We start from the raw sequence: 912,408 nt of genomic DNA, 5'->3' as shown, positions 1-912,408 counted from the left end.
GACTGGAGCCTCGCCGTGACCGACACCACGCCCAGCACGCTCCAGGTCCGCGCCGTGGTCACGGCCAAGGACGCGGACGACATCTGGACGGTGCGGGTCACGGTCCGCGAGCAGCTGGTCCGCTGGCTGACCGACGAGCACCCCTACGCGCTGCCCCGGATCAACACGGCGACGGCCCTGCTCGCCCCGGAGGAGATGGCGACAGCCCTGCCGGACCATGTGATCCAGCGCAACGGCCGCGCGCCGCGCACGGGCCGGGGCTGACGGCAGGCGCGGTCAGCGCCCCAGCACCTCCCCGCCGTTGACCTGGACGATCTGCGCGGTGACATGACCGGCCCCCGGCGACGCGAGCCAGGTCAGGGTGGCGGCGACGTCGGCGGGCGCTCCGGCCCGCCCGGTCGGGATGGCGCCGACGCGGCGCCCGTACTCCTCCTCGGACATCTCGCGCCCGAAGAACTCGGTGTCCTCGATGTAGCCGGGCGCGACCGCGTTCACGGTGATGCCGCGCGGCCCGAGCGCCTTGGCCAGGTCGAAGGTGTACGGGTGCAGGGCCGCCTTGGCGCCGCCGTACGCGCCGGTGCCCGAGCCGCGCAGGGCGGCGATGGACGAGAGGAAGAGGACCCGGCCGCCGGGCGCGGCGAGGTGGTCCCGCAGGGCTTCGGTCAGCAGGACCGAAGTGAGCGTATTCACACGGAAGTTGGCGTCCCATTCGTGCGCGACGGCGTCGAGCGGATCGCCCCCGGCCGGGGCCCCCGGCTGCCGCCCGCCGAGTCCGCCGGCGCTGTGCACGAGCACGTCGACCGTGCCGTCGAACGCGTCGAGGGCGAAGTCGGCGGCGCCGCGCGCCCCTTGGACCGTGCTGAGATCGGCGGCGAACGTCAGCGCGCCCGGCACCCCGGCCTTCGCCAGGACGTCGGCCCGCCGCCCGACCAGCAGCACCCGGTCTCCCTCGGCGGCGAAGGCGTGGGCCGCGGCGAGCCCGATTCCCGTACCGCCACCGGTGATCATCACATTGCGTGCCATGGGCACGAGCCTAGGTCGTGGAGCGCGCTCGAGGTCGGGGATCAGCGCAGGCTTCGCACGTCCAGCTGCCGCAGCACCCGGTCGACGACCTCCGGATCGGCCCCGGGCTCGCTGCGCGCGGCCAGCACCTCGTGCCGCGCCGCCGACATCATCTCGCTCTGGATCCGCCGCACCCGCTTGATCCGGGCGAACCGCTTCGCCTGCGACTCGCGCCGTTCCTCCGCCCCCAGCTCCGGGTTGATGCGCAGCCCGATGTCGTAGGCGCGCCGCAGCATCTGCTCCTGGACCTCCTCCGGCAGCTCCTCGACCTCCTCGATCTCCTTGAGCCGTCGCTTGGCGGCCTTCGCGGCGCGCAGCGCGAGCGCCTTCTCGTACTCCTGCTCCGCCTCCGTGTCGGCGCGCACCTTCAGCTTCTTCACGAGCCACGGCAGGCTCAGCCCCTGGAGCACGAGGGTCGCCATGATGACCCCGAAGGCGATGAAGACGATCTCGTCCCGGTCCGGGAAGGGCGATCCGTCGTCCATGGTCAGCGGAATGGCGAGGGCCAGGGCCACGGAGGCCACACCGCGCATCCCCGACCACCACATGACGACGGTCTCCCGCCAGCTCACCGGGATCTCCTCGTCGACGTCGCGCCGGGCGTGCAGCCGCTGCGTCACCCAGGTCATCGGCAGCAGCCACAGCAGGCGTACGACGATGACGACGCCGACGACCGCGGCCGCCCAGCCGAGCATCTCGCCCCAGCGGCCCTGCGCGGTGCGCACGACGTTGTGCACCTCGAGGCCGATGAGCCCGAAGGCGACACCGGTGACGAGGGTGTCGACGACGTCCCAGAAGGCGCGGCCGGTCAGCCGGGTGAGCACGTCGTCGGCGTCGAAGGCGCGCTCGGCCAGGAACATGGCGACGGTCAGCACGGCGAGCACGCCCGAGCCGTGCAGTTCCTCGGCCATGACGTACGAGGCGTACGGCACCAGGAGCGTGAGGCCGATCTGGAGGGTGGCGTCGCCGAGATAGCCCATGAGCCGGTTGGCGGCCCAGCCGAGCGCGACACCGACCGCGACGGCGACGACGGCGGAGAGCACCAGTTCGAGCGCGGCCTGCGGCACGGAGAAACTGCCGCTGACGGCGGCGGCGATCGCGACGTGGTAGAGCACGATCGCGGTCACGTCGTTGAACAGGCCCTCGCCCTCCAGGATCGACACCATGCGGCGGGGCAGGCCGAGTTGGCCGGCGACGGCGGTCGCGGCGACCGGGTCGGGCGGCGCCACGAGCGCGCCGAGCGCGACGGCCGCGGCGAGCGGCAGGCCCGGCACGACCGCGTTGGCGACGAGGGCGACCGCGGCGGTGGTGACGAAGACGAGGGCGACGGCCAGCAGGAAGATGGGCCGCCGGTTCGCGGCGAACTGCCGCCAGGACGTGCGGTGCACGGCCGCGTAGAGGAGGGGCGGCAGGACGAGCGGCAGGATCAGGTCGGGGTCGATGTCGACGTTCGGAACGACGCGGATCAGGGCGAGGACGATGCCGAGCAGCGTCATCAGGACGGGCGCGGGCAGCTTGAGCCGGTCGCCGAGCGGCACGCTCAGGACGGCCCCGAGCAGCAGCACGAACAGCAGGGCCAATTGATCCACGGGTGCTCCGACCAGGCTCGACGATCAGGGACGTTCCGCCTCAAGAGTGCCACGCACATCCGGGCAAACCGCCCTCCGAGCGCCCCGCATCCTCCGATGTCCACGGCTTTCGTGACACCGGAACACCGGGCATCGGCGTCAGGCGTCGAGCGACGCCCCGGCCCTCTCGGACACCCGCCGCCCGAAGGGCCCCGACCCAACCGCAGCCCGGGGCAACGCCCTTGGTCACCCGGAGGGACGCGTCCCCTCGGGCACCCGCGCGCCGCGACGTATCGGTCGCGTCAGTCGAGCGGCTTCCGCATCGCCCGGTGCGGAATCCCGGCGTCCGGGAACTCGGGCCCGTACGCGACGTACCCGAGCCGCTCGTAGAACCCCAACGCATGCGTCTGCGCGTGCAGATCGACCGCGCGCAGCCCGCGCTCCCGGGCCGCTTCCTCGATGGCCCGCACCAGAACCGCGCCGATGCCCGAGCCCCGGGCGGCCTTCGCCACGGCCAGCCGGCCCAGCGCGCCGACGTCCACGGCGCCGCCGTTCTTCACCGCGGCGGCGTCGCCGGTCAGCAGTCGGCCCGCGCCGAGCGGAACCCCGTCCTCGCGCACGGCGAGCACATGCACGGCCCCGGCGTCGTACGCGTCGTACTCGAGCTCCTCGGGAACGCCCTGCTCGGTGACGAAGACGTCCCGGCGCACGGCGAAACAGGCCGCACGGTCCGCGTCGGCCTCGGCCACGCGGACGACATAGTCCCCGGCGCTCACGCGCTCTCCGCCCGGACCCGGTCGAGCGCGGTCTGCAGGTCATCCGGGTACTCGCTCGCGAACTCGACCCACTGCCCGTCGGAGGGGTGCTCGAACCCGAGGCGCACCGCGTGCAGCCACTGCCGCGTGATCCCGAGCCGCTTGGCGAGCGTCGGGTCGGCGCCGTACGTCAGGTCGCCGACGCAGGGGTGGCGGTGCGCGGACATGTGGACGCGGATCTGGTGGGTGCGGCCCGTCTCCAGCTTGATGTCCAGCAGGGAGGCGGCCCGGAACGCCTCGATGAGGTCGTAGTGCGTCACGGAGGGCTTGCCGTCCGCGGTCACGGCCCACTTGTAGTCATGGTTCGGATGCCGCCCGATCGGGGCGTCGATCGTGCCGCTCATCGGGTCGGGGTGGCCCTGCACGAGCGCGTGGTAGCGCTTGTCGGGCACGCGCTCCTTGAACTGCCGCTTCAGCGACGTGTACGCGCGCTCGGACTTGGCGACGACCATCAGCCCGGAGGTGCCGACGTCGAGGCGGTGCACGATGCCCTGGCGCTCGGCGGCACCGGACGTGGAGATCCGGTACCCGGCTGCGGCGAGCCCGCCGATGACGGTCGTCCCGGTCCAGCCGGGGCTCGGGTGGGCGGCGACCCCGACCGGCTTCACGATGACCACGATGTCGTCGTCGTCATGGACGATCTCCATGCCCTCGACGGGCTCGGCGACGATCTGCACCGGAGCGGGCGCCTGCGGCATCTCCACCTCCAGCCAGGCTCCGCCGTGCACGCGCTCGGACTTGCCCACGACCGAACCGTCGACCGTGACCTTCCCGGCGGCGGCCAGCTCGGCCGCCTTGGTGCGGGAGAAGCCGAACATGCGGGAGATGGCGGCGTCGACGCGCTCGCCCTCCAGGCCGTCGGGCACGGGCAGGGTTCGGATCTCGGGAATGGTGCTCACGCATCGAGTATGCAGGAGTGCACCGACAGCCCCGTACCGCAGCCCTGCCGCCAGGGCCCCGCCTCAGTCCTTGTGGACGGTCCCGTCGGGGTCGATCCCGCGGAAGGACAGCAGCACGATCAGGATGCCGCCGCAGACGATCGCGGAGTCGGCGAGGTTGAAGACCGGGTAGTTCTTCGGCGCGATGAAGTCGACGACGGCACCCTCGAAGACGCCCGGGGCGCGGAAGATCCTGTCGGTGAGGTTGCCGAGCGCCCCGCCGAGCAGCAGCCCGAGCGCGATCGCCCACGGCGTGCTGTAGAGCTTCCTCGCGAGCCGCGCGATGACGACGATCACCGCGGCGGCGATCACGGTGAAGATGATCGTGAAGGCCTCGCCGATGCCCCAGGCGGCCCCGGGGTTCCGGATCACCTCGAGCTGCAGCCAGTCACCCAGGATCCGGATCGAGTCGCGGTGCTCCAGCTTCGCGACCACCAGCAGCTTGCTGCCCAGGTCCAGGGCGTACGCCAGGGCGGCCACGACGAACAGCGCGGCGATGCGCCGCCTGCCCCTGGGCCGCTCGGCGACGATCTCCTCGGCCGGCGAATCGGCCCCGTCGGCCTTCTCCGGCTCCGCTGCCCCCGTGTCCGGGGAATCCGGCGTACCGATGATGCGCTCCGCCTCTGCCACGTGAGTCCCTCAACCTAGGTACCTGACTGAGGACGAGAGTACGGCACACCCAGGGGGCGTCACGGGGACGGTTCAGTAACGACGCTCCTGCTTCTGCTTGCACTCCACACAGAGGGTCGCCCGGGGAAAGGCCTGCATACGCGCCTTGCCGATGGGGTTCCCGCAGTTCTCGCAGAGTCCGTACGTGCCGGCGTCCAGCCGCTCCAGGGCCCGCTCGGTCTGCAGCAGCATCTCCCGGGCGTTGGCGGCCAGCGACATCTCGTGCTCGCGCGTGATGTTCTTCGTGCCGGTGTCGGCGTCGTCGTCCCCGGCCCCGTCCCCGGAGTCCCGCATCAGACCGGCGAGCCCCTCCTCGGACGCCTCGATCTCGCTCCCGAGCCGCAGCGCCTCGCTCTGCAGCTCGGCACGCGCCTCCTCGACCTCGTCCGGGGTCCAGGGTTCCTCGCCGGGCCGGACGGCCAGCTCGCCGGGCTCGGCGGCGGACAAACGCGCCTTGGGGACCGCGCCGGGCTTCTTCGCCGCCGTGGCCGTGCCCTGAGTCTTCTTCGCAACCACTGTCGTGGCTCCCGTCGTCTTCGCGGCCTCGGCCGCGTCCTCGGCCGCGGAGGCGACCGCCTTCTTCACCGCGCCCTTGCGTCCGGCGGACCGCTGTGCGACGCCGCCCTCGGTGGCATCGGCACCGTCCGTGCCCTGCGCCTCTGCCGCGCCCTGTGCGGCATCCGCCTTCTTGGCCGTACCGGCCGCCTTCTTGGTCGTACGCTTCCCCGCCGCGGCCTTCCCGGCACGCGCGGCCGTGCTGTCGCCCTCCCCGGAAGCGGCGGCGCTCTTGCTCGCCGCCTTCTTGGCCGTCCGTTTCGTGGCCGGTTTCGCGGCGCCCTTGTCTGCCCCGCCCGCAGGCCCGGCCGTCTGCTCCTCGGGCACCGGCTCCTCGGCCGGGCGGACCGCGGCCTTCTTGGTGGTGCTTTTCGTCGCCTTCTTGGCAGCGCCGCCCGTCGCCGTGGCTTTCTTGCCGGCTGCGCTCTTCTTGCCGCCCACGTCCTTGCCGGCGGCTCCGCCGGAGGCTCGGGCCGCCCCGCCGGAGGCACCCGCGCCCGTGGATCTGCCGGACGCCGACTGCTGAACGGCGGTCTTTTTCGCCACCATGGCCGCGGCCCCTTCACAAATTGTGATCTTGCTCGCGAATCGTGCTGGGACGATAAATCGACTTCAGGCCCGCGGCAACGGGGCGCACACTCCGATCCGGCCGCCCGGAGGCCCCCGCGGGACGAATCTGCAAGCGTTGTGCCCAGCTCCCCGGCCGGTAATCCGCCCGTTCCGGGCGTCCCGGGCGGCCGTCCGGGATCGGACACCGGACGTATCGCCATTCGGGTCACTGCGCGCAGCCGTCCGCCGCCCCCGCGGACCCCCGCGAAAAGCGGTCGGCCGCCCCCTGGCGGGCGCCGTACACTGGGCGGAGCGAGAAGCGTGGATGGGGCCGAGTAGCGGCGTACGCAGCCAAGAGCGATCCGGGGACGGTGGAAGCCCGGAGGCGAGCGCGACGCGAAGATCACCCCGGAGCCGCCGGAAGAACACCGCAGTGCGTGCGCAGCGGCCAGTAGACCCGGCATCGCGACCCCAATGAGGGGGCTCACCGGAGCACATCACGCGCCGGAGGGCCAAGGAGGGTGGTACCGCGGGAGCGCGCCGCACACGGCGCAGCAGCCTCTCGTCCCTCCGACGGAAGGAAGCACGTCCGCCGGAGGAAGACTGATGACGCAGTACCGCCAGGTGCCCGCCCAGGTCGACCTGCCCGCCGTCGAGCACGCGGTGCTCGACTTCTGGCGCGAGCAGAAGATCTTCGCCAAGACCCTGGAGCAGTCCGAGGGACGCCCTGAGTGGGTGTTCTACGAGGGCCCGCCCACGGCCAACGGCATGCCGGGCGCCCACCACATCGAGGCCCGCGTCTTCAAGGACGTCTTCCCCCGCTTCCGCACCATGCGCGGCTACCACGTGGCCCGTAAGGCGGGCTGGGACTGCCACGGCCTCCCGGTGGAGCTGGCGGTCGAGAAGGAGCTCGGCTTCAGCGGCAAGAAGGACATCGAGGCGTACGGCATCGCCGAGTTCAACGCCAAGTGCCGCGAGTCCGTGCTGCGGCACACCGACGCCTTCGCCGCGCTGACGACCCGCATGGGGTACTGGACCGACCTCGACGACCCGTACGTCACGATGGACCCCGAGTACATCGAGTCGGTCTGGTGGTCGCTGAAGGAGATCTTCAACAAGGGCCTGCTGGTCCAGGACCACCGCGTGGCCCCCTGGTGCCCGCGCTGCGGCACCGGCCTCTCCGACCACGAGCTGGCGCAGGGCTACGAGACGGTCGTCGACCCCTCGGTCTATGTCCGTTTCCCGCTCACCTCCGGTCCGCTGGCGGGCCAGGCGTCGCTCCTGGTGTGGACGACGACGCCGTGGACCCTGGTCTCGAACACGGCGGTCGCCGCGCACCCCGAGGTCCGCTACGTCGTCGCGACGAACGGCGAGGAGAAGCTGGTCGTCGCCGAGCCGCTCGTCGAGAAGTCGCTCGGCGAGGGCTGGGAGACGACCGGCGAGTCCTTCACCGGCGCCGAGATGGAGCGCTGGAAGTACCAACGCCCGTTCGAGCTCGTGGAGTTCCCGGCCAAGGCGCACTACGTCGTGAACGCCGAGTACGTCACGACCGAGGACGGCACCGGTCTCGTCCACCAGTCCCCCGCCTTCGGTGAGGACGACCTCAAGGTCTGCCGCGCGTACGGGCTGCCGATGGTGAACCCCGTCCGCCAGGACGGCACCTTCGAGGAGAGCGTCCCGCTGGTCGGCGGCGTCTTCTTCAAGAAGGCGGACGAGGCGCTCACCGAGGACCTCGGCGCCCGCGGCCTCCTCTTCAAGCACATCCCGTACGAGCACAGCTACCCGCACTGCTGGCGCTGCCACACGGCGCTGCTGTACTACGCGCAGCCGTCCTGGTACATCCGCACCACGGCCGTCAAGGACCGCCTCCTCCAGGAGAACGAGAAGACCAACTGGTTCCCGGAGACCGTCAAGAACGGCCGCTTCGGCGACTGGCTGCAGAACAACATCGACTGGGCGCTCTCCCGCAACCGCTACTGGGGCACCCCGCTGCCCATCTGGCGCTGCGCGGAGGACCACCTCACCTGCGTGGGTTCCCGCGAGGAGCTGTCGCGGCTGACGGGCACGGACCAGTCCTCGCTCGACCCGCACCGCCCGTTCATCGACGACGTCACCTTCACCTGCACCCACGAGGGCTGCACGGAGACGGCGACGCGCGTGCCGGAGGTCATCGACGCCTGGTACGACTCGGGTTCGATGCCGTTCGCGCAGTGGGGCTACCCGTACAAGAACAAGGAACTCTTCGAGTCCCGCTACCCCGCGCAGTTCATCTCCGAGGCCATCGACCAGACCCGCGGCTGGTTCTACACGCTGATGGCCGTCGGCACGCTGGTCTTCGACAAGTCGTCGTACGAGAACGTGGTGTGCCTGGGCCACATCCTGGCCGAGGACGGCCGCAAGATGTCCAAGCACCTGGGCAACACCCTGGACCCGATCCCGCTGATGGACCGGCACGGCGCGGACGCGGTGCGCTGGTTCATGGCGGCCGGCGGCTCCCCCTGGGCGGCCCGCCGCGTCGGCCACGGCACCATCCAGGAGGTCGTCCGCAAGACGCTCCTCACGTACTGGAACACGGTCGCCTTCCAGGCCCTGTACGCCCGCACGTCGGGCTGGGCGCCCAGCGAGGCGGACCCGGCCCCGGCCGAGCGCACCGTCCTGGACCGCTGGCTGCTGTCCGAGCTGCACCAGCTCACGGACGAGGTCACCAAGTCCCTCGAGGCGTACGACACCCAGCGCGCCGGCAAGCTCCTGTCGGCGTTCGTCGACGACCTGTCGAACTGGTACGTGCGCCGCTCGCGCCGCCGCTTCTGGCAGGGCGACAAGGCCGCGCTGCGCACCCTGCACGACGTGGTGGCGACGGTCACGCAGCTGATGGCGCCGCTCACGCCGTTCATCACGGAGCGGGTGTGGCAGGACCTGGTCGTGCCGGTCACCGCGGACGTGCCGGAGTCGGTGCACCTGTCGTCGTGGCCCGAGGCCGACCGGTCGGCGATCGACCCGACCCTGTCGACGCAGATGGACCTGGTCCGCCGCCTCGTGGAGCTGGGCCGCGCCACGCGCGCGGAGTCCGGTGTCAAGACCCGTCAGCCGCTCTCGCGCGCGCTGGTCGCCGCGTCCGGCTTCGACGCGCTCTCCCCCGAGCTGCACGCGCAGATCACGGAGGAGCTGAACGTCACGTCCCTGGCCTCGCTCTCGGAGGTCGGCGGCTCGCTGGTCGACACGACGGCCAAGGCGAACTTCCGGGCGCTCGGCAAGCGGTTCGGCAAGCGCGTCCAGGACGTCGCCAAGGCCGTCGCGGGCGCCGACGCCGCCGCGCTGTCCCTGGCGCTGCGCGAGGGCACGGCCACGGTCGAGGTCGACGGCGAGACCGTCAGCCTCGCCCCCGACGAGGTCATCATCACGGAGACCCCGCGCGAGGGCTGGTCGGTGGCCTCCGACTCCGGCGCGACCGTGGCCCTGGACCTGGAGCTCACCGAGGAGCTGCGGCAGGCGGGCCTGGCCCGTGACGCGATCCGCCTGATCCAGGAGGCCCGCAAGAACAGCGGCCTGGACGTGGCGGACCGGATCGCCCTGCGCTGGACCTCCACGGACCCGGCGGTGATCTCGGCCCTGTCCGAGCACTCCGGCCTGATCGCCGACGAGGTCCTGGCGACGGACTTCGCCCAGGGCGAGGCGGACGACACGTACGGGGACCCGTTCACGGACGAGGGCCTGAGCCTGACGTTCCGCCTGCGCAAGGCGTAACACCCGGCACCCCCGAAGGGCCGGCACCGCCAGAGCTGATCTGGCGGGACCGGCCCTTCGCCGTACGCCCGGCACCGCCGGTTCACAGCGGCCGCGAAAAGGCCCTGGCCCGGATCGCAGAAACGATCCGGGCCAGGGCCTGAATGAACGCCGACGCCTTTTCTCAGGCGCTACAGGGCGCCCCTAGTTGTCGTCCTCGTCGATGAGGAACCCGCGCATCGGCGACGGGGCCTGCTGCATCGGCTGCGGCGCCTGCGGCCGCACCGGTGCCATCGGCTGCGTCATGGCGGGCGACATCTGCTGCTGGCCACCGCCGTACGACGGACCGCCGGCCTGCTGGTTGCCACCCATGCCCTGGTTGCCGCCGTAGGACGGCGCACCCGCACCGGCCGGAGCCATCGAAGGCGCCGGGGACGGCGGCAGGGACGCGGTCGCCGGGGTACGCGGCGGGGCCAGCGAGTCGTCGGCCTGGGTCTCCAGCTGACGCAGCTGCGACTCCAGGTAGGACTTCAGACGCGTGCGGTACTCGCGCTCGAAGCCGCGCAGGTCCTCGACCTTGCGCTCCAGCGTGGCGCGGGCGGACTCCAGGGAGCCCATCGCGACACGGTGCTTCTCCTGCGCGTCCCGCTCCAGGGCGTCGGCCTTGGCACGGGCGTCACGCTCGAGGCCCTCGGCGCGGCTGCGGGCCTCGCCGACGATCTTGTTGGCCTCGGAGCGGGCCTCGGCGATCGCCTGGTCGGCGGTCTGCTGGGCCAGCGAGAGGACACGGGCGGCGCTGTCGCCACCGGGACCCTGACCGGGCTGCGGCATCTGCGGACCACCGTGGCCGCCCATGGGACCGCCCATGGGACCGCCCAGCTGGCCCTGACCCATCGGGCCCGGACCCTGGCCCATCGGACCCTGACCCATCGGGCCCTGGCCCATCGGACCGGGACCCTGCGGGCCGGGTCCCTGCGGACCGTGGCCACTGGGACCGGCCGGAAGCTGCGGGGCACCGCTCGGCAGCTGCGGCGGACCGCCCATGGGGCCGCCCATCTGCTGCGGCGGGCCCGATATGCCGGCGGGCACGGGGGCGCCCGGACCGCGCATGCCCTGCGGGGGACCCTGCTGGTCCTGCGGACCCCCCTGGCCCTCGGGGCCACCGGGGCCGGGCCCCTTGCGCATGCCGCCCTGCTGCTGGTTCTGCGCGGCGGCACGGGTGGCTGCGGCGAGCTTCGCGCGCAGGTCCTCGTTCTCACGAAGGAGACGGGTCAGTTCGGCTTCGACCTCATCGAGGAAGGCATCGACCTCGTCCTCGTCATAGCCTTCTCGGAGGCGGACGGTCGTGAACTGCTTGTTCCGCACGTCCTCGGGGGTCAACGGCATCTCTTCACCTCAACGTTGTCGTCGGCATTCGGCAAGACCGTATCGTTCACAGCCGGCTCACGACGGAGATCAGGATGTAGACGATGATCATCAGTACGAAGAAGGACAGGTCGAGCGCCACGCCCCCGAGACGCAGCGGCGGGATGAACCGCCGCAGAAGCTTGAGCGGTGGATCAGTGACAGTGTAGGTGGCCTCAAGAACGACCACCATCGCCTTGCCGGGTTGCCACGAGCGGGCGAACTGGAAGACATAGTCCATGACCAGCCGGAAGATCAGCACGATGAGGAAACACATCAGCGCGATGTAGACCACATCCAAAACCACGCCCATGTCGGCGGTTCCCTCTCCCCTGTGTCTCGTGCCTCGTGACTAGTACTTGGCTAGTCGTCGAACTAGTACTGCGTCTCAGCTCTGGTTGAAGAACCCGCCCTCTGCGATGCGGGCCTTGTCCTCCGCCGTGACATCGACGTTAGCAGGAGACAACAGGAACACCTTCTGGGTCACCCGCTCAATGCTCCCGTGAAGACCGAAGACGAGACCGGCGGCAAAGTCGACAAGTCGCTTCGCATCGGTGTCGTCCATCTCCGTCAGATTCATGATCACCGGAGTGCCCTCGCGGAAGTGTTCCCCGATGGTACGGGCCTCGTTGTAGGTCCGGGGGTGCAGTGTGGTGATGCGGTACGGCTCCCGCTCGGACACGACCTTGGGCATGATCACCGGTGCGTTCTTCTCCAGGCTCTGACGTTCAGGTGTGATGGATGCCACGGGGGCGATTCGCGCCGGACGTCCGGATTCAGCGGCGAGCGAAGCGGGCTGGCGCACCGGCTCCCGCTGTGCGGGCGGCTGCACCACTCGTACCGATTCGTCCGTTTCTACCGCACGGGAACCATGTGACTGATGCGACGGTTCGTGCCGCCGCCGGTCACGCTCGGGCTCCGGGTCGAGCTCGGGTTCGAAGTCGTCGTCGGGGTCGAACCCCCGGCCGTCGTACCCATCGTCCTCCACGAGGCCGAGGTAGACCGCCATCTTGCGCATCGCGCCGGCCATGCTCTGAGTCCTCCGCTCTGTGGTGGATCGGCTGACGTCAACCAAAGTGCCCGCGATCCACGTGATCTCCCCGCCCATCAGCGAGAATGACCATATTTTCGGCTGTGGTCCGACTTCTTGGCGACGTTACCCGAGCCTGGGTCGGACTCCGAGTACCGCAGTACCGACGCGCACATGTGTCGCTCCGGCCGCCACGGCCTGCTCGAGGTCCGAACTCATCCCTGCCGAGACCATGTTCGCAGCCGGATGGGCCGCGCGCAGGGCAGTCGACAAATCCATGAGGCGCTCGAACGCCGCCTGTTGCCGCCCCGCGTAGGCCCCGGTGAGCGGCGCGACGGTCATCAGTCCGTCGAGCCGCAGCCCCGGAGCCTCGGCCACGCGTGCGGCCAACTCCTCCACCCCACCTGTCCCTACGCCCCCGCGCTCACCCCGGCCGTCGTCGTCCGCGTCGAGCGCGACCTGGATCAGACAGCCCAGCTCGCGCTCGGCCCGCACGGCCTCCTTGGACAGCGCCGTGACGAGCTTCGCCCGGTCCACGGACTGCACCAGATCGGCATAACTCACCACGGAGCGGACCTTGTTGGTCTGCAACTGACCGACGAAGTGCCAGGTGAGCGGCAGGTCCGCGCAGTCCGCCGCCTTGGGCGCGGCATCCTGGTCGCGGTTCTCCGCCACGTGCCGCACACCGAGCTCGGACAGGATCCGGACGTCGCTCGCGGGATAGGTCTTGGTGACCACGATCAGGGTCACGTCCTCGCGCTTGCGGCCGGCCGCGGCACACGCGGCGGAGATACGTTCCTCCACCCCAGCCAGGTTCGCGGTGAGTTCTTCCTTACGTCCCTGAAGGTCCGTCATGTCGTATCAGTCCAGCCAGACATAGCCCGCGAGCCGGCCGGTGACCTTGTCGCGTCGGTACGAGAAGTGGTCGTGCGACTCCAGCGTGCACACCGGCGACTGCTCCCGGTCGCGCACCCCGAGCCGCTCAAGTTGCGCGTGCACACCGGCGGTCACATCGACGGCCGGAGTGCCCCAACTGGTCTCGGCGTACGCCGCGGGCTCCACCGCGGCGACCTCGGCCCGCATCTGCTCCGGCACTTCGTAGCAGCGCCCGCAGACCGCGGGCCCGGTGCGGGCCACGATCCGGGCGGGATCCGCGCCGAGCTTCACCATCGCCTGCACGGCGGCGGGCACGACCCCGGCGATCATGCCGGGACGTCCCGCGTGTGCGGCGGCAACGACACCGGCGACCGGGTCCGCAAGGAGCACGGGGGTGCAGTCGGCGGTCAGCACGGCGAGGGGGAGCCGGCGCCGGGTGGTGACGATGGCGTCGACATGCGGAACGTCGGCGTCCGTGGCCCAGGGCCCGTCCACCACCGCAACGTCGGGTCCGTGCACCTGGTTCATCCAGACGACCCGGGTCGGTTCGAGGCCGAGCCCCTCGGCGGCCAGCTCCCGGTTGCGCAGTACGGCCTCGCGGTCGTCGCCGACCGCCCCGCCGAGATTGAGCTCCTCGTACGGAGCGGCGCTCACCCCGCCCCACCGGTCGGTGAAGGCGAAGTGCGCGCCACTCGTAGAGGTCACAGCGTCACGCTGTCCTATCACTGCCGTGAAGTTCCCATCGGGCTCAGGAACGTCACTTCAGGAAGTCCGGGACGTCCAGCTCCTCGGCCTGGCTGTCCGGGTAGGACGGCCGCGGGACGTGGGGCGGGTTGACCGGGGCGACGGGCGTCTCGTTCACCGGCGCGGGCGCCTCGACCGGCTCCGGGGACTTCTGCTCCTCGCGCGGCGTGACGCTGCCGAGGCTGCCGAAGGTCGGCCGCGAGGGCTCGGGGGCCGGCGCCGGACGGGAGGCCGGTGCCTGTTCCTCGCGCTTGGCGGACGACGAGCCGATGACGTTCTCCCGCTTCGCCGGCGGCTGTCCGCCGTCGAAGCCGGCGGCGATGACGGTGACCCGCACCTCGTCGCCCAGCGCATCGTCGATGACGGCGCCGAAGATGATGTTCGCCTCGGGGTGCGCGGCCTCGCTGACCAGTTGCGCGGCCTCGTTGATCTCGAAGAGACCGAGGTCCGAGCCACCGGAGATGGAGAGCAGCACACCGCGGGCACCGTCGATGGACGCCTCCAGGAGCGGCGAGGAGATCGCCATCTCCGCTGCGGCCACCGCGCGGTCGTCGCCGCGGGCCGAGCCGATGCCCATGAGGGCCGAACCGGCCTCGGACATCACGGACTTGACGTCGGCGAAGTCGAGGTTGATCAGGCCGGGCGTGGTGATGAGGTCGGTGATGCCCTGGACACCGGAGAGCAGGACCTGGTCCGCCGACTTGAAGGCGTCGAGGACCGAGACCTGGCGGTCCGAGATGGACAGGAGCCGGTCGTTCGGGATGACGATGAGGGTGTCGACCTCTTCGCGGAGCTCGGCGATGCCGTCCTCCGCCTGATTGGCCCGGCGACGCCCCTCGAAGGTGAACGGCCGCGTGACCACGCCGATCGTCAGGGCGCCCAGCGAGCGGGCGATGTTGGCCACGACGGGTGCGCCGCCGGTGCCGGTGCCGCCGCCTTCACCGGCGGTGACGAAGACCATGTCGGCCCCCTTGAGGACCTCCTCGATCTCCTCGCGGTGGTCCTCGGCCGCCTTGCGCCCGACTGCCGGATTGGCTCCGGCGCCGAGGCCGCGGGTGAGTTCACGGCCGACGTCGAGCTTGACGTCCGCGTCGCTCATCAACAGGGCTTGCGCGTCGGTGTTGATGGCGATGAACTCGACGCCCTTGAGACCGACCTCGATCATCCGGTTGATGGCATTGACACCACCGCCGCCGACACCGATGACTTTGATGACTGCGAGGTAGTTCTGCGGTGCTGCCACGTCGAAGGCCTCTCGCCTCGAGTTACGTGTCGCCGCCTCGCGTTCTACCGATGCGACGACTGATGTCGAATGGGGACGGTCCGGACTACTAGTCGACTGCCGACCCGAACCCTAACGCTGAAGTTTAGGGTTACCAGTGTGTCTGTTCCCTGGACTCTTCCGAACCTGACACTAAGTCGACAAGTGGCGCCCGTTCAACGAACACGCCGAACCTCCCGTTTTTCTTTTCACCCTATGTGATCAGCCGTAGCGCTGCCCAACCAGGGTGCTGGCCTGCGCTGATGTGCGTCAACTCCCTGATGACGCAGGCGCGGTGGGAACACTCACGTCGAAGTGCCGGGCCTTGGGGGCGGCTTTCATGAGGGCACCGAGTACACGCGCCTTCGTATCCCCCTTCTCGGCACTTCCCCATACGACCGCGCGCCCGCCGGTGAGCTCCAGCGAGATGTCGTCGTACGAACGGACCTTGACGGCACGGGTGTCGCGCGCGACCGCCTTCGGGAGCCGGCCCGCCACCCGGACCGCTTCACGCACCAGCCGGTCCGGCCCGAAGCGTCGCAGACTCGCCGCCGCGCCCGTCCGATCCGGCGTCAATTCCAGCCGGGGAACGCCCTTCAAGGGCTTGTCGACCGTCGCGAAACGAACGCCTTCGCGGTCCACTTCGACGAACTTGCCCGCATTTCCGCTGTCTTCGACAATCAGAACCGGCTTGCGTTCCGCCACTTTCAGCCCGATTCCGTGCGGCCAGGAACGCACGACGTCGACCGAGTCGATTCGCGGCAATGTGCGGCGCAGTCGGTCCTCAATGGCGTCCGTGTCGACGGAGATCAGCGGAGCGCCGACCGGTACCGCCGCGGCCTCGCGCAGCTCCGCGGGCGTGAGGACGTCCGTCCCCGCGGTCGTGACGCGCTCGACGCGCAGCCACTGCGATCCGTACAGGAGCCAGGTGCCGCCCGCCCCGATCAGGACGAGCAGCACTCCGGTCACGACAAGGGCCCGGACGCTCGGCCTCCGCAACCGGCGAAGAGGAGGGGGCGGGCCGGATTCGGACGCCTCGGCTTCGTCTCGTTCGCCGCGGTCCGCGGTGGTCGGTCCGGCCACGCTCCCCTGCCTTCGTGTCGTACGCGCCTAGCGGCGTGAGTTGATCGCCTCGTACACCATCCCGACGAGCAGGTCGTCGGCGTCCCGGCGGCCGAACTCGGAGGCGGCGCGGGACATCTCGTACAGCCGGTGCGGGTCGGCGAGCACGGGCAGGACGTTGCCCTGGACCCACTCGGGGGTCAGCTCCGCGTCGTCGACCAGCAGGCCGCCGCCGGCCTTGACCACCGGCTGGGCGTTGAGCCGCTGTTCGCCGTTGCCGATAGGCAGCGGGACGTAGGCGGCCGGGAGCCCGACGGCGGAGAGTTCGGCGACGGTCATCGCGCCCGCGCGGCAGAGCATCATGTCGGCCGCGGCGTACGCGAGGTCCATCCGGTCCACGTACGGTACCGGGATGTACGGGGGCATTCCCGGCATCTGCTGAACCTGCGGCAGTTCGTTCTTCGGGCCGACCACGTGCAGGATCTGGATGCCGGACTGCTGGAGCAGCGGCGCGACGCGCGTGACGACCTCGTTCAGGTGGCGGGCGCCCTGCGAGCCGCCGGAGACCAGCAGCGTCGGCAGGTTCGGGTCCAGGCCGAACGCGGCGCGGGCCTCGGGGCGCACCGCGGCCCGGTCCAGCATGGCGATGGTGCGGCGCAGCGGGATGCCGATGTAGCGGGCGTCCCGCAACTTGCTGTCCGGGGTGGAGACGGCGACCCCGGCCGCGTACCGCGAACCGATCTTGTTGGCGAGGCCCGGCCGGGCGTTCGCCTCGTGCACGACGATCGGCACGCCGAGGCGCTTGGCGGCCAAGTAGCCGGGCAGGGCGACATATCCGCCGAAGCCGACGACGGCGTCCGCCTTCGTGCGCTCCAGGATCTGCTCGGCGGCCTTGATGGTGCCGCGCAGCCGTCCCGGCACGGTGATCAGTTCAGGGGTGGGCTTGCGCGGCAGCGGTACGGCGGGGATCAGCGCCAGGTCGTAGCCGCGCTCCGGGACGAGACGGGTCTCCAGGCCGCGCTCCGTGCCGAGCGCCGTGATCCCCACGGTCGGGTCCTGCCTGCGCAGGGCGTCAGCGAGGGCGAGCGCCGGCTCGATGTGGCCGGCGGTCCCCCCACCGGCGAGTACGACATGCACCGAAATTCACCGCTCTCCGGACGTACGCGCCGTGGCGCGCCGTCGCATCGTGTTCCATCTCATCCGTGGCTGCCGCATGGCGAGGGCCGCCCGAGCCGCCGGTTCGTCCCGCGCGAACGCGATCAGAAGTCCCACGGCGAACATGGTCGGCAGCAGCGCCGACCCCCCGTACGAGAACAGCGGGAGCGGAACTCCGGCGATCGGCAGCAGGCCGAGCACCGCGCCGATGTTGACCACGGCCTGCGCCGTGATCCACGTCGTCACCCCTCCCGCGGCGTATCGAACGAAGGGGTCCTCCGTGCGTCCGGCCACGCGGATACCCGCATAGCCTAGAGCCGCGAACAGGGCGAGCACCGACAGCGTCCCCGCCAGGCCCAGTTCCTCACCGGTGATGGCAAAGATGAAGTCGGTGTGCGCTTCGGGAAGTTGACCCCATTTTTCCACACTCGCGCCCAGGCCGGAACCGAAGAATCCGCCGGACGCGAGGGCGTAGATCCCGTGCAGCCCCTGCCAGCACATGTCGTCGGGTCCCGCGTCGGCGCGGCCCAGGCACGCGAGCCGCGCCATCCGGTTCGGGCTGGTCTTGATGAGCATGACGCCGATCGCGCCGGCCACGGACAGCACGCCCACGAACAGCCGTGTGGGGGCGCCGGCCAGCCACAACAGGCCGAAGAGGATGGCGGTCAGCAGGATCGCCGTGCCCATGTCGCCGCCGAGCATGATCAGGCCGAGCAGCAGGAAGGCCATCGGGACCAGCGGCACCAGCATGTGCTTCCACTGGGTCAGCAGCCGCTTGTCGTGCTTGCGCGCCAGCAGGTCGGCGCCCCACAGGATCAGCGCCAGCTTCCCGAACTCACTGGGCTGCAGCATGAACGGGCCGCCGAGCGAGATCCAGTTCTGGTTGCCGTTGATCGACACTCCTATCCCCGGCACCTGGACGAGGACCATCAGAAAGACGCTGACGGCGAGGATCGGGTACGCGAGCGCGCGGTGCAGCTTCACCGGCATCCGCATCGCGAGCACGAGCAGGATCGAGCCGATGACGGCCGCGACGAACTGCTTGCGGAAGAAGTACGAGCTGGAGAGCCCCATCTGCAGGGCCGTGATCATCGAGGCCGAGTACACCATCACCAGGCCGAGGCCCGTGATGAGCAGGGCGGACCCGAGGATCAGGTAGTACGCGGTGAGCGGCCGGTCCCAGGCACGGCGGGCCTGCGTGTACAGGCGGCGTACGGGATTGGCGCGCGCCCGGTAGACACGGCTGGTCTTTCTCGGCGGGGCCGAGGGGCGTTTGGTGGTGCGGGCGCTGCTACCGGCCATTGCCGCTCCCCCACGGTGAGCCGTACGGCTGTACCTGCTGCGCTGCCACGTTCCCCTCCCGAGGGTGCCCGGCGTCACCGGGCACCCGGGGGTCCCGTCAGACGCTGGTGGCGCCGAGTTCGCGGACCGCTTCCGCGAACGCCTCGCCACGCTTGTTGTAGTTGGTGAACATGTCCATCGACGCGCAGGCCGGGGCCATCAGCACGGTGTCCCCCGGGCGGGCGAGCCGCGCCGCCTCCTGGACCGCCGCCGACATCGCCCCAGTGTCGGTCCGGTCGAGGTCGACCACCGGTACTTCGGGGGCGTGTCGCTCCAGGGCTTCCCGGATCAGGGCCCGGTCGGCACCGATCAGGACGACACCGCGCAGCCGCCCGGCGGCACCGGCGACCAGCTCGTCGAAGGTCGCTCCCTTCGCGAGACCGCCCGCGATCCACACGATCGACTCGTACGACGCCAACGAGGCCTGCGCGGCGTGGGTGTTGGTGGCCTTGGAGTCGTCGACGTACGCGACCTCGTCGACATCGGCGACGTGCGCGATGCGGTGCGCGTCGGGGGTGAAGGCGCGCAGTCCGTCGCGTACGGCGGCCGGCTCGACGCCGAAGGCGCGGGCGAGGGCGGCCGCCGCGAGGGCGTTGGCGATGTTGTGCGGGGCCGACGGGGTGACGTCGGAGATCTCGGCGAGCTCCTGGGCGCTCTTCTGCCGGTCCTCGACGAAGGCCCGGTCGACCAGGATGCCCTCGACGACGCCGAGTTCGGAGGGGCCGGGCGTGCCCAGCGTGAAGCCGATGGCGCGGCAGCCCTCCTCGACGTCGGCCTCGCGGACCAGGTCCTCGGTGGCCTTGTCGGCGACGTTGTAGACGCAGGCGACCTGATTGCCTTCGTAGATACGGCCCTTGTCGGCGGCGTACGCCTCCATGGAGCCGTGCCAGTCGAGGTGGTCGGGCGCCAGGTTGAGGACGGCCCCCGAATGGGCGCGCAGCGAGGGCGCCCAGTGCAGCTGGTACGAGGACAGCTCCACGGCGAAGACGTCGTACGCGTCGTCGCCTTCGAGGACGACGTCGACGATGGGCGTGCCGATGTTGCCGACGGCGGCCGTGCGCAGGCCCGCCGCCGTCAGGATCGACGCGAGCATCTGGGTCGTGGTGGTCTTGCCGTTGGTGCCGGTGACGGCGAGCCAGGGTGCGGCGTCGGGGCCGCGCAGCCGCCAGGCGATCTCCACGTCGCCGACCACGTCGACGCCCGCCTCGGCGGCCGCCGCGAACAGGGGCGAGGAGGGCTTCCAGCCCGGCGAGGTGACGACCAGCTCGGTGCCCTCGGGCAGCGTGGCCGCGTCCCCGAGGCGTGCGGAAATGCCCTCTTCTTCAAGAAGGGCGGCCTTTTCGCGGTGGGCGGGGCCGTCGCCGCCGTCCACGACGGTGACCGACGCGCCGAGGCCGGCCAGGGCGCGGGCGGCGCTGAGGCCGCTCACGCCGAGACCGGCGACGGTGATGCTCATCCCCTGCCAGGAACCCTGACCAGATGTCACTTCTTGGCTGCCCATCCTGCGTAGAAGAGGCCGAGTCCGACGATCACGCACATGCCTTGGATGATCCAGAAGCGGACCACGACAAGGACTTCGGACCACCCCTTGAGTTCGAAGTGGTGCTGCAGTGGCGCCATGCGGAAGACACGCTTGCCGGTCATCTTGAAGGAGCCGACCTGGATGACCACGGACATCGTGATCATCACGAACAGGCCGCCGAGCAGGGCGAGGAGCAGCTCGGTGCGCGAGCAGATCGCGAGACCGGCGAGGGCGCCGCCGAGGGCCAGCGAACCCGTGTCACCCATGAAGATCTTGGCGGGCGAGGTGTTCCACCACAGGAAGCCGAAGCAGGCGCCCATCAAGGCCGATGCGACGACCGCGAGGTCAAGTGGGTCTCTGACCTCGAAACAGGCCGCCGGGTTGGTGAGGGTCTGCGCGTTGGCGCAGGACTCCTGGAACTGCCAGACACCGATGAAGGTGTACGCGCCGAAGACCATCACGGAGGCGCCGGTGGCGAGGCCGTCGAGGCCGTCCGTCAGGTTCACGCCGTTCGACATCGCGAGGATCATGAACAGCGCCCAGACCACGAAGAGCACCGGGCCGATCGTCCAGCCGAAGTCCTCCACGAAGGAGAGCCGGGTGGACGCCGGGGTCTGTCCGCGGGCGTCGGCGAACTGCAGGGACAGCACCGCGAAGGCGATACCGACGATGAGCTGGCCGGCCATCTTCGCCTTGGCCCGCAGACCGAGCGAGCGCCGCTTGACGATCTTGATGTAGTCGTCGAGGAAGCCGACCAGGCCCATGCCGGCCATCAGACCGAGGACGAGCAGACCCGACAGGGTCGGGGCCGCGCCGGTGATCAGCTTGCTCAGGAAGTACGCGATGAGGGTCGCCAGGATGAAGGCGATACCACCCATGGTCGGCGTACCGCGCTTGCTGTGGTGCTCGCGCGGGCCGTCGTCACGGATGTACTGGCCGTAGCCCTTGCGCGCAAGGAGCTTGATGAGCAGGGGCGTTCCGACCAGGGTCAGGAACAGGCCGATGACTCCCGCGAAGAGGATCTGCTTCATCATCGGGCATCGACCCCGCCCTCGAAGCCCTCAAGCAGCGCCTGTGCCACGCTCTCCAGGCCCACCGACCTGGAGGCCTTCACGAGCACGACGTCACCCGGGCGCAGCTGGCTGCGCAACAGGTCGACCGCCGCCTGTGCGTCGGACACGTGCACCGACTCCTCACCCCACGAACCCTCGTTATAGGCGCCCAGTTGCAACCAGGACGCTTCCCTGCCCCCGACTGCCACGAGCTTGCTGACGTTGAGCCGGACGGCGAGCCGTCCGACCGCGTCGTGTTCGGCCAGCGCCTCGTCGCCGAGCTCGGCCATGTGCCCGAGCACCGCCCACGTACGCCGTCCCTTGCCCATGGCCACGAGCGCGCGCAGGGCCGCTCGCATGGACTCCGGGTTCGCGTTGTAGGCGTCGTTGACGATCGTGACGCCGTCCGAACGCTCGGTGACCTCCATCCGCCAGCGGGACAGGGTGCCCGCCTCGGAGAGCGCGAGCGCGATCTCCTCCACGGACATGCCAAGGTCATGGGCGACGGCGGCCGCGGCGAGCGCGTTCGACACGTGGTGCTCACCGTACAGGCGCAAGGTCACTTCGCTGCACCCGGAGGGTGTGTGAAGGCTGAAGGAGGGCTGTCCGTTCTCCGTGAGCCGGACATTCTCGGCACGTACGTCGGCTTCCGCGGCCTCTCCGAAGAGCAGCACCTTCGCCTTCGTGCGCGACGCCATGGCCCGTACGAGCGGATCGTCCGCGTTCAGGATCGCGGTGCCGTCGGCGGGGAGGGACTCGACCAGCTCGCCCTTCGCTTCCGCGATCTGCTCGCGGCCGCCGAACTCGCCGATGTGCGCGGTTCCCACGTTGAGGACGACGCCGACCTTCGGGGGCGTCAGGCCCGTCAGGTACCGGATGTGGCCCTTGCCGCGGGCGCCCATCTCCAGGACGAGGAACCTGGTCTCGTCGGTGGCGGACAGGGCCGTCAGCGGCAGGCCGATCTCGTTGTTGAACGAGCCGGGGGTGAAGACCGTGGGCGCCTTGCGCCGGAGCACCTGCGCGATGAGGTCCTTGGTGCTGGTCTTGCCCGCCGAGCCGGTCAGACCGACCAGCGTGGCGCCGAGCCGCTCGACGACGTGCCGGGCGAGCGCGCCGAGCGCACTCCGGACGTCCTCGACGACGATGGCGGGCACGCCGACGGGGCGCGCGGCCAGCACGGCGACGGCGCCCGCGGCGATCACGTCCGCGGCGTAGTCGTGGCCGTCCACGCGCTCGCCCGCGAACGCGGCGAACAGGCTGCCGGATTCGACCTTGCGCGAGTCGATGACGACAGGCCCGGTGACCCGGGCCTGTGGATCCGGTATGTCGTACGTCTGCCCGCCGACGACTGAGGCGATCTCGGCGAGGGAGAGGGCGATCACAACTTCATCCCTGGGTTTGCTCGATGGCTTCGCGAAGCACCAGGCGGTCGTCGAAGGGACGCACCACCCCGGCGATGTCCTGGCCCTGCTCGTGTCCCTTGCCGGCGACGAGCACCGTGTCGCCGGGCTCGGCCCGGGCGACGGCGGCGGCGATGGCGGCGGCCCGGTCCTCGAAGACGGCGACGTCACCGCGCTCGTGCGCCGGCACGTCGGCGGCGCCCGCGAGCATCGTGGCGAGGATCGCGAGGGGGTCCTCGGAGCGGGGGTTGTCGGAGGTGAGGATGGCCGTGTCGGCGAACCGCGCGGCCGCGGCGCCCATCGGCATCCGCTTGGTCCTGTCCCGGTCGCCGCCGCAGCCGAGCACGATGTGCAGCTTGTTCTCGGTGACCTTGCGCAGCGCCTTGAGGACGGACTCGACGGCGTCGGTCTTGTGCGCGTAGTCGACGACGGCGAGGTACTTCTGGCCCGCGTCCACGCGCTCCAGGCGGCCCGGCACGCCGGGGACGGCGGCGACGCCGTCGGCGGCGGTCTGCGGGTCGATCCCGGCGACGGCGAGGGTGACGATCGCGGCGAGGGTGTTGGCGACGTTGAAGGGGCCCGGCAGGGGCGCCTTGGCGGTGATCCGCTCGCCCTTGGGGCCGACGACGGTCAACGTCGAGCCCAGCGGCCCGACTTCGACGTCCTCGGCGCGCCAGTCCGCGTCGGGGTGCCCCTCGGCGGAGAAGGTGACGACGGGGACCTCGGACTCGTCGATGAGCCGGCGCCCGTACTCGTCGTCGTAGTTCACGACGCCCTGTTTGCTGCGTGCGCGCGTGAACAGCTGTGCCTTCGCCCGGAAGTAGTCCTCCATGTCGGAGTGGAACTCCATGTGCTCCGGGCTGAGGTTGTTGAAGACGGCGACGTCGAAGACGCAGCCGTCGACCCGGCCGAGCACGAGGGCGTGGCTGGAGACCTCCATGGCGACGGCCTCGACGCCGCGCTCGCGCATGACCGCGAACAGGGCCTGGAGGTCGGTGGCTTCGGGGGTGGTGCGCTCGGACTTGATCCGCTCGTCGCCGATGCGCATCTCGACCGTGCCGATCAGGCCGGTGCTGCGGACCTCTTTGAGGCCGCCCTCGACGAGGTACGCGGTCGTCGTCTTGCCCGACGTGCCGGTGATGCCGAGCTGCAGGAGGTCCTTGCCCGGGTGGCCGTAGATGGTGGCGGCCAGCTCGCCCATGCGGCTGCGCGGGTTCTCCACGACGAGCGGCACGAGCCCGGCGTCGTGGACGCGTGCGGCGCCGGCCGGGTCGGTGAGGGCGGCGACCGCGCCGAGGGTCGCGGCCTGCGCGGCGAAGTCGGCGCCGTGCGCGCGGGCGCCGGGCAGCGCCGCGTACAGGTCGCCGGGGCGCACCGCACGGGAGTCGTGGGTGATGCCGGTGACCCCGAGATCGGTGGCGGCTGCGCCGGGCGCGGGGACACCCAACTGATCGGCCAGTTCCGCGAGGGGGGTGGCGGAGACCTCGACCGGTCGCGGCGGCCCGGGATATGTCACGGGTGCGCCCTTCTGGGTGGTTTGGGACTGATCAGCGTGTGGCACGGCGGTGAGCGTACCGGGCGCACCCCCCGCTGAGCGAAGCGAGGGGCGTGGCGTCCGGTGGTTCCCGGAATCCGAGGTGATGGTTGTCACGGGCTCTTCAGGGTGTCTTCACTGTGAGTGATCATGGTTACGACGTGTCCCGGCCGTCATGGCTGAAACGCGACGGGCAGCCGTGCGGACTTGGCGCCGGTGGGCGGCACTTGAAGGGTCTTCAGAGCGAACTCCATGACCTGCTTGTAGATGGGGCCGCAGATCTGGCCGCCGAAGTAGCTCCCCTTCGTCGCGTTCTGGATGGCGCAGTAGACGGTGACGCGGGGCTTGTCGGCGGGCGCGAACCCGGCGAACGACGACGTGTACCCCTTGTAGCGGCCGGTGGCCGGATCCACGCGGTTGGCCGTACCCGTCTTACCGGCGACGCGGTAGCCGGGGATCCTGGCCTTCGTACCGGTGCCTTCCTCGTCGTCGACCACGGACTCCAGCATCTGGGCGACCGTCCTGGCCGTCTTCTCGCTGACGACGCGGGTCTCCTTGGGCTTGGGCGCGGGCGTGAACCGGCCGTCGGGGCCCTTCGCTCCGCGCACCAGGGTCGGTTCGACCCGGACGCCGCCGTTGGCGATGGTCGAGTACACGGAGGCCGCCTGCATGGCGTTGATCGAGAAGCCCTGCCCGAACGGGATCGTGTACTGCTGCGACGTCGACCACTTGTCCGCCGCCGCGAGGATGCCGGAGGTCTCGCCGGGGAAGCCGAGACCGCTCTGCCGCCCGATGCCGAACTTGCGCAGGTACGAGTAGAGGGTCTCGTTGGCCTTCGGCTGCGTCGCGCCGAGCTGGCCGGTGGCGAGGATCGTGCCGATGTTGCTGGACTTGGCGAGCACGCCGTTGAGCGTGAGGTGCCAGGTCGGGTGGTCGACGTCGTCCTGGAAGAGGCGGTCGCCCCGGTGCAGCCGGTTGGGGACGGTGACGTGCGTCAGCGGCGTGGCCGCGTTCTCCTCCAGGACCGCCGCCATCGACATGACCTTGGCGGTGGAGCCGGGCTCGTACGCGTCCTGGAGCGCGGCGTTGCCCAGGGCCGCCGAGTTGGCCTGCGACAGGTCGTTGGGGTCGAAGCCGGGCGCGTTGGCCATGGCCAGGACCTCGCCGGTCCGCGTGTCCTGCACTATCACGTAGCCGCGGTCGGCCCCGGATTTCTTGACCTGCTCGGCGATCGCGTTCTGCGCGGCCCACTGGATGTCGCGGTCGATGGTCAGCTCCACGTCGGAGCCGGCCACCGCGGGCTGCTCGGTGCTGCCGGCGGTCGGCACCTGTCGGCCGCCGGACTGGGCGTACCGGATCTTGCCGTTCTTGCCGGCGAGCTCCTTGTCGAGCTGCTGCTCGACACCGCCGCCGCCCTTGCCGTCGGCGTTGACCCAGCCCAGTATCCCGGCGGCCAGGTCCCCGTTCGGGTACACGCGCTTGCTGCTGGGGTCGGCGAGGACCCCGGACAGCACGCTCGCCTCGTGGCCCTCGGCGTTCGCCTTGTCGTTCAGCGTCGACCTGAGGTCCTTGATCTGCTTCCAGACCTGCGGCGTCTGCCGCGTGGCGAGCCGCACGTACCGCGTCTTCTTGGTCTTGAGCTTCTTGGCCAGGGTGTCCGCGTCGACCCCGATGATCGGCGACAGGAGCGCCGCCGCCTGCTCGGGCGCGTCCTTGACCTGGGTCGCCTTCTCGGTGAACAGCGTCGGGTCCGCGGTGATGTCGTACGCGTCCACGCTCGCCGCCAGCGCGACACCGCTGCGGTCGGTGATGCCGCCGCGCTCGGCGGCGATGGTGTGGCTGACGTAGCGGTTCAGCTGGGCCTTGGCGGCGTACGCGCTCGCGTCGACACCCTGCACCTGGAGGAGACGGACGACGAAGACCATGAGGACGAGCGTGAGGCCCAGACTCACCATCCGCAGGCGGGGCCGTGGGCTGCCCAGGCGCAGTGGGGTGGCGGTTCTGGCAGATGCGGGGCGCGGGCGCCGTGCGGCGGGGCGCGCGCCGGGGCCGGGGCGCCGCTGCGCACCGGGGCGGGCCGTCCGGGCGGGACGCGCGGGGGCTGGCACGCGGCGGCGCGGGGGTTCCCTGTCGGTCATGGCGTCACCTGCCGGAGTTCGAAGGAACGGGGGCCGCGGGCTGCGTCGAGGTGTCCGGCTGCGCGGGCGGCTCGGCGGAGGGCGTCGTGCCGGGCGTCGCCTGCGTGGTCGGCGACGGCGACCCGCTCGGGGTCGTGTGGACCATCTCGGGCGGCCGGGGCGCCTGCGGCCGCACCGGCGAGGGCAGCGCCGCCGGGCTGGGCGCCCCGCGGACGGTGCCGTCGGGGGTGAGGAACGCGGGGTCGCCGCCCGGGACCATGCCGAGTTCGCGGGCGCGGCGCTGGAGGGCGTCGGGCGCCGAGTAGGAGTCGACGTCGCGCTGGAGCTGCTGCTCGTCGTCGGTCAGCTCGGTGGTCTGCTTCTTGAGCCGACTGAGCTTGAACGATCCTTCGTTGAGCGAGGAGTTCAGCAGCAGCAGGGTGATGAGCCCGCCGCCGAGCAGCAGCACGACGAGGAGGACGAACGGGGTCCGGGCGGCCTGGGCGCCGCCGGACGGGGCGACCGGGAACAGCCGCGCCCATCGGGCGGCTCTCCCGCGTGGTTCACCTTGGGGGCCTCGGGCGCCCTGGGCGCCCTTGGATCCTTTCGAGCCGCTCTTGGCGGTCATGACCACCTCTCCACGCGCGCGTGCCTCACTCGGCGACCTCCTCGCGGATGCGCTGTGCACCCCGCAGCCGTGCCGGGGCGGCCCGGCGGTTCTCGGCGACCTCTTCCTCCGTGGGAAGTTCGGCGCCGCGGGTGAGCAGCTTGAGCCGGGGCTGGTAGCGCTCGGGGACCACGGGCAGGCCGGGCGGCGCCGTGGTGGCGGCGCCGGCCGAGAACACCTGCTTGACCAGCCGGTCCTCGAGCGAGTGGTACGACAGAACGGCCATCCGGCCCCCGACCGCGAGCGCCCGCACGGCGGCCGGGACCGCCCGCTCCAGGACGCTCAGCTCGCCGTTGACCTCGATGCGCAGCGCCTGGAAGGTGCGCTTGGCCGGGTTGCCGCCGGTGCGCTTGGCGGCCTGCGGCAGGGAGTCGCGGATCAGCTCGACGAGCCGCGCGCTGTTGCTGAACGGCTCCTTCTCGCGCTCGCGCACGACGGCCGAGACGATGCGCTTGGCCTGCTTCTCCTCGCCGTACTGGCGCAGGATCCGCACCAGTTCGCCCGGCGGGTACGTGTTGAGGACCTCGGCGGCGCTCATCCCGGTCGTCTGGTCCATGCGCATGTCGAGCGGCGCGTCCTGCGCGTAGGCGAAGCCGCGGTCGGCCTCGTCGAGCTGCATGGAGGAGACGCCGAGGTCGAACAGGACGCCCTGGACGCGCGGGATGTCCAACCGGTCGAGGACGTCGGGCAGTTCGTCGTAGACGGCGTGCACGAGGGTGGCCCGGTCGCCGAAGGGGGCGAGACGCTCGCCGGACAGCCGCAGCGCTTCCTTGTCGCGGTCGAGGGCGACCAGGCGACACGAGGGGAACGTGGAGAGCAGGGCCTCGCTGTGTCCGCCGAGGCCGAGCGTGCAGTCGACGACGACCGCTCCCGGCTGCGCGAGCGCCGGAGCCAACATGTCCAAGCAGCGCTGGAGCATGACCGGGACGTGTCGCTGACTCAAGAGGCCCTCTCAGGTCCGGCGGGCGGGTCGTACGCACTGCCGGGTCCCCGCCCGCTCATGAAGGGGATGGTGGTCCGTCGGCGCCGGGGAAGTGACGCCGGCCGACCGGAGCGGGAGGAGGCCGAGCCGTACGTACGCGCCGCGCACGCGGGGAGCGTCCGGCAGCGCCGGGATCTCCGTGATGCTTCGTTTAATGGGGTTCGGCGTCACTTTAGTCCACGGTGCCCCTTGGTCAATCAACCGGCCTGCGCGTCGCGGGACGCTTCCGCCCGAAGCCGCATATCCGGCTAATTCACTCGTTCGGTCGCGGCCCTCCCACCCCTGTGGGTTAGCTCACAACAAGGCGTGATGACGTTCTTTGTCCCCCCTCACAGCAGGCCGGAGACGTCTGCGGCCACTACCGTCGTCCCTATGACGACTTCCGCATCCCTCCCCTCCGAGAACGCCATATCCGCCGACGGCACCGTGACCGACCGTCTCGTCGAGGCCAACGCGCGCTACGCCGCCGCGTTCACCGACCCGGGGATGGACGCGCGCCCGGTGCTGCAGGTCGCCGTCGTCGCGTGCATGGACGCCCGTCTCGACCTGCACGCCGCGCTCGGCCTGGAGCTCGGCGACTGCCACACCATCCGCAACGCCGGCGGTGTCGTCACCGACGACGTGATCCGCTCGCTCACCATCAGCCAGCGGGCGCTCGGCACCCGCAGCGTGGTCCTCATCCACCACAGCGGCTGCGGCCTGGAAGGGCTGAGCGAGGAGTTCCGGCACGAGCTGGAGCTGGAGGTCGGCCAGCGCCCGACGTGGGCCGTCGAGGGATTCCGGGATGTCGACCAGGATGTGCGGCAGTCCATTCAGAAGGTGCGCACCTCTCCCTTCCTGCTGCACACCGATGACGTACGCGGCTTTGTCTTCGACGTGAAGACCGGTCAGCTGCGCGAGATCACCCCGGCCTAGGGACAGCACCCGCCGGTCGTCCCCTCAAAAGGTTGTAAGCCCCGACATATCGCGGCCAGTTATCCACAGGCGAGTGACACGAACCGGTAACGGCAACAAGAATGCGTGTGTGACACCCCGCGCGAGCGACGGAACTCTTCGCGCGTGGTGTCCGTATTTCGGGGTGGGCCGGTCCGCATCGCAGAGCGACGGCCCGGGAAAGTACGGGCCGAGGAGGGCCGGGTGACGACCTATGACGATCGAGCGAGCCTCACTGATCTGACCACCACCGCGGAGCGTGTCCGCAGGTCGGTGGAGGGTGTGATCGAGGGCAAGCCGGAGGTCGTACGGCTTTCGCTGACCGTGCTGCTCGCCGAGGGGCACCTGCTCATCGAGGATGTCCCGGGCGTCGGCAAGACGATGCTCGCCAAGGCACTGGCGCGGTCCATCGACTGCTCGGTGCGCCGCATCCAGTTCACGCCGGACCTGCTGCCGTCGGACATCACCGGTGTGTCCATCTGGGACCAGCAGCGTCAGGACTTCGAGTTCAAGCCGGGCGCGATCTTCGCGCAGATCGTGATCGGCGACGAGATCAACCGCGCCTCGCCGAAGACGCAGTCCGCGCTCCTCGAGTCCATGGAGGAGCGCCAGGTCACCATTGACGGCAAGACCTACGAACTTCCGAGCCCCTTCATGGTGGTGGCCACGCAGAACCCGGTCGAGATGGAGGGCACGTACCCCCTGCCCGAGGCCCAGCGCGACCGGTTCATGGCCCGCGTCTCCATCGGCTACCCGAGCCCGGACGCCGAGCTGCAGATGCTGGACGTCCACGGTGGCGTCTCGCCCCTGGACGACCTGCAGCCGGTGGCGCACGCGCACGACATCGTGAAGCTGGTCGACGCGGTGCGCACGGTCCATGTCGCCGATGCCGTACGGCGCTACGCGGTGGACCTGGTCGCCGCCACGCGCACGCACCCGGACCTCAGACTCGGCGCGTCGCCGCGGGCGACGCTGCACCTGCTGCGGGCGGCCAAGGCCTCGGCGGCGCTCAGCGGCCGTGAGTACGCGCTGCCGGACGACGTCCAGGCGCTGGCCGTCGCGGTGCTGGCCCACCGTCTGCTGCCCACCGCGCAGGCCCAGTTGAACCGGCGCACGGCCGAGCAGGTCGTCCTCGACATCCTGCAGCGCACCCCGGTGCCCGCCACCGAAACGCGCGCGCCCCAGGGCTACACCCAGGCTCCTCCGATGTACGGCCAGCAGCCCCCCGGCACCCGGAGGCTCTGATGGCGGCCGGGGGGTACTACGCGGCGGATCCCGGGGGCGGCTTCACGGACGGCGACGGCGCGGCGGACGACAAGGGCGACAAGAGCGCTCTGCGCACCGCGCTCGCCGGGCTGACCACGCGCGGGCGCTCCTTCCTGGCGGCCGGTGTCGCCGCGACGATCTGCGCGTTCGTCCTGGGACAGGGCGATCTGCTCCGCGTCGGCATGCTGCTCGCCGCGCTCCCTCTGGTCTGCGCGGGCGTCCTGTACCGCACCCGCTACCGGGTCGCGGGCAGCCGCCGCCTCTCCCCCGCGCGCGTGCCCGCCGGTTCGGAGGCGCGCGTGCATCTGCGGATGGACAACATCTCGCGGCTGCCCACGGGCCTGCTGATGCTCCAGGACCGGGTGCCGTACGTGCTCGGGCCGCGGCCCCGCTTCGTCCTCGACCGCGTCGAGGCGGGCGGCCGCCGCGAGGTGTCCTACCGGGTCCGCTCGGACCTGCGCGGCCGCTATCCGCTCGGGCCGCTGCAACTGCGCCTGACGGACCCGTTCGGCATGTGCGAACTGACCCGGTCCTTCTCCACGTACGACACCCTGACGGTGATCCCGCGCGTGGAGCCGCTGCCGCCGGTACGGCTCTCCGGCGAGGCCAAGGGACACGGCGAGGGACGGCAGCGCTCGCTCGCGCTGGCCGGCGAGGACGACGTGATCCCGCGCGGGTACCGCTACGGCGACGATCTGCGCCGCGTCCACTGGCGGTCGACCGCGCGGTACGGTGAACTGATGGTGCGGCGCGAGGAGCAGCCGCAGCGGGCCCGTTGCACGGTGCTGCTCGACACGCGCGGTCCGGCCTTCCAGGGCGCGGGCCCGGAGTCGGCCTTCGAATGGGCGGTGTCGGGGGCGGCCTCCGCCCTGGTGCACATGCTCGAACGGGGCTTCTCCGTGCGGCTGTTGACGGACACGGGCAGTGCGGTGCCGGGCGAGGGCACGGACGGGTTCGCGGGCACCGGCCAGGGGTCGGCGGACGCGGCGGGCCTGATGATGGACACGCTCGCCGTCGTCGAGCACTCCGACGCGTACACGCTGTCGTCCGCGTACGACGTGCTGCGCGGCGGGAACGAGGGGCTGCTGGTCGCCTTCTTCGGTGACCTGGACGAGGAGCAGGCCGCCGTCGCCGCCAAGATGCGCCGGCGCAGCGGCGGCGCCGTCGCCTTCCTCCTGGACAGTCCGTCCTGGATCCAGGGGCCGGGGGCACCGCCCTCGCAGCAGTGCGCCGAGCGGCTGCGCGTGCTGCAGGAGGCCGGCTGGACCGTGGTGGTCGTGCCGCCCGGCGCGTCCTTCGTGGACGTGTGGCGGCAGGCGGACCGGGAGCGTACGGGGGCAGCCGGTGCCCCGGGTACCGCAGGGGGTTGGTCATGAGCGGCGGTGCCCGTCTGTCGATCTGCGCGACGCTGGCCACGTTCCTGGCGTCGTGCGCGCTGCTGCCGCTGGTCGACCGGTCCACCTGGATCATGCAGGCCGCGATCCTGCTGGTGATCCAGGCCGGGGTGGGCGCGGCGGCCCGTCGGGTCCCGCTCCCCCGGCCGCTGACGGTCGCGGCGCAGGCCCTGGTCTCCCTGCTGCTGCTCACCCTCGTCTTCGCGCACGACCAGGCGCTCGGCGCGGTCGTCCCCGGGCCGGAGGCCTTCCGGCACTTCGGGCTGCTGCTCCAGGCCGGCAGCGAGGACGTCAGCCGGTACATGATCCCGGCGCCGCTGTCCGACGGCATCCGGCTGATGCTGGTCGGCGGCGCGCTGGTGATCGGGCTCGCGGTGGACGCGCTCGCGGTGACGTTCCGCAGCGCGGCCCCGGCCGGGCTTCCACTGCTCGCGCTGTACTCGGTCGCCGCGGGGCTCTCCGACGGCGGGATCGACTGGCTGTGGTTCCTGCTCGCGGCCGTCGGCTATCTCCTGCTGCTGCTCGCCGAGAGCCGGGACCGGCTCTCGCAGTGGGGCCGGGTGTTCGGCGGCACCGGCCGCGTGCCCGGCGGGACTCCGGGGCAGGGCGGCGCGGTCGCCCCGATCCGGACCGGCCGCCGCATCGGCGTGCTCTCGCTGGGCATCTCGCTCCTGGTCGCGTGGGTCGTGCTGCCGCTGGACGGCGGCCTCCTCGGCCCCTCCGGCACGGGTGTGGGCAACGGGTCGGGGGGCGGCGGCACCATCTCCGCGGTCAACCCGCTGGTCTCGCTGCAGAACAGCCTGAACCAGCCGGAGGACCGGACGGTGATGTCGTACAGGACGAACGCCGAGCAGACGTCCGACATGTATCTGCGGATCGTGGCGCTCGACGAGTTCGACGGCACCACCTGGCGCCCTTCGGTGCGCAGCATCACCGATGTGCCCTCCACGCTGCCGGGCCCGCCGGGCCTCGGTGCGGACATCGGCAGGACCGAGATCACGACGCGTATCTCGGCGGCCGACTGGTACGCGCAGGACTGGCTGCCCATGCCGTATCCCGCGACGCAGGTGTCGGTGAACGGGCGGTGGCGGTTCGAGCGGGTCGGCCGGACCCTGGTGGGCGATCACGGGCAGACGACGCGCGGGAAGTCGTACACCGTCAAGAGCCTGATCGTGCAGCCGACGGCGGAGCAGCTGGCCAATGCCGGGGCGCCGCCGACGGATCTGCTGCGCGAGTTCACGAAGGTGCCGGGCTCGCTGCCGGACGTGGTGCGCACGACCGCGCGCAAGGTCACGGCGGGCGCGTCGAACAACTACGAGCGCGCGGTCGAGCTGCAGGACTACTTCGCGGTCAACGGCGGCTTCACGTACAACACCGAGGTGCAGGCGGGCAGTGGTTCCGCCGCCATCGCCCGGTTCCTGAAGCAGAAGGAGGGCTTCTGCGTCCACTTCTCGTTCTCGATGGCGGCGATGGCGAGGACGCTGGGCATACCGGCCCGCGTCGCGGTCGGCTTCACTCCGGGCTCGCCCGCGGGTGACGGCGCCTACTCGGTGGGCCTGCGCGACGCCCACGCCTGGCCGGAGCTGTACTTCGAGGGCGTGGGCTGGACCCGCTTCGAGCCGACGCCCAACCGCGGGACGGTCCCGGAGTACACGCAGGACAACACTCCCGCGGCGCCGAACAACCCGGCGGCGCCGTCCGAGTCCGCCTCCGCGGCTCCCTCGGCGGCCCAGCCCTCCGCGTCGCAGAGCTGCACGGCGGCGCAGCGCAGGGACGGCAGCTGCGGCAACACGGCTCCGGCGATCGTGGGCGGCTCCTCGGACGACGGCCCGCCGGTCGGCACGTTCCTGCTGGTGGCCGTGGCCGCCTTGCTGGTCCTGCTGGTGCCGCTGCTGCCGATGCTGTGGCGGCGACGCCTCAGGGCGCTGCGGCTCGGTTCCTCCGGCCGCACGGAGGCCGATGTCGCCACGCGCACGCTGGCGGCCTGGCGCGAGGTCACGGACACGGCCTGGGATCACGGCATCGCGCCGGACGACTCGCAGACCCCGCGGAAGGCGGCGGCGCGCATCGTGCGGGTCGGGCACCTCGATCCGCCGGCCGCCGAGGCCGTCCACCGGGTGGCGGCGGCGGTGGAGCAGGTGCTGTACGCGCCGCGGCCGGGCGCCGTCTCGGGTCTCGCCGAGGATGCGCGGCGGTTGCAGGCCGGACTGCACGCGAAGGCGAGCCGCACGACCCGGCTGCGTGCGACGCTCGCGCCGCGCTCGGCCATCCGGGTGGTGTGGGCGGTGGGGCAGCGCTGGGAGTCGTTCACCGTGCGCCTGCGGACCCGCTGGTCGTCGCTGCTCGACCGGGCCTCCCGCTCCCGCCCGTCGAGCCAGGAGAGCTGAGTCGCCCTGGGTGATGCGGCCCAGCCGTCCAGGGCGATGAGGCCCGTACGTCGATGGAGGCTCCGGCCGCCGTGAGGGGTGGCCGGAGCCTTCATTTCCACTCGGGCCCCGTCTGCGCCCAGGGTCTTCATCTCCGCACGGGCCCGTTACGCACAAAGGGTGACCGCCCGGGGGCGGTCACCCTTCACACACGTCTGTAGGTCCCGATCGGGGCCGGTCGGCTCAGCGGCCGCCCTGCTCGTCGCGGCGGCGCTGCCAGCGCTGCTCGATCCGGTCCATCATCGAGCGCTTCTGTTTGCTCTGTCGCCGGGCGGCGGGCGCACCTGGCACCGCTCCCGCCGGCTGTTCACCGGGCTTGGGCGCCTTGCGCCAGCCTGTGACGGCGAGCACCGCACATCCCAGCATGACGAGGAATCCCACCACGCTGATCCAGATCTGCTGCGCGACCATACCTGCCATGAGGAGCGCGATACCCACCAGGAAGCCCGCGACTGCCTGGTAGACCCGACGTCGGGTGTACGTACGCAGCCCGCTTCCCTCAAGCGCTGTCGCGAACTTGGGATCTTCGGCGTACAGCGCTCGCTCCATCTGCTCGAGCATTCGCTGCTCGTGCTCCGAGAGCGGCACGGAGTCCTCCTCATCGTGCAGTCGCCGGGGCGACCGGGGGTCCCCTTCAGGATAGGCAGGGAATCGCCCCCGTGAAACCCGCCCCTCTACGCCAACTTCACCATTCCGGACCGCGTCACGCCGCTCCGGCTCACTGGGCGTCATTCCCCGGTGGCCGACCCGTCATGCCGGACGGTCTACCCCGATCATACGGCGACACGCGCCGGATCGGGGGGCCTGTGGCGTACTCCATCTGCCGCTGCGCCGCTGATCAGCGGCGGATCACCTCAGTCGCTCAGGTCCGGTCGGCCGTCTGCTTCTCGCCGAGCACGTGCAGCTGCGTCGCCACGGCGTGGAACGCGGGCAGCTCGGCGGCGGCGGCCTCCAGCTTCAGGAGCTCCTGGAAGGCGCCTGGCTCGGTGTCCACGAGGACGCCGGGAACGAGGTCGGCGAAGACCCGCACACCGTGCACGGCGCCCACGTCCACGCCAGAGTCGGCGACGAGCCGGGAGAGCTGCTCGGCGGTGAAGCGGCGCGGCACCGGGTCGCCCTCGCCCCAGCGGCCGGCCGGGTCGTCGAGGGCCTGCCGGGCCTCCTTGAAGTGTCCGGCGAGGGCCCGCGCGAGGACGGCGCCGCCGACACCGGCGGCGAGCAGGCTGAGCACACCGCCGGAGCGGAGCGCGCCCACCGCGTTGCGCACGCCCTCGGCCGGCTCCTCGACGTACTCCAGGACGCCGTGGCACAGGACCGCGTCGTACCCGTCGCGCTCGACGACGTCGAACAGGCCGGAGATGTCGCCCTGGACGCCGCGCACCCGGTCGGCGACCTCGGCCTCGGCGGCGCGGCGCTCGAGCGCGAACAGCGCGTTCGGGCTGGGGTCGACGACGGTGACGCGGTGGCCCAGACGGGCGACCGGCACCGCGAAGTTGCCGCTGCCGCCCCCGGTGTCGAGGACGTCCAGCGTCGGGCTCCCCGCGGCCTTGGCACGACGGTCCAGGGCGTCCTTGAGGACCTCCCAGACCACGGCGGTACGGAGAGAGGCACGGGGACGAGGGGGGTCGGAGCGCGGCGACGTCGTACGCGAGTGGTGGGAGACGGGAGGGCGCATCGGGTCCGACACGGCGGCTGACTCCTCGGCGTGAGCAGGTTCGGGCGCCTCCACCCTAATGGGCCCGGACGGGCGGCCTCGCCATCCGCGCACATCACCGCAATCGCTGGTCACCCCGCGTCGGGCACCTCCCGCTCCGCTACGCGCGCGTCGTCCTCCTGGCGCGGCTGGGGAAGCGCCGGCTGCAGCACGAGCATCCGCTCGACCAGGCGCAGGAACATCGCCACGTCGCGCAGCAGATCGTCGGCGTCGCGCGCGCTGGCCGCATCGCGGATACCGGCCTCCGCGCGCGCCCGGCGGGTCGCTCCGGAGGCGAACAGGGCGCTCCACTCGGTCAGTTCGGGTGCTATCTCGGGGAGCACTTCCCAGGCGCTGCGGATCCTGGCGCGGCGCTTGGGGGTGAGTTCGGGCCGGCCGCGGGCGGCGAGCACGGCGGCCGCGGTGCGCAGGGCGGCGAGGTGGGCCGTGGCGTACCGCTCGTTCGGTGTCTCGAGCACGGCCGCCTCGTCGAGTCCGGAGCGGGCCTGGGCGAGCAGATCGAGGGCGGCGGGCGGGGCGCTCGCCCGGCGGAGCACCGGGTGGACGTCGCTCGCCGGTCCGGTCAGTGAGGGGGCGTGGCCGGAGGCAGCGGGGCGGTGTGCGGCGGCTGCGGTGTACCTGGCCATGACGAACCTCCTGTCGTCTGTGTGACGGCGCAGTGGCCGTATGTGCCCATCGTGCGGTATGCCACTGACAATCGGCCCTGACCTGGCCTTTTGCTTCGATCGAAGGTTCGGGCTAACTTTTGCACTGACTGGTCAGTTCAAAAGAGGTTGCCGAGGGGGCCATGGCCATGGACGGTCCGGAGGGCTCAGTCGCCGTCACCGCCGAGGGGTTCGGGCTGAAGGGCCCGCGCGGCTGGGCGTTCCGCGGTGTCGACATCGACGCGGCGCCCGGGTCCCTCCTCGCGATCGAGGGGGCGTCCGGCAGCGGCCGCACCTGCCTGCTGCTGGCACTGACCGGACGCATGCGGCCCACCGAGGGCACGGCGACCGTCGGCGGGTTCCGGCTGCCGAAGCAGATGGCCGCCGTGCGGCGGGTGAGCGGGCTCGCGCACGTGCCGGGGGTGACCGACCTCGATCCGGCGCTCACCGTGGCCGAGCACCTGCGGGAACGGGCGCTGCTGCAACGCCGTTTCGACGGGTCGCTGCGCGGACTGCTGCGCCCCCGCGCCGAGCGCGCGGCCGAGGCGGCGCTGCGCATCGACACGGCCCTGGCCGCCGCCGGCCTGGACCGCGAGGCCCTGCCGAAGGGCTCCCGCACGGCCGTACGCGACCTGGAGCGCCCGGAGGCGCTGCGCCTCTCCCTCGCGCTCGCGCTCATCGGCCGCCCGGCGCTGATCGGCGTCGACGACGTCGACCTGAAGCTCGCGGATGCCGAACGGGCCGAGATGTGGGACCAGTTGAAGGCCATCACCGCGGCGGGCACCACGGTCGTCGCCGTGTGCAGCGAGGCACCGGACCTCGCCGACGCCGTCGTCGTACCGGCCGCCCCCACGAGCACCACCCCTGTGACCGACACCGACAAGGAGACGGCCGATGCGCTCGCCGAAGCTGGCCGCGCTTGAGCTCAAGCGCTTCGGCAGGGGCAAGCTGCCGCGCGCCGCGCTCGTCGCACTTCTGCTGCTGCCGCTGCTCTACGGGGCGCTGTACCTGTGGTCCTTCTGGGATCCGTACGGGCGGCTCGACAAGATTCCCGTGGCGCTCGTCAACGACGACAAGGGAGCGGCCGCCGCCGGCAAGAAGATCACCGCAGGCGACGACATCACCAAGGGGCTGTACGACAGCGACACCTTCCAGTGGCACGAGGTCGACGCCGCGCAGGCCCAGCGGGGCGTGGAGGACGGCACGTACTACCTGTCGCTGACGATGCCGGAGGACTTCAGCAAGCGGATCGCGTCCAGTTCCGGGGACACCCCGGAGACCGGCGCTCTTCGGGTGCGCACGAACGACGCGAACAACTACATCGTCGGGCAGATCTCCCGCACGGTCTTCTCCGAGGTCCGCTCGGCCGCGTCCACGAACGCGTCACGGTCCTTCCTCGACAAGATCTTCATCTCGTTCTCGGACATCCATGACGCGACCCAGAAGGCCGCGAAGGGCGCGGACGACCTCAAGGGCGGCATCGGCAAGGCCAAGAAGGGCTCGAAGGACCTGGCCGACGGCCTGAAGGACGCCAAGAAGGGCAGCGGCGACCTGGCGAGCGGCCTGAAGAAGCTCGACAAGGGATCGGCCGACCTGGAGACGGGGTCCCGGCAGGTCTCCGCCGGCACGCAGTCCCTCGCCGACAAGGTCAACGGGGCCGCCGACCAGGTGCTCCCCTTCCTGAAGGGCAACAAGAAGCAGATCGGGGACACGGCGCGGCTCGTGGCCGACTCCGCGAAGGGCATCCGGCACAACCTCGACGCCCTCGTGAAGCTGGCACCCACCGCGCGCAAGGGCGCCCACGCGGGATCCGACATCCTTGCCGCCGTCTACGAGCGTCGCTGCGAGAAGGCGCTGCTCGACGACCCGGCCTGCCCGGACCTGAAGAAGGCCATGACGGCCGCCGCGGACGTCGCCACCGTCTCCGACGACCTGAACACGCTCATCCAGGACGAGCACGGCGACCTGGACCTCATGGACAGCCACCTGAAGACGCTGCAGAAGCAGTCCGAGGCCCTCGCCGAGCGCGCCCCGACGCTCGACAAGGATGTCGAGAACGCGGTGGCGCAGATCAACAGGCTCAACAAGGGGGCGGGCCAGGTCGCCACGGGCGCCGGGAAGCTGCACACCGGGCTCGGCACGGCGAAGACCGGCTCCACCGAACTCGACGCCGGTGTAGGCAAGTTGAAGAACGGGGCGAACGACCTGAACGGCGGCATGTTCAAGCTGGCCGACGGCTCGGGGAAGCTGGCGGGCGGGCTGCACGACGGCGTCGAGAAGATCCCCGACTACGACAAGAAGGACCGCGATCAGCGCACTGAGGTGATGGCCGATCCGGTGCAGCTGGCCTCGCAGTCGCTGCACAAGGCGCCCAACTACGGGACGGGTTTCGCCCCGTACTTCATTCCGCTCTCCTTGTGGGTGGGCGCGATGGTCGCCTACATGCTGATCCAGCCGCTGAACCGGCGCGCGCTCGCCGTGGGCGCCTCCGCATGGCGCGTGGCGCTCTCGGGCTGGCTGCCGGTCGCGGCGCTCGGTCTCCTCCAAGTGGCGGCCCTGATGTCCGTACTGCACTGGGCACTTGGGCTGCAGATGCTGCACGCGGCCGGGACGGTCGGGTTCCTGTGCCTGGTCACGGCGTGCTTCGCGGCCATCGTGCAATGGCTGAACGCACGCTTCGGGGCGGCGGGCCGCATCCTTGTCCTCGCCTTCCTGATGCTGCAGCTGACGTCGGCGGGCGGCACGTATCCCGTGCAGACGAGCCCGGGCTTCTTCAACGCGATCCACCCGTACCTGCCGATGAGCTACGTCGTCGAGGCTCTGCGGCGGCTGATCTCCGGCGGCGGGCTCGGCCCCGTGTGGCAGGCCTGCGCGGTGCTGATGGCCTTCACGGCGGGCGCCCTCGCGCTCACCGCACTGACGGCCCGGCGCAAGCAGGTGTGGACGCTGGACCGGCTGCACCCGGAGCTGAGCCTGTGAGCGCGCCCACGGGACGGCCTGTGAGAATCGGGGGCATGGAAAGCAGCACACGGCGCCAGGCCACCCGGCAGAAGCTCTACGAGGCAGCTGTCACGCTCATCGCGGAGCAGGGTTTCTCCGCGACGACGGTCGACGAGATCGCCGAGCGCGCCGGGGTCGCGAAGGGCACCGTCTACTACAACTTCGCCAGCAAGTCGGTCCTCTTCGAGGAGCTGCTGCGGCACGGCGTCGGGCTTCTCACCACCTCCTTGCGGGACGCCGCGCAGAAGACCGACGAGCGAGGCGGCAGCAAGGTCGACGCCCTGGACGCGATGATCCGCGCCGGCCTCGTCTTCATCGACGAGTACCCGGCCTTCACGCAGCTCTACGTGGCCGAGCTGTGGCGCACCAACCGGGCCTGGCAGTCCACCCTCGCCGTGGTCCGCCAGGAGGCGGTGGCCGTCGTCGAGGGTGTGCTGCGCGGTGCCGTGGCGAGCGGCGAGCTGAGCGAGGAGATCGACGTCCCGCTGACGGCGGCGGCCCTGGTGGGCATGGTCCTCGTGGCGGCGCTGGACTGGCAGGCGTTCCAGCCGGAGCGCTCGCTGGACGATGTGCACGCCGCACTGTCGCTGCTGCTCCAGGGCCGGGTCGGCGGCAGCCCGTCGCTGACGCGCAAGGCGTGACCCGCCTCTGACGCGAGGAACGCGGAACGGGCCGCGCATGTGAAGCACCGGCATACGTGAAGCGCCGGTCCGGCAAGGCCTGTGGTCGTGATCAGGCCTCACCGGACCGGCGCATCCCCCGTTGTTCCCCCGTTGGACCCCGTTCGGTCTCCCCCGGGTCCCCCGTGCCTCGCTCCCACCCTTACGGGCGAGAGGAGCGGCCAAGGGCGCCGCATCCGTTCCGCCGCCCCGTGTCGGCGGTACCGGAGCCGCGCCCCTCTCCGTGTCCTCCACTCTTCCGTCTGCGCAGGTGGGACCCCATCCGTGCACCTACTCATCTCACTACCTAGGTACGGATACTCAGGCCTGGGCACTCATCCCCAGGCACGGAGAGTTCCCCACTGGTTACGATCTTGTCCGTGTCCGTACTCCCCCTGGTCTTCACCAGTGGCTGGGCGAGCGGCATCAACGCGTACGCGGTGGTCCTGCTGCTCGGCATCTTCGGCGCGACCGGGCTGACCGACGAGGTCCCCGAGTCGCTGCAGCGCCCGGACGTCCTGATCGTGGCCGGAGTGCTCTTCCTGTGCGAGGCCGTCGCCGACAAGATCCCCTATGTGGACTCGGCCTGGGACACGGTGCACACCGTGATCCGGCCGGTGTCGGGGGCGGTCGTCGGCGCCCTGCTCGCCGGGCAGACCGGTTCGCTGTCCGATCTCGCGGCCGGCGCGATCGGCGGTTCCACGGCCCTGGCCAGTCACACCGTGAAGGCCGGCACCCGGATGGCGATCAACACCTCGCCGGAGCCGGTGTCGAACTTCGTGATGAGCACCGCCGAGGATCTCGGCGTCGGCGGTGTCGTGACGTTCGCGATGTTCTATCCGGAGGCCGCCGCGATCATCGCGGCGGTGCTGCTGCTCCTCGGCCTGTTGCTGCTGTTCCTCCTCGTCCGGCGCATCCGCCGGTTCCTGCGCAGACGCGCCCAGCGGCGCGAGGAGAAGCGCCTGGCCCGTGAGGCACCGCCGCCGTGACCTGCGGGCGGCGTTGTCGGTGGCGGCCGATAAAGTTCCTGGCATGGCACGAATTGCGGTGATCGGCGCGGGGATGGGCGCCATGGCGGCCGCCGCTCGGCTGGCCGTCGCGGGCCACCGACCGGTGGTCTTCGAGCGCGCGTCGACGTACGGCGGCGCGGTCGGCCGGTTCGAGCGCGACGGCTTCGCGTTCGACACGGGCCCGGGGCTGCTGCCCCTGCCCGCGGTCTACCGCGATCTGTTCGTCAAGACGGGCAAGGAGCCGCTGGAGGACCTCGTTCCGCTGACCCAGGTGGAGCCCGCCGTACGGCACGTCTTCGCGGACGGCACGACGACGGACCTGCCGAACGCGCGGCGCGCGGGGGTCGCCGAGGCGTTGGACACGGCCGTCGGCGCGGGCGCGGGCGAGCTCTGGTCGGCGTTCATGAACCGGGCGCGGGAGGCCTGGGACCGCTCCCGGCGCCCCCTGCTGGAGGAGCCCCTGTGGCCCAACTGGCAGGTGCTCGCCGACCGTGAGCCGTACCCGGCAGTGGCCCGGCGGCGGCTGCTGCGCAAGGACCGCACGGCGACGACGCTCACCGAGATCGGCGCCCTGGAGCTGGGCGGGGACCCGCGTCTGGTGGCGCTCCTCGAGCAGTACGCGCTGGCGTACGGCCTCGATCCGCGTACGGCGCCGGCGAGCGCGGCCGTGCTGCCCTACATGGAGCAGACCTTCGGGACCTGGGCGGTGAGCGGCGGCCTGCGGGCGCTCGCGGACGCGGTGTACGCGCGGTGCCTGAAGCGCAGGGTCGAGTTCCGGTTCGACGCGGCCGTCACCCGGATCGTGGTGAAGGACGGACGGGCGGCAGGCGTCGAGCTGGCCGACGGGTCGGTCGAGGACGCCGAGTTCGTGGTGGCCGGTGTCGCGCCGGGAGTGCTCGACGGGCTGCTGCCGGACCGCAGTGTGCGGGGCGAGGTGCCGGCGCGCCCCGAGTCGTCGGTGCCCAGTCGGCTCACGGTCCATCTGGCGCTGCGCGGACCCCGGCCCGAGGGGACGCCGCACCGGACGGTGGTGCACGGGGCCGACCGGGACGCCGAGTTGGCGTGGCTGTTCGACGGCGGTCCCTGGCCCGCGAGACCGACGGTCGCGGTGCTGCGGACCGGCGATCCGTCGCAGGTGCCGGACGCCGGCCACGAGGCGGTCACCGTCACCGTGACCGTGCCGCCCCACGCGCGCGTGAGCGAGGCCGGTCTGGAAGCGGTCCTCACGGCGGCCGAGCGCACCGTGTCCGGCCTCCGCGACCGCCTCCTGTGGCACGAGACGCGCACGCCCCAGGACATCGCCGAGGCGACCGGAGCGGCGGGCGGCGCCGTGCCCGCGCCCGCCCTGGCCGCCGCGCGGGGAAGCCTGCTGCATCCGGCGAACGGGACGGACCTGCCGGGCCTCTTCGCGGTGGGCGGCTGGTCGCATCCCGGTGGCGGACTGCCGCACGTGGGCATGTCGGGAGCGCTGGTGGCGGGCCTGATCGTGGAGGGACCGGAGTTCCGCGGCTCGCAGTGAGCCGCGGCGGGCGGACGGCTCAGTACCGGTACTGCTGCTCGTTGTAGCCGGTGTCGTACCCGGTGTTCGGGTCGTGCTGCGGATACGTCGGGTAGGGCTGCTCGGGCGGGAGTTCGCCGCCGTAGCCCTGCTGCTGCTCGTCGCCGTTGCGCTGCTGCGGCACCCAGACGCCGCCCGGAGGCGTGTCCGCGCCGTAGCCCGCGGCGGTCGCGTACGGGTCGGCGTACTGCTGCTGGCCGGTGGCGTACGGGTCGCCGTACTGGGGCTGCGCCGGGTACGTCTGGGTCCCGATGTACGGGTCCGAGTAGGGCGCGGCGTACGGCTGCTGCCCGGTGTCGTAGCCGTAGTTCTGCTGGTCGTAGGCGTAGGCCCCGGTGTCGTAGCCGTAGTTCTGCTGGTCCGCCTGGGCGGTCTGGGCGTACGCCGAGTCGCTGTAGACGCCGTACTGGCCGGTGTCGTCGGGCATCGGCTCGGTCGTCGCGTACACCGCGGTGGACTCGGCGGGCGCCTGCGGAACCGGCGGGTAGTCCTGGGCACCCTGCTCGTACTCCAGGTCGGAGACCTCGAGCGTCGGGTCCTGGTGGACCGGCTCCTTCTTGCGGCGCTTGCTGCCGCCGGTGTCGGCACCGCCGGGGCCGTTCTTGAGGGCCCAGCCCGCCGCGAAGCCGCGGCGGAACGACAGGGTGACGTACGTCTGGCCGATCGCGAAGGCGATGGCACCGGCCCCGATGACGATCACCGAGGGCATCAGGACGCCGAGGACCACCCCGAGGAAGCCCACGAAGGCGAGCAGGCGCCAGCGCAGCCGCGCCTTGTACTGCAGCAGCACCTCACCGAGGAGCCACAGTGCCACCAGTCCGAACGCGACATAGAGGACCGCCCAGCCCATGTACGCCCCTCTCGTACGGCCGTAGCCCCTTGCGGGTACGGCCCATCAGGCCCGCTGCTCGTGCAGGCCCAGGTTCTCGTAGATTTCCAGCGTCGCAGTGGAGTTGTTGAGCGTAATGAAGTGCAGACCCGGGACACCTTCGTCAAGCAGCTTCGCGCAGAACTCCGTCGCGAACTCGATGCCAATGGAGCGTACAGCGGCCGGATCGTCTTTGGCTGTGAGGATCCGCTCTTTCAGCGCCGGAGGGAAGTCCGCGTTGCTGAGCTTGGGCAGGCGTTCGAGCATGCGCACGCTCGTGACCGGCATGCATTCCGGAATGATGGGCGTCTCGCAGCCCGCGGCGGCGACCCGGTCGCGCAGCCGCAGATACTCCTCCGGGTAGAAGAACATCTGCGTGATCGCGTAGTCGGCGCCCGCCCGGCACTTGTCGACGAAGTGCCGCACGTCGGTGTCCCACTCCGTGGAGCGCGGGTGCATCGCGGGGAACGCGGCGACGCCGACGCAGAAGTCTCCCGACTCCTTGATCAGCTCGACGAGTTCGGCCGCGTACGTCAGCCCTTCGGGGTGCGAGACCCAGTCGGCCATGGGGTCGCCCGGCGGGTCTCCGCGCACGGCGAGCATGTTCCGGATGCCGGCGTCGGCGTACTGGCCGATGATGTTGCGCAGTTCGGCGACCGAGTGCTCGACCGCGGTGATGTGGGCGACCGGCGTCAGCGTCGTGTCGACGACGATCTGCTGGGTCTCCTTGACCGTGCCCGCGCGCGTGGAGCCGCCGGCGCCGTACGTCACGGAGACGAAGTCGGGCGAGACGGCCTCGACCCTGCGCAGCGCGTTCCACAGGTTGCGCTCGCCCTTTTCGGTTTTCGGCGCGGAGAACTCGAAGGAGTACGTCGTCTTGCCGGTCGCGAGCATGTCGCGCACGGTGCGGGCGCGATCAGTCCTGGTGGAAGCAGTGCCAAGGGCCATACGGGCAGGTTACTGACGGAATCCGGTTGCCCATAATCCCCGTCCACCTTGCGGACAGACGAGCCGAAGGCCTGCTCCCCGAAGGGATCCCGGGGTCAGACCGAGCGCAGGCGCTTGGCGAATTCGGCGGTCGCGGCGGCCGGATCGTCGGCCTCCGTGATGGCGCGCACGACGACGACGCGACGGGCGCCCGCGTCCAGGACCTCGTCCAGGTTCCCCAGGTCGATGCCGCCGATGGCGAACCAGGGGCGGTCGGTGCCGAGGCCCGCGGTGTAGCGCACCAGGTCGAGACCGGGGGCGTGGCGGCCGGGCTTGGTCGGCGTCGGCCAGCAGGGGCCGGTGCAGAAGTAGTCCACGCCCTCCTGGACGGCGGCCGCGGCGGCCTCCGCGTCGGCGTGCGTGGAGCGGCCCACGAGGATGCCGTCGCCGAGAACGGCGCGGGCCGCGGGGACAGGCAGGTCGCCCTGGCCCAGGTGCAGCACGTCCGAAGCGGTCGCGTGCGCGACGTCCGCCCGGTCGTTGACCGCGAAGAGCTTGCCGTGGCGACGGGCCGCCTCGGCGAACACGGCGAGGTGCTCCAGCTCCTCGCCGGCCTCCATGCCCTTGTCGCGCAACTGCACGATGTCCACGCCGCTGGAGAGCACCGCGTCGAGGAACTCCGGCAGGTCGCCCTGGCGCTTGCGGGCGTCGGTGCACAGGTAGAGCCGGGCATCGGCGAGCTGCGTGCGCTTCGGGTCGGCCATGGGAAATCCCCCCGTGTGGATCAGGTGTCGTCCGGCGTGCGCACCACGGGGTCCGTGGTGCGCACGCCGGACGGTTGTCAGGTCAGACGGCGAGCGCCTGGGCGCGGCGCTTCACCTCCGTGCCGCGATTCTCGCTCAGGGCCTGCGCGGGCGTGCCCGGCAGGGTCGGGTCGGGGGTGAAGAGCCACTCCAGCATCTCTTCGTCGCTGAAGCCGTCGTCCCGCAGGACCGTCAGGAGGCCGACGAGCCCCTTGACGATCTTGTCGCCGTCGATGAAGGCGGCGGGCACGTGCAGTGCCCTGTTCTCACCACGGCGTACGGCGATCACCTGGCCTTCCTTCACCAGCTGCCGCACACGCGTCACCTCGAGGTCGAGTTGCTCCGCGATGTCGGGGAGGGTGAGCCAGTCGGGGACGAGAGCATCGATCTTTGCGTCAATCTCGGTCACGGGACAAGCCTGCCATCCCGGACTGACAGTCGGAAGTCGGGGCGGTCTGACCAGGGGTTTCCGCCACGCGGCGGACGGCACACGGCCGGCCCGCCCACGGTCGTCCGGGGTAGGCCGGGTTCAGGCCACCGCAGACTTCAAGGGGCGGGCGGGATCGCTCAGACGCTCCGGGTCCAGCACGGTGCCCGCCTCGATGAGCTTGCGGCCCTGTGCCAGATCGCGGGGCTTGCCGACGGCGAGCACGGCCACCAGGGCGCCCTCCCGCAGCCAGCACACCGACCAGGCCGCGCCGGCCGGGTCGCCCCGCCACACCGTCGTGTCGGCGGCGTCGTGGTGGCCCGCGTACTGCACGAAGCGGCCGAACTGCTCGGACCAGAAGTAGGGCACCGGGTCGTACACCGCCGGTGTCTCACCGATGATGTTCGCCGCGACCGTGCGCGGTCCCTGCAGCGCGTTGTCCCAGTGGTGGACCATCAGGCGCTGTCCGTAGCGCTTCGAGGGGAACGACGAGCAGTCCCCCACGGCGTACACGTCGAGTACGGAGGTGCGCAGCCCCGCGTCGGCCACCACCTCGTGGTGTGCGCCGAGGCCGATGCCGGAACCGGCCAGCCAGCGGGTCGCGGGGCGGGCCCCGATGCCGACGACGACGGCTCCGGCGGGCAGCCGCGTTCCGTCGTCCAGGACCACGAGGCCCGGCTCGACGTGCTCCACGCGCGCGCGGGTGCGCAATTGGGCTCCCGAGTCCGCGTACCAGGCCGTCATGGGGGCCGCGACCTCGGCGGGCAGCGCCCCGGCCAGCGGCCGCTCGGCCGCCTCCACGACGGTGACCCGGCAGCCGGCCTCGCGGGCGGCGGTGGCGAACTCGGCGCCGATCCATCCGGCGCCCACGACCACCACGTCGTGCTGGTCGGCCAGCACGGGCCGCAGCCGCTCGGCGTCGTCGAGGGTGCGCAGCAGGTGCACTCCGGGGACATCCTCGGCGCCCGGCAGCCGGACGGGCTCGGCGCCGGTGGCGACGACCAGGACGTCGTACGGGACGGGCCCCTCGGCGGTGTCCAGCTCGTGGTCGCCGGGGCGCAGGCCCGTGACCTCGCGGCCCAGCTCCAGGGTGACGCCGAGTGCCTCGAAGTCCACGTCGAAGGCCGATCCCTCGGCCTTGCCGAGCAGCACGGCCTTGGACAGGGGCGGCCGGTCGTAGGGCTGGTGGGGCTCCGCCCCGATCAGCGTGACGGCACCGGTGAAGCCCTGTTCGCGCAGCGCCACGGCCGTCTGTACGCCGGCCATTCCCGCGCCCACGATGACGACGTGCCGCTGCCCTGTGGGTGTTCCGTTGCCGCTCCGCTGCTCGCTCACGGGATCACCTTAGGCACCTGATCTTGCGTCAGTCAGCGGCGCGGGCCACTCCCGCGCCGTGACGTCCTGCACACGGGCCGCCGGTTTAGTGATCAAACAGGGGCGGCGATCTCCTCGACCACACTGGTCCCCCTGCCCACCTGCGACTCCCACTCCCATGTCTCGTCGAGCCGCACCCTGCCGTCCGGCAGCTCGGACACGGTGGAGAGGCAGTGCCCCGAGGACGTGGTCCCGTCGGTCTTCAGCTGTACGTAGCGGAAGTCGAGCCGGTCACCGGAACGCGTGCCCACCAGGTGCCCCTGTACGACGTCGCCGCCTTCATAAGAGGCCCACACGCGCCCGCCGTCCTGGTGGTAGGCGAAGCGCGTACGGGTACCCACTTGGCCCGGCGCCTGGTCGGCCACCGGGGCGAGAACGAGACCGTCGAGCGATCGGGCCACGGGCGGAGGCTCCCTTACTGGAGGTCGTGCGCAAGAGTTAGGGTGGCCAACGTAAAGCACTCGCGGGAGCCCGTACGCAGCGGGCTGAGAGGGAGGCTGGAGCGGCCTCCGACCGTACGAACCTGATCCGGGTCATGCCGGCGAAGGGAGGGGCTGGACGCCCATGTCGCGTACTCCGTCCAAAGCCACCGACGTACTGGTCGTCGGGGGCGGCATCATCGGCCTGGTCACCGCGTGGCGGGCCGCGCAGCGCGGTCTGTCCGTCGCGGTGGTGGATCCCGATCCGGGCGGCGGGGCCGCCCAGGTGGCGGCGGGCATGCTGGCCGCGGTCACCGAACTCCACTACGGCGAGCAGACGTTGCTGAACCTGAACGTCGAGTCCGCGCGCCGCTACCCGGACTTCGCCGCCGAGCTGGCCGAGGCCTCCGGCCGGGACCTCGGCTACCGCGCGTGCGGCACGCTGGCGGTCGCGCTGGACGCGGACGACCGGGCGCATCTGCGTGAACTGCACGCGCTGCAGAGGAAGTCGGGCCTGGAGTCCGAGTGGCTGTCGGGCCGTGACTGCCGCCGCCTGGAGCCGATGCTCGCGCCGGGCGTACGCGGGGGCCTGCGGGTCGACGGTGACCACCAGATCGACCCGAGAAGGCTCGCGGGCGCCCTTGTGACGGCCTGCGAGCGCACGGGCGTGGTCTTCCACCGGACCCGCGCCGAACGGCTCCGTGTCGTACAGGACCGGGCGTCCGGCGTCCTCCTCGCCGACGGCACCGAACTCGCGGGCGGCCAGATCGTGCTCGCGGCGGGCAGCCGCAGCGGGCAGCTCGCGGGGGTACCCGACGAGGTGCTGCCGCCCGTCCGCCCGGTCAAGGGCCAGGTCCTGCGCCTGACCGTGCCCCGGCGGTACGCGCCGTTCCTGAGCCGCACGGTCCGCGCGGTCGTCCGCGGCAGCCACCTGTACCTGGTGCCGCGCGTCAACGGCGAGCTCGTCGTGGGCGCCACGAGCGAGGAGCTCGGCTGGGACACCACGGTCACGGCCGGCGGGGTCTACGAACTGCTGCGGGACGCCCACGAGCTCGTCCCCGGCATCACGGAGCTGCCGCTGACCGAGACCTGCGCGGGCCTGCGCCCCGGCTCGCCCGACAACGCCCCGCTCCTCGGCCCCACCCCGCTGCCGGGCCTCCTCCTGGCCACCGGCCACTACCGCAACGGCGTGCTGCTCACGCCGGTCACCGGGGACGCCATGGCGCATGTGCTGGTCACCGGTGAACTCCCCGAAGAGGCCCGCCCGTTCACCCCCAGGCGCTTCAGCGGCGCCTCCTTGGAGCAGCCCGCATGAACGTATCCGTCAACGGCGAGTCGCGCACCGTGACCGCGGAGACCACGCTCGACGCCCTGGTGGCCACCCTCACCACGGCGCACTCCGGCGTCGCCGCCGCCCTGAACGAGACCGTCGTCCCGCGCACCCAGTGGCCCGCGACCGCGCTCTCCGACGGGGACCGCGTCGAAGTCCTCACCGCCGTACAAGGAGGCTGACTCGTCCATGGCTGACGACGCTTTCGTCCTCGGGGGCACCACGTACTCCTCGCGCCTGATCATGGGCACGGGAGGCGCCCCGAGCCTCGACATCCTGGAACGCTCCCTGACCGCCTCCGGCACCGAGCTCACCACGGTGGCGATGCGCCGCGTGAACGCGACGGTGCACGGCTCGGTGCTCTCGGTCCTGGAGAAGCTCGGCATCCAGGTCCTCCCCAACACCGCGGGCTGCTTCACGGCGGGCGAGGCGGTCCTCACGGCCCGCCTGGCGCGCGAGGCACTCGGTACGAACCTCGTCAAACTCGAGGTCATCGCCGACGAGCGCACCCTGCTGCCCGACCCGATCGAGACCCTGGACGCCGCCGAGACCCTGGTCGACGACGGGTTCACGGTGCTGCCCTACACCAACGACGACCCGGTCCTGGCCCGCAGGCTCGAGGACGTGGGCTGCGCGGCGATCATGCCGCTCGGCTCCCCGATCGGTTCCGGGCTCGGCATCCGCAACCCGCACAACTTCCAGCTGATCGTCGAGCACGCGCGCGTGCCGGTGATCCTGGACGCGGGCGCGGGCACGGCCTCCGATGTGACGCTCGCCATGGAGCTGGGGTGCGCGGGTGTGATGCTCGCCTCGGCGGTGACCCGCGCCCAGGAGCCGGTCCTCATGGCCGAGGGCATGCGGCACGCGGTGGAGGCGGGCCGGCTGGCGTACCGCGCGGGCCGTATCCCCAAGCGCCACTTCGCTGAAGCCTCATCGCCCACAGAGGGCCGGGCCCACCTCGACCCGGAGCGCCCGGCCTTCTGACACGGTCACAGCTCTGCTGCAGTACGGGACCGGTCCCGCTGCACGCATCGGGCATGTCAGTCACTCCTCGTAGACTCCCCTGCGTGGACACGACCCTTCAGGACCCGTTGCTCGGGCACGTGCTCGACGGCCGGTACCGCATCGACGCACGCATCGCGGTCGGCGGGATGGCCACGGTCTACCGGGCCGTGGACACCCGCCTCGACCGCGTGCTCGCGCTCAAGGTGATGCACCCCTCGCTGGCGGCCGACGCCACGTTCGTCGACCGCTTCATCCGCGAGGCCAAGTCGGTCGCCCGCCTCTCGCACCCCAATGTGGTCGGGGTCTTCGACCAGGGCGCCGACGGCGCGTACGTGTACCTGGCGATGGAGTACATCGCGGGCTGCACGCTCCGCGACGTCCTGCGCGACCGCGGTGCGCTCCGGCCCCGCGCGGCGCTCGACATCCTGGAGCCGGTGCTCGCCGCGCTCGGAGCGGCGCACCGCGCGGGCTTCGTGCACCGCGACATGAAGCCGGAGAACGTCCTGATAGGGGACGACGGCCGCGTGAAGGTGGCGGACTTCGGTCTCGTGCGGGCGGTGGACACCGTCACGAACACGACCGGATCGGTCCTCGGCACGGTCTCGTACCTGGCACCCGAGCAGATCGAGGACGGCACGGCGACGCCCGCCGTGGACGTCTACGCGTGCGGAGTGGTCCTGTACGAGATGCTGACGGGGTCGAAGCCGCACTACGGGGACACTCCGGCCCAGGTTCTCTACAAGCACCTCAACGAGGATGTCCCGCCGCCCTCCGCGGCGGTGCCGGGACTCCCCTTCGAACTGGACGACCTGGTCGCTTCGGCCACGGCCCGCACCCCGCAGGTCCGCCCGCACGACGCCGTGGCGCTGCTCGCGCAGGCCAGGGACGCGCGTGCGGCGCTGACCGACGCGCAGCTGGACGCGGTGCCGCCGCAGGCGCGGGACGTGGAGCACGCGGGGGCGGACGACCGGACGAGCGTGATCCCGCGCGCGGTGCAGCTGCCGCTGCCCACGGAAGAGGACCGGTTCAACCGCACCAGCCGCCTGGAGTCACCGCCTCCGCCGCCCCCGGCCACCGCCCCGGCACGCCGCAGGAGCGGCGGTCCGCGACGCGGCACGTTCGCGATCATCGCGGCGATCCTGCTGGTCCTCGGCGTGGGCGCGGGCGTCTGGTACATCAACTCCGGCCAGTTCACGAAGGTCCCGCCCCTGCTGGCCAAGACGGAGGCGGAGGCGAAGCAGCGCCTTCAGAGCGCGGGCCTCCAGGCGGGCGGCAAGACGACGTACAAGTACAGCGACACGTTCAAGCGCGGCAGTGTCATGGCCACGGACCCGGAGGCGAATACCCGCATCCGGGACAACGGCACGGTGAACCTGACCGTGTCCAAGGGCCCCGAGACGGTCAAGGTCCCCGACCTCAAGGGCACGCCCCTCGCCACGGCGAAGAGCGACCTCAAGAACCGGGGCCTCGAACCGGGCATGATCACCAAGGAGTTCAGCGAGGACGTCACCAAGGGCTCCGTGATCAGCACGGACCCGGAGGCGGGTGCGACCCGCAAGTCCGGTTCCGCGGTCGCCCTGGTCGTCTCCAAGGGCGAACCCGTGGACGTCCCCGACGTCACGGGCGAGTCCGAGGAGGACGCCGTGGCCGAGCTTGAGGAGGCGGGCCTGAAGGCGGAGATCGCCACGAAGCGGGTCACCTCCGATGAGGACAAGGGCGACGTGGCCCAGCAGTCCCCCCGGGACGGCCAGCTCGCCAAGGGCGACACGGTCACCCTGACGATCTCCGACGGCCCCCCGATGATCGAGGTCCCGGACGTCACGGGCCTGAGCGTCGACGACGCCCACGCCAAGCTGGAGGACGCCGGCTTCGAGGTCGACGAGGACCGCGGCCTCCTGGGCCTCTTCGGCGACACGGTCAAGAGCCAGTCCGTGACCGGCGGCGACGAGGCCCCCGAGGGCTCGACGATCAAGATCACCATCCGGTAGCGCCCCGGCACCAGCTCCTCAATCGCCGGAGGGGCTCGATCTGCTCAGCCCTCACCGGCGATCACTCGCGTACGAGACGGGAGGGGCCGGTCTGGGGATGTGCGCGCGCAGCACAGGCCACGCGGTATCGGCGGCCAACGCAACCGGCGAGGCCATCAAGATGGCGAGCACGGACATGCCCAGGGCGGCCCCGCACCCGACCACACACCTGTCGGAGACAACGGAAAGCTGCCAAGACAACCCCCGACGGCCACCCTCCTTTCACGGCGCACCCCCATGACACCCTTGACCGCGTGACGAACACCCCCCGCTCCCGCAACCCCATCGGCGGCCACGTCCCCGTAGCCGGCGGCCTCGCCTCCGTAGGCCTCTCGTACGCCCACGACCTCAAGGCCGAGACCGTCCAGGTCTTCGTGGCCAACCCCCGCGGCTGGGCCACTCCCCCGGGAAACCCCCAGCAGGACGAGGAGTTCCGCGCCCGCTGCGCCGCCGAGGACATCCCCGCCTACGTCCACGCCCCGTACCTGATCAACTTCGGCTCGCACACCGAGGCCACCGTGGAGAAGAGCGTCGCGTCGATGCGGCACTCCCTCCGCCGCGCCCGCGCCATCGGCGCCCTCGGCGTCGTCGTGCACACGGGCTCCGCGACCGGCGGCCGCGACCGGGTCGTCGCCCTGGCCCAGGTACGCGAGCACATGCTCCCCCTGCTCGACGAACTGACCCACGACGACGACCCGTTCCTCCTCCTGGAGTCGACCGCGGGCCAGGGCGCCTCCCTGTGCTCCCGCACCTGGGACTTCGGCCCGTACTTCGACGCCCTCGACCGCCACCCGAAGCTCGGCGTCTGCCTCGACACCTGCCACATCTTCGCGGCGGGCCACGACCTCGCCGGCCCGGGCGGCATGAAGCAGACCCTCGACCTCCTCGTGGACACCGTCGGCGAGGGCCGCCTCAAGCTCATCCACGCCAACGACTCCAAGGACGTCGTGGGCGCCCACAAGGACCGCCACGAGAACATCGGCTCCGGCCACATCGGGGCCGAACCGTTCCACGAGCTGATGACTCACCCGGCGACCGAGAACGTCCCGCTGATCATCGAGACGCCGGGCGGTAAGGACGGCCACGCGGCGGACGTCGCCCACCTCAAGGAGCTCCGCCCGTAAGATTCCGCGTTCCGTTGAGGAATACCCCCCAGGGGTATACGGTTCCTGTCACTGACAGGAGCCGTTACTGACGCTGGGGGAACCATGCAGCACAACGCACAAACGGAACACGAACACCACGGGCACGACCACGACCACACACCCAACGACCACGACCACGACCACGCACCCCACGGCCACGGCCACGACCACGGCGGCAAGGTCACCTGGTCCACAGCCGCGCAGGCGACACTGCACTGCCTCACCGGCTGCGCCATCGGCGAGATCCTCGGCATGGTGATCGGCACCGCGCTCGGCTGGGGCAACGTGCCGACGATGGTCCTGGCGATCGTGCTGGCGTTCTTCTTCGGCTACTCGCTGACGCTGCGGAGCGTGCTCGGGGCGGGCGTGACCTTCAGGACGGCGTTCCGGGTGGCGCTGGCCGCGGACACGCTGTCCATCGCCGTGATGGAGCTGATCGACAACGGCGTCATCGCACTGTGGCCGAGCGCGATGGACGCCCAGCTCTCGGACGCACTGTTCTGGGGCGCGCTGGCGGCGTCACTCGTGATCGCCTTCGTCGTCACGACGCCGGTCAACCGCTGGATGATCGGCCGAGGCAGGGGCCACGCGGTGGTGCACCAGTACCACCACTGAAGACGACGCACGCCGGACCCAAAGCTAGAGCTCAGGCCCTTCCCCGGGCTCTTCCTGGTACGAGTACCGCTGCTCCTGCCACGGGTCCCCCACGTTGTGGTACCCGCGCTCCTCCCAGAACCCCCGCCGGTCCGCGGTCATGTACTCGACCCCGCGCACCCACTTCGGCCCTTTCCAGGCATACAGATGGGGCACGACAAGACGCAGCGGGAACCCGTGCTCGGCCGTGAGCAGCTCCCCGCCCTTGTGGGTGGCGAAGATGGTGCGGTCGGCGGCGAAATCGGCCAGCCGCAGGTTCGAGCTGAACCCGTACTCGGCCCAGACCATCACATGCGTGACCGCGGGATCCGGCGGCGCCAGCTCAAGGATGGTGGAGGCCCGCACGCCGCCCCACTCGGCGCCGAGCATGCTGAACTTCGTGACGCAGTGCAGATCGCCGACCACGGTCGCGTACGGCAGTGCCGAGAACTCCTCGTGGTTCCAGCAGTGCTTGTCACCGTCGGCGGTGGACCCGAAGACCCTGAACTCCCAGCGCTCGGGCCGGAACTTGGGCACGGGCCCGTAATGGGTGACCGGCCAGCCGCGCTGCAGACGCTGCCCGGGAGGAAGCTCCGGCTGCACTGCTCCCCCAGACTCGCGACTCACCGGATGACCCATGCCTCCATCCTGACAGACCCCGAGCAGTGGACGTGACCACGCGGGTGCCGACAGGCGTCAGTCGATCATCGATTCGGGCAACTCCTACTAAGCGTGCACTTACTGGACGCGTTTGAACCCCGGTGCAAGGATGCGCGGAACCTGCCGAGTCCACCACGTGGAAGGAGCCTCTGCGATGCAGGGCGACCCCGAGGTCATCGAATTCCTCAACGAGCAGCTCACGGGCGAGCTGACGGCCATCAACCAGTACTGGCTCCACTACCGGATCCAGGACAACAATGGCTGGACCAAGCTCGCGAATTACACCCGTGCCGAGTCCATCGACGAGATGAAGCACGCGGACAGGCTGACGGAACGGATCCTCTTTCTCGATGCCCTGCCGAACTACCAGCGGCTGTTCCATGTGCGTGTCGGACAGACGGTCACCGAGATGTTCCAGGCCGACCGGCAGGTGGAGGTCGAGGCCATCGACCGCCTCAAGCGCGGCATCGACGTCATGCGGGCCAAGGGCGATGTGACGTCGGCGCGGATCTTCGAGGACATCCTGGAGGACGAGGAGCACCACATCGACTACCTCGACACCCAGCTGGAGCTGATCGAGAAGCTCGGTGAGGCGCTCTACCTGGCCCAGCAGATCGAGCAGCCGGACAGCTAGCCCGCCGGAGGGACCGGCCGGCGGATCAGGCGGCTTCGGGAAGCTCCACCTGGGGGCTCTGCGGGGCGAGCGCGACCGCGGCCTCTCCCTGCTCGACCAGCTCGCGCCGCGGGCAGGCTCCCCGCCCGAGCAGCGCCTGGATACGGCGTACGCACGAACCGCAGTCCGTGCCCGCCTTGCAGGCCGACGCGATCTGGCGGGGCGTGCAGGCGCCGCCCTCCGCATGCTTCTTCACCTGGTCCTCGGTCACACCGAAGCAGTTGCAGACATACACGCGGGGGTCACCTCCCGGTCGGGACTCATAGGCGTTGCCGTCCCGATTGATCGGTGAGGCTAACCTAACCTTACCCGCCGGGCCGGATGCACAAAAGTGCCGTGGGGCGCGGATCCCTGTGATCCGCGCCCCACGGCTGTGTACTCATGTCCCTCGAGGGATCACTGGTCCCGGTACATCTCCGCGACCAGGAACGCCAGGTCCAGGGACTGGCTGCGGTTCAGGCGCGGGTCGCAGGCCGTCTCGTAGCGCTGGTGCAGGTCGTCGACGAAGATCTCGTCGCCGCCGCCCACGCACTCGGTGACATCGTCACCGGTGAGCTCGACGTGGATGCCGCCCGGGTGCGTGCCGAGCGCCTTGTGGACCTCGAAGAAGCCCTTGACCTCGTCGAGCACGTCGTCGAAGCGGCGGGTCTTGTGACCGGAGGCCGCCTCGTACGTGTTGCCGTGCATCGGGTCGGTGATCCAGGCGACGGTCGCGCCGGAGGCGGTGACCTTCTCCACCAGCTCGGGCAGCTTGTCGCGGACCTTGTCGGCGCCCATGCGGACGATGAAGGTCAGGCGGCCCGGCTCGCGGTCGGGGTCGAGGCGCTCGATGTACTGCAGCGCTTCCTCGGCCGTCGTGGTCGGGCCGAGCTTGATGCCGATCGGGTTGCGGATCTTCGAGGCGAACTCGATGTGCGCGCCGTCGAGCTGACGGGTGCGCTCGCCGATCCAGACCATGTGGCCCGAGACGTCGTACAGGTTGCCCGTGCGCGAGTCGACGCGGGTCAGCGCCGACTCGTAGTCGAGCAGCAGCGCCTCGTGGGAGGCGTAGAACTCGACCGTCTGGAACTCGGCCGGGTCGGTGCCGCAGGCGCGCATGAAGTTCAGCGCGTTGTCGATCTCGCGGGCGAGCTGCTCGTAGCGCTGGCCGGACGGGGACGACTTCACGAAGTCCTGGTTCCAGGCGTGCACCTGGCGCAGGTCGGCGTAGCCGCCGGTGGTGAAGGCGCGCACCAGGTTGAGCGTCGAGGCGGACGCGTTGTACATCCGCTTCAGGCGCTCGGGGTCCGGGATGCGGGCGGCCTCGGTGAACTCGAAGCCGTTGACGGAGTCGCCGCGGTAGGTCGGCAGGGTGACGCCGTCGCGGGTCTCGGTCGGCTTGGAGCGCGGCTTGGAGTACTGGCCGGCGATGCGGCCGATCTTCACGACCGGCACCGAGGCGGCGTACGTCAGCACGGCGCCCATCTGGAGCAGGGTCTTGAGCTTGTTCCGGATGTGATCTGCGGAGACGGCGTCGAAGGCCTCGGCGCAGTCGCCGCCCTGGAGGAGGAACGCCTCTCCCTTGGCGACGGCCGCCAGGCGGGTACGCAGCTGGTCGCACTCGCCCGCGAAGACGAGCGGCGGATACGACTCGAGGTCCGCGATCACATCGCGCAGAGCCTCGGCATCGGGGTACTCGGGCTGCTGCGCCGCGGGCAGGTTTCGCCAGGTGTTGCCAGCGCTTGCGCTGGTCTTAGCGTTCACGGTCACCTCGCCAACATTACGGGGTCATGTCGGGCGTCCATCCCACCGCTCATCTTTTGAGACGGATGAGAGTCGGGAGGCACACATGAGCCCGGGGTTCGGGTACGGTTGCGCCCATGTTCGCGCAGTTTCTGAACCGCACCTGGTGGTGGACCGCACATCCGGCGGCCCACTGACTGCGCGTATCCAGACTTCGCGAAGGCCGCCCGAGGGGCGGCCTTCAGTGTTTTCAGGACCGGGCCGTTCCTCTCCGACCGACTTCCGACCGACTTCAGGAATCCAGGAAGAGGAACCGCCCATGCAGCTCTCGGCTCTGCTCGCCGACGACCGACCCTTCGCGCTGCTGCGCCGCCGCACGCCCGGCCGCGACCACGACACGGTCGAGGTCCTGATCGGCGGGGTCGGCACGTACGACCGGCTCGCGGACATCCCGGAGGGGCTGGCCCTGGTCCCCTTCCGGCAGATCAGGGAGCGCGGCTTCGACGTCCGCGACGACGGCACACCGCTCGTCGTCCTCACCCCCGAGGAGTCGTACGAGATCCCGCTCGACGAGGCGCTGCGGCAGCTCCCGGCGCACGACGTCCGCGTCCGGGACGGCGGTTTCGACGTCGACGACGAGACGTACGCCGGCATCGTCGGCCGGGTGCTGCGCGAGGAGATCGGGCAGGGCGAGGGCGCGAACTTCGTGATCCGCAGGACGTACGAGGGCGAGATCGAGGGGTTCGGACGGGCCGACGCGCTCGCGCTGTTCCGGCGGCTGCTCGACGGCGAGCGGGGCGCGTACTGGACGTTCGTCGTGCACACGGGAGACAGGACGCTGGTCGGTGCCAGCCCCGAGGTGCACGTGCGGATGTCGGGCGGGACGGTCGTCATGAACCCGATCAGCGGCACCTACCGCTATCCGGCCGCCGGGCCCACGCCCGAGGACCTGCTGGACTTCCTCGCCGACGGCAAGGAGATCGAGGAGCTGTCGATGGTCGTCGACGAGGAGCTCAAGATGATGTGCACCGTCGGCGACATGGGCGGTGTCGTCGTCGGGCCCCGCCTCAAGGAGATGGCCCACCTCGCGCACACCGAGTACGAGCTGCGCGGGAAGTCGACCCTCGATGTGCGCGACGTGCTGAAGGAGACGATGTTCGCGGCGACCGTCACCGGCTCGCCGGTGCAGAACGCCTGCCGGGTCATCGAGCGGCACGAGGTGGGGGGACGCGGGTACTACGCCGGTGCCCTGGCGCTCGTCGGGCGGGACGCGGGCGGCGCGCAGACCCTGGACTCCCCCATCCTGATCCGCACCGCCGACATCGACGCGGCCGGACGGCTGCGGGTGCCGGTCGGCGCGACGCTCGTCCGGGGGTCGGACCCGGCGGGCGAGGTCGCGGAGACGCACGCGAAGGCCGCCGGCGTGCTGGCCGCTCTCGGCGTACGTCCCGGACGGCCGCGTGAGGAGAGCACGCGGCCCGCGCTGGCCGACGACCCGCGGGTCCAGGCCGCGCTCGACGGACGCCGCGCGGCCCTCGCACCGTTCTGGCTGCGGATGCAGGAGCGGCACGGAGAGCTCTCCGGACACGCGCTCGTCGTGGACGGTGAGGACACCTTCACGGCGATGCTGGCGCATGTGCTGCGCTCGTCGGGGCTCGATGTGACGGTGCGGCGCTACGACGAGGAGGGGCTGCGGGACGCCGTCCTCGCGCATGAGGGGCCGGTCGTGCTCGGCCCCGGGCCCGGCGACCCGTCCGATCTCACCGACCCCAAGATGCGGCTGTTGAGGTCGCTGACGGCCGATGTGATCCGCGGCCACCGGCACGGCGTGCTCGGCGTCTGCCTCGGGCACGAGCTGATCGCGGCCGAGCTGGGCCTGGAGATCGCCCGGAAGGACGTGCCGTACCAGGGCGCGCAGACCGACATCGCGCTGTTCGGCCGGACCGAGACCGTCGGGTTCTACAACAGTTTCGCGGCCCGCTGCGACGACGCGGCGGCGCTGGAGCTGGCCGCGCACGACGTCGAGGTCAGCCGGGACCCGGCGAACGGGGAGGTGCACGCGCTGCGCGGGCCGTCCTTCGCCGGGGTGCAGTTCCACCCGGAGTCGGTGCTCTCGCTGCGCGGCGCCGGGATCGTGCGGGAGCTGATCGGTCAGCTCGTCGCCGGCGCCTCGGCCGGGACCAGCACGTTCTCGGAGCGGCGGCCGGCCAGGTAGTCCAGGACGTTCTGCACCGTGGTGTCGATGATCTGGCCGACCGCGTCCACGGTGTAGTACGCCTGGTGCGAGGTGACCAGGACGTTCGGGAACGTGACGAGGCGGGCCAGGGTGTCGTCGTCGACGATCTCCAGGGACTTGTCGAGGAAGAACAGGCCCGCCTCGGCCTCGTACACGTCGAGGCCGACGCCGGTGAAGCGGCCCTCGCGCAGTTCGGCGACGAGGGCCTTGGTGTCGACGAGACCGCCGCGGCTGGAGTTGATCAGGATCGCGTCGTCCTTCATGGTGCGCAGGGCGGCGGCGTCGACGATGTGCTCGGTGGCGGGCAGCAGCGGGACGTGCAGGCTGATCAGGTCGGCCTCGGCGAAGAGCTGGTCCTTGTCGACGTACTTCATGCCGAGGGCCACGCACTCCGGGTTCTCGGCGACGTCCCAGCCGAGCAGGTTCATGCCGAAGCCGTGCGCGATGCGGGTGAAGGCCTCGCCGATCTTGCCGGTGCCGAGGACGCCGACGGTGCGGCCGCGCATGTCACGGCCGAGCAGGCCGTCGAGGCGGAAGTCGAAGTCGCGGGTGCGGTTGCTGGCGCGGACGATGCGCCGGTTCACGGCCATCGCGAGGGTCCAGGCGAACTCGGCGACCGAGTACGGCGAGTAATAGGAGACCCGCGCGACGGTCAGCCCGAGGCGCTCGGCGACCTCCAGGTCGATGTTGTTGAAGCCGGTGGAGCGCTGGGCGATCATCTGCGTGCCGCCGGCCGCGAGGCTCTGCAGCACCCGGTTGTTGAGGGTCGCGTTGACGCTGGTGGAGATGATCTCGTAGCCCGCCGCGATGGGGGCGGTGTCCTCGTTGAGGAAGACGTCCAGGCAGCGGACGTCGTGGTGGCCCTCGAAGGCCTTCTCGATGAGGGGCTTTTCGTCGGATTGCACGCCGAATGCGAGGATCTCCATGGCTGGAGTTTATGTAGGGCCACAGGGGACGGCACCCCGAACCGGGATGCCGTCCCGAGCCGTCGCCTATCCGAAGAAGACCCCCACCTCCTCGTAGAGGGACGGATCGACGGTCTTCAGGCGGGCCGTCGCGTCGGCGATGGGCACGCGGACGATGTCCGTGCCGCGCAGCGCGACCATCTTGCCGAAGTCGCCGTCGCGGACCGCCTCGATCGCGTGCAGGCCGAAGCGGGTGGCCAGCCAGCGGTCGAAGGCCGACGGGGTGCCGCCGCGCTGGACGTGGCCGAGAACCGTGGTGCGGGCCTCCTTGCCGGTGCGCTTCTCGATCTGTTTGGCGAGCCATTCGCCGACGCCGGAGAGGCGTACGTGCCCGAAGGAGTCCAGCGACTCGTCCTTGAGCACCATGTCGCCGTCGCGCGGCATCGCGCCCTCGGCGACGACGACGATCGGCGCGTACGAGGCCTTGAAGCGGGAGGTGACCCAGGCGCAGACCTGGTCGATGTCGAAGCGCTGCTCGGGGATGAGGATGACGTTGGCGCCGCCCGCCAGGCCCGAGTGCAGGGCGATCCAGCCCGCGTGGCGGCCCATGACCTCGACGACGAGGACCCGCATATGGGATTCGGCGGTCGTGTGGAGCCGGTCGATGGCTTCGGTGGCGATGCCGACGGCGGTGTCGAAGCCGAAGGTGTAGTCGGTGGCGGAGAGGTCGTTGTCGATGGTCTTGGGCACGCCGACGACGCGGATGCCGTACTCGTCGGCGAGGCGGGCCGCGACGCCCAGGGTGTCCTCGCCGCCGATCACGATCAGCGCCTCGACCTCCTGCTCGAGGAGGTTCTCCTTGACGCGGCGGATGCCGTTCTCCGCGTTGAGGGGATTGGTGCGCGAGGAGCCGAGGATGGTGCCGCCGCGCGGCAGGATGCCGCGGACGGTGGGGATGTCGAGGCGGACGATGTCGTTCTCGAGCGGTCCCCGCCAGCCGTCCCGGAAGCCGACGAAGTCGTAGCCGTACTCCTGCACGCCCTTGCGGACGACGCCCCGGATGACGGCGTTGAGCCCGGGGCAGTCGCCGCCTCCGGTCAGTACTCCGATTTTCTTGGCCCGCATGAACACGTCCCTTCGCGCTGAAGTGAACCGTCACGAGCCACGCTAATGGTGATCCAGGTCACTTCTGGAGGGGACGGAGAGTCAATTCCTTTACTGGAGGCGCGAGTTGTACGGCGGGCGCCGGGCTACTCGTCGTCGAGGCCGCGCTCGATCGCGTACCGGACGAGCTCCACCCGGTTGTGCAGCTGGAGCTTGCCGAGGGTGTTCTGCACGTGGTTCTGCACCGTGCGGTGCGAGATGACCAGCCGCTCCGCGATCTGCTTGTAGCTCAGGCCCTTGGCGACCAGGCGCAGCACCTCGGTCTCCCGGTCGGTGAGCTGCGGCGCCTTCGGCTCGTCCGTGCCGGTGACCGGAACCGGCTCGGAGGCCAGCCGCCGGTACTCGCCGAGGACGAGACCGGCGAGGCCCGGCGTGAAGACCGGGTCGCCGACGGCCGTGCGGCGCACCGCGTCGATCAGCTCGTCGGTGGACGCGGACTTCAGCAGGTAGCCGGTGGCCCCGGACTTCACCGCCTCCAGGACGTCCGCGTGCTCGCCGCTCGCCGACAGGACCAGGACCCGCAGCGCCGGGTCGGCGCCGACCAGCTCCTTGCAGACCTGGACGCCGGGCTTGGCCGGCAGGTTCAGGTCGAGGACGAGGACGTCGGGGCCCGCGGCCCGCGCGCGGCGCACCGCCTGCTCGCCGTCGCCCGCGGTGGCGACCACGTCGAAGCCGGACGCGGCCAGGTCGCGGGCGACGGCGTCGCGCCACATCGGGTGGTCGTCGACCACCATGACCTTGATCGTGGCTCCTGCGCCGTCGTTGTGCTGTTCGCTCATCGCTCCGGTCCTGCCCTTCCCCCGTGTGCCGTCCGGTTCTTCCCGACGGTCAGTTCTTCGTCGGTCTCTTGGGTACGTTCAGTTCGACCTCGGTGCCCTGGCCGGGTACCGAGATCAGCTCGGCGGTGCCGCCGATGTCGCGCAGCCGGCCCCGGATGGACAGGGCGACGCCGAGCCGGCCCTCGCCCTCGGCCTGGGCGAGCCGGCCCTCCGGGATGCCGGGGCCGTCGTCCCGCACGGTCACGATCACCGCGTCCGGCTCGTCCTCGACCAGGATCCAGGCGTGCGCGCCCTCACCCGCGTGCCGCCGCACGTTGTCCAGGGCCGCGCTGACGGCGGCGGCCAGTTCGCGGGCGGCGGCGGGCCGCATCAGGACCGGGGCGCCCGGCTCGGCGAAGGTGATCCGCGATCCCGCGTGCCCGGCGAGCAGCGGCCGCAGGTCGCGGGGCTGCCCGGTGTCCGCGTCCTCTTCGTGCGCGTGGCGGTCCGGTTCGTCGACGGCGCGGACGACGGCGCCCTGCGCGGCGTCCTCGGAGGCGCGGGACGCCGGGGTCAGGCCCCCGGCCACCAGGGTGCGCAGCGCGACCTCCTGCTCCCCCGCCATCCGGCCGATCTCGGCGGCCTCGCCGCCCAGGGCGTTGCCGCGCCGCTGCACCATCGCGAGGACCTGCAGGACGCTGTCGTGGATGTCGCGGGCCAGGCGCTCCCGTTCGCGTGTGGCGGCCTCGATCTCCAGGGCGCGGGCGAGGGTGCGCTCGGAGGCGCGGGCCACCTCGACGACGTAGCCGATGGCGATGGAGGCGATGCAGACCAGCAGCACGTTGTGGAAGGTGCTGCGGCTGACGGCGCCGCGCTGGACCACGTTGGCGACGCCGATGAGCAGGGACGCGGTGGCCGCCCAGCGCCAGCCGCCCTTGAGGGCCCAGGCGAGGACCGCGCCCGCCGTCCATATCGACGGCAGCGTCGAGCCGCCGGTGACGGCCCGCTCGTGGCCCGCGACGGGCGACAGCAGGATGCCGACGACGGCGATCGTCAGGTCGGCGGTGAGGAACCGCTTGGTGCAGCGCCGGGCTCCCGACACCTGCGGCAGCGTCGCCAGGGTCCACCCGGCCAGTACGGCGAAGTAGGCGATGGCGACCCACGGGCGCTCGTACACCTCGTACGCGGAGGCGAAGAGCCCGATCGCGTACAGCATGGTGAGCACCCGGTAGGCCGTCAGGGCACGCCACAGCGGCTGCTCGACCGACATCCGTACGACCCGCTCGCGTCTGACCGTGCTCCCCATGTCCCCCACCCCTCGGGGACGACGCGGTCAGGCGCCGCCCCGCTCCTTCTGCGCTTCCTTCTCGGCCTTCTCGGCTTCCGCCTTCTCCGCCTTCTCCGCCTTGGCCGCGTCGGCGATCTGCCGCTTGGCGGCGGTCGCGTACATGTCGACGTACTCCTGGCCGGAGAGCTTCATGATTTCGTACATGACCTCGTCGGTCACCGCCCGCAGCACGAACCGGTCGCCCTCCATGCCCTGGTAGCGGCTGAAGTCGAGCGGCTTGCCGATGCGGATGCCGGGGCGCATGAGCTTGGGCATCACCTTGCCCGGGGGCTGGATCTTCTCCGTGTCGATCATGGCGACCGGGATGACGGGCGCGCCGGTGGCCAGCGCCACGCGGGCCAGGCCGCCGGGCTTGCCGCGGTACAGCCGGCCGTCGGGTGAGCGCGTGCCCTCGGGGTAGATGCCGAACAGCTCGCCGCGCTCCAGGACCTCGATGCCGCTCTTGATGGCGGCCTCACCGGCGCCGCGCGAGCCGGACCGGTCCACGGGCAGCTGGCCGACGCCCTTGAAGAAGGCGGCCGTCAGCTTTCCCTTGACTCCGGGGGTGGTGAAGTACTCGGCCTTCGCGATGAAGGTGACCTTGCGGTCGAGGACCGCCGGCAGGAAGAACGAGTCGGAGAAGGAGAGGTGGTTGCTGGCCAGGATCGCGGCCCCCTCGGCGGGAATGTTCTCCAGCCCTTCCACCCACGGCCGGAAGCCGAGCTTCAGCGGCCCTCCGATGGCCACCTTCATTGCGCCGTAGATCAACCCACTGCCTTCCCTCGTCCGAGGATCAGACCTTAACCCGCGGGGCCGCTCAGGGGCCCGACGACCCTGGTCGGTGTCAGTCCGGTCGCGTACGGTGAAGTCCACGTCCCGCTGCTCCCCCGTCCAGAGCCCCTTCCAAGAACTGGAGACCGAAGGTGCCGGTCCTTCCTGGAGCCGAGCCGTACCGCCATGAAGGCGGCGAGGTCGGCGTCCTCCTCTGTCACGGCTTCACCGGATCCCCCCAATCGATGCGCCCCTGGGCGGAGTACCTGGCCGGGCGGGGTCTGACCGTCTCGCTCCCGCTGCTGCCCGGGCACGGCACCCGCTGGGAGGACATGGCGATCACCGGCTGGCAGGACTGGTACGCGGAGGTGGACCGTGCCCTGCGCGAGCTCACGGAGCGCTGCTCGCAGGTGTTCGTCTTCGGCCTGTCGATGGGCGGCGCGCTCGCGCTGCGCCTCGCGGCCCGGCACGGCGACCAGGTGGCCGGCCTGGTCCTGGTCAATCCGGGGAACAAGGTGCACGGTCTGGCCGCGCACGCCCTCCCGGTGGCCCGGCACCTCGTCCGTACGGTGAAGGGCATCGCCAGCGACATCGCGAAGGAGGGCGTGGACGAGGTGGGCTACGACCGGGTGCCGCTGCACTCGGCGCACCAGCTGCGGACCTTCTTCCGGATCGTGGACCGTGAACTGCCGCAGGTGACCCAGCCGTTGGTGGTGCTGCACAGCATCCAGGACCATGTGGTGCCGCCCGCCGACTCGGCCCGGGTGCTCAGCCGGGTCTCCTCCACGGACGTCACGGAGATCCTGCTGGAACAGAGCTACCACGTCGCGACGTTGGACCATGACGCGGACCGGATCTTCGAGGAGAGCTACGCGTTCATCGGCCGGCTCGCTCCGAGTGTCGGCAAGATCCCCAGCGAGGGCGTGACCAGCCCCGGCGAGGGCGCGGAAGGGACGGCCAGCGGTGGCTGAGCAGGAGCGGCGGGAGCCCGAGAGCCCCGACAGTCCGGACGGCGGCGGGGGCCCGGAGCCCCAGGGGGCCGGTGCCGGGCAGCCGCGGCAGGACGCGGAGCAGCAGGACGGGCTGCTCCCGGTCGACGAGGACGCGCTGTGGGCGCAGATCGTCGCCGGGTACGGGGAGGAGCCGCCGGACCCGCCGGGCGCGAAGCCGTTCAAGTCGGTGGAGGACCTGGCGCTCCTGGAGCCGGAGACCAATACGACGCGGCCGGGCGACGGTCCGGACGAGGACGACGACGCGGACGAGCGGCCGTCGGGGGACACCAAGGGGCCGCTCGGCTCGTCGGTCTCCTTCGCCCCGGGCATCGGCGCCGCTCCGGGCCCCCGTGACTACGCGTCGCCGGAGCCGTCCGAGAGCGACTTCGACGAGGACGACGAGGGCCACTTCGTGCCGCCGGAGCCGCCGCCGCTCCCGGAGTCGGACGTGACGTCCAGGTTCGCGTGGCTGGCCGTGATCGGCGGCCCGGTGCTGCTGCTCGTCTCGGTGCTGCTGGGCTGGTCCATGACCTGGTGGCTGGCGACGCTCTGCGTCGGCGGCTTCCTCGGCGGCTTCGCCACGCTGGTCGCGCGGATGCAGTCGGGCGAGGACGAGGACGACGACCCGGGTCGCGGAGCCGTGGTCTGAGACCCGTACCTGCGCGAAGGGCCCGACCGGATGATTCCGGCCGGGCCTTTTGCGTACCCGGTGGACAAGGCCAGGCGGCGTCCTCAGGCGGCCGGGATTCTGAGGGCGGCCAGGACCGGCAGATGGTCCGTGGCCGCCCTCAGGTCGTGCGCGGGCAGATCGGCCGGGACCCCGCAGCCGAGGACCTCGATGCCCTGGGTGGCGAGGATCGCGTCGATCCGCTGGTGGGGGTCGGCCGGGGTGGAGGTGTACTCGGTGCCCCATGGGCGGGTGGCCCAGGCGTCGTTCAGGGCCGCGGCCAGACGGCGGAAGGTGCGCCCGTCGGGCCGCTCGTTCAGGTCGCCGCCCACGACGGCGTGCTCGACGCCCATGGCCTCGATCCGGTCGAGCAGCATCCCGCCCTGTGCGTACCGCTCGTCCTTCTGCAGGCTCAGATGGCAGCTGACGACGCCGAGCCGGGCGCCGCCGAACCGGACGACGGCGGTGGCGAAGCCGCGCCGGTGCAGCCCGGGCGTGAGCGGCAGCAGCACGTCCTCCGTGCGCTCCACCGTGGCCCGCAGCGAGCAGAGCAGCGCGGGTCCTGCCGCGCTGCCGCCGCCGGAGAGGATCACCAGGTCGGCGGCGCGGGCCAGCCGGGCGAGCTTCTTGCGCCAGCGGAAGAAGCGGGGGGCCTCCTGGACGAGGACCAGGTCGGGGGCGCAGGCCTTCATGACGCGGGCGAGGGCGGCGGGGTCGTCGCGCATCGAGCGGATGTTGTAGCTCAGGACGCGGATGACGGCAGAACCGTCGGCCGCGGTAAGGGAGTTGGGGAGCGAGCCGGAGTCCATGGCGATCAAGATACGCCGGTGCCCGCCGCCCCAGAGGGGAACGACGGGCACCTGGCGTACATCGGTGTCACATCACCGGGTCGGGCTCCCGTGCCAGGTCGGCGGCGCCGACCATGCCCGCCTTGTTGCCCAGCTGGGCCGCGATGACGTCGGCGACCGGCCGCCAGTTCCCGCCGACCAGCCAGCGCTTGTATGACTTGCGGATCGGGTCGAGGACCAGCTCGCCCTCGTCGGAGAGGCCGCCGCCGACGATGAACGCCGACGGGTCGAAGAGCGAGGCGAGGTCGGCCAGGCCCGCGCCGGCCCAGCGGGCCAGCTCGCGGTAGGAGTCCACCGCGACGGGGTCGCCCTCGCGGGCGGCCGTGGAGATGTGCTTGCCCTCGATGCCGTCGGGGCTGCCGTCGCCGAGCGACAGCAGGTACTCGGCGTTCTCGGGGGTGGCGTTGGCGCGCTGCTTGGCGTAGCGGACCAGGGCGCGCCCGGACGCGTACTGCTCCCAGCAGCCCTGCGAACCGCAGCCGCACAGCAGGCCGTCCGGCACCATGCGGATGTGGCCGAACTCGGCGGCGACGCCGAAGTGGCCGCGGCGCAGCTTGTTGCCGATGATGATGCCGCCGCCGAGGCCCGTGCCGAGCGTGATGCAGATGACGTTGCGGTGGCCCTTGCCCGCGCCGAACTTGTACTCGCCCCAGGCTGCCGCGTTCGCGTCGTTCTCCACGACGACGGGCAGGCCGACGCGCTGCTCGACCTTCTCCTTCAGCGGCTCCTGGCGCCAGTCGATGTTCGGCGCGAAGTACACGGTGGAGCGCTGACGGTTGACGTATCCGGCGGCGCCGATGCCCACGCCCACGATCTCGTGCCCGGCCCTGGCGCCTTCCACGGCCGAGGCGATCGCGTCCACGATCCCGTCAGGCGTGGACGGCGTCGGCACCTTGAACGTGGAGAGGATGTTGCCCTCCTCGTCGACCACGCCGGCCGCGATCTTCGTGCCGCCGATATCGACGCCGATGGTGAGTCCCATGAATCCCTCAGTTCGGTCGAGCCCCGCTACGGCCCACCGTACCTGAGGGCCTGCCGTCGGATTCCTGCCGTTCGCCCGAAGGGCGGGCCCGACGGCGTGCCGGACGCCGTCGGACGAACAGGAAGCGGCCAGGAATCCGTCGGCGGGTCCTCGATGCTTCAGTCCAGGTCGATGTGCTCCCCGCCGGGGCCTTCGTCCTTCGGCGTCCGGGGGGCCTTCCGCTCCTGGGAGCGCTGGGTCCAGCGGCTCTCCTGGTTCTCCACGGCGGAGCGGTACGCGGCGAGCAGCTCGGAGCCGGCGGCGGCGAGGTGGTCGAAGACGTCGGAGTTGCGCTCGATGACCGGCTCGACGACGGACCTGGCCTGCCGGACGACCTGCCGGGCGACCTGCTCGGCGGTGCCCTGCGCCATGGCGCCGAGGAACGGGGCCTGTGCCCCGGACAGGTCGGAGAGCTTGTCGGCGACGGCGTCGACGAGCTTGCGCAGCTCCTCGGCGGCGGAGCCGGGGGGCGGCCCCTGCTCGGCCCGGCGGCGGGCCTTCTCCGCCGCGAGATCCTCGGCACAGGCCTGCTCCCAGGCGTCTGCGTCGGCCTGGGGTGCGGGCTGCTCGGTGGCGTCGCTCATGACGGCTGACTCCTGCGAAGAGCTGAAGGGGGTGCTGAAGCGGTGACGTCTTCGACGTTACCCGAACGGGTGCATGGCCTCACTAGGTCGTGTACGGGAGAAATCAGGACCGGGACTGCGGCCAGAGGTCCGGGTCGGGGGCGAACCGCACGCGCAGCTCGCCGTCGACGAGCCCGGCCCCGGCCACGGTGCAGCGGCGGGGCGCGGAGGGCAGCGGGACGACGCGGCGGAAGGGTCCCGCGCCGACGACGATCTCGTCGCCCCGGCGGATCAGGGTGAGCTCCTCGCGGACGGCGCCGGGCAGCGGGATCCGCCAGACCAGGACGCCGTCGTCCTGGAGTCGGTCCTCGACGGGCCAGGGGGTGCGGGGCGCGGGGATGTCGGGGAGCGCAGCGTCGAGGCCGGGGAGGCCGTCGAGCTCGGCGCCGCGCGGGTCGCGGCCGAGGTGGGGTATCTCCCGGGCGCCCGGCCACTGGGCGACGACCTTGCGCTGGCGGGCGGCGGCGTCGGCCAGCCACGGGTCGGTGGAGCCGTCGGGGAGCATCCGGTTGGCGATCAGGGTCTCGGTGCGCAGGCCGTGGAGGGCGAGCCCGGTGCTGGTGACGCGGAGGGTCTCGGCGGCGGCCTGGGTGGGCTCGGCGACGAGGCGTACGAGGGTGGTGTCGGCGTCGATCACGGCCTGGGCAGCGGCGAGTTCGCGGTCCCAGCGGGCGGCGGTCTCGTACAGCCACTCCGCGGGCATCGGCACCCCCGCGAGCCGCCCGAGGACGGGGCGCAGGGCGCGGGCCGCCTGGCGTTCGGCGGGGAGCAGGCGGCGCAGATAGCGGCGCAGCTGTTCGGGCAGGGCGAGGACGGCGACGGCGTGCGGGGCGGGCGGCAGGTCGACGACGACCAGGTCGGACGCCTCTTCGGCGCTGTTGCGCAGGGCGCGCAGCAGGGCGAGTTCGTCGCTGCCGGGCAGCGGCGTGAGTTCGTCGGCGTCGAGCCGGGCGGCCCCGAGCAGGTCGAGCGCGGAACCGGCCCGGTCCTGCAGGGCGAGCAGATCGTCCCGGAATCCGTCGGCCGGGGTGAGCCGGGTGACGGTGACGCCGGGCAGGTCCGCCACGGTGTCACCGGTGATCAGGTGCGTGCGCAGCCCGTCCCGGGCGGCCTTCAGGGCGGTGGCGGCGGCGATCGTGGTCCGGCCGGAGCCACCGGGACCGGTGACGAGAAGGGTGCGCATGAGGATCGAGGCTACCTGGGCGGGCGCGGACCCACGGGGCCCGCCCCGGACCCCGCTCCCCGGCTGTCGCGGCGGCTACTTGCCCGCTTCCACGCGCTTCTTCAGTCCGGCCAGCGCCCGGTCGATGATGACCTTCTCGGCCTTGCGCTTGATCATCCCGAGCATCGGGATCTTCACGTCGACGGTCAGCGAGTACGTGACCTCGGTGCCCGTACCGGCCGGCTTCAGCACGTACGACCCGTCGAGCGACCGGAGCATCTGGGACTTGACGAGTGTCCAGGACACCTCGTTCTCGCCCGCCCAGGTGTACTTGAGGGTCTGGTCGTCCTTGATCGCGCCGGCGTCCATGACGAGGCGGACCTGCTCGGCCCGGCCGGAGTCGTCGGTCGCGAGGACCTCGGACTCCTTCACCTCGCCGGTCCAGTCCGGGTAGCGGGCGAAGTCGGCGATCACCCCCATGACATCGGCCGGTGCCGCCTCGATCGTGATGCTCGAGCTGGTGTGTTCCGCCATCGCCGTGGCTCCTCCAGATACCGGTCAGGGGTCCCGCCGTGCATACGTGTGTGTCGCGTGAAGGCTATCGCGCGCCGACCGGCCCGCCGTCACCACTCCAGGGCCCAGGGCCGCCCCGCGCTCGCGAAGTGGCCGACATTGACGCACTCCGTGACGCCGATCCGCATGCGCCGGGCGAGCGGCTGGTGGACGTGGCCGAACAGGGAGTAGCGGGGCCGGGTGCGGCGAATGGCGTCGAGGACGGCGCGGCTGCCGCGCTCGAAGCGCCGGGCCACCGTGTCGTAGACCAGCTCCGGGACCTCCGGCGGGATGTGCGTGCACAGCACGTCGACCTCCCCGACGGCCTCGATCTTGGCGGCGTACTCCTCGTCGTCGATCTCGTAGGGGGTCCGCATCGGCGTCCGCAGCCCGCCGCCGACGAACCCGAACGTCCAGCCGCCGATCTCGACCCGCTCCCCGTCGAGCACGGAGGTGCCCGGCCCGGCGTACTCACTCCACAGCTGCGGCATGTCGACGTTGCCGTAGGTGGCGTACGTAGGAGAGGGGAAGGCGGCGAACAGCTCCGAGTACTGCTTGCGCACGGCTTTTTCGATGGCGGGGCCGCGGTCGATGCCCGCCCAGAGCCGGGCCCCGAAGGCTCTGGCCTCCTCGAACCGGCGGGCGGTGCGCAGCTCGACGATGCGGTCGGCGTTCTCGACTCCGAACAAGTCGGGAAAAATGCCGCGCGAGTGGTCGGCGTAGTCGAGGAAGAGGACCAGGTCACCGAGGCAGACGAGGGCGTCGGCGCCGTCGCCGGCTCGTGCGAGGTCGGTGGAGTTTCCGTGCACATCGCTGACTACATGTACGCGCATGCGATCACCCTAGGACGATGGGTCCAAAGTGGGTAGAGGCCGCCGGACCTGCGGTTACTTCCGAGTCAGGAAGCGTGTGGACTACTGTGCGCAAAGCACCGCCGTGACGTGTGACGCAGCGAACATCTGGCCTGGACCCCCTACCGAAAAAGCAGTACTGGTGGGTAACGTCCGGGCAGTCCAGTCGTGCTCAGTTCAACCACATCGATCAAGAAGACGATCGACGAGGCCCTGAGCACCTGCCCGATCTTGGACCGCACCGACGCAGCACACAGAGTCGTGGCGCCGGCGCCTTATGAGGAGCAGCAGTCTTGCGCGAGTTCAGCCTTCCGGCTTTGTACGAGGTCCCTGCGGACGGCAATCTGACCGACATCGTCCGCAGAAACGCCGCGCAGCATCCCGACGTCGCCGTCATCGGACGCAAGGTCGACGGCACCTGGCAGGACGTCACGTCCGTCCAGTTCCTCGCCGAAGTGGTGGCCGCCGCGAAGGGCCTCATCGCCTCCGGCGTGCAGGCGGGCGACCGGGTCGGCCTCATGTCCCGTACGCGCTACGAGTGGACCCTGCTCGACTTCGCGATCTGGAGCGCCGGCGCGGTCACCGTCCCGGTCTACGAGACGAGCTCGGCCGAGCAGATCCAGTGGATCCTCGGCGACTCCGGTGCCGTCGCGATCCTCGTCGAGTCGGACGCGCACGCCGCGGCCGTCGCCTCCGTGCACGACCGGCTGCCCCAGCTGCGGCACGTCTGGCAGATCGACGCCGGCGGCGTCGAGGAGCTGAACCGGGCCGGCGCCGAGGTGCCCGACCGGACGGTGGACGAGCGCAGCGCGGTGGCGAAGGCCGACGACCCGGCCACGATCGTCTACACGTCGGGCACCACGGGCCGCCCCAAGGGCTGCGTCCTGACGCACCGCAGCTTCTTCGCGGAGTGCGGCAATGTGGTGGAGCGCCTGAAGCCCCTGTTCCGTACGGGTGAGTGCTCGGTGCTGCTCTTCCTCCCCGTCGCGCACGTCTTCGGCCGGCTGGTCGAGGTGGCGTCGCTGATGGCCCCGATCAAGCTGGGCCACGCCCCCGACATCAAGCACCTCACCGATGAACTGGCCGCGTTCAGGCCCACGTTGATCCTGGGCGTGCCGCGGGTCTTCGAGAAGGTCTACAACTCGGCGCGGGCCAAGGCGCAGGCCGAGGGCAAGGGCAAGATCTTCGACAAGGCCGCCGACACGGCGATCGAGTACAGCCGCGCGCTCGACACCCCGAAGGGCCCGTCGCTCGCGCTGAAGCTCAAGTACAAGACGTTCGACAAGCTGGTCTACAGCAAGCTGCGCGCGGTGCTCGGCGGCCGCGGCGAGTACGCGATCTCGGGCGGCGCCCCGCTGGGCGAGCGCCTCGGCCATTTCTTCCGCGGTATCGGCTTCACGGTCCTGGAGGGCTACGGCCTGACCGAGTCGTGCGCCGCCACCGCGTTCAACCCGTGGGACCGCCAGAAGATCGGCACGGTGGGCCAGCCGCTGCCCGGCTCGGTCGTGCGGATCGCCGACGACGGCGAGGTGCTGCTGCACGGCGAGCACCTGTTCACCGGCTACTGGAACAACGAGGCCGCGACGCAGGAGGCGCTCGCCGACAACTGGTTCCACACCGGTGACATCGGCACGCTCGACGAGGACGGCTACCTCCGCATCACCGGCCGCAAGAAGGAGATCATCGTGACGGCGGGCGGCAAGAACGTCGCCCCGGCCGTCATCGAGGACCGCATCCGGGCGCACGCGCTGGTCGCGGAGTGCATGGTGGTGGGCGACGGGCGGCCGTTCGTCGGCGCCCTGGTCACCATCGACGAGGAGTTCCTCGGCAAGTGGGCCGTGGACCACGGCAAGCCGGCCGACTCCACGGTGGCCTCGCTGCGCGACGACGCGGATCTGCTGGCCGCGATCCAGACGGCCGTGGACGACGGCAACGCGGCGGTCTCCAAGGCGGAGTCGGTCCGCAAGTTCCGCATCCTGGGCGCTCAGTTCACGGAGGAGTCGGGCCATCTGACGCCGTCACTGAAGCTGAAGCGGAACGTGGTGGCGAAGGATTACGCGGACGAGGTCGAGGCGATCTACCGGGGCTGACCGCGCCCACGCACCGTAGGCCCGTACCCCCGTAGGCGGGTGCGGGCCTCGTCGTGGTTGCTCGCGCAGTTCCCCGCGCCCCTGAAGGCTGCGGCTTCGCCGCGCCTCCACCCGGTCGGCGCTACAGCAACCCCCGCAACCGCTCCGCCAACAGGTCCCACCGCCACCGCTCCTCGACCCACTCCCGGCCGCGCTCCCCCATCGCCCGCCGCAACTCCGGGTCGAGCAACAGCGCGGCCACCCGGTCGGCGGCCTCCTCGGGGGACCCGCCCCGTACGACCCAGCCCGTCTCCCCGTCGAGGACCGCGTCCGGCGCACCGCCCGAGTCACCGGCCACCACCGGCAGCCCCGTCGCGGACGCCTCCAGGTACACGATCCCGAGGCCCTCGACGTCCAGTCCTCCGCGCCGCGTCCGGCAGGGCATGGCGAACACGTCACCGGCCCCGTAGTGCGCGGGGAGTTCCGCCCACGGCACGGCCCCGGTGAAGCGCACGGAGTCCGCGACGCCGGTCTCCTGCGCCAGCTTGCGCAGCTCCTTCTCGTACGGGCCGCCGCCCACGATCAGCAGCACCGCGTCCGGCACGGCCGCCAGGATCCGCGGCATCGCGAGGATCAGCGTGTCCTGGCCCTTGCGCGGCACCAGCCGCGAGACGCACACCACCACGGGGCGGTCCGAGAGGCCGAGCCGGGCCCGCACCGCGTCGCCGCCCGACGCCGGGTGGAACGTCTTCTCGTCGACCCCGGGCGGGAGTTGGACCATCCGGCCGGCCGCCGCGGGCGTCAGTGCCGCCGCGATCCGCGACCTCGTGTACTCGCCCAGGTACGTGATCGTGTCCGTCGACTCGCCGATCCGGCGCAGCAGGCTCCGGGACGCGGGGAGCTGGGCCCAGCCCGCTTCGTGCCCGTGGGTCGTCGCGACCAGGCGCTCCGCACCGGCCCGGCGCAGAGCCGGCGCCATCAGGCCCAGCGGCGCGGCCGCCCCGAACCACACCGACGTACAGCCGTGCTCCTTCAGGAGGCCCACCGCGCGCCGGGTCACGCGCGGCGTCGGCAGCAGCATCGTCGTACGGTCGCGTACGACGGTGAACGGCTGTTCCGCGTCGAAGGCCGCGGTCGCCTCGACGCCTTCCCGGCCGCGCTTCCACGTGGACGCGTAGACGACGAGCTGCTCGGGGTCCAGGCGCAGTGCCATGTTGTGCAGGAATGCCTGGATGCCGCCTGGGCGGGGCGGGAAGTCGTTGGTCACGACCAGCGTCTTGTTTGTCTTGTGCATCGCCGCAGACAGTACCGAACCCACCCGAAGGAACGCGCCACGCCGCCTCGGTCCATGGCCACCACACAGTTCGGCCCGGCATGATGGTTCGAATGAAGACGCGAAATCCCGCAGGGGTCCTTGTCACGTGGGCCCTGACCAGGACGCTGCTGCTGTTGTGCGTCTTCAAGGTCATCATGGTCCCCGGCCCCGACGTGACCAGCGACGTCTCGGTGATCTACCAGGGCTGGTTCGACATCCTGCGGACAGGAACGTTCCCGCTGGACGATGTCACCTGGCAGTACCCGCCGGTCGCCGCGGTCGCCATCCTCTCCCCCGCGGTGCTGCCGTTCCTCGCGTACACGTCGGCGTTCTTCCTGATGGCGTTCCTCGCCGACGCGGCCGTCTTCCTGATGCTCCTGTACGTCTCCGAGCGGCACGGCAAGTCGCGGCGCGGCGTGTGGGTGTGGGTGGCGGGCCTGCCGCTGCTCGGGCAGACCGTGTACGCGCGCTACGACGTGATGGTCACCGCCGTCGCGGTCGCGGGGCTGCTCGCGGCCGCCCGGCATCCGAAGGCCGCGGGCGTCATGGCCGCGCTCGGCGCGATGCTCAAGGTGTGGCCGGCGCTGCTGCTGATCGGCACCCGGCGCGGCCGGGCCACCCGTGAGGCGTGGGGCGCGGCGGCGATGACGGCCGGCCTGCTCGCGCTCACCTTCCTCGTCGCGATGCCGGGCGCGTTCGCCTTTCTGACGTTCCAGCGGGACCGGGGCACGGAGGTCGAGTCGCTCGGCGCGCTGGTCTTCCACGTGGCACGGCAGTTCGGCTGGTCGGGCACGGTGCAGCTGAACTACGGCTCGGTCGAGTTCCTCGGCCCGTACGTGGACCTGGTCAGCGCCCTCGCGCAGGGGCTGACCGTGCTGGCCTTCGGCTGGCTGGTGCTGTGGCGGCTGCGGGCCCGCGCCTGGGCGTCGAGCACGCTCGCCGACGCGGGTCTGACGGCGGTGCTGCTGTTCACGACGACGAGCCGGGTGATCAGCCCGCAGTACATGCTGTGGCTGGTCGGTCTCGCGGCGGTGTGCCTGCTGTTCCGCGACAGCAGGATGACGCTGCCCGTGGGGCTGGTGCTGGCGGCGACGTTCGTGACGTTCCTGGAGTTCCCCATCTGGTTCTCGCACGTGGTCGCCAGCGACTCCCTCGGCCTCGCTCTGCTCCTCGTCCGCAACGGGCTGCTGGTCGCCGCGACGCTGAGCGCCTGCCGTCGCCTGTGGCGGGCGACGGTGACCGAGCCGCGCCGCGCCGCGCGCACCCCGGTGCCCGCTCAGGCCGCGCGGGCCGGTTTCAGCGAGGCGACCACGTCCTCCTGACCGGCCGCCCGCCGCGCCATGAGCACCAGGCATCCGCACTGCACGGCCATGGCGAGGGCCAGGAAGAGCAGGGCGAAGCCCAGCCCCGCGGCGCCCGCCACGAGCACCGCCCGGCGCCTGGACTTTCTGGAGACCCCGGCGAGCTTCTTCTACGACGAGGAGGGCGGGCCGGTGCGCGCCGAGGAACCCGAGGACCTGTTCCGGGGGGATGCTGCGGGTCGCGCGGGCCACCGGCACGGCGGAGCGGGCCTGGCTGCGCGAGGCGATCGCCGAACTCACCGGCTGATCGCCGGACTCGCCCGTCGGTCAGCCCAGTTCGCTGCGGACGTACGCCCGCCAGCGCGCCACGAAGTCGTTCTCGTCGATCCCGAGGACGCTCCGCAGGGCGCCCTCCACGGCACCGGCCCGCTGCTTGTGCCCGCCGACCGCGGTGTAGAACGCGTTGAGCTTCGCCTCGCCCCACTCCTCGGCGATCATCCGGCAGGCCATCCAGCCGCTCTCGTACGCCCGCGCGAGCTCGGCCGCGTCACCGCTGAACCCGAAGTCCGCGTCGTCCGGCAGCCGGCCGGGAGCGGAGCCCTCCTGCACCGCCCGCTGCAGCTCGGGCGCGGCCTGCCCGGCGGTGCGGCCCGTGTCGCGGTACCCCGTCCAGTCCGCGTACCCCTCCGACAGCCACAGGGGCGTCGCCGCCGAGGTCACCGCGCGGGTGGCCACGTGCGCGGTCTCGTGGGTCAGGACGACCTGCTTGCCGAAGGCGCCGAGCACGCCGTACGCCTCGGGGTTGATGATCACCCGGTCGGCGGGCGCCGTGCCCGAACCGCCCGCCTCGCCCGTCGTGACGGCGGCGATCCCCTGGTAGCCGGAGGCGGGCGCCCCCAGCAGTCCGCCCATCCCGTCGAGGGACTTGGGGACCAGCACGACGATCCGGCGGGCCCAGCGGTCCCCCCAGGCGTCGGTCACCGCGGGCACCGCGTCGTCGGCGAGGGCCGCGTACGAACGCAGCACGGACCGCTGCTGCCCCACGCCGAGCACCAGGCTGTGCGCGCCCTGCACGGCGGTGACCTTGCCCTGCTCCCACAGCTGCTGCCCGGACTTGTCGGCGGGCTCGTCGCCGATGACGCGCCAGCGTCCGTCCGTGCGCTGCAGCGTCAGGGTCCGCTCGGCGACGACGGGCGCCTTGTCGTACCCGTCGACGCGGTAGCGCAGCTCGGCCGCGGCGCTGACGCGGGACCCGGAACCGTCGAGCCGGGTCAGCTCGTACGCCCAGGACTCCAGCGGGACCTCGGCGAGGTCGGGGAGCAGATAGGGGTCGGCGCCGCCGGTCGCCCGGTACGCGGCGGCGTCCTGGGCCAGGACGGCGGCCGCCCGCCGGTCCAGGACGCGCTGCACGGCGGCCGAACGGGAGTCGGTGGGCGCGGTGTCCGGGCCGCACCCGGACACGACGGCGAGCAGGGCGCCGAGCGCCACGAAGCACCCCGCCCTGTTCACCGCACGCCGTCGACCAGCCATCCTTGCGATCGTACGGCGCTTTGCGCGGGCAGGCCTCAGACGCGGGTCACCGAGGAGACGGGCATCATGCCGACGGGGTCGTAGCGCACCGGGGCACCGGGGTAGGGCGCGTGGATGACCTGGCCGTTGCCCGCGTAGATGCCGATGTGGTGGGCGTCCGAGCCGTAGGCGACCAGGTCGCCGGGGCGGGCCGCGGAGAGCGGGACCTGCTGCCCCGCGTACCGCTGGGCCTGCGAGGTGCGCGGCAGACCGACTCCGGCCTGCCCGTACGACCACTGCATCAGGCCCGAACAGTCGAACCCGGAGGGGCCGTTGGCGCCCCAGATGTAGGGCTTGCCGAGCGCCGACTGGGCGGCGGCGAGGGCGGCGGCCGCGCGGGCCGAGGAGGCGGGGCCCGCTCCGGCCAGGTCGGGGCGGGCGTCGCCGCGCGAGGCCCGCTCGTACGCGTCGCGGTCGGCGCTCGGCATCGAGTTGAGCAGCCGCCGCGCCTTGGCCAGCTTCGCCTCGACGGTGCGCTTGTGCTGGGCGACGGCCTTGCGGCTCTTCTCCAGCTCGGCGAGCTTGCGTTGCGCCTCGGCGCGCTGCTGCGCCAGATCCCGCTGGGCGCTCTGCAGTTCGGCGAGGTCACCGGCCTGCCGGGCGCTGATCCGGTTGAGCGCGCTGGCCCGGTCGAGATAGCCGTCCGGGTCGGAGGAGAGCATCAGGGCGAGCGAGGGGTCCATGCCGCCGGAGCGGTACTGGGCACCGGCCACCATGCCGAGCGCCTGGCGCATCTTGTTGATCCGCTCCTGCCCCCGGGCCACCTGGTCCTGGGACGCGGCGAGTTCGTCGCGGAGCGTGTCGGCACGCTCGTCGGCCTTGTTGAACGCCTCGGTGGCGGTCTCCGCCTGCTCGTACAGGCGGTCCACCTCGGCCTTCGTGTCGGCCGGCTTGTCCTGCGGCGCGGCGCCCGCCGGGACGGCGCCGAGGGCTGCCGCCGCGGAGGCGGCGGCCACGGTCAGGACGGTTGCGCGCGTGCTCCGGTCGAGGCCGGAGTGCGCAGTGCGGCGATGGGACCCCACGGGTGGCCGCTCTCCCTTCCGCTGACGATGCTGCTGGCGCTCCCCGTGATCGGGGAATGCGCGCCGACAGTAGCCGCGCGACTACCGCCCGGCCAACGACCGTTCGGGGAGCGCACAGCCCGACGCCCCGCCTCTGACGCAGGTCAGTGGCGGGGCGTGGGGTCAGCGAAGGACGCCGGAATTCGCCCGAACGGGCGCGTTTCCAGGTGTCGTTGGTACGAGGATCAGATGCGGACGCCGAACTGGAACGAGCCGATCGTGCTCATCGACTCGTAGCGGACGACGGCGCCGGGGTGCGGGGCGTGCAGCACCTGGCCGTTGCCGGCGTAGAGGCCGACGTGCGCGAGGTTGTTGAAGAAGACCAGGTCGCCGGGCTTGAGCTGGCTCATGCCGATCTTCACGCCGTCGTTCTGCTGCGTGTACGTGGTCCGGGTGATGCCCGCACCGGCCTGGGCGTACGACCACTGGGTCAGGCCCGAGCAGTCGTAGGAGCTGGGGCCCGTGCCGCCGGAGACGTAGGGCTTGCCGAGCTGGGTGGCGGCGGCGCTCAGGGCGGCCCCACCGAGCTTGGAGGCGGGCACCTCGTTGCCGAGGTCGACGCGGCCGGCCGCGGAACGGCTGGCGCGCTCCTCGTCGGCGGCCATCTTGGCGCGCTCGGCGGCGGTGAGGGTGTTGAGCAGCTTCTGCGCGGAGCCGAGCTTGCTCTGGACTTCCTTCTTCTTCTTGCCGAGCTCGGTGCGGGTGTCGGCGAGGTCCTTGAGCTTCTCGGCGGCCTCGGCGCGCTCCTGGGCGAGCGTGCGCTGCTTCTCCTGGACCTTCTTGAGCGACTCGAGCTGCTGGGCGCTCAGCGAGTCGATCGTGGACGCCTTGTCGAGGTAGTCGTCCGGGTCGGCGGAGAGGAAGAGCTGGACGGAGGGGTCGATGCCGCCGGAGCGGTACTGCTGGCTGGCGAGCGAACCGAGGCCCGTGCGCAGTTCGTTGAGATCCTCCTGGCCGCGCGCGACCTTGTCCTGGATCTCGCCGATCTCCTTCTCGAGCTTCTTCTGCTTCTCCTTGGCCCCGTTGTAGAGGTCGGTGGCCTTGCCCGCCTCTTCGTAGAGCTTGTCGACCTTGGCCTTGACCTCACTCTTGTCAGGCTTCGGCGCGGCGTTGGCCGCCTGCGAGGTCAGTGCCACGGCAGCGGCAGCGGTCGCGGTGAGCACGGTCACACGGGTGCGGCTCGGCTGCTTGGGTCGACGGTGGGACGCCACGAAGGCGAGCTCCTTCTTCCTCCAGCCGCCCACGAAAACACCCGGTGGGCGGTGCCCCTCCACCGTCACTCACCTCTTGTGAGTGATCACCCGAGCGGAGGTTCGAGGCCTGACCCTAGTGACCTTCTTGTGATCAGTTCAAATCCTGACGAAAAAAATCTCGGTCACCCACCGCATTCTTTGCACTCAACTCACGTGCAGTGATGCTCGTTTGACACTACGTTGCGTGAAGGTTTCGCCAATTCGGGCATACGGAACGGACCTTGCGGATGTGGCGTTTGGGGCACAGGGGGCGTCAACCCCGCGAGAGCCGCTTCAGGAGCATGACCGACGCAACCGGGCGCGCCCCGGCCTTCGCGACGCCGTCGGCGACCTCCCGGTCCGTGGACACGACGATCACCGGCCGGCCCGGCGGCTCGGCGCGCACCAGCTGGCGAATCAATTCATCAGCGGTGACGCCCGCCTTGGAGAACAGCACCCGCACACCGCGCGGCGGCGCGAGCAGCACCGGCGCCGCCAGCTCGGCCCCGTCGAAGACACAGGTCACCTCGGCCCCGGTCTGCGCGGCGAGCTGCGACAGAGACCCGAGCAGCCGCAGCCGCTGCTTCTCCAGCGGCATCGTCGGATACCCGGTCTTCGTCACGTTGTAGCCGTCGACCACGAGATGGGCCTGCGGCAGCGCGAGCAGCTGGTCGAGGATGGCCGGGTCGTGCTCGTGCAGGGCCCGCGCCGCGATGTCCTTCGGCGTCATCCGGCCCGGCTCCACGGCGTCCACGGAGTCGGCGGGCCGCGCGGAGACGGGCGGCAACGCCAGCTCCCTGCGCAGCCCTTGAGTCGCGTCCAGGACCGTGTCGAGCAGCAGCCGCACGCGCATGTCCTCGACGCTGCGCCCCTCGCGGGCCGCTCTGCGCGACGCCTCCAGGGCCGCCTCGGCCTCACCGAGCCGCGCCTTGATCCGCCGTGTCTCGCTCTCGGCGGCGGACAGCTGCGCCTGCCCCTCGGAGCGGACCGTCTCGGTCTCGGCCTGGGCCTTGCGCGCGGCGGCCTCGCCGCGCTTCACGTCGCTGAGGGCGGCCCGCAGCTTGCGGTGCGCGGCGTCGGCCTCGCGCCGGGCCGCGTCCAGCTCGGTGCGCAACCGTTCCGTCTCGGCCTTGGTGTGCGCCTGCGCCTCGGCGAGCCGGTCGCGCAGCGCCTGCAGTTCGGCCCGGGTCTCCTCGTCGGCGCGCTCGGCGTCGGCCCGCTGGGCCTCCTCACCGGCGGCGGCGACCAGCTTCACCCAGCCCGCGGGCCGCAGCACGTACGCGGCCGCGGCCACGTCCAGCGGGTCCGCGGCGGGCGGCGGCGCGGCGGCGTCCAGCGCGCCGGCCAGCTCGGGCTGCGCCTCCCGGAACCGCTCCGCGATCCGCTGCCGGAACAGCGTCTCGCTCTCCACGGCGGCGGCCATGGCATTGCCCGCGAACTTCACCCGTCGAGTCGGGGTGAACCTCGCATACTGTCGCAATTGGGGCGGCAGTTCACCGATCGTCAGGCCTCCGAAGCCGTCCGAGACGATCTGCACGACCCGCCGCCGTACGCCTTCGGGCAACGGCCGGTCGAGCACCTCGGCGGCGCCGCCGTCCCCGGCCTCCCCGCCTGTGCTCTCCACCATCCGTCACCCCAAAGTCGCTGTGGGGCCGCTCCTTCAGGAGTCGGCGCCCGGCCTGTCCACGAGTTCCACCTGATCCACCGCGTTGCACCAGCGGCAGCGGACCGACTCGATGGTCTCACTGACCACGTTGCGCTCCTCGACGTTCGGCTCACCGGCCAGGTCGAGGTGCACGTACTCGACGACCTTCGAGGAGCGGGTCACGTCGAACCGCGTGAGATTGCCGCAGAGCGTGCAGCGCCAGCGGGTGGTGGCGGTCGGCAGGGGAACCGTCATTCGGACTGTCGCCTCTTCCTTCGAGCACGGCCCTCGGCTCGTGCGCTTTCCGTGGTGCGTGGTGCTTGCTTTATTGCCCGTAACCCTACGGCCTGCCGTACACCGCCCGCTCCCCGCCTTGCGTCATGCTCTCTTTCATGATCGGCAACGGACGTGACGCGATCGGCAAAGTGACCGCATTCCTCAGAGGGCATCCGGCTCCGGTCACGTACGGAATCATCGCCGTCTGCACCGTGGTCTTCGTGCTCTCCCCGGCATCCGGGCTCAACCCGTCGTACGGCACCGGGGACCGCCTCCTCGCCGCGCAGAGTGCCTACTTCGAGCGCTGGGGAGTCGTCCCCACGGAACTCTTCACCGGATCGCCCCGGGCCGCTCTCACCCCGGCCACAGCCCTCTTCGTCCACGGCAGCTGGGTGCACCTGCTCGGCAACATGCTCTTCCTCTACGTCTTCGGGGCGATGGTCGAGGAGCGCATGGGCCGCGTGCAGTACGCGTTCTTCTACCTGATCACCGGCTACCTGGCGCTGCTCGGCTACGCGATCGCGCACGCCGACTCCGACCAGACGCTGGTCGGCGCCTCGGGGGCGATCTCGGCGGTGCTGGGCGCGTTCCTGTACCTGTTCCCCGGAGCGCGCGTCACGAGCCTGTTCCCCTTCCTCCTCTTCCTGCCGCTGCGCTTCCCCGCATGGGTGGTCCTGCCGTTCTGGGTGGCGCTGCAGTGGGCGGCGGCGGGGCAGGACAGTCAGGGGCCGGGCGTCGCCTACCTCGCCCACCTGGTGGGCTTCTCGCTCGGGTTCCTCTACGCGTGGGTGAGGTACAGGGGCCGGGCTAGAGTGAACGCAGTCCCAACCACGGCCACCGAGGGAGACAGCCAGCCGTGATCACCGCGATCGTGCTCATCAAGACCAGCGTGGACCGGATCCCCGAGATCGCCGAGTCGATCGCGGCCCTGGAGAGCGTCAGCGAGGTCTTCTCCGTCACCGGCACGTACGACCTGATCGCCATGGTCCGGGTGGCCCGCCACGACGATCTGGCGGATGTCATCCCGGGCCGGATCAGCAAGATCCAGGGCGTCGAGGCGACGGACACGCACGTCGCTTTCCGCACGTACTCCCAGCACGACCTGGAGGCGGCTTTCTCCATCGGCCTGGACAACTGAAAAGACCGCGGTCGCGCCTGCTCGATGCATGAGCAGGCGCGACCGCGGCTTTTGGTCGTGGCTTTTCGTGGGTTGCTCGCGTGCCTTACGGGGCCGGGACGCAGCGGCCCTCTTCGGTGCGGTAGCTCCAGGCGGCGCCGTCCCGGACCAGTTCCTTGACGGCCGCGACGAAGCGCTCGACGTGCTCGTCCGGCGTACCCGCGCCGAAGCTGACCCGGATCGCGTTCAGCGACTTCTCGCCGGGCGCCGCCTCCGGAGCCCCGCACTCGCCCTGGGTCTGCGGGTCGGAGCCGAGCAGGGTGCGCACGAGCGGGTGGGCGCAGAACAGACCGTCCCGCACACCGATCCCGTACTCGGCGGAGAGCGCGGCGGCGAAGTGCGAGGAGTTCCAGCCCTCGACGACGAACGAGATGACGCCGACGCGCGGGGCGTCGTCCCCGAACAGGGACAGCACCTTCACCTCGGGCACCGCGGCGAGCCCCTCGCGCACCGTGCGGATCAGGTACTGCTCGCGGGCGACCAGGGTGTCGAACCCGGCCTCGGTCAGCGCCTTGCAGGCGGAGGCGATGGAGTAGACACCGATGACGTTCGGCGAACCGGCCTCGTGCCGGGCGGCGCTCTCGTGCCACTCGACGTCCACGCCGCCGTCCGTGCGCCGGGCGACCTTGCGGGAGGCGCCGCCGCCGGCGAGGTACGGCTCGGCTGCGGTCAGCCAGTCCGAGCGCCCGGCGAGCACACCGGAGCCGAACGGCGCGTACAGCTTGTGCCCGGAGAACGCGATCCAGTCGACGTCCAGCTCCTGCACGGAGACCGGGTGGTGGGGCGCGAGCTGGGCGGCGTCGAGCACGATGCGGGCACCGTGCGCGTGAGCGGCCGCCGCCAGCTCGCGCACCGGCCAGAGCTCACCGGTGACGTTGGAGGCACCGGTGACGCAGACGAGGGCCGGACCGTAGGGGTCCCGGTCGGCGAGGGCCCGCTCCAGGGTGGCGACGGCCTCCTCCGGGGTGCGCGGCGCGTTCAGGTACGTCACCCGGGCGTCCCGCCAGGGCAGCAGCGACGCGTGGTGCTCGGTCTCGAAGACGAACACCTGGCAGTCGGCGGGGAGGGCGGCGGCGAGCAGGTTCAGCGAGTCGGTGGTGGACCGGGTGAAGACGACCTGGTCGTCCTCGCGGCAGTCGAGGAACTCGGCGACGGTGGCGCGGGAGTTCTCGAACAGGTCGGTCGACAGCTGGGAGAGGTACCCGGCACCGCGGTGCACGCTGCCGTAGTACGGCGCGTAGGCGGCGACGTCGTCCCACACGCGCTGCAGGGCCGGCGCGCTGGCGGCGTAGTCGAGGGCGGCGTACGTCACCTCGCCACCGGTGACGAGCGGCACGGTCACGTCCCGGCCGAGCACCGGCAGCGGGGCCCCACAGGCGGGGTCGGCGGACTCGACGGACTCGACGGAGGAGGTGGTGGCGATGGCGGTGGCAGGGTGAGCGGACATGGCGGTATCTCCCGGCAGGACAAGGCGCAATGGCTGTGAGAGCCCGCACGGAAGCCATCAACCGGCTTACGGCGTACGGGAATTGACCTCGACGTGCGGAACGGAGAGGTCCGTCGCACGGAGGGTGATGGAGATGGAGAAGGGGCTGTGAAGCCCTAGCACATTCGCTTGCTCACGAGACTGCTCCCTCAAACGACCCAGGACCCCTGGAGAGTTCGCGAGGGGTCCGCGCTTGCCGCAAGCCTTGCTGCTTGCGGCCTGGTCTTCACCCGGGGCACCCCGCCACGGACGGAGGGTTGCCGGACAGCCGGCCGGGGCCGAAATCGCTGTCACTCATGACCTTGAAAAGCATCCTGCCACACGATCCCGATACGGCAAGGGCGCAGTCCACGATCTGGACTGCGCCCTGCGTCACACCGTCGCTCTCACGGCCGGTTGCTGGCCGCCACCCACCGCTCCAGGGTGGCCTTCGCCGCGCCGGAGTCGATCGACTCGGCCGCGCGGTCCATCGCGGCTCGGATCTGCTCGGCGAGCGTCCCGGTGCCCGGTCGTACGGCCACCAGCGCGGCCGCCGAGTTCAGCAGGACGGCGTCGCGCACGGGCCCGCGCTCCCCGTCGAGCAGCCGCCGCGCGACCTCCGCGTTGTACGAGGCGTCCGCGCCGCGCAGGGCCTCCACCGGCACCAGGTCGAGGCCCACGTCCCGCGGGTCGAAGGACTCCTCGCGCACGGCCCCGTCCCGCACGACCCACACCCGCGAGGTGGCCGTGGTGGTCAGCTCGTCGAGCCCGTCGTCGCCGCGGAACACCAGGGAGGAGTTGCCGCGCTCGGCGAAGACCCCGGCCACGATGGGCGCCATCCGCGCGTCGGCGACACCGACGGCCTGCGCACGGACCCGCGCCGGGTTGGTGAGCGGGCCCAGCAGGTTGAACACGGTGCGGATGCCGAGCTGGCTGCGCGCCGCGCCCGCGTACCGCAGCGCCGGGTGGAACTTCACGGCGAAGCAGAAGGTGATGCCCGCCTCCTCCGCGACCTGCGGGACGCGGGCGGGGGTGAGCTCCAGGTTGACGCCGAGCTTCTCCAGCACGTCGGACGCGCCGGAGGCCGAGGACGCGGCGCGGTTGCCGTGCTTGACGACCTTCACACCGGTACCGGCGATCACGATCGCGGACATGGTGGAGATGTTGACGGTCTTCGCGCCGTCGCCGCCGGTACCGACGATGTCGACGGTCTCCCCCGGCACCTCGATCACGTTGGCGTGGTCGTACATGGCCCGGACCAGACCGGAGATCTCCTCCACGGTCTCGCCCTTGGACCGCAGCGCCACCACGAAGCCGGCGATCTGCGCGTCGGTCGCCTCGCCCCGCATGATCCGGTCCATCGCCCAGGCGGTGTCGTCGGCGCTCTGGTCTCGGCCGTCGAGCAGACCGTTGAGGACGGCGGGCCAGGAACGGCCCGCCGCGGTGTCGCCTCCAGCGGGGTGCAAAGCGCTCATGGCCGCTCCTGTGATGTCAGTGAGAATTCCGCGGTCCTACCTTATCCAGCGCCGCGGACGGCAAAGAGCCCCCGTCCAGTGCCTGGACGAGGGCTCCTGCCGTGGCGGACAGTTCAGAGATCAGTGGTGGCCGTGGCCGCTGGTGATCTCCTTGTACTCCTCGGCGGTGGGCTTGGGGATCTGGTTGTTCTCCCCGTAGTAGCCCTTCGACAGCTTGGCGCGCGCCTTCTGCAGGCGGGACACCTTGCGCTCGACACCGTTCTCGTCGACCGCCGGGCCGAGCTCGACAGGCTTGTACTGCTCGTGCGCGGTGAGCGTGTGCAGCGCCTCCGCGTCGAGCGGCTCGTGCACCTCGATGAACTCACCGTGCGGCAGGCGCTTGATGATGCCGGACTCGCGTCCGTGCAGCACCTTGTCCTTGTCGCGGCGCTGGAGGCCGAGGCAGATCCGCTTGGTGGCGATGAACACGAGGACCGGCACGACGAAGAAGCCGATCCGGACGAACCAGGTGATCGCGTTGATCGACAGGTGGAAGTGCGTGGCCCAGAGGTCGTTGCCACCACCGACGAGCAGGACGAAGTACCACGAGATCCACGCGGCGCCGAAGGCGGTACGCGTCGGCACGTTGCGCGGGCGGTCCAGGATGTGGTGCTCGCGCTTGTCGCCGGTGACCCAGGACTCGATGAACGGGTAGACCGCGATCGCGACCAGGACCAGCGGGAAGATGATCAGCGGGACGAACACACCCAGGACGAGCGTGTGACCCCAGAGATTGATCTCCCAGCCCGGCATCGTACGGATCAGGCCCTCGGAGAAGCCCATGTACCAGTCGGGCTGAGCGCCCGTGGAGACCTGGTCGATGCGGTACGGGCCGATGGCCCAGATCGGGTTGATCGAGGCGATCGCCGCGATGACCGCGATGACGCCGAAGACCAGGAAGAAGAAGCCACCCGCCTTGGCCATGTAGACCGGCAGCAGCGGCATGCCGACGACGTTCTTCTCGGTCTTCCCGGCACCCGCGAACTGCGTGTGCTTGTGGTAGAAGACCAGGATCAGGTGGGCCACCATCAGGCCGAGCATGATGCCCGGCAGCAGCAGGATGTGGACCGAGTAGAACCGCGCGACGAAGTCGCCGCCCGGGAACTCGCCGCCGAAGAGGAAGAACGACAGGTACGTGCCGACGATCGGCACGGACAGGACCGCGCCCTCCATGAAGCGGACACCGGTGCCGGAGAGCAGGTCGTCCGGGAGCGAGTAACCGGTGAAGCCGGTGAACATGCCGAGGACGAACAGCAGGAAGCCGAACAGCCAGTTGATCTCACGCGGCTTGCGGAACGCGCCCGTGAAGAACACGCGCATCATGTGCACGAACATGCCGGCGAGGAAGATCAGCGCGGCCCAGTGGTGGATCTGCCGGATCAGCAGACCACCGCGCACATCGAAGGAGATGTGCATGGTCGAGTTGAACGCCTCGGACATCAGCTGTCCCTGCAGCGGGACGTAGCTGCCGTGGTACTCCACCTCGTTCATCGACGGGTGGAAGAACAGCGTCAGGTACACACCCGTGAGGATGATGATGATGAAGCTGTACATGCAGATCTCGCCGAGCATGAAGGACCAGTGGTCCGGAAAGATCTTGCGCATGTTGGACTTGGCCAGGGAGTAGATCCCGAGGCGTCCGTCCGCCCAGTCGGCGACGCGCTCGCCGGCCGGCGCCTTCTCGCGAGAAGGCGCGTCGTTGCTGGTCGTAGTACTCATCCGCGCTCCCAGAAGGCAGGACCGACGGGCTCCGCGAAGTCGCTCTGCGCCACGAGGTAGCCCTCGTCGTCGACGCCGATGTGCAGCTGCGGCAGCGCGTGACCGGCGGGACCGAAGATCACCCGGGCACCGTCGGAGAGGTCGAAGGTGGACTGGTGGCAGGGGCAGAGCACGTGGTGCGTCTGCTGCTCGTACAGGGAGATCGGGCAACCCACGTGGGTGCAGATCTTCGAGTACGCGACCACACCCTCGTGCGACCACTCGAGTTCCTGCTTGTCCTTGATGTTGTCCGGCTGGATACGGACCAGCATCAGGGCGGCCTTGCCCATGACCTGCTGGAAGTCCTCGTCGTGCTCCTCCACGCCCTCGGGCTTGGCGAAGGTGAGCGAACCGACCGAGATGTCCGAGGCACGGAGCGGCTCGTTCGTGTTCATGTTGACGAGCTTCAGGCCCTTCTTCCACGCCGTGTGGCGCAGCTTCGTGCCCGGCAGCGGGCCGAGGTCACGAAGAAGGACGACGCCGGAGAGCGGCACCAGGGCCAGCGCGCCGAACAGCGTGTTGCGGATCAGCTTGCGCCGGCCGAACTGCGACTCGCGCGCACCGTCGGCGAAGTCCGCGAGGACCTTCGCCTTGACCTCGGGCTCGGCCTCGATCGGGTGACGCTCCTGGGCCACCTCGACGTCGGACATCAGGGTCCGGGCCCAGTGGACCGCACCCGCGCCGATGCAGAACAGAGCCACACCGAGGGTCATGCCCAGCGCGAAGTTGAGCGCGCTGATGTGACCGAGCGGGAAGACGTAGATGCTCTTGTCGACGTCGATGGTGACGTACGAGGCGATGAAGCCGACGGTGGCCAGCATCGAGATCGTGAACAGCATCGCCACGACGCGCTCGGACCGCTTGGCGGCCCGCTCCTCGATGTCCTGGATCCGGTGCTCGTGCTCCGGCAGCCCCGGGTCGGCGAAGGGGTCGTCCTTCACCGCGACCGAGCCGTGCTCGGTGTCGTGCCCGGTGGGCAGGTTCTCTTCTGGAATGTCTTGGCTACTCATGACTTCTTGGCCTTTGCGGTCCGAGCGGCGACCCAGATGGCGACGGCGACCAGGGCGCCGAGACCGAAGATCCAGGCGAACAGACCCTCACTGACCGGGCCGAGCCCGCCCAGCTTGAGACCGCCCGGGCTCTGCGTCTTGTCGCCGTTGACCGCGTCGAGGTACGCGATGATGTCCTTCTTGTTCTGCTTGGTCATCGTCGTGTCCGGGAAGGACGGCATGTTCTGCGGGCCGGTCTGCATGGCCTCGTAGATGTGCTTGGGAGCGACGCCCTCGAGGCTCGGCGCGAACTTGCCGTGCGTCAGCGCGCCACCTTCACCGGTGAAGTTGTGGCACTGCGCGCAGTTGGTGCGGAACAGCTCGCCACCCTTGGCGATGTCCGCGCCGTCCGGGCTGTAGTCCTGCGAGGTCGGCGCGACCGGACCGGCACCCAGCGAGGCGATGTACGCCGCGAGCTGGTCGATCTCGGCCTGCGAGTAGATGACCTTCTTGCGCGGGACCTGCGCGCCGGGCTGCTGGGCCGGCATACGGCCCGTGCCGACCTGGAAGTCGACGGCTGCGGAGCCGACACCCACCAGGCTCGGACCGTCGGAGGTGCCCTGACCGCCGGTTCCGTGGCAGCTGGCGCAGCCGACGGAGTAGAGCTTCTTGCCCTCGTCGATGGCGAGGGACTGGGAGGTTTCATCGGCCTGCGCCTTGTCCGCGGGCGCGAACGCGGCGTACAGCCCCCCGGTGGCCGCCAGCGCGAGGAGTAGGACGACGACCGCCGCCAGCGGATGGCGTCGTCGTGCGGAGAGCTTTTTCACGGATTACCCCGGTGTCAGGATCTTCTGCGTCGGTGCTGCGGGAATGTTTCGGGTGCTTCGCCCGATGCTGCGATCTGCGAACTACTTGATCAGGTAGATCGTGGCGAAGAGGCCGATCCATACGACGTCGACGAAGTGCCAGTAGTAGGACACGACGATGGCCGCGGTCGCCTGCTCGTGAGTGAACTTCCGGGCCGCGTACGTCCTGCCGAGGACGAACAGGAAGGCGATGAGGCCGCCTGTCACGTGCATGCCGTGGAAGCCGGTGGTCAGGTAGAACACCGAGCCGTACGGGTCGGAGGAGAGCGAAAGCCCGTCCTTCTTGACCAGCTCGGTGTACTCGAAGACCTGACCGCCGATGAAGATCGCACCCATGATGAAGGTGACGATGAACCACATCCGGAGCTTCTTCACGTCACCGCGCTCGGCGGCGAACACGCCGAGCTGGCAGGTGAGGGAGGAGAGCACCAGGATCGTGGTGTTCGTCGCCGAGAACGGAAGGTTCAGGCTCGAGGCCATTTCCTTCCAGTGCTCCGGTCCCGTCACCGATCGCAGGGTGAAGTACATCGCGAAGAGGGCCGCGAAGAACATCAGCTCGGAACTCAGCCAGATGATGGTTCCGACGCTGGTGAGGTTCGGTCGATTGACCGACGGGTGCGCGTGCCCGGTTTCTACTGTCGTTGCTGTCGCCACGACCGACATTATGTCGGTCGCTTATCTCGCCCTCACTCCGGGGGGTGCCGTTCGGAGTGTCTGGGGGGTGTGTCCAGCCCATATGGCCCATCGGAGGCCTGTGCGAAGCGCTGTTGACGGGGTGTCGGGAGGAGTAGGCTCCGCGCCAGAACGCCTTAGGACGCCGATGTCTCGGAGGAACGATGCAGTCGACCGCGACGGTTCTGGTCTACAGCGACGATGCCAATACGCGTGAGCAGGTTCGCCTGGCGACCGGCCGCAGGCCCGCGTCCGACGTTCCCGAGGTCCAGTTCATCGAGTGCGCGACGCTCCCCGCGGTCCTCAAGGAGCTGGAGCGCGGCGGCGTCGACGTCTGCGTCCTGGACGGCGAGGCGGTCCCCGCGGGCGGCATGGGCGTGTGCCGGCAGATCAAGGACGAGGTCTTCCGCTGCCCGCCGGTGCTGCTCCTGATCGGCCGCCCGCAGGACGCCTGGCTGGCCACGTGGAGCCGCGCCGAGGCCGCGGTGACGCTGCCGGTCGACCCGGTCGAGTTCGCCGAGGCGCTGGCCTCCCTGCTGCGCTCCCGGCTGGCCGTCGGCGCCTGAGGCCCCGCTGAACGGGCCGACTCCCGTACGTCCGCGACGTACGGGAGTCGGATGTCTCACACCCGGCGGGCTCAGACCTCGGGGCTGAGCCGCGCCTGGCGCACCGGATCGGGCTTGCCGGTGGTCGACAGGGCACTGCCCTCGCCCCACTTCTTCCAGCTGACGTTCCAGTCGCCGAACCCGTTGCCGAACGGGTCCATCTCCTCGCCGTAGCTGTTGACGACCTTCACGATGTCGCCCTCGCGCACCGTGTCGAAGAACCAGGCGGCGTTGTCGGTGCTCATGCCGGTGCAGCCGTGGCTGACGTTCGCGTAGCCCTGTGAGCCGGTGGACCAGGGCGCGGCGTGCACGTATTCACCACTCCAGGTGACGCGGGTGGCGTAGTACACCGGCAGGTCGTACGAGTCCGAGGAGCCCTCGGAGATGCCGATGCTCGTACCGCGCATACGTACGTAGTACTCCTTGCCCAGCACGACCTTGACGCCGTTGCGGGTCTCGAAGCCGGGCTTGCCGGTGGTGACCGGGATCTCGTTGATGGCTTCGCCGTTGCGGTAGACCGTCATGGAGTGCGAGCCGGCGTCGGTGACGGCCTCGACGCGGTCGCCGGTGGTGATGGTCAGGGGCTTGCTCTCGCCGCCCCAGAGGGTGTCGGTGACCTTGATGCCCTTGAGGTTGCTGTGCGCCGTGATGGTGGCGTGGGCGGGCCAGTACTCCTTGGGGCGGTAGTGCAGCGTCTTGCTGTCCACCCAGTACCAGGAGCCGCCGTCCGCGGCGGGCTTGGACTCCACCTTCAGGGCGCGCTCGACGATGGCGCGGGCCTTCTCGTCCTTGACGGCCTTGTTGAGCTCGGCCGTGATGGGCTGGCCGACGCCGTACTTGCCGCCGTCGGGGCCGAAGGTGACCTTGAGGGACTTCTCCTTGCTGGGTTTGCCCGTCTCGAAGTTGAGGACCTTGCGGCCGGGCGCGCCGTCCTCGTCCTCGGTGCTGACCCGGACCGTGTACTGGGCGTCTGCGGCCAGCGGGGACGTGGTGTGCCATCTGCGGCCGTCGGCGGAGAGTTCGCCCGCGACGTAGCGTCCCAGGGCGTCTGTGGCGGTGACGTCGGTGATGCGCCCCTCGTCACCCTGCGCGGTGACTTCCAGGGGCTTGTCCGGATCCGCCTTCTTGCTGCCCACGGGCCCGCTGAAGGAGATCTGGCTCGCCGCGTCGTAGGGCTTGGCGGAGAGCGGGTGGCCGGAACTGCCGCACGCCGTGAGGCCGGCACCGAGTGCGGCCACCAGCAGGGTGCAGCCAAGAACCGTACGGATGCGCGGTGAGTGGTTCATGAACACACCGTATGAAGGTTCGCCCGGTCCAGCGCGGCGAATGAGCCGCACGGGGCATAGCGGCGTGTCGCGCGACACGCCGAAGGGCCCGGACGCTCCCTCAGGAGTGTCCGGGCCCTTCGGGCACGGGAGTTCGGAACCGGGTTCCTACTGGTTCTGGTTCTCGCCGCGGTAGTACTCGAAGACCCAGCCCCACAGGCCGAACATGATCACGGGGGCGGAGAAGTACAGCAGCCACCAGCCGAAGACGACGCCCATGAAGGCGAGCGCGCCACCGACGGCCAGGGAGAGCGGCTGCCAGGAGTGCGGGCTGAAGAAGCCCACCTCACCGGCGTCGTCCGCGACGTCGGCCTCCTTGTTGTCCTGCGCGCCGGTGTCGACCCGCCGGGCCGTGAAGGCCAGGTAGTAGCCGATCATGATGCACAGGCCGAACGCCAGGAAGAGCGCCGTCGTACCGGCCGGCTCCTTCGACCACACGCCGTAGACACCGGCCATGATCAGGACGAAGAGGCTCAGCCAGATGAACATCTTGCCTTGGACCTTCACTTGCCGGCCTCCTTGCCGCCAGCGAGGGCTGTGTCGCCCTTGGCACCGTGGCCAGCGTTCTCCAGCTGGTCCAGGGCCGCGATCTCAGGGTGATGCAGGTCGAACGCCGGCGATTCGGAGCGAATGCGCGGCAGGGTGAGGAAGTTGTGCCGCGGCGGCGGGCAGGACGTCGCCCACTCGAGCGAACGGCCGAAGCCCCACGGGTCGTCGACCTCGATCTTCTTGCCGTACTTGGCGGTCTTCCAGACGTTGTAGAGGAACGGCAGGATCGACAGACCGAGCACGAACGAGGAGATCGTCGAGATCGTGTTCAGCGCGGTGAAGCCGTCGGCCGCGAGGTAGTCCGCGTAACGACGCGGCATGCCCTCGACGCCCAGCCAGTGCTGCACCAGGAACGTGCCGTGGAAGCCGCAGAACAGCGTCCAGAAGGTGATCTTGCCGAGACGCTCGTCCAGCATCTTGCCGGTGAACTTCGGCCACCAGAAGTGGAACCCGGCGAACATCGCGAAGACGACGGTGCCGAAGACCACGTAGTGGAAGTGCGCCACCACGAAGTACGAGTCCGAGATGTGGAAGTCCAGCGGCGGGGCCGCCAGGATGACGCCGGTCAGACCACCGAAGGTGAAGGTGATCAGGAAGCCGATCGCCCAGAGCATCGGTGTCTCGAAGGACAACGAGCCCTTCCACATCGTTCCGATCCAGTTGAAGAACTTCACGCCTGTCGGTACGGCGATGAGGAACGTCATGAAGGAGAAGAACGGGAGCAGTACGCCACCGGTGACGTACATGTGGTGCGCCCACACGGTCACGGACAGACCCGCGATCGCGATCGTCGCGCCGATGAGGCCGGAGTATCCGAACATCGGCTTGCGCGAGAAGACCGGGATCACTTCGGAAATGATTCCGAAGAATGGCAGGGCGATGATGTACACCTCTGGGTGTCCGAAGAACCAGAAGAGGTGTTGCCATAGCAGCGCGCCGCCATTTGCGGCGTCGAATACATGGGCACCGAACTTGCGGTCCGCCTCCAGGGCGAACAGCGCGGCCGCGAGGACCGGGAAGGCCAGCAGGACCAGCACACCGGTCAGCAGGACGTTCCACACGAAGATCGGCATACGGAACATCGTCATGCCCGGAGCGCGCATGCAGATGATCGTGGTGATGAAGTTGACCGAGCCGAGGATCGTGCCGAAGCCGGAGAAGGCCAGACCCATGATCCACATGTCGGCGCCGATGCCCGGCGAGCGGACGGCGTCCGACAGCGGGCTGTAGGCGAACCAGCCGAAGTCGGCGGCGCCCTGCGGGGTGAGGAAGCCACCCACCGCGATCAGCGAGCCGAACAGGTACAGCCAGTAGGCGAACATGTTCAGTCGCGGGAACGCGACGTCGGGGGCACCGATCTGCAGCGGCATGATCCAGTTCGCGAAGCCCGCGAACAGCGGCGTCGCGAACATCAGCAGCATGATCGTGCCGTGCATCGTGAACGCCTGGTTGAACTGCTCGTTCGACATGATCTGCGTGCCGGGACGGGCCAGTTCGGCGCGCATGAAGAGCGCCATCAGACCGCCGATGCAGAAGAACGCGAACGACGTCACCAAGTACAGCGTGCCGATCGTCTTGTGGTCAGTGGTGGTCAGCCACTTGATCACGGTCGCGCCGGGGCTCTTGGGCCGAGCCGGCAGCTCGTTCTCGTACGAGTCGTCAGCTGCGGCCGCACCCTGGGGTTCGTTGAGGATGCTCACAGGTTCTTCGTCTCCCGGTCCTTCTCGTGGTCCGTCTGGGCGATGCCAGCCGGGACGTAACCGGTCTGCCCCTTCTTGGCAAGGTCCTTGAGGTGCTGCTCGTACCGCTCAGGAGAGACGACCTTCACGTTGAAGAGCATCCGGGAGTGGTCGACGCCGCACAGCTCGGCGCACTTGCCCAGGAAGGTCCCCTCCTTGTTGGGGGTCACCTCGAAGGCGTTGGTGTGGCCCGGGATGACGTCCTGCTTCATGAGGAACGGCACCACCCAGAAGGAGTGGATGACGTCACGCGAAGTGAGGACGAAGCGGACCTTCTCGCCCTTGGGGAGCCAGAGGGTCGGGCCGGGGTTGTTGGTCTGCGGGTTCCGCGTACCAGGGGTGCCGACCTCGTAGACGCCGCCGGCGTTCGCCGGGAAGTCCTCCTTGAAGCGCCCGGGGATCGCCTCGAGCTCCTTGGAGGTCTTGGCGTCACCGGAGACACCGGGCACGTTCTCGACGTAGTTGAAGCCCCAGCTCCACTGGTAGCCGACCACGTTGATGGTGTGCGCCGGCTTGTCGTCGAGCTTGAGGAGCTTCGACTCGTCGCGCGCGGTGAAGTAGAAGAGGACCGACACGATGATCAGTGGAACGACCGTGTACAGGGCCTCGAGCGGCATGTTGTACCGCGTCTGCGTCGGAACCTCGATCTTGGTGCGGCTGCGCCGGTGGAAGATGATGCTCCACAGGATCAGTCCCCATACCAGCACGCCCGTGGCGAGCGCTGCCGCCCACGAGCCCTGCCAGAGGGAGAGGATCCGGGGACCCTCTTCCGTAACCGGGGTGGGCATACCAAGACGAGGGAAGTCCTTGTATGTGCAACCGGTAGCGGTTACCAGGATCAGGCCCGCAGTCAGCACCTGCGGCAGCTTCCGCCGCATCGGGCGCCGCGACGAGCGGTCGGAGCCGTTGGGACTCACGTAGCGCCTTCCCGAGAGTCTCGCCCGCGCTGGTTGGCTACGGCCGTCTCGCTGGTCGCTCGCCGCCCTGGCACACGGGCAGGGGTTTGGATGTTTATGCGGACCAAACCCTACTGGACGCTATTTGGGGTCGCGCGGGGAGGGTGCCTAACGCGCCGCGGGTCACTCCGAAGGGTGGGATGAGCCTGCTCCGGGGCGTTTCTGACGGGGGGTCGGAGCCGCCCGCCGGGGTGGGGGTTTTGTCCGTTCGCGTGTGCGGGTCCGTTGTGGTCGCCCGCGCCGTTCCCCGCGCCCCTCACCGGGCTGCGCCGTCCCTGGGCGCATTAGGTTTGCTGCGTGTCGTACTTCGATGTGGCCTCGTCCGCTCCTCTGCATCCCGTCGCCCGGCAGGCCCTGCAGGCCTCGCTCGATGAGGGCTGGGCCGATCCGGCACGGTTGTACCGGGAAGGACGACGGGCGCGGCTTCTGCTTGACGCCGCGCGCGAGGCGGCCGCGGAGGCCGTGGGATGCCGGCCGGACGAACTCGTGTTCACCTCGTCGGGCACCCGGGCCGTGCACGACGGGATCGCGGGGGCGCTCGCGGGCCGTCGGCGTGTCGGGCGGCATCTGGTGGTCTCCGCGGTGGAGCACTCGGCGGTGCTCCATTCGGCGGCGGCCCACGAGGGCGACGGCGGTTCGGTCACCGAGGTGGGCGTGGGGCGGGAGGGCGCCGTGTCCGTCTCGTCCTACGCGGATGCGGTGCGGGCCGACACCGCTCTCGCGTGTCTGCAGTCGGCCAACCATGAGGTGGGGACGGTGCAGCCGGTCGCCGAGGTGGCCGAGGCGTGCCGGGCGGCGGGGGTGCCGCTGCTCGTGGACGCCGCGCAGTCGCTGGCCTGGGGGCCGGTCGAGGGCGACTGGTCGCTGCTCACCGGGAGCGCCCACAAATGGGGCGGGCCCGCGGGGGTCGGTGTGCTCGCCGTGCGGAAGGGGGTGCGGTTCGCGCCCCAAGGCCCGGCGGACGAGCGGGAGTCGGGGCGGGCCGCCGGGTTCGAGAACATTCCGGGCGTGGTGGCCGCCGCCGCGTCGCTGCGGGCCGTACGGTCCGAGGCCGCCGGGGAGGCGGCACGGCTGCGGGAGCTGACGGAGCGGATCCGGGCGCGGGTGCCCCGGCTGGTGCCGGATGTGGAGGTCGTCGGGGACCCGGTGCGGCGGCTGCCGCATCTGCTGACGTTCTCGTGTCTTTATGTCGACGGGGAGACCGTGCTGCACGAGCTGGACCGGGCGGGCTTCTCGGTGTCGTCCGGGTCGTCGTGCACCAGCAGCACGCTGACGCCCAGCCATGTGCTGCGGGCGATGGGCGTGGTGAGCGAGGGGAACGTACGGGTCTCGTTGCCGCTCGGGGCCGAGGAGGCGGAGGTGGAGCGGTTCCTGGAGGTGCTGCCGGGTGTGGTGAGCGGCGTGCGGGAGAAGCTCGGGGTCACCGTGGCGGCGGGTGGTCAAGGAGAGGAGGAGGCCGTCACCGTGGACGCGCTGGGCCTCACGTGCCCGCAGCCCGTGATCGAGCTGGCCCGGGCGATCGGGCGGGTGCGGGTCGGGGGCGTCGTGACGGTGGTCGCCGATGACGAGGTCGCCGCCGTGGACATTCCTGCCTGGTGTTTCACGCAGGGGCACGAGTACGTGAGGTCCTCGCCGAGGCCCGGCGAGGCCGTCGCTCATGAGGTGCGGAGAGGGCTGTAGGGGGCGCGGGGAACTGCGCGAGTGACCCACGACAAGCCGCGGACGCGTCTGCTCGGTCGATGAGCAGACGCGTCCGCGGCTTGTCTGTGGCTGGGCGCGCAGTTCCCCGCGCCCCTTATGCGCCCAGGTAGGACTCGACTTCCTCAGCGGCAGCGTCACCGTAGGCCTTGCGGAACCGGTCCATGAACGGCGCCCGGCGCAGCTCGTACTCCTGGGTGCCCAGGGTCTCGATGACGAGCGTGGCGAGCATGCAGCCGACCTGGGCGGCGCGCTCCAGGCAGACGCCCCAGGCGAGGCCGGACAGGAAGCCGGCGCGGAACGCGTCGCCGACGCCGGTCGGGTCGATCTTGGCGTTCTCCTCCGGGCAGCCGACCTCGATGGGCTCCTCGCCGACCTTCTCGATGCGCACGCCGCGCGCGCCGAGGGTGGTGACGCGGTGGCCGACCTTCGCGAGGATCTCGGCGTCGGTCCAGCCGGTCTTGGACTCGATGAGGCCCTTCTCGTACTCGTTCGAGAAGAGGAACGTGGCGCCGTCGAGCAGGAGACGGATCTCCTCGCCGTCCATGCGCGCGATCTGCTGCGAGAAGTCCGCGGCGAAGGGGATGGAGCGGCTGCGGCACTCCTCCGTGTGGCGCATCATCCCCTCCGGGTCGTCCGCGCCGATGAGGACCAGGTCGAGGCCGCCCACGCGGTCCGCGACGGTCTTCAGCTCGATGAGGCGGGCCTCGCTCATGGCGCCGGTGTAGAACGAGCCGATCTGGTTGTGGTCGGCGTCCGTGGTGCACACGAAGCGGGCCGTGTGCAGCGTCTCGGAGATCCGGACGGAGGCCGTGTCCACACCGTGGCGGTCGAGCCAGGCGCGGTACTCGTCGAAGTCGGAGCCGGCGGCGCCCACCAGGACCGGGCCCGTGCCGAGCTGTCCCATGCCGAAGGCGATGTTGGCGCCGACGCCGCCCCGGCGTACGTCGAGGTTGTCGACGAGGAAGGAGAGGGAGACCGTGTGCAGCTGGTCCGCGACGAGTTGGTCGGCGAAGCGGCCGGGGAAGGTCATCAGGTGGTCGGTGGCGATGGAGCCGGTGACTGCGATTCGCACGGCGTGAGCACGCTTCCTGAAGTGGAGGGGGTTGACAGTTCACGCTACCCGGTCGAGGCCCCTGCTCTGAAGTGCGGAAACTACCCGATAGTAGGGCTTTTTTCTGCCGGGCTGCCGTGTCTACGGTGCGGGCATGACGTACGACGTGTCCTTCATGACCCAGGACGGGCTCGCCGCGCTGCGCGGCGACTGTGCGCGGATGGTTCCGCACTGGGTGCTGCCACGCGCCCCCTGGGAGGCCGACCGGCCCGCCCCCGTGGCCGACGCGTCCGGTATCCACGGTGTCGTCGTGCCCGCCTCGTCCGCCCGGCTGATCGGCGCCATGGCGGATTTCGGCGACTGACGGCGCCCGGAAGGGAACCGCGCGCTCCTCTGCCACGTCCCATCGCTGTCCCCTGTTGCTGTCCTCCATAGAGGGGATGCGGGATACGACACGGCAGTTGAAGGAGCGATGCGGTGAGCACCGAAGAGCAGACGCAGGATCGGCACCGGCGGCGGCGCACGCTCGCGGTCGCCTCGGTCGCGGCGGCTGTGCTGCTCGCCGGTGGCGGCGGCGCGTACCTCGCGGCGAGCAGGTCCGGGGACGGCCCGGCGAGCGGTCCCGGCGGCGACGGCACTCCCCCGCCGCTCGCCCTGGACGGCTATGCGCAGGGCGGCAGCCCGGGCACGACGAACGGGATCGCGCCCGGCGAGCCCGACCCGAACGGCACGCGCTACCGGGCGGCCGGCGATCTGCCGGACGGCCCGGGCGAGGCTCCCGTCTATCGGGCGCAGGGCGAGGTGAGCGCGGCCGAGGTGGCGGCGCTCGGCAAGGCCCTCGATGTCGACGGCACGCCGAAACTGGTGGACGACGCCTGGCGGGTGGGGCCGGCCAAGGACGGGTCGGGGCCGTCGCTCCAGGTGAACCGGAATGCGCCGGGCACGTGGACGTACGCCAAGTACGCGCCGTCGGACGGCACGAAGTGCGGCAGCCCGGCGAAGTGCGCGGACCCGGTGGGCAGCGGCAGCGAGAAGGACGCGGTGAGCGAGGCCGCAGCGAAGAAGTCCGCGGCGCCGGTCCTCAAGGCCCTCGGCCAGGACGACGCGAAGCTGGACGCGGGCCAGCTCATGGGCGCCACGCGGGTGGTGAACGCCGACCCGGAGGTGGGCGGGCTGCCGACGTACGGCTGGTCGACCGGGATCCAGATCGGTGCGGACGGCCAGGTGGTCGGCGGCAGCGGCCAGTTGAAGGCGCCGGTCAAGGGCGATACGTATCCGACGGTCGGGGCGAAGGAGACGATCGAGCGGCTGAACAGCACGGCGGCGGGCGACCGCGGCTCGGTGGGCGGGTGCGCGAGTGCGGTGCCGCTGGACGGCGGCTCCCCCGGCACCGAGCAGGGCGCCGGGTGCACGCCGTCGTCGCCGCGGCCGCCCGCGTCCACGACGGTCGCGGTCACCGGGGCCACGTTCGGGCTCGCGGCGCACTACGTCGAGGGGCGGCAGGCGCTGGTGCCGTCGTGGCTGTTCCGGGTGAAGCCGGCCGGGGACGGGGCGGCGTTCACGGTGACGCATCCGGCGGTGGAGCCGAAGTTCCTGGTGGCGCCGGGGAGTTCGACGGCGTCGCCGAGCGCGGTGCCGCCGGTGGAGCCGAGCGCGTCCGGGAAGAGCACGAAGGACGTGCGGGTGAACGGGTACCGCGCCGACGGGCGGACGCTGACCCTGCACTTCGCCGGCGGCGTGTGCGCTTCGTACGCGGCGACCGCGGACGAGTCCGGGGGGCGGGTCACCGTGCGGGTGACGTCGGCCGAGAAGAAGGGCACCGTCTGCATTCAGATGGCGAAGTTCTACACGCTGCCCGTCACGCTGGACTCCCCGCTCGGTGACCGGAAGGTCGTGGGGACGGACGGCTCCGTCGTGCCGCCCTCACAGAAGGACCAGCCCGGCGGGGCCGTACCGGCGCCGCGGGACTGAACACCCGGCATCCGGCATCCGGCACGACGAAGGGCGGCCACCCCGAGTGGGGTGGCCGCCCTTCGTCGTACGGCTCAGCTGAACGAGTCGCCGCAGGCGCACGAGCCCGTGGCGTTCGGGTTGTCGATCGTGAAGCCCTGCTTCTCGATGGTGTCGACGAAGTCGATGGAGGCGCCGCCCAGGTAGGGGGCGGACATGCGGTCGGTGACGACCTTGACGCCGCCGAAGTCCTTGACGACGTCACCGTCGAGCGAGCGCTCGTCGAAGAAGAGCTGGTAGCGCAGGCCGGAGCAGCCGCCGGGCTGAACGGCCACCCGCAGCGCCAGGTCCTCGCGGCCTTCCTGCTCGAGCAGAGCCTTGACCTTGCCGGCGGCGGCGTCGCTCAGGATGATGCCGTCGCTGACGGTGGTGGTCTCGTCCGATACGGACATCTACATCTCTCCCGGGTTGTACGGAGACTGCTTGCCGACCATTGCAACCGGCAAAGGCCCGGATCCATTCCGGATCCTCGGGGGTTTTCGCACTTCTCCCTTCATGCTCGCACACCCTCGGCGGACGGGGCACGGGACCGCCGGGGCGGATTGCGTCACATCGACGACATCGCCATCGTCAAACTGACGTGAAGCGGCTATGATAGATAACGTCATTTCGACGAGAAGTCGGTCTGCAAAACAGAAAGGGTGCGTGACGTGACCACGGCCCAGACCCCCCAGGCAACCGTTGACCTGGATGTCTCACCCACTCCGCTGGCTCTTCTGCTGCTCGGCCGGGACGCCGACCCGCAGAGCGAGCGCGGTGTGGAGTGCCCCGGTGACCTGCCCTCGCCCTCCGACCCGGACCTGGTGGAGCGGGCCCGCGCGGCCAAGGAGAAGCTCGGCGACAAGGTGTTCGTGCTCGGGCACCACTACCAGCGCGACGAGGTCATCCAGTTCGCCGACGTCACCGGCGACTCCTTCAAGCTGGCGCGGGACGCCGCCGCGCGGCCCGAGGCCGAGTACATCGTCTTCTGCGGTGTGCACTTCATGGCCGAGTCCGCCGACATCCTGACCGGCGACGACCAGAAGGTCGTGCTGCCGGACCTCGCCGCCGGCTGCTCCATGGCCGACATGGCGACGGCCGAGCAGGTCGCCGAGTGCTGGGACGTGCTGACCGAGGCCGGGATCGCCGGATCCGTGGTCCCCGTCTCGTACATGAACTCGTCCGCGGACATCAAGGCGTTCACGGGCAAGCACGGCGGCACGATCTGTACGTCGTCGAATGCCGAGCGGGCCCTGAACTGGGCGTTCGAGCAGGGCGACAAGGTGCTCTTCCTCCCGGACCAGCACCTGGGCCGCAACACCGCGGTACGCGACCTCGGCATGTCCCTGGAGGACTGCGTCGTCTACAACCCGCACAAGCCGAACGGCGGCCTGACCGCCGAGGAGCTGCGCGCCGCGAAGATGATCCTGTGGCGCGGACACTGCTCGGTGCACGGGCGGTTCTCGCTGGACTCGGTGAACGACGTGCGCGAACGCATACCGGGGGTGAACGTCCTCGTGCACCCCGAGTGCAAGCACGAGGTCGTCGCCGCGGCCGACTACGTCGGGTCGACCGAGTACATCATCAAGGCCCTGGAGGCCGCGCCCGCCGGGTCCAAGTGGGCCATCGGGACCGAGCTGAACCTGGTGCGGCGCCTGGCCAACCGGTTCGCGCCCGAGGGCAAGGAGATCGTCTTCCTCGACAAGACGGTCTGCTTCTGCTCGACCATGAACCGGATCGACCTGCCGCACCTGGTCTGGACGCTGGAGTCGCTCGCCGACGGCCGGCTCGTGAACCGCATCGAGGTCGACCGCGAGACGGAACAGTTCGCGAAGCTGGCCCTGGAGCGGATGCTGGCCCTGCCGTAGACCGACGCGCCCTTCAGGGGGCGCGGGGAACCGCGCGACCGGCCACGACGGCGCGGGCACCCGGCCACGGCCGACAGCCCGCAACGGTGAGGAGCCCGGTACGGACGCCGATCGGCGTCCGTACCGGGCTCCCTGCGTCCGGCCCTGTCAGACCCCGGCCGGCTCCGACTCCGGGGACTCCGAAGGAGACGGCACACCGGCCTTCTTCTCACGCCTGGCGGCCCGCTTCTTCGCCCGCCGCTCCTTGCGGAGCTCCAGCATCGCGTAGAGCGTCGGCACGAGCAGCAGCGTGAGCAGCGTCGACGTGATCAGACCGCCGATCACGACCACCGCGAGCGGCTGTGCGATGAAGCCGCCCTCGCCGGTGACGCCGAGCGCCATCGGGAGCAGGGCGAAGATCGTCGCCAGGGCCGTCATGAGGATCGGGCGCAGCCGGTGACGACCGCCCTCGACCACGGCCTCGACCACGCCGAACCCTTGCGCGCGGTACTGGTTGATCAGGTCGATCAGCACGATCGCGTTCGTCACCACGATGCCGATGAGCATCAGCATGCCGATCATCGCCGGGACACCCATGGGCGTACCGGTCGCGACGAGCAGGCCGATCGCGCCCGTGGCGGCGAACGGGATGGACACCAGCAGGATCAGCGGCTGGGCCAGCGAGCGGAACGTCGCCACCAGGAGCATGAAGACGATCGCGATCGCCGCGAGCATCGCCAGGCCCAGGTTCTTGAACGCGTCGTCCTGGTCGGAGGTGACACCGCCGATCGTCGCCGTGGCGCCCTTCGGCAGGTCCAGCTTGTCGATCTTCGACTGGAGGTCGGTGCTGACCGCGCCCGTGTTGTCACCGGTCGGCTTGGCGGTGATGGTGGCCGCGCGGGCCCCGTCGATCCGGGTCATCGAGACCGGGCCGTCGACCAGCTTCACCGTGGCGATGTCGCCGAGCTTCAGGCCGCGCGGGCCCATCGGCAGCTTCTCCAGCTCGTCCATCGTGGTGGCCGGCTCGGCCGACTTCACGACGACGTCGCGCTCGGTGTCGTCGAGGATCGCCTTGCCGCTGGTGGTGCCGCGCACCGCCTGGGCGACGGCGGCGCCGAGCGTCGTGTCGTTGAACCCGGCCGCGGCCGCCTTGGAGTTGGCGCGCACCGAGATCCGCGGCACGGACTGCGACAGGTCGCTGGTGACGTCCGTGACGTCGTCGATCGAGGCGACCGCCTTGCGGACCTCCTCCGAGGCCTTGTCCAGCACGTCGCCGTCGGCGGCCTTCACGACCACGCTCAGGTCCTGGCTGCCGAAGCCGTCACCGGCCGAGATCGTCGTCGTACCGATGCCGGACAGCTTGCCGAGCTCGCGCTCGATGCGGTCCTGCGTGTCCTCGTACGACGCCTTGTCCTTCAGCGTGATCTGGTACGAGGCCTGGTTGGTGTCGGTGCTGCCGCCGAAGGCCGCCATGAAGCCCGAGGAGCCGACGGTGACCTGGTAGTCCTTGATCTCGTCGATGCCCTGGAGCACCTTCTCGACCTGCTTCGCCGACGCGTCGGACGCGGCCAGGCTGGTGCCGGGCTTCAACTCCTGCTTGATGGACAGGACTTCCTGCTCGCCCTGGTCGAAGAAGTTGGTCTTCAGCAGCGGCGCCATGCCGAACGTGCCGATCAGCACCACGACCGCGATCGCCAGACTGGTGAGGCGGCGGCGGGTCGCGAACCGCAGCACGGGGACGTAGATCCGCTGGAGCCAGGAGCGGGCCTCCTTCTCCTCGGCTTTGCGGCGGGCCTCCTCCGGGTCGACGCCCTGGATCGACTTGGGCGCGCGCAGGAACCAGTAGGAGAGGACCGGGACGACCGTGAGCGACACGAGGAGGGACGCGAGGAGCGCGGCCGTCACCGTGATCGAGAACGAGCCGAACAGCTCGCCCACCATGCCGCCGACCAGGCCGATCGGGAGGAAGACCGCCACCGTGGTGAGGGTGGAGGAGGTGACGGCGCCCGCGACCTCGCGGACCGCCTTGAGGATCGCCTCCTGGCGTTCCTCGCCGTAGCCGAGATGCCGCTTGATGTTCTCCAGGACGACGATCGAGTCGTCCACGACGCGGCCGATCGCGATGGTCAGCGCGCCGAGCGTGAGCATGTTCAACGACAGGTCGCCCGTCCACAGGACGATCAGGGCGAGGACCACCGACAGCGGGATGGAGACCGCCGTGACGAGGGTCGAGCGCAGCGACGCGAGGAAGATCAGGATCACGATGACCGCGAAGAGCAGGCCGAGCGCGCCCTCCGTGGTCAGGCCCGAGATGGACTTCGAGACGGCCGGGCCCTGATCGCTGACGACGGTCAGCGTCGCGCCGGAGCCGAGGTCCCGGCGCAGTTCGGGCAGCTTGTCCTTGACCGCGTTCGAGATGGAGACCGCGGAGCCGTCGTGGTCCATGGTGACCGCGACCGCGAGGCTCGGCCTGCCGTCCGTGCGGGTGAGGGAGTCGGCCGCGGACGGCTGCTGCTTCACCGAGGCGATGTCACCGAGGCGTACGGGCTTCTTGACGCCCTCGCCGGTGACCATCAGGTCCTCGATCTGCGCCAGCGAGGTGAAACCGCCGCCGACCTGGACCGTGCGGTTGTGGCCGTCCTCGTCGAAGGAGCCGGCGGGCAGGGTGGCGCCGCCGGCCTGCAGGGACTGGCTCAGCGTCTGGACGCCGACACCGGCCGCGGCCATCTTCTTGTCGTCGGGCGTCACGTCGACCTGGAGGTCACGGACGCCGTCGACGCTGACCTGACCGACGCCGTCGATGTCCTTGAGGGACGGTACGACGGTCTTGTCGAGCTGGTCGGCGAGCGCCTGCTGGTCCTTGTCGGAGGTCACGGCGAGCACGACGGTCGGGATGTCGTCGGTGGAGCCGGCGATGACCTGCGGGTCGACGTCGTCGGGCAGCTGGGCGCGGGCCCGGTTGACGGCCTGCTGGACGTCGGCGACGAGCTGCTTGGAGTCGCTGCCGTTGCCGTAGTCGAACTGGGCCATCAGGACGGCGTTGCCCTCGCCGGCCGTCGAGGTGATGCCGGTGATCCCGTCGACCGCGTCGATGGAGTTCTCCAGCGGCTCGACGACCTGCTTCTCCACCACGTCGGGGGACGCGCCCTGGTACGGGGCCAGGACGGAGACCATGGGCAGTTCGATGGTGGGGAGCAGCTGCTGCTTGAGCTGGGGGATCGCGATGGCGCCGAAGGCGATCGCGATGATCGACACCAGCCCGATCAGGGCGCGTTGAGCGAGGCTGAATTTCGACAGCCAGGACATGGGCTGGGGTTCTCCAGGGGCGTGAGCGGTGGATGACGGCCCATGACGCGGACATGCGCAGGGGCCCGCATACACCCTCGACCACCGGGGCGCCCCGATTCGTCGCTCCCAGGTCCCGTTCTTATGCGGCGCCTACTGCGGCCGTAGTACGTGCGGGCCGGGATCACTCCACCCTTGGACGGACCAGGCCCGATTCGTAGGCAATTACCACGAGTTGGGCCCGGTCGCGGGCGCCGAGCTTGGCCATGGCGCGGTTCACGTGGGTCTTCACGGTGAGCGGGCTGACCTCGAGGCGCTCGGCGATCTCGTCGTTCGAGAGGCCGCCCGCGACCTGGACCAGGACCTCGCGCTCGCGTCCGGTGAGCGCGGCGAGCCGCTCCGCGTGAGCGCCCGCGCCGCGCGCCGTGTCGTCCGAACCGTCGCCCTGCGCCAGGAACTTGGCGATCAGGCCCTTGGTCGCGGCGGGCGACAGCAGGGCGTCGCCCGCGGCCGCGATGCGTACGGCGCCGAGGAGTTCGTCGGGTTCGGCGCCCTTGCCGAGGAAGCCGGAGGCGCCGGCCCGCAGCGACTGCACGACGTACTCGTCGACCTCGAAGGTGGTCAGCATCACCACGCGTACGTGGGCGAGTTCGGGGTCGGCGCTGATCTCGCTGGTCGCGGCGAGGCCGTCGGTGCCGGGCATCCGGATGTCCATGAGGACCACGTCGGGCCGCTCGGTGCGGGCCAGCCGGACCGCCTCGGCGCCGTCGGACGCCTCCCCCACCACTTCCATGTCGGACTCGGAGTCGACGAGCACACGGAAGGCGCTGCGCAGCAGGGCCTGGTCGTCGGCCAACAGGACCCTGATGTTGCCGCTGGTCATGTGGTGGCGTCCCCTGAGGTGTCTGTGTCGGTACGGACCTTGACCGGAAGGATCGCATGGACGCGGAAACCGCCGCCGTAGCGCGGTCCCGCGGTGAGGGTGCCGCCGAGCGCGGTGACCCGCTCGCGCATGCCGAGCAGGCCGTGCCCGCCGTTCTCGTCGAGCCGGTGGGGGGACTTGGGATCGGCGCCGGGCCCGTTGTCGAGAATCGAGATCTCCACGTCGGCCCCGACGCGTACGACGCTGACCTCGGCCTTCGCGTCGGGGCCCGCGTGCTTCTGCACGTTCGTCAGCGCTTCCTGCACGACGCGGAAGGCGGCGAGGTCGACGGCGGCGGGCAGCGCCGGGGCGGAGGCGGCGCGGGCCACCTCGACGGGCAGCCCGGCGTGCCGGAACGTGTCGACGAGGTCGTCGAGCCGGTCGAGCCCGGGGGCCGGTTCGGTCGGCGCCTCCGGGTCGCCGGTCTGGCGCAGCAGGCCGACGGTGGCGCGGAGTTCGTTGAGCGCGGAGCGGCTGGCCTCGCGGACGTGCGAGAGGGCTTCCTTCGCCTGGTCGGGGCGCTTGTCCATGACGTGGGCGGCGACCCCGGCCTGGACGTTGACGAGCGCGATGTGGTGGGCGACGACGTCGTGCAGATCGCGGGCGATGCGCAGGCGTTCCTCGGCGACGCGCCGCCGGGCCTCTTCCTCCCGCGTGCGCTCGGCCCGTTCGGCGCGCTCCCGTATGGCGTCGACGAAGGCGCGCCGGGAGCGGACGGCGTCTCCGGCGGCCGCGGCCATGCCGGTCCACGCGAAGATGCCGAGGTTCTCCTGGGCGTACCAGGGCAGCGGGCCGACGAGCATGGCGACGCCGGTGAGGACCGCCATCGTGGCGAGGCCGACGCGCCAGGTGGTGGGGCGGTCGGTGGTGGCGGCGACCGTGAAGAGCGCGACGACCGCGGACATCACCACGGGGGCGCGGGGTTCGCCGGTGGCCAGTTCGACGACGGAGACGGTCGCGGTCGCGGCGAGTACGTACATGGGGGCGAGCCGCCGGAAGACCAGGGCGGCGGCGCCGAGCACCATGAGGAGGAGGCTGAGACCGCCCGGGGTGCGGGCGCCCCAGACGTACATGCCGTCGGGGCCGTTCGGGTCGACGAAGGAGCCGGCGACCATGGCGAGGAGAACGCCGAGCGCGACGATGGCGTCCAGGGCCAGGGGGTGCGTCCTGGCCCACCGTACGAGGGGGGTCACCGGGGTCACGGTAGCCGCCCCCTTCACCGCGGCACTGGTCAGCCCGGGATCAGTCCGTCGTCGCTGAGCATGTCGCGGACCTCTTCCAGCGTCGCCTCGGCGGCGGGGAGGATCAGCTCCGAGGGCTCCAGGGCGTCGTCGGGGAGGGGCTCACCCAGGCGGCGCACGGCGTCCAGGAGCGCGGCGAGCGTGCGCCGGAAGCCGGCGTCGTCGCCGCTCTCCATCTCTTGGAGCAGTTCGTCGTCGAGCTTGTTGAGCTCGGTGAAGTGGCCGTCGGCCAGCTTCACCTGGCCCTCCCCCATGATCCGTACGATCATGACGCCCTCCTGTGGGCTGCTACTGCTTGTCGAAGCGCGGAGTGTCCTGCGGCTGCTGTGCCTGCTGGCCCTGCCCGGCGCCGCCCTCGATCGCCTGCTGGGACGACGAGGAGCCACCGGCCAGCTCGGCCTTCATGCGCTGCAGCTCCAGCTCTACATCCGTACCACCGGAGAGCCGGTCCAGCTCGCTCTGGATGTCGTCCTTGGCGAGGCCGGAGGAGTCGTCGAGGGCGCCGGACGCGAGCAGCTCGTCGATGGCGCCGGCCCGGGCCTGCAGCTGGGCCGTCTTGTCCTCGGCGCGCTGGATCGCCATGCCGACGTCGCCCATCTCCTCGGAGATGCCGGAGAACGCCTCGCCGATCCGGGTCTGTGCCTGCGCCGCGGTGTAGGTGGCCTTGATGGTCTCCTTCTTCGTACGGAAGGCGTCGACCTTGGCCTGCAGGCGCTGGGCCGCGAGGGTGAGCTTCTCCTCCTCGCCCTGCAGCGTCTGGTGCTGCGTCTCCAGGTCCGTGACCTGCTGCTGGAGGGCGGCGCGGCGCGAGAGGGCCTCGCGGGCCAGGTCCTCGCGGCCGAGCGCGAGCGCCTTGCGGCCCTGGTCCTCCAGCTTGGAGGACTGGCCCTGAAGCTGGTTCAGCTGCAGTTCCAGGCGCTTGCGGCTGGTCGCCACGTCGGCGACGCCGCGGCGCACCTTCTGGAGCAGCTCCAGCTGCTTCTGGTACGAGTAATCGAGGGTCTCGCGCGGGTCCTCGGCCCGGTCAAGGGCCTTGTTCGCCTTCGCGCGGAAGATCATCCCCATACGCTTCATGACACCGCTCATGGGCTTCGCGCGCCCCCTTCTGACCGACTCCAGCTCCAGCACTGCGACAGAACCCACAGTACGGGTCCTGCATCTATTACCGCACTGTTCAGGTGCGGATGCGCTCATCCCCAAGGACGACTGCGCCCGGCCCCGCTCCGGCTTGAGGAGTAGGTGTGCCCCTATGGACGCAGGGTGTTGCCGGATCGTTCCCCACAGGCCTGTGGTCCATGCACGACCAGCACGTACCCTTGGCTTTTGTGTTCCGTAGCCGATCCAAGGACGACAAGGCCCCGGCCGACAAGGCCCCGGTGACCTCCTCGCCCTCGCAGACCCGAGACCCGCAGGCGCCCAAGGGCCGCCCCACGCCCAAGCGCAGCGCGGCCCAGTCGCAGCGCCGCAGCGTGGCCAACACCAAGATGTCGCCGAAGGAGGCCCGCTCCCGGCAGCGCGACGAGCGGCGCACCGCGATGGAGCGTCAGCGTGCCGCGCTGGCCAGCGGTGACGAGCGTTATCTGCCGGCCCGCGACAAGGGGCCCGTGCGCCGTTACGCGCGGGACTTCGTCGACTCGCGGTTCTGCATCGCCGAGTACTTCCTGCCGATGGCGGTGATCATCCTCGTCCTGAGCATGGTCCGCGTCGGCTCGCTGCAGAACATCGCGCTGCTGCTGTGGCTGTTCGTGATCGTCGCGATCGTGATCGACTCGGCCATCACCGGCTTCCGCCTGAAGAAGCAGCTGGCGGAGAAGTTCCCGAACGAGCGCCGCAAGGGCGCCGTCGCGTACGCGCTGATGCGCACGCTCCAGATGAAGCGCCTCCGTCTGCCCAAGCCGCAGGTCAAGCGCGGGGAGCGGCCCTGAGCACCGAGGCCTTCGCCGGGGACGCGCCGGGCGCCTGGCTGGCACGGCTGGGCGGCGTGCGCAATGTCGTACGGCAGGAGCTGGTGGCCCGGCAGCTCGACGAGCAGATAGCCGGGCGCTTCCCCGTGGGGCAGCGGCTGCGGGTGCTCGACGTGGGGATGGGCCAGGGCACGCAGGCCCTGCGGCTGGCCCGGGCCGGGCACAAGGTGACCGGCGTCGAGCAGGACCCCTCGATGGTCTCCGCGGCCCGGCAGGCGCTGGCCGCGGAGCCCGAGGGGGTGCGCGAGCGGGTCCGGGTCGTCGAGGGTGACGGCCGGGACACCGGCGTCCATTTCCTGCCGGGCAGCTTCGACGTCGTGCTGTGCCACGGCGTCCTGATGTACGTCGAGGACCCGGACGCGCTGCTGGCGGGCCTGGCGCGGATGCTGGCCCCGGGGGGTCTGCTCTCGTTGCTGGTACGGAACGCGGACGCGCTCGCCATGCGGCCCGGGCTCGGCGGTGACTGGGTCACCGCGCTCGGCGCGTTCGACTCGACGAAGTACACCAATCGCCTCGGCCTCGATGTGCGGGCCGACCGGCTCGACGCCCTGACGGCGACGCTCGCCGGGATCGGCGCCCCGCTGCACGCCTGGTACGGGGTGCGGGTCTTCACCGACCAGGCCGGCGACGGGGACGGGCCGCCGGAGCGCGGGGAGCTGCAGACGCTGCTCGCCGCGGAGGAGCGGGCCGGGCGCACCGAGCCGTACCGGCGGGTGGCGGCACTGCTCCATCTGTGCGGGGTGCGCGGCTGAGAGCCCGCGCGGGGTCCACGGCACGGGCGGTCGTCCGTGCCCGGGCCCTGACGCCTGTTCGGCGGCGCAGGGCGGGCGACCGCCCCGCGCGAACGTGACAATCCGGGCATGAACGTCTCTCGCGCGCGTGCTCGCCGCTCCCCTCGCCTCGTCCGGTTCGCCCTGCCGCTGACCGCCGCCGTGTGCGCGGCGGCGCTCGTGTCCGGCTGTTCGGACTCCGCGTCGTCCGGCTCGTCCGACCCGACCACGCAGGCCGCGCCCGCGGCGGCCGACAGCCTGCAGGACGACTACCAGAAGGTGATCAAGGAGGTCCTGCCCTCGGTCGTCCAGATCCAGGCCTCCTCCGATCTCGGCTCCGGCGTCGTGTACGACGACCAGGGGCACATCGTGACGAACGCGCACGTGGTCGGCGACGAGAAGACGTTCAAGGTCACCACGGCCAACAGCACCGACGAACTCACGGCGAAGCTGGTCTACGCGTATCCGGAGCAGGACCTCGCCGTCATCAAGCTGGACAAGGTGCCGGACGGGCTGAAGGCCGCGGCGTTCGGGGACTCGTCGAAGGTGGAGGTCGGGCAGATCACCCTGGCGATGGGGTCGCCGCTGGGGCTGTCGTCGAGCGTCACCCAGGGCATCGTGTCGGCGACCGGGCGGACCGTGAGCGAGAGCCGGTCGGGCGGCGGCACCGGGGCGACGATCGCGAACATGGTGCAGACGTCCGCCGCGATCAATCCGGGCAACAGCGGGGGCGCGCTGGTGAACCTGGACGGGGAGGTCATCGGCATCCCGACGCTCGCGGCGACCGATCCCGACATGGGGGACAGCGCGGCGCCCGGCATCGGGTTCGCCATCCCCGCGTCCATGGTCACGAAGGTCGCCGACCAGGTGATCAAGGACGGCAAGGTGACGGACTCGGGGCGGGCGGCGCTCGGCGTCACCGGCCGCACGGTGCTCGACGACGGCTACCGGCCGGCCGGGGTCGCCGTGGTGTCCGTGACGGACGGCGGCGGCGCGGAGAAGGCCGGGATCGAGGCCGGGGACATCATCACCGGGTTCGGCGGCACCGAGGTGACGACGATGCAGTCGCTGTCGGAGGCGCTGGCCGAGGAGAAGCCCGGCGACAAGGTGTCGGTGACGTACACCCGGGACGGCGCGGAGAAGAAGGCCGAGGTAACGCTCGGCGAGATCTGATCCGCCCGGGACGTGACCGTGCGGGGCCGGAGGCCGGTTCAGCGGCTTCCGGCCCCGGCCGGTGTCAGCTCTGCGCCGCTTCCTCCGTCTCGGCGTGCAGGCTCATCGGGCCGTAGACGACCGTGCTGTCCTCGGACAGGGTGACCTGGTCGGCCCCGCCCTCGGCCAGCGCCTTCCAGTGCTCGCCGATCCAGGACTCGGCGTCGCCCTGCGTCGTGAACTCCTCGGGCTGCACCGCCGGGGACACCTCTGTCCCGTCGGACTTCTCGAACCGCCACGTCCATGCCGCCATGTCAGCCTCCCGGTACCGGATGTCCGATGTCCCTGGAAGCGTATCCGGGCGCGCGGCGCTCGCGGTGGCGCGGGAGGATCTTCCCGTGGAACTGACTCTGCTCGGCACCGGCACCCCCGAGGGACTGCCCCGCCCCGACTGCCCCTGCGCGGCCTGCGCGACCGCGCTCGGCCCGCGCGCCCGCGCCGCGACGGCCCTGCTGATCGACGGGACGCTGCTGCTCGACCTGACGCCGGGCGCCGCGTTCGCCGCGGCCCGCGCGGGGCGCAGCCTCGGCGGCGTACGGCAGGTGCTGCTCTCGCATCCGCACGACGGGCCCGCGGTGGAGGTGCCGGCGGGGCTGCCGCAGCCGGGGCGGGTGCCGGACGGGCGGGAGCTGGCGCTGCTGACCGGGCACCGGGTGCGGGCGCTGGCCCTGGACGCGCCGGGCACCGGGTACGAGGTGGTGGGGCCCGAGGGCACCCGGCTGCTGTATCTGCCGCCGGGCGCGGCGCCCGCGGGCCTCGCGGAGGTGCGCGCGCCGTACGAGATGGTGGTCCTGGACGTGACCGGGCGGCCGGACGCGCTGGCCCGGCTGCGGTCGGTGGGCGCCGTCGGTCCGACCACCGACGTCGTCGCCGTCCATCTGGACCACGACGTGCCGCCGGGGCCCGAGCTGGACCGCCGGCTCGCGGCCGCGGGCGCGCGGGCCGTGCCGGACGGCACCACGCTGGAGGTGGGGGTGTACGAGGACGTGCCCGATGTGCCGCGCCGGACGCTGGTGCTGGGCGGGGCGCGGTCCGGGAAGTCGGTGGAGGCGGAGCGCCGGCTCGAGGCCTTCCCCGACGTGCTCTACGTCGCGACCGGCGGGACGCGGGGCGGGGACACGGAGTGGGCGCGGCGGGTCGCCGTGCACCGCGAGCGCCGGCCGGGGTCCTGGCGCACCGCCGAGACCTGCGACCTCGTACCGCTGCTGACCGACGCGGCGGACGGCGCGCCGCTGCTCGTCGACTGTCTGTCGCTGTGGCTGACGTACGCGATGGACGAGGTGGGCGCCTGGGACGACGCCGAGTGGGCGGGCGGCGGCGAGAAGGCGCTGCGCGAGCGGGTGGCGGAACTCGTCGGGGCCGTGCGGCGCACCCGGCGCACCGTGGTCGCCGTCTCGAACGAGGTCGGTTCGGGGATCGTGCCCGCGACCGCGTCCGGGCGCCGGTACCGCGACGAACTCGGGCGGCTGAACGCGGCGTTCGCGGGCGAGTGCGAGCACGTGCTGCTCGTCGTCGCCGGGCAGGCGCTCGCGCTGCGCGGCTGACGGGGCGCCGGGACGTGCGTCAGGCGTCCGGGTTGCGGCGGGCGACGACCCGGTAGGCGTTGGCGAAGCGGGTGCGGCTGACCAGCGGGGCCAGCAGCCGGTCGGCGGCGCGGGCGGTGTGGAAGGCGGGGGCCGAGCCGTGCATCAGGGTCTGGCGCAGCCTGCGCTGGAATCCGCTGGGGACCTTGGTGCGCCAGGGGTTGTCGGCGTCGGGCAGGCAGTGGCCGAGGAACAGGGCGCAGGCCGCCGTCAGGTCGAGCGGGACGTGCGGTGCGCGGCGGTCGACGGCGACGACGGTGTAGCCGAGCGCCGTCAGCTCCGAGCGCAGGTTGGCGAGCGGGATGAAGTGCAGGTGCTGCGGCTGGAAGTACGAGACCCACCACTTGCCGAGCAGCTTCGCGTAGTGGCTCTCCGGGTCGGGGAGCTCGATCATCAGGTGGCCGCCGGGGCGCAGGACGCGGTGGGCCGCCTTGAGGTCCTCGCGCGGGTCGAGGGAGTGCTCCAGGTAGTGGAACATGCTCATCGCGTCGTAGCGGCCCGCGAGCCGGGGCGCCAGGTCGGTGAGCAGGCCGCGGTGGGCCTCCTCGACGCGGCCCTGCCGGCGGGCTTCCTCGACGCCGTCGCCGATGTCGAGGCCGTCGAACGCCGTGTACGGCAGGAGCTCCTTGGCGGCGGCCGGGAAGTGGCCGTGGCCGGTGCCGACGTCCAGCCAGCTCTCCGGCTCGATGAAGGGGCCCATGGCGCGGGCGGCGGCGCGGTGCCGTCGCGCGGAGGTCTGGGCGCCGAAGATCTTCTCGGCCTGGTCGGCGCGGAGGCCGTCGTAGAAGTCCCGGTAGTAGAAGTCCAGGCCCTCGGGGGTGAGCCGAGGGTTCTGGAACAAGTGGGCGCAGGACCCGCACTGGTCGACGGTGAAGGTGCCGGGCTTGTGCTGGAGCAGGTCGGTGGTGCGCAGCCGGGTGCGCAGTTTCGTGGAGCCGCACCAGGGGCAGTCGGGGCGGCGCGGCTCGTGGAAGCGCTCGGTGCCCCGGGCGAGTTCGGTGAGGTAGGCGGGGCGGCGGTCGGCAACTGCCTGGGCTGTCGGGGACATCTCTGCGTCAACTCCTGGTGCTGCGTTCTGGGTCCTGCCGCGTTCCGGAGACGAACACCGCGGTACGACAATCCGACACAATCCGGAACGTAAGGGATCGACAGCAGCCGCGCAATGACGCTGTGGAGCGGGTGCATCGCATGGCGTAACGGACCGTCAGGGCCCCGCCCGGGCGGGGCTCCCGCGGCCGGGGGGACGTCGGGGTCCGGCCGCGATCGCGGCCGGTACTGTTCGGCGAATGAGCTCGCTGAATCTCGACGACTTCACCGATCTGATCGAGCGTCCCGACGGCGGCACCCGCCGCGACGCCGAGGAGCGCAGGGCCCGGCTGGCCGTGCCGCCCGGCGCGCTCGGCCGCCTCGACGAACTGGGCGAGTGGCTCTCCGCCGCCCAGGGGGCCGTGCCGGTGCGACCAGTGGCGCAACCGCGCGTGGTCCTCTTCGCCGGTGACCACGGCGTCGCCGAGCTCGGCGTGTCGAAGCGCGCCGCGGGCAGCGCGGCCGGTCTGGTCCGCGAGGCCGTCGAGGGCGCGAGCGCCGGCGCGGTGCTGGCGCGGCGGCTCGGCGTCGGCGTGCGCGTCGTCGACATGGCGCTCGACTGCGAGCCGGACGAGCTGCCCGAGGCCGTCGTGGGCCACCGGGTGCGGCGCGGTTCCGGGCGCATCGACATCGAGGACGCGCTCACCGTGCAGGAGGCGGAGGCGGCGTTCCGCGCGGGCATGACGATCGCCGACGAGGAGGCCGACTCGGGTACGGACCTGGTGGTGCTCGGCGACCTCAGCGTGGGCGGCACCACGGCGGCGGCCACCCTCATCGCGGCGCTGTGCGGGACCGACGCCTCGGTCGTCACCGGCCGCGGCGGCGCCCCGATCGACGACCTGGCGTGGATGCGCAAGTGCGCGGCGGTGCGGGACGCGCTGCGCCGGGCCCGGCCGGTCCTGGGTGACCAGTTGCAGCTGCTCGCCACGGTGGGCGGGGCGGACCTGGCGGCCGCGACCGGGTTCCTGCTGCAGTCCGCGGTGCGCCGGACGCCGGTGATCCTGGACGGCGTCGTGTCGGCGGCCTGCGCGCTGGTCGGCCAGCGGGTCGCGTTCCGGGCGCCCGACTGGTGGCTGGCCGGACACGCCAGCGGCGAGCCCGCGCAGGCCAAGGCGCTGGACCGGATGGCCATGGAGCCGCTGCTCGACCAGGGCGTCCGGGTGGGCGGCGGTACCGGCGGGCTGCTCGCGCTGCCGCTCGTGCAGGCGGCGGCGTCGCTGGCGGCGGAGCTCCCGGAGGGCGAGCAGCCGAAGAACGCAGAAGACGCAGAAGTCGGGGCCGACGGGACCGGCGAGGCCGAGTAGTTCCCGCGGGACCAGGGAGGGGCCCGGCGCCGAGGCGCCGGGCCCCTCCCTGCTTCTGCGCCGTGGCGAGAACCACCACGACAGGACGGGAACGGCGGCGCCGAACCCAGATAACCCCCAAATCACCCCATAAGCTCCGCGTCATGGGAGATGCACAGACAAGCGGCGTACCGACATCCACCCCGGCGTCCCGGCGGGCGGCCGCGGTCACCGTCTGGTACCTCCGGATCGTCACGTTCATCAACCTGCTGAGCGCTGTCTGGGTCTCCTTCGGACAGGACCTGCGCCGCCACAACTCGGAGAACTACTTCACCCCGTACCTGCTGGCCGCGGGCTTCTCCTCCGCCGTCGTCACCTGGTTCCTGGCGATCACGATGCGCCGCCGCAAGCGCGCGGCCTGGATCCTCAATCTCGTCCTGAGCGGCCTGTTCCTGCTGCTGTTCGCCTTCGTGATGCTCTTCCCCGAGGTACGGCAGTACGCGCAGAACTGGATCTCGCTCGCGCTGACCGCGGCCTTCGTGGCCGCCCTGCTCGTCGGGCGCCGGGAGTTCTACGCCAAGGGCGACCGCTCGAACCCGAAGCTGGCGGCGGCGGTCGCGGTCGGCGGTCTGCTGGTCACCTCGCTGTTCGCGACGTTCCTGGTCACGATCACCAACCACGCCCACGACGAGCACCGTTCGACGTTCCTGGACCGCTGGCGCTACGGCACCCTGCGCCTCATCTCGGTCGCCACCGACGAGTCCCGGTACCCGGGCATCGCGACTCCGAACTGGGTCAACGTCGTCATCAACATCCTCTCCACGGCCCTGCTCATCGCCGTCGTCTACGCCGCGTTCCGCTCCCGCCGGGCCGTCGACCCGCTCACCCCGGAGGACGAGACGAAGCTGCGCGCCCTGCTCGACAAGGAGGGTGAGCGCGACTCGCTCGGCTACTTCGCGCTGCGCCGCGAGAAGAGCGTCGTGTGGTCCCCGACCGGGAAGGCCGCGGTGACGTACCGGGTGGTCGGCGGGGTCTCGCTGGCCTCCGGTGACCCGATCGGCGATCCGGAGGCCTGGCCCGGCGCGATCGAGCCCTGGCTGGCCGAGGCGCGGGCGCACGGCTGGCTGCCCGCGGTGATGGGCGCGAGCGAGGAGGCGGGCACGGTGTACGCGCGGCACGGCCTCGACGCCCTCGAACTCGGCGACGAAGCCCTCGTCGAGACCGCCGAGTTCACCCTGGAGGGGCGGGCGATGCGCACGGTCCGCCAGGCCTACAACCGGGTCAAGCGCGCGGGCTACACGGTCCGTGTCCGCCGCCACGAGGACATCCCCGAGGGCGAGATGACGTACCTTCTCCAGCGCGCCGACGACTGGCGGGACGGCGCGACCGAACGCGGCTTCTCGATGGCGCTCGGCCGCCTCGGGGACCCGGCGGACGGGCAGTGCGTGATGCTCGAATGCAGCGACGGAGAAGGCGAGTTGAGGGCGGTGCTGTCCTTCGTCCCGTGGGGTCCGCACGGGCTGTCCCTCGATCTGATGCGCCGTGACCGGGACTCCGAGAACGGGCTGATGGAGTTCATGGTCATCGAACTGCTGCGCCACGCGCCCGAGATCGGGATCACTCAGGTCTCACTGAACTTCGCGATGTTCCGCTCCGTCTTCGAACGTGGCTCGCGGCTCGGCGCGGGCCCGGTGCTGCGCCTGTGGCGCTCGCTGCTCAGCTTCTTCTCCCGGTGGTGGCAGATCGAATCGCTGTACCGGGCCAACGCCAAGTACCGGCCCATCTGGGAACCCCGCTTCCTGCTCTTCGAGAAGAGCGCCGACCTGCCGCGCATCGGCATCGCGTCGGCCCGCGCCGAGGGCTTCCTCGACGTGCCGGGCCTGCCGAAGTGGCTGCGCCGCGGAAAGCTGGAGCATCGCTGATGGGCACGCTGCGCGCGTGGGCGCGCAAGGAGTGGGGCCCGCTGTGCGCCGTCGTCCGCGAGCGGTTCCTCGCGCGCAGGTGGCGGGCGATCCCGATGACGCTGGCCGCGGTGTGCCTGACGGCGGCGTTCCAGTACGTGCAGAACCAGCCCTGGGGCTACGGGTTCGTGCAGGACATCGGCTCGGTCCGGGCCGATGACCCGCTGTGGCTGGCGCTGCTGCGCACCCCGCTGTCGCTGTTCGTCCCGGCGCTCGACCTGCCGGTGTGGGGCGCGCTCGCGCAGATCCTGCTGGTGTTCGGCATCGCGGAACTGTGCCTGGGCTGGTGGCGCACCCTCGTCGTCGCGTACGCGGCCACCCTCGCCGGCACGCTGTACGCGCGGATCGGCATCGCGCTCGGCCCCGACGGCCCCTTCGGCCTGCCGGCCTCCGACGCGCAGGTCGTGGACACCGGCCCGTCCGCGGCGGTCGTCGGGCTCGCCGTCTACGTGTGCTGGCGCCACCGGGCCTGGTTCACCGGCGCGCTGGTCGTCGTCACGATGGTCGTGGAGTGCGTCGTCAAGCCGAACCTCGCGGGCAAGGAGCACCTGGCCGCGATCGTCGCGGCGCTGGCACTGTGCGCGCTCTCCGCGCTGCGTCACCGGGGCGGGTCCGCGCGGGGCAGCTCCGCGCGGTCCGGGGTCCCGCCGATGAGGTCCTGAAAGCCGCGGCTGAGGCGGTGCCAGCGGCGGTCGTGCCGGTACGCCCGCAGGACCGAGCGGGCCCGGGCCCGATGGCGGTGCCGGTAGAACCGGCGCGCCCAGTACGAGCCGGGCCGTGCCAGCCGGATCGCCCCGAACAGCGCCACGAACGGCACGAGCACGCCGATGATCGCGAGCCGCGGCTTGCCCTTCAGCAGCGCGACGTACACGAACGAGAAGTTGATCACCAGCGTCGAGATGAGCGTGGTCCGGTCGTGCTGTTCCTGGGCCGTCATGTCGTTGACGCCGAGCGGTGAGAAGCCGCCGATGACGAGCATGCCGAGGGCCGCCGCGAGGATGACGACCTCGACGCTGCGCCGGCCCTGCTCGGTCCAGTACACGTCGTCGAGGTGCACGATCAGCGCGAACTCGTCGAGCACCAGGCCCGCTCCGACGCCGAAGAGGACGGCACAGATCGACGCCGTGATGCCGTGCCGCCCGCTGCCGACCGCCCCGAACCCGCCGACGACGGTGAGCACGATGCCCGGCACGACGTGGTGGATGTGCAGGCCGCCGGGGCTGATGTTGCGGAAGGGGCCGCGGCCCGCCCGGATCAGCCGCGTGATGGTGCGCGTCACCAGGAAAGTGACCAGGAACGACAGCAGGGCCAGGAGCAGCGGCAGCTTGCCCGGCTCCGTGACGTTCCGGTACCACCAGTCGCCCATGGACCCATCTTGCAGGCGGGGCGCGGGCGCCGCCCGCCCATGGGGCCGACCCGGGTAACCTCCCCCGGTGTCCCCGAGAAACTCCCTGGCCGACGGCGTGCGCTTCGCCTTCGGCACCCTCACCGTCCTGCCCGTCACCGTCACGCGCTGGGACCGCGACGCCGCCCGCACCGGCATGCTGTGCGCCCCGCTGGCCGGCCTGGTCGTCGGGCTCGCCGCGGCCGCGCTCGGCGGGGCGCTGACCTTCCTGGGCGCGGGCGCCCTGCTCGCGGCGGTCGCCTCCGTCGCGGTGCCGGCCGTACTGACGCGGGGCCTGCACCTCGACGGGCTGGCGGACGTCGCGGACGGCCTGGGCAGCGGCAAGCCCGCCGAGGACGCCCTGCGGATCATGAAGCAGTCGGACATCGGCCCGTTCGGGGTCGTGACCCTGGTCCTCGCGCTGCTCGCCCAGGTCGCCGTCCTGGCCCAGCTGTACGGGGAGTCGTGGGCCCGTGGTGCCGTCGCGGCGGCCCTCTCGGCGGTGACGGCCCGGCTGGCCCTGACCTTCGCGTCCCGCACCGCGGTGCCCGCCGCCCGTCCGGAGGGGCTCGGCGCCGCGGTCGCCGGGACGGTGCCGGCGCGGGCGGCGTTGATCGTGGGCGTGCTGATCGTGGCGGTGACGGCGGTGTTCTCGCTGCCGGGCGCGATCGCCGTCGTACTGGGCTGCGGTGCGGCCGAGTTGCTGCTGCGGCGCTGCGTCGCGCGGTTCGGCGGGGTGACTGGGGACGTGTTCGGGGCGGTGGCGGAGACGGCGGCGACGGCGGCGCTGGTGGCACTGGCCTTCTGAACACGGGGGCCCGCTCCGGCGGTCGAGGAGCGGGGTCCGGGGCGGGGCCCCGCATCCGGGGCACACCTGCACAGCGCACCCGGACAACCACGGGCGTAGGCTCCCCTTGGCGGGCCAAAACCCCACGGCCCCGGCAAAGATGCCAGCCCCACCCATGAAAGAGGGACCTCACCACCGTGACTGCTCTGACTCTCAGCACCGCCGCGGCCTCCGGCCTGCGCGCCGACGCCGTCGTCGTCGGTGTCGCCAAGGGCGACAAGGGCCCGGTCGTCGCGCCCGGCGCGGAGGCCGTGGACAAGGCGTTCGACGGAAAGCTCGCCTCCGTCCTGGAGACCCTCGGCGCCAGTGGCGGCGAGGGCGAGGTGACCAAGCTCCCCGCGCCCTCCGGCTTCAAGGCGCCGGTCGTGCTGGCGGTCGGTCTCGGCGGTCAGCCCGAGAAGGACGAGGTGTACGACGCCGAGTCGCTGCGCCGCGCCGCGGGCGTCGCCGCCCGTGCCCTCGCCGGTGCGAAGAAGGCCGCGTTCGCGCTGCCGATCGAGGACGCCGAGGACGCGGGCGTGATCGCGGAGGGCGCGCTGCTCGGCGCGTACTCCTTCGACGCCTACAAGGAGTCCGCCAAGGACCCGAAGAAGAACGGCAAGGCGCCGCTCGCCGAGATCGCCCTGCTCGGCGGCAAGCCGCGCGACAAGGCGTACAAGGCCGAGATCGAGCGCGCCCTCGCGCTGGCCGAGGAGCTCAACCGCGCCCGCGACCTGATCAACACCCCGCCGAACGACCTCAACCCCGAGGCCTTCGCCGCCGTCGCGCAGGCCGCGGCCAAGGAACACGGCATCAAGATCCAGGTCCTCGACGAGAAGGCCCTGGCCAAGGGCGGTTACGGCGGCATCCTGGGCGTCGGCGCCGGTTCCTCGTCGGCCCCGCGCCTGGTGAAGCTCTCGTACAAGAGCTCCAAGGCCAAGAAGCACCTCGCCTTCGTCGGCAAGGGCATCACGTACGACTCGGGCGGCATCTCCCTGAAGCCCGCCGGTCACAACGAGACGATGAAGTGCGACATGGCCGGCGCCGCCGCCGTGTTCGCCGCCGTCGTGACCGCCGCGCGGCTCGGCCTCGAAGTGAACGTCACCGGCTGGCTGGCGCTCGCAGAGAACATGCCGTCCGGCTCCGCCACCCGCCCCGGCGACGTGCTGCGCATGTACTCCGGCAAGACGGTCGAGGTGCTCAACACGGACGCCGAGGGCCGCCTGGTCCTGGCCGACGCCATCGCCAAGGCCTCCGAGGAGACCCCGGACGCGATCGTCGACGTGGCGACGCTGACCGGCGCGATGATGCTGGCGCTCGGCGCCCGCACGTTCGGCATCATGGCCAACGACGACGCCTTCCGTACGTCGGTCCACGAGATCGCCGAGGAGGCCGGTGAGCCGTCCTGGCCGATGCCGCTCCCGTCCGACCTCCGCAAGGGCATGGACTCGTCCACCGCCGACATCGCCAACATGGGTGAGCGGATGGGCGGCGGCCTCGTCGCCGGTCTCTTCCTGCAGGAGTTCGTCGGCGAGGGCATCACGTGGGCCCACCTCGACATCGCGGGCCCGGCCTTCAACGAGAGCGCCCCGTTCGGGTACACGCCGAAGGGCGGCACGGGTTCCGCGGTCCGTACGCTGGTCCGCCTCGCGGAGCGCACGGCGGCGGGCGACCTCGGCTGACCCGCCTCCGACATGGTGGAACAGCCCCGGGTGCACGCACCCGGGGCTGTTCGCTTTCGACGAAATCCGCAGGTTCCGGCAGTTCTGTCACAGCGGTTTCCGGTGTAACCGCCGTCTCACACCCCAGCCCGACGTCCCGCATGCCTTCGACAAGTGCGAGGATGGGGGGCGGCAGGACAGGGCCCCCACCACAGGGCCGAAGAACGAGCGGCCGAACACCAGCCGCCGCGCGGTCATCGGAGACCGGCGTACGGCGCACATGCATGGAGGACGTGACGTGGCGAACGACGCCAGCACCGTTTTCGACCTAGTGATCCTCGGCGGTGGCAGCGGCGGTTACGCCGCGGCTCTGCGTGCCTCGCAGCTGGGACTCGACGTCGCCCTGATCGAGAAGGGCAAGGTCGGCGGCACCTGCCTGCACAACGGCTGCATCCCGACGAAGGCGCTCCTGCACGCCGGCGAGATCGCCGACCAGGCCCGCGAGAGCGAGCAGTTCGGTGTCAAGGCCACCTTCGAGGGCATCGACATCGAGGCCGTCCACAAGTACAAGGACGACGTCATCTCCGGCCTGTACAAGGGCCTGCAGGGGCTGATCGCCTCCCGCAAGGTGACGTACATCGAGGGTGAGGGCAAGCTCTCCTCCCCGACCTCCGTGGACGTGGGCGGCCAGCGCATCCAGGGCCGCCACGTCCTCCTCGCGACCGGCTCCGTGCCGAAGTCGCTGCCGGGCCTGGAGATCGACGGCAACCGCATCATCTCCTCGGACCACGCGCTGAAGCTGGACCGCGTCCCGCAGTCCGCGATCGTCCTGGGCGGCGGCGTCATCGGCGTCGAGTTCGCCTCCGCGTGGAAGTCCTTCGGCACCGACATCACCATCGTCGAGGGCCTCAAGCACCTCGTGCCCGTCGAGGACGAGAACAGCTCCAAGCTTCTTGAGCGCGCGTTCCGCAAGCGCGGCATCAAGTTCAACCTCGGCACGTTCTTCGAGAAGGCCGAGTACACGCAGGACGGCGTCCGCGTGACCCTCGCCGACGGCAAGACCTTCGAGGCCGAGGTGCTGCTGGTCGCCATCGGCCGCGGCCCGGTCTCGCAGGGCCTCGGCTACGAGGAGCAGGGCGTCGCGATGGACCGCGGTTACGTCCTGGTCGACGAGTACATGCAGACCAACGTGCCGACCATCTCGGCCGTCGGTGACCTCGTCCCGACGCTCCAGCTCGCGCACGTCGGCTTCGCCGAGGGCATCCTGGTGGCGGAGCGTCTGGCCGGTCTGAAGACCGTCCCGATCGACTACGACGGCGTGCCGAAGGTGACGTACTGCCACCCCGAGGTCGCCTCCGTGGGCATCACCGAGGCCAAGGCCAAGGAGATCTACGGTGCGGACAAGGTCGTCGCTCTGAAGTACAACCTTGCGGGCAACGGCAAGTCCAAGATCCTGAAGACCGCGGGTGAGATCAAGCTCGTGCAGGTCAAGGACGGTGCCGTGGTCGGCGTCCACATGGTCGGCGACCGTATGGGCGAGCAGGTCGGCGAAGCCCAGCTGATCTACAACTGGGAAGCGCTGCCCGCCGAGGTCGCCCAGCTCATCCACGCCCACCCGACGCAGAACGAGGCCATGGGCGAGGCCCACCTCGCCCTCGCGGGCAAGCCGCTGCACTCGCACGACTGAGCCTGCGCCGCTGCGTCGCAACTGGGCGCGACGACCGACCGACCACAGACTTTCCGCACTGCGGCACCCGTAGTTGCGTATTCGTAAGGAGCAACAGAAACCATGGCGGTTTCCGTATCCCTTCCGGCGCTCGGTGAGAGCGTCACCGAGGGCACTGTCACCCGCTGGCTGAAGGCCGAGGGCGAGCGCGTCGAGGTCGACGAGCCGCTGCTCGAGGTCTCGACCGACAAGGTCGACACCGAGATCCCCTCGCCCGCCGCCGGCATCCTGGCCTCCATCAAGGTCGCCGAGGACGAGACCGTCGAGGTCGGCGCCGAGCTGGCCGTCATCGACGACGGTTCCGGCGCCCCGGCCGCGCCGGAGGCCCCGCAGGAGCAGGCCGCCCCCGCCGAGGCCCCCGCCCCGGCCCAGGAGCAGCCCGCCCCCGCGCAGGAGGCGCCCGCCGCCCCCGCCGCTTCCGGTGGTTCCGCCGAGGGCACCGACGTGACGCTCCCGGCGCTCGGCGAGTCCGTCACCGAGGGCACCGTCACCCGTTGGCTGAAGGAGGTCGGCGAGGAGGTCGCGGAGGACGAGCCGCTGCTCGAGGTCTCCACCGACAAGGTCGACACCGAGATCCCCTCCCCCGTCGCCGGTGTGCTCCTCGAGATCACCGTCGCCGAGGACGAGACCGCCGAGGTCGGCGCCAAGCTCGCCGTCATCGGTGCGCCCGGTGCCGCTCCGGCCGCCGCCGCGCCCGCCGCCCCGGCTGCTCCGGCCGCCGCTCCGGCTCCGGCTCCGGCCGCCCCCGCGGCTCCGGCCCCGGCTCCGGCCGCCCCGGCCGCGCCTGCCGCCGCTGCCCCGGCCCCGGCGCAGCCCGCCGCTCCGGCTCCGGCTCCCGCGCCGGCCCAGCCGGCCGCTCCGGCCGCGCCCGCCCCGGCCGCCGCCTCGGCGTCCGACGACGGCGCCTACGTGACCCCGCTGGTGCGCAAGCTCGCCGCCGAGAACGGCGTGGACCTGTCCACCGTCAAGGGCACCGGTGTCGGCGGCCGCATCCGCAAGCAGGACGTCACCGCCGCCGCCGAGGCCGCGAAGGCCGCCGCTCCGGCCGCCGCCGCTGCCCCGGCCGCCTCGTCCGCGCCCAAGACCCCGGCCCTGGAGGTCTCCCCCCTCCGCGGCCAGACGGTCAAGCTGCCGCGCATCCGCAAGGCGATCGCGGACAACATGACCAAGGCGCTGCACGAGCAGGCGCAGCTGTCCTCGGTCATCGAGGTCGACATCACCAAGCTGATGAAGCTGCGCGGCAAGGCCAAGGACGGCTTCGCCGCCCGCGAGGGCGTCAAGCTCTCCCCGATGCCGTTCTTCGTCAAGGCCGCCGTCCAGGCGCTGAAGGCCCACCCGGTCATCAACGCGCGCCTGAACTACGACGAGGGCACCATCACCTACTTCGACTCCGAGAACGTCGGCATCGCCGTCGACTCGGAGAAGGGCCTGATGACCCCGGTCATCAAGGGTGCGGGTGACCTCAACATCGCGGGCATCGCCAAGAAGACCGCGGAGCTGGCCGGCAAGGTCCGCACGAACAAGATCGCCCCGGACGACCTGTCGGGCGCCACCTTCACGATCTCCAACACGGGATCGCGCGGCGCGCTCTTCGACACCGTCATCGTCCCGCCGAACCAGGTCGCCATCCTGGGCATCGGTGCCACGGTCAAGCGCCCCGTCGTCATCAACCACCCGGACCTGGGCGAGACCATCGCCGTCCGTGACATGACGTACGTGACGCTCTCCTACGACCACCGTCTGGTGGACGGCGCGGACGCCGCCCGCTACCTGACCACGGTCAAGGAGATCCTCGAAGCCGGCGAGTTCGAGGTCGAGCTGGGTCTGTAGTACCTCTGAGTGCCTGGTTGTAACCAGCCTCACCTGCGGCGCCCCCGCCCGGAGCACATCCGGGCGGGGGCGCCGCCGTATTGTCTAGTCGTCAACTCCCTTGGCCCTCCGGAGGAGCCCCCATGACCACGCCCGTCGTCCACTCGCTGCGCGAACAGATCCGCGAGCACATCGTGGAGGGGATCGTCAGCGGCCGCTGGAAGCCGGGCGAGCGGATCGTGGAGCGGCGGATCGCCACCGAGCTGGAGGTCAGCCAGACCCCGGTGCGGGAGGCGCTGCGCGAGCTGGAGTCGCTGCGGCTCATCGAGTCGGCGCCCAACAAGGGGGTGCGGGTGCGCAATCTCTCCGCGGCGGACCTGGAGGAGAGCTATCCGGTGCGGGCCGGTCTGGAGGCCATCGCCGCCGAGCTGGCCGCCGAGCGGCTGGCCGAGGACTGCTCGGCGCTGGAGCCGCACGTCGCCGCGCTGTACCGGGCCGACCAGGACTCCGACGGGACCGGGCAGGTGCGGCACACCGTGGGTTTTCACCGGGAGCTGGTGCGGGCGGCGGACAATTCGGTGCTGCTGCACACCTGGGAGGGGCTGGGCATCGAGGTGTTCACCGCGCTGTCCATCCGGTGGCTGGGGACCGTGCAGCAGTCGTACGCGGAGGAGCACGAGGAGCTCGTCGCCGCGTTCCGGCGCCGCGATCCCGAAATCGCCGCGCTGGTCAAGGCGCATGTTCTCGGGTGCGCCCCGCGCGCGTGAGCTGCGTCTCGTCTGCCGCATGCGGTGCGTTGCGGGGTGATCGCGGTGTGTGGCTGGTCGCGCGGTTCCCCGCGCCCCGCAGGGGCACTCCGTGCCCTGGCCAGGGGCACTCTGTGCCTACTTTCTTGATCTAAAGAGGTTTTGCCCTTCAACCCTTTGATCGATCATCGATCAGAGAGTTACAGTCGCCGACGGGTCTCCACCGGGACCCGAACCCGCCCTGTCCTGCCAAAGACCAAGGGCACCCCCAACCCCACCCCCTTCGACTCAGGAAGGCGTGCGGCGACTATGACCGACCCCATGCGCATCCAGCCGAGCGAGCTCGACCAGCTCCCGGACCGCGACCCCGAGGAGACCGCCGAATGGCAGGCCTCCCTGGACGCCGTTACCCAGGCGGCCGGGCCGCACCGTGCCGCGCAGCTGATGCGACGCACGCTGGAGCGCGGCGAGGCCGGCGGCCTGCCGCTGCCCAAGCTCCTGTCGACCGAGTACATCAACTCGATCCCCACCTCCGCCGAGCCGGACTTCCCCGGTGACGAGGAGATGGAAGCCAGGATCACCGCGTACAACCGCTGGAACGCGGCCGCGATGGTGACCCGTGGCTCGAAGCACGGCGTCGGCGGCCACATCGCCACCTTCGCCTCGGCGGCCTGGCTGTACGAGACCGGCTTCAACCACTTCTTCCGCGGGAAGGAGGGCGACGGCTCCGGCGACCAGCTGTACATCCAGGGCCACGCCTCCCCCGGCATCTACGCCCGCGCCTTCCTCGACGGCCGCCTCTCCGAGGCGCAGCTGGACAACTTCCGCCGCGAGGCCGGCGGGAACGGCCTGCCGTCGTACCCGCACCCGCGCCGCCTGCCGTGGCTGTGGGAGTTCCCGACCGTGTCCATGGGCCTCGGCCCGCTCTCCGCGATCTACCAGGCGCGGTTCAACCGCTACCTGACCGCGCGGAACATCAAGGACACCTCGAACTCCCACGTCTGGGCCTTCCTCGGCGACGGCGAGATGGACGAGCCCGAGTCGACCTCGGCGCTCACGCTCGCCGCCCGCGAGGGTCTGGACAACCTGACGTTCGTCATCAACTGCAACCTGCAGCGCCTGGACGGCCCGGTCCGCCCGAACTTCCGCGTCGTGCAGGAGCTGGAGGCGCAGTTCCGCGGCTCCGGCTGGAACGTCATCAAGTCGATGTGGGGCAACGCGTGGGACGAGCTGTTCCAGCTCGACACCACCGGCGCGCTCCTGGAGCGGCTCCGTGAGGTCCCGGACGCCCAGTTCCAGACGTACCAGACGCGTGACGTCGCCTACATCCGTGAGAACTTCTTCGGCACGAGCCCGGCGCTCATCGAGCTCGCGAAGGTCCTGTCCGACGACAAGATCTCCGAGTGCTTCCACGTCTCGCGCGGCGGTCACGAGCCCCGCAAGGTGTACGCGGCGTATAAGGCGGCCGTCGAGCACAAGGGCGCCCCGACGGTCATCCTGACGCAGACCGTCAAGGGCTTCACGCTCGGCAAGGGCTTCGAGTCCAAGAACGCCAACCACCAGATGAAGAAGCTGACGATCGACGAGTTCAAGGGCATGCGTGACCTCCTTGACCTGCCGATCCCGGACAGCCGCTTCGAGGACGGTGTCGTTCCGTACGCGCGTCCCGCCGAGGGCTCCCCCGAGCTGCGCTACCTCGCCGAGCGCCGTGCCGCCCTGGGCGGTCCGGCTCCGGCCCGCCGCACGCAGCCGCTCGCGCCGCTGCCCGCGCCCGCCGACAAGGCCTTCGCCTCCTTCGACAAGGGCTCCGGCTCGCAGTCCGTCGCCTCGACGATGGCGCTCGTACGGCTCCTGAAGGACCTCGTACGGGACAAGACGTCCGGCAAGCGCTGGGTGCCGATCATCCCCGACGAGGCGCGCACCTTCGGCATGGAGTCGCTGTTCCCGTCGCTGGGCCTGTACTCGCCCAAGGGCCAGACGTACGACCCGGTCGACCGCGACCAGCTCATGTACTACAAGGAGTCCGAGTCCGGCCAGATCCTCAACGAGGGGATCAACGAGGCGGGCTCGCTGGCCGACTTCATCGCCGCCGCCACGTCGTACTCGACGCACGGCGAGCAGATGATCCCGCTGTACATCTTCTACTCGATGTTCGGCTGGCAGCGCACCGGCGACCAGTTCTGGCAGCTCGCCGACCAGATGGGCCGCGGCTTCGTCGTGGGCGCCACCGCCGGCCGCACGACGCTGACCGGTGAGGGCCTGCAGCACGCGGACGGCCACTCCCCGATGATCGCGGCGACCAACCCGGCGGCCCTGTCGTACGACCCGGCCTTCGCCTACGAGATCGCCACGATCATGAAGGAAGGTCTGCGCCGCATGTACGGCGAGGCCAAGCCGGGCGAGGACCAGGACGTCTTCTACTACCTGACGGTCTACAACGAGCCGATGCCGCAGCCGGCGAAGCCGTCGGTGGCCGGTCTGGACGAGGCCATCATCAAGGGCCTCTACCGGTTCAACACGGCGGAGACCGCGGGGGTGGACGTGGCGGCCGCGAACGCGCCGCGCATCAACCTCATCGGTTCCGGTACGGCCATCCACTGGACCCTCAAGGCGCAGCGGCTGCTCGCCGAGGAGTGGGGCGTCGCCGCCGACGTGTGGTCGGCCACCTCCTGGACCGAGCTGCGCCGCGACGCCCTGGAGGCCGACGAGGCGCTGCTGAAGGGCGAGGAGCGGATCCCGTACGTCCGTCAGGCGCTCGCCGGCGCGCAGGGTCCGGTCCTGGCCGTCTCCGACTACATGCGCCAGGTCCCCGACCAGATCGCGCAGTGGGTCGAGCAGGACTACACCTCGCTCGGCGCGGACGGCTTCGGTCTCTCCGACACCCGTGAGGACGCCCGCCGCCACTTCGGCGTCGACGCCGAGTCGATCGTCGTCGCGGCCCTCGCCCAGCTCGCCCGCCGCGGCGAGGTCAAGGCGACGGCCGTGAAGGAGGCGCGCGAGCGCTACGGCCTGTAGGCACCCCGCACGTACGTGCCCCGTCCCGATTGCCGGGGCGGGGCACGCGTGCGTGAATGGACGGGTTCGCCGGGGGGCCGCTCTCGTCCCGGAGGCACACCTCCATGAAGATCTCGAAGACTCCTTCCGCGCCCTGCTGGGCCGATCTGTCGACGGCCGACGTGGACGCGGCCCGGCTGTTCTACGAGGGCCTGCTGGGCTGGCGGGCGCGGCCGGTGGACGATCCGGCGGCGGGCGGGTACGTCATGTTCCGTCTGGGCGCCGACGGTCCGCGGGTCGGCGGGGCCGGCCCGGCGCCGGACCCGCAGCAGCCCGCCGCGTGGCTGCCGTACTTCCAGTCCAGCGGCATCGACGCGGTCACCGCGCGGGTCGGCGGCAACGGCGGCCGGGTCGTGGCCGGTCCGATGGGCGTCCTGGAACAGGGCAAGCTCGCGGTCTGCCAGGACCCGGCCGGGGCCGCGTTCGGCCTGTGGGAGCCGCTCGCGCACGCCGGGTTCGAGGCGGTGAACGTGCCGGGCAGCTTCTGCTGGTTCGAGCTGCTGACCCGGGACGCGGCGGGCGCCGTGGACTTCTACCAGTCGGTGCTCGGCTGGGGTGCGAACGCGTGTCCGGCCGAGGACGGCCTCCGGTACACGGAGTGGACCGTCGCCGACGAGGCGTTCGGCGGCATGGTCGACATGTCGACGGGTCATTTCCCGCCGGAGATCCCCGCGCACTGGAACCTGTACGTCGCCGTGGACGATCCGGACGCCGTCGCCGCGCGCTGCCAGGAGCTGGGCGGCCGGGTCCTGGTGGAGCCGACGACGATCGAGCCCGGCCGGTTCGCGGTCCTCGCCGACCCGCAGGGTGCGGCGTTCTCGGTCATGCGCTTCACGGGCTGAGCCCGTTGTCGGCGGGACGGTTCATGATGGCGGCATGCGTGCTGCCCGCCTGATCAAAATGGTGCTGCTGCTCCAGTCCCGGCCGTCGATGACCGCCGCCGAGCTGGCGCACGAGCTGGAGGTGTCCGAGCGGACGGTGACGCGGGACGCCCAGGCGCTGTCGGAGGCGGGCGTCCCGGTGTACGCGGACCGCGGCCGGACCGGCGGGTACCGGCTGATCGGCGGCTACCGCACCCGCCTCACCGGGCTCGCCCGCGGCGAGGCGGAGGCGCTGTTCCTGTCCGGGGTGCCGGGGGCGCTGCGCGAGATGGGCCTGGACGACGCGGCGTCGGCGGCCCGCCTGAAGGTGTCGGCGGCGCTGCTGCCGTCGCTGCGGGACGCGTCGCGGACGGCGGCGCAGCGGTTCCATCTGGACGCGCCGGGGTGGTTCAAGGAGCCGCGGACGCCCGAGCTGCTGCCCGCGGTCGCGGAGGCGGTCTGGGACGACCGCGTGATCCGGGTCGCCTACTGTCGCCGGGACGCCCAGGACGCCCCTGTGGAACGGGAGTTGGAGCCGTACGGGCTCGTGCTCAAGGCGGGCGTCTGGTATCTGGCGGCGGCCGTGCGCGGCGGGGACGGGCCCCGGGTGTACCGGATCGACCGGTTCACGTCCGTGGCGCCCGGGGACGAGCGGTTCGTGCGGGACGAGGAGTTCGACCTGCCCGGGTTCTGGGAGGAGCGGGCGGCGCAGTTCGCGCGGGCGATCCTGCGGGCCGAGGTGGTCGTACGGCTGACGGCCGACGGGGTACGACGGCTGCCGTACGCCACCGATCCGGCGTCCGCACGGGAGGCGATGGAGTCGGCGGGGGCGGCGGGGGCCGACGGGCGGGTGACGGTGACGTTGCCGGTCGAGTCCGAGGAGGTCGCGTACACCCAGCTCATGGCCCTGGGGCCGGAGGCGGAGGTGGTGACTCCGGCGGCGCTGCGGGAGCGGTTCGCGCAGGCGGCGCGGCGGATGCGCGGGTGGTACGGGTGAGCACGGGGCGCGGGCGCGTGCCGCTCGTGGAGTGCCCTGGGCATGTGCATGCATAACGAAGTGACGCACCTCGGACGCTCGGCGTGCGTCCCCCGGGCCCAGGGCCGATGCTTGTCCCGTGATGGACGAGACCGAGTTCTGGGAGATCGTGGACAGTACCCGGGAGGCCGCCGAGGGCGACCCCGAGGGCCACGCCGAGCTGCTCGTCGACAGACTGCTGCAGTCCGACCCCGACGCGGTCCTCGACTTCGCCCGGCACTTCGAGTCCCGTTACAACCGTGCCTACCGCTGGGACCTGTGGGGTGCCGCGTGGGTGCTCCTCGGCGGGGCCAGCGACGACGCGTTCGACTTCTTCCGGTGCTGGCTGATCGGGCAGGGCCGGGAGGTCTTCGAGGGCGCGCTGCACGACCCGGACTCGCTGGCGGAGTCGCTGCGCGACTTCGACGAGGAGGTGGACGGGGACGGGGAGGAACTCGGGTACGCGGCGGACGAGGCGTACGAGGAGCTGACCGGGGCGGTCGCCGCCGATCTGGGCATCCCCTCGGCTCCCGCGGAGCCGGAGGGCACGCCGATCGACTTCGAGGATCCCGGGGTGCTGGCCAGGCTGTACCCACGCCTGACGGAGAGGTTCGGCTAGCCGCCGGGATCGGGTTGTCTCGGGTGCGGGTCCGTGGGGACCGGCCGCGCAGTCCCCACGCCCCTCACGTCATGCGCCGCGCGCGGCCTTCACGCAGCCGCGATGGCCTGCTCGAGCCCCGGGAACGCGAACTCGAAGCCGGACTCCAGAAGCCGCGTGGGAACAGCCCGGGTGGAGCCCAGCACGTCCCCCGCCATCTCGCCCAGCGCCAGGCGGAGCGCGGCGGCCGGGGCGGGGAACAGCGTCGGGCGATGCAGCACACGGCCCATCGCCGCGGTGACCTCACGGTTGGTCGCCGGGTGCGGCGCCGTCAGGTTGACCGGCCCGGACAGGGCCTCCGTGTCCAGGAGGTGGCGCAGCGCCGCGACATGGTCGTGCAGCGCGATGTACGACCAGTACTGGCGGCCGTCCCCCATGCGTCCGCCGAGCCCCGCCTTGAACAGCGGGAAGAGCTTGGCCCAGGCGCCGCCGTCGCGGGAGACGACCAGGCCGGTGCGGGCCGTCACCGTACGGATGCCGGCCTGGTGGGCGGGGGCCGTGGCGGCCTCCCACTCCACGCACACCGACGGCAGGAAGCCCTCGCCCGCCGGTGCGGACTCGTCGACGGCCTGGCTGCCGGTGTCGCCGTAGTAGCCGACCGCGCTGCCGTTCAGGAAGACCCGGGGCGGGGTGTCGAGGGTCGCGGCGGCCTCGGCGAGGGCCGTGGTGCCGAGGACCCGGCTGTCGCGGATCTCCCGCTTGTACGCGTCCGTCCACCGGTGGTCGCCGACCCCGGCTCCGGCGAGGTTCACGATCGCCTCGCAGCCGGCGAGGCCGTCCGTGTCGACGTACGTCTTCTTCGGGTCCCAGCGGACCTCCTCCGCCGTCCTCGGGGCGCGCCGCACCAGGCGCAGCACGTCGTGTCCGTCGGCTGTCAGGGAACGGACGAGGGCCGAGCCGATGAGTCCGGAGGCGCCCGCCACCGCGATACGAGTCATGCCCCCATCCTGCCGGTCGTACAGTGACCCGCATGTCGCTGCCGCAGCCCCGCATACGTTTCGCCGTGTCGGACGACGACGAGGACCTGGCCCGCCTCGACCGGGACACCTGGTCCCACCTGCACGCGGTCAAGCCGCCGCAGCGGCAGCCGTACCCGCCGTTCTTCACCGAGCGGTTCGGCCCGCGCGACCATCTCGTCGCCGAGCTCGACGGGCGCGTCGTGGGCTACGTCCGGCTCGGGTACCCGACCCCGCTGCCCGCGAACGCGCACGTGCGGCAGATACAGGGCCTGGCCGTCGCCACCGCGGCGCGCGGGCTGGGTCTCGGCCGGATCCTGGTGCGGGCCGCGGTCGAGCAGGCACGGCGCTCGGGCGCGCGGCGGATCACGCTGCGGGTGCTCGGGCACAACACCCCGGCCCGGAAGCTGTACGAGGCCGAGGGCTTCGTCGTCGAGGGCGTGCTGCCCGAGGAGTTCCTGCTGGACGGGGAGTACGTGGACGACGTGCTGATGGGGCAGGTGCTGCACGACGGCACCAGGCGGAGTGCGGCGGCGCGCGACTCGTAGCAGGGTGAACGGGTACGCCCGTCGCGAAGGGAGCCCCGCCGGCATGACCTGGCCCGTGGCGCGCCGCCGTGACGGGGAGGAGCGCGCCTGGCTGCGCGGCGCACCCCCGCCGCGCTGGGTGCGCTGGCTGCCGATCGTGCTGCTCGTCGGGCTCGGCGCGCTGCAGTTCGGCACCGAGGAGCGGCTGGAGCTGGGCTTTCTGCTCGCCGCGATCCCGCCGCTGGCCGCCCTGTCGTACGGGCCGGCGGTCACGGCGCTGCTCGGCGGCCTCGTCGTCCTGCTCCTGGATCTGCCCGCGGCCGGGTTCGGGCGGCCGGGCAACGGTGACGTGCTGATCGTGGCGTTCGTCGCGGTGCTGAGCGTGGTGATCGCGTGGGTGCGCAGCCGCCGCGACGAACAGCTGGTCACGGTGCGCACGGTGGCGGAGGCCGCCCAGTTCGCGGTGCTGCCGCCGCTGCCGGAGCGGGTGGGGACGGTGCGCTGCGCGGGCCTGTACCGGGCGGCGCAGCGCGGGGCGCTGGTCGGCGGGGACTTCTTCGACGTGCGGCGCGGGCCGTGCGGGGTGCGGGCGGTCGTCGGGGATGTGCAGGGGCACGGTCTGTCGGCGGTGGGCACGGTGGCGGGGCTGCTCGGCGCGTTCCGGGAGGCGGTGCTCGACCAGCCGGACCTGGAGGGCGTCGCGGCGCGCCTGGACCGGCGGCTCGTGGTGGACGCGGCGCAGGACGAGCACGCGGAGCTGTTCGCGACGGCGGTGCTCCTGGAGTTCCCGGACGACTCCCCCGTCGTCCGGGTCGTCAGCTGCGGGCATCCGCATCCGTTGCTGCTGCGCGCCGGGCGGGTGACGGAGCTGCCCGTGGCGTCCGGGGCGCCGCTGGGCCTGGGCATCGCGGGGCTCGCGCCGCCCGAGCAGCTGACGGTGCAGCTGCGCGCCGGGGACCGGCTGCTCGCGCTGACGGACGGGGTGACGGAGGCGCGGGACGCCTCGGGCGGCTTCTATCCGCTGACGGAGCGTCTGCCGGGCTACGACTGCGCGGATCCGGCGGCGCTGACGGACGCGGTGTGGCGGGACGTGACGCGGTTCGCGGGGGCGGTACGGGACGATCTGACCCTGCTCGTGTTCGCTCCACAGGCCCCGGACGTGCCGGGCGGAGCGTGAGGTGTGAACGTAGGGCCCATGAAATACCTGGGAGTCCCGTGCCGTCCGGGGCGTCGCCGTACCGCGACCGCCGCTTCCGTACTGCTGCTGCCGCTGGCCCTGTCCACCCTGGCCGGCTGCTCCGACGACGACGCCACGGCGACGCCGCCGGTGGCGTCCCCGGCCGCGACCGCGAGCGGCGCGCGCTGTCCGACGGATCCGCTCGCCCCCGACGAGGGCGCGGACGCGGCACCGGCGGCGACGGGCGCGTACACGCTGGGGAACGGGGACGAGGCGGCGCCGCGCGAGATGGCGTACGCGGCGCGCAAGGGCGACGAGTCGGCGGTGCTCGTGTCCGGCTCGGGGAAGCTGACGACGCGCGACTCGAAGATCGCCAAGAGCGGTGCCACGTCGTCCGTCGACGCGTCCGGCGGCCACGGCCTGAACGCGGCGGCGCTGGCCCGCGACGGCGGCCGGCTGTCGCTGTCGGGCGGCACGGTGACCACGACGGGCAAGGGCGCGACGGGCGTGTTCGCGTCGGGGAAGGGCGCGTCGGCGACGCTCGGCGCCAACACCGTCCGCACCAAGGGCGCGTCCGCGCGCGGCGTGACGGCCTCGCACGGGGGCGAACTCGGCCTGACGTACGTGCAGATCGACACGGCGGGCGCCCAGGCCTCGCCGATCGCGGCCGGTCCCGGCGGGGGGAGGGTGACGGTGTCCGGCGGCACGATGACGTCGGCGGGCTGCGGGTCGCCCGGGGTGCAGACGGCCGGTGACGTGTCGGTCTCCGGCACGCTGTTCGACCTGGCGAACTCGGAGGCGTTCACCGTGGAGTCCGGGGGTTCGCTATCCCTGCGGAACGTACGGGCGTCCGCGGCCGCGGGCGGGGTGGTGCTGCGGGGCGGGGACGCGACGTCGTTCTCGATGTCGGGCGGGTCGATCCAGGCCGCCGACGGCGACATCTTCTCGGTGCGGCAGGCGGTGGCGGACGTGAGGCTGAGCGGTGGCGCGGAGCTCAGGACGAAGCACGGGGCGCTGCTGCGGGTCCGCGACCGGGGCATCGCGACCTTCGCGGCGGACGACGAGAAGCTGAAGGGGAACGTGGTCGTCTCCGACGGTTCCGCCACGCTGGACCTCAGCGGGTCGACGAGGCTGGACGGGGCGGTTACGGGGGCGTCGATGACGCTCGGCGCGAAGACGCGGTGGTCGGTGTCCGGGGACTCGTCGGTCAAGCAGCTGGAGCTCGCCCCGGGGGCGAGCGTCGCGGACGTGATCACCGGGAACGGGTACTCGGTGACGTACGACAAGGCCGCCAGCCCGGAGCTCGGCGGGAAGACGTACCGGCTGAAGGGCGGCGGGACGCTGCGGCCCGCCGGATCCTAGGGCCTGCCCTGGAGGCGGGCGGCCTGTTCGCGGATCGTGGGGAGTTCGGCCATCAGGGCCAGGCCGGGGCAGAAGGTCTCGTAGCCGTCGCGGTGCCCGGAGATCGCCGGGAACTCGGCGGCGGTGCCCGTCGCGAACCGGCTGAGGCTGTTGCTGGACACCAGGCGCACGGTGGCGCGGGGGTCGGCGCCGGACAGGCCGAGCTTCCACGCGGCGACGGCGGCGATCGCGTCAGTCATCGCCCGCGGCACCGGGGTGCCCTGGGTGAAGGTGCCGATCGCGGCGATCCCGGCCGTGTTCTGGTTGAAGCCCTGGGTGTGGGCGCCGACGACGGCCCGGTCGACGCCGCCGGCGCGGCCCTCGTAGACGGTGCCGCAGCGGTCGACCAGGAAGTTGTAGCCGATGTCGTCCCACTCCCTGCCGCCGGCCTGGCCCGCGTAGAGGTGGCGGATGATGCGCGGGGCGTCGGCGCAGTCGTAGCCGTTGGGCGAGTCGGTGTGGTGGAGGAAGACGGCGTCGACGCGGTCCGCGTACCGCACGGGATCGCGGTGGTAGATCTCCGCGCCCGCCAGCCACCGGGTGCGCGGCACGATGGGCGGCGCAGCGGCCGTGTGCGCTGCGGCGTCCGCGCGGCGCGCCGGGACGGCCGCGGCCGGCATCGCGGCGGCCCGGGCGGCGGCCTCAGGGTCCGGCGGTCCCGGGCGGTCGATCGCGACGGCGCACAGCACGAGGAGCCCGAGGGCCAGGGCCCCGGGAACACAGCACAGCACCGCCCGGACGACACGCACGCCTCCCACTCTCCGGCCTCCGCGCGCTGTGCGGTCAGCCACATGTGGGCCAGGTGGCGGAACCAGCGAGGGCCCCGTGGTCGTTTGTTACCGATATGGACCTGCACATTCTCGACGTCCTGCTGATCGTGCTGGCGCTCGCCTATGCCGTGTCCGGCTACCGGCGCGGGCTGCTCACCGGCTGCGTCTCGCTGGCCGGGTTCGTCGGCGGCGCCGTCGTCGGCGTCTGGCTGCTGCCGTTCGTCATGGAGGCGTTCACGGCCGGTACGTCGACGGCCACCGTGGTCGCCGTGCTCACGGTGCTGCTGCCCGCGGTCGCGGGGCACGCGCTGGCCGGGCGGCTCGCGGTGCGGGTGCGCGGCGGGATGGACCGGGCGCCGGGCCCGCTGCGGGTGGCGGACGGGATCGGCGGCGCGGCCGCGAGCGCGGTGGCCGTGCTGGTCGTGGCGTGGGTGGCGGGCAGCGTTCTCGCGTCGTCGTCCTCGGCGGCCCTGAACCAGGCGATCCGCAGCTCGACGGTGCTCGGATCGGTGCAGGACACGATGCCGTCGACGACGCCCGCCTGGTTCTCACGGGCCACCGGGGCGCTCACCTCGGCGGGCTTCCCGCAGGTCTTCGACCCGTTCGCGAACGAGCCGTCGGCGGAGGTGGCGAAGCCCTCGGGGGACAACGTGACGGCGGCCGCGACCCGCTCGGCGCAGCGCGCCACCGTCAAGGTGGAGGGCTCGTCGGGCACCCAGGGCCGCGAGGGCAGCGGTTTCGTGTACGCGTCCGAGCACGTCATGACCAACGCCCATGTGGTGGCGGGCATCGACGACCCGTCGGTCCGGGTCGGCGGCGTCGGCCGCGCGTACGCCGCGAAGGTGGTCCTGTTCGACCCGGACAAGGACGTGGCGGTGCTGTACGTGCCGGGTCTGCGGGCCCCGTCGCTCTCCTTCGACGACGACGCCGCGCGCGGTGACGCGGCGGTGGTCGCGGGCTACCCCCAGGACGGCGGCCTCGACCTCCAGGCGGCCACCGTCGCCGACACGATCCGGGCGGGTGGCCAGAACATCTACGGCTCCGGGAACGTCACGCGCGAGATCTACTCGATCCGCTCCACGGTGCTGCCCGGCAACTCGGGCGGCCCGCTGCTGACCACCTCCGGCGAGGTGTACGGCGTGGTGTTCGCCCGGTCCACGACGGACGCGGGGACCGGGTACGTGCTGACGGCGGACGAGGTGGCCGGGGACGCGCGGCAGGCGGCGTCGGCGACGACGCCGGTCGACACGGGCGCCCTGATCTCCTCGTAGCCCGGCCGCGGGACGGCTCAGTAGTGCGTTCCGCCGTCGACGCGGATCTCCGTGCCGGTGATGAACCTGCCGTCCTCGGACGCCAGCATGGCGACGACCCCGGCCACGGCCTCGGGACCGGCGAAGCCTTCGCCCAGGGCCGGCGCGAGCTTGGTGAACAGGCTCCAGTCGGTGTCCTCGGGCAGGCCGGGGCCCTGGCTCTGCCCGCTCTGTCCCGACCCGTCGGTCATGCCGGACGCGATGGAGCCCGGCTGCACGGCGGTGAACCGGATGCCCTGCTTGCTGTACTCGGCGGCCAGCGCGTGCGTCATCGACTGGATGCCGCCCTTGCTCGCCGCGTACGCCGCCATGTACGGGTGGGCGAACATCGCGGACGTGGAGCTGAAGTTGACGACGGCCGGGCCGTTGCCTTCGAGGAGCGCCGGTATCGCCTCGCGGATCATCAGGAAGGTGCCGGTCAGGTTGACCGCGATCACCCGGCCGAAGTCGGCGAGCGACGTCTCGTGGGTGTGCGAGGAGCGCAGGATGCCGGCCGCGTTGACCAGCACGTCCAGGCCGCCGAGGACGTCCACGGCGGCGGCGACGCCCGCGCGCACGGAGGCCTCGTCGGCGATGTCGACGACGACGGTGGTCAGGCGGTCCGCGGCGGCGCCCGCCTTGGCGGCGGTGTCCTGGAGGCCGGCCTCGCTGACATCGGCGGCGACGACCGTGCCGCCCTCCTCCAGCAGGCGCAGCACCGTGGCCTGGCCGATGCCGGAACCGCCACCGGTGATCAGTGCGCGGCGTGCTTCGTAGCGGTTCATGTCGTCTCCCTGCGGTGTTCGGTGCGGCGTTGCACGTGGCTTCACAGTACGCCCATGTGGCACGTTTTGCCATGACGGCTATTCGTGCCATACCAGTCCTCCGGGGACTACGCTTCGACCTGTGAACCGACCTCTTTCGCTGACCGAGCGCCGCAAGGCCGCGACGCAGCTCGACATCGCCCGCGCCGCGGTGGAGCTCTTCACCGAGAAGGGGCCCGACGCCACGACGGCCGAGGAGATCGCGGCCCGCGCCGGGGTGGCCCTGCGCACCTTCTACCGGTACTTCCGCAACAAGCAGGACGCGGTCGGACCGCTGCTCGCCTCGGGCGGTGACCGGTGGCGCGCGCTGCTCGCCGCGGCGGAGCCGGGGACCCCGCTGCCCGAGGCCCTGGAGGCGGCGGCCGTGGCCTCGCTGGCACCGTCGGACGGCACGGCGCAGGAGGGCCTGCGCCAGACGCGCGTCCTGCTGCGCGCGGCCCAGGACGACCCGGCGCTGCGGGCGGTCTGGTACCGGGTGAACCAGGAGTCGGAGGAGCAGTTGCTGCCGGTCGCCGAGCGGCTCGTCGGGGCGGACGCGGATCCGCTGGAGGCCCGCCTCGTGGCCGCGGCGGCGACCGACGCCATCCGGGTGGCGCTGGAGGTGTGGGCGGTCTCGGACGCGGGGGTGACCGGGGCCGGTTCACCGGCCGAGCTGGTGGTGCGGTGCATCCGTGAGCTGACCCCGGGGCTCGGCACAGGCGCGGACCCCTCCGCCCGATAGGCGTGCGCACGCGTCCACGCCCCTGCGTCGACCGGTCGCGCCGCCCCCCGCGCCCTTGACGGGGCGCACTCGGTGGCGCCCGTGTGCCCCCGTGCCGCCCCGACGCGCGACTGCTCTTGACTCCGAGTGGACTTAGCCTCGACCCGAACTCGGGTATTCCGTGGCCTTGTTGAGGGCATGACGCCCTCAACATGAGCCGCCATCAGCCGCGCAACTCCGGGAGGGGCACGTGCTTGAGCCCGCACACGCAGAATCGGGGGCCGTCGTCGTCGTAGGGGCCGGGGTCGCGGGACTCTCGGCCGCCCAGCACCTGACCAGGGCGGGAGCGAGAGTCCTGGTCCTGGAGGCCGCCGGAGGCGTGGGCGGCCGCATGTCCACCGAGAAGGTCGACGGGTTCCGTCTGGACCGGATCGGACAGCCGCTGTCCACCTCGTACCCCGAGCTGCGCCGGACGCCCGGTCTGGACGGTCTGGCGCTGCGCGTCTTCTCGCCCGGCGTGCTGGTGCACAGCGAGGGCCGCCGCCACCGCACGGGCGAACCCGCCGACCCCCGGCGCGCGAGGGGCGCACTCAGCGCGGCACGCGCCCTGGCAAGCGCTCCTCGGCCGCCGCGCGGCGTCCGGCCCCCGCTCGGCGGTCCTCTGGACCATGCCCGGCTGGCCGCGGCGCTCGCCCGGCTCGCCGCCACCGAGCCCGCCCGCCTGCTCGCCCGTCCCGAACTCCCGATCGGGCGCGCCCTGCCGGATCGCGGCATGCCCGCCAGAACCCTGCACGGCTTCGTCCGTCCGCTGCTGTCGGCGCTGCTGTGCGATCCGGACCTGACGACGTCCAGCCGCTGCGCCGATCTCGCGCTGCACGCCTACGCGGCGGGCCGGCTCGCCGTGCCGGAGGGCGGCGCGGACACGCTCCCCGAGCTGCTCGCGGCCTCCCTGCCCGCCGGCACGGTGCACACCGGCGTCCGGGTCACCGCCGTCGCCGCGCGTTCCGTGACCACCGCTGAGCACGGTGAACTCACGTGCCGCGCCGTGGTGTTGGCGACCGACGCGGTCGCCGCCGCCGAGCTGCTGCCCGGCCTGCGCGTGCCCGCCTTCCACCCGGTGACGGTCGTGCACCACGCGGTGCCCGAGCCGCCGCTCACCGAGCCCGCGCTGCTGCTCGACGCCGACCGGCTCGGACCCGTCGCGCACACCTCCGTCATCAGTCAGGTCGACCCGACCCGCGCCCCGGCCGGACGCGCGCTCGTCTCGTCGACCGTGCTCGGCGCGCCGCCCTCCGACCACGAACTGCGGACCCATCTGGCCGCGCTGTACGGCACGTCGACCGGCTGCTGGGAGACCCTCGCCGTGCACCACGACGCGCGCGCCGTGCCCGCGATGCCCGCGCCGCACGACCCGCGCCGCCCCGTGCGGCTCCTCGACGGCCTGTACGTGTGCGGGGACCACCGGGACACGAGCACGGTGCAGGGCGCGCTCCGCTCGGGCCGCCGGGCGGCCCGAGCGGCTCTGGCGGACCTCGGGGCGGCCGGGCCCGCCCGTGCGGAGCCGGACCGGGAGGGGGCCGTCGGCGAGGCGGCCTGAGGGCGCCCGGCGCCTCCCCCGGGACGCGCCGGGCCTCCCGTCGCCCCGCTCACCTGAACCGCGCCCGCTCCCGTGGCACGATCCGGGGGCGGGCGCCCCAATGGAGTCGCCGCCTCACCCCAGCGCGGCGATCTTCTCCCGGTACCCGCGGACGGGCCCCGCGTCGCGGTACGGCTCCAGCCGCCGCTCGAACTCCCGGACGTACTCGTGCGCCCGCACCGAGCGCATGTCCGCCGCGGCGGCCGCCGCCTCCGCGCCGAGCGCGCACGCCGAGTCGAGCTCGCCGAGGCCCAGGCGCGCGGAGGCGAGCACGACCCGGCAGAACAGCCGGCTGCGCGCGAACCCGGGCGCCCGCAGCTGCAACGACCGCTCCGCGTGCTGCGCCGCGGCCCGGTACTGCTGGAGATCCCGGTGGCAGTGCCCGAACTCGTCCGCCAGCTGCGCCTCGTCGAAGAACCGGGCCCAGTGCGGCACGTCGTCGCCGGTCCGCGCCGCCTCGAGGGCCCGCTCGGCCCGCACCAGCGACGCCGTACAGGCCCGCACCTCCCCCAGCACGCCGTGCCCGCGCGCCTCCACGGAGTGCAGCAGCGCCTGCACCAGGGGCGGCGCCGCGACCCCGACCCCCTGCTGCGCGACCCGCGCCAGCTGCACCGCCTCGCGGCCGTGCCCGAGATAGACGGCCTGGCGGCTCATGGTGACCAGGACGTACGAGCCGTACATCCGGTCCGCCGCGGCCTGCGAGAGGCGCAGCGCCTGCACGAAGTAGCGCTGGGCGAGCCCGTGCGCCGCGATGTCGTACGAGGTCCAGCCCGCGAGCCGGGTGAGGTCGGCGACGGCGCCGAACAGCCGCCGCCCGGTCTGCTCGCCGTACGTGCCGCGCAGCATGGGCTCGGCCTCGTGCTCCAGGTACCGCACCAGGGCCTGCCGCGCGTGCCCGCCGCCGTAGGCGTGGTCGAGGGCGCGGAACAGTTCGCCGACCGAGCGCAGCGCGGCGATGTCGCCGCCCGTCACCCGGTGCCCGGGCCCGCGCTCGGTCTGGGTGCGCTGCCGGGGCACGGCGGGGCGGCCCTGCAGCGGGACTCTGGGGGCGGCCTCGCCGCGGGCGACCCGGTCGTCGGCGCGGCCGATCAGCCAGTCGCGGCTGGGCACGACGAGCCCGGCCGGGGTGAACGCGATCTTGCGCAGCTCGGCGTGGCTGCCGGAGTCCTTGCGCCACAGGCCGCTGACGATGTCGACGGCCTCCTCGGGCGATCCCGCGAACTCCAGGCCCGCGTAGACGGGCGCGCACGCGTCGAGCCCGAGGTCCTGGGCGGACAGGCGGCGGCCGAGGCGGCGGGTGAACACCTCGGCGATCAGCGCGGGGGTCGTGCCGCGCGGCTGCTGCCCGCGCAGCCATCTGGTCACCGATGTCTTGTCGTAGCGCAGGTCCAGACCGTGTTCGAGCCCTAGCTGGTCCACGCGGCGCGCGAGGCCCGCGTTGGAGAACCCGGCCTCCGCGATGAGCGCGGCGAGCTGGCGGTTCGGTGTGCGCTGCGGAGGTCGTTCCGTCATCAGCTGTGCGGTCTCCTGCCTTCCGGGCCGGGGTGCAGCCCTCATGGAACGGCGCGAATGTAGCGGCGATATCCGCCCCCCACCGGGCCTTCCCGAGGCCTTCATCCGATCGTGTGACGAACGCCGTCCGGAGTGGACAGGACAGGCCGGTCCGGAGGCTCCCTCCGGTCGGTCATACGATGCTTGTGCGCTACACCCGGAAGTACCCGGAAGGTTTGTCCCGTGCCTCACATCGTCATCGACTACTCCGACGGCCTCGCCGGCACGGTCGACGTACCCGCCCTCGTGGCGGAGCTCCACCCCCTCGTCGTCGAGCGCGTGCGCTCGGTCGGCGTCGGCAAGACGTTCGCGCGCCCCTCCGCGACATACGTGGACGGGGCGGCCGCCCCCTTCGTGCACGTGGAGGTCGGGCTGCTCCCCGGCCGCCCGCAGGCCCTCAAGGCCGCGCTCTGCGAGGACGTGCTCGGGCTGCTCGACAAGCACCTCGGGGCCTCGTCCGGGATCACCGGGATCACGTGCTCGGTCGAGGTCAGGGACCTGGACGCCTCCTACCGCCTGTTCCCCACGCACTGAGCCCGATCCGGGCGCCGTACAGTGGTTCGGGGCGCGATATATGCACGGTGAAGCTTGTAAGGGAGGCACTTGCCGTGAGTGAGTTCCGGTTCGTCCGCATGGGGTTCGGTGCGGACATGGTCGAGTACCAGGTCGCGTGGGACGAGCAGCGCCGTGTGCACGCCGCCCGTTTCGCCGACGAGGTGCCCGACACCTGCCTGCTCCTGGAGCACCCGCCGGTCTACACCGCGGGCCGGCGCACCGCGCCCGAGGAGCGCCCGCTGGACGGCACCCCCGTCATCGACGTGGACCGCGGCGGCAAGATCACCTGGCACGGCCCGGGCCAGCTCGTCGGCTACCCGATCCAGAAGCTGCCCCGCCCGGTGGACGTGGTCGCGCACCTGCGCCGCCTGGAGGACGCGATGATCGCGGTCTGCGCCGAGTTCGGCATCGAGGCCGCGCGCGTCGAGGGCCGGGCGGGCGTGTGGGTCCTCGGCGACCCGATCGAGCGGCGTACGAACCTGGGTGGCCTGTCCCTGGACTTCGACCCGCGCCTCAGCAGCGAGGACGAGGAGTTCGACCACCGCCTGGTCGGCCCCGAGTACGCGCCGTCGAACGCGGGCCAGCGCCACGAGGACCGCAAGATCTGCGCCATGGGCATCCGCGTCGCCAAGGGCGTCACGATGCACGGCTTCGCGCTGAACGTGAACCCGGACACGTCGAACTTCGACAAGATCATCCCGTGCGGCATCCGCGACGCGGGTGTGACCTCGCTCTCGTACGAACTCGGCCGCGAGGTCACGATGGACGAGGTGCTGCCGGTCGCGGAGAAGCATCTGCAGGACGTCCTGGGGAACGCGGCGCTCAAGCCGCGCGTCATCGAGAAGGCCACCGCCTGACCGTCCCGGTGGGGAATGCGCCCCGATGGCCAGAGGTTGGCCACCCGTGAGGGCCATGAACATCACGGGCGTACCCTGATGTACGCCGAGGAATCAAAGCTTTAGGGAGCCGGTCGTGTCCGCAGTCGCACCCGACGGACGCAAGATGCTGCGCCTGGAGGTCCGCAACAGCCAGACCCCCATCGAGCGCAAGCCCGAGTGGATCAAGACCCGGGCGAAAATGGGCCCCGAGTACACGAAGATGCAGAACCTCGTGAAGTCCGAGGGCCTGCACACGGTCTGCCAGGAGGCGGGCTGTCCCAACATCTACGAGTGCTGGGAGGACCGCGAGGCCACGTTCCTCATCGGCGGTGACCAGTGCACCCGGCGCTGCGACTTCTGCCAGATCGACACCGGCAAGCCCGAGGCCCTCGACCGCGACGAGCCGCGCCGCGTCGGCGAGTCCGTCGTCACGATGGACCTGAACTACGCCACGATCACCGGCGTCGCCCGCGACGACCTGGAGGACGGCGGCGCCTGGCTGTACGCGGAGACGGTCCGCCAGATCCACGCGCAGACCGCGGACCGCGCCGACGGCCGCACGAAGGTCGAGCTGCTGGCCCCGGACTTCAACGCGGAGCCGGCGCAGCTGGCCGAGGTCTTCTCCTCGCGCCCCGAGGTCTTCGCGCACAACGTCGAGACGGTGCCGCGGATCTTCAAGCGCATCCGCCCCGGCTTCCGCTACGACCGCTCGCTCAAGGTCATCACCGAGGCCCGCGAGTACGGCCTCGTGACGAAGTCGAACCTCATCCTCGGCATGGGCGAGGAGCGCGCCGAGGTCAGCGAGGCGCTGCGCCAGCTGCACGAGGCCGGCTGCGAGCTGATCACCATCACGCAGTACCTGCGCCCCTCCGTGCGGCACCACCCGGTGGAGCGCTGGGTGAAGCCGCACGAGTTCGTGGAGCTGAAGGAGGAGGCCGAGCAGATCGGCTTCTCCGGCGTCATGTCGGGCCCGCTGGTCCGCTCCTCGTACCGCGCCGGGCGCCTGTACCAGATGGCTATCGAGAAGCGCGGCTCGTACGTCGCCTCACAGGCGGTCTGATCGTCCGGTGAGGCGAGCGTGTGAATTCACGCACAAGTGACTACTGTCTGGTAGTGACCGTGACGACGCGGTCCTGACCGTCCCCGCAGATGAGGGCGACCGTCAGGGCCGCGTCAGCGTTTGAGGCCCGAACGTCAAGGCTTCATTGGCGTTTGACCGTCCGGTCACGCCCTGGTAACACCAATCAGTGACTCTGAAATCACGCCCCGTACACCTTTCGCCAGGGCCGTGATCCGACCTCGAGGGGGGACCTCAACGATGCAGGCCGCGCCCGTTCGCGCCACCGCCATCCCGACCTTCACCGACGCGCTGCGCGCCGTGGAGTCGCTGCTCATGAGCAGCGGCCAGCGCACCGCCCGCCGCAATGCCTGGACCTCCGTGCTGGAGGACCGCCGTCGTGCCAAGGACCGGGTCGAGGCCCAGCGCGTCCTCGAAGCGGTCTCCGCCCGGGGCTGACCCGCCCCGGGGCCGGTGCTGCTGTTCATCAGCCGTCCCCGGCCACGTAGACTTCAAGCATGGCGAGGAAGGAACCTGCAGCGGACGCTGCAAACACCGGGCGGCTCAAGCAGATCGCTCTGACCTACAAGATGACCCGCAAGGCCGATTCGAAGATCGGTCTTGTACTCGCGGCTGTGGGAATCGTCACCTTCGGTGTCTTCCTCGCGATCGGTTTCCTGATCGGTCACCCCATCTATCTCGGAATTCTCGGCCTCCTGCTCGCCTTCCTCGCGATGGCGATCGTCTTCGGACGCCGTGCCGAGCGGGCCGCCTTCGGGCAGATGGAGGGCCAGCCCGGCGCGGCGGCCGCGGTGCTCGACAACGTCGGGCGCGGCTGGACGACGACGCCCGCGGTCGCGATGAACCGCAGCCAGGACGTCGTGCACCGTGCGGTCGGCAAGGCCGGCATCGTGCTGGTGGCGGAGGGCAACCCGAACCGGGTGAAGTCGCTGCTGGCGGCCGAGAAGAAGAAGATGGCCCGCATCGTGGCGGACGTCCCGGTCCACGACCTGCTCGTCGGCAACGGCGAGGGCCAGGTCCCGCTGAAGAAGCTCCGCACCACCATGCTGAAGCTGCCCCGGGTGCTCACCGGGCCCCAGGTGACCGCGACCAACGACCGGCTGCGGGCGATGGGCGACCTGATGGCGAACATGCCGTTGCCGAAGGGTCCGATGCCGAAGGGGATGCGGATGCCTAAGGGTGGCGGCAAGATGCGGTGACGTTTCGTCGCCGCCTGACCTGTGAAAAGGCGCCCCGAGCTTGTGCTCGGGGCGCCTTTTCGTCTGCCGGGCCTTGGTGCGTCGGCGGGTGCGGCTTGCGTCGTGGCTTGTCGCGCAGTTCCCCGCGCCCCCTGGGAGCTTCGGCTTCGCCGCGCTCCCTCGGGGAAGGCTGCGCGCAGCGCATGCCTTCCGGGGCGCGGGGAACTGCGCGACAAGCCCCCACCGGCCCGCGGACCACGACGACTCAGATACGGACCTCGACGGACCTGGCCAGCCGGTCGTGCAGGCCACGACCGTCCCGGTCCCAGATCAGCGCGGGGACGGCCACACACAGCAGCGCCGTACGGACGACGACCCGCCCGGCACCGAGCCGCCCGCCCGCCTCCGAGACGACCCGCAGACCGAAGATGCGCTTGCCCGGGGTGGAACCGATGGTGCCGACCGTGAGGACGCCGAGGACGAAGAAGATGAGCAGCGCCCAGTTCCCCGTAGCCTGGTTGTAGCCGTGCGTCACCAGGCCGTATGCGATCAGCATGCACAGCGCCCAGTCGACCACGAGGGCTCCGATGCGTCGCCCGGGACGGGCGATGGAACCGGGGCCGTGCTCGGGCAGACCGAGCTGTTCTCCGCGGTACCCGAAGTCCGCGCCCGACTGTTCCAGTGCCTCGCGGGGCCCGGACAGCCACGATCCCATTGCTTCCCTGTTGTCCACGCATCAACGGTACTGCGCCGCGCCGCGGGACCCTCCCCGCCCCCTGGTCCGGTTAACTTCGGCGAAACAAATGGGTCATGCTTGAGAAATCACGTCTGCCTATGGTCAGGTCCAGCGTGTGCCACCGCACTGGCCTCACGACCGAGCTGCAAACCCCGCCCTGCCCCGGGTGGGAGTAGGAGGAGTTGGATGTTCCAGAACGCCGATGACGCCAAGAAGTTCATCGCGGACGAGGACGTCAAGTTCGTCGACGTCCGCTTCTGCGACCTGCCGGGTGTGATGCAGCACTTCACCGTGCCGGCTGCGGCGTTCGACCCGGCAGAGGAACTGGCCTTCGACGGCTCCTCGATCCGTGGTTTCCAGGCCATCCACGAGTCCGACATGGCGCTCCGCGCCGACCTGTCCACCGCGCGCGTCGACCCCTTCCGCCGCGACAAGACGGTCAACATCAACTTCTTCATCCACGACCCGATCACGGGCGAGCAGTACTCCCGTGACCCGCGCAACGTGGCGAAGAAGGCCGAGGCCTACCTCGCGTCGACCGGCATCGCCGACACCGCGTACTTCGGCCCCGAGGCCGAGTTCTACGTGTTCGACTCGGTCCGCTTCGAGACCTCCGCCAACCGCTCGGTCTACGAGATCGACTCCGAGGCGGGCGCCTGGAACACCGGCGCCGTCGAGAACAACCGCGGTTACAAGGTCCGCTACAAGGGCGGTTACTTCCCGGCCCCGCCGGTCGACCACTTCGCCGACCTGCGCGCGGAGATCTCCCTCGAGCTGGACAAGAACGGCCTGCAGGTCGAGCGCCAGCACCACGAGGTCGGCACGGCCGGCCAGGCAGAGATCAACTACAAGTTCAACACGCTGCTCGCCGCGGCCGACGACCTGATGCTCTTCAAGTACATCGTGAAGAACGTCGCCTGGCGCAACAACAAGACCGCGACCTTCATGCCGAAGCCGATCTTCGGTGACAACGGCTCGGGCATGCACGTCCACCAGTCGCTGTGGCAGGGCGGCTCCCCGCTCTTCTACGACGAGCAGGGTTACGCGGGTCTCTCGGACATGGCCCGCTACTACATCGGCGGCATCCTCAAGCACGCGCCGTCGCTGCTCGCGTTCACGAACCCGACCGTGAACTCGTACCACCGCCTGGTCCCCGGCTTCGAGGCCCCGGTCAACATGGTCTACTCGCAGCGCAACCGCTCCGCCGCGATGCGCATCCCGATCACGGGCTCGAACCCGAAGGCCAAGCGCGTCGAGTTCCGCGCTCCCGACCCGTCCTCGAACCCGTACCTCGCGTTCTCGGCGCTGCTCATGGCGGGCCTCGACGGCGTCAAGAACAAGATCGAGCCGGCCGAGCCGATCGACAAGGACCTCTACGAGCTGGCTCCCGAGGAGCACGCGAACGTCCAGCAGGTCCCGACCTCGCTCCCCGCGGTCCTCGACGCCCTCGAGGCGGACAACGAGTACCTGCAGGCCGGCGGCGTCTTCACGTCCGACCTGATCGAGACGTGGATCGACTACAAGCGCACGAACGAGATCGCCCCGATCCAGCTGCGGCCGCACCCGCACGAGTTCGAGCTGTACTTCGACATCTAAGAAAGCCACAGGCAGGAGCGGACCTCCGCTCCCCTGGGCCGTCTGTGGGCCGTCGGCCGTGTTCTTCCGGGTTCGGAAGGCGCGGCCGACGGCCTTTTTGTGACCCTCCGTGGTGCCTGCGGCCCCCTCCTCCTCCCTCAGGCGCAAAGCGCACATAAGGCCTAAAATCGGCCGGAGTCCACCCACTGCGGAAGCCTCGGAGGAGTGCCGTCATGAGCAATCTGTTCGTCGTCGCCTACAACGACCTCGCCACCGCCGACCAGGTCCGGGACAAGCTGCTGTCGATGTCCAAGGAGCACCTCGTCGAGCTCGAGGACATCGTGGTGGTCGAGCGGCGGGAGAGCGACGGGAAGATCAAGCTGCACCAGGCCGTGAACCACACGGCGACGGGCGCCGCGGGCGGGGCGCTGTGGGGCAGTGTCATCGGGCTGCTGTTCCTCGTGCCGTTCCTGGGGGCCGCCGTGGGGGCCGCCGCCGGTGCGGCCGGCGGGGCCGTGACGGACACCGGGATCAACGACGACTTCATGAAGGAGCTCAGCCAGAATCTGCGGCCGGGCGCCGCCGCGCTGTTCGTTCTGGTGAAACAGGCCGCGCAGGACAAGGTCGTGCCGGAGATCGCCGCGTACGGCGGGCAGTTGGTGCAGACGTCGCTGAGCCACGAGGAGGAGGACGCGCTGCGCGAGATGGCGCAGGCCGCGCAGGCGAAGGCCCGGGCCGCCGGGCAGGAGGCGCCGGCCGCTTCGTGACGGACCGGGCGGCTACTGGCCGCCGAGGTCCTCGCGGCCCGCGATGATCTCGCGGGACACGTCCGCGACCTTGCGCTGGTGGGAGCGGGCGTAGCGGCGTAAGCGCTCGAAGGCCTCGTCGAGGGTGAGGCCGTTGCGGGCGGCGAGGAGCCCCTTGGCCTGTTCGACGACGACCCGGCTGGACAACGCGTGCTCCAACTGGCCTGCCAGGACCCGGCTCTCGGTCACCTCGCGCTGGAGGGAGAGCGTGTGGGCGGCCGCCTCGGCGAAGGAGCGCGCCAGCGACAGGGCCAGCTCGTCGAGCCGGACTCCCCTGGCTCCGAACAGGACAAGGGCGCCCATCGAGCCGTCCTTGGCGATCAGCGGAAGTGCGGTGACGCGGCCATGCCCCAGGGCTGTGGCGCGCGCGGTCCAGCGCGGCCAGCGGGCGTGCGTCGGCTGCGTGGTCACGTCCACGTCGATGAGGGCGCAGCCCGTCGTACGCACGTCGTAGCCGGGTCCCTCCGGCCAGCCGGCGGCGTCCGCGGCGAGGGCGCGCAGGGCCGGGTCGGTGCCGTCGGTCAGGACGGTGGCGTCACTGGCCGCGTACTGCACGATCGCGCCGGGCGCGTCGAACAGCCTGCGGCCGCCCTCGGCCAGGGTGGCGAGCAAGGACTGGGTGTCGAGCGGATCCCGTGCGGCCTCTCCTGCCAACTGGGCGAAGACGTCGGCGAGTTCCTGCTCCTGCAGTGTCACGGTAGAAGGCCTCTCAGCCGAGTCTCAGTTGTCCTCGGACGATATCGCGGGCGACATCCCCGACGGGGCGCCCGTCGGCGAACGCCCGGGCTTTGACCAATTCCAGTGCATCCGCGACCTGACATTGCACTTGGACGGCGGTCACACCCGCGGCCTGGTGCACCACGGCGCGGTAGTCGACGCCGCCGAACAGGCCCGGTATCGCGTCCTGGCCGAGCAGAACACTGCGGGTCAGCGCGTCGGCGACCTCGGCGAACTGCGCCGTGGACGTCGTGCTGGGTTTCGGGTCGAAGACCGCGAGGGCACCGATGCAGTCACCGGGCACCTGGAGCGGCACGGCCACCACTTGGCCGATTCCGAGCGCCTCGAGGGCCGGGCCGTAGCCCGGCCAGCGGAAGCCCAGAGCGGAGCCCGACACCTCGACCGGACCGCGTGCGGTCACGGCGTCCCGCGACGGCCCTTCACCGAGGACGAACTCCAGGTCCTGCGCGGAGCGTGACGGCTGGTCGGACGAGGCGGTCGCGACCTGGTTGGACTCGCCGTCGACGAGGGTCACGGCGACGCTGCTCGCGCCGCATGCCTCGGCGACGCCCGTCATGAACAGGGGCGGCGGCCCGCCGTCGCGGACCCACTGGCCCGCTCGGCGGGCGTGCGCCTCCAGGAGCTCCGCCGCGACCACGTGGCGGGACCCGGTGGTGCGGTGCATGTCGGCAAGACGCACGTACACCGAACCCGAAGCGCCTTTCGTCAGCGCCTCGTAGCGCCGCGCGAGGCGGAAAGCACGGTCGGCGCGCTCACGCGCCCGCCTCGCACGCTGCCAGGCGAGCATGGCCTGTGCCGACGAACCGGCCCTGAGCTCCATGTCGCCCAGCGTACGCCCGAAGGGTCAGTCCGCACCGCTGGTCCGGCCTTCTTCCATCAGCAGGACGACTCCGCCGTCATGCCCGCCGAACGGGCTGCAGAACACGGTGCAACTGATGGCGCGGCCTACGCGGTTGACCGCCTCGGTCTGTACCGGGAGGCCGCGCCTGCGCGTCGTGACGCACTCCTCCACGACGGGAAGCAGCTGCTTCGTGGGCAGCCCGAACTCCAGGCGGAAGAAGGGTTCGTCGAGCACCTCGTCCTGGCGCAGGCCCCAGAGCTCGGCGGCGCCCCGGTTCCAGCTCTTGACCTTGAGGTCCTTGTCGAGGACGACGACGGCGGCGGCGATGGAGGTGAGGACGCCCTCCAGAAAGGCGCGGGCCTCGTCCAGCTCCTCGCTGCGGATGCGCATCTCGTCGTTCATGGTCTCCAGTTCCTCGTTCCCGGACTGGAGTTCTTCGTTGGTTGTCTCCAACTCCTCATTGGTGGACTGGAGTTCCTCGTTCGTGGTCTCCAACTCCTCGATCGAGGACTGGAGTTCCTCGTTGGTCGTCTCCAACTCCTCGTTCGTCGACTGGAGTTCCTCGTATGCGGTCTCCAGGTCCTCGCGCACGCGCTTGACCTCCGCCTTGAGCTGCGTGGCAACGGTGACATCGGTGAACGTGATGTTGGTGGCGGTCGGCAGTCCGCCGACGCCGACCAGTGGCTGCACCAGGATGTCGAAGTACTGGACGTCCTCGCCGACCCTGCGCTCCGCCCCGTTGACCCGCAGGGTGCGGCGCTCGTGCGTGGCCTGGTCGATCACCGACCGCAGTTCGACCGGGCGGTAGGAGATCTCCAGGTCCTGGAAGGGGCGCCCGATGTCGTTGGCGGTCAGGCCGAACTGGACACGGGCGTGGTTGTTGATCAGGACGACCATGCCCTCGGCGTCCACCGCGAGGGCGGCGCCCGGCGAGGCGTCGAGGATCAGATCGCGCAGCTGGCGGTTGCGGGCCACGCTCTGCACTTCGCCTCCGGTGAGGCGCAGCTTCAGCGGGGCGGGCTGGTAGGGCGGGCTGGCGCCGCCCGGGCGACGGCGGAAGATGCGCTGGCGCATGCTGACGACGTCGAACCGGTCGGCGTCGTTGAGCAGCATCTCCGCCTTGCCGAGGAACAGGAAGGCCTTCTCGCGCAGCGCGAAGTGGAACCGGTCGACGATCTGGGTCTGCGCCTCGACGTTGAAGTACATCAGGGTGTTGCGGCAGACCAGCAGGTCGAGGCGGGAGATGGGGGCGTCGCGGGTGATGTCGTGGCGGCCGAAGATGACCCGGCGGCGCAGGTCGGAGCGGAAGCTGTACTGCGAGCCGTTCTGCTCGAAGTACTTGTCGCGCAGCTCGGGGGCGAGCGGCTCCAGGGTCTTGGCCGGATAGAGGCCCGAGCGGGCGTCGCGCAGCGCCTCGTCGTCGACGTCGGTGCCGTAGATCTTGACGCGGGTCAGCGCCTCCTCCAGGCCGAGGGCCTCCGCGAACATGATGGCCAGCGAGTACGGCTCCTCACCGCTGGAGCAGCCCGCGCTCCACACCCGGATCTCGCCCTCGGGGGCCGTCTGGGCGAGGAGTTCGGGGACCATCTCGCGCTGCAGGTACGTCCAGGCGTCGGTGTCGCGGAACATGGAGGTGACGTTGATGAGGATGGTGTTGAAGAGCGCGTTGAACTCGTCGGCGTTGGTTTCGAGTTGGTCGCGGTAGTCGGCGTACGAGCCGATGCCGATGTCGGCCATGCGCTTGCGGATGCGGCGCCCCAGGGAGGAGCGCTTGTATCCGGTGAAATCGAAGCCGCGGGCGTCCCTCAGGAAGCCGAGGAGACTCTCGAGTTCCTCGTCCGTCTCGGTGTCGCGCGGCGCCTCGCTCATCGTTGTCTACCTACTGCCTCTTGGTCTCGACAAGTCCGCGGATCACCGCGGGGATTTCTTCCAGAGGTAGCACGAAGTCAACTGCTCCCGTACCCACTGCCGCCTCCGGCATGCCTCGGAATTCCGCGGTCTGCGGGTCCTGGGCAATCACGGTACCGCCCCGCGACTTGACCGCGTCGACTCCCATGGCGCCGTCGTTTCCGGTGCCGGTCAGGACGACAGCCACGGCGCGCGGGCCGTACGCCCCGGCGACGGACTCGAAGAGCAGGTCGGCGGAGGGACGGAGGAAGTGGACGAGCTCGCTCCTGGAGAGGGTGAGCGTGCCGCCGGGGCCGACGAGGAGGTGCCGGTCGGGCGGCGCGATGTAGACGGTGCCGGCGAGGGCGGGTTCGTTCTGTTCGGCCAGCTTGACGGTGAGGCCGGTGCGGCGGTCCAGGATCTCGGCGAGGACGGTGCGGTGCCGTGGGTCCAGGTGCTGTACGACGAGGACCGGTACGGGCAGGGCCGCGTCGAGCCCTCCGAGCAGGGTGGCCAGGCCGTTGATGCCACCGGCGGACGCGGCCACGGCGACCACGGCGAAGTTGTCGGGGACGGCTCCGGGCTGCTGTGACGGCATGTCGACGAGCGTAGCCCGCCGGCCTTGCGCGGGCAGCGGGGCACGGGCCGCGTCGCGCCGGGCGGCCCGGCTCCGGGCGGGGCCGGTCAGGCCCCCGGGGTCGCCGTGAGGACCCCCGCGGAGATCGCGCCGCGGAGTGTGGCGTGGTCCCGGCCGGTCTGGTCGGCGTAGCGCAGCGCGAACGCGGCGATCGCCCGGTCGAACGTGTCCGCGCCGCCGAGGTATCCGGCGATGGCGATGCGGTCGCCGGAGCGGGCGTGGGCGCGGGAGAGGGCGGTGCCGCAGAGGCGGGCGTAGGCGAGGAGTTCGTCGGGCGGCATGCCCGCGATGTCCGCGGAGCCTTTCATGTCGCGGAGTTGACGCCAGTAGAAGGCGCGGCCCTGCGGGCCCGTCATCCAGCCGAGGAAGATGTCGCCGGCGGCCTGGAGGAGGCGCTGTCCGGAGACCACGCGGTGGCCGGGGTGGAGGTACGGGCCGTGGTACGGGATGTGCTCCTCGATCACCGAGCGGGTCGCCTCCTTGATCTGGAGGAAGAGCGGGTCGTCGGCGTCGCGTCCCGCGAGCAGGACGATGAAGCAGCGGGTGCCTACGCTGCCGACGCCGACGACCTTGCGGGCCGCGTCGACGAAGCGGTACCGGTCGAGCAGCCGGCGGCGCTCCTCGGCGAGCGTGGAGCGGTAGTCGCCGAACATCTTGCGGATGGCGGCGGCGTCGGTGACGCCCGCCGCTTCGAGCAGCGGCGGGTCGTGGACGATGCGGCGGCGGCCGTCGGGTGTGGTGTGGGTGAGCTTGGCGAGGGCGTGGAGGCTGGTGCGGCGGGTGGCCTGGGCGAGGGTGTGCTCGGCGCGGCGGCGCTGGCGTGCCGTGCGGACGAGCGGGAGGAGCTCCTGGGCGTCGATGCGTTCGTACCAGACGGCCAGTTCGCCGAGACCGGCCAGGCGGCGCATGTTCGTGCGGTAGGCGGTGGTGGCGGCGAGGGCCGCCCGGTGGGCCTGTTTGTCGCTGTGTCCGTTGTCGCGGGCGGCGACGGCGACGGACGCGGCGAGGCGTTTGAGGTCCCATTCGAAGGGGCCCGGGTACGTCTCGTCGAAGTCGTTGAGGTCGAAGAGGAGCGAGCGCTCGGGCGAGGCGAAGAGGCCGAAGTTCGACAGGTGGGCGTCGCCGCAGAGCTGCACCGTCAGGCCGGTGTGGGGTATCGCCGCGAGGTCGCCGGCCATCACGGCGGCGGAGCCGCGCAGGAACGCGAACGGGCTCGCGGCCATCCGCCCGTACCGGATGGGGAGCAGGTCGGTGAGGCGGTCGGCGCCCTGGCGCTCCAGGACCACGACCGGGTCGGGGCGGTCCGCGGCCGGGATCCATGGAGCGTGCGAGGAGCGGGGCGCGTACTTGCGGGCGCGTTTGCCCTGGGCGGCCCGTTCGGCGGGGCTGCTCATGGCGTGCGCCCGGCCGCTCAGTGCTGCAGCGCGCGGGCGACGTCGACGCGGACGTCGCCGTCGAGGGACCGGTTGCTGCGGGCCGTGGCGTCCTTGCTCTGTCCGGCGGCGACGTCGCTCACCGTGAGCGCGACCGTGTCGAGGCGGTTGCCGCTGCTGTCCTTGAAGTCGACCTGGACCAGGAACGACTTGGTGGACGAGGCACTGTTGCTGACAGTGACCGGGACCGTGACGCGGCCGTCCTGGGACCCTACGCTGCCGAGCTTCACGTCGTTCTTGGCGTTGACGCCGTTCTTGAACTCGTCGAACTTCTTGCCCGCCTGGGCGGTCGCGGACGCCACCACGTCGCCCGCCCGGGACGCCGCCGACGAGACGGCGGACGCCGCCTTGGAGGCCGAACTGGAGGGGCTGCTGTTGTCACTGTCGGAGCAGCCGGCCGCGCCGACGGCCAGGGCCGCCGTGAGCAGGGCCGCGCCCATCGCCCGTACGCCACGCATGCTCGTCATCCCGAACACCTCCGCTCGCCGGTCCACTACCGGTCGACTCAGTCAACGGTGCGCCCGTGGGAGCCCGCATGCCAAGTACGGCAAACAGGTGACGGGGTCCGGCAGGATGAGCTGCATGAACACGAGACACATCGGCACCGAGGAGCGGCGCGTTCGGCTCGCTCTCGCGCACCGTCTGTCCCCCGCTGCACGGGCAGCCGACGCGGCGGAGGTGGCCCGGTCCCTCGTGGCGCTGCACGGCACGGACCCGGCCACCGTGTATCTCGCGGTCGGCGCGCGCCTCGCGGACGCGGCGGGGACGGTCGCGGACGTGGAGCGGGCCCTGTACGAGAACCGGACGTTGGTGCGGATGCACGGCATGCGGCACACGGTCTTCGCCTTCCCGGCCGAGCTCGCGGCGACGGTGCACGCGTCGACCGGGATCGCGGTCGCGGCGAAGGCGCGGGCCGCGCTGCACAAGGACATGGTGGCCGGCAGCGACGGGCGGCTGACGCCCGAGTGGCTGGCCGAGGTGGAGGAGTCGGCGCTCGCCGCGCTGGCCCGGCGTGGGCAGGCCACGGTCACCGAACTCGTCGCGGACGAGCCCCGGTTGCGCGAGCGGTTCACGTACGGCAAGGGGAAGAGTGGCGAGTCGCCGCACACGGTGTCGTCGCGGCTGATGCGGGTGCTCGGGGTGGAGGGGCGGGTGGTGCGCGGGCGGCCGCTCGGTTCCTGGACCTCGACGCAGTTCCGCTGGGCGGTCGCGCCGCCGCATCCAAAGATCCCGGCCGCCGAGGCCCAGGCGGATCTGCTGCGCCGCTGGCTCGGGGCGTGCGGGCCCGCCACGGAGGGCGATCTGAAGTGGTGGACGGGCTGGAAGGTGACGGACGTGCGCAAGGCGCTCGCCGCGGTCGGGGCGGTTCCGGTCTCCCTGGAGGGCGGCGCCACGGGGTATCTGCTCGCGGATCAACTGGAGCCGCCCGCAGGGGACTTGGAACCCTGGGCCGCGCTGCTCCCCGGGCTCGATCCGACGGCGATGGGGTGGCAGGAGCGCGACTGGTACTGCCCGCCGGAGCTGCGCCCCGCGCTCTTCGACGGCAGCGGGAACATCGGGCCGACGGTGTGGTGGAACGGGCGGATCGTGGGGGGCTGGGGGCAGCGCGAGGGCGGTGAGGTGGTGTGGCGGCTCCTGGACGACACCGGTGGCCGTGCGGCGCGGGAGGCGGTGGCCTCGGAGGCGACGCGTCTCTCCGAGTGGTTGACCGGTACCCGGGTGACCCCGCGCTTCCGTACGCCGCTGGAGAAGGAGCTGGGGGCGCGGTAGGGGGTGCCGGGTGCGCCTTCGCGGGCGGGTGCCGGGTGCGTCGTGGCTGGTCGCGCAGTTCCCCGCGCTCGGTGGAGATCGCGCACGCAGTGCGCATCTCCAGGGGCGCGGGGAACTGCGCGAGAAGCCCCACCGGGCCGCACCCGGCGACGCGAGCGGAACGTCCGGCGGCCGGGACCTCCCGGCCGCCGGACGGCACGGCACGGGTCAGCGGCAGTACCGCATCAGCGCCCGCACCATGTGGCACGTCGTGTCCGACGGCGGATGAATGCCGATGAGTTCGGCCGTGGAGCGGATCCTCTTGTTGTGGGCCTGGTTGGGCAGGTAGACGCCCGAGTCGAGCAGGGCGATCGCCAGGCGCATGGCCTTGAGGCGACGGTTGTGGGTGATGTACCAGTCACGGGGCCGTCCCGCGGGAAGCGGCCTCTTGGCGAGTGGCGCGTACGGCAGATCCATCAGCATCGGTGCGGCAGCGGGCACAGGCATCCTCCTGTCGCGAATCGAGAGCCCCCGAAGCTCTCGAACACTGCTTCTATTCTACTGCCGACCACTGACAAAAGCCGCTGGCCAGGACCCAGTTGGGGCAGTCGCGGAAGGCCTCTCGCGTACCGTTGGCCCCATGGAGATCTGGATCAACCCGGCCTGCTCGAAGTGCCGCAGCGCGCTCACCCTGCTCGACGCGGAGGGCGCCGACTACACGGTCCGCCGCTACCTGGAGGACGTCCCGGCGCCCGACGAGATCCGCGCCGTGCTGGACCGTCTCGGCCTGGAGCCGTGGGAGATCACCCGCACCCAGGAGGCGGCCGCTAAGGAGCTCGGACTCAAGGGGTGGGCCCGGAACGCGGACGCCCGCGAGCAGTGGATCGAGGCACTGGCCGCGCACCCGAAGCTGATCCAGCGCCCGATCATCACGGCCGACGACGGCACGGCCGTGGTGGCCCGCAGCGAGGAGGCGGTACGGGACGCGCTGGGACGCGGCTGATCCGGGTCCGGTCGGCGAGGCCTCCCGTAAACCCATCGCATACGAGTTCACCGGCCGCGTCCGTCCCCACGCGCCCCCGGTAACACGGGGTTCACAAACGGGCAACGGCCGGGAAATCGCCTGTTGACAGGCTGCCCGGCAGATAAAGACCCGTGACAGAGGATGTGGCCCGTGACCTTCAAGGCTGAGTACATCTGGATCGACGGCACCGAGCCGACGGCCAAGCTTCGTTCCAAGACGAAGATAATCGCCGGCACGCCGGACGGCCTGGACACGCTGCCGATCTGGGGCTTCGACGGGTCGAGCACCAACCAGGCCGAGGGGCACGCCTCGGACCGTGTGCTCAAGCCGGTCGCGGTGTACCCGGACCCGATCCGCGGCGGCGACGACGTCCTCGTCATGTGCGAGGTCCTGAACATCGACATGACGCCGCACGAGTCCAACACGCGGGCAGCGCTCGCCGAGGTCGAGGAGAAGTTCGGCGCCCAGGAGCCGATCTTCGGCATCGAGCAGGAGTACACCTTCTTCGAGGGCGAGCGTCCGCTCGGCTTCCCGGTCGGCGGCTTCCCCGCCGCGCAGGGCGGCTACTACTGCGGTGTCGGCACGGACGAGATCCACGGCCGTGACGTCGTCGAGGCGCACCTGGACAACTGCCTGAAGGCGGGCCTGGGCATCTCCGGCATCAACGCCGAGGTCATGCCCGGCCAGTGGGAGTTCCAGGTCGGCCCGCTCTCCCCGCTGGAGGTCTCCGACCAGCTGTGGGTGGCCCGCTGGCTGCTCTACCGCACCGCCGAGGACTTCAAGGTCTCGGCCACCCTCGACCCGAAGCCGGTCAAGGGCGACTGGAACGGCGCCGGCGCGCACACGAACTTCTCGACGAAGGCGATGCGCGAGGGCTACGACGCGATCATCACCGCGTGCGAGTCGCTCGGCGAGGGCTCCAAGCCGCTCGACCACGTCAAGCACTACGGCGCCGGCATCGACGACCGTCTGACCGGCCTGCACGAGACCGCCCCGTGGAACGAGTACTCGTACGGCGTCTCCAACCGCGGCGCCTCGGTCCGTATCCCGTGGCAGGTCGAGAAGGACGGCAAGGGCTACATCGAGGACCGCCGCCCCAACGCCAACGTCGACCCGTACGTCGTGACGCGGCTCCTCGTCGACACCTGCTGCTCCGCACTGGAGAAGGCCGGCCAGGTCTGATTCCGGCCATGTCGCACGTGTGGGCGCCCGCATCTTCCGCGGGCGCCCTCTTCTTTGCGTACTCCATCTGCTTCAATAAGGGCATGGCCAGCTTCCAGGACATCACCGCGCGGGGTCGTCGGCACGACCTCGAGCCGTTCTGGCCTTCCCGCCAGCACCACGACTTCGACCGGGTGTGTTGCCGCGCGACGAACGCGCAGGCCCTCTAAAGCCGTCACCGGTCCACCCGCTGTACGGCCTTCGGTCCGCGCGCACGACGTACGTCCTTTCCCAGACGGCCTTTCGCGCGAAAGAGTTGACCACTCATGGCTAACGCCCGCCCGCTCTCCCCGCTCCCCCATCCGTCCCCCGGCCGCACCCGGCTGCGCGCCGTGGACCGGGACGAGGTGGCGCCCGCCGCCCCCGTCATCGACGTGTCCGAGTTCCTGCCGCCGGGCGCCACGCTGCTGCCCGCCCCGCCGCACACCCTGCCCACGCTGCCGGGCCGCCCGCCGATGATCGGCTACCTGGTGCTCGTACCGGCCGACCAGCAGCCGCTGCTGCCCGCCGCGCCGGTCCCCGCCGAGCACGAGGAGACCGGGCCCACGGCCGGGCCGAAGACGCCCGACGTGCTCATCGGCATCGACGGCGCGCAGCGCACCGCCAACGTCCGCGGGCGCCAACTCGACCTGACCTACCTGGAGTTCGAGCTGCTCGCCCATCTGGTCGCGCATCCGCACCGGGTGCACACCCGCGACCAGCTCGTCACCACCGTGTGGGGCTACGGGCACGTCGGCGACGGCCGCACGGTCGACGTCCACATCGCCCGGCTGCGCCGCAAGCTGGGCGCCGAGCACCGCAAGGCGATCCAGACGGTGCGCCGCGTCGGGTACAAGTACGCGCCGCCCGCCGGCCGCTGAGCGAGCCGTGCCGGGGTGTACCCAGTGACACCCCGGGACGAGTGCCGATCCCACTGACCGGGACCGCGCCACCGGCCACACTGTGAGGGTGTGGACCGGCGGGACGGACGGAGTACGGGATGGGTGCGAGGGCGCGGAGCGCCGTGGTGGCGGGGCTGCGGGGACTGTGGGTCGCCGTGGCCGGGCTCGCCGGGTCGATCACCCTGTTCGTGCTGTCGGCGGTGTCGGTCGTGCTGATCGCGCTGGGAGTCGGCGCGCTGACCACGCCGTGGGTGCTCGGGCTCGTGCGGCACTGGGCGAACTGGCGGCGGGCCGTCGCGGCCGAGTGGTGCGGCGTGCGCATCCCCGCGACGTACCGGCCGTTTCCGGACGGTCTGCGCGGCGGGGCCCTCGGGCGGGCCGAGCGGTGCCGGCTGATGCTGGCGGACCCGGCGACCTGGCGGGATCTGCGCTGGCTGCTCGTCGACATGACGGCCGGGTTCGTGACCGCCCTGCTGCCGGCGGCGCTGGTCTTCTATCCGCTGGAGGGGTACGCGCTCGCGGCCGGGCTGTGGCGCGTGTTCACCGACGGCACGTACGTCGGCTGGTGGTACGGGTTCGTGCCGGTCAGCGGTCAGGGCACGGCCCTGCTGTCGGCGCTGCTCGCGACGGCGCTGCTGGCCACCGGCCTGTTCGTGGCGCCCGCGCTGCTGCGGGTGCACTTCCTGCTGACCCGGTCCGTGCTCGCGCCCGCCGCGGGTGAACTGGAGCAGCGCGTCAGGGTGTTGACCGAGACGCGGCGGGACGCCGTGGACACCTCGGCGGCCGAGCTGCGGCGCATCGAGCGCGATCTGCACGACGGGGCGCAGGCCCGGCTCGTGGCGATGGGCATGGACCTCGGCACGATCGAGGCGCTGATCGAGAAGAACCCGGCCAAGGCCAAGGCGCTGCTCGCGCAGGCCCGGCAGTCGTCCGCCGAGGCCCTGACCGAGCTGCGGGACCTGGTGCGCGGCATCCATCCGCCGGTGCTAGCCGAGCGCGGACTCGGCGACGCGGTACGGGCGTTGGCGCTGCGGCTGCCGGTGCCGGCCGAGGTGGAGGTGGAACTGGCCGGGCGGGGCGACGCCCCGGTCGAGTCGGCCGCGTACTTCGCGGTCAGCGAGGCCCTCACGAACGCGGTGAAGCACGCGGGCGCCGACCGGATCTGGGTCGACATCACGCACACGGACGGGCAGCTGCGGATCTCCGTCACCGACAACGGCAGGGGCGGCGCGGTCGTCGCGGACGGCGGCGGGCTGGCCGGGATCGAGCGCAGGCTCGGTACATTCGACGGTGTCCTCGCCGTCAGCTCCCCCGCGGGCGGTCCGACCATGGTGACCATGGAGATCCCTTGCGTGTTGTCCTAGCCGAAGATCTGTTCCTGCTGCGGGACGGTCTGGTGCGGATGCTCGAGGCGTACGACTTCGAGATCGCCGCGGCCGTCGAGAGCGGGCCCGAACTCACCAAGGCGCTCGCGGAGTTGGCGCCGGACGTCGCCGTGGTCGATGTCCGGCTGCCGCCCTCGCACACCGACGAGGGGCTGCAGTGCGCGCTCGCGGCGCGGCGGGAGCGGCCCGGGCTGCCCGTCCTGGTGCTCTCGCAGCACGTGGAGCAGTTGTACGCGCGTGAGCTGCTCGCCGACGGGACCGGCGGGGTCGGGTATCTGCTGAAGGACCGGGTGTTCGACGCGGACCAGTTCATCGACGCGGTGCGCCGGGTGGCCGCGGGCGGCACCGCGATGGACCCGCAGGTGATCCAGCAGCTGCTGTCGCGGCGGGCCGCGGACCCGCCGCTCGGCGGGCTCACCCCGCGCGAGCTGGAGGTCCTCGGACTCATGGCGCAGGGGCGGTCCAACGCCGCCATCGCGGCGGAACTCGTCGTCACCGAGCGGGCGATCGCCAAGCACACCTCCAACATCTTCGCCAAGCTCGGGCTGCCGGTCTCCGACGACGACAACCGGCGGGTGCTCGCCGTCCTCGCCTATCTGGACCGGGGCAGCCGGTGAGGCGGGCCGTGCGGGCGGCGGGCGCGGCGGTCGTCGGACACGCGCCGCGGACCGGGCGCCGCACCAGGGACACAGCGGTCGGGGGTGAATTCCGGGGGACGGTTGAACACGGCCGCCCTCCGTTGCGTACGTAGTCCCATGGGACGCACCTCACGGAAACGGCGCTCTTCGCTGGCGACGCGGATGACCGTCGCGTCGGCCGCACTCCTCCTGGGCGGAGGTGGGCTGGTCGCGGTCAATGTGTACGCGCAGGCCCAAGAGGAACAGCCCGGGGACGCACAGGACGCGGGCAGCGCAGCGCAGCAGCAACAACAGCAACAAGTGGCCACCATCGACTGTCCGGACGTGGGCAACGCCCTGCCCGACGTACCCGACGGCGCGCGGCGCCAGGTCGACGGTGAACTCGCCGCGATGGACAGCCAGATCACGCGGGCGTACCAGCGCCTCGCCTCGAACCGGGCCGCCGCCGCGCAGGACCCGGGCTTCGTGCAGAACAGCATCCTGGGCCCGCTGAAGGCCAAGCGCGGCGCCGCTCTGGACCGGATCGGCCAGAACATCGGCCGGGCGGGCGGCAGGGCGCCGGACGGGCTCGACGGGATGGCGCAGTGCACGGCCAGATCGACCGGCGACGGCGGAGGCGGCGCGCCCGGCAACAACAACGGAGGTGTCAATTCCCCTGCGCCTGAAGGTGGTTCGCAACCCTCGTCGGTTCCTGCGCAGCCGGGCGACGGCGGCGACAACGGTGGCGGCGGCAACGGCAACAGCACGGGCAACGGCCCCGAAGCGAGTGACTTCGTCGACATCAAGTCCGTCCAGCCCAATGTCTCCACGCCCCGCAATCAGCGCGCGGCGTCCCGTGGCACCTTCACCACGGCGTGCGGGCGCAACCAGAACGGCAAGTTCAACCCGGACAACGTCATCGTCGCGCCCGGGGTGAGCAACGGCGCCCACCACATGCACGACTACGTCGGGAACCAGGCGACGGACGCCTTCTCCAGCGACGACGATCTGGCGAACGGGCAGACCAGCTGCCGCAACCAGGGTGACAAGTCCACCTACTACTGGCCGGTCCTGCGGCTGCAGAACGGCCAGGACGAGGCGGACGCCGGCGCGGACGGCGGCGGGAAGGACCAGAACGTCGGTGAGATCCAGACACCGTCGTCCGTGACCCTGAAGTTCGACGGGAACCCGACGAGCAAGGTCGTGCCGATGCCGCGTTTCCTGCGGATCATCACGGGCGACGCGAAGGCCTTCACCAACGGCAACGCGAACGCCAACGCCTCGTGGAGCTGCACCGGGTTCGAGAACCGGCAGCTGAAGGACAAGTACCCGATCTGTCCGCAGGGGTCGAAGGTCGTGCGCACGTTCCGGTTCCAGAGCTGCTGGGACGGGGCGAACACGGACAGCGCGAACCACCGCACGCACGTGGCGTTCGAGGACCCGCGCACCGGCGCCTGCCCGCAGAACTTCAAGGCGATCCCGCAGCTGGTGCAGCGCATCGTGTACGCCGTGCCGCCGGGGCCCGGCTTCGCGGTCGACTCGTTCCCCGAGCAGCTGCACAAGCCGGTCACCGACCACGGCGACTTCATCAACGTCTTCGACAACAAGCTGATGCAGCGCGTCGCGAACTGCATCAACCGGGGCGACCGCTGCACCTGACCGCCCCCCTGATGGCTGCTGCGCGGCCCGCTCAGTGGTGACCGAGTGCCCTTCAGTGGGCACCCTCCTCGTGACCCCCACCACCGCTACTCCCCGAGTGGTGCGAGGAGGACCGCTCCACGGTCCCGCCGAGCCGGCCGCGCAGCTCTGTCACGACCGGGTCCGCGCCGACCGCGACCCACTTGCGGCCGACGAGGTACGTGCCGCCGTAGTCGTCGGCCGCGTCCAGCCACTCGGCCTGGCCCCGGTCGGTGGCGAAGGTGGCGAGGACATAGTGGCTGCCGCCCGTGCCGCAGGTGGCCTGGCGCAGTTCGTCCGCGTCGGTCTGGATGTCCGGCCGGCAGCCCGCCGTACGGGCCAGCTGCTCCAGGGAGCCGGTCGCCGTCCGGGGGACCGCCGGGCCGTCGTCGTGCCCGCCGCATCCGGTCACGGCCGCGACCACCACGATCCCTGCAACCATCAACTTCCTCATCCCGCGCTCCTGTCCTGTTCACGTCCGATAGGTCGACACGTTCCCGCCAGCTCCGCGCGCACCGTTGAGAGCGGACAGGCGCCCCGGATAGCGTGCGCGCGCACCATCCGCGACGCAGGGGGTTACACGTATGTCCGCGCCAACGCGACGCACGGTTCTCGGCACGGCAGGCGCCATCGGGCTCGGCACGGCCCTGGGGGTGGGCGCGCCGGCCGCTCAGGCGGCGCCGCACGCTCTTGATACGGCTGCGGCCCTCGCCGCGCTCAAAAGGCAACTGCCGCATCACGCGGACCAGTTCAGACTCAGACTGGTCGCCCCGCAGGGCGGCGCGGACCGTTTCCGGGTGTCCGGGACACGGGGCCGCATCGAGGTGTACGGGACGACCCCGGCGGTACTGCTCGCCGGGGTCCACTGGTACCTGAAGTACGTGTGCGGGACCCACATCGCCTGGAACGGCAGCCAGCTGGACCTGCCGCGCACCCTGCCCGCGCCCGGCCGTCCCCTGGAGCGGTCGACGTCGCTCCCCCACCGGTTCGCGCTCAACGACACCAATGACGGCTACACGGCGCCGTTCGCCGGCTGGGCGTACTGGGAGCGCATGATCGACGTGCTCGCGCTGCACGGCTGCAACGAGGTGCTCGTCATCGCGGGCATGGAGGCCGTGTACCACCGCGTCCTGAAGGACTTCGGGTACAGCGACGAGGAGTCGCGGGCCTGGCTCCCCGCGCCCTCGCACCAGCCGTGGTGGCTGCTGCAGAACCTCTCCGGGTACGGCGGCCCGCTGTCGCCCGAACTGATCGCCGAGCGGGCCGAGTTGGGCAGGAGGATCACCGACCGGCTGCGCGAGCTGGGGATGCGACCCGTCATGCCCGGCTACTACGGACATGTGCCCGAGGGCTTCGTGGAGCGCAACGGCGGCGACGCGCACGTCGTGCCGCAGGGCACCTGGCACGGCTTCGACCGGCCCGACTGGCTCGACCCGCGCACGACGTCGTTCGCGCAGGTCGCCGAGTCGTTCTACGGCCACCAGAGGGACCTGTTCGGCGAGATCGGCGCCTTCAAGATGGACCTGCTGCACGAGGGCGGCACGGCCGGTGACGTGCCGGTGGCGGACGCCGCGCGCGGCGTGGAGGCGGCGCTGCAGAAGAACCGGCCGGGGGCGACCTGGGTCATCCTCGGCTGGGAGGCGAACCCGCTGCCCGCGCTCATCGACGCCATCGACAAGAAGAAGATGCTGATCGTCGACGGGGTCTCCGACCGCTTCACGTCCGTCACCGACCGCGAGAAGGACTGGGGCGGCACCCCCTACGCGTTCGGCACCATCCCCAACTTCGGCGGGCGGACGACCATCGGGGCCCGCGCGCACATCTGGAACGAGAAGTTCTTCGCCTGGCGCGACAAGCCGGGCAGCGCGCTCACGGGCACCGCGTACATGCCGGAGGGCACCGACCGCGACCCGGCCGCCTTCGAGCTGTGGTCCGAGCTCGCCTGGACGGAGCGGAAGGTGGACCGGGCCGCCTGGTTCGCCGGGTACGCCGACTTCCGGTACGGGCGCCGGGACAAGGGCGCCCGTGCCGCCTGGCAGGCCCTGTACGAGACGGCGTACCAGCAGACCGCCGTCGAGCGCTCCGACCCGCACGACTCGCTGTTCGCGGCCCGACCGGATCTCGCGGCCGACCGGGCCGCCTACTACGCGCCGCGCGCCCTCACCTACGACCCGGGCCGCTTCGACGCCGCGCTCGCCGGACTCCTGGGCGTGGCAGGGGGCTTGAGGGGCAGCCAGGCCTACAGGTACGACCTGGTGGACGTGGCCCGGCAGGCCCTGGCGCACCGCAGCCGCCAGCTCCTGCCCCAACTGAAGGCCGCCTACGCCGACAAGGACCGGGCCCGTTTCAAGGACCTGTCGACGCTGTGGCTGAAGCTGATGCGGCTGTCGGACGAGGTGACGGGCACGCACGCGGCCTTCCTGCTCGGCCCGTGGATCCAGGACGCCCGGACGATGGCCACGAGCGACGCGGAGCGCGCCGAGTTCGAGCGCTGCGCCAAGGTCCTCATCACGGTGTGGGGCGACCGGGCCACGTCCGACCCGGGCAATCTCCACGAGTACGGCAACCGTGAATGGCACGGTCTGATGGCCGACTTCTACCTGCCGCGCTGGCAGAAGTGGCTGGACGAGCTGGGGGACGCGCTCGCGGCGGGGCGGGACCCGGCGGCGGTCGACTGGTACGCCTTCGAGGAGCCGTGGACGCGGGAGCGCAAGGACTATCCGCTGCGGCCGTACGGCGACGCGTACCGGACGGCGGCGCGGGTACGGGACGTGCTCGCGCGGGCCCCCTACCAGGGCGCGCTGACGGTGACGGCCGAGCCGCCCGCGTTCCCGCCGGGCGGGCACGCGCGCGTGGCGGCCGTCTTCCGCAACGTCAACGGCCTGCGGGCGACGGGCCGCGTCGACTTCGCGCTGAAGGGCATCGACGCGGAGCCGGAGGGTGCGAGCCACCTCACGAGCGTGGCCCCGGCCGGCAAGGGCACCGTGTCGTGGCGGGCGAGCGCGCCGGGCACCCCGCTCGACGAGCCGCTGCGCCCGCTGCCGTACACGATCGACGTCCAGTACGGGCCCCAGGGCGAGGACCGGGTCACGTACGAGCACAAGGGCACGCTCTTCGAGGCGGGTCCGCTGGCCGAGGGCTGGCGGACGTACAGCAACAACGCGGCCGTCTTCGGTCAGCTGGAGGGCCGGTTCGCCATCGACGGCGGCGGCGCGGACCTGTGGAAGGGCACCACGGAGTTCGGGACGGCGTACCGCGAGGGCGCCTTCGAGGGCGGCTCGTCGGCGGTGCTGCGGGTGGACGCTCAGGCGGTGACGGGCGCGTGGGCGCGGGCCGGGATCGTGGTCCGCAACTCCCTCGGCACGCCCGGGTCGCCGGGCTTCCTGAACCTGTCCGTCACACCGTCGAACGGGGTGGTCCTCTCCTACGACACGAACGGTGACGGCACGCTGGACACCTACAAGCGGATCACCGGGATCAAGGCGCCGGTGCTGCTGCGGCTGAGCCGGTCCGGCGGGTCGTACACCGGCGCGTGCTCCACCGACGGCGGGACGACCTGGCGGACCGTCGCGACGGTGCAGGTGCCCGGAGCGGCCGCGAGCCAGGACGTGGGCCTGTTCATGACCGCGACGAACGGCGGGAACGGGACGCGGGGCACCGTCGAGTTCAGCGGGTGGGCGCTGACGTAGCCGGAGGCGGCGTAGGGGACACTGGGCGGGACGAACCGCAGGAAAACGGAAATACGGGAGTCCCGCCCATGGCCCGACCCATCGCCGCCGCCACCGTCGCCAACCTGCGCGACCTGGGCGGCACCCCGCTGGCCGACGGGCGCCGGGTGCGCCCGGGGCTCGTCTTCCGCTCCGGCCAGCTGGACCGGCTCGACCCCACGGCGGACCCGGCGTTCGCGGCGCTCGGCATCCGCACGATCCTGGACCTGCGGACGGACGCCGAGCGGGCCGCGCACCCCGACCGGGCCCCCGACGGGGTGCGGCTGCTGGTCGCCGACGCGCTCGCCGACAAGCTCGCGCAGGCCGGGGTCGCGCCCGCGGCCGCCCAGCTGAAGGAGGTCCTGGCCGATCCGGTGCGCGCGGAGCGGGAGCTGGGCGGCGGCCGGGCCGAGGCGCTCTTCGCGGACACCTACCGCGCGCTGGTCTCGACGGAGTCGGCGCAGGCCGCGTACCGCACGCTGCTGCTCGAACTGGCGGCGCCCGACGCGGGCCCGCTGCTGTTCCACTGCACCGCGGGCAAGGACCGGACGGGCTGGGGCGCGACCGTGCTCCTCGCGCTGCTCGGCGCGGACGACGCCACGATCGAGGCGGAGTACCTGTCGGTGAACGCGGCGGTGCGCGCGGCGTTCGCCCCGCTCGTCGAGGGGTTCACGGCGCAGGGCGGCGACCCGGAGGTGGCGCTCTCCGTGATCGGCGTGACGCCCGGCTATCTGCGGGCCGCCCAGGACGAGGTGGCGGCCCGGTACGGGAGCGTCGGGACGTACGTACGCGACGGGCTCGGGGTGCCGGACGAGGCGGTGGAGCTGATCCGTGACCGGTTGACGTTCGCGGAGTGATCTCCGAGTGTGGCCCGATGAGCACCGAGAACAGTGACTGGGAAGAGCGGATCGCTGCCGTGTGGGCCACGATCGACGCGTACGACGAGGCGAGAGCCGGGGAGTTCCGCGCCCTCGTCGACAAGCTGGCGGCCGAGCTGCCCGAGGGCAGCCCCGTGGCGCCCTTCGAGCGGGCCTGCGCCTTCGACTCGACCGGCCGTTCGGACCTGGCGGTCCCGCTGTACCAGGAGGCGCTGCGGCTCGGCCTGACCGGGTACCGCGGGCGCCGCACGAAGATCCAGCTGGCCAGCTCGCTGCGGAACACGGGGCGCGCGGAAGAGGGCGCGGCCCTGCTGGAGCCCGAACTGACGGCTCCGAGCGACGAGTTGGACGACGCGGTGCGGGCCTGCCTGGCGCTGTGCCTGTCGTCCCTGGGCCGGGACCGGGAGGGCCTGTCGCTGGTGCTCGGGGCGCTGGCGCCGCATCTGCCCTGGTACCAACGGTCGATGGCCACTTACGCGAAGGCCCTGGTCGAGCCGCGCTGAGGGTGCCGCCCGGCGATCTCTGTGACCATCCCATGATTCGCTCGTTCTGCTGAACGTGCAGTCAAAGGTGCAGCAACCCAAGCCCTCGTCCCCCGGCGACACCGCCGGCGCCGACGTCATCGACGTGGAACAGGCCGAGGCGGCCCTGGTCGAGCACTACCCCCGCCTCGTCCGCCTCGCCTACCTGGTGCTGCCGCCGGGCCTGGGCCGCAACCGACGGGTGCTCACCGCCCACTCCGTGACCCAGCGCGCGCTCCCCCGCGGCCGCACGGCCACAGCGCCCCCGGCGGTCCCCGCCCCGCGCGGCGCCGCCCCGCGCGCCGGCGACCCGGGCTACGCCTACGTCCGCCTGAGGGTGCTGCGCAGCGCCCTCGAAGCGGGGCTCCCGCTGCGCCGCGCGGCGTGGCCCCGGCGGGCCCAGCTGCCGCCCCTGCTGCCGCAGGTATGGGGCCTGCGGCTGTTCCCGAAGTCCGGCGGCGCCGACGAACTCGCCCTGGACCAGCGGCTGTCCGCACTCAGCGGTCCGGCCCGCGCCGCGTACGTGCTGCGCGGCCTGGAGCGCCTCGACGGCGCCGCCGTGCGCACCGTCCTGACAGCGGCGGGCTGCTCGGCCGAGGACGCGGCCGCCGCCCTGGCCGAGGCCGACGGGACCGAGGCGCTGTACGGGCTCCTTGAGTCCCCGGAGTTCGACCCCTGCTCCCTGCACGCGCGTCCGACCGACCTGATGCGGCGCCGCCAGCACGCCAAGGCGGCCGTCGCGGCACTGGCGGCGCTCCTGGTGTGCGGCGCGCTGCTCGGCCTGCCCGGCGAGGGCTGGAGCCCGGACGGCGCGGCGGCGCCGCCGTACGCGCTCAACCCCGCCGCTCAAGCCGCCCTGGACCCCGCCAAGGTGACGCGGGTGGCGCCGGCCGCGTGGCAGACGTCGGCCCGCACCGACTTCTCCGTGTGGCCCGCGCGCGGCTCCCTCACCGGTGACACGGCCCTGCTGCGCCGCGCGCTCGCCGTGTGGGCACGCCCCGGCGAGTCCGTCCAGGTCTCGGCGACGCCCGGCACCCCGGCCGGCGCCCCGCCCGGACCCGCGCAGCTGCTGTACGCGGGCGAGATCGACCAGGCCCGCATCGTGCTGCTCTACGACGGCCTGCGCATCGTCCGCTACGCCGAACCGAGGAACGGCACGAGCGGCGCCGCCCTCGACTTCGCCCGGGTCGACGGGGCGACGGGACCGCAGGCGGGCGCCGTGGTCGTCAACCGCTCGGACGGCAACGTGCGGTATCTGACGGCGCCCTGGGTGACCGGCGCCGCCGTCCGCGACCTGCTGAAGCCGGCCGGCGCGGCCCAGCGGCTGCCCCGGACGAAGGACGGCGTCACGTCGCCGCTCCCGAGCCCGGCCCTCGCCCCGTCCGACCGGCCCTGCACGTCGTGGAACGCGCTCGCGCTCACCGACTCCGGCGGCACCCGCTACTCCACGGACCTCGGTGAACTCGTGCCCGCGCATCTCACCGCGGGCCGGCCGGACGCGCCCCGCGACGCGAAGCCCGCCGACTGGGCGGCCACCGCCTGCTCGCTCGGCGCGGTCCGCTCGCACGGGGTGCGTTCCGTCAACTCCTGGGCGTACGCGCGCCAGGCGCTGCCCGAGGCGAACGGGGACGCGGAGTGGGTGTGCACCCGCGCCGAGACCTGGCGGGGCGGGGGCCCGCGCACCCTGGCGCTGTTCCGGGCGCCGGGTGCGAAGGCGGCGGTCGTCGCGGCCAAGTCGGAGGGGGCGCCCGCGTGCGGGGGGCGTGATCCGCTGGTGCTGGCCGGGGTGCGGTGGAAGTCCCGCGAGGGGAGCTGGTATCTGGTCGCCGCGGGCAGCAAGGGGGTCGACTCCGTTACGGCGGCGGGGTCGACCGTGCCGGGGAATCTGCTGGCCGTGCGGGTGGCGCGGGGCGCGAAGGTGACGCTGGCCGGGGTCTCCTCCAGCGGGGTCGAGGTGTCGGCCCTGCGGTAGGCGGGGCTTGATTCATAAAAGTGCGGCCCGAGGGGTGTACCCCTCGGGCTACCGCTCAGTACATTGACGCCATGTCGAATACGCGCGTCCCGCTGAAGGCACGCCAGGTGTCCTTCACCTGGGACCGGACCCCGTTGCACTGGCTCCCGGACGACCCCTTCAGCACGCACACCATCAACGTGCTGCACCTGCTCCTGCCCGCGGGCGAGCGGTGGTTCGTGCACGTCTACAAGCAGGTTCTGCCCTACATACGGGACGACCGGCTGCGCGAGGACGTCATCGGGTTCATCGGCCAGGAGGCCATGCACTCGCAGGCCCACGACGAGGTGCTGCCCCATCTGAAGGAGCAGGGTCTCGACCCGACGCCGTACACGGCCCAGGTGGACTGGTTCTTCGAGAAGCTGCTCGGCGACCGGACCCTGCCGCCGGGCAGGGCGCGCCGGTGGTGGCTGATGGAGCGGGTCGCGCTGATCGCGGCGATCGAGCACTACACCGCGTTCCTGGGCAACTGGGTGCTGAACGCGGAGGAGCTGGACAAGCGCGGCGCCGACCCGACCATGCTCGACCTGCTGCGCTGGCACGGCGCCGAGGAGGTCGAGCACCGGTCCGTGGCCTTCGAGCTGTTCGAGCACCTCGACGGCAGCTACCGGCGGCGGGTGCGCACCTGGGCCACCGCGTTCACGGCGCTGGTCTTCCTGTGGCAGCGCGGCTCCCGCTTCTTCATGGAGAACGACCCGACGCTGCTCGACGGCAAGGCGAGCTTCAAGGACTTCCACCGGGGCGGCAAGCAGGGCGTGCTGCCGTCGACCGGCGCGATGATGCGGTCCATCCCCCGCTATCTGAGCCGGAGTTACCACCCCGAGCAGGAGGGCGACACCGCTCAGGCCCTCGCCTATCTGGCCTCCTCGCCCGCCGCGACCGCCGCCGAAGCCCGCACAGGAGCCGCCCGATGAATCCGCGCACCCTCCGCAGGGCCGCTCTCGTCGCCGGTGCCGCGCTCGTCGTGCGCCGCGCGCTGCGCAGCCGCGTGAAGCGGTCGCCGCTGTGGCCGATGCCCGCTCTGGAGGAGCCGGTCTCCGGGCGGCCCCGGGCCCGCGCGCTGAGCCTGCTCATCACCCGGCACGAGGCGATAGCCGACGGGGTGGTCCAACTCCGCCTGGAGGGGCATCAGTTGCCTTCCTGGCAGCCCGGCGCGCACCTCGATCTCGTCCTGCCCTCCGGTCTCGTACGGCAGTACTCGCTGTGCGGCGATCCGGAGGACACGTCGTCGTACACCGTCGCCACCCGGCTGATCCCACCGGGCGAGGGCGGGCGCGGGGGTTCGCGCGAGGTGCACGAGCAGTTGCAGGAGGGCGCGGAGGTGGAGGTGCGCGGGCCGCGCAACCGGTTCCCGCTCACCACGGACGCGCCCGCCCACCTCTTCGTCGCGGGCGGCATCGGCATCACCCCGATCCTGCCGATGCTGCGCGAACTGGACGCGCGCGGCGCCGACTGGAAGCTGCTCTACGGGGGCCGCACACGGGCCTCGATGCCGTTCCTGGAGGAAGTCGAGAAGTTCGGCGCCGAGCGGGTGACCGTGGTCGCCGAGGACACCGACGGGCGGCCGGACCTCGCCGCGGCGCTGACGGCCACCGCGCCGGACACGGCCGTGTACTGCTGCGGGCCCGAGGCGCTGATGGCCGCGGTGGAGGCGGCGCTGCCCGCGCGGCGCACCCTGCACCTGGAGCGGTTCGCGCCGCGCAACTCGGCGGACGGCAACGGCCCGTTCGAGGTGGAGCTGCGGCGCAGCGGCAAGGTCGTGGACGTGCCGGCCGACAGCACGGTCCTCGCGGCGGTCCGCGCCGAGCTGCCCTACGTGTCGTACTCCTGCGAGCAGGGCTTCTGCGGCACCTGCCAACAGCGCGTCCTGGAGGGGGAGATCGACCACCGCGACGAACTGCTCACCGATTCCGAGCGCGACGACTCGATGCTGATCTGTGTCTCGCGGGCCCGCGGCGAGCGCCTGGTCCTCGACCTGTAGGGAACGTGGAGGGCCGCTCGGGCGGGCCGGATCCGCTCGGTAGAGTGTTCGGTATGACTACCGGGGTGCGGCGCAGAATGGGAGTCGAGGAGCGGCGGCGGCAGCTGATCGGGGTCGCCCTCGAACTGTTCAGCCACCGCTCCCCCGACGAGGTCTCCATCGATGAGATAGCGGCCGCCGCGGGCATTTCGCGACCGCTGGTCTACCACTATTTCCCGGGCAAACTCAGCCTGTACGAGGCCGCGTTGAAGCGGGCCGCCGAGGATCTGGCGCAGCGGTTCGAGGAGCCGCAGGACGGGCCGCTCGGGGCGCGGCTGCAGCGGGTGATGGGCCGGTTCTTCGACTTCGTGGACGAGCACGGGCCCGGTTTCTCGGCGCTGATGCGCGGCGGCCCGGCGGTCGGCTCCTCGGCGACGAACGCGCTCATCGACTCGGTCCGGCAGGCCGCGTACGTCCAGATCCTCGCGCACCTGAAGGTGGTGGCGCCGTCCCCGCGCCTGGAGCTGGTGGTGCGCTCCTGGATCTCGCTGGCCGAGTCGACGGCGCTGATCTGGCTGGACGGCCGGCGCATCCCGCGCGAGGAGCTCCAGCTCCAGCTGGTCCACGACTTCGCGGCGCTCGCCGCGGTCAGTGCCGCCCACGACGAGGAGATGGCGGCGCTGCTGCGCCACATCCTCGCGGACGAGCCGGCCGACGGCCCGTTCACGGACCTCGTCACCCGGCTCGTCGCGCTGGCGCCTCGCTAGCCGATCGCCGAGCGGTAGGCCGTCTCCAGGTCCCGCACCTCCATGGACAGGTGCACGCCCCCGGCCTCCTTGATGTGTGCGGGCAGCAGGGCGAGGACGGAGTCGGCGAGGGCGGCCTTGGCCTCCTCGGTGCGCCCGGCGAGCAGGGCGATCTCGACGTGCACCACGGCCGCCTCCTCGGCTCCGTCGCCGACGACGGTCTCCTCGGCCCGCCGGAACCGCGTCTTGCAGGCCGCGGTCCGCGCGGCGACGGTGTCGACGCAGGCCTGGTGCACGGCGCCCGCGAGCCCGGGCCGGTCGAGACGGCCCTCGAGGCCCGCGGAGTAGTCGACGGTGATCTGAGGCATGGGTGCTCCGTGAGTGTGACGTCCTGCGGGTGCTGTCACTGATCACCTTTACGGTGATCGGCATGACCGCACAACTCTCGTTCCGCGAAGCGGACACCGACGACCTCGGCACACTTGTCGCCCTCTACGACGGCGCGGCCCGCTGGATGGTGGACCGGGGCATCGACCAGTGGCGCCCCGGCGACAAGGACGAGGAGCACTTCCGGCTGCGGATGAAGGAGGGCGAGGTGTGGCTCGCCGCGTCCGGCGGGCAGGCCGCGGGCGGGTACGAGCTGTGGTGGACGGACGAGCCGGCCTGGGGCGCGCAGCCGCCCGTCGCGGGCTATGTGCACCGCCTGATGGTCCGGCGCGGCGCCCCGGCCGGCACGGGCGCCGAGCTGCTCGCGCACGCCGAGCGGCGCATCGCGGCGGCGGGCCGCACGCTCTGCCGCCTCGACTGCGTGTCGACGAACGCGCGGCTGCGCGGCTACTACGAGGGCCGGGGCTACACGGTGGTGGGCGAGCAGCCGTTCAAGTCCGGTGCGGGCGGCAGCAGTTACGCGGTGACCCTCATGGAGAAGGTGCTCGTGGGGACACCTCGGGGCTGAGCCGCAGGGCCAGCAGGGCGATGTCGTCGGCGCGGGCGGTGAAGCAAGACAGGAGGGTGTCGCAGAGCGCGTCGGGGGCGGCCGGGGCGGCGGTCGCGGCGACGCCCAGCTGCGCCATCGAGTCGGACAGGTCGGTGCCGCGGGTCTCGATGAGACCGTCGGTGACCATGAGGAGCCGCTCGCCGGGCCCGAGTTCCAGCTCGGTGGGGGCCGGGTGGGGCAGGCCGAGGCCGAGCAGGGGGCCGGCCGCGTCGGCGTAGCGGGCCGGGCCCCGGCGGGGCACCCGCAGCGGCGGGATGTGACCCGCGTTCGCCACGCGGGTGCGGCCGGTCGCCGGGTCGACGAGGGCCAGGCACAGGGTGGCCGTGGTCTCGGGGTGGTAGTGCTGGAGCATCCGGTCGAGCCGGGTCACGAGCCGGTCGGGGCGCGCGTCCTCGACGGCGTAGGCGCGCAGCGCGTGCCGGATCTCCACCATGACGGTGGCCGCGTCGAGCGAGTGCCCGACGACGTCGCCGATGCCGACGAGGATCCCGGCCGGGGTGGGCAGCACCGCGTAGAAGTCGCCGCCTATCTCCGTCTGCCGGGATGCCGGTACGTAGCGGAAGGCGACGTCGACTCCGGGCAGCCGGGGCAGCTGGGCGGGCAGGAAGCTGCGCTGCAGGGTGAGGGCGACATGGCGTTCCCGCTCGTACATGAGGAGGGGTTCGGCGGCGAGGGCGGCGGCGCGGGCCAGCTGTGCCATGAGCGGGCCGATCCGCCCGCCCGGGTCGGGGACGACGGGGGTGGCCAGGCAGACCGGGAGGCGGCCTTCGCTGGTGCGGGCGAGCACCAGCCGGGCGCCGCCGGGCCCGAAGTACGCGGCGGGCCACAGCGCTCCGGGCACGACCGTGCTGCGCACTCCGCCGCGGGCGCACACGACGCGCCGTACGACCGCGGCCGCCCGTTCGCGTTCGTCGGCGTCGGGGACGATCACGTGGGCCTCGCGCCGGGACAGGCCGGTGTGCACGTCGCCGTCGCCGCCGAGGACGAACACGGCGGCGCTCTGGCCGGTGAGTCTGGCCGTCGCCTCGGCCGTGGTGGCGGCCAGCTCGCCGAGGCAGCGCGCGCCCTGCACCTCGACGACCGACTCCGACAGCAGCGCGAGCCGGTCGAACTGGGCCTGGGCGTCGATCAGTTCGCGGGCTCCGCGCAGCGCGGCGCGCACCACGGCGTGGATCTCCTCCGGCTCGGCGGGCACCGTCAGATACGCCTCGCCGCCCGCGTCGAGCGCGCGGCAGCGGTCGACCGGTTCGGACGGCCGGGCGGAGAAGTGGACGACGGGCATCCCGGCGAGCGGGGGCAGCGCCTTGACGCGGCGGCACAGTTCGAACCCGTTGAGATCGGGCAGCCCGACGTCGACGAGCGCCACGTCGGGCAGCGCGCCGGCCCGCAGCCGCACGTCGAGTTCGATCAGGGCCTCCCCGGCGGACGCGACGGGCACGACGACGTGTCCGGCCCGGCGCAGGACGGCGCTCAGTGCGTAGCGGTTGGCGGCGGTGTCGTCGACCACCAGGACCGTGCTGGCCTCGTCGGTCCGGGGTTCCTGCGCGGTGACGTTCACGGGCGGCCCCTCGGGGCGGGTGCGGTACGGGCCCCCTCGGCCCGTCGCTCCAAGTTACCGCCGGGCGGGGCGGCCGGGAGCGCGTTGGACACAGGTTGACGGTCGCGGCCGGTCGCGCCCCAACCCCGCGGGCGCGCACGGCACTTCTCGCGCCGGTCCCACTCGGTGTGCAATACGGCATGTGACCGGTAAGGTCCCGTCCCGTGACCGCACGTCTAGCCGACATAGCAGCTCAAGCGGGGGTCAGCGAAGCGACCGTCAGCCGCGTGCTCAACGGCAAGCCCGGGGTCGCCGCGGCCACCCGTCAGTCCGTCCTCGCCGCGCTCGACGTGCTCGGGTACGAGCGGCCCGTGCGGCTGCGCCGGCACAGCGCGGGTCTGGTCGGTCTGATCACCCCCGAGCTGGAGAACCCGATCTTCCCGGCGCTCGCCCAGGTCGTCGTCCAGGCGCTGACCCGGCAGGGGTACACGCCGGTCCTGGCCACCCAGACACCCGGCGGCTCCACCGAGGACGAGCTCACCGAGATGCTCGTCGACCGCGGGGTCAGCGGCATCATCTACGTCTCCGGTCTGCACGCCGACACCACGGCCGACACCCGGCGCTACGAGCGGCTGCGCGGCCAGGGCGTCCCGTTCGTGCTCGTCGACGGTTTCTCGCCGGCGGTGGCGGCCCCCTTCATCTCGCCGGACGACCGGGCCGCGGCCCGGCTCGCGGTGACGCATCTGGTCTCGCTCGGCCACACCCGGATCGGCCTGGCGCTGGGGCCCCGTCGTTTCGTGCCCGTGCAGCGGAAGATCGAGGGCTTCGTCCGCGCGATGGCGGAGCTCCTCGGCCTGTCCCCGGACGAGGTGGAGCGCGACCTCGTCCAGCACTCCCTGTACACGCTGGAGGGCGGCCAGGCCGCGGCCACCGCGCTCCTGGACCGCGGCTGCACGGCGGTGATCTGCGCGAGCGACATGATGGCACTGGGTGCCGTCCGGGCGGTGCGGGAGCGGGGCCTGGACGTGCCGGCGGACGTCTCGGTGGTCGGTTTCGACGATTCACCGCTCATCGCCTTCACCGATCCGCCGCTGACCACGATCCGCAAGCCCGTGCACGCGATGGGCCAGGCGGCCGTCAACACGCTGCTGGAGGAGGTCGGCGGCACGCCCGCGCCGCACAGCGAGTTCGTGTTCATGCCGGAGCTGGTGGTCCGGGGTTCAACCGCTTCGTCCCCTGGGGTCCGGCCTCGTCCGTAAGGCGTAGCGGATGCGACGCGAACCCGACCGAGGGATGATCGGACGAGGGCCGATATCTGGCAGACTCTTCGTCTATGGGTGAAACGACCGTGACGACACTGGAAGGCCGACAAGGGCCCACCACCTCACCCATCGCGGAGGACCGCGGCGGGCGGGACGAGCGCGGTCCGCTGCGCCGCTTGCGCACACCGCGGCGCCCCAGGTTCTGGTTCGAGATCCTTCTCATCGCGGTGAGTTACTGGACGTACTCACTGATCCGTAACGCGGTCCCGGAGCAGAAGGCGCAGGCGCTGCGCAACGCCGACTGGATCTGGAGCGCCGAGCAGCATCTCGGGATCGCCGTCGAGCAGAGCGTCAACCACGCCGTGAACTCGGTGACTTGGCTGATCGTCGGCATGAACTACTACTACGCGACACTGCACTTCGTCGTCACGCTGGGTGTGCTGGTGTGGCTGTTCCGCCGGCATCCCGGGCGTTACGCGGCGACCCGCCTGGCCCTGTTCGCCACCACGGCCGTGGCGCTGGTCGGCTACTACTTCTATCCGCTGGCGCCGCCCCGTCTGATGAACGGCGGCGGCTTCGTCGACACGGTCGCCGTCCACCAGACGTGGGGGTCGATGGCCTCCGGCAACCTGAAGAACATGTCGAACCAGTACGCGGCGATGCCGTCGATGCACATCGGCTGGTCGCTGTGGTGCGGCCTGACGATCTTCGCGCTGGCGTCGGTGCCGTGGGTGCGGGTGCTCGGCCTGCTGTACCCGGTGGCGACCCTTGTCGTCATCGTCTCGACCGCGAACCACTTCTGGCTGGACGCGGTGGGCGGCATGCTGTGCCTGGCGTTCGGCTTCATGGTGGCGCGCCTCTGGTACGGGGCGCTGCCCTACGCGCTGCCGCGGCTCGTGGCCCCGCCGCCGATGCTGTCGGCTAAGACCTGACGGGGCTCCTGAAGGGCCCTGTGTCTTCGGGGGCGGCACCGTGGGGTGCCGCCCCCGCCGCGTGTCAGCCCCGGTGTGTGACGCGACCGTCCGTCACCGTGAGCCGGACCGGGGCTTCGGCCAGTTCGTCCGGCGACGCCGTGACCGGGTCGAGGCCGAGCACGGTGAGGTCGGCGCGCAGGCCCACCGCGATGCGGCCGGCCTCGGCGGACTGCCCCGCGGCGAGCGCCGCGTGCGAGGTGACGCCCTCCAGCGCTTCGAGCCCCGTCAGGCCCTGCCCGGGACCGGCCGCGCCCGCGGGCACCCGGGCCATGGCGAGGACGCGCCGGGCGTCGTAGGGGGCGATGGGCCAGTCCGAGCCGAGGGCGAGCACGGCGCCCGCGTCCCGCAGGTCCCGGGTGCGCCAGGCGCGGGCCGCCCGCTCGTGGCCGAGCCGCCGGGACCACTCGTCGCTGTGGTCGCCCTTCGTGTACGCGGTGTGCGGGGGCTGCATGGACGCGGCGACGCCGAGCGCCGCGAACCGCGGCAGCGTGTCGTCGGGGACGGTCTCGATGTGCTCGATGCGGTGGGCCCCGCGCCCGCTCGGGCCGAGCGACTCGACGGTGTCGAGGGCGTGCCGGACGGCCGCGTCGCCGATGGCGTGCGTCGCGGTGCGCACCCCGGCCGCGTGCAGGTGCCGGACGGCCGCGCTGTACGCCGCCGGGTCCGGCCAGAACGCGTCGGTGCCCTGTCCGTGGCAGTCGGCGTGCTCCAGCCAGGCGGTGCCGCCCTCGACGGTGCCGTCCATGAAGAACTTGACGCCGCCGACGCGCCAGTTCCGTCCGTGCTCGCGCTGGAGGGCGACGAGTTCGTCGAGCCCGGCCGCGTCCACGCCCGGCATGCACCAGGGCGACACCGTCAGCCGCAGCGGCAGGTCGGTGTCCCGCTCGACGTCGGCGAGCAGCTGCAGGCCTGATCCGTCCATGACGTGCGCGCCGGTGAGGCCGGTCGCGGCCATGGCGGACAGCAGGTCGACGAGTCCGGCGCGCCGGGCCGCGGACGACAGCCGGGGCACGACCTGGTCGACCACGTCCATGGCGGCGTGCTCGATCAGGTGCCCGGTGGGCCGCCCGTCGGCGTCGCAGACGATCTCGGAGCGCTGGGCGAAGGTCCGTGGCCCGGTGACCTTCGCCTTGGCCAGGGCGGCGCCACTGGCCAGGGCGGAGTGTCCGTCGTACAGGCGCAGGAAGGCGGGGGCGCCGTCCAGTACGTCCTCGACGAGGTCGCGGTGGACGGGCCGCCCGCCGAACGCGTTGTGGTCGAGTCCCCAGCCGACGACCCAGCCGTCGATGCGGTCGGCCGTGCGCAGGGCGGCGCGCAGCGCGTCGAGGTCCTGCACGCCGGTGAGGTCGGCGCCGGCCGCCATCTCCAGGCCCCACACGGGGTGGCTGTGGGAGTCGACGAAACCGGGCGTGACGGTCGCTCCCGCGAGGTCGAGCCGTTCGGTGCGCGGGCCCGTCCAGTCGCGTACGAGGGTGTCGGTGTCGCCGACCGCGGTGATGCGGCCGGCGGTCACGGCCAGGGCGGTGGCCTCCGGCTGGTGCGGGTTCAGTGTGCGGATGCGGGTGCCGGTGAGGAGGAGGTCGGCGGTGGGCATGTGCGGGCGGCTCCTGGTTCGCTGTCTCGTCTGCCTGGTGCGTGTGGCGTGGGCGGGTGCGCGTGGTCGGTGGCGGGTGGCGCGGTTCCTCGCGCCCCCTATTGGCCGAACCCCTCGTATGTCTGCGGGTGGGATGTGCGCAGGCGGCGGGCCAGGAGCAGGCCGAGGAGGAAGACCGCGGGGGCCACCGCCACCAGGATCGTGTTCACCAGGGGGGACGCGCCCGTGAACAGGTCGACGTGGGTGATCACGAGGGCGATCGCCGCCGCCAGCAGGAGTGTCGCGGCGACGGGGGCCACGATCGTGCGCAGCACGCCCTCCTGGTGGGTGATGCGGCGGAAGAAGAAGGGGACGGCCAGTGCGGCGAGGAGCTGCAGCACCATCAGGCCGATCATTCCCGGGGTGTTGACCCACAGGAGCAGCTGGCCGTACGGGTCGGCGCCCGCCGCCCAGAACGCGAGGACGACGACGGCGCCGAGCACGGTCTGGGCGAGCCCGGCGACGTACGGGGAGCGGTGCCGGGGGTGGATGCGGCCGAGGGCGCGGGGCAGGACGCCCTCGTCGGCGAGCGCGAGCGCGTACCGGTTGATGGCGTTGTGGAAGGCGAGGAGGGAGGCGAGGACGCTGGTGACGATGAGGATGTGCATCAGGTCGGCCGCCCAGCCGCCGACGAACGTGGTGATCGCCGTGAAGAAGAGGCCGGCCGGGTCGGACCCCGCCGCCTTCACCACGGCCGCGTCGCCGAAGGACTGGATCGCGATCCAGACGGTGAACGCGTAGAAGAGGCCGAGGAAGCCGACGGCGATGTACGTGGCGCGCGGCACCGTGCGGTCCGGGTCGCGGGCCTCGCGGCGGTAGATGACGGTCGACTCGAAGCCGGTGAACGCGGCGAACGCGAAGGCGAGTACGGCCGCCGTGCCGGGGACGAGCACGTTGTCCGGGGCGAACGACGCCGCCGACAGGCCGTGGGCGCCGCCCTTGAGCAGGACTCCGCCGGCCAGGAGTACGAGGATGCCGGTCTCGGCGACGAGCAGCACGCCGAGGACCTTGGCGCCGAAGTCGATGGAGCGGTAGCCGCCGTACCAGATCAGGGCCAGGCCAGCGAGGGAGACCGGCAGCCAGGGGATGTCGGCGCCGAACAGGGCGTGCACGGTGTCCTGGGCGGCGGTGCCGAGGAGGCCGTAGACGCCGATCTCCATGCCGTTGTAGCCGACCATCGCGAGGAGCGCGGCGCCCACGCCGGCGGGCCGGCCGAGGCCCTGGGTGATGTACGCGTAGAAGGCGCCGCCGCCCGTCACATGGCGGCTCATGGCGGTGAAGCCGATGGCGAAGACGGCGAGGGTGAGCCCGGCGAGGAGGTATCCGGCGGGGGCGCCGATGCCGCCGAGGGCGATGGCGATGGGGGCGACGCCGGCCATGACGGTGAGCGGGGCGGCGGCGGAGACGACGAAGAAGGAGATGTCGGCGGTGCCGAGGGTGCCGGTGCGCAGGCCCGGTGGCGGGCTCGTCGTGGTCGTCTTCGGGGAGGTCACGGACATGCGGGGAGAGGCCCTTCTGGCGGCAGGCAGGGGCAGCACGTTCATCAACACGTTCATCAACGAGGACGTAAACCTAAAGGCTTTCGGTTTCCGCAATGTAACCTCCCGTTGGGGATACGGGAAGACCTGTTTTGCGGATCGGATGGGGAGCACAGCGGATGGGACGGCCGAGCAAGCCACTCCTTGACCGGGAGCGCATCGCCACGACGGCGCTCGAACTCGTCGACGAGAAAGGCGAGTTCAGCGTTCCGGGGATCGCCCGGCGGCTCGGCGTGCAGACCGGTTCGGTCTACCACCACGTGGACGGGCGGGACGGCATCGTGGAGCTGCTGCGCGAGCGGGTGGCGGCGGCGATCGACCCGGAGCCGCTGCGTTCGGGGCTGCCGTGGGACGAGGCGATGGCCGCGTGGGGCCGTTCCTACCGCGCCGCGTTCGGCGCGCACCCCCGGGCGATCCCGCTGCTGACCACGAACCCGGTGCGGGCGCCCCGGGTCCTGGAGCAGTACGAACTGGCGGTGGCGCTGCTCCTCGACGCGGGGTTCGCGCTGCCGGACGTGATGCCGCTGATCATCGGGCTGGAGAACGTGGTCCTCGGCTCGGCCCTCGACATGGCGGCCCCGGAGGCCATGTGGGAGCTGACGGACGAGGCGTCGACCCCCCTCCTGGAGCAGGCCCTGGCGGCAGCCCCGGACGACCGCTCCGACGCGGCCTTCGACCTGGCCCTGACCGCCTTCATCACCCACTGCCGGCGCCTGCTGGAGGCGTGAGCCGGCAGGGGCGCGGGGAACTGCGCGCCCAGCCACGAACAACGCGCAGCCGCCGACGAGACATCAACCAGGCAGACGACAGAGCGCACCGCCGAACCGCCGGAGGCCTACGCCCCGTAGAAGTGCTCCTCCATCACGGCCCGCGCCCGCCGCGTCGTCCGCCGGTAGTCGTCCAGCATGTCCCCGACGTGCCCGGGGTCGTACCCCAAGTACCGCCCCACGGCCCCGAGTTCCCGCCCGTCGGAGGGGAACGTGTCGCCCGCGCGGCCGCGCACCAGCATCACCGCGTTGCGCACCCGGGTGGCCAGGACCCACGCCTCGTCGAGGATCGCCGCGTCCTCGGTCGGCAGCAGACCGGCGGCGCTGGCCGCGGCCAGCGCCTCGCGGGTGCGGGTGGTGCGCAGGCCCGGTTCCGCCCAGCCGTGCCGGAGCTGGAGCAACTGGACCGTCCACTCGACGTCGGAGAGTCCGCCGCGGCCCAGTTTGGTGTGCAGCGTCGGGTCGGCGCCGCGCGGCAGCCGCTCCGACTCCATCCGGGCCTTGAGCCGGCGGATCTCGCGCACGGCGTCGTCGCCGAGTCCTTCGGCCGGATAGCGCAGCGGGTCCACCAGATCGATGAAGGCCGCGCCCAACTGGGCGTCGCCCGCGACGGGCTGGGCCCGCAGCAGGGCCTGCGACTCCCAGACCAGGGACCAGCGGCGGTAGTACGCCTCGTAGGACTTGAGGGTGCGCACGAGCGGGCCCGACTTGCCCTCGGGGCGCAGGTCCGCGTCGATCAGCAGCGGCGGGTCGGCGCTCGGCAGCGCGAGCAGGCGGCGCATCTCGGCGACCACCTTGTTCGCCGCCTGGGCCGCCTCGTGGTCGTCGGCGCCCTCGCGCGGCTCGTGCACGAACAGCACGTCGGCGTCGGATCCGTAGCCGAGCTCGTGGCCGCCGAAGCGTCCCATGGCGATCACCGTGAACCGGGTGGGGAGCGTGTCGCCCCAGCCCTCCCGCACGACCGCCCGGAGCGTGCCGGCGAGCGTGGCCGCGTTCAGGTCCGAGACCGCCGAGCCGACCCGGTCCACGAGCGCGCCCTGGTCGGCGACCGCGGGGCTGTCCTCGGTGCCGTACGAGGCGATGATGTCGGCCGCCGTGGTGCGGAACAGCTCGCGGCGGCGCACCCCGCGGGCCGCGCCCACCGCCTGTTCGGCGTCGTCGGCCCGGCCGACCGCGGCGAGCACCTCCTGCTCCAGCTGGGCGTGCTCGCGCGGGTCCAGGCCGTGCGGGTCGCCGAGCAGCGCGACCGCTTCGGGCGCGCGCATCAGCAGGTCGGGGGCGAGCCGGCCCGCGGACAGGACGCGGGCCAGGTTCTCCGCGGCGGCGCCCTCGTCGCGCAGCAGCCGCAGGTACCAGGGCGTCTTCCCCAGCGCGTCGGAGACCTTGCGGAAGCCGAGGAGGCCCGCGTCCGGGTCCGCGGAGTCCGCGAACCAGCCGAGCAGCACCGGGAGCAGGGTCCGCTGGATGGCCGCCTTGCGGGTGACGCCCGAGGCGAGGGCCTCCAGGTGACGCAGGGCGGCGCTCGGGTCCGCGTAGCCGAGCGCGACGAGCCGCTCCCGCGCCGCCTCGGTGCTCAACCGGGTCTCGCCGGGGGCGAGTTGGGCGACGGCGTCGAGCAGCGGGCGGTAGAAGAGCTTCTCGTGCAGCCGGCGGACGACGGACGTGTGCCGCTTCCAGGCGCGGTTGAGGTCGGTGAGCGGTTCGGTGCGCATGCCCATCGAGCGGCCGATGCGGCGCAGGTCGGCGTCGTCCTCGGGCACCAGGTGCGTGCGCCTGAGCCGGTACAGCTGGATGCGGTGCTCCATCGTGCGCAGGAAGCGGTACGCGTCGTCGAGCTGCACGGCGTCGACGCGGCCCACGTAGCCGCCGTCGGCGAGGGCGGCCAGGGCGTCCAGGGTCGTACCGCTGCGCAGCGAGGCGTCGGCCCGCCCGTGCACCAACTGCAGGAGCTGGACGGCGAATTCGACGTCGCGCAGGCCGCCGGGGCCGAGCTTCAGCTCGCGCTCGACCTCGCCCGCCGGGATGTTGGCGACGACGCGCTTGCGCATCTTCTGCACGTCGGGCACGAAGTTCTCGCGCTCGGCGACCTGCCACACCATCGGGGAGACGGCCTCCAGGTAGGCCTCGCCGAGCTCGGGGTCGCCCGCGACGGGGCGGGCCTTGAGCAGCGCCTGGAACTCCCAGGTCTTGGCCCAGCGCTGGTAGTACGCGAGATGGGAGGAGAGGGTGCGCACCAGCGGGCCGTTGCGCCCCTCCGGGCGCAGGTTCGCGTCGACCGGCCAGATCGTGCCCTCGACCGTCGTCTCGGAGCAGATCCGCATCATGTGGGAGGCGAGCCGGGTCGCGGCCTGGACCGCCTTGTCCTCGTCGGCGCCGTCGACGGCCTCGCCGACGAAGATGACGTCGACGTCGGACACGTAGTTCAGCTCGTGGCCGCCGCACTTGCCCATCGCGATCACCGCGAGCCGGCACTGCGCGGCGTCGGCGGGCGCGGCGGTGCGCGCGATGGCGAGGGCGGCGCGCAGGGTCGCGGTCGCCAGGTCGGCCAGTTCGGCGGCGGTCTGCGCGATGTCGGTGGTGCCGCACACGTCGCGCGCGGCGATGGACAGCAGGCAGCGCCGGTAGGAGACGCGCAGCGAGTCGGCCCCGGTGGCGTCGGCGAGGCCGCGCTCGAACTCCTCCACCCCGGGATGCAGATCGCTCGGCTCGTACGTGACGAGGGCCTGCCAGTCGGCGGGGTGCCGGGCGAGGTGGTCGGCGAGGGCCTCGGAGGCGCCGAGGACGCCGAGGAGGCGGTCGCGCAGCGGCTTCGCGGTGATGAGCGTGTCGAGCAGTTCGCGGCGGCCCGCGTCACCGGCCGCCCGCTCCTGCGCCTCGACCAGCCGGACCAGGCCGAGCAGGGCCAGATCGGGGTCGGCGGTGGCACCGAGCGCGTCCAGGAGCAGCGGGTCGGAGCGCACCGAGGACAGCACGGGTACGTCCAGCAGCCGTTCGGCGCCGGACGGATCGGTGAACCCGTGCCGCAGCAGCCGCGTGAACGTACTGCTCCTGCGCCCTTGCGGCACCGACATCCCGGCCTCCTGTTCGATCACACGCTGGTCCTGAGCCTACTGCGGTCCGTGCGGCACCGATGAGTGGTGAACGCGTGCGGAGTCCTCCCTCCGGCGGGAGGATCTGTGAAGGCCCGCCGGGTACTGCCGGGCACTACTGGAAGGACAGGCCATGGAGTGGACGCTCGAGGTGGTCGTCGTCCCCGTCTCCGACGTGGACCGCGCCAAGGATTTCTACGCGGACAAGGTGGGTTTCAAGGTCGACCTGGACAGCCAGGTCGCGCCCGGCATCCGCATCGTGCAGCTGACGCCGCCCGGCTCGCGCTGCTCGATCGCGCTGACCGAGGGCATGCCGGGCGCGCCGGGGCAGCAGCCGATGCGGCCCGGCTCGCTCACCGGTCTGCAGGTGTGCGTCACGGACATCGCGGCGGCGCGCGAGGAGCTGGCGGGGCGCGGTGTGGACGTGAGCCCGGTGCGGCACGCGGGGCCCGAGGGCTGGGCGGACGGCCCCGGCGAGCAGTGGAACTCGTTCATGTTCTTCACGGACCCGGACGGCAACGGGTGGACGGTGCAGGAGGCGCCGTCACCGCTGTCCGAGCGCTGACCTGCCGCGGCTCCCCAGGGGTTCACCCACGGTTCACCCATCGGGGTCGGATTGCGTGACACAGGGGCATCTTGGCGTGTGCATGCTCTGCCTGCACCGTCAGGACGCCCCTTTCCCCTCCCCCACCTCGGAGGTCTCACGTGCCCGGCAGAACACTCCTCAGGCGCGCCCGTGGCAAGGCGCTCGCCTCGGCCCTCGCCCTGGCGGCGGCCGCCACCGGCAGCTGGCTCGCCCTCACCGGCACCTCCCCCGCGCAGGCCGCCGCCGGCCTGCCCACTCCCGACCACACGATCGTCGTGGTCTTCGAGAACCACGCGTACAGCCAGGTCATCGGCTCCTCCAGCGCGCCGTACATCAACAGCCTCAAGTCCGGCGGCGCCAACCTCAGCGCCTCGTACGCCGAGACGCACCCCAGCCAGCCCAACTACTTCGCGCTGTTCTCCGGCTCCACGCAGGGCGTCACGGACGACAGCTGCTACACGCCCGGCTTCTCCTCGGCGCCCAATCTCGCCTCGGAGCTGATCGCCGCCGGAAAGACGTGGGGCAGCTACAACGAGACGCTGCCGAGCCAGGGTTCGACGACCTGCTCCTCCGGTGACTACGCGCGCAAGCACAACCCGTGGTTCGGCTTCAGCAACGTACCGACGTCCTCGGCGAAGACCTTCGCCCAGTTCCCCTCGGACTACTCGACGCTGCCGCAGGTCTCCTTCGTCGTCCCGAACCTGTGCAGCGACATGCACGACTGCTCGGTGTCCACGGGCGACACCTGGCTGAAGAACAAGCTGGGCGCGTACGCGACCTGGGCGAAGACCCACAACAGCCTGCTGGTCGTCACCTTCGACGAGGACAACCGGCTCAGCGGCAACAAGATCCCCACGGTCCTCTACGGCCAGCAGGTCACGCCCGGCTCGTCGTCCTCGACCACCTACAACCACTACGACCTGCTGCGCACCCTCGAGGACATGCACGGTCTGCCGCACGCGGGCAACGCCGCTTCGGCCAAGGACATCACCGGCGTCTGGACCTCGTGACATGTACGTAGCGGACAGCCGCGCCACCCCCTCGGCGCCGACGTCCGCGGAGCCCGCCGCCCGGTCCTTCACCGGGCGGCGGCGCGCCGTGGGCTCCACCGTGCTCGCGCTCGGCACGGTCAGCCTGATCACCGATGTGTCCTCGGAGATGGTCACGGCGGTCCTGCCGCTCTACCTGGTCGCCGGGCTCGGCCTCAGCCCGCTCGGCTTCGGCCTCCTGGACGGCGTCTACAACGGGTTCTCGGCCCTGGTCCGCCTGGTGGGCGGGCGTTTCGCGGACAGCGGCGGCGGCCGGCACAAGACGGTCGCGGTGCTCGGCTACGGCCTCTCGGCACTGTGCAAGCCGCTGCTCCTGGTGGCGGGTTCGCTGCCCCTCATCGGCGCGGTGCTCGCCGCGGACCGCACCGGCAAGGGGCTGCGCACGGCGCCGCGCGACGCCCTGATCTCCCTGTCGAGCGAACCGGCGGCGCGCGGCCGGGCGTTCGGCGTGCACCGGGCGATGGACACGGCGGGCGCGCTGCTGGGTCCCTTGGTGGCGTTCGTGATCCTGCGCCGGACGGTGGACGGGTACGACGCGGTGTTCACGGTGAGTTTCTGTGTGGCCGTGCTGGGGGTCGTGGTGCTGGTGCTGTTCGTGCCCGGGACACGGCGCTCGGCCCCGGACCCCGCTCCTCGGTCGCCGAAGGGGCTTGAGCGGGCCCGGCTGATCCGGCCCACGATCTGTGCCGCGCTCCTCGGCCTCGCCACCGTCAGCGACGCCTTCGTCTATCTCGTACTGCAACGCCAACTGGGCGTCCCGGAACGCTGGTTCGCGCTCCTCCCCCTGGGCACCGCGGCCGCCTTCCTGCTCCTCGCGGCGCCGCTCGGCCGGCTCTCCGACCGGGTCGGGGCCTGGCCGGTCTTCCTCGGCGGGCACCTCGCCCTGCTCACGGTGTACGCGCTCCTGCTCACCCACGCGCACAGCCCGGCGCTGCCCTGCGTCGTCCTGCTGCTCCACGGCACGTTCTACGCGGCGACGGACGGCGTCCTGATGGCGGCGGCCTCCGCCGGCCTCCCCGAGGACCGGCGCTCCTCGGGCCTCGCCGTCGTGCAGACAGGGCAGGCCGTGGCCCGGTTCGGCTGCTCCCTGGGGTTCGGCGCGGCGTGGACGGCGTGGGGCGACCGCACGGCGCTCAGCGGGGCCGCGGTCCTGCTCGCCGTCTGCGCCGCGGTGGCGTACGTCCTCCGCCCCCTCCCCCACACGAAAGCGACCGCATGACGACGACCGGCATGACGACCCGCGGCAGGCTCACGGTCCTGGTCGCGGCGGTGCTCGCCCTGGCCGCGGTGGCCACGGCCGCGGTGCTGCACGCCTCGGCCCGCGCCGACCGCAGGAACGAGGCCCGTCCGGGCGGGCCGGCCCTCACCGCGGGCACGGTCCGGCTGGACGGCGGCCCGCCCCGCCTGGTGTTCCGCAACATGGCCTGGGGCCCGCACCGCGACGAGCTGACGACGGCCCCGGCGGCGCACCCGGGCGGCCCGCGCACCGCCACCGCGACACACCTCAAGTGCCTGCGCTTCTCTGCAAGTTCGGGCACCGGGATCTGTCTCCAAGCGGTTCACGGCACCCTCGCCGACACCTACCGGGCCACCGTCCTGGACGCCCGCCTGCGCCAGAAGGCGCACTATCCGGTGCCGGGCGTCCCGTCCCGCGCCCGGGTGTCGCCGAGCGGGCGGTACGCGGCGTGGACGGCGTTCGTCGGCGGCGACAGTTACGCGGGCACGAACTTCTCCACGCGCGCGGCGATCCTGGACACGGCCACCGGCCGGCTGACCCCGTCCCTGGAGGCGTACCGGATCGTCAAGGACGGCCACCCCTACCGGGCGGCCGACGCGAACTTCTGGGGCGTCACGTTCGCCGCCGACGACCGCCACTTCTACGCGACGCTCGCCACGCACGGCAGCACGTACCTGGTCCGCGGCGATCTGCGGGCCCGCACGGTCACGACCCTCCACCGCAACGTCGAGTGCCCGTCGCTGTCCCCCGACGGCACCCGGATCGCGTACAAGAAGCGGGTGCCCGGCCTGCCCGCGGACGCGCCCTGGCGGCTGTACGTACTGGACCTGGCCACGCTGCGGGAGACACCCCTGGCCGAGACCCGCAGCGTCGACGATCAGGCGGTGTGGAGCGACGCCCGCCATGTGACGTACGCGCTGCCGGGCGACTACGGCGCCGACCTGTACACGGTTCCGGCGGACGGCACAGGAACCGCGCGGCGCCTCATGACGGCGGCGGTCTCCCCCGCCTACCTTTGAGCGATGGACATGACCCTGGAAGTGATCCCGCTGCCGGTCTCGGACATCGACCGGGCCAAGGCCTTCTACGTCGACAAGGTCGGCTTCCGCTGCGACGTGGACCGGGAGGTGATGCCGGGCGCCCGCATCGTCCAGCTCACCCCGCCGGGCTCGGGCTGCTCGATCGTGCTCGCCGCGGGCGTCCCCATCCGGACGGGCACGCCCACCCCCGGTACGTACCACGGCCTCCAGCTCGTGGTCAGCGACATCAAGGCCGCCCGCGACGAACTGACGGAACGCGGCCTCGACGTGTCCGAGCCGGTGCAGTTCGGGGCGGACGACGGCGGCACGTTCATGTACTTCACGGACCCGGACGGCAACGGGTGGGCGATCCAGGAGTACCGGAAGCGGGCGACTGTGCCGTTGCGGGACGCGATCACCCCCTGACGCGGTTCATTTCCCGGTACAACCATCCTCGGGTGCCGGGGGTCTCGTATCCGGCCCGGCTTCCGTGCCGGGTGCAGACCCCCGATCGCAGAGAAACAGAGGAAGCACCCGTTGATGCACGTACGACACCTGCTGCGCGCGACGACCGTGTCAGTGGCCCTCACGGCGACACTGCTCACCGCGGGAGGAACCGGCTCCGCCGCGACGTCCTCATGGGAACTGTCCCTTTCAGGTGACAGCGCGGCGGAGTCCCTGATGTCGGTCTCGGCGGCCGACGCGGACCACGCCTGGGCGGTCGGCAGGAAAGCCATGCACGGCGTCATCATGCGCTGGGACGGCGGGAGCTGGAGCGCGGACACCGCTCCCGGGCTGCCCGACGTGTGGCAGTGGTCGGCGGTGAGCGCCGTCTCCGCCGATGACGTGTGGGCGTACGGATCGGACGAGGACAGCCAGACCCTCGTCCACTACGACGGCGAGCGCTGGAGCACCGTCCCCACGGTGGGCGCCCTGGACAGGTCCTGGCCCGAGGTTCCGCTCGACGCCGTCCCCGGGCGCCTGTTCAAGGGCGGCGACGCCCTGTACACCTACGCCGACGGCAGCTGGCAGACGTTCGCGCTGCCGCCGCTCGTCGACATCAGGGACATCGACGCCGTCTCGGCGGACGACGCCTACGCGACCGGCATGCAGTACCCGGTGAACGGCGGTCACCCCGTCGTCTACCACTGGGACGGCACCACCTGGACCCTGCTGCCGCAGCCTCCCCTGAGGACGGGCACCGACGCCGCCGAGATCGTCGCGACCGCGGACGGCAGTGTGTACGTGGGCGGATGGGCCGATGCCGAGAACGCCGGCGCGCCCGTCCCCGGCATCGTGCGCTGGGACGGAACCGACTGGCAGGACGTCACCGGCTCGCTCGGCGAGCTGTACCTCGAATCCATCGCCTCGGACGGCGCCGGGGGGCTGTGGGCCACCGGGTCGGACAAGAGCAACGGGGTGCGGTCCGAGCCCTTCGTCTGGCACTACGACGGAACGGCCTGGACCAAGCAGGCAGCGGCACTGGCGCCCGACGCCGAGCCCCGGTGGCCGTCGTACTGGCTCCACGACCTGGCGCCGGCCGGTGACTCCGGGACCTTCTGGGCCGTCGGTGACTACGACACCCCGATGGACGGGCAGGGCGACACGGAGATCCACGGCCTGATCGAACGTTCCACGACGTCGGGCAACTGACGCCGGACCGCGGAACGCCGCTGGGGCCGACGGTCCATGACCGTCGGCCCCAGCGGCTGAATCTCCCCGAAAGACGTGCGAGCCGCGCTTACAGCACCGGCAAGTTCTTCCGCAGCTCGAACGCGGTGACCTCGGAGCGGTACTCCTCCCACTCCTGCTTCTTGTTGCGCAGGAAGAAGTCGTACACGTGCTCCCCGAGCGTCTCCGCGACCAGTTCCGAGCGCTCCATCAGGGCGATCGCCTCGCCGAGGTTCTGCGGGAGGGGCTCGATGCCCATCGCGCGGCGTTCGGCGTCGGAGAGGGCCCAGACGTCGTCGTCGGCGCCGGGCGGGAGTTCGTAGCCCTCCTCGATGCCCTTGAGGCCGGCGGCCAGGAGGACGGCGTAGGTGAGGTACGGGTTGGCGCCGGAGTCGATCGAGCGGACCTCGACGCGGGCCGAGCCCGTCTTGCCGGGCTTGTACATGGGCACGCGGATGAGCGCCGAGCGGTTGTTGTGGCCCCAGCAGATGTAGGACGGGGCCTCGCCGCCGGCGCCCGCGGTGCGGCCGCCGCCGCCCCAGATGCGCTTGTAGGAGTTGACCCACTGGTTGGTGACCGCGGAGATCTCGGCGGCGTGCTTCAGCAGGCCCGCGATGAAGGAGCGGCCGACCTTGGAGAGCTGGTACTCGGCGCCCGACTCGTAGAACGCGTTCCGGTCGCCCTCGAAGAGCGAGAGGTGCGTGTGCATGCCCGAGCCGGGGTGGTCGGAGAACGGCTTGGGCATGAAGGTGGCCTGGACGCCCTGTTCGAGGGCGACCTGCTTCATGACCAGGCGGAACGTCATGATGTTGTCAGCGGTGGAGAGCGCGTCGGCGTAGCGCAGGTCGATCTCCTGCTGGCCGGGGGCGCCCTCGTGGTGGCTGAACTCGACCGAGATGCCCATGGATTCGAGCATGGTGATCGCCTGGCGGCGGAAGTCCATGCCGACGTTCTGCGGGGTGTGGTCGAAGTAGCCGGAGTTGTCGGCCGGGGTCGGGCGGGTGCCGTCGAGCGGCTTGTCCTTGAGGAGGAAGAACTCGATCTCGGGGTGGGTGTAGAAGGTGAAGCCGAGGTCGGAGGTCTTGGCGAGGGCGCGCTTGAGGACGTAGCGCGGGTCGGCGAAGGACGGGGAGCCGTCGGGCATGAGGATGTCGCAGAACATGCGCGCGGTGCCGGGGGCCTCGGCGCGCCACGGCAGGACCTGGAACGTGCCCGGGTCCGGCTTGGCGATCATGTCGGACTCGTAGACCCGGGCGAAGCCCTCGATGGCCGAGCCGTCGAAGCCGATGCCCTCGTCAAAGGCCTGTTCCAGCTCTGCGGGGGCCACGGCCACCGACTTGAGGAAGCCCAGCACATCCGTGAACCACAGGCGTACGAACCGGATGTCGCGCTCCTCGAGAGTCCGGAGCACGAATTCCTGCTGCTTGTCCATCTTCCGCTTCCACCCATCCTTGCTGGTCAGGCCGCCTGCTCCCATGCCATCGAAAGGCCTGGTCACATCCCACCACACGCCCGTTTCGTGCGCGTTGCCGACCTTGATCATCCTTGATCGGCCGGTGTCGAGTTCATAGTGCCTGTTGAACCCCCTCCGCCCATAGTGCCTGCCGTTCCGGAGACCGACGACACCACCTCCCGCGCCCCCGTTTTCCCCACTACGATCAGCGGGCCCGCCCGTCTCATCCTTTTCTCAGAAGGACACTCCATGGGTTCCGCCAAGAACACGTCCGCCGCGCCGTCCCGCAAGGACCGCATAGAGGAGATGCGCCGCGTCGAGCGTGCCCGTCAGCGCCGCGGCCGGATCGCGATCATCACGGTGAGCACGGTCGTCGTGGCGGCTCTCATAGGAGTGGGCGCCTGGGCCGTCACCAAGAGCGGTGACGACGGCGCCTCCGACCAGGCCGACGCGAAGTCCGGCGCCGGCCACTTCTCGTACGACAAGAACGGTGTCGGCACCTGGAGCGGGAAGCTCACCCGCAACCACGTCACCAAGAAGGTCGCCTACCCGATGACCCCGCCGGTCGGCGGCGACCACAACCCGGTGTGGATGAACTGCAACGGTGACGTCTACGGCAAGGCCGTCCCGGACGAGAACGCCGTGCACGCCCTGGAGCACGGCTCCGTCTGGGTGACGTACAACGACAAGGCCGCCGACGCGGACGTGAAGGCGCTCGCCGCCAAGGTGAAGCGGACGCCGTACTCGCTCATGAGCCCGGTGCAGAACCAGAAGGATCCGATCATGCTCAGTGCCTGGGGCCACCAGCGCACGGTCAAGAGCGCGTCGGACCCGGCGGTGGCGTCCTTCTTCGACACGTTCGTGCAGGGCAAGCAGACGCCTGAGCCGGGCGCGTCCTGCACCGGCGGCCTCGCCCAGTGAGGCGTCGGACCGGATGGCTCGTCTCCGTGGCCGCGGCGGTCGCCGTGGCCACGGGCGCGGTCACGTACGCCGTCGCCGACGGGGACGGCGGCCCCGCCGACCTGAAGGTGCCGGCGGCCGAGTCCGCGGACGCCGGGTTCGCCCGCGACATGGCGGTGCACCACCAGCAGGCCGTCGAGATGTCGTACATCGTGCGCGACCGCACGAAGGACGAGGAGGTGCGCCGCCTCGCGTACGACATCGCGCAGACCCAGGCCAACCAGCGCGGGATGCTGCTCGGCTGGCTCGACCTGTGGGAACTGCCGAAGGTGTCGCAGAAACCGCCGATGGCCTGGATGGGGATGGCCGACGCGCCGGCCGGCGAGGACGGTGCGCTGATGCCGGGCATGGCGACCAACACGCAGCTCGACCAGTTGCGCAAGGCCGGTGGCCGGCAGGCCGAGGTCCTGTACCTGCGGCTGATGATCGCCCACCACAAGGGCGGCGTGCACATGGCCGAGGGGTGCGTGCGGCGGTGCGTGGTCGGGGCCGAGCGGCGCCTGGCGCGCGGCATGGTGGCCTCGCAGCAGTCCGAGATCGACCTGATGACGGGGATGTTGAAGGACCGGGGCGCCCGGCCGTAGCCGTTCCGGGATCGACCGTAGTTCCCAAATCGGTTGATCCCGAACGGACTTGAGCCGACTTGACGCCTTCTTGATCGATCCATTCCCCCCGCGTGAACGGTTCCTGGCGAGAGTGGGGCCCTCTGGGTGTGCATTACACCTGCACCTCACCCAGGGGTTCCATGAGACCAGGGGGTTCTATGAGATCCATCCGCGGCACACGCCGCACCCGGGCCGGCCTGAGCCTGGCAGCGACACTGCCGCTGCTCGCCGGCGCCCTCGCCCTCGCCGCGCCGGCCGCCCAGGCCGACACGGGCCGCGCCACCCTCTCCGGCACGAAGCCGCTGTGGGCCACCGGTACGGCCGACAAGGGCGCCACGGCGAACGGCAACCAGGTCGACGCCCGTGTCTACCTCGCCGGCCGGGACGCCAAGGGGCTGGCCGCGTACGCGAAGGCCGTGTCCGACCCGTCGTCGGCCTCGTACGGGAAGTACCTGAGCGCCAAGGAGGCGCAGGCCCGGTTCGGCGCCACGAAGGCGCAGATATCCGAGGTCACGGCCTGGCTGAAGTCCGCGGGCCTGACCGTGACCGGCACCAGCACGCACTACATATCCGTGTCGGGTGACGTGGCCGCCGCCGAGAAGGCGTTCGGCACGCAGCTGCACAACTACACCAAGGGCAAGCACACCTACCGCGCGCCCTCCGGCGCCGCGTCCGTGCCCGCCTCGCTCGACGGCGCCGTACTGACCGTCACCGGTCTGGACAGCGCGCCGCACAAGGCCGACCACCAGGACGAACTGCCGCCGCCGGACGCGGTGTTCCGCAACGCCGGGCCGTTCTCCTCGTACTACGGCTCGAACACCGCCAAGAGCCTGCCCTCCGTGGACGGCAAGAAGATCCCGTACGCCGTCAAGGGCTACACCGGCAAGCAGCTGCGGGCCGCGTACGGTGCGGGCAAGGCCACCGGCAAGGGCGTGCGGGTCGCGATCACCGACGCGTACGCCTCGCCGACCATCGCGCAGGACGCCGAGAAGTACGCGGCCAAGCACGGTGACGCGGCGTACGGCGACGGGCAGTTGAACCAGATCCTGCCGAAGACGTACACGAAGACCGAGGAGTGCGGCGCGGCCGGCTGGTACGGCGAGGAGACCCTCGACGTCGAGGCCGTGCACGCGGTGGCACCGAAGGCGAACATCACCTACGTCGGCGCGTCCTCCTGCTACGACGACGACCTGCTCGACTCGCTCGGCAAGATCGTCGACAAGCACCTGGCCGACATCGTCTCCAACTCGTGGGGCGACATCGAGGCCAACCAGACGCCGCAGCTCGCCGCCGCGTACGACCAGGTCTTCCAGCTGGGCGCGATCGAGGGCATCGGCTTCTACTTCTCGTCCGGCGACAACGGCGACAACGTCGCCTCCACCGGTACGAAGCAGGTCGACACGCCGGCGAACTCGGCGTGGGTCACCGCGGTCGGCGGTACCTCGCTGAACGTCGGCAAGGGCGACACGTACCAGTGGGAGACCGGCTGGGGCACGGACAAGGCCAACCTGTCGGCGGACGGCAAGAGCTGGACCGACTTCCCGGGCGCGTACACCTCCGGCGCGGGCGGCGGCACCAGCAGGACGGTCCCGCAGCCCTTCTACCAGAAGGGTGTCGTCCCGAACGCGCTGGCCAGGGCCAACGGCGGCCGCAACCGCGTCGTGCCGGACATCTCGGCGATCGCCGACCCCAACACCGGTTTCCTGGTGGGCCAGACGCAGACCCTGCCCGACGGCTCGCTCGGCTACGACGAGTACCGCATCGGCGGTACGTCGCTGGCGGCGCCGGTGATCGCGGGCGTGCAGGCGCTGGCGCAGCAGGAGCGGGGCGGCCGGGCGATCGGCTTCGCCAACCCGGCGATCTACGACCGGTACGGGTCGAAGGCCTACCACGACGTGACGGACCACCCGGTCAAGGGTGACCTCGCCGTGGCGCGGGTCGACTTCGCGAACGGCTTCGACGCGTCGGAGGGTCTGCTCACCTCGGTGCGCAGCCTGGGCAAGGACGCGTCCTTGAAGGCGGTCCGGGGCTATGACGACGTGACGGGGGTCGGTTCGCCGGCGCCGGGTTACGTGTCGTCGTACTCCCGCCGCTGATCCCCTCCGGGGTGCGACTGGCGCCCGTCCCGCCGGGGTTGATCCGGCGGGACGGGCGCCTTTGCGCGTACCGGGTGGCTGTCCGGTCGGCGGGCGCGGGTGCGTGGTGGCTTCTCGCGCAGTTGCCCGCGCCCCTTACGCCGGGGCACCTGCCAAGCCGCGGTGCGCAGGCGGGTGCGGGCCGGTGGGGCTTCTCGCCCAGTTCCCCGCGCCCCTTACGTCGGGGCACCTGCCAAGCCGCGGTGCACAGGCGGGTGCGGGCCGGTGGGGCTTCTCGCGCAGTTCCCCGCACCCCTGAGATGCGCACTTCGTGCGGCATCTCAGCGATGAGGCAGCAGCGAAGCTGCATGCCTCAGGGGCGCGGGGCTGTGTCGATCAGCGGCTCCGCCGCGGGGCGCGACCAGCCACGACGAAACCGGTGGCCGCCACCCGCACGGGACCCCGCAGACGAGCGGGCGCCCCCGTTCAAGCGACCCGCACCATGTCCCCCCGCCCGGTCCGGCCCCGCAGCTCCGAGCCGCGGACCAGCCGCTCGACCTCCTCCACCGCGTACAGACCGAGCCGCCGCACCTCACTCCCCTGCGCCCCGGCGATGTGCGGAGTCACCAGCACATTCGGCAACGACAACAGCGGATGCCCCGCGGGCAACGGCTCCGGGTGCGTGACATCGAGGTACGCCGAGAGCCGCCCGGACCCGCACTCAGCGGCCAGCGCCTCCGTGTCGAGCAACGCCCCCCGCGCCGTATTGACGACCACACCACCGTCCGGGATCAGCGCGAGCATCTCCGCGCTCAACAGGCCCTGCGTCGCGGGCAGTTGAGGCGCGTGCACACTGACGATCCCGCTGCGCCGGCACAGCTCGGCGAGCCCGACCCGCTCCACCCCCATCAGCGCGGCCTCGGCCCCGTCGACGTACGGGTCGCACAGCAGGACCCGGTACCCCGCCTCGTCCGCACGCAGCGCCTCGATCACCCGGCGCCCGATGCGTGACGCCCCGATGATCCCGACGACCCGCGCGTCCGCGCCGACCCGCTCGGTGAACCCGGGCCACGCCGACGCGTAGCCCCCGGCCGTGGCGAGCGCCCCCTTCGCCGCGAAGGTGATCGCGGCGAGGGTGAAGGCCACGACGGGCCCCGCGTTGGCGTCGGCGGCCGAGGAGACGAGCAGCCCGCGCTCCCACACGGCGTCGGTGACGATCGGGCGGACCGACCCGGCGGCGTGCACCACGGTCGTCAGCCGCGGCGCGGCCGCGAGGACCTGCCGGGTGAGCGGCGGGCAGTCCCACCCGGTGACCAGGATCTCCGTCGCGGCCAGCACCTCCATGGCGTCCGGTCCGTCGAGCGCCCCGGTCAGCGGCGGCGCCGCCAACCGGGTGCTGCGGCCGAGCCGGTCCCGCAGGTCGGGCGGGAAGACCCGCTCCACCACCTGGGCGCCCATGGCCAGGGCCGCGGTCGGTCGGTGTGCCGTCACTCGGTTCCACCCCTCGTTGCAGAAACTCTGTAACCGGTTACTCAAGTCCATCAGGAGGCTAGGCACTTGGGGTGTCAAGGGTCAAGACATCGCGATGCCAGAGGGGTTGACCGTTCGTAGTAACCGTTTTAGATTCCGGCACACCTTGTTCCCACGACGGAGGGGTTCCCGTGCCCACTGTGGCGAAGGAAAGGCCCGACACCGGGGCGGTGGAACCCCCCGGCGAGCCGCAAATCGGGTCAACTGCCCGCACAATCAAACGCGATACGAAGTGGAAACGGTTCTACAGCAGTCGCGTGCTCCTGCTGCTCATGGTCCCCGGCCTCGTGTACTTCCTGGTCTTCCACTACGGCGCCTTCGTCGGCAACGTCGTGGCGTTCAAGGAGTACGACCCGTTCGCCGGGCTGTGGGGCAGTCCCTGGGTCGGCTTCGGCAACTTCAGCCGGATGTTCGGCGACCCGGACTTCTGGCACGCGACGTGGAACACCCTCTACATCGCCGTGCTCCAGCTGGTGTTCTACTTCCCGGTGCCGCTGGCGATCGCGCTGCTGCTGCACAGCCTGACGTCCGATCTGCTGCGCCGCTTCGTGCAGTCCGTCGTCTATCTGCCGCACTTCCTGTCGTGGGTGATCGTCGTCGCCCTGTTCCAGCAGGTCCTGTCCGACACCGGCCTGTTGAACAGCTTCCTCGGCGACTCCGGTCTGCACACCGTCGACATCATCGGCAACCCCGACGCCTACCGCCCGCTGGTCGTCGCCGAGGTGATCTGGAAGGACGCCGGCTGGGGCACGATCATCTTCCTGGCCGCCCTGATGCAGGTCGACGAGCAGAGTTACGAAGCCGCCGCGATCGACGGGGCCGGGCCCTGGCGCCGGTTCTGGCACGTCACGCTGCCCTCGATCCGCCCGATCGTCGTGCTGCTGCTGATCATGCGGCTCGGCGACATCCTCTCCGTGGGCTTCGAGCAGATGCTGCTGCAGCGGCAGTCGGTGGGCCCGGAGGTCGGCGAGGTCCTCGACACCTTCGTCTTCTGGCAGGGCATCGTCGGCGGCGACATCGGCTACGCCACCGCGGCCGGGCTCTTCAAGGGCCTCATCGGCGCGGCACTCGTGTTCGTCGCCAACCGCATCGCGCACAAGCTCGGCGAGCAGGGGGTCTACAAGTGAGCACGTCCGCGGGAACTCCCGTCCGTCCCGCGTGGATGGAGAAGCCGAAGCCCGTCACCAGGGCCGCCAAGGGCCTCGCCGTGATCGTGCTGCTGTGCCTGGTCCTCGTACCGTTCCTGGTGATCGTCTCCACGTCGCTCGCCTCGAACAAGGAGGTCGTCGCCAACGGCGGCTGGGTGCTGTGGCCGAGCGATCCGACGCTGCGCGCCTACGAGAACATCCTCAGCGGCGGCATCGTGACGAAGGCGCTCGGCGTGAGCGTCGGCATCACCGTCATCGGCACGCTGCTGTCGCTGGCCTGCACCGCGTTCCTGGCGTACGCGCTCAGCCGCCCCGGCGTCTACGGCGGCAAGCCGGTGCTGCTGCTCGTGCTGTTCACGTTCCTCTTCCCGCCCGGCATGATCCCCGCGTTCCTGCTGGTCAAGGGGCTCGGGATGCAGAACATGTACGCGGCGGTCATCGCCCCGTGCCTGATCAACGTCTTCAACCTGGTGGTGCTGCGCGGCTTCTTCCAGGGGATCCCGGAGGAGCTGTACGAGGCGGCGCGGCTGGACGGGGCCGGTGACTGGGCCACGTTCCGGCGGATCGCGCTGCCCCTGTCGAAGGCCGCGCTCGCCGTCGTCGGCCTGTTCTACGCGGTCAGCTACTGGAACTCGTGGTTCACCGCCTCGATCTACCTGGAGTCCGACCACTGGCCGCTCTCCCAGGTGCTGCGCACGTACGTGATCGGGGGCGCGCAGATCGCGGACACGGGCCTGAGCGAGGCCGGCATGGTCTCGGCGCCGCAGACGACACAGATGGCCGTCCTGGTGATCGCCGTCGTGCCGATCCTCCTCGTCTACCCCTTCCTGCAGAAGTACTTCACCAAGGGCGTGCTCACCGGCGCCATCAAGAGCTGAGCCCGCGCAGCCGTCTCCCCCGTCTTCAACTTCCTTGAGCCGAAGGGTCCTTCCACCATGTCCGCTTCCTCCCTGTCGCGCCGCACCCTGCTGCGCTCCATCGCCGTCGGCGGCGCCGCGGTCGCCGTGCCGTCCCTGCTCACCGGGTGCTCGACCGAGAGCGGTGGGGGCGCCTCCGTCGGCAACAAGGGCACGAAGGCGGCGCCCTGGCCGACGTACGCCGCGGCCGGCGGCCCGGCCCCCGATCTCGCGCCGACCACCGAGGGGGTCCAGGCCGGCTTCCTCACGTACCCGGAGAAGCTGGTGAAGGCCGTCGCCGAGAAGCCCGGCACCGGCAAGGAGAAGGTCCGGATCATCTCCATCACGTACGGCACACCGCCCAAGCCGGCCTCGCAGAACAAGTACTGGGCCGCCCTGAACGAGGCGCTCGGCGTCGAGGTCGAGTTCACGGTGGTGCCGGACGCCGACTTCCGCACCAAGATGGCCACGCTGATGGCCGGGGACGACCTGCCCGACATCATCGCGATCGGCGGCGGCTACACGCTGCCGCGCGAGGCCCAGTTCGTGAAGTCGCGGTGCGCCGACCTGACCGAGTACCTGTCGGGCGACGCCGCGAAGGACTATCCGCACCTCGCGGCCATCCCGACGTACGCCTGGGACGGGATGGGCCGGATCGCCGGGCGCATCTACGGTGTTCCGGTGGAGCGGCCCAAGCCGCAGGACACCCTGTTCCTCAACCAGGAGGCCTTCGCGAAGGCCGGCTTCGAGCAGGGCATGTCGGCCCAGGACTTCGCCACGGTGGCCAAGGCCGCCACGGGGCGCCGCAAGTGGGGTCTCGGTGCCTCCACCACCAGCTACTTCGGCTACAAGACGCACGCCATCTGGCACGGGACGCCGAACGAGTGGCGCATCAAGGGCGGCAAGGCCGAGTACTTCGCGGGCACCGACGAGTTCAAGACCGCCCTGGAGTACATGGCGAAGCTGCGCGCGGCAGGCGCCTACTACCCCGAGGCGACGTCCGTGTCGCAGGTCGATCTGAAGACGCAGTTCTACAACGGCACCGCCCTGTCGATGACCGACGGCTTCGGCGCGGCGATCTCCAACGCGCAGGGCATCAAGGACGCGTACACCCTGGACGTCGCGCAGCCCTACGTCGTGGGCGGCGCCCAGCAGTTCCAGCAGAGCCGCGGCATGTTCGGCTACACGGCCCTGAAGAAGGCCTCCAAGGACCGCGTCAAGCTGATGCTGCGCATCCTGGACTGGCTGGCCTCGCCGTTCGGCTCAAGGGAGTTCGAGCTGCTGCACTACGGCGTCGAGGGCACGCACTTCAAGCGCGACAAGGAGAACAACCCGATCGCGACGGAGCTGGGTCTGGTCGAGTCGGCGACCAACCTTCCCCTGACCAAGGTCGCGGACGCCCCGCAGCCGCTGTACTACCCGGGCTACGCGGACCTCACCAAGCGGGTGCACGCCTGGCAGCAGAAGATCGTGCCGATGATGGTGCCCAACGACCGGTGGGGTCTGCAGTCCGACACGTTCAACCGGCAGGGTGCCACCCTCGACCAGATCATCAACGACGGTGTGACAGCAGTGGTGTCAGGCCGCAAGAAGGTCTCCGACTGGGACGGCATCTACAAGAAGTGGCTCGCCCAGGGCGGCCGGAAGGCCCTGGACGAGTTCGGTGAGGAGTACGAGGCGGCCCACTGACCCGGCTGACCTAGGCGAGGGCACACGCGATGATGGTGCGGGGCACGGGTCCCGCACCGTCGGACTTGAGGGAGTCAGAGTGGGCGAGCGCAGCGAGGCGGGGGCACCCCCGGCCGGCGGCGGGCGGGCGACGATCCGCGACGTGGCGGCGCGCGCGGGGGTCTCCGTGGCGACGGTGTCGCGGGTCCTCGCGGGCAACTACCCGACGTCGGCCGCCTCGCGTGCGAAGGTGCTGCGCGCGGCGAAGGACCTCGACTACGTGGCCAACGCGCACGCCCGCGCGCTCGCGGGCGCGGGCCGCAAGACCATCGCCGTGCTGATGCTCGACGTGGTGAGCTCCTTCTACGCGGCCGTTGCGCAGGGCGTCGAGAAGGAGGCCGCCCAGCACGACCGGCTCACTCTCGTCGCGTCGACCGGCGCGGACCCGGCCCGGGAGCTGGCGCTGGTGCAGATGATGCGCGAGCAGGCCGCGGAGGCGGTCGTGCTGGTCGGCGGGGTCGTCGAGGACGCCGCGTACCGGGAGCGGATGGCCCAGTACGCGCAGTCGCTCGCGGCCGCCGGTTCCCGGCTGGTGCTGTGCGGCCGGCCCGCGCCCGCGCCGGACGTACCCGCGGTCGTCGTGGAGTACGACAACGAGGCCGGCGCCCACGCGATCACCAGCCATCTGCTGGGCGCGGGCCACCGCAGGATCGCGCTGATCGGCTACCAGCCCGGCAACACGACGGGCGAGGACCGGGTCCGCGGCTATCTGCGGGCCCTGGAGGACCACGGTGTCCCCAGGTCGGACGCGCTGCTGCACGGGATCGGCTTCGGCCAGATCAACGGCGACGAGGCGATCCGCGACCTGCTCGACAAGTGCGACGGCAGACCCGATTTCACGGCCGTGTTCGCGGGCGACGACCGTGTGGCCGCCGCCGCGGTGAAGGCCCTCGGGGAGTACGGGCTGCGCGTCCCGGAGGACGTCTCGGTGGTCGGCTACAACGACGATCCGGTGGCCACCGACATGACCCCTGGCCTGACCACGGTGCACATCCCCGGTGAGGAACTGGGCCGCACCGCGGTCCGCCTCGCTCTCACCGGATCGGGCCGGACCGGTCAGCAGCGCCAGCTCCTGGGCACGCACATAGTGATCCGCGACAGCGTGCGCCGCCTCACTCCGTAGCGGCCGTGGGGCCGGCCGGGTCCCGGTGGTCGGGGTGGATCCAGCTCGGCTTGCGGTACTTGAGGAACGCGGCCGGGGCCGCGATGCCGAGCAGCAGCAGACCGCCGCCGACGATCAGCAGATAACGCCACAGCGGCCCGGTGTCGTACTGGTCCGGCGGCACGAACCCGATGACGAGCGCGAGCACCGAGGCCACGAAGCCGACGCCCGCGACGACCGTGACGGCCGGCACGACGAAGCCGCGCGGCACGTCCGGCTGGGTGCGGCGCAGCCGGACGACGGCCAGGAACATCAACAAGTAGGCGACCAGGTAGATCTGGATGGTGATGACGGAGAACATCCAGTACTGGCTGGAGACGTTGTCGCTGAAGGCGTACAGGATGCCGATGAGGGTGGTCAGCACGCCCTGGGCGACCATCACGTTCTGCGGCACGCCGTGCTTGTTGAACTTCTGCAGGAACGGCGGCAGATAGCCCTCCTGGCGGGCGAGCAGCACGAGTCCCTTGGCGGGGCCCGAGAGCCAGGTCAGCATGCCGCCGAGCGCCGCGCACACCAGCATGATGCCGACGATCTTCGTCATCCAGCCCACGTGGAAGTGGTCGAAGAACGCCTGGAAGGCCTGCATCAGACCGGCGGTCAGGCTGAGCTCCTTGGACGGCATGACCCAGCTGATCGCGAGCGCCGGGAGGATGAAGATCAGCAGGACGAGGCCGGTGGCGAGGAAGACCGAGCGCGGGTACTCGCCGCGCGGGTTGCGGAGCGACGACACATGGACGCCGTTCATCTCCATGCCCGCGTAGGAGAGGAAGTTGTTGACGATGAGGACGAGGCCGGCGAGGCCGGTCCACGGGGGCAGCCAGTGGTCCGCGCTCATCGGGGCGGCCGACGGGTTGCCCTGTCCGAGGAAGACGATGCCGAGGACGACGAGCACGACGCCCGGGACGAGGGTGCCGATGACGAGCCCGAGCGAGGACAGTCCGGCGACGGTCTTCGTACCGCGCGAGCTGACCCACACCCCCGTCCAGTAGATGACGACGATGCAGATGGCCACGTACAGGCCGTTCTCGGCGAGGCTCGGGTGGATGACGTACGCGAACGTGGACGCCACATAGGCGAGCAGGCTCGGGTAGTAGGCGATGGTCATGGCGAACTGGCACCAGACGGCGACGAACCCGAGCGGTTTGCCGAGCGCCTCGCTGACCCAGCGGTAGATGCCGCCGGTCCAGCCGGAGGCCAGTTCGGCGCCGACGAGGGCGGTGGGCAGCAGGAAGACGACGGCCGGGAGCAGATAGAGGAAGATCGCGGCGAGGCCGTAGATCGCCATGGTGGGCGAGGGCCGCAGACTCGCCACGGAGGCGGTCGTCATCAGGCCGAGCGTCACCCAGGAGATGAACTGGCGCCGTGTGCCGTCGTCGCCGACCGCCTCGCCCCGCTCCGTTTTGTCCGTAGTCGTCATGCGCTCATGATCGGCGGAGGGTGCGACCCCCGCATGTCTTCCCATACCGGGTGGGGGTAGGGTGCGGCCCATGGCTACGACGAGGGGCGGCACGGGCCGGGGACAGCTGCTGCTGTTCGTGGCGCTGCTCCTGGGGATCGTGGGGATGCACACGCTGGGGCATCCGTCGGAGCATGCGGCGATGCCCGCCTCGGCCATGAATGCTCCGGCCATGACCGGTCCGGCGATGGCTGCTTCGACGACGACCGCTCCGGCGAACGCTTCGGCGATGACGCACGCCGGGGCGCCCGTCGCCGCGCATGAGCACCGGTCCCCCGCCGGCAGCGGTATGGATCCGCTGAGCGTGTGCCTCGCCGTGCTCGGGTCGTTCACGCTGCTGTTGCTGACGGCGGCGACGGTGCTGCGGGCGGTGCGGGCGCGGGGCCCGGTGCGGCCGGTCGTGCGGGGCCTGGCGTTCGCCCACCGACCGCACCCTCCCCCGCCGCGCGCCCTCTTGTCCCGGCTGTCGGTGCTGCGCATTTAGGCCTGCGCACCGGCTGCTTCGCGCTGCCCGGACATCCCGGCGGGTCCGAGTGGAACCTGATCGGGCCGAGCGGTGTATCAGAAGCAGCAGATGAGTTCGCCCACTGCACGCAGCACGCACGACACCGACATCGAGGTGCAACTCAGCCATGCGCGACACACGTCACCTGCCCGGCCCGCCGTCCCGCCGGACCCTGCTCGGCGCATCGATCGCCGCGGCCGGCACGGGAGTTCTGGCCGCCTGTTCCGGTTCCGGCTCCGGCTCCGGCTCCGGCTCCGGGCACGGCGGCCACGGCTCGGGCGGCGCCACGCCCGAGGGATACGTCGACCCGGCGGGTAAGGAGGTCGCGGCCGCGGAGCGGAGGCGCGGCCGGGGCCCGGTCCGCTCGGTCCGGCTGACGGCCGCCGCGACCCCGCTGGACCTGGGCGACCGCACGGTCAGGTCCTGGTCGTACGGGGGCGACCTGCCCGGCAAGGAGATCCGGGTGACCGCCGGGGACACGCTCGCCGTGACCCTCGCCAACCACCTCCCGCAGCCCACGTCCCTGCACTGGCACGGCCTCGCCGTGCGCAACGACATGGACGGCGTGCCCGGTCTCACCCAGAAGTCCGTCGCCCCCGGGGCCGACTTCACGTACCGCTTCGCGGTGCCGCACGCGGGCACGTACTGGTTCCACCCGCACTCCGGCACGCAGCAGGACCGCGGCCTGTACGCGCCGCTGATCGTGGACGACCCGAAGGAGCCCCTCGCGTACGACAAGGAGTGGGTGATCGTCCTCGACGACTGGGTCGACGGGGTGGCCGGCTCGACCCCGGACGCGGTACTGGCCGAACTCCGCGGCGGTATGGACCACTCGGGCGGCTCGGGAGACTCCGGCCACTCCGGCCACGACATGTCGGGGATGCGCGGCATGGCGATGACGGAGTCGTCCGGTAGGCCCGCGCCGTCGGCCTCCGGCCCGACCCGGATGATGATGGGCGCGCGGAGCGATCTGCTCGGCGGCGACGCGGGCGACGTGGCGTACCCGCACTATGTGGTCAACGGGCGTACGGCGAAGGCCCCTTCCTCCTTCACGGCCCGCCCGGGCGACCGCATCCGCCTGCGGATCGTCAACGCGGGCGGGGACACGGCCTTCCGGGTCGCGCTGGGCGGCCACGAGATGACGGTGACGCACACGGACGGCTTCCCGGTGCGGCACGCGAAGACGGACGCGCTGCTGCTCGGCATGGGCGAGCGGTACGACGTCCTGGTCACGGCGGGCGACGGTGTCTTCCCGCTGACGGCGCTGGCGGAGGGCAAGAAGGCCTCGGCGCTCGCGGTGCTGCGTACGGGGGCGGGGGCGGCGCCCTCAGCGACGGTCCGGCCCAAGGAGCTGGACGGGCGGCTGCTGACCGCCGAAATGCTCCGGGCGGACGCCTCGGTGGCCCTGTCGTCCCGCGAGCCGGACCGCACGATCAGGCTCCAGCTGACCGGGGGCATGGCGAGGTACGACTGGGCCTTCGACAAGAAGCCCTATGCGGCGGACCGGCGTCATCCGGTCCGCGCGGGCGAGCGGGTCCGTCTGGTCTTCGCCAACTCGACCTCGATGTGGCACCCGGTCCATCTGCACGGCCACACGTTCGCCCTGGCGAACGTGGCGGGCGGCCCCCGCAAGGACACGGCGATCGTCCTGCCGAACGGGACGCTGACGGTGGACTTCGACGCGGACAACCCGGGCCTGTGGATGATCCACTGCCACAACGTCTACCACGCGGAGGCGGGGATGATGACGGTCCTGGGATACCGCCGCTGACCCGGGCGGCCTGACCCGGCCCTGTTGCGCCGGGGCCGGGCGGGCCGCCCGGCCCCGGCACGGGACCTTCCCGGCGCAGGCTCGCTACTGCCGGGCCGGCTCCGTCTCGCTCGGGACGTGCGTGGCGACGAGGCGTCCCGGGCCGGAGGCCGTCGTGCCGCGGCGCCGGTCCACGCCGTACGCGAGCGCGGCCACGCCGAGACCGAGGACGGCCAGGGCCGCGCCGGTCACGGCCGGGGACGTCACGCCGAAGCCGGCGGCGAGGGCGAGGCCGCCGATCCAGGCGCCGCCGGCGTTGGCCAGGTTGAACGCTCCCTGGTTCGCGGACGAGGCCAGCGACGGGGCGGCGGACGCCTTCTCCATCACCATCAGCTGCAGTGGCGAGCCGGTCGTGAACGCCGCCGTCCCGAGCAGCAGCACGGCGAGCGCCGCGCTCCACTCCGCGCGCATCAGCAGCGGGAAGAGGGCGAGGACCACGCCCAGCGACGTCAGGCCGCCGAACAGGGTGCCGCGCAGTGAGTGGTCGGCGAGGCGGCCGCCGAGCAGGTTGCCGATGGTGGCGCCCACGCCGAACAGGGCGAGCAGCAGCGTCACGCTGCCCTCGGCGAACCCGGCGGCGTCGGTGAGCATCGGGGTGATGTAGCTGTAGGCCGAGAAGAGGGCACCGAACCCGGCGACGGTCGTACCGAGCGCGAGCCACACCGGCACCGAGCCGAGCGCCCGGAGCTCGCTGCGGACGCCCACGGCCGAGCCGTGTCCGTGGTCGGCGGGGACGAGTGCCGCGAGGGACGCGATCGCGGCGAGGCCGATCGCACTGACGGCGAGGAACGTGGCGCGCCAGCCGAGGTGCTGCCCCATGGCGGTGGCGACGGGCACGCCGACGATGTTGGCGACGGTCAGGCCGAGGAACATCAGCGACACGGAGCGGGCCTTGCGCTCGGGCGCCACCAGGGAGGTGGCGACGACGGCGCCGACGCCGAAGAAGGCGCCATGCGGCAGACCGCTGACGAAGCGGGCGGCCATCAGCCAGTGGTAGTCGGGGGCCACGGCCGACACCGCGTTGCCCACGACGAAGAGCACCATCAGGCCGATCAGGACCCGGCGGCGCGGCTTGCGCGCGGTGGCCGCGGCGAGCAGCGGGGCGCCGATGACGACGCCGAGCGCGTACGCGGAGACGAGGTGTCCGGCGGTGGGGATCGAGATGTGCAGGTCGTCCGCGACGTCGGGCAGCAGGCCCATCATCACGAACTCGGTCGTGCCGATGCCGAAGGCGCCCACGGCGAGGGCGAGCAGGGCGAGGGGCATGAAGGATCGTCCAAAGAAAGTGGGTGCAGGAGAGCGAGGCGCGTACGTAAGTTTACGTACGGAACAAAGCCTCCCGCACCCAGTGTTCCGGGAGGTCACATCCTCGTGAACTCCGGGGAGACAGTCGTCACAGGGACACGCGGGCCGCGATCGGCAGATGGTCGCTGCCGGTCTCGGGCAGCGACCACGACGACACCGGCTCCACGCCCCTGACCATGATCTGGTCGATGCGCGCCATCGGGAACGCGGCCGGCCAGCTGAAGCCGAAGCCGCTGCCCGCGGCGCCCTGGGTGGAGCGCATCTGGGACGTGACGGCGTTCAGGGCGCGGTCGTTCATGGTGCCGTTGAGGTCGCCGAGCAGGACGACCTTGCCGAGCGGTTCGTCGGCGATGGCCTCGCCCAGCGCGTTCGCGCTCTTGTCGCGCTGGCTGGCGGTGAACCCGGAGTCGAGCTTCACGCGCACCGAGGGCATGTGCGCCACGTAGACGGCGACGTTGCCCTCGGGCGTCGCGACGGTGGAGCGCATGGCCCGGGTCCAGCCCAGCTTGATGTCGACGGACCGGGTGTTCGAGAGCGGGTACTTGCTCCACAGTCCGACGGTGCCCTGGACCGAGTGGTACGGGTAGGCGCTCGCGAGCGCCTTCTCGTAGGTCGGCAGCGCCTCGGTCGTCAGCTCCTCCAGGGCGAGGACCTGTGCGCCGGACGCGGCGACGTCCTTGGCGGTGCCGGTGGGGTCGGGGTTGTCGGCGTTCACGTTGTGGGTGGCGACGGTCAGGTCGCCGCCGCCGCTCTGCTTGTCGGTGAGCAGCCCGCCGAAGACGTTGAGCCAGACGATGGCCGGGACCAGCACCGCGACCAGGGCGGTCGCCGACTTCCGGACGAGGGCGAGGACCAGCAGCACCGGGATGAACACACCCAGCCACGGCAGGAACGTCTCGGTCAGGGAGCCGAGGTTGCCGATGGTGTTGGGGATCTGCGCGTGCAGCAGCATGACGAGCGCGAGCAGCACCGCGAGAACCGCGAGAACGATGCCGCGGCGCCACAGCCCGCGGTCGTGCCGGAGCCTGCGGCCCAGGCGCCGGATCCGGGGACCCGGTCCGGACTGCCCGGATCCGTCGCCGTCTCCACTGCTGTACGCCTGCGCCATACCGTCGTCGCCTCAACTCTGCCGTGCCCGCCGTCCTCGCCCGAAAACACTAGGCGATGATCAGCGGCTTTCCGTCCCGTCAGGGCCCGCGGTCCGGCGGATCCCTGACGTCCGTACGGCCACGAGGACGTGCGGGGCGGCGTCCGGAGTTCCGGACCGGGCACTTTGACGGGTGTCCTGTGACGAAACGCGCACATTCACCCGTCGGCCGCGGGCCGCAGTCCGCTGAGCGCGAGGTCGACGATCCGGGCGGCGAGATCGTCGTCGAGGGGCGTGTCGGTGCGCAGGATGCTGCGCAGCAGCATGGGTCCGGTGACGAGGTCGCCGGCGAGCTCGATGTCGGTGCCGGCGGGCAGTTCCCCGTCGGCGACGCCGCGCCGCAGCACGTCGTGCATGACGCGCCGGCGCGGGTCGATGACGATCTCGTGGTACGCGTCCCAGAGCTTGGGCAGGGTCTTCATCTGGGCGAAGACGTTGTGCAGCAGCACCGATCTGCGCATGCTCAGGCCGCGTCGGCGCAGGTGCTCCAGCAGGCAGACCAGGTCGTCGCGCATGGACGTGCCGGGCAGTTCCGGGTCCGGGGCCTCGATGCAGCGCAGGACGTCGACGAACAGTTCCTCCTTGCCGCTCCAGCGCCGGTAGATGGTGGCCTTGCCGACGCCGGCGGTACGGGCGATCCGCTCGATGGACAGCTCCGCAAGCGGGACGCCGTCCTCCAGGAGCTTGACGACGCCCTCGACGATGGCCTGCTCCACCGCCTCACTGCGGGGACGGCCCCGGGCGGGGGTCCCGCAAGCGGGCGGCGACGCCGGTGCGCCCGGGCCCGCGTGCCGTCGCGCCTGCCGCTCGACCCGTTCCGTGCCCACGCCTTCCACCTTCCGCCACAGCCCCGGAACCCGGCGGTCCGCCAGGTTCCGGGGCGATTGTCTCAGCGCCGTGCGGCTGTCCGTCCGTCCGGTGCGCGGGTCAGCGGCCCGCGCCGATCTTCTCCGGCTCGCCCGGCCGGCCGGCGGGCGCGGCCGGGGTCCTGCCCGGCAGGAACAGGGCCGTGACGACGGCGCTGGCCAGGGCGACGGCCGCGCCCCACAGGGCGGTGACGTGCATGGCGTGCAGGAACGAGTCGTTGGCCGCGCCGACCAGCCCCTGGGCCCGCGGCCCGAGCTTCTCGGCGACACCGAGCGTGGCCTCGATGGAGGCGCCCGCGGTGTCGCGCAGACCGGCCGGGAGCAGCCCGAGCTTGTCCTCGATGCCGTTGCGGTAGGCGGTGGAGAGCACGGAGCCGAGGACGGCGATGCCGAGCGCGCCGCCGACCTGCCGGAACGTGTTGCTGAGCGCGGACGCCGAACCGGCCTTCTCGCGCGGCAGCGCCTGCATGATCACGACGCTGGTCGGGGTCATGACGTGCGCCATGCCGGTGCCCATGAGGAAGAAGATGACTTCCAGGAGCCAGATCGGGGTGTCCGCGTCGAGCGCGGTGAAGGCGGCCAGCATGCCCGCGAGCAGCACGAGTCCGCCGGTGGTCGTGGCCCGTACGCCGATCTTCTCGACGACGATGCGGGCGCGCGGCGCGAAGATCAGCTGGGCCACGGCGAGCGGCAGCATCAGGGCGCCGGTCTGCAGCGGCGAGTACCCGCGCACGCTCTGCGTGTAGAAGACGGAGAAGAACGTGACACCCATCAGCGCGAAGAAGACCAGCGCGATGGCGGCGATGGCGGCCGAGAACACCTTGTTCTTGAAGTAGTCGATGTCGATCGACGGGTGGTCGCTGCGCTTCTCGTGGACGACGAACCCGACGAGGACGACGAGTCCCGCGATGATGGTGGACAGGACCTGCGGGCTGGTGAAGTCGCCCTCGTCGCCGCCCTTGATGATCCCGTAGACCAGCAGCACGAGTCCGACGACGGACAGGACCACACCGACGAGGTCGATCCGGCCCGGCTTCGGGTCCTTGGAGTCGGGCACGAGCGCGAGCATCAGCACGACGGCGAGGATCACGATCGGCACGTTGACCAGGAAGACCGAGCCCCACCAGAAGTGGTCGAGGAGCAGGCCGCCGGTGATCGGGCCGATCGCGATGGCGAGACCGACGCCGCCCGCCCAGATGCCGATGGCCTTGGGCTGCTCCTCGCGCTCGAAGACGTTCATGAGCACGGCGAGCGTGGCCGGCATGACGAAGGCGGCGCCGAGGCCCATCACCGCGCGGAACGCGATGAGCTGGACCGGCGAGCCGGACTCGGCGGCGAGCGCGGATCCGATGCCGAAGACGACGAGGCCCCCGATGAGGACCTTCTTGCGGCCGATGCGGTCGCCGAGCAGGCCGGCGGTGAACAGCAGGCCCGCGAAGACGAGGGTGTAGGCGTTGATCGCCCACTCGAGCTCGCTCTGGGTGGCGCCGAGACCGGTGGGTGCGGGCGTCGAGATCGTCTTGATCGCGACGTTCAGGATGGAGTTGTCGAGGACGACGATCAGCAGGCTCAGCATGAGGACGCCGAGGATCGCCCAGCGACGGCGATGCACGGCCTCCGGTATCCGGGGGCCCGCGGGGACGGCAGGACTGGTCATGGGACGACCCTAGCCCCATTTCGATACGGGACCGTCTCGTATTGAAAGTCGAGGACAAACCCTTACTCGGGCTTTACGCAGCGGGGGGCCTGGCGCGGGAGCGGCACGCGGTGCCACCATGGAGACGATCCGGGGACGCCGTCAGGGCGCCTCGAGACGAAGTGAAGGAGCCGTTGCGATGACGCAACTTCAGGCTGCCCAGACGCCGGCCACCGACAGCAGCAACCCCAAGGCGCTGTACGGAGGCAAGGGCACCCGCCGCATCACCGTCCGCGACATCGGCCTCGCCAAGGAGCGGGGCGAGAAGTGGCCGATGCTGACCGCCTACGACGCGATGACGGCCTCGGTCTTCGACGAGTCCGGCATCCCCGTGATGCTGGTCGGCGACTCGGCGGGCAACTGCCACCTGGGCTACGACACCACGGTCCCGGTCACCCTGGACCAGCTCACCATGCTCTCGGCCGCGGTCGTCCGCGGTACCAGCCGCGCGCTGATCGTCGGCGACCTGCCCTTCGGCTCGTACCAGGAGGGTCCGGTGCAGGCGCTGCGCTCGGCGATGCAGCTGGTGAAGGAGGCGGGCGTCGGCGCGGTCAAGCTGGAGGGCGGCGAGCGCTCCCACGAGCAGATCAAGCTGCTCGTGGACTCCGGCATCCCGGTCATGGCCCACATCGGCCTGACCCCGCAGTCCGTCAACACCCAGGGCTACCGGGTGCAGGGGCGCGGCGAGGAGGCGGCGCAGCAGCTGCTGCGCGACGCGAAGGCGGTCCAGGACGCGGGGGCGTTCGCCGTCGTCCTGGAGCTGGTACCGGCGGAGCTGGCCGCCGAGGTCACCCGCGTCCTGCACATCCCGACGGTCGGCATCGGCGCGGGCCCGGACACGGACGCGCAGGTCCTGGTCTGGACGGACGCGCTCGGGCTGACCGGCGGCAAGATGCCGCGGTTCGTCAAGCAGTACGCGAATCTGCGTTCTGTCATGTCCGACGCGGCGAAGGCGTTTGCGGAGGACGTGATCGGCGGAACGTTCCCTCTGGAGGAGCACTCCGTCCACTGAGTCCGGCACCTGCCCCCATCGAGCCATAGCGGCACCAACGCGGCCCGTCGATCTTCCCCCGTCGACGGGCCGCGGCCGTTCCCGGGTGCGGTACCGACAGTCGCCGACTTACCGATAGATCGGCGACAGGTCATCGACAGAGCGTTTGTCGGCGATCTGTCGGTGAGTTGTCGGTGGCGGCTGGCACCTTGTTCGTCATGACGCGAATCGACAAGACCCCCGACAACAGCATGGACGGCCGCCCGGTGGCCGTGTCCGTGCGGGGACTGGTCAAGCACTACGGCGAGACCAAGGCCCTGGACGGCGTGGACCTGGATGTGCACGAGGGCACCGTCATGGGTGTCCTCGGTCCGAACGGCGCCGGCAAGACCACCCTCGTGCGCTGCCTGTCCACCCTGATCACCCCCGACGCCGGCACGGCGATCGTGGCCGGCTACGACGCGGTGAAGCAGCCGCGCCAGCTGCGCCGCGTGATAGGCCTCACCGGCCAGTACGCCTCGGTCGACGAGAAGCTCTCCGGCCGCGAGAACCTGTACATGATCGGGCGGCTGCTCGACCTGTCCGGCAAGGAGTCGCGGGCCCGCGCCGACGCCCTGCTCGAGCGGTTCTCGCTCACCGATGCCGCGACCCGGGCCGCGAAGACGTACTCCGGCGGCATGCGCCGGCGCCTCGACCTCGCGGCGTCGATGATCGGCCGCCCGCACGTCCTCTACCTGGACGAGCCGACGACCGGCCTCGACCCCCGGACCCGTAACGAGGTGTGGGACGAGGTCAAGCGGATGGTGCGGGACGGCGTGACCGTGCTGCTCACCACCCAGTACATGGAGGAGGCCGAGCAGCTCGCCTCCGAGCTGACCGTGATCGACCGCGGCCAGGTCATCGCGGGCGGCGGCATCGAGGAGCTCAAGGCGAAGGTCGGCGGCCGCACCCTGCGCATCCGCCCGGCCGACCCGCTGGAGCTGCGCCCGCTGGCGAGCGCCCTCGACGACATGGGTCTGACCGGCCTCGCCACCTCCACCGTCGACCCCGAGTCCGGCACCGTCCTCGTGCCGATCCTCAGCGACGAACAGCTCACCGCCGTCGTCGGCGCGGTCACCGCGCGCGGCATCACGATCGGCTCCATCACCACCGAACTGCCCAGCCTGGACGAGGTGTTCCTGTCCATCACCGGCCAGAAGGCCAGTGCCCCGCAGGACGCCCGCCCCGAACTCGAGGAGGCCGCCGTATGAGTGCCACCACCCTCACGTCACCGGCCTCCACCATCCACGTGGACGCCGATCCCCGCATCGGACTGCGCGGCCACCTGCGCCACACCGGCGCGCTCTTCCGCCGCAACCTGCTGTGGATCAAGCAGGACCCGGAGTCGATGTTCGACGCCGTGCTGATGCCGGTCGTCTTCACGCTGCTGTTCGTGTACGTCTTCGGCGGCTCGATCGGCCAGGCCCTCGGCGGCGGCCAGGACGCGTACGTGCAGTACGTCATCCCCGGCATGGTCGCGATGATGAGCATGAACATCGCGCAGGGCGTCGGCACCGGCTTCAACGAGGACTTCAACAAGGGCATCATGGACCGCTTCCGGTCCCTGCCCATCGGACGGGCCTCCGTCCTGATCGCCAAGATCTCGGTGGAGCTGCTCCGCCTGCTGGTGGCCACCACGGTCCTGATGATCGTCGCGGTCCTCGTGGGCTTCGACATCAACGGCCGCTGGGGAGGCTTGTTCGCCTCGGTCGGGCTCGCCGCACTGTTCGGTTCCGCCATCATGTGGATCTTCCTGGTCCTCGGTGTGACCATGAAGAACGCCCAGTCCGTACAGGCGATGGGCTTCCTGGTGATGATGCCGCTGCAGTTCGGCTCGTCCATCTTCGCGCCGCCGCAGTCGATGCCGGGCTGGCTGCAGAACTTCACCGAGTACAACCCGATGTCCGGCCTCGCGGACGCGGCCCGCGGCCTGATGGTGGGCGGCCAGTACCCGGTCGCCCACGGCCTGTGGGTGACGCTCGCCTGGACCGTGGGACTGACCGTGGTCATGGCGCCGGTCGCGATCCGCAAGTTCACGAAGAAGAGCTGACGCCCGGTACGGGTTCCCAGCCGGTCCGCGTCACAGCAGGGCGGTGGCCTCCTCCAGGGAGAGGCCGCCGCCCTCGGCGTGTTCCCGCTCGTACGCCGCGTCGCCGAGCACCGCGCGCACGGCCGCCTCCGCCTTCTCGCGCCACTCGCGTTCCATGATGCCGCGCACGTGCTGCGGGGGCAGTGACGCGTCGGAGGAGCCGATCAGCCGCGCGGCCAGCACGGCGTCGCCGTCCGCGGCGCGCAGCACGAGCCCCTGGGCCGCGGTGAGCAGGTGCAGCGCCGTCAGATGCGGCATGATCAGCGCGGCCAGCGGGTCGGAGGCCACTTCGAGCGCCTCCCGCGCGCGGGCCAGGGCGGACTCGCCGTCCCCGTCGACGGCGTCGAGGATGCCTTCCATGCCGACGGCCATGCCGTTGAAGAACATGATGTCCGTGACGTTGAACTCCGCGCGCAGCTGCGCGAGATGCTCCCGCGCCTCGGCGGTGCGGCCGGTGGCGGCGAGGCGGCCGACGAGGAACATCCGGGCGGCGGGCCGGGCCTCGTTCGTGTGCCGGCGGGACGTGTCGAGGGTCTCGCGCAGCAGCCGCTCGCCCTTCTCGCCCTCGCCCTGCTCGACGAACACCTGGCCGAGCCGGATCTGCAGGATCGCGGCCTGGGCGTGGGCGCCCATGCTCTCGGCGACCTCACGGGCACGCCGGTAGTCCGCCCCGGCCTCCGCGAACCGGCCGAGCTTCTCGTGGGCCTCACCGCGCGCGGACAGCGCCTCGGCGACGCCCCATTCGTCGCCGAGCCGGGTGAACACGTCGATGGCCTCGTCGGCGTCGAGCACGCCCTGGGCGGCCGTCGTGCCGGTGTTGGCCAGGAGGTTGGCGCGCAGCTGGAGGACGAGCGCCAGCTCCCACTCGTAGCCGAGTGCGCGGCAGGTGCGCACGGTGATGTCGGTGAGCTCGCGCAGCCGCGTCATGTCGCCGGTCATCAGGACCGCGAAGTACCAGATGTTGCCGGGCGGCCGGCAGGCCTGCGGCAGGTCGGGGCGGTAGGTGTCGACGATGGCGCGCAGCCGGGCCTGCCCCTCCGCGGACCGCCAGCGGTCCATCTCCATGTCCATGTAGCCGAGGCGGCACAGGTGGACCTGGCGGCGGGCCTCCTCGAGGAGGTCGCCGGTGAGCGGCGGCGGAGTGTCGGTGCAGCTCTGCAGCAGCGGCGGCGCCGGGCGCACGGGGCCGGCGAACGGGTCGGGGCCGAGCAGCGCCGTGGTCTCCAGGGTCCAGGTACGGGCGTCGGGGCGCAGGTCCCGCATCTGCCAGAACCAGGACAGCGACAGCACGAGGCTGATCGCCTCCTGCTCGTCGCGGGCGGCGAGGGCGTGCCGCAGGGCGGTGCGCACGTTCTCGTAGTCGCGCTCGATCCGGGCGATGGCCGCGCGCTGCCCGGAGCCGCGCAGCAACGGGTCGGTGGTGCGGACGAGTTCGCGGAAGTACGTGAGGTGGGCGCGCTCGGCGGCGGCCCGGTCGCCGCTCTCGTCGAGCCGGTCGCCCGCGTACTCGGCGACGGTCTCCAGGAGCCGGTAGCGCATGGCCCCTTCGTCGCCGTCGTCGGGCGCGGCGACGACCAGCGACTTGTCGACGAGGGAGCCGAGCAGGTCCAGGGCGTCCGGTCCGCACACGGCCTCGGCGGCGGCCAGGTCGCAGCCGCCGCTGAAGGCGGAGAGCCGGGCGAGGGCGGCGCGCTCGGAGGCGTCGAGCAGCTCCCAGGACCAGTCGACGACGGCGCGCAGGGTCTGCTGGCGGGGCAGCGCGGTGCGGGCGCCGGAGGTGAGCAGCCGGAACCGGTCGTCGAGGCGGTCCGCGATCTGGCGCGGGGTGAGCATCCGCAGCCGGGCGGCGGCCAGTTCGATGGCCAGCGGCAGGCCGTCGAGGCGGCGGCAGATCTCGGCGGCGGCCGCCGCGGTCTCCTCGTCCCGGTCGGTGCGGAACCCGGGCCGCACGGCGGCGCCCCGCTCGCCGAACAGGCGCAGCGCGTACGGCTCCGGCAGCGGCTCCACCGGGTACAGCAGCTCCCCCGGCACGCCGAGGGGTTCGCGGCTGGTGGCGAGCACGGTGACGCCGGGGCAGTGGGCCAGGAGGTGCTCGGTGAGGGCGGCGGCGGCCCCGATGACGTGCTCGCAGTTGTCGAGGACGATCAGCATCCGGCGGTCGGCGCAGTGTCCGACGAGGCGGACGAGCGGATCGTCGCCCTGCCGTTCGCCGGCCACGCGCAGCTCCTCGGCGCCGGCGCCGCGCAGTACCGTCTCGCGCGCCCCGAGCGCGCTGACGACGGCCTCCGGCACGGCGTCCGGGTCGCTCACGGGCGCGAGCTCGGCCAGCCACACCCCGTCCGGGGCGGCGTCGGCCAGGCCCTCGGCGGCCTCCTGCGACAGGCGGGTCTTGCCCGCGCCGCCGGGGCCGAGCAGCGTCACGAGCCGTACGCGTGCGAGCTCGGCCCGGATCGCGTCGATGTCGCTGCCGCGGCCCACGAAGGAGGTGAGGCGGGCGCGGAGGTTGCCGACGCGGGGCTCGGGCGGGGCCGGGGCCGCGGGGGCCGGCGACGGGACGGCCGGAGCCGCGGGTGTCAGCAACTCCGCGTGGAGGGAGCGGAGTTCGGGACCGGGGTCGGTGCCGAGCCGGTCCGCGAGGGCGACGCGGATGTCCTCGTACGCGGCCAGCGCCTCGGCGGAACGGCCGGTGTCGCGCAGCGCCCGCAGCCGCAGCGCCTGGAGCGGCTCGTCCAGCGGGTGGGCGTCGCACAGGGCGGTCAGCTCCGCCAGCGCCTCCTCGGCCAGGCCGAGCGCGAGCCGGGCGGCGAGCCGGGTGCGACGCGCGTCCAGGTGGCGGGTGTCCCAGCGGGCGGCGTCGGCGGCGCGGTCGGGCAGGTCGGCGAGGGCGGGCCCGCGCCACAGGGCGAGGGCGTCGTCGAGCAGGTCGGCGGCTTTGGCGGGGTTGCCGTCGGCGAAGGCGCGGGCGCCGTCGGCGGTCAGCCGCTCGAAGCGGAACAGGTCGACGGCGTCGGCCGTCGCCATGAGCCGGTACCCGCCGTCGGCCGAGGCGATCGCGTCGGGGCCCAGGGCCCGGCGCAGCCGCCCGACGAGGGCCTGCAGGGCGCCCGGCGCGTCGGCGGGCGGCTCGACGCCCCACACCTCGTCGACGAGGACGCCCGCGGGCACGGCCCGGCCGGGGCGCAGCGCGAGCACGGTGAGCAGGGCGCGCAGCCGCGCCCCGCCGACGGGGACGGCCGTGCCGTCGTCGTGGAGTGCCTGGGTGGTGCCGAGGATGCGGTAGCGCACGGGCCCCATTGTCCCCGCTGTCCCGGGCAGGGGACGCCCAGGCGGGCACGTACACCGGAACACCGCCTGCGGGCTCGCGGAACTCCCGCCGTACCGCGACACGTTCCCCGCGCAGGGCGGGTACGTTCAGTGACGCCACAGACCAGCGACCCCGGGAGCTCCACCCCATGACCACCGCCACATCCCGTCGCGGCGAGAGCCGGATCAGCCCCGTCTTCCTCGGCATCGTCGCGGTCACGGCCGTGACCGGCTGGGCGGTGTGGACGGACTTCGCCTCGCAGCCGGGCGTCGCCGTGTTCCTGTTCGTGACGGGGGCGTGGATCGTCTCGCTGTGCCTGCACGAGTACGCGCACGCGCGCACGGCCCTGCACAGCGGCGACATCTCGATCGGCGCGAAGGGCTATCTGACCCTGAACCCGCTGAAGTACACGCACGCGCTGCTCAGCATCGTGCTGCCGGTGCTCTTCGTGATCATGGGCGGTATCGGTCTGCCCGGTGGCGCGGTCTTCATCGAGCGGGGCCGGATCCGGGGCCGCTGGAAGCACAGCCTGATCTCGGCGGCGGGCCCGCTGACCAATGTGCTGTTCGCGATCGTCTGCACGGCCCCGTTCTGGCTGGACGCGCTGGACGGCGTGCCGGACACGTTCCGCTACGCGCTCGGGTTCCTGGCGCTGCTCCAGGTGACGGCCGCGATCCTGAACTTCCTGCCGGTGCCGGGCCTGGACGGGTACGGCGTGATCGAGCCGTGGCTGTCCTACAAGATCAAGCGGCAGGTCGAGCCGTTCGCGCCGTTCGGTCTGCTCGCCGTGTTCGCCGTGCTGTGGATCCCCGAGGTCAACGGGTGGTTCTTCGACGCGGTCGACGCGGTGCTGCGCTCGCTGGGCGTCACCGAGTGGGACACGTACTGGGGGCAGCGCTTCTACCGGTTCTGGCAGGGCACCCCGGAGATCCCGACCTTCACGCAGTCTTAGTGGGGGCCGCGCTCTCCCTCTCGGCCCTGGCCTTGCGCACGTAGAACCACGTCATGTTCGACGTGATGCCCGCGATCAGGACCCAGACCACGCCGAGGAAGCTGCCCTGGACGAAGGACACCACCGCGGCCGCGACGGCGAGGACGCAGACGACGAGGGCGAAGAGTGCGATGCGGGGCATGGGGTCGGCTCCAATACGGCACGGCTCGGTGTTCGCCGACCAGTGTCCCCCATGCCCCGCTGACGCATGAAGGCGCCCTGAACGTACGGAAAGCGTAAGGAATCGGCGTTATACGTCCGTTACGCGCAGGCCCGCGTGTGCCTTGTAGCGGCGGTTGGTGGAGATGAGGTTCGCGACCAGGGACTCCACCTGGTGGGCGTTCCTGAGGCGGCCCGCGAAGACGCCGCGCATACCGGGGATGCGGGCGGCCAGCGCCTGGACCTGGTCGGTGTCGGCGCGGGACTCGCCCAGCACCATCACGTCCGTGTCGATCTCGTCGATCTCCGGGTCGGCGAGCAGCACGGCCGACAGGTGGTGGAAGGCGGCCGTGACGCGGGAGTCCGGCAGCAGGGCGGCGGCCTGCTCGGCGGCGCTGCCCTCCTCGGGCTTCAGCGCGTACGCGCCCTTCTTGTCGAAGCCGAGCGGGTTGACGCAGTCGACGACGAGCTTGCCGGCGAGGTCCTCGCGCAGCGCCTCCAGGGTCGCGCCGTGCCCGTCCCAGGGCACGGCGACGATCACGATGTCGCTGCGCCGCGCGCACTCGGCGTTGTCGGCGCCCTCGACGCCCTGGCCCAGCTCGTCGGCGGCGGCCCGGGCGCGCTCGGCGGCACGGGAGCCGATGATCACCTTCTGGCCGGCCCGGGCGAACCGGTAGGCGAGGCCCTTGCCCTGCGGTCCGGTGCCGCCGAGCACGCCGACGACGAGCCCGGACACGTCGGGCAGGTCCCAGGGGTCCTTGGCCGGGGCCTTCTGGGTGCTTTCAGTAGAGGTCATGCAGCGACCTTACTCAGCCGTACGAGCCGGTGAGCGCCGTCACCGGGATCCTCCGGAAGGTGATCGTCTCGTACGCGGAGAAGTTCCCGGTCTCGTAGAGCAGGCCGACGGTGGCGTCGTCGACGCGGACGAGGTCGGAGTAGGCGGCGGGCAGGCCGTCGACGGGGTGGGCGGGGCTCCAGGTGACGCCGCCGTCGAGGCTGCGGCGGATCGTCATCAGGGCGCGGAAGCCCGGGTCCGCGGGCCCGGAGAAGAGCAGCACGTCGGGGTCGCCGAGGTGCAGCAGGCTGCCCTGGACCACCGGGCCGGTCAGGCCCGCCTGCGGCCGGAACGGTCTTTCCAGCCGCTCGCCGCCGTCGAGGGAGTGGGCGTCGGCGCGGTTGCCGGGGGCCGGGGAGTCGTTGCGGGTGTTGAAGTAGATCCTGCCGTCGGGGAGTTGGGCGGCGGTGGTCTCGTTGGGGTTGAGGTAGCCGTCGGCCTCGCCCGCGCCTTCGTCGACGTAGCCGATGCGCCAGGTCGCGCCGTCGTCGTCGCTGAGCAGGCTGTGGCCGCCGTTGTACTTGCCCTCGGTGCCGTTGTCGGTGCCGGTGGGCGGGGACGAGTGGTTGGCGGGCACGACGACGCGGCCCTCGCGGGTGAGCAGGGCGTGCCCGGGGGTGGTGGCGTACCAGCGCCAGGCCGGCTTCTTCGTCGCGGCGGTGATCTCCCGGCCCGCGGCCCAGGTCAGTCCCGTGTCGTCGCTGTGGGTGATCCAGACGCGGCGCCCGTCGGCGGCGGTGACCCGGCCGCGGCGGACGGCGTCCTCGGTGGCGGCGGCCGCGTTGCGGACGTGCACGAGCAGGACGCGTCCGGAGGCGAGCGCGACGGGGGCCGGATTGCCCGCCAGGTCGCGTCCGTTGGCGACGACGACCTGGAGGGGGCCCCAGGTGCGGCCGCCGTCCGGGGAGCGGCGCAGCACGAGGTCGATGTCGCCGAAGTCCTCGCGGGAGGCCCTTCGGCCCTCGCAGAACGCGAGGAGCGTGCCGTCGTGCGCCCGCACGACGGCGGGGATACGGAAGCTGGCGTAGCCGTCCTGTCCGGCGCGGAACGGCACGGAGGTCTCTGGCGGCTCGGGTCGCACTCCTGTGTCGGGCATACGCTCCATGGTTCCCACCGAAGCCAACTCCGGGTGAACTCCGGGCAGCCGGCCGCCCGTTCGGCCGCCACCGCGCCGCGGGGCGACCCGTACGGGCGGTCTTCGCGCGAACCGTCCGAACGCGGGGGCCGCTTGAGGCACCATGCCACCCCATGGACGCCGTACGAGTAGCTCTGTTGCGCGAGGTCCTCGCCGGGACCGAGTGGCCCGCCGCCACCCGTCGCTTCGCCGGGGCGCTGCGCTCCTCGGTGGCCGCGCACGGCGGCGGGCTGCTGCTGGTGGGGTCGGCGCAGTACGAGCCGTGGCATCTGGCGGCGCACTTGGTGGACGAGGCGGCCTGGTCGGGGACGCCCGAGCTGGCGCCGACCCTGGTGCGGCACGCGGCGCGGCCCGACGATCCGGCTCATCTGTCGGTCGGGCTCGGCCGGCTGGCGGCGGCGCGGCGCGGCGAGACGCTGCTGGTGGTGACGCCGGACGCGGTGGGCGCGCCGCTCCTGGAGCGGGTGCACGACGCCCGCCGGGCCGGCGCGACGGTCCTCGCGCTCGATGCCGGGCCCGCGGGCAACGGTGATCTGCACGCCATGGCGCACGACGGGCTGACCGTGCCGGGCGACACCGACCTCGACCTCGACACGGTGCAGCACCTGGTCAGCGCGGCGGCCGGGGAGAACTCGGTGCCGGCCCCGCGCAGCCGCCGCGCCTTCCGGGACCGCCTCTCCCGCCTGGCGGACCATCTGACGGCGCCGCCGCCGGCCCGCTGGTGAGAGCGGGCCCGGCAGCGGGTTCAGCCGTCGTCGTCCTCGCCCCGCGCCGCGGCGTCGTGCCAGCGCGGGTCGTTCTCCCACTTGAGATTCTTCTCCCGGGCGGTGGCCATCGCGTGCTCCGCCTCCTCGCGGGACGTGTAGGGCCCGAACCGGTCCTTGGCGGGACACTCGGGTCCCTCCTCGACCTTCTGGTGCTCCAGGCAGTAGTACCACTCGCCCGGCTTTCCGACGGTCCGCTTCTTGAACAGGGCCACAGCCGACTCCTCTCGTCAGGGCCATGGTCCCCCACGGCGCCTCGTTACACTCGCTGGCATGTCTGGCCAGTCGACGCAGTCGTCACCCACCGTCCTCGTACCGGGGGAACTGTCCCCCACCCGTTCCGTGCCCGGGAACATCCGGCGCCCCGAGTACGTCGGCAAGCCCGCGCCGACGCCGTACAAGGGTCCGGAGGTCCAGACCCCGGAGACGGTCGAGGCGATGCGGGTGGCGGGCCGGATCGCCGCGCGGGCGATGGCCGAGGCCGCGAAGGCGATCGCGCCGGGCGTCACCACCGACGAGCTGGACCGCATCGCGCACGAGTACATGTGCGACCACGGCGCCTACCCCTCCACGCTCGGCTACCGCGGCTTCCCCAAGTCGCTGTGCACGAGCGTCAACGAGGTCATCTGCCACGGCATCCCGGACTCCACGGTGCTGCGCGACGGCGACATCATCAACCTGGACGTGACGGCGTACATCGGCGGCGTGCACGGGGACAACAACGCGACGTATCTGGTGGGCGACCCCGAGAACGTGGACGAGGAGTCGCGGCTGCTGGTGGAGCGGACCCGCGAGTCGCTGAACCGCGCGATCAAGGCCGTCAAGCCGGGCCGCCAGATCAACATCATCGGCCGCGTCATCGAGTCGTACGCCAAGCGCTTCGGGTACGGCGTCGTGCGGGACTTCACCGGGCACGGCATCAACTCGTCGTTCCACAGCGGCCTGATCATCCCGCACTACGACAGCCCGCACGCGACGACCGTGATCCAGCCCGGCATGACGTTCACGATCGAGCCGATGCTGACGCTCGGCACCCACGACTACGACATGTGGGACGACGGCTGGACCGTCGTCACCAAGGACCGCAAGCGGACGGCTCAGTTCGAGCACACGCTGGTGGTCACGGACACGGGCACGGAGATCCTGACCCTGCCGTAGCCCCGCCGCGCACCACCGCACCGCGCGAGCCCGCCCTCTTCCGGGGCGGGCTCTTCGCGTTCTGCCGTCCCACGTTCCGTCCGGCGTTCCCCCGATCGGGAAAAACCGGGTACGTTTTTACCGACAGGATGTCGGGAAGCCTGCTATCTTAGGTAAGGCTAACCTACCTAGACACCGCCGGCGGAGGCCCCATGGACACCTCGTTCTCCACTTTGATCCGCACCGCCTCGCACGAGCAGCACACGGAGGCGGAGACGTCGACGTTCATGAGCGACCTGCTCGGCGGCGGTCTCGGCGTGGACGCCTACGCGCGGTACACGGAGCAACTGTGGTTCGTCTACAAGGCACTTGAAGGCGGCATAGAGCGGCTGGCGGACGACCCGGTCGCGGGCCCCTTCATCCAGGCCGAGCTGCTGCGCGTGCCCGAGCTGGAGCGCGACCTGGCGCACCTGCGGGGACCGGACTGGCGCGAGAAGGCGTCGGCGCTCGCGGCGACGGCGGCGTACGCGGCGCGGGTCGAGGAGTGCGCGGCGTCCTGGCCGGCCGGTTACGTGGCCCACCACTACACGCGCTACCTGGGCGACCTGTCGGGCGGGCAGATCATCCGCGACAAGGCGGAGCGGACGTGGGGCTTCGCGCGCAAGGGTGACGGGGTGCGGTTCTACGTGTTCGAGCAGGTCGGGAATCCGGCGGCGTTCAAGCGGCGGTATCGCGAGCTGCTCGACGCCATCGCCGTGGACGAGCTGGAGAAGCAGCGGGTCGTCGCCGAGTGCAAGGCCGCTTTCGCTTTGAACACGGGGGTGTTCCGGGCGTTGGGTGAGGAGTTTTCCGCGGCCGCGTAGCGCGTACCGTCACGGGGCTCCGTCCCTGGCCCCGCTCCTCAATCGCCGGAGGGGCTGATCATGCGGTCCGGCTCGACGGTGCCGGTGTCAGTCGCACGCGGCCGCCCACCTCGATCAAGCCCTCCGGCTGTGGTGCCGTCAGGATCTGGGAGCCCTTGCCCTGCCTGATGTTCAGCGCCCGCTCCAGCTGTCCCGTGAGCAGCAGCGCCGCCGCGCCGGTCGCCTCGTCCTCCGTGATGCCGTCGTCCCGGCCGGGGAAGGCGCGGGCCCTGACCCGGCCCGCGGCCTCGTCCTCCCAGGCCCAGGCGTAGATCCACTCCCCCGTCGGCGGCACCGGCAGCGCGTCCACCTCGGCCGCCGAGCCGTACTGGCGCAGGGTGCGCGGCGGGGCCCACTCGGGGCGCGCCTCGATCCAGCTGAACTCGCCGTCGAGGCGGGCCCCGACGACGCCCGCGGGCACGACCAGCTCGGGCACGTCGAGCAGCCAGGCGGTGCCGACACAGGGGTGCCCGGCGAAGGGGAGGCGCAGGGTCGGCGTGTAGATGTCGATGACGCCGCGCTCGGGGTCGTCGACGAACACCGTCTCGCTGAAGCCCAACTTGCCCGCGAAGGCCTGCCGTTCCTCCCGGCCGGGCACACGGGAGCCGTCCCGTACGACCCCGAGCTCGTTGCCGTGACGGCCGTCGGGCCCGCAGAAGACATTCAGTACGTCGTAGTCGTTCACGTCCCTCACAGGGGCAGTGAACCACGCGACGGCCGCCGCTTGACCAGCCTTTGACCATTCCCTGGGTCGCCCGAGGGTCGCTTGTATCCGGGCCGCGACCAGCGGGTTCGTATGAGAGGTGAATCACGGAACAGGCGGGTAGCACTAAGGCAAGCCTCATATAAGTTAGGCCCGCCTTAGCAGAAGCTGTGCACTTCCTTGGAGCCCGCATGCGAGCCGTCCGTCTCTCCGTCGCCACCGCCGTCGCCACGGTGGCGGCCCTGACCGCCGTCACGGGCTGCACCGAGAAGAGCGACGCCAAGGGCGGCTCCGGCGCCATCAAGGTGACCGCCACCGACGACAGCTGCAAGGTGTCGAAGACCGAGTTCCCCTCCGGGCACGTCGAGCTGGCCGTCGAGAACAAGGGCTCGCGGGTGACCGAGGTCGAGATCCTCTTCCCCGACGACCGCATCGTCTCCGAGCGCGAGAACATCGGTCCGGGCACCAAGCACACCCTGACCGCCGAGGTGAAGAGCGGCGACTACCAGATCGCCTGCATCCCCGGCATGAAGGGCAAGGGCCACCGCCAGGACGTCAAGGTCACCGGCGGCAAGGCCGCCAAGCGCGACCCCCGCCTGGACAAGGCCGTCGCCGCCTACCGCCAGTACGCGCAGGAGCAGGCCGACGAGACGCTGCCGAAGGCGAAGACCTTCACCGACGCCGTCCGCGCCGGCGACCTGGACGCCGCCAAGAAGGCGTACGCCCCCTCGCGCATCGGCTGGGAGCGCACCGAGCCGGTCGCCGAGTCGTTCGGCGACATCGACCCGAAGACGGACACCCGCGCCGACGGCCTCGAAGAGGGCCAGAAGTGGACCGGCTGGCACCGCCTGGAGAAGGCGCTGTGGCAGGACAAGAAGATCGGCGCCGAGGAGAAGTCGCTCGCCACGCAGCTCGACAAGGACCTCGCGGACTGGCAGCAGCGCGTCGGCAAGGCCGAGATCACCCCGACCTCGATGGCCAACGGCGCCAAGGAGCTGCTCGACGAGGTCGCCACCGGCAAGGTCACCGGCGAGGAGGAGCGCTACTCGCACACCGACCTCGTCGACTTCAAGGCCAATGTCGAGGGCGCCGAGAAGGCCTACGAGCTGCTGAAGCCGGTCGCCGCGGAGAACGACGCGGCGCTGACCAAGGAGCTCGACAAGCAGTTCGCGGCGCTCGACACGCTGCTCGACAAGTACCGCGAGGACAAGACCTCCTACGACTTCACCTCCTACGACAAGGTCGGCAAGGCGGACCAGAAGGAGCTGTCCGACGCCGTCAACGCGCTCGCGGAGCCGCTGTCGAAGCTCGCTGCCGCGGTCGTCAAGTAGCCGATACGTGCACGCAGAACCAGCGACCACGGAGGACCCCGTCATGACGGACAACTCCCCTGCCCCGTCCCGGCGTTCGCTGCTCGCGGTCGGCGGCGCCGGGCTCGCGCTCGGTGCCGCGGCGGCGGGCGGCGCCGTCGCGCTGACCCGATCCGACGGCGACGACATGCAGCCGGCCGCCGAGTCGGGCGGCGCGGTGCCGTTCCACGGCGCGCACCAGGCCGGTATCGCGACGGCGGTGCAGGACCGGCTGCACTTCGCCGCGTTCGACGTGAAGACGGACGACCGCGAGGAGTTCGTGCAGCTCCTCAAGGACTGGACGAAGGCCGCCGCCCTGATGACCGAGGGGCGCACGGTCGGCGAGGGCGCGTACGGCGGGCTCGCCGAGGCACCGCCGGACGACACCGGCGAGGCGCTCGGCCTCAAGCCGTCCCGGCTCACCCTGACGATCGGCTTCGGGCCCTCGCTGTTCGAGACGTACGGGAAGAAGTTCGGGATCGCCGGCCGCCGGCCCGAGGCGCTGGTGGAGCTGCCGAGGTTCCCCGGCGACAACCTCGACAAGGCGCGCAGCGGCGGCGACCTGTGCGTGCAGGCCTGCGCGGACGACCCGCAGGTCGCCGTGCACGCGATCCGCAATCTGGCCCGGATCGGCTTCGGCAAGGTCGCCATCCGCTGGTCGCAGCTCGGCTTCGGCAAGACGTCGTCGACGACGCCGGACGCGCAGACCCCTCGTAACCTGATGGGCTTCAAGGACGGCACCCGCAACATCGCGGGCACGGAGACGAAGCGGCTCGACGAGCACGTGTGGGTGTCCGGCTCGGACTGGATGGACGGCGGCTCGTATCTCGTCGCCCGGCGGATCCGGATGAACATCGAGACCTGGGACCGTACGTCGCTGCAGGAGCAGGAGGACGTGTTCGGCCGGGACAAGGGCGAGGGCGCCCCGGTCGGCAGGGCGAAGGAGCGCGACGAGCCGTTCCTGAAGGCCATGAAGCCGGACGCGCACGTGCGGCTCGCGCACCCCGACTCCAATCACGGCGCGACGATCCTGCGCCGCGGCTACTCGTTCACCGACGGCACGGACGGCCTGGGCCGCCTGGACGCCGGGCTGTTCTTCCTCGCGTACCAGAAGGACGTGCGCACGGGGTTCATCCCGGTGCAGCGGAGCCTGTCGCGGAGCGACGCGCTCAACGAGTACATCCAGCACGTCGGTTCGGCGGTGTTCGCGGTGCCGCCGGGGGTGCGGGACGGCAAGGACTGGTGGGGCCGCGGGCTCTTCGAGCGGAAGGCGAGCTGAGCGATGTTCGCGAACTATCTGATCGGTCTGCGCGAGGGTCTGGAGGCGAGCCTGATCGTCTGCATCCTCATCGCGTACCTGGTGAAGACGGACCGCAGGGACGCCCTGAAGCCGGTGTGGCTGGGGGTCGGGGTCGCCGTGTTCGTGGCGCTGGCGTTCGGCGCGGGCCTGGAGTTCGGCTCGCAGGAGATGACGTTCAAGGCGCAGGAGGCGCTCGGCGGCTCGCTGTCGATCATCGCGGTGGGCCTGGTGACGTGGATGGTGTTCTGGATGCGGCGCACCGCCCGGCACCTGAAGTCGGAGCTGCACGGGAAGCTGGACAGCGCGCTGCGGATGGGCACGGCGGCGCTGGTCCTCACCGCCTTCCTGGCGGTGGGCCGGGAGGGTCTCGAGACGTCCCTCTTCGTCTGGACGGCGGTGCACGCCACCAGCAACGGCACCACGGAGCCGGTGATCGGCGCGCTGCTCGGCCTGGCCACGGCGGTCGTCCTCGGCTGGCTGTTCTACCGGGGCGCCCTGCGCATCAACCTGGCGAAGTTCTTCACGTGGACCGGCGCCATGCTGGTCGTCGTGGCCGCGGGTGTCCTCGCGTACGGCTTCCACGACCTGCAGGAGGCCGACTTCGTCGGCGGCCTGAACGACCTGGCGTTCGACATCAGCGGCACGATCGCCCCCGACGGCTGGCTGGGCACGCTCCTGAAGGGCGTCCTCAACTTCCAGCCCGACCCGACGGTGCTCCAAGTCGTCGTCTGGTGCGTGTACTTGGTGCCGACGCTGGCGCTGTTCTTCGCCCCGCCCGGGCTGCTGTCCCGCAGGGGCGAGGCACTGGGTGCTTCTTCTTCCCGGTAGGGTTCGGCCCCGGGAAGGGGAAGGTGAGGTCAACGTCATGAGCGAGGTCAGGAACAGGCTCGGCAGACCCGCCGCGGCGGCGGCAGCGACGGTCGTGCTGTCCCTCGCGGCGAGCGGCTGCGTGACCGTGCACGGGGAGCTCGAGGTCGTGCCCACGACCACGAAGGCGCAGGCCGCACGCGCCCTGGACACCTTCGTGACCGCGTACAACAAGGCGGACAAGACGTACGACCGGGCGGCCGACGCGCGGTACGTCACCGGGGCGCTGGCCGCGATCGACGGGGCCAAGCTGAAGGCGGGCCGCGCGGTGAGCCCGCAGGGCAACCCGAAGCACGCGCCGCTGAAGCTCACCGACACGAACTTCACGGTCCCGAAGAAGGCCGGCTGGCCGCGCTGGTTCGTCACCGACTCCGCCAACAGCCGGGTCGCCAACTCCCGCTGGGTGATGGTCTTCACCCGCGACGACGTCGACGAGCCGTGGGCGGTCTCGTATCTGACGCTGTTCCGGGGCGACACGCTCCCCGCGTTCAAGAAGGACGCCGACGGCTGGGGCGAGGCCGTCGCCGCCGACGACAAGGGGCTCGCGATGCCGCCGGGCGAGGTGAGCGACAAGTACACCGGGTACCTGAAGGACGGCGGCGACGGGTTCGCGCAGGGGCCGTACACCTCGCAGTGGCGCGAGTCCCGCAAGAAGAGCACCCGGCCCGGCCTCGCCACGCAGTTCGTCGACGAGCCGCTCACGTCCGGGGACTACGCGCCCGTCGCGCTGCGCACCGAGGACGGCGGGGCGCTCGTCTTCTTCACGACGCGGCGCTACGAGAAGCAGACCGCGTCGCCGGGCAGCGATCTGCCCACGATCAGCCCGGGCGTGAAGGCGCTGATGTCGGGGGACGCGAAGCAGTCGGCGACGTACGGGTACGTGTCGAACCAGACGGCCCTCGACCCGGCGAAGGGCTCGGCCGGGGACGGGGTGCAGGTGCTGAACCGGGTCGAGGGGATCACCACGGCCGAGGGGTCGTGACCGTCACGGGGCTCCGCCCCGGGCCCCGCTCCCCGATCGCCGGAAGGGGCTCGGACTACGGCCAGGCGGACGTGAAGTCCGGCTCCGCTCCCACGTAGCGCGCGCACGCGTCGGTGAGGGTCTCCAGCAGGGTCAGCGGGTCCGGCAGCGGGTACTCGGGGCCGCGCACCCACTCCACGGACCGGTCGGCCGGGAGGCGGGCCGGGGGGACCAGGACGTACGAGCCGCGGCAGTGCCAGCGCAGGCCGGGGTGCTCGTCCATCGTCTCGGGGTGGCAGTCCAGCTCGCAGGGCCACCACTCGTCCTCGTCCTCGGGCGTGCCGCGCGTCGCCGTGAAGAAGAGCATGCGGTCGCCGCCGGACTCCGCGACGGGGCCGACCTCGACACCCGCCGCGAGGAGGCGCTCCAGGGCCTCACGGCCGGCCTCCAGCGGTACGTCCAGGACGTCGTGGACCATGCCGGTCGCGGTGATGAAGTTGGCCTGCGGCTGATGCCGGGCCCAGCGCTCGATCTGCGCGCGGTCCGTCGTGGACTGGGTCTGCCAGGCGAAGGAGACGGGGTGCCGGCCGGGTGTCGGGCAGCCGATGCGGTTGCAGGAACATCGGTAGTCGGCGGGGTACGCGGCCGGTGCGAGGGGCAGTCCGGCGGCGGCAGCGGCGATCAGCAGGGACTCGCGGTCCGTGTCGACCGGGGTCTCCTTCGGGCCCCGAGCGGACTTGAGCCACTGGGCGAACCTGCCCAGGCCCGTGCGTGCGCTGTCGCTGTGCTCCGCGCCCATCTATCCCCTCACCATCGCCGTCGTGCCGGGTGCCGGATGAACCCCGGGTCTCCATGGTCCCACCATCCCGCTTCCCGAGAGGCCACAGGGTGTCATTGCCTGATTTGCCCATATTTGGGGGCCTACCTTGGTCGCCATGGTCACTCTCGCCCACCGGGCCGCGCGGGTGGGCGGCCTCGCCGGCGCCCTCTCCCTGGCCGTACTGGCCTCCGCGCCGCCGCTGGAGTGGGGCCGTGGCCCGCTCACCGTCGACGCCCTGCCCCGCGTCACGTACACGGCGCACCGCGGCGGCGCCCTGGAGGTGCCGGAGAACAGCATGGCGGGACTGGCCGCGGCCTTCGAGCGGGGCACCGCGCAGGTCCTCGACTTCGATACGCGGATGCTGCGCGACGGCACCCTCGTCGTGATGCACGACGCGACCCTGGACCGGACGACCTCCTCGGGCGGCCGGGTGGCCGCCCTGGACCGGACGGAGTGGCGGGGCGTGCGGCTGCGGCCGAAGGCGTCGCTGCCGGGCGGCTGGCGCTCGGAGCGGCCGCCGACGGTCGCGGAGGTGCTCGACCGGTTCGGCGGCCGGATCGTCCTGATGCTGGAGGCCAAGGACCCCAGGAGCCTGACCGGGCTGGCCCGGCTGATCCGTGACCGCGGCCTGACCCGCTCGGTGCTGGTCAACTCCAACCGGCCGGCCGTCGCCGAGCGCGCGCACCGCCTCGGCCTCATCTCCCAACTGTGGCGCTCCGCACGGCAGATGAGGACCGACCGGCCCGCGCGCTGGGCCTCGTACGTCGACATCCTGGACATGGATCACCGGGCGCGCGACGCGGATCTGGTGCGGGCGGTCCGCTCGGGGGTGCCGCGCGTGTGGGCGCACACCGTGAACCGGCCGGAGGACCGGGACCGGGTGCTGCGGCTCGGCTGCAACGGGGTCATCACGAACGCGCCGGGCCTGCTGGCGGCTACGCCGGTGCGGACCCCGGGCGGGCGCTGATCCCGTAGAGGGCGTACTCGACGAGCCTGTCGGCGTACGCGTGGTCGAGCGGGCCGGTCTCCTGCAGCCAGCGCTGGGCGAGCGGCCCGGAGAACAGGTCGCGGGCGATCTCGGGGTCGACGTCCGCGCGGACCTGGCCGGCGCCCTGGGCGGCGCGCAGCCGGGCGGCGTAGAGGTCGAGTCCGGGCATGAGGAGCTTGCCGACGAACTCGCGGGCGAACTCGCGGTTGGCGACGCCCTCGGCGGCGAGCGCGCGGGCCGGGGCGTCGAAGCGGGGGTCGAGGAGTTCGTCGACGGTGGCGCGCAGCACCAGCTTGAGGTCGGCCTCGAGGTCGCCGGTGTCGGGCAGGGCGACCGGGTCGAGCGGGACGTCGGGGTGGTTCTCGGAGGCGGCCTGCTGGTTCTGCTCGTTGAGGTCGATGAAGGCCTCCATCAGGACCTGCGCCTTCGAGCCCCACCAGCGGTAGATCGTCTGCTTGCCGACGCCGGCGCGGGCGGCGATGCCCTCGATGGTGGTGCGGGGGTAGCCGATCTCGCCGACCAGAGCGAGGGCGGCGTCGTAGATCGCGCGGCGGGAGCGCTCGCTGCGGCGGGCGGAGTCGGGGGCCGTCTTCTTCGGGGCGCGGCTGGGCGTGGCAGACATGGTTCGAATGTAGCAGCGGGCGAGGCGAGACGTCCCGTCTCGAAAACGATTGACAAGACGAACCGTCTCGTTCACAGTGGAACTCGTCGACACGGCGAGACGAACCGTCTCGCCGAAGGTGAGCGAGGCAGAGGAGTACGTCATGACCCGAGGTGGAGCAGGCGGCATGCTGGGCGTCGGCGGGACCCGTCGCACGCTCTCCCGCAAGGCGCTGCGCGGCGGCGGCCGGGGCGGGCAGGTGGGCGGCGGGGGCGTCGATCCCGTGGCGCAGAAGCGCGAGCTGCTGCGCAGGATGCAGGAGAGGCGCGGCACCTCCGACGCCTCGTGACCGGGTGCGGGTGTGAACCACCCGTTCGGTTCACAGCCGTGAGGGCTCCTCCGACCGCACCATGGGCGCAACAGCCCCTGCGGTCGTGAGGAGCCCTCATTGCGTAATCCGTACTCCGGGTGTTCCGTCGAACGGCGCGCCACACCCCGGCGCTACCTGATGTGCCCGCCTGCGCACTTCAAGGTCACGTACTCGATCAATCCGTGGATGGACCCGGCGAAACCGGTCGACGTCCCCCTCGCCGTCGCACAGTGGGAGGACCTGCGCGACCGCTACCGCGCCCTCGGCCACACCGTCGAGGTGCTCGACCCGCGGCCCGGACTGCCCGACATGGTGTTCGCGGCGAACGGGGCGACCGTCGTGGACGGGCGGGTGCTCGGCGCGCGGTTCGCCCATCCCCAGCGGGAGCCGGAGGCCGTCGCGCACCTGGAGTGGTTCCGTGCGCACGGGTACGCCGAGGTGGGCGAGCCCGTGCACGTCAACGAGGGCGAGGGCGACTTCGCCGTCACCGCGTCGTACCTGCTGGCCGGGCGCGGGTTCCGGGCGTCACCGCTGTCGCACGGGGAGGCGCAGGAGTTCTTCGGCCGGCCGGTCATCGGGCTCGATCTGGTGGACCCGCGCTTCTACCACCTGGACACGGCGCTCGCCGTGCTCGACGACGCGGCGGACGAGGTCGTGTACTACCCGGGGGCGTTCTCCGCGGGGAGCCGGGCGGTGCTGCGGCGGCTGTTCCCGGACGCGCTGATCGCCGAGGAGTCCGACGCGGTGGCCTTCGGCCTGAACTCGGTGTCGGACGGGCTGCACGTGCTGTTGCCGCAGGCGGCGGTGGGGTTGTTCGAGCCGTTGCGGGAGCGGGGTTTCGTGCCGGTCGGGATGGATCTCGGGGAGCTGCTGAAGGGAGGCGGGTCGGTGAAGTGCTGCACGCTTGAGCTGCGCCCCTAGAAGCCTCTCCGGCGAGTGAGGAGCGGGGGCCGGGGCAGAGCCCCGCGGCCCGTGCGCTAGCGCGGCTGTGCCCAGGAATCCCCCCAGTCCGCGTCACGGGCCTCTCTGTACAGCGCCCCGTGCTTCTTCGTCACGGTCACCCGGTCCAGGCCGCCCTCGGCCCCGCACAGGTCCAGGAGCACCTGGCCCTTGCGGATCTGGGGGCGGCGGACCACCCGGGACGGGGCCGGTTCGGGGGTGAAGCGGGTCGCCGCCACGTACGCGAACTTCTCGTCCTCGTACGCCAACGAGCCGCCCTTGACCCGCCGGTGCAGCGAGGAGCGGCTGACCCGGGCCGAGAAGTGGCACCAGTCGTCGCCGGGCGTGATCGGGCAGGCGGCGCTGTGCGGGCAGGGGGCCGCGATGTGGAAGCCCGCGGCGATCAGCCGGTCGCGGGCCTCGATGATCCGGGTGTAGCCGTCGGGGGTGCCGGGTTCGATGATCACCACGGCGCCGGTGGACGCCTGGGCGGCGGCGTCGACCACCGCTGCGCGGTCGGCGTCCGTCAGTTCCTTCAGGACGTAGGAGACCGTGACGAGGTCCACGGCGGCGGGCAGCTCCGTCGCGCCGATGCGGCCGCGCCTCCACTCCACCGAACGGGCCAGCTCGGCGTCCCTCGACGCCAGTTCGCGGCCCAGCGTCAGCGCGGGCTCCGACCAGTCGAGGACCGTCGTCGGGCGCGCTCCGGGCAGCGTCTCGTGGGCCGCCCAGACCGCGGCGCCGGTACCGCCGCCGATGTCGAGGTGCCCGTCGGGCCTCCAGTCCGCCGGTGCCGCGCCGACGAGGCCGCCCAGCGCGGAGCACACCGCCTCGAACGTGGCCGGCATCCGGTACGCCGCGTACGCCGCCACGTCCGCCCGGTCGCGCAGGATCGGGGCGTCGGTCGGGGTGGTGCCCCGGTAGTTCGCGATGAGCCGGTCCACGGCGCGGGCCGCCTGCGTCGGCGGGAGGCCGTCGAGGAGTCCGGCGAGGGCCGAGCGCAGGGTGTCGGCGGGGGCGTGCGGGTCGGTCGGGGCGTTCACCCGGACGATTTTAGGCGGCCCGCGGCTACGGGCCCGCCGGGCCGGTGACCGCCCGGGCGAGCCGGGTCGCCGCGGCCTCCCGGGGGCCGCTGTCGGCGGGGCGGCGACGCGGGTGGACGGTGTTGGCGAGGAGCACCAGGAAGGTGTCGGTCACCGGGTCCAGGACGAGGGAGGTGCCGGTGAACCCGGTGTGCCCGGCCGCGCCCCGGCCCGCCAGCTCCCCCATGAACGAGGGCTGGTCGACCCGGAAGCCGAGCCCGGGCGCCGCCAGCATCAGGTCGACGAAGTCGGGGCCGAGGATGCGCGCGGTGCCGTACGAGCCGCCGTTGAGCAGGGCGCGGCAGAGCACCGCCAGGTCGTACGCCGTCGAGAACAGGCCCGCGTGGCCGGCGACGCCGCCGAGCGCCCAGGCGTTCTCGTCGTGGACCTCGCCGCGCAGCATGCCGCGGTCGGCCTTGGCCCAGGGGCGGCGCTGGTCCTCCGTGGCGGCGGCGCCGGGCCGCGGCCCGTACGACGTGGCGGTCATGCCGAGGGGGCGGGTGATGCCCTCGCGGACGAGGACGTCGAGTGCCCGGCCGGTCAGACGCTGCAGGAGGTGCTGGAGCAGCAGCATGTTCAGGTCGGAGTAGCGGAACTCCCCCGGCTTCGACGAGGGCGCCTCCGCGCGCAGCAGCGCCAGCCGGGAGGGCATGTCCGGGGCGTCGTACAGCGGGAGTTCGGGGCGCAGGCCCGAGGTGTGGGTGAGGAGCTGGCGCACGGTGATGCCGTGCCGGGCGGCGGCGGTGAAGTCGGGGAGGTACGCGCCCACCCGCGCGTCGATGCCGAGGGTGCCGCGCTCGATCTGCTGCACGGCGGCGATCGTGGTGAACAGCTTGGTGATCGAGGCGAGGTCGAAGGGCGTGTCCAGGGTCATGGGGACCCGGGCCGCCACCGGGAGCTCGACGCCCCGGTCGGCCGTCTCGTCGTACGCCGCGTGGCGCACGGCCCAGCCGCAGGCGGCCTCGGCGGCGATCACCGGGCCGCGCCCGGCGATCAGCACGGCGCCCGCGCACCAGGGGCGCGGCCCTTCGGGCAGCGCGCGCACGCCGCGGACCAGGCGGGCGATCCGCGCGGCGTCCAGGCCGGCCCGCTCGGGCGTGCCGTGGCGCAGTCGTGGGGAACTCAGCGCTCCGTCACCTCCCCCATCGCTCTGGCGGTGTGCCGCCAGGGGCGGCACAGTGCCATGAAGGCGACGGCCGCCGCCAGGCCGCAGGAGAGTTGCACCAGGGCCATCGGTACGGCCGTGCGCTCGCCCGCGATGCCGACGAGCGGCGAGGCGACCGCGCCGATCAGGAACGACGAGGTGCCGAGCAGGGCGGACGCGGAACCGGCGGCGTGCGGGGTGCGCAGCAGGGCGAGGGCGTTGGTGTTGGGGGTGGCCAGGCCCATCGACGCCATGAGCACGAACAGGCCCGCGGCGACGGGCACCAGGCCGAGCTCGTCGGGGTCGCCGAGCACGCCGGTGGCGACGAGGAGGAGGAAGACGGCGGCCAGCACGATCAGGGTCAGGCCGACCGCGAGGACCTTGTCGAGGCTGACCCGGCCGACGAGGACCTTGCCGTTGAGCTGGCCGACGGCGATCAGGCCGATCGAGTTGAGCCCGAAGAGCAGGCTGAAGGTCTGCGGCGAGGCCCCGTAGATCTCCTGGATCACGAACGGGCTGGCGCTGATGTAGGCGAAGAGCGCGGCGAACGCGAAGCCGCCCGCGATCATGTATCCGGTGAAGACGCGGTCGGCGAGCAGGGACCGCATGGTGCGCAGCGCCTCGACGGTGCCGCCCCCGTGCCGCCGCTCGGGCGGCAGGGTCTCGGGCAGGCACTTGCCCACGAGGGTGGTGAGCGCGATGCCGATGACGGTGAGCACGACGAAGACGCCGCGCCAGTCCGTGACGCGCAGGACCTGGCCGCCGATGAGGGGCGCGACGATCGGGGCGACGCCGGAGATCAGCATCAGGGTGGAGAAGAACCGGGCCATCGCGACGCCGTCGTAGAGGTCGCGCACGACGGCCCGGGCGATCACGATGCCGGCCGCGCCCGCCAGGCCCTGCAGCAGCCGGAAGGCGACGAGCAGGGCGGCGTTCGGCGCGAGGGCGCAGATCGCGGTGGCGGCGACGTACACGAACAGACCGATCATGAGCGGCCTGCGGCGGCCCCACTTGTCGCTCATCGGGCCGACCACGAGCTGGCCGAGCGCCATGCCGGTCAGGCACGCGGTGAGGGTGAGCTGGGCGGTGGCGGCGGAGGTGCCCAGGGCGCCGGTGACCTCGGGCAGGGCCGGGAGGTACATGTCCATCGACAGCGGCGGCACGGCGGTCAGCCCGCCGAGCACGAAGGTGACGAGCATGCCGGTGCGAACGGCCGCCCTGGGCACGGCGGTTGGGCCGCCATCCGGGGTGACCTGCGCGGGTCCGGCCGCGCTCGTGGTGCTCCCGGTACTTCCGCTCTCCGCCATCCCGATGCCCCTCGTTCCCTTTCGTCTCTCCCGGTCGTACGTGCGATTACCTATGCTCTCAGCTCGGTGGAGTGGTCGAGACCAACAACTGAGGTGGGCAGGGATGGCAGCGGAGCGCGTGCGGTGGGGAATTCTCGCGACGGGCGGGATCGCCGCGTCGTTCACGGCGGATCTGCTGGATCTGCCGGACGCCGAGGTGGTGGCGGTCGCCTCGCGGACCGAGACGTCGGCGAAGGCGTTCGCGGAGCGGTTCGGGATCGAGCGGGCGTACGGCGACTGGGCGTCGCTCGCCGCGGACGAGGACGTCGACGTGGTGTACGTGGCCACGCCGCACTCCGCGCACCGGGAGGCGGCCGGGCTCTGTCTGGAGGCGGGCCGTGCGGTGCTGTGCGAGAAGGCGTTCACGCTGAACGCGCGGGAGGCCGGGGAACTGGTGACGCTCGCGCGTTCGCGGGGCCTGTTCCTGATGGAGGCCATGTGGATGTACTGCAACCCGATGATCCGCCGCCTCAAGGCGCTGGTCGACGACGGCGCGATCGGTGAAGTCCGCACGGTGCAGGCCGACTTCGGGCTCGCGGGCCCGTTCCCGCCCTCGCACCGGCTGCGGGACCCCGCGCAGGGCGGTGGCGCGACGCTGGATCTCGGGGTGTACCCGGTGTCGTTCGCGCAGCTGCTGCTCGGGGAGCCGTCGGGGGTGACGGCGCGCGCGATGCTGTCGGAGGAGGGCGTCGACCTCCAGACGGCGATGCTGCTGTCGTGGGACAGCGGGGCGCAGGCGCTGCTGCACTGCGCCATCAACTCCGGTACGGGCGTGACGGCTTCGGTGACGGGGTCCGCGGGGCGGATCGATGTGCCGGCCGGGTTCTTCTACCCGGAGCGGTTCGTGCTGCACCGGGACGGGCGCGACCCCGAGGAGTTCACGGCGGTGCCGGAGGACGGGCCGCGGGACTCGATGCGGCACGAGGCGATCGAGGTGATGGGGCGGCTCCGGGCCGGCGACACGGAGTCGCCCTTGGTGCCGCTCGACGGGTCGCTCGCGGTGATGCGGACCCTGGACGCGGTGCGGGAGGCTGTGGGGGTGCGGTATCCCGGGGAGCGGTGAGGCGTCCGCCCTGGTGCGGTCCCGTCGCCGGGTGCCGGCCCGGTGGGGCTTCTCGCGCAGTTCCCCGCGCCGCTGAGGGCTTGCGGCTTCGCCGCTCGCCTTCAGCCCCCACCGCACCCGCACCCGGCGTCAGACCTGATCAGGCAGGACGCAGGCCCTGGTCGCCGACGGCCGTCACGAACGACGCGGCCGTCGTGAGCGGCGCCCCCGGGACGGTGACCGCCGAGACCGTCTTGAAGTCGGCCCGGGCCGACTCCTCCCCCAGGTCCACGGTGACGTAACCACGACGCCCGTTGTAGAACTTCAGATGCGGGTTGGCCTGCGTGTACGTGGCCCAGTTGGACGGCCTCTCGGAACCGTCCTTGCCGGAGGCGATGGACGTGGCCACGATCTCCGTGCCGAGCGTGCGCGACGCGGGGTCGTCGAAGTCGTCCTTGATGTCGAAGGCGTACCCGACGTGCACGTCACCGGTGAGCACCATCAGGTTCTCGACGCGCGCGGCCTTGGCGCCGGCCAGCACCCGGTCACGGGAGGCGCGGTAGCCGTCCCACGCGTCCATGGAGACCTTCGCCTCGGCGTTCAGGTCGAGCTTGCGCTGGGAGAACGTGACCTGCTGCGGCACCACGTTCCACAGGGCGCGCGAGCGGCGCCAGCCGTCGAGGAGCCAGCGCTCCTGCGTGGCGCCGGTGATGGTGCGCGCCGGGTCGTCCGACTCGGGACCGGGGACGTGCGAGCCGTCGCCGTAGGCCTGGTTCGAGCGGTACTGGCGGGTGTCGAGGATGTCGAACTGGGCGAGGCGGCCCCAGACCAGGCGCCGGTAGAGCTGGGCGTCGGGGCCGGTCGGAAGCTGGGGGCGGCGCAGCGGCTGGTTCTCCCAGTACGCGCGGTACGCGGAGGCGCGGCGCAGCAGGAACTCGTCCGCCGGACCCTCGGTCTCGGAGGTGTCGTCGGCGTAGTTGTTCTCGGTCTCGTGGTCGTCCCAGGTGACGACGAAGGGGTGGGCGGCGTGCGCGGCCCGCAGGTCCGGGTCGGACTTGTAGAGGGCGTACCGCAGCCGGTAGTCCTCCAGGGTCATGGTCTCCCGGTTGAAGATGTCGGGCACGACGCGGTCCGTGTAGTTGCGGGCGCCGCCGACCGAGTTGACCGCGTACTCGTAGAGGTAGTCGCCGAGGTGGAAGACGACGTCGACGTCGTCCTCGGCCAGGTGCTTGTACGCGGTGAAGTAGCCGTCGTGGTACGCCTGGCAGGAGACGGCGGCCAGGGTGAGGCCGGGGACGTGCCGGGAAGAGGCGGCGGGCGCGGTGCGGGTGCGGCCGGTCTCGCTGACCCGGTCGCCGACGCGGAAGCGGTAGTAGTAGACGCGGCCCGGCTCCAGGTGGTCGACCTCGACGTGCACGGAGTGGTCGAACTCGGGGTGCGCGGTGGCCGTGCCGCGTCTGGCGACGCGCCGGAAGCGCTCGTCGAGGGCGAGCTCCCAGCGCACCTCGACGCGCTGCGCGGGCAGCCCGCCGCCGGTCTCGTACGGTTTCGGGGCGAGCCGCGTCCACAGCAGCACGGAGTCGGGCAGCGGGTCACCGGAGGCGACGCCCAGTGTGAACGGATCGCTGGTGATCTTGCGACCGTCCAGTTCGGCGGCGGCCGCGGTGCCGGCCGCGGGCAGGTTCACACTGAAGGCTAGCGCCGCGGCGGCACCCGCGACAGTGAGGAAGCGCCGGCGGCCCAAGTGCTGTGCGGCTGCGCGGAGTTCGGGTGCGTGCTGCGGTACGTGTGACATGGAGCCCCTCCCCTGACTGCTGGCGTCATCTGGCGTCACGGGGAATTGCAGTGGGCCGGGACGACGCCCGACTGTCGCGTACACAACAGCCACATGGCGGATCGGTGATCTCCGCATGGCGGGGCGCCCGTACGCTGCGGCCCCATGGACGATCTGCGAACCGCATCGACAAGGACCGCCGTGGTCACCGGCGCCGGCTCCGGCATCGGCCGGGCCGTCGCCCTGGAGCTGCTGCGCACCGGCTGGCGGGTGGCCCTGGCCGGCCGCCGCGTCGAGACGCTGGCACGGACGGCGGGGCTGGCCCCGGGCACGGAGTCGTTCGTCGCCCCGACGGACGTGTCGAACCCGGACGGGGTGACGGCCCTCTTCACCGCCGTACGCGACCGGTTCGGCCGGCTCGATCTGCTCTTCAACAACGCGGGGACGTTCGGGCCCGGCGGCGTGGCCGTGGAGGACCTGGCGTACGACGCGTGGCGGCACGTCGTCGACACCAACCTCAACGGGGCGTTCCTGTGCGCGCAGGCGGCGTTCCGGCAGATGAAGGAGCAGGACCCGCAGGGCGGCCGGATCATCAACAACGGCTCCATCTCGGCGCACACGCCGCGGCCGCACTCGATCGCGTACACGGCGACGAAGCACGCCCTGACGGGCCTGACCAAGTCCCTGTCGCTGGACGGCCGTCCGTACCGGATCGCCTGCGGGCAGATCGACATCGGCAACGCGGCGACCGACATGACCGAGCGCATGCAGTCCGGCATCCTCCAGGCCAACGGGGAGCTGGCGGCGGAGCCGGTGATGGACGTGGCGGACGTGGCGCGCACGGTGCGGCACATGGCGGAGCTGCCGCTGGAGGCGAATGTGCAGTTCGCGACGGTGCTGGCGACGAACATGCCGTACGTGGGCCGGGGTTGAGCGCACCGACCCAGCTTGCTTGAGAGATAAATCTCCACAAACGGAATGGGATCTACCGCCGCATTACCGGACGCCGGGGCCCGTATGCTCAGTTCCTCTCCACGAGAACTTCACATTCGGAGCACACTTTGCGCATACGTTCCGCGGCCCCGGCCGCCCTCGCCGCGGCGGCCCTCGCGGGCTCGCTGCTCGCCACGACCCCGGCGTCCGCCGCGGCGCACCAGGGCGGGCTGCACCTCGGCTTCATCCAGTACGACAGCCCCGGCTCGGACAATCGCAGCAACAGCTCCCTGAACGCGGAGTGGGTGAACATCCACAACAACACCCGCTCCGCGATCCAGCTCAAGGGCTACAAGCTGAAGGACAACACCGGCTACACGTACACCTTCGGCAGCTACAACATCGGCGCGGGCAAGACCGTCAAGGTCCGCACCGGCAAGGGGACGAACGCCTCGGGCGTCCGGTACTGGGGCCGCGGCTCGTACGTCTGGAACAACACGGGCGACAAGGCCCGCCTGATCAAGCCCAGCGGCACGCAGCTCGACTCCTGCTCCTGGAGCCGTCTCGGCTCGGGCGCGATCAGCTGCCACTGAGCCACCACGGGGGGGGGAAGACGGTTCCCCGCGCTCCGGGAGGGGCGTGGGGAACCGCGCCTGCCGCACCGGCGAGAATGCACCGCATGACCGACAACGTGCTGCGCTACACCGCCTTCGCGACCGACCCCGCCGGGGGCAACCCCGCCGGGATCGTGCTCGACGCCTCCGCGCTCGGCGCCGAGGACATGCTCAAGATCGCCGCGGACCTGGGGTACAGCGAGTCCGCATTCGTGACGCCGGGCCCGGCCGGAAGCGGCGAACGGGCCTATACCGTGCGCTACTTCAGCCCCAAGGCCGAGGTCCCGTTCTGCGGCCACGCCACCGTCGCCACCGCGGTCGCCCTCGCCGAGCGCCACGGCACCGGCGACTACCTGTTCCACACTCTCGCCGGCGAGGTGCCGGTCTCCGTCGACCGGGCCGGGGACACGCTGCGCGCCACCCTCACCAGCGTCGCGCCGCGGGTGGAGGACGTGAGCGGCGAGGACCTCGCCGAGGCGCTCGCCGCGCTGGACTGGCCGGCCGCCGATCTGGACCCGGCCCTGCCGCCGCGCATCGCCTATGCCGGTGCCCGCCACCTCGTCCTGGCCGCGGCCACCCGGCAGCGCCTCGCCGACCTCGCGTACGACTTCGAGCGGCTCGCCGCCCTGATGCGCCGACTGGACCTGACGACCGTCCAACTGGTGTGGCGGGAGAGCGAGTTCACCTTCCACGTGCGCGACCCGTTCCCGGTCGGCGGCGTCGTCGAGGATCCGGCCACCGGCGCCGCGGCCGCCGCGTTCGGGGCGTATCTGCGCGAGCTGGGCCTGGTCCCGGAGGAGGCCGGGCTCACCCTGCACCAGGGCGCCGACATGGGCCGCCCCGGTGAGCTGACGGTGACGCTGCGGGCGGGCGACCCGCGGGTGCGGGTGAGCGGGACGGCGGTCCCCCTCGCCTAGGGGCTGTCACGTACCGGGGCTCGTCACGCCCGGCCCAGAAGGTGCTCCACCTGCGTCAACTCGTCCTGGGACAGGGGCCCATGGGCCAGCGCGCCCGCGTTCTCCTCGGCCTGCGCCACCGTGCGGAACCCGGGGATCGGCACGGCGCGCGGGCTGCGGGCCCACAGCCAGGCGAGCGCGCCCTGCGCCGGGGTGCGGCCGCCGCCCGTGAGCACGGAGCGCAGCGCGTCGACCCGGGCCAGCCACTCCGGGTCCGCGCCGCCGCCCGTGCCGAAGCCGGGCAGCCAGGCGGGCGGGGCGCTGCGGATGTCGCCCGCGGCGGGCGTGCGCCCGGCGCCGTGGCCACCGCCGAGCAGGCCCATGGCGAGCGGGCTGCGCTGGATGCCGGCCAGCCCCAGCTCCTCGCACAGCGCGTGGAGTTCGGGCGCGTCCTGGAGGACGTTGCAGCGGTACTGCACGGCCGCGCAATGCGGGCCCTCGGCGAAGACGCGGGCCCGGTCGGGGTCGTCGGTGCTCCACGCGTAGGCGCGTACGAGCCCTTCGCGGACGAACTCCTCGCAGGTGTCGCGGAGCCGGGCGGCCCGCTGCGGGTCGGCGTCGGAGAGGTGCAGCTGGTACAGGTCGATGCGGTCGGTGCCGAGGCGGGCGAGCGACGCGGTGAGGGCGCGGCGGGCGTGCTCGGGGGAGTCGTCGCCGCCGGTGAGGGTCCTGGTGCGTTCGTCGAAGACGTTGCCCCACTTGGTGGCGATGACGACGTCGTCCCGGCGCTTGCCGAGGGCGCGGCCGAGCACGCGTTCGCTGTGGCCGGTCCCGTACGCGTCGGCGGTGTCGAAGAAGGTGACGCCGAGGTCGAGCGCGCGCCGCACGGCACGCACCGATTCCTCGTCGTCGACGCGGCCCCAGCCGAGCGGCCGCCCGTCCGGGTCCTGCCACTCGCCGCCGATGGCCCAGCATCCGAAGCCGAGGGCGCTGACCTCGATGCCGCTGCCGCCCAGTGTCCTGGTGTCGATGTCCATGCCCGGGAACGCTAGGAGTTGAAGCGCACGCGAGGTCAACAGCCCTACGGATACGGGATGTTCAGGCCTGTCCGGTCTCGAACCGGGTGACCTTGCCGCCCGACACGTCGAACGTCCACCTGGTGCGCATCTCGCCCCAGGTGTCGTTGCGGTAGCGGGCGACGAGGGAGCGGCCCTCGGCGGTCTCCTTCTCGACCTCCATGTGGCCGTTCGAGTCGAAGATCTCGCGGGCCGTCCAGTCGTCGAGGTCCCGGTCGCTGCCGTCGTCCGCCATGGTCGCGCCGGGCGCGAGCGCCGCACGGAAGGCTTCCTGGTCGTGGGCGTTCAGCGCCGACACGAAGGCGCGGACCGCCGGGTCGCTGAGCTTTGCGGTCTGGATGGGCATGCGCCCAGGCTTGCACCGCGGCCGGCCGGCCGCCACCCGAATGGGCCCGCGCGCGAGGTGCGCGGCGCACGGCTGCCGGACGGTGGGGACATGACCTGCACACGATTGCGTACCTCCCGCACCTCCTGCTCCAGCCGTCGTGACCTGGGCCTTCTCGCGTTGCGCCTGGGGACCGGCGGGGTTCTCGCCGCGCACGGCGCCCAGAAGCTGCTCGGCTGGTTCGGCGGCGGTGGCGTGTCCGGGACGACCGCCGCCATGGACGCCATGGGGTACACCCCCGCCAAGGCGAGCGCCCTCGCGGCCGGGCTCGGCGAGGCGGGCGGCGGGGCGCTCCTCGCGCTCGGCCTCGCCACACCGCTGGGCGGCGCCGCGGCGGCCGGGACCATGGCGGGCGCGGCGGCCGTGCACGCCCCGAACGGGTTCTTCGCGATGAACGGCGGCTACGAGTACCCGGCGTTCCTCGGTTTCGTCGCGGCGGGCCTCGCGGTGACCGGCGCGGGCCGCTACTCCCTCGACCACGCGCTCGGCCATGTGCTCGACCGGCACTGGATGGTGCCGGCGGCGCTCGTGGGTGCCGGGGCGGCGGCGCTGGCGGTGGTCGCCTCGCGCACCAGGCCGACGCAGGATCCGGACGCGGGCGAGTAGCCGCGCGGGCCGAGGCTCTAGGCTCGTCGCTCGTGACGACGTACGACGACGAGCTGTGGACGACCATCGACCGGCTGCGCGACTGGCTGGACTCGAACAATCGGCGGCCTTCCCAAGAGGCGCTGCTCCTGCGGGTGTTGAAGCTCTCGGAGGAGGTGGGCGAGGTGGCGGAGGCGGTCATCGGGGCCGTCGGCCAGAACCCGCGCAAGGGCGTCAGCCACACCTGGCAGGACGTCGAGTCGGAGCTGTGCGACGTGGTGGTCACGGCGCTGGTCGCGCTCGGCACGCTCACGCCGGACGCGCGCGGGGCGCTGTCCGCGCATGTGGCGAAGCTGGCGGAGCGCTCGCTGGGGCCCGCGTAGGCGGTGACCGGACGGCCGGGCGTCAGGGACGACGGGGCGGACCGCCCGGAACCCCGGACGCACCGCCGCGCGGGGGCCTTGCGGAGCCGCCCTCAGAGCCGCCCCGACGCCCGCAGCATCGGCACCACGTGCCCCGCGACGGCCGGGGCCAGGCGGGTGTCGCGGCCGTCGGTCCAGCGCAGCGCGGCCAGCTCGGCCGCGGGCCGCGGCCGCCCGGACAGTGTGGCGGTGAACAGCGTCAGCCGCATCGGGACGCCTTCCAGTGCCGCGACGTCCTCGACCACGCCGAGCGGTTCCAGGTCTTCCGGCGCGACCCCGAGCTCCTCGTCCAGTTCGCGCCGCAGCGTCTCCTCGGGGCTCTCCCCCGGCTCCGGCTTCCCGCCGGGCAGGTAGAAGAGGTCCGGCGCGGCCTCCTTGCTGACGACGAGCAGCTTGCCGTCCGCGACGACCGCGGCGGCGACGACTTCCATGACTTCCTGGCGCATACGGCCGATTCTGCCTCGGACTACGCTGCTCACGATCAGCGATCAGGTTGCTCAGCGGTCTCAGGCTTCAGGGGGTCACGGAAGATGAACGGGTTCGACAGCGCCGCCGTCACAGCGGTCAGCAGCAACAGCACCTACTCCTTCACCAAGCCGAACCGGGACAGCGTCACGCTGCTCGCGGGCCTCGGCGTCGAGGGGGACGTGCACGCCGGGGTCACGGTGCAGCACCGCTCCCGGGTGGCCCAGGATCCGACGCAGCCGAATCTTCGCCAAGTCCACCTGATCCAGGAGGAGTTGTTTGCGGAGGTCGCCGCGCTCGGCCACCGGGTGCGGCCCGGCGAGCTCGGCGAGAACATCACCACGCGCGGCATCGACCTGCTCGCCCTGCCGACCGGAACACTCCTGCACCTCGGCGCGGGCGGCGCGGTCGTCGAGGTCACCGGGCTGCGCAATCCGTGCCTGCAGATCGACCACTTCCAGGACGGCCTCCTCAAGCGCGTCGTGGGCCGGGACCCGGAGACCGGCGCGATCGTCCGCAAGGCCGGGATCATGAGCGTCGTACGGGAGGGCGGGACCGTCCGCCCCGGAGACGCCATCCGCGTGCAGCTGCCCGCCGAGCCGCATCGCCCCCTGGAGAAGGTCTGATGCCTCCGCACGAGAAGCCGGTCGTCGTTCCGCACGACCCCGGGTGGGCGGCCCATGGAGCCGCGCTCTGCACCCAACTGGTGGATCTTCTGGGCCCGTTGGCGCTGCACGTGGACCACATCGGTTCGACGTCCGTGCCGGGCATGGCCGCCAAGGACGTCTACGACGTGCAGGTGAGCGTCGCCGACCTGGACGCCGCCGCGGCCGCGTTCGAGGCGCCGCTGTCCACGCTCGGCTTCGTCCGCGCACCGTACGTGCGCGACCACGTCCCGGCCGGACGCGAGGACGAGGAGGACCCCGCCGACTGGACCAAGCGCTACTGGTCACGGCGGACCGCGGACGCCGCGCCGGTCAACCTCCATGTCCGCAGGGCCGGTTCACCGAACGAGCGGCTCGCGCTGCTGTTCCGCGACTGGCTGCGCGCGACGCCACGGGCCGTCCCCGCGTACGCCCGCTTCAAGTACGTACTCGCGCGGGCCGTCCCCGACACCGGGACGTACGCCGACGTGAAGGACCCCGTCGTCGACCTCGTCGGCGTCGTCGCCGAACAGTGGGCCGCGCGGACGGGCTGGCGCCCGCACGGGTAGCACGCCGCGGCCGCCCGCCGTGATCGGCGGACGGCCGGGGCCGGGGCTCAGCCCTCCTGCGCGCGGCGTCGGCGCGCGGCGAACACCGTGCCCGCGCCCGCGGCGACGACCAGCGCGGCGGCCGCGGCGAGCGGGCCGGCCGGGACGTCGGCGCCGGTGGCGGCGAGCGAGCCGGTGCCGCCGGTGGTGGACCCGGTGCCGGTGGCGCCCGTGGTGCCCGTGCCGCCCGAAGTGCCGCCGGACGTACCGCCGTCGGAGCCGTTGCCGCCCGACGGGAGCGTGGCGTCCTCGTCGAGGGAGACGGCCACGTCGACCGGGTCGAGGGCGGCGCCCGCCTGGTAGAACCCGCCGAACGCCTTGGCGCCGTCGGCGGTGAGGGTGGCCGCGGCGCCGTCGAGCTCGACGATGTCGTCCTTCGCGGTCAGGTCGCCGGAGCCGACCTTGAGGGTGGCCACGGTCAGGTCGTCGTACGTGGTGACCTTGCCGGTCTGCCGGTCCTTGCTGGACACGTCGGCGACGAGCTTTCCGCTGCCGCCCTTCGCCGTCACCCGCAGATCGCTGAACTGCAGGTCGAGGGCGTACGTGCCGTCCTCCTCGTGGCCGAGGAAGCGGACCTTGCCCGCGAACTCGGCGTCGAGGGACCTGGCGTCGGCGTCGTAGCTGCCGTTCGCGTCGCCGAACCGGTACACCGAGCCGTTCTTCGCGGCGCCGCCGGTCAGTTCGACCTTGCCGTTCGCGATGGGGCCCGTGATGTACGTACGGAAGGACTCCTTGACGCCCCAGTCCAGGTTGCCGTCGGCGATGGCGCCGGAGACGGCCTCGTCGGACGGGGCGGCCGTGGCGGTGGCGGACGGCTTCGGGGTCGTCGTCGCGCTCGGCTTGCCGGTGGGCTGCGCGCTGCCGGTGGGGGCCGGCGAGGACGGGGGTGTCGTCGACGGGTCCGGGGAGGGCGAGGAGGCGGCGGCGGTCACGGTCAGCGTCGCCGTGTCGAGGGCGGTGCCCTCCTTGTACATGCCGTTGAACGCCTTGGCGCCGTCGGCGGTCAGCGTCGCCGGGATGTCCTTGAAGGTCATCGCGCCGCCCGCGCCCTGGCCCGGCTTCACGGCGGACAGGTCGAGCGTGGCGAACTCGATGTCGTTCTGGACGGTGCCGTTGAGGCTGATGTCGGCGTCGATGTGCCCGGTCGTGCCGGACGTCACGACCTTCACGTCACTGATCTTGATGTCGAACCCGTGGGCCGTGGAGGCGAACCGGACGGCGCCCTTGAAGGCGGTGTCCGTGCCGTGGGTGGCCGTGTCGTACGTGCCCGTGCCGTCGGTGAAGGTGAAGGCGCCGTTGTCGGCGGCCTGGGTCGCGCCGTCGCTCGCGGTGATCGATCCGGCGGCGATCCCGGTGACGTACTTGCGGAAGGACTCCTTCACGCCCCAGTCGAGCGTGCCGTCCTTCAGCTCGACGGCGGGAGCCTTGTCGGCGGCGAACGCGGGCAGTGCGACGGCACCGGCTCCGAGCGCGACGGCGGTGGCGGCGGCGAGGGCTATGGGGTGTCTGACGAGAGACATGCTTTCTCCTAGCGATGATCGGGGTGCGCCTTCAGGGGCGCGGGGAACTGCGCGAGCGACCGCGGACAACCGGCGCCCGGCAGCGAGACAGAAGGGGGCGGACGCCTAGCCGCCCACGGAGGCCCGCTTACGCATCCGAAGAACGACCACCACGGCACCGGCGACGAGCACCACGACCCCGCCGGCGATCCCGGCGACGGCGCCACCGGACAGCCCCGAACTCCCGCTTCCGGCATCGGACTTGGCGGCAACCGCGCTGGGGCGGGGACTGGGAGTGGCCGAACCGTCCGACCCGGAGCTGCCGAGATCGGGCAGAGCGGGAAGCTTCGCGTCCGCGTCGAGCGCGACGGCCAGGGAGACCGGATCCATCGCGGCCCCCTTCTGGTACATGCCGCCGAACGCCTTCGCCCCGTCGGCGGTCAGCACGGCCGGCGCCTCGGTGATCCGCACGAGCCCGTCCTTCGCCGCGAGGGACTTCACGGTGAAGGTCACGAGCGGGCTGTCCTTGGTGGTCTTCCTGCCGCTGGTGACGTCGGCGCGCAGGGTGCCCTTGCCGTCGGCGACGGTGACGGTCGGGTCCGCGAGCGTCAGGTCGAGCCCGTGCTTCCCGGTGAACCGCACGGATCCGGTGAACTCCCCGTCGAGGGTCTGCTTCTTCTTGTCGTACGCACCCTCACCCTTCGGGAACCGGAACAGCGCGCCCCCGTCCTGCGCCCCGGCGCCGAGCTTCCACTCGCCCTGGGCGATGTCCCCGGTGACGTACTCGCGGAAGGTGCGGCGCACACCCCAGTCGACGGCGCCGTCCCGGAGCTTCCCGGAGGAGTCCTGCTTCTCCTTCTTCTCCTTGGACTCGTCCTTCTTCGTGGCGGAGGCCGACGGCTTCGCGGCCGCCTTCTCGGGCGCGACGTCCGCGGACAGGCTCACCGGGTCGAGCGCGGTACCGGCCGTGTAGTAGCCGGCGAAGGACTTGGCGCCCTGTGCGGTGAGCGTGGCGGGCAGGTTGTTGAGGGTGACGGCGTTCCCGTCGCCCTTCATGTCGATCCCGCCCAGGGCGAGCGTGGCGAAGGGCACCTGGCTGGACGACGTGACCGTCCCCGTGCCCTTCGCCTTGCTCACGACATCGACGTACAACGTCCCGCTGCCGCCCGAGATGCGCACGGTGGGACGGCTGATGGTCATGTCGAGTTCGTAGGAGCCGTCGCTCTTCTTGTGTCCGACGAAGTGCACGCCGCCGGAGAAGGAGGAGGTGAAGCTCCCCGTCGAGCCGTCGTACGTGCCGGTCGCCGAGTGGAAGCGGAACTGGCTGGCGCCCACGGTCGCCGCGCCGCCCGTCAGGGAGTAACTCCCCTTGGCGATGGGCCCGGTGATGTAGCTCTGGAACGACGATTTCAGGCCCCAGTCCAGCCGGCCGCCCTGCACGCCGCGGGCCGCGGCGTGCGCGCCGGCGACCGGGAGCAGCGTCCCGAGCAACGCGGTGAACAGGGCGACGGCGAGGACGCGTATCCGTGCGCGTCGGGACATGACGATTCCTCCGGGTCTCCATCACCAGGACGTCACCAGGACCTGGCGACTTAGGTAAGGCTAACCTAAACTATGCTCGCCTCTGTTCAACAGCCCCACTCACCACGACAGGACGGTGTCCGCGTGCCGACGCCAGCCGACCCTTCTCGCGCTCCCCGGCGGACGGGCGTACTGATCTCCGTACTCGCCCTGGCCCTCGCGCTGGCCGCCGCCGCCTGCGCAGGCGGCGGCACCACCACGGCCACCGCGAGGACCGGAGCGAAGGCGGCCACGACCGCGAACCGTCTCGAACCGCTCGCGTCGACGCCCCGCCCGAAGCTGCCCGTCACGGTCGACTCCGCCGACGGCCACGAGGTGACGGTGCGGAAGGCCGACCGGATCGTGCCGCTCTCCGGCAGCCTCAGCGAGATCGTGTTCACGCTCGGGCTCGGCGAGCAGGTGGTCGCCCGCGACATCACCGCCACCTTCGACCAGGCGAAGAAGCTGCCGGTGGTCACCCGCAACCACGACGTGTCCGCGGAGAGCGTCCTGTCGCTGAAGCCGGACCTGGTGCTGGCCGAGCGGACGACGGGGCCCGACGAGGCGATGCAGCAGATACGCGACGCGGGCGTTCCCGTCGTCGTGCTGGACCCGGCCCAGGGGCTCGACGACGTCGGCACCCGCATCCAGGCCGTCGCGGACACGCTCGGAGTCCCCTCCGCGGGACGGGAGTTGACCGAGCGCTCCGAGGACCGGATCGCCGCGGTGCAGAAGAACATCCCGCACGAGGAGGAGCAGCCCCGCGTCGCCTTCCTCTACGTACGCGGCTCGGCCTCCGTCTATCTCATCGGCGGCGCGAAGTCCGGCGCCACCTCGCTCCTGGAGGCCGCGGGCGCGGTCGACGCGGGCGCGGCGTCCGGCCTGAAGACCGACTTCCGGGCCATCACCAGCGAGGCCCTCGCCAAGGCCGCGCCCGACGCGATCCTCGTCATGACCAAGGGCCTCGACTCCGTCGGCGGCATCGACGGCCTGGTGAAGATCCCGGGAGTGGCCGAGACCCCGGCGGGCGTCGACCGCCGCGTGGTGTCCGTCGAGGACGGCGTCCTGCTGAACTACGGGCCGCGCACGGACCAGGTCCTGCAGTCGATCGTGGACCAGCTCTACGGCAAGAGCGGTGCCTGACATGACGACGACGGCGACCCCGCCCACGACCTCCCCCTCGAAGGCCCCCGCGCGTCAACCCCGCAGCAAGGCATGGCTGTTGACGGTCGTCCTGGCCGCGGCGCTGGTCGTCCTGGCGCTGCTCTCGGCGGGCATCGGCGCGTACGACATCCCGGCGACGGACGTCCTCTCCTCGGTCCAGCACCGGATGGGCCTGGGCGGCTCCGCCCTGGACCGGGTCGGCGAATCGGTCCTGTGGAACGTCCGCCTGCCCCGCATCGTCCTCGCCCTCCTCGTCGGCGCCTCGCTCGGCTGCGCGGGCGCGCTGATGCAGGGCGTGTTCGGCAACCCGCTCGCCGAGCCGGGCGTCATCGGCATCTCGTCGGGCGCGGCGGTCGGCGCGGTCGCCTGCATCGCGCTCGGCCTCAACTTCTTCGGCACGTGGACGATCACGGTCTGCGCGTTCGTGTCGGGCCTGGCGACGGTCCTCATCGTGTACGTGATGTCGCGCTCGGGCGGCCGCACGGAGGTCGTCACGCTCATCCTCACCGGCATCGCGGTGAACGCCTTCGCGGGCGCCCTGATCGGCCTGTTCCTCTCCTACGCCGACACGGCCGCGGTCAACCAGATCACGTTCTGGCAGCTCGGTTCACTGGCGCAGGCGACGTGGCCGAAGGTGCTGGCGGTCCTCCCCTGCGCGGCGATCGGTCTGCTCGTCGCGCCCTTCTACTCCCGCAAGCTGGACCTCCTCTCCCTCGGCGAACGCCCGGCCCGCCACCTGGGCGTGGACGTGGAGAGGCTGAGGATCACCCTGATCCTGGTCATCGCGCTCCTCACGGCGGCGGCGGTGGCGGTCTCCGGAGTGATCGGCTTCGTGGGCCTCGTCGTCCCGCACCTGCTGCGGATGCTCGCGGGCCCGGGTCATCGCTTCCTCGTCCCCGGCAGCGCGCTCGGCGGGGCGGTCGTGCTGGTCGCGGCGGATCTCGCGGCGCGCACCGTGGCCGTCCCCGCCGAACTCCCCATCGGTGTCCTCACCGCCCTGACCGGCAGCCCGTTCTTCTTCTGGCTGCTGCGCCGCACCCGCCGCAAGCAAGGAGGCTGGGCATGATCCCGTACTGGACGACGCTGCTGCGGGGATCCCGCGCCCGCGCCCTGCCGCCGCGCCTCGCCCCCGGTGACACGGTGGCCGAGGCCCGCGCCCTGCATCTGGACCTGGGCGCCCGCGAGGTCCTGTCCGGTGTCGACCTGACGGTCCGGGCGGGCGAGGTCCTGGCGCTGGTGGGCCCCAACGGCGCAGGGAAATCGACCCTGCTGGCGGCGCTGGCCGCGGACCTCGCCCCGGCCCGCGGCGACCTCCTCATCGGCGACCGCCCGGCCGCGTCCTGGCCCGCGCCCGAACTGGCGCTGCGCCGGGCCCTGTTGCCGCAGTCGGCGACCCTGTCGTTCCCGTTCACGGTGGACGAGGTGGTCCGCATGGGCCGGGCGCCCTGGTCGGGCACACCGTACGAGGACCAGGACGACAGGACGGTCGCGGCGGCCCTGCGCGCCACGGAGACGGAGGACTTCGCGGCCCGGCCCTTCTCGGCGCTCTCGGGCGGCGAACGCGCCCGGGTGGCGCTGGCCCGCGTCCTGGCCCAGTCGACCCAGCTGCTGCTCCTCGACGAGCCGACGGCGGCCCTGGACCTGCGCCACCAGGAACTGGTCCTGCGGGTCTGCCGCGAACGCGCCGCGGCCGGCGACGCGGTCGTCGTCGTCCTCCACGACCTGGGCCTGGCCGCGGCCCACGCGGACCGCACGGCGATCCTGCACGCGGGCCGCATCACGGCGGCCGGTCCCCCGGCCGAGGTCTTCGACGGGCCGCTCCTCAGCGAGGTCTACCAGCACCCGGTCGAGGTACTGCCGCACCCGGGATCGGGGGCGCCGCTGGTGATCCCGGTGCGGTCGTAGGGGTTCGGGCCGCCGGCCCGTGGAAGAGGGAGGCGGCAGACGAGTCGGGCTGTACGCCGGGTTCTGTTCCCCGGTTGCCTCGCGGCGGCCGGGGCGACGGCCATCCATCTAGGGCCGGCGTTGCCGCCGGCCTCGTGCGGTCTACCCGCGGACTCGGGCGGGCAGCCCTCGAACGTCCGCGCAGAGCCGCCGAGGCGGCTCCTCTTGACCTTGCTCCAGGTGGGGTTTACCTAGCCGCCTGAGTCACCTCAGGCGCTGGTGGTCTCTTACACCACCGTTTCACCCTTACCCGGCGCCGAAGCACCGGGCGGTCTGTTTTCTGTGGCACTGTCCCGCGGGTCACCCCGGGTGGCCGTTAGCCACCACCTTGCCCTGTGGAGCCCGGACGTTCCTCGGGGAGACCGAGGTCTCCACGCGGCCGCCCGCCCGGCTCGTCTGCCGTGCCGGACATCTTACCCGGGCGATCACGGGCGCAGTGCCGTCAGGCCCGTGCGCCAGGCCCGCTCCAGGTCCGCCCCGTCCGGGAACCGGCCGTGGATCTCCAGGATCACCATGCCGTGCGCGAAGGCCCAGACCGCACGGGCCAGATCCTCGTCACCGCCGCACACCCGCATCAGCGGCATCGCGGCCTGCTCCTCAAGCCCCTCGGGCAGGGCGTGGCGGGGCAGCGGGCGTTCGGTGGCGAGGCAGTAGAGGTGGGGGTGGGCGAGGGCCCAGGCGCGGTAGGCGTCCGCGAGGGCCGCGAGGGGGTCCGGCGCCGTGCGCTCCGCCTCCTCGCAGGCCTCGGCCGATTCCGTCAGCATCTGCGCGACGAGCTCGGCCTCGACGGCCTGTTTGTCGGGGAAGTGCTTGTAGAGCGAGGGGGCCTTGATGCCGAGGCGGTCGGCGAGCGCCCGCATCGTGAGGGCGTCGGGCCCGGACTGCTCCAGGAGCGTCCGGGCCTCGGCCGCGATCTCGGTGGCGCGGGGCGTGAGCCGCCGCGGTTCGGTGGCGGCCTCAGGCACGCTGGAAGCCCTCCTTGGTCCGCAGTCCGTAGCCGAAGGCGCGATCGTACGAGATGTGGGCCAGCCAGCCGCACAGGGCCGCGAAGGCCGGGGCCCATGGGACGAGGAGCACCGTGTACGCGACGAGCAGGGCCAGCGGGATCAGGGCCCGGTGGGCAGCGTTGTAGAAGGGCACCGCGCGGGGCGGGAGCTGGCCCTTGCTCATGCGGGGCGCGTCGCTCATGCCGACCAGGAACGTGAAGTCGGGCGCGATGAAGAAGACGAACGCCAGGGTTCCGGCGAGCCAGCCGTGGTGGACGCCCTCCAGGACCGCGAAGGCCGACCAGAACAGCGCGTTCAGGAGCCACGCGGTGCGGCGGACGACGGCGAGCGGCTTGACGGTCGTGGTGGGTGCGGTGGCGCTCATGGAGACCTCCGGAGTCTGCGGCTAACGGCGTTAGCCGCATCATGGGAAGACCGTACGGCTAACATCGTTAGCCGTCAAGGGCGCGGAGCGCGGCGCGCTTGACCTTGTCGTAGCGTCAACGTTTCTACTGAGGTCATGAGGATCGGAGAGCTGGCCGGGATGGTCGGCGTCACCACGCGGGCCATCAGGCACTATCACCACCTCGGACTGCTCCCGGAGCCCGGGCGGCGGGGCAACGGGTACCGCGAGTACGGGCTGCGGCACGCGGTCGAGCTGGCCCGCATCCGGCGGCTGACCGAGCTGGGGCTCGGGCTGCCCGAGGTGCGGGACGTGCTGGCCGACGACGCCGGGCGCGAGCTCGTCGAGGTGCTCGCCGAGCTGGACGCCGATCTGGCCCGGCAGGAGGCCGCGATCCACGAGCGGCGGGCGCGGCTGCGAACGCTGCTGGCGCAGGCCGAGCGGGGGGAACTGCCCGCGGACGGGCCGCTCTCGCCCGAACTGGCCTCCTTCCTCGGCGCGTTGGGGGCGGTCGACGACACGTCCCCGATGGCCGTGAAGGACCGCGAGGTGCTCACTCTCATCGACACGGCCGCGCCGCCGGAGGAGCGCGGGCCGCTGATGGACTCGCTGCTGGCCGCGTTCACGGAACCGGGCACCCTGGAGGCGGCGCGGGACGTGTACGCGCGCCTCGACGCCCTGGCCGACGCGGCGCCGGACGATCCGCGGGTGGCCGGGACGGCGCGGGCGATCCTCGCCTGCCTGCCGGCGGACCTGCCCGTCGCCGAGGCCTCGGAGCAGCGGGTCTTCCTCGACGCCTTCCTCGACGACTTCTCCCCCGCCCAGGCGGCGGCCGTCCGGCTCGTGATGCGCCTGGCGACCGAGGGCGGTGCGTGATGAGGAGACTCGTCGAGGCGGTCCTGTTCGCCGTGCTGTACCGGCGGGGCGGCCGGGACGCCGTCAGGTCCGTCCTCCCGGCGGCCGCGCGCCGGCTCGTCGGGCACGAGCTGCGGGTGCTGGCGAGTTTCGGGCTGTGGCTGACCGGGCGCCGCAGCGGCGTCCCGGCGGGGGCGAGCTCGTTCGCGTACGCCCGCGGGCAGGCCACGATGATGTACGCCTTCGCGTTCGTCGGCGTCGTGGAGAGCGTCGGGATGTCGGTGCTGCTGCGCGACTGGCCGACGCTGCACCGCATCGTGCTCGCCCTCGACGTCTACACCGTGGTGATGGTGCTCGGCCTGCACGCGGCGGCGGTGACGCGGCCGCACGTCGTCACCGCCGACGCGCTGCGGGTGCGCCGGGGCGCGCACGTGGACCTGCGGATACCGCTGGAGCGGATCGCGGCGGTGCGCCGCGAGAACCGGTACACGCACACCCCGGCCGAGGGCGAGCTGAACCTGGACGTCGCCTCGCAGACCAGCGTCACCGTGGAACTCACCGAACCCGTACGGCACTTCACGTTCCTCGGGCGTCCGAAGGACGTGCGCCTGGTGCGGCTGCACGCCGAGGAGCCGGACCTGCTGGCGGGCGCCCTGCGGGCGGCGCTCACGCGGGAGCGAACAGCACCTTCGCCTGCCCCGGGTCGGCCTGCGTGAGCCGCACCCGCAGCCGCTCCCCCAGGGGCAGCGCGGCGGTGCCGCCCTCGATCCGGGCGACGACGGCCGGTTCGGGCAACTGGACGGTGCCGACGGCCCGTTCCTTCTCCTTCACGTCCACCACGTACGCGTCGAAGAGTTCGCCGACCCGGTGCTGCAGCAGCGCCGCCTCGACGATGTCGACGCACTCGCGCTCCACGGTGTTGGCCCGCCGGGTGCCCTCGGCCATCTCCTTGGGGAGGTCGGCCAGCGCCTCGACCGCCCACTGCGGGGCGTCGCGCTCGGCGCACGCGGCCAGGCACAGCTCGGACGCGTAGCGGTCGACGAGGCGGCGCAGCGGGGCGGTGCAGTGCGCGTAGGGCGCGGCGACCGCGGCGTGCGTGGTGAGCTCCGGGACCTCGCCGCCGCTGAACGCCGTGTATCCGGCGCCGCGCAGCAGGGTCGTGCACTCCTGGAGGAACGCCGCCTGGTGCGGGACGCGCGGGTCGAGGGAGCGGACGAGTTCGGAGTACGGGACGTGGTGCGGCCAGTCGATGTGCAGTGCCTTCGCGGTGCGGCGCAGGCGGCCGACGGCGCCGTCGGGGGCGGCGGGCAGGGTGCGCAGGATGCCGGTGCCGGCGGCGAGCATCAGGTCGGCGGCGGCCATGCCGGTGAGGAGGGAGATCTGCGCGTTCCAGGAGTCGGCGGGCAGCGGGGCGCGGTAGGCGAGTTCGTACGCGCTGTCGCTCGCGACGATCTCCTGCTCGGGGACGTCGAGGGAGATGCCGCCGCGCTCGGCCTCCAGGGCCTCGCGCAGCCGCCCGATGTCCTTGAGCAGCGCGACGGGTTCCTCGGCGCTGCCGTCGTCGATGGCCTTCTGCACGCCTTCGTAGTCGAGTTTGGCGCGGCTGCGCACCAGGGCGCGTACGACGTCGGTGGTCTCGGCGCGCCCGTCCGCGTCGAGGTCGATCGTCCACAGGACGGCCGGGCAGGTCTGGTCGGGCAGCAGGCTCGCCGCGCCCTCGCTGAGGACGGTCGGGTGCAGCGGGACCCGCTCGTCCGGGAAGTAGAGGGTGGTGACCCGGCGGTGGGCCTCCGCGTCGAGCGCGCCGCCGGGCGTGACGAACGCGGCGACGTCGGCGATCGCGTACCGCACGCGGTAGCCGCCGCCGGGGCGGCGGGACAGGTGCATGGCCTGGTCGAGATCGGTGGAGGTGGGCGGGTCGATCGTGAAGAGCGGGATCGCCGTCTCGTCCCGCTGCGGCAGCCGGGGCGGCGCGGCGGCGGCCCGCTGGGCCTCGGCGAGCACCTCGGCCGGGAACTCCTCGGGCACGTCCAGCTTCGTACGCAGGTCGCGCAGCACGGCGCCGAGCGGCGCCTGTGCTGCGCCGGTCACGCGGAGGTGGCGGCGGGGCATGCACCGAGCGTAGGCCGGGCGGGGCGCGGCGGCACGGCGGAGCGTCGGGGGCCGTCCGCCGACTACCCTGACGCGGGGCCGCACCCCTCCCCGCCGCACCGAAGGAGAAGCACGTGCTCGTCTTGCTGCCGCCGTCCGAAGGAAAGGCCGCCTCCGGGCGGGGCACCCCGCTGAAGCCCGAGTCGCTCTCGCTGCCGGGGCTCGCCGGGGCGCGGGCGGCGGTCCTGGACGAGCTGGTCGAGCTGTGCGCCGCCGACGAGGAGAAGGCGCGCGAGGTGCTCGGCCTGAGCGAGGGGCTGCGGGGGGAGATCGCGAAGAACACCGAGCTGCGGACGGCGGGCGCGCGGCCGGCCGGGGAGATCTACACCGGTGTCCTCTACGACGCCCTGGACCTGACCTCGCTCGACGCGGCGGCGAAGAAGCGGGCGGCGCGTTCGCTGCTGGTGTTCTCCGGGCTGTGGGGCGCGGTGCGCGTGACCGACCGCATCCCGTCGTACCGCTGCTCGATGGGCGTGAAGCTGCCCGGGCTCGGGGCGCTCGGGGCGTACTGGCGGGCGCCGATGGCCGAGGTGCTGCCGGAGACGGCCGGGAGCGGCATGGTCCTCGACCTGCGGTCGGCGGCGTACGCGACCGCGTGGAAGCCGAAGGGCGAGCTCGCGGGGCGGACGGCGACGGTGCGGGTGCTGCACGCGCCGACCCGCAAGGTCGTCAGCCACTTCAACAAGGCGACGAAGGGCCGCATCGTGCGCTCGCTGCTGACCTCGGGGAGCACGCCCGCGTCCCCGGCGGAGCTGGTCGACGCGCTGCGGGACCTGAAGTACGTGGTGGAGGTCGAGGAGCCCGCCAGGGGCGGGCGCGCGTGGAGTCTGGACGTGCTGGTGGACGAGGTCCACTGAGAAGCACCCGCCGTGCATTGCAGCATGCGCAACGACCTTTGCGCATGCTGCGTCTCGCGGGGCAGGATGTCCTCATGACCTCCTCTGTGCTCGATCTCGCGCCCGTCGTTCCCGTCGTCGTCGTGGAGGACGTCGCCGACGCGGTGCCGCTCGCGCGGGCGCTGGTCGCGGGCGGGCTGCCCGCGATCGAGGTGACCCTGCGCACCTCCGCCGCGCTCGACGCGATCCGCGCGATCGCCGCCGAGGTGCCGGACGCGGTCGTCGGCGCGGGCACCGTGATCTCTCCGGCCAACGTCGCCGACTCGGTGGCCGCCGGGGCGCGGTTCCTGGTCAGCCCCGGCTGGACGGACGCGCTGCTCGACGCGATGAAGGGGTCGGGGGTGCCGTTCCTGCCGGGCGTCTCGACGACGTCGGAGGTCGTGGCGCTGATCGAGCGCGGCGTGCGCGAGATGAAGTTCTTCCCGGCCGAGGCCGCGGGCGGCGCCGCCTATCTGAAGGCGCTCGCCGGACCGCTGCCGCAGGCCCGGTTCTGCCCGACCGGCGGCGTCTCGCCCGCGAACGCTCCCGCGTACCTGGCGCTGAAGAACGTCGGCTGCGTGGGCGGCAGTTGGATGCTGCCGGGCGACGCCATCGCCGCGAAGGACTGGGGCCGGGTGGAGTCGCTGGCCCGCGAGGCGAGCCTCATCGCAGGTGAGCGGTCCCGTTGAGGAAGCGCACGCTGGCGTTGCCGTCGGCGTAGTACGCGATCTCCGTCAGGGACGCCGCCGCCAGCTCCATGCGGAACAGGGCCTCGGGCGGGGCGCCGAGCGCGAGCCGGACGAGCGTCTTGATCGGCGTGACGTGGCTGACCAGGAGCACGGTGCGGCCCCGGTGTGCGGCGGTCAGCCGGTCGCGGGCCGCCGCGACCCGTTCGGCGACCGCGGCGAAGCTCTCGCCGCCGCCGGTCGGGGCGGCCTCGGGTGAGGCGAGCCAGGCGTTCATGTCGTCGGGGTGGCGCTCCCGGACTTCCTTGAACGTGAGGCCCTCCCAGGCCCCGAAGTCCGTCTCGCGCAGGCCCGCGTCGACCGTGACGCCGAGACCGAGCCGGCCGGCCACGGCCGCGGCGGTCTCCCGACAGCGCCGCAGCGGCGACGACACGACGGCCTCGACCGTGCCGCGGGCGGCGAGCGCGGCCGCCGCCCGCTCGGCCTGCCGGCGGCCCGCCTCGGACAGCTCCGGGTCGTGGCCCGCCCCGCTCCCGGAGAACCGCTTCTCCGGCGTGAGGGCGGTCTCCCCGTGGCGGAGCAGGACGAAGGCGGCGGGCGGACCGAGGTCCGGGCCCGCGCCGCCCTTCACGCTCAGAGACCCGACTCCGACGTACGGACCAGGATCCGACGGCAGTTCTCGCAGCGGACCACCGCGTCGGCGGCGGCCGCGCGGACCTCGTTGAGCTCCGTGATGTTGAGCTCCAGGCGGCAGCCCTCGCAGCGGCGCTGGAACAGCTTGGCCGCGCCGACGCCGCCCTCCTTCTCGCGCAGCTTGTCGTAGAGCTTCAGCAGGTCGGCCGGGATCGAGCCCGCCACGACCTCGCGCTCCTTCGCCACCGTCGCCGCCTCCTCGTCCAGCCGGCCGGACGCCTCGTCACGGCGGGCCGTCGCGTCGTCGGCCTTCGACTGGACGGAGGAGAGGCGCTCGGCGAGCTCGCCCACGCGCTCCTGCGCCGACTCGCGGCGCTCCATGACCTCCAGGACGACGTCCTCCAGGTCGCCCTGGCGCTTGGCCAGCGAGGCGATCTCGCGCTGGAGGTTCTCCAGGTCCTTCGGGGAGGTGACCGCGCCGGAGTCCAGGCGCTGCTGGTCGCGGGAGGCGCGCTGGCGGACCTGGTCGACGTCCTGCTCGGCCTTGGTCTGCTCGCGGGAGCAGTCGCTCTCCTCCGTCGTCGCGGCGACGTGCAGGTCGCGCAGCTGCGCGAGGTCCTTGTTCAGCGACTCGATCTCGGCGTGCTCGGGCAGCGACTTCTTCTTGTGCGCGAGCTGCTGGAGGCGGACGTCGAGGTCCTGGACGTCCAGGAGGCGGATCTGGTCGGCGGGCGCGGCGTTCAGTTGGGGGCTCCAAAAGTAGAGAGGGGTTCGTGGTTGGACGCCGCGTGGGCGGTCCAGGGGTCGGTGACCGTCTTCGAGACGTGGACGCGCAGGTCCCATCCGTTGCGGTCGGAGATCTCGTCGAGCTGGGCTGCGGCCAGCTCGCACCAGGGCCACTCGGTGGCCCAGTGCGCCGCGTCGAGCAGCGCGAGAGGCTGTGCGGAAAGGGTCTCGCGGGCCTCGCTCACCGGGTGGTGGCGCAGGTCCGCGGTGAGGAAGGCGTCGACGCCCGCCGCGCGTACGTCGTCGAAGAGGCTGTCGCCGCTGCCGCCGGACACCGCGAGCGTACGGATCGTCGCGTCCGGGTCGCCCGCGACGCGGATGCCCTGCGCGGTGGCGGGCAGCCGGTCGGCGGCGCGGCCCGCGAGCTCGCGCAGGGTGACGGGGTGGTCGAGGGCGCAGACACGGCCGAGACCGCGGCGGCCGGACGGGTCGGTGGGGTCCGGGACCAGGGGGCGGACGACGCGGACGTCCAGGGCTCCGGCGAGCGCGTCGCTGACCCCGGGGTCGGCCTTGTCGGCGTTCGTGTGCGCGACGTGCAGCGCGATGTCGTTCTTGATGAGGGTGTGGACGACCCGGCCCTTGAAGGTGTCCGCCGCGACCGTCGTCGTCCCGCGCAGATAGAGCGGGTGGTGCGTGATCAGCAGGTCCGCGCCGAGCTTCACGGCCTCGTCGGCGATCTCCTGGACCGGGTCGACGGCGAACAGGACCCGGCCGACCTCGGCGTCCGGGTCCCCGGCGACCGTGCCGACCGCGTCCCATCCCTCGGCGAGGGCCGGGGGCCAGAGGGCGTCGAGCGCGGCGGTTACTTCAGACAGACGGGGCACGCAGACAGGTTACCTGCGCCGCGTGCCCCTTCCCCAAGCCCGGCTACTTCACCAGATGGGCGCGGAGGTCCTTGAGGACCTCGTCGGCGGCGGTGACGCCGAGGCCGAGGTACCAGGTCTCGTCCGGGACGTCCTTGGCCTGCCCGTTCTTCACGGCGCCCAGCTTCTTCCAGAGCGGGTTGTCCTCGGCGCTCGCGCGCTGGGTCTTCTTCGCGTCGCCGTAGACGCCGGTGAAGATCCAGTCGGCGTCCGCGGAGTCGATCTTCTCCGGGCTGATCTCCGTCGCCAGGTCGTCGATCCGCTGGTTCTTCGGGCGCGGGATGCCGGCGTCGTCGAGGATCGTGCCGATGAAGGAGGCCTTGGCGTAGAGGCGGATGCGGTCCGGCATGTAGCGGAGCATGGTCACGGTCGGGGCCGTGCCGCCGTTCGCCTTCTTCACGTCGGCGCCGAGCCGCTTCACGTTCTTCTCGTACGTGGCGAGGTTCGCCTTGGCCTCGGCCGTCCTGTCGAGGGCGGACGCGTTGAGGAGGTAGTTCTCCTTCCACGTGAAGCCCGGACGGATGGAGAAGACGGTGGGGGCGATCTTGGAGAGCTGCGGGTAGAGCTTGGCGGCGCGCAGCTCGCTGCCGAGGATCAGGTCGGGCTTGAGGTTCGCGATCGCCTCCAGGTTGAGGGAGTTGATCGTGCCGACGTTCTTCGGGTTACCCGCTTCCTTCTTCAGGTAGGAGGGGATGCCGTCGTCGCCCTCGGTGGGGGCGTAGCCGACGGGCTCGACGCCGAGGGAGGCGACGTTGTCGAGCTCGCCGACGTCCAGGACGACGACCCGGGTCGGCTTCTTCGGCAGCTCGGTCCTGCCCATGGCGTGCGTGACGGTGCGCGGGAACTGGCCGGTCTTCGCCGTCGTGCCCATCTTCGCCGTCTGCTCGGCGGCCTTCGAGAAGCCGTCGCCGCCCTGGGCGACGGCCTTGGAGCCGGCGCCGTTGTCGCTCTTGGCCGAGGCGTCGTCACCCGAGCCGGAACCGCAGGCGGTGAGGGCGAGCGCGGCGGCCGTCGTGACGGCGGCGGCCGCGATCCGGGTGCGGGGACGCAGGGATATCGGGGACATCGGCTTGCTCCAGCTCTGGGTGCACAGGCAGTGCACAGGTATGAGTTAGGTAAACCTAACACCAGCCTCTCCGGGGCCCGGCGCCGGTCCGTGAGCACACCAAGCACTTGCCTCACAGCCGATTGAGGACATGGCCACCCTTTGGTGTGAAGAGGTGAGCCGTGCGTGCCACGGAGGTACGTACGAAAACTAGCTTCGGCTGCGAAGACGAACGGACGGGCCAGCGAGACAGCGAGACAGCGAGAAGTCGGGACGACCGGAGGCGACAGATCCCCATGACGGCCTTGGCCATCGAGCCCGCGACGGAGGCACGACCGGAGCCGCCGCGGACCGGATGCGTGATCACGGCGGACGCGTCGTACGCGGCGCGGCTCGCGCACGACGGGGCGAGCCCCGGGTCGTGGTTCCCCGAGCGCTGGACCCTGGACGGTCCGGAGCCGTACGCGGTGCCACTGCCCGGGCCTCAGCCCGAGGAGCCCGGCACCGCCGTCCTGCCGCTGACCGACGGCCGGGTGCTCATCCGGCGCGAGGCCGACGGCCGCCATCTGTTCTCGCTGCTGTACCCGACCGGACCCGGCACCGGCGAGGTGCCGCTGGGGGCCGTGGAGTGCGCGGAGCTGACGCTGCTGCCGCCGGCGCCGGACGGCCGGTCCGCGTACGCGCTGGGCGTGCGCGAGGAGACGACCGACGTGTGGCTGGTGGCGGGCGGCGCGTTCGGGCCCGAGCACGTGGCCGAGGTGAAGGGGCGCTGCTCGGGCGGCGTGTGGCTGGACCGCGCGGGGCGGCTGCTGGCGCTCGACCGGGAGCCGCCGGGGGGCGGGCCCGTGAAGACGGTGGCGGTGGACCTGGACCGGGGCGGCGAGATCTCCCCGCTGCTGCAGATCACCGAGGAGAGCGAGGACCGGCTGCTGCTCGCCGATCCGGACAGCGGGCTGATCCTGGTCCGCTCGGACGCCGCGGAGCCGGGCCGGCCGCGGCTCGGCTGGGGCGTGCTGGGCGGGACGCTGCCGATCCGCTTCCCGCGGGCGCTGCGGCTCGCGGACTGTGCGGTGACCCCGTTCGCCGTGCAGCCGGGGCAGACGCTGATGCCGGAGAGCTGCGCGGTGGCGCTGCGGATCGAGAGCGCGGCCGGCCCGCACGACGGCGCGCCGTGGCTCGGGATGTGGCGGCCGGCCGAGGGCAAGCTGCATCAACTCGCGGCGCCGCAAGGTTGGTTGGCGGGATGTGGTTTCTGGTCGCGGGACGGGGTACTGGCACTTCCGTACGTCACCGAGGACGTGCCGTGCGGACTGGCCCGGGTGTCCGCGCCCGAGCCCGAGGAACAGCAGACGGCCGCGGCTGCCGAACAGCCCGCGCCTGTCGCGCCGCGGCCGGTGCCGTTGGCGCAGGCACCTCTCGGCGGGCGGAAGGCGGGTGGTTAGACTCGCCCGGCGGTAAGTGAACGGAACTTGTAGGGGTTTACGGGGTGAGTTTTCCGATGACGGGAAGCAACGGTACGCACACGGAGACAGACACCGCGGAGCGGCTCGAGGCCGCCGCGGACGGATCGGGCCGGCACCGCGGTGCGGTCGCCGGATCCGCGGCGCAGGGCGACCAGCCCGAGCCGCGCGGGCGGCACCGGGGGCCTCGCGCCGACGAGGCCTAGGGTCACCCGGCACGACGAAGGGCCCGGCATGATGCCGGGCCCTTCGTCGTGCCGGGTGCGGCTCAGCCGTGCTTGAGGCCGAGCACCTCCGCGGCGGCGAACGTCTCGTTCGCGGGGCGGTCCTGGTAGTGCGGGGTGAGCAGGGCGTCGAGTTCGTCGTACGTGAACGCGTCCTTGGCGGTGTCGAACTTCGCCTGCACCCTGGGCCGTTCCACGACGGCGACCATGCCGCCGTGCACGACGAGGAGCTGGCCGTTGATGTGCGCGGCGGCCGGTGCGGCGAGGTAGCCGACGAGCGGGGCGACGTGTTCGGGTGCGAGCGGGTCGAGGCCCTCGTCGGGCTCGGCGAACCCGGCGAACACGTCCTCGGTCATCCGGGTGCGGGCCCGGGGGCAGATGACGTTGGCGGTGACGCCGTACTTGGCCAGGGCCAGCGCCGTGGACGTGGTCAGTCCGACGATGCCGCCCTTCGCGGCCGCGTAGTTGGGCTGGCCGGCCGAGCCCGCGAGGAACGCCTCGGAGGACGTGTTGACGATGCGGCCGTAGACCGGGCCGCCGGACTCCTTGGAGCGGGCCCGCCAGTGCCGGGCGGCGAAGTGCGTGGTGTTGTAGTGGCCCTTGAGGTGGACGCGGATGACCGAGTCCCATTCGTCCTCGGTCATCGAGAAGATCATGCGGTCGCGCAGGATCCCCGCGTTGTTCACGAGGATGTCGAGTCCGCCGTAGGTGTCCACGGCCAACTGGACGAGTTCTTCGGCCTGTTGGTGGTCGGCCACGTCCCCGGTGTGCGGGGTGGCGGTGCCGCCCGCCGCGCGGATCTCCTGGGCGACCTGTTCGGCGGGGGTGGCATCGGCCCCGCCCGAGCCGTCCCGGCCGGGCTGGCCGAAGTCGTTGACGACCACGTTGGCGCCGAGGCGCGCCAGTTCGAGAGCCTCGGCGCGGCCGAGCCCCCGTCCGGCGCCCGTGACCATTGCCGTGCGGCCCTTGAGCGGCGTTGACATGGTGCGATTCCCTTCCGGTTCTGGCCTTGTCAAGACCCTGCGGCGATTGAGCAGCGGGGTCCCCGGCGCCGAGCAGCGCCGCTAGATCTCGATGCAGGTCCGCAGGGCGGAGCCCGTGCGCATCTGGTCCAGCGCCTCGTTGATCCCTGCCAGCGGCACCCGGTGCGTGATGAGGGACTCCAGGTCGATACGGCCCGCCCGCCACAGGGCGATGGCCCGCTCGTAGGACTCCAGGACGTCACCGCCCCCGTACATCGAGGGCAGGATGCGCTTCTCGTCGAAGAACAGCTCGAACATGTTGAGCTGGAGGAAGTCGTCCAGGGCGCCCGCTCCGACGACGACGAGCGTGCCGCCGCGCCGCGTGGTCTCGTACGCGGTCCTGGCCGTGGCCGACGTGCCGACGACCTCGAAGACGTAGTCGAAGCCCTCGCCCGCCGTGACGCGCTGCTTGGCGTCGGCCAGTGCGTCGGGGCCGACCGCTTCCGTGGCACCGAACGTCAGGGCCGCCTCGCGCCGCGACGCCACGGGGTCCACGGCGACGATCTGCGCCGCGCCCTTGAGCCGGGCGCCCTGGATCGCCGAGATGCCGACGCCGCCGCAGCCGATGACGGCGACCGACGCACCGGCTTTCACATCGGCCGTGTTGATGGCCGCGCCGAGCCCGGTGGTGACGCCGCAGCCGATGAGCGCGGCGATGTCGAAGGGGACGTCGTCGGGGATCGGGACCGCGCAGCCCGCGTCGACCACGACCTCCTCGGCGAAGGTGCCGGTGCCCGCGAAGCCGAAGACGTCACCGCCGGGGCGCTTGAAGTTGGGGGTGCCGGCGTTCACGAATCCGGCGAGGCAGAGCTGGGTCTGGCCGCGCTTGCAGGCGGGACAGGCCCCGCAGGCCGGGAGCCAGCAGACCACTACGCGCTGACCGACCGTCACATGTGCTACACCGTCGCCGACTTCGATGATCTCGCCGGCGCCCTCGTGGCCCGGGACGAACGGGGCGGGCTGCGGCAGCACACCGTTCATGGCGGAGACGTCGGAGTGGCACAGGCCGGTCGCCCGCACCCGGATCCGCACCTTGCCCGGGCCGAAGCCGACCGCCTCGACGTCGTCCAGTACCTCGAGTTTGTCCTGGCCTGTCTCGTGCAGTACGGCTGCGCGCATGGCGTGCGGCTCCTTCGCGTGAGGGGCGTGCTGTCAGCTGTGGTCGATGACGGTGTCGGCCAGGACCGGGGCCTCGTCGCGCTCCACGGCCGTCACCGTCACCTGCACCCGGTTCGGCTCCTGCCACATCCGGATGCGCAGCGTCTCGCCGGGCAGGACGGTGCCCGCGAAGCGGGTGGTGTAGCGGGTGACGCGGGAGACGTCCCCGTCCAGGGCCGTGTCCACGACGGCCTTGAGCGTCATGCCGTACGAGCACAGGCCGTGCAGGATCGGCTTGTCGAAGCCGGCCAGCTTGGCGAACTCCGGGTCGGCGTGCAGCGGGTTCCAGTCGCCGGAGAGCCGGTAGAGGAGGGCCTGGTCCTCGCGGATGGGGCGGTCGACGGTGCGGTCGGGCTCGCGGGCGGGGACCTCCAGGCGGTCGGACGGTCCCCGTTCGCCGCCGAAGCCGCCCTCGCCGCGGATGAAGATCTGCGCGTCGCTGGTCCACAACGGGCCGTCGGCGTCGGCGACTTCGGTGCGCAGCACGACGATGGCGGCCTTGGCCTTGTCGTAGACCGCCGCCACCCGGGCCGTGGTGCGCGCCGCTCCCTTGACGGGGATGGGGCGGTGCAGCTCGATGGTCTGGCCGCCGTGCAGGACGTGCGCGAGGTTCACGTCGATGCCGGGTGCGGCGAGGCCGCCCATCATCGCCATCCCAGCGCCCGCGACGGTCGCGAAGCTCGGCAGGACGTGGAGCTTCGACTCGAGGGTGTAGCGCAGCTCGTCGGGGTCGTCGGCGGGGAGGCCCGCGCCGAGGCCGAGGTGGTAGAGCTGGATGTCCTTGTGGTCCCAGGTGATCTCTGCGGACCTGGGCTCGGCGGCTACGGCCTTCGCTGCGTCGATCGGCATGGGGCAGGCGCTCCTAAGGCTGGTCGAGCGGGTCAAGACCTCGGTGCGGCCGTCCGCACCGTCGGCCGCACCGAGGTCGTCGCGGGCCGGTACTAGAACCTGTTTCATTCCGTCCGGCGATCCTCATGTATAGCCAAGAGCGGATGGGTTGGGAAGGGCCCGGACCCCGCTTTCTGACGCTTCGTCAGAACACTTGGGCGGGCCGGGAGAAGGCGGCCGGCCCCGCCGCGTCGTCGAGGAACGAGCGGGGCCGGCCCCAGGGAAGTCCGGCCGCGGTGTGTGCACCTCCCCCGCGACGCGCTCCGCGCAAGGATCCGCGGCCGGACGTGCGGGACAACGCGGATGCGATATGCCACGTTCCGCCACCGGATGCGGATGTTGACGAATTTCATGACATCCGTGCCGCGCCATCACACGGGCTTCACCGGGGTCGGTCTCCCGCATTCCGCGGCACCCGTGACATTTGTACCGCCGGACCGTGGACAACCGCATCTGCCGGGGCCCCGCCCGGCTCCGTAGCGTCGTGGTCATGACGACGAGGGCAACGAAGACGACGGGGGCGACGGTGACGCCGGGTACCGCACCGGCTGTGTCCTTCACGGGGGCCGTCAAGACGTTCGGGGAGGTGCGCGCGGTCGACGGGCTCGACCTGGTGATCGCGCCCGGCGAGACGGTGGCGCTGCTCGGCCGCAACGGTGCCGGGAAGTCCACCGCGATCGCGCTGCTGCTCGGTCTGGACGACCCGGACGAGGGGCGCGTGGAGCTGTTCGGCGGCGCGCCGCAGGAGGCGGTGCGGTCCGGCCGGGTCGGCGCCATGCTCCAGGAGGGCCGGGCGGTGCCCCGGGTCACCGTCGGCGAGCTGGTGGGTTTCGTGGCCGGGCGCTACCCGGCGCCGATGCCGGTGTCCGAGGCGCTGCGGCTCGCCGGGATCGAGGAGCTGGCCGGGCGGCGGGTCGACAAGCTGTCGGGCGGGCAGACACAGCGGGTGCGCTTCGCCGTGGCGCTGGCCGGGAATCCGGCGCTGATCGTGCTCGACGAGCCGACCGCCGCACTGGACGTGGAGGCGCGGCACGCCTTCTGGACGTCGATGCGGGCCTTCACCCGGCGCGGCCACACCGTGCTGTTCTCCACGCACTACCTGGAGGAGGCCGACGCCAACGCGGACCGGATCGTCGTCGTCGACCACGGCCGGGTCGTCGCCGACGGCAGCGGCGAGGAACTGCGCCGGGCCGGGGGCGGCAGCCTGGTCTCCTTCGATCTCGCCGGGCGCGGCTCGGAGGGGCTCGGGCTGCTTCCGGGCGTGCTCTCCGTGGAGATCCGCGGCGACCGGGCCCGGCTGCGCACCGACGACTCGGACGCGACGGTGCTGGCGCTGGCCGCCATGGACGCCGTACGGAACCTGGAGGTCGCCCCGGCCTCCCTCGACGACGCCTTCATGGCGCTGACCGCGGACCCCCGCGACCTGGAGCATGTGTGATGTGGGACTACCTGCGGCTCGAAGTGCGGCGCACCCTGCGCGACGGGAAGTTCGTGATCGGCACGGTCGCGATGCCCGTGATGATGTACCTCCTCTTCACCAACCTCGGTGAGGACGCCGGGACCTGGAAGACGGCGTCGATGGTCGGCATGGCCGCGTACGGGGCCCTGGGCGCGGCCCTCAACACCGGCGCCGGGGTCGCCGAGGACAAGGCGATCGGCTGGCTGCGGCAGCTGCGGATCACGCCGATGACCCCGCGGGAGGGCGTCATCGGACGGGCGCTGACCGGGGCGGTGACCGTGCTGCCCGCGATCACGGCGGTGCTGCTCGCGGGGGCCCTGGTCAACGGCGTACGGATGGACGCGTGGAAGTGGCCGGTCATCGCGCTGCTGCTGTGGGCGGGCTCGCTGCCCTTCACCATGCTGGGCCTCGGCAACGGCTACCGGCTCACCTCGCAGGCCATGGGCGGCATCAACATGCTCTGCTATCTGGGGCTCGCGGTGCTCGGCGGGCTGTGGTTCCCGGTGGAGCTGTTCCCCGGCTGGCTGCAGCACGTCTCGTCCTTCACGCCGACCAACCGCTTCGCCCAGCTCGGCCGGGCGGTCGCCGACGGGCAGGCGCCTTCCCTGGCGGCGCTCGCCGTGCTCATCTGCTGGCTGCTGGTCTTCGGTTCGTACGCTGTGGTCTCGTATCGCAGGGCCGCGCGCACCATCTGAACGGCACGACGGGGAATCGGAGAGTCACGGACATGTCCTGGTGGAGCAAGGTCAACGGGCAGTTCCACGAACTGCGCGCGACGCAGGCCGAGTGGAAGGCCGAGAACGAGCGGGTGAAGGCGGAGCGCCGGGCGCGCGGCGAGCACGGCCGCCCGGCCGAGGAGCTGGGCCCGCCGCCGACCGGCTTCGCGCTGCTGCCGTGGCTGCTCATGGGCATGGGCGCCTTCTCGAACATCGTCCAGGGCAAGTCCGGCAATCCGTGGCTCGGCGGCCTGGGGCTGCTCACCTTCAACTCCCTTTACATCTATGTGGTGTTCAGGGCGTTCCACAAGGAGACCCGGGGTGCGACCTCGACGCGGGTCGCGCTGCTCCTGATGACGCTGCTGACCTGCGCCCTGGTCGGTGGTTTCGGCGGCAGCTGGGTGGCGTTCTTCCCGCTGCTCGGGCTCGCGGTCGGCGCGATCGTGCGCGGCCGGCACCTCGGCAAGATCGGTCTGGGCCTGACCGCTCTCGCGGGGGTCGTCTCCGGGCTGAAGGAGGGCTGGGACGCGGTCGGTGTCGTGTACGGCACGTTCCTGTCGATGATGGTGACCGCGGCGATCCTCTCGCTGTCCGAGGCGGTACGTGAACTGCGGTCGGCCCGCGAGGAGTTGGCCCGCCAGGCGGTGGAGAAGGAGCGGCTGCGCTTCTCCCGCGACCTGCACGATCTGCTCGGCCACACGCTGTCGGTGATCGTGGTGAAGTCGGAGGCTGCGCGGCGGCTCGCGCCGCGCAGCATGGACGCGGCCCTGGAGCAGGTCTCCGACATCGAGGCGGTGGGGCGGCAGGCGCTCACCGAGATCCGGGAGGCGGTCACCGGGTACCGCGAGGGCAGCCTGGCGACCGAGCTGGACCGGGCGCGCTCGGCGCTCACCGCCGCCGGGATCGAGCCGGTCGTGCGCCAGTCGGGGCCGCCGCTGTCCGCGCAGACGGAGGCGCTGCTCGGCTGGGTGGTGCGGGAGGCGGTGACGAACGCGGTGCGCTACAGCGCCGCCACCACCTGCACGATCTCGGTGGAGGGCGCCGCGGAGCGGGTCCGGCTGCGGGTCCGCGACGACGGTGTGGGCGCGGCCGCGGTGGTGGACCGCAGCGTCGGCGGCACCGGCCTCAAGGGTCTCACCGAGCGGCTCGCCACGGCGGGCGGTTCGCTGGAGGCGGGGCCCGGCGCGCGCGGCGGATTCGAGGTGCGGGCCGAACTGCCGGTCGGCGAGCCGGAGTCGGCGCCGGGCGCCGCTCTGGCGGAGAGCGTCTGACACGGCGGGGCGGGGCGGTCCGCGTAATCTCTCCCCGTGACAGAGATGCCTCAAGACCATCGGCCGGCCAAGAGCGTGCGCGTTCTGCTCGCGGAGGACCAGGGAATGATGCGCGGCGCGCTCGCGCTGCTGCTCGGCCTGGAGGAGGACATGGAGGTGGTCGCGCAGGTCGCGGCCGGTGACGTGATCGTCGACAAGGCGCTGGAGTGCCGGCCCGACGTCGCCCTCCTGGACATCGAGCTCCCCGGTCGCAGCGGCCTGGACGCCGCCGCCGATCTGCGTGACCAGGTCCCGGACTGCCGGGTGCTGATCCTGACCACGTTCGGGCGGCCCGGGTATCTGCGCCGGGCGATGGAGGCGGGCGCGGCGGGGTTCCTGGTCAAGGACGGCCCGGTCGAGGATCTGGCCGAGTCGATCCGCAAGGTGCTGCGCGGGGAGACGGTGGTCGACCCCGCGCTGGCCGCGGCGGCGCTGTCGGCGGGGCCCAGTCCGCTGACCGCCCGGGAGGCGGATGCGCTGCGGGCGTCGGCGGACGGGGCGACCGTGTCCGACATCGCCGGGAAGCTGCACCTGTCGGAGTCGACGGTGCGGAACTATCTGTCCTCCGCCATCGGGAAGACGGGGACGCGCAATCGCATGGAGGCGATGCGGTTCGCCCGTCAGCAGGGCTGGCTGTAGGCCCTCGACGTAAGATTCCCCGGGGGCTTCGGGGGAAGGCAGGCGCTGTGACGCGGTCGGCGAGAGCAAGCACTGTGGTGGTGCTGACCGCCTTCGCCTCGGTCTATCTGATCGCCGGATCACCCCTGGCCCTCGCGGTGTTGGCGCTGCAGCTGGTCCATGTGCTCCCCGCGCTGCGCCGCGTGCGCGGGCCGTGGCTGCCGGCCCTGCAGGCCGTTGCCGGATACGGGGCGGTGCTGGCCGACGGCGCGTCCGTCGGCATCCTCGGGTTCCTCGGCGGTTCGCTGCTGCTGTGGCGTCGGCCCTGGTCGCTGCTGGTGCTGCCGGTCGCGGGCAGCGCGGCGCTGATCGGGCCGCCGGACCCGGCCATCAGCATGGTTCTGATCAGCCTGGTGGTGTACGGACTGACCAGGCTGACCGAGCGCGCCGAGGAGGCGGACGCCGCCCGCGTCGGCAGCGTCGTGGCGGCCGTCGCCGAGGAGCGGCTGCTGATGGCCGCGGAGCTCGGGGACGGCATCGGCCGCGGCCTCGCCGAGATCGGCGCGGGCGCCCGGGCCGCGCTGGCCCGCCCGGACCGGGCGGACGGCGTGCTCGCCGAGGTGACCCGCTCGGCCCGCGACTGCCTGGCATCCGCCCGCGCGTCCGCCGCGGCCTACCGTGCGCTGTCCCTGACCCCTGAACTCACCACCGCCCGCGCCCTGCTCACCACCGCGGGCATCGAGGCGGAGATCCGGACCGAGCACACCGAGCCGCTCGGCCCGCCCGGCGCCCTGCTCGCCCACGTGCTGCGCGAGGCGGTGACCGGGGTGGTACGGCGCGGCGCCACCGTCTGCCGTATCGAGACCGGCGCCGCGCACGGCCGGGTCCGGCTACGGGTCGTCAGCGACTCGGCCAGGACCGCCGACGACGAGAGCCTCGGCGAGGTGCCGGCCCGGGTCGCCGAGGCCCATGGCGTCCTGACCACCGGACTGACCCCCGAGGGGCGGTACTTCACCGAAGCCGTCCTGCCCGGCGCGGTCCGGGCGGGTGCGGAGGAGACGGACGACGGCAACGCCTACCGGCTCTCCCTCGCCCTGCTCACCACCGTGCTCATCGGCTTCTGCGGCAAGGCGCTGCTGATGCTCGACGGCCGTCAACTCCTGCCCGCGGCGGCCGGGTTGGCGGCCATCGTCTACCTCCAGCTGTCCTCGGTGCACGGCCGCCACCCGTACAAGCTGGGCATGATGACCGCCCTCGCGTTCGTGCCCGTCCTCGCCTTCGGGCAGGCGTGGCTGGGCGTCCCCGGGTTCGTCGCCGGGCCGCTGCTGCTCGCCCTGCCGTGGCGGGTGGCGTGGCCGCTGGTGGGCGTGGTGGCCGGTGCGGTGGGGATGATGGGGGTGCGGCTCGGGCTCCCGGCCGGGCTCACCGTGAACTACGCGGTGTCGAGCGTGGTGACCGGCCTGGTGATGTACGGGCTGCTGCGGCAGGCGCAGATCATCCGGGAGCTGCGGCTCGACCGGCACCGGCAGGCACGGGCGGCCGTCGTCGAGGAGCGGCTGCGCGCCGCCCGCGATCTGCACGATCTGCTGGGTCACAGCCTGGCCGCCATCCTCCTCAAGTGCGAGCTGGCCCGACGGCTGCCGCCGGAGCGGGCCCGCGCGGAGCTCGACGACGTCCTCGCCATGACGGAGCGCGGCGAGGCGGATCTGCGGGCCGCCTCGGGCGGAGAGGAGGTACGGATGATGCTGGCCGCGGAGGCCGGGTCGGCGCGTTCGGTGCTGGCAGCGGCCGGGATCGAGGCCAAGGTCCGGCTGAACCACGGCGAGTTGATGTCTGCGGTGGAGACGGTGCTCAGCGCGGGGCTGCGCGAGGCCGTCACCAATGTGCTGCGGCACAGCTCCGCCGCGCTCTGCGAGATCACCACCGAGGCGTCGCGCGACGGCACCGTACTGCGCGTCCGCAACGACGGGGTGTCAGGACCGCTCGGCCGCCCGGGATCGTCGGGCATCGGCAATCTGACGACGCGCCTGACGGCCCTCGGCGGCACACTGACGACCACGGTGGCGGACGGCTGGTTCACGCTGGAGGCCGTGCTGCCCGCTGCCGCGCCTGCGGACCAGGCGTCACCGCACCGGGGCTGAGCGGGCCCGGGGAAGCAGGGGTGCGTTCCCGCGCCCGCCGCGGCAGCAGCCGGTGCGCGCGGTCAGGGGTGCGCCCGGGCGAAGGCCGGCGGAGTGCACGCCGGGCGGCGCGGGGTGTGCCCCCGCTTCCCCGGGCCCGCTCAGATCCAGCCCGCCTCGGAGGCGATCCGGACCGCGTCCGTGCGGTTGCGGGCGTTCAGCTTGGCGACGATCCCGGTCAGGTAGTTGCGCACGGTGCCCGCCGACAGATGGATGCGGGTGGCGATCTCCGTCGCCTCCGCGCCCTCCGCCACGAGCCGCAGCACATCCGTCTCCCGGGAGGTGAGCGGGTTGTCGGCCAGGTCCCAGGCGGTGACCGCGAGGGAGGGGTCGAGCACCCGCTCCCCGGCGGCGACCTTGCGGACGGCCGCGAGCAGTTCGTCGGGCGGCGCGGTCTTCAGGACGAAGCCGTGGACCTGGGCGGCGAGCGCCCGGCGCAGATGGCCGGGTTTGCCGTACGCGGTGAGCATGAGCAGTCGGCAGTCCGGCACCTTCTCGGCGATCCTGGCCGCCGCGTCGAGACCGTCGAGCTCGCCGGGCATGTCGATGTCGAGCACGGCCACATCGGGCCGGTGGACCAGAGCCCTGGCGAGCGCGGCGGCGCCCGCGTCGGCCTCCGCGACGACCTCCAGGTCGTCCTCAAGACCCAGCAGCGTCGCCAGCGCGCTGCGGATGACGTGCTGATCCTCGGCCAGCAGTACGCGAATCACCGTCTGAACTCCCCCACTTGGCCCCTCTTGCTCCGGCGAATGTACTGCAGTGTCCGGATCATGACGAGGTCATGGCCGATCCAGGACGACGTCCGTGGGGGCGGCCTCGTTCGATCAGCAGTCTTGAACTCATGACGGACGCAGTGCAGTTGGAAGCCGTGAGCAAGGTCTACGGCAAGGGGCAGGGGGCGGTCGCCGCCCTGCGCGAGGTGTCGGTGCGGATCCCACGGGGTTCGTTCACCGCGGTGATGGGACCCTCCGGGTCGGGCAAGAGCACGTTCCTGCACTGTGCCGCCGGGCTCGACACCCCCTCCTCGGGGTCGGTGCGGCTCGGCGACACGGAGCTCGCCGGGATGAACGAGACGAAGCTGACCGAACTGCGGCGCCGCCGCGTCGGGTTCGTCTTCCAGTCCTTCAACCTGATCCCCGCCCTGGACGTGCTGGAGAACATCACTCTGCCGATGCGGCTGGCCGGCGCCCGCGTGGAGCGGGCCTGGCTGGACGAGATCGTCGCCCGGGTGGGCCTCACGGGCCGCACCGGCCACCGCCCCGCCCAGCTCTCCGGCGGCCAGCAGCAGCGGGTGGCGATCGCGCGGGCCCTGGTCACCCGCCCCGAGGTGGTCTTCGGCGACGAGCCGACCGGCGCCCTGGACACGGTGACGGCGCGCGAGGTCCTGACACTGCTGCGCGACGTGGCCGGCGCCATGGGGCAGACGGTGGTGATGGTGACGCACGACCCGATGGCGGCGGCGTACGCGGACACCGTGCTGTTCCTGGCCGACGGCCGGATCGTGGATGCGATGACCGACCCGACGGCGGACAAGGTCGCCGAGCGGATGACCCGGCTGGGGGCGTGGACGTGATGATGGGTTTCGCGTGGAAGACGCTGCGGCACCGCAAGGCCGCGTTCGCGGGTGCGTTCGTCACCCTGCTGTGCGCCGCGGCGCTGGTCACCGGCTGCGGAATGCTGCTGGAGACCGGGCTGCGGGGGAAGGTGGCGCCCGAGCGGTACGCGGGCACACCGGTCGTCGTCGCCGGTGACCAGTATGTGCACCAGACCATCACCAAGAAGAAGGGCAAGACGAAACACAAGGCCAAGCAGATCGTCGAACGGCGGTGGATCCAGAGCGACTTGACGGGCAGGCTGCGCCGCGTACCCGGTGTCGCCAAGGTGGTTGCGGAGGTGACGTTCCCCGTCCACGGCGCGGACGGCGGCGAGGCGCTGGGCCACGGCTGGGACTCGGCGGCCCTGACCCCGTTCACCCTGGCCGCCGGTCGGGCCCCGAAGGCCGCGGACGAAGTGGTCGTGGACGCCGCGTCCGGGCAGCGGATGGGAGCGCGGCTGAAGGCGATGACCCCGGCGGGCGTGGCCTCGTACCGGATCGTCGGCGTGACGGCGCAGCACCTGAGCAGTCAGCGCACGCTGTTCTTCTCCCCCGAGCAGGCGGCGCGCCTGGCGCACCGGCCCGGACAGGTCACGGCCATCGGTGTCTTCCCGAAGGCGGGCGCCTCGACCGTCGATGTGTCGAAGGTCGTGGGGTCGTCCAGCGGCGTGGTCTCGTACGCCGGTGAGGAGCGCGGGAAGGCGGAGTTCTACGACGCCGAGCAGGCGCGGATCAAGCTGATCAGCCTGGGCGGTGCGCTGGGCGGTACGGCGCTGCTGGTGGCGGTGCTCGTGGTGGTGGGCACGTTCGCCCTGTCCGTGCAGCAGCGGCAGCGGGAGATCGCGCTGCTGCGGGCCGTCGCGGCGACACCGAAGCAGCTGCGCCGGCTGCTGGGCGGTGAGGCGCTGCTGGTCGCCGCCGTCGCCTCGGTGTGCGGGGCGGGGGCCGGGCTGGGGCTGGGGTTCTGGCTGCGGTCGCGGTTCGTGGCCCTGGGCGCGATGCCGGAGCAGCTGAAGCTGGTCGTCAGCCCGTTCCCGGCGGCGGCCGCGGTGGCGGCGACGCTGGTGGCGGCCTGGGCGGCGGCACGGCTCTCGGCCCGGCGGGCGGCGCGGATCCGGCCGGTCGAGGCGCTCGGCGAGGCGGCGCTGCCGACGGCGCGGCTGCCGTGGACGCGACTGGTGGCGGGGGCGCTGGTGACCGGCGGCGCGGTGACACTGACGCTGGTCCTGTCGACGCTGACGACCGAGGCGGCATCCGGCCCGCTGACGATGGTCACCGCCCTGATGTGGACCGTGGCCGTGGCGCTGCTCGGCCCGGTGCTGGTACGGGCGGCGGTCGCGCTGATCGGCATCGCGCTGCGGATCTCGCCCACGAGCGGCCATCTGGCCGCCGCCAACCTGCGCAGCCGGGCCCGCCGGCTGGCCTCCGTGGTGGTGCCGCTGACCCTGATGATCGGGGTGACCTGCACGATCCTGTTCGTCCCGACGACGATGGGGCACGCGGCGCAGGCGGAGGCGGAGGCCGGCAACCGGGCCGACTACGTCCTGGGCCCGCACGTCCCCGCCGCATCGGCGGCCCGGCTGCGGGACAGGAAAGGCGTGTCGGCGGTCACCGAGGTGCTGCACACGTCGGTACGGGTGGGCCTGACGAAGTACGGGGCGCAGGGCGTGACTGCGCGCGGCCTGGACCGCACGTCCGACCTGGGGGTCACGTCCGGGTCCCTGGACCGGCTGTCCCCCGGCACACTGGCCGTCAGCGAGAACGCGGCCGACCGGCTCGGCGTCCGGGTCGGCGGCACGGTGAAGATGACACTGGGCGACGGCACTCCGGCCCGGCTGCGGGTGATCGCGGTGTACTCGCGCGGCCTCGGCTTCGGTGAACTGACCCTGGACCACGCCCTGTTGGCCCAGCATGTGGACGATCCGACGGGCACGCTGCTCGTCACCGCGCCCGGCCTGAGCCGTGCGGACGTGGCGGCGGCCGTGCCGGGGGCCGCGGTCCTGGACCGGACGCAGGCGGTCGAGGCGGCCGCTCCGGACGCGGAGGTCAACTACGTCGCCATGGGCCTGGTCATCGCCTTCACCGCGATCGCGGTCGTCAACACCCTGGCCATGTCGACGTCGGACCGCACCCGGGAACTGGCCCTGCTGCGCCTGGTCGGCACGACCCGGCGGCAGATCCTGCGGATGCTGCGCCTGGAGACGCTGACCGCGCTGCTGATCGCGGCGGTCCTGGGCACGGCCCTGTCGGTGGCCACGCTGACGGCGTTCAGCAGCGGCATGACCGGGACGGCGGCCCCGCACATCCCGCTGTCGATGTACGCGACGGTCATCGCCGTGGCGGGGGCGCTGGCGCTGACGGCGACGGCGCTGCCGGCGCGGGTCGCTCTGCGGGGGCGGGCGGCTGAGGCGGTTGCCGGGCGTGAGTGACCTTCGGTTGGGGGCGCGGGGAACTGCGCGCGCGACCACGACGAACGCCGCACCCGGCAACGCATCAGCAACCCGCGGCGGCGCGCGGCCCCGGGGCGGAGCCCCGGGGCCGCGCGCCTCAATCGCCGGAGGGGCTCGACTTGGCGGCGCTCCGGCCGGAGGCCCTCGGCATCCACACCAGAAGCACCACAACCGCCAGCACCAGGATCCCCGCCCCACAGAGGAACGCCGCCGAGTACCCCCGGGTCAGCGAGACAGGATCCGCCGAACCCGCGGAGCGGCTCGCCGCAACCGTCGACAAAATGGCGAGCCCCAACGAACCCCCGAGCGTGCGGGACGTGTTGACCAGCCCCGACACAAGGCCCGCATCCCCCGGCGCCGCCCCCGACGTCGCCAGCGAAGCGAGCGGCGTCATCGCGAACCCGGCCCCGGCCATCATCACGATCCCAGGCAGCATGATCGTGGTCACGTACGACCCGTGCGCGCTCATCGTGGACTGCCACGCGAACCCGGCGGCGGTCACGAGCACACCGGCCGCCGCCACGTTCCGCGCCCCGAACCGCGGCATCAGGCGCGGTGCGCACTTCGAGCCCGCGACCACCGCGAGCGAGCTGGGCACGAGGGCGAGGCCCGCCTCGACGGGGGTGTAGCCGAGCACGTTCTGCGCGTACAGCGTCATGAAGAACCACATGGCGAAGCTGCCCATGCCGCACACGAACATCGCCGCGTTGGCCGCCGCCACCGACCGCACCCGGAAGAGACCGAGCGGCATCAGCGGCAGCCGCGTACGGGCTTCGACCAGGAGGAACGCCACGATCAGCGCGAGCGCGACGCCCAGCGGCACCAGGGTCGACGCCGCGCCCCAGCCCGCGGCCTCGGTCTGCACGATGCCGTACGCGAGGGTCGCCGTGCCCGCCGTCACGAGGACGGCGCCCGGCAGGTCGAGCCGCCGCTCGCCGCCGGCCCGGGACTCGCGGATCCAGCGGGCGGCGGCCGCGAGGACGACGGCGCCGAGCGGGACGTTGATGAGCAGCACCCAGCGCCAGTTGAGGCCTTCGGTGAGGACGCCGCCGACCAGTCCGCCGGCCGCGCCGCCGCCCGCGCCGACGGCGGTCCAGGTCGCGATGGCGCGGGCCCGCGCGGCCCCCTCCGGGACGGCGGAGGTCAGGATCGTGAGGGTGGAGGGGGCGAGCACCGCGGCCCCGAGGCCCTGCACGGCCCGCGCGGCGAGGAGCTGCCAGTCGTCCTGCGCGAGCCCGCCCACGAGCGAGGCGAGGGTGAACAGGCCGAGGCCCACCAGGAACATCCGCTTGCGTCCGAAGAGGTCCCCGGCCCGGCCGCCGAGCAGCATGAATCCGGCGAACGCGATCGAGTACGCGTTCACCACCCACTGCAGGCCCGTCGCACTGAGCCCGAGATCGGCGCGCATGGACGGCAGCGCGACGTTCACGACGGACACGTCGAGGACGACGAGGAACTGCCCGGCGCAGGCCACGGCCACCACCAGCCAGGCGGGCGGGGCGGATCCGGGGGTGCGTATCGAGGCGTCCGAACCGGACGAGGTCTGCAGCATGCATGTCATGGTCGCAGCACGGCGGTGCCCCGTACATCAGGATTTCGGAGCACGGGAGGTGGGCCGGAAGTCATACGTCCCCGGACCTAGGGCCACCGTCTCGAATTCCCTTGTCCGGTGATCCTCCTGTCCCGCAGACTCCCCGGATGACCACCACGCCCTTCTCCGACAAGCCCGTCCTGACCGGCGAGAGGACCGTGCTGCGTCCCTTCACCGAGGACGACGCCGCGGCCATGGCCGGGATCATCGAGGACCCCGAGGTGGTCCGCTTCACCGGTGGTTCCGCCGCGTTCACCCTGGAGCACCTGCGGTCCTGGTACGGCTCCCGCAGCGCGCAGGACGACCGTCTCGACCTCGCCGTCACCGATCGCGCGACGGGCGAGCTGGTCGGCGAGGTGGTCCTCAACGAGTGGGACCCGGAGCACCGTCACGCCACGTTCCGCACGCTCATCGGCCCGCGGGGCCGGGGCCGGGGTCTGGGCACGGAGGCGCTCCGTCTTGTCGTCGCCCACGGTTTCGGGACCGTCGGACTGCACCGGATCGGCCTGGAGGCCTTCGCGGACAACCACCGGGCCCGGCACGTCTACGAGAAGGTCGGCTTCGTCCTCGAGGGCGTGCGCCGCCAGGTCGCGCTGCACGACGGCGCCTGGCGGGACGAGGTGGTGATGGGGATGCTCGCCGACGACTGGAAGGCCGTCTGAGGGCGGGCGTCAGGCCCGCCGGACCATCGTCACCACCGCGGCGCCGCCCAGCCCGATGTTGTGCGCGAGCCCGACCCGGGCGCCGGTGACCTGGCGAGCGTCCGCCTCACCCCGCAACTGCCAGGTCAGCTCGGCCAGTTGGGCGATGCCGGTGGCGCCGAGCGGGTGTCCCTTGGAGATCAGGCCGCCGGAGGGGTTCACCACCCAGCGGCCGCCGTACGTCGTGGCGCCCGACTCGACGAGCTTGCCGGACTCCCCCGCCTCGCACATGCCGAGCGCCTCGTACGTCAGGAGTTCGTTGATCGAGAAGCAGTCGTGGAGTTCGATGACGTCGACGTCGTCGATGCCGAGCCCGGACCGCTCGAACACCTGGCGCGCCGCCTCCCGCGACATCGGCTGCCCGACCACGTCGATGCACGATCCCGACGCGAAGGACTCCTCGGTGTCCGTCGTCATCGACTGGGCGACGATCTCCACCGCCTTGTCCCCGAGGTCCCGTTCCTCGACGAACCGCTCGGAGACGACGACGGCCGCCGCGGCGCCGTCGGAGGTCGGCGAGCACTGGAGCTTGGTGAGCGGCAGGTGGATGGTCTTCGCGGCGAGGATCTCGTCGACGGTGTACACGTCCTGGAACTGGGCGTACGGGTTGTTCGCCGAGTGCCGGTGGTTCTTGGCGGCGACCGCCGCGAGCTGCGCCGCGGTCGTGCCGTGCCACTCCATGTGTTCACGGGCCGCGTCGCCGAAGATCTGGGCGGTGGGCGGGGACATCTCGAAGCCGTGCCGGGCGGCCATGATGCCGTAGTGGCGGGCGACGGGGGACGTCTTGAAGTCGCCGCCATCGGCTCCGCCGCCGAGCGCGCCGCGCTGCATCTTCTCGAAGCCGAGCGCGAGCACGCAGTCGCTCACGCCGCCCTCGACGAATTGGCGGGCCATCATCAGCGCGGTCGAGCCCGTCGCGCAGTTGTTGTTGACGTTGTAGACGGGGACGCCCGTCAACCCCAGTTCGTACGCGGCCCGTTGGCCTGCCGTGGAGGCCTGGAAGCAGTAGCCGACGGGGACCTGCTGGACGTCCCCGTAGGCGATCCCGGCGTCGGAGAGCGCGGCGCCGCCCGCTTCCCTCACCATGTCCCAGTACTGCCAGTCGCGGCTCTCGGGCTTCTCGAACGTGGTCATGCCGACGCCGACGATGTACGACTTCATGGCTGCACAGCCCTCCTGCCACTACCTGACGGACCGTCAGATAGTGGCAGGGCGGAGCGATTAACGGAAGGCCGCGTGCCCCGTCAGTGCCTGGCCGAGCGCGAGCGTGTGCATCTCGGTGGTGCCTTCGTACGTGAGCACGGACTCCAGGTTGTTGGCGTGCCGGATCACCGGGTACTCCAGGGAGATGCCGTTCGCGCCGAGGATCGTGCGGGCGGTGCGGCAGATCTCGATGGCCTCGCGCACGTTGTTGAGCTTGCCGAAGCTGATCTGCGCCGGGTGGACACCGGTCGGCGAGTCCTTCAGCGCGGACAGCTGGAGCGCGGTCAGCGTCGCCTTGTGGAGTTCGAGCGCCATGTCGACGAGCTTCTGCTGGGTGAGCTGGAACGCGGCGATCGGCTTGCCGAACTGCTCGCGCTGCACCGCGTAGTCGCGCGCCGCCTGCCAGGCCGAGCGGGCCGCGCCGGTGACACCCCAGACGATGCCGTAGCGGGCCTCGTTCAGGCAGGTCAGCGGGGCGCCGACGCCACGCGCCGCGGGGAGTTGCGCGGACGCCGGGAGCCGTACGCCGTCGAGGACCAGCTCGCTCGTCACCGACGCGCGCAGCGACATCTTGTGCTTGATGAGGGGCGCGGAGAAGCCGGGGCTGTCGGTGGGCACGACGAAGCCGCGCACCCCGTCCTCGGTCTGCGCCCAGACGACCGCCACGGCCGCGACGGAACCGTTGGTGATCCACATCTTGCGGCCGTCGAGCACCCAGTCGTCGCCGTCGCGGCGGGCCCGCGTCGTCATGGACGCCGGGTCGGAGCCGTGGTCGGGCTCGGTCAGGCCGAAACAGCCGATGGCCTCGCCCGCGGCCATCCTGGGCAGCCACTCCTGCTTCTGCTCCTCGGAGCCGAAGCGGTGGACGGCGAACATGGCGAGGGAGCCCTGGACGGAGACGAAGGAGCGCAGGCCCGAGTCGGTGGCCTCCAGCTCGCGGCAGGCGATGCCGTACGCGCGGGCCGACATGCCGGCGCAGCCGTAGCCCTCCAGGTGCATGCCGAGCAGGCCCATCTTGCCGAACTCGCGGGCGAGTTCGGGAAGGGCGGGCAGCTCGCCGGACTCGAACCAGTCGGCGATGTGCGGCTCGACCTTGTCGTCGAGGTACTGGCGGACCGTGTCGCGCACGGCGCGCTCCTCGTCGGTGAGGAGGGCTTCGAGGTTCAGCGGGTCGACGGGGTCGAGGGCGGGGAACGGCATGGGGCTCAGGCTCCTTGCGGGTGAGGGTGGTCTTCGGGCACGTCGAGAAGGCGGTCGATCTCCTTCTCCCCGTACCCGAGTTCGGCGAGTATGGCCCTGCTGTGCTGGCCGAGGGTGGGCGGGGCGCTGCGCACGGGCGGGCGCCCGCCGCGGAACGTGACCGGGAACGCGACCTGCTGGAGCGGTCCGGCATCCGGGTGGTCGACCTTCTGCACCATGTCGAGCGCGGCGGTCTGCGGGCAGTCGTAGACCTCGTCGAGGGTGCGGATGGCGGCGACGGGCACGCCGAGCGGCTTCAGCAGGCCGGTCCAGTGGGCGACGGGCTCGTCGACGAGGACGGACTCCAGCTTGGCGTTGAGGGCCGTGCGGTGGGCGACCCGGTCGCGGTTGGCCGCGAAGCGCGGGTCGTCGGCCCACTCCGGGTGGCCGAGGGCGGTGACCAGGCGGCGGAACAGGGCGTCGTTGCCGACCGCGATCACGAAGTGGCCGTCGGCGGCCGGGTACGCCTGGTACGGGACGAGGCTGGGGTGGCCCGAGCCGAGCCGGGTGGGGCGCTCGCCGGTGGCGAAGTAGCCGGTGGCCCAGTTGATGTGCAGGGCGAGCTGGGACTCGTACAGGGAGGTCGTGACGTACTGGCCGAGGCCGGTGCGCTCGCGTTCGACGAGGGCCGCGTTGACGCCGATGAGGCCGAACAGGGCGGCGCCGAGGTCGCCCATCGCGTATCCGGCCTTGACGGGCGGTCCGTCGGGTTCGCCGGTGAGGGACATCAGGCCGGCGCTCGCCTGCGCCACCATGTCGTAGCCGGGTTCGTCGCGCAGGGGTCCGGTGTCGCCGAACGCGGAGATGTGCAGGATGACCAGGCGCGGGTAGCGCGCGCTCAGCTCCTGGTAGTCGAAGAGGCGGGCGAGCGAGGAGCCCGGGCGGAAGTTCTCGACCATGACGTCGGCGTCGGCGAGCATCCGGTGCACGGCCTCCTGGCCGCCCGCGGACTTGAGGTCGAGGGTGACGGAGCGCTTGTTGCGGTTGGCCGCCAGGTAGTACGTGGCGTCGGGGCCGTTGAAGGGCGGGCCCCAGGCGCGGGTGGGGTCGCCGCCGTCGGGGTGCTCGACCTTGATGACGTCGGCGCCGAGGTCGGCCAGGGACATGGTGACGTACGGCCCGGCGAGGATCTTGGAGAGGTCGACGACCTTCATGCCCGCGAGGGGGGCGGGGCTCTGGTCAGGCACGGTCGTTCTCCCGGAGGTCGTCGAGCGGGACCCGTCCACCATCCGCCAGTTCGGCGAAGTGGTCCAGGGCGGGGCGGGGCAGCGCGGCCGGGTCGCCCTCGTCGAGCAGGGTGCTGTAGCAGCGGGCGACGAGGAGGGCGCGGCCGTCGCCGGTGGTGCGGGTCTCGTGGTCGGCCTGGTCGTGCAGGAGGGTCTCCATGACGGCGCGGGTCAGCTCGTCGGCGTACCGGCCGATCCGCATCTCCTGTTCTTCGCCCGGGAGCTGGAGGAGCGCGTCGCCCTTCTTGCGCAGGAGTTCCCAGCGGGCGCGGGTGGCGGGCCGGTCGCCGTAGGTGTCGGCGAGGGTGGCGTGGGCGTTCTGGCGGCGCATGCAGCGCAGCACGTCGAGGGCGATGACGTTCGAGGAGCCCTCCCAGATGGAGCCGAGGTGGGCGTCGCGGACCAGGCGCGGATTGACCCAGTCCTCGATGTAGCCGTTGCCGCCGCGGATCTCCATGGCCTCGCCGGTGACGGTGCGGGCCCGCTTGCACAGGGTGTGCTTGGCGAGCGGGGTGAGGACGCGGACCAGCGCGCGGGCGTCGGCGTCCCCGTCGTCGGCGGCGCTCAGCCGGGCGGCGGCCTCGATCACCAGGTGCAGGGCGGCTTCCGTGTCGAGGATCATCGGGAGCAGCGTGGCCCGCATGAGCGGCTGGTCGAAGAGGGGCTTGCCGAAGACGTGGCGGGTGCGGGTGTGGTCGATCGACTCGCGGACGGCGCGGCGCATCAGGGCGGTGGCGCGCATGGCGTTGGAGAGGCGGGAGACGTTGAGCATCTCGGCCATCTGCCGGAATCCGTCGGTGAGTTGACCGACGGGGGTGGCGTACGCCTCTTCCAGGGTGACCTCGCCGCTGGCGATGGACTTCGAGCCGAGTTTGTCCTTGAGGCGGTCGATGCGGATCGCGTTGCGGGTGCCGTCGGGGCGCAGGCGCGGGACCAGGAACATGCCGAGGCCGCGGGTGCCGTCGCCCTGGCCGGGGACGCGGGCGAGGGTGAGGATCACGTCGGCGGACGGGTTCGAGGCGAACCACTTCTGCCCCGTCAGCGTCCAGTGGGTGCCCTGGTCGGTGGCGACGGTCTCCGCCAGTCCGACGTCCGTGCCGCCCTGCTTCTCGGTCATGAACATCGCGCCGGTGGCGCGGAGTCCGGGGTCGGTGGAGGACAGGGCGGCTATCTCGTCGGCGTACCGCTCGGGGTCGAACAGGCGCAGGATGCGGGCGGCCGAGTCCGTCATGGAGAGCGGGCAGGCCATGCCGAACTCGGACTGTACATAGAGGTACGACAGGGCGTACTTGACGGTGTGCGGGACCTTCGTGGGCCAGCCGAGGACGCCGGTCCGGTGCGACATCGCGGCGAGCCCGAACCGCTCGTAGGCGAGGGAGGCGGCCTTGTCGTGGGCGGGGTGGAAGGCGATCTCGTCGACGCGGGTGCCGTCGGGGGCGTACTGCACGAGCCGCGGCGGGTTGGCGTCGGCGAGGGCGGCCTGCCGGTCGAGGTCGCCCGCGGCCAGCTCGCCGAGTTCGGCGAGGAGGGGTTCGACGCGGTGACGATCCTCTGCGGTCAGGACGCGGTCGAGGAGGGGGCGCAGGGCGGGGTCGCGGTCGGCGAAGTTCATGGCAGGCAAGGGTGGCTCCGGTCAGGCGGGTTGTGCGGTACGGGAGGTGGCGGATTCGGTGGCGCGGTCGCCGGTGCGGGCGAGCAGCGGCAGCACACCCGCGAGGGTGATCGCGGTGTAGCCGAGGCCGAGGGCGACGACCGGCCAGATCGAGCCGGAGGCGTTCAGCAGGTACTGGGAGACGATCGGCGCGGTCCCGGCGAAGAGGGTCGTGCACAGCTGGTACGACAGGGACATGCCGGTGTAGCGGACCTCGACGGGGAAGACGCGGGCGAGGATGCCGGCGAGCGCCGCGTAGTACATGGCGTGCGGGAAGGTGGCCAGGCCCATTCCGAGGACGGCCAGCCAGAAGTTCCCCGTGCCCACGAGCACGAACATCAGTGGCAGCACGACGAATTCGGGGAGCAGCATCCACAGCACGGCTTTGCGTACGGGCCACTTGCTCGCGAGGACGGCGCCGAAGGGCTGCACGATCACCTGCACGACGAGGGCGAGCGAGATGACCGTGAGGAAGGAGGTCCGGTCGAAGTCCAGGTCGGAGGTGGCCCAGGACAGGGCGAACGTCGTCTTCACGTAGGTGATGGCGACGCCGGCCGTGCCCGCGATGACGCCGAGGAAGACGAGCATCGGGTAGCGGGTGAGCACGGTCTTGATGGGGAGCTTGACCGGCTTGTTGCGGGCGAGGGCCGCCTGCATCTCCGGGGTCTCGGCGAGCTTGAGCCGGATGAACAGGCCGACGGCGACGAGCACGGCGGAGAACAGGAACGGCACGCGCCAGCCCCACGACTCGAAGGCGGCGTCGGGGAGTTGGGCGATGCCGAGGAAGGCGAGGGTGGCGAGGAGGTTGCCGACCGGGGAGCCCTGCTGGGCGAAGGCGCCGTAGAGGAGCTTGCGCTTGGGCGGGGCGTACTCGGTGGCGATGAGGACGGCGCCGCCCCATTCGCCGCCCATGGCGACGCCCTGGATCATGCGCAGCAGGACGAGCAGGACCGGTGCGGCCGCGCCGATCTGGTCGTAGCCGGGCAGCAGGCCCACGCAGAACGTGGCGCCGCCCATCATCGTGAGCGTCACGACCAGGGCCTTCTTGCGGCCGTACTTGTCGCCGAAGTGCCCGAAGACCAGGCCGCCGAGGGGGCGGGCGAGGAAGCCGACCCAGAAGGTGGCGAACGCGGCGAGGGTGCCGACGGCCGGGGAGGCGTCGGCGAAGAAGATCTTGCCGAGGACCAGCGCGGAGGCCGATCCGTAGATGTAGAAGTCGAACCACTCGATGGTGGTGCCGACGAAGGCGGTGACGCCGGCGCGGCGGGCGTCACGGGCGAGCCCGGGGTCGGGCGGGGCCGGGGCGGCGGGCACGGCGGGGGTGTCGTGCTGCATGCGAGCGTCCTCTCGTTGCGGCAGGTCCCGCGGCGGAGGGCGACGGCAGTGAAGGGGTACAGGCGGGGACACCGAGCGGCCCGTCCTCGCTCCGTCGCGAGACGTGGATCACTCTGCACCGCGCCATTAGGTGGTGTCCAAGACCAATAACGGGCCCGATTAAGACGTCATCCGGCATGATCCGGTGCGTCGGGCGGCGTCGGCAGCACCTCTTCCGCCACCTGCAGCACCGCTTCGAGAGCCGCCGAGGGATTGCCCGTGCGCCAGCCGAGGGCGATCGGCAGCACCGGCACGTCGTCCCCGGCGAGCGGCCGGAAGACGACGTGCTCCAGGTGGATGTTGCGGGCGGACTCGACGACGACGGCGACACCGACGCCCGCGCCGACCAGGGCCAGCATGTTGTACGAGTCCGGGGCCTCCTGCGCGATCCGGGGCGCGAACCCGGCGTCGTGGCAGGCCTGCACCATCGCCTCGCGCACCGCCGACTCGCGGGAGAGCGGGAACGTCACGATGGGCTCCCCCGCGAGCTCCCGCACCGGCACCTCGGCGCGCCCGGCGAGCGGATGGCTGTCGGGCAGGGCGAGCACGAGCCGCTCCATGCGCACGACGCGGGCGGTGATGCCGCGCCGCACCGGCAGGGCGACGAAGCCGATGTCGAGGCTGCCGTCGGTGACCCGGCGCAGCGCCTCGCCGGTGTACGTCTGGCCCTCCAGGACCAGCTCGATACCGGGGAGCCGGGAGGTGACGGCGCGGGTGAGCAGGGGCAGCGCGGAGTAGCTGCTGGCCCCGGCGAAACCGACCGTGACCCGGCCGACCTCGCCGAGGTGGGCGGCGCGCACGGTGCGGCGTACGGCGGAGGCGTCGGCGAGCAGCCGCCGGGCCGGCTCCACCAGGGACTGCCCGGCCGGGGTGAGGCGGACGGTGCGGGTGGTGCGGTCGAAGAGCTTGACCCCGAGGTCGCGTTCGAGGAGCTTGATCTGCTGGCTGAGCGGGGACTGGGCCATGTGCAACCGCTCGGCGGCCCGCCCGAAGTGCAGTTCCTCGGCGACGGCCACGAATCCGGTGAGGTGTTTCAGCTCCACGGGGCCGACCTTACGCACCGGGGTCCTGGCCCTGGGATCTGTCCGGCGGATCAGGTCGCGCCCGCGACCTGATCCGCCACCGCCGAACAGGCCTCAGTCCCGCGGCAGCCCCAGGATCCGCTCGGCCACCACATTCAGCTGCACCTGCGTCGTCCCGCCCGCGATCGTCAGGCACCGGGACAGCAGGAACCCGTGCAGCGCCCGCTCGCCCGGCCCCTCGCGGAGCGCTCCCGCCGGGCCGAGGAGTTCGAGGGCCAGTTCGGCGACCTTCTGCTGGTGCGGGGTCTGCACCAGCTTCCTGACGGAGGCCCCGGCACCCGGCTCCTCCCCCGCGACCTGCTGGATCGTGGTGCGCAGGCCGATGCAGCCGAGCGCGTGCGCCTCCGCCGCGAGGGCCCCGATCCGGGCCCGGTACGCGCCGTCCAGGTCACCCGCTCGCGCCAGGAGCGCCTCCAGGCCCGTGTCGAAGGTCAACTGGTCGGCCATGTGGACCCGTTCGTTGCCGAGCGTGTGCCGGGCGACCCGCCAGCCGTCGTCGACCTCGCCGACCACCGCGTCGGCGGGCAGCAGGACGTCGTCGAAGTAGACCTCGTTGAAGAGGGAGTCGCCGGTGATCTCGCGCAGCGGGCGGATGTCGATGCCGTCGGTGTGCTTCATGTCGACGAGGAAGTAGGTGAGGCCCTTGTGCTTGGGGGCCTCGGGGTTGGTGCGGGCCAGGAGGATGCCGTGGTCGGCCCACTGGGCGGCGCTCGTCCACACCTTCTGGCCGTTGATCCGCCAGCGCCCGTCCTCGGTGCGTTCGGCGCGGGTGCGCAGTGAGGCGAGGTCGGAGCCGGCGCCCGGCTCGGAGAACAGCTGGCACCACAGGAGGTCGCCGCGCAGCGTCGCCGGGAGGTAGTGGTCGCGCTGCGCCTCGGTGCCGTAGGTGAGGAGGGAGGGGACGACCCAGGTGGCGATGCCGAGGTCGGCGACCTTGACCCCGGCCGCCTTCAACTCCTCTTGTACCGAAAGCTGTTGGACCGGCCCGGCGCCCAGTCCGTACGGCGGCGGCAGGTGCGGGGCTGCGTAGCCGGTCGGCGCCAGGGCGCGGCGGGCGGCGGCCGGGTCGAGGCCGCGCACCCCGTCGATCACCGCCCGGGCCCGCTCCCGGTGGGCGTCCGCCTCGGCGGGCAGCGCGAACCGCAGCTCGCGGCGGGCGCCCGCTTCGGCGAGCCGCACCGCGCGCAGCCGGTGCGCGTCCCCGGCGCCGAGCAGCTGCCGGGCGACGACGGCCCGGCGCAGATACAGGTGGGCGTCGTGCTCCCAGGTGAAGCCGGTGCCGCCGAGGATCTGGATGCAGTCCTTGGCACAGCCGTACGCGGCGTCGAGGGCGGTCCCGGCCGCCAGCGCGGCGGCGAGCGCGCGGACCTCGGCGGGGCTGTCCTCGTCGAGGGCCCGCGCCGCGTCCCACACCAGGGCGCAGGCCTGCTCGACCCGGACGAGCATGTCGGCGCAGAGGTGCTTGACGCCCTGGAACTGTCCGATGGGGCGGCCGAACTGCTCGCGTACTTTGGCGTGTTCGGCGGCGGTGTGCAGGGCCCAGGCGGCGGTACCGCAGGCGTCGGCGGCGAGCAGGACCGCGGCGAGATCACGGACGAGGGCGCTGTCCACGGCGAGGATCCGGTCCGCGGGGACGACGGCGCCCGCGGCGACGGCCTCGGCGGTGGACCGGGTCGGGTCGGCGCCGTCGTGCGGCCGCACGGTGAGGCCGGGGGTGCCGGCGTCGACGGCGGCCCAGACGACGCCGTCGTCGGTCGTGGCGCCGAGCAGCAGCAGGTCGGCGTCGCAGCCGGTGAGCACGGGCGGCGCGGCCCCGTCGAGGACCAGCCCGTCGGGCCCGGCGGCGGCGGTGAGCCCGCCGGGGCCGAACGCGACGGCGCCGATCCGCTCACCGGCGGCCAGCGCCCCGGCGAGTTCGTGCCGTCCCGCCCGCCGCAGCACCTCCGCCGCCAGCACGGTGCCCACGTACGGGCCGGGCAGCGCCGCCCGGCCCGCCTCCTCGACGACCACCGCGAGGTCGAGCAGGGTCCCGCCCCCGCCGCCGTACGCCTCCGGCAGGTGCACCCCGAGCAGGCCCTGCCCGGCGAGCCCGTCCCAGTAGGGCGGGCGGTGGCCGGGTGCGGCCGGGGCGTCGAGCAGCTTGCGCACCTTCTCGGGCGGCACGGCGCGGGCGATCCAGCCGCGCGCGGCGTCCGCGAGTTCCCGCTGTTCCTGCGTGATGGCGATCCCCATGCGGCGCACGGTAGAACACGTTCCAGTAGAGCGGAAGACCGAATCTGACGCCAAGTCAGAAACTCTCTTCACCGGATGGCTGTGTAATGAAAAGGTCAAGGTTCCCGGTCGTACGACGATCGTCGGAATAGTCGCCTCGGGAAACAGGTTCGAGCTACACACAACCTGCCCGCACGCCGACGTACGCGCGCCCACCGCTGTACGCGCACCTTCGCCGTTCCCGAGACCGCCTTCCGGAGGCCCTCCGTAATGTCCCAGCCGACGACCACTCCTCGCCGAACAGGCGGCGTCGTCCCCGTCCTCGCCTTCGCCGGCATCGTCGTCGCGGTCATGCAGACCCTGCTCGTGCCGGTGATCAAGGACCTGCCCGAGCTGCTGAACACCGCCCCCTCCAACGCCACCTGGGTCCTGACCGCGACCCTGCTCGCCGGCGCCGTGTCCACGCCGATCATGGGCCGCCTCGGCGACCTCGCGGGCAAGCGCCGGATGCTGCTGGCCAGCCTCGCGATCATGGTCGTGGGCTCCCTGATCTGCGGCTTCACGGACAACCTGCTCGTGATGATCGCGGGCCGCGCCCTGCAGGGCTTCGCCATGGGCGCCATCCCGCTCGGCATCGGCCTGATGCGCGACATGCTGCCGCCCGAGAAGCTCGGCTCGGCCATGGCGCTGATGTCCTCCTCGATCGGCGTCGGCGGTGGCCTCGCGCTGCCGCTGGCCGCGCTCGTCGCCCAGCACGCCGACTGGCACGCGCTGTTCTTCGGCGCCGCCGCACTCGGCGTCGTCTCGATCGTCCTCACCCTCGTCTTCGTGCCCGAGAGCCCGCTGCGGGCGCAGGGCAGCTTCGACGTCGCGGGCGCGCTCGGCCTCTCGCTCGGCCTGGTCCTGCTCCTGCTGCCGATCACCAAGGGCAGCGACTGGGGCTGGGGCAGCGGCACCACGCTCGGCCTGTTCGCCGCGGCGGTCGTCGTGCTCCTCGGCTGGGGCGCGATGGAGCTGCGCCTGAAGGCCCCGCTGGTCGACCTGCGCACCACCGCCCGTCGCGAGGTCCTGCTCACCAACCTCGCCTCGATCATGGTCGGTGTCGCGTTCTACGCGATCTCCCTGGTCCTGCCGCAGCTCCTCCAGCTGCCGTCCGCCACCGGCTACGGCCTCGGCCAGTCGATGGTCGTCGCCGGTCTGTGCGTGGCGCCGCTCGGCCTGACCATGATGTTCACGGCCCCGGTCTACGCCCGCCTGTCGGCCCGCTTCGGCCCGAAGGTCACGCTGATCCTCGGCATGCTGATCATCGCGATCGGCTACGGCGCCGGGCTCGGCCTGATGAGCGCCGCCTGGCAGACGATCGTGATCTCGGTGGTCGTGGGCGCGGGCATCGGCCTGGCCTACTCCTCGCTGCCCGCGCTCATCATCGGCGCGGTCGACCCGTCCGAGACGGGCGCGGCCAACGGTCTCAACACCCTGATGCGCTCCATCGGCACCTCGGTGTCGTCGGCGGTCATCGGCATGGTCCTCGCCAACACCGCGCACCACGCGGGCGGCGTCGCGATCCCGACCATGCACGGCTTCCGCATCTCGTTCCTGATCGCCACGGCCGCGGTCGCGATGGGCGTCCTGCTCGCCCTGTTCCTGCCGAAGCGCCGCGCGGCGACCGCCCGGCAGCACGTCCAGCTGCGCGCCTCCAGCGAGGAGGACGCCAACCTGGCGCGTGCCGAGGAGGCCCTCGCCCACTTCCGCGGCCAGGTCCTGGACCCGGCGGGCCTGCCCGTCGCCCACGCCAAGGTCACCCTGATCGACCGCCGCGGCCGCCAGGCCGGTGCGGCGCTGACCGACCTGGAGGGTCACTACGCCCTCGACGTCCCCGAGGGCGGCTCCTACGTCCTCGCGGTGACGGCGGCGGGCCACGCGCCGCGCGCCTCGGCCGCCACGCACCACGGCGAGAACCGTCCGGTGCGGGTGGATCTGGCACTGCAGGCGGTGGCCGAGCAGGCCGTACCGGCTGCGCAGTAGGTCGACGGGGGCTTCGGGCGGCCCTGGAGAAGACGCGTCGCGCGCTTGCGCGGCGCGTCTTCTCGCTGTCCGGGGGCTTATTGCGTGGCGGCGCCATCCAAGGGCACATGACCGCCAACCCGGAAACCGTTCGGGAAGCGAGCCGTCGTTGCGCTAGCTTGCAGGTCACAGCCCTCTCCGTGGAGGACTCGGCAGCGCTGATCAGGCACGTACTGGAGGATCGTTATGGGCAGCCCGCAGGATCCGACCAACGCCCAGTGGCGTAAGTCCAGTTACAGCGGCAACACGGGCGGCGACTGCATCGAAGTCGCCGCCCCCACCGGCACCGTAGCCATCCGTGACTCCAAGGACCCCGGCCGGGGCCACTTCCAGGTCACCCCAACCGCATTCGGCGCGTTCGTGGCCGCCGCCGCCCGCGGACGCATCTAGCGCCTAGGAACGCACGTCGAACCGGGGCTCCCCCTTAAGGAGCTCCGAGACATCCGCACCGACGGCCAGCTCAAGAGGTGCGGCACCCCGCCGGAACAGGCGGGCGTCGCGCGCACCCTGCACCGTGGCGCGCTCCCCCTCCACCCGCAACCAAGAACCCTCGCGGAGCCCGAGCACCGGCACGTCGTTCTCCTCCAGGAACTCGGTCAGCCGCTCCTCGCGGGTCTCGCCCTTGTGCGTGGAGGCCGGGTCCGGGTCGAGGTAGTGCGGGTTGATCTGGAACGGGACGAGGCCGAGCGTCTCGAAGGACGGCGGCTGCACGATCGGCATGTCGTTGGTCGTGCGGAGCGTCGGCGCGGCCATGTTGGTGCCGGCACTGGCACCCATGTACGGCAGGCCGTCGCGCACCGCCTTGATCACCGCGTCCCGCAGGCCGGTGCGGTGGAGCGCGCTCAGCAGCCGGAAGGAGTTGCCGCCGCCGATGAACACCGCGTCCGCCGAGGCGAGTTGTGCCAGCGGATCGTCGCCCTCGTGGACACCGCGCACGTCGATCCCGGCTCCCTCCAGCGCGCCGCGCACCTTCGCGGTGTACGCGTCGTGGTCGGCGAGCGCGTACGGGACGAACGCGAGGCGGGCCCGCGCCGGCAGGAATCCGGTGACGGTGTCCAGGGCGTGGGCGAGGTAACCGCGGCCGTACTGGGTGGAGTTGGAGAGCAGCAGCAGGTTCATGAAGGGGTGGCTCCTATCAACAGGGTGGTGCGGATAATCACTTGGTGCCCGTGGCCCGGCGGCGGCGCTGCGGCGGGTGCGTGAGCCGCTTCTCCAGCAGGGCGGCCGCCTTGCGCAGCACGTCGAGCCGGTCGTCGGGCCCCTCCGGGAAGCGCTCCTTGGCGGCGCCGAGGCTGAGGCTCCCGTACGGCTCGCGCCCCAGGAACACGGGGACGGCGACCGTGCCGATCCCGGCGTCGTACTCGCCGACCGTCCACGCGTAGCCCTGGGCGCGGACGGCGAGGAACTCCCGCTCCAGCTCGTCCGGGTCGGTGACCGTGCGGTCGGTGAAGCGGGCCATCGGGCGGCCCCGGAAGAGCCGGTGGCGCTGGTCGTCCGGCAGGTACGCGTAGTACGACTTGCTGGTGGCGCCCGCGTGCGCCGGGTACAGCTCGCCGACCAGCGGGTAGTAGCGCAGCGGCCCCTCCTCGCCCTCGACGGCCGCGACGCAGCGCATGTGGAAGCTGTCGGGGAGACAGAAGAGGACCGTGTCGCCGGTCGCGGCGCGCAGCTCCTCCAGGACCGGTCCGGCCAGCAGCTCCAGGGAGCCCGAGCGCTCCCAGAGCCTGCCGAGCCGGAGGACCGCCGGGCCGATGCGGTAGCGGCGCGTCGCCGGGTCAGAGACCAGGAAGCCGCGTCCCGCCAGCGTCGACAGCAGCCGCTGCGCGACCGAGGTGTCCCAGCCGAACTCGGCGGCGACCTCCGTCACGCCCCAGTCGGGCCGGGTCCGCTCGAAGGCGAGCAGCACCAGCAGGGCACGGTCGACGGTCTGCAGCGCGCCGGCCGGGGTCTTCCGGTCGAGCGGGATGTCCGCCACGCCATCTCACCATCCAGACCTTGATTGCAAATAACGGGAAACAGTTGCCGACAACGCTAACGGATCCCGAATCTGCTGTCAGCACCGGTGGGAACCGCGACCGGTCGCCTGGCACCGCTCCGAGCAGTCGGCGCGGCAAGCAGTGAGAGGGACTCGCATGTTGAAGTACGTCCTGGACATCGTCGATCTGCTGGACGACCCCGACGCCGACGGCAAGCGCGCCGTCTCCTACCTCGATTCGCTCGCGGGCCCGGCGGGCTCCGGCGCCGAGGTGACCACCGTGGAGGGCGAGCGCGGCTCGACCGACTTCGTCCTCGTCCGCATCCCGGGCACCGAGGGCCGCAGCCGGGGCGGCAGCGCCCGCACGCTCGGTGTCGTCGGCCGCCTCGGCGGCGTGGGCGCCCGCCCCGAGATGACGGGCCTGGTCTCCGACGCGGACGGCGCGGTCGCCGCGCTCGCGACGGCCGCCAAGCTCCTCGACATGCGCCGCCGCGGCGACGTGCTCGACGGCGACGTCGTCGTCGCCACGCACGTCTGCCCGGACGCGCCGACCGCCCCGCACGACCCGGTGCCGTTCATGGACTCGCCGGTCGACATCGCGACGATGAACCGGCACGAGGTGACCGCCGACATGGAGGCCGTGCTCTCCATCGACACCACCAAGGGCAACCGCATCATCAACCACAAGGGCCTCGCCCTGTCCCCCACCGTCAAGGAGGGGTGGGTGCTGCGGGTGAGCGAGCAGCTGGGCGAGCTGCTCGCCGTCGTCACCGGTGAGCCGTTGGTCACGTACCCCGTGACCACGCAGGACATCACGCCGTACGGTAACGGTGCACACCACATCAATTCGATCCTCCAGCCGGCCACGGCGACCGCCGCCCCGGTCGTCGGCCTCGCGGTCACCTCGGCCGCGGCGGTCCCCGGCTGCCAGACCGGCGCCAGCCACGAGACCGACATCGCGGCCGCGGCCCGGTTCGCCGTCGAGACCGCGAAGGCGTACGGCGGCGGGCGCCTCGACTTCCACGACGCGGTGGAGTTCGACGCCCTCGTGAGCCGTTACGGCTCGCTCACCCACCTGCAGACCCTCGGCAACGCACCCTCGGAGTCGTGACGCCATGGCCACCACCAAGAAGAACGTGGGCAGTGACGACTACGCGCTGTCCAGAGTCCCGCGGGACAAGCGGCTCGGCTTCTGGACGATGCTGCTCCAGTGGCTCGCCCAGTCCGGCTCCATCTCGCAGTTCACGCTCGGCGCCACCATCGGCGTCGGCATGACCTTCGGCGACGCCTTCCTCGCCTTCACGCTCGGCGCGGTCATCCTCGAAGTGGTCATCTTCCTGATCGGCTTCGCGGGGATGCGGGAAGGCCTCGCGACACCCCTGCTGACCCGCTGGGTCGGCTTCGGGCGCAACGGCTCGGCGCTCGTCAGCTTCGTCATCGCGGTCAGCCTCGTGGGCTGGTTCGGCGTGCAGAACACGATCTTCGGCAACAGCGTCTCGTCGCTGGTCGGCGGCCCCGCGTGGCTGTGGTGCATCGTGGCGGGCCTCGCCATCACGGTCCTGGTGATCTTCGGCTTCCGCTACATGGCGGTCTTCGCGAAGATCGTCACCCCGCTGTTCTTCGCGATGGTGGCCTGGTCCGTGATCGACGCGCTCAGCGAGCACTCGATCGGCGACCTGATCAGCTCCCCGCCGCCGGGCCAGGCCATCCCGCTGTCCGTCGCCGCCACCGCCATCGCGGGCGGCTACATGACGGGCGCGATCGTCGCCCCGGAGATGACCCGCTACAACAAGAAGGGCAGCCACGTCTTCCTGCAGACGGCGTCCTCGATGATCCTCTCCGAGTACATCGTGGGCCTGACCGGCGTGCTCCTCGGCCACATGGTCAAGAGCAACGAGGTCTCGCAGATCGTGCTCTCCACGTCCGGCGTCTTCGGCGTCCTCGTCGTCCTGATGTCGACCGCGAAGATCAACGACTGGAACCTGTACGGCTCCTCGCTCGGCGTCGTCAACTTCTTCCAGGTCGTCTTCAAGAAGCGCCTGCACCGCGGCGCCGTCACCATCGCCCTCGGCATCGCGGGCACCGTCCTGTCGGCGGTCGGCATCATGACCCACTTCACCGACTTCCTGACGGTCCTCGGCGTGGCCATCCCGCCCATCGGCGGCATCGTCGTCGCCGAGTACTGGGTGGTGCGCCGCATGCGCAAGCCGCTGGACGAGACCCGCGAGGCCGGCACCCTGCCGACGACCTCGCCGACCTGGGTGCCGATGTCCCTGGTCATCTGGGCCGCCGCGTTCTGCGTCGGCAAGTTCTACGACGGCGGCATCCCGGCCCTGAACTCCCTCGCCACCGCCTTCGTCCTCTACACCGTGCTCGGGCTGCTCGGCTGGATCAGGACGTACGGCACGACCACCCTGGCCGACGACGAGGAGTCCGTCCCCGTCGCCGCCGAGCAAGCCCCCGTAGGAGCGGCATGACCACCCTTGCTTCCGAGGACGCCCAGCGCGAAGTCGTCGAACTGTGCGCGGAGTTGATCCGCTTCGACACCTCCAACCCGACCAGCGACGAGCGGGCCTGCGCCCGCTGGGTCGAGGACAAGCTGGCCGAGGTCGGCATCGCGTCCGAGTTCGTCGAGAGCGCGCCGGGCCGGGCCAGCGTCATCGCCCGCATCGAGGGCGCCGACCGCGACCGGGGCGCCCTGCTCGTGCACGGACACCTCGACGTCGTCCCGGCCGACGCGGCCGAGTGGCAGGTGCCGCCGTTCTCCGGCGAGATCCGCGACGGCTATCTGTGGGGCCGCGGCGCCATCGACATGAAGGACACGGTGGCCGTGATGCTGGCCACCGCCCGCCACTTCGCCCGTACGGGCACCAAGCCGTCCCGCGACCTGGTGCTCGCGTTCCTCGCCGACGAGGAGGCAGGGGGCAAGTTCGGCGCGCACTGGCTCGTCGAGCACCGGCCCGACCTGTTCGCGGGCGTCACGGAAGCCATCGGTGAGGGCGGCGGATTCTCGTACGCGCTCGACGACACCCGGCGCCTCTACCCGATCGAGAACGCGCAGCGCGGCATGGCGTGGATGGAGCTGACCGCGACCGGGCGGGCGGGCCACGGCTCCTCCCCCAACGACGAGAACGCGGTGACCGACCTCGCCGAGTCCCTCACCCGCATCGGCCGCCACACGTTCCCCGTCCGTCTCATCGAGCCGGTCCGCGCCCTGCTCCAGGAGGCCGCCGACCTCCAGGGCGTGACGGTCGACTTCGAGGCGGAGGACCTGGACGCGGAGCTGGCCAAGCTGGGCCACGTCGCGGACTTCATGCAGGTGGTGCTCCGCAACTCCGCGAACCCCACCATGTTCACCGCCGGCTACCAGACCAACGTGATCCCCGGAAAGGCGACGGCCCGCGTCGACGGCCGCTTCCTGCCCGGCCACGAGCAGGAACTCATCGACGCCATCGACGCGTTGCTCCTCCCGTCGGTCTCCCGCGAGTGGGTCAACCACGACATCGCCATGGAGACCACGTTCGACGGTCCGCTCGTCGACGCCATGTGCGCGGCCGTGCGCGCCGAGGACCCGGACGGCCACCCGGTCCCGTACTGCAACCCGGGCGGCACCGACGCCAAGGCCTTCACCCACCTCGGCATCCGCTGCTTCGGCTTCAAGGGCCTGAAGCTGCCCGCCGACCTGGACTACGGACGCCTCTTCCACGGCGTCGACGAGCGCGTCCCGCTGGAGGGCCTGCGGTTCGGGGTACGGGTGATGACCCGCCTGTGGCAGGGCTGCTGAGCGGGCGCTCGGCGGCGTACGGCAGCATGGGCGGCATGACCACTTCAGGGAGCACCCCGGCCCCGGACGTCCTCGCCGCCTTCGAGAAGGCGAAGGGCTTCATGCCGCTCGACGAGGGGCTCGCGCTGTACGCCGCCGCCGTCGAGGCGGCGGCCCTCGGCCTGCCGCTCCTGGAGGTCGGCACGTACTGCGGGCGCTCCACGCTCCTGCTCGCCGACGCGGCCCGCGCCGCCGGGGTCACGGCACTCACCGTCGACCACCACCGGGGCAGCGAGGAGCAGCAGCCGGGGTGGGACTTCCACGACCCGGAGACCATCGACCCGGTGGTCGGGCTCATGGACACGCTCCCCACGTTCCGCCGCACGCTGCACGCGGCGGGCCTGGAGGACCACGTGGTCGCGCTCGTCGGGAAGTCGCCCCAGGTCGCGAAGGTCTGGGGCGGAGCCCTCGGCCTCGTCTTCATCGACGGCGGCCACACCGACGAGCACGCCACCGCCGACTACGAGGGCTGGGCCCCGCACGTCGCCGACGGCGGGCTGCTCGTCATCCACGACGTCTTCCCGGTCAAGCACGACGAGTGGACGGGCCAGGCCCCGTACCGCGTGTACCGGCGGGCCCTCGCGTCCGGCGCGTTCACCGAGGTCTCGGAGCGCGACTCGCTGCGCGTCCTGCGCCGAACCGGCGCAGGGATCTGAGCGCGCGGTTAAGGTCGGGAACGTGTCGTACGTAGGTCCGGAACCTGATGGCTTTGATGACTTCTACCCCGATGGCGACCCGGGTCGCAAAGGCGGCGGGCGCCGGTTCCGCGGCCGCCCGGTGCTCGTCGGCATCGCCGTGCTCGTGCCGACGGCGCTCGCGGCTTGGCTGGTGTGGCAGGTCGTGAGCGGCCCCCGCGACAGCGGGCCGTCGAGGATGCTCCCCGGGGGAGCGGCCTCGACGTCCGCGGCCGGTACGCCGTCGGCTCCGGACGCGAAGGAGCCGAGCGCGTCACCTTCGAAGTCGGCCCCGTCGAAGACCCCCTCGAAGCCGGCCGCGTCGAAGACTTCCTCGAATCCGGCGGGCGGTGGTTCGGGCCCCCTCAAGGGCAAGGTCGTCGTCATCGACCCGGGTCACAATCCGGGCAATTTTCAGCACACGGCCGATATCAATCGGAAGGTGAACGTCGGCAACGCCTCCAAGGAGTGCGACACCACCGGCACGTCCACCAACGCCGGTTACACCGAGGCCCAGTTCACGCTGGACGTGTCGCGCCGCCTGCGCACCATCCTGGAACAGCAGGGCGCCACGGTGAAGTTGACGCAGGACGGCGACCGGTCCTGGGGCCCCTGTGTCGACGAGCGCGCCCGGATCGGCAACCAGGCGAAGGCCGACGCCGCGATCTCCCTCCACGCGGACGGCTCCGCCGCCGGCAACCGCGGCTTCCATGTGATCCTTCCCGCATCCGTGCACGCGGGAGGCGCCGACACCCGTCGGATCGTCGCCCCGTCACGCGACCTCGGCGAGCGCGTCGCGGGCAAGTTCCTCCAGGTCACGGGCGAGCCCCCGTCGAACTACATCGGTGGCGGCACGGGCCTGGACACCCGCTCCGACCTGGGCGGACTCAACCTGTCGAGCGTGCCCAAGGTCTTCCTCGAATGCGGCAACATGAGGGACACGCAGGACGCGGGCCGGCTGACCTCCGGCGCGTGGCGGCAGAAGGCGGCCCAGGGCATCTCTGAGGGAATCGTGAGTTTCCTGCGCGGGTAGGTGTCACCCTGTGGATCTCGGCAGACACCCACAGGACACGGACGATAGTGTCCTCCGTACGATGAGGGGCCACCCCCGCGCATGGCGCCGCCTCCTCCGACGACGAGACGACTGACGAAGGACCTGAAGTGAATATCCGCTCCCTCACTCGAGGCGACGGCGTGGTGATCGGAGCAGCGGTGTTGCTGTTCATCGCCTCGTTCCTCGATATCTACTCGTATGACGCCGCCGGCGCCGAGAACATCGACATGCCCAACTCGTGGAGCAGCGGGCCGGTGCTGATGAGCGTCGTGCTCGCGGGCATCATCGGCGCGGTCCTCATCGTCATCGCCCGGGGGCTGCCGCAACCGGCCAAGGTGGCCGGGCTCGACCTCGGCCAGTTCGGTGTCGCGGCCGCCGTGTTCGCCGCGTGGGGCGCGCTGGGCAACATCTTCGACCCGAGCAGCGGCTTCAACAACGTCGGCAGCGGCAGCAACGACGGCCCGGATGCCGGTATCGGCCTCATCCTCGGCCTCATCGCCACCCTGATCATGGCCGCCGCCGCGATCGCCACCCCCCTGGTCCCGGCCCTCAAGGCCGCCCTCCTCGGTGCCCCGCGCCCGCAGCAGCCGCAGCCCTACGGCGGTCAGCCGCAGGGTGGTTACGGCTACCCGGGCGCCCAGCAGCCCGGCCAGCCGTACGGTGCGCAGCCGGGTCCGGGTCAGCCCGGTCCGGGACAGCCCGGCCCCGGCCAGCACTTCGGCGGTCAGCCGCAGCAGGCCGCCGCCGCCCCGGCGCCGCAGCCCTCGCAGGGCGGGCAGCCCGCCTCCGACTTCTCGCCGTTCTGGTTCGCCGTTCCGGTGCCGCGTCCGCTGTACGCGGAGGACGGCTCACCGACGCCGATCGCCGAACTGGCGCCGGGTACCTGGTACTTGGCCGTCGAGCAGCGCGGCCCCGGCCTCGTCGCCCAGACGCAGGACGGCCGTCGTGGCGTCCTCCAGGACACCACCGGGATCCAGCGCGGCTGATCCCTCGCGCCGTTTGAAGGCCCCTCGCCCACCTTCCGGGCGAGGGGCCTTTCGCGTACAGTCGCACCCGGAACCTGACTGACCGTCAGATCGTTGTCGCCACAGGGGGCTCGTATGCGGCTCGGACTCGCACTCGGCTACTGGGGACGCGGCCCGAACCCCGACCACCTGGACCTCGTCCGCGACGCCGAGGACCTGGGCTACGACTCGGTGTGGACCGCCGAGTCCTGGGGCAGTGACGCCTTCACCCCGCTGACCTGGTTCGCCGCGCACACGAGCCGGATCAGGCTCGGCACCGCCATCGCGCAGATGGCGGCCCGCTCCCCCACCACGACGGCGATGCACGCCCTCACCCTCGACCACCTCTCCGGCGGCCGGATGATGCTCGGGCTCGGGCTGTCCGGGCCGCAGGTGGTGGAGGGCTGGTACGGCCGCCCGTTCCCGAGGTCGCCCCTGACCGCCACCCGTGAGTACGTCGACGTCGTGCGGCAGGTACTGCGGCGCGAGGGCCCGGTCGAGAACGACGGACGCTTCCACGCCCACCCGTACCGGGGCGAGGACGGGACCGGGCTCGGCAAGGCCCTCAAGCCCATCACGCACCCGCTCCGCGCCGACCTGCCGGTCCTGCTCGGCGCCGAGGGCCCGAAGAACATCGCGCAGACGACCAGGATCGCGGACGGCTGGCTGCCGCTGTACTGGTCGCCGACCCGGACGGACGTCTACGAGGCGTCGCTCACCGAACTGCCGGCGAACTTCATGATCGCGCCCATGGCCCGGGCGAAGGTCTGCGACGACGTCACCGAGGGCCTGCTGCCCGTCAAGGCCATGCTCGGCTTCTACATCGGCGGCATGGGGCACAGCACCCGTAACTTCCACGCCGATCTCATGGCGCGCATGGGGTACGAGGCCGAGGCGCGCCGCATCCAGGAACTGTTCGCCGAGGGGCGGCGCGAGGAGGCGGTGCTCGCGGTGCCGGACGCGTTCGCCGACGAGATCTCGCTCGTCGGCCCGCGCGCCCGTATCGCCGAGCGGCTGGAGGCGTGGCGCAAGGGCCCGGTGACGGACCTGCTGCTCCTGTCACCGGACCCGGACACCTTGCGCGTCCTCGCGGAGCTGAACTCCTGAACCGCCCGCCCCTCAGGAGCCCTTGGTCAGTTCGGACGCGGACGGCACCTTGTCCGTGACCGTCGCGCCCGCGTCCTTGCCGGCGTTCTTCACGTTGTTGATGATGTCGTCGAAGGACGAGGCGACCGAGTCGACGCCGTCGCCCTTGCGCAGCTTGCTCGGCAGGTCCTTGAGCGCGTCGATGCCGGCGGAGAGCGGGGCGACCGCCTTGGAGAGCGTGGGGTCGCCCTCGGCGTTCTTCACCGCGGCCTTCAGCCGGTTGTAGGTGAGCGCGCCCGCGAGGCCCGCCTTGACCAGCGCGAACTTGCGTCCGTCCGCGCCGCTCTTGAACTTGCCGGCCCGCCACGGCTTCACGATCCACTGGTAGGTCGCGCCGGCCGCGATGCTCGCGTTGGCCACGAACCGGGTCTTGGCGAGCTTCTGCCGCTCGGCCGAGCTGGTGGCACTGGGGTTGGCCGTCGCGTCCTTGTCGTCGCCACCGCACGCGGTGGTGCCGGCGAGCAGGGTGCCGCACATGAGGACGGCCACGACCATGCGCCGTACGGGAAGGGGGAAGCTGAGCACCGCGGTACCTCCGGGGTGGGACTGCACACTTCCCCGCAGCGTCACCCGCTGCGCACACCGCCGCCACTCGAGCGCCATCGTCCGGGTTTCATCGAACGGGTTGCGGTCAAACGGAGACTATGTCATCTACTCGCGGCAACAGCGCGGCCCGAGCCATCGTGGTCGTCGCCGACATCATGGCGCTGATACTCGGTCTGTGGATCCTGATGTACCTGCTCGATGCCAACCGCGGCAACGACCTGGTCCAGTTCATCCACGATGCGGCCAACTGGCTGGCCGGCTGGTCCTACGACCTGTTCACCTTCGACGAAGCCTGGGCCCGCGTGGTCGCCGGATACGGTCTGGCCGCCGTCGTCTACCTGGCCGTCGGCCACGCCATCGCGGGCCGGCTGCGCTAACAGCAGTCCGGCTCGACGCCGGACGGCAGCTGCTCCCCACCGAACACCGAGCACGTCGCCTCGTCGCCCCCCAGGGCGGCGACGGCGAGGAGCACGGACCCGGCCGTCCAGGTCGTGAGTTCCTCGGGCCAGACGGCCCGGTCCTCGAAGACGTAACCGGTCCAGTACAGGCCGGTGCGCGGATCGCGCAGGTGCTGGATGTCCTGCAGGATCGTCAGCGCGCGGTCGGACTCCCCCATCGCCCACAGGGCGAGGGCGAGTTCGGCGCTCTCGCCGCCGGTCACCCACGGGTTGGGCACGACGCAGCGCACGCCGAGCCCCGGCACCACGAACCGCTCCCAGTCGCCCTCGATCCTCGCCTTCGCCTCGGCGCCGCGCAGCGCGCCGCCGAGCACCGGGTAGTACCAGTCCATGGAGTAGCGGTCCTTGTCGAGGAACCGCTCGGGATGACGCCGGATCGCGTGCCGCAGCGCGCCGACGGCCAACTCCCAGTCGGGCTGCGGCTCTTCGCGCTGGTCGGCGATGGCGAGCGCGCAGCGCAGCGCGTGGTGGATCGACGAACTGCCGGTCAGCAGCGCGTCGTCGACGGCACTGCCGTCCAGCTCGCGCTTCCAGCCGATCTGGCCGCCGGGCTGCTGCAGCCGCAGCACGAACCCGACCGCCGCGCACACCACGGGCCACATGCGGTCCAGGAACGCGTCGTCGCCGGTGGAGAGGTAGTGGTGCCAGACGCCGACGGCCACGTACGCGACGAAGTTGGTCTCGCGGCCGCGGTCGGTGACGTCGTGCGGGTCGCCGTCGTGGTAGGCGGCGTACCAGGACCCGTCCTCGTTCTGGTGCCGGGCCAGCCACGCGTAGGCGCGCTCGGCCGCCTCGTGCTCGCCGGCCACGTCGAGCGCCATGGCGGCCTCGGTGTGGTCCCACGGGTCGAGGTGGTGGCGGCGGAACCACGGGATGGCGCCGTCCGGGCGCTGCACGGCCAGTATGCCGCGCACCGTGTGCGCTGCCTGATCAGCCGTCAGTACGCCGTCCAGTACGAGGAGTTCGGTCCGCTCGGGGCTGCTCACTCAGCGGCCCCGCTGGCCTTCGGCAGGTGCGGCTTGGTGGCGTAGGCGACGAAGCTCTTGCCGACGACGGGGTTGAGGAGCTGCTCGGCGACCCGGGTCAGGGCGGGCTTCTTCATGATGTCCCAGACCAGGAGCTTGTGGTACGCCTTCACCGGCAGCGCCTTGTCGTTGTCGACGCCGAACGCGCACTTGAGCCACCAGTAGGGGCTGTGCAGGGCGTGCGCGTGGTGCGTGCCGTAGGGCTTGAGGCCCGCTTCCCGCATTCTGCCCAGCAGTTCGTCGGCCTTGTAGATGCGGATGTGGCCGCCCTCGACCTCGTGGTACTCGTCGGACAGCGCCCAGCAGACCTTCTCGGGGCCGTAGCGGGGCACGGTCACGGCGATGCGCCCGCCGGGCTTGAGGACGCGCACCATCTCGGCGAGCACGCCCTTGTCGTCGGGGATGTGCTCCATGACCTCGCTGATGATGACGACGTCGAACGACTCGTCGGGGAAGGGCAGTTGGAGCGCGTCGCCCTCCATCGCGGTGGCCGTGGCGCCCGCGGGGGCCTCACCGGCCTCCTTCATGGCGGCGAACCACTTGGCGACCTCGGCGATCTCCTCCGCGTTCTGGTCGAGCGCGACGACCTGCGCCCCGCGCCGGTAGCACTCGAACGCGTGCCGTCCGGCCCCGCACCCGAGGTCGAGGACGCGATCGCCCGCGGCGAGCGGGAAGCGGGTGAAGTCGACGGTCAGCACGTGGCCCTGCTTTCCTGGGGGGTTTCCTGGTGAGGTCGTACGGAGATGCCGGGGGCGGCGTCGATCGAGGCACGGTACAGCTCGGCCGTGCCCTGCGCGGCCCGCGCCCAGGTGAACCGGTCGAGGACGCGGGCGCGGCCCGCGGCGCCGAGCCGGGTGCGCAGGGCCGGGTCGCCGAGCAGCCGGATCAGGGCCGCCGCGAGGGCGCCCGGGTCGCCGGTCGGCACCGCGAGGCAGGTCTCTCCGTCGGGGCCCGCGACCTCGGGGATCGCGCCTCCGGTGGTGGCGACGAGCGGGGTGCCGGTGGCCATGGCCTCGGCGGCGGGCAGCGAGAACCCTTCGTAGAGCGAGGGGACGCAGGCGACCTGCGCGGAGCGCACCAGGTCGACGAGCTCCTGGTCGCTGATGCCCTTGACGAACTCGACGGCGCCCTCCAGCCCGTACCGCTCGATGGCCTGGGCGACGGGCCCGTCCTCGGCGCGCTTGCCGACGACGACGAGATGCGCGTCGGGCCGCTCGGCGCGCACCTTGGCGAGCGCCTCGACGAGGTACACGAGTCCCTTGAGGGGGACATCGGCACTGGAGGTGGTGACGATCCGGCCGGGCACTTCCGGTACGGCCGGATTCGGCGAGAAGAGGTCGGTGTCGGCGCCGATGTGGACGACACTGATCCGGCTCTCGCGCACGCCGAGGTGCTGGACGATCTCGTCGCGGGAGGTGCCGGAGACGGTGAGCACGGACGGCAGGCGGCGCGCGACGCGCTTCTGCATGCGCGTGAACGCGTACCAGCGGCGCACCGACATCCGCCGCTTCCAGGTCTCCGCGGCGTCCAGCTCCAGCTGCCGGTCGACGGTGATGGGGTGGTGGATGGTGGTGACGAGCGGGGCGCCGATCGCGGCGGGTCCGCCCAACAGGCCGTATCCGAGGGTCTGGTTGTCGTGCACGACGTCGAACGCGCCGCGCCGGGCGCGCAGATGGCGGCGGGCGCGCAGCGAGAAGGTCAGCGGTTCGGGAAACCCGCCGGTCCACATGGTGCCGACCTCGACGGCGTCGACCCAGTCGCGGTACTCGTCCCTCTTGGGGGTACGGAAGGGGTCGGGGCTGCGGTACAGGTCGAGACTCGGCAGCTCGGTGAGGGAGAGACCCTCCAAGTCCTCGCCCGCGTCGAGCACGGGGTACGGCTGGGAGCCGATGACCTCGACGCGGTGCCCGAGCCGGGCCAGCTCCCGGGACAGGTGCCGTACGTACACACCCTGGCCACCGCAGAACGGGTTGCCCTTGTACGTGAGGAGAGCGATGCGCAACGACTCCGCGGTCACTCCAGGCCACCCTTCTCCCTGCTTGCCCGTGGACACTGGACACTACGTGGGGACGCTAATCTAGAACAAGTTTCAGACTTGATCGTTCAATGAGCACCGAATCTACCGGCAGGTAGCCAGGCTGTGACCGGTGGATCGGGTGATTCACGCCACGGCCGGGACCACGGGACACGGAAGCGAACTCATGACAGCTCCGGACGGCAGAAGCTCCGCGCAGGGTGCCCCCGCGCTCACCGAGCGGCAGGAGGCGCGGCGCCGCCGCATCCTGCACGCGAGCGCCCAGCTCGCGGCGCGCGGCGGCTTCGACGCGGTGCAGATGCGCGAGGTCGCCGAGTCCTCGCAGGTCGCGCTCGGCACGCTGTACCGCTATTTCCCGAGCAAGGTCCATCTGCTGGTCGCCACCATGCAGGACCAGCTGCAGCACATGCACACCACGGTCCGCAAGCGTCCGCCGTCCTCGGACTCCCCCGCCGAGCGGGTCGCCGAGACGCTGATGCGGGCCTTCCGCGCGCTGCAGCGCGAGCCGCACCTCGCGGACGCGATGGTCCGGGCCCTGACGTTCGCGGACCGCAGCGTCAGCCCCGAGGTCGACCAGGTCTCCCGGCAGACGACGGCGATCATCCTGGACGCGATGGAACTCGACGACCCGACCCCCGCGCAGCTCTCGGCGGTCCGGGTCATCGAGCACACCTGGCACTCGGCGCTCATCACATGGCTGTCGGGCCGGGCGTCGATCGCCCAGGTCAAGATCGACATCGAGACGGTGTGCAAGCTGATCGACCTGACCGCGCCGCAGCGGGACGGGACGGTCTAGCCGACCGGGCGCAGCCCGCTCCAGGTGCGGCCGAGCAGCGTCCGGCCGCACCAGGTGTCGAGCAGCTCGCGCACGTCCTGCTCGGGGGCGGCGAAGGTCACCCGCTGGGAGCCCGCGTGGACACGGCGCCGCTGCTCCCTGCTGCCCTCGCTGCAGCAGGTGCACAGCAGCTCGACGGCGTCGGCCGGCTCCGCCCCGAAGTCGCGCTCCTGGAACAGCTCCAGCAACTCCTCCAGGTCGGCGGGTTCGCCCGCGCCGACCGTCGCCTCCCAGGTGGGCAGCGGGGACGGCTCGAAGAGCAGCAGTTCGTCGAAAACCGGGTAGCGGTTCCCGTCGACGATCCGCTCGCCCCGCGGTTCGCCGTCGTGGACGACGATCTCGCCGAACCGGCGCCCCGCGGACACCGGAACGTTCAGCACCCGCGCCCGCGTCGGACACAGCCTCCGCGCCCACACGACCTCCTGTCCGTCCGCGGTGTCGAGGCGCACGCCCACATGACCGAAGTCGGTCTCGATCGGGCCGTCGCCGTCGGGGATCGGGATGCCGAAGCCCTCCCAGGCGTCCCGCGCGGTCGTCCAGTCGCGCAGGATCGTCGCGGCGATGCCGAGGTTCCAGAACGCCGGATCGTTCGTGCCGCGCTCGGCACGGGCGGCCGCCTCTTTGCCCAGGGCGTACGCCGTGTCCCAGTCGCGCAGGAACTTGTGGGCGAGGGCGGCGTCGTACCACCACTCCGCGCTCGGCCCCTCGTCGGGGAAGTGGGCGAGCACCCGCTCGTACAGCTCCGCGGAGCGCGCCCATTCCTCCTCGTCCCACGCCTCGCGCGCCTGCGCGAGCAGTTGCCTGGCCTCTTCCTTGTGCACGGTTCTCCCACCCCTGCCGTCAGATCCGCAGGAGCGTATCCCGGGCCTTTCCGCGCTCACTCCTCGGGCGGAAAGACGACCTCGCCCGTGTCGGCCAGCGCCAGCGTGATCGCCTCCACGGGACACCCCTCCGCCGCCGCCAGCACGGCCTCCCCGGCGTCCACGTCCGGGTCCACGGGATGGGACTGCCGCGCCGAGTCGAGGCGGAAGGCGCCCGGCGCGTTGTTCAGGCACATGCCCGAGCCGATGCAGACGCTCCGGTCGACCTCCACGTGCCACCGGTCACCCATGCCGCTCAGCCCTCCCAGTCGGCGGGCAGATGGATCATCTTGTGCTCCAGGTAGGCGCCGTAGCCCTCGGGGCCGAACTCCCGGCCGACGCCGCTGTTCTTGTAGCCGCCGAAGGGGCCGAGCATGTCGAGGCTGAAGGTGTTCACGTTGTACGTGCCGGTGCGGACCTGGCGCGCGATGTCGATGCCGTGCGCGACGTCGGCGGTCCACACGCTGCCGCTGAGCCCGTAGTCGGAGTCGTTGGCGATCTTCACGGCCTCGGCCTCGTCGCCGTACGGGAGGAGGCAGATGACCGGGCCGAAGATCTCCTCGCGGGCGATGCGCATGCCGTTGTGGACGTCGCCGAAGAGGGTCGGCTCGACGTACCAGCCGTGCTCCAGGCCGGCCGTGGTGGGCGCGCCGCCGCCGGTGAGGACCTTGGCGCCCTCCTCCTGGCCGATGCGGATGTAGTCGAGGCTGCGCTGCTGCTGGCGCCGGGCGACGAGCGGGCCGACCTGGGTGGCCGGGTCGAGCGGGTCGCCGACGACCAGGGCGGAGGCGGCCGCCGTGAACGCCTCGGCGAACTCGTCGTAGCGGGAGCGGGGAAGGAGGATGCGGGTCTGGGCGACGCAGGCCTGGCCGTTGTTCATCCAGGCGGCCGGGACGACGCCCTCGACGGTCGACGCGACGTCGGCGTCCGGGAGCACGACGGCCGCCGACTTGCCGCCCAACTCCAGTGTCACGCGGGTGAGGTTGCGGGACGCGACCTCCATGACGCGCTTGCCGGCGCCGACAGACCCGGTGAAGGAGATCTTGTCGATGCCGGGGTGCCCGACGAGGTACTCGCTGACCTCCCGGTCGGCGGGGAGGATGGAGAGCACGCCCTCGGGCAGCCCGGCCTCCTTGGCGATCTCGCCCAGGAGGTACGCGTCGAGCGGCGACTCGGGCGACGGCTTGAGGACGACGGTGCACCCGGCGAGGAGCGCGGGCGCGAGCTTGGCGGCGGCGACGAACTGCGGGACGTTCCAGGGGACGACGGCCGCGACCACGCCCACCGGCTCCCGGCGCACGAGGAGCTTGCCGAGGGCGCCGTCGCGCGTCTCCTCGTAGGTGAACCCGCGCGCGACAGTGATCGCGGAGTCCCACACCATCATCGCGCCGAGCGCCTGGGCGAGCACCGACCAGGAGTAGGGGGAGCCGTTCTCCTGGGAGATGACCTTCGCGATCTCCTCGTGGCGGACGGCGATGGCGTCCTTGATCCGGGTGACGACGGCGATCCGCTCGTCGAGGCTCATCCGCGGCCAGGGTCCCTCGTCGAAGGCGCGGCGCGCGGTGGCGACGGCGCGGTCCACGTCGGCGGGCGCGGCGTGCGGCACCCGCCCGAAGACCTCGCCGGTGTGCGGGGAGACGACCTCGATGACGTCCTTGCCGAGGGGATCGGTCAACTCCCCGCCGATGAACAGCTGTCCGTGTTCCACGAGCTCGGTCATGGCGACTACCGCTTCCGTGACGGGTTTCTGACGGTGTTTCAGAACTGATACCAGTTCTAGTTGGGATGCGGAAGGGCGCGGCACGATCGCGAAGACGGTTGGCCCGGGCGACTATTGAAACAAGTTCTACACGTTCCATTACAGTGACGGGAGTTCGGCCCGGCGACAGACGCTCTTGGCGGCGGAGAGGCAGCCCCGATGACAGAGACGGCAGAGGCGACGCAGGTGACCGACCACGGCGGGGGCGTACGGAGCATCCGCGTCCCGATCCCCGACAATCCGCTCGGCCACACCCTCATCTACCTCCTGGACACCGACGCGGGCCCCGTCCTCGTCGACACCGGCTGGGACGACCCCACCTCCTGGGACGCGCTGACGGCGGGTCTGACCGCGTGCGGCACCACCGTCACCGAGCTCACCGGCGTCCTGATCACCCATCACCACCCCGACCACCACGGCCTGTCGGCGAAGGTGCGCGAGGCCTCCGGGGCCTGGATCGCGATGCACGAGGCGGACGCGGCGATCGTGCGGCGCACCCGGGAGAACCCGCCGTCGCGCTGGTACGCGTACATGGCCGCCAAGCTGACCGCGTCCGGGGCCCCGGACGACCACGTGGCGCCGCTGCTCGCCGCGGCCGAGGCGGGCCGCCCGCGCCGCCTGCCCGGGCTCGACCCGGCGCTGCCCGACCGCACCGTCACCCCCGGCGACCTCCTCGACCTGCCCGGCCGCCGGCTGCGCGCGATCTGGACGCCGGGCCACACCCCCGGCCACATCTGCCTGCACCTGGAGGAGGAGCACCCGGCGAACCTGCCCGGCAACGGCCGGCTGTTCTCCGGCGACCACGTGCTGCCCGGCATCACCCCGCACATCGGCCTCTACGAGGACCCGGCCGTCGAGGAGGGCTCCACCGATCCGCTCGGCGACTACCTCGACTCCCTGGAGCGCGTCGGCCGCCTCGCCCCGGCCGAGGTGCTGCCCGCCCACCAGCACGCGTTCACCGACGCGCCCGCCCGCGTACGGAAGTTGCTGGAGCATCACGAGTCCCGCCTCACCGATCTGCGCGCCCTGCTGGCCACCCCGCTCACCCCCTGGCAGCTCGCGGAGCGCATGGAGTGGAACCGGCCCTGGGCCGACATCCCCTACGGGTCCCGGAACATCGCCGTCTCCGAGGCGGAGGCGCACCTGCGCCGGCTGGTGAAACTCGGGCGGGCGGAGGTGGTCACCGGGAGCGATCCGGTGACGTACGTGGCGTCACCCTGACGGGGGCGGATCTTTGCCGCGCGTAGATGGTCCGGGCCAGGACGCGGGCGTATGGTCTGGCTCTCAAGAGCTCTCATGAGCTGGAACGACAAGGGGGCGGCCGCCGATGGCGCCGGACGAGGCTGTGGTCGGCTGTACGGGGAAGCTCGTCCTCGGCACGCGTGGGGCCGGTGGGCCGGGTGAGGTGCTGGTGCAGGTCAGAGGCGGCACGGAGACGTTTCTCGCGTACTCCGACGAACCCCTGGCGCGGGGGGCGACCGTGCTGGTCGTGGAGTCCCTCGGTCACCGGCAGGTCTCCGTCATCGCGTGGAGCGATCCACTGCTCGACCCGCCGCTCGACGGCGGCGACGGCGGCGCCCGCTAAGGAGACGTCAAAGGATGTTCGGATATCGCGTTCCCGCACCCGACGAGGCGATGCTGATCTCGGGCGGCAGGCGGGGACTTGGGGGAGCGCCGTTCCGCGTCGTCACCGGGCACGGGAAGTTCGTGCTGCCCGTGTTCCGCAAGACCCGCTTCCTCTCCCTCGCCATGAGCGAGTCGGAGGTCGTGGAGAAGTGCGTGACCCGGCAGGGCATCGCCCTGACCGTGCGCGCCGTCATCGCGTTCAAGGTCGGCAACGACCACGAGTCGATCGTCAACGCCGGTCAGCGCTTCCTCTCCGACCAGGAGCAGATGTCCGTCCTCACCGGACGGATCTTCGCCGGCCACCTGCGGTCGATCATCGGCTCGATGACCGTCGAGGAGATCGTCACCGAGCGCCAGAAGCTGGCCACCGAGGTGCTGGACACCTCCAAGGCCGAGATGGCCAAGATCGGCCTGCACGTCGACTCGCTGCAGATCCAGTCCATCGACGACGGCAGCACCGGGTACATCGAGGCGATGTCCCGGCCGCACAAGGCGAACATCCAGCGGGCCGCGCAGATCGCCCAGGCCCAGGCCACGCAGGCGTCGACGGAGGCGGAGCAGGCGGCGGCCCGCAAGCAGGCCGAGTACGCGCGGCAGACCGCGATCGTGCAGGCCGAGTACGACGCCGAGGTGGACCGCGCCAAGGCGCAGGCCGACCAGGCCGGTCCGCTGGCGCTGGCCCGCGCCCAGCAGGAGGTGCTGGCGGCCCAGACCGAGCTCGCGCTCAAGCAGGCCGAGCTGCGGGAGAAGCAGCTCATCGCCGAGATCGTGAAGCCGGCCCAGGCCGACGCGGAGCGCATCCGGGTCCTCGCGCTGGCCGAGGCCGAGCGGATGAAGATCCAGGCGGAGGCGGCGGCGTCCCACGACCGCGTCGCCCTCGACCGGATGCTCATCGACCAGCTGCCGCAGATCGTGAAGGAGGCCTCGGCGGGTCTGGCCGGGGCCAACGTGAACGTGCTGAACGGGGCCGACGGGCTCGGCGAGATCGCGGCCGGGCTGGTCGGGCAGGGGCTGACCATCCTCGACTCCGTCCGCAAGAACCTGAACGGGGAGGACGGCCCGGCCGCGCCGGGTGCGGCCATCGAGCGGTACCTGGGGTCGTCCCGCGCGGACGACAACGGGCCCGTCGACATCCGGTAGGCAGCCGCCCCGCCCCCGGGCGGGGCGCACCTCTCGCCGGGACCCACATCGGACCGGCCGGTACAGTGGGCGGGTCGTCAGTACACACGTACGAGGGGAAGCCGGTGCAAATCCGGCGCTGACCCGCAGCCGTAGAGCCGGAATGCCTCGTGCGTGCCTGATCGGCTCAGGTCCGTCGAGGCATACGGAACCGGAGCCGCCCGGTCGCCTGTGCGTGCCGTGCCGCCCGGATCCCCGCAGGGAGAGGCACCCGCCCCACCATGAACATTCGCCGCAGTGCCGCGCTCGTCGCCGCGACCGTCGTGATCGGCGCCGTGAGCGCGCAGGCCGCGTTCGCAGACGGTGCTGCCAGTGCCTCCCCCTCGCCGAAGGTCGTCGTGCCGTCGGGTCTGTACGGCACGTCCGACCCGACGTACGACGGGGTGTGGCGGCAGTCCCTCGCCCTCGTCGCGCAGGACACCGTCGGCGTGAAGCCGGCGCAGAAGGCCGTCGACTGGCTGGCGGGGCAGCAGTGCGAGAACGGCGGGTTCGCCGCGTTCCGCGCCGAGCCCGGCAAGGCCTGCGACGCCAAGACGGCGATCGACAGCAACAGCACCGCCGCCGCCGTGCAGGCCCTGGTCGCGGTCGGCGGCCGGGACGGCGAGGTCACCAAGGGCGTCGACTGGCTGAAGAAGAACCAGAACGGCGACGGCGGCTGGGGCTACAACCCCGGCGGCGCCAGCGACGCCAACTCCACCGCCGTCGTGCTCGGCGCGCTCGCCGCCGCCGGGCAGCAGCCGGCCGACGTGAAGTCCGGCCCCGGCAAGTCCGGCCTCGACGCCCTCGCCTCGCTCGCCCTGCCCTGCTCCGAGGGCAAGAGCGGCGGCGCCCTCGCCTACCAGCCCGACAAGAAGGGCAAGCTCACCGCGAACGCCGACGCCACCGCGGCTGGCGTCCTCGGCGCGCTCGGCACCGGCTTCGCACCCGGCAAGGGCAAGGCGCCGGACGCGTACACCTGCGAGGACGGCGAGGACGCCGGCGCCCTCGCGCGCAACGGCGCCGTCTACCTGCAGAACCAGCTCTCCACGCACCTGTACCTGAAGTCCCAGCTGGCCGGCGCCGAGGACCAGCCCGACTACGGCAACACCGCCGACGCGGTCACCTCCGTCGCCGCCGCCGAGGGCATCAAGTACACGAAGGACCCGTACGCCTGGCTGGAGAAGAACGCCAAGGACTGGGCCGCGCAGTCCGGTCCCGCGGCCTACGCGCAGCTGATCTTCGCCGCGCACGCCACCGGCAACGACCCGCGTGACTTCGGCGGCACCGACCTGGTGAGCGCCCTGAACAAGGCGGGCCCGGCGCCCGCCTCCGCGAAGTCCTCCGACGCGAGCGAGAAGAAGGACGACAACGGCGGCGGCTTCGGCACCTGGTGGATCGTCGGCGTCATGTTCATCGCCGCCGTCGGCGCCGGGTTCCTGCTCAGCGGCCGCAAGAAGCAGCAGCCGTGACCCGGCGCGGGACGGCCGGGCTCGTCCTCGGGCTGCTCGTCGCACTGCTCGGGTTCACCGTGGCCCCGGCCCAGGCCGCCGGCTACCGCTACTGGTCGTTCTGGGAGCGGGACGGCCGGTCGTGGACGTACGCGTCGACGGGCCCTTCCGCAACCACCCCCTCCGACGGTGACGTGCAGGGGTTCCGGTTCGCGGTGAGCGCGGACTCCAAGGACGCCACGCAGCCGCGCGGCACCGCCGACTTCGACGCCATCTGCGCCGGCACCCCGGCGAAGGACGGCGTCAAGCGCGTCGCCCTCGTCATCGACTTCGGCACCGCGCAGGACGCGCCCGGCGGCGAGACCCCGCCGAAGCCGCGCACCGCCTGCGCGCGGGTCGCGCAGGACGCGACCTCGGCCGACGCGCTCGCCTCCGTGGCCAAGCCGCTGCGCTACGACAGCAACGCGCTGCTCTGCGCCATCTCCGGATACCCGGGCACCGGCTGCGGCGAGCAGGTCACCAAGAAGTACGGGACCACGCAGGAGCCCGCGCCGAAGACGTCGTCCGGTTCCGGGCCGTCCGTCGGGGTCATCGCCGGTGTCGCGGTCGTCGCCCTGCTCGGCGTCGGCGCGATCTGGCAGGCCAAGCGCCGACGCGGCTGACGCGATGGCCCTCCGTACGCTCCGGGCCCCGCGGGCCCACCGTTCCAACGCCGTGCACCCGGGCGCCTGGTGGATCTGGGCACTCGGCCTCGGCACGGCCGCGTCCCGCACCACGAACCCGCTGCTGCTCGCGCTGCTGGTCGGCGTCGCCGGGTACGTGGTGGCGGCGCGGCGCACCGAGGCGCCGTGGGCGCGCTCGTACGGGGCGTTCGTGAAGCTGGGCCTCGCCGTGATCGGCATCCGCCTCGTCTTCGCGGCCGTCCTCGGCTCGCCGATCCCCGGCACGCATCTGCTCGTCACGCTGCCCGAGGTGCCGCTGCCGGACTGGGCGCAGGGGGTGCGGATCGGCGGCAAGGTCACGCTGGAGGGCCTGACCTTCGCGCTCTACGACGGCCTGAAGCTGGCGACGCTCCTCATCTGCGTGGGCGCCGCGAACGCCCTCGCCTCCCCCTCCCGCCTGCTCAAGTCCCTTCCGGGGGCGCTGTACGAGGCGGGGGTCGCGGTCGTCGTGGCGATGACGTTCGCGCCGAACCTGATCGCGGACGTGCGCCGCCTGCGCGCGGCCCGGCGCCTTCGGGGCCGCCCCGACAAGGGCCTGCGCGGGCTGCTCCAGGTCGGACTGCCGGTGCTGGAGGGCGCGCTGGAGCGCTCGGTGTCCCTGGCCGCGGCGATGGACGCGCGCGGTTACGGCCGCACCGCCGAGGTCCCCGCGGCGGTCCGCCGGGCCACGGCCGCGCTCACCCTGGGCGGCCTGATCGGGGTCTGCGCGGGGACGTACGGCCTCCTGGCCTCGTCCGGCGCGGGCTACGGCCTGCCGGTCCTCCTCATCGGGGTCGCCTCGGCGCTCGCGGGCCTGTGGCTGGGCGGCCGCCGTTCGGTCCGCACCCGGTACCGCCCCGACGTCTGGGGCGTACGGGCCTGGCTGGTCGCGGCGTCCGGGGCGGCGGTGGCGGCGGTCATGATCTGGTCCGGCGCGCAGGACCCCACTGCACTGCAGCCGCAGGTCGTCCCCCTCACCGCACCGACGCTGCCGCTGTGGCCGGCGGCGGGCGTCCTGCTCGGGCTGCTCCCGGCGTTCGTCGCCCCGGCCCCGCCCCTCGCCACCAAGCAGCCGACGGAGGCAGCACAGTGATCCGCTTCGAGAAGGTCTCCGTACGCTACGGCGACGCCCCGGGCCCGACCCTCACCGATGTCGAACTCACGGTGCCCGAGGGCGAGTTGATGCTGCTCGCGGGGCCGTCCGGGGTCGGCAAGTCGACGCTGCTCGGGGCGGTCAGCGGGCTCGTGCCGCACTTCACCGGGGGCACGCTGACCGGCCGGGTCACGGTCGCGGGCCGCGACACCCGTACCCACAAGCCGCGCGAGCTGGCCGATGTCGTCGGGACGGTGGGCCAGGACCCGCTCGCCCACTTCGTCACGGACACGGTGGAGGACGAACTCGCGTACGGCATGGAGTCGTTGGGCCTGACCCCGCCCGTCATGCGGCGCCGCGTCGAGGAGACCCTCGACCTGCTGGGCCTGGCGGATCTCCGCAACCGGCCCATCGCCACGCTCTCGGGCGGGCAGCAGCAGCGGGTGGCGATCGGCTCGGTCCTCACCACGCACCCCCAGGTGCTGGTCCTGGACGAGCCGACGTCCGCGCTCGACCCGGCCGCCGCGGAGGAGGTCCTCTCGGTCCTGCAACGCCTGGTGCACGACCTCGGCACGACGGTCCTCATGGCCGAGCACCGCCTGGAGCGGGTCGTCCAGTACGCGGACCAGGTGGCGCTGCTGCCCGCCCCCGGGGAGCCGCTGCTGGTCGGCGACCCGGCGACGGTGATGGCGGCGTCGCCCGTGTACCCGCCGGTGGTGGGCCTGGGCCGGCTGGCGGGCTGGGACCCGCTCCCCCTCACCGTGCGGGACGCTCGGCGCTCGGCTGCGGGACTGCGGTCCCGCCTCGCCGGGCGCGCCCACGCAGCGGGGCCGCACCCGACGCAGTCCCGCGCCCCTGGCGTGACCGCCCTCGCCGCCACCCGGAAGCTCGGGGTCCGTCGTGGGCGCGTCGAGGCCCTTCGGCACGTGGACCTCGACGTGTCGCGTGGCGAGATCATCGCCCTGATGGGACGCAACGGAGCGGGGAAGTCGAGCCTCCTCTCGACCCTCGTCGGGATGATCAAGCCCACGGGCGGGACCGTCGAGGTGGGCGGAGCCGCACCGCACCGGCTGCCGCCCCGGGACCTGATCCGCAAGGTGGGCCTGGTGCCCCAGGAGCCGCGGGACCTGCTCTGCGCGGACACGGTGGCAGCGGAATGCGCGGCAGCCGACCAGGACGCGTCCGCACCCACGGGCACCTGCCGCGCCCTCCTCACCGAACTGCTCCCCGGGATCGCGGACGACACCCACCCCCGCGACCTCTCGGAGGGCCAGCGCCTCACGCTCGCCCTGGCGATCGTGCTGACGGCGGCCCCTCCGCTCCTCCTCCTCGACGAACCGACCCGGGGCCTGGACTACGCGGCGAAGACCCGCCTGATCAAGATCCTGCGCAAGCTGTCCTGCGCCGGGCACGCGATCGTGATGGCCACGCACGACGTGGAACTGGCGGCGGAGCTCACCCACCGGGTGGCGATCCTGGCGGACGGCGAGATCGTGGCGGACGGCCCGACCCCGGAGATCGTCACGTCGTCCCCGTCCTTCGCGCCGCAGGTGGCGAAGATCCTGGCGCCTCAGCAGTGGCTCACGGTCAGCCAGGTCAGGCAGGCCCTGGCATGAGGGACGAACAGGAACCGAGCACCCCCACCGACGGTCAGCCGCGTACGAACGGCGAGGACATGGGCCAGCGGCGTCGGGAGCCCCACCGGGCGGAGGCCGCAAGCCGGCGCGGCCCCGCCCCACGCTCCGAGCGACGGCGCACCGACCCCGAGAAGACCCGCACCCCGGCCCCGCGCCACGACCGCCAGGCGAACCCGGTCCGCCTGGGCCCCCGCTCGATCGCCGCCCTGCTCCTGGTCAGCGCGGTGGGCGTGGTGGGCATCGGCTGGCCGCTGATCACCGGCCCCGGCTCCCAGGTGAACGCCCACGCCCAGGACGCGCCCTGGCTCTTCGCGGGCCTCCTGGTCCTCCTCGTCGCCGTCGTCGCCGCCACGATCTCCGAGTCCGGCATGGGCCCCAAGGCGGTCGCGATGCTCGGTGTGCTCGCCGCCGCCGGAGCCGCCCTGCGCCCCATCGGCGCGGGCACCGCCGGTATCGAGCCGATGTTCTTCCTCATGGTGCTCAGCGGCCGTGTCCTCGGCCCGGGCTTCGGCTTCGTGCTCGGCTCGCTCAGCATGTTCGCCTCCGCCCTGCTGACCGGCGGGGTCGGCCCCTGGATGCCGTTCCAGATGCTGTCGATGGGCTGGTTCACGATGGGCGCGGGCCTGCTCCCGGGCCCGCACAGCCTGCGCGGCCTCCCCGAGCGCGCGATGCTCGCCGCCTACGGCTTCCTCGCGGCCTTCGCGTACGGCACGATCATGAATCTGGCCGGCTGGCCCTTCATGAACGCGCTGGCCTCCTCCGTCGCGTACCAGCCGGACGCGGCGCTCCACGAGAACCTGGCCCGCTTCGTCGCGTACTGCCTGGCCACCTCCCTCGGCTGGGACCTGGGCCGGGCCGCGCTCACCGTCGTCCTGACGCTGACCGTCGGGGGCGCCGTGCTGAAGGCCCTGCGCCGGGCCACACGACGGGCCGCTTTCGAGGCCCAGGTCACATTCGACGGCCACTGAGGGTCCCGGCGCCGTGAAGCGCCCCACATGACGGAGGTCACCTCCTAACAGGGATCGTAGGCGCCCTTTATGTCCGCTTGACCCGTCACACCCCCTCTGACCTGCGACATGAGACCTGGACCACAAAAGGGACATGTACCCCACTTACGACTTCCACTAGAAAAGGGGGTCTTTGCGGAACACCCCGGGGGCCTGTTTCTGTGGAGCGGTCGCCGAGCACCAGGGGCCTCGCCCCGGCGCCTTCGACGCCCCCGTCCCCCACGGAAGGTCCCGCCTTGTCCGCCACGCTTCTCCGTCGCATCGCCAGCCCGAAGAAGGCCGTCGCCGGCGCCGCCGTCGCGGCCGCCACGACCGGCATGATCTTCGCCTCGGCGCCGGCCCAGGCAGCGCCGACCTCCGCCAAGGCGATCGCGCAGCAGAAGATCTCGGACTCGGCGCAGTTCCGCTGCTTCGACAACATCGTGTCCCGCGAGAGCGGCTGGAACCCGAACGCGACGAACTCCTCGACCGGTGCGTACGGCCTGGTGCAGGCGCTGCCCGCCAACAAGATGGCGTCCGCCGGGTCGGACTGGAAGACGAACCCCGAGACGCAGATCGAGTGGGGCGTCAACTACATGAACGACCGGTACGGCAGTGCCTGCGGCGCTTGGTCGCACTGGCAGGCCAACGGCTGGTACTGACCGGCACATGACTGGGGCGGCACCCGAAGGTGCCGCCCCGGTCCTCTGTCGTCACCGTGCGGACCGTGGGGGCTGGTCGCGCAGTTCCCCGCACCCCTGACCGTTCCCCCCTCGCCCCTCCCCTAGAGGCGCTGGATGATCGTCCCCGTGGCGAGTGCGCCGCCCGCGCACATGGTGATGAGCGCGAACTCCTTGTCGCGGCGCTCCAGTTCGTGCAGGGCGGTGGTGATGAGCCGGGCCCCCGTGGCGCCCACGGGGTGGCCCAGCGCGATCGCGCCGCCGTTCACGTTGACCTTCTCCAGGTCCTGTTCGAAGACCTGCGCCCAGCTCAGCACCACCGACGCGAACGCCTCGTTGATCTCGACGATGTCGATGTCCTTCAGCGACATCCCGGCCTTGCCGAGCACGGCCCGCGTCGCGTCGACGGGCCCGTCCAGGTGGTAGTGCGGGTCGGACCCGACGAGGGCCTGGGCGACGATGCGGGCCCGGGGCTTGAGCTTGAGCGCCCGCGCCATCCGCTTGGACGCCCACATGATGGCGCAGGCGCCGTCGGATATCTGCGAGGAGTTGCCCGCCGTGTGGACGGCGGTCGGCATGACGGGCTTCAGCCCGGCCAGGCCCTCCATCGTGGTGTCGCGCAGCCCTTCGTCGCGGTCGACGAGGCGCCACATGCCCTGCCCGGCGGCCTGCTCCGCCTCCGTCGTGGGCACCTGCACGGCGAACGTCTCGCGCTTGAAGCGCTCCTCGGCCCAGGCGACGGCCGCCCGCTCCTGCGAGATGAGGCCGAGCGAGTCGACGTTCTCCCGGGTCAGCTCCCGCCTGCGCGCGATGCGCTCGGCGGCCTCGAACTGGTTCGGCAGGTCGACGTTCCACTCCTCGGGGAACGGCTTGCCGGGGCCGTGCTTGGAGCCGGAGCCGAGCGGCACCCGGGACATGGCCTCGACGCCGCACGAGATCCCCACGTCGATGACGCCGGCCGCGATCATGTTGGCGGTCATGTGCGAGGCCTGCTGGGACGACCCGCACTGACAGTCCACCGTCGTGGCCGCCGTCTCGTAGGGCAGGCCCATCGTGAGCCACGCGGTGCGGGCCGGGTTCATGGACTGCTCGCCCGCGTGCGTGACCGTGCCGCCGACGATCTGCTCGACGCAGTCCGCGTGGATGCCGGTACGCCCGAGGAGTTCGCGGTACGTCTCCCCCAGCAGATACGCGGGATGGAGGTTGGCCAGCGCGCCCCCGCGCTTGCCGATCGGCGTACGTACGGCTTCGACGATGACGGGCTCGGCTGCCATGGCGGTCGTCCTCTCACGCTTCCCGGACCAGCAGGACCAGAACCGGGCAGAAGCCCCGCACGCGAAACTAGAACGCGTACCAGTTCTCCGTGCAGTCTCGGCGTGATTACCCCGGGTACGCAAGGGGCGTGCAAGCACCGCGCACGGAACCAACACACCCGCGACCCTTGCCACTTCTAGAACGCGTTATTACCTTTCCAGCCAGAACTGACGGACTGTCAGAACACTCGGGAGAGACCCATGCCGTGCCCCGCGCTGCCCGACGGGTTCGACTTCACCGACCCGGATCTGCTCCAAGACCGCGTGCCCTATCCGGAGTTCGCCCAGCTGCGGCAGGCCGAACCGGTCCGCTGGATCCCGCAGGAACCCGGCATCTCCGGCTTCGACGACGCGGGCTACTGGGCGGTGACCCGGCACGCGGACGTCAAATACGTCTCCACGCACCCGGAGATCTACTCCTCCCACACCAACACCGCCGTGATCCGCTTCAACTCCTCGATCCAGCGCGACCAGATCGAGGTCCAGAAGATGATCATGCTGAACATGGACCCGCCGGAGCACACGCGCGTGCGCCAGATCGTGCAGCGCGGCTTCACCCCGCGCGCCATCCGGTCCCTGGAGCAGGCCCTGCGCACCCGCGCCCGCGACATCGTCGCGGCGGCGCTCCGGCAGGCGGGCCCGGACGGCTCGTTCGACTTCGTGACGAACGTGGCGGTCGAACTCCCGCTCCAGGCCATCGCCGAGCTGATCGGCATCGCGCAGGACGACCGGGCCCGGGTCTTCGACTGGTCCAACAAGATGGTGGCGTACGACGATCCGGAGTACGCGATCACCGAGGAGATCGGTGCCGAGGCGGCCATGGAGATCGTCGGGTACGCCATGAACCTCGCCGCCGAGCGCAAGCAGTGCCCGGCCAAGGACATCGTCAGCCAGCTGGTGGCGGCGGAGGACCAGGGCAATCTGTCCTCGGACGAGTTCGGCTTCTTCGTGATCCTGCTCGCGGTCGCCGGCAACGAGACGACCCGCAACGCGATCACGCACGGCATGCACGCGTTCCTGACCCACCCCGATCAGTGGGAGCTGTACAAGCGGGACCGGCCGAGCACGGCCGCCGAGGAGATCGTGCGCTGGGCGACGCCCGTCGTCTCCTTCCAGCGCACCGCCACCCAGGACACCGAGCTGGGCGGGCAGAAGATCCGGGCGGGCGACCGCGTCGGCATCTTCTACTCCTCGGCCAACCACGACCCGGAGGTCTTCGAGAACCCCGACGCCTTCGACATCACCCGCGACCCCAACCCGCACCTCGGCTTCGGCGGCGGCGGACCGCACTTCTGCCTCGGCAAGTCGCTCGCCATCCTGGAGATCGACCTGATCTTCAACGCGATCGCCGACGCGATGCCCGGTCTGCGGCTCGCCGGCGATCCGCGCCGGCTGCGCGCGGCCTGGCTCAACGGCGTCAAGGAACTGAAGGTGTCCACCAGCGCGGGCTGACCGCCACGGGCCGGTGAACTTCGGCCGGAACTCCCCCACGATTCACCGCTGAGTGAACATTTCCGTTGCGTTGCGCGTCTTCGTCCGTGGAGCATGCCCTGCTCCACCCCAGCGTCCCGCAACGGAACGGACCGGTACCCGTGGCCACGGCCGACCTGCCCCTCGCACGCCGGCGTCCCGCCCTGGCCGCACGCCACCGCGTGGCGCTGCTCGCCACCGCACCCACCCTGCCCCTGTACGCGGTGTGGGCGCTGTTCCTGGCGACCGGCGGCGGCGATCTCGCGGCCCAGCAGGCCTGGGCCCGGTTCGCCGCCGACCACGGGGCGTCGGCGTACAACCTGTTCTGGTACGGCGGCATGCACACCGCCAACTACTCGCTGATCTCGCCCTATCTGATGGCCGGACTCGGGGTGCGCCCCGTGACGGTGGTGTCCGGGCTCGCGGCGGCCTGGCTCGGCTCCCTCCTGGTCGTCCGCACCGGAATCAGCCGTCCGCTGGCCCCGGCCGTGCTGCTCTCCCTGGCGCTGTGGTGCAACGTGGCGTCGGGGCGCACGACGTTCGCGCTCGGGGTCGCGTTCGGGCTCGGTGCCTGTGCGGCGCTGACGGGGCGGCGCCGGTTCGCCGCCGCGGCGGTGTGCGGGACGCTCGCCACGATGGCGTCCCCGGTGGCCGGGCTGTTCGTCGCCGTCGTCGGGGCGGGACATCTGGGCGTACGCGCATGGGGACGGGCGGCGGCGCTGCTGGTGCCGCCCGCCGTGGTGGTGGGTCTGACGACGCTGTTCTTCCCTTTCAAGGGCGAGCAGTTGATGCCGCTGAGCCGGATCTGGCCACCCGTCCTGTTCGCCGTCGCGCTGGCGGTGGCGGGCCCGCGGCACTGGCGGGCTGCGCGCTGGGCCGCCGTGGTCTACGCGGCCGGCACCGTCCTCACGTATCTCGTCCCCTCCCCCGTCGGCACGAACGTGGAGCGGCTGGCCGAACTCGCAGCGCCCGCCGTTCTGTTGGCGGCGGCCCGCACGCCGGGGCTGACCCGTGCCAGGGTCGCGGTCCTGGTGGTCGCGCTCGTGCTGTCGTCGGCGTGGGTGGTGAAGAAGACGGCCGACGACCTGGAGGTGTCGACGCATGTACCGTCGTGGGCGGCCCAGACGCACGGTGTCGTAAGGGAGTTGCGGCGGCTCGGCGCGGACCGCACCCGCGTCGAGGTGATCCCGGCCCGCAACCACCGTGAGGCGACCCGGCTCGCCCCGTACGTGAACATGGCGCGCGGCTGGAACCGGCAGCTCGACATCGAGCGGGGGCGGCTCTTCTACGACGGCACGTTCTCGGCGGCGACGTACCGGGCCTGGCTGGACCGGTGGGCCGTCGGCTTCGTGGTGCTGCCGGAGGGCCGGCCGGACGGGTTCGCCGAGCAGGAGGCCGCGTTCGTGCGCGGCGGGGCCGCCTATCTGGAGCCGGTGTGGCGCGACCCGCACTGGCGGGTGTTCCGGGTGCGGGACGCGATGCCGCTGGTGTCCGCGCCCGCGTCCGTGGTCAGCTCGGACGGGGCGCGGGTCACGGTGCGCTTCCGGCGGGCGGGGTCGGCGACGCTGCGGGTCGCGTACTCGCCGTGGCTCAGGTCCGAGGGCGGCTGCCTGAAGGTGCGCGCGCGGGGCGAGTTCACGGAGCTGACGGCGCCCGCGGCCGGCACCTACCGGATCGGCTCGGACTGGGAGCCGTCGCCCTCGCCGGGCCGGTCAGGCGCCGGGTGTCGCGCACGGTGAGGACGAGTCCGTCGGGTCCGGGTCCGGGGTGCTGGTCGGCGTGGGCGAGACGGTCGGGGACGCCGTGTCGGTGGGGCAGCCGGACGGGGTGCCGGGGTCGGTCGGCTCCTCGGTGGGCGGCTCACCGGTGGGCGGCTCGGTGGTGGGCGGGTCCGTGGGGGGCTGCGTCGTCGGCGGATCGGTGGGCGGGGTCTGCGAGTCGGAGGGGCCGGGGGTCGGGCTCGGCTCGCCGGTGGGCTTCGGGGTCGGGCTCGGGCCGGGGCTCTTCGTCGGAGCGGGCCCGATGACGATGCCGCCGCCACCGCCGTGTCCCACCGGCTCCTTGGCCGGGGTCTTCGATCCGGCGCCCGGGCTGACCGGGATCACCCCGCGGCCGTCCGGCACGGTGTGCACGCCCTCGCGGTAGAACTCCAGCCAGTGCAGGACGAGTTGGAGGTAGTCGCGGGAGTAGTTGTAGCTGAGGACCGCCCGCTCCAGACCGCCCGCGGTGCCGAGGTCCCGGTTGCCCGCGCACAGGTAGTGCCCGGCGCCCAGGGCGGCGTCGAAGATGTTGTTGGGGTCGGAGCGGCCGTCGCCGTTGCCGTCGGCGCTCCAGCGCCGCCAGGTCCCGGGCAGGAACTGCATCGGCCCGACGGCCCGGTCGTACACGGGGTCGCCGTCCCAGGCGCCGCCTTCGGTGTCGCGGATCAGGGCGAAGCCGTCGCCGTTCAGGGCGGGCCCGGTGATGCGGTGCCGGGTGGTGCCGTGCGCGTCGACATCGCCGCCGCGGGCCTGGCCCGACTCGACCTTGCCGATCGCCGCGAGCAGCTGCCAGGGCAGGCGGCAGCCCGGGTCGGTGCGGGCGACGGAGGACTCGGCCCGCCGGTACGCGGCGAGGACGGTGGCCGGGATGCCCGACTCGGACCGCGCGACCTGCTGCGCCGGGTACGTCAGGCTCGGCGCTTGCGGGGTCGCCAGGGGCGGCAGTTCGGTGTGGTACGAGTCGTCGCCCTGGGAGTCGACGCGGGGCAGCGGCTCGGTGGCGACCGCGGCCGGATCGGCGTCCGGCACCGCCCGCTCGGCCAACTCTCTGACGACATCAGGTGCTTGGGATGCGGTCAGCAGCGCGGTCGCGGCGACGGCGACGGCGGTGCCGCGCAGGCCGCGGTGCAGGCGGGGGCGGCGGCGACGGATACGCGGGGTTCGCATGGGGGCCCTTTCTCCGGTTCGGTTCTCCGGTGCGGCACGGCTCAGCCGCCGAAGGTGTCGATGGCCGAGACCAGCCAGCGGCCGTCCCGGTGGACGAGGTCGACGGCGAGCATCGCGCCCGCGTAGTTCGCGGCGTCCTCGGCCTTCGCGGCGGTGCTGGTGCTGCTCTGGTCGGCGAAGACGAGGACGCGGGCGCGGTCGCCGTCGATGCGCTCGACGGCGCTGTCGGTGACGGTGGTCGTCACCACGGTCTTCTGCTTCTTCGCCTGGGCGAGGACGGGCGCGAGGAGGGTGCGGTGCTGGGCGACCGCCTTCCCGGTGAGGTAGGTGGCGGCGGCCTTCTCCTGGGCCTGCGGGTCGGCGTAGTCGTACGAGAACAGCGCGTTCACGGCCTTGCCCGCCTGGCCCTTGACCTCGCTGGTACGGGCCGGGTCGGTGAGGGCGGTGTTGCGGGCGGCCGCGTCGTCCTCCAGGCCGCGGGTCTCGGCGTACGCCCATCCGGCGAAGGCGCCGAGGAGGAGGGTGAGGAGGCAGAGGGCGGCGAGGAGACGGCGGCCGGGGGGCCTCGTCCGCTCCGGGCTGTCGTCACGGTCCGTCGGGACGCTCGGTCGGCGCTCGGGGGCCGCCGTGCCCACCCTGCTGTCCTTGGCGGCAGAGCGCCCGAGGCCGGGGCTCTGCTGCGGCAGTGTGGCCAATCGGCGTTGACGGTTGAGGCTGTGGCGGGTCGTGGACGGCATCCTGGGTTCCTCTTCCGTCGCTCAGTCGGTGGTCGCGGTGTCGCCGACCGGGGCCTGGCCGAGGGCGCTGAGCTTCCAGTGGCCGTCGGTACGGGTGAGCTCGCCGAGCATGCGGCTGTCCTTGTCGGTGGCCTTCTGGCCCGAGGCCCGCACGGTGACGCGCAGGGCGACCATGACGCGGGCGCGGCCCGCGCGTTCGTCGAGTTCGGTCACCGCGCCGGACAGCACCTTGGCGGTGCTGACGGTCTTGGCGCCCTGCACCTGCTTGGTGAACTCCGCGCGTCCTTTGACGAGTTGGCTGTGCAGTTCGCCGGTCGTGGAGGACTCCCAGAGGTCGAGGCCGGGCTCCAGCTCGCGGTGGTCGAGGGTGTTGAGGTTCTGCACGGCCTGTTCCCCGGCTTCCAGGGCGTCGTCGCGGGCGGTGGCGTACCCGGTGGTGTCGTCGTGGGCCGCCCCGTACCAGGACCAGCCGGCCCACGCGGCGATGCCGCCGGCGAGCAGGGTGAGGGCGAGCGCCGCGACGAGCAGCGGCTGGGTGATCCGGGACATGCGCGCCCCTTTCGTCAGGGAGGTCATCGGGCTCACCGGGCCTTGATGTCGACGATCTGCCAGACGTCGTCGTGGAGTCGGGCGGTGACGGACAGCTGGGCGGCGGATGTCGTGGGTTTCTTCGAGCCGCGCCGCGCGGTCTGGTCGAGGAAGACGAGCAGGTGCGCGGTGTCGCCGCGCAGGCTGACGGTGCCGACCCGCACGGTCTGGGTGGTGAGGGTGACGCGCTGGCTGCGGACGTTCTCCCTGACCTGGGCGAAGAGCTGGGTGTACTGCCGCGCGGCCCGCCCGGACAGCACGGTGCGGGCGGACCGCTCGGTGGCGTCGGTGCCGCCGGGTGTGTAGGAGAAGACCTTGGCGAGGGCGCTGCTCACGTCGCCGTCGACCCGGGTCGTCGCCTCGACGTCGGTCAGGGCACGGTTGTCCGCGGCGGGCGCCGTGCGCAACTCGTGCGCCTGGTACAGGAGTACGCCTCCGGTGAGGGCCAGCAGGACCGAGCCGATGACGACCCCGAGGAACGGCCACCGGGGGCGTCCGGGACGGGTCGCCCGGCGGCCGCGCCACCGGCGCCTGCGCTCATCACCCTCCGGGCGGGTCGTGGTCGCTTGTTCCTCGGCGGCCGCGGGGGCCTCGTCCCCGTCCGCCCGGGCGTCGTCCGTCAGTACTCGCCCCGCCGCCCCGCCGCCCTCCCCCCGCGTCATCCGGACACCTCCGTCACCGGTACCGCGTCGAGCGCCTTCACCTTCCACGTGCCGTCGGACGCCCGGGTCAGGACCGCCTCCAGGCGTTTGCGGTCCGTCGACGCCGACTTCGTGCCCTTCGGGGTCGTCTCCACGCGGACGGTCGCGATGAGCTTCGCCGTGCCGGCCCGGTCGTCGAGCGCGGTGACCGCGGCGTCCGTGACGACGCCGCGCGAGGACGCCCCGGAGGCCGGGGACAGCCGGCCCAGCTGGGTGCGGAGCGGTCCGGACGTGACGGCCTTCCACGTGGTGACGCCGGCCCGGGCGCGCGCCGCCGTCGACGCGTCGAGCGTGGACAGCGTCGCGACGGCGGCCCGCCCGTCGGTCAGCGCCGCGTCCCGTGCCCGGCCGTACGCGAGGTCGTCGTCACCCCGCGCCTGCGCGTACGACCAGGCACCCGTCCCGCACAGTGCGAGCGCCGCGGCGAGCCCCACCCCCGCGAGGGCCCGGCGCATCATGAACCGCTCCCCGTGCGGGAGTTCAGGCCGAGCAGGTCCGCCATGCCGTCCGACGCGGAGGCCGCGCCCGACTCCGGGACCGACGGCAGGGACAGCGCGCCCGGCCGGGCCGGTTCGGGCACCGCGCCGCCCTTCGGCGCGTTCGCCGAGCCGCGCACCCCGACCCCGCTCGACGGCGCCGCGGTGCAGCGGGCGCCGGTGTTGAGGGCGGGCGCCGGGCTCAGGTCCGTACCGAGGCGGTAGCGCGTGCCGGAGTAACCGGCCGTACAGGGCAGAGGTTTGAAGAAAGTGACCGCCATGCCGAGGTTGACCTTCTTTCCGTCGACGGCCGTGGCCCCGGCCGCGACGGCCTCGGGGAGCTTGACGAGGAGTTCCTCGGTGCCGCGCTGCCGGGTGACCGCGACCTCGGAGGTGGTGAGGAGGTTGGCGAGGACGACGCCGAGCTCGGGGTTCACGTCCCGGAGCACGCCGCTGAGCTGGGTGGCGGCCTCGGGTGCGGCCATGACCAGCCGGCGCAGGTCCGTGTCGGAGTTCTTCAGCGTCGCCGCGAGGTCCTTGGCGCCGGACGCGAAGTCCTTGATCGCCTGGCCCTCCTCGGCCTGGGTGCGCAGCACGATCCGGCCGTCGTCGATGAGCTTCGTGGTCTGCGGCAGAGCGCGGTCGGCGGCCCGGACGAAGTCGGAGCCGTTGTCCAGGAGGACCTGGAGGTCCTGGCCGCGCCCTTCGAAGGCCTTGCCGAACTCGTCGACCACCGTGCGCAGGGAGTCCAGGGGCACCGATGTCGTCAGGTCGTCGACGCTCGCGAGGACGTCGGTGACCGGGCGGGGCACCGTGGTCGCCGACGGGTCGATGCGCGCGCCGTCGGCGAGGTAGGGCCCGCCGGTGCGGTCGGGCCGCAGGTCGATGTACTGCTCGCCGACCGCCGACAGGCTCGCCACGACGGCCTTGGCGTCGTCGGGGATGCGCGGCGCGGACTTCTTGATGCGCAGGTCGGCCTCGACGCCGTCCGCGGTGAGCCCGATGTCCCCGACGCGGCCCACCGAGACGCCGCGGTAGGTGACGTCGGAGTGCGTGAACAGGCCGCCGGTGCGCGGCAGTTCGACCTTGACGGTGTAGTAGTCGGCGGCGCCCACGTACCGGCCGAGGTCGGCGTAGCGGATACCGAGGAAGGCCAGTACGAGGACGGCGATGACGAGGAACGCGAGGTTCTTGAGCCGGACGGCGAGGGTGATCACCGGGCGCCTCCGCTCGACGGCAGGGGCAGCGGCGACGTCTGCCGCGCGGGCTTCCGGGCGGACTTCTGGGCGGTCGCCGTGGGGGTCGGCGTCGGGGACGCCTCGGTCAGCGGCGGGATCAGCTGCGTACCGGGCACGGCCGTGATGTCGAGGTACGTGTTGAGGTAGTCGCCCTTGACGCCGCGCAGCACCTCGTCGGTGAACGGGTAGGTGAGCAGCACCTGGAGCGAGTCGGGCAGGTCCTTGCCGGAGTCGGCGAGCGCCTTGAGGGTGGGCGCGATCGCCTTGAGGTCGGCGACCATGTCGGCCCTGCCCCGGTCGATGGTGTCGACGGCGACGCCTTGGAGCCGGTCGAGGGAGCGCAGCATCGTCATCAGCGAACCCCGTTGTTTCTCCAGGGTCTTGAGGCCGGGCGAGAGATCGGTCAGCACGGTCCCGACGTCCTCCTTGCGGTGCGCGAGCGTGGCCGACAGGCGGTTGACTCCGTCGAGGGCCGCGGTGATGTCGCCGCGGTGGTCGTCGAGGTCGGTGACGAGGGTGTTGACGCGGCGCAGCGTGGAGCGGACCTCGCTCTCGCGGCCGCCGAGGGCCGAGTTGAGTTCGGTGGTGATGGTCTTGAGCTGGTTGACACCGCCGCCGTTGAGCAGCAGGGACAGGGCGCCGAAGACCTCTTCGACCTCGGTGTTGCGGCCGGTGCGGGACAGCGGGATGCGATCGCCGGCGCCGAGCGATCCGGTGCCGTCCTTCGGCGCGACGAGCTGGACGTACTTCTCGCCGAGCAGGCTGGACTGTTCCAGGCGGGCGCCGGTGCCGGCCGGCAGGTGCACGTCGCCGTTGAGCCGCATCGTCACGCGGGCGGCCCACCTGCCGCCCCCGACCAGGGAGATGTCGGTGACGCGGCCCACCGCGACGTCGTTCACCTTCACCGCGGACTGCGGGACGAGGCTCAGGACGTCCTTCATGTCGGCGGTGATCGTGTACGGGTGCGGGCCGAGGTCGGCGCCGCCGGGGAGCGGCAGGTCCTCCATGCCGCCGAACGACGGCGTCGGCACCGTGATGACGCCCAGGGTCAGGAGGAAGGCGGTCGTGACGGCGAGTGCGGCGGCGAGTGCCGCGCCCTTGCGGGCTCCGGAGCGCGTCATCACTGGTCGCCCCCTGTCGCGGGCAGCGGCAGCAGCGGCCCGCCCGAGCTCAGCTCGTTCAGGTTGGCCCGGCCGTCCAGGGTGCGGTTCTTCGGGTCGTACGCGCTCACGACGTTCCCGGCGGCCAGCGGTGCGACGTCCAACGCCTCGGCGAGGGAGGCACGTTGGTCGACGAGGGTCTGGGTGAGGGGGACGAGCCGATCGACGTTCTTCTTCAGCTCGCCGCGGTTGTCGTTGATGAAGGTCTTGACCTGGCCGAGTGCCTTGCCGAGTTCCTTGAGCGCGCCGGCCAGGTCGTCCTTGTTGTCGGCGAAGTAGCCCGTGACGTCGTCGAGGTTCTCCTGCGCGGTGCGCACGCCGCCGTCCTTCTTCTTCAGCATCGTGGTGAAGGACTGGAGCTGGGCGAGGGTGGTGAACAGGTCGTCGCTGCTGCCGTTGAGGGTCTTCGCGGCCTTGCCGAACTGCTCGATGCTGTCGCCCATCGCGGTCCCGTTGCCCTTGAGGTTCTTCGCGCCGGTGTCGAGCAGTCCGGACAGCGCGCCCTCGGCGTTGGCGCCACCGGGCCCGAGGGCCTTGCTCAGCTCGGTGACGCTGTCGTAGAGCTGGTCGATCTCGACGGGGGTGCGGTTGCGGGTCGCGGGCAGGGTCGCCCCGTCGCGGAGTGCGGGCCCGGTGGTGTAGGCGGGCGTGAGCTGGACGTACCGGTCGGCGACGACGCTGGGCGCGACGGCGACGGCCCGCGCGCCGGCCGGCACCTTCACCCCGTCGTCGAGGTCGAGCGTCACCCGCACCCGGGTGCCCTCGGGCTCGACGGATCCGACCTTGCCGACCCGTACCCCGAGGATGCGCAGGTCGGATCCGGCGTAGATGCCGACGGCCCGGTCGAAGTAGGCGGTGATGCGGGTGCCGTCCGGGCCGGTGGCGCGGACGCCGACGATTCCGGCGGCGATCAGCAAGGCGAGCGCGAGCCCGCCCCCGAGCAGCTTGCGACGCGTCGTCATGGTCAACCACCGGCCTTCACGTCGTACGTGCCGTTCTTCGGCGGCATGCAGGAGGTCTTGGGCAGCGACTGCTCGGGCAGGTAGTTCCGGGGCACGACGCCGCAGAGGTAGCTGTCGAACCAGCGGCCGTTGCCGAGGGTGTTGCCGATGAGCCGGTAGTAGGGGCCGACGAGCGCGAGGGTCTTGTCGAGCTTGCCCTGGTTCTTCTCCAGGACGTCCGTGACCCGGCCCAGGGCCTTGAGGGTCGGCCCGAGCTGCTTCTCGTTGTCGTCGACGAGGCCGCCGAGCTCCCGGCCGAGCGCCTCGCTGCCGCTGAGCAGCGCCTTGATGGCGGTGCGCCGCTTCTTCAGTTCTCCGAGCAGCGACCCGCCGTCGTCGATGAGCGTCTCGAAGCTCGACTTCTTCGTCTGCAGGGTCTTCGTGAGCTTCTTGCTGCCGGCCAGGAGCTGGGCGAGTTCCGTGTCGCGCGAGGACACGGTCCTCGACAGCGCGGACAGGCCCTTCACGGCCGCCTTCACGTCGGGCGGCGAGTCCTTGAAGGTCTCGGAGATCGTCTCGAAGCTGGCGGCGAGCTGTTGGGTGTCGATGTCGTCGATGGTGCCGCTGAGGTCCTCGAAGGCCTGTGTGACGTCGTACGGGGAGGTGGTGCGGGACAGCGGGATGCGGGTGCCCGGGTCCTGGCGGGCGCCGCCGACCGGGTCGAGGGCGACGTACTTCTCGCCGAGCAGTGTCTTGATGGCGATGGCGGCGGTCGTCCGGTCGCCGATCCAGGTGCTCTTGTCCTTGATCTCGAAGGAGACCTTGACCTTGTTCCCGTCGAGGGCGACGCCGGTGACCTCGCCGACCTTCACGCCGGCGACGCGCACCTCGTCGCCGTCACCGAGCCCGGCGGCCTCGGTGAAGTCGGCGGTGTATCCGGTGCCGCCGCCGACGACGGGCAGGCTGTTCGCGTTGAACGCGGCGAGCGCGAGCAGGGCGATCACCACGAGGCCGACGAGGGCGACGGCGACGGGGTTGCGCTCCTTGACGGGCCTCAGCCGGGGCCGTCTCAGGGCCGGGGTCCGCATCACTGGCACCTCGCTTCGGTGACGGAGATGCCGGTCGGCGGCTTCGACCCGTCGGACATGGTGACCCCGCCGACCTTCGCCTCGCAGAGGTAGAGGTTGAACCAGGAGCCGTACGAGGACAGGCGGGACAGGGCGGTCAGCTTGGCGGGGGTCTTGTCGAGGAAGTTCTCGATCTGCGGGATGCCGTCCCCGAGTGAGGTGGAGAGCCGTCCCAGGTGGTGGATGTCGTCCTTCAGGGGCCTGCGCGCGTCCTGGAGGAATCCGGCGGTGACCGTGGTCAGGTCGCCCATCGCCTGGACGGCGTCGCCGAGCGGTTTGCGGTCGCCGTTGAAGCCGGAGACGAGTTCCTTGAGGGTGGTGACGAGGTCGTCGAACTGGTCCTCGCGGTCGTTGATGGTGGTCAGGACGTCGGTGAGATTGCCGACGACCTCGCCGATCACCTGGTCCTTGGCGGCGACGGTCGTGGACAGCGAGCCGACGTGCTCGATGAGGCTGTCGACGGTGCCGCCCTCGCCCTGGAGGACCTTCACGATGGACCCGGCGAGGTCGTTGACGTCGTGCGGTGACAGTCCCTCGAACAGCGGCTTGAACCCGTTGAAGAGGAGCGTCAGGTCGAGGGCGGGTGTGGTCCGGGCGAGCGGGATGGTGGCGCCGGGGTCGAGCTCCCCCGTGCCGTCCCCGGTGCCGCGGTCGAGGGCGACGTACCGCTGGCCGACCATGTTGAGGTACTTCACGGCGGCCGTGGTGGTGCCCGGCAGGCGCCGGTCGCGGGCGACGGTGAAGGTGACCTGGGCGGTGCGCCGGTCGACCACGCGCACGTCGGTGACCTCGCCGACCTTGACGCCGGAGATCCGTACGCCGTCGCCGTCGATGAGCCCGGTGACATCGGTGAACAGGGCCTTGTACGTGGTCGTGTCCGTGCCGACGCCGGAGTTGGCGATGCTCAGGCCGAGCACGGTGGTGGCGAGGGCGGTGACGAGGACGAAGATCAGCGACTTGGTCAGCGGTCCGGCGAGGGAGCGCCGTTTCAGGTGGGCGAACTCGGTTTCTTCCGTGGTCACTTGAGCTTCACCTCCGTCCCCCGGTACACGGGCCCGGCGAGCAGGCTCGACCAGTCGGGCAGGTCGTCGGGCGAGGTCTTGGCGGCGGGCGCGATGAGCTCGTTCACCAGGTCGTTCTCCTGCGGCGAGTTGGCGGGCCCGAGGTCCTGTTCGGCGGAGGCGGTCGCGGTGACGGGCGCCCGGGCGGTCGACGCCCCGAGGTACGGCACCGGGTAGCAGTGCGGTCCGCCGCCCGAGGTGTACGCGGGGGCGTCACGTCCGGGCTCGTAACTGCCCCTGGACGGGACGGTGGTGAGGTCGACGTGCAGTCCGGGCTGGTCGGTGCCCTTGCCCAGCACCTTGTCCATGCGCGGTACGAAGTCGGCGAGGGTGCGCAGGGTGCACGGGAAGGACGGCGCGTACTCGGCGAGCAGTTCGAGGGTGGGCCGGGACGTGGCGGACAGCCGGATGATGTTGTCCTGGTTGGCGCGCAGGAAGGCGTCGAGGTCCTCGGCGGCGCGGGTGGTGTTGCCGTAGGCGCCGGCGAGGTCGCTCTCCTTCTCGGCGAGGGTGCCGCTGGTGGTGGTGAAGTCGGTGAGCGCGTCGATGATGCCGGGCGCGGCGTCGGCGTAGACGTGCGAGACCTTGACGAGCTGCTTCAGGTCCTCGTTGAGGGTCGGCAGGTTCGGGTTGAACTTCCGCAAGTGGGCTTCGAGTTGGGTGAGGGTGTCGCCGATACGGCTGCCGCGCCCTTCGAGTGCCTGCGACACGGCGGACAGCGTGGACGACAGTTTCTGCGGCTGTACGGCGGTGAGCATGGGCAGGACGTCGTCGAGGACCTGCTGCAGTTCGATGGCGTTGGCGGACCGGTCCTGCGGGATGACGGCCCCGGCGGTCAGCATCCGCGTGCTGGGGTCGCCGGGCGGGACGAGGGCGACGTACCGCTCGCCGAAGAGGGTCGTGGGCAGCATCTGGGCGCGCACGTCGTCGGGGATGTCGTCGAGGGCGCCGGGTTCGAGGGCGAGGGTGAGCCGGGCGCCGGTGGGGGTGGCGTCGATCTTCCGTACTTCGCCCAGTACGACGCCCCGCAGCTTCACCTCGGCGCCGAGGTGCATCTCGTTGCCGACGCTGCCGGTCTCGACGACGACGTCGTCGGAGGCGACGAAGTCCTTGTTGTAGACGGCGACGGCGAGCCAGATGAGCAGTGCGGGCACGACGAGGAACACGAGGCCGGCGAGCCGGCGGCGCAGGGTCTCCATGTCAGCCCGCCACCTTCACGGTCGTCGTGGCGCCCCACAGGGCCAGCGACAGGAAGAAGTCGGTGACGGAGATGAGCACGATGGCGTTGCGCACGGACCGCCCCACCGCGACGCCCACACCGGCCGGACCGCCGCTCGCCCGGAACCCGTAGTAACAGTGGGCGACGATGACCATGACGCTGAAGATCAGCACTTTGAGCACCGACAGCAGTACGTCGGTCGGTGACAGGAAGAGGTTGAAGTAGTGGTCGTACGTGCCTTGCGACTGCCCGTTGAAGACGACGGTGACCAGGCGCGAGGCGAGGTACGAGGAGAGCAGGCCGATCGCGTAGAGCGGGATGATGGCGACGACGCCGGCGATGATGCGGGTGGTGACGAGGTACGGCATCGACCGCACGCCCATGCCTTCGAGCGCGTCGACCTCTTCGTTGATGCGCATGGCGCCGAGCTGCGCGGTGAACCCGGCGCCGACCGTGGCCGAGAGCGCGAGGCCGGCGACGAGCGGGGCGATCTCGCGGGTGTTGAAGTACGCGGACACGAATCCTGTGAAGGCGGCGGTGCCGATCTGGTCGAGGGCGGCGTACCCCTGGAGGCCGACGACGGTGCCGGTGGCGGCGGTCATGGCGATCATCACGCCGATGGTGCCGCCGATGACGCCGAGGCCGCCGGAGCCGAAGGCGACCTCGGCGAGCAGCCGCTGCACTTCCTTCGTGTACCGGACGAGGGTCCGCGGTATCCACACCAACGCACGCACGTAGAAGAGGAGTTGGTCGCCACCGCGGTCGAGCCAGACGAGGGGGGAGGTCATGACGGGTTCAGCCTCCCTTCGGCGGAACGATCTGGAGGTAGATGCCGGTCATCACCATGTTCACGAAGAAGAGCAGGATGAACGTGATGACGACGGACTGGTTGACGGCGTCGCCGACGCCCTTCGGTCCGCCGCGCGGGTTGAGCCCGCGGTAGGCGGCGACGATCCCGGCGATGAACCCGAAGATGAGGGCTTTCAGCTCGCTGATGTAGAGGTCGGGGAGCTGGGCGAGCGCGGAGAAGCTCTGCAAGTAGGCGCCCGGGGTGCCGTGTTGCAGGACGACGTTGAAGAAGTAGCCGCCGAGGGTGCCGACGACGGACACCATGCCGTTGAGCAGCAGCGCGACGAACATGGTGGCGAGCACGCGCGGCACGACGAGCCGCTGCACGGGCGAGACGCCCATGACGGTCATCGCGTCGAGCTCTTCCCGGATCTTCCGTGACCCGAGGTCGGCGCAGATGGCGGAGCCGCCGGCGCCCGCGATGAGCAGGGCGACGATGAGCGGGCTGGCCTGCTGGATGACGGCGAGCACGCTGGCGCCGCCGGTGAAGGACTGCGCCCCCAACTGCTTTGTCAGGCTGCCCACTTGGAGCGCGATGACGGCGCCGAACGGGATCGACACGAGGGCCGCCGGCAGGATGGTGACGCTCGCGATGAACCAGAACTGTTCGACGAACTCCCGGAACTGGAAGGGCCGCCGGAACACGGCGCGGCTCACCTCGGCACCGAGTGCGAACAGTTTGCCGGTCTGGCGGAGGGGGGCGAGGAGCGGGTTCGGCGCGCGGGTTGCCGCGCGGCGCCGTGCGGCGGGCGGGGCGGGCGGTTCGCTCGGCGGCGGGGGCGGGGTCGGCGAAGTGGGCCGCTGATCAAGGCTCATTGGACAACCCCGCCAGGTATGCGCCCCGCCAGGGGCGCGGGGAACTGCGCGAGCGACCACGACGAAGGTCGCACCCGGCGTACCAGAGACGAGGGCAGACGAGAAGCCGATCTCACAGCGCACCCCCAGCCCGGGGCAACACGGCAGTCGGCTCCAGCGCATCGGCACCGTATGTCGCCCGAATCGCAGCAGCCGCCGACGCCGGCAAGGTGTCCAGCATCCCGAGCACCCGCGCTCGGCGCCGAGCAACAGCGGCGCGCTCCCCCAAGCCCGGAGAGGGCTGAAGCTGCGGCACCAACTCCCTCGGCACCGGAACCGCTCCACCGCCGGAGGCCTCAGCGGCCAGCGTGGCCGCGTCCTTCTCCTCCGACATGCCGATCGGCCCCGCCTTGCTGGCGGTGAGGAACTGCGCGACGACCGGCTCCCGGCTGGTCAGCAGGACTTCGCGCGGCCCGAAGGTCACAAGGTTCCGGCGGAACAGCATCCCCATGTTGTCGGGCACGGTCGCCGCGATGTCGAGGTTGTGGGTGACGATGAGCATCGTCGCGTCGATCTGCGTGTTCAGATCGATCAGCAGCTGCGAGATGAAGGCGGTACGGACGGGGTCAAGCCCCGAGTCGGGTTCGTCGCAGAGGATGATCTGCGGGTCGAGGACGAGGGCCCGCGCGAGCCCGGCCCGCTTCCTCATGCCGCCGCTGATCTCACCGGGCAACTTCCCCTCGGCGCCCAGGAGTCCGACGACGTCGATCCGCTCCATGACGATGCGGCGGATCTCGGATTCCTTCTTCTTCGTGTGCTCGCGCAGCGGGAAGGCGATGTTGTCGAAGAGGTTCATGGAGCCGAACAGGGCGCCGTCCTGGAACATCAGGCCGAACAGCTTCCGGGCCTCCATGATGTCCCGCTCGGGGCTGCGCGCCATGTCGACGCCGTCGACGAGGACGCGTCCCCGCTCGGGCTTGAGCAGACCGATCAGCGACTTCAGGAAGACGGTCTTGCCCGTGCCGGAGGGGCCGAGCATGACGCTCACCTCGCCGGCGGGCAGGGTGAGACTGACGTCCTGCCAGATCTGCTGCTTGCCGAAGGACTTGGTGAGCCCCTCGACCTTCACTTCGATTCCCATCGCTTCTCACCTTCAGCGAGCGAACTCGGCAGCGCACGGTAATTCGCTTCATACGTGCCGGACAAGATCTCGGAGCGGTCGCCCCGAATCTTCCTGAAAACTTGTCATCCGGTGACAAGAGCCGGGTTCTCTCCTGTCGGAAGATGAGTGAAAACACTGAGTCCTGGGAGTTGCCCCGTAGTTCGCGGCGGGGCCGCACCTCACCGGGGGTGCGGTGAAAGATGGGGCCCCGCCACGGAGATGCCGGTCAGGAAGGAGGGTTCCGGCCGGTATCTCTTGCACCTCCTGGCCAACGGGGGGGCGCCGACCAGGAGAGGAGGAACTTTTCCCGACGTTACGGCCGAGTAACCTCGGCTAGCAATAGCGGTTCGGCAATTTTGCGCTACACAGTCAAGGCCGTCCGGTTTTTTATCACCGGGCTATAAGGCGGTCAGGCGGGTGGGGTGATTACCTGCTTCGGGCTGAGGGTGTAGGTGGACTTGACCGTCAGCGCATCGCCGGGCTTGACGAGCCCTAGGCATGAGGCACTGGCGCCGGCCACGACTTGGCCGGCGGGCACTCCGTTGAGTCCGGTTGTCAGCTTGCCGGTGGCGTTGTCGTACTGCCCGTAAAGGGTTCCGGTCCACTTCACGGCACAGCCGGTCGCGGACCAGTTGAGCGTGATCCCGCTGATGGACACGTCGATTGCGCAGCGCGGCGACGAGCGCGAACCCAGCCGTCACCGCCCTGCGCAGCAGCGCCCGCATCACTTGACCGCCGAGTGCCAGTACTGGGAGAAGGTCTTGCCCTGGTTCGGGGCGGTGGCGCCCGGGTCGTTCAGGGTGCCCAGGTAGGTCGAGGTGTTGTTGAGCTTGACGCTGTTGACGCCCGAGGCGGCCGGGAGGCCGGACTTGAGGTTGACGGCCCAGTTGAAGGCGCCGAGCCCGAGGGGGCCGCAGCCGCTGGCGCCAGGGGCCGCGAAGGTGAGGTCCTGCTGGGTCGAGCCGGTCAGCGCGAGCCGGCCGAACGGTCCCTCCGGATTGGGCGTGCCGTTGGACGTGGCGTTGTCCGCGGCGATGCTCGGCGCCGCCGCGTTCCCCGGGCGCAGGACGACCGGCGCGGACTTGGTGCCGATGTAGCAGTTGCCGCCGATGAGCGGGTTGCTGAGGTGGATGCGGACCGGGATCGAGATGATCGGCACGCCCTCGGAGACACCCGCGAGCAGCTGGAAGTCGGAGGGGGTGCCCACGGACTCGACCGTCGCGACGACCCGGTTGAGCGTGCTGTTGGTGATCTGTCCGCAGACGGCGCTGACGACGGGTACGGAGCTGGGGCACATCAGTCCGAGCAGGCCGCCGGGCAGGTCGGCGGGGTCGGCGATGAGCGCGCCGTCCGACGGCGCGACCACCGAGTTGGTGCCGTCGGAGTGGGTGACGATGCCCACCTGGAGGTCGGTCTTGCCGGTCGGGACGACCGAGCTGCCGATCTTGATGACGCCGCTGGCCGAGCTGGAGGAGACGCACGTCGCCTGGTTGTCGATGCCGTCGGCGCCCAGCATGGCGGCGTTGTCGACCGGGCAGCGGTTGAACGGCGCCCAGTTGCCGTTCAGCTGGCCGGCGGCCGAGGCCGGGGCCACCGCCGCCAGGGTCGCGATCGTGGTGGCGGCGGCCACCGCGGCCACGCGTGCGGTGCGGGCGGCGGACACACGTCTGACTACGGACATGAGGTGTTTCCCTTCGGAGGCGAGGGGTGCCGGCGGGGCGAAAGGCCGCGAGCAGAGAGAGGCCGGAACCGGGACGTTACTCACGAGGAAACCAAAACGGCAATGGACTTGCTGACAGATTTTTTACTACCGGCGCGTTTATCGCGGAGTGAGTAAATCGCGCACAGTGGTGCGCACTTACTGAGCATTTCGCGGCCCCGCCGGAAAAGTACTCACCCACCGACAAACCTCCGAAGCTCAACTGAGCGCCCCCGGACAAGAAACGGACGTGAATAAATCTGTCGGAGGGAATCCGGGCATTCCCCATTGCGGGGCGAGGTTACTTGCTCGTAACGTCCATCGGCAGGCGACGGACAAGCCATCCCCGCAATCTTGGCCAGGACGTCCGCGTGGAGTGTGCACCGCAGTTCTCCCCCGACCGGTGGACCGCCGGACGGGATTCCGTACCGCTCGCACTCAACCCTCTGGAAGGATCCACCGTGCGCAGATTCACCAGAAACACCGCGATCGCCGCAGCGTCCCTCGGCGCGGCTCTCGGGCTCTCCGTCTCCTCGGCCTCGGCCACCGCGCTGGCCACGTTCACCGTGACCGGCGGCGGCGCCTACACGGCCACGGCCACCAACCCGACCCTGTCCGTGCCCTCCGCCCTGCTCCAGTGCGCGTCGTCGACGGCCACGGGCAGCGTCCCGAACGGCACGGGCCTCTCCGGCACCCCCATCGGCACCATCGGCACCATCGGCTTCTCCAGCTGCACCGTGGCGGGCATCCCCTTCACCGTGACGGCCAGTGCGCTGCCGTGGAACATCAACGTGTCCAGCATGACCGGGACCGACCAGGCCAATGGCACCATCACCGGCATCAGCGCCACCATCACCGGTGTCGGCTGTAACGCGAAGTTCGCGGGCAGCGTCAACGGCTACTACAAGAACAGCACGCACACCCTGTACGTCACGGGTGGCGGTACGCTCGCCGCCCAGACCGGTGCCAGCTGCCTCGGTCTGATCAAGGCCGGCGACAAGGCGAACTTCCTCGGCAACTACGTCCTGAACACCTCCCCGGTCATCAAGTCCCCGTGATGCTCTGACCCCTTCTTGATCCAGCCCGCCGCCGGTCGCGCACCGGCGGCGGGCCGACCGCGTCCGGGGCACGGCGCGGCCGTTCGCAGCAGTGCCCGTACCGATCGAGCAGTGCCCGTACCCACGGAGGTCAGCGGATGACAGCGGCAAGATGGCGGAGCGGACGGTCGGGCGGCACACGGACGGTGCGCATGGCGCGCGTGGTGCCGATCGCCTCGGTCGCGCTCGCCGCCGGCCTGCTGTCGGGTCCCGGCTCGCACGCGGACGAGGGACAGGGCTCGGTGGAGATCGCATACGACTGCGCGGTACCGCCTCCGGCGGCGGACCAGCAGACGGACGGAGCGACGGACAAGCAAGGGGATGCCGACACGTCGGCCACCCCGAGCACACCCGGCTCGCCCACCACCGTGCGCGCGTCGGTACGGATCTCCAGCGGGCTCCCGCGATCCGCCGCGCCCGGCACCCCGATCGACCCCGGCACCGTGGCCGTGGAAGCCGCCCTGCCGTACGCCCAGCTCGCCCCCCTGCTGCCGGACGACGTCAGCGGCGTCACCAGTGACGCGACGCTCGGCGTCCAGGTGCAGCAGGGCAAGTCGGCGGCGGACGCCTCCTGGTCATCGCTGACGGCAAGCGCCTCGACCCCGCCGTCCGACGGCACGCTGCGCCTGGGCCACAGAGGCGGCGCTCCCACGATCACGGTGAGCGAACCGGGGGACGTCGATCTCTACGCGGGTGAACTCGACCTGAAAATAAGCCCGTTGCCCACTGACGCGGACAAGGGGGCCGCCGCCGCCCCCTTCACCCTCACCTGCACCCCCGCGAGCACGGATTCGGCCGGACGACGGCTCGCCCACATCGGCGTGCCGGACGGCGAGGAACCGGGAGCGTCCTCACCGGACGCCTCCGACGGTCCGTCGGACTCCGCTCGGGACGGGATAGCCGTCGAGCCGAAGGACGGTGCCGACGGCCCGGTCGGCGCATCCACCTGCGCGGCGGAAATGCCGTCGGGGGACATGGACCTCAGTCAGATACCGGACCCCCTGCCCGGGACAACCCTGACACCGATATTCCCTCTCGACGGAATCCGGGCATGCGCCTACGCGGTCGGCATGACCACCATACGGAAGCCGAACGGCACCGTGATCATCAACGACCCGGCCAAGGGACCGGGCCTGATGAACATCCGGGCCAACGCGCAGACCCAGTACGCATCGCCTCCCGTACCCTTCTACTTCCGCTCCGACTCCCTGGGCGAACTCACCCTGCCGGACGCCGACTCGACGATCCTCAACTTCGGCTTCGTCCCCGTCACCGCCAAGGTCTCGTTCGACAACGGCCCGATCACCATCTCCACCGGTTCCAGGGGCATACTCCCCGACCTCGAGAACTTCGCCGTCGCGACGTTCTTCCAGTCACTGCGCGTCCACGACGTGAAGGTCAACGGCACGCCCATGGACGTCGGCTCCTCCTGCCGCACGTCGAAGAAGTACCGGGTCACGCTGCGCGGTGACTTCACCTCGCCCACCGACGCCTACACCAACGTCCTGACCGGCGGCATCCTCAAGGGCAAGGTGGACATTCCGTCGTTCTCCGGCTGCGGAGCGAAGGGCGAGGATCTCGACCCCCTGCTCACGGCCTCACTCAGCGGCCCCGGCAACAGCATCATCATGAACCAGGCCCCGACCTGCCTTCCCGACCTGCCGGAGCCCAACCAGTGCCCCCCGGTGATCCCCCCGCTGCCCGGAGCGAAGACTCCGTGACCACCTCACCGACTCATCACTTCTCAGCCACATCCCCCACACCACGATCAATCTCTGCGCAACAGATGTACAACACACAGTAGTTGTTCTAATTTTCATTGACCCAGTTGGTACGCACCTGGCGGGTGGGACAGCTGCGCACCCGTGCGTCATCCCGCCCGGCCCCCCACCCGGCGCTCGGACAAGCGAGGAAAGTGGCCATGCCCCTGCCCGCGCACACGAAGGATGTCGACGACCCCCTGGGGCCCCTGCCCCGGGAGTTCGCGCGCATCATGCGGCCCGAACTCCCGGGTCTCATCAAGGAGATCGGGGTCGAGGTGACGCGCGCGTTCCCCGAGTACGCGGCGCTGCTGAGCGGGCCGAGCGGCGCGGCGATCCGGCAGGGTGTCGAGCAGAGCCTCATGGCCTTCGTGGACCGGGTCGCCGATCCGAACGCCTCCACGGCGACCCGCGACGAACTGCTCCGCAAGTTCGGCCGGGTCGAGGCGTACGAGGGCCGGGACCTGGCCACCCTCCAGGGCGCCTACCGGCTCGGCGCGCGGGTCGCCCTGCGCCGCGCCAAGGACCTGGGTCGCCGCTTCGACCTCTCCCCCACCCTCCTGCTCACCTTCGCGGAGGCCGTCTTCGCCTACATCGGCGAACTCGAAGCGCTCTCCCACGAGGGGTACATGGAGGTGCAGTCGAGAGCGGGCGCGGCCGACGAGATCGTGCGAAGACGGTTACTGCATCTGCTGCTCGCCGGAACACCGTTGGGGCACACCACCATCCACAACCTGTGCGAGCAGACCGGGTGGCAGCTCCCCGCCGAAGTGACCATGATCGCGATGCGGACGCCGGCCGAACACATCCAGCCAGGTCTGGCCGTCGACATCCTCGCCGATCTCGGCGCCCCGCAGCCGCACTTGCTGATCCCCGGCCCGCTTACGCGAGAGCGCCGCGCGATGCTGGAGGCGGCCGCCCCCGGAAGCTCGTACACGATCGGGCTGACCCTGCCGACCGAGCAGGCCGCCGACTCGCTGCGCTGGGCCAGACAGGTGCTTCAGCTCGTCGATGATGACATCGTTGCCGATGAGCAAGTCATCGACTGCGCCGACCACTTGGTGACACTGTGGCTGCTCGCCGACCCGGCGCTGGTCACGGAGATCGCCACCCGCGAACTGGCCCCGCTCGACAACTCCTCCGGTACCCGCCGCGCCCGTCTCGTGGAGACCCTGCACGCCTGGCTGACCACGCGGGGCACCGCCGAGCAGGTCGGCGACGCGCTCGGCGTCCACGCCCAGACCGTCCGCTACCGGCTCCGCAAGCTCGACGCCCACTTCGGCGACCGCCTCGAAGCCCCGACGCACCGCTTCGCCCTGGAGGCCGCGCTGCGCGCCCTGCACCTGCGGGACAAGAACGCCTACGACGCGGAGTAGGCCTCCACGAACGCGCCGAACGCCTCCGGCGAGAACGTGACGTGCGGGCCCGCCGGGTCCTTCGAGTCGCGGACGGCGACGGCGGCGCAGGGGGTTGAGGCGACCTCGACGCAATCGCCGCCCTGGTCACCGCTGTACGAGGACTTGGCCCAGGCGAGGGCTCCGAGCGGCGCGCACTCGACGCACGATCCGCCCTGGTCGCCGCTATAGCTCGACTTACGCCACTGGATGCTCGCCATAGTCTTCCTCCATCACGCGCCGGATCAGCTGAGCCGAGTCCGCGATGGACAGGGCGGCCGCCTGCAAGTGATCGTAACGGAGCGAACAGTCCTTGACGGTGGTCGGGTTGGCGGTCGGATGTCCTTGCCCATAGCCCTCGGTGTAGACGATGGCCGGGTCGCTCGGGAAGCGGAAGAGATCGTACGGACCCTGTAGCCCGGCGTGCGCCCCGACGCCAAAAGGCAGAACCTGAATGTTCACCGTCGGCTCGTCCTCGTAAGCCAACAAGTGCGCGAGTTGGCCACGCATGACATCCCGCCCACCGATCTCCTGACGTAGCGCCGCCTCACCGAGGATGAACCACGTCTGCGGGGGCTCCTCCTTCTCCAGGATCCTCTGGCGGGCCAGCCTGACCTCGGTGCGGTCGTCCAGCTTCGTGCGGTCCAGCGTGCCGAGCACTGCCCGTGCGTACGCCCTGGACTGCAACAGGCCGTGAACCATGCCGGGGTGGAACGAACAGATCTCCTCGGCCCGCGCCTCCAACTCCGCAACCTGCTGGAACCACAAGGGCAGTTGGGAACGCAGCACAAGCCCCACCAGCCGCGACAACAACCCGTCGGTCCCCAGCGCGGCATCGCACCGCTCGCTGAACTCGGGCGTCGGCAGCTTCCGGGCGGTCTCGATCTGTCCCACCAGGGAGCCGGTGTAATTGACGATCTGCCCGAGCTGCTTCTGGGTCAGCCCCGCGGCCTCCCGGTGACGGCGCAGCTCGAAGCCGTAGTAGTCGAGCGGCGAGGCGCCCGGGTCGAGGACGTTGATATGGACCATGCACAGCCCCCTCAACTCGGCCCACACTCGGGCCTGTTGCATCCAGTCGATTGCTCAGCGTAGTCACGCTTCGCCACGCTCGTACCGTGAACAAGCAAACCGAGCAGCCGCACGTCTACACACTGCGGCTCACCGTCGGCACCCACTCGGCCCGCCATGTGCGCCGCATCGTCCACCGCCTGTGCGCCGACTGGTCAACGCCGCCGGAGGTGGCCGACGACCTGGCCCTGGGCGTCACGGAACTGCTGTCCAACGTCGTACGGCACGTGCCCGGCGCCCGCGCCGAGGTGCGGCTGCTGCACGACGTGGAGACCGGTCACGTCCGCGCGGAGGTGACCGACGGCGGGCCGCAACTTCCGCAAACGGCGCCCGAGTTGCGTGACCCGTTCGCCGAACACGGCCGGGGACTCGCCATCGTCGCGGCGGTGGCGGCGAAGTGGGGAGTCGAACCCCTGACGCCGCCGCACGGCAAGACAGTGTGGTTCGAGTGCGCGCTCACCAGTTCCCCGCGCCCTTGAAGCGACGGTGGTGCGCACGCACGACCGGCGGAACCGGGCGAGCCCGAGTCCCCCTCAGCCTGACCCCGCGCCCCGCTGTGCAACAGCCCCGCCGGCCACCTCGGCGGGGACGTCGCCCTTGGCCGCCTCGCCGGTCACGGTCCGCGCCCGTGGCCCCTGAAGCGCGTACGTCAGGAAGAACCCGAGGCCGACCACCGTCGCCCCGCCCACCGCGTCGAGGATCCAGTGGTTGCCGGTCGCGACGATCGCGGAGACCGTGCACAGCGGGTGGACGAGACCGAACGCCTTCATCCACCAGCGGCGGGACAGGACCACAATCACGACGCCGCACCACAGCGACCAGCCGAAGTGCAGGGACGGCATCGCCGCGTACTGGTTGGTGAGCTGGGTCAGCGTGCCGTAGTTCGGCTTCGAGAAGTCCTGGGCGCCGTGGACGGTGTCGATGAAGCCGAGGCCCGGCATCAGGCGCGGCGGCGCGAGCGGGTACGCCCAGAAGCCGATGAGGGCGAGCAAGGTGGCGAAGCCGAGGGCCGAGCGGGCCCAGCGGTAGTCGGCGGGGCGGCGCACGTAGAGGACGGCGAGAACGCTCAGCGGGACCACGAAGTGGAACGACGTGTAGTAGAAGTTGAAGAAGTCCTTGAGCCAGGTGGCGTGCTGGACGACGGCGTGGTTGACCCAGTGCTCGACGTCGATGTGCAGGAACTGCTCGATCGAGTGGATCTGCCGGCCGTGGGCCTCCGCCGTGGCCCGGCCGCCGGAGATGGTGCCGCCCGTCGCGGCGAGGCGGACCTGCTGGTAGGCGGAGTAGCCGACGCGGATGAGGAGCAGTTCCAGGACCAGGTTGGGCCGGGTGAGGACCCGGCGCCAGACCGGGACGAGCGGCACCCACGACCAGCGGGCGGGCACCGGCGTCGCGTGGTCCGTCGGGAGCGGATTGCGGTACAGCGGCGAGGTGCGGGAGAGGAAGGGGACGGCGCACGCGGCGGCGAGCGCGGCGATCAGCACGACGTTGTCCCTGATCGGCTCCAGGAACGTCATGTTCGGCAGCATCATCTTCGACGGCAGCGTCAGCGCGAGGACGACGAGCACCGGCCACATGTAACGGTCCGAGGCCCGCTTGCCGACCTGCCCGACGACCGCGAGCAGCACCCACAGCAGCTGGTGCTGCCAGGTCGTCGGGGAGACGGCGACCGCCACGCAGCCGGTGATCGCGACGGCGAGCAGAAGCTGTCCGTCGCGGGCGTACCGGACCGCACGGCGCAGACCGAGCGCCGCGACGGCGACGGACAGCAGCACGAACAGGGAGATCTCCAGCGGCCCTTCGAGACCGAAGCGGAGCAGCATGCCGTGCAGCGACTGGTTGGCGTTGGCCGCCGGGTCGGTGCTCAGCCCCGCGCCCGCCAGGTGGTGCACCCAGTACGTCCACGAGTCGTGCGGCATCGCGGCCCAGGCGAGGCCGGTCGCGGCGGCGAAGGTGACGCCCGAGGAGAGGGCCGCGCGTCTGCGGCCGGTGAACCACAGCAGCGGCGCGAACAGCAGCACGGTCGGCTGGAGGGCGGCGCCGACACCGATGAGCACGCCGGACGCCTTCTCCCCGCGTACGGCGAAGCAGCCGAGCAGGACGAGGAGGACCGGGAGGATGCTGGTCTGGCCGAGCGTGAACGCATTGCGCACGGGCAGCGACAGCATGAGCAGACTGATCGCGACCGGCGCCGCGAACAGCGAGGTGCGGCGGGAGACGGGCCGGGGCAGGGCGCGCGCGGCGACCAGTCCGAGCACCACGACGAGGGCGAGCGAGCCGAACGTCCAGCCCCAGCCGAGGGCCTGCTCGGCGGCGCGGGAGAACGGTTTGAGGACGAGTCCGGAGAAGGGGGTGCCGGTGAACCGGTCGGGTGCGTCGTACAGGGAGCCCTTCACATGGAGCACGCCCTCCGGGCCGATCCAGGTCTCCAGGTCGGTGAGGCGCTCACCGCGCGGGGTGCTCAGCACGGCGACGAGCTGACGCACCGCGAGCACCGCGGCGATGAGCCAGAGGCCCACGCGCACGGCGCTCATCCGCCCGGTCACCGAACCCGCCGCCGCTCCCGTCACCGGTCCTCCGTGCTCAGCATTCGCCACGCGCTGTCCGTCCTCCCGCCCTGTCGGCTCCCACGGGGATGCCCCCGTACCGCCCCGGCCCGCAACCCGAGATTCGCACCGCCCCCGGGTGTGAGACGCAGGCAACCCCGTCTTTACCTGCCTGTCCACCCGGATTTGTCCGGAAGACGGTGCCGCGGGGCCACTTCGTTGCGCACTGCACGGACCCGGTTCCGCGACAAAGATCACAGAACGACCCATGTACGGCCCGCGTGAGACCTGGCGTTTTACCAGGCCGGAGGCGGTTTCCGAGCGGAGCGCAGTGGGACGAACACTACCCGTAACGATCGCAGACGCACCTATGGTCCCTTTAAGGCCGTCCCGCGTGGACGGCCTTTGCCCTTGTCCCCCACGAAAGGCAGGCGAGCGGACCCTTGGCCAGTGCCACGTCCATCGCAGTCAGTCCCGGCAAGGTCTCCGCCCCCGTGCGGGACCTCACCACCTCCGACGTCACCGTCACGGACCCATCGCTGGTCAAGCGAGCGGTCAAGGCGGCGGCACTCGGCAACGCGATGGAGTGGTTCGACTTCGGCGTCTACGGCTACCTGACCGCGACGCTCGGCCACGTCTTCTTCCCGACGGCGTCCAGCACGGCGCAGGTCCTGTCCACGCTCGGCACGTTCGCCGCCGCCTTCCTCGTGCGCCCCATCGGCGGCGCCTTCTTCGGCCCGCTGGGCGACCGCATCGGCCGTCAGCGCGTCCTCGCCATCACCATGATCATGATGGCGGCGGGCACGTTCGCGATCGGCCTGATCCCGTCCTACAACGCCATCGGCGTGTGGGCGCCGGTCCTGCTGATCGTGGCCCGCATGCTGCAGGGCTTCTCGACCGGTGGTGAGTACGGCGGCGCGTGCACGTTCATCGCCGAGTACGCCCCGGACAAGAAGCGCGGCTTCTTCGGCTCGTTCCTGGAGTTCGGCACGCTCATCGGCTACGTGGCGGGCGCGGGCCTGGCCACGGCGCTGACCACGATGCTCTCCTCCGGCGACCTGTACGGCTGGGGCTGGCGCGTCCCGTTCCTGATCGCCGGTCCGATCGGCCTGGTCGGCATGTACGTGCGGATGAAGCTGGAGGAGACCCCGGCGTTCCAGAAGCTGACGGAGGAGGCCGAGAGCAAGCAGAAGGCGCGGCCCAAGCCGAAGCTGCGGGACATGTTCGTCGGCAACGGCAACGCGATGGCCATCTGCATCGCCCTCGTCCTCGTCTTCAACGTCACCGACTACATGCTCCTCTCCTACATGCCCACCTTCCTGAGCGAGGAGCTCGGCTACGACGCCACGCACGGCACGCTGATCCTCATCGGCGTGATGGTGCTGATGATGTGCGTGCAGATCCCGATGGGCCGGGCCAACGACCGCTACGGCCACCGCGCCGTGATCGGCGCGGCCTGCGCCGGCTTCGTCGTCCTGTCCGTCCCGGCGGTGCTGCTGATCCGCGCGGGCTCGACCTGGGCGATCGCGCTGGGCCTCGCCGCCCTCGGCCTGCTCCTGGTCGGCTTCACGTCGTCGATGCCGTCGACGCTGCCGGCCCTGTTCCCGACGAAGGTCCGCTACGGCTCGCTGTCGGTCGGCTTCAACCTCTCGGTGTCCCTGTTCGGCGGCACCACCCCGCTCGTCGCGGCGGCCCTCATCGCCGCCACGGGCAACCTGATGATCCCGGCGTACTACATGATGGCGGCGGCCGTGATCGGCGGCGTCGCGGCCTGGCGCATGCGCGAGTCGGCGGGCCGCCCGCTCCCGGGTTCGCCGCCGGCCGTCTAGTACGCGGGGAACCGCGCGACAGGTCACGCGAAAGCCGCGGTCGCGTCCGCTCACGCACTGAGCGGACGCGGCCGCGGCTTTCGCGTGGCCCGGCGGCGTCCCCGCGGACCGCAACAGCCCGGTAACGCCGGGAACCGGCCCCGCGTCCGCCCCCGTCGCTACGCGCATGACCACAGCAGCGAGATCGTCCGCGGGCGGGCCGGCGGCATCCCTCACCACCCGGGCCAGGGTCCTTCTGATCGTCCTGGCCCTGCTCGCGGTCCAGGCCGCCTGGATCGCCGCCCCCGCCTACGCGTGCGGCTGCGGCGCGATGGTCCCGCACCAGGGGCAGCAGGTCGTGGTCGACGACGAGACGTCGGCGGTGCGCTGGGACGGCCGTACCGAGCAGATCGTGATGCGGCTGTCGGTGAGCGGCGACGGGCGCGACGTCGCCTGGGTGATGCCGGTCCCGCACCGCGCCGGGGTACGGCTCGGCGATCCGGAGCTGTTCACCGAGCTGGACCGGGCGACCGGGCCCGAGTGGCGCACCCGGCACTACTTCTGGCCGCGCGACGGCGACTGGCCGTTCGACGGCGGCGACAGCGCGGACGGCGCACGGGCGCCGAGCGCGGGCGCACCCGGCGGTGTGGACGTCGTGGGCCGCGAGCACCTCGGCCCCTTCGACGTGGCCCGCCTCACCGCCACCGACCCCGACGCCCTGGCCGACTGGCTGAAGGAGCACGGCTTCCGGCTGCCCGACCGCCTCGATGCGGCCCTGCGCCCGTACGTCGACCAGGGCTGGGAGTACGTCGCGGTCCGTCTCGCCCCCGAGGACCGCGACTCCCGGTCCGTCCTGCGCGGACGGCTCGACCCGCTGCACCTCACCTTCGCCAGCGACCGCCTCGTCTACCCGATGCGGCTGTCCCGGCTGGCCCGCACCGCCCAGCACGTGAACCTGTACGTGCTCGCCGCGCACCGCATGGAGACCCGCTCGGCCATCGGCGGGGAGCGGCCGAAGGTGACGTACGCGGGCGAGGTCACCACCAGCGCTCCCGGCCCGCTCGCCCAACTGGCCGATGGTGCACCGTACTTGACGGCGCTGGAGCAGGACTTCCCGGCACCGTCCCGGATCGACGGCGACCACGAACTGCGGCGCGCGCCGAGCGACACCCCGTACCGCACGGTGCGTTACACCGATGAGCTGGCCACGGTGGGGCCGGGCATTCCGGTCTGGGTCGTGACGCTGCTCGGGGCCGCGGCCGTCGCGGTGGCCGCGGCGCTCCTGATCGTGCGTACGCAGCGGCGCCGTCCGGTGCTTCCGCCTCCGCCCGTGCAGGTACCGCCGCGCCTAGGCTGACGGCCATGACCTCTCATCCCGAGTCCCAGCAGCCCGGCCTCGCGGCCGCCGTCGACGTGTATCTCAGCGGTCTGCTCGCTCCTGCCGACGAGGCGCTGGCCGCGGCCCTCACGGACAGCGAGGCGGCGGGCCTGCCCAGCATCAGCGTCTCCGCCACGAACGGGAAACTGCTGCACCTGATCGCCCGGATCCAGGGCGCCCGCCGCATCCTGGAGATCGGCACCCTCGGCGGCTACAGCACGATCTGGCTGGCCCGCGCGCTGCCCGCCGACGGGACGCTGGTCACCCTGGAGTACAGCCCGCGGCACGCCGAGGTCGCCCGCGCCAACATCGCGCGGGCGGGCCTGGACAAGGTGGTCGAGGTGCGGGTGGGCGCCGCGCTCGACTCGCTGCCGCAACTGGCCGAAGAGGGCGGGGAGGGCGGGCAGTTCGACCTCGTCTTCATCGACGCGGACAAGGTGAACAACCCGAACTACCTCGACTGGGCGGTGCGGTTGACCCGGCCGGGCAGTGTGATCGTCGTCGACAACGTGGTGCGCCAGGGCCGCGTCGCCGACCCCGGCGCCACCGAGCCGGACGTCACGGGCACCCGCGACGCGCTCCAGTTCCTCGCCGACCACCCGAAGTTGGAGGCGACGGCGATCCAGACGGTGGGCGCCAAGGGGTACGACGGCTTCGCCCTGGCCTACGTACGGGCCTGAACCGGACGGCCGCGGCCCCGGCGCTCAACCCTCCTGGTAGAAGCCGACGTTGACGCTGCGCGGCCCGCCCCGGTCGAGGACGACGACCTCGCCGGAGCCGCCGCGCGGCAGCCGCAGCGTCCCGCCGTACGCGAGCGGTTGGCCGGGGCCCTGCCCGGTCCCGATCCGCACCCGCACCTCGGAGGCCGGATCGTCCTGCGAGCCCCGCAGCCAGAAGACGTTCCACTCCCCTTCGGGCCCGCACCGGAACTCCAGATGCACCCGCGACACGAACAGCCAGTCCTCCGGCGTCACGAGCCGGCACACGGTGCCGTCGCGTCCCACCCGCAGCACGGCCCCCGGTTCACTGGCCGCCTCGGCCATCACCATCCCGGCCGTGGCCCCCGCGTCGCCGCCGGCCACCGTGGCCATGGTCAGTTCGAGCACCGCATTCCCCCCAGCGTTCGGTTCCGTAGCGGCCGCATCCTAGAGCCTGTCCGCACCTTCACGGCGGCCTGCGCGACAATGTCCCCATGACCGAACGCAAACCACCCGGCGTCAGCTTCGAGTCATTCGTCGACAAGCAGATCCGCGAGGCCGAGCGCCGCGGCGACTTCGCCTCCCTGCCCGGCGCCGGCAAGCCCCTGGATCCCACGAGCGACTCCACGTACGACGAGAACTGGTGGATCAAACGGAAGATGGCCCGCGAGGGCTTCTCCGTGCTGCCGCCCACCCTGGCCCTGCGCAAGGAGGCCGAGGACGCCCTGGAGGCGGCCTCGAAGGCCCCTTCCGAAGCGGCGGTGCGCCGGATCGTCACCGACATCAACGCCAAGATCAGCGACATGATGTTCAAGCCGCCACCGGGCCCGCCCCTCGGCCTGAAACCGTACGACGTCGAGGAGATCGTCCGCCGCTGGCGGGACGCCCGGACGGCGCCGGACGACCGTGCGGCAGGATGACCTCATGAGCATCGTCAAGATCAATGTCCTGACCGTCCCGGCCGAGCAGCGCGAGGTCCTGGAGAAGCGCTTCGCGTCCCGCGCCGGCGCCGTGGAGAACTCCGACGGCTTCGAGTGGTTCGAGCTGCTCCGTCCCGTCGAGGGCACCGACGACTACCTGGTGTACACGCGCTGGCGGGACGAGGAGTCCTTCCAGGCGTGGATGGAGGGCCCGATGAAGTCGGCCCACCAGGGCGGCGGCGACCGCCCGAAGCCCGCCGCGAGCGGGTCGTCGGTGTGGTCGTTCGAGGTCGTGCAGCAGGCGTCGCCCAAAGGCGCCTGAACCGGTCGGGAAGAACCGGCCGGGAACAACCGGTCAGGAATGAAGAAGCGTCGGCGGCCGGGGCGTACCTAGCGTGGTCGGCATGACCTCCATCGACTCCGTCACCCTCGAGGTGGCCGACCCCACGGCCGCCGACCGCTTCTACACCGACGCCTTCGGGCTGGGCTCCCGGGTACGCCTGCGGGCCTGTGAGGAGGCGACGACCGGCTTCCGCGGGTTCACGCTGTCGCTCACGGTCTCCCAGCCGGCCACCGTCGACAGCCTCGTCGGCTCCGCGCTCGCCGCCGGCGCCACCGCGCTGAAGCCCGCCGCGAAATCGCTGTGGGGCTACGGCGGCGTCGTCCAGGCCCCGGACGGCACGATCTGGAAGGTCGCGACCTCCGCACGCCGCAACAGCGGCCCGGCCACCCGCGACATCGACGAGATGGTGCTCCTGCTCGGCGTCGAGGACGTGAAGGCGAGCAAGCAGTTCTACGTCGAGCGGGGCCTGACCGTGGCGAAGAGCTTCGGCGGCAAGTACGTGGAGTTCGCCGGCGGGGCGGGCCCCGTCAAGCTGGCGCTCTACAAGCGCCAGGCCCTCGCCAAGGACGCCGGGGTGCCCGCCGACGGCACCGGATCGCACCGGATCGTGCTCGGCAGCGGCGCCGGGCCGTTCACCGACCCCGACGGGTTCGCCTGGGAGGCCGCGTCGCTGACCGCCAGTTCCTGACAGCGGCCGGTTCTTGACCGCCGGTTCCCGACAGCGAGACGGCCCCGCTCCGTTCGGAGCGGGGCCGTCGGGGACGGGGGTGCGGCCGGGGTCACAGCTTCAGCAGCCGCTCCGCCGTCTCCCGGTAGTCGCGCAGGGCGAGACGGAGGTGCTCGGTGTCCTCCTTGGAGTCCTGCCAGGACGTGCGCAGGGTGCTGCGGCGCCCCGCGAGGGCCTCGGTGAGGCGGGTCGTCAGCTCCTCCAGGACGTGATCGGCCTCCTCCACGGCGGCCCGGGGCTCGTCCACGAAGCCGTGCACCGCGTGCTTGAGGCGTCCCTCCAGGTCGTCGCGGGCGGCCGTGGGGACGAGTTCGGCGGAGGTGCCGGCCGGGTCGGATGTGCCGGCCGTGCCGGTCCTGGCGGCCTTGGCGGCATGCGGCTCGGCCGGGGCCGCGGGCGCGGCCGCCGGGGCCTTGGGTGCGCCGAGGGCCGGGTCCGTCCTGCCGGGACGGGCCTCCTCGGCATCACGCCCGGTACCGCGCTCGGCACCGAGGGCACCCGGGCCCGGGCCCCGCTCCCCGGAGTCGCCCAGCGGCGTGCGGGTGCGCTCGTCGTTCCCCGGGTTCCCCGGCTCACGTACGCGGTCGTCGTTCACCGGCTCGCGTACGCGGTCCTCGTTGTCCGGCGTGCGTCGTGCGCGGTCCTCGTTCTCAGGTGTGCGTGCTCGGTCGATACCGGCCATGGTTAATCAACTCCCCTTCACCAGACGCGCCTTGGGTGCATGTGAACGTTTGTCGGCCGACCGCGAGCTGTCCGGACCGATCAGGTCGTCGAAGAGGGCCCGCGCCTCGACCATCGCCGTCCGCAGCTCTTCCGTGCCGCTCCGGCTCTCCTCGGCGTCGCCGGGGCGGGCGTGCGCCGCTCCGTGGACGCGTCGCAGGCCGTGCACCCGGGAGCCGTGGTGGACGGAGATCGCGGCGAGCTGCTCCTCGTGGTCGCCGCCGTCCGGGAAGCCGCGGTCGTGCGCGAGTTCGGCCAGCACCCGGTCGGCCTCGGTGACCGCCTCCGCGGGCGACTCCACGAACCGCTCCTGGGCCTCGGCCCAGCGCGTCAGGTACCGCGCACGGGCGGCGGGGTCGAGCGGGCGGAGCTCCAGCGAACCGTGCCGCCGCACCCGCTCGGCCAGCTCCTGCTCGGCGGCCTTGGTGTCGCCGTCGTGACGCGCCACGGCCCGGTCGTACTCGGGACCGAAGCGGCGCCGGAGACCGCGTCCGCCGCGGGGCGCGGTGCGTGCGGCGAAGAACCCGGCCGCGACGACGACCACGATCCCCACCACGATCAGAGCGATGATCACGCCTGTGGACATGGGTGCTCAGGACCTTCCCGGTAGCCGTGCAGTGACGTTGTGCACCATCGAGTAGCCGCTGAACTCCGGAGCAAACAGTCCGAGTTGAGCCACCTGGCGAAATCGGTTTGCGCGGCCGCCGCACGCTGCCCCCACAATGCGCCATGCGCCCCTCCTGGACCGTCTCCCCCGAGCCGTACGACTCCCCGGTCGCCGCCGCCCTGTGGCGGGCGTACTACACGGAGGTCAGCGACCGCTGGTATCTGCTGCACGAGGGGCGCGCCACGGACCCGGCGGAGCTGGAGCGCGGGATCGCCGCGGGGGCGGGCGAGCGGCTGGCGCCGCCGGACGGGCTGCTGCTGGTCGGCCGGTACGACGCGGAGCCGGCCGGGACCGCCGGGGTGCGGCTGGTCGACCCGGGCACGGCCGAGCTGACCCGCGTCTTCGTGCGCGAGGAACTGCGCGGCAAGGGCGGGGCGCCGCTGCTGGTGGCGGCGGCCGAGGACACGGCCCGGGAGCTGGGCGCCGGGCTGATCCGCCTCGATACCCGCGCCGACCTGGTCGAGGCCCGCGCCCTGTACGCGCGACTCGGCTACGAGGAGACCGGTCCGCACAACGACGACATCTACGCCGAGCACTGGTTCAGCAAGCGGCTCGGGCGCCCGTAGGTCCGGTCGAGCCGGTCCGGCCCTGTTCGGTCCGGTCCGGTCGGGCGGTCAGGCCGCGAGGCCCGGCCGCCCGGTGCCGTCGTGCGGCCGCTCCGCGTCCGATCCGCACATCTCCGCGTTCAGCTCGGACACCAGCTGGAAGAGGTCCGTGGGGCGGTCGGGGCCCCACCAGTCGCCGAGCAGTTCCGCGAGCGAGTCCTCCCGGGCCTTGGCGAGGCGGGCCGCGACCGCCCGGCCCTCGTCGGTGAGGACGAGGTCGAGCCCCTCGCGGACGGCGAGATGCCGCTCCTCGACCTGCCGGGCCGCCTCGATGATGACCGGCAGCGGCACGGCGCTGCGCTCGGCGAGGACGGCGGGTTCGGCCCACCCGTACCGCTTGCTGCGCAGGACGAGCCAGCTGGCCGCCGGCAGCAGGTCGTAGCCCGCCCGCGCGGTGATCTTCTCGTAGATCTCGCGCCGCCCCTCGCGCGTCCCGAGCGTCGACAGGGCCCGCGCCACCTCGTCGTACGAGGAGCGCTCCACGGGGTTGGAGGCGAGCGTCTGGGTCGGGTCGGGCGCGGTGACGGAGCCGCGCAGCTTGTCCTCGCGCAGGAACCAGGACAGGACGAAGGCGATCAGGGCGACCGGGACCGCGTAGAGGAACACGTCCGTGATGGAGGTGGCGTACGCGTGCAGCACCGGCTCGCGCAGCGCGGGCGGGAGGTCGCCGATGCCGCGCGGGTCGGCCTTGAGCGAGTCCGGGCCGACGCCGGGCGGCACCTGCTGTCCGGCCAGCGCCGAACTCAGCTTCGTGGACAGCCGGTTGGCGAAGATCGTGCCGAAGATCGCGACGCCGAAGGAGGCGCCGATGGAGCGGAAGAAGGTGGCACCCGAGGTGGCGACGCCCAGGTCCTCGTACGGCACGGCGTTCTGCACGATGAGCACGAGCACCTGCATGACGAGGCCGAGTCCGAGGCCGAAGACGAAGAAGTAGGCGCTCATCTCGCCGGTGGAGCTGTTCTCGTCGAGGTTGTGCAGCAGGAGCAGGCCGAGCGTGGTGACGGCGGTGCCCGCGACGGGGAAGACCTTCCAGCGGCCGGTGCGGCTGACGATCTGCCCGGAGACGGTGGACGAGAGCAGCAGGCCGATCACCATCGGCAGCATGTGCACGCCGGACATGGTCGGCGACACTCCCTGCACGACCTGCAGGAACGTCGGCAGGTAGGTCATCGCGCCGAACATCGCGAAGCCGACGACGAAGCTGATCACGGCGGAGAGGGTGAAGGTCCGCACCCGGAACAGTTTCATCGGCAGCACCGGCTCGGCCGCCCGGAACTCCACGAACACGAACACCACGGCGAGCGCCACGCCCAGCACGGCGAGCCCGATGATCTGCGGCGAGCCCCAGCCCCAGGTCGTGCCGCCGAGCGAGGCGACGAGGACGAGGCAGGTGGCGACGGACGCGATGAGGAAGGTGCCGAGGTAGTCGATGCGGTGCTTCTTCGCGCGGACCGGGATGTGCAGCGCGGCGGCGATGACGAGGAGCGCGACGACACCGATCGGCAGGTTGATGTAGAAGACCCAGCGCCAGCTCAGGTGCTCGGTGAACAGCCCGCCGAGCAGCGGCCCGAGCACGCTCGTCGCGCCGAAGACGGCGCCGAACAGCCCCTGGTACTTGCCGCGTTCGCGCGGCGAGACGATGTCGCCGACGATCGCCATGGACAGCACCATCAGCCCGCCGCCGCCGAGTCCCTGCAGGGCGCGGAAGCCGATGAGCTGCGGCATGTTCTGCGCGAGTCCGCACAGCGCCGAGCCGACCAGGAAGATCGCGATCGCGAGCTGGAAGAGCTTCTTGCGCCCGTACTGGTCGCCGAGCTTGCCCCACAGCGGGGTCGCGGCCGTCGCGGCGAGCATGTACGCGGTGACGACCCAGGACAGGTGCTCCAGGCCGCCCAGGTCGCTGACGATGGTCGGGAGCGCCGTGGACACGATGGTCTGGTCGAGCGCGGCGAGCAGCATGCCGAGCAGCAGCGCTCCGATGGAGACGAGGACGCCGCCGCTCTTGGCCGCGTCGTCGGGCAGGGCCCGGTGCGCACGACCGCCGCCACCGGCTCCTGTCGTGCCGATGTCCTGGCTGCTCATGGCCACCTCCAGAGGCACCCCGGGCCGGTGCGGCGGGGGCTTGGTACCTCCCATCCTGGTAGGTGTGACCGGGTTTGGCCTGTTGAGTCCTGCCGGAGCGGCTCTTTTGCCCGGGACCGGCGCTGCGGAGGGGCCCCTGGGGTCTGCATAATGCGCTGCAGTTCTCGGGGAGGGGGACCAGAAGTGAGCGATGCGCTGCGTACGTGTCCGGAGTGCGGGGCCGAGAAGGGGGCGGACGGGGCCCTGTCGTGCTCCTGCGAGGCGGAGGGCTTCAGTCCGCTCCGTGTCCGTCCCTATGTGACGCTCCCGGAACCGTCCCACCCGGCGCCGCCGCGCGCGCCCGACCCGTACGCGCATCCCCCGCTGCCGCCCGAGCAGCCGGCGGCCGGGGACGACGACCACGGGCACGGCGAGCCCGTCGACGAGCCGCGCCGCGCCCCGCTGCTGCTCATGGCCGCGGTCGCGGGCGTCCTGAGCGTGGCCGCGCTGGTGACGGTGCTGATCTCGTCGGGCGACGGCGACACGGGTGCCTCCGCGCAGGAGGGGCGTGGACCGGTGGCGGTCGCCTCGTCGAGCCGCCCGGATCCGAGCCCGACGCCGAGCGCGTCCGCCTCCACGCACCGTGCGACGCCGAGCACCTCGGCGCCCGCGGCTCCCTCGGCATCCGCGCCGGCCTCCCCCACGCCGACCCCGAGCCGCACGCCGAGCGCGACGCCCTCGACGCGGCCCCCGAGCCCGTCCTCGACGCCGTCGAGCAAGCCGCCCGCCCCGGCCGTCGGATCGGTGCTGCGCCGCGGCGACCGCGGCCCGGAAGTGACCGAACTCCAGTCACGTCTCGCGCAGTTGCACCTCTACACCAGGGAGCCGAGCGGCCGCTTCGACGAGCGGACCGAGTACGGCCTCGCCACCTACCAGTACGCACGCGGCATCCAGGGCGACACCCCGGGCACGTACGGCCCGGCGACCCGCCGCGCCCTGGAGGCGGAGACCCACTAGGGCCTGTCCGGCGGGTGAGGTCGCGTCCGGGCGGCCCGGGTCAGCCGATGTGCAGCAGGATCTCTCCGCCGGGCGCGGCCTCGACCCGTACGGCCGTCAGATCCGGCACGTGGACGGTGGGCCCGTGCTCGCCCGCGCGCGGCCCGACCCCGACCACCCGCATCCCGGCGGAGCGTCCGGCCGCGATCCCGGCCCCGGAGTCCTCGAACACGACGCAGTCGGCCGGGTCGATGCCCAGCTCGGCGGCGCCCTTCAGGAACCCCTCGGGGTCCGGCTTGCTGGCCCCCACGTTCTCGGCCGTCACCCGGACCGCCGGGTAGGGCAGGCCGGCCGCGGCCATCCGCCCGGTGGACAGCGCCACGTCGGCCGACGTGACCAGGGCGTGCGGCAGACCCGCGGAGAGCAGGGCGTCCAGGAAGTCCGCCGCGCCGGGCACGGGCACGACCCCGTCCATGTCGGCGGTCTCCGCGGCGAGCATGCGGGCGTTGTCCGCGTAGTTCTCCTCCATGGAGCGCCCGGGCAGCAGCTCGGCCATCGTGGCGTGCCCCTGCCGCCCGTGCGCCACGTGCATGACCTGGTCGCCGTCGAGCCCCTGCGCGGCGGCCCAGCGCCGCCAGATCCGCTCGACGACGGCGTCGGAGTTGACGAGCGTGCCGTCCATGTCGAGCAGGAGGGCGCGCGCGGAGAGAACGGTGGGCGTGGCCGGCATCGGCGGGCTCCAGACACGGAGACGAGAAAAGACGAGAACAGACGAGAAAAGGGACAAGGCGGCCCCGCCCGCCGGTCAGGGTACGCGGACGGGAACCACTTTGTTCCCCCACGATACAAAACGAGCACCACTGATCGCCAGCCGACCCCGTTCAAGCCCCTCCGGCGATTGAGGAGCGGGGTCGGGGGCGGAGCCCCGAATTCAAGCCCCTCCGGCGATTGAGGAGCGGGGCCCGGGGGCGGAGCCCCGAGACCAGGCACCCAGCCCCCTGACCAGCCACGCCCCAGTCCACCACCCTCCCCCGGAACGCACCACCCGCCCCACCCAATCCCCCGCACAACCAACGGAGTTACCCGCATGACCCTTGCCCCGCACCCCAACTTGACGCGACCCTGTCACCCAACGCACACCTGCCCGAAACCCCCCACCCCCACCATGACCGGACGGCACCCCACAGTCCAACATCCCCCCACATCAAGGGAGTTCACATGCCCCGCACCCCTGGCACAGCCCCTCGCACGCCCCGTTTCTACGCGCGTCGACCCCTCACCGTCACGGCCGCCGCCGCGACGGCAACCCTCACCGCCGCCCTCACCCTCCTCACCGGCCCGACGGCGAGCGCCGCCCCGCCCACCCCGGTCACCGCCGCCACCGCCCGCACCTACCTCTCCGAACTGACCGTCAAGACCGAGGGCTCCTCCGACGGTTACAGCCGCGACAAGTTCCCGCACTGGATCACCCAGTCCGGCTCCTGCGACACCCGCGAGACCGTCCTCAAGCGCGACGGCACGAACGTGCAGACCGGCTCCGACTGCTCCGCCTCGTCCGGCAGTTGGTACTCCGCGTACGACGGCGCCACCTGGACCGCCTCCGGCGACGTCGACATCGACCACGTCGTCCCGCTCTCCGAGGCGTGGAAGTCGGGCGCCAGTTCCTGGACGACGGCCCAGCGCCAGGCCCTCGCCAACGACCTCACCCGGCCTCAGCTGATCGCGGTCACCGACAACGTCAACCAGTCCAAGGGCGACAAGGACCCGGCCGAGTGGATGCCGCCGCGCACCGCGTACGCCTGCACCTACCTGCGGATGTACGTCCAGGTGAAGCACTACTACGACCTCAGCGTCGACTCGGCGGAGAAGTCGGCGATCCAGTCGAAGCTCAGCGGCTGCTGAGCAAGGGCCGACCTACCCGGACAAACCGTGCGGCGGGCGAAATCCGGCCCGCAGGAACCACCCCACCCTCCTCCGGCGTTCCGTACCGTACGGACCGACTGCGGACCGACGGTCCGGAGCGCCGGAGAGCGGAGGAGATCACGTGGCGAGGCTGCGCCTGGGACCACTGCTGAGGTATGTGGACGAGGAGGCGGCGACGGTCTGGGTCGAGGCGAGCCGGCCCTGCGTCGCCGAAGTGCGCTGCGCGGACGGCGCGTCCGGCAGCGCGCACACCTTCCAGATCGACGGCCACCACTACGCGCTGGTCCCGGTCACCGGCCTCACCCCGGGCACCGAGACGGCGTACGAGGTCACCCTGGACGGCGGCACGGTCTGGCCCGAGCCGGACTCCCGCTTCCCGGACAGCACCATCCGTACCCCGGCGTACACGGAGACCGCGCCCGTCCGCGTCACCTTCGGCTCCTGCCGCTGGGCCGCCCCGCCCGCCGACGAGCACGACCCGGTGGGCCCGGACGCCCTCGACACGCTCGCCGCCCGGCTCGCCGCCGACCCGGCGGCCGAGCGGCCCGACGTCCTCGTCCTGCTGGGCGACCAGGTGTACGCGGACGAGACGTCACCGGCGACGCAAGCGTGGCTGGCCCGCCGCCGCGACCTCACGGACGACCCCGGCACCCAGGTCGCGGACTATCAGGAGTACACGCACCTCTACTACGAGTCCTGGCTCGACCCGGAGATCCGCTGGCTGCTCTCCACGGTCCCCAGCTGCATGATCTTCGACGACCACGACGTCATAGACGACTGGAACACGAGTGCCGCCTGGCTCCGCGACATGCGCGCGGTCCCCTGGTGGCGCGAGCGCATCCTGAGCGGCCTCATGTCGTACTGGGTGCACCAGCACATAGGGAACCTGACGCCGGCCGAGCTCGACGCCGATCCCGTGTACGCGGCGGTGCGCGCGACCCCCGACGGCACCGACGCCCTGCGCGAGTTCGCCGCCCGGGCCGACGCCGACCCGGGCGTCGTGCGCTGGAGCTACCGCCGGGACTTCGGCCGCGTACGCCTGCTGATGGTCGACACCCGCGCCGCCCGCGTCCTCGACGAGCAGAACAGGGCGATGCTCGACCCGGAGGAGGAGCGGTGGGTCCGGGCCCAGGCCCTCGACGGGCAGGACACCGCCCCCGGCGCCTACGACCACCTCGTCATCGGTTCGTCGCTGCCGTGGCTGCTCCCCCACCTCATCCACGAGCTGGAGGGGTGGAACGCGGCACTGTGCCGGGGCGAGCGCGGGGCCCGCTGGGCGAGGTTCGGCGAGAAGCTGCGCAGACGGGCCGACCTGGAGCACTGGGCGGCGTTCCCGGCGTCGTTCGACGCGCTCACGGACCTGGTCGCCGAGGCCGGGGCGGGACCCGCGGCGCCCGCGACGGTCTCGGTCCTCGGCGGCGACGTGCACCACGCCTACGTCGCCGAACCGTCCTGGCCGGCGGGCACCCCGGCACCCACCGCCCGTGTCCTGCAACTGACCTGCTCCCCCGTGCACAACTCCATCCCGGCGTCGATGCGCGTCGGCTTCCGCTTCGGCTGGAGCCGCACCGGGCGGGCCATCGGGCGCGGCTTCGCCCGGCACGCCCGCGCCGCGGCACCCCGTATCAACTGGCGCAAATCGGGCGGTCCCTGGTTCGGGAACCATCTGATGACGCTGACGCTGCGCGGGCGTTCGGCGGACCTCGCCCTCGACCAGGCGGACGCGGAGCGCGGCCTGGTCCGGGCGGACCACCGCACCATCACCTGACCCGTCACCCGACCCACGAACACCAGGGGTGATCCATTTCACACCTGGACTCCCGCTCTCCACTCCTGAGGGCCAACCGGCATGATGAGGCGGACCATCCGCTTCCAGCAGCCCCACATGCCCCGGGAGTCCCGTTTTGCCCGCCCCTCACTCCGAGTTCAGCCTGGCGATCATCGGCGCGGGCCCGCGCGGCACGAGCGTTCTGGAGCGGCTGACCGCCTCGGCGGACGACCTGCTCCCGGCGGGCGCCCGCCTCACCGTCCACGTCATCGACCCGTACCCGCCGGGCGCGGGCGCCGTCTGGCGCACGGACCAGGCACCCGAGCTCCTGATGAACACGGTCGCCTCGCAAGTGACCCTCTACACGGACGAGTCGGTGGACTGCTCGGGCCCGATCCGGCCGGGCCCGAGCCTGTACGAGTGGGCCGCGCGGCACGACACCGCCCTCGGCCCCGACGACTATCCGAGCCGCGCCCAGTACGGCCGCTATCTGCGCCGGGTCTTCTCCGCGGCCGTCGCCGCGGCCCCGCCCCGCGTCGAGGTCGTCACGCACGCCACCCGCGCCGTCCGGCTCGACGACGGCCCCGACGGCCGCCAGACCCTCGCCCTCGCCGACGGCCGCACACTCGCCGGGCTGCACGCGGTCGTCCTCACCCAGGGCCATCTGCCGTCCGCGGGCACCCCGGCCGAGCGCCACGTCACCGAGGAGGCACGACGGCACGGTCTGCGCCACGTCCCGCCGGCGAACCCGGCGGACCTCGACCTGAGTTCCGTACAACCAGGCGAATCGGTCCTGCTGCGCGGCCTCGGCCTCAACTTCTTCGACCACATGGCCCTGCTGACCGAGGGCCGCGGCGGACGGTACGCGGCCGCTCCCGGTGGCGGCCTGCGCTATCTCCCCTCGGGCGACGAGCCGCGCCTGTACGCCGGTTCGCGCCGCGGCATCCCGTACCAGGCGCGCGGCGACAACGCCAAGGGCCCCTACGGACGCCACCGGCCGGCCGTCCTCACCCCCGAGTCGATAGCCCGCTTCCGCAAAAGAGCCGACTCGGGCGACGCCCCCGACTTCCTCGCCGAGATATGGCCCCTGGTCGCGAAGGAGGTGGAGACGGTCTACTACGAGACCCTGCTGCGGCCCGCCGGCTACGCCTGCGCCTTCCGCGACCGCTTCCTCGCCGCCGCGCACCGCTCCCCCCAAGAGGCCGACGTCCTGGAGGAGTTCGGGATCCGCGGCGAGCTGCTCTGGTCCTGGGACCGGGTCGCACGGCCCCATTCCGGCCACCGCTATACCAATCCCGCCGCATGGCACGCCTGGCTCCTCGCCCATCTGCGCGAGGACGCGGACCACGCCGCGCTCGGCAATGTCGACGGACCCGTGAAGGCCGCCCTCGACGTGCTGCGCGACCTGCGCAACGAACTGCGCCTGATCGTCGACCACGGCGGCCTGTCCGGCGCCTCGCGCCGCGACCACCTCGACCGCTGGTACACACCACTGAACGCGTTCCTCTCCATCGGCCCGCCCCGGCGCCGCATCGAGGAGATGGCCGCGCTCGTCGAGGCCGGCGTGCTGACCGTCGTCGGCCCGCGCCTCGAAGTCGCCGTCGAGGACGGCCGGTTCGTCGCGCACTCGCCCGATGTGCCGGGCTCGACCGTGACGGCCACCACACTCGTCGAGGCCCGACTGCCCGAACCGGACGTGCGCAGGACCGCCGACGAGCTGCTCGCCCGGCTCCTGAAGACCGGCCAGGCCAGGCCGCACGCGATCGACGGATACGAAACCGGAGGCCTGGACGTAACACCGCGCCCCTACCGTCTGATCACGCGTCAAGGACGCGCGCACACACGCCGGTTCGCGTTCGGAGTACCCACCGAGGGGGTGCACTGGGTGACCGCCGCCGGGGCCCGCCCGGGGGTCGACTCGGTGACCCTCTCGGACGCGGACGCGGTGGCGCGCGCCGCCCTGCGCACCGCCGCGGGACCGGATGCGGAAGCCGAAACGGAAGCCGACCATGGCCGGATGTTGAACTTGCAAGCATTGGTTAGGTTCTCCTAACCTGTGGATCTCCCAAGCCGGTGGCAACGGCGGCAGCGTCGGCGCCGACTCCATCGGTGAACTCGGTTACGTCCCCCACCGACCGAAGGAGTCCCCACCATGACTGGACGTCTCAACAGCGCCCAGCCGTACGCTCTCGGCCTGTTCCGCATAGTCGTCGGCCTGCTCTTCGCCTGCCACGGCGCCGCCTCGCTCTTCGGCGTCCTCGGCGGCATGGGCGGCGGCACCGTCGAGGCCGGCACCTGGCCCGGCTGGTACGCGGCCGTCATCCAGCTCGTCGGCGGCGGCCTGGTCCTGCTCGGCCTCGGCACCCGCGTCGCCGCCCTGGTCTCGTCCGGGTCGATGGCCTACGCGTACTTCAAGGTCCACCAGCCCGAGACCCTGTGGCCGATCCAGAACGGCGGCGAGCCCTCCGCGATGTTCTGCTGGGCCATGCTGCTGCTCGTCTTCACCGGCTCCGGCGCGTTCGGCCTGGACCGGCTGTTCGCCGGGCGCGGCGAGCGGGCCGACGCGACGGAGCGCGAGCGCGCGACCGTCGCGGCCTGATCCCCGTCCGCGCATGAAGGCGCCCGCCCCCTCGCAGGGGGCGGGCGCCTTCGCGTACCGGGGTCCTACTTGCCGTGGTGCGACGAGGACGCGAACGGCACCGTGAAGCACGCCACCCGCCTCCCCGCCCCACCGGGCACGTCATGGATGACGACCGAGTTCGCCTCGCCGGGGCGCAGCCCCCACTTCTTGCGGACCTCCGCCGCCCCCTTGCCCTTCGCGTCGGTGGTGAAGTCGAGCCAGACCTCGTTGTCCGCATTCATCTGATCCGGATCCACGACGTGCTGGTAGTGCCCGCCCGCGGCGGCCGGGTCGGCGCCGCAGGGCTTCTGGTGCACGTGCGCGCCAAAGGCGTGCTTCGGGGCCAGGCCGTCGACGTCCAGGCTCACGGTCATGCCCGCCCCGTGGCCGTGCTGCTCGACCCTGACCCACGACGCCGCGGGCACCAGCTTCATGTCGTACGTGAGCGCGTGCGAGGGCACGTGTGCCGAGGGCGGGGCGAACTGCGCCTCGGCCCGTACCCAGTAGCAGTCCGTGCCGCCACCGGCCCCACCACCGCCCGCCGCGAGCACGGCCGCCGCGAGCACGCCGGTCACCATTCCTGCCACCATCGCCGTTCCTCTCGTCGGAACACGTAGGTACACGTACCTACACGCTCGCCGGAATCGAGGGCGCCGCGCCGCGCAGAACGCGCCACGCGGGTGAACGTGAGATGGGGAACATGTGTACCCGTTGCGTCACTCCAGCAACGCACAAGGCGTACGCTGTACAGCTGTCATGAAACCGCTCCTGCCTGGATGGAACGGTCGGGGGAACGTCCGTACGAGAGTGGGCTGACGGTGCTGGAGAGCGTGGGGTCACTGACCGGGAGCCCGTGGATCTACGCGATCGTGGCGCTCTCCGTGCTCTTCGACGTCTTCGTGCCGGTGCTGCCCAGCGGCGTCCTCGTGATCACCGCCGCCACCGCCGCCGCGGCCGGCTCCGGCGCCGCCACGGGCCAGGTCCCGCACGGCGTACCGGACCTGCTCGCCCTCACGCTCAGCGCCGCGACGGCCTCGGTCCTCGGCGACCTGGTCGCGTACCGCCTCGCCTGGCGGGGCGGCGCGCGCCTGGACCGGGCCATCGCCCGTTCGCGCCGGCTGACCACGGCACAGGAGCGCCTCGGCGGGGCGCTCGCCCGGTCCAGCGGCGGACTGCTCGTGATCATCGCCCGGTTCGCGCCCGCGGGCCGCTCGGTCGTCTCCTTCGCGGCCGGCTCGGCGCACCGCCGGGTCCGCGAGTTCCTGCCCTGGTCGGCGCTGGCGGGCGTGGCCTGGGCCGCGTACAGCGTGGCGCTCGGCTATTTCGGCGCGCAGTGGCTCGGCGCGAGCTGGCTGTCCACCGTGGTCTCGCTGCTGGCGCTGGTCGGCGCGGGCGTGGTGGCGGCGTACGTGATGCGCCGACCGGCCCCCGAGGCCCAGGAGGCCTGAGCCTCAGGTCGCCCTGGGGCGGGCGGCCCCGCGCACCTCGAGTCCGTCGAGCAGCGCGGCGGTGGCCCGGGCGATCTCGTCGACAGCCCGGTCGAACACCTCCTGGTTGTGCGCGGCCGGCGCCCGGAACCCGGACACCTTCCGTACGTACTGCAGGGCCGCGGCCCTGATCTCCTCCTCGGTGGCCTCTTCCGGGAGGACGGGCGGGCGAAGGGTCTTGATGCTTCTGCACATGCCTCCAGTCTGCCGCCGCACCCCCGTCCTTCGACCACACGTTCGCGTGAACTCCCCCAAGTCGCTCGCACCGTGAATTCGAACAGACGTACCATTGCCGGGTGGCAGCGACCGATGATTCCGACTTCGATTTCCCGAGCGACCTCCGCGCAGGTCAGGAGGAGCTGCACCAGATCCGGGCCGAGCTCCTGGACCTTCTCAAGCGGCTCCCCTGGTCGGTGGCGCCCCTCGACGCGATCAGCGACACCCAGGGCTGGCGCAAGCTGGAGCGCCCGGCCTCCCCGGGCTGGACCGACGACGAGCAGGCCGAGGTCGAGAAGCTCCGCCGGCGCGAGCTGGAGCTGGCCGTGTTCGTGACGTGCCATCGCTACTGGTCCGAGCTCTCGGGCCCCGACTCCGTGCGGGCCCGGGCCCGCCTCCAGCACGTCCACGACGCCGATCCCGCGGAGCCGGGGGACGACGAAGACCCCCAGGCATGATCGTCATCAGCACGATCGCCTGAGGGCCTCGGTTCACATCGGTGGGCGCGGACGGTTTCGAACCGCCGACATCCTGCTTGTAAGGCAGGCGCTCTACCCCTGAGCTACGCACCCGACATCCCGGGCTTTCGCGACCAGGACGAGCCGACAGCGTACCTTGCCGACGCCTGTGCACCGCAAACCCCTTACGGCCGGGGCCGCGGCGGGGGTTAACCCCACCTGCGATCCGGTGGCCGTCCGCATCCCGCGCACCACCTGCGCCGCCGTACGTTCACGGGGTGCCGGCCGCCGGTCCGGCACCGCAACACCAGCCGCCGCAGGGGGAATCGACCATGACCGTCCGCCATTTCCGCACCGCCCGCAGTGTCCGTGCGCTGGCCGCCGTGGCCGTCACGGCCGCGGTCGCGGCGACCGCCACGGCGTGCGGCGCCGACGCCTCCGACGACGACCACCCCGACCACCGCTCGTTCGCCCTGCACGGCAGGACGCTCACGGTCGACTCGGACGACTCGCGCCTCGAACTCGTCCCGGGCGACGGCGACCGGGTGGAGGTCACCCGCTGGTTCCAGGGCTCCACCGTGGTCGGCGCGGACCCGGAGGTGACCTGGAAGTGGCAGGCCGACGAGGACCGGCTGACCCTGCGGCTGCGCTGCAGCGGCTTCATCGCCGACTGCTCCGCGCGGCACCGCGTCGAGGTGCCGCGCGAGGTCGCCGTCGTGGTCCGGGGCGGCGACGGCAGCGTCCGCGCGAGCGGCTTCCGCAAGGGCCTCGACATCTCCACGCGCGACGGCTCCGTGCACGTCGAGAACGTCTCCGGGCCGCTGCGCCTGCGCAGCGAGGACGGCTCGCTGCACGCCTCCGCAGTGGACGCCCGCCAGGTCTCCGCCCGCTCCCAGGACGGCTCCGTGCACCTCGCCCTGCGCACGGTCCCCGACCGCGTCGAGGCGCGCAGCGAGGACGGCTCTTTGACCCTCGCGGTCCCCGGCAGCGCGACGTACCGGGTGACCACCCGTACCGACGACGGCGGCGTCGACGTCTCCGTCCCCCGCGACGCCCACAGCCCGCACCGGATCTCGGCCCGCTCCCAGGACGGAAAAGTCACACTGCGAACCGCGAACTAACCGGCCCGTGTGTTCGTCCTTAACCGGTGGGAGAATGGACACCGGTCAGGGCTGATGACGGCACGGGAGTGGTTGGTGACGGCGACGAACGAGCGCCCCGCAGGAGCGCGGCACAGTGCGCGCCCGGCACAAGCGAGCCCCTCCCGCCGCAGCGGCCCCCTCCGCGACTTCCTCACCCTCACCCTGCTCCCCGTGCCCCTGCTCGCGGCGACCGTCACGACGGCGTTCGCCGGCGGCGGCACGCGGAAGTGGTTCGGCGGCCGTGCCGAGTCCCAGCGCGCCGAGGCGCAGGCGGCCAAGGACGCGGCGGCCGCGGCGTTCTACGAACTGGACACGGCCCAGCGGGATCTGCGCATCTCGATAGAGACGATCACGGCGGTCGACGACTCCCCCGCGGCCCGCCGCGCCGTCACCGACTTCCAGCAGCTCGGCACCCGCATCGACGAGGTCAGCGGGCAGTACATCACCGCGGTCGACGCCCACGACCTCGACCGCGACGACCTGGAGGCGAGCGTCGCGTCCCGCGCCCGGGCCGAACTGACGCAGGCCAAGGACCAGTTGACCCGGACCAAGCAGGATCTGGACCGGTTCGCACAGGGTCTCGGTCCGCTGCTCGGCAAGGCCGAGACGCAGCTGGCCCGCCTCGCCCCGTCCGTGGAGCGCGCCCGGCAGGCCCTGCTCGCCGCCACGACCGCCCTCGACGCCGTCCGGCGGTCGGACCTGAAGGCCGACGACCTCGCGGCCCGGCTCGCCGCCCTCGGCCCCGAGCTGACCAAGCTGAACCAGGGCGCGGGGCAGCACGGCGTACCGGAGACGCTGGAGCGCGCGGAGCGGGTCGCGCGGGACGCCGAGTCCGTGCGGGCCGAGGCCGAGCGGCTCCCGGAGCGGGCCGCCGAGATCGACCGGCGCCTGGTCTCCCTGCGCACCCGGGCCCAGGCCCTGACGACCCGCGCGGGCCAGGTCGAGCCGGTCCTGAGCGAGCTGCGGCGCCGGTTCTCCGCCGCGTGCTGGCAGGACCTGCAGCGCGTACCGGACCTGGCCGCGGAGAACGTGCGGCAGGCCGAGACCAAGCTCGCCGAGGCCCGCGCCGCGCGCGACGCCCAGCGCTGGCCCGACGCGACCTCGCTGCTGTCCACGGTCCGCGCCCTGCTGAACACGACGGACGAGTCGGTCTCCGCCGCCTCCGACCGGCTGCAGCGGCTGAACGCGGTGTCGAAGGACCCGCAGCAGGAGATCGACCGCACCCGGTTCGCGATCCGTGACGCGCAGCGACTCGCGATGGCGGGCCGCAGCACCCCCGACCCGCGCCACGCCCGCCCCCTCGACGACTCCGTGGCCCGCCTCGACCGCGCCGTCGAGAGTCTGGAGGGCCGCCACCCCGACTACTGGCACTTCCTCACGGAGACGGAGGCCGTGCGGCGGACGGTGGCCCGGGTCGTGACACAGATCCGCGAGGAGCGCGGCGGCGCCTGACCCTGTTGGCACTCCCCCGGCGACGGGCGGATCCTTGGACTACGTACGGGTCCTCGACGTACGTACGTACAAGGAGGCGAGGCGATCATGGCCACGCAGGTGCTCCGCCCGGGATCCCGACGACACGTCACGCTCGACGAGCATCTGCCCGTCGACCACCGGCTCAGCCGGGTGTACCGCACCGGTGCGGGCCTGATGGGGCTGGTGCTGCTGGCCTTCGGGGTCCTCGGGCTCATCGACAGGATCGGCTTCTTCGACACGCGCGGGGACACGGTCGCGGGCCTGAACACGAACGGCGCGCTGAGCATCCTGTCCCTCTGCGCCGGTCTGCTGCTGTTCGCCGGAATGGTGATCGGCGGCAACATCGCGTCGACGCTCAACATGACGCTCGGCATCCTCTTCATCCTCAGCGGGTTCGTGAACCTCGCCCTGCTCGACACCCGCTACAACTTCCTGGCCTTCCGCATCCAGAACGTCCTGTTCAGCTTTGTCGTCGGGCTGCTGCTGATGGTCTTCGGAATGTACGGGCGGGTCAGCGGCACGCTGCCGCACGACAACCCGTACTGGCGGGCCCGGCACCCCGGCGCGGACCCGACTCCTGCCCTCAACCAGGCTGGTTCCAGAGCGAATTGATATTGCGAGGGACCCGTGCGAGCCTGCTGCGCATGACCAGCTCGCCGCCGATGCCGCAGGCCGGCCACGAGGCGCCCCGCCGGGCGGTCGAGCGGCTGGCGCGCGGCATCACCGACGGCACGTACGGCGTCGGCTTCACGCTCCGGCCCTCGCTCCTGGCCGACGAACTGGGCCTGGCCGAGGCGGTGCTCGGCGAGGCGGTGCGGGTGCTCGCGGGCAAGAGCCTCGTGGACGCCGCGCACCGGGTGCGTCCGCAGGCCGACTGGAACGTGCTCGACACCGACGTCCTGCGCTGGACCCTGACGCCCGGAGCGCCCTGGCCCGACGGCTTCTCCCCCGATCTGCACGAGCTGCGCCGGGCGGTCGAGCCGTCGGCCGCCGCGCTCGCCGCGCAGTTCCGCTCGTCGGCCGACCTGATCGCGCTGGACGAGGCGCTGACCGCGATGGCCGCGGCGGAGCGGTCCCCGCAGGGCGACCCGGCGCTCGCCGTGCTCGCCGACGTCGCGTTCCACACGGCGCTGCTCACGGCCTCCGGCAACCGGTTCTTCGCGCAGCTGCCCCGCGTGCTCGTGCCGGCCCTGGCCGCGCGGGGCGAGCGGGTGCGCATGGGCCCGCACCGCCCTCCACTGTCGTCCCACACCGAAGTCGCGGCGCGGGTGCGCGAGATGGACGCCGACGGTGCCTACACGGCGATGCTGGAGCTCCTGGACGTGTCGCTGCGCGACGACCCGTAATCTTGGCCCATGCCTCGCTACGAATACCGCTGCCGCACCTGCGGCGACACGTTCGAACTCAGCCGCCCGATGTCCGAGTCCGCCTCGCCCGCGGCCTGCCCGGCCGGCCACCCGGACACGGTGAAGCTCCTGTCGACGGTGGCGGTGACGGGCTCCGGCGCGAGCTCCCCGGCCCCCGCGCCGTCGTCGGGCGGCGGAGGCGGCTGCTGCGGTGGCGGCTGCTGCGGCTAGCCCCGGCAGCCACCGCCCGGGGCGGGCGTCGACTGCCCGCCCCGGCACGGGCGGTGTCACACCTCCCCGAGGAACCCCCGCAGCACGGCCTCCCCCGCCAGCACTCCGCGCTCCGGGAGCACGGTCACGCCCGGCGCGGTCCAGCCCACGTCCGCCAGCTCGCCGTGCCCGGGACGCCAGCCGCGGTCCACGGCCCGCAGCAGATCCGCGTCCAGCAGTGAGTCGCCGGCCCCAAGGACCTGCCCGGCCCCGGCCCGCCGCGCCACTTCCTGGACCGCCGCGCCCTTGGTCAGCGGCTTGGGGACGGCGTACACCTTCCGGCCCTGGAGCGAGACGCCCCAGCCGACGCCCTCCGCCCACGCGCCGAGCTCCTTGACCCACCCCGGCGGCAGCAGGGCCCGGTCCACCACGAGATACGCGAACAGGTCCTCGGCGACCCGCTCCTTCAGCAGCCACGCCGGATCCGCGGCCGCGACCATCCGCTCCCGCACCTGCGCCAGCGGCGCGCACTCGGCCCGCAGCCGCTCGGTCACCGCGGCGCTCCACTCCGGGTCGGACACCCCGTCGACCAGCAGATGCCCGCCGTTCGCGCAGATCGCGTACCGCGGCGCCGGGCCGGGCAGGCGCACCCGCCCGTACTGCTCGCGCGTCCGCGTCGTCGTCGGGACGAACACCGCCCGGCGGGCCAGCTCCGCCAGCAGCTCCGCCGCGTCCTCGGTGACGTACGACAGGGGTCTGCCCTCGTACACCTCGACGCAGAGCAGTCGCGGCGCCAGCGCGTCGGGCATGGTCAGCCCGAGCGCACCGGACGAGTAGATGAGCGTACGGTCGAGGTCGCTCGCGACGACGGTCACGGAATCGGAACTCACTTCGCCGTCACCGCCCTGCCGTCCACTCCGGTGGCTCCGCGGGTGAACCGCGGATGGATCAACCCGACGCAGCTGTACGGGAGTTCGTCCACCACTTCGACGGGAACCCCGCGCTGCTCCGCGAGCAGGCGGACATGGTCCAGGTCGGCCCCGGCGTCGGCCCGCGCCAGGATCTTCCACGGCACGCGCCGCAGCAGTACCCGGGTCGTCTCGCCGACCCCCGGCTTCACGAGGTTCACGTCGTGGATGCCGTACTCCTCACTGATCCGCTCGACGGCTGCCCAGCCCTCCCAGGTGGGCGAGCGGTCGGCCCCCAGCAGCTCCTTGACCTCGGCGTCGACCGCGTCGCGCACGCCCTCGAAGCGCTCCTCCACCACGTCGAGGAACTGCCGCGACACATCCGCTCCGGCCAGCTCGCGGTAGAACTTCGCCCCGTGGAAGTCGTCCGGGCCGACCAGGTCGGCGCGGAGCACGGTGCGCGAGATCAGTCCGGACACCGTCGAGTTCAGGCAGGCGGAGGGTATGAGGAAGTCCTCGCGCGTCCCGTACGTCCGCACGCACGACCCGGGGTCGGCGAGCACGGCGATCTCCGGGTCGAAACCCTCGAACTCGGCCAGCGCCGCGGCCAGTTCGCGGGTGATGGCGCCCTTGCCCGTCCACCCGTCGACGAAGACGACGTCGGCCGGGTCGTGGTGCGCGGCGAGCCAGCGCAGCGCGTTCGCGTCGATGCCGCGGCCCCGCACGATGGAGACCGCGTAGTGCGGCAGCTCGATGCCGTGCCGGCGCAGGGCCCAGCGCCGCATCAGCACCCCGACCGGCGTCCCGGCCCGCGCGAGGGACACCAGGACGGGCCGCGGCGAGCGCTCCGCGAGCACCGTCTCCGTCACGACGCCCACGGCCCGCGCGATCCGGTCGGCCGACGCATCGAGCGCCGCGTGGAACAACTCCTGGTACTGCGCGCTCGGTTGGTACTCGACCGGCAGCGACTCGGCGTAGTGCGCGCCGCCGCTCTGGATGGCCTCCTCGCGCTCCTCGGTCGGCGCCTCCAGCGTCACGTCCGAGAGGTCCTGCAGCAGCCAGCCCACCTCGTCGGGCGCGTACGAGGAGAACGCGGGGCCGCGCAGCGGCTCGGGCAGCGACATGGAGGGCCTTTCCTGAGGAACGTACGACGGGACCACGACCACCACCACGCGCGCCGCGTGTCCGGCGACCCGGTCCAACAGCCCGCCGGGCGCGTCGATTTCGGCACGGTCGCCGACGGAGTCGAGGACGACGACGACCGTGTCGAAGCCGCCGCCCGCCACGTTGTACGCGTACCGCTCGCCGGGTCCGTCGGCCGGTGCGTCGTGCGCGGGGAAGACGAGGCGGGTACGGATCGCGTAGCCCGGGTCGTCGACGGCGAGGACGGGCGAGCGGGTGGTCGTGGAGTAGGCGATGTCGGCGCCCGTCGCCTCGAGGGCGGTGGCGAGGCGCAGCGGCGCGTACATCAACTCCTCGTTGCCGAGGACGAGTACGCGGCCCGTGAGGTGCGGGGCGATCCGCTCGGCCAGGCCGGGCAGCGCCGCTTCGAGGCGGACGCGGTGCCCGGCGGTGAATCCGTGCCGCCCGCCGTCCGGTACGCCGGCCGGCCAGCCGGGGTCGCCGAGCCGCACGATCTCGCCGCGCTCGCGCCGGGGCTCGGGGACGGCGGCCGTCTCGTGGGCGGCGACGAGCGCCTGCCCCTTCTCCAGGACCCCGTCGGGAAGCCGCACCGAGCCGCGCGCCCTGACCACCAGGTCGACGCGGGCGCCGATCTCCTGGGCGAACGCGTCGAGGCGGCCCTGGTCGCCGGGCGAGCGCATGTCGACGAGCGCGACGATGACGTAGTGGTCGCGCCCGTGCAGGTCGTGCAGCGCGCGGATGGTGTTCAGGACCGTGTTCCCCGTGGAGAACTCGTCGTCGACCAGGACCAGCGGTCCGTCCCCGGCGAGCAGCGCCGGGTCCTCGGGCAGCAGCAGGTGCGAGGTGGCGTGCGAGTGGGACTCCTCGAAGCCGCCCGCGCGGGCCACGCCCTGGACGGGGCGGCGCGTGGAGTGCAGGTACGGGGCGAGCGCGAGGCCGTCGGCGACCGAGTGGCCGAGGCCGGTCGCGGTCTCGGCGTAGCCCAGGACGACGGCCCGCGCCGCCGCCTCGTCGCCGAGCAACTCCCTGACGCGTACGCCGAGTTCGAAGCCCGAGCGCCAGATCACGGTCGGACTCTGCGGCACGTGCTTGCCCAGCACGTTCGACACGAGCAGATGCGCGCGCTTGGGGTTGCGCCGCAGGGCAAGCCCGAGGAGTCCGGTGAGCTCCCGGTCGCCGGCCAGCTCGACCCCGAGCCGCTCGGCGACCCATGTACCCGACCACACCACGTTGCTGTTCTCGTCTCTCGTCGCTTCGGTCATGCGGCCGCCCGTGCGGGCTTCGGCATCGGTCGTACGGGCTCGGGTCATGCGGGCAGTCCGGCGGTCAGCAGCTCCACGAAGCCGACGTCCTCGCGCGCCACCCCGAACGCCTCCGCGCGCTGCAGGGTCCGCTCGGCCCAGGCGCGGTGCGGCTTCACCTCGTTCATCTTGTTCGTGTACGCGGACCTGAGGACCCCGCCGCCGCCCCGCTCGGGCCGCAGGATGTCCCGGGCGTCGCTGTACTCCTCGTGGCTGACGACGGACAGCGCGTGCACGGGCAGCACGTGGGAGGGGTGGATGCAGGTCTTGCCGAGCAGGCCGTTGGCCCGGTCCAGCTCGATCTCGCGCAGCAGACCGTCCATGTCGTGCTCGATGAGCGCCTCGCGCAGCGGCTCGGCGCCCTCCTCCAGGAAGGGGCTGCGGCGCAGCTGCGGCTTGAACATCCGCTGCTGGTGGCGGAAGTACTCCCAGACCGGTCCGGTCACCGTGAAGCCGGTACCGTCGGCCCGGCCCAGCAGATTGACCACGTCGGCGATGACCGAGGCCACGATCTGCACGTCGTACGCCGTCATGTCCGGCGGCCTGCGCAGACCGTACGCCGAGCAGAAGTCGGTGACGCCGAGCCGCAGCGCCAGGACGCGGTCCCGGTACTTGTCGACGGTGCGGGAGATCCCGGCGAGGGTCTCGGTGCGCGTCTCCAGGTGCAGCAGCTCGGGGGATTCCAGGACCGGCATGGCGAAAAGCCGCCGCCCGGAGACCGCCTCGGCCGCGGTGAGCGCCTCCAGGAACGGAACGCCCCGCTCCTCCGTGAACTTCGGCAGTACGAATCCGGACAGCAGCGCGACGGCCGGTCCGAGGCGGCGTACGAGATCGGTGATCTGCTCGGGCGCCCGGACCCGGACGAAGAGCAGCGGCACCTCGGCCCCGCCGGCGGCGAGGTCGGCGAACTGGCGCACGAGGTTGTCCTCGGCGCCGCTCACCTCGGAGTCGTCGATCGAATCCTCCAGGCAGAGCACCATGGACACGACACCGCGCCCGGTCTGCTTGACCACGTCCTCGGCGAGGTGCGGCCGGGTCGCGGGACTGTAGAGCGTGGCTCCCAGCGCCGCCGCGAGCATGCGGGGCGCGGAGTCCGTGGTGAAGACCTGCGGCTCCTGATGAAACAGGCGCTCTCGCACCTCAGGGGCGATGTGCCCGAAATGACGCATAAGTTTCCCCCGCACTGCCAGGCCACCGGACGTGATGTGGCCGGTAATAGTACGTACAAAGCTGTGTCAAGAGTTCCCGGGTGCAATGAAATTCTGGTAACCCATGGATGTCGGACGATCCGTTCCGGCCCGCGATCCCCCCGGTGATCACGGCACCCCGCGTTGTCCCGGCCCCCGGCGGGAAGGCAGGATGACCGCATGACGCACGCGATGCTCAAGGGGGCGAACTTCCCGCTCGAGGCCACGGCGGTGCGCGCCGTGCTCCGCTGGACCCCGGGGCAGGGCGTCCCGGCGGTGGACGCCTCGGCGCTGCTGCTCGGGGCGGACGGCAAGGTCCGCTCCGACGAGGACTTCGTCTTCTACAACCAGCCCAGGCACCCCTCGGGGAAGGTCTGGCGGCTCGGCCAGAAGCGGGTGCCCGAGGGCATGACGGACACCCTCCAGGCGGATCTGGCGGGCATCCCGCAGGAGATCACCCGGATCCTCTTCACGGCCTCCGCCGACGAGGTCGCGTTCGAGCACGTGCAGGCGCTGCGCATGTTCGTCCACGACGCCGGCGCCGACGGCGCCGAGCCGCTCGCGTACTTCGACATCAAGCCGGAGACCGGCGCCGAGACGGCGATGATCTGCGGCGAGCTGTACCGGCGCGGCGACGGCTGGCGGCTGCGCGCGGTCGGCGAGGGCTACTCGAACGGTCTGGTCGGCCTCGCCACGGACTTCGGCATCTCGGTCGACGACTCGGCCTCGGCGGAGCCCGCCACGGCACCGGTCGCCCCCGCTCCGGCCCCGTCGTTCCCGCTGCCGCCCCAGCAGCCGCCGATGTACGGCTACCCGCCGCAGCCCGCGACGCAGCCCGCGCCGCCGTCCCAGCCCGCGTACGGGTACCCGCAGCCGGTGGCGGCGCCGGCCTACCCCGACCCGGCCTTCAGGCTCCCGCCGCAGGGCCCGCAGTTCATCGGGCGCTGAGCGCCACGGGGGCGGGCGGTCACCGCCCGCCCGTCTTGGACTTGTAGCCCCGGCCCCACTGCAGCCCCCAGCCGTACAGCCGGTCGAGCTCCGCCTGGAAGCCGTAGACGAACTTCACCTCGCGCCGCACCACCAGGTCGCCCTTGACGTTCTCGATGGAGATGACGGCGCAGGAGCGGGCCTGCGGTGCCCGCTCGTCCAGGCTGATCTCGATCCGCGGCCCGTTGCTCGGGTACAGCGTCACGATCGCGTGCGTACGGTCGAACGCCGGCGTCTGGTCGTAGATGTAGACGAAGACGAGCAGTCTCTTGATGGCGTCGCGGTGATCGAGATTGACGTAGATCGTCTCACCGGACGCCGAGCCGAACCGATCGTCGCCGCTCGACTTCACATACGGCGGCGCGTTGAGATCGCCGTAGAAGCCACCGAGCGGCTGGACGACCCCCTTCTCGCCGTCCATCAGCTCGTACAGGCAGCCGAGGTCCAGGTCGACGTTGACCATGGACTGGGTGTGCGCCTGCACGACGTCCGGCTTGAACATCCTGAACGGGTGCCGCATCAGGCTGTTCTTCTCGAACCCGCCGATGTCCGAGGTCCGCATCCGCCAGGACAGGTTGATCCGCAGGTTGCCGGTGGCCGCGCCCTGTTTGGAGAGCGAGACGACCGGATGCCGCTTGGTGAGTTCGATGGCGTTGGTCGCCGCGCTGCCCGAATCGAACTCGAACTGCGCGGAGCGTCCGCGCCAGAGTTTGTCCCAGAAGGACATGCCGCCCCCAAGTGCCGTACCCGTACTGCCCGTTCCTGCCCGTTCATGCCGACGGGGCGGCCGCGGGAGGACTTGTCCTCGTACGACCGCCCCGTTCAGAGGGTTCCAAGAAAGGCCCCCTGGTCAAACACCGGGCCTCGGGTTCCGGTCAGACCCCGGAGGACACCTCGGACTTGTCCGGGCTGCCCGAGCCGCCCTCTTCGGCCGCGAGCGCCTTGTTGCGGCGCACCGACGACCAGAAGGACCAGGCGATCAGGACGACACCGACGAGGCCCGTGATGACCTCGTTGATCTCGTAGCGGATGGTGACCAGCAGGATCACGGCCAGCGCGCCGATCGCGTAGTGCGCGCCGTGCTCCAGGTACACGTAGTCGTCCAGGGTGCCCTGGCGGACCAGGTAGACCGTGAGCGAACGGACGTACATGGCGCCGATGCCGAGGCCGAGCGCCATCAGGACGATGTCGTTCGTGATCGCGAAGGCGCCGATCACGCCGTCGAAGGAGAACGACGCGTCCAGGACCTCGAGGTAGAGGAACATGAAGAACGCGGCCTTGCCCGCCAGCGCCACGGCCGACTTGGGCTTGCCCTCACGGGCGGCCTTCTCCTCTTCCTCGTGCTCGCGCTCCTCCTCTTCCTCGAGACGGTTCTCGAAGAAGCCGGACAGACCGCCGACCACGAGATAGGTGATCAGACCCGCGACACCGGAGATGAGCACCGTCGCCTGCTTGTCGACGTGCACGCCGCCGTGCTGGTGGGCGTGGATCGCGAACGTCATCGAGGACACCAGCAGCACGATCAGCGCGATGCACACCGACAGCATGTCGACCTTGCCGAGCTTGGCCAGCGGCCGCTCGATCCAGCGCAGCCACTGGACGTCCCGCTCCTCGAAGATGAAGTCGAGGAAGATCATCAGCAGGAACATGCCACCGAACGCGGCGATCGACGGGTGCGCGTCGGTGACCAGCTGCTGGTAGCGGTCGGGCTGGTTGAACGCGAGGTCGACGGCCTCGATCGGGCCCATCTTGGCGCTGATCGCGACGATCACGACGGGGAAGACCAGTCGCATGCCGAAGACCGCGATGAGCACACCGATCGTGAGGAAGATCTTCTGCCAGAAGGCATTCATCTTCTTCAGGACCCCGGCGTTGACCACCGCGTTGTCGAAGGACAGCGAGATCTCCAGGATGGCCAGGATCGCGACGACCCCGAACGCGGTCCATCCGTCGTAGAACACCGCTGCGATCAGACCGAGCACGGTGATCGCGAACGACCAGCCGAAGGTTTTCAGAACCACTGACTACCCCATCGTGTGTACGGGTTTCCCCGTGCTGGTTGTACGGGGCTCCCCCGCTCCGTGCACGGCTTTAGGAACGCTTTATGAAACGTTGACTCCGAAGTCTAGAGCGATGCCCCGAAGTCCGGACGCGTACCCCTGTCCCACGGCCCGGAACTTCCACTCCCCGCCGTACCTGTACACCTCGCCGAAGATCATCGCGGTCTCGGTGGAGGCGTCCTCCGAGAGGTCGTAGCGGGCCAGCTCCTGGCCGTCCGCCTGGTTCACGACACGAATGAACGCGTTGCTGACCTGTCCGAAGGTCTGCCCGCGGTTGTCCGCGTCGTGGATCGAGACGGGGAAGATGATCTTGTCGCAGGTGGCCGGCACCTTGGAGAGGTCGACGATGATCGACTCGTCGTCGCCCTCACCCTCGCCCGTGAGGTTGTCACCGGTGTGCTCGACCGAGCCGTCGGGGCTCGTGAGCTGGTTGTAGAAGATGAACCACTCGTCGCCCATGACCCGGCCGCCGCTGCACAGCAGCGCGCTGGCGTCGAGGTCGAAGTCGGCTCCGGTGGTGGAGCGTGCGTCCCATCCGAGCCCGACAAGGACCTGGGTGAGATTCGGTGCGGCCTTGGAGAGGGAGACATTGCCTCCCTTGGCGAGCGTGACGCCCATGATCTGGTCCTCCCCGGATGTAAGGCACTGCTGTTGTCGAGCGCGTCCGGCGCCGCACTGAAGCAGTGCGGCGCCGGACGGATGAGCGGGGTGCTGCCCTTCGGCTCAGACGTTGACGCCGAAGTCCTGCGCGATACCGCGCAGACCCGACGCGTAGCCCTGGCCGATGGCACGGAACTTCCACTCGGCACCGTGCCGGTACAGCTCACCGAAGACCATCGCGGTCTCGGTGGAGGCGTCCTCGGAGAGGTCGTAGCGGGCGATCTCCGCCTCGCCCGCCTGGTTCACGACGCGGATGAACGCGTTGCGCACCTGGCCGAACGACTGCTGGCGGTTCTCGGCGTCGTAGATCGACACCGGGAAAACGATCTTGTCCACGTCGGCCGGGACCGTCGCGAGGTTGACCTTGATCTGCTCGTCGTCGCCCTCGCCCTCACCGGTGATGTTGTCGCCGGTGTGCTCGACCGAGCCGTCCGCGCTCTTCAGGTTGTTGAAGAACACGAAGTCCTGGTCGTTGCGGACCTTGCCCTCGGCGCTGGTCAGAATGGCGCTGGCGTCGAGGTCGAAGTCCGTACCGGTGGTGGTACGGACGTCCCAACCGAGGCCCACGACGACCGCCGTGAGGCCCGGGGCCTCCTTGCTCAGCGATACGTTGCCGCCCTTGCTGAGGCTGACTCCCACGAGTCCTCCCTATGGTCTTGGGGGCGGGGAGCCCCGTAGTGCGTCTGGCATCGGATCAACGTCTGGATCCTAGTGACGGGTTCCCGCCTCCGGCGAGGCTTAATACAGGGTGTCGTACCCCGGAGGGGTCTCAGAGAGCGTCGATCGCCTTGACGTACTCGTTCAGGTCACGGGCGTCCGGCAGGCCGTTGACGACGGTCCAGCGGACCACGCCCTCCTTGTCGATGATGAAGGTGCCGCGCACCGCGCAGCCCTTCTCCTCGTCGAAGACGCCGTACGCGCGCGAGGTCTCGCCGTGCGGCCAGAAGTCGCTCAGCAGCGGGTACTCCAGGCCCTCCTGCTCGGCGAAGACGCGCAGCGTGAACGGGGAGTCGTTCGAGACGGCGAGCAGCTGCACGTCGTCGTTGACGAACGCGGGCAGCTCGTCGCGCAGCGCGCAGAGCTCGCCGGTGCACACCCCGGTGAAAGCGAACGGGTAGAAGAGCAGCACCACGTTCTTCTCGCCGCGGTAGTCCGAGAGCTTCACGGTCTCGCCGTGCTGGTTCTTCAGCTCGAACTCCGGAGCCTTGGTGCCGACCTCGATCGCCATGGTGAAGCTTCCCTTCGATGGGGCTGTTCGGGTGGCTTCAGCCTAGTTGGCGATCCGGAACGGCCGCCCACCGGCCGCCCGGCCGCGGGCATGCGTAAGGCCCTGTGGGCGCACTTTCGTGCCCACAGGGCCCTCCACGTGGGATCTCGCTCCGCCGGGACGGCTACCGCTTCTTGGCGGCCGTCTTGGGCGTCACCAGCCTGCTCCCGGTCCAGTCCTTGCCGACGCTGACGCCCTTGGTCTGCGAGAGGCCGGCGGTGGTGGCGGCCTCGCCGATCTCGCTCGGCTCGACGTACCCGTCCCGTCCGGTCTTCGGCGTCAGAAGCAGGATGTAACCGCCGTCTTCGATGTACGTGGTGGTATCCACCAGCGCATCAGTAAGGTCCCCGTCGTCCTCACGGAACCAGAGCACCACGGCATCAGCCACGTCGTCATAGTCCTCGTCGACGAGCTCGGTGGTGGTTGTGGCCTCGATGGCCTCACGGAGCTCTTGATCGACGTCCTCGTCGTAGCCGATCTCCTGGACCACCATGTCGGTCTGGAAACCAAGCCTCACGGCAAGGTTCGTCTCCGCGTGGTCCGCGGTCGCGCTCACGGATTGCCTCCTGATCATGTTTACGAAGTTGTCTGCAGCATCGCGCACGCGCGAAGCGTTGGCCGTAGTCCACACGTGCGCGACGGATCGCGCAAGTACCCGGCCGTCTAGACCGCCGAAACGGTGACGTTCCAGGCCGTGCCACCACAACCCCTGTCAAGGATTCCCACAGGTCAGTGATGTACGCCACACCGATCTGCCAGGTTTGCCCGCCCTGCCCAGGCACACAGCGTAACCGGGACCGAACAGACGCAGGGAACACCTGAGCGAGATGGGCGTATCGTTGCGATTTGTTCGCAGCCGCTCGAGGATCACGCGCCGGACCTTCGGATTACCTCTCGGTAGAGATGACGATTCCGATTCCGAGGTACACGATGGACACCGGCGCAGCCGACAGTGGAACAGTGGCATCACCGACAGTGAAGGAACAGCGTGGCTTCCGGATCCGATCGCAACCCGATCATCATTGGCGGTCTTCCCAGCCAGGTCCCGGACTTCGATCCAGAAGAGACCCAGGAGTGGCTCGACTCCCTTGACGCCGCAGTGGACGAACGCGGCCGCGAGCGGGCCCGCTACCTGATGCTCCGACTGATCGAGCGGGCCCGCGAGAAGCGCGTGGCCGTGCCCGAGATGCGCAGCACGGACTACATCAACACGATCGCCACCAAGGACGAACCGTTCTTCCCCGGCAACGAGGAGATCGAGCGCAAGGTCCTCAACGCCACCCGGTGGAACGCAGCGGTGATGGTGTCCCGCGCCCAGCGCCCCGGCATCGGCGTCGGCGGACACATCGCCACGTTCGCCTCCTCGGCGTCGCTGTACGACGTGGGCTTCAACCACTTCTTCCGCGGCAAGGACGAGGGCGACGGCGGCGACCAGATCTTCTTCCAGGGGCACGCCTCGCCGGGCATCTACGCCCGCGCGTATCTCCTGGACCGGCTCACCGAGGACCAGCTCGACGCCTTCCGCCAGGAGAAGTCGAAGGCGCCCAACGGCCTTTCCTCGTACCCGCATCCGCGCCTCATGCCGGACTTCTGGGAGTTCCCCACCGTCTCCATGGGCCTCGGCCCGCTCGGCGCGATCTTCCAGGCCCGGATGAACCGCTACATGGAGGCCCGTGGCATCACGCAGACCTCCACGTCGCACGTGTGGGCCTTCCTCGGCGACGGCGAGATGGACGAGCCCGAGTCCCTCGGCCAGCTCTCCATCGCCGCCCGTGAGGGTCTCGACAACCTCACCTTCGTCGTCAACTGCAACCTGCAGCGCCTCGACGGTCCGGTGCGCGGCAACGGCAAGATCATCCAGGAGCTGGAGTCCCAGTTCCGCGGGGCCGGCTGGAACGTCATCAAGCTCGTCTGGGACCGCAGTTGGGACCCGCTGCTCGCACAGGACCGCGACGGTGTGCTGGTCAACAAGCTGAACACCACGCCCGACGGCCAGTTCCAGACCTACGCCACCGAGCCCGGCTCGTACATCCGCGAGCACTTCTTCAACGACGACCACCGGCTGCGCGCCATGGTCGAGAACATGACCGACGACCAGATCCTGCACCTGGGCCGCGGCGGTCACGACCACAAGAAGATCTTCGCGGCGTTCACGGCGGCCAAGGAGCACAGGGGTCAGCCGACGGTCATCCTCGCGCAGACGGTGAAGGGCTGGACCCTCGGCCCGAACTTCGAGGGCCGCAACGCCACGCACCAGATGAAGAAGCTGACGGTCGACGACCTGAAGGGCTTCCGCGACCGGCTGCACATCCCGATCACGGACGCGCAGCTGGAGGGCGGCGCCCCGCCGTACTACCACCCCGGCCGCGACTCCGAAGAGATCCAGTACATGCACGACCGCCGCAAGGCGCTCGGCGGGTACGTCCCGACCCGTGTCGTGCGCGCGAAGCCGCTTCAGCTCCCGGACGACAAGGCGTACGCGGGTGTGAAGAAGGGCTCGGGCCAGCAGTCGATCGCCACCACCATGGCGTTCGTCCGGCTCCTGAAGGACCTCATGCGGGACAAGGAGATCGGCAAGCGCTTCGTGCTGATCGCGCCCGACGAGTACCGCACCTTCGGCATGGACTCCTTCTTCCCGAGCGCGAAGATCTACAACCCGCTCGGCCAGCAGTACGAGTCCGTGGACCGCGAACTCCTGCTCGCCTACAAGGAGTCGCCGACCGGCCAGATGCTGCACGACGGCATCTCGGAGGCGGGGTGCACGGCCTCCCTGATCGCCGCCGGCTCCGCCTACGCGACGCACGGCGAGCCTCTGATCCCGGTCTACGTCTTCTACTCGATGTTCGGTTTCCAGCGCACCGGCGACCAGTTCTGGCAGATGGCCGACCAGCTGGCGCGCGGGTTCGTCCTCGGTGCGACCGCGGGCCGCACGACGCTGACCGGCGAAGGTCTCCAGCACGCCGACGGTCACTCGCAGCTGCTGGCCTCGACCAACCCCGGCTGTGTCGCCTACGACCCGGCGTACGCCTACGAGATCGCGCACATCGTCAAGGACGGTCTGCGCCGGATGTACGGCCCGACCGAGGACGGCAAGCCCGGCGAGGACGTCTTCTACTACCTCACCGTCTACAACGAGCCGATCCAGCACCCCGCGGAACCGGCCGATGTCGACGTCGAGGGCATCCTCAAGGGCATCCACCGCATCAGCACCGGGACCGCGGGCACGATCCCCGCGCAGATCATGGCGTCGGGTGTCGGCGTCCCCTGGGCGCTGGAGGCCCAGCAGATCCTCGCGCAGGAGTGGAACGTGCGGGCCGACGTGTGGTCCGCGACCTCGTGGAACGAACTGCGCCGCGAGGCAGTGGAAGTGGAGCGCCACAATCTGCTGCACCCCGAGGAGGAGCAGCGCACGCCCTACGTCACGCAGAAGCTGTCCGGCGCGGAGGGTCCGTTCGTCGCGGTCTCCGACTGGATGCGCTCGGTGCCCGACCAGATCTCCCGCTGGGTGCCCGGCACCTACCAGTCGCTCGGTGCCGACGGGTTCGGCTTCGCCGACACCCGGGGCGCCGCGCGCCGCTTCTTCCACATCGACGCGCAGTCGGTCGTGGTCGCGGTCCTCACCGAGCTGGCGCGTGAGGGCAAGGTCGACCGCTCGGTCCTCAAGCAGGCGATCGACCGGTACCAGCTGCTCGACGTCACGGCCGCCGACCCGGGCGCGGCCGGGGGCGACGCGTAGCAGTCCGCTTGTCCGAGGGCGGCGGGGCTTTGGGCCCCGCCGCCCTCCGGCTTTTCCTGCGAGGCGATGTGCTGACGTCGGGCATGGCACAGGCAGGCGTGGCGCCGGCAGGCGTGGCGCGACCGGGCGTCCCCCAGGCGGTTGCACCCATGGCTCCGGGTGAGCCGGATGTGCCGCAGCCCGGCGGCGCGGGTGCCTCCGGAGACGGCCCCGGGAACTCGTCCGGGGCCGCGTGGAGTTGACCGCGCGGAGCGGTCAGCCGCTCGGACTCGGGCTCGGAACCGCCCGCCCGCGGCGTGACCGGTCGCCGAGGCCGGTCAGGCGATCGCGAGCAGGGTGTCGATCGCGCCGAGGACCACGGCGACCAGCGCCGGCACGGACTGCGTGCCGGCCCAGCGCCGGCCCATGGCCAGCCAGCCGCAGACCAGGGCGACCGGTCCCAGCACGATCCCCAGGACGAAGAACCCGGCGATCGCGCAGATGAACCCGATGATTCCGAGCGTCGCGCGGTCCGGCCCGCTCCGCGACCTCGTGCGACCGCGTGAACGGGGGTGCTTGCGCGTGGTGTGTCCGAAGCCCGCCATCATCACTCCTCGAGTTCGTCCGGACTCGGGCAATGCTTCGGGTACCCCGTCGGCCGTTGTCTATCGCGCGCGCTCTGTCCAACGCGCACGGCGCCCGGGTTGCGTCATCTCTCCCAGATCTTGAACGCCCGTGTGCGATAGGGCGATTCGGGTTCCCAGGTACCACTGCCGGGGTAGGTCTGGAACTCCCCTGTCTCCGCGCACTCCGCGGACTGATAGGTGGTGACGGGACGGCCGGTGCGATTGGCGAGGGACGCCGCGCTGCTCCCCTCCGGCAGCGCGACGCAGCTCTCGATGTCGGTCCCAGCCAGTTCGTAGGTGTGCCGGGGTCCCTTGAACCCGGCCTTGCCCCACAGGCACAGCTCCCCCGCCGCGCAGGCGCCGAGTGTCGGTGGCGACGCCGCGGCGGCGGGACCGGGTGTGAGAGCGGTCGCGGCGAGTGCGGCTGCGGTGACGATCATGGGCATGGACGTACGCATGTGTTTCAACCCCCGTGTCGTATCGACCAGTTGCGTTCGCGACTGATCGCTTGCCTCACACTTTGGCCCGGAGGATCAGGTTCCGGGAAGGGCTGCCGGGCGGCGTCACCCGGATAAGCGAAAGCCCCCGGAAAGTTCCCCGGGGGCTTCCCTCACAAGGGCGGTTTCAGCGCCTCGTCACGACTGAGGACGGTGCCGTCCGACACCCATGAGCTGGGGCGACGTACGCGGGATCCGTCCGGCGTCAGATGTGCGCGGTACCCGCACCCGCCTCCGCGTTGGCACCGCGCTTGGTCAGCATCGCGACGAGGATCGCGACGACCGCGACTCCCGAGGCGACCAGGCAGGCCAGGCTCATGCCGGAGATGAAGGTGTCGTGGGCGACGCTCGTGATCTTCTCGGCGAGCGCGGCCGGCGTGCCGGGCGGCACCGGGGCGGCGCCGACCTGCACGGCCTCGGAGGCCTGGTCCAGCTGCGTGGCCGAGAGCGGCGGGAGCTTGGCGTCCGCCCAGTTGCCCGCGAAATCGCTGTCGACCTTCGACGCCATGACGGCACCGAGGACGGCGGTGCCGAGGCTGCCGCCGATCTGCATGGCGGCCTGCTGGAGTCCGCCGGCGACGCCGGAGAGCTCCATCGCCGCGTTGCCCACGATGACTTCGGTGGCGCCCACCATCACCGGCGCGAGGCCGAGGCCGAGCAGTCCGAACCAGACGGACATGATGCCGCTGCCGGTGCCCGCCTCCAGCGTGGACATGCCGTACATGGCGATGGCCGTGCACGTCATACCGCCCGCGAGCGGGATGCGCGGGCCGACCTTCGTGATCATCGCGCCCGCCAGCGGCGAGGCGACGATCATCATGCCGGTCAGCGGCAGCAGGTGCAGACCGCTGTCGATCGGGCTCATGCCGTGCACGTTCTGCAGGTAGAAGGTGACGAAGAACAGACCGCCCATGAACGCGATGGCCATGAGCACCATCAGGACCACACCGGCCGACAGCGGCACGGAACGGAACAGGGACAGCGGGATGAGCGGCTCCGCGACGCGGGTCTCCCAGATCGCGAACAGCGCGAAGCAGAGCACGGACGCGGCGATGAACGTCCACGTCATACCGTCGCCCCAGCCCCACGCCGGCGCCTTGATGAGGGCCCAGACCAAGCAGAACATCGCGCCGGACAGCAGCAGGATGCCGGCGATGTCGAAGGACCGCGGCGCGTTCTTGGCACGGTGGTCCAGGAGGATGACGAGCCCGAGGACGAGAGCCAGGACGCCCACGGGAACGTTGATGAAGAAGACGGACTGCCAGCTGACGTGCTCGACGAGCACACCGCCGAGGATCGGACCACCCGCGGTCGACGCACCGATCACCATGCCCCAGATACCGATCGCCATGTTCAGCTTCTCGGCGGGGAAGGTGGCCCGCAGCAGGCCGAGCGCGGCGGGCATGAGCAGCGCGCCGAACAGACCCTGGAACACGCGGAACGTGATGACGAACGCGATGCTGTCGGACAGACCGATGGCTCCCGAGGCGGCGGCGAAGCCGACCACGCCTATGAGGAAGGTCTGCCGGTGTCCGAACCGGTCGCCGAGCTTGCCCGCGGTGATCAGCGTGACCGCGAGGGCGAGGAAGTAGCCGTTGGTGATCCATTGGACGTCGGCGAAGCTCGCGCCGAGGTCCTTCTGAATGGCCGGGTTGGCGATGGCGACGATGGTGCCGTCGAGGGCAACCATCATCACGCCGATCGCGACGGAGAAGAGAGTCAGCCAGGGGTGGCCGCGCAGCCCCTTGGCCGGTGCCGGGACGGGGTCGGGCTCCGGAACCCGGTCCGTCTTGTCGACAGTGGTCTGACTAGTCATGTGTTCGAGGCTAGTGACAGCCCCTGACAGTTGACAAAGCATTTCACAAGTCGGTAACTGTCACGTCGCTCACAGTACGGTGGTCTGCACAAACAGCCAGAAAGAGGACCATGGCGCCCCGATTGAACCTGCGTGAACTCAAGAAGCAGCGCACGCGAAACGCTCTGCTGCGCTCCGCACTTGAGCTCTTCACGTCCCAGGGGTTCGACCGCACCACGGTCGACGAGATCACCGAGGCCTGCGAGGTCTCCCAGCGCACCTTCTTCCGCTATTTCGCGAACAAGGAAGAGGCCGCTTTCGCCGTACAGGAGATGGTGGAGTCACGTTTCGTCGCCGCGCTGCGCGAACGCCCTGCCGCGGAGAGCCCGTTCGAGGCGCTGCGCCACACGGTCCTCGGCACCTGGGAGGCCCTGAGCCGCTCGGTGGAGGAGGTCATCCCCGTCGAACTCCACATGCGCACCTACCAGATGATCGAGTCGACACCCACGCTGCTCGCGGCGCACCTGCGCCGCTCCACCGAACTGGAGGAGGAGATCGCGGGCGTGATCGCCGAGCGGGAGGGGCTGGACATGGACGCCGATCCGCGACCGCGCGTGGCCGTGGCCGCGTTCAGCGGCGTGATGCGGATGACCGGGCGGCTGTGGGGCGCCGGCGAGGACGCGAGCGTCGATGCCATTCGTGCGCTCACCGAGTCGTATCTCGACCATCTGAAACCGTCGTTGGGCGAGCGATGGAGTCATGACCGAGTGTGATCGACGTGGGCGCCGTCACGTGACCCCGGTCGCACTCCCGCGCGCGTGAGGCGCCTTCTTCGCCTACGCAGCGTGAAGGCTTGACTGCAACTATGCCCGGTTTTACCCAAATACACCCCGGAAACCGTGATCTGCCTCACCCGCTGCACGGAGTGCCCCGCGCTTCTCCTAGGGTGTCCCGCAGTGACTTCCTTCGACTCGTCCCCCCAACTCAACGTCTGGCGCGCACTGCTTGCGCTGGCCGTCGTGTTCGTCATGCTGGCGACCACCGGCTGGACCGCGGTGCGTCATCACCGGGGCGTCACATCGCCGCTCCAGGCCGCGCTCACCGCATGGGAGCACGGCAGTCTGAACGGACGGGCCCTGCCCGCGCCCGACGGTTCCCCCACCCGCCTCGCGCACTTCTTCGCCTCGCTGACACCGCACCAGCGCAGCCGTCTCGCCGATCGCTACCCGCTCGCGGTCGGCAACATGAACGGCGCACCCGTCGAGCTTCGCTATCGCGCGAACCGGGTCGCCCTCGACCAGGCCCGCAAGGTCGAGGCCAAACGCATGCACGACGTCCGGCTGTCCACCGTCGGCCACCACGACGCCGAGCAACGCATGAAGCGCTTCGCGCTCCTGGAGAATCCCGACCGCAAGATCCTCGCCTTCGACCCCATGGGTAACGGCCGGGTCGCCGAGGTCTTCGGCGACCTGGACAAGGCCCAGCGCGTCTCGGTCGTCGTGCCGGGGGTCGACACGAATGTGCTGACCTTCCAGCGCACGTTCCGCAAGTACTCGGCTCCTGTGGGCATGGCCCGCTCCTTGTACTCCGCCGAGCGCGCGGCGAGCCCCCACACCCGCACCGCTGTCATCGCGTGGGCCGACTACACGGCCCCGATCGGCCTCGGGGTGGACGCCGCCACGTCCATGCGCGCCGACGACGGCGCGGTCCGGCTCAACTCCATGCTGCGCGGCCTGCCCGGCCGCTCCCCCGTCGCCCTGTACTGCCACAGCTACGGCTCCGTGGTGTGCGGAGTGGCGGCGCACGACCTGCCCTCGCGGGTCAGTGACATCGCCGTGGCCGGCAGCCCGGGCATGCGTGCCGAGAACGCTTCGGGACTGCACACCCACACGCGCGTGTGGGCCACCCGCGACAAGGACGACTGGATCCAGGACGTGCCCTACATGGAGGTGGGCGGCCTCGGGCACGGCGCCGACCCGGTCTCCTCGGGCTTCGGCGCACGGGTCGTCTCCTCAGCGGACGCCAAGGGTCACACCGGTTACTTCGCACCGGGCACCGACAGCCTCAGCAACTTCGCCGAGATCGGAACTGGCTCGTACCGATCGGTGCGGTGTGCGGACGCGAACCAGCACTGTCGGGAGGGTTTTTCCGGCAGTGCCTCGACCTGACGCGCGTAGAAATCTGCGAAACAGCGGTCTGACGCAACAGGCGACGGAGGCGCGCGTGCCGCATACGATGAGCCGCATGGGTGACGTACTGGCCGGATTTCATGCCGCCTGGGAGTTCGAGTCCGACTCCGTGCTCATCCGCTTCGAACGGGGGATCCGCACGCCGAAGCTCCTTCAGGCGCTCGGCGAACGCCGCATCCCTCTGGAAGCGATCGCGGCGGTGACTCTGACTCCTGGTAAGCGCGGGACCGTAGTTCTGCGTGCCGTGCCGAGACCGGGCACCGATCCGCTGATGGACGCCGCGGCGGGCCAGCTCAAGGAGGGCAGCGACCCTTATCGCCTGGTGCTGCCCGCGGAGCGGGAGACCCTCGCCGAGTACTACGCGGACGAACTGCGCGGCCGGCTCGTCGCCGACGAGGACGTCTGGCCGGACGGCTATCTGGTGGCGCCGCCCGAGGCTCCGCTGCACTTCAAGGGGTACGACGGCAAGGCCTCCTTCGACGGGACGTCGGTGTCGTTCCGCTGGTTCTGGACGGGCGCGTCGTCCGCGAAGTGGAAGGCCGGGGACAAGACGTTCCCGGTCTCCGGTCTGAGCGGCGTGGAGTGGCGCTCCCCCGAGCTGTTCGAGGGGCACCTGCGACTGCTGCACCGTGACGCGGCCGAGGAACAGCCGGGGCAGGCCGATCAGGATCCGGCCGCCGTGGTCTTCGGACTCGGCTACGGGCCGGTGCACGAGTCGCTCCCCTTCGCCGCCTCGGTGCTCGCCGCCGTGCGGTCCACGGGCTCCACGCCGGTGCCGGCCGGGCACCTGCGCGCCGAGTCCGCCGCGGCCGGACGCCGTGACCCGGCGGACATCGCCGAGCGCATCCGTCATCTCGGCGAGCTGCACCAGGCGGGGCTGGTCACGGACGCGGAGTTCACGACGAAGAAGGCCGAGCTGCTCGCGGAGCTGTGACAGCCGGGTGCGCCAGGTGGCTGGTGATACCTGGGTATGAGGTGCGGTTGAGCACCTCGGTATGACGGCACGGGCCGGGCTCATTGCCTACGCTGAACGGGCCATGAGCACTGCACCGCCCCCTCCCGATCAGGCACCCCGCACACCGGACGAAGGCTCCGGACGAGCGGGGCCCCGCCACATGTCCGGTACGCCGGGGCATGGACTGCGCAGCGCGCGGGACAGGCTGGCCGCGGCCGGTTCGGCACTCACCGTCGCCGTCGGCGGCGACCGGTCCGAGCCGCTGCTGGCCCAGGCGCCCAAGCGCTGGATGCGGCTGCTGCCCTACGTGGTCGCGCTGGGATTCGTCGCAGTGCTCATCCCGGTCACGACGCAGGTGTTGTCGCACGACTACGGGGTCGGCGGCGGCCTCGCCGGCGCCATCGGTGTGGCACAAGCCGCTCCCCTGCTGCTCGCCGTCAGCCGCCCGCTGACCGCCTGGTACATCACGATCGTCGCCGTCGTGCTGGGCACGATCCCTGTGCTCCAGGGCGACGCACACCATCCGTCGCCGTGGACGCCCATGGTCGTCGTGGGCTATGTGGTGCTGTGCATCGCCCTGGCGCTGCGCGAGAGCCGCCGCACTCTCGTCGGCATCTGGCTGGTCACCGTCGTCGTCAGCATCGTCCTCGGCCTCTTCCGCGACGGGACGAGCCAGGACACGGGCGTGCTGCTCATCGTCCTGAGTGGCGGGGTACTGCTGTTGGGTGCTCTGTTGAGGGAGCGCGGCGAGACACAGCGCAAGCTCGTCGAGCAGGAGACGATCAGCGAGGCCGAGCGGACCCGCCGCACGCTGCTCGAGGAACGGGCGAGAATCGCCCGCGAGTTGCACGACGTCGTGGCTCATCACATGTCGGTGATCACGGTGCAGGCCGACTCCGCGCCCTACCGGCTGCCGGGCCTGAGCGGACCGACGCGCGAGGAGTTCGAGTCCATCGCCGCGGGAGCGCGCGAGTCGCTGACCGAGATGCGCCGCCTGCTTGCCGTGCTGCGCAGCGAGGACACGCAGGGTGACCTGGCGCCCCAGCCGGGCCTCGCGCATCTGCGACAGCTGGTGGAGGCGACGATACGCGGAGGCGTACCGGCCGAGCTGTCGTACCCGGAGCTGACACTCGTCGGTCAACTGGCCGATGTGCCGCCCGCGGTGGACCTCTCCGCGTATCGCATCGTGCAGGAGGCACTGGCGAATGTGGTGCGGCACGCCCCCGGCGCACGAACACAGATCTCGGTCGGCCTGGACGACGACGCGCTGTTGGTGATCGTGGTCAACGGGCCGGCCGGGGAGCCCGCCTCCCCCATCGAGTCGACCGGCACGGGACACGGGCTGGTAGGGATGCGCGAGCGCGTACGGTTGGTCGGCGGCACGCTGGACGTGGGACCGCTGCCCGACGGAGGTTTCCGTGTCGCGGCCCGGATCCCGTTGACCGAGCCCGACTCTCCCACGGCGTAAAGGAATTCGGCCCGCATGACCATCCGCGTGATCATCGTCGACGACCAGAGCATGGTGCGGGCGGGATTCGCCGCGCTGCTGTCCGCGCAGAGCGACATCGACGTCGTGGGCGAGGCACCGGACGGCAGACAGGGCGTCGACGTCAGCCGGTCCACCCACCCCGATGTGGTCCTCATGGACGTACGGATGCCCGAGATGGACGGACTGGCGGCGACGCGCGAGCTGTTGGATCCGCCGCGGGGCGTCGTGCACCGCCCCAAGGTGATCATGCTGACCACGTTCGACGTGGACGACTATGTGTATGCCGCGCTGCGTGCGGGCGCGTCCGGCTTTCTGCTCAAGGACGCGCCGCCCGCCGATCTGATCGCCGCGGTGCGCATCGTCGCGGCGGGAGAGGCGCTGCTCGCGCCGACCGTCACCAAGCGGCTCATCGAGGACTTCGCCAAGACGCGGCCGACGCGCAGGGAGCGCTCCCCGCTGCTCAAGAGTCTGACGCCGCGCGAGTTGGAAGTGCTGGAGCTGATCGCACGCGGCCTGTCCAACCAGGAGATCGCGCAGAAGCTGGTCCTGGCCGAGCAGACCGTGAAGACCCATATCGGCCGGGTGCTGGCGAAGTTGGGGCTGCGCGACCGGGCACAGGCCGTGATCTTCGCGTACGAGTCCGGGCTCGTCACGCCAGGCGAGCAGTAGCACCCCTACCGGAGTACCGGTTCACCTGACGCACGCCCCGCGCCGCACCGGATCGCGCCCCGGCAACTCCATTGGTATCAGGACGTCTTGCTAGATCAGCGGCGTGCGGCCCTGACACCCCCTACTGCGGTATGAGGTACGCATACCCAGGTATCAGGCGCGAGTTGGCTCCGTAGTGTGACGTGCCGCCCGAAGCCGGCTCCTTACCTTCCCCTCGTCATGCCGACGGACGAAGGGGAGACGGGCGATGGGCCTGGGCTTTTGGAAACGACGCGGGCGCCGCACCCTGATCGCCGCCGCGCTCACGACGACGATCGTCGCGGGCACTGCGGGCTGGGCATCGGGACACGAGCAGCGTCCGCTCACCGGCCCGCCACCGGGCACCGCGTCCTGGCGTGCGGACGGCACTCTGGGGCGGCAGCTGCCCGATCCCGAGACGGCGACCCCCGCGCGCATGGCCTCGTTCTTTCGCGGGCTGAGCGCGGCCGAGCAGCACAGGCTGGCCGCCCGACACCCGTCGGTCGTCGGCAACCTGGACGGTGCGCCGACCTCCTTGCGCTACGAGGCGAACGGGCTGGCGTTGCGTGCCGAGCACGCCCGGGCCCGCGCGGACGCACAGGACACGGCACTGACTCCACAGTCGCGGGCAGCGGCACGCGCCCTCGCCGAGCGCTGCGCCGATCTCCTCACGCCCGGCCGCCGGGTACTCGCCTTCGACCCGCGGGGCCGAGGGCAAGTGGCCGAGGTGTACGGGGACTTGCGGACCGCCCGGCATGTCTCCGTCGTCGTCCCCGGCTCGGACATCGATCTGACGTCGTTCGACCGGACCAAGGAGGTGTACGGGACTCCGGCCGGGATGGCGAAGTCCCTGTACACAGCGGCGCACGGGCGTACGGCGGTGGTGGCGTGGGTCGGGTACACGACTCCGGTCGGTCTCGGCCCTGATGCCGCCACGGGCCGGCTCGCCGAGGCGGGAGCTCCCCGCCTGACCCGCTTCGTCCAGGGCCTCACCGCCTCGGGCGCACCGGAGCCGGCCGTCTTCTGCCACAGCTACGGGTCGGTGGTGTGCGGGCTCGCTGCGTCCCGGCTGCCCGCGTCGGACCTGGTGGTGCTCGGCTCGCCCGGACTGCGCGCGGACAGCGTCTCCGATCTGCACACCAGAGCCCGGGTCTGGGCGGCGCGGGACGACAGCGACTGGATCTCCCGGGTGCCCCATGTCGAGCTTCTCGGCATGGGGCACGGCGCCGACCCCACCGACCCCGCCTTCGGAGCGCGACGGGTGCCCGCCGAGCGCGCGAAGGGCCACACCGGCTATTTCGCGCCCGGCACGGACTCGCTGCGCGCCTTCACCGACATCGCCACCGGAGCGACCTCATGACCCTCACCACCTTGCGGGCCTCCGCCGCGTCGGCTGTCGCCACGATCGACGCGAGGACACCGGCCCACCGCGACCGGGCGGTGGACGGGCTGCGTGCCCTGGCGCTGCTCGCCGTACCGACCGGCCACTGGCTCCTCGGAGGCTTCACCCTGGACTCCCAAGGCGCCCTGCACAATGCGAGCCCGCTGTCCTCGTTCGGCTTCTTCGCACCCCTGAGTTGGATCCTGCAGATGCTCGGCGTCTTCTTTCTCGTGGGCGGGTACGCGTCGAGCCTGTCGTACCGCCGCGCTCGGGAGCGCGGCACGTCGACGGCCTGCTGGCTGCGGGGCCGGCTGGCCCGGCTCGGCCGTCCGGTGCTGGGCGTGACGGCGGTCTGGGCCGTGATGCTTGCGGTCCTGTACGCCGTCGGGGTGCCGGAGACGACCTTGCGGACGGGCTCCACGCTGGTGATACAGCCGCTCTGGTTCGTCGGTGTCTACACCGTGATCACCGCGCTCACGCCCTGGTGCATCCGGGTCGCCCGACGGCTCGGGGCCTGGTCCGCGGCGCCGCTCCTGGGCTCGGTGGCCGCCGTCGACTTCCTCCGGTACGGGCCCTTCGCCGCGGCGATGCCGTCCTGGCTGAGCCTGCTGAATCTCCTGCCGGGCTGGATGTTCGCCTACCAACTGGGCGTCTGCTGGGGCGAGAAGAGGCTCGGCAGGCGCGGCGCGTGGTTCCTGCTTGTCGGCGGAACAGCACTGTTCGCGGCGCTCCTGCTCGTCTTCCACTACCCGACGTCGATGGTCGGGGTACCGGGCGAGTCTCGGACGAACTCACATCCTCCGTCGCTTCTGGTGCTCGCTCTGGCGGCCGCGCAGAGCGGCGCCGCGATACTTCTGCGGGACCGCATCGGCCGTCTGCTGCGACGCCGACCGACGCTGTGGGCGCCGGTCGTAGTGATCAACCTGTCGGCGATGACCATCCTGTGCTGGCATCAGACGGCACTGCTCGCGGCAGCGGTCCCGGCGTCCTTCGCCGGGGCGATACCGGGCCTGACCACAGGGCCGGACACGCTGATCTGGATAGCGGCCCGCCTCGCGTGGCTGCCGCTGTTCGCGATACTCCTCGCCCTGATAGGTCGCTACGCGCGGGGCTTCGAATCGCCCTGGAAGCAGGTGAGTCGGGGGCGCCGGGCACTGGCGGGACTGCTCGCCGCAGGATTCGCGGTCTTCGCACTGGGTCTGGCGTGAAGGGCCTGGCGGGACCCACGGCCCCGCACGTCAGTCAGCAGGGAACGCCCCACCGTCAGGGGCGGCCGGCTGTGACGACGGGGGCCGCCCCCAGCAGGTCCGACAGCTCGGGCCGGACATTGAAGGCACCTGGCTGCCTGGGCCGGCGGAGAACGGGTTTGGGCGCGCCGTGTTCACCTGCCGGACCGTAGGTCCACTCCTTCACATACGGCCGCGATCATGATGGCCCACCACGGGCCCGCTGCTTCTCAACTCAACAGTGGAAAGCCACAGTTCAGACTCGCTCGGGCACCTGCTGGGCACCCGCATAGAAGTTGATCTTGTGGTCGAGTACGGCCAGGGTGTCCTGGAGTTCGGCCATCCGGTTCAGCACGTCGCGGCGGGTCGACTCGAGGAGCTCGCGGCGCTCCTCGAAGGTGTGCTCGCCCAGGCGGACGAGCTCGGCGTAGCGGACCATGTGGGCGACCGGCATGCCGGTGAGCCGCAACTTGCCGACGAAGGCGAGCCAGTCCAGGTCGCGATTGCTGTAGCGGCGCTGACCGGTGTGCGAGCGGTCGACATCGGGCATCAGGCCGATCCGCTCGTACCAGCGCAGGGTGTGCGCGGTCAGTCCGGTGAACGCGACGACCTCACTGATCGTGTAGCGGTCCTGGCCGTCCGGACGCGGATGGGCGCTCGGCGCCGAGGCACAGACATCGACCTTGGTCCGATCGGGCTCGGCCTGGGCACGTGCGGGCGTGGTCTCCATCACCGTCATGCCCCCACGCTAGAACCTTGGAGTGCGCTCCAAGCAAGCGCATCACAAGGAATTCCTGGCGACAGCCGCGCGGGCACCCCACTACCGTGCGGATCATGCCCCTCGTCCGCCGTGCCGTCGCTGAAGACGCCGAAGAGCTGGTCCGACTGCGCAAGATCATGCTCGACTCGATGAACCCGAGCTCCGATACGAGCTGGCAGTCGGCCACCACCGAGACCTTGCGGGCTCATCTCGCCGATGCACAGAGCGAGTTGGCGGCGTTCGTGGTCGATGCCCCGACAGGCGACGGACGTCTCGCGGCCTGCGCGGCAGGGGTGATGCATCGCGGTCTGGGCTCTCCGGGAAACCCCTTCGGCCTCTCGGGGCACGTCTCCAACGTGTGCACCGACCCGGAGTACCGGCACAGGGGATTCTCACGAGCCTGCATGGAGGCGCTCCTGGGCTGGTACCGGGACCGCGACGTGCGCCGGATCGACCTGCACGCGACGGTGCAGGGCGAGCCGCTGTACACCTCCCTGGGGTTCGTCCGCACCCCGGCGCCCTCGATGAGGCTGACGCTCTGAACACCCGGCTCACCTGACGGGCGTCCCTGCGGAGGAATTAGGCTCGTGGGCATGCAGAGCCTCGCGTTGATCGAGAACTGGCCGGTCCCGACCGCCGCCGCAGCCGTCGTCCGTGCGGACGGCACAGTCCTGGGCACGCACGGGCCAACGGCCCACCGCTTCCCGCTGGCCTCGGTGACCAAGCCCCTCGCGGCCTACGCGGCCCTCGTCGCCTACGAGGAAGGGGCGATCGAGCTCGACGAGGCGGCCGGCCCGGAAGGTTCGACGGTGCGGCACCTGCTGGCGCACACCAGCGGGCTGGCCTTCGACGAGCACCGGACGACGTCGGCGCCGGGGACCCGGCGGCTGTACTCGAACGCGGGCTTCGAGGTGCTCGGGGACCACATCGCGAAGGCGGCGGACATGCCGTTCGCGGAGTATCTGCGGCAGGCCGTGTTCGAGCCCCTCGGGATGACGGCGACCACGCTGGACGGCTCGCCCGCCAAGGACGGGGTGTCGACGGTGGACGACCTGGTGCGGTTCGCCGCGGAGGTGCAGGCGCCGCGGCTGCTCGACCCGCGCACCGTGGCCGAGGCGATGACGGTGCAGTACCCGGGGACGAAGGGCGTGCTGCCGGGGTACGGGCACCAGAACCCGAACGACTGGGGCCTCGGGTTCGAGATCCGGGACCACAAGTCGCCGCACTGGACGGGCGGCTCCTCGTCGCCGCGGACGTTCGGGCACTTCGGGCAGTCCGGCACGTTCCTGTGGGTCGACCCGGAGGCCGGTGCGGCCTGTGTCGCGCTGGCGGACCGGGCGTTCGGGCCCTGGGCGGCCGAGGTGTGGCCGCCGTTCACCGACGCGGTGCTCGCGGAGCTCTGACCGAGCGGAGCCGGTCGCGGCGGGCGGCGCCCGGGTCAGCCGGTCATCTCCCAGATCAGCAGCTGCGCGTCCGTCGTCGCCTGTGCTTCGGGGCCGCTCTCCCCGGTGATGCGGGCGGCGTCGCCCTGGCCCAGAACCGTTCCGGCCAGCCGCACTTCGCCGTGCACCACGTGAAGGTAGACGTACGGGGCGGTCGGCAGCTCCGTCCGCTCCCCCTCGGCCAGGCGCCGCACGTGGAGCATGGCGCCCGCCGCGGAGACGTCGTACGGGGTCGAGTCGGCGATGCCGTGCACCACTTCGTACGCGGGGTCGCCGCCCGGGTCCCGGGGGGCCAGCCACATCTGGATGAAGGCGAGGGGCTCGGTGGCGTCGTTGCGTTCGACATGGCGGACGCCGCCACCGGAACTGAGGCGCTGCACGTCGCCGGGCCGCACGACCGACTCGTGACCGGTGGAGTCGCGGTGGGTGAGTTCGCCGGTGACGACCCACGTGACGATCTCGGTGTGGCTGTGCGGGTGCTCGTCGAAGCCGGCGCCCGGCGCCAGACGCTCCTCGTTGCAGGCGAGGATCGCGCCGAACCGCAGATTGTCCGGGTCGTAGTGCGGGCCGAAGGAGAACGCGTGGAAGGACTCGATCCCCGCGTCGGGGTCACCGCCCGGATAGCGGTCGCCGGAGCGACGTACATCAATCACGCAGTACACGGTAGCCGCCGTTTCCGGCCTTCCGCCGGGGTCACCTCGGACCCTCCACTCCGCTGAGCCGTCCCGATAAGGCAGTCTTGTCCCCGTGCCCCAATCGGAATCAGCGCAGCCTTCAGCGAACGAACAAGCGGACCGCCGCCCGGACGTCCGTGCGGATCCCCACCCGCACTCGGCGACCCTGAAGCGCCTGGAGAAGTCCTCCGGGGCGCTCGCGGCGCAAGCGATCACGCGCATGGACGAGACGCTGTCCTGGTACCGGGCCATGCCACCGGAGAACCGGTCGTGGATCGGGCTGGTGGCGCAGGCGGGTATCGCCGCGTTCACCGAGTGGTTCCGGCACCCGGACGCCCCGCAGGCCATCTCGACGGATGTCTTCGGCACCGCGCCGCGGGAGTTGACCCGGGCGATCACCTTGCGCCAGACCGTGGAGATGGTGCGCACGACGATCGAGGTCATGGAATCGGCCATCGACGAGGTGGCCGCGCCCGGCGACGAGAGCGTCCTGCGGGAGGCGCTGCTCGTGTACGCGCGAGAGATCGCGTTCGCCACCGCGCAGGTGTACGCGCAGGCGGCGGAGGCGCGGGGCGCCTGGGACGCGCGGCTGGAGTCGCTCGTGGTGAACGCCGTGCTGTCCGGGGAGGCCGACGAGGGCGCGGTCAGCCGGGCCGCGGCGCTGGGCTGGAACTCACCGGAGCATGTGTGCGTCGTGCTCGGGACCGCGCCCGACGGCGACAGCGAACTGACCGTGGAGGCGATCCGGCGGGCATCGCGGCACGCCAAGCTGCAGGTGCTGACCGGGGTGCTCGGGGACCGGCTCGTGGTGATCGCGGGCGGCAGCGACAATCCGCTGGCGGTGGCCAAGTCGCTGATCGGGCCGTTCGCGGCGGGCGCCGTGGTCGCGGGTCCTGTGGTGCCGGACCTGCTGGCCGCCACGCGGTCCGCCCAGGCCGCGGCCGCCGGACTCAAGGCGTGCGGGGCCTGGCAGGACGCCCCGCGTCCGGTTCTGGCGGACGATCTGCTTCCGGAGCGGGCGATCGCGGGAGACCCGGCCGCGCGGGAGCAATTGGTGGAGGAGATCTACAGACCGCTGGAGGAAGCGGGCTCGGCGCTCCTGGAGACGCTCAGTGTCTATCTGGAGCAGGCGAGCAGCCTGGAGGGCGCGGCCCGGATGCTCTTCGTGCACCCGAACACCGTCCGCTACCGGCTCCGACGTGTGACCGACGTCACCGGATGGTCGCCGTCGGACGTCCGCTCGGCGTTCACGTTGCGCATCGCGCTCATCCTGGGGCGCCTGGCCGACGCAGATCCCCAGTCGTAGGCTTTTGTCGGGGGTCTACAATTCCCCCTTCGGTTCTTCGTCCCTGTCCCCACGGGCGGCCCGCACCGTCCACAAGAGAGAGTGTGAGAGTGCTCGTACTCGTCGCTCCCGGCCAAGGCGCTCAGACGCCCGGCTTCCTGACTCCCTGGCTCGACCTCCCCGGCGCAGCGGACCGCCTCGGTGCGTGGTCCGACGCCATCGGACTCGACCTTGCCCACTACGGCACGCAGGCCGACGCGGACGCGATCCGTGACACGGCCGTGGCCCAGCCGCTCCTTGTCGCGGCCGGGCTCCTGTCCGCATCCGCTCTCGGTGGCGTGACGCCGGGTGCCGTGGCGGGACACAGCGTCGGCGAGATCACCGCGGCCGCGTTCGCGGGCGTGCTCGACGACACCGCCGCCCTGAAGCTCGTCCGGGGACGGGGCCTGGCCATGGCCGAGGCCGCGGCGATCACGCAGACCGGTATGTCGGCGCTGCTCGGCGGCGACCCCGAGGTCACCGTGCCGCACCTGGAGAAGCTGGGCCTGACCCCGGCGAACGTGAACGGCGCGGGCCAGATCGTGGCCGCCGGCACGCTCGAGGAGCTGGCCGCGCTGGAGGCCGACAAGCCCGAGGGCGTGCGCCGTGTGGTGCCGCTGAAGGTGGCCGGGGCGTTCCACACCCGGCACATGGCCCCCGCGGTGGCGAAGCTGGAGGAGGCCGCGAAGGAGCTGTCCCCGGCCGACCCCACGATCACGTACGTGTCGAACAAGGACGGCAGGACGGTCGCGACCGGCGCCGAGGTGCTCTCGCGCCTGGTCGGCCAGGTCGCGAACCCGGTCCGCTGGGACCTGTGCATGGAGACGTTCCAGAAGCTCGGCGTGACGGCGCTGATCGAGGTGTGCCCGGGCGGCACCCTCACCGGCATCGCCAAGCGCGCGCTGCCCGGCGTCCAGACCCTCGCCCTGAAGACCCCCGACGACCTCGACGCGGCCCGCGCCCTGATCGCCACGTATGCATCTGCCGCTGACGCGGCGGGCGCCACTTCGGCCTGACAAGGAGATCCGAGCAGCATGTCGAAGATCAAGCCCAGCAAGGGTGCCCCGTACGCGCGCATCCTCGGTGTCGGCGGTTACCGGCCGACGCGGGTCGTGCCCAACGAGGTGATCCTCGAGAAGATCGACTCGTCCGACGAGTGGATCCGTTCGCGCTCCGGCATCGCCACCCGCCACTGGGCCAACGACGAAGAGACCGTGGCGATGATGTCCATCGAGGCGTCCGGCAAGGCCATCGCCGACGCGGGCATCCAGGCCGAGCAGATCGGCGCCGTGGTCGTGTCGACCGTGTCGCACTTCGCGCAGACGCCGGCCATCGCGACGGAGATCGCGGACAAGCTGGGTACGCAGAAGGCCGCCGCGTTCGACATCTCGGCGGGCTGCGCCGGCTTCGGCTACGGGCTGACCCTGGCCAAGGGCATGGTCGTCGAGGGCAGCGCGGAGTACGTGCTCGTCATCGGCGTGGAGCGGCTCTCGGACCTGACCGACCTGGAGGACCGTGCGACGGCCTTCCTGTTCGGTGACGGCGCCGGTGCCGTGGTCGTCGGCCCGGCCCAGGAGCCCGCGATCGGCCCCACCGTGTGGGGTTCCGAGGGCGACAAGGCGCAGACGATCAAGCAGACCGTGCCGTGGGACAAGTTCCGCGTCGGCGACGTGTCGCAGCTGCCTCTCGACTCCGAGGGCAACGTCAAGTTCCCTGCGATCACGCAGGAGGGCCAGGCGGTGTTCCGCTGGGCCGTGTTCGAGATGGCGAAGGTCGCCCAGCAGGCGCTGGACGCGGCCGGGATCAGCCCGGACGATCTGGATGTCTTCATTCCTCACCAGGCCAACGAGCGGATCATCGACTCGATGGTGAAGACTCTGAAGTTGCCGGAGCACGTCACGGTCGCCCGCGACGTACGCACCACCGGCAACACCTCGGCCGCCTCGATTCCGCTCGCGATGGAGCGGCTCCTGGCGACCGGCGAGGCGAAGAGCGGCGACACCGCGCTCGTCATCGGCTTCGGGGCGGGTCTCGTATACGCCGCCACGGTCGTTACCCTCCCCTAGGCATCTCGTCCGGATCACCTGATCCGGACGGGCGTAACACCTGCCGCTGCCGCGGCGGACGCCACACCCTCTGGATACACACCGAAGGAGCGCCACAATGGCCGCCACTCAGGAAGAGATCGTCGCCGGTCTCGCCGAGATCGTGAACGAGATCGCCGGGATCCCCACCGAGGACGTCCAGCTGGACAAGTCCTTCACCGATGACCTGGACGTCGACTCGCTGTCCATGGTCGAGGTCGTCGTCGCCGCCGAAGAGCGCTTCGACGTCAAGATCCCGGACGACGACGTCAAGAACCTCAAGACCGTCGGCGACGCCACGAAGTACATCCTCGACCACCAGGCCTGAGCCACCAGCTCCGGACCCTGAAGGTCAGTCGCTCCGCCACCCGGCGGTGGCGCCGCTGAATCCCTCGCATCCGTTGGAGAAAGAATTCCTGTGAGCTCGACCAATCGCACCGTGGTCGTCACCGGTATCGGCGCAACCTCACCGCTGGGTGGCGACGCGACAACCACCTGGGAGGGCCTGGTCGCCGGACGTTCCGGTGTCAAGCCCCTCGAGCAGGAGTGGGCCGCCGAGCAGGCGGTCCGTATCGCTGCACCGGCCGCCGTGGACCCGAGCGAGGTCATTCCTCGCCCGCAGGCCCGCAAGCTGGACCGCTCCGCGCAGTTCGCGCTGATCGCCGCCAAGGAAGCCTGGGCCGACGCCGGCTTCACCGACAAGGCGGGCGACGACCCGGCTGTCGACCCTGACCGTCTGGGCGCCGTCATCGCGTCCGGCATCGGCGGCGTGACCACGCTCCTCGACCAGTACGACGTGCTGAAGGAGAAGGGCGTCCGCCGCGTCTCCCCGCACACCGTGCCGATGCTGATGCCCAACGGCCCGTCGGCCAACGTGGGCCTGGCCGTGAACGCCCGCGCGGGTGTGCACACCCCGGTCTCCGCCTGCGCGTCGGGCGCCGAGGCCATCGGCTACGGCATCGAGATGATCCGCACCGGCCGCGCCGACGTCGTCGTCTGCGGTGGCACCGAGGCGGCCATCCACCCGCTGCCCATCGCCGCGTTCGGCAACATGATGGCGATGTCGAAGAACAACGACGACCCGCAGGGTGCCTCGCGCCCCTACGACACCGCCCGGGACGGCTTCGTCCTCGGTGAGGGCGCGGGCGTCATCGTCCTGGAGTCCGCCGAGCACGCCGCGAAGCGCGGTGCCCGCGTCTACGCGGAGGCCGTCGGCCAGGGCATCTCCGCCGACAGCCACGACATCGTGCAGCCGGAGCCGGAGGGCCGCGGGATCGCGCAGGCCCTGCAGCACCTGCTGGACAACACGGACCTGGACCCGGCCGAGGTCGTGCACGTGAACGCGCACGCGACGTCGACGCCGGCCGGTGACGTGGCCGAGCTGAAGGCGCTGCGCAAGGTGTTCGGCGACGACACCGACCACATCGCCGTCTCCGCGACGAAGTCCATGACCGGGCATCTGCTCGGCGGCGCCGGTGGCGTCGAGACGGTGGCGTCGGTGCTGGCCCTGTACCACCGGGTGGCTCCGCCGACCATCAACGTGGAGAACCTGGACCCCGAGGCCGAGGCCACGGCCGACATCGTCCGCGGTGAGGCGCGCAAGCTGCCCGTCGAGGGCCGGATCGCCGCGCTGAACGATTCGTTCGGCTTCGGTGGGCACAACGTGGTTCTCGCGTTCCGTTCGGTCTGAGACCTGACGTAGCACGCGGGACGCGGAGCACCTGGCGCTTCACGCTCGGTACTCGACCCCCGCGTAAAGGAGTGGGCCCGCCCGGGACTTCCCGGGCGGGCCCACTCCTTTTCACCCTGACGGCTGTCGCCCGGGCTAGACCACTTGGTGGAGCCAGCGGACCGGCGCGCCCTCGCCCGCGTAGCGGAAAGGCTCCAGTTCGTCGTCCCAGGGCTTGCCGAGGAGCTTGGCCACCTCGGTCTCCAGATCCGTCTCGCCGCCCGCGGAACGGGCCAGTGCGGCCCGCAGACGGTCCTCGGGGATGAGGATGTCGCCGTGGATGCCGGTGACGGCGTGGAAGATGCCGAGTTCGGGGGTGGCGCTGTAGCGCTCGCCCTCGGCGCTCGCGCAGGGTTCGGCCGTCACCTCGAAGCGCAGCAGTTGCCAGCCGCGCAGCGCGGATGCCAGCTTGGCGGCCGTGCCCGCCTCGGCCTGCCAGGAGAACTCGGATCTCCAGGTGCCAGGCGCCGCGGGCTGCCTGATCCAGTCGAGGCTGACGCGCGCGCCTAGTACACCCGCGACCGCCCATTCGACGTGCGGGCACAGCGCGCGCGGCGCGGAGTGCACGTACAGAACTCCACGTGTCGTCACCGGACCTCCAGTGTGGGTCGAGGTTCGCCTTCCCCAGCGGCCTCGCGCCCGTGCCGAGCCTTCTTCCCTTGCTGCCCGAACTCGAAGGTACAGACAAAAAGGGACACATCTGACGTGTAGTAACTTAGCGGAACCGGTACAGCGGGGTCTCACTGGGTCGACCGGGGACCCCGGGGCGAGGCTATCGCGCAGCGGTGCAAGGAGTGTGACGTACTGTCGGTCCCGAGGCGCACAAACGCCGACCTTTCACCCGGCGGGGCGCAACCCCGGCCCCGTTCACGGCGTCAGCCTGGTCGGTACGGGCGACGAGTGGACGACGCAGAGCGACGGAGGGGCCACAGGATGCGGAAGCGAAGCCACCGGTCAACTGCCTCGCGTGCGGCCGTCGCCGCGGTGACGGCGGCCGTACTCGGTGCCGGCGCGCTCACCGCGTGTGACGCCTCCGGCGGCAACTCCCCCGGTCCCAACGGCTCGACGGCCGGCGCGAAGCCGTCGCCGAAGCCCACTCCGACGTGGGACACGAGTCCGCGTTCGGTTGCCGCGGTGGGGGATTCGATCACGCGGGGGTTCGACGCGTGCAGCGTGCTGTCGGACTGCCCCGAGGTGTCGTGGGCGACCGGTACCGACGCGCAGGTCAAGAGCCTGGCCGTGCGGCTGCTCGGCAAGAGCCGGGCCAGGACGCACAGTTGGAACCTCGCGCGGACCGGCGCGCGGATGGCCGATCTGCCGGCGCAGATGGCGCAGGCCGGTGCCGAGCGGCCCGAGCTGGTGACGGTGATGGCCGGGGCGAACGACGCGTGCCGGCCGACGGCGGCCGCCATGACGCCGGTGGCCGACTTCCGGGCCGATTTCGAGGAGGCGTTGCGGAAGTTGCGGCGCGCGGCGCCCAAGGCGCAGGTGTACGTGATGAGCGTGCCGGACCTGAAGCGGCTCTGGTCCGAGGGGCGGGCCAATCCGCTGGGCAAGCAGATCTGGAAGCTGGGGATCTGCTCGTCGATGCTGGCGGATCCGGATGCCATGGACGTCGCGGCCACCGAGCGGCGCGACTCCGTGCAGGAGCGCGTCGAGGCGTACAACGAGGTGCTGAAGGACGTGTGTGCGAAGGACCGGCGGTGCCGGTCCGACGAGGGTGCGGTCTTCGGGTACCGGTTCGACGGGGACCAGTTGAGCCACTGGGACTGGTTCCATCCGAGCAAGAACGGACAGGCGCGGCTCGCGGCGCTCGCGTATCGCGGAGTGACCTCGCAGGAACCGCTCGTCTGAGTGTCCAGGGGGCGGGCGTAGGGTCTCGATCATGCGCAGTGAACTCTTCGACGCCTTGCCCGACGGCACCGACGTCCACCGCTGGACCCTGGAACGGGACGGGGTGCGGGTACGTGTCCTGACGTACGGGGGCATCCTGCAGACGGTCGAGGTTCCCGACCGCGAGGGAGCCAGGGACGGGATCGTGCTCGGGTTCCCCGACCTGGCTTCGTATCTGGCCCATCCCGAGCCGTACTTGGGCGCCCTGGTCGGGCGGTACGCGAACCGGATCGCGAGCGGCCGGTTCCCGCTCGGCGAGCGGACCCACGAGCTCGCGCAGAACAACGGACGGAACGCGCTGCACGGCGGTGAGCTGGGCTTCGACAAGCGGGTGTGGGACGCGGAGGCGGTCGGGGAGCACGTGCTGCGGCTGACCCGCGTCTCCCCGGACGGCGAGGAGGGGTACCCGGGCCGGCTGGAGGTCTCGACGACGTACGCGCTCGAGGAGGGCGGGGTGCTGCGGATCTCCTACGAGGCGGTGACCGACGCCCCGACCGTCGTGAACCTCACCAACCACAGCTACTGGAACCTGGGCGGACCGGGTTCCGGGAACGCGGCGGGCAGCCATGAGGTGCGGATCGACGCCGGGCATGTGACCGCGGTGGACGACGAGCTGATTCCCACCGGTGAGGTGGCGGCGGTCGACGGGACGCGGTTCGACTTCCGGGAAAGCCGGAAGGTCGGGCCCGGGTACGACCACAACTACGTGCTGGACAAGGGGGTCACCGAGACGCCCGTGGAGGTGGCCGAGTTGCACGATCCGGCGTCGGGCCGGGTGCTGACCGTGGCCACGACCGAGCCGGGGCTGCAGCTCTACACCTCGGACGGCTTCGACGCCACGGTGCCGTACGCGCCGGGTGACGGGATCGCGCTGGAGACGCAGCACTTCCCGGATTCGCCGAACCGGCCCGAGTTCCCGAGCACCGTGCTGCGGCCGGGCGAGGTGTACCGGTCGCAGACGGTGTACGGGTTCGGGCTGCGCGGCTGAGAGCGGCGCGGGAGCGGTGCAGGGGCGGCGGGGGTCAGGGTCCGCCGCCCCTGGATCAAGGCCGGCCGTCGCAACAAGCCGGTTACCGAGCCGGGCGTCGCGACAAGCCGGTCGTCGGGCCGGTCGTCAGGCGACGATCGTCTCGCTGACGCGGCCGTCGGTGAGCGAGCGGCCGGCCGTCAGCTCGTAGGAACCCGGCTGGTACGCCCAGGCGTCGGCGCTCTCGTCCCAGATCTCGAAGGTGCGGCGCGGGAGTTCGACGACTGCTTCGACGGTCTCGCCGGGGGCGGCCGTGACGCTCGCGAAGCCGGCCAGCCAGCGGGCCGGGCGGGCCGCGTCGGGCTCGCTCGGGGCCAGATAGAGCTGGACGACCTCACGGCCGGGGCGGGGGCCGGTGTTGCGGACCCGGACCGTGGCGGTCGTGCCGTTCACGTCGATCGACTCGTACGTCCAGTCGGTGTAGCCGAGGCCGTGGCCGAAGGGGTACGAGGGGGTGGCCCCGGACTTGTCCCAGGCCCGGTAGCCGATGAACACGCCCTCGGTGTAGTCGAGTCGGCCGTCGGTCGGGGTGACGTGGGTGACCGGGGCGTCCTCGAACGAGCCCCAGGTGGTGGGCAGGCGGCCGCCCGGTTCCTCGGCGCCGAGGAGCACGTCGGCGAGCGCGTCACCGCCCTCCTGGCCGGGGAACCAGCTCAGCAGCACGGCCGCGACGTCCTCGCGCCACGGGAGTTCCACCGGGGAGCCGGAGTTGACGACCACGACGGTGTTCGGGTTGGCGGCGGCGACGGCGCGCACCAGGTCGTCCTGGCGGCCGGGGAGCCGGAGGTCGGTGCGGTCGAAGCCCTCGGACTCCACGCGTTCGGTGGTGGCGACCACGACGACGGCGGCCTCGGCGTCCCGGGCGGCCTCGACCGCCTCGGCGATCAGTTCCTCCTCGCCGCGGCGCGGGCCGAGGTGGGTGAGGGTGAACATGATGGCGGGCAGCGGCATCTTGAGGGACTTGTCGAGCGGGTGCAGGAGGGAGACCTCCACCGGCTCGCCTGCCGTCACCGTCACCTTGCCGCGCTCCAGCGGGGCGCCGAAGAACGCCTCGAACGGGTCGGATCCGTCGCCCATCGGCTGGACGCCGTCGTAGAGGACGGTGCCGTCGACGGTGAGCTTGTAGGCGCCGGTGCCGCGGGTGCCGAAGGCGTGCTCGCCGCTCTCGCGCGGGGTGAAGGTGCCCTTGATCTCGATGCTGTGCAGCGCCTCGTGGGTGACGCCGGCGGGCAGGTCGGCGCCCATCCACTGGAGCTGGCCGCTGGGCAGTGATCCCTCGCCGATGACGGTGCCGTCGGCGTCGCGGCAGATGGCGCGCAGCGCGAACCCCTTGTCGGCGGGGGCGAGTTCGTCGCTCGGGTCGGCGCCGACGGCGTAGGCGAGGGAGTCCACCGCCGCGGTGAGGCCGTCGAGCGGGGAGACGGTGCGGGCGGGGAAGACGGTGGCGGAGCCGCCGCCGAGGATGCGGGCGTCGCGGGCGGCGGCGCCGATCAGCGCGATCTTCGCGTCGCGGCGCAGGGGCAGCACGCCCGAGTTGCGTACGAGGACGAAGGCGCGGCGGGCGATCTCGCGGGCGAGGGCCTCGCCGTCGATCTCGGCCGGCGCTTCGGTGACCACCGGTTCGGCGCCTTCGAGGATGCCGATGCGGGCGGCGAGCCGCAGGACGTTGCGCACGGCGTCGTCGACCTCGGACTCCTCGACCTCGCCGGCCCGTACGGCGGCGGCGAGCGCGGGTCCGTACACGGTCTGCGGGCCGGGCATGGCCACGTCCAGGCCGCCCTTGATGTCGCCGGTCGTGGAGCGGGCTGCCATCCAGTCGGAGACGTTGAAGCCGTCGAAGCCCCATTCGCCGCGCAGGACCTCGTTCACGAGGTAGCGGTGTTCGGTCATCGAGGTGCCGTTGACCGTGTTGTAGGCGGTCATGATGCCCCACGGGTGGGCGTTCTCGACGATGGCTTCGAAGGGGGCCAGGTACAGCTCGCGCAGGGCGCGGCCGGAGACGATGTTGTCGACGGTGAAGCGGTCGGTCTCCGCGTCGTTGGCGACGAAGTGCTTGACGGTGGTGCCGACGCCGCCGGACTGGACGCCCTGGACGTAGCCGGTGCCGATGGCGCCGGTGAGGTACGGGTCCTCGCTGTACGCCTCGAAGTGGCGGCCGCCGAGCGGGGAGCGGTGCAGGTTCACGGTGGGCGCGAGCAGCACGTGGACGCCCTTGCGGCGGGCCTCCTGGGCGAGGAGGGCGCCGGCCCGGCGGGCGAGCGCGGGGTCCCAGGTGGCGGCGAGCGCCGTCGGGGACGGCAGGGCGATCGAGGGGTCGTCGGCGGTCCAGCGCACGCCGCGCACACCGATCGGGCCGTCGGACATGACCAGCGAGGTCAGGCCGATCTCGGGGATCTCGGGCAGCGACCACATGTCCTGCCCGGCGAGCAGTCGCGCCTTGGTGTCGAGGTCGAGCTTGCCGAGTGCGGCCTCGACCACCGTCTCGCGGGCCTGCGCCCCGCCGTCACCGCTGTTGCCGTCCACCTGGTTCGCCATGCCGGCACCTCCTCGTCGAAGTCTGAGCTCCTTCATCCTGCACCCGTTACCTGTAGAGCGGTAGGTTTCGTTATCTTGGCGTTATAAAGAACACCCGGGGGCGTTCTCGTGATGTCGTACGGTGACCGCATGAGCAGCACCAGAACCGCCAGGAGCGAGGAGCGGCGGGCCGAGATCCTGCGGGCCGCGCTGGAGGTGATCGCCGAGCGCGGGTACCGGGGCGCGAGCCTCGCGGCGGTCGCCGAGCGCGTGGGACTCACCCAGCAGGGGCTCCTCCACTACTTCCCGACGAAGGAGGCGCTGCTCGTCGCGGTCCTGGCGGAGCGGGACCAGTGGGACGCGGTGCCGGACAGCCGGTGGCGGCTCGATCTGCTCGGGTCGCTGGTGGAGTACAACGCGATGCGGCCGGGGATCGTGCAGACCTTCTCGGCGCTGCTCGGGGAGTCGGTCACCGAGGGGCATCCGGCGCGGGAGTTCTTCTCGCGGCGCTACGACGGGGTGCGCGCGTCGATGGCGGAGGTGCTGCGCGCCGAGTACGGGGAGCGGCTGCCGAGCGGCCTGACGCCGGAGCGGGCCGCCCCGCTGCTCGTCGCGGTGATGGACGGGCTGCAGTACCAGTGGCTGCTCGACCCGGAGTCGGTGGACATGCCGGGGGCGTTCCGCGACTTCCTGACGCTGCTGGGCGAGGACGCGGCCGGGGGCTGAGCTACTGGTTCCAGACCACCGCGAGGGTCTTGCTCGCCACGCACACCAGGGCGAAGACGACCGCCCAGAGGTACGCGCCGGAGAGCGCCAGGGCGACGACTCCCGCGCCGAACCAGACGGTCTCGAAGGCGACGCGGGTCGCTCCGCGGGTCTTGTGGCGGGCCTTCGGGGAGCCGAAGAGGGCCCAGGTCGTGATCATCACGGCCAGTCCCAGGAGGCCGTAGAGCCAGGCCAGGGGGGTCGCGACGTCGCGGGTGAAGCCGTACGCCCCCACCGCGCCGAGGGCGACCAGTTCCACGACGAAGAGGACGCCGAGGTTCGCTGTCTTCATGCCGTCGTTCCTCGCGGGCTCTCGTCCGCCGGGTGAGCCTCGCCGGCCGCGCGCGGGTCCGTCGTGGGCGCGGCGGCGCCTTCCATGTCGCGCACCATCAGGGTCGCCCCTGCCACCGCTCCCGGCATCAGGAACACCGCCACGACCGGCACCAGGAAGGCCACCGCCAGCGGCGCGCCGAAGCCCCACGCGAGTCCCTTCCTCGACCTCAACAGGGCCAGGCGGTCGCGGAGTTGGACGCCGCGGCGCTGCAGCGCCACCGCCGTGAGCTCCTCCGTGAGGAAGAAGCCCGTGACGAAGAAGCCGAGGACCGGGATCACCGTCTGGCCGACGAAGGGGACGAAGCCGAGCGCGAAGAGCAGCAGGCCCCACAGGCCCGCGCGGGCCAGGATGCGCAGGCTGTCGCGGGCCGAGATCCACAGGTCCCGCCAGAGCGGCAGGCCGGACTCGGGGGCGTGGCCGCCCTCGGCGATGTCGACCTGCTCGGAGAGGGATTCGTAGAAGGGCTGCCCGATCAGGAGCGTGACCGCGGTGAAGGTGAGCACCGCCAGGAGCAGGGCCAGGGCGAAGAGGACGACCGTCAGGAAGCCGCGGAACAGGCCGACCCACGGGGACGACCAGTCGTCGGCGAACGGGGTCGTCCAGGCGATGAAGTCGCTGCCCCATATGGCGAGGCAGACCAGGGCCGCCGCGTACAGGACGAGGGTGATGAGGCCGGGCAGCAGGCTCCAGCCGTACTGCTTGCCGTGCTGGGCAACCCAGCGCTGCCCCTTCATCAAATAGCCGAAGCCCGCCCCGAGATCACGCATGGCGCAAACCTTACGGGACGGGCCGGGGCCGTCGAACGGTCAGACCGAGAGCGTGACCGTGATGTTGCCCCGGGTCGCCTTGGAGTACGGGCAGACCTGGTGGGCCTTCTCGATCAGGGCCTGGGCGGTGGCCGCGTCCGCGTTCGGGATGGCCGCCGAGATCTCGACGATCAGGCCGAAGCCCTCGTCGTTCTTGCCGATGCCGACCTTCGCGGTGACGGTCGAGCCGGTGATGTCGGCGCCCTCCTGGCGGGCGACGACGGCGAGGGCGCCCTGGAAGCAGGCGCTGTAGCCGGCCGCGAAGAGCTGCTCCGGGTTGGTACCGGCGCCCGAACCACCCTGCTCCTTGGGCGGGTTGACGACGACGTCGAGCTTGCCGTCGTCGGTGGCGACGCGGCCGTCGCGGCCGTTCTCGGCGGTGGCTACGGCGGTGTAGACGACGTCGGACTGCGTGATGGCCATGCCCGTGCTCCCTCTTTGGTTCGATCCGGCAGACGGATCTCGTCGGGAGATCCGTAATGCGGAAACTTCAATCCGTAAGACGGAAGCACACTATCGAATGCCCGCGGGAACGAAAGTGGCCCCCGTCACAGAAGTGCGGGGGCCACCGATGTGCGCGGAGCGTCAGAGCTTCACGACCATCTTTCCGGTGTTGTCGCCGCGCAGGACGCCGAGGAACGCCTCCAGGTTGTTCTCGATGCCCTCGACGACCGTCTCGCGGTACTTGAGCTCGCCGGATCGGACCCAGGCGCCGACCTCCTGGACGAACTGCGGCTGCAGGTCGTAGTGGTCGCCGACGAGGAAGCCCTCGATGCGGCCGCGGGTCTGGATCAGACGGGAGAGGTTGCGCGGGCCGGGGGCCGGCTCCGTGTTGTTGTACACGGAGATCGCGCCGCAGATGGCGATGCGGCCGTCGCGGTTCAGGCGGGCGATGGCGGCCTCCAGGTGGTCACCGCCGACGTTGTCGAAGTACGTGTCGATGCCGTCGGGGGCCGCCTCCTTCAGCTGCTCGTGGACGCTGCCCTTCTTGTAGTTGAAGGCCGCGTCGAAGCCGTACTCCTCGATGAGCAGCTTGACCTTCTCGTCCGAGCCGGCCGAGCCGATGACCCGCGAGGCGCCCTTGAGCTTGGCGATCTGTCCGACCTGGCCGCCGACCGCGCCCGCGGCGCCGGACACGAAGACGCTGTCACCCTCCTTGAAGGAGAGGGTGCGCAGCAGGCCCGCGTACGCGGTGAGGCCCGTCATGCCGAGCACGCCGAGGTACGTGGACAGCGGCGCGGCCTCGGGGTCGACCTTCACGGCCTGCTTCGCGTCGAACGTCGCGTACTCGCGCCAGCCGAAGAAGTGCAGGACGTGGTCGCCGACCGCGACACCCTCGTCGTTCGAGGCGATGACGACGCCGACCGCGCCGGCCTGCATGGCCTTGCCCAGCTCGTACGGGGCGACGTACGACTTCGCGGCGCTCATCCGGCCGCGCATGTACGGGTCGACCGACACGTACAGGTTCTTCACCAGGACCTGGCCGGGGCCCGGCTCGACCACCGGGGCCTCGCGCAGCTCGAAGTCCGTGGGCTCGGGCCAGCCGACGGGACGGCTGATCAGGGCCCACTCACGGCCGGTGGCGGGGATCTGAGGGATGTCGGCGGGCATGCGCTGATCCTTCGTGGCAGTGGGGGAAGTGCTTCAGCAAGTACTTCAGTACGTGAAACAACCATGCTCCTGAATATTTCAGGATGTCAAGTAACTGGGTACGCTGGAACCCATGACCGCCACCCGTTCCCCCCGCACGGACCCGCTGACGCTCGAAGTGGTCGAGCTGATCGGGGCCGTCGTCGCGCGCTACCACCAGGAGTACGAGGAGGCCGCCGCGCGGCACGGGCTGACCGGGGCGCAGGCGCGGGTGCTGAGCCTGCTGTCGCTCGAACCGCTGCCGATGCGGCAGATCGCGCAGCGGCTGAAGTGCGAGCCGTCGAACATCACGGGCATCGTGGACCGTCTGGAGGCGCGGGACCTGGTGGAGCGGCGGCCCTCCCCCGGCGACCGGCGGGTGAAGGTGGCCGCGCCCACACAGGAGGGCACGCGGGTGGCGCTCAGCCTGCGGGACTCGCTCGACTTCGCGCGCGAGCCGCTGGCCGGGCTGTCCCGTGCGGAGCGGCTGGCGCTGCGGGACATGCTCCAGCGGATGCTCGGGGTCGGCTGACCCCCGGAAGGCCCCTGAGCCTCAGGTGCACCACCAGAGGAACCGGTCGCACGTCTCCGACGGAGTCGGATCGGGGGTCGGGGACGCGGATGTCGGGCGCGGGGCCGCGGTGGTCGGCGTCGATGTGGCCGGCGAGTCCGAGGGCGAACCAGCCCTGGACGACGGGGCGTTGACCGGGGTCGTGGTGCCGCTGCCGGACTGCGCCGACGCAGAGGCGGTGCTGCGCTCCGGGCTCGGTGACGCCGACAGGGAGGCCGGCGCCTCGGGCGAGGAGGAGGCCGGCGCGGGCGCGCCGGAGTGCCCGGTCCCGGCGGACGGGGACGTGGCCTCGGCCTCCGCCTCCGTCACGGCGTCGGCGGTGTCCGGCGCGGCCTGGGCGTCGCCGCCCCCGGAGGACTCGGTGCCGAGTTCGGCGAGGCTGAGGCCGCCCGCGGCGAGCGCGAGCCCCGCCGTGGCGAGGAGGATGCGCCCGCGACGCCGGCGGTGCGCCCTGCGGGTGCGGCGCCGGCTGCGGGGACGGGTGGGCTCGCCGTCGTGCGCCGCCTCCGGCTCGTCGACCGCTTCCTGCGCGACCGTGGCCTCCGCGTAGGCGCGCACGGCGTCGGCGGGGGTGCCGCAGCCCGGGCAGGCGAGGGCGCCGTTGAGGTGCCTGCGGCACGGGTGGCAGTAGTCCATGACGTAGGGAGGCTAGGCGCCCGGCCGGTAACGGAAAAAGCCGGTCCTGTGAAACTTCTGTGCGGAACCGCGTGTTCCGTCGGGCGCGCGGCACGGAGATCCTCCGCGCAGACCCATTGACACCCCCATAGGGCCGCTTTACTGTCACGCCAGCATTCGAACGTGTGACGAAATATCGAACGGCACAGGGGGCAACTGCCTTGCGCATCACGGGAATCAGCACGCATGTGGTCGGGACGCCGTGGCGGAATCTGACCTACGTCCAGGTGCACACCGACGAGGGGATCACCGGCGTCGGCGAGACCCGCATGCTGGGCCACACCGACGCGCTCATCGGTTACTTGAACGAGGCTCTGGCCAATCACATCGTGGGCTCCGATCCGTTCGCGGTCGAGGACCTCGTGCGGCGCATGAAGTACGGCGACTACGGGCGGGCCGGCGAGATCGTCATGTCCGGTATCGCCGTGGTGGAGATGGCCTGCTGGGACATCAAGGGCAAGGCGCTCGGCGTCCCGGTGTGGCAGCTGCTCGGCGGCAAGGTCACCGACCGGGTCAAGGCGTACGCGAACGGCTGGTACACCACCGAGCGGACCCCGGAGGCGTACCACAAGGCCGCCAAGGCGGTGATGGAGCGCGGGTACAAGGCGCTGAAGATCGACCCGTTCGGCACCGGGCACTTCGAGCTCGACCACGAACAGTCTCTGTACGCCGTGTCGTTGATCGAGGCGGTGCGCGACGCGATCGGGCCCGACGCCGAGTTGATGCTGGAGATGCACGGCCGGTTCTCCCCCGCCACGGCGATCCGGCTCGCGAACGAGCTCGCCCCCTTCCGGCCCGCGTGGCTGGAGGAGCCGGTGCCGCCGGAGAACCTCAAGGCGCTGGAGAAGGTGGCCGCCAAGGTGGACATCCCGATGGCCACCGGTGAGCGGATCCACGACCGGATCGAGTTCCGGGAGCTGTTCGAGAGCCAGGCCGTCGACATCCTGCAGCCCGACGTCGGCCACCTCGGCGGCATCTGGGAGACGCGGAAGCTGGCGGCCACCGCCGAGACGCACTACATGCTCGTCGCCCCGCACAACGTGGGCGGTCCCGTGCTCACCGCCGCGTCCCTCCAAGTCGGCTTCACCTCACCGAACTTCAAGATCCTGGAGCACTTCAACGACTTCGCCGACGCGGAGATCAAGAAGGTCGTGAAGGGCGCCCCGCAGGTCGACCCGGAGACCGGATGCTTCGCGCTGTCGCACGAGCCGGGGCTCGGGGTCGAGCTGGACGTGGACGCGGCCGCCGAGTTCCCGCAGCAGCAGGCCCGGTTCGACCTGTGGGCCGAGGGCTGGGAGAAGCGCGCCCCCAAGGGGTCGAAGTGAGCTCCGCGGTCGTCGTCGACGCACCCGGGCGGCACCGGCTGGTGCCGCACGAGCCCGCGGCACCGGGGCCCGGCGAGGCGCAGGTGCGGGTGCACGCCGTGGGGATCTGCGGCAGCGACCGCGAGGTCTACCAGGGCAACAGGCCCAAGGAGTACGTCCGTTACCCGGTGACGCCCGGGCACGAGTGGTCCGGCGTCGTGGCGGCCGTGGGCGCCGGGGTGCCGAAGGAGCTCGTCGGGCGGAAGGTCGTCGGCGAGGGCTTCCGGAACTGCCAGGTCTGCGAGCGGTGTCACGCCGGTGACACGACGCTGTGCACCGCCGGGTACGAGGAGACGGGCTTCACCCGGCCGGGAGCGATGGCCACGACGCTGGTGCTGCCGGCCCGGCTGCTGCACGTCCTGCCCGACGGGGCGGATCTGAGCGCCGCCGCGCTCCTGGAGCCGGCCGCGTGCGTCGCGGCCGCCGCGCTCAAGGCCGACGCCAGGCCCGGGGAGCGGGTCGCGGTGGTCGGGACCGGGACGCTCGGGATGCTGGCCGTGCAGTTCCTCGCGGCGAACTCGCCGGCGGAGCTGCTCGTCGTCGGGACGCAGGACGAACGGGCCTCGCTGGCGCGGCAGTTCGGGGCGACGGACTTCCGGCTGCACGACGAGCCGCTGCCGGCCGACCTCGATGTGGTGATCGAGGCCGCCGGGTCGGCCTCGGCGGCGCGGACCGCCGCCGGGCTGCTGCGGCGGGGCGGGCGCCTGGTGCTCACCGGGCTTCCGCCGGCGGGCTCCGAGGGGCTCGACCCGACGGATCTGGTGGTGCGCCAGCTGGAGGTGCGGACCGTGTTCGGCGCCGGTGCCGACGCGTGGGCGCACGCGGTGCGGGTGTTCGGAGCGGGGCTGCTCGATCCGCTGCCGCTGGTGACGCACGAGGTGCCGCTGGAACGGTTCGCCGAGGCCATCGAGTGGGTGGGGGCCGGGGATCCGAAGGTGGGGAAGGTGCTGCTGCGGCCTTAGCCCGGCGCGCGGCGCGCCGCTCTTCGGCCCCGCGGCACCCGGCACGCCGTCCCACGGAACCGAACTCCGTCCGATATACCGAACAATCGCAAAGGACCAGCGTGACCGACTCACCCCGCCACCCCGGCGAACCCGCACTCTCCGCCCTCGGCCTGCCCTCTCCCGCCGCCGAGCCGGCCGATGCCTCCCCGCACACCTTCCCCGGCGGGGGCCGCTGGCGCACCGAGATCCCCTCGTGCGAGGGCCCCGAGGCGCTGGCCGTGGTGCTCAAGGAGTCCTCCCGGCTCGATGTGCCGATCCACCGGATCAGCCAGGGCAGCGGCGTATGGATGCTCACCGATGCCGAGATCACGGAGATGGCCGAGGCCACCGCCGAACGCGACATCGAGCTCTGCCTGTTCACCGGCCCGCGCGGCACCTGGGACACCGGCGGCTCGGTGCGCACCGACTCGGGCGGCGCCGGGCTGCGCGCCCGGGGGCACAACGCCGTCGCCGGCTGCGTCGAGGACGCCGTGCGGGCCACGGAGCTGGGCGTCAAGTGCCTGCTCGTCGCCGACGAGGGCGTGCTGTGGACGCTGCACCGGGCCCGGCTGGCCGGGATCATCCCCGCCGACACGACGCTCAAGGTCTCGGCGCTGATCGGGCCGGTCAACCCGGCCGCGTACGCCGTGTTCGAGCGGCTCGGCGCCGACTCCCTCAACGTGCCCAGTGATCTGACCCTGGACCATCTCAGCGAGATCCGGCGGGTGTCGGCCGCGCCCATGGACATGTACATCGAGGCGCCGGACGACCTCGGCGGCTATGTCCGCATGTACGAGGTGGCCGAGCTGATCCGGCGGGGCGCGCCGCTGTACCTGAAGTTCGGGCTGTCCAAGACGCCCGGCATCTACCCGTACGGACACCATCTGCGGGAGCTGACGCTCGCCACCGCGAAGGAGCGGGTGCGGCGCGGACGGCTCGCCCTGGACCTGCTCGCGCGCCACGGCGCGGACGGCGACATGGCTCCGCTCGGCTCCCGGCTGCCGGGTGACCTGCAGCGGTTCGACACGGCTGAATAACTTTCCGGAAACGCAACTTCACACAACCCGACAGGGCCGCGCACAATCCAACGCATCTCGCCTCGGTCAACCTCCGTTCCCCGCAGGTGATTTGGCTTCTCCGGACCGAGCTCTGCACTCTCACATCAAGGATGATGACCATGCGAAACCGCCGAGCCGCACTCTCCGCGCTGGCCGCGACCGCGTCCCTCGCTCTCACCCTGACGGCCTGCGGCCAGGACAGCGAGGGCGGCAGCAACGAGAAGGCCGGGGACGCCAAGGGCGGCACCGTCGGCATCGCGATGCCGACGAAGTCGTCCGAGCGCTGGATCGCCGACGGCAACAACGTTGTCAAGAACCTCAAGGCCAAGGGGTACAAGACCAAGCTGGTCTTCGGGGAGGACGACCCCGACCAGCAGGTCTCGCAGATCGAGAACCTGATCACGCAGGGCGTGAAGGCGCTGATCGTCGCGGCCATCGACAACAAGTCGCTCACGAACGTGCTGCAGCAGGCGCACGACGCGAAGATCCCGGTCATCGCCTACGACCGGCTGATCCTCGACTCGAAGAACGTCGACTACTACGCGTCCTTCGACAACACCAAGGTCGGTGAGCTGCAGGCCAGTTACATCGTCGACAAGCTCGGCCTGAAGGACGGCAAGGGCCCCTTCAACATCGAGCTGTTCGCCGGCTCCAACGACGACAACAACACCAAGTACTTCTTCAACGGCGCGATGAGCGTGCTCAAGCCGTACATCGACAAGAAGAAGCTCGTGGTCCGCTCGGGCCAGACCGCGCTCAACCAGGTCACCACGCTGCGCTGGGACGGCGCCACCGCCCAGAAGCGCATGGACGACGTCCTCACCAAGTCGTACAAGAGCGAGAAGGTCGACGCGGTGCTCTCGCCGTACGACGGCATCTCCATCGGCATCCTGTCGGCGCTGAAGTCCGACAACTACGGCTCGGCGTCCAAGCCGCTGCCGGTGGTCACCGGCCAGGACGCCGAGCTGGCGTCGGTGAAGTCGATCATCGCGGGCCAGCAGACGCAGACCGTCTACAAGGACACCCGTGAGCTGGCCAAGGTCGCCTCGAACATGGTCGACGACGAGCTGGGCGGCAAGAAGCCCGAGGTCAACGACACCAAGACGTACGACAACGGCGCCAAGGTCGTCCCCTCGTACCTGCTGAAGCCGGTGAGCGTCGACAAGAGCAACTACAAGGAAATCCTGGTGGACGGCGGCTACTACACCGAGGGCGACCTCAAGTAACCGCTCGCTCCTACTGATTGGAAGGCACGACCATGGCGGGACCCGTCCTGGAAATGCGCTCGATCGTCAAGACCTTTCCCGGTGTCAAGGCGCTGTCGGACGTCACGCTGACGGTGCGTCAGGGCGAGGTCCACGCCATCTGCGGGGAGAACGGCGCCGGGAAGTCCACCTTGATGAAGGTGCTCTCCGGCGTCCATCCGCACGGGAGTTACGAGGGCGAGATCCTCTTCGACGGAGAGGTCTGCGAGTTCAAGGACATCCGGGCGAGCGAGCAGCGCGGCATCGTCATCATCCACCAGGAGCTGGCGCTGGTGCCGTTCCTCTCCCTCGCGGAGAACATCTTCCTCGGCAACGAGCATGCCAAGCGCGGCTTCATCGACTGGACCGAGACGCTCAAGCACGCCAGCACGCTGCTGCGCCGGGTGGGGCTGTCCGACCACCCGGAGACCCGCGTCGCCGACATCGGCGTGGGCAAGCAGCAGCTCGTGGAGATCGCCAAGGCGCTCTCCAAGAAGGTGAAGCTGCTCATCCTCGACGAGCCGACGGCGGCGCTCAACGACGAGGACAGCGGCAAACTCCTCGATCTCATCCTGGAGTTGAAGCAGCAGGGCATCACCTCGATCATCATCTCCCACAAGCTCAACGAGATCCGGGCGGTCGCCGACTCGGTGACGATCCTCCGGGACGGCCGGTCCATCGAGACGCTGGACGTGAAGGCGCCGGAGACGACGGAGGACCGGATCATCTCCGGCATGGTCGGCCGGGACCTCGACAACCGGTTCCCCGACCGCACCCCGCACCATCCCGAGGAGGGCGCCGCGCCCGCCCTGGAGATCCGCAACTGGACCGTGCACCATCCGATCGACCAGCAGCGCAAGGTCGTCGACGACGTGTCGATCCAGGTGCGGCGCGGGGAGATCGTCGGCATCGCGGGCCTGATGGGCGCGGGCCGCACGGAGCTCGCGATGAGTGTCTTCGGCCGCACCTACGGGCGGCACGCGGCCGGCACGGTCCTCAAGGACGGCAAGGAGATCCGTACGAAGACCGTCGCGGAGGCGGTCGACCACGGCATCGCGTACGTCACCGAGGACCGCAAGCACTACGGCCTCAACCTCATCGACACCATCAACCGCAACATCTCACTGACCGCGCTGAAGAAGGTCGCGAAGCGCGGCGTCGTCGACGAGCACGAGGAGCGGCAGGTCGCCGAGGGCTACCGCAAGTCCATGAACATCAAGGCGCCGACGGTCTTCGAGCCGGTCGGCAAGCTGTCGGGCGGCAACCAGCAGAAGGTCGTCCTCAGCAAGTGGATCTTCGCGGGTCCCGATGTGCTGATCCTGGACGAGCCGACCCGCGGCATCGACGTGGGTGCCAAGTACGAGATCTACACGGTCATCGACCAACTGGCCGCCCAGGGCAAGGCGGTCGTCTTCATCTCCTCCGAGCTGCCGGAGCTGCTCGGTATGTGCGACCGCATCTACACCATGGCCGCCGGGCGGCTCACCGGTGAGGTGGCGCGGGCCGACGCCACACAAGAAGTGCTGATGCGTCGGATGACAAAAGACAAGACGGGCGAAGAGGTAACGCGATGAGCACCGATGTGACCGACAAGAGCCCGGCCGCCGCGCCGCCGGGCGGCTCCGCGGGCGGCGGTCTGCTGCACCTGGTGCTCGACGGCCTGCGCCGCAACATGCGCCAGTACGGCATGCTGATCGCGCTCGGCCTGATCGTCGCCCTGTTCGCGGTGTGGACCGACGGCGACCTGCTGCTGCCGCGCAACGTCTCGAACCTGGTGCTGCAGAACAGCTACATCCTGATCCTCGCGATCGGCATGATGCTGGTGATCATCGCGGGCCACATCGACCTCTCGGTCGGTTCGCTCACCGCGTTCATCGGCGCGTTCGCGGCCGTCCTGACGGTGCAGCACGGGATGGCCTGGCCGCTGGCCCTGGTGCTCTGCCTGGTGGTGGGCGCCGTGGCGGGCTCGCTGCAGGGCTTCATGATCGCGTATCTGGGCATACCCTCCTTCATCGTCACGCTCGCCGGGATGCTGCTGTTCCGCGGTCTGACGGAGATCTTCCTCAAGGGGCAGACGCTCGGCCCGTTCCCCGAGGGCATGGGGAAGATGGGCAACGGCTTCCTGCCGGAGGTCGGACCGAACACCAACTACCACAACCTCACACTGCTGCTCGGCCTCGCCCTGATCGTCTTCGTGGTCGTGCAGGAGGTACGGGACCGGGGACGCCAGAAGGAGTTCGCGCTCGACGTCCCGCCGCGCAACCTGTTCCTGCTGAAGCTGGTCGCGATCATCGCCGCGATCCTGGCCGTCACGATGCTGCTCGCCAGCTACGAGGGCGCCCCGATCGTGCTGCTCATCCTCGGTGTACTGGTGGTCGGCTACGGCTACGTCATGCGCAACTCGATCTTCGGCCGGCACATCTACGCGATCGGCGGCAACCTGCCGGCGGCGAAGCTGTCCGGCGTCAAGGACAAGAAGGTCACCTTCGCCGTCTTCCTGAACATGGGCGTGCTCGCGGCCCTGGCGGGTCTGGTCGTGGCGGCCCGTCTGAACGCCGCCTCGCCGAAGGCCGGCCTCAACTTCGAACTCGAGGCCATCGCCTCGTCGTTCATCGGCGGCGCGTCCATGAGCGGCGGTGTCGGCACCGTGCTCGGCGCGATCATCGGCGGCCTGGTCCTGGGTGTCCTCAACAACGGCATGAACCTTCTCAGCGTCGGCACCGACTGGCAGCAGGTCATCAAGGGTCTGGCCCTGCTCGCCGCGGTCGGCTTCGACGTGTGGAACAAGCGCAAGTCCGGTTCGTAACTCACCCACGAGGAGAGCCGCACATGGAACTGAGCAGACGCACGGTCATCGCCTCCGCGGCGGCCGCCGGGGTCGCCGCCACCGCCCTCGGCGGCACGGCCCACGCCGCGACGGGCGGCCGGCGGCCGACGAAGGAGCTCTTCGGCCGGCTCGCCGACGGCACGAAGATCCACCGGTGGTCCCTGGAGAACGGCGGCACCCGCCTGAAGGTCCTCTCCTACGGCGGCATCGTGCAGTCCCTGGAGATCCCGGACCGGCGCGGCCGGTACGTGAACGTGTCGCTCGGTTACGACCACATCGAGGGGTACGTCACCGGGACCACGTTCTTCGGGGCGACCATCGGCCGGTACGGCAACCGCATCGCGAACGGCCGCTTCACGCTGGACGGGACGGCGTACCAGCTCTCCGTGAACGACGGGGTCAACTCCCTGCACGGCGGCGCGAAGGGCTTCAACACGCGGGTGTGGGACGTGGAGCCCTTCACGTCCGGTTCCGACGTGGGCCTCGATCTGCACTACACGTCGGTCGACGGCGAGATGGGCTACCCGGGCGCGCTCAGGGTGAAGGTCACCTTCACCCTGAGCGCGCGCGGCGCGTGGCGCATCGACTACACGGCGACGACCGACAAGGCGACCGTCGTGAACCTCACCAACCACACCTACTACAACCTCGCGGGCGAGGGCAGCGGCGGTGTGTACGACCACGAGCTCACCCTCGCCGCGTCCCGCTACACGCCCACCGACGCGGGCCTCATCCCGACCGGCGAGCTGGCGAAGGTCGCGGGCACCCCGTTCGACTTCCGGTCCGGCAAGGCGATCGGCGACGACATCCGGGCCGGGCACCCGCAGCTGATCACCGCGAAGGGCTTCGACCACAACTGGGTGCTCGACAAGGGCGGCACGGACCGGCCGGTGCACTTCGCGACCCTGCGGGACCCGGGCTCCGGGCGCACCCTGAAGATCGCCACCGACCAGCCGGGCGTGCAGTTCTACTCGGGCAACTTCCTCGACGGCACGCTCGTCGGCCCGTCCGGGCGCGCCTACCGGCAGGGCGACGGCCTGTGCCTGGAGACGCAGCACTTCCCGGACGCGCCGAACCAGCCGTCGTTCCCGTCGACGGTGCTGCGCCCGGGGCAGACGTACCGCTCGACGACGGTGCACTCGTTCAGCACCACATGAGCCGCGTCCGTTGAACAACGCCCCGCCCGTATCCGTATGAGAGGCCACCACGGATACGGGCGGAGGCAGTTGATGAGCGGAAGTGTCGTCTCACTCTTCCAGGGCAGCACGGCCCACAGCCCCTCGTACGGCCAGCTGACGCGGGCCGGGGCGGGCGACGAGGCCGGCGGCCGGGTGACCGACTTCTGCATCCCCTGCAATCCGTACTTCCCGACGCCCGCGATGCTGGACGCGCTGCGCGGGCGGCTGCACGAGATCCTGACGTACTACCCGAGCGGTGCCGACACCATCACCGCCGAGCTGTGCCATGTCCTCGGGCTCAATCCGCAGACGGTCGCGATGGGCAACGGTTCCACCGAACTCATCACCTGGATCGACCACTTGCTGGTCCGTGAGTCACTGGCGGTGCCCGTGCCGACGTTCGGGCGGTGGACGGACCAGCCGATGGAGACGGGCAAGCGGGTCGACATGTTCCCGCTGCCGGAGCGCGACGGTTTCGCCCTGGACCCGGCGGCGTACGCGGAGTTCCTCCACGCGCGCGGCTCGCGGGTCGCGGTCATCTGCAACCCGAACAACCCCGACGGCGGGCTGCTCCCCCGCCATGCGCTGCTCGCCCTCGTCGACGAGCTGCGCCATCTGGACCTGGTCGTGATCGACGAGTCGTTCCTGGACTTCGCCGACGCCTCCGATGCCGGCGGGCAGGACCCGAGCCTCGTCCAGGAGGCGGTCCTGCGCCCGAACGTGATCGTGCTGCGCAGCCTCGGCAAGAACTTCGGGCTGCACGGCATCCGCTTCGGCTACCTCGTCGCGAACCCGGCCCTGGCCGGGCGGGTGCGGGCCGCGCTGCCGAAGTGGAACCTCAACTCCTTCGCGGAGACGGTGGTGTTCATGCTGAAGGAGCACCGCCAGGAGTACGCCGACAGCATCCGTCAGGTGTGCCGCGACCGGCAGGACATGCGCTGGCACCTGGCCCGCCTGCCGGGCCTGACCGTGTACCCGTCGCAGGGCAACTTCCTGTACGTACGCCTGCCGGACGGCGTCGACGGGGTCGAGGTCCGCGATCGGCTTCTCGCGCGGCACGGGGTGCTGGTCCGCGAGTGCGGCAACAAGATCGGCTCGTCCAGCAGCTTCCTGCGCCTCGTGGTGCGCCCTCAGCCGGATGTCATGCGCCTGGTGTCCGGTCTGGAGGCGCTCCTGGGGAGCGGGAGGGAGGCCGTGCCCGAGCTGGGCGGAGGGACCACCTACAGCTCGGGCACGGCGGCGGTGGACCGGCTGGTGCGCACGACGGGGTCCTGAGCGTCCGCGACGGGATCAGGATCTGCGGATCAGGGGTTGCGCCAGGCCGCCGGGTCCTCGGCCAGTTCCCGCACCGGGTCCGGCAGTCGGTCGTGCGCGATGTCGGCGAGCGTGACGCCCTCAAGGATCTTGCGCACGTTCGCCCGCAGCGCCACCCACAGCGGGAGCAGCGGCTGCGCCGGTCCCGTGTAGGCGAGTGCGCTGGGCCGCTCCCCGCGCACCGACACGATGGGCCCCTCGACGGCGCGTACGACGTCGGCGACGGTGATCGTGTCGGCGGCCCGGGCCAGCAGGTACCCGCCGTTGCCGCCGCGCCGGCTGACGACGATGCCGCCGCGGCGCAGGTCGCCGAGGATCCCCTCCAGGAACTTGTGCGGGATGTCCTGGGCCGCGGAGATCGCCTCCGCCGTGACCGGTTCGCCGTTCGCGCGGACGGCCAGTTCCAGACCGGCGCGCACCGCGTAGTCGGCTCGGGCTGAGATCCTCATGGGGTCATTGTCGGGGACGGCTCCGGCTCCTCGGCCCGCCGCTGCGCCGGCAGCGCGGCGTCGGCCCGCCGGGTGCGCAGGGTCACCACGGCGCCGACCGCGGCGAGTGCCACGCAGGCCAGGACGAGGGGGGTGCCGGAGACGCCCCACATGGCCAGGCCCGAGCCGGTGAGCAGGACCACCAGGGCCCAGCGCAGCGCGGGGCCCGAGACCCGGGTGGAGAGCAGGGCGCCGCACAGGACGCCGGGGATCGCACCGATCAGCAGGGTGCCGGCGAGGCCGAGGGACACGTCGCCGACCAGGAAGTGACCGAGGGCGGCGGCGCCGACCAGCGGCACGGCCTGCACCAGGTCGGTGCCCACCAGGTGGTTGGCCTTGAGCCGGGGGTGGGCGAGCATCAGCATCACGATGATCAGGGAGCCGGAGCCGACCGAGGTCATCCCGACCACGACCCCGCCGACCAGGCCGATCAGCAGGGTCGCGACCGGCCTGACCCGCACGTCGGCGTCCTCGGCGGTGTCCGTGCCGAGTCCGCGGCGCCGGTCGAGCCACATCCGGGCGACCATGCCGGTCACGGCGAGCAGCAGCGCGCCGCCGATGACGTACTTGACCCGGGTCTGGAGCTCCTCGCCGTCGCCGAAGAGCTGGAGCAGCAGGGCTCCGCCGAAGGCGGCGGGCAGGGCCGTGGGCAGCAGCCAGCGGACGATGTCCCAGCGGATCGTGCCCGCTCTCTGGTGCACCGCGGCGCCGAAGGGCTTCATGAACAGGGAGGTCGCGAGGTCGCTGCCGATCGCGGCAGTGGGGTTGACCCCGAAGAACATGACCATGATCGGGGTCATCAGTGCGCCGCCGCCCATACCGGTGAGGCCCACCGCGAGCCCGACCAGGGCGCCGGCGACGACGATCGTCCACGAGAAGTCCATGGCGCCCACTGTGCCCACGATCCCTATGGGAAAGGTATGAATCGCGTCGGGATCTCGTATGGCGGACTCGGCCGGGCCCGCGCACGGGCCGGTCAGCATCCGGGCCTGCCCCGCCGACGTCGGGCATCCGCATCGGCTGAGCTTCCAGTAGGACTCCGCCCGGCCGCCTCTCTCCTCCCCCCTCCCCCTCACGCACATCGTGACAGGACCGGAACACGCGCTTCGGTAGAGTCGAACACGTTGCTCACGTGATTCGAATTCACGGAAGGTGTACGGGGGATGGGCTACACGATTCCGGGCTGGCTCGATGACGTCCTGGACTTCATCGGCATCAACTTTCCGAACGTGGACGAGGACGACTACCGCGAGATGGCCGACGCCATGCGGGAGTTCGCGGAGAAGTTCGAGGGGCACGGCGGGGACGCGCACAAGGCGTTCTCCCGGATCCTGTCGTCGTCCGAGGGCTGGGCCGTCGACTCGATGGAGAAGCACTGGAACCAGATCAAGGCGAGCCATCTGGAGAAACTCCCGGAGCTGGCGCGGCTGTTCGCCGACGCGTGCGACGTGCTCGCGGACATCATCTTCGGGATGAAGACCAAGGCCGAGATCGAACTGGGTGTCATGGCCGCCTCAGTGGGGATCTCGGCGGGTCTGGCGGTGGTCACCGGTGGTCTGTCCGCGCTGATCGGCGCGGCCGAGGTGACCGCGATGCGGCAGGTGGTGAAGCGGATCATCGACGAGGCCGTGGACCGGATCGTCGACGAGGTCCTGGCGAAGATCACCGAGCCGATCAACGCCAAGCTGGAGTCGATGGTCGAGGACATGGTGCTCGACCTGGCCGAGGGCGCGTTCTCCATGCCGTCGCCCGACGGCAGCGGCGGCGGGCACGGCGGCAAGGGCGGGATGCACATCGCCTCGGCCGGGGACGGCGGGATGCAGCTCGCCTCGGCCGGCGGCGGGGCGCAGAAGCGCACCAGGATCGACCACTTCGAGTTCGAGGACGGCGCGGGCAAGGTCTCCAGGCACGGCGGCGAGCTGCACCTGGCGGCGTCCACGTCGCTCGGCAAGGCCCGGGGCGCGTTCGGCCGGAGCAAGGGCCGCGACCCGTTCACGCAGGCCTTCGACAGCGTGCTGCACGGCGCGCTCAAGGGCTCCGAGAAGGCGCTCGGCAAGGTCGCCAAGCACATCACCGACACGGTCCCCGAGCGGGTCAAGGGCGCCTCCCGGCTGCACAAGGGCAAGGACCACGACGTACGGGACAAGGTCGACGCCGTCGTCGGCGGCAAGAAGGGCGGTGACGGGCCCGGCGTCCGCACCCGCGTCAACGAGGCGATCAAGCGCCTGCCCGGCTCGACGAGGGACGCCCTGGACAAGGCGCGCGCCAAGGCGATCGCGCTGGCCCAGCGACGCTGCAAGACCGACCCGGTCGACGTCGCCAGCGGCGAGATGGTGCTCAGCCAGACGGATCTGGCCCTGCCCGGGATCCTGCCCCTCGTCCTCGAGCGCACCCACATATCCGGCTACCGCTACGGCCACTCCTTCGGCACGAGCTGGGCCTCGACCCTCGACGAGCGCCTGGAGCCGACGGGCAGCGGCGCGGTCTGGGCGCGCGCCGACGGGTCGCTGCTCGCCTATCCCCGGCTGCCGCGCGAGGAGGGCGAGGAGGTGCTGCCGCTGGAGGGCGACCGGATCGCCCTCACCTTCGTCGGACGGTCGGCCCTCGGCGACATCACGTACGCCACGACGGATCCGCGGTCGGGCCTGATCCGCCGCTTCACCGGCAATCCGTACTCCGTCGGCAGCCTGTACTGGCTGGCCGACGTCGAGGACCGCAACGGCAACGGCCTGCAGTTCACCCGCGACGCGCAGGGCCTGCCGTCGGCGGTCCTGCACGAGGGCGGCTACCGCGTGCGCGTCACCCGTGACACGGACCTCGGCCGGGTCACGGCCCTGGACGTGGAGACGCCCGAAGGACCCGTCCGGGTCGCCTCGTTCACGTACGACGAGACGGGTGAGCTGGTGGGGGTCGCGGGATCGCGTGGCGTACCGCTGCGGTTCACGTACGACGACGAGCACCGCGTGACGTCCTGGACCGACCGCAACGGTCACACCTACGGCTATGTGTACGACGCGGCGGGCCGGGTCGTGGAGACCGTCGGTCCCGACGGCGCGCTCTCCTCGCGCTTCGCCTACGACCTCGCCGCCCGCGAGACCCGCTTCACGGACTCGACCGGCGCGGTCACCGTCACCCGACTCAACCAGCTCGGCCAGACCGTCAGCGAGACCGACCCGCTCGGCAACACCGTGCGCTTCGCGTGGGACCGCTACGACAACCTGCTGGCCCGCACCGACGAGCTGGGGCACACGGCCCGGTTCGCGTACGACGGGGCCGGCAACCTGACCACCGTCCGGTACCCGGACGGGCGGCAGGCGTCGACCACGTACAACGCCCTGCACCTGCCGGAGACGATCACCGGTCCGGACGGCGCGGTGTGGCGGCAGACCTTCGACGAGCGCGGCAACCGCACCGCGATGGTCGCGCCCGACGGCACGTCGACGACGTTCACGTACGACGCGACGGGGGCGCTCGTCACGGCCGCCTTCCCGACCGGCTCGACGGAGACCCGCACCAACGACCCGGCGGGGCTGGTCCTTTCGGTGTCCGACGGGCACGGCGCCGCGTACACGGTGAGCCGCGACGCGTTCGGCCGGCCGCGTGAGTGCGCCGACCCGGCGGGCGCCGTCACCCGCCTGGAGTGGACGGCGGACGGCTGGCTCACCCGGCGCACCGCGGCCGACGGGACGGACGAGCGGTGGACGTACGACGAGGAGGGCAACTGCCTGACCCGCACGGACCCCACGGGCGGCGTGACCCGCTTCGAGTACACCTGGTTCGACCTGCTCGCCGCCCGCACCGGCCGGGACGGGGCGCGGTACGAGTTCGCGTACGACACCGAGCTGCGGATCACCGAGGTGACCAACTCGCAGGGTGGGACGTGGAGTTACCGCTACGGCCCGTCGGGGCTCACCGAGTCCGAGACCGACTTCGACGGGCGCACGATGCGCTACGAGTACGACGCGACGGGCCGTCTCACGGCCCGGACGACCCCGCTCGGGCAGCGCATCGCGTTCACCTTCGACGCGGTGGGCAACGTGCTGGAGAAGGACGCCGCCGGCGTGCTCACCCGCTACACGTACGACGCCGGCGACCAGCTCGTCACCGCCGTGTCGCCGGCCTCCTCGCTCTCCCTGGAGCGCGACGTCATGGGCCGGCTGCTCGCCGAGACGGTCGACGGGCACAGCATGCGCTACGGCTACGACCCGCACGGCGAACTGGTCTCGCGCACGACTCCGACCGGGGCCACCTCGTCGTACGCCTACGACGCCGCGGGCAACCGGGTGCGCGTGGACCTCGCCGGACATCCGCTGGCCTTCGCCCACGACGCGCTGGGCCGCGAGACCCGGCGCACGCTGGGCCCCGCGGACGCGCCGGTGACGCTCGCCTCCCGGTGGGACGCGATGGGCCGGCTCGCCGCCCGGTCGGTGGCCACGTCCCGCGGCACCCTGCGGGACCGCTCCTACGGCTACCGCGCCGACGGGTTCCTGACGCGCGTCACGGAGGAGCAGGGCGGCTCCGACGTGCGGTTCGAGCTGGACCCGGTGGGCCGTCCGCTGGCGGTCACCGCCGACGGCTGGTCGGAGCGCTACGCCTACGACAGTGCCGGGAACCAGACCGATGCCCACTGGCCGGACCGCGCCCGGTCCACGCAGAGCCGCGGCGAGCGGGCCTACGAGGGCACCCGGCTGCTCGGCGCGGACGGTTTCCGCTACGAGTACGACGGGGCCGGACGCGTCGTGCTGCGTCAGAAGCGGCGTCTGTCCCACAAGCCCGACACCTGGCGCTACACGTGGGACGCCGAGGACCGCCTGGTCTCGTGCACCACGCCCGACGGCACCGTGTGGCGCTACGCCTACGACGCGCTGGGCCGGCGCACCGCCAAGCACCGCATGGCGGCCGACGGGCACTCCGTGGCGGCCACGGTCCGCTTCAGCTGGGAGGGCACCCAGCTGGCCGAGGAGACCGACTCGGCCACCGGGGTGACGCTGACCTGGGAGTACGAGGGCGTGCAGCCGATGTCGCAGCTGGAGCGCAGGCTGCCGGCCGACGCCGGTCAGCACGAGGTGGACAGCCGGTTCTTCGCGATCGTCACCGACATCGTCGGCACCCCGACCGAACTCGTCGGCGAGCAGGGCGACATCGCCTGGTACAAGCGCTCCACGGTCTGGGGCATCACGACGCGCAACCGCGACGCCCAGGCGCACACGCCGCTGCGCTTCCCCGGCCAGTACGCCGACCCGGAGACGGGCCTGCACTACAACCTGAACCGGCACTACGACCCCGAGACGGCCCGCTACGTGTCGGCCGACCCGTTCGGCCTCGTGCCGGCGCCCAACCCGGCCGCGTACGTCGTCAATCCCTGCACGTTCATGGATCCCGAAGGCCTGGTCGCCAAGGGGTGCACGCAGGAGAGCGGGTGGTACGGCGGGCTGCTGCCCGCGAACAAGAAGGCGGACGGGACGAAGTATCCGAAGCCGATGGAGGTCAACCACATCCCGGCCAAGTCGGCGTACAAGGACGTCATCGAGCCCGGGTTCTACTTCGCGAACAAGCCGCACAAGAAGCAGAAGGTCAACAACGGGCCGGCCATCCGCATGGAGCGGGATCACCACGAGAAGCTCTACAGCACCGGGTACTCGCTGGAGTCCCAGGCGTGGCAGCAGTACCAGCGTGAGCTGATCAATTCCGGGCGCATCACCGAAGCCATGCGCATGGACATCGACGACATCAAGCGGCGCTTCCCCGGCACGTACGATCAGCACATCAAGGACATGGTCGACAGCCTGAAGGACAACAGGCCCCTTCAGGACATGCTCACGAAGCGAGGATGGACCATCGACGAGAGCGCCCTGCTCGCGTGAGGTCCGGGGCGCGTCGGCGAGAGCACCGAGGGCATCGAGGGAAACGAGGGACTGGACATGGAACTGGAACTGCTGCCGCAGGTCGGCGTCGGGCCCCTGCGGCTCGGCATGTCGGTGGAGGAAGCGCGCGGCGCGGTCCAGGAGTGGGGGCTCTTCCAGGTCGTCCACAGTGATCCGGAGCCGGGACAGATCCTGCTCAAGCACGGCGACTCCGAGCTGAACGTCATGCTCGGTTTCACCAAGGGCGCGCTGAGCGGTGTGGAGCTGTTCCGGTTCCTGGACGAGGACGCCGACGTCCGGGTGCTGCTGGACGGCCTCGACGTCTTCCGCACCCCGAGCGTGGATCTCTTCGAGCAGCTCGGGGAGCGCGGCCACACGATCACCGAGGACGACCTCGGCTTCGACGCCCTCCCGGACCTGAAGGTGATCCTCGCCAACCAGAGCAGCCACGAGCATCCGGTGGACGAGGACGGGGATCCCCTCTACTACGACTACGTGCGGATCGCGGACCAGATCTGAGCCGTCCTCGTCGGCTCCCGTGGGTGTCAGCCCAGCCGGATCACGTTCCAGGACAGCGGTTCGAGCTCCGTCCTGAGCGTGCTGTCCTCGATCGTCGTGCCCGGTGTCGCCGCCCGCGGTGCCACCCGCTCCGGCTCCGCCTGCGTGTTGCGGGCGTCCGGGTCGGCGTCGGCGAGCACCGAGTGCTCGACGACGGATGTCAGCTCCAGTCCGTGCAGGGCGACTTCGAGCGGCAGTGATGCGGTCTGGCTGCGGTTCACCGCGAAGACGGTGACCGTGCCGTCCTCCGCGCGGACCGCCGTCGCGTGCAGCAGGTCCGCGGTGCCGTGGCGCTTCGTGTCGTACGTCGGACCAAAGACCCGGACGTCGAGGACCTCGCCGCGGCCGTGCTTCGAGGCCTGCGCGAACGGGAAGAACGTCGTCTGGCGCCAGGCCGGGCCGCCGGGCTCGGTCATGATCGGGGCGATGACGTTGACCAGCTGGGCCAGGCAGGCGACCGTGACGCGGTCCGCGTGGCGCAGCAGGGCGATGAGGAGCGAGCCGAAGACGACCGCGTCGGTGACCGAGTAGACGTCCTCCAGGAGGCGGGGGGCCTGCGGCCAGTCGAGGGCGGAGACCTGGGCCTCCGTGCGCGACATGTACCAGACGTTCCACTCGTCGAAGGAGAGGTTGATCTTCTTCGTCGACTTGAGGCGGGCGCCCACGTGGTCGCAGGTCGCGACGACGTTCTCGATGAACGACTCCATGTCCACCGCCGAGGCGAGGAACGAGTCGCGGTCGCCGTCGTGCTCCTCGTAGTAGGCGTGCAGGGAGATGTGGTCGACCAGGTCGTAGGTCTCGGCGAGGACCTTCGCCTCCCACTCGGCGAAGGTCTCCATCGACTGGCCCGAGCTGCCGCAGGCGACCAGTTCGACGTCCTTGTCGATCTGGCGCATGGCGCGGGCCGTCTCGGCCGCGATCCGCCCGTACTCCTCGGCGGTCTTGTGGCCGGTCTGCCAGGGGCCGTCCATCTCGTTGCCCAGGCACCACAGCCGGATGCCGAAGGGGTCCTTGTCGCCGTGGGCGATGCGCAGGTCGGAGAGGGCCGTGCCCTGCGGGTGGTTGGCGTACTCCTGGAGTTCGATGGCCTCGGCGACGCCGCGCGTGCCGAGGTTCACCGCCATCATCGGCTCGGCCTGCGGGCCGACCTTCTTCAGGAACGCGATGTACTCGGACAGGCCGAAGCGGTTCGACTCCGTGGTGCGCCAGGCCAGGTCGAGGCGGCGCGGGCGGTCCTCGACCGGGCCGACCGAGTCCTCCCACTTGTAGCCGGAGACGAAGTTTCCGCCGGGGTAGCGGATGGCGGTGACGCCCAACTCGCGTACCAGGTCGAGGACATCGGTGCGCAGGCCGGACTCGTCCGCGGTCGGGTGGTCCGGCTCGTGGATGCCGGTGTAGACGCAGCGGCCCAGGTGCTCGACGAAGGAGCCGAAGAGCCGGGGGTTGACCTGGCCGACGGTGAACGCGGGGTCGAGGGTGAAGCGGGCGGTACGCAATGGGTGCCTTTCGTCGTGCGGTGGTGTGGGGCTGGTCGCGGTCACTGTCCGGCGAGTCCCGTGTGGGCGACGCCCGCGACGATCTGCCGCTGGAAGAAGATGAAGACGACGATGAGCGGGAGCCCGGCCATCAGGCCGCCGGCCATGAGCTGGGCCCACTGGATGCCGTAGGAGTTCATGACGGTCGCGATGCCGTTGGGCATGGTCATCAGGTCGGGGTTGTTGGTGACCATGTACGGCCACAGGAAGTTGTTCCACGACGCGATGAAGGTGAAGATGCCGACCGCCGCGAGCGAGGGCCGGGCGAGCGGCACCACGAGGGTGAAGAAGATCCGCCAGCGGCCCGCGCCGTCGATGAACGCGGCCTCCTCCAGCTCCTTCGGGATGCCCTGGAAGAACTTGTAGAGGATGTAGACCATGGCCGCGGGGGCGCACTGCGGCAGGATCATGCCCCAGTAGGTGTCCACCATCCCCATCTGCTGGACCGTGGTGAACAGGGGGACGCCGAGGACCGCCGGGGAGATCATCAGGCCCGCCATGACGACGCCCATGAGGGCGCCCTTGCCGCGGAACTCGGTGCGGGCGAAGCCGTATCCGGCCAGCGCACTGACGCAGAGCACCACGGCCGTCACGCACACGGAGACGACCAGCGAGTTGACGAACCAGTTGGTGATGTTGCCGGTCTCGAAGAGCGCCTTCCAGGCCTGGCCGGTCCAGTCCTTCGGCAGCCAGTGCGTCGGTACCTCGACGGCTTCGGTCTCGGACTTGAGCGAGGTGAACAGGGCCCAGGCCAGGGGCGCCAGGAACACCGCGGAGACGGCGGCCCCGAGCAGGGTCAGGACGATCTGGCCGGGCGTCCAGGAACCGCGGGGCCTCAGCCGTGGCGGTGGTACGGGTGTGGCGCTCATCGCGCACCCTCCTCACGGTTGCGCAGCAGCCACATCCGCCCGAGGGCGACGGCCGCGATGATCACGAAGAAGATGATGGAGATCGCGGAGGCGTAGCCCACGCGGTAGCTGGTGAAGCCCTCTTCGAGGGTGTACTGCACGAAGGTGCGGGTCGAGTTCTCGGGGCCGGGGCCGAAGTCCATGAGGGTGACGGCCTGGTCGAAGACCTGGAGCGAGGCGAGGATCTGGAGCGCGATGACCAGGCCGGTGATGTTGCGCAGCATGGGCAGCGTGATGTGGACCGTGCGGTGCCAGGCGTTCGCGCCGTCGAGCTTGGCGGCCTCGTAGAGGTGGGCGGGGATGCCCTGGAGCGCGGCGAGGTAGAGCAGGAAGCTGAAGCCGACCGTCCACCACAGGGTGGTGATGACGACGGCGAGCATCGCGTACGACGTGTCGGTCAGCCAGGGCGTCTCGATGCCGAGGACGTGGTTGATCATGCCGGTGCCGGGGTTGAACAGCCACTGCCACAGGTTGCCCGCGACGGTGGACGGCAGCAGGAACGGCATGAAGAAGCAGAGCCGCCACAGCCATTTCCCGTGCTCGATGTGGTGGGCGAGCATCGCGAGGAGGAAGGCGAGGACCGTGATGCAGGGCACGACCAGGAGCGTGAAGTACGCGCTGTGGCCGAGCGCGTCCCACATCAGCGGGTCGTTCAGGGCCTCGCGGTAGTTGTCGAGGCCGACGAAGCCGGGGCTGTCGCCGGAGATGTTGGCGTCGGTGAAGCTGAGGTAGATGCCGCGCAGCAGCGGCCAGATCACGAACAGGGCGAAGAGGGCGAGGAACGGGGCGACGAACCAGCCCCCGTGCTGGAAGCCCTGCTTGCGGCGGACGGTGGCGCCGTCCGCGGCGGTCCGCGGGCGCGCCGGTGGTGCGATGACGGTCTCGGCGCTGGTCGTCGTCATGCGGCCGTACCTCCCTGCGCGGCGGTCCTGCCGTCCATGGGGTTCTTCATGGCGAGGAGCGCGGTGAGCGTGCTCTTCATGCGGCGGGCGGCGGCCTCGGGCCGGGCTGAGCCCATGGTGGAGGAGACGACGATCGGGCCGACGCGCTGGGCGAGGATGCCGGTGGAGCCGGCGAACCAGACCTTCGGTTCGGTGGCCTGGTGGTCCATGGCCGTCACGTATTCGTTCTGCGGGGCGAGCTTCTGGTACGCGGCCGTGGACAGGGTCGGCGTGTAGGCGGGGATGTGGCCGCCGGCGGCCCACTGCCGGGCGTGCTTGACGACGTAGGCGGCGAGTTGGTGGGCCCCCTCATTGGCGGCGCCGCCGCGGTCGGCCTGGTGCGGCAGCACGAACGAGTGCGACTCGGCGTGCGTGGCCTGCTTGCCGAAGACGGGCGGCAGCGGGGTCGCTCCGTACTCCAGCTTCGCGCCGGAGAAGACCGGCACCGACCAGTTGCCCTCCCAGGTGAAGGGCGCGCCGTTGAGGAACTGTTCGCCGTCGGCGGCGCCCGCGACGGAGTATCCGTCGGTGACGTGCTGCCGCAGGAACTCCAGGACCTGGGTCGCCTTGTCGGTGTCGAAGGTGACCTCGGTGTTCGCGGAGTTGAAGCAGGTGCCGCCGAGCTGGGTGTAGAACGCGACGAAGAACCACCACATGAAGTTCTGGTCGTTGGCGTGCAGGCCGACGGTCTGCAGCCCCTTCTTCGTGGCCTTCTTCGCCTTCTTCAGCAGGTCGAACCACTCGCCGGTGGACGTCACGGGCACGATCCGGCCGTCGTCGCCGAGCAGGTCCGCCTTCTTCAGCACGTCCTTGCGGTAGAAGCTGAGCTGGACGTGGATGTCGAGGGGCAGGGCGTAGAGCTTGCCGTCGATGACGGCGCGCTTCCACAGCTCGGGGTTGAAGTCGGCTTCCTTGACGCCGTACTTGGCGAGCAGGCCGACGTCCCAGGGGTCGAGCAGGCGGCCCGGCGAGAAGCCGGTGACGCGGCCCAGGTGCATGACGCCGAGGTCCGGTGCGCGGTTGCCGGCGGCGGCCATGGCGAGCTTGGTGTAGAAGGGGCTGCCCCACTGGAGGGTGGAGTCCTTCACGTCGATGCCCGGGTTCGCCGCGCGGAAGGCGTCCAGCATCGCGATCATGTTGTAGCCGTCGCCGCCGCTGAAGAGGTTCCAGTAGCGCACGCGGGTGTCGGCGCCGGAGGCGAGCGCGTCCGCCCCGGTCCCGAGCGCCGCGAAGCCGAAGCTTCCGGCGACGGTCAACCCGCCGATTCCGGCGAGGAGTTGCCTGCGACTCAGGCCAGGTCGTCCCATGCCCTGCCCTTACTGTTCGAAAGTGGCTGCTGTTCGATATTTCGAATAGCGCTCGTAACTTCGAACGGGACCGTAAAGTCGAAGCGCTTCGACGTCAATGGGTCGCGCAACGAAAAGTTCCGGCCGCCTTGAGGGGTGCGGGGCCACGGGGCGCTGCCCCGGACCCCGCTCCTCAATCGCCGGAGGGGCTCGGTCTCACGTCACCGGCGCTGTCAGCCGACGAACGCCGGCTGGGCCAGACCCTGGCCGATCGCCGGCAGGACGAGCAGCGAGCCCGCCAGTGGTGTGGGGCGGTCCAGGCCCACGCGGGCCGTCGACACGTACAGGTCGCGCAGGTCCTGGCCGCCGAACGCGCACGCCGTGGGGCGCCGCACCGGGAGCGGGACGACGCGGTCCAGGGCGCCGGACGGCGTGTAGCGGCGCAGCGCGGCGCCGTCCCACAGCGCGACCCAGACGCAGCCGTCGGCGTCGACCGTCAGCCCGTCGGGGAAGCCCGCACCTTCCTCGACGGTCGCCAACTCGCGGCGTCCGCCCACCCGTTCACCGTCCACGTCGAAGACGTCGATGCGTCGGGTCGGTGTGTCGATGTAGTACATGAGCGTGCCGTCGGGGCTCCAGCCGGTGCCGTTGGAGACCGTGACGTCGTCGAGGATCCCGGTCGTGGTGCCGTCGGGGGCGACGCGGATCAGGTTGCCGCCGCCGGGCGTCTCGGCGTAGGCCATCGAGCCCGCCCACAGCGCGCCGTCGGGGGCGACCGCCGCGTCGTTCCCGCGCCGCCCGGGGACGGGCTCGCGGTGCAGCCAGGAGAATGCGCCCTCGGCCGAGTAACGGCCCACGCCGTCGCGGAGGTTGACCACCAGGCCGCCGTCCGTCCGCGGCTTGGCGGCGCCCACGTGCTGCTCGGTGGCCAGGACCGTGCGGCGGCCGCTGCCCGGCTCGTACGTGTGGACGCGCGAGCCGAGGATGTCCACCCAGATCAGCCGGCCGGCGGCCGGGTCCCAGGTCGGGCCCTCGCCCAGGGCCGCCGTCTCGCGCACGGCGACGTCCACCGCCGGACGGCTGCTCACGCCGGCCCCCGGTGGCCGAGCCGCTCGGAGAGGTCGGCGGCGCCCTTCGCGGCGAGCTGGGCGAGCTCGGTCTCCCGGGCGTCGCTCCAGCGGATCATCGGTACGGAGATGGAGAGCGCGGCGACGACCCGGTTGGTGCGGTCGCGCACGGGCGCGGCGACACAGGACACGTCCGTGTTCGACTCGCGGCTCTCGACGGCGATGCCGCGCTCCCGGATGCGGGCGAGCGCCGCGCGCAGGACGGCCGGGTCGGTGATCGAGTTCTCCGTCATGGCCACGAGGTCGGCGGAGTCCGGGACTCGCGCGGCGAGTTCGGGCTCGGGCAGCGACGCGAGGAGCATCTTGCCGACCGAGGTGCAGTGCGCGGGCAGCCTGCGGCCCGCGGCGGAGACCATGCGCACGGCGTGCGTCGAGTCGACCTTGGCGATGTAGATGACGTCGGTGCCTTCGAGGATCGCCACGTGGACCGTCTCGTCACAGGTCTCGGCGACGGTACGGGCGACCTGCTGGCCCTCGGCGGCGAGGTCGAGCTGCTCCGCGTACCGGCTGCCGAGCTGGTAGGGGCGCACACCGAGCCGGTAGCGGCCGGGCTGGCCCGGGACCTGCACGATGTACGAGCGGGCGGCGAGCGTGGTGACCAGCTCATGGACCGTGGTGCGCGGCAGCTGTAGCTTGCGGACGATGTCGGGGGCGGACAGCGTGCCGTCCCCGTCCAGGAAGAGCTCCAGTATGTCCAGAGCCCGGGTCACGGCGGGTACGAGGCGTCCCACGACCGGCCCCCTCCCATGTTCGATATTTCAACAGTCGGTCGGTATGACGAACATAGGCTACGCACAGCGGGGTTGACCGGGCAATGGGCTCGGTGGAACCGCAGGACACGGCGGGCGTCAGGGCCCCAGCTCACCGCGCAGCCGCCGGGCCCGCAGCACCAGCTCCAGCTCGAAGCGGCGGTCCGGGTCGTCGACCTCGGCGCCCCACAGTTCGCGGATCTGGCGCAGCCGGTAGCGCACCGTCTGCGGGTGGACGCCGAGCCGGGCCGCGACCTCGGGGGCGCCGCCGCGGGTCTCCAGCCAGGCGAGCAGGGTCTCGGCGAGCCGCCGGGCGTGGGTGGGGCCGCAGTGCGCGAGGGGCGCGAGGGCGCGCCGGGTGAGGTCGTCGACGAGTTCCTCGGGCTGGAGCAGGACGAGGGCCTGGGTGTGCTCGGTGCAGTGCAGGACCCCGTCGGCGGGGAGCAGTCCGCGCTCCATCAGCGTCACCGCCGACTCGGCCCAGCGCAGCGACTTCGCGGCGTCGGGCGGTGCGACGGGCGGGCCGATCGCGCCGCTCCAGCCGGACAGGGCGCGGCGCAGCAGGTCGGGCCGGCCCGCCGCGTCGGGGTCGGGGACGACGAGCCGGGGCCGCTCCGTCTCCATGTCGAGCAGGATGTCGCAGGCAACGGCCGGGGCGACCGCGTCGCGGGCCGGCCGCAGCAGGACGCCGACGGCCAGCCTGTCGGGCACCGGCCAGCCGATCCGGGCGGCGCGTTCGGTGAGCGCCTTGACCGGGTCGGGCGGCGCCGCGACCCGCCCTTCGAGCAGCAGGTCCATCAACTTGCGTTGCTGGCGCAGGCGTTCACCGGCCTGCCGGGCGGCCGCCTCGACGTAGCCGCGGACCGACTGGTCGACGAGGCCGTCGAGGTACTCGTATCCGGACTCGGCGAGTTCGTACATGGCCGGGGGCGGGATGCGCAGTTGCTGCCCGAGGTCGGCGAGGCGGCGCCAGGCGAGCTTCACACCGAGCCGGTACATCGCCTGGAGGGAGTCGAGGCTGCGCCCGTGCAGGCTCTGACCGCGCCCGAACTCCTGGAAGACGGACGGCGGCAGGTCCTCCGGTTCCGTATCGGCGGACACCCGGGTCAGCCGGCGCACGAAGCCCTCGATGGCGCGGCGGATGCCGACCAGGGCCATGGGTTCGCCGGACTCGTCGAGGACCAGCGGCAGGTGCGGGAACTCGCGGCGGATCTCCTCGAGGATGTCCTGGGCGAGCCGGGGCGCCTCGTCCATGGCGAGCGCCGCGAACTGCTTGACCTGGAGCGGCGGCACGTCGCACCAGGCGGACCGGGTGACGGCGGGCACGGCTCAGCGCCCCTGGCCGGGCGTCTCGTACGTCACGAGCGGGGTGTTGGGCTGGTCCGGGGTCACGTTGATCAGCGCGAGCACGCCGAAGGAAGCGGCGACGGCGAGCGCCGCTCCGGCGGCCGCGGACAGCACGGCGGTGAGCAGTCGGTTCATCGCAGGGTCAGCCTCTCGTCCGTGATGAATGCGGAGTGCTGAGGTCGGTCCCCACCCTGTGTGTTCCGTCAAGTGCCCAGTCTCAGCAGTGCATTGACACCCCGTCAAGAGTGCGTCTACGGTTCCCGGCCCATGACCGGCAGACCACGGGCGTGCCGTGGTGCCCTTCCCCTCAGGAGTGCCGGATGCGCCGTACATCGAAGATCACCACATCGAAGATCCCCTTCGTCTGCACAGGCCTCGGCACGTTCCTGCTCGTCCTCGCCGGGCTGCTCGCCTGGTACGTGGAGCCGCGTGCCGAGCGCACCCCGATCGACACCGACACCACGACCGTGTTCACCGGAACCGGCAGCTACTTCGACACCGGAAAGATCAAGACCGTCGACGGCCGGCGCCTCACGATCACCCGGCAGGTCCGCGGCGACGTCGCCGAGAGCGAGCGCAGCGGCCGGGCGGTGTGGGACGTGACGACGTCCGTCGACACGGACGCGTCGCTGCCCGCGGCCGATCCGCACGACGCCCTGCAGTGGACCCAGGAGCGCTGGGTCACCGACCGGGAGACCAATGCGCCGGTGCACTGCTGCGGTGAGCAGCCGGCGTTCGAGGGCGAGGCGTACCTGAAGTTCCCCTTCCGCGTCGAGAAGCGCACCTACACCTGGTGGGACAACACGCTCGGCGCCACGGTCCCGCTCCGCTTCAGCGGTACGAGGAAGGTCCAGGGGTACGAGGGCTACCGGTTCACCGGCACCGTCGCACCCGCCAGGACCGGTTCGCGCCTGGTGCCGGGCCGGATCGTCGGGCAGCCGAGGAAGAGCCAGGTGCTGGCCGAGGAGTGGTACGCGAACCACCGTGTCGAGCTGGTCGTCGACCGGCTCACGGGCCGGATCCTGTACGCGGCGGTCGGACCCCGCAAGACGCTGCGCGCGCCGGGCACGACGAAGGACGCGGCGGTGCTCCTGGACAGCGAGCGGATCGCGTTCACCCCGGCCACACAGCGCGCACAGGTCGCGCTGGCCCGGGACGACAACGACCGCCTCACCCTGCTCGGTACGACGCTGCCCATCGGGGCGGGCGCGCTGGGCGGGCTGCTGCTGGCGGGCGGGATCGTCCTGGTCGCCTGGGGCGGGCGTGGCCGCAGGACGCCGGACGGGCCGGGGCGTCCCGATCCCGATTCGTCCCCGACTGCCCTGCAGACATCCACGATGTGACAGAACGTCAGCTCGGCAAAGCCCGAAACTTGTCACGCAGGTGAGTAGCCGCGGCGAACAGCGCAGCGAAAACTGTCCCACCCCACCTTGTGCACAGCCCGAACACAGCCCCGGCACAGTACCCGCCGGTTCGTCTCGGCAGCCCGCACCCTGCCGAGCCGTCCCCCCACCCTCACGCACCCTGAGACGAGTTGGAGCACCCATGCCCCAGCACGTGCCATCGTCGCTGCGCACCGTGTCGCCGCGCGGCGCGCAGCCCCGTCCGGCCGGTCCCCCACCGCCGCGCCGCATCGTCTTCCTGGCCCACCGCGACCTCGGCAACCCGGCCGCGGGCGGCTCCGAACTGCTCGTCGACCGGCTGGCCGAAGGGCTGACGGACCTGGGCCACCAGGTGACGCTGCTGTGCGGCGGGCCGGCCGCGTACGGCGCCTTCCGCGACTACCGGGTCGTGTCGGCGGGCGGGCCGGCCGCCCACTACCTGCGCGCCCGCTCGGCGTTCGCCCGCCAGGTCGGCGACTGCGATCTGCTGGTCGAGGTCTGCAACGGCATGCCGTATCTGGCCCCCCTCTGGCACCGCGGTCCCACGCTCTGCCTGGTCAACCACGTCCACACGGACCTGTGGCGGATGCGGCTGCGCGGACCGCTGGCGCCCGCGGCCCATCTCGGCCGAAGACTCGAGCACTGGGCGCTGTCCGGCGCCCAGCGCCGCAATCTGCTCGTCGCCGTCTCGCCGTCGACGGCGCACGCGCTGCACTCCATCGGCGTCGACCCGGCCCGGGTCCGTCTCGTGCCGAACGGCGTCGAGGAGCCGGGCCCGCGCGCCGACCGGTCGCCGGAGCCGATGTTCCTGGCGATGGGCCGGCTGGTCGAGTACAAGCGGATCGATCTGCTGCTGCGCCTGTGGGAGCGGGTGCGTCCGGTGACGGGCGGCCGCCTGGTGATCGTGGGCGACGGCCCCGAGGGCCCGAAGCTGCGCCAACTCGCGGGCCCTGGCGTTGAGTTCACCGGCCATGTCTCCGAGGCCGACAAGCACCGGCTGCTCTGCGAGGCGTGGCTGCTGCTGCACCCCTCGGCCGTCGAGGGCTGGGGCCTGGTCATCACGGAGGCGGCGGCGCGCGGCACGCCCGCGGTCGGCTTCGACGTGCCCGGCGTACGCGACTCGGTCGAGGACGGCCGCACCGGGCTGCTGGCCCACGGGCCGTCGTCGTTCGCGGCGGCCTGGTGCACGCTCGCCCTGTCCACGCACCGCCGCGAGCTGATGGGCAAGACGGCACAGGAGCGGGCCGCCGGGTACCGGTGGGCGCACACGGTACGGCAGTTCAGGGCGGTCGCGGCGGAAGCGGTGCGGGGCTGGGCGCCATGACTCCGGCCGGGTTCAGGGACCCGTCGCTGACCAGGTCCCTCACGCTCTTCCGGGCGTTCCTGCGCGAGCAGCGCGACCCCGAGGCCTGCTACGCGCTGCTCGCCCGGGACGCCGCCGACCAGGTGGAGGCGTACGGGAAGGTCGCGGGCAAGGTCGTCGTGGACGTGGGCGGCGGCAGTGGTCACTTCACGCGCGAGTTCCGCTCCCGCGGCGCCCACGGCGTCCTCTTCGAGCCGGACACCCGGGAGCTGGGCCGGGAGCCGCCGCCGAACACGGTGGTGGCCGACGGCTATCTGCTGCCGCTGGCCGACGCGTCGGCGGACGTCACGTTCTCCTCGAACGTCCTGGAGCACGTCGCCGACCGCGACACGTTCCTCGGCGAGCTGGTCCGGGTGACCCGGCCCGGCGGCCTGATCTACGTCTCGTTCACCAACTGGCTGTCCCCGTGGGGCGGTCACGAGTGGGCGCCCTGGCACTACCTGGGCGCCCACCGGGCGCAGGCCCGCTACCGGCGGCGTACCGGAAGGGCGCCCAAGCACACCCTCGGCGAGAACCTCTTCGCCCACCACATCGGTCCGACGCTGCGCCATGTCCGCTCCCGTGACGACGTGACGCTCGTCTCGGCGCGCTCGCGCTACTGGCCCTTCCTCACCGAGGCCGTGGCGCGGGTGCCCGGGGTGCGCGAGTTCGCCACCTGGAACCTCCTCCTCATCCTCAGGCGGTGTCCCCCATGACGACCATGGTCCAGACCCCACCCGCCGCGGCGACGGGCCCGGATCCGGAACCGGGTCCCTGCTCGCGCCGCTGGCTGCTGTCCTTCTGGGCCGTGCTGTTCGTCGCGTTCTGCGCGGTGCATCCGGGCCGGATGACGTTCGAGACGAAGCTCGGGGTCGCGCTCGACCCCTGGCAGTTCATCGAGGACCTCGGGCAGCTGTGGCACGACCGCGCCGGGTTCGGCGGCATCGCCGACCAGTACATCGGCTACGCGTTCCCGATGCTGCCGTACTACGGCCTGGCCGATCTGCTGCGGGTGCCGGTCTGGCTGGCCGAGCGGCTGTGGCTGTCGGTCGTCGTGACGGTCGCGTTCTGGGGCGCCCTGCGGCTCATGGAGCGGCTCGGCGTCGGCAGCCCGCGCGGCCGGCTGCTCGGCGCGATTGCCTACGCCCTGTGGCCGACGTTCACGATCGTCATCGGGTCGACGTCGGCGGCGGCTCTGCCCGGCGCGTTCCTGCCCTGGGTCCTGCTGCCCCTCACCAACCCCCGGACGACACCGCGGATCTCGGCGGTGCGCTCGGCGCTGCTCGTGCCGTTCATGGGCGGGGTGAACGCGGCGGCGACGCTGGCCTCCCTGCTCCCGGTAGGCCTCTATCTGCTCTCCCGGGCACCGTCCGCGCGCACACGCCGGCAGATCGCCTGGTGGATCCCCTCGGTGGTCCTGGCGACCCTGTGGTGGACGATCCCGCTGCTCCTGCTCGGCGCGTACGGCGAGAACTTCCTGCCCTACGTGGAGAACGCGCGCACCACGACCGACACGATGGCGGCGACGGAGACCCTGCGCGGCGCGGGCAACTGGGTCGCCTACCTCCATCTCGGGGACGCCTGGCTCCCGGCCGGCTGGACCGTGGCGACCGCGGCCGTCGTGATCGTCTGCTCGGCGCTGGCCGCCGCGTTCGGCCTCGCGGGACTGGCCCGCCGCGATCTGCCGGAGCGGCGCTGGCTGGTGCTGACCGTGCTGACGGCGGCCCTCGTCACCCTGGCCGGATACGCGGGTGCGGCCGGCGCCCCCTTCCACGACACGGTCCAGTCGTGGCTGGACGGCGGCCTGGCCCCGTTCCGCAACGTCTACAAGTTCCAGACGGGCATCGCGCTCGCGCTCGCCCTCGGGATCGCGCACCTCGTGGGCGTCGCCACCGAGGCCCGCGGCACCCGGCCCCTGCGCGGCCGCCGGTACGCCCCGCTGCTGGTGGCCGTCCTGATCCTGCCGGGCCTGGCCTGGCCGTACCTCAACGGTTCGATCCTCCAGCCCGGCTCCTTCAAGAAGCTGCCCGCCTACTGGCAGACCACGGCGGACTGGCTGCACACCTACTCCCCCGACTCGCGCGCGCTCGTGGTCCCCGCCACCGCCCACGGCATCTACACCTGGGGCTCCCCCATCGACCAGCCCCTCGACGTCCTCGCGGAGTCCCGCTGGGCGCAGCGCGACTTCGTGCCGTTCGGCACGGCGGGCAACCGGCGCGTCCTGGACGCGATCGAGCAGGCCCTCATGTCGGGCGGCGAAGTACCGGGACTGCAGGACTACTTGAGCCGCAGCGGACTGCACTACGTGGTGGTCCGCAACGATCTGGACCCGGACCAGTTCGGGTACGTCCCCACGGCCACGGTCAAGCGCACGCTCACCGAGTCCGGCTTCCACCGCGTCACCGGTTTCGGCCCGATGGTCACCGGCGGCCGGATCGCCGAGGGCACGCCGGTCCAGGTCGAGGGCCTCTACCCGCGCTCGCGGTCCGTCGAGATCTACGCGCCGCGGAACGACGCCCGGCGCCCCGGGCAGGCGGGCCTGCTCCCGGTGCGCGACACGGCGGAGGTCAGCGGCGGCCCCGAGTCGCTGCTGCCGCTCTCCGCGGACCCGGCGTTCGGCGACCGGCCCACGGTACTGACCGGCGACAACCACCCCGGCATCGGAACACCCGCCTTGCGCACGGCAGGTGACGGACTGCGCCGCGCGGACACCCGGTTCGGCCTGGTCAACACCCACACCTCGTACCCGTACACCCCGACGGAACGCAACAGCCCCGAGGCCACCCAGGAGCCGGGCGCGGAACCGAAACAGATCCTGCCCACCGAGGGCGTCGGCCACCAGAGCACGGCCCGGATCACGGGCGCCCGCTCGGTCACCGCGTCCTCCAGCGGCAACTGGCTGCTGTACCTGCCCCAGTTCGATCCGGTGAACGCCTTCGACGGGAACCCGGACACGGCCTGGACGGAGGGCTCCCCGGACTCGGCGAAGGGCGAATGGCTGCGGATCGACTTCTCCCGCCCGACGCGGATCCCGGCGACTCTCCAGGTGACACCGCTCCCGCAGGACGGGGTCCGGGCGGCGCCCACCCGCATCCGTGTCGAGACGGACAAGGGATCCAGCACGGCGCTCCTCCAGCCGGACGGCAGCCGCCAGCGCGTCAAGGCGCCGCAGGGCACAGCGAGTTGGCTGCGGGTGACGATCCTCGACACCCAGCGCGCCCGCCCGTCCCTGACCGGAGCCGGCTTCTCCGACATCAGCGTCCCCGGCGTCCGGGCGAGCCGCTCGCTGCAACTGCCCGCCGACTCCGCGCAGGCGGACCAGTTCACGTTCCGCCGCGCGACAGGCGACGGCGCCCTCACCCTCACCGACATGGAGCCGTCGCTCAACCGCACGTTCACCACGACCGGCACCTCGCGCTTCACGTTCCGGGCGACGGCGACGCCCACCGCCTCCGCCGCCCTCGACGAGCTCCTCTACTCCGTCGCCCCCGACCAGCGGCGCAAGATCACGGCCACCGCCGACTCCACGGCCCTGCTCGGCACCAACACCTCGCCGCGCAACCTCACCGACGGGGATCTGACCACGGCCTGGATCGCGGGCGACGAGCCGACGATCCATCTGCGCTGGCCGGGCAAGAAGCGCGTCTCCACGCTCGTGCTCCCCGCGGCCGGCGGTCTGTCCACGCGACCGGAGAAGATCGAGATCAGCTCCCCGGACGGGGCCGCGATCGCCGGCGTGGACGAGAACGGCGTGGCCCGCTTCGACCCGATCACCACGGACCGCCTGGACGTCACCGTCACCGCCACCGCGCCGCTCACGGTCCACAACCCGATCGCGGACGAGGACCTCCAGCTGCCCGTGGGCCTGACCGAGGCGTACCTCCCCGCGCTCGACCAGTACCGGGTCCGCCAGCCCGACCCGGAGCGGAAGTTCAGCCTGCCCTGCGGCAAGGGCCCGACGGTCACCGTCGACGGCACCCGCCACCGCACCTCGGTCAAGGGCACCGTCGCGGACCTGACCGAGCGCCGCCCGGTCACCCTCACCCTCTGCGACCCGCTCACGCTCCCGGCGGGCCGCCACACCCTCAGGACGGACCCCGACGGTCCGCTGGCCCCCACCTCCGTCACCCTCACCCGCGCCGGCAGCGGCACGGAGGCGACCCCCACCCGGCGCGCACTGACCGTCCGGGACTGGCTGGGCGACCACCGCGAGGTGCGCGTCGACGCGGGCGAGGCGACGTATCTGACGACGTACGAGAACGCCAACGACGGCTGGCGGGCGACGCTCAACGGCAAGGAGCTGACCTCCCTGCGCCTCGACGGCTGGCAGCAGGCGTGGCTGATCCCCCAAGGGGCGGGAGGCTCCGTCAAGCTCTCCTACGAGCCGGCCGTCCTCTACGACGCGGGCCTGATCGCGGGCGCCGTGGGGCTCCTGGCGCTCGTCGCCCTGGCCCTGTGGCGCCGCAGGCCACCCGCCGAGCCGGAGGAGGTGCCGCCGCCCCCGCCGCCCGGCTGGGTCCTCGGCACGGTGGCCCTCACCCTCGTCGGCTTCGTGATCGCGGGCCCCTGGGCGGCCCTGGTCCCGGCCCTGGCCCTGCTGTCCTGGAAACGCCCCTCCCTGCTCGTACCGATCGCCTTCCTGGCGATGACGGCGGCGGGCGCGGTGGCCGCGACAGCGGCGGGCGAACCGGTCCGCGACGGCCAGGGAGCGTTCAGCACGGCGGCCCAACTCCTGGCGCTGCTGGCCCTGTTCGCAGCACTGACGACAACAGGATCCAGGCGGAGTCAAGCCCCGCCAGTTCAAGCCCCTCCGGCGCTTGAGGAGCGGGGTCCGGGGCGGAGCCCCGAAACAGCAACCCCAGCACAGGGCACACCCAATCAAGCCCCTCCGGCGCTTGAGGAGCGGGGCCCGGGGCGGAGCCCCGAGGCGGCGCCCCCGGCACGGGGCACGAACCCGACGGAGGGGCCGAAGCCATGACGACCCTGGACGACCACCCCACCCCCACCCCCAGCGGCAAGCGCCTCCCGTTTCCGACCGTCGACGAGATCGCCCGCCACTGCCTCCAGGACGACGAGCCGGAGACGGTCCACATCGAGGTGCACCTCACCGGGCAGCTCACCCCGGACCGGCTCACCGCCGCCTTCGACGAGGCCCTGCGCCGCCACCCCCGCATCCTCATGCGCGAGGCCCGCCGCACCTGGTACGCCCGCCGCTACGTATGGGAGCTGACGGACACCCCCGACGTACCGCCCGTCTCGTTCCCCGGCCCGGGCCCGGACGCGCTCAAACAGGCCCGCACCCGGTCCCTGACCCAGGCCCCGCCCCTCACGGCGTCCCCGCCCGTCCGGCTGGAGGCCGTCCCGCACCCGGACACCGGCAACACCGTCCTCTTCCTCACCATCAACCACACGGCGCTCGACGGCCCGGCCTGCCTCCGCGTCCTCGCCACGGCGGCGGGCCTCTACGGCGGACGGGACAACGGCCCGCCGCCCCCGCCCGCGACCGCCCCGCCCCGGCCGGCCCCGCCCGACCTGCCGTCCTCGTGGGCCCGCCCGGCCCGGGTGGCCCCCGGCACCCCCGAACCCCGCCCCGGCAACGGCCTGCTCGTCTGCGACCTCCCGGTGCCGCGCCGCCCCAAGGGCGCCTCGTACACGGTGAACGACCAGCTCATGGTCGCCACCGCCCGCACGATCGCGGACTGGAACGCGGAGCACGGCGACCTCCGCACCCGTCGCCCCCTGCGCATCACGATGCCGGTCGACGACCGCCCCCGGGACGCGTCGATGCCCATCGGCAACGGCACCCGCCTGGTCGAAGTCGCCTTCACCACAGCCGAGTTGCGCAGGCCCGTGCCCGCCCTGCTGCGCCTGACCGCCACCCGCACCACGGCCCTCAAGTCCCTCGTGCGCCCCCAGCTCGGCCACGGGGCGGCCCTGCTGACCACCCCGTACGCCCCGGTGGCCTGGCGGGCCGCCGCCACCCGCGCGCTGCGCACGGCCGCCGCCCCCTGGACCTCGACGACCCTGCTCAGCAACATCGGCCGGATCCCGTACCCGCTGGACTTCGGTGACGGCGGCCGGGCCCGCGCCGTCTGGTTCTCGGCGCCCGCCCGCATGCCGCGCGGGCTCACCGTCACGACGGCGTCCACGGCGGGCCGCCTGCACCTGGCCCTGCGCTGGTCGCGCACCCTGCTGGGCCACGGCGACGGGGCGCACCTGCGCGACCTGTTCGAGCACCACCTCCACGCGACGCAGGAGGAGGCACCATGACGTCCACCGTGTCCGGCCTGCGGGACTTCTACGAGAACCCCGCCGTCCCGGTCGCCTCCGGCACGCCCCGCACCCTGCGCCAGACCCGGGTGCTGGCCGCCGCGCTCACCGGGACCCGCTCCACCGTCCTCGACGTGGGCTGCGGCGACGGCACGGCCGCGCACACCGCGGCGCGGCTGCTGCCCGGCCATCGCCTCGTCGGCGTCGACTGGTCCCAGGACGCGCTGCGCCGCGCGAAGTCACGCGTCCCCCGGGTCGTGCGCGGCGAACTCACCGGCCACGGGCTGCCGTTCAGGGACGGCGCCGCCGACGCGGTGCTCCTGTCCGAGGTGATCGAGCACCTCGTGGACCCCGATGCCGCCCTCGACGAGATCCGCAGAGTGCTGCGCCCGGGAGGCCATCTGATGCTGTCCACCCCGAACCTGGCCGCCTGGTACAACCGGGCCCTGCTGCTGGCCGGTGTGCAGCCCGTCTTCTCGGAGGTGAGCCTGCGCGCCGTCCACGGCCGGCCGGGCTCCGAGGTGGTGGGGCATCTGCGCCTGTACACGGCGCGCGCGCTGCGCGAGTTCGTCGCGGCCGCCGGCTTCGAGGTCGTACGCGTCACGGGGGCGCCCTTCCACGGTGTGCCCCGTCCGCTGCGCCCCCTGGACCGGCTCGCCTGCGCCGCGCCGTCGCTCGCCTCGATCCTTCTGCTGCACGCCCGAAGGACGTGACGCGCGATGCCCGCCGTGGCATGGGGAGTCGGCGCGGCACTGCTCGCGAACACGCTGTACAGCGTCGGCTTCGTCCTGGAGAAGCGGGCTCTCACCCGTCTCCCCGAGGTCAGTGTGCGCCGTCCCGCGCACCTGCTGCGCCAGGTCGTGACGAGTCCGCTGTGGCTGGCCGGGTCGATCGCCCTGGCCGCCGGCTTCGGCGCCCAGCTGGCCGTCTACCGCACGCTTCCGATCGCCGCCGCGCAGGGCATTTTCGTATCGGGTCTGGTGCTGCTGCTCCTGCTGTCCTCCCGGCTGCTCGGGGAGCGCACCTCGGGCCGCGAGCGGTACGCCATCGCCGCGATCCTGCTCGCGCTCCTCATGGTGGTGCTGTCGCTGCGCGACACCGGGCAGGACCCGGACACGGTGGGCGGCGGCGCCCCGGCCCCGCTCATCCTCACGGTCTGCGTGCCCTCGCTCGCCGCGGGCCTGTGCCTCTACGCGGCGGCGGAGCGCCGGGCCGGGCACCGGCACCGGAGGCCCACCACGGGCGTCGAGTACGGCGTGGCCGTGGGCCTGCTCTACGGGGTCAGCTCACTGGCGATCAAGGGCGTGTCCGGGGTGCTCCCGGACGTCCCGGCGCTGCTGCGGTCCCCCTACCCGTATCTGCTGCTGTGCACGGGCGCGTGCGGTCTGGTCATGTCGCAGGCGGCGCTGCAGCGCTGCCGGGCCTCGCTGATCGTGCCGGTGTGCACCACGGTGACCTGCGTGTTCACGGCGGTGCTCGGGACGGCGGCGTTCGGCGAGTCGCTGCCGTCCGAGCCGCTGCGCCTCGGGCTGCGCGTGGCGGGCACGGCGCTCGCCGTCGCCGTGCTCCTGCTGATGCCGAAGCACGATCCGGCCCCGGAATCCCCTCAACCCAACCCACCCCCCAGGGAGTTGCTCCCCCATGTGCCCCATGAGCCCTGACGATCCGCTGCTGCGCCTGCTCGCCTGCCCCCTCGACAAGGGGCCGCTGCTGCTCCTGCCGGACGGCGGTGCGCTCTACAACCCGCGGCTGCACCGCCGCTACCCGATCGTCGACGGCATCCCGCAGCTGCTGCCGTCGTCCGGCGAGCAGCTCCCGGAGGACGAGCACGAGCGGCTCCTCAAGACGGTGGAGCGGGCCAGGCGGGCGGCGCCGTGACCACGCTCGCCGCCCGCCTCGCCCCGTACCTTCCGGCCCGGCTGACCGCCGCGACGGCGCGGGCCCTGTATCCGCGCTTCGAGCCCGAACTGGCGCGGCTGGCCGACATGCTGCCCGCGCCGCGCGGCCGGTGCGGGACGGCGGTCGACGTCGGCGGCTGGTACGGGCCGTGGACGCACCGCCTCGCCGCCCGCGCACAGCACGTGGTCGCCCTGGAACCGGTGCCGCACCTGGCCCGGACGCTCGCCGCGTCCGCGCCGCCGAACGTCCGCGTCGTCCGCGCGGCGGCCAGCGACCGTCCGGGGCCGGCGCCGCTGTGGCAGCCGCCGCACGACGAGCGCGGCGAGCGCGGTGTGTCCTCCCTGGTCCGCCGGGACGGCCTGCACGCGCCGACCGCGCATGCCGTGCCCTGTGTCACCCTCGACGAACTCGCCCTGCGCGACGTCGGCTTCATCAAGGTCGACGTGGACGGCGCGGAGCTGCCGGTGCTGCGCGGCGCCCGCGCGCTGCTGGCCCGGGACCGCCCGGCCCTCTTCATCGAGCTGGAGACCAGGATCCAGCCGATCGCCCCGGTGGTCCGCCATCTGCGGGCGCAGGGGTACGCGGGCTGGGTCCTGCCCGCGGGCAGCTGGCTGCCGCTGGCCGGCTTCGACCTGGCGGCGCACCAGCGCGACACCGCGTACATCGCCTCGCAGGGCCTGCTGCGCCGGGCGCTCACCCCGGCCGGGCGCCGGCCGCGCTATGTGAACTCGGTGCTGTTCCTGCCGGACGGGCGGACCCCCGGCCCGGTGCGCGACCATGGGAGGCATGCCACGCCCCAAGCCCACCGGACCCGCTGAACCGTTCACGCCGCTCCACTTCCAGCTGGTGCTGCTGCGGCGCATGGCCGACCACAACCCGGAGCTGGTGGAGACCGCCCGCGCCGACCTCGGCGTCTCCGTAGCGGACATGCGGGAGGCCAACCGGCGCTGGCAGGCGATGCTGCACGCGCCCCGCGGGCGGGCGGCCGTCTCCCGGTACCGCTCCGTCCTGGGCGCCCCGGAGCAGCGGCTCACCCGCAGGATCGGCGACCTCGACTGCGAGGCCCTGCTGTGGCCGGTGCCGCTCTGGCCCGGCCTGCGCTTCGAGGTGCTGCTCGCGCCCACGGGCGCGGTGTGGAACGAATGGCTGATCCGCGCCCCCGGCACCCCCGGCCCGTCCCTGCGCACCCTCGACGACCTGACTCCCTGGTCCTGCACGGTCGACGAGGCGGCCCGCGCCTTCGCCCCGGCCCGCCCCCTGGAGGGTTCGGCGCCCACGCGCTGGGGCCTGGCGTTCGCGGCGCCGGACGCGTCGGGCGAACCGCGGCAGGTGCGGGCGGAGTTCACCTGGGGGCTGCTGCAGCGCTGGACGGAGGTCTAGGCGCACCACCGGGCGCTGCCCTACCTCCTGACGCGCGCGGGACGCGCCGCGGCGCGCAGCCGGCCGGGCGCCGCGAGCGCCACCATGGCGAGCGCGGCCGCGACACCGACGCCGAAACCGCCGTGCGGGCCGGCGGTGTCCACCGCGCGTCCGGCGAGGGCCGCGGCGCCGGCCGACCCCGCGGCGCTCGCGGACCCGAGCCAGGTGAAGGCCTGGGTGAGGACGGCGCGCGGCACGGCGATCTCGGTCAGCACGTTGAAGAGGACGAGCAGGACCGGGACGGCGAGGCCCGTCAGGGCGAGGCAACCGGCCACCGCGGCCGGGGCGTCGACGACGGTCAGCGGCAGGCAGGCGAGGGCCAGTCCGGCGGTGGCGAGGGCCCGTTGCCGGAGGGGCGGGGCCGTCCAGTGGCGGGCGCCGTAGGCCCAACCGGCCACCAGACTGGTGCAGTTGGACACCATGTACAGCAGGGGCGCCGCGTCCGGGGTGCCGCGGCCGACCGCGTACGCCGTCACGGACACCTGGAGGGCTCCGAAGTAGATCCCGAGCGCCGCGCTGAGGGCGACGAGCCGGACGAAGGCGGGGCGGAGCAGGCCGCGTCCGGCGCGGTGGCGTTCGGCGTGGCCCGCGACCGGTGGCTCGGTGCGGCGCTGCGCGGCGAACGCGAGGCCGCCGCCGATGACGAGGGCCGCGGCGAGCAGGCTGCCCAGGCGTGGATGCCCGGCGGCCCCGACCGCGCTGACCAGGGCCGGACCGGCGAGGAAGGACAGCCCGTTGGCGAGGGCCTCCAGGGTGTAGGCGCGGGGCAGCGCGGCCTCGTCGGGGGTGCCGCGCAGCAGGGCCGTCCAGCGGGCCGCGGACAGGGCGCTGAGCTGCGGCAGGGAGGCCCCGGCGAGGATCGCTCCGGCGACGGTCAGCGGCCCGCCGCAGAACAGCAGGCCCACCGCCCCCGCGTGTGCGGCCAGCGCGCAGGTCAGCACCCGGCGCTGCCCGAACCGGTCGGTGAGCCGGCCGATCTGGGGCCCGCCGAGCGCGTCGGCGACGGCGAAGCAGCCCGTCACCAGGCCGGCGTCCGCGAACGAGCCCGTGCGGGCGTGCACGAGCCACACGATGCCGATCCCGGTCATGGCGAGGCCGACGCGTCCGACGACGGCGGCGAGGAAGAAGGTGGCCGCGCCCGGAATGCGCAGCAGAGCACGGTAGTTCGCCGAGGGCACGGCGCGTCCCTTTCGCCGCCCGGCGGGGCGCGTCGCAACGGGGTCGCCGGCGTCCGGATGTGCCGACCCGTGAGCGTGCCTGAAGCCGTCCAGTGCGGGCGGGAGGTGGGGACGCGCGCCTCACGCCGGCTCCGTCACCGGGCAGAAGTGTCGTTGCAGAAGTGTTGTCGATGACCTTCGAGCGGCCCGACCCTAGCCGACGGCCGATGCCCGCCGCCAGAAGCGTGCGTGCGCCGCGGCGGAATCTCGCCACCGCCGGAAAACGGGCCGGTGGGGGAATGCGCGCGTCACGCGCATTCCCCCACCGAGTAATTCACCGCTTCCGCCGGACTCCCGGTCACCCGCCGACGTACCAGCTGAATCCGCCGTTGGCCGCGACGGCGATCAGGACGATGAAGAGGATCAGGTCGATGATGCCCAGGATGATGGCCGCTTTCGCCATTCCACCCCCACCGGCCGCCTTCTGGCGCACCGCGAGGGCACCGAAGATGATCGCGAGCGGACCCAGGACGACGCTGAGGAAGAACAGCCCGACGATGCCGCACACCAGACCGGCCACCGCGAGGCCATTCGTCCGGGAACCGGAGGAAGCCGCCGGCGGACCACCGTAACTCGACATGTCCCACACCCCTTACAGGTCGCTTTACAGAATTCCGTGACGCACCTTCGAGTGCCCCGGAATTCCGTGCGCAGTCAGCTCCCTGTTCCGATGAAGCGGAATTCGCGATTCGCCGCGCCGTCACGCCTCGGCGGCGTCCGGATCCCATTCCAGGAGGCGGACCTTGGCCACCGAGCGGACGTGCCGGCGCATCGCGGCCGCCGCGCCGCGCCCCTGTCCCGCCTCGATCGCGTCGAGGATCGCCCGGTGCTGGGCGAGCGAACGGCCCGGGCGGCGCGGCTGACGCAGCGACTCCGTGCGGGACTCCGCGATGGGCTCGTCGATCTCCCGCATGAACGCGGCGAGCAGCGCGCTGTGCGCGGCCGCGGTCACGGCGGCGTGGAACAGCCGGTCCCCCTCGATGCCGAGTCCGCCCGCCTCGATGTCCCGCGCCATGTGGTCGAGGGCCGAGCGCAGTGCGGTCAGGTCGGCGTCGGTGCGGCGCTCCGCCGCCAGTTCCGCGAGCTTCGTCTCCAGCGCCTCGCGCGCCTCCAGGACGTCCGGCAGCCGCTTCTTGCGGGCGACGAGGCTCTCCACCGGCTCGACGACGACGTTGTCCAGGCTGTCGCGCATCAGATACGTGCCGCCGCCGTGCCGCGCCTCCACCAGGCCCTGCACCTCGAGGACGACGATCGCCTGCTTCACCGAGGCCCGGCTCACCCCGAGCCGCGCCGCGAGATCACGCTCGGTCGGCAGCCGGTCGCCCGCCCGCAGCCCGCCCTCGGCGACGTACGTACGCAGCCGGTCGAGCACCTGCTCGTACAGGCGCGGGCGCGCCGCCATCGGCCGCAGTGCGTCGGTCATGCCTGCTCTTTCCCGCCCCTGGTCGCTCCGGTCCGTCCCCGTCATGCGCCCGCAGCGTACGTCCTTGACGTGGGCGGCTGCCAGACGGCACGCTCGGATTGGCTCAGCCACTGAGCCAATCAGGATGGTCCGCTCACCGCATCGCTAGGAGCGTTCACGTGCCCCGTCTCCTCCCGGCCCTGGCCGACACCCCCGACCGCCCCGCGCTGCGCTTCGGCGAACGCGCCCTGACCTATGGCGAACTGGCTTCGGCCGCCGCCCCGTTGGCGTCCCGGCTGCGCGGTTCGGCCCGGGTCGCCGTGTGGGCGACGCCTTCCCTGGAGACCGCGGTCGGCGTGGTCGCGGCGCTGCTCGCCGGGGTCGCCGCCGTCCCGGTCAACCCGAAGTCGGGCGCGAGCGAGCTCGGCCACATCGTGGCGGACAGTGCCCCGGACGCGGTCCTCGCGGCGCCGGGCACCGAACTCCCGGCCGCGCTGGCCGCGTTGCCGCGCATCGACATCGGCGTACCGCCGCAGCCGGGGCGGCCGGCCGCGCTGCCCGACGAGCCGGACGACCCCGAGGCGCCGGCCTTCGTCGTCTACACCTCCGGCACGACCGGCCCGCCCAAGGGCGCCGTGCTGCCGCGCCGTGCCGTCTCCTCGACGCTCGACGCGCTGCGGGACGCCTGGCAGTGGACCGAGGCCGACACCCTGGTGCACGGTCTGCCGCTGTTCCACGTGCACGGGCTGATCCTGGGGATCGTGGGCCCGCTGCGCCGGGGCGGCGCGGTGCGGCACCTCGGGAGGTTCGACACCGAGGGCGTGACGCGCGAGCTGTCGTCGGGGGCGACGATGCTGTTCGGCGTGCCCACGATGTACCACCGGGTCGCGGAGGCGCTGCCCACCGACCCGGCGCTCGCGAAGGCGCTGGCGTCGGCCCGGCTGCTGGTGTCCGGTTCGGCGGCGCTGCCGGTCCACGACCACGAGCGGATCACCGCGGCCACCGGTCAGCGGGTCGTCGAGCGGTACGGCATGACCGAGACGCTGATGAACACCAGCGTGCGCGCGGACGGTGAGCCGCGCCCCGGCACGGTCGGCGTGCCGCTGCCGGGGGTGGAGCTGCGCCTCACGGAGGACGACGGCACGACCGAGGTGCCCGCCGGCGATCCCGAGGCCGTCGGCGAGATCCAGGTCCGCGGGCCCAACCTGTTCCTGGAGTACCTGAACCGGCCCGACGCCACGGCGGCCGCCTTCGCGCCGGGCGGCTGGTTCCGCACGGGCGACATGGCCGTGCGCGACCCCGACGGCTACGTCCGCATCATCGGCCGCAAGGCCACCGACCTGATCAAGAGCGGCGGTTACAAGATCGGCGCGGGCGAGATCGAGAACGCGCTCCTGGAGCACCCCGGCGTCAAGGAGGCCGCGGTCACCGGCGCCCCCGACGCCGATCTGGGCGAGCGCGTGGTGGCCTGGATCGTGCCGGCCGACGACGACCACCGCCCGGGCGCCGACGAGCTGGCCGACCATGTCGCCGCGCGGCTGTCCCCGCACAAGCGCCCCCGCACCGTGCACTACCTGGAGGCACTGCCCCGCAACGACATGGGCAAGATCCTCAAGCGGGCGCTCCCCGATGGCTGACGGCACGGGCGCCCGGGCCGTCCTCGGCACGGTCTGCGACCCGGGCACCTTCCGCGAACTCCCGCGCCCCGCCGCGCCGGAGCGCCCCGACCCGCTCGGCTGGCCGGGCTACGGCGCGTCCCGCGAGCGTGCGGCGGCGCGGACCGGTGAGACGGAGTCCGTCGTCACCGGCACCGCCGAGGTCGACGGCGTGCCCGCCGTCCTCATCGCCTTCGAGTTCGGCTACCTGGGCGGATCGCTCGGCCAGGAGACCGGCGACCGGATCGAGGCCGCCCACCGCCACGCCCGCGCGCACCGCCTCCCGGTGGTGCCGCTGATCGCCACGGGCGGCAGCCGGATGCAGGAGGGCATGACCGCCCTGACCCAGCTCCAGCGCGTGGCGGGCCAGTCGGCGCTGACCCGCGCCGCGGGCCTGCCGCAGATCGCCGTGGTGCGCGACCCGACGACGGGCGGCGGCTGGGCCACCCTGGGCGCGGGCGCCGACCTGACGCTCGCCCTGGCGGGGGCGCAGATCGGTTTCGCCGGGTCCCGGGTGCGCCCGCCGGACGCGGACCCGGCGGCGTACGGCGCGCCGGGGCAGCTGCGGGCGGGCGCGGTCGACGCGGTCGTGGCGCCGGACGCGCTGCGGGCCGCGCTCGGCCGCCGGCTGCGGCTGCTGACCCGCCCGGCCGTGGGCCCCGCGCCCGTCCCGCACGCCCTGGGCCGTACCGACCTGCCCGCGACCGGCTGGGACGCGGTCCTGCGGGCCCGCGCTCCCGAACGGCCGCGCGCCGACGCCTACTTGGACGCCTACTTCACGTACCGCGAGGAGCTGCGCGGGGATCGCGCGGGCGGCACCGACGACGGCATGCGCTGCGGTTTCGGTGAGCACGCGGGGCGGACGGTCGCGTACGCCGCCCAGCGCGGCACGGCCACCACCCCGGCCGGCTACCGCACCGCCACCCGGCTGCTCCGGCTCGCGGGCCGGCTCGGCATCCCGGTGCTCACTCTCGTCGACACCCCGGGGGCGGCGAGCGACGCGGCGGCGGAGCGGGCGGGGGCGGGCGCGGCGATCGCCGAACTGTTCCTCGCGGTCGCCGAGTCGCCGGTGCCGGTCACCACCCTGGTCATCGGTGAGGGCGGTTCGGGGGGCGCGCTCGCGCTGGCCGCGCCCGGCAACACCTGGGTGGCCCCGGACGCGTACTTCTCGGTGATCGCTCCGGAACTGGCCGCCGCGATCCTCAAGCGCCCGCCCGATCAGGCACCGCAGACCGCCGACCACCTCCGCATCCGTCCCCAGGACCTGGTCGAGCTGGGCGTCGTCCGGGGGATCGCGACGGCGTCGGCATGATCCCGGAAACGAACAGGCGAGCAGTTGTTCCCGCGAACAGGTGATCGTGGCGCCAGAAATTGCATGAGGCACGGGTGACCAACGATGCTTACGGTGCGCAAGCAACGGGCTGCAGACCGTAGTTGACGCGCACCCGGCCCATGTCCCAAGCAGGGCCGGGGTGTTGGTCCCACACACAAGCACCATCGCAAGGAGAAGCACCACCATGAACCTGCTCACCGACATCCTCGCCGGCATCGTCCACTTCGTCGGCTGGCTGGTGTAACACCGTCGGACGCAAGCGCGGCGCCGTCTCCCCCGGTCCCACGGGGAGGCGGCGCCGCCGCGTTCGCGCGGACCCTCAGGCCCCGGCCGCCTCGCGGGTCGCGACCGCCAACTCGCCGCGCAGGCGCGAGAACCCGGCCGTCGCCCGCAGTCCGGCGACATCGGCCGCACCGCGGTCGAGCCCGATGGGCACCTCGGCGACGATCCGGCCCGGACCGGCCGCCATCACCAGGACCCGCGAGCCCAGGAGGACGGCTTCCTCCGCGGAGTGCGTGACGAACAGGACGGTGGTCCCGGTGGCGTCGGCCAGGGACCGCACCTCCTCCTGGAGCCGCTCCCGGGTCAGCGCGTCGAGGGCCGCGAACGGCTCGTCCATCAGCAGGATCTGCGGCTCGGTCGCCAGCGCGCGGGCGATCGCGACCCGTTGCTGCTGCCCGCCGGACAGCTCCCAGGTGCGCCGCCCGGCCATCCCGGCGAGCCCCACCCGCTCCAGCAACTCAGCTGCTTTTGCCGCTCGTTGAGCGCGGGGCACCCCGTGGCGGGCCAGTGCGAAGGCGACGTTCCCGCCGGCCGTGCGCCAGGGGAACAGGCGGGGCTGCTGGAAGACGACGCCGACCGGGCGGCGCACGTCGACGTCGCCCTGTGCCGCCCGTTCGAACCCGGCGACGAGCCGCAGCAGCGTCGTCTTGCCGCAGCCGGACGGTCCGACGAGCACCACGAACTCACCCGCGCCGACGCTCAGGGACACGTCCTCGACAGCGGTGACGGGTGCCTTGGCGCCGCCGTAGCGGACGGTGACGCCGTCGAGCACGATGTCCGCCGCCGGGGCCCCGGCGTCCTCAGCGGGCGGCACGGGCCAGCTCCTCGACCGCGAGAGCCTTGTCGAACACGGCCCGGGACGGCACCGCGTCCACCGCCTTCTGTCCCTTGAGGAACACGGCGGCGTCCCGCAGGTTCACGGCCAGCTTGCCGGGCGCGCCGGGCGTGCCCAGGTAGTCGGGGCCCTGCTGCTCCTTCGCGCTGAGCAGCACGAGCTGCTTCAGCTGGGCCTTCGCCTCGGCGGCGGGGATGCCGAGTTCGGCGCCGATGGAGGCGGCGGCCTTGTCGGGGTCGGACGTGGCCTGCGCGACGGCCTTGTCCTCGGCCTTCAGCCAGGCGGTGACGATGTCCGGGTGTTCCTCGGCGAAGTCGTTCGTGACGACGCCCAGGTCGGCGGTGGGCTTTCCGGCGTCGGCGATCTTCCGGCTGGTGGTGAGGACGGTGCCGTCCTTCTCCAGCTCGCCCAGGGTGGGCGTCCACACGTATGCGGCGTCGATGTCGCCCCGCTGCCACGCGGCCAGCGCGTCCTGCGGCTGGAGGTCGACGAGCGTGACGTCCGAGGCCTTCAGCCCGGCCGCGTCGAGGGCGGCGAGCAGCGAGTAGTGGGAGGTGGAGCCGAAGGGGGTGGCGATCTTCTTCCCCTTGAGCCCCTTCACCGAGGTGATGCCCTTGCCCTTCTTGGCGACGAGGGCTTCGTTGTCACCGATGACGTCGTGGATCCACAGCACCTTGTAGGGGATGTTCAGGGGTGCGGACAGGCCCTTGGTCACCGGGCTCGATCCGGCGAGGCCGAGGTCCACCGCGCCGGAGATGACGGCCGTGTTGACGTCGCCGCCGGAGTCGAACTTCACCCACTTCACCTCGGCGTCCGGCAGCGCCTTCTCCAGCAGGCGCTGCTGCTTCACGACGAGGTCGGCGTTGGGTATCGCCTGGTAGGCGATACGCACTTGAGTTCTTCCGGACGCGGCGTCGGAGCCTCCGGTACCGCAGGCGGTCGCGGTGGCGGCGAGGACGAGGGCGGCGGTGCCGGCGAGGAACGCGCGGCGGGTGGCGGTTTCGGGCATGACGGATCTCCAAAGGGCGTGGTGCGTAAGGGACTTCAGGCGCGGCTGCGCCAGGGGACCGCGATCCGCTCGACGGCCTTGAGCAGCGCGTCGAGCACGATGCCGGAGACGCCGATGGCGAGGATGCCGACGATCACGACGGCGGTCTGGTTGTAGCGCTGGGCGTCGCGGATCATGCCGCCGATGCCGGGGACGCCGTTGACGGTCTCGGCGGCGACGACGGAGGTGTAGGCGACGCCGACGGCGATCCGGATGCCGGTGAGGATCTCCGGCAGCGCGGCCGGCAGCCGCACGGACAGCAGCAGGGTGCCCGGCCCCGAGCCCAGGGCCCGTGCCGCTTCCAGGAGTTCGCCGGGCACGTCGCGCACGGCGGCGGCCGTGGCGGCGGCGATCGGCGGCAGCGCGGCGACCACGAGCAGCCAGATCTTCGGGGACTCGTCGATGCCGAACCAGATGACGAGGAGGGAGAGGTACGCGAGCGGCGGCAGGGTCCGCAGGAAGGTGACGGCGGGTTCCAGGACGACGGCGACGGGCTTCACCGCGCCGATGACGAGGCCCAGCGGTACGCCGACGAGGGCGGCGTACCCGGTGCCGATGCCGATGCGGCGCAGGCTGACCAGGAGGTGGTCGGTGAGGAGGTGGCCGCTGTAGCCGTCGGTCATGCCCACGGTGAAGGCGTGCCGGACGTCTCCCGGCGACGGGACGAGCACCCGGGGCCAGAGTTCGGCGGAGACGGCGGCCTGCCAGGCCGCCAGGAGTACGGCCAGGGCGATGGCCCTGAGGGCTGTCCAGCGCAGCGCCGTGGCGCGGGGGCTCCCCCGCCGCGCCGCCGCCGTCGGCGGGATCTCTCTCGTCCGCGGCCGGTCGCGCCCCTTCAGGTCCAGCGCGCTCATCCGGCGCCGCCCACCAGCTGCCGCAGCCGCGGAGCGACCTCCTCGCCGACCCGGAACGCCTCCTCCAGATGCGGATATCCGGAGAGGATGAACTCGTCGATGCCCAACTGCCGGTACTCGTAAAGGCGTTGGGCCACCTCGTCGTGGCTGCCCACGAGTGCGGTGCCCGCGCCCTCCCGGACCAGGCCGATGCCCGCCCACAGGTTGGGGGCGATGGTCAGGCCGTCCGTGGAGCCGCCGTGCAGGGCGGTCATCCGGGCCTGGCCGGTGGAGTCCATGCGGGCGAAGCGTTCCTGGCTGGCGCGGATGGCCTCCGGGTCCATGCCGGACAGGATGCGGTCGGCCTCGGCCCACGCCTCGTCGGCCGTGTCGCGGCTGATGACGTGCAGCCGCAGCCCGAAGCGGAGCGACGGATTGCGGCCCCGCAGCCGCTCGACGCGCTCGGCGACGGCGGCCGGCGGTTCGCCCCACAGCAGCTGGACGTCGGCGCGGCGCGCGGCGACGTCCTCGGCGGCCCGTGACGCGCCGCCGAAGTACAGCGGCACCTTGTGCTGGACGGCCGGGTCGGTCAGCTGGGCGCCCTCGACCTGGACGTGCTGCCCCTGGAAGTCGATGCGCTTGCCGTCGAGGAGATCGCGCAGCACGGCCATCACCTCGTCGGTGCGGCCGTAGCGCTGGTCGTGCGCCAACTGGTCTCCGTAGGAGCGCTGTTCGACGGAGTCACCGCCGGTGACGACGTTCAGGCGCAGCCGTCCGCCGGTGAACCGGCGGAACGCGTCAGCCTGTTGGGCCAGCAGCGTGGGACTGGCGAAGCCCGCCCGGAAGGCGACGAGGAACCCGATGCGCTCGGTGTGCTGGGAGAGCGCGGAGGACAGGATCCACGGGTCGACGCAGCCGAGCCCCACGGGGGTCAGCAGCGAAGTGAATCCGGCCTGTTCGGCGGCGCGGGCGACCTGCGCCAGGTAGCCGACGTCGGCCGGGCGCCGGGTCGCGGTGCCGCTCCTGGCCTGCACGGCGGTGACGCCTCCGGGGTCGCGTCCGTCCCCGCCGGTGGGCAGGAACCAGTGCAGCAGCGGTTGGGTTTCGGGCATGGGGGCACCTCGGGCCTACGACGGGGTGGCAAGGGCAGGACGGCGCGCCGCACGCCTCACGGGGGCGGAGCGCGAAAGGGAGAAGGTGCCGCTACGGCGTGCCGGAGTGGATCAGCAACCGGCCGTACGGCACTGCGAGTCGGCCCGACAGAGCATCGTGGAGACACGCAGCAGATCCACGTGACGACGCGAGACGAGTACGGGGGCCATGCCCCGCATCCTGTCCGCGCACACACCACCACGACAAGCATGTTCCGCATCATGGACGGAGCCGTCTCGCCATACGGAATGCCGAAGGCCCGGCGCGACGTGGTTCCGCACCGGGCCCCGGCCCGTGATTCCCCTGTTCCCAGGGGCTTCAGGGCACTACTTCACGCCCACCGCCCGGATGATCTCCTGGGACACGGAGCCGCCCTTGTCGTCCTTCGCCGACGCGCGCAGCGAGATGTACTGCGCGCCGCGGGGCACGCTCAGGCTGCCCTTCCAGGAGGCGCCGCGGCCGTCGAGGGCCACGGACTTCCAGGTCCTGCCGTCGTCGTAGGACACCTCCAGCTTTCCGCCGCCGATGGTGCCGGTGCCGGACGCGTCCTGCACGTACTGGCCGTAGATCCCGACCGGGACGCGCGAGCCGCCGCGGACGTCGCCCGCGAGGTCGGTGTCGACGTCGAAGCCGAGGTTGATCAGCGGCAGGTACGTCCACTTGTCGTCCGGGGTCTCGGCCGATCTGACCGTCCACTCGGCGTGGCCCTCGGTCGACAGCTTCCAGCGCTCGGGGTCGAGCGTGGTGTCGGTGGTGACCTTGTACGTGTGCTCGGCCGGGTCGGCGTCCCACACGTACACGCCGGAGCCCTGCTTGCGGCCGCCGGGCACCCCGTCGACGGACACCTCGGTGAACTGGGTCATGCCGGTCGTGTCGGACCACGCGTCGCCGAAGCCGGTGTGGTCGGGCCCGGAGTCGCCCCAGCCCGGGGTGTTGAACTGCAGGGTGGAGCCGGAGCGCTGCTGGCCCCAGCCGAGGCCGGTGCCCAGCCACGGGTGCCAGACCGGCTTGAACCAGTCGAGGTCCTGGTGCGAGCCGCCCTTGTAGGTGATGACGCCGCTGCGCTGCTCCAGGTCGGTCGGGCCGGTCTGCACGGACTCGTGCCATCTCTGGCCGGTGCCGGTGGAGACGTAGTCGGTGCGCTCGGCCGGGTAGGCGATCTTCTCCAGGAAGCCGATGCCGATCGGGAAGGTGTCGGTGAGGGAGTACCGGTACTCGCCGCCGTCCTGCGGCTTCACCGCGTGGAACTTGGCGTCCAGCACGGCGAGTTCACGCTTGCCGGGCTCGTACGTCAGGTCGCCCTTCGGCACGGCCCCCTTGTGCTCGTCCGCGAGGTCGTACACCCACGGCGTGTACTGCGTGCCCGTCATCGACACGGTCCGCCCCGCCTTGGCGAGCCCGGCGAGCGTGGCGCCGGCGGCCGCGTCGACGGTCGCGATCTGCAGCGGCCGGTCACTGCCGTCGTCCGGCCCGAACCAGGCGTTGAGGCGGCCCGCCGCGTCGTCGGTCACGAACAGCGCCTCGGCGCCCGCGTCCTGGGCGGCCTGCGCGAGCTCGGCCGGGGTGAGCGCGTCGCTGCGGCGCACCAGGACGGCCTTGCCGCGGACGTTCTTGCCGGTGTAGTCGGCGGGCGCGCCGTGGCCGGCGTCGACGACGCGGAGGCGGCTGCGGCCCTCGATCAGGGTGCCGCCGCCCTGCACGGTGGCCTCCCGCAGGCCGTCGACCTGCAGGGTCGGCTTGCCCAGGCGCCACACGGTGCGGTACTCGAAGCTGCCCTCGGTCACCTTGTGGGTGGGCGCGGCGAAGACGCTGTCGTACTTCACGGGCAGCTGGACGGCACTCATGTAGTCGGCGCCGCCCGCCGTGCGGTCGGCCTCCATGAGGAGCTGCCGGGTCTGCGTGGTGCGCCCGACGTCGGCCGTGATCTCCTTCAACTGCCGTCCGTCCAGGGTGATCTCGCGGTCCCGGTCGAGCGTGATCTCGGGGTCGGCGAGATAGCCGAGCCCGAGCGAGTCCTTGCCGTGGCTGCCGCGCACGTCCAGGTAGGACTCCAGGTAGTACGAGCCGGGCTTGAGCCGCAGCTGGAGGGTGCCGGAGTCACCGACGGCGGCCGGGAACGGGTCGGTGTTCGCGGTGAGCTGCTGCACCCCGAGATGGGCGGCGGTCGGCGCGCCGGACCGGTCCTTCACATGGACGGTCAGCGTGTACCGCTCCTCCTCCTTCACGAGGCCGAACGCCGTGTGCGCGACGGTCTTCCCGCCCGAGGCGGCGACGATCTGCCCGCTGGTGCTGCCGACGGGGGCCTCGGCGCCGTCGCCGGTGACGGTGGTGGCGGCGGTGCCGTGCGCCGGAACGGTCAGCGTGCTGTCGGCGAGCGTGGCGACGCCTTCGGCCGCTCCCTGCACGGCGAGCTTCAACTCCACCGCACTGTCACCGGAGTTGGTGTACGTGACGGTCCTCGTCACCGGCTGATTGTCCTCGTACGGCCACGTGTAGTAGCCGAGGTCGGCGCTGCCGGTGGCGGTGACCTGCGCGTCGACCGCGTCGGGCACGCTGACCCGTCCGGCGCCCAACTCGTAGGCGGAGGAGTCCAGTTCCTTGCTGCTGGACATCAGGGCGTCCTTGAGCTGCGGGCCCGTCCAGTCCGGGTGCTTCTGGGCGAGCAGCGCGGCGACTCCGGCGACGTGCGGCGTCGCCATCGACGTACCGCTCATCTCCGTGTACGCGCCTTCGCCCGCGACCAGTGAGGAGCGCGCGGCCAGGATGTCCACGCCCGGGGCGGAGACGTCGGGCTTGAGGGCGTTGTCGCCCAGGCGCGGCCCCTGGCTGGTGAAGTAGGCGGCCCGGTCGGCGGAGTCCACGGCGCCGACGGTGAGCGCGGAGTCGGCGGCGCCGGGCGAGCCGATGGAGGTGGGTGCGCCGTTGTTCCCGGCGGCGATCACGAACAGCGCCCCGGTCTGTGCGGTCAGGGAGTTGACGGCGGCGGCCATCGGATCGGTGCCGTCGCTGGCCTCCTGCGACCCGAGGCTCATGGAGATGACCTTGGCCTTGATGTCCTTGGCGGCCCACTCCATACCGGCGATGATCTGCGACTCGCTGCCGGAGCCCTCGTTGCTGAGCACCTTGCCGACGGCGAGGGTGGCGTCCGGGGCGACGCCCTTCTCCTTGCCGTCGGAGGCGGCACCGGAACCGCCGACGGTCGAGGTGACGTGGGTGCCGTGGCCGTTGCGGTCGGCGACCTCCTCGCCCTCGATGAACGACTTCGACTCGCTCACCCGCGAGGCGAGATCGGGGTGGGAGGAGTCGTACCCGGTGTCGAGGACGGCGACCTTCACGCCCTTGCCGGTGAGCCCCGCCTCCCAGGCCTTCGGGGTGCCGATCTGCTCGTTGCTCGCGGCCATGTCGGCCTCGACCCGGCCGTCGAGCCACACCTTGCTGACGCCGTCGGCGAAGCCGCTGCCGGTCGTGGCGGCGTTCCAGAAGGTCCGGCCCTTCGCGGCGTCGAGCGCGGCGCCGCCGATGCTGCCGAGCGTCCGGGTGCGCTCGGCGCCCCGCGGCACGGCCCGGGCGGCGCGGGCGGCCTTGCTGCCGTAGGTCACGATGAGGGGCGTCGCGTCGGCCTTGCCGTCCGCGAGGCCCTGCCGTATCAGTTCGCTGACGTTGAACAGGCGCGCGTCGAGGGTGCCCGCCGCCAGGTAGGGCCGGGCCTCGTCGGGGACGACACTGACGTCGCCGTGCGCCACCTGGGTACGGACGGCGCCGGTCGCGCCGGCGGCCCGGTCCACGGTGACGGTCCGCTTGTCACCGCCGAGCTCCGTCACGGTCACCTTGTCGCCGGTCACCAGGGTCACGGTGTGCGCGGCGGCCGCGGTCCTCGTCGCCTTCGGCGCGGCCGCGGGGGCGGCCTGTGCGCCACCGCCGGGCAGCAGCGCGAACGCGATACCGGCCGACAGCAGGGCCGCGCCACGTCTCGCGGCAGGTCCTCTGGTCATCGTCGCCTCTCTTCATAGGCCTCGGATCGGGGGTCACCCGAGTGCTGTGAAGAGTTTCAAGGGGCATGTGTTGCAGGGACGTTGACTGGTGCTGGCGGGAAGCTGCCCTGGCACGTTCCCGCCAGCGGGCGGCACACCGGCCGCGGACGCCCGGCCCCCTCGCGCGCACCCCGGACTCCACCGGCCGCCCGGTCCGCGTGGTCCCCCGCGTCTCGCCGCCCGTCATACCGGCGTACCTCCAAGGCCGCTCCCCGGCCGTACGCGGCGAGGGACACCACGACGACCCGCCTCACCGCACCGGGCGCCCGTCGCGTCGTACAGAACATCCCGGAACCGGTCGGCGCCCCGTCCGGGACAGCGCTCACCGGGCGCTGGGCCTCCGGGGTGCGCGCCACGGCACGGGAGCCCCCGCCGTCCCGGTCGGCGCCGGTCGCACGGGAGGACGACGGCGGCCTCGTTCATCGAATTTTTCACCTGTTGGGCCCAGCCCCGCACGGCCTATCCCACCGCGCGGAATCCGGACCTCCGCCGCACGATGCCAAAAGGACCGCGGACCCGCGGCCCGCCCACGGTCTGCGCTCTCGGGAGGATCTGCCATGACCGTCAGTCTGGAGCAGTTGCGCCGCTGCCACTTCGCCGTCGATCTGGGTGCCGCGCGCACCCGCGTCTATGTGAAAGGCGCGGGCCTCGTCGTCGACGAGCCGAGCGCGGCGGCCATCAACACCCGCACCGGCGCCCTGATCGCGGTCGGCGAGCTCGCGGAGAAGATGACCGGCCGCACCCCCGGCTACATCCGTGTCGTCCGGCCCGTCTCCGGCGGCACCGTCGTCGACATCGAGATGGCCCAGCGGATGCTGCGCCACCTCATCGGCGAGAAACTGCGCCGCACGCTGCGCCGCAAGCCCCGGCTGCGCGCGGCGGCCTGCACCCCGCACGACGCGGACCCGCTGGCGCAGCGCGCGGCGGTCGAGACGCTGGTCGGCCTCGGCGCGCGCCGCGTCGAACTGGTCGACACCCTCATCGCCGCCGCCGTCGGCTGCGGCCTGCCGGTCGAGCAGCCCGAAGCCACGATGATCATCGTGTGCGGTGCGGCGACGACGCAGATCGCGGTGCTCTCGCTGGGCGCGATCGTGACGGCCGACCGGGTCCCGGTCGGCGGCGACGCCATCGACCACGCGGTGGTCCAGCACCTGCGCCAGCAGCACGAACTGATGCTGCCCTCGCAGTCCGTACGCCCCCTGCAGCTCGCCCTGAGCGGCAACGGCCTCACCCCGTACGGCCCCGAGCAGACCGAGATCCACGGCCGCGACGTGGCGACGGGACTGGCCCGCTCGGTGCACGTCGACACCTCCGCGGTGCGCCGCGCCATCCACACCCCGCTGACCGCCGTCCTCGACGGCATCGGCAAGGTGCTCCGCGACTGCCCGCCCGACCTGGTCGCGGACCTCGCGGACCGCGGCATCATGATGGTCGGCGGCTCGGCCCTGCTGCCCGGCCTCGACCAGATGCTGCGCGACGCGACGGGCATGCCGGTGCACATCGCCGAACGTCCCGACGTGTGCGCCGTGCAGGGCCTCGGTGCGATGCTGGAGGGCAAGATCCAGCCGCTGGTCCTGGACCCGCTGGCCGGCTGACCGCACAGACCTGGGGGCGGACGCGCGATGACCGCAGCAGCACGCGAGCCGGGGGTCCCCTCCGGCCTGTCCGTCCTCCTGGAAGCCGTGCTGAACGTCGGCTCCGAGCTCGAACTGCGCAGCACCCTGCAGCACCTGGTGGACAGTGCGGTCGCCCTGACCGGCGCCCGGCACGGCGTCCTCGGCGTCCTCGACCCGGGCCACGGCGGCCTGGTCGAAGCGGTCGGCACCGGGGACGCGGAACCCACCCTGCCGCCGGACGAGGCGCCCGGCGCGGTCGTCCACGAGCCGGGCGTCCTCGCCGTCCCCATCCACGTGCAGCAGACGGTTTTCGGCCGCCTGCGCCTGACGGGCGAGCCGTCCCGCGCGCACCCGAGCGGCTTCACCGGCGACGACCTCGACCTGCTGCGGGTCCTCGCCACACAGGCCGGCATCGCGATCGGCAACGCCCGCCTGTACGAGACCGCCAAGCAGCGCGAACGCTGGATCGAGGGCGCCGCGGCGGTGACGACGGCGCTGCTCACCGGCCGTCCCGGGGACGCCCTGACGACGGTCGCCGAACGGGCCAGACTGCTGGCCGACGCCGCGGCCGGGGTCGTCCTGCAGCCCACGGAGTCGGGCGGCATGGAGATCGTGGCGGCGTCCACGGCGGACGCCCCGGACAGCCTGATCGGCGCGACGATCCGGCCGGGCACCGCGGTCCTGGCGCAACTCCTCAGCGGGGAGCCGGTGTTCATCGACGACTCGGCGACGGACCCGCGGATGACGACCGAGGTACGGTCCCGGTTCGGCCCGAGCATGATGCTGCCGCTCCAGGCCGGCGGGAAACTGATCGGCACCCTGGCCCTGCCGCGCTCCCCCGGCTCCCGCCCGTACACCTCCGTCGACCATCTCCTGGCCACCCAGTTCGCCTCGCAGGCGGCGCTCGCCCTGGTCCTGGCCGACGCCCAGGCGGGCCGCGAGCGCCTCGCCGTCTTCGAGGACCGCGACCGCATCGCCCGCGACCTGCACGACCTGGTCGTCCAGCGGCTGTTCGCCACGGGCATGATGCTCGAATCGACGCAGCGCCGCGCCCAGGTGGGTGACGTCCGCGACACGCTCGCCCACGCCGTCGACGAGCTGGAGTCGACGATCCAGGAGGTCCGCACCACGATCTTCGCGCTCCAGCAGCCGCCGGCCGACGCACCCACCACGTTCCGCGGCAAGGTCCTGCGCGAGACGGCGGGCGCGGCCGCGATCCTCGGCTTCGCCCCGTCGGTGCACTTCACGGGCCCGGTCGAGACGGCCCTGAGCGGCCCGGTCCAGGGCCACCTCCTGACGAACCTGCGCCGCGCCCTGGCCACGGCCTCGCGCCGCACGGAGATCTCCCGGATCGACGTCACGGTCGACTCGGCGACGCCCCTGCCGGACGGCCGTCCGGGCGTACGCCTGACGGTGGCGGACGACGGCACACGGGACGACGGCGGCTCGGCCACGACGGTGACGTGGCAGTCACCGCACTGACGCCCCACAGCCCCTGCACGGGGCCGTAGTGGCACGGGATCTGCCCGAAGAATCCACGAATGAGTGAGCCGGTTTCCGCAGCATCTCGCTGAACGGGTGACAGGAGGGCCGCCACCGTTTGTGTGACGGCCCATCAGGTTACGTACGTCCTGGTCGCATCGTTTCTGCGCCACGATCGCGTGGTGGGGCGGGTGGGACTCGAACCCACGGCCGACGGATTATGAGTCCGCTGCTCTAACCGGCTGAGCTACCGCCCCGTTACGGCGCGTCGCGCACATTTGTGCGCGCCGTCTGCCGCAGCATAGCCGCTCATACGATCTCCTGCCTCGAATGGTTCGGCTCTGCACGACCTTGAGGACTCCATGGGCGCGCACATGGTTCCACCAGGCACGAAAAAGCCCCCCGGAGTGGACTCCGAAGGGCTTGTTCCGCAGCTCTCCCGACTGGACTCGAACCAGTAACCTGCCGGTTAACAGCCGGCTGCTCTGCCAATTGAGCTACAGGAGATCGAGCTCCCCCGACTGGACTCGAACCAGTAACCTGCCGGTTAACAGCCGGCTGCTCTGCCAATTGAGCTACAGGGGAATGCATCGTTGCTTCGAACGCACCTACCTGGGTACTTGCCAGGCGGCGGGCGCTCGCTGCGACACATACATTAGCGCAAGCAGGGGGGTGCTCCGCCAATCGGTATCCCCCTCGGTGATCACGACTCGCTACGGAAGGGTGGCCGTCATGCGCTACCGGCTCACATTCATCGCCGGTCTGGCCCTCGGTTACGTGCTGGGAACGCGCGCCGGGCGCGAGCGGTACGAGAAGCTCAAGAAGACCGCGCGTGAGATCGCCCAGAACCCGACGGTGCGCAACACCGCCGAGTCGGCCGCGCAGCAGACGCGGAGCTACGCGGGCAAGACCTTCCACGCGGTGAGCGAGAAGGTGGAGAACAAGGTGCCGGACTCGGTGGCCGACCGGGTGCGCTCGCTGCGCAAGCGCACCGACGCGGGCGAGGACGACGACTGGGGCACCAGCAACACGTAGCGAAGCGGACGCTGCGGTACGGGAGTGGCCTGCGGTGCGGCAGAATTTCTGTCATGGGGATAGTCGCCGGGCTGGACAGTTCGCCCGATTTCACACGCATTGTGGTCTGTGACTCCGACACCGGGGCCGTACTGCGGCAGGGGTACGCCCCCCATCCGCTGGACCCGGTGGAGGGCGGTGGCCGGCCCTCCGACGTCGATCCCCAGGCCTGGCTGCTGTCGCTGGGCGAGGCCGCGGGCGGCGGACTGCTCGAAGGCGTGCAGGCGATCGGGGTCTCCGCGCAGCAGAACGCGCTGGTGCCGCTGGACAACCAGGGCAACACGGTGCGTCCCGCGCTGGTCGGCGGCGACAAGCGGGCGCAGGCGGCGGCCGCCGATCTGATCGACCGGCTCGGCTCGCGGGAGGCCTGGGCCGACGCCGTCGGGTGCGTGCCCCAGGCGGCGCAGCCGGTGACCAAGCTGCGGTGGCTGGCGCGGACCGAGCCCGACAACGCCCAGCGGGTGGCCCTGCTCCTGCAGGCGCACGACTGGCTGGTGTGGCAGCTCCTCGGCCGGCCCGCGCGGCGGACGACGGACCGGGGCGGCGCCTCCGGCACCGGGTACTGGTCCGCCGCCACCGGTTCCTGGCGGCCCGATCTCGTGGAGCTGGCCCTCGGGCAGCAGGCGATGCTGCCCGAGGTCCTCGGACCGGGCGACGCGGCGGGGACGACCCCGGAGGGGCTGATCATCTCGGCCGGGACCGGGGAGACCATGGCGGCCGCCTTCGGGCTCGGGGTGCGGGCCGGCGACGCCGTGGTGTCGCTCGGCGCCTCCGGGTCCGTGATGGCCGTGCACCATGAGGCGCTGGTCGATTCGACCGGTGCCATCACCTCGCTCGCGGACGCGACGGGCATGCATCTGCCCGTCGTGCACACGTTGAACGCCGTGCGGGCGCTGCGGGGCACGGCGGAGATGCTGGGGCTCGACGGCGGCCTGGAGGAGCTGTCCGAGCTCGCCGTGAAATCGACGCCGGGTTCCCACGGACTCGTCCTCCTGCCCTATCTGGAGGGCGAGAAGACGCCGAGCCTGCCGCACACCGCCGGGACGCTGAGCGGACTCCGGCGGGAGTCCATGCGGCCCGAGCACCTGGCGCGGGCCTCCTTCGAGGGCATGCTGTGCGGCCTTGCGGACGCCATGGACGTGCTGCGCGGGCGGGGCGTCGAGATCCGGCGGGTCTTCCTCCTCGGGGCGGCCGCGGAGCTGCACGCCGTGCAGGCCGTGGCGCCGATGCTGTTCGGGACGCAGGTCGTGGTCCCGCAGCCCGCGGACTACGCGGCGCTCGGCGCGGCGCGGCAGGCCGCGTGGGCGCTGACCGGGCAGTTGCCGCAGTGGCAGGGCGCGGCCGCACAGGTCTTCGAGCCCGGTGAGGAGGCGGCCGTGGGACAGGCGGTGCGCCAGCAGTACCGGGCCGTTCGGGAGCAGATCCATCCCGGCGCTTTTTCTTAGACCCTTGGCTGGTCTTTGAGCGCTCTTGGGTTAATCGGTTGAGGTAACGCGGGTGGAGTGTCGGACGATAGGGGTCCATGCGTCGCCGTTGTGGCGGCGGCGCCGGACCGTCCCCGTTTTTCCGTCGCTCCCCCGTCCACCGCTCACACTCACCCGCCGACCACCGAGAGACCGAGCGTGCTCATACGACTCCTGCGGACCTATCTCAGTCCGTACAAGAAACCCATCGGGCTGCTGGTGCTGCTGCAGTTCCTGCAGACCTGCGCCTCGCTGTACCTGCCCACCCTGAACGCGGACATCATCGACAACGGTGTCGTGAACGGCGACACCGGCTACATCCTCGAGTACGGCGCCCTGATGCTGGGCGTCACGGTCGTCCAGGTCGTCTGCAACACCGGAGCCGTGTTCTTCGGCGCCCGGACCGCGGCGGCACTCGGGCGCGACGTGCGCGGCGCCGTCTTCGACCGCGTGCAGTCCTTCTCGGCGCGGGAGCTCGGCCAGTTCGGGGCGCCCTCGCTGATCACCCGGACCACGAACGACGTGCAGCAGGTCCAGATGCTGGCGCTGCTCTCGTTCACCCTGATGGTGTCGGCGCCGATCATGTGCGTCGGCGGTGTGGTCATGGCCCTCGGGCTCGATGTGCCGCTGTCCGGCGTGCTGCTCGCCGTGCTGCCCGTCATGGCGATCGTGCTGTCGCTGATCATCCGCAAGATGCGGCCGCTGTTCCGGTCCATGCAGGTCAAGCTGGACACCGTGAACCGGGTGCTGCGCGAGCAGATCACCGGCAACCGCGTCATCCGCGCCTTCGTCCGGGACGACTTCGAGAAGAGCCGGTTCGGCGAGGCCAACTGGGACCTGACCAAGACGTCGCTGGCCACCGGCCGGATCATGGCACTGATGTTCCCGTTCGTCATGACGATCGTGAACGTCGCGTCGATCGCCGTCGTCTGGTTCGGCGCGCACCGGATCAACAGCGGCGGCATGCAGATCGGTGACCTGACCGCGTTCCTCGCGTATCTGATGCAGATCGTGATGAGCGTGATGATGGCCACCTTCATGTTCATGCAGGTGCCGCGCGCCGAGGTCTGCGCCGAGCGCATCCAGGAGGTGCTCGCCACCGAGTCGAGCGTCGTGCCGCCGGCTCCGGAGGCCTCCGTACGGGAGCTGCGCCGGCACGGCCACCTGGAGATCCGCGGCGCCGACTTCGGCTACCCGGGCGCCGAGGAGCCGGTGCTGCGCGGCGTCGACCTGGTCGCGCGGCCCGGTGAGACCACCGCGATCATCGGCTCGACGGGCAGCGGCAAGTCGACGCTGCTCGGACTCGTGCCGCGGCTGTACGACACCACCGCCGGGGTCGTGTACGTCGACGGTGAGGACGTCCGCGAGATCGACCCCGTGCTCATGGCGCGGACCGTCGGGCTCGTACCGCAGAAGCCGTATCTGTTCTCCGGGACCGTCGCGTCCAACCTCCGGTACGGCCGGCCGGACGCGACCGACGAGGACCTGTGGCACGCGCTCGAGGTGGCGCAGGCCAAGGACTTCGTCAGCCGGCTGGAGGGCGGGCTGGACGCGCCCGTCTCGCAGGGCGGGACGAACGTCTCCGGTGGTCAGCGCCAGCGCCTGGCCATCGCGCGCACGCTCGTGCAGCGGCCGGAGATCTACCTCTTCGACGACTCGTTCTCCGCGCTCGACTACGCCACCGACGCCGCGCTGCGCCGTGCGCTCGGCGCCGAGACGGCCGAGGCGACCGTGGTGATCGTGGCCCAGCGGGTCGCGACGATCCGGGACGCCGACCGGATCGTCGTCCTCGACGAGGGGCAGGTCGTCGGGGTGGGGCGCCACCACGAACTGATGGCGGAGAACGAGACGTACCGGGAGATCGTGCTCTCCCAGCTGACGGAAGCGGAGGCCGCCTGATGAGCGGGCCGATGGCGGCGCGGATGGCGGCCGGTGGGCCCGGTTCGCGCTCGATGGACTTCAAGGGCTCGGGCAAGCGGCTGCTCAAGCGGATGGCGGCGCACCGCGCGGCGGTCGTCGCGGTGCTGGTCGCGGTCGTGATCAGTGTCGGTCTGTCGGTGGTCGGGCCGAAGATCCTCGGCCATGCCACCGACCTGCTGTTCGGCGGGATCATCGGCGGGCAGATGCCGGCCGGGCAGACCAAGGAGCAGGTCATCGAGGGCCTGCGGGCCAAGGGCGACACCGGTATGGCCGACATGCTCGGCGGGGTCGACTTCACCCCGGGCCAGGGCGTCGACTTCGACGCGATCGGGCGGGTGCTGCTGCTCGCGCTCGCGGTGTTCGCGGTGGCGGGCCTCGCGATGATGATCGGCACCCGGCTGGCCAACCGGGTCATCAACCTGGCGGTGTCCCAGCTGCGCAAGGAGATGCAGGCGAAGCTGTCGCGGCTGCCGCTGTCGTACTACGACAAGCAGAAGCGCGGCGAGGTGCTGAGCCGGGCGACGAACGACATCGACAACATCGGGCAGACGCTGCAGCAGACGATGGGCCAGATGCTCAACTCGCTGCTGACCATCATCGGCGTCCTCGTGATGATGTTCTGGATCTCCTGGCTGCTGGCGCTGGTCGCGCTGGTGACGGTGCCGCTGTCGGTGCTCGTCGCGGCGAAGGTCGGCAAGCGGTCGCAGCCGCAGTTCGTGCAGCAGTGGCGGACGACCGGCGTGCTGAACGCGCACATCGAGGAGATGTACACCGGCCACAACCTGGTGAAGGTGTTCGGGCGGCAGAAGGAGTCGGCCGAGCAGTTCGCCGAGCAGAACGAGGCGCTGTACGAGGCGTCGTTCAAGGCCCAGTTCAACAGCGGCATCATGCAGCCGCTGATGTTCTTCATCTCGAACCTGAACTATGTGCTGGTCGCCGTGGTCGGCGGGCTGCGGGTGGCGTCCGGGTCGCTGTCCATCGGTGACGTGCAGGCGTTCATCCAGTACTCGCGGCAGTTCTCGATGCCGTTGACGCAGGTCGCGTCGATGGCGAACCTCGTCCAGTCGGGTGTCGCCTCCGCCGAGCGGATCTTCGAGCTCCTCGACGCGGAGGAGCAGTCGGCCGAGCCGGTTCCCGGTGAGAAGCCGGCCGATCTGCGCGGGCACGTCGAGTTCGAGCACGTCGCCTTCCGCTACGAGAAGGACAAGCCGCTCATCGAGGACCTGTCGCTCACCGCGGAGCCGGGGCACACGGTCGCGATCGTCGGGCCGACGGGCGCGGGCAAGACCACCCTGGTCAATCTGCTGCTGCGGTTCTACGACGTCACCGGCGGGCGGATCACGCTCGACGGGGTCGACATCGCGAAGATGTCGCGCGACGAGCTGCGGGCCGGCATCGGCATGGTGCTCCAGGACACGTGGCTGTTCGGCGGGTCCATCGCGGAGAACATCGCGTACGGCGCCGCGAAGGACGTCACCCGGGAGCAGATCGAGGAGGCGGCGAAGGCCGCGCACGCGGACCGGTTCATCCGGACGCTGCCCGACGGGTACGACACCGTCATCGACGACGAGGGCACGGGGGTCAGCGCCGGTGAGAAGCAGCTCATCACCATCGCGCGGGCCTTCCTGTCGGACCCGGTGATCCTGGTGCTGGACGAGGCGACCTCCTCCGTCGACACGCGGACCGAGGTGCTGATCCAGAAGGCCATGGCGCGGCTCGCCGCGGGACGCACGTCGTTCGTCATCGCGCACCGTCTGTCGACGATCCGCGATGCCGACACGATTCTGGTCATGGAGAACGGGGCGATCGTGGAGCAGGGCTCGCACGATGCGCTGGTCGCCTCCGGCGGGGCGTATCAGCGGCTGTACGAGGCTCAGTTCGCGCAGGCCGTGGCCGAGGTCGACTGATCGCCGTAGGGGGCATGGAGATCTGTCCAGTGACACGTTCGTCGTGGCTGGTCGCGCAGTTCCCCGCGCCCCGGTAGGCGCCCCTTCGGGGCGGCCTACCGGGGCGTCTGCACCACGCAGAATCTGTTGCCGTCGGGATCGGCCAGCACCACGAAGTCCGCGTCCGGCGGGTACTTCCAGCCCATGACCTCTTCCGCGCCGAGGTCCAGCAGGCGGGTCACCTCCGCCTGCTGGTCGGTCGCGTAGAGGTCCAGATGGGTGCGCGGGGCGTCCTGGGGCGGGGTGCCGCTCTCCATCAGGGAGAGGTGCGCGCCCGCGGCTCCGTCCGGCGGGACCAGGACCACCCAGTCGTCGTCCAGGGGGCCCGGATCCCGCGGCACGTAGCCGAGGGCGCCTGTCCAGAAGGCGTACGCGCGGCGTACGTCGCTCACCCCGAGCACGGTCGAACCGATCGTCAGCATCAGTCCAAGTAACCACGCAGCTGGTCGGCGAACGCGTGGTCGCGCAGCTTGTTCAGGGTCTTCGACTCGATCTGACGAATCCGCTCGCGGGTGACGCCGAAGATACGGCCGATCTCCTCCAGGGTGCGGGGGCGGCCGTCGGCGAGGCCGTAGCGGAGCTGGACCACCTTGCGTTCGCGCTCGCCGAGGGTGGAGAGGACCGCCTCCAGGTGTTCCCTGAGCAGCAGGAACGCCGCCGATTCGACCGGGCTCGTCGCGTCGCCGTCCTCGATGAGGTCGCCGAGCGCCACGTCGTCCTCCTCACCGACGGGGGCGTGCAGCGAGACCGGCTCCTGCGCGAGGCGCAGCACCTCGCTGACCCGTTCGTGCGGGAGGTCCAGGTGGGCCGCGACCTCTTCGGGCGTCGGTTCGTAGCCGCGCTCCTGGAGCATGCGGCGCTGCACCCGGACGACCCGGTTGATCAGTTCGACCACGTGGACGGGGACGCGGATGGTGCGGGCCTGGTCGGCCAGCGCGCGGCTCATGGCCTGGCGGATCCACCAGGTCGCGTACGTCGAGAACTTGTAGCCGCGGGCGTAGTCGAACTTCTCGACGGCCCTGATCAGGCCCAGGTTTCCTTCCTGGACCAGGTCGAGCATGGTCAGGCCGCGGCCCACGTAGCGCTTGGCCACCGACACGACCAGGCGCAGGTTCGCCTCGATCAGGCGGCGCTTGGCCATCCGGCCCATGACCACCAACTTGTCGAGGTCCAGGGCCATTTGGGAGTCGAGGTCGGGGGCGTGGGTGAGTTTCTCCTCGGCGAACAGGCCCGCCTCGACGCGCCGGGCGAGCTCCACTTCCTCGGCCGCGGTGAGCAGCGGGATGCGGCCGATCTCGCGCAGGTACTGGCGGAACAGGTCGGAGGAGGGGCCGGCGGTGTCCGTGCGGGTGCCGCGCACGGGCTCCGGCGGCTCGACCGTCTCGGCGGGCTCGGGCTCCGCCGATTCGGGTTCGGCGGTGTCCACCGCGGGGCGGGGCTCCGCGCGGGATTGCGGCGGCACCGTGGTGAGGGCCTCGCCGTCAGCGCCGCCTTCGGGATCGGCGAGGGCCTGCGCTGCGCTGTCGCTCTGACTGAGGGTCTGGGTCTGCACGGGGGCGACCTCCAAGGTGATCGCTGCTGAGGCGTGCGGCAAGGGGGGCGGTAGCGGCGGCCGCGCCGCTGCCCGTCCCGTACGCGATGAGCGGAATCGCGGGGGTGTCGGACCCGGTGTCCGGGCTCCGGCCGCGCTCCGAGGACTCAGGCACCGCAACCCAGTGTGGAGTACGACACAGTGCCGCCACGAGGGGCGTGCGATGACTTTTTGAGTCCGGTGCGTGACCGCACGGTTACCGTGCTGTACGGGTGCCCGCTCTTCCCGGCCCCGAACAGGCCGAAACGGCGCACGAAGGTGCGGGCCCGCGCCTACAGCGCTTCCGCGCCCCGCTCGCGCAGTGCCTGGCCGTACTGCTGGAGCACCCACAACTCGTTCTGCACGGCCACCAGTTGGGCCGGGTCGCCGCCCGAGCCGAGGCGGGTGAAGGTGCCCTGGACGTCCCGGATGCGGCGCTCGACGGCTCGTCTGCGCACGGTGACGAGCTGCTCGCCCGCGTACGCCTCGTCGACCGACTTGCGGTGGATCGCCTCGACGGCCAGCTCGGTCACCATCGCCCGCACCGCGTTGTCCGGCGCCGCCTCGCGGACCCGGACGAGGTATTCCTGCGGGTCGTGCACGCCCTGCTCGACGCCGCCCGCCTCCAGGACGGCCTGGCGCACGGCGGCGTAGGGCGCGGCCGTGAACTCGTCGACGCCGTACGCGTCGAAGGCCGGGGCGACCAGGTGCGGGTGCTGCAGGGCGAGCTTGAGCAGTTCGCGCTCGGTGGCGTACACCGGGTTGCGCAGGGTGAGCGCGGGGCCGCCGAACGCCGGGGCGGGCGCGGCAGGCTGGGGGGCCTGCGGGCCGCGCCCGGCGGGGGCCGGGCCCTTGCCGCCGCGGTCCCGGGCCCAGCGGGCCAGCTGTGCGACGCGCTTGACGACGAACTGCGTGTCGAGGATGCCGAGCATGCCCGCGAGCTGCACGGCGACCTCGTGCTGGGCTCCGCTGTTCTTGATGCGGGCGACGATCGGCGCGGCCTCGTCGAGCGCGGCGGCGCGGCCGGCCGGGGTCTCCAGGTCGTAGCGGCTCACGATCTGGCGGAGCGCGAACTCGAAGAGCGGCGTGCGGGGTTCGACGAGGTCGGCGACGGCGTCGTCGCCCTTGGCGAGACGCAGGTCGCACGGGTCCATGTTGTCCGGGGCGATGGCGATGTACGTCTCGGCGGCGAACTTCTGGTCGTCCTCGAAGGCGCGCAGGGCGGCCTTCTGTCCGGCGGCGTCGCCGTCGAAGGTGAAGATGACGCGGGCGCTGCCGTTGTCCATCAGCAGGCGCCGGAGGATCTTGATGTGGTCGCCGCCGAAGGCCGTGCCGCAGGTCGCGATGGCGGTGGTGACGCCCGCGAGGTGGCAGGCCATGACGTCGGTGTACCCCTCGACGACGACGGCGCGGCTGGACTTGGCGATGTCCTTCTTGGCGAGGTCGATGCCGTACAGGACCTGCGACTTCTTGTAGATCGGGGTCTCGGGCGTGTTCAGGTACTTCGGGCCGTTGTCGTCCTCGCGCAGGCGGCGGGCGCCGAAGCCGACGACCTCGCCGCCGATGTCGCGGATCGGCCACATCAGACGGCCGCGGAACCGGTCGATGGGGCCGCGGCGGCCTTCCTGGGAGAGCCCGGAGAGGGTCAGCTCCTTGTCGGTGAAGCCCTTGCCGCGCAGGAAGCGGGTCAGGTGGTCCCAGCCCGCCGGGCTGTAGCCGACGCCGAAGTGGGCGGCCGCGGCCTGGTCGAAGCCGCGCTCGGCGAGGAACGCGCGGCCGATCTCGGCTTCCGGGGACTCCAGCTGGTCGACGTAGAACTGCGCGGCGGCCTTGTGCGCCTCGACGAGGCGGATGCGCTCGCCGCGCTGGTGCGAGGGGTTGTAGCCGCCCTCTTCGTAGCGCAGCGTGATGCCGGCCTGGCCGGCCAGGCGCTCGACCGCCTCGGAGAAGGTGAGGTGGTCGACCTTCATCACGAACGTGATGGTGTCGCCGCCTTCCTGGCAGCCGAAGCAGTGGAAGAACCCCTTGCTCGGACTGACCTGGAAGGACGGGGACTTCTCGTCGTGGAACGGGCACAGGCCCTTCAGGTTCCCGCCGCCCGCGTTGCGCAACTGCAGGTACTCGGACACCACGGCGTCGATCGGGACCGCGTCCCGAACCGCCTTCACGTCCTCGTCATTGATCCTGCCTGCCACGCGGCAATTCTACGGTCCCCGTCGGACACTCCCCTCACTCCTCCAGAAGATCGGCGAGCGGAACGGTCGGGTCGGACAGCCGCTCGGTGCCGGGCCGGGCGCCGGAGCGGATCAGCTCCTGGATGTGCTCCGTGACGTCCCACACATTCACGTTCATCCCCGCGAGCACCTGGCCGTCCTTCAGCCAGAAGGCGATGAACTCGCGCTTGCCCGCGTCGCCCCGCAGGACCACCTGGTCGTACGAGCCCGGGGGCGCCCAGCCCGAGTACTCCAGGCCGAGGTCGTACTGGTCGGAGAAGAAGTAGGGCACGCGGTCGTACGTGACGTCCTTGCCGAGCATGGCGCGGGCCGCGGCCGGGCCGCCGTTCAGCGCGTTGGCCCAGTGCTCGACGCGCAGGCTGCCGAGGGTCGGCGAGAAGAGCGGGTGCTGGAGGGCGGCGACGTCGCCGGCGGCGTGGATGTCGGGGTCCGAGGTGCGCAGGTGCGCGTCGACGGCGATGCCGCCGCCGTGCTCGCGGGGGGCCAGGTCCAGGCCCGCGGCCTCGGCGAGCGCGGTGCGCGGGGCGGCGCCGATCGCGGCGAGCACGTCGTGCGCGGGGTGCTCCTCGCCGTCGTCGGTCTGGGCGGCGAGGACCATGCCGTCCTGGCCGGTGATCTCGGTGAGCCGGGCGCCGAAGTGGAAGCGGACGCCGTGGTCGCTGTGCAGCTCGGTGAAGATCTGGCCGACCTCGGGGCCGAGGACGGCGTGCAGCGGCGTCTGTTCCGGCTCCACGACGGTGACCTCGGCGCCGTACTCGCGGGCGGCGGCGGCGACCTCCAGGCCGATCCAGCCGGCGCCGGCGATCACGAGGTGGCCGTTGTCGCGGCCGAGCGAGGCGAGCACGTGCTTCAGGCGCTCGGCGTGGGCCAGGCGGCGCAGGTGGTGGACGCCGGCGAGGCCGGTGCCGGGGATGTCGAGCCGGCGCGGTTCGGCGCCGGTGGCGAGCAGGAGCTTGTCGTAGCTGATGGCGGTGGAGTCGCCGAGCCGCACCGTCTTCGCGGCGCGGTCGATCGCGGTGACCGTCTGGCCCAGGTGCAGCTCGATGTCGTTGCTCGCGTACCAGGCCGGTTCATGGACGAAGACGCTGTCCCGTTCCTCCTTGCCCTGGAGGTATCCCTTCGACAGGGGCGGGCGTTCGTACGGGTGGTCCCGTTCGTCCCCGATGAGGATCACTCGCCCGGTGAAACCCTCCGAGCGAAGTGTCTCGGCGGCCTTCGCGCCGGCGAGTCCTCCCCCGACGATGACGAACGTCTGGTCCGCGTCGACCACTTGATGCCTCCTCGTTGCGCTGCCGTCATATGCGAGCGTCCCGCACGCAGCGTGATGCGGGAAGGGGGCGTGGCCCGAACAGGGCACCTTTTCCCTGGTTTTCCCTCAGTTTTCGTCACGCCCAGTGGTCGGGGGTGCGCTCGGCGGGGTGCTCAGGGCCGGTCGCCGGTGAGGCGGGAGTGCAGGGAGCGGGCCGAGGCGTCGGTCAGGGAGGCGATCTGGTCGACGATGACGCGCTTCCTCGCACGGTCGTCGGGCGCGTCGTCGAACAGGGCGCGGAACTGGGGGTCCAGGCCGTCCGGGGCGCGGGCCGTCAGCGCCTCGGCCAGCTCCGCGACGACGATGCGCTGGTCGGCGCGGAGCCGCTCCTGCTGCGGGCGCTGCATCACGTACCGGTCGGCGACCGCCTTGAGGACGGCGCACTCGTGGCGGGCGGTGCGGGGGACGACGAGCTCCGCCGCGTAGCGCGTGAGGCGGCCCGTGCCGTACCGCGCGCGGGTCTCGCTCTCCGCGGCCAGGCAGAAGCGGCCGATGAGCTGGCTGGTGGCGTCCTTGAGGCGGGCCTGGGCGACCGCCGTGCCGTCGTAGCCGTGCGGCCACCACTCCTGGTCGAGGAGCCGGTCGAGAGCCGCGGCGAGCTCGGCCGGGTCGGTGTCCGCGGGCACGTACCGTCCGATGGCGACGGCGAAGATGTCGGCGCGCTCGGGCTCGGCGTGCAGCACGTTCGGATCCAGGTGGCCCGCGTGCAGGCCGTCCTCGATGTCGTGCACGGAGTACGCGACGTCGTCCGACCAGTCCATGACCTGGGCCTCGAAGCAGGTGCGGCGTCCCGGCGCCTCTTTCCTGACCCAGTCGAAGACGGGCCGGTCGTCCTCGTACACCCCGAACTTGGGCGAGGCGGGATCGCTCGGGTGCTCCCCGCGCGGCCACGGGTACTTGGTCGCGGCGTCGAGCGCGGCCCGGGTCAGATTCAGGCCCACGCTGACCAGTTCACCGCTGTCCTGCGAGCGGATGAACCGCTTGGGCTCGATGCGGGCGAGGAGGCGCAGCGACTGCGCGTTGCCCTCGAAGCCGCCGCAGTCCTGCGCCACTTCGTTCAACGCCTGCTCGCCGTTGTGCCCGAAGGGCGGGTGGCCCATGTCGTGCGAGAGGCAGGCCGTCTCGACGAGGTCGGGGTCGCAGCCGAGGGCCGCGCCGAGCTCGCGCCCCACCTGGGCGCATTCCAGCGAGTGCGTCAGCCGGGTGCGGGGGCTGGCGTCCCAGTGCCTGCTGCGCGTGCCCGGCGTGACGACCTGGGTCTTGCCGGCGAGCCTGCGCAGCGCCGACGAGTGCAGGACGCGGGCCCGGTCGCGCTGGAACGCGGTGCGGCCCGGGCGCTTGTCGGGCTCGGGGGCCCAGCGCTCGACGTCCGCTTCGTCGTACGTACCGGAACCTTCGTCCGTGGTGGTCATGCACTGACAGTAAGGCCAGGCACCGACAAAAGGGGCGGGCCGGTCAGGTCAGGCGGACGCCAGGTGCCGGACGGTCCCCGCGGGGGCGGCGAGGGCGCCGTCGTAGCGGTGCAGGACCAGGCGGGCGAGGTCCGGGTGGGCGCCGAGCGGAGCCGCGACGACACCGCGGGCCTCGGCGAACGCCGCCGCCGTCTCGGTGGCGAACCGGCCGGGCGCGGTGAAGTACGAGGCGAGCCCGACCCGGTGCCGGCCGCGGGCGGCGAGGGCGCGGACCGCGGTGGCCACGTCGGGCGCGGAGCCGGAGGCGTAGGCGGGCACGACGGGGACGCCGAGGCGCCGGGCGAGGAGGCCGGCGGTGCGCCGGGTGTCGACGGCGGCCTGCGGATCACGGGACCCGGCGGCGGCGAGGACGACCCCGGTGCGCCGGCGGCCGCGCTCGGAGAGGTGCGCGGGCCAGCCCGCCTCCCGCAGCCGCTCGTGCAGGACGTCCACGAGCAGGGGGTGCGGGCCGAGCGGCTCGGCGACGCGGGTGAGCAGGTGGGCGGCGGCCTCGGCGGCCCGGGGCAGGTCCCGCTTGACGTGGTGCCCGCGGGACAGCAGCAGCGGTACGAGGACGGCCCGGCCGCCGTCCGGCAGACCGGCCAGGACGTCCGTGAGCAGTGGCTCGTTCAGCTCGATGTGGGCGAGGCGGACGGTGAGGCCGGGGCGCTGCTCCCGTATCCGGCCGGCGAGTTCGCCGACGGTGGCCAGGGCGCGCGGGTCGCGGCTGCCGTGGGCCACGAGGACCAGCGCCGGGTCGGGGCGGTGGGTCCGCAGGGACCTCTGGTCGAGCTGGCTGCCGAGCTGATTGCTGATCATGGTGAGGAGTCCCGCCGTGCTGGCCGTGTGGTCGAGGTGTGCCGACGCGTCCGTCATGGGGCGATCCTGCCGGGCGGGGGTTGCCGGTCTGTTGCGCGACGGTGACGGGTCGTTGCCGGTCCTTCACCGCGCGCCTCCGGCCGAGGTGAGCGGCGAACCATCCGGCCGCGCCCGACGTCTCCTTCTTCCGAAAGCCCGCACGTCCATCGTCCACCGGGGGTCCCGCATGCGCCTGTCCCGTCCACGGCTGCCCCGCACCCGGCAGGGGCGGCGACGGGCGCTCCAGGCGCTCATGGCGGCCTGTGTGCTGGCGCTGCTGCCCGCGACGTGGCTGTTCACCTCGACCGGCGACCGGCTGCGCTCGATCGCCGAGGTGCCCCGCACGGACGTGGCGGTGGTGTTCGGGGCGGGCCTGTGGCAGGGCGAGCCGTCCCCGTACCTGGCGCACCGCCTGGACGCGGCGGCCGAGCTGTACCGGGCGGGCCGGGTCCGCGCGGTCCTCGTCACCGGCGACAACAGCCGCAGGGACTACGACGAGCCGGACGCGATGCGGACGTATCTGACCCGGCACGGGGTGCCGGACCGGGTCGTGGTGAGCGACTACGCGGGGTTCGACACCTGGGACTCGTGCGTGCGCGCCAAGAAGATCTTCGGGGTGGACCGGGCGGTGCTGCTCAGCCAGGGGTTCCACATCCGGCGTGCGGTGGCGCTGTGCGAGGCGGCGGGGGTGGCGTCGTACGGCGTCGGGGTGGACGAGCGGCACGACGTGACCTGGTACGCGGGCGGGGCACGGGAGGTGCTCGCGGCGGGCAAGGCGGCGCTCGACGCGCTGGTCCGCCCCGACCCGCACTTCCTGGGCGCGCGGGAGGACGGCGTGCGGCGGGCGCTGAAGGAGGCGCCCTGACCTCACACCGGCCGGCCGGGGCCTGCGAGATGTGCGTACCGCGCGCGTAACCCGACCCTTCTCCACCACGTAACAAGCGCCGCGCACGCTGGCGACCATGCACACGCGAGCGACGTCACCGGCCCCCGTCTCCACGCACTGTCCGTACTGCGCGCTGCAGTGCGGCATGACGCTCACGCCGGACGCGTCGGGCGCGGGCGTGACGGTCGCGGGCCGGGCGGACTTCCCCGTGAACCAGGGGGCGCTGTGCGGGAAGGGGCAGAGCGCGGCGGCCGTGCTCTCCTCCCGGGTCCGGCTGACGACCCCGCTGATCCGCTCGGCCGGCGGCGAGCTGGAGCCGGCCACGTGGGACGAGGCGCTGGACGCGATCGCCAACGGCCTGCGCCGTACACGTACGGCACAGGGCGCGGACGCGTGCGCGGTGTTCGGCGGCGGCGGACTCACCAACGAGAAGGCGTACGCACTCGGCAAGTTCGCCCGCACGGTCCTCGGCACGTCGCAGATCGACTACAACGGCCGGTTCTGCATGTCGTCGGCGGCCGCCGCGGGCCAGCGTGCCTTCGGCCTGGACCGGGGCCTGCCCTTTCCCATGGAGGACATCCCGCGCACCGGCTGCGTCGTCCTCGTCGGCTCGAACCTGGCCGAGACGATGCCCCCGGCGCTGCGCTATCTGACGGAACTGAAGGCCAACGGCGGCAAGTTGATCGTCATCGATCCCCGCCGCACCCGCACCGCCGACCAGGCCGACCTGCATCTGGCGCCGCGCCCCGGCACGGATCTCGCGCTCGCGCTCGGCATGCTGCACCTGGTGGTGGCCGAGGGCCGGGTCGACGAGGAGTACGTGCGCGAGCGCACCCGGGGCTGGGAGGCGGCGCGGGCCGGGGCGATGGCGCACTGGCCGGAGTACGTGGAGCGGGTCACGGGCGTACCGGTACCCCAACTCCGTTCAGCGGTCAGGCTGTTCACGGACACCGAGCACGCCATGGTGCTGACGGCCCGCGGCCCCGAGCAGCAGTCCAAGGGGACGGACACGGTCGGCGCCTGGATCAACCTGGCCCTGGCCACGGGACGGCCGGGGCGCCCGCTGTCCGGCTACGGCTGCCTGACCGGCCAGGGCAACGGGCAGGGCGGCCGCGAACACGGCCAGAAGGCGGACCAGTTGCCCGGCTACCGCAAGCTGACGGACCCGGCGGCTCGCGCGCACGTGGCCGGGGTCTGGGGTGTGGACCCCGATTCGCTTCCGGGGCCGGGCCGTTCGGCGTACGAGTTGCTGGACGCTCTGGGCGGTGACATCCGCGCGCTCCTCCTCATGGGCTCGAACCCGGTGGTGTCGGCTCCCCGGGCCGCACACGTCGAGGAACGCATCCGGTCCCTCGACTTCTTGGCGGTGGCCGACGTGGTGCTCTCCGAGACGGCCGAACTCGCCGACGTGGTGCTCCCGGTGACGCAGTGGGCCGAGGAGACGGGAACGACGACGAACCTGGAGGGCCGGGTCCTGCTGCGCCGCCGCGCGCTCACTCCGCCCGACGGGATCCGCTCGGACCTGGAGGTCCTGCGCGACCTGACCACCCGCCTGGCACCGGACCTGGAGAAGGGCTTCCCCGCGGACCCGGAGGAGGTGTTCGACGAACTGCGCCGCGCCTCCTCGGGCGGCCCCGCGGACTATGCGGGGATCTCCTACGAGCGGCTGGCCGAGGGCCGGGGCGTCTTCTGGCCGTGCCCGGAGCCCACGGACCCGGGCACGCCCCGTCTCTTCCTGGACCGTTTCGCGACGGAGGACGGCCGGGCCCGCTTCGTCCCCGTGACGCACCGGCCGGCGGCCGAGGAGCCCGACGCTCAGTACCCGCTCCACCTGACGACGGGCCGGGTCGTGGCGCAGTACCAGTCGGGGGCGCAGACCCGCCGTGTCGCGGAGCTGAACAAGGCGGCCCCGGGTCCGTTCGTGGAGCTCCACCCGCGGCTGGCCGCGCGGCTCGGCATAGCGGAGGGCGACACCGTGACGGTCACCTCCCGGCGCGGCCGGGCCCTGGCCCCGGCCCGCCTCACCGCTACGATCCGCCCGGACACGGTCTTCATGCCCTTCCACTGGCCCGGCCCCGGTCGCGCCAACACCCTGACCAATCCGGCGCTGGACCCGACGTCTCGTATGCCGGAGTTCAAGGTGTGCGCCGTGCGGGTGGCCCGGGCCGGTTGAGCGGGGTCTTCCGGGGGCCTGTCGATCTGTCGCCCCGCGCTGCACCCCAGCCCCGGGGCTCCGCCCCGGCCCCCGCTCCTCAATCGCCGGAGGGGCTTGATCTGCCAGGCGGCCACCTTCCCTTCAGTGCGAGCCCACCTCGGCCCGCACCCAGGACACGTACCCGCAAGCCCCTCGCACCACCGGCACGGCAATGATCTCCGGCGTCTCGTAGTCGTGATGCTCCGTCAACCACGCCTCCAGCTCGGCGTACCGCGCCTCCGTGGTCTTCAGCAGCACCTGCCACTCATGAGCCGTCTCCACGGCCCCTTCCCACCGGTACACCGACGTCACCGGCCCGGAGATCTGCGCACACGCGGCAACCCGCGCCTCGATCGCCCCCCGGGCCAGCGTGTCCGCCTTGTCGGGGGCGTCCGTCGTGGTCAGGACGGTGAGGAGACCCGGCGTGTTCTGTGTCTGGTTCTGCACTCCCCCATTGTCACCTTCACAGCTCCGGCACCGGCGCACCCTGGACGAGTCTTGTCATGACCGCCTAAAACTGAGGCGTCATCAGCGAGCCGCCCGTCCACCCCTCCCCACGTAGGAGACCGATGAGACCCACCAGGACCACATCGCGCCTCACCACGGCCGGCATAGCCGCGGCCGGCATAGCCGCGGCCGCGGCCACCCTCCTGGCCGCGGCCCTCGCCCCCACCGCGGGCGCCACCGGCACCCCCACCCCCACCCGCGCGGAGACCCTGAGCGCCGCGGCCACCGCGCTCACGGCCCACGCCGCCGCCCTGGACCTGACCCCCGCTCAGGACACCTCCGCCCGCGACGTGATCGTCGACAAGGACGGCACGCGGCACGTCCGCTACGACCGGACGTTCCGCCGACTGCCCGTGCTCGGCGGCGACTTCGTGATCCACCTGACTCCGTCCGGCGCGTACAGGAGCGCCGACCGGGCCGTCCCCGGCGACCTGTCCGTGCCCTCGACGACCCCCGAGGTCACCGCTCCGCAGGCCGCCGACCTGGCCGCGACGGCCCTGCGCTCGGCGAACGCCGGCGAGACGCTCCGCAAGCTGGTCTCCAAGCCGCTGCTGGTCGTCGACGCCCTGCACGGAGCGCCCAAGCTGGCCTGGCGCACCACCACCGCGGCCAAGGACTCGCTCGGCAACCCGGTCGCCCGCGTCGTCCTCAGCGACGCGCTCACCGGCCGGCAGATCGACGCCTGGGACAGCATCGAGACGGCCACCGGCGACGGCAAGTCGCTCTACTCCGGCACGGTTCCGCTGGAGACGACGCAGTCCGGATCGACGTACCAGCTGAAGGACGCGACGCGCGGCGGTACGTACACCGGCGACGCGCAGAACAAGACCGACCTGTGCATCCTCGGCATCTGCCTGAGCCGCGCCCCCGCGACGCTGTTCACGGACGCCGACAACCACTGGGGCACGGGCGCGAACGCCGACCGCGCCACCGCGGCCGTCGACGCGCAGTACGGCACGGACCGGACGTGGGACTACTACAAGCAGGTCCACAACCGGAACGGCATCGCGGGCGACGGCAAGGGCTCGTACAACCGTGTGCACTACGGGAACAAGTACAACAACGCGTTCTGGGACGACAGTTGCTTCTGCATGACGTACGGGGACGGCGACGGGACGACGTTCGGCCCGCTGGTCGCGCTCGACGTGGCGGGGCACGAGATGTCGCACGGCGTGACGTCCAAGACGGCCGCCCTGACCTACTCCGGTGAGTCCGGCGGCCTCAACGAGGCGACGTCCGACATCTTCGGCACGCTCGTCGAGTTCCACGCGGACAACGCGTCCGACCCCGGTGACTGGCTGATCGGCGAGGAGATCGTCAAGTCCGGTTTCGGGAAGGCGGCGCTGCGCTTCATGGACCAGCCGAGCAAGGACGGGAACTCGGCCGACTGCTGGAGTTCGAGCGTCGGCAACCTCGACGTGCACTACTCCTCCGGCGTGGCGAACCACTTCGCGTACCTGCTGGCGGAGGGGAGCGGCCCGAAGGTGATCGGCGGGGTCCAGCACAACGGCACGACCTGCAACGGTTCCACGCTCACCGGTATCGGCAAGGACAAGCTCGGCAAGATCTGGTACCGGGCGCTGACGGTCTACATGACGTCGTCGACGAAGTACGCGGGCGCGCGCACGGCGACGCTCAGCGCGGCCAAGGACCTGTACGGGGCGGGCAGCGCGGAGTACGCGGCGGTGGCCGCGACGTGGTCGGCGGTGTCCGTGAACTAGCACGACCGAGGTCCCGGAACCCGCGGGTCCGGCGGCCGGGACCTAAGGCCCGAAAAGGCAGGATAAGGTCCTGGCCGCGCCTTCTGTTACAAAACATCGGCCATGTCGCAACAGTCGGTTTCTACCGTCGATGACATGAGCCCTCTCCACCGCCTCCTGCCGGGCGCCGTCGCGGTCATGACCGCGCTGGGCATCGCCGTGCTCGCCGGCTGCGGCCGCACCGACGGCCTCGCCGCCGGGGAGGCCGCGCCCTCCGTCTCCGTACAGCCGCAGCCGCAGGACGTGTGGCCCGCCTGGTCCAGTACGTCGACGAAGGCGCCCGGCGCCGAGGCGTCCACCCACCAGCCGCCGCCCAAGCCGCTGACCGGGCTGCCCCGGCTCGGCAAGGAGGGCATCCGCGGCCTCGATGTGCACGCGGTGCTGCGGGCCGACCCGCGGATGCAGCCGATCGCCGGGCGCGGGGACATCGACGAGCCGGGGAAGGCGGGGGTCCGGCCTCCCATGTACCGGGATCTGACCGGGGACGGCCGACCGGAACTGCTGGTCGCGGTCGACACCGAGACCCGGCGCACGGTGCTGACCGTGTACCGGGAGGGCGACGACGGCCGGGTGTACCCCGTGCTGTTCACGACGGGCAAGCGCGTCGCCGTGGAGACCCTCGGCCAGGACCTGCTGCTGCGCAGCTCGTGCGCGGACGGCGGGGAGCAGGCCGTGCGCTTCCACTGGGACGGGGTGCGCATGTCGACGCTGCGCGACGTGAAGAAGTACAAGAAGTCGCAGCCGACGCTCTCGGAGACGACCGAGCCGGAGTCGCTGGAGGAACCGCGCACGCCGGTCGCGTCCGGTACGGTCCCCGCCCCGGTCCGGACCGCCGCCTCGCCGTACGGGAACGTCGTATGAGCCGCCCGCGGCTGTCGTGGGCCCGGGTCCGGGCGGGGCGGCTCGGGCTGCGCTGGCGGATCGCGGTGCTCGTCGCGTTCGGCTGCACGCTGGTCGCCGTCGCCATCGGGCTGCTCGTGCACCACGCCCGCCTGGAACAGGTCTCGGCGAACGCCCGCTCCAGCGCCACCGCGCAGCTCGCCCGGGTGCAGGACCGGTACCAGCTGACCGGGCAGGTCCACAGTGACGGCCGGCCCGACGGCACGCACGGCGCGTTCGACGCGCCCCGTCTTCCCGCCCCGCTGCGGAAGGCGGCGCGGGACGGGCGCCGGACCACGTATCTCGACCTGTCCTCGGCGCACCCCGCGGTGTGGGCGGCGCTGCCGGTCGGCGACCGGGTGCTGTCCGTGCGCGAGCCGCTGGACGAGCAGGCCACCGAGATGGCCGACTTCGACCAGCAGCTCGTGGTGTTCGGTGTCGTCGTGGTGGCGCTCGCCGCGCTGAGCGGTGCCGCGCTGTCCTCCCGGCTCAGCCGGGAGCTGCGGGAGGCGGCCGCGACGGCGCGGCGCATCAGCCAGGGCGAGCTGGACGCGCGGATCGGGCATCCGCGGCCCGCGCACAGCCGGGACGAGGTGGCCGAACTGGCCAATGCCGTGGACACGATGGCGGCGTCGCTGCAGAAGCGCATCGAGGCCGAGCAGCGGTTCACCGCGGACGTGGCGCACGAGCTGCGCACCCCGCTGACGGGGCTGCACACGGCCGCGGAGCTGCTGCCGCCGGGGCGGCCCGCGGAGCTGGTGCGGGACCGGGTGGGCGCGCTGCGCACGCTGACCGAGGACCTGCTGGAGGTGGCCCGGCTCGACGCGCACGCGGAGGAGCCGGACCTGGCCGCGCATCCGCTGGGGCCGCTGGTGGAGCGAGCGGTGGACCGGGTCGGGCCGGTCTGTTCGTTCCGCTGCGACGCGAGCGCGCGGGAGGCGTTCGTGCGGACGGACGCGCGGCGTCTGGAGCGGATCCTGGCCAATCTCGTGACGAACGCGCGGCGGCACGGCTCGGAGCCGATCGAGGTGCTGGTGAGCGGGACGACGGTGTCCGTACGCGACCACGGCCCCGGGTTCCCCGACGAGCTGCTGCGGGACGGGCCGCGGCGGTTCCTCACCGGGGCGTCCGAGCGGGGGCAGGGGACGGGGCTCGGGCTGACGATCGCGCTGGGGCAGGCGGCGGCCATCGGGGCGGTGGTCGCTCTGCGGAACGCGAGTGCGGGTGGGGCGGTGGCTTCGGTCTCGCTCCCTGCGGTTCTGGGGGGCTGACGGGGCGTCGGGTGCGTGCGGGGGCTGTCGGGCGGGCCCTCTCGCCGTGGGGGTTCCTGACGCGTCAGAGGGTGCGGGTCGTGGGTGGCTGGTCGCGCCGCTCCCCGCGCCCCTGGCGCCATCGGGCTTTCCGACCGTCAGAAAGTGGCGGTCGTACGTGGTTGCTCGCGCCGTTCCCCGCTCCCCTGGCGGCGTGGGGGTTTTCGGCCGTCAGAGTCGTGCGGGCGGTGCGTGGTTGCTCGCGCACCTGGTGAGGGGGTTCACCCGGTCGCACGGGTGGCGCTGTCCTTCGGGTAGTTTTTCGCGACACGCCGATGACCTGCTGGAATGTTGCCGCCGGGGCGTCAGGAGGGGTGACGGAACCGGGTTTCTGACGCAGCATCAGCAGGCGTGCCGCGGCGAGTGGCACTTACCTCGTGCTTGCAGGGCGCGCCCGCCGCCCGATAAGGAGCAAGCACGATGCGTACAGGCCGATCCCTGACCGCCGCCGCGTTCGCCGTCGCGGTCGCCGGATTCGCGGCCGCGCCCTCCGTCGCGGCGCAGGGCGGCCTCGAGGTGTACCCGGCGACGGCGGTCCCCGGCAGCACGGTCAGCGTGAGCACCACCGCCTGCGGGGCGCACGGCACGGCCGCCGGTGACGCCGGGGCGATCGGGGCGGGGGCCTTCACCCTGGCCCCGGGGACGGATTCCGCGGACGCCGCGGGGCGGTTCGCGGTGCCGGTGTCCGCGCAGCCGGGCACGTACGAGATCGTCGCCCGCTGCTCCGGCGGCACCGTGGTGACCGGCGATGTGATCGTGTCGCTCGCGCAGGACGGCGCACCGGGGGCACAGATGCCCCGCGGGCATGTGAAGACGGGGGTCGGCGGCGCGCTCGGGCCCGACCCCGTACAGACCGCGGCGGGTGTGGCGGCGCTGGCCGTCGCCGCCGCGGGCGGTACCTGGCTCCTGCATCGCCGGGCGAGAGGCGATGGGATCTGAGGATTCGAGGGTCTGAGGATTCGAGGATCCGAAGAGGGAAATGACGGGCTTGCGGGCTCCCTCCGCCGTCCGTGAGCCCGTCCGTCCACCGGTACCGCCAGTCCCGTCCCCTCCGGCCGCAGCCCCTCGCGGGCCGGAGGGGAAGGGCTTTCCACGTGGGTGTCCGCACCGGGTGCCCGTCCCGGGTGTCAGGAGGCATCGTGCGCGTCGCGAACCCCGTCAACGCCGTCATAGGTGCCGTCACGGTGCTCGCGCTGAGCGCCGGCGCCTGGCTGCTGACCAGCGGCTCCGAGGGGCATCCGCCACCGCAGCCGTCGGCCGCGCAGGCCCGGGCGGGCACGGACCGCAGCGCGCCGGGGGCCGCGCCGATGTCCCCCTCCCCGCCGGACCGGATCCGTATCCCGTCGATCCGCGTGGACGCGCCGCTGATGGGGCTCGGTCTGAACCGGGGCGGCAGCCTGGACGTGCCGCCGCCGGAGAAGAAGAACCTGGCCGGCTGGTACGAGGCGGGCACCAGGCCCGGCGAGCGGGGCACGGCGGTGGTGGCGGGCCACGTCGACAACGCGGTCGGCCCCGCCGTCTTCTACGACCTGGGCGCCCTGACCCGCGGCCGCACCATCGAGGTCGACCGGCGGGACGGTTCGGTGGCGGTGTTCACGGTCGACGCCGTCGAGGTCTACGAGGCGAAGGACTTCCCCGACGAGAAGGTGTACGGCGCCGCCGCCCGCCCGGAGCTGCGGGTGATCACGTGCGGGGGGCCGTACTCACGGCGGACCGGCTACCAGGGGAACGTGGTGGTGTTCGCGCACCTGACGGGGAGCCGCTAGGCGCGCGTCGCCGTCCGGCCGCGTCTCACGCGACCCACTGCTCGTACGCCATCTTCAGCACCAGCGCGCACACCACGGTGAGCAGCACGACGCGGACGAAGCCGGCGCCGCGCTTCAGGGCCGTGCGGGCGCCGATCATGCCGCCCGCCAGGTTGAAGACGGCCATGAGCGCGGCCAGTTGCCAGTAGACCGTGCCCTTGAACGCGAACATGGCGAGCGCGCCCGCGTTCGTGCAGCAGTTGACGATCTTGGCGGTGGCGGAGGCCGTGACGAGGTCGAGGTGGAGGAGCGCGGTCAGCGCGAGGACCAGGAACGTGCCGGTGCCGGGGCCGATCAGGCCGTCGTAGAAGCCGATGCCGAGGCCGGCGAAGCCGATCGCGGCGAGGATCCGGCGGGGCGAGGCGGGCTCCGCGGTCGGGGCCGTGCCGAAGGACGGGCGGAAGATGACGAAGGCGCCGACGGCGACCAGCACCACCATCACGATCGGCTTGAGGACGTCCGTGCTCATGCCCGCGGCGAGGAGCGCCCCGCCCGTCGAGCCGATCAGCGCCGCCACGCCGATGCGGACCGCCAGGCGTACGTCGACCGGGGCCTTGCGGGCGTAGGTGACGGCGGCGCCGGTGGTGCCGACGATGGCGACGGCCTTGTTGGTGCCGAGCGCGTACGGGCCGGCCGCCGCGGTGTTCGGCAGGCCGAGCAGCAGCGCGGGCAGCAGGAGGAGCCCGCCGCCGCCCACCACCGCGTCGATCCAGCCGGCCGCGAGGGCGGCGACGCACAGCACGACGACGGTGGTCAGGGATATGTCAGGCATGATCGCGAGCCTATGGACGGGATACGTGTGCCGTCCACGAATGGGTGGAGAGTTGAGGGTCATCTGAGCTTGCCGTTCCGGCATGCGGGACGGCCCGGTCGGGAGCGGGCGGCCCGGCCGGGTCGACGGTCAGCGCGAGGCAGGTCGCGACCAGGGCACTGGCCGAGGCGAGACCGGCCGCCAGTTTGCGGCGGGCCTGGACCGTGGGGGCGTGGGCGGTGCGGGTGGGTCTGCTGTGGCGGCCCATGAGGTGACTCTCCGGAAGCGGCTAGGAGGGATCCGGCGCGTACGTCCGTGGTCAGCTGCCAGTGGTCAGCTGCCAGTGGTCAGTACGTGAAGCACTCGGCTGTCAGTACGTGAAGCACTCGGCGTGGATGCGGTCCTCGGGGACGCCGCCGCGGACCAGTGCCGTCGTCGCGGCGGCGGTCATGCCGGGCGGGCCGCACACATAGACGTCGTGGTCGGCGAGTCCGGGCACGAGGTTGCGCAGCGCCTGCGGGGCGAGCGGGTCGAAGGCCGCGTCGGAGGGGCCGAGGAGGTAGTGCAGGGCGGCCTGCCGGGTGCGGGCGATGGCCTCCAGTTCCTCGCGCAGGACGAGCTGTCCGGCGTTGCCCGCACGGTAGAGGAGCGTGATGTCGCCGGGCTCGCCGGGCAGCGTCTCGAACAGGGCGCGCAGTGGTGTGATGCCCACTCCCCCGGCGAGCAGCAGCACCTTGCGGCGGGTGCGGCGGTGGGCGGTGAGCGCGCCGAACGGGCCGGTGGCGACGACGCGTACCCCGGGGCGCAGCCGGCGGACCCGGCGCGTGTGGTCGCCGACGGCCTTGACCGTGACGCGGACGTGGTCGCCGTCGACCGGCGCGGACAGGGAGAACGGGAGCGCCGTGTGCCAGAGCCTGCGGGTCAGGAACCGCCAGCGGAAGAACTGGCCCGACTCCGCGTGCAGCCGGCCGAGGTCGCGGCCGCGCATCAGGACGGACACCACGCCCGGGCCCTCGGCGCGCACCTCGACGACCCGCAGCCCGTGCCGGAGCGCCTGCCGCAGCGGCACGACGAGCCGGTACCAGAAGAGGAGCACGGCGACGGTGGCGTGCAGCAGGCACCACAGGCCGAGGCTGAGGGAGCTGTACGCGATGTCGGGTCCGGCGAGTTGGTGCGCGAAGGCCAGGGCCGCGGCGAGGTAGGTGAGCAGGTGCAGGCCGCGCCAGGTGCCGTGGCCGAGGCGGCGGCGGGCGGCGCGGGCGCTGCTGATGCCGACCGTGACGAACAGCAGGGTGCCGGCGGTGGCGGCGGCCAGCCCGGGGTAGCCGAGCAGGTCGGTGAGCGTGGTGAGGAGGTCGGTGCCGGTGTTCGCGGCGTAGCCGCACAGGGCGAGGACGGTGTGGGCGGCGCACAGGGTGAGGACGTGCCGGCCGCCGCGGGCGTGGTGGCGGGCGAGCCGGTCGGCGCCGATGCCGTGCTCCACCGCGGGCACCCGGGCCATCAGGAAGAGCATGACGAGGATCCCGTACCCGGCGAGCAGCCCCGACAGGTGGGCGCCGGTCGCGAACAGCACGTCGAGCCGGGCCGACGGCCGGGCCTGCACGCCCCACAGCGCGGTGACGGCGGCGCCGCCCGCGCCGATCCCGGTGCGCAGGGCGCGCGGGGTGACCCGCAGCGGGGCGGCGGGCCGGACCCGGGGGGCCCGGCGCGGGCGCGGGGGTATCGGCGGTGCCTGCGCCGGGCCCTCGGTCTGCCTCAGATACGCGGACAGGGCGGGGTAGCGGGCGAGTTCGGGTTCGACGGCCTCGGTGGTCACCTGCGGCACACTAGGCTCCGCCGAGCTGGAATATTGGCTGGTCAGGGTCGCCGGGGAGATCCTTAAGGCGGGCTTGAGGAAGACCTGAACACGGGTTAAGCCGCCGTCGAGTTCGGGTCCTTGAGCGCGTTCGCGACCGCGCCTCCGGTGGGGGCTGGCGCCCCTGGAGGAGATGCGCACTACGTGCCGCATCTCCTCCAGGGGCGCGGGGAACTGCGCGACCAGCCACGACGCACCCCGCACCCGCCGCCGATACCGAACCCCCAACGGCGAAAGGGCGCCCTCACACCCGCCCACCCACCTCGCTGAGCCCACCGTTCCCCCCGGGAAACCGACGAGACGCCCCCGAGAAACACCCACCCCGCACGCTGCAGAGCATGAATCGCGTCGTCGTCATCGGCACCGGCCTGGCCGGCACCCGCCTCGCCAGGCGTCTGGGCGAGCGCGCGGTGCTGATCGGTGAGGAGCCGCACGCCCCGTACAACCGGGTCCTGCTGGCCGAGGTCCTGGCCGGCAGCTACGGCCCCGACGTCATCGAGCTGCCCGCCGTCCCGGGCCCCCGGCTCCGCACCCGCGCCGTCCGCGTCGACCGCGAGCGGCGCCTGGTGCAGTGCGAGAGCGGCGCCGAGGTCGCGTACGACACCCTGGTCCTGGCCACCGGCTCGAACCCGGTGCTGCCCCCGCTGCGCGGCCTGTTCGCGCCCGGCGCCACCGAACTGCCCGGCGGTGTGCACGCGTTCCGCACGATGGACGACTGCCTGGCGCTGTCCGGCGCCGTGGCGGAGGGCACCCGCGCCGTCGTCATCGGCGGCGGGCTGCTCGGCGTCTCGGCGGCCCGCGCGCTCGCCCGCCGCGGCGCCCAGGTCGTGCTCGTGCAGCAGGCCGAGCGCCTCATGGAGCGCCAGCTCGACCCGGCGTCGTCGGAGTTGGTGCGGCGTCATCTGGTCGCGCTCGGCGTCGAGATCCACACCGAGTGCCGGGTGCGCGCCGTCGGGGTCGTCGACGGGCGTGTACGCCGGGTGGAACTCCATGACGGCTACGTGCTGGGCACCGACGTCACCGTCCTCGCCTGCGGCGCCCGGCCGCGGACCGGTCTCGCGAGCGCCGCGGGGCTCGACGTGCGCCGCGGCGTCGTCGTCGACGACGAGCTGCGCACCTCCGATCCGCGCATCCACGCCGTCGGCGACTGCGCCGAGCACGAGGGCACGGTCTACGGGCTGGCCACCCCCGCCCTGGAGCAGGCCGACGCCCTGGCCGACCTGCTCACCGGGACCACGAAGACGTACACCGGCACCCGCGCCCTGACCCGGCTCACGCTCCCGCACGAGGCGGACCCGCTGGACCTCGCCGCGTTCGGGGAGACGCAGCCGCTGCCCGGCGACGACGTCGTGCAGCTCGCGGACGCGACGCGCGGTACCTACCGCAGGGTCGTCGTGCGCGGCGACCGGCTGGTCGGCGGGGTGCTCGTCGGCGCGCTCGGCGGTGTCGGCGCGCTCGCGCACGCCTGGGAGTCGAACGAATCACTGCCTGCCGCCACCGACGTCGGCGCCGCGCCGCTGCTCCACCTGCTCACCCACGACGGAGGCCTCTGACATGGCGACCTCACTGCCCACCCTCGTCCTCGTCGGCCACGGCATGGTCGGCCAGCGCTTCCTCGAAGCGGCGGCCGAGCGCGGCCTCACCGGGACGCACCGCGTGGTCGTCCTGTGCGAGGAGCCGCGGCCGGCCTACGACCGCGTCCACCTGACCTCGTACTTCTCGGGCACGACGCCCGAGGAACTGTCGATGACGGACCCGGAGTTCATCGAGAGGCACGGCATCGAGCTGCGGGTCGGCGACCCCGCCGTGGTCGTGGACCGCGGCACCCGCACCGTGCACGCCCGCTCCGGCTTCAAGGTCACCTATGACGCGCTGGTGCTGGCCACGGGCTCGTACCCGTTCGTGCCGCCGGTGCCCGGCAAGGACGCCACGGGCTGCTTCGTGTACCGCACGATCGAGGACCTGTACGCGATCGAGGAGTACGCGAAGAACCACGCCACCGTCGGCGCCGTGGTGGGCGGCGGGCTGCTCGGCCTGGAGGCCGCGGGCGCGCTGCAGGGCCTCGGACTGACCACGCACATCGTGGAGTTCGCGCCCCGGCTGATGCCCGTCCAGGTCGACGAGGGCGGTGGCGCCGCCCTGCTGCGGACCATCACCGGCATGGGGCTGTCCGTCCACACCGGTGTCGGCACGCAGGAGATCGTGGCCGGTCCGGACGGCGACGGCGCGGTCAGCGGCATGAAGCTGTCGGACGGGTCGGAGCTCGCGACCGACCTGGTCGTCTTCTCGGCGGGTGTCCGGCCGCGTGACCAGCTCGCCCGCGACATGGGCCTGTCGGTGGGCGAGCGCGGCGGCATCGCCGTCGACGAGCAGTGCCGCACCAGCGACCCGGCGGTGTTCGCGATCGGTGAGTGCGCGCTGGCCGCCGACGGCCGCGTGTACGGGCTCGTGGCGCCCGGCTACGAGATGGCGTCGACGGCGGCCGCCGCCATCGCCGCGGACGAGGACGCGGACCAGCCGGGCTTCACCGGCGCCGACCTGTCCACCAAGCTGAAGCTGCTCGGCGTGGACGTGGCGTCCTTCGGCGACGCGCACGGCGCGACCGAGGGCTGCCTCGACGTCGTCTACTCCGACTCGCGCTCGGGCACGTACAAGAAGCTCGTGATCGGCGGCGAGGGCGAGCTGCTCGGCGGCATCCTCGTCGGTGACGCCGAGGCGTACGGGACGCTGCGCGCGCTGACCGGCACCGTGCCGCCGCTCGCCCCCGAGCAGCTGGTCCTTCCGGCGGGCGCGGGCGCCCCCGCGCAGCTCGGCCCGGAGGCGCTGCCCGACGACGCGGTCATCTGCTCGTGCCACAACGTCACCAAGGGCGAGATCTGTGCGCACACCTCGCTGCCGGAGGTGAAGAAGTGCACCAAGGCCGGTACCGGGTGCGGGAGTTGCGTCAAGCTCATCGGGCAGCTGCTGCCGAAGTCCGGTGACGACGGGCTGTGCGGCTGCTTCGGGCACACGCGCCAGGAGCTGTACGAGATCGTGCGCGTCAAGCGGATCACGAGCTTCGCGCGGCTGCTCGACGAGCACGGCCGGGAGGCGGCGCGCGGCGGCGAGGGCTGCGAGGTCTGCAAGCCGACGGTCGGCTCGGTCATCGCCTCGCTCGCGCCGTCGATCGGCGCGGACGGCTACGTCCTGGAGGGCGAGCAGGCGGCGCTGCAGGACACCAACGACCACTTCCTCGCCAACCTGCAGAAGAACGGCTCGTACTCGGTCGTGCCGCGCATCCCCGGCGGTGAGATCACCCCGGAGAAGCTGATCGTGATCGGCGAGGTCGCGCGGGACTTCAATCTCTACACGAAGATCACGGGCGGTCAGCGCATCGACCTGTTCGGCGCACGGGTGGACCAACTGCCGATGATCTGGGCACGGTTGGTGGACGCCGGCTTCGAGTCCGGGCACGCGTACGGCAAGTCGCTGCGCACCGTGAAGTCGTGCGTGGGGCAGACCTGGTGCCGCTACGGCGTGCAGGACTCGGTCCGGATGGCGATCGACCTGGAGCTGCGGTACCGCGGCCTGCGGGCGCCCCACAAGCTGAAGTCGGCGGTCTCCGGGTGCGCCCGCGAGTGCGCCGAGGCCCAGTCGAAGGACTTCGGGATCATCGCCACGGCCAACGGCTGGAACCTGTACGTGGGCGGCAACGGAGGAATGACACCACGTCATGCCGACCTGCTGGCACAGGACTTGAGCGACGCGGAACTGATCCGCCTGATCGACCGTTTCCTGATGTTCTACATCCGCACCGCCGACCGCCTGGAGCGCACCGCGGCCTGGATCGACCGGATCGACGGCGGCCTCGACCACGTGCGGGACGTCGTCGTGCACGACTCGCTCGGCATCTGCGACGAGCTGGAGGCCTTGATGGCCGCGCACGTCGCGCACTACCGCGACGAGTGGTCCGAGACCATCAACGACCCGGAGCGGCTGTCCCGCTTCGTCTCCTTCGTCAACGCCCCCGACACCCCGGACCCGACGGTCCGCTTCGTCCCGGAGCGCGACCAGATCAAGCCCGAGCTGCCGCTGATCCCCCTGGAAGGACTGGCCGTACGATGACGATCGCCCCCGAGAAGACGACGCTCCTGGTCCAACTCGGCCTCGATGAAGACTGGTTGACCATCTGTGACCTGTCGCGCCTCACGCCGGGCCGCGGTGTCGCGGCCCTGCTGCCGGACGGCCGGCAGGCGGCGGTCTTCCTCGATCGCGCGGGCCGGGTGTACGCGGTGGACAACACGGATCCGTTCACCGGAGCGGCGGTGCTCTCGCGCGGGCTGCTCGGCTCGGCACAGGGCCGCCCGTTCGTGGCGTCGCCCCTGCTGAAGCAGCGCTTCGACCTGGAGTCGGGGCGCTGCCTGGACGACGAGTCGGTGGCGGTTCAGGCGTATGCGGTGCGCACCGCGTAGGAGTACGGAGGGTGCGCAGGAGCACAGAGAGCACAGAGCGTACGCAGGGCGTGGAGAGTCCGAGCAATACTTGACCGGTCGTTCTGGATACGCGTAGGTTCCCTGTCGTGGCCAGGACCAAGGAATTCGATCCGGACGCCGCGCTGCGGGCAGCCCTGGAGCTGTTCCACCGGCGCGGCTACGAGGCGACGTCGATGGCGGACCTCGTCGAGCACCTCGGCATCGGCCGCGCCAGCATCTACGCGACGTTCGGCAACAAGCACGCGCTGTACCTGAAGGCGCTGGACCGCTACACCGAGTCCACCGACCCGCGCGTGCTCGCCGAGCTGTCCGTCGGCGGCCCGGCGCTGCCCGCCGTGCGCGCCCTGGTCCGCCGGTTCGCCGCCGAGGCGACCGCCGACGACCAGCGCCTGCTCGGCTGTCTCGTCACGAACACCGCGGCGGAGCTCGGCCCGCACGACGCGGAGGCCGCCCGCCGCGTGGAGCGCAGCTGGGAGCACATCGAGACCGTGCTGCACAGCGCGCTCGCCCGGGCCCGCGCCCAGGGCGAGCTGCCCGCCGACCGCGATCCGCGGGCGCTCGCCCGTCTCCTGCTGGTCCTCATGCAGGGCATCCGGGTCGTCGGCAAGGCCTCGCAGGACACCGCACGCGTCCGGGACGCGGCGGAGCAGGCCCTCGCCCTGCTGGACTGAGGACCGAGGGGCCCGGCAACCAAGACCTCCTTGAATCGAGAGCCCTCCCCCTTCCCTCGTCACGCCCTCATACTGAACCGATCGGTCAAGAAAGAGGTACGTTCATGTCCGCTTCGTCCCGCACCCGCTTCTCCGGCAGGACCGCCCTCGTCACCGGCGCCGGCTCCGGGCTCGGCCGCGCCGTCGCGCTCGCCCTGGCCGCCGAGGGCGCGAACGTGGTCGTCGTCGGCCGCACCCCGGCCCCGCTGGCGGAGACCGTCGCCCTGATCGAGCAGGCGGGCGGCACGGCGCTCGCGCACTCCGCCGACGTGAGCCGCCCGGAGTCGGTGACAGGTGCTGTTCGTACGGCAGTTGAGCGGTTCGGGTCCCTCGACATCGCCGTGAACAACGCCGGCGTCTTCCGCGGTGGTGCCCCGGTCGCCGACCTGTCCGCCGAGGACTGGCACGCGCTCCTCGACATCAACGTCACCGGCGTGCTGTTCTCCCTGCAGGCCGAGATCGCCCAGATGCGCGCGCAGGGAACGGGCGGCGCGATCGTGAACGTCTCCTCCAACATCGGCCCTCACCGCACCCAGGCCGGCGCCACCGCCTATGGCGCGTCGAAGGCCGCCGTCTCCGCCCTCACCCGCGGCGCCGCCCTGGACCACGTCGCGGAGGGCATCCGCATCAACGCGGTGAGCCCGGGCGCCGCGGACACCACGATGTCGCTGCGCCCGGGCGAGACGGAGGCGGAGCGCGCCGTCCGCATGAAGGACCAGTCCCCGCTCGGCCGCGTCGCGGCCACGGCGGAGATCGCCGCCGCGGTCCTCCACCTGGCCTCGGAGGACGCCGGGTCCACGGTCGGCGCCGACCTGGTGATCGACGGCGGCGCGTCCGCGTGACCCGGTAACTCACCCACCGTGTGCGGGAGTCAGTCGATTCCGGACCGCTCCACTCCCGCCACGATCCACCGCTGGAACAGCAGGAAGACCAGCAGCAGCGGCACGATCGAGACGGCCGCCGCGATGAACAGCTCGTGCAGCCGCACCACTTGGGACGTGGTGAAGGAGGACAGGGCCACCTGCACCGTCCACGCGTTCCGGTCCTGGCCGATGACCAGCGGCCACAGGAACGAGTTCCAGGCGCCGATGAAGACGATCGTGCCGACCGCGGCGAACACCGGCCGCGCGTTCGGCACGACCACACGCCAGTACGTGCGCCAGTATCCGAGCCCGTCGACCCGCGCCGCGTCCTCCAACTCCTGCGGGAATCCCAGGAAGTACTGACGGAAGACGAAGCACGCGAAGGCGGAGAAGAGCGTCGGGACGATGAGTCCGCGCAGCGTCGACACCCAGCCCAGCGACGACACCAGGACGAAGGTCGGTACGAAGGTGACCGCGGCCGGGACCATGAGGGTGCCCAGGATCGCGTAGAAGACCTTGTTCGCGTGCCGGTACGGGATGCGGGCGAGACCGTATCCGGCGAGGGAGGCGAGCAGCAGCGTCCCCAGGGTCGTCACGACCGCGATCAGGGCCGAGTTGAGGAGGGAGCGCGCGAAGGGCACCGAGGTGTCGTCGAACAGCTCGCCGAGATTGCCCCATTGGATGTCCGAGGGGAAGAACGTCCAGTCGGGCGAGGTGATGTCCTCCTCGCGCGCGAGTCCGTTGCGGACGAGGAGATAGAAGGGGATGAGGAAGAGCAGGGCGAGCGCGATGAGCAGCACGAGGCGCAGGGCGCGGCCCGCGCGGACCAGCGCGTCGTCCTGGACGGTGCGGCCGGCCATCAGTCGGCCTCCTTCCTGCCGAGCCCGAACCAGCGGGCCTGGCCCACCGTCACCACCGCGATGATCAGGGCGAGCAGTACGGCGCCCGCGCTGCCGAGGCCGAGGTTCTGCCCCTGGCCGAGGGCGGTGTAGTAGAGGTAGACGAGCGGCGGGCGGGCGTAGGGCGGATAGCCGCGGGCGTCGGAGAGCAGGTTGTAGAACTCGTCGAACGCCTGGAAGGCGTTGATGACGAGCAGCAGCACCACGGCGACGGACGTGGCCCGCAGCTGTGGGAACGTGATGTGCCGGAACACCTGCCAGCCGGGCCGCGCGCCGTCGACCGCCGCCGCCTCGTAGAGAGTCGGGCTGATGCGCTGGAGCCCGGCCAGGAACAGGATCATGTAGAAACCCGCCTGCAGCCACAGCCGTACGGTGACGATGACGAGCCAGTACCAGGGCGGCTGCGTCGTGGACAGCCAGGCGATCTGGTCGGCGTCGACGTATCCGAGGAGCGTGTTCGCGAGGCCGAAGCGCACCCCGTTGAAGAGCGACATCTTCCAGATCAGGGCGGCGACGACGTACGAGCAGGCGGCCGGCAGGAAGAACACCGACCGGAAGAACGCCTGCGCGCGCCGCAGCCGGTTCACCATGAGGGCGAGGGCGAGCGAGGCGGCGTACGTCGTCGGCACGATGAAGAGCGTGAAGACGCAGAAGGTCCACAGGCTGTCGAGGAAGGCGTCGTCCTTCAGCAGCGCGGTGTAGTTGTCGAGGCCGACGAAGGTGTCGGGCGTGACGGTGTTGTGCGCGTCGAAGAAGCTGAGGTACACGCTCCAGCCGAGCGGGACGTACGTGAAGACGAGCAGCCCGAGCACGAACGGGCCGACGAACGCCCAGAACCACAACGCCCGGTTGCGCTCGCGCGGTTGAGCCACCGTGCCGCCGCTCACTTCTTCTTCACGCGGTCGAGCTCCGCCGACGTCTTCCGCACGACGGTCTTCAGTTCGCTCTCCGGGTTCGCGCCGTTCTTGATGATGCGGTTGAGCGCGTCCTGGTACGCGGTCTGCGCGGCCGGCGTCCACAGCAGCGGCTGGGCGTGGCCGTGGTCGGTGGTGAAGCGGACCGCGTCGGCCGCGGCGCCCTTGCGCAGCTTGGCCGCCTTCTCGGCGAGGGAGATACGGGCCGGGATGTGGAAGCCGTAGCTGAGCGCGAAGTCCTCCTGATAGTCGGTGCGTTCGACCCACAGCCACTTCAGGAAGTCCTTGCCGGCCTGCTGGTGCTTGCTGCGGGTGGAGACGGCGGCGGCGTAGGCGCCGACCGGCACGGCCGGCTCGCCCTGCGTCCCGTCCTTGGGGAACGGCAGCACTCCGAAGTCGTCGCCGAGCGCCTTCTGGACGGCGGGCAGGGCCCACAGGCCCGACCACTGCATCGCGGTGAGGCCCTGGGTGAACGCCGACGGGTCCGACCAGTCGGCGGGCGCGCCGAGCAGCAGTGACTTGTCGGCGTACAGCTGGCGGAGCTTTCCGAGGGTGCGGGCGGCGGCCGGGTCGTCGAAGCCGACCTTTCCGTCCTCGGTGACGAGTGCGAGACCGGCGGCGTAGAGCGGGGTCCCGCCGAGCACTCCGGCGCCCGCGTCGTTGCCGAGGAACAGCCCCTTGGCCTTCTTGGTGGTCAGCTTCTTCGCGGCGTCGACGAGTTCGTCGAGCGTGGCCGGAGGCTGCACGTCCGCGTCGGCGAGCAGGCTCTTGCGGTAGTAGAGCATCTGCATGTCGATGACCTGCGGGATGCCCCAGATCTTGCCGTCGTGGCGCTTCGGGGCGAGGGCCGCCTGGTTGAAGTCGTCCTCGACGCCGTCGAGAAGCTCGGTCACGTCCGCGACCTGCTTGCCCTGGATCATGTCCAGGGACGGGCCGTTGACCTCGAACACGTCGGGGCCCGAATCGGTGAGCAGCGCGGCGGCGGTCTGCTGGTCGTAGTTGCCGGGCCGCCACTGCACGGCGACGCTCGCCTCGTCGTAGGCGGCCGCGTACTTCTTCACCGCCTGCTCGGTGCCCGCCTCGCCGTACTGGTGGTACCACTGGGACAGCTTCGGCCCGCTGCTGCCACCGCCTCCGTCGCCGTCCCGACCGGTGTTGGACCCGCACGCGCTCAGCAGACCGAGCGCGGAGCCGACGGCTCCGGTGGCGAGCAGTCCCCTGCGGCTGATGGTCATCGCGGGTGTCCCCCTGTCCGTTCTGTGTGCCGTTGCTGTGAGGCCGTCGGCCCCAACGATCAACCATGCAACGGATTTACGACAGAGGTACTACAGCCGCGTGTCGGCGTCAGCGCAGCGTAAGGGTGCGGGCCTTGCGGGTCAGCGGATCGTCAAGAAGGGCCGCCGCGACGCGCTGCCGGGCTTACGGTGCGCTGCATGGACCGCATCGTCACCGACCGGAACTGGGCGCGCGAACTACGGGCCGCGGTGCTCTGCTCGGTACTGCTGCTCGGCCTCGTGACGACCATCGACGCCGCCAACTCCACGCTGAGCCCGGCGCGCGGTGTGCTGTGGACGGGGCTGACCCTGCTCCTCTACGTCGTGCTGCACCCGCCGCGCGTCACGGCGGGCCCGGGCCGGCTGGCGGTCCGCGGGCTGCTGCGCGGCGGCCACGTCTGCACGGACCTGCTGGTGTCGGTGCGGCGCGCCGAGGGAATCACGCCGCGGCTCGTGCTGCGGGACGCGCTGGGCGCGCGGGTGGAGCTCGACCCGAAGGTCCTCACGTCGAACCCGGTGCTGTGGCACCGCCTGGAGACGGGCGCGCGCCGGGCCCGGGCGAGCGGGCTGCTGGTGGCGGGCGACGCGGTGCTGCGGGAGCTGGGGGATCACGTGGACGGCGACGGGGCACGGGAACTGCTCAGGGCGGCGGGCCTGGAGGGCCAGGCGCGGGAGCACGGAGCGCGGGCCCGGCGATCCAGCCCCTCCGGCGACTGACGAGCGCGGGCCCGGACGATCGAGCCCCTCCGGCGATCGAGGAGCGGGGTGCGGGGCTGAGCCCCGTGACGGTCACCCCTTCAGGCCGGTGAACACCACCCCGGTCAACTGCTCCGAGGCCGCCCACAGCCGCTCCCCGGCCACATCGTTGCGGGTCCACGACGCCCGCCACGAAGGCGCCGGGGCCCCGCGCCACATCATCACCCGGGGTCCGTAGAACCCGTCGCCCCGCACATCCGGCGCGGTCGCCGCGTACAGCGTCGGCAGCGCGCCGCCCTCGGCCGACTGCCCGAAGACCCGGTTGCCCACCTCGTAGAACCGCTCCATCGCCTTGCGGCCCTCCATCTGCGCGCCGCGCGCCTGCAGCGACGTGGCGGCGTACCCCGGATGCGCGGCGGCGGCCAGCAGCGGGACACCGGCGTCGGCGGCCCGCCGCGCCAGCTCGTGGACGAACAGCAGATTGGCGGTCTTGGACCGGCCGTAGGCGATCCAACGCCGGTATGTCTTCTCGCTGTTGAGGTCGCCGATGTCGATGTTGGCCAGGGCGTGCAGTCCGCTGGACACCGAGACGACGCGGGGCGCGGCCGCCTCCAGCAGGCTCGGCAGCAGCAGCCCGGTCAGGGCGAAGTGTCCCAGGTGATTGACACCGAACTGGGTCTCGAACCCGTCGGCCGTGCGCCCGTACGGCAGGGCCATGACCCCGGCGTTGTTGACGAGCAGATCGAGCGGCCGCCCGGCCCACCCTTCGGCGAACCCCCGAACGGACGCCAGATCCCCCAGGTCGAGAGCCTCGAACGCGGCTTCGGCGCCCGGTACTTCGCCGCGCAGCCGGTCCACGGCGGCGGTGCCCCGCTCCTCGCTGCGGCAGGCGAGCACGACGCGGGCGCCCGCGCGGGCCAGCTCGCGCGCGGTGACGTAGCCGATGCCGCTGTTGGCACCGGTGACCACGGCCGTGCGGCCGCTCTGGTCGGGGATGTCGCTGGCGTTCCAGCCGCTCATGGCTGTGCTCCCTGGGCGCGGGTCGGTGGTTGCCGGGTGAACTTACCCGACAGTAGGTGCCCGCTCCGCGCTCGCTCAACCCCACACACCGGGAGGGCGGCACCCCCCGCACAGGGGTGCCGCCCTCCCGTCTCGCACCGGAGCCGCCGCCGATCGGTGAGGGTCGGGGACCTGCGGCGGCTCCGGCAGCCTCTACCGGTGGTCGCTGCCCGTCGACGTGGAGGCGGCGCGGCCCGCCTCCAGGCGCGCGACCGGGATACGGAACGGCGAGCAGGAGACGTAGTCGAGACCGACCTCGTGGAAGAAGTGGACCGACTCCGGGTCGCCACCGTGCTCGCCGCAGACGCCGAGCTTGAGGTCGGGGCGCGTGGCGCGGCCGGCCTCGACGGCGGACTTCACCAGGGAGCCGACGCCGTCCTTGTCGATCGTCTCGAACGGGCTGACTCCGAAGATGCCCTTCTCCAGGTACGCGGTGAAGAAGCTGGCCTCGACGTCGTCGCGGCTGAAGCCCCAGACGGTCTGCGTCAGGTCGTTCGTACCGAAGGAGAAGAACTGCGCGGCCTCCGCGATCTGGCCGGCGGTCAGCGCGGCGCGGGGCAGCTCGATCATCGTGCCGATGGCCAGCTTCAGCTTGACGCCGCTCTGCTCCTCGACCTCCGCGATGACCTGGTCGGCCTCCTCGCGGACGATCTCCAGCTCCTGAACGGTGCCGACGAGCGGGATCATGATCTCGGCGCGCGGGTCGCCCTTGGCGCTCTTGCGGGCGGCGGCGGCCTCGGCGATGGCCCGCACCTGCATGGCGAACAGGCCGGGGATGACCAGGCCGAGCCGGACGCCGCGCAGACCGAGCATCGGGTTCTGCTCGTGCAGCCGGTGCACGGCCTGGAGCAGCCGCAGGTCGTTCTCGTTGTTGTCCTGGCGGGACTCGGCGAGGGCGACGCGGACCGACAGCTCGGTGATGTCGGGCAGGAACTCGTGCAGCGGCGGGTCGAGCAGGCGGATGGTGACGGGCAGGCCGTCCATCGCCTCGAACAGCTCGACGAAGTCCTGCTTCTGGAGCGGCAGGAGCTGCTTGAGGGAGTCCTCACGCTCGACCTCGGTGTCGGCGAGGATCAGCTTCTCGACCATCTCGCGGCGCTCACCGAGGAACATGTGCTCGGTGCGGCACAGGCCGATGCCCTGGGCACCGAACCGGCGGGCGCGCAGCGCGTCCTCGGCGTTGTCGGCGTTGGCCCGTACGCGCAGGCGGCGTACTCGGTCCGCGTACGCCATGACCCGGTGCACAGCGCCGACCAGCTCGTCGGCGTCGTCGGCGCCGGCGTGCATGCGGCCCTCGAAGTACTCGACGACCGGGGAGGGCACCACCGGCACCTCGCCGAGGTAGACCTTGCCCGTCGAGCCGTCGATGGAGACGATGTCGCCCTCCTCGACGACCACGCCGCCGGCCGTCAGGCGCCGCCGCTTGGTGTCCACCTCGATGTCCTCGGCGCCGCAGACACAGGTCTTGCCCATGCCGCGCGCGACGACGGCCGCGTGCGAGGTCTTGCCGCCGCGGGAGGTCAGGATGCCCTCGGCCGCGATCATGCCGTCGAGGTCGTCGGGGTTGGTCTCGCGGCGGATCAGGATGACCTTCTCGCCGGAGCGGGACCACTTGATCGCGGTGTACGAGTCGAAGACCGCCTTGCCGACCGCGGCGCCCGGCGACGCGGCGATGCCCCGGCCGAGCTGCTCGACCTTCGCGTCCTCGTCGAACTTGGGGAACATCAGCTGCGCGAGCTGCGCGCCGGTGACCCGCTGCAGGGCCTCGGCCTCGTCGATCAGACCCTGGTCGACGAGCTGCGTGGCGATCCGGAAGGCGGCGCCCGCGGTGCGCTTGCCGACGCGGGTCTGCAGCATCCACAACTGGCCGCGCTCGATGGTGAACTCGATGTCGCAGAGATCCTTGTAGTGGTTCTCCAGGGTCTCCATGATCTGCATGAGCTGGTCGTACGACTTCTTGTCGATCTGCTCCAGCTCGGCGAGCGGCACCGTGTTGCGGATACCGGCGACGACGTCCTCGCCCTGCGCGTTCTGCAGGTAGTCGCCGTACACGCCCTGGTGTCCGGAGGCCGGGTCGCGGGTGAAGGCGACGCCGGTGCCCGAGTCGGGGCCGAGGTTGCCGAAGACCATGGAACAGACGTTGACGGCGGTGCCGAGGTCGCCGGGGATGCGCTCCTGGCGGCGGTACAGCTTGGCCCGGTCGGTGTTCCACGAGTCGAAGACCGCGTGGATGGCGAGGTCCATCTGCTCGCGCGGGTCCTGCGGGAAGTCGCGGCCGGCCTCGGTCTTGACGATCTTCTTGAAGCGCGTGACGAGCTTCTTCAGGTCGGCGGCGTCCAGGTCGGTGTCGACCGCGACCTTCTTGGCGCGCTTGGCCTTCTCCAGCTCCTCCTCGAAGAGGTCGCCGTCGACGTCCAGGACGGTCTTGCCGAACATCTGGATGAGGCGGCGGTAGGAGTCCCAGGCGAACCGGTCGTCGCCGGCCTGCTTGGCCAGGCCCTGCACCGACTTGTCGGAGAGACCGATGTTGAGGACGGTGTCCATCATGCCGGGCATGGAGAACTTGGCGCCCGAACGGACCGACACCAGAAGGGGGTTGTCGGCCTGGCCGAGCTTCTTGCCCATCGTCTGCTCGAGGGCGTCGAGGTGCGCACTGACCTCGTCACGGAGTGCCACCGGCTCGGCGCCGCTGTCGAGGTAGACCTTGCAGGCCTCGGTGGTGATGGTGAACCCCGGAGGGACGGGAAGTCCCAGGTTGGTCATCTCGGCGAGGTTGGCACCCTTGCCGCCGAGAAGGTCCTTGAGGTCCTTGTTCCCCTCGGTGAAGTCGTAGACGAACTTCGCGCCTCGATCGGCTACCTGAGGATCTTTGTTTTCCGACACGGGTCTCGACTCCTCGAGGCTCGGTGGCTGCCCTGACGGCGAGGAACATACCCAGATCCAAGGCCTGTGGGTACGTCCACTCAGCCGTCATACGGCCGTAACCACCCGTCCGCCAGGAGATCGAAAGTGACCGGCGGGTAGGTACTGTCGGATTTCTGTGTTCACTTCCTGAACCATCAACCCCCGTAGACCCCGATTATCGCTCACATGAGCATGCTGAGCTCTCATGTGCGTTCAAGCCGTAAATGATCGAGCAGTGGCACTGAGTGCCAGGGCTTGGAGAAGTGCAGTCAGCGAATTTCCGCTCATCTGAGCGCAAGGCCTATCAGGGGTGGCGAGAATCACGCCGTTTGAAACGGCCTTCGGACGGCTCGATGTCAGCATGCGGACAGGACACGGGGGTGAAACGGGCGTGTCAGACGCCCAGCGCCGCCAGCCGCTCCTCGGCCCGCCGGGGCGCGTACAGCTCCTCCACCACCAGCGCTCCCGCTCCGATGAGCGCGGCCCGCTCGCCGAGCCGGGACGTGACCACCTCCAGATGGGCGGTCGAGCGGGGCAGGGCGCGCTGGTAGAGCAGTTCGCGCACGCCCGTCAGGAAGGGAGTTCCGGCCAGATCTCCGGCGATCATGAGAACGCCGGGGTTCAGGAGGGTGACGACCGTCGCGAGGACCTCGCCTACGCTGCGGCCCGCCTCCCGCGCGAGCCGTACCGCCTCGGGATGGCCGGCCGCGAGCAGCGCGCGCACGTCGGAGCCGGAGGCCGCGGACACGCCCGCCTCGGTCAGCCGGCGGGCCACGGCCCGGCCACTGGCGACCGCGGCCAGGCAGCCGTACGAGCCGCAGTTGCACAGGGCGTCCGCGCCCTCGGGGACGCGGATGTGCCCGATGTCGCCCGCGCCGCCGTCGATGCCGCGGTAGATCGCGCCGTCCACGACGACGCCCGCACCGATCCCGGTGGAGACCTTGACCAGGGCGAAGGCGTGGCAGTCGGGGTGGGCGGCGCGCTGTTCGCCGTACGCCATGAGATTGGCGTCGTTGTCGACGAGGACCGGCGCGTCGAGGGGGCCGTGGTCGGTCGCCGCGTGCTCGGCGACCGCGCGGGCCAGCCGGCCTCTTATGTCGTAGCCGTCCCAGCCGGGCATGATCGGGGGCTGTACGACGCGGCCGGAGTCCGTGTCGACCGGGCCGGGGACCGCGAGGCCGATGCCGCACACCGCGTCCCCGGGGCGGCCTGCCTCCTTGAGCAACTCGCCGAACCAGACGCCGAGTCGGGGCAGCACCGCCTCCGGTCCCTCTTCGACCGTGAGCGTGCCGCTGCGCTCGGCGATCACCTCGCCGGACAGGGTCAGGGCGGCGGCGCGGGCGTGCCGGGTGTCGAGGTCGGCGGCGAGCACGACCGCGTGCGCGTCGTCGAACTCCAGATGGATCGAAGGGCGGCCGCCCAGCGGGGAGTTGACGGGTCCGGCCGTGCCCTCGCGCAGCCAGCCCGCGCGGAAGAGCCGGTCCAGGCGCTGTCCGACCGTGGCCCTGGACAGGCCCGTGACCTCCTGGAGTGCGCCGCGTGTGGTCGCCCGTCCGCTGCGCACCAGGTGCAGCAGATCTCCGGCGCTCGCCTGGTTCCCCGCCATGCCCGCCAACCCCCTTGCGATCATCAACTGCACGTTACATTCTGGGTTTTGCGTGTTAAGTAGACGTAACTCTATGCTGCCTGCTGCGTAACCGGCAGCCTGCGGGAGAGCATGTGGAGCACACCACCGAGCGGTCCAGAACCGCGGTCCGCGCCGCGCGGCGCGAGCCGCTGCGGGACCGCGCCGTCCGTGTCCTCGACGCGAACTGGACGGGTGCCTCGACGGTCCCCTCGCGCACGCTGTATCCGCACCAGTGGTCGTGGGACTCGGCGTTCATCGCGATCGGACTGCGTCATGTGTCCCCCTTACGCGCCCAGTCGGAGCTGGAGACGCTGCTGAGCGCCCAGTGGGGCGACGGCCGGATCCCGCACATCGTGTTCAACCCTGCCATCCCGCTGGACGCGTACTTCCCCAGCCCCGACTTCTGGCGCTCCTCCACCGCGGGCCGGGCCGCCGGAGCACCGGCCGCCGTGCAGACCTCCGGCATCGTGCAGCCGCCCGTGCACGCGCTCGCCGCCTGGCTGGTGCACCGCGCCGACCCGGCGCTGTCCCGCTCCCGCGGCTTCCTGCCCCGCGTCTACCCGGGCCTCGCCGCCTGGCACCGCTACCTCCTGCACCGCCGCGACCTGGGCGGCGCGGGCCTCGCCTCGGTGGTCCACCCCTGGGAGCAGGGCATGGACAACAGCCCGTGCTGGGACGCCCCGTTGAGCCGGATCACGCCCGCTCCCCCGCGGACGTTCCGGCGCGCCGACCTGGAGCACGGGACGGCGGACGACCGGCCCACGGACATCGACTACGGGCGGTACGTGCGTCTCGCGACGGACTACCGCGACGGTGAATACGCCGACGGGCAGGGCGAGTTCGCGGTCGAGGACCCGGCCTTCAACGCCCTGCTGGCCGCCTCCGAGCACGCGCTGGCCCGGATCGCCTGCGAGCTGGGGGCGGCGGGCACGGCCCGGCACGCGCGCGCCGAGCGGCTGACGTCGGCGCTCGTGCGGCGGCTGTGGGACCCGGTGGCGCAGATGTTCTTCTGCCGTGATCTGCGCGGCGGCGCGCTGGTGCCGGAGTACGGCGTCGCCGGGCTGATCCCGCTGATCCTGCCGGCGCTGCCGCGCGACGTGGTGGCGGCACTCGTCCGCACCGCGCGCGGACCGCACTTCGGCCTCGGCGGCCAGGTGCGCCTCGCGCCGAGCTACGACCTTCAGGGGCCCGCCTTCGACCCGCACCGGTACTGGCGCGGCCCCGCCTGGTTCAACACCAACTGGCTTCTGGAGCACGGCCTTCGGCTGCACGGCGAGCACGCGCAGGCCGCGCGGCTGCGCACCGCGCTGCTCGACGCGGCCGGGGCCTCGGACTTCGCCGAGTACGTCGATCCGTACACGGGAGCGGGCTGCGGCGCCCGCGGCTTCGGCTGGACGGCCGCGCTGACGCTGGATCTGCTGGGCCCCGGGGAGGGAACCTCGTGATGACCGACACGCACGGGTACGCGCGTCACCATCTGGTACGCGGCACCACGTTCGCCGCGCTGGACGCGAGCGGAGGGCTGACCGCGGTGCGCGGCGGCTCCTCGCCCGACGGCCTGTTCGTGCGCGACGCCCGGCACCTGTGCCGCTGGCAGCTCACGGTCGACGGCGCCGCACCCGAGGTGCTGACCCCCATGACGTACGAGGACGAGGGCGTCGCCCGCTGCGTGCTCGTGCCGCGCGGCGGCCGCCAGGAGCCCCCGGCCTACACGCTCTTTCGTGAACAGGCCGTCGGGGACGGGTCGTTCGTGGAGCTGCTGCGCGTCGTGTCGAACCGTCCGGTGCCGACGACGGTGCGCGTCGCGCTGACGGTCGACGCCGACTTCACGGACCAGTTCGAGCTGCGCTCCGACCACCGTACGTACGCGAAGACGGGGGCGGTGCGCACTCGCGAAGTCCTCGACGACGGCGTGGAGTTCACCTACAAGAGGGGCGACTGGCGCTCCTCGACGGCCGTGACGAGCACCCCCGCCCCGGACGCGGTCGAGGAGACCGGCACGGGGGCGCGCCGCCTGGTGTGGACGCTGGAACTGGACGCGCAGGGCGCCGCCGAGCTGGCCTTGCGCGTGACGGCCCGACCGCACGGATCCCGGCCGGCCCGTACGCCGGCGACCCCGGCGGCCGCCGCCGCCCAACTCTCCGACGTCGTGCGGGACTTCGCGGACGGGGTGGAGCTGCCCGGGGCGTGGCCGGAGCTGGCGGCGGCGTGCGCGCGGGGGCTGGCCGATCTCGCGGTGCTGCGGGTGGCGGCCGAGGGTCCTGACGGGGAGCGGCATCTGGCGCCGGCGGCCGGGGTGCCGTGGTTCCTGACGCTGCTGGGCCGGGACGCCCTGCTGACGTCGCTGTTCGCTCTGCCGTACCGGCCCGAACTGGCCGCGGCCACCCTGCCGGTACTCGCCGCGACCCAGGCCACCGAGCAGATCGAGGCGTCCGTGGCGCAGCCCGGGAAGATCGTGCACGAGGTGCGGCACGGGGAGCTCGCGCACTTCGGGCAGGTGCCCTACGGGCGCTATTACGGGTCGGTCGACGCGACGCCGCTGTTCCTCGTGCTGCTCGGGGCGTACACGGAGCAGACCGCGGACACGTCCCTCGCGCGGCGCCTCGAGCCGTACGCGCGGGCGGCCGTGGGCTGGATGCTGGACCACGGCGGGCTCACGTCGCGCGGATACCTCGTGTACCGCGCCGACCAGGGCGGCCTCGCCAACCAGAACTGGAAGGACTCCCCCGGCGCGATCTGTTCGGCCGACGGGAGCCGGGCGACGGGCCCGGTGATGGCGGCGGGCGCGCAGGGCTACGCGTACGACGCGCTGCGGCGCACGGCCGTGCTGGCGCGGACGGTGTGGGACGACGCGGTGTACGCGGATCTCCTCGAACAGGCCGCGGCGGATCTGCGGGACCGTTTCGTGCGGGACTTCTGGATGCCGGAGAAGTCGTTCGTGGCGCTGGCCCTCGACGGGGACGGGCGGCGGCTGGACGCGCTCGCCTCGGACGCCGGGCATCTGCTGTGGTCCGGGCTGCTCGACAAGGAGTTCGGCGAGGCGGTCGGGCGGCGGCTGCTCGAACCGGACTTCTTCTCGGGGTGGGGCGTGCGGACGCTGGCCGCGGGGCAGGCCGCGTATCACCCGCTGTCGTACCACCGGGGTTCGGTGTGGCCGCACGACAACGCGTTGATCGCGCTCGGGCTCGCCCGGTACGGGCTGCACGACGAGGCGCGGACCGTGGCACAGGGGCTGGTGTCGGCGGCGATCGCCTGCGGCGGGCGGTTGCCGGAGGTTCTTGCCGGGTACGCCAGGGCTTCGCATCCGGCGCCGCTGCCCTATCCGTACGGGTGTGTACGTGAGTCGCGGTCCGCGGCGGCGCCGTTGGCGCTGTTGAGCGCCGTCGGGGGGTGAGGTTCTCGGTCGGCACGGCTTCGCCGCGCCCCCATCATGAGATGCCGCACGAAGTGCGCGTCTCAGGGGCGCGGGGAACCGCGCGAGAAGCCCCACCGGCCCGCACACGGCCGACGTCAGGACATGGCGGACGGGACGCCGGACCGGTCAGCCCCCGGACGTGTCCAGCTCGGCGTCCTCGGAGAGCCCCGCGCAGTCGTACGGGTCCTTGAGCCACCCGTCCGGCAGCACCACCCTGTTGTTGCCGGACGTCCGCCCGCGCGGGCCGTCCGCCCCGGCGGGCCACTCCTGGTCCAGGTCCAACTCGTCGAGGCCCGTGCGGAGTTCGGCCAGGGACGAGGTGATCGCGAGCCGCTTGCGCATCTCGGAGCCGACCGCGAACCCCTTCAGGTACCAGGCCACGTGCTTGCGGAAGTCGATGACGCCCCGCGCCTCGTCACCGATCCATTCGCCGAGCAGCGTCGCGTGCCGCACCATCGCGTCGGCGACGACCCGCAGCGTGGGCTGGGCGCGCTCCGGGCGGCCCTCGAACGCGGCGACCAGGTCGGCGAAGAGCCAGGGGCGGCCGAGGCAGCCCCGGCCCACGACGACGCCGTCGCACCCGGTCTCGCGGACCATGCGCAGCGCGTCGTCGGCCGACCAGATGTCGCCGTTGCCGAGGACGGGGATCTCCGGGACGTGCTCCTTGAGGCGGGCGATGGCGTCCCAGTCGGCGGTACCGCCGTAGTGCTGGGCGGCGGTGCGCCCGTGCAGGGCGATCGCGGTGACGCCCTCCTCGACGGCGATCCGGCCCGCGTCGAGGAACGTGATGTGGTCGTCGTCGATGCCCTTGCGCATCTTCATGGTGACCGGGAGGTCGCCCGCGCCCGAGACGGCTTCCTTCAGGATCGCCCGCAGCAGGTTGCGCTTGTACGGGAGGGCCGAGCCGCCGCCCTTGCGGGTGACCTTCGGGACGGGGCAGCCGAAGTTCAGGTCGATGTGGTCGGCGAGGTCCTCTTCCGCGATCATGCGGACGGCCTTGCCGACGGTCGCCGGGTCGACGCCGTACAGCTGGATCGAGCGCGGCTTCTCGCTCTCGTCGAAGTGGATCAGCTGCATGGTCTTCTCGTTGCGCTCGACCAGCGCCCGCGTCGTGATCATCTCGCTCACGAAGAGGCCCTTGCCGCCGGAGAACTCGCGGCACAGGGTGCGGAACGGCGCGTTGGTGATCCCCGCCATGGGCGCGAGGACCACGGGCGGCTGCACGGTGTGCGGGCCTACGGTGAGCTGCTGCTGGGTCATCGGGGCGGGTCTCCGGGAGCGTACGAGAAAACCTTCATGGGGCACGGACAGGACTCCATTGTCCCTCACCCGGCGCCCGGCTCGTCAGCCGGTTTCCCGAGCCGCGGCGCGCTCCGCCAGTTTCTCCAGGCGCTCGTCGGTCCCGTCGTCCGCGGGAAGGTACGCGACGACGCGGTACGCGCCGGTCTCCGGGGCCAGCCACATGTGGCGGTGCTCCAGGCGCAGCAGGCCGATCTCCGGGTCCGGGTGCTGGTACCGCTTGACGTGCGAGACCATCGGCGCGACCTCGCGCCGCTCCCACAGCTCGCGGAACTCCGGCGACACCGCGAGCAGCTCGTCGACGGGCGCCCGCCAGGCGGGCTCGGCGACGTGCTCGGCCATCGCCTTGCGGTACTTGGCCAGGAGCTCGGGCAGCATCACGTCGCGGTCCAGGAACTGCACGCGCCAGCGGTCGTTCATGAACATCATCCACAGGGCGTTGCGGTGCTCGGGGTCGAGCTCGGCGGGGTCGCCGAATACGTCGGCGTAGGCCTGGTTGTGCGCGAGGACGTCGTACCGGGCGTTCTTCACCTCGGCCGGGTAGGGCTCCAGGCGCTTGAGCAGGCGCAGGACCGTGGGCGTGACGGCCGGGCACACGGTCTCGGCGCGCGGGTCGACGGTCCCGGCGAGGGTGAAGGCGTGGGCGCGCTCGGTGGGGTCCATGAGCAGGGCGCGGGCGATGGCGTCCAGGACGCCGGCCGAGACGTTGATGGCGCGGCCCTGCTCCAGCCACGTGTACCAGGTGATGCCGACCGAGGCGAGGTGCGCCACCTCCTCGCGGCGCAGGCCCGGGGTGCGGCGGCGGGCCGTGTCCGGCAGGCCGACCTGTTCCGGGGTGATGCGCTCGCGGCGGCTGCGCAGGAACGCGGCCAGCTCGGCGCGGCGCAGCTCGGCGGCCGACGGAGCGGGGGCGGAGGCCGTCGTCGGAGTCGTCATGCCACCAGGATGCCTCCGCGCTCATCCTGTTGCCAGGTAGTGCCTGTACCACGATGAGGAGACTCTGGTACCAGGCTGAGCGGACGAGGACGCTGGTGGTCATGACCTCACGTGCCCGTCCCCTCACCGATCCGGTTACCGTCGAGAACATGCCCGACGCACCACCGACCCTGACGCACCGCAGGCGGATGCTCGTCCTCGCGATCTGCTGCATGAGCCTGCTGATCGTCAGCCTCGACAACACCGTCCTGAACGTCGCCCTCCCTTCCATGGCGAAGGACTTCGACGCCACGCTCTCGGGCATGCAGTGGACGATCGACGCGTACACGCTGGTCCTCGCCGCGCTGCTGATGCTGGCCGGCTCGACCGCGGACCGGATCGGGCGGCGCAAGGTCTTCCGGACGGGGCTGATCGTCTTCACGGCCGCGTCGGTGGCCTGCTCCCTGGCCCCGAACCTGGAGTCGCTGGTGGCGTTCCGGATGGTGCAGGCCGTCGGCGGCTCGATGCTCAACCCGGTCGCCATGTCGATCATCACGAACACGTTCACCGACCCGCGGGAGCGGGCCCGCGCCATCGGGGTGTGGGGCGGCGTCGTCGGCATCTCGATGGCCGCGGGGCCGCTGGTGGGCGGCCTGCTCGTGGACTCGGTCGGCTGGCGCTCGATCTTCTGGGTCAATCTGCCCGTCGGCCTCGCCGCGCTCCTGCTCACCCTCCGCTACGTCCCCGAGTCCCGTGCCCCCAAGGCCCGGCGGCCCGACCCGGTCGGCCAGGTCCTGGTCATCGCGCTGCTCGGCTCGCTGACGTACGCGATCATCGAGGCGCCCGACGCGGGCTGGACGTCGGCGCGGACCGTCGTCTGCGCGGCGGTCGCCCTGGCCGCGCTCGCCGGCCTGCTGTGCTACGAGCCGCGCCGCGCCGAGCCCCTCATCGACCTGCGGTTCTTCCGGTCGGCGCCGTTCAGCGGGGCGGCGGTGATCGCGGTCTGCGGCTTCGCGGCGCTCGGCGGCTTCCTCTTCGTGTCCACGCTCTACCTTCAGGACGTGCGCGGCCTGGACGCGCTGCACGCGGGTCTGTGGATGCTGCCGATGGCGGCGATGGCCCTGGTGTGCGCGCCGCTGTCCGGGCGTCTGGTCGGCAGCCGCGGTCCGCGTCTGCCGCTGCTGATCGCGGGCGTGACGATGACGGCGAGCGGCGTCCTGTTCGCGGCCTTCGACGCGGAGACCTCGAACGTGTCGCTCTTCGTCGGCTACGTCCTGTTCGGCATCGGCTTCGGTTTCGTGAACGCTCCCATCACCAACACCGCCGTCTCCGGCATGCCGCGCGCGCAGGCCGGTGTCGCGGCGGCCGTGGCCTCGAGCAGCCGGCAGATCGGCCAGACCCTCGGCGTCGCCGTCATCGGCGCGGTCCTCGCGTCGGGCGTCGCCGGGTCCTCGTACGCCCGCGCCTTCGTCGAGGCCAGCCGGGCCTGCTGGTGGATCATCGCCGGGTGCGGCCTGGCGGTGCTGGCGCTCGGCGCGCTGACCAGCGGGCGGTGGGCGCGGGAGACGGCACGGCGGACCGCAGAGCGGCTGGAGGAGCCGGCGGACGCGGCGGCCACCCGGGCCGCCGCCGGTTCATGAGGCGCGGCTGAGCGCCAGCTCCTGGAGCCGGTCGAGGCGCTCACGGGTCGCCTCGTCGGCCGGGGTGTACGTCACCATGCGTGCCCCGCAGTCCCGGCCGAGCCAGAGATCGGTGTGGACGACGGCGAGCGGGCCCACGTACGGGTTGACGAAGTGCTTGACCTTGCTGGGCACCGACCGCCCCACCTCGTGGCGCTCCCACAGCTCACGGAACTCGGCGGACTCGTCGAGGAGCCGCTTCAGGACCAGCTTCCAGGCGGGCTCGGCGAGATGGTCGGCCATGCCCGCGCGGAACTTGGCGGCCATGGTGCGCAGCACGTCGTCGAGGGAGACGATCGCGGAGCGCCACTGCTCGTTCGTGAACGCGAGGAGCATCCAGTTGCGGTCCTCGGGCCGGATCTCGTCGAGGTCGCACAGCAGCATCCGGTAGGTGCGGTTGTAGGCGAGGACGTCGTAGCGGCTGTTCTGCACGCAGGCCGGCATCGGCTCCAACTGGGCGAGCATCTGGCGCAGTTCGGGGGTGAGCGTGGTGCAGCTCGCGGCCGGGGTCGGGTCGATCGCGCCGGCCAGGCCGAACAGATGGGCGCGCTCGCTCGCGTCGAGCCGCAGGGTGCGGGCCAGCGCGTCGAGGACCTGCGCCGAGACCTGGATGTCGCGGGCCTGCTCCAGCCACGTGTACCAGGTGACGCCGACCGCGGAGAGGTGCGCGACCTCCTCGCGGCGCAGGCCCGGGGTGCGGCGGCGGCTGCCGCGCGGCAGGCCGACCTCCTCGGGCAGGATGCGCTCGCGGCGGCTGCGCAGGAACCCGGCCAGCTCGTGCCGCCGGATCTCGGCGGGCCGCGCGTCCTGCGTCATGGTGGTCATGCTCCCAGCCTGTACCCGGGGCCATCCTGTTTCCAGGTAGCGCTTCTACCAGGATAAGGACACTCTGGTACCCGTCTGAGCGGTGGCGGACGCTCGATGCCATGACCACCCACACGCAGTCCCCGCCGGTCACGCCCGTCGCGGCGCCCGGCACCCTGCTCACCGATGCGGGTCTGTTCACCGTGCTGCTCGGTGCGGCCCTGCCCCTCGTCGACTTCTTCATCGTCAATGTCGCCCTGCCCACCATCGCCCGGGACCTGTCGGCGAGCGAACCGGTCCTGGAGCTGGTCGTCGCCGGGTACGGCATCGCGTACGCCGTGCTGCTGGTGCTCGGCGGCCGGCTCGGCGATCTGCTCGGCCGGCGCCGGCTGTTCCTCGGCGGCATGGCGGCGTTCGGCCTCACCTCGCTGGCCTGCGGGCTGGCGCCGACGGCGTGGACGCTGGTCGCGGCGCGGGTCGCGCAGGGCGCGGCGTCGGCGGCGATGCTGCCGCAGGTCCTCGCCACGATCCAGGCGACGACGGCCGGGCCGCGCCGGGCCAGGGCCATGAGCCTGTACGGGGCGACGGCCGGCCTGTCGATGGTGGCGGGGCAGGTCCTGGGCGGCGTGCTCGTCTCGGCGGACGTCCTCGGCACGGGCTGGCGCTCGGTGTTCCTGGTGAACGTGCCGGTGGTCGTCGTGGCGCTGGTCCTCGCGGTCCGGACGGTCCCGGAGACCCGCTCGGCGCGGCCCGAACCGGTCGACGTGCCCGGCACGGTCCTGCTCGCCCTGGCTCTGGTCGCGCTGCTGGCCCCGCTGACCGAGGGCCGGGCGGCGGGCTGGCCGCTGTGGACGTGGCTGTCGCTGGCGGCGTTCCCGTTCCTCTCGTACGCGTTCTACGCGGTGGAGCAGCGGGCCGACCGGGCGGGCCGCACCCCGCTGGTCCCGCCGTCGCTCTTCCGGCTGCTGTCCCTGCGGCGGGGCCTGGTGATGGTGGTGCCCTTCTCCATCGGCTTCAGCGGTTTCATGTTCGTGATCGCGGTGGCGCTGCAGCAGGGCGAGCGGCTCGGCGCGACGGCGGCGGGCCTCGCGCTGGCCCCGATGGCGGCGGTGTTCTTCGCGACGTCGCTCGCCGGTCCGCGGCTGGTGGCCCGCTGGGGCACGCGCGTCGTCACGGCGGGCGGTCTGCTCCAGGGGGCCGGGGTCGCGCTGATCGCCCTGGCGGCCTGGCGTTCCTGGCCGCACCTCGGGGTGCTCCAGCTGCTGCCGGGCGCGGCGCTGGCGGGCGCGGGCCAGGCGCTCCAGCTGCCCATCCTGTTCCGGATCATCCTGTCCGAGGTGCCGGCGGCCCGGGCGGGCGTCGGCAGCGGCGTCATGACGACGACCCAGCAGGCGGCCCTGGCCCTGGGCGTGGCCACGCTCGGCACGCTCTTCCTGTCGCTGACCCCGACGCTGGGCATGCGGGACGCGCTGGTGACGACGCTGCTGGTGCAGCTCGCGGCGGTGGCGCTGACGGTGGGGCTCAGCGTGCGGCTGCCGCGCTCGGTCTCCTGAGTCGCGGCGGGCCGGGGGGAGGTTGCTAGGCCCCGCCCCGGGCGGCGGCCCGGCGCCGCTCCCCGCGCTCGTACGCGACCGTCGCGCCCGCCCCGAGGCAGACCGTCACGGCGGCGAGGCCGAGGAGGGCGGGGTTGACGTACGGGGGCACGGTGTCGGCGACGTACTCGCCGCCGCCCTTCGTCTCGCACACGAACCGGAGCGGCACGAAGTCGACGTGGTAGCCGAGGTATCCGGGGTCCGCCACCTGCGGCCCGGACCGGCACGGCCGCAGCGGGGCCGAGCCGGTGCCGCCGTCCTCCGCGTCCATGACGGCCCCGGCCACGTGGAGCGCGCCCCACGCGTAGAGCGCGCAGGCCGCCGCGGCGGCGAGGCCCGCCCAGCCGGCCGCGCGCCGGTCCGCCCGGCCCAGCGTGGAGACGCCGAACCCGAGGAAGGAACAGGCCGCGATCAACGCGACGATGAGCACCAGGAAGGTCGTCATGCGGCGAGTTCAGCAGCCGGACCCCCCGGCCACCGTGACCCGCGTCACATCGCCCGTCACAGGAGTGTCACACCATGGGCCGACGGCCCGGCCACGCCGATCTGCTGCGGGAGCGGATCGACGGGGCCGTCGGCGTGTGAACAGCCGCTCTCCGCTCAGGAGTTGACCGCGTCGAAGAACCGGGTCAGGTCCGCCGCGAACGCCTCCGGCCGATCCATCGCCACGAAGTGGTGGCCGCCCGGATTGCCCGTCGGCCAGTGGGCGATGGTGTTGTGCCGCTCGGCGAGGCGCCGGATCGCGGGCGCGTCGCCGCTGTACACCCCGGTCGGCACGGCCTTCTGCCCGCGCGGCCAGGCGAAGGGGCCGGCCGGGCTGTCGTAGTACGGCCAGGACGAGGTGCCGAACGTGCCGGTGAACCAGTACAGGCTGACGTTCGTCAGGAACAGGTCGCGGTCGATCGCCTCGAACAGCGGCCCGCCGGAGGCGTTGAAGTCGTGGAACTTCTGCAGCATCCAGGCGAGCGCCCCGGCGGGCGAGTCCTGCCACCCGTACGCGAAGGTCGCCGGGGCCGTCCGCAGCAGGGCGTGATGGTCGACGCCGTGCATCCAGTCCGCCGACTGCAGGGCGTCGTACACCTCCTTCTCCTGCGGTGTCAGGTCGGGCACGTCGGCGTCGGACGGGAAGCCGAGCCCGCCGATGACGTACACGCCGACGACGTGGGCGGGGTCGGCCAGGGCCACCTCCGGGGCGACGTACGCGCCGAAGTCGCCGCCCTCGACGCCGTACCGGTCGTGGCCGAGCCGCCGCATCAGCTCGGCCCACAGCCGGGCGACCCGCGCCGCCGTCCAGCCGCCGGTCCGGGGCGCTGCCGAGTAGCCGAAGCCGGGCAGCGACGGCACGACGACATGGAAGCGGCCGGTGAGCCGGTCGATCAACTCGGCGAACTCCACGAAGGAGTTGGGCCACCCGTGGGTGAGCAGGAGCGGCAGCGCGTCGGGGTCGGCGGAGCGGACGTGCAGGAAGTGGACCTCCTGGCCGTCGATGTCGGTGCGGAACTGCGGGAAGCGGTTGAGCCGGGCCTCGTGGCGGCGCCAGTCGTAGCCGGTGCGCCAGTACGCGGCGAGCTCGCGCAGCTCGGCGAGGGGCACACCGCCCGGCACCGGCAGGTCGCGCTCCGGCCAACGCGTCTTTTCCAGGCGGGAGTTGAGGTCGTCGAGGTCGGACTGCGGGACCGCGACACGGAAGGGGCGCAGCGAGGAGGTCATGGAGGGACCGTAGGCAGGAAGTAGGTCAGATCCTGTCCGCTGCACGACGGGGCGGAACGGAAGGGCGTGACGGGTGACCGGCCACGGGCGACGAGTCGCGAGTAACAGATGACAGCTGACAGATATTGAAATCTGTCAGCTGTCATGCGAAGGTGGAAGCCCCCGAGTCCCGGCCTCAAGGAGCCCCCATGAGCACCACCCTCCCCACTCGCTCCCTCGGTACCACCGGCCCCCGCGTCTCCGCCCTCGGCCTCGGCTGCATGGGCATGTCCGCCCTGTACGGCGACGCCGACCGCACCGAGTCGATCGCCACCATCCACGCCGCGCTCGACGCGGGCGTCACCCTCCTCGACACCGGGGACTTCTACGCGATGGGGCACAACGAGATGCTGATCGGCGAGGCCCTGCGCACCGCCCCCGCGGCGGCCCGCGAGCAGGCGCTGACCAGCGTGAAGTTCGGCGCCCTGCGCGACCCGGCCGGCGGCTGGTCCGGCTACGACGGGCGTCCCGCGGCCGTGAAGAACTTCGCCGCGTACAGCCTGCAGCGCCTCGGCGTCGACCACATCGACGTCTACCGCATCGCCCGCCTCGACCCCGACGTGCCGATCGAGGAGACCGTCGGCGCCATCGCCGAGCTGATCGAGCAGGGGCACGTCCGGCACATCGGGCTCAGCGAGGTCGGCGCGGACACCATTCGCCGGGCCGCCGCCACCGCCCCCATCGCCGACCTGCAGATCGAGTACTCCCTCATCTCGCGCGGCATCGAGGAGTCGATCCTGCCGACCACCCGTGAGCTGGGCATCGGCATCACCGCGTACGGGGTCCTCTCGCGCGGCCTGATCTCGGGCCACTTCACCCGCGACCGCAAGATCGCCGCGAACGACTTCCGCGGCATGAGCCCCCGCTTCCAGGGCGACAACCTCCAGCACAACCTGGACCTCGTGGACCGGCTGCGGGGGATCGCCGAGCAGCAGGGTGTGAGCGTCGCGCAGATCGCGATCGCCTGGGTGCTGGCCCGGGGCGCGCAGCACGGCGACGACATCGTGCCGCTGGTCGGCGCCCGCACCCGCGAGCGCCTGGCCGAGGCGCTCGGCGCGCTCGACGTCAGCCTCGGCGCCGCCGACCTGGCCGCGATCGAGGAGGCCGTGCCCGCGGACGCGGCGGCCGGCGAGCGCTACCCGGCGGCCCAGATGGCACACCTCGACAGCGAGCGCTGACCACGGCCGGGTACGGTCAGTGACATGGCACCGTCCACCGAGCCCCTGACCCCCGAGCGCATCCTCGCCGCGACCGAGGACATGCTGCGCCGGCACGGCGCCGCGAAGGCGACCGTCGTCGACGTGGCGCGCGCGCTCGGGGTCAGCCACGGCTCTGTGTACCGGCACTTCCGCACGAAGGCGGAGCTGCGCGGGGCGGTCACCAAGCGCTGGCTGGACCGGACGACGGCGGTCCTGGCCGAGGTCGCGGCGGGACCCGAGGAGCCGGCCGCCAAGCTGCGGCACTGGTTCACGGCGCTGTTCGACGCCAAGCGGCACAAGGCGGGCGACGACCCCGAGCTGTTCGCCACGTACTCGGTGCTGACGACGGAGATCAGTGACGTGGTCGACGCGCACATCGCCGAGCTGGCGGGCCAGCTGACCGCGATCCTCCAGGAGGGCGTCACCCAGGGGCAGTTCGAGGCACCGGACATCACGGCCACGGCCCGCGCCCTGTTCGAGGCCACCGCCCACTTCCACGACCCGGTGTACGCGCCGGAGTGGTCACGGCCCGGCGCCCAGGAGTCGTTCGACGCGGTGCTCGGCCTGGTGATGCGCGGTATCGCCGCCCGCTGAGGCAGGCCCGAAGGGGCGTCAGTCCCCCGCCGGGTCCACCGTCGCCTGGTGCTCCTGTTCCAGGTGTTCCTGCGCCTTGAGCCACGGCAGGAACTGCGCCGATCTCCGCCAGCCGCACGTCTCGCACGTCAACTGCCGTTGTATACCGACTTTTTCGACGTGTACGACATGGGCCCGCCCGTGCTGGTCCCAGCGGCTGACCTTGCTGCTCGTCATGTGAGGCACAGCGGCAGTGTGCAGCAAAAGGCCCCGGCCCGCCGCAAGAACGGTGAGCCGGGGCCGATGCGCGTACCGGTGTCAGCAGCCGATCAGGCGGCTGGCCAGGTAGCCCTCGATCTGGTCGAGGGAGACGCGCTCCTGCTTCATGGTGTCGCGCTCGCGCACCGTCACCGCGTTGTCGTCGAGGGTGTCGAAGTCGACCGTGACGCAGAACGGCGTGCCGATCTCGTCCTGACGGCGGTAGCGGCGGCCGATGGCGCCGGCGTCGTCGAACTCGATGTTCCAGTGCTGGCGCAGCGCCTGGGCCAGGCCCTTGGCCTTCGGCGACAGCTCCGGGTTGCGGGACAGCGGCAGCACCGCGACCTTCACCGGGGCGATGCGCGGGTCGAAGCGCATGACCGTGCGCTTCTCCATCTTGCCCTTGGCGTTCGGGGCCTCGTCCTCGAAGTACGAGTCGAGCATGAACGCCAGCATCGTGCGGCCGACACCGGCCGCGGGCTCGATGACGTACGGCGTGTAGCGCTCGCCCTTCTCCTGGTCGAAGTAGGAGAGGTCCTGGCCGGAGGCCTTGGAGTGCGCGGACAGGTCGTAGTCCGTGCGGTTGGCGACGCCCTCCAGCTCGCCCCACTCGCTGCCGCCGAAGCGGAAGCGGTACTCGATGTCAGCGGTGCGCTTGGAGTAGTGGGAGAGCTTCTCCTGCGGGTGCTCGAACCACCGCATGTTCTCCTCGCGCAGGCCCAGGCCGGTGTACCAGTTCCAGCGCTGCTCCATCCAGTACTCCTGCCACTTCTCGTCCTCGCCCGGCTTGACGAAGAACTCCATCTCCATCTGCTCGAACTCGCGGGTGCGGAAGATGAAGTTGCCGGGCGTGATCTCGTTGCGGAAGCTCTTGCCCATCTGGGCGATGCCGAACGGCGGCTTGCGACGAGAAGTCGTCTGGACCTGGCCGAAGTTGGTGAAGATGCCCTGCGCGGTCTCGGGGCGCAGGTAGGCGACGGAGCCGCTGTCCTGCGTCGGGCCGAGGTGCGTGGAGAGCAGGCCGGAGAACTGCTTGGGCTCGGTGAACGTGCCCTTGTTGCCGCAGTTGGGGCAGCTGAGGTCGGCGAGGCCGTTCTCGGGCGCGCGGCCCTTCTTCTCCTCGTACGCCTCCTCGAGGTGGTCCGCGCGGAACCGCTTGTGACAGGAGGTGCACTCGGTGAGCGGGTCGGTGAACGTGGCGACGTGACCCGACGCCTGCCAGACCTCGGTGGCCAGGATCACCGACGAGTCGATACCGACGACGTCCTCACGCGAGGTGACCATGTAGCGCCACCACTGACGCTTGATGTTCTCCTTCAGCTCCACACCCAGCGGACCGTAGTCCCAGGCGGCCCGCTGACCACCGTAGATCTCACTGCAGGGGTAGACGAAGCCACGGCGCTTGCTGAGGCTGACGATGGTCTCGATCTTGTCGGCGGCCACGGTGCTCTCTTCTTACGACGACGAATTCAATAGGTGCGGCGCGCAGCGCCTCCGTCAGGGGTGGTGGTCGGGCGACGGGCGGGCGGATACGCGCTCCGGGAGCGAATGCTTCAGGTTACCGGCGGGCCTACCCCCCTAACCAAATCGGTTCTCGGTACAGAGCAGGACGAAGGGCTTGTTGACAATCGTTTCCAGTTTTGTTGAAAATGACTGTCATGAACGTACGCCTGCCTCGTCGCCCCCGCCGCCTCATATCCACCACCGCCGTCGCCGCCACCACGGTGCTCGGCCTGACGGCCCTGTCCGCCTGCTCCTCGTCGAGCGCGGCGGACGGCAAGAACGACGGCAAGCTGGACGTCGTGGCGTCGTTCTACCCGATGCAGTACCTCGCGGAGCGGATCGGCGGCGACCACGTCGACGTCACCAACCTCACCGAGCCCGGCCAGGAGCCGCACGACCTCGAGGTCAGCGCCCAGCAGCGCGGCCAGATCGAGGAGTCCGACGTGGCGCTCTACCTCAAGGGCCTGCAGCCCGCCGTCGACGACGCGATCAGCCAGTCCGGCATCGGCACCAAGGTCGACGCGGCCTCCCTGACCAGCCTGGAGAAGCACGGCAGCGAGGTCGGCGGCCACGCCGAGGAGCACGACCACGATCACGACCACGGCGACGAGAACGGCTCCGACCCGCACATCTGGCTCGACCCGGTGAAGTACGCCGAGGTCGCCGAGGGCGTCGGCAAGGCCCTGCAGAAGGCCGACCCCGACCACGCGGCCGACTACAAGAAGAACACCGCGGCCGTGGTCAAGGACCTGGACGCCCTGAACACCGCGTTCGAGGACGGCCTGAAGGACACCGACTCCAAGGTGTTCATCACGACCCACGCCGCCTTCGGGTACCTCGCCGAGCGCTACGGCCTCACCGAGGAGGCCATCAGCGGCCTCGACCCCGAGAGCGAGCCCAGCGCCGCCCGCGTCAAGGACCTCCAGAAGATGGCGAAGGCCGACGGCGTCACCACGGTCTTCTACGAGACCCTCGTCAGCGACAAGACGGCGAAGACCCTGGCGGGCGACGCGCACCTGAAGACTGATGTACTCGACCCGATCGAGGGCATCACCGGCAAGTCCAAGGGCGACGACTACATCCAGGTCATGAAGTCGAACCTGGCGGCGCTGCAGAAGGCACTCGGCGCCAAGTGACGTACGGATCAAGCGGCTTGAAGGGCGGCACCGAGATGAGTGACCCCGTCATCACCCTGCGGCGGGTCACCGCCGAGCTGGGCTCCCGGCCGGTGCTGCGCGGCATCGACCTCACCGTGGGCCGCGGCGAGGTCGTCGCCCTGCTCGGCGCCAACGGCTCCGGCAAGTCGACCGCCGTGCGCAGCGTCATCGGCCAGGTGCCGCTCACCGGCGGCGAGATCGAGCTCTTCGGCACCCCGCGCCGCCGCTTCAAGGACTGGGCGCGCGTCGGCTACGTGCCGCAGCGCACCACCGCCGCGGGCGGCGTCCCGGCGACGGTCACCGAGGTCGTCGCCTCGGGCCGGCTGTCCCGGGCGAAGTTCGGCGTCCTGCGCAGGGCGGACCGGGAGGCGGTGCGCCGCGCCCTGGAGCTGGTCGGGATGGCCGACCGCGCCAAGGACTCGGTCAACGCGCTCTCCGGCGGCCAGCACCAGCGCGTGCTGATCGCCCGGGCCCTGGTCGCCGAGCCCGAGCTGCTGATCATGGACGAGCCGATGGCGGGCGTCGACCTGGCCAGCCAGGAGATCCTCGCCGCGACTCTGCGTGAGCAGGTCGCCACGGGCGCCACCGTCCTCCTCGTCCTGCACGAACTGGGCCCGCTGGAGCCGCTGATCGACCGCGCGGTGGTGCTGCGCGACGGCTGCGTGCTGCACGACGGGCCACCGCCCAAGGCCGTCGGGCAGCACGCGCTGCCGGGCCACGACCACGTCCACCCGCACTCCGACGCGGGCGCCGAACCGATCCGTACGGGACTGCTGAGCTGATGGAATTCCTCGACTTCGCCTTCATGCAGCGGGCTCTGCTCGCGGCCGTCCTCATCGGGATCACGGCACCCGCCATCGGCATCTACCTCGTCCAGCGCCGCCAGGCCCTGATGGGCGACGGCATCGGCCACGTGGCGATGACCGGCGTCGGTCTCGGCTTCCTGCTGTCGACGTCCCCGGTGTGGATGGCGATGGCCGTCTCCGCGGTCGGCGCGCTGCTCATGGAGCTGATCCGCTGGTACGGCAAGACCCGCGGCGACATCGCCCTCGCGATGCTCTTCTACGGCGGTATGGCGGGCGGCGTCATGCTGATCAACCTGGCGCCGGGCGGCTCGACCGCCAACCTCAGCTCGTACCTGTTCGGCTCGCTCACCACGGTCTCCCCCGAGGACGTCGTGGCGATCAGCTGGCTCGCCGCGTTCGTCGTCCTCGTGACGGTCGGGCTGCGCCGGCAGCTGTTCGCGGTGAGCCAGGACGAGGAGTTCGCCCGGGTCACCGGTCTGCCGGTGCGCGCCCTGAACCTGCTGGTCGCCATCACGGCGGCGGTCACGGTGACGGTCGCCATGCGTGTCGTCGGACTGCTCCTGGTGTCGGCGCTGATGGTGGTCCCGGTGGCCGCCGCCCAGCAGCTGACCCGCAGCTTCAAGGCGACGTTCGTGATCGCGGTCGCCATCGGCGTCGTGGTGACCCTCGGCGGCACCGTCACCTCGTACTACCAGGACGTGCCGCCCGGCGCGACGATCGTGCTCCTGACGATCGGCGTCTTCATCGTCCTGACGCTCCTCGCCACGCCGCTCGCCCGCCGCAGGGCACGGGCGGCGACGGTCGCGGCCGGCGATCCGGCGGAGTGCTCGATCCCCGAGCAGGCCCCGGCCAAGGTCTGACCCGGTCACAGCGCCGCCTGGCACAATGGCGGCGGTACGTACGTGGCAGGGATGTGAGGAGGAACCCGTGGCAGCCCCGGTTCGAGGCAGGTCTACCCGCCAGCGCGCGGCAGTGGCGGCGGCGCTCGACGAGGTGGACGAGTTCCGCAGCGCCCAGGAGTTGCACGACGTCCTCAAGCACAAGGGCGACTCGGTCGGTCTGACCACGGTCTACCGCACGCTGCAGTCCCTCGCCGACGCCGGCGAGGTGGACGTCCTGCGCACGTCGGAGGGCGAGGCCGTGTACCGCCGTTGCTCCTCGGGCGACCATCACCATCACCTGGTCTGCCGGATGTGCGGCAAGGCCGTCGAGGTCGAGGGCCCGGCGGTGGAGAAGTGGGCGGAGGCGATCGCCTCCGAGCACGGTTACGTCAACGTGGCGCACACGGTGGAGATCTTCGGCACGTGTGCGGAGTGCGCTGCCGCCGGTTGAGCGGGGGCGCCTCCTCGTGTGCCGGGTCGGTCGTCGCGGGCGGGTGCGGGTTGCGTCGTGGCTTCTCGCGCAGTTCCCCGCGCCCCTGAGGGGCGCGGGCGCAACCTGCAGCAGAGATCCGGCCTAGCCCTCGGCTTCCAGCTGCAGCAGGACCTCATTCGGCGTCGCGCCGCCGAACCGGCGGTCGCGGGAGGCGAATTCGACGCACGCACGCCACAGGTCGCGGCGGTCGAAGTCCGGCCAGAGCACGTCCTGGAAGACCATCTCGGCGTAAGCGCTCTGCCACAGAAGGTAGTTGGACGTGCGCTGCTCGCCGCTGGGGCGCAGGAACACGTCGACGTCCGGCATGTCCGGGTAGTAGAGGTACTTGGCGAAGGTCTTCTCGGACACCTTCGACGGGTCGAGGCGGCCGGCCTTCACGTCCTCGGCGATGGCCTGCGCGGCGTCGGCGATCTCGGCGCGGCCGCCGTAGTTCATGCAGAAGTACAGGGTCAGCTTGTCGTTGTCCTTGGTCTGCTCCTGGGAGATCTCCAGCTCCCGGGCGACCGACTTCCACAGCTTGGGCATCCGCCCGACCCAGCGCACCCGCACGCCCAGGTCGTCGAGCTGGTCCCGGGTCTTGCGGATGAAGTCCCGGTTGAAGTTCATCAGGAAGCGGACCTCGTCGGGCGACCGCTTCCAGTTCTCCGTCGAGAACGCGTACAGGGAAATGGCCCCCACGCCCATCTCGATGGCGCCCTGCAGGACGTCGAGCACCCGCTCGGCGCCGACCTTGTGCCCCTCGGTGCGGGGCAGCCCGCGCTCCTTGGCCCAGCGTCCGTTGCCGTCCATCACGATGGCCACGTGCTCGGGCACCAGCTCGCCCGGGATCTTCGGCGGCCGCGCGCCCGACGGGTGCGGTTCGGGTGTCTCGTACTCACGACGGGACGACCGTCCGAGGATTCCTCGACGTGCCATGTTCCGGGCCTCTCCCCTAGCTCAGTGCCAGCTCTCGCTAGCTTTTCTCCACGTACCGCAGCGAGCGCAGTCCGCGCTCCAGGTGCCAGTGCAGGTACGCCGACACCAGCCCGCTGCCCTCCCGTACGAAGCGTGCCTCGCACGCGTCGGCCGTCTCCCAGTCGCCGGTCAGCAGCGCACCGAGCAGGGTGAGGGCCTGCGGTGAGGGTACGACGCTGCCCGGTACCCGGCAGTCGACGCAAACCGAGCCGCCCGCGCCGACCGAGAAGAATCGGTTGGGACCGGGCATTCCGCACTTCGCGCAGTCGCCGAAGGTGGGCGCGTACCCGTTCACGGCGAGGGAGCGGAGCAGGAACGCGTCGAGGATGAGGTGCGCCTCGTGCTCGCCGCGGGCGAGCGTGCGCAGGGCCCCGACGAGCAGCAGGTACTGCTGCACGGCCGGCTCGCCCTCGTGATCGGTGAAGCGTTCCGCCGTCTCCAGCATGGCGGTGCCTGCGGTGTAGCGGGCGTAGTCGCTGACGATGCCGCCGCCGTACGCGGCGATGGTCTCGCTCTGCGTGCACAGCGGCAGCCCGCGCCCGATCAGCTCGCTGCCCCGGGCGAAGAACTGGACGTCGACGTGGGAGAACGGTTCGAGCCTGGCCCCGAACTTCGACTTGGTGCGCCGCACGCCGCGGGCCACGGCGCGGACCCGCCCGTGGCCGCGGGTGAGGAGCGTGATGATGCGGTCGGCTTCCCCGAGCTTCTGGGTCCGCAGGACGATCCCGTCGTCACGGAAGAGACTCATCCCACACCCCCTCGGGTCCTCCGCCGGGGGTACGGGGGCCGTCCCCGGGGCGCGAGCGGCGTGCTCCGTCCCGCCGCACCCGGCTCGTGGGTGCGCGGCTTCTGGATGCGCAGCACGGTGCCGTCGTCGCGGAGCAGGCTCATGACTCCATTCTGCCTCTCCGCGGACGGGGGCCGGGGCGCGGCCGGGTTGTTCGGGCGCGGAGGCCCGGGGCCGCCCCGATCAGGGGACCTCGCCGCGGCTCCTTCTGTTCTCGTACGCCGTCGCGGCCCGCAGCCGCTCGGTCGTCGTCGCCTCGCGCACTATCTCGGGCGGGCAGTCCCACTCGCGGCCGCCGCCGAAGGGGCGCAGCTGTACGTACGGGCCCTCGTGTCCCATCACCCGGCCCACCTGTCCCGTGCTCGTGTCGACTGCGTACGAACCGATCGGCGGCTTCATCGGGTGGTGCTCCTGTCCGGTAGTGCGTCCTGCCGTGCGACGAGCGCGGCGGCCGGGCGGGCCGCCGCGTCAACCGGACAACGTCTCGATTCCACCGAGGGACACGGGGCGGTCCGCGCAATTGACACCGGGTCCGGACCGAGTGGGGACAGCACAATTCCCGGCCCCGTGCGTGCGACTCGCGCTTTCTCCGTCATTTCGTCGTTCCCTCCACGCTCGGCGGACATGGTTCTCGTGGCCCGTCACGTGGCTCCCCTTCCCGATTCGATTTCACGCTTCGCCACTCGGCGGTGGCGTCGTGTCTCTACAGTGGGGAGGAGTCTGTGCAGTACAAGCGCCTTGCCGGACCGACGGGTCGGCCATGGCCATTGGTCCGGGCAAGGGATGCGGCCTTTCCTCCGCTGCGGCTACTTCGGTGGTTTCGAACGGGCAATTCGCAAACCGAAGTCGGATGTCGCCCGGAGGGCCGACGAGGCGCCGCGAACGCTGATTCTTTCGAGCGGATGTGCCGTAGGTGACAAGGATTCGCGCTCACCGTCGGGGAAGTTCCGCACCCACCCGCCCCTCGCATCCGTGCGTGTCCCGCGTCACCCCGTGGACGGCGTCCGCGACGGGGTCAGCCTGCTGGCACAGGACGAGTGCCACGTCGTCCTGGAGCGGCGCCGCGGTGTGCGCGGTCACGGCCGCGTACAGGGCGTCGAGGGCGTCGCTCTGCAGGACCGCGGAGAGCGGCTCCGCGCACCGGTCGAGCAGCGGGAACTCGGTGCCATCCGGGGAGCGCGCCTCGATCAGGCCGTCGGTGTAGAAGAGGACCCGGTCGCCCGGCTGCAGCCAGCAGCGGCGTGCGCCCGGCCGGGTACCGAGGCCCAACGGCAGCGCGGAGTCGGCCGGTTGGAGCAGTTTGAGCGATCTGCCGATGCGCAGCGGCGGCGGGTGGCCGCAGTTGACGAGCCGGACCTCGCCCGGGGCGAACTCGGCGAACAGCGCGGTGACGAAGTCCTCGGGGCCGAGGTCCGGGGCGACGAGCGCGTCCAGGCGGACGGCGATGTCGGTGAGTTCGGGGGTCACATAGGCCAGGTCGCGAAAGCCGCTGAGCACCGTCGCGGCGGTCTGCACCGCGCCCAGGTCGTGTCCGCGTACGTCGCCGATGAACACCCGTGTCCCGAAGGGGGTGTTGACGATCTCGTACACGTCGCCGCCGACCGTCGCCGGCTCCAGGGGGCAGTGGTGCCGGGTGAAGACGTCGACCTCGCCGATCCGCGCGGCCACCGGGCGCATGATCGCGCCCTGCGCCACCTGGGCCACCTGGACGGCGTGCCGGAGGGCCGCCGTGCGCGCCGTCAGCCGCCCCGCGACCCGGACGGCCAGGACACCGCCCGCGAGCAGCACCAGGTACTCCAGGACGAACGGCGGCGTGCCCGCCAGATGCCGGACGGTACCGACCGACAGGGCGAGGGCGGCGCTCCACCCGGCCACGGCGAGCGTGCCGCGCGCGCCCAGCCGGGAGCAGGCCAGGACCGGCCCGATCAGCAGCGCCCCCACCGCCGGCCGCCATCCGTCGTGGAACGTACCGAGCACGGCGAGCAGCGCGGTGACGGCCAACGGCAGCAGTAAGCCGCCCGCCCTTCTCCAGCGCCCTCGCCCGCTGTCCCGCACAGCCATGCAGGAGCCTCCCGCCTGCCCTGCCCCGCTCGCCCCGCCGCAGTGAGCGATCCACTCTGGCCGAACGCACCGTTCCGTGCCCCCCGTTGAGCACAGTGCGCATCCGCGCGACCGCAACCGTCCCCCGCTGACGCCTTCTGCCCGGATCGGCGTGCCGGGCGCGGGGCAGCCGCTCAACTTTCGCCAACCACTGATGCGGCCCCCGTGCCGGAGCAGACTGTCCGGCGACGGCGCGCGGACGTGCGCGGTACGGGCGAGCCGGGAGGCGGTGCGGGTGGAGACTTTCCCCGCCGAGACGACGAGCTTCATCGGGCGCGATCAGGAACTGGCCGCGCTCGACCGGGTGCTGACGCGGCACCGGCTCGTCACCCTCACCGGGGTCGGCGGCGTCGGCAAGTCGCGCCTCGCCGCGCGCGCCGCCCGTCGCGCGGCGCCGCGGTTCGCCGACGGCGCGCGGCTGGTCGCGCTCTCCCCGCTGCGCGAACCCTCCCTGCTGGGCCACGTCGTCTTCGAGGAGCTCGGTCTGGTCGACCAGTCGACGCGGCCTCCCGAGGAGCTCATCGCCGAGTGGCTCGCCACCAGGAACCTGCTGCTCGTCCTGGACACCTGCGAGCACCTGGTCGGTGCGTGCGCGCGGCTCGCGACCCGGCTGCTCGACGCGGGGCCCGGGCTGCGGATCCTGGCGACCAGCCGGGAGCCGCTGGGCGCGGCGGGCGAGTGGCTCATGGAAGTGGACCCGCTGCCCGTGGCGGCCGATGCCGCGGCGGAGCCGGCGGGCGGTGACGCCGTCTCGCTGTTCGCGGACCGGGCGGCCGCCGCGGTCGACGGCTTCCGGCTCGGCCGTGCGGAGCGGGAGTCGGCCGTGACCGTGTGCCGCCGCCTCGACGGCATCCCGCTGGCCATCGAGCTCGCCGCGGCCCAGCTGGCGGAGCTGACGGTGCGGGAGCTCGGCGAGCGGCTGCGGCACCGGTTCGACACCCTGGTCGTCCCGGACGCCCCGGGCGGCCCGGCCCCGTCCCGGCACCGGACGCTGCGCACCACGATCGGCTGGAGCCACGAACTGTGCGCGCCCCTGGAGCGGCTGCTGTGGGCCCGTCTGTCGGTCTTCGCCGACGGCTTCGACCTGGCCGGCGCCCGGGCGGTGGCCGCGGGCGGCCCGCTGTCCGCCGAGGCCGTTCCCGCCCTGCTCGACAAGCTGGTCGCGAAGTCCCTGGTGCGCCCGGACCCGGTACCGGGCGGGGCGGAGCCGACCCGGTACCGGCTGCTCGACACCGTGCGGGAGTACGGCGCGCAGTGGCTGCGCGAGCTCGGCGAGGAGGCGGCGGTGCGGCGGGCCCACCTGGAGCGCTACCGGGAGCTGGCCGCGCAGGGCGACCGCGAGTGGCTGACCGACCGGCAGCCGGTCTGGGGCGCGCGCATCACGGCCGAGCACGCCAACATCCGGGCGGCCCTCGACTTCGCGCTCCGTGAGGGCCGGCGGCACATCGCGCTGGAGATGACCGGCTCCCTGTGGTTCTTCTGGTTCGCGTGCGGGTTCGCCCGTGAGGGCCGCCACTATCTGGAGCGGGCCCTGGCCGACGGCCCGGAGCCCGGGCCCGAGTACGCCAAGGCGCTGTGGAGCTGCGGCATCGTGGCCATGGCGCAGGGCAGTCTCGACGTGGCGCTGCGGCACTCCGCCGAGTTCCGGGTGCTGGCGGCGACGTCCGCGGACCCGACCGCGGACGTGGCGGCGGACTACCTCACGGGCACGATCCTGACCCAGCAGGGCGACCACGAGCAGGCGATCGCCGTGCTGGACTCGGCCGCGCCGCAGACCCGGCGGGGCGCGTACGAGGCCGCGTGCTTCCTGAACCGGATCTCCCGCGCGTTCTCCCGCATCTACGTCGGCGACTTCGACGAGGGCAGGGCCCTCGCGCACGGCGTCTGCGTCGAGCTGGCCGCGCGCGGCGACTGCTGGGGGCGGGCGTTCGGCGACTATGTGCAGGCGCTCGCCGCGTTCGGGCTCGGGCACTGGTCCGAGGCCGCCGGGCACGCCCGCGCGAGTCTGCGGGGCAAGGCCGGTCTCCACGACACCCTGGGCGTCGCCCTCGCCGCCGACGTGCTGGCCGCCGCGACCGTGGCCGACGGGCAGGACGAGGCGGGGGCCCGGCTGCTGGGCGCGGCGCAGCGGGTGTGGCTGGGCTTCGGCCGCCCCCAGATGGGCAATCCGCAGCTCGTCGCGGTCCGCGCGGACGCGGAGCGGCGGAGCCGGCAGGCCCTCGGCGAGGCCGCCTACACGAAGGCGTACGAGGAGGGGCTGCACGACGAGGCCGTCGACGGGATCGTCTACAGCACCGGCACCTAGAACGGAGCTCAGCCGACCCCGCGGGTCTCCTGCTCGGCGCGTGCCTCGATGCCGCGGAAGTGGTGGGCCATGGCCTCCTGCGCCCCGGCGGCGTTCCCGGCGCGCAGCGCGGCCACGATGGCGCGGTGCCGTTCGACGGTCACCTCGGGCGCGGGGTCGTGGGCCCACCGGCGCACCCCGGCGACCCGGTCGAACACGTTCCAGAACGCGCCGAGCAGCTGCGGGATCAGTTCGTTGCCGAGCGAGCGGTAGAGCGTCTCGTGGAAGGCGCGGTCCAGGTCGGCGAACGGCTCGCCGGCCTGCCCCGCCTCGCTCATCTTCCGTACGATCACGTCGAGTCGGTCCAGGACGGCGTCGTCGGGCGGGGCCGCGGCGACCCGCCGGATCAGTCCTTCTTCGAGGACCTCGCGCACCTGGAGGATCTCGGCGAGGGCGTGCGCGTCGTCGGCGGGGCGCAGCAGGGTGCGGAAGGTGAGGCCGTCGGCGAGCGGGGTCAGCGAGGCCTGGCCGACGTAGGTGCCGTAGCCGTGTCTGATCTCCACGATGTCGAGGGCCTGGAGGGCCTTGAGGGCCTCTCGCACCGAGTTCCTGCTCACGCCGAGGGTGTCCATCAACTCGGCTTCCGTGGGCAGGAGTTCACCGGGCCGCAAGCCCGTGTCCAGGATCAGTTGCGTCACCGCGCGCCGGACCTGGTGGCTGACGCGGCGATGGCGTACGGCCGGGCCGCCGGGCTCGTCGTCGGACATGCGCCGCATCGTAGGCGCTCGGGACATCCCACGTCCCACCTCGGGGCGAAAGAGGTTCTCCGCGCGATGCTGCGCGATCTCTTGACCGCCCCTGCGGGGCCTCTTATGGTCACGTCGCTACCCAGACGTAGGACGTTGGATCTCCCGGCTCCGGTGCACCTCCCCGGCCGGGCGGTCCTCTCACCGGAGTCACTGGAGGCACCATGAGCGACCATGACGCGACCGGCCGCCGTTCCTTCCTCAAGTACACCGGCGCCCTCGGCGCCGCGGCCGCCATCTCCACGTCGCTGTCCGCCTGTTCGTCCGGTCCGAAGTCCACGAACGACACCGGTGACGACGACGGCGCGGGCGGCTCGACGTCCCTGACGGCCGTCATCGGCTACGGCAACGACGGCAGCTGGGACCCGACGCTGACGGCGTCCGCGTTCGCGATGGCCGGCAACCACCACATCTACGAGGGGCTCGTCGACACCGACCCGATCACCCGGGCTCCGTACGCGGCACTCGCGACCGAGGTGCCGGACGCGGCCCAGCTCAAGGGGACGACATGGACGTTCACGCTGCGCTCCGGCGCCACCTGGCACGACGGGAAGCCGGTGACGGCGGACGACGTGGTGTTCGTCTTCGACCGGATCCTCGACCCGGACACGCAGACGCTCGCCAAGGGATTCTTCGAGAGCTGGCTGAAGGAGGTCAGGAAGACCGGCGACTCCTCGGTCGAGCTGGTCCTCAAGTTCCCCTTCCCGGAGGGGATCGCCCGGCTGACCCTCGCCAAGATCATGCCGAAGCACGTCTTCTCGCGGCCCGGCGCGTGGGACGACGCGATGAAGGGCAAGGCCGTCGGTTCGGGCCCGTACCGGCAGACCTCGCACCAGCCCAAGGTGAACACGACCTTCGAGGCCTTCGCGGACTACAACGGCCCGCGTGAACCGGCCTTCAAGAAGATGAACTGGCTGACCATCGTCGACGCGGCGCCGCGGGTCGCGAAGATCTCCGGGGGCAGCGCCGACGCGCAGATCGCCGACAACGTCCCGTACGCCAATGTCCCCCAGCTGGAGAAGGGCGGGCTCACCGTCGAGGGCGGCGCCGGGATGAACAACCTGTTCCTGCTGTTCAACACCGCGCACGAGCCGTTCGGTGACGTACGGGTGCGGCAGGCGCTGCACTACGCGATCGACCGGAAGAAGATGATCGAGGTCGCGCTCAAGGGGCACGGGAAGGCGGCCACGTCGTTCCTCGACGAGGGGAACCCCGCGCACCGCGACGCGAAGCCGGTCTACGGCTACGACCCGGAGAAGGCCGAGCGGCTGCTGAAGGACGCCGGGGTGAGCGGTCTGCGCATCAACCTCATGGCCGTGAACGTGTCGTGGATCGTGGACTGTCTGCCGACCATCAAGGCGTCCTGGGACGCGATCGGCGTCAGGACCACGCTCGACCCGCAGGAGACCACGGCGGTCTTCACGAAGCTGGACCAGAAGAAGGACTTCCAGGTGGTGGCGGCGGCCTCCAATCCCAATCAGTTCGGCCTCGACGCGGACCTGATCATGCACTACAACTACGGGCCCGCCAACACGTGGATGGGGTACGCCCGTTGGGCGGACGACCCCACGGCCAAGCAGCTCTTCCGGCGGATGGACCAGGCGACGCGGGAGCCGGACGCCGCCAGGAAGAAGGCGATGATCCAGGACTATCTCGACGTCGTCGCCGAGCAGGCCGTCATCTACCCCGTCGTGCACAACGAGCTGATGACCGCGTGGGACGGCAAGAAGATCACCGGTGTGCAGGCGCAGCCCTACCCCGGGATCAACCTGCTCAAGGCCCACCCCGCGTAGGACAGGCTCCGCCTCGGTACACGCTCCGCCTCGAACAAGGGAGTTCACGCCCGTGGCCGTGATCGCCAGAATTCTCGCCCGGCGCCTCGTGCTGCTCGTGCCGCTGCTGCTCGGCATCGTCCTGTTCGTGTTCCTCGTGATGCGCTTCGCCGACGTCGACCCGGCGTCCGCGTACTTCCAGGGCGCCAACCCGACGCCGCGGCAGCTGCACGAGTTCCGGGAACGCAACGGGCTGCTCGACCCGTTGCCGCTGCGCTACCTCCACTTCGTCGGCGATCTGCTCCAGGGCGACATGGGGATCAGCGTGCTGACCCGGCAGCCGGTCGTCGAGCAGGTCACCACCGCGCTGCCGCTCACCCTGCAGCTGACGTTCCTCGGCCTCGGCATCGCCGTGGTGGTGTCGCTGGTGCTCGGCATCAGCGCGGCCATCCACCGCGACCGGACCTGGGACCAGGTCGTCCGGGTCGTGTCGCTGACCGGGGTGGCCGCGCCGGGGTTCTGGCTGGCGCTGCTGATGATCCAGTACCTGGCGGTGGACCGGGGCTGGTTCCCGACCGGCGGCTACGTCAACCCGGCCGATTCCCTCACCGGTTGGCTGACGTGCATGACGCTGCCGGCGCTGGCCCTGTCGCTGCCGGTCGCCGCGCAGCTCACCCGGATCGTCCGGACGGCCGTGGTGGAGGAGCTCGACAAGGACTACGTGCGCACGGCCGTCGGCAGCGGGCTCCCGCCGCTCGTCGTGGTCGGCCGCAACGTGCTGCGCAACGCCCTGATCAACCCGCTCACCGTGCTCGGCCTGCGAGTGGGCTATCTGCTGGGCGGGGCGGTGGTCGTGGAGACGATCTTCTCGCTGCCCGGGATGGGGAAGCTGATGATCGACGCGGTGAAGAACGGGGACCCCGCCGTGGTTCAGGGGGTCGTACTGACGACGGCCGTCGGGTTCGTCGTCGTCAACCTGGTGATCGACGTGCTGTATCTGCTGGTGAATCCGCGGCTGCGGGGGCTGTCGTGAAGGCCTCGGGGCTCCGCCCCGGACTCCGCTCCTCACGCGCCGGAGGGGCTCGGCTGCGCTCCCGCATCGCGCTCGGCGTTCTCGCGGTCGTCGTGCTCATGGCCCTGTTCGCCCCGCTGCTCGCCCCGCACGACCCGCTCGACCAGCAGGCGCAGGTGGACGGCACCGGTCATCCGTCCGGCGCGCACTGGATGGGACAGGACAGCCTGGGCCGGGACATCCTCAGCCGGCTGATGTACGGGGCCCGGTGGTCCCTCGCCATCGGGCTCGGGGCGACCCTGCTCGCGCTCGTCGTGGGCGCGGTCCTCGGCGCGGTCGCCGCGACGTCCCGCAAGGCCGTCGACGAGACCCTGATGCGCTGCCTGGACGTCGTCATGGCGTTCCCCGGGATCGCCCTCGCGGCCGTGCTCGTCGCCGTGTTCGGCGGCGGGATCCCGGTGCTGATCTGCGCGCTCGCGTTCCTGTTCACGCCGCCCATCGCCCGGGTCGTCCGCGCCAACGTCCTGGACCAGTACGGCGAGGACTACGTGACCGCCGAGCGCGTCATCGGGGCCCGCACCCCGCACATCGTGCTCAGGCACGTCGCGATCAACTGCGCGGCGCCGATCCTGGTGTTCTGCACGGTGCAGGTCGCGGAGGCGATCGTCTTCGAGGCGTCGCTGTCCTTCATCGGCGCGGGCGTGCGGCCGCCGGACCCGTCCTGGGGCAGCGTCATCGCCGACGGCAAGAACATGGTGCTGATCGGCGGCTGGTGGGCGACCGTCTTCCCCGGCCTGCTGATGCTGGTCACGGTCCTGTCCCTCAACGTCCTCAGCGAAGGCGTCTCCGACGCGTGGGCGGCGCCGGCCGCGCGGGACGTGGCGGCCGAGGAACCCGACCGGCTGGAGGCCGCGGCGCCCGGCACCGGCCAGGTCCTCGAACTCCCCGGGCTCACGCAGGCCGCGGCCCGGCTGCGCGCCCGCGCCCGGCCGCTGCCCGACGGGCCGCCGGTGCTCTCCGTGCGGGGCCTCGCCATCGGCTTCGACGCGCGGCACGGCGGGGTCGACATCGTCGACGGCATCGGCTTCGACGTACGCCCCGGTGAGGTCCTGGGCCTGGTCGGCGAGTCCGGCTGCGGCAAGTCGCTGACCGCGCTGACCGTGATGGGCCTGCAGCCCAAGGGGGCCCGCGTCCAGGGACAAGTGACGTTCGACGGGACCGAGTTGACGTCCCTGCCGATGAGTGCGCGGCGCCGGCTGCTCGGCCACGACATGGCGATGATCTACCAGGACGCGCTGTCGTCCCTGAACCCGGCGATGACCGTGCGTGCGCAGCTCAAGCAGGTCGTCCGGCGCGGCGGCCGCCGCTCCCCCGCCGAGCTCCTCGCCCTCGTCGGGCTCGACCCGGACCGCACTCTGCGCAGCTACCCGCACGAGCTGTCCGGCGGTCAGCGCCAGCGCGTCCTCATCGCCATGGCACTGTCCCGCGACCCGAAGCTGATCGTCGCCGACGAGCCGACGACGGCGCTCGACGTGACGGTGCAGGCGCAGATCATCGAGCTGCTGCTGCGGCTGCGCGCCGAGCTGGGCTTCGCGCTCGTCCTCGTCTCGCACGACCTGGCGCTGGTCGCCGACGTCACGGACCGGGTCGTCGTCATGTACGGCGGCCAGATCGTGGAGACGGGAGTGACGGCCGATCTGGTGGGGGCACCCCGGCACCACTACACGCGCGGCCTGTTGGGCTCGGTGCTCTCCCTGGAGTCGGCGGCCGACCGGCTCACCCAGATCAAGGGCGTGGTCCCGTCCCCGGCAGACTTCCCGGCGGGCTGCCGCTTCGCGGACCGCTGCCCGCTGGCGTCGGAGGTGTGCCGGGACCTGGCCCCGGACCTGGTGGGCGGCGCGGCGCACGCCACGGCGTGCCATCACCCGGCAGCGCCCCACAAGGACGCGGGGAACGGCGCGAGCGACCACGACGGCGCCGCGGACGCGCCACCGGCCACGGTGCCCCCGGCGCGCGGCGCCGAGGCGGAGAGGGAGCCGAAATGACCACACCACTGGTGGAGTTGACCGACGTGCACGTAGTGCACAAGGCACGCTCGGGCGGCCTCTTCGGCCGCGACCGCGTCCACGCCCTCACGGCGGCGGACCTGACCGTCGCCCCGGGCGAGACCCTGGGCGTCGTGGGCGAATCGGGCTGCGGCAAGTCGACCCTGGCCAAGGTCCTGGTGGGCGTCCAGAGACCGGCCTCGGGAACGGTGACGTACCGGGGCGGCGACCTGTGGACCATGCCCGCCGCCGAGCGCCGCGCGGCGGTCGGCACCGGCGTCGGCATGATCTTCCAGGACCCCTCGACGGCCCTGAACCGGCGGCTGACCGTACGGCAGATCGTGCGCGACCCGATGGACGTGCACCGGTACCGCACGAGCGGCGCACGCGATGTGCGGGTACGGGAGTTGCTGGGGCTGGTCGGCCTGCCGAAGGCGCTGGCCGATGCACTGCCCGGGCAGCTGTCGGGCGGGCAGCGGCAGCGGGTCGCCATCGCGCGGGCGCTGGCCCTGGAGCCGGACCTGGTGGTGGCCGACGAGCCGACGAGCGCCCTCGACGTGTCGGTGCGCGCCCAGATCCTCAACCTCCTCCTCGATCTCAAGGAACGCCTCGGCCTCGCCCTGGTCTTCGTCTCGCACGACATCCAGACGGTGCGCCGGATGAGCGACCGGGTCATCACCATGTACCTGGGCCGCATCGTGGAGGAGACGCCCGCCGCCGACGTCCTGGACCGGGCCCGGCACCCGTACACGCGCGCCCTGTTCTCGGCGACGCCCGGGCTGCTCGCCCCGGTCGACCCGATCCCGCTGGCCGGCCCGGTGCCGTCGGCCACGCGTCCGCCGTCCGGCTGCCCGTTCCGTACGCGGTGCTGGCGGGCGGACGCGGTCTGCGCGGCGGCGATGCCCGAGCCGGAGGGGACCGGCGGGCACGTCCACCGGTGCCACCATCCGGTCCGCGCGGACCAGTCCACGCACGACCTCGTCCAGGAGGTCCGCTGACCGGTCAGCCCCTGTTCACCGGCTCTCCGGGCGCGGCGAAGTCGACCTGGGCGGCCGGCCGTACGCGGATGCCCCGGTCGGGGAAGTCGATGTGCCGGTAGATCTCGTTGTGGTGGGCGATCGACCGGTCCGGCGGGGCGAAGTCCGTCGTGGCGGGGCGGACGGACGTCGTGTGCCCGTCCGCCACGAGCACCAGGTCGTAGCCCTCGCTGAGGGCCCGGCGCGCGGTCGTCTCCACGCAGTTCTCCGTGGCGAAGCCCGTGACGAGCAGCTCGGTGACGCCCAGCTCGCGCAGTGCCGCGTCGAGCCCGGTCCGCAGGAACGCGTCGGCGGTCGACTTGGTCACCAGCAACTCACCCTTGTCAGGCGCGAGTTCGGGCACGACGGGCCCGGCACCCTCCTGCCGCACCGTGACGACGGGAACACCCGCCGCCCGCGCCCTGGAGCGCAGGCCCGCGATGACGCCGATGGTCTCCTCGGCGCGATGCATGATCGGCAGCATGTCGTGCTGCATGTCGATGACGAGGAGCGCGGGGCGGTGCGGGTGAGCGGCCACGGGCCCACCCTAACCGCGGCTATTCCCGGGGGAGTTCGGGGCGGCGGCTGTGCAGGCGGAGCGCGCCGCGCAGCCGGACCCAGTGGCCGGTGGCCAGGCACAGCAGCGGGTAGCGCCAGCGGGCGAGCCCCACGACCTGCGGGCTGTCCGCGCCCATCAGGCGCACGCCGTCCCGGATCACGGCGTCGAACGCGGCGACGGAGCGATGGGGGCGGCAGGCCCAGAGCAGGGCGTAGGCGACCCGGCCGCGCGCGTACCAGGCCTGGAGGTGATCCCGGCCGTGGATGCGCGCCTCGTCGGCGGCCAGCGCCTCGTACTCAGCGAGGGCGGTACGGACCCGGCCGGTCCGCCGGTGGGTGGTGGCGGTGAACCGGCGGGCGCCCAGGGTCCAGGGATGGTCGGGGCCGTACAGCCGGGCGTAGTCGGTACCGCGGGCCCGGGCCACGGCCGCGGCCTTGCGCCAGCGCCCCGCGCGGCGCAGGGCGAAGGACCACCAGTCGCGCTGCATCAGGGTCGCGACGTGGTCCGGGCCGAAGTGCGCCGTCAGATCCTCCAGGAGGCGCCGTTGCAGGGTGGCGTTGCGCCGGACCAGGCCGACGGAACAGTAGGCGGAGCCCAGGCTGCGGCGTGCGTGGATCGAGGCCCAGCTCCAGGGGCCCGATCTCGTCTCCTGCGCACGCAGCACGCGCCGCCGGATCCGCAGGGCCTTGAGACGTCGCTGCACCGCGCGGTAGCCGTCCGCCACGTCGTCGAGCAGGCCGATCGTCTGCGGATGGCCCGGGCCGAGCAGACGCGTGTAATCGGCGTACAGGTCCCGTGTCAGACGGCGTGCCGCCCGCCCGAGCCCGACGGAGAGGAGCGCCGACGCGTACTCCGCGCGCGTGGCCAGGGTCAGCAGGCTGTCGGCGCCGTACATGCGCTCGGTGTCCGCGAGGGCCGCGCGGGTCAGTGCGCACTCCTCCCGGTGGCGTCCCGCCTTGCCGTGGGCGGTCGCCAGCCAGCGCCGGGCAAGGAGCGTGGCCGGGTGGTCCGCGCCGCGGATGCGCGCCATGTCGTCCACGACCCTGCGGTGCTGCGCGAGCGCCTCGTCGTGGCGCTCGCACGCGGTGAGCGCGTCGGCCAAGTCGCTGCGGGCGTAGACGACTTGCGTGTTCTCGCTCCCGTGGATCCGGGTGTACTCGGCCACGTTCGCCTCGCGCAGCTCACGGGCCTGCTCGAACGCGCCGAGACTGGTCAGCACCCCGGCGAGGCGGGCGCGCGCGGCGAACGTCCACGGGTGCCCGGCGCCGAGGGTCAGCGCGGTGTCCCGCACCGCCCCTCTCAACAGGGTGAGACTCTCCTGGTACTCGGCGGCCGCGGTCAGGGCGTCGGCAAGGGCGAGGCGCATGTCGACCGTCCGCGGGTGGTCGGGGCCGTGCACCCGCTCGTGGTCGGCCAGGAGCTCGCGTGCGAGGGCGACTCCTTCCCCGATCCGTCCGTGCCGCGTGCACAGGTGGACGTGGAACCGGCGGACACCGAACGTGCTCGGATGGTCGGCGCCGAGGAGCCGCTCGTAGTCGGCGATCAGCTCGGTCTGGGCGGTGTACGCCTCGGCGTGCCGCCGCGACTCGTCCAGGGACCACACGAGTTGGCCGCGGGCGCCGAGCACCCGGGGATGATCCGGGCCGTGCAGGGCGATCCGGTCGTCGACCACGCGCCGGAACAGGCTCATGGCCTCGTCGTCGCGGTCGACCCCTTGAAGGCAGGTGGCGAGCGTGTCGCGGAACTCGACGGTGTCCGCCGCCTGCGGGCCGAGGACCCGCTCGGCGTCCGCGAGCGCCCGCTGCGCGGCGGCGAGGCCCTCGTCCTGCAGACCTGCGTCCATGTACTGCAGGGCCAGGTCGTTGCGGGCGCCGATCGTCTGGATCGCGTCCGCGCCGTAGGAGGCCTCGCACTCCTCGAGATAGCGCCGCAGCAGTGCCGCGCCCTCGGCGTCCTGACCGACCGAGCCATAGGCCTCGGCGAGCCCCCGCAGGGAGTCCAGGCCCGATGCCGTGGACCGGGTGTCCCGCGACCACTCCGTGCGCATCCGGTCCACGATCGAGGCCGCCTCGCGGAGCCGGCCCGCGGCCGCGTACGCGTCCGCCAGGCGGCGCAGCGCGGTACGGGTCCGCTGATGGTCCGCGCCGTGGAGGCGTCGCTCGTCCCGCTCCAACGCCTCGTACATGGGCACCGATTGCTCGTAGCGCCCCGCGGACTGGTACGAACTGGCGAGATCCATGCGCGCGTTGCGGGTCTTCTCGTGGTCGGGGCCATGGCGCCGCTCGGTGATCTCGAGGAGCCTGCCCCGCTCGTCGAGCGCCTTCTGGGTGATGCCCACCCACGCGTGCATGTCTCCCTCGAACTCCAGGGCGCGGAGGAAGCCGGTGCTCTCCTCGCCCAGCAGCCGTTCGCACGCCTTCCTGGTGTCCACGGCCCACTCGACCGCCCGTCCCATCGCCCCCACCTCCCCGAGGTGTTCGTAACCGGCCCAGTACCGCAGGTCGACCAGGGCCTCCTGGTCCTCCTCCTCGTACTCCGCCAGGTCCTCGCGCACGGTGTTCCACAACGCGTCGATCTGGTCGACCAGTTGCCCTCCGACCTCCCGTCGCTCCCATGCCTCCAGGGACGGGACCAGCACCTCCGCCAGGTGCCGCGTCACGGCCCGCACCACCGGCCGGATGCCCTCCCCGGCGCGTTCCCGTACGACCCGCTGCACCAGCCGGTGCACCGCCACGGCGTCCGCCCCGGCGTCGGTGACCAGTGAGGCCTGGGTCAGCGCCCCGAGCGCCGCCTCCGCTCCCGCCCCGTCCTCGACCCCGGCCTGCCGCATCACCCCGTAGAGCACCTCACGGGGCACCCCGGCCGGCGACAGCACGGACAGCGCCTCCAGCAGCGTCCGGACGACCGCGCCCGCCTCGCCGTGCTCCGCCTGGTCGACCGAGAGGAGCACCGCCTCGGCGACCCGATGGGGGTACCGCTCCCCCGGCACCCGCTCGAGGACGTCCCCGAGCGGATAGGCCCGCAGCCGCTCCAGATAGCCCCGGTACCCGATCCCCCGCATCCGGATGACCTGCGCGGCCTGAGCGAGCGCGAGCGGCAGCCGGCCCAGTTCCTCGGCGACCTCCAGCGCCGCCGCGTCGGTGTCCGGGGACGGGGGCACGGCCGTGCGGTGGCGCAGGAAGTCGAGGGCCTCCTCCCGCGTGAACACCGTGACGTCGACGCGCGCTCCGGCCCCGGCGAGGTTCTCGAAGGACTGCGCCGTGGCCGTCACGACCACCTGGGCGCGGCCGCGCCCGGCCGTCGGGAGCCAGCGCAGCACCTCGTCCGGGTCCGTCGCGTTGTCCAGGACCATCAGACACGGATCGGGGTTCTGCCCGATCCAGGTGAGGGCCGCGCGGGCGGCCGTCGCCGTGTCGTCGGCCGGTTCGCGCACCCCCAGCTGGTCGGCGAGGTCGGCGAGTCCGGAGGTGAGCTGCCCGCCGTTCTCCGCGGTGATCCAGGCCACGACCGGCCAGCCCTCCTCGATCCGGCGCCGGGCGTAGGCGGCTGCGAGCTGGGTCTTGCCGACGCCCCGCGCGCCGGTCACCGCGTGGACGACGGTGAAGCGGTGCTCCTCGTTGGCGGCGGCGAGCGCGGCGAGCAGGTCCTCGCGGGGCTGGAAGCCGACCGGTTCGTGCGGCAGATCGCCCCGGTAGACAGGGGGCCGGGGCGGGGCCTGCCCGGGGCCGCCGTGCACCGTCACCGTCGCGTGGGGCAGTTCGAGACGTACTCCGGGCTGCGGCCCGGGTTCCGGCCCGCCCGCCGCCGTCGGCGCCACCGCTCGCGGTGCCCACCAGGCGCCCCATGCCCCGCCCACCGTCGCGGCGACCGTGGCGGCCGCGACCCCGACCGCGATGCGCCCCTCGTCGGAGGCGGGCAGCAGCGGTACGTCGGCGGCGTAGAAGATCAGAAAGACACCCGCGAACGCCGCCACGTTCAGAGCCACCACCAGCGCCCAGCGCATGCCGTGCCTCACGCGCTCCCCCTCGTCCACCCGCGCCTGCCCGGAGAGACGATTGTGCCCCGCGAAACGTGTCACGGGAGCGGTCCGGGGAGAGACGTGAACGAAGTAACCCCGTTTATGACAAGGGGAGTTACGAAGGGGTCCGCGCCGCCGCCACCAGCAGCCGTCCGACCTCGTCGGTACACATGGTCAGGGCGGCGCCCACCGTGCCCAGGACGTCCCGCTCCGCCGCCGAGTACGGCCCGTCGGCCAGGGCGATCCGCGCGCCCTGCAGCAGAATCGATTCCCGTCCGGCCGGGGCGAGGTGCTGGGCGAGCGGGTCGAGCGCCTCGTGCAGTTCGATCGCGAGCCCGGCCGCGGGCCCGCAGTGCTCGGGCAGTCGCCCGGCGTCCGTCATCAACGCCTCGACCAGCGCGGCCAGTTGTTCCTCGGAGCAGTCGTCGAAGCCGGCCCCGCGCAGCGTGCCGACGGCGCACTCCAGCGACGTGCGGGAGGAGGAGCCGCCCGCCGAGAGCACCGCCAGCACGACCGTGTGCACGGCGTCCCGGAGCATCGCCGAGAAGCGGTGCGTGGTCGGGTGGTCGAGCGCCTCCGTCCCGTACCGGCCCTCGCAGGCGGCGCACTGGACGACGGGCCCGGTCTCGCCGCGCGGCACCACCGGCACGCCGAGCACGGTGAAGCGGCGCCGGCCGGTGCGCCGCTGGTAGTTGCGGTCACCGCCGCAGCCCGGGCAGAAGAACTCCCCGTCGCCGACGGTGGTCCATGTGGTGTGCACGCCGAGGACCCGCGAGACCCCGGTTCGCCGCATACGTCCCCAAATCGGCAGCACGTCGCACACCTCCGTTTAACGGCGCCGCAACATCGCGGCGTTGGCGTGATGTTAGCCACATTGTTGATGCGGCGTCAGTACCTTGGTCACGCCAAGGTCACGGAGATCGGGGTGACTGGCCGAGACACGCCGCGGCCCCGCACACCCACAAAAGGTGTACGGGGCCGCGTTCGCGCAGCTCAACCGCCTCAGCGGGCCGCGCGGTTGACCGCGGAGACGACCGCCTTCAGCGACGCACGTGTCGTATTCGCGTCGATCCCGATACCCCACAGAACCTTGTCGCCGATGGCGACCTCGATGTACGAGGCGGCGACCGCGGAGGCGCCCTCGCTCATCGTGTGCTCCTGGTAGTCCAGCAGGCGGGCGTCGATGTCGATGCCCTGCAGTGCGTGGAAGAACGCGGAGATCGGGCCGTTGCCGGTGCCGACCAGGACCCGCTCGGCGCCGTCGACCTCGGCCTCGACGGTCAGCGTGTCCACGCCGTCCTTGTCGGTCGTGGTCTGGCCGGTCTTGACCTGGATGCGGCCCCACGGGTTGTCCGGGTTGGGCAGGTACTCGTCCTGGAAGATGCTCCAGATGTCCTTCGGCGTGACCTCGCCGCCCTCGGCGTCCGTCTTCGCCTGGATGACCTTGGAGAACTCGACCTGCATACGGCGCGGCAGGTCCAGGCTGTGGTCGTTCTTCAGGACGTACGCGATACCGCCCTTGCCGGACTGCGAGTTGACGCGGATCACGGCCTCGTAGGAGCGGCCGACGTCCTTCGGGTCGATCGGCAGGTACGGGACGGCCCACTCGATGTCGTCGACGGTGACGCCCTTGGCGGCGGCGTCGGCCTCCATGGCGTCGAAGCCCTTCTTGATGGCGTCCTGGTGGGAGCCGGAGAAGGACGTGTAGACCAGGTCGCCCACGTACGGGTGGCGCGGGTGGACCTCCATCTGGTTGCAGTACTCCCACGTACGACGGATCTCGTCGATGTCGGAGAAGTCGATCTGCGGGTCGACGCCCTGCGAGAACAGGTTCATGCCCAGGGTGACCAGGTCGACGTTGCCGGTGCGCTCGCCCTGGCCGAACAGGCAGCCCTCGACGCGGTCGGCGCCGGCCATGACCGCCAGCTCGGCGGCGGCGACGGCGGTGCCGCGGTCGTTGTGCGGGTGGACGGAGAGCACGACGTGCTCACGGCGCGACAGGTTGCGGTGCATCCACTCGAAGCGGTCCGCGTGCGTGGACGGGGTGGAACGCTCGACCGTGGCGGGCAGGTTCAGGATGATCTCGCGGCCCGGGCCCGGCTGGTAGACGTCCATGACCGCTTCGCAGACCTCCAGCGCGAAGTCCAGCTCGGTGTCGGTGAAGATCTCGGGGCTGTACTGGTAGCCGAACTCCGTCTCCGGGCCCAGCAGCTTCTCCGCGTACTCGATCACCAGGCGGGTGCCGTCGACGGCGATCTGCTTGATGTCGTCCTTGGAGCCGCGGAAGACGACCCGGCGGAAGACCGGGGCGGTGGCGTTGTACAGGTGGAGCGTGGCGCGCTTGGCGCCCTTCAGGGACTCCACCGTGCGCTCGATCAGATCCTCGCGGGCCTGGGTCAGTACGGAGATCGTGACGTCGTCCGGGATCGCGCCGGGCTCTTCGATGATCGACCGTACGAAGTCGAAGTCGGTCTGCCCGGAGGCCGGGAAGCCGACCTCGATCTCCTTGTAGCCCATCTTGACCAGCTGGTCGAACATCCGGCGCTTGCGCTCGGGCGACATCGGGTCGATCAGCGCCTGGTTGCCGTCGCGCAGGTCGGTGGAGAGCCAGCGGGGCGCGACCGTGATCCGGTTGTTCGGCCACGTGCGGTCGGGGATGTCGACCTGGTCGTACCGGCCGTACTTGTGGATCGGCAGGGCGCTGGGGCGCTGGAAGTTCGGCATGATGCGTGGGGCTCCTCGAGGGTGGCCGGTAAGGCGGCCGACGGCGCAACGCCAAACTCCGCGGGGAGGGGGTCGGCCTCGACTACAGGCCCTCGCCGCGGCAGCTAAGGAGAAGCAGCCCGTAACGCATGATGCTCCGCACCTTAGCCGAGTCTCGCCGGACGCGCGGGCCCGTATCAGTATGCGGGATCCGCGTCAGGTAACGGGTAAGAGGTGATCAATACCTCTATTTCACTAATCATTGTTGCAGGTAGTGACAGCGGCATGACCCAGTGCCACATTGCCTCGCATGACCGCCAACCCGACGGGCAGCCCGCAAGGGTTCGAGCCCGTTTTCTGCACCATCGTGCCGCCGCACATCCTCGACCGGGCCGCGCAGTCCGGCGAGGCGGCGATCGCCGTCAAGGCCCGCAGGAGCCTGGAGCGCGACGCCTTCGAGCGCACCCGCCGCCGGATGACGACCGTCATCGGCGCCCCGTCCGTCGCCCCGCCCGCCGGCACCCCGGCGGAGCAGCCGCAGCGCACCGTCTACGACGCCCGGCACCACACGGAGCTGCCGGGGCGCAAGGTCCGCGGGGAGGGCGACAAGCCCGGCAAGGACGCGACCGTCAACCGCGCGTACGCAGGCCTGGGCGCGACGTTCGAGCTGTACCTGGAGAAGTTCACCCGTCACTCGATCAACGGCGAGGGCCTGCCGCTGAACGCGACGGTGCACTACTCCGAGGACTACAACAACGCCTTCTGGAACGGCGAGCAGATGGTGTTCGGCGACGGTGACGGCGAGATCTTCCTCGACTTCACCATCCCCGTCGACGTCATCGGCCACGAGCTGACCCACGGCGTCACGCAGTACACGGCGAACCTGACGTACTTCGGCCAGCCCGGCGCCCTGAACGAGTCGGTGTCGGACGTCTTCGGCTCGCTCATCAAGCAGTACACGCTCGGCCAGACCGCCGCCGAGGCCGACTGGCTGATCGGCGCGGGGCTGCTCGCGCCGCGCGTCACGGGCGTCGCCCTGCGCTCCATGAAGGCCCCGGGCACGGCGTACGACGACGATGTGCTCGGCAAGGACCCGCAGCCCGCCGACATGGACCACTTCGTGCGGACCGGCCGGGACAACGGCGGCGTGCACATCAACTCCGGCATCCCCAACCACGCCTTCTACATCCTCGCCGAGTCGCTGGGCGGTCACGCGTGGGAGCGGGCCGGGCAGATCTGGTACGACACCCTGACCGGCGGTGAGCTGAAGCAGGACGCCCTGTTCGCCGACTTCGCGAAGCTGACGGTGAAGGCCGCGCAGGCCCGGTTCGGCGGCGGCGAGGAGCAGCAGGCCGTGCTGAAGGCGTGGGAGCAGGTCGGCGTACCGACGCACTGACTCGCGGCCCGGATGTGGAGTAGACAGGGACCCATGCGTATCCACGTCACGCGCACGGGCGGATTCGCCGGCATCGACCGGCACGCGGAGGTCGACACGGCGGGCCGTGCCGACGCCCATGAGTGGCAGGTCCTGGCCGAGAAGGCGATGGCCGCGGGCCGGGGCACGCCGCCCATAGGGGTTCCCGACGGGTTCAGCTACACCATCACCGTGGACGGCAGGACGGTGTACTGCGCGGACCCCCGGCTCACCGAAGAACAGCGCAGGCTGATCACCCGAGTACTCAAAGAAGGGGCGTAACTCCCGGTCGCTGCATGGGCGTTGACTTCCTACCGGCCGGTACGGATGATCGCGCCCATGACAGCCACCGAGGCACCGCAGCCGTCCGTGCCGTCCTTTCCGCCCGGCTTCCTGTGGGGCGTGTCCACGTCGGCCCACCAGATCGAGGGCGCCGTCGAAGGGCGCGGGCCCTCGGTGTGGGACGTGTTCGGCGCCGAGCCGGGCCGGATCAAGGACGGTTCGACGGCGGCGGTGGCCTGCGACCACGTGGCCCGCTACCGGGAGGACGTGGCGCTCGTCCGCGACCTGGGCGTGGACGCGTACCGCTTCTCCGTCTCCTGGCCGCGGGTGCTCTCGCCCGGCGGTCTCGACTTCTACGACCGGCTCGTCGACGAGCTGTGCGCCCAGGGCGTGCGTCCGGTGCCCACGCTCTTCCACTGGGATCTGCCGGTGGGGCTGGAGGCGGCGGGCGGCTGGCTGGAGCGGGACACCGCGGCCCGCTTCGCCGAGTACGCGGCGACGGTCGCGGCCCGGCTCGGCGACCGCGTGGACAAGTGGATCACCCTCAACGAGCCGGCGGAACACACCCTGTTGGGGCATGCCCTCGGTGAGCACGCGCCCGGCAGGAAGCTGCTCTTCGACGCGCTGCCGGTGGCCCACCACCAGCTCCTCGCCCACGGTCTCGCGGCGCGGGCGCTGCGCGCGGCGGGCGCTAGCGACATCGGCATCGCGAACTCGCACGGCCCGACGTGGCCCGCGTCCGACGATCCGGCCGACACGGCCGCGGCGGACCTGTACGACGTGATCCTGAACCGCCTCTTCAGCGACCCGCTGCTGCTCGGCCGGTACCCGGAGGGATTCGGCGAGCTGATGCCCGGCGACGACGTGGCCGCGGACCTGAAGGTGATCTCCGAGGACACCCTCGACTGGTACGGGGTCAACTTCTACCAGCCGACGAAGGTGGGCGCCCCGGGCGCGCGGGACGTGGAGTTCTCCGGGCTCACCCTCCCCGCCGAACTCCCCTTCTCCGTCCAGGAGATCACGGGGTATCCGGTGACGGACTTCGGCTGGCCCGTGGTCCCGGACGCGCTGACGTCGCTCCTCACCGGTCTCCGCGACCGCTACGGCGACCGGCTGCCGCCCGTGGTCGTCACCGAGAACGGCTGCGCGTACGAGGGCCTCGACGACCGGCGGCGGATCGACTACCTCGACGGTCATCTGCGGGCGCTGCACCGGGCGTCGGAGGCGGGCGTGGATGTCCGCGGCTACTTCGTCTGGTCGCTGATGGACAACTTCGAATGGGCCGAGGGATACACGAAGCGCTTCGGGCTCGTGCACGTCGACTTCGCCACCCAGGAGCGCACGCCCAAGGCGTCCTACCACTGGCTGCGGGACGCGCTGCGGGCCCGGCGGGCATGACGGCGGGTGCGCTCGACGAGCCCGTCGAACGGGTCGGGCGGGGCTGGACGACCGCCCTGTCGCTGGCCAACGGCGCGATCTGGGTGGGCTGGTACGGGCCGCTGCAGATCCTGCTCGCCCGGCAGTCGGAGCACTTCGCGCCGGGCACCGGGCTGTCGAAGGAGGCGCTGCTCGCCTGGGTGACGGGGGTCGGCGCGGTGGTGTCGCTGGCCGCGAACCCACTGTTCGGTGCCCTCTCCGACCGCACGGTGTCGCGGTACGGGCGGCGTACGCCGTGGATCGTGGCGGGCACGGCGGGCGGTGCGCTGTCGCTGCTCCTGCTCGGGGGCGCGGACGCGGTGTGGGTGGTGTTCGCCGGCTGGTGCCTGGTGCAGCTGACGCTGAACGCGGCGTTCGCGGCGGTCACGGCGGCCGTCCCGGACCGGGTCCCGCGGCTGCAACGGGGTTCGGTGGGCGGCTGGTTGGGGGCCGCGCAGATCCTGGGCGTGGTCGGCGGGACGGGGCTGGCGACGGTCGCGGGCGGGGTGGGCGCCGGGTATGCGGCGTGCGCCGTGTGCACCGTGCTGGGCGTCGCCCCGTACGTGCTGCGCCACCGGGATCTGCGCCTCGACCCGGCCGACCGTCCGGTGTGGTCGTGGCGTGCCTTCGCCGCGGGGTTCCGGCTGAGCCCGCGACGCCACCCGGACCTCGGCTGGGCGTGGCTGACCCGCTTCCTGATCAACCTGGGCAACGCGCTGGTGCTGCTGTACCTCTTCTACTACCTGCGGGACCGCCTCCACCACGACGATCCGGACTCCGGCGTGCTGATCCTGACGGCCGTGAACGGGGTGACGCTGCTCGCCACGGTCGTCGTCGGCGGCGCCTGGTCGGACCGGGTGGGGCGGCGCAAGCCGTTCGTGCTGTGGTCGGGCGTGCTGATGGCCGTGGCGACGGGACTGCTCGCCGGGTGGCAGACCTGGCCGGGCGCGCTCGTCGCGGCGGCGGTCCTCGGGATCGGGTTCGGAGTGTTCACGTCGGTCGACTTCGCGCTGATGACGGACGTCCTGCCGGCGGCCCTGGACCGCGGCAAGGACCTCGGTGTCATCAACATCGCCAACTCCCTTCCCCAGGTGGCCGCTCCGGCGCTGGCGGCGCCGCTGGTGAACCACCTGGGCGGATACCGGGTGCTGTATCTGGTGGCGGCGGCCGTGGGGCTGCTCGGGGCGCTGCTGGTCCGGAAAATCAGGGCGGTGGACTGACGGGTATGACGTACCCTCCGCCTCTATGACCCCTGCCGCTCCCTCCCCCGACGCCTCCTCGCCGCTCCTCGGCCGTCTGGAGCGGTACTACGACACGGTGCCGCGCGCCGCCGCCCGCGTCGAGGAGTTCGGCTCGCTCACGCTGTTCGTCCGCGAGGGGCCGGGCTGGCCGTACTACGCGCGGCCCGCGCTGCGCCCGGACGCGCCGCCGCCGAGCGTCGAGGACGTCCGTCATGTGGTGGCCCGGCAGCGGGAGCTGGGGCTGCCCGAGGCGTTCGAGTGGGTGGCGCAGACGACGCCGGGGATGCGGAAGGCCGTCGAGGCGGCGGGGCTGCGGGTGAGCGAGCACCCGCTGATGGCGCGGGACGCGTCCGCGCCGCTGCCCGCCCCGCACCCCCTGGTCCGGGTCCTCGACGCGCAGGACCCTTTCCTGGCGGGGGCGTTGGCGCTGGGCCATGTGGCGTTCGCCCACCCCGGGACCGCGGTGGGCGCGGCGGGCGCCGCCGAGCTCACCGCGGAGGTCACGGCGCGGGCCGCGGACGGCAGCCTGCCGGGTTACCAGGACCGGATCCGCTCGGGCCGCCTCGTCCTCGCGGCGGCCGTCGAGGACGGGGTGGTCCTCAGCTCCGGGATGCACATGCCTGTCGGGGACGTGACGGAGATCGCCGGGGTGGGGACGCTGCCGGTGGCTCGGCGGCGGGGTCTGGGGCTCGCCGTGACAGCGGCGCTGGTCGCCTCCGGCGGCTCCACGGTGTTCCTGTCGGCCGGGGACGATGATGTGGCCCGGATCTATGCGCGGCTCGGTTTCCGCCCGGTCGGCACGGCGATGATCGCGGCCCCGTCGAGCCCCTCCGACCCATCGAGCCCCTCCGGCTCCTCAAGCCCCTCCGGCGATTGAGGAGCGGGGGCCGGGGCAGAGCCCCGGGGCGGCGCGCCGTTGCCGGTTGAGATCTCGCCGCCGGGCGCGACATCGTCGTGGTTGCTCGCGCAGTTCCCCGCGCCCCTGGCGGGGCACTCCTAAAGCGCGCCCATGTCCCGAGCCGTCCAGACCGACGGGAACATCGGCCGGTAGCCCAGTTCACGGCGGATGCGGGACGTCGACATCACGCCGACCCACGGATCCGGGTCGACCTTCTCGTACACCTCCGGAGGAACCGGGACTCCGTTGAGCTGGAAGATGTCGACCGTGGTGACCGGGGCGTCGTCGGCGATGTTGTAGACGCCCCGCGCACCCGGCGCGTACAGCAGCCGCTGCAGGCCCTGGGCCACATCCGCGTGGTGCCCCATGTGCAGCCGCTGCATGGCGGGCCAGGACGGCGCCCACTGCATCGCGTTCTCCAGGTGCGGATCCCCGTCGCCGTACACGAAGGGCAGCCGCCCGATGCGGAGGTCGTCGAGGCCGTCCAGCGCGCCGAGCGCCCGCTCCGCCTCCCCTTTGGACTCGGGGTAGGTGCCCCACAGGTGGCCGCCCGGCACGGTCCCGTCGTCCTCGACCAGCGGCCTGCCGCGCCCCTTGCCGTACACGAGCCCGGTACTGACCTGCACGAACCGCCGCACGCCGGAGGCCACCGCGGCCCGGCCCAGCTCGATCGCCGCGTCCCGGTTGACCGCGCGCGCCTCCTCGTCCGGCACCCCGCGGAACGCCGCGGCGACGTTCACCACCGCGTCCGCCCCGGCCGTCGCCTTGCCCAGCGCCTCGGCGTCCCGCAGATCGCCGACCACCACCTGCGCGCCCAGCGCGGCGAACCGTTCCCCGCGCGCCGCGTCGCGGACGAGCACCCGCACCTCGTCGCCCGGCGCCGTGCCCTGCAGCAGCCGCGGTACGAACCGCCGCCCGACCTGACCCGTCGCTCCCGTCACCAATGTCAGCATGGCCGCCTCCTCGTCGTCGTAGCCATGCACACCACCCTCGGCGCACCGTCGCCGCGGCGGGAGAGACGCCTTTATCCAGGGACCGGCACTCCCTGGCTAAGACCGGGACCGCGAGCGACCCTGGAGAGGTGAACCGAGCCGAACTCGCCGACTTCCTGCGCCGGGCCCGCACCCGCCTGGCCCCCTCCGACGTGGGCCTGGCCGCCGGCAGCCGGCGCCGTACGCCGGGGCTGCGGCGGGAGGAGGTGGCGGGGCTCGCCGGGATGTCCGTGGACTACTACACGCGGCTGGAGCAGCGGCGCGGCTCCCATCCCTCGCGCCAGATGCTGACCGCGCTGGCCCGGGCGCTGCGGCTGACGGCCGACGAGCGTGACCACCTGTTCCACCTGGCGGGCGAGGAGCCGCCGCGCCGGGGCAGCTCCTCGGGCCATGTCCGGCCGGGTCTGCTGCTGATCCTCGACCGGCTGCAGGACACCCCGGCGCAGGTGCTGAGCGACTGGGGCGAGGTCCTCGCGCAGAACACGATGGCGGTGGCGCTGTCCGGTGACGCCACGGGCGAGAACCTGGTCCGCCGCTATTTCCTGGACCCGGGCGTGCGCGCGCTGATCCCGCCGGAGGACTACGAGACGCACGCCCGCGCGCACGTGGCGAACCTGCGGGCGGTCTCCGCCGCGCGCCCCGACGATCCGGGCCCGGTGTCCCTGGTGGCCGAACTCCGCGGCACGAGCGCGGAGTTCGAGCGACTGTGGGCGTCGCACGAGGTGGCCGTGCGGCGGGCGTCGACGAAGCGCTTCCTGCACCCGGTGGTCGGCCTGCTGGACCTGGACTGCGAGGTGCTGCTCAGCAGCGGGCACGACCAGCAGCTCGTCGTGCACTCGGCCCGGCCGGGCACGCAGACGTACGAGCGGCTGGCGCTGCTGCGGGTGATAGGGCTCCAGGACCTGAGCCCCAGCGAACGCTAGAAGCCGAGCTTGCGCAGCTGGCGCGGGTCGCGCTGCCAGTCCTTGGCGACCTTCACGTGCAGGTCGAGGTAGACCGGCGTACCGAGCAGGGCCTCGATCTGCTTGCGGGACTTGATGCCGACGTCCTTGAGGCGCTTGCCCTTCGGGCCGATGATGATGCCCTTCTGGCTGGGCCGCTCGATGTAGACGAAGGCGTGGATGTCGAGGAGCGGCTTGTCGGCGGGGCGGTCCTCGCGCGGCAGCATCTCCTCGACGACGACGGCGATGGAGTGCGGCAGCTCGTCGCGGACGCCTTCGAGGGCGGCCTCGCGGATCAGCTCGGCGACCATGACCTGCTCGGGCTCGTCGGTGAGGTCGCCCTCGGGGTAGAGCGCGGGGCCCTCGGGCAGCAGCGGCACGATCAGGTCGGCGAGCAGGTCGACCTGCTTGTCGCCGACGGCCGAGACGGGGATGATCTCGGCCCACTCGAAGCCGAGCTCCTTGCCGAGCTGGTCGATGGCGATGAGCTGCTCGGCGAGCTGCTTGCTGTCGACGAGGTCGGTCTTGGTGACGATCGCGATCTTCGGCGTCTTCTTGATGGACGCGAGTTCCTTGGCGATGAACCGGTCGCCGGGGCCGAGCTTCTCGTTCGCCGGCAGGCAGAAGCCGATGACGTCGACCTCGGCCCACGTGGTGCGGACCACGTCGTTGAGGCGCTCGCCGAGGAGGGTGCGCGGCTTGTGCAGGCCGGGGGTGTCCACCAGGATCAGCTGGGCGTCGTCGCGGTGGACGATGCCGCGCACGGTGTGCCGCGTGGTCTGCGGCTGGTCGGCGGTGATCGCCACCTTCTTGCCGACCAGAGCGTTCGTGAGGGTGGACTTGCCCGCGTTGGGGCGGCCGACGAAGCAGGCGAAGCCGGCGCGGTGGGCAGGTCCGGCAGCGGGGGTGTGAACGCTCATGGCGCCCATTGTCCCTGATCGTGGAAGCGCCGCAGCACCGTGAGGTTCCGGTAACCGCCGGGCAACACGAAACACGGTGGAAACGCGCGGGTAGGGATTCGGAAACCCGGGACGGTGACGCTCTACGACAGCCCCCACCCGGAGGAGACCCGTGACCGTCCCCCTCGTCCCCCTGGCCGCAGAGAAAGCCCCCGCCCTGGACTCCGGCGACACCGCCTGGCTGCTCGCCGCCACCGCGCTCGTCCTGCTGATGACGCCCGGCCTCGCCCTCTTCTACGGCGGCATGGTCCGCTCGAAGAGCGTCCTCAACATGCTGATGATGAGCTTCGTCTCGATCGCGCTCGTGACGGTGGTGTGGCTGGTGGCGGGGTACTCGCTCGCCTTCGGCGACGACTCGTTCGCGGGGCTGATCGGCGGCCTGGAGCACGCGGGCATGGCGGGCGTCGGCCCGGACTCGGTCACCGGCACGGTGCCCACGTTCCTCTTCACCACGTTCCAGCTGACCTTCGCGATCATCACCGCGGCGCTGATCAGCGGAGCCGTCGCGGACCGCACGAGATTCGGGGCGTGGCTCGTCTTCGTGCCCGTGTGGGCGCTGCTCGTATACGTTCCCGTGGCGCACTGGGTCTGGGGGCCCGGCGGCTGGATCGCGCAGCACCTGGGCGCCCTGGACTTCGCGGGCGGCCTCGTCGTGGAGATCGCGTCCGGCGCGTCGGGCCTGGCCCTGTGCCTGGTCCTCGGCCCGCGCATCGGCTTCAAGAAGGAGGCGATGCGCCCGCACAACCTGCCGATGGTGGTCATGGGCGCGGGCCTGCTGTGGTTCGGCTGGCTCGGCTTCAACGGCGGCTCGGCCCTCGGCGCGAACGGCGTCGCCGCGGCCTCCCTGTTCAACACCCTGATCGCGGGCTGCACCGGACTGCTCGGCTGGCTGTTCGTGGAGCAGAAGCGGGACGGTCACCCGACGACGTTCGGCGCGGCCTCGGGCGCGGTGGCCGGCCTCGTCGCCATCACCCCGGCCTGCGGTGTCGTGGGCGTGCTCGGCGCGGCCGTCGTCGGACTCGCGGCCGGTGTCGTCTGCTCGTACGCCGTGGCCTGGAAGTTCCGGTTCGACTACGACGACTCGCTGGACGTCGTCGGCGTGCACTTCGTGGGCGGCGTCGTCGGCACGCTCCTCATCGGCCTGTTCGCCACCTCGGCGATGACCGGCTCGGCCGCCGAGGAAGGCCTCTTCTACGGGGGCGGGTTCGGGCAGCTCGGCAAGCAGGCGCTCGCCGTGGTGGTCGTGGCGGCGTACACGTTCCTCGTGACGTACGGGATCGGGAAGGCCATCGACAAGCTGATGGGCTTCCGGGCGTCAGCCGACGAGGAGATGACGGGCCTGGACCAGACGGCGCACGCGGAGAGTGCGTACGATCACGGCGTCCTCGGTGCCTCCGCGCACCCCGGCCATTCCCTCATTGCCCCCGTCGCCGTTCCCGGAAAGGCCAAGCAGCCATGAAGCTGATCACCGCGGTCGTCAAGCCGTACCGCCTCGACGAGGTCAAGACGGCGCTGCAGGAGCTGGGCGTGCTCGGCCTGACGGTGACCGAGGCCAGCGGCTACGGCCGCCAGCGCGGGCACACCGAGGTGTACCGGGGCGCCGAGTACCGGGTCGACCTGGTGCCCAAGGTGCGCATCGAGGTCGTCGTCGGGGACGAGGACGCCGAACCGGCGATGGACGCGATCGTGCGGGCCGCGCGCACCGGCAAGATCGGTGACGGCAAGGTGTGGGCGGTGCCGGTGGACAGCGTGGTGCGGGTGCGGACGGGCGAGCGGGGCCCGGACGCCGTGTAGGGGCTGTCGCGGTACACGGCCGAGCGGGCCCGTGACGTCGTACGTCACGGGCCCGCTCGGTGTGTGCCGGAGGTGCGGCCGGGTCAGAGGCTGACGCCGCAGTGCGGCCAGGCGCCCTTGCCCTGGCTGGCCAGGACCTTGCCGGCGACCGCCTTCTGCTCGCCCGGGGTCGCGAGGTGGGCGCTCGAGGCGTACTGCGTGCCGCCGTACGCGGCCCAGGTCGACTGGGTGAACTGCAGACCGCCGTAGAAGCCGTTGCCGGTGTTCGCCGACCAGTCGCCGCCGGATTCGCACTGGGCGACCTTGTCCCACGAGCCCTGCGTCGCCGCGGAGGCGGAGCCGGTGCCCGCGATCACCATCGTTGCGGCGGCACCGGCGAGGGCGGTGGCGGCGGCGAGACGGCGGACGCGGGTGGAACGGGAAGCGGGCTTGCGAGCGGTGGAGAACACGTAGGAAGCCTTTGTTCGGGGACGGGGCCTGCCGCACCGGGCCAGGCCCTGGGCGACTCGTCCACCATGGCGTCCGCGGCGGGCCGCTCGCAGAGGCTTCCGCCCGGCCGGCCGGGACTTTGGTCCCGAGCCGGACGGGGACGGAAAAAGGACTTTCGGCCCTGGCGGGACCCCCGCCGCCCGCTCCGGCCACGGGCGCCGCGAAGCCGCCCGCCGGGACGTCCTGCCCGGCCCGTGGACGGACGTGACGCCCTTCACGTCACCCGTCCGGCGGACCCCGAAAAGGAGCATCTGACCTGCGGATACGTCGCAGGCCGCGCGATCCGCGTGACCCGTGTCACCGGCCGGCGGGAGGCGCCGGGGACGGCTCAGACGGCGTCGGTGCGGCTGCGCAGGGTGCCGTCCGGGCCCGCGAGGAACACGGGGGTGCCGGCCCCGCCGAGGTCGCGCACGGCGGCGAGGTCCTCGGCCGGCACGCTGTCCTGGCCGCCGACGACGGCCGCCGCCTCCAGGGACTGCGCGCCGGACGCCACGGCCATGGCGACGGCCGTCCGCAGCGCGCTCAGCTTCAGGGAGTCGAGGGCGACGGTGCCCGCGACGTACGTACGCCCGGTCTCGTCCCGCACGGCCGCGCCCTCGGGCACACCGTTGCGGGCCCGCGCGGAGCGGGCCAGGGTGACGATCTTGCGGTCCTCGGGGCCGAGGTCGGTGCTCTCAGTCATGGGGTGAGCATAAGGAGGGCGGCGGGGGTCATCCGGCGACGGGGTACATCGATCCGCGGCGCCCCTCGGCGGAGGCCAGCCACTCCAGCTTGGCGGCGGTGTCGGCCTCGGGCAGCGGGGTGTGCAGGACGACGGTGAGGTCGGGCCGGGCCGGGATCTTCATGGTCGTCGCCTCCAGGTGCAGCCGGCCCACCACCGGGTGCTCCAGCTCCTTGGTGACGACGCCGGGCGCCGCGATGTCGCGCCGCTCCCACAGCTCGGCGAACTCCGGGCTCGCGGCCTTCACCTGGGCGAGCACCTCCTGGAAGCCCTCGTCGTCGACGCACTCGGAGCAGGCGGACCGGAACTGCGCGACCAGACCGGCCGCGATCTCCTCCCAGTCCCGGTGCCGGACGCGGTAGGCGGAGTTGGTGAAGAAGTCCAGGACGCAGTTGGTGGTCGTCTCCCGGTTCATGCCGAAGACGACCAGGGCCGCGTCGTTGACCATCACGCAGTTGTAGTAGGCGTCCATGATGTGCGCCGGGTGCGGCATCCAGGTGTCGATGAGCCGCCGCAGCCCGTCGCCCATCGCCTGCGCGGACACCGCGTCGGCTTCCAGGGCGGGCGGGTTGAGCCCGGCCAGCACGTACAGGTGGCGCCGCTCGGCGCTGCTCATGCGCAGGACGCGCGCGACCGAGTCGAGCACCTGCGGCGACACCGAGATGTCCCGGCCCTGCTCCAGCCACTGGTACCAGGAGGCGCCGACCCCGGCGAGCACCGCGACCTCCTCGCGGCGCAGGCCCGGGGTGCGCCGACGGGCGCCGCCGTCCGGCAGACCGGCCTCGGCGGGGGTGACCCTGGCCCGCCTGCTCATCAGGAACTGCCGCAGCTCACCGAGCCGATGTGCCTTGAGTGCCGCGCTCTCCGCCACCGCTGATCCCCCTGTCTGGTGGTGCGACCACCAGCATAAGTTCCCACTCTCCACGGCCGCTCGGCCCGTACGAGGCTCAGGGGCATGGCAATCGACACCCTCGCTCCGACCTCCACCTCACCGGCCGTCGCGGCTGCGCCCCGGTTCTCCCGCCGTGACCGGCTCGTCCTCTTCGTGCTGTGCGCGGCCCAGTTCATGGTCGCCCTCGACTTCTCCGTGCTGAACGTGGCGCTGCCCGTGCTCGGCCCCGATCTGGGCATGAGCCAGTCGGCGCTGCAGTGGGCGGTGACGGCCTTCGCGCTCCCCTCGGGCGGTTTCCTGCTCCTCTTCGGCCGGGTCGGCGACCTGTTCGGGCGGCGCCGGATGTTCCTCGGCGGGCTGGGGCTGTTCGCGGCGGCCTCGGTCCTGGCGACGTTCGCCTGGGACCCGGCGTCGTTCCTGGCGGGGCGCGCGCTGCAGGGGATCGGCGCGGCCGCCGTGGTGCCCACCGGTATGTCCCTGCTGACCACGACGTTCGCCGAGGGGCCGCGCCGTGATCGGGCCCTGGCCGTCTTCGGCACCCTGCTCTCCCTGGGCTTCACCGTCGGCATGGTGCTGGGCGGCGTCCTGACGGAGGCGTTCGGCTGGCGCTCCACGATGGGCCTGCTGACCCTGTTCGCCCTGATCGTGCTGCCGCTGGCCCCCGGCCTGCTGCCGGAGTCGCGCACCCCGCGGCGGCCGCGCCTCGACGTGCCCGGCGCGGTCACGGTGACCGGTGGTCTGCTCGCGCTGATCTACGCCCTGTCGACGGCGGCCGAGCGCGGCTTCGGCGGCACGGACGTCGTCGTGACGCTCGTCGCGGGCCTCGGCCTGCTCACGGCCTTCGTCGCCGTCGAGTCCCGCACCGCACAGCCGCTGATCTCGCTGGCCATGCTGCGCCGCCAGACCGTGGCCTGGGGCAATCTGGGCGGTCTGGTCACCTTCTCGATGATGACGACGGTCGTCTTCGTCCTGACCCTCTACCTGCAGGAGACGCTGCATCTGTCGGCCCTGGCGACCGGCCTCTCCTTCGGGCTGCAGGGCGCCGTCGCGGCGGTCACCGGCACGCTCGTCCCGAAGGTGATCGCCCGGATCGGCGCGCACCGCACGCTGGTCGTCTCGCTGCTGTGGCAGGGCGTGGTCACCGCGACGCTGGTGCTCCTCGGCACGGGCGGCGCCTGGGTGTGGCTCGCGGTGCCGGCCAACGCCGTGATCGTCGTGGGCCACATGGGCGCGATCATCGCGTACGGGGCGACGGCCACCGCGGGAGTGACCGACGCGGAGCAGGGCCTGGCCACGGGCCTGGTCACCTCGTCGCAGCAGCTCGGCATCACGCTCGGCATCCCGCTGCTCGGCGTCCTCGCGACGACGTCGGCGGATCTGGTGACCGGGGTGCGCACGGTGATCGCCGTGGACGCGGCGCTCGTCCTGGCCGCGGCCCTCATGATCGGGGCGGGCCTGCGCACGAGGAAGGCTAGGGCCGGTCGAGCCTGAGCCGCTCCGCGCGGGGCAGGCCCGCCACCACCAGGTCGTACGAGTCCTCGACGAGCTCCCGGACGAAACGGTCCGGGAGCTCGGTCACGGTCACGGTGTTCCAGTGCCGCTTGTTCATGTGCCAGCCGGGGACGATGACGCCCTCGTACTCGCCGCGCAGCCGTACCGCGTCCTCGGGGTCGCACTTGAGGTTGACGGTCAGGGGCCGCGCGTCGAGGGAGGTGAGGGCGAACATCTTCCCGAGGACCTTGAACACGGAGGTCTCCGGGTTGAAGGGGAAGTCCTCCACCGTCGCGTTGAACGACAGGCACAGGGCGCGCAGCTCCTGGGGTGTCACCGGTCCGGCTCCTCCTCCACGGGCCCGAGGGGTTCCACGAGCACCGTCACGATCTTGTTCCGGCGGCCGGCGGCGGCCTCGGCGGTGAGCCGCAGCCGACGCCCGTCCGGCAGGGGCACCTCCGAGGAGGCCCCGGCGATCGGGACCCGGCCGAGCGCCTTGGCGAGGAGGCCGCCGACGGTCTCCACGTCCTCGTCGTCGTACTCCTCGATGCCGTACAGCTCGCCGACGTCGCCGATGTCGAGGCGCGCGGTGACCCGGAAGCAGTCGTCGCCGAGCTCCTCGACGGGCGGCAGCTCCCGGTCGTACTCGTCGGTGATCTCGCCGACGATCTCCTCGAGGATGTCCTCGATGGTGACGATGCCCGCCGTGCCGCCGTACTCGTCGATGACGACGGCCACGTGGTTGCGCAGCTGCTGCATCTCGCGCAGCAGGTCACCGGCGTTCTTGGTGTCCGGGACGAACGTGGCGGGCCGCATCGCCGTGGAGACGAGCTCGGCCTCGGCGTCCCGGTTGATGTGGGTCCTGCGGACGAGGTCCTTCAGGTACACGATCCCGACGACGTCGTCCTCGCTCTCGCCGACGACCGGGATCCGCGAGAACCCGGACCGCAGCGCGAGCGTGAGGGCCTGCCGGATCGTCTTGTACCGCTCGATGACGACGAGGTCGGTGCGCGGCACCATGACCTCCCGCACGAGCGTGTCGCCGAGCTCGAAGACGGAGTGCACCATGCGGCGCTCCTCGTCCTCGATGAGGGACTCCTTCTCGGCGAGGTCGACCATGGCGCGCAGCTCGGCCTCGGAGGCGAACGGTCCGCGCCGGAAGCCCTTGCCGGGGGTCAGCGCGTTGCCGATGAGGATCAGCAGCGGCGGGATGGGGCCCATGATCCGGGCGAGCGGCAGCAGTACGTACGCGGCCGCGGTGGCGGTGTTCAGCGGGTGCTGGCGTCCGATGGTGCGCGGGGAGACGCCCACGGCGACGTACGAGACGAGCACCATCACGCCGATGGCGACGAGCAGCGCCTGCCAGGTGGCGTCGAACTCCTCCAGGCAGGCGTACGTGACGAGCGTGGCGGCGGCCATCTCGCAGGCCACCCGGACCAGCAGCGCCACGTTCAGATAGCGCGTCGGGTCGGCGGCGACCTGGGCGAGCTTGGCGCTGCCGCGCCGCCCGGACCGTACGGCCTCCTCGGCGCGGAAGCTGGAGGTCCGCGCGATGCCGGCCTCGGCGCAGGCGGCGAGCCAGGCGACGACGACGAGCGCGACCGCGCCCGCGATCAGCGAAAGGCTCATGACACGGTCGGGGCCGGGGAGGGACCGGTCAGCCCCTTCTCCGCGCGCCAGCCGTCCACGATGGCCGCCTGGAGGCCGAACATCTCGGCCTTCTCGTCGGGCTCCTCGTGGTCGTAGCCGAGCAGGTGCAGCACGCCGTGCACGGTGAGCAGCTGGAGCTCCTCGTCCATGGAGTGCTGCGTGGGTGCTTCCTCGCCCTGCTTCTTGGCGACCTCGGGGCACAGCACGATGTCGCCGAGCAGCCCCTGCGGGGGCTCCTCGTCGTCCTTCATCGGCGGCCGCAGCTCGTCCATCGGGAAGGACATGACGTCCGTCGGCCCCGGCAGGTCCATCCACTGGACGTGCAGCTGCTCCATGGCGTCGGCATCCACGACGATCACCGAGAGCTCGGAGAGCGGGTGGATACGCATCCGCGCGAGTGCGTAGCGGGCGATGTCGAGGATCGCCTGCTCGTCGACCTCGGTTCCGGACTCGTTGTTGACGTCGATCGACATGGCGCTGTTGGTTCTCTACTTCCCTCTGGGGCGGCCCTTGTGGGAGCCGTTCTCCGTACCGTGCTCGGTGTCGTACTTCTCGTACGCGTCGACGATACGGCCGACCAGCTTGTGCCGGACGACATCCTGGGACGACAGCCGCGAGAAGTGCACGTCGTCGACGCCCTCCAGGATGTCCTGGACCTGGCGCAGACCGGACTTCGTGCCGTTCGGCAGGTCGACCTGCGTCACGTCACCGGTGATCACGATCTTCGACTCGAAGCCGAGGCGCGTCAGGAACATCTTCATCTGCTCGGGGCTCGTGTTCTGTGCCTCGTCGAGGATGATGAAGGCGTCGTTGAGCGTGCGTCCGCGCATGTAGGCCAGCGGGGCGACCTCGATGGTGCCCGCCGCCATCAGCCGCGGGATCGAGTCCGGGTCGAGCATGTCGTGCAGGGCGTCGTACAGCGGGCGCAGGTACGGGTCGATCTTCTCGTAGAGGGTGCCGGGCAGGAAGCCGAGGCGCTCGCCGGCCTCCACCGCGGGGCGGGTCAGGATGATGCGGTTGACCTGCTTGGACTGCAGGGCCTGCACGGCCTTGGCCATGGCCAGGTAGGTCTTGCCGGTGCCGGCGGGGCCGATGCCGAAGACGATCGTGTGCTTGTCGATCGCGTCGACGTACCGCTTCTGGTTGAGCGTCTTGGGGCGGATGGTGCGGCCGCGCGACGACAGGATGTTCTGGGTGAGGACCTCGGCCGGGGTCTCCTGGCCGTCGCTCTCACCGCCCTGCGTGGCCTTCAGCATCGCGATGGAGCGCTCCACGGCGTCCTCGGTCATCGGGGCTCCCGTCCTCAGGACCAGCATCATCTCGTCGAACAGTCGCTGGACGAGGGCCACTTCGGCGGGCTGCCCGGTCGCGCTGATCTCATTGCCCCGGACGTGGATGTCGGCCTCCGGGAAGGCCTGCTCGATCACTCGCAGCAACGCGTCACCCGATCCGAGCACCTCGACCATGGGGTGCTTCGCCGGAACGGTGAACTGCGCGCGGGCGCTGGATGGTGTCTGCGTCATGGGCGGGCACTGAGGGCCGCATTCTCCTTGTGACAGCCGTTGTTCTGATGCTTTCCAGCCTACGACGTGGCACTGACAGGACCGAAGGCTTTTCCGGACGCACCCCGGCCGGTCCGGCGGGGCTACGCCGAACGTCCGAACCCGATGGTCGGCACCGCGCGCCGCAGCGGCCACGGCCGGGCGGCCTCCGGCAGCAGCGGGTCCAGGAAGGCGAACCGGTCCAGGGCCGCCGGATCCTGGTCGTCGTACGACCGCACCTGGCGCCACCACGCCGCGATCTCCGACCAGCCGGGCGCGGACAGCGAGCCGCCGAACTCCTGGACGGAGAGCGCCGCGGTGAGCCCGGCGAAGGCCAGCCGGTCGGCGAGCGGCCACCCGGCCAGCGTGCCGGTCACGAACCCGGCTACGAACACGTCGCCGGCGCCGGTCGGGTCGAGGGCCTCGACCTCGATGGCCGGGACGGACGCCGTCTCGCCGGTGCGGCCGTCCACCGCGTAGGCGCCCTCGGCGCCGAGGGTGACGACGGCCAGCGGTACGTGTTCGGCGAGGGCGTGCGCCGCCGCCTGCGGGGACGACGTGCCGGTGTACCGCATCGCCTCCTCCGCGTTCGGCAGGAACGCCTCGCAGTGCCGCAGGTCCCCGAGGGCCGCCAGGTCCCAGCGGCCCGTGTCGTCCCAGCCGACGTCGGCGAAGACCCGGGTCCCCTTGCGGGCGGCCTCGGCGATCCAGGGTGCGTCGACGCCGGGGACCAGCGCGGCGATCGCGGCTCTGGTGCGGGGCGGGCAGGCGGGCGCCGGTTCCTGCGGCGGCGGCTCGTGGCCGTGGCTCACCATGGTGCGCTCGCCCTCGTACGCCATGGAGACCGTGACCGGCGAGTGCCAGCCGGGGACGGTGCGCGAGTAGCCGAGGTCGATGCCCTCGCCGTGTTCGAGGGTGTCCCAGCAGTACTCGCCGTAGTGGTCGTCGCCGAAGGCCGCGGCGAGTGAGGTGCGCAGGCCGAGGCGGGCGAGGGCGGTGGCCATGTTGGCGACGCCGCCGGGGCTCGACCCCATGCCGCGCGCCCACGACTCGGTCCCCCGGACCGGCGCGCTGTCGAGCCCGGTGAAGACGATGTCGAGGAAGACGGTGCCGGTGAGGTACACGTCGCAGGCCGGGTCACCGGGCGCGCGGAGGGCCGCGAGCGGGTCGGTGTGGGCCGGGTCTGTGGAGGTCACGTCACGCTCCCTGCAGTGGTAGGGGTCCGGACAGTGTGCCCGACGGGACCCCGTACCACCGCGGTTGACATCAGCCCGTCACGGGGACGTGGTCTCCGGCCCGGCGATCACCCGCGCGGTGGCGCCGGGTACCGTCCGGGCCCGCTGCGACGCGGGGCGCCGCGCGCCGCGGACGGCGTCGTTGCGCCCGCCGCCGCGGACGAGCAGGACGCTGAGTGCGGCCAGGAATCCCACCACGGTGAGTCCGATGAGGCCGCCCTTCGTCGAGCCGGTCGCGTCCTCGATGAGCCCGAAGGCCGTCGGGGCGACGAAGCCGCCCAGGTTCCCGAGGGAGTTGATGAGGGCGATGCCGGGCGCCGCGGCCCGCGCGTCGAGGTAGCTCTGCGGGATGGTCCAGAAGATCGGGGACGCGGGCTTGAAGCCCACGGCGGCCAGGCACAGGGCGCCGAGTCCGGCCCAGGGTGAGACGAACACGGCGAGCAGTGTCCCGGCGCCGCCGATCACCAGCAGCGCCCCCAGGACGGGCCGCCGCTTGCCGAGCCGGTCGGAGAGCCGTCCGGAGACGTACACGGAGGCGATGGCGAACAGCCAGGGCACGGCGGTCAGCAGGCCCACCTGGAACTCGCTCAGTCCGCCGATGTCGTCGACGATGGACGGCAGCCAGAACGTGACAGCGTACAGGGCGACGTTGATCGCGAAGTAGATCCACAGGAAGAGCAGCATCTGCGGATCGGCGAGGAGCTTCCACCGGGAGACCCGGGCGGTGCCGCGGTCCTGTTCCCGCTCGCGCTGTTCGGCGTCGATGACGGCGACGAGCCCGTCCTTCTCCTCCTGCGTGAGCCAGGTGGCGCTCTCCACGCCGGAGTCGAGGAACCGGTAGACGACGAACCCGAGGACCACCGAGACGACGCCCTCGATGAAGAACATCCACTGCCAGCCGGAGTGCCCCCAGATGCCGTGCATTTCGAGGAGCGCGCCGGAGACGGGGCCGACGATCACGGTGGCGGTGCCGGAGCCCATCAGGAAGACCGATGTGGCGCGCCCGCGGTGGGAGTCGGGCAGCCAGCGCGAGAAGTAGTAGATGACGGCGGGGAAGAACCCGGCCTCGGCGACGCCCAGCAGGAACCGCAGGGCGTAGAACATGCCGGCGCTGTCCACGAAGGCCATCGCGGTGGCGACGACACCCCAGCTGATCATGATGCGGGTCAGCCAGACCTTCGCCCCGAAGCGCTCCATGAGCATGTTGCTGGGCACTTCGAAGAGGGCGTACGCGAGGAAGAAGATGCCGGCGCCGAGGCCGAAGGCGGCGGCGGAGAGCCCCACGTCGGCGCGGAGCTGGTCCTGGGCGAAGCCCAGGTTGACCCGGTCCATGTAGTTGGCGACGAACATGACGAAGAAGAGCGGGACGACCCGCCGGAATATCTTGCGGACGGCCGAGCGGACGGCGGGCGGGTGTTCCACGGGGGCGGGGGCGGGGACTGCTGCGGACACGAGCGGCTCCGGTCGTGGGCAGGGAGAGCGGGATGCGGGGCGGGGCCGGGAGAGGGGAACTCCCGGCCCCGGTGCGGCTGTTACCAGCGCGGCACGGACGGTGTGACCCACGCGGGGTCGAGGACGCGCATGGCGGCCGCGTCGTCGCGGTCGCGCATCGCGGCGAAGTCCTCGTCGAGCCAGCGCCGGTGCAGCGACTCCAGCTTGGCGCGGTCGAGTTCGACGCCCAGGCCGGGCGCGTCGCAGACGGCGACCCGGCCGCCCTGGAACGTGAGGCGTTCGGTGAGGACGTCCTCGGACTGCCAGGGGTAGTGGGAGTCGCAGGCGTGGTGCAGGTTCGGCACGGTGGCGGCGACGTGGGTCATGGCGGCGAGGCTGATACCGAGGTGGGTGTTGGAGTGCATGGACACGCCGACGCCGAACGTGCGGCAGATGGCGGCGAGTTGCTGCGTGTTGCGCAGGCCGCCCCAGTAGTGGTGGTCGGAGAGGACGACCTGGACGGCGCCGGTGGTGAACGCCTCCTTGATCTCCGCGAAGGTGGTCACGCACATGTTGGTGGCGAGCGGGACTCCGGCCTTGGCGGCGACCTCGGCCATGGCGGGGGTGCCGAGCGCCGGGTCCTCCAGGTACTCCAGTACGTCGCCGAGCTCGGCGGCGACCTTGAGCGACGTCTCCACGGACCAGGCCCCGTTGGGGTCCAGGCGCAGCGGCTTGCCGGGGAAGGCCTCGGCCAGCGCGCGGATCGCCGCGATCTCCTCGTCCGGCGTGAAGCAGCCGCCCTTGAGCTTGAAGGACTCGAAGCCGTAGCGCTCGTTGAACAGGCGGGCCTGCGCGACGACTCCGACCGGGTCGAGGGCGGCGCCCCAGTCGTCCTTCTCGCTCGCGACACCGTCCGGGTGGTCGGCGTACTTGTAGAAGAGGTAGGCGCTGTACTCGACGGAGTCGCGGAGCTTGCCGCCGAGCAGGGCGTGCACGGGCAGGCCGAGCGCCTTGCCGAGCGCGTCGAGACAGGCCACCTCGAAGCCGGAGACCACGGACAGGCGCAGTTTGTCGGCGGTCTGGACGCCGCGCAGGCCGCCGACGTCCACCTGGTTCTCGACGCGCGCGTCGTCGACGGACACCTCGTCCGCGACGGTGAACAGGCCGTTCAGATCGGATACTTGACGGCCTATCAGGCGTTCGGCGAACGGCCGGGCCAGTTCCAGGTACTTGGCGTCGCCGTAGGTCTCGCCGATCCCGGTGACGCCGTCGGCCGTGACGACCTCGACGATGAGCCGGGGCGTGTACGGCTGGTGGACGCCCTGCGTGTTGAGCAGGGGCGGGTCGGCGACGAGGATCGGGGTGAGGCGGACGTCGGTGATCGTCAGATCGATCATCGGGCGGCTCCAGCGGTGACGGGTTCGTCGGCGAGTTCGAGGCCGGCGGCGAGCAGCCGCTCCAGGTCGGCGAGGTCGGCCGGGGCGGGGTCGGCGAGCGGTGCGCGGACCGGCCCGACGGGGCGCCCGCGCAGCCGCGCGGCGGCCTTGACGAGCGAGACGCCGTATCCGGGCACCCGGTCCCGCAGCTCGACGAAGGGGATGTAGAAGTCGCGCAGCAGCCGGTCCACCCGGGGGTCGTCGCCGTCGCGCAGGGCCGCGAAGAACGCGGCGGCGATCTCGGGCGCGAAGGCGTGCACGGCCGAGGAGTACGCGGGCACGCCGACGGCGGCGTAGGCGCGGGCCTGGACCTCGGCGGTGGCGGCCCCGTTGAAGAACAGGAATCCGTCGGGCGCGGCGAGCGTGAGGCGCTGGAGCCGGTCGAGGTCGCTGTGGCCGTCCTTGAGGCCGATGACGTCGGGCAAGGCGGCGATCCGCCGCAACGATGCGACGGAGAAGGTCACTTGGTCGCGCTGGTAGACGATCAGCGGGAGCCGGGTCCGGGCCGCGATCCGCTCGATCTGGGCGACGAGCCCGCTCTGCGGTCCGCGCACGAGGTAGTGCGGCAGGACGAGCAGCGCGTCCGCCCCGGCCTCCTCCGCGATGCGCGCGAACCGTACGGCCTGCGCCCAGCCGTATCCGATCCCGGCCACGACGGGCACGCGTCCGGCGGTCTCCTCGACGGTGGCGGTGACGACCTGCCGGTACTCGTCCTCGTCGAGCGAGAAGAACTCGCCGGTTCCGCACGCCGGGAAGACGGCGCCGGGCCCGGTCGCCACCTGCGCGGCGACGTACTCGCGGAAGCCGGCGAGGTCGAGCGCCCCGTCCTCGTCGAAACTCGTCAGCGGGAAGGAGAGGACACCGCCCGCCATGCCCTCCCGCAGCCGGGCCACGACCGCGTCGCGACCCTCCCCTGTCTCCGTACGTAGATGCCATCCACACATGTAGATGGAGATTAGATACGCGAACGTGGGGCGTCAATGCCCCGTGACGCCCCGCCTTACGATCGGCACATGCCGGACCAGCACACAGAGCAGGAGAGCGCGCAGCCCCGGGGCGGCGTCCGCGAGGTGAAGTCGGCGGCCCGCACCGTCGACCTGCTCGAAGTGCTGGCCGCCCGCGGCGACCGCCCGGCCCGTCTCCAGGAGCTCGCCGACGAGCTGGCCGTGCCGCGCAGCTCCATGTACGCGCTGCTGCAGACGCTCATCGCGCGCGGCTGGGTCCGCACGGACGTCACCGGCTCCCTCTACGGCATCGGCATCCACGCCCTGCTGACCGGCACCAGCTACCTCGACACCGACCCGTACGTGATCACGGCGCGCCCGCATCTCGACGAGGCGTCCGAGGCGCTCGGCGAGACGATCCACCTGGGCCGGCTGGACGGCTTCGACGTGGCGTATCTGGCGACCCGGGAGTCGCACGAGTACCTGCGCACGATCAGCCGGGTCGGCCGCCGGCTCCCCGCCCACGTCGGCGCCCTCGGCAAGGCCCTGCTCGCGGAGCGCTCCGACGCGCTGCTGCCGGCGGGTCCGTACGCCCCGGCCACCGCGAACACGCACACCACCCGCGAGGCACTCGCCGCCGATCTCGCGGCGACCCGCACCCGCGGCTACTCGGTCGACCGGGAGGAGGGCGTCGCGGGCATCGTCGGCTTCGGTTTCGCCCTGCGCTACGCGGCCCCGGCGCACGACGCGATCAGCTGCTCGGTGCCGGTGGCGCGGCTGACCGCGGAGCACGAGGAGCGGATCGTGGCGGTCATGCGCGAGACCCGGTCGAAGATCGAGACGGCCGCCCACCGGGGCCCGTCGGGCACGCCCAACTGGCGTTAGCCACCTGCCGAAAGGCAGCTCGGCTACCCGGCCGAACCACCGCCAAACCGAATGTGCGGCAGGTCACATCACCCCGCCTTCTGCGGGGCCCCTTCGGCTTGATACAAATTGGCCGCGCCCAACGTCCCCGGTTCGGTCCCGTTCGCAAAGACGTCGCGCTCCCCAACCCCTTTTCCTTACCACCCCCTTGCCCAAAACAGCGTCCAAGGCAGGGGGTCCGTCTACAGGACTGCCCGTGTCTTCGCGCGCTCCCCGGCCCGCACTCATAGCCCTCTTCACGGCCGGCTATCTCGCTGCCTACCTGCTGCCCACCGTTGTCGGCCGCCTCGCCGACAGCCTGCGCCTTTCCCCCACCCAGGCCGGTCTGATCGGCAGCGCGCTGCTGCTGAGCTCGGCCACCGCGGGCTTCACGCTCGCGGCCCGCGTCGAACGGGTGGGCGCCGCCCGCGCCGCCCGCGCCGGGCTCCTCCTCGCGGCCGTCGGCTACGGCACCGCGGCCCTGTCCACCGTCGTCCCCCTGGTCGTCGCGGGTGCGATGATCGGCGGCTTCGGCTCGGGCACGGCGACGGCTGTCGCCGCCACCGGGATCGCCGCCCAGAAGGACCCGCACCGCGCGTCCACGCTCGGCCTGCTCACCGTCTCGGCCCTCGCGGGCGCCCTCTATCTGACGATCCCGCGGATCAGCCCGACCGGGCACGCCCTGCCGTTCGCCGCGCTCGCCGTCACGGCCGTCGCCGTGTGGCCCGCGACGCGCCGGCTGTCCGGGCCGGCCGGGCCGGACAACAGTCCGGCGCAGGCCCCCAAGTCCCCGCTCCCGTTCGCGCGTTCGGGCATGGCCCTGGCCATGGTGATCGTCTGCTGGTCGATGGCGCAGAACTCGCTGTGGGGCGTCAGCAGCCGTATCGGCACCGTGCAGGCCGGCCTGAGCGAGGTCGCGGTCGGCTCGGTCTTCGCGGTGGCGCTCGGCGCGGGCCTGCTCGGCGTCATCGGCGCGGGCGCCCTCGGCACCCGCCTGGGCCGTGCGCTGCCGATCGGCGCCGGCACCGCCGCCATCGCCGGCTGCATCGCGCTCAGCGCCCGCGCCGACGGCCTCGCCACCTTCGCGACGGGCGAGATCGCCTGGAACACCCTCTACCCGGTGGTGCTCTCGTACCTGCTGGGCCTCGCCGCCTCGCTCGACCCGCGCGGCCGCTGGGCCGTCCTGGTCGGCTCGGCGTCCTCGCTCGGCACGGCGTGCGGCCCGCTGGTGGGCAGTTCCCTGTCGCAGGCGGTCGGCTTCCCCGCGATGGGCGCGGCGCTCGCCACCGCGCTGCTGCTGCTCGCGGTGCCGCTGACCGCGGTGGCCCTGCACACGGGCGGCCGCCCGCTGTTCGCGGGTGCGGCCCGGCGCCGCAGCGGTGCCCCGGTCGGCGCGATCGTGCCGCCGTCGGGCGTCCTGGAGCAGCCGGTCGTCGAGATCACGGCGATCGAGATGCCCGCCGTCGCGCAGGCCCTGCCGGAGCCGGTGCAGGACGAGTTCACGACGGCGGGTCCGGCCGGGACTCAGCCGGTGATGTCGTCCAGCGGGTACGCCTCGACCTCGGCGAGATAACGCGCCCGCCGCGCCTCGTCCTCGGCGCTGCCGTCGAGGAAGGACGCCACGAACGAGTTGCGGGCGAGCTCCCGCACTCGTTCGTGGTCCAGGGCGAGCGCCTCGTGCACGGCGTGGAAGGTGTCGCCGACGTAGCCGCCGAAGTAGGCCGGGTCGTCGGAGTTCACGGTGCACAGCAGCCCGGCGTCCATCATGGCGACGAGCGGGTGCTCCTCCAGCACGTCGATGGCGCGCAGCCGCACGTTCGACAGCGGGCACAGCGTCAGCGGGATCCGGTCGCGCACCAGACGCTCGACGAGCTCCGGGTCCTCCAGGGACCGCAGGCCGTGGTCGACGCGCTCGACGCCGAGCACGTCCAGGGCCTCCCACACGTACGACGGGTCGCCCTCCTCGCCCGCGTGCGCGACCTTGCGCAGCCCGAGCGCGCCCGCGGCCTCGTACACGTCGCGGAACTTCGAGGCGGGGTTGCCCACTTCCGCCGAGTCGAGGCCGACGCCGACGATGTGCTCCAGGTACGGCTTCGCGGCCTCCAGCGTCTCCATCGCCGACTCGGCGGACTGGTCGCGCAGGAAGCACATGATGAGCTTGGTGGAGACCCCGTGCCGCTCCTCGCTGCGCGCGAGCGCCCGCGAGAGCCCCTCGACGACCGTGCCCATGGCGACGCCGCGCGCCATGTGGGCCTGCGGGTCGAAGAAGATCTCGGCGTGCCGCACCCCCTGCTCGGCTGCGCGCGCCAGATAGGCGTCGGCGAGCGCCTCGAAGTCGTCCTCGGTGATCAGGACGGCCATGAGCTCGTAGTACAGGTTCAGGAAGGACTGCAGATCGGCGAAGAGGTACGCCGTGCGCAGGGCCTCGGTGTCGGCGTACGGCAGCGTGATGCCGTTGCGGTCGGCGAGGGCGAAGGCCAGCTCGGGTTCGAGGGTGCCTTCGATGTGCAGGTGCAGCTCGGCCTTGGGGATGCGAGCAAGTGGTGCGAGGGACATCCGATCATCGTACGCAGGTCAGGGCCTCAGAGCCGTTTCGGCACCGGCACCCGGTCCAGGTCGCGGGCGACCGTCAGCTCCCCGTCGAACCCGGCGGCCCGCGCCTGCCGCGCGAACTCCTCCGGGTCGCCGTAGCGCTGGCTGAAGTGCGTGAGGACGAGATGCCGCACGCCCGCGTCCCGGGCGACACGGGCGGCCTGCCCGGCGGTCAGGTGCCCGTGGTCGGAGGCGAGCTGGTGGTCCTCGTCGAGGAACGTCGACTCGATGACGAGCAGATCGCACCCTTCGGCGAGCGCGTGCACGCCCTCGCACAGCCGGGTGTCCATGACGAACGCGACGCGCTGCCCGCGCCGCACCTCGCTGACGTCGTCGAGACCGACCCCGCCGACGCTCCCCTCGCGCTGCAGCCGGCCCACGTCCGGTCCGGCGATCCCGTGCGCGGCGAGCCGCTTTGGCAGCATCCGGCGCCCGTCCGGCTCGACGAGGAGATAGCCGTACGACTCGACGGGGTGCGACAGCCTGCGTGCCTCCAGGCGGTACGCGGGGGTGTCGGCGAGCACGCCGCCGTCCCCGCTCACCGGCTCCTCGGTGATCCCGACGGTCTCCCGGTACGCGGTGGCGTACCGCAGCCGGTCGAAGAACCGCTGCCCGGACGCCGGGTAGTGGGCGGTCACCGGGTGCGGTACGCGGTCGAGGTTGATCCGCTGGATGACACCGGCCAGGCCGAGGCTGTGGTCGCCATGGAAGTGGGTGACGCAGATCCGGTTCAGGTCGTGCGCGGCGACACCGGCGCGCAGCATCTGCCGCTGGGTGCCCTCGCCGGGATCGAAGAGGATGCCCTCGGCGTCCCAGCGCAGCAGATAGCCGTTGTGGTTGCGGTGGCGCGTCGGCACCTGGCTGGCGGTGCCGAGGACGACGAATTCACGTACGGACACGGCCAGTTATCCGGGGGGCCACTGGAGGCCGCGGCCGCCGAGGACGTGGGCGTGCGCGTGGAAGACGGTCTGGCCGGCGCCGCTGCCGGTGTTGAACACGAGCCGGTAGCTGTCCAGTTTCTCCTCCTTGGCCACCTCGCCCGCCTCGCGCAGCACGTCGGCGGCGATCGCCGGTTCGGCGGCGGCGAGGGAGGCGGCGTCCGGGTGGTGGACGCGCGGGATGACCAGGATGTGCGTCGGCGCCTGCGGGTTGATGTCCCGGAAGGCGACGGTGGTGGCGGTCTCGCGGACGAGCGTGGCGGGCACGTCCCCCGCGACGATCTTGCAGAACAGGCAGTCCGCCTGGGGTTCGCCGGACACGTTCGGGTCTCCTTCGCGAGGGGGTCTGCGTACCGCGGCATCGTATCGATCAGCCCCGCCGGGCGGGGCATCGGCATCTGCGTGGCCGGTCCCGGTGGGGCTTCTCGCGTGACCAGCCACGGCGTGAGCCGCACTCGGCAACGAACCGAACACGGCGGACGCGTCACGGCAACGCGGGCGCAGACTTCGCCGGGTTCTCCCCGAGAGCCGCCAACGCGATACGAACCGCCTCGTCCAACTGCGGGTCACGCCCGGCGGCCGCGTCCTGGGGCGTGGCGACCACCTCGACGTCCGGATCGACCCCGTGGTTCTCGAGCCCCCACCCGTACCCCTCCATCCAGGTCGCGTACTTCGGCTGCGTCACCAGCGTCCCGTCCACCAACCGGTACCGGCTGTCGATCCCGATGACGCCGCCCCAGGTCCGTACGCCCACGACGGGCCCGATGCCGAGCGCCTTGATCGCCGCGTTGACGATGTCGCCGTCGGACCCGGAGAACTCGTTGGCGACGGCGACGACCGGGCCCCGCGGTGCGTCCATCGGGTAGCTGAAGGGGCGGCTGCCGCGGGGCACGTCCCAGCCGACCACCCGCCGCGCCAGCTTCTCCACGACGAGCTGCGAGGTGTGCCCGCCCCGGTTCTCGCGGACGTCGACGACGAGGCCCTCGCGGGCGACCTCCACGCTCAGGTCGCGGTGGATCTGCGCCCAGCCGGGCGCCTGCATGTCGGGCACGTGCAGATACCCGAGCCGTCCGCCCGAGCGCTCATGGACGTACGCCCGCCGGTCCGCGACCCACGCGTGGTAGCGCAGCGGCTCCTCGTCGGACAGCGGCACCACGACCACGTGCCGCGGGTCACCGCCCCCGGCGGGCGACACGGTCAGCTCGACCGGCTTGTCGGCCGTGCCGACGAGCAGCGGACCGGGCCCGGTCACCGGGTCGACGGGCCGTCCGCCCACCGCCACGATCGCGTCCCCGGCGCGCACCGCGACACCCGGCGCGGCGAGCGGGGAACGGGCGCGCGGGTCGGACGTCTCGGACGGCAGCACCCGGTCCACGCGCCACTGTGCCGATTCCTGCGGGCCGTCCTCGTGCCGGGAGATGTCGGCCCCGAGCAGCCCCTGCCGGCGCGCGGCGGAGCCGCCCCCGCCGCCCGGCAGGACGTACGCGTGGGAGGTGCCGAGCTCGCCCTGCACCTCCCACAGCAGGTCGACGAGGTCGTCGTGCGTGGCGACCCGGTCGAGGACCGGCCGGTAGCGGTCGAGGACCCCGGTCCAGTCCACGCCGTTCATGTCGGGGCGCCAGAAGTTGTCGCGCATCAGGCGGCCGGTCTCCTCGTACATCTGCCGCCATTCGGCGGCCGGGTCGACGGTCTGGCTGATGCGGGCCAGGTCGACGGTGATGTTCGTGTCGCTGTCGTCGTCGTGCGCGGGCCTGCGGTCGCTCGGCACGACCTTCAGCACCTCGCCGGTCCACAGCAGCAGCCGCTTGCCGTCGCCGGTGACCTCGAAGTGGTCGGCGTCGGCGCCGAGTTCCTCGATGCGCTGCTGCGCCAGGTCGTAGCGCTCCAGCCGGGTCTTCGGGTCGGGGGCGCTCCGGTCGGCCCGGGAGTCGCCGAGCACGCCGCGCACCGGGTGCCGCAGCCACAGCACGCCGTCCTTGGCGGTGCGCAGGGTCGAGTACCGGGCGGCCTCGACGGGGAACGGCACGATGCGGTCGACGAGCCCTTCCAGGTCGACGCGGGTGGCGGGCGTGCCCTCGCTGTCGGGGGTCTCGGCGCCGGGACTGTCCGCCGGTTCGAACGGCCGGCCGTGCCGCTGCGGCCCGAAGGGCGAGGGGGTCGTCGCGGCCAGGGTGATCAGATGCGGCCGGGCGCCGCTCACGAACGCCAGGTCGAAGGCGTGCTCGTCGTAGACCGGGTCGAAGGACCGGGCCGACAGGAACGCCAGATGTCTGCCGTCGAGGGTGAACGCGGGCGCGTAGTCCCGGAAGCGCAGCGGGGTCGCCTCGGTGACGGCGAGGTCGGCGGTGTTGGCGAGCTTGAGCTGGCGCAGGCCGTGCGGCCCGGGGTGGGACCAGGCGAGCCAGGCCGAGTCGGGCGAGAAGGCGAGCCCGGTCGCGTGCCCGTCCTCGCTCCGGTCCACTTCCCGTACGTCGCCGCTGTCGCGCTCGACGAGCAGGACGCGCCCGTCGTGGGCGGCGACGGCGGCCCGGCCGCCGTCCGGCGAGACGGTCAGCCCGAGGACCCGGCCGAGCCGCCCGGCGCCGAGCCGGCGGGGCGTGGCGCCGGGCCCGGCGCCGGTGGCGGGCGCGAACTCCAGCGCGTCGTCGCCCTCGGCGTCGGTCACCCACACCACGTGTTCCTCGCCGTCGACGCGGAACGTGTGCGGCAGCCTGGCCCGTACGCCCTGCTGCGCGGCGAGGGCGCGGGCCGGGCCCGCGCGGTGGGTCACCCAGTGCACGGCGCCGCGCACGGCGACCGCGCTGCCGCGTCCGGTGTGGTCGGGCGAGGCGGCGCCGAACCAGCGGGTGGCGTCGACGGGGTGCGGCTGCAGATCGACCCGCTGTCCGCCGAGCCGCACGTCGATCCGCCGCGGCCGGGCCGCCGCCAGGTCGTCGACCACCCACAGCTCACCGGCGCTCGCGTGGACGACCCGGGTCCCGTCGGTGGTGGCGTGCCGTGCGTAGAACCCGTCGACGGGCGTGTGCCGCCGCAGGTCGGACCCGTCGGCGAGGGAGGAGTAGAGCGCCCCGACGCCCTCGTGGTCGGACAGGAACGCGACGCGCTCCCCCACCCACATCGGGTACTCGATGTTCCCGTCGAGGTCGGCGTGGAGCCGTTCGAAGCGGCCGGCTTCCCCCGTGTCCTCGGCGGCCCGGTCGATCCACAGCTTGCCCGCGGTGCCGCCCCGGTACCGCTTCCACCAGGCGGCCTCCCGGCCCATCGGCGCGGACAGCAGCACCACCTGGCCGTCCGGCCCGTACGCGACACCGCCCACCGGCCCGTAGGGCAGGGTCTCGGCGGGGCCGCCGTCCAGCGGCACCGCCCGGGCCCAGCTGCGGCGCAGCGAGGCCTGCCCGTGCGTGGTGGTGGCGAGAACCCGTCCGTCGGGGGTCCAGCCCCGCACGGCGGTGGTCCAGCTTCCCCAGTACGTGAGGCGTTTGGCGGGTCCTCCGTCGATCGGGGCGATGTGCACCTCGGGCGCGCCGTCGCGCCGCGACGCCCAGGCGACGGTCGTCCCGTCCGGGGAGATCCGGGGGTGGCCGACCGGTACGTTGTCGGCGCTGATGCGCCAGGCGCGGCCGCCGTCGAGAGGAGCGGCCCACACGTCGTCCTCGGCGGTGAAGACCACCGACTCGCCGTGCAGGTGCGGGAACCGTAGGTAGGCAGGGATCGTCACCCCGCCCACCCTAAATTTGGGACACGTCGCCCGTCAGCCCTTTTGATCGCTTTCCGCGGTGGTCACTTGCCCTGGTCCTGCGAGTGACCGGAGTCGGGGGGCTCGACGGTGACCGTCTCGGTCTCGGTCACGGTCGTCGTGACGCCGGGCTCCGGCTCGTGGGAGGGCGGGTTCTCGTCGTCCTGCGGCGGTTTGTCGTCGTCCTGCGGCGGCTTCTCGTCGTGCGACGAGGAAGGCCACTGGTCGTCCGGCGGCGGAGTGTACTCGTCCGGTGGTGGAGTCGAACTGCCGCTGCTCTCCGTGCAGTTGCCGAGGACGTAGACGTGGAACCACACCTTGTTCTCGACGCGCGCGGTCAGATCGCCGCGGACGCACTTCCCGGAGACGACCTCGTGCACGGCCCCTTTGACCGTGATGTCCTCGCCCTTCCGGGTCTTGCCCGTGCAGTTCACCTCGACCGAGGTCGGCGTCGAGGCACTGGATCCGGAGCTCTCGTCGGTCACCGCGGAGCAGCTGAGCCAGGCCACGTCGGCGTGCTGCCGGTTCAGCTCCTCGGTGGCCTCCTGGTCGGTGGTGCTGGCGGCCGTGGACGGGCTGAGATCGCCGTTGACGGGCTCGCACGCGACCCCCGCGGCGACGACGGCCGCCACGCACCCGGCCACCGCCAGCCCTCGCGGGTTCCGTAACCGGCGCAAATTGCCATTGATCCTACTCAATGCCCCCATGCACGGCAGGATGCCACCGTCCACGACGGGAGGGTAAGACAGGTTGAAGCCAGGACGCGGTCGGCGGCGGTCAGCCCCAGCGTCCCGTCCGCCCCAGCAGCAACGCGACCGCCGCGGTCCCGGCCGTGGACGTCCGCAGCACACTGCGCCCGAGCCGGAACGCCCGCGCCCCGGCGTCGCCGAACACCTTCAGCTCCTCCGGCGACACTCCCCCTTCGGGGCCGACGACGAGCACGATCTCGCCCGCCGCCGGAAGCTGCGCCGAGGCCAGCGCGGTGCTCTGCGCGTCGCGGTCCTCGTGCAGCACGACCGCCAGGTCCGCCGCGTCGAGCAGCGCCGCGACCTCCTTGGTGGACGCGGCGTCCGCGACCTCGGGGAAGCGCACCCGGCGCGACTGCTTGCCGGCCTCGCGCGCGGTGGCCCGCCACTTGCCCAGCGCCTTGGCCCCGCGCTCGCCGCGCCACTGCGTGATGCACCGCGAGGCCGCCCACGGCACGATCGCGTCGACGCCGGTCTCCGTCATGGTCTCGACGGCGAGCTCGCCCCGGTCGCCCTTGGGCAGCGCCTGTACGACGGTGATCCGCGGCCCTTCCTCGGCCTCGACGCGCACCGGCCCGACCTCGACGACCAGCCGGTCCTTGCCCTCGGCCGCGGCGACGACGCCCTCGCTCCACGACCCGAGCCCGTCCGTCAGCACGACGGTCTCCCCGGCCCGCAGCCGCTTCACGGAGACGGCGTGCCGCCCCTCGGCACCGTCCAGTACGTACGTGCGGTCGCCCGGCACCGGGCCGTCGACGACGAACACCGGCGCCGTCACGCGGCACCCCGCTGCCCGAGCGTGGCCCTGGCGGCGTCGAGTTCGGCGGCGAGCACCTCGACGAGCTGCCCGGCCGGAAGCTCCCGGGCGAGCTTGTGTCCCTGCCCGGCCCACAGCGCCATGGCCTGCGGGTCACCGGCCTTGGCGGCGGCCTTGCGCAGCGGCGACGTCATGTGGTGGACCTCCGGGTACGCGGCGGGCGCGTACGGGCCGTGCTCGCGCAGGAACCGGTTGACGAGGCCGCGCGCGGGCCGCCCGGAGAACGCCCGGGTCAGCTCGGTCCGGGTGAACAGCGGGTCGGTCATGGCCTGCTTGTGCAGTGCGGGCGCGCCCGACTCGGGGGTCACGAGGAACGCCGTGCCCAGCTGGGCGAGGTCGGCGCCCGCGGCGAGCACGGCGGCGATCTGGGTGCCCCGCATGATTCCGCCGGCCGCGATGATCGGCAGCTGTACCGCTTCGCGCACCTGCGCGATCAGCGAGAGCAGGCCGACGCCGCTGCCGTCGGTCTCGGGGTTGTCCCGGTGCGTGCCCTGGTGGCCGCCGGCCTCGACGCCCTGGACGCACACGGCGTCGGCGCCCGCCCACTGCGCGGCGAACGCCTCCTCCACCGTCGTCACGGTGACGGCGGTGAGCGTGCCCACGGCGCGCAGCGAGTCGATCACCTCGCGGGTGGGGCAGCCGAACGTGAAGGTGACGAGCGGCACCGGGTCGTCGACGAGGATGGCGAGCTTGGCGTCGTAGCCGTCGTCGCGTCCGCTGTCGGGGTCGCCGAGCGGGGTCTGGTACCAGCCCGCCTCGCCGGTGAGCTGGTGGCGGTAGACGTCGACCGCGGCCGGGTCCGCGTACTCCGGCTGCGGCATGAACAGATTGACGCCGAAGGGCCGGGCGGTCAGCCCCCGCACCTGCTTGATCTCCTGGTACATGCCGTCGGCCGTCTTGTACCCGGCGGCGAGGAACCCGAGCCCGCCCGCCTCGGACACGGCGGCCACGAGCTCGGGACAGGACGCGCCGCCCGCCATCGGGGCCTGCACGATCGGACAGGGGCAGAGATCGGTCAGTGCGGAGGACATGACCGCATCGTGCCACGTACGCGTCAGACGACCGAATCGGAGGTTCCGCCTGGCATGTGCCACGCAAAAGGGGCCCGGGGGTGTTCACCCCCGGGCCCCTCCCGCCAACGGCTCACCGCCCGTTGAACGCGTCCTTCAGCCGTGAGAACAGCCCCTGCTGGCCGGGCTGGAACTGGCCGGTGGGCCGCTCCTCGCCGCGCAGCTTGGCGAGCTCGCGCAGCAGCCGCTCCTGCTCGGGGTCGAGCTTCTGCGGCGTCATGACCTCGACGTGCACGATGAGGTCGCCGCGGCCGCCGCCGCGCAGATGCGTGATGCCGCGCCCGTGCAGCGGGACCGACTGGCCGGACTGGGTGCCGGGCCGGATGTCGATCTCCTCCATGCCGTCGAGCGTCTCCAGCGGCACCTTGGTGCCGAGGGCCGCCGCGGTCATCGGGATGGTCACGGTGCAGTGCAGATCGTCGCCGCGCCGCTGGAAGACCGGGTGCGGCAGCTCGTGGATCTCCACGTACAGGTCACCGGCGGGGCCGCCGCCGGGGCCGACCTCGCCCTCGCCCGCGAGCTGGATCCGCGTCCCGTTGTCCACACCGGCCGGGATCTTCACGGTCATCGTGCGCCGCGACCGGATGCGGCCGTCACCGGCGCACTCGGGGCACGGCGTCGGCACGACGGTGCCGAAGCCCTGGCACTGCGGGCAGGGGCGGGACGTCATGACCTGGCCGAGGAAGGACCGCGTGACCTGCGAGACCTCGCCGCGCCCGCGGCACATGTCGCAGGTCTGCGCGGAGGTACCCGGCGCGGCGCCCTCGCCGCTGCAGGTCGTACAGACGACGGCCGTGTCGACCTGGATGTCCTTGGTGGTCCCGAAGGCGGCCTCGTCCAGCTCGATCTCGAGCCGGATCATGGCGTCCTGGCCGCGGCGCGTGCGCGACCGCGGGCCACGCTGCGACGCGGTCCCGAAGAACGCGTCCATGATGTCCGAGAAGTTCCCGAACCCGCCGGCGCCGAAGCCTCCGGCGCCGCCTCCGCCGGCCTGCGACAGGGGGTCGCCCCCGAGGTCGTAGACCTGCTTCTTCTGCGGGTCGGAGAGCACCTCGTAGGCGGCGTTGATCTCCTTGAACCGCTCCTGGGTCTTCGGATCCGGATTCACGTCCGGGTGCAGCTCGCGCGCGAGCCTCCGAAAAGCCTTCTTGATCTCGTCCTGGGAAGCGTCGCGGCGCACGCCGAGTACGGCGTAGTAGTCCGTGGCCACTTACGACTCCGCCAGGATCTGTCCGACGTAACGTGCCACTGCGCGTACTGCTCCCATCGTTCCCGGGTAATCCATGCGGGTCGGTCCGACCACGCCGAGCTTGGCGACTGCCTCGCCGCCCGAACCGTAGCCGACCGACACGACGGACGTGGAGTTGAGTCCCTCGTGGGCGTTCTCGTGACCGATCCGTACGGCCATGCCCGAATCACCCTGCTCACCAAGCAACTTGAGGAGCACGACCTGCTCCTCCAGCGCCTCGAGGACGGGCCGGATGGTGAGGGGAAAGTCATGTCCGAAGCGGGTGAGATTGGCGGTGCCGCCGATCATCAGCCGCTCCTCGGTCTCCTCGACGAGCGTCTCCAGCAGAGTGGAGAGCACCGTCGCGACCGTACCGCGGTCCTCCGTCTCGAAGGCCTCCGGCAGGTCCTGCACCAGCTGCGGCACATCGGCGAACCGGCGGCCCGCGACCCGGCTGTTGAGCCGCGCCCGCAGATCCGCCAGAGACGATTCGCCGAACGGCGCCGGGCAGTCGATCATCCGCTGCTCCACGCGCCCGGTGTCCGTGATCAGCACGAGCATCAGACGGGCGGGCGCGAGCGACAGCAGCTCGACGTGGCGCACGGTGGACCGGGTCAGGGACGGGTACTGGACGACCGCGACCTGCCGGGTCAGCTGCGCGAGCAGCCGCACGGTCCGGCCGACGACGTCGTCGAGGTCGACGGCGCCCTCCAGGAAGTTCTGGATGGCGCGCCGCTCGGGCGCGGTCATCGGCTTCACCGCGGTGAGCTTGTCGACGAAGAGGCGGTACCCCTTGTCGGTGGGGATGCGCCCGGCACTGGTGTGCGGCTGGGCGATGAACCCCTCGTCCTCCAGGGCGGCCATGTCGTTGCGCACGGTCGCCGGGGAGACGCCCAGGCTGTGCCGCTCGGTCAGCGCCTTGGAGCCGACCGGCTCCTCGGTGCCGACGTAGTCCTGGACGATGGCGCGCAGCACTTCGAGCCTGCGTTCACTGAGCATCGGCGCGCACCTCCAGCAACTGACTCTGCGATCTTTCCGTTTTGGCACTCCCTGTCCGCGAGTGCCAATCGTCCCCGGCTCAGTGTACGGCCGGTGGGTACGGGCCCGGCAAGGCCGCTAGCGTCGAACCATGGAGACCACCACGGGCATCGACTGGAAGTCGGCGGGCTGGGAGGAACTGGCGCCGCACGTGGGGCGGGTCCGGCTGCCCGGCTGGGACTGCACGACCGGACTCGTCGTGGGCGACGGCGCGGCCCTGTTGATCGACACGGGATCCTCACTCCGTGAAGGCGCCCGGCTGCGCGCGGACACCCGGCGCCTCCTGGGAACACACGGGAGAGTGACGCACATCGCGCTCACCCACCCGCACTTCGACCATGTGCTCGGCACGGCGGCGTTCGCGGGCGTCGAGGTCTACGGGGCCGTGGGCATCGACACCGTGTTCGCGGGCGGCGCCGACGGGCTGCGCGCCGACGCCGTACGCCACGGTCTGGACGCCGACGCGGCGGCCGAGGCGGCCGACCTCCTCGTCACCCCGCACCACCGGGTCTGCGGCGAGTGGACGCTGGACCTGGGCGGCGGCCTGCAGGTGCTGCTCGCGAACGTCGGCCCGGCGCACACCGGTCACGACCTGGCGGTCCTGGTGCCCGCGACACCGCACGGGCCGGAGATCGTCTTCTGCGGCGACCTGGTCGAGGAGTCGGGCGAGCCCCAGGCGGGCCCGGACGCGGCGCCGCGCCACTGGCCGGCCGCGCTCGACCGGCTGCTGTCGCTGGGCGGCGAGGACGCCCGCTACGTCCCGGGGCACGGATCGGCCGTGAACGCGGAGTTTGTCCGTGCGCAGCGCGCCACACTGGCGGCCCGTTCCGGCGTGTCGTAGGCCGAGCGCCGCGGTTTCTCTTATCGTCTGCCGAATGCGCCAGTACTCCCCCGACCTGACCCCTCCCTGGAAGAAGCGGAACAACCCCGCGCCCGAGGTCCCGGCGGAGCCGGACCTCGTCGTGGAGGAGGTCACCACGGGCTTCTGCGGAGCGGTCGTCCGCGTCGAGAAGACGGCGCAGGGTCCGACGGTGACCCTGGAGGACCGCTTCGGCAAGCTCCGGGTGTTCCCGATGGAGCCGCGCGGGTTCCTGCTGGAGGGCAGGACCGTCACCCTGGTCCGCCCCTCGGCCGTCGCTCCCGCACCGGTCCGCCCCACGCGCACGGCGTCCGGCTCGGTCGCGGTGCCGGGTGCCCGCGCCCGGGTGGCCCGCGCGGGCCGCATCTATGTGGAGGGCAAGCACGACGCCGAGCTGATCGAGCGGGTCTGGGGCGACGACCTGCGCATCGAGGGCGTGGCGGTGGAGTTCCTGGAGGGCGTCGACGACCTGCCGGCGATCGTGGCGGAGTTCGACCCGGGCGCGGACGCGCGCCTGGGCGTCCTGGTCGACCACCTGGTCCCCGGTACGAAGGAGTGGCGCATCGCCCAGTCGGTCACGAGCGAGCACGCGCTGGTGGTCGGCCACCCGTACATCGACATCTGGGAGGCGGTGAAGCCGGCCTCGCTGGGCATCGAGGCCTGGCCCCGGATCCCGCACGGCCAGGACTGGAAGACGGGTGTGTGCCGGGCCCTCGGCTGGCGGGTGGCGAACACGGGCGAGGCCTGGCAGCACATCCTGTCCCGGGTCCGCTCCTACAAGGACCTGGAACCCGAGCTCCTCGGCAAGGTGGAAGAACTGATCGACTTCGTGACGGCACAGCCGTAGTCGCAGTCGCTCGGCCCGGCCCCGCCCCGCCCCGCCTCAGTCGACCAGGTCCCGCACCACGCCGTCCGCCAGCAACCGCCCGCGCAGCGTCAGCACGGCGCGCCCCTCCTCGAAGGGGCCTGCCTCCAACAGCCCGTCGGCCAGGGCCTTGCGGGCCGCGGCGAGCCCCGCGGGCCGCAGCAGCGACAGCGGGCACCCCTCCCGGAGCCGCAGCTCCAGCAGGATCCGCTCGACCCGCCGGTCCTCGTCGGCCAGCACCTCACGCCCGGCCCCGGGCGACCGCCCGCCCGCCAGCGCGGCCGCGTACGCACCGGGATGCTTCACGTTCCACCACCGCACCCCGCCGACGTGCGAGTGCGCGCCCGGGCCCGCGCCCCACCAGTCGGCCCCGCGCCAGTACAGCTCGTTGTGCAGGCACCGCGCCGCCTCGGACGTCGCCCAGTTCGACACCTCGTACCAGTCGAACCCGGCCGCCGACAGCATCTCCTCGGCGATCAGATACCGGTCCGCGTGCACGTCGTCGTCGGTCATCGGCACCTCGCCGCGCCGGATCCGCCGGGCGAGCTGGGTGCCCTCCTCGACGATCAGCGCGTACGCGGAGACGTGGTCGGGACCGGCCGCCAGCGCCGCGTCCAGCGAGGCCCGCCAGTCGTCGTCGCTCTCGCCCGGGGTGCCGTAGATCAGGTCCAGGTTGACGTGCTCGAACCCGGCCGCCCGCGCCTCGGCGACACAGGCCTCGGGCCGGCCGGGCGTGTGCGTGCGGTCGAGGACCTTCAGGACGTGCTGCCGCGCGCTCTGCATCCCGAACGACACCCGGTTGAAGCCCCCGGCGCGCAGCTCCGCCAGATAGGCCGGGTCCACCGACTCCGGGTTCGCCTCGGTGGTCACCTCCGCGTCGTCCGCGAGCCCGAACTCGTCCCGGATCGCCCCCAGCATCCGTACGAGATCGGCGGCGGGCAGCAGCGTCGGGGTGCCGCCGCCGACGAACACGGTCCGCACCGGTCGGGGGTCGTCGCCGAGCACCTTCCGCGCGAGGCGGAGCTCGTCGGCCAGCGTCTCCGCGTAGTTGTCACGGGAGGCGAGCACGCCCCCGGTGCCGCGCAGCTCGGTCGCCGTGTACGTGTTGAAGTCGCAGTAGCCGCAGCGCGTGGCGCAGTACGGGACGTGCAGGTAGAAGCCGAGCGGCCGGTCGGCGGCGCCGGCGAGCGCGGAGGCGGGCAGCGCCCCGTCGTCGGGCACCGGTTCACCGTCGGGAAGTGCGGAAGGCATGACCCCATTGTCCCGCCTCCCGGAACGTCACTGCGCCTGCAGCACGAGCAGCGCCAGATCGTCGTCCGCCGGGGTGTCCGCGAAGGCGTGCACGAGGCGCCGGATGCGCTCGGCCAGCAGCGGGGCCGTCAGTCCCGCGCACCCGGCGAGGGCCTGCGCGAGCCCGTCGCCGTCGTCGAACTGGCGGTGTCCGGAGCGCCGCTCCGTCACCCCGTCCGTGACGCACAGCAGGGTGTCCCCGGTCTGCAGCTCGAACGTCTCGCTCGTGTAGTCCGGGTCGTCGACGACGCCGAGCAGGACCTGCGGGGCGGCCGCCGTGACGACCTCGCCGCCGGGCCGCATCAGCAGGGGCAGCGGATGCCCGGCGGAGGCGAGGGTGCAGGTGACGACCGCTCCGTCGGCGGACAGCGTCAGTTCGCCGTAGAGGAGGGAGAGGAAGCGGGAGGTGGTGCCGTCGGGCGAGACGTCCTGTCCGTCGGCGGCGGCGAGGGCGCGGGCCGCGGCGTCGGCGGCCTCGGTGGCGTCGTCGAGCAGCAGCCGGTTGAGCCGGTCCAGGACCTGGGCGACCGGATATCCCTCCCGGGCGAGCAGCCGCAGCCAGGGCCGCGCGAGCCCGATGACCACGGCGGCCTCGGGCCCCTTGCCCTGGACGTCGCCGAGCGCGAAGCACCAGCGGCCGTCACCGGCGGGGAAGACGTCGTAGAAGTCGCCGCCGGGGCCGCCGGCCTCCTTCGGTTCGTACACGAGGGCGCTGCGCACGCCGGGGATCTCGGCGATGGACGTGGGCAGCAGGCCGCGCTGCAGGATGCGGCTGATGGTGGCCTGCCGGGTGTAGCGGCGGGCCGCGCTGACGGCGAGGGCGACCCGGCGGCTGAAGTCCTCGACGAGTCCGGTGACCTCGTCGGGGAAGCGGAGCTGGCCCGCGCGCCCGATGAGCAGGATGCCGAGGGTGCGGCCGCCGACCATGAGCCGGTAGGCGAGCGCGGCGCCCGCCTCCTCCTCGGCCCCGGTGTCGTCCGGTGCCTCGAACGGCCAGGGCACGGGGACGGCCGCGGTGCGGGCGGCGTCGGGCAGGCTCGGCGGTTCCTTCTCCAGGATCTGGCGGAGTTCCTCGATGCGGTTCTCGTGGGTGTGCCAGACGCGGGCGAGCCGGGGCGCGGGCATCGGGTCGGCGCCGCCCCGCAGCTCGTGGTCGGCGGTGCCCGGCAGACCGCGGCCCTCCTCCTCGTACAGCCAGACCGCGCACCAGTCGGCGAGCCGCGGCACGAGGAGCTGGCCGACGAGCGCGGCGACCATGCCCTCGTCGAGCTGTCCGGCGAGCAGGTCGGAGGCCTCGGCGAGGAAGGAGAGCGCGCCGCGGTTGATCCAGTCCTGGTCGTGGGGCACGCGTCTGGGCAGGGGGGCGAGGAGGTCGGCGGCGCGCAGGCCGCGCTCCAGGGCGCGTACGGCGGAGTCCACGGAGGGGTCGTCGGCGACGGCCTCGGCTTCGTCGACGGGCAGCCGGGCCCACACGGTCTTGGTGCCGGGGCGGTACGTGATGCCCCAGGAGTCGGCCAGGGACGCGACGAGCTGGAGGCCGCGGCCGTATTCGGCGGTGTCGGGCGTGCTGACGGCCCGCTCGCTGCGCACGGCGCGGGCCGGGTGGTGGTCGGTGACCTCGACGACGAGTCCGGCGGGGGTGCCGTCCGGGGCGGGCTCGTCGAGGCGGCACAGGAGGTCGACGCTGGTGCCGGCGTGCACGACGGCGTTCGTGACGAGCTCGCTCAGCACGACGACCGCGTCGTCGACGAGCCGGTCGCCGAGGGGGGCCGCCAGGGGCGGGACCCGCTCGCTCCATGCCTCGAACGCCGTGCGCAGGAAGCGGCGGGCGGCTGCGGGCGCCAGCGGGTTTCCGGGCAGCGACGTCTGCGCCACGGCCGGTCCTTCGTGCGGGGAGTCCGCTTCGCTCCCGTCGCTGAAGGTGGTTTCCCGCTGAATCGGAATGGGCCCCACGTTCGGCTCCTGAGCAGTTCGGGCAAAGACGCCTCAGGCGACATGAACAGAGTGACAGACTGACCACGCCCATAAGCACCGAGTTACCGAAGTGGGCTGCCATGAGCGAGAACAGTGCTATGCGTGTGCAGGGAAGCGGTTTCGAGGGCGAGGTGATCCGCCCGGCCGACCTCCGCCCCCTGATGGCCGCCATCGCGGCCGCCCGCGACGGGAACTTCACCCGCCTCCCCGACGGCGGGGACGGCATGATCGGCGAGCTGGCCGCGGTCTACAACCAGCTCATAGACCGCAGCGTCCACTACAACGCCGAACTCACCCGGGTGCGCCGGGAGATAGTCCGGCACGGCCGGCTCGACGAGCGGCTGGAGGCGAGCCCGGGGCAGGGCGCGTGGGCCACCCGCGTCCACGACGTCAACACCATCATCGGGGCCCTGGTCGCTCCGGCGGCCAATGCCACACGGGTGCTCGACGCGGTGGCGGGCGGCGACCTGACGCAGCGTGTCGATCTCCATGACGGAAACCGCCAACTCCGCGGCGATTTACGGCGGTTGGGGCGCGCGGTCAACAAGATGGTGGACCAGCTGTCCCTCTTCACGGGCGAAGTGACCCGGGTGGCCCGCGAGGTCGGCACCGAGGGCCGGCTCGGCGGCCGCGCCAAGGCCCAGGGCCTGTCCGGGAGCTGGCGGGACGTGACCGAGGCGGTCAACACCATGGCGTCCCGGCTGACGGCTCAGGTGCGGGACATCGCGCTCGTGACGACGGCGGTGGCGCGGGGCGACCTGACACGTACGGTCACCATCGAGGCGACCGGTGAGCTGCTCGAACTGAAGCTGACCGTGAACACGATGGTCGACCAGCTCTCCGCGTTCGCCGACGAGGTCACGCGTGTGGCCCGCGAGGTCGGCACCGAGGGCCAGTTGGGCGGCCGCGCCCAGGTCCGCGGCGTCTCCGGCGTCTGGAAGGACCTCACCGACAACGTCAACTTCATGGCGTCGAACCTGACCTCCCAGGTCCGCAACATCGCCCAGGTCACCACCGCCGTCGCGAACGGCGACCTGAGCCAGAAGATCACGGTCGACGCGCAGGGCGAGATCCTCGAACTCAAGTCGACGATCAACACGATGGTCGACCAGCTCTCCGCGTTCGCCGACGAGGTCACGCGCGTGGCCCGCGAGGTCGGCACCGAGGGCCAACTCGGCGGCCGCGCCCAGGTCCGCGGCGTCTCCGGCGTCTGGAAGGACCTCACCGACAACGTCAACTTCATGGCCGACAACCTGACGTCGCAGGTCCGCAACATCGCGCTCGTCTCCACGGCCGTGGCGCAGGGCGACCTCGGCAAGAAGATCACGGTCGAGGCGAAGGGCGAGATCCTCGAACTCAAGTCGACGATCAACACGATGGTCGACCAGCTCTCCGCGTTCGCCGACGAGGTCACGCGTGTGGCCCGCGAGGTGGGCACGGAAGGCAACCTGGGCGGTCAGGCCCAGGTGCGGGGCGTGTCGGGCGTCTGGAAGGACCTGACCGACAACGTCAACTTCATGGCGTCGAACCTGACCTCCCAGGTCCGCAACATCGCCCAGGTCACCACCGCCGTGGCCCAGGGCGACCTGTCGAAGAAGATCTCGGTCGACGCGCGCGGCGAGATCCTGGAGCTGAAGGACACCGTCAACACGATGGTGGAGCAGCTGCGCGGCTTCGCCGACGAGGTGACCCGCGTGGCCCGCGAGGTCGGCACCGACGGCCGCCTCGGCGGGCGTGCAACCGTGCACGGCGTGTCGGGCGTCTGGAAGGACCTGACCGACAACGTCAACTACATGGCGGACAACCTGACCTCCCAAGTACGCAACATCGCGCAGGTCGCCACCGCGGTGGCCCAGGGCGACCTCTCCAAGAAGATCGACGTCGACGCGCGCGGCGAGATCCTCGAACTGAAGACGACGATCAACACGATGGTGGACACGCTGTCCTCCTTCTCCTCCGAGGTCACGCGTGTGGCCCGCGAGGTCGGCTCCGAGGGCCGGCTCGGCGGCCAGGCGCGGGTCGAGGGCGTCTACGGCACCTGGAAGCGCCTGACGACGAACGTGAACGAACTGGCGCTGAATCTGACCACGCAGGTCCGTGCCATCGCGGAGGTCGCCTCCGCGGTGACCCAGGGCGACATGTCCCGCTCCATCACCGTGGAGACGCAGGGCGAGGTCGCCGAGCTGAAGGACAACATCAACCTGATGGTGGCCAACCTCCGCGAGACGACCCGAGCGAAGGACTGGCTGGAGTCGAACCTGGCGCGACTGGCGGCCCTGATGCAGGGCCACCGCGACCTGATGGAGGTCGCGGACCTGATCCTGCGCGAGCTGACCCCGCTGGTGAACGCGCAGTACGGCGCCTTCTTCCTCGCCGAGCCCGACGAGGGCGACACCCCGATCCGCACCGCCATCCCCACCAAGGGCCTCGCCTACATCGCGGGCTACGGCTCGGCCGCGGCCCTGGTCGTCGACACCGGCGGCATGCCGGTCCACGGCCTGGTGCGGCAGGCGGCCCTGGAGAAGAAGCGCATCCTGGTCGAGGACGCGCCGCCGGACTACATCAAGATCAACAGCGGCCTGGGCGAGGCCGCCCCGGCCTCGGTCGTCATCATCCCGATCCTCTTCGAGGACAAGCTGCTGGGTGTCATCGAGCTCGCCTCGTTCTCCCGCTTCTCCGACGTCCACCTGGCCTTCTTCGACCAGTTCGTGAACACGATCGGCGTCGCGATCAACACCATCATCGCCAACTCCCGTACGGAGTCCCTGCTGGGCGAGTCCCAGCGGCTGGCGACGCAGCTCCAGGAGCGGTCCGACGAACTCCAGCGCCAGCAGGCCGAGTTGCAGCGCTCGAACGCCGAGCTGGAGGAGAAGGCCGCCCTGCTCGCGACGAGCTCCCAGTACAAGTCGGAGTTCCTGGCGAACATGTCGCACGAGCTGCGCACCCCGCTCAACTCCCTGCTCATCCTGGCCCGGCTGCTCTCGGACAACCCGGACGGCCATCTCAACGACCAGGAGGTCCAGTTCGCCTCGACGATCCACCGCTCCGGCTCCGACCTGCTCCAGCTCATCAACGACATCCTCGACCTGTCGAAGATCGAGGCCGGGCGCATGGACGTACGCCCCAAGAAGCTTCCCCTCATCAAGCTTCTCGACTACGTCCACGCCACGTTCCGCCCGATCACCATCGACCGCGGGCTCGCCTTCGAGGTGTCGGTCGGCGAGGACGTGCCGCGCGAGGTGTTCTCCGACGAGCAGCGCCTCCAGCAGATCCTGCGCAACCTCCTGTCGAACGCGATCAAGTTCACCGCGAACGGCAAGGTGGAACTGCGGGTCAACCGGGTCAAGGACCCCGAGCACAAGTACGTGCGGGAGAGCGACGATCTGATCGCCTTCGCCGTCTCCGACACCGGCATCGGCATCGCCCGCGACAAGCTCCCGGTCATCTTCGAGGCGTTCCAGCAGGCCGACGGCACCACCAACCGCAAGTACGGCGGCACGGGCCTCGGTCTGTCCATCAGCCGGGAGATCGCCGGGCTGCTGGGCGGCCGCATCATCGCCGAGAGCGAGCCGGGCGAGGGCTCCACGTTCACCTTGTACGTCCCCGTGGTCTATCCCGGTCACGAGCCGGTGGCCGACACCTCGCACACCGCTCCGACGCCGCTCGTCCCCGCGCAACCGGACGACTCCACGAACGCGGACGCGTACACGATCCACGGGCAGGAGGACAACTGGCCGACGCCGACGAAGCTGGAGCAGTGGAAGGGCGGCATCGCGGGACAGGTGCTGCCGGGCCGTCGCGTCCTCATCGTCGACGACGACATCCGCAACGTCTTCGCGCTCACCCATGTCCTCGGCCGCGTGGGCATGCCCGTCCTGTACGCGGAGAACGGCAGGGAGGGCATCGAGACCCTGGAGCGCAACCCGGACATCGAACTCGTCCTGATGGACATCATGATGCCGGAGATGGACGGCTACGAGACGATCTCCGTCATCCGCGGGACGCCGCGGTGGGCCGGGCTGCCGATCGTGGCCCTCACCGCGAAGGCCATGCCCGGCGACCGGGAGAAGTCGATCGCCAAGGGTGCCAACGACTACGTACCGAAACCGGTGGACGTCGATCAGCTTCTGACCGTCGTGTGCGACCTCCTGGCCCCCGAGGTCGACGGCACCACGGACGAACCCATCGCATCAGGGGCGCCGGAGAGCAAGAACGAACCCGTCGCCCCGCCGACGATCGAGTGAGGCACCGTGATCATGACCACTGCAGAGATCACTCCGGACGAACGGGCGAGCATTCTCCTGGTCGATGACATGGAGGACAATCTGGTCGCGCTGGAGGCCGTCCTCGGGTCGCTCAACGAGCCTCTGGTCCGGGCCCGTTCGGGCGAGGAGGCGATGAAGGCGCTGCTCCGCCGCCGGTTCGCCGTCGTCCTGCTCGACATCCGGATGCCGGGCATGGACGGCTTCGAGACGGCGACGAACATCAAGCGTCTCGACCAGACGAAGGACGTCCCGATCATCTTCCTCACCGGCACGGACGCCGACGCCGGATACGCCTTCCGCGGCTACGCGACCGGCGCGGCCGACTACTTGACCAAGCCCTTCGACCCCTGGGTGCTGCGCGCGAAGGTCACGGTCTTCCTGGATCTGCACCGCAAGACCCAGCAGCTGGAACGTCTGCTGGCGCGTGAGCAGCGGCAGTTCGACGCACTGGCGTCCCGGATGACCTCGATCGAGCACCAGTTGGCGCAGAGCGCCGAACCCGACGTACGGGAACTGCGGCACCACCTCACGCGGATGGAGGAGACGCTGCGCACGATGAGGCGCCCCTGAACCGGGGCGCCCCGCCCTGCTGCTAGCCCTCGCGCGTCCCGGCGTACATCTCGTCGAGCAGCGCCTTGTACTCCCGCTCGACGACGGGCCGCTTCAGCTTCAGGCTCGGCGTCAGCTCGCCGTGCTCGATGTCGAGGTCCCGCGGCAGGAGCTTGAACTTCTTGATGGTCTGCCACTTCTGGAGACCCTGGTTCAGCTCCTGCACATAGCCGTCGACCAGCTGCACGGTCGCGGGCGCGGCCACGACATCGGCGTAGGACCTGCCCTCGAGGCCGTTCTCCTTGGCCCACTCCAGGATGGCCGGCTCGTCGAGCGCGATGAGCGCGGTGCAGAAGTTCCGGTCGGCGCCGTGCACCAGGATGTTGGACACGTACGGGCACACGGCCTTGAACTGGCCCTCGACCTCGGCAGGGGCGATGTACTTGCCGCCCGACGTCTTGATGAGGTCCTTCTTGCGGTCGGTGATCCGCAGGTAGCCGTCGACGGACAGCTCGCCGATGTCGCCGGTGTGGAACCAGCCGTCGGACTCCAGCACCTCGGCGGTCTTCTCGGGCAGCCCGTGGTAGCCCTCCATGATGCCGGGGCCGCGCAGCAGGATCTCGCCGTCGTCCGCGATCCGCACCTCGGTGCCGGGCAGCGGCTTGCCGACGGTTCCGGTGCGGTACGCCTCACCGGGGTTGACGAAGGACGCGGCGGACGACTCGGTCAGCCCGTAGCCCTCCAGGATGTGCACGCCCGCGCCGGCGAAGAAGTAGCCGATGTCCGGGGCGAGCGCCGCGGACCCGGAGACGCACGCCCGCAGCCGCCCGCCGAAGGCCTCGCGCAGCTTGCCGTAGACGAGACGGTCGGCGGCCTTGTGCTTCGAGGCGAGCTTGAACGGCACCGAGGCGACACCCGTGCGCCGGAAGTTGTCCTGGCTGACCTTGGCGTACTCGCGGGCGACCCCGGCCGCCCACTGGAAGATCTTGTACTTGGCGGCGCCGCCGGCCCGCGCCTTGGCCGCGACCCCGTTGTAGACCTTCTCGAAGATGCGCGGCACGGCCGCCATGTACGTCGGCTGCACGACCGGCAGATTCTCGATGATCTTGTCGACGCGTCCGTCGACGGCCGTCACGTGCCCGACCTCGATCTGGCCGCTGATGAGCACCTTGCCGAAGACGTGCGCGAGCGGCAGCCACAGGTACTGCACGTCGTCCGGGCCGAGGAGTCCGGTCGCGGCCATGGCCTTCGCCAGGTACGACCAGTTGTCGTGCGGCAGCCGGACGCCCTTGGGCCGCCCGGTCGTCCCGGACGTGTAGATGAGGGTGGCGAGCTGCTCCTTGCGGATCGCCCCGACGCGCTCCGTGACGACGTCCGGGTTCTTCTCCAGGTGGGCGGCGCCGCGCGCCTCCAGGTCCTCCAGGGTGAGCAGCCAGCCGTCGGGGTCGGCGGCGTCGGGCTCGACCCCGGTCGCGTCGATCACCACGACGTGGGCCAGCTCGGGCAGCTCGGCCCGCCGCTCGCGCGCCTTGGTGAGCTGCGCGGCGTCCTCCGCGATCAGCACCTTCGACCCGGAGTCGGCGAGGATGAACGCCGACTCCTCGGCGTTGGTCTGCGGGTAGACGGTGGTCGTCGCCGCGCCCGCGCACATGATGCCGAGGTCGGCGAGGATCCACTCGACCCGCGTCGAGGAGGCGAGCGCCACCCGCTCCTGCGGCTGCACCCCCAGCTCGACGAGCCCGGCGGCGACGGCATAGACCCGCTGCGCGGCCTGCGCCCAGCTCAGGGACTTCCAGTCGTCCGGTCCCGTACCGGCGGGGGCCGGTACCGGATAGCGGTAGGCCTCGATATCCGGTGTGGCCGCCACGCGCTCCAGGAAGAGAGACGCCACGGACGGCGGCCGGTTCTCGATAAGGGTCTGTGTGTCGCTCACGACGTCCTCCGGGCCCGCGACGGTGCGGCTTGTTTAACTGGCGAGTAACCATCGAGCAGTGATCAGGGTAAAGGGCACATGCCCAGCGCGTAAGAGGCTCCGGCACTCGACTTCCGCCCTGGCACCCCTACAGCCTCTGCCCACACAGGGCCCACACAAAAGCGGTGGGCCCGTCACGCCTGTGCGTGCCGGGCCCACCGCTCGATTCGGCCTGGGTCCTACTTCTTGCCCTTGGAACCGCCGCCGTCGTCGCTGGACAGAACCGCGATGAAGGCTTCCTGCGGCACCTCGACGGAGCCGACCATCTTCATCCGCTTCTTGCCCTCCTTCTGCTTCTCCAGCAGCTTCCGCTTACGGGAGATGTCACCGCCGTAGCACTTGGCGAGGACGTCCTTGCGGATGGCGCGGATGGTCTCGCGGGCGATGACCCGGGAGCCGATCGCGGCCTGGATCGGCACCTCGAAGGCCTGCCGCGGGATGAGCTCGCGCAGCTTGGCGACGAGCCGCACGCCGTACGCGTAGGCCGCGTCCTTGTGCGTGATCGCCGAGAAGGCGTCCACCTTGTCGCCGTGCAGCAGGATGTCGACCTTGACCAGGCTGGAGGTCTGCTCGCCCGTGGGCTCGTAGTCCAGCGAGGCGTAGCCGCGGGTCTTGGACTTCAGCTGGTCGAAGAAGTCGAAGACGATCTCGGCCAGGGGCAGCGTGTAGCGGATCTCGACGCGGTCCTCGGAGAGGTAGTCCATGCCGAGCAGCACGCCGCGCCGGGTCTGGCACAGCTCCATGATCGCGCCGATGAACTCGCTGGGCGCGAGGATCGTGGCGCGCACGACGGGCTCGTAGACCTCGCCGATCTTCCCTTCCGGGAACTCGCTCGGGTTGGTGACCGTGTGCTCGCTGCCGTCCTCCATGACGACGCGGTAGACCACGTTCGGAGCGGTGGCGATCAGGTCGAGCCCGAACTCGCGCTCGAGCCGCTCGCGGATCACGTCGAGGTGCAGCAGGCCCAGGAAGCCGACGCGGAAGCCGAAGCCGAGGGCGGCCGAGGTCTCCGGCTCGTACACCAGCGCGGCGTCGTTGAGCTGGAGCTTGTCGAGGGCGTCGCGCAGCTCCGGGTAGTCGGAGCCGTCGAGCGGATACAGACCGGAGAAGACCATCGGCTTCGGGTCCTTGTAGCCGCCGAGCGCCTCCGTGGCGCCCTTGTTCAGGCTGGTGATCGTGTCACCGACCTTGGACTGGCGGACGTCCTTCACGCCGGTGATCAGATAGCCCACCTCGCCGACGCCGAGGCCGTCGGCCGGCAGCATCTCGGGCGAGTTGGTGCCGATCTCCAGGAGCTCGTGGGTGGCGCCGGTGGACATCATCCGGATCCGCTCACGCTTGTTGAGCTGGCCGTCGACGACACGGACGTACGTGACGACGCCGCGGTACGAGTCGTAGACCGAGTCGAAGATCATCGCGCGGGCGGGGGCGTCGGCGACGCCGACCGGCGCGGGGATCTCGGCGACGACCTTGTCGAGCAGCGCGTCGACGCCCATGCCGGTCTTCGCGGAGACCTTGAGGACGTCGTCGGGGTCGCAGCCGATGAGGTTCGCCAGCTCCTCGGAGAACTTCTCGGGCTGGGCGGCCGGCAGGTCGATCTTGTTCAGTACCGGGATGATCTTGAGGTCGTTCTCCATCGCCAGGTACAGGTTGGCGAGGGTCTGGGCCTCGATGCCCTGGGCGGCGTCGACGAGCAGGACCGTGCCCTCGCAGGCGGCGAGAGAACGCGAGACCTCGTACGTGAAGTCCACGTGGCCCGGGGTGTCGATCATGTTGAGGATGTGGGTACTGCCCTGGTCGGGCCCCTCCGTGGGGGCCCAGGGCAGCCGCACCGCCTGGGACTTGATCGTGATGCCGCGCTCGCGCTCGATGTCCATCCGGTCGAGGTACTGAGCACGCATCTGCCGCTGCTCGACCACACCGGTCAGCTGGAGCATGCGGTCGGCGAGCGTGGACTTGCCGTGGTCGATGTGCGCGATGATGCAGAAATTGCGGATCAGAGCCGGGTCGGTACGGCTCGGCTCGGGCACATTCTTAGGGGTCGCGGGCACGCAGGGTCCTGTCTCTTGAGGCGCCGTATGCCTCAGGTCGGCCTCGGTTGGGATCGATACGTAGCTTCCATGGTCCCACGGCCGCGGTACTGGGACCGGTTTGGGCCGGTGGGAGTACGGCTGGTACCGTGGGCAGCTGTGTCTCATGCCCTCTCAGCACGAGGCACGCACTCAGTGAAAACCATCGGTACGGGACCGTCACCGGCCCCGTGCCTGAACCTGCAAAGGCTCATTTCGTGGCGAACATCAAGTCCCAGATCAAGCGGATCAAGACCAACGAGAAGGCTCGACTGCGCAACAAGTCGGTCAAGTCCTCCCTGAAGACCGCGGTCCGCAAGGCCCGTGAGGCCGCTGCCGCGGGTGACATCGAGAAGGCCACCGAGTACCAGCGCGCTGCCGCGCGTCAGCTCGACAAGGCTGTCTCGAAGGGTGTCATCCACAAGAACCAGGCCGCCAACAAGAAGTCGGCGCTTGCTTCCAAGGTCGCTGCCCTCAAGGGCTGAACCCTTCTTCCCGGACCTCGTCGTCCGGGATCTCTGATCTGACGCCGGAAGGACCCGGGCGGGCCCTCTCTCATCCGCCCCCGACCGGCACCCCGAGCCCGCACGCGACTGCGTTCGCCACGCGGGTGTGGGCTCACCACATGCGTGATCCGAAGCCCCGCTCTGTTCCTCAGGGCGGGGCTTCGGCATGTCACCGAAAATTCGGCATGTCACCGGAAAGGGGTGTCCGGGCCGAGCAGCCCGGCGGGCCGGACCCGCGTCCGGACCCGCGCCCTCGACGGGATCCGCCGGACGGGCCCTAGCCCCGGCCGCGCGATCGCGCGGCCCGCGCGATCGTCACCACGGCCTTCTCCAGCGCGTACTCCGGGTCGTCCCCGCCGCCCTTCACTCCGGCGTCGGCCTCGGCGACCGCCCGCAGCGCCACGGCGACCCCGTCGGGGGTCCAGCCCCGCATCTGCTGTCGCACCCGGTCGATCTTCCACGGCGGCATGCCCAGCTCCCGGGCGAGGTCCGCGGGCCGCCCCCCGCGCGCGGACGACAGCTTCCCGATGGCCCGCACGCCCTGCGCCAGGGCGCTGGTGATCAGCACCGGCGCGACGCCCGTCGAGAGGGACCACCGGAGGGCCTCGAGCGCCTCGGCGGCCCGCCCCTCCACGGCCCGGTCGGCCACCGTGAAGCTGGATGCCTCGGCCCGTCCCGTGTAGTACCGCCCGACGACGGCCTCGTCGATCGTGCCCTCGATGTCGGAGGCGAGCTGGGTCACGGCCGAGGCGAGCTCCCGCAGGTCACTGCCGATGGCGTCGACGAGGGCCTGGCACGCCTCGGGGGTCGCGGACCGCCCGAGCGTCCGGAACTCACCGCGGACGAACGACAGCCGGTCCGCGGGCTTGGTCATCTTCGGGCAGGCAACCTCCCGGGCCCCGGCCTTGCGCGCGGCGTCGAGCAGCCCCTTGCCCTTGGCGCCCCCGGCGTGCAGCAGCACCAGGGTGATCTCCTCGACGGGCGAGCCGAGATACGCCTTCACGTCCTTGACGGTGTCCGCCGACAGGTCCTGCGCATTGCGTACGACGACGACCTTGCGCTCGGCGAACAGCGACGGGCTCGTCAGCTCGGCGAGCGTGCCCGGCTGCAGCTGGTCGGGGCTGAGGTCGCGCACGTCGGTGTCCGCGTCGGCGGCGCGGGCGGCCGCCACCACCTGCTGCACCGCGCGGTCGAGCAGCAGGTCCTCCTGGCCCACCGCGAGGGTGAGCGGGGCGAGGGGATCGTCGTTTGCAGTCTTCCTGGCCATCGCGGTCAAGCATCCCACGGGGCACTGACAACCCGGCCGGGCCGACGTCCCGCCCGGCTACTGCTCCTCGCGCCAGCCGTCCCAGCCGGCCGCGAACTCGTCCAGCTCTTCGGGGTCGAGCCGGCTCTGCGGATCCTCGACGACCACCAGCCACTGCGCGTCCTCGGCGTCGTCCTCGCCGGCCAGCGCGTCCCGGACGAGCTGGGGTTCCTCGGTCACGCCGAAGCGCTCCCCGAGCGCCTCCGCGGCCTCCTCCGCGGCATCGCGGTCAGGCAGCACCAATACGTGTCTCACATCGCTCACGCCACCATCTTCCGGCACGCGCCGACCACGGCCCCACGCGGCTCGTGCCCGGGCCCGGTTCAGCCCCTGGCTGGTCCAGTCCCTGGGAACGGTTCGGCCCCTGGGCGGTTCGGCCCCTGGGCGGTTCAGCTCTTGCACGGTTCAGCTCTTGGGCACGATCTGCACGTCGAGGTCGATCCGGACGCTGGAGCCGACGACGGCGATGCCCTTCGCGAGCATGGTCTGCCAGCTGACGGTGAAGTCGTCGCGGTGCAGCTCGGCGGTGGCGCGGCAGGCCGCGCGGGTCTCGCCCTCCATGCCGTTGCCCAGGCCCAGGTACTCGGCGTCGAGGGTGATCGTGCGGGTCACGCCGTGCAGGGAGAGCGCACCGGTGATGCCCCAGCGGCTGCCGCCCTTGTGCGTGAAACGGTCGCCGTAGAACTCCAGGGTCGGGAACCGGTCGACGTCGAGGAAGTCGGCCGACCTGAGATGGTCGTCGCGCATCTTCACGTTCGTGTCGATGGACGAGGCGTCGATGACCACATGCATCGCGGACTGCTCGATGCGGTCGGCGACTCGCAGCGCGCCCGCGAAGGTGTTGAACCGGCCGTGGATCCGGGCGAGCCCGATGTGCCGGGCCGTGAACGCGATCGAGGAGTGCGTCGGCTCGATCTCCCAGTCGCCCGGCTCGGGCAGCTGCGGCGGCGCGGCGACCTGGAGCATGACGTCGCCGAGCGCGGCGTGGCCGTTCTCCGCGACCGTGGCGCTGCCGCGGAACGGGGCGTACCCCTCCGCCGAGACGGCCATCCGGTACTCACCGGCGGGCACGGTCGCCACGAACGAGCCGAACGGATCGGCGCCGCCGCTGACGATCTTGCGCCCCATGACGTCGCTCACCGCGAACTCGGCGTCCCGCACCGGCTCGTTCACGGGGTCCAGGACGCGGCAGCTGAGCACCCCCGCACGGGGCGGCACCGTCACCGCCACCAGAGGGCTTGTCCGTTGAGTCTGGTTCGTACGGTTACCCAGCCAGCGGCCGAACATGACCTCTCCACCCCAGTGCGCCTTGACGCGATCGTTGCTTCTTGAACGAAGAAGTATTCGACCACCGTTGTGGCTTTCGAGGCAACACGGGCCCACATCACGGGAATCGAGGGGAAGGGACACAGCTGCCCCCGAGTGCCCCTGATTCACCCCTCCGATGACCGTTTCGCCAGCTCAGCGGCATTTCTACTCACGGGTAGCAATGAGCCCGACACTCCTCCGCCGACACGACCGGGCCCCGCCTCGCCCATCCGTCCCGCCGGCCTTCTGGCACAGCAGCTTTCACGCACAGCCTTCACGCACAGCTTTCAGGGTCCGAGATGCGCCACCTCCAGCCCGCCCCCGCCGCCCCCGCCGCTCTCGTCGCGGCCCACGACCGCGATCGCCCCGTCCCGGTCCGTCCGCAGCACCGACGCGCCCCGGTCCCGCAACGCCGCCACCGTGCGGGGCGCCGGGTGCCCGTACGGGTTGTCGACCCCGCACGAGACCAGCGCGAGCCGGGGCGCGACCCGGCGCAGCAGCTCCGGATCCTGGTAGGCCGACCCGTGATGGGCGACCTTGAGCACGTCGACCGGGGGCAGCCGGGCCCCATCGGCGGTTCTCAGCAGGGCCCGCTGCGCGGCCGGTTCGAGATCGCCGAGCAGCAGCATGGTCAGCCCCGCGGTGCGCACGAGCAGCGTGACGCTCGCGTCGTTCGGACCGTCGGGGGTGAGGACCGGCCGCGCCGGCCACAGCACCTGCCAGTCGAGCGGCCCGGTCCTGCGCCGCTCCCCGGTCACCGCCCGCACCACCGGGACACCGCGCTCCGCGGCGAGCCGTCGCACGAACGCCGCCTGGCCCACCGGCTCCTGGAACCCCGTCGTCTCGATCACCCCGACGGAACGCCCGCGCAACACCCCCGCGAGGCCCGCCACATGGTCCGCGTGGAAGTGCGTGAGCAGGACCAGCGGCACCCTGGTGATGCCCAGCGAGCTCAGGCACCGGTCGACGAGCAGCGGATCGGGTCCGGCGTCCACCACCACGCCCGTCCCGGCCCCCGCCGCGAGCACCAGCGCGTCGCCCTGCCCCACGTCGCACATGACCAGCCGCCACCCCGGCGGCGGCCAGCCCGTGACGAACCGGCCGAGCGGCGGCGGCCGCACCACCACCAGGAGCAGCACCAGCACACATGCCGCGGCGGCCCAGGGGGACTTGAGCACCCTTCGCCCCACCACCACGGCCACCACCGTGCCCGCCGCCAGCAGGGCCCCGCCGCGCCAGCCGCCGGGCCAGTCCACTCCGCTGCCCGGCAGTGCGGCCCCGGTTCGTGCGATGTCCGCGATCCATCCCGCGGGCCAGCCCCCGCACCGGGCCAGGAACTCGGCCACCGGCATCGCCACCGGCGCCGTCACCAGAACGGCGAACCCGAGCACCGTCGCGGGCGCCACGGCGAACTCCGCGAGCAGATTGCACGGCACCGCCACCAGGCTCACCCGCGCCGCCAGGACGGCGACGACGGGCGCACACACGGCCTGTGCCGCCGCGGCGGCCGCCAGCGCCTCGGCGAGCCGCGCCGGAACCCCGCGCCGGCGCAGCGCCGCGCTCCACCGCGGGGCCAAGGTCAGGAGGGCCCCGGTGGCGAGCACCGACAGCAGGAATCCGTAACTCCGCGCCAGCCAAGGGTCGTAGAGGACGAGCAGCAGCACCGCCGTGGCCAGCGCCGGGAGCAGGGATCTGCGGCGCCCGGTGGCGATGGCGAGCAGTGTGATCAGGCCGCACGACGCCGCCCGCAGGACGCTCGGCTCGGGCCGGCACACCACGACGAACCCGAGCGTGACCGCCCCGCCCAGCAGTGCCGTCGCCCTGAGCGGCAGGCCGACGCGGGGTGCGAGCCCCCGTCGCTCCACCCGGTGCGCGGTGCCGGGCGGGCCGATCAACAGGGCCAGCAGGATGGTGAAGTTGGCCCCGCTGACCGCCATGAGATGGAGCAGGTCCGTCTCCTCGAACGCCGCGTGCAGTTCCGGTGTGACGCGTGCCGTGTCGCCCACGACGAGGCCCGGCAGCAGCGCCCGCGCGTCCCCCGGCAGACCGTCCGTCGCCTCGCGCAGTCCTGCCCGCAGTGAGCCGGCCAGGCGTTGCGGCCCGCTCGGCCCGTGCACCACGTTCGGCCGCTCGCCCTGCCCGACGCGCAGCACCGCCGCGATCCGGTCGCTGTCGGTCAGCGGCGGTGCGAGTCCGCCCCGGACCGACAGCCGGGTGGTCGGCAGCAAGGACAGCCAGCGGCCGCCGCGCGCCTCGGCGATGACCAGGACCGGCGTACGCGTCCGTGACACCGAGCCGTCGGGCGCCGTCACCCGCACCAGGTCCGCCTCGACGAGCACGGCGGTCGGTGCCGCGTGGTCCCCCGTGACCCGGGGCCTGGTGACCCGCGGATCGGAGGTGACCTCCAACTCGGCCTCCACCCGAGCGTGTTGAACAGCCAGTGCGGGCACGGGCCCTCTGCGCGAGTCGGCCCCATGGACCCCCGCCGTGCCCGCGGCCGCAGCCGCGCAGAGCAGGAGCACAGCGACGGACGGGCTCCGCCAGGAACGGGCGAGGTGAGGCGCGGGCGCCTCAGGGGGCGGGGCATCTGACGTCGGCGGTGGTTCTGGTGCCGGTGCCGGTGCCGGTGCCGGTGCCGGTGCCGGTGCTGGTGCTGGTGCCGGTGCTGGTGCTGGTGCCGGTGCCAGCGGGGTGCCGGGCGTCGGAGGGCGCGGCGCCTCGGTCGCCCCGCGCGCACACCGCCGTGCCCCGCCCGACTGCCGCCCCGGGCTTCCCGAACGCCCTGGACTCCCCGCACGCCCCGCCACCAGAAGCGCCGCCCCGGCCACCGCGCACACCGCCGCCACGACCGCGGCCCAGTGCCCCGGAGCCGTCAGCAGCACTGCCGCTGTCGCCCACGTGGCGAGCGCGGGCGGCACGAGTCTCAGGTCCGCCGGGCCCTCCCGCCGCGGGTTCGCCTCGCCGAGCCGGCCGGTCGGGGCCGACGGAGCGGGGTGCCGGGGCTCGGCGCGGGTGCCGCTCATGGCCGTACGAGATTCTGCAGATCCTCGAACCGGCGGTCCCCGATCCCGTTGACCTCGCGCAGTTCGTCGATGGAGCGGAATCCTCCGTGCTCCGTGCGGTAGTCGATGATGTGCTGGGCCAGCACCGGACCGACGCCGGGCAGCGTGTCGAGCTGTTCCACCGTGGCCGTGTTGAGGCCGATCGGTCCCGCGGGCGCGGGAGCGGCTCCGGCAGGACCACCCGGCGCCGCGGCAGCCGGGGCCGCGGACGCGCCGACCAGGACCTGCTCACCGTCCGTCAGGAGCCGTGCCCTGTTGAGCCCTTCGGTGTCCGTACCGGGGCGGACCCCGCCGGCCGCCCGCAACGCGTCCGCCACCCGGGCCCCGGCGGGCAGCCGAAGCACGCCCGGCCTGCGCACCTTTCCGCTGACGTCGACGACGATCCCCGCACCGGCTGACACCGCCGGCCCCGGCGCGGTCGAGGATGCCGGAACGTTGGGCGGCTCCACCGCCTCCGGCGCCACGGCGCGCACCGTCTGCGGCGCCCGCACCGGCTGGGTCCGCGCCGACCAGAAGTGCTGCACCGCGAAGAGCGCCACCACCCCGAGCACGACGACCAGCGCCAGCGCGCCGCGCCGCTCGATCCCGCACCGCGTCTGCACCCACAGCGGCAGCCGGTCGCGCACGGCGAGCGCGGCCCGCTCCCGCCACGGCGGCGACGGTTCCTGAACCGGCTCGGGCTCGCGCGCGGGGGACGGATCGGGGACGCGCGGCACCGGGTCCCGCGCCGAGCCACCGTCCACCGGCGCCGACTCCGGCTCCTGGTACCGCGGCTGCTCGTGCGGTTGCGGCGGCGCGAAGAGCGCCTGCGCCCGCAGCCGTGTCCGCTCCGCAGCAATGTGCCTGCGGCGCGCCCGGCGCCGGACGACGTGCCGTCGCCGGGCGCGGCTGTCGGATGCGGGGCCGCGCCCGGGCCCGCTGGTGATCTGTGCTGTCCGGGACAGTGATCGAAGTTCCATGTCACGGGACGGTAGACAGCCCGCGACGAATCAGTGGATCTTGGTCAATTCCCGGGGAGAACCCAGCAGTTGTGGATAACTGCGTCACCCACACCAGCGATAAGAGGGCGGAAAACCACCGAAAGAATCCACCGGGCCCACCGGCGCAGACCCGGCTTCGGCCCTCCCGAGCCGCCCTACGCCCGCGGTGACACCACCGCGCCCAGCAGTCCGGGCCCGGCGTGCGCGCCGATCACCGCCCCGACCTCGCTGACATGCAGCTCCCCCAGCCCCGGCACATGTTCGCGCAGCCAGTCGGCGAGCGCATCCGCCCGCTCCGGCGCCGCCAGGTGGTGCACGGCGATGTCGACCTGGCCGCTGCCCGCGCGCTCCGCGACGATCTCCTGCAGCCGCCCGATCGCCTTCGACGCGGTGCGGACCTTTTCCAGGAGTTCGATGCGGCCGCCGTCGAGCTGCAGCAGCGGCTTGACGGCGAGCGCGGAGCCGAGCAGCGCCTGCGCGGCGCCGATCCGGCCGCCGCGGCGCAGGTAGTCCAGCGTGTCGACGTAGAAAAAGGCGGAGGTGCCCGCGGCCCGCTTCTCCGCCGCCGTGACCGCCTCGTCGACGGTGCCGCCGGCGTCGGCGGCCTCCGCCGCGGCGAGCGCGCAGAACCCGAGGGCCATGGCCACCATCCCGGTGTCCACGACGCGCACCGGGACCGGGGCCTGCCGCGCGGCCATGACCGCGGCGTCGTACGTCCCGGAGAACTCGGCGGACAGATGCAGCGAGACGATGCCGGTGGCGCCGGACTCGGCGACCTTGCGGTAGGTCTCGGCGAACAGCTCCGGGCTCGGTCTCGACGTCGTCACCGAGCGGCGCTTCTGCAGCGCCTCGGCGACCGAGCGGGCGGAGATCTCCGTACCCTCCTCGAGCGCCCGATCGCCCAGGACCACGGTCAGCGGCACCGCCGTGATGCTGTGGCGCTCCATCGTCCGCTGCGGCAGGTAGGCCGTTGAATCGGTGACGATCGCGACATGGCGGGACATGCACCGGAGATTACCCGCAGGGGCCCGTCGGTGGCAGCCCGGCCCCCGTCGGCCGGCCGCCGACCGGTGTCCGTCGGCCAGGGATCAAGTCGTGCTCTCGGGACGGGGTTTCTTCTGCCACGGATACACCGGCCGCACACCTGGCGGAGTGATCGCCTGCCGTGTGGGCTCCTGAACCGTACCGGTGTCCTCGGCGGCTCGTGGAGCTGCCTGCGGAGCGGTCCGCGTGCCGTCCTCCGTCGTCCAGTGCCGCAGCGCCCCGGCCTCCAGGTCGATCTGCGCGCTGAGCGCGTCCAGGTCGTCGCCCGCGAAGCGGCTGGCCCGGTCCCGGGCCGCGTGCCGCAGCGCGTCGGCGGACGCCGTGATCTGCTCCGTGCGTGCCCTCAGATCCGGCAGCAGGCGCCTGACGTGGGCCTTGTCGGGCTCGCTCTCCAGGCGCTTGAGCTCGGCGTCCAGCTCGTGCCCGTGCGCGCTCAGGCGCTGGAAAAGGCCGAGAGACTCCTTGAGCGTGGTGTCCTCGGCCACGCGCGCGTGCAGCGAGTCCTGGGTGGCCCGCATGGAGGTGCGCAGCTTCAGACGCAGCTGCGCCAGCTCGCTCGCCGCCCCGGGCTGGGCGAAGGTCCTGGCCCGCAGCGTGGTGTCCTCCACGGTGCGCCGGGCCTGCGCGACCGTGCGGTCCACCCCGCGCTTGGCGGCGCCGACCGCCTTCACCGTCGCGTACGCGCCGAGCGCGAGAAACGCGATGAAGATCAGCGCCACGATCACCAGCACAGCTTCCACGGCGCTCCTCCGATTCGTCCGTCCACCCCGTTGTCCCGCCTCTCCACCGTAAACGGAGCGGGCAGGCCAGGGGTTCCATCAGAACCCCCAACCTGCCCGTAGGGAACAACCCTGAGTGCCTACGCGGGCACGATGTTCACCAGCTTCGGCGCCCGCACGATCACCTTGCGGATGCCGGCGCCGTCCAGCGCCGCGATGACCTTCTCGTCGGCCAGGGCGACCTTCTCCAGTTCCTCGTCCGAGATCGACGGGGCGACCTCCAGGCGGGCCTTGACCTTGCCCTTGATCTGCACGACGCAGGTCACGGACTCGTCGACGACGTACTCGGGGTCGGCGACGGGGAAGTCCCGGTGGACGACGGAGTCGGTGTGGCCCAGCTTGCGCCACAGCTCCTCGGCGACGTGCGGGGCCAGCGGCGCGACCAGCAGCACCAGGCTCTCGGCGACGGACCGCGGCAGCGCGCCGCCCGCGTAGGACTTGACCAGGTGGTTGTTCAGCTCGGTGACCTTGGCGATGGCGGTGTTGAAGCGCATGCCGTCCAGGTCGCCGCGCACGCCGTCGATCGCCTTGTGCAGGGCGCGCAGCGTGGCCACGTCGATGTCCGCCTCGGGCACGTCCACGACGGTGACCTCGCCGGTCGCCTCGTCGACGATGTTGCGCCACAGCCGCTGCAGCAGGCGGAACTGGCCGACCACCGCGCGCGTGTCCCACGGCCGCGACACGTCCAGCGGACCCATCGCCATCTCGTACAGGCGCAGCGTGTCCGCGCCGTACTCGGCGCAGATCTCGTCCGGCGTGACCGCGTTCTTCAGGGACTTGCCCATCTTGCCCAGCAGGCGGCTGACCTTCTCGCCCTGGTAGTAGTACGCGCCGTCGCGCTCCTCCACCTCGGCGGCCGGGACGGCGATACCGCGCGCGTCCCGGTAGACGTAGGCCTGGATCATGCCCTGGTTGAACAGCTTGTGGAACGGCTCGGCCGAGGAGACGTGGCCCAGGTCGAACAGCACCTTCGACCAGAAGCGGGCGTACAGCAGGTGCAGCACGGCGTGCTCAGCACCGCCCACGTACAGGTCGACACCGCCGGTGGGCATGCCCTCGCGGGGGCCCATCCAGTACTGCTCGATCTGCGGGTCGACCAGCTTGTCGCTGTTGTGCGGGTCCAGGTAGCGCAGCTCGTACCAGCACGAACCCGCCCAGTTGGGCATGGTGTTGGTCTCGCGGCGGTACTTCTTGGGGCCGTCGCCCAGGTCCAGCGTGACGTGGACCCACTCCTCGTTGCGCGACAGCGGCGTCTCGGGCTGCGTGTCGGCGTCGTCCGGGTCGAACGTGCGCGGGCTGTAGTCCTCGACCTCGGGCAGCTCCAGCGGCAGCATCGACTCGGGCAGCGCATGCGCGACGCCGTCCTCGTCGTAGACGATCGGGAAGGGCTCGCCCCAGTAGCGCTGGCGGCTGAACAGCCAGTCGCGCAGCCGGAAGTTCACGGTGCCGTGGCCGATGCCCTTGCGGGCCAGCCACTCGGTCATCCGGGCCTTGGCGTCGGCGACGCCCAGGCCGTCCAGGCTGATCTCGTCGCTCGCGGAGTTGACCAGCTTCGCCTCGTACGCGACGAACGCGTCGTCCCACGCGGCCGGGTCGGTGCCGCGGTCGTCCGACGGCTCGACGACGCAGCGCATCGGCAGCTCGAAGGCGCGCGCGAAGGCGAAGTCACGGGCGTCGTGCGCCGGGACGGCCATGATCGCGCCGGTGCCGTAGCCCATCAGCACGTAGTCGGCGATGAAGACGGGGACCTGGTCGCCGCTGACCGGGTTGATCGCGTACGCGCCGGTGAAGACGCCGGTCTTGTCCTTGGCCTCGGCCTGGCGCTCGACGTCGGACTTCGAGGCGGCCTGCTTGCGGTACGCGGCGACGGCCTCGGCGGGCGTCGCGTGACCGCCCGTCCACACCTCGTGGGTGCCCTCGGGCCAGGCGGCCGGGACGATCTTCTCCACCAGGTCGTGCTCGGGCGCCAGCACCATGTAGGTGGCGCCGAACAGGGTGTCCTGGCGGGTCGAGAAGACGGTGATCGCCTCCTCGCCGGAACCGGAGCCGGCCGGGACCGCGAAGTCGATCCGGGCGCCCTCGGAGCGGCCGATCCAGTTGCGCTGCTGCAGCTTGATCGCCTCGGGCCAGTCCAGGCCGTCCAGGTCGTCCAGCAGGCGGTCCGCGTAGGCGGTGATGCGCATGTTCCACTGACGCAGCTTCGCCTTGAAGACGGGGAAGTTGCCGCGCTCGGAGCGGCCGTCGGCGGTGACCTCCTCGTTGGCCAGGACGGTGCCCAGGCCGGGCGCCCAGTTCACGGGCGCGTCGGAGGCGTACGCCAGGCGGTACGCGCTCAGGACGTCGGCCCGCTCGACCTGGGTCAGCTCGGTCCAGGCGCGGCCGTCCTCAACGGCGCGCTCGGCGGTCTCGAACTGCTTGACCAGGTCGGCGATCGGACGGGCCTTCTTCAGGTCGTCGTCGTACCAGGAGTTGAAGATCTGCAGGAAGATCCACTGCGTCCACTTGTAGTACTCCGGGTCGATCGTGGCGAACGACCGGCGCTTGTCGTGGCCCAGGCCCAGGCCGCGCAGCTGCGCCTTCATGTTCTCCATGTTGGCCTCGGTCGACGTGCGCGGGTGGGTGCCCGTCTGCACGGCGTACTGCTCGGCCGGCAGGCCGAACGCGTCGAAGCCCAGGGTGTGCAGCACGTTGTGCCCGGTCATGCGCTGGAAGCGGGCGTAGACGTCCGTGGCGATGTAGCCCAGCGGGTGGCCGACGTGCAGGCCCGCACCCGAGGGGTACGGGAACATGTCCATGATGAACTTCTTGGGGCGGGCGGCGATCGCCCTGGCTTCCTCGGAGTCACCGGCCAGGTCGCCCGTCGGGTTGGGCGCCTCGTACGTGCCGTCGGCGTCCCAGAAGTCCTGCCAGCGTGCCTCGATGTCGGCGGCCATGGCCGCCGTGTAGCGGTGCGGCGCGACCGCCGCCTCGGAAGGGGCGGCGGTATTCGTCTCGCTCATGATCCTCAAAGCTCCATCGATCGTCTCTGCCGCGGCCTGTGCCTGGGAAATGAAAAAGCCCCTCGCACAGGAGGGGACGCCGCGCCGATTCCGACCTCACGCCCTGGGGGCGGGTCGGGACTGATCAGCGCGGCTCGCTAAGCAGAAGGCGTACGGCACGCATGGCGTCAGGGTACCGCAGGCCCCGCGCGGGCCGCGACGGGCTTCCACGCGCCCCACCCAGGGCCAAGGGTTACTCCGCGTACCGGCCGCTATCGGGGCAACACAAATACCGGGCTTCCTCTAGATAACGGCGAGATAACTCAAACCTCGTACTGGCTGGTATTCATCGACCTAGAGTGCGGGCTGTGGGTCCACTGTGCCGAACCATTCGGAGTCGCCCCCATGAACCCTCGAACCCCTCACAGCCTGAACTCCCTTTTCACACAGCGGAGTTCACGCACTACTGGTAGCAGCCGCCGCGCGACAACGGGGGTGTTGTGCGCGGCGGTCCTTCTGCTCATCCCTGTGGTCGTGGTCACAGGGAGCGACGCCTTCCGGGCGGCGCTCGACTTCACCACGGGCGTGCTGTCCCTGGTCTCCCTCACGGCGTCCGTCGTATGGGGCCTGGTCGCCTCGGACCGGCTGTTCCTGACCTCCCGGCAGCGACTGCTCGCCCAGGGCGTCCACCGGGCCACCGCGGTCGCCTCGCTGGGCTTCCTGCTGCTGCATGTCAGCGTGAAGGTGGCGCTGGCCCATGTGACCCTCATCGGGGCGCTGGTCCCCTTCGGGGCGGGCGTCACGGGCAGCAGCGGGCTGATCGGCATCGGAGTGCTCGCCGGGCTGCTCATGGTGACCACAGGCGTCACCGGCGCGCTGCGCAGCTCGATGGCCTCCCCCGCACGACTCGCCGCGCGCTGGCGCGCGACTCACATGCTCGCCTATCCGGCGTGGTGCATGGCCCTGATGCACGGCCTGTATGCGGGGCGGCCACCGAAGACGTACGTGGTGGTCCTGTACTGCCTGTGCCTGCTCGCGGTCGCCGGCGCGGTGGGCCTGCGGGCGGCGCCCCGCTCGGTCAAGCGCAAGGTGGCGGCCCGCATTCTCGCCTTCCTGGACCCGGGGCCGCGCACCGCGCGTGACGCGGCACGGGACGCGGACCGCGGCATGACACGCGACGTGGCCGCACAGCCGCTGCCCGCCACCGAGGCCCCGGCCCGCCCGGCGCCCGCACCGGCCGGCGTCGGCTTCGCGGCCGCCTACCGTGCTGTCTCCGCGACTCCGCGCAGAGAGGCGCCGACGTCTTCGCTCTCGTACACGGAGCCGCTGCAGGCCACCTATGTAGAGCCCACCTACGCGGCGCCCCTCGAACCCGCACCCACCCAGCGCTGGCCCGCTCCGTCGCCCCCGCCCCCGGCCGAGGCGCCGCCTTCCGCGTACGACCCCACGTACGACACGCCTTACGGAGGCGTCCCCTCGTACGACGCCGCATACGAGAGCAGCAACTCCTCGTACGGAGAGAAGCCGTACGGGGAGAGGCCATACGGAGACAAGTACGACGGCACGTTCGCTGACAACGAGCCACCCACCGAACCGCTCCCCGGCCCTTTCCAGGCCCCCTCGTCGGGCGAGCCCTGGACCACGCCCTACGGAGGCACGCAGTGAACACGGCGCTGCCCGACGTCCCCGAAGTCCGCGTCGTCGGACTTCCTCAGCTCACGTCGGGGTTCGACCTCGTGGAGCGGCTCGACCTCGACATGCATCTCAAGGTGCACGGCCCGCTGGAACCCATGGCGGGCGAGTCGCTCGCGCAGCTGGCCCAGGCGGTGTCGCTGCGCGGCCGGGGCGGCGCGGGCTTCCCCTTCGCCAAGAAGCTGCGCGCGGTCGCCGAGTCGGCGATCCGGCGCGGTGTACGCCCCGTGGTCGTCGTCAACGGCAGCGAGGACGAGCCCGCCTGCCGCAAGGACACCGTCCTCATCAACCGGGCCCCCCACCTGATCCTGGACGGCGCCCTGCTGGTCGCCGAGGCGATCGGCGCGCGCACGCTCGTCGTGGGTGTGACCCGCGACTCCACGGAGGCGTCGATGCAGGCGGCCCTCGCCGAGCGCGGTCTGTCGAACCGGCGCAATTCCCCGCTTCGCGCGCGCGTGCAGCGCAACCCGGTGCGGATGGTGACCGGCGAGTCCTCCGCGCTGATCCGCTCGGCGGACGGCGGTCCGCCGATGCCGCCGGGCCGCAAGGTGCGTGCCTCGGACTCCGGGGTGGGCGGCGCCCCCACGCTCCTGTCGAACGCGGAGACCTTCGCCCAGCTCGCCGTCGCCGCTCGCACGGGCCCTGAGCGGTACTGCCGCACCGGCCTGCACGACGAGCCCGGCACCGTCCTGCTGACGCTCTCCGGCGCCGTCGCCCGCCCCATGGTCCTGGAGGTGCCCTCCGGCGTCCCGTTGCGCTACGTCCTCCAGCTGGCGGGCGCTCCCCCGCTCCCCCAGGGCGTCCTCACGGGCGGCTATCACGGGAAGTGGCTGGACGGGGTCGGCGCGCAGGACGCGATCGTCTCCCGTGCGTCCCTGGAGGCGTGCGGGGGCGCTCTGGGTGCGGGGGCGATCCTGCCGATCGGCCCGGACACCTGCCCGCTCGGCGAAGCTCTGAAGGTGGCGCAGTGGCTGGCCTCGGAGAGCGCGGGCCAGTGCGGGCCCTGTTATCTGGGCCTGCCGGCGGCGGCGCGCGGCCTGGAGGACGTCCTGAACGGTGGCGGGCCCACCGCCCTGGAGGCGTTGCGCCAGGTCACCCGCGCGGTGAAGCGGCGCGGGGCGTGCAAGCACCCCGACGGTTCCGCGGCGTTCATCGAGTCGACGGTCTCGGCGTTCACCGACGACCTGGCGGCACACGTGCTGGGCGCCGGCTGCGGCCGACCGGTGCGCGGGGTGCTGCCGCTGCACACGGAGGCGCCGGCGAGCACGGCGCCCAGCGGCAAGCGGCTCGCCGTCGACTGGACGCTGTGCCGGGGCCACGGCCTGTGCGCGGACATCGTGCCGGAGCTGATCCAGCTGGGCCCGGACGGCTTCCCGGCGGTCGCGGACGCGGTGGTGCCGCGCTACTCGGAGGCGAACGCCGTACGCGCCGTGCGGCGCTGCCCCGCGCTGGCCCTGCGCGTCGAGGAGGACGCGGCCGCGCTGCCGCCCCGGCCGGCACTCCCGCCCGCGCTGCCGCCGGGCCGCAGCCGGGCGCGCAAGTAGGCGCCGGAGACACGGGCGGCAAGGACGGCAAGGGCAGCAAGGGCAGCAAGGGCAGCAAGGGAGGGGACACACGAAAGCGGGCCATCCGATCGGATGGCCCGCTTCACATTACTGTGGAGCTAAGGAGAATTGAACTCCTGACCTCCTGCATGCCATGCAGGCGCTCTACCAACTGAGCTATAGCCCCTTGCTGTGCTCCGCCCGGTTTTCCTGTCGGTTTCCCCGGCGGCGACGCCAACATTACACGGTCCCCCAGGTGCATCACCAAATCGTTTCCCATCTGCCCCGCTCTGTACGGAAAGAGGACGGATAGGGCCACTAGGGTCGCCTGACGTGACCGCCCTCGTCCTGCCCCGCGCCCATCGCCGCGTGCCCGCGGCCCTGGCCGTCTGCCTGCTCTCCTTCGTGAGCTTCTGGATCGCCCAGCGGGCCGCCCATGTCTCGATGATCGACTTGATGGTCTACAGAGCGGAGGGGGCGACCGCGAGAGCGGGTGGCGACTTGTATGCGCTGCGGGCGACTCATGCCCGGCTGCCCACCACCTATCCGCCGTTCGCCGCGCTGTTGTTCATTCCGCTGACGTTCCTGGATGTCGTCACGCTGCGCGCTACGGCGACCGTCGCGAACCTCGCTCTCCTTGTCGCCTTCGTGCAGTTGTCCTTACGGCTCGTGGGGCGGCACGCGCGCGTGGAGCACGCCTTGTGGGTGGCCGCGGGCGCCGTGTGGTGCGAGCCGGTGTGGACGACGCTGCGCTACGGGCAGGTCAATCTCCTGCTGGCGGTGCTGGTCCTGTGGGATCTCACGCGGCGACCGGGGCACCGGTGGGCGGGTGCGGGGATCGGGGTCGCGGCGGCGGTCAAGCTGACGCCGGCGCTGTTCGCCGTCTTCCTGGTGTGTACGGGAATCACGCTGGCGGTGACCAGGCGGGGGGCCTGGTGGCCGTGGCTGCGGGCCGCGTGCGTGGCGGTGTGCGCGTTCCTCGGTGCCACGGCGCTGGCCGCCGTGGTGCTGCCGTACGACTCCCGCCGCTTCTGGACCCGGATGGTCTTCGAGGCGAGCCGGGTGGGACATGCCGAGGAGACCGCGAACCAGTCGCTGCGCGGCGCCCTGGCCCGGCTGCTGCACACCGGCGACCCGAGCCCGTGGTGGGCCCTGGCCGCCGCCGTGACGGGCGCTCTCGGCCTCGCGGTGGCCGTCGCGGCGGCTCTGCGCGGACGGCGCGCCCAGGCCGTGGTGGCGTGCGCGACGACGGCGCTCCTGGTCAGTCCGGTCTCCTGGTCGCACCACTGGGTGTGGTGCGTGCCGCTGGTCCTGCTGGTGTGGGAGTCGGGCCGCCGGCGTACCGCCGCCGTCATGGCGGCACTGTTCTGCTCGTACGCGGTGTGGTGGGTGCCGCACGGCTCGGGCAGGCCCGAACTGCACCAGAACATGGAGCAGTCGGCGCTGTCGGCGCTCTACGTAGGAGCGGCGTACGCCTTCCTGGTGTACTCCGGGGTCAGGCTGTGGCGAACGAGTAGAACCGCTTGAGGGTGCAGTGCTCGTCGAGGAGGCGGCCGTAGATCGGCTCGCCCTCCAGTTCCCGATACGTCTCGATCGGGTCGCCCTTTATGATCAGCGCCCGCGCGCACTCCTCGCACCAGTACTGGTAGTCCGGGTTCACCGGCTCCATGTCGCGCACGATGGGCGTACCGCTGCCGCACCAATCGCACTTCCTCCTGTGTGCACCCATCGATCAGCTCCAGAGGTGGCCGCAGGCCGTGCACACGTACGAGATCCCGCCGTTGTCGCCCAGCATCTGGGCGACGTGGCGGGAGCCGCAGGACGGACAGTTGAGGAGAACGTCCCCGGCAGCAAGGGGGACGTCGCCGGAGGTACGGGGCGGGGCCGGGGGCTCGGCGGGTATCACTGCCACGCCGAGGAGGCGGTCGGCCTCCTCGTTGATGCTCAAGGGCATCGCGCACTCCCTCCCGTCGGGCCGTCTTCGTCGGTCGGACGCAGCCCCCATCCGGCCGTCCGATTCTGCCACGGCCGGAGCAATACGGTCAGCGACGCCTGCGTACCAGTCCGGACACGGCACCCAGGAGAGCCGCCCCGGCCAGCGCATAAGCGCACATCAGGAGGGCGTCCGCAGATGTATACGCCCCAGGAGCCTCCGACGCCTCAAGGCGGTTGAGGAAAAGTGCGCCGAAAGCGGCGACCCCGACGAGTTGGCCGAGTTGTGTGACGGTGGCGAGCAGCCCGCTGGCGTCGGCCGCGTCCTGCGGCCGCACCGTCGCCAGGGCCTTCGTGAGCGTCGGGCTGAAGCCGAGCGCGAGGCCCGCGCCGATCGCCACGAAGGAGACGTAGAGCCAGAATCCGCCGCCGTCCCCGCCGCGCAGCGCGAGCCCGGTGCCGAGCGCCCCCGCCGCCGCGAGGACGAACCCGCCCGGGATCAGGGCCGGTTGCAGGCGTGCGGGCCAGCGCCGCCAGGTCAGTCCGACCGCGCCGAACACGACGGCGGTGGGCGCGAACGTCAGCCCGGCGCGCAGCGCGCTGTAGCCGAGGCCGCTCTGTACGTGGAGGGTCAGCGCGAAGAGGTAGCCGGCGTTGACGGCCATCCCGGCGAGGATCCGCAGGACGGCGAGGCCGATGCCGGGCACGCGCAGTACCCGCGGCGCGATCAGCGGTGCGCCGCCGCGCCGCGCCAGGGCTGCCTCGTAGCCGCAGAACAGGGCGAACACCACGACGGAAGCGGCCAGGCACAGCCAGGACCACAGCGGCCAGCCCTCTTCCTGGCCGAGCACGAGCGGCACGGTGAGCAGCGAGACGGCCCCGCCGAGCAGCACGAGCCCCGGCAGGTCGAGCGGCCGCGCGCTCCCCGCCCGGCGCGCACCGTCGCGGGGCAGTTCCCGTCGCCCGAGGACGAGCAGGGCCAGGCCGACGGGCACGTTGACGAGGAACACCGAGCGCCAGCCGGTGCCGAACAGATCGGCGCTGACCAGCACCCCGCCGAGCACCTGCCCGGCCGCGGCGCCCACGGCGAGCACGGCTGCGTACGCGCCGAGGGCCCGGGTGCGGGAGTCCCCGGTGAAGTGGCGCTGGATGAGGCTGAGCACCTGCGGGATCATCAGCGCCGCCCCCGCGCCCTGCAGCATGCGGAACGCGATCAGCTCGCCGCTGCTCCGCGCCAGTCCGCAGGCGAGCGAGGCCGCGGTGAACACCGCGAGCCCGCCGAGCACGGCCCGGCGGTGCCCGAACAGGTCGCCGAGCCGCGCGCCGGTGATCAGCAGCACGGCGTACGTGATGGTGTATCCGGCGATGACGAGCTGCAGTGCGGCGCCGGACGCGTCGAGTTCGCTGCGCATCGTGGGAGCGGCAACGTTCACGATGAACACGTCGAGGACCGCCATGAACTGGGCGATCAGCACCACGGCGAGCAGCCGCCCGCGACCGGGCGCGGTGCTGTTGTCAGTGCCAGGGGCTTTACTGGATCCGGGAGTTGGGGAACGCGGGCTTTCCGGGGTGGTCGTCGTCATGGCTGGAGCCTGACGCCGATCGGATACGGGTGCCGAGAGCCCGCTGATGCTGGTACTGGCAGCACCCGGTACGTGCCTTCCGGGGCACCGCGCCGGCGCACACGATGGGGGATGTGACGACGATGACCGCGACGGACCGCACGGCAGCGCGCACGCACGACCGCCGCAGGCCCGAGCTGGCCGCCTTTCTGCGCGGCCGCCGGGCCAGAGTGACTCCGCAGGACGTCGGCATGCCGCCGGGCCCGCGCCGGCGCACGCCCGGTCTGCGCCGCGAGGAAGTCGCCCAGCTCTCCGGTGTCGGCGTCACCTGGTACACGTGGCTGGAGCAGGGCCGCCCCATCAACGCCTCTCCGCAGGTCCTGGACGCGGTGGCGCGGACGCTGCGGCTCGACCGGCTGGAGCGGGAGCACCTGTACCAGTTGGCGGGGGTGCCGTTCGCCTCGGCGCCGGAGTCCGGGCCGAGCACGGTCGCGGCGGACGTGCAGGGCATTCTCGACGCCCTCGACCCGCTCCCGGCGGTGGTGTACAACGCGCGCTACGACCTGCTGGCCACGAACCTCGCGTACCGCCTGCTCTTCCGGGTCTCACGGGACCTGAGGGATCCCACCACTCAGCGGGTCGCCAATGCGATGTGGACGCTGTTCGTCGCTCCGGACGAGCTGTGCCCGCTGCTCTTCCGCGAGAGCGAGCTGCCCGTGATGGTGGCGATCCTGCGCTCGGCGTACGGGCGCCATGTGGGCGAGCCCGTATGGGAGGAGTTCATCCACGCCCTGTCCGGGGCCAGCGACTGCTTCGCCGAGCTGTGGCGCAGCGGCGACGTCGCGCCGCCCGGGCGGTACGTCAAGACGTTCCGGCACCAGGAGCTCGGTGACGAGCTGCGGATGACGTCGACGTCGCTGACGATCGACAACATGCCGGAGTGCCGGATCGTCGCGTACTCGCCGGCGGACGAGGAGACCCGCGCGCTGCTGGGAAGACTGCGCGCGGACAACGAAAGATCCCGCCCCTGACGGGACGGGATCTTCGATTCCTGTGGAGCTAAGGAGAATTGAACTCCTGACCTCCTGCATGCCATGCAGGCGCTCTACCAACTGAGCTATAGCCCCTTGCTGTGCTCTTCCCCCCGGTGTTTTCCCCGGCGGGCCGAACAAGAAGAACTTTAGCCTGCGACCTGCCGGAAAGTGAAATCCGGTCCCCGCGGCCCACGGGGACCGGCTCAGTCGTCGTCGCCGAGGACCGGCTCGGGCAGCGTGCCGGCGTTGTGCTCGAGCAGCCGCCAGCCGCGCGCGCCCTCACCGAGGACGGACCAGCAGCAGTTCGACAGACCGCCGAGCCCCTCCCAGTGGTGGGACTCCAGGCCCAGGAGGCGACCGATGGTGGTGCGGATGGTGCCGCCGTGGCTGACCACGACGAGCAGGCCGTTGTCCGGCAGCTTGTCCGCGTGCCGCAGCACGACGGGCGCGGCCCGGTCGGCGACCTCGGTCTCCAGTTCGCCGCCGCCGCGGCGCACCGGCTCGCCGCGCTTCCACGCGGCGTACTGCTCGCCGTACCGCGCGATGATCTCGTCGTGCGTCAGGCCCTGCCACTCACCGGCGTACGTCTCGCGCAGACCCTCGTCGTGCGTGATGTCGAGGCCGGTCAGGGCGGACAGCTCGCCCGCGGTGGCCGCGGCCCGCTTGAGGTCGGAGGCGACGATGGCGTCCGGCTTCAGCGAGGCGAGCAGCCGGGCGGCGCGGCGGGCCTGGGCGACGCCGGCCTCGGTCAGCTCGATGTCCGTGGTGCCCTGGAAGCGGCGCTCCAGGTTCCAGGACGTCTGGCCGTGGCGCCACAGGACGACCCGGCGGCCCCGGTGGGAGCCGCTGGTCAAAGGACCTCACCGCCGAGCTCGCGGATGTCCTCCGCGTCCTCCGCGGCCTGCTCGCGCTGGGCGTGCTCCGCGCCCTTGCCGCGGGTGGCCTTGGCGTCGGCGGGCAGGTCCAGCTCGGGGCAGTCCTTCCAGAGGCGCTCGAGGGCGTAGAAGACGCGCTCCTCGCTGTGCTGGACGTGGACGACGATGTCGACGTAGTCGAGCAGGATCCAGCGGGCGTCGCGGTCGCCCTCGCGGCGGACCGGCTTGCTGCCGAGCTCCTTGCTCAGCCGCTCCTCGATCTCGTCGACGATCGACTTGACCTGGCGGTCGTTGGGCGCGGAGGCCAGCAGGAAGGCGTCCGTGATGGACAGCACGTCGCTGACGTCGTAGGCGATGATGTCGTGCGCGAGCTTGTCGGCGGCCGCCTGTGCGGCGACGGTGATGAGCTCGAGGGAACGGTCAGTGGCGGTCACTACAAGGCTTTCGGTCGGCGGTCAGAATCCCTCACGGGGTTACCCCAAGGGTCTCACGGACCGCCGGATGGCCTCACGGCGTCGCCGGTGGCCCCGGACCGCACGGTTCCGGGGCCACCGGGAGGTCACTTGCCGGTGTAGTCCTGGCCGAGGACCACGGACACGTCCGCGTTCGCCGCGGCCTTGCCCTTCTTCACCGCCGAGGTGGACAGGCCGAGCGTCTTGGCGACCTCGACGGCGTCCTGCTTGCCTGCGTCGTCGCCGTACGTCACCTGGGACGTGGCCAGCGAGGTGCCGGTGCCGCCCTCGACGAAGGTGTAGCCGCCGTTGACCAGGGCGACGCGGGCCGTCTCGGTGCGGGTCTTGACGCCGGTGGCGTTCTTGATGGCGACGCGCAGCGAGTCGCCCTTGGCGGGGGCCTTCACGGTGCCGCCGAGGACGTCCTTGACCACGGAGTTCGCGGCGGCTTCGGAGAGGGTGCCGCCCTGCTGGACCGGGAGCAGGGCGGTCTTGTAGTCGCCCTCCTTGGCGTGGTCGGCGAGCTTGGCGAGGAAGGCGCCGAGGTCCTTCTCGGTCAGCGACGGGTCGAGGATCTGGGCCAGCGTCTGCACAGTGGTCGTCGCGGCCTGCGGGTCGGACGACAGCTTGCGCAGCACGCCCTGCATGACCTGGCCGAACCGCATGAGCTGCGCCGTCTCGGCCTCGCCCTTGCCCTGGTAGGTGGCGTACGCGACGGCCATCGGGCCGCTGAGGGTCTGGTTCTCGCCCTTGTGGACGAGGTCCGTGCCCTTCTTGGCCGGGTCGGGCACGTCCGCGTTGGTGTCGATGTCGATGTCGCCGACGAGTTCGACGAGGTTGTTCAGGTAGGGGGTGTCGAGTCGCCAGGTGCCCTCGACGTCGGTGCCGAGCAGGGTGTCGATCGCGCCGCTGGTGCCCGAGGACCCGTCGTCGTCGACGGACTTGCGCAGCGTGGTGGCGGTGCCGTCCTCGTCGGTCAGGGCGAGGGTGTTGGGCAGCAGGACGGTCGTGCCCTGCCCGGTGGTGCTGTTGTTGACGAGCAGCGCCGACAAGGTCTCACCGCCCTTGGTGTTGTGCAGGTGGACGACGATGACGTCGCGGTTCTGCGGTCCGGCCGCGGCCTCGGCGCCGCTCTTCGCCGTGTCCTCGGACAGGAACGGCAGCTTGCCCGCGTACCAGAGGTAGCCGACGCCGCCGACGACGCACAGGGCGAGGACGACGACGAGGGCGACGACGCGGTTGCGGCCGCGCCGTCTGGCCTCCTCGCGCCGCTCGCTGCGCGACTCGGTGAACTTGAGCCAGTCGATGACGTCTTCGGAGTTCTCGTCCGGCTCCTCCACGAAGGAGAACTGCTCGGTGCGGTACTCGCGGTCCTGCCGGTCGGGCTCCTGCGGCGGCGGCGCCTGCTGCGGGATGTAGGCGGTGGCCTGCTCGGTCTGCTGCCGGCTCGGCTGGGCGACCCGGGGCTGTTCACCGGTCCCGGCGGCCTGGCCGTACGGGTCGTAGGTGCCGGTGCCGTACGGGTCGTACGACTGCGCGGGCTGCTGCTGCGGCGGAGCGGGCGGAACCGGCGGCTGCTGCCCGGTCGCGTACGGGTCGTAGCCGTATCCGTACCCGGAGTGCTGCTCGTACGACGGCGCCTGCTGGACCTGCCGGTACACCGGCTGGCCGAACTCGTCGTAGCCGACCAGCTCGTACTGCTCGTTGCGCTGGTCGTAACCGTCGTAGCGGTCGTTCACCGATGCCCCTCTCGGCGGTGCAGGGTCATTCGCCTCGGTACAGCTGGCGCTTGTCGATGTAGCGCACCACACCGTCCGGCACCATGTACCAGATGGGGTCCCCCTTGGCGACCCTGTCCCGGCAGTCCGTGGACGAGATCGCGAGGGCCGGCACCTCGACGAGCGAGACGCCGCCCTCCGGGAGGCCCGGGTCCGTGAGCGGGTGGCCGGGCCGGGTGACGCCGATGAAGTGTGCCAGGGAGAAGAGCTCTTCGGTGTACCGCCAGGTGAGGATCTGGCCGAGGGCGTCGGCGCCCGTGATGAAGAAGAGGTCCGTGTCCGGATTGAGCGCGCGCAGATCGCGCAGCGTGTCCGTGGTGTACGTCGGGCCGCCGCGGTCGATGTCGATGCGGCTGACCGAGAACTGCGGGTTCTCCGCGGTGGCGATGACCGTCATCAGATAGCGGTCCTCGGCCGGGGAGACCTTCTTGTCGCTCTTCTGCCACGGCTGCCCGGTCGGTACGAACACCACCTCGTCGAGGTGGAACTGCGCGGCGACCTCGCTGGCCGCCACCAGGTGTCCGTGGTGGATCGGGTCAAACGTTCCGCCCATGACGCCGAGGCGTCGCTTGGCGGGTGACACCCACTCGCGATCCGGGCCGCCGGCCGGGCTGTTGACCGGGCCGGTAGGCATGTCCTGCGCTCCCATGCGTGCAGAGCCTACTGGCCCGATCCGAGTGCTCCGCCCTCCGGGCTCAGCGGTCGCGGTTGAAGCGGGTCACGATCCACAGCAGCAGGAGCAGGATGACGAGGGCGGCGCCGCCCGTCATCAAGGGGCTGATGCTCTCGTGGTTGCCGCCGTGCTCGCCGCCCTCGGCGGCGAGAGTGGCCAGCTGGGCAGCGGTGCTTGGGAGGCTCATCTTCAGCAGGACCTATCCGGTGTGGGATCGGGATAAAGACTTCCGGCCCATCGTAAGCGGGGCGCCTCGCGGCGCTCACGCCGACTCTGCCGTACGGCCCTCGGACGGTCGCACACCCGGTGCCGGTCACCCGCTCCGGTGGCTCTGTCCCAGGCGTCCCGAGTCGTCCTGAGTCGCTCTCAGTCGCCCTCAGTCGTCGCGCTTGTAGCCGCGCAGCAGGAACCAGGCGAGGAAGACGGCGCCGAGCACCCCCACGACCAGCACGATGCGCAACAGGTTGCCGGCGCCCTGATCGGAGGCTGCCGCACTGACCACGTGGTCGAGCCGGACGGCGTCGGTGTGCTGATCCATGACGGTTCGCTCCTTCTGTGTGCTGCCCCGTCACGGTATCTCCGCCTAGTCTGGACCCCACCTTGGGGGCACAACCGAACGCTTCGACAGACTCGACCGACTCGACCGTCATCGACATGCCATCGACATGGGGGGCCGCATGCCCGACGAACCGAACGAGCAGCACGACAACGTACCCAGCAGGCAGCGCCGGCGTTTCCCGGGCATCTCCTCCCGGGCGTACGAGCACCCCGCGGACCGCTCCGCCCTGGTGGCGCTGCGCAAGCTCAGCGGCTTCGACACGGTCTTCAAGGCGCTGAGCGGTCTGCTGCCGGAGCGCAGCCTGCGTCTGCTGTTCCTCTCGGACTCGGTGCGGGTGTCCGACGACCAGTTCGCGCACCTCAACTCGATGCTGCGGGACGCCTGTTACATCCTGGACCTGGAGAAGGTCCCGCCGATGTACGTGAACCAGGACCCGCAGCCGAACGCGATGTGCATCGGTCTGGACGAGCCGATCATCGTCGTCACCACCGGCCTGGTGGAGCTGCTCGACGAGGAGGAGATGCGGGCGGTCGTCGGCCACGAGGTGGGCCACGCGCTGTCGGGTCACTCCGTGTACCGGACGATCCTGCTGTTCCTGACCAGCCTCGCGCTGCGCGTGGCGTGGATCCCGCTCGGCAACCTCGCGATCATGGCGATCGTGACGGCGCTGCGCGAGTGGTTCCGCAAGTCCGAACTGTCGGCGGACCGCGCGGGACTGCTGGTCGGCCAGGACCTGCAGGCCTCGATGCGCGGCCTGATGAAGATCGCGGGCGGCAATCACCTGCACGAGATGAACGTGGACGCGTTCCTCAAGCAGGCCGAGGAGTACGAGGCCGGGGGCGATCTGCGGGACTCCGTCCTGAAGATCCTGAATGTGATGCCGCGCTCCCACCCGTTCACCACGGTGCGCGCCGCCGAGCTGAAGAAGTGGGCGGAGACCCGCGACTACCAGCGGCTGATGGACGGCCACTACCCGCGCCGCACCGAGGACAAGGACACGTCGGTGACCGACTCGTTCCGCGAGTCGGCCGCGCACTACACGGACCACGTCAAGAGCTCGAAGGACCCGCTGATGAAGCTGGTCAGCGACATCGCGGGCGGCGCCGGCGACCTCGGCGGCCGGGTGCGGCGCGGCTTCGGGAGCTTCGGGGCCGGCAACGGCGGGGGCAACAACGGCAACCACGGCACCGCCGACGACGAGTAGGCCCGCGGGCGGTCGCCGGTTCTTGAGGGGCGGCCGCTAGCTCTTGAGGGACGGCTGGGCGCCCGGTGCGAGCGCGCCGCACAGCGCGGTCGCACTGCCCGTCGCGTACGGGTCGGTGCCCGCCGGGCCGCCCTTCTTCGCCGTCTGGCCCGCGAGCAGCGGGTGCAGATGCTCGGTGGAGTCCGCGGAGCAGGCGAGCGGGCCGGCCTGGACGTAGGACACGAGCAGTTCGGCCTGGTGGTTGCGCAGGTCCTCGCGGTCGAAGCGGAAGTGCAGCTCGCGGCGGACCGTGAACAGGGAGGCCCGCGCGCCGTCGGCGGCGTCCGCGGGCCGCAGCGCGTACACGAAGGTGTGGTCGGAGGTCACTTCGAGGGTGTCCGTGTCGGTCTCGGCGGCGTGCAGGGTGCCCTGGACCCGTATGCGGGGGTCGGCGAGCTCGGCCTGCGCCGGGTCGAAGCGGACGAGCCAGCCGGTCGCCGCGTGCCGCCCGTCCGCGGCAGGCCGGTCGAAGCTCTGGTCGAACTGGTCGAGCTGCTGCGGGTCGACGAGCATGCGCACGGGCCGGAGGGCTCCCCCGGTGAGCACGTCCGGGTCGAGCGAGGAGTCGACGAGGTAGTCCTTGACGGTGGTCAGCGCGGTGATGACCTGGCTGTCGGAGAAGTGCGCGGTGCGCTGGACGGCCGGCAGCGTGATGCCGTCGGCGGCGATCCGGAAGCGGGCGGCGGGGCTGTGCTCGTACAGGTCGTGGGCGGAGGCGGCGCCCGGGACCGCCGCGGCGGGGGCGAGCGGGATGACGGTCATCCGCAGCGGTTCGGTGTGCCGGGCGACGGGGGTCGTGCGGTACGGGCTGCGTACGCCCATGTAGATCGCGGTGCCGAAGGCCAGGAGGATCAGGACGACGAGTATGACGGCCTGCCTGGTCAGGCCGCGGCGCAGTGCGGGCATGCGGCGTACGGCGGGCGCGTGGTCGGTGATCCGCTCCTGCGCGGAGAACTCCTGGAGGCGGGCAGCACGGACGAACGACTCGTCGAACACGACGGATCGGTATTCGTCCTCGCTTCCGCTGCCACCGCCGGGGCCGCTCTCCGGTGTCCCCTCCGGTGGGTCTCCTGGCCCGCCCATACCTTCAGGGTAGGTCTCCGGGACCTCAGGTAAACGCCCTGGTGTGCGACAACTTCCGACAGCCTCTCGCGCCGCCGCTCAGGGCGTTCTCGGGACCGCGGAAACCGCCGGGCGCGAGTAGTCGGCGGAGGCGGAGGGCGAGCCCGGCAGACTCTTCTCCAGTTCCGTCGTCGCGGGCGGCGGGACCTTGTCGTCGCGGCCCGCCGAGGCGCCCCGGTAGACGGCCGTGAAGGCGAGGGCGACCATGCCGATGCCCATGAGCAGCGCGAGGGCCCAGGCGACCGGCCTGCGCCAGCGGATCATGCCGGCGTGGGATCCGGTCCGGCCGTCCCGCTCCAGGCCCTCCTCGTACAGCCCGTCGGCGTCGTCCGGAGCGCGGCCGAACGCGTCGGCGTCGTCCAGGCCGTAGCCGTCGCCGTCCTCGTAGAAGTCGTCGTCGGGTCCCCGGCGTATGCGCGCCCTGCGGGCCTCGGCCTCCTGGGCCTCGGCACGGGCCTGCGCCGCGGCGAGCAGGCGCTCGACCGCGGTCGGCTCATGGACTTCGGCAGACTTCACGAAGTCCTCGTCGAAGACCACGGAGGCGAACTCTTCGTCCCAGCCCCCGCGGTCGTGGTCGTCGTCGGGCTCCCAGCCGTCCGGGAACGGCGTGCCCCCCACGTCCTCCGGCACCCGTCCAGAGTAGACCGGAGGGGTCAATTTGGGCAGACGGTAAGGGAATTCACCCCACAAGACTCTTAACGGGTGTGCCCGTCGCCCGTGACGATGTACTTGGTGCTCGTCAGCTCGGGCAGTCCCATGGGGCCGCGGGCGTGCAGCTTCTGCGTGGAGATGCCGATCTCGGCGCCGAAGCCGAACTGGCCGCCGTCGGTGAAGCGGGTGGAGGCGTTGACCGCGACCGTCGTGGAGTCGACGAGCTGGGTGAAGCGGCGGGCCGCCGCCTGCGAGGTGGTGACGATGGCCTCGGTGTGGCCGGAGGACCACAGCCGGATGTGCTCGACGGCCTTGTCCAGGTCCTCGACGACGGCGGCCGCGATGTCGTACGAGAGGTACTCGGTCTCCCAGTCGTCGGGGGTCGCCTCGACGACGGTGGCCTTGGACCGGTCCGCGTACGCGAGGATCCGCGGGTCGGCGTGGACGGTGACGCCCGCGTCGGCGAGGGCGTCCAGGGCGCGCGGCACGAACGCGTCGGCGATGTCCTGGTGCACGAGGAGCGTCTCGGCGGCGTTGCAGACGGAGGGGCGCTGCGCCTTGGAGTTGACGAGGATGTCGACGGCCATGTCGATGTCCGCTTCGGCGTCGACGTACACGTGGCAGTTGCCGGTGCCCGTCTCGATCACGGGGACGATCGAGTTCTCCACGACGTTCTTGATGAGGGAGGCGCCGCCGCGCGGGATCAGGACGTCGACCAGGCCGCGGGCGCGCATCAGCTCGGTGACCGAGTCGCGGCTCTCGCCGGGGACCAGCTGGATCACGTCGGCGGGCAGGCCGCTGCCGCCGACGGCGTCGCGCAGCACGCGCACGAGCGCGGTGTTCGACTCGTACGCGGAGGAACTGCCGCGCAGCAGCACGGCGTTGCCCGACTTGAGGCAGAGGGCGGCGGCGTCGACCGTCACGTTCGGTCGGGCCTCGTAGATGATGCCGACGACACCGAGCGGCACGCGGACCTGGCGCAGGTCGATGCCGTTCGGGAGGGTGTTGCCGCGGACGACCGTGCCGACCGGGTCGGGCAGGGCGATGACGTCGCGCACGTCGGAGGCGATGGCGCGGACCCGCTCGGGGGTCAGGGTCAGCCGGTCGATGATCGACTCGCTGGTGCCGGCCTCACGGGCGCGGGCGATGTCCTTGGCGTTGGCCTCGACGATCTCCGCCGTCCGCACTTCGAGGGCGTCGGCGATCGCCGCGAGCGCGTCGTCCTTCGCCGCGCGCGGCAGCGGGGCGAGGTCGTTGGCGGCGGCTCGGGCGCGGTACGCGGCCCGGGTGACCGGAGTCATCGAGTCGTACGGGTTGAGCGAAAGCGACGTCATGCTCCGCAGCGTAACGGGGGACGGCGGGCATCCAGACGGTGTTTCGGGAGGTGAGACATGGCCGAAAACGGTCAGGTTCGGCGAAGGTTCTGTCGCTGTCCGACCACAGGTCGCCCGCGGTGCGCTAGAAGGGATGTACGCCGACCGGGGTGGCGGGAAGCGGTCCGTAGCCCTCCGCGATGCGGTGGTGGTAGGTCTGGCGGTCGATGACCTCCAGGCCCACGATCTCCCAGGGCGGCAGCTGCGAGGTCCGCCGGTGCTCGCCCCACAGGCGCAGCGCCACGGCCGCCGCGTCGTGCAGATCGCGGGCCTCTTCCCAGTAGCGGATCTCCGCGTGGTCGACCGCATAGCGGCTGGTCAGCAGGAAAGGATGGTCGTGAGCGAGTTGTTCGAGGCCGCGGCGGACCTCTGCGAGGGACGTCTCGGCGCCGGAGACGCTGAGCGTGATGTGCCACAGGCGGGGGCCCTCTTCGGCCATCGTGCCCTTGTCGGACACGGTGTCGCCCCTGGCTTCCTCCTCGTACGCGTCCCCGGCGGCCACGCTGGTCAGTGCACGCTCCGCCGACCCTCGGGGCGACGCCCCCGGGCGCACTCGTCTCACGACGGCCTCCTTCGCGCAATGGTCGTGCGGAACTTCCCTGCCTGAACTCCCTGCATCAAGAGTTGAGCAGGCCACGAGGCTTCGTGGGGTGGTTTTGGGGAAGGTCCCCCGCGGGTGACAGGCTTTCCGGCCGTTTGCACAGCGGTTTCGAAGGCGGACGGGCGCAGATCACGCCCGGAGGAGGACCAAGTCGTCCCTGTGTACGACTTCCCGTTCGTAGGCGGGACCGAGATCGCGGGCGAGCTCCCGGGTGGAGCGGCCGATCAGCTGCGGGATCTCCTTGGCGTCGAAGTTGACCAGGCCACGGGCGACCGCCCGGCCGCTCTCGTCCCGCAGTTCGACCGGGTCGCCCGCGCTGAACTCGCCCTCCACCGCGGCGATCCCGGCGGGCAGCAGCGAGGTGCGCCGCTCGACCACGGCCCGTACGGCGCCGTCGTCGAGGGTGAGCGAGCCCTGCGGGGTGGACGCGTGCTGGAGCCAGAGCAGCCGGTCCGCGCTGCGCCGGCCGGTGCGGTGGAAGTACGTGCCGGTGTCGCGGGCGGCGAGGGCGTCGGAGGCGTGCGAGGCGGAGGTCAGCACCACCGGGATGCCGGCCGCGGCCGCGATCGAGGCCGCCTCGACCTTGGTGACCATGCCGCCGGTGCCGACGCCCGCCTTCCCGGCGCTGCCGATCTTGACGTGCGCTATGTCGGCGGCGCCGCGCACCTCGGCGATGCGGGAGGTGCCGGGCTTGCTGGGGTCGCCGTCGTAGAGGCCGTCCACGTCGGAGAGCAGGACCAGCAGGTCGGCGTGGACGAGGTGGGCGACGAGAGCGGCGAGCCGGTCGTTGTCGCCGAAGCGGATCTCGTCGGTGGCGACGGTGTCGTTCTCGTTGACGACGGGGAAGGCGCCCATCGCGAGGAGCTGGTCGAGGGTGCGCGAGGCGTTGCGGTGGTGGGCGCGCCGGGCCATGTCGTCGCTCGTGAGCAGCACCTGGCCGACGCGGACGCCGTAGCGCGCGAAGGAGGCGGTGTAGCGCGCCACCAGGAGGCCCTGTCCCACGCTCGCCGCGGCCTGCTGGCGGGCGAGGTCCTTGGGGCGGCGGGTCAGGCCGAGCGGGGCGAGCCCGGCGGCGATGGCGCCGGAGGAGACCAGGACGATCTCCTTCTCCCCTGCCCCGCGATGCCGGGCCAGGACGTCCACCAGGGCGTCGACGCGGTCCGCGTCCAGGCCCCCGGCGGCCGTGGTGAGCGATGACGATCCGACCTTGACCACGATCCGGCGCGCTTCCGCCACGCCCTGCCGTGCCGCACGTGTTGCCCCTGACATGCTCCGCAATCTACGTGACGTGACCAATCAGACGCTCCCGGGTTTCGAGGAGCGGACAAAGCCCCGGAAGACCGGACCCCTGACGGGAAAATGGTCCCAAGCGTTCCATGACGTTTGCCCCTTTATAAGGTGATTGGCGTCACGGAGGATTGCTACGGGGCCGCTGGAAGTCATACGGTCAGTGGTCAGCCTTTTCACGAGGTGGACCCACCCCCACGGTCACGCCCCCTCGCTGTTCCCCTCCGATCCCTGCCAGGAGCCCAGCCCGTGCCCTCAGCCGGACTTGCCCCACGCCGCGTCGTGCAGCTGTCAGCGCTGCTCTCGATGTTCGCGCTCTATGCGGCCCAGCTCGTCAGCGCGTCCCTTCCGTACGTTCCGGTGTTCGTCGCCGCGAGCGCGGCGGGCCTCGCCCTGGACACGTACATGCAGTACAAGCAGCCGGGCCTGCTGACGCTCCTGGGCAAAGTGCGCTTCGACGTCACCGTGCGGCAGCTGCTGCGCGACATGCTGATCCTCGTCGGACTGCTGCGCATCGACGGCATCGAGCCGCTCGGCGAGCAGGCCCCGCTGCTGATCGCGCTGCTGGCCGTGTACGTGCTGCACTTCGGCTGCCAGGCCGCCGCGGTCCTGGTGCGCCGCACCCGTACGCTGCCGATCCTCACCCGCAACATCGACGCCTCGGCCCTGCGGCTGTCCGCGGCCCCGCCGCGCATCCTGGCCCGTCGCTCCAGCCACCGCATGCTGACGTTCTCGATTCCGGCCACCGTCGGCCTGCTGATCACGGCGGCGACGACGGACGCGTACTGGGGCGGCATCGGCATCGGCATCTCCATCGCCCTGTTCGGCGGCGGCATGCTGTACCTGGCCACCTGGCTGCTGCCCAGGAAGCGGGCGCTGAACGAGGCCAAGGTCATGGAGTGGCTGGACACCTGGCTGGAGAACTACAAGCCGACCGTGGCCATGTACTTCTCGGGCGGCACGAGTTCCGCGTACCAGGCGAACATGTGGCTCTCCACGCTCTCCGACGTGGACGGCAAGCCGCTGATCGTGCTGCGCGAGCGCTTCATGGTCAACAAGATCGACGCCACCGACGTGCCGATCATCTGCTTCCCGAAGGTCGCGACGATGTTCTCGCTGGAGAACTCGACGCTGAAGATGATGCTGCACCCGGCCAACGCCGCGAAGACCTCGCAGGTCCTGCGCATCCCCACGGTCAAGCACGCGTTCATCAACCACGGCGAGTCCGACAAGCTCTCCTCCTGCAACCCGTACGCGAAGGCGTACGACGAGGTGTGGGTGGCGGGCCCCGCGGCCCGCGACCGCTACCAGCTGGCCGACGTCGGCGTCGAGGACAAGGACGTCGTCGAGGTGGGCCGCCCGCAGCTGTCCCCCATCAGGACCGCCTCGGGCCCGGCGAAGGGCGCCTACACGACGGTCCTCTACGCGCCCACCTGGGAGGGCTGGGACGGCAACCCCGGCAACACCTCGGTGATCCTGGCCGGCGAGAACATCGTGCGGCACCTGCTCGCCGACGACCGGGTGCGTCTGGTCTACAAGCCGCACCCGATGACCGGTTCGCAGATCCCCGCCGCGGGCGCCGCCAACGAGCGCATCAAGGCGATGATCCGCGAGGCCAACACGCGCCGCTCCGTCACCCGCCCGGGCCCCGGGGCGGCCGCCGAGCTGACCCGCGCCGCCGCGGCGCTCGACAAGCTGACCTCCACGTCGTTCCGCACCAGCGCCGACGAGATGGAGAAGATGCTGCTGCAGGGCCGGCCCGACGGTGACCGTGCCGCGGCCGTGGCCGAGGCGACGGCGGCGTGGGAGCAGGCGTACTGGGCGTCGTTCCCCGAGGGCGAGCACCTGATCGTCACCGAGGCCCGCCCCGCGATCTTCACCTGCTTCAACCAGGCCGACGTGCTCATCTCCGACGTGTCATCGGTCGTCTCGGACTGGCTGGCCAGCGAGAAGCCGTACGCGGTGGCGAACACCTCGGGGCTCTCGGAGACGGACTTCCGCTCCGGGTTCCCGACGGTGCGCGCCGCGACGATCCTGGCGCCCGACGCGCAGGGCGTGCCCGGCCTTCTCGCGGCCGTTCGCGGTGAGACCGAGGATGTGTACGCCGAGGCCCGTCTGGAGCTCAAGGAGCACCTCCTGGGCCCCTCGGACCCGCCGTCCATCGACCGCTTCAACGGTGCCGTGCGCGCGCTGTGCGACCGCGCCGACGAGCGCCGGGCGCGGATGGCCGCGCGGGGCGAGGCGGAGATCCCCGCGCAGCGTGAGGACTCCGTCGAGGAGCAGGCGGCCGAGGCGATCGCCGCGGAGGCCGCGCCGGAGTCCGAGGACTCGGTGACGGCGTAGCGGTACCGGAGCACCCCGGACATACGAAGCGGGCCGCACCTCATGGTGCGGCCCGCTTCGTATGTCCCGTCCCCCCTGTGTCCCGTCCCCCTAGGGGGACGGGACACAGGGGTTAGAAGGGCTCGAAGTCGTCGTACGCCTGCTCCGCCTCGTCCCGCTCCGCCTGCTTGTCGCGACGGCGCTGGGCGGCCGGGCGCGGTGCCTCGAAGCGGTGGTCCTCGCCACGGCGGCCGAGCATCTCGGCGCCCGCCATCACGGTCGGCTCCCAGTCGAAGACGACCGCGTTGTCCTCGGGGCCGATGGCGACACCGTCGCCGCTGCGGGCGCCGGCCTTCATCAGTTCCTCTTCGACACCGAGACGGCTGAGGCGGTCCGCGAGGTAGCCGACGGCCTCGTCGTTGTTGAAGTCGGTCTGGCGCACCCAGCGCTCCGGCTTCTCACCGCGCACCCGGAACAGCGGCTCCCCGTCGACGTCCTCGCGTACGACGCTGAAGCCCGTGTCGTCCACGGCCTTCGGGCGGATGACGATGCGGGTCGCCTCCTCCTTGGGCTTCGCGGCGCGCGCGGCGCCCACCAGCTCGGCCAGCGCGAACGACAGTTCCTTGAGGCCCTTGTGGGCGACGGCCGACACCTCGAAGACGCGGTAGCCGCGCTCCTCCAGGTCGGGCCGGACCATCTCGGCGAGGTCCTTGCCGTCGGGTACGTCGATCTTGTTGAGGACGACGAGGCGCGGCCGGTTCTCCAGGCCCGCGCCGTACTCCTTCAGCTCGGCCTCGATGACGTCGAGGTCGGAGACGGGGTCGCGGTCGGACTCCAGGGTCGCCGTGTCCAGTACGTGCACGAGGACCGAGCAGCGCTCGACGTGCCGCAGGAACTCCAGGCCGAGGCCCTTGCCCTGGCTGGCGCCCGGGATGAGGCCCGGGACGTCGGCGATCGTGTAGACCGTCGCGCCGGCCGTGACGACGCCGAGGTTCGGGACCAGCGTCGTGAAGGGGTAGTCGGCGATCTTCGGCTTGGCGGCCGAGAGCACCGAGATGAGCGAGGACTTGCCGGCGCTCGGGTAGCCCACCAGCGCGACGTCGGCGACCGTCTTCAGCTCGAGCACGACGTCGCGGAGGTCGCCGGGGACACCGAGGAGCGCGAAGCCGGGGGCCTTGCGGCGGGCCGAGGCGAGGGCCGCGTTGCCGAGGCCGCCGCGGCCGCCCTGGGCGGCGATGAAGGTGGTGCCCTCGCCGACCAGGTCCGCGAGGACGTTGCCCTGCTTGTCGAGGACGACCGTGCCGTCCGGCACGGGCAGGACCAGGTCCTCGCCGTCCTTGCCGGAGCGGTTGCCGCCCTCGCCGGGCTTGCCGGCGGTGGCCTTGCGGTGCGGGGAGTGGTGGTAGTCGAGGAGCGTCGTCACCGACTGGTCGACGACCAGGATGACGTCGCCGCCACGGCCGCCGTTGCCGCCGTCCGGGCCGCCGAGCGGCTTGAACTTCTCACGGTGGACGGAGGCACAGCCGTGGCCCCCGCTACCCGCGGCGACATGCAGCTCGACGCGGTCCACGAAGGTGGTCATTGGTCAGTGCCTCCAGAAACATGCGGGAATTACTACTGCGTGCTGTGTTCCATTAAGAACACGCGAAAGGCGGACCCGCTTCCCCAGGAGGGAAGTGAGGTCCGCCTCGCGAAAAGTACCGGTCAGGGTGCCGTTCAGGCAGCGACCGGGACGATGTTCACGACCTTGCGGCCACGGTGGGTACCGAACTCCACCGCACCGGCGTCGAGCGCGAACAGCGTGTCGTCCTTGCCACGACCCACACCGTTGCCGGGGTGGAAGTGGGTGCCGCGCTGGCGGACCAGGATCTCACCGGCGTTGACGGTCTGACCGCCGAAGCGCTTCACACCGAGCCGCTGAGCATTGGAGTCGCGCCCGTTCCGAGTGGACGATGCGCCCTTCTTGTGTGCCATGTCTCAGTCCCTACCCTTACTTCGCAGCCGCGGGGATCTCAGTGACCTTGATCGCCGTGTACTGCTGGCGGTGGCCCTGACGACGGCGGTAGCCGGTCTTGTTCTTGTAGCGAAGGATGTCGATCTTCGCACCCTTGTGGTGGTCCACGATCTCGGCCTGGACCTTGATGCCCGCCAGCACCCACGGGTCGCTGGTCACGGACTCGCCGTCGACAACGAGCAGGGTCGAGAGCTCGACCGTGTCGCCAACCTTGGCAGTGGAAATCTTGTCAACCTCAACGATGTCGCCGACAGCAACCTTGTGCTGGCGACCACCGCTGCGCACGATGGCGTACACGCGGATCTCTCTCTCGCTCGGAACGGAACCCCCGCAGTCCAGCCGCACGAGACGGCCTCTCCGGACGAACGCCCGGAGGAAGAAGGTTTACGGGAGTGAGGCGCATCTATGGACACGCCGACGGTCAAGGTTACGGGTCACCCCTGAGAAGGGTCAAACCGGCCCCGGCCCGCCCCTCACGTCGTCGGCTTCGTCTCACCGTCCTGCGGCAGGACCTTCACGCCCTTGCACAGGTTCGTGGCGTCCTTGGTGCCCGGGTACGCGACGTTCCACACGTTGCCGAAGTGGGTGCGATACGTGTCGTGCACGGAGTCGTCGTCGATCTTGACGTACGACTCGTCGTTCTCGCGCAGCGCCGGGCCCGAGGCGTTCTGCGAGCCGGTGAACGTGATCTTGTTGCGCGCGCCGTCGTACATGCCGTCGATCAGCACGTACTTGGTGTGGATGATGAACGGTGTCGTGAGCTTGGCGCCGCCCGGGTTCAGCGGATCCCGGTCGTCGTTGTAGCAGCGCACCGGCGGGGCGCCCGTGGCGTGCAACGACTTCCAGGTGCCGCTGTCGGTGGTGGCGTACTCGATGCTGACCGTGCAGCCCGCCTTCTTCAGCGCGACCAGCTTGTCGGCGATGGACTGCCGGGTGATCTGGAAGATCGCGGCGCGCACCACGGTGCTGCGCTTCACGCCGCCCGCGTCCTTGTAGGTGCAGGAGATGTTGTTGAGCACCGAGTGGAGCGTGTCCGTCGAGGTGGTCGTCCCGGCCCGCGGGAAGAAGTACGCCTTGTAGTAGCCGTTGCTGACCGTGCGGTAGTCCCAGTTCTTCCAGAGCTTGGCGGCCATGTCGTCGAAGTAGTCCGAGAACGCCCCGTACAGGACCCGGTTGTCGGGCAGCACGAGGGCGTCGTTGAAGAACCTGGTGCTCGCGGACGGCGTCGAGTTCGACGTGGTCTCCACGACGACGTTCGTGGCGCCCTTGACGGCCGAGAACAGCCAGAACTTGTTGTGCATGATCGACTTGCCGAACTTCGGGTCGCCCAGACAGGACTTGTCGGTGGGGCACAGCGTCACGAACGACCGGCTGGTCGGGCTGGTGCCCAGGGCCGCCTTCAGCTGCTCGTACACCGGGTTGGCGGGGCGGTCCTTCACGCTGGAGGAGTCGAGCACGACCTGCACGTTCACCCCGCGGTTCTTGGCGGCGACGAGCGCGTCCGAGATCGTCGTCTCCCATACGTGGTAGACGGCGACCTTGATGTACGAGCCGGGCAGCGCCGCGTTCGTCAGGTCGAGCAGGCGGGTGCGGATCGCGTACTGCTGGTCGGCGGTGCCCAGGGGGTTGTTGAAGACCGGCCCCTCGGTCCAGGTCGGCGCGTCGTCGGCCGCCGCGGTGGTCGTGGCGAGCCCCGCCTGCACCCCGGCGGCCGAGAGCACGGTGGCCAGCGCCACCGCCTGCCGTCCGCCCCTGGCCGGCTTCACTGCCCGGTGCCGGCCCGTGCCTCTGAGACGCGCGTGCATCATCGCCATCCCTCCCCTGGCACGGGCACCCGTCTCCCCAACGCGCACCCCTGCGTGCACTTGTACGACTGAATGAGTTTTACAGGTAGTTGTACGGGCTCCAAGAGGCAGGGGCGAGTCGAGTGTTCTTCCAGACATGTCGGGCGTTCCCACGAGCCGCGGGGCACACGGCGAAAAGGCCGACGCCCCCGCACAGCGTGCTGCTGTGCGGGGGCGTCGGCCCTGCCCGGTCCGCCGGGCGGTGTCTCAGGCCTCGTCGGCCGCGGCCGAGACGGACGGCAGCGACTGCTGCTCGGCCGCCGCGGTCTTCTTCGCGGTCGTCTTCTTGGCGGTGGTCTTCGCCGCCTTCTTGGCCGTCGTCTTCTTCGCCGCGGTCGTCTTCTTGGCGGTGGTCTTCGCCGCCTTCTTGGCCGTCGTCTTCTTCGCCGCGGTCGTCTTCTTGGCCGCGGTCTTCTTGGTGGCCGCCTTCTTCGCCGTCGCCTTCTTGGCCGTCTTACGGGCCGTCTTCTTGGCGGCGGGCGCCTCGGCGTCCTCCGGCTTCGGCTCCTCGGCCTCGGCCTCCGTGGCCGACGGGACGACCATCACGGCCGCCTCCTCGGACGCGGCGGGGGCGGTGGCCTTGCGGACGGCGCGGCGGCGCGGGCGGGCCGGGGCCGCGGTCGGCTCGGCCGCGGCCTCCTCCGGCTTCGGCGCCTCGGCCACGACGGGCTCCGGCTCCTCGGCCTTCACCGGCTCGGTGACGGTGACCGCGGCGTCCTCCGAGGAGGACGCCTTGGGCGAACCGGCCGGCGCGCTGGCCTTGCGGGTGGCCCGGCGACGCGTACGCGGCGCGGGAGCCTCCTCCTGCGCGGGCTCGGCGGCCTTCGGCTCCTCGGCCGTCACGACCGGCTCGGGCTCGGGCGCCGGAGCCGGGGCCTCAGGGGCCACGGGCTCCTTCGGCGCACCGGCCGGGGCCGACGCGCGACGCGTGGCACGGCGGCGCGAGCGGCCGCCACGGCTCACCGCGGCCTCCGCCTCGGCGGCGCTGGAGTACAGCTCCTCGTCCGCGGCGAAGTCGGGCTCGGGCAGCGCGACCGGAGCGGCGGCCTCCGCGGCGACCTCGGCCTCGGTCTCGGTCTCGACCGGCTCCGTGGCCTGCGCGGCCTCGTGCTCGTGGTGGTCGTGACCGTGGTCCGCGCCGTTGCCGCCGCGGCCGCGCTTCTTGCGCTTGCCGCCGCCACCGCCGGAGGCGGGCTGCTCCATGTGGACGATGACGCCGCGGCCGTTGCAGTGCACGCAGGTCTCGGAGAAGGACTCCAGGAGACCCTGGCCGACGCGCTTACGGGTCATCTGGACCAGGCCCAGCGAGGTGACCTCGGCGACCTGGTGCTTGGTGCGGTCGCGGCCCAGGCATTCGAGCATCCGCCGCAGGACCAGGTCCCGGTTGGACTCCAGGACCATGTCGATGAAGTCGATGACGACGATGCCGCCCAGGTCGCGCAGCCGCAGCTGGCGCACGATCTCCTCGGCCGCCTCGAGGTTGTTCCTCGTGACGGTCTCTTCGAGGTTGCCGCCCTGACCGGTGAACTTACCGGTGTTGACGTCGATGACGATCATGGCCTCGGTCTTGTCGATCACGAGGGAGCCGCCGGACGGCAGCCACACCTTGCGGTCGAGCGCCTTGGCGAGCTGCTCGTCGATCCGGTACGTCGCGAAGACGTCGACCTCGGACGTCCACTTCGAGAGGCGGTCCGACAGGTCGGGCGCCACGTGGTTGACGTAGCCGTGGATCGTCTCCCACGCCTCGTCACCGCTGACGATGACCTTGGAGAAGTCCTCGTTGAAGATGTCGCGCACGACGCGGACGGTCATGTCCGGCTCGCCGTACAGCAGGCTCGGCGACGACGTCGAGATCTGCTTGGACTTCTTCTGGATGTCCTCCCATTGCGCCTGCAGACGCTCGACGTCGCGGCGCAGCTCGTCCTCGCTCGCGCCCTCGGCGGCGGTGCGCACGATGACGCCCGCGTCCTCGGGGACGATCTTCTTGAGGATGGTCTTCAGACGCGCGCGCTCGGTGTCCGGGAGCTTGCGGCTGATGCCGGTCATCGAGCCCTCGGGCACGTAGACCAGGTAGCGGCCGGGCAGCGAGATCTGGCTGGTGAGGCGGGCGCCCTTGTGGCCGATCGGGTCCTTGGTGACCTGCACCAGGACCGACTGGCCGGACTTGAGGGCGGTCTCGATGCGGCGCGGCCCGTTGGCCATGCCGAGCGCCTCGAAGTTGACCTCACCGGCGTAGAGCACCGCGTTGCGGCCCTTGCCGATGTCGATGAAGGCGGCCTCCATCGACGGCAGCACGTTCTGGACCTTGCCCAGGTAGACGTTGCCGACGTACGAGGTCGACTGCTCCTTGTTGACGTAGTGCTCGACGAGGATGTTGTCCTCGAGCACGCCGATCTGGGTGCGCTCGCCGTTCTGGCGGACGACCATCACCCGCTCGACGGCCTCGCGGCGCGCCAGGAACTCGGCCTCGGTGATGATCGGGACGCGACGGCGTCCCTGCTCACGGCCTTCGCGGCGGCGCTGCTTCTTGGCCTCCAGACGCGTGGAGCCCTTGATGGACTGCACCTCGTCCGAGGAGGTCGACTTCTCGGCGCCGCTGTCCTTCTTGCGGGGCTCGCGGACCTTGACGACCGTGCGCTCCGGGTCGTCGGAGGACGCGTCGCTGTCGGACGCCGAGTCACCGGCGCGGCGACGGCGGCGACGGCGACGGCGGCTGCTGCTCGACCCGGACGCGCTGTCGTCGCGCTCGTCGTGGTCGTCGGCGTCGTCGGTGTCGTCGGTGTCGTCGGCGCTCTGCTCGGCGTCGTCGTCGGACGCGCCCTGCTCGTTCTCGGTGTCGGAGTCCGCGTCGGCGGACTCGCCGCGGCGGCGGCGACGGCCACCGCGACGACGACGGCGGGCCGGGCGGTCGCCGTTCTCGTCGTGGTCCTCGGCCGACTCGTCCTGGTCGGCGGACTCCTCGGCCTCGGCCTCTGCGGGCTCCTCGGCCTCGGGCGCGGCGGGCTGCTCGGCGACGGGCTGCTCGTCCGCGGCACGCCGGCGGCGGCGGTTGCGGCGCGGGGCCGTCTCCTCCTCGGCGACGGGGGCGGCGACCGGCTCGGCCTCGGCGGTCTTCTCCTCGGCGGCCTCGGCCGCGGCAGCGGCAGCGGCGCGCTCCGGCGTCTGGAACATCGGCTCGGTGAAGACGGGCGCCTGGAACACGGCGACGGACGGCCGCTTCGGACGGCCCGTCTCCTCCTCGTCCCGCTGGGCCTTCGACGTGCCCCGCTGAGCCGCCTTCGGCTCGGCGAAGCCGCCCGCGGCCTTGCGGGTGGCGCGGCGACGGCGGCGCGGAGCCGCGTCCTCGGCGTTGTCGGCGGCCGGGGTGTCCCCGGCCTGCTCCGGCTGCGCCTCGGCGGGCGCGGCGGCGGCCTCGGCCTCCTGCGGCTCCGGGGCGGCGACGGCGCGGGTGGCGCGACGGCGGTTGCGGCGCGGGGCGGCCTCCTCGGCCGGCTCCTCGACCGCGGCGGGCTCCTGCGGCGCGGCGGCGGCCTGCGGCTCCTCGGCCGGGGCGGCCTCGGCGGTGGCGGGCGCGGCGGCGGTACGGGTGGCGCGGCGACGGCGGCGCGGCGCGGGCGCGTCGGCGGCGGCCTCCGGCTCGGCGGCGGCCTCCGGCTCGGCGGCGACCGGCTCGGCGATCGACTCGGGCTCGGCGACCGGCTCGGTGACCTGCTCGGGCTGCTCCGCGACGGGCGCGGACACGGCGCGGGTGGCGCGGCGGCGGGCGCGGCGCGGGGCCGCGTCCTCGGTCTGCGTCTCGGCGGCGGGCGCGGCCGGCTCCTCGACGGGAGCGGCGGTCTCGGCCACGGGCTGCGCGGCCTCGTCCTGCGCGGGCGCACCGGCGGGCGCGGAGGCGCGACGGGTGGCGCGGCGGCGCGGGCGGCCGGCGGGCGCGGTGTCCTGCGCCGGGGCCTCGGCGGCCGGGGAAGTCTCAGGGGTGGAGGCCTCGTCTGCGGCGTCGAGCTCGGGCTCGGCGTCCGCGGCGGCGGCCGGTATGGCCGGCGCGGTGTCCGCGGCGGCCTGGCCCGCGGGCGGTCCCGCGGGGCGCGACGCGGCCCGGCGCCGGCGGCGCGGGGGCAGGGTGTCGCTGGGGGTGTCGCCCACGGCGGAAGCGGTGGGTTCGTTCGGCTCGGTCGGCTCGGGCATGCGGGTGGATCTCCCGTCGGGCCCCCGGGCGCCGCGCCTGATCCGGTGACCGGTGACGCTGCGGCTCGCGCATCTCGCGCGGTGCCGCCGGTCCGGGGCGCGGGCGCCGCACGGGGGCTTCTCTGTCTGTTCTCGCCGGTTCCGGTACGCGATGTACGTACGGCCTGGCGAAAGTCCTTGGGTGGGTGCACTGCCCGACCCAGGTGGCTCCCGAGTACAAGGGCGGCGCTACGACGACCGCCTTACGCGGAACCTTCCACGGCAGACGCCTTCGCGGCGGCAGAATCCGCGGCCTCCGTTTGGGGGGCGGCCTGGACTGCCTCGCGGTCGGGCGCGAGCGGGTCGGTCACCGTGCCGGTCTCTTCATCGAAAGGCCCCTGCGCCAGCCTGGTCACCGCTGCGGGGACCGGCGGCGCCAGGTCGGCCACGGCGCGGAGACCGGACAGGACGTCGTCGGGTCGAACGGCAGGCGTCACGTGCCGAACAACCAGGCGCAGTATCGCACAGGCCTTGTCGCTGGGCCTATCAGCCGGTACATCCGTGGCTTCCAGGCTCGCGACGGCGGCGCGGGCGTCGAACGTACGGATCCCGTTCTTCGTCCTGCGCTGGACCTCGACGGTCTCGGCGCCGCGGAACGCCTCGGCGGCGCGCGCGGCCTCCTCGACCGTCACCCCGTCCAGCCGCAGCTCCCACACGGAGGCGGCGAGCCGGTCTGCCAGGCCCGAGGTGCGGGCCTCGACGGCGTCGACGATGTCGAGGCCGACGGGCATCGACTCGTCGAGCAGGTCCCTGAGCTTCTCGGGGTCGCGCGGTGCGGTGAGCGCGATCTCCAGGTACTCGGCCTCACTGCCCGTGCCGGTGGGTGCGGCATTGGCGTAGGACACCTTGGGGTGCGGCGTGAACCCCGCCGAGTACGCCATGGGCACCTCGGCGCGGCGCAGCGCACGCTCGAAGGCGCGCTGGAAGTCTCGGTGGCTGGTGAACCGGAGGCGGCCGCGCTTGGTGTAGCGCAGTCGGATGCGCTGCACCGCGGGTGCGGGCGGCGGGCCTACGGGCTGTCGCTTGCCCAGTGTCCTAGTCCTTCGTGAGAGCGGTCGTACTGCTACCTAGAGTACGTGGCCGCGCGCCGCTCGGTTCCCGCCGGTCCCTGACCTGGGGTTCAGGAGGGGGCGGAGTGCCGAAGAGCGCGCGGCGGATGTCGGCGCGGGCCTGCCGGACGCTCGCCCGGATCTCCTTGGCGAGCCGGGCCACGGGCCGCCACACCTGATCGCGCACCGCGTGTCCGACGGGGGTGAGCACACTGCGGTACGTCCAGCGCAGCGGGTCGACGACCAGCCACCGCAGCAGCCGCCCGAGGAACCGTCCGACGGCGAGCGACACATACCCCGCCACGCGCCAGGCATGTCCGAGGGCCGCGCCGATCTCCCGGGCGAGGACGGCGAGGGCCCGGCCGACGGGCACGAGCACCCAGCGCCACAGGGTCAGCGCGGGCACCACGAAGATCCACCGCACGAGTGTCGCGGCGCACCGTCCCAGGGCGAGCGCTGCCCACCGGAGCGCGTGCCCGACGGGGGTGAGCAGGTGCGTGTACGCCCAGGCGCAGGGCACGACGACGAGCATCCGCACGAGCCAGGCGAGCGCGAGCCCGACCGGCACCAGCCCGTACCGCCACAACGCGACCCACGGCCACACGAACAACGCCAGACCCAACCACCGCAGCCCGACCCCAACCCCCCGGCCCAACCACGCCATCGCCCGCCCCACCGGCGCCAGAACATACGCGTACAGCCACACCGCCGGCACCACGACCAGCACCCGCACGAGCCAGGCCAGCGCGAGCCCGACCGGCACCAGCCCGTACCGCCACAACGCGACCCACGGCCACACGAACAACGCCAGACCCAACCACCGCAGCCCGACCCCAACACCCCGGCCCAACCACGCCATCGCCCGCCCCACCGGCGCCAGCACATACGCGTACAGCCACACCGCCGGCACCACGACCAGCACCCGGGCGAGGGGCACGAGCACCCGGTCGCGCAGGACGCGGCCGACGACGGTCAGCGCGTCCCACGCGAGGCGGACGGGCACCACGAGGACGAGCGCGAGGATCCGCACCGGCAGTCGGATCGCCACGACGAGACAGCCCTCGGGCTCGGGGCGCTTCTCCAGGTCCATGCATGTCAAGACGCCGGTCGCGGCGCCGTGGATCCGCTTCACGGGAACTTCCCGCACCGGACGCGGCTCGAGTTCGCCGCAGGAGAAGGGGAGTTGAGGCCGGTGCCGGGTCGCGGCCCGCGCGCACGTGGACGAAAACCGCCTCGTATAGGCACACTTTGCGCAGTAGACGGCCCACACAAGGGGGATTCCCGCATGATCACGCTCACGAAGGAAGACGGCCCGGCGGACCTGGACGGTGTGACGCACCTGTCGATAGGGGTGTCCTGGGACCCCACCTCCGGGAGCAGCGGCGGGGTGCTCGGCTCCCTGCGCCGCAAGCAGGGCACCGACCTCGACCTGATCGCCATCGCGATGGCGGGCGGGGACCCGGTGCGGCTCGCGGGCCTCGACTCCCTGGACCCGATGGGCAACGGCTCGCTGCAGCACAGCGGTGACAACCAGACCGGCAAGGGCGACGGCGACGACGAGACGGTCACCGTCGAGTTCTCGCGGATCCCGCAGAACATCACGTCGATCGTGTTCATCGCCGCCGCGTACAAGAAGGGCAGCTCGTTCCAGAAGGCCCGCAACATCAGCTTCAAGGTGTACGACGCCACGGGCGGCAGCAGCCAGCAGGTCGCCGACATCTGGCCGAGCCTGCTCAGCGCCGACAACGGCTGCGCGGTGGCGAAGGCCATGCGGGTCGGCGGCAGCTGGAAGCTGGAGGTCATCAACACGACGGGCAAGATCAAGCAGGGCGACGAGCACGCCCTGATGCGCTTCGCCGCCAGCAAGTAGTCCCGAGTACCGCGAAGGGGCGGCCGGTCTCTCGACCGGCCGCCCCTTCGTGTGCGTACGGGGTGCTACTTCACGACCGTCAGCGGCAGCAGCTTCTTGCCGGTCGGGCCGACCTGGATGGCCGTGTCCATCGCCGGGCAGACACCGCAGTCGAAGCACGGCGTCCAGCGGCAGTCGTCGACCTCGGTCTCGTCGAGCGAGTCCTGCCAGTCCTCCCAGAGCCAGTCCTTGTCGAGACCGGAGTCCAGGTGGTCCCAGGGCAGGACCTCCTCGTAGGTGCGCTCACGCGTCGTGTACCAGTCGAGGTCCACACCGTGCGCGGGCAGCGTCTTGGCGGCGCACTCCATCCAGCGGTCGTAACTGAAGTGCTCGCGCCAGCCGTCGAAGCGGCCGCCGTCCTCGTAGACGGCGCGGATGACGTCGCCGATGCGGCGGTCGCCGCGGGAGAGCAGGCCTTCGACGATGCCGGGCTTGCCGTCGTGGTAGCGGAAGCCGATGGAGCGGCCGTACTTCTTGTCGCCGCGGATCTTGTCGCGCAGCTTGGTGAGCCGCTCGTCGGTCTGCTCGGCGGACAGCTGCGGCGCCCACTGGAACGGGGTGTGCGGCTTGGGCACGAACCCGCCGATGGACACCGTGCAGCGGATGTCGTTCGAGCCGGAGACCTCGCGGCCCTTCTGGATCACGTTCATCGCCATGTCGGCGATCTGCAGGACGTCCTCGTCCGTCTCCGTCGGCAGGCCGCACATGAAGTACAGCTTCACCTGGCGCCAGCCGTTGCCGTACGCGGTCGCGACGGTCCGGATGAGGTCCTCTTCCGAGACCATCTTGTTGATGACCTTGCGCATGCGCTCACTGCCGCCCTCGGGGGCGAAGGTGAGGCCGGAGCGGCGGCCGTTGCGGGTCAGCTCGTTGGCCAGGTCGACGTTGAACGCGTCGACGCGGGTCGACGGGAGGGACAGACCGATCTTGTCCTCCTCGTACCGGTCCGCGAGTCCCTTCGCGATGTCACCGATCTCGGTGTGGTCGGCGGAGGACAGCGACAGCAGGCCGACCTCCTCGAAGCCGGTCGCCTTGAGACCCTTGTCGACCATCTCGCCGATGCCGGTGATGCTTCGCTCCCGCACGGGGCGCGTGATCATGCCGGCCTGGCAGAAGCGGCAGCCGCGGGTGCAGCCGCGGAAGATCTCGACGGACATCCGCTCGTGGACCGTCTCCGCGAGCGGCACGAGCGGCTGCTTCGGGTACGGCCACTCGTCGAGGTCCATGACGGTGTGCTTGCTGACCCGCCACGGCACGCCCGACTTGTTCGGCACGACGCGGCCGATGCGGCCGTCGGGCAGGTACTCGACGTCGTAGAACGCGGGGATGTAGACGCTGCCCGTCTTCGCGAGACGGAACAGCACCTCCTCGCGCCCGCCGGGCCGGCCCTCCGCCTTCCAGGCGCGGATGATGTCGGTCATGTCGAGCACGGCCTGCTCGCCGTCACCGATGACCGCGGCGTCGATGAAGTCGGCGATCGGCTCCGGGTTGAACGCCGCGTGGCCGCCCGCGAGGACGATCGGGTCGTCCACCGTGCGGTCCTTGGACTCCAGCGGGATCCCGGCCAGGTCGAGCGCGGCCAGCATGTTCGTGTAGCCGAGCTCGGTGGAGAAGCTCAGCCCGAAGACGTCGAACGCCTTGACCGGGCGGTGGCTGTCCACCGTGAACTGGGGGACCTTGTGCTCGCGCATCAGCGCTTCCAGGTCCGGCCAGACGCTGTAGGTGCGCTCGGCGAGGACGCCCTCCCGCTCGTTCAGCACCTCGTAGAGGATCATGACGCCCTGGTTGGGCAGACCGACCTCGTACGCGTCCGGGTACATCAGCGCCCAGCGGACATCGGCGGACTCCCACGGCTTGACCGTGGAGTTGAGCTCTCCGCCGACGTACTGGATCGGCTTCTGCACATGCGGGAGCAGCGCTTCGAGCTGCGGAAACACAGACTCGACCACTTGGGGCGCCGCGGCGGCGGCTTCGGCAGGCATAACCGTGGACCTTTGTGAGCTGACAGGGGTGACCCTCAAGCCTAACCCGCCCGGCGACCCCGCCTCACCGTCTACAGCCGGGGCTCCGCCGCCTTCGCCCACACCCCGGGCAGTTCCCGCTCCCGGTCCGCCGCGGACGCCTGTTCCTGCCCGTACAGCAGTCCCCAGGTGAAGGCGGTCTCCCCCGCCGCGTGGGCCTGGATCGCCAGGTCCCGCAGCGCCTCGCGGGCGACGACGGAGTCCTGGTGGTCGCCGAGCAGCGACTGCACCTTCTTCATGCGCTTGGCGAACTTCTTGGCCTGCTTGCCGAGCGCGGGCACGGCGGCCTCCCCCGCGTACCGGGCGCGCTTGGCGGCCTTCCGGGCGTCGTGCATCGCCAGGTCGCGGTCCGTGCCGGGCTCCAGGGCCAGAGCGTGCTCGACGCGGGCCGTGAGGCGGGCGTGGTCCTTGAGCGCGGCCTTGGTGAGGACGTCGGCGGCGGGGCGGCGGGCGGCCGGGCCCAGCGGCGGCTCGGCGAGCAGCGCGTCCAGGCTGTCGAGGAGCGTCAGGTACCGCTTGCCGTCGAGCACGGCGACCGTGTGCCGGCGCGAGCCGTGGCGCCGGGCGACCGTCCAGATCCGCAGCCGGCCGCGGACCGGCCCGAGCAGCAGGGTGCGGGGCACGGCGTCGATCCGCTGGGTGAGCCGCTCGGTGAGGACCTCGTGGTCCCGGTCGATGCCCAGTTCCGCCGCGAGCCATTTGAGCTCCTCGCCGACCGGCTCGGTGACGGCCGGGTCGAGCACCTTCTTGTACGTCTTGAAGGCGCTGCGCATGCGCCGGGTCGCGACCCGCATCTGGTGCACGGAGTCCGGCAGGTCCCGGCGCACCGCCGGATCGAGTTCCAGGAGGGTGTCGCGCTGGGCCCGCAGATGGGCGAGGACGTGGTCCCCGGCCGTGACGGGCTTCTCCGCGGCGTCCTTCCGGGGCGGGCGGACCCCGGTCTCGTCGAGGGCGCGGGCCAGCTTCGACGTGGCGGCGGAGCGCGCGACCCCGGCCTTGACCAGCTTCTTCTCGACCTTGGCGAGGAACGCGGGGTCACCGTCGTCGGCGAGCTCGACCTCGATCTCGGTCCAGGCGGCCGCCTCCGCGCCGCCGACCCGCTCGGCGCGGACGGCGTCGACGCTCACCTCGGCGAGGAGTGCGCCGTCGGCCCCGGTCAGATGGGACACGTCGCGCGAGGACAGGAGCCGCACGACGGGGATCAGCTCGTCGCCGCGCACATGGGACCGGACGAGCCCGGCGAGCGCCCGCGGCACCTCGTCGGAGAGCGGGGCGCGTACCTCGTCCCGTACGCCCTCGCTGATGGCGACGGGCAGTTTCAGGTGCCAGCCGGCGTCGTCGCCCCCGGTCCGGCGCCGCAGGGTGATCTGGTGCGCGGCCAGCCGCTGGTCGGTGGTGTCGTAGTACACGGCGTCGAGTTCCATGACGCCCTTGTCGACGACGGCCGACACTCCGGGGACCTTGTGCAGGTCGGGGAGCCTGAAGTGCTCGGCAGGGGCGTCGTACTTCCGCTCGATCTCGCGCTTGGTCTCCGCCATAACCTGAATCTAGACGGCACATCTGCGCGCCGATAGAGGTCAGGGCCGCCAGGGGCGCGAGGATCCGCGCGAGCGACCCCGACGACTGCCGCGCCCGCCGGAGGCCTACGCAGACATGGGACGTTGCACCCTGATCGACTGCAACAGCCCCACCGCCACCCACACGGCGAACATCGACGATCCTCCGTACGAGACGAACGGCAGCGGCAGGCCGGCCACCGGCATGATGCCGAGGGTCATTCCGATGTTCTCGAAGGCCTGGAAGGCGAACCAGGCGATGATCCCGGCGGCGACGATCGTGCCGTACAGCTCCGTCGTCTCCCGGGCGATCCGGCACGCCCGCCACAGCAGCACCCCGAGCAGCAGCACGATCGCGCCCGCTCCCAGGAAGCCCAGCTCCTCGCCGGCCACCGTGAAGACGAAGTCCGTCTGCTGCTCGGGCACGAACTGTCCGGTCGTCTGCGATCCGTGGAACAGGCCGGCACCGCTCAGCCCGCCCGAACCGATCGCGATCCGCGCCTGGTTGGTGTTGTAGCCGACGCCCGCGGGGTCGAGCGCCGGGTTGGCGAACGCCGCGAACCGCGCGATCTGGTAGTCGTCGAGCACCCCGAGCTGCCAGACGGCCACGGCCCCGGCGGCGCCGACCCCGATCAGCCCGAGCACCCACCGGTTGGACGCGCCGGACGAGAGCAGCACGCCGAGCACGATCATCACCATGACCATGACGGACCCGAGGTCCGGCATCAGCATGACGACCATCATCGGGACGGCGGCGAGGCCGAGCGCCTGGAGGACGGTGCGGTGGTCGGGGTGTTCCCGGTCTCCGGCGTCGACGCGCGCCGCGAGCAGCATCGCCATGCCCAGGATGATCGTGATCTTCACGAACTCGGAGGGCTGGAGGGAGAAGCCGCCGCCGATGATGATCCAGGCGTGCGCGCCGTTCACGGTGGCGCCGAGCGGGGTGAGGACGAGCAGCACCAGGAAGACGGAGATCCCGTACAGGATCGGGACCGCCGTCCGCAGCGTCCGGTGTCCCAGCCAGATCGTCCCGATCATCAGCGCGAACCCGATGCCGGTGTTCAGCAGGTGCCGGAACAGGAAGTAGTACGGGTCGCCCTGGTTGAGCTCGGTGCGGTTGCGCGTGGCCGAGTAGACCAGCGCGGCGCCGATCAGCGACAGCGCGACCGCCGACAGCAGTATCGGCCAGTCGAGCCGGCGCACCACCGAGTCGCGGGCCATGAGCCGCGACATGGTGGAGCGCTGCTGCGGCCCGTAGCCGGAGACGGAGAAGCCATTGGTGCCGGCCATGGTCGGTCAGTCCCTCCTGCTGTACGTGGAGGTGGGCAGACCCGCCGCCAGTTCCTGCTGCGCGGGCGGCTCTTCCTTGTTGGGCTCGTACGGCTTGATCTTCGGGGAGTCGATCGAGCCGTCCTTCTCGATCTTCGGCAGGCTCTTCTCCGGCTCGGGCAGCAGCGCCTTCTTCAGGTTCTGCTTGCCGCTGCTGTCGAGGCCGTAGATCGCGTCGTAGATCTTGCGGACGGCGGGGCCCGAGGCGCCGGAACCCGTACCACCCTGGGAGATCGTCATGACGATCGAGTAGTCCTTGGTGTACGTCGCGAACCACGACGTCGTCTGCTTGCCGTAGACCTCGGCCGTACCGGTCTTGGCGTGCATCGGGATCTTGTCCTGGGGCCAGCCGCCGAAGCGCCAGGCCGCCGTACCGCGGGTCGCCACTCCCGCCAGTGCTTGGTCTATCTCGTCGCGGGTCTTGCCCTTGAAGGGGAGCTTGCCGTTGACCTTCGGCTGGATCTCCTGGACGTTCTTGCCGTCGGCGCTGACGATGGCCTTGCCGACCTCGGGCTCGTGCAGGGTGCCGCCGTTGGAGATCGCCGCGTAGATCGACGCCATCTGGATCGGGGTGACGAGGGTGTCGCCCTGGCCGATGGAGTAGTTGACGGAGTCACCGGCGCGCATGAGGTTGCCTTCGAGGCAGTTCTCGTAGTTCAGGCGCTGGACGTAGTCGCCGTCCTTCTTGCCGGACTTGCACCAGGAGTCCTTGTTGGCCTTCCAGAACCGCTGCTTCCACTGGCGGTCGGGGACCCGGCCGGTGACCTCGTTGGGCAGGTCGATGCCGGTCTCCTTGCCGAGACCGAACTGGTGGGCCGTCTTGTAGAACCAGTCCTGGGTGTCCTTGTTGCCCTTGAGACCGCCGTCCTTCTTCCACTCGTTGTGGGCGAGTCCGTAGAAGACGGTGTCGCAGGAGACCTCCAGGGCGCGGCCCAGGTTGATCGGGCCGAAGTTCTCCGACTCGAAGTTCTTGAAGACCTGGTTGCCGATGGAGTACGAGCTGGTGCAGGGGTAGCGGCCGTTGAACGGGTAGCCGGCGTTGACCGCGGCCGTCGTGGAGACGACCTTGAAGATCGAGCCCGGGGCGGCCTGGCCCTGGATCGCGCGGTTCAGCAGCGGGTAGTTGGACTTCTTGCCGGTGAGCTCGGCGTAGTCCTTGCCGGAGATGCCGCCGACCCAGGCGTTCGGGTCGTAGGCCGGGTTGGACGCCATGGCGACGACGCGGCCGGTCTTGGCCTCCATCACCACGACGGCGCCGGAGTCGGCCTTGTAGTTGGTGCCGGTGTTCTTGTCGAACTCCTTGCGGGCGGCCTTCATGGCCTCGTTGAGCTCGTACTCGGCGACGGACTGGACGCGTGCGTCTATCGACGTGACGACGTTCGCTCCCGGCTCGGCCTTGTCGCTGTTGGCGCGGCCGATGACGCGGCCGAGGTTGTCGACCTCGTAGCGGGTGACGCCGGCCTTGCCGCGCAGCTCCTTGTCGTAGGTGCGCTCCAGGCCGGAGCGGCCGACCTGGTCGGAGCGCAGGTAGGGCGAGTCGGTGTCCTTGGCCTTCTCGATCTCCGCGTCGGTGACCGGGGAGAGGTAGCCGAGGACCTGGGCGGTGTTGGAGCCGCCGGGTCCGGCGTAGCGGCGTACGGCGGTGGGTTCGGCGGTGATGCCGGGGAAGTCCTCGCCGCGCTCGCGGATCTGCAGCGCCTGCTTGGGCGTGGCCTCGTCGGTGATCGGGATGGGCTGGTAGGGCGAGCCGTTCCAGCAGGGCTGCGGCGTCTTGGCGTCGCACAGCCGGACCTTCTCCTCGACCTCCTTGGGCTGCATCCCGAGGACGTCGGCGAGCTTGGCGAGGACGCTCTTGCCGTCGTCCTTCATCTTCATCAGGTCGGTGCGCGAGGCGGAGACCACGAGCCGGGTCTCGTTGTCGGCGATGGGCACACCGCGGGCGTCGAGGATCGAGCCGCGCACGGCGGGCGTGACGACCTGCTGGACGTGGTTGCCGGAGGCCTCCTTGGCGTACTCGTCGCCGTTGCGGATCTGGAGGTACCAGAGGCGGCCGCCGAGCGTCAGCAGGAGGGAGAGGACGAGGATCTGAAGGACGATGAGGCGGATCTGGACCCGTGGGGTCCGGCCCGTCTCGGGGATGTTGGTCACGGTGGCGTGCTCCCCCTCTCAGTACGTGTACGAGTACGTGTACACGCGGAAGCTGTGCATGGCGGGCGTCAGGGGCGTCAGGGGCGTCGACTGCCGGGCGCTCACAGGCGCTTGACCCCCTTGATGCGTCCGGCCCGGGCGGCGCGCGCCTTGACGGACTTCATGCGCAGCCCGCCGCGCTGGTTGCCGATGCGCAGACCGGTGCCGGCGGAGAGCCAGCCGGAGGACACGTCGGCGGCCTTGGCGGAGCCGCCGGAGCTGTCGCTCAGCGGGTCGTTCTCCGCGCGTCTGGCGAGCGCCATCACGCCGGGCACGACGAACGGCGCGAGCAGCAGGTCGTAGAGCGCGGCCGTGAACAGCAGGCTGCCGAGGCCGACATGGCGGGCCGCGGTGTCGCCGACGAGGGCGCCCACGCCCGCGTAGAGCAGGGTCGTGCCGACGGCCGCGCCGACGACCACGAGCATGGGGCCCGCGGCCGAGCGCAGCTGTCCGGTGTCCGGCTTGGCGAGACCGGCGAGGTAGCCGATGACGCAGAGGACGAGGGCGTAGCGGCCGGCGGCGTGGTCGGCGGGCGGGGCGAGGTCGGCGAGCAGACCCGCGCCGAAGCCGACGAGGGCGCCGCCCACGTGCCCGTACACCAGGGCCAGGCCCAGGACGGTCAGGAGCAGCAGGTCGGGTACGGCACCGGGGAGTTGGAGCCTCGCGAGAATGCAGACCTGGACGACCAGGGCGACGACGACGAGGGTGATGGAGAGCAGCATCCGGTTGAAGCGCATGGTTCTTTGCTCCTCCTGACTACTGCTCGTAGCCGTTGTCGGCGCCGCCTGCGGGCGCGGACGGGGTGGCGGTGACGGTCACGGTCGGGGCCGGCTTCGGCTTGGCGGGCTTGGCGGGCAGGACCTCGTCGCGCGGGTCGGTGCGCGGGGGCTGCACGACGATGCCGACGATGTCGAGCTTGGTGAACCCGACGTAGGGCTCGACGTAGACGGTGCGGGTCAGATCGCCGCCGGACGGGTCGACGCGGACGACCTTGCCGACCGGGACGCCGGGCACGAACGGCTTGTCGGCCTGCGAGCCGAAGGTGACGAGGCGGTCGCCCTTCTTGACCTTGGCCTTGCCGTTGAGCAGTTGGACGCGCAGCGGTCGGTCGCCCTGCCCGGAGGCGAAGCCGAGCTCGTCGGTCTTCTCCATGCGGGTGCCGACGGTGAAGTCGGGGTCGTTGGCGAGCAGCACCGTGGCGGTGTTGGGGCCGACGGTGGTGACGCGGCCGACGAGACCGTCCCCGTTCAGGACGGTCATGTCGCGCTTGATGCCGTCGCTGGCGCCCGCGTCGATGGTGACGGTCCAGGAGAAGCCCTGCGCGGACCCTATGGCGATGATCTGGGCGCCCTTGATGCCGTACTGGCCCGCACCCGCGGTCTTCAGCATGGTGTCGAGCTGGTGGATCTTGCTGCGGTTGCGGTCGTCGCTGCCGAGCTCGGCCTTCAACGCGGCGTTCTCGCGCTCCAGCTGACCGATGCGGTCGTGCCGGTTGCCGGAGTCGCGGACCGCGCTTATGGCGTTCCCGATGGGGTCGACCGCGCCGGAGACGCCGTTCTCCACCGGACCGAAGACCTTGGCGGCGGCCTGGCGGGCACCGTCGACCGGCGAGTCCTCACCGCCGCGGATGTCCACCGTGATCAGTGCGAACGCGATGGCGATCAGCAGCACCAGGAGCAGCCGGCTCTCTCGTGTGTCCCTCACGTGCGGCGGCCGTGCCTTCCTCAATTGGAATCTGGGGAATTCTTATGCCTTGCCTCTATATCAACGATCCGCCGCACGAAGTGGCAGGCACTCGTACGGCGGACGTTTTCGCGTCACGTCATCTGCGTGGCGAGGCGTCCAGCACCTGCTGGAGCGCCTCGAACTCCTCGACGCACTTGCCGGACCCGAGGGCCACGCTGTCCAGCGGGTCCTCCGCGATGTGGATCGGCATGCCGGTCTCGCGGCGCAGCCGCTCGTCGAGGCCGCGCAGCAGGGCGCCGCCGCCGGTCAGGACGATACCGCGGTCCATGACGTCGCCCGACAGTTCGGGCGGGCACTTGTCGAGGGTGGTCTTGACCGCGTCGACGATCGCGTTGACCGGCTCCTCGATGGCCTTGCGCACCTCGGCGGCCGAGATGACGACCGTCTTCGGCAGACCGGACACGAGGTCGCGGCCGCGGATCTCGGTGTGCTCGTCGGAGTCGAGGTCGTACGCGGAACCGATGGTGATCTTGATCTGTTCGGCGGTGCGCTCACCGAGGAGGAGCGAGTACTCCTTCTTGATGTGCTGGATGATCGCGTTGTCCAGCTCGTCGCCCGCGACGCGGATCGACTGTGCCGTGACGATTCCGCCGAGCGAGATCACCGCGACCTCGGTGGTGCCGCCGCCGATGTCCACCACCATGTTGCCCGTGGCCTCGTGGACCGGGAGACCGGAGCCGATGGCCGCGGCCATCGGCTCCTCGATGATGTGCACCTGGCGGGCACCGGCCTGCGAGGAGGCCTCGATGACGGCGCGACGCTCCACGCCGGTGATGCCGGAGGGCACGCACACGACCACGCGGGGCCGCGCCAGGTAGCGACGCTTGTGGATCTTCAGGATGAAGTAGCGGAGCATCCGCTCCGTGATCTCGAAGTCGGCGATCACGCCGTCCTTCAGTGGACGCACCGCGACGATGTTGCCAGGGGTGCGACCGATCATTTTCTTGGCTTCGGCGCCGACCGCGAGGATGCCACCGGTGTTCGTGTTGATCGCGACCACGGAGGGTTCGTTGAGCACGATCCCGCGACCCCTGACGTACACCAGCGTGTTGGCGGTCCCGAGGTCGACAGCCATGTCACGGCCGATGAACGACATTGAGTTCCCCATCAGGATTCGTCTGGCCTTCCCAAGTGGAGCGTCTGATTGCTTGTCAGGTAGGCGAGAGGTTAACGCGTGTGGCGTGGAGGCTTCCATCGTAGTCTTGCCTGCACGACCACGGCGCGAGGGTCTTCGCCATTGTCAGCAGATGAATCGCCGCCCCGCTAATGGGGACGTGCCGACGGAGGGTTGCGTTCCCCCAATCGGGGCGCATATGCCAAAGAGCGGCCCATTTTATCGGGCCGCTCCAGGTCAGTCGCGCTGCGTGACTGATGCGGCGTCAGAAAAGAAATTCCGGAGATCTCAGCAGCCGAGACCGGAAAACCTCAGACCAGGTTCGGGAAGAAGATCTTCAGCTCACGCTCGGCCGACTCCTCGGAGTCCGAGGCGTGGATCAGGTTCTCCCGGACGATGACGCCGAAGTCGCCGCGGATCGAACCGGGGGCGGCGGCGATCGGGTCGGTCGGACCGGCCAGCTGGCGTACGCCCTCGATGACGCGCTCGCCCTCGACGACCAGCGCGACGACCGGGCCGGACGACATGAAGGCGACCAGCGGCTCGTAGAACGGCTTGCCCTTGTGCTCGCCGTAGTGCTGCTCCAGCGTCTCCTGGCTCAGGCTGCGCAGCTCCAGGGCGCTGATCGTCCAGCCGGCCTTGCGCTCGATACGGCCGATGACCTCGCCGATCAGGCCGCGGCGGACGGCGTCGGGCTTGAGCAGGACGAGCGTGCGCTGGGTCATTGTGGCTGGACTCCTTGTGCGGCCTGGATGTGCGGTGGGCCTGAGATTACAGGGGGTCACCGGGGCCGGGCGCCGTGGGTCCTGCCGCTGGTGGGCTGGTCCCGGTTCGTCGTGGTTGCGCGACCGGCCCCCACCGGCCCGCAGACGAGGCCCCCGCCCCGAGAACACGCTCAGGCCGCGCTCGACTCCTGCTGCGCCCAGCGGGCCTTCGCCTCGTCGACCTTCCGGCCGAAGTGGACCGATGCCCACCACAGGGCCGCGAAGCACGCCCCCATGAAGAACATCAGCGGCACGAAGACGCCGCTGACGATCAGGGCGATCTGCAGGGCCCAGCCGAGCTGGACACCGCCCGGCCGGGTCACCATGCCGCACAGCAGCACGCTGAGCACCATGGCGATGCCGCACACCGTCCACACCAGACCGCTCGACAGATCGGGGTCCTTCATCGCCACCAGACCGGCGAAGCCGATGACGAAGAACTCACCGATCAGGGTCGAGGAACACAACGTACGCACAGCGGATCAGCCCTTCCCCAGCAACAGCCTGGCCTCGCCGACCGTGATCACGGATCCGGTGACGAGCACTCCCCCGCCCGCGTACTCGCCCTCTTCCTCGGCGAGCGTGATCGCGGCCTCCAACGCGTCGTCGAGCCGCGGCTCGACCTGCACCCGGTCGTCGCCGAAGACCTCCACCGCGACGGCCGCCAGTTCGTCGGCGTCCATGGCCCGGTGGCTGGAGTTCTGCGTGACGACGATCTCCGCGAAGATCGGCTCGAAGGCCTCGAGCAGTCCTCGCACGTTCTTGTCGGCGCTGGCGCCGACGACGCCGATCAGCCGGCTGAAGTCGAAGACCTCGCTGATCGCCTCGGCGGTGACCCGGGCGCCCGCCGGGTTGTGCGCGGCGTCGAGCACGACGGTCGGCGAGCGGCGCACGACCTCCAGGCGGCCCGGCGAGGTGACGCTCGCGAACGCCTTGCGGATGGTGTCGATGTCGAGCGGGCGCGCGTGCTGCGAGCCGATGCCGAAGAACGCCTCGACGGCGGCGAGCGCGACCGCCGCGTTGTGCGCCTGGTGCGCGCCGTGCAGCGGGAGGAAGATCTCCTCGTACTCGCCGCCCAGGCCGCGCAGCGTCACGAGCTGGCCGCCGACGGCGACCTGGCGCGCGACGACGCCGAACTCCAGGCCCTCGCGCGCGACGGTCGCGTCGGTCTCGACGGCCTTCTTGAGGATCACCTGCGCCGCGTCCACCGGCTGCTGCGCCATGATCACGGTCGCGTCCTGCTTGATGATCCCGGACTTCTCGCCCGCGATCTCGCCGGGTGTGGAGCCGAGCCGGTCGGTGTGGTCGAGGTCGATGGGGGTGATGACGGCGACCGACGCGTCGATCACGTTGGTCGCGTCCCAGCGGCCGCCCATGCCGACCTCGACGACCGCGACGTCGACGGGGGCGTCGGCGAAGGCCGCGTAGGCCATACCGGTCAGCACCTCGAAGAAGGAGAGCCGGAACTCCTGCTGGGAGTCGACCATCTCCACGTACGGCTTGATGTCCTCGAACGTCTCGATGAAGCGCTCGTACGCGATGGGGGCGCCGTCGAGGCTGATGCGCTCGGTGACCGACTGGACGTGCGGCGACGTGTACCGGCCGGTGCGCAGCTCGAAGGCGCCGAGGAGCGCCTCGATCATGCGGGCCGTGGACGTCTTGCCGTTCGTCCCCGTGATGTGGATCGAGGGGTACGCGCGCTGCGGCTCGCCCAGCACGTCCATGAGCGCGGCGATGCGGCTGACGGACGGCTCCAGCTTCGTCTCGCCCCAGCGCCCGGCGAGGTCGGCCTCCACCGCGCGCAGCGCCCGCTCCACCTCGGGGTCCTGCGGGCGCGCGGGGACACCGTCGCCCTGCGGGGGGCCGCCCTGGGTGCGCAGGGTGCGGCTGCCCGCCTCGATCACCGCGAGGTCGGGGTCGCGGTCGGTCTCGGCGCCCACGATCTCCTCGAAGGCGTCGGAGTCGGGGTGGCCGGCGGGCTCGTCGTCGCTGCTGTCGCGCGGAGGGAGGTCACTCACGTACGCCAGTCTACGGAGGCGCGCCGACAGTGCCGCAGACGCCACCCGCGGTCCCGAATCAGGACTTTGTGCCTGTCCGTTTCGGGACCTTGGTCCCGCCGGATCACAGCATCGACCTGCAAACTTGGCGATCATGGACATAGGCATCGATCTCGGCACCGCCAACACCCTTCTCTACGTGCGCGGTCAGGGCATCGTGCTGAACGAACCGTCGGTCGTCGCCGTCAAGGAAGGCGGCCGCGGCGCGCTCGCCGTCGGTGCCGAGGCGAAGGAGACCATCGGCCGGACCCCCGGCTCGATCACCGCGATCCGGCCGCTGCGCGGCGGCGTGATCAGCGACTACGAAGCGGCCGAGGAGATGATCCGGCACTTCGTGCGCAAGGCGGTGCCCGGGCGGCGGCCCCGTACGCGGATGGTGGTGTGCGTGCCGAGCGGGGTGACGCCCGTGGAGCGGCGGGCCATCGTGCACGCGGCCCAGCGGTCGGGCGCGCGGGCCGTCCACCTGATCGAGGAGCCGATGGCGGCGGCGATCGGGGCGGGCCTGCCGGTGGCCGATCCGCGCGGGTCGATGGTCGTGGACATCGGGGGCGGCACGACCGAGGTGGCCGTCATCTCCCTTGGCGGCGTGGTCACTTCGCAGTCGCTGCGGGTGGGCGGTGACCGGCTCGACGAGGCGATCACGGACCATGTGCGCAAGGAGCACGGGCTCCTCATCGGGGAGCGGACGGCCGAGGACATCAAGGTCGCGATCGGTTCGGCGTGGCCGGTGCCCGGGCAGGACGCCTTCGAGATGCGGGCGTTCACCGTACGGGGGCGCGAGAAGGTCGCGGGGCTGCCCAAGACGGTCGAGCTGACCGTGCGCGAGGTGCGGGCCGCGCTGGACGAACCGGTGGAGGCGATCATCACGGCGGTGAAGGCGACGCTGGAGGAGTGTCCGCCGGAGCTGTCCGGCGACGTCATGGAGCACGGGATCGTGCTGACGGGCGGCGGCGCGCTGCTGCCCGGCCTCGATCTGCGCCTGGCGTCCGGGACGGGCATCCCGGTGTTCGTGGCGGAGGACCCGCTGGACAGCGTCGCGTTGGGCTGCGGCAAGTGCGTGGACGACTTCGACGAGCTCCAGCGGGTGATGACAGCGGCGTAGGCCGTCCCGGCGGGGCCGGGCATCGGCGCGGGCCGCGGCCCCGTCGGTCCGGGGCCGCACACGGTCCGGCTGCCGGCGGGCGCGGACGCCGCGTCCATCTGCCGTAAACCGTGAGGCCGTTCGGCGCGGTGACCCCCCGTCCGGCGCAGCCAGGGTTCCAATCGGACCATGTGGTACGCACATCAACCCGGCCGCCGCGCCCGGCAGGTCCTCGGCGACGGCGCCGCTCTGCTCTGGGTCGGGGGCTGGGCGGCGACCGCGGTCGTCGCGCACCGGCTCATCACGGTCGCCGCCCGCCCCGCCCCGCACACCCGGCCCCGCATCCCGCTGCTCGGCCCCCGGATGACCGGCGCCCTGCACGACGTCGCCCGGGCCGGCGACCGGCTGTCCGACGCCGCGCCCAGCGGATCGGCGCCCGTGCAGGCGCTCGCCGTGCTCGCGGCCGTCGCCCTGTTCGTCGTCCCGGTCGGCCTGTTGCTCGCCCTGTGGCTGCCGCGCCGGATCCGCTGGACCCGGCAGGCCGCCGCGGCACGTGAACTGGCCGCCACCGAGGACGGCCGTGAGCTGCTCGCGCTGCGCGCCCTCGTCCGCCCCCTCGACGAGCTCGCCCGGTTCAGCGACGCGGGCCCGGGCCGGCTCGCCGAGGGCTGGCGGGAGGCGGACCCGGCCGTCCTGGACGCCCTGGCCGACGTCGAGTTGCGGCGCCTCGGCCTGAGCACCGCCTCCTGAGGCCAGGGCCCGGCCCGGACACGGGGAAGGCCCCGGAACCCATGGGTTCCGGGGCCTTCCGCTGCCGATGACTCACGCCTGCGGCAGTCGCTCCAACTGCGCCTGGATACGGGCGATGTCCTCGTCCGCCTTGGCCAGCCGCGCACGGATGCCCTCGACGACCTTCTCCGGTGCCTTGCCGAGGAATTTCTCGTTGCCCAGCTTGCCCTCGGCCTGCGCCTTGTCCTTCTCGGCGGCGGCGAGGTCCTTGGCGAGACGCTTGCGCTCGGCGGCCACGTCGATGGCGCCGGACAGGTCGAGCGCCACCTCGGCACCGGCGACCGGCAGCGTCGCCGTCGCCTGGAAGGCGTCGCCCTCCGGCTGCAGCTTCAGCAGCTGCCGGATGGCCGCCTCGTGCGGGGCGAGCGCCGTGCCGTCCAGGGTGAGCCGGGCCGGGACGCGCTGGCCCGCCTTCAGGCCCTGCTCGCCCTTGAACCGGCGGACCTCGGTGACGACCTGCTGGACCGTCTCGATCTCGCGCTCGGCGGCGTCGTCCCGGAAGCCACTGTCCTTGGGCCACTCGGCGACGACGACCGAGTCACCGCCGGTCAGCGTGGTCCACAGCGCCTCCGTCACGAACGGCACGATCGGGTGCAGCAGCCGCAGCGTCACGTCCAGGACCTCGCCGAGGACCCGGCCCGACACCTCGGCCGGCTCGCCGCCCGCCATGAACGTCGTCTTCGACAGCTCGACGTACCAGTCGAAGACCTCGTCCCACGCGTAGTGGAACAGCGAGTCGGAGACCTTGGCGAACTGGAAGTCGTCGTAGAACGCGTCGACCTCGGCCACCGTCTTGTTCAGCCGCGACAGGATCCAGCGGTCCGTCGCCGTCATCTGCTCCGGCGCGGGCAGCGGGCCCTCGATCGTCGCGCCGTTCATCAGCGCGAAGCGCGTGGCGTTCCAGATCTTGTTGGCGAAGTTCCGGGAGGCCTGGACCCAGTCCTCGCCGATCGGCACGTCGGCACCGGGGTTGGCGCCGCGGGCCAGGGTGAAGCGGACCGCGTCCGACCCGTACGCGTTCATCCAGTCGATGGGGTCGACCGCGTTCGGGTTCGACTTCGACATCTTCTTGCCGAACTCGTCGCGCACCAGGCCGGTCAGGGCGACCGTCTTGAACGGGACCTGGTCCTCCATCGCGTACAGGCCGAACATCATCATCCGGACGACCCAGAAGAAGATGATGTCGTGGCCGGTCAGCAGGACGTCGGTCGGATAGAACTTCGCGAGGTCCTCGGTCTCCTCCGGCCAGCCCAGCGTGGAGAACGGCCACAGACCGGACGAGAACCAGGTGTCGAGGACGTCCTCGTCCTGCGTCCAGCCCTCGGCCTCGGTGCCCGGCGGCTGCTCGTCGGGACCGACACAGACGACCTCGCCGTCGGGCCCGTACCAGACGGGGATGCGGTGGCCCCACCACAACTGCCGCGAGATGCACCAGTCGTTGAGGTTGTCGACCCAGTCGAAGTACCGCTTCTCCATGTCCTTCGGGTGGAGGGCGACGCGCCCGTCACGGACCGCGTCACCTGCGGCCTTGGCCAGCGTCTCGACCTTGACCCACCACTGCAGCGACAGGCGCGGCTCGATGGTGGTCTTGCAGCGCGAGCAGTGCCCGACGGAGTGGACGTACGGGCGCTTCTCGGCGACGATCCGGCCCTGCTCGCGCAGCGCGGCGACGATCGCCGCGCGCGCCTCGAACCGGTCGAGGCCCTGGAACGGACCGGGCACCGTGATGACCGCCCGCTCGTCCATGACGGTCAGCGTCTCGAGGTCGTGCCGCTGCCCGATCGCGAAGTCGTTCGGGTCGTGGGCCGGGGTCACCTTGACGGCGCCGGTCCCGAACTCCGGGTCGACGTGCGTGTCGGCGACGACCGGGATCGTCCGGTCGGTCAGCGGCAGCTTGATCCGCTTGCCGATCAGATGCGCGTACCGCTCGTCGTCCGGGTGGACGGCCACGGCGGTGTCACCGAGCATCGTCTCGACACGGGTGGTCGCGACGACCACGGTCTCGTCGCCCTCGCCGTACTTCAGCGAGACGAGCTCACCGTCGTCGTCCTGGTAGTCCACCTCGATGTCCGAGATGGCGGTGAGGCAGCGCGGGCACCAGTTGATGATGCGCTCGGCGCGGTAGATCAGCCCGTCGTCGTACAGGTCCTTGAAGATCTTCTGGACGGCGCGGGACAGCCCCTCGTCCATCGTGAACCGCTCGCGCGACCAGTCGAGGCCGGCGCCGAGGCGCTTGAGCTGGCCGAGGATCCGGCCGCCGTACTCGCTCTTCCACTGCCACGTCTTCTCGACGAAGGCGTCACGGCCGATGTCGTGCCGGGACTTGCCCTCCTCGGCGAGCTGCTGCTCGACCTTGTTCTGCGTCGCGATGCCGGCGTGGTCCATGCCGGGCAGCCACAGGGTCTCGAAGCCCTGCATGCGCTTGCGGCGCGTGAGGGCGTCCATGAGCGTCACCTGGAACGCGTGGCCCAGGTGCAGCGCGCCGGTCACGTTCGGCGGCGGGATGACGATCGTGTACGGCTCCTTCTCGCTCTTCGCGTCAGCGGTGAAGTAGCCCCGTTCTACCCAGCGCTCGTACAGCGCCCCCTCTACCTCGGCCGGCGCGTACTGGGTCGGCAGTTCGGAGGTGGGCGCTGGGTTCTGCTGCTGAGAGTTCTCGGTCACGGGGCCAGTTTAGAGGGGTCACAGTCCCGTACTGAAACCGAATCCGGGGGACCGAACCGCACGCACGTACGTCAGGATGTCGGAAGCACATAAACCTCGGGAGGGAACCCCAGTAATGAGCCACAACCAGCCGGGCCCGTACGGAGGCCAGCAGCCCCAGCAGCCCGGACCCTACGGCCAGCAGCCGCAGCAGCCCGGACCGTACGGCCAGCAGCCCCAGGCCCCGCAGCCCGGCTACGGGTACCCACAGCAGGCCCCGCCCGGTGTCCCGCCTCAGCAGCCCGGACCGTACGGCCAGCAGCCCGGCGGCTACGGCCACCCGCAGCCGCAGCAGCCCTACAGCCAGCCCCAGGCCCCCGGCCCCTACGGGCAGCAGCCGCAGGCCCCGTACGGCCAGTACCCGCCGGCTCCGCCGCAGGGCGGCGGCAAGAAGAAGACGGGCCTCATCATCGCGGCGGTGGCCGTGGTCGCCGCCATCGGTGTGGGCGCCTACTTCGTGTTCGGCGGGGGCGGCGCCTCGGTCGCCGACGACGGCGCGCACAAGCTGACGACGCCGGCGACGGTGCTGACCGAGTACAAGAAGAGCTCCAGCTCCTCGTCCGGCGGCTTCGACGAGCAGGACATGAAGGACGCCGAGAAGGACGGCCTGAAGAACGGCAAGCCCGTCAACGCCGGCTACGAGGTCAAGGACACCTCCAACCCGCTGGCCGGCAAGGTGCTCCAGTTCCAGGGCGCGTACGGCGAGATCGACGACCCCGACACGCTCGTCGACGGCATGTTCGCCAAGGCCGCGGAGTCCGCTGCGGAGGACGACGGCGACGGCAAGACCAAGGGTTCGCTCGTCGGCAGCCCCACCGACTACAGCACCGACGACGTCATCCTGAAGTGCCAGGAAGTGAAGATCGAGAACACGGACAGCTCGTCCAGCACGGCGGGGACGCCCAAGGAAATGCACGTACCGGTCTGCATCTGGGGTGACCACAGCACGGTCGCGATGGTCATGTCGATCCAGATCTCGGACATGATGTCCGGCAAGACGCCGGACCTGAAAGCGGCTTCGGACCTGACCTCGAAGCTCCGCGAGGAGGTCCGCGTCCCGGCGTGACCCCACCGCCGTGAACGCATGAAGAGGGGCCCTGGCCGGATGTCCGGCCAGGGCCCCTCTCGCGTCTCGTGTCGACCGGCGTGCCGCTACGCCGACTTCTGCTCCCCGCTGCCGCTCCCCCGCGCATCCCGCGGAATCAGCGTCGGGTTCACGTTCGAGTGAACGGCGTCGGCGGTGATGACCACGCGTGCGACGTCCTTCCTCGACGGGACCTCGTACATCACCGACTGGAGGACTTCCTCCATGATGGCGCGCAGGCCGCGCGCTCCGGTGCGGCGCAGGATGGCCTGGTCGGCGATGGCCTCCAGGGCCTCGCGCTCGAAGTCCAGCTCCACGCCGTCGAGTTCGAAGAGGCGCTGGTACTGCTTCACCAGCGCGTTGCGCGGCTCGACGAGGATCTGGAGCAGGGCCTCGCGGTCGAGGTTGTGGACCGACGTGATGACGGGAAGACGGCCGATGAACTCGGGGATCATCCCGAACTTCACCAGGTCCTCCGGCATGACCTCCTGGAACTGGTCCTTCTCCTCCAGCTCGCGCTTGGAGTGGATCGTCGCGCCGAAGCCGATGCCCTTGGCGCCGGCCCGCGACTCGATGATCTTCTCCAGGCCGGCGAAGGCGCCGCCCACGATGAAGAGGACATTCGTGGTGTCGATCTGAATGAACTCTTGGTGCGGGTGCTTGCGGCCGCCCTGCGGCGGGACCGAGGCCGTGGTCCCTTCGAGGATCTTCAGCAGGGCCTGCTGGACGCCCTCGCCCGACACGTCGCGCGTGATCGACGGGTTCTCGGACTTCCGGGCCACCTTGTCGATCTCGTCGATGTAGATGATGCCCGTCTCGGCCTTCTTGACGTCGTAGTCGGCGGCCTGGATGAGCTTCAGCAGGATGTTCTCGACGTCCTCGCCGACGTAACCCGCCTCCGTGAGCGCCGTCGCGTCGGCGATGGCGAACGGGACGTTGAGCATGCGCGCCAGCGTCTGCGCGAGGAGTGTCTTGCCCGAGCCGGTCGGGCCGAGGAGCAGGATGTTGGACTTCGCGAGTTCGATCGCGTCGTCACGGCCCGCCGCCCCGCCGTTCTCTCCGGCCTGGACGCGCTTGTAGTGGTTGTAGACCGCCACGGAGAGCGCCTTCTTGGCGGCCTCCTGGCCTACGACGTAGCCCTCGAGGAACTCGTAGATCTCGCGCGGCTTGGGCAGTTCCTCCCAGCGCACTTCGCTCGTCTCCGCGAGCTCTTCCTCGATGATCTCGTTGCAGAGGTCGATGCACTCGTCGCAGATGTATACACCGGGGCCTGCGATGAGCTTCTTGACCTGCTTCTGGCTCTTTCCGCAGAACGAGCACTTGAGCAGATCGCCGCCGTCACCGATGCGTGCCACGAGGTGCTTCCCCTTCGCCTGGGAGACGCCACGTTCAGCGGCTCCTGGTGCCTGTATCCGACGGTACCTTGCCGGGCCCCCCGTTCGGGCCCCCCTTGGCACGGTTCACTTTGACGAGGTCCTGTCGAGAACCTCTGAACGCCCGGTGAACCGTGCCGGGGAGTGGCAGACGATACAACGCCTTGTCAGGCGATTGCCTCGTTGTTCATCTTGCGCGTCGAGATGATCTGGTCGACCAGGCCGTACGCGAGCGCGTCCTCGGCCGTCAGGATCTTGTCACGCTCGATGTCCTCGCTGATCTTCTCCAGCGGGGTCGTCGAGTGCTTGGCCAGCATCTCTTCCAGCTGCGTACGCATCCGGAGGATCTCGTTGGCCGCGATCTCCAGGTCGGAGAGCTGCTCGCGGCCGGTGCCGCCGGAGGGCTGGTGGATCAGCACGCGGGCGTTCGGCAGCGCCATGCGCTTGCCCGGGGTGCCGGCGGCGAGCAGGACCGCGGCGGCCGAGGCGGCCTGGCCCATGCAGACCGTCTGGATGTCCGGCTTCACGAACTGCATCGTGTCGTAGATGGCCGTGAGGGCCGTGAACGAGCCGCCGGGGCTGTTGATGTAGATGGAGATGTCGCGGTCCGGGTCCATCGACTCAAGGCACAGCAGCTGCGCCATGACGTCGTTGGCGGAGGCGTCGTCGATCTGCACGCCGAGGAAGATCACGCGCTCCTCGAACAGCTTCGCGTACGGGTCGTACTCACGCACGCCCTGCGAGGTGCGCTCGACGAAGCGCGGGATCACGTAGCGGTTGTCGACCTGCGGGCCCGTGTAGAGGCCGCTGCCGGGGATGTTGTTCATGGTCGGTGTTCCGTCCTGGTGAGGGAGGCAGTGGGCTTGGGGCCGGTGCTCGATCGGAATCCCGATCAGGCGCCCGTGCCGCCGCCGCCCGGAACACCCGTAGCGGCAGAGATGATCTCGTCGATGAGGCCGTACTCCTTGGCCTCCTCGGTGGTGAACCAGCGGTCGCGGTCACCGTCACGGATGATCGCCTCGACGGTCTGACCGGAGTGCCGGGCGGTGATCTCGGCCATGCGCTGCTTCGTGCGCAGCAGGTACTCGGCCTGGATCTTCACGTCCGAGGCCGTACCGCCGATGCCCGCGGAACCCTGGTGCATCAGGATGTCGGTGTGCGGCAGCGCGAAGCGCTTGCCCGCCGTGCCTCCGGTGAGCAGGAACTGGCCCATCGAGGCCGCCATGCCCATACCGATCGTGATCACGTCGTTCGGGATGTACTGCATGGTGTCGTAGATCGCCATGCCGGCCGTCACCGAGCCGCCGGGGCTGTTGATGTAGAGGTAGATGTCCTTGTCCGGGTCGGCGGCAAGGAGCAGCATCTGCGCGGTGATCTTGTTCGCGATGTCGTCGTCGACCTGCTGGCCGAGGAAGATGATCCGCTCGCCGAGCAGCCGGTTGTAGACATGGTCGCCGAGGCCACCACCGATGGACGGCTCGCCGGCGGCGGAAGGCATCAGATTCGTCACGTATCCACCTGCTCGTCTCTGACGGCCACGTGCCGTCTCGCGTCTCTAACTGAGGCCGGGGGCCCTCGCTCGGAGACTCCCCTGCCCTCGTATTCATGGACCCTAACGCGCAGCTCCCCCCGGGGAATCCCGCAGAAGGAACTGTTCGCTGTGAGCGCATGCCGCCGCTTGCCGGAGGGGCCTGTGCGGCAGGGTGCGACAGACCCCCGGGACTGGATCGTGTCCCGGGGGCCTGTCGTGTGTGACTTAAAGGGAGGCTCAGGCCTCGGCCTTCTCCTCGTCGGCGGAGGTCTCGGCGGCGGCCTCGACGGCCTCCTCCTCGTCGTCCTCCAGGTCGACGACCTCACCGTTGGTGTCCTTGACGGTGGCGGCCTCGACGACCACGGCAAGAGCCTTGCCGCGGGCGACCTCGCCGACCAGCATCGGGACCTGGCCGCCCTCGACGACGGCCTGGGCGAACTGGTCGGGGGACATGCCGGAGGAGGCGGCGCGACGCATGAGGTGCTCGGTGAGCTCCTCCTGGTTCACGTTCAGCTTCTCCTTGTTGACGAGCTCGTCGAGGACGAACTGCGTCTTGATGCCCTTGATGGCCTGCTCGCGGGTCTCGGCGTCGAACTCCTCGACCGTCTTGCCCTGGATCTCGAGGTACTTCTCGATGTCGAGGCCCATCTGGCCGAGCTGGTGGTGCTCGAGGTTGTGCTTGCGGGTCTGGACCTCGTCCTCGAGCAGCTTCTCGGGAACGGGGACCTCGACCAGCTCGAGCAGCTTCTCCAGGACGCGCTCCTGGGCCTGCGTGGCCTGGTCGTACTGCTTCATGTTCTCGAGGCGCTTGCGGCTGTCGGCCTGCAGCTCGTCGAGGGTGTCGAACTCGGAGGCGAGCTGGGCGAACTCGTCGTCCAGGGCCGGGAGTTCACGGGCGGCGACCTGGGTGACCTTGACGGTGACCTCGGCCTCCTTGCCCTCGGCGGAGCCGCCCTTGAGCTCGGAGGTGAAGGTGGCCTCGCCACCGGCCTCCAGGCCCTTCACGGCCTCGTCGATGCCGTCGAGGAGCTCGCCGGAACCGATGGTGTAGGAGACGCCGGAGGCGACGCCGTCCTCGAGGACCTCGCCCTCGACCTTGGCCTCCAGGTCGATCGTCACGACGTCGCCGTCCTCGGCGGCGCGCTCGACCGGGGAGGTCGAGGCGAAGCGCTCACGGAGCTGCTCCACGGACTTCTCGACGTCCTCGTCGGTGACCTCGACGGCGTCGACCTCGACCTCGATGCCGGAGTAGTCCGGGATCTCGATGGCCGGACGGACGTCCACCTCGGCGGTGAAGTTCAGCGTCTCGCCGTCCTTCAGCTCCGTGATGTCGACCTCGGGCTGGCCGAGGACGTTGAGCTCCGCCTCGTTGACAGCCTCGGTGTAGAACTTCGGAAGCGCGTCGTTGACGGCCTCCTCCAGCACCGCACCGCGGCCGAACCGCTGGTCGATGACGCGGGCCGGGATCTTGCCCTTGCGGAAGCCCTTCACCGTGACCTGCTGGTTGATCTTCTTGTACGCCGCGTCGAGGCTGTCCTTGAGCTCCTCGAAGGGCACCTCAATGCTGAGCCGAACCCGGGTCGGGTTCAGGGTCTCGACGGCGCTCTTCACGGTTCGGTCTCCTTGGGGGCTGACTTTAGGGATCGTGCCCGGCTTAGAGACACACGGGCATGCAGCTTGCATAGTAACGGCACGCCGGAGCACACCCACAATGCGATCTTGAAGCCGATACCGGCGGAGAAGCTCGGAGAGGGGCCGCGGGCGTCGTGCCGGCACGGCAACGCTGGTCGGGGTGGCGGGATTTGAACCCACGGCCTTCCGCTCCCAAAGCGGACGCGCTACCAAGCTGCGCCACACCCCGTCGGTGCGACACGTAGGGTACATGCCCGCAGGCAGTGCGGCTCCCGCATTGCCCGCGCGACGCAGAGGGCGGCAATGGGGTGTGCGTCCGGGGCCCCGGACCCGCTACGATGCCTTTCGTGCCGCGATCGGTGATCCGCGGCGCACACCGTGCGGGCGTAGCTCAATGGTAGAGCCCTAGTCTTCCAAACTAGCTACGCGGGTTCGATTCCCGTCGCCCGCTCTTGATCAAGGCCTCCGGCCCGGTTCCGCACAGTGGACCGGGCCGGGGGCTTTTTGCTGCTCCCCGGCCTGTGATCCGCTCATCGGCGCTCAGAAATTGATCGCGCTGATGCTGGACGCGACGGAGTTGAGGAAGTTGTTGATCGCGGGGGCCATTCCGGTCGACGCCAGGAAGAAGCCGAAGAGCACCGCCACTATGGCGGGCCCCGCCTTGATCGAGCCGCCCCGCATCAAGACGACGAGGACGATCGCCAACAACAGCACTACTGACAGCGAAATGGCCACACTGATCACACCCTAGGTCGGTCCGCTCTCCCGGCCCGGGGGGCACAGCCCCACACACCCCCCGCCAGAACCATCGTGCCACCAACGCGGCGTCTGTATGCGGTCGGTGACGCATCGTCGGCCACGCGCACGTAGGGGCGCGGGGGCCGCGGGCCCTTGGGGCGCACGGACAGCGCATGCCGGCGGCCGAGCCACGGGGCGCCCGGAGGGTCGGAATTCGGCTTGATCGTTTCCATCGGCGCACATGCGGCGCACACATGCCCCTCGCATGCCACACCCGGTTTTCCCGCACTTTCCCCTCGGGGCGCCCACAGGAAATCCGCAGGATTCACCGGCCGAATACCGATCCGATATTCGGCCTCGTCGACGGACCCGCGATTACCGGCGAAACGGACAATCGACCGGAGGGTTCGGCGGGCATTATGCGGTATTTAAGAGGGATTAGCTGTGCGATACCGGACAGATCGGCAATGCGTCGGCCATAACCCCGTGTCGTACGACGCCATGACGACTTCTTCGAATCCGGGGTAGCCGGAGGCGATAAGGAGGATTCGAGTTGAGAGTTTTACGAAATCGCACAGGCGCCGCTAGGGTGCCTCAGATGTTCCACACTGCCATGACCCCCGCCGGCGCAGTGCGGCCCCGGATCTTCTCCCCTAGTTCCTGGTGGGAGGGCCTGTGACCAACTCGCTGTACCCGCACGGCTCGCACCGCAGCCCGCTGCCCGCGGCCTCGGTGACGTCCCCCCGCGACACCACTGCCCCGTCCCCCGCCGCCGCGCCCCCCACCTCGGCGCCGGCCCCCGCTCCGCCCGCCGGCGCCAAGCCGAAGCAGCGGGACGCGTTCTTCGACAACGCCAAGTATCTGGCCATCGTGTTCGTCGCGATGGGCCACTGCTGGGAACCCCTGACGGACGGCAGCCGCACCGCCGAAGCGCTGTACATGATCGTGTACACGTTCCACATGCCGGCGTTCATCATCATCTCCGGCTACTTCTCGCGCAGCTTCGACATGCGGCCGGACCGGCTCAGGCGGCTGATCACGGGCGTCGCCGTGCCCTACGTCCTCTTCGAGGTCGCGTACACGATCTTCAAGCGGACCGCCGGGGACGACCCCGACTACCCGTTCAGCCTGCTCGACCCCTGGTTCCTGACGTGGTTCCTGGTCGCGCTGTTCATCTGGCGGCTCACCACGCCGCTGTGGAAGGTCATCCGCTGGCCGGTCCCGGTCGCCCTCGGGATCGCCGTGCTCGCGTCCGTCTCGCCCGACATCGGCGACGACCTGGACCTGCAGCGCGTCCTGCAGTTCCTCCCCTTCTTCGTGCTCGGCCTGTTCATGAAGCCGGAGCACTTCCAGCTGGTGCGGCGGCGCGAGGTGCGGATCCTGTCCGTGCCGATCGCGGCCTGCGCCCTCGTGCTGGCGTACTGGGCCGCTCCGCGGATGACGTCCGCGTGGTTCTACCACCGCGACAGCGCCCAGGAGCTGGGCGCCCCGTGGTGGGCCGGTGTCGTCATGACGCTCGCCCTGCTCGGCTGCTCGCTGGTGCTCACCGCGTGCTTCTTCGCCTGGGTGCCGGGGCGGAAGATGTGGTTCACGGTGCTCGGCGCCGGAACGCTGTACGGGTACCTCCTGCACGGGTTCCTGGCGAAGGGGTCCCGGTTCTGGGGCTGGTTCGACGCGGACTGGGTGCACAAGCCGTACGGGGAGATCGCCGTCACGCTCGCCGCCGCGGTCATCGTGACCGTGCTGTGCACGCCGCCCGTGCAGCGGATCTTCCGGTTCGCCATGGAGCCGAAGATGGAGTGGGCCTTCAAGAAGGACGCCGCGGACCTGGCCCGGCAGCGCCAGAAGGCCTAGCGCCTGTCCGCTACGCCTCCAGGCCCAGCAGCGCGCGCATCGTCGCGTACTTCCGGGTCAGGCGGTCCCGCGTCGGTGCGTCCAGGACGGCGAGGCGGGCCGGGTCCGCGTTGTGGGCCAGGTCCGCCTCCTTGACCAGCCGGGCGCCGGGCGTCGCCAGGATGCGCCGCGCGTACGCCTCCGGGGGCTCGCCCGCGCGCTTCGTCAGGGCCAGGACCATCGCCTTGGTCTCCTCCGGGAGCGCCGCGGCTGCCAGCCAGCCGGCCGTGAGGGCGTCGTCCTCGACCGCGTCGTGCAGCCAGGCCGCCGCGATCTGGGCCTCGGTGCCGCCGCGCCGGCGCACCCCGTCGGCCACGGCGTGCAGGTGCTCGGCGTAGGGCCGCCCGGCCTTGTCCGTCTGTCCCTCGTGGGCCCGCCTGACCAGTGCCTCTACTTCCGTCAACGTGAGCATGCGGCGAGCGTAGGGGGAACCGCGTCCCTCAGGCAGTGCCCCGCAGCGCCCACCGGGCCGGGAAGGCCGTCGCCGCCAGGCCCAGCACCAGCGCCGCTCCCGCGAAGGACCCGTACAGCAGCGGTGGGACGTACGGGTTCTGGCCGGTCAGGCCGTTCATCATCGGGATCAGCGTGGCGAGCGCGATCCCCGTGCCCAGCGCGATGCCGGCGCAGGCCACCAGCAGCGCCTCCCAGCGGATCATGCGGAGCACCTGGCGGCGGGTGGAGCCGATCAGGCGGAGCGTGCCGAGTTCGCGGCGGCGGTCGAGGACCGTCATGACCAGGGTGTTGACGGCGGCGATCGCGGCGAAGCCGCCGAGCACCGCGGCCATGGTGGTGTTGGCCCAGGCGTTGAGCTCGCGGTCCAGGGACCGGGCCGTGGTGTAGTCGGCGCGGGCGAGCGGGGTGCCGAGGGCCGACAGCGACGCGGCCGTGCCGCCCTTCGCCCACAGCTCGGTGTCGTACGGGTCGGTGACGTGGCCGGTCAGGGCCGCGCGGGACAGGGTGACCTGGGAGAGGCCGAGGCCGCGTGCGTACGTCGCCGAGACCGTCAAGGACGCTTTCGTGCCGTCGGGGAGCCGGAGGTGGAGGCGGTCGCCGACCCGGACGTGCGCGCTGCGGGCGAGGGACGCGTCCAGAGCGATCTTGCCGGGATCCGCGAGGTCGATGGCGCCCCGGGTCACCTTCAGGTCCTGGACCCGGGACAGGTCCTTCGCCGTGCCGTTGACCGCCTGGGCGGACGCCGGCTCCAGCCAGCGGTCGCCGCCGGAGCCCGCCGGGACCAGGACCGCGGTCCTGAGCAGGCCGACGGCGGAGGTGACGCCGGAGGTGCCCGCCGCCCGGTCGACGGCGTCCGGCGCCAGGCCCGCGTCCGCCGTGACGATGTGGTCGGCCGTGATGCCCGCCTTCTGCTGGCCCGCGGCGGCGTGGTCCTCGCTCGTGTGCATGAAGACCAGCACCGAGGAGAAGGCCATCGCGAGGACGAGGGGGGTGATCGCGGAGGCCAGCCGGCGGGCGTTCGTGCGGGAGTTGGCGGCCGCGAGCGAGGCGGACGCGCCCGCGCCGCGCAGCGGGAGGCCGAACAGCGCGGCGCACAGCCGGGCCACGAGCGGGCCGAGCAGTGCCACCGCGAGCATGAAGAGCATGACGATGCCGAGCGCCGCGTTGGCCGCGTCCTCGCCGCTGAGGGTGGCGGCGAGGGCCGCGAGGACGGCGCCGCCCACCGCGGCGGCGATGCCCAGCGGCGTCCGGATCCAGCCGGGTCGCAGCCGCTCGGTGGACGCCTCGGCCAGGGCCTGGCCCGGCTTGATGCGGGAGGGGCGGCGGGCCGCCAGGTACCCGGCGAACAGGCCGGTGAGCAGGGCCGTGCCGACGGCGGTGAGCAGCGGCACGTAGGAGACCGAGAGGTGTACGGCCTCGGGGACCGCGCCCTTGGCCCGGAGCCGGCCGAACCACCAGCGGGCCAGGGCGATGCCGGGCAGGCAGCCGAGGGCGCCGGCGAGCGGGGCGACCAGGAGGGTCTCGGTGGCGATGCTGCGGCGGATCTGGCGCGGGGTGGTGCCGATGGCGCGCAACAGGGCGTATTCGCGGGCGCGTTGGCCGACGGAGAGGGCGACCGTGCCGGCCGCGGTGAACACGGCGACGACCGTGGCGATGCCGCCGAAGGAGCCGCCGATCCCGGTGAGGTTCTCCTTGGCGTAGGCGAGCGCGCCGCTCTCGGCGGCGCCGCGGTCGTCCCCGGTGTGCACCTGGACGCCGGACGTACCCGAAAGGGCGTGTGCCACCTGGGACTTGAGGGTGTCCGCGGCGACGCCGTCCTTCGGGAGCACGGCGATCGCGTCGATACGGCCCGGGTGTCCCGACGCACTGAGGGCTTCGGAGTCCGTGAACCAGGCGGAGGCGGGTGTCTGTGCGGTGCCCGAGACGCGGTACGTGCGCTCGCCCTCGGGTGTGGTCAGCGTGACGCGGTCGCCGACCCGGGCGCCGGACAGGACGACCTCGCCGGTGCCCGGGGCGCGGCCCGCCGTCAGCCGGTCGCCGGTGAAGGCGGTGGAGCCCCAGTTGTGCGCGGTGACGGACGCGCCGTCGCGCTGGACGGGGAAGGTGATGTCGGCGACCGCTCTGCGGGCGCCGGGGGCCGATGCCGCCTTCGCGACCAGCGCGTCGTCGAGGCGGGCGCGGTCCGGGAGCGGGACCGCCTCGTCCTCGCGGTCCTCGCCGGAGCCGGTCACGTAGTGGGCGCGCTGGTCGGCGGCGGCCACGACGGGGGCGCCCGCGTACCGCCCGGCCGGGACCGAGGCGCGCAGGCCCGTCTCCAGGAGGATGCCGCAGGCCGAGACGATCAGGGCGGACATCATCAGGGCGACGAACGTGCCGGCGAAGGCGGCCGGCTTGAAGCGGACGGCGGCGCGGGCCAGCCCGTTGGGGCGGAACATCACGCGGCCGCCCCCGCCGGCGTACGGGCGGTCAGGGTGCTCATGCGGGCGGCGATGCGGTCCGCTCCGGCGCCCTCCAGGTGGTCGACGATCGCGCCGTCGGCGAGGAACAGGACGCGGTCCGCGTGGGCGGCGGCCGCCGGGTCGTGCGTGACCATGACGACGGTGGCGCCCATGCGGTCGACGGCGGAGCGCAGGAGTCCCAGGATCTCCGCGGCGGTCGTGGTGTCCAGGGCTCCGGTCGGCTCGTCGGCGAAGATCACGTCAGGGCTCGTGACGAGGGCGCGGGCGATGGCGACGCGCTGCTGCTGGCCGCCGGAGAGCTGGCCGGGGCGGCGCCGGCCCTTGTCGGCGAGGCCGACCTGCGCGAGGACCTCCGCCGCGCGGCGCTTGTCGGGTCGGCGTCCGGCCAGGCGCATCGGGAGCAGCACGTTCTGCTCGACGGTGAGCGAGGGCAGCAGGTTGAAGGCCTGGAAGACGAAGCCGAGGCGGGTGCGGCGCAGGGCGGTGAGCTTGTTCTCGCTCATGCCGGTGATGGTGGTGCCGCCGAGGGCGACGGTGCCTTCGGTGGGCCGGTCGAGTCCGGCGGCGCACTGCAGGAACGTGGACTTGCCGGAGCCGGAGGGGCCCATCACGGCGGTGAACGTGCCGCTGGGCAGGGCGAGTTCGATGCCCCGCAGGGCGTGCACGGCTCCGCTGCCGCGGCCGTACCGGCGGCGCACACCGCGCAGTTCCACGGCCCAGCCGTCGCCGCGGGGTGTCTCCGGCTCGTCGTGCCGCTTCTTCCGCAGGCCCATGGTCGCCCTCTCGTACGTGCCGGATCCGGTGTCTCGAACGTACGGATCCGGGGGCGCCGCCGACCATGAGGCCGGCTGGCGAAACCGGGGTGGGGAGAACCCCACCCCGGGACTTCCGGCCCTGCTCCCACAGTCCTTTGGTAAGCTAACTATTGACGCTTTCTTGACGCTCCCTTTACCAAGGGTGCTTCCCCTACCAAGGAGGAACGGGCCCATCGGACACGCAGACACCTTGATAGCCATGGGCGGCGCCTTCCTCGCCGCCGCCGTCCTCGCCCGCCTCGGCGGACGCATCGGACTCCCCACCATTCCCCTGTTCATCCTGGCCGGGATCCTCCTCGGCCCGCACACACCGGGCATCGTGCTCGTCGCCGACCCGCACGACCTGGAGATGCTCTCCGCGCTCGGCCTGGTGCTGCTGCTCTTCTACCTCGGCCTCGAGTTCCACCTGGACGACCTCAAGGAGGGCGGCCGCAAGATGGCCGTCGCCGGCGGGACGTACCTCGCGCTGAACGTCGGCGCCGGCCTCGGTTTCGGATTCGCCCTCGGCTGGGGCACCTCCGAAGCTCTGGTCCTCGCCGGGGTGCTCGGCATCTCCTCGTCCGCCATCGTCACCAAGGTGCTCGTGGACACCGGGCGGCTCGGCAACCCCGAGACCAAGCCGATCCTCGGCATCATCGTGGTCGAGGACATCTTCCTCGCGCTGTACCTGGCCGCGCTGCAGCCGATCCTGTCCGGCGCGGACTCGCTGGCGGCCGCGGTCATGGACGGCGGCAAGGCCTTCGGGTTCCTGCTGCTGCTCGCGCTCGCGGCGCGTTTCGGCACACGGGTCGTCGGGCGCCTGTTCAGCATCAAGGACGACGAGCTCCTCGTCATCTCCTTCCTCGGCGCGGCCGTGTTCGTGGCCGGGGTCTCGGAGTGGTTCGGGGTCGCGGACGCCATCGGTGCGTTCATGGTCGGTCTGATGCTGGGCTCGACCACGTCCGGCGAGCGGATCCGCAAGCTCGTGCACCCGCTGCGGGACGCCTTCGGCGCGATCTTCTTCTTCGCGTTCGGGCTGTCCATCGATCCCGGGGATCTGCCCACCGTGCTGTGGCCGGTGCTCGCGGCTGTCGCCGTGACGCTGGTGATGAACGTGCTGGCGGGGCTCGGCGCCGCCAGGGTCTACGGGTTCGGGCCCGGGCCCGCGGCCAACATCTCCACGACGCTGCTGGCCCGGGGTGAGTTCGCGCTGATCCTGGCCACGATGGCCGCCGGCGCGGGGCTCGACCATCGGCTCTCGCCGTTCATCGCGGGGTATGTGCTGCTGCTCGCCGTGCTGGGGCCGCTGGCCGCGGGGCAGTCTCATCGGCTGGCCCGGATTCTTCCAGGTGGGCGGCGGGATTCGGCGCCGGTCGAGGAGCGGATCGGGGCGGGGGTGTGACAGGTTCCCGCCGTGGGCGGTGACCTGCCGTTGCCGGGTGCGGCTTTCGTCGTGGCTGGTCGCGCGGGGAGCTGCGCGAGAAGCCCCGCCGGGCCGCACCCGGCACCGAGACAGCAACGGGGCAGGCGAGAAGCCGGGTCAGGCGTCCCGGCAGATGAGGAGGAGCGCCCGGTCGTCGTTGACGTCCTTGGCCACCGCCTCGATCAGATGCCAGGCCGCCCCGTGGAAACCGCCCTGCACATAGCGGTCGGCCTCCCCGGTGAGCCGGTCGATCCCCTCCGCGATGTCCCGGTCGGAGGTCTCCACCAGGCCGTCGGTGAAGAGCATCAGCACGTCGCCGGGGCGCAGCGTGCCCTTCGTCGCGTCGAAGTCGGCGCCGTCGTAGACCCCGAGGAGCGGCCCCTCGGCGGCCTTCTCCTCCCAGCGCCCGGTGCCCGCGCTGAGCTGGAGGCCCGGCGGGTGGCCCGCGGAGTACAGCTCGTAGTCCCCGGACTCCAGGTCGAGGACGAGGTGGATCGAGGTCGCGAAGCCCTCGTCCCAGTCCTGGCGGAGCAGATATCCGTTGGCCGCGGGCAGGAACGCGTGCGGGGGCAGCGAGCCCAGCAGCCCGCTGAAGGCTCCGGCGAGGAGCAGGGCCCGCGAGGCCGCGTCCATGCCCTTGCCCGACACGTCCGTGAGGACGACTTCCAGGGTGCGGCCGTTGTTGGTACGGGCCGCGACCACGAAGTCGCCGGAGAACGACTGGCCGCCGGCCGGGCGCAGCGCCATCTCGCGGTGCCAGCCGGGCGGCAGCTTCGGCAGCCGGGACTGGGTGCGGATCCGCTCGCGCAGGTCGAAGAGCATGGTGCCGCCGCGCCGCCAGGGCACCCCGACGCGGCTGCGGAACTGCGCGATGAGCAGGCCGAAGAAACCGCAGGCGGCGACCGTGAGCACCGTGCCGGGGGTGACCCCGGCCGCGCGCTGCGCGTACGGGCCGAGCTGCACCGACTCCACGATCAGCGCCGCGGCCGCCGCCGCGTACAGACCGAGCAGGCTGGCCGGGCGCAGCAGCAGGCCGCCCGCGACGATCGGCAGGACGAGCACCGAGGGCGAGCACCAGACCGGGTCGAGGATCGTGAAGCAGGCGATCAGCGGGACCGTGATCAGCAGTCCGGCGAGCGCGATCCAGTCCGAGCCGTCGCCGCGGAAGTAGTCGACCCCGGATTTGCGCACGGCGGTGCGGACCCGGTGCATACGCATCCTCATCCGGGCCGGGAACGTCTGGGCTTCCGCACGCTGCTCGCGCGCGCGCCGCTCTCGTCGTACCGCCATTGCTCGTGGACCTTATCCATCGCGCCTGGCCCTGTGCACGGGTGGTCCCGGTTGTCCCCCTTTCCGGGCACACCCCGGGCTGGTCCGGAAGTCGGGAAATTCGCTCGCTCATGTCCCGGTTGCCCTGGTAGGGATGGCCTATGACGACCGACGTACGCGTACTGCGCCAGGACGAGTGGGACCGCTGGTACGCGAAGCTGGAGCTGGCCTTCGGCGGGGTGACGGAGTCGCCGCAGGAGCGGCAGTTGTGGCGGGACCTGACGGACCTCGACCGCTCGATCGGGGTGTGGGACGGCGAGGAGTGCGTGGGCACCGCGGGTGCCTTCCCGTTCCGGGTCTCGGTGCCGGGCGGCGCGTTCGTCGACGCCGCGGGCGTGACGATGGTGAGCGTCGCCGCGACGCATCGGCGGCGCGGCATCCTCACGGCGATGATGCGCCGCCAGCTCGACGACGTGCGGTCCTGGGGCGAGCCGCTCGCGGTACTGACCGCGTCCGAGCCGGCGATCTACGGCCGGTTCGGGTACGGCATCGGCACGCGGCAGGCGTATCTGACCGTCGACTCCTCGCAGGTGCGGATCGACGCCCCGGCCGGGACGGACGACGTGCGGCTGCGGTTCGTGGACCCGGCGTCGGCGGCCGAGCGGTGCGAGGCCGTGTACCGGCGGCTGATCGGCACCCGGCCCGGGATGCTGGACCGCGGCCCCGGCTGGGAGCGGCTGCCGCTGCTCGACCCGCCGGAGGAGCGGGGCGGGGCGTCGCCGCTGCAGTGCGTCGTCGCCGAGCGGGACGGGGAGACGGTCGGCTTCGCCCGGTTCCACAACAAGCCGGAGTCGGAGTGGGCGGTGCCGCACGGCCGGATCCAGGCGCGGGACGTCACCGCGCTCGACCCGGCGGCGTACGCGGCGCTGTGGCGGTTCCTGTGCGACATCGACCTGACGGCGACGGTGGAGGCGCGCAACCGCCCCGTGGACGATCCGGTGCTGTCCCTGGTCTCCGACATCCGACGGTGCGCGGTCCGGGTGCGGGACTCGATGCACGTACGTCTGGTGGAGGTCGGGGCCGCTCTCGAAGCGCGTACGTATCTCACGCCGGTGGACGTCGTGTTCGAGGTCGAGGACGCCTTCTGCCCCTGGAACCATGGGCGTTGGCGGCTCTTCGGCGACGCGAAGGGCGCGTCCTGCCGGCGCACCGAGGACCCGGCCGATCTCGCCCTGTCCGTCAGGGAGTTGGGCGCCGCGTATCTCGGTGACGTGTCACTGGCCGAGCTGGCCGGGGCCGGCCGGGTGCGGGAGCTGCGGCCGGGGGCGCTCGCGGAGGCGGCGGTGGCGTTCGGGTCGCCGGTCGCGCCGTGGCTGCAGCACGGGTTCTAGCGGGTGGACGTACCGCCGGGCTGGCAGGTCGGGCACCAGAAGAGGTTGCGGGCCGCCAGCTCGGCCGTGCGGATCTCGGTGCCGCACAGGTGGCAGGGCTGCGGCGCGCGGCGGTAGACGTAGACCTCGCCGCCGTGGTCGTCGACGCGCGGCGGGCGGTTCATCGCCTCGGGGGTGTGCTCGGGGCGGACCGTGTCGATGCGGTTGGCGCGGACGCCGTCGTGCATCAGCTCCACCAGGTCGTCCCAGACGGCGGCCAGTTGGGCCTGCGTGAGCTCCTTGCCCGGGGTGTACGGGTCGATGCCGTGCCGGAAGAGGACCTCGGCGCGGTAGACGTTGCCGACGCCCGCGATGACCTTCTGGTCCATGAGGAGCGCGGCGATCGTCGTGCGGCTGCGGGAGATGCGTGCGTACGCCCTGCCCGGGTCGTCACCGGCGCGCAGCGGGTCCGGGCCGAGGCGGTCGTGTATCGCCTGCTTCTCGGCGTCGGTGATCAGGGCGCAGGTCGTGGGGCCGCGCAGGTCCGAGTAGTGCGTGTCGTTGACGAGACGCAGCCGGACCGTGTCCGTGGGCGGCGGGGCGGGGATCTCGCCGATGGCGTACTTGCCGAAGAGGCCCAGGTGGATGTGGACCCAGTGGTCCGCTGCGCCGAACCCGAGGAAGAGGTGTTTGCCGTGGGCCTCGGTGCGGGTCAGCTCTTGACCGGTCAGTAGTTCGGCCGCGTCGGAGAACTTGCCCTGGGGGCTGGTGACCTGGGTCGTTCGCCCCGCGAATCGCTCGGCGTGGTCCTTGGCCAGGCGGTGGATCGTGTGGCCTTCCGGCACGGCCGTCGTTCTCCTCGGGTTCGCGGGGGCTGGTGTTCCGGGGCTCTGCCCCGGGCCCCGCTCCTCGATCGCCGGAGGGGCCGGATGATGCCGGCCGGGGCTTGAGGAGCGGGGGAACGGACTCAGCCCTGCTGCGGGTGGTGGGCCGGGATCGCCGGGAGCTCGCCCGTCTCCTCGTACGCCGACAGCATGTCGATGCGGCGCTGGTGGCGCTCCTCGTTCGAGTACGGGGTGCTCAGGAAGATCTCGACGAACTTCGTCGCCTCCTCCTCGCTGTGCATGCGGCCGCCGATGGAGATCACGTTCGCGTTGTTGTGCTCGCGGCCGAGGGCGGCCGTCTGCTCGCTCCAGGCGAGGGCCGCACGGACGCCCTTGACCTTGTTCGCGGCGATCTGCTCACCGTTGCCGGAGCCGCCGATCACGATGCCGAGCGACTCCGGGTCCGCCGCCGTGCGCTCCGCGGCGCGGAGGCAGAACGGGGGGTAGTCGTCGAGGGCGTCGTAGATGTGGGGCCCGCAGTCGACGGGCTCGTGGCCGTGGGCCTTGAGCCATTCGACCAGGTGGTTCTTGAGTTCGTAGCCGGCATGATCCGAGCCGAGGTACACGCGCATGGGTCCGAGTGTGGCACGCCGCGCGCCGGGTAGCCGCGTCCGGGTACGGAACATCACCGTCCGGAAGTAAACCCGACGTAAGGAAGGCAACAATCCGGAGTCAGGTCTTCCGCTCCGCGCGGTTCTGCGCTTTGAATGCCAGGGCTCGTACCCCGAGAACCTAAGGATCCGTTCATGACCTCGCAGTCATCCCTTGCGACGGAAGACACCTCGCCCAGCGCACCCGGACCGGGCCAGGGCGGGCCCGGCGACGGCGACGGCCTGAAGGCAGGGCTCAAGAACCGGCACCTGTCCATGATCGCCATCGGCGGTGTCATCGGCGCCGGCCTGTTCGTCGGGTCCGGTTCCGGCATCGCGGCGGCGGGTCCCGCCATCCTCATCTCGTACGCCCTCGTCGGCGCGATGGTCGTGCTGGTCATGCGCATGCTCGGCGAGATGGCCGCGGCCCGGCCGTCCTCCGGTTCCTTCTCCGCCTACGCCGACCAGGCGCTCGGGCGCTGGGCCGGGTTCTCCATCGGCTGGCTGTACTGGTTCTTCTGGGTCGTGGTGCTCGCCGTCGAGGCGACGGCCGGGGCCAAGATCCTGAACGGGTGGATACCCGGCGTCCCGCAGTGGGGCTGGGCGCTGATCGTGATGGTCGTGCTCACCGCCGTGAACCTGGCGGCGGTCGGCTCCTACGGCGAGTTCGAGTTCTGGTTCGCCGGGATCAAGGTCGTCGCCATCGGCGCGTTCGTGATCGTCGGCCTGCTCGCCGTCTTCGGTGTGCTGCCGGGCTCCGACAACCCGGGCAACGGCTTCGGGCACCTGACGGACGCCGGCGGCTTCTTCCCCGAGGGGCCCGGCGCGATCCTCACCGGTGTGCTGATGGTCGTCTTCTCCTTCATGGGCTCCGAGATCGTCACGCTCGCCGCCGGTGAGTCCGAGGACCCGCAGAAGGCCGTCACCAAGGCCACCAACTCGGTGATCTGGCGCATCGGCATCTTCTACCTCGGCTCGATCTTCGTCGTGCTGACCCTGCTGCCGTGGAACGACGCCTCGATCCTGAAGGACGGCTCGTACGTCGCCGCACTCAACTCGATCGGCATCCCGCACGCCGGGCAGGTCATGGACGTCATCGTGCTGACCGCCGTGCTGTCCTGCCTCAACTCCGGTCTCTACACCGCCTCCCGCATGGCCTTCTCGCTCGGGCAGCGCGGCGACGCGCCCAAGGCGTTCGCCCGCACCACCTCCCGCGGTGTGCCGCGGACCGCGATCCTCGGCTCCGTCGTGTTCGGGTTCCTCGCCGTCTGGTTCAACTACCAGTGGCCGGACACGGTCTTCGACTTCCTGCTGAACTCCTCCGGTGCCGTCGCCCTGTTCGTGTGGCTGGTCATCTGCTTCACGCAGCTGAAGATGCGCGGGATCATCCTGCGCGAGCAGCCGGAGAAGCTCATCGTGAAGATGTGGCTGTTCCCGTATCTGACCTGGGCGACGATCGCGATGATCTCGTTCGTGCTCGTCTACATGCTCACGGACGACGCCGGTCGCGAGCAGGTGCTCCTGTCGCTGCTGGTGGCCGCGTTCGTGGTCGGGTTCTCGCTGGTCCGCGAGAAGGTGCGGCGCAGCAGCTGAGGGCGGTCAGGCGCTGGAGGGACCGAGCACCGTGAAGGTCTTCTTGACCTGTTCGTACGTCGGGCGTGCCCGGCCCTCCGCCCGCGGCTGGTACCAGGTACCGATCTGGTAGGACCGCGAGCCCTGCTCGAAGCCGAGCAGTTCCGCGTGCCAGCGGTCGCCCTTGAGCGTGAACAGGTACTCCCAGACCACCGCGGGGCGGCCCCGGAAGGTCGTGCGGTTCAGGCGGATCTTCTCGTAGTCCTGGCCCTGGTGGGCGTCGACCTCCGCCTTCTGCCAGGTCGCCAGCAGGTCGTCCTTGGCCAGCGCCGACTGGGCCACCAGTTCCTGGGTGCCGTCCGGGGACGTGTAGTGCACCTCCGATGCCGTCTTCACGACCCGCTCCCAGCCCTTCGGCGGCACCCACGCGTACCCCGCCTCGCGGCGCGAGCCCGGCGGCAGGGACGGAGTGGCCGGCGGGCGCGAGGTGCCCTCGACCGTGGGCGGCCGGGACGTGGCCGTCGAGGAGCCGCCGGCCTGCGGTTCGCCGCCGGGCGAGCCGTCGCCCGGCAGGGTGAGGGCGAGGGCCGCGGCGACGCCCGCGGCCAGTACTCCCCCGGTGGTGAGAAGGACGACGCGGCGGCGCCCGGGCCGCCGTCCGGCCGGGGCGGGCGCGGCGGGCGGCCCCAGCAGGTCTCGCCCGCGGGGCGTCGCGGACTCCGTCCGGGCCTCGGACGGCGTCCTGGACGGGGCCGTCGGCGGACCGGCCGGGCGGCGCAGCCCTATGTCGAGCGTGGGGGTCCTGGGGCGCGGTGCCGGGGCGTGCTCCTCGGCCGGGGCCGCCGGAGCGAGGGCCTCCAGGACCGCGTCGAGATCGGGGCGGTCCTCCGGCTCCTTCGCCAGGAGCGCGGCCAATAGGGGGCGCAGCCGGCCCGCCTCGGGCGGGAGCTGCGGTTCCTCGTACAGGACGGCGTGCAGCGTCGCGAGGGTCGTGTCGCGGCTGAACGGCGAGCGGCCGCCGAGCGCCGCGCACAGCGTCGCCCCCAGGGACCAGAGGTCGGAGGGCGGGCCCTGCGGGCGGCCGGAGACCCGCTCGGGCGCCATGTAGTCGGGCGAGCCGACGAGCATGCCGACCATGGTCAGCGCCTCGGTGTCCTGGATCGCGGCGATACCGAAGTCGGTGAGCATGACCCGGCGCCGCCCCACCCGCTCGATCAGTACGTTGCCGGGCTTGATGTCGCGGTGCAGGACGCCGCCCGCGTGCACGGGGCGCAGCGCCTCGGCGAGGCCCCGGCCGATCTCCGTGACCGCGTCCAGGTCCAGCGGCCCGTCCTCGACGAGGACCTGCTCCAGGGAACGGCCGTCGACCAGTTCCATGACGATCCACAGGCGTTCGCCCTCGTCCACCACGTCGTACACGCGCACCACGTTGGGGTGGTCGATGCGGGCCGTCGCGCGGGCCTCGCGCAGGGTCCGCTCGCGGCGGGTGCGGGCGTCCTCGGGGTCGAGTCCGTCGATGCGCATCTCCTTGACGGCGACCGGGCGGTCGAGCATCTCGTCCACCGCACGCCACACACGCCCCATTCCCCCCTGGCCTATGTGTGCGTCCAACCGGTAGCGCGCCGCCACCACCAGTCCCCGGACGCCTCCGCTCATGTTTCCTTGCAATCCACTGCACCCCCGAAACACAAAAACGACACTTCGCGCCGTCCCAGCATAGTGCGGAGAAATCTTGTGGTACCTCTTCAAGTACTGCGAATTCAGGCGCAGTTGGAGAAACACCGGAAAGACCAGGAAAGACCTAGGGGGACGAACATGAGTTCAAGGCGTCAGGCCAAAATCGCCGCTTCACTCCTGACCGCGACGATCTCGACAGTAATGATCCTGCCCTTCACCGCTGTCGCGGACGACGGGCCTGGTCCGGGCAGCAGCGAGGGCGGCAAGGCCGTGGACGAGGCACCTGCGGGCGTCGAACTGACCACGGGTCTTTCCAAGAAGATCTCGGCCGACAACGCGACCGGGGAAACAAGCGGTCTCACCGCGAGCTTGAGCAACAAGGGCACCAAGGACAGCGGGCCGGTCAATCTCCTCGTCGTCGGTTTCGACGGAATGACGATCAAGGATGTGCCCGGCTGCTCGGCGGTCCCCGAGAACAAGTTGCCCAAGGGATCCAACAGCGCATTCAGCTGCGGGATCAAGAATGTCGCGGCCGGGAAATCGGTGTCGTACAAGGTCGCCGCGACCTTCGACACCGCGAAGACGGGGAAGATCTGCCTGCCGGTGCAGAGCGCGGACGGCAAGAAGACGTACTGGCAGCAGGGGCCCGTGCCGTTCGGCACGACCAGCCCCTCGCCGAACGCGCCGGTGACCCCGCTGCTGCTCGGCACGGAGAACAAGCCCGCGGCACCGGCCGGCGACAAGAGCGGCGACAAGGGCGGCGGCAAGGACACCGACCGGGAGACCCTGCCGTCGACCGGCCCCCGGGACGAGGTGCTGCCGCTCGGCGCGGCGGGCGCCGCGCTGCTCGCCGCCGGCGCGGCGGGCCTGTGGTGGACGTCCAGGAAGCCGTCCGAGGCCGGCTGAGAAAGGTACACGCCGGGAAAAGCTGACGGCACCTGTCAGGTTATGCGGGCACAGTACGCCGCATGACGACGCATGACCGTGACAGCGCCGCCGGCGCCTCCCCGCTCACGTTCCGGCCGGGCGAGCCCGGCTTCGACGACGAACTCGCCGGATTCCAGACCGGGTTCACCCAAAGGCCCGACGTGATCTTCGCGGCGGCCACCGCGGACGACGTGGTGGCCGCCGTGCGGTACGCGGCGGCCCGGCGGCTCCCGGTCGGGGTCCAGGCCACCGGCCACGGACTGCCGGGCGACGCGGAGGGAGGAGTCCTCATCAGTACGCGCCGGATGGCCGGGATCACCGTGGACCCGGCCGCCCGCACCGTCCGGGTCGGCGCGGGCGCCCGCTGGGGCGCCGTCGCCGAGGCGGCCGCCGAGCACGGCCTCGCCCCGCTCAACGGCTCCGCGCCGGGCGTGGGCGTCGTCGGCTACGTCCTCGGCGGCGGACTGGGCATCCTGGGAAGGGAGTTCGGCTGGACCGCCGACCACGTGCGGTCCGTCGACGTGGTGACCGCCGACGGCACGGCCCGCCACGTCACGGCCGAGAGCGACCCCGAGCTGCTGTGGGGCCTGCTCGGCGGCGGCGCGAACCTCGGCGCGGTGACCGCGCTGGAGGTGGACCTGGTGCCGGTGACCCGCCTGTACGGAGGGTCCCTCACCCACGACGGGCGGGTGACCGCCCCGGGCAACATCGTGCGCGCGTACGCGGACTGGGCGGCGACGGTCCCGCAGGCCCTCACCTCGTCGCTCGCCGCGCTCGTGTACCCGGACCTGCCGATGCTGCCGCCGCAGCTGCGCGGCCGGTACCTGGTCTCGGTGCGGGTCGCGTTCACGGGCTCCGCCGAGGAGGGCGAGCGGCTCGTGGCGCCGCTGCGCGCCGCGCTCGGTCCCGCCGTCACGGACACCCTGCGCGAGATGCCGTACGGCGAGAGCCACACGATCCACAGCGACCCGGACTTCCCGCACGCGTACTACGGGGACAGCGTGTTCCTGAGCGAGCTGGACGCCGAGGCCGTCACCGAGGTGTTCACCCGGTCCGGGCCCGCGGCCGACGCGATGCACGTCGTGCAGCTGAACCATCTGGGCGGCGCGCTGTCGCGGCCCGCGCCGAACGCCGTGCCGTACCGGGACGCGGGCTGGCTGGTGCGGATCCTGTCGCCGCTGGACGGCGGTTCACGAGGGGCCGCACGGGCGCACCACGCACGGGCGTTCGCGGCCGTCGCGCCCCGGGCCGTGGGCCGTTCGCTGAACTTCGCGTTCGGCGGCGGCGACCGCCCGGAGGGGCTGTACGACGCGGATACGCGAAAGAGGCTCGCCGGTCTGAAGGCCGCGTACGACCCGGCGAACCTCTTCCGGAGGAACTACAGCGTCCGCTGAGGACGGGCGCCCTACTTGTCGGCGAACTTCCAGGCGGTGGGCAGCGCGCCCATCGCCAGGGCCGCCTTGAGGGCGTCGCCGATCAGGAACGGGGTGAGGCCCGCGGCGATCGCCGCCGTCAGGCTCATGCCGGTGGAGAGCGCCAGGTACGGGACGCCGATCGCGTAGATGATCGCTTCGCCGAGCAGCATCGTGCCCGCGGTGCGCAGCGCCGAGCGGTCGCCGCCGCGGCGGGCCAGGGAGCCGACGACGGTCGCGGCGAGCAGCATGCCGAGCACGTAGCCGAACGACGGCATGGCGAAGCCGGAGCCGCCCTCGGCGAACCACGGCATGCCGGCCATGCCGGCGAGCGCGTACAGGGCGAGCGAGAGGAAGCCGCGGCGGGCGCCGAGCGCGGTGCCGACGAGGAGCGCGGCGAAGGTCTGCCCGGTGACCGGCACCGGCGAGCCCGGCACGGGGATCGCGATCTGCGCGGCGATGCCGGTGAGGGCGGCGCCGCCGAGGACCAGGGCCGCACTCTTCACAGCAACGGCGGACTTGGTGCGGGAGGCGGGGAGGAGGTCGGCCAGGACCTTGCCCGGACGGGCGGTGACAGCGGCGGTGCTCATGGGGACTCCGCGTTCTCGAGTACGGGCAAGTGGGGTCTCCCCTGCTCGAACGGAGCTGAGAGCCTGGGGAAGGGACTCCGTGACGCTATCCCAGGGGAGTTGAGCCGATCACGGTCGCCGGTCGACAAAGGGTGGAGGCGCCTGTTGGTGGGCTCCGTACAAAGGGGCGCGTGTACACCTCGCGCAAGGTGATGCTGGTCACTGGGAAGAGCCCGTTTTGCGTAGGACGGCGCCCGAACGGGAGACTGTAGGTTCCCGCCAATACCGCGCTAGTCCCCAGATCGGCTGAAGCACATGCACGACGACGCAACCCCCTCTTCAGCCGTCCCCGCCGAGCCCCTCGCCGGCGGGCTCAAGCAGCGCCATCTGACCATGCTCGGCCTCGGCGGTGTCATCGGCGCCGGACTGTTCGTCGGGTCGGGCGCGGGGATCGCGGTCGCGGGGCCCGGGATCGTCGTGTCGTACCTGATCGCGGGCGCGCTCGCGATGTGCGTGATGCGGATGCTCGGCGAGATGTCGGCGGCGATGCCCGCGTCCGGTTCGTTCTCGGTGCACGCGGAGCGGGCGCTCGGGCGCTGGGCCGGGTTCAGCGTGGGGTGGCTGTACTGGTTCCTGCTGGTGGTCGTGCTCGCCGTCGAGGCGACCGGCGCCGCGCAGATCGCCAACGGGTGGGTGCCGGGTGTCCCGCAGTGGGCGTGGGTGCTGCTGTTCATGGTGGTGTTCACCGCGACGAACCTGACGGCCGTGAAGAACTTCGGCGAGTTCGAGTTCTGGTTCGCGACGCTCAAGGTCGTCGCGATCATCGCGTTCCTGGTCCTCGGCACGCTGGCGGTCTTCGGGCTGCTGCCCGACACCGACCCGGTCGGCCTGACCCACCTCACCGGTGACGGCGGCTTCCTGCCCAACGGCTGGCAGGGGGTCGTCTCCGGGGTCCTCGCGGTCGTCTTCGCCTTCGGCGGCCTGGAGGTCGTCACCATCGCGGCGGCCGAGTCCGACGACCCGGTGCGTTCGGTGGCGCGGGCCGTGCGCAGCGCGGTGTTCCGGATCCTGTTCTTCTACGTCGGTTCGATGCTGGTCATCGTGACGGTGCTGCCCTGGACGGCGCAGCGGGCGGGCATCAGTCCGTACGTCACGGTCCTCGACTCGATCGGCGTCCCGTCGGCGGGCCAGATCATGAACATCGTGGTGTTCGTGGCGCTGCTGTCGGCGCTGAACGCCAACCTCTACGGCTCGTCCCGGATGGTCTTCTCGCTGGCCGAGCGCGGCGAGGCGCCGAAGGCTCTGCTGAAGGTGAGCGGCGGCGGGGTGCCGCGCAGGGCGGTGCTCGCGTCGGTGGCCTTCGGTTTCGTCTCCGTGCTGCTCAATCTGGAGTGGCCGGACACCGTCTTCCTCTACATGCTCAACTCGGTCGGCGCGGTGCTGCTGTTCGTGTGGGCGCTGATCGCGGCGTCGCAGCTGCGCCTGCGGCGGCGGATCGAGGCCGAGGCACCCGAGCGGCTCGTGCTGCGGATGTGGGCGTTCCCGTGGCTGACCTGGGCGACGCTCGCCGCGATGGCCGCGGTGTTCGGGCTGATGCTGACCGACGACACGGCGCGGCCGCAGCTGCTGTGGTCGACGGGGGCGACGGCGGCGGTGCTCCTGGTCGCGGGTGTGCGGGAAGTGCGCGCACGGCGTGCCTGATCCTTCACGGACCGTCGACACGCTCGTCGCGGGGTGTGAGCGTCGTGTCCGTATATCGGAAACGTATTCCCTGTAGGCGGGGTCGCCGCTCAGACTGTGGGCCGTTTTACGCGTTCCTTACGTTCCCCGCGTCTCAGCTACTGAACAGGGCAATTCCATGTCTCGGACGTCAGCGCAGTCAACCGCAGAGAGCGGGGACGCGCAGCCGGTGGAGCCGGCGGCCGATACGCCGTCGCTCGGCCACGGTCTCAAGCAGCGCCATCTGTCCATGATCGCGCTCGGCGGTGTGATCGGGGCCGGCCTCTTCGTCGGCTCCGGCACCGCCATCGCGGCCGCCGGACCGTCGATCATCCTCGCCTACGCGATATCGGGCGCCCTCGTGATGCTCGTGATGCGCATGCTGGGCGAGATGGCGGCCGCGTACCCGGCCTCCGGCTCGTTCTCCGTGCACTCCGAGCGGGCGATCGGCCCGTGGGCCGGGTTCACGGCGGGCTGGGCGTTCTGGTTCCTGCTGTGCGTGGCGGTGGGGCTGGAGGGGATCGGCGCCGCGGGCATCGTGCACGCGTGGGTGCCGGGCGTGCCCGAGTGGGCCTGGGTCGCGCTGTTCATGCTGCTGTTCACCGGCACGAACCTGGCGGCCGTGAAGAACTTCGGCGAGTTCGAGTTCTGGTTCGCGACGCTCAAGGTCGGCGCGATCGTGCTCTTCCTCGCCATCGGCGTGCTGGCGATCCTGGGCGTACTGCCCGATGTCGACGCGCCCGGCATGTCCAACCTCACCGGCCACGGCGGGTTCATGCCCAACGGCACGGAGGGGCTGATCGTCGGTCTGCTCGCGTCCGTCTTCGCGTACGGCGGCCTGGAGACCGTCACGATCGCCGCCGCCGAGTCCGAGCACCCGGTGCAGGGCGTCGCCAAGGCGGTCCGTACGGCGATGTGGCGCATCGCGCTGTTCTACGTCGGCTCGATGGCCGTCGTCGTGGTCCTGCTGCCGTGGACCGCGAAGGAGATCCCGACCAAGGGTCCGTACGTCGCGACCCTCGACCACCTCGGCATCCCGGCAGCCGGCCAGATCATGAACGTGGTCGTCCTGATCGCCCTGCTCTCGGCGATGAACGCCAACATCTACGGCGCCTCCCGCATGGCCGGTTCGCTGGTCGCCCGCGGCATGGGCCCGAAGGCGATCGGCAAGATCTCGAACGGGGTACCGCGCGTCGCCGTACTGCTGTCGGCGGTCTTCGGCTTCGTCTGCGTGCTGCTGAGCTACTGGCGTCCGGACGACGTCTTCGCCTGGCTGCTCAACACCATCGGCGCGATCATCCTCGTCGTCTGGTTCTTCATCGCCTTCTCGCAGCTGATCCTGCGCCGCAAGCTGGAGCGCGAGGCGCCCGAGAAGCTCGTCGTGAAGATGTGGGCGTACCCGTACCTGACGGTCCTGGCGCTCCTCGCGATGGTCGTCGTCTTCGTCCTGATGGCCCGGGAGCACGACACGCGCGTGCAGCTGTACTACACGGGCGGCCTGACGATCGTGCTCGCGGTCGTCGGATACGTCCGCCAGAAGATCGCGGAGTCGCGGGCGGCCGCGTAACACTCCCCCGCAACGCGAAGGACCCCCGGGCCGACCTGGCCCGGGGGTCCTTCGCGTGCGCGGCCGCGGCCTAGGTCGAAGGGCTGATCAACTCGGCCACCCTCCTGCTGTTAGCCTGCACTTGCACATTGATTGCAATAAGCTCGCATCAGCACCTTGCAGCAGCCGGAGGGCAGACGCACATGGCCATCTACACGCTCCCTGAACTTCCGTACGACTACGCGGCGCTCGAACCGGTCATCAACCCGCAGATCATCGAGCTGCACCACGACAAGCACCACGCGGCGTACGTGAAGGGCGCGAACGACACCCTGGAGCAGCTGGCGGAGGCGCGCGACAAGGAGTCGTGGGGCGCCATCAACGGCCTGGAGAAGAACCTGGCCTTCCACCTCTCCGGCCACATCCTGCACAGCATCTACTGGCACAACATGAACAGCCCCAAGGACGGTGGCGGCGGCGAGCCGCTGGCCGCGGACGGGGTCGGCGACCTCGCGGACGCGATCACCGAGTCCTTCGGCTCCTTCGCCAAGTTCAAGGCCCAGCTGACCAAGGCCTCCGCGACGACGCAGGGTTCGGGCTGGGGCGTCCTCGCCTACGAGCCGCTCAGCAACCGCCTCATCGTCGAGCAGGTCTACGACCACCAGGGCAACGTCGGTCAGGGCTCGACCCCGATCCTCGTCTTCGACGCCTGGGAGCACGCCTTCTACCTGCAGTACAAGAACCAGAAGGTCGACTTCATCGAGGCCATGTGGCAGGTCGTCAACTGGCAGGACGTCGCCAAGCGGTACGCCGCCGCGAAGGAGCGGGTGAACTCCCTGCTGCTCGCCCCCTGACGGGCCCGCACCCCATACGTCCCGCCTCGTGATCGTCTTCTCAACCTTCACGCCGGCGGGCGGCTGAAAACGACAGGCCCCGCGAGGACGTGACTCGCGGGGCCTGTCGGTATGCGGGGTTCCGGGGGACCTTGGTCCGCATGGTGAAAGCAGCGCAGATGGAGTGGTCGTGCCCCACGTGCGGCGGCGGGCCCCGGCCCTTCCGCCCTTTGAGGGCGAACGAAGAGGCCTTCCTGGAGTCGCAGGGGGTGAGCCCCGCGGACATCCACGCGACCTGGCGGTGCGCCACGGCCGGATGCCGGTCGATGCGCCAGCACCTCAGGACCTGGGAGGGCCGGCGTCTCCCCGCCGACATCGACGACTAGGGCCTGTCCGGCGGGGTCAGTCGAAGATCGGCCCCTGGGTCCGCGTCCGCTTGATCTCGTAGAAGCCCGGGACCGAGGCGACGAGCAGTGTGCCGTCCCAGAGCTTGGCGGCCTCCTCGCCCTTGGGGGCGGGGGTGACGACCGGGCCGAAGAAGGCGAGCTGCTCGCCGTCCGCGCCGGGGACCGCGATGACCGGCGTGCCGACGTCCTGGCCGACCTTGTCGATGCCCTCCTTGTGGGAGGCGCGCAGTTCGGGCTCGTACGTCGTGCCGTCCCAGTGGTCCATGAGGGAGGCAGGCAGGCCGACCTCCTCCAGGGCGCCGGCGACGGCCTCCTTCGTGGGGCCCTCACCACGGTTGTGGATACGGGTGCCGAGTGCCGTGTACAGGTCACCGAGCACCTCCGCGCCGTGCTCCTGCTCCGCGGCGATGACGACGCGCACCGGGCCCCAGGCCTTGGTCTCCAGCAGCTCGCGGTACTCGTCGGGCAGGTCGTCGAGCTTGTCCTCGTTCAGCACGGCAAGGCTCATCAGGTGCCAGCGGACCTTGATGTCGCGGACCTTCTCGACCTCCAGGACCCAGCGCGACGTCATCCAGGCCCAGGGGCAGAGCGGGTCGAACCAGAAGTCGACGGGGGTCTTCTCGGACATGTCTCTCCTCGCACATCACCGGGTGGTCTCGCCTGCGGCAACGCGACCCGCACCGCAGGCATTCCCGGATGTCCGGCGCGGGGGCGCGTGCGAGGATCGTAGGCGTTCGAACGGTCCCACAAGGACCTGGACAGGCCACATGAGAACGTCACGAAGGAGTGCCCCCGTGCCCGGAGAGAATCTGTCCCGCGACGAGGCCCGCGAGCGGGCGGGCCTGCTGTCCGTCGACGGGTACGAGGTCGCGCTGGATCTGCGGTCGGCGGTCGGCGAGAGCGGCGGCGCGGGCCCGCGCACCTTCCGCTCCGTGACGACGATCCGGTTCCGGGCGAACGAGCCGGGGGCGGCCACCTTCGTCGACCTGATCGCGCCGTCGGTGACGGCCGTCTCCCTGAACGGCGAGGACCTCGACCCGGCCGCCGTGTTCGACGGCAGCCGCATCCACCTGGAGAACCTCGCCGAGGACAACGAGCTCGTCGTCGACGCCCAGTGCGCGTACTCGCGTACGGGTGAGGGCATGCACCGGTTCGTCGACCCCGAGGACGGCGAGGTCTACCTCTACACGCAGTACGAGCCCGCCGACGCGCGGCGCGTCTTCGCCAACTTCGAGCAGCCGGACCTCAAGGCGCCGTACCGGTTCAGCGCGCAGGCCCCGGACGGATGGACGGTGTGGTCCAACGGCGTCGGTGAACTCGTCGACGGGGTCTGGCAGTTCGCGGAGACCAAGCCGATCTCGACGTACATCACCGCTGTCGTGGCCGGCCCCTACCACTACGTGACCGACTCCTACGAGCGCGTCCTGGAGGACGGCTCGAAGCTCGTCGTGCCGCTCGGCGCCATGTGCCGCAAGGGGCTCGCCCCGTACTTCGACACCGACGACATCTTCCTCGTCACCAAGCAGGGGCTCGACTTCTTCCACGAGCACTTCGACTACCCGTACCCCTTCGGGAAGTACGACCAGGCGTTCGTGCCCGAGTACAACCTCGGCGCCATGGAGAACCCGGGCATGGTCACCTTCCGCGAGGAGTTCATCTTCCGCGGGAAGGTCACGCAGGCCTCGTACGAGCGCCGGGCGAACGTGATCCTGCACGAGATGGCCCACATGTGGTTCGGCGACCTCGTCACCATGCAGTGGTGGGACGACCTGTGGCTGAAGGAGTCCTTCGCGGACTTCATGGGGTCGTTCTCGATGGTGGAGGCGACGCGGTTCACGAACGGGTGGATCACGTTCGCCAACAACCGCAAGTCGTGGGCGTACCGCGCCGACCAGCTGCCGAGCACCCACCCCGTCACGGCCGACATCCGTGACCTGGAGGACGCCAAGCTGAACTTCGACGGCATCACGTACGCGAAGGGCGCGAGCGTGCTCAAGCAGCTCGTCGCCTACGCCGGCCGGGACGCGTTCCTCGAAGGCGCGCGGCGGTACTTCAAGCGGCACGCGTACGGGAACACACGGCTCGGCGATCTGCTGTCGGTGCTGGAGGAGACCAGTGGCCGGGACATGGCGGCGTGGTCGCGTTCGTGGCTGCAGACCGCCGGGGTCAACTCGCTGACGCCGCAGCTCGTGCTGAACGGCGAGGGCCGGATCACGGAGCTCGCGGTGCTCCAGGAGGCCGCCGAGTCGCACCCCGAGCTGCGGCCGCACCGGGTCGCGGTCGGGCTGTACCGGCGGACGCCCGAGGGCGCGCTGGAGCGGTACGCGCGGGCCGAGACCGACGTCGACGGGCCGCGGACCGTGGTCGGCGAGCTGGCCGGGGCCGAGGCGCCGGAGCTGGTGCTCGTCAACGACGACGACCTCACGTACTGCAAGATCCGGTTCGACGAGAACTCGCTGGCGACGCTGCGCGAGCGGCTGGGCGAGATCTCCGACCCGCTCGCCCGCGCGCTGTGCTGGTCCGCGCTGTGGAGCATGACGCGCGACGCGCTGCTGCCGGCCCGCGACTTCGTGGACCTGGTGCTGCGGTTCGCGGGACGCGAGTCGGACATCGGGGTGCTGCAGATGCTGCACGCCTGGGCGCGGTCCGCGCTCGAGCACTACGCGGCGCCGCAGTGGCGCGAGGAGGGCGGGCGGCTGCTCGCCGAGGGCGCCCTGCGTGAGCTGCGGCTCGCCGGGCCGGGCAGCCAGCACCAGCTGACGTGGGCGCGGTTCTTCGCGGCCGTCGCGTCCGGCCCGGCCGATCTGCAGCTGCTGCAGGGCCTGTTGGCGGGCAGCGCGAAGATCGACGGTCTGGAGGTCGACCAGGAGCTGCGCTGGGCGTTCCTGGACACGCTCGCGGCGTACGGCGTCGCGGACGAGGCGGCGCTGGCCGCGGAGCTGGCGCGCGACGACACCGCGTCCGGCAAGCGGCACCAGGTGCGGTGCCTGGCGGCGCGCCCCTCAGAGGCCGTGAAGGCGCAGGCGTGGGCGCAGGTCGTGGAGTCCGACGTGCTGTCGAACGCGCTGGTGGAGGCGGTGATCGCCGGGTTCCAGCAGCCGTCGCGGCGGGACCTGACGGCGCCGTACGCCGAGAAGTACTTCGCGGCGATCGAGCGGGTGTGGGAGGAGCGGTCCATCCAGATCGGGATGGACGTGGTGCGGGGCCTGTTCCCGTCGCTGCAGGACTCCGCCGCGACGCTGGAGCGGACCGACGCGTGGCTGTCCGCGCACGAGGGGGCCGCGCCCGCGTTGCGGCGTCTGGTCCTGGAGGCCCGTGACGACCTGGCGCGGTCGCTGCGCGGCCAGGCCTGCGACGAGGCCGCCGCCCGGTAGCGCGGGACGGCCCGGCCCCCGGATCCGCGGTGTTACCGAACGCGGTCATCGGGGGCCGTAACCCCGGGCTCCGCCTGGCCTTTTCGGCAGTCGAACGTCTGGACTTTAGGGCGAGCTTGTCCGGTTTTGTCGACGGGACTGTAACAGGGGTTAGCGGGGGTGATCCGGGCGGGAATGCCCGGGTCATGAACCACAACACCCCCGCCCCCCTGTCCCCCCGCCCCCTGCGTCACCTCGTCGAGACCCAGCGGCGCGTGATGAGCGGCGCGCAGCTGAAGGCGCACGGGGTCACCACCTCCGCGGTGTCCGAGCAGTGCCGGCCCGGCGGGCCCTGGCAGCAGCTGCTGCCCGGGGTGTTCCTGCTCCACCCGGGGCCGCCGACCGGCGAGGAGCGGCTGCACGCGGTGCTGCTGTACGCCGGCCGGGTCCAGGACCGGCGCCGCCCGGCGGACGGCGTGCCCACGCAGCCCGCCGCCGGCGATCCGCACGGGGCGCCCGTCGTGCCGTACGCCGACGCGATGGTCACCGGCCTCGCGGCGCTGACGCTGCACGGGTTCACGTCCGCTCCCCCGCTGCTCTCGCTCGACCACATCGACGTCCTCGTGCCGCGCACCCGGCGCCTGCGGTCCACCGAGTTCGCCCGGCTGGTCCGCACGACGGGCATGCCGACTCCCCTGCGGGTGGCGGGAGTTCCGGTCGCGCCGGTGCCGCGGGCCGTCGCGGACGCGGTGGCGCAGCTCTCCGACGCGGGCACCGTGCGCCGGCTGCTGACCGAGGCCGTGCGCGGCGGCCACTGCGAACCGGCATCCGTCGTACGGGAGTTGACGCAGGCCCGGCTGCTCACCCGGCCGCATGTGGTGGACGCGGTGGACTCCCTGCTCGCGGAGGGGCGGGCCATCGCCGAGGACCGGCTGTTCGCCATGGTGCGCGAGCACGGCCTGCCGGACCCGCTGTGGAACGTGGACCTGCGGCTGCCGGGCGGCCCGCACCTCGGGGGCGTGGACGCGTACTGGCCCGACCAGGCCGTGGCCGTGGAGCTGGACACGCGGGCGCCGCGGCAGGACGAGGACGCGATGTGGAGCGAGTACGCCCGTAAGCGGGAGCACTTGGAGCGGCTCGGGATCACGGTCGTGCACATCACGCCGAAGAAGCTGCGCGAGTCACTGGAGCAGCAGGCCGCCGTGGTGCGGACCGCGCTGATGGCGTCCGGCGACCGCGATCCGGCGGCGTATGTCGTGGTGCTGCCCCGGTAGTGACGGACCGGGGCGGTTGCCCGGAGGGGAGTGAAGGGGCGGGACCCGGGCAGTGGGTCCCGTCCCTTCACGTGTTCCGGGGCGCTGCTCGGGGCAGAACTCGGCCGTTGCCGCCCCGGTCGGGTCGCCCGTCCAGTCGGCGTTGCAGTTGAGGACCGCCGGGACGGGTGGGACGGTTGCTCCGGGATGGGCCGGAGGGGCCGGAGGGGCGGGAATCAGCCTTTTCGCAGCACGAGTTCCGTGTTGCGGTCGCCCGGGGTGCCGGAGAGCGTGGCCCGGGAGCCGGGGGCGTTGAAGGACAGTTCGCGATAGAGGGCGGCGAGGCCTGTCTGGGTGAGGTCCGTGGTGTCCGTGCGGTGCGGGGCGGACGACTCGATGAGGGTGGTGAACAGGGAGAGCGTGCCGTCGTGGTTGTCGGCGATCTCGATGATGCGGGCCAGTTGCGGGAAGTCGACGTGGGAGGCGGTGGAGATCTCCCAGTAGCCGCCGGTGCCGTTCTCGCCGGCGTGCGGGGTGATGGCGTTCTTGTGGCTGTGGCCGTTGACCCAGGCCAGGACCGGGCGGTGGCGGGAGAGGAGGGCGGCGAGTTCCTTGCCGCCGTGGCGCCGCTCGCCGGGGTGGTGCGGGTCCTCGCGGAGGTTGCGCATCGTCTTGCTGGTGTGGTGCGAGAAGACGACGACGTGGTCGCCGCGCTGTGCGGCGTCCTTCAACTGACGCGTGAGCCAGGTGAGCTGGCTGGTACTGATCGACCCTTCGTAGTGGCCGCCGGGGTCGGTCGTGTCGAGGCTGATGCCGAGGACGTCGTCGGAGATCCGGAACGCGTAGTACTGGGTGACCGAGGCGAGGTTGGCCTGGGTGTAGCCGTGGCCGACGGGGCCGGGGCCCGTGTGGGCCGGGTCGAGGTGCGCCGCGAGGTACTCGGCGGGGGTGAACGGGGCGCGGGCCTCGTCCGGGGTGACCGCGCGCATGTGGCGGGCCTGGCTCTTGAGCAGTTCCTTGAACGCCGTGCCCTTGGGGTCGCCGCCCTGTTGGACGTTGTCCCAGATCGCCTTGCCGGCGGAGGTGGGCAGCTCCATCAGCTTGCGGCCGCCGACGGCGAACTCGGCGAAGAACGCGTCGCCGGGCGCGTAGCAGCCGCCGGGCAGGGCGTCGTGGTTGCCGACCGTGGAGTACCAGGGGAGGTTGAGGCCCGGGCTGCGCACGTCGGCGATCGCCGCTTCGAGGAAGCCGGGGATGCGCGGGAAGTGGTGCCGCTGTTTGTCGGCGTCGCGCAGGGCGGCGTCCGGGTGCCAGTAGAGCGGGAGGCCGCTGTTCTGGACCCCTTCGTAGTGGCGCGGGTCGCCGGTGTTGGGGCTGATGCGGCCGCCGCTCATGGCCTTGAGGAACCAGTCGAGTTCGGAGCGGGCGTTGTTGTCGGTGTTGTCGCCCGTCGTCATGACGAATTGCAGGGGGGACGCGGTGACGGGGGCGCCGCGCAGGGCGTTGACGCGTTCGACGAGGGCCACCGCTCCGGCGACGGAGAGCGCCTCCTGCGGGCGCCAGGCGCTGGCCGTCTGCGACCTCAGGTACTCGTAGCGCAGCGGGTGTTGTACGTCGACCAGGTGCAGGTCGGTGAACTGGACGAAGGCGGCGAGCGCGGTGCGGCGGGCCTCGCGTCCGGACCGGGGCGCCTTGAGGTCGGAGCGGACGACGCGCTGCCAGGCCGGGCCGTCGCCGAGGCGGCGGTAGCCCGGGCCGGCCGGGGCGGCGGCGACCGAGGCGAGGGTCGTGCCCCGGGTGTAGGGGGCGAGGGGGGCCGCGGGGGCGCCGCGGGAGGAGAGGGTGCGGGCCGGGGCGGGGCCCGCGGCGGCCGCGGAGCCGCCCGGGGCGAGGGCGTAGCCGAGTCCGGCGGTCAGGGTCACCGCGCCGGTCGCGGCCAGGAACGTACGGCGGTCGAGTTCTGCGGCGGCTTTGGTGACAGAGCGTATGCGCGACATGGCGCGGTCTCCCCGAGTGCGAACGCGTCGACAGTGACGGCGGGGTGGGCGGCACCGGGGTCCGGGCCGAACCTCCCGCTCGTACTGGATCGTTGGCATCGGGGATGGCCTGCGCGTTAACGGCGACGCAACGCGCAGCGCCGATCACGGTACGTGGATCACCGTGCGGCGGCGGGGAGCCGGGGGGCGGCCCGTCTTGTCATGCACGGGTGGGAACTCGCCCCCCTCGCTGTCACTCTGTGTTCACTTTCCGGGGAACGACGTGCCCGGCAGGCGGGCGCTCGCGCCAGAGCCGGAGTCCGACGTCGACGAGTTCGACCCGCGGCAGGCCGGGGACCGCGTCGAGGTCGTGCCAGGCCGCCATGTCCGTGGAGCCGTCCTGTTCGTGGCGCAGGGTGCCGCCGGTGACGGTGCCCTCGTAGACGAGGCGCAGGCCGTGGAAGTCGGCGACCGTGCCGAGCTTGCGGGGGTAGCGGCGCAGTACGGAGTGGACGCCGAGGAAGGTGACGGGGTCGACGCAGTAGCCGGTCTCCTCGTCCACTTCACGGATGACCGTGTCGTACGGGTCCTCGCCGTGGTCCATGCCGCCGCCGGGCAGGGTCCAGCGCTTGCTGCCGTCGCCCGCGACCCAGCGGGCGAGCAGGATCTGTCCGCCGCGCACGCACACGGCGTACGCCGCCACCCTCAGCTCTTTGTGCATCCCCCGACGCTAGAGGCATCCGGGCCGCCGCGCAGGGGATGTGACCGCGCGCCTTTACGGCACCTCGCGTACGGGCGGAACCACGGAGAGTTCAAGATCTCCACCGGGTCTTCAAAGAAGCGCGCGACTACGTCCGGATAGCGGGGGTTTTGCGCCGTGTGGCGTATGGCGGAAGTACGCCATGGCTTCAACCCGTCTCGGGCAACTCTCCCCAAACTGTGGTCACTTACGTAAAGCTGAGCGGTCATCCGGCACCGAATTCCGGAGCCCTTTCGAACAGCCCTCGTTGTCTCACCTTCACGTACAGGGATGCTGATGACCCCCGATCCCCAGCGCGCTCCGATATCCGGCGCGAGACGTGCGGCCCGGCTCGCGGCCGCCGCAGGCCTGGTGGCCGCGCTCACCGCGGCCGGGCCGATACCCATGGCCCTCGCCGCGGACTCCGACTCCGCCGCCGCTCCGACCGCAGACCCCGCCGTCAAGTCGGCCGGCGAAAAGCTCGGTTCGCACGACGCGGAGCTGCTCGCCGACGCCAAGGCCGACGGCAAGAAGAACGTGACCCTCATGGTCGCCACCGCCCCGGGCGCCACCGAGCAGGTGGCCGAGCAGCTCGACGCGGTCAAGGGCGGCTCCGTGGGCCGCACCTACGACAAGCTCGGCTATGTGCGGGCCACCCTGCCGACGGGCCGGGCCGAGGCCGCCATCGAGGCCGCCGCGAAGCTCGACTCCGTGCACGGCATCGACCTGCGCCAGGAGATCGAGCTCGACGACCCGACCCCGGCGGCCGACTCCGCCAAGGGCGCGTCCCGCAAGGCCACCGGGACGTACAGCGGGCCCGGGAAGAACACCCCCGCCAAGAACCCGTACAACCCGTCCTTCGAGACGGGCGCCGTCGACTTCGTGAAGGACAACCCGAAGGCGGACGGCCGCGGCGTCACCATCGGCATCCTCGACTCCGGTGTCGACCTGGGTCACCCGGCGCTGCAGAAGACCACGACCGGCGAGCGCAAGATCGTCGACTGGGTCACCGCGACCGACCCGATCGTGGACGGCGACGGCACGTGGCGGCCGATGGTCACCTCGGTGACCGGGCCCACGTTCACGTACAGCGGCCGTACCTGGAAGGCCGCTTCGGGCTCGTACGGCATCAGCGTCTTCTCGGAGGCGGCCACCGCGGGCGGCGACGCCAAGGGCGACGCGAACCGCGACGGCGACACCACCGACAAGTGGGGCGTCCTGTACGACGCCAAGGCCGGGACCGTCACGGTCGACCTGAACGACAACGGCGACTTCACCGACGACACCCCGATGAAGCCGTACAAGGACGGTTACCAGATCGGCTACTTCGGCAAGGACGACCCGTCCACCGATGTCGTCGAGCGGCAGCCGTTCGTCGTGGAGATCCGCAAGGACGTCCCCATGGACCCGTACGGCGGTGACTGGGTCGGCCAGAAGCGCGACTTCGTCAACATCGGCGTCATCGAGTCCGAGCACGGCACGCACGTCGCGGGCATCACCGCGGCCAACTCGCTGTTCGGCAACAAGAACATGAACGGTGCGGCGCCGGGCGCGAAGATCGTCTCCTCGCGCGCCTGCACCTGGTCGGGCGGCTGCACCAACGTGGCGCTCACCGAGGGCATGATCGACCTCGTCACCAAGCGCGGCGTGGACATCGTGAACATGTCGATCGGCGGTCTGCCCGCGCTGAACGACGGCAACAACGCCCGCTCCGAGCTGTACACGCGCCTCATCGACCAGTACGGCGTGCAGCTCGTGATCTCGGCCGGCAACTCCGGCCCCGGCGCGAACACCATCGGCGACCCGGGCCTGGCGGACAAGGTCATCTCCGTCGGCGCCTCGATCTCCAAGGACACCTGGGCCGCCAACTACGGCTCCAAGGTGGAGAAGTCGTACGCGATGATGCCGTTCTCGTCGCGCGGCCCGCGCGAGGACGGCGGCTTCACGCCGACCATCACCGCGCCCGGTGCGGCGATCAACACCACCCAGACCTGGCTGCCCGGTTCGCCGGTCGCCGAGGCGGGCTACTCGCTGCCGGCCGGCTACTCCATGCTGCAGGGCACCTCGATGGCGTCGCCGCAGGCCGCCGGTGCCTCCGCGCTGCTGCTGTCGGCCGCCAAGCGTGAGCGCATCGACCTGACCCCGGCGGCGCTGCGCACCGCGCTCACCTCGACCGCGGACCACATCTCGGGCGAGCAGGCGTACGCCGAGGGCTCCGGCCTCATCGACATCGAGGACGCGTGGGACGCGATCGAGGACGGGGCGAGCGCGCACACGTACACCGTGAAGGCACCCGTCGACACCGCGATCGACTACGCGCTCAAGACGCCGGGCTTCGGCACCGGCATCTACGACCGCGAGGGCGGCCTGAAGGCCGGCCAGCGCAAGACGTACGACGTGACCATCACCCGCACCTCCGGGTCCGCGAAGCCGGTGCTGCACAAGCTGTCGCTGAAGAACAACTCCGGTGACACGTTCCGCATCGCCGGGTCGAGCAGCGTCTGGCTGCCGCTGAACAAGGCCGTCACCGTGCAGGTGCAGGCCAGGCCGGAATCGGCCGGGCTGCGCAGCGCCATCCTGCGGGTGGACGACCCGCGGACCGAGGGCGTCGACCAGCAGGTCCTGGCGACCGTCGTCGTCTCGAAGCCGCTGGCCAAGCCGTCGTACACGTTCAGCGACAAGGGTTCGGTGCAGCGCAACAGCACCAAGTCGTACTTCCTGACGGTGCCCGAGGGCGCCAAGGCGCTGCAGGTGCGGATGAGCGGGCTCAAGGACACGAGCCAGACCCGCTTCATCTCCATCCACCCGTACGGCGTCCCGGTCGACGACACGTCGACGCCGAGCTGCTACCCGAACTACAACAACCCGGCCAACACCTGCCGCCCGGACCTGCGTTCGTACGCGGACCCGCAGGCCGGTGTCTGGGAGATCGAGGTCGAGTCGCGCCGTACGTCGCCGCTGCTCGACAACCCGTACACGCTGGACGCCTCGGTGCTCGGCGCGTCCTTCGACCCGGCCGTGCAGACGCTGCCCGAGGCGAAGGTCGGCACGCCGGCCGCCGTCGACTGGAAGGTGACGAACGACTTCGCCGCCATCTCCGGCGGGAAGCTGCAGGGCGGTCCGCTCGGCTCGTCGAAGTCGGCGCGGCCCACCATCGCGGACGGCGCGACGCAGACGTCGACGGTCGAGGTGCCCGCGGGCGCCGAGAAGCTCGACGTGTCCATCGGCAACGTCTCCGACCAGGCCGCCGACCTCGACCTGACGGTCTACGACAAGGACGGCAACGTCGTCGGGACGTCGGCCGACGGTGACTCGGAGGAGGCCGTGAGCATCGCGAAGCCGGCCGCCGGTACGTACACGGTGGAGGTCGCCGGGTACTCGGTGCCGTCCGGTTCGACCGCGTACGACTACGTCGACGTCTTCTTCTCGCCGTCGCTCGGCACGGTGAAGGTCGACGAGTCGACGTCCGTGTCGCTGGCCAACGGGGCGTCCACGGACGTCGCCGCCGAGGTCACGGCCGCGGCCGCCGCGCCGGAGGGCCGGGAGTTCTTCGGCCAGGTGCGGCTGCTCAACGAGCGCGGTGTCGCCGCGGGCGTCGGCAGCGTGAAGATCGAGAAGGTCACGCCGTAACGGCATGACCTGAGCGGAGAGGGGCGGTCGCCGGTGGCGGCCGCCCCTTTCCGTGTCTCAGGTGCCCGGGCCCGGCGCCCGGTCGCAGTGGAGGGCGCGGGAGCCCGGCAGGGCCTTCAGCACCATCGTGCGCAGGCGCTCGCGGTCCTTGCCCAGGGACCAGTTGTCGGGCTGCCGGCCGCCCAGGGGGATGGTGATCAGCGGCCGGTCGCCCGGTTTCAGGCGGGGGTCCACGTCGTGGTCCATCGGGAACGTGAGGGTCTTCGCGGCCCCCGACTCCGGCTTGACGGACCGGGTGACGCGGAGCGTGATCCGGTCCTGGCCGGTGCCCGGGATCTGCTCCACCTTCACCACCGTGCCCTCGGCGATGACCCGGGAGCAGGCCACGAAGCCCTCCGGGGACATGTCGGCGTTCGCGCCGCCCGCCGACTTGCCGCTGTCGGCGGCCGACTTGTCCGACGCGCCGCTCGTCTGGTTCATGGTGCCGCTCTGTGCGAGGAGCCACACCAGCCCGGTCGCCACCGACAGACCGCAGGCCGCGACGAGCCCGCCGGCCGCGAGGCGCAGCGCCCGGCGGCGGCGGACCGGCGGGGCGGGCACGGCGGCCCGCTTCGGGGCCTCTCGGGCCGCGAGCGCGTCGCCCAGGCCGCGGACCTGGTCCCGCAGCAGCGCGACGTCCGCCGCGACGGCCGCGGCGTCGGGGTCGTCGTCGGGCAGCGGTTCCCCGCTCACGGCCAGCAGGAGGAGCTGGTCCTCCCGTGCGCTGTTCTCCACGTCACACCACCTCCTGTTCGTGCAGGCAGGCCCGCAGCAGGCGGACCGCCGTGTGCAGCCGGCTCTTGACGGTGCCCTCGGGCACCCCGAGCTCGGCCGCGATGTCCCGGACCGGCAGATCGGCGTAGAAGCGCAGCACGACCACCTGCCGCTGCTGGTCCGGGAGCGCGTCGAGGCCCTGGGCGACCGCGAGCGAGAGGACGCGGGTGTCGGCGGCGTCCCGGGAGTCCTCCTGGCGCAGCGAGGCGAGCCGCTCCCCCAGGCGTTCCTGGCGGCGGCGGGCCCGGTGCCAGTCCATGGCGAGGTTCGAGGCGACGACCGCCGCCCACGCCGAGACGTCGCGCGGCGCCTCCTGCCCCTTCGCGGCCCGCTCCAGGAGCCGCAGCCGCACCTGCTGGACGCCGTCCGGCAGATCGGCGTACGGGACCCCGCCCAGCGACAGGACCGCCCGCACCCGGTCCTCGACGGCGGCGTCCAGGGGGTCGTCCGGCCGACCCCCGGGTTTTCTGCGCAGCACTGCCCCTCCCCTCCCCGCGTGTGGCCTACGACGCGGCAGGCACCCGGAACGTTCGCCTCCACCTGTGGTGAACCCCACGTGTCCCGTTCCGCGGACAATCGATTGGACAAGGCGGGCCTGGACAGACGCATCATGGACGCACCCGCCAGGCCGGATGGCCGCACGCAAGCACGGAGGAACCCCTGTGAAGGTCGGAATCGTCGGAGCCACCGGTCAGGTCGGCACGGTCATGCGCAAGATCCTCGTCGAGCGTGCCTTCCCCGTCGACGAGCTGCGTCTGTTCGCCTCGGCGCGCAGCGCCGGCTCGGTCGTGGACGGCGTGACGGTCGAGGACGCCTCGACGGCCGACTACACGGGCCTGGACATCGTGCTGTTCTCCGCCGGCGGCGCCACGTCCAAGGCCCTCGCGGAGAAGGTCGCCTCGCAGGGCGCCGTCGTCATCGACAACTCCTCGGCCTGGCGCAAGGACCCCGAGGTGCCGCTCGTCGTCTCCGAGGTCAACCCGCACGCGATCGCGGACCGCCCCAAGGGCATCATCGCCAACCCGAACTGCACGACGATGGCCGCGATGCCGGTGCTGCGTCCGCTGCACGACGAGGCGGGCCTGGAGGCCCTCGTCGTCGCCACGTACCAGGCGGTCTCCGGTTCGGGTCTGGCCGGTGTGGCCGAGCTGCACGGGCAGGCGCAGAAGGTGGTCGCCGACGCCGACAAGCTGACGCACGACGGCGAGGCCGTCGACTTCCCCGAGCCGGACGTCTACAAGCGCCCCATCGCGTTCAACGTGCTGCCGCTCGCGGGCGCCATCGTCGACGACGGTCTGAACGAGACGGACGAGGAGCAGAAGCTCCGCAACGAGTCCCGCAAGATCCTGGAGATCCCGGGCCTGAAGGTCTCCGGCACCTGCGTGCGCGTCCCGGTCTTCTCCGGCCACTCGCTCCAGGTCAACGCCCGCTTCGCCCGCCCCCTCAGCACCGAGCGCGCCACCGAGCTGCTCGCGAACGCCCCGGGCGTGGAGCTGTCCGACATCCCGACGCCGCTGCAGGCCGCGGGCAAGGACGCGTCCTTCGTGGGCCGCATCCGCGGTGACGAGACGGTCGACAACGGCCTGTCCCTGTTCATCTCGAACGACAACCTCCGCAAGGGTGCCGCGCTGAACGCGGTGCAGATCGCGGAGCTGGTGGCGCAGGAGCTGTCCGCCAAGTAGTTCCTCCGTCGCGCGAGGGGCGGTCACCGGATGCCGGTGGCCGCCCCTCGTGCGTGGGCGCCCGTCGCGGCCGCTCCGAGCGCCAGCGCCCCGCCGAGCCAGAGCACCGAGGTCACGCCGAGCCGGTCGACGGTGACGCCCCCGGTGAGCGCGCCGAGCGCGATCGCGCAGTTGAAGACCCCGGCGAACAGCCCCGACACGGCCTCGCGGGCCCCGGCCGGAGCGGCGGCGGCCAGCCAGTTCTGGCCCGCCACGGAGACACCGCCGTAGGCCAGGCCCCAGGCGCACAGCAGCGCGGCGGACGCGAGGAGCGAGCCGCCCGCGGGCACGAGCAGCAGCGTGCCGGTGCCGAGCGCGGCGGCGAGGGCGGTGAGGGTGCGGCGCGGGGCACGGGCCGCGAGGGCGCCGCCGAGGAAAGTGCCGGCGATGCCCGCGACGCCGTACGCGAGGAGCAGGGCGCCGACGAGCTGCGGGTCGAGGTCCGGTACGCGTTCCAGGAGCGGGCGCACATAGGTGTACGCGGCGAAGTGCCCGGTCACGAGGAGCAGCAGGACGGCGAGTCCGCGCCGGACGCGGCCCGTCCGCAGCGGGGCGAGCAGGGCGGCGGGGCGGGCAGCGCGTGCGGCGGGCAGCGGCGGGAGCGCGGCGCGCAGCAGTACGGCGGCGGTGAGCGCGAGGGCGCCCCCGGCCACGAACGGCCAGCGCCAGCCGGTGAGTTCACCGAGGAAGGTGCCCGCGGGCAGGCCGGCGACGGAGGCGACGGCGATGCCGCTGAAGACGACGGCCGTGGCCCGTCCGACGCGCTCGGCCGGTACGAGCCGGGGCGCGAGCCCCGCCGCGAGCGCCCAGACCCCGCCGATGCAGATGCCGACGAGGGCACGGGCGGCGAGCAGGGCGGGCAGGTCCGGGGCGAGGGCGGACAGGGTGTGGGCGGCGCCGAGCAGGACGAGGAGTGCGGTGAGGACGGTGCGGCGGTCGGTGGCGCGGGCGGCGAGCGGCAGCAGCGGCGCGGCGCAGGCGGCGACGATCCCGGGGAGGGTGACGGCGAGTCCGACGGCGCCCTCCGACCGGTGGAGTCCCGCGGCGAGCGGGCTGAGCAGTCCGACGGGCAGCATCTCCCCGGTCACGACGGTGAAGGTGGCGAGGGCGAGCGCGAGGACGGCGCCGCGTGCGCGGGCGGGAGACAAGACGTCTGCCGGGGCGGGGAGTTCGGTACCGGTGTGCATGGGATCAAGGCTTCGCCGGGCGGGCGCCGGGAACAACGGCGAAGAGCTCACCCTTCTATGAGCGGGGCTCATCGATCGTCGAGGGGGACGCGTGCCGGGTCTGGAGCTGAAGGAGCTGGAGGCCTTCCTCGCGGTCGCCGAGGAGCTGCACTTCGGGCGGGCCGGTGAGCGGCTGTACGTGTCGCAGTCCCGGGTCAGCCAGCTGCTGGCCGCGCTGGAGCGGCGGGTGGGGGCGCGGCTCGTGGAGCGGACCAGCCGGCGGGTGCGGCTCACTCCGCTCGGCGACCGCTTCCTGTCCGAACTCCGGCCCGCTTACGAGGAGTTGGGCAGTGCCGTGGAGCGGGCCCGGGAGGCGGCGCGCGGGGTGGCGGGGCGGCTGCGGGTCGGCTTCCAGGGGACCGCGGACGAGCGGCTGACGGCGGCGCTGGCGCTGTTCCAGGAGCGGCATCCGGCCTGTGCGACGGAGATCGTGGAGGTGCCGTTCGCGGATCCGTTCGGCGCGGTGCGGCACCGGGAGGTGGACCTGGCGATCGTGCTGCTGCCGGTCGAGGAGCCGGACCTGGTGCTCGGCCCGACGTTCTCGCGCGAGCGGCAGAACGTCGCGGTGTCGGTACGCCATCCGTTCGCGGCCCGGACCGGGGTGGACGCGGCCGAACTGGCCGCCGCCCCGTTGATCGGGGCGGCGGGCCCGGCGCCCGCGTACTGGCGTGCGGCCCACGCCCCGACGGCCGCGCCGGGTCCCCGGGTGCGCACGCTCCAGGAGGGTCTGACGCTGGTCGCGGCGGGGCGCGGGGCGATGCTGCTGTGCCGCCCCACCGCGGAGTACCACGGGCGGCGGGACGTGGTGCACGTGCCGGTCGCCGGGCTGCCGGACTCGGAGCTCGGCGTGGTGTGGCACCGCGACGGGGAGACGGCGCGGGTGCGGGCCTTCGCGGCGGCGCTCAGTGCGTCGGCGGGCGACGCACCGCGAAGTGCAGGCAGCCGTACTCCACCGCCCTGACGTGCACGAGTACCACGGCCGGGTCGGTGAACGCCTCGTCGAGGGCCGCGTCGAATGCGGTCGTGGCGTCGGACGGGATCTCCAGGAGGCGGCCGCCGGCGATGTGGCCGCGGGCGTCGTAGCGGCGCAGGGTGCGCAGGGCGCCGGGGCGGTCGAAGGGGTAGTGGTCCGGGTCGGGCGCGGGGCCGCCGCAGTCGTCGGCGTGCAGGAAGACCGGGCCCTGTTCGTCGTAGGCGCCCGGGTCCGCGCCGGTCCGCGCGGCCCAGCGGCGCAGGGGCGCGTACGAGACGAGGGCGATGCGCTCGCCCTCGCGGACCGGCCGGAGGCAGCAGCGCAGCGGGGAGCCCGCGTCGTCGCCGGTGGCGGCGTACGGGACGCAGGGGCGGCCCGCGTCGTCGGTGGTCCGGAGTTCCTTGAGGGCGGTGGCGTCGATGGGCAGAGCGGTGTACCTGGTCATGGCTTCAGGCTCGCTCCGCGCCCGCGTGTTCACCGGCGGAAAACGGACATCGCGTTGCCGTACCCCGCGTGGAAGGATGGCCGGAAACGTCACAAACGTAGACCGCACTAGGAGATGACCGCGTGCCTGGCACCAATCTGACCCGCGTAGAGGCGCAAGCGCGGGCGAAGCTGCTCACCGTTGACTCGTACGAGATCGATCTCGACCTCTCCGGCGCGCAGGAGGGCGGCACGTACCGGTCGGTGACCACCGTGCGCTTCGACAGCGCGGAGGGCGGCGCCGAGACCTTCATCGATCTCGTCGCCCCGGCCGTGCACGAGGCGGTGCTGAACGGGCGCTCGCTGGACGTGGCCGCCGTGTTCCGTGACTCGCGCATCGCGCTGAAGCACCTGGAGCAGGGGCCGAACGAGCTGCGGGTGGTCGCCGACTGCGCGTACACGAACACCGGCGAGGGGCTGCACCGTTTCGTCGACCCCGTCGACCAGCAGGCCTACCTGTACACGCAGTTCGAGGTGCCGGACGCGCGGCGTGTGTTCGCCTCGTTCGAGCAGCCGGACCTGAAGGCCACCTTCCAGTTCACCGTGAAGGCGCCGAGCGGCTGGACCGTGATCTCGAACGCGCCGACGCCGGAACCCAAGGACGACGTCTGGGTCTTCGAGCCGACGCAGCGCATGTCGACGTACATCACGGCGCTGATCGTCGGCCCGTACCACTCGGTGCACTCCTCGTACGAGAACGCCGAGACGGGGCAGTCGGTGCCGCTCGGCATCTACTGCCGTCCCTCGCTGGCCGAGCACCTCGACTCGGACGCGATCTTCGAGGTGACACGGCAGGGCTTCGACTGGTTCCAGGAGAAGTTCGACTACGCGTACCCGTTCGCGAAGTACGACCAGCTGTTCGTGCCGGAGTTCAACGCGGGCGCGATGGAGAACGCGGGCGCGGTCACCATCCGCGACCAGTACGTGTTCCGCTCGAAGGTGACGGACGCCGCGTACGAGGTGCGGGCGGCGACGATCCTGCACGAGCTGGCGCACATGTGGTTCGGCGACCTGGTCACCATGGAGTGGTGGAACGACCTGTGGCTGAACGAGTCGTTCGCCACCTACGCCGAGGCCGCCTGCCAGGCGTACGCGCCGGAGTCGAAGTGGCCGCACTCGTGGACCACGTTCGCCAACTCCATGAAGACGTGGGCCTACCGGCAGGACCAGCTGCCCTCCACGCACCCGATCATGGCCGAGATCAACGACCTCGACGACGTGCTCGTCAACTTCGACGGCATCACGTACGCCAAGGGCGCGAGCGTCCTCAAGCAGCTCGTCGCGTACGTCGGCATGGACGAGTTCTTCCAGGGCGTGCAGGCGTACTTCAAGCGGCACGCGTTCGGGAACACCCGCCTGTCCGACCTGCTCGGCGCTCTGGAGGAGACCAGCGGCCGGGACCTGAAGGCCTGGTCGAAGGCGTGGCTGGAGACGGCCGGCATCAACGTGCTGCGCCCGGAGATCGAGACCGACGAGCACGGTGTCATCACGTCGTTCGCGATCCGCCAGGAGGCCCCGGCGCTGCCCGAGGGCGCGAAGGGCACCTCGACGCTGCGGCCGCACCGCATCGCGATCGGCCTGTACGACCTCGACGACGACAGCGGCAAGCTGCTGCGCGGCGAGCGCCTCGAACTCGACGTCACCGCGAGCGAGTCGACGCCCGTGCCCGAGCTCGTCGGCAAGCACCGGCCGGCCGTGATCCTGCTCAACGACGACGACCTGTCGTACGCGAAGGTCCGTCTCGACGAGGACTCGCTGCGGGTCGTCACCGAGCACCTCGGCGACTTCGAGTCCTCGCTGCCGCGTGCCCTGTGCTGGGCGTCGGCCTGGGACATGACGCGCGACGCGGAGCTGTCCACCAGCGCCTACCTGGACCTGGTGCTGTCCGGCATCGCCAAGGAGTCCGACATCGGCGTCGTGCAGTCGCTGCACCGCCAGGTGAAGCTGGCGATCGACCTGTACGCGGCCCCTTCCCACCGTGACGCGCTGCTGGCCCGCTGGACCGAGGCGGCGCTGACCCATCTGCGGACCGCCGAGGCGGGCGGTGACCACCAGCTGGCGTGGGCCCGGGCGTTCGCGGCGACGGCCCGCACGCCGGAGCAGCTCGACCTGCTGGACGGTCTGCTGGAGGGCTCCCAGACCATCGAGGGCCTGGCCGTCGACACGGAGCTGCGCTGGGCGTTCGTGCAGCGGCTCGCGGCGGTCGGCCGCTTCGACGAGGCGGAGATCACCACGGAGTACGAGCGGGACCGCACGGCGGCCGGTGAGCGGCACGCGGCGACCGCCCGTGCCGCGCGTCCGACGCCGGAGGCGAAGGCGGAGGCCTGGGCCTCGGTCGTCGAGTCCGACCAGCTGCCGAACGCGGTGCAGGAAGCGGTGATCGGCGGCTTCGTCCAGACCGACCAGCGTGAGCTGCTCGCGCCGTACGCGGACAAGTACTTCGAGGCGCTCAAGGACGTGTGGGACTCGCGCTCGCACGAGATGGCGCAGCAGATCGCGGTCGGCCTGTACCCGTCGGTCCAGGTCTCCGAGGACACGCTCGCGAAGACGGCCGACTGGCTGGACTCGGCGGAGCCGAGCGCTGCGCTGCGGCGGCTGGTGTCGGAGTCGCGGGCCGGGGTCGAGCGGGCCCTGAAGGCGCAGGTCGCTGACGCGTAGGCCTCCGGCCGGTGCGGGGTCCGTCTTTCCGGGCCTCGCACCGCCCGAGTGACCTCGGTCCGTCCCGGGCCACGGGCCGGTGGGGGCTGGTCGCGCAGTTCCCCGCGCCCCTGAGATGCGCACTGCGTGCGGCATCTCATCGAGGGAGCAGCGGCGCAGCCGCATGCTCCACGGGCGCGGGGAACTACGCGACCGGCCACGACGAAAGCCGCACCCCGCGACGGATCACGTCACCCGCGGTGGAAGCGCTCGCGGAGCGTCGCCCGGCCCTCTTCCGTCAGGACGCCGTGCAGCCGCATGCGGGCGACGCCGCCGTCGGGGAAGGCGTCCAGGCGTACGTGCGTGACGACGGCCTGTGCGGCGAGCGGGAAGCGGTGGAGGGTGTCGGGCTGGAGGCGGGTGCGGGGGATGATCTCGAACCATTCGCCGGTCTCGCCGTTGCGGCCGCTCAGCGCGATCCAGCCCGCCGAGTTGCCCTTCAGGTAGGCCGTGTCGATCTCGACGGCGCGGATGGCGCCCTGCGCGGCGAGGCGGAAGCGGACCCAGTCGTTGGTGCCGTGGACGCGGCGGCGCCGGTTCTCCCAGCCGTCGTCCATCTTGCGGGAGGTGCCGGGCAGGATGATCTGGGTCGGCGACGAGTAGAACTTGTCGGACGCGTCCTCGTACACCCCGCCGTTGAGGACCGAGAGCAGGTCGAACGTGCCGAGCAGGTCGAGCCACTCGGGGTCCGGGACGACCTCGCCGTGGACGCGCAGGCGGGCGATGCCGCCGTCGGGGTGCTGGCAGACGCGGAGGTGCGTGTAGCGCCGCTCGGAGGTGACCGTGAAGGCGTTCGCCGCGTGGCCGCGGACCTGGCTGCGCGGGACGATCTCCTCCCACTTCACGTCGTCGGCGAGCAGGTCCTCGGGGCTCGGGGTGCCGGGCACTGAGGTGGCCTGGATGCTCACGCGCTGCGGGTAGTTGCCGCGGAAGTGCGCGGTGTCGACGATGACGCCGCGGATCACGCCGGGGGCGCCGAGGCGGACGATCGCCCAGTCGTGGTCCTCGGGGGCGGGGAAGGGCGAGTCGGCGGTGCCGCGGCGGCGGCGGGTCTCCCAACCGTCCATGATCTTGCCCTTGTGCCCGAAGTGCTCGGGGTCGAAGACGGCCCGCTCGCGCACGAGGAGGTTCTCGCGCTCGGCGAAGAACTCGTCGTTGGCGGCGATGACCCCCGCGCCGAGCCGCCGGTCGGCGAGGTCGACCAGCTCGGCGAAGGCGGAGGCGTCACCGAAGGCGCGGTAGTCGGCGTACGGGTCGCCGCCGCCGTAGGGCGCGGCGTCGTTGGCGTGCGGGTCGGCGGTCTCGGCAGGTGTCGCGGGGGTCGTCGTCATGCGCCCACTGTCGAACGCGGCGACCGCACAGGTCCATCGAATGTTTCCGAGGTTCCTTTTCAGCTGAGCTGAACGATCACGTGGCGTGCTCCACGCGCAGCGCGTCCAGCACCCGCCGCACCGTCGCCCCCTCCTCGGCGCCTGAGCGCACGGCCGCCACCACATGCCGTACCGGACGGTCGGCGCCCAGCGCGCACATCACGACGCCGTCGCGGCGCGCGGCCGCCATCCGCGGTACGAGCGCGACCCCCATCCCTGCTTCGACCATGGCCAGGATCGCCGTCCAGCCGGCCGCGCTGTGCGCCTGCTCGGGCACGAACCCCGCGGCCTCGCACGCGGCGATGGTGATCTCGGACCAGGGCCCGGACCCGCCGAAGATCCACGGCTCTCCGGCGAGGTCGGCGAGCCGCAGGCCCGGCTCCTTCGCCAGCCGATGCCCGACCGGCAGGGCCACGTCGAGCGGGTCGGCGAGCAGCGGGACCCGGGTGAACTTGGGGTCGCGGGCCGTCGGCGCGTGCGCGGCGAGCGAGAGGGCGAGGTCGACGTCGCCGGACGCGAGCAGCTCGTAGGCCTGCGCGGCCTCGGCCTCGCGGACCCGGACGGTGATCCCGGGGTGGGCGGTGCGCAGCGCCCGTACGGCGGGCACGACGAGGGCGGGCACGGCGGTGGAGAACGCGGCGACCCGCACCGTCCCCGACTCCCCGTGCACATAGGACGCCAACTCGGCGTCGGCACGCTCCAGTTGGGCGAAGACGGCTTCCGCGTGTCCCAGTACGAGATGCGCCGCGTCGGTGAGCCGCACCCGGCGCCCCTGTGCTTCCAGGAGCGGCACCCCGAGCTGTTTCGCCAGATTGGTGAGCTGCTGCGAGACGGCGGAGGGCGTCATGAGGAGGGCCTGCGCGGTGGCGGTGACGGTGCCGCGCTCGCGCAGGGTGCGCAGGATGACCAGCTTCTTGACGTCCCACCGGTCCGGCCTCGGCCCTCGCTCGCTCATACGGCACAAAGTAACCCGGCCTAGGCTGGCGTCATGCAGCAGACGGTACGGATCCGGGCGGGCCGCCCGGACGAGGCGGAGCGGCTGAGCGCGCTGGCCCTGCGGTCGAAGGCGCACTGGGGGTACGACGCGGACTTCATGGCGGCGTGCGTGGCCGAGCTGACGCTCGGGGCGGACGAGGTCGCGGAGCGGCGGACGGTGGTGGCCGAGGACCGGGACGGGCGGGTGCTCGGCTTCGCGACGCTCGAAGGGCGGCCGCCGCGGGGCGAGTTGGGACTGATGTTCGTCGACCCGGACGCGATGGGCTGCGGCGTGGGCCGTCTCCTGTTCGACCAGGTGCGCGCCACGGCACGGGCCGCGGGTTTCGCCCGGTTCGGCTGGGCGGCGGACCCGAACGCCGTGCCGTTCTACGAGGCGATGGGCGGGCGGCGGGTCGGCACGATCCCGTCGGGGTCGGTGCCGGGCCGGGTGCTGCCGCTGATGGAGGCCGACCTCGGCGACGCCTAGGGAAGGGCGGCCAGCCATTCCACCAGCAGCCGGTTGACCTCGTCGGCCCGCTCCTGCTGGATCCAGTGCCCGGCCCCGTCGAGGACGTGCGAGGCGACGAGTCCGGGCAGGGTCTTCGGGAAGGCGTCGATCGCGTCGGCGAGCCACATCGTGGACGCGTCGCGCGCGCCGCCGACGAAGAGGGACGGCTGCGGGACGGGAGCGCCGTCGTAGGGCTCCAGGTCGGCCCAGTCGCGGTCCATGTTCCGGTAGCGCGCGAGGGCGCCGCCGAACCCGGTGCGTTCGAACTCGGCCGCGTAGACGTCGAGTTCGTCCTCGTCGAGCCAGCCGGGCAGCCGGCCTGCCGCGGGGAAGCGGTCCCGCAGCCGGCCGCCGCGCGGGACGAAGTGCGGGTCGGGGGCGTCCGGGCCGGGCATCGTGTCGGCGGACAGCGCCGCGTAGAACCCGGCCAGCCAGCCGCGGACGTCCGGCTCGGTCTCCGCCTCGGCGCGTCCCGGCTCCTGGAAGTACGAGACGTAGAACTCCTGCTCCCCGCCGGCCATCGCGGCGAACACCTCGCTCGGCCGCGGTCCGCCGCGCGGCGCGTACGGCACGCTCAGCAGGCCGACGGCGCGGAACACGTCGGGGCGCAGCAGCGCCGAGTTCGCGGCGATGTTCGCTCCCCAGTCGTGGCCGACGACGACCGCGCTCTCCTCGCCGAGGGCGCGCACCACGGCGGCGCTGTCCTCGACGAGTTCCGTCATCCGGTAGGCCTCGGTGGCGGCGGGCCGGGAGGAGCGCCCGTATCCGCGGACGTCGACGGCGACGGCCCGGTACCCGGCCGCGGCCAGGGCCGGGAGCTGGCGCCGCCAGGAGTACCAGGACTCGGGGAAGCCGTGCAGGAGCAGGACGAGCGGGCCGGTGCCCTGCTCCACGAGGTGGGTGCGGCCGGCGGGCGTGGGGACGAGGCGGTGGACCGGGGCGGCGGGCGGCTGCGTCATGGGGACCTCCGGGAAGGGCGGCACTGCGGTGCTCCGATCGTCTCCCCGACCGGTCCGCGGCGCCGCGCCTTGTTGCCGGTCCGGCAAATTCAGCGGGTTCCACCGGGTCGCCGGGCCGCCGAGGCGAGCACGACGCCGCCCAGGATCAGACCCATGCACAGCAGCTGCGCCCAGCCCGTCGCCTCGCCGAGCACGGCGTAGGAGAGCAGGGCCACACAGACCGGCTGGAGGTAGTAGACGGCTCCGGCGCGGGCGGCGCCCACCAGCGCGATCGCCTTGTTCCAGGCGAAGAAGGCGACGGCCGAGGAGACCACGCCGACGTACAGCAGCGGGCCGACGGTGCCGGGTCGCGCCTCGAAGCCGCCCTGCACCGCAAGGCTCACCCCGTACGCGGGCAGCAGCATGAGCGCGCCGAGCACGAAGGTCGCGAACAGGAACGCCACGCCGCCGATCTCCTGGGGCCTGCGGCGCAGCAGTGCGCTGTACGAGCCGAAGCAGACGGCCGCGGCGACCACCCACAGGTCGCCGGGGGCGAAGTCGGGGGTGGGCGAGCCCTTGCTGACGAGGAGCACGACTCCGGCGCAGGCCAGCAGGGTTCCGGTGACGCGGCGGGCGCCGAGGCGGGCCCCGCCGAGCCGTTCGTACAGCGCCATGAGCACCGGGGACGCCGCCATGATCATGCCCATGTTGCCGGCGGAGGTGGTCAGTCCCGCCTGGTTGACGAGGGTGTTGTAGACGGTGACGCCGAGGAGCGCGGCCAGCGTGACGTAGCCCAAGTGCCTGCGCATCAGGGCCCGTTCGCGCCAGGCCGCGCGGATCCCGAACGGGGCGAGCGCCACGATCGCGACGATCCAGCGCCAGAACGCGTGCTGGACCGGCGGCACGCTGTCGTGCAGGGCGCGGGAGGTGACGAAGCTGCCGGACCAGACGACGGTGGCGAGGGCGGCGAGGGCGAGTCCGGTACCGAGCCCTCCGGCCGCGCGGCCGGGGGCCGCGCTCGGCGCCACAGGGGTGCGGGTTCGGTCCAGGACGGCCATCGGAGTCCTCTCGTGCGGGGTGTCTGCGGGTACGGAGCTACCGTCGCAGCACGTCACCCATCACGTCCATCGAATGTTTTCGCTGATTACGTTCAGCAGATCTGAACATTCGAGCGGGGAGCTGGCCGGTCACGGTCGCCCCGAACGCCAGCGCCATACCGGCCAGTTGGACCGCCGTCAGGCTCTGTCCCAGTGCCACCCAGCCGATCACCGCCGCCGTCAGCGGTGAGAGCGGGCCGAGGAAGGTGACCTGGGTGGCGGTGAGGCGGCCGATGCCGCGGAACCAGAGCCAGTACGCGACCGCCGTGTTGGCCAGCGCGAGGTACGCGTAGCCGGTCAGGGCCCGGCCGTCCAGGGCCGGCGGCGCGCCCTCGACCGCGAGCGCGAGCGGCGCGATCAGCAGTCCGCCCGCCGTCAGCTGCCAGCCGGTCAGCGCCAGCGGGCCGGCGCCCTCGGGGCGGCCCCACTTCTTCGTCAGGACCGTGCCCGTCGACATCGACGCCGTCGAGGCGAGGGCCGCCGCGACGCCGAGCGCGTCGAGCGCGCCCGCGGCCCGCAGCACCACGAGGCTGACGCCGAGCGCGGCCACGGCCCCGGTCACCAGCGTGCGCCGCGAGGGGCGCCGGCCGAGCAGGCCCGCCGACAGGCCCGCCACGAACAGCGGGCCGAGGGAGCCGACCACGGCGGCGAGACCGCCCGGCAGCCGGTACGCGGACAGGAACAGCAGGGGGAAGAACGCGCCGATGTTCAGCGCGCCCAGGACCGCCGCCTTCCACCACCACTCCCCCGTCGGCAGCCGGCGCGCCAGCGCGAGGAGCAGCAGCCCGGCGGGCAGGGCGCGCACCGCCGCCGTGAACAACGGGCGGTCCGGCGGCAGCAGTTCGGTCGTCACCGCGTAGGTGGAGCCCCAGGAGACGGGGGCGAGCGCGGTCAGCAGCACCACGGTCGCCCGGTTCACGACGCCACCGCCACCGGCTCGCGCACGGCCCGCGGGGCGCGCGCCACGACGACCGACTCCACCGGCAGCCGCCGCTCGACGCGGATCAGCAGCCCGGCCGCCACGGCGGAGGTGGCGATCAGGAACAGCCACGGCACCCGGCCGTCGAGGGCGAGCAGGCCGGTGAAGAGCGAGGGCGAGACCGCCTTGGCCAGGGACCAGGACAGCTGGTAGGCCGCGAGGTAGCGGCCGCGGGCCCGCTCCGGCGCCGCGGAGACCGCGAGGACCTCGGCGGCCGGGCTGTGCACCAGCTCGCCGAGTGTGTAGACGACGACCAGGACGACCAGGGCCGTACCGACGGGCCAGGCGCCGTCCGGCCGGGCCGTGCCGAGCACCGCGAGGCCCGCGAACGACGCGGCGAACAGCATTCCGCCGAGTGCCGCCGCGCGGGTGCGGCGTGCTCCGGCGCCGCGCACCCGGCCCGCGACGAACATCCCGGCGACCGCGCACAGCACCGTGTTGACCGTGAACGCCGTGCCGGTGAGCGCCGCCGGGCCGTGCAGCCACTGCACGACGAACAGCGGGAAGAGCACCGAAAGGGCCGAGTAGGACAGGGCGTTGAGGAAGTTGGCGCCGGTCAGGACCAGAAAGGGGCGGTCGGCCGCGACCAGCCGGTAGCCCGCTGCGCGCCGGGGGCCCGCTTGGGTGCGCACCGGTCGCAGCGGGATCAGCAGCAGCGCCGCCGCCGCGAACGTCAGCGCGTTGCCCCAGGCCGCGTACGTGTACGCGCCGGGGCCCGCGACCGCGATGAGCAGCGTCGCGAGCAGCGCGCCCGCGCCGCTGCCGCCGTTGGTGAGCGCGCGCAGGGCCGCCTGGAGCCGGTCGCGGTCGGCGCCGCGTGCCACCTCGCCGATGAGCGCGGACTGCGCGGCGGGGAAGGCCCGGTCGGCGGCCGCCGTCATGAAGGCCACCGCGGCGAAGGCGGGCAGCGAGTGGGCCGCCGGATAGAGCAGGAAGCCGGCGGCCCGGACCGCGTAGAGCGCGTACTGGACGGGACGCGCCCCGAACCGGTCGACCGCCGCGCCGGCCAGCGGCAGCGCGCCCATCCCGGCCAGGCCCGTCGCGGTGAGGACGGTGCCGACGACCGGGAACGACAGGCCGGTGACGTAGTGGAAGAAGACCAGGGTGAACGGGACGTACATGCCGTTGCCGATGCCGTTCACGGCGGCGGCGAAGGTCATGGACCGTTCGCCGGGTATGCGGCGCTTGTTCTTCACCGGATTCACCGGGACCCCCTCAAGTAGCTCGATGGAAAGTAGCTTAGCCGCAAGCTACTTTTCGTCAAGCAACTTTCTTGCCTGGGAGCGAGAAGCCTCGGATACTCGGGGTCATGACTGACAAGGACGCCGTCGACGCGATCGTCGACCAGTGGGCGACGGTGCGGCCGGACCTGGACACCACCGCCATGGAGGTCTTCGGACGCGTCTACCGGCTGGCCCGGGGCATGGGCGACCGGATCGAGAAGACGTACGCGCGACTCGGCATCTCCCGCGGCGAGTTCGACGTGCTGGCGACCCTGCGCCGCGCCGACGCCCCCTACACCCTCTCGCCGCGCCAGCTGTCGGCCACGCTGATGCTGACCACGGGCGGCATGACCGGGCGCCTCGACAAGCTGGAGCGGCGGAACCTGGTGCGCCGCTCCCCCGACCCGCACGACCGGCGCGGACTGCACGTCACCCTGACCGACGAGGGCCTGGCGATCGTGGACGAGGCCGTGGGCGCCGGCCTCGACGTCCAGCGCAAGGCCCTGGAAGCGGCGCTCGACGGTCCTCAGGCCCAGCAACTGTCCGATCTGCTGAGGCAGTTGCTGGCGACCACCGCTCCCGGCGAGTAGCGGGCCTCAGCCCTCCAGGTACGCCAGTACGGCCAGCACCCGGCGGTTGTCGCTCTCGCCGGGCAGGAGGCCGAGCTTCGTGAAGATGTTGCCGATGTGCTTGGCCACGGCCTTCTCGGTGACGAACAGCGCCTCCGCCACCCCCGCGTTGGACCGCCCCTGCGCGAGCAGGCCGAGCACCTCGCGCTCCCGGGCGGTCAGGGAGCCGAGGCGCCGGTCGCGGACCTTGCGGGCCAGCAGCTTCGAGACGACCTCGGGGTCCATCACGGTGCCGCCGCCGGCGACCTGCCCGATGGTGCGCAGGAACTCGGCGCCGTTCGTCACCCGGTCCTTCAGGACGTAGCCGACCGCGCCGGCGCCGTCCGCCAGCAACTCCCTGGCGTACAAGGGCTCCACGTACTGCGAGAGCAGCAGCACCGGGAGCCCCGGCACCTGTTCGCGTGCGGCGAGGGCCGCGCGCAGGCCCTCGTCGCTGAAGTCCGGGGGCAGCCGGACGTCGACGATCGCGACGTCGGGCCGCTCCGCGACGAGGACCTTGCGCAGTTCGGGACCGTTGTCGACGGCGGCGGCGACCTCGTGGCCGTACGCGCCGAGGAGCCGGACGAGACCGTCCCTCAGCAGGAAGTGGTCTTCGGCGACGACAACGCGCACGGCACCTCCATCGAGATCTGCGTCGGACCGCCGGCCGGGCTGTTGACCGCGAGGACGCCGTCGAAGGTGGCCAGGCGGCGCTCGATCCCGGCGAGGCCGCTGCCCCGGGACGGGTGCGCGCCGCCGTGCCCGTCGTCGGTGACGCCGACGCGCAGGGCCGAGCGCGCGGTGTCGTAGCCGATGTCGATCCACAGCCGTTCGGCGTCCGCGTGCTTGGCCGCGTTCGTGACGGCCTCGGCGACCGCGAAGTACACGGCCGACTCGACGGGCGGCTCGGGGCGGGCCGGCAGGTCGACGGTGACCTCCGTGTCCAGCGGGCTCAGCAGCGCCAACGACCGCACGGCGTCGGCCAGTCCGCGGTCGGCGAGGACCGGCGGGTGGATGCCGCGGACCAGGTCGCGCAGTTCCTTCAACGCGGCCGACGAGGAGGCACGGGCCTCGGCGAGCAGCGTCCGTACGGCCTCCGGGTCGTCCTTCAGCCGGTGCTCGGCGGCGTCCAGCGTCATGCCCATCGCCACCAGGCGGGCCTGGGCGCCGTCGTGCAGGTCCCTTTCGATGCGGCGCAGTTCGGCCGCGGAGGTGTCGACGGCGTCGGAGCGGGTCGCGGACAGATGGGCGATGCGGGCGGCCATCATCTCCTGCTCGCCGGGGGCGAGGGTCGCGCGGACGAAGCGGGCGTGCCGGTCGACCATGGCGGGCGCGATCCCGAGGCCGGTCGCGGCGACGACGAGTCCGAGCAGACCCGCCATCAGGGCCGTGGGGACGTCCGTCACGTGGATGATCGTGTACCAGAGGCCGTCCCAGCCGGTGCCCCGGTCGGCGAGGTACGGGCCGAAGAACGCGAGGAAGACGCCCCACAGTCCGTAGCCGACAAGGCCGACGGGAAGGCCGGCGACGAGTCCGGCGGCGAACGAGTACAGCGTGATCCAGCGCCACTCGCGCAGCCGCTGCGGGTCCTCCAGGAGCCACCGGTAGCGGGCCACGACCCCGCGCCGCTCCGTGCCGTGCCCGTCCCGCGCGGCGGGCGGCGCCTCGACGGTGATCCCCGACCAGGCGGCGGCCAGCTTCCGCTCCCGGTCCACGAGGCGGCGCATCCCCGCCGCGGCCCGCGGCAGCCACCCCGGCACGGGCGTCCACAACGCCGTCCCGACCATCGCCGACCAGTGCATCGCCGCCACCGAGAGCCACCACAACCGGTAGCACCTCCTGAGCGCCACGACCCGCTCCATGTCCCCCAACTCCCCTGCTCGCTCCAGCTATCGCAAAGAGTATGTGGCGAACTCGCGGGGGAAGTCGGTGGACTTAACTCCCCCTTCTGCCGACGTCGACGCCCACGCCGCGTACCCGTCGGGCCGCACCAGCAGGGCCGTGCGGCGGTCGCTCGCCCAGTGGGCGACCCGGACGCCGTCGCTCCTGTACGCGGTCCCCTCGGGCAGGATCAGCACGAACTCGCCCGCGCGCAAGGCCTCGTAGAGCCGGGTGCCGCCGGCGAGGGCCACGTCGGGCACCCGCTTGCCGACGAGCGGGTGGGCACCCTTCGGCGCCGGGTAGGCGACGCCGATGCCGGTGATCTGGCCGAGGGCGCGCTCGCGGGCGGGGCGGATCCGGTCGAGCACGGCGGTGAGGGCGCCGCGGGCCGCGAACATCCAGGGGGTCTTGGCCATCGCCATCCGTACCAGGCCACCGCTGCTGCGCAGCACGGCCTTGCCGACGGGGTGCCGCTCGGCCTCGTACGTGTCCAGCAGGGCGTCGGCAGCACGCCCGCCCACGACGGCGGCCAGCTTCCAGCCGAGGTTCGCGGCGTCCTGGAGACCGGTGTTCATGCCCTGGCCGCCCGCCGGGGTGTGCACGTGCGCGGCGTCGCCCGCGAGCAGGACGCGGCCCACGCGGTAGTGCGGCGCCTGGCGTTCGTCGCTGTGGAAGCGGGACATCCAGCGGGCGTCGTGCATGCCGTAGTCGCGGCCGAGGGCGAGCCGGGCGATCTCCTTGACCTCGTCGAGGCCGAGGGGCTCGCTGTCGGGCACGTCGCGGGCGCGGTTCCAGCCGATGACGCGGTAGTAGCCGTCGCCGAAGGGGGCGATGAAGGCGAAGGCGTCGCCGACGGTGTTCACGGTGAGCAGGTCGTCCGGCTGCTCGGCGAGGCGGACGTCGGCGAGGACGACGGAGCGGATGACCGACTTTCCCGGGAAGGGCAGGCCCACGGCCTCCCGTACGGCGCTGCGCATGCCGTCGGTGCCGACGACGTAGGCGGCGCTCAGCTCGGCCGGCTCGCCGTCCGCGCCCCGGACCTGGAGGGTGACCCCGTCGGTGCCCTGGACCAGGCCGGTCACCTCGGTGTCGTACGCGAAGACGACCCCGGCCTCGGCCGCGCGCCGCTCCAAGACCTTCTCGACCTCGTACTGCGGGACGACGAGGAGGTGGTCGAAGCGGGTGGGCAGGCCGGTCAGCTCGATGGTGAGGCTGCCGAACAGCCGCAGCCGGTCGAGCACCCGGCCCTTCTCCTCGATCTCGTCGGCGAGGCCGCGCGCGTCGAGCTGTTCCAGGGTGCGGGCGTGCACGACGAAGGCGCGGGAGAGGTTGCTGATCTTGTGGGGACGCTTCTCGACGAGGGTGACGGGGACGCCGGCGGCGGCGAGGTCCCCGGCGAGCAGCAGGCCGGTGGGGCCGGAGCCGACGACGATGACGGAGCGGTCGTGCGGGGTGCCGTGGTGCGCGGTGCCGTTCATGAGGGCCTCCTACGACCGGGCCGCGCCGACGCCTTCTGGTCAACGCTTGTTGGTCAACGCTTGTTGGTCAACGCTTGTTGGTCAACGCTTGTTGGCAAACGTAGAGCCGCAGCTATGGACTGTCAACAGGCGTTGGCCTACGTTTGTTGGCATGAGCGAGAAGCAGCAGGCCGGACGCCGTTCCGACGCCACCAGGGCCACGATCCTCGCGGCGGCCCGGGAGCGGTTCGCGGCGGACGGGTACGAGCGGGCCACGATCCGGGCCATCGCGGGCGACGCGCGGATCGACCCGTCCATGGTGATGCGGTACTTCACGAACAAGGAAGGTCTCTTCGCGGCGGCCGTCGCCGTGGATCTGGAGCTGCCGGACCCGGCCGGCGTCCCGCGCGACGAGCTGGGCCGCGCCCTGGTGACCCGCTTCCTGGACCTGTGGGAGGAGAACGAGGTGCTCACGGCGCTGCTGCGGGTCGGCGTCACCAATCCGGCCGCCGCCGAGCGGATCCAGGGCGTGCTGCGCGACCAGCTGATCCCGGTGGCCCGGCAGGTCTGCCCCGTCCCGGAGCAGGCGCCGGCCCGGGCGGCCCTGTGCGCGTCCCAGGTGCTCGGGCTCGCGCTGACGCGGTACGTGCTGCGGTTCCCGGCGAGCGTGGCGCTGGACCGGGCGGAGATCGTGGACTGGCTCGCCCCCACGGTGCAGCGCTATCTCACGGCGAAGCGGCCGCACACCCCGTGAGAACGCGTCGAGGGCACCCGCCGCGACGGATGCGCGGCGGGTGCCCTCGACGGGGAAACTCTGCGGGTCAGCCCTGCTTCGGCTGCTTGCGGGACTTGTCGCCCAGGATCACGAGGCCGGCGATCACCAGGAAGATGACGATCGGGGCGGCGACGTAGAGGCCGAGCGTCTCGATCACGCTCAGGCCCTTACCCGGGTCGTCGCCGTCGTCGCGCGTGAGCGCGAGCGCGGGGGACGACATGAGGAGCATCATCAGCGTCGTACCGGAGGCCAGGGCGCCGGCGCGCAGGGCGTTCTTCTTGTCCACGGTGCCAACGTAGCGAACCCCTAAACGCGCCGCGCGTCCGGGGGGCCTGTAAGGGGCACGGCCGTCTGCGCGTGCCGGTCCCCGAACACCGCCAGCAGGGCGTGCGCGCGGGCCGATGCGGCCAGTTCCTCCAGGGTGACGGGGCGGCCGGCGGCGTCCGCGACGGGCAGCCGCCAGTTCGGGTACTCGTCCCAGGTGCCGGGCAGGTTCTGCGGGCGCCGGTCGCCCACCAGATCGGGCAGCCAGAGGCCGACCAGCCGGGCCGGGGTGCGCAGCAGGAAGCGGTGCACGGCCCGGACGGCCTCCTCCTCGTCGTCGTGGCCGCCGCGCGGCAGCAGGCCGAGCCGGGCGAACAGGGCGAGCCAGTCCGCCACCTCCGCCGCCGCCTCGGCCGGTGTCGCCGTGGACAGTCCGAGCCGCTCGCGCAGCCGCACGTCGTCGCCGGACAGCCGGGCCGCGGTGGACGGCAGGTCGTGCGTGGTGGCCGTGGCGACACAGTCCGTGCGCCACTCCTCGGCCGGCACCGGACGTCCGTCGCCCTCCCAGTCCCGCTCGAACCACAGCACCGACGTGCCGAGGACGCCGCGCTCGCGCAGCCGCTCGCGCACGCCCGGCTCGACCGTGCCCAGGTCCTCCCCGATGACGTACGTCCCCGAGCGCGCCGCCTCCAGGACGAGGACGGCCAGCATCGCCTCGGCGTCGTAGTGGACGTACGTGCCCTCGGTCGGGGCCTCGCCGTCCGGGATCCACCAGAGCCGGAACAGGCCCATCACATGGTCGATGCGGACGGCGCCCGCGTGCCGCATCAGATGGCGCAGCAGGTCGCGGAAGGGCGCGTAGCCGGTCGCCGCGAGGCGGTCGGGGCGCCACGGGGGCAGGCCCCAGTCCTGGCCGCGCGCGTTGAAGGCGTCCGGGGGCGCGCCCACGCTCATGCCCTGCGCGAAGACGTCGCGCTGCGCCCACGCGTCGGCGCCGCCCGGGTGCACGCCGACCGCGAGGTCGTGCACGAGCCCGATCGGCATGCCCGCGTCGCGCGCGGCCCGCTGGGCGGCGGCAAGCTGGGTGTCGGTGAGCCAGGCGAGCCGGCCGTGGAAGTCGACGCGGTCCATCAGTTCGCGGCGGGCGCGGGCGGTCTTCGGCGAGCGCGGGTCCTGGAGCGCGGCCGGCCAGGTGTGCCGGTCGGGGCCGTGGCGCTCGGCGAGCGCGCTGTACGTGGCGTGGTCCTCCAGGGCGGTGCCCTGCTCGGCGAGGAAGTCCCAGTAGGCGGCGCGGCGGCCGGGGGTCAGCGGGACGGCGTGGACCGCTTCGAGGGTCTCCCGCTTCAGCGCCCAGACCGCGTCCCGGTCGATCAACTCCCCGCCGCTCAGCACCGCTTCGCGCAGCCGGGCGGCCTCCCGCGCGCGTGAGGGGACGTACGCGTACTCGGGTACGTCCTCGATCCGCAGGTGCACCGGGTCGGGGAAGCGGCGGGACGAGGGGCGGTACGGGGACGGGTCGGTGCCGCCGTCGGGGCCCGCGGGGACCGCCGCGTGCAACGGGTTGACCTGGAGGAATCCGGTGCCGTGGGTGCGGGCCGACCAGGATGCCAGGTCGGCCAGGTCGCCGAGGTCGCCCATGCCCCAGGAACGGGCGGAGAGCAGGGAGTAGAGCTGGACCAGGAGGCCGTGCGTGCGGGGTGGCGGGAGCGGGGCGGTGGGCGGTGCGGCGATGAGGTGGGCGGTCGCCGTCGTGCCGTCCGTGGTTTCCGCCGTGAGTGTGTGCACGCCCGGTGGGGGGACTTCCTGTTCGCCGCTTCGCGGCGGATACGTCCACCTGCCCGCCCGTTCACCCGGCGGCTCGGGCGTCAGGGACAGGCGTGTGCCCTCGGGGAGTTCGGTCAGCCACGCCGGGCGCGGGTCGTCGAGCCACCACACCACCGTCGGCGGCAGCAGCCGGCCCGCCTGTTCGGCCTCCCGTGCGGCCAGCGCGTCGCGGATCGCCTCCGGGGTGCCCGCGTCGACGCCGAGCGCGGCGAGCGCCGCTGTGACGGCCGTGTCGGAGGCGCGGACCGTGCGGCCCGGTGCCGGGGAGTAGGACGTGGCCACGCCGTGCAGTGCGGCGAGCCGGGAAAGGCTCACCCCGCGGCCAGGCCGCTCGCGGTGGGCTCGGACGTCAGCGGGGCCGCGTCGGTGAGGGGCGGCTCGGAGGTCAGCGGGGCGTAGTCCGCGAAGGGCGGCTCGCTGGTGAGCGGCGGTTCGGTCGAGGACGTCGTGGTGTCGGCGCCGGTCAGCGTGGTGTCCGCCTGTTTGGAGAGGGCAGAGAGCAGGAGGTGTGCTGATGCGGCCACGAGGGCCTCCTTCGTCAGAGGTCGCGTACGTGTCTGGAGTCGGATGCCCTACCCAGTGGACACGCACGCAGACCTTTACGGGTGGAGAACGTGTTGCTGGTCACATTGTGGACGGCGAAAGGAACTTGACCATAGGGCGGTGAAAACCGGAAGTCCTGCGGCCGCCCCACCACGCCCGACCGGGCAATTGCGGCACATCGGCCACGGGCGTTGACACCCTGCCCCGGACAGTGGTGGGCTCGTCAGCCATGCTGGGACAGGTCTGTCCCCTTGACCATTCGAGGAGTACGCGGTGCAGCTCCGGCGCAGGAAGCGGGCGGCCGCCCTCGCGGTCGCCGTCATCGCGGGGACGCTGGGCGGGGCCACGGGAGCGCTGGCGGCGCCGCCCGCCCCCGGCGGCCCCTTCGCGGGTGACCTGGAGTCGGAGTCGGGGCTGCCGTCGGTCTGGCCGCGCCCGCAGTCGCTGAAGGCGGCGGCGAACGGGGTGTCGGTCCCGGACGACGTGGTGCTCGTGACGCCGCCGGGCACCGACCCGTACGCGGTGGAGGCGCTGCGCACGGTGCTGCGCGGCGCGGGCGCGCGGGAGATCCGGCAGGTGGACGCCGAGACGGCGGTGCCGGCCGGCTCCGGGCTCGTGGTGCGCACGGGCTCGACCACGCCCGAGACCTCCTCCGGGGCGGCCGACTACCGGACGGGCTCTTGGGACAGCGGCACCGGTTCGCTCGACGCGACGCTGCGCGGGCTCGGCGCCGCCGCCCGCCGCGATCTGCCCGCCGGCGGCTACCGCCTCGCCGTGGGACACGTGTCGGGGCGTCCGACCGTCGCCATGGAGGGCATCGGGGACGACGGCCTGTTCCACGCCGCGCAGACGTTCCGGCAGCTGGTCCAGGGGCGGACCGTCGCCGGGGCCGTCGTCCGGGACTGGCCGGGCACCGCCGTGCGCGGCCTCACCGAGGGCTTCTACGGGACGCCCTGGACCACCGGACAGCGGCTCGCGCAGCTCGACTTCATGGGCCGCACCAAGCAGAACCGCTACCTCTACGCCCCCGGCGACGACCTGTTCCGGCAGGCCCGCTGGCGCGAGCCGTACCCGGCGGAGCGGCGGGCGGACTTCCGCCGGCTCGCCGAGCGGGCCCGCGCCAACCACGTCACGCTCGCCTGGGCCGTCGCACCCGGACAGGCGATGTGCATGTCGTCCCCCGACGACGTCAAGGCGCTCAACCGCAAGCTGGACGCCATGTGGGCGCTCGGGGTGCGGGCCTTCCAGCTCCAGTTCCAGGACGTGTCGTACAGCGAGTGGCACTGCGCGTCCGACGCGCGGGAGTTCGGGTCCGGGCCGAAGGCCGCGGCGAAGGCGCAGGCGAAGGTCGCGAACGCGGTGGCCCGGCACCTCGCCGCGCGGCACCCGGACGCCGAGCCGCTGTCGCTGATGCCGACCGAGTACTACCAGGACGGGCGGACCGCGTACCGCACGGCGCTGGCCCGCGGCCTGGACGACGCGGTGCAGGTCGCGTGGACCGGCGTCGGCGTGGTGCCGCGCACCATCACCGGGGGCGAACTGGCGGGCGCCCGGGCGGCGTTCGGCTCGTCGGGCGGCACGCACAAGCTGCTCACGATGGACAACTACCCGGTGAACGACTACGCGCAGGACCGTATCTTCCTCGGCCCGTACACCGGCCGGGAGCCGGCGGTGGCGTCCGGTTCGGCGGCGGTGCTCGCCACCGCGATGGAGCAACCCGCGGCGTCCCGCATCCCTTTGTTCACCGCCGCGGACTACGCGTGGAACCCGCGCGACTACCGCCCCCAGGAGTCCTGGAAGGCGGCGATCGACGACCTGGCGGGCGGCGACGCGGACACGGGCGCGGCGCTGGGCGCCCTGGCGGGCAACGACGCCTCGTCGGTCCTCGGCGCGGACGAGTCGGCGTACCTCAGGCCGCTGTTCTCCGCGTTCTGGCAGGCGCGTACGACGACGGACGCGGCACGGAACAAGGCGGCGGCAACGGAGCTGCGGGCCGCGTTCACGGTGATGCGGCGCACGCCCGACGGGCTCGACGACACGGCCCTGGAGGACGAAGTGCGTCCCTGGAGCGAGAAGTTGGGGCTCTACGGCGCGGCGGGCGAGACGGCCGTCGACATGCTGGACGCGGCGGCGCGCGGCGACAGCACGGCGGCGTGGACGGCGTCGCGCCGGCTCGCGACGCTGCGCACGGAGCTGAAGAAGAGCCAGGTCACCGTCGGCAAGGGCGTGCTGGACCCGTTCCTGGCCAGGGCCGCGAGGACGTTCGCGGCGTGGTCGGGGGTCTCGGGGCCCGACGCGGCGAGCGGTGAGCGGGCCGAACTCCCGCGGGTGCGCGCCCTGTCGACGGTCACCGTGCTGGCCGATCCGGGTACGACGGGCTCGGTCGAGGCCCATGTGGCCGGCGAGGGCTGGCAGCGGCTCGGCGCGCTCGCGGACGGCGGTTTCACGGAGCTGGCCGCGAAGAACGTCCGGGCGGACGCGGTACGGGTCACGGGCGCGTCCGGCGGCGCGGTCCGTCACGTCGTCCCCTGGTACACGGACTCCCCCGCCGTCTCCGTCACGCTGGCCCGCACCGAGGCCGACGCGGAGATCGGCGGCGGCGCGCAGCGGGTGACCGCCCGGCTGACCTCGCGCCGCCCCGCGGACGTCCACGGCAGGCTGACGGCGAAGGCACCGCACGGCATCCGCGTCGAGGTGCCGAAGAGGTCGGCGCTGCCGCGCGGCACCACGGTGGACGTGCCGGTCGAGGTCACGGTCCCCGAGGGCACCCCGGCGGGCACCTACGACGTGCCGGTGGCGTTCGGCGACGAGACCCGGACGCTGACCGTGCGCGCCTACCCGCGCACCGCGGGCCCCGATCTCGCCCGCTCGGGCACCCCGTCGTCCTCGGCGGACGAGACGCCGGACTTCCCGGCCGACGGCGCCAACGACGGGGACGTGGGGACCCGTTGGTCGTCCCCGGCGAAGGACGGCGAGTGGTGGCAGGTGGAGCTCGCGAAGCCGGTCCGGCTCGGCCAGGTGGTGCTGCGCTGGCAGGACGCGTACGCGTCCGGCTACCGCGTGCAGACCTCCGCCGACGGCCGCGCCTGGCGCACGGCGGCGACCGTGCGGGACGGGCAGGGCGGACGCGAGTCGGTGCGGATGGACGCGAAGGACGTGCGGTTCGTGCGGGTCGTCGGTGACAAGAGGGCGACGCGGTTCGGCATCTCGCTGTGGTCGGTGGAGGCGTACGCCGTGGCGGAGGCCCCGGGCGACTGAGCCGCACGGCACCTGAACGGAACCCCGGTTCCCACTTGTTGCCGCCTCGCCGATCACTATGTACTCAGTACATATACGCGGTACATAATGATCGCCATGAGCACCCGCCATGTCCTGCTGGGGCTGCTCGCTTCCGGTCCCCGGCACGGCTACGACCTGAAGCGACGCCACGACGAGCGGTTCCCGCAGGCCCGCCCCCTCGCCTACGCGCAGGTCTACACGACCTTGCAGCGCCTGGTCCGCGACGGACTCGTGGAGGTCGACGGCACGGATTCCGACGGCGGCCCGGAGCGCACCCTGTACCGGTCGACCGCCCGGGGCAGGGGTGAACTCCTCGGCTGGGCCGGGGAGATCACGCCGCCCGCGCCGCACGTGGCCAACGAGATCTTCGCCAAGGTCGTCGTCTCGATCCTGGTCGCCGACCACGGCGCCGACCCCGCCGCGCACCTGCTCGCCCAGCGTGCCGCGCACATGGCCCGGATGCGCGAACTGACCGCGCTGAAGAGCGACCCGGGGGCCGATCTGACGACCGTCCTGTCCGCCGACTACGCCCTGGCCCACCTCGACGCCGACCTGCGCTGGATGACCACCACCGCGGCCCGGCTCGCCACTCTGACCGCGGAGGTCACCGCAGCATGAGCAACTCCTTCCTCCTGTCGGCGCACGGCCTGACCAAGGCGTACGGGAAGACGCCGGCGCTGAGCGGCGCCTCCGTCGGCGTGCGCCCGGGCGAGATCCTCGCCGTCACGGGCGCCAGCGGCAGCGGCAAGTCGACGCTGCTGCACTGCCTGGCCGGCATCGTCCGCCCCGACGAGGGCACGGTGACGTACGCGGACACCCGGCTCGACGGCCTCGGCGAGGAGCGGCTGAGCGAGCTGCGCCGCACCGACTTCGGCGTCGTCTTCCAGTTCGGCCAGCTCATCCCGGAGCTGACGGCCCTGGACAACGTCGCCCTGCCGCTGCTGCTGGCCGGCCGCCCGCGCGCCGCCGCGCAGGCGGAGGCCGACGCGTGGCTGGAGCGGTTCGGGGTGCGCGGCCGGCGCGAGCTGCGGCCCGGCGAGCTGAGCGGCGGCCAGGCCCAGCGGGTCGCGCTGGCCCGGGCCCTGGTCACGGAGCCGAAGGTCGTCTTCGCCGACGAGCCGACCGGCGCACTGGACTCCCTGGCGACCGAGCAGGTCATGACGTCCCTGGTCCACACCGCGCGCGAGACGCACACGGCGGTGGTCCTGGTGACGCACGAGGCGCAGGTGGCGGCGTACGCGGACCGGGAGGTGAGCCTGCGCGACGGGGTGGTGCAGGAGACCTCGCCGCACGCCGTGCTGTCGGCGGAGGTGGCCCGATGAGTGTCACCTCCGACCTGCGCCTCGCGTGGCTGCTGACCCGCGGGGCGGACCGGCTGGAGCGGCGCCGGGCCGTGCTCACGGCGCTCGGCGCGGCGGTGGCGACCGGGTTCGCGCTCGCGGCGGTCGCCTTCGGGAGCCTGCGGGGCCAGGTCCATTTCCCGTTCGGCCACGGTCTGCTGGACCAGCCCGGCACACGGCACGGCGTCGTCGCCGCGCTGCTGCTCCTCCTCGTCCCCGTCCTCGGCTTCCTCGGGCAGTGCGCCCGGATCGGCGCGGTCCACCGCGAGCGGCGCCTGGCCGCGCTGCGGCTCTCGGGGGCGGGCCCCCGGCAGGTGCGGCGGATCGCGGCCCTGGAGGCGGGGCTCACGTGCCTGCTGGGTGCGGTGGCCGCCTTCGTGGTGAGCACGGTGTGCGTGGTGGCGGCGGGCCGGCTGCCCGATCCGCTCGCCTGGGCCGGGTCCGTCCTCGTGGTCCTGGTGGTCCCGGCGCTGGCCGCGCTGGTCGGTGCCTTCGCGCTGCGCCGGGTCGTGGCGTCCCCGCTCGGGCACGTCCGCCGGGAGAGGCCGGGGGGCGGTCCCGGCCTCGTGACCGGGCTGCTGCTGCCCGCTCTCGTGGTCGTGCTCGGTGCGGTCCTGGTCCTGAACCAGGGCCGGACGGGCCGGACCGCTTCCCTGCCGCTGTTCGTGGTCGGCGCCGTCGTGCTGACCGGCGCGGGCGCCATCCGGGTCGCGGGCGCGGCCGCCGCGATCCTGGGGCGGCGGCTCGCACCGCGCACCGAGCGGCCCGCCGTGCTGCTCGCCGCGCACCGGCTCCAGGAGGACCCCTGGTCGGCGGCGCGCAGTCACGCGGCGATCGTCCTGGTCACCGTCGTCGGCGTCGGCCTGGCCGGCATCCGGGAAGTGCTGCTCGAGCAACTGTCCGTGAACGCGGCCGAGACCGGCGTGGCCCAGGACGTCGGCTACTACGCCTTCGGCCTGAACCTCACCGCCGCCGCTGTCCTGATCGCCCTGCTGATCAGCCTGGCCGGGCTCGCGGTGGGCACGGCCGAGTCGCTGTCCTCGCGGCGCCGGGCGCTCGCCGCGCAGGCCGCCGCCGGAGTGCCGCGCCGGGTCCTGACGCGGGCCCTGCTCCTGGAGACGGGGCTGCCGCTGCTGCCCGCGCTGCTCCTCGCGACGGCCGGCGGCACGGCGATCCACACGGCGTACGCGTTCGTCACGGACCGGTCCGTGACGCTCGTGACACCGCTCCTGGTGCCCTTCGCCGTCTACGCGGCGTGCCTGCTGGCGGCGGCCACCACGCTGCCGCTGCTGCGCCGCTCGGTGCAGCCGGCTCAGCTGCGGACCGCCTGACGCGGACGGGGGCGCCCGGAGAGAGATCTCCGGGCGCCCCCGCGTCGTCGTACCGGGTGCTACTTGGCCAGGTTCGGCGGCACTATCGGGGAGGCGGCCAGCGACTGCGGCGACGTGGTGGACGCGTACGCGGACGGCGCCGACATACCGGCCGTCGGGTCGGCCGGATCGGCGTCCACCTGCGCGGGCACGCCGCCCACGATGCGGATGCCGGCCTCGTCGAAGGCCCGCTTGATGCGCCAGCGCAGTTCGCGCTCGACGGTCAGGGCCTTGCCGGGCATGGTCTTGGCGGTGACGCGGACCACCATCGAGTCGAGCAGCACGCTGTCCAGGCCGAGCACCTCGACGGGGCCCCACAGCATCTCGTTCCACGGCTCGGCCTTGCTCATGGTCTCGCCGACCTCGGCCAGGGCCGCCTTCACCTTGTCCAGGTCCTCGTCGGCGCGGACGGTGACGTCGACGCCGGCCGTGGCCCAGCCCTGGGAGAGGTTGCCGATGCGCTTGACCTCGCCGTTGCGCACGTACCAGATCTCGCCGTGGTCGCCGCGCAGCTTGGTGACCCGCAGGCCCACCTCGATGACCTCGCCGGAGGCGACTCCCGCGTCGATGGTGTCCCCGACGCCGTACTGGTCCTCCAGGATCATGAAGACACCGGAGAGGAAGTCGGTGACGAGGTTGCGGGCGCCGAAACCGATCGCGACACCGGCGACACCGGCGGAGGCCAGCAGCGGCGCGAGATTGATGTCGAACGCGCTGAGGATCATCAGCGCCGCGGTGCCCATGATCAGGAACGAGGCGACCGAGCGGAGCACGGAGCCGATGGCGTGGGAGCGCTGGCGGCGCCGCTCCACGTTCACGAGGAGACCGCCGAGCGCGGTGCCGTCGACGGCCTGCGCGGTGCGGTTCATGCGCTCGATGAGTTTGGTGATGGCGCGCCGTATCGCCACCCGCAGCGCACAGGCGATGACGACGATCAGCAGCACCCGCAGACCGATGCCCAGCCAGGCCGACCAGTTCTGCTCGACCCAGCTGGCGGCCTGACCGGCCTGCTCCTGGGCGTCCTTGAGGGTGGGTTGCGGGGTGTCGGACGAGGAGTCGCTCGCCCCCGCGGCCGACAGGACGGACAAGATCACGGCAGGTACCTCCAGGCGTAGCCATCTGCCCGCCTCGGGACGCGGCTCGGGGACATGAGCGGGCAGACCCACCACACTAACGGGGCATTGTGTGTGGATCGTTGTGATGTTCGAGGGAGAGCCGGTACCCGCCTGGGGATGAAGGACGTGTGGTCGAAAACACTCCCAGCCCGTTACGTGGACATGGTGGCGCCACGACCAGGCATGAGGGGAGACTGGCTACGAGATCGTCCCGGCGCGAGCCACGCGCCGCCGGCGTACAAGGAGGCCTCCGTGCCGCATGTCCTGGTCCTCAACGCGTCGTACGAGCCACTCGGCGTCGTACCGCTCCGCCGCGCGCTCGTACTCGTCCTCGAGAACAAGGCCACGTGCCTCGAGGAGTCCGGCGCCTTCATGCACAGCGCGACACGCACCGTCCCCGCTCCCAGCGTGGTCCGGCTCAAGCGGTTCGTCCGGGTCCCCTACCGGGGGCCCGTTCCTCTGACCCGGCGTGCACTGTTCGCCCGTGACGGCGGCCGGTGCATGTACTGCGGTGGCGTCGCAACCAGCGTCGACCACGTGATCCCGCGCAGCCGCGGCGGTCAGCACGTCTGGGACAACGTGGTGGCGTCGTGCCGCCGCTGCAACCACACCAAGGCCGACCGCCACCTGGTGGAGATCGGCTGGCGCCTGCGCCACAAGCCCGCCCCGCCCACGGGCCTCGCGTGGCGCATCATCGGGACCGGGCATAGGGACCCGCGCTGGCTGCCGTACCTGCAGCCGTTCGGCGCGGACGAGGCGCTGGCCCGGATCGAAGGCGTCTCCGCCTGATCTTCGATCCGGGTCTTCGTGTTCCGGGTGGCCGGCAGCCGCAGTCCTGGGCGGTCGGCCCCTCCCCTGTGCGGTCACCGCCGGGCGGACCGGAATCCAGGGCACCGAAGGGAAGCGAACCGGTGCGGCGGCGTCACCGTGGCGTCCGGGGACGTGGTCGTCGCCGACGAGGACGGCGTCGTGATCGTGCCCGCCGCCCGCGGCGCCGAGATCCTCGCGGACGCGCGGGCGAAGCTCGCGCAGGAGGCCGCCGAGACGCTGGACGCGTGGGAGACGGCGCACCGGGCGAAGGTCGAGGCCGCGCTGCACGCGGGAGGCTTCACCGGCTGACGGGCCGAAGCCGGGCGTCAGCCTGTCCCCGCCGCCCGGCCGGCCGCGGGGCACGGCCGTGCGTCAGATCAGATCCTCGTCGGCGTGCCGCACGCCGCCCTTCTTCTCCCGCAGTGTGGCCCGTACGCGCTCCAGGACCTGCGGGAAGTCCAGCGGGTCGCCGGAGTCGACGGTGGCCTCGGCCGAGGAGGAGACCCTCAGGTTGATCGAGGTGCGGTCGCCGCTGGAGACGATGATCTCCATCACGCGCTTCGTGTCGAACCGGGCGAAGTACACGCGCTGCGAGGGCCGCGGGTTCACGTACTGCCCGCCGTGCCGGTTGAGCGGTACGGAGGAGGTGCGCACCGCCACCACGTCCTGGTAGTGGTACTCGTTCGTGCTCTCCTTCAACTGACCTGTGTAGAGGTCGAGTTCGCACTTGTAGATGGCCAGCTGGTAGTGGGTGGGGCAGATCACCATGAACTCGTAGCGCGAGTACCGGGTCCGTCCGTCCGCGCCGATGGCGCTGTTGCAGGGGAAGGCCGGGCCCCAGACCATCATCTGGTTGCCGCCCGGGACCGCCGTCGCGCCGGCCCGGGCCTCGATGTCGGTGAAGCTCACCCCGGCCGTGCCGGAGACGCCCCTGGGCTGCACCAGATCCGCGTCGGTGAGGCCGAGCTGGGGCAGGGCGCGGTTCAGGATGGAGAAGGAGTCCATGCCGATCAGCTGGTCGATCTCGGCGTCGCTGGGGCGGGGCATCGCCAGCGCGTACGCGGCGTCGTAGACCTTCTTCGCCGACAGGCCGCTGCCGCCGACGATGCAGCCGACCACCAGCAGGATGGCGCCGAGCCCCTTGCCTCCGGCGTCCGCCGCGACGAGCAGCAGCACGCCGAGGACCAGGGCGCCGGCGCCGATCCCCATCTTGATCTGGGCGGACCGCAGCGCTGCCGGGTGCGGCGGGTCGATGAAGTAGCGGGCGATCCAGTGGGCCGGGGGCCGCGAGGTCTGCCCGCCCGGGGCGGGCTGCTGTCCCTGCGGCGGCACGTGCGGCTGTGGCGCCGAGGGCGGCGGTAACGTCATGGCTCAGGACTCCTGGGGGTTCGGGGACGTGGCTCTGCGTCCGGCGGCGCGGCCGAGCAGCGCGCGGACGGGGCTCTCGGGGACGTGGACGTGGTCGACGATCTCGCGGGCCCGGTCCGGGTCGACCAGGGCGACGAGGCGGCGGGTCTCCGCGCCGGGCATGGGCGGGCCCGCGGGGCCGCTCGCCACCATGCCGTCGTTGATGACGAGGGCGAGGAGCCGGGCGTGGTGGCAGTCGGGGTGCTCGGTGACGAGCCGGACCAGGCGCGCGGTCAGGTCGTGGATCTGGCGGGCGCCGTAGCGGTCGGGGTGGCGGCCGCGCAGGGCGGCGAGGACCAGCCGGAAGCGGGCGAGCGGGTCGCCCGGGTCCGTCGTCAGCACCTGCTTGAGGTGGGTGATCGCGGACTCGTAGTCCTGTGCGCGCAGCGCGTTCTCGGCCGCGGCGCGGTGGTCGGTCGCGGGGGCGCCCGCGTTGATCACGACGTCCGCGTTCTGGATCAGGCCGGCCCGCTGGCTGCCGATGTGGAAGTCGGTCATGACGCCGCCTCAGCCGAGCGGCAGCGCGGCGACGATCGCCTCGAGGGAGGTGACGATCCCCGCGGCCGAGGCGACGCCGGCGAGGAGCCCGGCGGCCCTGGCGAGCGCGGTGCGCACCCGCCCCGGGTCGGCCTGCGGGGACGAGGCCTCTTCCAGGGCGCCGACGAGCTCGGCCGCCGCCTGCTCCGCGCGCGCGTCGCCCTGAACGGCCGGGGCCCGCAACTCCGCGATCAGCAGGGCCAGTTGGTCGGCGAGTTCACCGGGCGGACCGCCGTGGTTGTGGATCACATCGGCTTGCTGGATGGTGCCGCTCTGCTGCCGGATGTTGAAGGTGGCCATGCGAACCCCCGAGGTGCCTGACGCGCACAAGACGCAGGAGACATAGAAGACGTAGAAGACGTAGATGGCAGGGAACGACTGTAGACACCGGAACCACCTGAATGTGATGCAAGTTACAAATCCGGTGACGTTCCGCTACGGACCGGGGCCGGAAGGCCGTCGGCCGGCCCGGCGCCGACCCGGCCGCCGTGCACGTAACGACTTGGTAGCCGCCGATCCACCCCCTATTGACGCCCCCTTCATTCGCGCCATACGTTCCTCGCACCCAATAGGAAACTTTCCTAACAGTGCTGCGAGGAGGCAGGACACATGGCTGGTACCCCCGGCACGCCCAGCGTGCTGCGCGCCATGAACGACCGCGCGGCGCTCGACCTCCTCGTGGCCCACGGCCCGCTGACCCGCACCCGGATCGGCGAGCTCACCGGCCTCTCCAAGCCGACCACCTCGCAGATCCTCGGGCGGCTCGAAGCCGCGTCGCTCGTGCGGACCACCGGCAGCCAGACCGGCCGCCCGGGACCGAACGCGGTGCTCTACGAGATCCACCCCGGCGCCGCGCACATCGCCGCGCTGTCCGCCGACCCGACCGGCATCACCGCCGTCGTCGCCGACATCAGCGGCGCCGAGCGCGGCCGGTGCCGCATCGAGGCGCACGCCGTCGCCGAGGACGTGCGCCACCGCACCGCCCAGCTCGTCGCCGAGGCCGTCGACGGGGCTCTTGACCGGGCCGGGCTCGGCCACGACGACCTGACCGCCACCGTCATCGGCACCCCGGGCGCGATCGACCCGCACTCGGGCCGGCTCCGGTACGCCCCGCACCTGCCGGGCTGGCACTCGCGCACCCTGCGCACGGAACTGGCGGAGGTGCTCGGCACCCCGGTCTCCATCGAGAACGACGTGAACCTCGCCGCCGTCGCCGAGCAGTACGAGGGCGCCGCCCAGGACCACGACGACTTCGTGCTCGCGTACGTCGACGAGGGCGTCGGCGCCGCGATCGTGCTCGGCGGCGTGCTGCTGCGGGGTGCGACCGGCGGCGCGGGCGAGATCGGCTACATGCCGCTGCCCGGCGCCCCGCTGGCCCGCGGCGGCGACGCCGTCATCGCCCGCAACGACGCGGGCGGCGGGTTCCAGAGCCTGGTCGCCGCCCCCGCCGTGCGCCGGCTCGCGGGCGGCGTCGAGGACCTGACCGAGGCGCTCGCCCGGGGCGACGTCCTCGACGAGGTCGCCCGGCGTCTCGCCACCGGCCTGGCCGCTGTCGTCGCCGTCGTCGACCCCGAACTCGTCGTCCTGTCCGGGCAGGTGGCCCAGGCCGGCGGCGACGCCCTGCGCGAGCGGGTGGAGGCCGAGCTCACCGGACTCGCCCTGCCCCGCCCCCAGTTGCGCATCAGCCGGCTCGACGGCGACCCCATCCTCACCGGCGCCCTGCGCACCGCCCTGACCCAGGCCCGCGACTCCGTCTTCGACACCAGCGGCGCCTGACCCCGATCCCCCGCACGCCCGTCTCCCCTCCCCAGCCCCCGTACACGTAAAGGACGTTCGCCATGTCGCGATGGCGTATACCCCTGCGCGCCCCCGTGGTGCTCGCCGCGGCCGGACTGCTGCTCGCCGGCTGCGCCAACCCGAGCACCGGCAGCGCCGACGACGATCCGACCGAGCCCGTCACCATCAAGTTCTGGCACGGCTGGTCGGCGCCCGGCGAGGTCAAGGCGATCAACGACTCGATCGCCCGCTTCGAGAAGCTCCACCCGAACATCCACGTGCAGGCCACCGGCAACGTCACGGACGCCACCGTCAACCAGGCCCTGCGCGCGGGCGGCGACGAGGCCCCCGACGTCGTCTCGTCCTTCACCACGAACAACGTCGGGCAGTACTGCGACTCCGGGATGTGGGCCGACCTCGACCCGTTCATGAAGAAGACCGGGCTCGACAAGAACAAGGTCTTCCCGAAGTCGCTTCTGAACTACACGAGTTACGACGGCAACCAGTGCGCTCTGCCGCTGCTCGCGGACGCCTTCGGGATGTACTACAACAAGGACGCCTTCAAGGAGGCGGGCATCACGCACCCGCCGAAGACGATGTCCGAGTTCGTCGCCGACTCCAAGAAGCTCACGAAGAGGAAGGGCTCCTCGTACGAGCGCGTCGGCTTCATGCCGAACTTCCGGCTCTACCAGAACAGCCCCGACCGGCTGTTCGCCCAGTGGGGGCCGACCTACTTCGACAAGGACGGCTCGTCACGGCTGTCCAAGGACCCGGCCTCGTACGACTTCTTCAAGACCGCGAAGAAGCTGATGGACGCGCAGGGCGGATACGGCGCCCTGGAGCGGTTCCGCACGTCCTTCGGCGACGAGATGTCGAACCAGAACGCCTTCCTGAACGGCAAGCTGGCCATGCACCTCGACGGTGAGTGGCGCGGGCTGATGCTGAACGACGCCAAGGCCAAGTTCACGTGGGGCGTGGCCCCGCTGCCGGTCCCCGACGACCAGGCCGAGACGTACGGGCGCGGCTACCTCACCGGCACCGTCGCCGGCATCGCGCACAGCAGCAAGCACCAGAACGCGGCCTGGGAGCTGGTGAAGTTCCTGACCGCCGACACCGACCAGGTCGTGAAGTTCGCCAACGCGATCCACAACGTGCCCTCGACGAAGGCGGCCCTCAAGTCGCCGAAGCTGGATGCCGATCCGACGTTCCGCACGTTCCTGGACATCGCGAAGAACAAGTACAGCCAGGTGCTGCCCCCGTCGACGAACGGCGGCATGTACGTCGTCCAGCTCCAGGACTTCTCGTACACCGAGGAGGCGGGCAAGGTCCCGAACCTGAAGAAGGGCCTGCAACGGCTCGACAAACTCATCGACGCCGACACCCTGCAGTCGCAGAACTGAGGACCCGCGCATGGCAATCGCACTCTCCCGGCCCGCGCGGCGCAGACTGCGCACCCTGGGCTTCCTGTCCCCCTGGCTGATCGGGTTCAGCGTCTTCTTCGCGTACCCGCTGCTGGCCACCGTCTACTTCTCGTTCATGCACTACAACCAGATCAAGGCGCCCACGTTCGTGGGGCTGCGGAACTGGAAGTACGTGTTCCAGGACATGCCGCTGTTCGGCCCCGCCCTGTGGAACACGCTGTGGCTCGTCGTGATCATGGTGGCGCTGCGGGTCGTCTTCGGACTCTCGCTCGGGCTGCTCGTCACGAAGATCAAGAGCGGGGTCGGCCTCTTCCGGACCGCCTTCTACCTGCCCTACCTCGCCCCGCCGGTGGCCGCCACCGTCGCCTTCGTGTTCCTGCTCAACCCGGCGACCGGACCGGTCAACGAGGTCCTGAGCAAGATCGGTATCGACGGCCCGAACTGGTTCAACGACGCCGCCTGGGCCAAGCCGTCCCTCGTCCTGCTGTCCCTGTGGGGCATCGGCGACCTCATGGTCATCTTCATGGCCGCGCTGCTCGACGTACCGAAGGAGCAGTACGAGGCGGCGGAGCTGGACGGCGCCGGGCCGTTCGCCAAGTTCCGCTACGTGACCTGGCCGTCGATCACGCCGATCGTCATGTTCGCCGTGGTGACGGGCGTCGTGCAGACCATGCAGTACTACACGCAGGCCCTGGTCGCCGGGAAGATCGCCTCCGGCGTCTCCATCGGCCCCGGCTCGGTGATCCAGCCCGGCTACCCCGACCACTCGACCCTCACGGTCCCCCAGCTCGTCTACTCGATGGGCTTCCAGAACTTCAACACCGGCGCGGCGTGCGTGCTCTCGCTCGTCCTGTTCGTCATCGCGATGGCCGTGACGATGCTGCTCATGCGCAAGCGCTCGGGCCTGCTCGCGGCGGAGGACTGATCCCATGACCACCACCACCCTGCACCCGGCGGCGACCGCCGGCGGCGCCGTCGACGACAGAGGCACCGCCCCGAACCGCCCGCGCCGCAAGGAGATCCTCAACTGGATCGCCGTGCACAGCATCGCGATCGCGGTGGCGCTCCTGTTCGTCCTCCCCTTCGTGTTCGTCTTCCTCACGTCCGTGATGAGCGACGACCAGGCGATGAGCGGCGATCTGTGGCCGAACTCCTGGCACTGGGAGAACTACAGGACCGTCTTCGAGACCGACGGCTTCCTCGACTGGTGGAAGAACTCGATCATCTACGCGGCCCTGGGCACGCTGCTCACCGTGTGCTCGGCGATCCCCGTCGCGTACGCGCTCGCCAAGTTCCGCTTCCGCGGCCGCCGCACCGCGATGATCCTCGTCATCTCGACGATGATGCTGCCGCCGCAGGTCATCGTGATCCCGATGTACCTGGTGTGGGCCCAGCAGTTCCACCTCTCCGGGACGCTGTGGCCGCTGATCATCCCGATGGCGTTCGGCGACGCGTACTCGATCTTCCTGCTGCGTCAGTTCCTGCTGACGATCCCGAAGGAGTACATCGAGTCGGCGAAGGTCGACGGCTGCGGCGAGCTGCGCACCCTGCTGAAGATCGTGGTGCCGATGGCCAAGCCGGGCATCGCCGCGATCGCCCTCTTCCAGTTCTTCTACTGCTGGAACGACTACTTCGGGCCGCAGATCTACGCGGCCCAGAACCCGGCTTCCTGGACGCTGAGCTACGGCCTCGAATCCTTCAAGTCCGCGCACAGCGTCAACTGGAACCTGACGATGGCCGCGACGCTCCTCGTGATGGCGCCGGTCTGCATCGTCTTCTTCTTCGCACAGAAGGCCTTCGTCGAAGGCGTCACCCTCACCGGAGTAAAGGGCTGAGAACGCACATGAAGCTCGCAGTGGTCGGCGGAGGGTCGACCTACACACCCGAACTCATCGACGGATTCGCGCGGTTGCGGGACACCCTGCCGATCGAGGAGCTGGTCCTCGTCGACCCGGCGGCCGACCGTCTGGAGCTGGTCGGCGGTCTGGCCCGGCGGATCTTCGCCAAGCAGGGCCACCCCGGCGTCATCCGCACCACGTCCGACGTGGACGCCGGTGTCGCCGACGCCGACGCCGTACTGCTCCAGCTGCGCGTCGGCGGGCAGGCCGCCCGCAACCAGGACGAGACGTGGCCCCTGGACTGCGGCTGCGTCGGCCAGGAGACGACCGGCGCCGGCGGCCTCGCCAAGGCGCTGCGCACCGTCCCGGTCGTCCTCGACATCGCCGAGCGCGTCCGCCGCACGAACCCGGACGCCTGGATCATCGACTTCACGAACCCGGTGGGCATCGTGACGCGGGCGCTGCTCCAGGCCGGGCACAAGGCGGTCGGCCTGTGCAACGTCGCCATCGGCTTCCAGCGCAAGTTCGCGAAGCTGCTCGACGTGAACCCGTCGCAGGTGCACCTCGACCACGTCGGCCTCAACCACCTCACGTGGGAGCTGGGCGTCCGCCTCGGCGGCCCGGACGGCGAGAACCAGCTGCCGCGCCTGATCGCCGAGCACGGCGACGCGATCGCCGAGGACCTGCACATGCCGCGCGCGATCGTCGACCGCCTGGGGGTCGTGCCGTCGTACTACCTGCGCTACTACTACCAGCACGACGCCGTCGTGCGGGAGCTGCGCACCAAGCCGTCCCGCGCCGCCCAAGTGGCCGAGATGGAGCGGGAGTTGCTGAAGATGTACGGCGACCCGACGCTGGACGAGAAGCCGGAGCTGCTCGCCAAGCGCGGCGGCGCCTTCTACAGTGAGGCGGCCGTCGACCTCGCGGCGTCGCTGCTCGGCAACGGGGGCTCGCGCCACCAGGTCGTCAACACGTACAACAACGGCACGCTGCCCTTCCTGCCCGACGACGCGGTCATCGAGGTGCAGGCGGCCGTCGACGGCAAGGGCGCCCGCCCGCTGCCGGTGCCGCAGCTCGACCCGCTGTACGCGGGCCTCATCGCGAACGTGACGGCGTACGAGGACCTGGCCCTGGAGGCCGCCCTGCGCGGCGGCCGCGACCGCGTCTTCAAGGCGCTGCTCGCACACCCGCTGGTGGGCCAGATCGAGTACGCCGAGCAGCTCACGGACCAGCTGATCGCGCACAACCGGGAGCACTTGGCGTGGGCCTGAGCACCAGCGTGCTCGCGATCGACGCGGGCAACAGCAAGACCGACGTCGCGGTGGTCGCGGCCGACGGCAGTGTCGTCGGCGCGGCCCGCGGCGGCGGGTTCCAGCCGCCCCGGGTGGGCGTCGAGGCGGCCGTGGACGTCCTGGCGGACGCGGTCGGCCGGGCGTTCGCGCAGGCGGGAGTCGAATCGGCCGCGCATGTCTCGGCGTGTCTGGCCAACGCCGATCTGCCCGTCGAGGAGCGGGAGTTGGCGGCCGCCCTGCGCGCCCGCGGCTGGTCGTCCACGGCGAGTGTCGACGTACGCAACGACACGTTCGCGGTGCTGCGGGCCGGCCTCCTGGAGGACGCGGAGCCGCGCGGTGTCGCCGTGGTGTGCGGCGCGGGCGTCAACTGCGCGGGCATGCTGCCGGACGGCCGCACCGCCCGCTTCCCGGCGATCGGCAAGATCTCCGGCGACTGGGGCGGCGGCGGGGGCCTGGCGGAGGAGGCCCTCTGGTTCGCGGCGCGGGCCGAGGACGGCCGCGGCGAGCCGACGGCCCTGATGCGGACGCTGCCCGCGCACTTCGGCGTCCCCTCCATGTACGCCCTCATCGAGGCGCTGCACCTGGAGCGGGTGCCGGTGGAACGCCGCCATGAATGCACCCCCGTGCTGTTCGCCACGGCGGCGGACGGCGACCCGGTGGCCCGTGCGCTGGTCGACCGGATGGCCGACGAGGTCGTGGCCATGTCCACGGTGGCCCTGCGGCGTCTCGATCTGCTGGACGACGAGGTGCCGGTACTGCTGGGCGGGGGCGTGCTGGCGGCACGTCACCCTCAACTGGATGCGCGCATCGCCGAGTTGCTGGCGGAGCGGGCTCCCAAGGCGGTCCCCCGGGTGGTGTCGGAGCGACCCGTCCTGGGCGCGGCCCTGCTGGGCCTGGACGCGATCGGGGCTCCCCCGGAGGTGCATGCGCGGGTGCGGGCCCACTTCGCGCCGTAGCTCCGCGCGTTCGTTGCCGGGTGCCTCCAGGGGCGCGGGGAACTGCGCGACCAGCCACGACGGCGCGGCACCCGGCAACCGACCGTCGCCGCCACGGCGCCTATCCGTGCTTTCAGGGCCGCGGCGAACTGCGCGGCCAGCCCCTCACGCACGCGCGGCAGGCACACGAACGGGAACCGAACACGGCTCCCGGCACGTGTTCCCCACAGGGCCCCGCACACAAGATCCAGGCAAGACCTGTGCGGATCCCCGTCTCGGCAGCGATACTTGCGGCCGACGTACGACCATGGGGGAGGGTCGAGAGTGACATATCTGCAGAACGGGAGCACCGCACCGCCGGGGCACGGCGCCGTGCCGACGATGCCGAGCGTGCCGCCGCAGCAGACACGCGGCGGCACGTCATCAGGCCCACGTCCGGCGGAACCACGCCGCACCGCCTGGGCGGAGGGCATCGACCGGCTCAAGGCCGGGGCCACGACCGAGCCGGGCCGGCTGCGCATCATCGGGGCCGTGATCGCGCTGCTCGTCGTCGCGTTCGGCGCGACGACGGCCTGGCAGATGACGGACCGCTCGGCCGCGGCCGACGACGTGCTGCACTCCAGCCAGCCGCTGAGCGCCGACGCCGCCGACATCTACCGCTCGCTCGCCGACGCCAACACCGCGGCGTCCAGCGGTTTCCTGGCGGGGGGCCAGGAACCGGCGGACGTGCGCGACCGGTACGAGCGGGACATCCGGACCGCCGCCACCAAGCTCGTGACCGCCGCGGCCAGCACCGACCCGGGGTCCCCCTCGGCGAAGACGATCGCGAAGCTGAACACGCTGCTGCCCGAGTACAAGGGCCTCATCGAGCGGGCCCGCGCCAACAACCGGCAGGGCTTCCCGCTGGGCGGCGCCTATCTGCGGTACGCGAACGACAAGATGCAGGAGCAGATGCTCCCGGCCGCCGAGGATCTCTACAAGAACGAGAACCAGCGGCTGCGCGACGACTACGACGCGGCGACCCCGTACCCCTGGATCGCGATGGCGCTCGGGGTGCTCGCGCTCGGCGGTCTCGTCTGGGCCCAGCGGCGCAACTACCGCCGCACGAACCGGGTGTTCAACCACGGCCTGCTCGCCGCGACCGCCGCGTCGACGGTCGTACTGCTGTGGCTGGTGGTCGGGCACACGGTCGCGCGCAGCGGGCTCAACTCCTCGTACGACCACGGCGTACGGTCCCTGAACGTGCTGCACGACGCGAGCATCGCGTCCCTGAAGGCGCGCGGCAACGAGAACCTGACGCTGGTCAGCCGCGGCGCCGAGACCAAGCAGGTGGGCGGCAGGACCGAGGACAAGTACGACTACGACTTCAAGAAGCAGATGAGCACGCTGGCCGCCAAGCTGAAGACGGCGGACGCGCTCGCCGACGACGTCGCGGGCCGGGCGCCGGTGGGCAAGGCGAACGACAGCATGAAGGAGTGGCTGGCCCGCCACAAGATCGCGCGCGAGCAGGACGACGACGGCAACTACCAGGGCGCCCTCGACAAGATCATCGGTTCGAGGGAGAACAAGCCGACGGGCGACTGCTTCGATCTGGTGGACGACAGTCTCGACACGGCGCTCACGCACGAGCAGCGGCAGTTCAGCGCCGACGCGGGCGACGGGCGTGACGCGATGACCGGGCTGCCCGTCGGCGCGGCGCTGCTGGCGGTGCTCGCCGCCGCGGGCGCGGTGCTCGGCATCGGGCGCAGGCTTTCGGAGTACCGGTGAGAGGGGGTGCGGTGATGGATGAGCGAGGTGCGCGCAAGGTGAGTCTGCGCGGCTGGGGCGGCGTGGCGGCGATGGCGGTGGCCTGCGCCCTGACGGTGGTGTTCGCGCTGCTGCTCCCCCTGACGCAGCGCGACTCCGGCGGCGACGGCAGCACGGGGCTCGGCTCGGGCGGCGTGGCCGCCGGTACGCAGGCCAGGGCGGACGACTGCAACCCGGACGTGGCGGGCAAGGAGCCGGAGCGCAGCCTGGATCCGGACGGCGACGACAGCGGCGGCGCCGTCCAGAAGATCAAGGACCGCGGTGTCCTGCTGGTCGGCGTCGACCAGAACAGCTACCGGTGGGGCTACCGGGACCCCAACAGCAAGGACAAGAAGAAGAACGAGCTGGAGGGCTTCGACATCGATCTGGCCCGCGAGATCGCGAAGGAGATCCTCGGCAGCCCCGAGAAGATCCGTTTCAAGGCCATCCCCACCAACGAGCGCATCCCCGCCATCAAGCGCGGCGACGTCGACATGGTGGTGCGCACGATGACCATCAGCTGCAAGCGGCTCGAGGAAGTCGACTTCTCCACGGCGTACTTCCAGACGGGCCAGCAGGTGCTCGCCCCGAAGGCCTCGAAGATCTCGGGGTACGACGACTCGCTCGACGGCAAGCACATCTGCGCGGCGTCCAGTTCGACGGCGGAGTCGGCGCTGAACGGGGACACGGCGAAGGACAAGCAGCCGCGGAACGCCAAGATCCTCATCGTGCCGAACCAGCTGGACTGCCTGGTGCGCCTCCAGCTCGGCGAGGTGGACGCGGTGGTCACCGACGGCGCGCTCGCGGCGAGCCAGGCCGCGCAGGATCCGACAGTGGACCTCAAGGGTGAGCCGTTCACCAAGGAGTACTACGGCGTCGCCATGCAGAAGGGCTCGAAGGAGCTGGTGCGCCGGGTCAACAAGATCCTGGAGAAGTACCGCTCCGACGGCTGGCAGAAGTCGTACGCGAACTGGCTGGAGCAGACGCTCGGCGCGTCCTCGGGACCGCCCGCGCCGAAGTACAAGTAGCAGGGCAAGTAACCTCATTTTCACGGCATTTCAGCGAAGCGAGAGGTGATCGATGGGCGTCGCGGGACCCCCTGGTCCGGTGATGGACCGGGACGAGGTGGACCGTGCCCTGGCCCGGCTCGGTGCCGAGCACGAGGCGATCGAGACGTCGCTGCTCGCGCTCCAGGACCACGCCGGACGCCGCCTGCTCGAAGGCGCCGAGCTGACCGGGACGACCCGGGACCGCTGGGCGGCCGCCGAGCAGGCGATCACGCTGCTGTGGACGTACTTCGACGCGTACACGGGAGCGCTGCGCCTCGCACGTGACGTCCGCACCCGGCGCAAGTGGCCGAACCGGGACGACCTCGTGCAGCTGACGGAGCTGCTGCGCGGCGAGTCCGTCACGGTCGCCTCGGGCGCGGGGCACGGGACGCCGTCGTCGATCACCGGCCCCGCGAAGCTGTCCGAGCACTTCACGCTGGCCGCGCTGGTGCAGCGGATGAACGACCTGTACGCGTCGTCCCTCGACATGGTCGTGGCCGCCGACGCGGTGTGGTCGGCGCTGCCCGCCCGGATAGACATGCTCTCGGCCGAGCTGGGCCGCACGCGGCAGCTCGCGCACTCCGTGGGCGTACGGCCCGGGGAGCACCCGGCGGGTGACGACCTGGAGCGGATCACCGGCTCGCTGACCCGGCTGCGCGAGCAGGTGGTGTCCGATCCGCTCACGTACTGGCAGAAGGCGCAGGGCAGTTCGGCGCCCGGCGGCGGCCGCCCGGACACCACGGCGTACGACCGTCAGGCGCGCGCCCTGGAAGAGGTGCGGCGGGAGATCGAGGCCGTGCTGACGGTGCGGCAGGACGCGGAGTCGCGGCTGGGCCGGCTGCGGGACGTGCTCTCGCGCGCGGACCGTACGCTCGCCGAGGCGAGATCGGCGCGCGGGGAGGTGCTCGCGAAGATCGCCGCCTCTGAGGTGCCGGCGGTGTCCGGTCCGCCGATCGCCCTGCAGGAGCAGCTGGCGACGGCCGCCGAGTACCGCAGGCACGGCCAGTGGCACCGGCTCTCGCCGCTCCTGGAGTCCCTGGAGACGAAGGCCGAGGACGAACTGCTGCGGGCCCGCGAGTCGTTGACGGCGGTGACGGCGCCCCTGGCCGTCCGCGCGGAGCTGCGCGGGCGGCTCGACGCGTACAAGGCGAAGGTCGCGCGGCTGGGGTTCGCGGAGGACCCTCTGCTCGTGGAGCGGTACGACGCGGCGCGCCGCATGCTGTGGAGCGCGCCCTGCGATCTGCGGGTGGCGGGCGAGGCGGTGCTGCGCTACCAGCGGGCGGCCGCCGAGGTGTTGTCGGCGGGCGGGCCCGAGCGGGCCGCGCCGGCCGACCGGAGGGGGGAGTCGTAGGCATGGCGCAGAAGTGCACGCGGCCCGGTTGCACGGGTTCGTACGAGGACATGGGCGGGGAGCTGTACTGCGACACGTGCGGGCTGAAGCCGGACGGTGCCACGGGCGGCGTGCCCGCGCAGGCCGGCCCGGTGTCCCGCGGCTGTCAGCGGCCCGGCTGCGGCGGCTCCTACGAGGACATGGGCGGCGGCGAGCTGTACTGCGACACCTGCGGGCTCGCCCCGGTGGTGTCGCCGACGGGCCTGGTGTCGTCGCCGCCGACCGGGGTCGCGGGCCGTGGTGCGCGCGGCTCGCAGAGCTCGGCGTCGAGCTCGCGGGCCTCGTCCCGGGCGTCGTCGCGGTCCTCGCAGTCGCGCCGGTCGGTGTCGGGCCGGCTGTCGCGGTCGCTGTCCGGGAGCGCGACGTCCCGGTCGGTGTCGGTGCGCAGCTCCGGCTCGTCGGCGAGCGGTTCGGGGCGGGCCCGGCTCGGCGCGGGCCTGGTGCGGGTCCCGGACGTGCCGCGCCCGGACCCGCGCGTGATGGTGCAGGAGAACCCCGAGGTCCCCGAGCGGAAGCGATTCTGCTCGCGTTCGGACTGCGGTGCGCCGGTGGGGCGTTCGCGCGGTGACCGGCCCGGCCGCACGGAGGGGTTCTGCACGAAGTGCGGGCACCCCTACTCGTTCGTGCCGAAGCTGGGCGCGGGCGACATCGTGCACGGCCAGTACGAGGTCGTGGGCTGTCTGGCGCACGGCGGTCTCGGCTGGGTCTATCTCGCCATCGACCGTGCCGTGTCGGACCGTTGGGTGGTCCTCAAGGGTCTGCTCGACACCGGTGACCAGGACGCGATGGCGGCGGCGATCTCGGAGCGGCGCTTCCTCGCGGAGATCGAGCACTCGAACATCGTCCGCATCTACAACTTCGTCGAGCACCTCGACCAGCGCACCGGCTCCATGGACGGCTACATCGTCATGGAGTACGTCGGCGGCAAGTCCCTGAAGGAGATCGCCAACGAGCGGCGCACCGTCGACGGCAGACGCGACCCGCTGCCGGTGGAGCAGGCGTGCGCGTACGGCATCGAGGCGCTGGAGGCCCTCGGGCACCTGCACAGCCGCAACCTGCTGTACTGCGACTTCAAGGTGGACAACGCGATCCAGACCGAGGACCAGCTCAAGCTCATCGACATGGGTGCGGTCCGCCGGATGGACGACGACGAGTCCGCCATCTACGGGACGGTCGGCTATCAGGCGCCCGAGGTCGCCGAGATCGGCCCGTCCGTCGCCTCCGACCTCTACACGGTCGCCCGCACCCTCGCGGTCCTGACGTTCGACTTCCAGGGCTACACGAACGTGTTCGTGGACTCCCTGCCCGACCCCGACAACATCGAGGTCTTCCGCCGGTACGAGTCGTTCTACCGGCTGCTGGTACGCGCCACCGACCCGGACCCGGCCCGCCGGTTCGCCTCCGCCCAGGAGATGACCGAGCAGTTGACGGGGGTGCTGCGCGAGGTCGTGGCGCTGCAGACGAGCCGGCCGCGGCCCGCCCTGTCGACGCTGTTCGGGCCCGAGGTGAAGGTCACCGACACCGAGCTGTTCGCGCGGCTCGAGGGCGAGGTGTCCCCTCTCGGGGCGCGGGCGGTCCCCGTCCGCGTACGGAAGAAGGCGGCCGCGCTCGCCACCCCGGTGGTCCCCGCTCTGCCGCCGTCACCGTCCGCGCTGGTCAAGCGGCTCCAGGGGGCGGCCACCGCGGTGGCGCTGCCGGTGCCGCGGGTGGATCCGGGCGACCCGAACGCCGGGTTCCTCGCGGGCCTGATGGCGTCCGCGCCGGCCGAGCTGATCTCGGCGCTGCACGCGGCGCCCACCGGCTCCCTGGAGCTGCGCCTGCGCGAACTGCGGGCCCGCCTGGAGATGGGCGAACTCGACTCGGCGGTGCGGGGGCTGACGGCCCTGGAGGCCGACCACCCGGACGACTGGCGGGTGGTCTGGTACCGGGGCGTGGCGGCGCTCGCGACGGGCGATCACGCGAACGCGGCGCTGTCGTTCGACGCGATCTATGACGCGTTCCCCGGCGAGCCCGCGCCGAAGCTGGCGCTCGGGGTGTGCGCGGAGGTCCTGGGGCAGCTGGACAACGCGGCGGAGTACTACCGCCTGGTGTGGTCCACCGACCCGAGCTATGTGAGCGCCGCGTTCGGCCTGGCGCGGGTGCAGCTCGCCGCCGGGGACCGGGGCGGCGCGGTGCGCACCCTGGAATCGGTGCCGGAGTCGTCGATCCACTACACGGCGGCGCGCGTCGCGTCGGTGCGGGCGCGCCTGCGCGGACGGATGACCGGAGGGCTGGGCGGCGACCCGCTGCTGAACGATCTGACGGCCGCGGCCGGGCAGGTCGAGGCGCTCCAGTCGTTCGGCCTCGACGCGGTGCGCCGCGAGGAGTTGTCCACCGAGGTCCTCGGTACGGCGCTGGACTGGGTACTCTCCGGTAGGCAGGGTTCCGGTCAGCCCCAGGGCCCCGTACGCACGGTGGTCCTCGGCAACGACCTGGACGAGCGCGGCCTGCGTCTCGGCCTGGAGCGCTCGTACCGGACACTGGCCAGGCTCGCTTCGCGCGGCGAGGAGAGGATCGAACTGGTGGAGCGGGCCAACCGCTACCGCCCCCGGACGTGGGTGTGAGTTGATGTCGCAGACGCACCAGCTGGCCGCTTGCCCCAGTTGCGAGGAGCCGCTCGACGAGAGCGACCGCTTCTGCGGGGCCTGCGGATACGACCTGTCGTCGGTGCCGCCGGTGCCGGACGACCAGCCGACGCTGACCATCGCCGCCCCGGAGGCGGAGCCGGCCGAGGGGGCGCGGGCCGCTTCCGTGGACTGGCCGGACGCGCCCGAGCCGGACAGCTCGGACACGCCGGCGCCGGTCCATCTGCCGACCGACCTGGAGGGCACGGACTCGGGCGGGGGTGAACTGCCCACGGCCGTCCGGTTCGACGACGCCCCGGAGGGCGACTTCCCGCTCGCCGCGCCCGATCCGCGGACGGCGACGCCCGAGGAGCTGGGGGCCGCGACCCCGCCGGCCGGCACCAAGCTGTGCGTCGCCTGCCGGGCCGGGCAGGTCGACGCGGACGGCTACTGCGAGAACTGCGGGCACGCCCAGCCGCGCGAACGCGACCACATGGAGCAGGAGTTGGGCGCGGTCGCGGCCGTCAGCGACCGGGGCCTGCGGCACCACCGCAACGAGGACGCGTTCGCGATCTCGTCGGCCGCGCTGCCCGACGGCTTCCCCGCGGTCGTCGCCGTCGTCTGCGACGGGGTGTCGTCCGCGACCCGCCCCGACGACGCGTCGCTGGCCGCGTCCCGTGCCGCCAACGAGGCGCTGCACGAGTCGCTGCCCCGCGGCACGCACCCGCAGCAGGCCCTGCACGAGGCGATCGTGGCGGCCGCCGAGGCCGTCAACTCCCTGGCGCAGGAGCCCGCGACGGCCCGCGAGCACCAGCCGCACCAGAACGCGCCGGCGTGCACCTTCGTCGGCTCGATCGTCACGCGCGAGCTGCTGGTCGTGGGCTGGGTCGGGGACTCGCGCGCCTACTGGGTGCCCGACGACCGGACGGCGCCCGCGGCCCGGCTCACCGAGGACGACTCGTGGGCCGCGCAGATGGTCGCCGCCGGGCTGATGAACGAGGCGGAGGCGTACGCCGACGAGCGGGCCCACGCGATCACCGGCTGGCTGGGCGCGGACGCGTACGAACTGGAGCCGCACACGGCTTCCTTCAAGCCGGACCGGCCTGGTGTCGTGGTGGTGTGCACCGACGGGCTGTGGAACTACGCGGAGGCCGCGGAGGAGATGGCGCGGATCGTTCCCGCCGACGCGGCGCGGCGCCCGCTGCACAGCGCCCAGGTCCTCGTGGGCCACGCGCTCGACGGCGGGGGCCACGACAACGTAACAGTGGCGGTGCTGCCGTTCCCGGTCCCCCAGCAGGGGGCAGGATCGGCCTAGGACGGGCGGTTTCGTCCGGCCGGCACCGATCGTCACCGATGGTCTTGTTCAGGGGGGACTTGTCACCATGGCCATTTTCTCGAAGTCGAACGTCCCGCAGTTCTCGGTCGAGGTGTACCAGAACGAGTACCTGCCCGAGGGCGGCCGCGAGGTCAACGCGATCGTCACCGTGACGTCCACGGGCGGCGGCACCGTCGGCAGCGCCGTGGGGGCCCCTCATCGGTACAGCGCCGGGGACGGGCCGGACGCCGCGGTGGCGCTGATGGTGGACTGTTCCGGCTCGATGGACTACCCGCCGACGAAGATGCGGGGCGCGCGCGAGGCCTCGGCCGCGGCGATCGACACCCTGCGCGACGGGGTGCACTTCGCGGTGATCGCGGGCACGCACGTCGCCAAGGAGGTCTACCCGGGGGCCGGGCGGCTCGCCGTCGCGGATCCGGCCACCCGGGAGCAGGCCAAGCAGGCGCTGCGCAAGCTGTCCGCGGGCGGCGGCACCGCGATCGGCACCTGGCTGCGCCTCGCCGACCGCCTGCTGTCCTCCGCCGACGTGGGGATACGTCACGGCATCCTGCTCACCGACGGGCGCAACGAGCACGAGTCGCCGGAGGACCTGCGCGCGACGCTCGACGCGACGGCGGGCCGCTTCACCTGTGACGCCCGCGGCGTCGGCACGGACTGGGAAGTGAAGGAGGTCACAGGGATCGCTTCGGCGCTGCTCGGCACCGCCGACATCGTGGCCGACCCGGCGCACCTGGCGGCCGACTTCACGCAGATGATGGAGACGGCGATGGGCAAGGAGGTCGCCGACGTCGCCCTGCGGCTGTGGACCCCGCTCGGCTCCGAGATCAAGTTCGTGAAGCAAGTGGCGCCCACCGTCGGGGAGTTGACGGACCGCCGCACCGAGGCGGGCCCGCGCGCGGGCGACTATCCGACGGGTTCGTGGGGCGACGAGTCGCGCGACTATCACGTGTGCGTCCAGGTGCCGAACGCCGAGCTCGGCCAGGAGATGCTCGCCGCCCGGGTCTCGCTGGTGATCCCGCAGCCGGACGGCACCGCGCAGACGCTGTCGCAGGGGCTCGTCCGCGCGGTGTGGACGGACGACATGGCGGCCTCCACGTCGATCAACCCGCAGGTCGCGCACTACACGGGCCAGGCCGAACTGGCGCAGGTCATCCAGCAGGGCCTGGACGCCCGCAAGGCGGGCGACGTGGACGGGGCGACCGCGAAGCTGGGCCGCGCGGTACAGCTCGCGGCGCTCTCCGGGAACGCGGATACGGCGAAACTGCTTTCGAAGGTGGTGGACGTGGTGGATGCCGCGGAAGGTACTGTTCGATTGAAGGCGAAGGTCGCGGAGGCCGACGAGATGACTCTCGAGACCCGGTCCACCAAGACGGTTCGCGTCAAGAAGTAGCGTCCAGAACCAACAGCTCAGACTGACGTACGCGTACGTACGAAGGAGAGGGGGAAGCGCCGACATGCCGACCTGCCCGAACGGACACCAGTCGGGTTCCGACGACTGGTGCGAGGTCTGCGGTCACCGCATGGCCGGTGCCGTGCCCCCGCCCCCTCCGCCGCCCCCGGCCGCCGGTTACGGCTACCCCGGGCCGTCCGTGCCGCCCGCGCCGGGCGGTGTGGGCGGAGCGCCCGAGCTGTGCCCGCAGTGCCGTACGCCGCGGGAGGGCGGCGCGCCGTTCTGCGAGGAGTGCCGCTGGAACTTCCTCACGAACACGGCGACGTCGTACACCCCCGCGGCCCCGAACCCGCCGCTGCCGACGTCCGGCGGCTCCAGTGGTCCCGGTGGCCCGGCGGGTCCGAACCCGGCGCTGCGCTTCCAGCAGCCGCCGCAGGGCCGCGACCCGTACGAGTACCAGGGCTCGCGTCCCTCGCAGGTGAACCGGCCGGCCGAGCCGATCCCGCCGAACCCGTTCGGCGGCGAGCCGTCGGGCCCGTCCCCGTTCCCGCCGCCCGGGCCGAACGGGACGGGCGGGGGCGTCCCGCAGGCGTTCCAGCAGCAGCCGCCCGCGCCGGCGCAGCCGGGTCCGCCCGCGCCTCCGCCGTTCCCGGACCCGCAGGGCCCGCCGCCTCCGCCGCCGGGGCCGACGGGTCCCACGGGTCCCTCGAACCCGTCGTTCGGCGGGGGCGGGACGGGCGCCGACGACTGGGTGATCTCGCCGCCGTCGTCGGCGTCGACGACCGCGCCGCCGTTCCAGCAGCAGCCGCCCCAGCACCAGTACCCGCCGCAGCAGCCGCAGGGGCCGGTGAGCTGGTCGGCGACGATCGGTCCGGACCGTGAGTACTTCATGGCGATGATGCAGCGCAGCGGCCCCGAGGCGTCGGGCCTGAACCTGCCCGCGTACTCGCCGGAGCAGCAGCGTCAGCTCGTCGGCAACCAGATCACGATCGGCCGCCGCCGGCACTCGACCGGTGACACCCCGGACATCGATCTGTCGGTGCCGCCGGAGGACCCGGGCGTCTCGCACTCGCACGCGATCCTGGTGCAGCAGCCGGACGGCACCTGGGCGGTCGTCGACCAGAACTCGACGAACGGCACGACGGTCAACGGCGGCGAGGAGCCGATCCAGCCGTTCGTCCCGGTCCCGCTCCAGGACGGCGACCGGGTGCACGTCGGGGCCTGGACCACGATCACCATCCGGCGCGGCTGAGCGGCCACGCGTACGGCCCTTCCGGGTCGTCCAGCCAGGCCCACTGCCGGCCCTCGCGCACGGTCACGCCGAACCGTTCGCGCGCGGGCCGGCCCTCGCGTTCCCAGAGCGCCAGGGCCTCGTACGGATCCGTGGCGCCGGCGGTCAGGGTCAGCAGGAAGCGGAACAGCTCGTCCTGCAGCACCCGCCGCGGCAGCCCCCCGATCAGCGGCTCGGGCACCGTCGCCGCCGTGTCGCCCCGCAGGGCGACGAAGTACGCCGGGGTGTGCAGGAACCGCCCCTCGGCGTACTCCGTGTCCCGCACGGTCAGCACCAGCAGCCCGGTCGACAGCGGTGCGAGGATCCGCGCCCCGGGACGGCACTGCCCGAGCCAGGCCGGCGGCACCGCGCGCAGCGCGCACGTGGCCATGATCCGGTCGTAGGGCGCCCGTTCCGGGCAGCCGCGCGCCCCGTCCCCGGTGACGACGGCCGGCCGGTACCCGGCGGCGGCGAGATGGGCCCGCGCCGACTCGGTGATCTCGGGGTCGAGGTCGACGGTCGTCACCTGGTCGTCGCCCAGCCGGTCGGCGAGCAGCGCCGCGTTGTAGCCGGTGCCCGCGCCGATCTCCAGGACCCGGTCCCCGTCGCGGATGTCCAGGTCGGCCAGCATCCGGGCCATCAGCGACGGCTGGCTGCTGGAGGACACCAGCTCCCCGTCGCGCAGCCGGGTGGCCAGCGGCTGGTCCGCGTAGACACCGCGCAGCCAGCGCAGCCGGCGCTGCGGGTCGGGGTGCTCGCCCCACAGCCGCTCGTAGCCGCCCGGGACGCCCAGGAAGTAGTACGGCACGAAGAGGTGGCGCGGCACCCGCTCGAACGCCGCGCGCCAGCGGGAGTCGTCGTCCCACACCCCGCTCTCCTCGATCTCGCGCACGAGCCCGGCCCGCGCCCGTGCGGCGAGCAGCCCGAGGTCACCAGGTCCTTCGACGTGCTCTGCGCCCATATGTCCACTGTGCTGCGGCGACGCCCGTTCGGCGAGCCCCCTGCCGCGGCCCGGTGCGGTCCTAAGCCCCGGGTCCTCGGTCACCGTGTCTGAGAGCATGGACACGTGACTGAGATCCCGCGCGACACGCTTCAGGAGCAGACGTTCTACGAACAGGTGGGTGGCGAGGAGACCTTCCGCCGTCTCGTGCACCGCTTCTACGAGGGCGTCGCACAGGACCCGCTGCTGCGGCCCATGTATCCGGAGGAGGACCTGGGTCCGGCCGAGGAGCGGCTCGTCCTGTTCCTGATGCAGTACTGGGGCGGCCCGCGCACGTACAGCGACAACCGGGGCCACCCGCGGCTGCGGATGCGGCACGCCCCCTTCCAGGTGGACCGCGCCGCGCACGACGCGTGGCTGAAGCACATGCGGGACGCGGTGGACGAGCTCGGGCTCTCCGACGAGCACGAGCGGACGCTGTGGAACTACCTGACCTACGCGGCGGCCTCGATGGTGAACACCGCGGGCTGACCCGGCGGTCCCGCCCGGACACCGCTCACCGACCGCGGTGTACCACTATTCGGCCACGATCCGGTCCAGACCTCTTCCCCAACCCCGTCGGCTCTGACAGCATCCCGCACAGACTTTCGGGGGCGCACGGCGTGAAACGGGGATGCGGGGGCGGCAGGGGTGTGGGGTTTTGTCCTCCTACGGGTGCGGGCGCATCGTCTGCTGCTGACCGCCGCGGTGCTCGCGGTGCTGCTGACGGCGTCGGTGCTGGCGATGCTCAGCGCGTTCTCCGGCGCGATCGGCGACGCCTCGCTGCGGCACGCGCTGCGCACCCGGGACGCGGCGTCGACCGCGCTGGTGGTCCGCGCCGACGTCCCCGCCGAGGGGCGAAAGGCGGCCGAAACCGCCCTCGACAAGGGCGCGCGGCGCGTCTTCGACGGGCTGCCGGTACGTCGTGAGTCGCTGATCGCCTCCGGCCCGTACGCCCTGCCGCACACCCCGCACGGCAAGCAGCCGGATCTGACGAGGCTCGCGGCGATCGAGCGCTCCGAGGTGCGGGTCACCGCCGGCCGGCTGCCCCGCGCCCCGCGCGGCTCCGTGATCGAGGCGGCCGTCCCGCAGGCCGCCGCGCAGGTGCTGAAGCTGGAGCCGGGCGACCGCCTCGCCCTCACCGACCGGCTCGGCGGGCCCGCGGTCACCGTCGAACTGACCGGCGTCTACCGCCCGGCCCGCCCGCAGTCCCCGTACTGGACGCTCGACGAGCTCGGCGGGCGCGGTGTGCAGAAGCAGAGCTACACGACGTACGGGCCGCTGCTGGCGGACCCCTCGGTGCTGGCGGGCGGCAGGGTCAGCGACGGGCAGTCGGCGTGGCTGACGTCGGCGGACTTCCGGACGGTGACGACCGGCCGGATCGACGCGCTGCGGGACGCCGCCCGCGCCGGCACCCGAGAGCTCCAGCACGGCAAGGCCCTCGCGGACGCCTCCGCGGTCGGCACCTCGCTGCCCGACGTGCTGGACCGGGCGGAGCGGGCGCTGCTCGTCTCGCGCTCGACGCTGCTGATCGTCGCGCTGCAGCTGATCCTGCTCGCCGGGTACGCGCTGCTGCTCGTGGCCCGGCTGCTGAGCGCCGAACGCGCCGGTGAGACCTGGACGCTGCGGGCCCGCGGCGCCTCGCGGGCCCGCGTCACCGGGCTCGCGGCGACCGAGGCGCTGCTGCTCGCGCTGCCCGCCGCGGTGTGCGCGCCGCTGCTCGCCGGCCCGCTGACCCGGCTCGTCTCCTCGCAGGGCGCCCTGTCCCGGATCGGGCTGCGGCTCGACGTGGGCGCGGGCGGGGCGGTGTGGCTGGTGGGCGTGGCCGTCGCGGTGGGCTGCGCGCTCGCGGTGACGGTGCCGGCGCTGACCGCGCAGGCGCCCGAGCGCGGCCGGGCCCGGGCGCTGCCCGCGCCGCTGCGGTCCGGTGCCGACGTGGGGCTGCTCGTCATCGCCGGTGTCGCGTACTGGCAGCTGGACCGGCAGACGACCGGTTCGGGCGCGATCAGCGCCGACCGCGGCGGCAACCTGGGCATCGACCCACTGCTGGTGGTGGCGCCCGCGTTGGCGCTGCTCGCGGGCACCGTACTGACGCTGCGGCTGCTGCCGCCGGTGGCGAAGCTCGCGGAGCGGTGGGCGGCGAGCGGGCGCGGGCTGCCGACGGCGCTGGCGGGCTGGCAGTTCAGCCGCCGTCCGATGCGCGGCGCCGGGCCGGTGCTGCTGCTCGTCCTGGCCGTCGCCATGGGCATGCTGGCGATCGGCCAGGGCGCCTCGTGGGACCGCTCGCAGGAGGACCAGGCGGACTTCCGCTCCGGCGCGCCGGTCCGGGTCCTCGCGACGGAACCCGGCATGGACCGGGTCGCCCGGTACGGGTCCGTGCCCGGGGTGCGCGAGGCGGCGCCCGGCTACCGGCTGCCGGTGTCGCTCAGCGGCGGCCGGTCGGCCACGGTCCTCGCGCTCGACACGGCGCACCTCGAGGACGACCTGCTGCTGCGCGAGGACCTCGCGGACTCCTCGCCGCGCCAGGTCGTCGCGTCCGTCGCGCCGAGGACGAAGGCGGACCCGGGCATCGAGCTGCCCGAGAACGCCTCACGCGTCGAGTTCACCCTGCGCGGGACGCAGGCGGAGAGCGCGGACAGCGTCGGCCCCGCCGGGGTCACGACGGTCGCCGCGACCCTCCAGGACCGGTACGGACTCGCGTACCGGATGCAGGTCGGCACCCTCCCGGTGGACGGCCGCACCCACCGCCTCGGACTGGACCTGGGCCCGGCGGCGGGGCCGCTCGTCGTGACGGGGCTGGACTTCGACACGGAGAAGCGCATCGGCCAGGAGGCGACGCACCGCATCGCGTTGCAGGGGGTCGGCGCCGCCGGACAGGGCGGCTCCACCCGGCGGTTGGACATCGCGGGCACCCGGTGGACCACGTCGATGGTGGAGTCGCGGACCCCGGAACCGGGTGCGCCGGGCGCGCCGACCGCGCCGACGCTGGATGCGCAGCGGGCCGACGGGACGACGGCCGTGGTGTACGGCACCGGGTTCGAGCTGGCGGGGGACGCGGCGGGCGACCTGCCCAGCGTGAACGTCCGGCTCGGTGTCGACCGTCCCAAGGTCACGCAGATCGCCGCGGTCGCCACCGACCGCTATCTGCAGGCGACGGGGACGCGCACCGGGCAGAGCGTCGACGTGGACCTGGGCGGCGGCGAGGCCGTACGGGCCCGGATCGTGCGGAGCGTCCGGGCGCTGCCGACGACGGGCCCCGAGGCGGAGGCCGCGGCGACGGGCCCGGGCTCCGGTGCGGACGGGACGAGGGACGGTGGCGCGCTCCTGCTCGACCTGCGCGACCTCAACCGGGCCCTCGTGGACCGCGGCACCGATCCGGTCGCCCCGAACGAGTGGTGGCTGTCGACCGCGCCCGGTGACGAGGCGAAGGCGGCGGCCGCGCTGCGCGCCGACCCCGACACGGGCTACGCGCAGATCGTGGTGCGCGCGGAGATCGGCGAGCAGTTGCGTGACGATCCGCTGGGCGCGGGCCCGCAGTCGGCGCTCACCGCGGCGGCCCTCGCGGCGGCCGCGCTCGCGGCGGTCGGCTTCGCGATGAACACGGCCGGTTCGCTGCGCGAGCGCGGCGCCGAGTTCGCGATCCTCGGCGCGCTCGGGGCCTCCCGCCGGCGGCTGGCCCGGCTCGTCGCCGCCGAGCAGGGCATTCTCGTGGCGCTCGCGCTGCTGGTGGGGATCGGGCTCGGCACGTTCCTGACCCGGGCGGTGGTGCCGCTGATCGTGCTGACCGGTGACGCGACCCGGCCGGTGCCCGACGTCCTCGTCCGCCTCCCGCTGCACCAGGTGGGGCTGCTGCTCGCGGGCGTGGCCGTCACCCCCGTACTGATCACCGCGGGTCTGGCGCTGCGCAGGCCGCCGCGCGCCGCGATCACGCTGCGCACCCAGGGAGGCGAGTGACATGGCCGCTGCGACGAAGCCCGTGGCGCCCTGGGTACGCACCCGGCTGCGGGCCGCGCCGGGCGCGGCGGCGGCGCTGTTCCTGCTCGTGCTGCTCACGTCGTGCCTGGCCGCGGCGTTCCCGCGGGCCGTGGACCGCTACGAGGACGAGGGGCTGCGGCAGGCCGTCGCCGACGAGGCGCCGAGCCGGACGGTCCTGAACGTCACCGCGAGCGCCCCGGGCCTCGAGGTCGAGCAGGAGCAGCGGGAGCGGCAACTCACGGAGCGCTTCGCGAGGACCGCGTTCCACGCCATCGTCGGCTCCCTCAAGAAGCCGTACGTCGCGGACCCGCGCGAATCGTCGTACGGGCTCCGCGCCCCGGCGGGCTCGAAAGGTGTGCGCGTCGACGACGCGTGGCTGCCCCGGCCGTACGGCCTGCGGCCGGAGTTCACCCTGTACGCGCAGAGCGGGCTCGCCGCGCACGCGACGGTGACGGCGGGCCGGCTGCCGGGCGCGACCGCCACGGACACGCGGCTGGAGGCGGCCGTGACGCGGGAGACCGCGCGGCGCCTCCACATCAAGGCCGGTTCGGTCCTCCATGTACCGAGCGCGGACGCCCGGACCATCGCCGTACGGATCACCGGGATCGTCGCGCCGAAGAACCCTTCGGGCGCGTACTGGTCGGCGGCTGGGCTGCTGCGTACGCCACAGCTGCGCAGCACCGACGGCATACCTCCGTCGAGGTACTGGGGGGCCGCTCTGCTGCTGGACCCGAGTGCCTCGATCGCGCTCTCGCGCTCATGGCTCGTCGAGCCGTACTGGCGGATCGCCCCGGACACCTCGGCGCTCACGGCCCGTGAACTGCCGGACCTCAAGGCGGGGTTGGCGTACACGATGGACGGCCCCGGGATGCTGGAGGTGCAGCAGGCGACGAGGAGCACGGGCACCGAAGTCACCAGCGGGCTCCGCGACATCCTCATCCGCTACGAAGACCTGCGCGGCGACGTGACCCCGGTGGTGTCGGTCGCCGCGTACGGCACGGGCACCGTCGCCTGCGTCGTGCTGCTCATGGCGGGCGGCCTGGCCGCGGACCGGCGCCGCACCGAGTTCGCCCTGCTGCGCTCGCGCGGCGGTTCACTGCGCGGCATCGGCCGGCGGCTGTTCGCCGAGACGGCGGTGGTGGCGGTCCCCGCGGGCGCGCTCGGCTTCCTGCTCGCGGTCGCGCTCGTGCCCGGCGGCCGCCCGTCGCCGGCCGCGTTCGCCGCGGGCGCGGTGGTGCTCGTGGCGTGCGCGGTGCTGCCGGTGCACGCGCTGGCCGCGCATCGCCGCGTACGGCTGCACGGCGAGCGCGACGACGTGGCCACGGCCCGCCCGTCGGCCCGCCGCACGGTCGCCGAACTGACGGTGCTGGTCCTGGCGGTCGGCGCCATCGTGGCGCTGCGCCGCCGCGGTGCCACCGACGGCGGCGACGGCCTCGTCGCGCTCGCGCCGGTCCTGGTCGGTGTGGTGGCCGCGTTCGTCCTCGTACGGGTCTATCCGCTGCCGCTGCGCCGCCTCGTGGGGCCCACCGGGCGGCTGCGCGGCGCGGTCGGGCATCTGTCGCTGGCCCGCGCGGCCCGTGCCAGGTCGGGCGCGGGCACGGCCGTGCTGTCGCTGCTCGCGCTGCTCACGGCGCTGACGACGGCGGCGTTCGGCGGCAGCGTCCTCGCCGGGATCGACGGCACCCGCGACCACGCGGCGCTCCTCGCGACCGGCGCCGACGCCCGCGTGGAGGGGTCCGGGCCGCTCTCCGCCGCGGTCGTCTCCCGGGTCCGCGGGACGTCCGGCGTGGGCACCGTCACCCCGGCCACGATCCGCTCCGACGCCGAGGTAAGGGACGGCACCCGGCGCCTGCCGCTGGCGGCGGTGGACCCGGCGGCGTACGCGCGTCTGGCCCGTCACACGGGCCTCGGGGCGTTCGACGCGGGCGCGTTGAAGCCGTCGGGCGACACGATCCCGGCGCTGGTCTCCCCGTCGATGGCCGCGCTGTTCGAGGGCGGGCGTCTGGACCTGTGGATGAACGGCGAGATCGTGTCGCTGCGGGTGGCGGCCGTCCGCGCCACGACGCCCGCCCTCGCCGAGGACTTCCTGATCGTCGACACCCGCGCCCTCGCCCGCGCGACCGGCGTCCCGAGCCGCCCCACGACGCTGCTGCTCACCGGCACCGCCATCGACGCGGGCGCCCTGCACAAGGCGGCGGGCGGGGGCACGACCGTCCGGCTGCGCTCCGTCGAACGCGCCCGCTACGTCGACTCCCCGCTGCAGACCGGCGCCACCGGCATCTACGTCGCGGCGGTCGCCGCGGGCGCGGGCTTCGCGGTCCTCGCCCTGCTCCTCGCCCTCGCCAGGGCCGCCCCGGAGCGCCTCGCGCTGCTGGCCCGCCTGCGCACCATGGGCCTCACCCGCCGCCAGGCGCGCCGTCTGCTGATCCTGGAGGCGCTCCCCCAGGCCCTGCTCGCCGCGGCGGGCGGCGCCCTGACCGGCTGGGCCGCGGTCCTCCTCCTCGCCCCCGGCCTCGACCTCACGAGGCTGGCCCTGGCGGACGCGGCGGGCGACACGACGACCCAGCTGTCCACGGACCCGCTGTCGCTGGTGCTGCCCGCGGCGGGAGTGGTGGTGCTGGCGGCCGGGGTGGCGTCGGTCCAGGCGTGGTGGGCCGGACGGCGGGGATCGGTACGGGAGTTGAGAGCGGGTGAGACGACGTGAGGGCGCGGCCCGTGCGGCACAGCACCCCCGTCGCACAGGACATCGGGCAGCGCACCAGGCCGCACACCAGTCACGGCATCTCTCAGAACAGCACGCAGGACAGCACGCAGGACATCTCGCAGGAGACGGTGACCTCATGACGACCGACCACACCGGCACCGGCACGGCCTCCCCCTCCCTCGCGGAGCTGGAGCAGCGGGCGTCCGCCCACCGCGACCGTCCGGCGTACGGCCACGACGCGCTGATCAGCTGTGACCGGCTCGTCCGCATCTTCACGACGGACGGCGTCGAGGTACAGGCCCTGCAGGGCCTCGATCTGCTGGTCGAGGAGGGCGAGTTGATGGCTCTCGTGGGCGCGTCGGGCAGCGGCAAGTCGACCCTGATGAACATCCTGGCGGGCCTGGACGAACCCACCGCCGGCGCGGCCAGGGTCGCGGGCTACGACCTGCTCACGATGGGCAGCAAGGAACGGCTCCGCTACCGCCGTGAGGCCGTCGCGTTCGTCTGGCAGCAGACGGCCCGCAACCTCCTGCCGTATCTGACGGCAGCTCAGAACGTGGCGCTTCCCATGCAGTTGCGCGGCCGTGGTCCCCTCCGCCGCGCCAAGAAGGCCGAACGGGCCAGGGAACTCCTGGACCTCCTCGGCATCGGCGACTGCCACGACCGCCGCCCGGAGCAGATGTCCGGCGGTCAGCAGCAGCGTGTCGCCATCGCCGTGGCCCTGGCCAACGAGCCGAAGGTGCTGCTCGCCGACGAGCCCACCGGCGAACTCGACTCGCACACCGGCGAGCAGATCTTCGCCGCGTTCCGCACGGCGAACGAGGAGCTGGGCACGACCGTCGTCATCGTCACGCACGACCAGACGGTCGCCTCGGAGGTACGCCGCACGGTCGCCATCCGCGACGGCCGTACGTCGACGGAGGTACTGCGCCGCACGCACGTCGACGCGGCGACGGGCCAGGAGTCCCTGGTCTCCCGCGAGTACGCGATGCTGGACCGCGCGGGACGCCTCCAGCTCCCCGTGGAATACACGCAGTCGCTGGGCATGCGGGACCGGGTCATGCTGGAGCTGGAGGAGGACCACATCCAGATCTGGCCGGACGACCAGGAGCGGTGACAGGTCCCGCCGGGCCACCCGGCGGCCCCGGGAGGATCAGGTGACGCCGCCGCTCAGGCGGGCGTGACCGCGAGCCCGCCGAGGCCGGTGGTCCCCCGGCGCAGCGCCACCGAACCGTACGGGGTACGCAGCCGCACCCACGCCCCGGCGGCCAGCAGATCGACGGGGTCCCCGCGCAGGAACCCGAGCGAGACCGCCGCGTGCGCGACGCGCACCGGCACCCCGCCGGCCCCGATCTCCCGGGTCCAGATCTCCCGGCCGATGCGGTCGAGCGCGGCACGGGTCCGCGCCTCGGGCGCCAACTCCTCGACGCGGGACCGGAATTCACCCACGGCGACCTTCACGAGCTCGCGCAGTGCCGCCGCGCCGGGGAAGCCGGGCACCCGCTCCCACCCGCCGCGGGGCGGCAGCACTCCGGCCCACGGCGGCCCGGTGACGGCCCCCGGGACCACGGCGGTGGCGGCGCCCTCGTCGACCGACTCGAGCAACTCCCCCGCCGACACGGTCACGTCGAGCGCGTCGTCGATCCCGTTCTCGTACGGCTTCAGCAGCCGTGCCGTACGGATCGCCAGCACCTCGAACGACGGCGGCCGCCCGAACACGGCGAGCGCCTGCCCGCCGGCCTGCGCCTGGACGCGTACGGCGGCCGCCTTGTCGTAGTGCAGCAGCCGGCCCAGGAAGGCGGCGAGGTCCGCCGCCTCCCCGGTGTCGGCGAAGTGCAGCACGGGCGCGCTCATGCGGCGAGCGCCTCCGCGCCGTCGTCGAAGTACTCCCGCAGGAAGGACTTCTCGTCGTCGGTGATCCGCCGCGGCCGCTGCGCCTCGAAGTCGAACGGCACGATGACCGTCGACGCCCGGACGTAGACGTCGTCGGCGTCCTTCACCTCGTAGGCGAGCGTGAACGAGGCGGCCCGTATCTCGGTCACCCACATCTCGATGTCCACCGGCGCGTGCCGGTGGACCAACTGCCGCTTGTAGTCGATCTCATGGCGCGCCACGACAGACCCCTGCTGGAAGTCCTTGTCCGGCCGGAACAGGAAGTCGATACGGGCTTCCTCCAGGTACCGGAGGAACACCACGTTGTTCACGTGGCCGTACGCGTCCATGTCCGCCCAGCGCAGGGGGCAGGCGTATACGTGGCGAGCCATCAGCCGCGGGTCAGCTTCTTGTAGGTGGCGCGGTGCGGGCGGGCCGCGTCGGCGCCGAGCCGCTCGATCTTGTTCTTCTCGTACGACTCGAAGTTGCCCTCGAACCAGAACCACTTGGAGTCGCCCTCGTAGGCGAGGATGTGCGTGGCCACTCGGTCCAGGAACCACCGGTCGTGGGAGACGACGACGGCGCAGCCGGGGAACTCCAGCAGAGCGTTCTCGAGAGAGCTGAGGGTCTCGACGTCGAGGTCGTTGGTCGGCTCGTCGAGGAGCAGCAGGTTGCCGCCCTGCTTGAGGGTGAGCGCGAGGTTGAGGCGGTTGCGCTCACCGCCGGAGAGCACACCGGCCGGCTTCTGCTGGTCCGGCCCCTTGAACCCGAAGGCCGACACATACGCGCGGCTGGGCATCTCGACCTGGCCGACGTTGATGTAGTCGAGCTCGTCGCTCACCACGGCCCAAAGGGTCTTCTTCGGGTCGATGTTGGCGCGGTTCTGGTCGACGTACGAGATCTTGACGGTGTCGCCGACCTTGATGTCGCCGGAGTCCGGCGTCTCCAGGCCCTGGATCATCTTGAACAGGGTGGTCTTACCGGCACCGTTCGGACCGATGACACCGACGATGCCGTTGCGCGGCAGCGTGAAGCTCAGGTCGTCGATCAGCACCTTCTCGCCGAAGGCCTTGCTGAGGTTGTTGACCTCGACGACGATGCTGCCCAGGCGCGGGCCCGGCGGGATCTGGATCTCCTCGAAGTCCAGCTTCCGCATCTTGTCGGCCTCGGCGGCCATCTCCTCGTAACGAGCGAGACGGGCCTTGGACTTGGCCTGACGCCCCTTGGCGTTGGACCGCACCCACTCCAGCTCTTCCTTGAGCCGCTTCTGCCGCTTCTCGTCCTTCTTGCCCTCGACCTTGAGCCGCTCGGACTTCTTGGTGAGGTAGGTCGAGTAGTTGCCCTCGTAGGGGATGGCGCGACCGCGGTCGAGCTCGAGGATCCACTCGGCGACGTTGTCGAGGAAGTACCGGTCGTGGGTGATGGCGACGACGGTGCCCTTGTACTGGGCGAGGTGCTGCTCCAGCCAGTTCACCGACTCGGCGTCGAGGTGGTTGGTGGGCTCGTCGAGGAGCAGCAGGTCGGGCGCCTCGATGAGGAGCTTGCAGAGCGCGACGCGGCGCTTCTCACCACCGGAGAGGTTGGTGACGGGCCAGTCGCTGGGCGGGCAGCCCAGCGCGTCCATGGCCTGCTCCAGCTGACCGTCGAGGTCCCACGCGTCGGCGTGGTCGAGGTCCTCCTGGAGCTTGCCCATCTCTTCCATGAGCGCGTCGCTGTAATCGGTGGCCATGAGCTCGGCCACCTCGTTGAAACGCTTGAGCTTGCCCATGATCTCGGCGGCGCCGTCCTGCACGTTCTCCAGGACGGTCTTCGACTCGTCGAGCTTCGGCTCCTGCATGAGGATGCCGACGCTGTAGCCGGGCGACAGGAAGGCGTCACCGTTCGACGGCTGCTCGATGCCCGCCATGATCTTCAGGACGGTCGACTTACCGGCACCGTTCGGACCGACGACGCCGATCTTCGCTCCGGGGAGGAAGTTCAGGGTGACGTCGTCGAGGATCACCTTGTCGCCGTGCGCCTTGCGCGCCTTGCGCATGGTGTAGATGAACTCAGCCAAGAGAAACCGTCCGGCAGTCGAAGTGTGGCAGCGAGGGGCCCGCGTGATGCGGCTCCACCGCGTGAGGGCAGATACACCCCATCTTGCCGCATGGCCAGTGCTGGGCGGAAACCCGTATCAGGGGGTGGGCCTGAGCTGGGGGTTTCGGCGGGCCGCGGTGGTGGGGCTGTGTACGGCGGGAGGTGAGCGTTGGACGCGGACGGCCCGGTCCGACGCGAGAAGCGCCGGGCCGGGCCGTCGGGGACGTCGTCGGATCAGTCCGTGCCGAACTCCATCGCCGCCCGGTCCAGCGCAGCGTCGTCGTCGGAGACCGCGCCGCGGGACGCGATGGCCTCGGCGCCGCCCTCGGGCAGGGTGCCGATGAGGCCGGTCGCGGCGGCCTGGGCGGCGCCGATCGCCGGGTTGGCGGTGCCGATCAGGCCGAGGCCCGCGTACTGCTCCAGCTTGGCGCGGGAGTCGGCGATGTCGAGGTTGCGCATGGTCAGCTGGCCGATCCGGTCGACCGGGCCGAACGCGGAGTCCTCGGTGCGCTCCATGGAGAGCTTGTCCGGGTGGTAGCTGAACGCCGGGCCGGTCGTGTCGAGGATCGAGTAGTCCTCGCCGCGCCGCAGGCGGAGGGTGACCTCGCCGGTGACGGCGGCGCCGACCCAGCGCTGGAGCGACTCGCGGACCATGAGGGCCTGCGGGTCCAGCCAGCGGCCCTCGTACATGAGGCGGCCCAGGCGCCGGCCCTCGTTGTGGTACTGGGCGAGGGTGTCCTCGTTGTGGATCGCGTTCACGAGGCGCTCGTACGCGGCGTGCAGGAGGGCCATGCCCGGGGCCTCGTAGATGCCGCGGCTCTTGGCCTCGATGATCCGGTTCTCGATCTGGTCGGACATGCCCATGCCGTGGCGGCCGCCGATGGCGTTGGCCTCCATCACCAGGTCCACGGCGGAGGCGAACTCCTTGCCGTTGATGGTCACCGGCCGGCCCTGGTCGAAGCCGATCGTGACGTCCTCGGTGGCGATCTCGACCGACGGGTCCCAGAACTTCACGCCCATGATGGGCTCGACCGTCTCCACGCCCGTGTCGAGGTGCTCGAGGATCTTGGCCTCGTGGGTGGCACCCCAGATGTTGGCGTCGGTGGAGTACGCCTTCTCCGTGCTGTCCCGGTAGGGCAGGTCGTGGGCGACCAGCCACTCCGACATCTCCTTGCGGCCGCCGAGCTCGGCGACGAAGCCCGCGTCGAGCCAGGGCTTGTAGATCCGCAGGTTCGGGTTGGCGAGCAGGCCGTAGCGGTAGAACCGCTCGATGTCGTTGCCCTTGTACGTCGAGCCGTCGCCCCAGATCTGGACGTTGTCCTCGAGCATCGCGCGGACCAGGAGCGTGCCGGTGACGGCGCGGCCCAGCGGCGTGGTGTTGAAGTAGGCGCGACCGCCCGAGCGGATGTGGAACGCGCCGCAGGTGAGCGCGGCGAGCCCCTCCTCGACGAGCGCCTCGCGGCAGTCGACCAGGCGGGCGACCTCGGCGCCGTAGGACTTGGCGCGGCCGGGGACCGAATCGATGTCGGGCTCGTCGTACTGGCCGATGTTCGCCGTGTACGTGCAGGGGACGGCGCCCTTGTCACGCATCCATGCGACCGCGACCGAGGTGTCGAGGCCACCCGAGAAGGCGATGCCGACGCGCTCGCCGACGGGGAGGGAGGTGAGGACCTTGGACATAGGAAGAGTATGCATGATTACGCATGACCATGCAACGGTGATGTGCGTCCCACCCCGCCGGGCGGCCGGTGCGGCCGTCGGCGGAGCGGGGAAACGGGAGCGGGCGGGGTTACTCGCCCTCGGTCGGCGTCTTCTTCTTGCGGACCAGGAAGACGGAGGCGCCACCGATCAGGACCAGCACGATGGCGATGCCCGCGATCACCGGCGTCGCGTTGGAACTGCCCGTCTCGGCGAGGTCCGTGCCCGCGGCGCCGGTGCCGCCGACGGACGCCGGGCTGGGCTGCGTCGTGGTCTGGGTGGTGAGGCCGCCGTCGTCGTCGGCCCCGGCCGCGTCGGCCACGGTCCGGCAGTCGAGCACCCCGCGCAGCCGCTTCTCGAAGCCGTGCGGCCCCGTGATCGTGAAGTCGTACGCCTGGTCCTCCTGGAGCGGGATCGTCACCGTCCGGGAGGCCCCGGCGTCGATCGTGTACTCGACGTCCATCAGCGTGAAGGTGAACGGCTCGTCGCCCTTGTTGACCGCGGTGATGTCCAGGCCGCTCTTCGCGCAGTTCTTCCGCGCGGACAGCGCCGGCACCGGGCCCGTGCCCGCCCAGTTCGCCGTGGCGGTCGCGTCGACCATGGACTCGCTGGAGCCCGCGAGGATCTGCGTCTGGCTGCGCGACTCGGAGGTGAAGGCGCGGCCGACCGGCACGGTCGTCGACGCCTGCACGGTCAGCGCGGCCGAACCCGCCGAGGCGTCCTTCGGCACGTCGAAGAAGATCTGGCTGCCGTCGACGGCGGAGGTGACCGGCCTGCCGTCCTTGTCGACGACGGTCACGCCGTCCGTGGCGGCCTCGGCCGGCGGCGTCACGGTGACCGCGTCGGCGTTCGTGTGCACGGTGACCGGGCCGAGCCGCTCCCCCGGCCGCCCCGAGACGGCGCCCGGCGACAGGGTCAACGAGGCCTGCGGTTCACCCAGGTCACGGGCGCTCTTCTGCAGGTAGTCCGCGAGCTTCTCGGCGGCGGGGCTCACGGCGTCGACATCGGCCTTGTCCGAGTAGCGCCAGATGGCGACCTGGGTGCCGGCCGCGGCGTCCTGCTCGGTGAGGCTGCCGGCTCCGGCCTTGCGGGCGAGCGCGGCGAGGTCGTTGACCTGGGGGTACGAGTTCTGCAGGATCCAGCGGATCCGGCCCGCGTCCGCGTTGCCGCTCAGGGACGTGCCGCTCCAGGCCGTCTCCTGGTACTTGGCGTCCGTCTGGGTCGGGTTGTGGATGTCGATGCAGTAGGTCTGCAGCGTCCCACCGCCGTCGACGGTCATCCGGAACAGCCCGGCGGAGACCCGCTCGTCGCGCCCGCCGTCGTGGATCACGGCCGACCCGTACGTCTCCAGGCCGCCTATCGTGGCGCTCGCTCCGCCCTGCTCCTTGGTGCCGTCGTCGGCGAAGGCCGTCCCGGTGCCGGATATCGCCCCGGTCACCGCCAGTCCCGACACCAGGGCCGCCGCGGCGAGGCGAGCGGCGCCCCGCCCGCGACGTCCGGCCCGTGAGAACACAGAAAACACGCAATTCCCCTTCAGGCAGGACGTTGTGACACATGGGGGGTGGTGTGTCCCGCCGGCAGCATCATGCGAACCAGTGCAATTCGGCTGGCCCTTGAATCTGTTGAAGCCCCTACGGCCCATTGGGCCACGCCCGGCATCCTAAGGACGCGGCCCATCACGATCCCCGGAGGTTTCGCCAGGCAACCAATCCGACTCGTAATCGTTATCGCCAACAGCGGCCACGAACTGGGGTTATCGACAAATCGCCGGAACGCAGCCGCAGATAAGCCACACTTCGGTCACCCGGCGTCCGACGACCGCGGCCCCTCACCCGACCGGCTCCGGCTCGATCTCGAACGACGGCTCGTCCCTGGCCTGTTGTGCCCGCTCCGCCTGTTGCTCCTGATGTGCCTGTTGCGCCTCTTCCGTGTCCGCGGACGCCCTCCTGATGCCCCGACGGAACGCCGACGTGCCGCGCGACAGGTCGTGTCCGACCGCGGTCGCCTGGATGTCCGCCGACGTCCAGTGCTGGCCGCCCCGCTCCTCGTCGCGCACCTTCAACCGGCCCTGCACGATCACCGGTTCACCGATCGACACCGATCCCTGCACGTTCGAGCCGAGCGTCCCCCTGGCCCACACCGTGAAGAAATTCGTGTGCCCGTCCACCCATGCGTTCTGCACCGCGTCGAAGCGGCGTGGGGTCACCGCGAGCCGGAACCGGGCCACCGGTCCGGTCGGCAGCTCCCGGTACACCGGCGTCGTCGCGACGTTCCCCACCACGGTCAGCAGCGTCTCGTTCATGTCGTGCGTCCCTCCCCGTCCGCATCGCGGCCCGAGCCCGCCCCGAGCCGCGATCCCAGACTGCCCCGGCACCGCGAACCGCGCCGACGCCTGTGCCCTACCGGCCGGTTGTGGAAAACCCGGCCACCCGTACGTACTGCTCGCGCACCTCCCGGTAGCGCAGCAGCTCCGCCGCGACGGGGTCCAGGACCCGCGCCCTGCCGCAGGCCGCGGCCGCGTCCCGCAGGCGCCGTTCCGCCTCCTGGCCGTACCGCCGCGCGGGCCCCTTCGCCGCCATCCGACAGGACCACTCGACGCACGGGCCGCCCACGATCCCCGTCAGCATCATCAGCACGGGCACGCCGAGGTTCGGCGAGAGGACGCCGACGATCTGGCCCAGCAGCCAGAGGCCGCCGATCACTTGAAGGACCGTCATGGACGCCTGGACGAACACGGCCACCGGCCACCAGCCGGGCCGCGGCGGCCGCACCCCGGTCGCGTAGGGCGTCGCGGCGGTCCGGCCGCCGCCCCCGTGGGCCGAGTCGGCCTCCACGGCCAGCTCGTCGAGCGCCTCCGGCAACCCTTCCGCGCCCCGCGCGGCGGCCTCCCGCACGGCCTGCCCCCACGCGGCCGGCAGTCCGCTCGCGGCGGCGTCGCCGACCGCCCGCACCGCGTGCTCGACGCGCTGGCGTGCCGTGGCCTCCTCGTCGGCGGGCGCCGCGGGGGCCTGCGCGGGCGTGGTGAGGGCGCGCTGGGCCTCGTACCAGCGCCAGAGCCTGAGCCACGGCGTCCCGCACGCCTTGTTCGCGCCGCGCGCCCAGGCGCGCTCGGCGGCCTGGCCCGCGGCGGCGGCGCCCACCGAGTCGGCGAGCCGGTCGGCGAACTCCTCGCGGGCCGCCTCGCTCAGCCCCAGCTGCCGCCCGGCGGCGTACACGGGCCGCAGGCGGTCGGCGGCCGCGGCGACATCGGCGTCGATCCGGCGGGCGGCGGCCAGCCGCTCGGCCGTGAACTGGTCGAGCGCGTCGCGCAGTTCACCGACGCCCTCGCCGGTCAGGGCCGACAGCGGCAGGACGGTGGCGCCGGGCTCGCCGTGCTCGCCGACCGCGATGCCGTCCTCGTCGAGCAGCCGCCGCAGATCGTCGAGGACCTGCTCGGCGGCGTCCCCCGGCAGCCGGTCGGTCTGGTTGAGGACCACGAACATGACCTCCGCGTGCCCGGCCATGGGGCGCAGGTACCGCTCGTGGAGCATGGCGTCGGCGTACTTCTCTGGATCGACGACCCAGATCACCGCGTCCACCAGGGCGAGCACCCGGTCGACCTGTTCGCGGTGCGCGGGCGCGGCGGAGTCGTGATCGGGAAGGTCGACGAGGACGAGGCCCTCCAGGGCGGCCTCGCCGTTGTGTCCCTGCAGCGGGCGCCGTCGCGAGCGTCCCGGGATCCCGAGCCGGTCGAGCAGCCCGGCCGCCCCGTCCGTCCAGCTGCAGGCGATCGGCGCGGAGGTGGTGGGCCTGCGCAGTCCCGTCTCCGAAAGGGGTACGCCGGCCAGCGCGTTGAAAAGCGTCGACTTGCCGCTCCCGGTGGCACCGGCGACGGCGACGACGGTGTGCCGCTCGGAGAGCCGCCGCCGGGCCGCGGCCTCGTCCAGGACGCGCCCGGCCTCGGCGAGCGTGGCGCCGTCGAGCCGCGTCCGGGACAGCCCGACGAGCTCGCGCAGCGCGTCGAGCCGCTGCTCCAGCCGCCCGTCGCGTCTGCCGTCGTACGCTCCCGGGCCCGCCGGCGTCTCGAAAGCCTCGCCCGGCAGGCCTGCGGCGCGGCGTGCGATGAGCCCGTCGTCCCAGGGCTCGGCGCGTTCGGTGTGATCCGCGTGGTCCGTGACGGCGGTCACCGTCCTCACCTCTCCTTCTGCAGCAGCGACAGGGCCGCGATCAGTTCGGCCTGGGGTTCGGGGCCGACGCCGAGCGTGTCCAGCGGGGCGAGCCGGCGCTCGCGTTCGGCGCCGAGGACGGTGTCCAGGTACTCGCTCAGCAGCCGGCCGCCGCGATCGCGCAGACGCAGGGCGCCTTGTGCCCCGATCCGCTCGGCGAGGGTCTCGCCGGCGGACCTGGCCCGCCGCCCGCCGAGCAGGGCGGTGGCCACGAGCGCGGCGACGACCTCGGGGTCGGGAGGCGTCGAGCCCTGCGCGTCGCCGACGGCGCGCACCTCTTCCTCGGCGTACTCCTCGAGCACCCGCCGCCATCGCCGTACGGCCATCCCGATGCGGTGCTCGGCGCTCTCCAGTTCGGGATCGCGGGTGTTCAGTTCGGCGGCGTGGCCGCCCGGGTCGCGGCGCCATGCCTCGTCGATCCGCTCGTCGGCGGCGGTCGCCGCGCACAGCAGCAGAGCGCCGAGACTCTCCACGAGCGCGTCGAGCAGCTCACCCGCCGAACAGTCCAGCGGATGGCTCCGCCACCGCTTCAGGGCGTCCCCGGTGAGCACGGCGCCTCCTTGCAGCCGGGTGCGTACGCGCGCGTGCTCGCTCTCGTACGCGTCCTCGACGGCGGCGGTGAGCCGGACCGCGGCGGAGTACTGGGCGGCGACGGCGGCGGCCAGCTCCGGCATCCGGACCCGCAGCGAGTCGAGCACGCCCCGGGCGGTGCGGGTCACGGCGAGGGCGCGGGCGGCGGGGTCCTGGGCGCGATGGGTGAGCCAGGCGCGCAGCGGAGCGACGGCGGTGGCGGGCAGCAGCCCGCCGTTGCCGGTCGACTCGGGCAGTTCGGGCACGGTGAACCGGGGCACCTCGCCGAGCCCGGCCTTGGCGAGCAGCGCGCCGTACTGCCGCGACACCTCGGCGACGACCTGGTGCGGCACGCGGTCGAGCACGGTGACGAGGGAGGCGTCGTGCTCCTTGGCGGTACGCAGCAGATGCCAGGGCACGGCGTCGGCGTACCGGGAGGCGGTGGTGACCATGACCCACACGTCGGCGGCGCTGATCAGCCGGGCGGCGAGGAGGCGGTTCTCGGCGACCAGCGAGTCGACGTCCGGCGCGTCGAGCAGCGCGAGCCCGCGCGGCAGCGTCCCCGCGGTCTCCACCCGCAACACCCGCTCCCCGTCCTCGAGGAGGGGCGCGAGCTCCTCGTCCTCGTCCGGTTCGCTGTCGGACTCGAGGTCCGCCTGCCGGGGCACCCACACGCGCGTGAGGTCGGGCAGCACCCGCATCCCGGAGAACCAGTGGTGGTCGTCGGGATGGCAGACGAGCACCGGGGTACGCGTCGTCGGCCGCAGCACGCCCGCCTCGCTCACCACGCGCCCCACGAGCGAGTTCACCAGGGTCGACTTGCCGGCGCCCGTGGAACCCCCGATCACCGCGAGCAGCGGCGCTTCGGGGTCCCGCAACCGGGGCACCAAGTAGTCGTCGAGCTGTGCGAGCAACTCGCCGCGGTTGGCACGCGCGCGTGGCGCCCCCGCGAGGGGGAGCGGAAAGCGCGCGGCGGCGACACGGTCGCGCAGCGCGGTAAGTGCGTCGAGCAGCTGAGGCCGTACGTCCAAGGTCACCACATGTGAAGAATGCCCAATTTTGGTGGCTTTCTGAAGCATATGACCGCCTCTGCGCGCCGATAAGACACCAGCGGCAGAGCACCGGGGTCCGAACAAGGCGCCCGATACCGCACAGGAAGCACACAGCGGGACGGAAGGGGAGGCAGGGGGCGCAGGCATAACGAGTGCACAACACCCGGGGCGTGAGACGCCAAAAGCGATGCAGGATTCGTACCCACCTGCGATTATCAGGACCGCTTCACTGAACCTCCACATCAAGCCACGGAGGCGAAGCAGCAAGGACCGGGACCCGGGAGCCCTATCCTTGTCCCCGGCAAGGTCACGGATCTCCCCCACATCCGTCCAAGCCACCGGCCACACACCGGCCCCCGTAGCTCAGTGGATAGAGCAGGCGCCTTCTAAGCGCTTGGCCGCAGGTTCGAGTCCTGCCGGGGGCGCCTCTCCACAGGCCCTACTTCGGTAGGGCCTTTTTGCTGGTCGGAGGGCCAATCGGACGACACGCAGAAGCCCCGGCACTCCCCCTGACGATCGCGGGGAAGCTCCGAGGCTGTCCGGCTGTCACCGGGTTTCTGCGGGTCGCTGTGTCGAATGCGTGTCGAAGTTCTCGGCGCCGGATCAGTCGGCGTCAGCGAGGCCGGGCAGGTCGCCGGCTGCTTCGAGGCGTCTCTTCAGATCCTCCATCTGCCCGTCGACACAACGGGCGTACGTGGCGAGCAGCACAGGAACGCTGTTCCCTGCCCACTCGGCCACCTGGGCAGGGGGGATCCCGTCGTTGAGCCATTTGGTCAGCCGGGTGTGCCGGTTGTCATAGACCCGCTTGCCGGTCGGCGAATCGAAGACGTGCGGGGGCAGGACAGCTTGGCGGGCACTGCGCCATGCGCGACGGATGACGGAGCCCGCGAGGACGCCGCCCTTCTCCCCCTGGAAGAGAAGCTCACCGGGCTCCAGCCCCTCACGCTCAAGGTGCTGTCGGAGGACGCTCGTCAGAGCCGGGTGCCCCGGGACCGTGCGGGTCTCCCCCTCAGCGCGACCCTTGAGGTCCCGTTCCTCATGGATCTTCCCCGTGTCGGTCCACTGCTTGCCCACCTCGGGAGTCGCCGTGTGAAGCAGCAGCTCACACCACTGATCGGCAGCGTCAGGGGCGGGCATACGCACGTCGTCGACGCGTAGGGCCACTGCTTCCTCGGGGCGTGCGCCGGTGAAGTACAGCGTGGTGAAAAAGGCGTGAAGCCGCTCTCCGCCCCGGGATCGGCACCTGATCCAGGCCAAGATCGCTGCCGCCTGATCAGGGTTCATCAGGCTGCGCTTATCGACGGCGTTGCTCGTCTTGGCGCCGGCCGACGTGTCCTTGCCCTTGAGCAGAGGGTTGACCCGCAGGATGCGCCGCCGCAACGCGTACGTCATGACGACGTTGAGGATCCGGCGATGGCGCTTGCGCGACCAGGCGGCAGCCTGCTTGCCGTCGAGCCGGGTGTCGATGGTCTGCAGGACGTCCTCGACCTTGTCCGGGTCCTCCCAGACCGAGACGGAAAGGGAGTTCCTCTCGACCCACCGGAGGATCGCCACCATGTCTCGCGGCGCCTCGGACCGACGGTTCGCGTTGAACGCCCACTCGCGCAGGGCTGTCCGCACCGCCACGGGGTCGAACTGGGAGGGCTGGGAGCGCAGTAGCGCGACGGTGACGGCGGTGAGGGTCTTGGCGGTGTTCTTGCGGCTGTTGCCGCCGAGCTGCGACCAGCGGGCATCCACGTACTGAACGGCGAACTTGTACCAGCTCATCGCGGCCGACTTGGACCGGTGCGAGATCGGCAGCCCGGTATCGATGACGAAGGCTTCGCCCTTGCGCGTCGCCTGGATCGGTTCGGAGCGGAATCCGTCGGCCAGAGCAACCGTGTCGAACGGCTCGCGCCACCGCTTGCCCGCAACCACCCAGCGCACCGTGTACGTGGTCTTCCTCGTGCCCTTGTACGTGAGGAGCTTGTAGACCTTGACGTCGTACGTCGTCTCCATCAGGCAGCGTCCTCGCAGTCGTCGAGCCAGTGGTCGAGATCGCTCCGCCGGATCCTCAAGTCGCCGTTGGGGAGCTTGATGCAGCGCGGGGCGCGGCGCTTGGCCCGCCAGTCGTAGAAGGTCGAGCGAGAGATCTTCAGCTCCGTGCAGACCTCAGCGAGGGTGAGCATGTTGCGCGTTTTGACAGCCGTGGTCATGCTTCGCTCCCTTCACTGAGCAGGGCTTCGCGGGCGGTGTCGCGGTTGAGGTGGAGGCCGTGGGCGATGGTGGCGGCGAGGGCGGATTCGCCGGGGGTGTGGCCGTGGCCGGCGTATTGCCAGTCGGCCAGGACGAGGACGGTGTCCGGCTCGAAGTCGGGCTTGCCGAGGGCTTCGCGTTCTTGGGCGGCGCGGAAGTCGGCGCGGGCCTGGCGGAGTTCGCCGAGGGTGGTCGAGTAGCGGCGGGACTTCGAGGAGAAGTGGCCGCGGAAGCCGAGCATGTGAGCCCAGGCCCAGAGGCGCCGGTCCGGGTAGAGCGGGTCGAGCTCCTTGCAGGCTTCGATGAGACGCCGGGTGTGGTCGGGGATCTGGTGGCGGTCGAGTTCGGCGAGTTCACCGATGCGGCGGTCGAGGGTGCCGGTGTTCTCGGCGGCCTTAGTGGCGTACTTGGCGACGTAGGAGGCGACGGCCTGTTCAGTGATGTCGGAGCCGTCGCCGAAGGCCTTGACGGGGCGGACGTCGAGTTGGGTGCCCCAGCGGAAGGTGCGGGCCGGTTGACCGTCGGAGGCCGGGACGGACACGGATGTGTAGCGGTGCGAAGCAGCTGCGTTGATTGCGTCGGTGAGGAGCGCGACCGTGGCCCAGGACGGCGGCGGGGTCTCGGGGCCGTCCGGGCCGTCGATGCGGACCACTGCGTGGAAGTGCAGTGCGCCGCGTTTCTGGAACTCGGCGACCTTTCCGTACGAGAGGCGGGCCGACTCCTTCAGCACGCGTTGGGAGAGGCCGGCGCGGGCGGCGATCTCGCGGCGGAGGCGGGTCGTGAAGCGCATCCACAGGTCGCCTGCGTGGTTGTTGAAGAGGACGGCGGCCGCGTAGTCGTACGTCGTCGGGTCGAGGGCCGTGCCGAGCGTCGCAGCGTCCGAGGCGTGGCGGGTGCCGCAGCGGCAGGCGCCTCGGTCGGGGCGGTTGTGGACTGGGCCGAAGGACGGGGCGGTGAGGGTGGCGAAGACGCGCGGGTGGTCGCGGACCGTGGAGGGGACGTCGCGGTTGTCGTCTCCGGCGAGGCCCGCGCGGATGAGGTGGTACGTGTCGCCCGCGTACGTGAAGGCGCAGGAGGGGCAGCGGGAGGCGCGGCGGTTGCCGCAGGCGAGGCGGAGGCGGCCGCCGGGTTCGGTCTCGGTGGAGTAGTGGTGCAGGGTCTCGCCGGTGGTCTTGTCCTTGGTGAGGGTCCAGCCGGTGAGGTGGATGGGGTCGGAGCAACCGCCGGTGCGGCGGATCTGGTCCTGCCAGCGGTCGAAGTCGGAGGCCGAAGCCACCCTCAGCAGGTCGCGCCCAGGAAGGCCAGTCAACGCCACTGCACTCCGTGTCCGTAGCCGGAGTGGTGGTCCGTGATGACGGCCGACTGCTGGCGATCCGCCGCGCGGACAACGGCCACTGGGAGCTCCTCGGCGGCGTGCTCGAACTCGACGAGACCCCCGAGGCCGGCGTACGCCGAGAGGTCTGGGAAGAGACCGGCATCCACATCGAGGTGGTCGAACTCACCGGGGTCTACAAGAACACGACCCGAGGCGTCGTCGCCCTGGTGTTCCGCTGCAAGCCCGCGGGCGGCATCGAGCGAACGTCGAGCGAATCCACGGCAGTTGAGTGGCTGACCCCCGACGAGGTCACGCAGTACATGGCCGAGGTCTACTCGATCCGACTCCTGGACGCCCTCGATGGGGCCGGACCCCATGTCCGGAGCCATGACGGCAAGCGCCTGACGCCAGCGCGATAGAACTTTCCCTACTTCATCAAGCACCCGGCTGCGCTCCGCTCCGCCGGGCGGGCTTCCCGGCTCCGCTCGGGGCGCCGCTCCTGCCTCCGGCCCGCTCCGCCCCGGCTGCGCCGACGCCCGCCCACTGTGGATAGGCCCGGAGAGCATGAGTCGAGCCCCCGACGCGCTTCGGCCCACAGTCACAGACGATGCCTCCGGCGGGGGATCGGCCGGCACCGGGTGGGAGGGGGCGCCGTTCCCGGCCGCGGGCACATCGTGGCGAGCGTGGTGGGTTCCCATCCCGTCCACCGTCGACCCAGGCAGAGCCGAGCAGACGCGGCCCATGGCGTCCAGGTCGTTCGTACAGTGGCGCGCTCCACCTGGACGCCATGAACCACGCCCGCTCCACATGCGTGTGGGTCGACGGCGGACGGGATGGGAGCTGGGGTTGGGTGGTGGGTTGAGGTGCAAGCGCCGGATATCCGCGAGCATCAGTGACAGAATCCGCCGTGCACACGTCATCTAGGGCTATGTATTACCTGAGCAAGCGTCAGGAGAGGACCGCATGAACGGGATGGCAGTCCTAGGCACCGTACTGTCCCTGCTTGTGCTTGGCCTCGCAGCACGCATCTTTCAACGTGGACGGGCGCTGCGGGTGCACGGAGTGAGAGCCACCGGGACGTGCATCAACATAAGCGCCCCGTCGAATGGCACTGTCGACGTACAGGTCAGGTACTCGGTCGAGGGATCGGTACGGGTGGCGATCCTAGGACCCTTCACCTTCCCACCGGCACGGGTCGGGGAGTCGATGGAACTGGTCTACGATCCGCGCACCCTCGGCAACGCCGAAACGCCCGAACGGATCACAGATGGGCGATTCAACCTGGCGGTCATTGTGGTCGCCTCGGCAGTGCTGGTGGCCTCTTTGGCGACCCTTGCTTTTGGTTGATCGCCCGCGCAACTTTGGAGTAGTCCTCTTGGCGAGCTTGTTGATCTCAAGCCGTACCGGTCCGACACAGGTCCAGTAAGACCGTCGATGACCGACCCGCATAGAGCTACGGACCCGAAGGCGCCCGTGCCCCATCCGTGCCCGATAGACCGGGAACTCACGGGGAATCACGGTCACCAACGGACAGCGCGCACGACGAAGGCCCCCGACCGATGTTCCTGGTCAGGGGCCTTCAACCTGCGCGGTGGGTGTGGGATTTGAACCCACGGTGACTCTCGCCACGACGGTTTTCAAGGTTGCTCAGCGCTTGACGGGGACACCCCGGTCGTAGAGGATCCCGTCCCACGCCGCGCAGGAGGTTCGCATGCATATCGCGATAGCCATGGGGGCGCCCAAGGGGGATCTGGACTCTCTGGCCCTCGACGGCGCACGCTTCTGTGTGGAGATGGCCCTGAGGAGTTTCGGCGGGCCGCCTGCCGGGTTCTGGGTGTTTCAGCAGAACCCAGTCCGAGTTCCAGTTCCGAGGGCTGAAGACATAGGGCCCTGGGTCGACGAGTGGTTCGCCAAGGGCGACCCGGTCGACGCCCTGCGAGGGGAGCGGAAGAGGAACGCAGCCGAGCGTCTGGTGAAAAAGAGCAAGGCTTTCGGGCCAGCCGGATTTGCGCTCGCTCCGACGCTGAAGGCAATCATCGAGGCGACGGGTGAGCTAACCGGCCACACGCTCGCGGTCGTCGTGCTGACCTCCTCACCGGATGACGGCGCCGCCATCATCGCCACGTTGAAGAAGGCTGCCCGCTATCCCGTCTTCTGGGTGTTCATCGGAGCGAACTGGGACCACGAGCGCGTTCTGTACCTCGGCGCTCTGGACACCTTGGGTGAGCGCCCCGGCGATCCGGAAAACGTCCTGATCCTGAAGACGCGGGGGTGGGGCTCAGAGTTCGGCGACTGGTGGCGGACTCGGCGGATCAGAAAGGCGTCAGCCCGCTGGCGCCGCCGGACCCCGCTGGGCTGAGATACCCCGTGCCAGTTCCGTGCCAGGTTGAGCGGGGAACCACGGGGAACGGCGGGAAACGCGTCACCGGCGATGGGCGCTCGGAGGACAGATCCTCCGCAGGTCAGACGCCCAACTCCCCCTGAGTCAAACAAGCTTCCCAAGCTCAGAGCCTGATGTCAGAGCCAGGTGGGAGCGTGCAGTCATGGACACACTCTTTGATCTCCCTGAACCTGAGCAGGCCGTCATTGCTCACTACCGTTTGAGCGACGACCAGTACGGATCGCCTGCGGAGCGTGCAGCCATCTACAACGCAGAGCGGGCCATGACTTCCGCTGTCGAGGCGGCGGGAGTCGGCGAGGTCGACGGGAACGAGTTCGGCGGAGGCGAAGCCGTGCTCTATGCCCACGGCACGGACGCCAGGGCTCTCTTCAAGGTCATGGAACCGACCCTGCGTAGCCTGCCCTTCAGGCCGGCCCACGTCGTGTTGCGGCAGGACTCCCGCGAATCGGAGTCCCGAGTGGACCTGTGATGCGGTACAGCAGCGAAGTACAGCAACCGCACGGACCGCAGACGACTGTTCGCAGTCCTGAGCTGGTTCGTGACCAGCCCAGGAGACCTCAGCAACCCCCGTGCCTGTAGTTCGCATCGAGGGGCAGGGTTCACGTCTCCTCGGGATTACGCTGGACAGAGGCCCGCTCCCTACCGTGGGGCGGGCCTCTCCTCGTGGCTTGCCTCAGTCATTAAGAATCCGCCGGCCTAAGGGAACTTCAGAGAGGCCGCATCATTCGTCTGCAAGTATGGGGGTTACGAGATTCGCCCGCGGCCGGTCCCTATCTCCGTGCTCACCCACTTCGAACACCACGTGCATCCCTACCGGATTAGCGGAATCCCACTTAACCCCGTCCACCTCTTGCACAACAGCTCCAGGGAAGAATACATCGTTCGGGTAGTCGGGGTGCGAAATGAATCCGTACGTTCCGCGCCAAGCCTTTACGATGCCCCGAGGAGACGACTCCGATGGACCTTCGAGGCTGGGCTTGGCCACATTCACCAGCCCTTCACAAAGGCTGGATATTTCGTTCCCGATCCCGGAGAGGCGATACAGCCTCCCGACCCTTCCCGGAAAATGACGCCACGCCGCGCAACGCTCAAACAGGACGGAATGGCGTTTCACTCCCTTGAGAACGCGAATTGCATCAGCCTCGAACTCGGGAGGGAAAACGCCTATCTCACCGAGTGCTCTCAAAAATGCATTTGCGCTCTCCAGTAGCATCTCTGCGAGACGCTTGTCCCACGCGCCTGAATCTAGCTCCCTAATCCCTTGCGAAAAACCAGCTGATGCCTTGTGGGCCGCCTCAATAGGTCGACGGTCATCTTCCAATAGCGACTCGGACCATCGACGCCAGGAATCCACAAGACTCGTTAGAATGATCAGTCGGAGTCGTCCCCGGCCGGTCATGTTATCCAGAGCCCACTCAAGGTGGACCTGGGACTCTTCGTAGTTTCGAGCCCACAGGTTGATCTTCCCAAGCAGTTGCGCTGTATCTGCGGTCCGCAAGTGCTCGTGCGCCGCTTCTGCAAGTGGAAGGGCGGCCTCGACATCATGAGCACGACCTGCAAGATGCCCAGCAAAGTAGTACTTGACTATAGCCGCCCCGGCCTCGTCAGCTTTCCGCAAAGCCGATCGATAGATGGAAGACGCCTGCTCAATTTGTTCATTCTGCGACAGAATGAACGCTTCAACGCGATCCACCTCCCAATACTCTGGATTCAATGCCCGCGCTCGCGTGAGATAGGAACGAGCCTTTTCCAGTGCACCTGCTCGTGATTGCGCCAGCGCTAGTCGCAGTAGATGTGCCGTGGGTTCATCGTGGGATGTGCGCACCCTCACGGCATTCGGAGCAAATTGGCGCTTGCTCTCGTCAGTTCGGCGCTGCTCCTCTGAGCGCTTGAACTCTTGTTCTCGCAATAGTGTCCGGCTAATGTCTGTTTTGGCTGGAGGGGATACCCGGCGGAGGAAATGCTGCGCCGCCTCGGTTATCTGAACCCGGGAGACCAACTCGTCCTCGGCATCCCGCTTCTCCGTGACCAGTGAGCCAGCGCTAAGCTCCTTCACAGCCCGGTTTAGATCATCAAGAGGAGAATCCGTAAGGACCGCTAGTTCATCAAAGGTTGATGACCGGTCAAGAGCATAGAGGACAGACAGGATCTCTTTCGGAGTGTCACTCAGGGCATCAAAAACAGAACGGACACAGAAATCAATCAAGTCGTCTTGATCGGTCAGCGTAGGGTGTGGCTCGCGTCCTGATTCAACCGACAGGACGTACCATCGAATGGCAAGTGGGCTGAAGCGCAACCGAGTCACGATCTGTTCGACGGTTTCCTGCTTCAGCCCTGCAAGGAATTCTGCGCGGCCACCCCGAATCCTTGCAAACGACCGGAAGAGCGTCTGCGCATATTTCAACTCCAGGGGAGGCAGAGGAATGCGTCGCTCGATTTGGCCTATTCCGATCCGACTGGTCATCAGGTAAGTCACATTGTCAGGGAGAGTCTCATAAAGCGTCACTATTTCGCTACCGCTTACCGTTTCAAGGTTATCGATAACGAGTAGTGTTTCAATTCCCTCCAACGCCTCGGATAGCTCCTCGGCCCCGCCTTTGAAATCGTCAGCAAGGACCTTTCCGAGACTGCGAGTGGCCCCGGTGATATCTCGCACTGCTCCGGCAATTTCAACAACACCATTAGCGGTAAGTCGTTCCGTTTTCAGCGAGGTCCAAAGAATGCACTCATACGGGGATTCTGGGTTATCCAGCAGAGAATAGGCCACGTCGGACGCGAGAGCCGTTTTTCCGATGCCCCCTTCTCCCGTAATGGTGATCATCGGCTCTCGGCGACGAAGTAGATGTTTAACTATGTCACTGCATGCCTGCCCGCGCCCAATTAGGCCGGTATCGTCGTAATCGAACGGTGGAAGGTTGTGTAGAATTCGATCCGAGTACCGTCTGTTGGACCCGTTGAATGCAGGTTCCCACTCGGGCTCGGCATTAAGGCGGTCTAGAGCATCCCTGAGCGTGGGCCAGAAACGACTCTTAAATTCTCGGCAAATGCTAACTGCGCTCTCTGCATCGCCTGTCCGAAGAGGGCGACCATGCATGACGCGATTACGGATGGGGACTAGTGTGTCCATCCGAGGCGTTCCGTGGCGCAATTCTCGAGCCAGCTCCACCGGCAGTGCTTCGCGATGCCGATTCAGAATGTCGTACGCCTCGCGCATGTCGAGGTACTCGACGATAGACAACTCATCATCGCTGGAATCAGCATGTCGACGTTCCGCTGCCCGTGAATGGCTGTCCCCGAGAGCTTCCGTCTCGCTCATGTGGTCAAGGACGAAGCGTAGAATCATTTGCCGCACATCAGATTCGAAAGAATCCACAAGTACGTACAGGCGCGCACGCGTCATTCGAGTGTGTAACAAGGTGCCCCCTCCAACCCTTAGCCTCCACACAGTAGGCGACGCCTGCCTCTATGTCAGGGGTCCGCGCAACATGAGGCAATACTTCGATGGGCGGCACCGGGACGGCTCGGACCAAGTGGAAGCCCAGCCCTCCGTCCACGCGATGGGTCGACCGTGTCCTAGTCAACGACGAGGGGCGTCGGACTACCTTCGCACCGGCCAAGCATCTGATCGGACCTTCGTCCTCGGGTGCAGACAGCAGTGACGGAGAGCATGGGCTGTTCCCGATGCTCTCCGTCGGTCCGTGCGTTGAATGGTTAGCCGAAGGCCGATGCTGGTAGTTGGGGGCCTACATCACCTGGTTCCAGATCGGCGGCGTCCGGCTGCGACAAGCGCCGGCCACGGCTTGTTGCAACTCTGAGAGTTGTCCTCAGAGCACCCGCGAGGTCCTTCGCCACCAGGCGCAAGTCGTTCGGTGTCGCCTTCTCCCCGGCAAGCAGCTCGACAGCCTGGTCCAGGACTTCGGCAGCCATTCCCAAGTGGATGGCTTCGGTGTTGTCGGCCAGGCGGGACAAGTAGCTGTCCGCATTGTCGGTGCTCAAGTAGCAGGGCTGGCCGTCGGGGCCCGACCAAGGGAGGAGTCGCAGCTCGTTCGGTGTCGTCATCCTTCCCTCCTGTTCTCTGCGGGCGCGGCGCGGGTGATGAAGTACGCGTCTGCGCGGTGGCTGGGAAGGACGAGGTGCGCCGCCTCGATCACGCGTCCAGTGGCGTCGATCGTCACGCGGGTGATGGCGAGCACCGCGAGGGTGGAACCGATCCGAAGGGTCTCGGCTTCTTCGTACGTCGGTAGGCGGGCTGTGAGACGCTCTCGGATCTCTGTCGGCGGTGGGCAGTGCTCCGCCAACCTCGTTCCGAAGGCCCGGCACGAAGGCGGCCCACAGGGCAGGCTCTTCGGCGGCAGATCGGATGGAATGTAGATGCGCGCCAGGCTGTGTGGGGAGGTCCCGCACAGGAACTGAGTCAGTTCCGTGTTCGCCGGCACCCGCAGCAGGGGAACCAAGTGTCCTTGCGCCTGGAGTCGAGTGGTGCGGACGGTGACCCGTAGCGTCGGGTCAACGCCGCTGGCTTCAAATTGCGTTCGGCCACCGCCGGCGTATGTGTGACGACGCGACGCGTGACCGACGAAGTTGCCCTTGCCATGGGTCTTCTCGACCAGGCCTTCGCTCTGGAGGAGGGCCAGGGCACTTCGCAGCGTTGATGTGCTCACTCCGTACCGCGAAGCGAGGGTTGTTTCGGATGGGAGGCGTTCGCCTGCTTTGAGTTCGCCGGCCGCGATCTGGGTCCGGATGTCGTCGGCGATGTTCTGGCGACGGGAAGGCACGGTCTCGGTCACCGCCTTCTCAACACTCGGAGGGCGATCAGGCGAGTTCGTGAGCCCATGGTCAGGAGTTCGCCCGACTCGAACCGGACCTGTTTGGCTCCTCCGGGAAGTTGGATGAGGTCAACTACTCGGTGCGGACTGCCACCGACGTTGATGACGTCCTCGCGCCGGATATTGGTCGCGGTGATCTCGACCTGAGCTGCCATCGCTCCACTCGGCGTCCATGCCCTCACCGGGGTAGCTCCGGTGCGCTGCTCCTGGCGGCCACTACATGACAACCGCAGCCGCACGTCTCGTAGATCAGGGGGACGTCGGCCACGGAGACGGTGGGTGCGGACTGGGCACATGCGCTGTGCTTACCGACCGTGCACGCGCTCGACTTGTAGGGAACGGGGGTCTCGCGGGAGACCCCAGGGGGCTTGCTCAGCGACATCAGAAGGCTCCTGTCGGTACGAAGCCCACGGGCGGGGTGTGCCATGTGCCGATGGACGTACTACAACTACCGTTGAACACGCTGATCAGCTCCTATCGCTGATGGCCAGACCCTCGGACGTCGCCCGTCGCGGGGGTCTCTGTATGTACGGCGGCCCATAACGTGCGGCCGTTGAGGCTGTTGGCCAGGAGGCCGAATCGGTCGGCCTCCGAGACTGCTTTCAGGGCCTCCCGCCACTTCTCGGCGGGGAGCGAATCCGGTACCTCCGCCTCGATCACCAAGTGATGGGCGTGCTCTGTCACGCGAGGAGTGAGACCCAGCGCGGTCAGGCGAGCAGTGATGCCTTCGACGTCTGCACTCGATACAGCAGACACAGCTCCGCCCCCGTCACTTTGTAATCACTCTCCGTCAAGCTAGTTAACTAGATTAGAGCTAGTGGACTAGATTTTCCATATGCCTGAGCAGCCGCCGTACCTCCGCATCGCTGACGTGCTTCGCCGTCGGATCGCGGACCAGGAGTGGGCGCCGGGGGATCGTCTCCCCTCGCGCGCCCAGATCGCCGAAGAGTGCGGCGTCGGTGAGAACGTGATCCGCCGGGCTCAAGAGCTGCTGATTTCACAAGGCGTGCTTGAGGGGCGTGCCGGGTCCGGGACCTATGTCGCCGCACCTCGTCAGCGTGTGCGCGTCGTCCGTTCCTCGGCGCGTGAGCAGCCCAGCGGGTCGCCATTTCGCGCCGACATGAGGGCCGCGGGCAAGCAGGGCGACTGGGAGAGCCGTACCGAAGCCAAGGTGCCAGCACCTGCTGAGATCGCGGGGCGGCTCGGCATCGACGAGGGTGATCTGGCCGTCCGGACCGTGTACGAGTTTCTCGCTGACGGTCGGCCCGTCCAGTTGTCGACGAGCTGGGAGCCGTACGACCTCACCGCCGGAACCCTCGTCGTGCTGCCCGAGGGTGGGCCACACGCCGGCGCGGGAGTCGTGAATCGGATGGCCGCGATCGGCGTCATCGTCAGTCATGCCGTCGAGCAGCCCGAGCCGCGACAGGCCAGCGCCGAGGAGGCCTCGCTCCTTGGGATTCAGAAGTCCGCACTCGTTACTCACATTCGGCGGACCTACTACAGCGACCAGGGGCGGCCGGTCGAGACGGCCGACATCGTCGTGCCCGCCGCTCTCTGCGAGGTCGTTTACGAGATCCCCATCAACCGCCAGTGAGCCCGACGGGGACTGGCGGTTCTTCGCGCGGGCACTCATGGCCGCGACCGTCTACGACTAGCCGTTCAGCGGGACCATGTCGAATGCGTGTCTAAGTCCGGCAGCGGGCCGTCGACGGGGCAGATGAGCGCCCAGGTCAGAGCAGCATCACCGCTCGATAAGCCAAGCGCCTTCTAAGCGCTTGGCCGCAGGTTCGAGTCCTGCCGGGGGCGCCTCTCCACACAGGGCCCTACTTCGGTAGGGCCTTTTTGCTGTCCGCACGGGATGCCCCTGCTCGCCCGGAAGGGGGCGGGGCGGGCGCCTGTGGCGGCGCGGGGGTGAAGTGCAAGGCGGTGAGAAAGGCGTGAAGCCGCTCCCCGGCCCGGGATCGGCACCTCATCCAGGCCAAGATCGCTGCTGCCCGGTCCGGGGCGTCGAGCCGCGCCTGTCCATGGCGCCGTGCGTGAGGCCGCCGCCGGGGCTGGGTGACCGGTCGGCGGCGGCCATCGGCGCAGTGCCGCCGTGTCCTCTCCACGGCGGCACTGCGCACCAGCCCTCCGGCACCGGGGCATGCGGGAGTAAGCCCTGGTTGGAACAGGCCTGAAGGGCATGGGACCGGGTCCGTGCTGACGCAGATAGGGAACCGGCCGTGCAGGGCTGCGGGGATGTCCCCGCAGGGGTGGGTCAGGGAAGGGTGGGGTGCCCGGGCCGAGATGCCAGGACGCGGTCTTCTCTGCGGTGGAGTGCCAGAAGCGTCCAGGGGCCGGGGACTTTGCCTCGAGCCGTCGTAGCGCGGCTGATTTGTACTCATTCAGACTAGCCCGACCCAGGACAGGGGCGGTACGGGGCCGCGGTACCAGTCTGGATGCGCCGATTCCGGTACGGGCGGCCAGGTGTGGGGGCTTCGGCCCGACGCGCTCAAGGCGGCCGCCCGATCGACCGCGCGCTACTCGTCGTCGCGGGCACCGGACTCGCCCTTTTCCGGACCGACTTGGCCGCCGTCCCGCCGGCACGGTGGCCGGTGTTCGCCGTGGCTGCCCCTCGGCCGGGGCGCCCGTACCGTCCGCGAGGGTGCCCCGCGCCACTTCGACACCGGCGCATCCGATCCGGACCGGTGGCGAACCCGCCATGCGGCGCATGGCGCGAAGCCTCCGGCGGTGGTGTGGCGCGCCGTGTTGTGTGCTTCGCTCGGGTGCTGCGGCGCCTGGATCAGGCGCCGCGGACCGCAGTGAAGGGGGCCCGCATGGCCTGGAGGTTCCGGGTTCCGCGTTCCCTTCCGTGGGCGTCGGTGGTGAACCGGCTGACCAGCCCGCTCGCCGTGGACGACTATCTCGGCATGCTCGATCCACTGTGGTCGGCGCGGCATCCTGCGGGCCGGGTCACCGCGGTACGGCGGGAGGTGCCCGGTGCGGCCACCCTGACGATCCGTCTCGGCAGGGGCTGGCACGGCCACCGGGCCGGGCAGTATCTGCCGGTCGGCGTCGAGCTCGACGGCGTACGGCACTGGCGTACGTACTCGATCACGTCGCCGTCACCACCGCTCGGGCAGGGGGCGGGGCCCGGTGAGGTCACCTTCACCGTGAAGGCCCACGCCGACGGCCGTGTCTCCCCTCACCTGGTGTACCGCACCGGGCCCGGCACGGTGCTCCGACTCGGCCCGGCGCAGGGCGAGTTCACGCTGCCCGATCCGTTGCCCGACCGCATCCTGTTCATCACGGCGGGCAGCGGCATCACCCCGGTCATGGGGATGCTGCGCACGCTCGCCCGGTGCCGCCGCCCCGTGCCCGACACCGTGCTCCTGCACAGCACGCCGACACCGGCCGAGTGTCTCTTCCGTGCCGAACTGGCCTCGTTGGAAGCAGCGTCGCCTTGGCTCAGGGTCCGCCTCACCCACACGCGTCACGACGGCAGACTGACCCCGGACCGGATCGCCGCGCTCTGCCCGGACTGGCGTGACCGGGACACCTGGGCATGCGGACCGGCCGCGCTGCTCGACGCCGCCGAACGGCAGTGGGCGGCCGCGGACGCCCGGGACCGACTGCGCGTGGAGCGGTTCCGCCTCGCACCTGTGCTTTCGCACGGCGAGGACGCGGTCGGCGGCCGGGTGCGGTTCGCGCGCAGCGGCGTGGAGGCCGACGCCGCTGCCGGCACACCGCTCCTCGCGGTCGGCGAAGCGGCGGGCGTCCCGATGCCCTACGGATGCCGACGCGGTCTGTGCTTCGGCTGCCTCGTCCCGCTCGTCGACGGGCGCGTGCGCGATCTGCGCACCGGCGAACCGCACGGCGGCCCTGGTGAGTTGATCCAGACCTGCGTCAACGGTGCCGCGGGTCCCCTGGTGCTCGACCTCTGAGGCCGGCACCACCAACGCTCTTCCGAGGAGTCCTCATGGCGCAGCCCGCCACCGCACCCGACGCAACCCGTGCCGAGGACCTGGGCCGGGAACTCGACCGTCTCCGCGCCGAGATCGTCACCGCCCGCGGCCCCGCCGACGCCCACTACATCCACACCGTGATCGCCGTACAGCGCGGCTGCGAGGTCGCCGGCCGCTGCGCCCTCGCCGTCTCCCTCCTGCCGCCCGCCTGGGTGGCGGGCACCGCCCTGCTCGCGGTCGCCAAGACCCTGGAGAACATGGAACTGGGCCACAACATCCTGCACGGCCAGTGGGACTGGCTCGGCGACCCGGCGATCCACTCGACCACCTGGGACTGGGACTTCGTCACCCCGCCCGACGCCTGGAAACACACCCACAACCACCTGCACCACACGTACACGAACGTCGTCGGCCGCGACCGCGACCTCGGCTACACCGTCCTGCGCATGGCCCCGGACCAGCCCTGGCACCCGGTGTACCTGCTCCAGCCGCTGTACGCCGCCCTGCTCGCGCCCGTCTTCGAATGGGGCATCGCCCTGTACGACCTGGAGGTGGACGCGGTACCGGCCGGCCGCAAGAGCCTGCGCGCCCTGCTCGGTGACGCAACCGGCCTGCTGCGCAAGGCGGTTCGCCAGTCGGCCAAGGACTATCTGCTCTTCCCGCTCCTCGCGGGACCCAGCGCGGTGCCCTGTCTGCTCGGCAACCTCACCGCCAACGCCGCCCGCAACATCTGGGCACACACGATCATCTTCTGCGGTCACTTCCCCGACGACGTGCGCACCTTCACGTACACCGAGGAGCAGATCGAGGGCGAGAGCCGGGGCGAGTGGTACCTGCGGCAGATCCAGGGCTCCGCGAACATCGAGGGCAGCCCGCTGTTCCACGTCCTCTCCGGCAACCTCAGCCACCAGATCGAACACCACCTCTTCCCCGACCTGCCCAGCAACCGCTACGCCGAACTCGCCCCCCGCGTCGAGGAGATCTGCGCCCGCTACGGCCTGCCGTACGTCACCGGGCCCCTGTGGCGCCAGTACGCATCGATGTGGCGCCGCGTACTGCGCCACGCCCTGCCGTCCTGAGGCCGGCGCGGACGGCGGACGGGCGCAGGCGGCTGGACCGCGCTGCTGTCGGGCCCGGCTGCCGGCTTCCGCTGCCGAAGCCCGCGAACCGCCGGGCCGGGCAAGCGGGCGACGACGAAGCCCCGGTCGCCTTCCGGTCGGTCACGGGAGGCGTCCGGGGCCGGTGGCGCCGCGCACGAGCGTCAGAGCTTGTCCATGTGCGTGTAAGGGCTGCTGATGCGGGCCTGCCGGGAGCCGAAGTCGACGAGCATCGCCACGCCGCTCTCGACGCCGATGATCCTTCCCAGACCGTACCGGTCGTGCGAAACCCGGTCCCCCAGTTCGAAGTGCTTGGGCGGTGCGGCGGACGGAGCGTTGAAGGGGCTTGTCGGAAGATGGCGCCGGGGCGCGGGAGGCTTCGTCATCGTGACGTCAGTATGCGCCCCGGAGGCCTTGAATGGTGAGGCCCCTGAGACCCTGAATGACAGCGGCGGCGACAGAGCAGGGTCCAGGCAGAGGCGGAGACGATGACCACGCAGGCACACCACGTCGACCACGAGCTCGTCGAGGCGGCGACCCACGTCGCCCGCACCCGCTGCCGCGGGGACAACCACACCGTGGCCGCCGCCGCCCGCGCCCGGGACGGCCGCATCGTGACCGCGGTGAACGCCTATCACTTCACGGGCGGCCCCTGCGCGGAACTCGTCGTCATCGGCACGGCCGCCGCCCAGGGCGCGTACGAGCTGACCACCATCGTCGCCGTGGGCGACCGCGACCGGGGCGTCGTTCCGCCGTGCGGCCGGTGCCGCCAGGCCCTGTTCGACTACTTCCCCGACATCGAGGTCATCGTCGGCCAGGGCACGGGCGAGCCGGTCCGAACGCTCCGGATCGGCGAGTTGCTGCCCGCCACGTACGTGTGGGCCGATCACCAGCTCGACGCCGATCAGGACGCCGGGTGAAGCGCCGAGTCGGCTCAGGCCCGGTCCCACGGCAGCCGCAGTTCGCCGTACGCCCCGGTCGGCACCACCGCCGAGCGGGGCTTCACCGGTGCCAGTTCCCGGTAGCCCGTGCCCTGCCGGGGCCGGGGGTCGGGCTCTGACCGGTTCGGCCAGTACGACATCGCCCGCTCGGCCTGCGCCGTGATCGTGAGGGACGGGTTGACACCGAGGTTCGCGGAGACGGCCGAGCCGTCCACCACCGAGATGCCGGGATGCCCGTACAGCCGGTGGTAGGGGTCGATGACGCCGCGCTCCGGGGAGTCGCCGATGGCGCAGCCGCCGAGGAAGTGGGCGGTGAGGGGCTTGCCGAGGAGCTCGCCCAGGTTCGTGCCGGCGAAGCCGTTGATCGACTCGGCGATCAGTCCGGCCGCCTGCCAGCCCTCCGGGATGTGCACGGGGTTGGGGCTGCCGTGGCCCTGTCCGGCGGTGAGGAGCCCGCGCCGGGTCAGGCCCGTCGTCAGGGAGTTGTCGTGGGTCTGCATGACGAGCCCGATGATGGTCCGCTCCGACCAGCGCCGCAGCAGCACGGTGCGCGCCACCAGCACGGGATGGGACAGGAAGGCGAGGGCGGCGGCGACCGGCTTCGGCAGGTTCTGTTTGTACTGCGGCACGCAGATCAGGGCCATGAGGTTGGAGCCCTTGCCGTAGCGGACGTTCTCGATGTGGGTGGTGGGGTTCGGGTGGACGGAGGAGGTGATGGCGACGCCGCGGGTGAAGTCGATGTCCTTGCGGCCGAGGCGGCGCGGCCAGGTCAGCGCTCCCACCAGCGCTTCGGAGTTGGTGCGGGTGAGCACGCCGAGCCGCTGCGACAGCCGGGGCAGCGTGCCGTCGGTCTTCATGCGGTGCAGCAGGGTCTGGGTGCCGTACGTGCCCGCGGCCAGGACGACACGGCGGGCCCGCAGGACCGTGCGGCGGCCGCGCCGGGGCTTGTCGGTGGGCACGGTGGTGACCTCGTACCCGGCGTCGTCGGGCAGTTCACGGACGGCGGTCACGGTGGTCATCGGGCGGACCTCGGCGCCGGCCCGTTCGGCGAGGTGGAGGTAGTTCTCGGTGAGGCTGTTCTTGGCGCCGACCCGGCAGCCGGTCATGCAGGAGCCGCACTCGGTGCAGGCGGTGCGGGCGGGGCCGGCGCCGCCGAAGTACGGGTCGGGAACTTCGGTGCCGGGCGCGGCCGTTGTCGTGGTGTCGGCGTCCCGCCCGTCGCCGAAGAACACGCCCACGGGCGTCAGCCGGAAGGTGTCCCCCGCGCCCATCTTCCCGGCCGCCGCCCGCAGCAGCTCGTCGGCCTCGGTCGTGGTCGGGTTGGTGCGCACGCCCAGCATGCGCCGCGCCTGGTCGTAGTACGGGGCGAGTTCGGCCTGCCAGTCCGTGATGTCCGCCCACTGCCGGTCCTGGAAGAAGGCGGGCGGCGGGACGTAGAGCGTATTGGCGTAGTTCAGCGAGCCGCCGCCGACCCCGGCGCCCGCGAGCACCATCACGTTCTTCATCAGGTGGATGCGCTGGATGCCGTACATGCCCAGGCGCGGGGCCCACAGGTAGTCGCGCAGCTTCAGGGACGTACGGGGAAGGGTGTCGCGGGTGTAGCGGCGCCCTGCCTCCAGTACGCCCACCCGGTAGCCCTTCTCGGTCAGGCGGAGGGCGGAGACGGAGCCGCCGAATCCGGAGCCGACGACGATGACGTCGTAGTCATGGTCGCCTTCACCGCCACTGCCGTGGTCAAGGTCGTCCGGGTGCTCGGCCGGGGAGGAGTCAGGCACCGTAGAGCTCCTCGATCTCCCGCTCGTACGCCGCCATGACGGCCGGGCGTTTGATCTTGAGGGACGGGGTGAGCAGCCCGTTGTCCTCGGTGAACTCGCCCTCCACCAGGGTGAATTTGCGGATGGACTCGGCGCGAGAGACGGCCTCGTTGGCGAAGTCGACGGCCTTCTGCACGGCGGCGACGATCCGGGGGTCGGCGATCACCTCGGACATCGGGGTGTCGGCCGGGAGTTTGCGCACGCTCAGCCAGTGGGCGACGGACTCCGGTTCGAGGGTGATGACGGCGGCGACGTAGGAGCGGTTGTCGCCGACGACGATGCACTGGCCGACCGGTGAGCGGCTGCGCAGCCGGTCCTCCAGGACGGCGGGCGAGACGTTCTTGCCGCCGCTGGTGACGAGGATGTCCTTCTTGCGGCCGGTGATGGTGAGATAGCCGTCGTCGTCCAGCGCGCCGAGGTCGCCGGTGGCGAACCAGCCGTCGGCGTCGAGGACTTCGTCCGTCGCGGCGGCGTTCTGCCAGTACGAGCCGAAGACGATGGGGCCCTTGATGAGCACCTCCCCGTCGTCCGCGATCCGGATGGTGGTGCCGGGGACCGGCAGGCCGACGGTGCCGGGCCGGGGCCGCAGCGGCGGCGTGATGGTGGCGGCGGCCGTCGTCTCGGTCAGGCCGTACCCCTCGTAGATGACGATCCCTGCGGTGTAGAAGAAGAGGTTGAGGCCCCGGTCGAGGGGGGAGCCGCCGCTGATCGCGTACCGCAGCCGCCCGCCCAGTTCCTTGCGGACGCGGCGGTAGACGAGCAGGTCGTAGAGGCCGGTGGCGAGGTTGAGGCCGAGCCCGGGTCCCGGCCCGCCGTCGAGGAACCGTGCCAGGCTCCGCTCGCCGAACGTGACGGCGATCCGGTCGGCCCGGTCGAAGGAGGCGCCGCGCCCGATCTTCTCCGCGGTGGCCCGCCCGGTGTCGTGGATCTTCTCGAAGAGGTAGGGCACACCGACGACGAACGTCGGCCGGAACGAGCGCAGTTCGGGCCGCAGCTCGTCCGGTTTGATGCTCGGGCAGTGGCCGAGTTCGATCCGGGCCAGCAGGCACGCGACCTGGATGGTCCGCCCGAGGATGTGCGCGAGCGGCAGGAAGAGCAGGGTCGAGGCGGACTGTCCGGTGATGGCCTTGAAGATGGGGTGCAGCAGCTCGACGGTGTTGGCGGCCTCCGCGTACAGGTTGCCGTGGGTGAGGACGCAGCCCTTGGGGCGGCCGGTGGTGCCGGACGTGTAGCAGACGGTCGCGATGGTGTCGGGGGTCAGGGCGGCGCGCCGCTTGGTGACCTCCTCGTCCGGTATCTCCCGTCCCAGGGTGGCGAGTTCGAGCACGGCACCGGCATCGAGCTGCCAGGTGCGCGGCCGGTCGGCCGCGGGCAGGGCGGCGAGTCCGGCCGCCGCGGCGGCCGCGTTCGCCTCGGTCTCCACGATCAGCAGCCGGGCGCCGGAGTCCCGGACGATCCACTCGACCTGCTCGGGCGAGGACGTCGCGTAGACCGGCACGGTCTGGCCGCCTGCCGCCCAGATCGCGAAGTCGAGGACCTGCCACTCGTAGCGGGTGCGGGACATCAGGGCGACGCGGCCGCCCGGTTCGAGCCCGGCGGCGATCAGTCCCTTGGCCGCGGCGGTCACCTCCCGCGCGAAGGCGGCGGCGGTGACCGGCTTCCACTCCCCCGCCTCCTTGCGCCGCACGACGACCGTGTCCGGCGCCTCGGCCGCGTTCACGAACGGGATGTCGGCGGGCGTGGAGCCGTCCGACGGAGGTGTGGCGAGCGGCGCGGCGCGGGCCTCGCGGACCACGCCCCGTTCGTCCCTGACGAGGTCGACCTTCGCGCGGTCCGCCAGGTCGCTGCGCTTCCTGGCCCGCTTCAGATCCTTGCGTACGCCCATGTCGGCTCCCGGTCGCGCGGCGGCTGGCGTTCGATGGAACGGGGAACTTACTCGGGAGTCAACTTACTCATGCGTAAGGAAAATTCAATGGGTCGTACGCGAATCCGCCCGCGAGGCCGGGCACCCGGACCCGGCGACCTCAGCGCTCCGGCAGCCACGCCTTGCCGTCGAGGACGTCGCGCATGCCGACCCACACCATGTTCATCAGGCGCAGGGCGATCCCCTCGGGCGGCTGACCGGGGTTGCGCTCCATCCAGTCGGTGAGCGAGTCGGCCGCGCCGACCAGCGCGTGCGCGACGAAGTCGGCGTCCTCGTCGCCGAGCCGGGCGCCCCGGCCGCTGTCCGTGATGCCGTCCCTGACCAGCCCCGCGACCTCGGCCATGACCGCGCGCCGGGCCTCGGCCACGGCGCCGGCGATCGCCTCGCTCAGCTCGGAGGCCTGCCGGTGCAGTACGACCCAGCTGTCGCGGTGCTCGGCGACGAAGGCGAAGAACGCCGAGAGGCCCGCGTAGAGCCGGAGTTCGGGCGCGGCACCGGCGCCGCGGGCGGCCTCCTGGAACGCGGCGACCAGCCGCTCGGCCTCACGGCGCAGACAGGCGAGGAACAGGCCCTCCTTGGAGTCCAGGTAGAGATAGACCATCGGCTTGGAGATCCCGGCGAGTTCGGCGATCTCGTCGACGGAGGCGGCGTGATAGCCGCGCTTGGCGAAGACCCGCACGGCCACGTCGATGATCTGCTGCTCGCGCACCTGCCGCGGCACGCGCTTCCGGCGCCCCGTGGTGCGCCCTTGAGCCTCTCCCGATGTCCCCGTCACTCTTGTCAGCCTACCTACGTCGCCGTAACCTTACCAATTAGTAAGCTTACTGAGCGGTAAGATCCATGCCAAGTGATCAACGGCCGGACAACCTAGGAGAGTTCCATGAGCGGTGCCGACGACATCGCGGCCCTCGACTTCGCGAGCGTCACGCCCGAGGAGTTCGCGCGGATCGTGAAGGGCCTGTCCGCGAAGGAGATCAACGAGATCGCGCAGGACAGCGCGTTGCGCGCCCGCGTCCTGAAGGAGGTCTTCGGGCGGATGGAGCGGCAGTTCAAGCCGGAGGTCGCCGGGACCCTGGAGGCGCTCATCCGCTGGAAGGTCACCGGCCAGGGCGAGACTCCCGAGGCCGTCTACGAGACGAAGATCACCGGCGGGACCTGCACCGTCACCGAGGGCCGCTCGGACGCCGAGCCGCGCGTCACGCTCGTCATGGGCGACGCCGACTTCCTGAAGCTGGTGTCGGGCAACTCCTCGCCCGTCACGATGTTCATGATGCGCAAGGTGAAGATCGCGGGCGATGTCGCGCTCGCGGCCGGCCTGACCCGCTACTTCGACATCCCGAAGGCGTAGGGGGCGACGGCATGGCTTTCTCTCTCGAACTGGATCAGGACCAGAAGGACCTGCGCGACTGGGTGCACGGCTTCGCCGTCGACGTGGTGCGTCCGGCCGCCGCCGAGTGGGACGAGCGCGAGGAGACTCCCTGGCCGGTGATCCGGGAGGCCGCGAAGATCGGCCTGTACGGGTTCGAGTCCCTCGCGGAGCTGTTCGGCGACCCGAGCGGGATCTCCCTGCAGATCGCCAACGAGGAGCTGTTCTGGGGCGACGCGGGCATCGGCATGGCGCTGTTCGGCACGTCCCTCGCGGTCGCCGGGATCTTCTCCTCCGGCACGCCCGACCAGCTGGCCGAGTGGGTGCCGCAGTGCTTCGGCGACGAGGACGACCCGCAGGTCGCGGCGTTCTGCGTCTCGGAACCGCAGGCCGGTTCCGACGTGGCGGCGATGCGGACGCGGGCCCGCTACGACGAGGCGAAGGACGAGTGGGTGATCAGCGGCCAGAAGGCCTGGATCACCAACGGCGGGATCGCGAACGTGCACGTGGTCGTGGCCTCCGTCGACCCCGCGCTGGGGTCGCGCGGGCAGGCGGCGTTCATCGTGCCGCCGGACACGCCGGGTCTCGAAGGGGCCAAGAAGATACGGAAGCTGGGGCTGCGGGCCTCGCACACCGCCGATGTCTTCCTGGACGACGTACGGGTCCCCGGGCACTGTCTGCTCGGCGGCAAGGAGAAGCTGGACGCGCGGCTGGCCCGCGTGCGCGAGGGCACGCGCTCGTCCGGCCAGGCCGCGATGTCCACGTTCGAGGTGAGCCGGCCGACCGTGGGCGCGCAGGCGCTCGGCATCGCGCGGGCCGCGTACGAGTACGCGCTGGAGTACGCGGGCGACCGGGAGGCGTTCGGCCGCCCGATCATCGAGAACCAGGCGATCGCGTTCGCCCTCGCGGACCTGCGCACCGAGATCGAGGCGTGCCGGCTGCTGATCTGGCAGGCGTCGTGGATGGCCCGCAACGACAAGGTCTTCGACGCCGGACAGGGCTCGATGTCGAAGCTGCGGGCCGGTGAACTGGCCGTCTGCGCGAGCGAGAAGGCGATCCAGGTGCTCGGCGGCGCCGGGTACAGCAGGGAGCATCCGGTGGAGCGGATGTACCGGGACGCCAAGATCTACACGATCTTCGAGGGGACGAGCGAGATCCAGCGGCTGGTCATCGCCCGGGCGATCTCGGGCCGGCAGATCCGGTAGCCCGCCGGGCCCGCGCCGCAGCTCCGGCTCCCGTACGCGGTATACGTCCTCGACGCTCCGGCGGCGGGGACATGCGGGATGCTGTCGGTCATGGGGACACGGCAGGGCGGGTGGCCCCTGGGGGCCCGGCGTGTCTGCGGGCCCGGCAGGGAAGCGCCGATACAGCGACGGGGGCAGGGCCGGTGCGGCAGCACGCACGACTGAGCACGCTCGGAGACCTCTTGCGTCGGCTCGCCGAGGGCGGCGCCTACGTGCGGCACGGCCGTCTGCACGCCCCGGCCGATCCGGCGACCTGGCGCGGGCACCTCGTTCCCGAGATCCACCGGATCGCCGGCAGGGCGACCACGGAGTGGGCCGCGATGGACAGCTGGGTCCAACAGCAGCCGTCCGTGACCGAGATCGAGGTGAGCCTGAAGCGGCTGGCCCCGGACCAAAGCGCCGCGGAGCTGGCCCGGTTCGCCTCGGTCGACCTCGCCCACCGCAGCTCCCTGATGGATCCGGAGGACGCCCGCGACCTGGCGTCCCGTGCCGTCGGTCTCCTCGGCCCGCGGGCCCTGTGGTGGACCAACCATGAGGACGCTCACTCCTGGAGCGGCGTGACGGGGTGCACGTTCGACGGCATGGTGGCGGGCACCGACGGCACCTTCTTCGCCGTCCTCGTCCAGGCCGTCGAGGACTGACTCCGCCCCAAAGGCACATGCACGCCTCATGAGTTGACGTACGCCTCCTTGCGTCACTGTGTGCACCCGTCCGATGCTGATGGTTCTTGTCGCCTTCCGTTCGGAGCTGTCGCATGAGCCGCATCAGCCGCACGGGCCGGATGAACCGCCGTTCCTTCCTCGCGACCACCACCGGGACCGCTCTCGCGGGCTGGGCCGCGTTCGCCTCGCAGAAGCAGGCGTTCGCCGCCGGGGCCGCCGGGGCGGGGCCCGAGTGGGACGCCCGGCCGGGCGTGTTCCAGGTCAACAGGGAGCCCGCCCGCACCGGCCGCCTCGTCCCGTACGCGAGCACCACGGACGCCCTGAGATCGGACATCTCACACTCCCCGTACCACCGCTCCCTGAACGGCAGTTGGCGCTTCCACTGGGCCAAGAACCCGGACGCCCGACCGGTCGGGTTCCAGGAGCCGGACTACGACGACTCCGCCTGGAAGCACCTCACCGTGCCCTCCAACTGGGAGATGGCGGGCTACCCCGAGCCGATCTACCTCAACATCGCCTATCCGTGGACGGGTTACGAGGAGCCGGAGCCGCCCGCGGTGCCGAAGGAGTTCAACCCCGTCGGCTCCTACCGGCGCACCTTCGAGGTGCCGGAGGCCTGGCACGGGCGGCGGACCCTGATCTCCTTCCAGGGGGTGAAGTCCGCGTTCTTCGTGTGGGTGAACGGCCGGCAGGTCGGCTACAGCGAGGACAGCTACACGCCCGCCGAGTTCGACCTCACCCCGCATCTGAAGGCGGGCACCAACTCCCTTGCCGTGGAGGTCTACCGCTGGTCCGACGGCAGCTGGCTGGAGGACCAGGACATGATCGACCTGTCCGGGATCTTCCGGGACGTCTTCCTGTACTCGACGCCGTCGGCCGACGACGCGTACGTCCACGATCTGTTCGTCCGTACGCGGCTCGACGACGCCTTCCGCGACGCCACGCTCTCCCTCACCACGACCGTGCGGGGCGGGCGGGCCGCCGGACACCGGGTCGAGGCCGTGCTGTACGACGCCCGCGAGCGCCGCGTCGGCACGCTGAGCGGCGCGGTCGGCGACAGCGAGGACGTCTCGCTGGAGGCCGAGGTCCGCTCCCCCGCCCTGTGGTCGGCCGAGGCCCCGAACCTGTACACCCTCGTCGTCTCCCTCAAGGACAGCGGCGGCCGGACCGTCGACACGCACCGCACGCGCGTCGGGTTCCGACAGGTCGACTGCGGGCCCGGGAAGTTCACGGTCAACGGCGAACCGGTCATGCTGCGGGGCACCAACCGGCACGAGTCCGACCCGGACACCGGGCAGGCGGTCTCCGAGGAGCGGATGCTCCAGGACGTCCTGCTGATGAAGCGGCACAACATCAACGCGGTCCGCACCTCCCACTACCCGAACCATCCGCGCTGGCTCGAACTCTGCGACGAGTACGGGCTCTACGTCGTCGCCGAGACGAACCTGGAGACCCACGGCGTACGGGACACCGTGCCCGCCTCCCTGCCCGAGTGGACCGACGCCTGCGTGGACCGGATGCGGTCCTCGGTGGAACGCGACAAGAACCATCCCTGCGTGATCCTGTGGTCGCTGGGCAACGAGGCCGGTTCGGGCGACAACTTCCGTGCCATGGCCGACTGGACCCGCGAGCGGGACTCCTCGCGGCCCGTGCACTACGAGGGCATGAACGAGATCGCCGACGTGCACAGCGAGATGTACACCAAGCCCGACGCCGTCGAGGAGTACGGCAGGTCGGGCAAGGCGACCCCGTTCATGCTGTGCGAGTACGCGCACTCGATGGGCAACAGCACGGGCAATCTGCAGGAGTACTGGGACGTCTTCGAGCGCTATCCGAACCTGCACGGCGCCTTCGTGTGGGACTGGGTCGACCAGGCGGTCCGGCTGCCCGTGCCGGGCGACTCCCGGCGGACCTATCTCTCCTACGGCGGCGACTGGCACCCCGGCTACCCCACCGACGGCAACTTCGCCGGCAACGGACTCGTCGCCGCCGACCGGACCCCGCACCCGGGGCTGCTGGAGGTGAAGAAGGTCTACCAGCCGGTGGCGGCGCGCGCCGACGACCTCGGCGGCCGGGACGCGGTCTCGCTGAGCGTCGTCAACAAGCACCTGTTCACCGCGCTCGACGTCTACGAACTGCGCTGGCACGTCACCCGGGACGGTCAGCGCGTGCAGGAGGGCAGCCTGGCCGCCCCGGCGATCGCGCCCGGCGGGACCCGGTCCGTACGCATCCCCTGCCGGCGGCCCGCCCGCCCGGAGCCCGGCGCCGAGTACCTCCTCGACGTCGCGTTCGTGCTGCGCCGCAAGGAGCGGTGGGCGGACGCCGGACATGTCGTCGCCGCCGAACAGTTCGCCCTCGACTGGCACACACCGGCCCCGGCCGACCCGGCGCCCGGCACGCTCCCGCCGCTCCGGCTCGACCGGACGGACGGCGCGGTGCGGATCACCGGGCGGGACGTCGAGGTCGTCGTCGACGGGCGGACCGGCACCCTCACCACGTACCGGATCAAGGGCCGGGCCCTGCTCGCCGAGGGCCCCGTGCCGAACTTCTGGCGCGGGCCCACCGACAACGACATCGGGCGTGGCTTCCAGAAGACCGCCGCGACCTGGCGGGACGCGGGAGCGAAGCGGGACGTGACGAAGGTGGACGTCGCCCAGCCGTCGCCGGGCGAGGTCACCGTCGAGGTGACGGCCACGCTGCCGACGAACCCGGCGGCTTCTGCCTGGCGGTCGGTGTTGACGGTACGCGGCGACGGGGAGCTGCGGGTGCGCCACACCCTCGACGCGGCGGCCGGGCTGCCCGATCTGCCGCTGGTGGGCGCCCTGTTGAGGATCCCTGCGGGCCTGGAGCAGATCGACTGGTACGGGCGCGGCCCGCAGGAGAACTACTGGGACCGGCGTACGGGGGCGTTCGTCGGCCGGTACCGGGCGACGGTCGACGACCAGGTCGCCGCGTACCTGCGGCCGCAGCAGACCGGCAACATGACGGACGTGCGCCGCCTGTCGCTCACCGACCGCACCGGCTTCGGCGTCACCATCAGCGCGGACCCGGCGCGGGACGAGCCGTTCCTGGAGTTCAGCGCCCTGCACTACGCGCCGACCGACCTGGAGGACGTCCGCCACCCCTACGAGCTGAAGCGCCGCGACGAGACCGTGCTCGGCGTCAATCTCCGTCAGACGGGCGTCGGCGGCAACGACTCCTGGGGCGCGCCCCCGCTGGACAAGTACACACTCCACGCGGGCCGCACCTACACCTACGCGTACCGGATAAGCCCCGCGTAGGGGCGCGCGGAACCGCGCGAGCAACCACGGACAGGCCGCGGTCGCGTCGGCTCGGTGATCGAGCGGGCGCGACCGCGGCCTTTTCACGCGCCGGGCGCCGTCACAGGCCGCTCAGATCCCGCGCCTGCCGCACGGACTCCGCCAGGTCACGGACATCCGCGTCCTCCGTGTCGGACACCAACTTCCGTGTTTGGTCATCCAGTTCACGGAGCGAGGGCTCACCGGGGAACGGCGCGTCGGAACCGCCCCCCAAGCGGTGGGCGAAGTACGCCGCAGTCGCGGCGAGGCGCAGCCGCGGCGCGGTCGACCCCGCCCAGAGATCCCCGGCGAGCGCGGACGCGGCGACCGTGCCGGCGGCCTCGCGCGGTGCCCGGCTCTCGGGGTCGAGCCAGCGGACCGTCGCCGTCGCCACCCGGCCCTCGGCTCCCTCGCGGAGCTTGACCGCGTACAGCGCGGTGACGGTGTGGCCGGGGCCGACCTCGCCGCCGTCGACACGGTCGTCGCGGAAGTCGTCGTCGGCGACGCGCCGGTTCTCGTAGCCGAGGAGCCGGAAGTCGGCGACCGTGTCCTTGTCGAAGGCGACCTGGGCCTTCGCGTCGCGGGCCCGCAGGTCCACGTTCGCGGGCAGTTGCCGGACGAAGACCTTGCGGGCGTCGGCGGGCGAGGACACGTACGTGGTGTGGCCGTCGCCCTTGTCCGCGAGGCGTTCCATGAGTTCGTCGCCGTAGTCGCTGCCGACGCCGACGCCGAAGAGGGTGATGCCGTGCTCGCGGCGGGCGTCCGCGATGCGTTCGAGGATCGCGTCGGCGGAGGTCTCGCCGGTGTTGGCGAGCGCGTCGGAGAGCAGGACGACGCGGTTGGTGGCCCCGGTACGCACTCCTTCGACCGCCGTGGCGTAGCCGGTGCGGATGCCCGCGTCGAGGTTGGTGGAGTCGGTGGGTTCGAGGGTGTCGATCGCGTCGTGGATCCGGTCGCGGGCGGAGTCCTCCGCGGCGCCGAGCCGGGTCATGGGCAGCACGGTCCGCGCCTCGTCGCTGAAGGTGACCAGGGCGATCGAGTCGTCGGCGCGGAGCTGGTCGGTGAGGGTGGCCAGGGACTTCTTGACCAGGTCGAGGCGGCCCGCCTCGGCCATCGAGCCGGAGATGTCGATGACGAACGTCAGTGCCGCCGGCCGGCGTTCACCGTCCGCCGGGGCCGGTGCCGTCGCGAGGCCCACCCGCATCAGGCGCCACCCGTCGTCGCCGGTGCGGGCGCCGTCCACGGTGACGGAGAACCCGTTGCCCTCGGGGCGCGGGTAGTTCTGCCGGAAGCTGTTGACGAACTCCTCGGGCCGCACCGTCCCCGGGTCGGGCAGCCGGCCCTCGGCGAGGGTGCGGCGGGCGTAGCCGTAGGAGGCGGTGTCGACGTCGAGGGCGAACGTGGAGCGGTAGTCCTCCGTGTCGCCTCGGTCGCGGCCCGGCGCGACCGAGGCGGCGGGCTTGTCCGCACGGGCCTTGCCCCGCGCGCTGTCCGCCGCCCCGCCAAAGGCGCCGCCCTCCGCGCTGCACCCCGTGAGCAGCAGTCCGCCGGCGAGTGCCGCGGCGATCAGCGCTCCACCCGTACCGGTCCTCTTCCTCATGCCCGCCCCTTCCGCTCCGCCACGCGCCGGTGTCGTCGGCGTCTTGTGACTGTGACGTGGCGAGGGGGCCCGGTGTTCGTCCCGGGCGGTCTCGCCTTGGCGGCAAAGCGGTTACGGAGGACGGCTGTTGTGACCGGTGGGTGATCCTCCGGAGACCGGGCCGATCCCGACCGGTCACCGGGCCTACGACACGATGTCCTTCCGTGCGAAGCCGCGGAACGCCAGCGCGAACAGCACCACCGCGTACGCCACCGACACCGACGCCCCCTGGATCATGCCGCTCCATTCGGGCTGCGGCTGGATGACGTCGGCCCAGGCGAACTGCCAGTGCGCGGGCAGGAAGTCGCGCCAGTGGCCGAGGGCGGTGACCGCGTCCAGGACGTTGCCGACGATGGTCAGGAAGACCGCGCCGCCGACCGCGCCCAGCGGGTTGTCCGTCTTCGTCGACAGCCAGAACGCGAGCCCCGCGGTGACCAGTTGGGACACGAAGATGTACGCGATCACGACGAGGAGGCGCTGGGCCGCCTCGCCCGCGGGCAGCGCCCCGCCGGTCGGGATCTCGAGCGGTCCCCAGCCGTAGGCGACCGAGCCGACGCCGAGCGCGACGACCGGCAGCAGCACCATCGCGGCGAGGCTGAGGCCGAGCGCGACGGTGAGCTTGGACCACAGCAGGCGGGCCCGCGGTACCGGCGCGGCCAGCAGATAGCGCAGGCTCGACCAGTTCGCCTCGGAGGCGATGGTGTCGCCGCAGAACAGGGCGACGGGGATGACGAGCAGGAATCCGGCGGAGACGAACAGGGCCGTCGCCGCGAAGTTCGCGCCCGACGCGGTGGCGGTGTCCATGAGCGTGACCCGGCCGCTGCGGCCGCCGGGCTCGCCGCCGATGGCGAAGGCGATGACGAGCACGAACGGCAGCAGCGCGAGGACGGCCCCCATGACGAGGGTGCGCCGCCGCTTCACCTGCCGGACCAGCTCGACCCGCAGGGGCAGGGTCCGTCCGGGCCGGTATCCGTCGGCGCGCTCGGCGACGGGCGGCGTGGGCAGGGTCGTCCCGGTGCCGGTCATGCGGAACCTCCGATCAGCGTCAGGAACGCGTCCTCGAGACGCCGGTGCGGGCCGAGCGACTTCACCGGCACGTCGAGCCGGACCAGGTCGGCCAGCAGACGGGCGGCGGGGTCGCTGCCGTCGGGCGCGGGGGCGAGGCGGACCAGGAGCCCGTCGTCGGCGCGGACCGCCGACTCCACCGCCTCCAGTGCGGCCACCTTCTCCAGGAGCGGGTCGGTGATCTCGCCGGCCAGGCCGACGAGCACGGTGTCGCCGGAGCCGACGATGTCCGCGACCGGGCCGGCCTGGACGAGGCGCCCGCGGTCCATGACGACGAGGTGCGTGCAGGACTGCTCGACCTCGGCCAGCAGGTGGCTGGAGACGATGACGGTGCGGCCGCCGCGCGCGTAGCGGATCATCACCTCGCGCATCTCGCGGATCTGCGGCGGGTCGAGCCCGTTGGTCGGCTCGTCCAGGATCAGCAGGTCCGGCAGGCCGAGCATGGCCTGGGCGATGGCGAGGCGCTGCCGCATGCCCTGCGAGTAGGTGCGCACGGCGCGGGCCAGCGCGTCGCCGAGCCCGGCGATCTCCAGCGCCTCGTCCAGGTGCGCGTCCTCGGGCGGGCGGCCGGTGGCCTGCCAGTACAGCTCCAGGTTCTCGCGCCCGGACAGGTGCGGCAGGAAGCCCGCGCCCTCCACGAAGGCGCCGACCCGGGAGAGGACGGGCGCGCCGGGGCGGATCGCGTGGCCGAAGACGCGGACCTCGCCCGCGTCGGGCCGGATGAGGCCCATGAGCATGCGCAGGGTGGTGGTCTTGCCCGCGCCGTTCGGCCCGAGGAGGCCGAGGACCTGGCCCTGTTCGACGCGGAAGGACAGGTCGCGGACCGCGTACCGGTCCGTCGACCCGGCGTACTTCTTGCTCAGGTCCGTGATCTGGAGGGGGACGTCCGCGAGGGCCGGGTCGGGCGCGGGCGCCGTCGTCCTCCTGCGGGCCGTCAGGAGCAGCGCCGCCGCGACGACGGCCGCGCCGATCGGCAGCCACCACACCCATGCGGGCAGCGGCGCGGCCGCGGTCTTCACGTCGGGCGCGGTCGGCAGGCTCAGGCCGCCGGTGACGGAGACCTGGTACGTCGCGGGCTCGGCCGGTGACGCGTAGCCGAGGTCGGTCGCGGACAGGACGAGCCGGAGCGTGTGTCCCTTCTCGACCTGGTGGTCGATGGCGGGGAGGGTGAACGTGACGTCCTTGCCGGAGCCGCCCGCCCCGGTCACCCGCACCGGCGCGACCAGCTGCGAGGGCAGCATTTGGCGCGCCCCGCCGGGCCCGGCGTCGTAGACCTTCGCGAACAGGACGGCGGTGCCGGTGGAGGACTTCACGTGGGCGGTGACCGTCGGGGAGCCGGTGATGCGCACCGACCGCCCGAGCGGCGCCGAGTCGAACCGGGCGAACTGGCCGGGGAAGTCCAGCGAGAGGCCGACGCCGAGGGAGGACGACAGCTGTGACGCGTTCCCCAGGCCCGGGACCGTGGAGATCGACGGCGGGCCGCCGCCCGGCGGGTTCTGGAACGTCTCGACGGCGGACTTCAGCGGCACCGACACCCGGTCCTCGCCGCGCAGCCCCGGATACCGGTCGCCGCTCGCGCCGCGCTGCGTGGCCGCGCCGTCGGTGGAGTCGACGCCGCCGGTGCGGGTGACGCGGAACGCGGGCCCGGTGTCGACGTCCTTGTCCTTGAGGTAGCGGTCGAACCAGGTGGTCACGCGCTGCGTGGTGCGGCCGACCTCCATGTCGCCGCCGTCGTGGCCGCCGGCGATCCAGTCGACGTCGACGGGCGCGCCGTTGGCCTTGACGTGCCGGGCGATCGCGTCGGCCTGGCCGAGCGGGAACAGCGAGTCGGTCTGTCCCTGCGAGATGAGTGTGGGCACCTTGATGCGGTCGCCGACGGCGGACGGGCTGCGTTCCTCGAGGAGCTTGCGGGCCTGCGCGTCGGGCTTCCCGGACACGGCGACCCGCTGGTACATGGCGCACAGCTCCGGCTGGAAGCGGCCGCAGTGCAGGCCGGCCTCACTGGTGCGCGCGCCGATGTTCGCGGAGCCGGTGGTGAAGAAGATCCCGGTCCACAGCTTCTTGAAGACGTCGTCGGGGAAGAGCGCGTCCGCGAGGTTCCAGTACGTGATCTGCGGGGCGATCGCGTCGACCCGCTTGTCGTACCCGGCGGCGAGCAGCGAGACGGCCCCGCCGTACGAGGCGCCGGTGACGCCCACGCGCGGGTCGCCGGCCTTGTCGAGCTGGATCTCGGGGCGCTTCGCCAGCCAGTCGATGAGCCGGGAGACGTCGGCGACCTCGCCGTCCTTGTCGTTCAGCCCGATCTTGCCGGTGGACTTCCCGAAGCCGCGCGCCGACCACGTCAGCACCGCGTACCCGTGCCGGGCGAGCTTCTCCGCCTCGGCCCGCACATCGGCCTTGCTGCCGCCGAAGCCGTGGGTGAGCAGCACGGCGGGCCGCTTCTCGCGGCTGTCGCCCGCGGTGAAGTACGAGGTGTCGATCCGGACGCCGCCGCCCATCGGCATCATCCGGTCCTGCCGGTGCACGGCGGTGCCGCCCCCGGACGACGTGGCCGCCGCCACGGACCAGGTCCCCGCCCCCGCGAGCACCACAAGGGCCGCCGCGACGGCGATCCACCGCCGCGGCCTCCCGCGTACCCGCTCGCGCCATGCGCCCACTCGTAGATCCATACGTCAACGGTAGGCGCCGCCACCGACAGCCACCGCAACCCCCGGTCGGAATCCGCCGACCTCCTCGGGTAGTACAGTCCGCCCGCCGTGTACCGCGGGCGTGGTACGACGCACCCATGACCGTCCACGAGATCCGCCGCGCGCGCACCGTCGGGGAACTGATCGCCGCGGGACCGCTGTTCGACTCCCCGACCCGCCCGGAGGCGGCCCGGGACTTCCTGGCCGCGCCGGGCCACCACCTGTATCTGGCCTACGCGGGCGCCGAGCCCGTGGGTTTCGTCAGCGGAGTCGAGACCGTCCATCCCGACAAGGGCCGCGAGATGTTCCTGTACGAGCTCGCGGTGGCCGAGCCGTACCGGCGCCGTGGCATCGCCCGCGCCCTGATCCGGACGCTCGCGGAGCTGGCCGCCGGGCGCGGCTGCTACGACATGTGGGTCGGGGTGGACACGGACAACGACGTGGCGCTCGCGGCGTACCGCAGCGCGGGCGGCAAGGACGACGGGCCGTGCGCGGTGATCACCTGGGACTTCACGGACGTCCCGGGCAGCACGGACGGAACAGATATCGCGGACTTCGCATAGGAGGACTCCGCAGGGGGGACCCTCCGGGGAGCAAGCGCTTTCCATACGATCCTGCAAGCGCTCGCAGAAAACGTCAAGAGGGTGTGCGGCAAAGGAAGTTGGCGGATATCTGCGCACGTCAGAACTGTTGACGGCCTTGCGAGCGCATGCAAAGGTCCCACCTCGACACCGCCGTCGAGCCGTGGAGGCCCCCTATGGGCAACGACGCCCCCTCCCGCCGCCCGCTGACCCGCCGCACCACCCTCACCGCCCTGCTGTCCGCCGGTCTCGGTACCGCGCTCACCGCCTGCGGCGGGCCGTCCCGGTCCGTCGGCGCCGGCGGCGCCGTGACCCTGCGCTACTTCTTCTGGGGCGACAGCGGACGGGCCGATCTGATCAACAAGTGCATCGCCGTCTTCGAGCGCGACCATCCGAAGATCAGGGTCAAGTCGAGCTTCGCCGCCTTCGACTCGTTCTGGCCGAAGCTGAGCACGGCCGCGGCGGGCGGCAACCCGCCCGACGTGATGCACATCGACTACGCCTGGATCCGCACGCTCGGCGAGCACGGCGTCCTCGCCGACCTCGACGGCCACACGGGCCCCGGCAAGGAGATCGACGCCTCCACGCTGGTGCCCTCGCTGCGCACGGCGGGCATGGTGGAGGACCGCCGCGTCGCACTGCCGCTGGCCCACAACAGCGTCTCGCTGATGTACGACGCGAAGGTGTGGGCCGACGCCGGGGCGCGGCCGCCGACCGCGCGGATGACCTGGGACACGTTCATGGAGCAGTCCCTGAAGGTGACCCGGCACAGCGGGCGCACACAGTTCGGCATGGACAACCCCGGCCAGAACTACATGGGCGTCGAGACGTGGATGCGCCAGCAGGGGCTGCAGATGTGGACCGAGAAGGGGGCGCTCGGCTTCGGCCACGACGACATGCGCCGCTATCTCGGCCTGGTCGACGACTGGCGCAAGGAAGGCGCGCTCGCGGGCCCGGACGTGGTCCTGGAGTCGCTGCCCGGCTATCCCGTCACCACCCGCCGGGTCGCGTCCTACCTGGAGTGGGACAACCAGGTCGGCGGCCGCAGCGAGATGCGCGGCAGCAAGCTCTCCCTCGGCCTCGTGCCCACCGACACGAGCCGCTCCGGCATCTACGCGAAGCCGGGCATGCTGCTCAGCGCCGCCGCGAAGAGCCCGTACGTGGGTGAGGCCGCGCAGTTCATCAACTTCATGATCAATGACCGGCGGGTGGCGAAGATCCTCGGCACCAACATCGGGATGCCGCCCACCACCCGCCAGGAGGGCGCCGCCGAGGTCACCGATCCGGCGGTGCGCCAGGTGCAGACGTACGAGAAGCAGGTCGCGGCGACGCTGTCACCGACCCCGCCGCCACCGGCCGACGGCGGCGCCTCGCTCAACGTCTATCTGCAGCGTGTCGCCGAGAAGCTCTTCTACGGCCGGATCTCCGTGGACCACGCCGTGGATCTCTTCTTCGACCAGGCGAAGGTCGTCCTCGCCTGAGGCCCCCGGCCACCCCCATCTACGTACGGAGGGAGCCCTCATGGCCTCCACGACGACCCGCGCCGCGGTCCCCCGCGCCCGCACACCGCAGAGCGCCCCGGCGAAGCCACCGCGCCGGCGCGCCAACGACCGTGCGGCGTACGTCTTCCTGACGCCCTGGATGCTCGGTGCGGCGGTGCTGACGCTCGCGCCGATGCTGTTCTCGCTCTACATGTCGTTCACGGACTACAACCTGTTCGACGCGCCCCGCTGGATCGGCCTCGCCAACTACAAGCGCATCCTCTTCGACGATCCCGAGGTCCGCGACACGGTCGGGGTGACCCTGCTGTACGTCGTCGTGGCGACGCCGCTCAAGCTGATCGCGGCACTCGGCGTGGCCCTGCTCCTGCACACCCGGCGCAAGGGCCGCAACTTCTACCGGGCCGCGTTCTACATGCCGTCGCTGATCGGCGCGAGTGTCGGCGCGGCCATCGTGTGGCGGCTGCTGTTCTCCACCGGCAGCGTCGTCGACCGCTTCCTCGGCGCGTTCGGGGTGCACACCGGCGGCTGGATCTCCAACCCCGACTGGTCGTTGATGTCGCTGGTGGCCCTGTCGGTGTGGCAGTTCGGCGCCCCGATGGTGATCTTCCTGGCGGCGCTGCAGCAGATCCCGCGGGACCTGTACGAGGCCGCGGAGATCGACGGGGCGGGTCCCTGGCGCCGGTTCGTCTCCGTCACCGTCCCCATGCTCTCCCCGGTGATCTTCTTCAACCTGGTCCTGGAGATGGTGCACGCCTTCCAGATGTTCAACTCGGCGTTCGTGCTCTCCAACGGCACGGGCGGCCCCGCGGGCTCCACCCACGTGTACTCGATGTACCTGTACGAACTCGGCTTCAACGACTTCCGGATGGGGTACGCGGCCGCCCTGACCTGGGTGCTGCTCCTGGTCGTCGGCGTGGTCACCGCGGTGCTGTTCAAGACGTCGGGCCGCTGGGTCCACTACGCGGGCGAGGAGAAGTGACGATGACGACGACAACGGTGCCGACGGCGGCTCCTCGCGCGCGTACCCGTTCCCTGGCCTGGCACGTGGGCGCGCTGGCCCTCCTCCTGGTCCTCCTCTATCCGGTGGTGTGGGTGTTCACCGCCGCGGTGAAGCCCGCCGACGAGATCCTCTCCAGCTTCAACCTGCTGCCCTCGACGATCACTTGGGGCGGATTCAGTACGGCCCTGGACGGCATCGCCGAGGTCCCCGCCTGGCGCTTCTTCAGCAACTCCCTGATCCTGGCGCTCGGTTCGGTGCTCGGCAACGTCCTGTCGTGCTCCATCGCCGCGTACGCCTTCGCGCGGCTGCGGTTCCGGGGGCGCGGGCCCATGTTCGCGGTGATGATCGGGACGATCCTGCTGCCGACGCATCTGCTGCTCATCCCGCAGTACACGATGTTCCAGCAGGCGGGCCTGGTCGACACGTACGTGCCACTGCTGCTGGGCAAGTTCCTCGCCACGGACGCGTTCTTCGTGTTCCTGATGGTGCAGTTCGTACGGAACCTGCCGCGCAGCCTCGACGAGGCGGCGTTGATCGACGGCTGCGGCCACTTCCGCATCTTCGGCCACATCGTGCTGCCGCTGCTGCGGCCCGCCCTGATCACCACGGCGATCTTCACGTTCATCTGGTCCTGGAACGACTTCTTCGCCCCGCTCATCTATCTGCAGTCGCCGGAGAAGTACCCGCTGCCGCTGGCCCTGCGCCTGTTCGTCGACTCGACCAGCAGCCAGGACTACGGCGCGATGCTCGGCATGTCGGTCCTGTCGCTGCTCCCGGTGATCATCTTCTTCGTGGCGTTCCAGCGGCTGCTCATCGAGGGCGCGGCGACATCCGGGATGAAGGGGTGACCATGAACTCCTCGGCCGCACAGGCCCGTCGGCGCGACACCCCGTACGGGGAACGCTTCACGCTCTTCGCCGAGGTGCTGTGGATCGGGCTGCTCGTGGCGGCCGGTTCGCTGCTCGTGGTGACCTGGCCGGCGGCGATGGCCGCGGGCTGCGCGGAGGTGCGGCGCTGTGTGCCGGACGGGCCCTCGACCGGTACGGCCCGTCGTTTCCTGGCGGACTGGCGGGGGGCCCTGCGCGGCGGTTCGGCGGTCGGGGCGCTGGGGCTGCTGGCCCTGGCTTTCCTGGCCGCCGATCTGCGGCTGGCGGCCGCCGCCGGGGATCTGCCGTTCTTCTGGGTCCTCGCGCTGGTGGTCGGCGGGGCGGCCGGGGCGGTGGTCGTGCTGCAGATCCGGGTTGCCGCCCGGTGGTCGGTCACGGGGCGGTGGGCCCGGCCGCGGTGGGATCCGGGCGGGACGGTCATGCTGGGCGGGGCCGTGCTCGTCTCTGCGGTGTGCGTGTGGCAGTTGCTGCTGCTCGCTCCGCTGGTCGCGGGGGTACTGGCCCTGGCCGCGGTAGCCGTGGACCGGCGCTCGGGACACTCCCCGGGGCTCCGCCCCGGCCCCCGCTCCTCAAACGCCGGAGGGGCTTGAGGTGCCGGTTGGGCCCGAGATGGAGCTGAGGATCAGTGCCCCAGGGGCGCGGGGAACTGCGCGACCAGCCACGACGTCTCGGCAGTCGCCGACGAAGCACCGAACACCCACGGCGCCGAGGCGCCTGCGTCAAGGGGGACGCCATGACTGAGGACGACCGGCGAAGGAGCGGCAGCGTAGGCGCCGAGGACGTCGCAGCGCAGGCCGGCGTGTCCCCGTCGACAGTGAGCCGCTGCTTCGCCTCCCCGCACCAGGTCCGCCCGGAGACGAGGGCCCGGGTCCTCGCCGCGGCGGAGCGGCTCGGGTACCGCCCCAGCCGGATCGCCCGTTCGCTCGCCCTGGGGCGGACCGGGACCCTCGGGCTGATCGTCCCGGACATCGCGAACCCGTTCTTCGCCGTGATCGCCAAGGCGGTGCAGGCCCGTGCCCGCCGCAAGGACTACGCGGTCTTCCTCGCCGACACCGACGAACACCCCGACGACGAGTACGAGTTGGCGCTCACTCTGGCCCGGCAGGTCGACGGGCTGCTGCTGGTCGCCCCGAGGATGGACGGCGACCGGCTCGGCGAGGTCGTGCGGCAGGTACCGAGCGTCGTGGTGAACCGGAGCGTGTCCGGTGTGCCGTCCGTCGTCGCGCCGAGCGAGGACGGCCTGCGCCAGGCGGTGGCCCATCTGCACGCGCTCGGCCACCGCCACCTGGCCCTGATCCTGGGCGCCCCCAACTCCTGGTCGAGCGAACAGCGCGGCCACGCCGTGCGGTACGCCGCCGAGCAACTGGAGCTGAAGGTGACCGAGTTCGGGCCGCACGAACCCAAGTTCCACACGGGTGCCCAGGTCGCCGATCTCACCCTGGCCGCGGGCGCGACCGCGATCGTCGCGCACAACGACCTGATGGCCCTCGGGGTCCTGGCCCGGCTGGCCGAGCGCGGGGTGCGCGTGCCCGACGACGTCAGCGTGGTCGGCGCCGACGACACCCTGCTCGCCACCACGGCCACCCCTGCCCTCACCTCGGTGCGCATCCCCCTCGACACGCTCGGCGAACGGGCCGTCGACCTGATGCTGCACCGCCTGGACCACCCCGACAGCACGCCGCAACACGCTGCTCTGAACAGCGAGTTGATCGTGCGCCGCTCCACCGGACCCGCCCCGCGAAAGGATGCCCGACCATGACCTCCGCCGCTCCCAAGCGCGCCGCGATCATCGGCACCGGCCACCGCGCCCAGATGTACACGAAGGCCCTCGGTGCCCGCGCCCACTACGCCATCGCCCTCCTCGCGGACCCGAGCCCGACCCGCATCGCCCACCACAACCGGCTCCTGGCCTCCCTCGGCCGGCCGGCGGCCACCACCTGCGACCCGTCCGACTTCGCCGCGGCGCTGCGCCGGGACCGTATCGACGAGGTCGTGGTCACCACGGTCGACGCGACCCACCACACGTACATCAACGCCGCTCTGGAGGCGGGCTGCCGCGTCGTCACGGAGAAGCCGCTGACAACGGACGCGGAGAAGTGCCGCTCGATCCTCGACACGGTCGAGCGCACCGGCGGCGAACTCTCCGTCGGCTTCAACTACCGCTACAACCCGGCCCACGAGAAGGTCTGGCAGCTGCTGCACGACGGCGCGATCGGCGAGATCCGCTCGGTCCACTTCGAATGGCTCCTCGACGTCCGCCACGGCGCCGACTACTTCCGCCGCTGGCACCGCGAGAAGCGCCACAGCGGCGGCCTCCTGGTCCACAAGTCGGGCCACCACTTCGACCTGGTCAACTGGTGGCTGGGCGCGGCCCCTTCAAGGGTCCACGCGGAGGGCGGCCTGGTCTTCTACGGCCGCGACAACGGCGAACGCACGGGCCTGCGCCGCGACTACGTCCGTGCTCATGGCTCCGCCGAGGCCGCCTGTGACCCGTATGCGATCGACCTCACCGCCGACCCGAACCTCGACTCCCTCTACATCCGGGCCGAGGCGGCCGGCGACTCCGACTACGTCCGCGACCGCAACGTCTTCGGCGACGCCATCGACATCGAGGACGACCTGTCCCTCCTGGTCCGCTACGACTCGGGCGCGACGATGACGTACCACCTCACGGCGTACTCCCCCTGGGAGGGCTACCGGGTCATGTTCAACGGCACGGCGGGCCGCCTGGAGCTGGAGGTGGAGGAGAACACCTGGCAGCCCCCGCGCGTCGCCTCGGGCGCCGAGGGCGCGCACGGCGGGGTGGTCATGGACCGCCCCGGCCGTACGTCGATCCTGCTGCGCCCGCTGTGGGAGGCGCCCCGCGAGATCCCGTACGAGACGGCAGCCGGCTCCCACGGCGGCGGCGACCTCCGCATGCTGAAGGAACTCTTCGGCCCCCTCGGCGACGGCTCGGACGAGGGCGCGGCCCCGGCGGCGGGCAAGGGGGCAACGGCGCGGGACGGGGCGCTGGCGCTGGCCGTTGGGGTGGCCGGTAACCAGTCGTTGGTGACGGGGGCTCCGGTGGAGACGGCCGACTTGTGGTGACCGTGCCCCTCACAGCAGCTGGTCGGCCTTCCCCTCTGTGATGTCACGGATCAGGGCGCGGGGCGCGTCGCGAGTGCCGCTGAGGTGCGCCTCCTCGGCACCCGCTACGGCGATGCGGGCGTCGCCTCCGGGGAGGCGGCGAGCTGCGCCTCTCTCCGCCACCGCTGAGTCGGCACCCTCTGCATCACGGTCCACGGCTACCGCCTCACCTTTCCTGCGACACCGAAGCCGTGTATCCCTACGCCTCCACGCCTGGCCGCCGGTAACACCAAGTGGCTCCGTACAGAACGTCCGCCTCAGACAGGGGCAAGATTTCGCCTCCACGTACAGCTTCTGATGATTGCGGAATGTCGCACTTTTTCTTCAGATTCGATCAAACACTGTATGGGTACACATCGATCCGGCCCGTCTGAAATTCGACACAATCACCGGTCTGGGGCTTACCATACGGGGCCGCTCGACCCTCGTTTCTACCCTCCGAAAACTCCACCAGAAGAACGTCGGAGCCGATTCGGATGGCCACGACGGAGTCCTCGTCAGCGCTTGCCACCGTACCTTTGATCGCGACCGGTGCTCCCGGGGAATCCGCCACCAAGCATCCGCCCCTTCTGCCTCGTTCCAGCTGGCCACCCCTCCAGGGATATCCACCTCGACGACAGCTACCGATCCGACAACAGGAGGCTCAGCACCACGCCAATAGGCCCAAGCTCGACCGGCGGGCCCACTGAAAGTAATTGCAGGCCCCGGTTCACCGGTAGCGCCATCTTGCTTTTTAGGATTCTGAAGAGCATTACTTCAACCCTAGCGGTACGCGAACCATGACATTGTCAACGATCCAGGTATTCGTAGGAGACCTCGTCGAGATCGAAGCCCCGAGGGCCGTTCAGCTGAATTGGTGAGTGACGATCCAGTACTCATCCTCCTCAACGGTGACCGCATACAGCGTCTTGTTGTCCAGGGACAAACAACAGAACTCGGGCCTCCCGATGACAGAGGCAACCCGAGAGGGGAGTCCGAGAGGGTCGTTTCTTTCGGTTACCTGGAACCACCCTGCCTCCATAGAGCCCGGCCCCCACAGGATGATGAGGAATTCACCGGTATGCGATGCCAGCTTGGCGTGCAGAACTTTCCAGTGTTCGTCCAGGATTCTCAGGCCGCGTGCACTCTTTTCCGCGGCGACTTCCGGACGAACTCGACCACCGGCCACCGCCAGAATCGCTTTGGCCGGAGGAATAGCATCGGGGATGGGTGGAGTAGCTGTCATCTCCAGCCCGCAACTCCGCAGTTTGGATTCCCAGGCCATGACGTCATTATTCCTAGCCACTATGTCCCCCATCCGCACTTGTAGAAGAAATGATGGTCGCCGCCGGGTTTATCTATGGCGGCATAACGCTCCCAGGAGTCCTGATATCTGTAAAGGTTACCGGGAGCATTATCCCATCCGAAATTGACGCCACTCCTCGACGGGTCGAGTTTCGGTTGCCCTGCGTGGAAGTGCGGACCTGCCCGGCCGAAGGTGTGCTCGACAATGACTCGTGAACCGTTCGGTGTCTCAAACTGCCGGAACCTGCCGAGGTGGGAGTCCGTTGACGAGTAGAAGTGGCCGGGCATGTGAGCCATATGCTTGACGTCCGTGACGATCCATTCGCCTGTCGAAAGGATTGCCCCTCTCGCCCTTCGGATAATCCGGGGCCAGACCCAAGCTGTCAGTCTGTCGAAGTGGGTCGTCCACGTACGTGGCTGGATTGGGCGCGGGGGTCAGCCCGAGGGGATCGGGTGAGACATATCTAGCCGTGCCAGGGTCGTAATGGCGGAATTAGTTGTAGTGAAGCCCGGTTTCTGGGTCGTGGTACTGGCCAGGAAACCGGAGAGGGGTGTAGCCCGAAGCGTCGGTGTTCCATGCCGCAGTGCCCCAGAGCGTGCCGCGCGTCCGCCACGCGACCTCGCCCCGCTCGTCGATGAGTTCACTGGACGTGCCCACCAGGTCGGTGACGATGGCGAAGAAGCGGGAGTCGATCTCGGACTGCGGGGCGTCGGCCGCGGTGAGGCGTCGTTCGGTCTGGGCGATGGGGTGCAGGCCCCGATGGTCCCAGGTGAGGGCTATCGGGTTCGGCAACTCGGGGCTGCGCGTGGTCTGTTCGCACAGGGTCGTGCCGTCCCAGGTGAACTCGATCCGCTCGACGACCGTTTCACCGTCGGTGGCCAGGCGGAGTTTCGCCGTGCGGCGGCCGAGCGTGTCGTAGGTATCGAGATCGGATTGTCGGAGCCGATCTCGCCCCAGCTCTTCCGGGTGACCTCGTCCTCGGTCGCGTACGGGTTGCCCTCGTTGATCAGCGCGCGCACGCCCCACTCCCAGCGCTCGCAGAACGACGTGAACGACTCCGTGACGTTCTCCACGCCCAACTCGAGCCAGGAGAGCGCCAGATCCGAGAATCCGCGCCCCGCCCCGGCCTCGCCGACCATGCCGAGTTCCTTCAGCTCCCTGAGTGCCTCGGTCAGGCCCTTGGCGATCAGGCCCAGCCCCTCGGCCTTGAGGTCCTTGCCGCTTTCGCCGCCCCCGCCGGTCATGCGTGATCCCCCTCGCGTACGTCCTCGTCCACGTCGATGTCCACCGCGGCCTCGTCGGGCACGATGCCCTTCACCGGCGGGAACACCGTCCCGCCCTCCGGTGCGTCCGCGCAGTCCAGCGCGACCCCGCACGGCACCCCGGCTGCGGGCACCGCCACATCCAGCAACTTCGCGCCCAGAACCGTGCGATACGTCCATGTTCGCGACATCTCACCACGCAGCTGCGCATAGCGGGCAAGCGCCTGCTCGTCGGAGAACGCCAGAATGAAACGGATCCCGTTGAAGTCGGCCGTCAGCAGCCCGCGATCGCCGTCCGCGCCGGGCTCCTCGCCCAGGGGGACCAGCACGGCAGTACGCCGGAACTCGCCGAGCAGCTCCGCGAACTCCCGCCTGCGCGCGGCCACATCCGCGGCGTCAACGAGAGGCTCGCGAGCTACTGGTTCCCGCGGCGCGTCTTCCGCCGGTGCGACCTCCGTCGGTGCGGGGACCTCACGGTCCTCCGGCTCGTTCTCCGCCAGCTGCGCGTACTCGTCGAACACCGAACGACGTATGCGCTCAGGCGTCTCGTTGCTTCCCCCCGGTTCTCTCCACGCACGGCATCTTCACATCGGCGCATTACCGATCGCAACGAAATGCCGCCGGAGCGAAGCAGGAGTGGTGAAACGCATCTACGGACAAAGGGCGCCGGGCACCCGCCGCCCGACGCCCGTCTCCCCCGCTGAACCGCCTGAACCGCCCGACCCGCCTAACCCCGCGCGTCCTCCGGGATCTCCACCAGCCACCGGGTGTCCCGGCGGGGTCGCAGGTAGAGCGCCCAGTACAGCGTGGCGGCCGCCGTGATGCCGCCCGTCCAGAGCAGGTACGACGCCTCCTGCTGGCTGAGGATGTACGCCATGACCGCGATCAGGACCACCGGGACCGCGGGCCACAGCGGCATGCGCCAGGCGGCCCGGTCGCGGTGGGTGCCGCGGCGGGAGAGGAGGGCGGCGACCGCGACGAGGAGGTACATGCCCGTCACGGAGACGCCCGTCACGCCGTAGAGGGTGTCGAGGTTGACGAAGCAGAGGGCCGCGCCGGGCACGCCCACCACGAGCGTGGCGACCCACGGAGAGCCGAAGCGGCCGAGCTTGGCGAGGCCCTTGTTCACGGCGGACGGCCACGCCTTGTCGCGGGCCGAGGCGAACAGGACGCGGGAGTTCTGGATGACCATGACGATGCCCGCGTTGATGATGGCGAGCGCGACGCAGAGGGAGACGAACGTGCCGACGGCCGAGTTCGACCAGGCCTCGACCATGGAGCCGATGTCACCGGAGGTGAGGGCCGACAGGTCCTTGGCGCCCATCGTGATCGCCACGACCGGGACGAGGATGATCACCGTCGAGATGGCGAGCGTGGCGAGGACCGTGCGGGAGACGGACGTGCGGGGGTTCTCCAGCTCCTCGGAGAGGTAGACGGCGGTGGAGAAGCCCTGGGTCACGAAGAGGGCGATGGCGAGGCCGGAGACGACGAGCATCGCGGTGACCGTGTCCGCGTGGCCGTCGCCGCCCGCGACCTGCATGGAGACCAGGGAGCCCGCGCCGCGCTCGGCGTGCGCGAAGCCGAGGACCGCGACGACGGCCGCGGCGATGACCTCCAGGACGAGGAAGATGCCGGTGATCCACGCGTTGGCCCGCAGGTCGAGCAGGCCCGCGAGGGTGGCGAGCAGCATGACGCCGGCGCCGGCGATCGACGGGTCGAGGTGGACGAGCGGGGCGAGGTAGTCGGCCGTACCCATCGCGATCACCGGCGGCACGATCATCACGACCAGCAGCGACAGGACGAAGACGAGCCAGCCGGCGAGCCGTCCCGCGAGGGTGGAGACCATGGCGTACTCGCCGCCCGCGCTGGGGATGAGCGTGCCCAGCTCGGAGTAGCAGAACGCCACGCCGATACAGAGCAGCGAGCCGATGGCGATGGTGAGGGCCGTCGCCGTGCCGAGGCTGCCGAAGAGGTCGGGGACGACGACGAAGAGCGTGGAGGCGGGCGTCACGCACGACAGCGTGAGCAGGGTGCCGCCGACGACGCCGATGGAACGCTTGAGCTTCTGGGGCGGTGCCGTGTTCGGCAGGGGCTCCACCGCGGGGACGGTGGTGGGGCGAAGCGTGTCGGTCATGGAGCGGTTCCGATCGACTCGTGCGACAGGTGGTTCGGGCGGGAGCGCTATCGCCTCCGAAGGCTGTGATGGTGCGCTGGTGGTGCGGGTACGTCCGCTCCCGGCGCGTCATGGAACCTCGCCGATATCCGGAACGTCAACGCTCGTTTCCCTGCGGATTCCGCACCCGCAACCTGCGCCAACTGCCCGCGCTTCCTTAGCCTTTCGCAAAGCCGGCCGAGTTCCAGGCAGCGGATTCGAAGATTGACCTTGCTATCAAAGGTGAATGCCTCGACCTGACTGCGGCGTCCGCTTCATCCCCTACGTACGGGAACCGCAGCCGCTCCCTCGAACTTTGCCGGAACTTGTCCGCAGTGCGGACACCGGGGCAGCCCTAGGCGGCGGGCAGGCCGCGTGCGGCCACGTGCGTGCGCAGCAGCTCGGCGAAGGCGCGGGAGGCCGCCGAACGGTAGCCGCCGTCCCGGGTGAGCAGCGCCGCGGTGCGGTGCGGCAGCGGTGGGTCCAGCGGCACCGGCGTCAGGCCCGGCCGGTCCAGGGTCACGGCGTCCGGCAGCACGGTGGCCAGCGACCCGCCCCGCACGATCTCGATGAGCGCCAGCGCCGAGTCCGCCTCGACGGCGACCCGCGGGGACACGCCCTGCGCCGCGAAGTAGGTGTCGATCCGCGCCCGGGTCGCGAAGTCCCCGGCGAGCAGCGCCAGGTCCCGCCCGGCCAGCTCCGCGACCGGCAGCGGCACCGGACCGCCGCCGCCCCCGGTCACCACGCCGAGCGTCTCCCGGAACAGGGGCTCGGCGGCGATCCCGGAGGCCGGGGCGTCGCCGAACGCGATCCCCACGTCGAGCTCGTCGGCGAGCAGGGCCTCCGCGATGCGGTCCTGGTCCGCATCGCGCACGGTCAGGTCGAGACCGGGGTGGCGGGCGTGCAGCGCGGCCAGGAGCGGCCCGACGAGATAGGCAGTGAAGGTGGGCGTGACGCCGAGCCGCAGGTGCCCGCGCGACAGATCGCGCACGTCCCGCACGGCCCGGTCCGCGGCCGCCAGCTCGCTCAGCGCCCGCCGCGCGTGGGCCACGTAGACCTCGCCCGCGTCGGTGGCCCGGACCGTGCGCCCGGAGCGGTCCAGCAGGGGAAGGCCGACGGCGCGCTCCAGCTGGCGGATCTGCTGCGACAGGGTCGGCTGGGAGACGTGCAGGGCCTCGGCGGCACGGGTGAAGCCGCCGTGCTCCACGACGGCGAGCAGATAGCGCAGGTGCCGCAGTTCCACGGGAGCCATGACAGCAGCGTAGCCCGGGCCATAGCTGCCATCTATAGGAGACATGGACAGCGCGACTTGGACGCTATAGGTGCAGTTCAACCACACTGGGGTCATCGGTTCGCACCGGCCGGCCCGGAGGGCGAACCGCCGCGAACCACACCGACTCACCGCACGCCGACGACCCCCACCGGAGGCATCCCATGGACTACGCACAGCGCACCGTCGACCTGGCCCGCCAGAACGTCGCGGACGGCGGCCGCCCCTTCGCGACCGTCATCGTGAAGGACGGCGAGATCATCGCCGAACGCGCCAACCAGGTCGCCCAGACCGACGACCCGACGGCCCACGCGGAGGTGCTCGCCGTGCGCGACGCGTGCGTGCGGCTCGGCACCGAGCACCTGACCGGCGCCACGATCTACGTGCTGGCCCAGCCGTGCCCGATGTGCCTGGGCGCGCTCTACTACTGCTCCCCCGACGAGGTCGTCTTCGTCACGACCCGGGACGCGTACGCGCCGCACTACGTCGACGACCGCAAGTACTTCGAGCTGGACACGTTCTACGACGAGTTCGCCAAGCCCTGGCAGGAGCGCCGGCTGCCGATGCGCCACGAGCCGCGCGAGGGCGCCGTGGACGTCTACCGCCTGTGGCAGGACCGCAACGGCGGCGACCGCCGGGTGCCGGGCGCGCCGGTCTCCGGCACCGCGCGGTGAGACGGGCACGCATGACACGGGTGGGGCCCGGCCGGAACGCTCCGGCCGGGCCCCACCCGTACGACGGGACGGTCAGTGGTTGCGCGGGAAGCCCAGGTCGACGCCCGCCGGGGCCTCGGACGGGTCCGGCCAGCGGGTGGTGACGACCTTGCCGCGGGTGTAGAAGTGCGTGCCGTCGTTGCCGTAGATGTGGTGGTCGCCGAAGAGGCTGTCCTTCCAGCCGCCGAAGGAGTGGTAGCCGACGGGGACCGGGATCGGGACGTTCACGCCGACCATGCCGGCCTCGACCTCCAGCTGGAAGCGGCGGGCCGCGCCGCCGTCCCGGGTGAAGATCGCGGTGCCGTTGCCGAACGGGGAGGCGTTGATGAGGGCCACGCCCTCCTCGTACGTGTCGACGCGCAGCACGCACAGGACCGGGCCGAAGATCTCGTCCTGGTACGCCTTGGCGGACGTGGGGACGTTGTCGAGGAGCGAGAGACCGATCCAGTGGCCGTTCTCGTGGCCCTCGACCGTGTAGCCGGTGCCGTCGAGGACGACGTCGCAGCCGTCGGCCGCCGCGCCCTCCACGTAGGAGGCGACCTTGGCGCGGTGGACGGCCGTGATGAGCGGGCCCATCTCGGACGTCGGGTCGTTGCCGGGACCGATCTTGATCTTCTCGGCGCGCTCCTTGATCTTCGCGACGAGCTCGTCGCCGACCGAGCCGACGGCGACCACGGCCGAGATGGCCATGCAGCGCTCGCCCGCCGAGCCGTACGCCGCCGAGACCGCCGCGTCCGCGGCCGCGTCCAGATCGGCGTCCGGCAGCACCAGCATGTGGTTCTTGGCGCCGCCGAGCGCCTGCACGCGCTTGCCGTTGGCGGAGGCGGTGGTGTGGATGTACCTGGCGATCGGGGTCGAGCCGACGAAGGAGACAGCCGCGACGTCCGGGTGCTCCAGGAGGCGGTCGACGGCCACCTTGTCGCCGTGGACGACGTTGAAGACGCCGTCGGGCAGCCCGGCCTCGGACAGCAGCTCCGCGATCTTCAGCGACGCCGACGGGTCCTTCTCCGACGGCTTCAGCACGAAGGTGTTGCCGCACGCGATGGCGATCGGGAACATCCACATCGGCACCATGGCCGGGAAGTTGAACGGCGTGATGCCCGCGACGACACCGAGCGACTGACGGATCGACGACACGTCCACCCGGTTCGCGACCTGCGTCGACAGCTCGCCCTTCAGCTGCACGTTGATGCCGCACGCCAGGTCGACGATCTCCAGGCCGCGCGCCACCTCGCCGAGCGCGTCGGAGTGCACCTTGCCGTGCTCGGCGGTGATCAGCTCGGCGATCGCGTCGCGGTTGGCGTCCAGCAGGGCCCGGAACCGGAAGAGGATCTCGGTGCGCTTGGCGAGCGACGAGGTGCCCCAGCTCGCGTACGCCTCCTTGGCCGCGGCGACGGCCGCGTCCACCTCCTCGACGGAAGCGAAGTCGACCTGGGTGGTGACGGCGCCGGTCGCCGGGTCGGTCACCGGGCCGTGGTTGCCCGACGCGCCCTCGACGGTCTTGCCGCCGATCCAGTGGTGGACCAACTTCGTGTCAGACATGTGGGCAACTCCTGTTACGTCTGCGGTGCATCTCAGAGGTGGCGGCGTCGGGTGGTGACGTGCCGGTCGTACTCCTCGCGGGCCGTGCGGGCCGACGGTCGGTCGGCCGTCTCGGCCACGGGCACATCCCACCACGCCTGCGCCGGGGGCGGGCCCGACACTGTGTCTGCCGTTTCTGTCTCCACATAGACACATGTGGGGCGGGTCGCGGCGCGCGCCACGGCGAGCGCCTCGCGCAGTTCCCTGACCGTCTTCGCGCGGTGCACGTCCATCCCGAGGCTCGCCGCGTTCGCCGCGAGGTCGACGGGGAGCGGGGCCCCTGTGTAGCCGGCGTCCTCGTCCGGGAAGCGGTACGCCGTCGCGAAGCCCTCGGCGCCCACGGACGCGGAGAGACCGCCGATGGACGCGTAGCCGTGGTTCTGCAGGATGACCACCTTGACCGGGATGTTCTCCTGCACGGCCGTCACCAGCTCCGTCGGCATCATCAGATACGTCCCGTCGCCGACCAGCGCCCACACGGGCCGGCCGGGCGCCGCGAGCGCGACGCCGAGCGACGCCGGGATCTCGTAGCCCATGCAGGAGTAGCCGTACTCGACGTGGTACTGGTCGCGCGAGCGGGTCCGCCACAGCTTGTGCAGGTCGCCGGGGAGCGAGCCCGCCGCGTTGATGAGGATGTCCTCGTCCGTCACCAGGTCGTCCAGCGCGCCGAGGACCTGCGTCTGGGTCGGCCGGACCAGGTCGTCGTCGGCCGCGGCGTAGCAGGCGTCGACGCGGTGCTCCCAGCGCTCCTTGTCGTCCGTGTACGCGGTGACGTGGGCAGGCTCGGCGCGGAAGGCGCCGACCGCCTGGCGCAGTGCGGTCAGGCCCTCGCGGGCGTCCGCCACCAGGGGCAGCGCGGCCAGCTTGGCCGCGTCGAACGAGGCGATGTTGAGGTTCACGAAGCGGACGCCGGGGTGTGTGAAGAGGGTGCCGGAGGCGGTCGTGAAGTCCGTGTAGCGGGTGCCGACGCCGATCACCAGGTCCGCGGTGCGGGCCAGTTCGTTCGCGGTGGCGGTGCCGGTGTGGCCGATCCCGCCGACGTCGGCGGGGTGGTCGTGCCGCAGGGAACCCTTGCCCGCCTGCGTGGACGCGACGGGGATGCGGGTCGCGTCCGCGAAGGACTTCAGGGCCTCTTCCGCGCCGCTGTGGTGGACGCCGCCGCCCGCGACGATCAGGGGGCGCCGGGACTCCCTCAACGCCTTTGCCGCGACGGCCAGTTCGGCGGCGTCGGGGGCCGGGCGGCGGATCGTCCAGGTGCGCTCGGCGAAGAAGTCGTCCGGCCAGTCGTACGCCTCCGCCTGGACGTCCTGCGGCAGCGCGAGCGTGACCGCGCCCGTGTCCACCGGGTCGGTGAGCACGCGCATCGCCTGCAGCGCGGCGGGGATCAGCTGCTCGGGGCGGGTGACCCGGTCGAAGTACCGCGACACCGGCCGCAGGCAGTCGTTGACCGACACGTCGCCCGCGTACGGGACCTCCAGTTGCTGGAGCACGGGGTCGGCGGGGCGGGCCGCGAACACGTCGCCGGGGAGCAGCAGGACGGGCAGGTGGTTGATGGTGGCCAGGGCCGCGCCCGTGACGAGGTTGGTCGCGCCCGGGCCGATGGAGGTGGTGACGGCGTGGGCGGACAGACGGTCGCTCTGCCGGGCGTAGCCGACCGCCGCGTGCACCATCGCCTGCTCGTTGCGGCCCTGGTGGAACGGCATCTCGTCGCCGTACTGGACGAGGGCCTGCCCGAGCCCCGCCACATTGCCGTGACCGAAGATGCCCCAGGTCGCACCGATCAGCCGCCGGCGGACGCCGTCGCGCTCCGTGTACTGACGCGCCAGGAAACGCACGAGGGCTTGCGCGGTGGTCAGCCGGCGAGTGCCCCCGGCCGCGCCGGACGTGCTGGACGTGCCTGACGTGCCGGTTGCGCCTGAGGTGCCGGTTGCGCCCGTCCTCCCGGACGTGCCCGTCGCGCCGGTCGTGCCCTTCGTCCCGGTCGTGCCGGACGTGCCCGTCGTCTCCTTCGTCACCGGTATCCCTCCGTCACGTGGTCGGGGTGGAAACAGATCTTCCACTCCCGCTCCTGTCCCGGCCCCGCCATGACATTCAGGTAGTACATCGCGTGCCCCGGCTGGGCGATCGACGGGCCGTGCCAGCCGTCCGGGACGAGGACCGCGTCGCCGGTGCGGACCTCGGCGAGCAGGTCGGTGCCGCCGGGGCGGGACGGGGAGACCCGCTGGTACCCGTAGCCGTCCGTGCCCGTGCCGGGGTCCGCCTCGATCTCGAAGTAGTAGATCTCGTCGAGCCGGGACTCGATGCCCGGGCGGTCCTCGTCGTGCTTGTGCGGCGGGTACGACGACCAGTTGCCGCCCGGCGTGATCACCTCGACCGCGATGAGCTGATCGCAGTCGAAGGTGTCGGCGGCGGCGAAGTTGCGGACCCGGCGGGCGCTGGTGCCGCTGCCGCGGGCCTCGACGGGTACCTCCGGCGCGGGGCCGTAGCGGACGGGGAGTCGTCGCCCGCACTTCGCTCCTGCCAGGGCGAAGCGGCCTCCCGCACCGGAGGCGATCTCTGCGCGGGTGTCGCGCGGGATGTACGCGAAGTCGCTCGCGCCGCTGAACACGCTGTCCCTGCCCAGCAGTTCGATGATCCGCCCGGACACGTCGAGGGAGCAACCGCCCGTCAGAGGGAGCACGATCCATTCACACTCACCGGTGTCGAACGCGTGCCGCTGTCCGGGCGCCAGTTCGAGGATGCGCAGCGCCGCGCGGGACCAGCCGGGCAGCCCCGTCTTGTCCGGGTCGACGAGCAGGCCGTACGGGCCGTCCGCCGCGGTGCCGTTGGGGAGGTACGTCATCCCTGTACTTTCCTCCTCCTGCTGGGTACTGGTGGGCTTACAGCAGACCGACGGCCGTGTCGACCGCCCGCGCGACGTCCCCGTCCGCCGGGTACAGCAGCGACCGGCCGACCACCAGGCCCTGCACGGTGGGCAGTTGGAGCGCACTGCGCCATTTCTCGTACGCGGCGTCCTGGTCGCCGTCCTTGACGTCGCCGCCGAGCAGGACGGCGGGCAGCGTGGACGTCTCCATGACGCGGGCCATGGCGTCGGGGTCGTCGGTGACGGGGAGTTTCAGCCAGGTGTAGGCGGAGGTGCCGCCGAGCCCGGAGGCCACGGCGATGGACCGGACGACGGCCTCGGGGCTGAGGTCGTTGCGGAGCAGGCCGGTTCCGGGGTCGCGGCGGGACAGGAACGGTTCGACGAAGACGGGCAGGCGGTGTGCCGCCATGGCGTCCACCGCGCGGGCGGCGGCGGCCATGGTGCGTACGGAGCCCTCGCCCGGGTCGTCGTAGTCGATCCGCAGCAGCAGCTTGCCGGCGTCGAAGCCGCGGCGGTGCAGGTCCGCCGGGGCGTACCCGGTGAAACGGTCGTCGAGCTCGAAGGCGGCGCCCGCGAGGCCGCCGCGGTTCATGGAGCCGATGACGATCTTGTCGTCGAGGGCGCCGAGGAGGAGCAGGTCGTCGAGTACGTCGGCGGAGGCGAGGACGCCGTCGACGCCGGGCCGGGACAGCGCGAGACAGAGCCGGCCCAGCAGGTCGGCCCGGTCGGCCATGGCGAACGGCCGCTCCCCGGCGCCGAGCGCGCCGCGGGCCGGGTGATCGGCGGCGACGATCATCAGCCGGGCCTCGGGGGTGGGAAGCATCGCCCTGCGAACGCGGCGGGCCGCGGCCTCCGCGATCGCCTCGGGCCGCTCGGCCCGGAGACGGGCGAGGGTGCGGAGGTCGGGGGGCGGTGTTGGTGCGGTGTGGCGGGTGTCGTGCGCCGTCGGACGGTGCGTGGGGGCGGGGCCGTGTCGGGGTGCCTCGTCGGCCGGATGGGTCTCGTCGCCTCCGTACGCCGTAGGCGCGCTTGCGGCCTCGCGTGCGTCCATCGTCCCGTCAGGCGGCGACGCCGTCGGCCCCGGCTCCGCCTTGGGCAATCTGCCGCCTGGGGCGGCAGGGTGGGCAAGGCGGCACCCCGGCGCCGGACCACCGTCCTGGTCGGCGAGGCCCTCGGCACCGCCGGAGACAGACCCCGAGCCACCGTCCCGGCCGGGGAAGAGCTCGGCGTGGACCCGGCCGGAGGCCAGCGCCGCCTCGACCTCCTCCCGCACCGGCATCGCCGAAGAGCACTCGAGCCGCGACGCCACGATCGCCCCGGCCGCGTTGGCGAACCGCATGACCCGGCTCAACTCCCAGCGGGCCAGCAGCCCATGACACAGCGCCCCGCCGAACGCGTCCCCCGCGCCCAGCCCGTTCAGGACGTCCACGGGAAGCGGCGGCACCTCGGCCGTCTCCCCCTCGGCCGTCATCGCCAGCACCCCCTCGGGCCCCCGCTTGACGACAGCCAGCCGCAGCCCGAAGGAGAGCAGCGCCCGCGCCGCGGCGACCGGTTCGCGCTCCCCCGTCGCGATCTCGACCTCGTCGACGTTGCCGACGGCGACCGTGGCGTGCCGCAGCGCCTCGACGTAGGAGGGCCGCGCCGCCTCGGGGTTCTCCCAGAACATGGGCCGCCAGTCGAGATCGAAGACGGTGTCGCCGGATGCCCCCGCCCGGTGTGCGAGCGCGGCCAGCGTCGCCGCCCGGCTGGGCTCGGCGCTCAGCCCCGTCCCGGTCATCCAGAAGATGCGGGCGGCGCGGATCGCGTCGAGGTCGAGCTCACCGGGGGCGATCTCCAGGTCGGGTGCCTTGGGCTGCCGGTAGAAGTACAGCGGGAAGTCGTCGGGCGGGAAGATCTCGCAGAAGGTGACCGGGGTGGGGAGTCCGTCGACCGCGCTCACCCAGCGGGCGTCGACACCGAACTCCGCCAGCTGGGACCGGAGATAGTCCCCGAAGGGATCCCGCCCGGTGCGACTGATCGTGGCCGTGCGCAGGCCGAGCCGGGCCGCCGCGACGGCGACGTTCGTCGAGGAGCCGCCGAGGAACTTGCCGAAAGCGGACACGTCCGCGAGCTTCCTGCCCGCCTGCAGCGGATACAGGTCCACCCCGATCCGGCCCATCGTGATCAGGTCGAGCTCGCTGCGGGCCATCCGGGGTTCCCTTCGACGACGCTGTTCGGCGGGACTGCTGCCAGATCTAGCCCCGTTCCCACCCCCCTGTCAACATTTTGTCCTGACATTCGGACCATGCCTTGACACTCTTCTCCGGGGCCCTCAAGGCTGGTCCCATGACGACCCGGACATCACGGTCAGCACGCATCCGCATCGGCTCGGCACCCGACTCCTGGGGCGTCTGGTTCCCCGACGACCCGAAGCAGGTTCCCTGGCAGCGCTTCCTCGACGAGGTGACCGAGGCCGGCTACGAGTGGATCGAGCTGGGCCCGTACGGCTACCTGCCGACCGATCCGCGGGTGCTGGGCGAGGAGACCGGCCGGCGCGGGCTGAAGGTGTCGGCGGGCACCGTGTTCACCGGCCTGCACCACGGGCCGGCCGTCTGGGAGCGCACCTGGGACCACGTCGCGTCGATCGCCGCCCTGACCCGGGACATGGGCGCCCGCCACCTGGTGGTCATCCCTTCCTTCTGGCGCGACGACAAGACGGGCGAGGTGATCGAGGACTCCTCGCTCACCGCCGAGCAGTGGGGACATCTGGCCGCGGGAACCGAGCGGCTCGCGCGCGAGGTGGGCGAGCGGTACGGGCTGCGGGTCGTCGTCCACCCGCACGCCGACACCCATATCGACACCGAGGAGAACGTCGCCCGCTTCCTCGACGCCACCGACCCGGACCTCGTGTCGCTGTGTCTGGACACCGGGCACTACGCGTACTGCGGCGGCGACAGCGTCAAGCTCATCGAGACGTACGGGGAGCGCATCGGCTATCTGCACCTGAAGCAGGTGGATCCGGCGGTGCTGGCCGGGGTGCGCGAGCGGGGCACCCCCTTCGGGCCGGCCGTGGCTCAGGGCGTGATGTGCGAACCCCCGCTCGGTGTGCCGGAGTTGGAGCCGGTGCTGGCCGCCGCCGAGCGGCTCGACGTGGATCTCTTCGCGATCGTCGAGCAGGACATGTACCCGTGCGAACCGGAACGGCCGCTGCCGATCGCCCGTCGCACCCGGGGCTACCTCAGGTCGTGCGGCGTGTAGCAGTATCGACGGATGAGTTCTCGCGTCACGAGTTCCTCACGGCCCGCCATCCGCCCCGCCCGCTGCCCGAGCGGCACCTGGGAGACGGCCGCCGCGCGCCCGCACCCCCGGCTGCACCCGGGCGTCATCGGCTACCGCGGCTACCGCCTCGCCTTCCCCGGACCGCGCGCCCGCCTGGAGGCGCCGATCGGCGCGGTGACGCTGATGCTCGGTTTCCGGGGGACGGTCCGCGTCACGGAGGCGACGGGCGGCTGGGTGGGGGTGGGCCGGGACGGCGGCGTCCGTCCCGCGGGGCTGCGCACGACCGAGCTGTCCTCCGTGCTGTCGGGTCTGACGACCACGCCGGTCCTCGGCGAGCACGACGGCCGGCTCAGCGGCGTGGAGGTGCTGCTGACGCCGTGGGCCGCCTTCACGATCTTCCGTACGCCGCTGCACGAGCTGACCGGCTGGCGGGTGCACCCGGACGAGCTGGGCGCGCTCCCCGCCGAGGAGGTCGCGGAACTGTCGTATTCCTTGGGCGAGTTGACGAGCTGGCGGGCCAGGTTCCGGCTGCTCGACGAGACGCTGGGCCGCTGGCTGGAGTCGGGGCCGCGGTGCGCGAGCGGCACCGTGCGGGCCTGGTACGCGCTCACCCACAGCGGCGGCTCCGTGCCCGTCGGCCGCCTCGCGGACCACGTCGGCTGGAGCGTACGGCACTTGGAGAACCGCTTCCGGGAGCAGATCGGGCTGAGCCCGAAGGCCGCCTCACGGGTGCTGCGCCTGCAGCGGGCCCGCCGGCTGCTGTGCGCGGGCAGTACGCAGGCCGAGACGGCCGCGGCCTGCGGATACTACGACCAGGCGCATCTGAGCGGTGAGTTCAAGGCGCTGACCGGCTGCACTCCCCGCGAGTTCGCCCTCGCGCGCGGCATCCGCGTCGACCCGGACGGACCGCCGGCCGCGGACCGCCTCGCCGGGGAGGCGACGAGCCTGATCCTGCGGCGTGAGGGCCGCTCGGACAGTGCGCATTTCTCCAAGACCGGCGGTCCGCCCTGACGGCACCCTTGTCCCTTCGAACCACGTGACCGGGGGGATGCGGGGAGCGGTGGGCCGGACCTGGCGCAGCGGGTCCGGCCCACCGTGCTGTGCGGGTCCGGTCCGGCGGGCCGCACGGGTCCGCTCCCGTCCCGTTCTCTCCCTCCGTGCGCCGGTGCATGCGCCCGCAACGCGCCCTCTTTACCTCATTCACGTCACAAACGCCCCCTTCCTGTCACAGATGTCAGACCTACGCGGGTTCTACGTCACAGGGGCCCCACAGGCCCTCCCTTCACCTCGGTGCACATCGTTCTCCGGGCACAGGGTGAGTGATCGCAGGCGGCCACCCCCGAGCCGCCGTCGCGACACCCGCCAGGGAGGAGCCACTGATGACCGACCACCGGCTCTGGTCGTACAAGGACATCGCCGCGCACATCCGGGTCCAGCCCGACACCGTCCGCTCGTACCGCAAACACGGTCTGCTGCCGCCCCCGGACCACGTGGAGGGCGGCAAGCCCTACTGGTACGCCGACACGGTCCGCGCCTGGGTCGCCTCCCGCCCCGGCAACAGAGGCCGCAGGAATGACTGAGCGACGAGGCGCCCCGCCCGCGTTGACACCGCTCGTGATCAATACGCCTGGGGTCTGCCCGGAGGGGCTTGATGCGGCTCGACGACCGTCACTCCGGCCCCGGCGGCCGACCCCATCGAGGCCAGCGCCCGGGGCGCGTCCCCCAGCGCAATCACCGACGTCACCAACAGCTCGGGCCGCACCAGACCGCCCCGCACCATCTCCAGCATCCGCGGATACGCGTGCGCGGCCATCCCGTGACTGCCGATCAGCTCCAGCTCCCACGCCAGGGCCCGCCCCATCGGCACCACCGGATCCTCGGGCAGCAGCCCCACCTGCACGTGGCGGCCCCGGCGCCGCAGCCCGCGCACCGATGCCGCACAGGTCGCCGCCGACCCCAGCGCGTCCAGCGACAGATGCGCTCCGCCGCCCGTCACCTCCCGTACGGTGTCGGCCACATCGTCCACCGCGGTCGCGTCGACGCACTCGACGGCCCCGAACTCCCTGGCCAGTCGCAGCGCGCCGGGCGTCACGTCCACGGCCACCACGCGCGCCCCGGCCGCCGCCGCGATCATCACGGCGGACAGGCCCACCCCGCCGCAGCCGTGCACCGCGACCCACTCGCCGGCCGCGGCCCGGCCCTGCTGCACCACGGCCCGGAACGCGGTCGCGAACCGGCAGCCGAGACCGGCGGCGGCCCCGAAGGCCATCCCGTCCGGCACCGCCACCAGGTTCACGTCGGCATGGTCCAGGGCGACGTACTCGGCGAAGGAACCCCAGTGCGTGAACCCGGGCTGCGTCTGCCGCTCGCACACCTGCTGGTCCCCGGCCGCGCAGGCCGGGCAGTTGCCGCACGCGCACACGAACGGCACCGTCACCCGGTCCCCGGCCCGCCATCCGCGTACGTCGGCGCCCACCGCCTCGACGACCCCGGCCAGTTCGTGCCCGGGCACGTGCGGCAGCACGATGTCCGGGTCGTGGCCCATCCACCCGTGCCAGTCGCTGCGGCACAGCCCGGTGGCCTCGACGCGCACGACGACCCCGTGCGGCGCGGCCACCGGGTCCGGCACCTCACGCACCTCGGCCGGCTCGCCGAACCGCTCGAACACGACGGCACGCATGCGGCCACCCCCTTTCCGTAGACGATCAACAGCCTCACGGTAACGGCGGTGTCACCAGGACTCGGCGCCCTGCCGGGGGCCCTGCGGCAGCGCGGGTTCGCCCTTGGCGGCGCGCAGTTTCAGGCCCACGAGCGGGAACACCAGCACGGACAGCATCGCGGCGCCGACCAGCGCCGCCGCCTCGTCGGTGCGCAGCACCCCGGCGTCGACGCCGATCGTGGTGATGGCGACGACGAGCGGCAGCGCGGTCGACGCGAAGAGGGTGAGCGCGCGCCGGTCCCGGGCGGCCAGGTCCCGCGGCGCGAGCACGTACACCGGCAGTCCGCGCACCACCAGGAACAGCACCAGGAAGACGGGCAGCAGCAACAGCGCCCGTCCGCCCTCCAGCAGCGCCTTCAGGTCGAACTCGATGCCGGTGACGACGAAGAAGATCGGCACCAGGAACCCGAACCCCATCGCCTCCACCTTCCCCACGACCTCGTGCGCGCTGTCGGGGGCCGCGCCGTGCAGGACGAGGCGGACGACCATGCCGGCGGCGAAGGCGCCGAGCAGCACGTCCACGCCGAGGGCCTGCGACGCGCCCAGCATCAGCGCGAGCAGCAGCACCACGAGCCGCACCGCGAACTGGCCGCTGCTGTGCAGGGTCTTCGCGATGACCTGGGCGAACCACGGCGGCCGCGGCCGCATCGCCCAGAGCACGGCGCCCGCCGTGATCGCCGCGAAGGCCGCGAGCAGCACCGCGGACTCGGCGGGCGAGCGCCCGCTGAGCAGCAGCGCCATCGCGATGATCGGCCCGAACTCGCCCACCGCGCCGATCGCCAGCATCACGGACCCGAACCGGGAGTGCAGGTCGCCCGAGTCCCGCAGCACCGGCAGGATCGTGCCGAGGGCGGTGCTGGTGAGGGCCGTCCCGAGGTAGACGCCCTTCGCGTACGACCAGCCGCTCAGCGCGCAGGCGAGCACGAGGCCGGCGGCGAGCGAGATCAGCCAGGCCCAGGCGGACCGTTTGAGGGTGTCGCCGCGGATCTTGTCGAACTCGATCTCGTACCCGGCGAGAAAGATCAGCATCGAGAGCCCGAGCTGCGAGAGGGCGTCGACGACCTCGCCCTGCCCCGCCCAGCCCAGTACGTCGGGCCCGACGACGATGCCCAGCAGGATCTCGAAGATCACGAGCGGGACCGGCAGCCAGCGCCCCGCGCCATAGGCCAGCAGGGGTGCCAGGACCGCGATGACCATGATCAGGATGAGCGTTCCAGACTGCGACATACCGGGTGCTTATCATAAACTTCCGGCAAATCCCCCACATCTGCCGCCAGTTCGAGGGAAGTCAGAGGGAACCGCCGTGACGCACCCCCAGCCCCCCGGAGCCCCCCGGGCCCGCATCCCCCAGCAGCCCCCGCCGCCCGGACCGCAGATCCGCCCGGGCCTCTGGAAGCGCTGCCTGTGGGGCGGTCTGACCCTGTGGGTCCTGACGGCGATCGTCACGTACGCCACGAAGAACACCACCCTGCTCCCCACGCTCATCCTGCTGGGCAGCTTCCTGGTGCCCGCGGTCTTCGTGCTCTGGGCGTACGAGCGGCACGGCCGCGACCTGGGCGTGAGCCTGATCCTGGGCTGCTTCCTGGTCGGCGGCGTGCTCGGCGTGCTGGGCGCCTCGGTGATGGAGTACTACCTCCTGCACCCCTCGGTGTGGATCTTCGTCGGCGTCGGGCTGATCGAGGAGGCGGTGAAGCTCCTCGCCCTCATGTACGTACTGCACCGCCATCCGCGCATCCACGGGCTGCGTGCCGGGCTCGTCCTGGGCGCCACGGTCGGCTTCGGCTTCGCGGCGTTCGAGAGCGCGGGCTACGCCTTCAACGCGGCGGTCACCATGAAGGGCATCGACCTGCGCTCCCTGCTGGAGACGGAGGTGCTGCGCGGTCTGCTCGCGCCGTTCGGCCACGGCCTGTGGACGGCGATCTCCGGCGCCGCGCTCCTCTCCTTCCGCAGGCCGGACGGCCGCTACCGCTTCGCCGCCCCGGTGATCCTCACCTATCTGGGCGTCTCCCTCCTGCACGCCCTGTGGGACTCGATGCACGGCATCGCGATCTGGCTGGTGGCCCGCATCACCGGCGCGGGCCTGGATCCCGCCCTCTTCGCCCAGGGCTACATCCCCGAGCCCACGGACACCCAGGAGCACCTCTTCACGCTCTTCTCGGTCGGCGGGCTCGTCCTGGTCTCGCTCCTCGGCATCGGCTGGGCGCGCTCGCTGGCCCGTCGCGACCCGTCTTGGAAAAATACCCCCTAGGGGTATAGGGTCCCTAGTGTCAGGAGATGCCGGGGGTACCCGGCCCTTCACCCGGCCTTCCAGCAAGGAGAACGACATGAGCGCCCAGACCGAGCTCCACCAGATCGGCGGCGAGTCCGCGGAGACCACCGGTTCCTGCTGTGGCGGCGCCTGTCACACGGACGCCGCGACCCCGGCCGCCGAGGGCTCCGTCACCACGGTCTACCAGGTCAAGGGCATGACCTGCGGCCACTGCGAGGGCGCGGTCACCGCGGAGATCTCCGAGCTCGCCGGCGTCTCCTCCGTCCAGGCGGTCGCCGCCACCGGCCAGGTCACGGTGGTCTCCGCGGCCCCGCTCGACCAGGAGGCCGTCCGCGCCGCCGTCGACGAGGCCGGATACGAGCTGACCGGCCGGGCCTGACCGCGACCCGGGCCGGGCCGCACCGGCCCGGCCCGTCCGCCGTACCCTCGACAGCACCATGACGGACGCACCCTCCACCGAGACCGACCTCGCCATCGGCGGCATGACCTGCGCCTCCTGCTCCGCCCGCATCGAGCGGAAGCTCAACCGCCTCGAAGGCGTGACGGCGACGGTCAACCTGGCCACGGAGAAGGCGAAGGTCTCCTACGCCGCCGACATCGGCCTGGACACCCTGATCCAGACGATCACCAAGTTGGGCTACACGGCGGAACCGATCATCAAGGCCCGGCCCGAGCCCGAGGTCGAGACGAGCCCCGTCAGGGACGCGGGGAACGGCGCGACCGGACACGACGCACCGGCAGACGCCAACACCGCAGAAGCCCCGGCGGCGAGCGGCGCAGCGACCCCGATCGGCCGGCGCCTCAGGATCTCCGCGGTCCTCACGGCCCCGGTGATTCTCCTCGCCATGATCCCCGCGCTGCAGTTCGACAACTGGCAATGGCTGTCGCTGACCCTGGCCGCCCCGGTCGTGGTCTGGGGCGGCCTGCCCTTCCACCGCGCCGCGTGGACCAACGCCCGCCACGGCGCGGCCACCATGGACACCCTCGTCTCCCTGGGCACGCTGGCCGCCTTCGGCTGGTCCCTGTGGGCCCTGCTCCTCGGCGACGCCGGGATGCCGGGAATGCGGCACGGGTTCACGTTCGTCACGGAGGGGGCCGACGCCTCCTCCACGATCTACCTCGAAGTCGCCTCGGGCGTCGTCACGTTCATCCTCGTCGGCCGCTACCTGGAGGCCCGTGCCAAGCGCAGCGCGGGCGCCGCGCTGCGGGCGCTGCTCGAACTCGGCGCGAAGGACGTCGCCCTGCTGACCCCGGAGGGCACCGAAGTACGCGTCCCGGCCGGACGGCTGGCACCCGGTGACCGCTTCGTCGTCCGGCCCGGGGAGAAGATCGCCACCGACGGCACGGTCGTCGAGGGCGCCGGCGCCGTCGACGCCTCCGTCCTCACCGGCGAATCGGTCCCCATGGACGTGACCGTCGGGGACAGCGTCACCGGAGCGACCGTCAACGCCGGCGGGCGGCTCGTCGTGGAGGCCACCCGGGTCGGCGCCGACACCCAGCTCGCCCGGATGGCGAAGCTCGTCGAGGACGCGCAGACCGGCAAGGCACGGGTGCAGCGCCTGGCCGACCGGGTCTCGGCCGTCTTCGTCCCTGCGGTCGTCGCCCTCGCGCTCGGCACTCTGCTCGTACGCCTTCTCGCCGGCGGTGACACCACCACCGCGTTCGGCTCGGCGGTCGCCGTGCTGATCATCGCCTGCCCGTGCGCGCTCGGCCTGGCCACCCCGACCGCGCTCATGGCCGGCACCGGCCGCGGCGCCCAGCTCGGCATCCTCATCAAGGGCCCCGAGGCCCTGGAGAACACCCGCGCGGTCGACACGATCGTCCTCGACAAGACCGGCACCGTGACCACAGGGCGGATGACGCTCCTCGCCACGCACCCGGCCGACGGCGTCGACGAGAAGGACCTGCTGCGCCTGGCCGGTGCCGTGGAGCACGCCTCCGAGCACCCGGTGGCCCGCGCCGTCGCCGCGGGCGCCGCCGACCGTGCGGGCGAGCTGCCCCCGGTCGAGGACTTCGCCGCCGTCCCCGGGCTCGGCGTGCGCGGCACGGTGGAGGGCCGCACCGTCCTCGTGGGACGCGAGCGGCTGTTCGTCGACGCCGGGATCGAGCTGCCGCCGGCGCTCGCGACGGCCAGGCGGGCCGCCGAGGCGGAGGGCGGCACGGCGGTCACCGTCGCCTGGGACGGCGTGGCACGCGGTGTCCTGACCGTCACCGACGCCGTCAAGGACACGAGCGCCCGGGCCGTCACCGAGCTGCGCGCGCTGGGCCTCACCCCGATCCTGCTGACCGGCGACAACCGGGCCGCGGCCGCGGCCGTCGCGCAGGCGGTGGGCATCGACCCCGGCCAGGTGATCGCCGAGGTCCTGCCGCAGGACAAGGTCGACGTGATCCGGCAGCTGCAGGCCGAGGGGCGGGGCGTGGCGATGGCCGGTGACGGGGTCAACGACGCCGCCGCGCTGGCCGCCGCCGACCTGGGCCTGGCGATGGGGACCGGGACGGACGCGGCGATCGAGGCGGGGGATCTGACGCTGGTCCGCGGGGACCTGCGGGTCGCGGCGGACGCGATCCGGCTCTCCCGCCGCACCCTGGCCACGATCAAGGGCAACCTCTGCTGGGCCTTCGGCTACAACGTCGCCGCGCTGCCGCTGGCCGCCGCCGGCCTGCTGAATCCGATGATCGCGGGGGCCGCGATGGCCTTCTCCTCGGTGTTCGTGGTCACAAACAGCCTGCGACTTCGCAGATTCATCTAGCCAGATCTGGACCTCCACACAATCCACACGGCACAATTGCAGCACTCTCACGCTAGAGGTCCACATCTACAAATGTGGCCTCTTGCGTACACACGGGACATATGCGGGAGACGCAGATCACACTGATGGGAACGTAACCCTTTATCGGTCTCGTGAGTCTAAGGAGGCGATGCAGAAACGTCTTGGGGGGCGAATCTGCATTGAGCGGGGCCGTCTTGGGGGACGGACCCGACTGCGTTGGCCGGGGCACGTGCACCGGGGAGCTTGAGCGGCCCACCCGTACGTACGTGTTCCGGCGGCCGACGCGGACACCAAAGACGCCCGGCCGGATCCCGTGGGGGGAATCCGCACCGGGAAAAAGGAAAGCGCCCCGACTGTCAGCCCGTGGGGGGACTGGCAGGGGGGCGCTTTCCGCTGCTTACGGCCAGAAGCCGGAGCGGTGGAGGCTCAGCGCTCCTCGACGGGCACGAAGTCCCGCTCGACGACACCCGTGTAGATCTGGCGCGGGCGGCCGATGCGCGAACCCGGCTCCTTGATCATCTCGTGCCACTGGGCGATCCAGCCCGGGAGGCGGCCCAGCGCGAAGAGCACCGTGAACATCTCGGTCGGGAAGCCCATGGCCCGGTAGATCAGGCCGGTGTAGAAGTCGACGTTCGGGTAGAGCTTGCGCTCGACGAAGTAGTCGTCGGCCAGCGCGTGCTCTTCCAGCTTCAGCGCGATGTCGAGCAGCTCGTCGCTCTTGCCGAGCGCCGAGAGGACGTCGTGCGCCGCCGCCTTGATGATCTTCGCCCGCGGGTCGAAGTTCTTGTAGACGCGGTGCCCGAAGCCCATGAGCTTCACGCCGTCTTCCTTGTTCTTCACCTTGCGGATGAAGGTGTCGACGTCGCCGCCGGAGGCCTGGATGCCCTCGAGCATCTCCAGCACCGACTGGTTGGCGCCGCCGTGCAGCGGGCCCCACAGTGCGGAGATGCCGGCGGAGATCGAGGCGAACATGTTCGCCTGCGAGGAGCCGACCAGACGCACGGTGGACGTCGAACAGTTCTGCTCGTGGTCCGCGTGCAGGATCAGCAGCTTGTCCAGCGCGGAGACGACCGTCGGGTCCAGCTCGTACTCGGCGGCCGGCACGGAGAACGTCATGCGCAGGAAGTTCTCGACGTAGCCGAGGTCGTTGCGCGGGTAGACCACCGGGTGGCCGACCGACTTCTTGTACGCGTACGCCGCGATCGTCGGAAGCTTGGCGAGCAGGCGGATCGTCGAGAGGTGCCGCTGCTTCTCGTCGAAGGGGTTGTGGCTGTCCTGGTAGAAGGTGGACAGCGCCGAGACCACGGACGAGAGCATGGCCATCGGGTGGGCGTCGCGCGGGAACCCGTCGTAGAACCGCTTGACGTCCTCGTGCAGCAGGGTGTGCTGCGTGATCTCGTTCTTGAAAGTGGAGAGCTCGTCGACGGTGGGGAGCTCACCGTTGATCAGCAGGTACGCCACCTCGGTGAAGGTGGAACGCTCGGCCAGCTGCTCGATCGGGTAACCGCGGTAGCGCAGGATGCCCTGCTCGCCGTCCAGGTAGGTGATCGCGGATTTATAGGCGGCGGTGTTGCCGTATCCGCTGTCGAGGGTCACCAGTCCTGTCTGGGCCCGGAGCTTCCCGATGTCGAAGCCCTTGTCGCCGACGGTGCTGTCGATCACCGGGTAGGTGTACTCGCCATCGCCGTACCGCAGTACTACAGAGTTGTCGCTCACGTCATCCCTCACCGACGTAGTGCCTCTTCTTCGAGGTGCCCTGACTGTCTCTACCATCCCCCACTTGGCCCAGCAGAGTGCACTCGGGGTCGACCATTGGGCCTATTGGCGGCACTGAGTGCCGCTAACCTGCTCATCCTGCCCCCTTCGCCCTGGTTCCGGAAGAGCTGTGTGACGTTTGCGACTCGTTTGATCGATCAAACCTGGTCGGAGGCGTCACCGGGCCCCGCCGGACAGCCGGAAATCGAGCGCGGTGCACCGTCTGCCCGCCGAAACGGTCCGCACGGCCTGCCCCAGAGCCTTCCGTGAACCGACCAGGACCACCAGCCTCTTCGCACGGGTGACTGCCGTGTAGAGGAGATTCCGCTGGAGCATCATCCAGGCTCCGGTGGTGACCGGGATCACCACGCACGGGTACTCGCTGCCCTGCGAGCGGTGGATGGTGACCGCGTAGGCGTGCGCCAGCTCGTCCAGTTCGTCGAAGTCGTACGGGACTTCCTCGTCCTCGTCCGTCCGTACGGTCAGCTTCTGCTCGTCCGCGTCGAGGGAGGTGACGACGCCGACCGTGCCGTTGAAGACGCCGTTCTCCCCCTTCTCGTAGTTGTTCCTGATCTGGGTGACCTTGTCGCCGACGCGGAAGACACGGCCGCCGAACCGCTTCTCGGGCAGCTCCGGGCGGCCCGGCGTGATGGCCTGCTGGAGCAGTCCGTTGAGCGTGCCCGCGCCGGCCGGGCCGCGGTGCATCGGGGCGAGGACCTGGACGTCGCGCCGCGGGTCGAGCCCGAACTTCGCGGGGATGCGCCGCGCCGCCACGTCGACCGTGAGCCGCCCCGCCTCCTCCGTGTCCTCCTCGACGAACAGGAAGAAGTCCTTGAGGCCCTGGGTGACGGGCGGCGTACCGGAGTTGATCCGGTGCGCGTTCGTGACGACGCCGGACTGCTGGGCCTGCCGGAAGATGCGCGTCAGGCGCACGGCGGGGACCGGGCTGCCCTCGGCCAGCATGTCGCGCAGCACCTCGCCCGCGCCGACGCTCGGCAACTGGTCCACGTCCCCGACGAACAGCAGATGCGCGCCGGGCGGGACGGCCTTCACCAGCTTGTTGGCCAGGAGCAGGTCGAGCATGGACGCCTCGTCGACCACCACGAGGTCCGCGTCGAGCGGCCGGTCCTTGTCGTACGCGGCGTCGCCCCCGGGCCTCAGCTCCAGCAGCCGGTGGACGGTGGACGCCTGTGCTCCGGTCAGCTCGGCGAGGCGCTTGGCGGCGCGGCCGGTCGGCGCGGCGAGCACCACCTTCGCCTTCTTCGCGCGGGCCAGCTCCACGATCGAGCGCACGGTGAACGACTTGCCGCAGCCGGGGCCGCCGGTGAGCACCGCGACCTTCTGCGTCAGCGCGAGCCGGACGGCCTCCTCCTGCTCGGGCGCGAGCTCCGCGCCCGTCCGGCCCGAGAGCCAGGCCAGGGCCTTGTCCCAGGCCACGTCCCGGAAGGCGGGCATCCGGTCCTGGTCCGTGCGCAGCAGCCGCGTCAGCTGGGCGGAGAGCGACAGTTCGGCCCGGTGGAAGGGGACGAGATAGATGGCGGTGACCGGCTCGCCGTGCTCGCCGGGCACCTGCTCCCGTACGACACCGGGCTCGCCGGAGTCCTCGTCGGGCAGGGCCAGTTCGGCCAGGCACTCGATGACCAGGCCGGTGTCGACCTGGAGCAGCTTGACCGCGTCGGCGATCAGCCGCTCCTCGGGCAGGAAGCAGTGTCCCTGGTCGGTGGACTGCGAAAGGGCGTACTGGAGACCGGCCTTGACGCGCTCGGGGCTGTCGTGCGGGATGCCGACGGACTGCGCGATGCGGTCGGCGGTGAGGAAGCCGATGCCCCAGACGTCGGAGGCGAGCCGGTACGGCTGGTTCTTCACGACGGAGATGGAGGCGTCCCCGTACTTCTTGTAGATGCGCACGGCGATGGACGTCGACACGTCGACGGACTGCAGGAAGACCATCACCTCCTTGATGGCCTTCTGCTCCTCCCACGCGTCGGCGATCTTCTTGGTGCGCTTGGGGCCGAGGCCCGGCACCTCGATCAGCCGCTTCGGCTCCTGCTCGATGATGTCGAGGGTGTCCAGTCCGAAGTGCTGGGTGATGCGGTCGGCGAAGATCGGCCCGATGCCCTTGACCAGGCCGGATCCGAGGTAGCGGCGGATGCCCTGGATCGTGGCGGGCAGCACCGTCGTGTAGTTCTCGACGGTGAACTGCTTGCCGTACTGGGGGTGCGAGCCCCAGCGGCCCTGCATCCGCAGCGACTCCCCCACCTGCGCGCCGAGCAGCGAGCCGACGACGGTCAGCAGGTCACCGCCGCCTCTGCCGGTGTCCACCCGCGCGACCGTGTACCCCGACTCCTCGTCGGCGTACGTGATCCGCTCGAGGACCCCCTCCAGCACCGCCATCGGCCGTACGGCCGTCGCCTGCTCCTTCGCCATGATCCGACGGTAGCGGTGGGGTCCGACAACGGAACAGGGGCCCGGAAGAACCTGCCCCGTGAAGCTGTTCTGCGGCCGTTCAGGCGACTTACCGAGGCATTGCAGGTCCGAATGAACGATCCTGCGTGACTTAATTCCATTCGGCGCGGTTCCAGCAGATCGACAGTCACGAAAAAAGTTACTGTCACCTCCCCCACCTAGAACTGGAGCAGAAATGATCCGCAAGGTTCTGGCCGGTGCCGCACTGGCGACCGCCGCAGCCGCAGCGACCGTCGGCAGCACGGGCGTGGCCTCGGCCACCACCGGCGGCCCGGAGGCCGAGAACATGCAGACCAGCGCGCACGACATGAACCAGGCCGCGCGCGTCGCCTACGGCGACACGACCAGCGGGACCGGCTCCTCGGAGTTCGCCACCCGCAACGGTGACGTCGCCATCGCCGGTGACCCGGGCGGCATCCTGAACAGCTACGGCGCCCCGTTCGTCGACGTCGACCTGCGCTGCGCCGTCCCCGCGGCCCAGGGTGTGGGCGGCAACGTCCTCGGCGGCCCGGTCACCACGTGCAACAACGCGCCGGTCGACCAGTTCGACGCCCCCGAGCGCATCATCTGAGAACCGCTCCGGCATTTCCCTTCCTTCAGAGCGGGTTGCGGTAAAGCCCCCTTTCGGCCGCGTTCCCTCCTTGCGCGGCCGAGGGGGGCTTTCCGTTGTCCTTTTCCGTTTCCCGTTTCCAATTGCCCGCATTTCGTTTTCCGGTTTCCGTTTCCTGCCGGTGCCGTGAGCCCGGGGCGGGCCGCCGTCCTCTTCCGCCCGCCGTCTAGGGTTCCGGCATGGACGGGACGAACGGAGCGGCCGTGCCGCCGGTGAGCGTGCGACGGCTGCTGCCCGATCTGCTGACGGCCGTCGCGCCCGTGGTGGGCGAGCGGCTGGCGGGGATCTGGCTGTACGGGTCGGCGGTCACGGGGTCCTTCGAGCGGGGCGTCAGCGACGTGGACGTGCTGATCGGCGTGAGCGGTGAACTCGATCTGGATCCGGCCGGGTTGGAGACCGCCCTGGCGCACGTCCTGCGGGCCCGTCCGGGCTTCCGTGACCGGCTCGACCTGACGTTCGCCCCTGCCGCCGCGCTCGCCGGAGGTCTGCTGGAGCCGCTGCTGGTGATCTCCCCCGGCGAACCGCTGCACAGCACGCGCGTGGCGCCCCGCTGGGCGTTGACGCGGGCGCTCGTACGGGAGACCGGTCTGACCCTGGCGGGCCGGCCGGCGCGGGAGGCGCTGGCCGCGGCCGGTGCCGAGGAGCTGCGGACGGCGCTCATCGACTCCGTCGCGGAACTGCGGAGCGCGGCCTCTCAGGTACGTCATCGGGGCGGCCAGGCGTATGTCGTGCTGACCGCGTGCCGCGCCCTGCGCGCCCTGACCACCGGGGAGTTGACCGACAAGGGCGCGGCGGCGGCCTGGACCGCCGAGCGGTGGCCGCGGCTGCGGCCGCTGCTGGAGGCGGCGCTGGCGTGGCGGCGGACGCAGGCGGTGCGGGACGAGACGCCGCTGCCTTCGGAACTGGCCCCGCTCCTGGACGAGTTGCTCGGTCTGGCGGCGGCGTCGGCGGTCACCGGGAGGACCTGACGGCGCGGCCCCGGGATCCTCCGGCCGCCCGTCGCCGATGATTTTCCGGCGCGGCCACGGTCCTACAGGCGACACACACCGACCGCACCGGAGGACAGGGACACCATGACGACCACCAAGGGCCCCGCCAGCTACTTCCCGTCGATCGAGAAGAAGTACGGGCAGCCGGTCTCGCACTGGCAGGAGCTCATCCGGTCCTCGCCGCTCACCAGGCACATGGAGCTGGTCGCCTGGCTGAAGTCCGAGCACGGGCTCGGCCACGGGCACGCCAACGCGCTCGTCGCGCACACCCTCGCCGAGTCGAAGAAGTGAACCGGTCCCCGCGCGGGAAGTGAGCCGGGGCGGGCTCAGATCCCGCCCATCGGCTCCACGTCGACCTTCACCGGCGTCCCCCACACCCGCACGACCTCGTAGTCCGTGAACTCGTGCACCAGCCGGTACGCCATCGCCGCGTCCGGACGGCGGCGCTGCGCGGCCAGATAGAGGTCCGCCTCGCGCCGGTCGTGGCGGGGGGTGCCGCACAGCTGCCACACCTGCCCGGTCCACATCTCCGGGATCCAGCGCTGCTGGGGCTGCGGGCGGTCCTCGCGCGTGCCGTAGCGCGACAGCACCGGCTGCTGCTCGGCGCGCGGGCGGGCGGGACCGCCCCCGTACTCGGAGCGGCGGGCCTGGCGGCGGCGCGTCTCGCACAGCAGGCACAGGTCGGGCGCCGACTCGTCGACCGCGCCCTGGGGGTGCTCGCGGCAGCGGGTCGTGGGCGCGGCGCCGCTGACCGTCTCGTCGAGCAGCTCCAGGGCGCGCTTCACATCGCCCCGCACCTCATGGAGCTTGGCGTCCGTCGCGTCGCCGGTGAGACCTTCGCCGTGCTCGCCGAGCAGGCGCAGGGCGCGGCCGAGTGCGGTGAGCTGCGCGTGGTTCACGGTCGTGTGCTCCGTCTCCGTCTTCCGTAGGCCATGGCGTGCTCCATGACCCATGGGTTCGTGCGTTCTCCACCATCGCACGCGGCGCCGACAACACCCCGCTCCCATCACGATCCGGTCACGACAACCGGAGCCCCTCTTGTCACAGCCTCGTGTAATCGATTCCAATCCTCCGTGTAATCGATTCCACGCACATGTGCACCGCCCGCTCCACACACGAGCACCCCGCGCATGCGCCCCCGCAGCCACAAGGAGGTGGTCTGTGATGTCGTCGAGCGCGAGCATCAAGGACGTCGCGGCCGCGGCCGGGGTCTCCGTCGCCACGGTCTCCCGCGTCCTCAACAGCCATCCGTCCGTCAGTCCGGACGCCCGGGCCCGGGTGCTGGCCGCCGTGGAGTCGCTCGGCTACCGGCCCAACGCCGTCGCCCGCTCCCTGCGCACCGACCAGACCCGCACGCTCGGCCTGGTCATCAGCGACGTGCTGAACCCGTACTTCACCGAGCTGGCCCGCTCCGTCGAGGAGGAGGCCCGCGCCCTCGGCTACAGCGTGATCATCGGCAACGCCGACGAGCAGCCCGGACTCCAGGACCACCACGTCCGCACCCTGCTGGACCGGCGCATCGACGGGCTGCTCGTCTCCCCCACCGACGGCGGCTCCCCGCTGATGCTGGACGCGGCCCGGGCCGGCACCCCCATGGTCTTCGTCGACCGGTGGATCCCGGGGGTCGACGTGCCGGTCGTACGCTCCGACGGGCGGGCCGCCATCCGCGACCTCGTCGCCCATCTGCACCGGCTCGGGCACCGCAGGCTCGCCATCATCGCGGGCCCGGCCGCCACCACGACCGGCAGCGAGCGCGTCGCCGCCTTCCGCGAGGCGCTCGCCTCGTACGCGATCGAGCTGCCGGACGCCTACATCGGGCAGGGCGACTTCCAGGCGGGCAGCGGGCGCCGTGTGACGGACACGTTCCTGGACCTGCCCGAGCCGCCCGAGGTCGTGTTCGCGGCCGACAACCTCATGGCGCTCGGCGCGCTGGACGCGATCCGCGCGCGCGGGCTGCGCGTCCCGGACGACATCGCGCTCGCCGCGTTCGACGACATCCCCTGGTTCGTGCACACCGACCCGCCGGTCACGGCGATCGCCCAGCCGACGAAGGAGCTGGGACGGGCCGCCGTGCGCGCCCTGGTGGACCGCATCGAGGGCCGCCCGCCCGCGTCGGTCACCCTCCCCGCGCACCTCGTCGTACGGCACTCGTGCGGCGAACCGCGCAACCCAGAACCGCGTACCTCGACAGAACCGCGTACCTCGACGGAGAGGAGCAACCGGTGAGCAACCCGGACGAGTTGCTGCGTATCGAAGGGATACGGAAGACCTTCCCCGGCGTGGTCGCGCTCGACAGCGTCGACTTCGACCTGCGCCGCGGCGAGGTGCACGTCCTGCTCGGCGAGAACGGGGCCGGCAAGAGCACGCTGATCAAGATGCTCTCCGGTGCCTACACGCCCGACGAGGGCCGCATCACCGTCGGCGGCGAGCAGGTCCGTATCCATGGCGCGCAGGACGCCGAACGGCTCGGGATCGCCACGATCTATCAGGAGTTCAATCTCGTTCCTGATCTGACCGTGGCCGAGAACATCTTCCTGGGGCGCCAGCCGCGCCGCTTCGGTCTCATCGACCGCAAGAAGATGGACGCCGACGCCGAAGCGCTCCTCGCGCGCGTGGGCGTGAACGTGTCGCCACGCGCGCGTGTCCGTGAACTGGGCATCGCCCGGCTCCAGATGGTCGAGATCGCGAAGGCGCTCAGCCTGGACGCCCGTGTGCTGATCATGGACGAGCCGACCGCCGTGCTCACCTCCGAGGAGGTGGAGAAGCTCTTCGCGATCGTGCGGGCGCTGCGCGCGGACGGTGTCGGCGTCGTCTTCATCACGCACCACCTGGAGGAGATCGCCGCTCTCGGCGACCGGGTCACCGTGATCCGGGACGGCCGCAGCGTCGGGCAGGTCCCGGCGTCGACGCCCGAGGACGAGCTGGTCCGGCTCATGGTGGGCCGGTCGATCGAGCAGCAGTACCCGCGGGAGCGGCCCGACACCGGCGCCGCGCTGCTGAAGGTCGAGGGGCTGAGCCGCGACGGCGTCTTCCACGACGTGAGCTTCGAGGTGCGGGCCGGCGAGGTCGTCGGTATCGCGGGGCTGGTGGGCGCCGGGCGCACCGAGGTCGTCCGCGCGGTCTTCGGGGCCGATCCGTACGACGCGGGCCGGGTCGAGGTCGGCGGGGTCCGGCTCCCCCGCCACGACGTGAACGCCGCCATGGCCGCCGGGATCGGGCTCGTGCCCGAGGACCGCAAGGGCCAGGGCCTCGTCCTCGACCAGTCGGTGGCGGAGAACCTGGGCCTCGTGACCCTGCGGACGGCGACCCGGGCCGGGTTCGTCGACCTCAAGGGACAGCACGCGGCGGCCGAGCGGATCGCCGGCCAACTGGGCGTGCGGATGGCCGGGTTGGGCCAGCACGTGCGCACCCTGTCCGGCGGCAACCAGCAGAAGGTCGTCATCGGCAAGTGGCTGCTCGCCGACATCAAGGTGCTGATCCTCGACGAGCCGACGCGCGGCATCGACGTCGGCGCGAAGGTCGAGATCTACCAGCTGATCAACGAACTGACCGCGGCCGGCCACGCCGTGCTCATGATCTCCAGCGATCTGCCCGAGGTCCTCGGCATGAGCGACCGCGTCCTGGTCATGGCACAGGGCCGCGTCGCCGGTGAACTCGCCGCCGGCGAAGCCACCCAGGACTCCGTGATGGCACTCGCCGTCAGCACCACCAGCACCCTTGAGGAGGAGGGCTCCCGTGACCTCGACAAGCACTGACGCGCACAAGAACGGCACGAGCACGACCAAGGCGGGCGGGGGCCTGCTGCGGCTGCTCCTCGACAACGGCGCGCTGACCGCGCTCGTCGTCCTCGTCATCGCCATGTCGCTGCTGTCCGGCGACTTCCTGACCACCACGAACCTGCTGAACGTCGGCGTGCAGGCGGCCGTGACCGCGATCCTCGCGTTCGGTGTCACCTTCGTCATCGTCTCGGCGGGCATCGACCTGTCGGTCGGCTCGGTGGCGGCCCTGTCCGCGACCGTCCTCGCCTGGGCGGCCACGAGCGAGGGCGTGCCGGTCGTGATAGCCGTACTGCTCGCCGTCGTCACGGGTGTGGCGTGCGGATTCGTCAACGGCGCCCTCATCTCGTACGGCAAGCTCCCGCCGTTCATCGCGACGCTGGCGATGCTGTCGGTCGGGCGCGGGCTCTCGCTCGTCATCTCGCAGGGCAGCCCGATCCCCTTCCCCGACTCGGTGTCCCGGCTCGGTGACACGCTGGGCGGCTGGCTGCCGGTGCCGGTCATCGTGATGGTCGTGATGGGCCTGATCACCGCCGTCGTCCTGGGCCGCACGTTCATCGGGCGTTCCATGTACGCGATCGGCGGCAACGAGGAGGCGGCCCGGCTGTCGGGCCTGCGCGTGAAGCGGCAGAAGCTCGTCATCTACGGCCTGTCCGGGCTGTTCGCGGCCGTCGCGGGCATCGTGCTGGCCTCGCGGCTCGCGTCCGCGCAGCCGCAGGCGGCGCAGGGTTACGAGCTGGACGCGATCGCGGCCGTCGTCATCGGCGGGGCCTCGCTGGCCGGTGGCACGGGCAAGGCGTCGGGCACGTTCATCGGCGCGCTGATCCTGGCGGTGCTGCGCAACGGTCTCAACCTCCTGTCCGTGTCCGCGTTCTGGCAGCAGGTCGTCATCGGTGTCGTCATCGCGCTCGCGGTGCTGCTCGACACGGTGCGCAGGAAGGCCGGGGCCGCTCCGGCGGCCGCGGGGGCGGGCTCCGGGGGGCCGAAGGGCAAGCAGGCGCTGCAGTACGTGATCGCCGCTGTGGTCGCCGCGGCGATCGTCGGCGGGCTCGCGCTGTGGAACAACGGCTCGTCGTCCGGCGGCAAGAAGGACCTGAAGCTGGGCATGGCCGTCTCCACGCTCAACAACCCCTTCTTCACGGAGATGCGGGCCGGGGCGCAGGCCGAGGCCAGGAAGCAGGGCGTGAAGCTGACGGTGACGGACGCCCAGAACGACGCGTCCCAGCAGGCCAACCAGCTGCAGAACTTCACCAGTGAGGGCATGGGCGCCGTCATCGTGAACCCGGTCGACTCCGACGCCGTCGGGCCGTCCGTGCGCGGTGCCAACGACGCCGGCATCCCCGTCGTCGCCGCCGACCGCGGGGTGAACAAGGCGAAGACCGCCACGCTCGTCGCCTCCGACAACGTCGCGGGCGGCAAGCAGGCCGCGAAGACGCTCGCCGACAAGCTCGGCGGCAAGGGCACGATCGTGATCCTGCAGGGCCAGGCCGGTACGTCCGCGAGCCGCGAGCGCGGCGCGGGCTTCGCCGCGGGCATCAAGGAGTTCCCGGGCATCAAGGTCGTCGCCAAGCAGCCCGCGGACTTCGACCGCACCAAGGGCCTGGACGTCATGACGAACCTGCTCCAGTCGCACGCGGACATCGACGGTGTCTTCGCCGAGAACGACGAGATGGCGCTCGGCGCGATCAAGGCGCTGGGTTCCAAGGCCGGCACGTCGGTGCAGGTCGTCGGCTTCGACGGCACGCCCGACGGCTTCAAGGCGGTCGAGGCGGGCACGCTGTACGCGTCCGTCGCCCAGCAGCCGCGCGAGCTCGGGAAGACGGCCGTGCAGAACGCGATCAGGGCGGCGCAGGACACGAAGATCGCCGGCGCGGTGAAGGTGCCGGTCAAGGTCGTGACGTCGAAGAACGTCGCCGACTTCAAGTGACGCTCTCGTAGCCTTTGCAGTGACGTACGAAGAAAGGCACAGCATGAACACGTACGACCTCCTCGTCGTCGGGTCGGCCAACGCCGACCTGGTGGTGGGCGTCGAGCGGCGCCCCGGCGCCGGGGAGACCGTCCTCGGCTCCGACCTGGTCGTCCACCCGGGCGGCAAGGGCGCCAACCAGGCGGTCGCCGCCGCGAAGCTGGGCGCCCGTACGGCGCTGCTGGCGCGGGTCGGCGACGACGGGCACGGGACGCTGCTGCGGGAGTCGATGGAGTCGGCGGGCGTGGACACGTCCGGCGTGCTGGTCGGCGGGGCGCCCACCGGGGTCGCGCTGATCACGGTCGACCCGTCCGGGGACAACAGCATCGTGGTGTCGCCGGGGGCGAACGGGCGGCTGACGCCCGGGGACGTGCGGGCGGCGGGCGAGCTGTTCGCGGGGGCGAAGGTCGTCTCCGTGATGCTGGAGATCCCGCTGGAGACGGTCGCGGAGGTGGCCCGCGGTCTGGCCGAGGGCGCCCGGCTCGTGCTGAACCCGTCGCCGCCCGCGCCGCTGCCGGACGAGGTGCTGGCGGTGTGCGACCCGCTGATCGTGAACGAGCACGAGGCCCGTGTGGTGCTGGGCTCGCAGGCGGACGGGGACCCCGGGGACCGGGAGGACTGGGCGCGGGCGCTGCTCGCGCTCGGCCCGCGCTCGGTCGTCATCACGCTCGGCTCCGAGGGCGCGCTCGTCGCGGACGCGTCGGGCTCGTCCCGGGTGGCGTCCGTGAAGGTGAAGGCCGTGGACACGACGGGCGCCGGTGACGCGTTCACCGCCGCGCTCGCCTGGCGGCTGGGGACCGGCGAGTCCCTCGCCGAGGCCGCGGCGTACGCGGCCCGGGTCGGCGCCGCCGCCGTCACGAAGGAGGGCGCCCAGGCGTCCTACCCGACCGCCGACGAGGTCGCTGCCCTGTGAAGCGGTCCGGCATTCTCAACCGTCATCTGGCGGGCGCCCTGGCCGAGCTGGGGCACGGGGACGGGGTGCTCGTGTGCGACGCGGGGATGCCGGTCCCGGCGGGGCCGCGCCTCGTCGACCTCGCCTTCCGGGCCGGGGTGCCGTCGTTCGCCGAGGTCCTCGACGGGCTCCTCGACGAGCTGGTGGTCGAGGCGGGGACGGCGGCGCGCGAGGTGCGCTCCGCGAATCCGTCGACGGCCGAGCTGCTGCGGGAGCGGGTGCCGTCGCTCGGCTTCGTCACGCACGAGGAGCTGAAGGGGCTGTCGGCGGGCGCGCGCCTGGTCGTACGGACCGGGGAGGCCCGGCCGTTCGCGAACGTGCTGCTGCGCTGCGGAGTGTTCTTCTAGGCAGTCGCGTCATGGAGCTACGAGGGGCCCGGTCCGCGGACCGGGCCCCTCGACGCTTCCTCTCCTCGCCAGGACTCTCCGGATCCCCCCAGATCCCCCTCCAAAAGTCCTGACGCACGCTAGACCCGCCGGGCCCCTGAAAGGTTGCACGCTCCGCAGCGATTTCTTTCATGGATTTTCAGCGTGCCGACATACCGGGGCGGCCTTAGCGTTTGGGGCATGAGCGAACAATCGGGTGAACAGTCGCTGGAGAAGGACGTCCTCGACGAGCTCGGCGACGACCGGCTGCAGGAGCTCGCGGGCCTGCTGGGCACGGACGCCTCCGGCGCGCAGAGCGTCGTCGGCAGCACCGTGTCGGCGTTGTCGGGCGGCCTGCGCGAGCGGGCGGAGGAGGGTCCCGACGGGGCCCAGGAGGTCCGGCAGGCGATCGCCGAGGCCGAGCAGCCCCCGCTCCAGGGCGTCGCCACACTGGGCGGGCTCGGCGGTATGGCGTCGGGCGGGCTGCTGGCCGGTCTGCTGTCGAAGATGAGCCGGCCGGTGGCGAACGCCGTCTCGAAGAAGACGGGGCTGCCCGCGGCGAACGTGGCCCGGGGCATCGAGCTGCTGATCCCGGTCGTTCTCGCCGTGATGAGCAAGCGGGCCGCTCGGAAGAAGTAGCGTCCGGCCCCTCCGGCGTGCGGGCCTCGGGGCTCCGCCCCGGACCCCGCTCCTCGAACGCCGGAGGGGCTGGATTCACGCGTGCCGCGTGAACCGTTCCGCCGTCTCCGCGAGGACCTCGCGGCCGTCGCGCGCCCACAGCCCGTCGTTGAACAGCTCGACCTCGATCGGCCCGGAGTAACCGGCGTCCTCGACGTACCGGCGCCACTGCCGCAGGTCGATCGAGCCGTCCCCGATCTGGCCCCGCCCGTTGAGGACCCCCTCCGGCAGCGGGGTCGTCCAGTCGGCGAGCTGGAACGTCGCGATACGGCCCTGCGCCCCGGCCCGCGCGATCTGTGCGGGCGCCTGGTCGTCCCACCAGACGTGGTACGTGTCCACGCAGACGCCGACCTGCTGCGCGGGGAAGCGTTCGGCCAGGTCCAGGGCCTGTCCGAGCGTGGAGACGACGCAGCGGTCGGCCGCGTACATCGGGTGCAGCGGCTCGATGGCGAGCCGCACGCCGTGCTCCGCGGCGTACGGGCCGAGCTCGGCGAGCGCGTCGGCGATCCGTTCCCGGGCGCCGTGCAGGTCGTACGAGCCCGCCGGGAGTCCGCCGGAGACGAGGACCAGGACGTCCGTGCCGAGGGTGACGGCCTCGTCGACGGCCCGCTTGTTGTCGTCGATCGCCGCCTTGCGGCCGGCTGCGTCGATCGCGGTGAGGAAGCCGCCGCGGCAGTGCGTGGAGACGGCGAGCCCGGCGTCGCGCAGGAGCCCGGCGGCGGCCTCGACGCCGTACGCCTGGACCGGCTCGCGCCAGGTCCCGACGTGCTGGACGCCCAACTCCAGGCAGGTCTTGACGAGTTCGGGCAGGTCGAGCTGCTTGACCGTCATCTGGTTGATGGAGAAGCGGGGGTCGGCGGTCATCCGGTCACTCCGTACAGGGCGAGCAGGTTCTTCATGCGGGACTCGGCGAGCGCCGGGTCCGGGAACAGGCCTAGTCCGTCGGCGAGTTCGTAGGCGCGGGCGAAGTGCGGCAGCGAGCGGGCGGACTGCAGGCCGCCGACCATCGCGAAGTGGTCCTGGTGGCCCGCGAGCCACGCGAGGAGGACGACGCCCGTCTTGTAGAAGCGGGTGGGCGTCTGGAAGAGGTGCCGGGACAACTCGACCGTGGGGTCGAGGAGTTCGCGGAAGCCTTTCGCGTCGCCCGTGTCCAGGACGCGCACCGCCTGCGCGGCGAGCGGTCCCAGCGGGTCGAAGATGCCGAGCAGGGCGTGGCTGAAGCCGCGGTCGTCGCCGGCGATCAGCTCGGGGTAGTTGAAGTCGTCGCCGGTGTAGCAGCGCACGCCCTGCGGGAGGCGGCGGCGCAGCTCGACCTCGCGGCGGGCGTCGAGCAGCGACACCTTGATGCCGTCGACCTTGTCCGGGTGGGCGGCGATGACCTCCAGGAACGTCTCGGTCGCGGCGTCCAGGTCGGCGGAGCCCCAGTAGCCCTCCAGGGCCGGGTCGAACATGGGGCCGAGCCAGTGCAGGACGACCGGCTCGGACGCCTGGCGCAGCAGGTGCCCGTACACGTCGAGGTAGTCCTCGGGGCCCTCGGCGACGGCGGCCAGGGCCCGGGACGCCATGAGGATCGCCTGCGCGCCCGTCCCCTCCACGAGCGCGAGCTGTTCCTCGTAGGCGGCCCGGACCTCGGCCGGGTCCTTGGCGGGCCCGGTGAGCTGGTCGGTCCCGACCCCGCACGCGATGCGCCCGCCGACGGCCTTCGCCTCGGCCGCGGAGCGCCGGACGAGTTCGGCGGCGCCCGCCCAGTCCAGGCCCATGCCGCGCTGCGCGGTGTCCATCGCCTCGGCGACGCCGAGCCCGTGCGACCACAGGTGGCGGCGGAAGGCGAGGGTGGCGTCCCAGTCGACGGCGGCCGGGGAGTCGGGGGTGGTGTCGGCGAACGGGTCGGCGACGACGTGCGCCGCCGAGAAGACGACGCGGGAGGCGAGCGGGGCGCCCGTGTCGACGGCGAGCGGCGTGGCGCGCGGCTCGTAGGCCCGCAACCGGCCGCTGCTGTCGGGCAGTCGGATCGTCACAGCGTGATCTCCGGTACGTCGATGCGGCGGCCCTCGGCGGACGACTTCAGGCCGAGCTCGGCGAGCTGGACGCCGCGGGCGCCGGCCAGCAGGTCCCAGTGGTAGGGCGCGTCGGCGTACACGTGCTTGAGGAAGAGCTCCCACTGCGCCTTGAAGCCGTTGTCGAAGTCGGCGTTGTCGGGCACCTCCTGCCACTGGTCGCGGAAGGAGTAGGTGGCCGGGATGTCCGGGTTCCAGACCGGCTTCGGGGTGGAACTGCGGTGCTGGACGCGGCAGTTGCGCAGGCCCGCGACGGCGGAGCCCTCGGTGCCGTCGACCTGGAACTCGACCAGTTCGTCGCGGTTGACGCGCACGGCCCAGGAGGAGTTGATCTGGGCGACGGCGCCGCCGTCCAGCTCGAAGATGCCGTACGCGGCGTCGTCGGCGGTGGCGTCGTAGGGCTTGCCGTTCTCGTCCCAGCGCTGCGGGATGTGCGTGGTGATCAGCGCCTGCACGGACGCGACCCGGCCGAACAGCTCGTGCAGCACGTACTCCCAGTGCGGGAACATGTCGACGACGATGCCGCCGCCGTCCTCCGAACGATAGTTCCAGCTCGGCCGCTGGGCCTCCTGCCAGTCGCCCTCGAAGACCCAGTAGCCGAACTCGCCGCGCACGGACAGGATCTGCCCGAAGAAGCCGCCGTCGATCAGCCGCTTCAGCTTGAGCAGGCCCGGCAGGAAGATCTTGTCCTGGACGACGCCGGACTTGATGCCCGCGTCCCTGGCGAGGCGGGCCAGCTCCAGGGCGCCGTCGAGGCCGGTGGCGGTCGGCTTCTCGGTGTAGATGTGCTTGCCGGCGGCGATCGCCTTCTTGATGGCGTCCTCGCGGGCGGAGGTCACCTGCGCGTCGAAGTAGATGTCGATCGAGTCGTCGGCGAGGACGGCGTCGAGGTCGGTGGATATGTTCTCCTCCCCCAGGCCGTGCCGCTCGGCGAGCGCCCGCAGGGCGTGCTCGCGGCGGCCGACGAGGACCGGCTCGGGCCACAGCACCGTGCCGTCGCCGAGGTCGAGTCCGCCCTGGTCACGCAGGGCGAGGAGGGAACGGACGAGGTGCTGGCGGTAGCCCATGCGCCCCGTCACACCGTTCATGGCGATGCGCACCGTCTTGCGTGTCACGTGAATCCCTTCGTCCTTCTTCGTCCGGCCGTACGCGGCAGAGGCCGTCGGCGTACGCGCGATGGCGCTCGCCGGATGGTTCGTAGCAAGCGCTTTCTATCTGGAAAGAAGCTAGCCTCTGCACAGCCGCTCGGACAAGAGCGGGTACGAGACCGGGGACCTTCGGCCCCCGGGGACTTTCGAGCAGTGGGCCGAAGGCCGTTGACGGAGGATGACTCGATGACCGTGACCCTGGCGGACGTGGCAGCCCGTGCGCAGGTGTCCCCCGCCACCGTCTCCCGCGTGCTGAACGGGAACTATCCGGTCGCCGCGGCCACCCGCGAGCGGGTGCTCAGGGCCGTGGACGAACTGGACTACGTGCTCAACGGCCCGGCCAGCGCCCTCGCGGCGGCCACGTCCGACCTGGTCGGGGTCCTCGTCAACGACATCGCGGACCCGTTCTTCGGGATCATGGCGTCCGCGGTGCAGTCCGAGATCGTCGGGCCCGGCGGCCGGGCGGGCGGCGAGCGTCTCGCGGTCGTCTGCAACACGGGCGGCTCACCGGAACGCGAACTGACGTACCTGACCCTGCTGCAGCGCCAGCGCGCGGCGGCGGTCGTCCTCACCGGCGGAGCGATCGAGGACGAGGACCATGTCGCCGCGGTGGCGGGCAAGTTGAGGAGGCTGTCGGAGGCCGGCACCCGGGTCGTGCTGTGCGGGCGGCCGCCGGTGCCGGAGACGGACGCGGCGGCGATCACCTTCGACAACCGGGGCGGCGCCCGGGAGCTGACCGCCCATCTGCTCACGCTCGGACACCGGCGGATCGGCTACGTCGCCGGGCCGGAGGAGCGCACGACGACACGTCACCGCCTGGAGGGGCACCGTGAGGCGCTGGCCGACGCGGGCGTGACGGAGTCGGACGGGCTGGTGGCGCACGGCCTGTACGACCGGGCGGCCGGCCACGCGGCGACGGTCGAACTACTGCGCAGGGACCCGGAGTTGACCGCGGTGGTCGCGGCGAACGACACGGTGGCGCTCGGCGCGTGCGCGGCTCTGCGGGAGGCGGGCCTGCGCATCCCCGAGGACGTCTCGGTGGCGGGCTTCGACGACCTCCCGTTCAGCGTGGACGCGGTCCCCGCGCTGACGACGGTCCGCCTCCCTCTTGCGGAGGCTGCGGCCCGGGCGGGCCGTATCGCGATGGGCCGGGAGGCGGCGCCGCAGGGCGGGATCGACGCGGTGCGCGGCGAGTTGATGGTGCGCGGGTCGACGGGCGCGCCGCGGGGGGTGTGACCGCGGGACGTGCCCTTCCGGCGCCCGCGCCGGGCGGGGAGCAACAGGGCTGAGGGCCCCGCCGCTCGGTGAGAAGAGGCGGGGCCGGGTGCCTACACGTGCGGGCGGCGGCCCTGCTCCTGGTGCGGGAACCGCTGGTCCGCGCCGGGCAGGGTCGGCTTCGGGAGGGTCGCCACGTCCTCCTTCGCCTGCTCCAGCTGCTCCGCCGTGTCGTGGGGCAGGCGGGGCGGCCGGTGGGTGGCGTGGGAGAAGCGGAAGGCCGAGGTGAGGTCGCCGAAGGTGTCGCGGCGCCAGTCGGTGATGTTGGGCTCCTCGACGCCCGTGAACTTCTCCAGGAACTGCAGCGCCGAGGTGTGGTCGAAGGACTCGGAGGCCACCCAGCCGCCGACCGTCCACGGGGAGACGATGATCGCCGGGACACGGAAGCCGCCGCCGATGGGCAGGCCCTTGACGAACTCGCCCGCCGTGCCCGCCGCAGGCGTGGGCGGGGCCACGTGGTCGAACAGGCCGTCGTTCTCGTCGTAGTTGAGGATGAAGGCGGTCTTCGCCCAGACCTTGGGGTTGCTGGCTATCGCCTCGATCTTCTGGGCCACGAAGTCGGCACCCGCGGCGGGCAGGTAGTCGGGGTGCTCCGACTGATAGCTGGTCGGCATGATCCAACTGACCGCCGGGAGACGGTCGTTGCGGGCGTCGTCCTCGAAGGTGCCCTCGGGCTGCGGGCGGACACCGCGCTCGTAGAGGTCGGAGCCGGGCCGGGCGTTCTTGAACGACGCGAAGTTCTCCAGCATGTTGCAGCCGTAGTCGTCGTCCTGCTGGTAGACCTTCCAGCTGACTCCGGCGGCCTGGAGGCGCTCGGCGTACGTCGTCCAGCGGTAGGGCGAGGGCGCCGTGTTGTTGAGGATCGGGCCGCCCTGGGTGCCGGACGGGTCGATCGTGCCGGTCATCCAGTAGAGGCGGTTGGGCCAGGTCGGGCCGAAGACGGAACAGAAGTAGTTGTCGCAGATGGTGAAGGTCTCGGCGAGGGCGAACTGGAAGGGGATGTCCTTGCGGGTGTAATAGCCCATCACGTAGGGGCCGTTGACACCGTCGGCCTTGCGGTGGGCCGGCAGCCACTGGTCCATCTTCCCGTTGTTCCAGGCCTCGTGCTGGACCGACCAGGCGTGGCTGGTGGACGGGATCGCCTGGGCGCTGGTGGAGTGCGTGTCCAGGTGGAAGGGGAGCAGGTACCCTTTCGGGTTCTCGGCGTCGGGCTGGTAGAAGACCGAGCGGCCGTTGTCCAGCTTCAGCGCGTGGGGGTCGTTGAAGCCGCGGACGCCCTTGAGCGTGCCGAAGTAGTGGTCGAAGGAGCGGTTCTCCTGCATCAGCATCACGACGTGCTCGATGTCGCGGAGCGAGCCCTTGCGGGGCGGGCCCGCGGCGACGGCCTTCTGGACGCTGGGCGGGAGGAGGGAGAGCGCCGCGGCGCCGCCGACGGCGCCTGCCGCGGAACCGAGGAGTCTGCGTCGGGTCAGTTCGGCCATGGAAGTCCCCTGTGAGTGGCTGGACGGGCGGTTCGGGCATGCCAACGGCCCGTGTGCGACGGGCCGTTGTGCCACTCTGCGACCCGCCCGGGGAGGGGCGGAGGGGGTGAAGGGTGAACTCGTGGCCAACGCGCGGGAAGGGGTTGGCCAACCCATGGGCTGCCCTTGAACCGCTATACCTGCCATATGCACGGACTTGACCCGGGGGCGTCCCGGCGGCTCTCCGGTGTCCGGTCCGTGGACGGGCCCGCCCGCCGGGCGTAGCCTGGCGCCACCCCCAGACCTCTGACTGAGTCAACTGTCCATGTCTGCCGGCCGGTCCGACCGGCCCCATGAGGTGAGCCATGACCGTGCAGGACATCCGGTCCTTCAACCGCTTCTACACGAACCTGGTCGGCGCGCTGGACCACAGCCGCCATCTGTACGCCCCGTACACCCTCACCGAGGCGCGCGTGCTGTACGAACTGGCGCACAGCGAGCGGCTCGACGCGGCCGACCTGCGGGCGCAGCTCAATCTGGACGCCGGGTACCTGAGCCGGATCCTCGGCAGATTCGAGCGGGACGGGCTCGTCGAGCGCGCCTCGTCCGAGCGGGACTCGAGGCGCCGCCGCATCACCCTCACCGCGCGGGGCCGTACCGCCGCGGAGCTGCTCGACGAGCGTTCGCGGGAGGCGGTCGGCGCGCTCCTCGCCACGGTTCCCGCGGCCGAGCGCGCCCGGCTGACGGAGGCGCTGCGCACCGTGCGCGCGATCCTCGGCGACGGCCGCGCCGCCCCGCACCCGGAGAACGTGCTGCTGCGCGCCCCCGGCGCCGGCGACCTGGGCTGGATCGTGGCACGCAACGGGGCGGTGTACGCGGCCGAGTTCGGCTGGAACGCCGACTACGAGGGCCTGGTGGCCCGGATCGTCGCCGATTTCGCGCAGGACCACGACCCGCATCTGGAGCGGGTGTGGATCGCCGAGCTCGACGGCCGTCCGGTGGGGTGCGTGATGTGCGTACGCGACGAGGCGCCCGGCACCGCGCGGCTGCGGCTGCTCCTGGTGGAGCCGGAGGCGCGCGGCCTCGGTGTCGGCGACCGGCTGGTGCGGTCCGTCATCGCCTTCGCGCGCGGCGTCGGCTACCGCGAGCTGGTGCTGTGGACGAACGACGTGCTGAAGTCGGCCCGTTCGCTCTACCAGCGCCACGGGTTCGTCCTCGCGGGCGAGACTGCGCACCGTTCCTTCGGCGCGGACCTGATCGGCCAGGACTGGCGGCTTCCGCTGCATCGGGCCCCCGAGTGACGGACGGGAGCGCGGGTAGGGTCCGCCCCATGAAACTGGCGTTCTCCACTCTCGGTGTCCCCGGCCTCCCGCTCTCCGACGTCCTCCGCCTGGCCACGGCGCACGGCTATCACGGGGTGGAGCTGCGCGCCCATCCCGAGGAGCCGGTCCATCCGGGCCTCGATCCGGCCGCGCGGGCGGACGCCGCCGCCGAGTTCAAGGCCGCGGGCGTCGAGGTCCTGGGGGTGGCCGGGTACGCGCGCGTGGCGGCGCCCGGCGACGACGCCCCGGTGCTCGACGAGATCCGCGCCCTGGTGGACCTGGCCCGCGACCTGGGCGCCCCGTACGTCCGGGTCTTCCCGGGCGGGGGTGACGAGCAGAGCGCCGAGGAGGCCGACGCCACCGCGGCCCGCCGGCTCGGGGTGGCCGCCGAGTACGCCGCGGACCGGGCGGTGCGCGTCCTGCTGGAGACGCACGACTCGCACCGCACCGGGGCGGACGCGTCCCGCGTGGTCGGCCCGGTCGGTCACCGCAATGTGGGTGTGCTGTGGGACGTCATGCACACCTGGCTCGGCGGCGAGCAGCCCTCGGCCTCCTACGCGGCGCTCTCCCCCTACCTCGGCTATGTGCAGGTCAAGGACATCGCCGGCCCGCACGACAAGACGCCCCTGCCCCTCGGCGCCGGGGTGCTCCCGCTGGCCGAGTGCGTGGAGGTGCTCAGCCGCGCGGGCTGGGACGGCTGGCTGTGCTGGGAGTACGAGGCCCGCTGGTACGAGGCCGCGGCCCCGCTGCCGGATCTGCTCCGCGAGGGACGGGAGCACATGGCTCGGCTGCTCAACGAGTCGGCGTAGGAGCGGAGTTCAGGACCTCGGCTGCCTGGTTCTCGGCGTTGCCGACCGCGGGCCGTCGTGGCTCCTCGCGCCGTTCCCGGCGCCTCTTCGGGGCGCCTGCCCGTGAGGTCAGCGCCACCCCGGCCACCAGCAGCGCCGCCGCGCACCAGCCGAGCGGACTGACGGACTCGTTCAGGAAGAGGGCCGCGGAGGACATGCCGAAGACCGGGACGAGGAGCGAGTACGGGGCGACCGTCGAGGCGTCGTAGCGGCGCAGCAGGCGGCTCCAGGCGCTGAAGCCGAAGAGTGTGGTGACGAGGGCTACGTAGACGATGGCGCCCGCGCCCGGCAGGTCGAGGGAGGCCAGCGCGTCGGCGTCACGGTCCGGGCCCTCGAAGAGCAGGGAGAGCGCGAGGAGCGGCAGGACCGGGACCGCGCTCGACCAGACCATGAAGTTGAAGGGGGCGTCGGGCGCGGCCTTGCGGGTCAGGACGTTCGAGACGCCCCAGAACGCGGCCGCCACCAGGACCAGCGCGAAGGCGCCCAGCGGGCCCGAGCCGCCCTCGTCCGCGGCCGCGACGGCGATGCCGGCGAGCGCCACCGCCATGCCCAGCAACCGGATCCTGCCGGGCCGCTCGCCGAGGAACGCGAACGCGATCAGCGCCGTGAACACGGACTGCACCTGGAGCACGAGCGAGGACAGCCCCGCGAGCATCCCGGTGTTCATGCCGATGAAGAGCAGCCCGAACTTGCCGACGCCCAGGGCGAGTCCGACCCCGATGATCCAGCGCCACGGCACACACGGCCGGCCGACGAGGAACACCGCGGGCAGCGCGGCGAGCAGGAAGCGCAGGGCACAGAAGAGCAGCGGCGGGAAGTGGTCGAGGCCGATGTCGATGACGACGAAGTTCACACCCCACAGGGCGGCGACGAGGACGGCGAGGCCGGTGTGCGCAGGTCTCATGCGTCGAGCATCACTCCGTACGACCGTGTAGCACCAGCGATGATCACTGCATGATGGGATGAAGCACTGCTACATGAACCGTGGAGGGACACATGCTGGATCTTCAGCGGCTGCGCGCGCTGCACGCCGTGTCCGTCCACGGCACCGTGGGCGCCGCGGCGGCCGCCCTCGGCTACACGCCGTCCGCCGTCTCGCAGCAGATAGCGAAGCTGGAGCGGGAGACCAGGACGGTGCTCCTCGAACGGGCCGGGCGGGGTGTCAAGCTCACCGAGGAGGCCCGGCAACTGGCCGATACCGCGCGCGAGTTGATGGCGATCGTGGAGCGGGCGGAGACCGGGCTGGAGGAGCGGCGCGGGGTGCCTTCCGGGCAGTTGACGATCGCCGCGTTCGCCTCCGCGGCGCGGGGTCTGCTGCCCGCGACGCTCGCCGGTCTCGCCGCCCGGCATCCCGCGCTCGACACCCGCCTCAGCGAGGTCGACCCGCATCTGTCGGTGGACCTCGTCGCCAAGGGCGCCGTCGACCTGGCCGTCGCGCACGACTGGGACATCGCGCCGCTGCCCGCCCCTGCCGGGGTGGAGCAGGCCGTGCTCGGCGACGATCTCTGCGATCTGCTCGTCCCGGCCGGGCATGCGCTGGCCGGGCGGACGGCGGTGCGGAGGGAGGAGCTCGGCGGTGAGCGCTGGGTGTCGCAGCCGCCGGGCGGGTGTGCCACGACTGGCTCGTCCGCACGATGCGCTCCGCTGGGTTCGAGCCGCGGATCGTTCATCAGGCCGAGGAGAATCCGACCCTGACGGCCCTGGTCGCGGCCGGGTTGGGGGTCGCGCTGATTCCTCGTCTGGGGCGGGGGCCGTTGCCCGAGGGGGTCGTCGCGGTGGGGCTCGATCCGATGCCGCGGCGGCGGCTCTACGCGTTGTGGCGGGCCGGGTCAGGGGGGCGTCCGGCGATCACGGAAACGGTCAGCGCGTTGCGCGCCCAGGGTCGCGTCTGCCTGGTCACGCCGTAGCCCCGACCGCGGCCCGGCGGCACCTGGTCGCGGCCCGCGCCCGCCTGGAACCTGCGGCGGCCTGGCGCCGAGCGTCTGCCGTGTTGCGCTCCCAGGCGACCACCGCCGAGTGGGGCTTCTCGCGCAGTTCCCCGCGCCCCTGGAGGCCTGCGGCTCCGCCGCGCCTCAAGGGGCGGGATTTCATACTCCGCCGCACCTCCACGGGGAGATGCGCACTTCGTGCAGCATCTCCGACCCAAGATGGCACACGCCCATGCAGCACCCCCCACCCGAGACGGCACACGCCCATGCAGCACCCCCACCCGAGACGGCGCACACCCATGCAGCACCCCCACCCGAGATAGCGCACACCCATGCAGCACCCCCGGCCCGAGATGGCGCACGAAGTGCGCATCTCAGGGGCGCGGGGAACTGCGCGACCAGCCACGACGAAACCCGCACCCGCTATCCGGCACACAGCACCCCGCACCCGACACCCCGCACCCCGCACCCGGCACCCGGCGCTCCGCACCCAACCCCCCGCACAACCCACACACCACCCCACCCCTTCTCCGCCACCCGCGCACCAATTTCGCAGAACCTTCAAGGAGGCGGGAACCCGAGCGCCGCCCCGCCCGTCCAAAGGGCACGCTGCCGGTGAGTCTCCGCAGTGCGGTGTCGGCCTCGCTGCTGGCTGCGAACGCTGACCACCCTCTCCGCCGCCTGTGGCCGGCAGCACGCCGTCACCGGCGCGCCCCCCTCCAACTGCGCCGGTGACGGCCCCTTTCCACGCCAACTCCCTTGACTGGCAGAAACTTTCCCGATATCCGTGTCGCGCGTAAGTTTTTTTCACCGTGGCCCCACCCAGCTCGTGCCCCGCCCCTCCCTCCGGAAGGAGCGCAAGTGCACCACCGCCAGACCAGCAAGGGTTTCCCCAGACGCACGCTGCTCGCCGCCGCCACCGCAGGTGTCGCCGCCGCGGGCCTGGCCGCCGCACCCGCCCAGGCCCGGGCGAAGAACCGCGACAAGGACCTGAAGAAGATCATCTCCGGGATGTCCCTGGAGGAGAAGGTCGGCCAGCTCTTCGTGATGCGGGTGTACGGCCACTCGGCCACCGCCCCCGACCAGGCCGACATCGACGCCAACCTCAAGGAGATCGGCGTCCGCACCGCGGCCGAGATGATCGCCAAGTACAAGCTCGGCGGCATCATCTACTTCGCCTGGGCGCACAACGTCCGCGAACCGCACCAGATAGCCGACCTCAGCAACGGCATCCAGACGGCCGGCCAGCAACAGCCGTCCCGAATACCGTTGTTGGTCGCCACCGACCAGGAGCACGGCATCGTCGCCCGGGTCGGCAAGCCCGCCACCCTGTTCCCCGGCGCGATGGCCCTCGGCGCGGGCGGCTCACGCTCCGACGCGCGCGAGGCGGGCCGCATCGCCGGCGCCGAGCTGCGCGCGCTCGGCATCAACCAGGACTACGCCCCCGACGCCGACGTCAACATCAACCCGGCCAACCCCGTCATCGGCGTCCGCTCCTTCGGCGCCGACCCGGCGGCGGTCGCCCGGCTCGCCGCCGCCCAGGTCCAGGGCTACGAGTCGGCCCGCATCGCCTCGACGGCCAAGCACTTCCCGGGCCACGGCGACACGGCGACCGACAGCCACAGCGGACTCCCGGTCATCACGCACACCCGCGAGCAGTGGGAGCAGCTGGACGCGCCGTCGTTCAAGGCCGTGATAGCCGCGGGCATCGACTCGATCATGACGGCGCACATCGTGGTCCCGGCCCTCGACCCGGCCGAGGACCCGGCGACCCTCTCGCACCCGATCCTCACCGGCATCCTGCGCGAGCAGCTCGGCTACGACGGCGTCGTGATCACCGACTCGCTGGGCATGGAGGGCGTCCGCACGAAGTACGGCGACGACCGCGTGCCGGTGCTCGCGCTGAAGGCGGGCGTCGACCAGCTGCTCAACCCGCCGTCCCTGGACGTCTCCTGGAACGCCGTCCTCGACGCGGTGAAGAGCGGCGAGCTGACCGAGGAGCGCCTGGACGTCTCCATCCTGCGCATCCTGCGCATGAAGGCCGGCCTGGGGCTGTTCGAGGAGCCGTACGTCACCCAGCGCGGCGTCGACCGCACGGTGGGGACCCGCGCGCACCTGGCGGCGGCCGACCGGATCGCCGAGCGCACGACCACGCTCCTGGTCAACAAGGACCGGCTGCTGCCGCTGTCCCGGCGCCGGCACAAGAACATCCTCGTGCTCGGCGCCAATCCGGCCTCGCCCTCCCTCAGCGACGGCCCGCCGACCACGGTGCTCGGCGCGGCCCTGACCGAACTGGGCTTCACCCCCACGGTGCTGGCGACCGGCACCGCGCCGAGCCAGGCGGTCGTCGCCCAGGCGGTGGCGGCGGCCCAGGGCAAGGACGCGGTGCTCATCGGCACCTACAACGTCACCGCGGGCAGCGCCCAGCAGGCCCTGGTGAACGCCGTCGCCGCGACCGGCGTGCCGGTCGTCACGCTGTCCCTGCGCAACCCGTACGACGTGGCCCAACTGCCCTCCACCGGGGCCCACTTGGCGGCGTACTCCTGGATCGACGTCGAACTGCGGGCGGCGGTGAGGGTCCTCGCGGGCCGGGCCGAGCCGCGCGGCAAGCTGCCGGTTCCGGTGCAGCGGGCGGACGATCCGGCTCAGGTCCTCTACCCGATCGGTTACGGCCTGCGGTACTGAAGCGGCCGTACAGGGCGTACGCCGCACTACCGGCGCACCACCCCCAACTGACGCAAAGCCCCCTCCACGTCTGGCGTGCGCCCGCCCCGGCGGGTCACGCTGGGGCGGGTACATCGGGGGGATTGCCATGCGCGTGCGGACGGTTGGGGTGGTGTGCGCTGCGCTGTTGTCGGCGCTCGCACTGGGCGGTTGTCAGGCTTCGTCGGGGTCGGGGGAGGAGTCGGCGACGCCGTCGGCGGCGAACCCGCTGCGCTCCCCGTCCGGCTACGGGGCGGTCTTCCTCGCGGTGGGCGAGTGCAGCTCCCGGGGGCGGACGTCGTTCAACGAGGTGTCGTGCGGCAGCGAGAGCGCCGTGGCACGGGTCGTCGAACGGTACGAGGGCGGGACGGCGCAGGGGCCCGCGTGCCCGGCCCGCACCGACTTCGTGCTGCACATCAGCGAGAGCCGGCCGGCGTCCGACGAGAACGGCGACGGGTCGATCGCCCGCGGCTACGCCTGTATGCGCAACCTGGAGGAGCCGCACCCCGGCGACCCGGGCGGCGGTGGCGGTCCCCGCACGATCGTCGGCGACTGCGTGTACTCCGCGGGCAAGGGGCAGGTCAGGGAGACCCCGTGCGACGGCTCGGGCGAGCGCGCGCCGCAGTACCGCGTCCGCTCCGCGGTGCCGGGCCGCGACGCGTGCCCGTCGGCCACGGCCCTGTACGTGTCGCTCGGCGGGACGGAGCCGGTGGGATGCGCCGTGAAGGTGTGAGCGGGACTCCCGGACGGAGTGCTCCCGGACGGAGAGCTCCCTTGCATGAAGAAGGGGGCCGCGGCGTGCGGCCCCCTCTCCGTCGTGCGGGCGTGCTCACGGGCGGAGCGTGAACTCCCGGGCGGTGTCCGGCCGGTCCAGCTTCGCGTCGTGCGGCGCCTTGGCCGTCGTACCGGACAGACCGGCCCACGCGAGGATCCGCGAGGTGGCCAGGGCCTTGTCGTCGGCGTTCAGACCCGCGACGTTCGCACCGTGGTTGGCGTGCGGCGCCGTCAGGACGTAGCTGTCCCGGGCCCCGGCGCCGAGCCGGAAGCGCTCCGCGCCCCACGGGTCGTTGTCTCCGTAGACGTACAGCATCCGCGTGGCGTTGTGGCGCACCCACGAGTCGACGTCGCGCATCGCCCACGGTTGGAACTTCATGGGGATGGAGCGCGGCACGAAGTTGCGCGGCGGCTGGTAGCCGTAGCGGGAGAGCTTGCCGAGCCAGGGCTGCTTGATGTCGGGCGAACCGAGCTGCACGCCCGCCTGGTAGTAGTACGGCGTGTACTGCTCCAGGCCCTGGTCGGCGTAGGAGGCCCAGCCGCCGACGGCGTCGACGTAGTCGAAGAGGTCCTGGTCGGAGACCGTGGCGGCGTCCGGGACGTCCGCGCAGGCCGACTCCGGCTGGTACTGCCAGAAGCCCCACACCAGGTCGAGCACGGTCGCCTCGTAGGCCTTGTCCAGCGAACCGACCGTGTTGACGGTGTAGTCGTTGGCGGCGAGGTACTCCTTGTACTTCTTCTCCAGCGCGTCACGGCGCACCAGCGTCTCGCGCTGCACCTTCTGCAGGGCGACGCGGCAGTCCCTTGGGCCGACGTTCGCGAGGAATTTGTCGTACGCCGAGTCCTCGTCGTTGACGACGTCGTTCGGGGCGACGTACGCGACGACGCCGTCCATGTCGCGCGGGTAGAAGCGCTCGTAGTACGTGGCGGTCATGCCGCCCTTCGAGCCGCCGGTGGTCAGCCAGTTCTGGCCGTAGACCGGCTTGAGGGCCTGGTAGATGCGGTGCTGGTCGCTGGCCGCCTGCCAGATGTCGAGCTTCGACCAGTCGGCGGGCTGCGGCCTGGACGGCGTGAAGAAGCGGTACTCCACGGAGACCTGGTTGCCGTCGACGATGCGGGTGGGCTCGCTGCGCGACGGGTTCGTCGAGACGTTGTAGCCGCTGGTGAACATGACCGTCGGGCGGCTGACGTCCTTGTGCAGCACGGTGATGCGCTGCTGGAAGGTGCCCTTGGACGGGTGCCGGTGGTCGACCGGCTGGGTGTAGTTGAGGACGAAGTAGCGGTAGCCGTCGTACGGCTTCTCCTCGACGAGGCTCATGCCCGGTATCGCGAGGAGCCGGTCCTTGATGTCGGTCGTGGCGGCCACGGCGTCGGCCGGCTGCGCGGCGGCCGCCGTGGATATCCCGGCCGTGCCCACGGTTCCTATGACCACCGCGAGTGACAACAGCCATCTGAGCGTCTTGCGCATGCACCCTCCCCTGGAGTTACACGGACGCTCCGGAAACTATCGGAGCAACTCGTGCACCACCAGGGGTACTTGGTGTCCGCTCAGCATGACATTCGGTACTGCTTCAGCACAGAATCCACCCTGAACTGACCGATTTCGACCCCACTCGCCCCTTCACCCGGACACAGCGGTGACCGGCGTGCACGGTGACCGGGCCCGCGTGGTGGGTGAAGCGGCCCTCCTCGACGACGGCCCGGTTGCCGCGGGCCTGGACGCTGACCGACATGGTCTGGCGGACCCCGGCGCGCTTGGCGACGGTGACGGCGCAGACGTAGCCGCGGCTCCTGTAGAGGACGGTCGAGCCCGTGCTGAACGACAGGGTGCGGGCCTTGTGTCCGGCGCAGAGCGCGGCGGCCCGCGCGCCGCCGGCACCCGGCCCCGCCACGACCAGCAGCGTGGAGGAGACCAGCGCGGTCAGCACGAACGTGAGCAGTCGGCGCGGCCCTCGTACGCCCCGCGCGCGCCCTATATCGCCTTCCTCACCTCTTCGCACCGCAGCCCCTCCCGTCACATCGGCACCAGAGTACTGATGAACGGACGCGACACGCGGGCCGTACGGTTGCACGAGGACCCGGTCCGGTCCCCGGCGCCGCCCGGTTCGGGACAACCCTGGGCGCGGCGCCGCACCGGTCACGTCGCCGTGGTGACGGCCTCCCCCACGAAGGTGCGCCACAGCTCGGCGTACTTCCCGCCCCGCCGGACCAGCTCCTCGTGCGTCCCGTCCTCCGCGACCCGGCCGTGGTCCATCACCACGACCCGGTCCGCGCGGGCCGCCGTCGTCAGGCGGTGCGCGACGACCAGGGTGGTGCGCTTGCCGGCGATGCGGTCGGTGGCGTGGTTGACCTGGGCCTCCGTGGCGAGGTCGAGGGCGGCCGTGGCCTCGTCGAGCAGCAGGATGTCGGGGTCGACGAGCTCGGCGCGGGCCAGCGCGATCAGCTGGCGCTGGCCGGCCGAGAGGTTGCGGCCGCGCTCGGCGACCTCGTGCAGATAGCCGCCCTCCAGCGTGGCGATCATGTCGTGCGCGCCGACCGCCCGCGCCGCCGCCTCGACCTGGGCGTCGCTCGCGTCGGGCCGCCCGTAGGCGATGGCGTCGCGGATCGTGCCCGGGAAGAGGTAGGCCTCCTGCGGGACGACGCCGAGCCGGTGCCGGTACGACGTCAGGTCCAGGTCGCGCAGATCGGTGCCGTCGACGGTGACCCGGCCGCCGGTCGGGTCGTAGAACCGGGCGACCAGCTTGACCAGGGTCGACTTGCCCGCGCCGGTCTCGCCGACGAAGGCGACGGTCTGCCCGGCGGGGATCCGCAGGGCCACGTCGCTCAGCGCCGCCTCGTCGGTGCCGTACGCGAAGTCGACGTCCTCGAAGGCGATCTCGCCGCGCAGCGAGAGCACGTCGAGCGGCTCGTGCGCGGCCTTCGTCGAGGTCGGCTCGCGCAGCAGTTCCTGGATCCGGCCGAGCGAGACGGTCGCCTGCTGGTAGCCGTCGAAGACCTGCGAGAGCTGCTGCACGGGAGCGAAGAACAGGTCGATGTAGAGGAGGTAGGCGACGAGCGCGCCGGTCGTCAGGGTGCCCGCGTCGACCCGGTGCGCGCCCACCATCAGCACGGCCGCGGCCGCCACCGACGCCAGGAGCTGTACGAACGGGAAGTACACGGAGATCAGCCACTGTCCGCGGATACGGGCCTGGCGGTAGCTCTCGCTGCCGGCCGCGAACCGCTCCCCGCCGTCCCGCTCGCGCCGGAACGCCTGCACGATGCGCAGTCCGGCGACGGACTCCTGCAGGTCGGCGTTGACGACGGAGACGCGCTCGCGGGCCAGCTCGTACGCCTTCACGCTGGAGCGCCGGAAGAAGAACGTGCCGATGATCAGCGGCGGCAGCGTCGCGAACACGACGAGCGCGAGCTGTACGTCGATGACGAGCAGGGTGACCATGATGCCGAAGAACGTGACGACGGAGACGAACGCGGTGACGAGCCCGGTCTGCAGGAACGTCGACAGGGCGTCCACGTCCGTCGTCATCCGGGTCATGATCCGCCCGGTCAGCTCGCGCTCGTAGTAGTCGAGGCCGAGCCGCTGGAGCTGGGAGAAGATCTTCAGCCGCAGCGAGTAGAGGACCCGCTCGCCGGTGCGTCCCGTCATCCGGGTCTCGCCGATCTGCGCGGCCCACTGGACGAGCACGGCGACCAGCGCGAGCGCGGACGCGGCCCAGACCGCGCCGAGCGCCAGCTGGGTGACGCCCTCGTCGATGCCGTGCCGGATCAGGATCGGCAGCAGCAGGCCGACGCCCGCGTCGACGGCGACCAGCGCGAGGCTGATCAGCAGCGGCGCCCCGAAACCGCGCAGCAGCCTGCGCAGCCCGTAGGAGTCCTCGGGCGTGACGGCCCGCGCCTCGTCGATGCCGGGGGTGTCGGTGGCGGGCGGCAGCGCGTCGACCTGCGCGAGCAGCTCGGGGGTCGCGGGCATCCCGGACAGCGCGGTGTCCTTGGGTTCGCGGTCGCCGGTCCACAGCCTGGGGGTGACGCCCCGCTCGGCGTCGAACTCGGCGTCCAGCTCCTCGCGTACGGAGGTGTCCTCCGGCTGCTCGGCGCTGGGCGCGGCATGTCCGGGCGAGACTCCGCCCAGCTCGTCGGGGTCGGTCAGCAGCCGCCGGTAGAGCGGTGAGCCGGCCTCCAGCTCCTCGTGCGTGCCGATGGCGGCGAGGCGGCCGCCGTCGAGGACGGCGATGCGGTCGGCGAGGCCCAGGGTGGAGCGGCGGTGGGCGATGAGGAGGGTGGTGCGGCCCGCCATGACGCCGCGCAGCGCCTCGTGGATCTCGTGCTCGACACGGGCGTCGACCGCGGACGTGGCGTCGTCGAGGACGAGCAGGCGCGGGTCGGTGAGGATGGCGCGGGCCAGCGCGAGGCGCTGGCGCTGGCCGCCGGAGAGGGTCAGCCCGTGCTCGCCGACCTTGGTGTCGTAGCCCTCGGGCAGCTCGGCGATGAACCGGTCGGCCTGCGCGGCGCGCACGGCCGCCTCGATCTGCTCGTCGGTGGCGTCCGGCGCGCCGTACGCGATGTTGGCGCGCACGGTGTCGGAGAACAGGAAGGAGTCCTCGGGGACCAGCCCGATCGCGGCCCGCAGCGAGGACAGGGTCAGCTCGCGCACGTCGCGGCCGCCGATGAGGACGGCGCCGTGCGAGACGTCGTAGAAGCGCGGCAGCAGCAGCGAGACGGTGGACTTGCCGGAGCCGGAGGAGCCGACGACGGCGAGGGTCTCGCCGGCCCGGATCTCGAAGGACAGCCCGTCGAGGACGGCCCGGTCGGCGCCGGCGTACTCGAAGGACACGTCGTCGAACTCGACGGTCGCGGGGGCGTCGGCGGGCAGTTCCTTCGTGCCGTCCTCGATGGAGGGCTCGGTGTCGATGAGTTCGAGGACGCGCTCGACGCCGGCCCGGGCCTGCTGCCCGACGGTGAGCACCACGGCGAGCATCCGCACGGGCCCGACGAGCTGGGCGAGGTACGAGGAGAACGCGACGAACGTGCCGAGCGTGATCTGCCCTCGCACGGCCAGCCAGCCGCCGAGGGCGAGCATGGCGACCTGCCCGAGGGCGGGCACGGCCTGCAGGGCGGGCGTGAACTTCGAGTTGAGCCGGATGGTGCGCAGGCGTCCGGCGAACAGCCGCCGCCCGACCTCCCGCAGCTTCCCGGTCTCCTGCTCCTCCTGCCCGAAGCCCTTCACGACGCGGACGCCGCTGACGGCGCCGTCGACGACCCCGGCGACGGCGGCGGCCTGCGCCTGCGCGTACCAGGTGGCGGGGTGCAGCTTGGAGCGGCTGCGCTTGGCGATGAACCAGAGGGCGGGCGCGACGGCGAGTGCCACGAGGGTGAGCGGCAGCGACAGCCACGCCATGATCACCAGGGACATGAGGAAGAGCAGGATGTTCCCGATGGTCATCGGGAGCATGAAGAGCAGCCCCTGGATGAGCTGGAGGTCGCTGGTGGCGCGGCCGACGACCTGCCCGGTGGACAGCTCGTCCTGGCGCCGCCCGTCGAGCCGGGTGATCGTCCCGTACATCTCGGTGCGCAGGTCGTGCTGGACGTCGAGGGCGAGGCGTCCGCCGTAGTAGCGGCGGATGTAGGTGAGGACGTAGACGACGACGGCCGCGCCGATGAGGATGCCCGCCCAGGTCCCCATGGACCGGGTGTGGTCCCCGATGACGTCATCGATGATGATCTTGGTGATCAGCGGTACGAGCGCCATGACGGCCATGCCGCCCAGCGAGGCACCCAGCGCGAGCAGCACGTCCTTGGGGAAACGCCATGCGTATCCCGCGAGCCGTCGCGCCCAGCCCCGTTTCTCCGCCACGCCTCTGCCTCTCGCCGTACCCGCTCGTCCTGACCTGCCGAAGGGCCAACGCGGGCCGCTCCGGATTTCATCCCGCCGCAACAATCGGAGGCGCCGGCCGCGATCCACAGGTGACACCCAGCTTCGTCACAGCGCCCGCTCACCCGGCCCCGGCACGGTGCACTGGTGACCTCTGCGACCGAACCGCTCCCCCACGCCCCAGCCCCTCCGCCGCCCGCGGCCGCGCCCACGGCGCACCGCGCGCCGCGCTGGTCGCTGCCCGCGCTGCTCGCGATCCTGGCGCTCGCCGCGGTGCTGTACTCCTGGAACCTCTCCGCCTCCAGCCTCAACAGCTTCTACAGCGCGGCCGTGCTCAGCGGCACCGAGAGCTGGAAGGCCTGGTTCTTCGGCTCGCTGGACGCGGGCAACTTCCTGACCGTCGACAAGCCGCCGTTCGTCCTGATGGTGATGGGCCTGTCCTGCCGGGTGTTCGGCTTCGGGACGTGGCAGATGATGCTGCCGCTGGTCCTGGCCGCGCTCGGCACGATCTGGATCCTGCACTCCTCGGTGAAGCGGGTGTGGGGCCACGGCGCGGCGGCGGTCGCCGCGCTCGTCCTCGCGCTCACCCCGATCACGGTCGCCATCAACCGCGACAACAACCCGGACGCCCTGCTCGTCCTGCTGATGGTGGCGGGCGCGGCGCTCGCGCTGCGGGCCGTCCACAACGGCCGGCTGCTGCCGCTGATCGGCTCGGCGGTCTGCTTCGGCCTCGCCTTCAACACGAAGATGCTCCAGGGCTACATCGCGCTGCCCGCGGTCTTCGCCGTGTACCTGTACGCGGCCCGGGGCGGCCTGTGGCATCGCGTACGGAACCTGGCTGTCGCGGCCGTCGCGCTCGCGGTGTCCAGCTTCTGGTGGGCGGCGGCCGTGTCGTTCGTGCCCGCGTCCGAGCGCCCGTACATCGGCGGCTCCACGGACGGCACCGCCTGGGACCTGATCATGGGCTACAACGGTCTGGGCCGGGTGTTCGGCGGCGACGGCAACATGGGCGCAGGCGGCGGGGGCGGCGGCTTCGCCGGGGCCGCGGGCATCGGCCGCATGTTCAACGAGGTGCTGGGCGGCCAGATCTCCTGGCTGCTCCCCTTCGCGGGCATCGCGCTCGTCGGCGGCCTGGTGCTGCGCGGGCGCGCCCCGCGCACGGACCTCACGCGGGCGGCGCTGATCCTGTGGGGCGGCTGGACGGTCCTGCACTACCTGACCTTCAGCATGGCCGAGGGCACCATGCACCCGTACTACACGACCGCGCTCGCCCCCGGCATCGCGGCCCTGTGCGGGGGCGGCGGCCTGATGCTGCTGCGCGCCTTCCGCGCCGACAAGCGGTGGGCGTGGGTGCTGCCCGTCGCGCTCGGCGTCACGGGGATCTGGGCGATCGTGCTGCTGCGCCGCGCGTCCGGCTGGAACAGCTGGCTGTGGCCGGTGGTCGCGCTCGTCATGGCGCTGGCCGTCGCGGGGCTGCTGGTCTTCCGTACGGCGTCGGGGCACCGGCTGCGTCTGCTCGCGGCCTCCCTGGCGGCGGCCGTGGTGGCCTCGGTCGCGGGCCCGGCGGCGTTCGCCTGGTCGGTGCCGTCGGCCTCCGGCGGCGCGGGCGGCATGGGCGGCACGAATCCGACGGCGGGCCCGTCGACGGGCGGCGGCTTCGGCGGCGGTCCCGGCGGGGGCGGCGGCCGGGGCGGATTGCCCGGTGGCGGCGAGATGCCCGGCGGCGGTCAGCAGCAGGGGCAGGGCGGTCAGCAGCAGGGCGGTGGCGAGATGCCCGGCGGGGGTGAGATGCCGAACGGCGGCTTCCCCGGTGGCGGGGAGATGCCCGGTGGCGGAGAGATGCCCGGCGGCGGCTCCCCGCAGGGCGGTGGCGAGATGCCGAACGGCGGTGAGATGCCCGGTGGTGAGTCCGGGGGCTTCCCCGGCGGATCGCAGCAGAACGGCGAGTCTTCGCAGGGGGGCAACGGCGAACAGGGCGGCGGCACCCGGGGCGGCTTCCCCGGCGGCGGCATGGGCGGCGGTATGGGCGGCGGCGCCTCCACCGAGCTGATCACGTACCTGAAGAAGCACCGTGACGGCGCCACGTGGCTGCTGGCGGTGTCGAGTTCGCAGAGCGCGGCCTCACTCATCGTCTCCTCGAAGCAGCCCGTCATCTCCATGTGGGGCTGGTCCGGCAGCGACAAGGCGATGACCGTCGCCAGGCTCAAGGAGCTGGTGAAGAAGGGCGAGCTGCACTACGTCCAGCTCGGCGGCGGCATGGGCGGCGGCCCCGGCGGCGGCAACGACCTCAGCTCGGCGGTCACCGCGTGGGTGCAGAAGCACGGCACGAAGGTGAAGGCGAGCGAGTACAGCACGTCGACGTCCGACAAGGACGGTGCCAGTGACGGCGACAGCGACTCGACCGGCTCGGAGAACTCCCAGTCGCTGTACCGACTGGACGCGTCCGACGTGACCTGACCCCGCAACCACCGGACATTACGCGGCCCCTGACGTTCCCTCAGGGGCCGCGGTCGTCACAGGATCGACGCCTCGCGTTCACCCAATCCCTACGTGTTCATGTCACGCTCCGGACTACCCATTCAACCCGCGTAGAACGGACGGACACCCCACATGCCCGGAACGCACATACGCACCTTCGCCCTCGGCGCCGCCACCGTCCTGGCCGCCGTCACCCTGCCGACGGCCACCGCCACCGCCGGCCCGGCCGCCGCCCACCCCACCGCGGCGGTCTCCGCGTACGACGACACGTACTACCAGGACGCGCTGGGCAAGACCGGCACGGCCCTCAAGTCCTCGCTGCACACGATCATCAGCGACCAGACGAAGGTCTCGTACGACGGCGTCTGGAACGCGCTCAAGGCCACCGACCAGGACCCGGCCAACAGCAACAACGTGATCCTGCTGTACAGCGGCGTATCCCGCGCCAAGTCGCTCAACGGCGGCGCGAGCGGCGACTGGAACCGCGAGCACGTGTGGGCCAAGTCCCACGGCGACTTCGGCACCGCGACCGGCCCCGGGACGGATCTGCACCACCTGCGGCCCGAGGACGTGACGGTCAACTCGGTGCGCGGCAACCTGGACTTCGACGAGGGCGGCAGCGCCGTCACCAACGGCGGCGGCAGCAAGGTCGACTCCGACTCCTTCGAGCCGCGCGACGCGGTCAAGGGCGACGTGGCCCGCATGATCCTCTATATGGCGGTGCGCTACGAGGGCGACGACTCCTTCGCCGACCTGGAGCCCAACGAGTCGGTGAACAACGGCAGTTCACCGAACATCGGCAAGCTCTCGGTGCTGAAGAAGTGGAACGACGAGGACCCGCCGGACGCCTTCGAGGAGAACCGCAACGAGGTCATCTACACGACCTACCAGCACAACCGCAATCCGTTCATCGACCACCCGGAGTGGGTCGAGTCGATCTGGTAGAGCCGCGCCTCACCGCTCTCCGCGCCGCTCGTCCAGGTAGTGCCCGAGGCGCTCGATCACGGTGTCCAGGGCGCCCAGGTCCCGGCTCTTGTCGGTGATCACGGTGTGCCCCTGGTACTCCACCCGGTACGCGAAGAGATCGCGGCCGGTCGCGGAGACGGTGCGGGCGGGGAGCCTGTCGAAGTCCACCTGGTCCAGCAGGGAGTCGAGGTCGTCCCGCTCCTTCTCGGAGAGCGCGCGGGCGGCGCGGGCGGTCCCCCGGTCCGTCGTGCGCACCGCACCGTCCGGGGCGACCTCGATGCCCTGGTCCACGCCGGCGAATCCGCCGCTGACGGTCAGGCTCACCGCGCCGTGCCCGGTGGCGTCCGCGAGGCCGCCGCATCCCGCGCCGGACAGGACCGCCACCGCCACGACGGCCGAGCGCCACGCACCTCTGTTCACCGGAGCCTCCAGCCGGTCGGCCGCACCCGCGGCGACGGGGGAACAGTACCGCCGTCAGCCCGTGTGCGTCGGCGCGAACATCCGCAGCCGCGCCGGGAGTACGACGACCCGCGGCCCGGGCGCCTTCAGTGCCGCGGCGAGGTCCTCGCGCAGCGCCTCCGGTGACGTGCGCACCGCGGGCACGCCGAACGACTCGGCGAGGGCCACGAAGTCCGGCCGGGTCAGTTCGGTGCCCTCGGTCGCTCCGAAGGTGTCGGTCATGTACTCGCGCAGGATGCCGTAGCCGCCGTCGTCGACGATCAGCCAGGTCACGTTCAGCGACTCCTGCGCGGCCGTGGCGAGTTCGGCGATCGAGTACAGGGCGCCGCCGTCGCCGGAGACCGCGAGGACCGGCGTCGTCGGGTCGGCGACCGCGGCGCCGAGCGCGGCCGGGAAGCCGTAGCCGAGGCCGCCCGCGCCCTGCGCCGAGTGCAGCGGTCCCGGCCAGGCCGCCCAGGCCCAGTAGGACAGGATCGTCATGTCCCAGAAGGACGGGGCCCGGAGCGGGAGTGCGGCGCGCACGTCGGCCAGCACCTGCTGTTCCAGGGCGAGTTCCTGGCCGTCGATCCGGTCCCGTACGGCGGCGAGCACCTCGGCGACGCGGGCCGGGGCCTTGTCGTCCGTGCGCTCCCCGACCGTCTCCAGGAGTGCCTGGAGCGCCAGGCGGGCGTCGGCGTGGATGCCGAGGGCCGGGTGGTTGGACTCCAGCTTGCCCGCGTCCGCCTCGACCTGGACGATCCGGCCGCGCGGCGCGAACGTGTGGTAGTTCGAGGAGAGTTCGCCGAGCCCCGAGCCGACGACGAGCAGCACGTCGGCGTCCTCCAGGAACGCGGTGACGTGCCGGTCCTCCACCCACGACCGGAGGGAGAGCGGGTGCTCCCACGGGAAGGCGCCCTTGCCGCCGTACGTGCACACCACCGGCGCGTTCAGCTTCTCCGCGAGGGCGCGCAGCTTGCCGGACGCGTCGGCGCGGATCACGCCGCCGCCCGCGACGATCACCGGGCGCTCGGCCTTTTCCAGCAGGTCGGCGGCGACCGCGGTGAGTTCGGGCGGCGGGGCGAGCTCGTGCGGGATCGCGTCCGCCGCGCTCACCACCGGCAGGGCCGCCGGGGCGAGCAGCACGTCCTGCGGAATCTCGACGTAGACCGGGCCGTGGGGCACGCTCAGCGCCGACTCCCAGGCCGCCGCGATCGCCGACGGGATCTGCGACTGCGTACGGACCGCGTGGACGGACTTCACCACGCCCCGGAACACGGCCTGCTGGTCGGTCAGCTCGTGGAGGTAGCCGTGGCGGCCGCCGCCGAGCCCCGCCACCGGGACCTGGCTCGCCACGACGAGCACCGGCGCCGAGGCCGCGGCGGCCTCCTGGAGCGCGGGCAGGGTCAGCAGGGCGCCGGGCCCGGTCGACACGAACAGCGGGGCGGCCTCGCCGCTCACCCGGCCGTACGCGTCCGCCGCGAAGCCCGCGTTCTGCTCGGTGCGCAGGCCGACGTAGCGCAGCAGATCGCTGCGGCGCAGCGCGTCGAAGAGGCCGAGGGCGTGCTGGCCGGGCAGGCCGAAGACGGTGGACGCGCCGAGACCCGCGAGCGCCTCCACGACCAGGTCGCCGCCGGTGCGCCCGGCCGGCGGGTTCAGGGCCGCCTCGGTCTGGCGCGGCGTGGGCCGCAGGACGAGGTCGTGGTCGTGGGTCATCGGGCGTTCCTCTCCGTCGCCGCGCAGGTCAGGCCGTGCGGGCCGCCGCGATCTGCCGGGACATGATCGTCGTCAGCTCGTACGCGGTGTGCGAGGCGGCGACGGCGGTGATCTCCGCGTGATCGTACGCGGGGGCCACCTCGACCACGTCGGCCGAGACCAGGTTGCAGGAGGCCAGCCCGCGCAGGATCTCCAGCAGCTCGCGGGACGTCATGCCGCCCGCCTCGGGCGTGCCGGTGCCGGGGGCGTGGGCCGGGTCGAGGCAGTCGATGTCGATGGAGATGTACAGCGGGCGGTCGCCGATGCGCTGGCGCAGCTGGTCGGCGACCTCGTCGGCGCCGCGGCGGTAGATGTCCGCCGAGGTGACGATGCCGAAGCCCATCTTCTCGTCGTCGGTGAGGTCCTGCTTGCCGTAGAGCGGGCCGCGGGTGCCGACGTGGGAGAGGGCGGAGGTGTCGAGGATGCCCTCCTCGACGGCGCGGCGGAACGGGGTGCCGTGCGTGTACTCGGCGCCGAAGTACGTGTCCCAGGTGTCCAGGTGCGCGTCGAAGTGGAGCAGGGCGACCGGGCCGTGCTTCTTGGCGACCGAGCGGAGCAGCGGCAGCGCGATGGTGTGGTCGCCGCCGAGCGTCATCATGCGGGCGCCGGTGCCGAGCAGGTCGTCGGCGGCGGCCTCGATGGTCTCGACGGCCTCGTTGATGTTGAACGGGTTCGCGGCGATGTCGCCCGCGTCCGCGACCTGGGCGAGCGCGAAGGGGGACGCGTCCTGCGCCGGGTTGTAGGGGCGCAGCAGGCGGGAGGCCTCGCGGATGGCGTTGCCGCCGAAGCGGGCGCCGGGACGGTACGAGACACCGGTGTCGAACGGCACGCCCACCACGGCGACGTCGGCCGTGCCGACCTCGTCCAGGCGCGGCAGGCGCGCGAAGGTCGCGGGGCCCGCGTAGCGCGGTGTGCGGGAGGAGTCGATCGGGCCGCGGGGGGTGGCGTCCTGGTGCTCGCTGGTCATGGCGTGCCTTTCCTGAACAAACGGTCAGTCTCGTGAACTGGCTTACCGGGAAGGGAGGTCGGGGGGCGGGATCAGGTCCCGTACAGCTCGGGGCGCCGGTCCCCGAACACGTCGTTGTGGTCGCCGAGCCGCTTGTCGCGGGCCCGCGCGAGGTCGCAGGGGGCGAGCAGCAGGGCGGGTCCGTCGGTGGGGGTGTGCCCGGCGAGCGGGAAGCCGTCGGGGTCGACGATCACCGAGCCGCCGGTCCAGGCGACGCCGCGCTCCTCGCCGGCCCGGTCGCAGGCGGCGACGTACATCCGGTTGACGGCGGCGTCGGCCTGGACGCGGACGACCTCGCCGGGGCGCTCGCCGTCCGGGCGCGGGAACAGCGGCCAGTTCACGGGCGCGCACAGCAGCTCGGCGCCGGCCAGGGCGACGTGCCGGACCCACTCGGGGAACTCGACGTCGTAGCAGACCATGACGCCGATCCGGCCGACGCCCTCGATGTCGACGACGGGCGGCGCGGCGTCGCCGGGGACGAAGAAGTCCTTCTCGGTGCCGAACAGGTGGGCCTTGCGGTAGACGGCGCGGACGGTGCCGGTCGGGTCGACGATCACCGCCGAGTTCCGGACCTGCCCGTCCGCGTCCAGCTCGGCGAGGCCCGCCACCAGGGTCACACCGTGCTGCCGTGCGGCGGCGGACCAGGCGGTGACGGTGGGCCCGTCGACCGGTTCGGCGAGGGCGCGGGCCTCGGCGGGGTCCGCGAAGACGTAGCCGCTGTTGGTGAGCTCGGGCAGCACGACGACGCGGGCCCCGGCGGCCGCGGCGGCCGCGATCGCCTCCTCGGCGGCGGCGAGGTTCTCCGCCACGTCCCCCACCCCGAGGGCGAGCTGCGCACAGGCCACGGTCGTCGTCACGCTTCGGCACCTTCCAGTTCGGCCTCGCTGGCCTCCACCGCCGCGCGCTCGGCGTCGAGGTCGAGCCCGCGTGTCAGGACGTAGTACAGGATGCCTCCGACCAGCAGTCCGACCACGAACGAGATGTCGAAGCCGCCGATCGCCTCGGCCAGCGGGCCGGTGAAGAAGGACGTGGTGAAGAACGGCACCATCGCGGCGAACCCGACGACGTACGCGGTCAGGCCCTGCCAGGACCAGCGGCCGTAGATGCCCTTCGGGTCGAAGATCGCGGTGATGGCGTAGTGGCCGCGGCGCACGAAGTAGAAGTCGACGAGGTTGACCGCCGTCCACGGGATGAGGAAGTACAGCATCAGCAGGACGAAGTCGTTGAAGGAGCCGAGGTAGTCCTCGGGCAGCAGCAGCGCGACGACCAGGACGGCCAGCTCGATGACGACGATGCCGGTGATGCGGGAGCGGACGGTGGGGCGCACGGGGCGGAAGGCGTCGACGGCGCTGGTCGTGGTGAGCATCGCGCCGTACGCGTTCACGGCCATGATCGTGATGAGCGCGAGGGCGGAGACGACGACGGCGAAGGTGCCGAAGCCGGGCAGGATGTCGTTGCCGACCTGGCGCAGGCTGTTGATCGCGTCGGGCGCCTTCATCGAGGAGGCGAGGAGCGCGCCGAGCGACATCAGCCAGACCGCGGAGAGCGCGGCGCCGGCGTACGTCCACCAGATGACCTTGCGGGCCGAGACGTCGCGCGGCAGGTAGCGCGAGTAGTCGGACACGTAGACGGCGTACGAGATCTGGTAGCCGGCCGCGCCGCAGAAGACGATCAGGAACGCGGTCCAGGAGTGGCCGCCGCCCGCCGCGGAGACGTGGTGCGGGTGGAGCTGCACCAGCGCGCCGACGGTGATGACGCCGAAGACGACGATGAGCACGTACGTCAGCCAGCGCTGGACCAGGTGCAGCAGGTCGTGCCCGACGACGGCGAGGACGACCGCGACGCCGATGAGGATCGCGTACCAGGCACGCGGCCCGCCGGGCAGGATCGTCGTCAGGCCCTGCGCGGCGAGGACGACGTTGAAGACGTTGAAGCCGATGTAGACGAAGACGACGGCCGCGAACGGGACGACGGCGCCGCGGATGCCGAACTGGGCGCGCGACTGGATCATCTGCGGCAGGCCCATGCGCGGCCCCTGGTTGGCGTGGAACGCCATGAAGAACGTGCCGAAGCAGGCGCCGAGCGCGACCGCCGCGACCGACCAGCCCAGGCTCAGTCCGAGGGAGGGGCCGATGAAGCCGGTGACCATCGTGGTGAGCACGAAGTTCCCGGTGAACCAGAACGGGCCCTGGTGCCAGACCTTGCCGTGGCGCTCGCGCACCGGCACGTAGTCGATGGACCGGACCTCGATCAGGCCGCGGGAGGTACCACCACTGCTGTCGTGGACCGCTGTCTTGTCGGCCGTGGGAGCGCTCATCGCGGCTCCTTCCCTCACATGCGTACGGGCCACGGGACTGCGGAACCGCGGCAGCTGGAACCTAACCGCGGGTGAGCGGGCGCTTCGATCGCCCCCAGGGCGAATCATCCAAGGCCCTATGGACATCACGTCCATGCCCCGTGGGTGACACTGGACGCATGGCGTTGCTCCTGTCCGACCTGGTCGACCGTCCCGAACTGCATCTTTCCGTCGCCGCGTGCCCGGAGCACCTCGACCGCCCGGTGCTCGCCGCGCACGCCTCCGAGCTGGTCCGCCCCGGCTCCTGGCTGCAGGGCGGCGAGCTGCTGATGACGATCGGGCTGCTGCTGCCGATGGACGTGGCCGCCTGCCGCACGTACGTCGACGACGTCACGGCCGCGGGCGCGCACGCGCTGGCGCTCGGCCTCGGCCCGGAGCTGCCGTACCAGGAGGCGCCCGAACCGCTGGTGACGGCGGCGCGGGAGGCGGGTCTGCCGTTGCTGACGGTCGGCGAGGACGTGCCGTTCATCGCGGTGACCAAGGCGGTGTTCGCGGCGCAGGCCGCCGAGCAGCGGGCCGCCGTGGAGAGCGCCTTCGAGACGCAGCGCCGGCTGACGGCGGCGGCCGCGGCGGGCGGCGGCCTCACCCCGACCCTGGACGCGTGGACCTCGGCGACCGGGGTGCGGGCCCATGTCACCGATCCGCTGGGCCGGGTCATCGCCGCCGACTCGGGCGGGCCCCAGGAGCCGGACGCGGCGGGCGCCGAGCTGCTGCGCCGGGTGGCGACGGGCGGGCTGCGCTCCAGTGCGGTCGCGCCGGGTCTGGAGGTGCAGCCGCTGGGCGCGCGCCGGCTGCGCGGCATGCTGGTCCTCGCGGGCGACCCGGGCCCGGACGCCCGCCTGCTGATCTCCGGCCTGGTCTCCCTGCTCTCCCTCGAACTGGAGCGCCGCCACCTCGCGGACGAGCCGGAGCGCCGCCGCAGGGCCGGTCTCCTCGGCCGCCTCCTCGACCCGTCCACCACCGCCGAGCAGGCCGCCGACGTGCTGTCCGGCGCGGGGCTAGCGGCGGACGCGGTGCGCGGCGTCGTCGTCGAGGCGCCGTCCGAGGAGGCGGCCCGCGAGATCGCCGCCGACCTGGCCCTGGCGGTACCGGGCGGGCTGACCCGGACCCGCGGCGCGCTCGTCGACGCGGTCGTCGGCGAGGGCCTCGACCTCGACGGGGTCCTCGCCCACTTCGCGCCGGGCTGCCCGGCGGGCATCGGCTCACCGGTGCCGCCGGGCGCGGCCCGCACCTCGCGCAGGGAGGCGGCGGGGCTGCTCGAACTCAGCCGCACGGCGGGCCACCCGGTCCGGGCCCGCCACGACCACTCCAGCGGGCTGCTGCTCGACCTCGGCGACCGCGCGGCGCTCACCGGGTACGCGGACGCGCTCCTGGGCCCCCTCGACACGGCGGACCCCACCGGGGCCCTGTCCCTGACCCTGGCCACCTGGCTGGACAGCGGCAGTTCCTGGGACGAGACGGCCCGCCGCCTCGGCCTGCACCGGCACACCGTCCGCAACCGCCTCGACAAGGTCGCGCACCTGACGGGCCGCCGCCTCGACGACGGCGACGACCGCTTCGACCTGTGGCTCGCGCTGCGCGCACGGCGGGCGGCACGTCGGGCCTGACCGGGCCCGACCGGTCCAAGGTGCGGAACCGATCAACGCCGCGCGGGGACCCTGGGCACAATGGACGCATGCCGATACCCGGGATTCCCAGCGATACTCCGACCCGTGCCGCCCTGATCGAGCACCTCGTCCGCACCCGCATCGCGGGCGATGTGGCCACCCCCCGCGACAACAACCTGTCGCACTACCGCAAGCTCGCGAACGGCGACCGGCACTACTGGCTGGGCCTGGAACTCGGCGACCGCTGGACCGACGAGCAGGACGTGCTCGCCGTCATGTCCGAGCGCTGCGGTGTCGTCGACGACCCGGAGCACCGGTACGGCCAGGACACCATCGACCCGGATCTGACGGTCGACGCCCTGGAGCGGATGGCGGCCCGGCTGCGCAAGGCGGCGGCCGGCCGGGAGCGCGTCCTGCTGGCGACCGGCCACCCGGGCGGCCTCCTCGACGTGCACCGCGCGACGGCGACGGCGCTGCGTGCCGCGGGCTGCGAGATCGTGGTGATCCCCGAGGGCCTGGCCACCGAGGAGGGCATGGTCTTCCAGTTCGCGGACGTGGCGATGCTGGAGCGCGGCGCGACGCTGTGGCACACGCACTCCCCCGACCCGATGACGGCGATCCTTGACGGCCTGGAGCGCGCCGGCCGCCCGCTGCCCGACCTGGTCGTCGCCGACCACGGCTGGGCCGGCTGCGCGGCCCAGCGCGGGCTCGACTCCGTCGGTTACGCGGACTGCAACGACCCGGCGCTGTTCCTCGGCGAGGCGGAGGGCACGATGCAGGTCACGGTCCCCCTGGACGACCATGTGACGAGCCCGCGCCACTACGACCCGATGACGGCGTACCTGCTGGACGCGGCGGGGCTGTTGGACTAGGGCCTGTCCGGATGCGGGGAGCCATCCCCTGAGATGCCGCACGCCGTGCGCGTCTCAGGGGCGCGGGGAACTGCGCGACCGGCCACGACGGCGCGGCACCCGCGAACGCATCAGCAGCTCCTACGGCGCCGGGGCCCCGGAGCTCGGCCCCGGATGAATCACCACGGGTTCAACCCCTCGGTGCGGCGCTGGGCAAACCCGGGGGTCGGATCCAGGTACACCCGCCGCACCGCAGGAAACCGCTCCCGCAACCGCCGCGCCGCATCCTCACAGGCCCACTCGATCTGCGCGGCGGTGGACGCGTCCCGGAAGTCCACCTTCGCCGCGACGAGCGCCTCCCGGGGCCCCTGCACGAGCGTGGTCAGCTCCAGCACGGCCTCGACGTGCTCCCCCTGGAGCAGGATGGACCGGATCTCCGCCCGGACGGGCTTCGGCAGCGGCCGCCCCACGAGCAGCTCCGCATTGGACCGGCCCAGCACCCAGGCGACCCAGAGCAGCAGCATCCCGATGCACAGCGAAGCGATCCCGTCCCAGACCCCGGACCCGGTGAGCTGCCCGCCCAGCAGACCGCCCGCGGCGAGGAGCAGGCCGACGAGCGCGGCGCTGTCCTCCAGGACGACGGCCTTCACGGCGGTGTCGGGCGTGTGCTTCAGATACGTACCGACGGGCGCCCGGAACCGCGCCGCCTCGCCCCGCGCCTGCTTGACCGCGGTCCGCAGGGAGAAGCCCTCCAGGACGAAGGCGATGGCCAGCACGATGTACGACACCAGGGGGTTGCCGAGCTCCTCGCCGGCGACCAGGGTGTGGATCCCGTCGTACAGGGAGAAGACGGCGCCGCCGACGAACGTGGCGACGGCGGCGAGCATCGCCCACACGTAGCGCTCGCCCCCGTACCCGAGCGGATGCTCCTCGTCGGCGGGCTTCTCGCTGCGCTTCAGGGCCGTGAGGAGCAGCAGTTCGGTGACGGTGTCGGCGAAGGAGTGCGCCGCCTCGGAGAGCATCGCGCTGGAGCCGCTGATGACTCCGGCGACCGCCTTGGCGAGCGCGATCCCCAGATTCGCCGCCGCGGCGACGATCACGGTGAAGACGCTCTCCCCGCCCGCTTCTTCCGTCTCCTCGACGCCGCCCGCGCCCTCAGCCCGTACATCCATGTACGGGACGGTATGTCCGATCAGCGCGGAACGCGAACGACGCCTTCCTGGATGACGGTGATCGCGAGCTGTCCGTCCCGGGTGTAGATGCGGGCCTGGCCGAGCCCGCGGCCACCGGACGCGGACGGCGACTCCTGGTCGTACAGCAGCCATTCGTCGGCGCGGAACGGCCGGTGGAACCACATGGCGTGGTCCAGGGACGCGCCCACGACGTCGCCGACGGCCCAGCCGCCGCGCCCGTGGGCGAGCAGGACGGAGTCGAGCAGCGTCATGTCGGACACGTAGGTGGCGAGGCAGACGTGCAGCAGGTGCTCGTCGATGGCGCCGTCGAGTTTGCCGTTCGTGCGGAACCAGACCTGGGAGCGCGGCGGCTGCGGCTCGCCGACGAAGGCGAACGGCGGCGCGTCCACGTACCGCAGGTCGACGGCCTCGCGCGCTTCGAGGAGCCGGTCGACGACACCGGGGTCGACGAACGCGCCGGCGTACCGCGGCAGCATCTCGGCGGCGGTGGGCAGCGTCTCCGGGTCGGGCGCGTCCGGCATGCCGGCCTGGTGGTCGAGCCCGTCCTCGTACGTCTGGAAGGACGCGGAGAGGTGGAAGATCGGCTGCCCGTGCTGGATCGCCACGACGCGGCGCGTGGTGAAGGACCGGCCGTCGCGGATCCGGTCGACGGTGTAGACGATGGGCGCGCCCGGGTCCCCCGCCACGAGGAAGTACGCGTGCAGGGAGTGGGCGAACCGGTCGGCCGGGACGGTGCGCCCGGCGGCGACGAGGGCCTGGGCGGCCACCTGCCCGCCGAAGACGCGCGGGACGACGGCGGACCGGGACTGGCCACGGAAGACGTCCTGCTCGATCCGCTCCAGGTCGAGCAGATCGAGCAGGGACTCAAGTGCCTGATTCATACAGGTAGTTGTACTCAGTGTGCTGGTCGGGCGGGTTACAGGCCCATGTTCTTCGCGATGATCATCTTCATGACCTCGCTGGTGCCGCCGTAGATGCGGTTGACGCGGTTGTCCGCGTAGAGGCGGGCGATCGGGTACTCGTTCATGAAGCCGTAGCCGCCGTGCAGCTGGAGGCAGCGGTCGATGACGCGGTGGGCGACCTCGGTGCAGAACAGCTTCGCGGACGCGGCCTCGGCGGCGGTCAGCTCACCGGCGTCCAGGGCCTCCAGGGCGCGGTCGGCGACGGCCTCGGCGGCGTCCACCTCGGCCTGGCAGGCGGCCAGCTCGAACTTGGTGTTCTGGAAGGACGCGACCGGCTTGCCGAAGACGGTGCGCTCCCGGACGTACTCCTTGGCGAACTGGACGGCGGCCTTGGCCTGCGCGTACGCGCCGTAGGAGATGCCCCAGCGCTCGGAGGCCAGGTTGACGCCGAGGTAGTGGAAGCCCTTGTTCTCCTCGCCGAGAAGGTCCTCGACGGGCACCTTCACGTCGACGAACGCCAGCTCGGCGGTGTCGGAGGTGCGCAGGCCGAGCTTGTCGAGCTTGCGGCCGATGGAGTAGCCCTCGGACGTGGTGTCGACGGCGAACAGGGAGATGCCGAAGCGGCGGTCCTCGGCGGACGGCGCGGAGGTGCGGGCGCAGACGATGACGCGGTCGGCGTGCACGCCGCCGGTGATGAACGTCTTGGCGCCGTTGAGCACGTAGTGCGTGCCGTCGTCGGAGAGCTTGGCGGTGGTCTTCATGCCCGCGACGTCGGAGCCGGTGCCCGGCTCGGTCATCGCCAGCGCCCACATCTCGTCACCCGCGACGAACTTGGGCAGGTAGCGCTTCTTCTGCTCGTCGGTGGCGAGCATCTTGATGTACGGCAGGGCGAGCAGGACGTGCACGCCGGAGCCGCCGAAGGAGACGCCCGCGCGCGCGGTCTCCTCGTACTGGATGGCCTCGAACTTGTGGGTGTCCAGGCCGGCGCCGTCGTACTCCTCGGGCACGTTGATGCCGAACAGGCCGAGCTCCGCCATCTTGGCGTACAGCTCGCGCGGCACGATGCCCTGCTGGAACCACTCGTCGTAGTGCGGGACGACCTCGGCCTCGATGAAGGCGCGCAGGGTCTCCCGGAACGCCTCGTGGTCCTCATTGAAAACGGTACGGCGCACGGAGAACTCTCCCTCTACGACGATCTCGACGACGGTCTCTGCGACGAGTGTGCGGACAGCGGTCAAACGACTAAGCGCTTGCTCAGAGTCACGTTACTCGTCAGTTACGGGAGCGTCCAGAGATACAGGTCACTCCGAGGCGGCCGCGAACGCCCCACGGGCCAGCTTGTGCAACATCGCGGCGGTCGCCGCCCGGCCGGGCAGCGAGCCCGGACGGCTCAGGTGGGGCGTGGAGTTCAGCAGGCCGAAGACCGCGTGCACAGCCACGCGCGCGTGCGGCTCCGCGAGCCCCGGGTAGACCTTCCGCACGGCGTCCACCCACAGCTCCACGTACTGGCGCTGCAACTGCCGCACCAGCTTGCGGTCGCTGTCGCGCAGCCGGTCCAGCTCGCGGTCGTGCAGCGTGATCAGGTCGCGGTCGTCGAGCGCGAAGTCGATGTGGCCCTCGATGAGCGAGTCGAGCAGCGCCTCGGGCCCGCGCTCCGCCTCGGCCACCCGCCGCTTGCCACCGGTCAGCAGCTGCCCGCTGATCCCGACGAGGAGCTCGGCGAGCATCGCGTCCTTGCCCGCGAAGTGGCGGTAGAGCCCGGGGCCGCTGATGCCGACCGCGGCGCCTATCTCATCGACCCCGACACCGTGGAACCCGCGGTCGGCGAAGAGCCGCGCGGCCTCTCGGAGGATCTGCTCACGGCGGGTGGGGGCGTCGGTTCTGGTGGCCATGGAAGCAATTCTAGACAGGGAGGTTAGCGACCGTTAACCTGACGGCAACAGGTTAACGCTCATTAACGTCGGTCGGCGCTCATGGACCGAGTGAGGGGACCGCAGAATGCACGAGGCACCGGAGCTTGCGAGCGCGGCCGATCCCGCGTCGGAGGCCTGGCGGGCCAATGAGGCGGCGCACCGGGCGCTCGGCGAGGAGCTGCGCGGCAAGCTCGCGGCGGCCCGCCTCGGCGGCGGCGAGAAGGCCCGCGCCCGGCACACCGCGCGCGGCAAGCTGCTGCCGCGCGAGCGGGTGGACACGCTGCTCGACCCGGGCTCCCCGTTCCTGGAGCTGGCGCCGCTGGCGGCGGACGGGATGTACGAGGGACAGGCACCGGCGGCCGGGGTGATCGCCGGGATCGGGCGGGTCAGCGGGCGCGCGTGCGTGATCGTCGCCAATGACGCGACGGTCAAGGGCGGCACGTATTACCCGATGACGGTGAAGAAGCACCTGCGCGCGCAGGAGGTGGCCCTGGAGAACCGGCTGCCGTGCGTCTACCTGGTGGACTCCGGCGGCGCCTTCCTGCCGATGCAGGACGAGGTGTTCCCGGACCGCGAGCACTTCGGGCGGATCTTCTACAACCAGGCGCGGATGTCCGGTGCGGGCATTCCGCAGATCGCGGCGGTGCTCGGCTCGTGCACCGCGGGCGGGGCGTACGTCCCGGCGATGAGCGACGAGGCCGTCATCGTGCGCAATCAGGGCACGATCTTCCTGGGCGGCCCGCCGCTGGTGAAGGCGGCCACCGGTGAGGTGGTGACGGCCGAGGAGCTGGGCGGCGGCGAGGTCCACTCCCGCGTCTCGGGGGTGACCGACCACCTCGCGGAGGACGACGCGCACGCGCTGCGGATCGTGCGCACCATCGTCTCGACGCTGCCGGAGCGCGGCCCGCTGCCGTGGGCCGTGAAGGCCGCGATCGAGCCGAAGGTGGACCCGGCGGGTCTGTACGGGGCGGTGCCGGTCGACTCCCGCACGCCGTACGACGTGCGGGAGGTCATCGCGCGCGTGGTCGACGGCTCGCGGTTCGCCGAGTTCAAGGCGGAGTACGGGCAGACGCTGGTCACCGGATTCGCGCGGATCCACGGCCACCCGGTCGGCATCGTCGCGAACAACGGCATCCTGTTCTCCGAGTCCGCCCAGAAGGGCGCCCACTTCATCGAGTTGTGCGACCAGCGCGGCATCCCGCTGCTGTTCCTGCAGAACATCTCGGGCTTCATGGTGGGCCGGGACTACGAGGCGGGCGGGATCGCCAAGCACGGCGCCAAGATGGTCACCGCGGTGGCCTGCACGCGCGTGCCGAAGCTGACCGTCGTCGTCGGCGGCTCGTACGGCGCGGGCAACTACTCGATGTGCGGCCGGGCCTACAGCCCCCGCTTCCTGTGGATGTGGCCCGGCGCGAAGATCTCCGTGATGGGCGGCGAGCAGGCCGCGTCCGTGCTCGCGACCGTCAAGCGCGACCAGTTGGAGGCCCGCGGCGAGTCCTGGCCCGCGGACGAGGAGGAGTCCTTCAAGGACCCGATCCGCGCCCAGTACGAGACGCAGGGCAGCGCCTACTACGCGACCGCCCGGCTCTGGGACGACGGGGTGATCGACCCGATGGAGACCCGCCAGGTCCTGGGCCTGGCCCTGACCGCGTGCGCCAACGCGCCACTGCCGGAGAAGTCCGGCGGCTTCGGCGTCTTCCGGATGTGAGGGCCATGGAGACCCAGGTGGAGAGGCGAACGACCATGTTCGACACGGTCCTTGTGGCCAACCGCGGCGAGATCGCCGTCCGCGTCATCCGTACGCTGCGCGAGCTCGGCATCCGCTCGGTGGCCGTGTACAGCGACGCCGACGCGGACGCGCGCCATGTGCGCGAGGCCGACGAGGCGGTGCGGATCGGGCCGCCCCCGGCCGCCGAGAGCTATCTGTCCGTGGAGCGGCTGATCGAGGCGGCGCAGCGGACCGGCGCGCAGGCGGTGCACCCGGGCTACGGGTTCCTCGCGGAGAACGCGACGTTCGCGCGGGCCTGCGAGGACGCGGGCCTGGTCTTCATCGGCCCGTCCGCCGACGCGATCGCGCTGATGGGCGACAAGATCCGCGCCAAGGAGACGGTCCGGGCGGCCGGGGTGCCGGTCGTGCCCGGCGGCCGCGACCCCGATCTGGCGGACGCCGCACGGGAGTTGGGCGCTCCGGTCCTCCTCAAGCCGTCCGCGGGCGGCGGCGGCAAGGGCATGCGCCTGGTGCGCGACCTGACCGTGCTGGAGGACGAGATCGCCGCCGCCCGCCGTGAGGCCCGCGCCTCCTTCGGCGACGACACGCTCCTGGTGGAGCGGTGGATCGACCGGCCCCGGCACATCGAGATCCAGGTCCTCGCCGACGCCCACGGCAATGTGGTGCACCTGGGCGAGCGCGAGTGCTCCCTGCAGCGCCGCCACCAGAAGATCGTGGAGGAGGCTCCGAGCGTCCTGCTCGACGAGGCCACGCGCGCGGCGATGGGCGCGGCGGCCGTGGAGGCGGCGCGCAGTTGCGGCTACCGGGGCGCGGGCACGGTGGAGTTCATCGTGCCGGGCGAGGACCCGTCCGCGTACTGCTTCATGGAGATGAACACCCGCCTCCAGGTCGAGCACCCGGTGACCGAGCTGGTCACGGGCCTGGACCTGGTGGAGTGGCAGCTGCGCGTGGCCGCGGGCGAGCCGCTCGGCTTCGGGCAGGACGACATCACGCTCACCGGGCACGCGGTGGAGGCCCGGCTGTGCGCCGAGGACCCCGCGCGCGGCTTCCTCCCCTCCGGCGGCACGATCCTCGCGCTGAGCGAGCCGCAGGGCGACGGGGTGCGCACCGACTCGGGCCTCAGCGAGGGCACGGAGGTCTCCTCCCTGTACGACCCGATGCTGGCGAAGGTCATCGCGTACGGCCCCGACCGGGAGACGGCGCTGCGCAGGCTGCGGGCCGCGCTGGCCCGGACGGTGACGCTGGGCGTGCCGACGAACGCCGGGTTCCTGCGCCGCCTGCTGGCCCATCCGGCGGTCGTGGCGGGCGAGTTGGACACCGGCCTCGTGGAGCGCGCCGCGGACGGCCTGGTCGAGGCCGAGGTCCCGGCGCAGGTGTACGCGGCGGCGGGCACCCTGCGCCAGGAGCGGCTCGCGCCGGCTTCGGCCGAGGGCTGGACGGACCCGTTCGCCCGCCCCGACGGCTGGCGGCTCGGTGGCGAACCGGCCTGGACCGTGCACCACGTGAGAGTGCCGGGCCATGACCCGGTGGAGGTGCGGGTGCGCGGCGCCGAGGTCCTGGTCGACGGCGCCCCGGCCGCTCCCGCCCGCCTCACGGCCGTCGCCGGTGACTGGCTGGGCCGCGACGGGGATGCCTGGCACGTGCAGGACCACGACCCGGTCGCGGCGAGCCTGACCGGCGCCGGCGCGGGCGGCGCGGGCTCCCTGACCGCGCCCATGCCGGGCACGGTGACGGTCGTGAAGGTGGCGGTCGGCGACGAAGTGGCCGCGGGCCAGAGCCTCTTGGTCGTGGAGGCGATGAAGATGGAGCACGTCATCGCGGCACCGCACGCGGGCGTCGTGACGGAACTGGACGTGGCCCCGGGCACGACGGTGGCGATGGACCAGATCCTCGCGGTGGTCGAGAGCGCCCCGGAAGGGGCCGACCGCGAGGAGGCGGCCTCATGACACCGGCACTCCCCATGGTGGTCCCGTCCCCGGACCTGCCCGCCCAGGTCCGGATCCACGAGGTGGGCGCCCGCGACGGCCTCCAGAACGAGAAGACGACGGTCCCCACGGAGGTCAAGGCGGAGTTCGTCCACCGCCTCGCCCGGGCCGGCCTGACCACCGTCGAAGCGACCAGCTTCGTCCACCCCAAGTGGGTGCCCCAACTGGCGGACGCGGAGACCCTGTTCCCCCGGCTCCAGGACCTGAGCGGCGTCCACCTGCCGGTCCTCGTACCGAACGAGCGCGGCCTGGACCGCGCCCTCATGCTCGGCGCGAGCCGCATCGCCGTCTTCGCCAGCGCCACCGAGTCCTTCGCGAAGGCCAACCTCAACCGGACGGTCGCCGAGTCCCTCGCGATGTTCGAGCCGGTGGTGGCCCGGGCCAAGGACGCCGGGGCCCATGTGCGCGGCTACCTCTCCATGTGCTTCGGCGACCCGTGGGAGGGCCCGGTCCCCGTCCGTCAGGTCGTCGCGGTCGCCACGGCCCTGAGGGAGATGGGCTGCGACGAGCTGAGCCTCGGCGACACGATCGGCGTGGCCACCCCCGGCCATGTGCGGACGCTGCTCGCGGCGCTGAACGCGCAGGGCGTGCCGACGGACGTGATCGGCGTCCACTTCCACGACACGTACGGGCAGGCCCTCGCCAACACCCTGGCGGCCCTGCAGCACGGTGTGACGACGGTGGACGCCTCCGCGGGCGGCCTCGGCGGCTGCCCGTACGCGAAGAGCGCCACCGGCAATCTCGCCACCGAAGACCTCGTCTGGATGCTCGACGGACTCGGCATCGAGACCGGGGTCGACCTCGGCCGTCTCACCGCCACCAGCGCGTGGATGGCCCGGCAGTTGGGCCGACCCAGCCCGTCCCGCACCGTTCGCGCCCTCTCGAAGGAAGACGTTCGAGAGACACAGCCCCCACAGGAGCAGTGAGACAGATGGACCACCACCTCTCCCCCGAGCACGAGGAACTGCGGCGCACGGTCGAGGAGTTCGCGCACGAGGTCGTCGCGCCGAAGATCGGCGACCTCTACGAGCGGCACGAGTTCCCGTACGAGATCGTGCGGGAAATGGGCCGCATGGGGCTGTTCGGGCTGCCGTTCCCCGAGGAGTACGGCGGCATGGGCGGCGACTATCTGGCGCTCGGCATCGCCCTGGAGGAGCTGGCGCGCGTCGACTCGTCCGTGGCCATCACGCTGGAGGCGGGCGTCTCGCTGGGCGCGATGCCGGTCCACCTGTTCGGCACCGAGGAGCAGAAGCGGGAGTGGCTGCCGCGGCTGTGCGCCGGGGAGATGCTGGGCGCGTTCGGCCTGACGGAGCCCGAGGCGGGTTCGGACGCGGGCGGCACGCGCACGACGGCCGTCCGGGACCCGGAGAGCGGCGACTGGGTCGTCAACGGCACCAAGTGCTTCATCACGAACTCGGGTACGGACATCACGGGTCTGGTGACGGTGACGGCGGTGACCGGCCGCGCCCCCGACGGCAAGCCGCTGATCTCCTCGATCATCGTGCCGTCCGGGACGCCCGGGTTCACGGTCGCGGCGCCGTACTCGAAGGTGGGGTGGAACGCGTCGGACACCCGCGAGCTCCACTTCGACGACGTGCGCGTGCCCGCGGCGAACCTGCTGGGCACGGAGGGCCGCGGTTTCGCCCAGTTCCTCCGCATCCTCGACGAGGGGCGCATCGCGATCTCGGCGCTCGCGACCGGGCTCGCGCAGGGCTGCGTGGACGAGTCGGTGAAGTACGCCAAGGCGCGGCAGGCGTTCGGGCGCAGCATCGGCGGGTACCAGGCCATCCAGTTCAAGATCGCCGACATGGAGATGAAGGCGTACACCGCGCGGCTCGCCTGGCGGGACGCGGCGTCGCGGCTGGTGGCCGGGGAGCCGTTCAAGAAGGAGGCCGCGCTGGCGAAGCTGCACTCGTCGACGATCGCCGTGGACAACGCGCGGGAGGCCACGCAGATCCACGGCGGCTACGGCTTCATGAACGAATACCCCGTGGCCCGGATGTGGCGGGACTCCAAGATCCTGGAGATCGGGGAGGGGACGAGCGAGGTGCAGCGGATGCTGATCGCCCGGGAGCTGGGGCTCACGTCCTAGGTCGTGTCCGCAAAGTCGTTGGCTCGTTGGTCTGTTCATGGTGCGTCGTCATGAACTGACCGATGAATCCTGGGCGGTGATCGAGCCGTTACTGGCTCCGCCCCGGATGGGCCGTCCGGTGCGGGACCGACGTCAGGTCGTCAACGGAATCCTGTGGAAGCTGTCGACCGGGGCGGCCTGGCGGGACCTGCCGGAACGCTATGGCCCGTGGAAGACGGTCTACGAACGCTTCCGCCGCTGGTCGGCCGATGGAACCTGGGACCGCCTGCTGGCCCACGTCCAGCAGCATTCCGACGCCGTGGGCGCTGTCGACTGGTCGATCGTGTGTGTCGACTCCACGACGGTGCGAGCCCATCAGCATGCGGCCGGGGCACGAAAAGGGGGCTCTGGCCGGGCGAGGCGATCGGCCGCTCCCGCGGCGGACTGACCACGAAGATCCACCTTGCCTGCGACGGACTCGGCCGGCCCCTGGCCTTCACCCTGACCGCTGGGAACGTCAACGACTGCACCCAGTTCGAGGCGGTGATGGCCCGCATCCGGGTCGCCCGATGCGGTCCGGGCCGCCCACGCACCAGACCGGAGCGGGTGGCCGCAGACAAGGGTTACTCGTCCGTCAAGATCCGCGCCTACCTGCGCGGACGCGGCATCAAAGCAGCGATCCCGGAACGAATCGACCAGATCAACGGCCGCATCCGCAGAGGCCAGAGCCGATGCAGACTCAACCGGGCCGCCTACCGGCGCCGCAACCTCGTCGAACGCTGCTTCAACAAGCTCAAGCACCACAAGGCCCTGGCCACCCGCTACGACAAACGAGCCCGCCACTACCAAGCCATGGTCACCCTCGCCTGCCTACAACTCTGGCTCCCATGACTTTGCGGACACGACCTAGGCGCGTTTCGTCGTGCGGCCCCCTCGACGCGCCTGCGCGCCGTGGGGGCTTCCCTCATGTGTGCGCGGGCGGCGCCGTCGTGGTCGCTCGCGCCGTTCCCCGCGCCCCTGCGGGACGCACCCCCTCTGGACATGCCAGGAACTTAGGTTAACCTACCCTGAGTTCTAGAGACCCAGCCCGGCGCAGGTCCGGCACGTCCGAAAGCAGTGCGAGATGCCCAACGCCCGACTGTCCCGCCCCACCCGCCGCGGCATCCTGGCCGCAGGCGGCGCCATCGGCCTCGGCGCCGCGCTCGCCGCGTGCGGCGACGACAGCGGCTCCAAAGACAGCGGCTCGGGCTCCACGACGAAGGCCAAGTCCGGCCCCTGGTCCTTCAAGGACGACCGCGGCACCACGGTGAAGCTGGACAAGGTCCCGGCGAACATCGTCGCCTTCACCGGCGTCGGCGCCGCCCTGTGGGACTACGGCGTCAAGGTCAAGGGCGTCTTCGGCCCGACGACCACCAAGGGCGGCAAGCCGGACGTCCAGGCCGGCGACATGGACGTCTCCAAGGTCACGGTCATCGGCAACGAGTGGGGCCAGTTCAACATCGAGAAGTACGCGGGCCTCGCCCCGGACGTGCTGATCTCCACGATGTTCGACAGCGCCGGCACCCTCTGGTACGTCCCGGAGGAGTCCGCCGCGAAGATCGCCAAGCTCGCCCCGAGCGTCGGCGTCTCCGTCTTCGACCGCCAGCTGACCCAGCCGCTGGAGCGCCTGTACGCGCTCGCCGAGTCGCTCGGCGCCGACCTCAAGGCCGACAAGGTCGTCGCGGCGAAGAAGCGCTTCGAGGAAGCCGCGGCCCGGCTGCGCAAGGCCGCCAAGGCCCACCCCGACATCAAGGTCATGGCCGGCTCCGCGAGCCAGGACATCTTCTACGTCTCCGGCACGAACCTCTCCATCGACCTGGAGTACTACAAGGCGCTCGGCGTGAACTTCGTCGAGCCCTCGGAGGCCGCGAAGAAGGAGTCCGGCGGCTGGTTCGAGAACCTGAGCTGGGAGAACGTCGACCAGCACAAGGCCGACATCATCATGATGGACGACCGCGCCCAGGCCATCCAGCCGGCCGACATCGACAAGCCGACCTGGAAGAAGCTGCCCGCGGTCAAGGCCGGCCAGGTCATCGCCCGCTCCCCCGAGCCGATCCTGTCCTACGACAAGTGCGCCCCCCTCCTGGAGAACCTGGCCAAGGCCATCGAGACGGCGAAGAAGGTGTCCTGATCCCATGACGACGACGGCCGAAGCCCCCGCTGTAGCCCCTTTCCGATTCTTCGATCTGCAAGTGGTCCGCACGCGGCGGCTCGGCCCGTCGCTGCTCCGGGTCACCTTCACAGGAGAGGACCTCCCGGACTTCCACGGCGGGGGCCGCGACCAGTCGCTCTCGCTGTTCCTGCCGCATCCCGGCCAGGACGCCCCCGTGCTGCCGCCGGTACTGCCCGGCGACGACGGCCGCGCCTGGCACGCGGCGTACCGGGCGATCCCGGACCACGAGCGCGCCATCATGCGCTCGTACACGCTCAGCGGCCAGCGCCGGGTGCCCGCGGAGGAGATCGACATCGACTTCGTGCTGCACAACGACGACCCGGCCGCCGCGGGCCCCGCCTGCCGCTGGGCGGAGGCCGCCCGGGCCGGTGACAGGGTCGTCGTGCTCGGCCCGGCGATCGCGGACAACACCGCGGTGCGCTGCCGCCCGCACGACACCTTCGACCACATCGTCATGTGGGGCGACGAGACGGCCCTGCCGGCCGCGCTGGGCGTCCTGTCGTGGCTGCCCGCGCATGTCTGCGCGCACGTCTGGCTGGAGGTCCCGCACCGCGACGACATCCAGCCGATCGTGTCCCTGGCCGATGTCACGGTGACCTGGCTGGTGCGCGACGAGGACTGCCCCGGCGCCGTCGACGCCGTGCGCGCCGCACAACTCCCCGACTGCGCAAGCCCGTACGCCTGGCTGGCGGGCGAGTCCGGGACCATGAAGGAGATGCGCCGGCACCTCGTGCGCGAACGCGGCTACGACAAGCGGTCCGTGACGTTCGTCGGGTACTGGAAGCGCGGCCTGAGCGAGGACGCGCTGCGGGCGGAACCAGCCGCCGCATAACGCACCACGGTCACTTCCAGCCATTCCAGGCACAGAACGAGGGGTGGGGTCGCGAACTCAACTTAGGTTAGGCTAACCTAAGTAAAGGGTTCGCGACCCCGCCCTTTTTCCTGCCCCACCCGGGAACACCCTCATCCCCACCCGGAGGAACCGTTCATGCGCTCGCACCTGCTCAATGACACGACCGCGGAGCTGTACCGCAGTTCCGTGACCGAGGGAATCGAGCGGGTGGCGGCCAAACTCGCCACCACCACAAGGCCGTTCACGGGCGTCTCCCCGGACGCCCTCTCCCCCGTGATCGACGCCGTCGACCTGGACGAGCCGCTCCACGACACCATCGCCGTCCTCGACGAGCTGGAGGACGTCTACCTCCGCGACGCCGTCTACTTCCACCACCCCCGCTACCTGGCCCACCTCAACTGCCCGGTCGTCATCCCGGCCGTGCTCGGCGAGGCCGTCCTGTCCGCGGTCAACTCCTCGCTGGACACCTGGGACCAGTCCGCGGGCGGCACGCTGATCGAGCGCAAACTCATCGACTGGACCACCGGACGCATCGGGCTCGGCCCGGCCGCCGACGGCGTGTTCACCTCCGGCGGCTCGCAGTCCAACCTCCAGGCCCTGCTGCTCGCCCGCCAGGAGGCCAAGACGGACTCGCTCGCGAAACTGCGCATCTTCGCCTCCGAGGTCAGCCACTTCAGCGTCAAGAAGTCCGCGACGCTGCTCGGCCTCGACGCGGAGTCCGTGGTGACGATCCCCGTCGACAAGGACAAGCGCATGCAGACGCTGGCGCTGGCCGCGGAGCTGGAGCGCTGCCGCCGCGACGGCCTCGTCCCCATGGCCGTCGTCGCCACCGCCGGCACCACCGACTTCGGGTCCATCGACCCGCTGCCCGAGATCGCCGAGCTGTGCGCCCAGTACGGCACGTGGATGCACGTCGACGCCGCCTACGGCTGCGGGCTGCTCGTGTCGCGGAAGAACCGCGACCGGCTCACCGGCATCGAGCGCGCCGACTCGGTCACCGTCGACTACCACAAGTCCTTCTTCCAGCCGGTGAGTTCGAGCGCCGTGCTGGTCCGCGACGGGGCCACGCTGCGGCACGCCACCTACCACGCGGAGTACCTCAACCCGCGCCGTACGGTCGCCGAGCGCATCCCCAACCAGGTCGACAAGTCCCTGCAGACCACCCGCCGCTTCGACGCCCTCAAGCTGTGGATGACGCTGCGCGTCATGGGCGCCGACGGCATCGGCGGTCTCTTCGACGAGGTCTGCGACCTGGCGTACGAGGGCTGGAAGGTGCTCGCCGCCGACCCGCGCTTCGACGTGGTCGTCGAGCCGAGCCTGTCCACGCTCGTCTACCGCTACATCCCGGCCGACATCACCGATCCGGCCGAGATCGACCGCGCCAACCTCCATGCCCGCAAAGCCCTGTTCGCCTCCGGCGACGCGGTCGTCGCGGGCACCAAGGTCGGCGACCGCCAGTACCTGAAGTTCACCCTGCTCAACCCCGAGACGACCCTCGCCGACATCTCGGCCGTCCTCGACCTCATCGCCGGCCACGCCGAGCAGTACCTGGGAGACACCCTTGACCGCGCTTCCTGAGTCCCGTGACTCGTACGACTTCATCGGGATCGGGCTCGGCCCGTTCAATCTCGGCCTCGCCTGCCTGACCGAGCCGATAGCCGAGCTGAACGGCGTCTTCCTGGAGTCCAAGCCGGACTTCGAGTGGCACTCGGGGATGTTCCTCGACGGCGCCCACCTCCAGACCCCGTTCATGTCGGACCTGGTCACCCTCGCCGACCCGACCTCCCCGTACTCCTTCCTCAACTACCTGAAGGAATCGGGGCGGCTGTACGCCTTCTACATCCGCGAGAACTTCTATCCGCTGCGCGTCGAGTACAACGACTACTGCCGCTGGGCCGCCGCGAAGCTCTCCTCGATCCGGTTCTCCACGACCGTGACCGAGGTGACGTACGACGAGGCCGACGGCCTCTACACGGCCGTCACCGAGGGCGGCGCCACCTACCGCGCCCCGCACCTGGTCCTCGGCACCGGCACCCCGCCGCACCTCCCCGAGGCGGTCAAGGACCTGGGCGGCGACTTCATCCACAACTCCCGCTATCTGCAGCACAAGCAGGAGCTGCAGAAGAAGGACTCGATCACGCTGGTCGGCAGCGGCCAGTCCGCCGCCGAGATCTACTACGACCTGCTCAGCGAGATCGACGTCCACGGCTACCGGCTGAACTGGGTCACCCGCTCCCCGCGCTTCTTCCCGCTGGAGTACACCAAGCTCACGCTGGAGATGACGTCCCCGGACTACATCGACTACTTCCACGCGCTGCCCGAGGCTACCCGTTACTCGCTGGAGGAGCGGCAGAAGGGCCTGTTCAAGGGCATCGACGGCGAGCTGATCGACGCGATCTTCGACCTGCTGTACCAGAAGGGCCTGAACGGGCCCGTGCCGACACGGCTGCTCACCAACTCGGCGCTCACCGGCGCCGGTTACGAGAACGGCACGTACACCCTCGGCCTGCGCCAGGAGGAGCAGGACAAGGAGTTCGAGCTGCGCACCGAGGGCCTGATCCTGGCCACCGGCTACAAGTACGCCACGCCCGCCTTCCTGGAGCCGGTCAGGGACCGCATCCGCCTCGACGGCCGGGGCCGCTTCGACGTCGCCCGCAACTACGCGATCGACACGACCGGGCGCGGCATCTTCGTGCAGAACGCGAGCGTCCACACCCACTCGATCACCAGCCCGGATCTGGGTATGGGTGCGTACCGCAACAGTTACATCATCGGCGAGCTGCTCGGCACCGAGTACTACCCCGTCGAGAAGACCATCGCCTTCCAGGAGTTTTCCGTATGAGCACCACCACCGAGACCGTCGGCGAGCTGACCTTCCGGCCGGTCGACCCGCGGACCGACGCGGAGCTGCTGCACCGCTGGGTCACCGATCCCAAGGCCGCCTTCTGGCTGATGCAGGACGCCAAGCTGGAGGACGTCGAGCGCGAGTACATGTCCATCGCGGCGGCCGAGCACCACGACGCGTTCCTCGGCCTGCACGACGGCGAGCCCGCGTTCCTGATGGAGCGCTACGACCCGCGGTTTGTCGAGCTCGTCGGCCTGTACGAACCCGAGCCCGGCGACGTCGGCATGCACTTCCTGACCGCGCCGTCCGACCTGCGCATACCCGGCTTCACCCGCGCCGTGATCACCGCGGTGATGGAGTTCCTGTTCACCGACGCGGCCGTGCGGCGCGTCGTCGTCGAGCCCGACGTGCGCAACACGGCGGTGCACGCCCTGAACGAGGCCGTCGGCTTCGTGCCGGCCCGCGAGATCGCCAAGCCGGAGAAGAACGCGCTGCTGAGCTTCTGCACCCGCGCCCAGTTCGAAGCCGCGGCCGGCAAGGAGAAGGAGGACCCGGCATGACCCTCGCCGACACCGTCTCCCACCTCTCCCCCGAGCGCTGGGCCGAGGCGAACCGCCTGCTGATCCGCAAGGCGCTCGCCGAGTTCGGCCACGAGCGGCTGCTCACGCCCGAACCGCAGGAGGACGGCACGTTCGTCGTCCGCAGCGACGACGGCGCCACCCGGTACCGGTTCAGCGCCCGCCGACTGCGCCTGGACCACTGGCAGGTGGCCGCCGACTCGATCACCCGGCACCGCGACGGCAGCGAACTGCCGTTGCATGCCCTGGAGTTCTTCATCGAGATGAAGGACTCGCTGGGCCTGAGCGACGCGATCCTGCCGGTCTACCTGGAGGAGATCTCCTCCACCCTCTCCGGCACCTGCTTCAAGCTGACCAAGCCGGACGTCACGTCCCGCGAGCTGGCCGCGTCCGGCTCGTTCCAGGACATCGAGACCGGCATGACCGAGGGCCACCCGTGTTTCGTCGCGAACAACGGGCGGCTCGGCTTCGGCATCCACGAGTACCTCTCGTACGCCCCCGAGACGGCGAGCCCGGTCCGGCTGGTGTGGCTGGCGGCGACGCGCGAGCGCGCGGCGTTCACGGCGGGCGCCGGTCTCGAGTACGAGTCGTTCCTCCGTGCCGAGCTGGGCGAGGAGACGCTCGCCCGTTTCGACGGCGTCCTGCGCGACAAGGGCCTCGACCCGGCCGACTACCTCCTCATCCCGGCCCACCCGTGGCAGTGGTGGAACAAGCTGTCCGTCACGTTCGCCGCCGAGGTCGCCCAGCAGCACCTGGTGTGCCTGGGCGAGGGCGACGACGAGTACCTGGCGCAGCAGTCGATCCGTACGTTCTTCAACTCGACGTCCCCGTCGAAGCACTACGTGAAGACGGCGCTGTCGGTCATCAACATGGGCTTCATGCGCGGCCTCTCGGCGGCGTACATGGAGGCGACGCCGGCGATCAACGACTGGCTCGCCGGGCTCATCGAGAACGACGAGGTCCTCAAGGGCACGGGCCTGACGATCATCCGCGAGCGCGCGGCCGTCGGCTACCGGCACCTGGAGTACGAGGCCGCCACCGACCGCTACTCGCCGTACCGCAAGATGCTGGCGGCGCTGTGGCGCGAGTCGCCGGTGGAGTCGCTCGGCGAGGGCGAGCGGCTGGCCACGATGGCGTCGCTGCTGCACGTGGACCGCGCGGGGCGCTCGTTCGCCGGCGCGCTGATCGAACGCTCGGGCCTCACCCCGCGCGAGTGGCTGAAGCCGTACCTGACGGCGTACCTCACGCCGCTGCTGCACAGCTTCTACGCCTACGACCTGGTGTTCATGCCGCACGGCGAGAACGTCATCCTGGTCCTGGACGAGCGCGGCGTGGTGCAGCGGGCGATCTTCAAGGACATCGCCGAGGAGATCGCGGTGATGGACCCGGACGCCGTGCTGCCGCCCGCGGTGGAGCGGATCAAGGCCGAGGTCCCGGACGACATGAAGCTGCTGTCGATCTTCACGGATGTCTTCGACTGCTTCTTCCGCTTCCTGGCGGCGAACCTGGTCGAGGACGGCATCGTGGACGAGGACACGTTCTGGGCCGCGGTCGCGGACTGCGTCCGTGACTACCAGCAGTCGGCACCTCAACTGGCGGACAAGTTCGCCCAGTTCGACATGTTCGCCCCGACGTTCGCGCTGTCCGCCCTGAACCGGCTCCAGCTGCGCAACAACCAGCAGATGGTGGACCTGGCCGATCCGTCGGGCGCGCTGCAGCTCGTCGGCGACCTGGAGAACCCGATCGCGTAAGGGTTCCACGCAGGCCGAAAGGGGCTCGGGAGACGGTCCTCCCGAGCCCCTTTCACGTGCCGACTAGCTTGCGGGCCAGGGCACTTGCGGCGACTTGTAGTAGCCGATGCCGAGCGCGTCCCAGCGCGGCGCCTGCGCGGCGAGCCGCACCTTGTACGCGTCCCAGTCGTGCGTGGCCGCGGGCGACCAGCCGAGCTCGGCGACACCGGGAAGGCGCGGGAACGCCATGTGGTCGAGCTGCGCGGAGGTCGACAGGGTCTCCGACCACAGCGGCGCCTCGACGCCCTTGACGGCCGAACTCGGCGCCCCGGGAAGGTAGTTCGCCGGGTCCCAGTCGTAGGACCGCTGCACCTCCACGTAGCCCGCCCAGGACAGGCCGAGAGGCTCGTCCTTGGTGTACTTCATGTCGAGGTAGGTGCGGTCGGCGGGCGAGATGATCAGGCCCGTGCCGTTCTTGGCGGCCTCGGCGACCTGGGCCTTCTCGGCGGCGCTGGTGCCGTCGAGACCCCAGTACTGCGCGAGCGCGCCCTTGGCGGGCGTGGCACCGGTCAGCTGGTGCCAGCCCACCACCGTCTTGCCGTACTCGGCGACGATCGGCTGCACCTTGTCCATGAAGGTGACGTAGTCCTCGTGGCTGGTGGAGTGCGCCTCGTCCCCGCCGATGTGCAGGTACTTGCCGGGGGTGAGGGCGGCGAGCTCGCGCACCACGTCGTCCACGAAGTCGTACGTGATGTCCTTGCCGGCGCACAGCGAGCTGAAGCCGACGCTGGTGCCGGTGTAGAGCGGGGGTGCCACGCCGTCGCAGTTCAGATCGGCGTACGAGGCGAGGGCCGCGTTCGTGTGCCCCGGCATGTCGATCTCGGGCACGACCTCCAGATAGCGCGAGGCCGCGTACCGGACGATGTCCTTGTACTGGGCCTTGGTGTAGTAGCCGCCCGCACCGCCGCCGACCTGGGTGGATCCGCCGTACGTGGCGAGCTTGGGCCAGGAGTCGATCGCGATGCGCCAGCCCTGGTCGTCGCTCAGGTGCAGATGCAGCTTGTTGACCTTGTAGAGCGCCAACTCGTCGATGTAGCGCTTGACCTGGCCGACCGTGAAGAAGTGCCGGGACACGTCGAGCATGGCGCCGCGCCAGCCGTAGCGGGGGCTGTCCTCGATGGTGCCGCCCGCGACGAGCCACGGCCCGCTCTGCCGGCTGTCGGCCTCCACCCGGGCGGGCAGCTGCTGGCGCAGCGTCTGCACGCCGTGGAACAGCCCGGCGGGCTCGCGCGCGACGATGGTCACGGACCGGCTCGTGCTCGTCAGCCGGTACCCCTCGGCGCCGAGTCCGGTGTCTTTCCGGCTCAGTTCGAGCCGGATGCCGTCACCGGCACGGGCGTCGGTGACGGGCAGCGCGTATCCGGTGGAGGGGCGCAGCACGTCGGCGAGGTAGTCGCCGACGCGGCGCGCGTCGCGCGAGTCGTCGACCCGGATCCGGGTCTTCCCGGTGATCTCGTACGCGGATCCGCCGGCGGCCGCCTTCGCGGGCGCGGGCACGATCTGCCCGAGGGGCGTGGCGGTCTCCGGTGCGGCGGAGGCGGGGGCGACGCCGAGGGCGCCGGCTCCGGTGGCGACGAGGAGCAGGGAGCCGAGCAGGGCCAGGGCCGGCCTGCGGTGTGCTGGGCGATGCGGTGTGCGGCGCGGTCTGCGGTGCGTCCTCACGAACGATCCCTTCGACGGTGGTCGTTGGCGGAGTTCGTTGTGCGAGCTGAGCAACCGATCGGTCACCATGCGTACCGCCCGCCTCTCGGCCGGTCAAGGTGTAGACCACTTCCCGGGGGCCTGATGCCAGAATTGCCCCATGGCGGAAATCATCCAGCGCGACGGCACATGGACGTTCGACGGGGAGACGCTGCGGCTGGTCCCGGGGCGTGACAAGGGTGTGAGCCTGCTCCGCAGGACGCTGGGTGAACTGACCCTGCCGCTGGAGGCGTTGGCCGGCGTCTCCTTCGAGCAGGGCAAGAAGTCGGGGCGGCTTCGGCTGCGGCTGCGCGACGGCGCGGACCCGCTGCTCCAGGCGACCGGCGGCAAGCTGACGGAGGGCACGGACCCGTACCAGCTGGCCGTGGAGTCGGACCGGTACGGGGTCGCCGAGTACTTCGTGGACGAGGTGCGCAACGCGCTGCTGCTGGAGCAGGTCCCGTCGTCGGCCTGCACGGCGTACGTGCTGCCGGGCCCGGCCCTGCCGGTGTCCGTCTCCGCCGGGGACGGCACGGCGAGCTTCGACGGGGAGCACGTCCGGCTGGAGTGGAACTGGAAGACGGAGGACGCGAAGGCCGCGGCCGGGACCCGGCTGCTCGCCCTCGCCGAGATCGCGGCGGTGGAGTGGCAGCCGGCCGTGGGCCTGGAGAACGGCTGTCTCCGCTTCGTCGTCCGCTCGTCCCCGACGAAGGCCCCGCCGAAGTACGACCCGAACTCGGTCGAGCTGTGGGGCTTCAAGAAGGATCCGCTGATGGCGCTGGTCGCGGCAGCCGTCCAGGCCCGGCTGCCGCACCCCGCCGCCCAGGCCGCCCAGGCCGCCCAGCCCGGACAGGGCGTCCCGCCGGCTCCCAAGGAGCTGCCCCCGCGGCCGGCGGCCGCGCCTGCCCCGGCGGAGGACGACCACGACGCACTGCTGCGCCGGCTGCGCGAACTGGGCGAGCTCCATCGGGCCGGAATCCTGACGGACGAAGAGTTCGCTGCGGCAAAGCAGGCGGTGCTCAAGCGCCTCTGACGGAAGCGCTTGAACGGCTGTGACGCAGGTGGCCGGAAAGAGCTACCTCTTGACCTGCCGGGCGACCACGAACCGGTCGATCTCCTCACCCGTCTCGGCGAGACCGCGGACCGTCAGCCTGGCCGTGCGGCCGACCGGTGCCGGCTCCACGTCCACCCGCAGGAACGAGTAGTTGGTGTACCGCACCCGCGACCAGTCCACCGTCACGGCCTTCTTGCTGCCGTCGGGCTGGGTCACGTACGACGGGAACGGGTCGACGTCCTTCTCGTGGCCCTCGTACGTGTCGGCCACCGGGAACGCGTACAGGCTCTTGCCCGCCGCGCCCGCCGTGACGTAGACGACGCCGTCCGTCTCCGGGTACGCGGTGCCGCCGATGGGCAGTTCCTTGGTGACCTTCTCGCCCTTGAGCACGTCGGAGCGCTCGTAGACGTGGTTGTGGCCGTTGATCACCAGGTCCACGGTGTACTTCTCGAACAGCGGCACCCACTCCTTGCGCACGCCCCCCTCCGAGGCGTGCGCGGTCGCGGTGCAGTACGCGCAGTGGTGGAAGAAGACGACGACGAAGTCGACACCGGAGCCGTGCGCCCGGAACTTCTTCAGCTGCGCCTCGAACCACTTGGTCTGGGTGCCGCCGGACAGGCCGAGGTTGGCCGGGATCTCCCAGGACACGTCGTTGGCGTCGAGCGAGATGATCGCCGTGTTGCCGTGCACGAACGAGTAGACACTCGGCAGGTTCTTCGGGTCCGGGCCGTTGCGCGGCGGCGCGAAGCGGGCCTCCTGGCTGCCGTAGCCGTGCGGCGCGTACCAGGCCTCCATGTCGTGGTTGCCGTAACTGACCATCCACGGCACGGACTTGGCGACGGTCTCGGTCTGCGCGAGGAACTGGTCCCAGGTCCGCGCGTCGAACGTGTCCGTGGTCTGCCCGGAGCCGGACGGGTCCGCGTACGCGATGTCACCGGCGTGCAGGTGGAAGGAGGGGCCCTGGGCGAGGATCAGACTGTCGTTGGCGAGCGCGTGGTAGCTGACGCCCTGGTCGCCGAAGGCGGTGAAGGTGAAGCGCTCCGAGCGGGCGGGCGCCGTGGTGAAGGTGCCGATGGTGCCGGCGAAGCGCGGGGCCGCCGGGTCGAAGCCCTGGTGGCCGACGCCGTAGTAGTACGTCTTGCCGGGCTTGAGGTGGGTCAGCTCGGCGTGCACGTAGTACTGGGTGTGGTCGGCGCTCGTGCCGACGCCCGCCGGGGTGTACAGGGCGCGGACCTCGGCCGGTATCTTCCGCGACAGGTCACCGGCGTGCGCGCCGATGCGGATGAACGGGTTCTTCACGGCGACCGGCACCTGCCAGGACACGGTCATCTCGGTGCGCGGGTCGGCCCCGTAGGAGAGGTGCCGGCCGAAGGGCGCGACGAGCGCGCCGTCGACGTGCTCCGTGGCGGGCGCGGTGGCGGCGGAGGAGGCGGCCGGGGCCGCGGCGCTCGCGGCGCCCGGTACGAAGACGCCGCCCGCGATGGCGCCCAGGGTGACGGCGCCGCCGCGGATCGCGGTGCGGCGGGAGAACGTGCTGCGGAGGTACTCGTGCTGCTCGGCCAGGGAGCGGTCGGCGAGCTCGTCGGGCACGCCCATGCGTGGAATGTCCATGGCGTGAAAGTTGCTGGCGGCACCTATCCCGGCCGGATACGCCGGATGAACGCGGCCCGAACAAGCGGCATGGCCCGTTCCAAACCTTGACCACATCCACCCCAAGAGCCCCGAAAGCCACCCACCCCCGGCCACCCCTGCCCGATATCGGGCAGATTTCTTGCGAAAGACCCGGCGGTCCCCCAGGATCGACCGGGTGCACGAGGAACTTGTCGATCATCTGACGCGCAGCACGCCCCTCAGCAGGGGTGAGGCGCTGCGGGTGATCCAGGACGTGCTCGCCTACTTCGACGAGTCGACGGAGGAATACGTCCGTCGCCGCCACCGCGAGCTCCAGGGTCAGGGCCTGGTGAACGCGGCGATCTTCGAACAGATCACGGCGGATCTGCGGTACCGGGCGGTGGCGCCGCCGGAGCTCACGCTCAGACAGCTGCGCCGCATGGTCTACGGCTGACCGGCCACCCGGCCCGGATCGATCCACAACCAGAGGGGACCCTTCTCACCCATGTGCGGAATTGTCGGCTACATCGGCAAGCGTGACGTCGCGCCGCTCCTCCTCGAGGGGCTGCAGCGCCTGGAGTACCGCGGCTACGACTCCGCGGGCGTCGTGATCACCAGCCCGAAGGCCACCGGCCTGAAGATGGTCAAGGCCAAGGGCCGCGTCCGGGACCTGGAGGCCAAGGTCCCGGCCCGCTTCAAGGGCACCACCGGCATCGCCCACACCCGCTGGGCCACGCACGGCGCCCCCTCCGACGAGAACGCCCACCCGCACATGTCGGGCGACAACAAGGTCGCCGTCGTCCACAACGGCATCATCGACAACGCCTCCGAGCTGCGCGCGAAGCTGGTCGCCGAGGGCGTCGAGTTCCTCTCCGAGACGGACACCGAGGTCCTCACCCACCTCATCGCCCGCTCGCAGCAGACGGAGCTGGAGGACAAGGTCCGCGAGGTGCTGCGCCTGATCGAGGGCACGTACGGCATCGCGGTCCTGCACGCCGACTTCCCCGACCGCATCGTGGTCGCCCGCAACGGCTCGCCGGTCGTCCTCGGCATCGGCGACAAGGAGATGTTCGTCGCCTCGGACATCGCCGCGCTGGTCTCCCACACCCGCCAGATCGTCACCCTCGACGACGGCGAGATGGCGACGCTGAAGGCCGACGACTTCCGTACCTACACGACGGAGGGCACCCGCACCACGGCGTCCCCGACGACCGTCGAGTGGGAGGCCGCCTCCTACGACATGGGCGGCCACGACACGTACATGCACAAGGAGATCTCCGAGCAGGCCGACGCCGTGGACCGCGTGCTGCGCGGCCGCATCGACGACCGCTTCTCCACCGTGCACCTGGGCGGCCTGAACCTGGACGCCCGCGAGGCCCGCTCCGTGCGCCGCGTGAAGATCCTCGGCTGCGGCACCTCGTACCACGCGGGTCTGATCGGCGCCCAGATGATCGAGGAGCTGGCCCGCATCCCCGCGGACGCCGAGCCGGCCTCCGAGTTCCGCTACCGCAACCCGGTCGTCGACCCCGACACCCTCTACATCGCGGTGTCCCAGTCCGGCGAGACGTACGACGTGCTGGCCGCGGTCCAGGAGCTCAAGCGCAAGGGCGCCCGGGTCTTCGGCGTCGTGAACGTCGTCGGCTCCGCGATCGCCCGCGAGTCCGACGCAGGTGTGTACGTCCACGCGGGCCCCGAGGTCTGCGTGGTCTCCACCAAGTGCTTCACGAACACCACGGTCGCCTTCGCGCTGCTCGCCCTGCACCTGGGCCGCATCCGCGACCTGTCCGTCGCCGACGGCAAGCGGATCATCGAGGGCCTGCGCAAGCTCCCGGCCCAGATCACGGAGATCCTCGCCCAGGAGGCGGAGATCAAGAAGATCGCCGAGGAGTACGCGGACGCCCGCTCGATGATGTTCATCGGCCGCGTCCGGGGCTACCCGGTGGCCCGCGAGGCGTCCCTGAAGCTCAAGGAGGTCTCGTACATCCACGCCGAGGCCTACCCGGCGTCCGAGCTGAAGCACGGCCCCCTCGCCCTGATCGAGCCCGCGCTCCCCACGGTCGCGATCGTCCCGGACGACGACCTGCTGGAGAAGAACCGCGCCGCGATGGAGGAGATCAAGGCCCGCTCCGGCCGCATCCTCGCGGTCGCCCACCAGGAGCAGGAGAAGGCGGACCGCACGATCGTCGTCCCGAAGAACGAGGACGAGCTCGACCCCATCCTGATGGGCATCCCCCTCCAACTCCTCGCCTACCACACGGCGTTGGCCCTCGGCCGCGACATCGACAAGCCGCGCAACCTGGCGAAGTCGGTCACGGTGGAGTAGCGGGACCGCACCCCACACAGACGAACGGGTCCCACACGCGCCACCAAAGCGCATGGGACCCGTTCCGGTGGGCCGGGGTCGCCCATTACCCCGGCCCGAGGGGGCTGTCAGCCGGTGGCCGTCACCCCCCGGCCGGCAGCACGTCGAGGCAGTGCGGTCGGGAGCTTGGCCATCGAGGCCGTGGCTCCGTACCAGGCCAGCAGGCCGCCCGCCGCGGCGAACCAGCCACCCACCTTGGCCGGCCCCGCGGTGTCACCGAACGCGGCGACCGCGAGCAGTACGAACGCGACGGTCATCGCCCCGTACGTGCCCCGCGCGAACGGGCCGGCCGCGGTGGCGCCGAGCGTCAGGCTGAGCGCGAGCAGGGCGAACAGGAGCAGGAACAGCCCCGCGGCGTTCGCCGGGACGGCGTCGCCGGAGCCGACGCCCCAGGTGAACCAGAAGGCTCCGAGCCCGGCGAAGGCCGTGCCCGTGAAGCCGTCGTCGCGCAGTGCGAGCAGACCGGCGACGAAGAGGGCGATGCCGCCCACGTACGTGGCGATCGAGACGGCGTCGGCCGCCGTCACACCGTCGATCACCCGGGTGTGGCCGAGGCCGAAGGCCAACAGGGTCAGTCCGAGGGCGAGTTGGCCGAGAGTCGAGACGGACGGGGTGGGTGCCGTGCTTCCCGCGGAGACGTCGTTGTCCACAGCGGGCTCCCTTCGTGCAAATGCGGGTGCTGTGCTGTTGTCCAGCGACCGGTATGTACCCTTCACAAGGGCACAAAGCACCTCTACGCACGAGTAGTTTCAGCCACCCGGCAGAAATTCACCGAACAGCCAACGCCGCTTCCCCGTAAACAAGTTGAAGAACCGTCAGCCACATTCCACCTGGGACAGGGCCTGGTTACGGAATGACAACGACAGGGCGCTGCGCCCGCCGGGCGAGCCGGCCCGCGACCGAGCCGAAGATCCGCCCGACGAGCCCATGGGTCGAGCCCACGACGATGGCGTCGGCGGAGTACTCGCGGCCGACCTCCTCCAGCTCGTGGCAGATGTCGCCGCCGCGCTCGACGAGGATCCAGGGCACCTCGGACAGATAGTCCGCACAGGCCAGTTCCAGACCGAGCACCTCGGTGCGGTGATCCGGCACATCGACGAAGACGGGGGGCTCGCAGCCGGCCCACACCGTGGTCGGCAGCCGGTTGGCCACATGCACGATGATCAGCCCGGAGCCCGAGCGGTGGGCCATGCCGATCGCGTAGGCCAGCGCCCGCTCGCTCGACGTCGAGCCGTCGAAACCGACGACTACACCGTGTCGGAAAGCGGGGTCACAGGCGTGACGTGTCTCTTCCGCCGCTTGGGGGGTCGTCGTGGGATCGGCGACCTGCCGCTTGCGGTCCGCGGGTTCGGGAATCTCGTGACCGGCCATGAGTGTCTCGGCGTGTACCTCGTGGGCCTCTGTGATGAGGGGACGACAACAGATTCGGCGGAGCTGTGTCCGGGAATCATCTTCCCAACCCCATACCCCCAAGGGTACGGCGACACTCCTCCTCTGCCCAGACTCCGGCCCGCTGTCAGGCCTGCTCGCACGTCCGCTCCGCAGCGTTCAGGGGAGCATGCACGAGGCCCCGCCCGTATGGCAATGGTTGCTGCCCCGTACAGGCGGTTTGCGCACTCTTGTGGCCCCTGTGCGGGGTGGATCAAGTGACCGGGACGATGGCCGCGCGTTGAACTCCCGAACCGAGACACAGGGAGCACTCCGTGCCCGGACCGACCACCGCGCACCGGGAAACCGCCGACCGCCGGCGCATCCCGGCACCTGCCCGTACGCCCGGGTCGCACACCCGGGCGACCCCTCACGCCCAGGACGCGCCACCTCCGGGGACGGACGGGGCGGGCGACGTGGTCCGGTGGGCGGTGTTCAGCTGCTTCCTGGTGCCGCTCGTCCTCGTCGGGTACGGCATTTCGGCCGCGGGCGCCGCGGGGGCCGCTCTGGGGCTCGCCGCGGTCACCGCCGCCTGCCGGGTCCTCCTGCGTCAGTCAGAACGTGGCGCCGCACAGTTGCACAGTGAACAGTGTTGCGGTCATCGTGGGCGTCACGGGCGGACCGGTCCCGGGGTGCGTGGGCGCGGTCGCCGAACGGGTCGCCGTACGTCGGTCGACTGATCGGAATCTGGGCACTACTCCGTAGATTTTCAGCCAACTTCGGCTAGGGGTGGATTGCTTGCCCGACCCCTCCTCCAACCCCCGTTCCACCAGGGCTGAAAGGGCCGCAGAAGGCGCTTGCACCCTACGGGGACCGGCCACCGAGTTGAGACGCACTTCCCAGCAACGCCCGTGAGTGCAACGCTTCGTGATCGAATGCTTCACGCCAAGTTGCCATGTCGACAATGTGCCAGGTCCTTAACTGGTCACGACGGCACCACGGGACACAGTAGATTCGATCATGACTGTCTGATCTGTAGGCGGCGGGGGACTTCGTGCAGGACCGAGGGGAAACGTGCAGGAGCGAACAGCCCGTCAAAATATTGAGGGAGCCGCGATCACCGAGGGGGGCTTAGCAGGATGAGCCACGACTCCACCACCGCGCCGGAGGCGGCGGCTCGCAAGCTGTCGGGGCGCCGGCGACGAGAGATCGTCGCGGTGCTGCTGTTCAGCGGCGGACCCATTTTCGAGAGTTCCATTCCGCTTTCCGTGTTCGGAATCGATCGACAGGACGCGGGCGTTCCCCGGTACCGGTTGCTCGTGTGCGCCGGCGAAGAGGGACCTCTGCGAACGACTGGGGGACTTGAACTCACCGCGCCACACGGGCTCGAGGCGATCTCGCGGGCGGGCACGGTCGTCGTGCCGGCCTGGCGCTCGATCACCTCGCCGCCGCCGGAGGAGGCGCTGGACGCGATCCGTCGCGCCCACGAGGAGGGCGCGCGCATAGTAGGCCTGTGCACGGGCGCGTTCGTGCTCGCCGCGGCCGGCCTGCTCGACGGCCGGCCGGCCACCACGCACTGGATGTACGCACCGACGCTCGCCAAGCGCTACCCGTCGGTCCATGTGGACCCGCGTGAGCTCTTCGTCGACGACGGGGACGTGCTGACGAGTGCCGGTACCGCGGCCGGTATCGACCTCTGTCTGCACATAGTGCGCACGGACCACGGCAACGAGGCGGCCGGAGCGCTCGCCCGCCGCCTGGTGGTCCCGCCGCGCCGCAGCGGCGGTCAGGAGCGCTATCTCGACAGGTCTTTACCTGAGGAGATCGGCGCGGACCCGCTGGCCGAGGTCGTCGCCTGGGCCCTGGAGCACCTCCACGAGCAGTTCGACGTGGAGACGCTGGCGGCCCGCGCCTACATGAGCCGCCGTACGTTCGACCGGCGCTTCCGCTCGCTCACGGGAAGCGCTCCCCTGCAGTGGCTGATCACCCAGCGGGTGCTGCAGGCCCAGCGGCTCCTGGAGACCTCCGACTACTCCGTCGACGAGGTCGCCGGGCGCTGCGGCTTCCGGTCGCCGGTGGCACTGCGCGGGCACTTCCGGCGCCAGCTGGGCTCGTCCCCGGCGGCGTACCGGGCGGCGTACCGCGCGCGCAGGCCGCAGCAGGGCGACCCCGTCACGGGCGCCGGGAAACCGGAGAAGCCCGTGGAGATCGCCTCGGTGCCGGGCCCCGAGACCCCGGGCCCCGGTCCGGTGCCCGCCCAGTCGCGGCGCACCGCCGCGGCGAACGCGTTCGGAGCGCCGGCGGCCTCGCTGCCGACGGGTCCGGCGGGCCACGCGGAGGGCGGCAAACCGTCGTCCGACGCGTTCGCCCCGGGCCGGGCGAGCCTGCCCGGTCCGCGTACGGCGCCGTAACAACCGGAACAGGAGCTGACGCCCGTCGTCTGCCAGCGGGAAGGTCCGGGCCTTAGGGTTGGTCGCATGAACGATCGCATGGTGTGGATCGACTGCGAGATGACCGGACTCTCGCTGGCGAACGACGCGCTCATCGAGGTGGCCGCACTGGTCACCGATTCGGAGCTGAACGTACTCGGCGACGGTGTGGACATCGTGATCCGCCCGCCGGACGAGGCCCTGGAGCAGATGCCCGAGGTGGTGCGGAACATGCACACCGCCTCGGGTCTCCTCGACGAGCTGGCGGGCGGTACGACGCTCGCCGACGCCGAGGAGCAGGTTCTCTCCTATGTACGTGAGCACGTCAAGGATGCGGGCAAGGCCCCGCTGTGCGGGAACTCGGTCGGTACCGACCGCGGATTCCTGCTGCGCGACATGCCGACGCTGGAGGACTACCTCCACTACCGGATCGTCGATGTGTCCTCGGTCAAGGAACTGGCCCGGCGCTGGTACCCGAGGGCGTACTTCAACAGTCCGGAGAAGAACGGCAACCACCGGGCACTCGCCGACATCCGCGAGTCCATCGCCGAGCTGCGCTACTACCGTGAGGCGATCTTCGTCCCGCAGCCCGGGCCCGACTCCGACACCGCGAAGTCGATCGCGGCGAAGCACGTCCTGCCTGCGGAATAACCCGTCGTAGGCCCTCTCGTACGGGGTCCGTAAAAGGGGTGCGCGAGCACCCCTTCGGACCCTGTACACTTTTTCTCGGCCGGTCGGAAGAACGACAAAAGACCGGACATGGTGGGTGTAGCTCAGTTGGTAGAGCACCTGGTTGTGGTCCAGGTGGCCGCGGGTTCAAGTCCCGTCACTCACCCTGAAGGGTCGAAGGCCCCGGTTCGGAAGAACCGGGGCCTTCGGCGTTCCCGCCGCCGCCCTCAGGAGGAGGCGCGGACGACCAGCTCCGTCGGCAGCACCACATGGCGCTCGGCGCCCCGGCGGGCCGAGGAGCGCTTGCCCTCGGCGGCGAGGGCGATCTCGTCCAGCAGCAGGGCCGTCATCGCCCGGCCCATGTCGCGGGTGGGCTGGCGCACGCTGGTCAGGCCCGGCTCCATGTGGCGGGCGATCACCGAGTCGTCGAAGCCGACCAGGGCGACGTCGTCCGGGATCCTTCGGCCGGCCTCGCGCAGCACCTGGCGGGCGCCGGAGGCCATCAGGTCGGAGCAGGCGAAGACCGCGTCGAGGCCGGGGCTGCGCTCCAGGAGCTCGGCCATGCAGCGGCGGCCGCCCTCCTCCGTGAAGTCTCCGTAGGCCACGAGTTTCTCGTCGTAGGCGATCCCGTCGGCGGCCAGCTGGCTCTCGTACCCGGCAAGACGCCGCTGGGCGCCGTACACGTCGAGCGGACCCGCGATGATCGCCACGGAGCGGCGGCCGCGCGAGGTCAGGTGCTCCACGGCGGAGCGCGCGCCCGCGTAGTTGTCGGTGTCGACCGAGGGCAGCGGCTCGTCGGCGGAGCGGGGGCCGCTGATCACCGTCGGGATGTCCATCTGCAGGAGACGGTCCGCGAGGGGGTCGTCGGCGTGCACGGAGACGAGCAGGACGCCGTCCACGCGGTGGGCGGCGAGATACGCGGCCAGCCGGTCCTGCTCGCGCTCGCCGCGGGCGAAGGTCAGCAGCAGCTGGAGGTTGGACTCGGCGAGGGCGACGCCGACGCCGCCGACCATGCCGGAGAAGTACGGCTCCGAGAAGAACCGGGACTCGGCTTCCGGAACCACCACGGCTATCGAGTCCGTGCGGTTGGCCGCGAGGGCGCGGGCCGCCGTGTTCGGGACGTAGCCGAGCTCGGCGACCGCCTCCTCGACCGCGGCCCGGGTGCGGTCGCTGACCCGCGGCGATCCGTTGATCACGCGAGAGACCGTGCCCCGGCCGACGCCCGCCCGGGCCGCGACCTCCTCCAGGGTCGGACGCCTGTTGTGAGTGCCGCGAGCCGCCATAGCTCCTACCTCCCCAAGTCTCACGCGGAATCTAACAGCCCGATAAACGCTGCGACTTGCCGCTGCCGAGTCTCTTGACACCCCCGGGCCGAACGACGACCCTTCAACACATCACACATGGGAGCGCTCCCACCCTAGTGGACGCATACAGAAGCCGCACGTTCCCCGACCGAGCCGCAAGTGAACGCACGGGTCCAGCAAGGCAGTTGGCCGGGACATGCATGTGAGAGCAATTGAGCACTTGGAGGACGCAATGCGCACGACTGCCCGTATGTCCCGACGCGCGATGACCTTCGCGGTCGCCGCCGCCCTGGCCACAGGGCTGCTTGCCGGATGCGCGAGCGACGACGGTTCCGGATCCGACGAAGGGTCGAGCGGGGGTTCCGGCGGCAAGGGCGGGACGACGCTGACCATCGGCACCTTCGGCACCTTCGGGTACAAGCAGGCCGGGCTGTACGAGGAGTACATGAAGCTGCACCCGGACATCACGGTCAAGGAGAACGTCACCACGCGGACCGATGTCTACTGGCCCAAGACGCTCACCCGTCTGCAGGCCGGGTCCGGTACGGACGACGTCCAGGCCATCGAGGTCGGCAACATCACCGAGGCGGTGCAGACCCAGGCCGCCAAGTTCGTCGACATCGGCAAGGAGGTCGACAAGTCGCAGTGGCTGGACTGGAAGAACGCCCAGGCCACCACCAAGGACGGCAAGCAGATCGCGCTCGGCACCGATGTCGGCCCGATGGCCATCTGCTACCGCAAGGACCTCTTCGAGAAGGCCGGTCTGGAGACCGACCGCACCAAGCTCGCCGCGTCCTGGCAGGGCGACTGGAGCAAGTACGTCGACCTGGGCAAGCAGTACATGAAGAAGGCGCCGAGCGGCACCAAGTTCGTGGACTCGGCGTCCTCGGTCTACAACGCGGCGCTCGGCGGGGAGAAGGAGCGCTACTACGACAAGGACGGCAACGTCATCTGGGACAAGTCCTCGGGTGTGAAGAGCTCCTGGGACGCCGCGATGACGGTGGCGACCAGTGACATGTCGGCCAAGCTGAAGCAGTTCGACAAGCCGTGGGACCAGGGCTTCGCCAACGGCACCTTCGCCACGGTGGCCTGCCCCGCGTGGATGCTCGGCTACATCCAGACCAAGGCCGGCAAGGCCGGCGAGGGCAAGTGGGACGTGGCGGCGGCGCCGACCGCGGCGAACTGGGGCGGCTCGTTCATCGGTGTGCCGACCGCGAGCAAGCACCAGAAGGAGGCCATCGCCTTCGCCAAGTGGCTGACGGCCCCCGAGCAGCAGGCGAAGGTCTTCGGTGAGCAGGCCAGCTTCCCGTCCACCCCGTCGGCGTACGCGAGCCTGAAGCCCGAGGCCAAGACCACCGCGTACTTCTCCGACGCTCCGCTGACGCAGATCTTCTCCGACTCGGCGAAGACGATCCCGGTCCAGGTCTTCGGTGTGAAGGACCAGCCGATCGGCACCGCGATCACCGACACCGGCATCCTCCAGGTCGAGCAGAAGGGCAAGTCGCCCGCGCAGGGCTGGGACGCGGCCACCAAGGAAGTCAAGGACGTGCTCGGCCAGTGACCAGCTCCGAACAGGCGTATCGGCAGTCCTCGTCGAGCGCCGACGCCGCGTCCGACTCCCTCGAGGAGTCGGGCGCGGCCCGGAGCGCTCAAGGTCGTGGTACCCCTCCGGGCTCCTCCTCCTGGCGCAGCCGGTTGTACCGCTGGGACATGAAGGCGTCGCCGTACGCGTTCATCTCTCCGTTCTTCATCATCTTCGGCGCCTTCTCGCTGGTGCCGCTGCTCTACACCGCCTGGTACTCGCTGCACAACGTGCAGCTGTCGGCGCTGGACAACCAGACCTGGGCGGGCCTGGACAACTACAAGAACCTCTTCGAGTCGGACTTCTTCTGGAACGCCTTGGGGAACACGTTCTCCATCGGTGTCCTGTCGACGGTGCCGCAGCTGATCGTGGCGATCTGGCTCGCGCACATGCTCAACTACCGGCTGCGCGGCTCGACCGTGTGGCGCGTCGTCATGCTCACCCCGTACGCGACCTCGGTGGCGGCGGCGACACTCGTGTTCGTCCTGCTGTTCTCGCCGGACACCGGAATGATCAACTGGGTGCTCGACCTGGTCGGCATCGACCCGGTCAACTGGCGTGAGTCCGACTGGGGTTCGCAGTTCGCGGTCTCCTCCATCGTGATCTGGCGGTGGACCGGGTACAACGCGCTGATCTATCTCGCCGCGATGCAGGCGATCCCGGCCGACCTGTACGAGTCGGCGGCCCTGGACGGCGCGAACCGCTGGCAGCAGTTCCGGCACGTGACCGTTCCGATGCTGCGCCCGACGATCCTGTTCACCGTGGTCGTCTCCACCATCGGCGCGACCCAACTCTTCGGCGAGCCCCTGCTGTTCGGCGGGGTGAGCGGCACCAAGGGCGGGTCCGAGCACCAGTACCAGACGCTCGGCCTGTACATGTACGACCAGGGCTGGATCGTCGGCAACCTCGGCAAGGCGTCCGCCATCGCCTGGTCGATGTTCCTGATCCTGCTGGTCATCGCCGCGATCAACCTGCTGATCACCCGACGGCTGAGGAAGACCCAATGACCACCATCAGTGATGTGACGCCCGGCCAGGTGGCGGACGAGGTCGCCGCCGGACCGCCCGTCCGCAGGCGGGTGCTCGGCGCGGGCAAGCAGCTGCACGCGGGACCGGTCACCTATGTCGTCCTCGCCCTGTTCGCCGTGGTCTCGCTCGCCCCGCTGCTGTGGACGGCGATCGCGGCCTCGCGCACCAACACCCGGCTCGCGCAGACGCCGCCGCCGTTCTGGTTCGGCGGCAATCTGTTCAAGAACCTGGAGACCGCCTGGAACCAGGCCGGCATGGGCACCGCGATGTGGAACACGATCATCGTGGCCGCCTCCATCACCGTGGGCACCGTGCTCTTCTCCACGCTGGCCGGGTTCGCCTTCGCCAAGCTGCGGTTCCGGTTCTCCACGACGCTGCTGCTGATGACCATCGGCACGATGATGATTCCGCCGCAACTGGCCGTCGTGCCGCTGTACTTGTGGATGTCCGACCTGGGCTGGGCCAACCAGCTGCAGACCGTCATCCTGCCGACCCTGGTCAGCGCCTTCGGTACGTTCTTCATGCGGCAGTACCTCGTGGGCGCGCTGCCCACCGAGCTGATCGAGGCCGCCCGCGTCGACGGCGCGAGCAGTCTGCGGGTGGTCTGGCACGTCGTGTTCCCCGCCGCGCGTCCGGCGATGGCGGTCCTCGGGCTGCTGACCTTCGTCATGGCCTGGAACGACTTCCTGTGGCCGATCATCGCGCTCAACGGTGAGAACCCGACGGTCCAGGTCGCCCTCAACCAGCTGGGCACCGGGTACATCCCCGACGACTCGGTCATCATGGCCGGCGCCCTGCTCGGCACGTTGCCGCTGCTCATCGCGTTCCTGCTGTTCGGCAAGCAGATCGTGGGCGGCATCATGCAGGGCGCGGTCAAGGGGTAACCGGTCGTCGTCGCCTTCGGCGGGGCCGGTACGGAATCCCGCCGGGGGTGTGTCGGTCTCGTCGCCGGGTGCGGACCGGTGGGGCTTCTCGCGCAGTTCCCCGCGCCCCTGAGGCATGCGGCTTCGCCGCGCCTCATGAGATGGCGCACGCAGTGCGCATCTCAGCGGCGCGGGGAACTGCGCGACCAGCCCCCACCGGACCCGCACCCGGCACCGAACCGCCACCCCTACGGCGCCCCGCCGCATCCCGCCCGAACCCGAAACCGTCCCCCCTCCACAACCCCCATGGGAGCGCTCCTATGACCACCACTGACAACACCGGCGTCACCACCACCGCCCTCACCGCACCTGCCGCACCGGAGGGGGCCCGATTTCCCGCAGGGTTTCTCTGGGGGTCGGCCACGGCCGCGTACCAGATCGAGGGCGCCGTGCGGGAGGACGGACGCACCCCCTCGATCTGGGACACGTTCAGCCACACCCCGGGGAAGGTGGTGAACGGCGACACCGGGGACATCGCCGTGGACCACTACCACCGGTGGCGCGACGACGTGCGCCTCATGGCGGACCTGGGCCTGACCGCGTACCGCTTCTCCGTGGCGTGGCCGCGCGTGCAGCCCACCGGGCGCGGTCCCGCCGTGCAGCGCGGGCTCGACTTCTACCGGGGGCTCGTCGACGAGCTGCTCGCGCACGGGATCAAGCCGATGGCGACCCTGTACCACTGGGACCTGCCCCAGGAGCTGGAGAGCGCCGGCGGCTGGCCCGCGCGCGACACCGCCCACCGGTTCGCGGAGTACGCCGGGATCGTCGGCGAGGCGCTCGGTGACCGCGTCGAGAGCTGGGTGACCCTCAACGAGCCCTGGTGCAGCGCCTTCCTGGGGTACGGCTCGGGGGTGCACGCCCCGGGCCGCACCGACCCCGCCGCCGCGCTGCGCGCCGCGCACCACCTCAACCTGGGCCACGGGCTGGCCACTTCGGCGCTGCGCGCCGCGCTGCCGGCCCGGGCGGGCATCGGCATCAGCCTCAACCCGAGCGTGGTCAGGGCGCTCACCGACGCTCCGGCCGATCTGGACGCCAAGCGCCGGATCGACGCGCTCGCGAACCGCGTCTTCACCGGGCCGATCCTGAAGGGCGCCTACCCGCAGGACCTGATCGACGACACCGCGCGCGTGACGGACTGGTCCTTCGTGCAGGACGGGGACACCGACGTCATTCACCAGCCCCTCGACTTCATCGGGATCAACTACTACACGCCCGCCGTCGTCTCCGGCCCGCGCGGCGAGCAGGACGGACCCAGGCTGGACGGTCACGGCGCCAGTGACCACTCCCCCTGGCCGGGCGCCGACGACATCGTCTTCCACCACGCGCCCGGTGAGGTGACCGCGATGAACTGGCCGGTGGATCCGACCGGCCTCACGGACCTTCTCCTTGACTACACCGCTCAGGCCCCCGGGGTTCCGCTCTACGTGACGGAGAACGGCGCCGCCTACGAGGACTCCGTCGACGCCGAGGGCCGCGTCCACGACCCCGACCGCATCCGCTACCTGCACGGACACCTCGGCGCCATCCACGAGGCGATCGCCCAGGGCGCCGACGTCCGCGGCTATTTCCTGTGGTCGCTGCTGGACAACTTCGAGTGGGCCTACGGGTACGGCAAGCGGTTCGGCGCCGTCTACGTCGACTACGAGACGCAGGCCCGCATCCCGAAGTCGAGTGCTCTCTGGTACTCCCAGGTCGCGCGGGTCGGCGGGCTGCCCGCCGACCAGTAGCCGCTTCCCGGGCCGGTCCGTCGCGTGGCGAGGCGAGGGACCGGCCCGTATTTTCCGTATATGTCGCATATCGCCGTCATTGAGATCAGCTGAGCCGCCGTGGGCGTACTCAAGGACCATCCGGAACTCGTCCTGTTCGTGAGCCTGGCGCTCGGCTACCTCGTCGGGAAGCTGCGTGTGGGGCCGCTGACCCTGGGCGGTATCTGCGGGACGCTGATCGTCTCGCTGCTCCTCGGCGCCTGGACGAAGGCCCAGGTGTCCGACGACGTGAAGACCGTGTTCTTCGCGCTGTTCATCTTCGCCCTCGGCTACATGGCCGGGCCCCAGTTCTTCCGCAACCTCAACAAGAAGAGCCTGCGCTTCTTCGTGCTGTGCGGCATCGAGCTGGCCTGTGTCCTCGGCATCGCCTTCGGCCTCGCCAAGGCCTTCGACCTCGACGTCGGCACGGCGTCCGGCATCCTGGCCGGCGCCGCCACCGAGTCCGCGGTCGTCGGTACGGCCACCGAGTCCATCGGCAAGCTGTCGGGCCTCACCGCCCAGCAGATCACCGAGTACCAGGGCAACGTCGCCACCGCGTACACGGTCTGCTACCTCTTCGGCCTGATCACGATCGTGCTCTACACGAGCCAGATCATGCCGATGATGCTGCGCATCAACCTGCGCGACGCCGCCCGCGAGCTGTGGGAGCGCACGCGCAGCCGCGGCAGCCTGGAGGCCGACGAGCGGCCCGCGCTGCCCGGCATGGTCGGCCGCACCTACCTGGTGACGACCGCCGACGGGCGGACCGTCGGGGACCTGGAGTCGCATCTCGGCGAGCGGGTCACCATCGAGTCGGTCAAGCGCGGCAGCAAGGTCCTCGCCCCCGACCCCGGCCTGGAGCTCACCCTCTCCGACCTGGTGCTCGTGGTCGGCCGGCGGGCGAACACCATCGAGGCGGGACGGCTCATCGGGCCGGAGACGCCGGGGGTGCCCGGCCTCGACTCGCCGCTGGCCACCAAGCAGGTGTCGATCACGCGCAAGGCCGACGACGGCAAGACGATCGACCAGCTCCAGCGGGAGAACCCCGAGTTCCTCAAGGACGGCGTGTACGTCACCGACGTCACGCGCGCCGACACCGATCTGCCCGCGAACGGCGACACGGTCCTGCACCGCGGTGACGTCCTCACCCTGGTCGGGGCCCGCTCGGGGCTCGGCAAGCTCGTCGCGAAGCTCGGCTCCGTCGTCAAGAACGACGCCACCGACTTCATCTACCTGGGGCTCGGTATCGCCGCCGGTTCGCTGCTCGGCCAGATCGTCGTGAAGTTCGGCGACGTACCGATGTCGCTCGGCACCGGTGGCGGCTGCCTGATCTCGGGCCTGCTGTTCGGCTGGTTCCGCTCGCGGTCGCAGACCTTCGGCGCGTTCCCGCCGCAGGCCGCCTCGACCATCAAGGACATGGGCCTGGCGGTCTTCATCGCCTGCACGGGCCTGGTGTCGGGGCCGCAGGCGTGGCCGCTGCTCAAGGAGTACGGGGCGCTGCTGCCGTTCGCCGGGATCGCGATGGTGCTGATCCCCGCCACGATCTCGCTGATCGTCGGCCGCAAGCTCCTCAGGATCGAGAAGCCGCTGCTGATCGGCGCCATCGCGGGGCAGCAGTGCTCGACCCCCGCGATCACGGCCGTCACCCAGGTGGCGCAGTCGTCGGTGCCGATGCTCGGCTACACGATCACCTACGCCCTCTCGAACTTCCTGCTCCCCCTGACGGGCCCCGTGCTCGTCGGCGTCCTCGGAAACTGAGAGGCGGCCCGAACATGATCGACTTTCTCAATCGGAACATCTTCCAGCCCCATCCCGAGCTGCTGGTCTTCATCACCGTGGCGATCGGCTTCCTCTTCGGGAAGATCCGCTACAAGGCCATCGCGCTGGGCGCCGTCACCGGCTGTCTGGTCGCGGGGCTGCTGCTCGGCGCCCAGTTCAAGGTCACCATCGACGGGACCGTGAAGAACCTGTTCTTCACGATGTTCCTGTTCGCGCTCGGCTACAAGGTCGGCCCGCAGTTCTTCCGCGGCCTGAAGAAGGACGGCCTGCCGCAGGTGATCAACGCGATCGTCGTCTGCGTCACCGGCCTGCTGGTGTGCTGGGGCTTCGCGGCGATGCTCGGCTACGGGCCCGGGCTCTCCGCCGGCCTGCTCGGCGGGGCCCTCACCCAGTCCGCGGTGATCGGTGTCGCGCAGGACGCCATCGGCAATCTGCCGGGCCTGTCCTCCGCCCAGGTCAAGGACGAGAGCAACCTCGTCGCCATCGGCTACGCGGTGACGTACCCCCTCGGCACGATCCTGTGCGCGATGCTCCTGGCGAACGTCCTGCCGAAGCTGTACCGCAAGGACCTCGCCGCCGAGTCGGCCGCCCTGGCCAAGGAGCTGGACGCCCCCGAGGACGACCCGGACCTGCACGAGGGCTACTACGAGGTGGTGCTGCGCGCCTACACCATCCAGCGCCCGGACATCGTCGGCCGCACCATCGACGACTTCGAGCAGCAACAGCAGCAGCTCGGGCACCGGATCTACATCACGCGGGTACGGCGCGACGGGCAGATCCTCGACCACGACCAGCAGACCGTGCTGCGCGAGGGCGACGTGGTCGCGCTCAGCGCGCTGCGCGGCTCGCTCGTCGACTACGACGCCCGTACGCACATCGGCGGCGAGACCGACGACGTGGAGCTGCTCGGCTACCAGACGGAGACGCTGCACGTGGTGGCCTCCGAGAAGGCCCAACTCGGCAAGAGCGTGGCCGAGTTGCGCAAGGAGCCGTTCATGGTCGGGGTCTACATCGACAAGATCTACCGCTCCGGCGCCGAATTCCCGTACCGCCTCTCCTCGAAGATCGAGCGCGGCGACACCCTCATCCTGACCGGCCCCAAGCGGCTGGTGGACCCGGCGGGCAAGGCGATCGGCAAGGCCGTGCCGACCTCGTTCGCGACCGACATGATCTGGGTCGGGCTCGGCATCTTCCTCGGCGGCTGCATCGGCATCCCGGCGCTCACCGCGGGCGGCGTGCCGATCTCGCTGTCCACGTCGGGCGGCGCGCTCATCATGGGCCTGGTCTTCGGCTGGATCCGCGGCAAGTACCCGACGTACGGCAATGTGCCGCCCGGCGCCCAGTGGTTCATGGACACGCTCGGCCTGTGCCTGTTCGTCGCGGTCGTCGGCATCAACGCGGGACCCAGCTTCACCTCCGGCCTGTCGACGGCCGGCTGGGGGCTGCTGGTCTTCGGCGCGGTGGCCACGGTGATCCCGCTGATCGTCGGCTTCCTGGTCGGCCACTACATCCAGAAGATCCGCTTCCCGATCCTGATGGGCGTCCTGGCGGGCGGCCAGACCACGACGGCCGCGATCGGCGCGATCAACGAGTCGTCCAGATCCCAGGTCCCCACGCTCGGCTACACCATCCCGTACGCCGTCGGAAACGTACTGCTGACCATCTGGGGCGCCGTGATCGTCCTGCTCCACCACTGACCCGCAGCGTTCAAGGACGTAAGGAAAGACCATGCCGAAGACGACCCTCACCCGCGAGCAGATCCAGCAGTACGCGCAGCTCTCCCCCTTCGAGCTGAAGAACATCTTCATCGACCTCGCCAAGGAGGCGCAGGCCGACCAGCCGGGCCAGAAGGACAAGTCGAGCGTCCAGATGCTCAACGCGGGGCGCGGCAACCCGAACTGGACCGCGACCGGGCCGCGCGAGGCGTTCTACGCGCTCGGCTACTTCGCCCTGGAGGAGTCGCGCCGGGTGTGGACGGCGGACAACCTCGGCGGCATGCCGGAGGAGAAGGGCTCGTACGAGCGTTTCGACACGTTCGTGCGCCGCCACCCCGACCTGCCCGGCATCGAGATGCTCGCCCAGTGCGTGCAGATGGGCATCCAGCGCTTCGGGTTCGACAAGGACGCCTTTGTGCACGAGCTGACGGACAGCTCGATCGGCGACAACTACCCGGTACCGGACCGCATCCTCACGCACGTCGAGCAGGTCGTGCGCGGTTACATCGACGACGAGATGTTCAACAAGCAGCCGCCCGAGGGGAACGTCTCGTACTTCGCGACCGAGGGCGGCACCGCCGCCATGTGCTACATCTTCGACTCGCTGATGAAGAACGGCGTGCTGAAGAAGGGCGACAAGATCGCCCTGATGGTGCCGGTGTTCACGCCGTACATCGAGATCCCCGAGCTGGACACGTACGAGTTCGACGTCACGTACGTGGAGGCCAACATGTTCGCCGAGGCGGGCGTGCGCGAGTGGCGTTACCCGGAGGAGGAGGTCGCCAAGCTGGAGGACCCGGAGATCAAGCTGGTCTGCCTGGTCAACCCCTCCAACCCGCCCTCCCTCGCGCTGAGTCAGCGGGTCGCGAACCAGATCAAGAACATCGTCGCCGAGAAGAACCCGAACCTCCTCATCGTCACGGACGACGTGTACGGCACCTTCGTGGAGGGCTTCCGGTCGATCGCGGCCGACCTGCCGCGCAACACCCTGCTCGTGTACTCGTACTCCAAGCACTACGGCTGCACGGGCTGGCGGCTCGGTGTGATCGGCCTGCACGACGACAACGTGATCGACGAGCTCATCGCGGCCATGCCCGCGGACGCCAAGGAGCGCCTGAACAAGCGGTACGGGACCCTCACCCTGGAGCCGGAGAAGATCAAGTTCATCGACCGCCTGGTCGCCGACTCCCGCCAGGTCGCCCTCAACCACACGGCGGGCCTGTCGCTCCCCCAGCAGGTCATGCTCGGCCTGTTCTCCCTCTTCGACATGCTGGAGGAGGGGCAGGCGTACAAGCTGCGCATCCGCTCCATCGTCCAGCAGCGCCTCCAACTCCTGCTGGAGGGAGCGCAGATGAAGATCTCCGACGACGCCCACCGGGCCGGCTACTACATCGAGCTGGACCTGATGGCGCAGGCCCAGCTCGAACACGGCGAGGAGTTCGCGTCCTACCTGGAGCAGACGTACGAGCCCATCGACCCGCTGTTCCGCCTCGCCCAGCAGACGGGCGTGGTGCTGCTCAACGGCGGCGGCTTCGAGGGCCCGGAGTGGTCGGTCCGCGTCTCCTTGGCCAACCTCGACGACCTGGACTACCTGAAGATCGGCCACCACCTGCGGGCGATCTTCAACGACTACGCGGAGGAGTGGCGGACGTCGAAGGGCTGACGCCCCTCGGGGCCGGGCGGGGCCGGAAGGGCTCCGCCCGGCCCCTGCCGACGGCCCGGCCCGGCGGACGTCCCGGACGCCGTCAGGCCACCTTCACCAGGCCGCCGTCGATCAGGTAGTCCGCTCCCGTCACGCTCCCGGCCACCGGCGACGCCAGGAAGGCGATCAGGGCGGCGACCTCTTCGGGCTCGGCGAGGCGCCCGGTCGTCATGCCCATGAACTCGGGCGCCCGGGTGAGGAAGTCCGCGTGGTCGACGCCGTTGGCCGCGGCCAGCTGGGCGCCGAAGCTGCCCGGGGCCTCCCAGAGGCCGGTGCGGACCGGGCCCGGTGACACCGTGTTGACGCGGACGCCGCGCGGGCCGAACTCCTCCGCGAGCGCCTTGCCGAGGGCGGTCAGGGCGGCCTTCGCGACGTTGTAGTCGACGGGCCCGGCGGCCGGCATGCGGGCCCCGACGGAGGAGACGTTCACCATCGCGCCCTGCCGCTCGATCAGGGTGGGCAGGGCGGCGCGGGCCAGGCGCTGTGTCGCGTAGAAGTTCACGTCGAAGGTGCGCCGCCAACCGTCGTCGTCGACGTCGAGGAAGCTGCCCACGCGCGTGGAGTCGCCGCCACCGACGTTGTTGACCAGGATGTCGAACTCCCCTGCCTGGGCGACGAGTTCATCCGGGCCGTCCGGGGTCGCCAGGTCGACGGAGACCGCCCGCGCGCCCGTCTCCTTCAGCTCGGGCGTGATCGTGCGTGCCGCGCCGACGACATGGGCGCCCTCCGCGACCAGGGCGCGGACGACGGCCAGGCCTATGCCGCGGCTCGCGCCGGTGACGAGGGCGGCCTTGCCGGTGAGGTTCAGCTCCATCAGCCCTGCTCCATTTTTTAACCGTAGGTACAAAACATGGACACACGAAAACCGGGCCCCGCCCCGTACGTGTCACAGCGTGTCGAGCAGCCCGTCCACCACGCGCTCCACCTGGGCCCGCCCGTCGGCCGTCTTGGCCAGGACCCGCATACCGATCACGGCGCCCAGCAGGAGTGAGGCGAGGGCCCGTACGTCGCGCGCGGCATCGATCTCCCCGGCGCGCTGCGCCTTCTGGAGCTCGGCGAGGAACGCCTGCTCGGTGCGCGCGAACATGCGGCGCACCGTCTCCGCGGCCGCCGGGTCCGACCGCGCCAGCTCGGTCGCCGTGTTGACCGCCATGCATCCACGCCGGTCCGAGTCGGTGAAGTCGAGTTCGACCAGGAGCCGCAGGGCTTCGCGGATACGCGCCCTGACCGGGCCCGGCCCCTCCAGGAGCTCCGTCAGACGGACGGCCTGGGTGTCCCGGTAGCGGGTCAACGCCCGGTCGAACAGGGCGCGTTTGCCGCCGAAGGCGTTGTAGAGGCTGCCCTTGCCGAGGCCCAGCTCGTCGACGAGGTCCTGCGGAGTGGTCGCCGCGTACCCCTTGCGCCAGAAGACGTCCATCGCGCTGTCCAGCACCTGGTCCTCGTCGAACGTCCGCGGTCTCGCCATGGCAGGACCGTACGAGGTAATGGACCTGTGGGTCAATAACCGAGGACGAAATGAACCCCGGCCGGGTGGGGGGTGGACCGGCCGGGGTTCAGTCCCCCGTTCACTCAGTGGCTGTGGCAGGGCCCTCGCGGTTTCCCGAAGGGCCCTCGTGGCTACTTGAAGGCGGCGAACGCCTTCTGGAACGCGTTGGCCGACTGCTCGATCGAGCTGCAGGTCGGCTGCGCCGAGTTCGAGGCGCCGCCCTCGCACTGCTTGTCGCGGGTCGCGGACCACATCGACAGGCCGCCCAGGCCCTTCTCCTTGGCGAAGGTGACCAGCTGCGTGGCGTCGTCGACCTTGAAGACCTCGGCGCTGACGTCGTTGACGCCGATCATCGGGGTGATCGCGACGGCCTTCCAGGCGGCGGCGTCGGAGAGGCCGAGCGCGCTCTTGATCTGGGCCTGCGTGGCGGTCGCGGCCTGCTCGGCGTAGGTGCCCATGTCGCCGTCGTACGAGGCGCCGTAGTCCATCGCCATGATGTTGACGAGGTCGGCGTTCGCGCCGTTGGACTTGGCGTTCTTCAGGAAGTTCACGCCGTCCGAGGTGAGGCCCTCGGGCATGACCGGGAGCGTGAAGGAGACGTTCAGGTCCGGGTTGTCCTTCTGGAGGGTCGCGATGGCCTGGGCGCGCTTGGTGTTGGCGGCCGTGTCCGGCAGGGCGCCGCCCTCGACGTCGAAGTCGACCTTGGTGAGCTTGAACTGGTCGACGACCTTCTGGTACGCCTTCGCCAGCTCGCCCGCCGAGGAGCAGGCCTGCGCCAGCTCGGTGCCGGAGGCGCCGCCGAAGGAGACCCGGACGTCGCCGCCCGCGGCCCTCAAGTCACCGATCTGCGAGGCGACTTCGTCGCTGCCGAGGTCGGTCACGCCGCCCCACTTCGGGCTGCAGTCGCCGCCTGAGGTGATGAAGGCGAGGTTGTACTCCTTGACGCCGGAGGCCTTGGAGGAGGCGACCAGGTCGAACTTCGGGTACAGCGACGTGTCGACGTACGGGGCGAAGCCGGCGCCCGCCGCCGAACCGGAGCCCGAGCCCGAACCGGAGCCGGACGAGGAGGACGCCGAGGGGCTCGCCGTCGCCGTCGTGCTGGGCTTGGCGGTCGAGGACGCCGAGGCGGAGGCGCTCGGGCTGGGCTTCGCCGATTCGGTCGGGCGGCCGCTCGGCTCCGGCGTGGCGGCGTCGTCGACGGAGCACTTGGCGTCGTTGATGAGACAGCCGGTCGGGTCGGCGTCGCCGGAGACGACGAAGCCGACGGTCACGGACTTGCCCGCGGCGATGCCCTGCTTGTCCCAGGAGGAGGGCTTCACGGTGACGTGCGAGCCGGCGACCTTCGAGTCGGCGTTCCACAGCGAGCTGAGCTTGGCGCCGGACGGCAGGTCGAACTCCAGCGTCCAGTCGGACTGGGCCTTGTCCGTGTCGTTCTTGATGACGTACTGGCCGGTGTAGCCGCCGGACCAGCTGCTGGTCTTGGTGTACGCGGCGCCGACCGAGGCCGCCGACGCGCTGGAGGCGAACAGGAAGGCTCCGCCGCCCACGACGGCCGCGGCGACGACGCCGCCTATCGCCTTGTTCCTGCCGCTGACCCTGCGCCGGTGCGTGCTGCTCATCGCGTGCCTGCCTTAGCTGTACGGGGGGTGTTGGGGGTGCGGCAGCACGCTAGCGATCCGGAATCCGTCAATTCGGGCAACCGGGAAGGGGATTGAGGATCTTAGGGTTGGCTTAAGGAAGGGATCGGGAGCGATTAAAGGTCGAGACCAGTCCTTTACGTTCCCGGCCCCGATGTCCGCGTCCGCGGCGGCTCTCACCGGGGGCCCGGCCGTCGAGCTGCACCCAGATGCGCACCTCGGTGCCGCCGAGCACGGACGAGCCGATCCGCACGTCGCCGCCGGTCGACTCGGCGAGGCGGCGCACGATGTCCAGCCCGAGCCCGGTCGAGCCGTCGCTGCCCGACCCCGCGCCCCGGGCCATCGCCGCCTCCGGGTCGAGGATGCCGGGCCCGGCGTCCGAGACGAGCACGATCACGGCGTCCTCGCCGCTGTGCACGTCGACGGCGAAGGCGGTGCCCTCGGGCGTGTGCCGGAACACATTGCCGAGCAGCGCGTCGAGCGCGGCCACCAACTCGCCGCGGGCGACCGGGATCCGCACCGGCCGGTCGACCCCGGCGACCCGGACCTTGCGGCCCTCGTCCTCGGCGAGCGCCGACCAGAAGTCCATCCGCTCCCGGATCACCTCGGCGGCGTCGCAGCCGGCGCCCGGACCGGCCGCGGCGGTCTGCGGCTTGGCGTCCCGCGCCGTACGGATGATGGTGTCGACCTCACGCTCCAGCTGCTCGACGGCGACCCGGGTCTGTTCGGCGGCGGTGCCCTCCCCGAGCGAGGCGACGTTCAGCCGGAGCACGGTCAGCGGCGTGCGCAGCCGGTGCGAGAGGTCGGCCGCCAGCTCCCGCTCGTTCGCCAGGAGCTGCACGACCTGGTCGGCCATGGAGTTGAACGCGACGGCGGCCAGCCGCAGTTCGGTGGGCCCGTCCTCGGGGACGCGCGCGCCGAGCTTGCCCTCCCCCAGGTCGTGCGCGGCGCCGACCAGCCGCTGCGCGGGCTGCACCATGCGCACCCCGAGCCGGTCGGCCACGGCCACCGAGCCGATGATGAGGGCGACGCCGACGCCGGCGAGCACGACCCAGGAGGTCGTCACGCCATTGGTGACCTCCGCCTCGGGGACGAACACCTCGACGACGGCGATCTTCACGGTGCTCACGGCGATCGGCTGCAGCCACACGGAACCGCCCGGGACCTCGTCGTGCCGGGCCCGGCTGATGTCCAGGCTCGCCGGGTCCACCCACTGCTTGCCGAGCCGGATCTCGGGATCCCCGCCGGCTGCCGGGACGTACACGGACATCCGGTCCTCGCCGCCGGTCTGCGCGGTGGCGAGCGCCCGGGCGAGCTGGTCGCGGTCGGTGGTGATGGAGAGGGTGGGCCCGATGGCGGCGGCGGTCCGCTCGGCGTTCGAGAACGCCCGGTCCCGCGCCATCTCCTTGATGACGAGCCCGAGCGGAACGGCGAACGCGACCACCACCATCGTCGTGACGGCCAGGCACACCTTGACCAGTGCCCATCTCACAGCGACGACTCCGGGCGCGGCGGCTCCAGCTTCACGCCGACGCCGCGCAGGGTGTGCAGATAGCGGGGGCGCGCGGCCGTCTCGCCCAGCTTCCGGCGCAGCCAGGACAGATGGACGTCGATGGTCTGGTCGTCCCCGTACGACTGCTGCCACACCTCGGCGAGGAGTTCCTTGCGGGGGACGACGACGCCGGGGCGCCCGGCGAGGAAGGCCAGCAGGTCGAACTCGCGGCGGGTCAGGTCGAGCCGGGCCCCGTCCAGCTCGGCCTGGCGGCGCAGCGGGTCGATGGACAGCCCGCCGACCTGGAGCAGCCGGGACGGCGGCTCGGCGGCGGCGCTCCCGCGCGAGCGGCGCAGCACGGCGGCCATCCGCGCGGACAGGTGCTCGGGCGAGAACGGCTTGGTCAGGTAGTCGTCGGCGCCGTCGTTCAGCAGCCGGACGATCTCGGCCTCGTCGTCCCGGGCCGTGGCGATGATCACGGGTACGTCGGTGATGCCGCGCAGCATCTTCAGCGCCTCGGCCCCGTCCAGGTCGGGCAGACCGA

The 912,408-nt window shown here is 71.7% G+C and carries 793 protein-coding genes, 11 tRNA genes, 1 other RNA gene, 8 pseudogenes and 3 riboswitches (2 of these 816 cut by a window edge); of the genes and pseudogenes, 396 read left to right on the top strand and 417 right to left on the bottom strand.

The window, feature by feature from the left end; translation table 11 throughout:
- Positions 1-264, top strand: partial view of a mechanosensitive ion channel family protein gene (locus ACQUQD_RS29855; protein WP_428955245.1) — the 3' end only. Its footprint begins 846 nt before the window's first position; only the last 264 of its 1,110 coding nucleotides appear in the window; its start codon lies beyond the left edge, outside the window; the stop codon is at positions 262-264.
- 12 nt (positions 265-276) lie between these two features.
- On the opposite strand, the gene ACQUQD_RS29850 is transcribed toward ACQUQD_RS29855, so the two are convergent.
- The 6 genes from ACQUQD_RS29850 to ACQUQD_RS29825 all read right to left on the bottom strand — a co-directional run bounded on the left by ACQUQD_RS29850 (position 277) and on the right by ACQUQD_RS29825 (position 6,156).
- Positions 277-1,023 (bottom strand): SDR family oxidoreductase, encoded by a 747-nt coding sequence (locus ACQUQD_RS29850; protein WP_428955244.1) that lies wholly within the window; start codon positions 1,021-1,023, stop codon positions 277-279.
- Between the two features lie 41 nt (positions 1,024-1,064).
- Positions 1,065-2,651 carry a Na+/H+ antiporter gene (locus ACQUQD_RS29845; RefSeq protein WP_428955243.1) on the bottom strand — a complete coding sequence of 529 codons (1,587 nt, stop codon included), beginning with the start codon at positions 2,649-2,651 and terminating at the stop codon, positions 1,065-1,067.
- Between the two features lie 281 nt (positions 2,652-2,932).
- The gene (locus ACQUQD_RS29840; RefSeq protein ID WP_428955242.1) at positions 2,933-3,406 is read right to left on the bottom strand and encodes a GNAT family N-acetyltransferase; all 474 of its coding nucleotides are present in this window, start codon (positions 3,404-3,406) and stop codon (positions 2,933-2,935) included.
- Positions 3,403-4,344 carry an RluA family pseudouridine synthase gene (locus ACQUQD_RS29835; protein ID WP_353942043.1) on the bottom strand — a complete coding sequence of 314 codons (942 nt, stop codon included), beginning with the start codon at positions 4,342-4,344 and terminating at the stop codon, positions 3,403-3,405. Before ACQUQD_RS29835 ends, ACQUQD_RS29840 begins: the two co-directional genes overlap by 4 nt.
- Before the next feature lie 63 nt (positions 4,345-4,407).
- Entirely contained in the window at positions 4,408-5,013 is a 606-nt protein-coding gene (lspA, locus tag ACQUQD_RS29830) for a signal peptidase II (protein ID WP_428955241.1), read from the bottom strand.
- Positions 5,014-5,085: 72 nt separating this feature from the next.
- Entirely contained in the window at positions 5,086-6,156 is a 1,071-nt protein-coding gene (locus ACQUQD_RS29825; RefSeq protein WP_428955240.1) for a TraR/DksA family transcriptional regulator, read from the bottom strand.
- 606 nt (positions 6,157-6,762) lie between these two features.
- Between ACQUQD_RS29825 and ileS the strand changes: the two genes are divergently transcribed.
- Positions 6,763-9,900 carry an isoleucine--tRNA ligase gene (gene ileS, locus ACQUQD_RS29820; protein WP_428955239.1) on the top strand — a complete coding sequence of 1,046 codons (3,138 nt, stop codon included), beginning with the start codon at positions 6,763-6,765 and terminating at the stop codon, positions 9,898-9,900.
- 183 nt (positions 9,901-10,083) lie between these two features.
- Here ileS and ACQUQD_RS29815 read toward each other — a convergent pair whose 3' ends face one another.
- From ACQUQD_RS29815 to rsmH, 16 genes are all read right to left on the bottom strand, one after another.
- Positions 10,084-11,265 carry a DivIVA domain-containing protein gene (locus tag ACQUQD_RS29815; protein WP_428955238.1) on the bottom strand — a complete coding sequence of 394 codons (1,182 nt, stop codon included), beginning with the start codon at positions 11,263-11,265 and terminating at the stop codon, positions 10,084-10,086.
- A gap of 46 nt (positions 11,266-11,311) precedes the next feature.
- Positions 11,312-11,596, bottom strand: coding sequence for a YggT family protein (locus tag ACQUQD_RS29810; protein ID WP_188339419.1), 285 nt, complete (start codon positions 11,594-11,596; stop codon positions 11,312-11,314).
- A gap of 75 nt (positions 11,597-11,671) precedes the next feature.
- Positions 11,672-12,313: a cell division protein SepF gene (locus ACQUQD_RS29805; RefSeq protein WP_428955237.1), complete on the bottom strand. Its 642-nt coding sequence runs from the start codon at positions 12,311-12,313 to the stop codon at positions 11,672-11,674.
- Positions 12,314-12,439: 126 nt separating this feature from the next.
- The gene (locus tag ACQUQD_RS29800) at positions 12,440-13,168 is read right to left on the bottom strand and encodes a YggS family pyridoxal phosphate-dependent enzyme (protein ID WP_428955236.1); all 729 of its coding nucleotides are present in this window, start codon (positions 13,166-13,168) and stop codon (positions 12,440-12,442) included.
- A 6-nt stretch (positions 13,169-13,174) separates the two neighbouring features.
- Positions 13,175-13,915 carry a peptidoglycan editing factor PgeF gene (gene pgeF / locus ACQUQD_RS29795; protein WP_428955235.1) on the bottom strand — a complete coding sequence of 247 codons (741 nt, stop codon included), beginning with the start codon at positions 13,913-13,915 and terminating at the stop codon, positions 13,175-13,177.
- A gap of 31 nt (positions 13,916-13,946) precedes the next feature.
- The gene (ftsZ, locus tag ACQUQD_RS29790; protein WP_428955234.1) at positions 13,947-15,176 is read right to left on the bottom strand and encodes a cell division protein FtsZ; all 1,230 of its coding nucleotides are present in this window, start codon (positions 15,174-15,176) and stop codon (positions 13,947-13,949) included.
- 288 nt (positions 15,177-15,464) lie between these two features.
- Positions 15,465-16,277 (bottom strand): cell division protein FtsQ/DivIB, encoded by an 813-nt coding sequence (locus ACQUQD_RS29785; RefSeq protein WP_428955233.1) that lies wholly within the window; start codon positions 16,275-16,277, stop codon positions 15,465-15,467.
- A 27-nt stretch (positions 16,278-16,304) separates the two neighbouring features.
- Positions 16,305-17,393 (bottom strand): undecaprenyldiphospho-muramoylpentapeptide beta-N-acetylglucosaminyltransferase, encoded by a 1,089-nt coding sequence (gene murG, locus ACQUQD_RS29780; protein ID WP_428955232.1) that lies wholly within the window; start codon positions 17,391-17,393, stop codon positions 16,305-16,307.
- A gap of 6 nt (positions 17,394-17,399) precedes the next feature.
- Positions 17,400-18,713 (bottom strand): putative lipid II flippase FtsW, encoded by a 1,314-nt coding sequence (gene ftsW, locus ACQUQD_RS29775; protein ID WP_428955231.1) that lies wholly within the window; start codon positions 18,711-18,713, stop codon positions 17,400-17,402.
- Positions 18,714-18,810: 97 nt separating this feature from the next.
- Positions 18,811-20,253, bottom strand: a complete 1,443-nt coding sequence (gene murD / locus ACQUQD_RS29770) for a UDP-N-acetylmuramoyl-L-alanine--D-glutamate ligase (protein ID WP_428955230.1) — start codon at positions 20,251-20,253, stop codon at positions 18,811-18,813.
- Positions 20,235-21,308, bottom strand: a complete 1,074-nt coding sequence (mraY, locus tag ACQUQD_RS29765; RefSeq protein WP_428955229.1) for a phospho-N-acetylmuramoyl-pentapeptide-transferase — start codon at positions 21,306-21,308, stop codon at positions 20,235-20,237. Before mraY ends, murD begins: the two co-directional genes overlap by 19 nt.
- Positions 21,305-22,708: a UDP-N-acetylmuramoyl-tripeptide--D-alanyl-D-alanine ligase gene (locus ACQUQD_RS29760; protein WP_428955228.1), complete on the bottom strand. Its 1,404-nt coding sequence runs from the start codon at positions 22,706-22,708 to the stop codon at positions 21,305-21,307. The genes mraY and ACQUQD_RS29760 overlap by 4 nt, the downstream gene beginning before the upstream one ends.
- Before the next feature lie 4 nt (positions 22,709-22,712).
- On the bottom strand, positions 22,713-24,377 hold the full coding sequence (locus ACQUQD_RS29755; RefSeq protein WP_428955227.1) for a UDP-N-acetylmuramoyl-L-alanyl-D-glutamate--2,6-diaminopimelate ligase: 1,665 nt from the start codon (positions 24,375-24,377) through the stop codon (positions 22,713-22,715).
- A gap of 56 nt (positions 24,378-24,433) precedes the next feature.
- Entirely contained in the window at positions 24,434-26,398 is a 1,965-nt protein-coding gene (locus ACQUQD_RS29750) for a peptidoglycan D,D-transpeptidase FtsI family protein (protein ID WP_428955226.1), read from the bottom strand.
- Positions 26,399-26,402: 4 nt separating this feature from the next.
- Positions 26,403-27,005, bottom strand: a complete 603-nt coding sequence (locus ACQUQD_RS29745) for a septum formation initiator family protein (RefSeq protein WP_428955225.1) — start codon at positions 27,003-27,005, stop codon at positions 26,403-26,405.
- Between the two features lie 25 nt (positions 27,006-27,030).
- Entirely contained in the window at positions 27,031-27,987 is a 957-nt protein-coding gene (gene rsmH / locus ACQUQD_RS29740; protein ID WP_428955224.1) for a 16S rRNA (cytosine(1402)-N(4))-methyltransferase RsmH, read from the bottom strand.
- Positions 27,988-28,398: 411 nt separating this feature from the next.
- On the opposite strand from rsmH, the gene ACQUQD_RS29735 reads away from it, so the two are divergent.
- From ACQUQD_RS29735 to ACQUQD_RS29720, 4 genes are all read left to right on the top strand, one after another.
- A complete protein-coding gene (locus ACQUQD_RS29735; RefSeq protein ID WP_428955223.1) occupies positions 28,399-28,941 on the top strand; it encodes a beta-class carbonic anhydrase in 543 nt (180 codons plus the stop codon).
- 222 nt (positions 28,942-29,163) lie between these two features.
- Positions 29,164-30,204, top strand: a complete 1,041-nt coding sequence (locus ACQUQD_RS29730) for an AAA family ATPase (RefSeq protein WP_428955222.1) — start codon at positions 29,164-29,166, stop codon at positions 30,202-30,204.
- Positions 30,204-31,601 (top strand): DUF58 domain-containing protein, encoded by a 1,398-nt coding sequence (locus tag ACQUQD_RS29725; RefSeq protein WP_428955221.1) that lies wholly within the window; start codon positions 30,204-30,206, stop codon positions 31,599-31,601. The genes ACQUQD_RS29730 and ACQUQD_RS29725 overlap by 1 nt, the downstream gene beginning before the upstream one ends.
- Entirely contained in the window at positions 31,598-34,006 is a 2,409-nt protein-coding gene (locus ACQUQD_RS29720; protein WP_428955220.1) for a transglutaminase TgpA family protein, read from the top strand. The genes ACQUQD_RS29725 and ACQUQD_RS29720 overlap by 4 nt, the downstream gene beginning before the upstream one ends.
- A gap of 222 nt (positions 34,007-34,228) precedes the next feature.
- Here ACQUQD_RS29720 and ACQUQD_RS29715 read toward each other — a convergent pair whose 3' ends face one another.
- The 3 genes from ACQUQD_RS29715 to ACQUQD_RS29705 all read right to left on the bottom strand — a co-directional run bounded on the left by ACQUQD_RS29715 (position 34,229) and on the right by ACQUQD_RS29705 (position 36,385).
- Positions 34,229-34,633, bottom strand: a complete 405-nt coding sequence (locus ACQUQD_RS29715; protein WP_428955219.1) for a DUF3040 domain-containing protein — start codon at positions 34,631-34,633, stop codon at positions 34,229-34,231.
- 274 nt (positions 34,634-34,907) lie between these two features.
- Positions 34,908-35,720 (bottom strand): class I SAM-dependent methyltransferase, encoded by an 813-nt coding sequence (locus ACQUQD_RS29710; RefSeq protein ID WP_428957692.1) that lies wholly within the window; start codon positions 35,718-35,720, stop codon positions 34,908-34,910.
- A gap of 110 nt (positions 35,721-35,830) precedes the next feature.
- Positions 35,831-36,385 carry an SAV_6107 family HEPN domain-containing protein gene (locus ACQUQD_RS29705; RefSeq protein ID WP_428955218.1) on the bottom strand — a complete coding sequence of 185 codons (555 nt, stop codon included), beginning with the start codon at positions 36,383-36,385 and terminating at the stop codon, positions 35,831-35,833.
- Positions 36,386-36,552: 167 nt separating this feature from the next.
- Between ACQUQD_RS29705 and ACQUQD_RS29700 the strand changes: the two genes are divergently transcribed.
- The 5 genes from ACQUQD_RS29700 to ACQUQD_RS29680 all read left to right on the top strand — a co-directional run bounded on the left by ACQUQD_RS29700 (position 36,553) and on the right by ACQUQD_RS29680 (position 42,591).
- A complete protein-coding gene (locus tag ACQUQD_RS29700; protein ID WP_428955217.1) occupies positions 36,553-37,326 on the top strand; it encodes an ATP-binding cassette domain-containing protein in 774 nt (257 codons plus the stop codon).
- Positions 37,298-39,382 carry a YhgE/Pip family protein gene (locus ACQUQD_RS29695; protein ID WP_428955216.1) on the top strand — a complete coding sequence of 695 codons (2,085 nt, stop codon included), beginning with the start codon at positions 37,298-37,300 and terminating at the stop codon, positions 39,380-39,382. Before ACQUQD_RS29700 ends, ACQUQD_RS29695 begins: the two co-directional genes overlap by 29 nt.
- Before the next feature lie 35 nt (positions 39,383-39,417).
- Entirely contained in the window at positions 39,418-40,044 is a 627-nt protein-coding gene (locus ACQUQD_RS29690; protein WP_428955215.1) for a TetR/AcrR family transcriptional regulator, read from the top strand.
- A gap of 398 nt (positions 40,045-40,442) precedes the next feature.
- On the top strand, positions 40,443-41,051 hold the full coding sequence (locus ACQUQD_RS29685) for a DUF4126 domain-containing protein (RefSeq protein WP_428955214.1): 609 nt from the start codon (positions 40,443-40,445) through the stop codon (positions 41,049-41,051).
- Positions 41,052-41,094: 43 nt separating this feature from the next.
- On the top strand, positions 41,095-42,591 hold the full coding sequence (locus tag ACQUQD_RS29680; protein ID WP_428955213.1) for a phytoene desaturase family protein: 1,497 nt from the start codon (positions 41,095-41,097) through the stop codon (positions 42,589-42,591).
- Positions 42,592-42,610: 19 nt separating this feature from the next.
- Here ACQUQD_RS29680 and ACQUQD_RS29675 read toward each other — a convergent pair whose 3' ends face one another.
- The 6 genes from ACQUQD_RS29675 to ACQUQD_RS29650 form a co-directional block, all read right to left on the bottom strand.
- Entirely contained in the window at positions 42,611-43,480 is an 870-nt protein-coding gene (locus tag ACQUQD_RS29675) for a hypothetical protein (protein WP_428955212.1), read from the bottom strand.
- Positions 43,481-43,525: 45 nt separating this feature from the next.
- Entirely contained in the window at positions 43,526-44,446 is a 921-nt protein-coding gene (gene metF / locus ACQUQD_RS29670; RefSeq protein WP_428955211.1) for a methylenetetrahydrofolate reductase [NAD(P)H], read from the bottom strand.
- Between the two features lie 95 nt (positions 44,447-44,541).
- Positions 44,542-45,189: a thiamine phosphate synthase gene (thiE, locus tag ACQUQD_RS29665; RefSeq protein WP_428955210.1), complete on the bottom strand. Its 648-nt coding sequence runs from the start codon at positions 45,187-45,189 to the stop codon at positions 44,542-44,544.
- Positions 45,190-45,271: 82 nt separating this feature from the next.
- The gene (locus ACQUQD_RS29660) at positions 45,272-45,637 is read right to left on the bottom strand and encodes an Rv2175c family DNA-binding protein (protein ID WP_428955209.1); all 366 of its coding nucleotides are present in this window, start codon (positions 45,635-45,637) and stop codon (positions 45,272-45,274) included.
- A 120-nt stretch (positions 45,638-45,757) separates the two neighbouring features.
- Positions 45,758-46,921 carry an NAD(P)/FAD-dependent oxidoreductase gene (locus tag ACQUQD_RS29655; protein ID WP_428957691.1) on the bottom strand — a complete coding sequence of 388 codons (1,164 nt, stop codon included), beginning with the start codon at positions 46,919-46,921 and terminating at the stop codon, positions 45,758-45,760.
- 161 nt (positions 46,922-47,082) lie between these two features.
- Positions 47,083-47,430, bottom strand: coding sequence for a hypothetical protein (locus ACQUQD_RS29650; protein ID WP_428955208.1), 348 nt, complete (start codon positions 47,428-47,430; stop codon positions 47,083-47,085).
- A 52-nt stretch (positions 47,431-47,482) separates the two neighbouring features.
- Positions 47,483-47,596: riboswitch (TPP riboswitch) on the top strand.
- On the opposite strand from ACQUQD_RS29650, the gene thiO reads away from it, so the two are divergent.
- The 6 genes from thiO to ACQUQD_RS29620 all read left to right on the top strand — a co-directional run bounded on the left by thiO (position 47,594) and on the right by ACQUQD_RS29620 (position 53,570).
- Positions 47,594-48,763, top strand: coding sequence for a glycine oxidase ThiO (gene thiO / locus ACQUQD_RS29645; protein ID WP_428955207.1), 1,170 nt, complete (start codon positions 47,594-47,596; stop codon positions 48,761-48,763). It overlaps the preceding riboswitch by 3 nt.
- A complete protein-coding gene (gene thiS / locus ACQUQD_RS29640; RefSeq protein ID WP_428955206.1) occupies positions 48,760-48,960 on the top strand; it encodes a sulfur carrier protein ThiS in 201 nt (66 codons plus the stop codon). The genes thiO and thiS overlap by 4 nt, the downstream gene beginning before the upstream one ends.
- A gap of 7 nt (positions 48,961-48,967) precedes the next feature.
- On the top strand, positions 48,968-49,762 hold the full coding sequence (locus ACQUQD_RS29635) for a thiazole synthase (protein ID WP_428955205.1): 795 nt from the start codon (positions 48,968-48,970) through the stop codon (positions 49,760-49,762).
- A gap of 53 nt (positions 49,763-49,815) precedes the next feature.
- Complete coding sequence (gene pknB, locus ACQUQD_RS29630) at positions 49,816-51,771, top strand: Stk1 family PASTA domain-containing Ser/Thr kinase (RefSeq protein ID WP_428955204.1); 1,956 nt, start codon at positions 49,816-49,818, stop codon at positions 51,769-51,771.
- A 293-nt stretch (positions 51,772-52,064) separates the two neighbouring features.
- On the top strand, positions 52,065-52,934 hold the full coding sequence (locus tag ACQUQD_RS29625) for a deoxyribonuclease IV (RefSeq protein WP_428955203.1): 870 nt from the start codon (positions 52,065-52,067) through the stop codon (positions 52,932-52,934).
- 84 nt (positions 52,935-53,018) lie between these two features.
- On the top strand, positions 53,019-53,570 hold the full coding sequence (locus ACQUQD_RS29620; RefSeq protein ID WP_428955202.1) for a DUF4396 domain-containing protein: 552 nt from the start codon (positions 53,019-53,021) through the stop codon (positions 53,568-53,570).
- 24 nt (positions 53,571-53,594) lie between these two features.
- Here the strand turns inward: ACQUQD_RS29620 and ACQUQD_RS29615 are convergent, their stop codons facing one another.
- The gene (locus tag ACQUQD_RS29615) at positions 53,595-54,227 is read right to left on the bottom strand and encodes a sulfite oxidase-like oxidoreductase (protein ID WP_428955201.1); all 633 of its coding nucleotides are present in this window, start codon (positions 54,225-54,227) and stop codon (positions 53,595-53,597) included.
- Positions 54,228-54,402: 175 nt separating this feature from the next.
- Here ACQUQD_RS29615 and bfr point away from each other — a divergent pair, with 175 nt between their 5' ends.
- Positions 54,403-54,882: a bacterioferritin gene (bfr, locus tag ACQUQD_RS29610; protein ID WP_428955200.1), complete on the top strand. Its 480-nt coding sequence runs from the start codon at positions 54,403-54,405 to the stop codon at positions 54,880-54,882.
- A 25-nt stretch (positions 54,883-54,907) separates the two neighbouring features.
- Here bfr and ACQUQD_RS29605 read toward each other — a convergent pair whose 3' ends face one another.
- Both ACQUQD_RS29605 and ACQUQD_RS29600 read right to left on the bottom strand, forming a co-directional pair.
- Entirely contained in the window at positions 54,908-55,156 is a 249-nt protein-coding gene (locus ACQUQD_RS29605; RefSeq protein ID WP_428955199.1) for a (2Fe-2S)-binding protein, read from the bottom strand.
- A gap of 161 nt (positions 55,157-55,317) precedes the next feature.
- Positions 55,318-56,670 carry a class II 3-deoxy-7-phosphoheptulonate synthase gene (locus ACQUQD_RS29600; protein WP_428955198.1) on the bottom strand — a complete coding sequence of 451 codons (1,353 nt, stop codon included), beginning with the start codon at positions 56,668-56,670 and terminating at the stop codon, positions 55,318-55,320.
- Between the two features lie 292 nt (positions 56,671-56,962).
- Here ACQUQD_RS29600 and ACQUQD_RS29595 point away from each other — a divergent pair, with 292 nt between their 5' ends.
- On the top strand, positions 56,963-58,858 hold the full coding sequence (locus ACQUQD_RS29595; protein WP_428955197.1) for an anthranilate synthase family protein: 1,896 nt from the start codon (positions 56,963-56,965) through the stop codon (positions 58,856-58,858).
- On the opposite strand, the gene ACQUQD_RS29590 is transcribed toward ACQUQD_RS29595, so the two are convergent.
- The 5 genes from ACQUQD_RS29590 to ACQUQD_RS29570 all read right to left on the bottom strand — a co-directional run bounded on the left by ACQUQD_RS29590 (position 58,795) and on the right by ACQUQD_RS29570 (position 63,786).
- The gene (locus tag ACQUQD_RS29590) at positions 58,795-59,805 is read right to left on the bottom strand and encodes a 2-hydroxyacid dehydrogenase (protein WP_428955196.1); all 1,011 of its coding nucleotides are present in this window, start codon (positions 59,803-59,805) and stop codon (positions 58,795-58,797) included. The genes ACQUQD_RS29595 and ACQUQD_RS29590 overlap by 64 nt on opposite strands.
- Before the next feature lie 66 nt (positions 59,806-59,871).
- Positions 59,872-60,909: a 6-phosphofructokinase gene (locus ACQUQD_RS29585; protein ID WP_428955195.1), complete on the bottom strand. Its 1,038-nt coding sequence runs from the start codon at positions 60,907-60,909 to the stop codon at positions 59,872-59,874.
- 125 nt (positions 60,910-61,034) lie between these two features.
- Positions 61,035-61,727: a response regulator gene (locus ACQUQD_RS29580; RefSeq protein ID WP_428955194.1), complete on the bottom strand. Its 693-nt coding sequence runs from the start codon at positions 61,725-61,727 to the stop codon at positions 61,035-61,037.
- 49 nt (positions 61,728-61,776) lie between these two features.
- Complete coding sequence (macS, locus tag ACQUQD_RS29575; RefSeq protein WP_428955193.1) at positions 61,777-63,012, bottom strand: MacS family sensor histidine kinase; 1,236 nt, start codon at positions 63,010-63,012, stop codon at positions 61,777-61,779.
- A 27-nt stretch (positions 63,013-63,039) separates the two neighbouring features.
- On the bottom strand, positions 63,040-63,786 hold the full coding sequence (locus tag ACQUQD_RS29570; RefSeq protein ID WP_428955192.1) for a lysophospholipid acyltransferase family protein: 747 nt from the start codon (positions 63,784-63,786) through the stop codon (positions 63,040-63,042).
- 170 nt (positions 63,787-63,956) lie between these two features.
- Between ACQUQD_RS29570 and ACQUQD_RS29565 the strand changes: the two genes are divergently transcribed.
- On the top strand, positions 63,957-64,775 hold the full coding sequence (locus ACQUQD_RS29565) for an alpha/beta hydrolase (RefSeq protein WP_428955191.1): 819 nt from the start codon (positions 63,957-63,959) through the stop codon (positions 64,773-64,775).
- Complete coding sequence (locus ACQUQD_RS29560) at positions 64,768-65,445, top strand: hypothetical protein (protein ID WP_428955190.1); 678 nt, start codon at positions 64,768-64,770, stop codon at positions 65,443-65,445. Before ACQUQD_RS29565 ends, ACQUQD_RS29560 begins: the two co-directional genes overlap by 8 nt.
- An 83-nt stretch (positions 65,446-65,528) precedes the next feature.
- Here ACQUQD_RS29560 and ACQUQD_RS29555 read toward each other — a convergent pair whose 3' ends face one another.
- From ACQUQD_RS29555 to ACQUQD_RS29530, 6 genes are all read right to left on the bottom strand, one after another.
- Positions 65,529-66,272, bottom strand: coding sequence for an endonuclease/exonuclease/phosphatase family protein (locus ACQUQD_RS29555; protein WP_428955189.1), 744 nt, complete (start codon positions 66,270-66,272; stop codon positions 65,529-65,531).
- A 67-nt stretch (positions 66,273-66,339) separates the two neighbouring features.
- Positions 66,340-67,293 carry an ROK family glucokinase gene (locus ACQUQD_RS29550; protein WP_428955188.1) on the bottom strand — a complete coding sequence of 318 codons (954 nt, stop codon included), beginning with the start codon at positions 67,291-67,293 and terminating at the stop codon, positions 66,340-66,342.
- Positions 67,294-67,451: 158 nt separating this feature from the next.
- Positions 67,452-67,916, bottom strand: coding sequence for a DUF5304 domain-containing protein (locus ACQUQD_RS29545; protein ID WP_428955187.1), 465 nt, complete (start codon positions 67,914-67,916; stop codon positions 67,452-67,454).
- A 103-nt stretch (positions 67,917-68,019) separates the two neighbouring features.
- Positions 68,020-69,138, bottom strand: a complete 1,119-nt coding sequence (locus ACQUQD_RS29540) for an ArsA family ATPase (protein WP_428955186.1) — start codon at positions 69,136-69,138, stop codon at positions 68,020-68,022.
- Between the two features lie 75 nt (positions 69,139-69,213).
- Positions 69,214-69,651 (bottom strand): SRPBCC family protein, encoded by a 438-nt coding sequence (locus tag ACQUQD_RS29535; protein ID WP_428955185.1) that lies wholly within the window; start codon positions 69,649-69,651, stop codon positions 69,214-69,216.
- 89 nt (positions 69,652-69,740) lie between these two features.
- A complete protein-coding gene (locus ACQUQD_RS29530; protein ID WP_428955184.1) occupies positions 69,741-70,502 on the bottom strand; it encodes a metallophosphoesterase family protein in 762 nt (253 codons plus the stop codon).
- 311 nt (positions 70,503-70,813) lie between these two features.
- On the opposite strand from ACQUQD_RS29530, the gene ACQUQD_RS29525 reads away from it, so the two are divergent.
- Complete coding sequence (locus tag ACQUQD_RS29525) at positions 70,814-72,610, top strand: AMP-dependent synthetase/ligase (protein ID WP_428955183.1); 1,797 nt, start codon at positions 70,814-70,816, stop codon at positions 72,608-72,610.
- 121 nt (positions 72,611-72,731) lie between these two features.
- Here ACQUQD_RS29525 and ACQUQD_RS29520 read toward each other — a convergent pair whose 3' ends face one another.
- A complete protein-coding gene (locus ACQUQD_RS29520; RefSeq protein WP_428955182.1) occupies positions 72,732-73,883 on the bottom strand; it encodes a glycosyltransferase family 4 protein in 1,152 nt (383 codons plus the stop codon).
- Between the two features lie 92 nt (positions 73,884-73,975).
- Between ACQUQD_RS29520 and ACQUQD_RS29515 the strand changes: the two genes are divergently transcribed.
- Positions 73,976-75,226 carry a glycosyltransferase 87 family protein gene (locus ACQUQD_RS29515; RefSeq protein ID WP_428955181.1) on the top strand — a complete coding sequence of 417 codons (1,251 nt, stop codon included), beginning with the start codon at positions 73,976-73,978 and terminating at the stop codon, positions 75,224-75,226.
- Here the strand turns inward: ACQUQD_RS29515 and ACQUQD_RS29510 are convergent.
- Positions 75,181-75,333 carry a hypothetical protein gene (locus ACQUQD_RS29510; RefSeq protein ID WP_428957791.1) on the bottom strand — a complete coding sequence of 51 codons (153 nt, stop codon included), beginning with the start codon at positions 75,331-75,333 and terminating at the stop codon, positions 75,181-75,183. The two genes, ACQUQD_RS29515 and ACQUQD_RS29510, sit on opposite strands and share 46 nt — an antisense overlap.
- Here ACQUQD_RS29510 and ACQUQD_RS29505 point away from each other — a divergent pair.
- Positions 75,332-75,512 (top strand): annotated as a pseudogene (locus ACQUQD_RS29505) (PadR family transcriptional regulator); the annotation flags it as partial. The gene ACQUQD_RS29510 and the pseudogene ACQUQD_RS29505 sit on opposite strands and share 2 nt — an antisense overlap.
- Positions 75,513-75,532: 20 nt before the next feature.
- On the opposite strand, the gene ACQUQD_RS29500 reads toward ACQUQD_RS29505, so the two are convergent.
- The 5 genes from ACQUQD_RS29500 to ACQUQD_RS29480 all read right to left on the bottom strand — a co-directional run bounded on the left by ACQUQD_RS29500 (position 75,533) and on the right by ACQUQD_RS29480 (position 80,967).
- A complete protein-coding gene (locus ACQUQD_RS29500) occupies positions 75,533-76,735 on the bottom strand; it encodes a hypothetical protein (protein ID WP_428955180.1) in 1,203 nt (400 codons plus the stop codon).
- 35 nt (positions 76,736-76,770) lie between these two features.
- On the bottom strand, positions 76,771-77,796 hold the full coding sequence (locus tag ACQUQD_RS29495; protein ID WP_428955179.1) for an NlpC/P60 family protein: 1,026 nt from the start codon (positions 77,794-77,796) through the stop codon (positions 76,771-76,773).
- A 224-nt stretch (positions 77,797-78,020) separates the two neighbouring features.
- Complete coding sequence (locus ACQUQD_RS29490; protein WP_428957690.1) at positions 78,021-79,046, bottom strand: NlpC/P60 family protein; 1,026 nt, start codon at positions 79,044-79,046, stop codon at positions 78,021-78,023.
- A gap of 295 nt (positions 79,047-79,341) precedes the next feature.
- Positions 79,342-80,694 carry an NYN domain-containing protein gene (locus ACQUQD_RS29485; RefSeq protein WP_428955178.1) on the bottom strand — a complete coding sequence of 451 codons (1,353 nt, stop codon included), beginning with the start codon at positions 80,692-80,694 and terminating at the stop codon, positions 79,342-79,344.
- A gap of 33 nt (positions 80,695-80,727) precedes the next feature.
- Positions 80,728-80,967 carry a hypothetical protein gene (locus ACQUQD_RS29480; RefSeq protein WP_338695757.1) on the bottom strand — a complete coding sequence of 80 codons (240 nt, stop codon included), beginning with the start codon at positions 80,965-80,967 and terminating at the stop codon, positions 80,728-80,730.
- Between the two features lie 137 nt (positions 80,968-81,104).
- Between ACQUQD_RS29480 and ACQUQD_RS29475 the strand changes: the two genes are divergently transcribed.
- Entirely contained in the window at positions 81,105-81,848 is a 744-nt protein-coding gene (locus tag ACQUQD_RS29475) for a rhomboid family intramembrane serine protease (protein ID WP_428955177.1), read from the top strand.
- Positions 81,845-82,126: an Lrp/AsnC family transcriptional regulator gene (locus ACQUQD_RS29470; RefSeq protein WP_428955176.1), complete on the top strand. Its 282-nt coding sequence runs from the start codon at positions 81,845-81,847 to the stop codon at positions 82,124-82,126. The genes ACQUQD_RS29475 and ACQUQD_RS29470 overlap by 4 nt, the downstream gene beginning before the upstream one ends.
- A gap of 85 nt (positions 82,127-82,211) precedes the next feature.
- Here the strand turns inward: ACQUQD_RS29470 and ACQUQD_RS29465 are convergent, their stop codons facing one another.
- The 6 genes from ACQUQD_RS29465 to ctaE form a co-directional block, all read right to left on the bottom strand.
- Positions 82,212-83,612 carry an aminotransferase class V-fold PLP-dependent enzyme gene (locus tag ACQUQD_RS29465; protein WP_428955175.1) on the bottom strand — a complete coding sequence of 467 codons (1,401 nt, stop codon included), beginning with the start codon at positions 83,610-83,612 and terminating at the stop codon, positions 82,212-82,214.
- Between the two features lie 223 nt (positions 83,613-83,835).
- Positions 83,836-83,953, bottom strand: a riboswitch (SAM riboswitch).
- Between the two features lie 84 nt (positions 83,954-84,037).
- Positions 84,038-85,105: an anthranilate phosphoribosyltransferase gene (trpD, locus tag ACQUQD_RS29460; protein ID WP_428955174.1), complete on the bottom strand. Its 1,068-nt coding sequence runs from the start codon at positions 85,103-85,105 to the stop codon at positions 84,038-84,040.
- 120 nt (positions 85,106-85,225) lie between these two features.
- The gene (gene qcrB, locus ACQUQD_RS29455) at positions 85,226-86,863 is read right to left on the bottom strand and encodes a cytochrome bc1 complex cytochrome b subunit (RefSeq protein ID WP_428955173.1); all 1,638 of its coding nucleotides are present in this window, start codon (positions 86,861-86,863) and stop codon (positions 85,226-85,228) included.
- Positions 86,860-87,912: a cytochrome bc1 complex Rieske iron-sulfur subunit gene (qcrA, locus tag ACQUQD_RS29450; protein WP_428955172.1), complete on the bottom strand. Its 1,053-nt coding sequence runs from the start codon at positions 87,910-87,912 to the stop codon at positions 86,860-86,862. Before qcrA ends, qcrB begins: the two co-directional genes overlap by 4 nt.
- Positions 87,909-88,718, bottom strand: a complete 810-nt coding sequence (gene qcrC / locus ACQUQD_RS29445) for a cytochrome bc1 complex diheme cytochrome c subunit (protein WP_428955171.1) — start codon at positions 88,716-88,718, stop codon at positions 87,909-87,911. The genes qcrA and qcrC overlap by 4 nt, the downstream gene beginning before the upstream one ends.
- Positions 88,719-88,799: 81 nt before the next feature.
- The gene (ctaE, locus tag ACQUQD_RS29440; protein ID WP_365564556.1) at positions 88,800-89,420 is read right to left on the bottom strand and encodes an aa3-type cytochrome oxidase subunit III; all 621 of its coding nucleotides are present in this window, start codon (positions 89,418-89,420) and stop codon (positions 88,800-88,802) included.
- Between the two features lie 173 nt (positions 89,421-89,593).
- Between ctaE and ACQUQD_RS29435 the strand changes: the two genes are divergently transcribed.
- Entirely contained in the window at positions 89,594-89,995 is a 402-nt protein-coding gene (locus ACQUQD_RS29435; protein ID WP_428955170.1) for a hypothetical protein, read from the top strand.
- A 71-nt stretch (positions 89,996-90,066) separates the two neighbouring features.
- On the opposite strand, the gene ACQUQD_RS29430 is transcribed toward ACQUQD_RS29435, so the two are convergent.
- The 4 genes from ACQUQD_RS29430 to ctaC form a co-directional block, all read right to left on the bottom strand.
- A complete protein-coding gene (locus tag ACQUQD_RS29430; protein WP_428955169.1) occupies positions 90,067-91,320 on the bottom strand; it encodes an Ig-like domain-containing protein in 1,254 nt (417 codons plus the stop codon).
- A 147-nt stretch (positions 91,321-91,467) separates the two neighbouring features.
- Complete coding sequence (locus ACQUQD_RS29425; protein ID WP_428955168.1) at positions 91,468-91,866, bottom strand: cytochrome c oxidase subunit 4; 399 nt, start codon at positions 91,864-91,866, stop codon at positions 91,468-91,470.
- Entirely contained in the window at positions 91,863-93,608 is a 1,746-nt protein-coding gene (gene ctaD / locus ACQUQD_RS29420; protein ID WP_428955167.1) for an aa3-type cytochrome oxidase subunit I, read from the bottom strand. The genes ACQUQD_RS29425 and ctaD overlap by 4 nt, the downstream gene beginning before the upstream one ends.
- Positions 93,605-94,564: an aa3-type cytochrome oxidase subunit II gene (ctaC, locus tag ACQUQD_RS29415; protein WP_428955165.1), complete on the bottom strand. Its 960-nt coding sequence runs from the start codon at positions 94,562-94,564 to the stop codon at positions 93,605-93,607. Before ctaC ends, ctaD begins: the two co-directional genes overlap by 4 nt.
- Positions 94,565-94,900: 336 nt before the next feature.
- Here ctaC and ACQUQD_RS29410 point away from each other — a divergent pair, with 336 nt between their 5' ends.
- On the top strand, positions 94,901-96,283 hold the full coding sequence (locus ACQUQD_RS29410; RefSeq protein ID WP_428955164.1) for a cysteine desulfurase/sulfurtransferase TusA family protein: 1,383 nt from the start codon (positions 94,901-94,903) through the stop codon (positions 96,281-96,283).
- 115 nt (positions 96,284-96,398) lie between these two features.
- Here ACQUQD_RS29410 and ACQUQD_RS29405 read toward each other — a convergent pair whose 3' ends face one another.
- Positions 96,399-97,376, bottom strand: a complete 978-nt coding sequence (locus ACQUQD_RS29405; protein WP_428955163.1) for a carbohydrate kinase family protein — start codon at positions 97,374-97,376, stop codon at positions 96,399-96,401.
- 133 nt (positions 97,377-97,509) lie between these two features.
- Here ACQUQD_RS29405 and ACQUQD_RS29400 point away from each other — a divergent pair, with 133 nt between their 5' ends.
- On the top strand, positions 97,510-97,719 hold the full coding sequence (locus ACQUQD_RS29400) for a hypothetical protein (protein ID WP_428955162.1): 210 nt from the start codon (positions 97,510-97,512) through the stop codon (positions 97,717-97,719).
- A gap of 113 nt (positions 97,720-97,832) precedes the next feature.
- Positions 97,833-99,326 carry a hypothetical protein gene (locus ACQUQD_RS29395; RefSeq protein ID WP_428955161.1) on the top strand — a complete coding sequence of 498 codons (1,494 nt, stop codon included), beginning with the start codon at positions 97,833-97,835 and terminating at the stop codon, positions 99,324-99,326.
- Positions 99,327-99,400: 74 nt separating this feature from the next.
- Here ACQUQD_RS29395 and ACQUQD_RS29390 read toward each other — a convergent pair whose 3' ends face one another.
- Positions 99,401-99,757: a HesB/IscA family protein gene (locus ACQUQD_RS29390; protein WP_164300425.1), complete on the bottom strand. Its 357-nt coding sequence runs from the start codon at positions 99,755-99,757 to the stop codon at positions 99,401-99,403.
- A 258-nt stretch (positions 99,758-100,015) separates the two neighbouring features.
- Between ACQUQD_RS29390 and nadA the strand changes: the two genes are divergently transcribed.
- Positions 100,016-101,212: a quinolinate synthase NadA gene (gene nadA / locus ACQUQD_RS29385; protein WP_428955160.1), complete on the top strand. Its 1,197-nt coding sequence runs from the start codon at positions 100,016-100,018 to the stop codon at positions 101,210-101,212.
- A 147-nt stretch (positions 101,213-101,359) separates the two neighbouring features.
- Here nadA and ACQUQD_RS29380 read toward each other — a convergent pair whose 3' ends face one another.
- From ACQUQD_RS29380 to ACQUQD_RS29360, 5 genes are all read right to left on the bottom strand, one after another.
- Positions 101,360-104,497 (bottom strand): efflux RND transporter permease subunit, encoded by a 3,138-nt coding sequence (locus ACQUQD_RS29380; protein ID WP_428955159.1) that lies wholly within the window; start codon positions 104,495-104,497, stop codon positions 101,360-101,362.
- 163 nt (positions 104,498-104,660) lie between these two features.
- A complete protein-coding gene (locus tag ACQUQD_RS29375; RefSeq protein WP_428955158.1) occupies positions 104,661-105,359 on the bottom strand; it encodes a response regulator in 699 nt (232 codons plus the stop codon).
- Positions 105,356-106,591 (bottom strand): sensor histidine kinase, encoded by a 1,236-nt coding sequence (locus tag ACQUQD_RS29370; protein WP_428955157.1) that lies wholly within the window; start codon positions 106,589-106,591, stop codon positions 105,356-105,358. The genes ACQUQD_RS29375 and ACQUQD_RS29370 overlap by 4 nt, the downstream gene beginning before the upstream one ends.
- 38 nt (positions 106,592-106,629) lie before the next feature.
- Positions 106,630-106,908: a PspA-associated protein PspAA gene (pspAA, locus tag ACQUQD_RS29365; protein ID WP_428955156.1), complete on the bottom strand. Its 279-nt coding sequence runs from the start codon at positions 106,906-106,908 to the stop codon at positions 106,630-106,632.
- A 19-nt stretch (positions 106,909-106,927) separates the two neighbouring features.
- Positions 106,928-107,725, bottom strand: coding sequence for a PspA/IM30 family protein (locus ACQUQD_RS29360; RefSeq protein ID WP_428955155.1), 798 nt, complete (start codon positions 107,723-107,725; stop codon positions 106,928-106,930).
- 209 nt (positions 107,726-107,934) lie between these two features.
- Here ACQUQD_RS29360 and ACQUQD_RS29355 point away from each other — a divergent pair, with 209 nt between their 5' ends.
- From ACQUQD_RS29355 to ACQUQD_RS29345, 3 genes are all read left to right on the top strand, one after another.
- Complete coding sequence (locus tag ACQUQD_RS29355) at positions 107,935-108,564, top strand: DUF3043 domain-containing protein (RefSeq protein ID WP_428957689.1); 630 nt, start codon at positions 107,935-107,937, stop codon at positions 108,562-108,564.
- A gap of 83 nt (positions 108,565-108,647) precedes the next feature.
- Positions 108,648-109,355 carry a class I SAM-dependent methyltransferase gene (locus ACQUQD_RS29350; protein ID WP_428957688.1) on the top strand — a complete coding sequence of 236 codons (708 nt, stop codon included), beginning with the start codon at positions 108,648-108,650 and terminating at the stop codon, positions 109,353-109,355.
- 108 nt (positions 109,356-109,463) lie between these two features.
- Entirely contained in the window at positions 109,464-110,546 is a 1,083-nt protein-coding gene (locus ACQUQD_RS29345) for a S1C family serine protease (protein WP_428955154.1), read from the top strand.
- A 64-nt stretch (positions 110,547-110,610) separates the two neighbouring features.
- Here ACQUQD_RS29345 and ACQUQD_RS29340 read toward each other — a convergent pair whose 3' ends face one another.
- On the bottom strand, positions 110,611-110,838 hold the full coding sequence (locus ACQUQD_RS29340) for a hypothetical protein (RefSeq protein WP_428955153.1): 228 nt from the start codon (positions 110,836-110,838) through the stop codon (positions 110,611-110,613).
- A gap of 85 nt (positions 110,839-110,923) precedes the next feature.
- Here ACQUQD_RS29340 and ACQUQD_RS29335 point away from each other — a divergent pair, with 85 nt between their 5' ends.
- Complete coding sequence (locus ACQUQD_RS29335) at positions 110,924-112,129, top strand: bifunctional adenosylcobinamide kinase/adenosylcobinamide-phosphate guanylyltransferase (RefSeq protein WP_428955152.1); 1,206 nt, start codon at positions 110,924-110,926, stop codon at positions 112,127-112,129.
- Positions 112,130-112,148: 19 nt separating this feature from the next.
- On the opposite strand, the gene ACQUQD_RS29330 is transcribed toward ACQUQD_RS29335, so the two are convergent.
- On the bottom strand, positions 112,149-113,216 hold the full coding sequence (locus tag ACQUQD_RS29330; protein ID WP_428955151.1) for a class I SAM-dependent methyltransferase: 1,068 nt from the start codon (positions 113,214-113,216) through the stop codon (positions 112,149-112,151).
- Between the two features lie 238 nt (positions 113,217-113,454).
- Between ACQUQD_RS29330 and cobT the strand changes: the two genes are divergently transcribed.
- The 3 genes from cobT to ACQUQD_RS29315 all read left to right on the top strand — a co-directional run bounded on the left by cobT (position 113,455) and on the right by ACQUQD_RS29315 (position 117,160).
- Complete coding sequence (cobT, locus tag ACQUQD_RS29325) at positions 113,455-114,558, top strand: nicotinate-nucleotide--dimethylbenzimidazole phosphoribosyltransferase (protein WP_428955150.1); 1,104 nt, start codon at positions 113,455-113,457, stop codon at positions 114,556-114,558.
- Positions 114,559-114,701: 143 nt separating this feature from the next.
- Positions 114,702-116,459 (top strand): phosphatidylglycerol lysyltransferase domain-containing protein, encoded by a 1,758-nt coding sequence (locus ACQUQD_RS29320; RefSeq protein ID WP_428955149.1) that lies wholly within the window; start codon positions 114,702-114,704, stop codon positions 116,457-116,459.
- Positions 116,459-117,160: a hypothetical protein gene (locus ACQUQD_RS29315; RefSeq protein ID WP_428955148.1), complete on the top strand. Its 702-nt coding sequence runs from the start codon at positions 116,459-116,461 to the stop codon at positions 117,158-117,160. The genes ACQUQD_RS29320 and ACQUQD_RS29315 overlap by 1 nt, the downstream gene beginning before the upstream one ends.
- On the opposite strand, the gene ACQUQD_RS29310 is transcribed toward ACQUQD_RS29315, so the two are convergent.
- Positions 117,097-117,864, bottom strand: coding sequence for a hypothetical protein (locus tag ACQUQD_RS29310; protein ID WP_428955147.1), 768 nt, complete (start codon positions 117,862-117,864; stop codon positions 117,097-117,099). The genes ACQUQD_RS29315 and ACQUQD_RS29310 overlap by 64 nt on opposite strands.
- 67 nt (positions 117,865-117,931) lie before the next feature.
- On the opposite strand from ACQUQD_RS29310, the gene cobS reads away from it, so the two are divergent.
- From cobS to ACQUQD_RS29265, 9 genes are all read left to right on the top strand, one after another.
- A complete protein-coding gene (gene cobS, locus ACQUQD_RS29305; protein WP_428955146.1) occupies positions 117,932-118,690 on the top strand; it encodes an adenosylcobinamide-GDP ribazoletransferase in 759 nt (252 codons plus the stop codon).
- 176 nt (positions 118,691-118,866) lie between these two features.
- Positions 118,867-120,390, top strand: coding sequence for a leucyl aminopeptidase (locus ACQUQD_RS29300; protein ID WP_428955145.1), 1,524 nt, complete (start codon positions 118,867-118,869; stop codon positions 120,388-120,390).
- Positions 120,391-120,667: 277 nt separating this feature from the next.
- On the top strand, positions 120,668-122,056 hold the full coding sequence (lpdA, locus tag ACQUQD_RS29295; RefSeq protein ID WP_428955144.1) for a dihydrolipoyl dehydrogenase: 1,389 nt from the start codon (positions 120,668-120,670) through the stop codon (positions 122,054-122,056).
- A gap of 102 nt (positions 122,057-122,158) precedes the next feature.
- Positions 122,159-123,925 carry a 2-oxoglutarate dehydrogenase, E2 component, dihydrolipoamide succinyltransferase gene (gene sucB / locus ACQUQD_RS29290; protein ID WP_428955143.1) on the top strand — a complete coding sequence of 589 codons (1,767 nt, stop codon included), beginning with the start codon at positions 122,159-122,161 and terminating at the stop codon, positions 123,923-123,925.
- 122 nt (positions 123,926-124,047) lie between these two features.
- On the top strand, positions 124,048-124,671 hold the full coding sequence (locus ACQUQD_RS29285) for a GntR family transcriptional regulator (RefSeq protein ID WP_428955142.1): 624 nt from the start codon (positions 124,048-124,050) through the stop codon (positions 124,669-124,671).
- A gap of 288 nt (positions 124,672-124,959) precedes the next feature.
- The gene (aceE, locus tag ACQUQD_RS29280) at positions 124,960-127,665 is read left to right on the top strand and encodes a pyruvate dehydrogenase (acetyl-transferring), homodimeric type (protein WP_428955141.1); all 2,706 of its coding nucleotides are present in this window, start codon (positions 124,960-124,962) and stop codon (positions 127,663-127,665) included.
- A 104-nt stretch (positions 127,666-127,769) separates the two neighbouring features.
- Positions 127,770-128,546: a VOC family protein gene (locus ACQUQD_RS29275; protein WP_428955140.1), complete on the top strand. Its 777-nt coding sequence runs from the start codon at positions 127,770-127,772 to the stop codon at positions 128,544-128,546.
- 34 nt (positions 128,547-128,580) lie between these two features.
- Positions 128,581-129,561, top strand: coding sequence for a helix-turn-helix transcriptional regulator (locus ACQUQD_RS29270; protein WP_428955139.1), 981 nt, complete (start codon positions 128,581-128,583; stop codon positions 129,559-129,561).
- Between the two features lie 121 nt (positions 129,562-129,682).
- Positions 129,683-130,198 (top strand): DUF4240 domain-containing protein, encoded by a 516-nt coding sequence (locus ACQUQD_RS29265; RefSeq protein ID WP_428957687.1) that lies wholly within the window; start codon positions 129,683-129,685, stop codon positions 130,196-130,198.
- Positions 130,199-130,287: 89 nt separating this feature from the next.
- On the opposite strand, the gene ACQUQD_RS29260 is transcribed toward ACQUQD_RS29265, so the two are convergent.
- Entirely contained in the window at positions 130,288-131,175 is an 888-nt protein-coding gene (locus ACQUQD_RS29260; protein WP_428955138.1) for a TIGR01777 family oxidoreductase, read from the bottom strand.
- 32 nt (positions 131,176-131,207) lie between these two features.
- On the opposite strand from ACQUQD_RS29260, the gene ACQUQD_RS29255 reads away from it, so the two are divergent.
- From ACQUQD_RS29255 to ACQUQD_RS29245, 3 genes are read left to right on the top strand one after another with little or no spacing between them, the layout of a single operon-like run.
- Complete coding sequence (locus ACQUQD_RS29255) at positions 131,208-131,741, top strand: N-acetyltransferase family protein (protein ID WP_428955137.1); 534 nt, start codon at positions 131,208-131,210, stop codon at positions 131,739-131,741.
- Between the two features lie 43 nt (positions 131,742-131,784).
- On the top strand, positions 131,785-132,897 hold the full coding sequence (locus ACQUQD_RS29250) for a PP2C family protein-serine/threonine phosphatase (RefSeq protein WP_428955136.1): 1,113 nt from the start codon (positions 131,785-131,787) through the stop codon (positions 132,895-132,897).
- 18 nt (positions 132,898-132,915) lie between these two features.
- On the top strand, positions 132,916-134,259 hold the full coding sequence (locus ACQUQD_RS29245) for a hypothetical protein (protein WP_428955135.1): 1,344 nt from the start codon (positions 132,916-132,918) through the stop codon (positions 134,257-134,259).
- Here ACQUQD_RS29245 and ACQUQD_RS29240 read toward each other — a convergent pair.
- Positions 134,256-135,047, bottom strand: coding sequence for a peptidoglycan recognition protein family protein (locus tag ACQUQD_RS29240; RefSeq protein WP_428955134.1), 792 nt, complete (start codon positions 135,045-135,047; stop codon positions 134,256-134,258). The two genes, ACQUQD_RS29245 and ACQUQD_RS29240, sit on opposite strands and share 4 nt — an antisense overlap.
- Positions 135,048-135,148: 101 nt before the next feature.
- Here ACQUQD_RS29240 and ACQUQD_RS29235 point away from each other — a divergent pair, with 101 nt between their 5' ends.
- On the top strand, positions 135,149-136,339 hold the full coding sequence (locus ACQUQD_RS29235) for a MarP family serine protease (protein WP_428957686.1): 1,191 nt from the start codon (positions 135,149-135,151) through the stop codon (positions 136,337-136,339).
- A gap of 17 nt (positions 136,340-136,356) precedes the next feature.
- Here the strand turns inward: ACQUQD_RS29235 and ACQUQD_RS29230 are convergent, their stop codons facing one another.
- Positions 136,357-137,142, bottom strand: coding sequence for an SDR family NAD(P)-dependent oxidoreductase (locus ACQUQD_RS29230; RefSeq protein ID WP_428955133.1), 786 nt, complete (start codon positions 137,140-137,142; stop codon positions 136,357-136,359).
- A gap of 121 nt (positions 137,143-137,263) precedes the next feature.
- On the opposite strand from ACQUQD_RS29230, the gene ACQUQD_RS29225 reads away from it, so the two are divergent.
- Together ACQUQD_RS29225 and ACQUQD_RS29220 are read left to right on the top strand one after the other, a co-directional pair.
- The gene (locus ACQUQD_RS29225; RefSeq protein ID WP_428955132.1) at positions 137,264-137,902 is read left to right on the top strand and encodes a TetR family transcriptional regulator; all 639 of its coding nucleotides are present in this window, start codon (positions 137,264-137,266) and stop codon (positions 137,900-137,902) included.
- A 229-nt stretch (positions 137,903-138,131) separates the two neighbouring features.
- Positions 138,132-139,478 carry an NAD(P)/FAD-dependent oxidoreductase gene (locus ACQUQD_RS29220; protein WP_428955131.1) on the top strand — a complete coding sequence of 449 codons (1,347 nt, stop codon included), beginning with the start codon at positions 138,132-138,134 and terminating at the stop codon, positions 139,476-139,478.
- Between the two features lie 114 nt (positions 139,479-139,592).
- Here the strand turns inward: ACQUQD_RS29220 and ACQUQD_RS29215 are convergent, their stop codons facing one another.
- The gene (locus tag ACQUQD_RS29215) at positions 139,593-141,029 is read right to left on the bottom strand and encodes a regulator (RefSeq protein WP_428955130.1); all 1,437 of its coding nucleotides are present in this window, start codon (positions 141,027-141,029) and stop codon (positions 139,593-139,595) included.
- A 222-nt stretch (positions 141,030-141,251) separates the two neighbouring features.
- On the opposite strand from ACQUQD_RS29215, the gene ACQUQD_RS29210 reads away from it, so the two are divergent.
- From ACQUQD_RS29210 to ACQUQD_RS29190, 5 genes are all read left to right on the top strand, one after another.
- Positions 141,252-141,602 carry a 5-carboxymethyl-2-hydroxymuconate Delta-isomerase gene (locus ACQUQD_RS29210; RefSeq protein ID WP_428955129.1) on the top strand — a complete coding sequence of 117 codons (351 nt, stop codon included), beginning with the start codon at positions 141,252-141,254 and terminating at the stop codon, positions 141,600-141,602.
- A gap of 74 nt (positions 141,603-141,676) precedes the next feature.
- Positions 141,677-142,480, top strand: a complete 804-nt coding sequence (gene lipB, locus ACQUQD_RS29205) for a lipoyl(octanoyl) transferase LipB (protein ID WP_428955128.1) — start codon at positions 141,677-141,679, stop codon at positions 142,478-142,480.
- A gap of 115 nt (positions 142,481-142,595) precedes the next feature.
- Complete coding sequence (lipA, locus tag ACQUQD_RS29200; RefSeq protein WP_428955127.1) at positions 142,596-143,561, top strand: lipoyl synthase; 966 nt, start codon at positions 142,596-142,598, stop codon at positions 143,559-143,561.
- A gap of 258 nt (positions 143,562-143,819) precedes the next feature.
- A complete protein-coding gene (locus ACQUQD_RS29195; protein ID WP_428955126.1) occupies positions 143,820-144,017 on the top strand; it encodes a hypothetical protein in 198 nt (65 codons plus the stop codon).
- A gap of 59 nt (positions 144,018-144,076) precedes the next feature.
- The gene (locus ACQUQD_RS29190) at positions 144,077-144,778 is read left to right on the top strand and encodes a DUF4191 domain-containing protein (RefSeq protein ID WP_428955125.1); all 702 of its coding nucleotides are present in this window, start codon (positions 144,077-144,079) and stop codon (positions 144,776-144,778) included.
- 244 nt (positions 144,779-145,022) lie between these two features.
- On the opposite strand, the gene ACQUQD_RS29185 is transcribed toward ACQUQD_RS29190, so the two are convergent.
- Entirely contained in the window at positions 145,023-145,490 is a 468-nt protein-coding gene (locus tag ACQUQD_RS29185) for an RDD family protein (RefSeq protein WP_428955124.1), read from the bottom strand.
- Between the two features lie 189 nt (positions 145,491-145,679).
- Between ACQUQD_RS29185 and glnA the strand changes: the two genes are divergently transcribed.
- Positions 145,680-147,089, top strand: a complete 1,410-nt coding sequence (gene glnA / locus ACQUQD_RS29180) for a type I glutamate--ammonia ligase (RefSeq protein WP_428955123.1) — start codon at positions 145,680-145,682, stop codon at positions 147,087-147,089.
- A gap of 212 nt (positions 147,090-147,301) precedes the next feature.
- Entirely contained in the window at positions 147,302-147,835 is a 534-nt protein-coding gene (locus tag ACQUQD_RS29175) for a DUF1269 domain-containing protein (RefSeq protein WP_428955122.1), read from the top strand.
- Positions 147,836-147,847: 12 nt separating this feature from the next.
- Here ACQUQD_RS29175 and ACQUQD_RS29170 read toward each other — a convergent pair whose 3' ends face one another.
- The 6 genes from ACQUQD_RS29170 to ACQUQD_RS29145 all read right to left on the bottom strand — a co-directional run bounded on the left by ACQUQD_RS29170 (position 147,848) and on the right by ACQUQD_RS29145 (position 153,877).
- On the bottom strand, positions 147,848-148,570 hold the full coding sequence (locus ACQUQD_RS29170; RefSeq protein ID WP_428955121.1) for an ANTAR domain-containing protein: 723 nt from the start codon (positions 148,568-148,570) through the stop codon (positions 147,848-147,850).
- A 13-nt stretch (positions 148,571-148,583) separates the two neighbouring features.
- Positions 148,584-149,432, bottom strand: a complete 849-nt coding sequence (locus ACQUQD_RS29165) for a GAF and ANTAR domain-containing protein (RefSeq protein WP_428955120.1) — start codon at positions 149,430-149,432, stop codon at positions 148,584-148,586.
- Positions 149,433-149,456: 24 nt separating this feature from the next.
- Positions 149,457-151,322 carry a CheR family methyltransferase gene (locus ACQUQD_RS29160; RefSeq protein WP_428955119.1) on the bottom strand — a complete coding sequence of 622 codons (1,866 nt, stop codon included), beginning with the start codon at positions 151,320-151,322 and terminating at the stop codon, positions 149,457-149,459.
- 10 nt (positions 151,323-151,332) lie between these two features.
- Positions 151,333-151,938 carry a chemotaxis protein CheB gene (locus ACQUQD_RS29155; protein ID WP_428955118.1) on the bottom strand — a complete coding sequence of 202 codons (606 nt, stop codon included), beginning with the start codon at positions 151,936-151,938 and terminating at the stop codon, positions 151,333-151,335.
- A gap of 86 nt (positions 151,939-152,024) precedes the next feature.
- On the bottom strand, positions 152,025-153,371 hold the full coding sequence (locus ACQUQD_RS29150) for a DUF2252 domain-containing protein (protein WP_428955117.1): 1,347 nt from the start codon (positions 153,369-153,371) through the stop codon (positions 152,025-152,027).
- A gap of 17 nt (positions 153,372-153,388) precedes the next feature.
- A complete protein-coding gene (locus ACQUQD_RS29145) occupies positions 153,389-153,877 on the bottom strand; it encodes a hypothetical protein (protein ID WP_428955116.1) in 489 nt (162 codons plus the stop codon).
- Between the two features lie 115 nt (positions 153,878-153,992).
- Between ACQUQD_RS29145 and ACQUQD_RS29140 the strand changes: the two genes are divergently transcribed.
- Positions 153,993-155,180 (top strand): winged helix DNA-binding domain-containing protein, encoded by a 1,188-nt coding sequence (locus ACQUQD_RS29140; RefSeq protein ID WP_428955115.1) that lies wholly within the window; start codon positions 153,993-153,995, stop codon positions 155,178-155,180.
- A 207-nt stretch (positions 155,181-155,387) separates the two neighbouring features.
- On the opposite strand, the gene ACQUQD_RS29135 is transcribed toward ACQUQD_RS29140, so the two are convergent.
- Positions 155,388-155,666: a hypothetical protein gene (locus ACQUQD_RS29135; protein WP_428955114.1), complete on the bottom strand. Its 279-nt coding sequence runs from the start codon at positions 155,664-155,666 to the stop codon at positions 155,388-155,390.
- Between the two features lie 133 nt (positions 155,667-155,799).
- Here ACQUQD_RS29135 and ACQUQD_RS29130 point away from each other — a divergent pair, with 133 nt between their 5' ends.
- The 7 genes from ACQUQD_RS29130 to ACQUQD_RS29100 all read left to right on the top strand — a co-directional run bounded on the left by ACQUQD_RS29130 (position 155,800) and on the right by ACQUQD_RS29100 (position 161,946).
- Entirely contained in the window at positions 155,800-156,162 is a 363-nt protein-coding gene (locus tag ACQUQD_RS29130; RefSeq protein ID WP_428955113.1) for an arsenate reductase family protein, read from the top strand.
- A gap of 171 nt (positions 156,163-156,333) precedes the next feature.
- On the top strand, positions 156,334-157,365 hold the full coding sequence (gene glnII, locus ACQUQD_RS29125; protein ID WP_428955112.1) for a glutamine synthetase: 1,032 nt from the start codon (positions 156,334-156,336) through the stop codon (positions 157,363-157,365).
- A gap of 83 nt (positions 157,366-157,448) precedes the next feature.
- The gene (locus ACQUQD_RS29120) at positions 157,449-157,574 is read left to right on the top strand and encodes a hypothetical protein (protein ID WP_428955111.1); all 126 of its coding nucleotides are present in this window, start codon (positions 157,449-157,451) and stop codon (positions 157,572-157,574) included.
- A gap of 96 nt (positions 157,575-157,670) precedes the next feature.
- On the top strand, positions 157,671-158,264 hold the full coding sequence (locus ACQUQD_RS29115) for a winged helix-turn-helix domain-containing protein (protein ID WP_428955110.1): 594 nt from the start codon (positions 157,671-157,673) through the stop codon (positions 158,262-158,264).
- 119 nt (positions 158,265-158,383) lie between these two features.
- Positions 158,384-159,649, top strand: a complete 1,266-nt coding sequence (locus ACQUQD_RS29110; RefSeq protein ID WP_428955109.1) for a sensor histidine kinase — start codon at positions 158,384-158,386, stop codon at positions 159,647-159,649.
- Positions 159,634-160,287: a LuxR C-terminal-related transcriptional regulator gene (locus tag ACQUQD_RS29105; protein ID WP_428955108.1), complete on the top strand. Its 654-nt coding sequence runs from the start codon at positions 159,634-159,636 to the stop codon at positions 160,285-160,287. Before ACQUQD_RS29110 ends, ACQUQD_RS29105 begins: the two co-directional genes overlap by 16 nt.
- A 138-nt stretch (positions 160,288-160,425) precedes the next feature.
- The gene (locus ACQUQD_RS29100; RefSeq protein WP_428955107.1) at positions 160,426-161,946 is read left to right on the top strand and encodes a DUF1996 domain-containing protein; all 1,521 of its coding nucleotides are present in this window, start codon (positions 160,426-160,428) and stop codon (positions 161,944-161,946) included.
- A 52-nt stretch (positions 161,947-161,998) separates the two neighbouring features.
- Here ACQUQD_RS29100 and ACQUQD_RS29095 read toward each other — a convergent pair whose 3' ends face one another.
- Positions 161,999-162,418 (bottom strand): hypothetical protein, encoded by a 420-nt coding sequence (locus ACQUQD_RS29095; protein WP_428955106.1) that lies wholly within the window; start codon positions 162,416-162,418, stop codon positions 161,999-162,001.
- A gap of 130 nt (positions 162,419-162,548) precedes the next feature.
- Between ACQUQD_RS29095 and ACQUQD_RS29090 the strand changes: the two genes are divergently transcribed.
- The 7 genes from ACQUQD_RS29090 (at position 162,549) to ACQUQD_RS29060 (ending at position 171,808) form a co-directional block, all read left to right on the top strand.
- Complete coding sequence (locus ACQUQD_RS29090) at positions 162,549-165,653, top strand: alpha-N-acetylglucosaminidase (RefSeq protein WP_428955105.1); 3,105 nt, start codon at positions 162,549-162,551, stop codon at positions 165,651-165,653.
- A gap of 68 nt (positions 165,654-165,721) precedes the next feature.
- On the top strand, positions 165,722-166,528 hold the full coding sequence (locus ACQUQD_RS29085) for a tyrosine-protein phosphatase (RefSeq protein ID WP_428955104.1): 807 nt from the start codon (positions 165,722-165,724) through the stop codon (positions 166,526-166,528).
- 17 nt (positions 166,529-166,545) lie between these two features.
- Positions 166,546-167,052 carry a tetratricopeptide repeat protein gene (locus ACQUQD_RS29080; RefSeq protein ID WP_428955103.1) on the top strand — a complete coding sequence of 169 codons (507 nt, stop codon included), beginning with the start codon at positions 166,546-166,548 and terminating at the stop codon, positions 167,050-167,052.
- 55 nt (positions 167,053-167,107) lie between these two features.
- Positions 167,108-169,042 carry a hypothetical protein gene (locus ACQUQD_RS29075; RefSeq protein ID WP_428955102.1) on the top strand — a complete coding sequence of 645 codons (1,935 nt, stop codon included), beginning with the start codon at positions 167,108-167,110 and terminating at the stop codon, positions 169,040-169,042.
- A gap of 71 nt (positions 169,043-169,113) precedes the next feature.
- Positions 169,114-169,995, top strand: coding sequence for a metal-dependent hydrolase (locus tag ACQUQD_RS29070; RefSeq protein WP_428955101.1), 882 nt, complete (start codon positions 169,114-169,116; stop codon positions 169,993-169,995).
- Entirely contained in the window at positions 169,992-171,062 is a 1,071-nt protein-coding gene (locus ACQUQD_RS29065; protein ID WP_428955100.1) for a PDR/VanB family oxidoreductase, read from the top strand. Before ACQUQD_RS29070 ends, ACQUQD_RS29065 begins: the two co-directional genes overlap by 4 nt.
- A 53-nt stretch (positions 171,063-171,115) precedes the next feature.
- Positions 171,116-171,808 (top strand): TetR/AcrR family transcriptional regulator, encoded by a 693-nt coding sequence (locus tag ACQUQD_RS29060; RefSeq protein WP_428955099.1) that lies wholly within the window; start codon positions 171,116-171,118, stop codon positions 171,806-171,808.
- Here the strand turns inward: ACQUQD_RS29060 and ACQUQD_RS29055 are convergent.
- Complete coding sequence (locus ACQUQD_RS29055; RefSeq protein ID WP_428955098.1) at positions 171,805-172,155, bottom strand: 5-carboxymethyl-2-hydroxymuconate Delta-isomerase; 351 nt, start codon at positions 172,153-172,155, stop codon at positions 171,805-171,807. The genes ACQUQD_RS29060 and ACQUQD_RS29055 overlap by 4 nt on opposite strands.
- A 62-nt stretch (positions 172,156-172,217) precedes the next feature.
- Here ACQUQD_RS29055 and ACQUQD_RS29050 point away from each other — a divergent pair, with 62 nt between their 5' ends.
- Positions 172,218-172,742 (top strand): GNAT family N-acetyltransferase, encoded by a 525-nt coding sequence (locus ACQUQD_RS29050; RefSeq protein ID WP_428955097.1) that lies wholly within the window; start codon positions 172,218-172,220, stop codon positions 172,740-172,742.
- Here ACQUQD_RS29050 and ACQUQD_RS29045 read toward each other — a convergent pair.
- On the bottom strand, positions 172,705-174,342 hold the full coding sequence (locus tag ACQUQD_RS29045) for a SpoIIE family protein phosphatase (protein ID WP_428955096.1): 1,638 nt from the start codon (positions 174,340-174,342) through the stop codon (positions 172,705-172,707). The genes ACQUQD_RS29050 and ACQUQD_RS29045 overlap by 38 nt on opposite strands.
- Before the next feature lie 203 nt (positions 174,343-174,545).
- Here ACQUQD_RS29045 and ACQUQD_RS29040 point away from each other — a divergent pair, with 203 nt between their 5' ends.
- Positions 174,546-175,580 (top strand): LacI family DNA-binding transcriptional regulator, encoded by a 1,035-nt coding sequence (locus ACQUQD_RS29040; protein ID WP_428955095.1) that lies wholly within the window; start codon positions 174,546-174,548, stop codon positions 175,578-175,580.
- Between the two features lie 74 nt (positions 175,581-175,654).
- A complete protein-coding gene (locus ACQUQD_RS29035; protein WP_428955094.1) occupies positions 175,655-176,515 on the top strand; it encodes a phosphatase PAP2 family protein in 861 nt (286 codons plus the stop codon).
- Positions 176,516-176,579: 64 nt separating this feature from the next.
- Here the strand turns inward: ACQUQD_RS29035 and ACQUQD_RS29030 are convergent, their stop codons facing one another.
- Both ACQUQD_RS29030 and ACQUQD_RS29025 read right to left on the bottom strand, forming a co-directional pair.
- Positions 176,580-178,151 (bottom strand): amidohydrolase, encoded by a 1,572-nt coding sequence (locus tag ACQUQD_RS29030; protein WP_428955093.1) that lies wholly within the window; start codon positions 178,149-178,151, stop codon positions 176,580-176,582.
- Positions 178,152-178,249: 98 nt separating this feature from the next.
- Positions 178,250-179,689, bottom strand: a complete 1,440-nt coding sequence (locus ACQUQD_RS29025) for an APC family permease (protein ID WP_428955092.1) — start codon at positions 179,687-179,689, stop codon at positions 178,250-178,252.
- A 158-nt stretch (positions 179,690-179,847) separates the two neighbouring features.
- Here ACQUQD_RS29025 and ACQUQD_RS29020 point away from each other — a divergent pair, with 158 nt between their 5' ends.
- Positions 179,848-180,456, top strand: coding sequence for a TetR/AcrR family transcriptional regulator C-terminal domain-containing protein (locus ACQUQD_RS29020; protein ID WP_428955091.1), 609 nt, complete (start codon positions 179,848-179,850; stop codon positions 180,454-180,456).
- A gap of 107 nt (positions 180,457-180,563) precedes the next feature.
- Here the strand turns inward: ACQUQD_RS29020 and ACQUQD_RS29015 are convergent, their stop codons facing one another.
- Positions 180,564-183,566: a bifunctional [glutamine synthetase] adenylyltransferase/[glutamine synthetase]-adenylyl-L-tyrosine phosphorylase gene (locus tag ACQUQD_RS29015; RefSeq protein ID WP_428957685.1), complete on the bottom strand. Its 3,003-nt coding sequence runs from the start codon at positions 183,564-183,566 to the stop codon at positions 180,564-180,566.
- Between the two features lie 151 nt (positions 183,567-183,717).
- On the opposite strand from ACQUQD_RS29015, the gene ACQUQD_RS29010 reads away from it, so the two are divergent.
- The 6 genes from ACQUQD_RS29010 (at position 183,718) to ACQUQD_RS28985 (ending at position 189,128) form a co-directional block, all read left to right on the top strand.
- Entirely contained in the window at positions 183,718-184,149 is a 432-nt protein-coding gene (locus ACQUQD_RS29010; protein ID WP_428955090.1) for a VOC family protein, read from the top strand.
- A gap of 140 nt (positions 184,150-184,289) precedes the next feature.
- Complete coding sequence (locus ACQUQD_RS29005; protein WP_428955089.1) at positions 184,290-185,180, top strand: alkaline phosphatase family protein; 891 nt, start codon at positions 184,290-184,292, stop codon at positions 185,178-185,180.
- 1 nt (position 185,181) lies between these two features.
- Positions 185,182-186,438: an MFS transporter gene (locus ACQUQD_RS29000; protein ID WP_428955088.1), complete on the top strand. Its 1,257-nt coding sequence runs from the start codon at positions 185,182-185,184 to the stop codon at positions 186,436-186,438.
- An 11-nt stretch (positions 186,439-186,449) separates the two neighbouring features.
- Positions 186,450-187,475 (top strand): TolB family protein, encoded by a 1,026-nt coding sequence (locus ACQUQD_RS28995; RefSeq protein ID WP_428957684.1) that lies wholly within the window; start codon positions 186,450-186,452, stop codon positions 187,473-187,475.
- Positions 187,476-187,478: 3 nt separating this feature from the next.
- A complete protein-coding gene (locus ACQUQD_RS28990) occupies positions 187,479-187,901 on the top strand; it encodes a VOC family protein (RefSeq protein ID WP_428955087.1) in 423 nt (140 codons plus the stop codon).
- A 114-nt stretch (positions 187,902-188,015) separates the two neighbouring features.
- A complete protein-coding gene (locus ACQUQD_RS28985) occupies positions 188,016-189,128 on the top strand; it encodes a hypothetical protein (RefSeq protein WP_428955086.1) in 1,113 nt (370 codons plus the stop codon).
- A gap of 88 nt (positions 189,129-189,216) precedes the next feature.
- Here the strand turns inward: ACQUQD_RS28985 and ACQUQD_RS28980 are convergent, their stop codons facing one another.
- Positions 189,217-190,578 carry a glutamine synthetase family protein gene (locus tag ACQUQD_RS28980; RefSeq protein WP_428955085.1) on the bottom strand — a complete coding sequence of 454 codons (1,362 nt, stop codon included), beginning with the start codon at positions 190,576-190,578 and terminating at the stop codon, positions 189,217-189,219.
- 270 nt (positions 190,579-190,848) lie between these two features.
- Here ACQUQD_RS28980 and ACQUQD_RS28975 point away from each other — a divergent pair, with 270 nt between their 5' ends.
- The 3 genes from ACQUQD_RS28975 (at position 190,849) to ACQUQD_RS28965 (ending at position 194,260) form a co-directional block, all read left to right on the top strand.
- Positions 190,849-191,520, top strand: a complete 672-nt coding sequence (locus ACQUQD_RS28975; protein WP_428955084.1) for a DUF3105 domain-containing protein — start codon at positions 190,849-190,851, stop codon at positions 191,518-191,520.
- Positions 191,517-192,143: a DUF305 domain-containing protein gene (locus ACQUQD_RS28970; RefSeq protein WP_428955083.1), complete on the top strand. Its 627-nt coding sequence runs from the start codon at positions 191,517-191,519 to the stop codon at positions 192,141-192,143. The genes ACQUQD_RS28975 and ACQUQD_RS28970 overlap by 4 nt, the downstream gene beginning before the upstream one ends.
- A gap of 179 nt (positions 192,144-192,322) precedes the next feature.
- Positions 192,323-194,260, top strand: coding sequence for a S53 family peptidase (locus ACQUQD_RS28965; protein ID WP_428955082.1), 1,938 nt, complete (start codon positions 192,323-192,325; stop codon positions 194,258-194,260).
- 465 nt (positions 194,261-194,725) lie between these two features.
- Here the strand turns inward: ACQUQD_RS28965 and ACQUQD_RS28960 are convergent, their stop codons facing one another.
- Positions 194,726-195,697 carry a hydroxyacid dehydrogenase gene (locus tag ACQUQD_RS28960; protein WP_428957683.1) on the bottom strand — a complete coding sequence of 324 codons (972 nt, stop codon included), beginning with the start codon at positions 195,695-195,697 and terminating at the stop codon, positions 194,726-194,728.
- A 344-nt stretch (positions 195,698-196,041) separates the two neighbouring features.
- Here ACQUQD_RS28960 and ACQUQD_RS28955 point away from each other — a divergent pair, with 344 nt between their 5' ends.
- The 4 genes from ACQUQD_RS28955 to ACQUQD_RS28940 all read left to right on the top strand — a co-directional run bounded on the left by ACQUQD_RS28955 (position 196,042) and on the right by ACQUQD_RS28940 (position 200,664).
- Positions 196,042-196,896 carry an ABC transporter permease gene (locus ACQUQD_RS28955; protein WP_428957682.1) on the top strand — a complete coding sequence of 285 codons (855 nt, stop codon included), beginning with the start codon at positions 196,042-196,044 and terminating at the stop codon, positions 196,894-196,896.
- Positions 196,897-196,931: 35 nt separating this feature from the next.
- The gene (locus ACQUQD_RS28950; RefSeq protein ID WP_428957681.1) at positions 196,932-197,795 is read left to right on the top strand and encodes a carbohydrate ABC transporter permease; all 864 of its coding nucleotides are present in this window, start codon (positions 196,932-196,934) and stop codon (positions 197,793-197,795) included.
- 57 nt (positions 197,796-197,852) lie between these two features.
- The gene (locus tag ACQUQD_RS28945; protein ID WP_428955081.1) at positions 197,853-199,502 is read left to right on the top strand and encodes an extracellular solute-binding protein; all 1,650 of its coding nucleotides are present in this window, start codon (positions 197,853-197,855) and stop codon (positions 199,500-199,502) included.
- Between the two features lie 79 nt (positions 199,503-199,581).
- Entirely contained in the window at positions 199,582-200,664 is a 1,083-nt protein-coding gene (locus tag ACQUQD_RS28940) for a LacI family DNA-binding transcriptional regulator (protein ID WP_428955080.1), read from the top strand.
- Here ACQUQD_RS28940 and ACQUQD_RS28935 read toward each other — a convergent pair.
- A complete protein-coding gene (locus ACQUQD_RS28935) occupies positions 200,654-202,120 on the bottom strand; it encodes an APC family permease (RefSeq protein ID WP_428955079.1) in 1,467 nt (488 codons plus the stop codon). The genes ACQUQD_RS28940 and ACQUQD_RS28935 overlap by 11 nt on opposite strands.
- Positions 202,121-202,190: 70 nt before the next feature.
- Here ACQUQD_RS28935 and ACQUQD_RS28930 point away from each other — a divergent pair, with 70 nt between their 5' ends.
- Positions 202,191-202,643 (top strand): DUF6153 family protein, encoded by a 453-nt coding sequence (locus tag ACQUQD_RS28930; RefSeq protein WP_428955078.1) that lies wholly within the window; start codon positions 202,191-202,193, stop codon positions 202,641-202,643.
- Between the two features lie 148 nt (positions 202,644-202,791).
- Positions 202,792-204,435, top strand: coding sequence for a multicopper oxidase family protein (locus ACQUQD_RS28925; RefSeq protein WP_428955077.1), 1,644 nt, complete (start codon positions 202,792-202,794; stop codon positions 204,433-204,435).
- An 84-nt stretch (positions 204,436-204,519) separates the two neighbouring features.
- On the opposite strand, the gene ACQUQD_RS28920 is transcribed toward ACQUQD_RS28925, so the two are convergent.
- From ACQUQD_RS28920 to ACQUQD_RS28905, 4 genes are all read right to left on the bottom strand, one after another.
- Entirely contained in the window at positions 204,520-205,740 is a 1,221-nt protein-coding gene (locus ACQUQD_RS28920) for an MFS transporter (RefSeq protein ID WP_428955076.1), read from the bottom strand.
- A 127-nt stretch (positions 205,741-205,867) separates the two neighbouring features.
- Positions 205,868-206,887, bottom strand: coding sequence for an endonuclease/exonuclease/phosphatase family protein (locus ACQUQD_RS28915; RefSeq protein WP_428955075.1), 1,020 nt, complete (start codon positions 206,885-206,887; stop codon positions 205,868-205,870).
- 197 nt (positions 206,888-207,084) lie between these two features.
- Complete coding sequence (locus tag ACQUQD_RS28910; RefSeq protein WP_428955074.1) at positions 207,085-207,762, bottom strand: TetR/AcrR family transcriptional regulator; 678 nt, start codon at positions 207,760-207,762, stop codon at positions 207,085-207,087.
- A gap of 91 nt (positions 207,763-207,853) precedes the next feature.
- The gene (locus ACQUQD_RS28905) at positions 207,854-209,449 is read right to left on the bottom strand and encodes an MFS transporter (RefSeq protein WP_428955073.1); all 1,596 of its coding nucleotides are present in this window, start codon (positions 209,447-209,449) and stop codon (positions 207,854-207,856) included.
- A 178-nt stretch (positions 209,450-209,627) separates the two neighbouring features.
- Here ACQUQD_RS28905 and panB point away from each other — a divergent pair, with 178 nt between their 5' ends.
- The 3 genes from panB to ACQUQD_RS28890 all read left to right on the top strand — a co-directional run bounded on the left by panB (position 209,628) and on the right by ACQUQD_RS28890 (position 212,568).
- The gene (gene panB / locus ACQUQD_RS28900; protein ID WP_428955072.1) at positions 209,628-210,500 is read left to right on the top strand and encodes a 3-methyl-2-oxobutanoate hydroxymethyltransferase; all 873 of its coding nucleotides are present in this window, start codon (positions 209,628-209,630) and stop codon (positions 210,498-210,500) included.
- Positions 210,501-210,697: 197 nt separating this feature from the next.
- Positions 210,698-211,729 (top strand): ATP-binding cassette domain-containing protein, encoded by a 1,032-nt coding sequence (locus ACQUQD_RS28895; RefSeq protein WP_428955071.1) that lies wholly within the window; start codon positions 210,698-210,700, stop codon positions 211,727-211,729.
- A complete protein-coding gene (locus tag ACQUQD_RS28890) occupies positions 211,726-212,568 on the top strand; it encodes an ABC transporter permease (RefSeq protein WP_428955070.1) in 843 nt (280 codons plus the stop codon). Before ACQUQD_RS28895 ends, ACQUQD_RS28890 begins: the two co-directional genes overlap by 4 nt.
- Before the next feature lie 30 nt (positions 212,569-212,598).
- Here ACQUQD_RS28890 and ACQUQD_RS28885 read toward each other — a convergent pair whose 3' ends face one another.
- Positions 212,599-215,901: an AfsR/SARP family transcriptional regulator gene (locus ACQUQD_RS28885; RefSeq protein WP_428955069.1), complete on the bottom strand. Its 3,303-nt coding sequence runs from the start codon at positions 215,899-215,901 to the stop codon at positions 212,599-212,601.
- Positions 215,902-216,059: 158 nt separating this feature from the next.
- Between ACQUQD_RS28885 and ACQUQD_RS28880 the strand changes: the two genes are divergently transcribed.
- Positions 216,060-216,863: a site-2 protease family protein gene (locus ACQUQD_RS28880; protein WP_428955068.1), complete on the top strand. Its 804-nt coding sequence runs from the start codon at positions 216,060-216,062 to the stop codon at positions 216,861-216,863.
- Here the strand turns inward: ACQUQD_RS28880 and ACQUQD_RS28875 are convergent.
- The 3 genes from ACQUQD_RS28875 to ACQUQD_RS28865 form a co-directional block, all read right to left on the bottom strand.
- Positions 216,850-217,044 (bottom strand): hypothetical protein, encoded by a 195-nt coding sequence (locus ACQUQD_RS28875; protein ID WP_428955067.1) that lies wholly within the window; start codon positions 217,042-217,044, stop codon positions 216,850-216,852. The two genes, ACQUQD_RS28880 and ACQUQD_RS28875, sit on opposite strands and share 14 nt — an antisense overlap.
- Positions 217,045-217,152: 108 nt before the next feature.
- A complete protein-coding gene (npdG, locus tag ACQUQD_RS28870) occupies positions 217,153-217,857 on the bottom strand; it encodes an NADPH-dependent F420 reductase (protein WP_428955066.1) in 705 nt (234 codons plus the stop codon).
- 13 nt (positions 217,858-217,870) lie between these two features.
- Positions 217,871-218,992, bottom strand: a complete 1,122-nt coding sequence (locus ACQUQD_RS28865; protein WP_428955065.1) for a sialidase family protein — start codon at positions 218,990-218,992, stop codon at positions 217,871-217,873.
- 152 nt (positions 218,993-219,144) lie between these two features.
- Here ACQUQD_RS28865 and ACQUQD_RS28860 point away from each other — a divergent pair, with 152 nt between their 5' ends.
- The gene (locus tag ACQUQD_RS28860) at positions 219,145-219,756 is read left to right on the top strand and encodes a hypothetical protein (RefSeq protein ID WP_428955064.1); all 612 of its coding nucleotides are present in this window, start codon (positions 219,145-219,147) and stop codon (positions 219,754-219,756) included.
- Between the two features lie 20 nt (positions 219,757-219,776).
- Here the strand turns inward: ACQUQD_RS28860 and ACQUQD_RS28855 are convergent, their stop codons facing one another.
- The gene (locus ACQUQD_RS28855) at positions 219,777-220,010 is read right to left on the bottom strand and encodes a hypothetical protein (protein ID WP_428955063.1); all 234 of its coding nucleotides are present in this window, start codon (positions 220,008-220,010) and stop codon (positions 219,777-219,779) included.
- Between the two features lie 58 nt (positions 220,011-220,068).
- On the opposite strand from ACQUQD_RS28855, the gene map reads away from it, so the two are divergent.
- Complete coding sequence (gene map / locus ACQUQD_RS28850) at positions 220,069-220,953, top strand: type I methionyl aminopeptidase (protein ID WP_428955062.1); 885 nt, start codon at positions 220,069-220,071, stop codon at positions 220,951-220,953.
- Between the two features lie 191 nt (positions 220,954-221,144).
- Entirely contained in the window at positions 221,145-221,795 is a 651-nt protein-coding gene (locus ACQUQD_RS28845; RefSeq protein ID WP_428955061.1) for a heme oxygenase (biliverdin-producing), read from the top strand.
- A 58-nt stretch (positions 221,796-221,853) separates the two neighbouring features.
- Here ACQUQD_RS28845 and ACQUQD_RS28840 read toward each other — a convergent pair whose 3' ends face one another.
- Entirely contained in the window at positions 221,854-222,519 is a 666-nt protein-coding gene (locus ACQUQD_RS28840) for a PhzF family phenazine biosynthesis protein (RefSeq protein ID WP_428957680.1), read from the bottom strand.
- A gap of 209 nt (positions 222,520-222,728) precedes the next feature.
- Here ACQUQD_RS28840 and efeO point away from each other — a divergent pair, with 209 nt between their 5' ends.
- The 4 genes from efeO to ACQUQD_RS28820 are packed head-to-tail and all read left to right on the top strand — an operon-like array spanning position 222,729 to position 227,035.
- Positions 222,729-223,868 (top strand): iron uptake system protein EfeO, encoded by a 1,140-nt coding sequence (efeO, locus tag ACQUQD_RS28835; RefSeq protein ID WP_428955060.1) that lies wholly within the window; start codon positions 222,729-222,731, stop codon positions 223,866-223,868.
- A 43-nt stretch (positions 223,869-223,911) separates the two neighbouring features.
- Positions 223,912-225,165 (top strand): iron uptake transporter deferrochelatase/peroxidase subunit, encoded by a 1,254-nt coding sequence (gene efeB, locus ACQUQD_RS28830; protein WP_428955059.1) that lies wholly within the window; start codon positions 223,912-223,914, stop codon positions 225,163-225,165.
- A gap of 3 nt (positions 225,166-225,168) precedes the next feature.
- Positions 225,169-226,014 carry an iron uptake transporter permease EfeU gene (efeU, locus tag ACQUQD_RS28825; protein WP_428955058.1) on the top strand — a complete coding sequence of 282 codons (846 nt, stop codon included), beginning with the start codon at positions 225,169-225,171 and terminating at the stop codon, positions 226,012-226,014.
- A 37-nt stretch (positions 226,015-226,051) separates the two neighbouring features.
- Entirely contained in the window at positions 226,052-227,035 is a 984-nt protein-coding gene (locus tag ACQUQD_RS28820) for a hypothetical protein (RefSeq protein ID WP_428955057.1), read from the top strand.
- Between the two features lie 55 nt (positions 227,036-227,090).
- Here the strand turns inward: ACQUQD_RS28820 and ACQUQD_RS28815 are convergent, their stop codons facing one another.
- Complete coding sequence (locus ACQUQD_RS28815; protein WP_428955056.1) at positions 227,091-227,813, bottom strand: bifunctional DNA primase/polymerase; 723 nt, start codon at positions 227,811-227,813, stop codon at positions 227,091-227,093.
- A gap of 127 nt (positions 227,814-227,940) precedes the next feature.
- Between ACQUQD_RS28815 and ACQUQD_RS28810 the strand changes: the two genes are divergently transcribed.
- Positions 227,941-228,801, top strand: coding sequence for a glycerophosphodiester phosphodiesterase (locus ACQUQD_RS28810; RefSeq protein ID WP_428955055.1), 861 nt, complete (start codon positions 227,941-227,943; stop codon positions 228,799-228,801).
- Here ACQUQD_RS28810 and ACQUQD_RS28805 read toward each other — a convergent pair.
- Positions 228,770-229,444: a TetR/AcrR family transcriptional regulator gene (locus ACQUQD_RS28805; RefSeq protein WP_428955054.1), complete on the bottom strand. Its 675-nt coding sequence runs from the start codon at positions 229,442-229,444 to the stop codon at positions 228,770-228,772. The genes ACQUQD_RS28810 and ACQUQD_RS28805 overlap by 32 nt on opposite strands.
- A 142-nt stretch (positions 229,445-229,586) precedes the next feature.
- Here ACQUQD_RS28805 and ACQUQD_RS28800 point away from each other — a divergent pair, with 142 nt between their 5' ends.
- A complete protein-coding gene (locus ACQUQD_RS28800) occupies positions 229,587-229,772 on the top strand; it encodes a DUF6243 family protein (RefSeq protein ID WP_428955053.1) in 186 nt (61 codons plus the stop codon).
- A gap of 99 nt (positions 229,773-229,871) precedes the next feature.
- The gene (ddaH, locus tag ACQUQD_RS28795; protein WP_428955052.1) at positions 229,872-230,714 is read left to right on the top strand and encodes a dimethylargininase; all 843 of its coding nucleotides are present in this window, start codon (positions 229,872-229,874) and stop codon (positions 230,712-230,714) included.
- A 56-nt stretch (positions 230,715-230,770) separates the two neighbouring features.
- Here the strand turns inward: ddaH and ACQUQD_RS28790 are convergent, their stop codons facing one another.
- From ACQUQD_RS28790 to ACQUQD_RS28780, 3 genes are read right to left on the bottom strand one after another with little or no spacing between them, the layout of a single operon-like run.
- Complete coding sequence (locus tag ACQUQD_RS28790) at positions 230,771-231,775, bottom strand: small ribosomal subunit Rsm22 family protein (protein WP_428955051.1); 1,005 nt, start codon at positions 231,773-231,775, stop codon at positions 230,771-230,773.
- Positions 231,776-231,800: 25 nt separating this feature from the next.
- Positions 231,801-232,982, bottom strand: coding sequence for a serine hydrolase domain-containing protein (locus ACQUQD_RS28785; RefSeq protein WP_428957679.1), 1,182 nt, complete (start codon positions 232,980-232,982; stop codon positions 231,801-231,803).
- Positions 232,937-234,265 carry a multidrug effflux MFS transporter gene (locus tag ACQUQD_RS28780; protein ID WP_428955050.1) on the bottom strand — a complete coding sequence of 443 codons (1,329 nt, stop codon included), beginning with the start codon at positions 234,263-234,265 and terminating at the stop codon, positions 232,937-232,939. Before ACQUQD_RS28780 ends, ACQUQD_RS28785 begins: the two co-directional genes overlap by 46 nt.
- Before the next feature lie 103 nt (positions 234,266-234,368).
- Between ACQUQD_RS28780 and ACQUQD_RS28775 the strand changes: the two genes are divergently transcribed.
- Positions 234,369-235,367 carry a Gfo/Idh/MocA family protein gene (locus ACQUQD_RS28775; protein ID WP_428955049.1) on the top strand — a complete coding sequence of 333 codons (999 nt, stop codon included), beginning with the start codon at positions 234,369-234,371 and terminating at the stop codon, positions 235,365-235,367.
- Positions 235,368-235,506: 139 nt separating this feature from the next.
- Here the strand turns inward: ACQUQD_RS28775 and ACQUQD_RS28770 are convergent, their stop codons facing one another.
- A complete protein-coding gene (locus ACQUQD_RS28770) occupies positions 235,507-237,141 on the bottom strand; it encodes an alkaline phosphatase D family protein (RefSeq protein WP_428955048.1) in 1,635 nt (544 codons plus the stop codon).
- 144 nt (positions 237,142-237,285) lie between these two features.
- Here ACQUQD_RS28770 and ACQUQD_RS28765 point away from each other — a divergent pair, with 144 nt between their 5' ends.
- From ACQUQD_RS28765 to ACQUQD_RS28755, 3 genes are all read left to right on the top strand, one after another.
- Complete coding sequence (locus ACQUQD_RS28765) at positions 237,286-238,053, top strand: SDR family oxidoreductase (RefSeq protein ID WP_428955047.1); 768 nt, start codon at positions 237,286-237,288, stop codon at positions 238,051-238,053.
- A 128-nt stretch (positions 238,054-238,181) separates the two neighbouring features.
- Complete coding sequence (locus tag ACQUQD_RS28760) at positions 238,182-238,646, top strand: lamin tail domain-containing protein (RefSeq protein ID WP_428955046.1); 465 nt, start codon at positions 238,182-238,184, stop codon at positions 238,644-238,646.
- Between the two features lie 86 nt (positions 238,647-238,732).
- Entirely contained in the window at positions 238,733-239,584 is an 852-nt protein-coding gene (locus ACQUQD_RS28755) for a PhzF family phenazine biosynthesis protein (protein WP_428955045.1), read from the top strand.
- Between the two features lie 23 nt (positions 239,585-239,607).
- Here the strand turns inward: ACQUQD_RS28755 and ACQUQD_RS28750 are convergent, their stop codons facing one another.
- Positions 239,608-240,600 carry an aldo/keto reductase gene (locus ACQUQD_RS28750; protein WP_428955044.1) on the bottom strand — a complete coding sequence of 331 codons (993 nt, stop codon included), beginning with the start codon at positions 240,598-240,600 and terminating at the stop codon, positions 239,608-239,610.
- A gap of 61 nt (positions 240,601-240,661) precedes the next feature.
- A complete protein-coding gene (locus ACQUQD_RS28745; RefSeq protein ID WP_428955043.1) occupies positions 240,662-240,985 on the bottom strand; it encodes a nuclear transport factor 2 family protein in 324 nt (107 codons plus the stop codon).
- 90 nt (positions 240,986-241,075) lie between these two features.
- On the opposite strand from ACQUQD_RS28745, the gene ACQUQD_RS28740 reads away from it, so the two are divergent.
- A complete protein-coding gene (locus tag ACQUQD_RS28740) occupies positions 241,076-241,630 on the top strand; it encodes a DoxX family protein (protein ID WP_428955042.1) in 555 nt (184 codons plus the stop codon).
- 32 nt (positions 241,631-241,662) lie between these two features.
- A complete protein-coding gene (locus ACQUQD_RS28735) occupies positions 241,663-241,992 on the top strand; it encodes a MazG-like family protein (protein ID WP_428955041.1) in 330 nt (109 codons plus the stop codon).
- 92 nt (positions 241,993-242,084) lie between these two features.
- On the opposite strand, the gene ACQUQD_RS28730 is transcribed toward ACQUQD_RS28735, so the two are convergent.
- Positions 242,085-242,477 (bottom strand): NUDIX hydrolase, encoded by a 393-nt coding sequence (locus tag ACQUQD_RS28730; RefSeq protein ID WP_428955040.1) that lies wholly within the window; start codon positions 242,475-242,477, stop codon positions 242,085-242,087.
- Positions 242,478-242,561: 84 nt separating this feature from the next.
- On the opposite strand from ACQUQD_RS28730, the gene ACQUQD_RS28725 reads away from it, so the two are divergent.
- Positions 242,562-243,122 (top strand): MOSC domain-containing protein, encoded by a 561-nt coding sequence (locus tag ACQUQD_RS28725; RefSeq protein WP_428955039.1) that lies wholly within the window; start codon positions 242,562-242,564, stop codon positions 243,120-243,122.
- The gene (locus tag ACQUQD_RS28720) at positions 243,122-243,709 is read left to right on the top strand and encodes a GrpB family protein (protein ID WP_428955038.1); all 588 of its coding nucleotides are present in this window, start codon (positions 243,122-243,124) and stop codon (positions 243,707-243,709) included. Before ACQUQD_RS28725 ends, ACQUQD_RS28720 begins: the two co-directional genes overlap by 1 nt.
- Positions 243,710-243,756: 47 nt before the next feature.
- Here the strand turns inward: ACQUQD_RS28720 and ACQUQD_RS28715 are convergent, their stop codons facing one another.
- Positions 243,757-245,268 (bottom strand): HtaA domain-containing protein, encoded by a 1,512-nt coding sequence (locus ACQUQD_RS28715; protein ID WP_428955037.1) that lies wholly within the window; start codon positions 245,266-245,268, stop codon positions 243,757-243,759.
- A gap of 105 nt (positions 245,269-245,373) precedes the next feature.
- A complete protein-coding gene (locus ACQUQD_RS28710) occupies positions 245,374-246,789 on the bottom strand; it encodes an HtaA domain-containing protein (RefSeq protein ID WP_428955036.1) in 1,416 nt (471 codons plus the stop codon).
- A gap of 72 nt (positions 246,790-246,861) precedes the next feature.
- Between ACQUQD_RS28710 and ACQUQD_RS28705 the strand changes: the two genes are divergently transcribed.
- Genes ACQUQD_RS28705 through ACQUQD_RS28695 form a run of 3 tightly spaced genes read left to right on the top strand, consistent with a single transcriptional unit; the run spans position 246,862 to position 249,876 of the window.
- Entirely contained in the window at positions 246,862-247,950 is a 1,089-nt protein-coding gene (locus tag ACQUQD_RS28705) for a heme/hemin ABC transporter substrate-binding protein (RefSeq protein ID WP_428955035.1), read from the top strand.
- 1 nt (position 247,951) lies between these two features.
- The gene (locus ACQUQD_RS28700; protein WP_428955034.1) at positions 247,952-249,037 is read left to right on the top strand and encodes a FecCD family ABC transporter permease; all 1,086 of its coding nucleotides are present in this window, start codon (positions 247,952-247,954) and stop codon (positions 249,035-249,037) included.
- Entirely contained in the window at positions 249,034-249,876 is an 843-nt protein-coding gene (locus ACQUQD_RS28695; protein ID WP_428955033.1) for a heme ABC transporter ATP-binding protein, read from the top strand. The genes ACQUQD_RS28700 and ACQUQD_RS28695 overlap by 4 nt, the downstream gene beginning before the upstream one ends.
- Before the next feature lie 36 nt (positions 249,877-249,912).
- On the opposite strand, the gene rnpB is transcribed toward ACQUQD_RS28695, so the two are convergent.
- From rnpB to ACQUQD_RS28680, 3 genes are all read right to left on the bottom strand, one after another.
- Positions 249,913-250,310: RNase P RNA component class A (rnpB, locus tag ACQUQD_RS28690), an RNA gene on the bottom strand.
- Between the two features lie 30 nt (positions 250,311-250,340).
- Positions 250,341-250,880 (bottom strand): TetR/AcrR family transcriptional regulator, encoded by a 540-nt coding sequence (locus tag ACQUQD_RS28685; RefSeq protein ID WP_428955032.1) that lies wholly within the window; start codon positions 250,878-250,880, stop codon positions 250,341-250,343.
- Positions 250,873-251,286: a DUF4260 family protein gene (locus ACQUQD_RS28680; RefSeq protein ID WP_428955031.1), complete on the bottom strand. Its 414-nt coding sequence runs from the start codon at positions 251,284-251,286 to the stop codon at positions 250,873-250,875. The genes ACQUQD_RS28685 and ACQUQD_RS28680 overlap by 8 nt, the downstream gene beginning before the upstream one ends.
- A gap of 135 nt (positions 251,287-251,421) precedes the next feature.
- On the opposite strand from ACQUQD_RS28680, the gene ACQUQD_RS28675 reads away from it, so the two are divergent.
- The gene (locus ACQUQD_RS28675) at positions 251,422-252,180 is read left to right on the top strand and encodes a MerR family transcriptional regulator (protein WP_428955030.1); all 759 of its coding nucleotides are present in this window, start codon (positions 251,422-251,424) and stop codon (positions 252,178-252,180) included.
- Positions 252,180-252,875 carry a hypothetical protein gene (locus tag ACQUQD_RS28670; RefSeq protein WP_428955029.1) on the top strand — a complete coding sequence of 232 codons (696 nt, stop codon included), beginning with the start codon at positions 252,180-252,182 and terminating at the stop codon, positions 252,873-252,875. Before ACQUQD_RS28675 ends, ACQUQD_RS28670 begins: the two co-directional genes overlap by 1 nt.
- Here ACQUQD_RS28670 and ACQUQD_RS28665 read toward each other — a convergent pair.
- Positions 252,826-254,271, bottom strand: a complete 1,446-nt coding sequence (locus ACQUQD_RS28665) for an RNB domain-containing ribonuclease (RefSeq protein ID WP_428955028.1) — start codon at positions 254,269-254,271, stop codon at positions 252,826-252,828. The genes ACQUQD_RS28670 and ACQUQD_RS28665 overlap by 50 nt on opposite strands.
- 113 nt (positions 254,272-254,384) lie before the next feature.
- Between ACQUQD_RS28665 and yaaA the strand changes: the two genes are divergently transcribed.
- Positions 254,385-255,167 (top strand): peroxide stress protein YaaA, encoded by a 783-nt coding sequence (gene yaaA, locus ACQUQD_RS28660; protein WP_428955027.1) that lies wholly within the window; start codon positions 254,385-254,387, stop codon positions 255,165-255,167.
- Between the two features lie 74 nt (positions 255,168-255,241).
- On the top strand, positions 255,242-255,874 hold the full coding sequence (gene eda / locus ACQUQD_RS28655) for a bifunctional 4-hydroxy-2-oxoglutarate aldolase/2-dehydro-3-deoxy-phosphogluconate aldolase (RefSeq protein WP_428955026.1): 633 nt from the start codon (positions 255,242-255,244) through the stop codon (positions 255,872-255,874).
- Here eda and ACQUQD_RS28650 read toward each other — a convergent pair.
- The 4 genes and pseudogenes from ACQUQD_RS28650 to ACQUQD_RS28635 all read right to left on the bottom strand — a co-directional run.
- Positions 255,849-256,490 (bottom strand): annotated as a pseudogene (locus ACQUQD_RS28650) (histidine phosphatase family protein); the annotation flags it as partial. The gene eda and the pseudogene ACQUQD_RS28650 sit on opposite strands and share 26 nt — an antisense overlap.
- Positions 256,491-256,504: 14 nt before the next feature.
- Complete coding sequence (locus tag ACQUQD_RS28645; RefSeq protein WP_428957678.1) at positions 256,505-257,248, bottom strand: zinc ribbon domain-containing protein; 744 nt, start codon at positions 257,246-257,248, stop codon at positions 256,505-256,507.
- A complete protein-coding gene (locus tag ACQUQD_RS28640; RefSeq protein ID WP_428955025.1) occupies positions 257,245-258,114 on the bottom strand; it encodes a Nif3-like dinuclear metal center hexameric protein in 870 nt (289 codons plus the stop codon). The genes ACQUQD_RS28645 and ACQUQD_RS28640 overlap by 4 nt, the downstream gene beginning before the upstream one ends.
- Positions 258,115-258,157: 43 nt before the next feature.
- Entirely contained in the window at positions 258,158-259,219 is a 1,062-nt protein-coding gene (locus tag ACQUQD_RS28635; protein ID WP_428955024.1) for an ABC transporter substrate-binding protein, read from the bottom strand.
- 275 nt (positions 259,220-259,494) lie between these two features.
- Here ACQUQD_RS28635 and ACQUQD_RS28630 point away from each other — a divergent pair, with 275 nt between their 5' ends.
- Together ACQUQD_RS28630 and ACQUQD_RS28625 are read left to right on the top strand one after the other, a co-directional pair.
- Entirely contained in the window at positions 259,495-260,640 is a 1,146-nt protein-coding gene (locus ACQUQD_RS28630; protein WP_428955023.1) for a hypothetical protein, read from the top strand.
- 56 nt (positions 260,641-260,696) lie between these two features.
- Positions 260,697-260,864 carry a hypothetical protein gene (locus tag ACQUQD_RS28625; RefSeq protein WP_428955022.1) on the top strand — a complete coding sequence of 56 codons (168 nt, stop codon included), beginning with the start codon at positions 260,697-260,699 and terminating at the stop codon, positions 260,862-260,864.
- A gap of 62 nt (positions 260,865-260,926) precedes the next feature.
- Here ACQUQD_RS28625 and ACQUQD_RS28620 read toward each other — a convergent pair whose 3' ends face one another.
- From ACQUQD_RS28620 to ACQUQD_RS28610, 3 genes are all read right to left on the bottom strand, one after another.
- Positions 260,927-261,865 (bottom strand): 3-oxoacyl-ACP reductase, encoded by a 939-nt coding sequence (locus ACQUQD_RS28620; RefSeq protein ID WP_428955021.1) that lies wholly within the window; start codon positions 261,863-261,865, stop codon positions 260,927-260,929.
- 81 nt (positions 261,866-261,946) lie between these two features.
- Positions 261,947-263,023 (bottom strand): Zn-dependent alcohol dehydrogenase, encoded by a 1,077-nt coding sequence (locus ACQUQD_RS28615; RefSeq protein ID WP_428955020.1) that lies wholly within the window; start codon positions 263,021-263,023, stop codon positions 261,947-261,949.
- Positions 263,024-263,056: 33 nt separating this feature from the next.
- Positions 263,057-263,911, bottom strand: coding sequence for a MaoC/PaaZ C-terminal domain-containing protein (locus tag ACQUQD_RS28610; RefSeq protein WP_428955019.1), 855 nt, complete (start codon positions 263,909-263,911; stop codon positions 263,057-263,059).
- A 529-nt stretch (positions 263,912-264,440) separates the two neighbouring features.
- Between ACQUQD_RS28610 and ACQUQD_RS28605 the strand changes: the two genes are divergently transcribed.
- The 5 genes from ACQUQD_RS28605 (at position 264,441) to ACQUQD_RS28585 (ending at position 270,194) form a co-directional block, all read left to right on the top strand.
- Positions 264,441-265,388: an ATP-binding cassette domain-containing protein gene (locus ACQUQD_RS28605; protein WP_428955018.1), complete on the top strand. Its 948-nt coding sequence runs from the start codon at positions 264,441-264,443 to the stop codon at positions 265,386-265,388.
- The gene (locus ACQUQD_RS28600) at positions 265,388-266,104 is read left to right on the top strand and encodes an ABC transporter permease (protein ID WP_428955017.1); all 717 of its coding nucleotides are present in this window, start codon (positions 265,388-265,390) and stop codon (positions 266,102-266,104) included. The genes ACQUQD_RS28605 and ACQUQD_RS28600 overlap by 1 nt, the downstream gene beginning before the upstream one ends.
- Positions 266,105-266,136: 32 nt before the next feature.
- Entirely contained in the window at positions 266,137-267,396 is a 1,260-nt protein-coding gene (locus tag ACQUQD_RS28595) for a sensor histidine kinase (RefSeq protein ID WP_428955016.1), read from the top strand.
- A 45-nt stretch (positions 267,397-267,441) separates the two neighbouring features.
- A complete protein-coding gene (locus ACQUQD_RS28590; RefSeq protein WP_428957677.1) occupies positions 267,442-268,074 on the top strand; it encodes a response regulator in 633 nt (210 codons plus the stop codon).
- A gap of 74 nt (positions 268,075-268,148) precedes the next feature.
- Positions 268,149-270,194, top strand: coding sequence for a histidine kinase (locus ACQUQD_RS28585; RefSeq protein ID WP_428955015.1), 2,046 nt, complete (start codon positions 268,149-268,151; stop codon positions 270,192-270,194).
- Positions 270,195-270,334: 140 nt separating this feature from the next.
- Here the strand turns inward: ACQUQD_RS28585 and ACQUQD_RS28580 are convergent, their stop codons facing one another.
- Positions 270,335-270,943, bottom strand: coding sequence for a response regulator transcription factor (locus ACQUQD_RS28580; RefSeq protein ID WP_428955014.1), 609 nt, complete (start codon positions 270,941-270,943; stop codon positions 270,335-270,337).
- A gap of 131 nt (positions 270,944-271,074) precedes the next feature.
- Here ACQUQD_RS28580 and ACQUQD_RS28575 point away from each other — a divergent pair, with 131 nt between their 5' ends.
- Positions 271,075-271,806, top strand: coding sequence for an ABC transporter ATP-binding protein (locus ACQUQD_RS28575; protein WP_428955013.1), 732 nt, complete (start codon positions 271,075-271,077; stop codon positions 271,804-271,806).
- The gene (locus ACQUQD_RS28570; RefSeq protein ID WP_428957676.1) at positions 271,806-274,256 is read left to right on the top strand and encodes an FtsX-like permease family protein; all 2,451 of its coding nucleotides are present in this window, start codon (positions 271,806-271,808) and stop codon (positions 274,254-274,256) included. Before ACQUQD_RS28575 ends, ACQUQD_RS28570 begins: the two co-directional genes overlap by 1 nt.
- A 118-nt stretch (positions 274,257-274,374) precedes the next feature.
- Here the strand turns inward: ACQUQD_RS28570 and ACQUQD_RS28565 are convergent, their stop codons facing one another.
- Positions 274,375-275,829 carry an MFS transporter gene (locus tag ACQUQD_RS28565; RefSeq protein ID WP_428955012.1) on the bottom strand — a complete coding sequence of 485 codons (1,455 nt, stop codon included), beginning with the start codon at positions 275,827-275,829 and terminating at the stop codon, positions 274,375-274,377.
- A gap of 146 nt (positions 275,830-275,975) precedes the next feature.
- On the opposite strand from ACQUQD_RS28565, the gene ACQUQD_RS28560 reads away from it, so the two are divergent.
- Positions 275,976-276,530: a GNAT family N-acetyltransferase gene (locus ACQUQD_RS28560; protein ID WP_428955011.1), complete on the top strand. Its 555-nt coding sequence runs from the start codon at positions 275,976-275,978 to the stop codon at positions 276,528-276,530.
- A 9-nt stretch (positions 276,531-276,539) separates the two neighbouring features.
- On the opposite strand, the gene ACQUQD_RS28555 is transcribed toward ACQUQD_RS28560, so the two are convergent.
- The 7 genes from ACQUQD_RS28555 to ACQUQD_RS28525 form a co-directional block, all read right to left on the bottom strand.
- Positions 276,540-277,730, bottom strand: coding sequence for a lipid-transfer protein (locus ACQUQD_RS28555; RefSeq protein ID WP_428955010.1), 1,191 nt, complete (start codon positions 277,728-277,730; stop codon positions 276,540-276,542).
- A gap of 60 nt (positions 277,731-277,790) precedes the next feature.
- Positions 277,791-278,972: an acyl-CoA dehydrogenase family protein gene (locus tag ACQUQD_RS28550; RefSeq protein WP_428955009.1), complete on the bottom strand. Its 1,182-nt coding sequence runs from the start codon at positions 278,970-278,972 to the stop codon at positions 277,791-277,793.
- Between the two features lie 5 nt (positions 278,973-278,977).
- Positions 278,978-280,198, bottom strand: coding sequence for a CaiB/BaiF CoA transferase family protein (locus ACQUQD_RS28545; protein ID WP_428955008.1), 1,221 nt, complete (start codon positions 280,196-280,198; stop codon positions 278,978-278,980).
- A complete protein-coding gene (locus ACQUQD_RS28540; protein ID WP_428955007.1) occupies positions 280,191-281,858 on the bottom strand; it encodes an acyl-CoA dehydrogenase family protein in 1,668 nt (555 codons plus the stop codon). The genes ACQUQD_RS28545 and ACQUQD_RS28540 overlap by 8 nt, the downstream gene beginning before the upstream one ends.
- Before the next feature lie 12 nt (positions 281,859-281,870).
- On the bottom strand, positions 281,871-283,223 hold the full coding sequence (locus ACQUQD_RS28535) for an MFS transporter (protein WP_428955006.1): 1,353 nt from the start codon (positions 283,221-283,223) through the stop codon (positions 281,871-281,873).
- Positions 283,224-283,390: 167 nt separating this feature from the next.
- Positions 283,391-284,305 (bottom strand): LysR substrate-binding domain-containing protein, encoded by a 915-nt coding sequence (locus ACQUQD_RS28530; RefSeq protein WP_428955005.1) that lies wholly within the window; start codon positions 284,303-284,305, stop codon positions 283,391-283,393.
- Between the two features lie 93 nt (positions 284,306-284,398).
- Entirely contained in the window at positions 284,399-286,576 is a 2,178-nt protein-coding gene (locus ACQUQD_RS28525) for an acyl-CoA dehydrogenase (protein WP_428955004.1), read from the bottom strand.
- Positions 286,577-286,825: 249 nt separating this feature from the next.
- Between ACQUQD_RS28525 and ACQUQD_RS28520 the strand changes: the two genes are divergently transcribed.
- Positions 286,826-288,580, top strand: a complete 1,755-nt coding sequence (locus ACQUQD_RS28520; protein WP_428955003.1) for an MFS transporter — start codon at positions 286,826-286,828, stop codon at positions 288,578-288,580.
- 225 nt (positions 288,581-288,805) lie between these two features.
- Positions 288,806-289,009 (top strand): DUF397 domain-containing protein, encoded by a 204-nt coding sequence (locus ACQUQD_RS28515; RefSeq protein WP_428955002.1) that lies wholly within the window; start codon positions 288,806-288,808, stop codon positions 289,007-289,009.
- Between the two features lie 3 nt (positions 289,010-289,012).
- Here ACQUQD_RS28515 and pepE read toward each other — a convergent pair whose 3' ends face one another.
- Positions 289,013-289,738, bottom strand: coding sequence for a dipeptidase PepE (gene pepE / locus ACQUQD_RS28510; RefSeq protein WP_428955001.1), 726 nt, complete (start codon positions 289,736-289,738; stop codon positions 289,013-289,015).
- Between the two features lie 37 nt (positions 289,739-289,775).
- Positions 289,776-290,594, bottom strand: a complete 819-nt coding sequence (locus ACQUQD_RS28505) for an IclR family transcriptional regulator (protein WP_428955000.1) — start codon at positions 290,592-290,594, stop codon at positions 289,776-289,778.
- Positions 290,595-290,751: 157 nt separating this feature from the next.
- On the opposite strand from ACQUQD_RS28505, the gene ACQUQD_RS28500 reads away from it, so the two are divergent.
- The 7 genes from ACQUQD_RS28500 to ACQUQD_RS28470 all read left to right on the top strand — a co-directional run bounded on the left by ACQUQD_RS28500 (position 290,752) and on the right by ACQUQD_RS28470 (position 298,256).
- A complete protein-coding gene (locus ACQUQD_RS28500; protein ID WP_428954999.1) occupies positions 290,752-291,705 on the top strand; it encodes a DUF1177 domain-containing protein in 954 nt (317 codons plus the stop codon).
- Positions 291,706-291,709: 4 nt separating this feature from the next.
- The gene (locus ACQUQD_RS28495; RefSeq protein ID WP_428954998.1) at positions 291,710-293,071 is read left to right on the top strand and encodes a cytosine permease; all 1,362 of its coding nucleotides are present in this window, start codon (positions 291,710-291,712) and stop codon (positions 293,069-293,071) included.
- Positions 293,068-294,378, top strand: a complete 1,311-nt coding sequence (locus ACQUQD_RS28490) for a M20/M25/M40 family metallo-hydrolase (protein WP_428954997.1) — start codon at positions 293,068-293,070, stop codon at positions 294,376-294,378. Before ACQUQD_RS28495 ends, ACQUQD_RS28490 begins: the two co-directional genes overlap by 4 nt.
- Positions 294,379-294,404: 26 nt before the next feature.
- Positions 294,405-295,073: a class I SAM-dependent methyltransferase gene (locus tag ACQUQD_RS28485; protein ID WP_428957675.1), complete on the top strand. Its 669-nt coding sequence runs from the start codon at positions 294,405-294,407 to the stop codon at positions 295,071-295,073.
- 22 nt (positions 295,074-295,095) lie between these two features.
- Positions 295,096-296,124: an N-acetylmuramoyl-L-alanine amidase gene (locus ACQUQD_RS28480; RefSeq protein WP_428954996.1), complete on the top strand. Its 1,029-nt coding sequence runs from the start codon at positions 295,096-295,098 to the stop codon at positions 296,122-296,124.
- Between the two features lie 128 nt (positions 296,125-296,252).
- The gene (locus ACQUQD_RS28475; protein WP_428954995.1) at positions 296,253-297,131 is read left to right on the top strand and encodes a hypothetical protein; all 879 of its coding nucleotides are present in this window, start codon (positions 296,253-296,255) and stop codon (positions 297,129-297,131) included.
- A gap of 114 nt (positions 297,132-297,245) precedes the next feature.
- A complete protein-coding gene (locus ACQUQD_RS28470; protein ID WP_428954994.1) occupies positions 297,246-298,256 on the top strand; it encodes an LLM class F420-dependent oxidoreductase in 1,011 nt (336 codons plus the stop codon).
- A 12-nt stretch (positions 298,257-298,268) separates the two neighbouring features.
- Here ACQUQD_RS28470 and ACQUQD_RS28465 read toward each other — a convergent pair whose 3' ends face one another.
- Positions 298,269-298,790: a hypothetical protein gene (locus ACQUQD_RS28465; protein WP_428957674.1), complete on the bottom strand. Its 522-nt coding sequence runs from the start codon at positions 298,788-298,790 to the stop codon at positions 298,269-298,271.
- A 149-nt stretch (positions 298,791-298,939) separates the two neighbouring features.
- Between ACQUQD_RS28465 and ACQUQD_RS28460 the strand changes: the two genes are divergently transcribed.
- On the top strand, positions 298,940-299,218 hold the full coding sequence (locus ACQUQD_RS28460) for a hypothetical protein (RefSeq protein WP_428954993.1): 279 nt from the start codon (positions 298,940-298,942) through the stop codon (positions 299,216-299,218).
- Here the strand turns inward: ACQUQD_RS28460 and ACQUQD_RS28455 are convergent.
- The 3 genes from ACQUQD_RS28455 to ACQUQD_RS28445 are packed head-to-tail and all read right to left on the bottom strand — an operon-like array spanning position 299,215 to position 302,341.
- A complete protein-coding gene (locus ACQUQD_RS28455; protein ID WP_428954992.1) occupies positions 299,215-300,285 on the bottom strand; it encodes a prenyltransferase in 1,071 nt (356 codons plus the stop codon). The two genes, ACQUQD_RS28460 and ACQUQD_RS28455, sit on opposite strands and share 4 nt — an antisense overlap.
- A complete protein-coding gene (locus ACQUQD_RS28450; protein WP_428954991.1) occupies positions 300,282-301,022 on the bottom strand; it encodes a methyltransferase domain-containing protein in 741 nt (246 codons plus the stop codon). The genes ACQUQD_RS28455 and ACQUQD_RS28450 overlap by 4 nt, the downstream gene beginning before the upstream one ends.
- The gene (locus ACQUQD_RS28445) at positions 301,016-302,341 is read right to left on the bottom strand and encodes a glycosyltransferase family 4 protein (protein WP_428954990.1); all 1,326 of its coding nucleotides are present in this window, start codon (positions 302,339-302,341) and stop codon (positions 301,016-301,018) included. Before ACQUQD_RS28445 ends, ACQUQD_RS28450 begins: the two co-directional genes overlap by 7 nt.
- A 184-nt stretch (positions 302,342-302,525) precedes the next feature.
- Between ACQUQD_RS28445 and ACQUQD_RS28440 the strand changes: the two genes are divergently transcribed.
- Positions 302,526-303,155 (top strand): TetR family transcriptional regulator, encoded by a 630-nt coding sequence (locus ACQUQD_RS28440; RefSeq protein WP_428954989.1) that lies wholly within the window; start codon positions 302,526-302,528, stop codon positions 303,153-303,155.
- On the opposite strand, the gene ACQUQD_RS28435 is transcribed toward ACQUQD_RS28440, so the two are convergent.
- Genes ACQUQD_RS28435 through ACQUQD_RS28425 form a run of 3 tightly spaced genes read right to left on the bottom strand, consistent with a single transcriptional unit; the run spans position 303,152 to position 305,774 of the window.
- The gene (locus tag ACQUQD_RS28435) at positions 303,152-304,015 is read right to left on the bottom strand and encodes a tetratricopeptide repeat protein (RefSeq protein WP_428954988.1); all 864 of its coding nucleotides are present in this window, start codon (positions 304,013-304,015) and stop codon (positions 303,152-303,154) included. The genes ACQUQD_RS28440 and ACQUQD_RS28435 overlap by 4 nt on opposite strands.
- Before the next feature lie 56 nt (positions 304,016-304,071).
- Positions 304,072-304,305: a ferredoxin gene (locus ACQUQD_RS28430; RefSeq protein ID WP_428954987.1), complete on the bottom strand. Its 234-nt coding sequence runs from the start codon at positions 304,303-304,305 to the stop codon at positions 304,072-304,074.
- A 5-nt stretch (positions 304,306-304,310) separates the two neighbouring features.
- Positions 304,311-305,774, bottom strand: a complete 1,464-nt coding sequence (locus tag ACQUQD_RS28425; RefSeq protein WP_428954986.1) for an aldehyde dehydrogenase — start codon at positions 305,772-305,774, stop codon at positions 304,311-304,313.
- Between the two features lie 198 nt (positions 305,775-305,972).
- Between ACQUQD_RS28425 and ACQUQD_RS28420 the strand changes: the two genes are divergently transcribed.
- From ACQUQD_RS28420 to ACQUQD_RS28380, 9 genes are all read left to right on the top strand, one after another.
- Positions 305,973-307,034 carry an MBL fold metallo-hydrolase gene (locus tag ACQUQD_RS28420; RefSeq protein ID WP_428954985.1) on the top strand — a complete coding sequence of 354 codons (1,062 nt, stop codon included), beginning with the start codon at positions 305,973-305,975 and terminating at the stop codon, positions 307,032-307,034.
- Between the two features lie 106 nt (positions 307,035-307,140).
- Positions 307,141-307,398 (top strand): hypothetical protein, encoded by a 258-nt coding sequence (locus ACQUQD_RS28415; RefSeq protein ID WP_428954984.1) that lies wholly within the window; start codon positions 307,141-307,143, stop codon positions 307,396-307,398.
- A 14-nt stretch (positions 307,399-307,412) separates the two neighbouring features.
- A complete protein-coding gene (locus ACQUQD_RS28410; protein WP_428954983.1) occupies positions 307,413-308,579 on the top strand; it encodes a flotillin family protein in 1,167 nt (388 codons plus the stop codon).
- 95 nt (positions 308,580-308,674) lie between these two features.
- Positions 308,675-308,726: riboswitch (cobalamin riboswitch) on the top strand.
- A gap of 113 nt (positions 308,727-308,839) precedes the next feature.
- Positions 308,840-310,066 (top strand): prenyltransferase/squalene oxidase repeat-containing protein, encoded by a 1,227-nt coding sequence (locus tag ACQUQD_RS28405; RefSeq protein WP_428954982.1) that lies wholly within the window; start codon positions 308,840-308,842, stop codon positions 310,064-310,066.
- Complete coding sequence (locus tag ACQUQD_RS28400; protein ID WP_428954981.1) at positions 310,063-310,707, top strand: SCO2322 family protein; 645 nt, start codon at positions 310,063-310,065, stop codon at positions 310,705-310,707. Before ACQUQD_RS28405 ends, ACQUQD_RS28400 begins: the two co-directional genes overlap by 4 nt.
- Positions 310,708-310,711: 4 nt before the next feature.
- Positions 310,712-311,839 carry a CbiQ family ECF transporter T component gene (locus ACQUQD_RS28395; RefSeq protein ID WP_428954980.1) on the top strand — a complete coding sequence of 376 codons (1,128 nt, stop codon included), beginning with the start codon at positions 310,712-310,714 and terminating at the stop codon, positions 311,837-311,839.
- Positions 311,836-313,455 (top strand): ABC transporter ATP-binding protein, encoded by a 1,620-nt coding sequence (locus tag ACQUQD_RS28390; RefSeq protein ID WP_428954979.1) that lies wholly within the window; start codon positions 311,836-311,838, stop codon positions 313,453-313,455. The genes ACQUQD_RS28395 and ACQUQD_RS28390 overlap by 4 nt, the downstream gene beginning before the upstream one ends.
- Positions 313,452-314,444, top strand: a complete 993-nt coding sequence (locus ACQUQD_RS28385; RefSeq protein ID WP_428954978.1) for an ECF transporter S component — start codon at positions 313,452-313,454, stop codon at positions 314,442-314,444. Before ACQUQD_RS28390 ends, ACQUQD_RS28385 begins: the two co-directional genes overlap by 4 nt.
- Positions 314,445-314,719: 275 nt before the next feature.
- The gene (locus tag ACQUQD_RS28380) at positions 314,720-315,124 is read left to right on the top strand and encodes a transglycosylase SLT domain-containing protein (RefSeq protein WP_428954977.1); all 405 of its coding nucleotides are present in this window, start codon (positions 314,720-314,722) and stop codon (positions 315,122-315,124) included.
- Positions 315,125-315,246: 122 nt separating this feature from the next.
- On the opposite strand, the gene ACQUQD_RS28375 is transcribed toward ACQUQD_RS28380, so the two are convergent.
- Entirely contained in the window at positions 315,247-316,416 is a 1,170-nt protein-coding gene (locus ACQUQD_RS28375) for a steroid 3-ketoacyl-CoA thiolase (protein ID WP_428954976.1), read from the bottom strand.
- A 240-nt stretch (positions 316,417-316,656) separates the two neighbouring features.
- Here ACQUQD_RS28375 and ACQUQD_RS28370 point away from each other — a divergent pair, with 240 nt between their 5' ends.
- Positions 316,657-317,907: a cytochrome P450 gene (locus tag ACQUQD_RS28370; RefSeq protein ID WP_428954975.1), complete on the top strand. Its 1,251-nt coding sequence runs from the start codon at positions 316,657-316,659 to the stop codon at positions 317,905-317,907.
- A gap of 140 nt (positions 317,908-318,047) precedes the next feature.
- On the top strand, positions 318,048-319,664 hold the full coding sequence (locus ACQUQD_RS28365) for a hypothetical protein (protein ID WP_428954974.1): 1,617 nt from the start codon (positions 318,048-318,050) through the stop codon (positions 319,662-319,664).
- Here the strand turns inward: ACQUQD_RS28365 and ACQUQD_RS28360 are convergent.
- The 16 genes from ACQUQD_RS28360 to ACQUQD_RS28285 form a co-directional block, all read right to left on the bottom strand.
- Positions 319,638-320,852: a lytic transglycosylase domain-containing protein gene (locus ACQUQD_RS28360; RefSeq protein WP_428954973.1), complete on the bottom strand. Its 1,215-nt coding sequence runs from the start codon at positions 320,850-320,852 to the stop codon at positions 319,638-319,640. The two genes, ACQUQD_RS28365 and ACQUQD_RS28360, sit on opposite strands and share 27 nt — an antisense overlap.
- Positions 320,853-320,893: 41 nt before the next feature.
- Positions 320,894-321,589 carry a hypothetical protein gene (locus tag ACQUQD_RS28355; protein WP_428954972.1) on the bottom strand — a complete coding sequence of 232 codons (696 nt, stop codon included), beginning with the start codon at positions 321,587-321,589 and terminating at the stop codon, positions 320,894-320,896.
- Positions 321,590-321,610: 21 nt separating this feature from the next.
- Positions 321,611-322,138, bottom strand: a complete 528-nt coding sequence (locus ACQUQD_RS28350) for a nuclear transport factor 2 family protein (protein ID WP_428954971.1) — start codon at positions 322,136-322,138, stop codon at positions 321,611-321,613.
- A 32-nt stretch (positions 322,139-322,170) separates the two neighbouring features.
- Positions 322,171-322,839 (bottom strand): hypothetical protein, encoded by a 669-nt coding sequence (locus tag ACQUQD_RS28345; protein ID WP_428954970.1) that lies wholly within the window; start codon positions 322,837-322,839, stop codon positions 322,171-322,173.
- Positions 322,836-323,333 (bottom strand): hypothetical protein, encoded by a 498-nt coding sequence (locus ACQUQD_RS28340; protein WP_428957673.1) that lies wholly within the window; start codon positions 323,331-323,333, stop codon positions 322,836-322,838. The genes ACQUQD_RS28345 and ACQUQD_RS28340 overlap by 4 nt, the downstream gene beginning before the upstream one ends.
- Positions 323,333-324,571, bottom strand: coding sequence for an MCE family protein (locus tag ACQUQD_RS28335; protein ID WP_428954969.1), 1,239 nt, complete (start codon positions 324,569-324,571; stop codon positions 323,333-323,335). The genes ACQUQD_RS28340 and ACQUQD_RS28335 overlap by 1 nt, the downstream gene beginning before the upstream one ends.
- The gene (locus ACQUQD_RS28330; protein WP_428954968.1) at positions 324,568-325,713 is read right to left on the bottom strand and encodes an MCE family protein; all 1,146 of its coding nucleotides are present in this window, start codon (positions 325,711-325,713) and stop codon (positions 324,568-324,570) included. The genes ACQUQD_RS28335 and ACQUQD_RS28330 overlap by 4 nt, the downstream gene beginning before the upstream one ends.
- A complete protein-coding gene (locus tag ACQUQD_RS28325; RefSeq protein WP_428954967.1) occupies positions 325,713-326,714 on the bottom strand; it encodes an MCE family protein in 1,002 nt (333 codons plus the stop codon). The genes ACQUQD_RS28330 and ACQUQD_RS28325 overlap by 1 nt, the downstream gene beginning before the upstream one ends.
- A gap of 2 nt (positions 326,715-326,716) precedes the next feature.
- Positions 326,717-327,781 carry an MCE family protein gene (locus ACQUQD_RS28320; protein WP_428954966.1) on the bottom strand — a complete coding sequence of 355 codons (1,065 nt, stop codon included), beginning with the start codon at positions 327,779-327,781 and terminating at the stop codon, positions 326,717-326,719.
- Positions 327,781-328,842, bottom strand: a complete 1,062-nt coding sequence (locus ACQUQD_RS28315) for an MCE family protein (RefSeq protein ID WP_428954965.1) — start codon at positions 328,840-328,842, stop codon at positions 327,781-327,783. The genes ACQUQD_RS28320 and ACQUQD_RS28315 overlap by 1 nt, the downstream gene beginning before the upstream one ends.
- Positions 328,839-330,080 carry an MCE family protein gene (locus tag ACQUQD_RS28310; protein WP_428954964.1) on the bottom strand — a complete coding sequence of 414 codons (1,242 nt, stop codon included), beginning with the start codon at positions 330,078-330,080 and terminating at the stop codon, positions 328,839-328,841. The genes ACQUQD_RS28315 and ACQUQD_RS28310 overlap by 4 nt, the downstream gene beginning before the upstream one ends.
- A 1-nt stretch (position 330,081) precedes the next feature.
- On the bottom strand, positions 330,082-330,888 hold the full coding sequence (locus ACQUQD_RS28305) for an MlaE family ABC transporter permease (RefSeq protein ID WP_428954963.1): 807 nt from the start codon (positions 330,886-330,888) through the stop codon (positions 330,082-330,084).
- Between the two features lie 7 nt (positions 330,889-330,895).
- Positions 330,896-331,765 carry an MlaE family ABC transporter permease gene (locus tag ACQUQD_RS28300; RefSeq protein WP_428954962.1) on the bottom strand — a complete coding sequence of 290 codons (870 nt, stop codon included), beginning with the start codon at positions 331,763-331,765 and terminating at the stop codon, positions 330,896-330,898.
- A gap of 112 nt (positions 331,766-331,877) precedes the next feature.
- Positions 331,878-332,885 carry an ABC transporter ATP-binding protein gene (locus tag ACQUQD_RS28295; RefSeq protein WP_428954961.1) on the bottom strand — a complete coding sequence of 336 codons (1,008 nt, stop codon included), beginning with the start codon at positions 332,883-332,885 and terminating at the stop codon, positions 331,878-331,880.
- A gap of 430 nt (positions 332,886-333,315) precedes the next feature.
- Positions 333,316-333,564, bottom strand: a complete 249-nt coding sequence (locus ACQUQD_RS28290) for a hypothetical protein (RefSeq protein WP_428954960.1) — start codon at positions 333,562-333,564, stop codon at positions 333,316-333,318.
- Positions 333,565-333,630: 66 nt separating this feature from the next.
- Positions 333,631-334,587 (bottom strand): hypothetical protein, encoded by a 957-nt coding sequence (locus tag ACQUQD_RS28285; RefSeq protein ID WP_428954959.1) that lies wholly within the window; start codon positions 334,585-334,587, stop codon positions 333,631-333,633.
- A 479-nt stretch (positions 334,588-335,066) separates the two neighbouring features.
- Between ACQUQD_RS28285 and ACQUQD_RS28280 the strand changes: the two genes are divergently transcribed.
- The 3 genes from ACQUQD_RS28280 to ACQUQD_RS28270 all read left to right on the top strand — a co-directional run bounded on the left by ACQUQD_RS28280 (position 335,067) and on the right by ACQUQD_RS28270 (position 338,838).
- Positions 335,067-335,663, top strand: coding sequence for a hypothetical protein (locus ACQUQD_RS28280; protein WP_428954958.1), 597 nt, complete (start codon positions 335,067-335,069; stop codon positions 335,661-335,663).
- A 137-nt stretch (positions 335,664-335,800) separates the two neighbouring features.
- Positions 335,801-337,423, top strand: coding sequence for a DUF6801 domain-containing protein (locus ACQUQD_RS28275; protein ID WP_428954957.1), 1,623 nt, complete (start codon positions 335,801-335,803; stop codon positions 337,421-337,423).
- A 200-nt stretch (positions 337,424-337,623) separates the two neighbouring features.
- On the top strand, positions 337,624-338,838 hold the full coding sequence (locus ACQUQD_RS28270; protein ID WP_428954956.1) for a helix-turn-helix domain-containing protein: 1,215 nt from the start codon (positions 337,624-337,626) through the stop codon (positions 338,836-338,838).
- Here the strand turns inward: ACQUQD_RS28270 and ACQUQD_RS28265 are convergent.
- Together ACQUQD_RS28265 and ACQUQD_RS28260 are read right to left on the bottom strand one after the other, a co-directional pair.
- Positions 338,823-339,077 (bottom strand): DUF397 domain-containing protein, encoded by a 255-nt coding sequence (locus ACQUQD_RS28265; protein ID WP_428954955.1) that lies wholly within the window; start codon positions 339,075-339,077, stop codon positions 338,823-338,825. The two genes, ACQUQD_RS28270 and ACQUQD_RS28265, sit on opposite strands and share 16 nt — an antisense overlap.
- Positions 339,055-339,885: a helix-turn-helix domain-containing protein gene (locus ACQUQD_RS28260; RefSeq protein ID WP_428954954.1), complete on the bottom strand. Its 831-nt coding sequence runs from the start codon at positions 339,883-339,885 to the stop codon at positions 339,055-339,057. Before ACQUQD_RS28260 ends, ACQUQD_RS28265 begins: the two co-directional genes overlap by 23 nt.
- An 86-nt stretch (positions 339,886-339,971) precedes the next feature.
- Between ACQUQD_RS28260 and ACQUQD_RS28255 the strand changes: the two genes are divergently transcribed.
- On the top strand, positions 339,972-340,403 hold the full coding sequence (locus ACQUQD_RS28255; protein ID WP_428954953.1) for an ATP-binding protein: 432 nt from the start codon (positions 339,972-339,974) through the stop codon (positions 340,401-340,403).
- 54 nt (positions 340,404-340,457) lie between these two features.
- On the opposite strand, the gene ACQUQD_RS28250 is transcribed toward ACQUQD_RS28255, so the two are convergent.
- Positions 340,458-342,521, bottom strand: coding sequence for a bifunctional glycosyltransferase 87/phosphatase PAP2 family protein (locus ACQUQD_RS28250; protein WP_428954952.1), 2,064 nt, complete (start codon positions 342,519-342,521; stop codon positions 340,458-340,460).
- 392 nt (positions 342,522-342,913) lie between these two features.
- Here ACQUQD_RS28250 and ACQUQD_RS28245 point away from each other — a divergent pair, with 392 nt between their 5' ends.
- The 3 genes from ACQUQD_RS28245 (at position 342,914) to ACQUQD_RS28235 (ending at position 346,336) form a co-directional block, all read left to right on the top strand.
- Positions 342,914-344,299, top strand: a complete 1,386-nt coding sequence (locus ACQUQD_RS28245; protein WP_428954951.1) for an MFS transporter — start codon at positions 342,914-342,916, stop codon at positions 344,297-344,299.
- Between the two features lie 166 nt (positions 344,300-344,465).
- On the top strand, positions 344,466-345,635 hold the full coding sequence (locus ACQUQD_RS28240) for a DUF2330 domain-containing protein (RefSeq protein ID WP_428954950.1): 1,170 nt from the start codon (positions 344,466-344,468) through the stop codon (positions 345,633-345,635).
- A gap of 5 nt (positions 345,636-345,640) precedes the next feature.
- On the top strand, positions 345,641-346,336 hold the full coding sequence (locus ACQUQD_RS28235; protein WP_428954949.1) for an O-methyltransferase: 696 nt from the start codon (positions 345,641-345,643) through the stop codon (positions 346,334-346,336).
- 24 nt (positions 346,337-346,360) lie between these two features.
- On the opposite strand, the gene ACQUQD_RS28230 is transcribed toward ACQUQD_RS28235, so the two are convergent.
- A complete protein-coding gene (locus tag ACQUQD_RS28230) occupies positions 346,361-346,762 on the bottom strand; it encodes a hypothetical protein (RefSeq protein WP_428954948.1) in 402 nt (133 codons plus the stop codon).
- An 86-nt stretch (positions 346,763-346,848) separates the two neighbouring features.
- On the opposite strand from ACQUQD_RS28230, the gene ACQUQD_RS28225 reads away from it, so the two are divergent.
- From ACQUQD_RS28225 to ACQUQD_RS28215, 3 genes are all read left to right on the top strand, one after another.
- Positions 346,849-347,274, top strand: a complete 426-nt coding sequence (locus tag ACQUQD_RS28225) for a DUF1992 domain-containing protein (protein ID WP_428954947.1) — start codon at positions 346,849-346,851, stop codon at positions 347,272-347,274.
- Positions 347,275-347,278: 4 nt separating this feature from the next.
- Positions 347,279-347,596, top strand: a complete 318-nt coding sequence (locus ACQUQD_RS28220) for an antibiotic biosynthesis monooxygenase family protein (protein ID WP_428954945.1) — start codon at positions 347,279-347,281, stop codon at positions 347,594-347,596.
- 82 nt (positions 347,597-347,678) lie between these two features.
- Positions 347,679-348,305 carry a glyoxalase gene (locus tag ACQUQD_RS28215; RefSeq protein ID WP_428954944.1) on the top strand — a complete coding sequence of 209 codons (627 nt, stop codon included), beginning with the start codon at positions 347,679-347,681 and terminating at the stop codon, positions 348,303-348,305.
- A 91-nt stretch (positions 348,306-348,396) separates the two neighbouring features.
- Here the strand turns inward: ACQUQD_RS28215 and ACQUQD_RS28210 are convergent, their stop codons facing one another.
- Positions 348,397-349,026, bottom strand: coding sequence for a hypothetical protein (locus ACQUQD_RS28210; RefSeq protein ID WP_428954943.1), 630 nt, complete (start codon positions 349,024-349,026; stop codon positions 348,397-348,399).
- A gap of 6 nt (positions 349,027-349,032) precedes the next feature.
- Complete coding sequence (locus tag ACQUQD_RS28205) at positions 349,033-349,650, bottom strand: hypothetical protein (RefSeq protein ID WP_428954942.1); 618 nt, start codon at positions 349,648-349,650, stop codon at positions 349,033-349,035.
- Positions 349,651-349,793: 143 nt separating this feature from the next.
- On the opposite strand from ACQUQD_RS28205, the gene ACQUQD_RS28200 reads away from it, so the two are divergent.
- On the top strand, positions 349,794-350,297 hold the full coding sequence (locus tag ACQUQD_RS28200; protein ID WP_428954941.1) for a GNAT family N-acetyltransferase: 504 nt from the start codon (positions 349,794-349,796) through the stop codon (positions 350,295-350,297).
- Between the two features lie 48 nt (positions 350,298-350,345).
- On the opposite strand, the gene ACQUQD_RS28195 is transcribed toward ACQUQD_RS28200, so the two are convergent.
- Positions 350,346-352,418, bottom strand: a complete 2,073-nt coding sequence (locus ACQUQD_RS28195; protein ID WP_428954940.1) for a DHA2 family efflux MFS transporter permease subunit — start codon at positions 352,416-352,418, stop codon at positions 350,346-350,348.
- Between the two features lie 183 nt (positions 352,419-352,601).
- On the opposite strand from ACQUQD_RS28195, the gene ACQUQD_RS28190 reads away from it, so the two are divergent.
- On the top strand, positions 352,602-353,414 hold the full coding sequence (locus ACQUQD_RS28190) for a peptidoglycan-binding domain-containing protein (RefSeq protein WP_428954939.1): 813 nt from the start codon (positions 352,602-352,604) through the stop codon (positions 353,412-353,414).
- Between the two features lie 40 nt (positions 353,415-353,454).
- On the opposite strand, the gene ACQUQD_RS28185 is transcribed toward ACQUQD_RS28190, so the two are convergent.
- Complete coding sequence (locus ACQUQD_RS28185) at positions 353,455-354,123, bottom strand: HAD family hydrolase (protein WP_428954938.1); 669 nt, start codon at positions 354,121-354,123, stop codon at positions 353,455-353,457.
- Between the two features lie 488 nt (positions 354,124-354,611).
- Here ACQUQD_RS28185 and ACQUQD_RS28180 point away from each other — a divergent pair, with 488 nt between their 5' ends.
- The 4 genes from ACQUQD_RS28180 (at position 354,612) to ACQUQD_RS28165 (ending at position 359,683) form a co-directional block, all read left to right on the top strand.
- On the top strand, positions 354,612-355,295 hold the full coding sequence (locus ACQUQD_RS28180) for an HNH endonuclease family protein (protein WP_428954937.1): 684 nt from the start codon (positions 354,612-354,614) through the stop codon (positions 355,293-355,295).
- A gap of 142 nt (positions 355,296-355,437) precedes the next feature.
- Entirely contained in the window at positions 355,438-357,084 is a 1,647-nt protein-coding gene (locus ACQUQD_RS28175; protein ID WP_428954936.1) for an alkaline phosphatase D family protein, read from the top strand.
- Between the two features lie 136 nt (positions 357,085-357,220).
- Complete coding sequence (locus tag ACQUQD_RS28170) at positions 357,221-359,137, top strand: FAD/NAD(P)-binding protein (RefSeq protein ID WP_428954935.1); 1,917 nt, start codon at positions 357,221-357,223, stop codon at positions 359,135-359,137.
- Between the two features lie 99 nt (positions 359,138-359,236).
- Positions 359,237-359,683, top strand: coding sequence for a DoxX family protein (locus ACQUQD_RS28165; protein ID WP_428954934.1), 447 nt, complete (start codon positions 359,237-359,239; stop codon positions 359,681-359,683).
- Between the two features lie 65 nt (positions 359,684-359,748).
- Here the strand turns inward: ACQUQD_RS28165 and ACQUQD_RS28160 are convergent, their stop codons facing one another.
- On the bottom strand, positions 359,749-360,294 hold the full coding sequence (locus tag ACQUQD_RS28160) for a superoxide dismutase family protein (RefSeq protein WP_428954933.1): 546 nt from the start codon (positions 360,292-360,294) through the stop codon (positions 359,749-359,751).
- Between the two features lie 228 nt (positions 360,295-360,522).
- Between ACQUQD_RS28160 and ACQUQD_RS28155 the strand changes: the two genes are divergently transcribed.
- Entirely contained in the window at positions 360,523-361,152 is a 630-nt protein-coding gene (locus tag ACQUQD_RS28155) for a DedA family protein (protein ID WP_428954932.1), read from the top strand.
- A gap of 3 nt (positions 361,153-361,155) precedes the next feature.
- On the opposite strand, the gene ACQUQD_RS28150 is transcribed toward ACQUQD_RS28155, so the two are convergent.
- Positions 361,156-361,386, bottom strand: coding sequence for a DUF2277 domain-containing protein (locus ACQUQD_RS28150; protein ID WP_428954931.1), 231 nt, complete (start codon positions 361,384-361,386; stop codon positions 361,156-361,158).
- A 101-nt stretch (positions 361,387-361,487) separates the two neighbouring features.
- On the opposite strand from ACQUQD_RS28150, the gene ACQUQD_RS28145 reads away from it, so the two are divergent.
- Positions 361,488-361,865, top strand: coding sequence for a hypothetical protein (locus ACQUQD_RS28145; RefSeq protein ID WP_428954930.1), 378 nt, complete (start codon positions 361,488-361,490; stop codon positions 361,863-361,865).
- A 42-nt stretch (positions 361,866-361,907) separates the two neighbouring features.
- On the opposite strand, the gene ACQUQD_RS28140 is transcribed toward ACQUQD_RS28145, so the two are convergent.
- Positions 361,908-361,979 (bottom strand) — tRNA-Val (locus ACQUQD_RS28140).
- Between the two features lie 218 nt (positions 361,980-362,197).
- Between ACQUQD_RS28140 and ACQUQD_RS28135 the strand changes: the two genes are divergently transcribed.
- The 5 genes from ACQUQD_RS28135 to ACQUQD_RS28115 all read left to right on the top strand — a co-directional run bounded on the left by ACQUQD_RS28135 (position 362,198) and on the right by ACQUQD_RS28115 (position 366,057).
- Entirely contained in the window at positions 362,198-362,986 is a 789-nt protein-coding gene (locus ACQUQD_RS28135) for a DUF4097 family beta strand repeat-containing protein (RefSeq protein ID WP_428954929.1), read from the top strand.
- A gap of 75 nt (positions 362,987-363,061) precedes the next feature.
- Positions 363,062-364,459: a hypothetical protein gene (locus tag ACQUQD_RS28130; protein WP_428954928.1), complete on the top strand. Its 1,398-nt coding sequence runs from the start codon at positions 363,062-363,064 to the stop codon at positions 364,457-364,459.
- An 87-nt stretch (positions 364,460-364,546) separates the two neighbouring features.
- The gene (locus ACQUQD_RS28125; RefSeq protein ID WP_428954927.1) at positions 364,547-365,092 is read left to right on the top strand and encodes a DUF4383 domain-containing protein; all 546 of its coding nucleotides are present in this window, start codon (positions 364,547-364,549) and stop codon (positions 365,090-365,092) included.
- 32 nt (positions 365,093-365,124) lie between these two features.
- Positions 365,125-365,826, top strand: coding sequence for a FadR/GntR family transcriptional regulator (locus ACQUQD_RS28120; RefSeq protein WP_428954926.1), 702 nt, complete (start codon positions 365,125-365,127; stop codon positions 365,824-365,826).
- 9 nt (positions 365,827-365,835) lie between these two features.
- Positions 365,836-366,057, top strand: coding sequence for an FmdB family zinc ribbon protein (locus ACQUQD_RS28115; protein WP_428954925.1), 222 nt, complete (start codon positions 365,836-365,838; stop codon positions 366,055-366,057).
- Positions 366,058-366,113: 56 nt separating this feature from the next.
- Here the strand turns inward: ACQUQD_RS28115 and ACQUQD_RS28110 are convergent, their stop codons facing one another.
- From ACQUQD_RS28110 to ACQUQD_RS28100, 3 genes are read right to left on the bottom strand one after another with little or no spacing between them, the layout of a single operon-like run.
- Positions 366,114-366,926 (bottom strand): HAD family hydrolase, encoded by an 813-nt coding sequence (locus ACQUQD_RS28110; RefSeq protein ID WP_428954924.1) that lies wholly within the window; start codon positions 366,924-366,926, stop codon positions 366,114-366,116.
- Positions 366,923-369,349, bottom strand: a complete 2,427-nt coding sequence (locus tag ACQUQD_RS28105; protein ID WP_428957672.1) for a phosphoribosyltransferase — start codon at positions 369,347-369,349, stop codon at positions 366,923-366,925. The genes ACQUQD_RS28110 and ACQUQD_RS28105 overlap by 4 nt, the downstream gene beginning before the upstream one ends.
- A gap of 44 nt (positions 369,350-369,393) precedes the next feature.
- Positions 369,394-370,557: an HpcH/HpaI aldolase/citrate lyase family protein gene (locus ACQUQD_RS28100; RefSeq protein WP_428954923.1), complete on the bottom strand. Its 1,164-nt coding sequence runs from the start codon at positions 370,555-370,557 to the stop codon at positions 369,394-369,396.
- Positions 370,558-370,755: 198 nt separating this feature from the next.
- Here ACQUQD_RS28100 and ACQUQD_RS28095 point away from each other — a divergent pair, with 198 nt between their 5' ends.
- The gene (locus ACQUQD_RS28095) at positions 370,756-371,523 is read left to right on the top strand and encodes a TerD family protein (protein ID WP_428954922.1); all 768 of its coding nucleotides are present in this window, start codon (positions 370,756-370,758) and stop codon (positions 371,521-371,523) included.
- 19 nt (positions 371,524-371,542) lie between these two features.
- Here ACQUQD_RS28095 and ACQUQD_RS28090 read toward each other — a convergent pair whose 3' ends face one another.
- From ACQUQD_RS28090 to ACQUQD_RS28065, 6 genes are all read right to left on the bottom strand, one after another.
- Positions 371,543-372,289 (bottom strand): TerD family protein, encoded by a 747-nt coding sequence (locus ACQUQD_RS28090; RefSeq protein WP_428954921.1) that lies wholly within the window; start codon positions 372,287-372,289, stop codon positions 371,543-371,545.
- A gap of 148 nt (positions 372,290-372,437) precedes the next feature.
- Positions 372,438-373,583 (bottom strand): DUF475 domain-containing protein, encoded by a 1,146-nt coding sequence (locus ACQUQD_RS28085; RefSeq protein WP_428954920.1) that lies wholly within the window; start codon positions 373,581-373,583, stop codon positions 372,438-372,440.
- Positions 373,584-373,664: 81 nt separating this feature from the next.
- Positions 373,665-374,240: a TerD family protein gene (locus tag ACQUQD_RS28080; RefSeq protein ID WP_428954919.1), complete on the bottom strand. Its 576-nt coding sequence runs from the start codon at positions 374,238-374,240 to the stop codon at positions 373,665-373,667.
- A gap of 105 nt (positions 374,241-374,345) precedes the next feature.
- Positions 374,346-374,921: a TerD family protein gene (locus tag ACQUQD_RS28075; protein WP_428954918.1), complete on the bottom strand. Its 576-nt coding sequence runs from the start codon at positions 374,919-374,921 to the stop codon at positions 374,346-374,348.
- 130 nt (positions 374,922-375,051) lie between these two features.
- The gene (locus ACQUQD_RS28070; protein WP_428954917.1) at positions 375,052-375,510 is read right to left on the bottom strand and encodes a peroxiredoxin; all 459 of its coding nucleotides are present in this window, start codon (positions 375,508-375,510) and stop codon (positions 375,052-375,054) included.
- A 163-nt stretch (positions 375,511-375,673) separates the two neighbouring features.
- Positions 375,674-376,105, bottom strand: coding sequence for a DUF3052 domain-containing protein (locus tag ACQUQD_RS28065; RefSeq protein ID WP_324776036.1), 432 nt, complete (start codon positions 376,103-376,105; stop codon positions 375,674-375,676).
- 432 nt (positions 376,106-376,537) lie between these two features.
- On the opposite strand from ACQUQD_RS28065, the gene aceE (ACQUQD_RS28060) reads away from it, so the two are divergent.
- Complete coding sequence (aceE, locus tag ACQUQD_RS28060) at positions 376,538-379,285, top strand: pyruvate dehydrogenase (acetyl-transferring), homodimeric type (RefSeq protein ID WP_428954916.1); 2,748 nt, start codon at positions 376,538-376,540, stop codon at positions 379,283-379,285.
- Positions 379,286-379,602: 317 nt separating this feature from the next.
- Here aceE (ACQUQD_RS28060) and ACQUQD_RS28055 read toward each other — a convergent pair whose 3' ends face one another.
- From ACQUQD_RS28055 to ACQUQD_RS28045, 3 genes are all read right to left on the bottom strand, one after another.
- The gene (locus tag ACQUQD_RS28055) at positions 379,603-379,872 is read right to left on the bottom strand and encodes a small hydrophobic protein (protein WP_428954915.1); all 270 of its coding nucleotides are present in this window, start codon (positions 379,870-379,872) and stop codon (positions 379,603-379,605) included.
- 101 nt (positions 379,873-379,973) lie between these two features.
- Entirely contained in the window at positions 379,974-380,348 is a 375-nt protein-coding gene (locus ACQUQD_RS28050; protein ID WP_428954914.1) for a peptidase inhibitor family I36 protein, read from the bottom strand.
- Positions 380,349-380,592: 244 nt separating this feature from the next.
- A complete protein-coding gene (locus ACQUQD_RS28045) occupies positions 380,593-382,203 on the bottom strand; it encodes an MFS transporter (RefSeq protein ID WP_428954913.1) in 1,611 nt (536 codons plus the stop codon).
- 110 nt (positions 382,204-382,313) lie between these two features.
- Between ACQUQD_RS28045 and ACQUQD_RS28040 the strand changes: the two genes are divergently transcribed.
- The 7 genes from ACQUQD_RS28040 (at position 382,314) to ACQUQD_RS28010 (ending at position 390,091) form a co-directional block, all read left to right on the top strand.
- A complete protein-coding gene (locus ACQUQD_RS28040; protein ID WP_428954912.1) occupies positions 382,314-382,955 on the top strand; it encodes a TetR/AcrR family transcriptional regulator in 642 nt (213 codons plus the stop codon).
- Between the two features lie 183 nt (positions 382,956-383,138).
- Positions 383,139-384,350: an alpha/beta hydrolase gene (locus tag ACQUQD_RS28035; protein WP_428954911.1), complete on the top strand. Its 1,212-nt coding sequence runs from the start codon at positions 383,139-383,141 to the stop codon at positions 384,348-384,350.
- 76 nt (positions 384,351-384,426) lie between these two features.
- Positions 384,427-385,305, top strand: coding sequence for a DUF4429 domain-containing protein (locus ACQUQD_RS28030; protein WP_428954910.1), 879 nt, complete (start codon positions 384,427-384,429; stop codon positions 385,303-385,305).
- A 103-nt stretch (positions 385,306-385,408) separates the two neighbouring features.
- Positions 385,409-386,794 (top strand): sensor histidine kinase, encoded by a 1,386-nt coding sequence (locus ACQUQD_RS28025; protein WP_428954909.1) that lies wholly within the window; start codon positions 385,409-385,411, stop codon positions 386,792-386,794.
- A gap of 15 nt (positions 386,795-386,809) precedes the next feature.
- The gene (locus tag ACQUQD_RS28020; RefSeq protein WP_428954908.1) at positions 386,810-387,484 is read left to right on the top strand and encodes a response regulator; all 675 of its coding nucleotides are present in this window, start codon (positions 386,810-386,812) and stop codon (positions 387,482-387,484) included.
- A gap of 247 nt (positions 387,485-387,731) precedes the next feature.
- Positions 387,732-388,862, top strand: coding sequence for an alpha/beta hydrolase (locus ACQUQD_RS28015; RefSeq protein WP_428954907.1), 1,131 nt, complete (start codon positions 387,732-387,734; stop codon positions 388,860-388,862).
- Complete coding sequence (locus tag ACQUQD_RS28010) at positions 388,859-390,091, top strand: acyltransferase family protein (protein WP_428954906.1); 1,233 nt, start codon at positions 388,859-388,861, stop codon at positions 390,089-390,091. Before ACQUQD_RS28015 ends, ACQUQD_RS28010 begins: the two co-directional genes overlap by 4 nt.
- A 274-nt stretch (positions 390,092-390,365) precedes the next feature.
- Here ACQUQD_RS28010 and ACQUQD_RS28005 read toward each other — a convergent pair whose 3' ends face one another.
- Complete coding sequence (locus tag ACQUQD_RS28005) at positions 390,366-390,848, bottom strand: MerR family transcriptional regulator (protein ID WP_428954905.1); 483 nt, start codon at positions 390,846-390,848, stop codon at positions 390,366-390,368.
- A gap of 95 nt (positions 390,849-390,943) precedes the next feature.
- On the opposite strand from ACQUQD_RS28005, the gene ACQUQD_RS28000 reads away from it, so the two are divergent.
- Both ACQUQD_RS28000 and ACQUQD_RS27995 read left to right on the top strand, forming a co-directional pair.
- A complete protein-coding gene (locus ACQUQD_RS28000; RefSeq protein WP_428954904.1) occupies positions 390,944-391,411 on the top strand; it encodes a GNAT family N-acetyltransferase in 468 nt (155 codons plus the stop codon).
- A 45-nt stretch (positions 391,412-391,456) separates the two neighbouring features.
- Complete coding sequence (locus ACQUQD_RS27995; RefSeq protein WP_428954903.1) at positions 391,457-392,272, top strand: serine hydrolase domain-containing protein; 816 nt, start codon at positions 391,457-391,459, stop codon at positions 392,270-392,272.
- Positions 392,273-392,307: 35 nt separating this feature from the next.
- Here the strand turns inward: ACQUQD_RS27995 and ACQUQD_RS27990 are convergent, their stop codons facing one another.
- Positions 392,308-392,964, bottom strand: a complete 657-nt coding sequence (locus ACQUQD_RS27990) for a pirin family protein (RefSeq protein ID WP_428954902.1) — start codon at positions 392,962-392,964, stop codon at positions 392,308-392,310.
- Between the two features lie 94 nt (positions 392,965-393,058).
- On the opposite strand from ACQUQD_RS27990, the gene fasR reads away from it, so the two are divergent.
- The 5 genes from fasR to ACQUQD_RS27965 all read left to right on the top strand — a co-directional run bounded on the left by fasR (position 393,059) and on the right by ACQUQD_RS27965 (position 398,083).
- A complete protein-coding gene (gene fasR, locus ACQUQD_RS27985; protein WP_428954901.1) occupies positions 393,059-394,291 on the top strand; it encodes a fatty acid biosynthesis transcriptional regulator FasR in 1,233 nt (410 codons plus the stop codon).
- Positions 394,292-394,380: 89 nt separating this feature from the next.
- Positions 394,381-395,325, top strand: coding sequence for an ACP S-malonyltransferase (locus ACQUQD_RS27980; RefSeq protein ID WP_428954900.1), 945 nt, complete (start codon positions 394,381-394,383; stop codon positions 395,323-395,325).
- Between the two features lie 18 nt (positions 395,326-395,343).
- The gene (locus ACQUQD_RS27975) at positions 395,344-396,375 is read left to right on the top strand and encodes a ketoacyl-ACP synthase III (RefSeq protein WP_428954899.1); all 1,032 of its coding nucleotides are present in this window, start codon (positions 395,344-395,346) and stop codon (positions 396,373-396,375) included.
- Between the two features lie 97 nt (positions 396,376-396,472).
- Positions 396,473-396,721 carry an acyl carrier protein gene (locus ACQUQD_RS27970; protein ID WP_018530896.1) on the top strand — a complete coding sequence of 83 codons (249 nt, stop codon included), beginning with the start codon at positions 396,473-396,475 and terminating at the stop codon, positions 396,719-396,721.
- A 90-nt stretch (positions 396,722-396,811) separates the two neighbouring features.
- A complete protein-coding gene (locus ACQUQD_RS27965; RefSeq protein WP_428954898.1) occupies positions 396,812-398,083 on the top strand; it encodes a beta-ketoacyl-[acyl-carrier-protein] synthase family protein in 1,272 nt (423 codons plus the stop codon).
- Between the two features lie 135 nt (positions 398,084-398,218).
- Here ACQUQD_RS27965 and ACQUQD_RS27960 read toward each other — a convergent pair whose 3' ends face one another.
- On the bottom strand, positions 398,219-398,713 hold the full coding sequence (locus ACQUQD_RS27960; protein WP_428954897.1) for a DUF3145 domain-containing protein: 495 nt from the start codon (positions 398,711-398,713) through the stop codon (positions 398,219-398,221).
- Between the two features lie 342 nt (positions 398,714-399,055).
- Between ACQUQD_RS27960 and ACQUQD_RS27955 the strand changes: the two genes are divergently transcribed.
- Entirely contained in the window at positions 399,056-399,976 is a 921-nt protein-coding gene (locus ACQUQD_RS27955) for an SGNH/GDSL hydrolase family protein (protein ID WP_428954896.1), read from the top strand.
- 31 nt (positions 399,977-400,007) lie between these two features.
- Positions 400,008-401,003: an aldose epimerase family protein gene (locus tag ACQUQD_RS27950; protein ID WP_428954895.1), complete on the top strand. Its 996-nt coding sequence runs from the start codon at positions 400,008-400,010 to the stop codon at positions 401,001-401,003.
- Positions 401,004-401,129: 126 nt separating this feature from the next.
- Here the strand turns inward: ACQUQD_RS27950 and ACQUQD_RS27945 are convergent, their stop codons facing one another.
- Positions 401,130-403,577 carry a beta-glucosidase family protein gene (locus ACQUQD_RS27945; protein WP_428954894.1) on the bottom strand — a complete coding sequence of 816 codons (2,448 nt, stop codon included), beginning with the start codon at positions 403,575-403,577 and terminating at the stop codon, positions 401,130-401,132.
- Positions 403,578-403,688: 111 nt separating this feature from the next.
- On the opposite strand from ACQUQD_RS27945, the gene ACQUQD_RS27940 reads away from it, so the two are divergent.
- Positions 403,689-404,282 (top strand): TetR/AcrR family transcriptional regulator, encoded by a 594-nt coding sequence (locus ACQUQD_RS27940; protein WP_428954893.1) that lies wholly within the window; start codon positions 403,689-403,691, stop codon positions 404,280-404,282.
- Position 404,283: 1 nt separating this feature from the next.
- Here the strand turns inward: ACQUQD_RS27940 and ACQUQD_RS27935 are convergent, their stop codons facing one another.
- From ACQUQD_RS27935 to ACQUQD_RS27920, 4 genes are all read right to left on the bottom strand, one after another.
- Positions 404,284-404,613 (bottom strand): YrdB family protein, encoded by a 330-nt coding sequence (locus ACQUQD_RS27935; RefSeq protein WP_428954892.1) that lies wholly within the window; start codon positions 404,611-404,613, stop codon positions 404,284-404,286.
- The gene (locus ACQUQD_RS27930) at positions 404,610-405,422 is read right to left on the bottom strand and encodes an EI24 domain-containing protein (protein WP_428954891.1); all 813 of its coding nucleotides are present in this window, start codon (positions 405,420-405,422) and stop codon (positions 404,610-404,612) included. The genes ACQUQD_RS27935 and ACQUQD_RS27930 overlap by 4 nt, the downstream gene beginning before the upstream one ends.
- Positions 405,423-405,461: 39 nt before the next feature.
- On the bottom strand, positions 405,462-405,884 hold the full coding sequence (locus ACQUQD_RS27925; RefSeq protein ID WP_428954890.1) for an organic hydroperoxide resistance protein: 423 nt from the start codon (positions 405,882-405,884) through the stop codon (positions 405,462-405,464).
- Between the two features lie 162 nt (positions 405,885-406,046).
- A complete protein-coding gene (locus ACQUQD_RS27920) occupies positions 406,047-407,072 on the bottom strand; it encodes an NADP-dependent oxidoreductase (RefSeq protein WP_428954889.1) in 1,026 nt (341 codons plus the stop codon).
- Between the two features lie 112 nt (positions 407,073-407,184).
- Here ACQUQD_RS27920 and ACQUQD_RS27915 point away from each other — a divergent pair, with 112 nt between their 5' ends.
- A complete protein-coding gene (locus tag ACQUQD_RS27915) occupies positions 407,185-407,622 on the top strand; it encodes a MarR family winged helix-turn-helix transcriptional regulator (protein ID WP_428954888.1) in 438 nt (145 codons plus the stop codon).
- Between the two features lie 21 nt (positions 407,623-407,643).
- Here the strand turns inward: ACQUQD_RS27915 and ACQUQD_RS27910 are convergent, their stop codons facing one another.
- Complete coding sequence (locus ACQUQD_RS27910; protein ID WP_428954887.1) at positions 407,644-408,297, bottom strand: SCO2400 family protein; 654 nt, start codon at positions 408,295-408,297, stop codon at positions 407,644-407,646.
- A gap of 200 nt (positions 408,298-408,497) precedes the next feature.
- On the opposite strand from ACQUQD_RS27910, the gene ACQUQD_RS27905 reads away from it, so the two are divergent.
- The 8 genes and pseudogenes from ACQUQD_RS27905 to ACQUQD_RS27870 all read left to right on the top strand — a co-directional run.
- Complete coding sequence (locus ACQUQD_RS27905) at positions 408,498-409,661, top strand: mandelate racemase/muconate lactonizing enzyme family protein (RefSeq protein WP_428954886.1); 1,164 nt, start codon at positions 408,498-408,500, stop codon at positions 409,659-409,661.
- Positions 409,658-410,662 (top strand): zinc-dependent alcohol dehydrogenase, encoded by a 1,005-nt coding sequence (locus tag ACQUQD_RS27900; protein ID WP_428954885.1) that lies wholly within the window; start codon positions 409,658-409,660, stop codon positions 410,660-410,662. Before ACQUQD_RS27905 ends, ACQUQD_RS27900 begins: the two co-directional genes overlap by 4 nt.
- Positions 410,663-410,763: 101 nt before the next feature.
- Positions 410,764-411,720, top strand: coding sequence for a hypothetical protein (locus tag ACQUQD_RS27895; protein ID WP_428954884.1), 957 nt, complete (start codon positions 410,764-410,766; stop codon positions 411,718-411,720).
- 140 nt (positions 411,721-411,860) lie between these two features.
- A complete protein-coding gene (gene chvE / locus ACQUQD_RS27890) occupies positions 411,861-412,967 on the top strand; it encodes a multiple monosaccharide ABC transporter substrate-binding protein (protein ID WP_428954883.1) in 1,107 nt (368 codons plus the stop codon).
- Positions 412,968-412,999: 32 nt separating this feature from the next.
- Positions 413,000-414,559 carry a multiple monosaccharide ABC transporter ATP-binding protein gene (gene mmsA / locus ACQUQD_RS27885; RefSeq protein WP_428954882.1) on the top strand — a complete coding sequence of 520 codons (1,560 nt, stop codon included), beginning with the start codon at positions 413,000-413,002 and terminating at the stop codon, positions 414,557-414,559.
- Positions 414,556-415,791 (top strand): multiple monosaccharide ABC transporter permease, encoded by a 1,236-nt coding sequence (mmsB, locus tag ACQUQD_RS27880; RefSeq protein WP_428954881.1) that lies wholly within the window; start codon positions 414,556-414,558, stop codon positions 415,789-415,791. The genes mmsA (ACQUQD_RS27885) and mmsB overlap by 4 nt, the downstream gene beginning before the upstream one ends.
- A gap of 23 nt (positions 415,792-415,814) precedes the next feature.
- The gene (locus ACQUQD_RS27875) at positions 415,815-416,969 is read left to right on the top strand and encodes an aldose epimerase family protein (RefSeq protein WP_428954880.1); all 1,155 of its coding nucleotides are present in this window, start codon (positions 415,815-415,817) and stop codon (positions 416,967-416,969) included.
- Positions 416,970-417,041: 72 nt separating this feature from the next.
- Positions 417,042-418,256: pseudogene (locus tag ACQUQD_RS27870) on the top strand (pyridoxal phosphate-dependent aminotransferase); the annotation flags it as partial.
- 38 nt (positions 418,257-418,294) lie between these two features.
- Here the strand turns inward: ACQUQD_RS27870 and ACQUQD_RS27865 are convergent.
- Both ACQUQD_RS27865 and ACQUQD_RS27860 read right to left on the bottom strand, forming a co-directional pair.
- Positions 418,295-418,753 (bottom strand): RrF2 family transcriptional regulator, encoded by a 459-nt coding sequence (locus ACQUQD_RS27865; protein WP_428954879.1) that lies wholly within the window; start codon positions 418,751-418,753, stop codon positions 418,295-418,297.
- Positions 418,750-419,676, bottom strand: a complete 927-nt coding sequence (locus ACQUQD_RS27860) for a sulfite exporter TauE/SafE family protein (protein WP_428954878.1) — start codon at positions 419,674-419,676, stop codon at positions 418,750-418,752. The genes ACQUQD_RS27865 and ACQUQD_RS27860 overlap by 4 nt, the downstream gene beginning before the upstream one ends.
- 279 nt (positions 419,677-419,955) lie before the next feature.
- On the opposite strand from ACQUQD_RS27860, the gene ACQUQD_RS27855 reads away from it, so the two are divergent.
- Together ACQUQD_RS27855 and ACQUQD_RS27850 are read left to right on the top strand one after the other, a co-directional pair.
- Positions 419,956-424,656, top strand: a complete 4,701-nt coding sequence (locus tag ACQUQD_RS27855; RefSeq protein ID WP_428954877.1) for an RHS repeat-associated core domain-containing protein — start codon at positions 419,956-419,958, stop codon at positions 424,654-424,656.
- Between the two features lie 57 nt (positions 424,657-424,713).
- Positions 424,714-425,175 (top strand): hypothetical protein, encoded by a 462-nt coding sequence (locus ACQUQD_RS27850; protein WP_428954876.1) that lies wholly within the window; start codon positions 424,714-424,716, stop codon positions 425,173-425,175.
- A gap of 26 nt (positions 425,176-425,201) precedes the next feature.
- Here ACQUQD_RS27850 and ACQUQD_RS27845 read toward each other — a convergent pair whose 3' ends face one another.
- From ACQUQD_RS27845 to ACQUQD_RS27810, 8 genes are all read right to left on the bottom strand, one after another.
- Positions 425,202-426,710 (bottom strand): alpha-N-arabinofuranosidase, encoded by a 1,509-nt coding sequence (locus ACQUQD_RS27845; RefSeq protein WP_428954875.1) that lies wholly within the window; start codon positions 426,708-426,710, stop codon positions 425,202-425,204.
- 41 nt (positions 426,711-426,751) lie between these two features.
- Entirely contained in the window at positions 426,752-427,618 is an 867-nt protein-coding gene (locus tag ACQUQD_RS27840; protein WP_428954874.1) for a carbohydrate ABC transporter permease, read from the bottom strand.
- Positions 427,615-428,559 (bottom strand): carbohydrate ABC transporter permease, encoded by a 945-nt coding sequence (locus ACQUQD_RS27835; protein WP_428954873.1) that lies wholly within the window; start codon positions 428,557-428,559, stop codon positions 427,615-427,617. The genes ACQUQD_RS27840 and ACQUQD_RS27835 overlap by 4 nt, the downstream gene beginning before the upstream one ends.
- A complete protein-coding gene (locus ACQUQD_RS27830) occupies positions 428,556-429,905 on the bottom strand; it encodes an extracellular solute-binding protein (RefSeq protein ID WP_428954872.1) in 1,350 nt (449 codons plus the stop codon). Before ACQUQD_RS27830 ends, ACQUQD_RS27835 begins: the two co-directional genes overlap by 4 nt.
- A gap of 212 nt (positions 429,906-430,117) precedes the next feature.
- Positions 430,118-430,972 (bottom strand): SMP-30/gluconolactonase/LRE family protein, encoded by an 855-nt coding sequence (locus tag ACQUQD_RS27825; protein WP_428954871.1) that lies wholly within the window; start codon positions 430,970-430,972, stop codon positions 430,118-430,120.
- Positions 430,969-431,742 (bottom strand): IclR family transcriptional regulator, encoded by a 774-nt coding sequence (locus ACQUQD_RS27820; RefSeq protein ID WP_428954870.1) that lies wholly within the window; start codon positions 431,740-431,742, stop codon positions 430,969-430,971. Before ACQUQD_RS27820 ends, ACQUQD_RS27825 begins: the two co-directional genes overlap by 4 nt.
- Before the next feature lie 117 nt (positions 431,743-431,859).
- Positions 431,860-433,086: a helix-turn-helix domain-containing protein gene (locus tag ACQUQD_RS27815; protein WP_428954869.1), complete on the bottom strand. Its 1,227-nt coding sequence runs from the start codon at positions 433,084-433,086 to the stop codon at positions 431,860-431,862.
- 3 nt (positions 433,087-433,089) lie between these two features.
- Positions 433,090-433,242, bottom strand: coding sequence for a hypothetical protein (locus ACQUQD_RS27810; RefSeq protein WP_428954868.1), 153 nt, complete (start codon positions 433,240-433,242; stop codon positions 433,090-433,092).
- Positions 433,243-433,427: 185 nt separating this feature from the next.
- Between ACQUQD_RS27810 and ACQUQD_RS27805 the strand changes: the two genes are divergently transcribed.
- The 10 genes from ACQUQD_RS27805 (at position 433,428) to ACQUQD_RS27760 (ending at position 445,380) form a co-directional block, all read left to right on the top strand.
- Positions 433,428-434,450: a DUF3068 domain-containing protein gene (locus ACQUQD_RS27805; protein ID WP_428954867.1), complete on the top strand. Its 1,023-nt coding sequence runs from the start codon at positions 433,428-433,430 to the stop codon at positions 434,448-434,450.
- A 202-nt stretch (positions 434,451-434,652) separates the two neighbouring features.
- A complete protein-coding gene (locus ACQUQD_RS27800; RefSeq protein WP_428954866.1) occupies positions 434,653-435,813 on the top strand; it encodes a glycosyltransferase family 4 protein in 1,161 nt (386 codons plus the stop codon).
- Entirely contained in the window at positions 435,810-436,547 is a 738-nt protein-coding gene (locus tag ACQUQD_RS27795; RefSeq protein ID WP_428954865.1) for a class I SAM-dependent methyltransferase, read from the top strand. Before ACQUQD_RS27800 ends, ACQUQD_RS27795 begins: the two co-directional genes overlap by 4 nt.
- Entirely contained in the window at positions 436,544-440,809 is a 4,266-nt protein-coding gene (locus ACQUQD_RS27790) for an alpha-(1->3)-arabinofuranosyltransferase domain-containing protein (RefSeq protein WP_428954864.1), read from the top strand. Before ACQUQD_RS27795 ends, ACQUQD_RS27790 begins: the two co-directional genes overlap by 4 nt.
- On the top strand, positions 440,806-442,101 hold the full coding sequence (locus ACQUQD_RS27785; protein ID WP_428954863.1) for a condensation protein: 1,296 nt from the start codon (positions 440,806-440,808) through the stop codon (positions 442,099-442,101). Before ACQUQD_RS27790 ends, ACQUQD_RS27785 begins: the two co-directional genes overlap by 4 nt.
- Entirely contained in the window at positions 442,098-442,814 is a 717-nt protein-coding gene (locus tag ACQUQD_RS27780) for a class I SAM-dependent methyltransferase (RefSeq protein WP_428954862.1), read from the top strand. Before ACQUQD_RS27785 ends, ACQUQD_RS27780 begins: the two co-directional genes overlap by 4 nt.
- 6 nt (positions 442,815-442,820) lie before the next feature.
- Positions 442,821-443,762 carry a DMT family transporter gene (locus ACQUQD_RS27775; RefSeq protein ID WP_428954861.1) on the top strand — a complete coding sequence of 314 codons (942 nt, stop codon included), beginning with the start codon at positions 442,821-442,823 and terminating at the stop codon, positions 443,760-443,762.
- Complete coding sequence (locus ACQUQD_RS27770) at positions 443,752-443,979, top strand: Trm112 family protein (RefSeq protein ID WP_428954860.1); 228 nt, start codon at positions 443,752-443,754, stop codon at positions 443,977-443,979. Before ACQUQD_RS27775 ends, ACQUQD_RS27770 begins: the two co-directional genes overlap by 11 nt.
- Complete coding sequence (locus tag ACQUQD_RS27765) at positions 443,976-444,818, top strand: FkbM family methyltransferase (protein ID WP_428954859.1); 843 nt, start codon at positions 443,976-443,978, stop codon at positions 444,816-444,818. The genes ACQUQD_RS27770 and ACQUQD_RS27765 overlap by 4 nt, the downstream gene beginning before the upstream one ends.
- On the top strand, positions 444,787-445,380 hold the full coding sequence (locus ACQUQD_RS27760) for a hypothetical protein (protein WP_428954858.1): 594 nt from the start codon (positions 444,787-444,789) through the stop codon (positions 445,378-445,380). Before ACQUQD_RS27765 ends, ACQUQD_RS27760 begins: the two co-directional genes overlap by 32 nt.
- Before the next feature lie 20 nt (positions 445,381-445,400).
- Here the strand turns inward: ACQUQD_RS27760 and ACQUQD_RS27755 are convergent, their stop codons facing one another.
- The 3 genes from ACQUQD_RS27755 to ACQUQD_RS27745 form a co-directional block, all read right to left on the bottom strand.
- On the bottom strand, positions 445,401-446,597 hold the full coding sequence (locus tag ACQUQD_RS27755) for an MFS transporter (protein WP_428954857.1): 1,197 nt from the start codon (positions 446,595-446,597) through the stop codon (positions 445,401-445,403).
- Positions 446,598-446,934: 337 nt separating this feature from the next.
- Positions 446,935-447,216, bottom strand: a complete 282-nt coding sequence (locus tag ACQUQD_RS27750; RefSeq protein WP_428954856.1) for a DUF4190 domain-containing protein — start codon at positions 447,214-447,216, stop codon at positions 446,935-446,937.
- 120 nt (positions 447,217-447,336) lie between these two features.
- Positions 447,337-448,059, bottom strand: a complete 723-nt coding sequence (locus ACQUQD_RS27745) for a FadR/GntR family transcriptional regulator (RefSeq protein WP_428954855.1) — start codon at positions 448,057-448,059, stop codon at positions 447,337-447,339.
- A 158-nt stretch (positions 448,060-448,217) separates the two neighbouring features.
- Here ACQUQD_RS27745 and ACQUQD_RS27740 point away from each other — a divergent pair, with 158 nt between their 5' ends.
- Entirely contained in the window at positions 448,218-449,675 is a 1,458-nt protein-coding gene (locus ACQUQD_RS27740; protein ID WP_428954854.1) for an acyl-CoA synthetase, read from the top strand.
- A complete protein-coding gene (locus ACQUQD_RS27735) occupies positions 449,668-451,005 on the top strand; it encodes a carboxyl transferase domain-containing protein (protein ID WP_428954853.1) in 1,338 nt (445 codons plus the stop codon). The genes ACQUQD_RS27740 and ACQUQD_RS27735 overlap by 8 nt, the downstream gene beginning before the upstream one ends.
- A 340-nt stretch (positions 451,006-451,345) precedes the next feature.
- Here ACQUQD_RS27735 and ACQUQD_RS27730 read toward each other — a convergent pair whose 3' ends face one another.
- The 5 genes from ACQUQD_RS27730 to ACQUQD_RS27710 form a co-directional block, all read right to left on the bottom strand.
- A complete protein-coding gene (locus ACQUQD_RS27730) occupies positions 451,346-452,122 on the bottom strand; it encodes an ABC transporter ATP-binding protein (RefSeq protein WP_428954852.1) in 777 nt (258 codons plus the stop codon).
- Entirely contained in the window at positions 452,109-453,152 is a 1,044-nt protein-coding gene (locus tag ACQUQD_RS27725; RefSeq protein ID WP_428954851.1) for an ABC transporter substrate-binding protein, read from the bottom strand. Before ACQUQD_RS27725 ends, ACQUQD_RS27730 begins: the two co-directional genes overlap by 14 nt.
- Before the next feature lie 35 nt (positions 453,153-453,187).
- Positions 453,188-454,045 (bottom strand): ABC transporter permease, encoded by an 858-nt coding sequence (locus tag ACQUQD_RS27720; protein ID WP_428954850.1) that lies wholly within the window; start codon positions 454,043-454,045, stop codon positions 453,188-453,190.
- Positions 454,042-455,136, bottom strand: coding sequence for an LLM class flavin-dependent oxidoreductase (locus ACQUQD_RS27715; protein WP_428954849.1), 1,095 nt, complete (start codon positions 455,134-455,136; stop codon positions 454,042-454,044). The genes ACQUQD_RS27720 and ACQUQD_RS27715 overlap by 4 nt, the downstream gene beginning before the upstream one ends.
- 366 nt (positions 455,137-455,502) lie before the next feature.
- Positions 455,503-459,168, bottom strand: a complete 3,666-nt coding sequence (locus ACQUQD_RS27710; protein ID WP_428954848.1) for a S8 family serine peptidase — start codon at positions 459,166-459,168, stop codon at positions 455,503-455,505.
- A 596-nt stretch (positions 459,169-459,764) separates the two neighbouring features.
- On the opposite strand from ACQUQD_RS27710, the gene ACQUQD_RS27705 reads away from it, so the two are divergent.
- Both ACQUQD_RS27705 and ACQUQD_RS27700 read left to right on the top strand, forming a co-directional pair.
- On the top strand, positions 459,765-460,802 hold the full coding sequence (locus tag ACQUQD_RS27705; RefSeq protein ID WP_428954847.1) for a rod shape-determining protein: 1,038 nt from the start codon (positions 459,765-459,767) through the stop codon (positions 460,800-460,802).
- A 27-nt stretch (positions 460,803-460,829) separates the two neighbouring features.
- Positions 460,830-462,305 (top strand): sensor histidine kinase, encoded by a 1,476-nt coding sequence (locus ACQUQD_RS27700; RefSeq protein WP_428954846.1) that lies wholly within the window; start codon positions 460,830-460,832, stop codon positions 462,303-462,305.
- 180 nt (positions 462,306-462,485) lie between these two features.
- Here the strand turns inward: ACQUQD_RS27700 and ACQUQD_RS27695 are convergent.
- From ACQUQD_RS27695 to ACQUQD_RS27685, 3 genes are all read right to left on the bottom strand, one after another.
- Positions 462,486-462,562 (bottom strand) — tRNA-Ile (locus ACQUQD_RS27695).
- A gap of 177 nt (positions 462,563-462,739) precedes the next feature.
- Positions 462,740-462,812: transfer RNA gene (locus ACQUQD_RS27690), tRNA-Asn, on the bottom strand.
- Positions 462,813-462,817: 5 nt separating this feature from the next.
- Positions 462,818-462,890, bottom strand: a tRNA-Asn gene (locus tag ACQUQD_RS27685).
- A gap of 147 nt (positions 462,891-463,037) precedes the next feature.
- Here ACQUQD_RS27685 and ACQUQD_RS27680 point away from each other — a divergent pair.
- The 4 genes from ACQUQD_RS27680 (at position 463,038) to ACQUQD_RS27665 (ending at position 468,669) form a co-directional block, all read left to right on the top strand.
- Complete coding sequence (locus tag ACQUQD_RS27680; RefSeq protein WP_428954845.1) at positions 463,038-463,340, top strand: YtxH domain-containing protein; 303 nt, start codon at positions 463,038-463,040, stop codon at positions 463,338-463,340.
- A 53-nt stretch (positions 463,341-463,393) separates the two neighbouring features.
- On the top strand, positions 463,394-464,824 hold the full coding sequence (locus ACQUQD_RS27675; protein ID WP_428954844.1) for an FGGY family carbohydrate kinase: 1,431 nt from the start codon (positions 463,394-463,396) through the stop codon (positions 464,822-464,824).
- Between the two features lie 177 nt (positions 464,825-465,001).
- On the top strand, positions 465,002-466,741 hold the full coding sequence (locus ACQUQD_RS27670; RefSeq protein ID WP_428954843.1) for an ABC transporter ATP-binding protein: 1,740 nt from the start codon (positions 465,002-465,004) through the stop codon (positions 466,739-466,741).
- The gene (locus ACQUQD_RS27665; RefSeq protein WP_428954842.1) at positions 466,741-468,669 is read left to right on the top strand and encodes an ABC transporter ATP-binding protein; all 1,929 of its coding nucleotides are present in this window, start codon (positions 466,741-466,743) and stop codon (positions 468,667-468,669) included. Before ACQUQD_RS27670 ends, ACQUQD_RS27665 begins: the two co-directional genes overlap by 1 nt.
- Before the next feature lie 95 nt (positions 468,670-468,764).
- On the opposite strand, the gene ACQUQD_RS27660 is transcribed toward ACQUQD_RS27665, so the two are convergent.
- The 6 genes from ACQUQD_RS27660 to ACQUQD_RS27635 form a co-directional block, all read right to left on the bottom strand.
- Positions 468,765-469,130: a VOC family protein gene (locus tag ACQUQD_RS27660; protein ID WP_428954841.1), complete on the bottom strand. Its 366-nt coding sequence runs from the start codon at positions 469,128-469,130 to the stop codon at positions 468,765-468,767.
- On the bottom strand, positions 469,130-470,260 hold the full coding sequence (locus ACQUQD_RS27655) for an RNA polymerase sigma factor (protein WP_428954840.1): 1,131 nt from the start codon (positions 470,258-470,260) through the stop codon (positions 469,130-469,132). Before ACQUQD_RS27655 ends, ACQUQD_RS27660 begins: the two co-directional genes overlap by 1 nt.
- 311 nt (positions 470,261-470,571) lie before the next feature.
- The gene (gene dnaG / locus ACQUQD_RS27650) at positions 470,572-472,473 is read right to left on the bottom strand and encodes a DNA primase (protein WP_428954839.1); all 1,902 of its coding nucleotides are present in this window, start codon (positions 472,471-472,473) and stop codon (positions 470,572-470,574) included.
- A gap of 34 nt (positions 472,474-472,507) precedes the next feature.
- Positions 472,508-473,782: an NAD(P)/FAD-dependent oxidoreductase gene (locus tag ACQUQD_RS27645; RefSeq protein ID WP_428954838.1), complete on the bottom strand. Its 1,275-nt coding sequence runs from the start codon at positions 473,780-473,782 to the stop codon at positions 472,508-472,510.
- A 152-nt stretch (positions 473,783-473,934) separates the two neighbouring features.
- Positions 473,935-475,233 carry a deoxyguanosinetriphosphate triphosphohydrolase gene (locus ACQUQD_RS27640; RefSeq protein WP_428954837.1) on the bottom strand — a complete coding sequence of 433 codons (1,299 nt, stop codon included), beginning with the start codon at positions 475,231-475,233 and terminating at the stop codon, positions 473,935-473,937.
- A 48-nt stretch (positions 475,234-475,281) separates the two neighbouring features.
- Complete coding sequence (locus ACQUQD_RS27635; protein ID WP_428954836.1) at positions 475,282-476,148, bottom strand: sirohydrochlorin chelatase; 867 nt, start codon at positions 476,146-476,148, stop codon at positions 475,282-475,284.
- 169 nt (positions 476,149-476,317) lie between these two features.
- Here ACQUQD_RS27635 and ACQUQD_RS27630 point away from each other — a divergent pair, with 169 nt between their 5' ends.
- Both ACQUQD_RS27630 and ACQUQD_RS27625 read left to right on the top strand, forming a co-directional pair.
- Positions 476,318-476,995 (top strand): SanA/YdcF family protein, encoded by a 678-nt coding sequence (locus ACQUQD_RS27630; RefSeq protein ID WP_428954835.1) that lies wholly within the window; start codon positions 476,318-476,320, stop codon positions 476,993-476,995.
- Between the two features lie 97 nt (positions 476,996-477,092).
- Entirely contained in the window at positions 477,093-479,189 is a 2,097-nt protein-coding gene (locus ACQUQD_RS27625) for a molybdopterin oxidoreductase family protein (protein WP_428954834.1), read from the top strand.
- 123 nt (positions 479,190-479,312) lie between these two features.
- On the opposite strand, the gene cutA is transcribed toward ACQUQD_RS27625, so the two are convergent.
- Positions 479,313-479,657, bottom strand: a complete 345-nt coding sequence (gene cutA / locus ACQUQD_RS27620) for a divalent-cation tolerance protein CutA (RefSeq protein WP_428954833.1) — start codon at positions 479,655-479,657, stop codon at positions 479,313-479,315.
- A 122-nt stretch (positions 479,658-479,779) separates the two neighbouring features.
- On the opposite strand from cutA, the gene ACQUQD_RS27615 reads away from it, so the two are divergent.
- The 5 genes from ACQUQD_RS27615 (at position 479,780) to ACQUQD_RS27595 (ending at position 485,432) form a co-directional block, all read left to right on the top strand.
- Positions 479,780-481,438, top strand: a complete 1,659-nt coding sequence (locus ACQUQD_RS27615) for a M4 family metallopeptidase (RefSeq protein ID WP_428954832.1) — start codon at positions 479,780-479,782, stop codon at positions 481,436-481,438.
- 135 nt (positions 481,439-481,573) lie between these two features.
- Entirely contained in the window at positions 481,574-482,338 is a 765-nt protein-coding gene (locus ACQUQD_RS27610; RefSeq protein WP_428954831.1) for a hypothetical protein, read from the top strand.
- A complete protein-coding gene (locus tag ACQUQD_RS27605; RefSeq protein ID WP_428954830.1) occupies positions 482,335-483,627 on the top strand; it encodes an ATP-binding protein in 1,293 nt (430 codons plus the stop codon). The genes ACQUQD_RS27610 and ACQUQD_RS27605 overlap by 4 nt, the downstream gene beginning before the upstream one ends.
- Before the next feature lie 459 nt (positions 483,628-484,086).
- Positions 484,087-484,605 carry a hypothetical protein gene (locus ACQUQD_RS27600; protein WP_428954829.1) on the top strand — a complete coding sequence of 173 codons (519 nt, stop codon included), beginning with the start codon at positions 484,087-484,089 and terminating at the stop codon, positions 484,603-484,605.
- A gap of 200 nt (positions 484,606-484,805) precedes the next feature.
- Positions 484,806-485,432 (top strand): class F sortase, encoded by a 627-nt coding sequence (locus tag ACQUQD_RS27595; protein WP_428954828.1) that lies wholly within the window; start codon positions 484,806-484,808, stop codon positions 485,430-485,432.
- Between the two features lie 25 nt (positions 485,433-485,457).
- Here the strand turns inward: ACQUQD_RS27595 and ACQUQD_RS27590 are convergent, their stop codons facing one another.
- The 3 genes from ACQUQD_RS27590 to ACQUQD_RS27580 form a co-directional block, all read right to left on the bottom strand.
- On the bottom strand, positions 485,458-486,243 hold the full coding sequence (locus ACQUQD_RS27590) for a sulfite exporter TauE/SafE family protein (protein ID WP_428954827.1): 786 nt from the start codon (positions 486,241-486,243) through the stop codon (positions 485,458-485,460).
- A 10-nt stretch (positions 486,244-486,253) separates the two neighbouring features.
- On the bottom strand, positions 486,254-486,490 hold the full coding sequence (locus ACQUQD_RS27585) for a hypothetical protein (RefSeq protein WP_428954826.1): 237 nt from the start codon (positions 486,488-486,490) through the stop codon (positions 486,254-486,256).
- Positions 486,491-486,592: 102 nt separating this feature from the next.
- Entirely contained in the window at positions 486,593-488,047 is a 1,455-nt protein-coding gene (locus tag ACQUQD_RS27580; RefSeq protein WP_428954825.1) for a ferredoxin reductase family protein, read from the bottom strand.
- Positions 488,048-488,406: 359 nt separating this feature from the next.
- Between ACQUQD_RS27580 and ACQUQD_RS27575 the strand changes: the two genes are divergently transcribed.
- The 5 genes from ACQUQD_RS27575 (at position 488,407) to ACQUQD_RS27555 (ending at position 494,101) form a co-directional block, all read left to right on the top strand.
- A complete protein-coding gene (locus tag ACQUQD_RS27575) occupies positions 488,407-489,630 on the top strand; it encodes an NAD(P)/FAD-dependent oxidoreductase (protein ID WP_428957671.1) in 1,224 nt (407 codons plus the stop codon).
- A 1-nt stretch (position 489,631) separates the two neighbouring features.
- A complete protein-coding gene (nirB, locus tag ACQUQD_RS27570; protein WP_428954824.1) occupies positions 489,632-492,181 on the top strand; it encodes a nitrite reductase large subunit NirB in 2,550 nt (849 codons plus the stop codon).
- Positions 492,178-492,528 (top strand): nitrite reductase small subunit NirD, encoded by a 351-nt coding sequence (gene nirD, locus ACQUQD_RS27565; RefSeq protein WP_428954823.1) that lies wholly within the window; start codon positions 492,178-492,180, stop codon positions 492,526-492,528. Before nirB ends, nirD begins: the two co-directional genes overlap by 4 nt.
- A 107-nt stretch (positions 492,529-492,635) precedes the next feature.
- The gene (locus tag ACQUQD_RS27560) at positions 492,636-493,220 is read left to right on the top strand and encodes a TetR/AcrR family transcriptional regulator (RefSeq protein ID WP_428954822.1); all 585 of its coding nucleotides are present in this window, start codon (positions 492,636-492,638) and stop codon (positions 493,218-493,220) included.
- 104 nt (positions 493,221-493,324) lie between these two features.
- Complete coding sequence (locus ACQUQD_RS27555) at positions 493,325-494,101, top strand: SDR family NAD(P)-dependent oxidoreductase (protein WP_428954821.1); 777 nt, start codon at positions 493,325-493,327, stop codon at positions 494,099-494,101.
- 29 nt (positions 494,102-494,130) lie between these two features.
- Here the strand turns inward: ACQUQD_RS27555 and ACQUQD_RS27550 are convergent, their stop codons facing one another.
- From ACQUQD_RS27550 to ACQUQD_RS27540, 3 genes are read right to left on the bottom strand one after another with little or no spacing between them, the layout of a single operon-like run.
- Positions 494,131-494,982, bottom strand: coding sequence for a carbohydrate ABC transporter permease (locus tag ACQUQD_RS27550; RefSeq protein ID WP_428954820.1), 852 nt, complete (start codon positions 494,980-494,982; stop codon positions 494,131-494,133).
- A complete protein-coding gene (locus tag ACQUQD_RS27545) occupies positions 494,982-495,908 on the bottom strand; it encodes a carbohydrate ABC transporter permease (RefSeq protein ID WP_428954819.1) in 927 nt (308 codons plus the stop codon). Before ACQUQD_RS27545 ends, ACQUQD_RS27550 begins: the two co-directional genes overlap by 1 nt.
- A complete protein-coding gene (locus ACQUQD_RS27540) occupies positions 495,905-497,170 on the bottom strand; it encodes an ABC transporter substrate-binding protein (protein ID WP_428954818.1) in 1,266 nt (421 codons plus the stop codon). The genes ACQUQD_RS27545 and ACQUQD_RS27540 overlap by 4 nt, the downstream gene beginning before the upstream one ends.
- 198 nt (positions 497,171-497,368) lie before the next feature.
- On the opposite strand from ACQUQD_RS27540, the gene ACQUQD_RS27535 reads away from it, so the two are divergent.
- Positions 497,369-497,926, top strand: coding sequence for a hypothetical protein (locus ACQUQD_RS27535; protein ID WP_428954817.1), 558 nt, complete (start codon positions 497,369-497,371; stop codon positions 497,924-497,926).
- Positions 497,927-497,998: 72 nt separating this feature from the next.
- Here the strand turns inward: ACQUQD_RS27535 and ACQUQD_RS27530 are convergent, their stop codons facing one another.
- The 3 genes from ACQUQD_RS27530 to ACQUQD_RS27520 all read right to left on the bottom strand — a co-directional run bounded on the left by ACQUQD_RS27530 (position 497,999) and on the right by ACQUQD_RS27520 (position 503,474).
- Positions 497,999-498,925, bottom strand: a complete 927-nt coding sequence (locus tag ACQUQD_RS27530; RefSeq protein WP_428954816.1) for an oxidoreductase — start codon at positions 498,923-498,925, stop codon at positions 497,999-498,001.
- Between the two features lie 192 nt (positions 498,926-499,117).
- The gene (gene ppdK / locus ACQUQD_RS27525) at positions 499,118-501,847 is read right to left on the bottom strand and encodes a pyruvate, phosphate dikinase (protein ID WP_428954815.1); all 2,730 of its coding nucleotides are present in this window, start codon (positions 501,845-501,847) and stop codon (positions 499,118-499,120) included.
- A 415-nt stretch (positions 501,848-502,262) separates the two neighbouring features.
- The gene (locus tag ACQUQD_RS27520) at positions 502,263-503,474 is read right to left on the bottom strand and encodes an ROK family protein (protein WP_428954814.1); all 1,212 of its coding nucleotides are present in this window, start codon (positions 503,472-503,474) and stop codon (positions 502,263-502,265) included.
- A 113-nt stretch (positions 503,475-503,587) separates the two neighbouring features.
- On the opposite strand from ACQUQD_RS27520, the gene ACQUQD_RS27515 reads away from it, so the two are divergent.
- A complete protein-coding gene (locus ACQUQD_RS27515; protein WP_428954813.1) occupies positions 503,588-504,940 on the top strand; it encodes an MGH1-like glycoside hydrolase domain-containing protein in 1,353 nt (450 codons plus the stop codon).
- A complete protein-coding gene (locus ACQUQD_RS27510) occupies positions 504,940-506,889 on the top strand; it encodes an amylo-alpha-1,6-glucosidase (RefSeq protein ID WP_428954812.1) in 1,950 nt (649 codons plus the stop codon). The genes ACQUQD_RS27515 and ACQUQD_RS27510 overlap by 1 nt, the downstream gene beginning before the upstream one ends.
- Positions 506,890-507,036: 147 nt before the next feature.
- Here the strand turns inward: ACQUQD_RS27510 and dusB are convergent, their stop codons facing one another.
- Positions 507,037-508,170, bottom strand: a complete 1,134-nt coding sequence (gene dusB, locus ACQUQD_RS27505) for a tRNA dihydrouridine synthase DusB (RefSeq protein WP_428954811.1) — start codon at positions 508,168-508,170, stop codon at positions 507,037-507,039.
- An 84-nt stretch (positions 508,171-508,254) separates the two neighbouring features.
- Positions 508,255-509,145, bottom strand: a complete 891-nt coding sequence (locus ACQUQD_RS27500; RefSeq protein ID WP_428954810.1) for a helix-turn-helix transcriptional regulator — start codon at positions 509,143-509,145, stop codon at positions 508,255-508,257.
- Positions 509,146-509,294: 149 nt separating this feature from the next.
- Here ACQUQD_RS27500 and ACQUQD_RS27495 point away from each other — a divergent pair, with 149 nt between their 5' ends.
- Positions 509,295-510,764 (top strand): MFS transporter, encoded by a 1,470-nt coding sequence (locus ACQUQD_RS27495; RefSeq protein WP_428954809.1) that lies wholly within the window; start codon positions 509,295-509,297, stop codon positions 510,762-510,764.
- Here the strand turns inward: ACQUQD_RS27495 and ACQUQD_RS27490 are convergent.
- On the bottom strand, positions 510,759-511,628 hold the full coding sequence (locus ACQUQD_RS27490; protein WP_428954808.1) for a helix-turn-helix transcriptional regulator: 870 nt from the start codon (positions 511,626-511,628) through the stop codon (positions 510,759-510,761). The genes ACQUQD_RS27495 and ACQUQD_RS27490 overlap by 6 nt on opposite strands.
- A gap of 101 nt (positions 511,629-511,729) precedes the next feature.
- On the opposite strand from ACQUQD_RS27490, the gene ACQUQD_RS27485 reads away from it, so the two are divergent.
- On the top strand, positions 511,730-513,160 hold the full coding sequence (locus tag ACQUQD_RS27485) for an MFS transporter (protein WP_428954807.1): 1,431 nt from the start codon (positions 511,730-511,732) through the stop codon (positions 513,158-513,160).
- A gap of 25 nt (positions 513,161-513,185) precedes the next feature.
- On the opposite strand, the gene ACQUQD_RS27480 is transcribed toward ACQUQD_RS27485, so the two are convergent.
- Positions 513,186-513,644 (bottom strand): hypothetical protein, encoded by a 459-nt coding sequence (locus ACQUQD_RS27480; protein WP_428954806.1) that lies wholly within the window; start codon positions 513,642-513,644, stop codon positions 513,186-513,188.
- A 155-nt stretch (positions 513,645-513,799) separates the two neighbouring features.
- Positions 513,800-514,909, bottom strand: a complete 1,110-nt coding sequence (locus ACQUQD_RS27475; protein WP_428954805.1) for an epoxide hydrolase family protein — start codon at positions 514,907-514,909, stop codon at positions 513,800-513,802.
- A gap of 188 nt (positions 514,910-515,097) precedes the next feature.
- On the opposite strand from ACQUQD_RS27475, the gene ACQUQD_RS27470 reads away from it, so the two are divergent.
- On the top strand, positions 515,098-516,126 hold the full coding sequence (locus ACQUQD_RS27470) for an aldo/keto reductase (RefSeq protein ID WP_428954804.1): 1,029 nt from the start codon (positions 515,098-515,100) through the stop codon (positions 516,124-516,126).
- A gap of 24 nt (positions 516,127-516,150) precedes the next feature.
- The gene (locus tag ACQUQD_RS27465) at positions 516,151-516,741 is read left to right on the top strand and encodes a TetR family transcriptional regulator (protein ID WP_428954803.1); all 591 of its coding nucleotides are present in this window, start codon (positions 516,151-516,153) and stop codon (positions 516,739-516,741) included.
- 18 nt (positions 516,742-516,759) lie between these two features.
- Here ACQUQD_RS27465 and ACQUQD_RS27460 read toward each other — a convergent pair whose 3' ends face one another.
- Together ACQUQD_RS27460 and ACQUQD_RS27455 are read right to left on the bottom strand one after the other, a co-directional pair.
- On the bottom strand, positions 516,760-516,966 hold the full coding sequence (locus ACQUQD_RS27460) for a hypothetical protein (protein ID WP_428954802.1): 207 nt from the start codon (positions 516,964-516,966) through the stop codon (positions 516,760-516,762).
- A 72-nt stretch (positions 516,967-517,038) separates the two neighbouring features.
- Positions 517,039-518,421, bottom strand: coding sequence for a glycine--tRNA ligase (locus ACQUQD_RS27455; RefSeq protein WP_428954801.1), 1,383 nt, complete (start codon positions 518,419-518,421; stop codon positions 517,039-517,041).
- Positions 518,422-518,636: 215 nt separating this feature from the next.
- Between ACQUQD_RS27455 and ACQUQD_RS27450 the strand changes: the two genes are divergently transcribed.
- Genes ACQUQD_RS27450 through ACQUQD_RS27435 form a run of 4 tightly spaced genes read left to right on the top strand, consistent with a single transcriptional unit; the run spans position 518,637 to position 521,776 of the window.
- Positions 518,637-519,617 carry a metal ABC transporter substrate-binding protein gene (locus ACQUQD_RS27450; protein ID WP_428954800.1) on the top strand — a complete coding sequence of 327 codons (981 nt, stop codon included), beginning with the start codon at positions 518,637-518,639 and terminating at the stop codon, positions 519,615-519,617.
- 35 nt (positions 519,618-519,652) lie between these two features.
- Positions 519,653-520,420, top strand: coding sequence for a metal ABC transporter ATP-binding protein (locus ACQUQD_RS27445; RefSeq protein WP_428954799.1), 768 nt, complete (start codon positions 519,653-519,655; stop codon positions 520,418-520,420).
- Entirely contained in the window at positions 520,420-521,304 is an 885-nt protein-coding gene (locus ACQUQD_RS27440; protein WP_428954798.1) for a metal ABC transporter permease, read from the top strand. The genes ACQUQD_RS27445 and ACQUQD_RS27440 overlap by 1 nt, the downstream gene beginning before the upstream one ends.
- Positions 521,305-521,329: 25 nt before the next feature.
- Positions 521,330-521,776 (top strand): Fur family transcriptional regulator, encoded by a 447-nt coding sequence (locus tag ACQUQD_RS27435; RefSeq protein WP_428954797.1) that lies wholly within the window; start codon positions 521,330-521,332, stop codon positions 521,774-521,776.
- Between the two features lie 123 nt (positions 521,777-521,899).
- Here the strand turns inward: ACQUQD_RS27435 and ACQUQD_RS27430 are convergent, their stop codons facing one another.
- From ACQUQD_RS27430 to ACQUQD_RS27415, 4 genes are all read right to left on the bottom strand, one after another.
- Positions 521,900-522,733, bottom strand: coding sequence for an isoprenyl transferase (locus ACQUQD_RS27430; RefSeq protein ID WP_428954796.1), 834 nt, complete (start codon positions 522,731-522,733; stop codon positions 521,900-521,902).
- Positions 522,734-522,770: 37 nt separating this feature from the next.
- Positions 522,771-523,520: a DNA repair protein RecO gene (gene recO, locus ACQUQD_RS27425; protein WP_428954795.1), complete on the bottom strand. Its 750-nt coding sequence runs from the start codon at positions 523,518-523,520 to the stop codon at positions 522,771-522,773.
- 222 nt (positions 523,521-523,742) lie between these two features.
- The gene (locus ACQUQD_RS27420; RefSeq protein WP_428954794.1) at positions 523,743-523,958 is read right to left on the bottom strand and encodes a hypothetical protein; all 216 of its coding nucleotides are present in this window, start codon (positions 523,956-523,958) and stop codon (positions 523,743-523,745) included.
- 531 nt (positions 523,959-524,489) lie between these two features.
- The gene (locus ACQUQD_RS27415; protein ID WP_428954793.1) at positions 524,490-525,620 is read right to left on the bottom strand and encodes a PP2C family protein-serine/threonine phosphatase; all 1,131 of its coding nucleotides are present in this window, start codon (positions 525,618-525,620) and stop codon (positions 524,490-524,492) included.
- Positions 525,621-525,894: 274 nt separating this feature from the next.
- On the opposite strand from ACQUQD_RS27415, the gene ACQUQD_RS27410 reads away from it, so the two are divergent.
- The gene (locus tag ACQUQD_RS27410; protein ID WP_428954792.1) at positions 525,895-527,964 is read left to right on the top strand and encodes an ATP-binding protein; all 2,070 of its coding nucleotides are present in this window, start codon (positions 525,895-525,897) and stop codon (positions 527,962-527,964) included.
- 8 nt (positions 527,965-527,972) lie between these two features.
- On the opposite strand, the gene ACQUQD_RS27405 is transcribed toward ACQUQD_RS27410, so the two are convergent.
- Positions 527,973-528,719 (bottom strand): FadR/GntR family transcriptional regulator, encoded by a 747-nt coding sequence (locus ACQUQD_RS27405; protein ID WP_428957670.1) that lies wholly within the window; start codon positions 528,717-528,719, stop codon positions 527,973-527,975.
- 194 nt (positions 528,720-528,913) lie between these two features.
- Between ACQUQD_RS27405 and ACQUQD_RS27400 the strand changes: the two genes are divergently transcribed.
- From ACQUQD_RS27400 to ACQUQD_RS27385, 4 genes are read left to right on the top strand one after another with little or no spacing between them, the layout of a single operon-like run.
- Positions 528,914-530,542 carry an ABC transporter substrate-binding protein gene (locus ACQUQD_RS27400; RefSeq protein WP_428954791.1) on the top strand — a complete coding sequence of 543 codons (1,629 nt, stop codon included), beginning with the start codon at positions 528,914-528,916 and terminating at the stop codon, positions 530,540-530,542.
- 52 nt (positions 530,543-530,594) lie between these two features.
- Positions 530,595-531,554: an ABC transporter permease gene (locus ACQUQD_RS27395; RefSeq protein ID WP_428954790.1), complete on the top strand. Its 960-nt coding sequence runs from the start codon at positions 530,595-530,597 to the stop codon at positions 531,552-531,554.
- A 53-nt stretch (positions 531,555-531,607) separates the two neighbouring features.
- Positions 531,608-533,578 carry a dipeptide/oligopeptide/nickel ABC transporter permease/ATP-binding protein gene (locus ACQUQD_RS27390; RefSeq protein ID WP_428957669.1) on the top strand — a complete coding sequence of 657 codons (1,971 nt, stop codon included), beginning with the start codon at positions 531,608-531,610 and terminating at the stop codon, positions 533,576-533,578.
- Positions 533,575-534,576, top strand: a complete 1,002-nt coding sequence (locus ACQUQD_RS27385) for an oligopeptide/dipeptide ABC transporter ATP-binding protein (protein ID WP_428954789.1) — start codon at positions 533,575-533,577, stop codon at positions 534,574-534,576. Before ACQUQD_RS27390 ends, ACQUQD_RS27385 begins: the two co-directional genes overlap by 4 nt.
- A 4-nt stretch (positions 534,577-534,580) precedes the next feature.
- Here ACQUQD_RS27385 and ACQUQD_RS27380 read toward each other — a convergent pair whose 3' ends face one another.
- The 4 genes from ACQUQD_RS27380 to leuA form a co-directional block, all read right to left on the bottom strand.
- Complete coding sequence (locus ACQUQD_RS27380; protein WP_428954788.1) at positions 534,581-535,132, bottom strand: isochorismatase family protein; 552 nt, start codon at positions 535,130-535,132, stop codon at positions 534,581-534,583.
- 19 nt (positions 535,133-535,151) lie between these two features.
- Positions 535,152-539,168, bottom strand: coding sequence for an FxSxx-COOH system tetratricopeptide repeat protein (gene fxsT, locus ACQUQD_RS27375; protein WP_428954787.1), 4,017 nt, complete (start codon positions 539,166-539,168; stop codon positions 535,152-535,154).
- 118 nt (positions 539,169-539,286) lie between these two features.
- Positions 539,287-539,964 (bottom strand): TerB family tellurite resistance protein, encoded by a 678-nt coding sequence (locus tag ACQUQD_RS27370; protein WP_428954786.1) that lies wholly within the window; start codon positions 539,962-539,964, stop codon positions 539,287-539,289.
- 209 nt (positions 539,965-540,173) lie between these two features.
- Entirely contained in the window at positions 540,174-541,895 is a 1,722-nt protein-coding gene (gene leuA, locus ACQUQD_RS27365) for a 2-isopropylmalate synthase (protein WP_428954785.1), read from the bottom strand.
- Between the two features lie 289 nt (positions 541,896-542,184).
- Here leuA and ACQUQD_RS27360 point away from each other — a divergent pair, with 289 nt between their 5' ends.
- Genes ACQUQD_RS27360 through ACQUQD_RS27340 form a run of 5 tightly spaced genes read left to right on the top strand, consistent with a single transcriptional unit; the run spans position 542,185 to position 547,104 of the window.
- Positions 542,185-543,270 (top strand): M4 family metallopeptidase, encoded by a 1,086-nt coding sequence (locus ACQUQD_RS27360; RefSeq protein WP_428954784.1) that lies wholly within the window; start codon positions 542,185-542,187, stop codon positions 543,268-543,270.
- 33 nt (positions 543,271-543,303) lie between these two features.
- Positions 543,304-543,570, top strand: coding sequence for a protealysin inhibitor emfourin (locus ACQUQD_RS27355; RefSeq protein ID WP_428954783.1), 267 nt, complete (start codon positions 543,304-543,306; stop codon positions 543,568-543,570).
- A gap of 57 nt (positions 543,571-543,627) precedes the next feature.
- Positions 543,628-544,968, top strand: a complete 1,341-nt coding sequence (locus ACQUQD_RS27350; protein ID WP_428954782.1) for a GH1 family beta-glucosidase — start codon at positions 543,628-543,630, stop codon at positions 544,966-544,968.
- Positions 544,965-546,206 (top strand): MFS transporter, encoded by a 1,242-nt coding sequence (locus tag ACQUQD_RS27345; protein ID WP_428954781.1) that lies wholly within the window; start codon positions 544,965-544,967, stop codon positions 546,204-546,206. Before ACQUQD_RS27350 ends, ACQUQD_RS27345 begins: the two co-directional genes overlap by 4 nt.
- Before the next feature lie 25 nt (positions 546,207-546,231).
- A complete protein-coding gene (locus ACQUQD_RS27340) occupies positions 546,232-547,104 on the top strand; it encodes a GNAT family N-acetyltransferase (protein ID WP_428954780.1) in 873 nt (290 codons plus the stop codon).
- 119 nt (positions 547,105-547,223) lie between these two features.
- On the opposite strand, the gene ACQUQD_RS27335 is transcribed toward ACQUQD_RS27340, so the two are convergent.
- Positions 547,224-548,078, bottom strand: a complete 855-nt coding sequence (locus ACQUQD_RS27335; protein ID WP_428954779.1) for an NAD-dependent epimerase/dehydratase family protein — start codon at positions 548,076-548,078, stop codon at positions 547,224-547,226.
- Positions 548,079-548,206: 128 nt separating this feature from the next.
- Here ACQUQD_RS27335 and ACQUQD_RS27330 point away from each other — a divergent pair, with 128 nt between their 5' ends.
- Positions 548,207-549,040 (top strand): helix-turn-helix transcriptional regulator, encoded by an 834-nt coding sequence (locus tag ACQUQD_RS27330; RefSeq protein ID WP_428954778.1) that lies wholly within the window; start codon positions 548,207-548,209, stop codon positions 549,038-549,040.
- On the opposite strand, the gene era is transcribed toward ACQUQD_RS27330, so the two are convergent.
- Complete coding sequence (gene era, locus ACQUQD_RS27325; RefSeq protein WP_188339028.1) at positions 549,037-549,987, bottom strand: GTPase Era; 951 nt, start codon at positions 549,985-549,987, stop codon at positions 549,037-549,039. The two genes, ACQUQD_RS27330 and era, sit on opposite strands and share 4 nt — an antisense overlap.
- A 142-nt stretch (positions 549,988-550,129) precedes the next feature.
- Here era and ACQUQD_RS27320 point away from each other — a divergent pair, with 142 nt between their 5' ends.
- Both ACQUQD_RS27320 and ACQUQD_RS27315 read left to right on the top strand, forming a co-directional pair.
- Positions 550,130-551,476: an ammonium transporter gene (locus ACQUQD_RS27320; RefSeq protein WP_428954777.1), complete on the top strand. Its 1,347-nt coding sequence runs from the start codon at positions 550,130-550,132 to the stop codon at positions 551,474-551,476.
- Positions 551,473-551,811, top strand: a complete 339-nt coding sequence (locus tag ACQUQD_RS27315; protein WP_428954776.1) for a P-II family nitrogen regulator — start codon at positions 551,473-551,475, stop codon at positions 551,809-551,811. The genes ACQUQD_RS27320 and ACQUQD_RS27315 overlap by 4 nt, the downstream gene beginning before the upstream one ends.
- A gap of 86 nt (positions 551,812-551,897) precedes the next feature.
- Here the strand turns inward: ACQUQD_RS27315 and ACQUQD_RS27310 are convergent.
- The 3 genes and pseudogenes from ACQUQD_RS27310 to ACQUQD_RS27300 form a co-directional block, all read right to left on the bottom strand.
- Positions 551,898-552,260, bottom strand: a pseudogene (locus ACQUQD_RS27310) (transglycosylase family protein); the annotation flags it as partial.
- A gap of 368 nt (positions 552,261-552,628) precedes the next feature.
- Complete coding sequence (locus tag ACQUQD_RS27305; RefSeq protein WP_428954775.1) at positions 552,629-552,982, bottom strand: cytidine deaminase; 354 nt, start codon at positions 552,980-552,982, stop codon at positions 552,629-552,631.
- A gap of 28 nt (positions 552,983-553,010) precedes the next feature.
- Positions 553,011-553,835, bottom strand: a complete 825-nt coding sequence (locus tag ACQUQD_RS27300; RefSeq protein WP_428957668.1) for a helix-turn-helix transcriptional regulator — start codon at positions 553,833-553,835, stop codon at positions 553,011-553,013.
- Between the two features lie 141 nt (positions 553,836-553,976).
- Here ACQUQD_RS27300 and ACQUQD_RS27295 point away from each other — a divergent pair, with 141 nt between their 5' ends.
- A complete protein-coding gene (locus tag ACQUQD_RS27295) occupies positions 553,977-555,404 on the top strand; it encodes an MFS transporter (RefSeq protein ID WP_428954774.1) in 1,428 nt (475 codons plus the stop codon).
- Here the strand turns inward: ACQUQD_RS27295 and ACQUQD_RS27290 are convergent.
- From ACQUQD_RS27290 to ACQUQD_RS27255, 8 genes are all read right to left on the bottom strand, one after another.
- Entirely contained in the window at positions 555,385-555,741 is a 357-nt protein-coding gene (locus tag ACQUQD_RS27290) for an MmcQ/YjbR family DNA-binding protein (protein ID WP_428954773.1), read from the bottom strand. The two genes, ACQUQD_RS27295 and ACQUQD_RS27290, sit on opposite strands and share 20 nt — an antisense overlap.
- On the bottom strand, positions 555,738-557,033 hold the full coding sequence (locus ACQUQD_RS27285) for a hemolysin family protein (RefSeq protein WP_428954772.1): 1,296 nt from the start codon (positions 557,031-557,033) through the stop codon (positions 555,738-555,740). The genes ACQUQD_RS27290 and ACQUQD_RS27285 overlap by 4 nt, the downstream gene beginning before the upstream one ends.
- Positions 557,030-557,527 (bottom strand): rRNA maturation RNase YbeY, encoded by a 498-nt coding sequence (gene ybeY / locus ACQUQD_RS27280; protein WP_428954771.1) that lies wholly within the window; start codon positions 557,525-557,527, stop codon positions 557,030-557,032. The genes ACQUQD_RS27285 and ybeY overlap by 4 nt, the downstream gene beginning before the upstream one ends.
- Positions 557,528-557,542: 15 nt before the next feature.
- On the bottom strand, positions 557,543-558,577 hold the full coding sequence (locus tag ACQUQD_RS27275) for a PhoH family protein (RefSeq protein ID WP_428954770.1): 1,035 nt from the start codon (positions 558,575-558,577) through the stop codon (positions 557,543-557,545).
- Positions 558,578-558,699: 122 nt separating this feature from the next.
- Positions 558,700-559,791 carry a carbohydrate kinase family protein gene (locus ACQUQD_RS27270; RefSeq protein WP_428954769.1) on the bottom strand — a complete coding sequence of 364 codons (1,092 nt, stop codon included), beginning with the start codon at positions 559,789-559,791 and terminating at the stop codon, positions 558,700-558,702.
- Between the two features lie 78 nt (positions 559,792-559,869).
- Positions 559,870-561,282, bottom strand: a complete 1,413-nt coding sequence (locus ACQUQD_RS27265; RefSeq protein ID WP_428954768.1) for an MFS transporter — start codon at positions 561,280-561,282, stop codon at positions 559,870-559,872.
- Positions 561,283-561,362: 80 nt separating this feature from the next.
- A complete protein-coding gene (locus ACQUQD_RS27260) occupies positions 561,363-562,658 on the bottom strand; it encodes a glucarate dehydratase family protein (protein WP_428954767.1) in 1,296 nt (431 codons plus the stop codon).
- Entirely contained in the window at positions 562,655-563,641 is a 987-nt protein-coding gene (locus ACQUQD_RS27255; RefSeq protein WP_428954766.1) for a 5-dehydro-4-deoxyglucarate dehydratase, read from the bottom strand. Before ACQUQD_RS27255 ends, ACQUQD_RS27260 begins: the two co-directional genes overlap by 4 nt.
- Positions 563,642-563,710: 69 nt before the next feature.
- Between ACQUQD_RS27255 and ACQUQD_RS27250 the strand changes: the two genes are divergently transcribed.
- Together ACQUQD_RS27250 and ACQUQD_RS27245 are read left to right on the top strand one after the other, a co-directional pair.
- Entirely contained in the window at positions 563,711-564,526 is an 816-nt protein-coding gene (locus tag ACQUQD_RS27250) for an IclR family transcriptional regulator (protein ID WP_428954765.1), read from the top strand.
- 235 nt (positions 564,527-564,761) lie between these two features.
- Complete coding sequence (locus ACQUQD_RS27245) at positions 564,762-566,117, top strand: MFS transporter (protein ID WP_428954764.1); 1,356 nt, start codon at positions 564,762-564,764, stop codon at positions 566,115-566,117.
- On the opposite strand, the gene ACQUQD_RS27240 is transcribed toward ACQUQD_RS27245, so the two are convergent.
- The 9 genes from ACQUQD_RS27240 to hrcA form a co-directional block, all read right to left on the bottom strand.
- Entirely contained in the window at positions 566,069-567,100 is a 1,032-nt protein-coding gene (locus tag ACQUQD_RS27240; RefSeq protein WP_428954763.1) for an adenosine deaminase, read from the bottom strand. The two genes, ACQUQD_RS27245 and ACQUQD_RS27240, sit on opposite strands and share 49 nt — an antisense overlap.
- Before the next feature lie 26 nt (positions 567,101-567,126).
- The gene (locus tag ACQUQD_RS27235; protein ID WP_428954762.1) at positions 567,127-568,035 is read right to left on the bottom strand and encodes a ribonuclease Z; all 909 of its coding nucleotides are present in this window, start codon (positions 568,033-568,035) and stop codon (positions 567,127-567,129) included.
- Between the two features lie 6 nt (positions 568,036-568,041).
- Positions 568,042-568,395 (bottom strand): histidine triad nucleotide-binding protein, encoded by a 354-nt coding sequence (locus tag ACQUQD_RS27230; protein WP_428954761.1) that lies wholly within the window; start codon positions 568,393-568,395, stop codon positions 568,042-568,044.
- A gap of 163 nt (positions 568,396-568,558) precedes the next feature.
- On the bottom strand, positions 568,559-571,792 hold the full coding sequence (locus ACQUQD_RS27225) for a S41 family peptidase (protein ID WP_428954760.1): 3,234 nt from the start codon (positions 571,790-571,792) through the stop codon (positions 568,559-568,561).
- 62 nt (positions 571,793-571,854) lie between these two features.
- Entirely contained in the window at positions 571,855-572,442 is a 588-nt protein-coding gene (locus ACQUQD_RS27220; RefSeq protein WP_428954759.1) for a hypothetical protein, read from the bottom strand.
- A gap of 145 nt (positions 572,443-572,587) precedes the next feature.
- On the bottom strand, positions 572,588-573,334 hold the full coding sequence (locus ACQUQD_RS27215; protein WP_428954758.1) for a 16S rRNA (uracil(1498)-N(3))-methyltransferase: 747 nt from the start codon (positions 573,332-573,334) through the stop codon (positions 572,588-572,590).
- Positions 573,331-574,404 (bottom strand): nitronate monooxygenase, encoded by a 1,074-nt coding sequence (locus tag ACQUQD_RS27210; protein WP_428954757.1) that lies wholly within the window; start codon positions 574,402-574,404, stop codon positions 573,331-573,333. The genes ACQUQD_RS27215 and ACQUQD_RS27210 overlap by 4 nt, the downstream gene beginning before the upstream one ends.
- Before the next feature lie 112 nt (positions 574,405-574,516).
- Complete coding sequence (gene dnaJ, locus ACQUQD_RS27205) at positions 574,517-575,653, bottom strand: molecular chaperone DnaJ (RefSeq protein WP_428954756.1); 1,137 nt, start codon at positions 575,651-575,653, stop codon at positions 574,517-574,519.
- Positions 575,654-576,670, bottom strand: a complete 1,017-nt coding sequence (gene hrcA, locus ACQUQD_RS27200) for a heat-inducible transcriptional repressor HrcA (RefSeq protein WP_428954755.1) — start codon at positions 576,668-576,670, stop codon at positions 575,654-575,656. It lies immediately after the preceding gene.
- Between the two features lie 130 nt (positions 576,671-576,800).
- Here hrcA and ACQUQD_RS27195 point away from each other — a divergent pair, with 130 nt between their 5' ends.
- Together ACQUQD_RS27195 and ACQUQD_RS27190 are read left to right on the top strand one after the other, a co-directional pair.
- A complete protein-coding gene (locus ACQUQD_RS27195; protein ID WP_428954754.1) occupies positions 576,801-577,550 on the top strand; it encodes an MBL fold metallo-hydrolase in 750 nt (249 codons plus the stop codon).
- A 34-nt stretch (positions 577,551-577,584) separates the two neighbouring features.
- Positions 577,585-578,415, top strand: coding sequence for a DUF3097 domain-containing protein (locus tag ACQUQD_RS27190; protein WP_428954753.1), 831 nt, complete (start codon positions 577,585-577,587; stop codon positions 578,413-578,415).
- Between the two features lie 36 nt (positions 578,416-578,451).
- On the opposite strand, the gene hemW is transcribed toward ACQUQD_RS27190, so the two are convergent.
- Positions 578,452-579,684, bottom strand: coding sequence for a radical SAM family heme chaperone HemW (hemW, locus tag ACQUQD_RS27185; RefSeq protein ID WP_428954752.1), 1,233 nt, complete (start codon positions 579,682-579,684; stop codon positions 578,452-578,454).
- 27 nt (positions 579,685-579,711) lie between these two features.
- Positions 579,712-581,598, bottom strand: coding sequence for a SpoIIE family protein phosphatase (locus ACQUQD_RS27180; RefSeq protein WP_428954751.1), 1,887 nt, complete (start codon positions 581,596-581,598; stop codon positions 579,712-579,714).
- Positions 581,599-581,777: 179 nt separating this feature from the next.
- Here ACQUQD_RS27180 and ACQUQD_RS27175 point away from each other — a divergent pair, with 179 nt between their 5' ends.
- Together ACQUQD_RS27175 and ACQUQD_RS27170 are read left to right on the top strand one after the other, a co-directional pair.
- Positions 581,778-585,941: a HAMP domain-containing protein gene (locus tag ACQUQD_RS27175; RefSeq protein WP_428954750.1), complete on the top strand. Its 4,164-nt coding sequence runs from the start codon at positions 581,778-581,780 to the stop codon at positions 585,939-585,941.
- A 12-nt stretch (positions 585,942-585,953) separates the two neighbouring features.
- Positions 585,954-586,532 carry a response regulator gene (locus tag ACQUQD_RS27170; RefSeq protein WP_428954749.1) on the top strand — a complete coding sequence of 193 codons (579 nt, stop codon included), beginning with the start codon at positions 585,954-585,956 and terminating at the stop codon, positions 586,530-586,532.
- Positions 586,533-586,554: 22 nt separating this feature from the next.
- Here ACQUQD_RS27170 and ACQUQD_RS27165 read toward each other — a convergent pair whose 3' ends face one another.
- Positions 586,555-588,444 carry an AMP-dependent synthetase/ligase gene (locus ACQUQD_RS27165; RefSeq protein ID WP_428954748.1) on the bottom strand — a complete coding sequence of 630 codons (1,890 nt, stop codon included), beginning with the start codon at positions 588,442-588,444 and terminating at the stop codon, positions 586,555-586,557.
- Between the two features lie 218 nt (positions 588,445-588,662).
- The gene (lepA, locus tag ACQUQD_RS27160; protein ID WP_428954747.1) at positions 588,663-590,534 is read right to left on the bottom strand and encodes a translation elongation factor 4; all 1,872 of its coding nucleotides are present in this window, start codon (positions 590,532-590,534) and stop codon (positions 588,663-588,665) included.
- A 236-nt stretch (positions 590,535-590,770) separates the two neighbouring features.
- Here lepA and rpsT point away from each other — a divergent pair, with 236 nt between their 5' ends.
- Complete coding sequence (rpsT, locus tag ACQUQD_RS27155; protein WP_404210778.1) at positions 590,771-591,037, top strand: 30S ribosomal protein S20; 267 nt, start codon at positions 590,771-590,773, stop codon at positions 591,035-591,037.
- Between the two features lie 298 nt (positions 591,038-591,335).
- Here the strand turns inward: rpsT and holA are convergent, their stop codons facing one another.
- From holA to leuS, 9 genes are all read right to left on the bottom strand, one after another.
- Positions 591,336-592,325, bottom strand: a complete 990-nt coding sequence (holA, locus tag ACQUQD_RS27150; RefSeq protein ID WP_428954746.1) for a DNA polymerase III subunit delta — start codon at positions 592,323-592,325, stop codon at positions 591,336-591,338.
- 57 nt (positions 592,326-592,382) lie between these two features.
- Positions 592,383-592,628 (bottom strand): hypothetical protein, encoded by a 246-nt coding sequence (locus ACQUQD_RS27145; RefSeq protein ID WP_428954745.1) that lies wholly within the window; start codon positions 592,626-592,628, stop codon positions 592,383-592,385.
- A gap of 141 nt (positions 592,629-592,769) precedes the next feature.
- Entirely contained in the window at positions 592,770-593,651 is an 882-nt protein-coding gene (locus ACQUQD_RS27140) for a YceI family protein (protein WP_428954744.1), read from the bottom strand.
- A gap of 308 nt (positions 593,652-593,959) precedes the next feature.
- Entirely contained in the window at positions 593,960-596,359 is a 2,400-nt protein-coding gene (locus tag ACQUQD_RS27135) for a ComEC/Rec2 family competence protein (protein WP_428957667.1), read from the bottom strand.
- The gene (locus tag ACQUQD_RS27130) at positions 596,244-596,570 is read right to left on the bottom strand and encodes a hypothetical protein (protein ID WP_428957790.1); all 327 of its coding nucleotides are present in this window, start codon (positions 596,568-596,570) and stop codon (positions 596,244-596,246) included. Before ACQUQD_RS27130 ends, ACQUQD_RS27135 begins: the two co-directional genes overlap by 116 nt.
- Before the next feature lie 121 nt (positions 596,571-596,691).
- The gene (locus ACQUQD_RS27125) at positions 596,692-597,693 is read right to left on the bottom strand and encodes a helix-hairpin-helix domain-containing protein (RefSeq protein ID WP_428954743.1); all 1,002 of its coding nucleotides are present in this window, start codon (positions 597,691-597,693) and stop codon (positions 596,692-596,694) included.
- Between the two features lie 176 nt (positions 597,694-597,869).
- Positions 597,870-598,718, bottom strand: a complete 849-nt coding sequence (locus tag ACQUQD_RS27120) for a DegV family protein (RefSeq protein ID WP_428954742.1) — start codon at positions 598,716-598,718, stop codon at positions 597,870-597,872.
- 84 nt (positions 598,719-598,802) lie between these two features.
- Entirely contained in the window at positions 598,803-599,498 is a 696-nt protein-coding gene (locus ACQUQD_RS27115) for a hypothetical protein (RefSeq protein ID WP_428954741.1), read from the bottom strand.
- 119 nt (positions 599,499-599,617) lie between these two features.
- The gene (gene leuS, locus ACQUQD_RS27110; protein ID WP_428954740.1) at positions 599,618-602,536 is read right to left on the bottom strand and encodes a leucine--tRNA ligase; all 2,919 of its coding nucleotides are present in this window, start codon (positions 602,534-602,536) and stop codon (positions 599,618-599,620) included.
- Between the two features lie 513 nt (positions 602,537-603,049).
- Between leuS and ACQUQD_RS27105 the strand changes: the two genes are divergently transcribed.
- Together ACQUQD_RS27105 and ACQUQD_RS27100 are read left to right on the top strand one after the other, a co-directional pair.
- The gene (locus ACQUQD_RS27105; RefSeq protein ID WP_428954739.1) at positions 603,050-604,180 is read left to right on the top strand and encodes a hypothetical protein; all 1,131 of its coding nucleotides are present in this window, start codon (positions 603,050-603,052) and stop codon (positions 604,178-604,180) included.
- The gene (locus ACQUQD_RS27100) at positions 604,177-605,751 is read left to right on the top strand and encodes an NADH-ubiquinone oxidoreductase-F iron-sulfur binding region domain-containing protein (RefSeq protein WP_428954738.1); all 1,575 of its coding nucleotides are present in this window, start codon (positions 604,177-604,179) and stop codon (positions 605,749-605,751) included. The genes ACQUQD_RS27105 and ACQUQD_RS27100 overlap by 4 nt, the downstream gene beginning before the upstream one ends.
- A 114-nt stretch (positions 605,752-605,865) precedes the next feature.
- Here the strand turns inward: ACQUQD_RS27100 and ACQUQD_RS27095 are convergent.
- Positions 605,866-605,938, bottom strand: a tRNA-Ala gene (locus tag ACQUQD_RS27095).
- Between the two features lie 146 nt (positions 605,939-606,084).
- On the opposite strand from ACQUQD_RS27095, the gene ACQUQD_RS27090 reads away from it, so the two are divergent.
- Positions 606,085-607,278: a glycosyltransferase 87 family protein gene (locus tag ACQUQD_RS27090; RefSeq protein WP_428954737.1), complete on the top strand. Its 1,194-nt coding sequence runs from the start codon at positions 606,085-606,087 to the stop codon at positions 607,276-607,278.
- Here ACQUQD_RS27090 and ACQUQD_RS27085 read toward each other — a convergent pair.
- The 3 genes from ACQUQD_RS27085 to ACQUQD_RS27075 all read right to left on the bottom strand — a co-directional run bounded on the left by ACQUQD_RS27085 (position 607,247) and on the right by ACQUQD_RS27075 (position 609,266).
- Positions 607,247-607,480 (bottom strand): hypothetical protein, encoded by a 234-nt coding sequence (locus ACQUQD_RS27085; RefSeq protein ID WP_016643127.1) that lies wholly within the window; start codon positions 607,478-607,480, stop codon positions 607,247-607,249. The genes ACQUQD_RS27090 and ACQUQD_RS27085 overlap by 32 nt on opposite strands.
- Before the next feature lie 3 nt (positions 607,481-607,483).
- Complete coding sequence (locus tag ACQUQD_RS27080; protein ID WP_428954736.1) at positions 607,484-607,705, bottom strand: hypothetical protein; 222 nt, start codon at positions 607,703-607,705, stop codon at positions 607,484-607,486.
- Between the two features lie 88 nt (positions 607,706-607,793).
- Positions 607,794-609,266, bottom strand: a complete 1,473-nt coding sequence (locus ACQUQD_RS27075) for an MFS transporter (RefSeq protein WP_428954735.1) — start codon at positions 609,264-609,266, stop codon at positions 607,794-607,796.
- 104 nt (positions 609,267-609,370) lie between these two features.
- Between ACQUQD_RS27075 and ACQUQD_RS27070 the strand changes: the two genes are divergently transcribed.
- Positions 609,371-610,276 carry a helix-turn-helix transcriptional regulator gene (locus ACQUQD_RS27070; protein ID WP_428954734.1) on the top strand — a complete coding sequence of 302 codons (906 nt, stop codon included), beginning with the start codon at positions 609,371-609,373 and terminating at the stop codon, positions 610,274-610,276.
- A gap of 23 nt (positions 610,277-610,299) precedes the next feature.
- On the opposite strand, the gene ACQUQD_RS27065 is transcribed toward ACQUQD_RS27070, so the two are convergent.
- The 7 genes from ACQUQD_RS27065 to ACQUQD_RS27035 all read right to left on the bottom strand — a co-directional run bounded on the left by ACQUQD_RS27065 (position 610,300) and on the right by ACQUQD_RS27035 (position 614,595).
- A tRNA-Ala gene (locus ACQUQD_RS27065) sits at positions 610,300-610,372 on the bottom strand.
- A gap of 110 nt (positions 610,373-610,482) precedes the next feature.
- Positions 610,483-611,133: a histidine phosphatase family protein gene (locus ACQUQD_RS27060; protein WP_428954733.1), complete on the bottom strand. Its 651-nt coding sequence runs from the start codon at positions 611,131-611,133 to the stop codon at positions 610,483-610,485.
- A complete protein-coding gene (gene rsfS, locus ACQUQD_RS27055; RefSeq protein WP_428954732.1) occupies positions 611,130-611,588 on the bottom strand; it encodes a ribosome silencing factor in 459 nt (152 codons plus the stop codon). The genes ACQUQD_RS27060 and rsfS overlap by 4 nt, the downstream gene beginning before the upstream one ends.
- A 125-nt stretch (positions 611,589-611,713) precedes the next feature.
- The gene (locus ACQUQD_RS27050) at positions 611,714-613,345 is read right to left on the bottom strand and encodes an LCP family protein (RefSeq protein WP_428954731.1); all 1,632 of its coding nucleotides are present in this window, start codon (positions 613,343-613,345) and stop codon (positions 611,714-611,716) included.
- A 25-nt stretch (positions 613,346-613,370) separates the two neighbouring features.
- The gene (gene nadD / locus ACQUQD_RS27045; protein ID WP_428954730.1) at positions 613,371-614,033 is read right to left on the bottom strand and encodes a nicotinate-nucleotide adenylyltransferase; all 663 of its coding nucleotides are present in this window, start codon (positions 614,031-614,033) and stop codon (positions 613,371-613,373) included.
- A 46-nt stretch (positions 614,034-614,079) separates the two neighbouring features.
- Positions 614,080-614,244: a hypothetical protein gene (locus ACQUQD_RS27040; RefSeq protein ID WP_428954729.1), complete on the bottom strand. Its 165-nt coding sequence runs from the start codon at positions 614,242-614,244 to the stop codon at positions 614,080-614,082.
- 189 nt (positions 614,245-614,433) lie between these two features.
- Positions 614,434-614,595, bottom strand: a complete 162-nt coding sequence (locus ACQUQD_RS27035; protein ID WP_428954728.1) for a hypothetical protein — start codon at positions 614,593-614,595, stop codon at positions 614,434-614,436.
- Positions 614,596-614,734: 139 nt separating this feature from the next.
- Here ACQUQD_RS27035 and ACQUQD_RS27030 point away from each other — a divergent pair, with 139 nt between their 5' ends.
- Positions 614,735-615,820, top strand: a complete 1,086-nt coding sequence (locus tag ACQUQD_RS27030) for a M48 family metallopeptidase (RefSeq protein WP_428954727.1) — start codon at positions 614,735-614,737, stop codon at positions 615,818-615,820.
- 36 nt (positions 615,821-615,856) lie between these two features.
- On the opposite strand, the gene ACQUQD_RS27025 is transcribed toward ACQUQD_RS27030, so the two are convergent.
- The 5 genes from ACQUQD_RS27025 to proB all read right to left on the bottom strand — a co-directional run bounded on the left by ACQUQD_RS27025 (position 615,857) and on the right by proB (position 620,842).
- Complete coding sequence (locus ACQUQD_RS27025; protein WP_428954726.1) at positions 615,857-616,942, bottom strand: hypothetical protein; 1,086 nt, start codon at positions 616,940-616,942, stop codon at positions 615,857-615,859.
- A 78-nt stretch (positions 616,943-617,020) separates the two neighbouring features.
- The gene (locus ACQUQD_RS27020; protein WP_428954725.1) at positions 617,021-617,611 is read right to left on the bottom strand and encodes a hypothetical protein; all 591 of its coding nucleotides are present in this window, start codon (positions 617,609-617,611) and stop codon (positions 617,021-617,023) included.
- A gap of 65 nt (positions 617,612-617,676) precedes the next feature.
- Positions 617,677-618,966, bottom strand: a complete 1,290-nt coding sequence (locus tag ACQUQD_RS27015) for a glutamate-5-semialdehyde dehydrogenase (RefSeq protein WP_428954724.1) — start codon at positions 618,964-618,966, stop codon at positions 617,677-617,679.
- Between the two features lie 124 nt (positions 618,967-619,090).
- Positions 619,091-619,567 (bottom strand): hypothetical protein, encoded by a 477-nt coding sequence (locus ACQUQD_RS27010; RefSeq protein ID WP_428954723.1) that lies wholly within the window; start codon positions 619,565-619,567, stop codon positions 619,091-619,093.
- A 168-nt stretch (positions 619,568-619,735) separates the two neighbouring features.
- On the bottom strand, positions 619,736-620,842 hold the full coding sequence (gene proB, locus ACQUQD_RS27005) for a glutamate 5-kinase (protein ID WP_428957666.1): 1,107 nt from the start codon (positions 620,840-620,842) through the stop codon (positions 619,736-619,738).
- A gap of 300 nt (positions 620,843-621,142) precedes the next feature.
- On the opposite strand from proB, the gene ACQUQD_RS27000 reads away from it, so the two are divergent.
- Positions 621,143-623,236 carry a hypothetical protein gene (locus ACQUQD_RS27000; RefSeq protein WP_428954722.1) on the top strand — a complete coding sequence of 698 codons (2,094 nt, stop codon included), beginning with the start codon at positions 621,143-621,145 and terminating at the stop codon, positions 623,234-623,236.
- Positions 623,237-623,348: 112 nt separating this feature from the next.
- Here ACQUQD_RS27000 and obgE read toward each other — a convergent pair whose 3' ends face one another.
- From obgE to ACQUQD_RS26965, 7 genes are all read right to left on the bottom strand, one after another.
- Positions 623,349-624,797, bottom strand: coding sequence for a GTPase ObgE (gene obgE / locus ACQUQD_RS26995; protein WP_428954721.1), 1,449 nt, complete (start codon positions 624,795-624,797; stop codon positions 623,349-623,351).
- A gap of 134 nt (positions 624,798-624,931) precedes the next feature.
- Positions 624,932-625,189 carry a 50S ribosomal protein L27 gene (gene rpmA, locus ACQUQD_RS26990; RefSeq protein ID WP_026245994.1) on the bottom strand — a complete coding sequence of 86 codons (258 nt, stop codon included), beginning with the start codon at positions 625,187-625,189 and terminating at the stop codon, positions 624,932-624,934.
- A 16-nt stretch (positions 625,190-625,205) separates the two neighbouring features.
- A complete protein-coding gene (gene rplU / locus ACQUQD_RS26985) occupies positions 625,206-625,526 on the bottom strand; it encodes a 50S ribosomal protein L21 (protein ID WP_428954720.1) in 321 nt (106 codons plus the stop codon).
- A 176-nt stretch (positions 625,527-625,702) separates the two neighbouring features.
- On the bottom strand, positions 625,703-627,037 hold the full coding sequence (locus ACQUQD_RS26980; RefSeq protein WP_428954719.1) for a phospholipase D-like domain-containing protein: 1,335 nt from the start codon (positions 627,035-627,037) through the stop codon (positions 625,703-625,705).
- Positions 627,038-627,280: 243 nt separating this feature from the next.
- Positions 627,281-631,258 (bottom strand): Rne/Rng family ribonuclease, encoded by a 3,978-nt coding sequence (locus ACQUQD_RS26975; protein WP_428954718.1) that lies wholly within the window; start codon positions 631,256-631,258, stop codon positions 627,281-627,283.
- Positions 631,259-631,500: 242 nt separating this feature from the next.
- Positions 631,501-632,286, bottom strand: coding sequence for a TIGR03936 family radical SAM-associated protein (locus ACQUQD_RS26970; RefSeq protein WP_428954717.1), 786 nt, complete (start codon positions 632,284-632,286; stop codon positions 631,501-631,503).
- A 46-nt stretch (positions 632,287-632,332) separates the two neighbouring features.
- A complete protein-coding gene (locus ACQUQD_RS26965) occupies positions 632,333-633,436 on the bottom strand; it encodes a hypothetical protein (RefSeq protein ID WP_428954716.1) in 1,104 nt (367 codons plus the stop codon).
- 195 nt (positions 633,437-633,631) lie between these two features.
- Between ACQUQD_RS26965 and ACQUQD_RS26960 the strand changes: the two genes are divergently transcribed.
- Complete coding sequence (locus ACQUQD_RS26960; protein WP_428954715.1) at positions 633,632-634,216, top strand: TerD family protein; 585 nt, start codon at positions 633,632-633,634, stop codon at positions 634,214-634,216.
- A 65-nt stretch (positions 634,217-634,281) separates the two neighbouring features.
- Here the strand turns inward: ACQUQD_RS26960 and ACQUQD_RS26955 are convergent, their stop codons facing one another.
- From ACQUQD_RS26955 to folC, 10 genes are all read right to left on the bottom strand, one after another.
- Positions 634,282-636,237: a TIGR03960 family B12-binding radical SAM protein gene (locus ACQUQD_RS26955; protein WP_428954714.1), complete on the bottom strand. Its 1,956-nt coding sequence runs from the start codon at positions 636,235-636,237 to the stop codon at positions 634,282-634,284.
- Positions 636,238-636,308: 71 nt separating this feature from the next.
- Positions 636,309-637,814 carry a CHAD domain-containing protein gene (locus ACQUQD_RS26950; protein ID WP_428954713.1) on the bottom strand — a complete coding sequence of 502 codons (1,506 nt, stop codon included), beginning with the start codon at positions 637,812-637,814 and terminating at the stop codon, positions 636,309-636,311.
- Positions 637,815-637,919: 105 nt separating this feature from the next.
- Entirely contained in the window at positions 637,920-639,122 is a 1,203-nt protein-coding gene (rodA, locus tag ACQUQD_RS26945) for a rod shape-determining protein RodA (RefSeq protein WP_428954712.1), read from the bottom strand.
- A gap of 6 nt (positions 639,123-639,128) precedes the next feature.
- A complete protein-coding gene (gene mrdA, locus ACQUQD_RS26940; protein WP_428954711.1) occupies positions 639,129-641,309 on the bottom strand; it encodes a penicillin-binding protein 2 in 2,181 nt (726 codons plus the stop codon).
- Between the two features lie 101 nt (positions 641,310-641,410).
- On the bottom strand, positions 641,411-642,085 hold the full coding sequence (gene mreD / locus ACQUQD_RS26935; protein WP_428954710.1) for a rod shape-determining protein MreD: 675 nt from the start codon (positions 642,083-642,085) through the stop codon (positions 641,411-641,413).
- Positions 642,086-642,104: 19 nt separating this feature from the next.
- Positions 642,105-643,052 carry a rod shape-determining protein MreC gene (gene mreC / locus ACQUQD_RS26930; RefSeq protein WP_428954709.1) on the bottom strand — a complete coding sequence of 316 codons (948 nt, stop codon included), beginning with the start codon at positions 643,050-643,052 and terminating at the stop codon, positions 642,105-642,107.
- 118 nt (positions 643,053-643,170) lie between these two features.
- Positions 643,171-644,190 (bottom strand): rod shape-determining protein, encoded by a 1,020-nt coding sequence (locus tag ACQUQD_RS26925; protein ID WP_018531437.1) that lies wholly within the window; start codon positions 644,188-644,190, stop codon positions 643,171-643,173.
- Between the two features lie 329 nt (positions 644,191-644,519).
- Positions 644,520-644,933, bottom strand: a complete 414-nt coding sequence (gene ndk, locus ACQUQD_RS26920) for a nucleoside-diphosphate kinase (protein ID WP_428954708.1) — start codon at positions 644,931-644,933, stop codon at positions 644,520-644,522.
- 170 nt (positions 644,934-645,103) lie between these two features.
- Positions 645,104-645,448 (bottom strand): DUF4233 domain-containing protein, encoded by a 345-nt coding sequence (locus tag ACQUQD_RS26915; protein ID WP_428954707.1) that lies wholly within the window; start codon positions 645,446-645,448, stop codon positions 645,104-645,106.
- A 6-nt stretch (positions 645,449-645,454) separates the two neighbouring features.
- Positions 645,455-646,990, bottom strand: a complete 1,536-nt coding sequence (folC, locus tag ACQUQD_RS26910) for a bifunctional tetrahydrofolate synthase/dihydrofolate synthase (protein WP_428954706.1) — start codon at positions 646,988-646,990, stop codon at positions 645,455-645,457.
- A gap of 133 nt (positions 646,991-647,123) precedes the next feature.
- On the opposite strand from folC, the gene ACQUQD_RS26905 reads away from it, so the two are divergent.
- Together ACQUQD_RS26905 and ACQUQD_RS26900 are read left to right on the top strand one after the other, a co-directional pair.
- On the top strand, positions 647,124-648,131 hold the full coding sequence (locus tag ACQUQD_RS26905) for a rod shape-determining protein (RefSeq protein ID WP_428954705.1): 1,008 nt from the start codon (positions 647,124-647,126) through the stop codon (positions 648,129-648,131).
- 168 nt (positions 648,132-648,299) lie between these two features.
- Positions 648,300-648,860 carry a hypothetical protein gene (locus ACQUQD_RS26900; RefSeq protein WP_428954704.1) on the top strand — a complete coding sequence of 187 codons (561 nt, stop codon included), beginning with the start codon at positions 648,300-648,302 and terminating at the stop codon, positions 648,858-648,860.
- Positions 648,861-648,932: 72 nt separating this feature from the next.
- Here ACQUQD_RS26900 and ACQUQD_RS26895 read toward each other — a convergent pair whose 3' ends face one another.
- Positions 648,933-651,563 carry a valine--tRNA ligase gene (locus ACQUQD_RS26895; RefSeq protein ID WP_428954703.1) on the bottom strand — a complete coding sequence of 877 codons (2,631 nt, stop codon included), beginning with the start codon at positions 651,561-651,563 and terminating at the stop codon, positions 648,933-648,935.
- 115 nt (positions 651,564-651,678) lie between these two features.
- On the opposite strand from ACQUQD_RS26895, the gene ACQUQD_RS26890 reads away from it, so the two are divergent.
- Entirely contained in the window at positions 651,679-652,668 is a 990-nt protein-coding gene (locus ACQUQD_RS26890) for a hypothetical protein (RefSeq protein ID WP_428954702.1), read from the top strand.
- A gap of 86 nt (positions 652,669-652,754) precedes the next feature.
- On the opposite strand, the gene clpX is transcribed toward ACQUQD_RS26890, so the two are convergent.
- From clpX to ACQUQD_RS26865, 5 genes are all read right to left on the bottom strand, one after another.
- Positions 652,755-654,041, bottom strand: a complete 1,287-nt coding sequence (gene clpX / locus ACQUQD_RS26885) for an ATP-dependent Clp protease ATP-binding subunit ClpX (protein WP_428954701.1) — start codon at positions 654,039-654,041, stop codon at positions 652,755-652,757.
- A gap of 185 nt (positions 654,042-654,226) precedes the next feature.
- Positions 654,227-654,886 carry an ATP-dependent Clp protease proteolytic subunit gene (locus ACQUQD_RS26880; protein ID WP_164303251.1) on the bottom strand — a complete coding sequence of 220 codons (660 nt, stop codon included), beginning with the start codon at positions 654,884-654,886 and terminating at the stop codon, positions 654,227-654,229.
- Positions 654,887-654,951: 65 nt separating this feature from the next.
- A complete protein-coding gene (locus ACQUQD_RS26875) occupies positions 654,952-655,557 on the bottom strand; it encodes an ATP-dependent Clp protease proteolytic subunit (RefSeq protein ID WP_394438312.1) in 606 nt (201 codons plus the stop codon).
- 270 nt (positions 655,558-655,827) lie between these two features.
- Entirely contained in the window at positions 655,828-657,201 is a 1,374-nt protein-coding gene (gene tig, locus ACQUQD_RS26870) for a trigger factor (protein WP_428954700.1), read from the bottom strand.
- Between the two features lie 173 nt (positions 657,202-657,374).
- Positions 657,375-657,451: transfer RNA gene (locus ACQUQD_RS26865), tRNA-Pro, on the bottom strand.
- Positions 657,452-657,602: 151 nt separating this feature from the next.
- Between ACQUQD_RS26865 and ACQUQD_RS26860 the strand changes: the two genes are divergently transcribed.
- A tRNA-Gly gene (locus tag ACQUQD_RS26860) sits at positions 657,603-657,673 on the top strand.
- A gap of 89 nt (positions 657,674-657,762) precedes the next feature.
- Here ACQUQD_RS26860 and ACQUQD_RS26855 read toward each other — a convergent pair.
- Positions 657,763-657,957, bottom strand: a complete 195-nt coding sequence (locus ACQUQD_RS26855; RefSeq protein WP_161301056.1) for a hypothetical protein — start codon at positions 657,955-657,957, stop codon at positions 657,763-657,765.
- A 678-nt stretch (positions 657,958-658,635) separates the two neighbouring features.
- Here ACQUQD_RS26855 and ACQUQD_RS26850 point away from each other — a divergent pair.
- Positions 658,636-659,814, top strand: coding sequence for an acyltransferase family protein (locus ACQUQD_RS26850; protein ID WP_428954699.1), 1,179 nt, complete (start codon positions 658,636-658,638; stop codon positions 659,812-659,814).
- A 10-nt stretch (positions 659,815-659,824) separates the two neighbouring features.
- Here ACQUQD_RS26850 and ACQUQD_RS26845 read toward each other — a convergent pair whose 3' ends face one another.
- From ACQUQD_RS26845 to ACQUQD_RS26835, 3 genes are read right to left on the bottom strand one after another with little or no spacing between them, the layout of a single operon-like run.
- Positions 659,825-660,265 carry an HD domain-containing protein gene (locus ACQUQD_RS26845; RefSeq protein WP_428954698.1) on the bottom strand — a complete coding sequence of 147 codons (441 nt, stop codon included), beginning with the start codon at positions 660,263-660,265 and terminating at the stop codon, positions 659,825-659,827.
- Between the two features lie 28 nt (positions 660,266-660,293).
- Positions 660,294-662,741, bottom strand: a complete 2,448-nt coding sequence (locus tag ACQUQD_RS26840; RefSeq protein ID WP_428954697.1) for an ABC transporter permease — start codon at positions 662,739-662,741, stop codon at positions 660,294-660,296.
- On the bottom strand, positions 662,741-663,538 hold the full coding sequence (locus ACQUQD_RS26835; RefSeq protein WP_428954696.1) for an ABC transporter ATP-binding protein: 798 nt from the start codon (positions 663,536-663,538) through the stop codon (positions 662,741-662,743). The genes ACQUQD_RS26840 and ACQUQD_RS26835 overlap by 1 nt, the downstream gene beginning before the upstream one ends.
- A 241-nt stretch (positions 663,539-663,779) precedes the next feature.
- On the opposite strand from ACQUQD_RS26835, the gene ACQUQD_RS26830 reads away from it, so the two are divergent.
- On the top strand, positions 663,780-664,961 hold the full coding sequence (locus ACQUQD_RS26830; RefSeq protein ID WP_428954695.1) for a cation:proton antiporter: 1,182 nt from the start codon (positions 663,780-663,782) through the stop codon (positions 664,959-664,961).
- A gap of 138 nt (positions 664,962-665,099) precedes the next feature.
- On the opposite strand, the gene ACQUQD_RS26825 is transcribed toward ACQUQD_RS26830, so the two are convergent.
- Positions 665,100-666,272 carry a PP2C family protein-serine/threonine phosphatase gene (locus ACQUQD_RS26825; RefSeq protein ID WP_428954694.1) on the bottom strand — a complete coding sequence of 391 codons (1,173 nt, stop codon included), beginning with the start codon at positions 666,270-666,272 and terminating at the stop codon, positions 665,100-665,102.
- 140 nt (positions 666,273-666,412) lie between these two features.
- On the opposite strand from ACQUQD_RS26825, the gene ACQUQD_RS26820 reads away from it, so the two are divergent.
- Positions 666,413-667,642, top strand: coding sequence for a GNAT family N-acetyltransferase (locus ACQUQD_RS26820; protein ID WP_428954693.1), 1,230 nt, complete (start codon positions 666,413-666,415; stop codon positions 667,640-667,642).
- On the opposite strand, the gene ACQUQD_RS26815 is transcribed toward ACQUQD_RS26820, so the two are convergent.
- Together ACQUQD_RS26815 and ACQUQD_RS26810 are read right to left on the bottom strand one after the other, a co-directional pair.
- Entirely contained in the window at positions 667,639-668,466 is an 828-nt protein-coding gene (locus ACQUQD_RS26815) for an Fpg/Nei family DNA glycosylase (RefSeq protein ID WP_428954692.1), read from the bottom strand. The two genes, ACQUQD_RS26820 and ACQUQD_RS26815, sit on opposite strands and share 4 nt — an antisense overlap.
- A gap of 122 nt (positions 668,467-668,588) precedes the next feature.
- Complete coding sequence (locus ACQUQD_RS26810; protein WP_428954691.1) at positions 668,589-669,077, bottom strand: ribose-5-phosphate isomerase; 489 nt, start codon at positions 669,075-669,077, stop codon at positions 668,589-668,591.
- Between the two features lie 174 nt (positions 669,078-669,251).
- Between ACQUQD_RS26810 and ACQUQD_RS26805 the strand changes: the two genes are divergently transcribed.
- Positions 669,252-670,688 (top strand): amino acid permease, encoded by a 1,437-nt coding sequence (locus tag ACQUQD_RS26805; RefSeq protein WP_428954690.1) that lies wholly within the window; start codon positions 669,252-669,254, stop codon positions 670,686-670,688.
- A gap of 6 nt (positions 670,689-670,694) precedes the next feature.
- Here ACQUQD_RS26805 and ACQUQD_RS26800 read toward each other — a convergent pair whose 3' ends face one another.
- Positions 670,695-672,323, bottom strand: coding sequence for a serine/threonine-protein kinase (locus ACQUQD_RS26800; RefSeq protein WP_428954689.1), 1,629 nt, complete (start codon positions 672,321-672,323; stop codon positions 670,695-670,697).
- Between the two features lie 159 nt (positions 672,324-672,482).
- Here ACQUQD_RS26800 and ACQUQD_RS26795 point away from each other — a divergent pair, with 159 nt between their 5' ends.
- Together ACQUQD_RS26795 and ACQUQD_RS26790 are read left to right on the top strand one after the other, a co-directional pair.
- The gene (locus ACQUQD_RS26795) at positions 672,483-673,250 is read left to right on the top strand and encodes a hypothetical protein (protein ID WP_428954688.1); all 768 of its coding nucleotides are present in this window, start codon (positions 672,483-672,485) and stop codon (positions 673,248-673,250) included.
- A gap of 62 nt (positions 673,251-673,312) precedes the next feature.
- Positions 673,313-674,665, top strand: a complete 1,353-nt coding sequence (locus ACQUQD_RS26790; RefSeq protein ID WP_428954687.1) for an FAD-binding protein — start codon at positions 673,313-673,315, stop codon at positions 674,663-674,665.
- 11 nt (positions 674,666-674,676) lie between these two features.
- On the opposite strand, the gene ACQUQD_RS26785 is transcribed toward ACQUQD_RS26790, so the two are convergent.
- The gene (locus tag ACQUQD_RS26785) at positions 674,677-675,273 is read right to left on the bottom strand and encodes a biotin transporter BioY (RefSeq protein WP_428954686.1); all 597 of its coding nucleotides are present in this window, start codon (positions 675,271-675,273) and stop codon (positions 674,677-674,679) included.
- 294 nt (positions 675,274-675,567) lie between these two features.
- Between ACQUQD_RS26785 and ACQUQD_RS26780 the strand changes: the two genes are divergently transcribed.
- The 4 genes from ACQUQD_RS26780 to ACQUQD_RS26765 all read left to right on the top strand — a co-directional run bounded on the left by ACQUQD_RS26780 (position 675,568) and on the right by ACQUQD_RS26765 (position 679,736).
- Positions 675,568-676,953 carry an amino acid permease gene (locus ACQUQD_RS26780; protein ID WP_428954685.1) on the top strand — a complete coding sequence of 462 codons (1,386 nt, stop codon included), beginning with the start codon at positions 675,568-675,570 and terminating at the stop codon, positions 676,951-676,953.
- A 157-nt stretch (positions 676,954-677,110) separates the two neighbouring features.
- Positions 677,111-678,538, top strand: a complete 1,428-nt coding sequence (locus ACQUQD_RS26775) for an amino acid permease (RefSeq protein WP_428954684.1) — start codon at positions 677,111-677,113, stop codon at positions 678,536-678,538.
- Positions 678,539-678,720: 182 nt separating this feature from the next.
- A complete protein-coding gene (locus tag ACQUQD_RS26770) occupies positions 678,721-679,371 on the top strand; it encodes a superoxide dismutase (RefSeq protein WP_428954683.1) in 651 nt (216 codons plus the stop codon).
- Between the two features lie 140 nt (positions 679,372-679,511).
- Positions 679,512-679,736 carry a hypothetical protein gene (locus ACQUQD_RS26765; RefSeq protein ID WP_428954682.1) on the top strand — a complete coding sequence of 75 codons (225 nt, stop codon included), beginning with the start codon at positions 679,512-679,514 and terminating at the stop codon, positions 679,734-679,736.
- A 16-nt stretch (positions 679,737-679,752) separates the two neighbouring features.
- Here the strand turns inward: ACQUQD_RS26765 and ACQUQD_RS26760 are convergent, their stop codons facing one another.
- On the bottom strand, positions 679,753-680,385 hold the full coding sequence (locus ACQUQD_RS26760) for a DsbA family protein (protein ID WP_428954681.1): 633 nt from the start codon (positions 680,383-680,385) through the stop codon (positions 679,753-679,755).
- A 166-nt stretch (positions 680,386-680,551) separates the two neighbouring features.
- Between ACQUQD_RS26760 and pepN (ACQUQD_RS26755) the strand changes: the two genes are divergently transcribed.
- Together pepN (ACQUQD_RS26755) and ACQUQD_RS26750 are read left to right on the top strand one after the other, a co-directional pair.
- The gene (gene pepN, locus ACQUQD_RS26755) at positions 680,552-683,131 is read left to right on the top strand and encodes an aminopeptidase N (protein ID WP_428954680.1); all 2,580 of its coding nucleotides are present in this window, start codon (positions 680,552-680,554) and stop codon (positions 683,129-683,131) included.
- Between the two features lie 185 nt (positions 683,132-683,316).
- On the top strand, positions 683,317-684,384 hold the full coding sequence (locus tag ACQUQD_RS26750) for a hypothetical protein (protein ID WP_428954678.1): 1,068 nt from the start codon (positions 683,317-683,319) through the stop codon (positions 684,382-684,384).
- 215 nt (positions 684,385-684,599) lie between these two features.
- Here ACQUQD_RS26750 and ACQUQD_RS26745 read toward each other — a convergent pair whose 3' ends face one another.
- Both ACQUQD_RS26745 and ACQUQD_RS26740 read right to left on the bottom strand, forming a co-directional pair.
- Entirely contained in the window at positions 684,600-686,360 is a 1,761-nt protein-coding gene (locus ACQUQD_RS26745) for a TIGR03767 family metallophosphoesterase (RefSeq protein ID WP_428954677.1), read from the bottom strand.
- A 232-nt stretch (positions 686,361-686,592) separates the two neighbouring features.
- A complete protein-coding gene (locus ACQUQD_RS26740) occupies positions 686,593-687,060 on the bottom strand; it encodes an NUDIX hydrolase (RefSeq protein WP_428954676.1) in 468 nt (155 codons plus the stop codon).
- Positions 687,061-687,375: 315 nt separating this feature from the next.
- On the opposite strand from ACQUQD_RS26740, the gene ACQUQD_RS26735 reads away from it, so the two are divergent.
- Positions 687,376-690,708, top strand: a complete 3,333-nt coding sequence (locus ACQUQD_RS26735; RefSeq protein WP_428954675.1) for a S8 family serine peptidase — start codon at positions 687,376-687,378, stop codon at positions 690,706-690,708.
- Positions 690,709-690,765: 57 nt separating this feature from the next.
- Here ACQUQD_RS26735 and ACQUQD_RS26730 read toward each other — a convergent pair whose 3' ends face one another.
- Together ACQUQD_RS26730 and ACQUQD_RS26725 are read right to left on the bottom strand one after the other, a co-directional pair.
- Positions 690,766-691,482, bottom strand: a complete 717-nt coding sequence (locus ACQUQD_RS26730) for a hypothetical protein (RefSeq protein ID WP_428954674.1) — start codon at positions 691,480-691,482, stop codon at positions 690,766-690,768.
- Between the two features lies 1 nt (position 691,483).
- The gene (locus ACQUQD_RS26725) at positions 691,484-691,999 is read right to left on the bottom strand and encodes a sigma-70 family RNA polymerase sigma factor (RefSeq protein ID WP_428954673.1); all 516 of its coding nucleotides are present in this window, start codon (positions 691,997-691,999) and stop codon (positions 691,484-691,486) included.
- 184 nt (positions 692,000-692,183) lie between these two features.
- Between ACQUQD_RS26725 and ACQUQD_RS26720 the strand changes: the two genes are divergently transcribed.
- The gene (locus ACQUQD_RS26720; protein WP_428954672.1) at positions 692,184-693,203 is read left to right on the top strand and encodes an aspartate-semialdehyde dehydrogenase; all 1,020 of its coding nucleotides are present in this window, start codon (positions 692,184-692,186) and stop codon (positions 693,201-693,203) included.
- Between the two features lie 23 nt (positions 693,204-693,226).
- On the opposite strand, the gene ACQUQD_RS26715 is transcribed toward ACQUQD_RS26720, so the two are convergent.
- Positions 693,227-694,429, bottom strand: a complete 1,203-nt coding sequence (locus ACQUQD_RS26715; protein ID WP_428954671.1) for an MFS transporter — start codon at positions 694,427-694,429, stop codon at positions 693,227-693,229.
- Between the two features lie 91 nt (positions 694,430-694,520).
- Here ACQUQD_RS26715 and ACQUQD_RS26710 point away from each other — a divergent pair, with 91 nt between their 5' ends.
- Complete coding sequence (locus tag ACQUQD_RS26710) at positions 694,521-695,429, top strand: LysR family transcriptional regulator (RefSeq protein ID WP_428954670.1); 909 nt, start codon at positions 694,521-694,523, stop codon at positions 695,427-695,429.
- On the opposite strand, the gene ACQUQD_RS26705 is transcribed toward ACQUQD_RS26710, so the two are convergent.
- Positions 695,371-695,886, bottom strand: coding sequence for a DUF1203 domain-containing protein (locus tag ACQUQD_RS26705; protein WP_428954669.1), 516 nt, complete (start codon positions 695,884-695,886; stop codon positions 695,371-695,373). The two genes, ACQUQD_RS26710 and ACQUQD_RS26705, sit on opposite strands and share 59 nt — an antisense overlap.
- A gap of 122 nt (positions 695,887-696,008) precedes the next feature.
- Here ACQUQD_RS26705 and pepN (ACQUQD_RS26700) point away from each other — a divergent pair, with 122 nt between their 5' ends.
- Entirely contained in the window at positions 696,009-698,582 is a 2,574-nt protein-coding gene (pepN, locus tag ACQUQD_RS26700; protein ID WP_428954668.1) for an aminopeptidase N, read from the top strand.
- A gap of 230 nt (positions 698,583-698,812) precedes the next feature.
- On the opposite strand, the gene alc is transcribed toward pepN (ACQUQD_RS26700), so the two are convergent.
- Entirely contained in the window at positions 698,813-699,952 is a 1,140-nt protein-coding gene (gene alc, locus ACQUQD_RS26695) for an allantoicase (protein WP_428954667.1), read from the bottom strand.
- A 76-nt stretch (positions 699,953-700,028) separates the two neighbouring features.
- Positions 700,029-700,946, bottom strand: coding sequence for a LysR family transcriptional regulator (locus ACQUQD_RS26690; RefSeq protein ID WP_428954666.1), 918 nt, complete (start codon positions 700,944-700,946; stop codon positions 700,029-700,031).
- A 33-nt stretch (positions 700,947-700,979) separates the two neighbouring features.
- Between ACQUQD_RS26690 and ACQUQD_RS26685 the strand changes: the two genes are divergently transcribed.
- A complete protein-coding gene (locus ACQUQD_RS26685; protein ID WP_428954665.1) occupies positions 700,980-701,453 on the top strand; it encodes an N-acetyltransferase family protein in 474 nt (157 codons plus the stop codon).
- On the opposite strand, the gene ACQUQD_RS26680 is transcribed toward ACQUQD_RS26685, so the two are convergent.
- The 4 genes from ACQUQD_RS26680 to ACQUQD_RS26665 all read right to left on the bottom strand — a co-directional run bounded on the left by ACQUQD_RS26680 (position 701,450) and on the right by ACQUQD_RS26665 (position 705,693).
- Positions 701,450-702,433 carry an alpha/beta fold hydrolase gene (locus tag ACQUQD_RS26680; RefSeq protein WP_428954664.1) on the bottom strand — a complete coding sequence of 328 codons (984 nt, stop codon included), beginning with the start codon at positions 702,431-702,433 and terminating at the stop codon, positions 701,450-701,452. The two genes, ACQUQD_RS26685 and ACQUQD_RS26680, sit on opposite strands and share 4 nt — an antisense overlap.
- A gap of 89 nt (positions 702,434-702,522) precedes the next feature.
- Complete coding sequence (locus ACQUQD_RS26675; protein WP_428954663.1) at positions 702,523-703,470, bottom strand: DMT family transporter; 948 nt, start codon at positions 703,468-703,470, stop codon at positions 702,523-702,525.
- 37 nt (positions 703,471-703,507) lie between these two features.
- Positions 703,508-704,428 carry an EamA family transporter gene (locus ACQUQD_RS26670; protein WP_428954662.1) on the bottom strand — a complete coding sequence of 307 codons (921 nt, stop codon included), beginning with the start codon at positions 704,426-704,428 and terminating at the stop codon, positions 703,508-703,510.
- Complete coding sequence (locus tag ACQUQD_RS26665) at positions 704,425-705,693, bottom strand: MFS transporter (RefSeq protein WP_428954661.1); 1,269 nt, start codon at positions 705,691-705,693, stop codon at positions 704,425-704,427. Before ACQUQD_RS26665 ends, ACQUQD_RS26670 begins: the two co-directional genes overlap by 4 nt.
- 104 nt (positions 705,694-705,797) lie before the next feature.
- On the opposite strand from ACQUQD_RS26665, the gene ACQUQD_RS26660 reads away from it, so the two are divergent.
- The gene (locus ACQUQD_RS26660) at positions 705,798-706,301 is read left to right on the top strand and encodes a MarR family winged helix-turn-helix transcriptional regulator (protein WP_428954660.1); all 504 of its coding nucleotides are present in this window, start codon (positions 705,798-705,800) and stop codon (positions 706,299-706,301) included.
- 6 nt (positions 706,302-706,307) lie between these two features.
- On the opposite strand, the gene ACQUQD_RS26655 is transcribed toward ACQUQD_RS26660, so the two are convergent.
- From ACQUQD_RS26655 to ACQUQD_RS26645, 3 genes are read right to left on the bottom strand one after another with little or no spacing between them, the layout of a single operon-like run.
- On the bottom strand, positions 706,308-706,952 hold the full coding sequence (locus ACQUQD_RS26655; protein WP_428954659.1) for a LuxR C-terminal-related transcriptional regulator: 645 nt from the start codon (positions 706,950-706,952) through the stop codon (positions 706,308-706,310).
- Positions 706,916-708,169 carry a histidine kinase gene (locus ACQUQD_RS26650; protein WP_428954658.1) on the bottom strand — a complete coding sequence of 418 codons (1,254 nt, stop codon included), beginning with the start codon at positions 708,167-708,169 and terminating at the stop codon, positions 706,916-706,918. The genes ACQUQD_RS26655 and ACQUQD_RS26650 overlap by 37 nt, the downstream gene beginning before the upstream one ends.
- A gap of 39 nt (positions 708,170-708,208) precedes the next feature.
- Complete coding sequence (locus ACQUQD_RS26645; protein ID WP_428954657.1) at positions 708,209-709,678, bottom strand: FAD-dependent monooxygenase; 1,470 nt, start codon at positions 709,676-709,678, stop codon at positions 708,209-708,211.
- A gap of 151 nt (positions 709,679-709,829) precedes the next feature.
- Here ACQUQD_RS26645 and ACQUQD_RS26640 point away from each other — a divergent pair, with 151 nt between their 5' ends.
- A complete protein-coding gene (locus ACQUQD_RS26640) occupies positions 709,830-710,411 on the top strand; it encodes a TetR family transcriptional regulator (protein ID WP_428954656.1) in 582 nt (193 codons plus the stop codon).
- Between the two features lie 67 nt (positions 710,412-710,478).
- Here the strand turns inward: ACQUQD_RS26640 and ACQUQD_RS26635 are convergent, their stop codons facing one another.
- From ACQUQD_RS26635 to ACQUQD_RS26625, 3 genes are read right to left on the bottom strand one after another with little or no spacing between them, the layout of a single operon-like run.
- The gene (locus ACQUQD_RS26635) at positions 710,479-710,718 is read right to left on the bottom strand and encodes a hypothetical protein (RefSeq protein ID WP_428954655.1); all 240 of its coding nucleotides are present in this window, start codon (positions 710,716-710,718) and stop codon (positions 710,479-710,481) included.
- Between the two features lie 20 nt (positions 710,719-710,738).
- A complete protein-coding gene (gene malQ, locus ACQUQD_RS26630; protein ID WP_428954654.1) occupies positions 710,739-712,835 on the bottom strand; it encodes a 4-alpha-glucanotransferase in 2,097 nt (698 codons plus the stop codon).
- Positions 712,832-713,044: a hypothetical protein gene (locus ACQUQD_RS26625; RefSeq protein WP_428954653.1), complete on the bottom strand. Its 213-nt coding sequence runs from the start codon at positions 713,042-713,044 to the stop codon at positions 712,832-712,834. Before ACQUQD_RS26625 ends, malQ begins: the two co-directional genes overlap by 4 nt.
- A 292-nt stretch (positions 713,045-713,336) precedes the next feature.
- Between ACQUQD_RS26625 and ACQUQD_RS26620 the strand changes: the two genes are divergently transcribed.
- From ACQUQD_RS26620 to ACQUQD_RS26605, 4 genes are all read left to right on the top strand, one after another.
- A complete protein-coding gene (locus ACQUQD_RS26620; protein WP_428954652.1) occupies positions 713,337-716,321 on the top strand; it encodes a beta-N-acetylglucosaminidase domain-containing protein in 2,985 nt (994 codons plus the stop codon).
- 96 nt (positions 716,322-716,417) lie between these two features.
- The gene (locus ACQUQD_RS26615; RefSeq protein WP_428954651.1) at positions 716,418-716,960 is read left to right on the top strand and encodes a PadR family transcriptional regulator; all 543 of its coding nucleotides are present in this window, start codon (positions 716,418-716,420) and stop codon (positions 716,958-716,960) included.
- The gene (locus tag ACQUQD_RS26610; protein ID WP_428954650.1) at positions 716,957-717,664 is read left to right on the top strand and encodes an ABC transporter ATP-binding protein; all 708 of its coding nucleotides are present in this window, start codon (positions 716,957-716,959) and stop codon (positions 717,662-717,664) included. The genes ACQUQD_RS26615 and ACQUQD_RS26610 overlap by 4 nt, the downstream gene beginning before the upstream one ends.
- Positions 717,661-719,013, top strand: coding sequence for an FtsX-like permease family protein (locus ACQUQD_RS26605; RefSeq protein ID WP_428954649.1), 1,353 nt, complete (start codon positions 717,661-717,663; stop codon positions 719,011-719,013). The genes ACQUQD_RS26610 and ACQUQD_RS26605 overlap by 4 nt, the downstream gene beginning before the upstream one ends.
- Positions 719,014-719,072: 59 nt before the next feature.
- On the opposite strand, the gene ACQUQD_RS26600 is transcribed toward ACQUQD_RS26605, so the two are convergent.
- Positions 719,073-720,146, bottom strand: a complete 1,074-nt coding sequence (locus tag ACQUQD_RS26600; protein WP_428954648.1) for a mechanosensitive ion channel family protein — start codon at positions 720,144-720,146, stop codon at positions 719,073-719,075.
- 273 nt (positions 720,147-720,419) lie between these two features.
- Here ACQUQD_RS26600 and ACQUQD_RS26595 point away from each other — a divergent pair, with 273 nt between their 5' ends.
- Positions 720,420-720,956 carry an HNH endonuclease gene (locus tag ACQUQD_RS26595; protein WP_361542039.1) on the top strand — a complete coding sequence of 179 codons (537 nt, stop codon included), beginning with the start codon at positions 720,420-720,422 and terminating at the stop codon, positions 720,954-720,956.
- An 18-nt stretch (positions 720,957-720,974) separates the two neighbouring features.
- On the top strand, positions 720,975-721,286 hold the full coding sequence (locus ACQUQD_RS26590; RefSeq protein ID WP_428954647.1) for a hypothetical protein: 312 nt from the start codon (positions 720,975-720,977) through the stop codon (positions 721,284-721,286).
- A gap of 63 nt (positions 721,287-721,349) precedes the next feature.
- Here the strand turns inward: ACQUQD_RS26590 and ACQUQD_RS26585 are convergent, their stop codons facing one another.
- The 3 genes from ACQUQD_RS26585 to ACQUQD_RS26575 are packed head-to-tail and all read right to left on the bottom strand — an operon-like array spanning position 721,350 to position 723,221.
- Complete coding sequence (locus ACQUQD_RS26585; RefSeq protein ID WP_428954646.1) at positions 721,350-722,345, bottom strand: hypothetical protein; 996 nt, start codon at positions 722,343-722,345, stop codon at positions 721,350-721,352.
- A gap of 3 nt (positions 722,346-722,348) precedes the next feature.
- A complete protein-coding gene (locus ACQUQD_RS26580; RefSeq protein ID WP_428954645.1) occupies positions 722,349-722,882 on the bottom strand; it encodes a hypothetical protein in 534 nt (177 codons plus the stop codon).
- Positions 722,883-722,891: 9 nt separating this feature from the next.
- Positions 722,892-723,221 (bottom strand): hypothetical protein, encoded by a 330-nt coding sequence (locus ACQUQD_RS26575; RefSeq protein WP_428954644.1) that lies wholly within the window; start codon positions 723,219-723,221, stop codon positions 722,892-722,894.
- A 309-nt stretch (positions 723,222-723,530) separates the two neighbouring features.
- Between ACQUQD_RS26575 and ACQUQD_RS26570 the strand changes: the two genes are divergently transcribed.
- From ACQUQD_RS26570 to ACQUQD_RS26510, 13 genes are all read left to right on the top strand, one after another.
- Positions 723,531-724,697 carry an ROK family transcriptional regulator gene (locus tag ACQUQD_RS26570; protein WP_428954643.1) on the top strand — a complete coding sequence of 389 codons (1,167 nt, stop codon included), beginning with the start codon at positions 723,531-723,533 and terminating at the stop codon, positions 724,695-724,697.
- A gap of 62 nt (positions 724,698-724,759) precedes the next feature.
- A complete protein-coding gene (locus tag ACQUQD_RS26565; RefSeq protein WP_428954642.1) occupies positions 724,760-726,097 on the top strand; it encodes an ABC transporter substrate-binding protein in 1,338 nt (445 codons plus the stop codon).
- Positions 726,098-726,107: 10 nt separating this feature from the next.
- Positions 726,108-727,043 (top strand): carbohydrate ABC transporter permease, encoded by a 936-nt coding sequence (locus ACQUQD_RS26560; RefSeq protein ID WP_428954641.1) that lies wholly within the window; start codon positions 726,108-726,110, stop codon positions 727,041-727,043.
- Positions 727,044-727,047: 4 nt separating this feature from the next.
- Positions 727,048-727,953: a carbohydrate ABC transporter permease gene (locus tag ACQUQD_RS26555; RefSeq protein WP_428954640.1), complete on the top strand. Its 906-nt coding sequence runs from the start codon at positions 727,048-727,050 to the stop codon at positions 727,951-727,953.
- A gap of 8 nt (positions 727,954-727,961) precedes the next feature.
- Positions 727,962-729,227 carry a 6-phospho-beta-glucosidase gene (locus ACQUQD_RS26550; RefSeq protein WP_428954639.1) on the top strand — a complete coding sequence of 422 codons (1,266 nt, stop codon included), beginning with the start codon at positions 727,962-727,964 and terminating at the stop codon, positions 729,225-729,227.
- Positions 729,218-730,204, top strand: a complete 987-nt coding sequence (locus tag ACQUQD_RS26545) for an N-acetylglucosamine kinase (RefSeq protein WP_428954638.1) — start codon at positions 729,218-729,220, stop codon at positions 730,202-730,204. The genes ACQUQD_RS26550 and ACQUQD_RS26545 overlap by 10 nt, the downstream gene beginning before the upstream one ends.
- Positions 730,205-730,507: 303 nt before the next feature.
- Positions 730,508-731,950, top strand: coding sequence for a hypothetical protein (locus ACQUQD_RS26540; RefSeq protein ID WP_428954637.1), 1,443 nt, complete (start codon positions 730,508-730,510; stop codon positions 731,948-731,950).
- A 14-nt stretch (positions 731,951-731,964) separates the two neighbouring features.
- Positions 731,965-732,996 (top strand): glutamate ABC transporter substrate-binding protein, encoded by a 1,032-nt coding sequence (locus ACQUQD_RS26535; protein ID WP_428954636.1) that lies wholly within the window; start codon positions 731,965-731,967, stop codon positions 732,994-732,996.
- Between the two features lie 52 nt (positions 732,997-733,048).
- Positions 733,049-734,368 (top strand): hypothetical protein, encoded by a 1,320-nt coding sequence (locus tag ACQUQD_RS26530; protein WP_428954635.1) that lies wholly within the window; start codon positions 733,049-733,051, stop codon positions 734,366-734,368.
- A 179-nt stretch (positions 734,369-734,547) separates the two neighbouring features.
- A complete protein-coding gene (locus ACQUQD_RS26525; protein ID WP_428957665.1) occupies positions 734,548-737,010 on the top strand; it encodes a tetratricopeptide repeat protein in 2,463 nt (820 codons plus the stop codon).
- Between the two features lie 4 nt (positions 737,011-737,014).
- On the top strand, positions 737,015-738,325 hold the full coding sequence (locus ACQUQD_RS26520; protein ID WP_428954634.1) for a PP2C family serine/threonine-protein phosphatase: 1,311 nt from the start codon (positions 737,015-737,017) through the stop codon (positions 738,323-738,325).
- Positions 738,326-738,392: 67 nt separating this feature from the next.
- On the top strand, positions 738,393-739,736 hold the full coding sequence (locus ACQUQD_RS26515; RefSeq protein ID WP_428954633.1) for a vWA domain-containing protein: 1,344 nt from the start codon (positions 738,393-738,395) through the stop codon (positions 739,734-739,736).
- Positions 739,737-739,800: 64 nt separating this feature from the next.
- Positions 739,801-740,988 (top strand): FHA domain-containing protein, encoded by a 1,188-nt coding sequence (locus ACQUQD_RS26510; RefSeq protein ID WP_428954632.1) that lies wholly within the window; start codon positions 739,801-739,803, stop codon positions 740,986-740,988.
- Here the strand turns inward: ACQUQD_RS26510 and ACQUQD_RS26505 are convergent.
- The gene (locus tag ACQUQD_RS26505; RefSeq protein WP_428954631.1) at positions 740,969-741,967 is read right to left on the bottom strand and encodes a methyltransferase domain-containing protein; all 999 of its coding nucleotides are present in this window, start codon (positions 741,965-741,967) and stop codon (positions 740,969-740,971) included. The two genes, ACQUQD_RS26510 and ACQUQD_RS26505, sit on opposite strands and share 20 nt — an antisense overlap.
- A gap of 105 nt (positions 741,968-742,072) precedes the next feature.
- Between ACQUQD_RS26505 and ACQUQD_RS26500 the strand changes: the two genes are divergently transcribed.
- The 5 genes from ACQUQD_RS26500 to ACQUQD_RS26480 all read left to right on the top strand — a co-directional run bounded on the left by ACQUQD_RS26500 (position 742,073) and on the right by ACQUQD_RS26480 (position 749,781).
- Positions 742,073-742,477 (top strand): globin, encoded by a 405-nt coding sequence (locus ACQUQD_RS26500; protein ID WP_428954630.1) that lies wholly within the window; start codon positions 742,073-742,075, stop codon positions 742,475-742,477.
- A 159-nt stretch (positions 742,478-742,636) separates the two neighbouring features.
- Positions 742,637-745,939, top strand: coding sequence for an FtsX-like permease family protein (locus ACQUQD_RS26495; protein WP_428954629.1), 3,303 nt, complete (start codon positions 742,637-742,639; stop codon positions 745,937-745,939).
- Position 745,940: 1 nt separating this feature from the next.
- The gene (locus ACQUQD_RS26490; protein WP_428954628.1) at positions 745,941-748,664 is read left to right on the top strand and encodes an FtsX-like permease family protein; all 2,724 of its coding nucleotides are present in this window, start codon (positions 745,941-745,943) and stop codon (positions 748,662-748,664) included.
- A gap of 11 nt (positions 748,665-748,675) precedes the next feature.
- Positions 748,676-748,804, top strand: a complete 129-nt coding sequence (locus tag ACQUQD_RS26485; protein ID WP_428954627.1) for a hypothetical protein — start codon at positions 748,676-748,678, stop codon at positions 748,802-748,804.
- Positions 748,801-749,781, top strand: coding sequence for an ABC transporter ATP-binding protein (locus ACQUQD_RS26480; RefSeq protein ID WP_428954626.1), 981 nt, complete (start codon positions 748,801-748,803; stop codon positions 749,779-749,781). The genes ACQUQD_RS26485 and ACQUQD_RS26480 overlap by 4 nt, the downstream gene beginning before the upstream one ends.
- A gap of 53 nt (positions 749,782-749,834) precedes the next feature.
- Here the strand turns inward: ACQUQD_RS26480 and ACQUQD_RS26475 are convergent, their stop codons facing one another.
- From ACQUQD_RS26475 to ACQUQD_RS26440, 8 genes are all read right to left on the bottom strand, one after another.
- Positions 749,835-750,518 carry a hypothetical protein gene (locus tag ACQUQD_RS26475; protein ID WP_428954625.1) on the bottom strand — a complete coding sequence of 228 codons (684 nt, stop codon included), beginning with the start codon at positions 750,516-750,518 and terminating at the stop codon, positions 749,835-749,837.
- Positions 750,515-750,928, bottom strand: a complete 414-nt coding sequence (locus ACQUQD_RS26470; protein WP_428954624.1) for an acyl-CoA thioesterase — start codon at positions 750,926-750,928, stop codon at positions 750,515-750,517. Before ACQUQD_RS26470 ends, ACQUQD_RS26475 begins: the two co-directional genes overlap by 4 nt.
- On the bottom strand, positions 750,928-752,592 hold the full coding sequence (gene ettA, locus ACQUQD_RS26465; RefSeq protein ID WP_428954623.1) for an energy-dependent translational throttle protein EttA: 1,665 nt from the start codon (positions 752,590-752,592) through the stop codon (positions 750,928-750,930). The genes ACQUQD_RS26470 and ettA overlap by 1 nt, the downstream gene beginning before the upstream one ends.
- A gap of 254 nt (positions 752,593-752,846) precedes the next feature.
- Positions 752,847-754,292, bottom strand: a complete 1,446-nt coding sequence (gene argG / locus ACQUQD_RS26460; protein ID WP_428954622.1) for an argininosuccinate synthase — start codon at positions 754,290-754,292, stop codon at positions 752,847-752,849.
- Between the two features lie 109 nt (positions 754,293-754,401).
- Positions 754,402-755,832, bottom strand: a complete 1,431-nt coding sequence (locus ACQUQD_RS26455) for a TQXA domain-containing protein (RefSeq protein WP_428954621.1) — start codon at positions 755,830-755,832, stop codon at positions 754,402-754,404.
- Between the two features lie 306 nt (positions 755,833-756,138).
- Entirely contained in the window at positions 756,139-756,612 is a 474-nt protein-coding gene (locus tag ACQUQD_RS26450; protein ID WP_428954620.1) for a single-stranded DNA-binding protein, read from the bottom strand.
- A gap of 97 nt (positions 756,613-756,709) precedes the next feature.
- A complete protein-coding gene (locus ACQUQD_RS26445; protein WP_428954619.1) occupies positions 756,710-758,476 on the bottom strand; it encodes a GTPase in 1,767 nt (588 codons plus the stop codon).
- Positions 758,477-758,481: 5 nt separating this feature from the next.
- Positions 758,482-760,125, bottom strand: a complete 1,644-nt coding sequence (locus ACQUQD_RS26440; protein WP_428954618.1) for a dynamin family protein — start codon at positions 760,123-760,125, stop codon at positions 758,482-758,484.
- A 364-nt stretch (positions 760,126-760,489) separates the two neighbouring features.
- Between ACQUQD_RS26440 and ACQUQD_RS26435 the strand changes: the two genes are divergently transcribed.
- A tRNA-Arg gene (locus tag ACQUQD_RS26435) sits at positions 760,490-760,562 on the top strand.
- A 178-nt stretch (positions 760,563-760,740) separates the two neighbouring features.
- Here the strand turns inward: ACQUQD_RS26435 and ACQUQD_RS26430 are convergent.
- The 3 genes from ACQUQD_RS26430 to repSA are packed head-to-tail and all read right to left on the bottom strand — an operon-like array spanning position 760,741 to position 763,687.
- Positions 760,741-762,135 carry a tyrosine-type recombinase/integrase gene (locus ACQUQD_RS26430; protein ID WP_428954617.1) on the bottom strand — a complete coding sequence of 465 codons (1,395 nt, stop codon included), beginning with the start codon at positions 762,133-762,135 and terminating at the stop codon, positions 760,741-760,743.
- The gene (locus tag ACQUQD_RS26425) at positions 762,135-762,332 is read right to left on the bottom strand and encodes a helix-turn-helix transcriptional regulator (RefSeq protein ID WP_428954616.1); all 198 of its coding nucleotides are present in this window, start codon (positions 762,330-762,332) and stop codon (positions 762,135-762,137) included. The genes ACQUQD_RS26430 and ACQUQD_RS26425 overlap by 1 nt, the downstream gene beginning before the upstream one ends.
- The gene (gene repSA, locus ACQUQD_RS26420; RefSeq protein WP_428954615.1) at positions 762,329-763,687 is read right to left on the bottom strand and encodes a replication initiator protein RepSA; all 1,359 of its coding nucleotides are present in this window, start codon (positions 763,685-763,687) and stop codon (positions 762,329-762,331) included. Before repSA ends, ACQUQD_RS26425 begins: the two co-directional genes overlap by 4 nt.
- 8 nt (positions 763,688-763,695) lie before the next feature.
- Here repSA and ACQUQD_RS26415 point away from each other — a divergent pair, with 8 nt between their 5' ends.
- The 4 genes from ACQUQD_RS26415 to ACQUQD_RS26400 all read left to right on the top strand — a co-directional run bounded on the left by ACQUQD_RS26415 (position 763,696) and on the right by ACQUQD_RS26400 (position 766,557).
- Positions 763,696-764,106: an NUDIX hydrolase gene (locus ACQUQD_RS26415; protein ID WP_428954614.1), complete on the top strand. Its 411-nt coding sequence runs from the start codon at positions 763,696-763,698 to the stop codon at positions 764,104-764,106.
- A gap of 787 nt (positions 764,107-764,893) precedes the next feature.
- Complete coding sequence (locus ACQUQD_RS26410; RefSeq protein WP_428954613.1) at positions 764,894-765,034, top strand: hypothetical protein; 141 nt, start codon at positions 764,894-764,896, stop codon at positions 765,032-765,034.
- Positions 765,035-765,398: 364 nt separating this feature from the next.
- Positions 765,399-766,046 (top strand): hypothetical protein, encoded by a 648-nt coding sequence (locus tag ACQUQD_RS26405; protein ID WP_428954612.1) that lies wholly within the window; start codon positions 765,399-765,401, stop codon positions 766,044-766,046.
- 184 nt (positions 766,047-766,230) lie between these two features.
- Positions 766,231-766,557 carry a hypothetical protein gene (locus ACQUQD_RS26400; protein ID WP_428954611.1) on the top strand — a complete coding sequence of 109 codons (327 nt, stop codon included), beginning with the start codon at positions 766,231-766,233 and terminating at the stop codon, positions 766,555-766,557.
- A gap of 252 nt (positions 766,558-766,809) precedes the next feature.
- On the opposite strand, the gene ACQUQD_RS26395 is transcribed toward ACQUQD_RS26400, so the two are convergent.
- The 4 genes from ACQUQD_RS26395 to ACQUQD_RS26380 all read right to left on the bottom strand — a co-directional run bounded on the left by ACQUQD_RS26395 (position 766,810) and on the right by ACQUQD_RS26380 (position 771,670).
- The gene (locus tag ACQUQD_RS26395) at positions 766,810-769,404 is read right to left on the bottom strand and encodes a hypothetical protein (protein WP_428954610.1); all 2,595 of its coding nucleotides are present in this window, start codon (positions 769,402-769,404) and stop codon (positions 766,810-766,812) included.
- Between the two features lie 395 nt (positions 769,405-769,799).
- Positions 769,800-770,147, bottom strand: a complete 348-nt coding sequence (locus ACQUQD_RS26390) for a hypothetical protein (protein ID WP_428954609.1) — start codon at positions 770,145-770,147, stop codon at positions 769,800-769,802.
- Positions 770,144-770,875, bottom strand: a complete 732-nt coding sequence (locus ACQUQD_RS26385; protein WP_428954608.1) for a GntR family transcriptional regulator — start codon at positions 770,873-770,875, stop codon at positions 770,144-770,146. Before ACQUQD_RS26385 ends, ACQUQD_RS26390 begins: the two co-directional genes overlap by 4 nt.
- 513 nt (positions 770,876-771,388) lie before the next feature.
- The gene (locus ACQUQD_RS26380) at positions 771,389-771,670 is read right to left on the bottom strand and encodes a hypothetical protein (protein WP_428954607.1); all 282 of its coding nucleotides are present in this window, start codon (positions 771,668-771,670) and stop codon (positions 771,389-771,391) included.
- 79 nt (positions 771,671-771,749) lie between these two features.
- On the opposite strand from ACQUQD_RS26380, the gene ACQUQD_RS26375 reads away from it, so the two are divergent.
- The 4 genes from ACQUQD_RS26375 (at position 771,750) to ACQUQD_RS26360 (ending at position 775,937) form a co-directional block, all read left to right on the top strand.
- Entirely contained in the window at positions 771,750-772,508 is a 759-nt protein-coding gene (locus ACQUQD_RS26375; protein WP_428954606.1) for a GntR family transcriptional regulator, read from the top strand.
- A 129-nt stretch (positions 772,509-772,637) separates the two neighbouring features.
- A tRNA-Arg gene (locus tag ACQUQD_RS26370) sits at positions 772,638-772,720 on the top strand.
- Positions 772,721-773,730: 1,010 nt separating this feature from the next.
- Positions 773,731-774,837: a ferredoxin reductase gene (locus tag ACQUQD_RS26365; protein WP_428954605.1), complete on the top strand. Its 1,107-nt coding sequence runs from the start codon at positions 773,731-773,733 to the stop codon at positions 774,835-774,837.
- Between the two features lie 35 nt (positions 774,838-774,872).
- Positions 774,873-775,937, top strand: a complete 1,065-nt coding sequence (locus tag ACQUQD_RS26360; protein WP_428954604.1) for a fatty acid desaturase family protein — start codon at positions 774,873-774,875, stop codon at positions 775,935-775,937.
- Positions 775,938-776,119: 182 nt separating this feature from the next.
- On the opposite strand, the gene ACQUQD_RS26355 is transcribed toward ACQUQD_RS26360, so the two are convergent.
- Positions 776,120-776,341 carry a hypothetical protein gene (locus ACQUQD_RS26355; RefSeq protein ID WP_428954603.1) on the bottom strand — a complete coding sequence of 74 codons (222 nt, stop codon included), beginning with the start codon at positions 776,339-776,341 and terminating at the stop codon, positions 776,120-776,122.
- A 102-nt stretch (positions 776,342-776,443) separates the two neighbouring features.
- Here ACQUQD_RS26355 and ACQUQD_RS26350 point away from each other — a divergent pair, with 102 nt between their 5' ends.
- The gene (locus ACQUQD_RS26350; protein ID WP_428954602.1) at positions 776,444-776,875 is read left to right on the top strand and encodes a cytidine deaminase family protein; all 432 of its coding nucleotides are present in this window, start codon (positions 776,444-776,446) and stop codon (positions 776,873-776,875) included.
- A gap of 14 nt (positions 776,876-776,889) precedes the next feature.
- On the opposite strand, the gene ACQUQD_RS26345 is transcribed toward ACQUQD_RS26350, so the two are convergent.
- From ACQUQD_RS26345 to ACQUQD_RS26335, 3 genes are all read right to left on the bottom strand, one after another.
- Entirely contained in the window at positions 776,890-778,671 is a 1,782-nt protein-coding gene (locus ACQUQD_RS26345; protein ID WP_428954601.1) for a GMC family oxidoreductase N-terminal domain-containing protein, read from the bottom strand.
- On the bottom strand, positions 778,664-780,595 hold the full coding sequence (locus ACQUQD_RS26340) for an AMP-dependent synthetase/ligase (RefSeq protein ID WP_428954600.1): 1,932 nt from the start codon (positions 780,593-780,595) through the stop codon (positions 778,664-778,666). The genes ACQUQD_RS26345 and ACQUQD_RS26340 overlap by 8 nt, the downstream gene beginning before the upstream one ends.
- 139 nt (positions 780,596-780,734) lie before the next feature.
- Entirely contained in the window at positions 780,735-781,409 is a 675-nt protein-coding gene (locus tag ACQUQD_RS26335) for a TetR/AcrR family transcriptional regulator (protein ID WP_428954599.1), read from the bottom strand.
- 105 nt (positions 781,410-781,514) lie between these two features.
- On the opposite strand from ACQUQD_RS26335, the gene ACQUQD_RS26330 reads away from it, so the two are divergent.
- The 4 genes from ACQUQD_RS26330 to ACQUQD_RS26315 all read left to right on the top strand — a co-directional run bounded on the left by ACQUQD_RS26330 (position 781,515) and on the right by ACQUQD_RS26315 (position 787,187).
- A complete protein-coding gene (locus ACQUQD_RS26330; RefSeq protein WP_428954598.1) occupies positions 781,515-781,982 on the top strand; it encodes an SCP2 sterol-binding domain-containing protein in 468 nt (155 codons plus the stop codon).
- 11 nt (positions 781,983-781,993) lie between these two features.
- The gene (locus ACQUQD_RS26325; RefSeq protein WP_428954597.1) at positions 781,994-783,205 is read left to right on the top strand and encodes an acyl-CoA dehydrogenase family protein; all 1,212 of its coding nucleotides are present in this window, start codon (positions 781,994-781,996) and stop codon (positions 783,203-783,205) included.
- A gap of 182 nt (positions 783,206-783,387) precedes the next feature.
- The gene (locus tag ACQUQD_RS26320; RefSeq protein ID WP_428954596.1) at positions 783,388-783,885 is read left to right on the top strand and encodes a hypothetical protein; all 498 of its coding nucleotides are present in this window, start codon (positions 783,388-783,390) and stop codon (positions 783,883-783,885) included.
- Between the two features lie 113 nt (positions 783,886-783,998).
- A complete protein-coding gene (locus tag ACQUQD_RS26315; RefSeq protein ID WP_428954595.1) occupies positions 783,999-787,187 on the top strand; it encodes a glycoside hydrolase family 2 TIM barrel-domain containing protein in 3,189 nt (1,062 codons plus the stop codon).
- Positions 787,188-787,287: 100 nt separating this feature from the next.
- Here the strand turns inward: ACQUQD_RS26315 and ACQUQD_RS26310 are convergent, their stop codons facing one another.
- The 3 genes from ACQUQD_RS26310 to ACQUQD_RS26300 all read right to left on the bottom strand — a co-directional run bounded on the left by ACQUQD_RS26310 (position 787,288) and on the right by ACQUQD_RS26300 (position 792,578).
- Entirely contained in the window at positions 787,288-788,805 is a 1,518-nt protein-coding gene (locus ACQUQD_RS26310; RefSeq protein ID WP_428954594.1) for a YfbK domain-containing protein, read from the bottom strand.
- Between the two features lie 183 nt (positions 788,806-788,988).
- The gene (locus ACQUQD_RS26305; protein WP_428954593.1) at positions 788,989-789,870 is read right to left on the bottom strand and encodes an ABC transporter permease; all 882 of its coding nucleotides are present in this window, start codon (positions 789,868-789,870) and stop codon (positions 788,989-788,991) included.
- The gene (locus ACQUQD_RS26300; RefSeq protein WP_428954592.1) at positions 789,867-792,578 is read right to left on the bottom strand and encodes an alpha/beta fold hydrolase; all 2,712 of its coding nucleotides are present in this window, start codon (positions 792,576-792,578) and stop codon (positions 789,867-789,869) included. The genes ACQUQD_RS26305 and ACQUQD_RS26300 overlap by 4 nt, the downstream gene beginning before the upstream one ends.
- A gap of 116 nt (positions 792,579-792,694) precedes the next feature.
- Here ACQUQD_RS26300 and ACQUQD_RS26295 point away from each other — a divergent pair, with 116 nt between their 5' ends.
- From ACQUQD_RS26295 to ACQUQD_RS26265, 7 genes are all read left to right on the top strand, one after another.
- Complete coding sequence (locus ACQUQD_RS26295) at positions 792,695-793,159, top strand: GNAT family N-acetyltransferase (RefSeq protein WP_428954591.1); 465 nt, start codon at positions 792,695-792,697, stop codon at positions 793,157-793,159.
- Positions 793,160-793,353: 194 nt separating this feature from the next.
- Entirely contained in the window at positions 793,354-794,658 is a 1,305-nt protein-coding gene (locus tag ACQUQD_RS26290; protein ID WP_428954590.1) for an ABC transporter substrate-binding protein, read from the top strand.
- A gap of 40 nt (positions 794,659-794,698) precedes the next feature.
- Positions 794,699-795,658, top strand: coding sequence for a carbohydrate ABC transporter permease (locus ACQUQD_RS26285; protein WP_428954589.1), 960 nt, complete (start codon positions 794,699-794,701; stop codon positions 795,656-795,658).
- Positions 795,659-795,660: 2 nt separating this feature from the next.
- Positions 795,661-796,527 (top strand): carbohydrate ABC transporter permease, encoded by an 867-nt coding sequence (locus tag ACQUQD_RS26280; protein ID WP_428954588.1) that lies wholly within the window; start codon positions 795,661-795,663, stop codon positions 796,525-796,527.
- Positions 796,528-796,529: 2 nt separating this feature from the next.
- A complete protein-coding gene (locus ACQUQD_RS26275; protein ID WP_428954587.1) occupies positions 796,530-797,156 on the top strand; it encodes a hypothetical protein in 627 nt (208 codons plus the stop codon).
- Positions 797,157-797,299: 143 nt separating this feature from the next.
- Positions 797,300-798,325: a LacI family DNA-binding transcriptional regulator gene (locus tag ACQUQD_RS26270; RefSeq protein ID WP_428954586.1), complete on the top strand. Its 1,026-nt coding sequence runs from the start codon at positions 797,300-797,302 to the stop codon at positions 798,323-798,325.
- The gene (locus tag ACQUQD_RS26265; RefSeq protein ID WP_428954585.1) at positions 798,322-799,653 is read left to right on the top strand and encodes a Gfo/Idh/MocA family protein; all 1,332 of its coding nucleotides are present in this window, start codon (positions 798,322-798,324) and stop codon (positions 799,651-799,653) included. Before ACQUQD_RS26270 ends, ACQUQD_RS26265 begins: the two co-directional genes overlap by 4 nt.
- Positions 799,654-800,536: 883 nt before the next feature.
- On the opposite strand, the gene ACQUQD_RS26260 is transcribed toward ACQUQD_RS26265, so the two are convergent.
- From ACQUQD_RS26260 to cynR, 6 genes and pseudogenes are all read right to left on the bottom strand, one after another.
- A complete protein-coding gene (locus ACQUQD_RS26260; protein ID WP_428954584.1) occupies positions 800,537-800,956 on the bottom strand; it encodes a hypothetical protein in 420 nt (139 codons plus the stop codon).
- 20 nt (positions 800,957-800,976) lie between these two features.
- Complete coding sequence (locus ACQUQD_RS26255; protein WP_428954583.1) at positions 800,977-801,264, bottom strand: HNH/endonuclease VII fold putative polymorphic toxin; 288 nt, start codon at positions 801,262-801,264, stop codon at positions 800,977-800,979.
- A 76-nt stretch (positions 801,265-801,340) separates the two neighbouring features.
- Positions 801,341-801,895, bottom strand: a pseudogene (locus tag ACQUQD_RS26250) (RHS repeat-associated core domain-containing protein); the annotation flags it as partial.
- 322 nt (positions 801,896-802,217) lie between these two features.
- A complete protein-coding gene (locus tag ACQUQD_RS26245) occupies positions 802,218-802,760 on the bottom strand; it encodes a hypothetical protein (RefSeq protein WP_428954582.1) in 543 nt (180 codons plus the stop codon).
- 206 nt (positions 802,761-802,966) lie between these two features.
- Entirely contained in the window at positions 802,967-804,373 is a 1,407-nt protein-coding gene (locus tag ACQUQD_RS26240) for an APC family permease (protein WP_428954581.1), read from the bottom strand.
- Positions 804,374-804,746: 373 nt separating this feature from the next.
- Positions 804,747-805,643: a transcriptional regulator CynR gene (gene cynR, locus ACQUQD_RS26235; protein ID WP_428954580.1), complete on the bottom strand. Its 897-nt coding sequence runs from the start codon at positions 805,641-805,643 to the stop codon at positions 804,747-804,749.
- Positions 805,644-805,825: 182 nt separating this feature from the next.
- Here cynR and ACQUQD_RS26230 point away from each other — a divergent pair, with 182 nt between their 5' ends.
- Complete coding sequence (locus tag ACQUQD_RS26230; RefSeq protein WP_428954579.1) at positions 805,826-806,335, top strand: nucleoside deaminase; 510 nt, start codon at positions 805,826-805,828, stop codon at positions 806,333-806,335.
- 72 nt (positions 806,336-806,407) lie between these two features.
- Here ACQUQD_RS26230 and mmsA (ACQUQD_RS26225) read toward each other — a convergent pair whose 3' ends face one another.
- The 5 genes and pseudogenes from mmsA (ACQUQD_RS26225) to iolC form a co-directional block, all read right to left on the bottom strand.
- On the bottom strand, positions 806,408-807,916 hold the full coding sequence (mmsA, locus tag ACQUQD_RS26225; protein ID WP_428954578.1) for a CoA-acylating methylmalonate-semialdehyde dehydrogenase: 1,509 nt from the start codon (positions 807,914-807,916) through the stop codon (positions 806,408-806,410).
- A 32-nt stretch (positions 807,917-807,948) separates the two neighbouring features.
- Positions 807,949-809,811 carry a 3D-(3,5/4)-trihydroxycyclohexane-1,2-dione acylhydrolase (decyclizing) gene (iolD, locus tag ACQUQD_RS26220; RefSeq protein WP_428957664.1) on the bottom strand — a complete coding sequence of 621 codons (1,863 nt, stop codon included), beginning with the start codon at positions 809,809-809,811 and terminating at the stop codon, positions 807,949-807,951.
- 155 nt (positions 809,812-809,966) lie between these two features.
- Positions 809,967-810,797: a 5-deoxy-glucuronate isomerase gene (gene iolB, locus ACQUQD_RS26215; protein ID WP_428954577.1), complete on the bottom strand. Its 831-nt coding sequence runs from the start codon at positions 810,795-810,797 to the stop codon at positions 809,967-809,969.
- A 37-nt stretch (positions 810,798-810,834) separates the two neighbouring features.
- Positions 810,835-811,614, bottom strand: coding sequence for a Cgl0159 family (beta/alpha)8-fold protein (locus ACQUQD_RS26210; RefSeq protein ID WP_428957663.1), 780 nt, complete (start codon positions 811,612-811,614; stop codon positions 810,835-810,837).
- A gap of 435 nt (positions 811,615-812,049) precedes the next feature.
- Positions 812,050-813,006 (bottom strand): annotated as a pseudogene (gene iolC / locus ACQUQD_RS26205) (5-dehydro-2-deoxygluconokinase); the annotation flags it as partial.
- A 137-nt stretch (positions 813,007-813,143) separates the two neighbouring features.
- On the opposite strand from iolC, the gene ACQUQD_RS26200 reads away from it, so the two are divergent.
- The 3 genes from ACQUQD_RS26200 to ACQUQD_RS26190 all read left to right on the top strand — a co-directional run bounded on the left by ACQUQD_RS26200 (position 813,144) and on the right by ACQUQD_RS26190 (position 815,656).
- Entirely contained in the window at positions 813,144-814,055 is a 912-nt protein-coding gene (locus tag ACQUQD_RS26200) for a sugar phosphate isomerase/epimerase family protein (protein ID WP_428954576.1), read from the top strand.
- 12 nt (positions 814,056-814,067) lie between these two features.
- Positions 814,068-815,087: a helix-turn-helix domain-containing protein gene (locus ACQUQD_RS26195; RefSeq protein WP_428954575.1), complete on the top strand. Its 1,020-nt coding sequence runs from the start codon at positions 814,068-814,070 to the stop codon at positions 815,085-815,087.
- 368 nt (positions 815,088-815,455) lie between these two features.
- A complete protein-coding gene (locus ACQUQD_RS26190; protein WP_428954574.1) occupies positions 815,456-815,656 on the top strand; it encodes a helix-turn-helix transcriptional regulator in 201 nt (66 codons plus the stop codon).
- Positions 815,657-815,694: 38 nt separating this feature from the next.
- Here the strand turns inward: ACQUQD_RS26190 and ACQUQD_RS26185 are convergent, their stop codons facing one another.
- Together ACQUQD_RS26185 and ACQUQD_RS26180 are read right to left on the bottom strand one after the other, a co-directional pair.
- The gene (locus ACQUQD_RS26185) at positions 815,695-816,756 is read right to left on the bottom strand and encodes a zinc-dependent alcohol dehydrogenase family protein (RefSeq protein ID WP_428954573.1); all 1,062 of its coding nucleotides are present in this window, start codon (positions 816,754-816,756) and stop codon (positions 815,695-815,697) included.
- 51 nt (positions 816,757-816,807) lie between these two features.
- Positions 816,808-818,022, bottom strand: a complete 1,215-nt coding sequence (locus ACQUQD_RS26180) for a cation:proton antiporter (protein ID WP_428954572.1) — start codon at positions 818,020-818,022, stop codon at positions 816,808-816,810.
- A gap of 76 nt (positions 818,023-818,098) precedes the next feature.
- Here ACQUQD_RS26180 and ACQUQD_RS26175 point away from each other — a divergent pair, with 76 nt between their 5' ends.
- The 3 genes from ACQUQD_RS26175 to ACQUQD_RS26165 all read left to right on the top strand — a co-directional run bounded on the left by ACQUQD_RS26175 (position 818,099) and on the right by ACQUQD_RS26165 (position 821,814).
- On the top strand, positions 818,099-819,043 hold the full coding sequence (locus ACQUQD_RS26175; RefSeq protein ID WP_428954571.1) for a PrsW family intramembrane metalloprotease: 945 nt from the start codon (positions 818,099-818,101) through the stop codon (positions 819,041-819,043).
- A gap of 76 nt (positions 819,044-819,119) precedes the next feature.
- Positions 819,120-819,443: a heavy-metal-associated domain-containing protein gene (locus ACQUQD_RS26170; protein WP_428954570.1), complete on the top strand. Its 324-nt coding sequence runs from the start codon at positions 819,120-819,122 to the stop codon at positions 819,441-819,443.
- A 58-nt stretch (positions 819,444-819,501) separates the two neighbouring features.
- Entirely contained in the window at positions 819,502-821,814 is a 2,313-nt protein-coding gene (locus ACQUQD_RS26165; protein WP_428954569.1) for a heavy metal translocating P-type ATPase, read from the top strand.
- A 447-nt stretch (positions 821,815-822,261) separates the two neighbouring features.
- On the opposite strand, the gene ACQUQD_RS26160 is transcribed toward ACQUQD_RS26165, so the two are convergent.
- Together ACQUQD_RS26160 and recD2 are read right to left on the bottom strand one after the other, a co-directional pair.
- The gene (locus ACQUQD_RS26160) at positions 822,262-823,551 is read right to left on the bottom strand and encodes a citrate synthase (protein ID WP_428954568.1); all 1,290 of its coding nucleotides are present in this window, start codon (positions 823,549-823,551) and stop codon (positions 822,262-822,264) included.
- Positions 823,552-823,767: 216 nt separating this feature from the next.
- Positions 823,768-826,017, bottom strand: a complete 2,250-nt coding sequence (recD2, locus tag ACQUQD_RS26155) for an SF1B family DNA helicase RecD2 (RefSeq protein WP_428954567.1) — start codon at positions 826,015-826,017, stop codon at positions 823,768-823,770.
- Positions 826,018-826,231: 214 nt separating this feature from the next.
- Here recD2 and ACQUQD_RS26150 point away from each other — a divergent pair, with 214 nt between their 5' ends.
- The 3 genes from ACQUQD_RS26150 to ACQUQD_RS26140 all read left to right on the top strand — a co-directional run bounded on the left by ACQUQD_RS26150 (position 826,232) and on the right by ACQUQD_RS26140 (position 827,946).
- Entirely contained in the window at positions 826,232-826,627 is a 396-nt protein-coding gene (locus tag ACQUQD_RS26150; RefSeq protein WP_428954566.1) for a hypothetical protein, read from the top strand.
- A 218-nt stretch (positions 826,628-826,845) separates the two neighbouring features.
- Positions 826,846-827,634: an aminoglycoside adenylyltransferase domain-containing protein gene (locus tag ACQUQD_RS26145; protein WP_428954565.1), complete on the top strand. Its 789-nt coding sequence runs from the start codon at positions 826,846-826,848 to the stop codon at positions 827,632-827,634.
- A gap of 105 nt (positions 827,635-827,739) precedes the next feature.
- The gene (locus ACQUQD_RS26140) at positions 827,740-827,946 is read left to right on the top strand and encodes a DUF4287 domain-containing protein (RefSeq protein ID WP_428954564.1); all 207 of its coding nucleotides are present in this window, start codon (positions 827,740-827,742) and stop codon (positions 827,944-827,946) included.
- Between the two features lie 35 nt (positions 827,947-827,981).
- Here ACQUQD_RS26140 and ACQUQD_RS26135 read toward each other — a convergent pair whose 3' ends face one another.
- Positions 827,982-828,554, bottom strand: coding sequence for a hypothetical protein (locus tag ACQUQD_RS26135; protein ID WP_428954563.1), 573 nt, complete (start codon positions 828,552-828,554; stop codon positions 827,982-827,984).
- A gap of 265 nt (positions 828,555-828,819) precedes the next feature.
- Between ACQUQD_RS26135 and ACQUQD_RS26130 the strand changes: the two genes are divergently transcribed.
- The 6 genes from ACQUQD_RS26130 (at position 828,820) to ACQUQD_RS26105 (ending at position 835,353) form a co-directional block, all read left to right on the top strand.
- Positions 828,820-829,881, top strand: a complete 1,062-nt coding sequence (locus ACQUQD_RS26130) for a LacI family DNA-binding transcriptional regulator (RefSeq protein WP_428954562.1) — start codon at positions 828,820-828,822, stop codon at positions 829,879-829,881.
- The gene (locus ACQUQD_RS26125; RefSeq protein WP_428954561.1) at positions 829,878-831,410 is read left to right on the top strand and encodes a sugar ABC transporter ATP-binding protein; all 1,533 of its coding nucleotides are present in this window, start codon (positions 829,878-829,880) and stop codon (positions 831,408-831,410) included. Before ACQUQD_RS26130 ends, ACQUQD_RS26125 begins: the two co-directional genes overlap by 4 nt.
- Positions 831,391-833,358, top strand: a complete 1,968-nt coding sequence (locus ACQUQD_RS26120) for an ABC transporter permease/substrate-binding protein (protein WP_428954560.1) — start codon at positions 831,391-831,393, stop codon at positions 833,356-833,358. Before ACQUQD_RS26125 ends, ACQUQD_RS26120 begins: the two co-directional genes overlap by 20 nt.
- 43 nt (positions 833,359-833,401) lie before the next feature.
- Positions 833,402-834,310: a ribokinase gene (locus tag ACQUQD_RS26115; protein ID WP_428954559.1), complete on the top strand. Its 909-nt coding sequence runs from the start codon at positions 833,402-833,404 to the stop codon at positions 834,308-834,310.
- Positions 834,307-834,696, top strand: coding sequence for a D-ribose pyranase (rbsD, locus tag ACQUQD_RS26110; RefSeq protein WP_428954558.1), 390 nt, complete (start codon positions 834,307-834,309; stop codon positions 834,694-834,696). The genes ACQUQD_RS26115 and rbsD overlap by 4 nt, the downstream gene beginning before the upstream one ends.
- A 219-nt stretch (positions 834,697-834,915) precedes the next feature.
- Positions 834,916-835,353 (top strand): DUF937 domain-containing protein, encoded by a 438-nt coding sequence (locus ACQUQD_RS26105; RefSeq protein WP_428954557.1) that lies wholly within the window; start codon positions 834,916-834,918, stop codon positions 835,351-835,353.
- A gap of 75 nt (positions 835,354-835,428) precedes the next feature.
- Here the strand turns inward: ACQUQD_RS26105 and ACQUQD_RS26100 are convergent, their stop codons facing one another.
- Genes ACQUQD_RS26100 through ACQUQD_RS26090 form a run of 3 tightly spaced genes read right to left on the bottom strand, consistent with a single transcriptional unit; the run spans position 835,429 to position 838,564 of the window.
- Complete coding sequence (locus tag ACQUQD_RS26100) at positions 835,429-836,256, bottom strand: sugar phosphate isomerase/epimerase family protein (protein ID WP_428954556.1); 828 nt, start codon at positions 836,254-836,256, stop codon at positions 835,429-835,431.
- On the bottom strand, positions 836,253-837,410 hold the full coding sequence (locus ACQUQD_RS26095; protein ID WP_428954555.1) for a dihydrodipicolinate synthase family protein: 1,158 nt from the start codon (positions 837,408-837,410) through the stop codon (positions 836,253-836,255). The genes ACQUQD_RS26100 and ACQUQD_RS26095 overlap by 4 nt, the downstream gene beginning before the upstream one ends.
- Complete coding sequence (locus ACQUQD_RS26090; RefSeq protein ID WP_428954554.1) at positions 837,407-838,564, bottom strand: Gfo/Idh/MocA family protein; 1,158 nt, start codon at positions 838,562-838,564, stop codon at positions 837,407-837,409. Before ACQUQD_RS26090 ends, ACQUQD_RS26095 begins: the two co-directional genes overlap by 4 nt.
- Positions 838,565-838,783: 219 nt before the next feature.
- Here ACQUQD_RS26090 and ACQUQD_RS26085 point away from each other — a divergent pair, with 219 nt between their 5' ends.
- On the top strand, positions 838,784-839,833 hold the full coding sequence (locus ACQUQD_RS26085; RefSeq protein WP_428954553.1) for a LacI family DNA-binding transcriptional regulator: 1,050 nt from the start codon (positions 838,784-838,786) through the stop codon (positions 839,831-839,833).
- Between the two features lie 92 nt (positions 839,834-839,925).
- Here the strand turns inward: ACQUQD_RS26085 and ACQUQD_RS26080 are convergent, their stop codons facing one another.
- Positions 839,926-841,353 carry an alkaline phosphatase family protein gene (locus tag ACQUQD_RS26080; RefSeq protein ID WP_428954552.1) on the bottom strand — a complete coding sequence of 476 codons (1,428 nt, stop codon included), beginning with the start codon at positions 841,351-841,353 and terminating at the stop codon, positions 839,926-839,928.
- Between the two features lie 344 nt (positions 841,354-841,697).
- On the opposite strand from ACQUQD_RS26080, the gene ACQUQD_RS26075 reads away from it, so the two are divergent.
- Positions 841,698-842,633 carry a bifunctional helix-turn-helix transcriptional regulator/GNAT family N-acetyltransferase gene (locus ACQUQD_RS26075; RefSeq protein WP_428954551.1) on the top strand — a complete coding sequence of 312 codons (936 nt, stop codon included), beginning with the start codon at positions 841,698-841,700 and terminating at the stop codon, positions 842,631-842,633.
- A 29-nt stretch (positions 842,634-842,662) separates the two neighbouring features.
- Positions 842,663-843,463: a sugar phosphate isomerase/epimerase family protein gene (locus ACQUQD_RS26070; protein ID WP_428954550.1), complete on the top strand. Its 801-nt coding sequence runs from the start codon at positions 842,663-842,665 to the stop codon at positions 843,461-843,463.
- Here the strand turns inward: ACQUQD_RS26070 and ACQUQD_RS26065 are convergent.
- Positions 843,447-844,406 carry an EamA family transporter gene (locus ACQUQD_RS26065; RefSeq protein ID WP_428954549.1) on the bottom strand — a complete coding sequence of 320 codons (960 nt, stop codon included), beginning with the start codon at positions 844,404-844,406 and terminating at the stop codon, positions 843,447-843,449. The two genes, ACQUQD_RS26070 and ACQUQD_RS26065, sit on opposite strands and share 17 nt — an antisense overlap.
- Before the next feature lie 92 nt (positions 844,407-844,498).
- Between ACQUQD_RS26065 and ACQUQD_RS26060 the strand changes: the two are divergent.
- The 3 genes and pseudogenes from ACQUQD_RS26060 to ACQUQD_RS26050 all read left to right on the top strand — a co-directional run bounded on the left by ACQUQD_RS26060 (position 844,499) and on the right by ACQUQD_RS26050 (position 848,866).
- Positions 844,499-845,409, top strand: a pseudogene (locus ACQUQD_RS26060) (LysR family transcriptional regulator).
- Between the two features lie 882 nt (positions 845,410-846,291).
- Positions 846,292-848,115 (top strand): glycoside hydrolase family 3 protein, encoded by a 1,824-nt coding sequence (locus ACQUQD_RS26055; RefSeq protein WP_428954548.1) that lies wholly within the window; start codon positions 846,292-846,294, stop codon positions 848,113-848,115.
- A gap of 127 nt (positions 848,116-848,242) precedes the next feature.
- Complete coding sequence (locus ACQUQD_RS26050) at positions 848,243-848,866, top strand: hypothetical protein (RefSeq protein ID WP_428954547.1); 624 nt, start codon at positions 848,243-848,245, stop codon at positions 848,864-848,866.
- A 96-nt stretch (positions 848,867-848,962) separates the two neighbouring features.
- Here the strand turns inward: ACQUQD_RS26050 and ACQUQD_RS26045 are convergent, their stop codons facing one another.
- The 3 genes from ACQUQD_RS26045 to ACQUQD_RS26035 all read right to left on the bottom strand — a co-directional run bounded on the left by ACQUQD_RS26045 (position 848,963) and on the right by ACQUQD_RS26035 (position 854,755).
- The gene (locus tag ACQUQD_RS26045; protein WP_428954546.1) at positions 848,963-850,375 is read right to left on the bottom strand and encodes a S28 family serine protease; all 1,413 of its coding nucleotides are present in this window, start codon (positions 850,373-850,375) and stop codon (positions 848,963-848,965) included.
- A 103-nt stretch (positions 850,376-850,478) separates the two neighbouring features.
- Positions 850,479-850,907: a hypothetical protein gene (locus ACQUQD_RS26040; RefSeq protein ID WP_428954545.1), complete on the bottom strand. Its 429-nt coding sequence runs from the start codon at positions 850,905-850,907 to the stop codon at positions 850,479-850,481.
- Positions 850,908-851,044: 137 nt separating this feature from the next.
- Positions 851,045-854,755, bottom strand: a complete 3,711-nt coding sequence (locus ACQUQD_RS26035) for an ABC transporter ATP-binding protein (RefSeq protein ID WP_428954544.1) — start codon at positions 854,753-854,755, stop codon at positions 851,045-851,047.
- 165 nt (positions 854,756-854,920) lie between these two features.
- On the opposite strand from ACQUQD_RS26035, the gene ACQUQD_RS26030 reads away from it, so the two are divergent.
- Both ACQUQD_RS26030 and ACQUQD_RS26025 read left to right on the top strand, forming a co-directional pair.
- The gene (locus tag ACQUQD_RS26030; RefSeq protein ID WP_428954543.1) at positions 854,921-857,230 is read left to right on the top strand and encodes an ArnT family glycosyltransferase; all 2,310 of its coding nucleotides are present in this window, start codon (positions 854,921-854,923) and stop codon (positions 857,228-857,230) included.
- 153 nt (positions 857,231-857,383) lie between these two features.
- A complete protein-coding gene (locus tag ACQUQD_RS26025; RefSeq protein ID WP_428954542.1) occupies positions 857,384-858,196 on the top strand; it encodes an endonuclease I family protein in 813 nt (270 codons plus the stop codon).
- 9 nt (positions 858,197-858,205) lie between these two features.
- Here ACQUQD_RS26025 and ACQUQD_RS26020 read toward each other — a convergent pair whose 3' ends face one another.
- The 5 genes from ACQUQD_RS26020 to ACQUQD_RS26000 all read right to left on the bottom strand — a co-directional run bounded on the left by ACQUQD_RS26020 (position 858,206) and on the right by ACQUQD_RS26000 (position 863,667).
- Positions 858,206-858,637: a hypothetical protein gene (locus ACQUQD_RS26020; protein ID WP_428954541.1), complete on the bottom strand. Its 432-nt coding sequence runs from the start codon at positions 858,635-858,637 to the stop codon at positions 858,206-858,208.
- A 54-nt stretch (positions 858,638-858,691) separates the two neighbouring features.
- Entirely contained in the window at positions 858,692-860,368 is a 1,677-nt protein-coding gene (locus ACQUQD_RS26015; protein WP_428954540.1) for a thiamine pyrophosphate-binding protein, read from the bottom strand.
- Between the two features lie 28 nt (positions 860,369-860,396).
- Positions 860,397-861,374 carry an agmatinase gene (gene speB, locus ACQUQD_RS26010; protein ID WP_428954539.1) on the bottom strand — a complete coding sequence of 326 codons (978 nt, stop codon included), beginning with the start codon at positions 861,372-861,374 and terminating at the stop codon, positions 860,397-860,399.
- A 71-nt stretch (positions 861,375-861,445) separates the two neighbouring features.
- Positions 861,446-862,270: a nitrilase-related carbon-nitrogen hydrolase gene (locus tag ACQUQD_RS26005; RefSeq protein WP_428954538.1), complete on the bottom strand. Its 825-nt coding sequence runs from the start codon at positions 862,268-862,270 to the stop codon at positions 861,446-861,448.
- The gene (locus tag ACQUQD_RS26000; RefSeq protein ID WP_428957662.1) at positions 862,267-863,667 is read right to left on the bottom strand and encodes a purine-cytosine permease family protein; all 1,401 of its coding nucleotides are present in this window, start codon (positions 863,665-863,667) and stop codon (positions 862,267-862,269) included. Before ACQUQD_RS26000 ends, ACQUQD_RS26005 begins: the two co-directional genes overlap by 4 nt.
- Positions 863,668-863,888: 221 nt before the next feature.
- Between ACQUQD_RS26000 and ACQUQD_RS25995 the strand changes: the two genes are divergently transcribed.
- Both ACQUQD_RS25995 and ACQUQD_RS25990 read left to right on the top strand, forming a co-directional pair.
- Positions 863,889-865,376 (top strand): PucR family transcriptional regulator, encoded by a 1,488-nt coding sequence (locus tag ACQUQD_RS25995; protein ID WP_428954537.1) that lies wholly within the window; start codon positions 863,889-863,891, stop codon positions 865,374-865,376.
- A gap of 68 nt (positions 865,377-865,444) precedes the next feature.
- Complete coding sequence (locus ACQUQD_RS25990; RefSeq protein WP_428954536.1) at positions 865,445-866,248, top strand: phosphatase; 804 nt, start codon at positions 865,445-865,447, stop codon at positions 866,246-866,248.
- A gap of 158 nt (positions 866,249-866,406) precedes the next feature.
- Here ACQUQD_RS25990 and ACQUQD_RS25985 read toward each other — a convergent pair whose 3' ends face one another.
- The 4 genes from ACQUQD_RS25985 to ACQUQD_RS25970 all read right to left on the bottom strand — a co-directional run bounded on the left by ACQUQD_RS25985 (position 866,407) and on the right by ACQUQD_RS25970 (position 870,214).
- On the bottom strand, positions 866,407-867,399 hold the full coding sequence (locus ACQUQD_RS25985) for a cation diffusion facilitator family transporter (RefSeq protein ID WP_428954535.1): 993 nt from the start codon (positions 867,397-867,399) through the stop codon (positions 866,407-866,409).
- A 20-nt stretch (positions 867,400-867,419) separates the two neighbouring features.
- A complete protein-coding gene (locus ACQUQD_RS25980; protein ID WP_428954534.1) occupies positions 867,420-868,301 on the bottom strand; it encodes an acyl-CoA thioesterase in 882 nt (293 codons plus the stop codon).
- Between the two features lie 35 nt (positions 868,302-868,336).
- Entirely contained in the window at positions 868,337-869,494 is a 1,158-nt protein-coding gene (locus tag ACQUQD_RS25975) for an acyl-CoA dehydrogenase family protein (protein ID WP_428954533.1), read from the bottom strand.
- A 129-nt stretch (positions 869,495-869,623) separates the two neighbouring features.
- The gene (locus ACQUQD_RS25970; RefSeq protein ID WP_428954532.1) at positions 869,624-870,214 is read right to left on the bottom strand and encodes an SACE_7040 family transcriptional regulator; all 591 of its coding nucleotides are present in this window, start codon (positions 870,212-870,214) and stop codon (positions 869,624-869,626) included.
- A 106-nt stretch (positions 870,215-870,320) separates the two neighbouring features.
- On the opposite strand from ACQUQD_RS25970, the gene ACQUQD_RS25965 reads away from it, so the two are divergent.
- The 11 genes and pseudogenes from ACQUQD_RS25965 to ACQUQD_RS25915 all read left to right on the top strand — a co-directional run bounded on the left by ACQUQD_RS25965 (position 870,321) and on the right by ACQUQD_RS25915 (position 884,259).
- A complete protein-coding gene (locus ACQUQD_RS25965) occupies positions 870,321-871,943 on the top strand; it encodes a carboxyl transferase domain-containing protein (protein WP_428954531.1) in 1,623 nt (540 codons plus the stop codon).
- A 35-nt stretch (positions 871,944-871,978) separates the two neighbouring features.
- Positions 871,979-873,910 (top strand): biotin carboxylase N-terminal domain-containing protein, encoded by a 1,932-nt coding sequence (locus ACQUQD_RS25960; protein WP_428957661.1) that lies wholly within the window; start codon positions 871,979-871,981, stop codon positions 873,908-873,910.
- Positions 873,907-874,875, top strand: a complete 969-nt coding sequence (locus tag ACQUQD_RS25955; RefSeq protein ID WP_428954530.1) for a hydroxymethylglutaryl-CoA lyase — start codon at positions 873,907-873,909, stop codon at positions 874,873-874,875. Before ACQUQD_RS25960 ends, ACQUQD_RS25955 begins: the two co-directional genes overlap by 4 nt.
- A gap of 5 nt (positions 874,876-874,880) precedes the next feature.
- On the top strand, positions 874,881-876,041 hold the full coding sequence (locus ACQUQD_RS25950) for an acyl-CoA dehydrogenase family protein (RefSeq protein ID WP_428954529.1): 1,161 nt from the start codon (positions 874,881-874,883) through the stop codon (positions 876,039-876,041).
- Positions 876,042-876,078: 37 nt separating this feature from the next.
- Positions 876,079-876,911 (top strand): annotated as a pseudogene (locus ACQUQD_RS25945) (IS5 family transposase).
- 232 nt (positions 876,912-877,143) lie between these two features.
- Positions 877,144-878,190: an ABC transporter substrate-binding protein gene (locus tag ACQUQD_RS25940; RefSeq protein ID WP_428954528.1), complete on the top strand. Its 1,047-nt coding sequence runs from the start codon at positions 877,144-877,146 to the stop codon at positions 878,188-878,190.
- A 4-nt stretch (positions 878,191-878,194) separates the two neighbouring features.
- Positions 878,195-879,064: a siderophore-interacting protein gene (locus ACQUQD_RS25935; RefSeq protein ID WP_428954527.1), complete on the top strand. Its 870-nt coding sequence runs from the start codon at positions 878,195-878,197 to the stop codon at positions 879,062-879,064.
- 156 nt (positions 879,065-879,220) lie between these two features.
- Positions 879,221-880,663, top strand: a complete 1,443-nt coding sequence (gene desA / locus ACQUQD_RS25930; protein ID WP_428954526.1) for a lysine decarboxylase DesA — start codon at positions 879,221-879,223, stop codon at positions 880,661-880,663.
- Positions 880,647-881,927 carry a lysine N(6)-hydroxylase/L-ornithine N(5)-oxygenase family protein gene (locus tag ACQUQD_RS25925; RefSeq protein ID WP_428954525.1) on the top strand — a complete coding sequence of 427 codons (1,281 nt, stop codon included), beginning with the start codon at positions 880,647-880,649 and terminating at the stop codon, positions 881,925-881,927. The genes desA and ACQUQD_RS25925 overlap by 17 nt, the downstream gene beginning before the upstream one ends.
- Complete coding sequence (locus ACQUQD_RS25920) at positions 881,924-882,490, top strand: GNAT family N-acetyltransferase (protein ID WP_428954524.1); 567 nt, start codon at positions 881,924-881,926, stop codon at positions 882,488-882,490. Before ACQUQD_RS25925 ends, ACQUQD_RS25920 begins: the two co-directional genes overlap by 4 nt.
- A complete protein-coding gene (locus ACQUQD_RS25915; RefSeq protein ID WP_428954523.1) occupies positions 882,487-884,259 on the top strand; it encodes an IucA/IucC family protein in 1,773 nt (590 codons plus the stop codon). The genes ACQUQD_RS25920 and ACQUQD_RS25915 overlap by 4 nt, the downstream gene beginning before the upstream one ends.
- Positions 884,260-884,322: 63 nt before the next feature.
- On the opposite strand, the gene ACQUQD_RS25910 is transcribed toward ACQUQD_RS25915, so the two are convergent.
- Complete coding sequence (locus tag ACQUQD_RS25910) at positions 884,323-885,894, bottom strand: beta-N-acetylhexosaminidase (protein WP_428957660.1); 1,572 nt, start codon at positions 885,892-885,894, stop codon at positions 884,323-884,325.
- Positions 885,895-886,099: 205 nt separating this feature from the next.
- On the opposite strand from ACQUQD_RS25910, the gene ACQUQD_RS25905 reads away from it, so the two are divergent.
- Positions 886,100-887,011 carry a DUF4429 domain-containing protein gene (locus ACQUQD_RS25905; RefSeq protein ID WP_428954522.1) on the top strand — a complete coding sequence of 304 codons (912 nt, stop codon included), beginning with the start codon at positions 886,100-886,102 and terminating at the stop codon, positions 887,009-887,011.
- 42 nt (positions 887,012-887,053) lie between these two features.
- Here the strand turns inward: ACQUQD_RS25905 and ACQUQD_RS25900 are convergent, their stop codons facing one another.
- Positions 887,054-888,643, bottom strand: coding sequence for a purple acid phosphatase family protein (locus ACQUQD_RS25900; RefSeq protein WP_428954521.1), 1,590 nt, complete (start codon positions 888,641-888,643; stop codon positions 887,054-887,056).
- A gap of 196 nt (positions 888,644-888,839) precedes the next feature.
- Between ACQUQD_RS25900 and ACQUQD_RS25895 the strand changes: the two genes are divergently transcribed.
- Positions 888,840-889,097 (top strand): hypothetical protein, encoded by a 258-nt coding sequence (locus ACQUQD_RS25895; protein ID WP_428954520.1) that lies wholly within the window; start codon positions 888,840-888,842, stop codon positions 889,095-889,097.
- 51 nt (positions 889,098-889,148) lie between these two features.
- Entirely contained in the window at positions 889,149-890,966 is a 1,818-nt protein-coding gene (gene glmS / locus ACQUQD_RS25890) for a glutamine--fructose-6-phosphate transaminase (isomerizing) (protein WP_428954519.1), read from the top strand.
- Between the two features lie 107 nt (positions 890,967-891,073).
- Here the strand turns inward: glmS and ACQUQD_RS25885 are convergent, their stop codons facing one another.
- The gene (locus ACQUQD_RS25885) at positions 891,074-891,655 is read right to left on the bottom strand and encodes a GPR1/FUN34/YaaH family transporter (RefSeq protein WP_428954518.1); all 582 of its coding nucleotides are present in this window, start codon (positions 891,653-891,655) and stop codon (positions 891,074-891,076) included.
- A 196-nt stretch (positions 891,656-891,851) separates the two neighbouring features.
- On the bottom strand, positions 891,852-892,376 hold the full coding sequence (locus tag ACQUQD_RS25880; protein WP_428954517.1) for a universal stress protein: 525 nt from the start codon (positions 892,374-892,376) through the stop codon (positions 891,852-891,854).
- A gap of 473 nt (positions 892,377-892,849) precedes the next feature.
- On the opposite strand from ACQUQD_RS25880, the gene ACQUQD_RS25875 reads away from it, so the two are divergent.
- The 4 genes from ACQUQD_RS25875 to ACQUQD_RS25860 all read left to right on the top strand — a co-directional run bounded on the left by ACQUQD_RS25875 (position 892,850) and on the right by ACQUQD_RS25860 (position 895,637).
- Positions 892,850-893,113, top strand: coding sequence for a hypothetical protein (locus ACQUQD_RS25875; protein WP_428957659.1), 264 nt, complete (start codon positions 892,850-892,852; stop codon positions 893,111-893,113).
- A gap of 399 nt (positions 893,114-893,512) precedes the next feature.
- Positions 893,513-894,784: a helix-turn-helix domain-containing protein gene (locus ACQUQD_RS25870; protein ID WP_428954516.1), complete on the top strand. Its 1,272-nt coding sequence runs from the start codon at positions 893,513-893,515 to the stop codon at positions 894,782-894,784.
- Positions 894,785-894,850: 66 nt separating this feature from the next.
- Complete coding sequence (gene orn, locus ACQUQD_RS25865) at positions 894,851-895,453, top strand: oligoribonuclease (RefSeq protein WP_428954515.1); 603 nt, start codon at positions 894,851-894,853, stop codon at positions 895,451-895,453.
- A 111-nt stretch (positions 895,454-895,564) separates the two neighbouring features.
- Positions 895,565-895,637 (top strand) — tRNA-His (locus tag ACQUQD_RS25860).
- 61 nt (positions 895,638-895,698) lie between these two features.
- On the opposite strand, the gene ACQUQD_RS25855 is transcribed toward ACQUQD_RS25860, so the two are convergent.
- A complete protein-coding gene (locus ACQUQD_RS25855; RefSeq protein ID WP_428954514.1) occupies positions 895,699-896,754 on the bottom strand; it encodes a LacI family DNA-binding transcriptional regulator in 1,056 nt (351 codons plus the stop codon).
- 253 nt (positions 896,755-897,007) lie between these two features.
- Between ACQUQD_RS25855 and ACQUQD_RS25850 the strand changes: the two genes are divergently transcribed.
- The 7 genes from ACQUQD_RS25850 (at position 897,008) to ACQUQD_RS25820 (ending at position 907,210) form a co-directional block, all read left to right on the top strand.
- Complete coding sequence (locus tag ACQUQD_RS25850) at positions 897,008-898,336, top strand: ABC transporter substrate-binding protein (protein WP_428954513.1); 1,329 nt, start codon at positions 897,008-897,010, stop codon at positions 898,334-898,336.
- Complete coding sequence (locus tag ACQUQD_RS25845) at positions 898,333-899,364, top strand: carbohydrate ABC transporter permease (protein WP_428954512.1); 1,032 nt, start codon at positions 898,333-898,335, stop codon at positions 899,362-899,364. The genes ACQUQD_RS25850 and ACQUQD_RS25845 overlap by 4 nt, the downstream gene beginning before the upstream one ends.
- Positions 899,361-900,269 carry a carbohydrate ABC transporter permease gene (locus ACQUQD_RS25840; RefSeq protein ID WP_428954511.1) on the top strand — a complete coding sequence of 303 codons (909 nt, stop codon included), beginning with the start codon at positions 899,361-899,363 and terminating at the stop codon, positions 900,267-900,269. The genes ACQUQD_RS25845 and ACQUQD_RS25840 overlap by 4 nt, the downstream gene beginning before the upstream one ends.
- 299 nt (positions 900,270-900,568) lie before the next feature.
- The gene (locus ACQUQD_RS25835) at positions 900,569-902,035 is read left to right on the top strand and encodes a GH1 family beta-glucosidase (RefSeq protein ID WP_428954510.1); all 1,467 of its coding nucleotides are present in this window, start codon (positions 900,569-900,571) and stop codon (positions 902,033-902,035) included.
- Between the two features lie 99 nt (positions 902,036-902,134).
- A complete protein-coding gene (gene aspT / locus ACQUQD_RS25830; protein ID WP_428954509.1) occupies positions 902,135-903,811 on the top strand; it encodes an aspartate-alanine antiporter in 1,677 nt (558 codons plus the stop codon).
- 14 nt (positions 903,812-903,825) lie between these two features.
- Positions 903,826-905,529 carry an aspartate-alanine antiporter gene (aspT, locus tag ACQUQD_RS25825; protein WP_428954508.1) on the top strand — a complete coding sequence of 568 codons (1,704 nt, stop codon included), beginning with the start codon at positions 903,826-903,828 and terminating at the stop codon, positions 905,527-905,529.
- A gap of 31 nt (positions 905,530-905,560) precedes the next feature.
- The gene (locus tag ACQUQD_RS25820; RefSeq protein ID WP_428954507.1) at positions 905,561-907,210 is read left to right on the top strand and encodes a bifunctional aspartate transaminase/aspartate 4-decarboxylase; all 1,650 of its coding nucleotides are present in this window, start codon (positions 905,561-905,563) and stop codon (positions 907,208-907,210) included.
- 82 nt (positions 907,211-907,292) lie between these two features.
- On the opposite strand, the gene ACQUQD_RS25815 is transcribed toward ACQUQD_RS25820, so the two are convergent.
- The 5 genes from ACQUQD_RS25815 to ACQUQD_RS25795 all read right to left on the bottom strand — a co-directional run.
- A complete protein-coding gene (locus tag ACQUQD_RS25815) occupies positions 907,293-908,063 on the bottom strand; it encodes an SDR family NAD(P)-dependent oxidoreductase (RefSeq protein ID WP_428954506.1) in 771 nt (256 codons plus the stop codon).
- A gap of 72 nt (positions 908,064-908,135) precedes the next feature.
- Complete coding sequence (locus ACQUQD_RS25810) at positions 908,136-908,714, bottom strand: TetR/AcrR family transcriptional regulator (RefSeq protein WP_428954505.1); 579 nt, start codon at positions 908,712-908,714, stop codon at positions 908,136-908,138.
- A 152-nt stretch (positions 908,715-908,866) separates the two neighbouring features.
- Positions 908,867-910,354, bottom strand: a complete 1,488-nt coding sequence (locus ACQUQD_RS25805) for a glycoside hydrolase family 18 protein (RefSeq protein WP_428954504.1) — start codon at positions 910,352-910,354, stop codon at positions 908,867-908,869.
- A 112-nt stretch (positions 910,355-910,466) separates the two neighbouring features.
- Positions 910,467-911,864: a sensor histidine kinase gene (locus ACQUQD_RS25800; RefSeq protein ID WP_428954503.1), complete on the bottom strand. Its 1,398-nt coding sequence runs from the start codon at positions 911,862-911,864 to the stop codon at positions 910,467-910,469.
- Positions 911,861-912,408 carry the 3' portion of a response regulator transcription factor gene (locus tag ACQUQD_RS25795; RefSeq protein WP_428954502.1) on the bottom strand. It continues 157 nt past the right edge of the window, so the window shows 548 of its 705 coding nt (coding positions 158-705); the start codon falls outside the window, past its right edge — the gene reads right to left on this strand; it ends in the stop codon at positions 911,861-911,863. Before ACQUQD_RS25795 ends, ACQUQD_RS25800 begins: the two co-directional genes overlap by 4 nt.

Source organism: Streptomyces sp. cg35 (genome assembly GCF_050410835.1).
Classification (GTDB): Bacteria; Actinomycetota; Actinomycetes; order Streptomycetales; family Streptomycetaceae; genus Streptomyces.
This window is presented reverse-complemented; position numbering and strand designations above follow the sequence as displayed.

Coding starts and splice junctions, on each gene's coding strand:
- ACQUQD_RS29850 (WP_428955244.1), bottom strand. CDS start 1,023: ATGGCACGCAATGTGATGATCACCGGTGGCGGTACGGGAATCGGGCTC.
- ACQUQD_RS29825 (WP_428955240.1), bottom strand. CDS start 6,156: ATGGTGGCGAAAAAGACCGCCGTTCAGCAGTCGGCGTCCGGCAGATCC.
- ileS (WP_428955239.1), top strand. CDS start 6,763: ATGACGCAGTACCGCCAGGTGCCCGCCCAGGTCGACCTGCCCGCCGTC.
- ACQUQD_RS29815 (WP_428955238.1), bottom strand. CDS start 11,265: ATGCCGTTGACCCCCGAGGACGTGCGGAACAAGCAGTTCACGACCGTC.
- ACQUQD_RS29810 (WP_188339419.1), bottom strand. CDS start 11,596: ATGGGCGTGGTTTTGGATGTGGTCTACATCGCGCTGATGTGTTTCCTC.
- ACQUQD_RS29805 (WP_428955237.1), bottom strand. CDS start 12,313: ATGGCCGGCGCGATGCGCAAGATGGCGGTCTACCTCGGCCTCGTGGAG.
- ACQUQD_RS29800 (WP_428955236.1), bottom strand. CDS start 13,168: ATGACGGACCTTCAGGGACGTAAGGAAGAACTCACCGCGAACCTGGCT.
- ftsW (WP_428955231.1), bottom strand. CDS start 18,713: ATGGCCGGTAGCAGCGCCCGCACCACCAAACGCCCCTCGGCCCCGCCG.
- murD (WP_428955230.1), bottom strand. CDS start 20,253: ATGGGCAGCCAAGAAGTGACATCTGGTCAGGGTTCCTGGCAGGGGATG.
- mraY (WP_428955229.1), bottom strand. CDS start 21,308: ATGATGAAGCAGATCCTCTTCGCGGGAGTCATCGGCCTGTTCCTGACC.
- ACQUQD_RS29750 (WP_428955226.1), bottom strand. CDS start 26,398: ATGACCGACAGGGAACCCCCGCGCCGCCGCGTGCCAGCCCCCGCGCGT.
- ACQUQD_RS29745 (WP_428955225.1), bottom strand. CDS start 27,005: ATGACCGCCAAGAGCGGCTCGAAAGGATCCAAGGGCGCCCAGGGCGCC.
- ACQUQD_RS29735 (WP_428955223.1), top strand. CDS start 28,399: ATGACGACTTCCGCATCCCTCCCCTCCGAGAACGCCATATCCGCCGAC.
- ACQUQD_RS29725 (WP_428955221.1), top strand. CDS start 30,204: ATGGCGGCCGGGGGGTACTACGCGGCGGATCCCGGGGGCGGCTTCACG.
- ACQUQD_RS29720 (WP_428955220.1), top strand. CDS start 31,598: ATGAGCGGCGGTGCCCGTCTGTCGATCTGCGCGACGCTGGCCACGTTC.
- ACQUQD_RS29710 (WP_428957692.1), bottom strand. CDS start 35,720: ATGCGCCCTCCCGTCTCCCACCACTCGCGTACGACGTCGCCGCGCTCC.
- ACQUQD_RS29705 (WP_428955218.1), bottom strand. CDS start 36,385: ATGGCCAGGTACACCGCAGCCGCCGCACACCGCCCCGCTGCCTCCGGC.
- ACQUQD_RS29700 (WP_428955217.1), top strand. CDS start 36,553: ATGGACGGTCCGGAGGGCTCAGTCGCCGTCACCGCCGAGGGGTTCGGG.
- ACQUQD_RS29695 (WP_428955216.1), top strand. CDS start 37,298: ATGCGCTCGCCGAAGCTGGCCGCGCTTGAGCTCAAGCGCTTCGGCAGG.
- ACQUQD_RS29690 (WP_428955215.1), top strand. CDS start 39,418: ATGGAAAGCAGCACACGGCGCCAGGCCACCCGGCAGAAGCTCTACGAG.
- ACQUQD_RS29680 (WP_428955213.1), top strand. CDS start 41,095: ATGGCACGAATTGCGGTGATCGGCGCGGGGATGGGCGCCATGGCGGCC.
- ACQUQD_RS29675 (WP_428955212.1), bottom strand. CDS start 43,480: ATGGGCTGGGCGGTCCTCTATGTCGCGTTCGGACTGGTGGCACTGTGG.
- metF (WP_428955211.1), bottom strand. CDS start 44,446: ATGGCCCTTGGCACTGCTTCCACCAGGACTGATCGCGCCCGCACCGTG.
- thiE (WP_428955210.1), bottom strand. CDS start 45,189: ATGGCCGACCCGAAGCGCACGCAGCTCGCCGATGCCCGGCTCTACCTG.
- ACQUQD_RS29655 (WP_428957691.1), bottom strand. CDS start 46,921: ATGGCCGGCGTACAGACGGCCGTGGCGCTGCGCGAACAGGGCTTCACC.
- thiO (WP_428955207.1), top strand. CDS start 47,594: ATGTCGCGTACTCCGTCCAAAGCCACCGACGTACTGGTCGTCGGGGGC.
- thiS (WP_428955206.1), top strand. CDS start 48,760: ATGAACGTATCCGTCAACGGCGAGTCGCGCACCGTGACCGCGGAGACC.
- ACQUQD_RS29635 (WP_428955205.1), top strand. CDS start 48,968: ATGGCTGACGACGCTTTCGTCCTCGGGGGCACCACGTACTCCTCGCGC.
- pknB (WP_428955204.1), top strand. CDS start 49,816: ATGTCAGTCACTCCTCGTAGACTCCCCTGCGTGGACACGACCCTTCAG.
- ACQUQD_RS29620 (WP_428955202.1), top strand. CDS start 53,019: ATGCAGCACAACGCACAAACGGAACACGAACACCACGGGCACGACCAC.
- ACQUQD_RS29615 (WP_428955201.1), bottom strand. CDS start 54,227: ATGGGTCATCCGGTGAGTCGCGAGTCTGGGGGAGCAGTGCAGCCGGAG.
- bfr (WP_428955200.1), top strand. CDS start 54,403: ATGCAGGGCGACCCCGAGGTCATCGAATTCCTCAACGAGCAGCTCACG.
- ACQUQD_RS29595 (WP_428955197.1), top strand. CDS start 56,963: ATGCAGCTCTCGGCTCTGCTCGCCGACGACCGACCCTTCGCGCTGCTG.
- ACQUQD_RS29590 (WP_428955196.1), bottom strand. CDS start 59,805: ATGGAGATCCTCGCATTCGGCGTGCAATCCGACGAAAAGCCCCTCATC.
- ACQUQD_RS29585 (WP_428955195.1), bottom strand. CDS start 60,909: ATGCGGGCCAAGAAAATCGGAGTACTGACCGGAGGCGGCGACTGCCCC.
- ACQUQD_RS29580 (WP_428955194.1), bottom strand. CDS start 61,727: ATGAGCGAACAGCACAACGACGGCGCAGGAGCCACGATCAAGGTCATG.
- macS (WP_428955193.1), bottom strand. CDS start 63,012: ATGGGGAGCACGGTCAGACGCGAGCGGGTCGTACGGATGTCGGTCGAG.
- ACQUQD_RS29570 (WP_428955192.1), bottom strand. CDS start 63,786: ATGAAGGTGGCCATCGGAGGGCCGCTGAAGCTCGGCTTCCGGCCGTGG.
- ACQUQD_RS29555 (WP_428955189.1), bottom strand. CDS start 66,272: ATGGACTCCGGCTCGCTCCCCAACTCCCTTACCGCGGCCGACGGTTCT.
- ACQUQD_RS29550 (WP_428955188.1), bottom strand. CDS start 67,293: ATGGGACTCACCATCGGCGTCGATATCGGCGGCACGAAGATCGCGGCC.
- ACQUQD_RS29545 (WP_428955187.1), bottom strand. CDS start 67,916: ATGAGCGACGCCACCGAGCAGCCCGCACCCCAGGCCGACGCAGACGCC.
- ACQUQD_RS29540 (WP_428955186.1), bottom strand. CDS start 69,138: ATGCGCACCCTTCTCGTCACCGGTCCCGGTGGCTCCGGCCGGACCACG.
- ACQUQD_RS29535 (WP_428955185.1), bottom strand. CDS start 69,651: ATGGCGGAACACACCAGCTCGAGCATCACGATCGAGGCGGCACCGGCC.
- ACQUQD_RS29530 (WP_428955184.1), bottom strand. CDS start 70,502: ATGCGCGTACATGTAGTCAGCGATGTGCACGGAAACTCCACCGACCTC.
- ACQUQD_RS29520 (WP_428955182.1), bottom strand. CDS start 73,883: ATGCACAAGACAAACAAGACGCTGGTCGTGACCAACGACTTCCCGCCC.
- ACQUQD_RS29515 (WP_428955181.1), top strand. CDS start 73,976: ATGAAGACGCGAAATCCCGCAGGGGTCCTTGTCACGTGGGCCCTGACC.
- ACQUQD_RS29500 (WP_428955180.1), bottom strand. CDS start 76,735: ATGGCTGGTCGACGGCGTGCGGTGAACAGGGCGGGGTGCTTCGTGGCG.
- ACQUQD_RS29485 (WP_428955178.1), bottom strand. CDS start 80,694: ATGGTGGAGAGCACAGGCGGGGAGGCCGGGGACGGCGGCGCCGCCGAG.
- ACQUQD_RS29480 (WP_338695757.1), bottom strand. CDS start 80,967: ATGACGGTTCCCCTGCCGACCGCCACCACCCGCTGGCGCTGCACGCTC.
- ACQUQD_RS29475 (WP_428955177.1), top strand. CDS start 81,105: ATGATCGGCAACGGACGTGACGCGATCGGCAAAGTGACCGCATTCCTC.
- ACQUQD_RS29465 (WP_428955175.1), bottom strand. CDS start 83,612: ATGTCCGCTCACCCTGCCACCGCCATCGCCACCACCTCCTCCGTCGAG.
- trpD (WP_428955174.1), bottom strand. CDS start 85,105: ATGAGCGCTTTGCACCCCGCTGGAGGCGACACCGCGGCGGGCCGTTCC.
- qcrB (WP_428955173.1), bottom strand. CDS start 86,863: ATGAGTACTACGACCAGCAACGACGCGCCTTCTCGCGAGAAGGCGCCG.
- qcrA (WP_428955172.1), bottom strand. CDS start 87,912: ATGAGTAGCCAAGACATTCCAGAAGAGAACCTGCCCACCGGGCACGAC.
- ctaE (WP_365564556.1), bottom strand. CDS start 89,420: ATGTCGGTCGTGGCGACAGCAACGACAGTAGAAACCGGGCACGCGCAC.
- ACQUQD_RS29435 (WP_428955170.1), top strand. CDS start 89,594: ATGCAGTCGACCGCGACGGTTCTGGTCTACAGCGACGATGCCAATACG.
- ACQUQD_RS29430 (WP_428955169.1), bottom strand. CDS start 91,320: ATGAACCACTCACCGCGCATCCGTACGGTTCTTGGCTGCACCCTGCTG.
- ACQUQD_RS29400 (WP_428955162.1), top strand. CDS start 97,510: ATGACGTACGACGTGTCCTTCATGACCCAGGACGGGCTCGCCGCGCTG.
- ACQUQD_RS29390 (WP_164300425.1), bottom strand. CDS start 99,757: ATGTCCGTATCGGACGAGACCACCACCGTCAGCGACGGCATCATCCTG.
- ACQUQD_RS29380 (WP_428955159.1), bottom strand. CDS start 104,497: ATGTCCTGGCTGTCGAAATTCAGCCTCGCTCAACGCGCCCTGATCGGG.
- ACQUQD_RS29375 (WP_428955158.1), bottom strand. CDS start 105,359: ATGACCAGCGGCAACATCAGGGTCCTGTTGGCCGACGACCAGGCCCTG.
- pspAA (WP_428955156.1), bottom strand. CDS start 106,908: ATGATCGTACGGATCATGGGGGAGGGCCAGGTGAAGCTGGCCGACGGC.
- ACQUQD_RS29360 (WP_428955155.1), bottom strand. CDS start 107,725: ATGAGCGGTGTCATGAAGCGTATGGGGATGATCTTCCGCGCGAAGGCG.
- ACQUQD_RS29355 (WP_428957689.1), top strand. CDS start 107,935: ATGCACGACCAGCACGTACCCTTGGCTTTTGTGTTCCGTAGCCGATCC.
- ACQUQD_RS29345 (WP_428955154.1), top strand. CDS start 109,464: ATGAACGTCTCTCGCGCGCGTGCTCGCCGCTCCCCTCGCCTCGTCCGG.
- ACQUQD_RS29340 (WP_428955153.1), bottom strand. CDS start 110,838: ATGGCGGCATGGACGTGGCGGTTCGAGAAGTCCGACGGGACAGAGGTG.
- ACQUQD_RS29330 (WP_428955151.1), bottom strand. CDS start 113,216: ATGTCCCCGACAGCCCAGGCAGTTGCCGACCGCCGCCCCGCCTACCTC.
- cobT (WP_428955150.1), top strand. CDS start 113,455: ATGAGCTCGCTGAATCTCGACGACTTCACCGATCTGATCGAGCGTCCC.
- ACQUQD_RS29320 (WP_428955149.1), top strand. CDS start 114,702: ATGGGAGATGCACAGACAAGCGGCGTACCGACATCCACCCCGGCGTCC.
- ACQUQD_RS29315 (WP_428955148.1), top strand. CDS start 116,459: ATGGGCACGCTGCGCGCGTGGGCGCGCAAGGAGTGGGGCCCGCTGTGC.
- ACQUQD_RS29310 (WP_428955147.1), bottom strand. CDS start 117,864: ATGGGCGACTGGTGGTACCGGAACGTCACGGAGCCGGGCAAGCTGCCG.
- sucB (WP_428955143.1), top strand. CDS start 122,159: ATGGCGGTTTCCGTATCCCTTCCGGCGCTCGGTGAGAGCGTCACCGAG.
- ACQUQD_RS29285 (WP_428955142.1), top strand. CDS start 124,048: ATGACCACGCCCGTCGTCCACTCGCTGCGCGAACAGATCCGCGAGCAC.
- aceE (WP_428955141.1), top strand. CDS start 124,960: ATGACCGACCCCATGCGCATCCAGCCGAGCGAGCTCGACCAGCTCCCG.
- ACQUQD_RS29275 (WP_428955140.1), top strand. CDS start 127,770: ATGAAGATCTCGAAGACTCCTTCCGCGCCCTGCTGGGCCGATCTGTCG.
- ACQUQD_RS29270 (WP_428955139.1), top strand. CDS start 128,581: ATGCGTGCTGCCCGCCTGATCAAAATGGTGCTGCTGCTCCAGTCCCGG.
- ACQUQD_RS29265 (WP_428957687.1), top strand. CDS start 129,683: ATGGACGAGACCGAGTTCTGGGAGATCGTGGACAGTACCCGGGAGGCC.
- ACQUQD_RS29260 (WP_428955138.1), bottom strand. CDS start 131,175: ATGACTCGTATCGCGGTGGCGGGCGCCTCCGGACTCATCGGCTCGGCC.
- ACQUQD_RS29255 (WP_428955137.1), top strand. CDS start 131,208: ATGTCGCTGCCGCAGCCCCGCATACGTTTCGCCGTGTCGGACGACGAC.
- ACQUQD_RS29250 (WP_428955136.1), top strand. CDS start 131,785: ATGACCTGGCCCGTGGCGCGCCGCCGTGACGGGGAGGAGCGCGCCTGG.
- ACQUQD_RS29245 (WP_428955135.1), top strand. CDS start 132,916: ATGAAATACCTGGGAGTCCCGTGCCGTCCGGGGCGTCGCCGTACCGCG.
- ACQUQD_RS29230 (WP_428955133.1), bottom strand. CDS start 137,142: ATGAACCGCTACGAAGCACGCCGCGCACTGATCACCGGTGGCGGTTCC.
- ACQUQD_RS29215 (WP_428955130.1), bottom strand. CDS start 141,029: ATGACGGAACGACCTCCGCAGCGCACACCGAACCGCCAGCTCGCCGCG.
- ACQUQD_RS29195 (WP_428955126.1), top strand. CDS start 143,820: ATGCAGGCCGCGCCCGTTCGCGCCACCGCCATCCCGACCTTCACCGAC.
- ACQUQD_RS29190 (WP_428955125.1), top strand. CDS start 144,077: ATGGCGAGGAAGGAACCTGCAGCGGACGCTGCAAACACCGGGCGGCTC.
- glnA (WP_428955123.1), top strand. CDS start 145,680: ATGTTCCAGAACGCCGATGACGCCAAGAAGTTCATCGCGGACGAGGAC.
- ACQUQD_RS29175 (WP_428955122.1), top strand. CDS start 147,302: ATGAGCAATCTGTTCGTCGTCGCCTACAACGACCTCGCCACCGCCGAC.
- ACQUQD_RS29165 (WP_428955120.1), bottom strand. CDS start 149,432: ATGGAGCTCAGGGCCGGTTCGTCGGCACAGGCCATGCTCGCCTGGCAG.
- ACQUQD_RS29160 (WP_428955119.1), bottom strand. CDS start 151,322: ATGAGCGAGGCGCCGCGCGACACCGAGACGGACGAGGAACTCGAGAGT.
- ACQUQD_RS29155 (WP_428955118.1), bottom strand. CDS start 151,938: ATGCCGTCACAGCAGCCCGGAGCCGTCCCCGACAACTTCGCCGTGGTC.
- ACQUQD_RS29150 (WP_428955117.1), bottom strand. CDS start 153,371: ATGAGCAGCCCCGCCGAACGGGCCGCCCAGGGCAAACGCGCCCGCAAG.
- ACQUQD_RS29145 (WP_428955116.1), bottom strand. CDS start 153,877: ATGACGAGCATGCGTGGCGTACGGGCGATGGGCGCGGCCCTGCTCACG.
- ACQUQD_RS29140 (WP_428955115.1), top strand. CDS start 153,993: ATGAACACGAGACACATCGGCACCGAGGAGCGGCGCGTTCGGCTCGCT.
- ACQUQD_RS29135 (WP_428955114.1), bottom strand. CDS start 155,666: ATGCCTGTGCCCGCTGCCGCACCGATGCTGATGGATCTGCCGTACGCG.
- ACQUQD_RS29130 (WP_428955113.1), top strand. CDS start 155,800: ATGGAGATCTGGATCAACCCGGCCTGCTCGAAGTGCCGCAGCGCGCTC.
- ACQUQD_RS29120 (WP_428955111.1), top strand. CDS start 157,449: ATGGCCAGCTTCCAGGACATCACCGCGCGGGGTCGTCGGCACGACCTC.
- ACQUQD_RS29115 (WP_428955110.1), top strand. CDS start 157,671: ATGGCTAACGCCCGCCCGCTCTCCCCGCTCCCCCATCCGTCCCCCGGC.
- ACQUQD_RS29110 (WP_428955109.1), top strand. CDS start 158,384: ATGGGTGCGAGGGCGCGGAGCGCCGTGGTGGCGGGGCTGCGGGGACTG.
- ACQUQD_RS29100 (WP_428955107.1), top strand. CDS start 160,426: ATGGGACGCACCTCACGGAAACGGCGCTCTTCGCTGGCGACGCGGATG.
- ACQUQD_RS29095 (WP_428955106.1), bottom strand. CDS start 162,418: ATGAGGAAGTTGATGGTTGCAGGGATCGTGGTGGTCGCGGCCGTGACC.
- ACQUQD_RS29090 (WP_428955105.1), top strand. CDS start 162,549: ATGTCCGCGCCAACGCGACGCACGGTTCTCGGCACGGCAGGCGCCATC.
- ACQUQD_RS29085 (WP_428955104.1), top strand. CDS start 165,722: ATGGCCCGACCCATCGCCGCCGCCACCGTCGCCAACCTGCGCGACCTG.
- ACQUQD_RS29080 (WP_428955103.1), top strand. CDS start 166,546: ATGAGCACCGAGAACAGTGACTGGGAAGAGCGGATCGCTGCCGTGTGG.
- ACQUQD_RS29070 (WP_428955101.1), top strand. CDS start 169,114: ATGTCGAATACGCGCGTCCCGCTGAAGGCACGCCAGGTGTCCTTCACC.
- ACQUQD_RS29065 (WP_428955100.1), top strand. CDS start 169,992: ATGAATCCGCGCACCCTCCGCAGGGCCGCTCTCGTCGCCGGTGCCGCG.
- ACQUQD_RS29060 (WP_428955099.1), top strand. CDS start 171,116: ATGACTACCGGGGTGCGGCGCAGAATGGGAGTCGAGGAGCGGCGGCGG.
- ACQUQD_RS29055 (WP_428955098.1), bottom strand. CDS start 172,155: ATGCCTCAGATCACCGTCGACTACTCCGCGGGCCTCGAGGGCCGTCTC.
- ACQUQD_RS29050 (WP_428955097.1), top strand. CDS start 172,218: ATGACCGCACAACTCTCGTTCCGCGAAGCGGACACCGACGACCTCGGC.
- ACQUQD_RS29035 (WP_428955094.1), top strand. CDS start 175,655: ATGGGTGAAACGACCGTGACGACACTGGAAGGCCGACAAGGGCCCACC.
- ACQUQD_RS29030 (WP_428955093.1), bottom strand. CDS start 178,151: ATGCCCACCGCCGACCTCCTCCTCACCGGCACCCGCATCCGCACACTG.
- ACQUQD_RS29025 (WP_428955092.1), bottom strand. CDS start 179,689: ATGTCCGTGACCTCCCCGAAGACGACCACGACGAGCCCGCCACCGGGC.
- ACQUQD_RS29020 (WP_428955091.1), top strand. CDS start 179,848: ATGGGACGGCCGAGCAAGCCACTCCTTGACCGGGAGCGCATCGCCACG.
- ACQUQD_RS29015 (WP_428957685.1), bottom strand. CDS start 183,566: ATGTCGGTGCCGCAAGGGCGCAGGAGCAGTACGTTCACGCGGCTGCTG.
- ACQUQD_RS29010 (WP_428955090.1), top strand. CDS start 183,718: ATGGAGTGGACGCTCGAGGTGGTCGTCGTCCCCGTCTCCGACGTGGAC.
- ACQUQD_RS29000 (WP_428955088.1), top strand. CDS start 185,182: ATGTACGTAGCGGACAGCCGCGCCACCCCCTCGGCGCCGACGTCCGCG.
- ACQUQD_RS28995 (WP_428957684.1), top strand. CDS start 186,450: ATGACGACCCGCGGCAGGCTCACGGTCCTGGTCGCGGCGGTGCTCGCC.
- ACQUQD_RS28990 (WP_428955087.1), top strand. CDS start 187,479: ATGGACATGACCCTGGAAGTGATCCCGCTGCCGGTCTCGGACATCGAC.
- ACQUQD_RS28985 (WP_428955086.1), top strand. CDS start 188,016: ATGCACGTACGACACCTGCTGCGCGCGACGACCGTGTCAGTGGCCCTC.
- ACQUQD_RS28980 (WP_428955085.1), bottom strand. CDS start 190,578: ATGGACAAGCAGCAGGAATTCGTGCTCCGGACTCTCGAGGAGCGCGAC.
- ACQUQD_RS28975 (WP_428955084.1), top strand. CDS start 190,849: ATGGGTTCCGCCAAGAACACGTCCGCCGCGCCGTCCCGCAAGGACCGC.
- ACQUQD_RS28965 (WP_428955082.1), top strand. CDS start 192,323: ATGAGATCCATCCGCGGCACACGCCGCACCCGGGCCGGCCTGAGCCTG.
- ACQUQD_RS28960 (WP_428957683.1), bottom strand. CDS start 195,697: ATGGGCGCCCAGGTGGTGGAGCGGGTCTTCCCGCCCGACCTGCGGGAC.
- ACQUQD_RS28955 (WP_428957682.1), top strand. CDS start 196,042: ATGGTCCCCGGCCTCGTGTACTTCCTGGTCTTCCACTACGGCGCCTTC.
- ACQUQD_RS28950 (WP_428957681.1), top strand. CDS start 196,932: ATGGAGAAGCCGAAGCCCGTCACCAGGGCCGCCAAGGGCCTCGCCGTG.
- ACQUQD_RS28945 (WP_428955081.1), top strand. CDS start 197,853: ATGTCCGCTTCCTCCCTGTCGCGCCGCACCCTGCTGCGCTCCATCGCC.
- ACQUQD_RS28935 (WP_428955079.1), bottom strand. CDS start 202,120: ATGACGACTACGGACAAAACGGAGCGGGGCGAGGCGGTCGGCGACGAC.
- ACQUQD_RS28930 (WP_428955078.1), top strand. CDS start 202,191: ATGGCTACGACGAGGGGCGGCACGGGCCGGGGACAGCTGCTGCTGTTC.
- ACQUQD_RS28925 (WP_428955077.1), top strand. CDS start 202,792: ATGCGCGACACACGTCACCTGCCCGGCCCGCCGTCCCGCCGGACCCTG.
- ACQUQD_RS28920 (WP_428955076.1), bottom strand. CDS start 205,740: ATGCCCCTCGCCCTGCTCGCCCTCGCCGTGGGCGCCTTCGGCATCGGC.
- ACQUQD_RS28915 (WP_428955075.1), bottom strand. CDS start 206,887: ATGGCGCAGGCGTACAGCAGTGGAGACGGCGACGGATCCGGGCAGTCC.
- ACQUQD_RS28905 (WP_428955073.1), bottom strand. CDS start 209,449: ATGACCAGTCCTGCCGTCCCCGCGGGCCCCCGGATACCGGAGGCCGTG.
- panB (WP_428955072.1), top strand. CDS start 209,628: ATGACGCAACTTCAGGCTGCCCAGACGCCGGCCACCGACAGCAGCAAC.
- ACQUQD_RS28895 (WP_428955071.1), top strand. CDS start 210,698: ATGACGCGAATCGACAAGACCCCCGACAACAGCATGGACGGCCGCCCG.
- ACQUQD_RS28890 (WP_428955070.1), top strand. CDS start 211,726: ATGAGTGCCACCACCCTCACGTCACCGGCCTCCACCATCCACGTGGAC.
- ACQUQD_RS28885 (WP_428955069.1), bottom strand. CDS start 215,901: ATGGGGCCCGTGCGCTACCGCATCCTCGGCACCACCCAGGCACTCCAC.
- ACQUQD_RS28880 (WP_428955068.1), top strand. CDS start 216,060: ATGACCACCGCCACATCCCGTCGCGGCGAGAGCCGGATCAGCCCCGTC.
- ACQUQD_RS28875 (WP_428955067.1), bottom strand. CDS start 217,044: ATGCCCCGCATCGCACTCTTCGCCCTCGTCGTCTGCGTCCTCGCCGTC.
- npdG (WP_428955066.1), bottom strand. CDS start 217,857: ATGACCTCTACTGAAAGCACCCAGAAGGCCCCGGCCAAGGACCCCTGG.
- ACQUQD_RS28865 (WP_428955065.1), bottom strand. CDS start 218,992: ATGCCCGACACAGGAGTGCGACCCGAGCCGCCAGAGACCTCCGTGCCG.
- ACQUQD_RS28860 (WP_428955064.1), top strand. CDS start 219,145: ATGGACGCCGTACGAGTAGCTCTGTTGCGCGAGGTCCTCGCCGGGACC.
- map (WP_428955062.1), top strand. CDS start 220,069: ATGTCTGGCCAGTCGACGCAGTCGTCACCCACCGTCCTCGTACCGGGG.
- ACQUQD_RS28845 (WP_428955061.1), top strand. CDS start 221,145: ATGGACACCTCGTTCTCCACTTTGATCCGCACCGCCTCGCACGAGCAG.
- efeO (WP_428955060.1), top strand. CDS start 222,729: ATGCGAGCCGTCCGTCTCTCCGTCGCCACCGCCGTCGCCACGGTGGCG.
- efeB (WP_428955059.1), top strand. CDS start 223,912: ATGACGGACAACTCCCCTGCCCCGTCCCGGCGTTCGCTGCTCGCGGTC.
- efeU (WP_428955058.1), top strand. CDS start 225,169: ATGTTCGCGAACTATCTGATCGGTCTGCGCGAGGGTCTGGAGGCGAGC.
- ACQUQD_RS28820 (WP_428955057.1), top strand. CDS start 226,052: ATGAGCGAGGTCAGGAACAGGCTCGGCAGACCCGCCGCGGCGGCGGCA.
- ACQUQD_RS28815 (WP_428955056.1), bottom strand. CDS start 227,813: ATGGGCGCGGAGCACAGCGACAGCGCACGCACGGGCCTGGGCAGGTTC.
- ACQUQD_RS28805 (WP_428955054.1), bottom strand. CDS start 229,444: ATGTCTGCCACGCCCAGCCGCGCCCCGAAGAAGACGGCCCCCGACTCC.
- ACQUQD_RS28800 (WP_428955053.1), top strand. CDS start 229,587: ATGACCCGAGGTGGAGCAGGCGGCATGCTGGGCGTCGGCGGGACCCGT.
- ACQUQD_RS28780 (WP_428955050.1), bottom strand. CDS start 234,265: ATGGCGGAGAGCGGAAGTACCGGGAGCACCACGAGCGCGGCCGGACCC.
- ACQUQD_RS28775 (WP_428955049.1), top strand. CDS start 234,369: ATGGCAGCGGAGCGCGTGCGGTGGGGAATTCTCGCGACGGGCGGGATC.
- ACQUQD_RS28770 (WP_428955048.1), bottom strand. CDS start 237,141: ATGTCACACGTACCGCAGCACGCACCCGAACTCCGCGCAGCCGCACAG.
- ACQUQD_RS28765 (WP_428955047.1), top strand. CDS start 237,286: ATGGACGATCTGCGAACCGCATCGACAAGGACCGCCGTGGTCACCGGC.
- ACQUQD_RS28755 (WP_428955045.1), top strand. CDS start 238,733: ATGACCGACAACGTGCTGCGCTACACCGCCTTCGCGACCGACCCCGCC.
- ACQUQD_RS28750 (WP_428955044.1), bottom strand. CDS start 240,600: ATGGACATCGACACCAGGACACTGGGCGGCAGCGGCATCGAGGTCAGC.
- ACQUQD_RS28745 (WP_428955043.1), bottom strand. CDS start 240,985: ATGCCCATCCAGACCGCAAAGCTCAGCGACCCGGCGGTCCGCGCCTTC.
- ACQUQD_RS28740 (WP_428955042.1), top strand. CDS start 241,076: ATGACCTGCACACGATTGCGTACCTCCCGCACCTCCTGCTCCAGCCGT.
- ACQUQD_RS28730 (WP_428955040.1), bottom strand. CDS start 242,477: ATGCGCCAGGAAGTCATGGAAGTCGTCGCCGCCGCGGTCGTCGCGGAC.
- ACQUQD_RS28725 (WP_428955039.1), top strand. CDS start 242,562: ATGAACGGGTTCGACAGCGCCGCCGTCACAGCGGTCAGCAGCAACAGC.
- ACQUQD_RS28720 (WP_428955038.1), top strand. CDS start 243,122: ATGCCTCCGCACGAGAAGCCGGTCGTCGTTCCGCACGACCCCGGGTGG.
- ACQUQD_RS28715 (WP_428955037.1), bottom strand. CDS start 245,268: ATGTCTCTCGTCAGACACCCCATAGCCCTCGCCGCCGCCACCGCCGTC.
- ACQUQD_RS28710 (WP_428955036.1), bottom strand. CDS start 246,789: ATGTCCCGACGCGCACGGATACGCGTCCTCGCCGTCGCCCTGTTCACC.
- ACQUQD_RS28705 (WP_428955035.1), top strand. CDS start 246,862: ATGCTCGCCTCTGTTCAACAGCCCCACTCACCACGACAGGACGGTGTC.
- ACQUQD_RS28700 (WP_428955034.1), top strand. CDS start 247,952: ATGACGACGACGGCGACCCCGCCCACGACCTCCCCCTCGAAGGCCCCC.
- ACQUQD_RS28695 (WP_428955033.1), top strand. CDS start 249,034: ATGATCCCGTACTGGACGACGCTGCTGCGGGGATCCCGCGCCCGCGCC.
- ACQUQD_RS28680 (WP_428955031.1), bottom strand. CDS start 251,286: ATGAGCGCCACCGCACCCACCACGACCGTCAAGCCGCTCGCCGTCGTC.
- ACQUQD_RS28675 (WP_428955030.1), top strand. CDS start 251,422: ATGAGGATCGGAGAGCTGGCCGGGATGGTCGGCGTCACCACGCGGGCC.
- ACQUQD_RS28670 (WP_428955029.1), top strand. CDS start 252,180: ATGAGGAGACTCGTCGAGGCGGTCCTGTTCGCCGTGCTGTACCGGCGG.
- ACQUQD_RS28665 (WP_428955028.1), bottom strand. CDS start 254,271: ATGCCCCGCCGCCACCTCCGCGTGACCGGCGCAGCACAGGCGCCGCTC.
- eda (WP_428955026.1), top strand. CDS start 255,242: ATGACCTCCTCTGTGCTCGATCTCGCGCCCGTCGTTCCCGTCGTCGTC.
- ACQUQD_RS28635 (WP_428955024.1), bottom strand. CDS start 259,219: ATGTCCCCGATATCCCTGCGTCCCCGCACCCGGATCGCGGCCGCCGCC.
- ACQUQD_RS28630 (WP_428955023.1), top strand. CDS start 259,495: ATGACGGCCTTGGCCATCGAGCCCGCGACGGAGGCACGACCGGAGCCG.
- ACQUQD_RS28625 (WP_428955022.1), top strand. CDS start 260,697: ATGACGGGAAGCAACGGTACGCACACGGAGACAGACACCGCGGAGCGG.
- ACQUQD_RS28620 (WP_428955021.1), bottom strand. CDS start 261,865: ATGTCAACGCCGCTCAAGGGCCGCACGGCAATGGTCACGGGCGCCGGA.
- ACQUQD_RS28615 (WP_428955020.1), bottom strand. CDS start 263,023: ATGCGCGCAGCCGTACTGCACGAGACAGGCCAGGACAAACTCGAGGTA.
- ACQUQD_RS28610 (WP_428955019.1), bottom strand. CDS start 263,911: ATGCCGATCGACGCAGCGAAGGCCGTAGCCGCCGAGCCCAGGTCCGCA.
- ACQUQD_RS28605 (WP_428955018.1), top strand. CDS start 264,441: ATGACGACGAGGGCAACGAAGACGACGGGGGCGACGGTGACGCCGGGT.
- ACQUQD_RS28600 (WP_428955017.1), top strand. CDS start 265,388: ATGTGGGACTACCTGCGGCTCGAAGTGCGGCGCACCCTGCGCGACGGG.
- ACQUQD_RS28595 (WP_428955016.1), top strand. CDS start 266,137: ATGTCCTGGTGGAGCAAGGTCAACGGGCAGTTCCACGAACTGCGCGCG.
- ACQUQD_RS28590 (WP_428957677.1), top strand. CDS start 267,442: ATGCCTCAAGACCATCGGCCGGCCAAGAGCGTGCGCGTTCTGCTCGCG.
- ACQUQD_RS28575 (WP_428955013.1), top strand. CDS start 271,075: ATGACGGACGCAGTGCAGTTGGAAGCCGTGAGCAAGGTCTACGGCAAG.
- ACQUQD_RS28570 (WP_428957676.1), top strand. CDS start 271,806: ATGATGGGTTTCGCGTGGAAGACGCTGCGGCACCGCAAGGCCGCGTTC.
- ACQUQD_RS28565 (WP_428955012.1), bottom strand. CDS start 275,829: ATGCTGCAGACCTCGTCCGGTTCGGACGCCTCGATACGCACCCCCGGA.
- ACQUQD_RS28560 (WP_428955011.1), top strand. CDS start 275,976: ATGACCACCACGCCCTTCTCCGACAAGCCCGTCCTGACCGGCGAGAGG.
- ACQUQD_RS28555 (WP_428955010.1), bottom strand. CDS start 277,730: ATGAAGTCGTACATCGTCGGCGTCGGCATGACCACGTTCGAGAAGCCC.
- ACQUQD_RS28550 (WP_428955009.1), bottom strand. CDS start 278,972: ATGCCGTTCCCCGCCCTCGACCCCGTCGACCCGCTGAACCTCGAAGCC.
- ACQUQD_RS28535 (WP_428955006.1), bottom strand. CDS start 283,223: ATGCAGCACGACACCCCCGCCGTGCCCGCCGCCCCGGCCCCGCCCGAC.
- ACQUQD_RS28525 (WP_428955004.1), bottom strand. CDS start 286,576: ATGGGGATCGCCATCACGCAGGAACAGCGGGAACTCGCGGACGCCGCG.
- ACQUQD_RS28520 (WP_428955003.1), top strand. CDS start 286,826: ATGTCCCAGCCGACGACCACTCCTCGCCGAACAGGCGGCGTCGTCCCC.
- ACQUQD_RS28515 (WP_428955002.1), top strand. CDS start 288,806: ATGGGCAGCCCGCAGGATCCGACCAACGCCCAGTGGCGTAAGTCCAGT.
- pepE (WP_428955001.1), bottom strand. CDS start 289,738: ATGAACCTGCTGCTGCTCTCCAACTCCACCCAGTACGGCCGCGGTTAC.
- ACQUQD_RS28500 (WP_428954999.1), top strand. CDS start 290,752: ATGTTGAAGTACGTCCTGGACATCGTCGATCTGCTGGACGACCCCGAC.
- ACQUQD_RS28495 (WP_428954998.1), top strand. CDS start 291,710: ATGGCCACCACCAAGAAGAACGTGGGCAGTGACGACTACGCGCTGTCC.
- ACQUQD_RS28490 (WP_428954997.1), top strand. CDS start 293,068: ATGACCACCCTTGCTTCCGAGGACGCCCAGCGCGAAGTCGTCGAACTG.
- ACQUQD_RS28485 (WP_428957675.1), top strand. CDS start 294,405: ATGGGCGGCATGACCACTTCAGGGAGCACCCCGGCCCCGGACGTCCTC.
- ACQUQD_RS28470 (WP_428954994.1), top strand. CDS start 297,246: ATGCGGCTCGGACTCGCACTCGGCTACTGGGGACGCGGCCCGAACCCC.
- ACQUQD_RS28465 (WP_428957674.1), bottom strand. CDS start 298,790: ATGGTCGTGGCCGTCCTCATGTGCGGCACCCTGCTCGCCGGCACCACC.
- ACQUQD_RS28460 (WP_428954993.1), top strand. CDS start 298,940: ATGTCATCTACTCGCGGCAACAGCGCGGCCCGAGCCATCGTGGTCGTC.
- ACQUQD_RS28440 (WP_428954989.1), top strand. CDS start 302,526: ATGACAGCTCCGGACGGCAGAAGCTCCGCGCAGGGTGCCCCCGCGCTC.
- ACQUQD_RS28430 (WP_428954987.1), bottom strand. CDS start 304,305: ATGGGTGACCGGTGGCACGTGGAGGTCGACCGGAGCGTCTGCATCGGC.
- ACQUQD_RS28425 (WP_428954986.1), bottom strand. CDS start 305,774: ATGACCGAGCTCGTGGAACACGGACAGCTGTTCATCGGCGGGGAGTTG.
- ACQUQD_RS28420 (WP_428954985.1), top strand. CDS start 305,973: ATGACAGAGACGGCAGAGGCGACGCAGGTGACCGACCACGGCGGGGGC.
- ACQUQD_RS28415 (WP_428954984.1), top strand. CDS start 307,141: ATGGCGCCGGACGAGGCTGTGGTCGGCTGTACGGGGAAGCTCGTCCTC.
- ACQUQD_RS28410 (WP_428954983.1), top strand. CDS start 307,413: ATGTTCGGATATCGCGTTCCCGCACCCGACGAGGCGATGCTGATCTCG.
- ACQUQD_RS28405 (WP_428954982.1), top strand. CDS start 308,840: ATGAACATTCGCCGCAGTGCCGCGCTCGTCGCCGCGACCGTCGTGATC.
- ACQUQD_RS28395 (WP_428954980.1), top strand. CDS start 310,712: ATGGCCCTCCGTACGCTCCGGGCCCCGCGGGCCCACCGTTCCAACGCC.
- ACQUQD_RS28385 (WP_428954978.1), top strand. CDS start 313,452: ATGAGGGACGAACAGGAACCGAGCACCCCCACCGACGGTCAGCCGCGT.
- ACQUQD_RS28375 (WP_428954976.1), bottom strand. CDS start 316,416: ATGGCAGCCGAGCCCGTCATCGTCGAAGCCGTACGTACGCCGATCGGC.
- ACQUQD_RS28370 (WP_428954975.1), top strand. CDS start 316,657: ATGCCGTGCCCCGCGCTGCCCGACGGGTTCGACTTCACCGACCCGGAT.
- ACQUQD_RS28360 (WP_428954973.1), bottom strand. CDS start 320,852: ATGCGAACCCCGCGTATCCGTCGCCGCCGCCCCCGCCTGCACCGCGGC.
- ACQUQD_RS28355 (WP_428954972.1), bottom strand. CDS start 321,589: ATGCCGTCCACGACCCGCCACAGCCTCAACCGTCAACGCCGATTGGCC.
- ACQUQD_RS28350 (WP_428954971.1), bottom strand. CDS start 322,138: ATGTCCCGGATCACCCAGCCGCTGCTCGTCGCGGCGCTCGCCCTCACC.
- ACQUQD_RS28345 (WP_428954970.1), bottom strand. CDS start 322,839: ATGACGCGGGGGGAGGGCGGCGGGGCGGCGGGGCGAGTACTGACGGAC.
- ACQUQD_RS28340 (WP_428957673.1), bottom strand. CDS start 323,333: ATGCGCCGGGCCCTCGCGGGGGTGGGGCTCGCCGCGGCGCTCGCACTG.
- ACQUQD_RS28330 (WP_428954968.1), bottom strand. CDS start 325,713: ATGACGCGCTCCGGAGCCCGCAAGGGCGCGGCACTCGCCGCCGCACTC.
- ACQUQD_RS28325 (WP_428954967.1), bottom strand. CDS start 326,714: ATGACGACGCGTCGCAAGCTGCTCGGGGGCGGGCTCGCGCTCGCCTTG.
- ACQUQD_RS28320 (WP_428954966.1), bottom strand. CDS start 327,781: ATGCGGACCCCGGCCCTGAGACGGCCCCGGCTGAGGCCCGTCAAGGAG.
- ACQUQD_RS28310 (WP_428954964.1), bottom strand. CDS start 330,080: ATGGAGACCCTGCGCCGCCGGCTCGCCGGCCTCGTGTTCCTCGTCGTG.
- ACQUQD_RS28305 (WP_428954963.1), bottom strand. CDS start 330,888: ATGACCTCCCCCCTCGTCTGGCTCGACCGCGGTGGCGACCAACTCCTC.
- ACQUQD_RS28300 (WP_428954962.1), bottom strand. CDS start 331,765: ATGAGCCTTGATCAGCGGCCCACTTCGCCGACCCCGCCCCCGCCGCCG.
- ACQUQD_RS28295 (WP_428954961.1), bottom strand. CDS start 332,885: ATGGGAATCGAAGTGAAGGTCGAGGGGCTCACCAAGTCCTTCGGCAAG.
- ACQUQD_RS28285 (WP_428954959.1), bottom strand. CDS start 334,587: ATGTCCGTAGTCAGACGTGTGTCCGCCGCCCGCACCGCACGCGTGGCC.
- ACQUQD_RS28275 (WP_428954957.1), top strand. CDS start 335,801: ATGACAGCGGCAAGATGGCGGAGCGGACGGTCGGGCGGCACACGGACG.
- ACQUQD_RS28270 (WP_428954956.1), top strand. CDS start 337,624: ATGCCCCTGCCCGCGCACACGAAGGATGTCGACGACCCCCTGGGGCCC.
- ACQUQD_RS28265 (WP_428954955.1), bottom strand. CDS start 339,077: ATGGCGAGCATCCAGTGGCGTAAGTCGAGCTATAGCGGCGACCAGGGC.
- ACQUQD_RS28260 (WP_428954954.1), bottom strand. CDS start 339,885: ATGGTCCATATCAACGTCCTCGACCCGGGCGCCTCGCCGCTCGACTAC.
- ACQUQD_RS28240 (WP_428954950.1), top strand. CDS start 344,466: ATGACCACAGCAGCGAGATCGTCCGCGGGCGGGCCGGCGGCATCCCTC.
- ACQUQD_RS28235 (WP_428954949.1), top strand. CDS start 345,641: ATGACCTCTCATCCCGAGTCCCAGCAGCCCGGCCTCGCGGCCGCCGTC.
- ACQUQD_RS28225 (WP_428954947.1), top strand. CDS start 346,849: ATGACCGAACGCAAACCACCCGGCGTCAGCTTCGAGTCATTCGTCGAC.
- ACQUQD_RS28220 (WP_428954945.1), top strand. CDS start 347,279: ATGAGCATCGTCAAGATCAATGTCCTGACCGTCCCGGCCGAGCAGCGC.
- ACQUQD_RS28215 (WP_428954944.1), top strand. CDS start 347,679: ATGACCTCCATCGACTCCGTCACCCTCGAGGTGGCCGACCCCACGGCC.
- ACQUQD_RS28210 (WP_428954943.1), bottom strand. CDS start 349,026: ATGGCCGGTATCGACCGAGCACGCACACCTGAGAACGAGGACCGCGCA.
- ACQUQD_RS28205 (WP_428954942.1), bottom strand. CDS start 349,650: ATGTCCACAGGCGTGATCATCGCTCTGATCGTGGTGGGGATCGTGGTC.
- ACQUQD_RS28200 (WP_428954941.1), top strand. CDS start 349,794: ATGCGCCCCTCCTGGACCGTCTCCCCCGAGCCGTACGACTCCCCGGTC.
- ACQUQD_RS28195 (WP_428954940.1), bottom strand. CDS start 352,418: ATGAGCAGCCAGGACATCGGCACGACAGGAGCCGGTGGCGGCGGTCGT.
- ACQUQD_RS28185 (WP_428954938.1), bottom strand. CDS start 354,123: ATGCCGGCCACGCCCACCGTTCTCTCCGCGCGCGCCCTCCTGCTCGAC.
- ACQUQD_RS28180 (WP_428954937.1), top strand. CDS start 354,612: ATGCCCCGCACCCCTGGCACAGCCCCTCGCACGCCCCGTTTCTACGCG.
- ACQUQD_RS28165 (WP_428954934.1), top strand. CDS start 359,237: ATGACTGGACGTCTCAACAGCGCCCAGCCGTACGCTCTCGGCCTGTTC.
- ACQUQD_RS28160 (WP_428954933.1), bottom strand. CDS start 360,294: ATGGTGGCAGGAATGGTGACCGGCGTGCTCGCGGCGGCCGTGCTCGCG.
- ACQUQD_RS28150 (WP_428954931.1), bottom strand. CDS start 361,386: ATGTGCAGAAGCATCAAGACCCTTCGCCCGCCCGTCCTCCCGGAAGAG.
- ACQUQD_RS28135 (WP_428954929.1), top strand. CDS start 362,198: ATGACCGTCCGCCATTTCCGCACCGCCCGCAGTGTCCGTGCGCTGGCC.
- ACQUQD_RS28125 (WP_428954927.1), top strand. CDS start 364,547: ATGGCCACGCAGGTGCTCCGCCCGGGATCCCGACGACACGTCACGCTC.
- ACQUQD_RS28120 (WP_428954926.1), top strand. CDS start 365,125: ATGACCAGCTCGCCGCCGATGCCGCAGGCCGGCCACGAGGCGCCCCGC.
- ACQUQD_RS28115 (WP_428954925.1), top strand. CDS start 365,836: ATGCCTCGCTACGAATACCGCTGCCGCACCTGCGGCGACACGTTCGAA.
- ACQUQD_RS28105 (WP_428957672.1), bottom strand. CDS start 369,349: ATGACCGAAGCGACGAGAGACGAGAACAGCAACGTGGTGTGGTCGGGT.
- ACQUQD_RS28100 (WP_428954923.1), bottom strand. CDS start 370,557: ATGCGTCATTTCGGGCACATCGCCCCTGAGGTGCGAGAGCGCCTGTTT.
- ACQUQD_RS28095 (WP_428954922.1), top strand. CDS start 370,756: ATGACGCACGCGATGCTCAAGGGGGCGAACTTCCCGCTCGAGGCCACG.
- ACQUQD_RS28090 (WP_428954921.1), bottom strand. CDS start 372,289: ATGTCCTTCTGGGACAAACTCTGGCGCGGACGCTCCGCGCAGTTCGAG.
- ACQUQD_RS28080 (WP_428954919.1), bottom strand. CDS start 374,240: ATGGGCGTCACGCTCGCCAAGGGAGGCAATGTCTCCCTCTCCAAGGCC.
- ACQUQD_RS28070 (WP_428954917.1), bottom strand. CDS start 375,510: ATGGCGATCGAGGTCGGCACCAAGGCTCCGGAGTTCGAGCTGAAGAAC.
- ACQUQD_RS28055 (WP_428954915.1), bottom strand. CDS start 379,872: ATGATGGCGGGCTTCGGACACACCACGCGCAAGCACCCCCGTTCACGC.
- ACQUQD_RS28050 (WP_428954914.1), bottom strand. CDS start 380,348: ATGCGTACGTCCATGCCCATGATCGTCACCGCAGCCGCACTCGCCGCG.
- ACQUQD_RS28045 (WP_428954913.1), bottom strand. CDS start 382,203: ATGACTAGTCAGACCACTGTCGACAAGACGGACCGGGTTCCGGAGCCC.
- ACQUQD_RS28040 (WP_428954912.1), top strand. CDS start 382,314: ATGGCGCCCCGATTGAACCTGCGTGAACTCAAGAAGCAGCGCACGCGA.
- ACQUQD_RS28030 (WP_428954910.1), top strand. CDS start 384,427: ATGGGTGACGTACTGGCCGGATTTCATGCCGCCTGGGAGTTCGAGTCC.
- ACQUQD_RS28025 (WP_428954909.1), top strand. CDS start 385,409: ATGAGCACTGCACCGCCCCCTCCCGATCAGGCACCCCGCACACCGGAC.
- ACQUQD_RS28020 (WP_428954908.1), top strand. CDS start 386,810: ATGACCATCCGCGTGATCATCGTCGACGACCAGAGCATGGTGCGGGCG.
- ACQUQD_RS28015 (WP_428954907.1), top strand. CDS start 387,732: ATGGGCCTGGGCTTTTGGAAACGACGCGGGCGCCGCACCCTGATCGCC.
- ACQUQD_RS28010 (WP_428954906.1), top strand. CDS start 388,859: ATGACCCTCACCACCTTGCGGGCCTCCGCCGCGTCGGCTGTCGCCACG.
- ACQUQD_RS28005 (WP_428954905.1), bottom strand. CDS start 390,848: ATGACGGTGATGGAGACCACGCCCGCACGTGCCCAGGCCGAGCCCGAT.
- ACQUQD_RS28000 (WP_428954904.1), top strand. CDS start 390,944: ATGCCCCTCGTCCGCCGTGCCGTCGCTGAAGACGCCGAAGAGCTGGTC.
- ACQUQD_RS27975 (WP_428954899.1), top strand. CDS start 395,344: ATGTCGAAGATCAAGCCCAGCAAGGGTGCCCCGTACGCGCGCATCCTC.
- ACQUQD_RS27970 (WP_018530896.1), top strand. CDS start 396,473: ATGGCCGCCACTCAGGAAGAGATCGTCGCCGGTCTCGCCGAGATCGTG.
- ACQUQD_RS27955 (WP_428954896.1), top strand. CDS start 399,056: ATGCGGAAGCGAAGCCACCGGTCAACTGCCTCGCGTGCGGCCGTCGCC.
- ACQUQD_RS27950 (WP_428954895.1), top strand. CDS start 400,008: ATGCGCAGTGAACTCTTCGACGCCTTGCCCGACGGCACCGACGTCCAC.
- ACQUQD_RS27945 (WP_428954894.1), bottom strand. CDS start 403,577: ATGGCGAACCAGGTGGACGGCAACAGCGGTGACGGCGGGGCGCAGGCC.
- ACQUQD_RS27940 (WP_428954893.1), top strand. CDS start 403,689: ATGTCGTACGGTGACCGCATGAGCAGCACCAGAACCGCCAGGAGCGAG.
- ACQUQD_RS27935 (WP_428954892.1), bottom strand. CDS start 404,613: ATGAAGACAGCGAACCTCGGCGTCCTCTTCGTCGTGGAACTGGTCGCC.
- ACQUQD_RS27930 (WP_428954891.1), bottom strand. CDS start 405,422: ATGCGTGATCTCGGGGCGGGCTTCGGCTATTTGATGAAGGGGCAGCGC.
- ACQUQD_RS27925 (WP_428954890.1), bottom strand. CDS start 405,884: ATGGCCATCACGCAGTCCGACGTCGTCTACACCGCCGTAGCCACCGCC.
- ACQUQD_RS27920 (WP_428954889.1), bottom strand. CDS start 407,072: ATGCCCGCCGACATCCCTCAGATCCCCGCCACCGGCCGTGAGTGGGCC.
- ACQUQD_RS27915 (WP_428954888.1), top strand. CDS start 407,185: ATGACCGCCACCCGTTCCCCCCGCACGGACCCGCTGACGCTCGAAGTG.
- ACQUQD_RS27910 (WP_428954887.1), bottom strand. CDS start 408,297: ATGGACTACTGCCACCCGTGCCGCAGGCACCTCAACGGCGCCCTCGCC.
- chvE (WP_428954883.1), top strand. CDS start 411,861: ATGCGAAACCGCCGAGCCGCACTCTCCGCGCTGGCCGCGACCGCGTCC.
- mmsA (WP_428954882.1), top strand. CDS start 413,000: ATGGCGGGACCCGTCCTGGAAATGCGCTCGATCGTCAAGACCTTTCCC.
- mmsB (WP_428954881.1), top strand. CDS start 414,556: ATGAGCACCGATGTGACCGACAAGAGCCCGGCCGCCGCGCCGCCGGGC.
- ACQUQD_RS27875 (WP_428954880.1), top strand. CDS start 415,815: ATGGAACTGAGCAGACGCACGGTCATCGCCTCCGCGGCGGCCGCCGGG.
- ACQUQD_RS27865 (WP_428954879.1), bottom strand. CDS start 418,753: ATGAGGATCTCAGCCCGAGCCGACTACGCGGTGCGCGCCGGTCTGGAA.
- ACQUQD_RS27860 (WP_428954878.1), bottom strand. CDS start 419,676: ATGGACTTCTCGTGGACGATCGTCGTCGCCGGCGCCCTGGTCGGGCTC.
- ACQUQD_RS27855 (WP_428954877.1), top strand. CDS start 419,956: ATGGGCTACACGATTCCGGGCTGGCTCGATGACGTCCTGGACTTCATC.
- ACQUQD_RS27850 (WP_428954876.1), top strand. CDS start 424,714: ATGGAACTGGAACTGCTGCCGCAGGTCGGCGTCGGGCCCCTGCGGCTC.
- ACQUQD_RS27840 (WP_428954874.1), bottom strand. CDS start 427,618: ATGAGCGCCACACCCGTACCACCGCCACGGCTGAGGCCCCGCGGTTCC.
- ACQUQD_RS27835 (WP_428954873.1), bottom strand. CDS start 428,559: ATGACGACGACCAGCGCCGAGACCGTCATCGCACCACCGGCGCGCCCG.
- ACQUQD_RS27830 (WP_428954872.1), bottom strand. CDS start 429,905: ATGGGACGACCTGGCCTGAGTCGCAGGCAACTCCTCGCCGGAATCGGC.
- ACQUQD_RS27810 (WP_428954868.1), bottom strand. CDS start 433,242: ATGAACCGACTGCTCACCGCCGTGCTGTCCGCGGCCGCCGGAGCGGCG.
- ACQUQD_RS27805 (WP_428954867.1), top strand. CDS start 433,428: ATGCGCCGTACATCGAAGATCACCACATCGAAGATCCCCTTCGTCTGC.
- ACQUQD_RS27800 (WP_428954866.1), top strand. CDS start 434,653: ATGCCCCAGCACGTGCCATCGTCGCTGCGCACCGTGTCGCCGCGCGGC.
- ACQUQD_RS27795 (WP_428954865.1), top strand. CDS start 435,810: ATGACTCCGGCCGGGTTCAGGGACCCGTCGCTGACCAGGTCCCTCACG.
- ACQUQD_RS27790 (WP_428954864.1), top strand. CDS start 436,544: ATGACGACCATGGTCCAGACCCCACCCGCCGCGGCGACGGGCCCGGAT.
- ACQUQD_RS27785 (WP_428954863.1), top strand. CDS start 440,806: ATGACGACCCTGGACGACCACCCCACCCCCACCCCCAGCGGCAAGCGC.
- ACQUQD_RS27780 (WP_428954862.1), top strand. CDS start 442,098: ATGACGTCCACCGTGTCCGGCCTGCGGGACTTCTACGAGAACCCCGCC.
- ACQUQD_RS27775 (WP_428954861.1), top strand. CDS start 442,821: ATGCCCGCCGTGGCATGGGGAGTCGGCGCGGCACTGCTCGCGAACACG.
- ACQUQD_RS27770 (WP_428954860.1), top strand. CDS start 443,752: ATGAGCCCTGACGATCCGCTGCTGCGCCTGCTCGCCTGCCCCCTCGAC.
- ACQUQD_RS27760 (WP_428954858.1), top strand. CDS start 444,787: ATGCCACGCCCCAAGCCCACCGGACCCGCTGAACCGTTCACGCCGCTC.
- ACQUQD_RS27750 (WP_428954856.1), bottom strand. CDS start 447,216: ATGTCGAGTTACGGTGGTCCGCCGGCGGCTTCCTCCGGTTCCCGGACG.
- ACQUQD_RS27745 (WP_428954855.1), bottom strand. CDS start 448,059: ATGACCGACGCACTGCGGCCGATGGCGGCGCGCCCGCGCCTGTACGAG.
- ACQUQD_RS27735 (WP_428954853.1), top strand. CDS start 449,668: ATGGCTGACGGCACGGGCGCCCGGGCCGTCCTCGGCACGGTCTGCGAC.
- ACQUQD_RS27725 (WP_428954851.1), bottom strand. CDS start 453,152: ATGCCCGAAACCGCCACCCGCCGCGCGTTCCTCGCCGGCACCGCCGCC.
- ACQUQD_RS27720 (WP_428954850.1), bottom strand. CDS start 454,045: ATGAGCGCGCTGGACCTGAAGGGGCGCGACCGGCCGCGGACGAGAGAG.
- ACQUQD_RS27715 (WP_428954849.1), bottom strand. CDS start 455,136: ATGCCCGAAACCCAACCGCTGCTGCACTGGTTCCTGCCCACCGGCGGG.
- ACQUQD_RS27710 (WP_428954848.1), bottom strand. CDS start 459,168: ATGACCAGAGGACCTGCCGCGAGACGTGGCGCGGCCCTGCTGTCGGCC.
- ACQUQD_RS27705 (WP_428954847.1), top strand. CDS start 459,765: ATGACCGTCAGTCTGGAGCAGTTGCGCCGCTGCCACTTCGCCGTCGAT.
- ACQUQD_RS27700 (WP_428954846.1), top strand. CDS start 460,830: ATGACCGCAGCAGCACGCGAGCCGGGGGTCCCCTCCGGCCTGTCCGTC.
- ACQUQD_RS27680 (WP_428954845.1), top strand. CDS start 463,038: ATGCGCTACCGGCTCACATTCATCGCCGGTCTGGCCCTCGGTTACGTG.
- ACQUQD_RS27675 (WP_428954844.1), top strand. CDS start 463,394: ATGGGGATAGTCGCCGGGCTGGACAGTTCGCCCGATTTCACACGCATT.
- ACQUQD_RS27665 (WP_428954842.1), top strand. CDS start 466,741: ATGAGCGGGCCGATGGCGGCGCGGATGGCGGCCGGTGGGCCCGGTTCG.
- ACQUQD_RS27660 (WP_428954841.1), bottom strand. CDS start 469,130: ATGCTGACGATCGGTTCGACCGTGCTCGGGGTGAGCGACGTACGCCGC.
- ACQUQD_RS27640 (WP_428954837.1), bottom strand. CDS start 475,233: ATGACCACCACGGACGAAGGTTCCGGTACGTACGACGAAGCGGACGTC.
- ACQUQD_RS27635 (WP_428954836.1), bottom strand. CDS start 476,148: ATGACGGACGCGTCGGCACACCTCGACCACACGGCCAGCACGGCGGGA.
- ACQUQD_RS27630 (WP_428954835.1), top strand. CDS start 476,318: ATGCGCCTGTCCCGTCCACGGCTGCCCCGCACCCGGCAGGGGCGGCGA.
- ACQUQD_RS27625 (WP_428954834.1), top strand. CDS start 477,093: ATGCACACGCGAGCGACGTCACCGGCCCCCGTCTCCACGCACTGTCCG.
- ACQUQD_RS27615 (WP_428954832.1), top strand. CDS start 479,780: ATGAGACCCACCAGGACCACATCGCGCCTCACCACGGCCGGCATAGCC.
- ACQUQD_RS27610 (WP_428954831.1), top strand. CDS start 481,574: ATGAGCCCTCTCCACCGCCTCCTGCCGGGCGCCGTCGCGGTCATGACC.
- ACQUQD_RS27605 (WP_428954830.1), top strand. CDS start 482,335: ATGAGCCGCCCGCGGCTGTCGTGGGCCCGGGTCCGGGCGGGGCGGCTC.
- ACQUQD_RS27600 (WP_428954829.1), top strand. CDS start 484,087: ATGCGTACAGGCCGATCCCTGACCGCCGCCGCGTTCGCCGTCGCGGTC.
- ACQUQD_RS27590 (WP_428954827.1), bottom strand. CDS start 486,243: ATGCCTGACATATCCCTGACCACCGTCGTCGTGCTGTGCGTCGCCGCC.
- ACQUQD_RS27585 (WP_428954826.1), bottom strand. CDS start 486,490: ATGGGCCGCCACAGCAGACCCACCCGCACCGCCCACGCCCCCACGGTC.
- nirB (WP_428954824.1), top strand. CDS start 489,632: ATGGCGACCTCACTGCCCACCCTCGTCCTCGTCGGCCACGGCATGGTC.
- nirD (WP_428954823.1), top strand. CDS start 492,178: ATGACGATCGCCCCCGAGAAGACGACGCTCCTGGTCCAACTCGGCCTC.
- ACQUQD_RS27555 (WP_428954821.1), top strand. CDS start 493,325: ATGTCCGCTTCGTCCCGCACCCGCTTCTCCGGCAGGACCGCCCTCGTC.
- ACQUQD_RS27550 (WP_428954820.1), bottom strand. CDS start 494,982: ATGGCCGGCCGCACCGTCCAGGACGACGCGCTGGTCCGCGCGGGCCGC.
- ACQUQD_RS27540 (WP_428954818.1), bottom strand. CDS start 497,170: ATGACCATCAGCCGCAGGGGACTGCTCGCCACCGGAGCCGTCGGCTCC.
- ACQUQD_RS27535 (WP_428954817.1), top strand. CDS start 497,369: ATGGACCGCATCGTCACCGACCGGAACTGGGCGCGCGAACTACGGGCC.
- ACQUQD_RS27530 (WP_428954816.1), bottom strand. CDS start 498,925: ATGAGCGGCTGGAACGCCAGCGACATCCCCGACCAGAGCGGCCGCACG.
- ACQUQD_RS27520 (WP_428954814.1), bottom strand. CDS start 503,474: ATGGCGGGGAACCAGGCGAGCGCCGGAGATCTGCTGCACCTGGTGCGC.
- ACQUQD_RS27510 (WP_428954812.1), top strand. CDS start 504,940: ATGACCGACACGCACGGGTACGCGCGTCACCATCTGGTACGCGGCACC.
- dusB (WP_428954811.1), bottom strand. CDS start 508,170: ATGACCCAGCAGCAGCTCACCGTAGGCCCGCACACCGTGCAGCCGCCC.
- ACQUQD_RS27500 (WP_428954810.1), bottom strand. CDS start 509,145: ATGACGACTCCGACGACGGCCTCCGCCCCCGCTCCGTCGGCCGCCGAG.
- ACQUQD_RS27495 (WP_428954809.1), top strand. CDS start 509,295: ATGCCCGACGCACCACCGACCCTGACGCACCGCAGGCGGATGCTCGTC.
- ACQUQD_RS27490 (WP_428954808.1), bottom strand. CDS start 511,628: ATGACCACCATGACGCAGGACGCGCGGCCCGCCGAGATCCGGCGGCAC.
- ACQUQD_RS27485 (WP_428954807.1), top strand. CDS start 511,730: ATGACCACCCACACGCAGTCCCCGCCGGTCACGCCCGTCGCGGCGCCC.
- ACQUQD_RS27480 (WP_428954806.1), bottom strand. CDS start 513,644: ATGACGACCTTCCTGGTGCTCATCGTCGCGTTGATCGCGGCCTGTTCC.
- ACQUQD_RS27475 (WP_428954805.1), bottom strand. CDS start 514,909: ATGACCTCCTCGCTGCGCCCCTTCCGTGTCGCGGTCCCGCAGTCCGAC.
- ACQUQD_RS27470 (WP_428954804.1), top strand. CDS start 515,098: ATGAGCACCACCCTCCCCACTCGCTCCCTCGGTACCACCGGCCCCCGC.
- ACQUQD_RS27465 (WP_428954803.1), top strand. CDS start 516,151: ATGGCACCGTCCACCGAGCCCCTGACCCCCGAGCGCATCCTCGCCGCG.
- ACQUQD_RS27450 (WP_428954800.1), top strand. CDS start 518,637: ATGAACGTACGCCTGCCTCGTCGCCCCCGCCGCCTCATATCCACCACC.
- ACQUQD_RS27445 (WP_428954799.1), top strand. CDS start 519,653: ATGAGTGACCCCGTCATCACCCTGCGGCGGGTCACCGCCGAGCTGGGC.
- ACQUQD_RS27440 (WP_428954798.1), top strand. CDS start 520,420: ATGGAATTCCTCGACTTCGCCTTCATGCAGCGGGCTCTGCTCGCGGCC.
- ACQUQD_RS27435 (WP_428954797.1), top strand. CDS start 521,330: ATGGCGGCGGTACGTACGTGGCAGGGATGTGAGGAGGAACCCGTGGCA.
- ACQUQD_RS27430 (WP_428954796.1), bottom strand. CDS start 522,733: ATGGCACGTCGAGGAATCCTCGGACGGTCGTCCCGTCGTGAGTACGAG.
- recO (WP_428954795.1), bottom strand. CDS start 523,520: ATGAGTCTCTTCCGTGACGACGGGATCGTCCTGCGGACCCAGAAGCTC.
- ACQUQD_RS27420 (WP_428954794.1), bottom strand. CDS start 523,958: ATGAAGCCGCCGATCGGTTCGTACGCAGTCGACACGAGCACGGGACAG.
- ACQUQD_RS27415 (WP_428954793.1), bottom strand. CDS start 525,620: ATGGCTGTGCGGGACAGCGGGCGAGGGCGCTGGAGAAGGGCGGGCGGC.
- ACQUQD_RS27405 (WP_428957670.1), bottom strand. CDS start 528,719: ATGCGGCGCATGTCCGACGACGAGCCCGGCGGCCCGGCCGTACGCCAT.
- ACQUQD_RS27400 (WP_428954791.1), top strand. CDS start 528,914: ATGAGCGACCATGACGCGACCGGCCGCCGTTCCTTCCTCAAGTACACC.
- ACQUQD_RS27385 (WP_428954789.1), top strand. CDS start 533,575: ATGACCACACCACTGGTGGAGTTGACCGACGTGCACGTAGTGCACAAG.
- ACQUQD_RS27370 (WP_428954786.1), bottom strand. CDS start 539,964: ATGCGGCGAACCGGGGTCTCGCGGGTCCTCGGCGTGCACACCACATGG.
- leuA (WP_428954785.1), bottom strand. CDS start 541,895: ATGCCGAACTTCCAGCGCCCCAGCGCCCTGCCGATCCACAAGTACGGC.
- ACQUQD_RS27360 (WP_428954784.1), top strand. CDS start 542,185: ATGACCGCCAACCCGACGGGCAGCCCGCAAGGGTTCGAGCCCGTTTTC.
- ACQUQD_RS27355 (WP_428954783.1), top strand. CDS start 543,304: ATGCGTATCCACGTCACGCGCACGGGCGGATTCGCCGGCATCGACCGG.
- ACQUQD_RS27350 (WP_428954782.1), top strand. CDS start 543,628: ATGACAGCCACCGAGGCACCGCAGCCGTCCGTGCCGTCCTTTCCGCCC.
- ACQUQD_RS27345 (WP_428954781.1), top strand. CDS start 544,965: ATGACGGCGGGTGCGCTCGACGAGCCCGTCGAACGGGTCGGGCGGGGC.
- ACQUQD_RS27340 (WP_428954780.1), top strand. CDS start 546,232: ATGACCCCTGCCGCTCCCTCCCCCGACGCCTCCTCGCCGCTCCTCGGC.
- ACQUQD_RS27335 (WP_428954779.1), bottom strand. CDS start 548,078: ATGCTGACATTGGTGACGGGAGCGACGGGTCAGGTCGGGCGGCGGTTC.
- era (WP_188339028.1), bottom strand. CDS start 549,987: ATGGGCGCCATGAGCGTTCACACCCCCGCTGCCGGACCTGCCCACCGC.
- ACQUQD_RS27315 (WP_428954776.1), top strand. CDS start 551,473: ATGAAGCTGATCACCGCGGTCGTCAAGCCGTACCGCCTCGACGAGGTC.
- ACQUQD_RS27305 (WP_428954775.1), bottom strand. CDS start 552,982: ATGACTGAGAGCACCGACCTCGGCCCCGAGGACCGCAAGATCGTCACC.
- ACQUQD_RS27300 (WP_428957668.1), bottom strand. CDS start 553,835: ATGAGCAGGCGGGCCAGGGTCACCCCCGCCGAGGCCGGTCTGCCGGAC.
- ACQUQD_RS27295 (WP_428954774.1), top strand. CDS start 553,977: ATGGCAATCGACACCCTCGCTCCGACCTCCACCTCACCGGCCGTCGCG.
- ACQUQD_RS27285 (WP_428954772.1), bottom strand. CDS start 557,033: ATGAGCCTTTCGCTGATCGCGGGCGCGGTCGCGCTCGTCGTCGTCGCC.
- ybeY (WP_428954771.1), bottom strand. CDS start 557,527: ATGTCGATCGACGTCAACAACGAGTCCGGAACCGAGGTCGACGAGCAG.
- ACQUQD_RS27275 (WP_428954770.1), bottom strand. CDS start 558,577: ATGACGCAGACACCATCCAGCGCCCGCGCGCAGTTCACCGTTCCGGCG.
- ACQUQD_RS27260 (WP_428954767.1), bottom strand. CDS start 562,658: ATGATCGATCTGACGATCACCGACGTCCGCCTCACCCCGATCCTCGTC.
- ACQUQD_RS27255 (WP_428954766.1), bottom strand. CDS start 563,641: ATGTGTGGATGGCATCTACGTACGGAGACAGGGGAGGGTCGCGACGCG.
- ACQUQD_RS27250 (WP_428954765.1), top strand. CDS start 563,711: ATGCCGGACCAGCACACAGAGCAGGAGAGCGCGCAGCCCCGGGGCGGC.
- ACQUQD_RS27240 (WP_428954763.1), bottom strand. CDS start 567,100: ATGTCCCTCGCACCACTTGCTCGCATCCCCAAGGCCGAGCTGCACCTG.
- ACQUQD_RS27210 (WP_428954757.1), bottom strand. CDS start 574,404: ATGTCCTCCGCACTGACCGATCTCTGCCCCTGTCCGATCGTGCAGGCC.
- hrcA (WP_428954755.1), bottom strand. CDS start 576,670: ATGCTCAGTGAACGCAGGCTCGAAGTGCTGCGCGCCATCGTCCAGGAC.
- ACQUQD_RS27195 (WP_428954754.1), top strand. CDS start 576,801: ATGGAGACCACCACGGGCATCGACTGGAAGTCGGCGGGCTGGGAGGAA.
- ACQUQD_RS27190 (WP_428954753.1), top strand. CDS start 577,585: ATGCGCCAGTACTCCCCCGACCTGACCCCTCCCTGGAAGAAGCGGAAC.
- hemW (WP_428954752.1), bottom strand. CDS start 579,684: ATGCCTTCCGCACTTCCCGACGGTGAACCGGTGCCCGACGACGGGGCG.
- ACQUQD_RS27175 (WP_428954750.1), top strand. CDS start 581,778: ATGAGCGAGAACAGTGCTATGCGTGTGCAGGGAAGCGGTTTCGAGGGC.
- ACQUQD_RS27170 (WP_428954749.1), top strand. CDS start 585,954: ATGACCACTGCAGAGATCACTCCGGACGAACGGGCGAGCATTCTCCTG.
- holA (WP_428954746.1), bottom strand. CDS start 592,325: ATGGCCAGGAAGACTGCAAACGACGATCCCCTCGCCCCGCTCACCCTC.
- ACQUQD_RS27140 (WP_428954744.1), bottom strand. CDS start 593,651: ATGTTCGGCCGCTGGCTGGGTAACCGTACGAACCAGACTCAACGGACA.
- ACQUQD_RS27125 (WP_428954743.1), bottom strand. CDS start 597,693: ATGGAACTTCGATCACTGTCCCGGACAGCACAGATCACCAGCGGGCCC.
- ACQUQD_RS27120 (WP_428954742.1), bottom strand. CDS start 598,718: ATGTCCCGCCATGTCGCGATCGTCACCGATTCAACGGCCTACCTGCCG.
- leuS (WP_428954740.1), bottom strand. CDS start 602,536: ATGAGCGAGACGAATACCGCCGCCCCTTCCGAGGCGGCGGTCGCGCCG.
- ACQUQD_RS27085 (WP_016643127.1), bottom strand. CDS start 607,480: ATGGGTGCACACAGGAGGAAGTGCGATTGGTGCGGCAGCGGTACGCCC.
- ACQUQD_RS27080 (WP_428954736.1), bottom strand. CDS start 607,705: ATGCCCTTGAGCATCAACGAGGAGGCCGACCGCCTCCTCGGCGTGGCA.
- ACQUQD_RS27075 (WP_428954735.1), bottom strand. CDS start 609,266: ATGACGACGACCACCCCGGAAAGCCCGCGTTCCCCAACTCCCGGATCC.
- ACQUQD_RS27070 (WP_428954734.1), top strand. CDS start 609,371: ATGGGGGATGTGACGACGATGACCGCGACGGACCGCACGGCAGCGCGC.
- nadD (WP_428954730.1), bottom strand. CDS start 614,033: ATGGGAGCGCAGGACATGCCTACCGGCCCGGTCAACAGCCCGGCCGGC.
- ACQUQD_RS27040 (WP_428954729.1), bottom strand. CDS start 614,244: ATGAGCCTCCCAAGCACCGCTGCCCAGCTGGCCACTCTCGCCGCCGAG.
- ACQUQD_RS27035 (WP_428954728.1), bottom strand. CDS start 614,595: ATGGATCAGCACACCGACGCCGTCCGGCTCGACCACGTGGTCAGTGCG.
- ACQUQD_RS27030 (WP_428954727.1), top strand. CDS start 614,735: ATGCCCGACGAACCGAACGAGCAGCACGACAACGTACCCAGCAGGCAG.
- ACQUQD_RS27025 (WP_428954726.1), bottom strand. CDS start 616,942: ATGGGCGGGCCAGGAGACCCACCGGAGGGGACACCGGAGAGCGGCCCC.
- ACQUQD_RS27015 (WP_428954724.1), bottom strand. CDS start 618,966: ATGACGTCGCTTTCGCTCAACCCGTACGACTCGATGACTCCGGTCACC.
- obgE (WP_428954721.1), bottom strand. CDS start 624,797: ATGACCACCTTCGTGGACCGCGTCGAGCTGCATGTCGCCGCGGGTAGC.
- rpmA (WP_026245994.1), bottom strand. CDS start 625,189: ATGGCACACAAGAAGGGCGCATCGTCCACTCGGAACGGGCGCGACTCC.
- ACQUQD_RS26980 (WP_428954719.1), bottom strand. CDS start 627,037: ATGATGCACGCGCGTCTCAGAGGCACGGGCCGGCACCGGGCAGTGAAG.
- ACQUQD_RS26975 (WP_428954718.1), bottom strand. CDS start 631,258: ATGCCCGAGCCGACCGAGCCGAACGAACCCACCGCTTCCGCCGTGGGC.
- ACQUQD_RS26965 (WP_428954716.1), bottom strand. CDS start 633,436: ATGGACCTGGAGAAGCGCCCCGAGCCCGAGGGCTGTCTCGTCGTGGCG.
- ACQUQD_RS26960 (WP_428954715.1), top strand. CDS start 633,632: ATGATCACGCTCACGAAGGAAGACGGCCCGGCGGACCTGGACGGTGTG.
- ACQUQD_RS26955 (WP_428954714.1), bottom strand. CDS start 636,237: ATGCCTGCCGAAGCCGCCGCCGCGGCGCCCCAAGTGGTCGAGTCTGTG.
- ACQUQD_RS26950 (WP_428954713.1), bottom strand. CDS start 637,814: ATGGCGGAGACCAAGCGCGAGATCGAGCGGAAGTACGACGCCCCTGCC.
- rodA (WP_428954712.1), bottom strand. CDS start 639,122: ATGGCCGGCACCAATGGCTTCTCCGTCTCCGGCTACGGGCCGCAGCAG.
- mreD (WP_428954710.1), bottom strand. CDS start 642,085: ATGCGCTTCAACCGGATGCTGCTCTCCATCACCCTCGTCGTCGTCGCC.
- ACQUQD_RS26925 (WP_018531437.1), bottom strand. CDS start 644,190: ATGTCGTTCATCGGCCGTGACATGGCTGTCGACCTCGGGACCGCCAAC.
- ndk (WP_428954708.1), bottom strand. CDS start 644,933: ATGACCCAGCGCACGCTCGTCCTGCTCAAGCCCGACGCCGTCCGCCGC.
- ACQUQD_RS26905 (WP_428954705.1), top strand. CDS start 647,124: ATGGACATAGGCATCGATCTCGGCACCGCCAACACCCTTCTCTACGTG.
- ACQUQD_RS26900 (WP_428954704.1), top strand. CDS start 648,300: ATGTGGTACGCACATCAACCCGGCCGCCGCGCCCGGCAGGTCCTCGGC.
- ACQUQD_RS26890 (WP_428954702.1), top strand. CDS start 651,679: ATGAGCCACAACCAGCCGGGCCCGTACGGAGGCCAGCAGCCCCAGCAG.
- ACQUQD_RS26880 (WP_164303251.1), bottom strand. CDS start 654,886: ATGAACAACATCCCCGGCAGCGGCCTCTACACGGGCCCGCAGGTCGAC.
- ACQUQD_RS26875 (WP_394438312.1), bottom strand. CDS start 655,557: ATGCCTTCCGCCGCCGGCGAGCCGTCCATCGGTGGTGGCCTCGGCGAC.
- ACQUQD_RS26845 (WP_428954698.1), bottom strand. CDS start 660,265: ATGCTCACGTTGACGGAAGTAGAGGCACTGGTCAGGCGGGCCCACGAG.
- ACQUQD_RS26840 (WP_428954697.1), bottom strand. CDS start 662,741: ATGTTCCGCCCCAACGGGCTGGCCCGCGCCGCCGTCCGCTTCAAGCCG.
- ACQUQD_RS26835 (WP_428954696.1), bottom strand. CDS start 663,538: ATGGGCCTGCGGAAGAAGCGGCACGACGAGCCGGAGACACCCCGCGGC.
- ACQUQD_RS26830 (WP_428954695.1), top strand. CDS start 663,780: ATGGGCGGCGCCTTCCTCGCCGCCGCCGTCCTCGCCCGCCTCGGCGGA.
- ACQUQD_RS26825 (WP_428954694.1), bottom strand. CDS start 666,272: ATGGCGGTACGACGAGAGCGGCGCGCGCGCGAGCAGCGTGCGGAAGCC.
- ACQUQD_RS26820 (WP_428954693.1), top strand. CDS start 666,413: ATGACGACCGACGTACGCGTACTGCGCCAGGACGAGTGGGACCGCTGG.
- ACQUQD_RS26810 (WP_428954691.1), bottom strand. CDS start 669,077: ATGCGCGTGTACCTCGGCTCGGATCATGCCGGCTACGAACTCAAGAAC.
- ACQUQD_RS26805 (WP_428954690.1), top strand. CDS start 669,252: ATGACCTCGCAGTCATCCCTTGCGACGGAAGACACCTCGCCCAGCGCA.
- ACQUQD_RS26800 (WP_428954689.1), bottom strand. CDS start 672,323: ATGAGCGGAGGCGTCCGGGGACTGGTGGTGGCGGCGCGCTACCGGTTG.
- ACQUQD_RS26795 (WP_428954688.1), top strand. CDS start 672,483: ATGAGTTCAAGGCGTCAGGCCAAAATCGCCGCTTCACTCCTGACCGCG.
- ACQUQD_RS26790 (WP_428954687.1), top strand. CDS start 673,313: ATGACGACGCATGACCGTGACAGCGCCGCCGGCGCCTCCCCGCTCACG.
- ACQUQD_RS26785 (WP_428954686.1), bottom strand. CDS start 675,273: ATGAGCACCGCCGCTGTCACCGCCCGTCCGGGCAAGGTCCTGGCCGAC.
- ACQUQD_RS26780 (WP_428954685.1), top strand. CDS start 675,568: ATGCACGACGACGCAACCCCCTCTTCAGCCGTCCCCGCCGAGCCCCTC.
- ACQUQD_RS26775 (WP_428954684.1), top strand. CDS start 677,111: ATGTCTCGGACGTCAGCGCAGTCAACCGCAGAGAGCGGGGACGCGCAG.
- ACQUQD_RS26770 (WP_428954683.1), top strand. CDS start 678,721: ATGGCCATCTACACGCTCCCTGAACTTCCGTACGACTACGCGGCGCTC.
- ACQUQD_RS26765 (WP_428954682.1), top strand. CDS start 679,512: ATGGTGAAAGCAGCGCAGATGGAGTGGTCGTGCCCCACGTGCGGCGGC.
- ACQUQD_RS26760 (WP_428954681.1), bottom strand. CDS start 680,385: ATGTCCGAGAAGACCCCCGTCGACTTCTGGTTCGACCCGCTCTGCCCC.
- ACQUQD_RS26750 (WP_428954678.1), top strand. CDS start 683,317: ATGAACCACAACACCCCCGCCCCCCTGTCCCCCCGCCCCCTGCGTCAC.
- ACQUQD_RS26745 (WP_428954677.1), bottom strand. CDS start 686,360: ATGTCGCGCATACGCTCTGTCACCAAAGCCGCCGCAGAACTCGACCGC.
- ACQUQD_RS26740 (WP_428954676.1), bottom strand. CDS start 687,060: ATGCACAAAGAGCTGAGGGTGGCGGCGTACGCCGTGTGCGTGCGCGGC.
- ACQUQD_RS26735 (WP_428954675.1), top strand. CDS start 687,376: ATGACCCCCGATCCCCAGCGCGCTCCGATATCCGGCGCGAGACGTGCG.
- ACQUQD_RS26715 (WP_428954671.1), bottom strand. CDS start 694,429: ATGCACACCGGTACCGAACTCCCCGCCCCGGCAGACGTCTTGTCTCCC.
- ACQUQD_RS26705 (WP_428954669.1), bottom strand. CDS start 695,886: ATGACCAGGTACACCGCTCTGCCCATCGACGCCACCGCCCTCAAGGAA.
- alc (WP_428954667.1), bottom strand. CDS start 699,952: ATGACGACGACCCCCGCGACACCTGCCGAGACCGCCGACCCGCACGCC.
- ACQUQD_RS26690 (WP_428954666.1), bottom strand. CDS start 700,946: ATGAGCGAGCGAGGGCCGAGGCCGGACCGGTGGGACGTCAAGAAGCTG.
- ACQUQD_RS26685 (WP_428954665.1), top strand. CDS start 700,980: ATGCAGCAGACGGTACGGATCCGGGCGGGCCGCCCGGACGAGGCGGAG.
- ACQUQD_RS26680 (WP_428954664.1), bottom strand. CDS start 702,433: ATGACGCAGCCGCCCGCCGCCCCGGTCCACCGCCTCGTCCCCACGCCC.
- ACQUQD_RS26675 (WP_428954663.1), bottom strand. CDS start 703,470: ATGGCCGTCCTGGACCGAACCCGCACCCCTGTGGCGCCGAGCGCGGCC.
- ACQUQD_RS26660 (WP_428954660.1), top strand. CDS start 705,798: ATGACTGACAAGGACGCCGTCGACGCGATCGTCGACCAGTGGGCGACG.
- ACQUQD_RS26645 (WP_428954657.1), bottom strand. CDS start 709,678: ATGAACGGCACCGCGCACCACGGCACCCCGCACGACCGCTCCGTCATC.
- ACQUQD_RS26640 (WP_428954656.1), top strand. CDS start 709,830: ATGAGCGAGAAGCAGCAGGCCGGACGCCGTTCCGACGCCACCAGGGCC.
- ACQUQD_RS26615 (WP_428954651.1), top strand. CDS start 716,418: ATGAGCACCCGCCATGTCCTGCTGGGGCTGCTCGCTTCCGGTCCCCGG.
- ACQUQD_RS26610 (WP_428954650.1), top strand. CDS start 716,957: ATGAGCAACTCCTTCCTCCTGTCGGCGCACGGCCTGACCAAGGCGTAC.
- ACQUQD_RS26605 (WP_428954649.1), top strand. CDS start 717,661: ATGAGTGTCACCTCCGACCTGCGCCTCGCGTGGCTGCTGACCCGCGGG.
- ACQUQD_RS26585 (WP_428954646.1), bottom strand. CDS start 722,345: ATGACGTTACCGCCGCCCTCGGCGCCACAGCCGCACGTGCCGCCGCAG.
- ACQUQD_RS26580 (WP_428954645.1), bottom strand. CDS start 722,882: ATGACCGACTTCCACATCGGCAGCCAGCGGGCCGGCCTGATCCAGAAC.
- ACQUQD_RS26575 (WP_428954644.1), bottom strand. CDS start 723,221: ATGGCCACCTTCAACATCCGGCAGCAGAGCGGCACCATCCAGCAAGCC.
- ACQUQD_RS26570 (WP_428954643.1), top strand. CDS start 723,531: ATGGCTGGTACCCCCGGCACGCCCAGCGTGCTGCGCGCCATGAACGAC.
- ACQUQD_RS26565 (WP_428954642.1), top strand. CDS start 724,760: ATGTCGCGATGGCGTATACCCCTGCGCGCCCCCGTGGTGCTCGCCGCG.
- ACQUQD_RS26560 (WP_428954641.1), top strand. CDS start 726,108: ATGGCAATCGCACTCTCCCGGCCCGCGCGGCGCAGACTGCGCACCCTG.
- ACQUQD_RS26555 (WP_428954640.1), top strand. CDS start 727,048: ATGACCACCACCACCCTGCACCCGGCGGCGACCGCCGGCGGCGCCGTC.
- ACQUQD_RS26550 (WP_428954639.1), top strand. CDS start 727,962: ATGAAGCTCGCAGTGGTCGGCGGAGGGTCGACCTACACACCCGAACTC.
- ACQUQD_RS26535 (WP_428954636.1), top strand. CDS start 731,965: ATGGATGAGCGAGGTGCGCGCAAGGTGAGTCTGCGCGGCTGGGGCGGC.
- ACQUQD_RS26530 (WP_428954635.1), top strand. CDS start 733,049: ATGGGCGTCGCGGGACCCCCTGGTCCGGTGATGGACCGGGACGAGGTG.
- ACQUQD_RS26525 (WP_428957665.1), top strand. CDS start 734,548: ATGGGCGGCGGCGAGCTGTACTGCGACACCTGCGGGCTCGCCCCGGTG.
- ACQUQD_RS26520 (WP_428954634.1), top strand. CDS start 737,015: ATGTCGCAGACGCACCAGCTGGCCGCTTGCCCCAGTTGCGAGGAGCCG.
- ACQUQD_RS26515 (WP_428954633.1), top strand. CDS start 738,393: ATGGCCATTTTCTCGAAGTCGAACGTCCCGCAGTTCTCGGTCGAGGTG.
- ACQUQD_RS26510 (WP_428954632.1), top strand. CDS start 739,801: ATGCCGACCTGCCCGAACGGACACCAGTCGGGTTCCGACGACTGGTGC.
- ACQUQD_RS26505 (WP_428954631.1), bottom strand. CDS start 741,967: ATGGGCGCAGAGCACGTCGAAGGACCTGGTGACCTCGGGCTGCTCGCC.
- ACQUQD_RS26490 (WP_428954628.1), top strand. CDS start 745,941: ATGGCCGCTGCGACGAAGCCCGTGGCGCCCTGGGTACGCACCCGGCTG.
- ACQUQD_RS26480 (WP_428954626.1), top strand. CDS start 748,801: ATGACGACCGACCACACCGGCACCGGCACGGCCTCCCCCTCCCTCGCG.
- ACQUQD_RS26475 (WP_428954625.1), bottom strand. CDS start 750,518: ATGAGCGCGCCCGTGCTGCACTTCGCCGACACCGGGGAGGCGGCGGAC.
- ACQUQD_RS26470 (WP_428954624.1), bottom strand. CDS start 750,928: ATGGCTCGCCACGTATACGCCTGCCCCCTGCGCTGGGCGGACATGGAC.
- argG (WP_428954622.1), bottom strand. CDS start 754,292: ATGTCCAAGGTCCTCACCTCCCTCCCCGTCGGCGAGCGCGTCGGCATC.
- ACQUQD_RS26450 (WP_428954620.1), bottom strand. CDS start 756,612: ATGAACGAGACGCTGCTGACCGTGGTGGGGAACGTCGCGACGACGCCG.
- ACQUQD_RS26430 (WP_428954617.1), bottom strand. CDS start 762,135: ATGGAGACGACGTACGACGTCAAGGTCTACAAGCTCCTCACGTACAAG.
- ACQUQD_RS26425 (WP_428954616.1), bottom strand. CDS start 762,332: ATGACCACGGCTGTCAAAACGCGCAACATGCTCACCCTCGCTGAGGTC.
- ACQUQD_RS26410 (WP_428954613.1), top strand. CDS start 764,894: ATGGAACTGGTCTACGATCCGCGCACCCTCGGCAACGCCGAAACGCCC.
- ACQUQD_RS26405 (WP_428954612.1), top strand. CDS start 765,399: ATGCATATCGCGATAGCCATGGGGGCGCCCAAGGGGGATCTGGACTCT.
- ACQUQD_RS26400 (WP_428954611.1), top strand. CDS start 766,231: ATGGACACACTCTTTGATCTCCCTGAACCTGAGCAGGCCGTCATTGCT.
- ACQUQD_RS26395 (WP_428954610.1), bottom strand. CDS start 769,404: ATGAGCGAGACGGAAGCTCTCGGGGACAGCCATTCACGGGCAGCGGAA.
- ACQUQD_RS26390 (WP_428954609.1), bottom strand. CDS start 770,147: ATGACGACACCGAACGAGCTGCGACTCCTCCCTTGGTCGGGCCCCGAC.
- ACQUQD_RS26375 (WP_428954606.1), top strand. CDS start 771,750: ATGCCTGAGCAGCCGCCGTACCTCCGCATCGCTGACGTGCTTCGCCGT.
- ACQUQD_RS26365 (WP_428954605.1), top strand. CDS start 773,731: ATGGCCTGGAGGTTCCGGGTTCCGCGTTCCCTTCCGTGGGCGTCGGTG.
- ACQUQD_RS26360 (WP_428954604.1), top strand. CDS start 774,873: ATGGCGCAGCCCGCCACCGCACCCGACGCAACCCGTGCCGAGGACCTG.
- ACQUQD_RS26355 (WP_428954603.1), bottom strand. CDS start 776,341: ATGACGAAGCCTCCCGCGCCCCGGCGCCATCTTCCGACAAGCCCCTTC.
- ACQUQD_RS26350 (WP_428954602.1), top strand. CDS start 776,444: ATGACCACGCAGGCACACCACGTCGACCACGAGCTCGTCGAGGCGGCG.
- ACQUQD_RS26340 (WP_428954600.1), bottom strand. CDS start 780,595: ATGGGCGTACGCAAGGATCTGAAGCGGGCCAGGAAGCGCAGCGACCTG.
- ACQUQD_RS26330 (WP_428954598.1), top strand. CDS start 781,515: ATGAGCGGTGCCGACGACATCGCGGCCCTCGACTTCGCGAGCGTCACG.
- ACQUQD_RS26325 (WP_428954597.1), top strand. CDS start 781,994: ATGGCTTTCTCTCTCGAACTGGATCAGGACCAGAAGGACCTGCGCGAC.
- ACQUQD_RS26315 (WP_428954595.1), top strand. CDS start 783,999: ATGAGCCGCATCAGCCGCACGGGCCGGATGAACCGCCGTTCCTTCCTC.
- ACQUQD_RS26310 (WP_428954594.1), bottom strand. CDS start 788,805: ATGAGGAAGAGGACCGGTACGGGTGGAGCGCTGATCGCCGCGGCACTC.
- ACQUQD_RS26305 (WP_428954593.1), bottom strand. CDS start 789,870: ATGACCGGCACCGGGACGACCCTGCCCACGCCGCCCGTCGCCGAGCGC.
- ACQUQD_RS26300 (WP_428954592.1), bottom strand. CDS start 792,578: ATGGATCTACGAGTGGGCGCATGGCGCGAGCGGGTACGCGGGAGGCCG.
- ACQUQD_RS26295 (WP_428954591.1), top strand. CDS start 792,695: ATGACCGTCCACGAGATCCGCCGCGCGCGCACCGTCGGGGAACTGATC.
- ACQUQD_RS26290 (WP_428954590.1), top strand. CDS start 793,354: ATGGGCAACGACGCCCCCTCCCGCCGCCCGCTGACCCGCCGCACCACC.
- ACQUQD_RS26285 (WP_428954589.1), top strand. CDS start 794,699: ATGGCCTCCACGACGACCCGCGCCGCGGTCCCCCGCGCCCGCACACCG.
- ACQUQD_RS26280 (WP_428954588.1), top strand. CDS start 795,661: ATGACGACGACAACGGTGCCGACGGCGGCTCCTCGCGCGCGTACCCGT.
- ACQUQD_RS26275 (WP_428954587.1), top strand. CDS start 796,530: ATGAACTCCTCGGCCGCACAGGCCCGTCGGCGCGACACCCCGTACGGG.
- ACQUQD_RS26270 (WP_428954586.1), top strand. CDS start 797,300: ATGACTGAGGACGACCGGCGAAGGAGCGGCAGCGTAGGCGCCGAGGAC.
- ACQUQD_RS26265 (WP_428954585.1), top strand. CDS start 798,322: ATGACCTCCGCCGCTCCCAAGCGCGCCGCGATCATCGGCACCGGCCAC.
- ACQUQD_RS26260 (WP_428954584.1), bottom strand. CDS start 800,956: ATGGCCTGGGAATCCAAACTGCGGAGTTGCGGGCTGGAGATGACAGCT.
- ACQUQD_RS26255 (WP_428954583.1), bottom strand. CDS start 801,264: ATGCCCGGCCACTTCTACTCGTCAACGGACTCCCACCTCGGCAGGTTC.
- ACQUQD_RS26240 (WP_428954581.1), bottom strand. CDS start 804,373: ATGACCGACACGCTTCGCCCCACCACCGTCCCCGCGGTGGAGCCCCTG.
- cynR (WP_428954580.1), bottom strand. CDS start 805,643: ATGGCTCCCGTGGAACTGCGGCACCTGCGCTATCTGCTCGCCGTCGTG.
- ACQUQD_RS26230 (WP_428954579.1), top strand. CDS start 805,826: ATGGACTACGCACAGCGCACCGTCGACCTGGCCCGCCAGAACGTCGCG.
- mmsA (WP_428954578.1), bottom strand. CDS start 807,916: ATGTCTGACACGAAGTTGGTCCACCACTGGATCGGCGGCAAGACCGTC.
- iolB (WP_428954577.1), bottom strand. CDS start 810,797: ATGACGTACCTCCCCAACGGCACCGCGGCGGACGGCCCGTACGGCCTG.
- ACQUQD_RS26210 (WP_428957663.1), bottom strand. CDS start 811,614: ATGATCGTCGCCGCCGATCACCCGGCCCGCGGCGCGCTCGGCGCCGGG.
- ACQUQD_RS26200 (WP_428954576.1), top strand. CDS start 813,144: ATGACGACCCGGACATCACGGTCAGCACGCATCCGCATCGGCTCGGCA.
- ACQUQD_RS26195 (WP_428954575.1), top strand. CDS start 814,068: ATGAGTTCTCGCGTCACGAGTTCCTCACGGCCCGCCATCCGCCCCGCC.
- ACQUQD_RS26190 (WP_428954574.1), top strand. CDS start 815,456: ATGACCGACCACCGGCTCTGGTCGTACAAGGACATCGCCGCGCACATC.
- ACQUQD_RS26185 (WP_428954573.1), bottom strand. CDS start 816,756: ATGCGTGCCGTCGTGTTCGAGCGGTTCGGCGAGCCGGCCGAGGTGCGT.
- ACQUQD_RS26180 (WP_428954572.1), bottom strand. CDS start 818,022: ATGTCGCAGTCTGGAACGCTCATCCTGATCATGGTCATCGCGGTCCTG.
- ACQUQD_RS26170 (WP_428954570.1), top strand. CDS start 819,120: ATGAGCGCCCAGACCGAGCTCCACCAGATCGGCGGCGAGTCCGCGGAG.
- ACQUQD_RS26165 (WP_428954569.1), top strand. CDS start 819,502: ATGACGGACGCACCCTCCACCGAGACCGACCTCGCCATCGGCGGCATG.
- recD2 (WP_428954567.1), bottom strand. CDS start 826,017: ATGGCGAAGGAGCAGGCGACGGCCGTACGGCCGATGGCGGTGCTGGAG.
- ACQUQD_RS26150 (WP_428954566.1), top strand. CDS start 826,232: ATGATCCGCAAGGTTCTGGCCGGTGCCGCACTGGCGACCGCCGCAGCC.
- ACQUQD_RS26145 (WP_428954565.1), top strand. CDS start 826,846: ATGGACGGGACGAACGGAGCGGCCGTGCCGCCGGTGAGCGTGCGACGG.
- ACQUQD_RS26140 (WP_428954564.1), top strand. CDS start 827,740: ATGACGACCACCAAGGGCCCCGCCAGCTACTTCCCGTCGATCGAGAAG.
- ACQUQD_RS26130 (WP_428954562.1), top strand. CDS start 828,820: ATGTCGTCGAGCGCGAGCATCAAGGACGTCGCGGCCGCGGCCGGGGTC.
- ACQUQD_RS26115 (WP_428954559.1), top strand. CDS start 833,402: ATGAACACGTACGACCTCCTCGTCGTCGGGTCGGCCAACGCCGACCTG.
- ACQUQD_RS26105 (WP_428954557.1), top strand. CDS start 834,916: ATGAGCGAACAATCGGGTGAACAGTCGCTGGAGAAGGACGTCCTCGAC.
- ACQUQD_RS26100 (WP_428954556.1), bottom strand. CDS start 836,256: ATGACCGCCGACCCCCGCTTCTCCATCAACCAGATGACGGTCAAGCAG.
- ACQUQD_RS26085 (WP_428954553.1), top strand. CDS start 838,784: ATGACCGTGACCCTGGCGGACGTGGCAGCCCGTGCGCAGGTGTCCCCC.
- ACQUQD_RS26080 (WP_428954552.1), bottom strand. CDS start 841,353: ATGGCCGAACTGACCCGACGCAGACTCCTCGGTTCCGCGGCAGGCGCC.
- ACQUQD_RS26075 (WP_428954551.1), top strand. CDS start 841,698: ATGACCGTGCAGGACATCCGGTCCTTCAACCGCTTCTACACGAACCTG.
- ACQUQD_RS26070 (WP_428954550.1), top strand. CDS start 842,663: ATGAAACTGGCGTTCTCCACTCTCGGTGTCCCCGGCCTCCCGCTCTCC.
- ACQUQD_RS26065 (WP_428954549.1), bottom strand. CDS start 844,406: ATGAGACCTGCGCACACCGGCCTCGCCGTCCTCGTCGCCGCCCTGTGG.
- ACQUQD_RS26050 (WP_428954547.1), top strand. CDS start 848,243: ATGCGCGTGCGGACGGTTGGGGTGGTGTGCGCTGCGCTGTTGTCGGCG.
- ACQUQD_RS26045 (WP_428954546.1), bottom strand. CDS start 850,375: ATGCGCAAGACGCTCAGATGGCTGTTGTCACTCGCGGTGGTCATAGGA.
- ACQUQD_RS26025 (WP_428954542.1), top strand. CDS start 857,384: ATGCCCGGAACGCACATACGCACCTTCGCCCTCGGCGCCGCCACCGTC.
- ACQUQD_RS26015 (WP_428954540.1), bottom strand. CDS start 860,368: ATGACCCACGACCACGACCTCGTCCTGCGGCCCACGCCGCGCCAGACC.
- speB (WP_428954539.1), bottom strand. CDS start 861,374: ATGACCAGCGAGCACCAGGACGCCACCCCCCGCGGCCCGATCGACTCC.
- ACQUQD_RS25995 (WP_428954537.1), top strand. CDS start 863,889: ATGGCGTTGCTCCTGTCCGACCTGGTCGACCGTCCCGAACTGCATCTT.
- ACQUQD_RS25990 (WP_428954536.1), top strand. CDS start 865,445: ATGCCGATACCCGGGATTCCCAGCGATACTCCGACCCGTGCCGCCCTG.
- ACQUQD_RS25985 (WP_428954535.1), bottom strand. CDS start 867,399: ATGGATGTACGGGCTGAGGGCGCGGGCGGCGTCGAGGAGACGGAAGAA.
- ACQUQD_RS25980 (WP_428954534.1), bottom strand. CDS start 868,301: ATGAATCAGGCACTTGAGTCCCTGCTCGATCTGCTCGACCTGGAGCGG.
- ACQUQD_RS25970 (WP_428954532.1), bottom strand. CDS start 870,214: ATGGCCACCAGAACCGACGCCCCCACCCGCCGTGAGCAGATCCTCCGA.
- ACQUQD_RS25965 (WP_428954531.1), top strand. CDS start 870,321: ATGCACGAGGCACCGGAGCTTGCGAGCGCGGCCGATCCCGCGTCGGAG.
- ACQUQD_RS25960 (WP_428957661.1), top strand. CDS start 871,979: ATGTTCGACACGGTCCTTGTGGCCAACCGCGGCGAGATCGCCGTCCGC.
- ACQUQD_RS25955 (WP_428954530.1), top strand. CDS start 873,907: ATGACACCGGCACTCCCCATGGTGGTCCCGTCCCCGGACCTGCCCGCC.
- ACQUQD_RS25950 (WP_428954529.1), top strand. CDS start 874,881: ATGGACCACCACCTCTCCCCCGAGCACGAGGAACTGCGGCGCACGGTC.
- ACQUQD_RS25940 (WP_428954528.1), top strand. CDS start 877,144: ATGCCCAACGCCCGACTGTCCCGCCCCACCCGCCGCGGCATCCTGGCC.
- ACQUQD_RS25935 (WP_428954527.1), top strand. CDS start 878,195: ATGACGACGACGGCCGAAGCCCCCGCTGTAGCCCCTTTCCGATTCTTC.
- desA (WP_428954526.1), top strand. CDS start 879,221: ATGCGCTCGCACCTGCTCAATGACACGACCGCGGAGCTGTACCGCAGT.
- ACQUQD_RS25920 (WP_428954524.1), top strand. CDS start 881,924: ATGAGCACCACCACCGAGACCGTCGGCGAGCTGACCTTCCGGCCGGTC.
- ACQUQD_RS25915 (WP_428954523.1), top strand. CDS start 882,487: ATGACCCTCGCCGACACCGTCTCCCACCTCTCCCCCGAGCGCTGGGCC.
- ACQUQD_RS25905 (WP_428954522.1), top strand. CDS start 886,100: ATGGCGGAAATCATCCAGCGCGACGGCACATGGACGTTCGACGGGGAG.
- ACQUQD_RS25900 (WP_428954521.1), bottom strand. CDS start 888,643: ATGGACATTCCACGCATGGGCGTGCCCGACGAGCTCGCCGACCGCTCC.
- glmS (WP_428954519.1), top strand. CDS start 889,149: ATGTGCGGAATTGTCGGCTACATCGGCAAGCGTGACGTCGCGCCGCTC.
- ACQUQD_RS25880 (WP_428954517.1), bottom strand. CDS start 892,376: ATGGCCGGTCACGAGATTCCCGAACCCGCGGACCGCAAGCGGCAGGTC.
- ACQUQD_RS25870 (WP_428954516.1), top strand. CDS start 893,513: ATGAGCCACGACTCCACCACCGCGCCGGAGGCGGCGGCTCGCAAGCTG.
- orn (WP_428954515.1), top strand. CDS start 894,851: ATGAACGATCGCATGGTGTGGATCGACTGCGAGATGACCGGACTCTCG.
- ACQUQD_RS25855 (WP_428954514.1), bottom strand. CDS start 896,754: ATGGCGGCTCGCGGCACTCACAACAGGCGTCCGACCCTGGAGGAGGTC.
- ACQUQD_RS25850 (WP_428954513.1), top strand. CDS start 897,008: ATGCGCACGACTGCCCGTATGTCCCGACGCGCGATGACCTTCGCGGTC.
- ACQUQD_RS25840 (WP_428954511.1), top strand. CDS start 899,361: ATGACCACCATCAGTGATGTGACGCCCGGCCAGGTGGCGGACGAGGTC.
- ACQUQD_RS25835 (WP_428954510.1), top strand. CDS start 900,569: ATGACCACCACTGACAACACCGGCGTCACCACCACCGCCCTCACCGCA.
- aspT (WP_428954508.1), top strand. CDS start 903,826: ATGATCGACTTTCTCAATCGGAACATCTTCCAGCCCCATCCCGAGCTG.
- ACQUQD_RS25820 (WP_428954507.1), top strand. CDS start 905,561: ATGCCGAAGACGACCCTCACCCGCGAGCAGATCCAGCAGTACGCGCAG.
- ACQUQD_RS25815 (WP_428954506.1), bottom strand. CDS start 908,063: ATGGAGCTGAACCTCACCGGCAAGGCCGCCCTCGTCACCGGCGCGAGC.
- ACQUQD_RS25810 (WP_428954505.1), bottom strand. CDS start 908,714: ATGGCGAGACCGCGGACGTTCGACGAGGACCAGGTGCTGGACAGCGCG.
- ACQUQD_RS25805 (WP_428954504.1), bottom strand. CDS start 910,354: ATGAGCAGCACGCACCGGCGCAGGGTCAGCGGCAGGAACAAGGCGATA.